Genomic DNA, 885,301 nt, shown 5'->3' with positions numbered 1-885,301 from the left:
GCGGTCGTCATCATCGGTGTCGGCCTGATGGCCGCCGGCATGGTCGCCGCGAAAACCCTGACCGCGGAGATCGTCGTCACCTCCGCACCCGCCGAGCGGGCCGGCGCCTCCGCGGCACTCTCCGAAACCGCCAGCGAACTGGGCAGCGCCCTCGGCTTCGCGGTACTGGGCAGCATCGGCTCCGCGGTGTTCCACCACGACATGCTCGGCCTCACCCCGGCCGGCGTCCCGGCCGACGCGCTCGACGCGGCGCAGAACACCCTCGGCGGTGCCATCGACACCGCCGCCCACCTCCCCGCCCAGGCAGGCACGGCACTGCTCGACACCGCCCGCACCGCCTTCACCAGCGGCCTGAGCACCGCGGCGATCGTCGGCACCATCGTCATGGCCGGCTTCGCCGTCCTCCTCACGCTGATGATGCGCACCGTCCCGATCGAAGCCGCCCTGCCCCGGCCCGAGGACGACGCCGCGGACGACGACAAGACCGAGGTGATCGAACACGTCACCGCATGACAACGCACGCGACCGGCCATTTGCGGCATCCACGGGTGGGTTTTCACCGGATCCGCGAAAGCGTCTACGTGAGCCCCGAGTGCCTCTCAGGCGTGCGCGCTGGCGATCTTCAACGGGTCCTTGGGGGCGTCCGGGCGAGCGTCGAGCATGCGCTGCCCCACCTCCTGCAACCGCTTGCGCCCCAAGGCCTTGCGCACCTCGGGGAACCACTCGTCCTCTTCCTCCTCGACGTGGTGGCGCACGCTCTCGGTGAGCACCGTGACCTTCGCGTCGAAGGTTTCGTCCTCCGGGTCCAGCTCCACCAGCTCCGCCATCAGCCACACCATCACGTGGTGCTCTTCCACGCTTTCCAGCACGTGGGCGCGGGTTTCCGGCACGGCCTCCCGCGCCATCGGGTAGAAGATCTCTTCCTCGATGTAGGTGTGGGTCGTCAGCTCTTCGATCATCGCGTCGACGAGTTTCCGCTTCTCCTTGAAAGCCTTCTCACCCGCCTTCTCGAACTGCTTGAACAGCTTCTCGACGGTTTGGTGATCTTCCTTGAGCAGCACGATCGCATCGGTCGACACGGGGTCTCCTGTTCGTCACGGCCCGGGTACCCCAGGCCGGACGGCCCAACCGCGGCCACCGCGTTCCGCCGGCCGGTCGTCTACTCTTCACGGGTGGTGGATGAGGATCGTTCCTGGCACACCGTCTTCGCGGAGATCGTCAACCGCTCGCATCTGGCGACCGCCGAAGACCTGCCCACCATCCTCGACGACGTGACTTCCCTGGTCGGGATGTCCGCGCGGCTGTACCTGGTCGACCTCGGGCAGCGGGAGCTGCACCCGGTCCGGCCGGAGGACGGCCCGGCGCTGCCGGTGGACGCCACGGTGGCGGGGCGGGCGTTCGCCCGGCTCGAGATCGTCGTCGCGGCGGCCGACGGTGAGCCGTCGCACCTGTGGCTGCCGGTGCTCGACGGCACCGAACGCCTCGGCGCACTGCGGCTCACCCTGCCCGACGAGGCCGACCCGCGGGACCGGGTCCTGCGCGGGAACTGCTGGACGCTGGCCGGGCAGATCGCGCACCTGGTGCTGAGCAAACAGCTCTACAGCGACCTGTTCCACCGGGTGCGCCGCGGCAAGCCGCTGTCGGTGGCCGCCGAGCTGCTGTGGCAGCTGCTGCCCCCGAAGGTGTTCGCCACCGGCCAGGTGGTGATCGCCGCCGCGATGGAACCCTACGACCAGGTCGGCGGCGACGGCTTCGACTACGCCGTCGACGGCGGCCGGGCCTGGGTGGCGATCTTCGACGCGATGGGCCACGACCTGCACGCCGGGCTGACCACGTCGATGGCCCTGGCGGCCACCCGCAACGCCCGCCGCGGCGGCGCCGACCTGATCGAGGCGGCCGAGCTGGCGGACCGCACCATCGCCGGCCACCGCCCGGCCGACTCGCTGTCCTACGCGACGGCCTTCCTGGCCCACCTGGACCTGGACACCGGCGAACTGCACTACCTCAACGCCGGGCACCCGCCGCCGGCCGTGCTGCGCGACGGGCGGGTGGTGCGGCTGCTGGACACCGTCAGCCGCCCGCCGCTCGGGCTCGGGGACCTGCAGGGCCGCGAGCCGGTCGTCCGGCGCGAACAGCTGCAGCCCGGCGACCGGGTGCTGTTCTACACCGACGGCGTGACCGAAGCCCGCAGCCCGCAGGGTGAAGAGTTCGGCCTGGAACGGCTGGCCGACCTCACCGAACGCCACGAAGCGGCGGGCCTGCCCGCCCCGGAAACCCTGCGCCGGGTGGTCCGGGCGGTGCTGGAGCACCAGGACGGCCGGCTCCAGGACGACGCGACCCTGCTGATGCTGGAGTGGACGACCACCGGCCAGGGCACCCTGCTCCCCGCCCTCTGACCCGGCGCCTGCGCGGTTGTCCCCCCGCCGGGCCGGGAACGCACAGGTAACCTGTCCGAGAAGACGACTCCCCAGGCACGTTCCTGTCGGAACTGATCCACGGAAGGAGTCACACTTGCCGGTGACATGGGTTCGCGACGACCGAGCGGACTGGCAGATCCTGGACGTGACGGGCCGGGACCCGGCCGATTCGACCTCCGCCCGGCACTGGGTGCAGGACAGGATCGCCGCGTTCGGGGAAGAGCACCGCATCGACACGCTGCTGGTCGCCGGAGAACTGCTCGAAAACGCCTACCAGCACGCCGGTGGCCCGGCCCAGGTGCGCCTGCGCCTGCGGCACGAACCGTGCGAGATCACGGTGGCCGTCGCCGACACCGCCGGCGGTGTCCCGCGGCTGCGGGTGCCCGACGACGGCGGCGGACGCGGGCTGGTGCTGGTCGACCAGCTCTGCTCGTCGTGGGGCGTGAGCCACCACGACGACGGCAAGCTCGTCTGGGGCCGCGTCGGCTGCGCCGGTACCGGGTTCGCCTGCCCGGACCGGCACGACGCCGGAAGCTGACCGGGGCACCTCCGCCCTGCGATGGGCGTCACCCCGGACAGCCGGCGTAACGCACCCCGCGGCGGGTATTCACGGGCTGAGGTCAGCCGGTCCTGCGGCGACGCCGTCCGGAAGAAGCATGATGATCAAGACGGCGACCGCCGCGCTCGGCTGCTGGACCACTTCCGTCCTCGAATCCGCGGCCGGGCACTACGCCACCGGCCTCGCCCACGGGATGTTCGGCGCGCAGCTCCCCGCGGTCGCCCGGTCGAGCGCGGAAATGACCGTCCGATCCGACCGGCGACCGGTCGGCCTCGACCACCGTTCCCTGGCCGCCGCCTTCCCCGGCGCGAGCGGTCGCCTGGTGGTCTTCCTGCACGGACTGGTCGAAACCGAACGCTGCTGGTTCCGCGGCGCCGACTTCGGCGCGCGCCTGGCCGTCGATCTGGGCACCACCGCCGTCCACGTGCGGTACAACTCCGGCCGGCACGTCTCGGAGAACGGCGGCGACCTCGTCGCGCTGCTGACCCGGCTGATCGCCGCGTGGCCGGTGGCCGTCACCGACATCGTCCTCATCGGACACTCGATGGGCGGCCTGGTGGCCAGAAGCGCGCTCTACCAAGCACAAGAACAGGACGTGCCCTGGTTCCCCCGGGTGAGCCGGCTGGTCTGCCTCGGCACACCGCATAACGGAGCGCCGCTGGAACGCCGGGTCGCCCAGGTCGCCGGGCTGCTGGGCAAGTCATCCCTCGCCGCGCCCCTGGCCCGCCTGCTCGCGTTCCGCAGCGACGGAATCCGGGACCTCGGGCACGGTTACGTCCACAAGACACAGTGGACAGTCGACGCGGAACCCCGCTGGCAGCCCGAAACCGACGCTGGCGTCCGCCGCCTGTTCGTGTCCGCGACGCTGTCGCGCACCGAAGGAAGCATCTGGGGCCGTCTCGTCGGCGACCTCCTCGTCGCGCCGGTCACGAGGAATGACCTGACCGAAGACGCCGACATCGTCTGGCTCGGCGGGCTGAACCACTTCAGCCTGCTCCACGACGACGCCGTCTACGAAACGCTTCTCGGCTGGCTTTCCACGGACGCCGGAGCACGTTCACCGGTGCGGCGGACCACCGTTCCCCGCACGGCCAAGGCGAGGCACAGCAGCGCCAGTCCCGCGACGAGCAGCAGGGCGTGGTGGTGCCCGAGCGCGGCGGCCGCCGGCACGACCGGCACGGCGGCGAGCGGCCACGGCCAGATCGCCCGCCAGGAATGACTGCTGCCGCCGAGGACGAGGGCCGACCCGATCAGGAACAGGACGACCCCGGCGGCCAGGATCCAGCCGGCCGCCGACGGCAGCGCCTCCTCCGGATGCAGCACGAGCTCCTCGATGCCGACCCCGGCCAGCACGATGCCCAGTGCGAGCGGCAGATGGCCGTAGACGAACAGGTCGTGGCGTTCGTCGGCGGGCGCGCCGTCCCGGGTTTCGTCGTCGCGCCGGCGCAACGCCGCGGCACCGACGGCGGCCGCGGTGTCGAAGTAGATCCACCACAGCGCGGCGGCGATGACGAACCCGGCGACGCCGACAGCGACCGCGGAAGGACCCCACTCGGCGTCGCGCACGCCGATGGCCGCACCACCCACGGCCTCCCCGAGGACCAGGATCACGAACAGCCCGAACCGCTCCGGGAGGTGCTCCAGGTGCAGGGGAAGGTGGTTGTCGCGCCAGGTCGCGACGATCGGGCCGACGGCGTCGACGGTCACCGCCGCACCCCACAGCCAGTACCGGGCCGGTCCCCCGGCGGCCAGCGACACGGCCCACAGGAGCGAGCTCACGCCGAGGCTCGCGAGGTAGACGCCGATGGTGCTCCGGGCGTCGGGGACGTGCCGCCACGCCCGGGCGTGGAGCACCAGCAGGATCACCCGCCCGGCGAGGAAGCACACCGCGAACGACGTGGAGGAGGACGAGGTCGCGAACATCGCGCTCGCGGCGCACCCCGCGATGGACAGCGTCGCGGCGAGCTTCCCGATCCGGAACAGGACGTCGTCGGTGTCGAACCGGTTGGCGTAGAGGGTGAACCCCACCCAGGACATCCAGACGGCGACGAACAGCGCGACGAACGTGGCGAGCCCGGACCACGTCAGGTGGTGGAGGAAAGCGACCGCGAGCTCGTTCACGACCAGGACGTAGGCGAGGTCGAAGAACAGCTCGAGGTTGCTCGCCGACGCTTCCTGGCCGGTCCGCAGGGCCGGTGGCCGGACCATCGGCTCGCGTTCGGTACCCGTGTTCACGAGCACCTCCTGTCTTCGGGGCCGGGTCGTCCGGGGCTACCCGCCCTCGCCGCTTCGAACCCTCCTGCCGATGACCGAGTAGCGGCCTTCGCAGTGGGTAACCAGGCAACCTCAAGGACCCCAGGGAGGCCGCACCATGCCCGAACCCGAAAACCGGCTGCCCGAGGAGAACGCACACGACGGGGGCACCTTCGCCGACGCGGAAACCGCCGCGGCCGAGCTCAGCACCACGGACCAGCCGCTGGGAGCCACCGGAAAACCGCTCAACCGCCGCTCGCCGTTCCTGATCGGCATGGCCGGTGCCGCCGGCGTCGCCGTGATCTACGCGCTCGTGCAGATCATCGCCGGGCTTCAGGACGTCCTGGTCCTCGTCGGGCTCGCGCTCTTCCTCGCCATCGGCCTCGAACCCGCCGTCGCGTGGCTGACCCGGCACCGCTTCCCCCGCTGGCTCGCCGTCACCACCGTCTTCGTCGTCGGCCTGCTCGCCATCGGCGGTTTCCTCACCGCCGCGATCCCCGTCCTGATCGAACAGGCCACGCAGTTCGTCACCAAGGCGCCCGGCTACCTCCGCGACGCCCAGAACCACAACACCGCCCTGGGCCAGCTCAACGAACGCTTCCACCTGCAACAACAGCTGGAAAGCCTGGTCAGCGGGCCCGGCATCGGCAGCGGGCTGCTCGGCGCCGGGCAAGCCGTGTTCAGCGCACTGACGAACGTGCTGCTGCTGGTCGTCCTGACCGTCTACTTCCTGGTGGACCTCCCCCGCATCCGCGCCGGCGGTTACCGGCTGATCCCGCACTCCCGGCGCCCGCGGGCGATCCTCATCGGCGACGAGATCTTCACCAAGGTCGGCGGCTACGTGCTCGGCAACCTGGCCATCTCGGTCATCGCCGGGGTGCTGACGCTGGTCTGGCTGCTGATCTTCGGTGTCCCCTACGCCGCCCTGCTGGCGATCGCCGTCGCGATCCTCGACCTCATCCCCGTCGTCGGGTCCGTCGTCGGCGGTGTGCTCGTCAGCCTGGTCGCGCTCACCGTGTCGCTGCCCGTCTGCCTGGGCACCGTCGGGTTCTTCATCGGCTACCGGCTCGTGGAGGACTACGTCCTGGTGCCCCGGATCATCGGCGGCGCCGTCAAGGTTCCCGCGCTGGTCACGGTCGTCGCCGTCATCCTCGGTGGCGCGCTGCTCGGTATCGTCGGCGCCCTGGTCGCGATCCCGGTCGCCGCCGCGCTGCTGCTGCTCGTCCGGGAAGTCCTCTACCCGCGGCTCGACCGCACCTGACCGGAAGGACGTCCACGTGCGCACGTTCACCTGCCCGCATTGTGCCAATCTGCTGTTCTTCGAGAACTCGGCCTGCGTGGTGTGCGGCACCGAGGTCGGTTACGACCGCGCGACCCGGTCGATGCTGCGCGCGGCCGACGGTGTTCGCTGCGCCAACGCCGAACTCGCCGGGTGCAACTGGCTCGCCGACGGCGGCCCGCTGTGCGGCTGCTGCGCACTGACCCGGACCCGCCCCGCCGACGAGGACGTCGACGCCCTCGATGCCTTCGGCGCCGCGGAAGCCGCCAAACGGCGGCTGGTCTACCAGCTGGACGACCTCGGTCTCCCCGTGACGCCGAGGACCACCGATCCCTTGCACGGCTTGGCTTTCGACCTGCTGTCCAGCACCGGCCGGCCCGTCACCACCGGGCACGCCGGCGGCGTGATCACCATCGACCTGGCCGAAGGGGACGACGGGTTCCGCGAAGGCCTGCGCGCGCGGCTGGCCGAGCCGTACCGCACCCTCCTCGGCCACTTCCGCCACGAGATCGGCCACTGGTACTGGGACCGGCTCGTCGCCGACGCACCGGAGGCGTTCCGGAGCCGGTTCGGCGACGAGCGGGCGGATTACCAGCAGGCACTGGAAAACCACTACGGACAGGCTCCCGGTGCCGACTGGGCGGAGACCCACGTCAGTCACTACGCGGCCGCGCACCCCTGGGAGGACTGGGCCGAGACCTTCGCCCACCTGCTGCACATCCGCGACACCGTGCAGACCGCGGCGGCGCTCGGCGTCCTCGTCGCCGGCACGCCGATCGCGCCCCACCCGGGCAGCCAGGTCGACGCCGTGCCCGAAGACCGGACCGACGACGTCGACGAGCTGATCGCGACCTGGATCCCGCTCTCGCGCGCCCTCAACCAGCTCAACCGCAGCATGGGCAAGGACGACCTCTACCCGTTCGCGCTGGCGCCCGCGGTCCAGGAGAAGCTCCGGTTCGTCGGCGCGATCGTCACCGCGAACCGGACGGCCGGCCTCAGGACCGCGAAGAAGCCGACCTGACCGAGACGAGCCGGAGCCCTTCCGCCATGCCGAACAGCTCGGTCAAGCCCAGACGTCCCAGGGTTCGCCGGACCACCGGTGACGACACCAGGGACAGCTCGATCGACGCTTCCCGGCAGTGACGTTCCAGGCCGAGCAGCACCGTGATGCCGCGCACCGACAGGAAACCCACCCCGCTCAGATCTACGAGCACCTGGTGGTGCGGCGTCCGGCAGAGCGCGTTCAGCTCGTCGGCCAGCCGGGGCGCGGTGATCAGGTCGACGACGCCGCACACCGTCACGATCGCCGCACCGGGGCGCGGATGAAGGGTTTTCACGTCCATCGACGAACACCCGTCGGTGCTGGTGATGGTGAAGGAACGAGCCATCACGGCTCCCCACGCTCGAAATCCGAGGCTACCGGCGGGCGGGGACTGGGCCAGGCGCGCAACCCTGAGTGACTGTCTGCTCAACCACGTAACGCCACCCTAGCTTCGCCGTCCGCCCGGATCAACCGGTTGCCGCCCGGTCATGTTTGGACCGTCGCGGCACGGGCATCCGTTGCAACGAAGCCGAATTGGCTTTCCCGGCACATCCGAGACCCCGGTACCGAACGTAGAAACGTCACGTACCCGGACGTCCCCTCGGCCGCCGCCGCGAACATTCCGAGAGGTCCCCTGTGTTCCGTCACACGACACTCATGCAGTTCGAAGCCAAGCCCGACAAGCCCGACGCCGTGTTCGCCCACAAGCTCCAGGAGCTCATCGGCGGCGCCTGCGGCGAGCTGACCGTCGCGATGCAGTACCTGTTCCAGGGCTGGAACTGCCGCATCGAAGGCAAGTACAAGGACCTGATCATGGACACGGCGACCGAGGAGCTCGGGCACGTCGAAATGCTCGCCACCATGGTCGCCCGCCTCCTCGAAGGCGCCCCCTCGACCGTCACCGCCGAAGCCGTCAAGGATCCCGCGATGGCCGCGGTGCTCGGCGGGATGGATCTCCAGCAGCTGATCGTCGCCGGCGGTGGCGCGCTGCCGGCCGACAGCAACGGCGTCCCGTGGAACGGCCGGTACATCATCGCCTCCGGCAACCTGCTCGCCGACTTCCGGTCCAACGCGGCCGCCGAGGCCCAGGGCCGGCTGCAGACCGCCCGGCTCTACAACATGACCGACGACCCCGGCGTCAAGGCCATGCTCCAATTCAACCTCGCCCGCGACACCGTGCACCAGAAGCAGTGGCTGGCCGCGATCGAAGAGCTGGAAGCCGACCGTCTCGAAGGCCCGATCGTGCCGGACGCCCTGTTCGACGAGGAGAACCAGGACCACAACAACTCGATCTGGCACCTCTCCGACGGCCCGGACGGCCCCAAGGCCGACTGGAGCTACAACGGTTCGGCGATCGAGTACGTCGCGGACCCGAAGCCCCTCGGCGGACCGGGCACGGCACCCAAGCCGGATCCCGCGCTGTACGGCACCTTCTCCCCCACGATGAACGCCGCCGGGACGATCAAGGGGAAAGCGAAGTCCGCGAAGAACAAGGCCAAGTGACGGAAGGGAACCACGATGACCGCACCGGCGAACGAATCCGGCGGGCAACCGCACGACGACACGGCGGAAGAGCAGCAAGAGGTCCGCGGCGAGCAGGGAACGTCCTCGGGCGACCCGCACGACGACACCGATCCGCAGTCGGGCTGACATGGGTGATTTCGAAGCGACGACGACCGTCGACGCCGCGGCGGACGCGCTGTACGCCTACCTCTCCGACGTCGGCAACCTGCCCCGGTACTTCGCGCGGATGACGTCCGCCGAGCCGAGCGGCGAAGGCGGCGAAGTGCACACCGCGGCGGAACTGCCCGGCGGGCAGCACGTCGAGGGTGACGCGTGGTTCCGGGCCGACGCCGGCACCCGCCACATCGAATGGGGCGCCGAAGGCCCCAACACCTACCACGGATCACTCGAAATCGAGAGCGCCGGACCCGGCGCGACGGTCCGCGTGCGGCTGCACACCACCCGGGTGCCCGATGGCGACACCGGCGTGCAGCAGGGCCTCGACGACACCCTGGCCACCATCAAGGACCTCGTCGAAAAGCAGCACGTGACCGGCTGACCACCAAGAAGGAGTGACCACGGCATGAGCACGATCACCAAGTCCGTCGACGTCGAAGCCGACGTGAGCACCGTCTACAACCAGTGGACCCAGTTCGCCGACTTCCCCCGTTTCATGGACGGCGTCGACCGCATCGACCAGGTGGACGACACCCACACCCACTGGACCATCAGCGTCGCCGGCGTCACCAAGCAGTTCGACGCCACGATCACCGAGCAGAACCGCGACGAGCGGGTCGCCTGGAAGTCCGACTCCGGCCCGAACCACGCCGGCGTCGTGACGGTGCACCGCCTCGACGACGCCCACACGCGGGTCACCGTCCAGATGGACATCGACCCCGAGGGCTTCGTGGAGAACGTGGCCGACAAGACCGGCATCCTCGACCACCGCGTCCAGGGTGACCTCGACCGCTTCAAGAAGTTCATCGAAACCCGCGACGGTCACGAGACCGGCGCCTGGCGCGGCGACGTCGACCGCCCCGGCCAGCACCCCGCGAAGTAGCCCGAACCGCACGGCCGGTTCCCCCTGCGAGATCGATCCGGGGAGGACCGGCCGTTCGCGCGAGCACGCCAGGCCGTAGTGCTCGCCGAGCGGGTCCTGCATGACGTCGTCACTCACGGTCGCCTGGCCCCTCCCTCGTCACCCGTCCGACTGCACCCAGAAAATCTGTGCTCGCCGGAGTAGACATTCAACGGCGGGTGTGTGTAGTGTTCTGCTCATACCGAGAGAGACAACGTCAAGCAGGCGCGGGAGATGACGTAACTACCCGCGAGGTGAGACAAGGCGGTCAGGCAGGACGGAGCCGATCAACGGACAGGTTCCGGCTGGTGACCGTGCGGGTGACGTGTTCCCGCGAAGATCAGCAGTAGCCAGATCAGTAGTAGTCGTAGTGCAAGTGCAGGACCGGTCAGGTGGCCGGAGCCGATCGGTGAACGGGGCTCCGGGCAGTGACCAGCGGCGTCAGCGTGCTGGGACCGATCAGGGAAAGGGTTCCTCGGCAGTGACGTCCGCAGCAGGTGAAGTGGCAGTACCCAGCAAGAAGAAAACCCAGGAGAGAAGGGAACGGAACCATCATTGGATCGCCCGCAGCGGCTGGGTAGCGCCGCGCGGGTGCCGCAGTCCCATCGAGTTCGGAGGTGGTGCTCGGTCACGAGTAAGCGATCCCCGCACGATCCGGCTTTCCGCCGGACGCGGGTGCAGGAAGCCGGCCTTCACGCCGGTTGACAATGGTGAAACCCAACCCTTGAGGACCCCGGGTGCCGTTCGCGGCACCCGGGGTCCTTTGTGACGTGGAGGTGGAATGATTCCTGACCAAGAAGGACCGGCTACGCCCAGCGGAGCCGACAAGTTCGACGACGAGCACTACCCCGCCTACACCATGGGCCGGGCCGCCGACATCCTCGGCACCACACAAGGCTTCCTGCGCAGCCTGGGTGAAGCCGGGCTGATCACCCCGCAACGCTCCACCGGCGGGCACCGCCGCTACTCCCGCCACCAGCTGCGCCTGGCCGCCCGGGTACGGGAACTGGTCGACGAAGGCACCGCCATCGACGCCGCGTGCCGCATCGTCACCCTCGAAGACCAGCTCCACGAGGCCCAGCGCCTCAACACCGAACTCCGCGCCGGCGACTGAACCCGGCGTTCGACCGGCTCGGCACGCGGCCTCGCGCCGCGTGCCGATCAACGGCGAAGCGGACCGGACCGCAGCATGCTCGGAAGCGGCAGAGGCCCGTGCCACCGACGCTGTCCTCGGAATCGGACCGCGAAGCCGGAGGGGCAATTCCGGCCGGCATTCTGCTCAAGAACCTGGCGGCTCCCACTGCCCGGACGATCTTGCCCCCGGACCAGCGTGGACTGCTCCCCCGCGTCCGCCAAGACCCGCAGACCGAGCCCCGGCGCCCTGATCCCGGCCCGGTCCTGCAGCACCGCGGGCCGCGGGGCCACATACCTTTCACAACGGAGTTCCCCTGAGCCTCACGCCATCGGCCAGGGCTATGGGCGCATGTCGCCGCGCACGCCGGCTCAGTTTCCGGACACGGTGATGACCAGTTTGCCGCCCTTCGGGCGCTGCTCGCGCTCCAGCTCCGTCAGGGCCTGAATCGCCTCGGCCAGCGGGACCGTACGGGCGATGGGCAGGCGCAGCGTCCGGGCCACCTCCGCCAGGTCGGCGGTCACCGGCCGGCCCATCATCGCCCGGAACGGGCCGGGCAGGGCGCTCCTGATCATCTTGGCCGGGGTCGGGACGATGTCGACGATGGTTCCGCGGGGCTTCAGCAGCGTCCGGGCCGCGGCGAAGGGAAGCATGCCGGGCGTGTCGAAGACGAGATCGAACCGTCCCTCGAGGGCGGCCGCGCCGAAGCCGAAACCGACGACCGGTTCGACGCCGAGCTCGCGGGCCTCGTCAGCCGCGGTGTCACGGCAGCTGCCGGCGACCGAGGCGCCTCGCGCTCGGGCGAACTGGACAGCGGCCCGGCCCACCCCGCCCAGGCACCCGTTGACGAAGACCGCCTGCCCGGGCCGGACCTGCGCCGTGGCCTGGTAGGCGGTCACGCCCACGGTCGGCAGCGCGGCGGCCCGCTCGTAGGAAAGGTCCGCCGGTTTGAGCACGACCGCCTTCTCCTGCGCCGTCACCATCTCGGCGAACGCCCCCGCCTGCCGGAACCGGGCCACGCCGAGCACCGCGTCGCCGGCCTTCAGGCGGGTGACGCCGGCGCCGACCGCCTCGACGACTCCGGCGAAGTCGTGCCCCATCGCCCGGGGAAAGGAGCGACCGGTCATCAGCTTCATCTCGCCGTTGCGCATCTTCCAGTCCAGCGCATTGGAAGCCGCCGCCCGGACGCGGACCAGAACCTCATCCGGACCCGGTCGTGGTGGCTCGAAATTCGCCAGCCGCATCACCTCCGGGCCGCCGTAACGGTCGTACTGAAGGCGCTTCACGAGGCGTATTCGTTCGAGATCTCGGTGGCGTAGTTCTTCCACAGCGGTTTCATGGTTTCGGCGTTGACCGGCTGCCCGGAATCGATCATGGCCTTGAAGTCGCGGAAGTACTGCACGTACAGGTCCGGCGTGAACGTGTTCAGCATGACCGCGTTCTCGTCGCCGACGTTGGCGAACGTGTGCGGCGCCCCGGTCGGCACGATGACCCAGGTGCCCGGCCCGGCGTCGTAGTGGTCCTCGCCGACGGTGAACCGGAACGTTCCCGCCAGCACGTAGAAGCCCTCGTCGTGCTGGGCGTGGCGGTGCTGCAACGGGCTCGGGGTGCCCGGCGGGATGGTGACCTCGGCGAACCCCAGCCGGTGGTCGGTGTGCTCGCCGTTCTCCAGGATCCGGATCCGCTGCGCCCCGCTGCCGAGGATCTCGCCCTCACCGGGGCGGACGATGTTGACCTTCGCCACGACTTGTCCCATCTATTGCCGACCTTGGTGATCACCATCCTGTTCCGGGCCGGCTGTGCGCGTCCTGGTCGCCCGTGCACGGTTGCTGGTCACCAGTGCACGGGCGTTGTAGCCGTACGTCGTCTTGAAGAGCTTGCTGAAATGGGTGGGATCGGGGAATCCCCACCGGGCGGCCACGGCGGTGACCGTGCGTCCGCTTCCGGTCAGCTCGGCCCGGCAGCGCTCAAGGCGGCGACGGCGGATCAGGGCCGCGACGGTGAGCGGCTGATCCTCGAACAGCTTGTGCAGCCGGCGTAGGGAAATGTGGTGGGCGGCGGCGATGCTGGGCGGGGACAGGTCGGGATCGGCCAGCCGGGCCTCGATGTAGCCGGCGATCCGGTCCCGCAGCCGCTCGTCCGGGGCCGGTTGCCCGTCGCCCAGCCGGGACTCCAGCGCGACCGCGATCAGCTCGACGACGGCCGCCGCCGACCTCAGCGCCTCCGCCTCGCGGAACTCGGCCGCCGACCGCGCCGACTCCCGAGCCAGCACGGAGACGAGAGCGCCCGGACCGCGACTGCCGTCGATGCGCACGCCGATGAGCCGGTCGATCTGCGCGGGCCGGATCCGAAGCTCCCGGCGCGGAACCAGGATGGTGACGTGCGCCGCGGCGGTGCTCTCGAACCGGACCGTGCGCGTGGGATCGAGCAGCACCAGGTCGGCCGGCCCGAGTTCGGCGTCGCCGTGTCCCTGCTTGATCCGCGTCCGGCCCCGGGTCATCACCTTGATCGCCAGGTTCTCGCCGTCGGAGGCGGCGCGCTCCCGCCCGATGCAGGCGCTCTCGGGCGTGACGAGGGAGACCAGCCGCAGCGGACCGAGGTCACGGGTGGCGACCCGGCCCCGGAAGCCGGCCCCGGCCAGCTTGTTGACCAGCGGCGGAAACCCGCTGGCGGCCAGCTCGGCCTGGAACGTCTCGAAGTTGCCGATCACCGGTCAACGATAACGCCGATACTCCCGGTGGGGCACGGCGTTCGGCTGGGTTCCAGCGGCGCCGGCCCGCACCTGCTCCGTGGGCAGCCGCAGGATTTCGGCGAACCGCAGGACCTTGTCGGCGACGCGGGCGCCCGGGATCGCGCAGCGTCGGGGTTTCGTACCTCGGCCCGCTGATCGAGCCGGCCGGAAAACCTGTCCGCGTCATCGGATGCTTTCGTTCGTCTCGGCCGCGGCGAGGAGCAGCCAGCTCCGGAACTCGACCGAGAAGTGCTGCAGGTGCTGCTCGACGGCCTCGGGTGCGCTGGTCGCGGGCAGGGTGACCGAAAGCTCGACGGTCATGCCGTGGGCGGCTTCGCGGAACGACGTCGAGACGGAGCCGAACACGGTCCCGTCGTCGTCGAGGGTCAGGAGCGAGTGGCGCCGGTCGGTGCCGCCGGGCACTTCGCTCTCGTCCCAGCCGCCCATGCGGAAGCCCACGACGTGCTCGCCGAGTGCCTCGACGATGTGCGGCCCCCGCGGATCGGCCATGTCCATGAGGTAGTGCTCGGGCTGCGCGGCGATGAGGACGTCTTCCCTGGTGAACGCGCGGGTCATCCACGCGGAGAAGCCGGCCGCGGTGAGCCCGGTCGCTTCGATCGTGACGGTGCCCGTGGCCTGTTCGCCGCCGGAGCGCTGCACGTGGTCGCGGAAGAAAGCGTTGCCCGCGGCGATTTGCTCGCCGACGAGCGCGGGCAGCCGGTCGCCGAGGTTGCCCTTGATGAGGCGCAGCGCGCGGCGGGCCGAGTCGAGCTCGTACCGGTCGATGTTCCGGTCGTCGGGTTCGCCCGCGATGCGGACCGATGCCGTGGTGCCGGGGGTCATGGTGTGTCCTTTCCGGAGTTCTTGACAGGCAGCTGCAGGTACGAGGCGTGGTCGCCGCCGGTGTGCACGATGTGGGTGCCGGCGTGGGGCGAGGTGTACTCCGGCATGCCGGGCATCATCGAGCCGAGCAGGCTCCGGCCGCTGATGACGAAGCGGAGCTGTTCACCGGGGTGGAAGACGAGCCCGACGGGGAGCAGGTCGATGTCGACGTCGACGGCTTCGCCCGCGGCGAGCTTCTCGGCCCGGTCGAAGGTGTGGGCGGGGACGTCGCCGGTGGAGAGCGTCTCGTCGAGGTGCCGCAGCGAGACCCGGAGCCGGCCGTCCGACCCGCGGTAGCGCAGGATCGAGCCGCCGTACTCCGTGACGTCGTGGATCATCGCGCCCTGGTTCGGCACGGTGAACTGCGCGAGCGGTGTCCCGTGGGCGTCGAGCTTCTGCACCAGCACGAAGAGGTCCATGTCGTCGGCGCCGTCGGCCTCGACCCGGAGGTGCGCTTTCGGGTAGCCGACCAGGACGGTCTCGTCGTCGAACCGGGTGAGGAACGAGACGGATCCGGGGTTCGCCCCGACGACGTAGCGAGCCGTCGCCGCCTCGGCCGGGGCCGCGGTGCCGAGCGTGCGGGTGCCGGCGTCGAGGTAGTACCTGGTGGACACGACTCCGCTCGGCGGGAACCGGTCGGCGGCGAGCGCGACCTGGTCACCGCCCTCCAGGTCGAGCAGGGAGTACCGGACGCGGGGCGTGTGCTCCCAGCCGTTGTCCGCGTCCTTCAGGAAGTGGTCGAAGAAGCGGCGGAGGTCCTCCCGGTTGCCCTCGTCGTAGTAGTCCGGCCATTCCTGGCTGTTGTGGACGCGGAGCCATTTGTCCACTGAGGACATCCGGCGCCACGCGCGGAACGTCCCCTGCGTGTGGAGCGTGTTCGAGTAGCTGGCGACCACGTACGCCGGAACCGTGATCCGCTCGTACCGCGGGATCTTGTGCTCCCAGAGATCGTTGATCAGCGGGTGGCGCTCCGCCTCGGCGATGATGTCCTCTTTCCGGCCGTGGCCCCGGAAGGAGACGTCACGGAGCTGCCGGGCGAAGCCGCTGTCGGGCATGCCGCCGCGCAGCACCAGGTCGCGGTAGGTGTCGCTCATCCCCTCCCAGGGGTTGATCGCGGCCAGGTGCGGCGGCTGCTCGGCCGCGGTGAACCACTGCGACGCGGCGAGGTACGACGTGCCGCTCATCGCGACCTTGCCGCTGCACCATTCCCGCGTGCCGAGCCATTCGACGAGGTCGTAGGCGTCGCGGCCTTCCTGCCGGTCCCAGAGGACGCTGTCGCCGCCGGACTCGGCGACCCCGCGGATGTCCGGGTTGCAGATCGCGTAGCCCCGGGCGCACCAGTAGGCCGGGTCGGGGCCTTCGAACTTCTGCAGGCCCGACACGATCGAGTTGTCGAGGCCGACCAGGCCGAACACACCCATCGCGCTGGGCGAGGAGCCCTGGCCCTTGCCGTAGGGGCTGAACGCCACGATCACCGGGACCTGCTCGGAACCGGCCGGCCGGAACACATCCACGTACGTGACCGTGCCGTCGCGCAGGGTGACCGCGATGTCCTTCTCGAACACGATGTCGACCGGCAGGGGCCGGAACGGCTCGGCCAGGCGCGTCCCGGCTTCGAGGATCCGAGTGCCGGGCGCGAAACCACTCAGCACGCCGTAACGCTCACCGCCCGGCACCAGCGGCCGAGACGGCATGAAGACCTTCTCACTCATCCGGAGCTCCCTTCGCCACCGACGAGCATATCAACATCCGTTGATATCTGGCGATCGTAGACTGCCGGCGTGGAAGATCACCCCGAAGAGCCGGCGTCGCCCGCACGGCGCGGCCGCAGGCCCGGGCAGAACACGACCCGCCAGGCGGTGCTCGACGCCGCGCGCCGTCGGTTCGCGGCCGACGGCTTCAAGGCCACGACGATCCGCGCGATCGCCGCGGACGCCGGCGTCGACGCCGCGCTCGTCATGCAGTTCTTCCGGTCGAAGGACGAGCTGTTCGGGGCCGTGATGTCGATCTCGCCCGAAGCGCTCTCCCGCATCGCGAACGCGTACCGCGGTCCCGCCGAGTCCGTCGGCGAGCGGGTGGCCCGGGCACACCTCGCCGTCTGGGAGGGTGATCAGCCGGACGCCGACGCGCTGCGCGCGATGCTGCGCGGAGCGATCGCCAACGAGAAAGCGAACACGCTGCTCCGGGAGTTCATCGAAGCGCGCCTGTCCGAGGGCGCCCGGCAGTCCGCTTCGGACAGGCGCGACGCCGAAGTCCGCGTCGCGCTCGCGGCGTCGATGCTCGTCGGCGTCGTGGTCGGCCGGCAGATCGTGCGGGTGGCCGCGCTCGCCGAAGAGGAGACCGAGGCGATCGTCCGGCACGTCGGCCCCGCACTGCAGGCGATCCTGGAGCCTCTGGGTCACGACAGCAGGAGCTGACCGCCGGATCCGTCACGCCGCGCGGCGGCAACCGGGACGCCCGGCCACGGACCCGTCTCGTCAACGCGCTCGGCTCGGCTCTTTCGCCTTGGCCGGCGGCTCGTCCTCGACTGACGACCTGATGGCCTTGGCGATGGTCTCACCGTCCGGGTTCAGCTCGTCGATACCGAACCGGAGGCACCTCGGCACTCGGTGTGGAAGGCACGCAGGGCGGCAGCCAGCGCCGCGGGCTGTTCCTCGGGCACGTAGTGTCCGCAGTCGGCCAGGACACCGCCACGGATGTCGGCGGCGTAGGGCCTGACCTTGGCCAGCAGGTCCGGTGCGCTGCCCTGGGCCGCGCCCAGCGCCAGCACGGGAACGCGGATCGGGTCGGTGTGGCGGGCGTTCTGCTCGATGTCGGTGAGCACCGCGCGGTAGTACCCGAGCAGACCGGTCAGCCTGCCCTCGCTCAGGACGCGTTCGTACTCGTCGAGGTCGGCGTCGTCAAAAGTCGTGGCGGGGTCATAGGTCTTGTGGCCGAAGAACCACTCGAGCAGGATGCGTTCCCGCCCGTCCAGCAGCTTCTCGGGAAGGTCGGCGAGCCGGTTGAACAGGAAGTGCCACGACTTCCAATCCTGCTCACCGATCGAGATGACCGGATCGAGGGAGACACCGGGGATGTTGGCGTCGATGAGCACGACGCCGTCGAGCTCGTCCGGATACCGATGGGCGTGGGCGAAACCGACCCACGCTCCGATGTCGTGCCCGACGTACAGATATCGCCGGATTCCCATGACGCGCAGGAGTTCGTGGACGCGGTCGCTGGTCGTGCCGGTGTCGTAACCGTCGGGCGGACGGCTGGAATCCCCTTGCCCCGGCAGGTCGAACGCGATGACGTGGTGGTCGGCCGCGAGGTCGTCGACGACGTGCCGCCAGGCGTAGGAGCTTTGCGGGAACCCCGCGGCGAGCACCACGACGGGCCCCTGGCCTCGCTCGACGACGTGCCAGCTCAGACCGGCCGCGAGGACCGTCCGGCCGGGATTCGCGCCCGGGTTCACGCTCGGCTCATCGCCGCGTCGTGCGCCTCGAGCGCGACCACGCTCGCGAGCTGGACGGCACGGGTGATCGTCTCGTGCGACATCGACGGCTTCGGCGGCCTGACGCCGGCGACCTGCGACAGTTCGTAGGGCACGTGGATGAACCCGCCGACGGTGCCGGAACCACGCTGCGCGAGCAGCCGCATCAACCGGTAGAAGACGTGGTTGCAGGTGTAGGTGCCCGCGGTGTCCGACACGTGCGCCGGGATGCCGTCCGCCACCAGCCGCTCGACGATCGTCTTGATCGGCAAGGTGCTGAAGTACGCGGCGGGTCCCGTTTCGTCGACGGGCCGGTCCACGGGCTGGAAGCCGGCGTTGTCCGGGACGCCGGGATCTTCGACGTTGACGGCGACCCGCTCCACGGCGATGTCCTCCTGCCCGCCGGCCTGGCCGGTGCAGATCACCACGTCCGGCTGGTACCGCTCGACGGCGTCGTGCAGCACGCGGCCCACCGCGGCGAAGTCGACGGGCAGTTCCACGGCGTGCGCGGCCCCTGGCCCCGCCCAGCCGTCGCGCACCGAACGGACCGCGTTCCACGACGGGTTCGTCGTCTCCCCGCCGAACGGTTCGAAGCCGGTGAGCAAGATCGTCGGCATGGAGTCCTCCTCGTCGGGTCGGTCGTCGATGGCTTTACCGTAACGCCAGATACCGTTACAGTAAAGCCATGAGTGACGCGTTCGTGTTCGACACCGGCCACACCTGGGCGGATTTCCTCGCGACCAGGACGAACGTGCACGGCCCCGCGCCCTCGGAATGGCTGACGACGGCCCAAGCCGCCCAGAACTGGTTCGACGCGGCCGGGCTCGCCCCGGCACAGCCGCCGCCGGCAGCCGACCTGCCTCTGATCCACGCGGCCAGGGAAGCACTGCGGACGACCGTCCTGACCCGCCTCGGATACCCGCTGCCACCCCACTCCCCCGACGCGGAGTCCGCGACGGCGGTACTGAACCAGGTCGCCCGTACAGCTTCGGACCCGGTCGGAGTCCCGGACTCCTGGAGCACCGCGCTTTCCTGGATCGTTGCCAGCTCCACAGTGGACCTGGCACAACCGGCGTCGCGGTTCCTCACCTGCGCGGAGCACGTGTGCAGCAAGGTGTTCTCGGACCGCGGGGATGTTCGCCAGCGCTACTGCAGCGCGCGCTGCGCAACCCGCGCGCGGGTTCGTTCACACCGGGGCAAACGCACCACGGAGAACGGCTGACTCCGCAGCCGTCTCAGGCCACTACCGGCGATTTGCGGACGGCGAGGAATCCAAGGTCCGCGACGGAGCGGGAACGGCGACGACGGCTAGACGCGCACCTTCGACCGGGCCACCCGGCTTCAGCTGACGAGCTGCCAGAGGTAACTCGCGTTCTTGACCGGGGCCGACACCTTCTTCGTCCACAGGTACTTCGTCGTGCACGGCGGGACGATGTGGTACTTCCGCACGGTGAACGTGCGGGCCTCCTTGTACTGCTGCAACCGCAGCAGCTTCCCGGCGGGCACCGTCGCCGCGTAGGACCACGAATCGGACTTCGCGTAGCTCGCGCCCACGCTCACCGCGAGCGACACGCTGGCCTTCGCGAAGATCACGCCCGCTTCCGCGCTGGTCGTCCCCGTGATCGATGCGTTCACCGTCGACGTCGCCGTCTTGTTGTACGTGATCGTGCCCGGTCCGCGGAGGTAGTCGCTGCGCAGGTTCGTCACGAGCCAGGAACGCGAGGAGCCGGAAAACGTGTAGTCGGGCGGATCCCGCACCTCGGGGCACGGGTGCAGCGCGAGGGCCTGGGGACCGGCGCCCGTCACCGTGGGTGCAACGCCGGACGCGCAGGCCAGCAGGACCACAGCGACAACGGAACGCAAACGCATGACGGGCTCCCCTGGTTGATCTTGAAAGCCACCCTAAGCACACCAAGCCGGCAAAGCACGGGAAGTAACCTTTTCGGGCGACCGTTACCCGCATCCCGCATCAGGGTTCGGAGAGTTCGGCGGGTTCGGCGTCTTCGTCCGGGGGACGCTTCCACTTGAGCTTCACCTCGAACTGCCCGTCGATGCCCGTCTTCGCGATCACCGCGCCGGCCTCGGCCGAGAGCTTGATCCCGAACTTGATCTCCACCTCGTCCGGTTTGCGGGTCATCGCCTGGAACTGGCCGAGGGCGGCGGACGCCGCGTCCTTCACCGCGCCCAGCGCCCGCTCGAAGGACACCTTCGCCTCGACCACGAGGTCATCGCGGCGCGACACCCTGGCGGTCGCCGGCCCCGTGGCGACTTCGACCACCACCTCGCCGCCCTGCTGCAGTTCGAACCGGGCCAGCTCCGTCATGCCTGCTCCTTCACTGTCCACACGGGACGTCCAGCCACTCGCCGGCGGGCACGTTGAGGCGGACGGTGTCCAGGTCCGCCAGGAGCGCGCCCAGCCGCGAGGGGTCGTTGAGGTACTCCAGCACCGCCCGGTAGAACGCCCCGGTCATCGTGGCCGGCATCAGGTCGGAGGCGTCGAAGCACAACCGCTGCTGCGGCGACGTCAGCGTCGAGGAGACCTGGCGGCTCACCACGTCCTCGTAGACGCCCCCGACGTTCCGGTCGACCGAGAACACGCTGCCGTGGTGGATGCCGGGCCAGATGCGCTGCGCCTGGTCCGAGGCGAGGTACCGCATCAGCTCGCGCGCCTGCGGGGTGTCGTGGAACATCGCGGCGAGGTCGGCGGACACCTCCGACACCGCGGGCCCGGGGAACGGGAAGAACGCGAAGTCGCGCCCCGGCCTGGGCGCACTGCCGTCGGCGCGCTTCATGGCCGAATAGCCGCCCATGACGAACGACGCCTGGTGCTCCAGCACGCACCCGGCCGGGCGGGTGAACAGTCCCCGCCCGGCGTCGCCGAAGTCGGTCAGCAACGCCGCGGGCGCCCCGCCACGCACCGCGCCCGGCACGGCGACCAGCGCGCCCCAGTCCTTCCACGCCTGGCTCACCTGCGACGAGCTCCACGGCAGCTTGCCCGCCGCCCACTGCCGGTAGGTGTCGGGACCGGCCGAGTGCAGCAGGATGTCCTCGATCCAGTCCGTCCCGGGCCAGCCGGAGGTCGGCGGCGCGCCCATGCCCAGGCACCACGGCGTGCGGCCGTCGGCGGTCAGCCGCCGGGCGAGCGCGAGCAGCTCGTCCCACGTGCCGGGCCGGGCGCCGCCGAGGTTGGTGACGTCGTACCAGATCGCGCTCTTCAGGTCGGCCTTGACGGCGATCGCGTACTGCTGCCCGGTGCCGGCCTTCTCCAGGTCCAGCCACTGCTTGCCGAATCCCGGCTGCGGGCCGAGCAGGGCGTCCAGCGGCTCGAGCTTCCCCCGCCGGGCGTAGGTGGCCAGCGATCCCGGGTTCGGGAGCACCGCGACGTCGGGGGCGGTGCCGCGCTGGACGTCGGAGGCGAGCACCTGGTCGAGGGCGCGGGTGCCCTGGTAGTCGACCTCGACGCCGGTGGCGGCGGTGAACGCCCGCAGCACCGTGCGGAAGTCGTCCTCCTCCGCACCGGTCCACGACGCCAGCACGGTGACCCGGCCGGCGCCACCCGTCCCGCAGGCGCTCGCGCCGAGCAGGAGCACGACGAGCACGAGCAGCGGCAGTTTCGTCCACAGTGGATTTCTCATGCGCGGTACCGGTATTCGTCGATGCGGCGGGACATCCCCCACGCGATGAGGCCCAGGGCGGCGACCGAGAACGCCGGGGCGAGGTACTCGACCCCGCCGGAGTCGGCCGCGTCGCGCACGCCGGCGGTCACGGCCTCGGTACCCGCGTCGACCGTGCCTTCGTCGACGGCGGCCGGGGCGAAACGGGGCTGGGCCACGAAGTCCGCGACGGTGCTGCCGCAGCCGGCCGCCTGGTCGCAGTGCCGGGCCAGCAGCGTCGCGAGCCCGGTCTGCCCGGCGGAGTCGGTCGCGGCGATCCCGGTCTGCCGGTCGGCGAGCACCGCGTCGGTCCGGGCCCGGACGTCGTCGAGGCGCAGCTGCAGTCCCAGCACGACGGCGAGCGTGACGCCGACCCCCACGGTCAGCGCGGTCGCGCCCAGCAGCGGCAGGTTGAACCGGCGGCGGAACCGGCGCCACAGGTACCACTGGGTACCCACCAGCACCGCGGCCGCCGCGGCCGGGGCGAGCAGCCACACCGGCAGCAGCCCCGGGCTCATGCCGTCTTCGAGCTGGTCGTCGAGCGCCGCCCGCTGCAGCCCCTGCAACGTCGTCAGCTGCGCGAGCACGCCGTCCGGGCCGTGCAGCAGCCGCGAGGCGTACCACAGGTCGGCGACGCCCAGCACCTCGCTGCCGGGCTGCCGGAAGTGCGCGTCCGCCTGCCCGACCGCGCCGGAGTAGGCCGCGACCAGCCCCTCCACCACCTGCAGGGTGCCGGTGCCGGCGGCCCCGGCCTGGTTGGCCTCGGCCACCTTGGCCAGGCTCTGGCTCGCCCCGGCGAGGCTGTTCGCGTAGTCCTGCCCCGGACCCGCCAGTTTCGCCTCGCCGGTGCGGAAGGCGTCGATCGCGGCCTGGTCGGCTTCGCTCAGCGCCGCACGGGCCGCGGCCACCTCCAGCACCGCGTCGGTCGTGCGGTCGCGGACCGTCCGGGCAGCGCCGAGGACGTTGAGCACCGCCGCCAGGGACACCGCGAGCATCACCAGCGTCGTGGCGAGCAGCAGCCCGAGCAGGCGGATCAGCCTGGCCCGGGTGCGGGTCGGGCGCAGCGCCGGCGGTGCCCCGGTGATCACGCCGTCGCCTCGCCCAGCGTGGCCTGGCAGGTCGTGCAGAACCGCGCGTCCGCGGGCGAGAGCTTGTGGCACACCGGGCAGGTGACCGGCGGCCGGTCCGCCGCCGGCTCCGGCTCCGGCTCGCGGGCCGGGGGGTCCTGCCCGATCCGGGACACGCGGGAGATCAGCACGTTGAGGATCGCGCTGAGCCCGGCGTCGGGGTGCAGGCGGACCTGCCCGGCGCCGGCGTCGAGGATGTCGACCACCCGGCGCAGCCGGTCGAGGATCTCTTCGTTGCCCTGTTCGGTGGCGAGCCGGACCGCGGTACCCCACGCTCGCTCGGCGTCTTCGGCCCGGTTCGCGGCCAGCGCGTCCCCGCCCGCGGTGAGGGCCTCCGCGAGCTCGGCCTGCGCGGTGTACTGCAGCACCATCGGGTGCACGAGGGTCGGCTGCACCGGGTCGTGCGTCCACCGGCCGACGACCGTGGCCGGGCCGGCCGTGCGCGCGCCGGCCACCGGCTCGAAGTCGGCCCAGGCCGACCACCTCCCCCGGCAGCTGCGCCTTGAGCGAACCGCCGCCCGGTGCGGCCAGCTTCGCGGCGAGTTCCGGCGACACGGCGAGCTCGCCCGGCGCGGGCAGCCGGGTCAGTCCCGGCGGCACCGGCGAGCCGGGTCCGGTCGCCGCGACCGCGGTGACCTTCACGAAGTCGTCGCCGACCGATGGGTACCAGTTGTAGGTCAGCAGCGGGGCGACGCCCGCGCGCGGCTCGGTGACCTGGGCGATCGCCGCCTTGCGCGCCGCCTGCGCGCCGGTCAGGTGCTGGACCGCCGCCGCGGGCAGCAGCACGGCGACCGCGAGCGCGATCCCGAACGCGGTCATCGCGAGGCGCAGCAGCGCCGCGCCGGACATCCGGCCGCCCCCGACGGCCAGCCGGAGCCCCAGCGCCAGATCCCGCATCACGCGACCAGCTCCCGGTCGACCGTCTGCCCGTCCCGCACCACGACCTCCCGGTCCGAATAGGCCGCGACCCGCGGCTCATGGGTCACCAGCACCACCGCGGCGTGCGTCTCCCGCGCCGCGGTCGTGAGCATCTGCATGACTTTCTCGCCGTTGAGCGAGTCGAGCGCGCCGGTCGGCTCGTCCGCGAAGACCACCTTCGGCGCGGTCACCAGGGCCCGCGCCACCGCGACCCGCTGCGCCTGCCCGCCCGACACGTCGCCGGGACGGCGCTTCGCCAGTCCGTCGACCTCCAGCCGGGCGAGCCAGTCGGCCGCCCTGGCCTCGGCCTGCTTCCGCTTGGCGCCGGTGAGCCGCAGCGGGAGCGCGACGTTCTCCAGGCAGGACAGCTCCGGCACGAGCTGGCCGAACTGGAACACGAAGCCGAACTCGGTGCGCCGCAGCGCACTTCGTGCCTTGTCGTCCATCGCGACGAGGTCCGCGCCCCCGTAGCTGATGGTGCCCGAGTCCGGCCGGACGATGCCGGCGAGACAGTGCAGCAGCGTCGACTTGCCGGACCCGGACGCGCCCATGATCGCGAGCACTTCCCCGGCCGAGACGGACAGCGCCGCGCCATCGAGCGCTTGGGTGCGGCCGAACGACTTGTGCAGTCCGTTGCCGGCGAGCAACGGCGTTCCGGGCGTGGTCATCAGCGCACCGCCTTCTCGAGTTCGCCGAGGCGCGCGGCGGTGAGCTCCAGCCACCGCAGGTCCGCCTCGAGGTGGAAGAGCGCGTGGTCGCAGATCAGCTGATCGGCGAGGTCGCCCCCGTTCTTGCGTTTGGTCAGCGCACGCATCACGTTCAGGTGCTCGCCGCGCTGGACGTCGAGCACGTCGGCGGCGCTGCGCCCGGACAGCAGCGCGAGCACCACCTTCGTGTAGAGCGTGTTCTGCAGGTACGGCTGCGGGTTCTCCGGAGTGCGCAGCCACGTCTCGACGTCGGTGACCCCGGCGTCGGTGATCGTGTAGCGCTTGCGCTCGGGCCCGTCGCCGCTTTCGACGCCCGCCACCTCGACCATGCCGTTGCGCAGCAGCCGTGACAACGTCGAATAGACCTGGCCGTAGGCAAGCGGGCGGCCCTGCCCGAACTGCTCGTCGTAGGCCCGCTTCAGGTCGTAGCCATGCCGTGGGCCCGATTCGAGCAACGCGAGCAACGTGTGCGAAACAGACATTCTCCGTCCCTCCTTGTCCCGGGATTCCCCGGGCAGCGATCACTATACTCGATGCGTATACACGCCATGTATACGCTCGGGGTATAACCAGTTGTCGCAGGTCAGCAGGCTGCGACACGCCACAGCGGTGTCACTGGCCGGACACCGCGAACACCGGCCAGGTCACGAGCGAAACCTCGCCCAGCAGCCCGTCAAGAGACTGCAGTACGCGCGGCTCGCACAAGACTTCCGCGCCGCCCACGGCGACGAGGCGGTACTCGAACGCCGCCGCCACAGCCAGATTCAACCGCTGACGCTGCGCAACCTGCGCACCCGTGCCGTTCCCCTCCCAGTTCACCGATCTCGACATCGAGCGCATTTGCGTCTCCGCGGACTCGGCGAACGGTATGAGGATCGACGGCGTCGCCTCCAAGCCGGATCCCACGCAGCTCAGCGAAACCGAACCAGGGCGCTGGAAGTGCGTTGCCCGACGCCGGGAGGGCGTGCCGGGCGCTCGGCTGTCGCGGTGTGATCGGACCCAGGAGACCAGGCCCGCCCCGGCGGCGCACGGCGACCCGACAGGCACTCGCACGTTGGTGCTGCGGCGCCTGTGCGCCGCCGACGCTCGGCCTGGCGAGCCGTGGCCGTCCACCCGCGAGCCCGCCCCAGGGGCAGGTACGCACGACGCCGCCGTCCTCGTGTCCAGGAAACCAGCAAGTGGCTCAACACCAACGTCCTCATCGGATTCACCGAGAAACGCGGCCGCGCCTGGCACTACCGCGACGAAGACCAGGGCACCGAGCCGAACCACTCCCCGGCCCGATCCCGATCGCCGAGGTCAAACGGCGCCTGTTCGCCTGGACCGCCGAGCCCGCACGGGTGTTTGTCGAGGACCCGTTCGGTCTCCGCCTCGCCAAGCATCACCTCGGCTCGACAACTTCGCCGCCATGCTCGACGACGGCCTCACCATCGGCTCCGCCGGACTACTGCGCGAACGCAAGCAAGCCTGGGTCAGCGTTGAAGTCCCCGACAACATCACCACACCCGAAGGTGTCGAGTTCCGGCCCAACCTGCTCGCCTGCTCCAGCCACGACGCCAGCCTCAAAACCCGCTATAAGCGCGTCGTCACCAACGTCGTCTGCGACAACACCATGGCCACCGGCCTGCACACCGTCGCCGACGACTTCGCCGCCGAAGTCACGAAGCTGTGCCAGACCACCGTCACCGACCGCGCCTGGAAAGCGTTCCTCGACGCCCACACCCCGATCCCCGACGAGCCGGGTCGCGCGCGCACCAACGCCGCCAACCGACGCTCCGCGCTCACCCGGCTGTGGACAAGCGACAGCCGCGTCAGCCCATGGAAGAACACCGGCTGGGGTGTCGTGCAGGCCCGTCAACACCCACATCCACCACGAAGCCGTCATCCACGGCGCCACCCGAGCAGAACGGAACATGAACCGCGTGATGACGACCCCCATCATCGCGGGAAAAGCGTGAAGGCCGGACGTCGCGATACCGGCCCTCGACGCGATCGCGGCGCCGCCCCCGAAAGGAGACAGCGCCGCGGTCACGCTCGTTCCGGTCAGGCCAGGGTGAGGCCGTAGGACGAAAGCTCACGGGTCAGCGGGTAGAAGTAGCTGACGGTCGTGTTCCCGCCGGAGAGGGTGCCGAGACCCTTGGAACCGTCGTAGGCCGGGCCGCCCGAGTCACCGTGGTCGGTGTGGGCGGTGGTGCCGAACTCGTGGTTGAGCACGCCGACGTCGAAGTTGACCGACTGGTCCACCGAGGTCACCTGGCCGGTGCCGCCGCCGGTCGTCGAGCCCTGCTTCGAGATGCGCTCGCCGACCTGCGGCGCGGCCGCGCTGGTGATGGCCTGGCCGGTGTTGATGCGGCCGGGGCCGGAGCCGTTCGGGCGGGTCAGCAGACCGGAGTCCGCGCCGGGGCAGTCGCTGCGGACCACCCGTGCGCCGCTGACGTCGCCGCCGGACCACGTGCCGCCGAGGTTGGTGCAGTGCCCGGCCGTGAGCAGGTACGGGGTGCTGCCGCTCTTGACGTTGAACCCGAGCGAGCAGGGCGCGCTGCTGTTCTGGATGGCGTCCCCGTCGGCGATGTAGAGCTCGAGCTTGCCGGTCTTGTACTCGACGCGGGCGCTGTCGCCGTACTGCTTGGCGGCGGTGGCGACCTTGTCCGCGGTCGCCTGGGTGGCGGCCGAGAAGATGGTCACGACGACCTGGTTGGTGGAAGTGTCGATGCCCCAAGAGGTCTGCGGCACGTTGCGGACGTTGTCCAAGGCGTCCTTGACGCCGGTCAGCTGGGCGAAGCTGCGGGTGACCTTCTTGGCGGTGAGACCGGCCGCTTCGACTTTTTGCGCGCCGGCGTCGTCGAGGACGTTGACGATCGCCTTGCCGTTGTCGAGGTAGTAACCGCCCGACGCGGCACCGAGTGCGCCGGTCACCTGGTCGGCCTGGGTCATGGCGTTGCCCTGCGCGAGGGTGAACGCCGCTTCGGCCGACAGGGGCGCGGCGCCGGCCGAGGGGACGCAGAGCGCGCAGGCCAGTGCGGCTGAGGCGAATGCGGTGAAGCCGGCGAGTTTCCGGGAAGTCATCAAAATCCTCCGGGTCGTCTTTGGGGGGAAGACTGGCGTGAGGGGTGCTTGCCACGGTGGAACACTGCGTGACGATCCAGCTTCCGCGGGTGATCCACCACCGACGAAGGTTTGTTTTCAACCGAAAGCCCACTTGGAAAACGGACAAAGAAGAAAATCATGAAGTAAATTCACCACGGCGTATGCCCGGCGAGGTTTCACGCTCGCTGTGGCCGTACGCGGCAGACCGTTCGGCAGGCGTACGTCGACGTCGGCGACGGCCGCATCACCGCTGGAGTCGCCGATCAGTGCCAGCCTCGCCGAACACATCGTCGCGGCAGGAGATGACGACAGGGAGACGGATTTGGGAGGCAGGAAGCGGTCCCGGCGGGTGATGCCGCCCGAGGCTAGCGCGCACCCGACGGCGCCCTAATCCCAACGAAGACCAGTCGCGTTTCGCAGCCATGACAGGGCGCCGTCCGGCGCGCGCTCAGGCGGTGGCGGCTCACCACCGTGAGCCGCCACCACCTCGGCGTCGCCGACTTCGACTGGCACGAGCTGACCACCACCATCCGCGACGGCATCGCCGCCGGCCGCGAGCACCCCCGTGCCCTCACCGACCGCCCCATACCCCGACACCGGCCGTAGCCCGACAGCCGCTGACCGAAGGGACACCGTCATGCCCGACACCGCCCCACCAGATCCCGTTACCGCACCGAGCCTTACCTGGCTCTGGCAGCGGCGACCGGACAGCACAGACCTGGAAAAGGCTCTCTTCCCCGCCCACCTGGTCCCCGAGGGCTGGCTGCCTATGCTGCAGCACCGCTACACCGCCCTCGCCAGCTGCCGCGAGTGCGGTGGCAACGGTGAATACCTGGTCAACGACCGCGACGACACCGACGCGCCCGGGGATCCGGATGAGCCCGCATCGTGGTATCCGCAGCCGTGCGACTGCCTCTGGGCACCATCGCCAGAGGGACCTGCGCGCACTCGACGCCACCCAGGGCCTTCGGCGACACCGCGAGCGAATGCAGGTAGTACTCGACGCGATTGGCCCGCGCCACGTCGGTGGCGTCTTCTGGGACGGGTACTGGCATCGCCGGTATCTCGTCGAGTCCGTCGCCATCCGGTTCCGCGACGGTGACCCGACCATGCCGGACTGGTCGATCACGATCCGCTGGGACAACGGGACACGCTGTACGCAGCACACACCCGCGGGATCCCCGCACCGACAGCACGCTCATCCGCGCCGTTCACCGTCTGTTCTGCCCCGGCTGAAGGGAAAGCCCGATGTTCACTGCTTCTCTGCCCGACGTCACCGGCCACGCTGCCGAAACCGCTGCATCTCCCCGTCCCCCACCCGACGCAGGTGACAGTGCGCGCTCCGCCGTCGCAACGACATCGTCCGCCGGCACGGACGCGACGAGACCGCCCGCGAGTTCGTCCATCCAGGCCGCACCGTGATCGAGGTGCCGAACCGGCCGTGGCCGATCAGGCGCCCGGAGGGCTGCGATGACCAAACCTCCACCGGTCTCTGGTTCGACGCCACCGGCACCCCACAACTCGACCCAGCCGACCGTGCAGCGCCAGACGGCGTCGCGCTGCTGTGCCGCCGATGCGGTCTGGACTGCACTTGACCTCAACCACCGCACACCTCTGCGCGCCGGACCGGCACAAGACGCGACACCGTCACGTCCACTTGGGACAAAGCAGGTGACCCCGATGACCGACGAACCCGCCAGAATGGCTCGCGCTGGTCGCCACCAGACGCTCGACCCGCTCTCTACGCTGCTGCTTGCCTGCGCGACCTGCGCGCGAACCGGCGGTGGCGTTCCGGGCCGATCAAGCGGCTCGTTCGCGACGTGGCGGTCTCCAAGCGGCCCAAGCGGTCCGCGCAACTCGGCGCCGTGGCTGACCCAGCACCACATCGACTGAGATGAGCCGGTGTCACAGCCTTCAGTGTGACACCGGCCGACATCTCGGCGTGGCCGTTCACCGGCCATTCAGAAGAAGCTTCTTGGCCGGATTCTTTGCTTCTCCGGGGTCGCCGAAGCAGGTCATGGATATGTCCCGGAGTGTTTGGTCGGTGACCCAATCTTTGATGACAACGTGTACGGGCGAGTTGAAATTGCTTGCGTTCTGGGAAAAGACACTCCACTCACCGCTTCCGTTGGCGTAAACCTCGAAATATCGCGTGCCGACGGTGGTGATGTAAACCTTTATTCGGCGGTTGGGCGGATAACCCGTGCCGGTTACCGTGGTTTTGGTGTAGGGCACGTCAGCCCTGCCGCAAATGTGCGAGACGACCGTGCCCAACGTCCACAGCTGCACGCTGATCGTGCTGGAGAAGTTACCGTAGAGCAGGTAGTTCAGGGACTGCAGGTAGAACTGGTAGTTGTGCCCCGGTGTCAGCCCGTTGACGGTCCAGGACACCCCGGTGACGGGATAGGGCAGCTGTCGGAACCCGGCCTCGCCCGCTGAGACGTCGCGCATGTAGATCAAGTAGCCGGTGGTGTTGGCCGCGGGCGTCCACAGCAACGTCACCGAGAAGACGTCGCGGACGGCGCGCAGGTTGGCAGGGCCGTTGGGGATGAATCCGCCGGCGATCGACGACGCGACGTTGGAATACCCGCCTCCGAGGTAGCCGTTGAGGGAGCGCAGCTGATACTCGTAGATGGCGCCGGGAACGAGACCGTTGGCCATCCAGGAGGAACCGGAAACCGGGTAGGGCAGCTGCTTGAACGCCTCTCCGGCGGTGACGTTCCGCTGCAGGACGTAGTAGCCGGTCGCGTTCGCGGCGGACGACCAGGACAAGGCGACCTGCCCGTTGGCCTGCCCGGACGCGACGGCCCGGAGGTTGCCCGGGCCGGCGGGCACGGCTCCACTTGCGGTGACGGTCACGACGTCGGAGAACCCGCCCTCGAGGTAGCCGTTGAGGGAACGAAGCTGGAACTGGTAGACCGCGCCGGCGATCAGGCCGCGAGCGGTCCAGCTCGAGCCGGAGACGGGATAGGGCAGCTTCACCAGGTTTGGTTCGCCGGCGCTGGCGTTGCGGACGTAGACGGAGTAGCCGCTGGCGTTGGCCGCCGGGGACCAGGTGAGCGTCACCGCGCGATCGCCTGCCGCGGCCCGGAGGTTGGCGGGCCCGGCCGGGGTGATCCCGCCCGCGGTGACGGCGGCGGTGTTGGAGAAGCCGCCCCGGATGTACCCGTTGACCGATTGCAGCCGGAATTCGTAGCGGCCGCCGGGTGTCAGCCCGGCTGCCACCCAGCTCGACCCGGTCACCGGGTACTGCAGCTGTGTGAACCCGGCCTCGCCCGTGCTGACATTGCGCTGGTAGACGTAGTAGCCGGTGGCGCCCGAGACCGGGGTCCAGGACAAAGTGGCCTGGTTGGTGCCCGGCACCGCCCGTAGATCGGTGGGGCCGCCCGGGGTGACGCCGCCGGCCGTGACCGCGGCGGTGTTGGAGAAGCCGCCGCGGACGAGCCCGTTGAGTGATTGCAGCCGGAACTCGTACTGGCCGCCGGGTGTCAGCCCGGCTGCCACCCAGCTCGACCCGGTCACCGGGGACTGCAGTTGTGTGAAGTCGCCTTCACCGGCGCTGACGTTGCGCTGGTAGACGTAGTAGCCAGACGCCCCGGCAACCGGCGTCCAGGACAAGGTGGCCTGGTTGGTGCCCGCTGTGGCCCGCAGGTCGGTGACCGCGGGTGGTCTGGTGCCGGTCAGGGTGACGTCGGCTGTGTTGGAGAGGCCGCCGGTGAGGTACCCGTTGACCGGCTGTACCCGGTATTGGTAGCGCGCGCCAGGCACGAGACCGGCGCTGACCCACGTCGGCCCGGCGACCGGCCACGGCAGCCTGGTGAACGTAGTTTCGCCGGCGCTGACGTTGCGGACGTGGACGTAGTAGCCGGTCGCGTTCGCTGATCGTGTCCAGGACAGGGTCGCTTCGCCGTCGCCGGACGGTCCGGCGTTCAGGTCGGTCGGCGCCGCCGGTATGGGTCCGGTCACGGTGGCCGTGGCGATGTTGGACAGTCCGCTGCGGAGCCGGCCGTTGGCTGCCTGGACCTGGAACTGGTAGGTGCCGCCCGGCGTCAGCCCTTCGGCCAGCCACGTCGGGCCGGACACCGGCCAAGGCAGCTGCGTGAACGCGGTTTCGCCAGCGGTGACGTTCTTGCGGTACACGTAGTAACCGGTCGCGCCTGGGGAGAGCGTCCACGACAATGTCGCGTTCCCGTTGCCCGGGGCGGCCGAGAGGTTCGTGACGGTGTTGGGTGTCACGCCGGTGACCGCGACCGTGGCGACGTTGGACAGCCCGCCGCGGATGTCGCCGTTGGTCGCTTGCAGCTGGAACTGGTACGTCTCACCCGGGTTCAGCAGCTCGGCCACCCAGGTTGGGCCGGACACCGGCCACGGCAGCTGCGTGAACGTGGTTTCGCCAGCGGTGACGTTCTTGCGGTACACGTAGTAGCCGGTCGCGTTGGCTACTGGCGTCCACGACAACGTCGCGAACCCGTCCCCCGGACTCGCCGCCAGGTCGGTCACCGCGTCCGGGACCGGACCGGTCGGTGTCACGGTGGCGATGGTCGAGAACACGCCTTCAGCGGTTCCCTTAGTGGCTTTCAGCTGGAACTCGTAGGTGTGGCCGTTGGTCAGCAGCCCCGCTGTCCACGCCGGTCCCGGCACGGGGTAGGGCAGGCGGGTGAAGGTGGTTTCACCGGCGGTGAGGTCCTTGGTGTGCACGTAGTAGCCGGTGGCGCCCGGTGAGAGCGTCCATGACAGGTCGGCTTGCCCGTTGCCCGGCGTGGCGCTCAGCTGCGGGGCGACTTGCGGTCCGAGCGGGACGGCCGGATACGGTCGCGGATACGGCGCTCCGACGGACAAGTTGCCCGCGAGGGCGTCGGCGAACGCCGCGGCGATCTTGACTTCGCCTTGGGCGTTCGGGTGTGTGCCGTCCCACAGGTCGTCCGCGGGGACGATGTCCTTGCCGGTCTCCGCGACGTACAGCTGGGACTCCGCTGTGGACAGTTCGTCGGCCGTGCGCCGGAGTCGGCCGTTGAAATCGGCCACTGCGGCCGCGTACCCGGCTTCGCTTTGCGTGCGCTGATTGGGCAGCAGGGTGCCGAAGACGAACTGCACGCCGGAATCGGCCTGACGGGCGTTGGCGACGAACGTGCGCAGGCTAGCCTCCGTGCCCGCGGGGTCGCTCATACCGAAGCCGAGATCGTTGATCCCGAGCAGCACCAGCAGGTAGTCCGGGTGATAAGTGGCGACGTCGTCCTGGATCCGGGCGGCGGCCCCGCCCATCGACTCGCCCCAGATGGCGTCGTGGTGTTGCGCGAAGGCGGGATCGGCGTAGGTGTGGTTGTCGTTCCAGGTGCCGGCCACGTTGTCGAAGAGGTCGTCGCGCGGGCCGACGAGGGAAAGCTGGGCACCGGCGGCGGTTTCGTGCTTGTCGAACCGGTAGCGCCAGGTGAAGTCGCCCGCGCTGCCCTGGCTGATCGAGTCCCCGACCACCATCACCTCGGACGGCAACGAGATCCGCACCTGTGCCGACGCGGGGCCCGCGCCCCGGCGGTTGAACGACCTGATGCTGACGGTGAGGGGCAGGTCGGAATCCTTGGGCAGCACGGCCGCGGGGCCACCGTGGTCGATCACCGCGACCAGTCGGCCGTCCGCGGCGACGACCTCGTACCCTTCGGCCGGCGGACCGGACGCCGGCGGTTGCCAGCTCAGGGTCGCCGACTCGCCGTCGGCCGCGGCCGACCACGTGATGGCGGTTGGCGGATTGGGTACTTCGGTGTAGAGCCCGGGTGGGGCGACGTGCACCGAGGTGGTTGCGGTCGCGGATTGCCCGGCGTCGTTGGTGACCTTGAGCCCGATCGGGTAGTCCCCGGTGGCTGCGAACGACGTCTCCAGGATGTCGCCGTCGGTGGTGGTCGCGTAGTGGCCGGAGCCGTCGAGGTCCCACGCGTAGGTCAGCGGTCGTCCGGCGGGATCGGACGACTCGCCGGCGGACAGGAGGAACGGCTTGCCTGGGACTGCGCCGTCGATGGGGGTGATGGTCGCCTCGGGCCCGGCCGAGGGCGGCGCCGGCCGGACCCGTGCGGCGAAGAACTTGGCCGCGTCGAGGGGGTAGGTGTCCTGCCCCGGCCCGTCCCCCACTTCGTGGTAGTTCGTGTGCTGAGCGAAGGAGAACGTCGTGATCGGCTGGGTGAGGCTCGTCCACCGCACGACGCCCTGGCAGACCGGGTCCAAGGCGTGGCAGTACGACCGGACCTTGTCCCGCGGGGCCGGGAACTCCGGCGGCGCCGCGTCGTTGAGCCAGTTGGTCAGCAGGCCGTTGCGCTTCCGGTCGAGGTTGCCGAGGCTGGTGCGCGCCTTGCCGTTGAGCAGGGGGTCGCCGAACAGCGCGACCCCGAGCACCCGGTCCCGCTGGTCCGCGGGCAACGACCGGTAGACGTTCCCGGTCACCTGTGCGCCCTGGCTGTAGCCGGACAAGACGAGCTGCGTGCCGGCGCAGTTGTCGGTCACCGACTTGATCTTGGCTCGGAGATTGGCTTCGCCCTTGGTCACCGACTGCCGGTACCGGCCGAAGGTGCCGTTGCCGATCGCAAGCCCGGCACCCAGCCCGTTGACCAGCCCTTCCCAGCCTCCCGCGACCGGCACGGCCGGGTATTGCTCGGCGGTCTCTTCAGGCGTGTCCGCCTTGCCGTTGCCCCACAGCTGCACCGTCTTCCCCGCGGCCTCGACGAGCGGCTTGAAGTGCTCGAAGAACTTCGCAACGGCCGGGCCCACACCGTCGCCGTCGGTCACGTCCTCGCCGGACCCGCGCGAACCGAGGACCAGCAATTCAGGACAGGCATCGTCGGCGTGCGCCGCGCGGTGCGGCAATGCGATGACAGCGAGGACGGCTGTCACGATGACGCAGAAAATTCCCCAGCATCGCATTCCGCACTCCCCCAGTAGAACGGCGATCACCCAAACCTAGAACACGTTCACCCTGCCTGACGATCCGCTGATCGGACCTACCTCGCCACCGTCCGGAGAGATAGACTTCGATCATGGGCTTCCTGCGGCGGCGACGTTGGCGCGCACGGCAGAGTGCGCATCTTTCCGTTGTGGCAGAACGGATCGGCGCCAGGAGTGGCGTTGTCCTGAAAGATCGTTTCTCTGGCGGCAAAGGACTCAACGGCCCACTCACCTTGGGGGTTATTACCCTCCGGGACGGCTCTGCTGTCGAAATTGCACAAGCGCAAATCGACGCCGCCGTCGCTGCCGGTTACACCGATCCGCCCAAACCCCCTTGCGCAAGCGGGCGTGGGTGTGGGTTCGTCAACACTCCAGGACTGCCAATGGTGATCATTGTGACCTATTCGGCCGGAGAAGTCATCCCCCATCACGGAGCCGTACCGAAAGGGCAGACCGGTGTCTCGGTGAGCCTGACCTGACCCCAGCACCGGACCTCACCGTCCTCGGCCAGCTGGTGGGAACCGACAGCCGGCGATGTCCGGCGTTTCGGAGGCGGTGCTCCCCTCGCGCGGCGCCTTCTGCTGGCTGCCGGCACCGCGACGCTTGCTGTGAAATTCGCCGATCCCCTCTGCGCAGGGCAATGGGATCGTGCCGGCTTTCCACGCTCGCGTCGGGCTTCTGAACCATGCCAGGGTTGACGTACGTCGCTGCGTCCATCGAGGACCTTGCCGTCGCGGTCTCGGCACTGACTGGTGAGCCGCACCCATTGGCCACGTAGGTCGGTGAACGGCCTCGCAAGATGTCGTTCTGCCAGACACGTGCATCCTCTCGGCGTGCGGCCCACCGCTCAGCCCGCTGCCGCACCTACCACCTGGCCAATCCGCCCGCCGGGAAGACCTCGATCGACTGATCGTCGACCCCGATGGCCGTCGCGCAGGTGACGGACCGCCATCCGGCAATGATCGTCCACTTGTGTCTCGGAGAGACGCCCTGGCGCGTGGTGCCGTGCCACACCGACGGCCGACAAACCGTCCCGGCCGTCCAGGGCACCTGGTTCTCCAAGCCTCACCTGATGCGGTACCTCCAAGTGGAGTAGTCAGCTTCCTACGCTCAGCCACAGCTATGATCCTGCGCATGGTGTCACCACTTGGGGGATCAGTCCCGCGTATCGTCGAGAAACCGACCGCTTAGTAGGCTCGCGAGCGGTAAGCAACCCGCTTCTCAACGACGAGGAGGTCCCCGTGACCGATTCCCCTTCCCGTGTTGCCGTGGTCACCGGTGCCGGCCGTGGCATCGGGGCCGCAGTCGCGGCCCGGCTGGCCGATGACGGCTTCGCCGTCGGGCTGCTCGACCTCGACGAGGCCGGTGTCAAGCAGGGCGCCGACGCCATCGTCGCCAACGGTGGCAAGGCCGTCGGCGTGACGCTGGACGTCAGTGACGCCGACCAGGTCGACGCCGCCGTCGCGCGGGTGGCCGAGGAGCTCGGCGCGCCGACCGTGCTGATCAACAACGCCGGCATCACCCGCGACAACCTCATCTTCAAGATGACCGAGCAGGACTGGGACTCCGTGCTCGGCGTCCACCTCAAGGGCTCGTTCCTGATGACCCGCGCGGTGCAGAAGCACATGACCGCCGAGAAGTGGGGCCGGATCGTCAACCTGTCCAGCACCTCGGCGCTCGGGAACCGCGGCCAGGTCAACTACTCCGCCGCCAAGGCCGGCATGCAGGGCTTCACCAAGACCCTCGCGATCGAGCTGGGCAAGTTCAACGTCACGGCGAACGCCATCGCCCCCGGCTTCATCGCCACCGACATGACCGCGGCCACGGCCGAGCGGATCGGCATGTCGTTCGACGACTTCAAGGCGGCCGCCGCGTCGCAGATCCCGGTGCAGCGCGTCGGCACCCCGGACGACATCGCCAACCTGGCGGCGTTCCTGGTGAGCGACGGCGCCGGGTTCATCTCGGGCCAGGTCATCTACGTCGCCGGCGGACCGAAGGACTGACATGCGCGAATTCGAGAACCTCGACGCCTTCGCCGCCGCGGTCGGCGAGCACCTCGGGTACAGCGACTGGCACACGATCACCCAGGACCGGGTGAACAAGTTCGCCGACGCCACCGACGACCACCAGTGGATCCACGTCGACGAGGCGATGGCGGCCGCGGGCCCGTTCGGCGGCACCATCGCCCACGGCTTCCTGACGCTCTCGCTGCTCTCGGCGTTCGGGCCGAAGATCTACAAGGTCAACGGCATCACGATGGGCATCAACTACGGCCTCAATAAGGTCCGCTTCCCGCAGCCGGTGAAGGTCGGCTCGAAGGTGCGCGCCGGGGCCGAGCTGGTGGAGATCACCGACATCGAGGGCGGCAAGCAGGCGGTGTCGCGGTGGACGGTCGAGATCGAGGGGGCGGCGAAGCCCGCGTGCGTCGCCGAATGGGTGACGCGCTTCCTCGCGTGACGCACTCGCCGCCGAAGCGGCACTTTCCCGGGAAAGTGCCGCTTCGGGCCTGACCCCTGTACCCCATACCGACTGGTCGGTATCATCTCCCGGAGTGAACACTGAGGAGGCTGGATGAGCACCGATCCGCCGGGTCTCGACCTGGGCAGGCTGCGCGCCCACCTGGACGCGCAGCGGCCCGGACTTCTCGCCGGGGAGCTGACCGCGGACGTCGTCGAGGGCGGCCGGTCGAACCTCACCTACGTGGTGGGCGACGGCCGGTCGCGCTGGGTGGTGCGCCGCCCGCCGCTCGGGCACGTGCTGCCCACCGCGCACGACATGACCCGCGAGTTCCGGGTGATCTCCGGGCTGCGTGACACGGCCGTGCCGGTGCCCGAGGCGCTCCTGCTGTGCGAAGACCCCGACGTCGTCGGCGCGAACTTCTACGTCATGAGCTTCGTCGAGGGCACGCCCTACCGGACCGCCGACGAGCTGGCCACCCTCGGCGGGACGCGCACCCGGGCCATCGCCGACGCGCTGGTCGACACGCTCGTCGACCTGCACGCGGTCGACCCGGCCGCGGCCGGGCTGGGCGACTTCGGCCGCCCCGAAGGCTTCCTCGAGCGGCAGTTGCGGCGGTGGAAGAAGCAGCTCGACGCGTCCCTCAGCCGCGACCTGCCGGGCATCGAGGAACTGCACGGCCGGCTCGCCGAAGCGGTGCCGGCGTCCGGGAAGCCGTCGATCATCCACGGCGACTACCGGCTCGACAACGTCCTCGTGGACGGCGACGACCGGATCTCGGCAGTGCTCGACTGGGAGATGTCGACGCTGGGCGACCCGCTGACCGACCTCGCGCTGCTGGTGGCCTACGCCGAGCGGGACAAGGTGTCGCTGCAGTTCGTGTCGAACGCCAGCTCGGCGCCGGGTTATCCGAGCACCGACGAGGTCGTCGCCCGCTACGCCGAACGCTCGGGCCGGGACGTCTCGCAGCTCAACTGGTACGTCAGCTTCGCCTTCTTCAAGCTGGCCGTGATCCTGGAAGGCATCTACTACCGCTACCAAAAGGGCCAGACGGTCGGGGCGGGCTTCGAAGGCGTCGGAGCCGGCGTCCCGCTGCTCATCTCGCACGGCAACGAGATTCTCAACGAGGAGAAGTAATGGACTTCGCGTTCGACGCCAAGACCGAGGAGCTGCGCGCGAAGCTCCTCGAATTCATGGATTCCCACGTCTACCCGGCCGAGGCGGTGTTCGAGCGGCAGCTGGCCGAGCGTGACGACCCGTGGGCCATCCCGCCGGTCATGGACGAGCTCAAGGCCGAGGCGCGCAAGCGCGGCCTGTGGAACTTCTTCCTCCCCGGCGACCACGGCGCGGGCCTGACGAACCTGCAGTACGCGCCGCTCGCCGAGATCACCGGCCGCAGCATCCGGCTGGCGCCGACCGCGGTCAACTGCGCGGCGCCCGACACCGGGAACATGGAAGTCCTGGCCATGTTCGGCAACGACGACCAGAAGAAGCAGTGGCTGGAACCGTTGCTGAACGGCGAGATCCGCTCCGCCTTCGCGATGACCGAGCCGGACGTCGCCTCCTCCGACGCCCGCAACATCGAGACCAGCATCCGCCGCGACGGCGACGAGTACGTCATCAACGGCCGCAAGTGGTACATCTCCGGCGCGATGAACCCGGCCTGCAAGATCTTCATCGTGATGGGCAAGACCGACACCGAAGCCGCGCCGCACAAGCAGCAGAGCATGATCCTGGTCCCCCGCGACGCCCCGGGCCTGACGGTCAAGCGCGGCATGCACGTCTTCGGGTACGACGACAGCGACCACGGCGGCCACGCCGAGGTGCTGTTCGAGGACGTCCGCGTGCCGGCGGAGAACCTCGTCGCCGGTGAGGGTGACGGGTTCGCCATCGCCCAGGCGCGGCTCGGGCCGGGCCGGATCCACCACTGCATGCGCGCCATCGGGATGGCCGAGCGCGCGCTGGAGCTGATGTGCCGCCGCGCGATCTCCCGCGAGGCGTTCGGCAAGTCGATCGCCGAGCAGGGCGTCGTGCAGGACTGGATCGCCGAGTCGCGGGTGAAGATCGAGCAGCAGCGGCTGCTGGTGCTCAAGACCGCGTGGCTGATGGACACCGTCGGCAACCAGGGCGCGCACACCGAGATCCAGGCGATCAAGATCTCGACGCCGATCACGGTCGAGTGGATCCTGGACAAGGCCGTGCAGGTGCACGGCGCCGGGGGTGTCAGCCAGGACTTCCCGCTGGCCGCGATGTGGGCGGGCAACCGCACGCTGCGCCTGGCCGACGGCCCGGACGAGGTCCACAAGCGGTCGCTGGCCCGCCGTGAGCTGAAGAAGTACCTGTCGGAGGGCGCGAAGTGACTGTCACCGCCGAAGAACTGAAGGGCCAGGTCACCGAGTTCCTGGCCGCGCACGACCCCAAGACGACCGACCGGATGGAGTTCCTGCGGGCCCGGTACGACGCCGGCCTCGCCTGGATCCACTTCCCCGCCGGGCTCGGCGGGCAGGACGCGCCCCGCGCGCTGCAGTCCGTTGTGGACGGTATCTTCGCCGAAGCCGGCGCGCCGGACAACAACCCGCGCCGGATCGGCATCGGCCTCGGCATGGCCGCGCCGACCATCCTCGCCTTCGGCACGCCGGAGCAGCGCGAGCGCTTCCTGCGTCCACTGTGGACCGGCGACGAGGTCTGGTGCCAGCTGTTCAGCGAGCCGGGTGCCGGCTCCGACCTGGCCGCGCTGGGCACCCGCGCGGTGCGCGACGGCGACGACTGGATCGTCACCGGCCAGAAGGTGTGGACGTCGGGCGCGCACGAGTCGCAGTGGGCGATCCTGGTCACCCGCACCGACCCGGACGTGCCGAAGCACCAGGGCATGACGTACTTCATGTGCGACATGAAGGCGCCGGGTGTCGAGGTCCGGCCGCTGCGCCAGATCACCGGCGAGGCCGAGTTCAACGAGGTGTTCCTGACCGAGGTCCGGATCCCGGACACGCAGCGCCTCGGCGCCGTCGGCGAGGGCTGGAAGGTCGCGCAGACCACGCTGATGAACGAGCGCGTCGCGATCGGCGGGCACGTGCAGCCGCGCGAGGGCGGGCTGATCGGGATCGTCGCCAAGACCTGGCGTGAACGTCCCGAGCTGCGCACGCCGGAGCTGCGGGACCGGCTCGTGCAGCGCTGGGTCGAGGCGGAGACGCTGCGGCTGGCCGGCACGCGGCTGCGTCAGCAGCTCACCGCGGGCGCGCCCGGCCCGGAGGGCTCGGCGATGAAGGTCGCGTTCTCGGAGCTGAACCAGGCGCTCACCGGCCTGGAGGTCGAGCTGCTCGGCGAAGAGGGCCTGGCCTACGACGACTGGTCGTTCCGGCGCCCGGCGATCGTCGACTTCACCGGCCGCGAGGCGGGCTACCGCTACCTGCGCGCCAAGGGGAACTCCATCGAGGGCGGCACCTCGGAGGTGCTGCGCAACATCATCGCCGAGCGCGTGCTGGGTCTCCCGTCGGAGCCGCGCGTCGACAAGGACGTCGCCTGGAAGGACCTCCCCCGATGAGTCAAACACAGCCTGATCTGCTGTATTCCGAGGTCGAAGAGGACCTCCGGGCTTCGGTCCGCGACCTGCTCAAGGACAAGGCCGGCGCCGAGGCCCTGCTGGCGCGGGTCGAGACGGCCGAGGGCTACGACCTGAAGCTGTGGCGCACCCTGGCCGCCGACCTCGGCGTCGCCGGGCTGGCGGTGCCGGAGGAGCGGGGCGGGCACGGCGCGTCCGCCCGCGAGGTCGCCGTCGTGGCCGAGGAGCTGGGCCGCAGCGTCGCGCCGGTGCCGTTCCTCGGCAGCGTCGTGCTGGCGACGACGGCGCTGCTCAACACCGACGACAGCGAGTACGTCGGCCGCCTGGCCGCGGGTTCGTCGATCGGTGCGCTGGTGGTGCCGCTGTCGACGACGCCGGGCTCGGGTTTCCCGTCGTCGGTGACGGCGTCTGATGGGACGTTGACCGGCCGGGTGGGCACGGTCGCCGACGCGTCGGTGGCCGACCTGCTGGTCGTCCCCGCCGCCGGGCCGGACGGCCCCGCGCTGTACGTCGTCGAGGCGTCGGCGGCGACGGTCACGGAGCTGGTGTCCTTCGACCTGACGCGGCGCGTGGCCGACGTCGTGCTGGACAACGCGGCGGCGGTGCTGGTGGCCTCGGGTGAGCAGGCGGCGGCCGCGCTGGAGCAGGCGCTGCTCGCCGGGGCGGGCATCCTGGCCTCGGAGCAGACCGGGATCGCCGAGTGGGCGCTCACCGAGACCGTGCGCTACCTCAAGGGCCGGTACCAGTTCGGCCGGCCGGTCGGCGGGTTCCAGTCGCTCAAGCACCGGCTGGCGAACCTCTACACCGACCTGGTGCTGGCCCGCGCGACCGCCCGCAACGCGGCCGACGCGCTGGCCTCGGGCGTCGACGTGCCGATCGCGGTGTCGGTCGCCCAGGCCCGCAACGCGCCGATCGCGGTCAAGGCCACCGAGGAGGCCATCCAGCTGCACGGCGGCATCGGGATGACCTGGGAACACCCGGCGCACCTCTACCTGAAGCGCGCCAAGGCGGACGAGCTCGCCCTCGGCACCCCGGGCCGGCACCGCGCCCGCCTGGCCGACCTGGTCGACCTGCCCGCCTGAGCACGCCCCACCGCCGCGAGAAAGCCGTGAATGGCCCATTGAGGGACTTGATGTCCCTCGATGGGCCATTCACGGACTTCGGGGCCGACCGCGGGCCGACCGCAGGCGCACCGGCTGCCCCACGCGTCACAACGCGGCCGGGCGTTTGCAGCTGCAGATTTTGTGAATAGGATTCATAATTCTTTCGTGTTTTCGCTCATCTGAGCGAGGATTCTGTGAGCCACGCCACTACGTGGGTAAAAGGGTGGCAAATGTGCCCTTCTTCCCATGGTTGGAACCGCTTTCACGTTCTAGCCTGGCGCCATGGAATTCGCCGTCGCGCCGACGGAAGCCGGGCCCCCTGGCACGCTGGAGGAAGTGACCGTCGCCGTCGGCGACCACCACCACAGCGCGCTCGCCGCCGGGCCCGTGACCGGCGAATTCGTCCTGTTGCTGCACGGCTGGCCCGAATTCGCCGACGCCTGGACCGAGCAGCTGCACGCCCTCGGCGAGGCCGGTTACCGCGCGCTGGCCGTCGACCAGCGCGGTTACGCCCGCGGGGCGCGCCCCGAGCAGGTCGAGGACTACGCCATCAACCTGCTGGTGGAGGACGCGCTCGCCTTCGCCGACAGCCAGGGCGCCGACCGGTTCCACCTGGTCGCGCGCGACTGGGGCAGCATGGTCGCCTGGACCCTGGCCACGACGCACCCGCATCGGCTGCGCTCGCTGACCGTGCTCGGCACGCCCCACCCGGCGGCCCTGCAGCAGGCCATCGCGATCGACGACGGGCAGGCCCACGACCTCGGTTACGTCCGTTTCTTCCGTCACGACGCCGGAAAAGCGGAGAAATTCCTGCTACGCGACGAGGCCGCACAACTACGCGCGGTTTACGACCGCCGAATACCGGTCGAAATCCTCGAACGCACCGTGGCGCGCCTTTCGGAGCCGGGCGCGCTGACCGCGACGTTGAATTGGTACCGCGGCGCGACGAACGACGTTTACGACATCCCGGCGGGCCGCATTACGGTGCCCACCCTGTACCTCTGGGGCAGTGAGGACCCGTACCTCGGGCAGAGCGCCGCCGAGCTGACCGTCCACCACATCGACGCGGAGTACCGCTTCCAGATCGTCGAGGGCGCGAGCCAGTGGATGGCGATGGAGACCCCGGACGAGGTCATCGCCCTGCTCCTGGACCACGTCCGCCGCCACTGAGCCCTAGGCGACGGGCGGGCGCAGGGCGTCCAGCAGCAGGTCCGCGTAGTGGTCGCCGATCTGGCGGGCCGACAGGGAGCCGCTGCGGTGGTACCAGGAGCCCAGGTGGTGCACCGAGCCGAAGTAGAAGTCGACGACGACGTCGGCCGGCTTGTCCGTGCGGAACTCCCCCGACGCCTGGCCCTCCTCGACCAGGCCGCGGAAGCGCTCGTGGTACTTGCGGCGCTCGGCGCGCACCGCCTTCTGCTTGTCCGGGGACAGCTGGTGCATCGACTGCAGGAAGATCGTGTTGTCGTCCAGGTTGTCGATGCTGGACACGACGACGTCCGACGCGGCCGCGGCCAGGCGCTCGCGCAGCGGCGCGCCCGAGGAGGCGACGCTCTCCAGCTGCCGGGTCTGCTCGCGCAGGACGCGGGCGTAGATCTCGTAGAGCAGGTCGTCCTTCGAGCCGAAGTAGTGGTACATCGCGCCCTTGGTGACGCCAGCGGCCTCGACGATCTCCTGGACGGACGTGCGGTCGAAGCCCTTCTTGGCGAAGAGCTTCGTGGCCTGCTCCAGCAGGCGCCGCGGCACGGCGGCCTGCTCGTCGCCGGCCGCCTCGCCCGGCTTGCGGGTGCTTGCGCGGGTCACGGCAAGGCCCCCTTCCGTCGGGTTCGGACGCACAGGATATCGCTCACCCGAGGAACCGCCTCGGCACGTCGACCAGCATGGTCGTGATGTCCGTTTCGCTGACGCCGCGCTCGCGCAGCGCGGGCAGCACGTCCCGGGTGATGTGCAGGTAGTGCCAGTTCGGCGTGAGCACCGGCAGCTGGTCCGCGGGCAGCCAGTCGATGTAGCAGGACGCGTCGTGCGAGAGCACCATGCTGCCCGCGTAGCCGCGTTCGCACATCGCCGCGACGGTGTTCACGCGCTCCTCGAACGGCAGCAGCAGGTCGAGGCCGAAGCGGTCCATGCCGAGGATCGAGCCGCGGTCGGCCAGCTCGGTGAGGTAGCCGAGGTCGGTCGAGTCGCCCGAGTGCCCGATCAGCACGCGGCTCAGGTCGACGCCCTCCTCCGCGAAGATCGCCTGTTGCTCCAGCCCGCGCCGGCTGACGGCGTGGGTGTGCGTCATGATCGGCGTCCCGGTTTCGAGGTGTGCCTTCGCGACCGCACGCAGCACGCGTTCGACACCCGGTGTCACGCCCGGCTCGTCCGTGGCGCACTTGAGCAGCCCGGCCTTGACGCCGGTGCCGGCGATGCCGTCGCGGATGTCCCCGACGAACATCCCGACCAGCGGGTCCTCGCCCTGCAGCATCGTGCCAGGGCCGCGGAAGTGCAGGTAGTGCGGCACGTCGTTGTAGGTGTAGAGCCCGGTGGCGACGACGATGTTGACCTCGACCTCGGCGGCGACGCGCTGCACCCGCGGAATGTAGCGGCCGAGCCCGATCACCGTCGGGTCGACGATCGTGTCGATCCCGGCGGCCTTCAGCTCCTTGAGCCGCCGGATCGCCTCGGGGACGTGCTCCTCCTCCCGGAACCCCTCGTGCTCGGGGTAGTTCTCGACGAACTCGGGGCTCAGCACGAAGAGGTGCTCGTGCATCAGGACCTGGCCCAGCGCTTCCGGCGCGATCGCGCCGCGGACGGTCTCGACCATCAGCCCCTCGCCCGCAGCTCGCGGCGCAGGATCTTGCCGCTGGTGGTCTTCGGCAGCTCGTCGAGCACCTCGATGGTGCGCGGATACTTGTAGGCGGCCAGCCGTTCCTTGCACCAGGCCACCAGCTCCGCCGGATCGGCGGTCACGCCGGGCGCCGGGCTGACGTACGCCTTGACCGTCTCGCCGCGGTACTCGTCCGCGATGCCGACGACCGCGGCCTCGCGGACCGCCGGGTGCGTGTAGAGCACGTCCTCGACCTCGCGCGGCCAGACCTTGAAGCCCGAGGCGTTGATCATGTCCTTCTTGCGGTCGACGACGTAGACCCAGCCGCGTTCGTCCATGAACCCGATGTCGCCGGTGAGCAGCCGGCCACCGGGAATCGACTCGGCCGTCGCGTCCGGGCGGTTCCAGTAGCCGGACACGACCATCGGGCCTTCGACGGCGATCTCCCCCGGCTTGCCGAAGGGCAGCTCCTCGCCGTTCTCACCGAGGATGCGGACGATCGTGTCGGGCACCGGCAGGCCGATCGAGATGGTGCCGGACTCCGGGTCGATCGGCGCCTCGAGGTCGCCGGGGACGACCACGCAGCCGGCCGTGGTCTCGGTGAGGCCGTAGCCGTTGTGGATGTAGTGCCCGGTCTTCGCGCGGAAGGCCTCGACGACGGCGGGCGGCAAGGCAGCCCCGCCGGAGTAGAGCAGCGCGAACGACGCGAAGTGCTCACGGCTGAAGGACGGGTGGGCCATCAGCGCCATGTAGGCCGTCGACGGCCCGACCGTGTACGACGGCTCGTGCTCGAGGAAGGCGTCGAGCACGACACCGGCCTCGAAGCGGTAGGCCAGTGCGAGCGTGCCCCCGATGTCGATCGCGGAGCCGACTTCGCAGACCATGCCGGTGATGTGGAACAGCGGCGCGAGCCCGAACAGCGTCGAGCCGGCGGGGAGGCCGCTGAACGAGCCGAGCCCGGCGGCGTTCGTACCGACGTTGCCATGGGTGTTGGTGGCGCCCTTCGGCGTCCCGCTGGTGCCGGAGGTGTAGCTGATGAGGGCGACGTCGTCGAGCGCGAACGCGGGCTCCGGCGGCTTCGGCCCAGGCGTCTTCGCGGCTTCGAGGAGTTCAGTGGCGCCCGGGGTCTCTTCGCGGACGACTTTCCCGAGAACGCGCTCGTCGTCGCGGGTCTGGAACTCGAGTTCGCTGGTGGTGAGGGCGATCGGCAGGGCGCTCGCCGTCTTGCCGATGTAGGCGTTCCAGCCGCGCTGCGAGCAGACGATCGCCTTGACGCCGGCGTCGGTGAGCACGTGGGTCAGCTCGCGGTCGCGGTACATCGGGTTGACCGGCACGACGATCCCGCCGGCCTTCCACGCGCCGAGCAGCGCGATGACGAACTGCGGGATGTTCTGCAGCACCAGGGCGAGCCGGTCGCCGCGCTCGAAGCCGTTCTGCGTGAGGTAGCGGGCGACGCCGTCGGAGAGCTCGTCGAGCTGCCGGTAGCTGAGCCGGCCGTCGAAGTAGGCGATGGCGTCCCGGTCGGGCGCGCCGTCGACGGCCCGACGGAACGTCTCGGGCAGCGTCGTCGCCTCGGCCGGTTCCACGGGCCGTTCGCCGTAGCTCGCCAGCCACGGTTTCTCGTCGTACCAGCTCATCCAGTGACCTCCCTTGGACACCGACCGGTCGGTATGGCGACGCTAGGAGGCGGTGCCGGTCCCCGTCAAGACCCGGCTCGGCACCGACGATTCCGGAATACGCAGAAGTGCTGCGTCACCGAAGAACACGGACCACGGTTCGACGTGGTTCAGATTTTCTTTTCCCGGCACTTCGTACTGGACAATCCCCTGGTCCAGGGGCCAAGATGGCGCCTGGCCGCGCATATGTTCACGCTAACGAATACGGAACATGGGAGCCATTAATGCCTGATACCGGTGGACGACACCGCATTTCCCGGCGCACGAAACTCGCGACGGCGGCACTGGGCCTCGCCCTCGCCGCCGGCGCCCTCGTGATCGCGACGACGGCCGGCCAGACCGGCCAGGCCAGCGCCGCGACCGCCCAGCAGATCACGTGCCCCGACGTCGCCGGGCAGCTGCCCGCCATCCCCGCCCAAGCCCAGGCCGAGGTCCAGCGCAACCTCACCCTGCTCGACACCCAGATCGCCGAGGCCAACAACCGGCTGGCGACCAGCGCGGGTGAAGGAGGCGCGAACTTCGTCCAGAACGCCATCCTCGGCCCGCTGAAGGACAAGCGGGCCAGCACGATCGACCGCATCGCGATCGCCATCGGCCGCGTTGCGGAGAAACCCCAGGGCCTCGACGGGCTCGCGGCCTGCACCCTCGGCGGCCAGCCCGCCGCCACGACGACCGCGGCCGCCCCGGCCTCCACCGAGCCGAGCGCCGCGGAACCGGCGTCCGGCCAGATCACCTGCCCGGACGTCGAAAGTCAGCTCCCGGCTATCCCCGCGCAGGCTCAGGCCGAGGTCCAGCGCAACCTCGACCTCCTCGACACCCAGATCGCCGAGGCCAACAACCGCCTGGTGACCAGCGCGGGTGAAGGCGGCGCGAACTTCGTCCAGAACGCCATCCTCGGGCCGCTGGAGGACAAGCGGATCGCCACGATCAACCGGATCGCGACCGCGATCGGCCGCAACGCCGACAAGCCCCAGGGTCTCGACGCGCTCGCGCCCTGCAGCTTGTGAGTTCCCGCGGGTCAGCCCACCTCGAGCGAGCTGACCCGCAGGAACCCCCGCGTGGTGCCGGGCGTGGGGCTGGTCATCGTGAGCCGGACCTCACCGGTGACGACCGGAGCGAACGTGATCGTCGCCCGGTCGCCCGTCCACGTGATCCGCGGGTCCCGCACCGGTTCGAAGCCCCGTGACGTCCGGTAGGCGACCTCGATGGTCGCCGGGCGGGCCAGGACGTCGGACACCACGAACTGCGCCGCGACCGTGCCGATCCGCCGGGACGCGGGCCAGGTGAGCGACACCCAGTCCTCGGCTCGCGATCGGCTCACCGCGTTCAGCGTCGCCGTCGCCTGCTTCAGGTAGTAGTTGGACCAGCCGGTGGCCGGGTCACCGTCGAGCATGGCCGTGGGCAGCGTGTCCGGTGCGCCCGAATAGCTTGCGTCGGCCGATGGCCCAGCGGCGAGGCCATCGGCCGACTCCCGGGCCCGCGCACCCGGACCGTTGCGCTGCCCGAGACTCGTCCCCGGCAGCGCTATCTTCGCGGTCTTCAACCCCGGTGCGGTCGCGGTGACGGTGATCGTCCCGCGCCCGGTCGCCGCGATCACGGCGACCGCCTGGCCGTGGAACGCCGGGATCGTGGGCCGCTGGTAGCTCTGGGCGAGCTCCTGCCGGCCGTTGTCCACCCCGGCGACCCGGCCCGGCCCGCGGACGGCGAACCGGACCACCGGTTCGGCGCCCGGCACGACGGTTCCGCGCGTGTCCACGACGGAGGCCGTCACGAACGTCATCGCGCCGTCCACCACACCGGCGCGGTTTTCGGCGGTCAGCGTGAGCGCGTGCGGCGGTCCGGCGGTGACGAGCTGGTCCCGGGCGACCTCGCGTCCACCGGCGGTGGCGATCGCGGTCAGCGTGCCCGGCGCGAAGGGCACGGTCCAGGTCAGGTGCAGCTTGCCGGTGCTGCCGTTCGGGCTGGTGTAACTGCCGGAGGGGTCGTGCTTGTCGTCGCCGGAGGGCTCGCTCGTCTCGAGATACGGCCGTCCGTCCACAGTGGTCTTGTGATCGAACTTCTTGACGCCCAAGGACTTCCCGTTGAGAACCAGCTCAACAGTGTCCACAGTGGAATACACCCAGACGGTGACCGGCTCGCCCGGGCGGTGGTTCGTCCAGTCCATCGGGAGCAGGTGCACCATCGGGCCGGTGGTCCACTGGCTGCGGAAGAGGTGGAAGGCGTCCTTCGGCAGGCCCGCGCTGTCGACCGCGCCGAAGAAGGACGTCTTGACCGGGAAGACGTCGTACGGCGTCGGCTCGCCGAGGTAGTCCTGCCCGGCCCAGAGGAACTGGCCCTGGCAGAACCTGCGGTCGCGGTCCTTCTTCAGCGAGTACTCGCCGCTGAAGGTCCACGAGGCCAGGTTGTTGTCGTAGGACGACACCGCCCGCTTGCCCGGCGTGTGGTTCTCCCCCGTGTTCAGCAGGTCAGGATCCTGGTAGCCCCCGCGCGTCGAGGTCTCCGACGACGACTCCGACTCGAAGAAGAACTTGTCCGGGTAGGTCGTGTGCAGGCCGTCGATCGACTGGGCGGTGTTGTAGTTGACGCCGAGGCCGTCGAGCTGCCGCAGGATCAGGTCCTGGGGCGAGCCGGGCGCCGGCACGCTGCGGTAGCGGTCGGAGCCCATGATGACCGGCCGGGTGGTGTCGATCGCCCGGACCGCGGCGATCAGCCCGGCGGCGATCTCCGGGCCGCCGGCCATCGAGGCGTCCGGGACCTCGTTGCCGATCGACCACAGCACGACCGCCGGCGAGTTCTTCGCCGCGTGGACCATTTCGGCGATGTCGCGTGCGCTCCACTCGTCGAAGTCGAGGTGGTAGTCGTAGGCGACCTTCCCGGTGCGCCAGCAGTCGAACGCCTCGACCATCATGAGGATCCCGAGCCGTTCGCAGACGGTGACCAGCTCCGGGGCGGGCGGGTTGTGCGCGGTCCGCAGCGCGTTGACGCCCATCGCCCGCATCAGCCGCAGCTGGCGCTCCAGCGCGGCGGGGTCGATCACCGCGCCGAGCGCGCCCTGGCTCGAGTGGAGGTTGACGCCGCGCAGCTTCGTCGGGACGCCGTTGAGCGAGAAGCCGTGGTCCGGGTGGAAGGCGAAGGAGCGGATACCGAAGTCCGTCGTGGTCGTGTCGAGGACACGCCCGGCCACGACGACGTCCGTGCGCAGGTGGTACAGCGCCGGCCGCTCGGTCGACCACAGCTGCGGCCGGCTCACCGGCAGGTCGGTGCTCGCCGGGCGCGTCTGCCCGGCGGGCAGCGGAATGGTCGTCGAGCCGCGCGCGACCACCCGGCCGCCCGGATCGGTCACCGTGGTGCGCACCTCGGCGGCGACCGCGCCGCCGGAGTCGTTCGCGACGTCGGTCGCGACGCGCACGAGCGCGTGGCCCGCGGTGATCTCGGGGGTCGTGACGAAGGTGCCGTGCCGGGCGACGTGCACCGGCTCGGTCACGACGAGCCGGACGTTGCGATAGATGCCGCTGCCGGAGTACCAGCGGCTGCTCGGCAGCCGGTTCGTCGCGCGCACCGCGAGCACGTTCGGGGTGCGGCCGTCGGTGTGCAGCTTGCCGGTGAGGTCGAAGCTCCAGCCAGTGTAGGCGTACGGGTGCCGGCCGAGCAGCTCGCCGTTGAGGTGGACGTGGGCGTCCGAGTAGACGCCGTCGAACTCCACCGAGACGCGCCTGCCCGCGAGCGCGGGCGGCAGCGTGAACGTCTTCCGGTACCAGCCGAGGCCGCCGCGGAAGAAGCCGGACGCGCTGCTGGTGCCGCCGTGGCCGACGGGCGGGAGCTCGATGCTCCAGTCGTGCGGGACGTCGACGGCCTGCCAGGCCGAGTCGTCGAAGGCCTGGTCGGCGTAATGGTCTTCGGGGCCTGTGACGTCGTCGGCGTTGACGAGGACGAACCGCCAGCCGGTGCCGAGGTCGGTGGCCCGGCCGGTGAGCGTCAGGCCCGGCCGGGAGAGCGCCTCGGCCGCCTGCGCGACGGGCGCGAGGGCCGTCGTCAGCGCGGCCACGCCGACCCCGCCGAGCACCTGCCGCCTGCTGGGACCCGGATCGTTCGGCATGGGCGTTCCTTCCCGGCGACGGTGCTCGGAGGCGCGAAAGCACTATTGCACAGGATTTTCCCGCCGGACAAAGACTTCGATCATTTCGAACCGTGACAGCGGACCAAGCGACCGCTTAGTATGGGTCCCGACCCCGAGGAGGCGGTTATGACCGAGTCCATTGTGGACGGCGTCCGGTACGGACGGGACGGCGCGGTCGCCACCGTGACGTTCGACAAGCCCGAGCGCAGCAACGCGATGGACGTCCCGATGCAGGCCCGCTACGGCGCGGCGCTGCGGGAGGCGGACGCGGACCCCGAGGTGCGCGCGGTGGTCGTCACGGGCGCCGGACGGGCGTTCTGCCCCGGCGCCGACCTGGGGTTGCTCGACGGCATCGCCGCCGCGCCGCCCGCGGAGGACGGCGGCCACGAGAACTTCCGCGACGTCCTGGCGGCCGCGACGGCAGGCGTCCCGGTGGTGGCGGCGATCAACGGCGGCTGCGCCGGGCTGGGTTTCGTGATCGCGTGCGCGGCGGACGTCCGCTTCGCGGCGGCGGGCGCCAAGTTCACCACGGCGTTCGCCCGGCGCGGCCTGATCGCCGAGTACGGCATCGCGAAGCTGCTGCCGGAGCTGGTCGGCCAGGGCCGGGCCCGTGACCTGCTGCTGTCCGGCCGCACGTTCACCGCGGAGCAGGCGCTGGACTACGGCCTGGTCCAGGAGATCGTCCCGGCCGAGGAGCTGGGCATGCGCGCCCACGCGTACGCGACGGAGCTGGCGACCTACAGCGCCCCACGGTCGATGGCGGTGATGAAGCAGCAGTTCCCCCGCGAAGCGGCGCTGTCGCTGCAGGACTCGGCCCGCGAGGCGACGGCGCTGATGATCGACTCCTTCGGCCGTCCCGAGCTGGCCGAGGGCCTGGCGAGCTGGAACGAACGGCGGATCCCGAAGTTCCCACCCTATTCGGCGGACTGAATTCGCCGGTTGAGTTCGCAGCGCTTGAACAGGTAGTAGCCCACGACCTCGCCCTTGACGGCGACGTTCTGACCGGAGGACAAGAACTTGTCCCGGCTCTCCTGCCCTTGCTCGACGAAGACGAACGAACCGTTGACGAGCTCCCACCCTTCCCGGCAGACGGAGTTGAGGACCGAGACCGGGTCACTGGCCGTCTTGGTCGTCGTGCCGCCGACCATCGCCACGATGACCGCTCGCTGGTGCAGCACGTCGATCGAGTACTGGAACACCTGGTCACCGCGCTTGAAGCCGGCTCGCGCCCGGCCTGCGGGCGATCGATCGAACGCTTCCCGTTCCTTCGCCGCTTGCTCACGGCGCTTGCGTTCTTCCGCTTCCCGGCGCTGCCCCTCCTTCGCGGCGGCCTCCGCCGCGACCTCTTCGGGTGTCTTCTTCTTGAGCAACGCCACCGACGACCTCCGCATCGACCACCACCCGTTCACGGGTGTCCCCCTGGAGTCGACTGCGGCGGATCGCAAGTTACTCACTGTGGATCTCGATTCGGCCAACAGCGCCATGAGGCCCCACTCCGCCTCCTGAATCCGTGAATGGCCCATTGAGGGACTTAGAGTCCCTCAATGGGCCATTCACGGACTTGAGCTACAGCGTCAGCCGCGGGTCCAGCTCTGGGCCGCGCTCTGGTTGCAGTCGTAGATCTGCAGTTGCGTGCCGTCGACCGTGGTGCTGTTCGGGTCGTCCAGGCACCTGCCCGACTGCGGGTTCACCAGGGACCCCGCCGTGCCCGCCTGCCACTTCTGCGCGCCCGAACCGTTGCACTGCCACAGCTGGACCTTCGTGCCGTTGGCCGTGCCGCTGTTGCTGACGTCCAGGCAGCCGCCCTGGGCCTGCAGCGAACCGTCGGCTCCGGAGAACCACTTCTGCGCGCCGCTCGAGTTGCACGTGTACAGCTGGGCGTGGGTTCCGTTCGCCGTGCCGCTCGTGGCGACGTCCAGGCACTTGCCCGCCACGCCCGAAGACACCGGGCCGATGTGCGGCAGCGTGCCGCCGTACGACGGCGGCGGGTTCGATGCCGCCCACGACGTGTTCGCCGACGTCCCCAGGGTGAAGGCCAGGGTGCCGCCCGAACCCAGAGCCGACGTCGGGGCGTACGCGTTGTTCCACGCCCCGCCGTTCCACGTCGCGCTCTGGACGTACGGGGCGTTGTCCGCCGCCGCCGGGGCGTTGATCGTCAGCGTGTTGCCGCTCGGCAGGCTGACCACCGACTGGGTGAACAGCGGGCTGCCCAGCGCGAGGTCGGCCGTCCCGGGCGTCATCGGGTAGAAGCCCAGCGCGGAGAAGACGTACCACGCGCTCATCGCGCCCAGGTCGTCGTTGCCGGCCAGGCCGCCGGGGGCGTCCGTCCAGATCTGGTCCTGCACCTGGCGCACGACCTTCTGCGTCTTGTACGGCTGCCCGACGTAGTCGTACTCCCACGGCAGCTCGAGGCTCGGCTCGTTGCCGAGGTCGGCCTGGCTGCCGCCGGCGCCGTGGAACCCGGCCAGCACGCTGTCGAGGTAGCTGATCAGCGACGCGTTGCCACCCCGCGCCGCCGCGAGCCCGGCGACGTTGAACGGCACCATGCCGGTGTACTGCCACGACGTGCCCTCGACGAAGTTCGAGCCGCTCGCCGGGTCGAAGCCGGCGGTCCAGCCGCCGCCGGCGTCCTTGGGCTGCATGAACCCGGTGGCCGGGTTGAAGGTGTTCTTCCAGTTCTGCGCGCGGCCGGCGTAGAAGGCCTGGTTCGCGGTGTCCCCCAGCGCCCCGGCGAACGCCGAGAGCGCGAAGTCCGCCGTGTCGTACTCCAGTTGCGTCGAGACCGGGCCGTAGAAGTTGCAGCACTGGTAGGTGCCGTTGGCCGGCAGGTACCCCGGCGCGTTCGTGGCGTTGAGACCCGGCCGGATGTTGTTGGCCGCGCTCGCCTCGTGCAACATCGCCTGCAACGCCGCCGAGGTGTCGAAGTTCTTCGCGCCGAAGGCGTAGTAGCTCGCGAGGATCGCCGTGCCGGGGTCGCCGACCATCACGTACGTCTCGCCGTTGTTCTGCGCCCACTTGGGCAGCCCGCCGCCCTGGGCGTAGTCGGCGATCATCGACTGCGCGATGTCACTCGTCTGCGTTGGTGCCACCAACGCGGTCAATTGTGCCTGTGTCCGATAGATGTCCCAGCCGGAGAAGTTCGCGTACTGCGCCGAGTGTCCACTCGCGACGGTGTGCACCTGGTTGTCGAACCCGATGTACTGGCCGTTGCTGTCGGAGAAGACGTTGGGGTGCAACAGCGAGTGGTACAGCGCGGTGTAGAAGACGCGCTGCTGCGCCGTGGTGCCGCCGGCGACCTGGATCTTGCCCAGCATCGCGTTCCACGCGTTGTGCGCGGCGGTGTGGGTGGCGTTGAAGTCGAACGACGGGATGTCCGCGGCCCGGTTCGCGACGGCGTTGGCCACCGAGACGTACGAGACGCCGACCTTGGCCTGCACGGTCCGGTTGGTCGTGGTGTCGAACCGGACGTACGAGCTGCCCGGGCCCGCGGCCGGGGCCGCCGGAGCCGCGGCGGCCTTCGCGGTGCTGTGCAGCTTGTCCGGGGACGCCTTGGGCGTCACGGCCGGGGCCGCCGCCGTGCCGCTGGTGCTGAACGGCCGGTCGAAGACCAGGTCGAAGTAGAGCGTGTAGGTGAACCCGGCGCCGCAGAAGTGCCCGGAGGTGACCGAACCGGACACCTCGGTCGGGCTGACCACGGTCCACGTCTGGTTCGAGGTGCCGTTCTGGCTGCCGTTGAGCTTGAAGAGCAGGTTCGCCTGGGACGTCGAGGGGAACGTGAACCGGCTGATCCCGGACCGCAGGGCGGTGGTCAGCTCGGTCTTGACACCGTTGTCGAGGCCCACGGAGTAGTAGCCCGCGTCGGCGGTTTCGTTCGCGTGGGAAAAGGAGTCCGTCGCGCCGGTGTTGACCGCGCCGACCGTCGGCAGAATGGGGACGTCACCGTCGGCACCACAGCCCGGACCGGACAAATGCGTCAAACTGAAACCGGTGATCGAGGAGTCCTTGTATTCGTACCCGCCGCCGTCCGGGCGGCTGGGCGTGTCGGGACTCCACTGCACCATGCCGAACGGGACATCGGCACCAGGGAAGTCATCGGCGGCGTTGGAGGTGCCGATGAAGGGGTTCACGACGGACGCGGGATCGGCGACCAGCGTCGCCGCGGAAGCGGAAATGGGAACGAGACCGGCTATTGCCAGTACGGAGGCGGCGGATAACCGCATGAGGGAACGTAAGACCATGGTCACTTGTCCTTCACCGTTGAGCACAAGTTCTAGAGCCACGCGGTTCGAAACGGTCCTCGCGGGCTGACACCGTTGTCAACGGTCCGTGGTGATCCTGTCGCGTTCCGGACACGGCCGGGTGAAGCCGATGACTTTTCCGGCCGCCGCCGTCAGTACTGAAGTCCGCGAAACAACCTCAAGGAGACACCCCATGGCGAAACTGCTCTACGGCTTCAGCATGTCCCTCGACGGCTTCCTCGCCGGCCCCGGCGGCGACATGTCGTGGCTGACCCCGTACCTGCGCCCCGACCCGGCCGTCGACGAGCTGATCCCGCGGATCGGCTCGCTGCTCGTCGGGCGGCGGACGTTCGGCGGCGACGACCCCCACCGCGGTGACCCCGAGCGCGAGGGCAAGGCCTTCGGCGGCGGCTGGGAGGGCCCGCAGTTCGTGCTGACCCACCGGCCGGCCGCGCCGGTCCCGGACGTCACCTTCGTCGGCGACCTGCACGAGGCCGTCGACGCAGCGAAGGCGGCCGCGGGTGACAAGTACGTCAACGTTCTCGGCGCCGACGTCGCCCGCCAGTGCCTCGAAGCCGGCCTGCTCGACGAGATCCTGGCGATGCCCGTCCCGGTCCTGCTCGGCGACGGGATCCGGATCTTCGACCACCCCGGCGGCAAGACCGTCCCGCTGGAGCAGCTGGCGCCGAACTGTTCCGGGTGGTCCGCTAGGGCCGCATGCCGAAGGACGGGCGGCCGAGCAGTTTCGGCAGTGCGGCGTAGGCGTCCGGCACCCAGTCGCACAGCCGGGCGCGGGTTTCGCGGGGGTCGATGACGTCCTCCACCGAGAAGCGCTCGGCCGTGCGGAACGGCGAGCGGACGGCGTCGAGGCGGGCGCGGATCTCCTCGATCCGCGCCTCGCGGTCGTCGGCCGCGTCGAGTTCCGCGCGGTAGGCGGCTTCGATGCCGCCCTCGACGGGCAGTGAGCCCCAGTCGCCCGACGGCCAGGCCCAGCGCCGGACCAGGCGGTGGCGGTTGGTCTGGCCCGCGCCGCCGACGCCGAACACGCGCCGGACGATCACCTCGGCCATCGGCACCCGCGCCTGGTAGACCGCCGTCACCGCGCGGGCGCCGCGGCGGATCGCGCCCGCGCGTTCGGCCGCCGCGCCGATCACCATGCCGGCCTGGTCGGTCAGGGACACCAGCGGCAGGTGGAACGTCTCGCAAAGGTCGACCAGCCGGGTCATGACGTCGGCGCCCTCGGGTGTCAGCGTCGCGCCGCGGTACGGGTCGGTGGCGAGCACGCCCACCGGATGCCCGTTCAGCCGCGCCAATCCCGCGTACGCCGAGCCGCCCGACACGGCGTAGTCGAACACCGAGCCCTCGTCGAAGACGCCCTCCAGCAGCGGCCGCAGCCGGTAGGGGTGACGCCGGTTGCGCGGGACGAGCGAGAGCAGCGCTTCCTCGCGCCGGCCCGTCGGGTCCTCAGTGGACCCGACCGGCGGCAACGAGTCCACAGAGGACGGAAGGTACGACAGGAACTGCTTCAGCACCGCGAAAGCTTCGGCCTCGGACGCCACGATCCGGTCCACCGCGCCGCTGCGGCGGTGCACATCGGCCCCGCCCAGTTCCTCCTTGGTGAGGTCCTCCCCCGTCGCGTGCTTCACCACCGGCGGCCCGGCGACGAACAGCTGCGCGACGTCCTCGATGAGCACGCACAGGTGCGACATCACGGCCCGCGCGGCACCCAGCCCGGCGACCGGGCCGAGGCACGCCGCGACGACCGGCACCGTGGACAGGTTGTCCACCACCAGGTCCCAGCCGGGATTCACGGGGACGTAGGTGAACCCGTGCTGCTCCAGCATCTTGACGCTGCCGCCACCGCCGGTGCCCTCGATCAGGCGCACCATCGGCATGCCCAGCTCGTTGGCCAGCCGCTCGGCGTGGACCTGCTTCTCCATGATCGCCGCGTCGGCCGCGCCGCCACGCACGGTGAAGTCGTCCCCGCCGATCGCGACGCGGCGGCCGTCAAGCCGGGCGGTGCCGATGACGAAGTTGGCCGGGGTGAACGACTCCAGCTCGCCGTCCACATAGGACGCCGTGCCGGCCAGCGCGCCGATCTCGTCGAAGGTGCCGGGATCGGCGAGCGCCGCGATCCGCTCGCGGACCGTCGAACGCCCGGCCGCGTGCTGGCGGGCCACCTTCTCCGGCCCGCCCATCCGCTCGGCCAGCTCGCGCCGCCGCGCGATCTCGCCGACCTCCGGCTCCCAGGTCATGCGTCTCCGAGCGCCTGCTCGACCTTGCGCTGCAGCTTGTTCATCCCGCCGAGCCACCGGTCGGTGTCGGTGGCGCGCGCGGCGTAGTACCCGGCGACCTCCTCGTGCGGCAGCACCAGGAACCGCTTCTCCTCGATCGCCTTGAACAGCGCGTCCGCGACCTGCTCCGGCTCGATCGCCGACGCACCCATCAGCAGCTGCCCGGCGGTGCCGGTGCTCTCCAGCATCGCCGTGCGCACCCCCTGCGGGCAGATCGCCTGCACGGTGAGGCCGCGGTGCCGGTAGGTCGCCGAGAGGTACTCGGCGAAGGCCAGCGCGCCGTGCTTGGTCACCGAGTACGGCGCCGAGCCGAGGCTGGTGAGCAGCCCGGCGGCGGAGACCGTCGCGATGAAGTGGCCCTTGCCGCGCTCGAGCCACGCGGGCAGCAGCAGGTTGGCCGCGCGGACGTGCGCCATGACGTTGACGTCCCAGGTGCGCGCCCAGACCTCTTCGGGGCTTTCCGGGCCGCCGAAGGGCGCGATCCCGGCGTTGGCGCAGAAGACGTCGATCTCGCCGAGGGTCCCCCGCGCGCTCTCGACGAGCTTCGCGACGCCGTCGACGCTCGCGACGTCGCCGACGAACGCCGTCGCGCCGATCTCGGCCGCGACCTCGCCGACCTTGTCGCCGTCGAGGTCCGCGACGACGATCCGGGCGCCGTCGGCGGCGAAGCGGCGGGCCAGCGCGGCACCGATGCCGCCGCCACCGCCGGTGATGACAACGCCGGTCACAGGCCACCGCCCAGGGTCACGCCGCCGTCGAGGACCATCGTCTGGCCGGTGATCCAGCTCGCGTCGTCGGACAGCAGGAACGCGACGGCACCGGCGATGTCGGACGGCAGGCCGAGGCGCTTCATCGGGTACGCCGAGGCGACCTCCTCCTCGCGGCCCTCGTAGAGCGCGGTCGCGAACTTCGTCTTGACCACGGCCGGGGCGACGGCGTTGACCCGGATCTTCGGGCCCAGCTCGGCACCGAGCTCGACGGTCAGCCGGATCAGCGCGGCCTTGCTCACCCCGTACATCCCGATGCCGGGCGAGGCGCCGAGGCCGGCGACGGAGGCGACGTTGACGACGGCGCCGCCGTGCTCGCCCATCCACGCGTCGCGGGCGCGCTTGGTCCAGCCGAGCGGCGCGAGCACGTTGACGCCGAGGATCTTGGCCGCCGCGCCGGGGTCGATGTCGAGCGTCGAGCCGTAGACCGGGTTGATGCCGGTGTTGTTGACCAGGTAGTCGAGCCGGCCGAAGGTCTCGATCGTCTTCGCGACGGCTTCGTCCTGGTGGTCGGTGTCGTCGGCCTTGCCGGGCACGAACATCGCGACGTCCGGGCCGCCGAGCGAGTTGACGGCCTCTTCCAGGGCTTCGGGCTTGCGCGCGGTGATGCACACCTTGGCGCCGCGTTCGACGAGCGTCTTCGCGATGCCGAGGCCGATGCCCCGGCTGGCCCCGGTGACGATCGCGACGCGATCCTTGAACGAGTTCACGGCAGTGTGTCTCCTTCGACGGTTGCCCGGAACATACTAAGCGGTCGGTTGTCGGTGCCATTATGCGCGATCCGCCCGCGTCCTCAAGACCGCGCGCGTCACACGCGGCGCTCAGCTCAGCTCGTAGTGCACCAGCTGCGCGCCGCCGGTGGCGTAGTTCGCGACGTCCGCGGAGACCGCCTTGCCCTCCTCCGACCCCAGGGCGGCGGCCATGGCCTCGGCCGACTCGAAGTCGCCGTGGAAGACCGCGAAGTACGGGCTGGCGTCGCGCAGGCCCTCGACGTCGAAGGCGTGCTGCATCCGCACGAGGCCGGGGAGCTTCGCCGCCAGCGGCAGGTGGACGCGGACGTAGTGGTCGCGGAAGTGCGCGGGATCGGCGGGCGGCGGGTAGAGGACGGTGAGCCGGTGCACGGGCGATCCTTTCGGCGAGGGAGGCGGCCTGCCGAGCGGGACCGGCGACCGCCTCCAGGACAGTAGCGAAGGACTCCTCCCCCAGCCCGGCGGCGGCGCTCGGTCAGCGCGCCTTCGGTTCGTCCGGCACGACGACGAGGCTGACGACCCGCCGGATGCGGCCCTCCCGGGCGTGGCCCATCCGCGAGACGACCGCCCGCTCGATCTCCTCGACCATCACGTCGAACTCGTCCTCGGTCAGCCACACCGCCGCCTGGCGGTAGACCACGCCGTCCGCGACCGGATCGGCGTCCTCGTGGGCGAGGTAGCGGTCGAAGTCCCCCATCAGCGACGCCGCGAACGTCGTGTACGCCCGCAGGTGCTCCTCCTTCGACATCGCCGCGCGCGCCGCGGGGTCGACCACCGCCTCCTCCTTGCGCACCCGGTAGCTGCGCTCCACCGTGCCGCGCACGCGCCGCTCTTCCGCCACTTCCAGCACGCCCGCCTCGGCCAGCACCGCGATCTGCCGGTACATCGTGGCCGGCGCGATGTCGGGGATGCGCTCACGCAGCTGCCCGGTGGTCAGCGGGTCGGCGTCGAACAGCGCTTGCAGGATGCGCATCCGGACGGGGTGCAGGAGAAGTTCCGCGGTCGCCATGGACGAATATTCTCACATGCGATACCGTTCTCGCCGCTGAGAACATTCGCATGATCGAGAATGATGGGGGACGGACGTGCGTGAGGTCGACATGACGGTGACCGGGGACGACGGCCTGCGCCTGGCCGGCACCCTGGCCCTGCCCGCGGGTCCCGGCCCGCACCCGGCCGCCGTGCTGCTGCCCGGGTCCGGGCGGCTGGACCGTGACGGCAACACCGCCCGGCTCCGCTCGGACACCGGACCGGCGCTGGCCGCCGCGCTCGCGGACGACGGGATCGCCACGCTGCGCTACGACCGGCGCGGTGCCGGCGCCACCCCCGGCGACTGGCGCGCGACGGGGTTCACCGACAACCGCCGCGACGGTGCGGCCGCCGTGCGCGCCCTGGCCGAGCGTCCCGAGATCCGCGCGGACGCCGTCGCCGTCGTCGGGCACAGCGAAGGCGCCGTCCACGCCATGGCCCTGGGCACGCGGCCCGACGTCGCCGCGGTGGTGCTGCTGGCCGGGTTCGCCCGCCTCGGCGAGGACGCCCTGCGCTGGCAGGCCGGGAACATCGTGCGCGAGCTGCCAGGATTCGTGCGGCCGGTCGTGCGGGCCGTCGCCAGGCGGCAGCTGGCCCGGATCAAGGCCGGGAGCACGCGCGTGGCCGGGAGGCCGGTGAACGCCCGCTGGATGCGGGAGCTGCTCGCCCACGACCCGCGCCCGGACCTGGCGGTCGTCCGCGTCCCCGTCCTCGCGATCACCGGCGGCAAGGACGTCCAGGTCGACGCCGCGGACCTGGAAGAGATCCGCCGGCTCGTGCCCGGCGAAGCCGAGGTCCACCGGATCGACGACCTCACCCACCTGCTGCGCCGCGACCCCGGCGCCGCGTCGGTGCGCTCCTACCCCCGCCTGTTGCGCCGGCCGGTCGACCCCGGCCTGCTCACCCAGGTGTCCGGCTGGCTGGCCCACCAGCTGAAAGCCGCCTGACTCTCCTGAAGGAACCGTCCCCGGGCTCAGTGCTGCCCATTTTCGGAAGAAAAGGAACTCTCGTGACCACCACCTCCCCCACCCGGCGGAAAACCGGCCTCGTGCTCTTCTGGGCCGTCACGTTCACGACGAGCTGGGCCTGCTGGCTCGTCGCGATCCTGCTCGGCGGATCACCGCTGAGCTCGCCCACCGCGATCCCCTACCTGCTCGGCGGGTTCGGCCCGGTCATCGCCGCGATCGTGCTCCGCGTGCGCCGGGCCCGCCGCCACGAAGACGCCCCGGCGCACGCGGTGAGCTCCCGGCCGGGCGTGCGGTGGCTCTGGGTGGTGCCCCTGCTGGCGCTGGCCTCGGCCACCGTGGTGGCCGGCGCGTACCTCGCGGGCGCCCTCGGCGGGCCCGCGCCGAGCCTGACCGCGGGAAAGGACCTGATCACGACCCTCGGCGGGCCCCTGCCGTTCGTCGTCAGCATGCTGATCGGCGGCCCGCTGGCCGAGGAGCCCGGCTGGCGCGGCACGGCGTACCCGCGCCTGCTCGCCTCGATGGGCCGCCTCCAGGCCGGGCTGCTGCTGGGTGTCGTGTGGGCGGTGTGGCACCTGCCGCTGTTCTTCATCACCGGCACCGTCCAGTCGTCGTTCGGCTTGATCAGCTGGAGCGGGCTGCTCTTCACCCTCAGCGTCATCCCGATGGCGCTGCTGACCTGTTACGCCTACGAACGCGCCGGCGTCGTGGCGTCGATCGCGGTCCACTTCGGCGTCAACACGACCGTCGCGCTGCTGACCGCCACCGCGCCGATGACGCAGGCGCTCGTGCTGGCGGTGCAGATCCTCGTCGTGCTCGGGCTGCTCAGCCGCAGTCCGCGGCCGGCCGCGGTCACCCAGCCGTCTCGCAGTGGCAGGAATGGCTCGTTTCCCGGCCATAGGTGTCGTGGTACGGCCATTCGTTGACGTAACGCGGGCGGGGCATCGGGGTCAGGTCGAGGAACTGGTAGGTGCTCATCATGAATTCGGTGCCCCGCCCGTAGGTCGTGTACGTGTGGAAAACCGTGTCCCCGTCACGGACGAAGACGCTGATCGCCTGTCCGTCGCCGTTGGTCACGAACGCGGTCTTCGGGCTGCGCGCCAAGGTTTCCTCGTCCTTGTAGTTGAACTCGACGGGCGCGACGGATGCGTCGTTGGTGACGTGGAAGTCGTAGTTGAAGCCGCTGCCCGCCGAGGAGTACCACGGGATCGTCCAGCCCATCCGGGCCCGGAACGGCTCGATCTCGGCGAGAGGCGCGCGGGAGACGAGGGCGAACGTCGTGTCCGTGGCGTGCAGGTGGTCCAGCCGGCCGACGCTGTCGATGGTGAACGAGCAGCTCGCGCACCCCTCGTCCGGCGCCTGGGCACCGCGCGCCCGGGCCGCCGCGTTGTTCCACATGAAGTGGTAGACGATCAGCTGACTGCGGCCTTCGAAGAGGTCGACGAGACGCGCCGAGCCGGCCGGGCCTTCGAAGGTGTACTCCTGGTCGATCCGGACCATCGGCAGCGCACGGCGTTGCTCGGTCACCGCGTCCTGCGTGCGCATGGCCGCCTTTTCCTGCTCGAGCAGCTTCAGCCGGGCGGCCCGCCACTCGTCGCGGGAGACGATTTCGGGAAGGGTCATGGTCTTTCTCGCTTTCAGCGCAGTTCCTCGACGGCGGATTTCAGGCCGGCCAGGGCCGCGCGGTAGAACCGGGGCCCGTAGGACACCCGGGCCACGCCCAGCTCGCGGAGCGCGGCCAGGTCGAGCTGGTCGCCGGTGTTGCCGTTGACCGGGCCGGGCAGTTCGGCGACGAGGGTGGCGAGGTCGCGGCGGTCGCGGACGCCGATCGGGTAGACGCAGTCGGCGCCGGCTTCCAGGTAGAGCCGGCCCCGGCGAACCGTCTCCGCGACGCGGTCCGGCCCGGCTATCCCGCTGGTGGGCAGGAAAACGTCGACCCGGGCGTTGACGACGATCGGGACGCCGCGTTCCGTCGCGGCGGCGCGGACCTCCGCGAGCCACGCGGCGTGCGCGCCGGCGTCGGCGAGGCCGCCGGCGCGGTGGTCGGTGTCCTCCAGGTTGCAGCCGGCCGCGCCGAGCTCCAGCAACCGGTCGACCAGCTCCCCCGGCGCCAGGCCGTAACCCGCCTCGGCGTCCACCGTGACCGGGACCGGGACGGCCCGGGCGATCCGCCCGGCCGCGGCGAACATCTCTTGCCAGGGCGCACCTTCGCCGTCGGGATGGCCGAGCATCGCCGAGATGGCGGCGCTGGCCGTGGCGACCACGGGGAACCCCGCTTCGGCCACGATCACCGCGCTGGCCGCGTCCCACGCGTTCGGCAGCACCAGCATCGGGCCGCTGTGCAGCACGCGGAGCTTTTCGGCGTGGGCCTTCAGGTCAATCATCGTTTCTCCTCTTCCGTGGATTTCAAGCACGCAACGACCGCGGCAGGCCGAACGCGGGCAGCAGCGAGTTGTCGTGGAACCGGGTCAGCGCGGTGATCCGGGCCCCGGTCAGGGTCAGCACGAGCAGGCCGTGCGCGTGCAGGATCGGCGACGCCGGATCGCGGACGTAGTAGCCGAACGCCGGCTGGCCGTTGGCCCGCGTCGGGATCAGCGCGCGCCGGCCGCCCTCCCGCAGCGCGACGGTCGCCAGGAAGTGCCCGACGGCCTCCACGCCCCGGTATTCCAGCGGCAGCGGCGGCATGGTCAGCCACGCGTCGTCGGTCAGCATGGCCACGATCGCCGTGACGTCACCGGCCTCGAACGCGCGGGAGAACTCGGCCACGACCCGGCGTTCCTCCGGCGAGTCCGGCAGCGGGGTGCCCGCCCAGCCGGGATCCGGGTCCAGCGCGGCGCGGGCCCGTTTCAGCGCGCTGGTGACCGCGTTCTCCGTCGTGCCGAGGATGTCCGCGACCTCGGCGGCCCGGAAGCCCAGCACGTCCCGCAGGACGAGGACGGCCCGTTGCCGCGGCGGCAGCCGCTGCAACGCGGCCAGGAACGCCAGGGACACCGCCTCCCTGGCCTCGTACCGCGCCTCCGGCCCGGGTGCGTGGTCGGCGAGCTCGGCGAGCAGCACGTCGGGGTAGGGCTCCAGCCAGCTCGGCTCCGCCCGGCGGTGGGTCGGTTCGAGCAACGGGACCTCCGATCGGCGGGCCGCGTCGCCGTGCGGGCGGCGCTCGCCGTCCCGCAGCGCGTTGAGGCAGCGGTGGGTCGCGATCCGGTAGAGCCACGTCCGCACCGACGCGTGTTCCCGGTAGCCGCCGATCCCGCGCCACGCGGCGAGCAGCGTCTCCTGCAGCAGGTCCTCGGCGTCCTGCACCGAGCCGAGGATGCGGTAGCAGTGCACCTGCAGCTCGCGGCGGTACGGCTCGACGAGCTCGCGGAACGCGTCCCCGTCCCCCGCCCGCGCCGACGCCAGCAACTCCCCGGCCCCTCGCATGGTGACCCCTTCCGTCGCTCTCGGAAGTACAGACACCGCCGGGGCCGGAAAGTGGTCGCCGTCAGTCCGGAAGGACGCGAGGCAGCCCGAACGACGGGAGGACGTCGTTGTCGAAGCGGGTCAGGGCGCTGATCCGGTCGCCGGCGAGGGTGAGCACGAGCAGGCCGGCGCCGTGCCGGCGGCCGCTGTCCGGGTCGCGCAGGTAGGTCCCGAACGCCGGCTGGCCGTTCGCCCGCGCCGGCACAAGGTGGTAGGCCCGGTGCCGGAGGACCCCGGTGTAGAAGCGGGCCACGTCGTCACGCCCGTGGTACTCGAGCGGGATCGGCGGCATGGAGACGCGGACGTCGGCGGTGAGCAACGCGACCAGCGCGTCGACGTCCCCGGCGGAGTAGGCCTGGACGAACTTCGCCACGAGGGCCTCCTCGGCCGGTGAGCCGGGCGCCGGCGGCGGCTCGTGCGGACGGCGCCGCAGGCCCGCCCGGGCGCGTTTCAGGGCGCTGGTGACCGAGGCGACCGTCGAGCCGAGCATCTCGGCCACCTCGTCCGCGTGGTAGCCGAGCACCTCACGCAGGATGAGCACGGCGCGCTGGCGCGCGGGCAGGACCTGCAACGCCGTCACGAAGGCCAGCGAGACGGCCTCGGCCTGCTCATAGCCGGCCTCGGGGCCGGGCGCGGCCTCGAGGAGGTGCTGGGGGTAGGGCTCCAGCCAGACGATCTCGCCGAGCCGGGACGGCGCGGGCGGCTCGAACTGCGGGACGTCCCACTCCTTGGCCGGACGCCGGCCGGCCGAGCGGAGCACGTTGAGGCACCGGTTCGTGGCGATCCGATACAGCCAGGTGCGGACCGACGCGCGGCCCTCGAACCCGGCGAGGCCCTGCCACGCGGCCAGCAGCGTGTCCTGCAAGGCGTCCTCGGCGTCCTGGAAGGACCCGAGCATGCGGTAGCAGTGCACGTGCAGCTCCCGCCGGTGGGGCTCGGTCAGCTCGCGGAACGCGCTGCCGTCCCCCGCCCGCGCCCTGGTGATCAGTTCGGTCGACACCTCTCCACCCTTCCACCAGACCTTCTCCCCGTACGGACACCGGCCGCGCCGGGAACTGGGCGCCGAGACCGGGCCCAGTTCCCGGACCGCCGGGGTCTACCTCGTCGACAGTTCGCAATTCCGTACCTGGGAGGGTGCATGACGATCGCAGGCAAGACGATCCTGGTGACCGGGGCCAACCGCGGTATCGGCCGGGCGCTGGTCGAGGAGGCGCTGGGCCGGGGCGCGGCGCGGGTCTACGCCGGCACGCGCCGGCCGCTGACGCACCCGGACGAGCGGGTCGTGCCGCTCACCCTGGACGTCACCGACGCCGGCCAGATCCGCGACGCCGTGACGGCCGCGGAATCGGTCGACGTCCTGGTCAACAACGCCGGCCTGTCGGTGTACGACGACCTGAGCGACCGGGCGGCGCTCGAGCGGCTGCTCGAGGTCAACCTCTACGGCACCCACGGCGTGACGAGCGCGTTCGTGCCGGCCCTGACCCGGTCGCGGGGAGCCGTGGTCAACATCCTGTCCATCACGGCGTGGGCGCCGATCCCGGTCATCCCGGCCTACTCGATCTCCAAGGCGGCGGCGTTCTCCCTCTCGCAGTCGCTGCGGGCGCTGCTGGCCGGCGCGGGCGTGCGCGTCCACGCCGTGATGACCGGCCCGGTGGACACGGACATGTCCCGCGCCCTCGACATCCCGAAGGCGTCCCCGGAGTCCGTGGCGCACGCCATCTTCGACGGCGTCGAGAAGGGCGACGACGAGATCTTCCCCGACCCGGTGTCGGATGCCATGGCCGAAAGCTGGCGAGGCGGCGCGGCGAAGGCGCTCGAGCGCCAGTACGCGGGGCTGGTGCAGCCGGGCTGACGTGCCGGGACGTGGTTCGAGCTGCGAGTTGAGTGCACGCCTGTACACTCAATTGCCATGGTGTCCACCATCTGGTCCAACGAGGTCGTGACCGCCGGCCGTGTGCGGGGTGGTCGTTGATGGCCGAAGTAGGGATGCGTCCTCCCGCGTCGCCGTTGCGGCGGCGGGCGTTGCGTGCGGTGCGGTGGCTGTTCACGCCGCTGCGGCCGGACGACTACCTCGAACTGATCAACCCCCTGTGGTCGACGCGGGAGCTGCGCGGCCGGGTCGAGCGCGTCGAGCCCGAACGGGGCGAGGCGGCCACCGTGCTGATCCGGCCGGGGTTCGACTGGGTCGGGCACCGGCCCGGCCAGTACGTGCGGCTCGGGGTGGTCATCAACGGCGTCCACCACTGGCGCGCGTACTCGCTGACGTCGAGCCCCGACCGCACCGACGGCCTCATCTCGGTCACCCCCAAGAAGGTCGACGGGGGTGTCGTCTCGCCGTACCTGGTCGAGCGCGCGCGGCCCGGCGAGGTCGTGCGGCTCGGCGAGGTCGAAGGGGCCTTCACCCTGCCGGACCGGCTCGAGCGAGGACTGCTGTTCGTCACCGCGGGCAGCGGCATCACGCCGGTGATGAGCATGCTGCGCCACCTGGACCCCGGGCCCGGCCTGCGCGACGTCGTCCACGTGCACTCGGCGCGTGAAGAGGACGGCGTCACCTTCGGCGAGGAGCTGGCCGCACTCGAAAAGCGGCACGAGGGTTTCCGCCTCGAGCTGCGCATCACCAGCCGCGACGGCCGGCTCACCCCGGCCGACCTGGACACCCTGTGCCCGGACTGGCGCGAGCGGGACACCTACACCTGCGGTCCCGGCGAGCTGCTCGACGCGCTGCAGGCGCACTGGAAGCGCCACGGCGACGTCGACCGCCTGCACCACGAACGGTTCCAGCCGATCGTCGGCGGTGACGCCGCCGAAGGCTCCGGTGGCACCGTGCGGTTCGCGCACCGCAACGTCGAGGCGGACTGCCCGCCCGGCACGCCGATCCTGGCCGCCGGGGAAAGCGCGGGGGTCGACATGCCCTTCGGGTGCCGGGTCGGGGTCTGCCACACGTGCGTGCTGCCGATCCGGGACGGCCGGATCCGCGACCTGCGCACCAACGTCGTCACCCAGATGAACAACGAGATCGTGCGCACCTGCGTGCACGGCGCCGAAGGCCCGGTGACGGTCGAACTCTGAGCGTCGAACCCCGAGCGGAGAAAGGAACCCATGCCCACCTCGACAACCCTGTCCCCCGAGGTCGCCCACCCGTTCGCGCACCTGAGCGCGGACCAGCTCGACGAGCTCGCCCGCGAGTTCGACGCCATCCACGACCAGGTCCGCGCCGACCTGGGTGAGCGCGACCGCACCTACATCAAGGGCGTCATCAAGCTGCACCGCCAGATCGCGGTGGCCGGCCGGGCCCTGCTGCTCGGCTCCCGGTCCAAGCCGGCGTGGCTGGCCGGCACCGGCTGCCTGGCGTTCGCGAAGATCCTGGAGAACATGGAGATCGGGCACAACGTGCTGCACGGTCAGTGGGACTGGATGAACGACCCGTACATCCATTCGTCCACATGGGACTGGGACACCGCCTCGACGGCGGCCGCGTGGAAGCACTCCCACAACTTCATCCACCACACGTACACGAACATCCGGGGCAAGGACAAAGACCTCGGGTACGAGATCATGCGCATCGACCCGCACCAGAAGTGGCACCCGGCGTACCTGGCGCAGCCGCTGTACAACCTGCTGCTGATGGCCTTCTTCGAATGGGGCGTCGCCGTCCACGACCTCGACGTCGAGGCCATCCGCGCGGGCGAGAAGCCGATGAAGGACGTGTGGCACGACATCAAGGGGATCTCGGGCAAGGCCCGCGACCAGGCCCTGAAGGACTACGTCGGCTGGCCGCTCGTGAGCGCATTGGCCGCGACGGCCGTGGGACGGCTCATGAAGCCCGAACCCCGGTCCCGGCTGCGGGTCCTGGCGGACCGGGCCGGCGGCCGGCGCCGGAAGGGCGCGGTGCGAGCCCAGCTCGAGGCGATCCGCGCGGAGGGCGGCGGCACGTTCGCCGCGACGTTCTGGGCGAACTTCACCGCGAACATCATCCGCAACCTGTGGGCGCACTCGATCATCTTCTGCGGCCACTTCCCCGACCAGACCTACACGTTCAGCCAGGAGGAGGTGCGGGACGAAACCCGCGGCGGCTGGTACGTCCGGCAGCTCGTCGGCGCGGCGAACATCACCGGCTCGCCGTTCTTCCACCTGATGAGCGGGAACCTCGGCTACCAGGTCGAGCACCACCTGTTCCCGGACATGCCCAGCAGCCGCTACGCCGAGATCGCCCCGCAGGTCAGGGAGATCTGCCGCCGCTACGGCCTGCCGTACAACACCGGGCCGCTGTCCAAGCAGCTCGGCACCGTGCACCGCACGATCCTGCGGCTCGCGTTCCCCGGCGGGAAGGCCCGCCCGAAGCCCGGCCCGTACCGGGGTGACGAGGTGGAGCGCGCCGCCTGAGGACGGGGCCGATCGGCGCAAACCGTTGCGCCCGAGGACAAGACCGATCACCGGACAGCTTCGCCGGCGTTCCTTGACTTCCCGCCCGTTCGGGACTTCGCTGGAACGAAGGCGATCGACAACGTTGTCACCTTGTCCGAAGGAGCACCCCCATGTTCCGCCGGTTCCTCCTCTTGGCCCTGTCCGCCTTGCTGACCACGACGACCCTGGTGGTGACCGCGACGCCCGCCGGCGCGGCCACCACCATCGCCGTCAACGGCGGCAGCACCGGGCGCACCTTCGACGGTGTCGGCGCGATCAGCGGCGGTGGCGGCAACTCCCGCCTGCTGATCGACTACCCGCCCGCCCAGCGGGCGCAGCTCCTCGACTACCTGTTCAAGCCCGGTTACGGCGCCGCCGTGCAGCTGCTGAAGCTGGAGATCGGCGGCGACGCGAACTCCACCGACGGCGCCGAACCGAGCCACCAGCACGTGCGCGGCGAGATCAACTGCAACGCCGGGTACGAGTTCTGGCTCGGTGAACAGGCCGTCGCCCGCAACCCGGGGATCAAGCTCGTCGCGCTGCCCTGGGCCGCGCCGGGCTGGATCGGCGGCGGGAACTTCTGGTCCCAGGACATGATCGACTACGACATCTCCTGGCTCGACTGCGCGAAGCAGCACGGCCTGACGATCGCCTACCTCGGTGGCTGGAACGAACGCGGCCACGACAAGACCTGGTACAAGAACCTGCGCGCGGCCCTGAACTCCCACGGCTACGGCGCCATCCAGATCGTCGGCGACGACACCGGCTGGAACACCGCCGACGACATGCTCTCCGACAGCGGGTTCAACGCCGCGGTCGGCGTCGTCGGCTCGCACTACCCGTGCGGCTACCTCTCGGACGCGACGACGTGCGCGTCGTCGGCGAACGCCGTCGCGACCGGAAAACCCCTGTGGGCCAGCGAATTCGGCTCCCAGGACTTCAACACCGGCTCGGCCGCCTACATCCGCACCATCACCCGCGGTTACCTCGACGGGCAGATGACCGGGTTCATGAACTGGCCGCTGGTAGCCGCGCTGTACTCGAACCTGCCCTACAGCACGGTGGGGCTGGCGACCGCGAACACCCCGTGGTCCGGCGCGTACGCACTCGGGAAGAACCTGTGGGCCAACGCGCAGGTCGCCCAGTTCACCCAGCCCGGCTGGAAGTTCCTCACCGGCTCGGCAAGCGGCTACCTGGGCGGCAACCGCGCGAACGGCAGCTACATCTCCCTGAAGCCCGCCAACGGCACCGACTACTCGACGATCTACGAGACCACCGGCGCGACGGCCGCCCAGACCGTGAACGTCACCGCGTCGGGCGGGCTGAACACCGGCACCGTGCACGTCTGGTCCACCGACCTCGGCTCGTCGAACCCGGCCGACTACTTCGTCAAGCAGGCCGACGTCACCCCGGCGTCGGGGGCGTATTCCCTGACCCTGCAACCGAACCGGATCTACACGGTCACCACGACCACCGGCCAGGGCAAGGGCACCGCGGCCAGTCCCCCGGCCGGCAACCTGAGCCTGCCCTACTCCGACAACTTCGACGGCTACAGCACGCACAGCGCCGCGAAGTACTTCTCCGACATGCAGGGCTCGTTCGAAGTACGGCCGTGCACCGCCGGCCGCGGCGGGCAGTGCCTGCAGCAGGTCGCCCCGGTCCGGCCGATCAACTGGCAGGACGACAGCGACGCCTTCACCCTCGCCGGCGATCCACAGTGGAGCAACTACACCGTCGGCACCGACGTCGACATGCAGCAGGCCGGCACCGTGACCCTGCTCGGCCGGGCCAACACCCAGAACCGCCCGCAGAGCCACCAGGCGGCCTACCAGCTGCGCGTCGCCGACACCGGCGCGTGGTCCATCGCGAAGAACAGCAGCGGCGGCGTGCTCACCACCCTCGCGTCCGGCTCCCACGCGGCGCTGGGCCTGAACACCTGGCACAACGTCAAGCTCGGCTTCAGCGGCAACCAGATCACCGCGACCCTCGACGGCGCCACGCTCGGCACCGTCACCGACACGGCGTTCACCACCGGCCTCGTCGGCGTGGGTGTCGTGGGGTACCAGACCAACCTCTTCGACAACTTCTCCGTCACCCCGAACGCGGACGGGAACTACGGCGGCATCCTCAAGGGCCAGGAGTCGGGGCTGTGCGCCGACGTCCCGGCCGCGAGCCAGGCCAACAGCACCGCCGTCGCGCTGTGGGACTGCACCGGCGGCGCCAACCAGAGCTGGACCGCGACCCCGGCCCACCAGCTGACGGTCTACGGCACCAAGTGCCTCGACGCGCGCAACAGCGGTACCGCCGACGGCACCGTCGTCCAGATCTACGACTGCAACGGCAGCGCCGCCCAGCAGTGGACCGTCAACACGGACGGCACGGTCGTCAACACCGGGTCGGGCAAGTGCCTCGACGCGACCGGCCACGGCACGGCCACCGGCACCGCGCTGGTGCTCTGGGGCTGCAACGGCGGCGCGAACCAGAAGTGGGCGCGCGCCGAAACCCCCGGCATCCTGAAGGCCCAGGAGTCGGGCAAGTGCGCCGACGTCCCGGCGGCGAACCAGGCCAACGGCACCGTCCCGGCTCTGTGGGACTGCAACAACGGCACCAACCAGACCTGGACGTCCACCACGAGCAACCAGCTCAAGGTCTTCGACACCAAGTGCCTCGAGACCGCCGGCGGCGGCACGGCCGACGGGACCGCGGTCCAGATCTACGACTGCACCGGCGCCGCCACCCAGCAGTGGCGGGTGCAGAGCGGCGGCGCGGTCGTCAACGCCGGGTCCGGCAAGTGCCTGGACGTGACTGGGCACGGGACCGCCAACGGCACCCCGTTCGTCATCTGGACCTGCAATGGTGCGGCGAACCAGCGGTGGTCGCGCGGCTGAGCCTCCTCGGCAGCGGCCCGGCGGTGCCGTGAGGTGTCGATGGACGATTTGGGACGTTGAGCGGCCAGGATCCTCCATCGACGAACGCTGAGGTCCCTGCCGTGGCCCGACGGCCGCCGGGGCAACGCAGCTGCACGACTGACTCTCATATACGTCTAGACCATTGACCCACTGAGCGGCACAGGCCTACCGTCGGCTTCTGCTCCCTCGACGATCTTCGGCCCGTGTAACCCCGTTCGGCCCGCTCCAGTGTTCCGAGGTGTCCGCGCCCCTCGTGATGGTCGCGCGCTGACGACGTTGTCACGTCCAGCCTTCGGGATTCGAACCGGAGCCACCCACCCTGGACAAAGGAGTCGCCGGTGCGCACTCGAAGAAAACTGACCGCGATCATCGCCGCCCTCGCGGCGGTCGCGTCGACCGCTGTGTCCGGCGGGGCCACGCCCGCCGCCGCTTCCGGCCCCGCGCTGTTGCCCCTGTCCGTCACCAACAACACCGGCCGCGCCGACGCCGTCTACCTGTACGTCCTCGGGGTCAACCTGAACACCGGCAGGCTCGGTTACGTCAACGCCGGCGGCACCTTCACCCCGTGGAGCGGCGGCGGCAATCCCCCGACCCCGGCGCCCGACGTCTCCATCGCCGGCCCCGGCAACGGCGGCACCACGACGATCCAGGTGCCCCGCTACATCTCCGGGCGCGTCTACTTCTCCCTCGGGCAGCGCCTGAACTTCTACCTCACCCCGGACGGCCTCGTCCAGCCGGCGCCGTGGGCCGGCGGTGACTCGAACCGCGACATCCTGTTCGACTGGAGCGAGTTCACCTACAACGACGCCGGCCTGTGGCTGAACAGCTCGCAGGTGGACATGTTCGCCGTCCCGCACACGGTGAGCGTCACGACGGGGTCCGGCGCGGTGAACTCGACCGGCACGCTGGTGGCCAACGGGCGTGACAACGTCATCAACGGTATCAAGGGCCAGTCCGGCTGGGGCGGTTCCGTCTACACCCGTTCGGACGGCACGGTGCTGCGCGTGCTGGCGCCGGGCAAGGCGGCCGACGCGGGCCAGCTCAGCACGACCTACCTCGACCCGTACATCAACTCCGCCTGGAACGCCTACACCGGCAAGACGCTGACCGTCGTCCCGTTCGGCGACCAGCCGAACACCAAGTACTTCGGGCGGACGTCGGGCAACGTCATGAACTTCACCAACACCGCCGGTCAGCAGGTGGCGTCGTTCAACAAACCGTCCTCGGCCAACGTCTGGGGCTGTGACGGCGCGCTGGCCGCCCCGAACGACCAGGTCGTCGGCCCGATCTCCCGCACGCTGTGCGCTGCCCTCAACCGCGGCACGCTGGGCACGATCGACACCCAGCCGAGCACCAACCCCGGCGACTTCTACAAGAGCAACCCCACCAACCAGTACGCGCGGCTGATCCACGCGAACATGGCCGACGGCAAGGCCTACGCGTTCGCCTTCGACGACGTCGGCAACTTCGAGTCGCTGGTGAACGACGGCAGTCCCCGCTCCGCGGGCATCACGCTGAACAGCTTCACCGGCGGTGGCGGCACGACCCCGCCGCCGACGTCGGGCAACCGCGTCATCAGCGACTGGAACGGCAAGTGCATCGACGTGCCGTCCCAGAACTTCACCGACGGCGTGCACCTGCAGACCTACGGCTGCAACAACACCATCGCCCAGGACTGGACGTTCACCGGCGGCACGGTGCGCACGCAGAACAACATGTGCATGGACGTCGCCTGGGGCTCCACGGCGAACGGGGCGGTCATCCAGATCGCCACGTGCAGCGGCAACGCCGCCCAGCAGTTCGTCCTGTCCGCGGCGGGTGACCTGGTCAACCCGCAGGCGAACAAGTGCGTCGACATCTCAGGCTGGAACGGCAACGACGCGGCGCCCCTGGTCCTGTGGGACTGCACCGGCGGCGCGAACCAGAAGTGGCACCGGGGCTGACTGTCCCGAGCTCGGCCGAACGGGGGACCGCGAGTGCGGTCCCCCGTTTTCGTTGTCGCATGGCAGAGTCGAGTGGTGAGCACACGTCCTCTCGGTCAGCACGCTCTGGCTGCTGCTGGTGCTGTTCGGCACCGGCACCCCGGCCGACCAGACACGGCTGGACGTGTTCCAGGCGACCGGCAACGTGTGCTCGGCGAACGTGGAGCAGGTGGCCGCGGACAACCGGACGGCGCCGTCTTCGGCGGCCTGGTGTCTTTCGCCGGAGCGACCTTCGGACAGGGTGTCGTGCTCGAACACGCCCAGGTGACGGGTGACACCGCCGGGCACGTGTGGCCCCCGAGCTGGAAATTGTCCGCCGAGGGTTCACCCAGTACCGTTGCCGCCGATCCGTAGCCGGACTCTTTCGCAATGGCAACTATCCCCGATAGCCTGACTGCTCGACCGCCGAGCAAAGGAGTCTCGTGACTTCAGCAGGGCACGCACCGGACATTCTGTCTCCGGAGTTCGCCGCCGATCCGTACACCGCTTACGACGTCATGCTCGAGCATTCACCGGTGATCTGGCACGAAGGAATGCAGAGCTACATCATCTCGCGTTACGACGACGTGTCGCGCGCCTTCAAGGAAAGCGCCTTCACCACCGAAAACTACGGCTGGCAACTGGAACCGGTGCACGGCCGGACCATCCTGCAGATGAGCGGCCGCGAGCACTCGATCCGCCGCGCGCTGGTGGCGCCGGCGTTCCGGGGCAACGAGCTGGAGCAGAAGTTCCGCCCGGTGATCGAACGGAACTCCGCGCAGCTCATCGACGTCTTCCGCGGGCGCGGATCGGCGGATCTCGTGACGGACTATGCGCGTCATTTCCCGATCAACGTCATCGTTGACATGCTGGGGCTGGACCAGAGCGACCACGCGCGGTTCCAGCGCTGGTACAGCGCGATCATCGCCTTCCTCGGCAACCTCAGCCAGGACGAAGCCGTCACCGCGGCCGGTCTGCAGACCCACGACGAGCTCGCCGCGTACATGATCCCGGTCATCCGCGAGCGCCGCGCGAACCCCGGTGACGACCTGCTTTCGGCGCTCTGCGCCACCGAAGTCGACGGCACCACGATGAGCGACGAGGACATCAAGGCCTTCTGCAGCCTGCTGCTGGCCGCCGGCGGCGAGACGACCGACAAGGCGATCGCCAGCCTGTTCCGGAACCTCCTGGAAAACCCCGAGCAGCTCGACGCCGTGCGCGCGGACCGCAGCCTGGTCCCGAAGGCGTTCGCGGAAACCCTGCGTCACACCCCGCCGGTGCACATGATCATGCGCCAGCCCGCGGAAGCCGTCGAAATCGCCGGCGAGACGATTCCCGCCGGCAGCACGGTCACCTGCCTGATCGGCGCCGCGAACCGCGACCCGCGCCGCTTCGCGAACCCGGGTGCGTTCGACATCTTCCGCACGGATCTTCCGACGGAGACAGCGTTTTCCGCGGCGGCGAGCCACCTGTCCTTCGCGCTGGGCCGGCACTTCTGCGTCGGCGCGCTGCTGGCGAAGACCGAGATCGAGGTCGGCGTCAACCAGCTGCTCGACGCCATGCCGGACCTGCGCCTGGCCGAGGGCACGGTGCCGGGCGAACAAGGGGTGTTCACCCGGGGACCGTCGTCCCTGCCGGTGACCTTCACCCCCGCGTAGCACCAAAAGCAGCCCCGGCCGGCTGTGCGGCCGGGGCTCGACGGCGGGCCGGAGCCGGTTAGCCTGCACCGGTGACCGTTCCCGACCGGGCGCAGGTGGCGCGCACCTGGACCGAGCTGATCGCCGGCCGCATCACCAGGGCCGACGCGCACGCCTGGGCGGTGCCGTGGGTGGAGGACGAGCCTGAGCGCGTCGCGGATCCGATGTGCCGGACCGCGCTCCTGCACCTCCACGGGTTCGACCAAGCCTGGACCGGCGACGACCTGGTCGGGCACGGCGTGAGCCTCGATTGGCTGCACAGCGACGAAGACATCGCGTCCGCCTTCACTCGCTGGCGGACGGCCGCCGCCGAGTACGACCGGGACCCGGCCGGTCATGTGGCCGGGATCCGGCGGCGCACCCTCGCACAGAGGCGCCGGCCGGAGTCCTGACGGCTCACCCGCGAGGAGTGCTCACCACGTCGCCGGCCCGGCGACGTGGACCGGGGTGAAGACCACCGGCAGGCTCTCCAGCCCGCGCATCCACACCGACGGCCGCCACACCAGGTTTTCCGCCGGGACGGCCAGTTCCAGGTCCGGGAGCCGGTCCAGCAGCACCTCGACGGTGGTGCGGGCGATGACCTCGGCCACCTCCGGCGCCGGGTACGGGCAGCCGTGCTCACCGTGGCCGAACGACATGTGCGCGTGGTTGCCCAGTGCACCCGCCGCCGCGTCCGGGCGGGCGTGCGGGTCGGCGTTGCCGGCCGCCAGGCCGAGCACCACCAGGTCACCCTGCCGCACGCGGACGCCGCTGAGCACGGTGTCGCGGGTCGCGAACCGCCCGATGAAGTTCTGCGTGGGCGTGTCGTGCCACAGCACCTCGTTGAGGGCCTGGCCGACACTCCCCCGGCCGCCCGAGAGCGTCATCGCGAACCGGCTGTCGGTCAGCATCAGGCGGATGGTGTTGCCGATCCAGCTCGCCGTCGGCTGCTGCGCCGCGGCGGTCACCACGAGCAGGTCCTGGACGACCTCGTCGTCGGTCAGGTTCGCCGGGTGCTGCATCATCGCCGTCGGCACGTCCGCGCCCGGCTGCTCGCGCTTGGTCGCCACGAGCCGTGCCATGGCCTCCTGCACCCGGACGTACGCCGGCAGCGCCTCGGGGCCGACGTCCAGGGACAACGCGACGTCGCGCACCAGCGCGGGCGCCTCCGAGTCGGGCATGCCGTACATCTTCGCGAGCGCGAGCAGCGGCGCCTGCTGGGAGAACGAGGCGATCAGGTCGGCTTCGCCGGAACCCGCGAACTCGTCGACCAGCCGGTCCGCGATGCGTTCACAGTGCGCGCTGAGGTCGAACTGGTCGACCGCGGACAGCGCGTCGCCGATCGCGCCGGCCCGCCTCCGGTGTTCGGCGGCCTCGGTGAACATCACCGACGGGTTGTGCATCACGTACGGCAGCAGGGGCCAGTCTTCCGGGACGTTGCCCCACTGGTTCCAGCGGCGGGTGTCGCGGGCGAACAGCTGCGAGTCCTGGCAGACCTGGTGGATCTCGCGGTAGCCGGTCAGCAGCCAGGCGGGGATGTCGCCGTCGAGCAGGACGGGGACCACACCGCCGTACTGCCGCCGGATCCGGGCGTACAGCGCGGCGGGATCCTTCTGGAACTCGGGTCCGTACAACCGGATCCGGTCCGCGGCGGGGATCGTCTCCGCCGGGGTGCTGGTCTGGAAACCGGTCACGATGCGCCCTCCCGGACTGTGGACAGGGTGTAGAGGTGGTCGACGAGCGAGATCAGCACCTGCTTGGACGAGTCCCGGTCGCGGGCGTCGCAGTCGACGAGCGGCACCCCGTCGGACAGGTCGAGCGCGGCGCGGACGTCGTCGAGGCTGTGCTTCGGCGGGCCGAAGTTGTTGCGCGCCACGATGAACGGCGTCCCGTGGTGCTCGAGCCGGTCGATCGCGTACCAGGATTCGGCCAGCCGCCGGGCGTCCACGAGGACGACGGCGCCGAGGGTGCCGGCGAAGAGGCTGTCCCAGAGGAACCAGAACCGTTCCTGGCCTGGCGCGCCGAACAGGTAGAGCACCAGCTGCTCGTCGAGGCTGATCCGGCCGAAGTCGAAGGCCACCGTGGTGGTCGTCTTGCCCTGCACGCCCCGCGTGTGGTCGACGCCGATCCCGGCCTGGGTCATCGTCTCTTCGGTGCTCAGTGGCCGGATTTCGCTGACCGACCGGACCATCGTCGTCTTCCCGACGCCGAAGCCGCCGACGATGACGATCTTCAGGCCGTCGGTCGCCGTCTCGGCGAGAGGGAGCCGTTCGTCGTGTTCAGAGATTGCGGAGTCCAACGAGCACCTTCTTGAGGAATTCCGAGTCGGAGGTCCGTCCCGCGGCCTGGGCCGAAGACGGATGTCGGGCGGACACCTTGCCCGTGGCCAGCAGGTCCGCGAGCAGGATCTTGATCACGCTCACCGGCAGCGCCAGGTACGACGACAGCTCCACGACGGACGTCGGCCGCGCGGCGATTTCGAGGATCCGGACGTGCTCGGACTGCATGCCCGCCGACGGCTGCGACTCCCGGACGATCAGCGTCACGAGATCGAGGTCGATGTCGTCGGCACTGCTGCGCCCGCCCGTGACCGTGTAGAGCCGGTCCGGGTCCTCCCCGTCGAGCGCCGAGCGGGTCACGAAGCCGGGTTGTCGGCCGCCGTGAAGCGCGGCGGGGCGGTGAAGACCGAGCCGATCTGCTCCACCAGCTCGTCCATGTTGTGCCCGATCAGGCCGACGTCGGCGTCCTCGGTGGCGATCACCGCCAGGTGCGACCCGACACCGGCCTCCACGATGAACAGGATCCCGCCGTGGAACTCGGTCATCGAGTTGCGCACGCCGCCGGTGCCGTCACCGAACTCGACCGACGCGCCGTGCGCCAGCGCCTGGACGCCGGCGGCGATCGCGGCCAGCTGGTCGGCGCGGTCGACGGTGAGCCCCTGGGTGTGGCAGAGCTTCAGGCCGTCGCGGGACAGCACGAGGGCGTGACAGGCGCCGGCCGTGTTGGCCACGAGGTTTTCGAGGAGCCATTCGAGGCTCTTGTCCGAATCAGTCATCGAATCCGGGGACCGGGCTGGCGGGTCCCCTCGCTCCAATCTGGCGGGGTGCGGATGTACGGGCCGGGCGGCGGGTCACGCGTCCTCGCCGGTGTCCGCCGGCGAGGCGGCGTGGCGGGACGGGGTGGCCCCGCCGCTGCGCCGTTGCTGGAAGGCGCCGAACCGGGAGCCGGAGTCACGCTCGGCCCGGGCGGGGCTCGGCGTGGGTGACGGCGGCCGGCGCGACGCGGCGGTCAGCGTCTGCCCGCGCGAGCGTTTCGGCAGTTCGGACGGCTCGGTCAGGTCGCCGGCGATCTCGTGGCTCGTGTCGGGTCCGGGCCAGGCAACAGCGGCACTCGCGACCGGCTGCTGCTGCTCCGCGTCCGGCAGCGCTTCCGGCCGGGGCTGCGTGATCAGCTGCGTCGGGATGCGCATGACCACCCCGATCCCGCCACGCGAGGACGGCCGGAAGAAGACGTGCAGCTGGTGCTTGCGCGCCAGGGAGCCCACGACCGCGAGCCCGAGCCGGGTCCCCGACATCGACGTCAGGTCGAGCGGCTGGTCGAGCGACACCGCACGCTCGGCGCGGACGAGGGCCTGCGCCTTCATCCCGAGGCCGCCGTCCTCGATCGTGATGACTGCCCCATTGTGCAGATCCTCGACATAAACGTGCACTTCTTCCGACGGTGCCGAGAACTTCGTGGCATTGTCCATCAGTTCGGCGAGCGCGTGCATGACGTCTTCCGCGGCATAACCGACAACGGCCACCCCGCTCGCGGAATGCACCCTGACCCGCTGATACGCGCCGATCCGGCCGAGCGCACCGCGCAGAATGCTCTCCATCCGGATCGGTTTCGTCCAGCGGCGGCCCGATCGCGCGCCGGTGAGCACGGCGATGCTGTCGGCCAGCCGGCCCGCCTGCGCGGTGCTGTGGTCCACTTTCAGCAGATCCCCGAGCATCGCGTCGGACGACCGGTTCTCCATTTCGCGCAGGTCCCCCAGGGTGCTGGTCGCCAGTGCCTGCAGCCGGCCCGCGGCGTTCGCGCAGGCGGCCGTCGCGGCGGCGCGGCGGCGTTCCCCGACGGCGATTTCGTCGACCAGGAGCCGCAAAACGCGCTGGTGGAGCTCGTCCGCGGGGCGCGGGACCTCGGCGAGCACGCTGTCCGCGGGCGCGCCACCGCGCAGCCGCCGGACCGCGTCGGGCACCGTCTGCTCGAGCAGCCGGGCCAGTTCACCGTCGCTGAACCGGACGAATTCCCGTGCCTGCCGGGCTTCGTCGAGCGCGGCCTGCGTCTGCTCGGCCGCCTGCGCGACCTGATCGGTGCGGCGCAGCGCGAAGAACACCGCGACACACGCGACGATCGCGGTGACCCCGCCCGCGATCGCGACGAAAATCCCCTGACCACCGGAAACCGACAAGGACACCCAAGTCCAGATCGCGGCGGCGACGACAGCGGTGACCAGTACCCCGATTACGGCCCGGCCGACTGACTGGCGTTCTTCCCGATGCTGTGCGGGCGGTCGTTCCGACATCCGCTCCACTTCCTCGAGTCCGATTGGTGCCCGAACACTACTCGGTTTGCCGACCGAGATCACGAACAGGTTTCACTTCGTTCCCGGGCGCGTTCGGCCGTGATCCGCATCGACGTCTTCGACGACGGGGTGGATTTGCCCTTGCGCGGATTCGAATACCCGGGTTACCGCATTCCGGGTGCCCGGTTCAGTGCTCCGGCAGCTGACGGCGTTCGCGGAGGCGGGCCAGATCCTCACGCATGTCCGTGGGCAGCAGTTCGGCCATCTGCTCGGGCCGCAGCGGCAGATCGAGCAGGCTGAGCTTGACCCGGCTGCGCCGCGCGTGCCGGCCGGGATCCAGGCGGACGACCTGGGCCGCGTCCGGGCGCAGGGTCGCCGTCAGCGGGGTGGCGGGATCCAGGGGCCGCCAGGCGTTCCCGTCGACGCGCAGCACCGGCGGGGCGCTGCGGGCCGCGCCACGCAACGTGACGACGTCGCGGGCGGGCAGCACGATCGAGCGGCTGACGCCCGACATCGACGCGACCGGCGTCACCGCGAGCACTTCCGCCGCCGGGGAGATCACCGGACCGCCGGCGGCGTAGTTGTAGGCGGTGGAGCCGGTCGGGGTGCTCAGGATCAGCGCGTCACAGCGGTAGTAGCCGAACTGCGCGCCGTCGACCAGCAGGTCGACCTCCACCGTCGCGCCGGGCTCGGCCCCGCCGACGACGACGTCGTTGAACGCGACCGCGGCCGCGTCGCCCACCTCCAGCGCGATGCAGCTGTGCGGCTCGACCTCGAAGTCCCCGGCGTGCACCCGCTCGAGCGCGGCGGCGAGCTCGGGCGGCGCGATCTCGACCAGGAACCCGACGTTGCCGTAGTTCACCCCGAGCACCGGCACCGGCCGCTCGACGGCCAGCCGCATCGCGCCCAGCATCGTCCCGTCGCCGCCCAGGCTGACGACGGCGTCCACCCCGGCCGCGAACTCGGCGTCGGACACCACCGCCGCACCGGGCCCGACCTGCGGGGCATCGGTCTCCCGAACGACCAGCTCGACGCCGCGCCGCTGCGCGAAGGAGACCAGCACGTCGACCGACTCGCGCACCGGCTTCCGCGGGTGCGCCACAACGCCGACACGGGTGATCTCGGAACTCGCCATGATCCCCATTCTGGCCGCCCGGCGCCCGCCACGCCCGGCGTGCCCGCCGCGGTAACCGACCACCAAAGGTCCAGACATCGGTTCTTTACGTGGTGTCATGAGTCTGCTACAACTGCTTAACAGGGCTCTAGCAGGGATACAGACCAGCTACTTCGAGGCCGATCACTCAAGATCCGATCGATTCATCATATCTCTGCCCGAGGTCCGCGAGGTGTACGTCCATCCGCCATCGAGGTCGGGGAGTGCCGCCCGTGCTGACGACGACCGTTCGACGCCTGTCCACCACATTCGCCGTCGCCGTGCTGGTGGGTGCCGTGCTCACCGTCCCCGTGGCCGTCGCCGCGCCCGGCGACGCCGCCTTCTCCTCCTCGGCCGGCCGCCTCGACGTGGACTACGCCGGTTACCTGGCCAAACACGACATCGTCTACAACCGGCCGAACACCAACCCGGCCTACGGCCTGACCGTCGGCAACGGCCGCACCGGGGCGATGGCCTGGCAGGCGAACGGCCTGACCATGCAGGTGTCGAACGTCGACGCCTCGCAGCAGACCGCCTTCGGCGCCGGCCTGGTCAACCTGGCCACCACCCCGGCGATGGACTCCGGCTACAGCACCTACCAGCAGCGGCTGTCCCTCTACGACGGGACGCTGACCACGAAGTACGACAGCAACCGCACCGTCACGGTCATGGGTCAGCCCGGCTCCGAGGTCATGGGCATCCACGTCGACGACACCCGCGGCGGGGTGAGCGCCGTGACGCTGGAGCTGTCGCTGTGGGACGTCGCGAACCTCGGCAACAGCGGCGACGTGCCGGACATCACCACCTGGCGCCAGGTTTCCAGCTACGCCGACGCGTCCGGCGCCGGGTTCAGCCGCGGCCAGACCGACGCGCAGAAGTTCGGCTACACCCTCGCGGCCACCGTCGAGGGCGCGAACTACAGCGCTTCGGTCGTCAACAACAGCCGCGTGCGCCTCACCATCACGCCGACCTCGAGCTACACCGTGTGGTTCACCGCCAGCACCCGGCTCAACGCCCCCGGCAACAACTCCGTCACCCAGGCGAAGAACGCGCTCAACGCGGTCAAGGCCGCCGGCTACCAGAGCACCTACACGGCGTACCGGAACTGGTGGCACAACTTCTGGAGCAAGTCCTTCGTCCAGTACGGCGGGCTCGGCGGCGACGCCGACTACCTCGAGAACGTCTACTACCTCTCGACGTACCTGATCGCCGCCGGCGGTTACGGCAACTACCCGTACCACTTCATCAACGGCGTCTTCCGCGCGACCGGTGACCAGACGAAGTGGAGCAACGCCTACTGGTACTGGAACCAGCGCGACGTCTACAACTCGTTCCTCGCCTCGAACCACACCGATCTGATGAACACCTTCAACAACCTCTACAGCCGCAACTACACCGCGTTGAAGTCGTACACCCAGACGCGGTACGGCGTCGACGGGCTGTGGGTGCCGGAAACCATGGGCTGGGACGGCAACGCGCGCGGCACCGTCAACAGCGACTACACCAAGAACATCCTCTCCACCGGGTACGAAGCCGCGTACAACATGTACCTGCAGTACCGCTACACCAACGACGACAGCTACCTGCGGAACGTCGCGTACCCGTTCATCCGGGAGACCGCCAAGTTCTACTCGCGCATGCTTTCCGTCGACGGCAACGGCAAGTACTACATGGCCAATTCGAACGCCCACGAGACGTACTGGAACGTCCCGAACGCGATCACCGACTTCGCCGCCGTGCGCAGCATCTTCCCCATCGCCATCCAGGTTTCCCAGCAGCTCGGCGCCGACGCGAGCCTGCGCCCCGAATGGCAGCGCGTCCTCGACAACCTCGTCGCCTACCCGCAGCAGAACGGCGCGTACCAGCCGCACCAGCCGCCGCTGGCCCAGACGCGCAACGGCGAGAACGTCGCGTCGGAGCTGATCTGGCCCTACAACGTCACCGGCATCGGTGCCGGCGACTACCAGACCGCGCTGAACACGTGGAACAGCCGGCCGTTCCCCTACGGCAACGTCTGGGCCAACGACGCCGTGCAGGCCGCGCGGCTCGGCCTCGGCGACCAGACGTTCACCGGCATGAAGCGGATGCTGCAGCAGTACCAGAACTACCCCAACGGTTTCACCAGCAACACCAACGGTGTCTTCGAATACCACGGCGTCAACCTCTCCGCGATGAACGAGGCGCTGCTGCAGTCGTACAACGACAAGATCCGCGTCTTCCCGGCCGCGCCCGCGAACTCGTCGTTCGTCGGCAAGTTCACGCTGCTGGCGAAGAACGGCTTCCTCGTCAGCTCCGAACGCGAAGCGAACGAGACGAAGTACGTCGGCCTGCGCAGCCAGTGGGGGGCGACCGCCCGTGTCGTCAACCCGTGGAGCGGGCAGCAGGTCCGCGTGCGGCGCACGTCGGACAACACGACCGTCCTGACCACCACCGCCGCGGAGTTCGAGTTCCCGACGACCTCGGGGGCCACGTACGTCGTCGAACGCACCGCGAAGCCGCTGACGTCGTACTCGGCGACGCGGCTGACCGGCAGCCCGAACCAGGGCGCGAAGGCGTTGAGCGGCACGGCGTCCACCCTCGGCCTCAATGCGAGCGGCGGCGGTCTCGTCAACGACACCGACGTCAGCTACGACGGCAACTGGTTCCCCACCACCAACCGCGGCTACGGCGACTACAACGACGACACCCACCACTCGACCGTCGTGGGCGCGACGGCGACCTACTCCTTCACCGGAACGGGCATCCAGTACCTCTCCGAACGCAACGGCGACATGGGCACGGTCGAGGTCTACCTGGACAATGCGTTGCAAGCGACGGTCGACCTGCACGCCGACGGCGCCCGGCAGGTGCAGCAGGTGGTCTGGCAGAAGAGCGGCCTGGCCTCGGGGCAGCACACCCTCCGGATCGTCAACCGCAGCACGTCCGTCGGCATGATCGACGCCCTGCGCGTGACGTAGGGAGAATCCTGTTGCCCGGCAAGGGTCCGGGCCTGAGGTAGGGTCCGGCCGTGACCCGAGCCTCGGATGCCGAGCGGCCGGCGGCCGGCCGGCGTGGACCGGCGCCCACCGGGCGGCCGACCATGCGCGACGTCGCGTCGGCCGCTTCGGTGAGCGTCAAGACGGTGTCGCGGGTGGTGCACAACTACCCGTTCATCAGCGACGACGTGCGGGGCCGCGTCCAGGCCGAGATCCGCAGGCTCGGGTTCCGGCCCAACAGCAACGCCGTCGGGCTCCGGCGGACCGACCGGCCCGCGGGCGGCATCGGCGTGCTCGCCGCGGACCTGGCCGACCCGTTCTACGCCGGGATGCTCAGCGCGATCGAACAGGTCGCCACGGCGCGGTCGTTCACCACCCTCGTCGCCAGCTCCGACGAGGACCCCGCGCGCGAACGCGGGCTGCTCGGCACGTTCGTCGAGCGCCGCCTCGACGGGCTCATCGTGGTGTCGGCCGACCGCCGCCACGACCACCTGCGCCAGGAGCTGGACGTCGGCACGCGGATGGTGTTCGCCGACCGCCCGCCGCAGCGGCTGCCGGTGGACTGCGTGCTGGCCGCGCACGCCGAGGGCGCCGGGCAGGCCGTGACGCACCTGCTCGGGCAGGGTCACCGCGCGATCGCCTACGTCGGCCACTCCCCCGTGATCCACACGGCGCGCGAGCGCCTGCGCGGCTTCCGAGCCGCGCTGACCGAGGCGGGCCTCGAACCACACGCGGTCCGCACGGACGCGGTCGACGCCGCGGCGGCGCACCGAGCCGCCGCCGAACTGCTGGCCACGCCCGACGCCCCGACGGCCCTGTTCGCGGACAACCCGCGCCTCGTCGGCGGCGTGGCCCGCGCGATCGCCGAGTCCGCCGCGCCACGCACGGCACTGGTCGTGTTCGACGACTCGGAGCTGGCCCAGGTGCTGGGCGTGACGGTGGTGGCGCAGGACCCCCGCGAGCTGGGCAAGCGGGCGGCGGAGCTGCTGTTCGCTCGTCTCGATGGCGACCGCTCACGGCCGCGGCGGGTGGTCCTGCCGACCACGCTGGTGCCGCGTGGCTCCGGCGAGGGTCTCGGGGTCGCGCTGCGCTCGGCCGGGCGCTGAGCCCAACGCCTCAGGGCGGCCTTGGTTGCGTCTCGCACACCGAAGGCCACCTTGGGTTCTCGGGGACACGCTGCGCTCAGCCAGGTACTGAGCCGAACGCCCCAAGGCAGCCTTGGGTGCGTCAGAGGCACCGAAGGCCACATCGGGTCTCGGGGTCACGCTGCGCTCCACCGGGCGCTGAACCGAACGCCCCAAGGCAGCCTTGGGTGCGTGAGACGCACCAAAGGCCACCTTGGGTGCGTCTCGCACACCGAAGGCCACATTGGGTCTCGGGTCGCACCGCGCTTGACCAGGCGCTGAACCGACGCCCCAAGGGCGACCTTGGTTGCGTCACACGCACCCAAGGCCGCCTTGGGTGCATCTCACGCACCGAAGGCCACCTTGGGTCTCGGGTCGCACTGCGCTCGGCCAGGCGCTGAGCCCAACGCCCCAAGGCCGCCTTGGTTGCGTCCCACGCACCGAAGGCCACCTTCGGTGCGTCACACGCACCGAAGGCCACATTGGGGCGTTCGCCAACCCGCACCGGACAGTGGTTCTGTCCAGTCCTGGCCATTGACAACGCTGACAATGGCGACCGAGACTGGGCCGCGTTGCCAACGTTGTCAATCGGCACGTCGGCGCCTGCCCGCCCGATCTTCGAGGGAGCCCGTCGTGGCCGTTTTCCGCCGCCGCCTGGTCCCGTTCGCCGCCGTTCTTGCGGTGGCCGCCGCGACGACCGCGGCTCCGGCCGCCAGTGCCGCGCCGTCGTCGTTCCGGACCTCCTTCGAGGCCGCCGACCCGGCGCCGACCTGGCAAAACACTCCCGAAAGCCCCGCACACGGCGTTGTCCCGGGTATCGCCGAGGTCACCCCGGCCGCGGTCACGGGGTCCGGCACCGAGCCCGCCGACGCCGCCAAGGCCACCGACCACAATCCCGCCACCACCTGGCAGGTGCCCGCGCCGAAGGGCACGCTGACCGCCGACCTGACAAACACCGTCACCACCTACACGCTCACCGCGGCGGGCGACAGCCCCGCCCGCGATCCGCGCGCCTGGACTCTGCAGGGCTCCACCGACGGGACGCGCTGGCAGACCGTCGACGACCGCCGCGACCAGGACTTCACCCAGCGCGGCCAGACCCGCGTCTTCGCCGTCGCGCACCCGGGCGCCTACCGGCACTACCGCCTCGCTGTCACCGCCAACCACGGCGACGGCACCCTCCAGCTCGCCGAAATCGCCCTGGGCACGCAAAGCGCACCGGGCATGACGGCCGAGGTAGGTGACGGGCCCGCGGCCGGGCCGACCGTCAAGCCCCACCTCGGCTTCACCGGCACCCACTCGCTGCACTACGAGGGCTGGCAGCCCGGCGCCCGCGGCACCGCGACCGACAAGCTCTACGACGTCGGCGTGCCGGTCCGCCGGAACACGCAACTGTCCTATGTGGTCTTCCCCGAGTTCACCGGCAACGACACCGCCTACCCGAGCACCTACGTCGCCCTCGACCTCGCGTTCACCGACGGGTCGCGGCTGAGCGGGCTGCCCGTCACCGACCAGAACGGCGTCCGCCTCACCGCCGGCGAGCAGGGCACGGCGAAGACGCTCCACACCGGGCAGTGGAACCAGGTCACCGCCGACCTCGGCGCGGTCGCGGCGGGCAAGACCGTCGACCGCGTGCTGCTGACCTGGGCCGGGCCGGGCGCGCCCGCGCACTTCGCCGGCTGGGTCGACGACGTCGTGATCGCCGACGCCCCGGCCGGCTCGTGCGCCGACCGGCACCTGACCGAGTGCGCCGTGACCACCCGCGGCACCAACTCCTCCGGCGACTACTCGCGCGGCGCCACCATCCCGGCCACCGCGCTGCCGCACGGCTTCAACTTCTGGTCGCCGGTCACCGACGCGTCCTCCACCGGCACGATCTACCAGTACCTGCGCGACAACACCCCCGCCGGGCGCCCCGCGATCCAGGCGTTCTCGGTCAGCCACGAGCCGAGCCCGTGGGTCGGCGACCACCAGACGTTCCAGGTCATGCCGTCCACTTCGGACACTCCCGCGTCAGCAGATCGGACACAGCGGGCCCTGACTTTCAGCCACGACAACGAGTCCGCGCGACCGGACCGGTACGGCGTCACGTTCGACAACGGCCTGAGCACCGAGATGACACCCACCGACCACGCCGCTGTCCTCCGGTTCAAGTTCCCCGCAGGCGGCGACAGCCTGATCTTCGACAACGTCGACAACCGCGCGGCCGTCACCGTCGATCCCAAAACCGGCACCGTCACCGGATACTCCGACGTCAGCGGCTTCTGGGGCGCACCGCGGATGTTCGTCTACGCCACCTTCGACCGCCCGATGACGGCGTCCGGCTCCCTGACCGGCGGCAGCGGCAACGGCGCGTTCGCGGGCTTCTCCCTCGGCCACGACCGGACGCTGACCATGCGCGTGGCGACGTCTTTCCTCAGCGTCGACCAGGCAAAACACAACCTTGAACTGGAAGTCGGCAGCCGCGGCTTCGACCAGGTCCGCGCCGACGCGCAGCGGACGTGGGACCGGCAGCTCGGCGTGATCACCGTGGACGGCGCCACGCAGGACCAGCTCACCTCGCTGTACTCGAGCCTCTACCGGCTCAACCTGTACCCGAACGAGCTGGCCGAGAACACCGGCAGCGCCGCGAAGCCGGACTACCGCTACGCCAGCCCCTACTCCCCCAGTGCCGGCGCGAACACGCCCACGACCACCGGCTCCACGATCAAGGCCGGCCAGCCGTACGCCAACGAGGGCTTCTGGGACACCTATCGCAGCGCCTGGTCGCTGAACTCGCTGCTCTACCCGAGCCAGACCGGCAAGATGATCGACGGCTTCGTGCAGCAGTACCGTGACGGCGGCTGGCTCGGCCAGTGGACCGCGCCGGGTTACCTCGGCTTCAGCGGCACCAGCTCGGACGTCGCGATCGCCGACGCCTACCTGCGCGGCGTCACGAACTTCGACGTCGCCTCGGCCTACGAAGCCGCGGTGAAGGACGCGATGGTGCCCTCGTCCGGGCTGACCGGACGTCCCGACGTGCCGCGTACGACCTTCCTCGGCTACACGCCGTCCGACACGGGCTCGAGCGCGTCGGCGTCGCTGGAGGACTGGATCGCCGACTACGGCATCGCGCAGATGTCGTTGAAGCTGTACCAGACGAGCAAGCCGAACGACCCGAAACGCGACGAATACCTGACCAACTACCACTACTTCACCGACCGCTCCGGCAACTACGCGAAGCTGTTCGAACCGAAGACCGGGTTCTTCCAGCCGAAGACCGCCACGGGTGACTGGGCGCACGCGGCCGGGACGTACAACCCGCTCGACTGGAACGCGGGTGACTACACCGAAGGCAACGGCTGGACGTACGCCTTCTCCGTGCCGCAGGACGGTGCCGGCCTCGCCGCGCTCCACGGCGGCCGCGCGGGGCTCGCGACCAAGCTCGACCAGTTCTTCGCGACGCCGGAGACCGCGCAGTACGGCGGTGGCTGGGGCGGGCCGTACCACGAGATGTTCGAGGGCCGCGACGACCAGTTCGGCCAGTGGGCGTTCAACGACCAGCCCGCGATGCACGTGCCCTACATGTACGACTACGTCGGGCAGCCGTCGAAAACCGCGGCGCTCACCCGGGCCGCGCTCGCGCGGTCGTTCACCGGCAGCGCCATCGGCCAGGGTTACCCCGGTGACGAGGACAACGGCTCCATGTCGGCGTTCTACGTGATGAACGCCCTCGGCTTCTACCCGCTGCAGAGCGGTTCACCGACGTTCGCGGTCGGCTCACCGCTTTACGACCGGGCCACCATCCACCTGGAGAACGGCCGCACGCTGGTGCTCGACGCCCACGGCAACTCCGCGCGCAACGTCTACGTGCAGGCGATGAGCGTCAACGGGCGCCCGACGAGCCACACCTGGCTGAGCCACGACGACCTCGCGCACGGCGGCCGGATCGACTTCGTCATGGGCCCGCGGCCGTCGGCCTGGGGCACCGGGCCGCAGGACGCGCCGCCGTCCGCAACCGGCGACCCGCAGCAGGACTTCACCGGACCAGGCACGTCCACTGTGGACGCCCTGGTGGACAACACTTCCGCGACCGTCGCCGACCTGCCCGCGGCCGGCAGCGTCACCTTCACCCTGCCCGCCGCGCACCGCGTCGAGCAGTACACGGTGACCGCGGGCACGGCCGCCGGGAGCGATCCGGCGGCGTGGACGCTGTCCGGTTCGGCCGACGGCACCCACTGGACCACCCTCGACCGGCGGCAAGCCCAGACGTTCGCGTGGCGCCAGGAAACCCGGGTCTTCACACCCGCCCAAGCCGGAACCTTCAAGTACTTCAAGCTCGACCTCACCGCCGCGCCCGGCGCGACCAAGACGTCCGTCGCCGAAGTCGAACTGCTCGGTCACCGCTGACCACCTAAGGAGCGACTCATGAAGTACCGCCGCACCCTGGCCCTGTCCGCCGCCGTCACCGCCTCCCTCGCCCTCGCCGGACCCGCCGCGGCGACCGTCCGTCCACTCCGGATCGTCGGCGCCACCGCCGACACGGCGCTCACCCAGCGGTGGCAGGACTTCGGCCGCCGCCCCGGAGTCGGCTGGGCCGCGGCCGACGGCACCTACTCGACACGGCTGCCGTCCGGATTGGACGTCTGGCTGTACAACGACACCTTCTTCGGACCCGTGCGCGCCGACGACAGCCTGCCGGAATCCTCGCCGTTCACGCACAACTCGGCCGTACTGTCCACACCGGACGCGAAGCACATCCTCACCACGATCGCGCCCGGCCCGCCGGGGCACCCGAAGTCCCTCGTCGGCCCGACGCCGGACAGCCCGGGTGAGCCGAACGACTACTGGTACTGGAACGGCGACGGCATCGTCGACGGCGGAAAGCTGCGGGTGATCGAGTTCGAGCAGGCGCCGACCGACGACCCGCCGCCGTTCAACTTCGCCTGGACCAAGACGAAGCTCGCGACGCTCGACCCGTACACGTTCCGGCTGGAGAAGCTCACCGACGTGGCCTCGGTCGGCAACGTCCAGTGGGGCACCGAGCTGACGCGCGACGGCGCGTGGACCTACATCTACGGCGTCGAGGGCGAAGGCTTCACGAAGTACCTGCACGTCGCGCGCGCCCCGATCGGCCGGCTCGACGGGCCGTGGCAGTTCCGGACCGCGGACGGCTGGACCGCCGACCCGGCGGCGTCGGCGCGGCTGCTCGGCAACGTCGGCAGCTCCTTCGGCGTCACGCCGGTGGGCGGCGAGTACCTGCTCACGACGTTCGGCTCGGGCCTCGAGAGCACCATCCACGCCTACCACGCGACCAGCCCGGTCGGCCCGTTCACCGGCGGCGAGACGATCTACACCGCGCCCGAGGCCGGGAACGGGCGCTACACCTACAACGTCGCTGCGCACCCCGAAATCAGCAAGCCCGGGGAGCTCGTCATCTCCTACAACACCAACAGCGAGAAGCTGGCCGACCTCTACGCGAACATCGACAACAACCGCCCCCGGTTCGTCGACCTCAAGCTCTCCCGATAGGAGCCCCGACCGTGAGCGGTTTGTCCCGTCGCACGTTCCTGCAGTCCAACGCCGTCCTGCTCGCCGCCCTCGGGGTGCCGGCCGCGCTCCCCGCCGTGGCCGAAGCCCAGCAGGCGACCGACCTGGCCCGCTATCGGCCGGTGACGGTGTCCTCCACGGCGTACGCGCCGACGCCGGCGTGGTTCGCCGTGGACGGCCTGGCCGAGACCGGCGTGAAGGGCTCGGGCTGGCGGGCGGGCGCGGGTGATCCCCAGTGGATCGCCGTGGACCTGCAGGCCGCCTGCCGGATCGAGTCGGTGGTGCTGGTGTTCGAGGCGACCGCCGCGGACCCGGTGTTCACCCCGGCGTCCGGGATCAACCCGTTCCTGAACACCACCGGCTGGGAGGTGCTGTCCAGCTCCGCAGTCGCGTTCACCCTCGACGTCTCGGCCGACGGCCGCACCTGGCAGACGGTGCACACCGCCGCGGACTCCCCCGGCGGCCGCGTCGAGATCGCCCTCCAGAAGCCGGTCACGGCCCGCTGGGTGCGGCTCACCGCGAAGCAGCAGGCGAACGCGAACCCCTTGGGCGTCAACGCCTTCGAGGTGTACGGCCGGTCCGACCACCCGCGGCCGGACGCCACCGGCTGGACCGACTGGGGCCGGCACACCACCCGGCCGCCGGCCCTGCAGACGGCCGCGGACGGCACGGTCGCGCTCGAGTCGGGCTGGACCCTGACCATGGACTCGCGGCTGCCGTCCGCCGACGGTGCCGCGCTCGCCCGCGCCGGTGTCGACACGTCGACCTGGCTGCCCGCGACCGTGCCCGGCACCGTGCACACGTCGCTGGTGGAGCAGGGCAAGCTGCCGGAGCCGACGTCCGGGTTCGGCAACATGCGCGCCCCGGAAGCGCTTTCGCGGCACAGCTGGTGGTACCGCCGCGAGTTCGCGCTGCCGCGCGGGTTCGACGCCGGCCGCCGCGTCTGGCTGGAGTTCGACGGGATCGACCACCACGCCGAGATCTGGGTCGACGGGACCGCCGTCGGCTCGCTCACCCACCCGGTGGCGCGCGCCGCGTTCGACGTCACGAGCGCGTTGCACGGCAAGGACGCGCACGCGCTGGCCGTGCGGATCGACCCGATGCCGCACCCGGGCAACCCCGGCGACAAGGGCCCCGACGGCGTCTCGACGTTGAACTCCAACGCCGAGCAGCAGGACCTGCCCGGGTACATCTCGATCAGCGGCTGGGACTGGATGCCCGGCGTCCGCGACCGCGGCGCCGGCATCTGGAACCACGTCCGGCTGCGCTCGACCGGTGACGCCGTGCTCGGCGAACCACGCGTCGACACCCGGCTGCCAAACCTGCCGGACACGTCGGTCGCCGAGGTGACGCTGGTCGTGCCCGTGCGCAACGCATCGACGACGGCCCGGACCGTGACCGTCGCCGCGGAGCTGACAGGCGCCCGGGTGAGCCGCCGCGTGAACCTCGCCGCGGGTGCGTCCCTCGACGTCACGTTCACCCCGGCGACCGACCCGGCGTTGCGGCTGCGACGTCCGGAACTGTGGTGGCCCAACGGGTACGGCGATCCGAAGCTGCACCCGCTGACCACCACGGTGAGCGTCGGCAACCAGGTCAGCGACCGCCGGACCGTCCAGGTGGGACTGCGGCAGTTCGGTTACACCGCGACCCAGCCGATCGTGATCGACCCGGCCACGGGCCACTCCCAGCCGCAGACGGTGGAGTTCGACCGGACCACCGCGCGGTACCTGCGGATCCAGGGCGGGAAACGCGCCACCGGTTACGGCATTTCGCTGTGGACGCTGTCCGTTGTGGACGGTTCCGGGCCGGACCTGGCCCCGGGCAAGACCGCGACCGCGTCGTCGGAGGACAACGGGAACGACCTCGCTTCCAACGCCGTGGACGGGCGGGACGACACGCGCTGGTCGTCGGGTTACTCCGACAACCAGTGGATCCAGGTGGATCTGGGCGCGGCGACGGCGTTCGACCACGTGGTGCTGACCTGGGAGACCGCCTACGCGCTGACCTTCACCGTGCAGGTCTCCGACGACGGCGCGACCTGGACCGACCTCAAGAAGGTCAGCAACTCCGGCACGCCGCTGCAGATCAGCGTCAACGGTGTGCGGGTGCTGGCCAAGGGCGGCAACTGGGGCTTCGACGAGCTGCTGCGCCGGGTGCTCCCCCACCGGATGGCCGACGCCGTCGCGCTGCACCGCGACATGAACTTCACGATGATCCGCAACTGGGTCGGCTCCAGCAACCGCGAGGAGTTCTTCGCCGCCTGCGACGAGAACGGCATCCTGGTGTGGAACGACTTCTGGGCCGGGGACGCGATCTTCCCGCCGGACAACGACGTCTTCCTCACCATCGCGACGGACACGGTCGTGCGCTACCGGCACCACCCGTCCATCGTGGTCTGGTGTGCCACCAACGAGAGCGACCCGCCCGCCGCGATGGACGCCGGGCTGCGGAAGATGCTCGCGGTGCAGCAGCCGGAACTGTGGTACCAGGGCAACTCAGCGGGCGGCGTCGTCACCGGGCACGGGCCGTACTCGTGGATCGACCCCGCACGCTACTTCGACGGTGACACCTATTCGATCGGCAGTTACGGCTTCCACAGCGAAATCGGCCTGCCGACCGTGCCGGTCGCGGAGAGCATGCGGCGCCTGGCGGCCGACCAGCCGTCGTGGCCGATCGGCGACGTCTGGTTCCACCACGACTGGTGCACCCGCGGCGGCCAGAACCCGGACACCTACCGCGGCGCGATCGAGGACCGGTTCGGGCCGGGGACCTCGCTCGACGACTTCTGCGCGAAGGCCCAGCTCGTCAACTACGAGAGCATGCGGGCGATCTTCGAGGCCTACAACGCGGCGTTGTGGGACGACGCGTCGGGCGTGCTGCTGTGGATGTCGCACCCGGCGCACCACAGCACGGTCTGGCAGACCTACGACTACGACCTCGACACCAACGGCAGCTTCCACGGCGCACGCAAGGGGTGTGAGCCGCTGCACGTGCAGGCGCGGCTGTCGGACTGGCAGGTGCACGCGGTCAACCAGACCGCGCGGAACCTCGACGGCGCCACGGTGCACGCCGAGCTGGTCGACCTGCGCGGACGCTCGCTCGGCACGCCGGTGACCGCGCCGGTGTCCGTGCCCGCGTCCTCGGTGAAGGCGGCTTTCACCGTGCCGTTCACCGCCGACCTGCCGGCCCTGCACCTGCTGCGCCTGCGCCTGGTCGGGCGGGACGGCGCCGAGCTGTCCCGCAACGTCTACTGGCGCTACCGCACCCCGGCGGACGCGAAGGAGCTGACCAAGACCCCCGCCGACGTCACCCTGCACGCCGGCCCGATCCGCCGCGACGGCGACCGTAGCGAAGCCGTCGTGACGTTGCGCAACACCGGCCGCGTCGTCACCGCGGGTGCCCGCGTTTCGGCCCGCGACGCCCGCACCGACGAGCGCGTCCTTCCCTTGAGCTGCAGCGAAAACTACCTCTGGCTGCTCCCCGGCGAGACGGCCACGGTGACGGTGTCGTGGCCGTCCCACGCCCTCCCGTCGGGCCGCCCGCGATTCGTGGTGGAGGGGCTGAACGTCCCGCGCCGCACCAGCTGAGGCTCAACCCGCGGTACGGTGCCGCGTGCGCAGAAGCCCCGTGGTACTCGCGTTGTCGGTTTCGGTGCTGGTGAGCGGCTGCGGGGGCGAACCCGCCGCGCCGTCACCAGCACCACCGGCACCGCCGCCCGCGGTGACCACGACCGCGGCCGCGGCCACATCGACGACATCGACGACGTCGACCAGCGCGAGCGCACCGGCCACGCCGGGCAACTGCGGCTTCACGCTCAACCTGGGCACCGGCGCGGCCACCACCACCGGCGACCAGCCGCAGATCACGCACACCAAGGACGGGCTGTTCGTCGGCTGCGCCGGCGGGCAGCTGCTGCAGCTGCGGGGCGACCGGGACACACCCGCGCTGGCCGTCGATTTCGCGGGCAAGCAGACCCGGCTGACCCAGGGCAACGCCGCGGTCGTCGGGCCCTACCGGTTCACCCTGCTGGAGCAGTCCGGCAACGGCGGCCGGCAGCTCGGGTTCGAGCTGACGAAGAGCTGATCAACCCCGCAGGACACGATCGAGGGCCGCCCGGCCCGCGGGTCCCCAGTGCGGCTTGCCGCCGGGAAGGCCCCGGTCCCCGTTCTGCCCCATGAGCATCAGGAACAGGCTCTTCAGCGCGGCCAGCCCGCGGGCGCGCCGGATCGCCGCCTCGTCCGCGTGCGCGTACCGGTCGAAGAACCGGGCGGCCGTGCCCGCGGGGAGCAGTACCCACGCGGCGGCGAGGTCCCACGCCGGATCGCCGGCGAACAGGTCACCGAAGTCGACGACACCCGAGAGCGTTCCGTCCGAGACCACGACGTTCGCGGGGTGGAGGTCGCCGTGCACCCACACCGGCGGGCGATCCCACGCCGGGGCCGCGACGGCGTCGTCCCAGACGGCCCGGACGTCGGCGGCGACGTCGTCGGGGGCGACGGCCTGGACGAAGTTCTCGAAGCCGCCCGTGCAGTCCCGGGGATGGGCACCGCGGTCCGTGGCCACCGGCGCCTCGGCGGGTGCCGGCACGTGGAGCGCCCGGAGGAACTCCGCCAGGGTGTCGGCCGCGTGGGTACCGCGGCTGATCGAGACGTGGTCGAGCGGCTCGCCGGGCACCCACGTCATCACGGTCCAGTGTTTCGGGAACCGCTCGGACGGTGCGCCGGACCGCACCGGGGTCGGCACCGGGAGCGGCAGCAGCGGGGCCAGCACCGGCAGCCAGCGCCGTTCCTTGAGCTGGAGCTCCGGGGTGGGGTCCATCCGCTGCATCCGCACGGACAGCTCGTCCCCCAGCCGCCACATCCGGTTGCCCCACCCGCCCGCCACTTCACGGATGGCCAGCCCCGCGAGGTCCGGATGCTGCTCCCGCAGCAGGTCACGGACCAGGTCCGCGGTGATCTCGAGCTCGGTGCCGGTCATGCGACCTCACAGTACCGAGAAGGCTCTCGTCGCCGAGGTCGTCAGAAACTTTCCATCCGTCACCCGAAAGGGTTACCGTGAAGCTCTCTGGAGGGAGCTTGACCCCATGAACCGTGTGACGCGCAGGAGGACTCTGCTGGCCCTGGTCGCCGTCGCGGCGCTGGCGGGGTCCGCGGCCGCCGCCCCCGAGGCCGGCTTGACGCCCCGGCAGCTCGCCGGCCAGCGGGTGATCTACTCCTACCCCGGCCTCACCCCACCGGACGCGCTCCTGCAGCGCATCCGCGCCGGTGAAGCGGCCGGCGTCATCTTCTTCGGGGAGAACATCCAGAGCAGCCAGCAGATCGCCGGGGTCGTGCAGCAGCTGCGCGCCGCGTCGGCGCAGAGCCCGGTTTCCGCTCCCCTGCTGCTGATGACCGACCAGGAAGGCGGCCAGGTGCGCCGGCTGCCGGGTGAGCCCGCCCTGTCGGAGAAGCAGGTCGGGCAGGCGGCCGATCCGGTGGCCGCCGCGACCACCGCCGGCCGCGGTGCGGGCTACACGCTCGCCGCGGCCGGGATGAACGTCAACCTGGCGCCGGTGCTCGACGTCTACCGGCAGCCCGGCGACTTCATCGACCAGTACGGCCGCTCCTACAGCAACGACCCGGCCGTCGCCGGCCGCCTGGGCGCCGCGGACATCACCGCGCAGCAGGCCACCGGCGTCGCGGCGACCGCCAAGCACTTCCCCGGCCTGGGCTCGGCCCCGGCGGGCGCGAACACCGACACGGCGCCGGTGACGCTGAACGTGCCCCTGACCGAGCTGCGCGCGACGGACGAGGGACCGTACTCGTCGGCGATCCAGGCGAGGGTGAACCTCGTGATGCTGTCCTGGGCCGTCTACCCGGCGCTCGACGCCGGGCGCCCGGCCGGGCTCTCCCCCACGGTCATCCAGCAGGAACTGAGGCAGCGCAACGGTTTCGGCGGCATCACCATCACCGACGCGCTGGAGGCCCGCGCGCTCGCCGGCTACGGGACCACCGGCAACCGCGCGGTGCTGGCGGCCGGCGCGGGCATGGACCTCATCCTGGCCTCGGCCCGCGACGTCGCCCAAGGCGACAGCGCGGCCGACGCCCTGGCCACCGCGCTGGGCAACGGCACCCTGTCCGCCGCGGACTTCACCGCCGCGGTCGACCGGGTCTCCGACCTGCGGAGCCAGCTGCACTGACCACCGGCGTACAGGGCGTTATACGGCTGCTCGTCGCCCGGGCGCTATTCCGCGCTCCGGCTGCGCCACGCCGCTTGCATCGCTTCCTCGCGCCGGGCGAACTGGGCGTCCCGCCGCGCCTGCCACACCGACAGGGACACCATCCGGGTCACCAGGAGCTGGTCGGGCGCGTGGTCGTTCGCGGCGTCGGCCACCTCGAGCCCCGCCGCCGTGAGGATCTTCCGCATCGCCACGGACATCGCCTCGCCGATCGCGGACGTCAACCGCCCGAACGCCGCGCACTCCGCACCCTCCTGGTGCGGGTCTTCGGCCCACGCCTCCTCCAGCGCGTCGAGCAGGACCACGTGCTCGCACCAGCCGACCGCGACACCGCGCAAATCCGGCACGTCGACCTTCACGACCGCACCGGCGGCGCCGATCGGCTCTTCCCCCGGCATCACGGGCAATCCGGCGGCCGCCAGCTCGGCCTGGACGACGTCGCGCAGGACCTCCAGCTGAGACCGCAGATCCGGCTCCGGCTCAGCAGGTGTCTCCGTCATACCGCCATCCTCACAGACATCGGAGAACGGCGGGGCTCATCCGCGCTCCGCGAGCACGTCCCCCCACCAGCGCTGCGCGACCTCCGGGTGCGACCGCAACCAGCCGACCAGCGCGTTCTCCCCGTACGTCGCGTGCAGCGGGTTGTCCGCGTCCTCACTGACACCCTTCGCGTCCACCGCCAGCTCCGGTGGCAGCCGCAGCGGTTCGACGACCGCGTCGAGGCGGGGACCGAGGAAGAACGGCACCGAGAACCGCTCGACGCCGGCCGGCGGGCTGACCACGCGGTGGCGGGTGGCGGTCAGGTAGCCCTGGGTCGCGATCTCCAGCATTTCGCCGATGTTGAAGACAAAACTGCCGGGAATCGGCGTGGCGTCGAGCCAGCTGCCGTCGGCCGCCTGGACCTGCAGGCCGCCGACCTCGTCCTGCTGCAGCAGCGCCAGGTAGCCGTAGTCCTTGTGCGCGCCCACACCCTGGTCCTGCTCGGCCGAGGGCCGTCCGGGGTAGCGCAGGATCTTCACGTGCGTGGAGGCCTCTTCGTCGAACCACGCGTCGAAGTAGTGCTCGTCCTGGCCCAGGGCCGCGGCCAGCGCGCGGAGGACTTCGCGGCTGACGCGCAGCGCTTCGGCCTGCCATTCCAGGGTGGTTTCCCGGAGTCCGGGAAGGGTTTCCGGCCACTGGTTGGGACCGATGAGCCGTTGCCACGCCGGGCCGCCGGGCGCGACCGGGTCGCGTTCCGGGCCGATGTCGATCTGCTCCCGCCAGTCCGGCGCCCCGCCGGTGTACTCGTGACCGGTTCGCGTGTAACCCCGGAACTGCGGGGAGCGGATGTTCTCGATCGCCAGCCGTTCGTCGAGCGGCAACGCGAAGAACTCCCTTGCCGCGTCGAAGATCCCGGTGGTCAGTCGCTCGGGCACACCGTGGCCGACGACGTAGAAGAAGCCGACTTCGTGCGCGGCGTGGCGCAGTCCGGCCAGGAACTCCGCGCGGTCCTCGGCGGGGTCGCGGAAGCGCGAGAGGTCGATCAGCGGCAGGGCGGTCACGTCCAGCAGCCTAAGCCTCCGGGACGGGCGTTCCCACATCGCGGACAGCCGGGCTTTCGCCGCCGGGAAACGCTTGCCCGGCAAGGAACTTCGTCAGCCGCGTGGTCGTGGTGGCCCGAGCAGGGTCTCGAGGGAGCCCGACGGCAGCTCGAGCACCTGCTCCAGCCCGGACAGCACGCGCAGCGACTCGGCGCGCTCGGGACGTCGGCGGCCCGACTGCCAGAGGCTGAGCGTGGGCACGCTGATCGAAAGCCCGCGCCGCGCGAGGCGGTGGCGGATGCGGTCCAGCGACAGCCCGCGCGCGACGATCGCCGCCCGCAGCGCGGCCGGGAACGGCCCGTGCGCGAGCAGGTGATCAAGGTCGGCCGGACCGTACATCGGGACTCCTCGGGACGGATCGGTCACGCTCATCCGGTTGCCGTGCACCGAAAGTAAGAACGCGTGCGTGCGGTGTCAACGTTGTCCGGATCATGAACGTCCGTCACCCGCCCAGGTCGATCCGGTACCGCAGCACGGCACCACGCTCGGTGAGGACTCCGCCGTGGTGTTCGATCGTCTTCCTCGACGCGGCGTTGCCGGCCGCGCAGACCAGCACCACCCGGTCCATGCCGAGCGACCGCGCCTCGTCGAGCATCCGGCCCAGCGCCCACGTGCCGAGCCCGCGGCCACGCGCGGCCGGCCTCAGGCCGTAACCGATGTGGCCGGCCAGCCGCACCAGCTCGCCGGACCCGTGCCGGAGCGCGATCCCGCCGAGCACCACGTCGTCGTCGACGATCCACCGGTACCGGGTCCCGCCGTCGCCGGCCAGGCGCGCGATCCAGGCCGCGAAGCCGGCCGGCGAGCCGACGTCGTCCTCGGGCCGCAGCCCGAAGCCGTCCTCGTGGACACCCGGCCCCCACTCCGCGTGCGCGTCCAGCCAGGCCTCACGCAACCGGGTGGTGGGCGTGATCAGTTCCCGCATGCCTGGACCTTCCCACCGCGCCCGGCCTCCTGCCGCTATTCTGCGCCGATGCGCGAAAGCTTTCACGGAGACCTGGCCCGGCTCGGCGAACAGCTGGGCGCGATGTGCGCACTGGCCGCCGAGGCCATGAGGCGGGCGAACCGGGCGCTGCTGACCGCCGACCTCCAGCTGGCCGAGGAGGTCCTGACCGCCGACGACCAGCTCGACCGGGCCCGCGAGGCCTGTGAAGAGCAGGCCCAGTCGCTGCTCGCGTTGCAGGCGCCCGTCGCCGGGGACCTGCGCACCATCCTCGCCGCGGTCTACTGCGCGGAGAAGATCGAGCGCATGGGCGACCTCGCCGCGCACGTCGCCGACGCGGCCCGCTTCACCCACCCCGACCACGCCGTGCCCGCCGAGCTCGAAGGCGTGTTCACCGAACTGGGTGAGATCGGGGCGGGCATGGCCGACCGGGTGGGCGAGCTGATCCTCGGCGACGCCGAGGGCGGCCACGCCGAGCTCGACGAGACCGACCACGCCGTCGACGCCCTGCACGCCCGCGCGCTGGCGGCGATCACGAAGGACGACTGGGCGCACGGGGTCCAGGCGGCCAGCAACCTAGCCCTGCTGGCCCGCTTCCACGAGCGGTTCGCCGACCAGGCGGTTTCGGTGGCCAAGCGGCTCGAATTCGCCGAAACCGGCCGGACGTCCACCACGTAGGCGCTCACCGGCCGAACAACACGCTTCGGCCCTGCCGCCGAAACCGGCCCGGCTTCCACCACGTGAGCGCCCCCTCACCCTCGGGCGGCCCCACGTCGTGCACCCAGCCGCACAACACACCACGGCACTGCCGCCGAAACCGGCCCGACCTCGACCACGCAGAGGCCGCTCACCCCAGGCCGAACGCCCCAGCCCGGCCAGCACCGCACCCTCCTGCGGCGTGTTCACCCGGCCGCACAACACGCCACGACAGCGCTGCCGAACCTGGCCGCTCCACCACCTAGGCGCCACTCACCCACGGCCGAACGACCCAACCCGGCCAGCACTGCGCCCTCCTCCGGCGCGTTCACCGCCGCACAACACGCCACCGCAGTGCCGCCGAACCACGTAAGGCCACTCACCCCAGGACCGAACGACCCAACCCGGCCAGCACCGCGCCCCCTCCGGCTCGTCCACCCGGCCACACAACACGCCACAGCAGTGCCGCCGAACCACATAAAGGCCACTCACCCCAGGACCGAACGACCCAACCCGGCCAGCACCGCGCCCTCCTCCGGCGCGTTCACCCGGCCGCACAGCACGCCACAGCAGTGCCACCGAACCAAGTAGAGCCACTCACCCCAGGATCGAGCGACCCAACCCCGTCAGCACCGCGTCGTCCTGTGGGGTGTGGACCCGGCTGCACAGCACGTCGCGGTAGTGGCGCTGCAGCGGGTTGCCGTGTGTCAGGCCTGGGTTGCCGGCCAGCGCCACCGCCTGCTCGACCGCCTCGATGAGCAACCGGGTGGCCAGCACCTTGGCGACCCCCGCGTGGGCGATCGCGGTCGCGTCACCGTCGTCCACCCGGGCGGCGAGGCCGAAGAGGATCTCCTGGGCGCCGGTGATCCGGGCGGCGATCTCCCCCGCGCCGGTCTGGAACCGCGGCAGCGTCGACAGGGGCTTGCCCAGCCCGCTCGGGACGCGCTCGCGCAGGAACCCGGCGAGCCAGTCGAGGGCATTCCTGGCCACACCGAGGTAAAGCGCCGGCAAGGCCAAGGGGAACGTGAGCACCGGCGGCCGCTGGGTGTCCGGTGTGGACAGTCCGGCGGTGGCCCCGGAAGGCACCGGCACGTCGGTGAAGATCACGTCGTGGCTCGCGCTCGCCCGCAGGCCGAGGTGGTCCCACGTCGGCTCGATCGTGATGCCCGGGGCGTCCGCGCGGACCAGGAACCCGCCGACCCGCGGCTCGGGCTCGTCGGTGCGGGCCCAGACGACCATCCAGCGCAGGCCCACCGAACCGGTCGAGTAGATCTTGCGGCCAGTCAGGCGCCAGCCGTCCGACGTCCGGCGGGCGATCGTCGCGGGCAGGCCGCCGCGGGTCGGTGAGCCCAGTTCGGGCTCCACGCGCAGCGCGTTGATCAGCACCGGCCGCTCCGCCGACTCCGCCAGCACCTCGCGGTAGACGTCGTCGGGCCACGACGGCGCGGTCGCCTGGCCGGCGTGGACGAACAGCGTCATCGCCGTGACCAGCGCGACCGACGGGTCGCCGCGGCCGAGTTCGGCGAGCAGGCGGGCCGTGTCGAGCACGCCCGCGCCCGGGCCGCCGTACCGCGGGTGCACGGTCGTCGTCAGCAATCCCGCCCGGTGCACCGATTCGACGCCCTCGTGCGGGAAGCTCGCCTCGCGGTCGTGCTCGCCGGCGCGCGCGGCCAGCCCGGCGACGATCGACGGCAACGCGGCCAGGTCGGGCGCGGGCACGGTGGCGACGCTCGTGGTCACGGGTTCCTCCGGAGGGGTCGGCTGCGGCGAGACGATAAGCCGTCCTGAGCGCCGGGAGCCAGAGGCGTCCAGCAAATGGACACCTCGACATGCTCAATTGACAGCGCGGGTGCTCGTGCCGTTCCCTGACGCCTGCGTTTGTCTTGCGGCGAAAGGAAAGCAGATGCCCGTCGAGTTCGTCGGCATGATCGGCACCCGGGACGCGAGCGAGACCCGGCCGGCCAGAGGCCCGGTGATCGACCCCGGTTACGTCCGGCGGTTCGCCCGCGCCCACGAGGACGGCGGCTTCGACCGCGTGCTGATCGGGTACGGCGCGGGCTGGCCGGAGGGCCAGCAGGTGGCGGCCTACGCGGCCGCCCACACCGAGCGCCTCGGCCTGCTCATCGCGCACCGCCCGGGGTTCGTCGCCCCGACACTGGCGGCGCGCGCGTTCGCCACCCTCGACCACTTCAGCGGCGGCCGCGTCGCCGTGCACACCATCACCGGCGGCAGCGACGTCGAGCAGGCCCGCGACGGCGACTACCTCGGCAAGGACGAGCGCTACGAGCGCACCGACGAGTACCTGGAGATCCTCAAGCGCTCCTGGACGTCGGGCGACGCGTTTTCCCACCACGGCAAGCACTACCGGCTCGACGACTACACCCCGCAGGTCCGGCCGCTGCAGAACCCGCGGATCCCGGTCTACTTCGGCGGTTCGTCGGAAGCCGCCTACCGGGTCGGCGGCAAGCACGCCGACGTCTTCGCGCTCTGGGGCGAACCACTGGCCGAAACGGCCGAGCAGATCGCCGCCGTCCGGGCCGCGGCCAAGGCCGCCGGACGGCTCACGCTCCCCGGGATCAGCGTGTCGTTCCGCCCGATCCTCGGCCCCACCGAGGACCTCGCCTGGGAACGCGCGCAGCGGATCCTCGACACCATCACCGCGTCCGGCGCGGCGAAGGCGGCCCGCGAGTGGCGCGACGGCGGCCAGCCGACCAACGTCGGCAGCGTCCGGCTGCTGGCCGCGGCCGCGAAGGCCGACCGGCACGACCGTGCACTGTGGACACCCACGGCCACCGCGACCGGTGCCGCGGGCAACTCGACCGCACTCGTGGGCACCCCCGAGACGGTGGCGCAGGCCCTGCTGGACTACGTCGACATCGGCGTCACCACGCTGCTCATCCGCGGCTACGACCCCCTCGACGACGCGATCGACTACGGCAGGCACCTGCTGCCGCTGGTCCGTTCGGAGCTCGCCCGCCGCGGGCGGAAGCCGGCCGCGGCGGCCGCCGTATGACACTCGCCCCACCGAGCCCCGCGAGCTGGGCCCCACCCGCCGGGACGACGGTCCGCGGCACGGTGGTGCTGCTGCCGGGCCGCGGCGAGCACGCCGGGATCTACCCCCGGCTGGGCGCCCGGCTCGCGTTCGACGGCTACCGCGTCACGGTCCCGCCGGCCGACCTGCCCGTGAAGGTCACCGCGGGCCCGGGTCCCGTGGTGCTGCTCGGCCACGACACCGGCGCCGTCCGGGCCCTGGACCTCGCCGCGAGCCTGCCGGTCGACGCCGTGATCGCCAGCGGGCTCCCGCTCGGCGGTTCCGGCAGCTGGGACGACGAACTGGACGCGCGGACCGCCTGCCCGGTCCACCGCGCCCTGCTCGACGCCGACGACGGGTTCGCCCGCGGTGAGCTGCACACGCCCGTCGCGAGCCCGCTCGCGGAGCCCGAGGTCCCGGTCCTGGTCCTGCACGGTGAAGCCGACAAGGTGGCCGACCCGAACGCCGCCCGCGCGTATGCGGCGAAGCTGCCGAAGAGCCGGTTCGTGCTCGTCGGCGGCGGCCGGCACGACGTGCTCAACGACGTCGACCACCGCAGCGTCGCGGCCGAGATCGTCCAGTTCCTGGAATGGCTGCGGGCCGGAACGGGCACACCGGCGCTGGTCCGGGGATGATGGCGGGCATGCGCATCTCGGCCAGGGCGGACTACGCGATCAGGGTCCTGCTGGAGCTCGCCGCGGACACCACGCGGCCGATCACCTGCGAAGCCGTCGCGTCCACCCAGGACATCCCGGCGCGGTTCATCAAGGCCGTGCTGCGCGACCTGCGCCAGGCCGGGCTGGTCCGCAGCCAGCGCGGCTGCGAGGGCGGCTACTGGCTGGCCAGGGACGCGGCGGAGATCACCGTGCGGGACGCCGTCGTCGCGGTCGACGGCGAGTTCCTGAGCGTCCGCGGCGAGCCCCGCCCGGCCCTGGCCTACCACGGCACGGCCGCCGGGCTCACGCCGTTCTGGTCCGGGCTCGAGTCCGGACTGGCCGCCATCCTGCGCGCGACGACCATCGCCGACCTGCTCACCGACGCGGCCGCCGAAGTCGCGACCTGAAAGGACAGCCATGACCGACCTCTGGCACCAGCCCCTGCGCCACATCCGGGGCGCGGACCTCACCGGCGACACCAACCAGACCACCGGGATGAAACGCCTGGAAGCGATCTCCGGCAAGACCGTCGGGTCCCAGAAGGTCTGGATGGGCGAGACGCACGTCGCGCCGGAGACCAACTCCGGCGACCACCACCACGGCGAGGCCGAAACCGCCATCTACGTCAAGTCCGGCCACCCCGTGTTCGTCTTCGCCGACGGTGACGAGGAAATCCGCCTGGAGACCGGCCCCGGGGACTACATCTTCGTGCCGCCGTACGTGCCGCACCGCGAGGAGAACCCGACCGGCGAAGAGGCGGTCGTGATCATCGCGCGCAGCAGTCAGGAAGGCATCGTGGTCAACCTGCCGAGTCTCTGGTCCCCGGTCGACGTCCCCACGGATTGACCCGTGGCGCTCGAAGTCGTCGAGTACACCGACCCCGCCTGCCCGTGGGCGTGGGGCTCGGAGCCGAAGTTCCGCCGGCTGCGCGGAAACCTCCCCGGCGCCCGGTGGCGCCGGGTGTTCGGCATCCTCTTCGACGACGACGAGGACCCGGCGCCGGATCCGGCCGCCGAGGCCGCCTGGTACGCGAAGTTCATCGACGGCGTCACCGAGCACACCGGCGCCCCGAAGCCGGCCCGTCTCGAGTGGGTGGCGCGGACGAGCTGGCCGGCATCGCTGGCTGCGAAAGCCGCTGAGGCCCAAGGGGAAACCGTCGCCGACCTCGTCCTGACCCGGCTGCGCGAGACGACGTTCGTCCTCGGCACCCCGGCCGACGACACCGAGCGGGTGCTCGCCGCCGTCGACGGTGTCCCCGGTCTCGACCTCGCGGCGTTGCACACGGCCATGCTGGGTGACGAAGTCCGCCAGGCCGTGCGCGAGGACTGGCGCGAAACCCGGAACCCGTGCCCGGAAGTCCTCGACATCACCGCGCCCGGACCGCACAGCGGCCGCGCGAAGCACCTCGAGCACCACGTCCGCTACGCCCTGCCGACGCTGACCTTCACCGGCCCCGGCGGCCGGTTCGTCGTGCCCGGCTGGCGTCCGCTGCGGGAGTACGCCGACGCCGTGCGCGCGGCCACCGGCGTCCCGCTCGAGGACTGTCCACTGTAGAGCCTTCCCGGCTCGTGGGAACCCGCCCGGGAGCGTTGACTCTCCCGGGTCTCCCGGCAGAATAGACACATGCCGGTGACCATTTGGTCCGCGCCACCGGCTTTTCCTCCGGCGACACCGTTTTGGGGAGTTCCCGCATGCCTTCGAAACCCCGGCTCGCGCTGCTACTGCTGGCCGCCCTGCTCGGCCTGACCACGCTCACCGCGTGCGGATCGTCCACTTCGGACGCCTCGGGTGAGGTGGTGCTGCGCGTCGGCGACCAGACCGGCGCCACGCAGTCCCGGCTGAAGGCCGCCGGCCTGCTCGACAACCTGCCGTACAAGATCGAGTGGTCGCAGTTCGCCGCGGCCGTCAACCTGCACGAGGCCCTGCGCGCCGACGCGATCGACATCGGCGGTGCCAACGACTCCCCCACCGTCACCGCGATCGCCGGCGGTTCGAAGATCAAGGTGGCCGCGGCCTGGAGCAACGGCGGCAAGGGCACCTACATCCTGGTGCCCAAGGACAGCCCGATCCGCACGCTGGCCGACCTCAAGGGAAAGCGGGTCTCCCCGACCACCCGCGGCAGCGTCGCACACTACCTGGTGATCGGCGCGCTGAAGCAGGCCGGGCTGAGCGACAAGGACGTCAAGCTGAACTTCCTCGCCCCGACCGAGGCGAACTCCGCCTTCGCGACCGGCAGCATCGACGCCTGGGCCACCTGGAGCGTCTACGCCGCCCGCGCCCGCGGCGAACTCGGCGCGCGGGTCCTCAGCGACGGCGCGGGCATCAACAGCGGGCTGAACGTCCTGTCCGCCACCGACACCGCGCTCGCCGACCCGCGCAAGCGGACGGCGATCCAGGACTTCGCCAGCCGCGTCGACAAGGGTTACGCCTGGTCGAAGGACAACCCCGACGCGTTCGACAAGTGGTACGCGGGCTTCGCGCACCAGCCGATCGAGGTCGCCACCCAGGTCCGGCCGGACGAGACGACCTACCAGCGCATCCCGGTCGACGCCGCGCTCGCCGGCCAGCTGCAGAAGACCTACGACACCTGGGTCCAGCAAGGGTTGTTCCCCGGTGGCAAGGACTTGAGCAAGTACATCGACTCGGGAATCGATCCGCGGTGACGCGCGCCGTGGTCGTCCCGTCGGCGTCGCTTCCCGCGAGTGCGCGGGCACACGGCCGCGGATTCCCGTACCGCGCGGTGTCGTGGCTGACGCCGGTCGCCGTGCTCGCGCTCTGGGAACTGCTGGCGCGCCTGGGAGTGCTGCCCAAGCAGGTGCTCCCGGCGCCGAGCAGCGTCCTGGCCAAGGCCGGTGACCTGCTCGCCGACGGCGAGCTGACGGCGAACCTGCTGGCCAGCCTGCAGCGCTCGGCCACCGGGTTCGCCATCGGGGCAAGCCTCGGCGTCGCGCTCGGGCTGCTCGTCGGACTGTCCAAAGTGGCCGAAGCGCTGCTCGACCGCAGCATCCAGATGGTGCGCGCGGTCCCGTTCCTGGCCATCCTGCCGCTGGTCATCGTCTGGTTCGGGATCGGCGAGGCCGGGAAGATCTTCCTGATCTCGCTGGGCTCCGCCGTGCCGTTGTACCTGACGACGGTGCTCGGCATCCGCCAGATCGACCCGAAGCTCCTGGAGATGACCGACGTCGTCGGTCTCGGCCGCACGGCGCAGATCCGGTGGGTGGTCCTGCCGGGTGCGCTGCCCTCGATCCTGGGCGGGCTGCGGCTGTCGCTCACCGCGGCCTGGCTCGCGCTGGTCATCGCGGAAACCCTCGGCGCCGACGCCGGGCTCGGGTTCATGGCCACCAACGCCCGGGAGTTCCTGCAGACCGACGTGATCGTGCTCGTCGTGATCATCTACGCCGTGATCGGGATCCTCTGCGACCTCGTGACCCGGCTGCTCGAACGCCGCCTGCTGCGCTGGCACCCCACCTACGCCCGCCTGACCGCCTGAGGAACCCCGATGACACTCTCGCGACGCACGTTCCTGACCGCTGCCGGACTGGCCGCCGTGGCCGCACCGCTCGCCGCCTGCGCCACCGGCTCGGCCGGCGGCGCCACCCAGGGCAAGGTCCGGCTGACCTACAGCACGATCTCGCTGCCCAAGGCCCGGGGTGTGCTGGAGAAGACGCTCAAGGACCAGGGCATCACGGTCGAGTGGGTCGGGCCGTTCCCCAACCACGCGCCGACCCTGCAGGCCGTCGTCGGCGGCACCGCGGACTTCAGCTTCGGCGGCAGCACCACCCCGGCCGACCAGGCGATCCTCTCCGGCGCCGACCTCGTCTACGTCGCCTGGGCCGCGTCCACCCCGCGCACCACGGCGATCGTCGCCGGGGCGAACAGCGGGATCCAGAAGGTCACCGATCTGGCGGGCAAGACCGTCGCCGTCAACAAAGCCGGGCTCGGCGAGTTCCTTCTTGTTGCGGCCCTGGAGAAGTACCAGGTGCCGCGCGAGTCCGTGAAGGTCACCTACCTCAACCCGCCCGAGGCGTCGGCCGCGTTCGGCGCCGGGAAGATCGACGCCTGGGCCATCTGGCAGGGCTTCCGCGAGATCGCCGAGGTGCAGTACGGCGCCAAGCCGATCTTCGTCGACGGCGACGAGCTGGACTTCCAGATCGACTTCACCAGCTACCTCGTCCGCCGCGAGTACGCCGAGCAGAACGCCGACACGATCCGCAAGGTGATCACGGCGTTCCAGGCCGACCAGGACTGGCAGAACCAGCACTACAAGGAATCCCTCGACATCGGCAACGCCGTCTCGCACTACCCGCAGGCGGTGCTGGACAAGATGGCCGCGAAGAACGTCCAGACGAAGCTGTCGCTCATCAACGACGACGGGATCGCGCAGCTGCAGCGCGGTGCCGACTGGCTGAGCCAACGCAAGATCCTGAGCGGACCGATCACCGTCGCCGACCACGCGGTGAAGCTGTGACGACCGCCGTGCGCGTCCGCGCGCTGACCAAGGGTTTCGGTGATCGATCCGTCCTCAACGGACTCGACCTCGACATCGCGCCCGGCGAGTTCGTCGCGCTGATCGGCGAAAGCGGTTGCGGCAAAACGACGTTGCTGCGGCTGCTGGCCGGGCTCGACGAGCCCGACGGCGGCGACCTGACCGCGCCGCCCGAGCGGATGGTGGTGTTCCAGGAGCACCGGCTGCTGCCGTGGCGGCCGGTCTGGCAGAACGTCGCGGTCGGCCTCCCCCGCGCCGGGGCACGTGACGCCGCGACCCGGGCCCTGGCCGAGGTCGGCCTGACCGGGCACGCCGACGCCTGGCCCGCAACGCTCTCCGGCGGCGAGGCCCAGCGCGTCGCGCTCGCGCGGGCGCTGGTCCGCGAGCCGCGCCTGCTGCTGCTCGACGAGCCGTTCGCCGCGCTCGACGCGCTCACCCGGATCAAGATGCACGCCCTCGTCCGGCGGCTGGTGGACGTCCACCGCCCGGCCGTCCTGCTGGTCACCCACGACGTCGACGAGGCGATCCTGCTCGCCGACCGGGTCGTCGCGCTGCGCGAAGGCCGGCTCGCGGCCGAACACCGCGTCACCCTCGACGGCGAACGCACCCGCCGCAACCCCGAGTTCGAAGAGCTGCGCTACCGGCTGCTCGCCGAGCTCGGGGTCGCGGCCGACGCCGAACTGGCGGAGTCGCGATGACCGCTGACCTCGAACTCGCCGCCGACGTGCTCGTCGTCGGCGGGGGTCTCGCCGCGACCTGGACCGCCTTGGCCGCGGCCCAGGCCGGCGGGACCGTCGTCCTGGCCGACAAGGGTTACTGCGGCACCAGCGGCGTCACCGCCACGGCCGGGGTGACGCACTGGTTCGTGCCGCCGGAGCGGCACGAAGAGGCGGTCGCGGAACGGCACGCGCACGCCGGCGGGCTCGCGGATCCCGAGCAGGCGCTGCGGGTGCTGCGCACCACGTGGGAGCGGCTGCCCACTTTGGACAAGTACTACCCGTTCCCGGTCCGCGACGGGCAGCCCGACCGGACCAACAACGTCCGCGGCCCGGAGTACCTGCGCGCGATGCGCGGGCTGATCCACCGGGCGGGCGTCCGGATCCTCGACCACCACCCGGCGCTGGAACTGCTGCTGCGGCCGGACGGCTCGGCCGGCGGCGCGGCCGGGGTACGCCGTCAGGCCGGGGGCAGCTGGCGCGTCCGGGCGGGCGCGGTGGTGCTGGCGACCGGCGGGACGGCGTTCCGCTCGAACCTGCTCGGCTCACGCGGCAACACCGGCGACGGGCACCTGATGGCCGTCGAGGCCGGCGCGCGGCTGTCGGGCATGGAGTTCTCGAACTACTACACGCTCGCCCCGGCGTACTCGACGATGGCGCGGTCGATGTCTTACCTCTTCGGGACCTACACCGACGCCGACGGCGCCGAGATCGAGCTGGGCCGGAACCGCAACCGGGACCTCGGTGCCGCGCTGCTGCGCGGGCCCGTGTTCACCACCCTCGACCGGACGCCGGCCTGGGTGCGGGAGCGGATCCATCTGGTGCAGCCCAACTTCCTGCTGCCGTTCACCCGGCGCGGCATCAACCCGTTCACCGAGCGGTTCGAGGTCACGCTGCTCGGTGAGGGCACGATCCGCGGCGTCGGCGGCCTGGTCGTCACCGGCCCGGACTGCACCACCGACGTCCCCGGGCTGTTCGCCGCGGGTGACGTCGCCAGCCGGGTGCCGGTGGTCGGCGCGATCTCCGGCGGCGGCTCGCCGAACTCCGCGTGGGCGGTGTCCTCGGGCACCTGGGCCGGGCGCGCCGCGGTCCGGCACGCCCGTTCGGCGGGTTCGGCGCCGCTGCACACGGCAGGTCGCGCGGGGATCCGCCCGAGCGGCCGTCCGTCCACTGTGGACACGGCCGCTGTGGTCGACGTCGTGCGCGACGAGCTGAACGCCTACGACAAGAACATGTTCCGCGACGAGCCCGGTCTCCGAGCCTCTTTGTCTACATTGGATTCCCTGTGGACGGTCGTCGACGGCGGCCTGACCGGGACCGGCCGCGACGCCGTCACGGCCCGCGAAACCGCGTCGCTGGTGGCCATGGGCCGCTGGGTCAAGGCGGCGGCCCTGCGCCGCCACGAGACCCGGGGCATGCACTGGCGCACCGACGACCCCGCCTGGAAGGAGGCCGTCGCGTGATCGAACTCGTGCTCGCCGACCGCTGCATCGAGTGTGACAAGTGCGTGCGGGTCTGCCCGACCGACGTCTTCGACGCCGTCCCCGGCGCCCCGCCCGTCATCGCCCGCCAGGCCGACTGCCAGACGTGCTTCCTGTGCGAGCTGTACTGCCCGGTCGACGCGCTGTTCGTCGACCCCGACTGCCGCACCCCGGTCGCGGCCGACGAAGACGCCGTCCGGGGCACGGACTGGCCCGCCCAGTACCGGCGCGACTCCGGCTGGGGCCGGGCGCGCCGCACCCACCCGAACGAGAGCTGGCGGATGGGCGACATCTTCGCCATCGCCCGCGCACTAGGACAGGAGACACCGTGAGCGTCGAATTCATCGGTTATGCCGCCGCCCGTCAGGCCAGCGAGATCGTCGCGCCGGAGGGGCCGATCATCCAGCCCGGCTACCTGCGCGAGGTCGCCCGCGCCCACGAAGAAGCCGGGTTCGACCGGGTGCTGATCGCCCAGTCGGCGAGCAGCCCGGACGGCTTCGTGCTCGCCGACCAGGTGCTGGCCGCCACCGAGCGGCTCGGCGTGCTGCTCGCCCACCGGCCCGGGTTCGTCGCGCCCACCCAGGCGGCGCGCAAGTTCGCCACGCTCGACGCGTTCCACCCCGGCCGGATCGCGCTGCACGTGATCACCGGCGGGGACGACGCCGACCAGGCCCGCGACGGCGACCTCACCGACAAGGCCACCCGCTACCGGCGCACGGACGACTTCCTGTCCGTCGTGCGGAAGACGTGGGACGCGGCCGAGCCGTTCGACCACGACGGCGAGTTCTACCAGGTCCGCGGCGCACGCTCGGACGTCCGCCCGGCCGGCGGGATCCCGGTCTACTTCGGCGGCGCGTCGGCCGACGCCATCCGGGTCGGTGCGAAGCACGCCGACGTCTACGCCTTCTGGGGCGAACCCCTCGCCGGGATCGCCCAGCGCATCGAGGAGGTCCGGGCCGCGGCCGCGCCGCACGGGCGCACCCCGGCGTTCAGCGTCAGCCTCCGCCCGATCCCGGCGGCGACCGAAGCCGAGGCCTGGGAGCGGGCCCGCGACATCCTGCGGCTCACCCAGGACCGGGTGAGCGAGTTCAAGGGCGTCCGCGACTCCACCGCCGCCGTCGGCTCGCAGCGGCTGCTCGAAGCCGCGGCGACCGGCGAGGTCCACGACGAGCGGCTGTGGACGGCGGTGGCCAAGACGACCGGCGCGGCCGGGAACTCGACCGCGCTGGTCGGCAGCTACGAGCAGGTCGCGGACTCGCTGCTGGACTACCTCCGGCTCGGCGTCGGCACCCTGCTGATCCGCGGGTTCTCACCGCTGGCCGACGCGCGGGACTACGGCACGCTCGTCCGGCTGGTCCGCGAGCGCGCCGGCGCGGTTACCGTCGGGGTATGAGGCCGAGCACGTCGCACTGGGGTGCGTTCTCCGCCGATGTCACCGGCGGCCGGCTGCGGGTCGTCCCGCACCCGGCCGACCCGGCGCCGTCACCGCTGCTCGGGAACCTGGCCGCGGCGCTGGACCACCCGAGCCGGGTCGCCCGGCCCGCGGTGCGCCGCGGCTGGCTCGAGGACGGTCCCGGGCCCGACGAGCGGCGCGGCCGGGACGAGTTCGTCGAACTGCCGTGGGACGAGGTCCTCGACCGGCTCGCCGCCGAACTCGCCCGGGTCCGGGAGGAGCACGGCAACCAGGCGATCTTCGGCGGCTCCTACGGCTGGGCCAGCGCCGGGCGGTTCCACCACGCGCAGAGCCAGCTGCACCGGTTCCTCAACACCATCGGCGGTTACACCGGCTCCCGCAACAGCTACAGCAACGGGACGTCGTCGGTGCTGCTGCCGCACGTCGTCGGCGACGCGCACGCGGTGCTGCGGCAGGCGTCGACCTGGCCGACGATCGCCGAGCACACCGAGCTGATCGTGGCCTTCGGCGGCGTGCCGGAGAAGAACGTGTTCGTCACGCCCGGCGGGGTCACCGAGCACGGCACACCCGGGCACCTCGCCCGGCTGCGCGCCCGGGTCGCGCTCGTGAGCCCGCTGCGTGACGACCTGCCGTCCACAGTGGACGCCCGGTGGTACCCGGTCAAGCCGGCCACCGACACGGCGCTGATGCTGGGTCTGGCCCACACGCTCGTCGTCGAAGGCCTGCACGATCGCGCTTTCCTGGCCCGGTACTGCGCCGGGTACGCCGAGTTCGAGCGGTACCTGCTGGAGACGGGCAAGGACGCGCGGTGGGCCGGCGGGATCACCGGCATCCCGGCCGCCGACATCGTCACGCTGGCCCGGGAGATGGCCACCCACCGGACGCTGGTCACGGTGACGTGGTCGTTGCAGCGCACCGAACACGGCGAGCAGCCGGTGTGGGCGGGTATCGCCTTGGCCGCGATGCTCGGGCAGATCGGCCTGCCGGGCGGCGGGTTCGGGCACGGTTACGGCTCGATGGGCGACGTCGGCGACACCGGCCCGGAGGTCCGGACGCCGCACCTGCCCCAGGGCCTCAACCCGGTCCGCGAGTTCATCCCGGTCGCCCGGATCGCGGACCTGCTGCTGCACCCCGGCGAGTCCTACGACTACGACGGCGAAGTCCGGCGGTACCCGGACATCCGGCTCGTCCACTGGGCGGGTGGCAACCCGTTCCACCACCACCAGGACCTCAACCGGCTGCGCCGCGCGTTCACCCGGCCGGACACGGTGGTGGTGCACGAGCCGTTCTGGACCGCGACGGCCCGGCACGCCGACATCGTCCTGCCGGTCACGACGACGCTCGAACGCGAAGATCTCGGCTCCGGGCGCCGCGACACCCACCTGATCGCGATGCACCGGATCGCCGAGCCGCGCGGTGAGGCCCGCGACGACTACACGATCTTCGCGGGTCTGGCCGAGCGGCTCGGCGTCTCCGCGCAGTTCACCGAGGGACGGACCGCTCGCCAGTGGCTGGAGCACCTCTACGAGGACTGGCGAGGCCCGGACGTTCCGTCGTTCGAGGAGTTCTGGGCGGCGGGCGAGCTGCGGCTCCCGCCGGGACCGGCGCACCACACGCTGCTGGCGGACTTCCGCGCCGACCCGGACGTCCACCCGCTGAAAACGCCGAGCGGGCAGATCGAGATCACCTCGGCGGTCGTCGCCGGGTTCGCGTACGACGACTGCCCCGGCCACCCGGTCTGGTTGCCACCCAGCGAAACCGGGCCGTTGTGGTTGATCGCGAACCAGCCGCGCACCCGGCTGCACAGCCAGCTCGACGGCGGCGACGTCAGCCGCGCGGGCAAGGTGGCGGGCCGTGAGGCGATCCGCCTCAACCCGGCCGACGCCGCGGCCCGGGGCATCGGTCCCGGCGACGTGGTCCGGGTGTTCAACACGCGAGGTGCCTGCCTGGCGGGCGCGGTCCTCGACGACGCCGTGCGTCCCGGCGTCGCCCAGCTCCCGACCGGGGCCTGGTTCGACCCGGTCGACGACCACCCGGCGGGCGCGTTGTGCGCCCACGGCAACCCGAACGTGCTGACCGCGGACGTGCCGTCGTCCCGGCTGTCCCAGGGATGCGCGGGCCAGCACGCGGCCGTGGACGTGGAGCGTTTCGAGGGGCCGCTCCCCGAGGTCACCGCGCTGCGGCCGCCCCCGCTCACACCCCGATGACCTCGGCGGCTCGCGGGCAGGCCATCTCCGGCACCGGCGCACGGTCCAGCAGAGCTGCACCGCCGATGGCTCGATGCATCCGGAAACGCTCGCCTGCCCCGTCGAAGGACTGCTCTTCGCGGCCGAGAACCTGGCGTCCGACGCACCGGTCAGCGGCGGTGCAGCTCCTTGACCTGGCCTTCCACGACCAGCGAGTCGGTCGTGCTGACCAGGTGCGCGAGCATCGTGTCGGCGGCGGCGGTGGCCTGGCCCGCCCGGATGGCGTCGGCGATCCGGCGGTGGTCGTCGAGCGACACGCTCGGCTGGCCCGTGCGCGTCAGCGACGTCGCGGACGTGCGGTCCAGCGCCTGGCTCATGCTGTCCAGCAGGCCGATCAGGATCGGGTTGTGCGAGGCCGTCGCGACGCCGCGGTGGAAGCGCCGGTCGCCGGCCAGGCCGGGCTCGCCGGCCGCGACCTCGCGGTCCATGTCCTCGAGCGCGGCGCCGAGCTCCGCGAGGTCCTCGGCCGTGGCGCGCTGAGCCGCGAGGCGCGCGCACTGCGTTTCCAGCGCCTGGCGGGTCTCCCAGATCGCGGGGTGGTCGAGGTGGGTTTCGACGAGCTCGGCGGCCAGCGACGGGATGAGGTCCTCGGGACGGCGAAGCAGGTAGATGCCGTCGCCGTGGCGGACGTCGACCTCGCCGCGGGCCCGCAGCGCGGTGATCGCCTCCCGGATCGAGGACCGGCCCACGGAAAGCGCCTTCGCGAGATCCCGTTCGGTCATCAGCCGGTCGCCGGGCTGCAACCGGTTGACGTCGATGAACTCGCGCAGCCGGTCGCTGACCTGCTCGTACAACGGCCTGCGGTCCACGGGACGCATCGGCGCCACACCGCGCCGCTCCTCACTCATGACACTCCCCCGACGGCGGTACGACCTCTCGGGTCGCCAGGTGATCCGGTGGTCTGATCATACGCGCCGCCGTGGGGTCCCGGTGACGCCGCGGCGCGGCGCCACCGGGCGGCTGGTCACCCGGTGCCGAAGAACCGCGCGTACAGGCGGCCGGCGGCCTCCGTGGCGTCGGGCAGGTGCTTCGCCGTGTCCGCGAGCAGCGTGGCGCGCTCGCCGCCGGCTTCCGCGAGCAGCTTCAGGCGGCGGTCGCTGTCCATCCACCGGGTGAGCTGCTCCTCGGTGACCTCGGGGTGGAACTGCACCCCGAGGTGCGGCCCGTGGCGGAACGCCTGGACACAGAGACCGGCGGCCAGGACCGTCGCCGTCGGCGGCGCGGTGATCTCGTCACCATGCCATTCGAACCAGGTCCCGCCGACGAGCCCGGAGTACTGCAGGTCGGCCCGTGGCGCGACCGCGGTCCACCCGCGTTCGATCGTCGCCGCCCGGTGCACGGCACCGCCGAACAGCTGGGCCAGCACCTGCGCGCCGAAGCAGATCCCGAGCACCGGTGTGCCCAGCGCGATCGACGCGCGGACGAACTCCCGCTCCGCCGCGAGCCACGGGAGGCTCTCGTCGTAGGCGGCTTCCCGGCTGCCCAGCACCACCACGGCCCGGTGCCGGCGCAGCGGGGGCAGGATCCCGGACGGCACGTCGACGAGCTCCCACGGCAGACCGTTGCCAGTCAGCCAGGCCCCGAGATTGCCAGGGCCCGCATCGTCCTGGTGCTGCAGGACGAGCACCGTCTCCTCGTCAGTCACGAGGGCTCCCTTCGACAAAAGCGCTGGCCTCGCGGCGGGTGCGGTCGACCGTCACGGAGAAGACGTCCGGCCGGCTGTAGTGGCCCGTCGGGTCGAACGTCAGCCGCTCGCGGCCGACGACCCGCAGGTCGAGATCCGCCACGATCAACCCCTCTTCGCCGCGGACCGGCTCGATCACCCAGGACCCGTCGGGCGCCGCGATGCCCGAGCCGCCGTCGAACGGCATCCGCGCCGAGTTGTCCCGCACCTGCTCGGCCAGCGGGAAGTCGCCCGGGACGTCGTCGACGGTGAGGATCCCGGCCGCCGCGACGGCGAAGACCCTTCCTTCCATCGCGGTGAAGCGGGTGACGTCGCGGCTGACCTTGCTCGCGCCCGGCCAGGTGCCGAAGTGGACCTGCTCCCCGGCCGCGTAGAGCGCGTGCCGGGCCTGGGGCATCCAGTTCTCCCAGCAGTTCAGGCCGCCGACCCTGGCCGGGCCGACCACGTGCGTGCGCAGGCCGGCCCCGTCACCCTGCGCCCACACCAGGCGCTCGTCGTAGGTGGGCACCAGCTTGCGGTGGTGCCCGACGAGGCCGCCGTCCGGGCTGATGGTGAGCAGCGTGCAGTACACCGACCCGCTCGCCGGGCCGCTCCCCCGCTCGGAGACGCCGACGAGCAACGTCAGGCCCAGGTCGGCCGCGAGGCCCTCGAGCTCACGCTGCTCGGGGCCGCCGACCTCGACGGCGGAGTCGAGGTAGTAGGCGTAACAAGCCTTCTGCGCCGCGTCGTCGAAGCTGGCGCCGTGGGTGCGGGTGAGCCAGAACGGGTAGCCCGACAGGTACGTCTCCGGGAACGCGAGGACCCGGGCGCCCTCGGCGGCGGCCAGGTGCGCCGCCTCGGCGAGCCGCTTCATGCGCGCGCCGACGTCGAGCCACCGGCCGCCGAGCTGCGCGGCGGCCACCGTGATCGTCGAGCGCGGGTCGGGATCCGGGAGCCGGGACGAGGCCAGGACACGCAGACCCGCGTCGCCGGTCACGTCAGTAGACCTCGAAGTACTCACGCTGCTCCCAATCGGTCACCGCGGCGTTGAACCGGGAGACCTCGTGCCGTTTGAGGGTCGAGAGGTATTCGACGAAGGGATCGCCGAGCTCGGCGCGCAGCACGCTGCTGGCGGCGAACAGCTCGACGGCCTCCTGCAGGCTCGACGGCAGCGGCTCGGCCTCGGCCCGGTACGGCTCGTCGGCCGACGGGCCCGGGTCGAGCTTGTTGCGCAGGCCGTCGCGCCCGCTGACGATCTGCGAGGCGAGGTAGAGGTACGGGTTCGCGGCGGGCTCGCCGGCCCGGTTCTCGAGGTGGGTGTTGGCGTCCCCGCGGGCGCCGGCGACGCGCACGAGGGCACCGCGGTTCTCCTCCGCCCACGCGATGCGGTCGGGCGCGAACGAGTCGGGGCGGTAGCGCTTGTACCCGTTGACCGTCGGGGTGCTGAGCACGGAACACGCCTTGGCGTGCTCCAGCAGGCCCGCCATCCAGTGCCGGCCGGTGTCGGAGAGCAGCTCGTCGGCCGAGGAGCCGGCGAACCCGTTCTCCACCTCGGGGCTGCTCAGCGACTGGTGCAGGTGCCAGCCGCTGGAGAAGGCGTTGGGGAAGGCCGGGCGGGACATGAACGTGGCGTGGTACCCGTGGCGCCGGCTCAGCTGCTTCACCGCGCTGCGCAACAGGATCGCCGCGTCGGCGGCCTGCAGGCCGGGCATCGGCTCGAAGGTGAACTCGGTCTGCCCCGGTCCCCACTCGTCCTCGACGGTGGCCAGCGGCAGGCCCAGCTCGACGACGTTGTCCCGCAGGACGTCGAGGATCCCGGCGATCTCGTCACCGCGGTTTTCGGTCAGGTACTGGAAACCGTGGGAGACGGCGCTGACCGTCGGCGGGTCCGGCGGGTAGCCGCACGACTCGAACGCCAGGCGCGGGTCGTCGAGCTTGGTGAGGTAGAACTCCAGCTCGATGCCCGCGACGAAGCTCCACCCGTCGCCGGCGAGCCGGTCCAGCTGGGTCTGCAGCACCCCGCGTGTGTCGAACGGGACGACCTCTCCGGAGCGGTAGTGCAGGTTGCTGAGCACCCAGCCGGTCTTGTCGAGCCACGGCAGGACGCGGAAGGTCGCCGGATCCGGCACGAGGACGCCGTCCGGCAGCCCGGTGAGCCGGGGGTCGCCGAACCCGTCGGCCGCGAACGGCGGGACCGCGGGGTTGTTCGTGGTGTCGAAGATCAGGGTCGCGGTCTGGAAGTCCTTGCCGGTGCGCAGCACGGACAGGAAGTGCCCGGCCTCCAGGGTCTTGCCGCGGAGGATGCCGTGCTGGTCGCCCCAGCTGATCCTGACCTGGCGCAGGCCGAGCTCCTCGACCTGGGCCGCGACGCGGTCCGCTTGCTCCTGCTGTTCGGCGCTCCACAGCCCGTGGCGGCGGATGAACGGTGTACCCATCAGCATCTCCTTCAGGTCAGGTGGTCAGACCACTCGGCGCACAGTGGAATCAGGCCTGGGCCGGCGCATGCGAACTCCGCCGGACGAGCTCCCCCGCCGCCCACTCGGACACGATCCCGAGTGCCACCCCCACCACGAACGCGATGGCGGTGGACGCGACGTCCAGGTCGTTGCCGAACAGCGACGCGGCCCCCAGGAACGCCGCCGGGATGAACGCCAGCGGCGGCCACCCCGCCTGCACGCACATGGCGAAGGCGATCACGGCGACCGCGACGGGCAGGGCCCCGCCCCAGCCGCCGAGCAGGCCGGCGCCGAGGACGGCCAGCCAGCCCCAGACGATGCCGGACAGGCCGGCGGCGGCCGTCTTGACCAGGCCGGCCGTCTTGCCGCCGGCCGCGAAGAACGCGGCCCACGACACGACGGCCACCCACGTCGGCAAGCCGGTCAGCTCGCTGACCCAGGTCCACAACCCGGCCAGGAGCCCCACGGTGATCCCGGTGGCGGTGAGAGCGCGCACGAAATTCTCCTCACGTCGCTGTGAAGGAAGCAGGTCATCAGGTGGTCTGACCACTGGACCACGTCAGTCTGACCAGGCGCGATCGCCGTTGTCAAGCGTCGTCGAGGGCGGCACCCAGCTCGGCGACGAGGTCGGCGGGCTCCTCGATGCCGACCGAGAGGCGGATCAGCCCGCCGGTGATCCCGAGGACGTCCAGGTCGTCCGCAGCCAGGGACCGGTGCGTGGTCGTGGCGGGGTGGACGAGGGTCGTCGCGACGTCGGCCAGGCTGGGCGACAGCGGGATCGACGGCCCGAGGCGGCGGATGAGCTCGTCGACGGCGGGGCGGCCGCCGCCGAGCTCGAAGGAGAGCATGCCGCCCGTTCCGTCCGGGTAGAGCCGGGCCGCGGTGGCGGCGTGCGGGTGGCCGGGGGCCGCCGGGTGGTGCACCCGCGTGACCGCCGGGTGCGTGGCGAGGAACTCCGCGACGGCCGTCGCGCCCCGGGTGTGCGCCCGCATCCGCAGCGGGAGGGTTTTGAGGCCCAGCAGGGCCATCCAGGCGTCGAACGGGCCCAGCGTGGCGCCGAGGTGGACCACGGACTGCCGGATCCGCCCGACGAGTTCGGCGTCGCCGGCGACGATGCCGCCCATCGCGGCGGAGTGGCCGCCGAGGTACTTGGGAATGCTGTGCCACACCAGGTCGGCGCCGTGCTCGAGCGGCCGGATCAGGGCCGGGGTGGCGAACGTCGAGTCGACGGCGAAGGTGGCACCGGCCGTCGAGGCGAGGGCCGCGAGCGCGGGCAGGTCGGGGACCCGCATCGTCGGGTTCGTCAGGGCCTCGACGAGCAGGAGCCGGGTTCGCGGTGTGAGGGCGCGCTCGACTTCGCCGAGGTCGGCGGCGTCGACGAGGGTCGTCTCGATGCCGAGCCGCGGGAGGTCGACCTCGAGCAGGCTGCGGGTGCCGCCGTAGGCGTTGCGGTCGGCGACGACGTGGCCGCCGGTCTCGACGAGGGCGAGCACCGTCCCGGTGAGCGCGGCCATGCCGGACGCGGCGGAGACCGCGTCGGCCGCGCCTTCGAGGTCCGCGACGGCCTCTTCCAGCACCTGGCCGTTGTAGTGCCCGAACCGGTAGTAGACCTGCCCGCTTTCCTCACCGTCGAGGACCCGGTGCAGGGACGCGAGGTCCGGGTAGGTGTGCACGGTGCTCTGGTGCAGGGCCGGGGCCAGCGGCAGGGCCGCGCCGGGAGGGGTGTGGGTGCCCGCTCGCGCGGCACGGGTCGTCGGATGCAGGCCGGGGTTCATCGTCACCGTCCACTTCGGATTGTCGATGCGGGGAACGGAAAGCACGGCGGCCGCCCGCGGGGGTACGGGCGGCCGCCGGCCGGGCATCAGAAGGTCAGGACCTGGTAACCGGACTCCACCAGCTCCCGGATGCTCGCGACACCGGGGGTGCCGGGCGCCAGGTTCTGGCCGACCTGCTTGATCTCCTCGGCCTCGATGCCCTCGGTCGCGCCGAAGACGGTCGTGCAGCCGGAGGAGGCCACGGTGGCGACCTGCTTCTTCACCGCGGTGTAGAGCTCGTGCGCGGGGTGGGCCGAGTCCGCCAGGACGGCCGGCCAGCGGGTGCCGGTCCCCTGGAACAGCACCAGGGCCTCACCGGCCTGCGCGAACTCCCACGCCGTGGCGAGGGCGTCGAACACCCGGCCCAGTGCTTCGTCGGTGCCGGTCGACGGGTCGGACAGCACCACGACTGCGGTCTTGCTGCTCATGGAACGTGCTCCTCGGGATCGTTGGGGTGAACGATCTCATTTTTACCGTACGTTCGGTAATATTCAAGAGTGGCGCTCGTCACGCTGCCTGGGCGGGTTTTTTACCGTACGTTCGGTAATACGTGTGCCACCATCCACCCCGAGGAGGACCCATGACCGGACCACCGACTGCCGTGATCCACCTTGGACCGTACACAGTGGACAGTGGGGCGACCTACTCCTTGACGAGCGCGTCCAGGTAGTCGTCCATCGCCTGCAGGTTCTTCGCCAGGAGGGCGAGCCGTTCGGCCATGCGGCCGCGTTCCTGCCGGATCCGGCTGACGAAATCCGGTGCGGGATAACGGGATTCCGCCGCTTCGGCCAGGCAAGGCAGCACCGCCCGGATGATTTCGGTCGTCAGCCCGGCCTCCAGCAGGCTGCGAATCTGCTGGACCCGCTCGACCTGGGCCTCGTCGTAGTCGCGGTAGCCGTTCTCCTGGCGCAGGGGATCCAGGAGACCTTGCTCCTCGTAGTAACGCAGCAGCCGCGCGGAAACGCCGGTCCGCTCGGACAACTCCTTGATCCTCATCACAACTCCCGCAAAGCCACTAGCCTTCACATCGATGTCAAGGTTGGAGTCTAGCCGAGTCCCTCACCGACTCCGACCACAAAGGACACTCGTGACCATCTCACAGATGAAAGTTTCGGCAACCGCGTCCGCGCAACGGCTGCCACTGCGCCCGTTGATCGCGCTCTTCGTCGCCGGGCTGATCACCACCCTGACCGAGGCGCTGCCGGCCGGCGTGCTGCCGCAGATGAGCCGGGCACTGGGAGTTTCGGAATCCGTGGCCGGCCAGACGGTCACGATTTACGCGGTCGGCACCCTGCTGACGGCGATCCCCGTCACCTTGGCCACCGCCTCGTGGCCGAGACGTCACCTGCTCCTGGTGGCGCTGGCCGGGTTCGTGGTCGCCAACCTGGTGACCGCGGTTTCCCTCAGCTTCCCCGTCACGATGGGCGCGCGGTTCATCGCGGGTGCTTCCTCCGGTGTCGTCTGGAGCCTTCTCGGCGGGTACGCGTCCCGGCTGGTCGGTCCCGGGCTCAAGGGACGGGCGATGGCCTTCGCCATGGCCGGCACCCCCGTGGCCCTCTCCCTCGGCGTCCCCGTGGGGGCGTACCTCGGCAAAGCGGTCGGGTGGCAGCTCACCTTCGGCGCCGTCACCGCCCTCACCGGCCTGCTGATCCTCTGGACCCTGTGGAGCCTCCCCAACTTCCCCGGGCAGAAGGCCGAAGACCGGGTACCGCTGCGCCGGATCCTGCGGCTGCACGGCATCCGCACCGTCCTCGCGGTAACCGGCGCGTTCGTGCTCGCACACACCATCCTCTACACCTACATCGCGCCGATCCTCACCGCCGCCGGCCTGCAGGAACAGGTGCAGTGGATCCTGCTCGACTTCGGCATCGCCTCGATCCTCAGCATCTGGCTCACCGGCGTGCTCATCGACCGGCACCACCGCAAGCTGGTCGTCCTCAGCACCGCGCTCTTCGCCGTGGCCGCGGGCGTGCTGGCCGTTGCGGCCTCCAGCCCGGCCGTCGACTACGTCACGGTCGCGGCCTGGGGACTCGCCTTCGGCGGAGCGGCCACCCTGCTGCAGTCGGCACTGATGCGAGCCGCGGGCAAACACGCCGACGCCGCCCAGTCCTCGATGGTCACCACCTGGAACCTGGGCATCGGCCTCGGCGGACTGGCCGGCGGCGCACTGCTCGCCGGCTTCGGCCCCGAGTCCCTCATCATCGCGGCCGTCGTGCTCCTCGTCCCGACCGCGCTCGCCGTGCTCCTCGCTCGAACTCACGCGTTCCCCGCGCGGAACTCCGTCTCCGGCCGGTAGCGCCGGCGCTCACTCGAAAATCATCGTCGTCAGGAGATCGTCATGTCAGTTTCGGATCTGTTCGAACCGCTCCCCCTCGCCCACGGCCCGGCCATGCGCAACCGTTTCATGCTGGCGCCGCTCACCAACCAGCAAAGTGAACACGACGGCTCGGCGTCCCCCTTCGACCAGGAGTGGATCAGGCAGCTCGCCCAAAGCGACTACGCCCTGATCCAGACCTGCGCCGCCACCGTCGAGGCCGGCGGCATCGCCTTCGACCGGCAGCTCGGCATCCACTCCGACACCCACCTGCCCGGCCTGACCGAGATGGCCGGCTCGATCCGGAAGGGCGGCGGCCTGTCCGCGGTGCAGCTGCACCACGCCGGCCACCGCGCCCGCCCGGAACTGGGCGGAATTCCCTCTCCCGCATCCGATTCCACGGTGCCCGGCGTCAAAGCACTGACGACCGACCAGGTGGAGGGAATCCGCGACAGCTTCATCGCCGCCGCCCAGCGAGCCGAACAGGCCGGGTTCGACGGCGTCGCCGTCCACGGCGCCTTCGGCTGGATCCTGTCGGAATTCATGTCACCCCTGCTCAACAACCGCACCGACAAGTACGGCGGCAGCACCGAAAACCGCGCCCGCCTCACCATCGAAGTCATCGAAGGAATCCGCCAGGCGTGCGGCCCCGACTTCCAGATCGGCTGGCGCCTGTCGGTCGAACGCTACGGGCTGAAACTCGAAGAACTGCGGGACATCACCGCCGAGATCCTCGACCACGAGCTGATCGACTACCTCGACCTGGCCCTGTGGGACTCCGCCCAGATCGTCCGCGAGGGAGCGTTCCGCGGGCAGCGCATGCTCGGCGTCTTCACCGACCTTCCCCGGAAGAGCGTCCGGGTGGGGACGGCGGGCAAGATCATGAGCGCCGAGCGCGCCGGGCAGCTGCTCGACGAGGGCTGCGACTTCGTGCTGATCGGCCGGGCCGGCATTCTCCAGCGGGACTTCCCCCGGCAGGTCAAGGCGAATCCGCGGTACGACAGCGCGAAGCTGCCGGTGACGGCGCAGTACCTGCGCACCGGCGGGCTGAGCGAGCGCTTCATCAACTACGTGAGCGGCTGGCCGAGCTTCGTCTACTGAGCGACCATCACCCACCTACCCAGGATCGAGGAACATGAGCACGCACAAGGCCGACATCAACTTCTACTTCGACCCGATCTGCCCGTTCGCCTGGATGACGAGCAAGTGGATCCGGATCGTGCAGGCACAACGCGACTACACCGTCGACTGGCGGTTCATCTCCCTGCGCCTGATCAACGCGCACCTCGACTACGACACGCACTTCCCGCCGGAGTACGAGGCCCAGCACACCGCGGGCCTGCGGCTGCTGCGGGTCGCGTCGGCGGTCCGCGAAAAGCACGGCCGCGAGGCGATCGGCCCGCTCTACGCGGCCTTCGGCGCGCGCATCCTCGAAGCCGGGCCCGACGAGGGCAAGACCCCCGGCTGGCAGGGCACTCCCGAGCTCGCCGCCGACGCGCTCGCCGAGGCCGGCCTGCCGACCTCGCTCGCCGACGCTCTCGACGACACGACCCGTGACGCCGAGATCCAAGCCGAATCGGACGAGGCGTTGTCGTTGACGGGCAAGGACGTCGGCACGCCGATCGTCCACTTCGAACCGCCCGAGGGTGTCGCCTTCTTCGGGCCGGTGATCAGCCGCCTGCCCGACGAGGACCAGGCCGGAGAGCTGTGGGACCACGTCATCGGCCTCGCACGGTTCCCCGGCTTCGCCGAACTCAAGCGCAGCCTGCGCGAGCGTCCGCAGCTCCCGTCCTTCGGCGTCACGGCAGAAGAGACGGGCAAGACCGAGGACTGGCACGCCGGGAGCCGCCGGCTCAAGAAGTGATCCACGACCCTCGGCTAGTTTACCGAAAGTTCGGTAAACTAGCCGGATGGCGCGACCCCCCTCCATCAACGAAGCCGATCTGATCGACCTGCTCGTCAAGGTGTTCCGCGAGAAGGGCGTCGAAGGGACGGCGATCGGCGACCTTTCGGCGGCCACCGGCCTGCAGCGGGCGAGCCTGTACCACCGCTTCCCCGACGGCAAGGAAGGGATGGCGGACGCCGTGCTCACCGAGGTGGGCAAGCGGTTCCTCTGGATACTGGCGCCGATGCGGGAGGATCCGGACGTCACGCTGGGCGTCGCGGAGACGGCGAAACGGCTCGGGCAGTTCTACGGTGCCGGCGCGCTGTCGTGCGTCCTGGACACCATGACCCTGGCGGGGACCCCGGAGCGGATCCGCGACCACGCTCGCCTGCTCGCCAAGACGTGGATCGACGCGATGGCCGAAGCCGCACAACGGGCGGGACGCCGGCCGGACGAGGCCATGCGTGCCGCCCGGGACGTCTTCCTGCGCATCGAAGGCTCCCTCGTGCTCGCCCGGGTGCTCGGCGACAACGACGCGTTCGCCGAGACCGTGGCCCTCATGCCGAGCCTCCTGGCACCCGCGGAATCGCCGGCCAGGTCCTAGCGCCTGTCCTCAAAGCCGGATAAGCAGCGTGGCCGAATCGATCATGCCTCGACAGGAGATAGCGGTCTTGTCGAACCGGGTGGCGATGGCACGGAACTGCTTGAACCGGTTGAAACAGCGTTCGACGACGTTGCGGCGTCGGTGGGCGGTGCGGTCGAAGGCCGGTGGGCGCCCACCGGCCCGGCCGGCGGAACTCGATGCTCGCCATGACCTGGGTGACACCGTGCAGTCGTTGACGTTGCCTCCGGTCAGCACGACCGGCAACGGCCGCCCGTGTCCATCGCAGGCGAGGTGGATCTTGGTGGTGGGTCCGCCGCGGGACCGGCCGATGGCATGATCACCTGGCTCGCTCTGCCCGCCGCACGAGAGGGCTTCCCCCTGAGTGGGACGCGCTTGCACGACGAGCACCGGCAGCGTGTTGACGCGCCCGCACGATGCCGGAGTCGACCGAGACCTCGCGGTCGATTTCGTCGATTGCCTCGGCGATCACCCGGACCTGCGTCACCAGCGCGGACAGGGTGCCGGTGCGTGACCAGCGCCAGAACCGGTTGTAGACCGTCTTCCACGGCCCGAAGATCAAAGCAGATCACCAGCACCCACTTCGAGGACAGGTCCTAGAGCGCCGGCCCCAGGCCGTCGAGCCACGCGCTCATCCGCGTGGTCAGGTCGTCGCCGGTGCGGGCGTCGACGTTGTCCGCGTGCAGTTCCAGCACCGGGACGCCCGCGGCGCGCAGGGCACGGGTGGTGAAGTAGCTGCCGCGGGCGTCGTCGGACACGAGGTGCACGACGCCGTCGACGCCGTGGTGCCGCGCTTCCTTGACGTACCACTCGGCCGACCACGGCGGCGTGTAGAGCTGGTCGCCGAAGGCGGCGAAGCGGGCGGCGAGCGCGCGCAACGGGTCGTCGCCGTAGCGCAGGTAGCCGTCCGCGGCGATGGCGAGGTACATCGACCAGACGAAGACCGCGCCGTGCGAACGCTGGAACCGCTGGTAGAACTCGAGGTCGAACCACAGCCCGCGGCCGACCCACATCAGCCGCAGCCGCTCGTCCGGGCACACCGCGACGCCGGCGTCGACCCGGTCGCGGACCTCGTCGTGGAACGCCCGCGCCGCGTCGCGCGCCCACCCGGTGCCGCGGTGCCACTGGGGCACCATGACGCTCGGGATGCCGTCGGTGACGGCGATCGGGCACGGCCGCGCGGCGGCGATGAGGTCGCGGGTACGGCGGTTCCACTCCTGCTGCTCGTTGACCAGGTCCATCACCGCGCGGAACCCGGTTTCGGAGAACACCCGGCCGGTGGTCTGCTCCAGGAACCGGATCAGCCCGGTCAGCTCGCCGGTCAGCAGGTCCAGGCGATCGCTGCCGATCGCCTCCTCCCAGCGGTGCGGCATCAGCTCCCACCACCGCTCGGGCACGGCGTTCTCCGCCGCGCTCTCCAGCGGGTAGTACGTGACGCCGGGCTGGGCGTCCCAGACGTCGAAGATCTTGCGGGAAGCGTCGCCGGTGGTTTCGCCGAGCACGATCGACGGCGTCGGCAGCCCGCCCCACGGCGCCTGCTCGGGGTCGTCCTCGAACGCGGACGCCAGCGAGGTGGCGCTGTACTGCTCGATGTAGTCGGGATAACCGCGTTCGCGCAGCAGGCCGAGGTAGCGCTGGGTCTGCCGTTTCGCCGCGACGATCGAGGCCCACCACTGGTTGACGACGTACGGGATCCCCATCGTGCGGAAGATCTCCTGCGGCGCGTCCGCGTTGACCAGCGCCAAGGGTCCCCCGGCGTCGCGCACGCGAGCGAACCACTCGCGCTGGTAGGCGGTCGCGGTGGTCGCCGACGCCAGCCGGGCGGTCATGCCACCACCCCGGCCGGGAGCAGCGCCGCCAGCGCCCCGGGAGTCAGCTCGCCGTACGGCTGACGTTCCGCCAGCACCGCGCGCAACCCGGTCGCGGCCCGCTGCTCCGGGAAGTCCCACGGCGGCGCGTCGTCGTGCACCCGGGCGTACGAGAGCAGGACCTCCGCACCGCAGGCCCGGGCGGCTGCGGCGGTGTGCGCCGCGCGCTGCCGGACGGACGCGCGCGGCGCGGCCGGGCCGTTGTACTGGTAACGCTCGGCCAGCGCGAGCTCCGTCGGTGCCGCGCAGGTGCGGGTGAAGAGCAGCTCGCCCCAGTCGTGGTCCTCCCCCGCGACGAGGAAACCGTTGCGCTCCAACGTCTCGTACACCGCCGGGTCGTCGTGCGAGCTGCCGGTGAGGAACAGCCGCATCCCGTCCGCCTCGGACGAGTCGGCGATCACGCCGTCGGCGAGGGTGATGGCTTCCGTGACCGGCAGCCTGGTGGTCGCGGCGACGACCTCGAGGAACCGGGTGCCGCTCAGCCGGTTCGCCCGGCGCAAAACAGCGCAGCGGCCGAGCGAGCGCCGCAGGGTGTCGTGCGCGGTGATGGCCGCGGCGAGGTCGTCGTCGCCGATGGGCCGCCAGCGGCCGAGCCACTCGCGCAGCTGGGCGAGCTTCGCGTGGACGTACCGGGTGGTCGTGTGGTGCGGCAGGTGCAGGACGTCCACCAGGCGCACCGGCGGCAGCCGCAGCTCCGGCTCGACCCGGTGCAGCTCCCGCAGGGCGTAGAACAGGCGCAGCGAGGCTTCGCAGTCGCGGGAGACCACGATCGCTTCGAGCGGCCCGTAGCCGCCGGTGAGGATCCGCGTCAGGATCGACCGGGCGACCGGGTCGACGCCGCGGCCGAGGTAGCGGTCGCCGGGAGTGCTGTCCTCGCCCGGCTTCCCGGTCAGCCGCAGCGGTAGCAGCCCCGCCGCGGTGATCAGCTCGACCGGGACGTCGGCGCCGATGTACCCCACCGTCGGCGCGCTCAAATGACCGCCTCCGCGACCAGCTCCGCCAGCTGCTGTTCGGTGTAGCCGAGCAGCTCGCGGTAGACGTGCTCGTTGTGCTCCCCCAGCCCCGGCGCCGGCCGCTCCAGCGAGACGCGGGAGGCGGAGAACCGGATCGGCACCCCGGTCCCGGCCAGGTCGGCCACCGCGCCGTGACGCGGGTGCCGCAGCGGCACGACCTCCTCGCGCGCCAGGACCAACGGGTCGCGGACGGCGTCGCGCGGCTCGCGGACCTCGGCCGCGGGGACGCCTTCGGCGGTGAACGCGGCGAGGATCTCGGCCAGCGGCCGCACGCGGCACCACTCGCGGATGAGGTCGTGCAGCTCGTCGGCGGTGCGGACCCGCTGGTCACGCGTGCGGTAGCGGTCGTCGTCGGCCAGCTCCGGGCGGCCGATCGCGCGGAGGACGCCGTGGGCGAACGCGTCGGTCGGCGCGCAGAGCGCGAGGTACCCGTCGGCAGCCGGCAGGATCCCGAACGGCGCCAGCCGCGGCACCATCGACCCGGTGCGCTGGGGCAGGCCGACCGCGTCGAAGGCGTCGAACGGCTCGCACGCGACCAGCGAGGTCAGCGCGCCGAGCATCGACACGTCCACCCGCTGGCCCTCACCGGTGTGCTCGGCCTGCAGCAACGCCGACACCGTGCCGACCACGGCGAACAGCGGGGCCAGCAGGTCACCGATCGGCAGGCCGAACCGGACCGGGCCCTCGTCGGGCTCACCGGCGGTCATCATCACGCCGCTCAGCGCCTGGATGATCGAGTCCATCGCCTTGCCCGACCCCGGGCCGCCCTGCGCGCCGAACCCGCTGATCGAGGTGTAGACGAGCCGCGGGTTGATCTCCCGGACCTGCTCGTAGGCGATGCCGAGCCGCTCGGTGACGCCCGGGCTGTAGTTCTCGACCAGCACGTCGGCGTCCCGGACGAGGTCGGTGAACACGGCCCGGGAGCGCGGGTTCTTCAGGTCGAGGGTGACGCTGAGCTTGTTGCGGCCGCGCAAGAGCATCGACACCGACAGGTCGTCGTCGTGGCGGCGGGCGAGGTTCAGCCCGTCGCGGCCGACGTAGGGCGCGTTGTTGCGCGACGAGTCCCCGCCCGTGGCCGGGTTCTCGACCTTGATCACCCTCGCCCCCAGCCCGGCGAGCAGCAGCGTCGCGTACGGCCCGGCGAGCGCGGTCGTCAGGTCGATGACGGTGCGGCCGGCCAGCGGCTGGTCGGTCATGCGGAACCCCCTTCGGAGAGATCGACGAGCACTTCGGTGCCGCGGGTGGTGAACCGGCCGTTGAGGCCCGCCCCGCGGGTGATGTCCTCGACGTACTTCGCCACCGCCTCGCCCTCCGGCGTGCCGCCGACCGGCACCGGACGGCCGTGGTCGTCGATCCGGCACGGCACGTAGCCGGCCTCGTGCAGCCCGGTTTCGTCGAAGCGGCAGAAGGCGATGGCGGTGTTGCGGCTTTCGGGGTGGAACGGGAAGAACGGCATGTCCGGGTCGGGCGTGAAACCGTAGAGCTTCGTCCGGCGTTCGGCCCAGGCACGCAGTTCGTCCGCGCCGACCCCGGCCCCCGGCGTCAGGGCGTGGGTGACGGTGGCGAAGTTGCCGAGACCGTGGAACACCGGCCGTCCTTTGTAGACCTCGATGCCGCGCATGATGTGCGGGTGGTGGGAGAACACGGCGTCCGCGCCGGCGTCGACGGCGGCGCGCGCGACCGGGCTTTCGTACATCGCGACGACCATCGGGGTGTGCCCGACGCCCTTGTGCAGCGAGACGAGCACGACGTCGGCCTCCGCCCGCAGGCTGCGGATGTCCTCGGCCATCGCCTCCAGGCTGTCGGGATCGGCGAAGGTGTAGATCTTCGGCGGGCCGCCCGGGCTCGCGTGATCCAGCTCGTAGTGCGTGAGGACGTGGACGTACGCGCAGCCGGGCTTGCGGGAGGTGGCCCACGAATCCCTGGGGCCGACGCAGTTGTACGACAGGACACCGATCCGCAGGCCGCCCCGCTGCACGACCGCCGGGCGCCGGGCGCGCGCGAGGTCCGGCCCGGCACCGGCCGTCCGCAGGCCCGCCGCGCGGGAGTAGGCGATCGTGTCGGCCAGTCCCCCGTCGCCGGCGTCGCAGATGTGGTTGCCCGCCAGGGTGACCACCGCGAAGCCCGCCTCGGCCACGGCCTTGAGCGCCGCGGGGTCCGCGGGCGGAGCGGGGACGTCGGTGCTGTGCTGGACCGCCGTGGTCGAGTGCGGCACCTCGACGTGCCCGATCGCCAGGTCCATCCCCCGCAGCACCGGCGCGGCCGGGGCGAGGAAGAACTCCGGGTCCGGCTCGTCCAGGATGAGGTCGCCGACGGCGCCGACAGTGATCACGAAACACCCTCCTTTTCGGACAAATGGCGGGACAGGAAGGCACGCAGCCGATCGGTCCGCGGCCGGGTGAACAGCTCGCCCGGCGGGCCCTCCTCGACGATCCGGCCCGCCTCCATGAACACGCACCGGCCGGCCACCTCGCGGGCGAAGGCCATCTCGTGGGTGACCACCACCATCGTGGTTCCGGCCGCGGCGAGGGTCCGCAGCACGGCCAGGACCTCGTCGACCAGCTCCGGGTCGAGCGCGCTGGTCGGCTCGTCGAACAGCATGATCCGCGGCCGGACCAGCACGGCCCTGGCGATCGCGACCCGCTGCTGCTGCCCGCCCGAGAGCTGCCGCGGGTAGTGGTCCTCGCGGCCGGCCAAGCCGATGCGCTCGAGCAGGTCCCGCGCCTCTTGCTCCACAGTGGACCGCTCACGCCCGTGCACGCGGATCGCCGCGTCGGTCACGTTGCGCAGCACGGTGAACTGCGGGAACAGGTTGAACTGCTGGAAGACCATGCTCATCCGGCGCCGCTGGGCGGCGATCCGCCGCTCGGTCAGCGGGCGCAGGCCACCCGATGTGCGCCGGTGGCCCAGCAGCTCGCCGTCGAGGTACATCGCGCCGCCGTCGATCGGCTCCAGCTGGTGGGCGCAGCGGACGAGCGTCGACTTGCCCGAGCCCGACGGCCCGATGACCACGACGGTCTCGCCTTCGTGCACGTCGAGGCTGACCCCCGACAGCGCGGTCACCGGCCCGAACCGCTTGCGGACGTCGCTGATCCGCAGCACGGGCGCGCTCATCGGAGGCTCCGGTGGCCGCGGGAGAACCGGCGCTCCAGCCGGCGCTGCAGCGCGGTCAGCACGGTGACCACGACCAGGTACCAGAAGCAGGCGACCAGCAGCATCGGCACGATCTCGTAGGTGCGGTTGTAGATCACCTGCACCGAGTGCAGCAGATCCGACATCGCGATGACCGACACGAGCGCCGTTCCCTTGAGCACGTTGATGAACTGGCTGCCCGCGGGCGGGATGATGACACGCATCGCCTGCGGCAGCACGATCCTCAGCAGCGTCTGCCCCGGCGGATAGCCCATCGCCCGGGCCGCGTCGCGCTGGCCGGGGTCGACCGACGAGACGCCGGCGCGGAAGATCTCCGCCAGGTAGGCCGACTCCACGAGCGACAGGCCGAGCACGGCGGCGGTCAGCGGGGTGATGACGGTGTTGGCGTCCCACGTCCCGAAGACCGGGCCGAACGGGATGCCGAGCGACAGCTTCGGCAGCAGGTAGGCGAGGTTGAACCAGAAGATCAGCTGCACCAGCGGCGGGATGCCGCGGAACAGGCCCACCCACAGCGTCGCCACCCAGCGGGCGGGACCGAACCCGCTCAGCTGCATCGCCGCGACCACGCCGCCCGCCAGCGAGCCGAGCACCATCGCCGCGACCGCGAGGAGCACCGTGGTGCCCAGGCCCGCCAGGACGCTCTTCTCGAAGAGGTACTTCGCCACGACGTCCCACTGGAACCGGCCGTTGCCCACCAGGAAGACGATCAGCTGCGCGAGCAGCACGGCCAGCACGAGCACGAACAGCCAGCGCAGGGGGCGGAAGCGGCCGCGCGCCGACGCGACGTCGTCGCGGGACGCCGCCGTCTCCTCCACAGTGGACGTCGCGGTCATTTCGCGGTGGCCACGTCGAACAGCGGCTGCGGGACCGTGACGTCCTCGATGCCCCACTGCTTCATGATCCGGGCGTAGGTGCCGTTGCGGAACAGCTCCTCGAAGGCCTTCTGCAGCACCGGGCCGAGCTTGCCGGCCTTCGGGGTGTAGAGCGCGAGGTTGTCCTTGGTGGCGCCCTGTTCCTCGGTCTGCGTGACGTACTCGTACTGCCCCTTCTGCTGGCTGGTCACGTCGATCGCGGCGGCCTGGGTCATCCCGGCGGCGTCGGCGCGGCCGGACTTGGCGGCCAGCAGGGTGGCGTTCGTGTCGTCGAGCCCCACCACCTGCACGACCGGACGCCGGTTGCCCTGGCAGAAGGCGGACAGCTTGGCGAGCTGCTCCTCCACGACGCTCGCGGTGACCACCGCGACGCGCTTGCCGCACAGGTCGGCGGCCTGCTTGATCCCGGCGGCGGAGCCCTCCGGCACCACGTAGGCGGTGCGGGTGGTCATCCAGGTGACGGTGTCGAACTGCTTCTCACGCTCGGCCGTGGCCTTGACGGGCCCGTTGAAGGCCTCGTACCGGCCGCTGAGCATGCCCTGCAGCGCGGCCGGGAGGCCGCTGACGATGGTGGTTTCCGTGCGCACGCCCAGGAGCTGGCCGAGCGCCTGCTGGAAGTCGTGGTCGATGCCGGTGACGGTCTTGCCGTCCGGGCCGACGGTGCGGTACGGCGGGTGGGAGTCCCCGGCGAACCGGAGGAGGCCGGAGTCCTTGACCGCCTGCGGCAGCTGGTCGTGCAGCGCCTGGTCGGCGGTCAGGGCGGCGGCCGTGGGCGCACTGGCCGCGCCGTCGTCGACGGTGCACCCGGCCAGGACGAGCCCGGCGGCGGCCACGGCGAGCGAGCTTCGGCGCCATTGACGAAGTGAGGAACCCATGTCGTTGTCTTCCTGCGGAAGGCCGTCCGGAGCGGGCGGCGCGGGAACCTGGAGCAAGATTGGTTGCTGTTCGAGTGCCGATCGTCGCATGATGTGTCGCGTGATTCAACCCCTCGGCGCGGCCACCCGATCGGCACTGCCACCATGGACACCGGCGGCCGACACCGGACGGCCGCCCGAACCGACCCCGGAAGAGGCAGGCGCGCGATGACAGCGACGTCCTCGGGCCCGCTGCCCCGCTCACAGCAGGGTGCCGAACCGCAGCTCCTGCTGACCTCCCTGCTCGGCGACTTCTGGTACTGGCGCGACGAGCACATCCCCTCGGCCGTGCTGGTGGAGCTGCTCGGCGAGTTCGACATCAGCCCGGCCAGCGCGCGGGCCGCGATCCGCCGCCTCGCCGGGCGCGGGCTGCTCACCGTGTCGCGGAGCGGGCGGACGACGGCCTACGGCATCCCCGCCCGCACGTCCGAGGTGATCATCGAGCGCACGCACCGGATGCTCACCTTCGGCACGACCGCGCCCGACTGGGACGGGCAGTGGACCGTCGTGACGTTCTCCGTGCCGGAACAGGACCGCGGCGTGCGCACGGCGCTGCGGTCACGGCTGCGGGTCCTCCGGTTCGCCGCCCTCTACGACGGCGTCTGGGTCAGCCCGCACGACCTGACCGGCCCCGCGCTCGACGCCCTGCGCGAGCTCGAACTCCGCAGTGCGACGGTGTTCCGCGCCACCGAGGTCCCCGGCGACACGGGCAGTCCCGTCGCGGCCTTCGACCTCGAGCCCCTCGCGCGGGAGTACGAGGAGTTCGCCGGCCGGTACGAACAGGTGCTCACCGGCCTCGACGCCGGCCTGATCAGCCCGGCGCAGGCGCTGCGCACCCGCACCGAGCTGCGTGTCGACTGGCGCCGGTTCCCGGAGACCGACCCGGACCTGCCCGCCGAGCTCCTGCCGGCCGGCTGGGCACGCGACCGGGCTCAGAAGGTGTTCCTGCAGATCTACGACCGGCTCGGCCCGCTCGCCGAACTCCGGTTCCGGCAGGTGCTGGCCGCCACGGATCCCGCGCTGGCCGAATTCGCCTCCCACCACGACTCGGCGAAGGTGGCGGCCCTGTTCGCCACCATGGGCGACCACCACCCGGCGGGCGACACACCGTTCGAGCAGGCCGCCGAGGCCCGCAGGCTGGACGAAGCAAGCCGTCAGTGATCCCCGTCGCGCGGGGATGCACGCGTTCCGGCCGGACCGTCGTACCGGAGGGCGGAGGACCGGGCCGCGCTCAGAGCCAGCCGCGGCGTTCCGCCAGGCAGCCCGCCTGGAACCGGGTGGACACGCCCAGCTCGGTCATCAGCGCCTGGAGCCGGCGGTAGGTCGTGCGGGTGCTCCAGCCGTTCGCGTGCGCGATGGCGGTGTCGGTCAACCCGGCCAGCATCATCGCCAGCAGGGAAAGGGTTTCCTCGTCCGGGCGGGAGCCACCGTCCGAAGTGGCCGGTGCGGCCGCGTCGAGCGGGATCGCCTGGCGCCATTCGCCTTCGAACAGCGCTTCGAGCGCGGTCAGCAGCGGGGACCGCCGGACGAGGTAGGCGACCTGGAGGCCGGTCCGGCTGAGGTCGAACGGGATGAGGGCGTCCTGGTCGTCCCGGATGATCAGCTTGAGCGGCAGGCTCCGCCGCGTCCTGGCCTGCTCGCCGCCGCGCACGGCGGGAAGGATGTCCAGTTCCAGCTTCCGGGGCCAGTTCAGCGCGTCCTGGCTGTAGATCACCCGGTGCGCCACCCCGTCGTCCTGGTGCCGGGCGATCTGCGTCAGGGTGTTCCTGGTGGCGCCTTCGCCCCCGGGTTTCTGGTAGTACGGCGGCGTGTCGAACACGCGGACCTGGTGGTGGGCCTCGGATTCCATCTGGGCGACGGCCGAGGCGATCGTCTCGCGGTCGGCCAGCTGCTCGATGACGAGCTCCGGGCTCGTCCGGTTCGCGCTCCGGTGGATTTCGGACAGCGACAGCACTTTCGCGCGCGCCGCGCTCAGTTCCCGCTCCCGCAGCTGCACGAGCCGGTGGACGGCGATGTCCGGCGGCGCCGCCAGGTAGCGGGACGGGCGGCCGCTGCGGGTCACCAGGTGCTTCCCGGCGAGCGCGGCGAGGATCCGCGGCAACGGGCCGGCCGGGGTGGCCAGGTGGTCGGCCAGCGCGGCGACCGTCGATCCGGGCTGCGCGACGAGCGCCTCGTAGACCCGCTCTTCCTCGGCGGACAACCCCAGCACGGCGAGTTCCATGCCGCAGTCCTACCCGAGGTGTCGAGGTTGTGCCAAGTGGCAGTGAGCAGCCACGCCAACGTCTTGTGGTCGGCGAGGGCAGGCTGGCACTGTTCGGCCATTCCCGCGTGGGCAGTGGCGCCCGCATCCCCTCCCCCCGCTGAGAAAGGACCCCGCCGGTGAGAACTCCCCGCAGGCGCCGGGCGACCGCGACGGCCGCGTGCCTCGCCTCCTTGCTCGTCCCCGTCGTGGCCGCCGGGCCGGCCGCCGCGGCGCCGCCGGCCCCGGCCGCCGCGGCGCAGTCGGCCCACGTCGTCACGCTGATCACCGGCGACGTCGTCACCGTGCACCCGGCCGGTGACGCCGGGGATGCCGGCGGCACGATCTCCGTGCGGGGAGCGGACGGCGGGCCCGCCCAGGCGAGGATCCTGGAGTCGGCGGGAGACCTGTACGTCTTCCCGTACTCGGCGTTGCCCTACATCGCCAAGGGCACCCTCGACCGGCGGCTGTTCGACGTCACCGGCCTGATCGCCGACGGCTACGACGACGCCCGCAGCGGCACCCTCCCGCTGATCGTCTCCTACGACGCGCCGTCACCCGGGATCCGCGCGGCCACCGCGCTCCCGGGATCGGCGCTGGTCCGGGCCCTCCCGAGTGTCGAGGGCGCCGCCGTCACCGCGGAGCACGCGAAGGCACGGGACTTCTGGGCCGCCGTCACCGGCGGCACCGCGGCGAAGTCGTCGGCGGGCGCGCCGGCACCGTCGTTCACCAGTGGCGTCAAGCGGATCTGGCTCGACGGCAAGGTGTACGCGGACCTGGCCGGCTCGGTCGCGCAGATCGGCGCGCCGCCGGTCTGGGCCGAGGGCGACACCGGGCAGGGTGTCGACGTCGCGGTGCTCGACACCGGCGTCGACGCGACCCACCCCGACCTCGCGGGACGCGTGGCCGACAGCCGCAGCTTCGTCCCCGGCGAAGACGTCACGGACCACCACGGCCACGGCACCCACGTCGCCTCCACCATCGCGGGCTCGGGCGCGGCGTCCGGCGGCGTCGAGAAGGGCGTCGCGCCCGGCGCCCGGCTGCACATCGGCAAGGTGCTGGCGAATGACGGCTCCGGCACCGACTCCGAAATCCTGGCCGGGATGGAGTGGGCGGCCGGCGAAGCCCACGCCAAGGTCGTCAACCTGAGCCTGGGGACGCTGGACCCCTCCGACGGCACGGATCCGATGTCCCAGGCGGTGAACCGGCTCAGCGCCCAGACCGGCGCGCTGTTCGTGATCGCGGCGGGCAACACCGCCGGCTCCGCCACCATCGGCTCGCCCGGCGCCGCCGACGCGGCCCTGACCGTGGGCGCGGTGGACGGCGCCGATCACCTCGCCGACTTCTCGAGCCAGGGCCCCAGGGCCGGCGACGGCGCCCTCAAGCCGGAGATCACCGCCCCCGGCGTCGACATCTCGGCCGCCCGATCGCAGTACGCGCCCGAAGGAACGGGTTTCTACCAGACGCTCAGCGGCACGTCGATGGCCACGCCCCACGTGGCCGGCGCCGCGGCGCTGCTCGCCGCGAAGCACCCCGAACTGACCGGCGCCCAGCTCAAGGACCTGCTGACCAGCACGGCTCTGCGCACCCCGGACTACACCGCGTTCCAGGCCGGGAGCGGGCGCGTCGACGCGTCCGCCGCCGTCCACGCCGGGGTCTTCGCCTCGGCCACCGCCTACGCCGCGCAGAGCGGCTCGGGCCCGGTCCAGCGGCCGGTGTCCTACACCAACCTCGGTGCCGCGCCGGTGACGCTTTCCCTGTCGCTCGCGGCCCCCGGCGTGCCGGCCGGGGTGTTCCGGCTCTCGGGCGATCACGTCACCGTGCCCGCGCACGGCACCGCTTCGGTCACCTTGACCATCGACCCGAAGGCCGCCCCTGGCGGGTCCGGCGGTTTCAGCGGCCAGCTCCTGGCCACCGGGCCGGACGGCGCGCTCGCCGCGCACACCGCCGTCTCGCTCGGCGCGGTGACCCACCTGCTGACCATCAACGTCAAGGACGCCACCGGCAACCCCGCCTCCGCCTTCGTCTTCGTGCTCCGGGCGGGCGACCCGACGCCAATCCCGATCCCGGTCGACGGCAGCGTGAGCTTCTACACGCCCGCCGACCAGTACTCCGCGCTCGGCTACCTGGTCGTGCCCGGCGTCCACGGCCCGCGTTCCCAGGGACTGGCGCTGCTCGGCGATCCCGACTTCACGCTCGACGCCGACCGCACGGTCACCCTCGACGCCGGCCGGGTCCGGCGGATCGACGAGACCACCCCGCAGCCCGGCGATCCCACCTACCTGCGGCTCGAATACTCCCGGATGCTCAACAAGGACGGCCGCTGGCACGACTTCGGGCTCGCCGACACCGGCTTCGACAGCCTGTGGATCCAGCCGCAGGGCAAGGTGACGCACGGCGACTTCACCCTCGGCGCGCGGTGGCGCAAGGAACAGCCGGCACTGACGGTGTCCACGCGCGGCGACGACTACACCGACGTCCTCCGCCAGTCCGGCGTCACCCCGCTGGCCGACGGCACCCGCTCGCTGCCGCTGGTCTTCGGCGGCGACGGGTCGTCTTTCGCGGGCACACGCGGTAAGGCGGTGGTCGTGCGCCGAAACGACGCGATCACCCCGGCCGCGCTGGCGAAGGCGGCGGCCGACGCCGGCGCCCGGCTGCTGCTCGTGGTCAACGACCGGCCGGGACGGCAGCGCCTGTCCTTCGGCGCGGACGGGGCGCACCCCAGCACCCTCGACGTCGGGCTGCTCGGCCCCGACGAGGGCGAGAAGCTGATCACCCAGGCCCGGAAGCGGGACACCGTGCTGCGGACGGAGTCGCACCCGGCACCGTCCTATGTGTACGACCTCATGCACACCTGGCAGAACGACCTGCCCCGGGACATGACGGTCCGCGCGTCGAAGGCGAACCTGGCCCGGATCGACGAGACGTTCGCCGGCCCGGCCGGCCAGGGCGAGGAATGGCGGTACGACTTCCCGGCGTATTCGGAGTGGGGCATCGGCGACTACGTCCCGCTCGCCATCGGCACCCACCGGACGGACTGGGTCACCACCGACGGCGCGAACCGCTGGGGCCACGAGGCCACCGACGGGCTCCTGAGCGAGTGGGGCGTCCGCCGGAAGTACGACCCCGGCACCGTGCTGAGCGACGAGTGGTTCAAGCCCGTCCAGCGCCCGTACCTCAACGACAACTACCTCGGCCCGACCCGCACGGACGACCAGCTGCGGATCGACGTCCCGGGGTACGGGAACGCCGACCACTCCGGCGGCAGCCAGGACTGGCAGCGCGCGAGCCAGACCACGACCCTGTACCAGGGCAGTACCCCGCTGGGCAGCACTTCCAACGGGCTCGTCATGTACCCCGACCTCCCCGGCCCCGAGCCGCGGCGGTACCGCCTGGTCGTCGAAAACCGGCGAGACGCGTCCCTCAACCCGTACTCGTCCTCGACCACGACGGCGTGGACGTTCACCTCCGCCGCGCCGAAGGTGCCCGGCCGGCGGGATCTGCTCCCGCTGCTGCAGGTCCGCTACGACGTCCAGGCGGACGACGCCGGGCTCGTGCCCCGCGGGGCGAAGTTCGGCATCACCGTCGAGCAGCGCGCGCCCGTCTCGGTCGGCCTGACCGACGTGGCGGTCGCGGGTGGCGGTGTCCCGCGGACGCCGCGCGTGGAGGTGTCGTACGACGACGGCGTGACGTGGTCGGCGCTCACGGCGGACCGGCAGGGCCGCTACCGGCTCGACGCACCGGGGAGGGCCCGGTTCGCCTCCCTGCGGGTGACCGCCACCGACTCGGCCGGGAACTCGGTCGACCAGACGGTGATCCGCGCGGTCGGCCTCCGCTGACGAGCACGGCCCGCCCCCACCCGGGGCGGGCCGTGCCGCGTCTCAACCCGCGAGCGCTTGACGGGCCCACGACCCCGGTTCGAGCGTTAGCCTGTGCCACTTCGGTTCGGCCGGATGCACGCGCGGGAGGTGATGGCGATGTCCGAGCTGTCCGAGGAGGTCCGGCGCTGGGTGGTCGGCGCGGTGGGCGGCGACGCCCGGGTGGCCGCCGTCACCGGCTTGCGGGAGGGCGCGAACCCGTGGCTGGTGCGCTTCGACCCGGCCGGCCGGGTCGAGGCCGCCGTGCTGCGGCTCGGTGACCCGGCCGACCCCGATCACCGTCAGCGGTTCGGCACCGAGGTGGCGGCGCTGCGGGTGGCCGGTGCGCACCGGCTGCCCGCGGCCCGGCTGATCGCCGCGGATCTCGACGGTGCCGCGGCGGGCGTGCTGGCCGTGCTGACCACGGTCCTGCCCGGGAACAGCCGGATCCCGCCGGTCGCCTCCGCCGAGCGGCTGCGCGGTCTGGGCGCTCTCGCGGCGGCCCTGCAGGCGGTGCCGTTGACACCTCGGGACGCGCTGCCGCTGCGGACCCGGTCGATAGCGGATGTGGACTTCGCGGCCCAGCGTCGCGAGCAGGGCACCACCGCGCTGCTGGCCACCGCCGACGAACGCCTCGACCGGCTTCCCGTACCCGCCGGCCGGAGCGTGTTCGTGCACGGCGACCTGTGGCACGGGAACATCCTGTGGTCGGGCGATCGCTGCACGGGCCTGGTCGACTGGGACTGCGCCGGTGCCGGTTCACCGGGCATCGACCTGAGCGGGGCACGCTTCGACGCGGCCTTGATGTACGGGCTCCCGGCCGCCGACCACGTGCTGCGGGGCTGGCAGCAGGCGACCGGGCACCGGGCGGACCAGCTCGCCTACTGGGATGTCGTGGCGACGTCCTGCACCCTGGCCGACATGGCCTTCTGCGTCCCGGTCATGCACGACCAGGGCCGGCCGGACCTCGACGCCGGCGTTCTCGGGGAACGCCGGGACGCGTTCCTCCGCGCCGCGCTGGCCCGGCTCGACGCCGAGGGGCGATAGCCCCGCGTGTCACCGGGCAGCGGCCTGCCCCGGGCCGATCCCGTCCAGCTCGGCCAGGTCGTCACGCGAGAGCCGGACGCCCGCGCCCGCGACGTTCTCGGTCAGGTGCGCCGCCGACGACGTACCGGGGATGAGCAGGATGTTCGGCGACCGGTGCAGCAGCCAGGCCAAGGCGGCCGACATCGGAGTCGTGCCCAGCCGCGAGGCGACCGCCGACAGCGCCGAGGACTGCAGCGGGCTGAACCCGCCGAGCGGGAAGAACGGGACATAGGCGACGCCCTGGCCGGCGAGCTCGTCGATCAGCCGGTCGTCCTGCCGGTGGGCGAGGTTGTACATGTTCTGCACGCACACGATCGGCGCGATCGCCCGGGCCTCGGCCACCTGGTCCGCCGTGGCGTTGGAAACACCGAGATGCCGGATCAAGCCCTGCTGCTGGAGCTCGACCAGAGTTTCGAACGCCTCGGCCAGGGACCCGGGTTGCGGCCCCCGGGCGTCGCCGACCCGGAGGTTGACCAGGTCGAGCCGGTCGAGGCCGAGGGTTTCCAGGTTCTCGTGGACGGCGCGGCGCAGGTCCGCGGGCCGCCGGGCCGTGGGCCAGCCACCCTGCTCGTCGCGGCGCGCGCCGACCTTGGTCACGATGTGCAGCGGCTCGGGGTAGGGGTGCAGTGCCTCGCGGATCAGCTCGTTGGTGACGCGCGGGCCGTAGGCGCCGGAGGTGTCGATGTGGGTGATGCCGAGGTCGACGGCCTTGCGCAGGACGGCGAGCGCGGCGTCGCGGTCGGCGGGCGGGCCCATGACCCCGGGGCCGGCCAGCTGCATGGCGCCGTAGCCGAACCGGGTGACGGCCAGCTCGCCCAGGGACCAGGTGCCGCCGGGCAGTGCAGTCGAGGATGCGTTCATGCGGTTGATGATCACCCGCGGCCAGGTCGGGTGACCAACACCGATCCGGTGCGCTGTGATACTTGCCAGGTATCACCGGGAGCTACACTGACGGCATGGACACCGTGGAAACCCGCGAGCTGCGGTACTTCCTCGCGGTCGCCGGCGAGCTGCACTTCGGCCGGGCCGCCGACCGCCTCGGCATCGCCCAGCCCCCGCTGTCCCGCGCGATCCAGCAGCTCGAGCGCCGCCTCGGCGTCACCCTGCTGGAGCGCAACCGCCGCGGCGTCGCCCTGACCGGCGCCGGAGAGGTCCTGCTGCGGGAGGGCCGCGCGGCGCTCGACGCGACCGCCGCCGCCGTCCGCCGCACCCGACGGGCCGGTGGTGCCGACGGGCCGCGCGACCGGGTCGTGCTGGCGGTGAAGGCCGGCGCGTTCCACGAGCTGCTCAACAAGCTCCTCGACGCCTACGCCGCCGAACCGGGCGCCGCCGCGATCGAGGTCCTGCCGAGCGGCCTGTGCGAACAGGAAGGGATGCTGCGCGACGGCCGCGCCGACGTGGCGCTCATGCACACGCCGTTCAACTCCCTCGCCGGGTTCGACAGCGTCGAGATGATGACGGAGGGGCAGGTGGCGATCCTGCCCGCGAGCCACCCCCTGGCCCGGCGGAAGACGTTGTGCCTGGCCGACATCGCGGACGTCCCCGATCTCCCGCTCGCCCGCTGGCCCCGCGACGACACCTACCCGCCCGGCCCGGGTCCCGAGGTCAGCGACCAGACCCAGCTGGCCCAGCTGATCGCCCTCGGCCGCACCACCGCGGTCTTCCCCGAGTCCGCCCGCACCTGGCTGTGGGACGAGCACGCCGCCGTCCCCGTGCGCGACGCTCCCCCGGTGACCACCCACATCGTCTGGCCGGCACACAGCCGCTCCCGCGCCCTGGCCGGGCTGATCCGGACGGCCTCACGCCTCTGACCGGCTTCTGGCTTTCGCGCTCAGGCGGCCGGGCTGGCCACCACCGCGAGCACGTGCGGCGCGAGCGCGTCGGCGATCACGGCGTACCCGGCGGACGACGGGTGGAACCGGTCGGGCGAGAACAAGGCGGGATCGGCGGCGAACCGCGCGGCGATCTCCGGGCCGGCGGCGGCCACGGAACCGCCGGCCCGGACGGCGGCTTCGGTCTGGGCACGGGCGTACTGCCCGCTCGCCGCCGACACCAGCGCACGGTACGGCGCGGGCACGCGCGAGACGATGCCGAGGTCCGGCGCCGGCACGACGAGGACTCGCACCCCGGCGCGGACCAGCCGGGTCACCGCGTCGTGCAGCTGCCGGGCGCCGACCGCGGGCGGTACGAACGAGGCCAGGTCGTTCGCGCCGATCACGATCAGCGCCAGATCCGTCCCTTCGCCGAGCGCGACCCCGACCTGGCGTTCCAGGTCCGTCGAGCGGGCGCCGGGCACCGCGAAGCCCCGCAGGGCCACGAGGTGGCCCGCGGCGCGCAGGTGCCGGGCGAGCCGCTCGCCGAGGGCGTCGGCCGGCCGGGACGCACCGACCCCGGCGGCCAGGGAGTCGCCGAGCAGGCAGAACCGGAGGGCGGGAGAAGAGCGTGGCACGGTCATCACCCCGTACAACGCAGCTCCGGCGTCGTTGTTTCCCGGGGTCGCCGGTCCGAGGCCCGCCAGGCAGCCGCCCCCGTTCCGGTGGTTTCGGGTTCAGGCCGCCCTCCGAGGGGTAGCCCGCGGCAGCGCAGGCTCCCCGCACCCGACGTGGAGATGCCGACCCAGGAGGCAGTCCCATGTCGGCCGAACCCCGAACGGCCCCGGACGACGACCGGTTGCGCGTGATCGCCCTGGAGGTCGCCGACGACCTCGGCGAGCTGGTCTCGGTGCGGGCCTGGGCCTCCGGGGTGCTCCGGGACCTGCCCGAGGACCAGCGGCTCGACGTGCTCATGGTGGTCGAGGAACTGACGTCGAACGCCCTCCGGCACGGCGAACCACCCCGGCAGATCCGGTTGCTGCGCAAACGCGGCTGGCTGTGCGTCGAAGTCGACGACACCTGCCTCGACCCCGCCTGCCCGCGTCCCCCGTCGGCCACCGGCGGGCACGGGCTCAAGCTGGTCAAAGCGGTCACCACCTCGTGGGGGCAACGGCAGCGCGCCACCGGCAAGACGGTGTGGGCCGAAATCGACCTCACCCGCGCCCCCGAGGCGGACCCTCCCTCGATGCGGTGAACCACCCCTTCACGCCGCCATTCCCGGGTACCCCACCCGAAACGAGGAGGCGGCCATGGCCGACAACGAACTCACCGGGTTCCTGATCATCGGACTGATCATCGTGGTGGCGGACGGTCAGGTCCTCTACCGCAGCGGCCGCCGCTACCTGCGCGGCCCGGACGGCGACGAGGGCTCCGGGTCGATGGCCCGGATGGTGGTGACGGTCTTCCACCTCGTCGCCCTGGGCCTGCTGGCCCTGCTCTCGGTCATCGGACCCGGCTGGTCGGGCTCGACGGCCGCGCTCGTCGGCCGGATCGGCGTGTTCCTGCTCCTGCTGGCCGTGGCCCACGCCGCCACCCTGTCCGTGCTGGCCCGCCGCCGCCAGGACAACGTCGTGGAAACGCACCTCCACGAGCACGACCGGCCCGCCGCCGAGCTCCCGGCCCCGCGGCGGGCGGCGGCCGACGCCTCGTGGGAGCCGGCCGTCACCCCCGTCCCCGGACAAGGCGGACAGCACCCGCACGTCAGCCCGGACCTCGGCGACAACGGCCCGTACCGGACCTAGTGGTCGTTGAGGTAGTAGTGCGTGCTCTGGTGCTTGCAGTCCGGACCCAGCCAGACCGTGACGCCGATGCTCGGCTTTTCCGTCTGTGTCAGGGCTTCTCGAAGTGCTGGTAGTCGATCGGGGTGTCCCAGGAACCGCCCCAGGTCCAGCCGCGGGTGGTGAACGCCCGCTCGGTGGCGTCACCCGCGTGGATCATGCCCGGCGCGGTCTGCGTGCGGTCGACGTACGGCGCACCGTTGGGCGGATACACCGCGCCACTACCGGAGATGTACGGGTTCTGCACCGTGTTGATGTCGATGGCACGCCCGTAGGAGTGATTGGACCAGGCGGTGCCCCCGGTGATCGCCCGGCAGTTGAACGCCGAAGTGTTGTTGGCCGCCATCGACGCGTCGTCGTCGGAGTTGTACTTCTCGACGGTTTCCATCCGCTGGATGGGGAACCGGCCGAAGTACAGGTCGGCGAAGGTGCGCGCGACCTCGATGGCCCGGTCGGCGTTGACGACCAGTTCGCCCCGGTGGACCTTCCCGTCGAAGCCGTAGAAGTTCAGGCTCACCAGCCGCAGCTGGTCGGGCCCGACCGGGCACCCCTCGTGCCAGCTGGACCCGAGCCGCTCCGCGGTGACCGGCTTGATGACGGCGAGATAGGGCGGAAGGCCGTTGGCCGCCGGCGCGGAGATCTCCACCGGCGGGGCCGTGGTGGCCGACGCCGGCACGGCACCGGCGAAGAGCACGGACAGCACGAACGTGATGACAGCAAAGACTTTGGTTCTCGGATTCATGGTTCTCCCATGGGTTGGGTGGGTGCCGGCGCGTGCGAGCACGCGCCGAGCCGGAAGTGAAGGAGTGGCCGGATGTTCGACCGGGTCGACGTCGTCCTAAATGGACAGTTCAGCGTCAGTGGGCGCCTGGTACCCCGACGGGCTGGGAAGCGGCGCGGTTTCTCGTAGCCGGCCTGTCGTTCACCATGCCGACCCCCGTTTTCCCCAGTAAGCACGCCCCCCGGCACCGAGAGCCGGGTGAACGCGCTCTCGATGAGCGAAAAGGTGCCAGCGGCGGGCGAACGCCGTCAACCGGGCCGGCATGGTTTCGCACCCGGCCGAAACGTCGGGATCACAGCCCGGGCGGGCAACCTCTCCGGCGCAGGGCGCGGGCCAGCGGATACCGGCGGGTTCCCCGGACGGCGGCGGCAGCGCGGGAAGCACCTGCCCGCCGGGCGGAAATCACCGACTTTCCCGCGGACGAACCGGAGAGGTTTTCCGCCTGACGGGCCGGCTCACCCCCGGCGCCGCACACGGTGGTGCCGAACGAAAAGAAGGACGGTGCCGGCCGCGCCGAGCAGGGTCAGCAGGCTGCCGTACACGATCGGCCCGGTGTGCTTGTCACCCTCGTCGAACTCCGCCCGCCGTTCGCCGGGCCACACCCGGATCAGGACCCGGTAGCCCGGGGCGATCCTCTTGTCGTTGTACTCGAAGGTTTCCGTCCTGGTCAGCCCGTCGGGCCCGGTGTACTCGACGTCCGCGATCCGGTGCTCCCGGACCCCGGTCGCGACGACCCGCCCCGGGAAGAGCCCGGCCGACCGGTTCACGTCGGCGAGCATGGAGGCGCCGGCCCACACCACCGCCAGCCCGCCGACCAGCACCACCAGCGGGAGCCACAGCAAGGCCGCTTCGGGCCGCCAGGACCTCGATGACGTCATGGCACGAGCACGCCGCAGCCGCCGCCGTGGTTGCCCCGGCGGGCCGGAAATCTGCGCTTGGCCGCCGGAACGCGGCTGCCGGACGCGGCCGGTGTCACGCGGCCGCACATCGGAACCGGGCCCAGCGTGCCGCAAACACCGTGGCGCCACCAGTGACGTCACGTCACGCACGCCGGTGATGCGGTCGCACTGTGCGGCCGGCGCCGTCCGCGATGGGATCGGTGGACCGCCTGGCGCCGAGGGGGCGCCACGAAGAAGGGACACCGATGAAGAAGTTGTTGCTGGCCGCGGCGATCGCCGCGGTCGCCGCGACGGCCCTGGTGCCGAGCGCGTCCGCCGCGCCGTCACCGCCGCCGGGCACGCTGAAATGGGGGGCCTGTCCGGCCGCCGCGTACCCCACCCCGGACCTGCAGTGCACGACGCTGAAGGTGCCGCTGGACTACCGGGACCCGGGCGGGCGCAAGATCGACGTCCTCGTCTCGAAGATGCCGAGCAAGCACCCGGAAAAGCGGCGCGGGGTGCTGCTCACGAACCCGGGCGGGCCCGGCGTCGCGGGCTGGGACTTCCCCCAGTACCTGACGCTCCCGGGACTGCCCGCTCCCCTGCCGCAGAGCGTGCGCGACGCGTACGACGTGATCGGGTTCGACCCGCGCGGGGTCGGGCACAGCACGCCGGTGACCTGCGACCTGACCCCGGAGCAGCAGGCGATCGGCAACCTGCCGTACCCGGAGAACGCGGCCGACGTCGTGAAGCAGGCGAAGATCGCGAAGGCGGAAGCCGAGCAGTGCGCGAACTCGGAGACCGGGTGGATGCTGCCCCACCTGACCACGGCGAACACCGCACGGGACATGGACAGCATCCGCGAGGCGCTGGGTGAGTCCAAACTGTCCTACTCGGGCGCGTCCTACGGCACGTACCTGGGTGCGGTGTACACGACGCTGTTCCCGCGGCGCAGCGACCGGATCGTGCTCGACAGCAACCTCGGCCCCGACGGCTACGACGTCGAAGCCATGCGCGGGTTCGGCCGGGGCCTGGAAGACCGGTTCCCGGACTTCGCGAAGTTCGCCGCGGCCCACCCGGAGTACGGGCTGGGCACCACGCCGGCCCAGGTGACCGCGAAGTTCTACGAACTGGCCGCCCGCTTGGACAAGACGCCGGTCGGCGAGTTCACCGGCGGGACCTTCCGTGGCATGACGTTCGGCTACTCCTACGGGGACCTTTCGTTCCCCCCGCTGGCGGCCGCGTGGCAGTCCCTGGACAAGGGCGAGGTGCCGAAGCTGAGCGGCGAGGCCCCCACGGAGAACGACTTCGCCGCCCGGTTCGCCGTCGTCTGCGGCGACTCGGTCTGGCCGAGGTCGGTGGCGACGTACCAGCGGAACGTCGCGGTCGACCGGATCCGCTACCCGATGGTCGGTGCGGGCGCGGCGAACATCTCGGCGTGCGCGTTCTGGCAGGCCCCGGCGGCGGAGCCGAAGGTGCGGATCACCGGGAACGGGCCGTCGAACGTCCTGATGGTGCAGAACCAGCGCGACCCGGGCACCCCGCTGGTGAACGCCCGCAAGATGCGTTCGGCGTTCGGTGACCGGGCGCGGATGGTCACCATCGACCAGGGCGGCCACGGCGCTTTCGTGGTCGCGGCGAACAAGTGCGCCAACACCACGGTGACCGACTTCCTGGTCACGGGTAAGCGTCCGGCGCACGATTCGTTCTGCGGCGCGGAAACCCCCTGATCGACGGGGCGGAGGGCCCAGCCGGCCGCGAAGGCCGGCTGGGCCTCTCAGCCTCGCCCGTGCTCGCCGGCGTTGATGCCGTGCGGCTCGAAACCGTCGGCGCCGAACCCGTGCACCGCGGCGACGACCACCGCGGCCGTGATCAGGAGTCCGATGAGGACGGTGAGCGCGAGCAGCAGCCGCCGCCGGCCGGGAGCCGGTTCGGGAGCACGGCCGAGCAGGACCGCGAGATCGGCGGCCAGGTTCCGGCCGGCCGCGCCCAGGATCGGCCGCCAGCCGTCCGGCTCGGTCCGCTCCGGCCCGGGCAGATCAGCCGTCACGCCGCTGAGTTCGTGGCGGAAGCGAGCCTCCTCGATCCGGGCCAGCCGCTCCTCCACTTCGTCCATCGTCAGGCGGCCTTCACCGGCCGCTGCGCAGAGGACGGCCCGGACCTGCTCACGTTCCGCGTCCGAGCAGCGGATCCCCTCGGGCGCGGCGGCGTCGGCAGGAACGGTCGCGCTTTCGCTCATGGCTTTCTCTTTTCGCCTCGGTGAAATCCCTTTCCAGCGAGGTTAGCCGCGGAATCGGGCCCCGATCGCCATCCCACGTTAATGTTCGATGAGAGTCGGGCTGTCTCGCCCGGACCTCGACTACAGTCACGGTGTGTCATCAACTCCGGGTGAAGGGACGCGAGGGTGCACCTGGTGATCGTCGACGACGAAGCTGCCGTGCAGGACTCGCTGTCCCGGACGCTGCGGTTCGAGGGCTACACCGTTTCCGTCGCCGGGGACGGCGTGGCCGGGCTCGAGCTGATCCGCGCCGAGGCGCCCGACGGCGTCCTGCTCGACGTCACCATGCCGCTGCTCGGCGGCCTCGAAACCTGCCGGGTGCTGCGGGCCGAGGGCAACCCGGTGCCGATCCTCATGCTGACCGCCCGCACCGCGGTGACCGACCGGGTCGCCGGCCTCGACGCCGGCGCCGACGACTACCTGGCCAAGCCGTTCGCCCTGCAGGAGCTGCTCGCCCGTGTGCGCGCGCTGCTGCGCCGCACCGGGTACAACACCCCATCGGCCACGGTCCCGTCGTCGACGGCGTTGCGGTTCACGGACGTGACCCTGGACCCGGCGACGCGGGAGGTGTTCCGCGGCGACCGGCCGGTGCACCTGACCCGCACGGAGTTCGCGATGCTCGAGACCTTCCTGCGGCACCCGCGGATCGTGCTGACCCGCACCGCGATGTTCGAGCACGTCTGGGGCTACGACTTCGGCACCGCCTCCAACGGCCTCGACGTCTACGTCAGCTACCTGCGGCGCAAGCTCGAAGCCGAAGGCGAGCCCCGGCTGCTGCACACGGTGCGCGGCGTCGGCTACGTGCTGCGCGAAGAGCCGCTGTGAAACGAACCGCTGTGAAACGGGTCCGCTGGAAGAGGCTCTCGCTGCGGGCCCGGCTCGGGGTGCTCGTCGCGGCGGCGGTGGCGATCGCCGTCGTGCTGGTGTCGGCGATCTCCTGGAGCATCACCCGGGCGGATCTCTACGACCAGTTCGACGCCCGCCTGCAGTCCTACGCCCAGCTCGCCGCGAAGACGTCGTCGCCGGCCGAAGCGCTCGCGACGCTGTCCACCACCGGCAGCCGCGGCCCGGACTCCGGCCACGGCGGCGGGCTGACCGTGCAGTTCCTGTCCGCCACCGGCGAGATCACCGGCACGGCGGGTGCGAAGCCCGTCATCCCGGTGCTGCCGCCCGACGCCCCGGTCGCGGCGGGGGAACTCGACCGCACCTCCGGCGTCCGCCGCATCGAAGGCGACCGCTTCCGGGTCTGGACGGCCCAGCGCGCCGGCGGCGGCGCGGTCCAGGTCGCCCAGGACTCCGAAGACGTCGAAGACACGTTGGCCCGGCTGGGTGTCTGGCTGCTGGTGGTGTCCGTGGCCGGGGTGCTCGGGGCGACGCTGGTGGGCCGGGCGATCGCGCGGTCGGCGCTGCGGCCGGTCGACGACCTGACCGCGGCGGCCGAGAACGTCGCCCGGACCCAGGAGCTCTCGGCGGCCATCGACGTCACCGCGTCCGGCGAGATCGGCCGCCTCTCGAGCGCGTTCAACGCGATGCTCGGGGCGTTGAGCCGCTCCCGCGACGAGCAGCGGCGGCTGGTGGAGGACGCCGGCCACGAGCTGCGCACGCCGCTGACGAGCCTGCGCAACAACATCGAGCTGCTCATCCACGCCGAAGCGAACCCGCAGCGGCAGCTGCCGGCCGAGGACCGCTCGCGGTTGCTGGCCGACCTCGACACCCAGGCCGTCGAGCTGAGCGCGCTGATCGGCGAGCTGATCGAGCTGTCCACCGGGGAACGGCCGAGCGAGGCGGAGGAACGCGTGGCGCTGGCCGACGTCGTCGGCTCGGCGGTCGAACGCGCCCGGTCGCGGTGGCCGGCGGTGTCCTTCGACGCCGGGCTGGCCGGCGCCGACGTGCTCGCCCGCCCGGCCGCGCTGGAGCGGGCCGTGCTGAACGTGCTCGACAACGCCGCGAAGTGGTCACCCTCCGGCGGGACCGTCCGGGTGACGATGGCGGTGACGTCCCTCGCGGCGCGCGTCCGCGTCGACGACGAAGGCCCGGGGATCGCCGAAGCCGACCTGCCGCACGTGTTCGAGCGGTTCTACCGGGCCGACGCCGCCCGCGCCCGGCCCGGCTCCGGGCTGGGTCTGGCCATCGTCGAGCAGGTGCTGACCCAGCACGGCGGACGCGCCGAGGCCGCGCGCGCCGACGGCGGCGGCGCCCGGTTCGATCTGGTGCTCCCCCTCGCCGCTTCTTAAGGAAACCGCGCGCGATCTTCATCGAACTCTCATGCGGCCCCAGCAGCTTTGAGGTGTGACTCCACGGTCCACGATTTCACCCACGCCGCTGGCGACGCTGACGCTGGTCGCGGCCCTCGCCGCCCAGGCGATCATCGCCGGGCTGACCCTCGGGTTCGCCGGCCACGTCAACCCCCTGCGCGACCCGGTCAGCGACTACGCCTGGCACCGCGGCGGCCGGGTGCTGTTCGCGGTGGCCGTCGTGCTGCTGCTCGTGGCCGCGGGAACGCTGGCCGCCGCGGCCCACCTCGCCGAGCTGCCCCGGACGCCGCTGGCCAGCACGCTCTTCGCGCTGTGGACGGCCGGGCTGGTCGTGGTCCTCCTGTTCCGCAGCAACGTCAGCGCGGCGGACCCGACCGCGTCCGGCGAGATCCACCGGCTGGGCGGAGCAGTCCTGTTCACCAGTCTCCCGCTGGCCGCGCTGGCCCTGAGCGCGCGACTGCGGACCGACCCGCGCTGGCTGCCCGCCGCATCCTCCCTGCGCCGAGGCGCGACCGCCGGAGTCGTGACGGCGGCAGCATTCGGCGCGGCCCAGCTGATCGGCTGGCTCCCGGCCGGGTTGCTGGAACGGTGCGCGCTGCTGGCGGAGTTCGTGATCGTCGCGACGGTGGCCACGGCCCTGCGCAGGGCGGTCCGATGACTGCCCTCTGCGCGGGCGCCGCCATCCGCCAGCACCACGAAGTCGGCAACCTCACCGCTGATGGCGCGCCCAAGCGGCGTGCACTGGCCGGGCCGCGGGAACGGTTCGCGCTACTGGCCGAGATCGTCGCGACCGCAGCCACGGCCCTCTTCGCGGCCGCCACCACCCCGCAGCACCTCAAAGTCGGCGGCCCGGCCGCCGGTGGCGCGCCCGAGCGGCATGCACTGGCCAGACCGCCGGAACGGATCACGCTGCCGGCCGAGAGCGTGATCGTGGCGACCACCCTGCGCAGGGCGGTCCGATGACCGCCCTCTGCGCGGACGCCGCCACCCGCCAGCACCACGAAGTCGGCAACCTCACCGCTGATGGCGCGCCCAAGCGGCAAGCACTGGCCGGGCTGCTGGCCGAATCCGTCATCGCCACGACCGTGGCGACCGCCCTGCGCAAGGTCGTCCGATGACCGCCGTCGCAATCGCTTGCGCGCTGCTCGCCGCGGTCCTGTTCGCGGCCGCCGCCATCCGGCAGCACGCCGAAGTCGGCGGACTGGCCGTTGACGCCGCACCCAAGCTGCGTGCGCTGGCCGGGCTGCTGCGGTCGCCCGGCTGGTGGGTCGGCACCGCGTTGGCCGCCGGCGGGAGTCTGCTGCACGTCGTCGCTCTTTCGCTCGCGCCGCTGGCCGTCGTGCAGCCGCTCGGGGTCTTCAGTCTCGTCCTGACCGTCGTCTTCGCCCGCCGCGCCCGCGATCGCCGGGTCCTCGCCGCCGTGGTGCTCGTCTTGGCCGGCGTCACCGGCTTCGTGGCTCTCGCGGCGTCCGCCACCACCGACACGGTGATCGACTGGGGAACGGCCGAGTCGGTCACGGTGGCCGGGTTCGCGATGACCGCAGTGGTCTGGTTCGTCCGGGCGAGCTGCGCCGTGCTGGCCGGCGCCGCGGCCGTCCTTTTCGGACTCGGCTCGGCGGTCGTGCACGCCGCCGTCGCCCAGCCGCCCGCAACCGCCGTGCTGCTCGGTGCTCAAGCGCTGCTCGTGCTGGCCGCCGGCGGGGTGGTCCTGCACCGTGCCTACGCCGCCGGGCCCGCCGCGGTCGTCGTCGGGACCACGACCGTGCTCGACCCGCTGACCGCCGTCGCCGTCTCGGCACTGGCCTTCGGTGAGGCCCCGCACCTGACCGCCGCCGTCGCGGTCCCGGCGGCCGCCGCCGCCCTTCTCGCTCTCGCCGGCGTGCGCGTGCTCGCCGGTGCCCTTCCGCACCACCCGCCACCAGCCAAGGAGATCCCCGTGCCCTCGTCCGGCCTGCGCGTCCTGATCGGCGCCGACACCTTCCCGCCCGACATCAACGGCGCCTCGTTCTTCGCCGAACGGCTCGCCCGCGGCCTCGCGCGCCGGGGGCACGAGGTCCACGTCGTCTGCCCGTCCGCAGACGGCCCCGCGCACACCGAGCAGCGCGACGGCTGCACCGTCCACCGGATCCGCTCCCGGGCCATCCCCCTCCACGGCGAGTACCGGTTCTGCACCCCGGGCGCCGCACGGCAGGCCGTCGGCCCGCTCCTGGACCGGCTGCGCCCGGACGTCGTGCACGTCCAGGCCCACTTCGGCGTCGGCCGCGCCCTCCTCCGAGCGGCCGCCGGACGCGGCATCCCCGGCATGGCCACGAACCACTTCATGCCGGACAACCTGCTCGGCTACACGCCGTTCCCGCGCCGGGTGAAGGAGGCGATCACCCGCTGGGCGTGGCGGGACCTGGTGCGCGTCTACCGCGACGCGCGGCTGGTGACCACCCCGACCCCGCGCGCCGCCGAGGTCCTCGCCGGAATCGGGCTGGACCGGCCGGTCCAGGTGGTCTCCTGCGGGATCGACCTCGACCACTACGCCGCGGGCGGCCGGCAGTCCGACGGGCCGATGTCGGTGCTGTTCGTCGGACGGCTGGACGCGGAGAAGAACATCGACCAGCTGCTGCGCGCCCTCGCCCCGCTGCCGCACGTGCGCGCGGACCTCGTCGGCGACGGCACCCGCCGCCGGGACCTCGAGACCCTCGCCGCGGAGCTGGGTGTCGCGGACCGCGTGGCGTTCCACGGTTTCGTCTCCGACGCCGAACTCGTCCGCCGGTACGCCGCGGCCGACGTGTTCTGCATGCCCGGCACGGCCGAACTGCAGAGCCTGGCCACGATGGAGGCGATGGCCGCCGGACTGCCGGTCATCGCCGCCGACGCGCTCGCCCTGCCGCACCTGGTCCACCACGGCGAGAACGGCTACCTGTTCGAACCCGGCGCGATCACGACGATCTCCCGCTGGCTCGCCGACCTAGCCGCCGACCCCGCGGCCCGCGCGCGGATGGGCGAGGCGTCCCGGGCCATCGTCGCCGGCCACGACCTCGACGGCGCCCTGGACGCTTTCGAGGGCCAGTACCGGATCCTGCTCGGCCTCCCCGAGCCGTCCGCGGCGAACGAGCCGGCGGTGGCGCGGACCGCGTGACGGGAGCGGAGGCAAGCGTTCGGCCGGAAGTAAGCCGGCTGTCCGGGTCACCCGTTTCACGGCGGTACTGGTCGTGCACGCAAGACGGCCTGACGGTGGGCGAGGACAACTGGCTGGCGATCCTGTGCGGAACGGAGTTCGGACCGGTCGAGGGCACCGTGCGCGGCCTGGCCGGCCCGCCGCCTGCCGGGGACGGCTGGGAGATGGCCGTCGAACGTGACGTCGAGGTCGAAGACGAGATCACGATCCGTGAGCTGTACGTGGAAGAACCGCCTACGGTCGTCCCAGCAGCGCCAGGGTGGAACCGGTTGACGATCTCGGTACGAGGCCGCGCCCCTCGAGTCTCCGGTCGAGCAGCACTTGATCCAAGTGTGGCCGGTCGATGCCCGGGTGCTCCGTCGAGAACGTGAGACTCCCGGCCCTCAGCCCTTGCCGAAGACCCCCGCGGGAAACGCGCCCGCGGCCCGGAGCGCACCGGCGAATCCACTGGCCAGTGCGGTCAGCCGCGCCGTGGCGGCCGGGCCGAGGTGGTCGTACGGCGCGGTGTCGAGCCGGTCGGTGAGTGCCTCGGCCTCTCCGCGCAGGGTCGTGCCCGCCTCCGTGATCTCCCCCGCTTCGTCCAGCAGGCCGCGCTCGCGCAGCCGGTCCCGGGCGGCGTCCCACTGCGCGTCGGACCAGCCGCGGGTCCGCTTGAGCAGGGTCGACGTCGCCGCCGTGCCGGTGGCGTTGTGCAGGACGATGGCCTCGATCCCGGACAGGCCGGCGACGGCCAGCGCGGCGACGTGCCCGTCGCCCCGGTGCTCACGCAGCAGCGTCGCGGCGTGCCACAACGCCAGGTGCGGTTCGCCGGGCACGGGCAGGTCGGCGTTGGCGGCGTACAGCGGCCTCGCCTCACGGTGACCGCCCTCGGCGGCGCGCACCGCCAGTCCGGCCGCTTCGGCCATTTCCTTCGACCGCAGCACTTCCGGCCCGAGCAGCCGGCGCAGCATCCCGTCCACCCCGCGCAGCCGGGCGTCGAGCACCGCCTCCGGCGTCGTGACGCCCCAGGCTGCGGGCAAGGACCGCGCCACGTGCTCGTGGTTGAAGTTGGAGAACGTCGCCGTGACCCCGCCCGCGCCGACCGCCCCGAGCGGGGCCGCGCGGCCCGCGAAGTACGCCGTGGACCCGCGGCCCAGCCCGAGCTTCGCGAGCTCGTCCGCCCACTCCGGCGCGAAGTACACCGCCTGGTGCACCGGGCTGACGGCGGCGTGACACTGGCTCATTCCCCGGCCCACGGCACGAGGATCGCCCGGGCGAGCGTGTGCTCGAGGGTGAGGAAGCTCAGCGCCGCCGGCGTCGACTCCGGCGTGACGCCGAGCGCGGTAACGGACGGCACGTCGAGTGCGGTGACGGCGATGTAGTAGCGGTGCTTGCCGGTTCCCGGCGGCGGCGCGGCACCGGTGTAGGCCGGCTCGCGCAGGTCGTTGGCGATGGGAAAGGCGCCGTCCGGGAGCTCGCCGGCGGCGAGGGACGTCACCTCGGCCGCGATGTCGGCCACCGCCCAGTGCCAGAACCCGGACGGGGTCGGGGCGTCCGGGTCGTACATCGTGACGACGAAGCTGCGGGTGGCGGCCGGGAAGCCGCTCCACGACAGCTGCGGGGAACGGTCTTCGGCGCCGGCGACTCCGCTCATGGCGGCGAAGTGCGCGACGGGCAACGGATCCCCGTCGGTGACGTCCGCGCTCACGACGGTGAACTCGGGGACGGCGGGCAGGGAGTCGTATGGGCTGGTCATCAGGGGTTTCTCCTTCTCGACTGACTTTCAACAGTCAATCATACTTTTAAAAGTTTGCCCAGCTGTCGAATGTTGTAAGCTTCGTCTCATGGCACGAGGAGCCGGGCAGCAAACCCGCAGCGAGGCGGTGCACGACCGCATCCGGGCCGACATCCTGAGTGGCCGGCTGCGGCCCGGCGAGCGGCTGAAGTTCCCCGAGCTCAGCGAGCGTTACGGGGTGAGCACCGGCGCCGTGCGTGAAGCTCTGCTCAAGCTGGTCGCCAAGAACCTGGTCAGCTCCGAGCCCCACCACGGCTTCCAGGTCACCGAGCTGACCACGCGCGGGCTGGCCGAGCTGACCGACGCCCGCTCCGAGATCGAGTCACTGGCCCTGACCCGCGCGATCAGCGACGGCGACCTCGCGTGGGAAGGCCAGGTACTGGCCGCCCACCACACGTACGAACAGACTCCCCTCGCCGACGACAACGGCGACGAGCCCGGCGAGGCGTGGCTCGTCGCCCACGCCGACTTCCACACCGCGCTCCTGGCCGGATGCGCCAACCCCCGGCTGCGCGACCTGGCCGCGTCCCTGCGGGAAGAGGCCGAGCTCTACCGCCGCTGGCTCCGGCCGGCGGCACCGGACGCACACGCCCTGGCCGATCCTGCAGGCCACGAAGCACACCGCGCCCTGCTCGACGCGGTCATGGCCCGCGACAGCGACCAGGCCGCCGCCGTCCTGCGCGGAATGATCGGCATCACCTCGGAACTGGCCCTGGACACCGAACCGCCCGCCTGACCTGACACCCGCGACCGGGTTTCAATGACCGGCCCACGCGCCGAGGCGTGTCAGGCGGATTCGAGGATCTCGGCCAGCCGAAGGGTGTCTTCGAGGTAGCGCTCGTAGGGGAACCCGGCGGCGACGAGCCCGGCGCGGAACTCGTCGTAGAGGGGCTTCCCGTTGACGTGGAAGGCTTTCCGGCCGGTTTTGGTGAGCGTGACCAGGCGCCGCCGCGCGTGGGCGGGGTCGACGACGACCTGCACCAGGCCGTCCGCCTCGAGGGACCGCAGCGCCCGGCTGATCGCCGGGTCCGACACCGACAACGCCTGCGCCAGCCGGTGCTGCGTCGCCGGTTCGATGTCCTCCAGCGTGCCGAGCAGCCGTATCTGGCTGTAGGTCAGGCCGTCCTGGCCATCGGTGCGCCGCCGGGCCGCATCGCCCAGCAGCATGACCACGCGGTGCAGCAAGTCTGCGAGTCCTTCGTCCACATCACCAGCTTAGCAGAGTGTTGACTAGTTAATGTTAACCATGCAAGACTCAGGGCATGGACAACTTCGGTTACTTCGCCCAGTCAGCCTTTCCCCTGGTCTGGATCCTGGTCCCGGCCATCGGCGCCTCCGTGCGAGGCCGCCACGCCACCTCGGCCCGGGAGCGGCTGGAGATCTGGCAGCGCTGGTGGGCCATCGGCGCCTTCGGCATCGGCAGCCTGTGGATGACGGTGGCGTTCCTCGCCTTCCCGGACGTGATGGCGACCGCGATCGGCTTTCCCCGCACGCCGTTCCTGTTCGAGATCGCCTTCGCCAACCTCGGGCTGGCCGTCATGGGCTTTCGCGCCGCTTCGGCATCGGCGCGCGAGCGCATCACCATCGGGCTCGGCGGCGGCATGTTCCTGTGGGGCGCCCTCGCCGGCCACGTCTACCAGTGGTTCGCGAACGGCGACCACGCCCCCGGCAACACCGGCGGCGTCCTCGTCAACGACCTGCTGATCCCGGCGGTCATGATCGTCCTCGCCGTGCGGTCCCGGCGCCTGGCCGCCACCACACCCCAGCCGGCCGGCCCCGTCGCCGCCTGAACCCGCGGAGCCGACCACCCATGGGAACCCATCACAGCCGCCGCGACAACGAGACCGGCGAAGCGCGAACGGCCGCCGCCGACCGGCTCACCATGTTCGCCGACGCGGTGATCGCGATCGCGCTCACCCTGCTCGCCCTGGAACTGCCCGTCCCCACCGGCGACACCACCGACGCCATGCTGAGCTCGGCGCTGGCCCACGGCAAGGAGTACCTGGCCTTCGCGCTCAGCTTCACGGTGATCGCCGCCCACTGGCGCGCCCACCACGAGATCTTCCGCTACGTCGACTCGCTGAGCGGCCGCCTGACCAGCCTCACCCTGGCCTGGCTGTTCATGCAGGTCCTGATGCCGTTCGCCACCCGGGTGCTCACGGCCGACGGCGCCTTCCCGCCCCGGTTCAGCTTCTACGCGCTCGTACAGGTCCTGGCGTCCGCGACGTTCGCGCTCATCATCCGGGAGATCCGGCGTGAGCGGCTGTACCGCTCGGACGTCACGCCCCCGGAGTTCTCCCAGAGCCTCGTGCGCAGCATCTGCCTGGCGGCCGTCTTCGGGGTGTCCGTTCCCCTCTCGTTCCTGATCGGCGGCACCGGCGCGTACCTGTGCTGGCTCGCCGCACCGATCGTGCTCGCCGCCGCCCGCCGCATCCAGAGCCGCGCGGCCCGGTGACCGCCCGTACCGCTGATCGGGCCCTGACCGGCTTCGGAGCGGGACCTCACGGCGTCGCGGATGGCGGCTGCGCCGGGGGAAACTGCCCGTAGCCGCGGCCGTGAGGGGCCTTGGAGTCGAGAAGGTCGAGCGCGAAGACGAAGCCGATGTCCTCGTAGAACTTCAGGACCGTGGCGAACTCGCCGGGTACGACGCGCATCAGCGCGCTGTCCGGGGTGATGCCTTTGTCGCGTTTCGGGTCTTCTATCCAGGCGCTCGTGCCGAGTGGGGCGGCCAGCGCGCGGCGGCGCGGGAAACCGGTGCCGAGTGCGGAGCGCAGGTGGCCCGCGTAGGCGTTGTCGTTCAGTTCCACGAGTTTCTGTTTCACCCAGCTCAGCGGCTTGTCCACGGTGGTGGGGATGCCCTTGGCGCGGTCGAGGCCGAAGAAATCCGCCCAGAAATCCCGGTTTTCGTCGCCGAGGCTGCCGTGGCCGTTGGTGCCCTTGAACGTGATGACGGGGTCGGCCGGCCCGGACGAGCCCGGCTTCTTGGCCGCCTTGGCCTTCGCCGCGGCGACCTGCTGGGCCGCCTGAACGACGAACTGCTGGACGAAGTCGTTGTGGAGGCACCCCCAGACCACAGCGGTCGCGTCGTCGGTCCAGGCGCCGGTGAACCCCGCGCGGGTACGGGGATTCGCGGCGATGAAGGTTTCCCGGTCGGCGTCACCACGGAACCGGTCCGGAACCGCGACCCGCGGGATGTTCGCCGCGGTGAAGTCCTGGTGCGCGCGGGCGTCGACGTCCAGCGGGCCGCGGTCCGGCGCGGCCGGCGCCGGTGACCAGGTGTTCAGGAGGATGGGACCGTCCTCGTCGGCGTGGGCGAACAGGTGCAGGCCACGCAGGGTCCCCGGCCGGACCAGGCCGATCCGGCAGATGTGGTCGTAGACGTCCTGGATACCCAGCCGGGCACCGCCGACCGGCTGGTACGAGTCGTCGATGACGTCCCGGTCCGGCGGAACCGCCGAACCGGGCAGGTAGGCGACGTGGACGGCTTCGCGATCCTTGGTGGTGAACGGGCTGACGGGCCGCGAGTACCGGCGTCGGCCGGGCTGGTTGTCGACGATGCGCCACCATTCGGCGCCGACGGGCGGCGGCAGGGTCCGGACCCGGGTCCAGGACCTGCCGTTCGCCGACGTCTCCTGGGTGCCGCGGGCGATGTCGAACAGGGTGACCGTCGTGCCGGGGGTCCGGAACTCGTGTGCCGCCCAGTTGCGGGCGACCTGGATCCAGTTGCTCGCGCCGAACCGCCGCAGGACCCAGGTGTTCCCCGCGGCGCTTTCGTACTTGGCGTACTCGGATCCGCTGACGATCACCACTTCGGTGGCGGCCACCGGTCAGACCTGCTGGCCGGTCTTGGGGTCGTACGACACCTCGACCGCGACGATCTGGTCGGTGGGCAGGACCTCGATCCACTGGTCGCAGACCTGGTACGGCGCGGCCGGGCGGAACCCGCCGTCCAGCGGGTCGAATCCGTGCTCGAACACCTTGTCCGCGGCCAAGGTGTTGTCCAGGTCGGTGTTCGCGGCGCGCAGCTCCTCGGCGACCCGGTCGAGCACCTGTCCCCGGGTCAGGCCCTGGTAGGACGGCGGGTCCGGGGGATCCAGCGGGTCCGACGGGTCCCCGGCGTGCCACTGGTAGGGCAGGTCGAGCCCGACCTCACCCTCGACCTGGGCGTCCGCCAGCCATCGCAGCGCGGCTTTCTCCTGCCCGGGACGGATCGGGAGCACCGCCTTGACCCAAGACGCGTTGAGGAACTCGTTGCGCCGCTCGTCGCCGTCGAGCTGGACGAGCCAGCCGAGCGAGCTGCCCTTCGGCGCCGGCTGGGTGTCCTCCGTGATCAGGTAGTTCACCCGGTACTGCCGAGTCGCGTTCAGCTGCGGGTCGATCGCGTTCTCGAAGTCCGTGCGCGAGTACCAGCTGGCCATGGTCTGGCCGAGCAGCTGGTCGGGTCCGAGCGGGGTCGGCCCGAGCGGCGCCGGGTAGTGCCCGACGGTGGTGGGGCCGGCGTGCGGCGGCGTCGACGCCGTGCTGGGCCGCCAGTAGTCGGGCGCGGTGAAGTACAACATCTCGTCGACGTCGAAGATCTGGCGGATCAGCTCGGCTTCCACCTGGCGGTTCAGCTCCGGGGGCTGCTGCGGGTCCGGAGCCGGTTCGAGCTGGCGGATCAGGGCGCCGTAGACGGTCTGCCGTTCCTCGCCGCGCAGGTCCCCGGACGGGCGCGGCTGCATGGAACTGGCCAGCACCAACCGGTCCCGCATCGCGGTGACCCAGGCTTGCCGTTGCACTTCGGCGACCTGGAGTTCGTAGTCCCGCATGTCCTGCTGGAACTGCGTCTGCGCCGGGTCGTCGGCCGGTGGCTTCCAGGTCAGCTGGAACGAGAGCGTGAGCAGGTGGCCGTCGCCGCTGTTGAAGAAGTCGGCGATCACCCGGAACCGGTTGCCCGGAGAGTCCAGGACCTCGATGGGGAACTGCGGCCGGAAGGGCACCTCGGCGCCGGCCGACCGCGCCCTGACGAACGCGACCGAGTCCAGGGTGTACCCGGGCGCGGGTGGTGGCGCGGAGTGCTCGGAGATCGCGTGGGCGTGCATGTCGTTGCCGGTGCTGATGATCTCGTCGGAGTCGTGCGCGTGGTTGTAGAACGTCACGTTGGCCCCGATGTCCGGGTTGGATCCGGCGAACTTCCGCAACGGGTAGGCGCTGTCGAACTCGGTGGTCTTCGGCTCCAGCGGCGCCGGCCGTTCGGGTTTGCGCAGTGCCGACAGATCCGGCGCGGGCACGACGTGCAGGAGGTCGCCGAGCCCCAGGTCGCGCCCCGGGTCGTCGAGGAACACCTGCCAGCAGAGCCGGGTGCCGATGTGCTGCAGCTGGACGCCGACCTTGCGCATCTTGCGCCGCAGCTCGTAGTTGACGAGCTTGTCCGTGGTGTTCTGGACCACGTAACGGCGGCTGGTGGTGTCGGTGGTTTCGGTGACGGTGCGGAAGGTGGTCTTGAAGTTGCGCTTGATTTCGCTGGCGACTTTCGAGCTCTGCGTCCGGGTGTGCTTGTGCGCGGTCTCCGAAGCTTTCTTCACCGTCGTGCCGGTGCTGAAACTGGCACTGGCCTCGGCGTGGTAAACGCCCACGCTGCCGCCGCCGCTCGCGCTGACGCCCAGCTTGGTGTCGTTGGCGTTGTCCTCCTTGACCGCGCCGGCGATGTCCTCCTGCGCGGTGAGGGTCTCCTCCACCTTGCGGGAGGTTTCCTCGGACTGTTCGACGGTCTTGTCCACCAGCGTGCGCCGCGTGCTGACCTCGATGACCTCGACGCTGCCGCCGGGACTGATCCACACGTGGCCGGCCGGGACGCCGAGGAAGGTGTCGAACTCGAAGAAGTACTCGCGGAAGATGTTGACCAGGCCCACCGGTGAGAAGACGGCGTTCGGCGTCGAAGACGCGTCCGTGGTCGACGACAGGAGGGCGTGGGCACGAGGCATGGCCGTCAGCTCGCGCCAGACCCCCTCGGTCGTGCTCGTTCCGCCTTCCGCGGCGGTTTCCGCCCTGCTGCTCAACGCCCGCTGGGTGGCCTGCTGGCCGAGCCACCCGGCCAGTGACTGGTAGATCCCGAACATTTCGGTGGCGTACGGCAAGGCTCCGACGAAATCGGTGACCGGACGGCCGTGGTGCGCGGGCTGGGCGGCGGACGCCACGGCCGGCGCGGTCAGCGACTGGACGATGTTCGGCGTGCTGCCGGGTTCGGTGACGAACGGCGTCACGACCCAGGAGGGGCCCGTGGTCCGCGTCACCAGCAGGGTCTCGGCGGCGGCCTCCGCGGCCGGAGCGACCAGGTTCAGGGACTGCGGACCGGCGGTGGTGACGACCCGGCCCGCGTACTGCCGCGTGGACGCGGCGTCCTGCTGGAGGAACATCCCCGCCAGTTCCGGAACGGACGGGAACTGCTGCGGGTTCTGGATGTCGAGGTCACCGGGCAGCGCGAGAGCGATACGCTGACCGATCGGGGCGCCCGGCGGAACATCAGGCTTGACCGTGTACTTCCAGAGAAAGTACGCAGACGACGGAATCGGCGCTTTCCCTTGAAAAACAACCTGAAACGCCATGACGACTCCCCACGCGTCCGGTCAGCAGGATTCCGCTGACTCTACGTCGGCATTCCGGTTCGGGAGAGAATCGAACGGAAATCGTCCTGTCGGGGCGGACTTTCGGGCGGGTCACTTCGCGTTGCCATTGTTCGGGATTCGACGAATGATACCGGCGGTCACTGCGAAGATCGACCAGCCCGGGCGACGACTGACTCCGACGTCCGGTCATGCCGATGAGCGGATGGAGGACTGCCACGTTCACTGCGCCGTGCGGCTCAGGCAATTACTGCATTCGAGTGAACCCACCGCGCGGCTTCAACCCGCTCGCCGAGTCCGGCGTGACCTACCCGGGATCCGAACAACCAGCGATCGCACTGATACGTGCCGCACCGGCACAATCTAGGGAGGAACCATGAAGATGCCACGTTTTCGCAGGCTGGCCGCCGCGAGCGCGTCGGCTGCCGCAATAGCGAGTGGCGTGGCACTCGCCGCGCCCGGCATGGCCGCCGCGATGCCATCAAATTGCTCGACGGCGCACATCGGCGGGAGCAGCGGGTCGGTGACCTGTACCACCGGTGACGGCACCTACCGGGTCAAGCTGCTGTGCCGCCACCTCACGCCGGTGTACACGTACTACGTCTACGGCCCCTACATGCCAAGGGGGCAGGCCAGCGTGGCGCACTGTAACTCCGGCGATCTCGTCGCCGACATCGGCTACCAATTCGCCTGAGCCGACACGCCCCGGCTAGTCGATCTGACCGCAGGAACGCCACTTTCGTCACGCCGACGAAAGTGGCGTTCATCTCCGCGGAACCGATTGTGCGGGACACAGACCAATGGCCGCACTCGAACCAGTGACCTGAGGCGCCTCAACGAGAACGCACTCAAGCCGCTGATCGAGCGCTTGCGTCCGGTCATGCCGATGACAGCGTGCTCAGCTCAGGCGTATTCAGTTCGCGGTGACTCGCCGATCATCCTCATCGGCTTCTCGACCGGCTCGAGCCGAAGGCTCACACCCCGTGGCAACTGACCGGTCAGGGGTACGCGGCCGACTGGTTTTGCTTGGCGGCCTCACAGTCGACCGAACATGCGATCGAGCTTGACCGACGGCTTCTTCAACGGCTGCTCGCGGTACCGGGCGATCTGCTCCTGGACGTCATGGGCGACGACGACTGAACCAATATCCGCTAGTGCCGATGAGCGAGCATCACGCAACACCCGCCCCTCCGCTCGTTCCGGCGGAACCGTCCGCAAGGACGATCTCCGCTCCGCGCAAGCGCAAACCGTGCCGACGCAAGAAGGATCGGCCGTAGCAGCGCTGGACGATCAGGATCGCGGCGACGGTGACGGCGACGAGGACGTCGTCCAGAGCGGGGACGAGGTCGATCGGCAAGGTGAGGGCCATGCCGACGCGGAGGGCGGCGTCGAGCAGGAAGAGTGCTCCCCAGATCGCGGTGCATCTGCGCAACAGCGTGCGGAACGCCGGGTACCGCGTCCAGTTCCGTTCCCAGGTCGCGGCTTTGTCCTCGGGAAAGGCGATGGCGCCGGTGCTGAGCAGGAAGGGTCGCTTGCCGATCAGGGTGATCAGTGCCCACGCGCCGAGGGCGGCGGTTCCCCAGCTGTTGCGGACCAGCATCAGGCGTGCGTCGCCGGAGACGAGGGCGAACAGCACCGTGAGTGCCATGGTGGCCAGGACGAAGATCTGCACGCCGCCGACACGGCGCTGGGTGACGATGCCGTGCAGTGCGGCGGCGGCGGATACCGCGGCGCCGGCCAGCAGCGCCGCGAACGCCCCGACGCCGAGTGCGCGCAGGCCGTAAAAGGCGACCAGCGGGGCGACGACGTGCAGGACCAGCTTCGGATTCACGGCCTTGGCGGCTGGTGCGGCGGTGGTCACGTCGGCTCCTCCGCGGTGACGGCGCGGGTGAAGGTGTCGACCACCGTGCGGGTGTAGGCGTCGAGGTCCAGTGGCGGGTCGCCGTGGAACTGGTCGGCGGCGGCGTCGATGGCGCCGCGGATCATGACCGCGACCGCGCGCAGGTCGAACGAGCGGAACTCGCCGGTGCGCTGGCCGTCGGCGAGCATCCCCTCCAGGTTGAGGACACTGAATTCGCGCGCGGACTGGGACGTGTAGTGCGTCCCTTCGGGCTTGCGCAGGTACGGGCCGACCGCGCTGAGAGCGGCGATTTCCCGCGGGTGTTCCCACAGGAAGCGCAGGTTTGCCTCGAGGTATCCGCGTAGCCGTGGCACCGCGGCGGTTTCGTGTTCGATCCGGGCGAGGATCGCGCGCGCGCCCGCGCTGATCACCTCGACGGCGACCTGCTGGATCAGCTCGGCCTTGTCGGCGAAGTGGTAGGAGATCATCCGCGGGCTGCGCAGCCCGGCGTGCTGGGTGATGCGGGTGAACGTGGCGCCCGGGTAACCGGACTCCGCCAGTACCTCGATGGCGGCCTTGACGATCTGCGCTCGGCGGGCGTCGTTGGTGATGGTGCGTTCGGTGGTCATGAAGTGGCTCCGTCTGTCCACAGTGGGCAGTGATGGGCGGCGGCGGTGGTCGTGGGCCCGACGGCGTCGGGGGTGAGCCGCTGCACCACGGGCACCGGGCTGCCCGGGTGGACCGCGGGCCAGTGCGGGGTGCCCGGGCCGTTCGGGTCACCGGTGGCGGCGAACTGGCCCAGGTAGTCGAGCATCTGGTCCGACAGCCGCTGCTGCGCCGGATTCAGCCGGTACCGGGTGTCCCACAGGTACGGCACGTCGGAGGCGTGGTAGGCGCCCAGCGGGAACGCCGGGTCGAGGTGGAAGATCAGCGGTGGGGCCGAGTCGGCGAACTCGTAGGCGTAGGTTCGGGTCCGGTGGGCGAGCGTTCGCGCGGAATCCTGGTTCGGGCAAACGTACCCGCGGTCGCCGACGATGGCGGCCCACGCCTTCGCGGGCTGGGTGCCCGCCGGGTAAGCGGCTTCCACGGTGTCGGCGCGAGCACCGAACGCGCGCGAGAGCAGGTCGCGATAGGCGGCCGGGGCTTCGGCCTGGCCGCTGAGGGCGACCAGCAGTGTCCCCTCGTCCCTGGTCGTGCCGATCATCAAGGGCACATGGGCGAACCGGCCGACCGCGATCGCCGCCGCGGGGCGCAGTGGCAGCACCGGGGTGTCGTAGGCGGGGCTCCAGTAGACGGCGGCGACCGCCTTGTCGGTCAGCAACCTGGAGGCCGGCAGCGCGCGAAGGCATGAGAGGTCGGCCGCCGAGCAGCCGAGCGCCGTCGCGACCGAACTTCCGGTGTTTTCCAGCGTGGACAGTGGTTGCCACGAGGCGACCGCGGCACCCGCTCCGGGGTACAGGGCGTCCACGGGGTTGGCGTCGCTGCAGGTGCCGCTTTGCACCACCGCCCGGTCGATCAGCGGCCAGGCGGCCGGGGACGCCAGGTGCGCGCAAACGCTGTCGCCACCACCGGATTCGCCGAACAAGGTGACGTCGCGGGAGTTTCCGCCGAACCCGCCGATGTTGCGCCGCACCCAGGCCAGTGCCGCCTGCTGGTCCTGCAGCCCGAAGGTGCCGGACCCGGCCAGGCCGGGCGCGCCGTAGAACCCGAACACCCCGAGCCGGTAGTTCAAGGTGACCACCACGGCCTGTTCGCGCGTGGCGAGCCGGCGTGGTTCGAGGTCACTGCCAGCGCCGCTGCTCAAGCCGCCGCCGTGCAGGTAGACGAGTACAGGCAGTGCGCGTCGTGCGTCCACTGGCGTCGTGATGTTGAGGTAGAGGCAGTCCTCGCTGCTGGAACCGGCGGTACCGGCGACCGGACTCGGGTTCTGCGCGCAGCGGTCACCAGGCTGTGTCGCATCCCGCACGCCCGGCCAGGGCGCAGCCGGCCGAGGCGCCTGCCACCGCAGCGCGCCGACCGGGGGCGCGGCGTACGGGATGCCGTCGAAGGCTCTCACCGTGCCGGACACGCTCCCCCGGACCAGCCCGGTCTCGGTACGCGCCACGTCCGCGTCGCGGACGTCACCGGCCGCGGAAGCCATCGGCCCCAGTCCCGCCCCCAGCAGGCCGGCGATGACCACGGCAACCACTTTGATTCGCCCGGACCAATTTTGATTCGGTTGAATAAACATGCTGCAAAAGTACCACGAGCACTGGGCAGACGCGACTCTCGGCGTGGTCTCCACGTGGCGCCCGCTAGGTCGAGCGCCAGTCGCCGGTGCGCTTGCAGGGAGCCCGCGTCGCCAGGAGCGGGGACCGACTGCGGTGCCTGCCGCATGGCCGGCTCGTCGTCCGCTTCCGCGCGAGGTGGCGGCAGCCGTAGCTGAGGTGCTGGAGATCAGGAGGCGTGGCACGCCCCGTACCGGTACGCGCTGCCCGTATTGCGCTCTGGCCTGGCCGATCCATTCAGTAATCGAAGTTACTACGCAGAGTTACACTCCCGCTGTGGTGAGCTGGCTGGCGAAGTGGGCGACGGCGGACGGGACGGCGCGCAAGCAGCGGTTAGAGGCGTGCAATGTCGGATTGTTCGTTTTAGGTCATCCTGACGAGTTTGTTGAGCGTGTGTGACATCGAGGATTACGGGCGTCCTCTCGTCGTAAATCAAGCTGGCCACAACGACGATTTAGTCCTGGTGCGATGCGGCAAGAGCGACGTTCCGGGGCTTGGTAGGGCCCCGCGTAGCTGGTGGTCACACCACAAGCAGGTCGCACTGGAGCTGGGGAAAGCCCTGCTCGGTCAGCCAATTGCCTGGGCGCTACGGCGCTGGTGGGAGTAGTTCACCCCTCCGATGCGTTGCGACCGAGCAGGTCGCCATAACCTGCTCGGTCGCGGCGCGGAAGGTCGGGTGATATTTGTAGCGGCTGCTGCCAGCCGGCAGGAGACCTCCGCCAGCGACCTCAATGTCACGGCGCGGAACGGCGCCGTGACATAGCACGCCGAGCCGAAGGCCGGCGGTGACCCTGATCAGGCGCCTCCACGTCGACAGCCTCCGACCTCTGTCATGTTCGGAGGACCAAGCAGCCCGGATCCAGCACGTCTTCGCCCGACATGGTCGTCTTCTCTTGGATCCACTCCGTTAGCCCTGATCGGCGTTCTCAATTCTGGGTATCGATCGGCCGGTCGTCGAGCACCGTGATGTCCGTGACGATGTTGATCGGAGAGCCCCAGTCGTGTTGGATCACGAAGGTCACACCTTTGTTGCCGTCCCACGGCGGTCCGTGAGGGGCAATTTCGGAGACGGTAATATTGGCAGCGCCGATGAAACGCTGGTGATCCGCATTGGTGAATCCGCCATGAGCGTCCGGATCCGTCTCGGGAATGTACTCGGAGGCGGAAACGATTACCGTGGAGGATGCGTCGATCGCACCCCAGTTCATGTTCAGCGCAACACGATTACCTTGGAGGCCCCAATACTTTCTGACAGTCTGTGGCATGTCTACGACTCCCTTGGCGTTACGGCATCCTCACGATTAGTGAGTCGGAACCGCGAGGCAACGTGTTACCAAGCTTCAGGTGCTGGACCATCAACCGCTCGAACTTGTCGTCCCGCTCCCCGCGGCGGCCCGTTGACGTGGTCGGAGTGCCGGGCCTGCAGTTTCGAGTTCGGCGGCCGGCACACCTCCCGCTTGCGGGTCTGGGGTACGCCGTACTGCTCGGCGCAGAGCTTGCCGGTCGCGACGTTGTAGCCTCGCGCCGGAAGATCTTGGCCATGTACTCCCAGACCGGCAGGACCGTCGGGCGTGTCCGGCCAGGTTCGAGCGCTTCACGGTTTCCCGCGACATCCCGCACAGCACCGGAGTGGCGTCGGTGATCCACATGTCGTCGAACCAGGACGGGCAGCGCGCAGCCAGATTGAGGATCGCCTTGCACTACAACGACTGCTCTGACTTGAGCCGTTTGTGGTAGCCGGACTGGTTCAGCATGGCGGGAACGACGCGGCCGCCGCCCGCGACAGGGCGCTGATCTTGGCCGTCACGCTCGGCCAGAAGCCACAGTGGACGGTCGAGGGGTTTACGACTGACCCGTCCCGAATACTGTCCGATGGCCTGTACCCGTTCGGGTGGTTGCCTGACGTTTGCTCCGTTGTATGGCCGGTCTTCCTGACACTGAACGTCGGGACAGACAAGCCCAGAGGCGAACGGGGAAATCCTGGGCGTGCTGGGGCCAACCCCGGACATGGGGCTGGTCGTCGAGATGTTTCACCGACCGCACTTGCCTTCGCCGGAGAGCGCCCTTAGACCGTGTAGCCGCTGGCGCATGCGCGGCCAGGTCTGCTGGTCCTGCGCAAGAAAACGTCGCGCTGCCAGAGCTGGACGTCGAGGCGGTGTCGTCAGAACGAGGTTTCGGGTTCGAGATCACCGAGCTCGAACCGGTGATCGCCACCCTCGACCAAGGACTCGACGATCCCCTGTACCTCGACTACATCGGGCGGGTGACCGTCGACCTCGGCCGATGGGCACGACCGCAAGCCGAGGACCGCTGGATCACGATCGACGGCCCGGTCATCGAGGGCTGCCACCCGGGTCTATGACCGCACGGTCGAGCTGAGCTACGTCCACGTCGCCGAGCTGCGGCTGAAGCTGGTGAAACTTCGCTGACGCGCTTGCCGCCGATGACACCGCGTGGTGACCGATAGAGCGGGCGCGCGACACGAGCCGGGAACGCTCGGAGAGCAGCGAAACGAACGCCGCTGGCGGCGCCGCCTGACCACTAAATATGTCAGCCATCAACGTGTTCTCTTGGTAACTTCCGAAGGGTGAACTTGACCGACCTCAGCAGTGGCTTCCGTGACGGGGCTCAGCGTCGGCGCGCGCAAGCCGTGATTGAGGAACGACTCGCGGATGACCGAGAACAGGATGAATGCCGATATCTTATGAGGTTCATGTGGCAACTGGCCATGACCTACCAAGAGGTGTCGGCACGCGAACTTCAGGCGCATGTGAGCGCGGGCAAGCTGAACGCTGTCGAAGCGCTGATCGAAGCGATCAGGTGCTCACCCGACCGGATCGACGCCTGGATCCTGTCGGCAGAGGAAGCTTTCCTCGTCATCCATGATCGAGGCCATGAAGCAGGTCTGTAACTCCGCGCCGTGCCGTAATCGCCAGTGAGGACCTTCGACCGCACGATCGTGTGCACCCGCCACGGCGGCCCTGTCAACATCGGGATGCCCCGTCTCCTGGGATTGACGACGGCCGGATCTCGCGTTCGCCCTCGACGTCCAGCGCCGTGAAGCGCGGCTGGCCGGCTTCTGGCGGTTGCCTTGCCTGCCGCTGGGCCGATCCCGAGCAGTCATCGTTTGGCGTGAACCGGCCCGCAGACATGAACGTCCGCTTCTGCCGACGAGCGTGCGTCCGTCATAAACCTCGGCACCGCGCTGGCGATGACGCTCCTGCGCTCGTCGCGGATTTCGTACCCGCCTCTATATGGCCGCAGCAGGGACTGACGTTTCGAGGGCGGCGAGGAGGGCCCGGCGGGATCGAGTTCCCGACTTCTGCATGGCGCGGGAAATGTGGTGCTCCACCGTGCGCTGGGACAGGTGCAAGGTCTCGGCGATCGCGCGGTTCGTCATCCCGCCGGAGGCGAGCTCGGCGACCTCCCGTTCCCGTGGGGACAACGCGTCGTCGTAAGCCGGGCGGCCGCGGCCACGGGGCGGCTCGGCACCTCCTGCTAGGGAGCGCAGACGGCCTCGGGCCCGCGTCGCGTCCCACGCTGCTCCGAGACGGGTGAACGTCTCGACTGCCGTTTCAAGGTGCTGCGGGCCGGCGGCACCTTCCAGCGCCAGCGCGGCCGGGTACGGGGCCGCCAGCCGCGAATACAGCACTGACGCGTGTTCGAACGGAGCGGGTTCGCCGTCGGCCAGCAGCGCCCGGGTCCAGGCCAGTGCCGCAGCGGCCATCGGACTGTTCCGGCCGCGCAGGCCGGCGGCGAACTGCGCGGCCGCCTCAGCCGCACGGTCGGGGGCTGCGGCCGCGAGCCAGGTCTGCGTGGCTACCGGCGCCAACCGGGCCGCCCAGACCCAGATTCCTTTTTCCGCCAGCAACTCCCATGCTTCTTCGACTGTCGCGACGGCAGCGTCGACCCGGCCTTGGGCCAGCGCCATGCGGGCCCGGGTGGCTGCCGCGGCCGCGTCGTAGGGCACGAACGCGAAGCCGCCCCGGCCGGGCCAGACGTCTTCGGCCTCGGCCCAGTCGCCGCGGGCCACGGCCAGCTGGACGAGCACCAGACGGGCGTCGGAGTGGACGCCCGCGTCCGACATACCGCGGCGGCACCGCTCGGCCAGCCCGTCCCAGGCGCCGCGCTCGAAGTCGTACAGCAGCCGGGTACCGCGGTCGCACTGCTCGAAGAACGGCGACCCGAGCACCTTCTCGCACCGGCGAGCCTGGTCGAGGATTTCCCCCGCGGCCGCGAACCGGCCCGCGAACACTGCCCCGACCGCGGTGTTCGTGAGCCCGCGCGCCAGGTACTCGTTGTGCCGGAGCTCCAGCCCGGCCTGGGGCGGCTGCACCTGCCGCAACGGCGCCGCCTCCCCGCACGCGACGGCCAGCGACGTCCGTGCGGCCGCGACGGCGGCCCGAGAGACGTCGTCGTCGGCCACCCGCTCGGCCCGGACCAGCCAGGATTCGTGTTCGGACAGGCCGGCGCCGGACTGGAACGGGTTGGCCAGCGCGGTCATCGCGCGCACGAGCAACGCCGGCCGCTCCCGCAGCTCGCCGGTGGCGGTCTCCAGCTCCGCCCAGCCCTCCGCCCGGTTGAGCTGCTTGTGCAGCAGCACACCCAGCTCGAGCCGGATTTCGCCGCGCACGCCGGGCGCGAGCCCGGGCAGCCCGACGATCTCGCGCAGCACCGCCACGGTCCGGGGCGAAGGCAGGGTCAAGATGGCGTTGCGGGACAGCCGCAGCGCCAGGCGGGCCCGCACGCCCTCGCCGATCGCCGGGGACGCCAGCACCGGCCGCACCGCGTCGACGACCGACTCCGGGTCGGCGAACGCGCCCGCGTCGCCTGCGACGCGCTCGACCGCGCGCAGCCACTCCTCGGTCGCGCCGCCCCGGCGGCGGTGTTCGGCGACGTGCACCCACGGGACGGGGTCGCGGCGGCCCAGCACGTCCGCGGCCCGCAGGTGCAGGCGCCGGCGCCGCGGTCCCGGCAGCCCGGCCCGGACGGCGGCCGCGGCGAGCGGGACCGCGAACCCGTGGTCGCCGCGGGCATCTTCGACGAGCAGCGAACCGGCTTCGACCAGCGCAGCTTCGGCATCTTCGACGGACAGCCCGGCCGCGGTCGCAAGGTCCGCGACGGCCGCCGGGCCGCCGAGCACGGCCGCGGCCGCCACGAGCATGCGCGCGGGCGGGGACAGCGCGGCCAGCCGGGTGGCGGTCAGCTGCGCGAGCCGGGCGGGCACGCCGAGCGCGTCGACGTCCTGCGTGGTGAACGGCTCGCCGCCCGGGCCCGTCGCCCCGAGCAGCTCCAGCAGGTCGGCGACCACCTGGACGTTGCCGCCGGAGACCTGCGCTATCCGGGCCACGACCTGGCGCGGGCCGCGCTCGGGCCCGAGCCGCGCGTGGACCAGTTCCTGCACGCGGCCGGTGGTCCACGGCGCCGTCCGCTCGTGGCGGACCGAAAGCACCGCCGGCAGCGCGAGCCCCGGGCCCAGCGGAAGATCGGGATCGGCCAGCTCTTCCGGGCGCGCCGTGACGACGGTGACGCACCCGCTGCCGGCCCGCTCCACCCAGTCGCGCACCAAGGCGACGAACCCGGCGGGCGCGCGCTGGACGTCCTCGACGACCAGCAGCGCCGGCACCTCCCGGGCCAGGCGTTCGCGCCACGCGCCGGTGTCGTCGCGCTTCGCGGGGTCCGGCGGCGGCCCGACCCCCACTGCGGACCGCACGAGCGGGCTGTGCGCGGAGGTGAACGACAGGTCCACATGAGACACGCGAGCCTCGCGGGCGAGCGCGACCAGCTCCCCGGTCCGCGTGGTCTTCCCGGTTCCCGCGGCGCCGGTGACCAGCACCAGCAGCGGCCGGTCGCGCTCGCCGAGCAGGGTCTGCCGCACGAGCCCGGCCGTCGACCGGGCGTGGTCGCCAGGGGTGAGGGGGCTCATCGGCGCATCGTAAGCCGGGCCGGTGCGGGGGACACCAGACGAAAGGCGGGCACCGGCATTTGTTTGGGTATCCGTAGTTCCCGGCTCGCGCATGGCCGGACGGGCGGCCCCGGAGCGAGGATCTCTCCGGCAGAGCTGCGGCGCAGGCGGACGATCCCGCGTCCCGATCGCGCGATCGGACGTCGCCGAACCTGCCGGCACGAAGACGCCACCGCTGTCCGTGCCCGAGGGCGGCTCCGGCCCTCCCCGAGCCGGAGCCGCCCTCCCCACTCCTCACTCCCCCTCTCCCTGGAGTACGACCATGAACGACTCGCCGGTCTGGCGCGGCATCAAGCGCTTCGCCGTCCCCGTCCTGGGTGTCTGCGCGACGCTCGCGCTCGTCACCGTCCCGCCCGCCTCGGCCCTGACCCCCCACCCGAGGACCGCCGGGCACCCCCTCGGGCCCGGCGGCGACGTGGCCACCGCGGCCGCGCCCGCCGCGCCCGCCGCCGACGTCCTGCCGGTGACGAAGTCCTGCACGAGCTCGCTGCGGATCCGTGCCCAGCGGATGACCGCCGCCCAGCTGAGCGCGACCTGCTCGAGCCTCACCGGGCAGGACACCTACTTCCACCAGCTCGTCAAGGACAGCGGCCCGGTCGCCGGGGACCGCAACACCTCGCTCGAGGTGGACGTGTTCGACTCCCGCGCCGACTACCAGTACTACGCGCCTTCGATGTTCGGCATCAGCACCGACAACGGCGGCGTCTACCTCGAAGGCGACCCGTCCGCGGCGGGCAACCAGCCCCGGTTCGTCGCCTACCGCGACGACTCGAAGTCCTCGTTCGAGATCAAGAACCTCAACCACGAGTACACCCACTACCTCGACGGCCGGTTCGACCTGTACGGCGACTACCAGGCGAACACCTCGACGCCGACGCAGTGGTGGATCGAAGGCCTGGCCGAGTACGTGAGCTACAGCTACCGCAACGTGTTCTACAGCCAGGCCGCGGCCGAGGCGGGGAAGCGCACGTACGCGCTGAGCACCCTGTTCGACAACGCGTCCGGCAACGATCAGACACGCACCTACGTCTGGGGTTACCTCGCGGTCTGGTACATGGCCGAGAACCACCCCGCCGACGTCACCAAGCTGCTCGGCTACTACCGCACCGGAGCGTGGAGCGCCGCGCGCACGTTCCTGAAGCAGACGATCGGCACCCGCTACGACACCGACTGGTACCGCTGGCTCCTCACCTGAGCCTTGGCGGCGAAGGGCTTCCGGGAATGGATCCGGGGCGAGTGGGAACCCGGCGGTCCCGACCGTCGACGTCCCGGCGGGCCCGCGGCCTGGACGTCCACGACCGCCCGGGCCGCGCGGCCCGGGCGGGCCGGCTGTCCAAAGGCAGGGCATCGGCGGTGGACCCGGGTCTGTACTTCCACGCCGGCGACCGCACTGTTCCACAGGAGCTGCGCAGTCTAGGTGTCCGGATCAAAGATGACGCGCGGTGACGACGGGTGGCCACGAGATACACAGCCGATGAGAAGACAACGTCCGCTCATGCCGCGAGTCGGTCGACGAAGGCGGCGTGACGCGCGTTCATGCCGATGAGCGCAGATCTCATCACGGGCCTCGTCCTGAGGCCAAAGACCCCGTCCGGCAGATCGCCGCCGCGGAGCGGATCGCCGGTGAACTCGACGTTCTCGGCGACAGCCTGATCGGCTTCTTCGCCGAGATGGCACGCGCCGAAGGGTGCTCTTGGACGGACATCGGCGCGCCCCGCGACCTCAGCCGCCAAGGCGCCCAACAGCGCTACGCACCACTTCTCGCGCGGCTGACCCTCGACGACCTGATCCGCACCGGCGTCCTGCAGCACTTCGACGACAGCGCGCTCGGCTGCCTCCGCCACGCCCAGACACGCGCGCGCCGGCTCGGCCACGACACCATCGACAGCGGCGATCTCCTCCTCGCGATCCTCGACGACCCGGCCGGGCTCGCCGGCACCGTCATCCGCGCGCTCGGCGCCGACCCGGCACACGTGCGCGCCGCCCTCGATCCGGAACCCGACGACGACCAGCCGGCCGGGCGCAGCCGGCCGGGGATCAGCCCGGACGCCCGCCGGGCCATCGACGGCGCGATCGCCGAGGCACACGGGCAAGGCGTCGCGGTGGCGCACCTGTTCCTCGCAGTCCTGCGCGCACCCGGCAGCCCCGGCGGCCAAGCGCTCACCACACACGGCATCACCCGCCCGGCCGCGCTCGCCCATATCCTCGGACTCGCCGGTCGCCCGGCCCAGGACCCGGCATGACCGCCCTCCAGCAGGTCACCGACGCACTCGAAGCCCTGCCGACCACGGCATTCCTCGTGCTCGACCAAGGCCGCACCGTGCTCGACCACGGCACGACCACCACACCCGGTTTTCTGGCCTCAGCACGCAAAAGCGTCCTCTCCGTCCTCTACGGACCCGCCATCGCCGACGGAACCATCCGGCTCGACGCCACCCTCGACGAGCTCGGCATCGACGACATCGGCGGCCTCCTGCCGCAAGAACGCCGAGCCACGGTCCGCGACCTGCTGACCTCGAGCTCCGGCGTCTACCACCCCCCGGCGGCCGCCGCCGGGCCCGAAGACGACGCACCGGCCCGGGGAACCCAGCCGCCGGGCACCCTGTTCCACTACAACAACTGGGACTTCAACACCCTCGGCACGATCTTCGAACGGTGCACCGGACGATCCGTCTTCACCGCACTCGCCGAAGACCTGGCCGCACCACTCGGCTTCGACGACTTCGACCCGGCCCGTCAGCGGCTGCTCGGCCGCCCCGAGGTCTCCGAGCACCTCGCCCACCACCTGTTCCTCTCCGCCCGCGACCTCGGCCGGCTCGGCACGATGCTGCTGCAGGACGGCCGGTGGCACGACCGGCAGGTCGTACCCGCGTCCTGGGTGACCGAGAGCACCTCGGTGCAAGTCGGTCGGGGCGCCGGCGTCCAGCTCGACTACGGCTACCTCTGGTGGCTCCCGCGGCTGCTGGGGCGCGGCTCCTTCATGGCGATCGGCAACTTCGGCCAATACGTTCTCTGCGTGCCGCCGGGGCTGGTGATCGTGCACCTGCGGGCCGTCCCCGACGACACCATCCTCGCCCGCACCCAGGGCACGCCCACACCTGACCCGATCGACTCCGTGAGCCCCCAGCAGTTCATGAAGCTCGTACAGGGAGTGCAGGTCGCGCTACGGTCCTGACCGCAGGCGTTGACGATGTCCGCTCATGCCGCCGAGCGTGATTGGTCTGTCGGAACACCCGCGCCCGCCGGCAAGGCCCGCGAGCAAGGCAGGCGCCTACGGTCATGGCTCCGGGTTCGGGTCCGACAAAGGCCACCACACCCGGCGCCTGACCGGCGGTTGCGGCAAGCGAACGCGTACGTGCTCGGGAACCGGCGCGCCGGCCGCGGCGGCCTCGACGTACTCCTTGGCGCCTTGCGCTCCGAGATCGGGAGCGGACGCCCGCACAAACCGGAGTGCGTCGAGGCGCTGACCGCAATCGAGCAGCTCGGTGATCCGAGACCGAAGCGGGTCACCGCGTTCAAGCCCGCGAACCTGCTCTAGGTAGTCCTCGATCCACTCACCGTTCTCGACATCAACGGTCCCATGCACCATGTGCAAGCTGCCGTCCACCCCATCGACCAGGAAGGGCCCGTGGCCCACCACCATGTCGATGAACTCGCGGGTGCGCACGTAGCGCTCACTTTGGCTGCTGATGACCCAGCCAAGCCGGTGTGGACTGACGTCCGTGATCACCATCCTCGGTTGGCCCCCTGCCGGCCACCCAGCCAGATGCCGCTCCACGACCTCGACGGCCCACGCCTTCGACACCTTGGCAACAAGCGATGGGAGAGGCTCACAGGTTGGACGGGAATGTGTGCCCATCCGCCGAAGAGTTGCGCCTGGTGCTCGCACATGCAAGGCGCGATGACGGCGGCGAGACAATGTTCCGGGGCTTGCACCGGGTGACGTCCGACGAGCACGCCAGCACCTGGACAGATGCTGTGTTCGGAGCTCGTCAACGTCCTTCGCGGTCGATCGAGCGCAAAGCCTCCAACGGCGTACGGCCCGTCGCCTCGGCCAGGGCCATGACAGCCGCTGCCGCCAGCGCGGTCAGATTCAAAGCAGCACCCATCGCGTCCTCTCGGACGGCGGCATCGGTGATGTTGTGAACATCCGCGTCCTCATCGGCAAGGTAGGCCGCTACGCCTTCGACCATGGCGCGGCGCGCAGATGCCCGCTTTCTTCGTTCGCTGCCCGACACTCGGCCAGTATCCCTTGCCGGCGTCCGCACATGCCGCCGACCGTGCTGCCGCGACGCACGCACGCGCCGACATGCGCAGGTCGGTGGCTCGGGTGCAGACTGCCGAGGTGGACATCGGAGACGCCGGCTCGCGGTTGGTGGATCGTTTTGGTCCCGGTGCTGCGGGCTGGCTCGCCGAGGTTCCGGCCCTCGCCTCGCGGTTGGCGTCGCGGTGGGGCCTCGTGCTCGGTGAGGTGTTCGCGAGCGGGGCCTCGTCTGTCGTCATGCGTTGTCGATGGCGTGACGGAACGCCGGCGGTACTCAAGCTCAGCCCGGATCGAGCACTGCTGACCGAGCAGGTGGACATGCTGCGTGTCTTCGCGGCTTCAGGCCGGGTACCGGCTCTGTTGGCCGCGGACGCGGAAACCGGGGCGATGGTGCTGGAAGAGATCCTGCCCGGCGCCGAGGCCGAGGACCTGTCACCGGAGTCGTTGCCGCAGCTGTGGGGCGAGTTGCTTGCCGCTCTGCACGCCGTGCCTCCGCCTGCGCTCTGGTCGCGGGATCTGCGCGGCCGGTGCGACGAGGCCTTCGCCCGAATCGGCCGGAGACTGTCCGAACCGGCCATCGGTGCGCGGATCGGTCAGCATGCGTGGCGGCGGGCGATCCAGCGCTGCGAGGCGTTGCTGGACAGTCAGGCCCGAATCGTGTTGTTGCACGGAGATCTGCACCTCGGCAACGTCCTGGACGGCGGTCCGTCGCGCGGTCTGGTCGCGATCGATCCGAAGGCGTGCTTGGGTGATCCGTGTTTCGATGCCGTCGACTACGTGGTGGCCGGGGCCGGGCACGAGGGAGTCCAGGCCCGTTGCCAACGGGTGGCGACCGCATGTGGGTTCGACGGGGACAGGATGTTTGCCTGGACTCAGGTGATCGCACCGATGTTCGCCATCGCGTACCTTACGAATGACGGTTCAGATATGGCGATCGACGAATTGCTCACTCTGACTCGGTGATCCCCACGCATCGATCGGAGAGCTCTTACGTCGGCTTCACGAACCGGTGACACCGCAAGCCGGTTTCCTGAAAACGGCTCGGGAGTACTCCAATTTGGGCGTCACCGGGCAGGGGCCTCAGCGGCGGCCGGTGGAGGCACTGCGCCAAGGTAAACTGGAACCTGGCCAGGACCCGGCACAATTGGAGGTTCTTCAGGTGAGTGGTGCGCTGGTGAAGCGAGCCGCGAACGTGGCCGGCGTGCTGGCCATCATCTGGGGTGGCTGTTTTCTGATGACCTTGCCGTTCGGTCTCAGTGATCTCGGGTTTTCCCTGATCTTCGCGACTGCGCTGACGGCGGCGATCCTCCTTGTCGTCGGCGCCGGAATCCTGTTCAAGCGAGGCTGGGACGCGCTGAAGAGGCGATGGGCAGCCACCGGCGTTCGTCATCGAACGCCTTGAATCAGGCAGAGGGGCGAGGTCCGCCCAGTTCTAGCAGCACTTCCAACCCGCAAACTCACGGCGAGGCCGGCGCCTCCACTGGACGATGTCAACGACAAAGAGCAAACACGAAAGACACGAGCCAACGTCCTGTCACGCCGATGAGCGGATGTCTTGTCTCCGCTGCAGATGAGCGGCGTGAACGAGGAAGTGGAGCTGCCGCTGCTTCCGTGGCGGCGCGGGAGCAGCCCGAGGTGAGGACGCCGGCCAGGGCACGTCGCGATCCGTCACTCCGCCCCGGCCAGGTCTGCCTCCGGCCACTTCCGACCGCACGACCCGGGCCGGCAACTCCACCGCCTCGCCGGCGGCGAGCACGTGTAGCGCCACAGCCCGCCAGCCCGGGCGCCGTCGACTGGTGATCACCACCGTGCCCATCCGCACCCGCCCCCAAGAACTCCGCCACGTCCTGCGGACTGGTCACCTCGTAGCGCTTCCCACGGCGGCTACCCCATCCCAGTGACGCCGGTCACTCACCTTGACTCCCTACCAACTAGAAGGTAGAAATTGTCGCGTGACCACGACAGCGGATCGGATCCTGGACAGCGCTCAGACGCTGGTGCAGGTTCGGGGGTACAACGGCTTCTCCTACGCCGACATCAGTGCCGAGCTGTCCATCACGAAGCCGAGCATTCACCACCACTTCCCCACCAAAGCCGCACTGGCCGAGGCGCTGATCGCGCGCTACCGGGAACGGTTCGCCGTAGCACGAAAGGAAGTCGACGACGACGCGGCGGGCGCGCGGGAGCGCCTGGTGGGTTACGCCGGGCTGTACGCGGAGACCTTTGCCCAAGGCGGCCGCATCTGCCTCTGCGGCGTCTTCGCCGTGGATGCGGAGAGCCTGCCCGTTCAGGTACGGCAGGCGACGGACGCGTTCTTCGCCGACCAGCGGCAGTGGGTGGCCGGCGTGCTGGCCGAGGCGGGTATGCCCGCCGGCCGGACCGGTGCGGCGGCCGAGGCCTACCTGGCGTCCCTGGAGGGAGCACTGCTCCTGGCCCGCGCTCACGGGCAGCCGGACGGCGCCGCCGGACGGGATCGGGACGTGGTCCGGTCGGTGGCGGCGACCCTGGTCGACGCCCTGGTCTGAAAACGCACCACTGCAACGCCTTTTTGCATGACCACTCAACCTTCCAACTAGTAGGTAGTCAGATGAGGAGCACCACCATGGGACAGGACTTCACCGGTCGCAAGCTCGTCGTAGTCGGCGGCAGCAGCGGCATGGGCCGTCAGATCGCCGAGGACGTCGTCGGCGGCGGCGGCAGCGCGGTCGTCATCGGTTCCCGCCCCGAACGGGTCGAGAAGACCGTGGCCGACCTGGCCGCCCGCGGGCAGGCCTGGGGCATCACCGCCGACCTGCGCGATCCCGCCGAGGTGACGCGGGTGCGCAAGGAACTGACCGGCCAGCACGCCGACACGACGTTGCTGGTCAACGCGGCAGGCGTGTTCCGGCCGCTGCCGTTCCTCGAACACACCCCCGCCGACTACGACGCCTACCTGGACCTGAACAAGGCCACCTTCCTGATCACCCAGACCGTGGCGCAGAACATGGTGAACGGCGGCCGCGGTGGCGCCATCGTCACCATCGGCAGCATGTGGGCGAAGCAGGCCATCGCCGCGACCCCGTCGTCGGCGTACTCGATGGCCAAGGCCGGCCTGCACGCCCTGACCCAGCACCTCGCCCTGGAACTGGCCGCCCACAAGATCCGGGTCAACGCCATCTCCCCTGCCGTGGTCGCCACCCCCATCTACGAGGGCTTCATCCCACCGGCCGAGGTCGACACCGTCCTGGCGGGATTCAACGACTTCCACCCGATCGGCCGGATCGGCACCACCGAGGACGTCTCCGCCGTGGCCACCTTCCTCCTCTCCGACCAGGCCGGCTGGGTCACCGGCGCGATCTGGGACGTCGACGGCGGTGTCACGGCAGGCCGGAACCAGTAACCACCGAGTGCCGCACGCCTGTACGGGTTTGACGGTTCGGAGCCCGTACAGGCCCTCGCCCCTTGGATGCCCGGGCGCACGTTGTCGCGGACTCCGTCGATGTCCCGGTCCGCCCATGAAGAAGGGCGGGGGAATTCTCGCCCTGTCGCTGGCCGCGGTCGTGGCTTGTGATCCGGCGAGCCTGCCACCCACCGAGCCGGCCGGTGCGCTGGGCTTTGTCGTGCACCCCGGCGCGACCCAGTACCCGTCACCGGACTCCCCGGCCCCGCTCTTCGGCGACGGGCTGCCGGGCAACGGCAATCGCGTCCCGGCGAGCTGGCTGGGCGCGGACGCCTGCACCCGGCTCGTGCTCGGCCCGGTGCCGGACGGCGGGCCGAAGCAGGCCGCGGCCGCATTCGGCGCCACGGCCGCAGTGGCAGGGCCGGACGGGTCGGTGATCGGGCTCGGCCAAGAGGGGTTCTCCAGGCGGGACCGGTCCGGCGAGGTCGTGCGGCTCTTCCGGTCGGAGCCCGGCCGGAACGCGGTGGCGCTGGTCCGCGCGGGCCGGGACCCGTGACACTTCCGGCGGGACCGAATCGGTCGAGTGGGTGTCCGGGGACGAGGGCCACACCGCACGTGAGATCAGGTTGCCGCACGACACGCCCGGCCACTGGGCGCCGAAGGCGATCGCGGCCGAGGGCGATCATGTCCTGGTGGCCGACACCTACGACGTGGACGTCCGGGTGTGGGCCTCCGGCGACGCGGGTGAGACCTGGGCGGCGTCGAAGGTCGAGGCGCCGGCGAACCGGCTCTACATCAGCACGGTGCTGAGAACCGGCGGGAAGTGGCTGCTGGCCGGATCGTCCGCGGCCGGCCCGGCGGTCGCGACCGGTGAACCAGGAGTGCTGGGTGGCGGCAGGATCGCCGGTGGGACCGTCGACAACGCGGGCAGGCCGGTGCTGTTCGGGGAGCGCACCGGGGAGGGCCGAGATGCTCTCGGCCCTCCCGGGACAGTCCGGTACGCGAGTCAGATCTTGCCCGCGGCCACGTCGGCGAGGGTGACGCGGAAGGACTTGTAGTTCACCACGTAGCGCTTCGATTCCGCGGTGGTGATCTCCTCACGGATCGGCAGGCCGTTGTCGGCGTTGATGACGAGGACGTCCGTGCTGCCGCCCAGGATGGCGGGGGGCGCGGTGAGGGTCAGCCCGGCCTGGCCGTCGACGTCGGTCTTGCCGACGACCATGCCCGGGATGGTCGCGTACAGCTTCAGCACGCCCGCGCGGACCTCCGCATCGGCGGCGTTGGCGAACAGCGCGTGCTGGGCGTTGCTCCACAGGTGGTTGTTGATCAGGTTTTCCAGGTCCTTGCCCGTCGGACGCGGTTTGGGGGCGGGAGCCGGCTTGCCGATCTTGCGGAACATCTCCGCGGTCTCCGCTTGGGCGGCCGCCCAGGCCTTGTCGGCCTCGGCGGGGCTCAGGCCGATTCCCAGAGCGTTGCCGGCCGCGGTGATCATCGCGATCCTGGCCTTGCCGACGTCGCCGTTCGCGGCGAGACGGGCCGCCGCCATCACGTTCCCGTCGTACGGCGAAGCAGGCTGGGCGTCTCCCTTGACGACTGCGTCCACCAGGGTCTTCTCCGAGTCGCCCGTGAACTGCCGGCCCTTGTCGGTGTAGAGGGTGTAGTTGAGGTTCGGTTTGTTGTCCAGCCCGAACTTCGTGTTGATGATCAGCGACGCGTCACCCGGCTGCGTGCCGGCCGCCTGGACCGCGGAGGCCAGTTTCACCAGCGGCGCCTCGACCGCCGGCGGCACCTCGATCGCCTGCGGGGCCCCGCCGGACGGGCCGGCCGGGACGCTGCCGCCTGACGTACCCAGCACCACCGCCGCCGCAACCGCTGCCGCGCCCACGGCGGCCACGCCGACCTTGGGCCAGGAGAACCAGCGCTTCGGTCGCACGACCGTGGCCACGGGTTCCCCCATCGCCGACTGCAGTGCCGTGCGGGCACGGTCATAGGCCTCGGGACCGGGGGACGGCACGTCACGCAGATTCTTCATGAGATCCATTTCATCCATGGGGCTGTCTTTCACGTTGTCGGGACTTGCAGCAGCGCGACCACTTCGGGGGCTTCACGCAATGCCTTGCGCGCCTGGTGCAACAGGCGGCGGGCCGTGCCGGCCGGGATGTCGAGCACCCGCCCGGCCTCGGCGACGGTCAGGTCCTCCCAGGCGACCAGGCCCAGCACTTCCCGCTCTTCCGGTTTGAGCCGAGCCAGTGCCCTGCTCAGCAGGGCCTGGGTGTCCACGCGAACATCCACCGCCGGCCAGGGATCCCAGCCGCTCGCCACACCGCTCAGGTCCGACGCCGGCTCCTCGGCCGATGCGGACCGCCAGTGCCGGCGCAGCCGGTTCAGCGCGACGCCGTACAACCAAGGCCTGGCTTCGGGATACGAACGGTCGTAGTTCGCACGGGACTCGTAAGCCGCCACCCACACCTCGCCGAGCACGTCCTCGGCTGCCTGCCGGCCCACTCTGCGCGCCAGGTAGTTCCCGAGCGCGGTCTCGTGCCGGCTGATCACTTCCACGAAGGCATCGGTGTCTCCGCGCAGCGACCTACCGATCAGTTCCGCGTCTGACGACATGAAGCTCCTCGGGTTTCGCTTCGCCCTGACACCCCGTCTTTGCCAACGCCCGCCCAAAGCGTTCAGGCCAGGTCACCCCACGGCGAACATCGCTGGTCAGGCGACGTGCTCGACTCCCGCGCTGTCCTACAACCCCGGGTACTCCGCGTGGATCTCGCCGTCGAACAATCGCCAGTAGAAGGCGTTCATCTTCGCCGCCGCGGGCGCGTGCCGGGCCAGGATCGCGGCCACGGCCGGCGGCACGTCGTCCGGGATGTGGCCGGCCGCGCACTGGCGTACGTACTCGTTGCGGGCGACGGGGCCGCCGCCGGCCGGCACCGGTACTCCGCACACCGCGGTCACCAGCCAGTTGACCAAGCGCATGGCGGCGTAGCCTTCGTCATGAGTCGCGTGACGTTCGGCAAAACCGCGCTCGGCGGCCGACAGGTCGAACCGCGGCGAGGTGGCCAGCCCGAAGTCGGTGAGGTAGATCCGCTCCCCGTCGGTACGCATGTTGCCGAAGTGCCCGTCCATGTGCAGCATCTGCCGACCGCGCAGGAACGTCACGATCTCGGAAAACTGCCGCTCGACCGCGGTGGCTTTGCCGGCGGGGTTCTCGCCCAGCCAGCCCTCGATCGGGTGCGGGATGTATTCGCAGAACAGCACCAGGCTGCACGACGCCGCGGCCAGCGCTTCGCAACGGACACGCACGCTCGAGCTGCCACCCAGGGCGGCCACCACCGTGTCGATGTCGGCGTGCTCAGCGGCGACCGGCGAGCGGCCGGGCAGCACCCGCCAGTGGTGGAGCACCGGGAACGACCGCGTCTCGCCGGCCAGGACGGCGTCGGTGACGATCACGTTCGCGGCCAGCTCGCGCCACGCGTTGAAGCCGGGGCTGACGACGCCGTACTGGCAGTGCACCGGCAGCTCGAACAGGTTCGCGGTGGAGCCCGGGTGCGCGAGCTCGAGGTCGGTCAGCGGGATGCGCTTGGCGAACACCGGCACGCCGTCGACGTCGAGGACCGCCGAGTCGCCGCCCACCCCCACGCCGGTGACCTGCCCCGCGCCGACGAGCGCGGCAAGTTCGGCATCACTGCGGGATTCAAGGAACGCCGAGAGTTTCCGGTGGCGGGCGTGCCTGGCGGCGGTCACCGTGCAATCGTGCCACGGACGCCGGCATTTCCGATCACGTCCGCCGGGTGCCCGGCGCCCTGATCGACCTCCGCGCTCCCCCAGCGGCGATGACTTTCCCCTGCGCCACAGGCGGTTGACACTGGCTGCCGAGTCCGTTCGGGTGAGACACTTCGCCGGTGCCGCGGGAGGGACGCCGATGAGACCTGGCGAAGGGATCGCCCTGCTGGTGTTCGTGGCTCTCGGGGCGGCGATGGCGGTCATCAGGGTCCGGTGGCCGGAGAAGTTCCGGGGTTTCGGCCGGGTCCCGCCGCCGGACCCGGCCCACGCACGCCAGTTCGCTGCGCTGCGGGACGAGGACTACGACCTCGTCCTGCGCGGCGACGCCCAGGTGAACCACTTCAAAGCGACGTGGCCGCTGGTCAGCCTGCTGGTCAGCCGCGGCCAGATCGAGCTGCGCGTTCCCCGCGTCGAACCGATCCGGATCGTCCGCGCCGAGGTGACCGGCCTGTGGTGGGTGGGCGCGTTCGGCCGCGGCCTCAAGTTCCGCACCGCGTCGGGCCGGTTGGACGAGGTGACGGTCTGGCCCCACGGCGAGGTCGGGGACCAGCTGGCCGAGCTCGGCTGGCGCTGAAGACGGTCGCGGATCGCTCATGTCAGGCGGTCTCGCAGCCGGGCGTGGCGGAACTGGTAGACCGCGCCCGCCTGACGCAGCACACCGCGCCGGTGGGCGTCGGCGAGAAACCGGTTCAACCGCAGCGGTGTGTGCCCGAGGAGCGCCAGCCAGATCCGGCAGAGCAGATAGGCGCCCCACGACCGCGAAAGGGTCATGGTGACGCCGACCGCGAGCCCGAACACCGCACCCGCCGCGAGCCCCAGGCCCAGGGAAATGTGGTGGGACATGGCAATTCCGCCGACGACGAAGCCGGCGAGCCCGTAACTGAGACAGCCGATGTACCGGAACGCGAACCAGCCGAACAACGCCGACACGGCACCGGCCGGTAGTGCCCGGACGAGATGGAACGGGTCCCGCACCGCGCCGAGATCCGAGTGCGGCTGACTGAGCGCGATCGCGAACGCGTAGAACAGCCCGATCGCCACGGCCGCCGAAAAGGCGAGTGTCAGCGTCGCGACCCGGTCCTGGGCATGGGTTGCCGCCGGACTGGACGCCTGGGCCACACCGGTCGGCACCTTCACCCAGACATGGAGCCCCACGCTGAGCCCGAACACCGCACCGAGCACCGCCACCGCGCCGATCGGCAGCGACCAGACCAGCCCGATCGCGACGCTGATGGCGAGCCCGATCGCGAACCGGCCGAGAAACGACCACGCCGTGCCGTGGAACCGGACCTCCACCCGCTGCGCTCCCGCCCGCGTGCCCCAGCCCTGGGCGGCACAACCACCGACGGCGGTGGCTAGGCCGTAGGTCGTGGCCATGACGGGGCCGTCGGCCAGCAGCCCGGCGAGTGCGAACAGACAGGCCGCCGGCAGACTCAGGAGAACGCCCCTCGCGGGCCTGGACACCGACCGCACCAGGTGCCACCAGGCGAGCTCGGCGGTCCGGGTGCGCCGCAGGTGATGGGCCAGAAACGTCAACCACCGCCGGGCCTGGTCCGGGCGGTACCCGCGGACCGCGGTGCCCGGCGGCCGGGGACGGCCGGCGTAGGAGGCCGGCAGGAACGCGTCGAGCAGGTGGTCTTCGACCGCGGCACGGTCCGGGAAGCGCCGCTGGTCGGAAAGATCCGCCGGGTCGCTGGTGGGAGCGCGGTAGGCCGCGCGGGCCAAGTCGACCATCAGCGGGGTCGAAAGGGCTTGTGCGAGAGGGCTTTCGCTGTCGCGGCGCAACTGGTCGACCACGGGTTGCCAGCGGGTGTCGCCGGCGTGGTCGCGTGCGGTGAGGAACCGGATGGCGTCGTCGAGCCGCACCGGCTCGATCTCCACCACCGCGGCGCTGGCCAGCACGCCGCCGCGGCGGACCGCGTTCTCGTACTCCTCGGCCCGGCACGACACGACGAGCGGGCGATCACCCGCGATCGCCTGGTCGAGGGCGTCGATCGCCGCGGCGTGCATTCCCGGTGGCAGCTCGTCGAGGCCGTCGAGCACCGGGATCACCCGCTCGTCGGTCACCAGGCGGGCCGCGGCGTCGGTTCCGTACGCCACGGTGTTGCGCAGACCGGGATGGTCTTCCAGCAGCCTGCGGGCCAGCCAGTGCTGCAGGTGCTCCTGGTGGGGGTTCCAGGACGACAGCGGGAACAGCACCGGCGTCGGATCGCCCGCGGTGCGGTCGGCCAGCAGGGCGAGTGTCAGCAGGATCGTCAGCACCGTCTTGCCCGATCCCGGTGCGCCCAGCACGACCAGCTGGCGCACCGGAAGCTCGCGGAACTGGGCCGCCAGCTCGGAAATGTCGCCGCGGAGCACCTCGTGCACGGCGGTCACCGGCCGGCCGGTGCTCGACCACCGCACCCGCAGCGGCGCCGGCCGGTGCAGCGACCGGATCTCGGCTTCCGCGGTCCATTGCCGGGTCACGGCGGTGGCCAGTTCGCGCACTGCCCGGTCGAGGGGCGTGTCCGGCGCGTGCCGGTTCCCGGCGGTGGGGCCCGCCTGCGGCCCGGGGGTGGCGAGGCCCGGGTCGGACGTCAGAATCCGCTGGTGCAGCCGGCGGAGATCGGCACCCGGGTCGATGCCGAACTCCTCGGCCAACCGCGCCCGGGTCCGTTCGTAGTGGGTGAGGGCATCGGCCTGCCGGCCCGATCGGTACAGCGCGAGCATCAGCTGCGCGGCGAGCCGCTCGTCCCACTGGTGCTCGCCGGTGCGGGTCAGCAGCTCGGGCACCAGCTCCGCGTGCTGCCCCTGCTCCAGCCGCCGATCGGTCAGGTCGAGCTCGGCGGTGAACCGTTCCTTCTCCAGCACGTCGCGGACGCCGTTCAGCCATGAGCTGTCCACGCCGGAGAACGGGTCACCCCGCCACAACGCCAGCGCGTCGTCGAACAGTGCCATCGCGGCGGAACCGTCGTCGGCCGCTCGAGCTTGCCGGACCAGCTCGCGAAACCGGTGCGTGTCGATCAGGGCCTCGTCGACGGAGATCAGATAACCACCCGATTGCCGGACGATCTCCGCCCCGGCCACGGAGGCCAGTGCTCTGCGCAACCGGTGCAGGTAGCTGTAAAGCGTGTCACGCGCGCTTCGCGGTGGCCGGCCGGCCCACACCCGTTCGACCAGCTGGTCGGCGGACACGAGCCGGTTGGCCTCCACCAGCAGGACAGCCAGCACCGAGCGCTGCCGGAGAGGCCCCAGATCGACCACGCGGCCGTCGACACGAGCCTCGATGTCTCCCAGCAGACGGAACTCAGCCGTCATCATCCCACCCTCGCCGCGCTCCCGAACAATCGTTCACCAACCCGACAGCCGGACAGTCTGTAACCACCTTTACCGCATGTGGCCGCGCAACGGCAGGTTCGGCGGCGGAACATCGTCCGGTCCCTCTTCGCCGGTTCACCCTGAAAACCCCCTCCCACCAGGGGATTCAAGATGGGTTCCAGGTTTGCGCCCGGACTGCCGTGCAGGGTCGTCCAGGAAAGTCACCGGATGAGAAGGGGAATGAAAATGAGTGATTTCCGGAAGGTGCTCGTAGGAACCGCGGTTGCCGCCGCAGTGGCCGCGGGCGGCCTCGTCGGTGCGGGTACCGCCTTCGCGGCACCTGAACCGGTCGCGACGAACCAGGAAGCCGTCGCGCTGGCCGTGGACAACCTCGGCCTGAGCACCGGCGAAGCCAAGTCCGTGCAGAGGTTCCTGATCTACAAGCACTACGACCCCGGCACGGTCGACGGGCAGCTGGGCTCGAAGAGCTGGATGGCCATGCAGAGCTACCTCAGCAACTACGGCTACGGCTACAAGGGGACGATCGACGGGATCGTCGGCCCGCAGACGATCAAGGCACTGCAGCGCAGGCTCGCGGCCGGCTTCGGGTACACCGGTGCGATCGACGGGATCGCCGGGCCGGAAACCAGGTTCGCGTTCGAGTTCTTCGCCAACAGCTGGACCTGACGTACGCGAGCACTCCACGGGCGGTCAGCTGCGTGATTTGGGGGTACGCAGCTGGCCGCCGCTCGCTCGCTCTTATCGCCTTGTGGGCAACGGTAAAATCGAATCGTGAAGCTGTCCGGGGAACAGTGGCTGGCGCAGGTCTTCCGGCCGGCCGTGGCCGGGGTGAGCCGCGCTCGTTCTGCCGGCGTGGTTTCCGTGGATCCGTTGCGCCTGCTGGGAAGCCGGCTCGCGGCGCAGGTCGAGGCGCTCGGTGACACCGGGGTGCTCACCGACGAGCAGGAAAGCGCCGCGCTCGATGCCCTGGAGGAGGCCGGGATCAGGCCGGAAGTCCGGTCGGTGTCCACCTCTGCGTCGGCCACGAGTTCCTTCGCTCCCGTCGCTGTGCGAGCGGGTTCGGCGCCCGTCGTGGCCCCCGAGCCGCTCGACCCGCCGACGTTGCACGGGGTGCTGGTGGGGCCCCGGCAACTCGGGCAGCTCGGCGGACGGCCGGTGACGCTGATCTCGGCGGAGCTGTGGAGCGACCGGTTCCTGGTCGACCTCTACACCGACCCCGGCCCCGAGCACCGTGACAGGCGGGCGCGGGCCGCGCGTGAGCACCTGGAGTGGATGAAACGCCGACGCCGCGGGCAGGCCGGCGAGCGACCGGGCCGGGCCGTCGCCGGCTCGCCGCTGGCCGACCTCGCCTGGGAACTGCGCGACGAGCCGGGCACCGCGTACCGCCGGACCGGCGGCTCGGCCGAATCGGGAGACCATCTCGACCGGCAGCGGATGCAGTGGTCTCCGGCACCCCCGGCGCACTCCGGACGCCTGACCCTGCTCGCCACCGACACCGCCGGCACGATCGTGCTCGACGCCGAGATCCCGATCCCTCGCCCAACCATGTGACGCCGCGGCGGCGTCTTGGGCCAAGTGGATCAGACCACTTCACTCCCCCGTGCCCGCGCGGTGGGCCGCCCGGCGGTACCGCACGCGCAATCCTCGTGCTGGCAAAGGGAAACACTGGCGCGCGCGGCCGAAACTGGATTTGATCACTCCTGTCGACCTTGACCAGCAGGAGGAACAGATGATCCTCGAGCCGAGACGAGCACTCGCGGTCGCCGCCGTGCTCGCGGCCGGTCTCACCGGTCCCGGGCCGCAGGCGGCCGCCGCGCCCGCCGGTCCGGCGTCACCCGCGGCCGGCGCGCAGCGGACGATCACCCTGGTGACCGGCGATCACGTCGTCCTCGACGAATCCGGCGCCGCGCACGTCCGGCCCGCGCCCGGCCGGGAGAAAGTCGGGTTCCTCACGCAGAAGGACGTCGACGGCGACGTGCACGTCACGCCGTTCGACGCGCTCGCCGACGTCCGCGCCGGCCGGCTCGACCCGCGCCTGTTCGACGTCACGCGGCTGCTGGCCGGCGGGTACGGCGACGACGCACGCCCGGACATCCCGCTCATCGTGACCCACCCAGCGGGACCGCGCGCTCGCGCGATGGCGGCCGCGCAGGTCGTCCGCGAGCTGCCCAGTGTCCAGGCCACCGCCGTGAAAACCGCCAAGAGCCCGGCTTTCTGGGCCGGGCGCGACCCTTCGGCCGGCAAGATCTGGCTGGACGGCCCGGTGCACGCGGCGCTGGACCGCAGCGTCCCGCAGATCGGCGCACCGGAAGCGTGGAAGGCCGGCTACACCGGTAAGGGCACGACGGTCGCCATCCTCGACACCGGGATCGACGCCACCCACCCGGATCTGGCGGACGCCGTCGCCCAGGCGCGCGACTTCACGGCCAGCGCGTCCGGGACGACCGACCGCTACGGGCACGGCACGCACGTCGCGTCCATCGTGACCGGCAACAACGTCAAGTACATGGGCGTCGCACCGGACACGAAGCTGATGATCGGCAAGGTGCTCGACGACACCGGCAGCGGCGAGGAGTCCGAAATCCTCGCCGGCATGGAGTGGGCCGCGACCGGCGGCGCGCAGGTGATCAACATGAGCCTGGGCGACTACACCCCCAGCGACGGCACGGATCTGCTCTCCCAGGCGCTCGACGCCCTGACCGAGCGGACCGGCGCGCTGTTCGTGGTCGCCGCGGGCAACAACGGCAAGACCCCGGGTTCGCCCGCGGCGGCCCGGGACGCGCTGACCGTCGGCGCGGTCGACCACGACGACCACCTCGCGGACTTCTCCAGCCGCGGCCCGCGCAAGGGCGACAACGGGATCAAGCCGGAGATCACCGCGCCGGGCGTCGACATCACCGCGGCGATGGCCAAGGACAGCGCCCTGGCCAGGACCCTGCCGCACGCCGACGACACGCACCTGATCATGTCCGGCACGTCGATGGCCACCCCGCACGTCACCGGGGCGGCGGCGATCCTGGCCGGCGAGCACCCGGACTGGAAGGCCCCGCAACTCAAGGCCGCGCTGGTGGAGTCGGCCAAGCCCGACCCCGCCCGGACGGTGTTCGAGCAGGGCGGCGGCCGCGTCGACGTCGCCAAGGCCGCCGCGGGCACGCTGGTCGCCACCCCGGCCACGCTGAACGACGGCGTCCAGCGGTGGCCGCACGCCGACGACCAGCCGGTGCGCAACGTCGTGACGTACCACAACTACGGCACCACGCCGGTGACCGTGAACGTGACCGCGGATCTCGATGACCCGGCCGGAAAGCCCGCGCCCGCGGGCATGTTCACCCTGTCCGCGCCGACGTTGACCGTCGCCCCGGGCGCCGACGCGCCGATCACGCTGACCGCCGACACGACGGTCGACGGCCCGGACGGGAACTACACCGGCGTGCTCACCGCGGGCACGGTCCGCGTCCCGGTCTCGCTCACCCGCGAGCCGGAGAGCTACGACGTCCGGTTCGGTTTCCTCGGCACCGACGGGAAGCCGACGGCGGACTACGCCTACCGCCTGGTCGACACGCGGCAGGCCGTCCAGTACGTGCCCTACGACGCGTCCGGTTCGGTGGGCTTCCGGGTGCCGAAGGGGCACTACTACTTCGAATCCCAGGTCGCCACGGGCACCGGGATCGCGGTGACCATCGAACCCGACCTCGACGTGAGCAAGCCGGTCGACCTGACCGTCGACCCGCGGACGGCGAAGCCGGCGGGGCTCGTCCTGGACAACCCGAAGCTGACGGCGTTCGAGAAGAGCGTGGACTTCGCCCGCACCACCGCGTGGGGCGGCCAGGACGCGCTGGCCACCGAGATCCAGCCGGGTGCCTTCGGTGACGTCCTGGTCAACCGCTCGGCGACGACGGCGCCCGGGCAGTTCCGGTACTCCGTCGGCGGCCGGTTCGCCGTCCCGGACGCCCAAGGCCGCTTCGACGCCTCGCCGTCGCTCTACAGCGTGCGAGCCGACACCGACGGCCGGCTGCCCGCCGACCCGGTGCTGCGCGTGCGCGACCGGGACCTGGTGCACGTCCACAGCGTGCACGCGGCCGCCGAGCCGGGCACGGTCGGCACCCGGGAAAGCGTCATCACCAAGCCGCTGCCGTACACGCTGGAGGAGTACTACTCCCCGGAGACGCCGTGGATGAACTTCTTCCAGGTCACCAAGGCCGACGGGACGTACGTCAACCAGCTGTTCTCCAGCGCTCCCAAGGTGTACCCGCGGGTGCGGGAGGCGGCGGATTCCTACGGCCGCGCGGTGTTCGGCCCGGACTTCCCGGCCAACCCGGCCCGGCCGACGCGCTACGCGAGCCGGCAAGGTGATTCGATCGTCTTCCAGATCCCGCAGCTGAGCGACGCGACCCGGGACATGGAGGGCTTCGGCGTGCACACCGGCACGGCGGTGCTGTACCGCAATGGTGTGCAGGTGGGAGTCGGCCAGGACTCCAGCGGCGGGCTGTTCTCGGTGCCGCCGGGCCCGGGCACGTTCCGGCTGCACACCGAGATGACCCGGCCGTCGCCGCTGTCGAGCAAGGTGGTCGCCGACTACACGTTCGTCTCCGGCACGGTCACGGGTACCACGCCGCAGCGGCTGCCGCTGATGGCGATCAAGTTCGCGCCGGCGTTGAACGCGAACAACGCGGCATCGGCCTTCCTGCCGACGCTGGTCCCGATCGGCTTCTCGCACAACGCGGGCGGCACGGTCAAGCCGACGGCGATCCAGGTGTCCCACGACCACGGTGGTTCCTGGACCCCGGCTCCCCTGGCCGAGCTGGGCGGCCGGTGGTACACGGTGCTGGCCCACCCGTGGGGCGCGAAGTCCGTGTCCCTGCGGGGAACCGCGGTTGACGGCGCGGGCAACTCGGTGACGGAGACCATTGTGGACGCCTTCGTCCTGCGCTGAGCCGACCGGAGGCGGCTTCGCGAACGCGCGGAGCCGCCTCCGCCGTCAGCTGATGCTGTCGATCACCGGCACGAGCCTGCGCAGCAGGGCGACGAGCTGCCGGCGTTCCGCGGGCGAAAACGCCTCGAACGCTTCCGCCTGACGGGCCCGCCGGCCGGCCAGCAGCCGCGCCAGCCGCTCGTGCCCCTCCGGGGTCAAGGTCACGAGGACCTTGCGCTCGTCGTCGGGTGACCGCCGGCGCGTCACCACTCCGGCGCCCTCCAGCTGCTGGAGCATCCGGGTGGCCGTGGGGATGGACACGTCGGCGGCCGCGGCGAGCCTGCCGACCGGGAGCTCCGGCTCGTTCACCAGCGGCTCGAGCATCGTGACCTGCGGCAGCGACAGACCGGCGTCCCGGTCCGCGCCCGCCGACCGGGCCTTGCGCATGGCGAAGAACACGGCGTCGGCCGCCTGCACCAGCTCGTCGACCTCGGCGGGGTGGGGTGACTTGTTCCCGGTCGTCATGCGAGCTAGCCTAGCAAAGCAATAGTTAGCTACCTAACTATTAGGAGGCTAGATATCATGAGTGGCCGCATCGACGTGCACCAGCACCTGATCCCGCCGCGCTACCAGGAAGCGCTGGAGAACAGCGGCCAGACCGCCGGCGGGTGGCCGATGCCCTCGTGGAGCCCCGGTGCCGCGCTCGCGATGATGGACGAAGCGGGGATCGCCACCGGGGTGCTGTCCATCAGCGCGCCGGGGGTGCACTTCGGCGACGACGCCGCGGCCCGCGACCTGGCGCGCGAGGTCAACGACTTCCAGGCCCAGCTCGTCAGGGACACTCCTGACCGCTTCGGGCACTTCGCCGTGCTTCCGCTGCCGGACTTCGACGGCGCGGTCGCCGAGGCCGTGCGAGCCCTGGACGAACTGCACGCCGACGGCGTCGTCCTGCTGTCCAACGCACACGGCCACTACCTGGGTCACCCGGCGTACGAGCCACTGTGGACGGAACTGGCCGCCCGTGACGCCGTGGTGTTCGTGCACCCGGCCGAACCGCCGATCGCGCGCCTCGACGGCCTGCCCAGCCCCCTGCTGGACTTCCCGTTCGACACCACGCGCACGGCGCTCGACCTGGTGGCCCACGGCGTGTTCGACCGGCATCCGGAGCTGCGGATCATCCTGTCGCACGCCGGTGGCTTCCTGCCCTTCGCCGCGCACCGCTTCACCGGTGCGGCGATGTTCAACCCCGGCACCACCCCCGAAGGCATCATGGCCGGGCTGCGGAAGTTCTACTTCGACACGGCCCTGTCCGCCTCACCGACCGCGCTCCCGTCGCTGTTCGCCTTCGCGGAACCCGGCCACGTCCTCTACGGCAGCGATTTCCCGTTCGCGCCGAAGGAGTGGCGGGCCGAGTTCGACCGGTACCTCACCACTTACGAAGGCCCCGGTGCCGAACGCTTCCCCGACGTCGGCCGCGCGGCCGCGGAGGCGCTGTTCCCCCGGCTCCGGGAATGAGATCCGGGTCCGGGGCGTTGATCATCGGCATGTCCGACGAGACCGCAGAATTCAGTCCCACGGAGTGGGTGCAGGACCAGACCAAGACGATCCTGGAGACGGGGACCACCGAGGGGATCGAGGTGCTCGGGTCGCCGATCGTGCTGCTGACGCTGCGCGGCGCGAAGTCCGGCAAGCTGCGCTACACCCCGGTCATGCGGGTGGAGCACGCCGGGAGCTACGCGGTGGTGGCGTCCAAGGGCGGCGCCCCGGAGCACCCCGTCTGGTACCACAACATCAAGGCGCACCCGGAGTTCCCGCTGCAGGACGGGACCGTGACGAAGACCTACACGGCGCGCGAGGTCGAGGGAGCCGAACGGGCCGAGTGGTGGGAACGCTCGGTCGCGGCCTACCCATCGTACGCCGAGTACCAGACGAAGACCGACCGGCAGATCCCGGTGTTCGTGCTCGACCCGAAGTAAGACTCGATCACCCCTGACCGGTCGACGGCGCCGGGCCGAGTGCCCGGCGCCAATAACCGGTGACACTGCGGCGCACCTGCTCGACGTCGACACCACGTGGGTCCAGCAGCCGCTGCAGGGCGATCCCGCGCAGCTGCCCGACGACGGCGATCGCGACGTCGTCGGGCCCGAGGCCGGGATCGATGGTGCCGGCCTCGATGCCGGCCTCGACGTCTTCGCGCAGGTCGGCGCGGAAGGCGGCGTCCCGCTCGCGGAAGATCGGCGCCAGGTCGGGTTGCGTGGCGGCCTCGGCCCACAGCACCAGGAAAGCCTGGTTGAAGACACCGAGCCGGCCGAGTTCGCCGAGGTAGCCGTCGATCAGCCGCAGCAGGCGGTCGCGCCCGGGCGGCAGTTCGTCCAGCCCCGGCACGAACCCGGCCTGCGTGGTCCGGGCGAGCCGCTCGACCAGCGCCTGCTTGGCGCCGAAGTGGTGCGTGACGATGCCGCGGCTGTACCCGGCACGCTCCCCGACGCGCGCGAGCGTCAGCGAGCGAACCCCCTGTTCGACGACGAGTTCGGCGGCCGCGGCGAGCAGCGCGGATTCCGCCTGGTCCCGGCGTTCTTGCTGAGTTCGGCGGAGGGTGGCCATGGGCCGGAGCGTACCAAACTAACTTGCGTGTCGCCCAACAAGTATGTGTAGGGTGGGCGGCGTGGCAGGTACCCGTTCCAGGAGGTTTCCGATGCTCGGAACCGAAGACCCGGCCCGCGCCGCGGCCAAGGACGGTCACTGGAGCCATTTCGCCCAGGGCGACCGGGTACTGGTGTTCGGCGCGCCGGACCCGTCGACCGGCAGCCGCCGAGTCCGGCGCGGAACCGTGCTCTCCCCGCCTTCGCCCGACCTCATCACGATCGACTTCGGGAACGAGGAGTACGGAGAGCTGTCCCCGGCCGACCCGGTCCGGGTCAGCCACGCGGCCGGCGCCTGCCGGTGCGTGGTGGCGCTCCCGTGAAGCGCTGATCAAGCGGACAAGACGGATGGCCCGCCCTCCAGATCGCCCGATCCCGCGGGACCTGCCAGGGCACTCGCCGGTTCCGGCGTCGAACACTCCGGTCTTGGCCGCTCTCTCCCGCACCTGGACAGTCGTCTGAGGGCACGCCCACGTAGCCGACGCCGAGGCTCGCGACGACTATGTCCGTGGCCTGAGATGCGGGAAGAGCACTGTGCGTCGATGAGCAACCGCCGACCGCGCTTCTCGACCAGCAGCCGCCCGCGTGGAGCAAAGAGCCGGTCGTCCAAACGCGCCTCGAGATCAGGTCAGGAGGCCGCCGCCGCGGCGCAGCACGTCACCAGCTTCTCGCGCAGCCTCGCCGCCGCCGTGTGGGCTTCGACATCCAGGTACACGTCCAGGGCCTTCGTCCACGTCTGGTGCGCCTGGCCGGTGCGGCCCTGGACGTGCAGCACCTGCCCGGCGCCGATCAGGGCTTCAGCCTCCAAACGCCACTCCCCCAGCTCGACGGCGGCGTGGTGGGCGTGGCGGAAGTCGTCGAGCGCTTCGGCACGGCGGTGGAGCTGGAGGAGGATGTGGCCGCGGGTGTCGCTGGAGTACGCGCGCATCCCGGCCGCGTCCAGGGTCTGTTCGTGGCCGCCGGCCGCCGCGAGCAGGTCGGCCGCGCGCAACGCCCGCTCGATCGACTGCAGGGCGTCGGCTGTGTGGCCGGCCGCCTGCTGTGCCGTGGCGAGGTTGTTCCACGCGCGCCAGCCCGTCTCCGGCCGGGCCAGCCGGGCGAGGGCCTGCCGGCACAACGGGATCGCGTCGGCCGGGCGGGCGGCGTAGATCAGGATCCGCGCCAGGTTGACGAGCGTTTCGGCTTCGGCGGCGTGGTCCCCGCGGGCCCGGTCGAGAGCGAGCGCGGCACGCGCGTGTTCTTCGGCAACCGCGAAGTCGCCCAGCAGTAGGTGGGCGATGCCGAGCCGGTTCAGGTGCAGGGCCTCGGCGACGGCGTCGCCCTCCGCACGGGCAGCGCTCAGCGCGAGCCGGCAGATGGCCTGGACTTCGTGCGGCCGGCCCCGGGTGTCGAGGTAGGTCCAGTAGAGTCCGGCGATCGCGCTGACGGCGTCGTGCCGCCCGGCGCGCGCCGCGGTGTCGGCGAGGCCGAGCACCGCGCGCCCTTCGGTTTCGCACCAGCGCAAAGCGTCCGCGCGGGTGCCGAAGTGCAGCGGCGTGACGTCGTCGGCTGGGGGAAGCGGGTTCGGCCGGCCGCGGACGTCGAGCGCGGTGCACGCCGCGGCGATCGTGTGCTGGTACCACGCGAGAAGACGGTCTAGCACGTCGGCGCGTTCCTTGCCCTGCAACAGTTCCCCGGCGTATTCGCGGACGAGGTCGTGCAGCACCACCCGGCTGCCGGTCACCCGCCGCGCCAGGTGCAGACCGGTCAGTTCGTCGACGGCGTGCCGCGCGTGCGCGCCCGGGACGCCCGCCGCCGCGGCCGCGGCGGCCAGGTCGAACTCCGCGACGGGATGGGCCCCGACCGCGCGGAGGAACGCACGGGTGGCATCCGGGAGCGCGCCGTAGGACCAGCCGAGGACAACGCGCATGCTCACCGCGAGGTCACCGCCGACTTCCAAGGCGTCGAGCCGGCGTTGTTCGGCGGCCAGCTCGGCGGCCAGTTCGCCGACGGGGACGTCCGGGCTGCGCGCGATCCGCTCGGCGAGGATGACCGTGGCGAGCGGCAGCCGGTCGCACAGCTCGGCGATCCGCTGGGCGGCCGCCGGGTCTGCGGCGATCCGGTCGGGCCCGGCGACGCTGCCCAGCAGCAGCACGGAGTCGGCCGGGCCGAGCGCGCCGAGCACCAGGCGGCGGGCCGCGTGCCGGGTGGTCAGCTCGGGCAGCCGCGCGCGGCTGGTGACGACGGTGACACACCCGGAGCCGGGCAGCAGCGGCAGCACCTGCGCGCTGTCGCGGGCGTTGTCCAGCACGAGCAGCAACCGCCGGCCCGACAACGCCGTCCGCAGCCGGGCCGACCGTGCTTCGAGCGTCCCGCCGGCTTCCGTCTCGGTGATGGTCAAGCCCTGCAGCAGGGCGGTCACGGCGTCTTCGGGCGACAGCGGTTCGCCGGGGCCGAAGCCGTTGAGGTCGAGGTAGAGCTGCCCGCCGGGCAGGTCGCCGCGCACAGCGTGCGCCCACGCCAGCGCCAGCGCGGTCTTGCCGACACCCGCGGGGCCGGTGACGATCCCGATCGACGGCTCGCCGCGCATCAGCGCGTCCAGCGTCGCGAGTTCCACGTCCCGGCCGACCAGCCGCGGGGGCGGCGGAGGCAGCTGGGCGGGCACCGCGCGGCCGCCGCCGGCTTCGAGCTCGGGGTCGGCCTCCAGGATCCGCTGGTGCATCCGGCGCGCGCCGGGTCCGGGGTCGACACCCAGCTCCTCGGCGAGCGTCTTTCGCAGGTGTTCGAAGGCCTGCAGCGCCTCGCCTTGGCGGCCGCAGCGGTACTGCGCGGTCATCAGTAACGTGGTGAACCGCTCGTGCAGCGGGTACGCGGCCACGAGACCCGGCAGTTCGGCCGCGACCCGGTGGTGTTCGTCGAGCTCGAGCCGCAGTTCGGCGGCGAGTTCTTCAGCTCGCAGCCGCAGCTCGCGCAGGTGCCCGACGGCGATGGGCAGGTCGATGCCGACCCCGGCCAGCGGCTCCCCCCGCCAGAGCGCGAGGGCCTCCTCGACGCGGGCCAGCCGGGCGCGTGGGGGGCCGTCCGGCCCCTCCACCAGCCCGGAGAACCGGCTGACATCGATGTCTTCGGCGGGGACAGCGAGCCGGTAGCCGCCGCCCTCGGCCACGACCGCGCCGGCGCCGAGCACCTTGCGCAGCCGGGAGACACCGACCGCGACGGCGTTGCGCGTCTCCCCGAGCCGGTCGCCCCAGATCTGCTCGACCAGCTCGTCCGTGGTCACCGGACGGCCGCCGGCCAGCGCGAGAACGGCCAGCAGCGCGGCCGGCCGCCCGCCGGGCAGAGGCACGGTCTCACCGTCGATCCGCACGAGCAGCGGACCGAGCAGGTGAATGTCGAGGGTGCCCACGAGCCCACGGTACCCACGACGCCTTCGTCCGATGGCCGCATTCGCCCACCTCGTCCGGCGATTTTCGGCTAGTGGCGGCATGGCAGGCGAAGTCTTTCGAAACCGCGACAGCGGACAGCGGGCCGCAGGACGGTTGGCTGCGCCCTCGCCGACACCGCCCACGCCCTGCCGATCAGTGCTCGGACAGCTCCGTGAGCAGCGCGGAGACCTCCGCGCTCGATCGGGCCGAGCCGTGCCGGCAGGCGGCGGTCAAGCCGCGGGACCCGGTCGCCGCCGAGTCGCATCGCGATGCCGGCGCCACGCGTCGTCGACAGCACCGCGCGCTTCGGTGGACAGTGGCGCCCAGCAGGACCCGGGACATCCGAGCGACGACGCGGTCCCACGAGGCTTCGGTGCGCGGACCGCCACAACTACCCGGCTCCCCGTTGCCGGACCGTTACCGGCCCTGTGTCAAGGGCCGTTTCGAGCACGACTCGGCCCACGTTTCCGGGACGTGTCCGCCGATCGTTTCGGGCGCTGCAGAAGCGTGATCAGCGGTCCGGTCATGGCCGTGGTGAACACGGCCATGATGACGAGAACGGTGTAGAACTCACGTCCGATGATCTTCGCCTCCCAGCCGGCGTTGAGTGCGATCAGTTCCGTGAGGCCGCGAGTGTTCAGCAGAACGCCGACCGAGAGGGCGGCACGCGTCGGCATCCCCGCCAACCGCGCGGCGATCGTGCCGCCACCGATCTTGCCCGCGATGGCGAGTGCGCAGATGAGGACGAGCAACGCCCAGGTCCCTCGGCTCAGGCCGCCGATGTCGACCGAAAGACCGGTCACCACGAAGAAGACCGGCAACAGCGCGGAGCTTTCGCTCTCGACCGAGCCGAGCAACTCGGGGTCGTGCGCGCCATCCTCTTCACGAGGGGTGATCAGTCCCATGAACAGGGCGCCGAAGATGAAGTGCAGTCCCATCTTCGCGGTGCAGTAGGCCGAACCGATCGCGAGCGCGGTGAGCACCGGGACCCTGATGCGTCGCGAGTTCGAGGACCGCATCCAGCGCCGAAGCGCGGGGCGGACGATCCACCACATCACGGCGAGGTAGGCAGCCAGGAAGAAGAACATGGTGCCGACGGACCCGCCGTGCACCGAGGCCAGCGGCACGGCGAGCAGGGACCATCCGGCTATATCGATGATGCTCGCCGCGGCCAGCGCGACGATACCCGCCACGGTACCGATCAACCCGCGTTCGCGGAGTATCCAGCACAGCACGGGAACGGCGGTGATGGACAGCGCACACGCTGTGAAGAGGATGAAGGTCGCCGGCGTGACGGCGCTGCCGCTCGGCGTCGAAAGCTCGGTGCCGAACAGGAGCTTGCCCAGTCCCGCGCCCAGCAGCAGAGGAACCACCAGTGCGCCGACAGCGACGAGCAGGGTGCTGCGCAACCGGCCACGGAGGACGCGGAGATCGAGCTCGTAACCGATGGCGAACAGGAATAGCACCAACCCGAGCTGGGAGATGACGTTGAGAAAAGGAAGTATCTCCTTCGGGAAGATCACGCCGGTCAGCTGTGCGGGCAGGACACCGAGTACGAGACCGGCTGCCATCTGTCCCATGACGGCCGGCTGGCGGATCCGTTCACACAGCGGCCTTACCGCGGTCGCCACCGCTATGATCACGCCGACGGCGAGAAGTACCGAAATGGCCAGGTGTTCTGTACTCATCGCCACAGTTCCGTGTTCTTCGGCGCTGCCGAAGCAACGGTACGGATGTCGGGCACGTCAGTCCTCCACTACTCGCCGAGAATGTGCTGTCGAACGAATCAGCCGAGCAGGACCGGGCCCGAGCGTGCCGGCAAATCGCGAATCCGCCGCAGCGGCGAGAGAACGAGTGGCACGGTGGCCAGGACAGCCGTTGCGGTGATGCACCACATCGCGGCCCGCGGTCCGTACACAGTGGCGAGTTGGCCACCCATCAGTGCGCCCAGCGGAAGCGTGCCGTAGGTGACGACACGCATGCTGGCCGACACCCTGCCGATCGTGTCGTGCGGGCAGTAGGTCTGGACGAACGTCGCGGTGATCACGTTGGGCACTACCACTCCCGCGCTCACCACCAGGCCACCGACCACGAGGAATGCCAGTGCATAACCCTTGTCGGTGAGCGGGAGCAACAGTGCGAAGGGCATCGCACCGAGCTCGCACACCAACAGTGCGCGCGCTGATCCGAGCGCCTTCGACAACGGCGCGGCCGCCAGCGCACCGGCGATACCGCCCACCCCCACCACGGCCAGCAGCGTGCCGATCGCCCCGGGCGCCAGCGCGACCGTCCTGGCCAAGAACACCACGAGAACCGCCTGCAGCGCACCGGCAGCCAGGTTGGCCACCGCCGCGTACCCGGTGAGGGTGCGCAGCAGCCCGTCCGTCCAGACCAGACGGAGGCCGTCCGCGATCTCGCGGAAGACGCCGGTGTCGTGCGGGGTGTCGTCGGTCTGCACGCGCCTCGCGGCACCCGGACGGACGACGCCGAGACACAGCGCGGACACGACGAAGGTCACTGCGTCCAGCAGCAGTCCGGTCACCGCTCCGGCGACCTGTACCAGGACGCCACCGACACCGGGTCCGGCCACTTGCGCGGCGTACTCGGTGCCCTGCAGCCTGCTGTTCGCGGTGGCCAACCGGTCCCGCGGCACCAACGCCGGCACGCACGCACCGTAGGCCGTCGAGTAGAACACCGACGCGGCACCGCCGAGCAGCGCGACGGAGAGCAGCTGCCACAGGGTGAGCAGGCCGAACCACGCGGCCACAGGCACGCTGACCAGCAACAACGCGGAGGCTACGTCACTGACCAGCATGACCCGCCAAGCCGGGAGGCGATCCACCCAGGCTCCCGCGGGCAACCCGATCAAGAGCCACGGCAGCCACGTCGCCGCGCTGAGCAGCCCGATCTGGAACGGGCTGGCGGACAGGGCGGTCACCGCGATCAGTGGCATGACCACGACAGTCGTGGCGCTGCCGAACTTGCTGCTCGCCTCGCCGATCCAGAAGATCATGAACGAACGTCCATCGGTCAGTGCCACCGGATCACCGCCGCACCGGCGCACAACCCGCCGCCCGCCGCGGCCACGAGGACGTGGTCCCCACGTCGCAGTGGCCGTGCCTGATGGGACCGGTGGAGCGTCAGTGGCACCGAGGCGCCCGCGGTGTTCCCGCACCGCTCGATGGTCATCGGCAACCGTTCCGGGTCGACACCCAGATCGGCGGCCAGCGCCTCCAGCATCCTGCTGTTCGCCTGGTGCACGACGAACCGGTCGATGTCGGCCAGCCGCAGCCCGCAGTCGTCGACCACCTCCTGCACGAGCTTGCGCAGCGTGGTGATCACGTAGTCCCGCACCATCGGACCGTTCATCCGGAAGTAGTGCTCGCCCGCCGCGCGTGCCGCCGAATCCAGCGGTGTCCGGGTGCCGCCGGCCGCGACGCCGACCTCCTCATGGTGCTCGCCATCGGTGACCAGCCGGGAGGCGAGGATGCCGTACCCGTCCGGCACGTCGCCGAGCAGCACCGCTCCCGCACCGTCGCCGAACAAGCTGACCGTGCGCCGGTCCGAGTGGTCCATCAGCACGGAGAACATGTCCGCGCCGATGACCAGCGCGCTCGCGTGGTCCCGGCCCGCCAGCATCCGCCCGGCGATCACCAGCGAGAACACGAATCCGGCGCAGACCGCGTTCACGTCGAACGCGGGCACCCCCCGCAGTCCGAGTTTGTGCTGCAGGATCGCGGCCGTGGCGGGCTGGGGCACGTCCGGCGTGCAGGTCGCCACGATCAAGGCCTCGAGTCCGTCCCGCGCTTCACCGAGTGCCTGCCGGGCGGCCGGCGCGGCGAGGTCGGACGTGGTCTGCCCCTCGGCCGCGTACCGCCGCTCGTGGATACCGGTGCGTTCGACGATCCACTGCTCAGGGGCGCCGGTCCAGGCGCTGATCTCGGCGTTGGTGATCACGCGCGGCGGCACGTACGAGCCGAGTCCGCGGATTCCGACGGCCATTGCTGCCCTCCTGTCAGGTCGCGAGGCTCGCCGTCATCAGCGCGAGCCGTTCGTACTGGGTCCGGTAGTCGACCGCGGCGGGCAGCAGCGTGAGCTGCTCGGCACCGGCCGCGACCATCGCGGCCAGCTGCTCGGTGACCTCGGCGGAACCGCCGGCCACGAGGTAGCGCTCGAACCGGGCGGGGGTGAGCGCGTAGACCGAGCCCAGGAACGCCGCGGCTTCCCGGCGGGCCCGCGCCGGGTCGCGGTCGTCCACGTTCACGAACACCGTCATCCCGACCGACGGAGCCGGACGGCCGGCGTGCCGGGCGAGGACGCCCAGCAGCTCCGCACGCCGGGCGAGCTGGCCGGCGTCCAGCCACAGACCGAGCCAGCCGTCGCCGCGCCGCGCCGCCCTGGTCAGGGCCGCTTCACTACGCCCGCCGATCCAGACCGGCGGCATCAGGGCCGCGGGCGCGAGGTCCGGGACGTCGAGGTCGTACGGCGACGGGAGCCGCACCGCCCGGCCGGACAGCATCGTAGGCAGCGCGTCGAGTAGCACGTCGGTGCGCCTGCCCCGCTCGTCGCGCGGTATCCCGGCCGCGGCCCACTCCGCGGGGTTCTCCCCGCCGACGCCGACGCCGAGCAACACCCGGTGGCCGGACAGCACCTGCAGTGAGGCGATCTGCTTGGCCACCCACGCCGGCTGGCGCATGGCGGCGAGCAGCACACCGAAACCGAGCCGCACCCGCCGAGTCACGGCCGCCGCGACCGCGAGCGCGGTCACCGGCTCCACCAGGCCGGTGTGGAAGGCGAGGTGGTCGACCGCCCACACCGAGTCGAACCCGAGCTCCTCGGCCAGTACTGCGGCGTCCGCCACCGGGTAGCTACCGCGGCCGGCGATCTCGAGCGTCGGCAGCACCACGCCGAACCGCACGGTCATCGGGCGTCCTGCCGGGCGGCGCCCAGCCGCTCCACGTGTTCGGCGAGGTCGTCCAGCCTCGGGTACCGGTAGACGTCCTTGGTGCGCAGGACCACGCCGAGCCGCTTCTTCACCAGTGACACCACCCGCAGCGCCACCAGCGAGTGGCCGCCGAGGGCGAAGAAGTCGTCGAGGGTGCTGACCTGGTCGAGCCCCAGGACTTCGCACCACGCCTGAGCTATGAGCGTCCGAACCTCACCGCGTGGCTCGGTTCCCCCGATCGCCGACGTGGTGGACACCGAGGGCAACGCCGCCAGATCGACCTTGCCCTGTGCCGTCCTCGGCACCACGTCCAAACGGACCAGCGCGGTGGGAACCATGGCAGCCGGCAACCGCTCCCGCAGGTGGGCCAGCAGCCGCTCCGTGCACTCGTGTGCCGAGGTGTAGTAAGCGAACAAGTTTCCGTCCCGCACCACAGCGACCGCGAAGTCCACGCCGTCCACCTCGGTCAGCACGGACTCGACCTCGCCGAGCTCGATCCGGTGTCCCCGCACCTTCACCTGCCGGTCCTGCCGGTCCAGGTAGAGCAGCGTGCCGTCCGGACGCCGGCACACCCGGTCGCCGGTGCGGTACAACCGGTCCCCGCCGCCGGAGAAGGGATCCGCGACGAAGCGGTGAGCTGTCCGGCCCGGATCTCCGGCGTATCCCGTGGCCAGACCGCCGCCGACGTACAGCTCGCCGGTGACACCGACGGCCACGGGACGCAGCCGGCGGTCCAGCACGTGCACCCGCCGGCCGGGAAGCGGTGCGCCGATGTGCGGTTCGGCGCCGGTGATCGGCGCCGCGGTGACGTCCACGGTGCACTCGGTGGGACCGTACAGGTTCACCGCGGAGCGGATGTCGCCTTCCGCCGCCAGGAGACCGAGATCGCGCCACATCTCCCCCGGCACTCGTTCACCACCGAGGTAGAGCCGCAGCCGGCCCGGTGACACCGCGGCGAGAACCTCGTCCCGCACCGCCGCCCAGTGCGACGGGGTCGCGTCGACGTCGGTGACCTCGTGGTACCGCAACCAGTTCCCGAACCGGACGGGGTCGAGCCTGGTGTCCTCGTCGACCAGGTGCACGGCGTCGCCCCGGCACAGCCGCAGCCACTGCTGCACCGACGCGTCGAACGCGGTGCTCGCGTTGCAGACCACCCGTGCGTGTTCCGCCGGGTAGCACCCGGACGACTCCAGCGAGGCGAACAGCAGCGCCACCGAGCCGTGGGGCACCGCGACGCCTTTCGGCCGTCCGGTCGAACCGGACGTGTACATCAGGTAAGCGGTGTCCGCCGGGTCCGCGGTGACGGGCCCGATCGGCCCATCCGTCCCGGGGCCGGGCCTCAGCACCGGCACGCCCGGCGCCCACGGCAGCCGGTCCGCGAGGCTGACCACCAGGTCCAGACCGGCGTCGGCGGCGATGTCCGCGAGCCTGCCGTCCGAGTACGACTGCTCGAGCGGCACGAAGCAGGCTCCCAGCCACCAGGCGGCCAGCTGCGCACGCACCAGCTCTGTCGTGCGGGGCAGGTGCACCCCGATCCGGCTGCTCCGCCCCACCCCGCATCCGGCCAGTCGCCCGGCCAGCGCACCGACCCGGGCCACCAGCTCGGCAAAGCTCAGCTCACCGTCCACACCGGACACGGCGATCCGGTCCGGGTGCTCGCGAGCGGTCTCCGCGAGCCGCGCCAGCACCGGACGGACCGGACCACGCAGGTCGGTGCGGGACCACCGGTCCAGGTCGGCCCGTTCGCCGGCGGGCGTCGACTCCGCGGTACCGACGGGTGCCCGTGGATCCGCCAGCAGTGCGGCCAGCAGCCGCGCGAAGTGCGCTGATGGATCGGCGGGAACGCCGTGGCCGGGCAGCCGCAGGACGAGACCGTCCGCGACACCCAGTTCCCACTCGCGCTGTCCACCAGATGCCGCCGCGTCCGTCACGAACCGGACCCGCACCTGTCCTCGATCGTCCACACCGGATTCGATGAGTGCGGCGGCCGCGCCTGCCAGTTCGACGAGGCTGAGACGTTCGTCGACGTCCAGTTCGTGTTCGGCGCCACCGGGCCAGGCCACGACCGCTCGCCCGGACCACCGGCCGAACAGCACGGCGGTCGCGGCGAGCAGCACGTCGGCGGGACGCACCCGGGCGTCCTCCGCGCACCTCCGCACCCGGGCGAGGCTTTCCTCGGGCAGTGCGACGACCGGACCGGTCTGCTGGGCTCCCCGGTTCACCGGGTCACCACCTCTCCGTGTTCAGCGAGCACCGCCGGATCAGCCCGCGAGCGCGGCGGTCGGCGCGGGCAGTACCAGCGACCCCGGAGAGCAGTCGCGCAACCCCACCGGGTCGCCCATTGCCACCACGATCCGCCGGTCTCCCCGAAACGGGTCGCGTCCGTGCGCCGCGAGCAGGTTGTCCACGACCATCACGTCGCCGACCTGCCACGACTCGCGTACCACGGCCACGTCGTAGGCCTCGTTCAGGGCGGCCACCTCCGACTCGGTGAGCGCTTTCCCATCGCCGAGGGCGGTGTTGAACGGCAGGCCGTCCCGGCCCAGCTCGTCGACCAGCACCTCGCGGATCTCCGGGTCGAGCGACCACTCGCTCCAGAACGCCGCGTGGTTGAACCACACTTCGTCCCCGGTCGACGGATGACGGATCAACGCGGGCCGGACCTGGGTCGTACGGAGCGCGTCGTCCGGGCCCCACTCGCAGGCAATCACGTTGGCGGCGCAGTAGCCCAGCACGGCCTCGCGGTCGGTCACGGCCAACGCCGTCCGCCAGTCCAGCGAAAGATGCGGGCCGTAGTTGCGGGTCAGGCACCAGCCGGCGCGCCGGAACCGATCGACCAGTTCCGGCGGCAGCGCACGAAGCACGGCACGCACGTCCGCGACCGGTGTCGCGCCGCCCTCCTCGGGAGCGACGAGGCAGCCGAACAGCAACGTGCCGGGGAAGGTCAGCGTGTAGCTGTTCTCGTTGTGCATCCTGATGCGCTGAGCGGGTGGCAGATCGGTGGACGAGAACACTTCGTCGCCGTAGTCGGTACGCGGCGTCGCCTTCTCCCGGTACTCCGCACGCTGCTCGAACAGCGCGTCGCGCAACACTGCGAAGTCCTCCGGATCGCGCATCGGCAGTCCGCGCAGCAACAACGCGCCGTGGCGGTCCAACGCCTGCCGCAGAGCCGGCCGGTACCGCGCGAGCCAGGACGCCGCTTCGACGGGGTCGGTGAACTCCGGTGTCGTGATCGCGGCGGGCTTCCCCGGCCGCACCACTGTCTGTGGCTCGTGCATCGGTGCTCCAGGATCAGTTGTGCGCGGTCAGGTCGAACGCGAACGAATCGATGTGTCGGGGAAGGTCCGCCCAGACCTCCGGCGTGTAGAAATGCCCGCCGGGCAACGGGGTCACGGTGAGCGGGCCGTCGCACACGGCGCGCCAGCGCGTGGCGACGTCCGGGTCGATCACCGGGTCGTCGACCCCGTGCAGCACCTGCACCGGCAGGCCGGTGCGCACGCCGGGCCGGTAGCGGTAGGTGTCGCGGATCCGTACGTCGGCACGCATCAGCTCGACGGCCATCTCCGTCAGGTCCGGATCGTCTCGGACGTAGTCGGGCAGCAGGCCACCGATCCGCATCCACTCGAGCAGCCCGGCGTCGGTGTCGTCGACGGACGGGAAGCGGTCCCGCTCGGTGAGCCCTCGGTCGGGGGCGTTGCACGCGGACAACACCACCACGCCGGGCAACGGGTCGCCTCGCCCGGCCATCCCGGTGACCACGTCGAACGCCATCCAGCCGCCCATGCTGTGTCCGAACAGGACGTACGGCCGGTCGGCAGCACGCCTGACCGCCGCCGTCGTGTCGTCGATCAGCTCGGCCCAGTCGTGGGCGTACGGTTCGGCGAACCGGCCCTCGCGGCCCGGGTAGCAGACCAGCGCGAGGTCGACGTCCGGACCCAGGACGTGCGCCCAGGCACGGTAGGAACCGGTGCCACCACCGCAGAAACCGAGGCACACCAGAGTCCTGTCGGCGTTGGGCCGGTGCACCGGGCGTACGACGTGGGTGTCACCGGCGGCACCACGCGGCACGTCAGGACTCTCCGGCCAGCTGCCGCCGCAGGCTGCGCGGCCGCATGTCCGTCCAGTTCAGGTCGACGTAGTCCACGCAGGACTGGCGATCCGCCGGTCCGGACACAGCGGTCCAGCCAGGGGGGACGGCGATGTGCTCGGGCCACAGCGAATGCTGGTCCTCGTCGTTGACCAGCACGAGGAACGTGCCGTCCTCGTCGTCGAACGGGTTCATTCGAGTCCTCCGTCACACCAAGCGGTTCTGACTCAACGTTAGGTCCTCGGCAACGACTCGAGCGGCAGTTCACCCGGCACCATCCGGGCAGATTCCGCCGCCGCACCGGTGCCGTCGAGCACGGAACCCGCGACACCGAGGTCGAAGGGGAGATCGAAGTGGTTGCGCTGCGCCACGGTCACGTCGATGACACACCCACCCCTCGCCCGCGCGGTCGCGGCGAACTCGTCGTGCTGGCGCGCGAACTCGTCGGTCTCCCACACCCCGCGCGCCACCACCAGTGGCGGCAGCGAAGGCGGCAGCCAGCGCACCGGGCTGTTGCGGCTCGCCGACACCGCGTCGAGGCCGAGCGGGTCGTTGACGTAGGTGTGCCGCAGCGGTTCGAGGTCGTAGACCCCGCTCAGCAAGGTCCCACCGTCGAACAGGTCCACCGGATGCCGGCCGTCGGGCGTCCAGCCGGGCTGCAACGCCATGGTGACCAGGTGTGCCCCCGCCGAGTGACCGCTGAGGTGCAGCCGTGACGGCGCGCCGGGCAGCTCGGCGAGATGGGTCGCCAGGTACCACAGGCCGGTGCGTACCTGCCGGACGATCTCGTCGAGTGAGTGCTCGGGTGCGAGCCCGTAACCGAGTGCGGCGAACGCGACACCCCTCGGTACGAACTCCAGCGCCGGGAACGCCGCATCGGCCTTGCCGAGCTGCTGCCAGTACCCACCGTGCACGAACACGTGCAGCGGCGCACGTCTTCGCGTCGAGGGAAAGTAATCGAACCGCGAGGACGGCTCCGGACCGTAGGGCAGGTCGGTGTGCACGGCGAACGTGGCACGAGCCGCGGCACTGCGCCGGGCGTACTCGTCGAGGTAAGGCCCGATGTCGGACACACAACTGCTCGGCGAGTACTGCCGGTCCAGCTCGTCCCGGTCGTAACCGGCGTATCCGGCGGCCGGCATCACATCGCCCCGCGCACGGACCACAGTTCGGGGAACAGCCTGCGTTCACCCGCCTGCCGCAGCCAGGCGACCCCGGACGTGCCGGCCGTGCCGGTCTTCACCCCGAGCACCCGCTCGACCACCAGTACGTGCGTGGCCTGCCACCGGGCGAACTCATAGGCCACGTCCACCAACGCCTCACCCAGCCTGTGCAGGCCGGCGAACCGTTCCCGCTCTTGATACACGCGTTTCCAGGCCAGCTCCACCGCCGGTCGCGGCCGGCCGGATCCTTCGCCGCCCAGGCAGCCCTCCGGCAGGTCGATCCCGTACTCGGCGAACCGATGCAGCACCACGTCGTAAAGGCTGGGTTCCACCAGGGCCGCCGTCAGGTCCGCCGCCACCCTGGGATCGTCCAGGTAAGGCCGCATCAGTTCACGGTTCTTCTTGCCCAGTACGCACTCCCACTGCCTGAACGCGTAGGACTGGAACCCTGACCCGTCGCCGAGCACGTCGCGGTACTCGAGGTACTCGGCCGGGCTGAGGGTGGCCAGCACACTCCAGCCCTGGGTGGTCAGCCGCTGCACCTCGTGCAGCCTGCGCAGCCCGGCGAGCGCGGCGACCTCCCGGCCCGCCGTGAGCAGGTCCCGTGCCGCGCGTGCCTCCAGGTAGCTCAGCTTGAACAGCAGCTCCATCACCTGGGTCGTGATCAGGAAGCAAGGTTCCGCGGTGGAGGCGGTACGAGGGCGCTGCAGGGACAGCAACTCGACCGAGTTCACGTAGCGGCTGAACTCCGTGCCGGTGGCAATGGCCGTCCCGACACTCGCCGCGGTCTCGCTCGTGGTCGTCATGAGGTTGCTCCGCTCGGAGATGGGTGGCGTTGCCGCATGGTGTCGACGAGCAGGTCGAGGCCGTTGCGAAACTGCTCCGGGTGGCCACCGAAGCCGATCCGCATCCGATCCGGGTGCCCGAAACACGACCCGGGCACCGCGAGGGCACCACGGCGTTCGAGCGCGTGGCACAGCGCGTCGCTGTCCAGGCCGCCGAGCACAGCGGGAAACGCCGCGACTCCGCCGAGTGGCTCGGGCAACGCGACCAGGTCGGCGTTGTCCACCGCCCAGCCGAGCAGCACCTCGCGGTTCGCCGCCGCCTGCCGCAGGCGCGGTCGCAGCAGCGCCTCCGGATCGCGGAGCACCGCGGTCGCCAGCAGCTCGGCCAGCGGTGAGGTGCTGATCGAGACGTAGTCGCGGATCCTGACCATGTCTTCGACCAGGCCCGCCGGCGCGGAGCACCAGCCCACGCGCAGTCCGGGCAGGCCGTACGCCTTCGACAGGGTGCCCACCGAGATGACCCTCGGCAACGACGCCGACGGGTCGGGCAGTGGTGCGTCCCGGTAGGTCAAGTCGGCACTGGCCGCGTCCCACAACAGATGGCAGGGGTGCCCCTCGAGCAGGCCGAGAAGCTCGGCGTACTGGTCGTGGCCGAGTGTCGTTCCGGTGGGGTTGTGCGGGAAGTTCACCACGACGGCCCTCGTCCGCGCGGTGAGGGCGGCGCGCAGCCGCTCCAGGTCGGGACGGAAACCGTCCGCCGGGTCGAGGATCCAGGGCACGAGCCGGGCGCCGAGAGCTTCCGCGATCGAGGACAGTGACTGGTAAGCCGGTCGCAGCACGACGATCTCGTCGCCCGGCCGCACCAGCGCGGTGAGAGCGAGGAAGAGCGCTTCGGTGGAGCCGTGCGTGACCATGATCCGGTCCGGCCTGCCCGTTCCGACGCGGCGCGCGATCAGCTCGCGCAGCGGCAGGCAGCCGAGCGACGGGCTGTCCCGGAACACCAGTGCGTCCAGCTCGCCGACCGGGATGCCGAGCCGCTCGCGCAGCTCGCCGAGCGAGTAGTCCTGCACCCCGGAGCCGGAGATGTCCAACGGGAGGTCGAAGTACCTGTCCCGCAGCCAGTCTTCCAGCGGCGCGGGCACGATGTCGTTGAGTGCCAAGGTTCAGCCGATCACCCTGGTGTCGGGAGCGACCCGGCCCGGCCTGGTTCTGCGCAGGTCGACAGCGAGGTTCACCCGCTTCAGCCACCGGTCGTTGCCGTCGTAACGAGGGGTGAAAGGCCTGCGGCCGTGCACCGCGTTGCGGTTGTCGATGAAGCCGAGCTCACCCGGTCCGAGCAAGACGTCGTAGAGATTGGCGTCCAGGTGAGCCACGAGGTGGTCCAACGCGCGCTTCGCCTCTTCGTCGTCCTCGGCTGCCACGGAGGTGAAGTCACGGTCGATCCGCAGTACCGGGGCGTCGACCGGACCGCCGAGCACCGGAGCCTGCGTCACGCCGGTGCCGGTCGTGCTGAGGGACATGTCATGGGAGTGGTCGGCGGCGAAGACGAACCTCGGCTCCGCCAATACGGCGCGCACGTCCTCCGGCAGCACCGTGGCGTCCACGTAGGACAGTGTCGTGGGTGTCGGTTCTCCACTGCGGAGGCAGAGCAATCCGACGTAGTCGGCCCGGTGCGGCGAGAAGGCGTCCTCCGTGTGCCAGGTCAGCTCCTTGTGACTGCTCGAGCTGACCAGGCTCTCCTCCATGCCGTGGATGGGCAGGACATCCGTGACGATGCGGCCGTCCTGCTGGGTGCTCCAGCCGATCGCGTCGCCCAGCAGAGCCCCCTCCAGCATCAGAACGAACCCGGCCAGGAGCGCTTCGACGGTGTCCTCGTCACGCCAGTGCCTCGGGGTGGCGCCGAGCAGCGACTCCTGCAGCGGGTTGCCGGCCACCACGACCGCCTGGGCGCGTTCGTCGAGCCTGGCCCGGTTGACCGCGCGACGCAGGCCCTCCGGGAGTTCCTGCGCGATCACGTGCACATCGGCGAGGAACTCGGCCGCCTCCGGGTGCCAATACTCCTCGGCCGCCGCGCTCGCCACGTCACGCAAACGGTGGGACTCGGCCTCGCTGAGGACGTGGCGTACCACGTGCTGACCGCGTGGCCGCGCCGAGCCGTCGAGCACGGCCGGGCCAGGACGAACATCTGATCGGGTCATTTCACTTGCCTTCCGTAGCGTCGCCGGTCACCTCGGCGGACCGGCCGGTGCCACCGCTGATCGGTTCGAACAGTTCACCCGCGATCACGGCCAGCGCGTCGGGCTGGGTCATGTCGAGGTGTCCACACGGGACGGTGGTCACCGCGACCACGCCGTCCACATAGGGCTCCCAGTGCCGCGCGGTGACGGGCTGCTCGGTCTCGAGGCCCGCCACGAACAAGCGGACATCGCCTTCGAACACGGCAGGCTCACTGTGGCGCAAGAGCTCCACGGTCGCGCCGGCCGCGGCGTCGAGCGCGTCCACGAGAGGGCCGGGGAGATCGGCTGTCACCAGACCCTCCCTGCGGATCAGGTCCGCGGTGCGCACCATCGCGTGGGCCGGGAGGGGAATGCTCTCTTCGGCCTCACGCGGCACAGCGTCGAGCACCGCGAGCACCGCCACCTCCTCGCCGAGCTGCTGCAGACGGCACGCCACCGCGTGGGCGATCGTGCCGCCCAGCGACCAGCCGAGAAGGTGGTACGGACCGTGCGGCCGCACCTGCCGGATCTCGTCGACGTAGCCGTCCACCAGCTCGGCGGCCGACCGCGGTACGGCGGTGCCTGGGTCCACCGCCCAGGACTGCAGCCCGTACAGCGGTCGGCCGGCGTCCACGTACCGCAACAGCCCGCTGTAGCACCAGGCAAGTCCGGTGACCGGGTGGAAGCAGAACAACGGGGACTCGTCGCCGCGCGTACGCAGTGCCAGTATCCGGCTCGCGGCCGGTGTGCCGGGGTCACCGTCGAGCCGCACGGCCAGCCCGGCGGAAGACGGCGCCGCGAACAGGTCGGCCAGGCTCACCGACCGGCCGAGCACCGAGCGAATCCGGCTGATCAGGCGGGTGGCCAGCAGCGAATGCCCGCCCAGTTCGAAGAAGTTGTCGTGCGGGTCGACCGACGGCACACCCAGCACCTCGGCGATCAGGCCGCACAGGATGTCCTCGAGCGGCGATTCGGGTGACCGGGTGCCGGCGGCCGTGGTGAGCAGTGGCGCAGGGAGGGCCTTGCGGTCCAGCTTCCCGCTGCTGGTCAACGGGAATTCGTCAAGGGTGACGAAGACCGTGGGCACCATGTACTCCGGCAGCCGCTGGGCCAGCTCGCGGCGGGCGGTCTCCCGGTCGAACCGTGCGCCGGTGACGTAGGCGATCAGGCGGCGGTCACCAAGCCGATCCTCACGAACCACCACCACACACCGATCCACCCCCACAACCGACAACAACACCCCCTCAACCTCACCCAACTCAACCCGAAAACCACGCACCTTCACCTGCTCATCAACCCGACCAACAAACTCCAACACCCCACCCGAACCCCACCGCACCACATCCCCAGTCCGATACATCCGCTCACCCGAACCAAAAGGACACGCAACAAACCGACCAGCCGACAAACCCCCACGCCCCACATAACCCCGCGCCAAACCACCCCCCACATACAACTCACCCACCACACCAACCGGCACAACCCGCAAACCCTCATCCAAAACAAAACACCGAACCCCACCCACCGACCGACCAATCGACACCACCGACCCCAACCCCGACACCACACCCACCGTCGACGTCACCGTCGCCTCCGTCAGCCCGTAGGTGTTGAGCAGCCGGGCGGTGCCGCCGAGTCCGTGCCACCGGTTCACGTGCTCACGCGAAACCCGCTCGCCGAACAGGACCACCTGCCGCAAGCTCGGCGGGACGCGATCGCCGGCCGCCGCCAGCGCGTCGACCCACTCGTGCCAGTAGGGCGTGGTGAGGTCCATCGAGGTCACCGCGTCCCGCTCGACAACCCGGGTGAGCCGGTTCGCGTCGGCGAGCACGCCGGGCTCGGGAAAGATCACCTCACCACCGGAGACCAGGGTCGGCAGCACCTCCTCGAGCACCACGTCGAACGACACCTGCGCGAGCTGCAGGACCCGGTCCCCGGCACGGAGGCCGAGCTCGGCGACCATGTTCCTGGTGTAGGCGGCGAGCTCACCGTGCACGGACAGCGCGCCCTTGGGCCGGTTCGTGGTGCCGGACGTGAAGAACACGCACGCGGCCTGCCCGTGGTGGAGCCGCGGCCACGCCGAGGGCTGGGTCGTGTCGCTGCCGGTGATCTCCGTCAGCTCCGTGACGTCGAGCGTCCGCCACACATCGGCGTCGGCCAGCATCTGCTCGACCCTGACTCGCGGCGTCGCCGGGTTGACGAGCAGGAAGACCTTGCCGGCCTTGAGGATGCCGAGCATGGCGACGGCCGTGAGCACGGACGGGCGCGCGACCACGGCCACGACCTGTTCCGGCTCGGGTGACTCGCCGACCAGCGTCGCGGCCAGCCGGTCGACGCGGTCGGCGAGCTGACGGTAGCTGAGCGTGCCTCGCTCGTCCCGCACGGCGGGTGCGTGGGGAGAAAGCCGGACCTGGCGGTCGAAGAGCTCGGGCAGGTACCCGTCGAACGGGGGCGCGGCCGACGGCGCTCCCCACTCGGTGAGGATACGGGTTCGGTCCTCTTCGGACAGAAGCTCGCCGGCGAGCCCGATCGCCTGGTCCGGGTCCTCGACGAGCGCGCGTGTCAACCGGACGAACTGTGCCGCGATCCGTACCGCGGTCTCCTCGTCCATGAGGTCGCGGCGGTACTCCAGGTCACCGCCGATCCCCGCGGGGGCACCGGCCGGACCGCGGTCCTCGACCAGCGCCAGCGCGAGGTCGAACTTGGTGACCTCGGCGCTCACGGGCTCCGGCCGCACCGTCACACCGCCGAGCCCGATGCTCTTTTCGGCGTCCTGCTCCAGCGTCAGCATCACCTGGAACAGGGGGTGGTGCGCGGTCGACCGTTCCGGGTTGACCGCCTCCACCAGCCGCTCGAACGGCAGATCCTGATGCGCGAACGCGTCCAGATCCGTCTCCCGCACCCGGGCCAGGAGCTCCCGGAACGACGGCCGGCCGGACACGTCGGTCCGCAACACCAGTGTGTTCACGAAGAAGCCGACGACGTCCGCCAACGCCGGCTCGTCGCGCCCGGCGACGACGGTGCCGATGGGGATGTCCGTGCCGGCACCGAGCCTGCGCAACAGGACGGCCAGGACGGCGTGCAGCACCATGAAGACCGTGCAGCCGCTGAACCGCGCGAGCCGAAGCACGTCGGCGTGCAAATCGGCGTCCAGCACCACCTCGACCTGACCACCGCGAGCGCGGGGTGCCGGGGACCGCGGCCGGTCGAACGGCAACACCAGCTCGTCCGGCAGGCCCGCGAGCTTCTCCGACCAGTGACCCAGCTGTGTGGCCAGCAGGCTCGTGGGGTCGGAGTCGGCCCCCAGCAACGAGCGCTGCCACACCGCGTAGTCCCCGTACTGCACCGGCAGCACGTCCCACGCCGGTACACCGCCACCGCGTCGCGCCTCATAGGCGACCGACAGATCACGCCACAACGGACCCATCGACGCCCCATCACCCGCGATGTGGTGCACCACCACGACAAGCACGCCCTCGACCGGCGATGACCGGAACAACCACGCTCGCACCGGCACCTCACGACTCAAGTCGAAGACGTGGTCTGCCGCGCCGGACAGCGCGGCGGCCAGGTCGGCCGCCGGCACAGCACGAACCGACAACAACGGCCCGACTGCGGCCGCATCCACCAACACCTGTCGCGGCACACCATCGGCAACCGGATAGATCGTCCGCAACACCTCGTGCCGGCCGACGACGTCACTCAACGCCGCGGTGAGAGCTGCCTCGTCCAGCACACCGGACAGACGGAACGCCATCGGGATGTTGTACGTCGACGCCGGTCCCTCCCACTCGGCGAGGAACCACAGCCGCTGCTGGGCGAACGACAACGGCAAGCCGTCGCGGGACGAGGACGGGGCGAGCACGGGCCGGGACGGCGCGGCGTTCACCCGCTCCGACGCCGCCAGCACCCCGGCGACCGTGGGGCGGGCGAAGAACGTGCGGACGTCGACCTGCACGCCGAGCACCGAGCGCATGCGGCCGATCAACCGGGTCACCAGCAACGAGTGCCCACCCAGTTGGAAGAAGTCTTCCTCGGGACCTACCGGCGGAGTATCGAGAACCTCGCCGAACAGGCGGCAGAGCGCCTCTTCGCGAGGTGTGGCCGGACGGCCACGGCGCGCGGGCCCGGCCGGTTCGGGCAGAGCGGCGCGGTCGAGCTTGCCGGTCACGGTCAGCGGGAAGCTGTCGAGAGTGACGATCGCGGACGGGACCGAGTATCCGGGCAGCCGCTCGGCGAGGTGCCTGCGCGCGGATTCCTGGTCGAAGGCGGCGCTCGCGACCACGTAGGCGACCAGGCGACGGTCACCAAGCCGATCCTCACGAACCACCACCACACACCGATCCACCCCCACAACCGACAACAACACCCCCTCAACCTCACCCAACTCAACCCGAAAACCACGCACCTTCACCTGCTCATCAACCCGACCAACAAACTCCAACACCCCACCCGAACCCCACCGCACCACATCCCCAGTCCGATACATCCGCTCACCCGAACCAAAAGGACACGCAACAAACCGACCAGCCGACAACCCCCCACGCCCCACATAACCCCGCGCCAAACCACCCCCCACATACAACTCACCCACCACACCAACCGGCACAACCCGCAAACCCTCATCCAAAACAAAACACCGAACCCCACCCACCGACCGACCAATCGACACCACCGACCCCAACCCCGACACCACACCCACCGTCGACGTCACCGTCGCCTCCGTCAGCCCGTACACGTTCAGCAACCGGGCCGAACCCAGTTCGTGCCAGCGCGCGGCGTGGCCGGTGGAGACCCGTTCACCACCGATCAGCACGAACCGCAGGTTCCCGGGTAGTCGTTCCCCCGCGTCCCACAGCGCGTCCACCCACTCGTGCCAGTACGGCGTGGTGAGCTCCAGCCCGGTGATCCCCTCGTCCCTGACGTACCGGGTCAGCACGGCCGGGTCGGTGAGCAGGCCGGTGGCCGGCAACACGACGCAGGCACCGCACACCAACGCGGGCAGGACCTCCTCCAGCACCACGTCGAACGACACCTGCGCGAGCTGCAGCACCCGATCCGCCGGCGACATGGCGGTCTGCCGGACCATCTCCTCCGCGTAGCAGGCGAGTTCGCGGTGCACGAAGATCGCACCCTTGGGCCGGTTCGTGGTGCCGGACGTGAAGAACAGGCACGCCGCCTGGCCGGGCAGCACCCGGGGACGCACAGCCGACCCGAGCTCGATGCCGTCGGCCAGCCGCCGAAGGTCTTCGCCGGTGAGCACCTGGTCCGCGGCGGAATCGCGTAACAAGACCCTGGTCCGTGACGCGGGTGTCGACGGGTCGATGAGCAGGAAAGCCGCGCCGGCCTTGAGGATTCCCAGCATCGCGACCACGACGTCCGCCGACATCGGCGCGAGCACCGCGATCACCTGCTCCGGCGTCACCGACACCCGCAGCAGCGACGTGGCGAACCGGTCCGACGCGTCGTCCAGTTCCCGGTAGGTCATCTCGATGCCGGCCGCGCGGATCGCGGTGGCGTCCGGTGTCCGGTCCGCCTGGCGGGAGAACAGCTCGTGCACGCAGCCGGTGAAACCGGCCGGCACCTCGTCGCGGTTCCAGTCGACGAGCACCTGCTCGCGCTCTCGCCCATCGAGCAGATCGAACTCCGTGACCGGGCGATCCGGGTCGGCGGTGACCAGGTCCAGCAGTCTTCGCAGCCAGTTCGCGATCCTAGCGGCGGTGTCCCGGTCGAACAGGTCGTCGGCGTACTCCAGGCTCCCGGTCAACCCGTCCGGTGCACCCTGGCCGTCATAACGCTCGGCGACCGCGAGGCCGAGGTCGAACTTGGCGACGTGGAAGGGCAACAGGTACGGCTTTGCGTCGACTCCGGCCAGGGTGACCTCGGCCCCGCCGTCCACGGCCACGGTGAGCATGACCTGGAAGAGGGGGTGGTGCGCGGTCGACCGGGCCGGATTCACCGCCTCCACCAGCCGCTCGAACGGCAGATCCTGATGCGCGAACGCGTCCAGATCGACCTCCCGCACCCGGGCCAGCAGCTCCCGGAACGACGGCCGGCCGGACACATCGGTCCGCAACACCAGCGAGTTCACGAAGAACCCGACCAGATCGTCCAGCGCGTCGTCGCTCCGGCCCGCGACCGGCGTCCCGATCGGGATGTCGGCCCCCGCACCCAGCTTGCGCAGCAACACCGCCAACGCGGCCTGCAACACCATGAAAAGCGTGCACCCCGCAGACCGCGCCAGCTCCACCAGACGCCGATGCAGAACCGCATCGAGCTCGACCGGCACCTCACCACCGCGATACGACGCGACGGCGGGACGAGGCCGGTCGGACGGCAGGACGAGTTCCTCCGGCAGACCGGCGAGTCTCCCAGTCCAATAACCCAGTTGCCCGGTCACCACGCTCACCGGATCGGACTCACTGCCCAGCAGCTCACGCTGCCACGCCGCATAGTCCGAGTACTGCACGGGAAGGGCGGGCCACACCGGGGCCTGGCCCGCGCACCGGGCCGCGTACGCGGTCGACACATCACGCCACAACGGACCCATCGACCAGCCGTCACCGGCAATGTGGTGCACCACCAGCACCAGCACGCGATCCACCGGCGACACCCGGAACAACCAGGCCCGCACCGGCACACCACGACTCAGGTCGAAGACGTGATCCACGGATTCGGCGACCTCGGCATCCAGATCCGCTGCCGCCACGTCGCGCACGCAGAGCAGGGATTCCTCGATCTCGCCGGTGTCGCGCACCTCGACGGCCGGTTCGCCGCCTGCTGACGGGTAAACGGTCCGCAGCACCTCGTGCCGTGCCACGACATCGCGCAGCGCCCCGGCCAGTGCCGCCTCGTTCACCGCACCGGACAGCCGGATCGCCATCGGCAGGTTGTAGGTGGAGCTGGGACCCTCCCACTCGGCGAGGAACCAAAGCCGCCGCTGCGCGAACGACAGGGCCGGGGCGCCGGGGCGCCGGGCAGGTGTGGGCCGGACCGGGCCGCCGTCCTCGATCCCGGACACCAGTTCGGCCACCGTGGGCGCCGCGAACAGCGCACGCACGCCGATCTCCACGCCGAGCACGGCACGCACGCGACTGATCAATCTGGTGGCCAGTAGCGAGTAGCCGCCGAACTCGAAGAAGTTGTCGTCGATGCCCAGCCCGGACACGCCGAGGACCTCACAGAACAGCGCGCACAGCATCTCTTCGCGCGGCGTCCGCGGTGCACGTCGGCGGCCACGCACCACCGGCGAGCCCGCGGTGTCCACGGCCACGACGGGTTCCGGCACGGGTTCGGTCACCAGACGGTCCGGATCCGCGACCAGCTCGGCCAGCAGCTCCCCGAAACGGTGCGCGTACCGGTGGGCGGAGTGCTCGGTGAACAGGTCGGTGCTGTACAGCAGGGTGCCGTCGATGCCGTCCGGCGTACCTTCACGCACGCGTTCGGTCAGGTCGACGGACAGGTCGAACTTCGCGGCAGGCGGCTCGACGGGGTACGCGGCGGTTCGCAGCCCGGACAGCTCGGGGAGCACCGCACCGGGCGGATTGACCGAGAGCATCACCTGGAACAGGGGGTGGTGCGCGGTCGAGCGCTTCGGGTTGACCGCCTCCACCAGCCGCTCGAACGGCAGATCCTGATGCGCGAACGCGTCCAGATCCGTCTCCCGCACCCGGGCCAGCAGCTCCCGGAACGACGGCCGGCCCGAGACGTCGGCCCGCAGCACCAACGAATTCACGAAGAACCCGACCAGCCCGTCGAGCGCGTCGTCGCTCCGGCCGGCGACCGACGTGCCGACGGGGACATCCGTCCCTGCGCCGATGTCGTTCAGCAGCACGGCGAGCGCGGCGTGCGCCACCATGAACAGCGTGCAGCCGGTCTCCCGCGCCAGGCCGATGAGCGCGGCGTGCACGTCGGCATCGAGCTCGAACCGCACCGTCGCGCCCCGGTGGCTCGGCGTGTCCGGACGCGGCCGGTCGGTGGGCAGCAGCGGCTCTTCGGGCGAGCCCGCCAGCTTCTCGGTCCAGTACGCCAGCTGCGTCGTTCCGATACTCGCCGGATCGGACTCGTTTCCCAGCAACTCTCGCTGCCACACGGCGTAGTCCGCGTATTGCACGGTCAACGTGTCCCACGACGGCGCACCACCGGCACACCGCGCCGCATAGGCGTCCGAGAAGTCGCGCCAGAACGGACCCATCGACCACCCGTCACCGGCCACGTGGTGCAGGACGACGACGAGCACACACTCCGTCGACGACAACCGGAACAACCACGCTCGAACGGGCGCGTCGCGGCCCAGGTCGAAGACATACCCGGCCGCACGCTCGATCGCGGCCCCCAGGCCGACCAGCGAGACGTCCGCCACCGACAGCAACGAGTCGGCGATGTCCGCTGTGCCCAGCACCCGGACGACCGGTTCACCGCCGACCGCCGGGAACACGGTCCGCAGCACGTGGTGGCGCTCCACCACATCACCGAGTGCCGAGGCCAGCGCGGGTACGTCCACGTCGCCGGACATCGCCACCGCCACCGGCACGTTGTAGGTGGAGCTCGGCCCCTCCCACTCCGTGAGGAACAGCAACTGCCGCTGCGCGAACGACAGCGGCACGCCGTCCGGGCGCACCGCGGGTACCAGAGCCGGCCGTGGAGCACCCCCGGACTCGAGCTGGTCCGCCACGCCACGCGCGGTCGGGGTGCGGAAGAAGTCACGGATGCCCAGCTCGACACCGAATGTGGCGCGCACTCGGCTGATCAGCCGGGTCACGAGCAGTGAATGCCCGCCCAGCTCGAAGAAGTCCTCATCGGCACCGACCTGGGCGACGCCGAGCATCTCGGCGAACAGGCCGCACAGGATCTCCTCGCGCGGCGACCGGGTCCCTTCGTTCACCGCGATCCGCCGGACCGGCGCGGGCAACGCGGCCCGGTCGATCTTCCCGTTGGCGGACAACGGGAAGTCGTCCACGGGAACGAGCGCGGCAGGCACCATGTACGCGGGCAACCGGGCGTCCAGGAACCGGCGCACCACGACGAGGTCCGGGTCTCCGGTGAGGTAGCCGACCAGTTGGCGAAGACCAGGACGGTCCTCGCGCACCGCGGCCACACCCCGGCCGACACCAGGGGCGTCGTTCAGCGCGGTCTCCACCTCGCCGAGCTCGATCCGGAAGCCGCGCACCTTCACCTGGTCGTCCACGCGCCCGGCGAACTCGAGCACACCGTCCGCACGCCAGCGGATTCGGTCACCCGTGCGGTACATCCGGGTCCCGGGCCGGAACGGGTCGGCCACGAAACGGGTCGCCGACAGGCCAGGCCTCGCGAGGTAGCACCGGGCCAGGCCCGAACCGGCGATGTACGCCTCGCCCGTCACCCCGGGTGGCACCGGCTGCAGGTTCTCGTCGAGCACGTACACGCACTTGCCCACCAGCGGCCGGCCGATCGGTACCGGGCTGGTGTGGTCGCCTTCCACACATTCCCAGATCGACGCGCCGATGGTGGCCTCGGTGGGGCCGTATCCGTTGAAGAACCGCCTGCCGATCGACCAGAGTGCCGCCAAGGCGGGCGGGCACGCCTCGCCGCTGACCGTCACGACGACACCCATCGGCAGTCCGTTGTCCGGCAGTTCCGCCACCACCGCGGGTGGCAGTGCGACATGGGTGATCCGGTGGTCTGCCACGAACTCCACCAGGTCCCGTCCCACCGGGCGGATCCGCGGCGGCAGCACCAGGGCCGCACCGGACAGCAAGGCTCCGAACGTGTCCCACAGGGCGGCGTCGAAGCTGGCGGACACCAGTTGCAGCACCCGGCTGCCTGGACCGACACCGAGCCTGCGCACCTGGGTGGCCACCACGTCTCCGACACCGCTGTGCGGGACCACGACACCCTTCGGCCTGCCGGTCGAGCCCGAGGTGTAGATCACGTATGCCGCACCGTCGACGCTCACCCCGCATCCGGCCGGCGCGACCGGGTCGGGTGACAGTGCGTCCGCGAGCAGGTCCAGCACCACCACATCGCACCCAGTCGCGGAAGGGAAACGCTGTTCCCACGAAGACTCGGTGAGCAGCACCACGGGAGCCGCCTCGTCCAGCATCCGGCGGATCCGGTCGGCGGGGTAGTCCGGGTCCACCGGCAGGAAAGCGGCACCGGTCTTGAGCACGGCCAGCACGGATACCACCCACCGCACCGATCCCGGAAGCGCGATCGCGATCAGCCGCTCCGGCCCCGCACCGCGCTCCACCAGGTGCCGTGCCAGGCCGTTCGCCTGCTCGTCCAGTTCGCGATAGCTGAGTTCGCCGCTTTCGCCGATCAGCGCGGGGGCGTCCGGCGTCTGCCGGGCCCGGCGTTCGAACGTCTCGTGCACGCGACCGGCGAAATCGGTGGCCCGCTCCCGGTGGTTCCAGGTGGTGAGGATCTGCGTCCGCTCTTCGACGTCCAGTACCGGCACCGTGGCGACCGAGGCGTCCGGGTCGGCGACCAGGACGCCCAGCAGCCGAACCAGCCGCGCGGCGATGTCGCTCGCCGTCTGCCGGTCGAACAGGTCGTCGCTGTACTCGAGCCCACCGGCCAGCCCGGCCGGGGCGCCGGCGGAGTCGCGGTGTTCCACGAGGGACAACGCGAGGTCGAACTTCGCCGTCCGGAAGTCGACTCCGTGCGGTCGCACGTCCACTCCGGACAACGCCGGCAGCCGGGTTTCGTCGCTCTGCACGGCCAGCATGACCTGGAAGAGGGGGTGGTGCGCGGTCGACCGGGCCGGATTCACCGCCTCCACCAGCCGCTCGAACGGCAGATCCTGATGCGCGAACGCGTCCAGATCCGTCGTCCGGACCCGGGCCAGCAGCTCCCGGAACGACGGCCGGCCGGACACATCGGTCCGCAACACCAGCGAGTTCACGAAGAACCCGACCAGATCGTCCAGCGCGTCGTCGCTCCGGCCCGCGACCGGCGTCCCGATCGGGATGTCGGCCCCCGCACCCAACCTGTGCAGCAACACCGCCAACGCGGCCTGCAACACCATGAAGACGGTGCACCCCGCAGACCGCGCCAGCTCCACCAGACGCCCGTGCAGAACCGCGTCCACCTCGACCGGGACCTGACCACCGCGATATGACGCGACGGCGGGACGAGGGCGGTCGAACGGCAACGCCAGCTCGTCCGGAAGGCCGGCGAGCCGCTCGCGCCAGTAGCCCAGCTGCTCGGCGACGACGCTCGTGGGATCGGCCTCGTCGCCGAGAAACTCCCGTTGCCACCACGCGTAGTCCGAGTACTGCACGGGCAGGGCGGGCAAAGCCGGCGCCCCACCCGCACACCGGGCCGCGTACGCGACGCTCACGTCGTGCCACAGTGGCCCCATCGACCAGCCGTCACCGGCGATGTGGTGCACCACCAGCACCAGCACGCAATCCACTGGCGACACCCGGAACAACGACACCCGCACCGGCAGATCACGACTCAGGTCGAAGACATGGGCCGCCGCCCCGGAGACCGCGTCCGCGAGACCATCGGCCGACACGTCGCCGACGGACAAGAGCGGGCCGACGACGTGCTCGGTGTTCAGCACCACCTGCCGGGTCGTGTCGCCGGCAACCCGGTAGACCGTCCGCAGCACCTCGTGCCGGTCGACCACGTCGGCGAACGCCGCGGCCAGCGCCGGCACATCGACCACACCGGACAGCCGCAACGCGACCGGGATGTTGTAGGTCGCGCTCGAGCCTTCCCACTCCCCCAGGAACCACAGCCGCTGCTGAGCGAACGAGAGCGGTAGCTCACCCGACCGGGCGGTGGCCACCAGCGCGGGCCGTCTCGTGCCACCCCCACCTCGGCTGACCAGCGCATCGAGTCCGGCCGCCGTCGGGGACGCGAAGAACTCCCGAATACCGACCTCCTCCCCGAGCGTCGACCGGATCCGGCTGATCACCCGGATGGCCAGAAGCGAGTGGCCGCCCAGCTCGAAGAAGTCGTCGTCCACGCCGACCCGCTCGACTCCGAGCACGTCGGCGAACAGGCCGCACAGGATCTCCTCACGCGGCGAGCGGGCCGCACGACCACCGGTGGTCACCGGTTCGGCCGGCGTGGGCAGGGCGCGTCGATCCACCTTCCCGTTCGCGTTCAGCGGGAGCTCGTCGAGCACGACGAACACCGAAGGGATCAGGTGGTCGGGGAGCCGGCCGCGCAGGACGCGGCTCGCCTCTTCCTCCTGGAAACGGGCACCGACCACGTAGCCGACGAGCTGGGTGTCCCGGGCGCCTCGCTCGACCGCGGTCACCACGCAGCGGTCGACGCCGGCCACAGTGGACAGTGCGGCTTCGACCTCACCCAGCTCGACGCGGAAGCCGCGAACTTTCACCTGGTCGTCCACGCGACCGCCGAACTCGAGCACGCCGCCCGCCCGCCACCGCGCGAGGTCACCGGTCCGGTACATCCGCTCGCCCGAACCGAACGGGCAAGCGACGAACCGGCCGGCGGTCAACGCCGCCTGGCGCTCGTATCCGTTCGCCAGGCCGCCACCCGCTACGTAGAGTTCGCCGATCGCACCCGGTGGTACCGGCCGCAGACCGCGGTCGAGCAGGTAGACCTGCTTACCTGTGAGAGGTCGGCCGATCGGGATCGGACCGTCTCCCACCACGGCACCGACCCGGTGGAACGTGGTGAAGCCCATGCTCTCCACGGGCCCGTAGCCGTTGAGCACGGTCAGCCCGGGGAACATTCGCCTCGCCCGTGCGACGTGCTCCCTCGACGCGGTCTCCCCGGCCGTCATCGCGACGCGCAGCCCGGCGAACACCTGCGGCTCCTCGTCCAGCAGGACGTTGAACAGCCCGGCAGTCAGTTGCAGCACGGTCACCCCGTGCCGCTGGACGGCGCGCACCAGCTCGTTCAGGTCGACGCGCTGTCCCGGCAGCAGCACGCAGGTCCCGCCGTGCAGCAGGGCGCCGAACAGCTCCAGGCCGAACGCGTCCCAGGAGATCGCCGAACTCTGCAGCCAGACGTGGTGCGGCCCGAAGTCCGCGTAGTCCTGGCCGAGGTAGGTACTGGTCAGCGCTCCGTGCGAGGTCGCGACGCCCTTCGGCCGCCCGGTCGACCCGGACGTGTACATCACGCAGGCCAGGTCGCCCGGGTCGATGCGCACGTCCGGGCCGGTGGCCGGCCGGGCGGCGATCCGGGGAGCCTGCGCCGCCACGTCCAGCACGGTGAACCGGCCGGGTAGCTCGGTGGCAAGTCGTTCGGCACCGGCCCCGTCGGTCACCACCAGCCGCGCGTCGAGCCAGGCGTGCCGGTCGGCGGGGAACGCGGGGTCCATCACCGAGTAGCAGGCGCCCGCCTTGAGCACCGCGAGCAGCGCGACCACCAGGTCGGTACCGCGTTCGAGGTGCACACCGACCGTGTGCCCCGAAGACACTCCCGCGGCGATCAGGTGGTGGGAGAGCCGGTTGGCCAGCACGTCGAGTTCGGCGAAGCTGACGACGCGGTCCCGATCGACCAGTGCCACCGCGCCGGGCCGTGACCGGACCTGCTCGGCGAACACCTCCGGCACCGGCCTCGCCGTCGCCGCGGCGGCCCGTCCGCTCCAGCCGGTGGTGATCCGGTCGGCCTGGTCGACGCCCAGCAGTGGCAGGTCGTCGATCCGCGCATCGCCGCCCCGGGCGAGCGCGGCGGTGAGGAAGGTCATCAGGCTGTGCCGCTGCGCGGCCAGCTCGACCGCGTCGAACACCGCCGGGTTGGCGTCGAGGTCGATCCGCAGGCCGTCGCCGACCGAGCGGTGGTCGACCACCATCTGCAGGTCCTCGACCCGGCCGGTCATGAAATGCCCCAGGACCGCCCGGCACGAGCCGAACCGCACCCGCTGATCAAACCGCATGATGTTCAGCAGCGGCCCGAAGAACATCGTATCGTCGTCGGCCACGGCCAGCTTCCTGCGCAGCTCCTCGACCCGAAAACGTTGATGGCGCAACACATCCGACACCGCTTCGGACGACTGGGCGACCAGGCCGGAGAGCGTGCTGACCTGTCGGAACCGCAGCCGCAGGGGCAGGACCTTCGACATCATGCCCGGCGTGGACCTGGCGGTGCCGGTCGTCCGCCCGGTCACCGGGAGGCTCAGCACCACGTCCCGCTGCCCGGTCAGCCGGTGCAGGTACCCGGCGAAGAGCGCGATCACCAGGCGCGACCACGGCACCCCGAAACCATCGGCGAGTTCCCGGAGCCGATCGAAGTCCTCTGTGGACAGCCGGAAGCTTTCCCGCAGCACCGTGGTCGACGGGTCACCGGAACGGGTGGCCAACCTCAGTGGAGCGGGGCGATCGGTGAAGGCGTGCTGCCAGAAGCCCGCGTCCAGGTCGCTCTCCGCCGATTCCTGGTAGCGCTGTTCGTCGGCCACCACGGCGGCCGTCCCGGAGAACGCGGGAGCCGGCACAGCCGAGCCGGAGACCGCGGCGTCGTACCTGACGGCGACCCGCTGGACGAACAGCGCGTGGCCGAAGCCGTCCATCACGATGTGGTGCATCCGCCAGTACCAGAGATACCGCCGCTCCCCGACCCGGAACAACACTTCGCGGAACGGGGTGTCCACCGTGATGTCGACCGCGGCGTCGATGTCCGCGCGCATCCGCGCCTCGGCGACGGCCACCGGATCCGCCTCCCCGCGGAGGTCGGCCACGCTGAACGGGACCGGCCGCGACGGCACCCGAACCTGCGCCGGTTCGCCGTCGGCGCCGACGGCGAACCGCACGTTGAGCGTGTCCGTCTCGGCGACCGCGCCACGCAAGGCCACCTCGAACGCGGCGACGTCGAGATCACCGTCGATGTCCAGGTACTCGCCCCAGTTCATCACCTCGCTCGGTGAGCCGAGCTGAATCGCCAGCCAGATCCCGTACTGGGCGGACGACAGCGGCAGGGATGTGGTTCCAGGAGTCATCCGTGCACAGACCTTTCGCGGGGCTGCCGAGCAGCTCAGCTGTTGACGGCGGCGAGGTAGTTGTGGCAACCGGGCAGGCCCGCGGCCAGCCGCCGGGCCCGTCGGGGCACGTCGGCCAGCGCCGCACGGGCCGCGGTGGTGTCGGCGAGCGCGAGGGCGGGTCGCGGGCGGTGCGGCTGCGCGCCGAGTCCGATCAGGACCACCCGCCACGAGTACGACTCGAAACCGTGGAAGTGCGGATAGATGTTGCGCTCGTCGGGCAGCACGGTCTCCCACAGCCGCATCCGCTCGGCGAGAGCCTCCGGTACGGCCCGTGTCTTGGTGGCCTTCCAGTACGGGGTGTCGTTCCTCGCGGCGGCGACGTAGTGCATCACCAGGAACTCCCGGACACCGTCGATCACCTCGGCGACCCTGGTGTTGTACGTGTCGGCCAGCGCGGGGTCCCACCGCTGGTCCGGGAAGTTCCGCACGAGTTGCTCGATCGCGTGCTGGATGAAGAAGATGCCGGTCGACTCCAGCGGCTCCACGAAACCACTCGCCAGGCCGATCGCGACACAGTTGCGCACCCACGAGCGCTCGTTGCGCCCGATCCGCATGCGGATGTGGTTGGCCTCGAGCTCCGGCTGGTCCGGCGCGGCGAACGACCGCAGCGTCGCCTCGGCTTCCTCCGGGTCGCAGAACTCGTCGGAATAGACGTAGCCGGTACCGATCCGGCCGTAGAGCGGAATGGTCCAGATCCAGCCCGCGGGCGCCGCGGTCGCGGTGGTGTACGGCTCGATCCCCCGGTTCGCCATGTCCTGCGGCACCCGCAGGGCGACCGCGCGGTTGTTCGGCAGCACGTCCGCGAAGGACATGAACCGCTCCCCGAACGTCTTGTTGATCAGCAACCCGCGGAAGCCGGTGCAGTCGACGAACAGGTCACCGCGGACCTCGCCGTGTGCCGAGGTGACCAGGTGAGTGATCCAGCCGCGATCGTCCTGCTCGACCGACACCACGTCGTCGAGCACGTGCCGGACGCCTCTTTCCTTGCCGAGCGTGGTCAGGAAGCCGGCCAGCAGTGCGGCGTCGAAGTGGTAGGCGTAGGGGAACTGGGCACGCTGGTCCTCCGTGTTCTCACCAAGGAGGATGCCGTCCATGCTCCTCGGGGCCCGCTGCTGCTCGCACAGTTCCGGGATGACGAAGCACTGGTCGCCGAAGTTCCGCACGTCGCCGTCCAAGGCCAGCCACCAGTCGGCCAGGTCGACCCCGTCCACCTCCGGAAGCCGCTCGAACGGGTGATAGAAATGCTCACCGACGGCTCGCCAGTCCTGGTAGCGGATGCCCAGCTTGTAGCTCGCCGAGCAGTGCGGCATCCAGTCCCGCTCGGCCAGGCCGAGGTGGTCGAAGAAGTGCCGGATGGTGCTGAAGGTCGCCTCGCCCACGCCGATCGTGGGCACCCGGTCGGACTCGACGACGGTCACGGTGACCCGGTCACCGAACGTCCTGTTGAGGTAGGTCGCTGTCATCCAGCCCGCTGTGCCGCCGCCGACGATCACTACGTCCCGAATCATGGGCTCGTACTCCTTCTCTTCCTTCATTCCGGCCAGGTGGCGTATCGCCGCCTGCCGTACAGCAGCGGTGCGGAAACCGGCTCCTCGGCGCGGCGGAAGCGCCGCACCTGGCCGAGTGCGATCACGTGGTCACCGACATCGGATCCACCGGTCAGCTCGCAGTCGGCGATGACGTGCGCGTCCTGGGTGAGGTGCGGTCCGCAGCAGTCGTCGGGAGCGGTCCACGCCACCCGTCCGAACCGATCCGGTGCCGCCGATCCGAACAGTTCCGCGGTCGGACGGGCTTCGGCGCGGAGCAGGTTCAGCGCGAACCGCTCTCCCTGCAGCACCGCGGCGAGCGTCGCACTGCCGGTCCGCAGGCACACCGCGACGATCGGCGGGGTGAGAGCCACGCTGCACAGCGAAGTGCAGGTCATGCCACGCGGCGCCCCGGTGGGTGCGAACGCGGTCACCACGGCAACTCCGGTGGGGAACTCCGCCATCAGCGGACGGATGTCCACCGGACCGGCCACGGCGGTCACCGGGCACCGCCCCCACTGTGTCGCGACGGCCACACGTCCTCCGCCGACAACCCCGAGACCGCGTACCGCCCCAGCGCACTCGTCAACATCCGCAGCTCGACCTCCATACAGCGCAACAGGTTCAGCAGACCGTCCGTGGCCGACGCCTCGACTGCGAGCAGCGCCGCCCTGCCGAGGCCGACGGCACGGGCACCACCGGCGATGGCCTTGACCGCCCGGGCGCCCTCCCACATCCGTCCCGAGGTCAGCAGGCAGCCCGGTGGCGACGCCCCGATCCGGCGGAGGCACTCGGCCAGGGGAAGGCCGACGTGATCCAGGAACGAGGTCGGCGCCCAGCCCGTGCCCGCCTCCGCACCGTCCACGGTCACGGCGTCCGCGCCTTCTGCCCAGGCAACCCCGGCGGCGATCGCGACGTCGCGAACCGGCGGCAGCTTGACCCACACCTTCGCTCGCGGGAAGTTGTTGCGCATCAAGCGGATCTGCCCGCGCAGAATCTCCTCGGTGAAGGTTCCCGGCGTCGCGCTGCGCAGCACGACGTCCTCATCGGACAGTGCTTCGGGATCCACGAGGTACTGGCCGTGAAGCCGGGCCGTGTCGGTTCGGCGGAGGACGGTCATGCCGCCGAGCCCGGGTTTGGCACCCTGGCCGATCTTCAGCTCGAACCCGAGCCGTCCCGCGTCGAGCAGATCAGCGGCCACCGGATCGCTGTAGAGGTGGTTCCACACTTCGGCGTCGGCGTCCTCCATGCTCTGCTGCACGACCACCCCGCCGAGATCGGGCTTCCCCGCCAGCAGGTAGGTCTCGATCCGCTGCACCAGTGATCCGGCGCCCCGATAGCCGCCGGCGACGGTCACGTTCTCCCCGACCACCAGTACGACACCCGCTGCCGCGGCCTGCCGGGCCACCGCGTCGCCGTGCTCGGCCGCGACGTCGGTCGACCCGAGCGCCGAGACGTACACCGGGAGCGCGGAACGAAAGCCCCCGACGTCCGTCTCGAGATCCACGTCCAGGTAGCTCGGCTCGCGGCCGAGGTCGACGAGCTTCGCGAACCGGTCCGGGGTGAACACCGGCGGCACCAGACGAGCCCGGTCCAGCTCGTCCGCGTCCGGCACGACACCGGTGCCGCCGAAAACCGCGCGGCCGTAACCGTCCGCGGGGAACACCGCGGCGGGACCGGACAACGCTCGGCGACGCACCTGCGCACGCGGGAAGCCGTCCGCGAGCAGCCCGCTCATCGGGTGACCCGGCCGGGCAGCTTGGGGAACGCGCACACTTCCCACACCTCGTCGGCGCCCACCAGGTAGCGGGTCAGTCGTTCCAGCCCGATGCCGAATCCGGCGCTGGGCCGGATGCCGTCGCGAACCAGGTCCAGGTACCACCCGTACTTCGCCGGGTTCTCCCCGGTCTCGCGCATCCTGGCGATGATCCGCTGGTACTCGTGTTCACGTTCCCCGCCGCTGGCGAGCTCGCCGTAGCCCTCCGGGGCGAGGAGGTCGAAGTTGCGCAGGAAGCCCGGCCGCCGGGTGCTCTCCCGGTCGTAGAACCCCCGTGACCCCTTCGGGTAACCGGTGATGAAGAACGGAGCGGTGGCCTTTCCGGACAGCGCACGCTCGCCCGGCCAGGAAATCTCCGCCGTGGCGCGCTGGTCGATCCCGAACTCGACAACCCGCGCCACCGCCGCGGCGTGGTCGACCCGGTCGAAGGGCCGGCCGAGCAGTTCGACGAAGGCGGCCGGATCCCGGCCGAGCCCCTCGAGCTCCTCGGCGAGGTCAGGCAGGACCGAGGACACCGCCGCCCGGACGAGCGTCTGCGCGAGCTCCATCACGCCCTCCGCCGTCGCGTCCGCGACCTCCACGTCGATCTGGTGGAACTCCACCAGGTGGCGGCCGGTCGACGCGGTCTCCGGCGGTTCGAGACGGACGTTCGGCGCGATCGAGAAGATCTTGTCGAAGCTCAGCAGGGCGGCCTGCTTGTAGAGGATCGCGCTGGTCATGATCTTGTAGGTCGTGCCGTAGTAGTCCACGTCGGCCTGCTTGGCGCCCCGGACACCGGGGTCGGTCACCGGGCCGACCAGCGGAGCGGACAGCTCGACGAAACCCTCTCGCAGCAACGTGTCGCGCACGGCGACGAGAATCCGCTGCTGGACCAGGAGGGCGGCCCGGGTGCGCGGGGCACGCAGGTGCGTGGCGATGTCGTTCGGTGGCGGACGGTGATCGTTCATCGGGAGTCTCCTGTCGTGCTCGCGCCGGCGACCGCGGACGGGGCGTCGAACCGGCGGCGTACGTGGTGCAGTGCGCGCAGCAGGTCGGCGGCACACTGACCGTGCCCTGCCTCGCGGACCGGTTCCGGAACCGGCATGTTCCCGGTGGAGGTCCAGTGCAGGGAGCCGTCCTCCGCGATCCAGCCGCGGCTGCGACCCGCGTTGTCCGGGTGCAGGCAGTAGGGCACGTCCAGATAGCCACGCCGGAACGCCAGCAGGAGTGCCGTGCCGACATCGGCGTGCAGGGAGAGCGTCGCCTCGACGAGCGCACGAGCTTCGGCGAACACGGCTCCCTCCGGTGCCGGTTCGTCCGGCTCGACCCGCGGCAGCGCACTGGCCAGCGCCGCCGCCCGCCGCAGCGCGTCGACGTTCTCCCCGACGTCGGGGATGCGACTGGACTCGGCCGTCGTCTTGACGATCAGCCGCTCGCAGCCGGACCGCACGGCCAGCCGGACCGCCTCGTCCTGCAGCGCCTGCGCGCCGAGCCGGGAAAGCGGGTACACCCCCATGTATGTGTAGAACACGACGTGCCACCGCACGCCGGGCAGGAACCGCGCGGCCAGTGCACGCAGTGCGGCCACCGCCTCGCGATCCTGCCCGGCGTTCGCCTGCTGCGCGTAGCTCAGCGAGACACACCGGATTCCGTTCTGGGCGAAGAAAACGGCCTCCAGCACGCTCATCGCCACCAGCAGGCCGGGCGGGCACAGCTGGCCGAGCAGACACCCGCCGAACGTCTCCAGGTGTGGTTCTGCCCCGTGTTCGCGCAGCCGGGAGAAAACCCGGCACGAGCGTGCCCAGGCCTGCACGGAGGCGGCGAGCGGCGAACGGCCGTAGGGCAGGCAGTACGACACCGGGCCGCCCTCTGTCGCGGAGATGCGGAGCTGGACGAGCCGGTCGATGATCCGCTCCGGGACGGCGGATCCGTGTCGCACCTGGACCGGATGGCCCGCGTTGCCGGCGCCGCCGAGCACCGATGCGGTGGTCTCGGGCGGGTGGTGGACGATCGGGTAGCCGTTCAGCTCGACACCGAGGTCGAGGGCACGACTCACCGCCGCGTCGTCGCCGACCCTCGTGTAGCTGTCCAACGTGATCGTGCCGACTGTGCATCCCGGCACGGCACGAACCGCGTCCAGGCCGGCTCTCATCCGGTCCGGGGCCGAAAAGCCCATTCTCGGCTGCACGACGAGTTCACGGCGCGTCCGCGCGTCCGCGACGTAGGAACCCAGGCCGACCGAGGCGTGCTCGTTCATCCGCGCACCTTGGAGTGCAACGAGACGACGAACTCCGCGAACGCCTCGACGTCCGCCTCCCCGTCACCGAACACCGCGGTCGCGCCGGCGGCGAGCAGTTCGGCGACGCGATCGAGAGCCGCACCGTCCACGGTCAGCTTCCCCCCGATCACGACCGGCACCTCCGAGCCGCCCGGTGTCTCACGCAGCCGTCCGATCAGTCGCGTACCGTCGGTCAGGCCGTGACCGTTGACGGTGCTGATCACGACGAGATCCGGTTCGAGACGTTCGCATTCGGCTGCCACGAGATCGTCCGGCGTGCACGGGCCGAGGTTGAGCACGGCACACCCCGCTTCGGCGAGCAGCAGTTCCATGAAAACCAGATTCCATGTGTGGGAGTCCGACGATGTGGAACAGAGAATGACCGAGAACCCGTCCACTCGCGGACCGGCCTCTCGCGCACAGAAGCAGCGAATTTTTACACCTCCGCGTCGTGGATTTCTCACAACCACAAAGGACGCTACGCGGACATCACGCGGGCGACCGGCACTCGGGACGGCAGTCAAGCGGCAGTTGACCGAGCAGGCCCGCAGTCCTGATCCGCCCGCCCACGCGTTGGCGCAGCAGGATTCGAATCGGGTTCAGCAGAGCGAACGCCAGGTCCTTTCGAGCGCCGTTCCGGCGCACGATCCCCCGCTGAATCAGCTTGCGGAGAAACGTGCCGAGTTCTTCCGGCGTCGTTCCGGCGGACGCGGCGGAACCCTTCGGCGACAGTTCTTCCGACAGCATTGCCAGGCGCCCGAGCAGGATCTGTTCCGGTTGTTCCAATGCGTTGACGCACGCGCTGAACGCGGCCATCGCGTCCGCCTGGCCGTCTCGCTCGACCGAGACGGCGCTCAACGCCCCGATATCCGCGGACAACCGTTCCACCAGATCGTCCGGGGAGCGGAACGAGCACCACGTCGCGGCCTGCCTCAGCGCGAGCGGGTGACCATCGAGCAGGTCACAGATGACCTGCAAAGAGCCACGGTTCGCGTCATCGACCTCGAACGTCGGATCGCCTCGGCGAATGTTCTCGACGAGCACGGTCAACGCGGGAGAAACACCACCGTCGGAGCCGGTGGTGGCCAGCGGGCCGAGCGGCATCAAGACGCCCTCAGAGGTGATCACCGGCTCGCGGGAGGTGACGATCACCGACAGCCGCGGACACCGTCGCAGCAGTGCGGCCAGCTCGTCACCGGGGAAGGATTCGTCGGCGCCGTCGAACACGACGAGCATCGTGTTGCTCGCCACCAGGTCGGCCAGAGCCGGCAGGTCGACCGGCCGAGTTCGCCGTGCCGTCCCGGCCACCGCGGCGAGGCCGTCGTCAGCACCCTCCGCGAGGTCGCGCCACCACACCGGGAAGGCGCCCTCGTCATATCGCGACCGCACCCAGTGCGCCATGAGCGCGGTCTTCCCCACCCCGCCGACGCCCACGATGTTGATCAGCCGGTGCTGCCCACCGGCCAGCGCCTCCTCGATCGTGCGCAGCTCCACCGTCCTGCCGGCGATCGAGCTCACGAGAGCAGGCGGGGCTTCGTAACCTCTCTCCGCCGCGGCACCCGTCCACAACGCCCCGTTCAGGCTGCGTACCGCGGAGGACTCGAAGTCCACTCTCTGTTTCCCGGTCAGGCGAAGCCCATCGGCGAGCAGCCGGACGGTCTCCCGGCGCGGACGGCTCGCCCTCCCGAGTTCCAGGTCTCTGATTGCGCGCACGCTGATCGTCGAGAACGCGGCCAGTTCGCCCTGGGTCATGGCAGCCATGACGCGGTACCAGCGAAGGCGTTCACCGAAGCTCGAAGACTGGCCCATTACGGACACACATACCCCCAACTTGGACAGACCATCATCGGCCGCGACGGTAGAGCCGTTCGCTTTCAAGGCTCTAACAGTGCGCTTTCCAAACGTGCGGCCCGACGACAATGCAGGTCCATCCTCAGACATGACGCAGGACCGGCCGCTCGACCACGAGCGACCGGTCCTGACATACGGGTGAGACGCATCGAACGCACTTGCCCGCAGGTCCACCTCCTGCGGACGTCCGTGGACTACCGTTTCTCCGTGGCCACCGGGACATGCTCCTCGGACCGCGCGATCCACGCCTCCAGCTCGGCCAAGGTGGTGTTGGGGTCGGCGGTGAGGGCCCCAGTTCGATCGTCCGGCCTCGCCGCCGTGACCACGGCGGGGCAACGAAGACAACCGTCAACGCCGACCTGCCGCCACCATTTGCATTTCTGCCGGAGGTGGCAGCGGGGCACGGTCGCCGTCTCGCGTTTCACGGGCAGCTTCGTCATTCTGTTGACGAGGGAACAGTCCCCACCTACCCGGTGAGCACATTCCGATACGCAATGGGAAGCGAACCGAAGAACCCTCCCGGGCTCGATGTCATCAGGAATCACGGCGGTGACATCGGCAGCGGGAACCGGATCGGCGAGGTATACGACCTCGCCCGCCGGCCCGGACCGGACACCGAGCACAACGGACTCCGGGAAGTCCTTGTCCCCGCTGGGACACCAGGCCGGGTCACTGTCGTCGTCCGCGTTGGATCCGTCAGTCACCAAGGCTGGCTCCTGCCGTTGAGCGGACACAGTCCCGAAGGCATCGGGCCGAGATCACGTTCCATCCCGACGGCGAGCGCGATGTGCTCGCCCAGCTGCTGAACGTTCACGATCCGCGCGGTGGTGGAACTTTCCGGCGACGCGGTCGCCGTACCACCGCCACCGACCAGACCGACGGCCAGTAGTGCGGCCGCGGCGGCACCCAGGGTCAAGGTACCGCTCTTGCTCTTCGGCATGACATCTCCTTTTCGATCGGGGTATCGCGCCAGCCTAGGAGCAACAAGAAAGCCGCGGCGGCAGTCGAACAGGCAGTTTCGGCGGCAGGATCACCCGGTCGACGATCGGCTGACGCGCAACGCGGCACGCGCTCGGAAAGGCAGCGGCGCGGTTCGGGCAGCCCACGGCCGGGCGGACCGCACCGGACACGACTCGCCAGGATCCCCACCCCGGACCAGCCATCACCACGCTCTGCGGCGTCGTCGGCACAGCTCGGCCGCCGACAAAGATCCAGGACGGGCGCGCTCCCCCACCCCGCTGACGAAGCGCTCACTTAAACTGGGGACGATCGAGGTGGGCCGCCGAGCCCGTCGCCCGTGGGTGCCGCGTCTGAGAGGATCTCCCGATGACGATGTCCCTGTCGGCCGAACTGTGGCCCGATGTGCAGCCCGAGACCGCGCGCCGGCTGATGCTGGCCGGGGTCGAGGCGTTCGCCAAGCGCGGGTACCACGCCACGACGACCCGGGACATCGCCGGCGCCGCCGGGATGAGCCCGGCCGCGCTCTACGTGCACTTCCCGTCCAAGGCCGCGCTGCTGTTCGCGATCAGCCGGTACGGCCACGAGCAGACCCTCGCCCTGGTCGAGAACGTCGTCGCCAAGGTGTCCGACCCCGTCGAGCGGATCCGGCTGATCGTCGAGGACTTCGTCGCCTGGCACGCGCGGCGCCACACCGTGGCCCGGGTCGTGCAGTACGAGCTGCAGGCGCTGCCCGACGAGGAGTTCGAGGTGGTCGCCGAGCTGCGGCGCCGGATCGAGCGGATCGTGCGCGAGGTGATCGCCGAAGGGGCCGGCGCGGGCGCCTTCACCGTGTCCGACCCGCACGTCGCGGCCCGCGCCGTGCTGTCGCTCGGGGTCGACGTCGCCCGCTGGTACAGCGAGCGCGCCCGGCAGACGCCGACCGCGCTCGGCAAGGAGTACGGCGGGCTGGTGCTGCGCATGCTCGGCGTCCCGGTCTCCTGAAGAACTGAGACGCCCGCCACAGACTAAGCGGTCGCTAACCGTTCAGGTGCTGCTGCCAGTCCGCCGGCAGGCGCTCGACCGGGCCGGGCACGGGCTGGCCGTCCGGGTGCGAGTCCGGGTCGCTCAGCGCCGGTCCCTCGCTGGCCGTCTCGGTCTCGAAGTTCCAGAACCAGGACTCCCCCGGCTCGAAGCTCTGGATGTACGGGTGCCCGGTGGCCTTGAAGTGCGCGGTCGCGTGCTGCGCCGGCGACGTGTCGCAGCAGCCGACGTGCCCGCACTGCGCGCACCGGCGCAGGTGCACCCACCAGCCACCGGCCGCGTCGCACTCGACGCAGCCCGCACCGCTGGGCGCGGCCGACGGATCGATTCCAGGCACCGAGCTCACAGTCACCCTCCGGGTTTCTCACCGCTACCGGCCACCGAGCCTACCCGGCACGGGAGCCGTCAGCCGACGGCGCGCGCGAAGCGCTCGGCGATCACCCGAAGCAGTTCCACGAGACCTGGCGGCGCCTCCTCGATGACGAAGTCGTGGCCCCACTGCGCCAGGTAGTACGGCACGGCGTCGAGGTTGGCCGACCCGGTCCGCACGCGGCAGCTGTGCTCGTCGATCGGCTCCACCGTGCCGCTCGACGGCGGGATCCGGGCGGACACCACCTCGGCCGAGGCCGCCACCCGCACGACCAGCTGGTGCGGGTACGGCGCGCTCGAGATCTGCCGGGAGACGTACGCCGCGAGGTCCTCGGCCGGCGGTTCGCGCGGGGTGAACCGGAAGCCGGCCACCGGCACGCCGGTGATCCGGTCGACGCGGAAGGTGCGCCAGTCCTGCTTGCCGAGGTCGAAGGCGACCAGGTACCAGCGGCGCCCGGTGTGCACCAGCCGCAGCGGCTCGGCCGACCGCTCGGTCGCCGCGCCGGAGCGGTCGGCGTAGCCGAAGCGCAGCCGCTCGTGGTCCCGGCAGGCGGCGGCGATCACGGTGAGCACCCCCGCGTCGACGGTCGGGCCGCCGCCGGGCAACGAGACCGTCGCGGCCTGCAGCGCGCCGACCCGCGGGCGCAGCCGGGCGGGCAGTACCTGCTCGAGCTTCGCCAGGGCCCGCACGGACGTCTCCTCGATGCCGCTGACCGTGCCGCTCGCGGCCGTGCGCAGGCCGACCGCGACCGCGACGGCCTCGTCGTCGTCCAGCAGCAACGGCGGCAGCGCGGCCCCGGCACCGAGCCGGTAACCACCGGCGACGCCCGGCGTCGCGTGCACCGGGTACCCCAGCGAGCGCAGCCGTTCGACGTCCCGGCGGATCGTCCGGACGTCCACCTCCAGGCGCGACGCGAGGTCGGAACCCGGCCAGTCCCGCCGGGTCTGCAGGAGCGAAAGCAGCCTGAGCAGTCGCTCCGAAGTGCCGTACATGACACGCAGTGTGCCAGACATCGAGGACAGTTCCGGTCCTCAATCCGCCGGATGGTGCAGTTGAAGTGTCAAACACTTGCCAGGCACGGCTCCGGGCGGTGAGAGTGGCGCATGCCGATCGACCCTTCCGCCATGCTCGCCGTCGCCCGGGAAGAAGCCGAACTGGGCCGCGACGAGGGCGGCGTGCCGATCGGGGCCGCGTTGTTCGACTCCGCCGGTGCCCTGCTGGGCCGCGGGCACAACCGGCGCGTGCAGGACGGTGACCCGTCGATGCACGCCGAGACCGCGGCGTTCCGCAACGCGGGCCGCCGCCCCCACTACCGCGACACGATCATGGTCACCACGCTCTCCCCCTGCTGGTACTGCTCCGGGCTCGTCCGTCAGTTCGGTATCGGACGCGTGGTCATCGGCGAAGCCGAGACGTTCCACGGCGGGCACGACTGGCTCGCCGGGCTCGGCGTGGAGATCACCCTGCTCGACGACCCCGCCTGCACCGCGCTGATGACGGAGTTCATCGCCGCGCGCCCGGACCTGTGGTTCGAGGACATCGGGGTCGAACAGTCCACCTAGGACAGCTTCACTCAGGACAGCTTTCCGTGCGAGGAGCTCGTATGCCGTCATCCGTACCGCTCGTGGACCTTTCGCCGTGGTTCACGGGCACCTCCGAGGGCCGGGCCGAGGTGGCCGAGCAGGTCGACCGGGCCCTGCGGGAGTCCGGGTTCCTGCTGGTCACCGGGCACGGCGTGCCGGAGGAGCTGCGCCGGCGGACCCGGGAGCTGGCGCACCGGTTCTTCGCGCTGCCCGAGGACGTCAAGCAGCGTTACGCGGTCACCGTCGGCGGCCGCGGCTGGCTGCCGCCGGGGGTGGAGGCCAACGGCTACGCCGAGGGCACGGAAACCCCGCCCGACCTGAAGGAGTCGTACTCGGCGGGTGCGGACTTCGGTGTCGGCGTCGCCGAGATCGACGGGTTCTGGTTCCAGCCCAACGTCTGGCCGGACGAGGTGCCGGGGCTCGCCGAGACGGCCACCGAGTACATGCGCCGCATGCGCGCGCTGTCGGACCACCTGCTGGAGATCTTCGCCGCGGCGCTCGGCCTGGCCGAAAGCCACTTCACCCGGCACACCGCGCACCCGACGTACACGTTCAACATCAACTGGTACCCGCCGATGACCCGCATCGGCACGCCCGAGCCCGACCAGTTCCGGATCGGCCCGCACACCGACTTCGGCACGGTGACGGTCCTCGACCGCCAGGCGGGCGTCGGCGGCCTGCAGGTCTACACGGCCGGCGGCGAATGGGAGGACGCCCCGCACCACCCGGAGGCGTTCACGGTGAACATCGGCGACCTGATGGCCCGCTGGACGGGCGACCGCTGGCGCTCGACCCGCCACCGCGTCCTGCCCCCGGCGCCCACGGCCCCGGACGAGGACCTGATGTCCCTGGTCTTCTTCTACGAGACCGACCACGACGCGCGCATCACGTCGCTGGCCCCGCCGCTGGGCAAGCGGATCTACCCGGAGGTCATCGCGTCGGACTACCTGAAGGACAAGCTGGACGCCATCACGATGAGCTGAGGCCCGGCTCCGCGCAGAACGTCCGGTTGCGGCCCGCGGCCTTCGCGCGCAGCACCGCCGCCTCCGCGGCCAGCAGCGCGTCCGCCAGCACCTCGTCGGGGCCGCAGCCCGCGACGCCGATCGAGACCGTCACCCCGACGAACTGCGGGCCGTCGCCCGAGGCCTTCAGCGCCACCAGCGTCGAGGCGACCCGCAGCCGGATCCGCTCCGCGATCGCCATCGCGTCGAAGCGGCCGGTGCCGGGCAGCAGCACGGCGAACTCCTCGCCGCCGGAGCGTCCGACGAGGTCCGCGGCCCGGACCTCGTCGCGCAGGGTGTCGGCGACCGCGCGCAGCACCGCGTCGCCGATCCGGGCGCCGTAGCGGTCGTTGAGCTGGCGGAAGTGGTCGAGGTCGAGCAGCAGCACGGCCTGGCCGGGGCCGTGCCGGCCGAGCCGGGTCACCTCGGCCTCGGCGGCGCCGCGCCACGACGCCGCGGTCAGCACCCCGGTGCCGGGGTCGAGGGTGACGTGTTCGCGGCGGCCGCGGCCCAGGCCGCCGCGGTGCAGCACGACCGTCGCGCCGGCCAGGAACGGCACGAACAGGGGCGCGGCGAGCGCGGCCCAGCCGAACAGGACGCCGAACGTGGTCATCGCGGCGTCGAAAGCGTGGCCCGGGGCGGCTTCGCGGGGCGGGCGGGGGCCGTCGGCGGCGGTCACCAGCGCGGCGTTCACGGAGAGGAACATCAGCCCGGCGAGGACGAGCAGGGCGACCGTGCGGGCGTCGAGGGCCGCGGCGATCGGCTTGACGCGGGTCGCGGTGAGGAACGCCCCGGCGACGAGCCCCGCCAGCGCGGTCGACGCGGCGCCGAACACCTGGCGGTACACGGGTCTTCTGCGGACCCGGAACCACTGGTGCAGCGCGGAGAGCACGACCAGCGCGACGGCGAGCCCCGGCCGGAGCACGACCACCCCGGCGAAGACCCACGGGGTGTCGACGCCGGGTCCGAGCAGGGTGTCCTCGCGGTGGCGTTCCACCGGCCGGGACAGCTCCGCGGTGACCAGCATCCCGCCCGCGAGCAGCGCGAACGGCGGCAGCATCGAGGCGAGCGGCGGAAATCGGACGGCGGCGAGGGCCACGGCGGCGACGGCGAGCACGTCCACCACGACGACGAAAAGAACCTGGCCGCGGCGGGGCAGGCGCCACACCGCCCAGCGCTGCAGGGGCACGGCGAGCAGGAACCGGCCGGGGCGGCGTCCCCCGCCGGCTGCGACCGTGGAATCCCCCACCATTTCGGCAAACTAGCCGGTCTGCCGCGCGCTGTCACTCCGCCTTCAGGGGAATCTCACACGGCCACCCGAGGGCGGACGCTCGGGAGCCGTGCGCGCACGGTGTGTCATATTTCCGACCGAAGAAGGGTTGACACGCCATATTGGTCTAGTCCACTGTGTGGTGGCACACAGCACTCCTCCCGGGATGATCCCGCCGCCTCAAACCGGAGGTGCTCCATCCTGTTTCGTTTGGAGGACCCCATGCTGAATCGTTTGTCGCCGATCCGACCACAGTCACGGCCGAAGAGCCTCGTAGCAACGGTTGCTCGCCGCTCCAGGGGCGGCCTACTTTCAGCCGGATCGGCGAAATCCATGCGCCGTCTGGTGACCCTCGCGGTCGCGGCCGGAGCCGCGATGGCGACGGCGGTCGGTCTCGCCCCGCAGGCCATGGCCGCGGTGGACCCGGTGCTCGCTTCCCCGTACCTGTACCAGTGGGGCGGCCAGACCAGCCCGACCGCGGCGATGTCCGCGACCGGGGTGAAAGCGTTTACCCTCGCGTTCGTCCTGTCCGACGGGACGTGCAACCCCAAGTGGGACGGCAGCCGCTCGCTGACCGGCTCAGACAAGACGCTGATCACGAACATCCGCAACGCGGGCGGGGACGTGATCCCCTCCTTCGGCGGCTGGTCCGGCACGAAGCTCGGCTCGAAGTGCACGACGGCTTCGGCGCTGGCGGGCGCGTACCAGAAGGTCATCGACGCCTACGGGCTCAAGGCGATCGACCTGGACATCGAGAACACCGACGAGTTCCAGAACAACACGGTGCAGGACCGCATCCTCAACGCGGTCAAGCTGACCAAGCAGGCCAACCCGAACCTGAAGGTCGTCATCACCATCGGCACCACGACGACCGGCCCCGACAGCTACGGCAAGCGCCTGATCAACCAGGCCAAGGCGATCGGCGCCCCGGTCGACGTCTGGTCGGTCATGCCGTTCGACTTCTCCAGCGGCGGTGACATGGCCGCCCTGACGAAGTCCGCGGTCGACGGGCTGAAGAACCAGCTCAAGACGACGTTCGGTTACACCGACGACACGGCGTACCGGCACAGCGGCCTCTCCTCGATGAACGGCAAGACCGACAACGCGGGCGAGACGGTCACGGTCGCCAACTTCAATTCGATCCGCGGCTACGCGACGAGCCACCACTTGGGCCGCTTCACGTTCTGGGCCACCAACCGCGACTGCAGCGGCGGCGGCGAGTGCAGCGGCATCACGCAGGACAAGTACGCGTTCACCAAGATCGTCGCCGGGTACACCGGCTGACACAGAGCCCGTAGTGGGGCAGTCGAAGGCCCTCTCACCGGCATCGGGGTCGGTGAGGGGGCTTTCGCGGTTTCCGCGGTTCCCGCTGAGCGGGACCCCCGGTTTCCGCTCACCGGAAACCGGGCCTCGGGCTGGACGCGGCGCCGGATTCGGTTTCCGGTGAGCGGGAACCGGAAACCGTCACACCGCCGCAATGTCCGTCACCTACCGTCGGTCCATGACGACGACCGAAGGTGCCCACTACGGCGACAAGGTCGTCGCCGTCGAGCCCGGCGGGATCGAGCCCGTCGCCGACGCCGACCGGCACGGGACGCCGCGGCAGCTGGCCTGGACCTGGGCCTCCCCCAACCTCGAGTTCGCCACCGTCTTCGTCGGCGTGCTCGCCGTCACCGCCTTCGGGCTCTCCTTCTGGCAGGCCGCGCTCGCCGCCCTCCTGGGCAACGGCCTCGGCGCGCTGGCCCACGGTGTGCTGAGCGCGAGAGGGCCCCGGTACGGCGTGCCGCAGATGGTGCTGGGCCGCGCCGCCTTCGGGTACCGGGGGAACCTGGTGCCCGCCGCGCTCATGTCGGTCATGGCCGGGATCGGCTGGTTCGCCGTCAACAGCGTCAGCGGGGCCTTCGCGCTGACCAGCCTCACCGGCCTGCCCGTGCTCGCCTGCCTCGTCATCGTGGTCGCGGCGCAGATCGCCATCGCCTTCTTCGGCCACAACCTCGTCCAGGCGTACGAGAAGTACGTCTTCGCCGTGCTAGCGATCGTGTTCGCCGCGGCGAGCGTCGTCATCTTCGCGAAGTCCCATCCCGGCACCACCCCCAGCACCGGCGGGCTCGGCGGGTTCCTCCTCGCCGTGGGCACCGCGTTCGGCTACACCTCCGGCTGGAACCCGTACGCCGCCGACTACACGCGCTACCTCCCGCGCACCGCGTCGAAACGCGCCATCGGCGTCTACGCCGGCCTCGGGCTCTTCCTGTCCACGACCGTCCTGATGCTCGTCGGCGCCGCGTCCACGACGATCGGCGGGGCGGCCGACGACAACCCGGCGACGGCGTTCACCGGGCACCTGCCCGGTTTCCTCGCCGCCGCGACGCTGCTGGTGATCGCGCTCGGCGCCGTCGCCGCGAACGTCCTCAACGTCTACTCGGGCGCGCTCGCCTTCCTGGCGCTGGGCGTCAAGCTGCCGCTGGCGTGGCGGCGCGCGGTCGTCGCGCTCGCGTTCGGCGCGGTCGGGTTCGTGCTGGCCTGGCTCGGCCTGGCCGACGCCGGCCACGCCTACGAGAACTTCCTGCTGGTCATCGCCTACTGGATCGGCCCGTGGCTGGGGGTGCTGCTGGCCGACCACCACCGCCGGCGCGGCACCGAGTTCGGCGACCTGCTGACCGACAAGCGGTACGGCAACGCGGCCGGGTTCACCGCGTTCCTGGTCGGGCTCGTGGTGTCGGTCGGCCTCTTCGCGAACCAGGCGCTCTACACCGCGCCGATCCCGAAAGCCGTCCCGGAAACCGGCGACCTGACCTTCGCCGCCGGCTTCCTCATCGCCGGCGGGACCTACCTGCTGCTGCGGCGTCAGCGCGTGTGACCGCCGTGGTGGTCGCCGCCGCCGTAGTTCGCGTAGCCCGGGTACAACGTGCTCAAGTCCACTGTGGTCGGTGGCGGCACCGTGGTCGTCGGGGGCGGGATCTCCACCGTCGACACCGAAGGTGACGGCGTGGGCGTCGACGTCCGGGTCGGGCGCGCCTGCATGACCACCGGGGACGGCGTGGTCGTCTGCGTGGGCACGGCGACCGCGCTCGAGGACGGGACGCCCGTGGCCGGCGGCAGCTGCGGGAACCCCGTTGACCCCGGGACGGGATCGGGCTGCGTCACCAGCGCGAGCACCAGCCCGCCCAGCACCACGGCGACCGCCGACGCCAGCGCGATCCGAGCGCCCGCGCTGTGCGGCTCGGCTTCGGGGTCACGGCGCGCCGCCACCTCGGCCGAGCGCGAGCCCGGTTTCCGCGGCCGGACCCCGGCCTGCCGGAGCAGTTCGTCGACCGAGACCCGGTCCCGCCGCCTGCGCGCGCTGCGCGTCATGAACGACCTCCACCCCTTCGCTGATTCCGCTGGATATTAGGAACCGGCGCCGGAATTGTAAACGTGCTGATCGCAGCGCTCTCGTTATCGTTTCGAGACGTCCGGATCGCGGATCCGGCCGTAGTCGTCAACAAGGGTTCCTAGCGGCGCAGCAACCCCGCCACGCGGCGGGTGACGGGGGTGAACTCGGGCAGCTTGAGCAGGGCCAGCAGCCCGAACGGCACGGCGATCCCGAGCAGTCCCTGGATCGGCAGTTTCACCCACGCGGTGGCAACCTCGCCGAGCGAAGCGGGCACGGCGTAGCCGGCGAGGACCGCGGCCAGCACCCCGAGCCCGCTCGCGCCCAGCGTGATGAGCCCGACCCGCAGCGACCGGCGGCTGCGCAGGTGCCCGAGCCGGACCCACAGCCAGACCTGGCCGAGCACGGCGCCGACGACGAACCCCGCGCCGTTGACCAGCATGACGCCGTAGACGACGTGCTCGCCGTCGAGCAGCCCGTGGCACAGGAACAGCAGCGGGATCTTGACCGCGGTCATCACGAGCATGATGAGCGTCGGCGTCCGGGCGTCCTTCATCGCGTAGAACACCCGCAGCTGCAGCATCACCAGCGCGTACGGCAGCAACCCGACCGCGGAGACGGCGAGGGTCTGGCCGAGCCGCCCGGCGTCCTCGATGGTGCCGCGGCCCCAGGTGAAGATCGCGATGCCGATCGGCGTGCCGACGACGGCCAGCGCCGCGGAGATCGGCACGAACAGCACCGTGGAGATGCGGGAGGCGAGCGAGAGGTCGCCGACGAGCCCCGCGGTGTCGCCGTCGGCGGCGGCCCGGCTCATCCGCGGCATCAGCGCGGTCAGCAGCGAGACGCCGAGGATGCCGTACGGCAACTGGAAGAGCAGCGACGCGTAGCTGTAGGCGGTGACCCCGCCGCCGGTGCCGCCGGTCAGCACGCGGGTGGTGATGACGAACCCGACGTGGCTCACCACGACGTACCCGAGGATCCACGCGGCGAGCCCGCCGAACTCCTTCATCCGCGGGTCGAAACCCCAGCGCCAGCGGAACCGGAAGCCGGTGCGCAGCAGCGCCGGGATCAGCACGAGTGCCTGCACGACGATGCCGAGCGTGGTGCCGAGGCCCAGCACGAGCAGCTTCGGATCGCCCATCCGCGCCGGGTTGACCGTCAGCTCCCCCGGCATCAGCGCGAACGCGACCAGGGTGGCGGTGACGACGACGTTGTTCAGCACCGGTGCCCAGGCCGGCGGGCCGAACACGTTCTGGGCGTTGAGGATGGCCGACATCAGCGCGAACAGGCCGTAGAACAGGATCTGCGGCAGCAGCAGGTAGGCCAGCGCGGTGGTCAGCCCGGGATTGGCGTCCGCTGACGATTTGTCGACGTAGAGCGCGGTGAACAGCGGGGCGATGGCCACCGCGACCGCTGTCCCGACGGTGAGCAGCACCAGCGCCATCGTGAGCAGCCGCTGGGTGTAGGCGCGGCCGCCGTCGCCGTCGTCCTGCGAGCGGACCAGCAGCGGCACCACGACGCTGGCCAGCACACCGCCGAAGAGCAGCTCGAACACGATGTTCGGCAGGGTGTTGGCGACGGTGAAGGAGTCGTTGACGATCCCCGTCCCGACCACCACGGCCAGCAGCAGCTTGGCGACGAAGCCGGTGATCCGGCTGACGGTCGAGGCGATCGCCATCCGCCCGCTCGAGCGGGCCAGGGACGACCCGGCGCCTTCGCCGCGGCCGGCGGACACCGGCGAGGCGGGTGGCCTCGCGACGATCTGCGTGGCGAACTCGTCGTACGGCCGCCGCGAGACGTCGAGGTCACGGGTCGGCCAGTGCGGGCCGCGAAAATCACTGGGGAGGAAGACGGTCGCTTCCTCGTCCCCCGGCTTCGTGGCCGGGGGGTCCTGATCCGCCATGTGACCACACTGCCAGGTCAGGGCGGTGGACGGGTACGGCGGTGGTCACCGAACGTGCGAGCGAACGCCGCGACGCTGCGTGACAGCGCGCCTGGGCTCAGGCGGCGAGCGTGATCTCCAGCGCGGCACGGCCGGCTTCGGTCAGCTCGGCGGGGACGCGGCCGACGGCGCCGTCGGCGGCGGGCTGCACGTAGCCGCCGTGGGCCAGGGCGTGCGCGGTCATCTGATCGCAACAAGCGAATCCGTCGACGAAGAGGTCGGGTTCGCAGCTGCACGACATTTCAGCGCGTCCGGCTGCCACCGCCCTCAGCATCGCCATCGCGCGGTGGGTGAGCTCGACTCCTGAACCGGACACCGGACTGCCTTTCTGCTCCGTGAACCTACTACTACGAGTCATCGTCCATTGGGCCAATTGTGTTAGCTACGGCACTAGGACGTTTACTAGAGCTCGGAGGTTCCGGCCAGTCGGAGTTCCAGAGTCTGGGCCCACTCACGCACGATCTGGCGACGGCGCCGCGTGTCGTCGGTCAGCAGGTTCGCCAGGCCCAGGCCACGGGCAAGATCGAGAGTGGCCTGGACCAGCTCACGGACCCCGGTCCGCGACTCGTCGACGCTCAGCAGTTCGACGGTCACCCGATGGGCTTCCCGGCCGACCCGGGCCTCCAGCGGCACCAGCACGTCCCGCAGCGTCTCGTCGGTCGCCGCGACCGCCCAGAGCTGCAACGCGGCCCGGAACAGCGGCCCGGTGTACAGGTTCAGTACCATCTCGACGACCCGCTCGATGCGCGACGAGCCGCTCGGCAGGTCGGCCGCCTGGGCGCGCAGCTCGTCGATCTGCGCCTCGCCCAGGAGGTCGACCGCCGCCGCGACGAGCGTCTCCCGCGTCGGGAAGTGGTGCTGCGCGGCGCCCCGGGAGACGCCCGCGCGTTCGGCGATCACGGCGACCGTGACCCCGTGCCAGCCGCGCTCGCCGAAGCTGTCGAGCGCGGCCTCGATGAGCCGCCGCCGCGTGGTGCGGCTGCGTTCCTGCTGCGGTTCGCGGAGCATGGCCTAGGCCGGGTCGACCCAGAAGTCGAGCTGCAGGTCTTCCTCGGTCCCGCCGATGCGGTACTTCGCGAAGTCCGTGACGCCCGCGGCGCGCAGGACCTCGTCGTCGAGGAAGAAGTTCCCGGTGGTCTCGCGGCTCGGCTTGGTGAGGATCGCGTAGGCGGCGTCGGCCATGATCTCCGGTGTGCGGCTGCGGTCGGCCAGCTCGGCGCCGACGACGTTGCGGATCGCCGCGGTGTCGATCGTGGTGCGCGGCCACAGCGAGTTGACCGCGACGCCGTCTTTTCGCAGTTCCGCCGCGAGGCCGACGGTCACCAGGCTCATCGAGTACTTCGCGATGCTGTAGGCGAGGTGGCCGGCGGTGAACCACTTCTCGTCGAGGCTGATCGGCGGCGACAGCGTCAGGATGTGCGCGTTGGCCGAGGCCCGCAGGTGCGGGATGGCCAGCTTCGACAGCAGGAACGTGCCGCGCGCGTTGATGTCCTGCATCAGGTCGTAGCGCTTCATGCTGACCTGTTCGGTCGGCGTCAGGTCGATCGCGCTGGCGTTGTTCACGACGATGTCGATGCCGCCGAACTGCTCGACGGTCTTGGCCACCGCCGCCGCGACACCGTCGTCGTCGCGGACGTCGCCGAGGATCGGCAGCGCGTGGCCGCCGGCCTTCTCGATGGCCTCCGCGGCGGTGTAGATCGTGCCGGGCAGCTTCGGGTGCGGCTCGGCGGTCTTGGCGAGCAACGCGACGTTGGCGCCGTCCTTGGCCGCCCGGAGCGCGATCGCCTCGCCGATGCCGCGGCTGCCGCCGGACATGATGATGGTCTTGCCGTCCAAAGTGGACATGTCGACCCTCCTAGTAGGACTTGGGCAGGCCGAGACTGTGCTGGCCGACGAAGTTGAGCACCATCTCGCGGCTGACCGGGGCGATCCGGCCCAGCCGGACGGCGGTGACCAGCGTGCCGAGGCCGTACTCGGTGGCCAGGCCGTTGCCGCCGTGGGTCTGCACGGCCTGGTCGGTGGCGCGGATGGCGACCTCGGCGGCGGCGTACTTGGCCATGTTGGCCGACTCCCCCGCGCCGAAGTCGTCACCCGAGTCGTAGAGCGAAGCGGCCTTCTGGGTCATCAGCTTGGCCAGTTCCAGCTCGACCTTGATCTCGGCCAGCGGGTGCGCGAGGCCCTGGTGGGCGCCGATCGGCGTGCCCCAGACCTGGCGCTGGTTGGCGTAGGAGACGGCCTTGGCCAGCGCGTACCGGGCGATGCCGAGGGAGAACGACGCGCCCATGATGCGTTCCGGGTTGAGGCCGGCGAACAGCTGCGCGATCGCCGCGTCCTCCTCGCCGACGAGCGCTTCGGCGGGCAGGTGGACGTCGTCGAGGAACAGCGAGAACTGGTTCTCCGGCGAGACGATGTCCATCGGGATCTTGGTGTACTCGAACCCGGCGGTGCCCGTCGGCAGGATGAACAGCGCGGGCTTGAGCCTGCCGGTCTTGGAGTCCTCCATGCGGCCGACGACGAGCACGGCGTCCGCCTCGTCGACGCCGGAGATGTAGACCTTGCGTCCACCGAGGACCCAGCCGTCGCCGTCGCGCTTGGCGGTGGTGGTGATCTTGTGCGAGTTCGACCCGGCGTCCGGCTCGGTGATCGCGAAGACCATCCGCTTGCTGCCGTCGGCGATGCCCGGCAGCCACTGCTTCTTCTGCTCTTCGGTGCCGAAGCGGGAGATCACGGTGCCGCAGATCGCCGGCGAGACGACCATGAGCAGCAACGGCGAGCCCGCGGCGGCCAGCTCTTCGAGCACCGCGGCGAGGTCGGCGATGCCCGCGCCACCGCCGCCGTACTCCTCGGGGATGTTGACCCCGAGGTAGCCTAGGCGGCCGGCTTCGTCCCACAGCTCGTGGGTCTTCTCGTCGGCGCGGGCCTTCTTGGCGTAGTACTCGTGCCCGTACTTGGCGCCCAGCTCGGCGACGGCCTTGCGGAGCGCGACCCGCTCCTCCGGCTCGCTGAAGTTCATCGCGTTCATGCTTCGTCTCCTACCACCGCGAGGATCATGCCCACTTCGACCTGCTGTCCGACCGTCACCGGCAGTTCCGTCACCACACCGTCGGCGGGGGCGGCGATCCGGTGTTCCATCTTCATCGCCTCGAGCCACAGCAACGGATCGCCCGCCTTGACCGGGTCCCCGGCCTGCACGGCCAGCCGGACGACGGTGCCCGGCATCGGCGCGACCAGTGATCCCGCGGCCAGCGCGGCGTCCGGGTCGGCGAACCGCGGGGCCACCGTCAGCGCGACCGAACCCAGCGCGGAGTCCACATAGGACACACCGTCGTGCCGGGCGACGTCGAAGGTGCGCCGCACCCCCGCGACGTCCAAGACGACCCGGCCGGGCTCGGCGCTGACCAGCTCGGCGTCGTAACCCTCGGCCTGCAACCCGTCTCGGCCGAGCGAATAGACGATCTCGTACTCGCGATCGCCGATAGAGAAGAGCTTGCGCTGCCCGGCCGAGCGGACGTTGCGCCAGCCGCTGGGCAGCCGTCCCTGCGTCCGCGCCCCGGCCCGGTTCGTCGCGGCCTCCGCCAGCGCGGCGGCCAGTGCGGAGAGGCGCTCCGTGTCCACAGTGGCCAGCGGTGCGGCCAGGGTGTCCAGGCCGTGCCGGTCGAAGAACGCGGTGTCGGTCTCCCCGGCCAGGAAGGCGTCGTGGCGAAGGATGTTGACGAGCAGGTCGCGGTTGGTGACGACGCCGTGGATCTTCGTCGCGGCCAGGGCCTTGGCAAGCCGCCGGGCCGCCTCCGCGCGGGTCGGCGCCCAGGTGATCACCTTGGCCAGCATCGGGTCGTAGTGGACGCCGACGACCGAGCCGCTCACGAAGCCGGAGTCCAGCCGCAGCCCTGGGCCGTGGGTGAAGGACCGGTCCACATCGGGCACCTCGAAGGTGTGCAGCGTGCCGCTCTGCGGCTGCCAGTTCGCGGCCCCGTTTTGAATTATCACGGTCTCGGCGTAGAGCCGGACCTCGATCGAGTGGCCCACCGTCGGCGGCGGGTCGGCGGGCAGCCGTTCCCCGTCGGCGACACGCAGTTGCAGCGCCACCAGGTCCAGCCCCGTGACGTTCTCGGTGACCGGGTGCTCGACCTGCAGCCGGGTGTTCATTTCGAGGAAGTAGAACCGCCCGTCCGGCCCCGCCAGGAACTCGACGGTGCCCGCGCCGACGTAGTCGATCGCCTGGGCCGCCTTGCGGGCGGCGTCGAACAGCTCCGCGCGCATGGCGTCGTCGACGAACGGCGAGGGCGCCTCCTCGACGACCTTCTGGTGCCGACGCTGGATAGAGCACTCCCGCTCCCCCACCGCCCACACCGTGCCGTGCCGGTCGGCCAGCACCTGGACCTCGATGTGCCGCCCGGTCTCCAGGTAGCGCTCGCAGAACACCGTCGGGTCGCCGAACGCCGACCCGGCTTCCGCGCTCGCGCCTTCCACGGCCTCGGCCAGCTCGTCGAGAGAGCGGACCACGCGCATCCCGCGGCCCCCACCCCCGGCGGACGCCTTGACCAGCAGCGGAAGATCAGCGTCGGTCACCGACGCCGGGTTCAGTTCGGACAGCACCGGCACGCCCGCCGCGGCCATCAGCCGCTTCGACTCCACTTTGGAGCCCATCGTCTCGATGGCCTCCGGCGGCGGCCCGACCCAGGTCAGCCCGGCGTCGAGGACGGCACGCGCGAACGCGGCGTTCTCCGACAGGAAGCCGTAACCGGGGTGGACGGCGTCGGCCCCGGTGTCCGCCGCGGCCTTCACCAGCAGTTCGGCGCGCAGGTACGTCTCGGACGGCGCGTTGCCGGGCAGCCGGACGGCCGCGTCGGCTTCGAGGGTGTGGGGCGCGGCGGCATCGGCGTCGGAGAACACAGCGACCGTGCCGATCCCGGCGTCGCGGCAACTGCGGAAGACGCGGCGGGCGATCTCGCCGCGGTTGGCGACCAGCAGGTTCTGGATCATCGCTCACTCACATCCGGAAGACGCCGAAGCCCTCGGCGCCCTTCACTGGTCCATTGTGGATCGCGGACAGGCTCAGCCCCAGCACGGTGCGGGTGTCGCGCGGGTCGATGATGCCGTCGTCGTAGAGCATGCCGGAGAGGAACATCGGCATCGACTCGGCTTCGATCTGGCCTTCCACCATGGCGCGCATGGCCTTGTCGTTTTCCTCGCTGTACTCCTGGCCACGCGCCTCGGTGGCCGCGCGGGCCACGATGGACAGCACGCCGGCCAGCTGCGCCGGGCCCATCACCGCGGACTTCGCACTCGGCCAGGCGAACAGGAATCGGGGATCGTAGGCGCGGCCGCACATCCCGTAGTGCCCGGCGCCGTAGGACGCTCCCATGAGGACGGACAGGTGCGGCACCTTCGAGTTCGACACGGCGTTGATCATCATCGCGCCGTGCTTGATGATGCCGCTCTGCTCGTACTCCTTGCCGACCATGTACCCGGTCGTGTTGTGCAGGAACACCAGCGGCGTGTGGATCTGGTTGGCCAGCTGGATGAACTGCGCGGCCTTCTGCGACTCCTCGCCGAACAGCACACCCTGCGCGTTGGCGAGCACACCGACCGGGTAGCCGTGGATGCTCGCCCAGCCCGTCACCAGACTCGGCCCGTACAACGGCTTGAACTCGTCGAAGTCGGAGCCGTCGACGACGCGGGCGATCACCTCGCGCGGGTCGAACGGCACCTTGAGGTCGGTCGGCACGATGCCGAGCAGGTCGTCGGCGTCGTACACCGGCTCGGCGTAGTCCGGCTTCGGTGTCGGACCCTGTTTCGTCCAGTTGAGACGTTTGATGATGTTGCGGCCCAGGCGGATCGCGTCCTGCTCGTCGACGGCGAGGTAGTCGGCCAGGCCCGAGGTCCGCGCGTGCATCTCGGCGCCGCCCAGCGACTCGTCGTCGGACTCCTCACCGGTGGCCATCTTGACCAGCGGCGGCCCGCCGAGGAACACCTTCGCGCGTTCCTTGACCATCACGACGTAGTCCGACATGCCCGGCAGGTACGCGCCACCGGCGGTCGAGTTGCCGAAGACCAGCGCGACCGTCGGGCAGCCCGCGGCGGACGCCCGCGTGATGTCGCGGAAGATCCGGCCGCCCGGGATGAAGATCTCCTTCTGCGTCGGCAGGTCCGCGCCGCCGGACTCGACGAGGTTGATCGTCGGCAGCCGGTTCTGCGCGGCGATGTCCGCCGCCCGGTAGGACTTCTTGGCCGTCCACGGGTTGCTCGCGCCGCCCTTGACCGTCGGGTCGCTGGCCGAGACGAGGCACTCGACACCCTCGACGACACCGATCCCGGTGACAAGGCTCGCGCCGACGCGGTAGTCGCTGCCCCAGGCCGCCAGCGGCGAGAGCTCCAGGAACGGCGAGTCCTCGTCGAGCAGCAGCTCGATCCGCTCGCGGGCGAGCAGCTTGCCGCGCTTGCGGTGCCGCTCGACGTACTTCTCACCGCCGCCCGCGACGGCCTTGGCCTGCTCGGTGTCGATCTCGGCGAGCTTCTCCAGCATCGCCTCGCGGTTCGCGCCGAACTCGGCGGCCCGCGTGTCCACTGTGGACCTCAGGGTGGTCATGAGGTGTATCCCAATCGCTTCGCGGCCAGGCCGGTGAGGATCTCGTTGGTGCCGCCGCCGATGCCGAGGATCCGGACGTCGCGGTAGTGCCGCTCCACTTCGGCCTCGCGCATGTACCCGAGCCCGCCGTGCAGCTGGACGGCCTCGTTGACCACCCATTCGGCGGCCTCGACGGCGGTGTTCTTGGCGAAGCAGGCTTCGGCGATGACCTCTTCACCCGAGACGTGCCGGATCGCGGCCTGCCGGGCGTAGGTCCTCGCGACGTCCACGCGGCGGGCCATCTCGGTCACCTTGTGCTGCACGAGCTGCCGCGAGATCAGCGGACGGCCGAACGTCTCGCGCAGCCGGCACCAGTCGAGTGTCAGGTCGAGCGCGCGCTGGGCGTGCGCATACGCCTGCACCGCAAGGGAAAGCCGTTCGGTGACGAACTGGGTGGCCACCTGGGCGAAGCCGCTGTTCTCGGCGCCGACGAGGTTCTCGACCGGCACCCGGACGTCCACGTAGGACAGTTCGGCGGTGTCGGAGCAGAGCCAGCCCATCTTCTCGAGCTTGCGGGAGACGGTGAACCCGGGTGTCCCGCGCTCGACGACGATCAGCGACAGCCCGTGGGCGCCCTCACCGCCGGTGCGCACGACGGTCGTCACGAAGTCCGCGCGGCAGCCGGACGTGATGTACGTCTTGGCTCCGTTGATGACGTACTCGTCGCCCTCACGCACCGCCGTCGTCCGGATTCCGGCGACGTCCGAGCCACCGTCCGGCTCGGTGACGGCCAGCGAGCCGATCTTGTCTCCGGCCAGGGTCGGGCGCACCCAGCGTTCGATCTGGACGGGGTCGGCGGCCTCGGCGATGTGCGGGACGGCGATGCCGCAGGTGAACAGCGACGCGAAGAGCCCGCCGGAGCCGCCCGCGTAGTGCATCTCCTCGGCGACGACGAGCGCGTCGAGGTAGTTGCCGTCGCCCCCGCCGATCTCCTCGGGGAACGCCACGCCGAGCAGGCCCAGGTCGCCGGCCTTGCGGTGCAGGTCGCGCGGCAGCTCACCGGCGCGTTCCCAGTCGTCGAGGTGCGGCAGGACCTCCTGCTCGACGAACCGGCGGACCGTCTTGCGCAGCTCCGCCCGCTCGGGCGTCCGGAAGGGGTCGGTCACAGGAGCACCTCGGGGATGTCGATTTCGCGGGACCGCAGCCACTCGCCGAAGGCCTTGGCCTGCGGGTCGAACCGCGCCTGCGAGGCGACACCCTCACCGAGGATGCCCTCGACGACGAAGTTCACCGCCCGCAGGTTCGGCAGCAGGTGGCGCGTCACCGGCAGGTCCGCCGTCTCGGGCAACAGCAGCTTGAATTCGGCGACGGTCAGCCGGTGCACCAGCCACCGCCAGGCCTCTTCCGACCGCACCCAGACGCCGAGGTTGGCGTTGCCGCCCTTGTCACCGCTGCGCGCACCGACGACGCTGCCGAGCGGCGCCCGCCGCACCGGACCGTGGTCCAGCGGTTCCGGCAGCGCGGGCTCGTCCACATCGGACAAGTCCCGAGTGGACGCCGAAGGCGCTATGTCGACCCGCATCCCGTCCGGCAGCACGGCGATGTGCGGCACCGTCCTGGCGTCCACATAGGCCGCGGTGTAGACGCCGTAGGGCGAGGCATCCGACGGCGGGGCCGTCACGTGGAAGCCGGGGTAGCTGGCCAGCGCGAGTTCGACCGCGGCGCTGGTGAACGCCCGTCCGGCGACCTTCGGGTCGGCGTCCTTGACCGCGACATGCAGCAGCGCGCTCGCGGTCTGCTCGGTGTCGGCGTCGACGTGGTCGGTCCGGGCCAGCGTCCACGTGACGTCGGCGGGCGGCCGGTCCTTGAGCGCGCCTTCGAGTTGTTCCCGCACCAGCGCGGCTTTCGCCTCGATGTCGAGTCCGGTGAGGACGAACGTCGTCTCGTTGCGGAACCCGCCGAGCTTGTTGAGCGCGACCTTGAGCGTCGGCGGCGGGGCCTCGCCGCGGACGCCGGAGATCCGCACGCGGTCCGGTCCGTCCTGGCTCAGGGAAAGCGTGTCGAACCGTGTGGTGACGTCCGGCCCGGCGTAGCGCGCGCCGGTGATTTCGTAGAGCAGCTGGGCGGTGACCGTGCCGGTGGTGACCACTCCCCCGGTGCCCGGGTGCTTGGTGATCACGCTGGAGCCGTCGGCCTCGATCTCGGCGATCGGGAAGCCGGGCAGGCCCAGGGAGTGCTCGGTGAAGAAGGCGTAGTTGCCGCCGGTGGCCTGCGCGCCGCATTCGATGACGTGCCCGGCCGCGACGGCGCCGGCGAGCGCGTCGTAGTCGTCGCGGGCCCAGCCGAAGTGCGCGGCGGCCGGGCCGACGATCACCGAGGCGTCGGTGACGCGCCCGGTGACGACGACATCGGCCCCCGCGTTCAGGCACTCCGCGATGCCCCACCCGCCGAGATAGGCGTTGGCGGTCAACGGTTTCCCGAGATCCAGCTCGTCGGCGCGGGCGACCAGGTCGTCGCCTTCGACGTGCGCGATCTTGACGTCGACACCGAGCTTGTCGGCCAGCTCCCGCAGGGCCTGGGCCAGCCCGGCCGGGTTGAGCCCGCCCGCGTTCGCCACGATCTTGACGCCGTTCTCGCGCGCCAGCTCGAGGTTCTCCTCCATTTGGCGGAGGAACGTCTTGGCGTACCCGCGGTTCGGGTCCTTCAGCCGGTCGCGGCCGAGGATGAGCATGGTCAGCTCGGCCAGGTAGTCGCCGGTCAGGACGTCCAAGGGGCCGCCGGTGAGCATCTCGCGCACGGCGGAGAAGCGGTCACCGTAGAAGCCGGACGCGTTGCCGATCCGCAAGGCCGTCATGCGAACTGCCCCGCTTCCCGGCCGGACCCCGGAGGTCCGGCGAAAGCCTGCGCGATGGTCAGCCATTCCTCGACGTCGGGGCCCTGCGCCACGAGGTCGGTGTCGGCCGGGTGCCGCCGCTGGGTGATGACCAGGCAGAAGTCCACGGCACTGCCGGTGAGCCTCTGCTCGGCGTCCTCGGGCCCGAACGTCCAGGTGACGCCGTCCGGTGCGGCCAGCTCGACGCGGAACTCCTCGGCCGGCGGCGCGAGGGAGTTGAGCAGGTAGGCGAAGTCGCGGGTGCGCGTGCCGAAGCGCGCGATGTGCCAGAGCCGTGCGGTGGGCTCGCGGCGCAGGCCCAGCGCGTCGTGGACGTCCTGACCGTGGGCCCAGGTCTCCATCAGGCGGGCCGTGACCATGGAGGCCGCGCTCATCGGCGGGCCGTACCAGGGCAGCTTCTGCCCGTCGGGCACCGCGGCGAGGGCCTCGGCCAGCCGCGCCCGCCCGGCGCGCCAGCGTTCGAGCAGCTCGTCAGGGGGCAGTTCGGCGCCTTCGGCCGCGGCCTCGTCGACGTAGTGCTCGCCGGCGGTGAGCAGGCTTTCGACCTCGGCCTGCCAGTCCTCCGGATGGGCCGCGGCGATCAGGGCCTTCTCGTCGGTCCAGGTCAGGTGCGCGATCTGGTGCGCGATCGTCCACCCCGCCGCCGGTGTTTCCAGTGCCCAGCCGGACGCGGGCAGGTCCGCCACCACGTCGTCGAGTGTCTGTGATTCAGCGTCGAGATCCCCGAGGATCACGCCGAGGTCCGCCATCGCCGCCTCCTTGCGTACTGGCGCCCAGCGTGGCACCGGCCCCCAGAAAAATCAAGCACGCCTGATTGTTTCGCCCCGGACGCTGCGGACACACTATTGACATCTTGCCAGTAGTGCCGGTCTGCCTTAGTTTCATCGCCATGGCCGAGACCACCTACGCCGTCGCGGACCGGATCGCCACGGTGACGCTGAACCGCCCCGAGGCGCGCAACGGCTACACGATCCGGATGGCCGACGAGCTCGGCGCGGCGATGGACCGCGCCGACCGCGACGAGGACGTCCGCGTGGTGGTGCTGACCGGCGCCGGCAAGGACTTCTGCGTCGGCGCCGACCTGTCGCAGGGCGGCTTCGACTTCGACCCGGCGACCGGCCCGGACGCGGCCTGGCAGGAACCCGCCGGCCGCTGCTCGAAGCGGATCTTCACGATGAACAAGCCGGTGATCGCGGCCCTGCAGGGCGCGGCGGTCGGCGCCGGCAGCACGATCACGCTCCCCTGCGACTACCGGCTCGCCTCCGAGGACTCCCGGTTCGGCTTCGTGTTCACCCGCCGCGGCATCTACCCCGAAGGCGCGTCGGCCTGGTTCCTCCCCCGGCTCGTCGGGATGGGCACCGCGCTCGACTGGATGATCAGCGGCCGCGTCTTCCCCGCCGCCGAGGCCCTCGCAAAAGGCTTGGTGCACCGGGTTTTCCCCACCGGAACCGTGCTCGACGAGGCCTACAAGCTGGCTCGCGAGATCATCGCGAACACCGCACCGGTGTCCGTCGCGGTCACCCGCCAGCTGCTCTACCGGATGGCGAGCGCCGATTCGCCGTTCCCGGTGCACGAACTCGACTCGCGCCTGATCGGCGGCCTGGGCACGAACGCGGACGCCGTCGAAGGCGTCATGTCGTTCCTGCAGAAACGGCCGCCGTCGTGGGGCCTGCGCGTCGACAAGGACCTGCCCGACTACCTCCCCTGGCTGGACGCATGACCGACTACCCGCCGCAGCCCTGGAACCTCGTCGCGGACGCCCGCGTGTCGGTCTGGCGCGTGCCGGCCGCCGACCTGCCCGCGGTGGCCGGCGAACCGCTGGTGATCGCCGGGCACGCGTCGGTGTTCACGGCGTGGATCGACTACACCCCGCCCGGTCAGCTGGCCTACCACGAACTGCTGGCCGCGGTGGCGGTCAAGGGCCGCCGGGTCTCGTGCTCGATCACCGAGATCTGGGTCGACAGCGAGGCCTCCCTGGCCGGCGGCCGCGAGCTGTGGGCGATCCCGAAGGACCTCGCGACCCTGGACTTCACGGGCGGCCGCACCTTCACGGCGACGGCCGCCACGGCAGAGGACTGGATCGCGACAGCGGCGTTCCGGCGCCGCGCCGGGCTGCCGGTTCGCCTCCCGACGTCGTTCGACGTGGTCCAGGAACGCGACGGCCTGCTGCGGACCCCGGTGGGCGCGAAGATCAGCCCGCGCCCGGCGTCGGCGGACTGGAGCTTCAACCCCCGCGGCCCCCTGGCCCACCTGGACGGCCGACGCCCGGTGACGAGCCTCGAACTCCCGGCGTCCCAGCTGCGTTTTGGGGCCTGAAGACCGTCCCCGAACCCCCGGATCCGGGGCCTGAGCAGCACCTCTCGGTGATCGCGTAACCCGCGAGGGTGAGACCGCGACACGCCACCCATTGGGGCACGTGCAGCCGTCAACCCCTACATGTAGTCTCTGGTGACCGGCAGGGCCCAGCGACGGGGAGACCGCTGCAGAGAACTGCCGGGCGTCTTTGAAGAACCTGCAGCGCACGGCCTCGCGAGGCCGTGCGGCGATCCAACGCGCCCGAAACTTGGAGACACGCATGTCAGTCGAAACCGGTCAGCGGCCGCCCGCCGCCGCCGACACCCCCACCGCGATCCGGGTCATCCGGCGGGACGGCAGCGTGTCGCCGTTCGACGCCGGGAAGATCTCGGTCGCGCTGACGAAGGCGTTCCTCGCGGTCGAGGGCGGCGACGCCGCCGCGTCCTCCCGCGTGCACCACGTCGTCGCCGAGCTCACCGAGCAGGTGGAGACCACCCTGCTGCGCCACGCCGGCCCCGAGACCGCGCTGCACATCGAGCAGATCCAGGACATCGTCGAGCTCGCGCTGATGCGCGGCGAGCACCACAAGGTCGCCCGCGCCTACGTCCTCTACCGCGACGAGCGCATGAAGGCCCGCGAGGCTGCCAAGCCCGCCACGGCCGAGGTCTCGCTCAGCGTCAAGGGCGTCGACGGCGTCCTGCGCCCGCTCGACTGGGCCCGCGTGTCCCACGTCGTGGGCGAGGCCGTCGCCGGGCTCGACGACGTCACCGCCGAGCCGGTGCTGGCCGAGGCCAAGCGCAACCTCTACGACGGCATCAGCGCCGACGAGCTCGCCCTGGCCCAGATCATGGCCGCCCGCGTGCTGGTCGAGCAGGAGCCGAACTACTCCTACGTCTCCGCCCGGCTGCTGCTGGACAAGCTGCGCGGCGAGGCCCTGAGCTACCTCGCGAAGAAGCCGCGCCTGGCCAGCCAGGACGAGATGGCCGGCGAGTACCCCGCGTACTTCCGCGCCTACCTGCGCCGCGCGGTCGAGCTGGAGCTGGTCGACGGCGAGCTGCTGTCCTTCGACCTGGACAAGATCACCGCCGCCATCGAGGCCAAGCGTGACCTCGACTTCGGCTTCCTCGGCCTGCAGACGCTGTACGACCGGTACTTCCAGCACCACAACGGCACCCGCTTCGAGCTGCCGCAGGCGTTCTTCATGCGTGTCGCGATGGGCCTGGCGATCCGCGAGGACGACCGCGAAGCCCGCGCGATCGAGTTTTACGAGCTGCTCTCGACGTTCCACTTCATGGCCTCGACGCCGACGCTGTTCAACTCGGGCACCACGCGCGCCCAGCTGTCGTCCTGCTTCCTGACCACGGTGGACGACGACCTGGACTCGATCTTCCAGGCGTACAAGAACAACGCGCTGCTGGCCAAGTACTCGGGCGGTCTCGGCAACGACTGGACCCCGGTCCGCGGCCTCGGCGCGCACATCAAGGGCACCAACGGCCAGTCGCAGGGTGTCGTGCCGTTCCTCAAGATCGCCAACGACACCGCGGTCGCGGTGAACCAGGGCGGCAAGCGCAAGGGCGCGGCCTGCGCGTACCTCGAGACCTGGCACGTGGACATCGAGGAGTTCCTCGACCTGCGCAAGAACACCGGTGACGACCGCCGCCGCACGCACGACATGAACACGGCGAACTGGGTGCCGGACGAGTTCCTGCGCCGCGTCGAGGCCGACGCGCAGTGGACGCTGTTCTCGCCGAACGAGACCCCGGACCTGCACGACCTCTACGGCAACGCGTTCTCGGACCGCTACCGCGAGTACGAGGCCGCCGCCGACCGCGGCGAGATCAAGGTGTTCCGGCGGGTGCGCGCGGTGGAGCTGTGGCGCCGCATGCTCACCATGCTGTTCGAGACCGGCCACCCGTGGATCACGTTCAAGGACCCGTGCAACCTGCGCTCGCCGCAGCAGCACGTCGGCGTCGTGCACTCGTCGAACCTGTGCACCGAGATCACGCTGAACACCAACAGCGAAGAGGTCGCCGTCTGCAACCTCGGCTCGGTCAACCTGCTCAAGCACGTCACCCCCGAGGGCCTCGACACCCAGCGCCTCGAGAAGACCGTGCGCACGGCGGTCCGCATGCTGGACAACGTGATCGACATCAACTTCTACACGATCCCGGAGGCGCGCCGCTCCAACCTGCGCCACCGCCCGGTGGGCCTGGGCATCATGGGCTTCCAGGACGCGCTGTTCGAGATCGGCGTCCCGTTCGCCTCGCCGGACGCCGTGAAGTTCGCCGACGTCTCCATGGAGCACCTCTCCTACTACGCGATCTCGGCCTCGACCGACCTCGCCGAGGAGCGCGGCCAGTACCAGTCGTTCGAGGGATCGCTGTGGAGCAAGGGCATCCTGCCGATCGACTCGCTGCAGCTGCTCATCGACGCCCGCCAGGGTGACGGCCTCGACGTCGACACCTCCTCCACGCTCGACTGGGCGCCGCTGCGCGAGCGCGTCAAGACCGTCGGCATGCGCAACTCCAACGTGATGGCGATCGCGCCGACGGCGACGATCTCCAACATCTCCGGGGTCGGCCAGTCGATCGAGCCGCTGTTCCAGAACCTGTTCGTCAAGTCGAACATGTCCGGCGACTTCACCGTCGTCAACCCGCACCTGGTCAAGAGCCTCAAGGCCCGCGGCCTGTGGGACGAGGTCATGGTCAGCGACCTCAAGTACTTCGACGGCTCGCTGGGGCAGATCGACCGCGTGCCGGCCGACCTGAAGGCGCTGTACGCCACGGCGTTCGAGATCGAGTCGAAGTGGATCGTGGACGCCGGTTCGGTGCGCCAGAAGTGGATCGACCAGGCGCAGTCGCTGAACCTGTACATCGCGGCGCCGAGCGGCCGCAAGCTCGACGAGCTGTACCGCTACGCGTGGCACAAGGGCCTCAAGACCACGTACTACCTGCGCGCGCAGTCCGCGACGCACGTGGAGAAGAGCACCCTGCGCGGCACCGACGGCAAGCTGAACGCCGTCTCGGCCACCCCGGCCCCGGCCGCTCCCGCGGCGGCTCCGGCCCCCGCGCCGACGCCCGCCCCGGCCGCGGCTCCGTCGCCGTCGGCTTCGGTCCCGGCCGTGCCGGTGACCCCGCCGGCCGCTCCGGCCGCCAAGCCGGAGCCGAAGGAGATGCCGAAGGTGGAGGACGTCGACTTCGTCGCCACCGAAGGCGCCGCCTGCCGGATCGACGACCCCGACTGCGAAGCCTGCCAGTAAGGAACCCGAAGAACATGACCAACGTGGAGACGACAGGCGTCACCGGCCTCGGTGAGATCGAGGTCGGCGCCGCCCGGATCAACGTCGACGACAAGCGCATGATCAACGCGCGCGCCGACGTCAACCAGCTGCTGCCCATGAAGTACACCTGGGCGTGGGAGAAGTACCTGGCCGGCTGCAACAACCACTGGATGCCGACCGAGGTCGCCATGCAGGCCGACATCGCGCTGTGGAAGTCGAAGGACGGCCTCACCGAGGACGAGCGGCAGATGCTGAAGCGCAACCTGGGCTTCTTCGCGACCGCGGAGTCCTTGGTGGCCAACAACATCGTGCTCGCGGTGTACCGTCAGATCACGAACCCCGAGTGCCGCCAGTACCTGCTGCGCCAGGCGTTCGAGGAGGCCGTGCACACGCACACCTTCCAGTACATCTGCGAGAGCCTCGGCCTGGTCGAGGGCGAGCTGTTCAACATGTACCGCGAGGTCCCGTCCATTTCGGACAAGGACGCGTGGGCGCTGAAGTACACGCAGCACCTGGAGGACCCGGACTTCGAGACCGGCACGCCGGAGGCCGACACGGCGTTCCTGCGTGACCTCGTGGCGTTCTACGTGATCTTCGAAGGCATGTGGTTCTACACCGGCTTCGCGCAGATCCTCTCGCTCGGCCGCCGCAACAAGATGGTCGGCATCGCCGAGCAGTACCAGTACATCCTGCGCGACGAGTCGATCCACCTGAACTTCGGCATCGACTGCATCAACCAGATCAAGATCGAGAACCCGCACCTGTGGACCGAAGAGTTCCAGGCCGAGGTGCGCGGGATGCTGAAGGACGCGTGCGAGCTGGAGGTCGCGTACGCGCGCGACACCATGCCGCGCGGCATGCTCGGCCTGTCGGCGCAGCTGTGCGAGCAGTACATGCACTTCATCACCGACCGGCGCGCGCAGCAGATCGGCCTCCAGCCGATCTTCGGCGAGACCGAGAACCCGTTCCCGTGGATGTCCGAGGCGATGGACCTGAAGAAGGAGAAGAACTTCTTCGAGACCCGCGTCATCGAGTACCAGTCGGGCGGCGCCCTCGACTGGGACTGACGTCTCCGGGAATCAGCTGCTTCACCGGCGAAGGAGCAGGACGTGAGCGGTGTCGATACCGTCCGAGGAATCGGTTACCAGCAAGCTCATGCCGTCCGCATGGCACTCGATGTGTACGCGGACGACAACCTCGGTGCTCTCCGCGTCGAAGGTACCGAGGATGTCATGGACATCGAGATCCATGACATCCTCGGTGCCATTGTGGCAGCGGCACAGCTCAAATCTCGGGTCAGCGGCAAAACCTGGGGCCGCAAAGAGCTGCTCGCGATCTTGCGCACGTGGGCTACCCTCGACATCGCAAAAACGGCTTCCTTCGAGCTCATCACCAACGGCAAGCTCGGACCGACCGGCGACACGGTCCGAAACGCGCTCGAGGCGGCGGCCGAGGGTGACCTGACCGCCCTAGCAGAGCTTCTCGACACCGACGTGGCCAGCAGTGTGTGCCGAGTACTGAGCCGGGCTCGCATCCGCCTCGAGACCTCCGACGCCGAAACCGTCTTGAACGAAGCCGAACGAGAAGTGCGTTCGATGCTGCCGGGGGCGAGGACACCGGCAGACCTCGCAGAAGCGGCTCGGCGCATCGTCGACGAACTGTTCCGCCTTCTCATGGATCGGGCTGCGCGACGAGACCCGGCCGAACGCATCGTCACGAAGGAGAAGATCGCCGAAGTCCTCGGCAGAGTGGCTCATGTGGCGGAGCCGGATCGATGGCCGGGAAGCCTGCAGGCCGAGTACCAGAGCAAGATCACGGACATCCCGCCGGCCACGGTTTCGGCCAAGCTCGTCCGCCTCGACTCCGTCGATGCGCAGGAGCCGGGCGTGACCGTGCAGAGCATCCTCGATAGCAGCGGTCCCGTCTTGATCGCCGGCGGCACCGGCACCGGAAAATCCACGGCGGCAGCGCAACTCCGTTACGAAGCGGCACTTTCCGGCCGGACAGTCCTCATCGGACACGCCGAGACCTATTTGGAGGGAAGGCTAGACGCCTTGGTGGCGGACTCCCTGTCCGCCTCTGTGGGGCGCGCTCTTCCCGCGATCACCGGGCGGCAGCTGCTCAACGACTCCCGCGCGATCCTCGTGATCGACGGTGTTTCCGAGGTACCGCAGCTGGTGCGGGACAGGCTTCGCGACGAAATCCGGGTACTGACAGCAACGGGAACCGGAGCGCGGATCGCGCTCATCGGGCGCGACCTCGCCGTTCTTGGATCCGTTTTGCCGGTGACCGCGGCGTCTGCCCGGTTTCGCGTCGCCGGCTTCGGCCGGACCGAACGTCGAGAGCTCGTGGAGCGGATCGCAGGGGAAGCCCACCCGGGCGAGCACGGACGGCTCACGGCCCAGGTGGAGCACGCGCTCGGCGACGCAGCGGGCAATCCGATGCTGGTGTCGATGGCCACCGGGTTGCTCCTCGACGGCACCGAGTTCACCGACCGCGCCTCGATCTACCGGGCCACCGTGACCCGGCTCGCCGAACGCGGAAAAGCCGCGGGCCTCGATGTCGCCGCGGCAGTGCTGGGCATCGTGTTCGCGAACCTGCTCGACGAGGGCCGCCGGTACGCCAACCCGGTCGAGTGGCACCGGCTGCTCCATGACGCGGCCCGGAAACTCGGGGAGATGGGCGTCCCCGTCGAGCTTGCCTCGTTGCGCGAAACAGTTCAGCGAACCGGGCTCGTCACATCGATCGGGCAAACCCAGACGCAAACGCCGATCCACGACTCATTCGCGGACTATCTTGCCGGTGCCGCGGCAGCCGAGGGCCTGGTCCGTTGGCCGGAGCGGCTCGACCAAAGCGACGAGCAGCGAGTGCTTTTCGCCGCCGCCCTCGGCAACGTCGGCGGCGAGCTCGCCGGGAAAGTCGCACGCGATGTGCCATATCTCACAGTCCGGCTTGCCGGCTACGACACCCGCCCGATCGGTGCGTCCGGCCCCTCGGAGATCTTCGAGCTTCTCAAGCAGCTCGCTCCGGCTGATTCCGTACGACCGGCCCGGCTGTGGCACGACGGCACTCGTCTGGTCGCATCGCTAGCCGGGGACGTCCCGAGCTGGATCGAGCCGGCAGACGGCAAGAAGCTCACCCGCACCTCCCTGACCGCGATATGTGATCCACCCACGGGCCCCTTAGGCGTGGCCGTCAGATTGTGGCGACTTCTTCTTCAGGAAACGCTGACGAACCGGCGCGCTGCACGCAAATCCTCCTTTGCCTCGGCGGAAGCGGCTCGCAGCGCGCTCGAGCAGCAGGCGGCGGAAGAAGTCCAAGCCCTCACCAAGCTCGTGCCCGCTGTCGCACCACCGGGGAAGGCGGAGATTCTGGCCGCCGCTGTCGGTCCGTATGGGTTGACCGCCGTACTCCGGGAGCAGAACGAGGTGCACGGCGTTGCCTATTGGCCCGTCGAGTATCGCAGAACCGACGAAGTGGTCGTCAGAGCTGAAGCCCCGCCGGACACCGCGCCATTCACAACTCGAACCGTGGTGAGCAGTCTGGTCGAGCAATCGGCCGACCAAGCCGCAGCCGCCCGGATACGTGCTGCGATCAACGAGCTGACCACCAAGAACTGGCTCTGATATCGAGGAGAGCGCCCATTTCAACCGAATCGGATCTTTGGAAAAACGTATGGCACCAGGCTGACCTCTGGTCAGAAACCCCTGTCGCCGAAGCTGTGCAGCGTCATCTTCCGCGCAATGCTTCCCGACGTTCGGAGAGCGTTCCCGGCGTGCTCCAGGAACTGACTGCCGGGTTCGGCGCCGCGATGGTGCACCCGCTTCGGCTCGGCACGACCGTTCCTCACTTGCTGGCGGCGGACATCGGTTTTCGCCGGGCGAATCGGGACGCGGGTCTCGACCGCTGGCTGGCCGCGGCACAGCAGCTCGAGTCCGCGCACCGCATGACCTTGGCCTGGTTCAGATCCAGGCTGCCCGGTTACCCTCTGATCAAGGCACCGCAACTGTGCCCCAACACGCCGTATACCACCGACCAATGGACCTTCGAGCTCACTTGGTCTCGCGATGAGCGCCAGCGTGGGCTCCAGTTCCAATCCCAGCCGCCCGACGTCAGTGCGTTTTTGGCCATTCCCCGGGAACAGCACAGGGAACTGGTGCGCGCTGCGCAGTCCGTGGCCCAAGCGCTCGGCCGGACGGATCAATGGCTCTCGTTCGAGACCGAAGCCGCGGGGCTGGATGACGTCGCAAAAGACGAGCTCCGCGCCGCTCGCAAAGGCCTGCGCGAATCCCTCTCGTCGGCGGCCGTCGACGCACATGAGCCGCACCTGTTCTTTCCACGCAACGAGTACCGTATCCAAGCCACCTCGGACGCTGTCGAGTCGCTCACCGGAAAAGCCCGCGCATACAGCGAAGCATTCGCGCGGGTCAACCAGCTGATCACGACTGCGACCAGCGACGTCTTCGGCCAACTGGTCGCCTTCGGAGAACCTCCCACCCTGCCGGCGAGCACTCTCGACCTCCGCGGCGGCGAAGCCGCAACCGTCCGGTTCGAGGTACCCGAGCAGTACGTGATCTTGCTGAACTGCGGCAACGTCGTCTGGTTGGACGACCCCCTCGTGGTGGACGCCGTCCGGATCGAGTCGCTCTCGACAAACCTGATGTCGACCGGCGAAGGCACGCTGAAGGTCGGCGCGGTGGTCCTCGACGGGACAGCAGACGGCTGGCAGCCGCATCGACGGTCGTAGGCGCAAGCTCGCGAGGAGGGAGCTCTGACCATCGGCCGTGAATTCTGCCAGCAGAGCCGGCTCGAGCCAGGTCTGCCGCCAAAGCCGGTGGCCTTCACGGCTCACCCGAAAAGAGGACACCTCCACCTGTTGTCAGGTGGTCAACAAGGGTGCATCGTGGAGGGGTAGCCGATCTCGACGGGGAGATGGTCACCTTGACGAGCACTGTGGGCCGGGCCGCCGAAGCGCTGCGTGAGCGCGTTCCGCCGCTGACCTCTCTTCCGCTGCCCCAGGGCGTCGACCGGCGGTGGCTGCAGTCGCGCTGGCCCGTCAAGGAGCTCGCGACGCCGCCCGCGGGCAGCGGCCTCAAGCCCGTCCTCGGTGACGAAGGCCCGCCGGTGGTCGGGCACATGCTCGAGATGATGCGCTTCGGCCCCGCCTTCGGCCTCCGCCGCTACGAGCTCTACGGCCCGGTGTCGTGGACCGGCGGGTTCGGCCGCCGGATCGTCGCGCTGTCCGGGCCGGAGGCGACGCAGATCGCGCTCGTCAACAAGGACAAGGCGTTCTCGCAGGAGGGCTGGAAGTTCTTCATCGAGAAGTTCTTCGAGCGCGGCCTGATGCTGATGGACTTCGGCGAGCACCACCTGCACCGCCGGATCATGCAGCAGGCCTTCACCCGCGACCGGCTCGTGGGCTACGTCAACGAGATGGGCCCGGCGCTGCGCGAAGGCGTCGCCGGCTGGGGCGCGCACGAGCGGCCGCGGCTGTACTGGTCGCTCAAGCAGCTCACCCTCGACGTCGCGACCCGGGTGTTCATGGGCATGCGCAGCGGCGCCGACGCGAGCCGCATCAACCGCGCCTTCGTCAGCTCCGTACGGGCCGGCACCGCCCTCGTGCGTGTCCCGGTGCCCGGCGGGCGCTGGTCGGCCGGGCTGCACGGGCGGAAGGTCCTGGAGCGCTACTTCGGCGAGAACCTGCCCGCCAAGCGCGCCGCCGACGGCGACGACCTGTTCGCCGCGCTCTGCCACGCCACCACCGAGGACGGCGACCGGTTCAGCGACACCGACATCGTCAACCACATGATCTTCCTGATGATGGCCGCGCACGACACGACGACCATCACCAGCAGCGCGATGGCCTACTACCTCGCCAAGCACCCGGAGTGGCAGGAGCGGGCGCGCGAGGAGTCCCTGGCGCTGGGCGACGACGTCCTCGACATCGACACCATCGACAAGCTCGAGACGCTCGACCTCGTGATGAAGGAGGCGCTGCGGCTGGTCGCGCCGGTGCCGTCGCTGACCCGCCAGACCGTCAAGGACACCGAGGTCCTCGGGCACTACATCCCGGAGGGCACGCTGGTCGGCGTCTCACCGACGGTGAACCACTTCTCGCCGGAGTGCTGGACGGACCCGTTCACCTTCGACCCCGAGCGCTTCGCCGAGCCGCGGCGCGAGGACAAGTCGCACCGGATGGCGTGGATGCCCTTCGGCGGCGGCGCGCACAAGTGCATCGGGCTCCACTTCGGCGGTCTCGAGGTGAAGTTGCTGATGCACGAGATGCTGCGCGCCTACCGCTGGTCGGTTCCGGAGAGTTACACCGCGCGCTGGGACTACGTGTCCCTGCCGGTGCCGGCGGACGGTCTCCCGGTGCGGTTGGCGCCCCGCTGACCGCCACCCGTCCGTGGCTCGATACACATGGTGACACGATGTCACCAATCGTGGGGGTCTGTTCACTCGTTCAGCCGGTAGACACCCCGTTACGCACGTGATGGCGTGGCATCGGCTGCGGCCGAGGGGTACCCCGTGTGGGTTCATGATCCCTGACACCGCGCCTGAACTGGCCAGACCTGTGCGTGAAGAAGGTGGAGAGTGTCTGAGCCCGGTGCCGCGCCAGGGTTGCTGGACGTGGCCCGCAGGTGGGCGGCGACCCTCGCTGACACCAAAGGAGTAACGCTTCCCCCGGAAGAGCTCGAACAGCTCTTGCTCGGGGTCGCGAACGACGCCGTCGACCACATCAGCTCGGGACACGACGGGGCGCTGCTGCGGTTCAGCGCGCTCTACGCCGCGTCGCCGATGGGGATCGCGCTGGCCGACCCGGACGGCGAGGTCGTCGAGGCCAACCTGGCGCTGGGGCAGCTGCTCGGCTGCCCGCCGGACCGGTTGCGCGGCCGGCACATCACCGGGCTCGGCTCGACCGACCACGACGTCTCCCGGCTCAAGGCCGGACTCGAGCAGGTGAGCTCCGGCGTCGAGCGCTTCCGGGAGCGGATGCTGCTCGACCACGCCGAGGACGGCCGGCTCTGGACCGACGTCACCCTCGCCCGGCTGCCCGGCGACCGGCCGGGCTCGGTGTACCCGGTGCTGATGGTGTCCGACGCGAACGAGCTGCACCTGCTGCAGGAGCGGCTGGTGCACCAGAACGTCCACGACCCGCTCACCGGGCTGCCGAACGCGACGTCGTTCAGCACCAAGCTCGAAGCGGCGCTCAGCGCCGGCGCCCACGACGACATCGCGCTGATCTACCTCGACGTCGACGGCTTCAAGGTCGTCAACGACGGCCTCGGCGCCGGGGTCGGCGACCAGGTGCTGCGCGGGGTCGCGGGCAAGCTGTCGGCCGTGTTCACCGGCCACCACGACGGCTTCGTCGCGCGGCTGTCCGGTGACGGCTTCGCGGTGCTCCTGCGCGGCCGGCTCTCCGCCGCCGAGGTCGTCGAGCTGGTCGAGCGCGCGCTGGAGGACCTCAACGAGCCGATCTACCTCGGCGGGCACGGCATCGGCGTGAGCGCCAGCGCGGGCATCGTGGTGCGCGCGGCCGTCGAAGACGGGGCCGCGGAGCTGCTGCGGGCCGCCGAGATCGCGCTGCACCGGGCCAAGGAGGCCGGCAAGGCGCAGTGGATGCTGTTCGACCCCGAGCTGGACGCCCGTGACCGCGGCCGCTACCAGCTGGGCGCGGTGATCGCCGGCGCCCTGGAGAACGGCGAGTTCTCGCTGGTCTACCAGCCGACGGTGAAGCTCGCCGACACCGCCGCGATCGCCGCGGTCAACGCCGGCCTGCGCTGGAACCACCCGGAGAAGGGCGAGCTCGGCTCCGACGAGTTCTACCCGCTGGCCCAGACCACCGGGATGACCGTGCCGCTCGGCCGCTGGCTCCTGGCCGAGTCCCTGGCCGCGACGGCCCGCTGGCGGACCCGCCTCGGTGACGCCGCGCCGGACGTCTGCGTCCGGCTGCCCGCGCGGCTGGCCATCGACCCGGACCTGGTGCTGCTGGTCCGGGAGCAGCTGGACAAGCACGAGCTGCCGGCGACGGCGCTGCGGCTGTGCACCGACCGCGAGTCGGTGCTCGACCCGCGCGGCGAGGTCCTCGACTCGTTCGCCGTGCTGGCCGACCTGGGCACGCAGCTGGTGCTGACCATCTCCGGCTCGGCGGACCTCGAGCTGATCCCGCAGCACGGCCTGCCGGTGCGGCACGTGATCCTGTCCGGCCCGGTGATCGACGCCCTCGACGCCGAAGAGCCCGCCGAGTCCGACATCCGGCACCTGACCCAGCTGGTCACCCGCGCCCGCGAACTGCAGCTGAAGGTGGGCGCGGAGGGCGTCCGCACGCACGAGCAGGCGACGCGGCTGCGCCAGCTCGGCGTGGTGGCCGCGCGCGGGCCGTTCGCGAACGACTCGGCCACCGGCGACGAGGTCGACGAGCTGATCGCGCGGCACCCTGGCGGATCTTGACCAAGCCGGTCGCCCGTCGGCTCCGAACACCCGGCAAGATGGGTTCTGCCGCCGACGAGAAGGGACCTCCATGGACGCCGGAGACCTCGCCCCCGATTTCACGCTGCCCGACGACCAGGGCCAGGAGCGCAAGCTCTCGGACTTCCTGGCCACCGGCCCGGTGGTGCTGTTCTTCTACCCGGCCGCGATGACCGGCGGCTGCACGGCGGAGAGCTGCCACTTCCGCGACCTCGCCGCGGAGTTCGCCGAGGTCGGCGCGCACCGCGTCGGGATCAGTCCGGACGGCGTCACCAAGCAGCGGCAGTTCTCCGAGGCCAACGGCTTCGACTACCCGCTGCTGTCCGATGTGGAGGGTGAGGTCGCCAAGCAGTTCGGCGTGTGGCGCAAGCTCCTTCCCCTGCACGCGAAGCGCGCGACCTTCGTGATCGGCGAGGACCGCCGCGTGCTCGAGAAGATCAAGAGCGAGCTGAACTTCACGGTCCACGCCGATCAGGCGCTGAAGGTCCTGCGGGAGCGCAACAAGGTTTCCTAGGCCGGCCGCGCGAGCCGCCACACGTGGTTCGTGCCGGCGCACGACGGCGCCAGCGGCTGCTCCTCCGGCTCCTCACGCACCTTCGTGAACCCGAGCCGGGCCGGTACCGCGCCGCTGCGGGCGTTCAGCTCGTCGTGCTTGATCTCGACGTAGCCCGCGCCGAGCCGGAACGCCTCCGCCGTCAGCAGCGCGACGCTCCGGGTCATCAGGCCGCGCCCGGTCCAGCCGTGGGCCAGCCAGTAGCCGATCTCGACACCGCCGTCGCGGGTCATCACGCCGACGCCGCCCGTCACCTCGCCGTCTTCGCCGATCGCGTATTCGTACGCTTCGCCGCTCTCCCAGCGTTTCGCGGTCAGCCGGAGGAACTCCGAGGAGTCGTCCGAGGTGTAGCCGCCGGTCGCCCAGATGAGCCACGGCCCGAGGTGCTCGAGGGACCCGCTCACGAGCGCGGTCAGGAGCTCACGATCGCCGGGGTGCCAGCGGGTCAGCGTCAGGTCACCTTCACGGTAGGTCTCGGCCGGGGTCTCCATGCGCGAGGTCTCCTTTCTCAGGGTCGGTCGAGCCGCCAGACCACGGCGGTGCCGGTGCACGCCGGCGCCCGGTCCGGGTCCGCGGTTTCCTTGCGGGCGGGCGAAAAACCCAGCCTGGCGGGGATCGCGCCGCTGCGGGCGTTCAGCTCGTCGTGCTTGATCTCGACGTAGCCGGCGCCACGGCGGAACGCGTCGGCGATCAGTGGTGCGGCCGCGCGGGTGATCAGGCCGCGGCCGGTGAAGCCGCGAACGAGCCAGTACCCGAGTTCGACTCCGCCGTCGCGGGTCAGCACGCCGATCCCGCCCGCCAGTTCGGCTCCGACCCGCACCGCGTACTCGTACGCCCGGCCGGTTTCCCAGTTGTCGTGGGTGAGACGGAGGTAGGCCGCCGCGTCGTCGGCGGTGTACCCGCCGGCCGCCCAGGGCAGCCAGTCGGCGAGGTGCGCACCGGAACCGGAGACGGCGGCGGCCAGCGCGGAGCCGTCCGCGAAGCGCCAGCGCGTCAACGTGAACTCGTCGCGGGTCAAAGCCTCGGCCGGGGTCTCCATCGGCCCATGGTGCCCCGGCCGGGCCGTGCCGCGCGCGGCATTTAGCTGACGACAACTAGTTGACGATGACGCTGTCGGGTACCTCGGTGTCGTTCTTCAGCGCGTCGAACAGCTGCTTCGACTTGTTCTTGTCCCAGTTCTCCGCCGAGCCGCTCGTCACCGGGACCGTCGTGGTCACCACGCCGCCGGAGGAGATGCCGCGCATCGCGATCGCCAGGCCGGCGAGGTTGTGCACGTGGTCGCCCGAGTCCATGGTCAGCGCGTCCGGCGCCGAGGACAGCAGCGGGAAGAAGTCGAACGGGTTGAGCAGCGTGCCCGGGCTGGCGATCTGGCTGACCAGCGCGCCGATGAACTTGCGCTGGTTGGCGACGCGGTCGAGGTCCGACCGCGGGGTCGCGTCGCTGTGGCGCATCCGGACGAAACCGAGGGCCAGGCGGCCGTCGAGCGACTGGCAGCCGGCCTTGATGCTGATGCCGGTGACGGTGTCGTTCATGTCCTTGTCGATGCACATGTCGACACCGCCGATCGCGTCGACGATCTTGGCGAACCCGCCGAAGCCGATCTCCGCGTAGTGGTCGATGTGCAGGCCGGTGGCGCCTTCGACGGTCTGCGCGAGCAGCTTCGGCCCGCCGAGGGAGAACGCCGCGTTGATCTTGTTGGTGCCGTGGCCGGGGATCTTGACCTGGGAGTCGCGCGGCAGCGAGAGCAGCGTCGGCTTGGTGGAGTTGTCCGGCAGGTGCGCGACCATGATCGTGTCGGTGCGCTGCCCGCCGGCGGCCGCCACGTCACCGGTGGCGAGGTTCTCCTCGTCGGCCGCGGTGAGGCCTTCACGGCTGTCCGAGCCGACGATCAGCCAGTTGGTGCCGGCCGCGGCGACCGGGCGGCCTTCGTAGTCGGCGAGCGCGTCGACGCGCTTGATGGAGAACTCGAGGTAGACCCAGATGCCGGCGAGGAACACGACGAACACCAGCAGCAGCGTCATCAGGACGCGGCCGAAGCCCCAGCGGCGACGCCGGCGCGGCGGCCGGGACGGCGGGTAGTCGTCGTCCTGGCGCGGCGGGGGCTGCCGCGGCGGCGGCTGGGGCGGCACGTAGTCCTGCTCGCGGTGGCCCATCGGGCGGGTGCGCTCGTCGTACGGGCTCTGGCCGCGCCCGGGCAGCGGCATCATCTGCGCGCGCTGGTGGTCGCGGGGGCGCCCGGCAGGCGGCCGGGGCGGGGGCATCCGGCGTCCGCCGTCATCGCCACGGTACGTCATCACCCATCACCCAATCCCGATTCGGACAAAACATGTCGTCGTCAGTCAACCGCACGTCCTCGCAAGGAGGACGTGCGGCACCGGGTCGGGGTTGCCGACGGAGGTTACTTGTCGGTCACCTCGTAGCCGAACTGGTGGACCTTGAGGTATCCGGAGCGGAACCCGGCCTCGGAATAGGCCAGGTAGAACTCCCACATCCGGCGGAAGACGTCGTCGAACCCGAACCCGGCGATGTCGGTCCAGCGGTGCAGGAACCGTTCGCGCCACAACCGTAGCGTGTGGGCGTAGTCCTGGCCGAACTCGCGCATCCCGGCCAGCTTGAGCCGGGTGTTGGTGACCAGGCCGTCCTCGATCGAGCGGACCGACGGGATGATGCCGCCGGGGAAGATGTACTTGTGGATCCAGGTGTAGGCGCGCGACGCCGCCATCATCCGGTCGTGGTCCATCGTGATGGCCTGCAGCCCGAACCGCCCGCCGGGGCGCAGCCGCTCGCCGATGGTCGCGTAGAACGCCGGCCAGTAGGACGCGCCGACGGCCTCGATCATCTCGACGCTGACCACGGCGTCGAACTGCCCGCTCGACTCGCGGTAGTCGCACAGCTTCACCTCGACGCGGTCGCTGAACCCGGCCGCGGCGATGCGCTCGGTGGCCAGCGCGCGCTGTTCCTCCGAAATGGTGAGCGACGTGACGACGGCGCCGCGCGCGGCGGCGCGGATCGCGAGTTCACCCCATCCGGTACCGATTTCGAGGACTTCGCTGCCCGCGCGGACCCCGGCGTAGTCCAGCACGCTGTCGATCTTGCGGTGCTGGGCGGCGGTGAGGTCGTCGGCCGGGCCGAACAGGGCCGAGGAGTACATCATCGACTCGTCGAGGAACGTCGCGAACAGGTCGTTCGACAGGTCGTAGTGCCGGTGGATGTTGGCCCGCGCGCCTTCGAGGGTGTTCTCCTCGGACGGCGGCTGGGTGCGCTCGGCGATCTTCCGGAACTTCTGCAGCACCGGCGGCACGAGCGTGGCCATCCGCTCGGCGAACGGCGTCAGCACCTCGGCCAGGTCGGACGCGGTCCAGTCACCGGCCATGTAGGACTCGCCGAAGCCGATCTTGGCGTCGACGCCGAGGCGGTGGAAGAAGGCCTCCGGGCGCAGGATGCGCATTTCGGGCGATTCCGGCCCGCCGTTGCCCAGCACCGTCCCGTCCGGGAAGACCACCCGGACGTCGAGCGGGCGGACCGCGCGGCGGAACAGCGACGCGGCGATCCGCGCGCGCAGTGCGGAGTGCGGCGGGGCGGCCAGCCCCGGCCACCGGTTTTCGTCGGGGACGTCCTGGGCCGACGCGCGGTCGACACTCGAGGTGGTCACGGGTTCTCCCTCCGGCCGGCCTGGTGCGCCGGTGCTCGATCCTAAGCGCCGCACCCCCGCGGCGCGCTTCACTGAATGCCCTGTTCGGGGCGTTGTCACACGGGTATTCGGAGCCGCTGGGGTCCCGGTGCGGCCCACGCCCCCGTGAGTGTTTCGTCGGTGCTCCCGGCGATTACTTCCATTGTGAAAGCAATCGCCAGCCGGGTCCAGACGGAAGAGCGGCGCAGCATGGCGTGACCCTCGTTGGCGATCTCGAACCGGGCAACCCGGGCGGCGACGCCCTCGGCGCGTTCGGCGAAGGCGTGGGACTCGGCCGGGCTGGTCATCCGGTCGCGGGTGCCGTGCACGACGAGCACCGAGCGCCCGGCGACGGCCTCGACCGGCTCACCCCGCGGCGTCCAGGGGGCCAGGGCGCAGACCCCGCGCACCGCCGGGTCGTCGGCGACGCGCAGCGCCACCCGGCCGCCCATCGAGTGCCCGACCAGCACCACCGGCAGGCCGGGGTGGTCGGCGTGGATGCGCTCCAGGGCCCAGCGGGCGTCCTGGATCGGGTCCATGGCGGGGGCGTTCCAGCCGTAACGGCGGTTGCGCAGCAGCCGCACCTCGACGCCGTGCCCGCGGCCCGCCCGGTGCAGGGCGCGCGCGATCGGCACCATCCGCAGGTGGGCGAGCTTCCAGGGCGGTACGCCGCCCGTGCCGTGCTCCGCGCCGCCGTGCAGCACGAGCACGACCGCCTCGGTCCGCCCGCGCGCCGGCCACACCGACACCGCCGGTTCCGCTTCGCTCACCCAAGCCCTCCCACTTGTCCGGCTCCCACAGTCCGGGACCCGCCGCCCGCATCCGGATAAACCTGGAACGGCCACCCGCCTATTCCACCGCGTACCACCATCTTCGCGGTAGATTCGGCGCCCGATCCCCGACGGAAGGGTGGGTGTGGTGAGCACCACGGACATCTCGGGCAGTGTCGCCAAGCAGCTGGCGGACGTCGAGCAGGCCAACGCCGAGGCGGTACGGGCCGCGGCCGATCTGGTGCTGGGGGTGATCCGGGCCGACGCACTGGTCTATACCGCCGGGGCCGGGCACTCGCTGGCGGCCGTCGCCGAGACGTTCTACCGGGCCGGCGGGCTGGCCTGCGTGTACCCGCTGTACCACCCGGAGCTGCTGCCGCTGCACGGCGCGGTGAGCAGCACGAAGACCGAGCGGCGCACCGGACTGGCCGCCGAGGTCCTGGCCGGGCGCGCGCCGGGGCCGGAGGACGTGCTGGTGGTGTTCTCGACGTCCGGGTCGAACCCGTACCCCGTCGAGCTGTGCATCGAGGCGAAGAAGCGCGGGGCGGCGGTCATCGCGATCACGTCGCGGGCGTGCGTGGCGGCGGCGCCGCGGCGGTCGTCGAGCACCCTGGTCGAGCAGGGCACGGTGGTGCTGGACTCGCTGGTCATCCCCGGTGACGCGAGCTACCCGCCGGACGCCCCGCGCACCGCGCCGCTGTCCACTGTGGTCAACGCGTTCCTCTGGAACCTCGTGCTCGCCCAGGTCTACGACCGCGGCACCGCCGAGGGCCTCGACGTCCCGTTGTGGCGCAGCTCCAATGTGGAGGGCGGCGACCAGGCGAACGAGGCACTGCTGGCGAAGTACAGCGCGATCGTGCCGCAGCTGAAGTAGGTCGTGCGGCCGGGCCCGCCTTGACGGGCGTGCCCGGCTCCCCCTAGCGTCGACATACCGACTGGTCGGTGTGCTCAACGACGAGCTGAGGAGACCCCATGGACGTTCCGGCGGTGCACGGCACCTGTGCTCCCGGGTTCGAGCCGGTCCGCGAAGCGTTCGAGGCGAACTTCCGCGACCGGGGCGAGCTGGGCGCGGCGTTCACGGTGCTGCGGCACGGCGAGGTCGTCGTGGACCTGTGGGGCGGGTGGGCCGATCCGGACCACACGCGGCCGTGGCAGGCGGACACCCTGGCCAACGTCTGGTCGACGACCAAGGGCATGACGGCGATCTGCGCGCACCGCCTCGCCGACGCCGGCGACCTGGACGTCGACGCGCCGGTCGCGAAGTACTGGCCCGAGTTCGCCGCGGCCGGGAAGGGCGAAGTCCCGGTCCGGTGGCTGCTCTCGCACCGCTCCGGCGTCCCCGGGATCGGGCTCGAGCGGCCGGTGGCCGTCGAGGAGCTGTACGACTGGGACCTGATGACGTCGCTGCTGGCGGCTCAGGAACCGTTGTCAGAACCGGGTTCCGCGGGCGGGTACCACGCGCTGGCGTACGGCTGGCTCGTCGGCGAGGTCGTCCGGCGGATCGCCGGGCAGGGTGTCCGCGAGTTCTTCGCCGAGCAGGTCGCGACGCCACTCGGCGCGGACTTCTCGATCGGGCTGGGCCCGGACGCCGACCTCGGCCGCTGCGCGACCCTCGTCGACCCGGTGCTGACCGAGGAGATGGCGAACGCGCTGGCCACGGCGTTCGCGGCGGCCGGCCCCGTCGCGCAGGCGGCGTTGACCAACCCGCGGCTGGCGGGCCACCACGCGAACGAACCGGCCTTCCGCCACGCCGTCATGCCGGCCCTGAACGGCCACGGCACGGCCCGCGGCATCGCGACGATCTACGGCGGCCTGCTGGACGGCACGCTGCTCTCCCCCGCCGGCCTGGCCCGGGCGCGGGAAAGCCAGGGCAAGGAGATCGACGCGGTGCTCGGCCTCCCGAACGAGTGGGGCCTGGGCTTCTACCGCGGCAGCGACGCCCGCGGCTTCGGCCCCAACCCCGCGGCCTTCGGCCACGACGGCCTCGGCGGCTCCACCGGCGCCGCCGACCCGGAGAACGGCATCGCCTTCGGCTACACCCTCAACCAGCTGGGTCCCCTGATCCGCGACGACCCCCGCAAAATGGCCCTGGTCACCGCCCTCTACACGTGCGTGAAGAGTCGACACGCGTGATTCAGAGGTCGACACGCGTGATTGAGGGGTCGACACGGCGCTGACACCGTGTCGACCCTCCAATCACGAGTGATGACTCCTCAATCACGCGTGACGACCCTCTGATCACGCCACCGCGGGTTCCTGGTCGGCGAACTGGGTGGCGTGGAGGGTCGCGTAGCGGCCGTTCGCGGCCAGGAGCTCGTCGTGGGTGCCGCGTTCGACGATCTCGCCGTGCTCCAGGACCAGGATCTGGTCGGCGGCGCGGACCGTCGACAGCCGGTGCGCGATGACCAGGGCCGTGCGGCCGGCCAGCGCGTGGGTCAGGGCTTCGCCGACCGCGGCCTCGGACTCGGAGTCCAGGTGCGCGGTCGCCTCGTCCAGCACGACGACCTTGGGCTGCGCGAGCAGCAGCCGCGCGATCGTCAGGCGCTGGCGCTCACCGCCGGAGAGCCGGTAACCCCGCTCCCCCACCGTGGTTTCGAGGCCGTCCGGCAGGGAGTGCACCAGCTCGCCGAGCCGGGCACGCTCGAGTGCTTCCCAGATCTCGTCGTCGGTGACGTCCGGGCGCGCGTAGGCCAGGTTCGCGCGGATCGTCTCGTGGAACAGGTGCCCGTCCTGCGTGACGACGCCGACGGTTTCCCGCAGTGAAGCGAAAGTCAGGTCGCGAACGTCCACATCGGACAGCCGGACCGAGCCCGAGTCGACGTCGTAGAGCCGCGGCAGCAGCGACGCGATCGTCGACTTCCCCGCGCCCGAAGACCCGACCAGCGCGACCATCTGCCCCGGCTCCGCGCGGAACGAGATCCCGTGCAGCACCTCTTCGCCGCCGCGGTGGTCGAGCGTCGCGACGTCTTCCAGCGACGCCAGCGAGTACCGGTCCGCGGCCGGGTAACCGAAGCGGACGTCGGAGAACTCGACCGAAACGCCTTCCGAAGGCGGCAGCACCGAAGCGGACGGCTTCTCCTGGATCATCGGGTCGAGGTCCAGCACCTCGAAGACGCGCTCGAACGACACCAGCGCGGTCATCACGTCGACGCGGACGTTGGCCAGCGCGGTCAGCGGCGCGTAGAGCCGGGTCAGCAGCAGCGCCAGCGCGACGACGGTGCCCGGCGCGAGCTGGCCGGTCAGCGCGAGGTACCCGCCCAGGCCGTAGACCAGCGCCTGCGCGAGCGCCGAGACGAGCGTCAGGCTGGTCATGAACCAGCGGGTCAGCATCGCGGTCCGGATGCCGATGTCGCGCACCCGCCCGGCGCGCACGCCGAAGTCGTCGGCCTCCTGCACCGGGTGGCCGAAGAGCTTGACGAGCGTGGCGCCCGGCGCGGAGAACCGTTCGGTCATCTGCGTCGTCATGCCGGCGTTGAGGTTCGCGGCTTCCCGCTGCAGCCCGGCCATCCGGCGGCCGAGCCGGCGCGCCGGCAGTACGAAGATCGGCAGCAGCACCAGCGCGAGCAGCGTGACCTGCCAGGACAGCGTGAGCATGACGGCCAGCGAGAGCGCCAGCTGGATCGTGTTGGTGACCAGGCCGGACAGCGTCGCGGTGAACGTCCGCTGCGCGCCGATGACGTCGTTGTTCAGCCGGGAGACCAGCGCCCCGGTGCGGGTGCGGGTGAAGAACGCGATCGGCATGCGCTGCACGTGCTCGAAGACCGCGCGGCGCAGGTCGTAGATGATGCCTTCACCGATACGCGCGGACTGCCAGCGCTCGATCAGGCCGAACCCGGCGTCGGCGACCGCCAGGCCGGCGATCACGATCGCCAGCCAGATCACGACGGACAGGTCGTGCCCGCTGACGATCGCGTCGACCACCTTGCCCGCCAGCACCGGGGTCGTCACGGCCAGCACCGCCGAGACGACGGTCAGCACGAGGAAGATCAGCAGTGCCCGCCAGTGCGGCCGGGCGAAGCGGGCGACCCGCTTGAACGTGCCGCGGGTCAGCGCCTTCGGCACGTCGTTGGCGCGCATCGCCGAGCTGAGCAGCGCCCAGGTGTTGTCCACGGGAGACCCCCAGTTCCAAAACCTCTACCAAAGCTGAGGTTTTCTTCGGATATGACCTGGACAACGCGGTCGCCGTCCGATTGCTTCCCGATCGCGTTCACCCGCCGCGAACGACCAGCTGCAGCGCGGCACGCAGCCGCTCCGCATCGGCGCCCAGCGGCGCCAGCAAGAGTGTCTCGGCTTCGCCCGTCGCCGCTTCTCCGGCCCGGCGGACCCGCTCCCCCTCGTCAGTCAACCGGACGAGGCGCTTGCGGCGGTCACCGGGCGCGACCTCGCGCCGGACGAGCCCCTTCGCCTCCAGCTCGTCGACGAGCGCGACCATCGTCGTCCGGTCGATGCCGAGCCGGGCCGCGCCGTCCTGCTGGGACTGCGCCGGACCGTCGCCGAAGAGCGTGAGCAGCGCCAGCTGCCGCCCGGTCACCCCGAGCGGCTCGTACAGCGGCTCGGCCAGCTCGTACAGCCGCAGCTGGGCGTGCTTCAGCAGGTAGCCGAGCCGCCGGGCGACCGCGGGCGGCGGGCCGGTCTCGAGGTCGCTGGACATGCGGGAACTCTACCCCTACCCTGATCGTCAGTCTTGCTGATGATTTCTACGACTGATAATCAGGAGCACACCATGACCACCGTGGGTCTCAAACCGTCCCAGCAGCACGTCGGTGTCGCCACCCTTCGCGAACTCTGGGCGATCGCCGACGACGGCGGCTTCGACGGCTGCTGGGTGTTCGACCACCTCGCCCCGATGGGCCCGGACCGCACGGGCGACATCCTCGACGGCTGGAGCCTGCTGGCCGCGATGGCCGAGGCGACGAAGCGCGTGCGCATCGGCTGCCTGGTGTCCGGCAACACCAACCGGCACCCCGGCACGTTCGCCAAGATCGCGGTGACCGTCGACCACCTCTCCGGCGGCCGGCTCGACGTCGGTCTCGGCGCGGGCGGCGACGCCCTGACCGACACGATGATGGGCACCCCGACCGCTCCGGCGATCGAACGTGTCGAAAGGCTCGCCGAAACCTGCGAAATCCTCCGTCTGTTGTGGACGCGGCCGGCCACCGACTACCCCGGACGGCACTACACGCTGACCGGCGCGCTCAGCGACCCCAAGCCGGTACAGGAGAAGCCGCCGCTGTGGCTCGGCAGCAGCGGCGAGAAGTTCGGCCTGCGCGTGGTCGCCGAGCACGCCGACGTCTGGCTCAACGCGGCCCTTCCCGGCACGGAAATCGTCGAACTGCAACGGCTTTCGTCGGTTCTCGACCGCCACTGCGCCGAGATCGGCCGTGACCCGGCGACGATCCGCCGGGCCGCGCAGTTCCGCGTGCCGTCCGATGCGGACAGTGCGCTGCGGCTCGCGGAGAGCTACGTCGAGGCCGGGTTCACCGAGCTGATCCTGATGCCGACCGGGCACGGTGACGTCGTCCGCGCGTCCGAAGCCGCCGCGAAACTGCTGCCCCGCCTGCGCGACCTCGGCTGAAGCCGGCCGCGGGACCCTCGGTAGCCTGACCTGGTGGAAACGGAGGTGGGCCTGGCGCCCGAGCGGGGGCGCGTGGTGCGGTTCTTCACGGCACCGGCCCATTCCCCGGGGCCTGGCCCGCTGAAGTGGGACCTGGGCTTCTACCTCGGCTGCCTGGCCTTCGCGCTGCCGACCGCGCTCGTCGCCGAGTTCTACGGCTACCGCGTCTGGGGCAACTTCGCGACGGCCGCGTACGGCTTCGGCGCGCTGCACAGCGGCTGGCTGCTGCTGTCCGCACGCAAGGGGCGTACGCCACGCGGCCTACTCGGTTCGCGCTGGTGCGGGATCGCCGCGGTCGCCCTGTTGGCAATGATCCTTCCGTTGGCAGTTCTGGTGATTCGCCGACTGACCGGAGTGGACTGGCTGATCACGCCGTTCTCGTGGGCCGCCCAGCCCGAGGTCTGGGTGATCGAGCGGTCCGCGGATCTGCTGCTGCACCACGGAACCCCGTACGTCGACGTCACCGCGCTCGGCCGGGCGCCGGTGGTAAACGATTACACGCCCTACGGCCCGGTGATGACGGTCTTCGGCCTGCCACGGGCGCTGTTCGGCGGCACCCCGCTGACCGACGCCCTCACCGACGCCCGCTGGATGTTCGCGCTGGCGGCCTGTGCGTGCGTGCTCGGCACGCTGAAACTGCTGAAGTGGCCGCGAGTCCCGGTCGGCGCCGCGCAGCTCGCGCTGGCCTGCCCGCTGACCGCGCTCACCTGGGCCGTGGCCGGCCCGGACCTGGCGATCGTGGGACTGCTGGTGCTCGCGTGCGCACTCGCCGCGACCGGACGCGGTGCCTGGGCGGGTCTTGTGCTCGCGCTCGTGATCAGCGCGAAGCTCATCGTCGCGCCCGCGGCCGCGGTGCTGGCCGTGTTCGTGCTGGTACGACGGGGAAAGGGGCTCGACTGGCCCGCACTGGCGCGGTTCGCGACCGCGCTGGTGGCCACGACGGCCGTGGTGCACCTGCCGGTGTACCTGGTGGATCCGGCGGCGTTCACGGAGCACGTCTTCCGGTTCCCGCTCGGGATGGGTGTCGTGCGATCACCCGCGGCGAGCCCGCTGCCGGGTCACCTCATCGCCGAAACCGGGGCGATCGGCCAGGTCGCGGCGTTCGTGCTGGTCGGCGCCGCGGCCGTGGCGATGCTGGTCTGGCTGGTGCGCCGGCCCCCCGCGAACGGCTCCGGTGCACTGCTGCGCATCGCCGTCGGACTCGGCGCGTTGATCCTGCTGACTCCGGCCACTCGCTACGGCTACCTGGTGTACCCGCTGGTCCTCCTCGGCGGGTACCTGGTGTTCCGCATGGCCGAAGCCGGGACTCGCGGTCCCACTGCGCCCCCCGCGCAGCAGTCAGCGACTACTTCTTCTTGACCCTGGTGGCCCCGCCGCGCCCCCGCAACTGGACCCCGGACTCCGACAGCACCCGGTGGACGAACCCGTAGGAGCGGCCCGTCGACTCCGCGAGAGCCCGGATGCTCGAGCCCTTCTCGTATTTCTTCTTGAGGTCAGCGGCCAGCTTGTCGCGCGTGTTGCCGGTGATCCGCGCGCCTTTCTTGAGATCAGCCACGTCGATCGCCTTCCCGCCGAGAGTGTTCTGGGCCACATATCGGCCCCTGCCGGGGCAATGATCGAACACTGAGCGCCGGAATGCCAGACGACAGCCCTAAAACGGCCGAAACTGCGATCACATTGGGCCATTCCAGTGCCTCACCGGCAGTGATCTTGCACCCGAATGGACGCACGGCTCACGCAAGCTGGACAAGTTCCAGATAGTCCGGCGACCAATGGTCCTCGGTGCCGTCGGGCAGCAGGATGACCCGCTCCGGCTCCAGGGCTTCGACCGCGCCCGGGTCGTGCGTCACCAGGACGACGGCACCCGAGAAACTACGCAAAGCGTCCAGGACCTGGGCGCGGCTGGCCGGGTCCAGGTTGTTCGTCGGCTCGTCGAGCAGCAACACGTTGGCAGCGCTGGAGACCAGGCCGGCCAGGGCGAGCCGGGTCTTCTCACCGCCGGAAAGCGTGCCGGCGGGCTGGTCGAGTTGTTCGCCGGTGAAGAGGAACGAACCGAGGAGGTTCCGCAACTCCTGCGCGCCGGTGTCCGGAGCGAGATGTCGGATGTTTTCCCACACCGACGCATCATGATCAAGAGTTTCGTGTTCCTGTGCGTAATAGCCCAAACGCATTCCGTGACCCGGGACGATGCCGCCGGTGTCCGGGGTTTCCATTCCGCCGAGCAGCCGGAGCAAAGTGGTCTTTCCGGCGCCGTTCAAGCCGAGCACGACCACCTTCGAGCCGCGGTCGACGGCGAGGTCGACGCCGGTGAAGATTTCGAGCGAGCCGTACGACTTCGACAGCCCCTCCGCCATGAGCGGCGTGCGGCCGCAGGGCGCGGGCTCGGGGAACTTGATCCGGGCGACCTTGTCGGCCTGGCGGGTGGCGTCGAGCGACGACAGCATCTGCTCCGCGCGCCGCGCCATGTTCTTGGCCGCCACGGCCTTCGTCGCCTTCGCGCCGAGCTTCGCGGCCTGCGTCTGCAGTGCCGACGCCTTCTTCTCGGCGTTGGCGCGCTCGCGGCGGCGGCGCTTCTCGTCGGTGGCGCGTGCGTCCAGGTACCGCTGCCAGCTCATGTTGTACAGGTCGAGCTCGCCGCGGGTGGCGTCGAGGAACCACACCTTGTTGACGACGTCGGCCAGCAGCTCGACGTCGTGGCTGATCACGACCAGTCCGCCGTCGTGCTGCTTGAGGAACCCGCGCAGCCAGTTGATGGAGTCGGCGTCGAGGTGGTTGGTCGGCTCGTCGAGCAGCAGGATCGTCTCGGACTTGCCGCCCGCGCCGGCCTCGGCCGCGGCGAACAGGATCCGCGCCAGCTCGACGCGGCGGCGCTGGCCGCCCGAGAGCGTCCCCAGCGTCTGGGAGAGCACCCGGTCGGCGAGGCCGAGGTTCGAGCAGATCCGCGCGGCCTCGCTCTCGGCGGCGTACCCGCCCTGCGAGGAGAAGCGCTCCTCGAGCCGGGCGTAGCGGTTGATCGCCTTGTCGCGCTGCGCGTCGTCGACCAGCTCGGCCATCAGGGCCTGCGCCTTCTCCATGTCGCGCATCAGCTTGTCGAGACCGCGCGCGGACAGCACCCGGTCCTTGGCGGTGACCGACAGGTCGCCTTCACGCGGGTCCTGCGGCAGGTAGCCGAGCTCGCCGGTGCGGCGGACGTCACCCGCGTGCGCCTCGCCTTCGCCGGCGAGGACCTTCAGCGAGGTGGTCTTGCCCGCGCCGTTGCGGCCGACGAGGCCGATGCGGTCGCCGGGCTGGATGCGGAGGGTCGCGCCGTCGAGCAGGATGCGCGAACCCGCGCGCAGCTCAAGGCCGGTGGCCGTGATCAAGGAAAACTCCCGGGAAAAGGGGGTGAATGGTGGACAGCGTCAAGCGAACCGGTCGGGTTTGACCGGCGCGACGGCTCACTCCAGAAGGATCTCCACGCAACCAGTGTACGGGGCGGTGTCCACGGGTTTTCAACGACGTGTGCGGGCTCACCCGTCGCGCAGCGTGATCTCCACGTCGAGGGCCCGCGCGGCGGCTTCTTCCAGAATGCTGCGCCGCGGCTCGCCGAGCTCCAGCACGCGCGGTTCGGCGCGGGCGAACAGCGGCGCCAGGCGGCGGTCCGCGCGCAGCTCGTCCAGGGCCCGCCGGTCGCCGCCGAGCACGACGGCGTCCACTTCGGACAGTCGAGGGACGAGCACCTCGGCGGCGTCGGCCGCGGCCGCCTGCAGCGCGTGACGCGCCTGTCCTTCCCGGCGCCGGGCGAAGCGCTGCTGCGACCAGCCACCCGCGGCGGACCGGCCGTGGACGAGGTGCCGGTCGGTGCGGGAGACCTCGATCCGGCCGTCGTAAGCGATACCGACGCTGTGACTGCCGAGCCGCACCAGCAGGAGCGCGATCCGCCGCGGCGCCAACGCGTGCGCCACAAGGCCTTCGAGCGAAGGTACGGTCAAGGGTCCGAAAGGGACGGTCGCGATCGCCGTGGTGCCGTCACCCGCGACCACGCGGACCTCGCCCGGGGTGGCTTCGGTCGTCACGACGCCGTCGTGCCGCCCGGCGAACCGGTCGAACCAGCCGGCGAGGCGGTCCGGCGGGACCTCGACGGCGCGCCCGCCGCCCGCGACTTCCCGTGCCTTCGCCATGGGCACAACGGTACGGGGCCGCCGCGTTTCCGCGACGGCCCCGTGGTTTCCGTTGTCCGATCAGGTTACTGCGGGTGCACCGGACCGTTGTTCGTCACGCCGTGCACGTTCGACGGACGGCCGGCCGCCGCGGGCTGGACGAACCCGTTGATGTGCAGGGCGACCGAGCGGATCGAGCCGACGTCGCCGCCGGCCACGTCGGTCACGAAGAACGTCCAGCTGCCGTCGGCGACGGCCCCGGCCAGGCTGCCGAAGGCGTTCGTCGGCTTGTACGAGCCGGTGAACGGCGCGTTGGCCGCCGTCACCGTGCTGAACGCGGCCGCCGCGTCGTCGGCGAAGACGACCTTGCACAGGTTCTTGCCCGAACCGCCGTTGCGCTGGAACACCGTGGCCTTGGCCCCGGACGGCGAGGTCAGCGAGCCGACCAGGTCACCGACGTAGGAGTGGTTCAGGCCGACCGCCGTCGAGAGCGGGTCGGTGCTGCAGGTGGTGCCGTCCACCGAGAACGACACCTTCGACGCGCGGCCGACCCCGGTGACCGGGATGGTCACCGAAGCGCCGACCGGGCTGTTGTCCGGGATCGCCACCGGCGCGCCGGTGTAGGCGAAGTCCTGCGCGACCGGCGACGGGGTGCCGACCGGGAGCGAGAACGTCGACGTCGTCGGCGAGTGCGCACCGGCGAAGGTGACCTTGGCGTTCAGCACGACCGGCACGCCGAGCTGCTGGCTCGCCGGGACGGTGATGGTGAAGTCGTTGACGCCGGTCTGTCCCGGGCTGATCGTGCCGTAGGACTTGGAGCGCGGCGCCACGGTGACACCCGGGGTCGGGCTGGTGAGCACGACGCTGGTGGAGACGGCGGCGCCGTCACCGTCGTTGGTCACCGGCAGGGTCACCTTGGCGGTGTCGCCCGGGTCGAGCGCGGAGCCGCCGTCGGCCGGGGTGACCGTCGGCTGCTTGGCCACCGCGAGCGGCTGCGGGCTGGCGCCGGTGTAGGCGAGCACCTTGTCGGCGAGGATGACGCCGGCGCCGGTGACGTTGTCCCGGCCCGGGGTCTCGATGTCGACGGCGGTGTTGAGCAGCGCTTCCCGGACCTCCGACGGCGGCAGGCCGGGGTTGCCCGAGAGCACCAGCGCCGCGATGGCCCCGGCGTGCGGCGCGGCGGCCGACGTGCCGAAGAACGGGCTGAAGCCGGTGACGCTGGTCTGGACGCCGTCGGCCGCGGTGATCTCCGGCTTGTTCCGGACCTCACCACCGGTCGAGGAGACGTTGCCCGGGGTGATCGGGGTGCCGTCGGCCTCGTAGAACACGCGCCGCGGGCCGTCGGAGCTGAACCGCTCGGCCTTCGACGAGCTGCTGAACGAGCCCGGGAACGGGCCGGTCGGGTTGGCCGGGTCACCCGGCTCGAGGGGCCGGCCGAACGCCGCGGCCGCCGGGGTGGCGGCCACGCTGAAGGCGTCGCGCGCGGCCGAGTGGCCGACCGTCACGCCCGGGGTGTTGTAGGCCTTGAGGCCGTCCGCCGAGTCCTTGAACCGCCCGCGCAGCGCGGACAGCGACAGGTAGCGGCCTTCACCGGAGAACTTCACGACGGCCAGGCGCAGGCCCGAGCCGCCGAAGACCGGCGTCTGCAGGATCTCGTACGGGTCCTGGGTGCCGTCCTGGACGTCCTGGCTGAAGCTGACGACCGCGCCCGTGGAGTCGAGCAGGTAGAGGTCGTAGTCGTTCGACGAGGCGCCGAGCGGGTCCGACCAGTGCAGCGTCACCGGCACGCCGGCCGAGGACGCGTCCGAGACGGGCTCGTAGATCTGGTTGCCCGCCGCGCCGGCGAAGTTGTGCGCGACACCGGCGAACTTGCCGACCGACTTGCCGGAGTCGACGAAGTCGCCTTCCCAGTGCCCGGCGGTGCCGTCGAGGACGTTGCCCTCATTGCCCGCCGAGGAGAAGTACAGCGCGCCGTCGGCGGTCACGTCGTTCACGGCCTGGGCGATGATCCAGTCCTGGAACGGGGATTCCTTGAAGTAGATGACGTCGTCGACGATGACGTCGCAGTGCGACTCGAAGCGCAGCTTGCGGATGTTGTCCGCGAAGCTGGCGTCGGAGTTGAACGCCGACGCGAAGCCGAGCGCGGCCTTGGGCGCGAGGTCGTGGATGATCTCGAGCATCGCGGTGCCCTCGTCGCCGTCGCCCTCCTGCCCGGCGATGACGTCGACGTTCGGCGGCAGCTCCCCCTTGGCCTGCGAAGTGGCCAGTGAATCGACGCCGTCCGACAGGGCGCACGCCTTGACCCCGACGCCGGTGACGCCGAACTGCTGGCGGGCGATGTCCGCGTTGTGCGCGCGGTCGCCCTCGCTGGTCAGCGTGGCGGCCGCGGCGGCGCTGCGCTGCTGGGACTTGCTCGAGAGGGCCTTCTGCAGCTCACCCGAAACGCGGGCGGCCTTCTGCTGCTTGGTCTCGGCGGCCTTGCCCGGCGTCGTCGCGGGGGTGGCCAGTTCACGGGCGGTGAGGGCCTGGTCGGCCTGCTCGACGCGCTTGACGTCGCCGCGGGCGGCGATCGCGCTGACGGCGGCCAGCGGCACCTCGGCCCGGATGCTGCCGTACCGGTCGGACACCGCGCGGATGCCCGCCCCGGCCTTGGTGAGCCCGGAGACGAGGTCCGGGGAGACCTTGGTCGCGCGGATGTCGACCAGCACCGTCCCGGTCTTCGAGACCGCGGCCCCGGACTGCAGTGCGGTCAGCTGCTTCCCCACGCCCTTTTCGGCGACGAGCAGCTTGCTGTCTACTTTGGACTCCCCCGCGGTCTTCCCGGCCTTGACGGCCTGCAGCGCGGCGATCTGCTGCTGCGCGGTGGCGGTGAAACCGTCCGGTGTGGACGCGGTGGCGGCGCCCGCGGCGGGCGGCGACACCAGGCCGAGCGCGGCGAGCAGCGCCGCCGCCCCGGCCGTGAGCACAGTGGATCTCGATCTCGTGGAACGGGTACGACGCACGTGCGCCCTCCGATTGTCTCCAGGCGCGTGCCCCGACTCACGCTGACCGACGCCGGTGATCACCGACGGGACCAAGCTAAGTACTGTGAGTTCTCTGTAAGCATCAGCCGTTCGAGTGACATCGGATGGGTAATTTCCTGAATGGACCGTAAGTCGTAGGCCGTTCAGGGGAACCGCTCATCGCGGCACAGGACGCACAGGGCTCACGAACGGACAAGAACCGGACAACCCGTGGGATCGTTCCCACATCACAGGACGAACGAATCCGACCACGGCTGCGCCGACCGCCCGGACAAAGCGTCCAAAAGCGTCACCGCCTGCTTGTCGGTCAACGACGCCACGAAGTCCACCACCGCCCGGCCGCGAGCGAGGTTGCGCACCGCGTCCGCTCCGGTCACCGGCTCGCCGGTCGCGCCGACGAGCAGCTCGGGTGCCGTGCGCGCCAGGCCGGTGTACTCGGCGCGGGCCAGCTCGACCAGGTCGTGCAGGCGGCGGGGCAGCCGGGAGACCTCGTCGCGGTCCAGCAGCCACGCGTCGAGCGCGTCGACCAGGTTCGCGACCACGCCGGCCTGGCCGCGCTGGTGCAGTGCGAGGTCCGGGCGCAGCAGCACGAACCGCCGGTGCACGAACTTCAGCACCTGGACCTCGTGCCACTGGGCCGTCGCCAGCGTCACGTGGCCGGCGCGGGTGGACGGCGACGCGACCACGAACACACCGTCGACCAGGCGGGCGGTCCAGTTGGCGGAGAACGCCGCCGTCGCCTGCTCGGCCTCGGTGGAGCCGTCGAAGGCGCCGGCCAGCAGCCCGTCGACGAGCTCCGCGCGCACCCGCGCGACCGCCGCGGCGAAGGCGTCGTCGTCGACGATCCACGCGTCCTTGGCGTGCATCCGGCGGCGCAGGCGCTCCAGCGACCGGCCCGGGCGGCGCAGTTCCGCGTACAGGGTGTCGTCGTCGAGCCCGGCGAGCTCCTCCGCGTGCAGCAGCCACTCCCCCAGCTCCGCGGCGACCGGCGCGTGCTGCAGGACGCCGATGCGGTGGAAGTCCTGCAGGTCGTGGATGGCGTAGGCGATGTCGTCGGCGGTGTCCATCACGGACGCTTCGACGGTCTGCTGCCAGCTCTCGATCCGCCCGGTGAACGCCGCGCGGGCCTGCTCGAAGTCGTCGAGCTCGGTGGCGTAGGCGGAGAACTTGGCCGCGCCGGTGCCCGGGTGGTCGTCCGGCTCGGCGGCCCCGCGCGGCGGGACGGTCATCTCCGACGGGTGCGGCGCGGGGTGGTGCAGCCGCAGCCACGGGTACTTGAGAACCGCGGCGCGCACGGCGGTGGTGAGGTCGAGCCCGATCGCCGACGGCCCGCGGACGTCGGTCGTGGTGATGATGCGGAACGACTGCGCATTGCCCTCGAAGCCGTCGGCGAGGCCGAAGCGGTGCCGGGCGATGCGGTCGAGCGTCTGCTCGCCGAGGTGCCCGAACGGCGGGTGCCCGAGGTCGTGCGCGAGCGCGGCGGCCTCGGCGACGTCCGGGTCGCAGCCGCCCAGCTTCGCGGCGAGGTCGGCTTCGGGGCCGGTGGTGATCCGCTCGGCGATGGCCCGCGCGACCTGGGCGACCTTGAGGCTGTGGGTGAGCCGGTTGTGCAGCAGCCCGGCCCCGCCCGCGCTGACCACCTGCGTCACCCCGCCGAGCCGCGCGAAGAACGGCGACGCGGCGATCCGGTCGCGGTCGATCCGGAACGGGCTGCTCGCCAGGTCGGTGAACCCGCCGGCGTTGGCCACCGGGTCCCGTCGAGCCGCGCGGAGGTCCGTTTCGGTGCCGTGATCCATGCGCCCGACCTTATCCGGCGCACCCGGAATCACCCGATCGATGGGCAACACCGCGTGTTCACGGACCGACTGACGGGGGTATCCACCACCGAGGAGCTGCCATGATCAGTCCGATTCGCGTCACCGCCGCCGCCGTGGTGCTGGGCGCCGGGCTCGCCGCCTGCGGCGCCGGCCCCGCGAGCAGTCCCGGCCCCGCGGCGAGCACCCCTTCCGCGCCCACCGCCGCCACTGTCGAGTCGACCACCACCAGCGCGGCCGCGTTGATCAAGGTCCCGGACGTCTCCGGCATGAACCACCAGGACGCCCAGAACGCGATGCAGAAGGCCGGCCTCTACAACCTGCGCGAGGTCGACGGCAGCGGCCAGGGCCGCGCGCTGCTGATCGACCGCAACTGGGTCCAGACGGGCCAGGACCCGGCGCCGGGCACCGAGGTCCAGCCCGACGCGGTGATCACCCTGACCGCGGTCAAGATCAACGAACACTGACCGTGTCGACCCCCCAATCACGCGTGTCGACCCCCCAATCACGGGTGATGCCCCTCTGATCACGCGAGATGCCCGCCGAATCACGCGAGATGCCTGGCGCCGCCCGTGCGCCGACGGGTCACACTCGTGATCGGAGAGGCATCACGTGTGATTGAAGGGGCATCACGTGTGATTGAAGGGTCGACACGGCGTGGTCAGGCCTCCGGCGGGGTTGTGTAGGCCGCCAGGGTGCGGTCGGCCGCGCCGCGCGCGTTGACCGGGTCGGCGCCCGCCGCGACGTCGGCTTCGTACCAGGCTTCGCCCGACGCCGTCATGAACCGGATGCCGTCCGGCGACATCATCCAGGCCATCGCCGCTTCGGCGTCGACGGCCTTGCCCGGGTCGGCCAGGTGCAGGACCAGGCCGACCAGCATCCCGTCCCAGCCGATGCCGACCGCGCCCGGGCCGTACTCGTCCCAGCGCTCGTCGACGTGCGCGACGTGCTCCAGCTCGAACCGCGTGCCGTCGCCCTCCGGCGTCAGCCGCACCTCGATCCAGCTGACGTTGCCGCCGAACTCCCACGTCGCGGCGAAGCCGCGGGGCGGGTCGCAGCGCTCGACCGTGCCGCCCGCGTTGCCCTCCAGCTGGTAGTGCCCGCCGAGCTTCAGCTCACCGCTGACCGGCAGGAACCAGCGCGGGATGCGCTCGGCGTTCGTGCAGGCGTCCCACAGGTCGTCGACGCCGGTGTCGTAGACCTGGCTGATGGTCAGGACGCGGGCGTCCTTCGCGTCGATCACCCGGTCGCCGAGCGTCCGGCGGACGGCGCTGATCTGGTGGCTGACGTCGATCACGGAGAGTCTCCTTCTGGTTCGGCGAGGCGCCGGGCGCGCTTGCCGCGGGCGATTTCGGTGGCCAGTGCGTCGAGGTGCGGGGTCCAGAACCGGCGGAACCGGGCGAGCCAGACGTCGATGTCCTGGAGCGGCTCGTGCCCGACCGCGTACAGCCGGCGCGTGCCCTCCTGGCGGACGATCGCGAACCCGTTGTCGCGCAGCACTTTCAGGTGCTGGGACACCGCGGGCTGCGAGATGCCGAACTCGGCCCGGATCACCTCGGTCACCGCGCCGGCGGCCCGTTCGCCGTCGGCCAGCAGCTCGAGGATGCGGCGGCGGACCGGGTCGCCGAGGACGTCGAACGCGTGCACCCGGCCAAGCTACAATCGTCCACTTATATAAGTCAAGGACAATCTAGTGGTAGGTGTCACAGCGAGTTACTCCGATGTGGCTAACCCCGGCACCGCCGCGGTGAACATCAGCTGACATGGGTTTCGTTTCGGCGCGCGAGCGGCGAGCATCGGAGGCGTGAAGTCGCCACGCGCGGTCCGCTTCGCTTTCCAGCCGCTGTACAGCCTCCAGACCGGGGGCGTCGTGGCTCACGAAGCGCTGGCCAGGCCGGGCCACGGAACCGTCCCGGAGCTGCTGACCCAGGCCCGCCGCGAAGGCCGGCTCGCCGAGGTCGACCTCGGCCTCGCGATCGCCGCCGTCCGGCAGGACGAGACGTCGCTGCCGCTGCACCTGAACCTCTCCGCCCGCACGCTCGGCGCGCCACTGGCCATGCTCGACGACCTGCTGGCCGAGCTCGGCAACGCCGGGCGCCGCACCCGCGACGTCGTCCTCGAGATCGGCCCGCCGTTCTCCCCGCTGCCGGCCGAACGGGCGCTGGCCGGGATGCGGGCGCTGGCCGAGCTCGGCTTCCGGCTGGCCCTCGACGGCCTCGGCCGCGGCGACCTGCCGCTGAGCCTGCTGGTCGAGGCGCCGGTCGACCTGATCAAGCTGGACCGCACCGTGCTGCGCGGGCTGCCCGACGACCAGTCTTCGGTCGCCGTCGTCGAAGCGCTGCAGCACTACACCAGCCGCACCGGCACCCGGCTGGTCACGACCGGCCTGGAGACCGACGCCCAGCTCGACGCCGTCCGCGGGCTCGGCATCCGGATCGCGCAGGGCAACCTGCTCGCCCCGCCGACCGCCGCCGGCCCGGCTCCGGCCCTGCTCAACCGGGCCCCCACCGCCGTCACCGCGCCGGGCCCGGCCCAGTGCGTCGGCGACTTCCTGCGCCCGGCCACGACGCTGCCGGAGACCGCGACCTGCGACGAGGTCCGCGAGGTGCTCGCGGCGGCCGACGCGCCGTCGGGCGTCATCGGCGTCGACGAGCTGAACCGGCCCCGCTGGTCGGTGGACCGGACGCGGTTCCTGGTCGCCGTCACCGGGCCGTACGGCCACGCGCTGCACGCGAAGCGCCCGGCGGCGCGGCTCGCGGACGCCCCGCACACGATCGAAGCCCGCGCCGGAGCGATGGAGTTCCTCGAGCTGGTCACCGACGCCGACTGGGGCCGCACCGGCGACGACGTCGTGGTGGTCGACGACGTCGGCCGCTGCCTCGGTGTCGTGCTGGTGACCGAGGTCGTCCGCGGCGTGGCCGAGGCGAAGGTCGAGGCCGCGGCGGCGCTCAACCCGCTGACCCGGCTGCCGGGCAGCGACACGGTGGCTCGCGACGTCGCCCGCCGCATCACGATCGGCGAGCCGTTCGTCGCCGCGTGGCTCGACATCGACTCGTTCAAGACGGTCAACGACACGGCCGGTTTCGCCGCGGGCGACGACCTGATCCGCGAGCTGGGAGCGGCACTCACGTCCCTGTCCGGCGGCCTGCGGCGGATGCGGGTGAGCCACGTCGGCGGCGACGACTTCCTGGTGGTCTGCGACGTCGACGAGATCGCGACGGTGGCCGGAGCGCTGCTGGACCGCCACTGGCAGGCGGACGGCATGCCGGTGACGGTGTCACTGGCGACGCTGGTGTGTGCGAGCGGCTCGATCCGGTCGTACCAGGAGGTGTCCCGCCTGCTGGCGCCGCTGAAGAAGCGCGCGAAGGCGGTGCCCGGGTCGAGCTGGGTGCTGAGCCGCCCGGGCTCGGAGCGCATCGAGGTCCTGCGCGGCATCGGGACTCGCGGACTGCAGGCCGCCGCCGGTTAGAGGGTCTGCCGCAGCTGGTAACTCACGAGCCTTGCACCGCGGTACGGCAGCGGCTCGAGTCATCAGCCGCCAAAGCGCGGACCTGCGCGGCATCGGGACCCGAGGACGGCAGCCCCGCCGGTCAGGCGGTCTGCCGCGGCTGGTCGTGAGTGGGAAACAGGGTTAGAACACTGTTTCCCACTCACGAGCCTTGCACCGCGCGGTAGTCCGCGAAGCGCTCGTCGACCTCCTCGGCCGTCAGCCCGAAGTCCGCCAGGCTGTACTTGTGCACCGGCTTCGCCGAGCCCGTGCGGCTCTCGGCGTGCACCGCCGTCATCGCGGCCCGCGCTGCAGGTGTCAGCGTCAGTCCGAAGTGGTCGTACACAGTGGACACCGTGCCGACCGGGTCCGCGACGAAGTCCTCGTACGCCACGTCGCAGAACTGCGCCGCGTCGTACCGGGAACGCGCCGCGTGGAACTCGTCCGCGCCGCGGGCCCACAAATCGAGCTGCGAACGGCCGATCACCTCGCCGCGGAACTTCGACGACCAGCCGTCCGCGGCCTTCTCCGCCAGGCTGCACATCGAGCCCATGATGGTGCGCGGCGCGCGGTGGGTCTGGATCACCAGCGCGTCCGGGTACGCCGCCATCAGGGCGTCCAGCGCGAACAGGTGGCTCGGGTTCTTCAGCACCCAGCGCTGGCCCGCGTCCGGCAGCCCGATCAGCTGCAGGTTGCGCCGGTGCCGGGCGTAGGCGTCCGTCCAGTCCTGCTTCGCGAGCCAGCGCGAGTAGCGCGGCAGGTGCGCGAGGCACTCGAACGACACCGACCGCATCGACTGCCGCAGCAGCTGCCAGCACTCCTCCACCTGGTCCGCGGACATGTGGTGCACCCCCATGAACTCCGGGTGCTCGACGTGGTGGCGTTCGTAGCCGGCCTGAATCCCCTGGAACACCGGGTTCTCCGCCCACGTCGAGCGCGGCGGCCGCGGCTGCGGGACCTCGGCGAGCCACACCTCGAGGCCCTGGTGCTCGGGGTCCTCGACGAGCAGCCGGTGCAGCGCCGTCGTGCCGGTGCGGGGCAGGCCGGTCACGAAGATCGGCCGCTCCACCGGGACGTCCGCGTAAGCCGGGTGCTGCTTCCACCCCGCCTCACTGAGCAGCCGGGCGACCAGCGCGCCGCGCAGCATCGCGCGGTGCACCTTGTTCCCGAACGGCGTGAGGTCTTCGTCCGCCTCGAACGACTCCAGCAGCACGCGCAGGCCCTCGACGTACTCGTCGCCGCCGAAGTCGTCGAGCCCGGTGAGCTTCGACGCCGAGGCGTGCAGGTCGTCGAACGTGCCCAGGTCGGCCCGGCCGGGAAGCATGGATCCTCCTAGTGGTGGTACTCGCCGCCGTTGACGTCGAGGCACTGCCCGGTGATCGCGCGCGCCATCGGCGAGGCGAGGAACACCACCGCGTCGGCGATCTCGTCGGGTTCCGGCAGCTTCCGCAGGTCGATCGTCGACGCCGTCTCGGCGTAGACCTCCTCGGACGTGATCCCGCGTTCCTTGGCCAGGTAGTTGAAGTACCACTTGAGGTTCGGCGCCCAGATGTACCCGGGCGCGACCGTGTTGACGCGGATGCCGTCCGGCCCGAGTTCACTCGCCAGGCTCTGCGAAAGGGACAGCAACGCCGACTTCGCCATCTTGTACGCGCCGAACGTGCGCCGCGAATGCCGCAGCACGGCCGAGTTGATCATCACCAGCGAGCCCTTGCTCTCCTTGAGCGCGGGCAGGAACAGCCGGGTCAGCCGGAGCACGGAAATCCCCGCGGTCTCGAAGCCCTTGCGGACGGCGTCGAGGTCCACAGTGGCCAGATCGGTCAGCGGCGGGACGGCGAAGGCGTTGTGCACCACCGCGTCCACCCGGCCGAACGCCTCGACGGCCTCGCTCACGAGGTTCGCGGCGGAGTCGGCGTCGTCGATGTCGGTCCGGACCGCGACGGCCCGGCGTCCGAGGTCGGTGACCTCCTTGGCGACCTCGGTGAGCCGCGACTCGGTGCGCGCGGCGAGCACGACGTCCGCACCGGCCATGGCGCTGCGCACGGCGATCGACCGGCCGAGCCCCGGGCCGATCCCCGAAACGACGACCACCTTGTCCCGCAACAACTCCGGCATGCTCACCCCAGCATCCTGGCGGCGACGGCGTCCTGCCGGGCCGCGATCCTCGACGCCCATTCCTCCGGCGTCACCCGGGCCTCGTCGTGGAAGGGCACCCGGTCCGGCAGGTCGTCCACCTTGACGACCTCGACGACCGGGCCGTCGTCCGGGCCGAGGTCGCGCGCGATCCGCTGCCAGCGGATCTGGACGTACCCGCGGTCGTGCCCGGTGCGCTCCAGCCAGTTCGCCAGGCCGGGGTCGCGCTCGCTGATGACGAACCGGATCTTGCCGTCCGGGTCGACGCGCGCCTGGTCGGCGGTGAGGCTCGTCTGGTGGTTGATGTAGTCGAGCGAGACGTACCAGAGGCTGCCGAGCTGGATGCCCTGGTACGGCGCGTCGGCGCAGCGCGGCACGGTGACGATCATCGCCTCTTCGTCGCCGAGTTCGTAGTGCCCGGCCGAGGAGAACTGCGTGGTCAGCCCGCCCGGGGTCGAGCGCGGCTCGGTCATCGTGTTCACCGGCAGGTCGTCGTAGAACCACTTCGGGAAGGCCAGGAACGTCTTGAGCCGGCTCAGCAGGATCTTGCCGGTGACGCCGTAGCGCTTCGCCAGGGCCGACCGGTCCGGCACCGGCGGCGCCTGCCCGGCGGTGTCGACGCACTGGATGCGGATCTCACCGCGCTTCTCGGTCGCCCAGTCGCTGTGGACCTCGCGCACCACGAGCATCGACGAGCCCTGGCCCAGGGTGAAGTAGTTCGGCCCCGCGTTCTCGCGCGCCGGGCCGAACCGCAGCTCGAACCGGCCGTCTTCGCCGATTTCGATGGCCCGGTCGTCGAACGCGGCGAGGCTGTCGGGCACCACGACCGGCGAGTAGTCGCCGTTGAGGATCTGGAAGCTCAGGTCGGCGGTGGTCCCCCGGACCCCGGTGACCAGGTATTCACGGTCGTCGCGGATGTTCGCGTTGAAGTAGAGCGTGTCCGGGTTGTCCAGCCCCATCTTCGTGTACGGCCCGGTGGACGAGGTGAAGTACGGGAAGTCGCGCTGGTAGGCCCAGGCCATCTGCAGTGACGCCCGGATGCTGCCCGCCAGGTAGTCGTACCCCTCCAGCAGGTCCTGCTCGGTCTTCACGTGCGGCGCGCCGGCGAGCAGCTTTTCGGCCTCGACGATCGCGTCGGCGAACGGCTGCGTGAGCGAGAACTCGTTCTCGATCATGCCGGAACGGCCCAGCGGTTCGCGAGCAGCCGGAAGCCCGGGTTGCCCTCCCACGAGAGCATCGACTCGTACGTCCGGGTGTAGCCGATGTGCGTCATCCGCCACGCGCCGTCGGTGTCGCGGCGGTAGGTGTCCTCGTAGAACGCGGCGCCGTCGATGATCACCTTGTGGTCGGGCACGATCACCTTGTCGGTGAACGACCACCGCCCGGTCGCGGTGTCGCCGTCGACGTCGATCTCGGGCTGACCAGCGTGGTGCACGGTGATGATGCCGTTGCCGAGGCTCTTGGTGAGGAACTCGAGGATGGCGTCGCGGCCGGCGAGCTGATGCCCTTCACGGCCCGTGGCGCGGGTCCCGTAGTCGGCCGTGGCGTCGACGGTGAACGTGTCGGCCACCTCGTCCCACAGCTTCAGGTCGACGCCGCGCAGGTAGCGGTACTTCAGCCGGCGGATCTCTTCGAGTACGACCAGGTCCATCGTCACAGGGTCTCGCACCGCTTGACCGATGACAAGAACATGTTCTACTTTTTTCGGGTGTCCGTGACCTCGTACGAGCTGTCGCACCTGGCCGCGCTCGAAGCGGAGGCCGTGCACGTCTTCCGCGAGGTGGCGGCGACCTTCGAGCACCCCGTCCTGCTCTTTTCCGGCGGCAAGGACTCGGTGGTGATGCTGCACGTCGCGGCGAAGGCGTTCTGGCCGGCGCCGCTGCCCTTCCCGGTGCTGCACGTCGACACCGGCCACAACTTCGACGAGGTGCTGCGGTTCCGCGACGAGACCGTCGCCTCCCTCGGCCTGCGGCTGCACGTCGCGAGCGTCCAGGACGACCTCGACGCCGGGCGCGTCGTCGAGGAGACCGGGCCGCGCGCCAGCCGCAACCGCCTCCAGACGGCCACGCTGCTGCGCGCGATCCGTGAAGGCGGCTTCGACGCCGTGTTCGGCGGCGCCCGCCGCGACGAGGAGAAGGCCCGCGCCAAGGAACGCGTGTTCAGCTTCCGCGACGAGCACGGCCAGTGGGACCCGCGCGCGCAACGCCCCGAGCTGTGGAACCTCTACAACGGGCGGCACCGGCGCGGCGAGCACATCCGCGTCTTCCCGCTGTCCAACTGGACCGAGCTCGACATCTGGCAGTACATCCGCGACGAGCGGATCGCGCTGCCGCCGCTGTACTACGCGCATCGGCGCGAGGTCGTGCAGCGCGACGGGATGCTGCTCGCCGCGACGCGCTTCCTGTCGCTTGTGGACGGTGAGACCCCGTACGAGGCGACTGTGCGGTTCCGGACCGTCGGCGACGCGACGTGCACCGGCTGCGTCGAATCGTCGGCGGCGACCCCGTCCGAAGTGGTCACGGAGGTCGCCGCGACGCGGATCACCGAGCGCGGGGCGACCCGCGCGGACGACCGGATTTCCGAAGCAGGCATGGAAGACCGCAAGCGGGAAGGCTACTTCTGATGCAGCTGCTGCGGATCGCCACGGCGGGCAGCGTCGACGACGGCAAGTCCACGCTGATCGGGCGGCTGCTGTTCGACTCGAAGGCGATCTTCACCGACCAGCTCGCCGCCCTCGAGCGGACGAGCCGCGAGCGCGGCGAGGACTACCCGGACCTCGCGCTGCTCACCGACGGCCTGCGCGCCGAACGCGAGCAGGGCATCACCATCGACGTCGCGCACCGCTACTTCGCCACGCCCAAGCGGAAGTTCATCATCGCCGACACGCCGGGGCACCTGCAGTACACGCGGAACATGGTGACCGGCGCTTCCACCGCCGACCTGGCGCTGGTGCTCGTCGACGCGCGCAAGGGCGTGCTCGAACAGTCGCGGCGGCACGCGTTCCTCGCGTCCCTGCTGGGCATCGGGCACCTCGTGGTGTGCGTCAACAAGATGGACCTGGTCGGCTGGTCGCAGGAGCGGTTCGACGAGATCCGCGAGGACTTCCGGCGGTTCGCGATGAAGCTCGACGTCGCCGACCTGACGTTCGTGCCGGTTTCGGCGCTGCACGGTGACAACGTCGTCCACCGCAGTGCCAGCATGCCGTGGTACGAAGGGACTTCGCTGCTGCACCAGCTGGAAGAGGTGCACGTCGCCTCCGACCGCAACCTGATCGACGCGCGGTTCCCGGTGCAGTACGTGATCCGGCGCTCGGACTTCCGCGGTTACGCGGGCACGATCGCCGGCGGCGTCTTCAAGCCGGGTGACGAGGTCGTCGCGCTCCCCTCCGGGTTCACCTCCACCGTGCGCGCGGTGTGGGGCCCGGGCGGGACGCCGCTTTCCGAGGCCTTCACGGGACAAGCGGTGGCGGTCGAACTGGCCGACGACCTCGATCTCGGCCGCGGCGCGATGCTGTGCCGCCCCGGCAACCGCGCGGAGTCGGCCCGCGAGGTCGACGCGCTGGTCTGCTGGTTCTCTTCCGCTTCCTCGCTGACCCCGGGTGCCACGTACGTCGTCCGGCACACGACCACCGAGACCCGCGGTTCCGTGGAGAAGCTGGACTACCGCCTCGACGTCACCACGCTGCACCGCGACGAGACGGCGGAGTCGTTGCGGCTCAACGACATCGGCCGGATCCGGCTGCGCACCCGCGCGCCGCTGCTGTTCGACGCCTACCGCCGCAACCGCGCCACCGGCGGCTTCCTGCTGGTCGACGAGCACACCGGCGACACGGTCGCGGCCGGGATGATCACCGGCGCCGCGGCGTCCCCGGTCGTCTGGCACACGACGGCGGTGCGCCGCGAAGACCGGCCGACGCGCGGCGCCACGGTGTGGCTGACCGGGCTCTCGGCGTCGGGCAAGTCGTCGGTGGCGGTCGAGCTGGAACGCCGGCTGGTCGCCGCGGGCCGCCCGGCCTACCTCCTGGACGGCGACAACCTGCGCCACGGGCTCAACGCGGGCCTCGGCTTCAGCCCGGCGGACCGCGCGGAGAACGTCCGGCGCGTCGCGGAGGTCGCCAAGCTGTTCGCCGACGCGGGTGTCGTCGCGATCGCGTCCCTGATCAGCCCGTACGCGGCGGACCGGGAACAGGCCCGGTCGATCCACGCGGGGCTGCCGTTCGCCGAGGTCTTCGTCGACACGCCCCTGGAGCTGTGCGAGGCACGCGACCCGAAGGGGATGTACGCGAAAGCGCGCGCCGGGGAGATCACCGGGTTCACCGGCATCGACGCGCCGTACGAGCGTCCCGAGGCCCCTGACCTGGTGCTGCGCCCGGCCGACGGCGACCCCGCGACGATGGCGGCGGCGATCCAGGCCGTGCTCGACGACCTCGACCGGAACGTGTCCTGAAGCGGCCAATCCGGCCGTTTCGTCCCACCCTCGCCGATCACCGGGTTATTTTGCGTGTGCACGGGCGGTGACATCGAGGGGGAACAGTGAAGAGCGTGGTGTGGTGGTCGATCGGCCTGCTGTTCGGGCTGAGCCTGGTGGCGCTCGGCCTGTTCGGCTCCGGGGAGCCCAGCTCCACGGTGCTGTGCGGCAGCGAAGTGATGCAGCCGGGTGAGACCTGCGACCGGACCCAGTACGGCCAGACGACCAGCGAGACCTACGAAGAGAAGCGCCAGGAATCGATCGACAGCGCGAACACCTTCAAGAACGGCGGCCGGTGGGTCACGTTCGGCATCGGCGCGGGGATCGCGGGCCTGTGCGGCTGGCGGCTGGTCGTGGCGATCCGGCGCCGGGCGCGCCAGGGCTCGGTCGTTCAGGGCGTGCCCGGACAGCAAGTGGGTTTCGGTACGCCGCAGGGATACGCGCCGGTCGCCCAGGCCACGTCAGGACAGGCGGGCTTTGCTCCGCCGCCGGGGTCCGGCCCAGTTGCCCAGGCCGTGCCCGGGCAGCAGACGGGCTACGGTCCGCAGCCTGGATACGCGCCGGTTGCCCAGACCGCGCCTGGACAGCAGGCGGGCCTCGGTCCGCAGCCGGGATCCGGCCCAGTTGACCAGACCGCGCCCGAGCAGCAGGCGGCCTTCGGTCCGCAGCCGGGATACGCGCCGGTTGCCCAGGCCGCGCCTGGGCAGCAGGCGGGACTCGGTCCGCAGCCGGGATACCAGCAGCAGGGGTTCCAGCCGCAGGAGTTCCCGGCGCGTCAGGACTTCCCGCAGCAGCAGGGATTCCCGCAGCAGCCGGGGTCAGCCTCGCCGCAAGGGGTTCAGCATCAACCGGGATTCGCCCCGCCGCAAGGGTCTGAGCAGCAGCCGGGTTCCGCCCCGCCACAGGGGGTTCAGCAGCAGCCGGCGTTCCAGCAGCAGCCGGGATTCACCCCGCCGCAGGAGTCTCAGCAGCAGGCGGGGTTCGCCTCGCCGCAAGGGTTTCAGCAAGCCCCGCCGCCGGGATACCAGCCGCCGCGCGGGCCGTACCAGCAGTAGCGCCCCGGGAGCGGTCGCCGTCAGCTGCCGCTGGGGGACACGAAGCCCGAGTCGTACGCCCGGACCACCGCCTGGGTCCGGTCCCGCGCCCCCAGCTTGGCCAGCACGTTGCCCACGTGGGTCTTCACCGTCTGGATGCCCAGGTACAGCTCGCCCGCGATCTCCACATTGGACAGTCCGGTGGCCATCAGCCGCAGCACTTCGCGCTCGCGCTCGGTCAGCCCGGCCCTCGCCAGGCCGTCGCCCGCCGGTGATGGTGAGTGCTGGGCGGCCAGCCGCCGGATCGCCGCCGGGAAGAGCAGCGACTCCCCCGTCACCACGGTCCGGATCGCCGCGACGATCTCCTCCGGCCGGGCCCGCTTGAGCAGGAACCCGCTGGCGCCGGCGACGAGCGCGTCGTAGACGTAGTCGTCGTTCTCGAAGGTCGTCACCACGATCACCTTCGGCGGGTCGTCCACAGTGGACATCAGGTGCGTGGTGGCGCGAATCCCGTCCACCGCGGGCATCCGGACGTCCATCAGGACGACGTCCGGACGCAGCCGGGCCACCAGCCCGGGCACCTCGGCGCCGTCGGCGGCCTCGCCGAGCACGGTCAGGCCGTCTTCGCTGTCGACGATCGCGCGCAGCCCGGCGCGGATCAGCGGCTCGTCGTCGACCAGCAGCACTCCGACGTTCATCGCCCGCTCCCCCACGGCACCCGCACCACGACCTCCCACCGTTCCCCTGCTCGTCCGGCCGTCAGCTCGCCGCCGAGCACCGCCGCCCGCTCGGCCATGCCGCGCAGGCCCCGGCGCCCGGCCCGCGGTGTCCCGCCGCCGAGCGGGTTGCCGACCCGGGCGACCAGGCCGCTCGCCGCGACGTCGACGGCCAGCGTCACCGGGACCCTACCGGCGTGGCGCACCGCGTTGGTCAGGCATTCCTGCAGGATCCGGTACACCTCGCGCGACACCACCGGCGGCACCGCGGCCAGGTCGCCCTCGACGTCGGCGATGACCTCGGTGCCGGCCAGGCGGGTCGCCTCGAGGAGGTTCGGCAGCTCGGTCAGCGACGGCTGCGGCGTCCGGCCCGCGGCTTCCTCGCGCAGCAGCCCGAGCACGTGGTCGAGGTCGTCGAGCGCGGTGCGGGCCGAGTCCTCGATGGCGCCGAGCGCGCGTTCGGTGAAGTCCGGGTCGGTGCGCAGCGTCCGCCGGGCGGCGCCGGCCTGGATCGAGACGACGCTCAGCGCGTGCCCCACCGAGTCGTGCAGCTCCCTGGCCAGCCGGTTGCGCTCGGCGAGCTGCTCGGTCCGCCGTTCCAGCTGGGCGATCCGGTCGGCGGCGGTCATCCCGAGCAACCGGGCGGCGGCCCGGCGCAGCAACGCCCCGATCACCCACACGGCGTAGATCAGCACCACCAGGGCGACCGCGAAGACCACCGGGATCCACGCGGACGCCCAGCCCTTCGGCACGGTGACCTCGGCTTCGCCCTGGATCAGCTTGCCGGTGAAGACCGCGCTCACCGCGAACCCCAACGCGACCGGCGCGGCCAGGCTGGCCAAGCTGACGCCGAACCCGACCACCACGTGCAGCACGAACATCGCCGCGGCCCGGCGCCGCCCCGGCCGCGTCCGCGGTTTCGCGGGCGCGCCGGGCGCCGGGTTGTCGAGCAGCTCGCGCACGGCGGTGGACTCGAGGACGTGCACGGCGGGCAGGAACGCCGTCCCGGCCACGACGAGCAACGTGACGAGGCCACCGATCAGGGTGGCCCGCCCCAGCGTCGCGGCGAACGGCAGCAACGACGGCACGGCCACGGCGGCGAACAGCAGGTAGGGCACGCTGATCGCCCCGCCGAGGACGAGGTACACCCAGCGGCGGTAGGTAGCCCTGCTCACCAGCGGCCGGAGTACACGCACCCGCCGATCTTCGCAGGTCGCGGGCCTGGGTGCTTCCCTCTCGAGATGGAGGCGCCTCCCGCCCTCTCCGGGGGACCGGCCCCGCTTCCAGCGTACCGGGGCCCTCCGACGGAAACGCCGAAAGGCCGCCGCCGGCGCCTGGTTGTCCACATCTCGCTTGCCCTGTGGGCAACCAGGCGCGAAGCAGCTAGTAAGCGACCTGGCGGGTCTCCGCCGTGCGGGCCGCCGCGAAGCCGTTCGTCCAGAGGGACTGGACCTTCGCCGCCTCCGCGGCCGACGGCTTCGCGTTCTTGCACGCCGTGCCCGGGCCGTGGCCGGACATCAGCTCGGTGCACGGGCCGGTGTAGTCGTCGGGCAGGCCGAGGTTGTGGCCCAGCTCGTGCGCCGCGATCCGGGTCGGGTCGAAGCCCTCCGCGACCTGGCTGGTGTCCAGGTAGATGTCGCCGCGGCCGTGGCCGTTCGTGTTCGTGTACGAGCCGCCGCTGTGGATCTCGTGGAACTTGACCGTGGCACCGCTGCTGCGCTTGACCAGCTTGACGTCGGTGACCACGGCGTTCCAGTTGGCCGCGCCCTGGTCGATCTGGGCCAGGTAGTCGGGCGCGCCGGACGAGCTGTAGTACACCGTCGTGACCGCGGCCGGCGCGGCGGAAGCAGTGGCGAGCCCGGCGCCCAGCGGCACCGTGACCGCCGCGGCCAGCACCAGGACCCGTCCGAGCAGACGTCCGTTCATCGTGTCTCCTTTTGTCCGGTTAGAGAACACTTCACCGTGGTTCGCGCGGTCAGGTTAGAAGTCCACCGCCGGTCCGGGCCACGGCCGAAAGTAGCTCCCTCGCACGAGGGAGGCCGGTCCCGCCGCTGCGTGAGCCGCCCCGCCCGGCCGCCGTGGTCTGCTTCCCGGCGTGGACATCCTGCTGGGCCTGCTGACCCTCCCTCTGTACGCGCTCGTGCTGTGGCCGCTCGTGGTCGCGTCGAGGCGGGTGCTCGGTTTCCGGATCGGCACCGCCCGCGCGCTGTGCGGCGCCGCGTTCGGCTGGCTCGTCGCGGGCGGCATCGGGCGGGCGTTCCCGGTTTCCCTGCTGCACCACGGCGGCGCGGCGCTCGGGCTGCTGATCCCGTTGGCGGGCAGTGCCTTCCTCGCGACGCTGCTCTTCCTGTTCGTCGCCGAGATGGCGTTCCCGGGCGGCCTCGGGCTGGGCCGGCTCCGTGCGGTGCGCGCCCGGGTGTCGCGCGCCCGCCGGTACTCGCAGATCAGCCGGATCGCGATCAAGCACGGCCTCGGCCGCTACCTCGCCGGACGCCGTGAGCCCGGCCTGGCCCCGGGACGGCACGCCAAGCTCGCCCGCTCGCTGCGCCGCGCGCTCGAGGAGGGCGGCGTGACGTTCGTGAAGCTCGGCCAGCTCCTTTCGACGCGCTCGGACCTGCTGCCGCCGGTGTTCGTCGAGGAGCTCGGCAAGCTCCAGGACCAGGTCGCCCCCGCCCGCGCCGACGCCGTCTGGGCCGTCCTGGAGGCCGAGCTCGGCGGCTCACCCGACGACGTCTTCGCCGAGTTCGACCCGGAACCCCTTGCGGCGGCGTCGGTCGCGCAGGTCTACAAAGCACGGTTGCGCAGCGGCGAGGACGTCGTCGTGAAGGTCCAGCGGCCCGGCGTGCGGGAGCAGGCCGAGCGTGACGTCGACATCGTCCGCCGCGTCGCCGCGGCCCTCGAGGAACGGGCGGACTGGGCACGCTCGCTCGGCGTCGCCGAACTCGCCGACGGGTTCGCCGCGGCACTGGCCGAAGAGCTGGACTTCACCATCGAGGCCCGCAACATCGCCGCCGTGGCCGCCACTTCCGGCCCGGACGTCGTGCTGCCGACCGTCCACAAAGCACTGTCCACCGAGCGCGTCCTGGTGATGTCCCGGCTCGACGGCAAACCCCTGGAGACCGCGCCGTCGCCCGACCGCGAGCGGCTCGCGCGATCACTGCTGCGATGCCTGCTCGACCAGGTCATGATCGGCGGCGTCTTCCACGCCGACCCGCACCCGGGCAACCTCATGCTGCTGGCCGACGGCCGGCTCGGCCTGCTCGACTTCGGCTCGGTCGGGCGCCTCGACTCCGGGCTGCGCGGTGGCCTGCAGAACCTCGTGCTGGCCCTGGACCGCGGTGATCCGGCGGGCCTGCGCGACGGGCTGCTGGAGATCGTCGACCGCACCGATGACATCGACGAGCAACGCCTGGAACGCGCCCTCGGCGCCCTGGTCGCCCGCCACTTCGGGCCGGGTCGCACCCCGGACATGGACCTGTTCACCGGTCTGTTCCGGGTGGTCGCGGACTTCCGGCTGAGCGTCCCGCCGCCGGTGGCCGCGGTGTTCCGGGCACTGGCCACCGTCGAGGGCACGCTCGCCGCCCTCTCCCCCGGGTTCGACGTCGTGGCCGAGTCCCGCGCGTTCGCCGTCGAGCAGGTCGGCGCCGGACTGCGGCCGGGTTCGCTGGGCCGCACCGCGGTCAACGAGCTGACGGCGCTGCTCCCGGTGCTGCGCCGCATCCCCCGCCGCGTCGACCGGATCGGCGCCGCGCTGGAGGAGGGCCGGCTGTCGGTGAACGTCCGCCTCTTCTCCGACGAGCGCGACCGCGACGTCGTCACCGGCCTGGTCCACGAGGTCCTGCTGGCCTTCGTCGGCGCGGCGACGGGATTGATGGCGGTGTTCCTGCTGACCGGCACGAGCGGCCCGCGGATCCTGCCGGAGCTGACGCTGAACCAGGCCTTCGGTTACAACCTGCTGGTGATCAGTGCGCTGGTGGGACTGCGGCTGCTCTTCGTCGTCTTCCGGCGCTCCGGACAGCGCTCACGATCACGCCGATGAGCCCGGCGAGGAACAGCACGAACCCGCCGAGGAGCCACCAGGGCAGGGTGGGGATCGTCGAGTCGGAGTACGGGGTTCCGGGCAGGCCCGCGTCGGTGAAGGCGGTCACCGGCGCCAGCGGCCGCGGGGTGATGACCGTGCCGGTCGCGACCACGAACCCGATGACACCGGACAGCCGCACGGGACCGCTGAACCGCGAGTCGTCGGAGTTGCCGCGGTTGTCCCCCTCGACGAAGATCGCGCCGCCGGGCACCTTGGCGGAGAACCCGAAAGGGGTGTCGTCACCGGGGTTGATGTAGGGCTCGGTGATCGGCTTGCCGTTCACCGAGAGGTGCCGGTCGGTGCAGCAGGCGACGGTGTCCCCGGCGAGCCCGACCACGCGGAAGACGCTGACGCCCTCGTGGCTCGGCTGGGCGAAGGCGCCGGCGTCGATGGCGACGAGGTCTCCGCGGTGCACCTCGGTGCCGTTCGCCCGGCGCACCACGATCTGGTCACCGGGCACCAAGGTCGGGCTCATGTGCGCGCCCGGGATCTTGTAGGCCTCGTACCCCACCATGATCCGGCCGACGCCATAAACCCCGGCGGCCACCCCGAGCACCGCGACGACGATCATCACCAGCAGCACCTTGGACACGCCGGCGCGCTTCGGCGAGGACGGTGGCGCGGACGGAAAAGCAGGTTCGGTCACGAAGATCTATCGGGACACAGTGGACAGCGTTACCCCGTCCGGGGCGTAACAGGATCATGGCGCACGGCGACTGCGTAGGCAGCCGCCGAGGTGTTGGCGGCCCGTCCATGGGAGGTGCCGGCGTGATTGGCCTGCTGATGATGAGCGTGCGCTTGATGGTCAAGCTGTCGGTCGCCTGCTTCGTGCTGTCGTTCGCGATGGCCGGGTGGGCCATCTTCGCAATCGTGTTGCTCGTGTCGCCGAACAAGGCGGCTGCGTCGCGGAACATGCGGCAGTTCAACCACTCGGTCTCCCGTGCGATGCGCCGAGCGCTCTGACCGGGTAGGTCATCCCGTCCGGGGCGCGTACATGATCACCGCGACCCCCGCGAGGCACAGCAGCGCGCCGATCACGTCGTAGCGGTCGGGCCGGTAACCGTCCGCCACCACGCCCCAGGCCAGAGACCCCGCCACGAACACGCCGCCGTACGCAGCAAGGATCCGGCCGAACTGGGCGTCCGGCTGGAGCGTGGCCACGAAGCCGTACAGGCCGAGCGCGACGATGCCGCCGCCGATCCAGATCAGGCCTCGTTGTTCGCGGACGCCCTGCCAGATCAGCCAGGCGCCGCCGATCTCGAAGACGGCCGCCGCGAGGAACAGCAGGATCGACCGGAGGACCACTCCGGGATACTAGCTCTCGTGCCGTTCACGCTGAGTCACCCGGCCGCCGTGCTGCCGCTGGCGCGAGGGCCGCTCGTTCCGTCCGCGCTCGTCGCCGGTTCCGTGGCGCCGGACGTCTTCTGGTTCGTGCCGCGGCTTCCCGGCGTCGGCCTGACGAAGACGCACGAGCTCACGTCGGTCCTCTGGCTCGACCCGCTCCTCGCGCTGGTGATCCTCGCGCTCTTCCAGGTCGTCCTGAAACGCCCCCTGCTGGCCCTGGCCCCGAAACCCCTGGCCGAACGGCTTCCCCGTCACCCCTTCGACTGGCGACGCCCGGGCTGGATCGCTCTGTCGCTGGTCATCGGCGCCGCGACCCACGTCGGCTGGGACGCCTTCACCCACGAGAACGACGGGTTCGCGTTCCTGCGGACCCCGCTCGTCACCGGGGTCGACGTCGGCCGGCTGATCCAGCTGGTCAGCACCATCGCCGGGGCCGCGATCCTCGTGTGGTGGCTGGTCCGCTGGTACCTCGCCGCGCCGACCGAACCCGCACCCCCGGCGACGAGCCACCGCAAAGCGGTCGTGGCCCTCCTGGCAGTCGGAACGCTCACCGGCGCGCTCGCGGAGGTGCTGCCGTTCCTGGCCCACCACGACCCGATGACCCGCGCGGGCGTCGTCGGCAACGCGACCTATCTCGCGGTCACCGGCGCCGGCAGCGGCTTCCTCACCACGCTCGTCCTGTACGCGCTGGCCTGGCACGCGCGGTATAGGTCGTTATACACAGCCAAAAGCCGTGAAGGCCACCTTGAGGGACATAGAGTCCCTCAAGGTGGCCTTCACGGGCAAAAACGGGTCAGACGGTGAAGCCGAGGGCGCGCAGCTGCTCGCGGCCGTCCTCGGTGATCTTCTCCGGGCCCCACGGCGGCATCCAGACCCAGTTGATCCGGAAGTCCTTGACGAGGCCGCCGGAGGTCAGCGCGGCCGACGTCTGGTCCTCGATGACGTCGGTCAGCGGGCAGGCCGCCGACGTGAGCGTCATGTCGATGGTCGCGCTGTTGTCCGGCTCGACGCGGATGTCGTAGACGAGGCCCAGGTCGACGACGTTGATGCCGAGCTCCGGGTCGACGACGTCGCGCATGGCCTCCTCGACGTCCTCGAGCTTGGCGAGCTCGATGTCCTGCGTCGCGGTGGTCTCGGCGTCGAGGTCGGCGGCGGTGCGCCCCTCACGAGTGGCGGTCTCTTCGGTCATGCTTTCTCAACTCCACTGGTGGTCCGGGCGACGGCGTCCTTGAAGGCCATCCAGCCGAGGAGGGCGCACTTGACCCTGGCCGGGTACTTGGCGACGCCCGCGAAGGCGATGCCGTCCTCCAGCACTTCCTCGTCCGGTTCGACCTTTCCCTTGCCCTGCATCAGTTCGACGAACGCGTCCATGGTGGTGAACGCCTCGTCGAGGGTGTGCCCGGTGACGAGGTCCGTCATGACCGACGTCGAGGCCTGGCTGATCGAGCAGCCCTGGCCGTCGTAGGAGACGTCGGAGACCTTCCCGTCCTCGAGCTTGACCCGCAGCGTCACTTCGTCGCCGCAGGTCGGGTTGACCTGGAACGACTCGGCGTCGAACGGGTCCCGCAGGCCGCGGCCGTGCGGGTTCTTGTAGTGGTCCAGGATGATCTCCTGGTACATGCTTTCCAGGTTCACTGGGCCACCCCGAAGAACTTCTGGGCCTCGCGAACACCCGCTACCAGGGCGTCCACTTCGGACAGCGTGTTGTAGAGGTAGAACGACGCCCGCACGGTCGCCTGGGCGCCGCACGCCCGGTGCAGCGGCCACGCGCAGTGGTGGCCGACGCGGACGGCGATGCCGAGGCTGTCGAGCACCTGGCCGGCGTCGTGCGGGTGCACGCCGTCGATCACGAACGACACGGTCGCGCCGCGGTCCTTCAGGTCGGTGGGCCCGACGATCCGGACACCCGGGATGGCGCCGACGCCTTCGAGGGCGGCCGCGGCGAGCTCGTGCTCGTGCGCCGCGATCCGGTCCATGCCGATGGCCGAGAGGTAGTCGACGGCCGCGCCGAGGCCGATGGCCTGCGACGTCATCGGCACGCCCGCCTCGAACCGCTGCGGCGGCGGCGCGAAGGTGGAGCCCTCCATGCGGACCATCTCGATCATCGACCCGCCGGTGAGGAACGGCGGCATGGCCGAGAGCAGCTCGGTGCGTCCGTAAAGGACACCGATGCCGGACGGGCCGAGCATCTTGTGGCCGGAGAACACCGCGAAGTCGACACCCAGCGCGTGGAAGTCGACCGGGAAGTGCGGCACCGACTGGCAGGCGTCGAGCACGGTGAGCGCGCCGACGGCCTTGGCCTTCTCGACGAGCAGCGAGACCGGGTTGACCGTACCGAGCACGTTGGACTGGTGCGCGAACGCGACCACCTTGGTGCGCGGCGTGATCAGTTCGTCCACATCGGACAGGTCGAGCCGGCCGTCCGCCGTCACCTTGAACCACTTCAGCGTGGCCCCGGTGCGCTGGCACAACTGCTGCCAGGGCACGAGGTTCGCGTGGTGCTCCATCTCGGTGATGACGATCTCGTCGCCCGGGCCGACCACGAAGCGCGAAGCTTCGGGGCCGGCCGTGGCGGCGTTGCTCATCGAGTACGCGACGAGGTTGATGCCCTCGGTCGCGTTCTTGGTGAACACCAGCTCCTCGGGGTCGGCGCCGACGAACTCCGCGATCTTCGCGCGCGCGGACTCGTAGGCGTCGGTGGCCTCTTCGGACAGCTGGTGCGCACCGCGGTGGACGGCGGCGTTCGACGTGAAGACGTAGTCGCGTTCGGCGTCGAACACCGCGGTCGGGCGTTGTGACGTCGCTCCGGAGTCCAAGTACACCAAGGGTTTCCCGTCGCGGACGGTACGCGACAGGATCGGGAAGTCGGCGCGCAGCGCGGCGACGTCCAAAGGAACAGAGCTAGCCGAGGTGGTGGTCATCGGGCCGGCTCCTCTCTTTCTTTTCTCGGTGTAGTCCTGGGGTGGGGAACGTCAGAGCGCGGCCGGCTCGGGCTTGCCGGCGTACTTGACGTAGCCGTGCTCCTCCAGCTCGTCGGCCAGCTCCTTGCCGCCCGACTCGACGATCTGGCCGCCGGCGAAGACGTGCACGAAGTCCGGCGTGATGTGCCGCAGGATCCGGGTGTAGTGCGTGATCAGCATGACGCCGACCTCGCTCGAAGCCTTGTAGGCGTTGACACCCTCGGAGACGACGCGCAGGGCGTCGACGTCGAGGCCGGAGTCGGTCTCGTCGAGGATGGCGAACTTCGGCTTGAGCAGCGCCAGCTGCAGGATCTCGTGGCGCTTCTTCTCGCCGCCGGAGAAGCCCTCGTTGACCGAGCGCTCGGCGAACTCCTGCGAGATCTCGAGCTTGCCCATCTCCTCCTTGACCTCCTTGACCCACAGGCGAAGCTTGGGAGCCTCGCCGCGGACCGCGGTGGCCGCGGTGCGGAGGAAGTTGGACATCGAGACGCCGGGGACCTCGACCGGGTACTGCATGGCCAGGAAGAGGCCGGCGCGGGCGCGCTCGTCGACGCTCATCTCGAGGACGTTCTCGCCGTCGAGCAGCACCTCGCCGGAGGTCACCTGGTACTTCGGGTGGCCGGCGATCGCGTAGGACAGGGTGGACTTGCCGGAGCCGTTGGGGCCCATGATCGCGTGGGTCTCGCCCGACTTGATCGTCAGGTTCACACCCTTGAGGATCTCCTTGGCGCCTTCGTCGGTCTCGACCGAGGCGTGCAGGTCCTTGATTTCCAGGGTAGCCATTCTTCGTTTCCTAAAGTCTGCGGTGGACGGCGTCAGGCGCCAACGGCTTCGAGCTCGGCCTCGATCGCGGCTTCGAGGCGCTCGCGCACCTCGGGGACGTCGATCTTCACCAGGATCTCGTGGAAGAACCCGCGCACGACCAGACGGCGGGCGGCTTCTTCGGCGATCCCGCGCGACTGGAGGTAGAACAACTGCTCGTCGTCGAACCTTCCCGTCGCGCTCGCGTGGCCGGCGCCTTCGATCTCGCCGGTCTCGATCTCCAGGTTCGGCACGGAGTCCGCGCGCGCACCCGGTGTGAGCACCAGGTTGCGGTTGAACTCGTAGGTGTCGGTGGCCTCGGCCGCGGCGCGGATCAGCACGTCGCCGATCCAGACCGTGTGCGCGCCCTCGCCCTGCAGCGCGCCCTTGTAGCCCACGCGCGACTTGCAGTTCGGCACCGCGTGGTCGACGAAGAGGCGGTGCTCCTGGTGCTGGCCGCCGTCGGCGAAGTAGACGCCGAGCATGTCGACGTCGCCGCCCTTGTCGGTGAAGGTCGCCGTCGGCGAGACGCGGACCAGGTCACCGCCCAGGGTGATCACGGTGTGCCGCAGCGCGGCGTCGCGGCCCAGCTGCAGGTGCTGCTCGGAGACGTGCACCGCGTCGTCGGCCCAGTCCTGGACGCTGACCACGGTGACCTTGGCGCCGTCGCCGATGACGAACTCGACGTTGTCGGCGTAGGTGCCGGAGCCGACGTGGTCGAGCACGACGACGGCTTCGGCGAACGCCTCGGCGCGGACCTGCAGGTGCCCGTAGGCGACCTTGCCCTCGCCCGGGCCGTGGATCCGCAGCACGGACGGCTTGGACGCCTTCGTCTCCTTGGGCACCGTCACGACGGTGGCCTTGGTGAACGAGGAGTAGGCCTGCGCGGCGATGCGGTCGCTCGGCACGCCGGCCTGGCCCAGCCGCGAGTCGTCGCGGCCGACGGTCTCGATGGTCAGCTCGGGGGCGGCGTCGGCTTCCAGCGTGATCTCGCCGGTGGCGGGCGCGCTGCCGTCGTGCAGGCCGCGCAGCCGCTTCATCGGCGTGAAGCGCCAGTTCTCCTCACGGCCGCCCGGGACCTCGAAGGCCTCGACGTCGTAGGAGGTGAAGCACTCCGCGCGGGAGGCCGCCGGCACGACGGCCCCCTCGCGAAGAGCTTCGGAAACGTTGTTCTCGGTAACCGACATGACTAGCCGACGGACCCTTCCATCTGGAGCTCGATCAGGCGGTTCAGCTCGAGCGCGTACTCCATCGGCAGCTCACGCGCGATGGGCTCGACGAACCCGCGCACGATCATCGCCATCGCCTCGGCCTCGTCGAGGCCGCGCGACATCAGGTAGAACAGCTGCTCTTCGCTGACCTTGGACACCGTGGCCTCGTGACCCATGGACACCTCGTCGTTGCGGATGTCCACGTACGGGTAGGTGTCCGAGCGCGAGATCGTGTCCACCAGCAGGGCGTCGCAGACGACGCTGGACCGCGAGTGGTGCGCCCGCTTCGCCACGCGGACCAGGCCGCGGTAGGAGGTGCGGCCGCCGCCGCGCGCCACCGACTTCGACACGATCGTCGAGGAGGTGTACGGCGCGAGGTGCTCCATCTTGGCGCCCGCGTCCTGGTGCTGGCCCTCGCCCGCGAACGCGACCGAGAGGACCTCACCCTTGGCGTGCTCGCCCATGAGGAAGACCGACGGGTACTTCATGGTCACCTTGGAACCGATGTTGCCGTCGATCCATTCCATGGTCGCGCCCTCTTCGCACTTGGCGCGCTTGGTGACCAGGTTGTAGACGTTGTTCGACCAGTTCTGGATGGTCGTGTAGCGGCAGCGGGCGCCCTTCTTGACGATGATCTCCACGACCGCCGAGTGCAGCGAGTCGGACTGGTAGATCGGCGCCGTGCAGCCCTCGACGTAGTGCACGTACGCACCTTCGTCGACGATGATCAGGGTCCGCTCGAACTGGCCCATGTTCTCGGTGTTGATCCGGAAGTAGGCCTGCAGCGGGATGTCCACCTGCACGCCCTTGGGCACGTAGATGAACGAGCCGCCGGACCAGACCGCCGTGTTCAGCGCGGAGAACTTGTTGTCGCCGGCCGGGATGACCGAGCCGAAGTACTCCTCGAACAGCTCCGGCTGCTCGCGCAGCGCGGTGTCCGTGTCGAGGAAGAGCACGCCCTGCTTCTCGAGGTCCTCGCGGATCGAGTGGTAGACGACCTCGGACTCGTACTGGGCCGCGACACCGGCGACGAGGCGCTGCTTCTCCGCCTCGGGGATGCCGAGCTTGTCGTAGGTGTTCTTGATGTCTTCGGGCAGGTCTTCCCAGCTCGCAGCCTGCTTCTCGCTGGAGCGCACGAAGTACTTGATGTTGTCGAAGTCGATCCCGGAGAGGTCGGCACCCCAGTTGGGCATCGGCTTCTTCTCGAAGAGCTTGAGCGCCTTCAGTCGCGCTTCGCGCATCCACTCCGGTTCGGACTTCTTCCCGGAGATGTCGGTGACGACATCCTCGTTCAGCCCGCGACGGGCGCTGGCGCCCGCTTCGTCGGAGTCGGCCCAGCCGAACGCGTACTTGCCAAGGGACTCGATGGTCTCTTCCTGGCTCAGTGGCGCGGTGGTGGGAGTGCGCTGCTCGGCAGCGGCAGTCATGCGGGTTTCCCTCCATTCGGGATCCGTGCTGTGCGCCCTGAGGGCACCGTTCTGACCGGCTCGGGATGGGCCGGCTGACCCGCCGTGGCGGGTACGTGGGTGGTGCACGCGGAGTCACCGCGTGCGATGGTCGCCAGCCGCTGGACGTGGGTGCCCAGCAGCTCGGCGAACGCCTCCGTCTCGGCCTCGCACAGCTGCGGGAACTCCGCGGCGACGTGGGCGACCGGACAGTGGTGCTGGCAGAGCTGAGCGCCGACGTTCTGGCCAGGTGCCGGAGCACCTACTTGACGGGTCGACGCAGCGTAGCCCTCCCTGGTCAGCGCGGTCGCCAAGGCCTCCGCGCGCGCCGCCGGATCACTCGATCCAGTGATCGCGGAGCGGTGCGGCCCGACGAGCTTCTCGATGCGCTGCTCGGCGAAGGCGCGTACGGCGTCTTCACCGGCGTGCTCGGCCAGGAAGCGGATGGCGGAGACGGCCAGGTCGTCGTAGGCGTGCCCGAACCGGGCGCGGCCCGACTCGTTCAGCAGGAAGAGCTTGGCCGGACGACCCCGGCCTCGGGGTCCGCGACGGGGCGCGTCCCGCGTCTCGGCTTCGCCGTCCGCGAGAAGAGCGTCCAGGTGCCTGCGGACGGCCGCGGGGCTGATCCCGAGCTGCTCGGCGACCACCACGGCGGTCATGGGACCCTGTTCCAGGAGCAGCCGGGCGACCTCGTTGCGGGTCTTGCCCTCGGCGCTGACCTGCGACGGGACGGCGTTGACCGCGGTGCGGGGCGTGTCGCCACCCACCTGGTCCGCTGCCGCCGTCTTTTTCACAACACAAGTGTGTCTTATTTCCCGGCGGACGGCAAAGGCGGGGTCTTCGGCAGTGACCCGACTCACTCCGCACCGGCGGCGATACCCTGGCTCCCGTGGCTGTGGGCGAACTGGGTGAACATCCTGCACGGCAGGACCGGCGAGTGGCGGACATCGTCACCGGGAGCACGCATCCGGTGACCCTGTCGCCCGTCGAGCCCCGCGTGGCGCTCCCCCTGGAGGGGGACGAGGTGCGGGGGCTGAACGTCGTCCGGCGGTTCGGCACGATCGGGTCGCTCTTCCTCGCGCTGGGCTCCCTCGGCGCCGGCGCCGCGCCGGTGATCAACCCGGTGCAGGAGATCCCGGTGCTGCGGCTGTTCACCCGCATCCCCACGGTGTCGCTGGCCATCGCCATCTCCGGCATGGGCATCCTGGTGCTCAGCTGGCTGATGCTCGGGAAGTTCGCCCGCCCCGACCGCGCGCGGCTCGCGTCGCAGGGGCAGCTCGCCCGCACGATCGCGCTGTGGGTGCTGCCGCTGCTGGTGATCCCGCCGCTGTTCTCCCGCGACGTCTACAGCTACCTCGCGCAGAGCGAGATCGTGCACCGCGGGATGGACCCCTACACCCTCGGCCCGGCGCAGGCCCTCGGCGTGGCCGACCCGTTCACCGCGGGCGTGTCGAACATGTGGCGCGAGACGCCGGCCCCGTACGGGCCGCTGGTGCTGCGCCTCGGCGGCTGGCTCGCGCCGATCTCCGGCCAGAGCATCGCGATGGGCGTGCTGCTGCAGCGCGTGCTCGCTTTGGCCGGCGTCGTCCTCATCGTCTGGGCCCTGCCGCGGCTGGCCCGCCGCTTCGGCGTCCAGCCCGCGACGGCGCTGTGGCTCGGCGCCCTGAACCCGCTGCTGATCTTCCACTTCATCGCCGGCGCCCACAACGACGCGCTGGCCATCGGCCTGATGCTCGCCGGGCTCGAGGTCGGCATCCGGCGGCTGCCGATCCGGGTGAAGGGCGACACGCCACCACCGCTGGCGCCGGGTGAGCTGCTGTACATCGGGCTCGGTGTCGCGATCATCACCCTCGGCGTCGCGGTCAAGGTGCCGGCGGTGTTCGCGCTGCCGTTCTTCGCGGTGATGGTCGCGCGGCGCTGGCACGGCAGGCTCAAGGACCTGTTCCTGGCCGGGGCGCCGATGGCGGCCTGGTTCGGCGTCGTGCTGGCCGCCGTCTGCTTCGGCTCCGGGCTCGGCTTCGGCTGGGTCGGCGCGACGTTCAACACACCCGGCCTGGTCCGCGCCTGGATCTCCCCCACCGCGGAGCTGGCGAACCTGTCCGGCGTCCTCGGCATCGCGCTCGGGCTGGGCAACCACACCAACGCGCTGGTGCCGATCCTCGGCGCGCTCGGGTACCTCATCGCCGTGGCCATCACGTTCAAGTTCCTCTGGGACAGCTTCAAGTGGCGCTACCGGCCGATCATCGGCCTCGGCGTCTCGCTGGGCGCGGTGATGATCCTGCAGATCAACCTGCAGCCCTGGTACGTGCTGTGGGCGGTGATCCCGCTCGCCGCGGCCGCCGGGACGTCCCGGTTCCGGGTGGCCGCGACGGTGCTGTCCGCCGCCCTGCCGTTCCTGCTCCCGCCGACCGGCAGCACCTTCGACGGCCGCCCGTACGTGCTGCCGTTCGCCTACGTCGCGGCGATCGTCGTGTGCGGCGCGGGAATGCTGATCGTGCGGCGGCTCGCGCCCGTCCTGCTCTCCAGGCCGTCCCCGCGGGTGCCCGCGCATGCCGACGCCGTATCGTGACCCGACGTGAGTGCCCCCGCCGTCGAGATCACCGGGCTGGTGAAAAGCTACGGCTCCACCTGCGCGGTCGACGGTCTCGACCTGCGGATGGAGCGCGGCAGCCTGCTCGCCCTGCTCGGCCCGAACGGGGCCGGCAAGACCACCACCGTCGAGATCTGCGAAGGCTTCCTGAAGCCTGACGCCGGTTCGGTGCGCGTGCTCGGCCTCGACCCGCGTCGTGAGTCGGCCGCCCTGCGCCCCCGGCTCGGGATCATGCCCCAGGGCGGCGGCGCCTACCCGGGCGTGCGCGCCGACGAGATGCTGAAGCTCGTGGCGTCCTGCGCCGCGTCACCGCTGGATCCCGCCTGGCTGCTGGACATCCTCGGGCTGGCTTCGGTGCGGCGGACGCCGTTCAAGCGCCTCTCCGGCGGGCAGCAGCAGCGGCTTTCGCTGGCGTGCGCCCTGGTCGGGCGGCCCGAGCTGCTGTTCCTCGACGAACCGACCGCCGGCATGGACCCGCAGGCCCGGCGCCTGGTCTGGGACCTGCTGGGCGCGCTGCGCACCGACGGCGTCTCGGTGCTGCTGACCACCCACCTGATGGAAGAGGCCGAAGCGCTGGCCGACACCGTGGTGATCATGGACCACGGAAAGGTCGTCGTCTCGGGCGCGCCGCACACGCTGACGATCGACGAAAGCGGCACCGCGGGCCTGCGGTTCAAGGCCCGCACGCGGCTCGACACGGCGCTGCTCACCGCGGCGCTGCCCGAGGGCTACGACGTGCGCGAGTCGGCGCCGGGCACGTACGTCGTGGTCGGCTTGGTCGACCCGCAGGTCGTGTCGACGGTCACGTCGTGGTGCGCCCAGCAGGGTGTGCTTCCGGAGGAGCTGCAGGTCGGCCGCCGCACGCTCGAAGAGGTATTCCTGGAGCTGACCGGACGGGAGCTGCGGGCATGACGGCCTTCGAGCCCGGCACGTTCACCCCGGCGCCCGGACGCGGCTCGCTGGGCCGCATGCTGCGGACCCACGCGCGGGTCGAGGCGAGCCTCACCCTGCGCCACGGCGAGCAGGTGCTGCTGACCCTGCTCATCCCGCTGGCGCTGCTGATCGGCCTGTCGCTGCTGGACATCCTCCCGGCGTCCCAGCTCGGCTCGACGTCCAAAGTGGACTGGATCACACCCCGGATCCTGGCGCTGGCGGTGATGTCGTCGGCGTTCACGGGCCAGGCGATCGCGCTGGGCTTCGACCGCCGTTACGGCGTCCTGAAGCGCCTTTCGGCGACGGCGTTGCCGCGCTGGCTGCTGGTCGCGGGCCGGCTCATCGCGGCGCTCGTGGTGGTTCTCCTGCAGTCCGTGGTGATCGGCGTCGTGGCGTTGTTCCTGGGCTGGTCACCTTCTCTCGCCGGACTTCTGTCGGCGGTTCTGCTGCTGGTGCTGGGCACGCTGGCGTTCGGCGCGCTGGGCGTGCTGCTGGGCGGCGCGCTGCGCGCGGAAGCCGTGCTGGCGCTGGCGAACATCGTCTGGTTCGTGCTGCTGCTGGCCGGTGGGATCCTGCTGGCGCCTTCTGCGCTGCCGTCTGGGCTGGCGGTTGTCGTCGAACTGCTGCCTTCCGGGGCGCTGGCTGAAGGCATGCGCGCGGCTTTGGTGGACGGGTCGTTCGCTCCCGGGCCGATGGCGGTGCTGGTGGTGTGGGCGGTCTTGGCGGGCGCTTTGGCTTCCCGCACGACGAAACTCACCTGACAGAACCGGTTGAAGCAAGCACACGTCGGGGAACAGCGCTTCCCGCGCCCCCGGGCCAGAGAGCACGACGTCGCCACCCCCTGAGGCGCTGAAGGGCTTCACCTTGCCCATCGTGCAATCGAGATAGGGATCCACACCACCTTGGTCGACCCGAGTGCGTCGTCACACGGAACGGCCTCCGGCAGGCGTGGCAGCAAGAAGGGGCCGGGCCAGGTGCCGTCGAAGCAGCACCGGACGGGGACCCCTTCGAAGGACGCCAAGTGCCCCTCTGCAGAGGGGCAGCCACATTCGTCACAGACGGCTATGCGTGACCTTGGTCCCTTGTGCCCGTCCCGGCGTTCTGGGCGTCAGGACCTGCCGAAAGCCGGATTTCCGCGCGCTCTACCATCGATGCCGTGCCGTTCACCAGCCTTGTCGCCCGCCTGCCGTATCCCTCCGCCGCGATCCAGCGGGCCGTCGGGATCGCCGCGGTCCTGGCGCAGGCGCTGATCGGCGTCACCGGCTCCATCGTGCGCGTCACCGGGTCCGGGCTCGGCTGCCCGACCTGGCCGCAGTGCGTCGCCGGCAGCCTCGTGCCGAAGCACGACTCCGGCATCGACGCGCTCAACCAGTGGATCGAGTTCAGCAACCGGATGCTGACCGGTGTCGTCATCGCCGTGGCCGCGATCGCCGTCATCACCGCGTGGCGCGTCCAGATCGACCACCCGTCCCGCAAGCGGCTGGTGAAGCTCGCCTGGACGATGCCCGGCGGCGTCGTGCTGCAGGCCGTCGTCGGCGGCATGACCGTGCTCGCGAAGCTGGAGTGGTGGACCGTCGCGATCCACTTCCTCGCCACCACTCCCCTGGTCTGGCTGGCCGTCCTGCTGCTGCGCGCGTTCCGCGAGGGAGACGAACCCGCGCGGTCGCTGGTGCCGGCGGCGGGGCGCAAGCTGCTGGTCGTGCTCGCCGTCGTGATGTGGCTGGTGCTCGCGGCCGGCACCACGGTCACCGGCGCCGGCCCGCACAGCGGCGACATCAACACCCACCGCCTCGCCGTCTCGGTCGAGACGCTCGCCCAGATCCACGGCGGGCTGCTCATCGCCTACCTGCTGCTGCTCGCGGTGTTCGGCCTGCAGCTGATGCGCGCCGGCGCCCCGAAGGCGCTGTGGCAGCGCTACACGGTCGTCTGGGTGGTCGCGCTCGCGCAGGGCGGCCTCGGTTCGCTGCAGTACGCGCTGGGCGTGCCGGAGGCCATGGTCTCGTTCCACGTCCTCGGCGCGATGGCCGTCATCGTCGCGACGGCGTCGTTGTGGACCGGCAGCCGCGACCGCGGCCCGGTCGTCTCCCTGACGGCCGCACCGAGGGAACCGGAACTCGCCACCGCCTGAGCAACAGTCGGCCACGCCGTCGTAACTCGGGCAGGCTACGGTTCGCGCCATGACGACGCGCTCCGCGCCCAAGCCACTCATCTCCCACCGCCGTGGTACCGGCGAGATGATCGTGCTCAAGACGTTCCTGCTGGTGCCGTTCGCGGCGCTGCTCATCGCCGTCCCCCTCGTCTGGGGCTGGGGCATGTCCTGGATCGACCTGATCCTCGCCGCCGTGTTCTACGTCTTCGCGACGCTGGGCGTGACGGTCGGCTTCCACCGCTACTTCACCCACGGCGCGTTCAAGGCGAACCGGCCGCTGCGGATCGCGCTGGCCGTCGCGGGCAGCATGGCGGTGCAGGGTTCGGTGATCTTCTGGGTCGCGAGCCACCGGCGGCACCACGCCTTCGCCGACCGCGAGGGCGACCCGCACTCGCCGTGGCTGTTCGGCACGTCGCCGTCGGCGCTGCTGCGCGGGTTCTGGCACGCGCACATGGGCTGGATGTTCGGCCGCGAGGTGACCAACGCCGACCGCTTCGCCCCCGACCTGGTGGCGGACGCGGACCTGCGCGTCGTCAACCGCTTCTTCTGGCTGTGGATCACCCTCAGCCTCGTCCTGCCGGCCGTGCTCGGCGGCCTGCTCAGCTGGTCGTGGTGGGGCGTGGTGACGGCGTTCTTCTGGGCCGGCCTGGTCCGCATCGCGTTCCTGCACCACGTGTCGTGGTCGGTCAACTCGATCTGCCACCTGATCGGCGAGCGCCCGTTCGCCAGCCGCGACAAGGCGGCGAACTTCTGGCCGCTGGCGATCCTGTCGATGGGCGAGTCGTGGCACAACTCCCACCACGCGGATCCGACGTGCGCCCGGCACGGGGTGCTGCGGGGTCAGGTGGACGTCTCGGCCCGGGTCATCTGGGGCTTCGAGAAGCTCGGCTGGGCGACCGACGTGCGGTGGCCGCGGGTGGACCGGCTGGCCGCGAAGCGCGCCTAACGTCCACCCAGTGCACGCCTCCGCGAACACGCACGGTAGCCTCCCCTTGCGGAGTGTAGTGCTCCGCTGAGCAAACTAAGGAGACGGAAGCGTGTACCGACACCACCACAATCGTGGCGGTGGCGGCGGAGAAGGCGGCGGCAACACCGGCAACTGATCCACGCCATGTCCCCAGGGAGGGGGAAGTCGCATCGGGCAGCTGCGGCTTCACCCCATTCAGGTCCGGGGCCATCTGAAGGCGATCCCGTACTCCTCGCGCGGGTGGCAGTGCCCCTCGAAGGTGTGCTGCACGAACCCGTCCCCGACGTCGAGCAGACGCGGATCCCCCGCCGGCGGGCGACGCAATCGTTCGACTTCAAGCTGTTCCGCGTACCACCAGCAGGATTCCGGCAGGCATTCTTCGTCGAAGTTCACCCGGATCGTCAGCTTCCCCGGCGCCACACCGTGGTGGTCGATCGCGACGCCGATCCACTGCCGCTCTTCGTGAGGGCGCTCATCGACCGCTTCGGAAGCGAAACCGTAGGACTCGTTCAGCCGCAGCCTCCGCCGGAACCGCAGCCTGGGCACCACGGGATCACCCGGGTGCTCCCCGGGCGGCGCGACGAGACGGCAGTTCCACAGGGCCTTGACTGGGAGGTCGCTGAGGTTCCCGGACCATCCGATTACCGCGTGCACGTCGTAACCGTCGAGACCGTCCTCGCGAGCCACGATGACCCGTTTGGTGAAGCGGCGCAACGCTGTCCGGCGATCCATGACCACGGTGACGACCATCTGCTCCACGAACACCGGCTGCGCGCCCTCGGACGGAGCACGGAACCCTTCCGCACTCCCGGTTCCGGGCATGGTTCCTTCGGCGGCCGAGCGCCCGATCTCCACGTAGGGCGACCACGCTTCCCCGTCGAGACGCGCGAGGGCCCGCTCCACGGCATCGCAGAGCGTCCCGAGCGCGCTGGCCCACGCTCGGTTCATCGGCGTGTCCGACAGGGGTTCCCGGCTCCCGAACAGGCCGCGCACCTTGGCCAGCTGGCGGAACCGTTCCTGAAGGGTCGGCGCCCACTTCGCGCCGCCGTCCGGCACCGGCGGGAGCCGGAACGCGGCGAGCAGGGTGAAGTGCTCACGCGGTTCCAGCACCGAGCCCAGCCGGCCGATCCGGTCGACGATGAGCCCCCAGATCGCCAGCGCGCGCACCTCCGGCGTGGCGGCCAGTGAAGCGGTCGGATCGACAAGACAGGCGAGCGCGGTGGGAGAACCGCTCACCGACGATTCGACCGCGCGCCGGAGAGTTCCGAGCAGATCCCCGTCCTGCCGTCTGGCCAGCAATCCCAGCGCCGCCTTCTCGGGAGACCTCCCCAGGCGTTCACAATCCGGCTGCGCCGTCACCGTGTCGCCTCCGGGCAAAGATCGACAACCGGCGGAAAAACCGGACAGCGGCGAAAAAGAAGAGCGCCGGTCCGACCGACAGAAACACCTTCGCACCATCAAAGATCATTCCTGGTCCCAGACTTCGAGAGGCACACTCGACACTATGGCGTACTAGTACACCATAGAGAGGGGTAGTGCAGTGGGCAAAGAAATCGGGGGGCGGCCTTCGAACCGCGGAGGCGGTTCCCGGGGGCTACGAGAATTGATCAAAGCCGGCCTGACCGGAATAGGCGGCCTTTACGTGATCACCGGATCCATCGCCGTCACCACGATCGGCGCGGTCGTCGTCCTCGCGCTGACGGTCGTATACCGGGCTGTCCGATGATGCCCGGTCTTCCGCCCAGTGGAAACATGGCTGGCTCTTCGGCCCGGCTTCCGCTGGGCTGTGCGCGCCTGACCCGCGCGAACCCCGTGGAGACCCGATGACGCGTCCGACCTTGCTGCTCGTCCACGGGGCCTGGCACGGCTCCTGGTGCTGGGAGCCCGTCCGGACGCGGCTCGTCGCCGGCGGGTGGCGGGTCGAGACCGTCGACCTGCCCAGCGTCGCCCCGGACAAGAACCGGCCAGGGCTGCATGATGACGCCCGCGCCGTCCGTAAAGCCCTCGACGCGATCGATGGGCCGGTCGTCGTGGTCGCGCACTCGTACGGTGGGGCGCCCGTCAGCGAAGGCGCCGCCGGTGCGCCGAACGTCGTGCACCTCGTCTACGTCACCGCTTTCCAGCTCGACGAAGGCGAGTCGCTGCTCGGCGCCGTCGGCGGGCGGCCGCCGTCCTGGTGGAAGGTCGACGGTGATCTCTTCACGCCGCTGACGCCGCACGAGATCTTCTTCGCCGACGTCGATCCGGAGACCGCGGCGGCCGCGATCGCCCGGCTGCGCCCGCAGAGCTACTCGGTCGCGGGCGACGAGCTCACCGGCGCCGCGTGGAAGACCGTGCCCAGCACCTACGTCGTGTGCGAGAACGACAACGCCATCCCCGTGTTCGCCCAGGAAGCGATGGCGCGGCGGGCCGGGCACGTCGAACGGCTGCCGTCGTCCCACTCGCCGTTCCTGTCGCACCCGGCCGAGCTGACCGCGATCGTCGAAGCCGCCGCCGGCTAGGCCAGCTGCTGCCGCACCGCCGAGGCGAACCGCATCGCCGCGGCCGGGTCCGTCTGGCGGAAGCCCAGCGACGGCTCCGTCAGTTCCAGCTCCAGCAGCAACGGCTTGCCGTCCGCGCCGCGGACCAGGTCCACCCGCGCGTACAGCAGCTCCGCGCGGAGGATGCCCAGCAGCGCCGACGCCGCGTCCAGGACGTCCTCGGCGACGGCGATCACGTCGGCGGGCGGCTCGGCCTTGGCCAGCTGCTCGGTCAGGTACAGCCCGGAGTCGTCCATTGTGGACCCGAGCATCGCGCTCTTGGCGAAGGCGTGGGAGTAGATGCCGCCGAAGTACGACAAAGCCAGCTCGCCCTCGGTGTCCACACTGGACTGGTACGGCTGGATCAGCGCCGTGTGGCCGTCGGCGTGCAGGGCAGCCACGTGGGCAGAAGCGTCCGCGCCGGCGTCGAACCGGGCCGCGCCGCGGGAACCCGCGCCGACCGACGGCTTGACCACGTATGCCGACTTGGGGAACTTCGCCGGTTCGCCCGGCTCGACGAGCGTGGTCGGGACCACCGGCACGCCCGCGTCCAGCAGCTCCGCCAGGTACGACTTGTCGGTGTTCCAGCGCACCACGGCCGCCGGGTTGTACAGCGCGGGCACCGAATCGCACCAGTCGAGGAACTCGCCGCGGCGCTCCGGGTAGTCCCAGGTGGCGCGCAGGATCACGGCGTCGGCCGCGCCGAAGTCGACGCGGGAGTCGTCCCAGGCCGCCCACGAGACGGCGAAGCCCAGCTCGGTCAGCGCCGCCGGGAGGGCGTGCTCGTCGCCGTCGCCCTCGGGCAGTTCGGCGCAGCCGACGAGGATCGCGGTGCGGCTCATTTGCCGGCCATCTTGCGGCGGTGCGCGGCACCGATCTTGGTGGCCTTCACCGTCTCCGCGTCCCACGAAGCGGTTTCGAGGTCCTCGACGGCCTCGACCAGCGCCTCGCCGGTCGCGACGGCCGGCACGACGACGTCGCCGAGCGCACCGTCGGCCCCGACCAGCACGACCCGGGCACCGGCGCGGCCGATGTTCTCCACCACCGCGCGGGAGGGCTTGCCGTGCGCCTTCACGAACTTGCGCGCCGCGGTCAGCTGGGCCGACGTCGGCGGGGTCGTCTTTTCCTCGGTTTCCTCAGCCACGCCCCGAACCATAACCAACAAGCGACCGGGACGCGGAACAGCGTGGCGTCGGCCATAGTTGTCCCCGGTAGAAGCCCGACCCCCGAGGAGGACGCATGCCCACCGCAGTGCAGGTGACGAAGACCGGCGGCCCGGAAGTGCTCGAACCGGCCGAAGTGGACGTCGCGGCCCCCGGGGCCGGCGAGCTGCTGGTCGACGTCGCCGCGGCCGGGGTGAACTACATCGACACCTACCAGCGCCAGGGCATCTACAAGATGGAGCTGCCGTTCGTCCCGGGTCTGGAGGGCGCGGGCACGGTCGCCGAGGTCGGCCCGGACGTCGAGGGCTTCGCGGTCGGCGACCGCGTCGCCTGGCAGGGCTCGCTGGGCAGCTACGCCGCCCGCAAGCTGCTTCCGGCGTCGGTGGCGGTGAAGGTGCCCGAAGGCGTCTCCCTCGAGACGGCCGCGGCGACCATGCTGCAGGGCATCACGGCGCACTACCTGGTCGCGTCGACGTTCGAGGTGAAGGCGGGCCACGACGTGCTGGTGCACGCGGCCGCCGGCGGTGTCGGCCTGCTGCTGGTGCAGCTGGCGAAGGCGCGCGGGGCCCGGGTCTTCGGCACGGTGTCGACCGAGGAGAAGGCGAAGCTCGCGCGCGAGGCCGGCGCCGACGAGGTGATCCGCTACGACCGTGACGACTTCGCGAAGGCGGTCCGCGACCAGACCGACGGCGAAGGCGTGGACGTCGTCTACGACGGCGTCGGCAAGGACACGTTCGACGCCAGCCTGGCGAGCTTGAAGGTCCGCGGCCTGCTCGCGCTGTTCGGCGCGGCCAGTGGCCCGGTGCCGCCGGTCGACCCCCAGCGCCTCAACTCGGGCGGCTCGCTGTACCTGACCCGCCCGACGTCGGTCCACTACGTCCGCACGCGCGAGGAGCTGGACTGGCGCGCGAAGGAGCTGTTCGACACGGTCCTGGCGGGCGACCTGACCGTCCGCATCGGCGGCACGTACCCGCTCGCCGACGCCCAGCGAGCCCACGAAGACCTTCAGGGCCGCCGGACGACCGGCAAGGTACTGCTCATTCCTTGATCCACACGGCGCGCCAGTGGAAGCCGTCCTGCTCGGCGCGCTCGGCGGTGAACTCGACCTCGGCGCCCTCGGTCAGCTGCCGGAACACGCCCGGCGGGGCGTCGACCATCGAGTAGTGCACCCAGACGGGGTCGTCGAAGCCCGGTGCTTCGACGACCCCCCAGCCGTCTTCGACGTGCCATTCGCGCACGCGGCCGCGGTGGGTGTCCACGGACTCAGCCCTTGTCGGTCGGGACCGAGACGGCATCGGTCACGAAGACCAGCGTCTCGTTCGGCTCGATGCCGTTGCCGCCCTGGCCGTAGCCGAGGTCCGGCGGGATGATCAGCAGGCGGCGTGCGCCCTGCTTGATGCCGACCAGGCCTTGGTCCCAGCCCGGGATGACCTCGCCCGCGCCCAGGTTCAGGTCGAACGGCTGGCCGCGGTCGAACGAGCTGTCCAGCTTCTGCTTGTTCGACCACGTCACCAGCGTGTAGTTCATCTTCAGCGCCTGGCCGGCCTTCGCGCCGTTGCCGGTGCCCTCGGACAGGTCCTTCGTGATCAGCTTCTTCGGCGGGTCGCAGTCGTCGGGGATGGTGATGGTCGGCGCCTCGCCGAACTTGCCCGTCGTCTTGACGTCGTCGGCCGTGCACTCGCGGCCCTTGCTCTGGGTCGCCGGCGCGGCGTTCGACGACGGAACCGGCGGGCCCGCCGGCGCGGCCGTCTGCTGGGGCTGGGCGTCCTGGCCGCACGCGGCCAGGGACAGCGCCGCCGCGACGGCGACCACGATCTTCCCGATTTTCTGCATGCCGGGCAGACTAGCCAAGCACGGAGAGTGCCGGTACCTCGTCACCGGTCCGGACCACACCGAGTCGCCGGGTCGCCCTGGTCAGGGCCACGTAGAGATCGTTGAGCCCGCGCGGCGAGCCCGCGACGACCTCGTCCGGCGCGACCAGCACCACCGAGTCGAACTCCAGGCCCTTGGACCGCTCGACCGTCAGCACGCTCAGCCGTTCGCCGAAAGCGCCCAGCACGGCCGAAACCTCGTCGAACCGGTTCGCGGGCACCAGGACCGCGACCGTGCCACCGTCCACAGCGGACAGTTCGGCGTCCACCAGCGCGGGCAGCTCCGCCGCGAGGTCGGCCGGGCGTGCCGACCACGGCGGGACGCCCGTCTCGCGCACCGACGAAGGCGCCGTCAGGCCTGCGTCGACCTCGGCCAGCACCCGCGCCGCGACCGCCATGATCTCGGCCGGCGTGCGGTAGTTGACGGTCAGCTGCTCGAGCCGCCACCGGTCCTCGACGTACGGCGAGAGCACCTCGCCCCACGACCGCGCGCCACCCGCGGCGCCGGTCTGCGCGACGTCACCCACGAGGGTCATCGACCGGTTCGGCGAGCGCCGCATGAGCAGCCGCCAGTCCATCGCGGACAGTTCCTGGGCCTCGTCGACGATCACGTGCCCGAACGTCCAGGTCCGGTCCGCCGCCGCGCGCTGGGCCGCGGTCAGCTCGCTGCGCTCCACCTGGCGTTCGGCGAACAGCTCGGCGTCCAGGACGTCCGAGACGCGCAGCAGCTCCTCGTCGATGATCTCCTCGTCCTGCTCGAGGATGTCCAGCACGCCCTCGGCGTACGCGCGGTCCTCGCGCTCACGGCGTTTGCGCTCGACGCGGGCCTCGGTGTCGTCGACGCCGATCAGCTCGGCCAGCTCGTCGAGCAGCGGGACGTCGGCAGGTGTCCACTTCGCGTCGCGGCTGCTCTCGAGCAGCGCGCGCTCCGCCTCGGACAGGTGCTTCCGGGCGGCGCTGCCGAGGCGTTCGCGGTCGGCGAACAGGTCGTCGAGCACGCCTTCCGGGGTCAGCACCGGCCACAGCTCGTTCAGGGCGGCGACGACGTGCTCGTCGGCGGCCAGCTCGGCGCGGATGTCCTGGACGTCCTGGCTGTCGAGCAGGTCCTCTCCCAGCTTCCGCGAGGCCTGGCGGGTCAGGGCGTCGAGGACGTCGGAGACGAACAGGCGCCGCGCCGGGTTGTGCGGGCGCCGCGACCGGCGGGCACGGGTCCGGGCGTCGGTGCACGTCTTGCGGTCGAGCTTGAGGACGTCGTGCTCGTACTCGATCTCCAGCACCGGGTCGGGGACGCGCTGGCGGTCGCGGACGGCGTTGGCCAGGACGTCGGCCATGACCAGCCGGCCCTTGACCTCCGCCGTCTCGCGCCGTTCGACGCCGTCGGCGTCCAGGCCCGGGTAGAGCTGCCCGACGGTGGCGAGCAGCACGCCCGTCTCACCGAGGGAGGGCAGGACCTGGCCGATGTAGCGCAGGAACGTGCTGTTCGGCCCGACGACGAGCACACCGCGGGTCGTGAGCTGCTGGCGGTGGGTGTAGAGCAGGTAGGCGGCGCGGTGCAGCGCGACGGCGGTCTTGCCGGTGCCCGGCCCGCCCTGCACGACCATGACCCCGCCGAGCGGGGCGCGGATGATCCGGTCCTGCTCGGCCTGGATGGTCGCGACGATGTCGCTCATCTCACCCGTGCGGCGCTGCTCCAGGGCGGCGAGCAGCGCGGCCTCGCCGGCGAGCCCGAGGTCCTGCCCCTGGTCGGCGGCGGCGAGGTCGAGGATCTCGTCGTCGAAGCCGGTGACCTTGCGGGTCAGCGACCGCAGGTGCCGCCGCCGGCGTACCCCATCGGGTGACGCGGCGGTGGCGAGGTAGAACGGCCGCGCGACGGGCGCGCGCCAGTCGACCAGCAGCGGCTGGTAGTCGTCGTCCTCGTCGAACAGCCCGAGGCGGCCGATGTAGGTGGTCTCCTCGGTGCTGCCGGGCACGAAGTCGAGCCGTCCGAAGGCGAGGCCCTGCTCGACGGAGCCGAGCTGCGCGAGCCGGTCGGTGTATAGGGTGGTCGCGACGTCGCGTTCGGTGCGGGCCTGCGGGGTGCCGCCGGTCAGCCGCAGCGTCTCGTCGAGGCGCCGCTGGGCGTCGACGCGTTCGGCGTCGAGCTTGGTGTAGAGGGTGGTGACGTACGCCTGCTCACGTTCGAGCTCGGCGGCGTGGTCGCGGGTTTCGTCCGGCGAGACGGACAAGAGCATCCTGCTTTCGCCTCAAGGAAAAGGGCCAGCCAAGTTTAACGGCGACCGCGGCGCGATCATTCCGGAGCGAGCCCACAGAACGGGTAGACCTCGGTGCGGGCGTCGTCGGCGGTCGTGGGAGCGCCGACGTACGGGACGACCCAGGTCTCCCGTTCTCCTTGCGAACACGACGGGCTCGCCGGGTGCCGCCAGTCGCCGCCGAGGTCGGTGCCGTGCGCGTCGCGGAAGACGATCGGGACGTCCGGGAAGCCGCTGTCGCCACCGACGATCCGCCCGGCGCGGTCGCGGAAGACCACGGCGGTGCCGCTGCTGAGCAGGTCCCGGCAGTTCGCGGACGTCTCCTGGTAGTGGACGTCGACGCTGACCGGGTTGTCCGGGTAGAACCGCAGGGTGCGCAGGTAGGCCGTGCCGATCGGAGCGAGGCCGCCCACGGCGGCGCGGGGCAGCCAGGCGTTCGCACCCACGCTCGCTTCGGCGCCGGCCACCTGGGCGTTCCCCGCATAGGTGCCCTTCCCGGCGCCGATCCGCTGGCCGGGCAGCAGCAGCGGGATTTCGAGGGCGTCGGTTCCGGGAAGCTCGTGGTGTGCGGCGTCGAACAGGCGGAACCGCACCGGAATCCGGGAGGCGACCTCGGGACCGGTGTTCTCCACGATGGCCCCGAGACTGACCAGGCCGGACGGCCCCTGGCTGAATCCCTGCTCGACGACCTTGATCCCGCCCGGCGCGGACGACGGCGGGCCCGCGGCCACGTGGTCGGGAATGTCACAGCCGTCGCCCGAGGCGGATCCACCGGTCCAGGGCAGCTTGCCCCCGGCGGAGACGACGATCGCGCCGAGGACGGCCACGGTGCCGAGCACCGCCAGGACACCCTTCTTGTTCATCCGCAGAACCGTTTCGTCAAAGGTCGCAGTACGGGTAGACCTCGGTGCCCGCCCCGAGCGAAGCCGGAAGCTGGTGGTCCCCCGGCGCGCAGGAGACGCTCGCCGCGGGCAGCTGGTCCGCGCCCGCGATCCGGCCGCCCGCGTCGCGGTGGATCACCGTAGCGCCCCGGCTGGTCAGCGCGCGGCAGTTCGCCGAATGGAAGCGGACGCCGCCCGGAACCACCGTGGCCGTCACCGGGGTGAAGCCGCCCAGTGACTCCGGGGACAGCCACGTGACCGGGCCGAGAACGCCACCCGCGGCCACGCCGATCCGCTCGCCCGGGGTGAGCAACGGCACCACCGTCGCCGGGCCGACCGGGATCCGGTAGGCGACCTGGGTGCTCGTGTTCTCCAGCACCGCGCCGGACGGCGCAACCTCGGCCACCCGGATTCCGCCGCCGCCCGGGGCCGCGTCGGCGGGGCCGGGGACCGCGGTGATCCGGGACGGGATCGCGCACCCGGTGCCGAGGAGCGTGTTCTCGTCCAGGGACACCTTGCGGCCGCCGATGTAGAGGAGGGCGGCGAACAGGACGACGACGATCGCCGCGAGCACGACCTTCTTGACCATCCGGACTCTCAGGGCGTTCCGCTGCTCGGGTTGATGATCTTGTAGACGTCACCGGGCCGGCCGTAGTACGACCCGGCCACCACGTAGACGAGGGTCCGCGAGCCGGGCTGCCAGTACACGCGCATCTCGTCCGGGTCCACCGGGTGCGGCTTTTCGGCCAGGGCCACATCCCGCGCCTCGAGCAGCGCGGCGACGTCGGCGAACGGGACCGGGGCGGGGACGACGCCGTAGCGCTCGCGCAGGACCGGGCTGATCAGCTCGGGGTCGCCGACGCGGAGGCGGTGCGCCTGGACCGAGAAGTGCGAGCCCTCCCACGGCTGCCCGGGGCCGGAGCGCTGCCAGAAGAAGTCGATCAGGCCGTGGTCACGGCCCAGCGAGTAGTCCGAAGGGTTGTCGCCGTAGTCGTGGCCGAGCAGGTCCGCCACCCGCTCGGGCGACCACGTGTGGTCCGCGCCGAGCACGGTGCCGGACTCGACGACGTCCGCGAAGAACTCCGCCGTGCTCAGAAGGGCAGGCCCAGCGTCGGCAGGCCGATGGCCGAGTCGACGGCCAGCGCCACGAACACGATCATCAGGTACGTGTTCGAGCGGTGGAACAGCGCCATCGGCTTGGTCTCCTCGCCGCGGCGGACCGCGGCCTGGAGGCTGTGCGCGTAGAAGAGGAACCAGCCGCCCGCGAGGATCGCGAACGTGCCGTACAGCCACGACGTCACCGGGAGCAGCAGCAGCGTCCAAGCCACCATTACCCACGAGTAGATGACGATCTGCTTGGCGACGTGCTGGGCCGTGGCCACGACCGGGAGCATCGGGACGCCCGCGCGCTCGTAGTCGTCGCGGTACTTCATGCCCAGCGCCCAGGTGTGCGGCGGGGTCCAGAAGAAGATGACGCCGAACATCACGAACGCCGGCCACTGGACCGTGCCGGTGACGGCCGCCCAGCCGATGACCACCGGCATGCAGCCGGCCGCGCCGCCCCAGACGACGTTCTGCGACGTGCGCCGCTTCAGGCCGAGCGTGTAGACGAAGATGTAGAAGAGGATCGTCGCGACGGCGAGGATCGCCGACAGCAGGTTGACCGTGAAGTAGAGCACCACGGCCGAGGCGACACCCATGACCAAGCCGAAGATCAGCGCACCGCGCCGCGGCACCGAGTCCTTCACCAGTGGACGCCGCTTCGTGCGGTTCATCACCTTGTCGATGTCCGCGTCGATCACGCAGTTGAGCGCGTTCGCGCTGCCCGCGGCCATCGTCCCGCCCAGCAGCGTGGCCAGTACCAGCCACGGCGAGGGGATCTGACGGCCGGCGAGGAACATCGCCGGGATGGTGGTCACCAGGAGGAGCTCGATCACCCGCGGCTTCGCCAAAGCGGCGTAGGCGCCGACGACCTGGCGGATGCTTCGCCGGTCACCGTGCGGTCGTTGCCCTGTCGGGTGCACGCCTGTGCTTGTTCCATGCCCACCCACCCCGCCGGCGTCCTCACTGCGTCCGTGCGCAGCGTTCACCAACGACATTTCACTCCCTGCGTCAGGTTCGGGGCGGGCCCGATGCCGGAGGCGTGTGGTGCCGCTGAAAACCGCCGGTCTGAACCCTCGAACGATGTTAGACGTGGTGAATCCCGTGGGTGATCGCGGGTCCTCGACGGGTCCAAGCACTAGGCTGGCCGGGTCGGGCCGCGATTGCCCCTGCGCAGGGTCGCGAGCAGGAATATCGTCCCTTCGGGATCGATTGAGATAGATGACCCCGCGCACGGGTAACCGGAACGAGGAAGACCAGCCGCAACCATCATGACCGGGAGTTGGAGTTCAGTGTCCGATACCGCCCCTACCAGCGAGAACAACCCACTCCTCCGGCGTAACGTCCCCGCCGACTGGACCGACACCGACACCCGCGCCGTGGACACCGTCCGGGTGCTCGCCGCCGACGCGGTCGAGAACTGTGGCAGCGGCCACCCCGGCACCGCGATGAGCCTGGCCCCGCTGGCCTACACGCTGTTCCAGCGCACGCTGCGTCACGACCCGAACGACCAGAACTGGCCGGGCCGCGACCGGTTCGTGCTGTCGGCCGGGCACAGCAGCCTGACCCTCTACATCCAGCTGTTCCTCGCCGGCTACGGCCTCGAGCTCGAGGACCTCAAGCAGCTGCGCAAGTGGGGCTCCAAGACCCCGGGTCACCCGGAGTACCGCCACACCGACGGCGTCGAGACCACCACCGGCCCGCTGGGGCAGGGCCTGGCGAACGCCGTGGGCATGGCGATGGCCGCCCGCCGCGAGCGCGGCCTGCTGGACCCGGACGCCGCTCCCGGCCAGAGCATCTTCGACCACTTCATCTACGCCATCGCCTCCGACGGCGACATCGAAGAGGGCGTCACCGCCGAGGCGTCGTCCATCGCGGGCCGCCAGGAGCTGGGCAACCTGATCGTCTTCTGGGACGACAACAAGATCTCCATCGAGGACGACACGAACATCGCCCTTTCGGAGGACACGGTCGCGCGGTACGAGGCCTACGGCTGGCACACCCAGTTCGTCGAAGGCGGCGAAGACGTCGTCGCGCTCGAAGAGGCCATCAAGAACGCGAAGGCCGAAACCGGCCGCCCGTCGTTCATCGCGGTGCGGACCGTCATCGGTTACCCGGCGCCGAAGAAGATGGGCACCGGCAAGGCGCACGGCGCCGCGCTGGGCGCCGAAGAGGTCGCCGAGGTCAAGAAGATCCTGGGCTTCGACCCGGAGCAGTCGTTCCAGGTCGAGGACGACGTGATCAAGCACACCCGCCAGGCACTCGAGCGCGGCAGGACCGCGCACGCCGAATGGCAGGAGAAGTTCGCGGCGTGGGGCCAGGCCAACCCGGAGCGCAAGAAGATCGCGGACCGGATGTCCACCCGCACGCTGCCCGAGGGCTTCGCCGACAACCTGCCGAAGTGGGAGCCGGACGCCAAGGGTGTCGCCACCCGCAAGGCCTCCGGTGAGGTGCTCAACGCGCTCGCCGAGCCGCTGCCGGAGCTGTGGGGCGGGTCCGCGGACCTGGCCGAGAGCAACAACACCACGATGAAGGGCGCCGACTCGTTCGGCCCCGAGAAGGCTTCCACGGACATGTGGAAGACCAGCCCGTACGGCCGGACGCTGCACTTCGGCATCCGCGAGCACGCCATGGGCTCGATCCTCAACGGGATCGCGCTGCACGGCGGCACCCGCCCGTACGGCGCGACGTTCCTCATCTTCTCCGACTACATGCGCCCGCCGGTCCGGCTGGCCGCGCTGATGAAGGCGCCGGTCACCTACGTGTGGACGCACGACTCGATCGGCCTCGGCGAGGACGGGCCGACGCACCAGCCGATCGAGCAGCTTTCCGCGCTGCGCGCGATCCCGGGCCTCAACGTCGTCCGCCCGGCGGACGCCAACGAGACCGCCTACGCGTGGAAGGCCGTGCTGGAGGACATCCACCACCCGTCCGGCCTGGCGCTCACCCGCCAGAACGTGCCGGTGCTCGAGGGCACCAGCGCCGAAGGCGTCGCCAAGGGCGGTTACGTCCTGGCCGACTCCGACGGCACCCCGGACGTGGTGCTGATCGGTACCGGTTCCGAGGTCCAGCTCGCCGTCGAGGCGAAGAAGGTCCTCGAGGCCGACGGCGTCAAGGCGCGCGTCGTCTCGATGCCGTGCGTCGAGTGGTTCGACGCGCAGGACGCGGCCTACCGCGAATCCGTCATCCCGGCCGGTGTGAAGGCCCGTGTGTCCGTCGAGGCGGGTATCGCCCAGTCGTGGCACCGCTTCACCGGTGACGCCGGGGTGAACGTTTCGATCGAGCACTTCGGCGCCTCCGCCGATGCCGCCACACTGTTCCGTGAGTTCGGTTTCACCACGGAGGCAGTCGTCGACGCGGCCCGCCGCTCGATCGCCAACACCAAGAACTGAAGGGGATGACGCAGCAAATGAGCAACGACAAGCTCGCGCAGCTGTCCGAGGCCGGTGTTTCGATCTGGCTCGACGACCTTTCGCGGGAACGCCTGAACACCGGCAACCTCGCCGCGCTGGTCCGCGACAAGCACGTCGTCGGCGTGACGACCAACCCGACGATCTTCGCCAACGCGATGTCCAAGGGTGACGCCTACGACGAGCGGACGAAGGAGCTCGCCGCCCAGGGCGCCGACGTCGAGGCGACGATCCGCGACCTGACCACGACCGACGTGCGCAACGCCGCGGACCTGTTCCGCGACGTCTACGCCGCCACGAACGGCGTCGACGGCCGCGTCTCGATCGAGGTCGACCCGCGCCTGGCCAAGGACACCGACCGCACGGTGGCCGAGGCGAAGGACCTGTGGAAGACCGTCGACCGGCCGAACGCGCTGATCAAGATCCCGGCCACCGAAGAGGGCCTGCCGGCGATCACGGCCACGCTCGCCGAGGGCATCAGCGTCAACGTCACGCTGATCTTCTCCGTCGAGCGCTACAAGAAGGTCATCGAGGCCTTCTTCGCGGGCCTCGAGCAGGCCAAGGCCAACGGCCACGACCTGCGCGGCATCCACTCGGTCGCGTCGTTCTTCGTGTCCCGGGTGGACACCGAGATCGACAAGCGGCTCGACGCGATCGGCACCGACGAGGCCAAGGCCCTGCGCGGCAAGGCCGCCGTGGCCAACGCCCGGCTCGCCTACGCCGCCTTCGAGGAGCTCTCCGCCACGGACCGCTGGAAGGCCCTCGCGGCCGACGGCGCCCGCGCGCAGCGCCCGCTCTGGGCCTCCACCGGCGTCAAGAACCCGGACTACTCCCCCACCCTCTACGTCGACGACCTGGTGGTGAAGGACACCGTCAACACCATGCCGGAGAAGACGATGGACGCCGTCGCCGAGCACTCCGACCTCAAGGGTGACCAGGTGACCGGCCGCGGTGCCGAGGCGCAGGAGGTCTTCGACCAGCTCGAGGCCGTCGGCATCGACATCACCGACGTGTTCCTCGTCCTGGAGAACGAGGGCGTCGAGAAGTTCGAGAAGTCCTGGACGGAACTGCTCGACACCGTCAACGGCCAGCTCGAAGAGGCGAAGGGCTGAAGCACGACATGACGACAGGGGAAAAGACCGGCGTCGAGATCGTGGACGCCGAACTGGCCGGGCGCGCCACGCCGCTGGCCGAGCGGCTGGTCGCCGACCAGGCCGCGTCGAAGCTGGCCGCGAAGGACGCCACGCTATGGGGACCGGACGCCGAGTCCGAGGCGTCGATCCGGCTTTCGTGGACGTCGCTGCACAAGTCGTCCCGGCCGCTGATCGGCGAGATCGAGGCCCTGCGGACCGAACTGCGGTCCGAGGGCGTCGACCGCGTCGTGCTGGCCGGCATGGGCGGCTCGTCGCTGGCGCCGGAGGTCATCACCGGCACCGACGACGTCGCGCTGACCGTGCTCGACACGACCGACCCGGGCCAGGTCGCCGACGCGCTCGCCGGTGACCTCGAGCGCACGGTGATCGTCGTGTCGTCGAAGTCGGGCGGCACCGTCGAGACCGACAGCCACCGGCGGATCTTCGCGAAGGCCTTCACCGACGCGGGAATCGACGCGGCGCGGCGGATCGTGGTCGTCACCGACCCGGGCTCGCCGTTCCAGGAACTGTCCGAAAAGGAGGGTTACCGCAAGACCTTCCTCGCCGACCCGCACGTCGGCGGCCGCTACTCCGCGCTGACCGCGTTCGGGCTCGTTCCGGCCGGGCTCGCCGGGGCGGACGTCGCCCGCCTGCTCGACCAGGCCGCCTCGGTGGCCGAGGAGCTGGCCGCGGACTCGGCAGACAACCCGGCGGTCAAGCTGGCCGCCGCGTGGGCCGCCGCGCACGAAGCGGGTGCCGAGAAGGTCGTGCTGGCCGACTCCGGCTCCGGGATCAAGGGCTTCCCCGACTGGGCGGAGCAGCTGATCGCGGAGTCCACCGGCAAGCAGGGCACCGGGTTGCTGCCGGTCGCCGTCGAAGGCACCGAAGCGCCCGGCTTCGCCGACGCGAAGGCCGACGCCACCGCGGTCGCCGTCGGCGCCCCGAAGGGCGCGGCGAAGATCGCCGTCACCGGCTCGCTCGGCGCGCAGCTGCTGCTCTGGGAGTTCGCCACGGCGCTGGCCGGCCGGCTGCTCGGGATCAACCCGTTCGACCAGCCCGACGTCGAGACCGCGAAGAAGGCAGCGCGCGCGCTGCTGGACGACCCGGAGAAGCTCAAGGGCGGCGAGACGGCGTCCAATGTGGACGGACCGGTCGAGATCTTCGGGTCCGACGGTGTGGCCACCGAAGGCAGCCTGGCCGACGTGCTCCGCGCGTTCTTCGCCTCGGCGCCGGAAGCCGGCTACATCGCGGTGCAGGCCTACCTGGACCGCCTCGACGACGCGTCGACCGAGCTGCTGCGCGGTGAGATCGCCAAGCGCACCGGCCTGCAGACGACGTTCGGCTGGGGCCCGCGGTTCCTGCACTCCACCGGGCAGTACCACAAGGGCGGGCACCAGAACGGCGTCTTCCTGCAGCTCACCGGCGCTGTCGAGCAGGACATCGACGTGCCGGAGCGCCCGTACACGCTGGGCCAGCTGCAGCACGCGCAGGCGCTGGGTGACGGCCAGGTGCTCGCCGAGCACGGCCGCCCGGTGCTGCGCCTGCACCTGACCGACCGGGCCGCGGGCCTCGCGGCCGTCGTCCGCGCGGTACAGGAGGGGGACGCATGACCTGGAGCAACCCGCTGCGCGACGAGCGCGACAAGCGCCTCCCGCGCATCGCCGGGCCGTCCAGCCTGGTGATCTTCGGGGTCACCGGCGACCTGGCCCGCAAGAAGCTGATGCCCGCCATCTACGACCTGGCCAACCGCGGGCTGCTGCCCGCGGGCTTCTCGCTCGTCGGGTTCGCCCGCCGCGACTGGGAGCACCAGGACTTCGGCGAGCTCGTGCACGACTCGGTCAAGGCGCACGCGCGCACGCCGTTCAAGGAGTCGGTCTGGAACCGGCTCGCCGAGGGCATCCGGTTCGTGCAGGGCACCTTCGACGACGACGACGCCTTCGACCGGCTCGCGCAGACCGTCCAGGATCTCGACAAGGAACGCGGCACCGGCGGCAACACCGCGTTCTACCTGTCGATCCCGCCCGGCGCGTTCCCGGTGGTGACCAAGCAGCTGGCCCGCTCCGGGCTGGCCAACGCGGACGAGAACACCTGGCGCCGCGTCGTCATCGAGAAGCCGTTCGGCCACGACCTGAAGAGCGCCGAAGAGCTGAACGCGATCGTCAACGACGTCTTCCCCGAGGAGTCGGTGTTCCGCATCGACCACTACCTCGGCAAGGAGACGGTCCAGAACATCCTGGCGCTGCGCTTCGCGAACCAGCTGTTCGAGCCGATCTGGAACGCCAACTACGTCGACCACGTGCAGATCACCATGGCCGAGGACATCGGCCTCGGCGGCCGCGCGGGGTACTACGACGGCATCGGCGCGGCGCGCGACGTCATCCAGAACCACCTGCTGCAGCTGCTCGCCTTCACCGCGATGGAGGAGCCGCTGTCGTTCGAGCCGCGGGCCCTGCGCGCGGAGAAGATCAAGGTGCTCTCGGGCACCAGCGCGATCGGCCCGCTGAGCAAGACCACCGCGCGCGGCCAGTACGCGGGCGGCTGGCAGGGCGGCACGAAGGTGCCCGGCCTGCTGCAGGAAGAGGGTTTCGCGAAGGACTCGAAGACCGAGACCTACGCCGCGGTGACCCTCGAGGTGCAGAGCCGCCGCTGGGCCGGGGTGCCGTTCTACCTGCGCACCGGCAAGCGGCTCGGCCGCCGCGTCACCGAGATCGCCGTGGTGTTCAAGCGGGCGCCGCACCTGCCGTTCGACTCGACCTCGACCGAGGAGCTGGGGCAGAACGCCCTGGTCATCCGGGTGCAGCCCGACGAGGGCATCACGCTGCGGTTCGGCTCGAAGGTGCCGGGGACCACGATGGAGGTCCGCGACGTCACGATGGACTTCGGTTACGGGCACGCGTTCACCGAGTCCTCCCCCGAGGCCTACGAGCGCCTGATCCTCGACGTCCTGCTCGGCGAGCCGTCGCTGTTCCCGGTCAACGAAGAGGTCGAGCTCTCCTGGAAGATCCTCGACCCGGTGCTGGAGCACTGGGCCAAGGAGGGTTCGCCGGAGCAGTACCCGCCGGGCACCTGGGGCCCGCCGTCCGCCGACGAAATGCTGGAGCGCACCGGCCGCAAATGGAGGCGCCCGTGATCATCGACCTGCCGTCCACCACGACTTCGGCGCTCAACAAGAAGCTGGTGGAGATCCGCGAACAGGGCGGCCAAGTCGCGCTCGGCCGGGTGCTGACGCTGGTCATCGTGGCCGACGACGACAGCCACCTCGAAGCGGCGATCGAAGCCGCCAACGGCGCGAGCCGCGAGCACCCGTCGCGGGTGATCGTGGTCGCCAAGGGCGCGCGCACCGCGTCGCCGCGCATCGACGGCCAGATCCGGGTCGGCGGCGACGCCGGTGCGAGCGAGGTCATCGTGCTGCGGCTCTACGGCCCGCTGGCCGCCCAGGGCCAGAGCGCGGTCGTCCCGCTGCTGCTGCCGGACGCGCCGATCGTCTGCTGGTGGCCCGGTGCCGGCCCGAAGGACCCGGACAAGGACCCGCTCGGCGAGCTGGCCCAGCGCCGGATCACCGACTCGGCCGCGGAGAAGAGCCCGGTCAAGGCGCTGACCACGCGGGCGAAGGCCTACGTGGCCGGCGACACCGACCTGGCCTGGACCCGGCTGACGCACTGGCGGGCCCAGCTCGTCTCCGCATTGGACCTGCCGCCGTACGAGAAGATCAGCGGCGCGACGGTGACCGGCGAGGCCGACTCGCCGTCGACCGAGCTGCTGGCCGCGTGGCTGGCCGAGTACCTGAAGGTGCCGGTCAAGCGGGTCAAGAGCTCGGGCGCGGCCGGGATCATCTCGGTGACGCTGGAGCGTCGTTCGGGCGCGGTGGAGCTGCACCGGCCCGATGGCCGCGTCGGCACGCTGACCCAGCCGGGCCAGCCGACCCGGCGGATCGCCCTGCAGCGGCGCAGCACGCAGGACTGCCTGGTCGAGGAGCTGCGGCGGCTCGACCCGGACGAGGTCTACGAGGCGGCGCTGCACGGCCTGGGCAAGATCACCTCCGGCACCAACGGCAAGACGGGCGCGCCGGCCAAGGCCGACGTCACGTCGCCGGCGGCCGCGGGCGCTGCTGCTGCTCCCGCTCCGGATTCGGCCAAGCCGGCGAAGGCCAAGGCGGGTGCCAACGGCAAGAAGAGCACTTCATGAGCAAGACCGAGGTCGTCGTCTACGCGAACCAGGACCTGCTGGCCGCCGCGGCGGCGGCCCGGCTGATCACGCGGCTCGTGGACGTCCAGGCGGCCAAGGGCTCGGCCTCGCTGGTGCTCACCGGCGGCGGCACCGGCATCGCGGTGCTGTCGGAGCTGCGGGGATCCTCGGCCCGGGACGCGATCGACTGGTCGCGCCTGGACATCTACTGGGGTGACGAGCGGTTCGTCCCGGCCGATTCGGACGAGCGGAACGAGAAGCAGGCCCGCGAGGCCCTGCTCGACCACGTCCCGCTCGACCCGAAGCGGGTCCACGCGATCGCGGCGTCGGACGGCGAGTTCGGCGATGACCCGGACGCCGCTGCTCTTGCGTACGCCGAGGTGCTGGCTTCCCAGGCGGGCCCGGAGGACCACGGCGACGTGCCGTCGTTCGACATCATGCTGCTCGGCCTGGGCGGCGAAGGGCACACCGCGTCGGTGTTCCCGGAGTCCCCGGCGGTGCACGAGACCACGCGGACGGTGGTGGCGGTGCGGAACTGCCCCAAGCCGCCGCCGACGCGGGTTTCGCTGACGCTCCCGGCGATCCGCCGGGCCCAGGACGTCTGGCTGATGACGGCGGGCGAAGCGAAGGCCGACGCGGTGGCGCTGGCCCTGTCGGGAGCGGGCGAGGTCCAGCTCCCGGTGGCGGGGGCCCGCGGGCACCGCAGGACCCTGTGGCTGCTCGACCGCACCGCGGCGGGCAAGCTCACCAAGGTGTACCAGCCACCGACGGCTTAGTCGTTTCCCGTGAAGGCCTCCTGCCCCTGGGCAGGGGGCCTTCACTGTTTTCACGCACGGTCGTGAAGGGTGATCTGGTAGCCGTCGGGGTCGGCGAAGGTGAACGTCCGGCCGAAGGGGCCGTCGATCGGCGCGGCGACGATGGTGTGGCCGTCGGCGGCGAGCGCGTCGTGGATGGCCTGGACGTCGGTGGCGTGCAGCCAGATCGCGGCACCGATGCCGGGCTGGGCGACGGAGGCGAGATCAGTGCCGGGAACGACGTCGCGGAGCGCGAACGCGATCGGCTTCGTCTCGAAGACGACGGCGTGCGGCGGCCCGGCCGGCGAGCGGACGAGGCCGAGGTACTGCTCGTAAAACGCCTGCGAAGCGCCAAGATCGCGCGCCTGAAGCGAAATGAAGTCGGGTCCGGTGACGGGCATTGATGCTCCTTCTGTCGTGTCAGTCTTCTGACACGCGTCAATCTATGTCAGAATACTGACATGAGTCAAGACGGTGCCGGCGTCGACCTGGAGACGTCACTGGGTTACCTGCTGAAAGAGGCGTCGAGCGCGCTTCGGGTGGCGATGGAGGAGGTGCTGCGGCCGCTCGGGATGACCGTGACGCACTACTCGTGCCTCGAGCTGCTGGCCCAACGCCCGGGGTTGTCGAACTCCGAACTGGCCCGGGGCGCGTTCGTCACCCGGCAGTCGATGAACGTGCTGCTCCAGAACCTGGAACGGGAGGGCCACGTGACCAGGCCGGCGGCGGCACCCGTCGGGAAGGTGCTCCCCACTCGGCTCACGCCCCGCGGACGGCGGAACCTGGAGAAGGCTTCGGCGGCGGTCCGGTCTGTTGAGGTCAGGATGCTGGCCGGGCTCGGTGAGGCCGAGCAGGCGGGTGCGTTGCGGATTCTGCGGAGCATGATCCATTCCCTGCGGGAGGGCGCCTAGCTCGGTCTTCGGCGCATGTCTCATCGCGCTCGGGTCCCCTTATCCGCGATGAGCCGGAAACCGGGAGCAGCTCAGGTCAGTCGCACCCTGGGCCAGGCTCAGTGAGGCCGAGCAGTCAGGCGCGTTGCAGACTCTGCGGAGCACGATCCACTCCCTGCGCGAGGGCGCCTAGCTCAGTCCCCAGCGCACGCCTCATCGCGCTCGGATCCCCTATCCGCGATGAGCCGGAACCCGGGAGCGGCTCAGGTCATCCGCGCCCCGGGCCGGGCTCAGTGAGGCCGAGCAGTCAGGCGCGCCGGAATCTGCGGAGCATGACCCATTCCCCGCGCGAGGACGCCTAGCTCGATCACCGACACACGCCTCATCGCGCTCGGATCCACTTATCCACGATGAAGCCGGAACCCGGGAGCAGCTCAGGTCATTCGCACCCTCGGCCGACATCGCCGCGGCGGGCTACATTCCGAGCACCGCCGCTTCCCCAGCCGTTCACTCCGTGCCGTAGCAGCAACCCGCGCGACCGCTACCCCGGTCCAGCCGTTCACTCCCGCGCGTTCTCGGCCGCTCCCTGGCCGTTCACTCCGTGCGCCAGCCGCGCTCCAGGCGGGCGAAGATCTCCTCCGCCGCGCGGCGGGGGTTTTCGTGGGCCGCGATCAGCTCTCGTGACGCCAGCGCGAAGCGGGCCAGCGCCGCGCACGCCACGTCGTTCTCCGGGGCGCCCGACCCCTCCGCGATCGCGCGGGCCAGCGCCGTCTCGTGGCGCATCCACATCCGCCTGCTGTACTCGCGCAGGGCCGGGGTGCTTTCGATGAGCCGGAGGAACGCGTCGTCCGGGCTTTCGGCCACGTCGACCAGGATGTGCTTGCGCAGCGCGTCCACGATCGTGTGCCCCGGCGGCCGGCCGCGGACCGCGTCGACCAGCGCCGTCTCGATGTCGGCCTCCTGGTCGAACACCAGGGCTTCCTTGCTGGGGAAGTGCTTGAACAGCGTCGTCACCGAGACGTCGGCCGCGTCGGCGATCTCCTTGACCCCGACCTGGTCGAAGCCGCGCGCGAGGAACAGCTCGAGCGCCGCGTCGGCCAGCGCCTTGCGGGTCTGCGCCTTCTTGCGCTCACGGCGCCCGATCACTTCCGTCATGCCCTCAGCCTACGTGATGGTGAACTCACTTTGAAAGTGTAATCATTGCACTTTCGTAGTGACTCTGGTTTCCTGGGTTCATCGCCGCCGGAACGACCGGCGGCCCGAACTTCCCGGGGGAAGCCATGAACACCAGCGCCGGCAACACCACGAGCACCACAAGCATCACCAGCACCAGCGACACCAGCAGCAGTAGTGACACCGCCAGCACCAGCAGCAGTAGTGACACCGCCAGCACCATCAGCACCAGTGACACTGGCAGCACCACCAAGATCGCCGTCGTCGGCGCCGGGCTCGGCGGGCTCGCCTGTGCCCGCGTCCTGCAGCTGTACGGCCTCGACGTCACCGTCTTCGAGCAGGAGGCCTCGGCCGATGCCCGGCCTCAGGGCGGCACCCTCGACATGCACGGCGACACCGGCCAGGTCGCCCTCCGCACGGCCGGCCTGTACGAGACGTGGCGCGCGCTCGCCCGGCCCGAAGGCCAGCAGATGCGCGCGGTCGACCCGCACACCACGAAACTCCTCATGGACGAGATCCCCGCCGCGGACGACGAGTTCAAGCCCGAGATCGACCGCGGCCAGCTCCGCGGCATCCTGCTGGACTCGCTCTCCCCCGGCACCGTCCGCTGGGGCCGCGCCACCCAGGACGTCACGCCGCAGCCCGACGGCACCGCCCGGCTGCGCTTCACCGACGGCGCCACGGAGGACTTCGACCTGGTCGTCGGCGCGGACGGCGCGTGGTCCCGCGTCCGCCAGAGCCTCACCGGGGTCCGGCCCGAGTACAGCGGCGTCGCGTTCGTCGAGTTCGGGCTCGACGACGCCGACCGGCGTCACCCGGCCCTGGCCGCGTTCACCGGCCAGGGCACGATGGTCGCCAAGACCGGCGGGAACGCGATCTTCGCCCAGCGCAACAGCAACGGCCACATCCGCGGCTACGCCGTGTTCCACGCGCCGGAGGACTGGCACGCCGGCTTCACCTTCACCGACACCGCCGCCGTGCGCGCGACGCTGCTGGAGCGATACGCCGGCTGGCACCCCGGCCTGCTCGGGTTCCTGCGCGACAACGACGGCGAGTTCACGCACCGGCCGCTGTACGTCCTGCCGGTGCCGCACGCCTGGACGTCGACCCCCGGCGTCACGCTGCTCGGCGACGCCGCGCACCTGATGCCGCCGCTCGGGGTCGGCGCGAACCTCGCCATGCTGGACGGGACCGAGCTGGCGACCGCACTGGCGACGTCGCCGGCCGTCGCGGAGGCGGTCCGGGTCTACGAGGCCCGGATGCTGCCGCGGTCGATCGAGACGGCGGCCGCGTGCCGAGAGGGTCTCGTCCACCTACTGGGTGACGAGGTCCGGCCGGCGGCGGCCTGACGACCTATGCCGGGCGGCCACGGAGAGGTAACGTGATTCCCACGATGTGGTCGTCCCGGTGCACGCTCGGCAGTGAAAGATCCACTGTCAGTAGTGCGTCGGCGGTGCCATCGCCCGAACGGCGCAAGCGAATGCGAAATCCGGACGCCAAAACACCAACGGCGCGTGAAACTTACCGTCTTCCCACGCAACCTCGTTAGCATCCGCACATTTGTTCTCTCCTGCGCGTCCCGATCGGGCCCTGAGCACCTCTCACCATCAAGTCCACAAGACGAATGGGGTCGCCAGCGATGAGTACAGAGGGACTCTCGATTCCAGGCATCTCGATCGCCGGCTCGGGGCCGTCGGCCGCCGACCGGGTGCGAAGGCGTGGTCTGAGCGCGTTCGGGTCGCTCCCCCGCCCCGCTGTGGTCATGTTCGCCATCGAGGCGGCCGCGGTCATCCTGGCCGTGCTCGACGTCTGGCTGGTGATCCCCGAGAAGGCCCAGCCCTACTCGATCTACCTGTCCGGCGCGGCCTGCCTCGCCGTGGTGTTCCGCCGCAAGTTCCCGTTCCTCGCCGTGCTCGTCGCGGTCCCCGGCTTCCTGGCCGGCTGGGCGCAGCTGGCGAGCATGATCACGCTCGGCATGCTCGCCACCCGCCGTCAGCTGCACTGGCAGACCTGGGTCGGCGCCGCGCTGGTGTGGACCTGCCGGTTCGTGCAGTGGCCGCTGGAGGACTTCGTCCAGCTGAGCTGGCGCGAGCACATCCTCGACGGCATCTACGGCGTGCTCGTCGCCGGCATGCCGATCGCGATCGGCATGCTCATCGGTGCCCGCACCGAGGTCGCGAACAAGCTCGCCGAGCTGGCCACGAGCCGGGACCGCGAGCGCCGCTTCCACGCCGACGCCGTCCGCGCCGAGGAACGCGCCCGGCTGGCCCGCGAGATGCACGACGTCGTGTCGCACCAGATCACCCTGATCGCGATGCAGGCGGGCGCGCTGCAGGCCCAGACCACCGACGAACGATCACTGGAGACGGCGCAGGTCATCCGCGGCCTGAGCAAGCGCACGCTCGAGGAGCTGCGGTCGCTGGTCAGCGTGCTGCGCGCCGGTTCGGAGGACGACGGCCCGCGCCCGGGCATCAACGAGCTCGACCGGCTGATCCGCACGTCCGACGTCCCGGTGCACCTGACGGTGGAGCACCTGCCGGACGCGCTGCCCAACCAGGTCTCCGCGGCGGCGTACCGGACGGTGCAGGAGTGCCTGACCAACGTCCACAAGCACGCCCCGGGCGCGACGGCGACCATCCGCATCCAGGGTGAGCACGGCGCGCTCAAGATCGAGGTCCGCAACGAGCGCGCCCGCCGCACCGGCGAGTCCCTGCCTTCGGGCGGCCACGGCCTGACCGGGCTGGCCGAGCGCGCCCGCCTGCTGGGCGGCAGCTTCGAGACCTCGGGCACCGAGGACGGCGGCTTCCGGGTGCGGGCCCGGTATCCGCTGAGCCTCTGACCCGGTCCACCGCCGGCACGGCTCCGCCCGGGCTTCCGTGAAGAAGTCCGGGGAGCTGTGTCGGATCGGGGCGAGGGCGTTCGTAGCAGGGATGAGGCCGCACCACGCGCGGCCCGCTTCCCCGCAAGGAGACACCATGACCGCCACCTACACCTTCGACGTCTTCTCCACGCTCGACGGCTTCGCCAACCACAAGGGCGACTGGGGCGGCTACTGGGGCAAGCAGGGCCCGGAACTCCTCGCGCACCGCGCCGCCGCCTACCGCGACCCGCTGCGCATGGTGCTCGGGGCCACGACCTACTCGTCGAACGCCCCGTTCCTCGCCCCGGGCACCGACCGCACTCGGTTCGACGGGTGGATCACGCGCATGTTCGAGTCCCCGGTCACGGTGCTCTCCAGCCGGCTGACCGAGCCGCTCGACTGGCCCGGCACCACCATCGAGCCCGGTGCCGCCGCCGAGGTGGTCACGCGGCTCAAAGCCGAATCCGAGGTGCCCCTGCGCTCCCACGGCAGCCTCGCCCTCAACCGGGCGCTGCTCGACGCCGGCCTGGTCGACGCCATCGAGGTGACGGTCTTCCCCGTGCTCTCCGGGGCGACCGGCGTGGACCGGGTCTTCGACGGGGTGGGCGACTTCGACCTCGAGCTGCTCGAGGCCCGGACCTTCGACGGCGACACCCAGGTGCTGACCTACCGGCCGACCCGGCACGGCTGAGGCGTCCAGACGCGCGAAAAACCACCTCGAGGGGTCCTCGTCCCTCGGGGTGGCTTCCGGCGGTGACGCTTAGATGATCTCCCGGCGCTGGCGCAGACGCTCGAGGGCTTCGGCGAGGATCGCCTCGCCGTCGGCGTCGCTGCGCCGCTCCTTCACGTACGCCAGGTGGGTCTTGTAGGGCTCGGTCCGGGGTGCGGCCGGCGGGTTCTTCTCGTCCTGCCCGCCGGGAAGCCCGCAGCGGGGGCAGTCCCACTCGTCGGGGATCTCTGCCTCCATCGCGAACGACGGACGGGCTTCGTGCCCGTTGGCGCACCAGTAGCCGACTCGGCGCCGTGGCGCCGACTCACCTCGTTCCGATTCGCCCGTAGGTCCGGCACCCACCCGGGTGCCCCGAATCGCGTTACCGCCAACCATGAATCCTCACACCTATGGAATCGGCGGCGCGCCCCCCAATAGGCACGCCGAATCGCTGCGCACCCCGCTGGTGGGACCCGGTCTCGATCGCCGGCGGGAGCGCCGGACGTCACACCTTGAGCAGCAGGCCCAGCCCGATGATGCTGATCAGCCACACCGCGCCCAGCAGCAGGGTGATCCGGTCGAGGTTCTTCTCGGCCACGCTCGACCCGGCCAGGCTCGACTGCATCCCGCCACCGAACAGCGACGAAAGGCCACCGCCGCGCCCGCGGTGCAGCAGAACCGCCACCACGAGGAACACGCTGGAGACGATCAACAGGATTTGCAGGAACAGCTTCATGTCATCCTCTGGGCTCTAGGAGAATGCAGGGGCACGGCATGGTCGTGACGACCACCACCGTACCCCTGGACTCGTCCACTGCTGTGTGACGGACCGGATACACAGGTTACCCGGTCGTGGCCTCGATCAGGGCAGCGGCCCGCCCGCGGCGAGTGCGCAGAGTTTCGTGAACTCGTCGCCGTCGAGGCTCGCTCCGCCGACCAGGGCACCATCGACGTTTTCGCAGGCCACCAGGTCACTGATGTTGTTCGCCTTCGCCGAGCCGCCGTAAAGCACCCGGACGGACGAAGCGACCTCGTCGCCGTACTTCTCGGACAGGGTCGCCCGGATGGCCTTGCAGACCTCTTCGGCGTCCGCGGGGGTAGCGACCTTGCCGGTGCCGATCGCCCAGACCGGCTCGTACGCGACGACCACGCCGCCGACCTGCTCGGCCTTGAGGCCCTTGAGGCCGTCGACCAGCTGCTCCGTGGTGTGTGAGATGTGCTCGCCGGCCTCGCGGACCTCGAGCTTCTCGCCGATGCAGAGGATCGGCGTGATGCCGTGCTTGAGCGCGGCCTTGACCTTCTTGTTGACCAGCTCGTCGGTCTCGGCGTGGTATTCGCGCCGCTCCGAGTGCCCGACGGTGACGAACTTGCAGCCCAGCTTGGCCAGCATCACGCCCGACACCTCACCGGTGTAGGCGCCCGAGTCGTGCGAGGAGATGTCCTGCGCGCCGTAGGTCAGCGACAGCTTGTCGCCGTCGACCAGGGTCTGCACGCTGCGGATGTCGGTGAACGGCGGGAGCACCGCCACGTCGACCTTCGCGTAGTACTTCTCCGGCAGCGCGAAGGCGATCTTCTGCACCAGCGCGATCGCCTCGAGGTGGTTCTGGTTCATCTTCCAGTTGCCGGCGATGAACGGCTTGCGTGCCACTAGTTCTTCTCCTCCAGAGCGGTCACGCCCGGCAGTTCCTTGCCTTCGAGGTACTCGAGCGAGGCCCCGCCTCCGGTGGAGATGTGCGAGAAGCCGTCCTCGGGCAGCCCGAGCTGGCGCACCGCGGCCGCGGAGTCACCGCCGCCGACCACGGTGAACGCGTCGCTCTTGACCAGGGCTTCGGCGACGGCACGGGTGCCGCCGGAGAACGCCTCGAACTCGAACACGCCCATCGGGCCGTTCCAGAACACGGTCTTGGCGTCGGCCAGCTTGCTCGCGAACAGCTCGCGCGTCTTCGGGCCGATGTCCAGGCCCTCGCGGTCGGCCGGGATGGCCGTGGCCGCGACGACCTCGTGCTCGGCGTCGGCCGAGAACCCGGTCGCGGCGAGGACGTCGACCGGCAGCACCAGTTCGACACCCCGCTCCTCGGCCTCGGCGAGGAAACCCTTCACCTGGTCGAGCTGGTCGGCCTGCAGCAGCGAGTTGCCGACCTCGTGGCCCTGGGCCTTGAGGAAGGTGTACGCCATGCCGCCGCCGACGAGCAGCCGGTCGACCTTGGTCAGCAGGTTCGCGATGACGCCGAGCTTGTCGGACACCTTCGCGCCGCCGAGCACGACCACGTAGGGCCGCTGGACGTCGTCGGTCAGCTTCTTCAGCACGTCCAGCTCGGCCAGCACGAGACCGCCCGCGTACGCCGGGAGCACCGAGGCGACCTCGTAGACCGAGGCCTGCTTGCGGTGCACGACGCCGAAGCCGTCGGAGACGAACGCGCCGCCCGGGACGAGCGCGCCCAGCTCGGCGGCCAGCTCGGAGCGGTCCACGGCGTCCTTGCTGGTCTCGCGCGCGTCGAAGCGCACGTTCTCCAGCAGGACGACACCACCGTCGGCCAGGCCGGCGGTCAGCGCCTTGGCGGACGCGCCGACCAGGTCACCGGCCAGCGCGACGTCGGCGCCGAGCAGCTCGGACAGGCGGGCGGCGACCGGGGCCAGCGTGTACTTCGGGTCCGGCTCGCCCTTGGGGCGGCCGAGGTGCGCGGTGACGACGACCTTGGCGCCCGCCTCGGCGAGCTTCTGGATCGTCGGCAGCGCGGCGCGGACCCGGCCGTCGTCGGTGATGCGGTCCCCGTCGAGCGGGACGTTCAGGTCGGAACGCACGAGTACGTAGCGGCCCTGAACGCCCTCGCCCAGCAGGTCGTCGAGGTTCTTGACGGTCATCCGGCTCAGAGCTTCGAGCCGACGAGCTTGATCAGGTCCGCGAGGCGGTTGGAGTAGCCCCACTCGTTGTCGTACCAGCCGACGACCTTGACCTGGTTGCCGATGACCTTGGTCAGCGGCGAGTCGTAGATGCAGGACGCCGGGTCGGTGACGATGTCCGAGGACACGATCGGGTCGACCGAGTAGCGCAGGATGCCGGCCAGCGGGCCGTCGGCCGCGGCCTTGTAGGCGGCGTTGATCTCCTCGACGGTGGCGGACTTCTTCAGCGTCACCGTGAGGTCGGTGGCCGAGCCGGTCGGGACCGGGACGCGGAAGGCGAAGCCGTCCAGCTTGCCCAGCAGGTCCGGCAGCACCAGGCCGATCGCCTTGGCGGCGCCGGTCGAGGCGGGCACCACGTTCAGCGCGGCGGCGCGGGCGCGGCGGAGGTCCTTGTGCGGGCCGTCCTGCAGGTTCTGGTCCTGCGTGTACGCGTGGATCGTGGTCATCAGGCCGTGCTCGATGCCGAACGAGTCGTTGAGCACCTTGGCCAGCGGGCCGAGGCAGTTCGTCGTGCACGAGGCGTTGGAGATGATGTTCTGCGAGCCGTCGTACTTGTCGTCGTTGACGCCGAGCACCACGGTCAGGTCCTCGCCCTTGGCGGGCGCGGAGATGATGACCTTCTTGGCCCCGCCGGCGATGTGCGCCTTGGCGGCGTCGGCGTTGGTGAAGAAGCCGGTGGACTCGACCACGACGTCCACGCCCAGGTCGCCCCAGGGCAGGTTGGCCGGGTCGCGCTCGGCGAGGGCCTTGATGGTCTTGCCGTCCACGACGATGCCCTCGTCGCTGACGCTGACCTCACCCGGGAACCGGCCCAGGATCGAGTCGTACTTCAGCAGGTGGGCCATGGTGGCGACGTCGCCGAGGTCGTTGAAGGCGACGACCTCGATGTCGTGGCCGCTGGCCTGCACGGCGCGGAAGAAGTTGCGGCCGATGCGGCCGAAGCCGTTGACACCTACGCGAACGGTCACTGCTGCCACTCCTCTGAGGATCGGCCGGGAGTCCCGGCCGTGACTTGCGGGCTCGCGGGCAACCCTAGCGTGCGGGCATGCGCGTCCCTGACTGCCCTGACGAGACTTCCACCACTTGGCGAACGGGTCAAGAATCGATTAAGAAGCGAGCGGGTGATCAGGCCCGGAGTTCACGCGTTCGTCATCCGGACCACGGCGGACCAGGCAGGCTCGCGGTCCGCCGGTTCCGGCTGGCCGCGCGGGGTGCGGCTGCCTCGCCGGCTGGTACTGGGCCGCGGGTGCGGTGAGCGACTCGATCGATCAAGTTCCCGTCCTCCCCTCACCCGGCCAGCTCGCGTTCGAGCGGCGTCCGGAACCGCGGGATCACCCGGACCACGCCGAACCACTTCGCGCAGCGGTCCGCCGCCGCCTCCACCGCCGCTTTCTCCTCCGTGGAGACGTCCTCCAGCAGCCGGAACACCACCTCGCCCGACTCACGCTGGGCCCAGCCGCCGACGATGCGGCCGTTCGCCCAGACCGTCGGGCCGACGTTGCCGAAGCGGTCGAACAGCGCCGCCTTGTGCTCGCCGAGGAACCAGTCGCGGTCCTGCCAGCCCATCGGGGTCGGGTCGAGGCACGGGAGGAACGCCGCCCAGGTCGGCGGCTCGGGCACCGGTTCGACGTCGTCGGCCAGCGCCACTCCCGGCACGCCGCCGAGGTCGACGTCTGCCGTTTCGAGCTCGGCCAGCGCCTTCCTCGTCTGGCCGAGCGTCCAGCCGGTCCACCAGCGCAGGTCCGTCAGCGGAGCCGGGCCGTACGACCGCAGCCAGCGCCGCGCCAGCTCGACGCGCGCCTCGGCGGCGCTCCACGGGGCCAGCCCGCTCGCCACCCACTCGTCCAGGGGATGCCAGACGTACTGGGTGCTCAGCCAGGTGCCGCGCGGGCGGCCGCGGACGATGCGGCCGTCGACCGCCAGCTGGAACAGCACCCGGCTGGTGACGTTGCCGATCGCCTCGTACGGCTTGCCCTTCGACATCTGCAACCGTTGCCGCAGCCGGGGTTCGGCCTCGCTCAGCTGTTGCGCGGTCGCCGAGCCGAGCCCGCGCAGCTTGGCCTCGACCGCCGTTTCGACGTCGGCCAGCCACTTCCCCGGCTCCGGCACGTTCTCCGGGTAGCCCTGCTGCCCGAGGTGCTGCTCCAGCAGCCGCCGCTGCTTCGCCGCGATGTCCGCCGAACAGCCGGCCTGCACGAGGGCCGCGGTCTCCAGGCCGGTGACGAACACCGTGCGGCGCATGCCGAGCAGCCGCAGCACCGTGCGGTCGTCGTAGAGCGCGCGCTCGACCTCGGCGATCGCGGGCCCGTCGAGCCGGGCGGCCGCCGAGAGGTGCACGGTCGCCGGGTCGGTGGCGTGCAGCGCGACGACCCCCGCGACGGCGTCCTCGACCGTGGCCGCGGGCGCGGCGAGGTGGTGGCGGACGCCGAGGCGGGCCCGGCGCTGGGCGGTGGAGATCTCGAGAGGCACCCGGAATTCCTACCACCCGGCACCGACGAAAACGCGTGGTCACCCCGCCGGCCACGGCGTTAGCCTCGCGGGCATGGTCTCCAGCGCGCACCTCGCGGCGTTCGCCGCGCTGACGTTCCTGATGGTTGTCGTCCCCGGGCCGAGTGTGCTGTTCACGATCAGCCGCGCGCTGACCGTCGGGCGGCGGGACGCGCTCCTCACCGTCCTCGGCAACTCGGCAGGCGTGTACACGCAGGTCGTCGCGGTCGCGTTCGGCCTCGGCGCGCTCGTGACGACGTCGGCCGCGGTGTTCACCACGATCAAGATCGCCGGCGCGGCCTACCTGGTGTACCTGGGGATCCAGGCGGTGCGGCACCGCCGCCGGCTGACCGACGCGATGGCCGCGCAGGTGCGCACGGCACCCGGCCGGGTGATCACCGTGCTGCGTGACGGCTTTGTCGTCGGCTTCGCGAACCCGAAGTCGATCGTGTTCCTGGCCGCCCTGCTCCCCCAGTTCGTCGACCCGGCCGCCGGTTCGGTGCCGGCGCAGATGCTGGTGCTCGGGCTCTGCCTGCCCGCGATCGCGCTGGCCACCGACAGCGCCTGGGCGCTGGTCGCGGGCACGGCGCGGGCCTGGTTCGCCCGCTCGCCGCGGCGGCTGGAAGCGGTCGGCGGCACCGGCGGCCTGGTGATGATCGGCCTGGGCACCACCCTCGCCTTCACCGGCCGGGGCGACTGACGCGGATGTGCCGTGAAGGCCACCTTGAGGGACTCTGAGTCCCTCAAGGTGGCCTTCACGGCTTTGCGGCCGGGTCCCGTAGGACCAGGGCTAGGAGGCCGGGGAAGGCGGCGTCGAATTCGGGGCGGCGTAGGCGGTTCAGGCGTCGCGGGCCGTCGTCGCGCTGTTCGATCAGGCCGGCCGCGCGCAGCACCGCGAAGTGGTGGCTGCGGGTCGCCTTCGCCACCGGGAGGTCGAACGTGCCGCACGCCTTCGTCCACTCCGGCACGGCCGCGAGCTCACGCAGGATGCTGCGGCGGACGGGGTCGGCGACGGCGGCCAGTGCCTCCTGCAGCGACACCTCCGCCGGCGGCGCGTGCGTGAGCCCGCGAGCGCGTGCCGTCGTCACCGCAGGGCCTCCGCCAGCGCCGGCCACCACTCGCGGGGCAGGTCGCCGGCCGGGACGACGACCTGGTCCGCCCCCGCCGCGCGGTACTCGCGCAGCCGGGCCACGACCGTGTCGAGGTCGCCGCGCACCGTGAGCCCGTCGACCAGCCGGTCGGACAGGTCGGTGATGTCCGCGTCGGTGAAGCCCATGCGGCGGAAGTTGTTCGCGTAGCCGGGCATCCCGGCGAGGAACCGCAGCGAGCCGTTACGGGCGCGCTCGCGGCCGGCGGCGGGGTCGGTCTCCGCGACGACGCTCAGCAGCACCACCAGCTGCTTGCCCGCGCCGAGGATCTCCCGCGCCGACGCGACGTAGTCCGTCGTCACGAGGAACGGGTAGGCCCCCGACGCGCGGTCGCGCGACAGCTCGAGCATCTTCGGGCCGAGCGCGGACAGGATGCGCGCCGACGCGGGGACGGTGTCGTCCAGCTCGTCGAGGTAGTCGTTCAGCGTGGCGAAGGGCCGCGGGCCGTGGGCCCCGCCGAGGCCGACGACGAACCGCCCGGCCGGCAGGTCCGCGTACGCCCGGGCCACGTCGGCCGACGGCACCCGGTCGACCGGGAGGATGCCGCTGGCCACCGGGATCTTCGCGGTCCCGTGGATCACGTCGGCGATCAGCGGCAGGTTGCTGGCCTGCCCGCCCGGCAGCCAGACCGTGCCGTACCCCAGCTCCTCGAGCTCGGCGGCGGCCGCGACGGCCTCCGGCCCGGTCGTGTTCAGTGCGGCGCCGAGCGCCCCCAGGTTCGTCATGCGCGGGTGAACCCCGGACCGCCGCCCGATGTTCCCGTCACGCCGATTGTTCGTCCTCAGCGGAATCGGCGGCATCACCGGCGTCGGGGTCGAGGACGTCCCCGACCCGCGAGAACATCCGGGTCGCCGAGAGGCGCGCGACGCCGTCCGGGTCGCCGAGGTCGTCCAGGGAGTTGCGGACCGTCGAGTCGACCGACAGGTACTTCCGGCCCGCGCGCAGGTCGGCGTCGTTGCGCAGCCGGACGATCAGCGGGAACTCCGAGAGCGCACCCGCGTCGAACAGGCCCGTCGTGTAGATCAGCTGGACGCCCAGCGCCTCGGCCACCGCCCGCTGCAGCTCCAGCAGGTACCCGGCGGACGCGCGGCCGATCGGGTTGTCCAGGAACAGCACGCCGGAGTGGCGGTTGCGGACCTTGCCGCGGTTGTTGGCGCGCAACGCCGCCAGGGTGCAGTAGAGGATGATCGCCGCGGTCAGCTGCTGGCCGCCGGAAAACACGTCCCGGATCTCCGAGACGCGCTGGCGTTCGGTGCGCAGCACCGAGTCCGGCTTGAGCATGTCGACGCGGAAGCCCTTGGGTGCCGCGGCCCGGACCCCGCGCAGCACCAGGGAAAGCCCGTCGCGCTTGACGTCACGGCCGTCGGCGGTCTTGCCCACCGCGGCCTCGTCGACGACCTCGCCGAGCTTCTCGGTGAGCGCGTTGTCCTCCAGCTCGGTGAACCGGATGCGCAGGAACTCCTGGCCGGACCAGTCGCCGAGGCCGTCGGGCAGCCGCGAGACGCGCTGGGCCGAGCGCAGCTGCCGGAGCGCGCCGTCGACCATGCCCTGCAGCCGGGTGATGATGCCGCCGCGGTGCCGGTCGATCTGCGCGAGGTCGTCGGTGAGCGACCGCAGCCGCGGCCGTAGCGCCTCCGCCCACTCGGCGGCGTGCGCGGGCAGCTGGTCGCGCTTGACCGAAATGACCTGCTGCCGCACCGGCGTGCTCAGCTTCTCGAAGCGCTTCTCCGTCGCGTACTGGGCCAGCTGGTCCGCGGCCTCGCGCACCCGGCGGTCGCCCGCGTCGGCGGCGTCCTGCGCCTCGGTGAGGGTCGCGTTGAGCCGCGTGTGCTGGGCGCGCGCGGTGTCGACGTCGCCGTCGTAGGCGTCCGCGTCCTTGTCGGTGACCAGGTGGGCCAGGGAGTCGGCGAGCAGCGAGAACCCGGACGCGGAGTTCCGCGCGGAGTCCAGCGTCTCTTCGGCCGCCGCCCGGCGTTCCTGCAGCTCTTCCCACTTCCGTGCGGCGACGGACACCTCCAGCCCGGCGGCGTCGATCAGCTCCAGGCCGTGCTCGATGTCGCGCGGCTTTTCCCCGTTGACGCCGTTCTGCAGCGGCAGCCCGTCCAGCTCGGCGCGCCTCGTCGAGACGAGCCCGATCGCTTCGGTGCGCTCGTCTTCGAGGCCGTCGACGACCCGCCGGGCGCGCGCGAGGGCCGCCGCGCGGGCGGACGCGTCGGAGCCGTCGGGCGTCTCCAGTAGCTCGGCGGCGGTGGCACGGACGGCTTCGTCCAGCGACTCGACGGCCGAGCCCGCAGCGGCTTCGGCCGACTCGGCCTGCTCCAGCTCGGCCCGCAGGTCGCTGCCGACCTCGACCTTCGCGTACGACTCGGACGCCGACAGGTACGTCCGGCGCAGCGCGTCGACCGGCTCGGCCGGCACCGGGCCGTCTCCCGCCTCGGCCGCACCCGGCACCTCGGCGAGTTCGGCACGGGCGGTGGTCGCCGTCCGGCGGTGACCGTCGGCCGTGCGCTGCTCCTCCCCCGCCTGTTCCCGCAGCCGCGCGGCCTTGCCGGCGGCGTCGGACGCCTGCAGGTCGGCGCGCTCGGCCACCTCGGTGGCGCGCTCGACGTCCTCGGTCCACTCCGCGATCCGGGCGCCCCGTGCGGCGAGTTCACCCAGCTTCCGCGCCCGCTCCTCGGACTCGGCCGCCGCGGCCCGCAGCTCCGGGACGCGCTCGCGCAGCGACGCCGTCTTTTCGCTCAACCGCGCGAATTCCGCCTCGGCCTGCGTCAGCGCCGTGCGCGCGGTCTCGCGCGCGGTGCGAGCCGCCTGGGCCTGCTCGGCGAGCGTCGCGATGGCACCGGGCGGGTAGTCCTCGCGCCACGTCGTGAGCTTCCACGTCAGGGCACCGTCCGCGGAATGCTTGGCGGACAACGCTTCCAGCCGCCGTTGCCGCTCGGTGTTGCGCCGGGCGACGGCTTCCCGCTCGGCGTCCGCCGCTTCTTCGTCGTACATCGCGGGGTTCGGCGGCACGAGGAACTCGACGCCGGGCGCGGCCGCCGCCTCGGCCAGCAGGGCCTCGGTGGTGCCGACGGCGATGATCGCGCTCGGCAGCAGCCGCCGCGTCGTCAGCACCTCGCGGGCCCGGTCGGCGTGCGCGGCGTCGTTGAGCAGGACGCCGGAAACCAGCTGCGGCAGGCTTTCCAGCACCTCGGCGCGCCGGGCGGCGTCCAGTTTGGACAGATAACGCCAGCCGGACCACGCGGTGATCCCGGCTTCCTCCAAGGCGTCGAGGGCGGCCTGGACGTCCTGCGGTGGCGGCAGCAGCCCGCCGGAGCCGAGCGCGGACAGGGCCCGCTCGTCGGCGGACTCCTCCATCCGCAGCGCGGTCTGCTCCTTCTCGACGGACGCGCTCGCCTCGCGCAGCCGTTCCAGCAGCATCGGAAGGTCGCTCTCGAGGGCGACGTCGTCCGCGCCGAGCAGCTCGACCAGGCGGCCCTCGGCGGCGAGCGCGTCGGTACGCCGGTGGGCGCGGTCGAGGTCTTCAGTGGCGCGCTCGAAGCGGTCCTGGGTCGTCCCGGCGAGCTGGTGCGCCTCGTTCACGGCCCGTTGTGCCGCTTGGAGATCCGCCGCGACGCGGTCGAGTTCCTGCTCACGGCGGCTCAGCTCGGCAGCCGCGGCTTCGGCGGCCGAACGGGCCGCTCGCGACGTGTCCGCGACGTCGGCGCCCGAGGACAGCAGCCCGCCGCGGACGGCGTTCTGGACCTCTTCGCGCAGCTCGGTGATCCGCGTGGTCAGGCCGCGAGCCTCGGCGCGCCGCCCGGCCGCGAGGTTGGCGGCCTCGTCGCGTTCGGTCTGCGCCTTCTCCGCTTCGGCGCGCAACGCGCCCGCGTGCGCCTCGGCCTTGTCGGCCTGGCGCTGGGCGTCCTGCGCCAGCGACTGCAGGCCCCGGGCCAGCGCGGCCGCGGCGGTGTTGCGCGCCTGCAGCGCCGGGCGCGCCTTCTCCTCGCGGCTGCCGACCAGCTCGCGCAGGTCCTTCGCCTTGCGGGCGGAGTTCAGCTGGTTGAGCACGGTGGCCGTCTCGCGCCAGGCCTCGGCCGCCGTCTTCGCCTCGGCCAGTTCGGCGTCGACGCGCTTGCGGGCCTCCTGGGCTTCGTCCAGGCGCAGCACCGCGACCAGGCGGCGCAGTTCGGTGACCCCGGCCGCCAGCCGTCGATGGTCGCCCTCGGCGAGCTTCTCCGCGGTCTTGACCTCGGAGACGTGGTCCTCGAGCCCGGACAGCCGCGCGTTCTCCAGCTCGTTGCGCGCGACGACCCGGCCGGCCAGCGCGGCCATGTCGGCCTTCGCCGCTCCGGCGATCTTCCGCGACGCCGCCGCGACACCTTCTTCAGCAGCCAGCGGCCCCAGCAGGTCGAGAGCGCCGGCGACGAAGTCGCGTTCCGACAACAGGTCCCCGCGTTGCGCGAGGTTGTGCGAATAGGTCGAGACGACCTCGGCGAGGTCCTTCGGCTCGTCTTCGGAGACGACGGCGCGCAGCAGGAACTCGACGAACGCCTCGTCGGTGTTGAACGCGAACGCGTCCGCCGCCTCACCTTCGCCCGCGTTCATCGCGCGCTGGTAGCGGAACAGCTCGGTGTCGAGGCCGAGGGTGTCGAGGCGGCCGGTCCACTCGTGGTGGCGGCGGGTCCAGGACAGCTCCAGCTCGGGCTCGGCCAGCTGGGCCGCGGCGAGCTTGTCGTGGAAGCCGGACATGGTGAGCAGCCGGCCCTCGGCCGTCATCGGCAGGGAGTCGAGGCCCAGCGCCGAGGTCGGGCGGAAGCAGTACCAGGAGTCGGCCAGGTTCTCGGAGTCGGCGGAGACGACGTGCCCGCGCCACTCGGAGACCTTGCCGGTGATGATCCGGTGGCCGGTCTCGACGTGCAGCCACTCGAGCACGACGTGCGAGACGTCCTTGGCGGCGACGAACTTCTCGAGCACCTTGGTGCTGGTGGTGCCGACGACCTGGCGGCGGCCGGGCAGCATCACCGAGAAGATCAGCTTGATGAGGACGGACTTGCCGCCGCCGTTCTCCAGGAACAGCACGCTCGCCGGGGACGGGCGGCGCAGCTCGGCGGGGCCGGTCGCATGGATGCCGGCGCTGAACAGCGCGTCCTGCTGGGGCGCGGTGATCTTGGCGCCGACGCCGCTGAAGTCGAGCACGACGTCCTGGTAGCGGGCGCCCGCCGGGCCCACGGAATGCAGGCGGACCCGTGAAAGCTCGTACATCTACTCCCCTTAGAGCGTGTCGGAGGACGTCGCGCGCAGCGTGCCCCCGTCGTTCGCGACGGCCACGACGTCCAGCGCGAGCAGGTCGTCGAAGGCGGCGTCGGCGGCGAGTTCGCGGACCTGGATCTGGTAGCGCGGTGTGGTGCGGTAGGTGCCGCCCTGCTCGTCGCTCACCGGGACCAGGAAGCCCTGGTCGGCGAGGAAACGCAGCGCGCGCGACACCATGCCGCGGGTGGTGTCGGCGGCGAGGCGGCCGTCCTTGGTGGCCGCCGCGGCCGGACGCCTCGTATATGCGCGCCAGGCCTGTTCCAGCTCGGGCGCGTCGGCCAGGGGGTCGTTGTTGGCTTCGGCCTGGGCGGCGCGTTCGTCGAGCATGCGGGCGGCTTCGCGGACCATCGCGTCGACCTGTTCGACGCTGACGCGGCCGATGTAGGTGTCGTTGGCGAGGTCGTCCGGGCGCGGGTAGCCGAGCGCGGCGGCGGCGAGGTGGATGAGGCCGTGCAGCACCTTCTCGGTGTCACGGCGCTCGCGGATCTTGGCCTGGCGGGCGTAGGAGTCCATCTTGATCTCGAAGACGGACTCGTCGGTGGCCGCGAGCACCGCGCCGGCCTGCTGGTTGACCTCGAGGACCATCAGCCCGAGCCCGGAGGCGACGGCGTGGGTGAGCGCCTTGAACGCGTTGTCCTCGCCGTAGCGGCGCACGAGGTCGCCGTAGACGACGTCGCGGGCGGGCAGCTGCTTGGGCCGCATGCCGAAGGCGACCAGCCGGGCCGCGGCTTCGGCGTCCACGCTGCTGTGGGACAGCGCCATCAGGCGACCTCCTCGTTCTCTTCTTCGTCGGCGCGCTCGACGGCCGCGGTGGACAGGAGCAGGTCGGCGCCGCCGAAGTCCGGGTCGTCGAGCAGCGTGCCGTCGTCGACGGCCAGCAGCACCGAGCGGTCCCCCTGGCGCCGGGCGGCGCCGATCCCGGGACTGTATGCGTGGACCGCGCGCAGCGCGACCAGGGCCGGGAGCCCGGGCTGGCGGCTGCGGCGGGCCTCTTCGAGCAGGCCGGACAGCCGTCGCGGCACCTCGGGCAGGTCGAGCAGCTCGTCGGCGCGGCGCCAGATGTCGTCGCCGAACTTGTCGGTGACGTCGGCGGGCATCAGCTCCGGCTCGGGGATCTCGCCGACCAGCTGGTCGCGCTCCGGTGCGGGCCGCAGGAGCAGCGAGACGAGCGACGAGAGCGACGGCACGACCGGCGCGGAGATGCCCGCGACGGCGTGGAAGAAGTGCTCGGCCGGGGTGACGGCGTCGGCCAGCGGCAGGCCCAGGGTGGGCACCAGGAGCTGGCCGAACAGGTCGAGCGTCGCGCGCTGCGGCGGGCCGGAGAACTGCTGGCGGTCCTGCTCGGCGCGGAACACCGCGCCCGCGTCGGCCAGCCGGGACTGCAGGCGCGTGTGCCGCCGGATGCAGTCGCCGACGATGTCGACGAGCTCGGCCGCGCGGCGCTTGCGGTCGAGGTCCTCGGTCTCGTCGCGGGCGGTGGTGATGTTCTTGAGGATCGCGTTCTCGGCGCGGAAGCGGGCTTCGATGTGGCTCAGCGCGCTGTCGAGCAGCTCCGGGACCTCGCGTTCCCAGTCGACGGACCGGACGTCGCGGCGGGTCGCGTCGAGCTTCGCGCGCAGCACCTCGCCGTACTGGACGGTCCGGTAGCGTGCCTGCTCGGCGGCCAGTTTCGCGTCGGCGAGCCGGCCGCGGTTGATCAGGTTCTCGAGCTTCACCTCGGCGGCGATCTGCGCCGATTCGACGTCGGTGTCGAGGGCGCCGACGAGCACGTTGATCGCCTCGTCGGTGGCGCGCAGGTAGACCTCGCCGCCCGGGGCGGCCAGCTCGACGAGCAGCTTGAAGTCGAACTGGCGGCGCTGGTAGCCGCCCGGCCCCATCGAGCCGTAGACACGCCGGAAGCCGCGGTCGGTGGTGCCGACGTTGATCAGGTTGTCGAGCACCCACTTCGCGACGCGGACGTGCTCCTCCGGCATCCGCGACGGCGCCTGGGCCGCGATGAACGGCAGCAGCCGGTCGATGACCTCGTCGTGGCCGGCGCCGGTGTCGAAGTCCATGGCGATGGTGACCTGGTCGATCGTGTGCAGCGCGATCTCGGCCATCTGGTAGATCGTGGCGTCGGCCCAGTCGAGCTTCGCCTTCCGCGCGTCGAGGTCGTGCAGCGGCGCGGTGCAGGCCAGCGCCTTGAGGCGGCGCGTCAGCCCCTCGTCGGCCAGGCCCTGGCCCCCGGTCTCGTCGTCTCGCACAGCAGGCCAGGCTAGTCGGCCACCCTCTGCACACGCGCGGGTGACAGGTTAACGTCGCTCTCATGCGTGAGATGAGCCGTGAAGAGTGGTGGAAGTTCGCTTCCGAAGGCACCCGTACGGGCATGCTCGGCCTGGTCCGGGCCAACGGCGCCCCGATCGTGACGCCGATCTGGTTCCTGCTGAACGAGGGGCCCGACGGTGACGAGCTGATCTTCAACACCGGCACCGAGACGCTGAAGGGCAAGGCGATCACGCGCGACGGGCGGATCTCGCTGGCCGTCGACGACCAGCGCCCGCCGTTCTCCTACGTGCAGTTCACCGCCGAGGCGCGGCTGACCCACGACCACGACGAGATGCTCGAGTGGGCGACCCGCATCGGCGGCCGGTACATGGGCGCCGCCCGCGCCGAGGAGTACGGCAAGCGCAACGCCGTCCCCGAGGAGGCACTCGTCCGGGCGAAGATCACGAAGGTGATCGCCCGGGCCGAGATCGCCGGCTGACCGGCCGGATTCCCGCCCCCACCTGCGGATCGCTGCTAATCTCGCGGTGGGGGTGGGGATTCATGCTTTCGGGTGGGAACAGCAGGCGCGAAGCCGTGACGGCAATGGTGAACGCCGGGCAGCGGGAGCTGGTGGCCGAGCTGGAACGGCTGGACGGCGGGGCCCGCTTCGGCCGGTCCGGCTGGGAGCGGCCCGGCGGGGGCGGCGGGCAGGCGCGGCTGCTGGAGAACGGCGACGTCTTCGAGCGGGCCGGCGTCAACTGCTCGGCGGTACACGGCGAACGCCTGCCCGAGACGGTCGCGCGCCAGCACGGGCTGGACCCGGGCAGCGGGTTCTTCGCGACCGGGCTGTCGGTGGTGGTCCACCCGCGCAACCCGTACGTGCCGGCGTTCCACGCCAACTTCCGGTACTTCGAGTCCGGCGGCACGTGGTGGTTCGGCGGCGGCGCGGACCTCACGCCGTGCTACGGCTTCGCGGACGACGCGGTGCACTTCCACCGCGCCCTCAAGACGTACTGCGACACCTTCGACCCGGCCTTCCACGCGCAGGCCAAGCGCGCCTGCGACGAGTACTTCACGCTGCCGCACCGCGACGAGACGCGCGGCGTCGGCGGCATCTTCTTCGACCACCTGCACCCCGAGGGGCCGGACGGCTGGCACCGCGCGGCGGCCTTCACCGCGGCGGGCATCGCCGCGATCGCCCCCGCTTACCTGCCGATCGTGCGGCGCCGCAAGGACCTCCCCCACGGCGACCGCGAGCGGCAGTGGCAGCTCTACCGCCGCGGCCGCTACGTCGAGTTCAACCTGGTGCACGACCGCGGCACCCGGTTCGGGCTGCAGACCGGCGGTTACGTCGAGGCGATCCTGATGGCGCTGCCGCCGCTGGCGCGCTGGGAGTTCGAGCTGACGCCGGAGCCGGGCAGCCCCGAAGCGGCACTGGGCGAATTCCTCGTGCCCCGGGACTGGGCGGGCGAAACCGCCGCTCCGGAAACCCGGGTAGCAGGCTGACCGTCGCCGTTCCCCAAGTCGCACTTTCGCTGGGAAAGATGCTCGTTCCGGGCCCCGAGGCCGAGCTTTCACAGGGAAAGATGAGTTTGGTGGAACTCGGGCTTCAGAGTGTGGGGCCCGGCGCTTCGGCGGAGGCCGCGCAAACCCCGTCGCGCTGGGCCGTCCGGGCGCTTCCGCCCCGCTGAGCGGGAAGCCGGTTTTCACCGTGGGTGAGCGCGTGTGTCCGGTATTGACACGACCCGCTCGCAGGGTGTGTGATCTGTCCCATAGATAGGAAACTTTCCTAACTATTTCTGGGAGGTCCCGTGGCACCCCGCCCACCGTCGCGCGCGGCCCTGGCCGGTATCGCCGTCGCGGCGCTCGCCGGCACCGCGATGTCCCCAGTAAACGCTTATGCCGCAGCCGCTGTGGACTACGAGTCCGAGAGCGCCGTGATCTCCCAGGGTGCCGTCGAGTCGAACCACGCCGGGTACTCCGGCACCGGGTTCGTCAACTTCGACAACGTCGCCGGGAGCTACGTCGAGTACTCCGTGAACGCCGCGCAGGCGGGCACGCACACGCTGACCTTCCGCTACGCCAACGGAACCGCCGACAACCGGCCGGTGAAGCTGGTCGTCGACGGCGGTGACAAGGGCACCGTCGACTTCCCCGCCACCGGCGACTGGACGACGTGGAAGACCGTCACCGCGACCGTGCAGCTGACCGCCGGGGTCAACAAGGTCCGCACCGCCGCGACCACCGCCAACGGCGGGCCGAACGCGGACAAGCTCACCGACACCTTCACCGCGCCGACCGACAGCGAACCACCGTCACCACCGTCGAACCTCGCCGCGAGCACCATCCTGCCGACCGCGGCGACGTTCACCTGGACCGCCGCGACCGACAACGTCGGCATCGTGCGCTACGAGATCAACCGCGGCGGCAACATCCTCAAGACCGTCGACGGCAACACGACTTCGGCGACCGTGGACAACCTGACGCCGAACACCGCCTACGACATCTCGGTGGGCGCGTACGACGCCGCGGGCAACCCGTCGCAGCAGAGCAACGTCGTCGCCTTCACCACCCCGCCGAGCAACGACACCACGCCGCCGACGGTGCCGGGCAGCCTGCGCTCGACCGGTGTCACCGCGAACAGCGTTTCCCTGGCGTGGAACGCTTCCACGGACAACGGCGGCACGATCACCGCCTACGACGTCTTCCAAGGCGCTGCGAAGGTCGCGTCCACGACGTCACTCACCTCGACGGTCACGAACCTGAGCCCGAACACGTCCTACACCTTCACGGTGAAAGCCCGTGACCCCAACGGGAACAGCTCGGCCGCGAGCAACGCGGTGACCGTGAAGACGAGTGTTCCGGGCGGCGCCGGGGGCATCCCGGAGTACGACAAGGACATCACGAAGGTCGACCTCGGCTGGGCGGCAGACTTCCTGCCGAACGGCAACGCGCTGGTGACCGAGCGGGACCGGTTCGAGATCCTGCTCGTGACGCCGTCCGGCCAGAAGACCACGCTGGGCCAGGTGCCGGGCGCGGTGACCACCACCGGCGAAGGCGGCGTTCTCGGCCTCGCGATCTCGCCGAACTGGGCGAGCGACCACGCGGTCTACGTCTACCACACGGCTTCCGGCGACAACCGGATCGTCAGGATGACCTACGACGGCACCACGCTGTCCTCGACGTCGACGCCGGTGCTCACCGGGATCGCGAAGAACCGCTACCACAACGGCGGCCGGATCAGGTTCGGCCCGGACGGCAAGCTCTACGCCACCGTGGGCGACGCGAAGAACAGTGACAACGCGCAGAACAAGAGCTCGCTCAACGGGAAGATCCTGCGGCTCAACAGCGACGGTTCGGCGCCGAGCGACAACCCGTTCTACGCCACCGGAGGCAACGCGCGGTACGTCTGGAGCTACGGCCACCGCAACCCGCAGGGCCTGGCCTGGGACTCGCGCGGCCAGCTGTGGGCAGCGGAGTTCGGCGAGAGCAGCCTGGACGAGCTCAACCTGATCCAGAAGGGCGGCAACTTCGGCTGGCCGAGCTGCGAAGGCACGCAGGGCAGCTGCAGCGGCTTCATCGCGCCGAAGAAGACCTGGCCGACGTCGCAAGCCGGGCCGTCCGGCGTGGAGATCGTCAACGACTGGATCTACATCGCCGGCGTCACGGGCAAGCAGCTGTTCGCCACCCAGATCACCGCGGCGGGCACGGGTGTCGGCACGGTGTCGACGCTGTTCTCCGGCCGCTGGGGCCGGCTGCGCTCGGTGACGAAGACGCCCGACGGCGGGCTCTGGCTGACGTCCACGAACAACGACATGAACGGCGGCACGCCGACGGTCCTGGACAACGTGATCGTGCGGCTGAAGTTCCCCGCCGCCCCCTGACCGCGGCTGGGGTGACCGGAGCGGCGCCGGTCACCTCAGCCGCGCTTCACACCGGCTCGGCGGTGACCCGCTCGAGGTGGGCGTCCACGTCGAAGCCGTGCTCCTCCAGCCGGCGGCGGGCGAGCAGGCGTTCGTCGGCGGTGAACAGCGTCTCGTACTCCGGGCGGAGCATCGTCGCCTCGGAGCTGCGGGCGAGCTGGTTCTTCTCCCAGAGCAAGGCGAACCCGCCCGCGGTCCCGGCGCCGCGCAGCAGCCGCCGTGCGGCCTCGACACCGCCGTGCTCGCGGACCATTCGCTCGAATTGGAGCGGCCGGTAGCCGTAGTCGGTGGCGAGGACGCGGCAGCCGTCGAGCAGGTCATCCGTGAACCGCCGGGCCAGCCGCCGGTCGGCGACGGGGACGGTTTCGGGCAAGTCGGACATTCGACACCTCTCGACGGGACACTATCTTGTTGAGTCGCGCGAGAGCCCCGTTTCGCTACGCCGTAGCGCCGGAAACTGTCGGTGCTTTGTGCCAGGCTGCGGGCATGCGCACCGTGGTCCACGGCGATGTCCACGTCCACTATGGACAGATCTACGTGCTCAGCGAGGGGGATGATCCGTTCGAAGGCGACCTGACGGCGTGTTTCGCCGGGCAGCGCAACGGGCTGTGCGGCGCCGCGTCCCCCGGGGTGTTGTTCCTGATCACCGGGCTGCACACCGGGACCGTGGGGTTCACCGCCGAGGTGCACGACACCGAGCCGCCCGACGCCGGCGGGGAGGACGTCGTCGAGGCACCGTTCCGCGTGGAGGGTCCGGCCCGGCTGGAGACCTGGGGCGGCGGGGACTGGTGGGACCTCGAACTGCCGCCGGGCGACTACCGCGTCCGCTACGGCGGTTACGGGATGGACGCGGGCCGCGAGCTCGACACCCGGCTGGACGGCGAACCCGGGCAGGACCGCTACCTGCTGCAGTTCTGGCCCGCACCACCGGCGCCTGACATCGTTGTCCGGCAGCACAGCGCGATCGCCGCGTACTGGCACGGTTTCGCGCGGGAGCAACCGACATCCGAGGAGCACGCGGCGGCCAAGGCGCGCGTCCGGGAGGCGCGTGAGCGCGAGGAAGCGGAGGCCCACGCGCTGGCCCGGCACGAGCGGCTGCTGCGGGAGTGGGGTGGTTCCCTGCCGCCCGAACGCCTCCTGAACCTGCCGCACACCCTGCGTGAACTGGCCAAACAGGACCGCGGGTTCATCGCGGACGCGACCGGTGCCGCGCCGGAGGTGCAGCACGCACTGGCGCGCCGGCTGGCCCGTCACGCGTTCTCGGTGGCCGGCCTGGACGGCGTCGCCTGGATCGCCGAGGGGTTGCGCGCGCTCGACGAAGGTCGCGCGCTGCCGCCGCCGTTCGGCGAGCGGGCGGCGGCGTGGGACCGCCTGCTGTCGGATCCCGACGTGCCGCACACCCTGGTCCGCACCCCGGACGGGCGGCACGACAACGCGCTGCAGCAGGCCATGGCGTTCCCGGCGATCTTCGCCGCGGCGAAGCCGGACCCGTTGCAGGCGTTGGGCGAGACGCTGTCGGCGGCGTTGGTGACCCACGGCGGCGACAGCGCGGCGCTGTTCACCTGGGCACGGGTGGCCCTCGCCGAGCTCACCAGCCGAACAGGCGGTCCATGATCCGGGCGCAGCGGGCGGTCATCGCCGCCGCGTCCTCGTCCGGGCGGTCGATCCACCAGCTGATCAGCGAGTCGACCACACCGGTCCAGACCTGGGCGATGGCCTCGATGTCGACCGGGTCGGCCAGGCCACGGGACGTCATCAGCTGCGTCGCGCCGAGGAGGGCGAAGGCGTCCAGCCGGTGCCGGTAGTCCGCGGCCGCGGTGGCGATGTCGCCGCTGCCCGGCACGGTCGCGTCGCGCAGGAGGCGCCAGGCGTAGCGATCGTGGTCGAAGGTCGTGAAGATCGCCGAAAGCACCTTGAGCGGCATCCGCTCGGGCTCGCCGCCGGCGGCCATGGTCGTCGCGACACCCTCGGTCAGCCGGTCGCCCGCGCGGTGCAGGCAGGCGAGGTACAGGCCGTCCTTCGAGCCGAAGTACTGGTACAGCAAGGGTTTCGTAACGCCGACCCGGCGCGCGATCTCGGCCATCGACGCGCCCGCGTACCCCGCCCGGCCGAACTCCTCGGTCCCGGCGACGACGAGCTGCGCCTCGCGCTCTTCGCGGGGCATGCCCTTGGTCCCCACCGGTCTTGACTCCGTCACGGTCCAGACCCTACCGTGCGTGAAGTGACCCTCGGGTAAGTTACCACTAGGTCAGATCACTCTAGGAGGCGACGTGGCCGAGTTCCTGGCGCACCTGCGCGACCCCGTGCTGTTCGCGGTACCGGTGTTCCTGCTGTTCGTGACGATCGAGATCGTCGCCGTGCACGTGCTCGGCCACGACGACAACGTCATCGGCTACAGCCCCGCCGACACCCGCACGAGCATGCTGATGGGCACGGTCGCGGTCGGCGTCAACGCGCTGTTCCGGCTGGTGATGCTGGTCGTCTTCGCGGCGCTGTTCGAGCTGGCGCCGGTGCGGTTCGACCCGCGCGACTGGTGGACGTGGGTGCTCATGCTGCTGGGCCAGGAGCTGGTGTTCTACGCCTACCACCGGGCGAGCCACCGCGTCCGGCTGCTGTGGGCCGGGCACCAGGTGCACCACTCGAGCGAGCACTACAACTTCTCGACGGCGCTGCGCCAGAAGTGGACCCCGTACTTCCAGCTGCCGTTCTGGTCGGTGCTGGCGCTGTGCGGGATCCCGCCGTGGATGATCCTGACCGGCCTGTCGATCGACCTCGTGTACCAGTTCTTCGTGCACACCGAGAAGATCGGCAAACTGCCGCGCTGGTTCGAATACGTCTTCAACACCCCGTCCCACCACCGCGTCCACCACGGCAGCGACGCGGAATACCTCGATGCCAACTACGGCGGGATCTTCATCCTGTGGGACAGGCTGTTCGGCAGTTTCGTACCGGAGGGCAAGCGCCCGACGTACGGGCTGACGAAGAACGTCGGCTCGTACAACCTGCTGAAGGTCGGCTTCCACGAGTACGGCTCGATCCTGCGGGACCTGCGCGGGGCCCGGAACTGGCGCGAGCGCACGGGTTTCGTGCTCGGACCGCCTGGCTGGCAGCCCGCCGGAACCCGCGCGCTCGCGAACGCCGGGTGACCGCGCGGGTGTAACACCGGGGACGGCCGTCCGACTGGAGGAGGTGCACCCGCCGGGACCACGGCGGGCTCCGCCGAGACGATCACCCGGGAGCGCAGTGACGATCGCCATCACCTTCGAGGGCAGCACCGGCCCCGACGACCTCCCCGGATGGCTGGCCCTGGAAGAGGATCTGCGCGGCCGGCTCCGGACGATGTCCGGCCAGGCCGCCCCCGAAACCATGGGCTGGGACGTCGTCGTCGCGGCGGCGGTCGCCGCGGTGCCCGTCCTGGCGCGCTCGATCTGCGGGTACCTGGTCGAACGCGACCGGCTGCGGAAGGGCGACCTGCACCTCTCCTACACCGACGACGGCCGAGAGGTGAACCTCCGCCTCACCGGCGCCACCGACCCGGCCGCGCTGGCCGAAACCCTGCTGGCGCACCGTTCGGTGACCATCACCGAGGACGGCGATGCGCCTTCCCGTCCCTGAGTCCTCGCACGCCGTCCTCATCGGCACGACCACGTACTCGGGCTCGTTCGCCGCGCGCCCGCTGCCCGCCGTGGCCAACAACGTCACCGACCTGGCGGCCGTGCTCACCGACGAGCAGTACGGCGGCTTCCTCGCCGAGAACTGCACGTCGGTGCTGGACGAGGACGACCGCAACGCGATCCTGCGGGCGGTCCGCGCCGCCGCGGCGCGGGCCACCGACGTCCTGCTGGTCTACCTCAGCGGGCACGCGCTGCCGAAGGAACTGGCGAGCAACGAGATCCACCTGCTCCTGCCGGGCAGCGACGACAGCGGCGAGGACTTCTGGTGGAACCACGCGCTGCCGTACTCCGACATCCGCAGGATCGTCCGGGAGAGCCAGGCCGCGTGCCGGATGGTCGTCATCGACACCTGCTTCAGCGGAAGGGCGCTGGCCGAAGCGATGGGCAAGGCCGACGGCGAGGCGTTCGTCGTCTCCGGTTCGTACGTGCTGGCCTCGGCCGGCAGCAACATCCACGCCGTCGCACCGGCCGGGGCCCGGTACACCGCGTTCACGGGGGTGCTCATCGACCTGCTGACCAACGGCATCGACGACCCGTCGCCCGAGCTGTCGCTGCCCCGGATCTTCCCCCGGCTGCGCCAGACCCTGCTGTCGGCCGGGTACCCGGAACCCGATCACAGCGCCACCAGGACGGTCGACCAGAAGGCCGTGGTCCGCAACCGGGCCGCGCTCATCGCGCGGGACCTGGCGCCCGACGTGATCACCGACCTGGGCAGCGACGTCAACACGATCATCGTGCGCGGCCTGCAACGCCTGGAGGACCTCTACGACCAGGGCACCCGGTCGGTGCGGGACCGGATCCGGTCGGAGGTCCTGCGGTTGCTCGACCACGACAGCAAGATCGTCTCGCAGGAGGCCGGGCGCCTCTACGACCTCATCCGCGCCTGGGAGGACGATCCGGGCGGGCCCGCCGAGCCGAAGCGCCCCGGGCGCCTGCGCGGCGCGCTGACCGACCCGTGGCTGGGCGCGTCCGCGGTGGTCCTGGCGCTGGTCGCGGGCGCGGTCCTGTGGTGGACCGGCCTGCCCGCCGGGCTCGCGGCCGCGGTGGCGGCCCCGCTCGCGCTGCTCGGCTACGCGGCCGCGATCGCGGTCGCCGTGTTCTCCACGCCTCCCGAGAAGGACTGACAACGATGCGGAAACGCGCACTCGCCCTGAGCTCGGCGGTGCTGGTGGTCGCGGTGGCCACGACCATCGCGGCGATCACCCTGCACCCCGGCCCGGGCCCGGAACCCACGCCGTCCGCCGCGGCCGCGGCTTCGACCGTGCCCCAGGCCGCCGTCTCCGGGACCGAGCTGTGGCCCGTCGCCGGCAAGACGCTGCGGGTCGGGTTCAACGGCGAGATCCCGGGGTGGAGCTACCCGGACACCGACCCGAAGGGTTTCGACGTCGACCTGGCGCACTACCTCGCCGGGCAGTTCGGCTTCACGGTCGTGCCGGTGGCGCTCACCCCGTACGACCGGGAAGGCGCGCTGCTGCGCGGCGAGGTCGACCTGGTCGTCGCCAACTACTCGATGGACGGGAACAGCACGACCGACCCGAGGAAGAGCCGCCGGGACTTCGTCAGCTTCGCCGGGCCGTACTTCATCGACCGGTCCGGGCAGATGGTCGACAGCGGCAAGCTGGCGGCCATCACCGGCCAGACCAAGCTGCTCTACCCCCGGCACACCTGCGTCACCAAGGGCACCACGGCCGCGGACAAGCTCGGCGCCCAGGCGAAGGACACCCTCGCCGAGTGCCTGGACCCCTTCCTCGACGTCGACGACCGCCAGTTCGACGCCGTGGAAACCGACGAGGCGATCCTGCTCTCCGTCGCCAACTTCAAGAAGGCCAAGGTCGACCCCGCCTACTGGGACAACGGATCCCTGGTCAACCCGAAGGAGTTCTACGGGGTGGGCCTGCGCAAGAGCGACTCGAAGGCGTGCATCGAGTTCACCACGAAGATCCAGGACTTCGTGCACTCGGACGCCTGGCAAACCTCCTACGACGCCCTGCACATCAAGACGACCATTCCGCACCGTCCGGAGCGCACGGACCACCCGTACTGCTGAAGGATCGCCCGCCGCGCTCCCGAGGGCTCGCGACGGGCGATCACCGGACAGCGCCTACGCGGTGTCCTGCAGGTCCAGCTCGTTCTCCGGGCGCAGCGTCACCGGCAGGCTCGCCAGTGGCTGGCGCTGCGGGGACGTCAGGTCCGTCAGCACCAGTTCGCGCTCGACGCCGTCGGTGGACGTGCCTCGCTGGAACTGGGCCAGGATGGTCGCCGGCGGGATGGCCGTCACCAGGCGGCCGTAGCGTTCCAGGCGGTCGAACAGGGTCTGCATGATCTGGCCCGACATCCGGCCCAGTGCCTGGGTGCTCTGGTGGCGGTGCACGCGGTGGCCCAGGTCGACCTGGGCGAGCGCGTCGAGGCCGCGCAGTTCCAGCAGGTCGATCAGGTGGCCGATCTCGACGCCGTAGTTCACGACGAACGGGATGCTCTCCAGCACCTCGCGCCGGCCGGCGTACTCGCCCGCCAGCGGCTGGACGAAACCCGACAGCTCGGGCCAGAACATGTTGATCAGCGGCCGCGCGACGAGCTCGGTGACGCGGCCACCGCCCTCGGGCTCGCTGCCCGCCGCGCCGTTGAGCGGGCGGTGGTAGAAGCCCTTGACGTAGGCCACCGACGGGTCGGTGAGCAGCGGGCCGAGCAGCCCCGTGACGTAGTCGGTGGTGAAGTCGTACAGGTCGCCGTCGACGAAGACCACCAGGTCGCCGGTCGTCGCCGCGACGCCCTTCCACAGGGCCTCGCCCTTGCCCTGCAGCCCGTCGAGGGCCGGGAACACGGCGTCCTGCGCGACGACCCGCGCGCCGGCCGCCGCGGCCACCTCGGCGGTGGCGTCGGTCGAGTGGCTGTCGACGACCAGGATCTCGTCGACCAGCCGGTGGTTTTCGTGAAGTTCTTCGCGGATGGCGGTGACGATCGCGCCGACCGTCGTCTCCTCGTTGCGCGCGGGGATGACCACCGAGACGGTCGTGCCGCGTTTGGCTTCGACCAGCTGTTCCGCGGTCCAGTCGTCGGCCCTGCTGCTGCGCCGGGCGAGCCAGGTGCCGACCTCCGGCGACACCTGCAGCTGCGCGCGGTCATTGCTGTTCCGGCTCGTGCGCATGCGTTCCCCTTCCCTCGTTCGGCGTACTCCCTCCCGACCGAGGTTCGACGCGCCGCGTTTCGGCGACCACTCCCCCGTGCTACCGGGGTGTTACGAGTTCGACCGGACGGCACCGATCCCGTTAACCGCACCGGACGGAAACCGGCTGACCAGCACGGCCCCGCGCCCTAGGCTCACCGCCGATGAGCCAGTACCTCACGATCGACGGCCACTGCGTGTGGAACCCGGCCAACGGGCCCGGTGACCCCGACGACCACCCGATCGACGGCCCGGTCTTCGCGGAGTTCGCCGACGCCCTGGTCGCCGGGTACCGCGCGACCTCGCACCCGATCAGCCGGGCGTTGCTCGAAGGGTTCGTGGCGACGGCCGCCGTCCTGGCCCGCCGCGGCGGCTGCGCGCTGCCCGCGCTCGACGGCCCGGCGGGGACGTCGACGCGCGACATCCCCGGTGGCGGAGCGGCGGGACCGGATCGGCTGGCGGAGCTGATGGCCGAGTACGCACGGGCGATGCCGGCGTGATCGAGCCGAACCGGCCGTTCCGGTGGGACCTGCTGCGTCCCGACCACCTCGGCTCCCTCCTGGACGGGGTGCCCGAGCCCGATCTGTGGTTCCTCGACGACCTCGCCGACTGCGCCGCGAAGGTGCTCGCGCGGTCCGGGGACGGGGACCTGTACTTCGTCGGCCGGTCCGGGGACTCCGTGTTCGACCTGCTCGGCGGCGCGCTGCCGGACCCGGCGCGGCTGCACCTGCTGCCGCTGTCCACCGCGTTCGTGGACCACCCCCTCTTCGACCGCCTCCACCCGGCCGAGGTGGCGCAGCTGCGGGCGAACCTCGCCGCGCACGGGCTCACGCCCGGCCTGCTCGCCCGGGGGTCGAAGCCGGTCGTCCTCGTCGACGTGGTGTCGTCCGGCGGGACGTTCGGGAAGCTGCTGGACATCCTGCGGGACTGGGCCGCCGACGAAGGCGCGGACCGGGCCGCGATCCGCCGCCGGCTCCGGATCGTCGGCTTGACCCGGCGCACGCACACCAGCCCGAACACCCGGCGCTGGCAGCAGCACGCCGGCTGGGCCCAGGACGTGACGATCCGGAACGTGTCCGTCGAGACCGCCCTGTTCGGCTACCTCGCCGACCGCCAGCAGAAGCTCACGCGCTCCTTCGGCCGGGACCTGTGGGCCGCCGAAGGGGTCCGCTCCCCCGGCCGCGACCACCGCACCCGGCGGGCGCTGGCCGAGGCGGTCGCGATCGTCGAAGCCGGACGCTCACCGGCCGTGCGCGCACAACTCGCCCGTGTGCTGCGCCGCGAACCCGCGATCGCCGAACCCTGGCTGCGGGACCTCGTCAGGCGTCTTCCTCTTCTTCCAGCATCTCCGGGGTGACCGCGGACTCGGTGTCCGGGATGCTCAGGTCCTTCGCCCGCTTGTCCGCCATCGCCAGCAGCCGGCGGATGCGGCCGGCGACCGCGTCCTTCGTCATCTGCGGGTCCGACAGCTGGCCCAGCTCCTCCAGCGACGCCTGCCGGTTGGACAGCCGGAGCTTGCCCGCCGCCAGCAGGTGATCCGGGGCGGTGTCGCCGAGGATCTCCAGGGCGCGCTCGACCCGGGCCGCCGCCGCGACGGCCGCGCGGGCCGAACGGCGCAGGTTCGCGTCGTCGAAGTTGGCCAGCCGGTTCGCCGTCGCGCGGACCTCGCGGCGCATCCGGCGTTCCTCCCACTGCAGCACGCTCGCGTGCGCGCCCAGGCGGGTCAGCAGCGCGCCGATCGCGTCACCGTCGCGGACCACCACGCGGTCGGCGCCGCGGACCTCGCGCGACTTCGCCTGGATGCCCATCCGCCGGGCCGCGCCGACGAGCGCCAGCGCCGCCTCCGGACCCGGGCACGTCACCTCGAGCGACGACGAACGGCCCGGCTCCGTCAGGGAACCGTGGGCGAGGAACGCCCCCCGCCACGCCGCTTCCGCGTCGGCCACGCCGCCGGACACCACGGCCGCGGGCAGGCCGCGCACCGGGCGGCCGCGCTGGTCGATCAGCCCGGTCTGGCGGGCCAGGCCTTCCCCGTCCTTCACCACGCGCACCACGTACCGCGTCCCCTTGCGCAGCCCGCCGCTGGCGGTGATGACGTGGACGTCCGAATGGTGGCCGTAGAGCTCGTGGATCTCCTTGCGCAGCCGTCGCGCGACCGAGCCCGTGTCCAGCTCCGCCTCGACGACCACCCGGCCGGCCACGATGTGCAGCCCGCCGGCGAAGCGAAGCAGCGACGCGACCTCCGCCCGGCGCGGCCCGACCTTCGTGATCTCCAGCCGGCTCAGTTCGTCCTTCACCGCGGCGGTCATCGCCATTACTGCCCCTCCCTGCCTTTCGCTCCTCCCCCGTGCTCCCCGCCCCTGCCGAGACCGAGAGCCTCCCGCATGCATCGCGCGAGCGCATCAGGATCATGCCGTCCCGCCACTTCCGGGTCGCCCACCGCCCCCAGGTGGGCCCGGCCGCCGAGCCGCTCGGCCGCGCGCCGGAGATTCGCCGGGTCGGGGACCGAATCGCGGTCCGCGATCACCGCGTCCACCCGCAGATCGGGTGCGTGCTCGGAGAGTACGTCGAGGTGCCGCTCCGGTGAGAACCCGGCGGTTTCCCCCGGCTGGGGGACAAGGTTGAGCACGAGCACCTTCGTCGCCGACGTCTTCACGAGCGCGTCGTGCAGTCCGGGCACCAGCAGGTGAGGTAAAACGCTCGTGAACCACGAGCCCGGGCCGAGGAAGACGACGTCGGCGTTCAGCACCGCCTCCACCGCTTCGGCACAGGCGAGCGGCGCCCGCCCACCCGGCGCGCGCAGGCTGACGCGCTGCACCTGCCCCGGCGTCGAGGCCACCGCGACCTGGCCGCGGATCGTGCGCAGCGCCGAGGGGTCTTCGCTGTCGAGGCCGCTGACCTGACCTTCGATCTCCAGCGGCTCCGGGGACATCGGCAGCACCCGGCCGGAGACGCCCATCAGCCGGCAGGCCTCGTCGAGCGCGGCGACCGGATCGCCGAGCACCTCGAACAGCCCCGCCAGCAGCAGGTTCCCGACCGCGTGCCCGGCCAGCGCGCCGTCACCGCCGAAGCGGTGCTGGAACACCTCGGCCCAGAGCGTGCCGCCGTCCTCCGCGGCGAAGGCGGCGAACGCCTGCCGGAGGTCGCCCGGCGGCAGCAGGCCCAGTTCGCGCCGCAGCCGGCCGGACGACCCGCCGTCGTCGGCCACGGTGACGATCGCGGTGACGTCGGGGGTCACCCGCCGCACCGCGGACAACGTGGCGTGCAGTCCGTGGCCGCCCCCGAGGGCGACCGCCCGCACGTTATTCACGACCAAGGTCGCGGTGCACCACCTTCACGGCCATTCCGTCCTCTTTGGACAGACGCTGGGCGAGCTCGACCGACAGCGCCACACTGCGGTGCTTCCCGCCGGTGCAGCCGACGGCCAGCGTCAGGTACCGCTTGCCCTCGCGCTTGTAGCCGGCGCCGATGAGCCGCAGCAGCTGGTGGTAGCGGTCGAGGAACTCCTCGGCCCCCTCCTGCGAAAGGACGTAGTTGCGGACCTCGCCGTCGAGGCCCGTGTGCTCGCGCAGCTCCGGGATCCAGAACGGGTTCGGCAGGAACCGGACGTCCATCACCAGGTCCGCGTCCATCGGCAGGCCGTACTTGTAGCCGAACGACAGCACGGTGACGCGGGTCTGGGTGCTCGCCTCGGAGCCGAACGCGTCCTCGATCTTGGCGCGCAGGTCGTGCACCGACAGCGACGACGTGTCGAGCACCAGGTCGGCCTCCTCACGCAGCGGCTCCAGCAGCGTCCGCTCCGCGGTGATGCCGTCGGCGAGCCGGCCGTCACCCTGCATCGGGTGCCCGCGCCGGACGGCCTCGAAGCGCCGCACCAGCACGGCGTCGGTCGCCTCCAGGAACAGCACCCGCGGCTTGTAGCCCCGGGCGTCCAGGTCCTTGATCACCGAGGCCAGGTCGTCGGTGAACGCGCGCGAGCGCACGTCCATGACGACGGCGACCTTGGTGATCGCGCCGCGCGCCTGCGCGCCCAGCTCGACCATCGTGGCGATCAGCTCCGGGGGCAGGTTGTCCACGACGAACCAGCCCAGGTCCTCCAGGCACTTGGCCGCGGTGCTGCGGCCCGCCCCGGACAGCCCGGACACGACCGCGACCTCCATGCCGGACCCGCGGATCTCCTCTTGCGCACTCACAGTCTTTCCCTACTCCCCTGCTTTCGGACCCGCACCGGACTCCCCGGCCAGCGCGGCGACCACGGCCTCCGCGGTGCGCCTGCCGAAGCCGGGCACCGCCTCGATCTCTTCGATCCTGGCCTGCTTGAGCTTCTTCACCGAGCCGAAGTGCTTGATCAGCGCGGTGCGGCGAGCCTGCCCCAGCCCGGGCACACTGTCCAATTCGGACGTCTGCAGCCGCTTGGAGCGCTTCTCGCGGTGGTAGGTGATGGCGAAGCGATGCGCCTCGTCACGGAGTCGCTGCAGCAGGAACAGCCCCTCCGACGTCCGCGGCAGGATCACCGGATCGGGGTCGGCGGGCAGCCACACCTCTTCGAGCCGCTTCGCCAGCCCCACCACGGAAATGTCGGTGATGCCGAGCTCGGCCAGCACGTCCGCCGCCGCCGTGGCCTGCGGGCCCGCGCCGTCGACGACCAGCAGGTTCGGCGGGTAGGCGAACTTGCGCGGCCGCCCGGTCTCCGGGTCGAGACCCGGCTTCGACGAGTCGATCGGGACGTCGGCCCCCTCGGCCGTTTCCTTGAGGTAGCGGTTGAACCGCCGCCGCACGACCTCGGCGATCGACGCGACGTCGCCCTCTTCGGCCGCCTCGCGCAGCGCGAAGCGGCGGTACTCGGACTTGCGCGCCAGCCCGTCTTCGAAGACGACGAGCGACGCCACGACGTCACTGCCCTGGATGTGGCTGATGTCGATGCACTCGATGCGCAGCGGCGCGGTGTCGAGAGCCAGGAACTCCTGCAGCTCGGTGAGCGCCGCCGACCGCGCGGTGAGGTCGCCGGCGCGGCGCAGCTTGTGCTGGGTGAACGCCTCGCCCGCGTTGCGCTCCACGGTCTCGGCCAGCGCCTTCTTGTCGCCGCGCTGGGGCACCCGCACCTGCACCCGCGAGCCGCGCAGGCCGGTCAGCCACTCCGAGAGCGCCTCGGCGTCCGCGGGCAGCTCCGGGACGAGGACCTCGCGCGGGACGGCCGGGCCGGCGTCGACGTCGTCACGGGCCTCGAGCTCGGCCTGCTCGCCGTAGAACTGCGTGATGAAGTGGTCGACCAGCGCCGGGACGTCCATCTCCTCGGCCTTGTCGATGACCCAGCCGCGCTGGCCGCGGACCCGGCCGCCGCGCACGTGGAAGACCTGGACGGCGGCCTCGAGGTCGTCGTGGGCGAACGCCACGACGTCGGCGTCCGTGCCGTCGCCGAACACCACGGCCTGCTTCTCCATGGCGCGGCGCAGCGCGCCGAGGTCGTCACGCAGCCGGGCGGCGCGCTCGAACTCCAGCTCCTCGGACGCGGCCGCCATCTCGGCTTCGAGGCGCTTGATCATGACGTCGGTCTTGCCCGCCAGGAAGTCGCAGAAGTCCTCGACGATGTCGCGGTGCTCGTCGGCCGAGACGCGGCCCACGCACGGCGCCGAGCACTTCTCGATGTAGCCGAGCAGGCAGGGACGGCCGATCTGGCCGTGGCGCCGGAACACCCCGGCCGAGCAGGTGCGCGCCGGGAACACCCGCAGCAGCAGGTCGAGCGTCTCGCGGATGGCCCACGCGTGCGAGTACGGCCCGAAGTACCGGACGCCCTTCTTGCGCGCGCCGCGGTAGACGTGCAGGCGCGGGAACTCCTCGTTCAGCGTCACCGCGAGGACCGGGTAGCTCTTGTCGTCGCGGTAGCGGACGTTGAACCGCGGGTCGAACTCCTTGATCCAGTTGTACTCGAGCTGGAGCGCCTCGACCTCGGTGGTGACGACGGTCCATTCGACGCTCGCGGCCGTGGTGACCATCTGCCGGGTGCGCGGGTGCAGGCCGGAGAGGTCGGCGAAGTACGAGTTCAACCGGCTGCGGAGGCTTTTCGCCTTGCCCACGTAGATGACCCGCCTGGCCGCGTCGCGGAACTTGTACACGCCAGGGGCGTCCGGGATGCTCCCCGGCGAGGGACGGTAGGTGGTCGGGTCAGCCACGCCCACAAGACTATGGCTCACCCCCGACAGTTCTCGCGGCCCCCCGGCTCGCCCGCCGGAAGTAGGGTGATCGCCGCCTTCCGACTTTGGTGGGTGTCCCCCTGCGTGACGCGGTGGTTACTTTCCGACCCGGCAGGTTCGGGTCCCATCCGAAAGGATCACCACCGTGAGCTTTCTCCGTGTCCTTGGTGCCGCTTCGGCGGCCGCCGTCGCGCTGACCCTCGCGGGTGGCGCCGCCGCTTCGGCCGGCGTCCAGCCGAACATCGTCGGCGGCACGACCGCTCCCACGGTCTCGTGGGGCGCGCAGGTGTACGTCAACACGCCCGGCCGTGACTTCCAGGGCTTCAACTGCTCCGGCACGGTCATCGCGTCGCGCTGGGTGATGACCGCGGTGCACTGCCTCGACGAGGACGGCTCGGGCATGCACGTCAAGGTCGGCACCAACACGCTGTTCTCCGGCACGCAGATCGCCGTCGACGGCAAGTACGAGTCCCCCAACGGCGACATCGCGCTGCTGCACCTGGCCTCGGCGACCAGCGCCGGGCCGATCTCGCTGGGCAGCGCGGACCCGTCGACCGGCAGCACCAACCAGCTCTACGGCTGGGGCCGCACCACCCCGACCGGCCCGCCGGCCTCGGCGCTGAAGGTGGCGAACGTCCAGGTCACCGGCCGCTCGTCGGACGCCTACGGCGGCCGCGCGATCCAGAGCGTCGGCGTCAACGGCTCGGCCTGGAAGGGCGACTCGGGCGGCCCCGAGGTCTCGAACGGCGTCCAGGTCGGCGTCGCCTCCACCGTGCAGAACCAGAGCGGGACCAACACGCGCGGCACGAACAACTACGCGAGCGTGGCTTCGAGCCGGTCCTGGATCCGGTCGACCGCGGGCGTCTGAGGGCTCTTCCGGGAGGGGCGGCGCTTTCGTGCCGCCCCTTTCCTGTCGGTGGGTTGTGGGAAACTCGCGGCATGCGGATCGTCACCTGGAACGTGAACTCCATCGTCCCCCGACTGCCCCGGGTCCTGGAGTTCCTGGAGCAGACCGCGCCGGACGTGCTGTGCCTGCAGGAGCTGAAGAACACGACGGAGAAGTTCCCGGCCGCCGAGGTCGAGGCGCTCGGGTACGAGGTCGCCGCGTACGGGCTCGGGCGCTGGAACGGCGTCGGCATCGTGTCGCGGGTGGGCCTGTCGGACGTGGTGCGCGGCCTCCCGGACGAGCCGGCCTTCGAGGGCGCCGCCGAGGCGCGCGCGATCGGCGCGACGTGTGGCGGGGTGCGAGTGTGGTCGGTGTACGTGCCCAACGGGCGCGAGCCGGACAACCCGCACTACGCGTACAAGCTGGAGTGGCTGGAGTCGTTGCGGACGCTGGCTTCGTCGGAGCTGTCAGACGGGCCGTTCGCGGTGCTGGGCGACTTCAACGTGGCCCCGACCGACGCGGACGTCTGGGACATCGCGGTGTTCGCGGAGTCGACCCACGTGACGCCCCCGGAGCGCGAAGCCCTGGCGCGGCTGCGGAAGCTGGGCCTGACGGACGTCTTCCCGAGGCCGCTGAAGTACGACCACCCGTTCACGTACTGGGACTACCGGGCGGGCAACTTCCCCAACAACAAGGGCATGCGCATCGACCTGGTGTACGGGAACACGGCGTTCACGGACGCGGTGACCGACTCCTATGTGGATCGCAACGCGCGGAAGGGGAAGGGCCCGTCGGACCACGCACCCATCGTGGTGGACCTGACTCTCTGACCCCCGCCCCGGTTGGTGAGAGCCGTGAATGGCCCATTGAGGGACTCTAAGTCCCTCAATGGGCCATTCACGGACTTGCTCGGCTGGGGCACCGCGTAACCAGGCCGCGCCGACCGCCGGTCACGCCGCACGTTGCGGGGGCGCCGTCCACAGGCAGTCCTCGTAGCCGACCTCGGCTCCGCACCACCGCAGTTCGAGCTGTCGTCGTACCAAGCCGGTTCTTCCTCGGGCAGGCCGGCACACGCGGGCACCGGAACAGCTCGTCGGAAGACCGAACGTCAGCCGCCCGTCGCCGCGCGGTGCAGTTTTCGCAGTGCTCGTACCGCTTCCACCGCTCGGGCCCGGTCCACCGACTGGACGGCCATCACCGCGTGGTACTCGTCCTCCGGCAGTTCCAGCCTGGCCCAGGACGCGCCGTCCGGGAAGCTCACCGAGAGGACCTCGCTCCACGCGAAATGGCGGGTGATCAGGACGTTGCGGACCTCGATGCCCTCGTCGTCGGCCCGGACGCGGGCGATCGCGAACAGCATCACGCCGCACGCCAGCAGGATGCCGATGCCGACCATCGCGGCTTGGTCGGAGCGCTGGAAGCGGACGCCCGTGTCGCCGTTGCGCAGCAGCACCGCCACCACGATGAACACCGCCAGCAGCGCCACCGCCAGCACGCTGCACATGATCAGCGCGCGCCGCGGGCGGATCACCAAGGTCGACGAAGTACTCACGCTCACACGAAACCCCGCTCGGTCCACGGCTGGCGCAGGCTCCGCAGCACGTGCGCGCTGTCCAGCGCCGCCACCGTCGCCTCGTAGCCCTTGTCCTCTTTCGCGCCCGGACGGCCCGAGCGGTCCAGGGCCTGCTCTTCCGTGTCGCAGGTGAGGACGCCGTTGCCGACCGGGGTGCTCTCGTCGAGCGCCACCCGGGTCAGGCCGGCCGTCACCGCGTCGCACACGTACTCGAAGTGCGGGGTGCCGCCGCGGATGACCACGCCCAGCGCGACGACCGCGTCGTGGTTGCGGGCCAGGGCCTGCGCCACCACCGGGAGCTCGATCGCTCCGGCGACGCGGACGACCGTCGGCTCCTCCTCCAGCTCCGCTTCCTTGGCCGCGAACAGGGCCCGCTCCAGCAGGACGTCGGTGATCGCGGCGTTCCACTTGGTGGACACGATGCCGAGCTTCAGCGACTTGCAGTCGGAGAGGTCCAGCTTGAGGTCGGGACGGCCTTCGCCGCTCACAGCGCTCCTCCGTCGGGGTGCTCGTTGCCCGCGCCGACCTGGTCGTAGTGCTCCAGCTGGGCCAGGTCGTGGCCCATCCGGTCGCGCTTGGTCCGCAGGTAGCGCAGGTTCTCCGGGTTCGGCGAGATCGGCAGCGGCACCCGCCCGGTGACGCGCAGGCCGTAGCCCTCGAGACCGATCCGCTTGGCCGGGTTGTTCGACAGCAACCGCATGGTGCGGACGCCGAGGTCGCAGAGGATCTGCGCGCCGGTGCCGTAGTCGCGGGCGTCGGCCGGGACGCCGAGGGCGAGGTTGGCGTCGACGGTGTCGGCGCCGTCGTCCTGCAGCTGGTAGGCCTGCAGCTTGTGCAGCAGGCCGATGCCGCGGCCCTCGTGGCCGCGGATGTAGAGCACGACGCCACGGCCCTCGGCGGCGACGGCCGCGAGCGCGGCGTCGAGCTGGGGGCCGCAGTCGCAGCGCAGCGAGCCGAAGACGTCGCCGGTGAGGCACTCGGAGTGGACGCGGACCAGGATGTCCTGGCCGTCGCCGATCTCGCCGTAGACGAACGCGACGTGCTCGATGCCGTCCAGCAGCGAGTCGTAGCCGACCGCGCGGAACGTGCCCGCGGCCAGCGGGATGCGCGCCTCGGCGACCCGCTCGACCTGCTTCTCGGTGCGGCGGCGGTAGGCGATCAGGTCGGCGATGGTGATGATCGCCAGGTCGTGGTCGGCCGCGAAGACCTCGAGCTCGTCGCGGCGGGCCATGTCGCCCTCGTCCTTCTGCGACACGATCTCGCAGAGCACGCCCGCCGGCGCCAGCCCGGCCATCCGGGCCAGGTCGACCGACGCCTCGGTGTGCCCGGGACGGCGGAGCACGCCGCCCTCCTTCGCGCGCAGCGGGACGACGTGACCGGGACGGCGGAAGTCCTTCGCGGTCGACGCCGGGTCGGCGAGCAGCCGGATCGTGTGCGCGCGGTCGGCGGCCGAGATGCCGGTGCTGATGCCCTCGGCGGCGTCCACCGTGACGCTGTACGCGGTGCCGCGCGCGTCCTGGTTCGTGTGGTACATCGGCGGCAGGTCCAGCCGGTCCGCCTCGGCCTCGGTCAGCGCCACGCAGACGTAGCCCGAGGTGTAGCGGACCATGAAGGCCAGCAGCTCCGGGGTCGCCTTCTCCGCCGCGAAGATGAGGTCGCCCTCGTTCTCGCGGTCTTCGTCGTCGACCACGACGACGGCGCGGCCCGCCGCGACGTCCGCGATCGCCCGCTCGATGGCGTCGGCGTCGAACACCGCCCCGGCACCGCACGGGGTCCAGCCCGCTTCGGGCTCGGCCGAACTCATCTCAGGCTCGCTCATGACCGCTCCTCCGTGCTACCGCCGCCGTCCCGATTCTGCACCTGGTCGCGGATATGCGCCTCGGCCAGCTTTTCGACGTACTTCGCGACCACGTCGACCTCGAGGTTGACCAGGTCGCCGGCCTCCCGGCCGCCGAGCGTGGTCACCTCGAGCGTGGTCGGGATCAGGGCCACCTTGAACTGGTCGGCGGTGATCGCGGCGACGGTCAGGGAGATCCCGTCGACCGCGATCGACCCCTTCTCGACCACGTACCGGGCCAGGTGCCCCGGCAGCGCGAAGGTCGTGACGCCGGTTTCGTCGCGGGAGAGGAACACGCCCGTCCCGTCGACGTGCCCCTGCATGATGTGCCCGCCGAGCCGGCCGCCGGCCGGGGTGGCGCGCTCCAGGTTGACGCGGTCGCCGACGGCGACCTTGGCCAGGCTGGACCGCTGCAGCGTCTCGTGGACGACGTCGACGGTGAACTCGCCGTCCGCCACGTCGACCACCGTCAGGCAGACGCCGCTGACCGCGATCGAGTCGCCGTGGCCGGCGTCGCTGGTCACCAGTGGCCCGCGGACCCGCAGGCGCGCCGCGTTGGTCAGCTGCTCGACCGCGACGACCTCGCCGATCTCCTCGACTATGCCGGTGAACACGTCCGCTGCCTCCTCGTAGCCGGGTCCCTCTCCATCCAACACCCGAGACGCCGGTGCGGCTTCTCCGCCCGCGCCTCGGCGACGGATTCAGCCCGCTCGGACGCGTGCGGCCTGCTCACGCAGGGCGGCGACCGCCTTGCCGGGGTCCGCGGCGCCGTAGACGGCGGACCCGGCGACGAAGCAGTCGACGCCCGCTTCGGCCGCCTGCTCGATGGTGTCGGCGTTGATCCCGCCGTCGATCTCGACGACCAGCTTCAGGTGCCCGGTGTCGACCAGCCGCCGCGCGGTGCGGACCTTGTCCAGGACCTCGGCGATGAACGACTGCCCGCCGAAGCCCGGCTCGACCGACATGACCAGCAGCGTGTCGTAGTGCTTGAGCGCGTCGAGCCACGGTTCGAGCGCGGTGCCCGGCTTGACCGACAGCCCGGCCTTCGCGCCCGCGGCGCGCAAGTTCTTGGCCAGCGCGACCGGGTCCTTCGCGGCCTCGGCGTGCACGGTGACGTTGTAGGCGCCGGCTTCGGCGTACCCGATCGCCCAGCGGTCCGGGTCGTCGATCATCAGGTGGCAGTCGATCGGCACGTCGGTGCTCGCGAGCAGCGCCTTGACCACGGGCAGGCCCAGGGTCAGGTTGGGGACGAAGTGCGCGTCCATGACGTCCACGTGCACCCAGTCGGCGCGGGTGTCGCCGGTGCCGGCCACGGCGGCGATCTCCTCGCCGAGCCGGGCGAAGTCCGCGGACAGGATGCTGGGGGCGATCAGGGGTCGGTCTGCCACGTCCCGAGTGTAGGAGGCCACTGCTAACGGTCGCTAACCGGTTGTGACCAGAATCTGGCTCCCGAGAGGGAAGTCACCCGTCTCCGGCCGCCCTACGCTCGCCGCATGCCCGGATTCCTCAAGTCCCTGACGCGGATCGGCAGCTACCGCAGCCTGCTCCACGCCGCCGCGGGTGCCGCCATCGCGGTGCCGGTGGCCCCCTTCGCCCTCGCCGTCGCCGTGTCCGTCGACGCCGACTCCCGGATCCGCGCGCTCCTCGCCCTGGTCGCCCTCGCCGTCCTGATGGGACTGCTGGGGTTGCTGGGACCGGTGCGGCGCCTCGGTGTCGGCCTGGCGAACACCCTGCTCGGCACCCGGATCCCCGCACCCGCCGGCCGGCCGGACGCCGAGTCGCGGCTGCGGTCGGGCCTGTGGCTCGCGCTGCACACGGCGGCGAGCGGGATCCTCTTCACCGTGCTGGCCTTCCTGGGCCTCGGGCTGCTCGTGCCCGCGGTGTGGCTGGTGGGCGGGCAGGACGAGATCTCGCTGTTCTGGTCCGGCGTCCCGCTCGGGGCGTGGACGATCCCGTTCGGGCTGGTCGCGGTCCTCGCGGCGCTCGCGCTGACCGCGGCCGCCACCCTCGGCCTCCGGGTCGGCGCGACGGCGCTGCTCGGCCCGTCCGCGGCCGAGCTCACGGCGCTGGCCGAGCGCCGCGCGGCCGTGCTCGCCCAGCGCAACCGGCTGGCCAGTGAGCTGCACGACTCGATCGGGCACACGCTGACGACGTCGACCCTGCAAGCGGCGGCGGCGGTCGGCCTGGTCGAGACCGACCCGGCCCAGGTGCGGCGGGCACTGGGCACGATCGAAGAGTCCTCGCGCAGCGCGCTCGAAGACCTCGACCACGTCCTGGGCCTGCTGCGGGACGAGCCGGCCGCCAAGGAGCCGACCCGCACGCTGACCGAGGTGGAGGTCCTCGCCGTGCGTGCCCGCGAAGCCGGGCTCGACGTCCGGCTGACCGTCCGCGGCCCGGTCGCCGCGCTGCCCGCGACGGTGTCGCGCGAGGGCTACCGGATCGTCCAGGAGGGCCTGACCAACGCACTGCGGCACGCGGGCCCCGGCGAGGTCGAGGTCCGCGTCGAGGCCGGGCCGGACCGCCTGGCGATCGCGGTCGTCAACACCCTGACCGGGACCGGGCCGCGTCCCGGGCGACGCGGGCTGGCCGGGCTCGCCGAACGTGTCGAAGCCCTGCGCGGCGAGCTGGACGCGGGTCCGGACGGGCAGCGGTGGCGGCTGAACGCGACCATCCCGCTGCGGGCGGGCGCGTGAGCCCGACGGTCCTGCTGGCCGACGACGAACCCCTGGTCCGCGCGGGTCTGCGGGCCCTGCTGGAGCAGCAGGGCCTGACCGTGGTCGGCGAGGCGGCCGACGGCGCCGAGGTGCTGCCCGCCGTGCGAAGGACCACGCCCGACGTCGTGCTGATGGACGTCCGGATGCCCGGCACGGACGGCATCGAGGCCACCCGGCAGCTGCTGGCCGCCCTGGCCGAGCCGCCGAAGGTCCTCGTCGTCACGACGTTCGACAACGACGACTACGTGCACGAGGCGCTGCTGGCCGGGGCCAGCGGCTTCATCCTCAAGCGGGCGCGCAAGGAGGAGCTCGCGCACGCCGTGCGGACCGTCGCGGCCGGCGAGTCGCTGCTGTTCCCCGAGGCGATCCGGCGGCTGGTGAGCGGGCGGCCGCCCGGCGGCGCGCACGCGCGGGCGGCGAAGACCCTGACCCGGCGCGAGGCCGAGGTGCTGCGGCTGATCGCGACCGGACTGTCCAACCAGGACATCGCGGCCGCGCTCGTGATCAGCCTCGAGACCGTGAAGACGCACGTCGGGAACATCTTCGGCAAGCTCGGCGCGGCCAACCGCAGCCAGGCCGTCGTCATCGCCTACGAAGCGGGCGTCGTCCGGCCGGGACACCTCGCCGGTCAATAACCGACGTGCTCCCGGTCACCTCGGGGAAGTGATGAGTTCGGTCACCGGACACCTGGTGCTCACCTGCCGTCCGTCCGCGGCACACATGCACCGGAACTAATGACCCATGTCCGAAATCCGGGCTAGAAACCCCCGAAGTCCCCCGAAGAGGAGAAACATGGCTTCGCTGTTCACCGGCCGTCGCCGGTGGCTGGTCGCCGGCGCGCTCGGCGCCGCGCTGGTCGCCGCCGCCCCGGTCGCACTGGCCGCCAACGGCTCCGGCAACGCCGACGCGCGCTCCGCCGGCTCCGGTGACCGCACCAACGACGTCCGCTCCGCGATCCAGGGCGGCACCGCCCGCAACGTGATCCTGTTCCTCGGCGACGGCATGGGCCAGTCCGAGATCACCTCCGCGCGCAACTACGAGCGCGGCGCCGCCGGCCGGCTCGCGATGGACGAGCTGCCGCTGACCGGCGACTACACCACCTACGCCGTCGAGCAGAACAACCCCGGCAAGCCGAACTACGTGACCGACTCGGCCGCGTCCGGCACCGGCTGGGCCACCGGCGTCAAGACCTACAACGGCGCGATCTCGGTCGACGCGTACGGCAACCCCGTGCCGACGATCCTCGAGCTGGCCAAGCGCGGCGGGCTGCGCACCGGCGACGTCACCACCGCCGAGATCCAGGACGCCACCCCGGCCGTGCTCGGCTCGCACGTCGTCAGCCGCGACTGCAAGGGCCCGGTCGAGACGACCGCCAAGTGCGCGGTCAACGCCAAGGAGAAGGGCGGCGCCGGCTCGATCTCCGAGCAGCTCGTCCAGACCCGCCCCGACGTCCTGCTGGGCGGCGGCGCGGCGTACTTCGACCAGACGGTCACCGCCGGCAAGTTCAAGGGCAAGACCGTGCTGGAGCAGGCCAAGGCGGCCGGCTACAACGTCGTCAACACCGCGGCCGACCTCGCGGCGGCCAAGAAGGGCAAGCCGGTCCTCGGCCTGTTCGCCAAGAACAACATGCCGGTGAACTGGACCGGCCCGGCCGCGGTCCACGGCGGCACCGCGCCGTCGCGCTGCACCCCGAACCCGGCGCTGCCGAAGACCCAGCCGAAGCTGGCCGACCAGACCCGCAAGGCGCTGGAGCTGCTCGACGACCGGCACTCGGACAAGGGCTTCTTCCTGCAGGTCGAGGGCGCGAGCATCGACAAGCAGGACCACGCGGCCGACCCGTGCGGCCAGATCGGCGAGACGGTCGACTTCGACGCGGCGATCGCGGCGGGCACGGCGTTCGCCCGCAGCCACCCCGACACGCTGGTGCTGGTGACCGCCGACCACGGCCACAGCAGCCAGATCGTCGAGCCGACGGCCACCCCGGGCCTGACCGCGACGCTCGTCACCAACGAGGGCGCGAACATGACCCTGGCCTACGGCACCGCCGAGACGGGCGGCTCGCAGTCGCACACCGGCACCCAGGTCCGCATCGCGGCCATGGGCCCGCAGGCGGCGAACGTCGTCGGCCTGACCAACCAGACCGACCTGTTCGGCACGTTGAAGCGGGCCCTGCGCCTGCGCTGACCCGCGTAAAGCCGTGAATGGCCCATTGAGGGACTTGAAGTCTCTCAATGGGCCATTCACGGCTTTCGGGCTCTGGAGGTGGGGCTGGCCCCCGGAACCTTCGGGCGGTCTGCCCCAATGCCTCCTGGTGCCGGGCTCCCTAGGTTGGGGAGCACACGACACCAGGGGGTTCTTTCATGCGGAAGTCCTTGCACGGCAAGCGGATCGTCGCGTCCGGCACGCTCGTCGCGCTCCTCGCCGCGACCACCGCGGCACCGGCGCTCGCCGCCACGAGCCCGCTCCAGGGCGCGCTCGACACCCTGACCGCCCAGGACGGTGTGCCGGGCGCCGAAGCCGTCGTCCAGGACGGCTCCCGGACGCGCGTCACGCGCAGCGGCACCGGGGACGTCACCACCGGGAAACCGTTCCCGCGCAACGGGTCCTTCCGCGCGGGCAGCGTCACCAAGTCGTTCGTGGCCACCGTCGTGCTGCAGCTCGCCGGCGAAGGCCGGGTGCGGCTGGACGCGCCGGCCGAGCGGTACCTGCCGGGCCTGCTGCCGGACAAGCGGATCACCGTGCGGCAGCTGCTGCAGCACACGAGCGGGCTGTACAACTACACCGACGACCTGCCGCTGAACGACCCGGAGGCGCTGCGCCACCGCGGCGCGGACCCGGCCGAGCTGGTGGCGATGGCGGCGAAGCACCCCGCGCTGTTCCCGCCGGGCACGAGCTGGTCGTACTCGAACACGAACTACATCGTGGCCGGGATGCTCGCCGAGAAGGTCACCGGGCACCCGCTCGGCGACGAGATCGCGCGCCGGATCACCCGTCCGCTCGGCCTCCGCGACACCTACCTGCCGCGCCGCGGTGACGAGAAGCTGCCCGCACCGCACGCCGTCGGCTACGTGCCGCTCGGCGGGAACCTGGCCGACTTCAGCGACTACGACACGACGATGGCGTGGGCGGCGGGCGGGCTCGTCTCGACACCGGCCGACCTCGACCGCTTCTACGGCGCCCTGCTCGGCGGGCGGCTGCTACGTCCGGCCCAGCTGGCCGAGATGCAGCGCACGGTCCCGGCCGACCTCGGCGTCCCCGGCGCCCGCTACGGCCTGGGGCTGGGCAGCATCCCGCTGTCGTGCGGGGAGTTCTGGGGGCACGAAGGCGGTGTCCTCGGCTTCACCAACCTCGCCGGCGTCGGCCCGGGCGGCCGGCGCGCGACGGTCGTCCTGAACCAGAACCCGGCTCCGGAAGCCGCGAACGCGCACCTGCTCGCGGCGACGGACGCGGCGCTCTGCTCAGGGCAGTAGGTCCACGCAACACCGAGAACCCAGGGAGTTCGTTTCATGCGGAAATCATTGCGCGGCAGGCAGATCGTCGCCTGCGGCACGCTCGTCGCGCTCGTCGCGGCGACCACCGCGGCACCGGCGCTCGCCGTCACGGCGAACCCGGTGCAGCGGGCGCTGGACCGGGTCACCGCCCAGGGCGGCGCGCCCGGCGCCGAAGCCGTCGTCACCGACCACGGCCGCGTCACCGAGACGCGCAGCGGGGTCGGCGACCTGACCACCGGGAAGCCGTACCCGCACGACGCCGTGTTCCGCGTCGGCAGCGTCACGAAGACGTTCGTCGCGACCGTGGTGCTGCAGCTCGTCGCCGAAGGGAAGGTCAAGCTCGACGAGCCGATCGAGCGTTATCTGCCGGGCCTCATCACGGGCAACGGGAACGACGGCCGGAAGATCACCGTCCGGAACCTGTTGCAGCACACCAGCGGCCTCTACAACTACACCGACGACGTGCTGTCGGAGGATCCCGAGTCCCTGCGCCACCGCGGTGCCGAGCCCGGAGACCTGGTCGCGATCGCGCTGCAGCACCCGCCGCTGTTCGCACCCGGCAGTTCCTGGTCCTATTCGAACACCGACTACATCGTCGCCGGGATGCTCGTCGAAAAGGTCACCGGACGCGATCTCGCCACCGAGATCGACCGGCGGATCGCCCGGCCGCTCGGCCTGCGCGACACGTCGCTGCCCCGCCGCGGCGAGGAGCACCTGCCGGCCCCGCACCCGCGCGGGTACGTCTCGCTCGGCGGGCCCCCGGCCGACTTCACCGACTTCGACCCGACGATCGCCGGGGCCGCGGGCGGCCTCGTGTCGAGTGGCCGGGACCTGGACACGTTCTTCACCGCGCTGCTCGCCGGCCGGCTGCTGCCCGCCGCGCAGCTCGCGCAGATGCGGCGCACGGTCCCGGCGCCGACCGAGCCCGGCGCCGACTACGGCCTCGGCCTGATCCGCCGGACGCTGCCGGACGGCACGCCGTACTGGGGCCACGACGGCGGGATCTTCGGCTTCGCCACGCTGGCCGGCGCCCTCGACGGCGGCCGCGCCGCCGCCGTGTCGGTCAACGAGCTTCCCGCCCCCGACGGCGTGCAGCAGAACACCGAGACGGCGTTCGAGGTCGCGCTGGCCCGCAAGTAGCCGGAACTGTCGGTGCCTCCCGGTAGCGTGGAGATCGGGGGGCGCCGCCCGCTCAGGGCAACAGGTCCAGGGCTTCGGTCCACGGCCGCCCCACGTCCAGGCGGTGCAGCGTCACCCCGGCGCCCGCGAGGGTGTCGAGGTGACGCTGCCAGGCCGGGTGGTGCACCCGGGTGTCCTGGATCTGGTAGGCCACCACGACCGTGATCCCGGGCGCGCCCAGGACGTCGCCGAGCACGGTCAGCGCCTGGTTGTCCGCGATCCCGAGCGCCAGCTTCGCGACGGAGTTGGCCGACGCCGGGGCGAACAGGAACACCGCCGGATCCGGGTGCGGCCGCGGCTCCCCCGGCAGCCGGGACGCGCTGCGCACCGGCAGATCCGTCGCCGACTCGACGTCCGCCAGCGCGCCGGTCGACTCCAGCCAGCGCATCGCCGTCGGGGTCAGCGTGATCGCCGTCCGCCAGCCGCGGGCGGCGGCGGGCCGGGCCAGCTCGGCGGCGAACCGGACGTCCAGTCCGCCGCACGAGCCGGCCACCAGCCCGAGATCCCTCACGGCTTGCGGAGCACGGCGCAGAACATCGCGTCGGTGCCGTGGCGGTGCGGCCACAGCTGCACGTACGGCCCGTCACCGAGCTCGGGCACGCCGGGGAAGAACTCCCGCGAGTCCACCACTTCGGCCTTCAGCCGCCGTGCCGTCTCGCCGAACACCCCCTCGGTCTCGGCCAGGTGCGGCGAGCAGACGACGTAGGTCAGCGCGCCGCCGGGGCGCAGCAGGGCGTAGGCCGCGTTGAGCAGCTCACCCTGCAGCTTGGTCAGGTCCGCGACGTCGGAGGGCTGACGCCGCCAGCGTGCCTCCGGCCGCCGCCGCAGCGCACCGAGGCCGCTGCACGGCGCGTCGACCAGGATCCGGTCGTATCCCGGCTCCAAGCCGGACTCGCGGCCATCCGCGACGAACACCTTCACCGGCAGGTTGATCGTGGCCTTCTCGACCAGCTTCGCGCGGTGCGGCGCCTTCTCGACGGCGTCGACGGTCGCGCCGCTCAGCGCCGCGAGGGAGCCGAGCAGGGCCGCCTTGCCGCCGGGACCGGCGCAGAGGTCGAGCCAGCGCTCGTCCGTGCCTTCGACCGGCACCTTCGTCGCGGCGATCGCGCAGAGCTGGCTGCCCTCGTCCTGCACCGCGGCCAGTCGCTCGCGGATCGGCTCGGCGTCGGCCGGGTCGCCGGCGCCCGCGGGCAGGCGCACGCCGTAGGGCGAGTACGGCGCCGGGTCACCGCCGGTGATGGCGGCCAGCTCGTCGGCGGTGATCTCGCCCGGGCGGGCGACCAGGTGCACCTCGGGCCGCGCGTCGTCGGCCTCGAGGGCGGCCTTCAGGCCGGCGCCCTTGTCCCCCAGCGCTTCGGCGAACGAGCGGGCGATCCAGCGCGGGTGCGCGGTGCGCAGCGCGTACGCGCCGATCGGGTCGGTCGCGTCGTCCGGGGCCAGCTCGTCGAGCCACGCCGCTTCGTCCTTTTCGGACGCCTTGCGCATGATCGCGTTCGCGAAACCCGTGGCCCACGAACCGGCTTCGGCGCGCACCAGGTCCACAGTGGACGTCACGGCCGCGTGCTCCGGAATGCGCGTGCGCAGCAGCTGGTAGACGCCGAGGCGCAGCGCGTCGAGCACCGTGGGGTCGGTCTTGGCGATCGGCCGCTCGGCGTTGGCCTCGATGACGGCGTCGAGCAGGCCCTGCGCCCGCGACGTGCCGTACGCCAGCTCGGTGGCCAGCGCCGCGTCCCGGCCGCTGATCCGCCGCTCGCGCAGCAGGTCCGGCAGGACGAGGTTGGCGTAGGCGTCCTTCTCGCGCACAGCGCGCAGGACGTCGAACGCGGCCTGGCGGGCGGGGTCCACCTCCGGCGGACGGCGCGGGCTTTCCTTGCGCGGGGCCGGATGGCTCCGCTGCGGCCGTGACGGCCGGCGTTCCCTGTTGTCGTTCACCGGAGGCGTTCTCCCTGCTCGATCCGTGTTCCGCGAGCCCAGTCGGTGGCCGCCATCCGTTTCTTGCCGGGTGCCTGGACCTCGCCGAGCCGCAACGGCTTCGTCGCCGTCCCGACCAGCACCCGCTTGCGCTCCAGCACGAGCTCGCCCGGCGGCGGGCCGGGTTCGTCGAGCACCGTGACCGGGCCCAGCTTCAGCCGTTCGCCGCGGAACTCCGCCCACGCGCCCGGGTCCGGCGTGACCGACCGGATCTGGCGGTCGACCGCCGCGGCCGGGTCGGCGAAGGACACGCGCGCGTCCTCGACCGTCACCTTCGGCGCGTAACTGAGACCCTCGGCGGGCTGCTCCTGCGCGCGCAGGGTGCCGTCGGCGAGCCCGTCCATGGTGGACAGCAGCAGCTTGGCGCCGGACTCCGCGAGCCGGCCGAGCAGCTCGCCCGACGTGTCGGTCGCGGCGATGGTCTCGGTGACCACGCCGAAGACCGGACCGGCGTCGAGCTCCTTGACGATCCGGAACGTCGAGGCGCCGGTGATCTCGTCACCGGCGCGGATCGCCGCCTGCACCGGCGCGGCACCGCGCCAGGCGGGCAGCAGCGAGAAGTGCAGGTTCACCCAGCCGAGCGACGGGATGTCGAGGGCGGACTGCGGCAGCAGGGCCCCGTAGGCGACGACCGGGCAGGCGTCCGGGGCGAGCTCGGACAGGCGCGCGAGGAAGGCGGGGTCGCCGGCCCGGGCGGGCGTCAGCACCTCGATGCCGTGCTCGTCGGCAAGCGCGCCGACGGGTGAACGGACGACGTGGCGGCCGCGCCCGGCCTGGGCGTCGGGGCGGGTGACGACGGCGACGACCTCGTGCCGGCCGGAGTCGAGCAGGGCACGCAGGGCGGGGACCGCCGGCTCGGGGGTGCCGGCGAAGACGAGCTTCATCGGCCCACCACCGGCGGGAGCAGGGATTCAAGTGGCTGGAACATCGGGGACGAGTCTAGAAGGCCCCGGTGATCGCGGCGCGCCCGCGCCCGCCGGAAACCGGGCGACAGCCCGTACGGGCCCGGCTAGCGTCACCCGCATGCCCGGACGATCTTCCGCACCGACGTGGCGCCCGCTGACCCGCGAGGACGCGCAGGCGTCGGCCGACCTCCTCAACGCCATGGAAACCGCAGATCGGATCGGCGAGCACTACACCGCCGACGACACCCGCACCGAGCTGGACGACCCGTACGCGGATCTGGAGCGCGGCAGCCTCGCGGCCTTCGACGGCGACACGATGATCGGCTACGTGAAGATCCGCTTCAAGCCGACCGCCGACGAGATCCACCGGGTATTCCTGGACGGCGGGGTCCACCCGGCCTGCCGCCGCCGCGGAATCGGCACCACGCTCGTGGAGGCCGGGGTGGCGGCGGCGAAGGTGCTCCACGAGCTGCACCACCCGGGCGCGAAGCTCGTGGTCGACGTCCACCGGCCCGGGCACATCGCCGGCCTGGCCGAGCTGATGCGGTCACGGGGCTTCACGCCGGTCCGGTACTTCCGGCGCATGGAACACCGGCTCGACGACCTGGCGCCGGTGGACGAGCCACGGATCGAGCCGTGGTCGGCGGCGACCGGCGAGGACTTCCGGCGGACCCGCAACGCCGCGTTCGCGGACCACTGGGGCGCGGTGCCGATGCCCGCGGACATGTGGCGGAACAAGATCACCAACCAGACGTTCCGGCCGGACGCCAGCTTCCTGTTCCGGGACCCGGACGGGGCACCGGCTGGCCTGCTGGTGACCCTGTCCTGGGACGCCGACACCGAGGCGACCGGCCTCCGCGACGCGCACTTCATGGTCGTCGGGACGCGGCCCGAGTACCGGCGGCGGGGCGTCGCCACCGCGCTGCTGGCGCACGCGTTGCTCGCGGCCGCCGAGCAGGGTTACGACCAAGCGAGCCTCGTCGTCGACTCGGCGAGCCCGTCCGGGGCTTCGGGTGTCTTCGCGAAGGCCGGGTTCGAGCCGAAGACGCGCTACGTCCGCTGGGCGCTCGAAGCCTGAACCGGAGGGCCCAGCGGACGTACCGTCACCAGTGCGCGGGCCACACCACCTGGGCCGAGCCGATGCCGCGGCGGACCGGTTCGGCCGCGGCCAGCCAGCGGCCGTCACGCAGGCGCTCGACCCCGGTGGCCGCGCCGATCTCCGCCGGCGCGGTCGAGAAGCCCTGGCCGCGCGCGGTGAGCGTGGCCGTCTCGGGCAGGTTCAGGAACTCCTGCTCGACCTGGGCCTGCGCCGAGTTCCGCTGCGACGCGCGTGGCGCGGCGATGGCGTCCTCCAGCGACAGGCCGCGGTCGATCCGGCCGGTCAGCACCTGCAGCACCGTCGTGATGATCGACGCCCCGCCCGGCGAACCGGTGGCGAAGAACGGGCGGCCGTCCTTGAGCACGATCGTCGGCGCCATCGAGGAGCGCGGCCGCTTGCCGGGGCCGGGCAGGTTCGGGTCGGGCACGCCCGGCGTCACCGGGGTGAAGGAGAAGTCGGTCAGCTCGTTGTTGAGCAGGAACCCGCGGCCCGGCACGACGATGCCGCTGCCGCCCTCCTGCTCGATGGTCAGTGTGTAGGCGACGACGTTGCCCCACTTGTCGGCGACCGTGAGGTGCGTGGTGTTCTCACCCTCGTACGGCGTCGGCGCGCCGGTGGTCCCGGCCTGGCACGGCGCCGGGTGCCGCGGGTCGGCCGGGGCGACCGGGCTGGTCGCCGCCTTGTCCTTCGAGATCAGGCAGGCGCGGGTGTCGGCGAAGCGCTGGCTCAGCAGCTCCTTGGCCGGGACGTCGATCACGGCCGGGTCGCCGATCCAGCGGTTGCGGTCGGCGAAGGCGAACCGCGTCGACTCCAGGAAGTACTGCAGGTAGTCGGCCTTGCTCGCGTGCTTGAGGTCGTAGTTCTCGAGGATGTTGAGCGCCTCGCCGACAGTGAGCCCGCCCGAGGACGGCGCCGGCATGCCGTAGACGTCCAGGCCGCGGTACTCGGCGTGGGTCGGCGTCCGCTCGATCGCCCGGTAGTCGGCGATGTCCCGGGCGGTCAGCTTGCCGGGACGCACGTTGAGCGTCGAAGCCGGGTCCTTCGGCGGCTTCTGCACGGTCTTCGCGATGTCCGCGCCGATCGGGCCCTTGTAGAGCGCGTCGACGCCGCCCCGCTCCAGCTGCGCGTAAGTCGCGGCGAGGTCGGGGTTCCTGAAGACGGTGCCGGGCGCGGGCGGCGCGCCGTTCGGCAGGTACAGCGAGCGCGTCGAGGGGAACGCGGCGAACCGCGCGGCGTTGTTCGCGATCTGCGTCTGGAACGTCGGGTCGACGACGAATCCCTTGCGCGCCAGGTTCTCCGCGGGCTTCAGGGACTTCGCGAGCGAGCGCGTCCCCCACTTGCGGAGGGCCTCGGACCACGTCGCGGGCGTGCCGGGGACGCCGACGCTCAGCCCGCTCGTGACGGCGTCGTTGAACGGCAGCGGCTGGCCGTTTTCGACGAAGAGGTTCGCGTCGGCGGACTTCGGCGCGGTCTCGCGGCCGTCCAAGGTGTGGACGCGGCCGGTCTTGGCGTCGTAGTAGACGAAGAACCCGCCACCGCCGACCCCGGCGGAGAACGGGTCGGTGACCCCGAGCGCGGCGGCGACGGCGACGGCCGCGTCGACGGCGTTCCCGCCTTCGCGCAGGACCTGGGTGCCGATCGCGGTGGCGTCGGCGTCGATGCTGGCCACGGCGCCGCCGAAACCGGTGGCGACCGGGGTCTTCGGGGTGGGCGTGGCGGCGGTGGCGGGTCCGGTCGCGACGGTCGTGAGGAGCGCGGCCGTGGCGGCGATGACGAGGGTTCGGCGACTCCGGAGCGCGGGCATGCGGGCGAGTCTGCCCCCTGCGCCAGGCGGCTTCAAGCGCCGGACGTCCCTTTCGTCCGGTCCGTTACCGATTCACGGGCTCGGCCACAGCGAGAAATTGAATCACATGGAGCAGTGACATGACCTGCGTAGATGTAACAGACTCTCTTCGCGCGGCCCTGCACAGCCGCGCATCGCGAGGGCAACCGAAAGGACACATCGATGACAGCACCACGACGGGGGTGGCGGCGCCTGTTCGCCGCCGCGCTCGCGGTCTCGGCCTCCCTGCTGGTCGTGACCGCCGCCGGCGCCTCGGCGTCGCCGGGGCTCCCGGACCAGAACGCCACCGGCAACCACGAGATGGGCGCGGCGATCCGCGCCCACGACGGTGTCGCACCCGCCGGCTTGGCCCCGGCGTCGGTCGACGCGAGCGTCCCCGGCATCGACGTCAGCTCGTACCAGGGCAATGTCAACTGGGCGTCGTACTGGAGCGCGGGCAAGAAGTTCGCCTACGTCAAGGCGACCGAGGGCACGGGCTACGTCAACGCCTACTTCAGCCAGCAGTACACCGGTTCGTACAACGTCGGCATGATCCACGGGGCCTACCACTACGGCCGCCCGGACCTCTCCGGCGGCGCCGCGCAGGCCGACTACTTCGTCGCCCACGGCGGCAGCTGGTCGAAGGACGGCAAGACGCTGCCGGGCACGCTCGACATCGAGTGGGGCCCGAACAACGCGTGCTACGGCAAGACCGCGGCGCAGATGGTCGCGTGGATCAAGGCGTTCAGCGACGAGTACCACAAGAAGACCACCCGCTGGCCGGTCATCTACACGGCGACGAGCTGGTGGAGCCAATGCACCGGCAACACGGGCGACTTCAGCTCGACGAACCCGCTGTGGGTGGCGCGGTACGCGTCGTCGGTGGGGACGCTGCCGTACAAGTGGGGGTTCTACACGTTCTGGCAGTACAGCTCTTCGCCCATCGACCAGGACCAGTTCAGCGCGGACATCTCGCGCCTGAAGGTGCTGACGACCGGCTGATCCCGACTTCCGCGGGTTCCGCGGGTGGCGTGGTCGACGGAAGACTCGGCCGCGTCACCCACGCCGTGGAGGGAAACCCGTGCGCCTGACCGCTCTGCTGCCCCTGCTCGCCGCCGTCCCGCTCTTCGCCTTCCCCGCCGTCGCCACGGCCTCGCCGGGGTGCTTCGACACTTCCGTCCCGCTGACCGTGGAGGAACAGCGGCTCACCGCGACCCTGCCGGCCGGCGGTCCCGCCGTCGGCCCCGAGCTCGTCCGGCTGGCCGGGCTGGATCCCTTGGTGGCCGGGGTGAAGCACGATCTGTGCGCGGCGCGGACCCCGCGCCGGGCCGAGCGGGTCGTCACCCAGGCCGGCGACCGGCTGTGGCGGACGGCCGTCGACCGCGCCCAGGGACGCCGTCCGGATCTCGGCACGCTCGACCGGTTCGACGACCGGCCGTTGTACTGGGCGCGGCTGCAGCTCAGCAGCGCGCTGCGGCAGTGGGCGCCCGCGTTTCCGGTGCCGGAACGCGCTTCCCTGCTCGCGGCGTTCGACCGGGGCTCGCGCGGTCTCGACGACGTCCGGTTCCCGCTCGGGAAGACGCGGCGGGTCATGGTGAGCGGCTTCGACCCGTTCCAGCTGGACGGCACGGGCGTCCGGATCTCGAACCCGGCCGGGGCGTCGGCGCTGCAGCTCGACGGGCGCGTGCTGGACACGCCGTCCGGCCCCGCCGTCGTGCAGGCGGTGAGTTTCCCGGTGGTCTGGGGCTACTTCGACGAAGGCATCGTCGAAGCGGCGTACGGCTCGGCCCTGCGCGACCGCGCGCGGCGGCCCGACGTGCTGATCACGATCAGCCAGGGCCGGCCGGGCCGGTTCGACATCGAACGCTGGGCCGGCGCCTGGCGCGGCGGTTTCCCGGACAACAACAACGTTTCGGTGACCGGCGGTGTCCCGCCCGCGGCGGGCTGGCCGCAGCCGGACGTCCAGTTCATCGAGACGACGCTGCCGTACCAGCGGATGCTGGCCGCGCCGGCCGGCGCGTACCCGGTGAACTTCAACCAGTCGTTCTGCGTGTGGCCTGATTCGGCGCACCCCGGCGCGGGCACGCCGGTGTGCCGTGCGGACGCCCCGGCCGCGGGCGAGATCGCGGCGTCGGGCGGTGGCGGGAACTACCTGTCGAACGAATCGATGTTCCGTGCCAACCGAATCCGCCTGGGCCTGAACCTGACGTCGGTGGCCGGCGGCCACCTGCACACGCCGGTCCTGGGCGAGCCCACGGATCCGGCGGCCCTGACGGACCCGGCTTTCGAGTCCCGCCGCCAGGCGATCGCGGCCCAGGTGGTCACCTTGGCTACGGCCGCTGCGAGCACGTCCGGCCCGGAGACCCCGCCGCAGGCAACGGAATCCCCGCGCGCCGCCCTCGAATCGCTCCCCGGCACGGTGCTCTGACGCCGTGTCGTCCCGCCAATCACCCGTGTCGACTCCCCAATCACGGGTGATGCCCCTCTGATCCCGCGAGATGCCCGCCCAATCACGCGTGATGCCTCTTCAATAACGCAAGATCGCTCCCCGATCACGCGAGTTCCGCCTCCGGTTACGCGAGATCGGAGTTTCCCCACGCGCGACGGGGCTTTCCGCGTGATCCAGCGGGCATCACCCGTGATTGAGGAGGCATCACCTGTGATTGAAGGGGCATCACTCGTGATTGGGGGGTCGACACGAATCGCTAGATGAGTTCCATCGGGTCCAGCTGGATGCGGATTGGTTCTGTTGCCTTGCGGGCGTCTCGCCGGGCTGCGGCCGCGTGGATTGCCGCGGCCAATGCCTTTCCCTCGGCTCGGGAAACCCGGACCAAGGCGCGTTCTCGCTCCGCGTTGCCCTCTTCGTCCACCTCGCCGAGCGGGACTGGGCCCAGGACTTCGCCCGAAGAAGGGAGCGGGAGGTCGTCCAGGAGGGCGGCGACCGCGTCCGGGGTGCCCTCGACGCTCGCCATCCTCATCGCCGGGGGGAAGCCCAGCTCGCGGCGCTCTCCCAACTCCTGCGAGGCGTGCCACGCCGGGTCCCAGCGGACCAGGGCCTGGACCACCGCCATGCCCGCCTCGGCGCCGACGATCACTCGGCCGCCCGAAGAAGCGGGACGCACCAGGGCCGCTGCGGCCATCCAGCGGCGGAGGGTTTCCTCGCCTGCCCGCAGGTCCTGGCGGCCCAGCAACGCCCAGCCGTCCAGCAGCAACGCCGCGCCGTAGCCGCCTTCGGCCACTGGTTCCGCGCCCGGGGTGCACACCACCAGCGCCGGTTTGCCTGGGACCGAAGCGAGCACCTCCGTCGCGCCGGAAGTGCGGACCGGGACGCCGGGGAAAGCCCGGCCCAGTTCTTCCGCTGTGCGCTTCGCGCCGACGATCACCGCTCGCAGGCGGACCGAGCCGCACGCCGCGCAGCGGAAGGCCGTTTCCGGGACGCCGCACCAGCGGCACGCCGGTGGCTTCGGCTGGCCGTCGATCGAGCCGCCCGGCAGGGCGAGGGGGCCGGCGCAGCGGCGGCAGTGCGCGGGGGTGCGGCAGTTTCCGCACGCCAGGCCGGGGACGTAGCCACGGCGGGGTACCTGGACCAGCGTCGGGACGCCCGCCGCGAACGCCTGGCGTGCCGCTTCGAACGCCACCGCCGGGAGGCGGGCGACGCGGGCGGCTTCGTCGCGGGCGACGTCGAAGTCCTCGCCGACCGGGGTGACGCGCGGGGCGGCCGCGCGCAGCACCGTGCGGTCGGCCAGCACCGGGGCCGCCCAGCCGGACTCGACGAGCAGCTGGGCCTCCGCGGTGCGGGCGAACCCGCCGACCAGCAGGGACGCCTTCGCCGTGTGCGCGCGGTCCATCAGCACGTCCCGGACGTGCGGGTACGGCGCGTGCTGGTCGAGGTGCAGGTCGTCGCCGTCGTCCCAGACGACGAACAGGCCCGGCTCGGCGACCGGCGCGAACATCGCCGCCCGCGTGCCGACCACCACCCGCACCGCGCCGCGTTGCACCGCGAGCCAGCGCCGGTACCGCTCGGCGGGCCCGAGCCCGGCGATCAGCGCGACGACGCCGTCTTCCCCCACCAGCGACACGCACGCCTCGTGCACCCGCGTCAGGTCGCGGTGGTCCGGCACGACCAGCACAGCGCCGTGCCCGGCCGCGGCGGCCGTCGCCGCGGCCTCGGCCAGCCGGCGCGGCCAGTCCTCCCCCGGCAGGGCCTGCCAGACGGCGTTGGCGGGCTTTCCCTCGGCCAGCGCCTCCAGGAACGCCGGGCCACGCTGGTAACGCGCCCAAGCGTCGCCATCCGGCGCCTCCGGGAACGCCGCGAGCGAAGCCGGCGGCTCCCCCTCGACCTTCGCGTGCCGGGGCGGGATCGCGAGCCGCAGGACGTCCGACAGCGTGCCGCCGTAGCGGTCGGCCACCGCGCGGCACAGCGCGTGCAGCGACGGCGTCAGCACCGGCTCGGCGGAGGTGACGCGGTCCAGGAAGGCCAGCTTGCTGCCGTAGTCGCTCGTCTCGGCGCGCTCGACGAGGTAACCGTCGACCAGCTGCCCGGCGAACCGGACGCGGACCCGGCAGCCCGGCACGGCCGTCTCGTGCAGCTTCTCCGGCACGCGGTAGTCGAAAGTCCGGTCGAGGTGGGCCAGCGGGATGTCGACGACGATCCGCGCGACGGACCGCTCGGGCGCGGGCTGCTGGGCGCCCTTCGCCTTCTCCCCCGGCTTCGGCGCCTTCGACGGCTTCTTCCGGGCACGCGACGGCACCGCGGCTTTCGCGGCGGCGGGTGGCGGCTCCTCGGGAAGCTCCCAGAGGGCGGCGGGCTCGGAACTGCTCACCCCGAGATCTCTACCAGACCCCTCCGACACCCCGGACGCCAGAACGCCGTGAAGGCCACCTTCAGGGACATAGAGTCCCTCAAGGTGGCCTTCACGGACCGGACGGTCAGGCTCCCGCGGCGGCCTTCAGGGCCTCGGCGCGGGCCGTGCTCTCCCAGGGGAGGCCCAGCTCCGGACGGCCGAAGTGGCCGTACGCGGCGGTCGGGGCGTAGATCGGGCGCAGCAGGTCCAGGTCGCGGATGATCGCGGCCGGGCGCAGGTCGAACACCTCGGTGATGGCCTGCTGGATCTTCGACGGGTCCACCGTCTCGGTCCCGAACGTCTCGACGAACAGGCCGACCGGGGCCGCCTTGCCGATCGCGTACGCGACCTGCACCTCGGTCCGCGTGGCCAGCCCGGCCGCGACGACGTTCTTGGCGACCCACCGCATGGCGTACGCGGCGGAGCGGTCGACCTTCGACGGGTCCTTGCCGGAGAACGCGCCGCCACCGTGGCGGGCCATGCCGCCGTAGGTGTCGACGATGATCTTGCGGCCGGTCAGGCCGGCGTCACCCATCGGGCCGCCGATGACGAAGCGGCCGGTCGGGTTGACCAGCAGCCGCGCGCTGGAGGTGTCGATGCCCAGGCCCTCGAGCTCGGGGCCGACGACGTGCTCCTTGACGTCGACGCTGAGCATCTTGTCCAGGTCGATGCCGTCGGCGTGCTGCGAGGACACGACCACGGTGTCGAGGCGGACCGGCTGGTCGCCGGCGTACTCGATGGTCACCTGGGTCTTGCCGTCCGGGCGCAGGTACGGCAGCACGCCGTCCTTGCGGACCGCGGTCAGCCGCTTCGACAGCCGGTGCGCCAGCGCGATCGGCAGCGGCATCAGCTCCGGGGTGTCGGAGCAGGCGTAGCCGAACATCAGGCCCTGGTCGCCCGCGCCCTGGCGGTTGATCTCGTCCTCGTCGGACTCGACGCGGGACTCGTAGGCGGTGTCCACGCCCTGGGCGATGTCGGCCGACTGCGACCCGATCGCGACGTTGACGCCGCACGAGTTGCCGTCGAAGCCCTTCGCGGAGGAGTCGTAGCCGATCCGCAGGATGACGTCGCGGACGATGGTGGGGATGTCGGCGTAGGCCTCGGTGGTCACCTCACCGGCGACGTGCACCTGGCCGGTGGTGATCAGGGTCTCGACCGCGACGCGGCTGCGCGGGTCCTTCGACAGCAGGCCGTCGAGGATCGAGTCGCTGATGGCGTCACAAATCTTGTCGGGGTGTCCTTCGGTCACCGACTCCGAGGTGAACAATCTGCTGCTAGACGCGGTCACGGTGGCCGTCACTTCCTCACCTAGTCGTCGGATGCCCCGGTACTTAGGCACCCCTTACCTGTGCAAGCGTACTGACTATCGCTCGGGAGTCAGTCAACGCTTCATGAAGCTCACAACAGCGTCCCACAGAGTGGACGCGAGCTCCGATTTCCGAGCCAGGGGGATGGGGATTTCCGTGCCGTCCGCACCGAGGAGCCATCCCGAATTGTCCTCGGTGCCGAACGCCTTGCCGTCCCCGACCGCGTTGACCATCAGCAGGTCGGCGCCCTTGCGCTTGAGCTTCACGCGGGCGTGGTCGAGGACGCTGCCGTGCTCGTCGCCGGTCTCGGCGGCGAACCCGACGACGACCTGGCCACCGCGCCGGTTCCGCACCAGTTCGGCGAGGATGTCGGCGTTGCGGTCCAGGGTGATGACCGGATCCGGCTGGTCGTCGGACTTCTTGATCTTGTGATCGGCCCGGGTCGCCGGCCGGAAGTCGGCGACGGCGGCGGCCATCACGACGACGTCGGCCGTTGCGGCCTCGGCGTGCACCGCCTGGCGCAGCTCCTCGGCCGTCGAGACGTGCCGCACCACCGCGCCCGCCGGGTCCGGCAGGGCGACCGTGTGCGCGGCGACCAGGGTGACCTCGGCGCCGCGCTGCGCGGCGACGCGGGCCAGCGCGTACCCCTGCTTGCCGGAGGAGCGGTTGCCCAGGTAGCGGACGGGGTCGAGGGGCTCGCGGGTGCCGCCGGCCGAGATGACCACGCGGACGCCTTCGAGGTCGCGCGGCAGGGCGCCGGGCTTGGCCAGCAGCAGCTGGGCGAGGTCGACGATCTCGGCGGGGTTCGCCAGCCGGCCCTTGCCGGTGTCCACACCGGTCAACCGGCCCGAATCGGGCTCGGCGACGATCAGGCCGCGGGAGCGCAGCAGGGCGACGTTGTCGCGGGTCGCCGGGTGCTCCCACATCTCCGTGTGCATCGCCGGGAAGAAGGCGATCGGGCACCGGGCGGTGAGCAGGGTGTTCGTCAGCAGGTCGTCCGCGATGCCGTGGGCGGCCTTCGCGAGGAGGTTCGCGGTGGCCGGGACGACCACGACGAGGTCGGCCTCCTTGCCGACGCGGACGTGCTGGACCTCCGGCACCTCGGTGAACACGCCGGTGTGCACCGGGTGGCCGGAGAGGGCTTCGAAGGTGGCCGCGCCGACGAAGTTCAGCGCGGCTTCGGTGGGTACCACGCGGACGTCGTGACCGGACTCGGTCAGCCCCCGCAGGACCTCACAGGCCTTGTAGGCGGCGATGCCGCCGCCCACGCCCAGGACGACGCGGGGTTTACTCACCCTCGGTGTGCTCGAGCAGGCCACCGTGGATCTCGCGCAGCGCGATCGAGAGCGGCTTCTCGCGCGGGCCCGGCTCGACGAGCGGGCCGACGTACTCGAGCAGGCCCTCGCCCAGCTGGGCGTAGTAGTCGTTGATCTGGCGGGCACGCTTGGCCGAGTAGATCACCAGCGCGTACTTCGAGCTGACCTTCTCCAGAAGGTCGTCGATCGGCGGGTTGGTGATGCCCTCGAGCTCTTCGTGCAGGGTCGCCTGAGTCGTCACTCGTGGTGCTCCGAATCCGTTGGACTACCGGCGGCAAACTGCTCGCCGGTAATCAAGTTTAGCAAGTGCTCAGCGGCCTCACGCACGTCGGCGTTGACGAGGCGCTCGTCGAACTCGCCGGCGGCGGCCAGTTCACGCTCCGCTTCCGCCAGCCGGGCCTGCACGGCGGCCTCGCTCTCGGTGCCGCGCCCGGTGAGCCGGCCGACCAGCTCCTCCCACGACGGCGGCATCAGCATCACCAGCCGGGCCTCCGGCATCGCCTTGCGGACCTGCCGGGCGCCCTGGAGCTCGATCTCCAGGATCGCCGGGCGGCCGTCGGCGAGAGCCTTCTCGACCGGCTCGCGCGGGGTGCCGTAGCAGTTGCCCGCGAACTCGGCCCATTCGAGAAGCCTGCCGTCGGCGACCATCGCGTCGAATTCGACGCGATCGACGAAGTGGTAGTGCGCCCCGTCGATCTCACCGGGGCGCGGCTTGCGCGTGGTGACCGAGACGCTGAAGTAGATGTCGGGCTCCAGCTTCCGCAGTTCGCCCACCACACTCGACTTCCCGACACCGGACGGCCCCGATACGACGGTGAGCCGGTGCCGGGGGATGTCCCCCGCCACCGGCTCACTGCCGCGGTCGGCGTCCCGGCTCACCGGGTAGTCACGACCGACGCCGCTCACTCGCCGCTGAACTCGGCCAGCAGCGCCTTGCGCTGCCGGTCGCCGAGGCCGCGGAGACGACGGCTGGGGGCGATCTCCAGTCGTTCCATGGTCTGCTGCGCGCGGACCTTGCCGACGCCCGGAAGGGCCTCGAGCAGAGCCGAAACCTTCATCTTGCCGAGGACTTCGTTCTCCTCGGCCTGCTTCAGCACGTCGACCAGAGTGGTACCGCCCCGCTTCAGCCGCTCCTTCAGCTCAGCACGGATCTTGCGAGCAGCGGCGGCCTTCTCCAGCGCCGCAGCGCGCTGTTCCTCTGTCAGCTGGGGAAGTGCCACGTTTTCCTCCGGTAGTTCTCAAATCTGGGTGGGTGACGCGACGGTACCCACCCGTGAGCACCGGCCACAATGCGGGGGTGGCTGGTGGGACTGGATTCCGGGGCCTGCTATTGGCCGTTTTCCTGCGGGTCGGCCAGCAGTTCGGCGACACGTTCGACCGCTTGGCGCAAAGCGGGTTGCTCCGGTCCGTGACGCAGCAGGTCACGGGACGATGCGGGCAGCACTCCTGGTAGTCCCACCCCGAAAAGGGCCCTCAAATCGCCCACAGTGGCGCCCTGGGCCCCGAAACCGGGCGCCAGCACGGGTCCGTTCAGCTGTGAGAGGTCCAGTTCGCCCGGCGCGACGGTCGCGCCGACGACGACACCGATATCGCCGAGCGGCCCCGCTTGAGCGTTGAGTGCCGCCGCGGAATCCACGATTCCCTGTGCCACGGTGCGTCCGTCGGGCAGCCGCGCGTTCTGCACGGCCGCCGCTTCCGGGTTCGAAGTTCGCGCAAGCACGAAGACGCCGCGCCCCGCGGCGGTCGCCGTGGCCGCGCACTGGGCCAAAGAGCCGAACCCGAGGTACGGCGAAACGGTGATCGCGTCCGCCGCGATCGCGGCGCCGTCGGCCACGTACGCGGCCGTGTAGGCCGCCATCGTGGACCCGATGTCGCCGCGCTTGACGTCCAGCAGCACCAGCGCGCCCGCTTCGCGCGCCGTTTCCACCACCCGTTCCAGCACCCGGACACCCGCGGCGCCGAAACTTTCGAAGAACGCCGACTGCGGCTTCACGATCGCCGTGTGCGCCGCCAGTACCTCGGTGGCGGACAGCGCGAACCGTTCCAGGCCCGACGCGTCCACCGGGAGTCCCCAGGCCTCGATGAGGCCCGGGTGGGGGTCGATCCCGGCGCACAGCGGGCCCCGGGCGGCGACGGCCTTCGCCAGCCGCGCCCCGAACCGCTCGGGGGCGCTCACGACTTCGCCTTCAGCGCCGCCTGCAGCTCCTGCAGGGACGTGACGCCGATGTCGCCCCGGATCAGTGCCTCGATGCCGTGCACGGCCGCCGCGGCGCCCTGCACGGTCGTCACGCACGGGATGTCGCGCGACACCGCGGCGGTGCGGATCTCGTAACCGTCGATCCGCGGGCCGCTGTTGCCGTACGGGGTGTTGATGACCATCTCGACCCCGCCCGCGAGGATCAGGTCGACGATGTTCGGCTCGGCCTCGCTGGAACCCTCGTAGTGCTTGCGCACCACGGTGCACGCGACCCCGTTGCGCCGCAGCACTTCCGCGGTGCCGGAGGTGGCGAGGATCTCGAACCCGAGGTCCGCCAGGCGCTTCACCGGGAACACCAGCGAGCGCTTGTCGCGGTTGGCGACCGAGACGAACACCCGCCCGGACGTCGGCAGCGAGCCGTAGGCCCCGCTCTGCGACTTGGCGAACGCCTTGCCGAAGGAGACGTCGACGCCCATCACCTCGCCGGTGGACTTCATCTCCGGGCCCAGCAGGGAGTCGACGCCGTGGCCTTCGGGGGTGCGGAAGCGGTGGAAGGGCAGCACGGCCTCCTTCACCGCGATCGGCGAGTCGGCCGGCATCCGCCCGCCGTCACCCTCGGCCGGCAGCACGCCGCTGCCGCGCAGGTCCTTGATCGTCGAGCCGGTCATGATCAGCGCGGCGGCCTTGGCCAGCGGCACCGCCGTGGCCTTCGACACGAACGGCACCGTGCGCGACGCCCGCGGGTTCGCCTCGAGGACGTACAGGACGTCGTCCTTGAGCGCGTACTGGACGTTCAGGAGCCCGCGGACGCCGACCCCGCGCGCGATCGCCTCGGTGGAGCGCCGGACGGCCTCGAGGTCGGTGTGCCCGAGCGTGATCGGCGGCAGCGCGCACGAGGAGTCGCCGGAGTGGATCCCGGCCTCCTCGATGTGCTCCATGACGCCGCCGAGGTAGAGCTCCTCGCCGTCGTACAGCGCGTCGACGTCGATCTCGATGGCGTCGTCGAGGAACCGGTCCACGAGCACCGGGTGGTCGGGGTTGATCTCGGTGGCACGGCTGATGTAGCCGGCGAGGGTCTCCTCGTCGTAGACGATCTCCATGCCGCGCCCGCCGAGCACGTAGGACGGCCGGACCAGCACCGGGTAGCCGATCTCGTCGGCGATCCGCTTGGCGCCCTCGAACGACGTCGCCGTGCCGTAGCGCGGCGCGGGCAGCCCGGCCTCGGTGAGCACCTCGCCGAACGCGCCGCGGTCCTCGGCCAGGTTGATGGCCTCCGGCGGCGTGCCGACCACCGGCACCCCGGCGTCGGCGAGCTTCTTCGCCAGGCCCAGCGGGGTCTGGCCGCCGAGCTGGACGATGACGCCGGCGACCGTGCCGGACGCCTGCTCGGCGTGCACCACCTCGAGGACGTCCTCGAAGGACAGCGGCTCGAAGTACAGCCGGTCGGAGGTGTCGTAGTCGGTGGACACGGTTTCCGGGTTGCAGTTGACCATGACGGCCTCGAACCCGGCCTCCCGCAACGCGATCGCCGCGTGCACGCAGGAGTAGTCGAACTCGATGCCCTGGCCGATCCGGTTCGGGCCCGAGCCGAGGATGAGCACCTTCGGCTTTTCCGTCTGCGCGGCCACTTCGGACTGCGCTTCGGGATCGGACTCGTAGGCCGAGTAGTGGTACGGCGTGGTGGCGGCGAACTCGGCCGCGCAGGTGTCGACCGTCTTGAACACCGGCCGCACGCCGAGGCGGTGGCGCAGCGCGCGGACGCCGTCCTCGCCGGCCAGCTCCGGGCGCAGCGCGGCGACCTGGCGGTCCGACAGGCCGGTGCGCTTGGCGCGGCGCAGCAGGTCGCCGTCCAGCACCGGGGCGTCGCGGACCTCGGCGCCGACCTCGCCGATCAGGGCGATCTGGTCGATGAACCACGGGTCGATGCCGGAGGCCTCGTGCACCTGCTGCACGGTGCCGCCCAGGCGCAGCGCGCGTTCCACTTCGTACAGCCGGCCCTCGTGCGGCACGCGCAGGGCGTCCAAAGTGGACTCCAGCGTGGCGCCCCCGGGGTCGGGCAGCGTCCAGAAGCCGGTGGCCTTGGTCTCGATCGACCGCATCACCTTGCCGAGCGCCTCGGGGAAGCTGCGGCCGAAGGACATCGCCTCGCCGACGCTCTTCATCGTCGTGGTCAGCGTCGGGTCCGCGCCCGGGAACTTCTCGAAGGCGAACCGCGGCATCTTGACCACGACGTAGTCCAGCGTCGGCTCGAACGCCGCCGGGGTCACGCCGGTGATGTCGTTGGTGATCTCGTCGAGGGTGTAGCCGATGGCGAGCTTCGCGGCGATCTTGGCGATCGGGAAGCCGGTCGCCTTGCTCGCCAGGGCACTGCTCCGGGACACCCGCGGGTTCATCTCGATGACGACCATCCGGCCGTCGGCCGGGTTGATCGCGAACTGGATGTTGCAGCCGCCGGTGTCGACGCCGACCGCGCGCAGCACGTCGATGCCGACGTCGCGCATCACCTGGTACTCGCGGTCGGTGAGCGTCATCGTCGGCGCGACGGTGACCGAGTCGCCGGTGTGCACGCCCATCGCGTCGACGTTTTCGATCGAGCAGACGACCACGACGTTGTCGCTCTTGTCGCGCATCAGCTCGAGCTCGTACTCCTTCCAGCCGAGCACGCTCTCCTCGATGAGCACCTCGGTGACCGGCGACTCGTCGAGGCCGGTGGAGGCGAGGCGTTCGAGCTCTTCGGGCGTGTGCGCCATGCCGGAGCCGAGCCCGCCCATGGTGAAGGACGGCCGGATGACGACCGGCAGGCCCAGTTCCTTCACCGTGTCCCGGACGTCCTCCATGGTGTTGCACACGCGGCTGCGCGGGGTCTCGGCACCGACCTCGGCGACGATGTTCTTGAACTTCTGCCGGTCCTCGCCGCGCTGGATGGCGTCGATGTCGGCACCGATCAGCTCGACGCCGTACTTGGCGAGCACCCCGCGCTCGTGCAGGGCGACCGCGCAGTTGAGCGCCGTCTGCCCGCCCAGGGTGGCGAGGATCGCGTCCGGCCGCTCCGCCGCGATGACCTTCTCGACGAAGTCCGGCGTCACCGGCTCGATGTAGGTGGCGTCGGCGAACTCGGGGTCGGTCATGATGGTCGCCGGGTTCGAGTTCACCAGTGACACGCGCAGGCCTTCGCTGCGCAGCACCCGGCAGGCCTGGGTACCGGAGTAGTCGAACTCCGCGGCCTGCCCGATCACGATCGGCCCGGAGCCGATCACCAGCACGTGCTGGATGTCCGTCCTCTTCGGCATCAGGCCTTCTTCTCCATGAGCGAAACGAAATCGTCGAACAGGGGCGCGGCGTCGTGCGGACCGGCCGCCGCTTCGGGGTGGTACTGCACGGAGAACGCCGGGACGTCGAAGGCCCGCAGGCCCTCGACCGCGCCGTCGTTCGCGCAGTAGTGGCTGACCTGAGCCGCGCCGAAGGGCGACTCGAAGCGCTGCCCTGGCTCGCCTTCGAGGGCGAAGCCGTGGTTCTGCGCGGTGATCGCGACCCGCTTGGTGACCACGTCGATCACCGGGATGTTGATGCCGCGGTGGCCGTAACGCATCTTGTACGTCCCCAGCCCGAGCGCGCGGCCCAGGACCTGGTTGCCGAAGCAGATGCCGAACAGCGGGATCTCGCGGCCGAGGACCTGCTGGGTCAGCTCGGTGGCGTGCACCGTGGTGGCCGGGTCGCCGGGGCCGTTGGAGAGGAACACGCCGTCCGGCTCGATCGCGAGCAGGTCGTCGATCGTGCTGCTCGAGGGCAGCACGTGCACCTCGATGCCGCGGGCGACCAGCTGGCGCGGGGTGTTGGACTTGATGCCCAGGTCCAGCGCGGCCACCCGGAAGCGCGTCTCACCGGACGGCGAGACGACGTACGGCTTCGGTGTCGAGACCTGGCCGGCCAGGTCGGCGCCCTCCATCTTCGGGCTGGCGAGGACCTCGGCGACCATCTCGTCGACCGTGCCCAGCGCGTCACCGGAGAAGACCCCGGCGCGCATCGCGCCGAGCTCGCGCAGGTGCCGGGTCAGCGACCGGGTGTCGACCTCGGCGATGCCGACGATGCCCTGGTCCACCAGCTCGTCGTCCAGCGAGCGCTTCGAGCGCCAGTTGGACGGCGTGCGCGCGGGGTCGCGCACCACGTAGCCGTTGACCCAGATCTTCGACGACTCGTCGTCCTCGTCGTTCCAGCCGGTGTTGCCGATCTGCGGCGCCGTCTGCACCACGATCTGCCCGTGGTAGGACGGGTCGGTCAGCGTCTCCTGGTAGCCGGTCATGCCGGTGCAGAACACCGCCTCGCCGAGGCTCCGCCCTCGCGCGCCGTAGGCGGCGCCGCGGAACACCCGGCCGTCTTCGAGTACCAGTGCGGCCTGAGCGCGCGCGTTCACTGGGCACCTCCCTTGATCTTCAGCTCTTCGATCCACTGTGGATAGTCGTCGAGTTCGTCACCGCGGAAGCCGGTGTCGAGCCCGGTCTCGCCGGCCCGCCAGGTGATGACCAGCAGGGCGTCGGTGCCCATCACCTTCCCGGCGATCTTGTTGTCGCGCCGGACCCCGGTGATCGCCTCACGCGGGATCCAGAAGTCGGGGGCGCCGCCGCGTTCGACCGCGACGCCGCCTTCGTGAAGCCGCCAGACCGCGCCGGTGCGCAGCCCCGCGCCGCGCGTGACGACCCGGTTCTGCCACTCCCCCGCGATGGTCGTGGCGACGTAGACGCCGGTGGACTCCAGCAGGATCGCACCCGGGTCACTGGGGATTTGCTCGAACGGCGGCACCTGCACGCTCTGCGAGCGCGCCTTGCGGCGCCAGCCGAGGTACATGCCCCACAGGCACAGCAGGAAGAAGGCGACGATCGCCAGCACCAGCCACAGGCGTTCCATCAGCAGATCTTCCCGTCCCGGGCGGTGACCCGCCCGCGCAGCAGCGTCGCGGTCACCACGCCGGGCAGCCGCATTCCCTCGTACGGGGTGTTGGCGGCGATGCTCGCCAGCTCCGCACCCCGGACCGTCCACTCGGCGTCCGGGTCGACCAGGGCCAGGTTCGCCGGCTCGCCGGCCGCGATCGGCCGGCCGTGGTCGGGCAGGTTCCCGATCTCGGCGGGACGCTCACTCATCACCCGGGCGACGCCGCGCCAGTCGAGCAGCCCGGTGCGGACCATGGTTTCGGCCACGATGGACAGTGCCGTCTGCAGCCCGAGCATGCCCGGTCGCGCGGCCGCCCACTCCGTGTCCTTGTCCTGCACCGCGTGCGGGGCGTGGTCGGTGGCGACGCAGTCGATGACGCCCTCCGCCAGGGCCGCGCGCAGTTTCTCGGCGTCGGATTCGGTGCGCAGCGGCGGGTTCACCTTGTTGACCGGGTCGTAGGTGGCCAGGCGCTCGTCCGTCAGCAGCAGGTGGTGGGGCGTGACCTCGGCCGACACCTTCGTGCCGCGGTCCTTGGCCCAGCGCAGCACGTCCGCGGTGCCCGAAGTGGACACGTGGCAGACGTGCAGCCGGGCCTTCGCGTGCAGCGCGAGCAGGCAGTCGCGCGCCACGATGGACTCCTCGGCGGCGGCGGGCCAGCCGGTGTAGCCCAGCCGCGCGGCCTGCTCGCCCTCGTGGGCCTGGGCGCCGACGGTCAGCCGCGGTTCTTCGGCGTGCTGCGCGATGACGGCGTCCAGCGCGGTCGAGTATTCCAGCGCGCGGCGCATCAGCAGCGGGTCGGCGACGCAGAGGCCGTCGTCGGAGAACACCTTCACCCGCGCCTGCGACGCGGCCATCGTGCCCAGCTCGGCGAGCCGCTCGCCCTTGAGCCCGACGGTCACCGCGCCGACCGGGTGGACGTCGACCAGGCCGACCTCCTGCCCGCGCCGCCACACGTGCTCGACGATCACGGCGTTGTCGGCGACCGGGTCGGTGTTGGCCATGGCGAACACCGCGGTGTAACCGCCGAGCGCCGCCGCGGCCGAGCCCGAGTCGATCGTCTCGGTGTCCTCGCGGCCGGGCTCGCGCAGGTGGGTGTGCAGGTCGACGAAGCCGGGCAGCAGCACCTGGCCGTGCGCTTCGATGATTTCGGCGTCCTCGGGTGCCTGGACGACACCGATCGCGGTGATCACGCCGTCCTCCACCAGGACGTCGACGGGATCACCCTCGCCGTAGGGCCGGGCGCCCTTGATCAGCGTGCTCACGCGGCGGCTCCTTCACTGGCCAAGAGGTGGTAGAGGACCGCCATGCGGACGTGCACGCCGTTGCGGACCTGTTCGGTGATGGCCGAGGCCGGGGAGTCGGCGACCGCGCTCGCGATCTCCATCCCGCGCAGCATCGGGCCGGGGTGCAGCACGACCGCGTGGTCCGGCAGCAGCTTCTGGCGCCGTTCCGAGAGTCCGTACGCAATCGAGTACTCACGTGCCGAGGGAAAAAACCCGCCGTGCATCCGTTCCGCCTGGACACGCAGCATCATCACCGCGTCGACCGCGGGCAGCTCGGCGTCCAAGTCGTGTGAAACGGTCACCGGCAGGCTCTCCACGCCGTAAGGCAGCAACGTCGGCGGCGCGACGAGCACCACCTCCGCGCCCAGGGCCGAGAGCAGGTGCAGGTTCGAGCGGGCGACCCGGCTGTGCAGCACGTCGCCGACGATCGCGATGCGACGGTCCTTCAAGGACCCCAGCCGCTCCCGCAGCGTCGCCGCGTCGAGCAGCGCCTGGGTCGGGTGCTCGTGCGTGCCGTCGCCGGCGTTGACCACCGACGTACCGGGCTCGGCGAGCCAGCCCGCGAGCCGCTGGGCGGCGCCGCTGGCGGGGTGCCGGACGATCACGCAGTCGGCGCCCGCGGCGGCCAGCGTCAGCGCGGTGTCCCGCAGGGATTCGCCCTTGTTGACCGAGGAGCTGGACGCCGAGACGTTGATCACGTCGGCGCTCATCCACTTCCCGGCGATCTCGAACGACACCCGGGTACGCGTCGAGTTCTCGTAGAACAGGGTGATCACCGTGCGGCCACGCAGCGTCGGCAGCTTCTTGACCTCGCGGCCGAGCAGGGTGTGCTTCAGCTCGTCGGCGGTGTCCAGCACGGCCGTGGCCAGCACCGGATCCAGCCCGTCGGTGGCGAGCAGGTGCTTCACGAATCTTCTCCAGAGGCTTCTTGGGTCGCGCGGAGCAGCACCGAGTCACGGCCGTCGATCTCCGCGAGCAGGACCGACACGCCCTCGGTGCGGGCGGTCGGCACGTTCTTGCCGACGTAGTCGGCGCGGATCGGCAGCTCACGGTGACCTCGGTCGACGAGCACCGCCAGCTGGACCGCGCGGGGGCGGCCATGATCACGGAGGGCATCGAGCGCGGCCCGGATCGTCCGGCCGGAGAAGAGCACGTCGTCGACCAGGATCACCACCCGGTCGTCGATCCCGCCGGGCGGCAGCTGCGTCTGCTCGAGCGCGCGGGGCGGGCGGCGGCGCAGGTCGTCCCGGTAGAGGGTGACGTCGAGGGCACCGGTCGGCGGGCGGACTCCGGAGAACTCGCCGATCTTGCCGGCGAGGCGGGTCGCGAGGGGGGTGCCGCGGGTGGGGATCCCCAGCAACACGGGCGGGGTAGTGCTCTCCGCACCGTTCGCGGTCTTTTCGATGACCTGATGGGCCATTCGGGCGATCGTGCGCGCGACGTCGCCGGCTGTCAGGAGCTCGCGCTCCCCAGCCGAACCAGCCGCGTCACGAGGACGTGACGACACTGCGGACTCCTTCCCCGCCTCACCGGACGGGTCCTTAAAGGACGTCTGTTCCCCTGCTGGTCGGGGCTTTCGCACCGACAGTAGCAGGCACTTTGCTCAGCCTTACGGGTGGTGTGGCGTGATTCGCGGCAAGCTCGCGCTTGACCTGGTGACAACAATGCGTAACCATTACTCTGAGTATTCGACTCGAAGAGTCCCCTGGAGCCGGTCACCCCGACCGGGAAGGGGGTGGAGAACGGAGAACGACCAGATGGGCGATTACGCCAAGGCGCTCGGGGCCAAGCTCCGCGGGATCCGCCAGCAGCAGGGCCTGTCCCTGCACGGGGTCGAGCAGAAGTCCGGTGGGCGCTGGAAGGCCGTCGTCGTCGGCTCGTACGAGCGTGGCGACCGTGCCGTCACCGTGCAGAAGCTGGCCGAGCTGGCCGACTTCTACGGCGTGCCGGTGGTCGAGCTGCTGCCCGAGGGCCGAGTCCCCTCCGGCGCCGAGCCCGCCACCAAGATCGTGATCAACCTGGAGCGCCTGCAGCAGCTGCCGGCGGAGAAGGTGGGCCCGCTGGCCCGCTACGCCGCGACCATCCAGAGCCAGCGCGGCGACTACAACGGCAAGGTGCTCTCGATCCGGACCGAGGACCTGCGGTCCCTGGCGATCATCTACGACATGACGCCGGGCGAGCTGACCGAGCAGCTCATCGACTGGGGTGTCCTCCCGCCGGAGGCACGTCCGTCCAAGGAAGACTGATCGCGGGTGCGCGAAACCGACGCAGTGAGCGTTCCCCGGTGGGGCACCGGAGACGCTCACTGACTCGTCGGGGGGCTCGCAGCACCTAGAGAACGGCGCGCAGGCGGTCGGCGATCGTGCCGATCCGGCCCAGCACGCCGTTGACGAACCGCGGCGAGTCGTCCGTGGACAGTTCCTTCGCCAGGCCCACGGCCTCGTCGATCGCGACCGGGTCCGGCACGTCCTCGGCCCAGAGCAGCTCGTAGACCCCGACCCGCAGCACCGCGAGGTCGACCTTCGGCATCCGCTCCAGGGTCCAGCCCTGCGCGTGCTCGGACAGCAGCTCGTCGATCCGCGGCCGTCGGGTGGTGACGCCCTCGACCAGGCTGATCGTGTAGTCCCCGATCGGGTCGACCTCGGTCGCGCCGACGCGGTCGGCCAGCAGCGTCACCGGATCGGTGTCGCGCTGCGCGGCCTCGTAGAGCATCTCCACGGCCCGGCGGCGCGCCTGCCGGCGGCTGATCGAGCCGCCGCGGTTCGGGTGGGGCTTCGAAGTCGGCATCAGCTGGAGACGCGGCCCAGGTAACGGCCGTCACGGGTGTCGACCTTGATCTTCTCGCCGGTGGACAGGAAGAGCGGGACCTGGATCTCCGCGCCGGTCTCCAGCGTCGCCGGCTTGGTGCCGCCGGTGGAGCGGTCGCCCTGCAGGCCGGGGTCGGTGTGCTGGATGAGGATCTCGACCGAGGTCGGGAGCTCGACGTAGAGCGCCTCGTTCTCGTGCACCGCGACCTGGACCTCGGTGTTCTCCAGCATGTAGTTGGCGTTGTCGCCGACGACCGCGGCCAGCACCGTGATCTGGTCGTAGGTGTCGCCGTCCATGAACACGAAGTCCTGGCCGTCCTTGTACAGGTAGGTCATGTTCCGGCGGTCCACCGTGGCCGTCTCGACCTTCGTGCCCGCGTTGAACGTCTTGTCGACCACCTTGCCGGTGAGCACGTGCTTGAGCGTCGTGCGCACGAAGGCACCGCCCTTGCCCGGCTTCACGTGCTGGAACGCGGTGACGGTCCACAGCTGGCCCTCGAGGTTGAGGACGAGCCCGTTCTTCAGGTCGTTGGTCGTGGCCACGAGCTTGCAGTCTCCTGTGTCGATCTTAGGGTTCGGGGCCGCCGTCAGACGGCCACGAGGTTCTTGGTGCTCAGGGTGAGGAGCTCGGGCTCCCCAGCCCGCACGACGAGCGTGTCCTCGATGCGCACGCCACCGCGCCCCGCGAGGTAGACGCCGGGCTCGACGGTGACCGCCATACCGGCGGACAGTGTACCGACGCCCGTGGCGGCGAGGCTGGGCGCCTCGTGGATCTGCAGGCCGACGCCGTGGCCGAGGCCGTGGGCGAACGCGTCCCCGCGCCCCGCGGCGACGATCACCGACCGGGCCGCGGCGTCCACATCGGACACTTCGGCACCGGGCGCGAGGGCGTCCACCCCGGCCGCCTGCGCGGTGTGCACGAGGTCGTACACCTCCCGCTGCCAGTCCGCCGGCTCGCCGAGGACGAACGTGCGTGTCATGTCCGAGTGGTAGCCGTCGACGGTGGCGCCGAAGTCCAGCTTGACGAAGTCGCCGCGCTTCAGCTCGGCGTGCGTCGGCCGGTGGTGCGGGATGGCCGAGTGCGCGCCGGCGGCCACGATCGAGGCGAAGCTGGGCTCGCCGGAGCCGTGTTCCAGCATCCGGTTCTCCAGGTCGCGGGCCACTTCCAGCTCGGTCCGCCCGGGCCGCAGGCCGCCGGCGGCGACCAGGTCGTCGAGCGCGCGGTCGGCCGCGGCGCACGCCTGCCGCAGCGCGTCGATCTCGGCCTCGTCCTTGATCAGCCGCAGCCGCTCGACCAGGCCGGGGGTCCTCGTCAGCTCGACGTGCTTCCGGAGGCCTTCGTACTCTTCGACGCTCACGTGCTGGCTCTCGAACCCGATCCGCCCGTACGCCGCGGCGTCCTTCGCCGCGCGCTTGACCAGCGCGGCGGCACTCGCCCGGTCGACGACCTTGTCGAGGTCGGGGACCTCGACGGCGGACTGGGTGGTGTAGCGGCCGTCGGTGCAGAACAGCGTCCCGGCGTCCCCGCCCGCGTGCACCAGCACGGCGGCGTTCGAGCCGGTGAACCCGGTCAGGTAGCGGATGTTCAGCAGGTCGGTGACCAGCAGCGCGTCGACACCCGCATCGGTGAGCGAGTCCCGCAGCGCCGCGCGGCGGCGTCCATGGGTTTCAGGCACTTCCCCACCCTAGTGGCGCCGCGGCGAGACGTTCGTCGGATCCGCACGCTGACGAAGCGACTCGCCAGTAGGCAGCCTAGACTCCGCAGGATGAGTGCCTGGGTGTTGCGCGGACTCGGGATGGCGGTGCTGCACGGCGCGGCCATCACCCTCCTCGCCAAGTACGCCGTCTACCACCCCACCGACCAGACGCTGGTCGTGTCGCTCGCGCTCGCCGTGCTCGTCGGCGCCGCCGCGCTGTGGAGCGCGCTGGACGCCTGGCGCGGGCTGCCCGAGCGCGGGAAGGTCTGGTTCATCTCGGCGCTGATCGCCGGGCCGGTCGCCGGGATCCTCTACGTCGTCGGGCGCGCCGTGTTCGTCGACCAGACCGGGGTCTCCGAGCTGGGCGGCGCGCTCACCGGCGGCGCCGCGTTCTCCGCGCTGCTGGTGCTGATCCCCGCCGGGCTGGGGCTGTTCGTCGGCGGGCGCGTCGGCGGCCGGGCTCAGCCGCCGAGCGAGGAACCCGGCGCGTAGCCGTCCCACTGCGCGGTCGTCAGAGCGTGCGGGGACGAGCCGTTGAGCGCCACGACGCCGTCGTCCGGCACCCGCCACAGCCGGTGGTCGTCGAGCACCAGCCCGAACCCGCGGCCCGGCGCCAGCACCGCTTCGGCGCCCGACCTCAGCCGCGCCACCACCGGCAGTGACGCCACCGCGGGCGGCGCCTTCTCCAGCAGCTCGCCGGCCAGCGCCGCGGCCACCCCGCGCCGGTCGACCCGCACCCGCTTCCCGGCCCGGACCAGGTCCATCGTCCGTTCCGGGGACGGCATCGTGACGCCGTCGAAGGTCGCGGCGACCCGGGCGGCGGTCCCGCAGGCCTGGCTGCCCCGCAGGTCGAGGCCGAAGTGGCGCAGGCCGGTCGGCGCGGCCGCCCCGCCGATCGCGGTGGCGCGCACGACGTCGAACGGCACCCGGTCGCACGGGTCGGCCGTCGACAGCGGTGCGTGGCCGTCCGCGCGGCGCACCAGGCCGGGCCCTTCCTTCCACGGCCCGGGAACCACGACCGGCTGGAACGGGTGCTCGGCGAAGTCGGCCGTCCAGAACGTGAGCGTGGTGCCGCCGTCGGTCTCGTGCGCGATGACCCACGCGTCGAGCGCGCCGGCCCACATCAGGTCCGCGCTGAAGCCGTCGACGACCGACCGCTGCCGCGGCGCGGTCGTCGAGGCGACCGGGACGAACCCGCCGACGTCGAGGGCCTGCACCCCGGACGCGAAGGCCGGGTCCGGCGAGCGGAGCACGAACTGCCCGGCGCCGTTCTCGCCCGCGGCGCGGCCGGTGGTGTCGGTGAACATCAGGTAGAACCAGCCGTCGAGGTAGACCGCCGAGGGCTGGCCGGCGCCGTAGACGTTGGCGCGGTGCAGGTCGTGCGACGGCCCGAGGATCGGCTTCCCGCCCGCCGCGCGGGTCCAGTGCACGCCGTCGCCGCTGGTCGCGAGCCCGATCGCGTTGCCGAGCGCGTGGTCGCCGGCGGCACCGGTGTAGTACAGGTAGTAGGTCGAGCCGACACGCAGCACCGACGGGTCGCAGGTGTGCATGCCGTCGAAGCTCCCGGGCGCGCCGGAGAACACCGCCGCCGGGATCCCGCCGCCGGGCCCGGTGAACGGGCCGTCGATGGACTGCGCCTGGGCGTAGAGGACGTCGTCCCCGGCCGGTCCGGCGCCGCCGTACTGGCTGCACCACCACATCCGCGTCAGCCCGTGGTCGAGCATCACGGTCGGGCCGTAGTTGTAGACGGCGTCCGCCCCGCCCGCGGCGATCACACCGCCACTCTGCCGGGGGTCACTCGAAGCGAGTTTGACGTCGCTGGGCCGGGGCGGCGCGGTGGTCTTGCCCCCCGCGATGGCGGGCTTGTCCCCTGCCGCCTGCGGCTGGGCGTAACCCTCGGTACAGCCCGCGAGCAGGAGCCCGGCCAGCACGCCGGCGAGGAGGGCACGAGCGGGTCGCCGACCCCCACGACGAAACGGGCTCACGGCACCGGAGTGTAGCGAGATGAAACTCGATCAGGTGACGCAGCTCCCTGTCGGCGGTCACTCGATCTTGAACCCCGATTTCCCCTGCGCCGACCGGCCCCGACGCGCCTCCGCCGGACGGCTCATCCGCTCGGCCGACCGGGCGGACCTGCACCGCGACGGTGTTCATGCAGCTCACCGGCTAGGTAAAGTTTGAGCTATGCCGAGGATGACAGTGCAGACCGGGATGATCCTCGAAGAGCTGATCAGGGATCCCGCCGAGGCCAAGTACGGCCTCGAGCTGATGAAGGCGGCCCACCTGAAGTCCGGCACCGTCTACCAGATCCTGGCGCGCCTGGAGGGCGCCGGCTGGCTGACCAGCGAGATGGAGGACCCGGCCGTCCACGTAGCCGAAAGACGCCCTCGCCGCCGGCTGTACCGCCTGACCGCCGAAGGCGCCGAACAGGCGCGGCGAGTCGTCTCGGGGACGGCCTTCCGGCACCACAGTTCCCGCGCACGCAGGCTGCTCGCCGAAGGGGGCCTTTGACGTGACCGGCACCTTGCCCGACCCGCTCGCCGCCGCGGTGTCCCCCTCCCTGCCCGCCGAAGACGTACGCCTGCTCGAAGAGGCGTATTCGATCGCCGCCGACTGTCACCGGGAGCAGACGCGCAAGAGCGGCGATCCCTACCTCACGCACCCGATGGAAGTCGCCACGATCCTGGCCCGGCAGGAGGCGGGCACGGACCTCGTCTGCGCGGCCCTTCTGCACGACACGGCCTGTCCCCCGGACCGCATCCGCGACCGGTTCGGCCCCGGGGTCGCCGAACTTCTCACTGGCCTGGCCCGTCTGGAAGCCGACGGCGATGTCACGTCGGCGTCCGACGACGTCCTGCGGCTCAAGCTGGCCGACCGGCTCCACAACCTGCGCACCATCGAGTACGTCGCCCCGGCCAGGCAGCGCGTCAAGTCCGCCGAAACCCTGCGGACGCTGGTCCCGGTGGCCGCCCGCCTCAGCCTGACCGACGTCGGCCTGGAGCTGTCGGCCCTGGCCTCCGGGGTGCTGCACTCCCCCGCGCCCGCTGTTGCGCGTGGACCGTCCCAGCACGCGCTGGCCTTCGCGGCGGTGCTGCTGCCGCGTGCCGTCCGGGCCCGCTGGCTCGCCGAGTGGGCCGGCGAACTCGCCGCGCTCCCCACCGTGCGCCGCCGCGCCGGGTTCGTGGCGAGCCTGGTCGTGGCGATGCCCGGACTGTCCCGCGCGCTCCGCAAAACCGGCCCTCGCGCGCAAGGCTCCGGCGCCACCGCCGTGCTGTCCGGGGTCGCGGTCGTCGTCACGGCGTTGAACAGCACCTTCACCTGGCCGACCGCTGTCGTCGCCGTCACCGCCCTCGCCGTGCTCACCGCGGTGCTCTTCACCCGGGACGACCGCGCGGCGGCGCGCCTCCACGCGCTGATCAGGGCGTGGCGGCGACGTCGCTAACCCGCGGTCACCGGTCCTTCGAGGGCGACCAGTTCGACCTCGAAACCGGCGTCGTTCTCGAGGTAGGCCGCGTAGTGGGCGTCGCCGCCCGCGTGGGGGTACTTGTCGGCGAACAGCGGCTGCCAGCCGTGGTCGGCGGCTCGGGTGGCCAGGTCGTCGACCTGGGCACGGGTGCCGACGTGCAGCGCCAGGTGGTTCAGCCCGGGGCGGGTGCGCTCGTGCCCGGGCGCGCTCATCGCCGGGGAGGCCTCGACGACGAGGTAGCCGGCGCCGAGCCGCCAGCTGACGCCGTCCGGCCAGCGCTGGAACTCGCGCCAGCCCAGTTCGCCCAGCAGCCAGCCCCAGCTCCGCTCGGCCTCGGCCAGGCCGGGCACCCACAGCTCGATGTGGTGCGGCCGCCCGTGGGTGGCCGGCAGGGCGACCAGCACGCGGTGCAGGTCGCCGTAGTGGATGCCGCTGCCGACGTCGAGGAAACCCAGGCGCCCGGCCACTTTCCGGCTCGCCGCGTTGTTCTCGTGCACCAGCGCCCAGACCGCGGGCAGGCCGAGGCCGTCGAGCCCGTGGTCCAGCACGGCCCGGGCGGCCTCGGACGCGAGGCCCTGCCCGGCGTGCGCGGCGCCGACGTAGTAGCCCAGCTCGGGCACCCCGCCCGGCAGCTCGGACGACGGGCGCAGGTGCGCGACGCCGATCACCTCGCCGTCACGCTCGATCACCCAGTGGCCCTGCCCGGCCGGGCCGCGGTAGGCCAGCCGCCGGTCCACCATCCCGCTCGCCGCGGCCGGGTCGGAGAAGTCCGCGGCGAAGAAGCGGCTCATCTCCGGGTCCGAGAACACCTTCACGACGCTCTCGCGATCGGCCTCGACCAGCTGCCGCAGCTTCAGCCGCGACGTGGTCAGCGTCGGCAGGCTCATGCCGGGTGCGCGGCGAGCCAGCGCAGGGCCAGCGGGTAGCCGTCGACGCCGAGGCCCGCGATCACCGCGGTCGCGATGTCCGACAGCACGCTGTGGTGCCGGAACTCCTCGCGCTTGTGCACGTTCGAGATGTGCAGCTCGATCAGCGGCGCGGACAGCTGCGCCGCCGCGTCGCGGACCGCGATCGAGTAGTGCGTCCAGGCGCCGGCGTTGAGCACCACCGGGTTGCCGCCGTCGGCGGCTTCGTGCAGCCAGCCGACCAGCTCGCCTTCGTGGTCGGTCTGCCGGACCTCGACCTCGATCCCCAGTTCCTCGCCGGCTTTCACGCACAGCGCGGCGAGGTCGTCGTGGGTGGTCGAGCCGTAGACCGACGGCTCGCGCTTGCCGAGCCGCCCGAGGTTGGGGCCGTTGAACACGAACGCCTTCACAGCAGCACACTCCCGCCGTTCTTCGGGGCGTCGGCGGCGATCGCCGAGTACGCGGCGGCGAGCAGCGACGGGTCCGGGCCTTCGAGCCGGCCGGGTTTGCCGAGGCCGTCGAGGACGACGAACCGCAGCACCCCGGAGCGGGTCTTCTTGTCGCCCTTCATGGTTTCGAGCAGCTGGGACAGCGCGTCGGCGTCGTAGGTCGTCGGCAGCCCGAGCAGCTTCAGCACCGAGGCGTGCCGTTCGGCCGTGGCGTCGTCGAGCCGCCCGGCCAGGCGGGCCAGCTCGGCGGCGAACACCAGGCCGACGCTCACCGCGGCGCCGTGGCGCCACCGGTACCGCTCGCGGCGCTCGATGGCGTGGCCGAGGGTGTGGCCGTAGTTGAGGATCTCGCGCAGGTCGGACTCGCGCAGGTCGGCGGCCACGACGTCGGCCTTGACCTTGATGGACCGGCGGACCAGTTCGGCCAGCACGTCGCCGGTCGCGTCGAGCGCGGCGGCGGGGTCGGCCTCGATCAGCTCGAGGATCCGCGGGTCGGCGATGAAACCGGTCTTGACGACCTCGGCCATGCCGGCCACCAGCTCGTTGGGCGGCAGCGTCTCCAGGGTCGTCAGGTCGACGAAGACCGCGCTCGGCTCGTGGAACACCCCGACGAGGTTCTTGCCGGCCTCGGTGTTGATGCCGGTCTTGCCGCCGACCGCGGCGTCGACCATGCCCAGCAGCGTGGTCGGCACGTTGACCAGCCGGACCCCGCGCATCCAGGTGCCCGCGACGAACCCGGCGAGGTCGGTGACCGCGCCGCCGCCGAGGCCGACGACGACACCGCGCCGGTCCAGCCCCATCCGGCCGAGCACCTCCCAGCAGAAGCCGGCGACGGTGAGTGCCTTGCCGTCCTCGGCGTCCGGGATCTCGACGCGGTGGGCGTCGAGGCCCGCCGCGGCCAGCTCCTCGCGGATGGCCTCGGCGGTGGTGGTCAGCGTGGGCGGGTGGATCAGCGCGATCTTGGAGGCGTCGGCCAGCTGCGCGGTGAGCTCGCCGAGCAGGCCACGCCCGACCACGACATCATAGGGGCGGGCGGTGGCGACGGGGATGCGCACCGGTTCGGGCACGGGTGACTCACTCCTTGGCTTCGGCGGGGACGACGAGTCCCTTGACGAGGTCGGCGACGATCTCGGCGGGCTTCCGGTCGTCGGTGACGACCTCGACGGTGGCCACCTCGCGGTAGACCGGCACGCGTTCGTCGAGCAGTTTCTTGAACGTGGCGCGGGGGTTCACCCCGGCCAGCAGCGGCCGCGCGCTCGACAGCCCGGTGCGCTGCACCCCGGCGGCGAGGCCGACGTTGAGGAACACGACGGTGTGCTCGGCCAGCCGGGCGCGGGTGCCGGGGGTGAGCGGCGCGCCGCCGCCGAGCGAGAGCACGCCGTCGTGCTCCGCCAGCGCGGTGGCGACCGCTTCCTCTTCCAGCGCACGGAAAGCGGGCTCGCCGTCGTCGGCGAAGATGTCGGAGATGCTGCGCCCGGTGCGGGCGACGATGTCCGCGTCACTGTCCCGGAAGACCAGGCCCAGTGCCTCCGCCAGCAGCGGCCCGACGGTGCTCTTGCCCGAGCCCGGCGGGCCGACGATGACCGCCCGGGGACTCACCAGCGCTCCTCGAGGGCCTTCAGGTACGCCTCGGCGTTGCGCTTGCTCTCGACGAGGGAGTCGCCGCCGAACTTCTCCAGCGCGGCGTCGGCGAGGATCAGCGCGACCACGGACTCCAGCACGACCCCGGCGCGCGGCACCGCGCAGACGTCGGAGCGCTGGTGGATGGCGACCGCCGGCTCGCCCGTCCGGACGTCCACAGTGGACAGTGCTTTGGGGACGGTCGAGATCGGCTTCATCGCGACGCGCACCCGCAGCGGCTCGCCGTTGGTGATGCCGCCTTCCAGGCCGCCGGCGCGGTTGGACCGGCGGGTGACGCCGACCGGGCCCGAGCCGCGGTCGATCTCGTCGTGCGCCTGGCTGCCCCAGCGGCGGGCGGTGGTGAAGCCGTCGCCGACCTCGACGCCCTTCATCGCCTGGACGCCCATCAGCGCGCCGGCCAGCCGCGCGTCGAGGCGGCGGTCCCAGTGGACGTGCGAGCCGAGGCCCGGCGGCAGGCCGTAGGCGATGACCTCGATCACGCCGCCGACGGTGTCACCCGCCTTCCGCACGGCGTCGACCTCGGCGACCATCGCGTCGGTGCCTTCCTTGCTGAAGGCGCGCACCGGGCTCTCGTCGATGGCGGGCAGGTCCGAGGCGACCGGCAGCGGCCCTTCGGGCGCGTCCGCACCGCCGATCGAGACGACGTGGCTGATGATTTCGACGCCCAGCAGCTGCCGCAGGTAGTTCCGCGCGACGGTGCCCAGCGCGGTCCGCGACGCGGTCTCCCGCGCGCTGGCCCGCTCCAGGACCGGGCGGGCCTCGTCGAAGCCGTACTTCTGCATGCCGGGCAGGTCGGCGTGGCCCGGCCGCGGCCGGGTGAGCGGTTCGTTGCGGGCGAGGCCTTCGAGGATCTCCGGGTCGACCGGGTCGGCCGCCATGACCTGTTCCCACTTGGGCCATTCGGCGTTTTCGATCTGCACGGCGACCGGGCCGCCCTGGGTGAGCCCGTGGCGGACGCCGCCGAGGAAGGCGATGTGGTCGGTCTCGAACCCCATCCGCGGGCTGCGCCCGAACCCGAGCCGGCGGCGGGCCAGCTGCCCGGTGACGTCGGCGGTGGTGACCTCCACCCCGGCGGGCATCCCTTCGAGCACGGCGGCCAGCGCGGGTCCGTGCGATTCACCTGCGGTGATCCAGCGCAACATGTCCTCAATCCTGTCACGGGCGCCGAACGCCCTTCAGAAGCGCCCCGGCCCCTCCGGACGGAGCCGCGGTGATGGCGCGAGCGGAGCAGCACGCGCCGCCGGGCGGAGGCCTTCCCGGAGCTGCCACGGCTGGACCGGACAGCGCCGCGCCGTCACCCCGCGAGCGGGAAGAGCACGCACACCCAAGCCGCGGCAAGGAGTGCGGGCCCGTGCGGGACCCGGCCCGTCCGCCGGGCGGCCGCCATGACGAGGGTCAGCAGCGCGGCCAAGAGCGCCGCCAAGGCGAGAGCGGGCCAGCCCGCCGCGCCCAGGACGGCACCGAGGCTGCCGGACAGCTTCACGTCCCCCGCGCCGAGGCTGCCCGGCGCGCAGTGGCGCACCGCCGCGTGCGCGCCGCCGAAGAGCAGCACCCCGGCCATCGCCCGGACGGCGAGCGAAGGCCCGCCGCCACCCAGCGCGGCCGCGCCGATCGCGGCGCCGAAGAGCGGGTACGCGGGCAGGGTCAGCACGTCGGGCAGCCGGAGGTGCCGCAAGTCGGCGAGGGCGAGCGGCACCGCCACGACGGTCAGCAGCGCGGGCACCGGCAGCCACCAGCCGGGCCAGCCGCCGCTCAGCCAGCGCCCGGTGACGGCCGCGGTGCCGAGGGCGGCCAGCCCGGCCGCGGTGCCGGCCGGGATCGGCGCGGCCGCGCGCTTTAGCGCCCACGCCGCCAGTGGCGCGGTGGCCGCAGCGGCCGCGGCGATCAGGAGGAAGAAGATCACCTCACCAGCCTGCTGCGAGCGGGCTGACCAGCGCAAACCCCGAGCGGCACGAACGGTCCGTTCGCGACGCCCTGGCGCCGGTTTCACTCCTGTGGGCGACAGCCGGCGGCGGCTTTCGGCCGGGTCGACCGGCGCAGAAGAGCAGCGCGAAGGCGGTCAGCGGGTACCGGCTCACCGGACCCGATCGGCATGCTCCAGGCGGATGGCGGCTTCCGCCGGGCCAACCGGAACAGAAACGCAGCACGAAGGCAGCCAGCAGACACCAACTCGCCGAACCCGACCGGCATGCTCCCGACGGCCGGTGGCTCCCGACGGCCGGTGGCTCCCGCCGGGCCAACCGGAACACAAACGCAGCACAAGGCCGCCAGCAGACACCAACTCACCGGACCCGACCGGCGTGATCTCGGCAGATGGCGGCTCCGGCCAGGTCAACCGGAACACGACGCGTGGCGGCCAACGTGGGGCCGAGGCAGTCGACCAGGCACACGAGACGCGGGGAACGTTCTGCTGGCCACCACGAGGGACCTGGTGCCGCGCCTGGGAAGTCGTTCGGGGATCCCGCCCCAAGGCGGCCTTCGGTGCGTCTCACACACCCAAGGCAGCCTTCGGTGCGCAAGACGCAACCAAAGCCGCCTTGGGGCGCTTCACCGGACCACTGCCGACCAACCTCGGACGCGCGAGACCAGATGCCCCAAGTCCGCGAAAGGGTGGCCCGTCCGGGACCCCCTGCGTCCCGGACGGGCCACGGCACTCACAAACTCAGCCGCAGCAACGCCCGCCCGCTGCCACCGCGAACCTCGAGCGCGGCCATCTGAGGGGTCTTCAGCGCCGTGCCGACCACGATGCGGGCCGTGTTGTCCGGCAGCGCCTTCCAGGTCGCCAGTTCCGTCTCCTTGCCGTCGCGGTCGATCGCCACCAGGACGTACTCGCCGCCGCTGCGGCCGCCCGTGTAGCTGCACGACATGTCGACTTCGGTGCCCCACTCGTGGTCACCGAGGCGCGCGTCGGCGCGGACCGGGAACTCGCCCAGGGCCGTCAACGCGACCGGCTGCGGGCCGGCGGGAACGGCACCGGGCGCCGGCAGCGACGCCACCACTCCGAGCGCGATGCACGCCGCCACCGCGACCGCGGCCGACGCGGACGTCACCACGTTGCGGATGCGGCGTCCCCGGCGCACCCGCTTCAGCACCGACGACAGCAGGTCCGGCGGCGGCGGACCGGCGTCCACGACCGCGCTGACCTGCGGCGGGCCGCTCTGGGCGAGCAGCCCCGGCAGGCCGGCCAGCTCACGCACCGCGGCCGCGCACCGCTCGCAGCCGCGCAGGTGCTGCTCGAACCGGGCCCGGTCCTCGGGGGACAGCGCCCCCAGCACGTACGCGGCGTCGAACGTCGCGAACGGGTCCTCGCTCACTGGGTCACCCCCCTCTCCTCCAGCACCAGGCGGAGCGCGCGCAGCGCGTAGTGCGTGCGCGACTTGACCGTCCCTTCGGCCACTCCCAGCGCCACCGCGGCGTCCGCTACGGAATAGCCCTGGAAGTAACACAGCACCAGCACCTCGCGGTGCCGTTCCGACAGCTCCGCGAGTGCCTCCGCGACCAGCCAGCCCTGCACCGCGCGGTCGGTGCCGTCCGCGACGGCCCGCTCCGGCGGCTGGTCGGTCATCACCTCGGAGCGTGCCGACGCCGAGCGCCAGCCGTCGATCGCGATCCGCCGCGCGACCGTGAACAGCCACGCCCGCGCCGACCCCTGCGACTGGTCCAGCACCGTCGTCGACCGCCAGGCCCGCAGCAGCGTCTCCTGGACGACGTCCTCGGCGCGGATCCGGTCGCCGGAGGTCAGGTGGAGCGCGTACGACCACAGCGCGGCCGCGTGCTCCTCGTGCAGCGCGCGCATCAGCGCGTCTTCAGCGACTTCTCCCACCGGGCTAGACCGCGACGCGCCGCCGGTCCTTCACGAACATCAGCGCGAGGCCGCCGACGATGCAGACCGCCTCGGTGATCACGCCCCAGTACTCCGGCTGGCTGTTGAACTGGTCGTGGTTGCCGGCGAAGCCGACCGTCGCGGCCAGCACGTACGCACCGAGCGTCAGCACCCCGAACCCGACCGCGCCCAGCGCCGGCAGCCAGTGCCGCCAGGCCAGGACGGCGATCGCGAGCACGAGGCCACCGATCGCGTCCAGGAGGAACAGCGGGCCGACGATGCCCGGGTAGTCCTCCGTCCACAGCAAGTAGTGCACACCCGCCGAACCCAGCAACGCCGCCGCCACGACGATCCGCAGAACCCAACCCACCATGATCGTTCCTCCGCTCCACACCCACTCAGGTACATACACGGAACAGGGGCCCTTCCGGTTCACCCGGCCCGGTGGGAATTGAACCGATCCGATGTCGATCTCGTTTAATGGGCATGACTGCCGAACTGCACTCCCGCCGCACCGTCCTCACCACGGGGGCCACCGTCGCCGGTGTCGCCGTGGGCGCCGTCGCGCTCGCCGCCTGTAGCTCTTCGGACGACTCGAAATCGGGCACCGCCCAGGCGCCCATCGCCGCGGGCACCCCCCTCGTGGCGCTCGACGAGGTCCCGGTCGGCCAGGCCAAGGCGGCCAAGGCGCCGGACGGCTCCGACGTGATCGTGTCCCGCACCTCCGACTCGGCCGTCGCCGCGTTCAGCGCGATCTGCACGCACCAGGGCTGCACCGTCGCGCCGAAGGGCGCCGACCTGGTCTGCCCGTGCCACGGCTCGGTGTTCAACGCCCTCACCGGCGAGGTCAAGCAGGGGCCGGCGAACAAGCCGCTGCCCTCGGTCCAGGTGAAGGTCGAGAACGGGAAGGTCGTCACCGGCTGACGGGCCGGGAGACAGCGAAGGGCCCTTGTGGACGGTGATCGTCCACAAGGGCCCTTCGCCTGTGTGACAAAAGCGACTCAGGCGTCCCAGGCGAACAGCCGCTCGCCCGCCGTGACGTCGCGGCCGCCGTCCAAACCGGACAGCACCTCCGCACCGGCGTCCAGCGCGACGACGGGCACGATCGCCGAGTAGCCCGCCGCGGTCACCGCCTCCGGGTCCCAGCTGACGATCGGCTGGCCGGCCCGCACCTGCTCGTCCTTGACGACGTGCAGCGTGAAGCCTTCGCCCTTCTCCTTCACCGTGTCGATCCCCAGGTGCACGAGCACGGCCTGGCCGTCGTCGGTCTGGACGACGAAGGCGTGCGGGTGCAGTGTCTTGATCGTGCCGTCGACCGGCGCGACCGCGTCCGCCCGGCCGCCCGAGGGCTGCACGGCGATGCCCGGCCCCACCATGGCCTCCGCGAACACCGGGTCCGGGACCTCGGTGATCGGCACCACGTGCCCGGCGACCGGGCTGAGGATCTCCAGGCTCACAGCAGGTCCTCGATGTCGCTGGCGATCGTGTCCGCCTCCGGCCCGACGATCACCTGCAGCGCGGAGCTCCCCATCTTGACGACGCCCATCGCGCCGGCCTTCTTCAGTGCCGCCTCGTCGACGAGGCTCATGTCCTCGACCTCGCACCGCAGCCGTGTGATGCAGCCCTCGACCTCGGTGAGATTGTCCGCGCCGCCGAGTGCCGCGAGGATCTTTTCCGGCCTGTCATCCGCCATCGCGGTCTCCTTGTTCACTGTTTGTTCCCAACCTGACGCGAACCGCGTGTCCACCTGTACTACGCCGTTCGTCGGCATGCACGCCGCCGCGGGCCACGAACGGATAACGGTGGGTTGACACCCGTCCGCGCGGCGGAGCATCCTGCCCCATCAGATCATTGGTCTAGACCGGAACGTACCAATGTTCCGGACCGGACGCGAGCACCGGTCCCCCGGGACCGAGAAACGAGGAGGGTGACGCCGATGAGCGCGGCCGCGCACGTCCCGCCACCCGACCGGGTCGTCAACGGGCCCACGCCCAAGCACGCCCAGCTGCGGGAAATCCTCCGCCGCACGGTGGAGCGCGAGCTCCCGCCGGGTGCGCCGATCCCGTCGGAACGCGAGCTGGCGCAGCGCTACGGCGTGTCGCGGCTCACGGTCCGGTCGGCGATCGGCAAGCTGGTCGAGGAGGGCCTGCTCGCCCGGGTCCGCGGCAAAGGCACCTTCACCGCGGCCCGGCGGATGGAACTCCAGCTCTACCTGATGTCGTTCACCGACGACATGCGGCGGCGGGGGCTGACCCCGACGACCGAGGTGGTCTCCGCGGCCACCGAGGTCCCACCCACCGCCTCCGCGCACGCCCTCGGCCTGGCCGAGGGTTCCCCCGCACACCACCTCGTGCGGTTGCGCCACGCCGACGGCGTACCCCTCGCCGTCGAACGCGGCTGGTACCACGCGGGCCGGGCTCCCGGCCTGCTCGAGCTCGACCTGACCCAGTCCCTCTACGCGCAGCTGGCCGAGACGTACGACGTGCGTCCCGACCAGGCGTGGCAGACGGTCTGGGCCGAAGGAGCGGACCGCGAGACGGCCCGGCTGCTCGGCATGCGCGCCGGCAGTCCCCTGCTCGTGTTCCGCCGGGTCTCCAGCGCCAACGGCGACCCGATCGAAGACATCACGTCCTGGTACCGGGGAGATCACTACCAGGTGACCATGCAGTTGGACCGGAACACCCCGGAATCCGGTACCCCACCCCACTATGGAGGTTCCTGATGAGCTCCACCACCGCGGAAGGGGCGACGAAGCGCAGCGGCAGCGGTCTTGCCGGTCTTCAGCGCTTCGGCCGTAGCCTCATGCTCCCGATCGCCGTGCTCCCGGCGGCAGGGATCCTGCTGCGCTTCGGGCAGGACGACATGCTCGGCAAGGACGGCCTGGGCTGGAACAAGGTCGCCTCGGTGCTGGGCGCCGCGGGTGGCACGCTGTTCAACTGGCTGCCCCTGCTGTTCGCGGTCGGCATCGCCGTCGGCTTCGCCCGCAAGGGTGACGGCTCGACCGCCGTCGCCGCCGTTGTCGGCTTCTTCGTCTTCAGCGCCGTCATCCAGGTGTTCGCCCCGCTGACCGACCTCCCCGGTTACAAGGCCGGTGCGACCGAGCTCGCGCCGATCAAGTGGCCCTACTCCGTACTCGCCGGCGTCGTCGTCGGCATCGTGGCGGCGTTGCTGTGGCAGCGGTACCACCGCATCAAGCTGCCGGCCTACTTGGCCTTCTTCGGCGGCCGCCGATTCGTCCCGATCATCACCGCGCTGGTCATGGTGATCCTCGGCGTGATCTTCGGCCTGGTCTTCCACTGGGTCGACCAGGGCATCCAGGCCGCCGGTGACGCGGTCACCGCCTCCCCGATCGTCGGTGGCGGCATCTACGGCGCACTGAACCGGCTGCTCATCCCGGTCGGTCTGCACCAGCTGCTGAACGTGCCGGTGTGGTTCATCTTCGACGGCGGCGACATCAACAACTTCGTCGCCGGCAAGATGTCGGCGGGTGCCTTCACCACGGGCTTCTTCCCGATCTTCATGTTCGCGCTGCCCGCGGCGGCGCTGGCGATCTGGCAGACGGCCCGCCCGGCGCAGAAGAAGGTCGTCGGCGGTGTGATGATCGCCGGCGCGCTGACCTCGTTCCTCACCGGTGTCACCGAGCCGATCGAGTTCTCGTTCATGTTCGTGGCGTGGCCGCTGTACCTGTTCCACGCGGTCATGACCGGCACCTCGCTGGCCATCTGCAACGCGCTGGGCATCCACCAGAGCTTCAACTTCTCGGCCGGCGCGATCGACTACCTGCTCAACTTCACCGCCCCGGCCGCCCAGAAGCCGTGGCTGCTGATTCCGATCGGGCTCGTCTACGCGGTGATCTACTACGTGGTGTTCCGCTTCGTGATCACCAAGTGGAACCTGCGCACGCCGGGCCGTGAGGACGACGCCATCCAGAACGACCTCGAGGCCACGGCCGCGAAGTAACATCGGTACCGACGTAGAACCCCGAAGCGAGAGGACGAACATGCCGGAGAAACGCGTCGCCGTCGCGAGCAAGGTGGGCCTGCACGCCAGGCCGGCCGCGCTGGTGGCGAAGGCGGCCGCGGCGCAGCCCGTCGCGGTGCAGATCGCCAAGGCCGGGGGAACCCCGGTGGCCGCCGGCAGCGTGCTCAACCTGATGACCCTCGCCGCCGGGTACGGCGACGAGGTCGTCATCAGCGCCGAGGGCGAGGGCGCCGAGGAGGCCGTGGAAGCGGTCGCCCAGCTGGTCGCCACCGACCTCGACGCCTGAGTTACACCCCGCAACAACACCCCGCGAAGGCCTCCGCACCGGTCCCCCGACACCGGTGCGGGGGCCTTCGTGGCGTTTCGTAGGGTGGACGCATGGAGAGCGTGCGCCTGATCGACGAGTGGCCGGTGGACAACGCCGCGACGGCCGTGGTGAAAGCGGACGGGACCGTCGCGGGCCGCCACGGCGACACCGCGCGGAAGTTCCGGCTGGCCTCGGTCAGCAAGCCGCTGACCGCCTACGCGGCGCTGATCGCGATCGAAGAGGGCGTCGTCGAGCTCGACACCCCGGCCGGGCCCGAGGGCTCGACCGTGCGGCACCTGCTCGCCCACACCTCCGGGCTCGCCTTCGACGCGCACAAGGCGATGGCCGCGCCGGGCACCCGCCGCCTCTACTCCAACGCCGGGTTCGAGCAGCTGGCCGACACGCTGGCCGAGCACTCCGGCATCCCCTTCGCGCAGTACCAGGCCGAGGCCCTGTTCGGGCCGCTCGGCATGACCGGCTCCTCCCTGGACGGCTCGCCCGCGTCCGGCGCGGTGTCCACTGTGGACGACCTAGTCGCGTTCGCCGCCGAGCTGCAGGCCCCGAAGCTGCTCGACCCGGCCACCGTCACCGAGGCCACGAACGTCGTCTTTCCCGGGCTTTCCGGTGTCCTGCCCGGGTTCGGCCACCAGAAGCCCAACGACTGGGGCCTGGGTTTCGAGATCCGCGACCACAAGAGCCCGCACTGGACCGGCTCGGCGAGCTCACCCCGGACCTTCGGGCACTTCGGGCAGTCGGGCACGTTCCTCTGGGTCGACCCGGACGCGCGCGCGGCCTGCGTCGCGCTGACCGACCGCGCCTTCGGGCCGTGGGCCGCCGAGGTCTGGCCGCGCTACACCGACGCCGTGCTGGCGGACCTGGGCGCGTGAAACGGCTCCTCCTCGCATTCCTGCTCCTGCTCGCCGCCTGCAGCGCACCCGAAGCCGCACCCGCCCCGTCCTCGACGCCGCAGCCGACGACGGCTGACGTGCCTCCGGCGCTGGGCACCAACGGCGCCGCGGTGCCCGCCCTGCACTGGACGCCGTGCCACGGCGGTTTCCAGTGCACGCCCGCGTCCGTGCCGCTGAGCTACCGCGAGCCGAAGGGCAAGGCGATCACGCTCTCGGTGATCCGGCTCCCGGCCAGTGATCCCGGGCACCGGATCGGCTCGCTGTTCTTCAACTTCGGCGGCCCGGGCACCGACGGCGTCGGCGAGCTGACGCGGTTCGCCGCGCGCTACCCCGACGAGCTGCGCGCCCGGTTCGACCTGGTGAGCTTCGACCCGCGCGGGATCGGCGGGTCGGCGCCGATCAGCTGCCCGGGCGCGGACCACCCGCCGGCGATCCCGTCGCCGCTGCGGCAGCCGGACGCGTTCTTCACCGCCAGCGCGGCGCCGGGAAAGGCGTGCGCGGCCGGTTCCGGCGACCTCCTGGCCCACCTCTCGACGGCGAACGTGGCCCGGGACCTGGACCTGCTGCGCCAGGCCGTCGGCGATCCGGCGCTGAACTTCTACGGTTACTCCTACGGCACCTACCTCGGTGGCACGTACGCGAACCTGTTCCCGGACAAGGTCCGCGCGATGACCCTCGACGGCACGCTCGACCTGGTCGCGAACGCCACCGGGAAACCGGGGCAGGAGAAGCAGCCGGTCGACGTCCGGGCCGACGTCGCGTCTGCGCAGCAGCAGGAGCTGGACCAGTTCTTCACGGTGTGCGCCGCGGCCGGGCCGAAGTGCGCGTTCTCCGGCGGTGACCTCAAGGCGAAGTTCGCCGGCGTCTTCGCCCACGCCTCGCGCGGCGCGGGTGTGTCCTCCCTGATGAGGACGATCGACAGCGCGTTGTACCAGTCCGGCCGGTGGAAGCGCCTGGCCGAGACCTTCGCGGCCCTGCCGGCGGATCCGGGTGCCGCTTCGCCCGTGCTGGACCCGTACGTGCCGACGCACTCCCCGAGTTTCCTGGCCGTCCAGTGCGCCGACAGCGACAACCCCTCGGCAACGGCCGACTACACCGCGCTCGCGGCGAGTGAGAGCAAGCGGCAGCCGTACTTCGGGCTCGGCGCGGTGTTCTCGATGGCGCAGTGCGTCGGCTGGCCCGCGCACGACGCCGACCGCTACACCGGCCCGTGGAACCGGGCCCGCAAGAACCCGGTGCTGGTGCTGAACAACCGCTTCGACCCGGCGACCCCGCTGCACAACGCCCAGGCGACGGCGGCGGAACTGGGCGACGGCCGGGTCCTGGTGGTCGACGGCTACGGCCACACGTCCCTGGACGTCCACAGCGCCTGCGCCACGGCGGCGGTGACCCGTTACCTGACCGATCTCGCCGTCCCGGCGGAGGGGACGAGCTGCGCCCCGGACACGGTGCCGTTCCCCTGACTTGACGCGGCGCCGCCTGAAGTAAATACTTACTGTATGTCCGACAGCCGTGCTCTGCTGCTCGCCGCCGCCGCGGAGCAGTTCGCCAAGCACGGGCCGCGCGGCACCCGCGTGCAGGACATCGTCAAGGCCGCCGGGGTCAACGAACGGATGATCTACCACCACTTCGGCAACAAGGACGGCCTGTACGCGGCGGCGCTCGCCGACCAGCAGGACGGCCTGATGGCGGCCTGGCAGCCGGTGCTCGACGAGGCCGTCACCCTCGCCCCCTACCCCGGCATGCGGATGGCACTGCGGGCGTTCGCGCAGAACCTGATGGCGCGCCCGCTCCTGGTCGCGCTGTGGATGCACGAGTCGCTCGGCGGCTGGAACACCTTGCCCCCACCCGAATCCGACACCCCCATCAAGGAACTGCGCGCCCTCTACGAACGCGGGCAGGCCGACGGCGTGTTCCGCGCCGACTGCCCGTTCCTCGTCGCGCACGCGACGGCCACCAGCGCCCTGGTCGGCCTCGTCGTGTTCGAGGGCCGCGGCCGCGCCTTCGTCGAACGGGCCTTCGGCGCCGACCCGGGGCCCGACGGCGTCCTCGACCTGATCGTCGGCCAGCTCCTCGACGGCATGTCCGGCCCTGCCACGTCCTGAGAACCCGCTCGACCCGCCTCTGATTTCTTCGTGTCCGTCGCGCAGTAAATGTTTACTGGGAGGAATCGATGACCACCACCTCACCCCGTCCGCGGCTCTCGCCCGGGCTCGTCCGGATGGCCGTGCCCGTCCTGCTGATCACCCTCGCCGTCCAGCTCGACGCCACCATGACGGCGGTCGCGGTGAAGGCGCTGCTGGGCGAGTTCGGCGGCACGCTGAGCGCGATCCAGTGGGTCGGCACGGCTTATCTGCTGGCCTTCTGCGTGGCGATCCCGGCCACCGGCTGGGCCGCCGACCGGTTCAGCGCCAAGGCCGTCTGGCTGAGCGCGATCGGGCTGTTCCTCGCCGGGTCGGTCGCCTGCGGGGCAGCCTGGTCGGCCGGTGCCCTGATCGCCTTCCGGGCCGCGCAAGGGCTCGGCGGCGGGATGCTGATCCCGCTGAGCCAGGCGATGCTGGTGCAGCGCGCCCGGCCCGAGGAACTCGGCAGGCTGATGGGCCTGGTCGCCCTGCCGTCCCTGCTGGGACCGGTGTTCGGCCCGCTCGTCGGCGGCCTGCTCGTGGACGGCGCGTCGTGGCGCTGGATCTTCTACGTCAACGTGCCGATCTGCGTCGCGGCGTTCGCACTGTCGCTGCGGTTCGTGCCGGCCAACACCCGCCGCCCGGGCGGCGCCCCGCTGGACGTCGTGGGCGTGGCGCTCCTCTCCCCCGGCCTCGCCCTGTTCGCCTACGGGCTTTCGCGGGCCGGTGACCACGGGAGCTTCACCGCGCCGGAGGTGCTGTGGCCCGCCGGGCTCGGGGTCGCGCTGCTGGCGGCGTTCGCCGGGCACGCGCTGACGACCCGCCGCGAGCCGATCCTCGACCTGCGGCTGCTGCGGTCCCGGCCGTTCGCGGCGTCGGCGGGGACGCTGCTGGTGGCCGGGATGCTGATGTTCGGGGTCGGCCTGCTGATGCCGCTGTACTACCAGCAGACCCGCGGTTTCGGCGCGGCGCACGCGGGACTGCTGGTCGGGCCGTCCGGGCTGGGCATGGCGCTGGCGCTGATCCTCGCGGGCCGGCTGCTGGACCGGATCGCGCCGCGGACGATCGTGGCCGGCGGGCTGGTGCTGTGCGCGGCGGGCGCGCTGGCCCTGACCGGGCTGACGGCGTCGTCGAACCTGGTCTGGGTGAGTGTGGCGCTGCTGGTCAGCGGGCTGGGCACGGGCGCGGTCCTGGTGCCGACGATGAGCACGGCGTACCAGGACCTGGATCCGGCCCAGGCACCGCGCGCGACGTCGGCGATCCGGACGTTCATGCAGCTGGGCGGCCCGTTCGGGCTGGCGCTGTTCGCCGTGCTGCTGCAGTCGAACCTGACCGCGGACCCGGCGGGCGGCTACGGCACGACGTTCTGGCTCGCCGTGGCCATCACGGCCGTGTGCGTGGTCCCGGCCGCCTTCCTGCCGCGGCGGCGCCTCGCCGGTCGTGAGTGAGAAACCGTGTCAGAACACTGTTTCTCACTCACGACCAACCCGCACCGCGCGTTCAACCGGATGGCCGCGCCGGGCAGGGTCCAAAGACCCTGCCCGCGCCGTGGCCCGGGTGGTGTCATTCAGGGGTGCGGGCCCGCCGCCGGGCCGGTGCGGGGACCTCGGGCCCCGGCGGGCCGCACGCTTTACTCCATCACGCGAATCGGGGAACCCGCCCGGAAGGCGGCGATGTCCTCGACCGCGTCGCCGTAGAAGATCTCGTAGACCTCCCGCGTGACGAAGCCGATGTGCGGGGTGAGGGTCGCGTTCTCGAGTGTCCTCAGTGGATGGTCGGCGGGGAACGGCTCGGTGTCGTAGACGTCGATCGCCGCGCGGATCACCTTGCGGCGCAAGGCGTCCACCAGCGCCGCTTCGTCGACGATCGGGCCGCGCGAGGTGTTCACCAGCAGCGCGCCCGGCTTCATCGCCGCGATCTCGCCCGCGCCGACCAGGCCGCGGCTGCGGTCGCTGAGCACGAGGTGGATCGACAGCACGTCCGAGCGGGCGAACAGGTCCTCTTTGGACACGGCGGTGACGCCGTGCGGCTCCGCCTTCTCCGGCGTCAGGTTCTGGCTCCAGGCGATGGTCTCCATCCCGAAGACCTGACCGATCTTCGCCGCGCCCGCGCCGAGCCGCCCGAGGCCGAGCAGGCCGAGCGTCTTGCCGTGCAGCATGGTGCCGACGCCCGTCTGCCAGCCGCCTTCGCGCATGGAGCGGAACTCCTGCGGCAGGTTGCGCGACGCCGCGAGGATCAGCGCCCACGTGTGCTCGGCGGTCGGCTCACCGATGTACCCGGTGGCCGACACGACGACGCCGTTGCGCCGCGCGGCCGGGACGTCGATGGCCGCGTTGCGCTTGCCGGTGCTGACGAGCAGCTTCAGGTCGGGCAGCCGGTCGAGGACCTCGGCGGTGAACCGGGTCCGCTCGCGCATCGCGACGACCGCTTCGAACCCCTGCAGCTGCTTGACGACGTCGTCCAGCGGCTCGGTGAAGACCGTGATGTCGGCCTCCAGCGAGTCCCAGTCCCCGAAGGTGCGGGAGACGTCCTGGTAGTCGTCGAGAATGGCGATCCGCATGATCTCACCGTAGCGGCACGAAGACGTCCACGCGGACCAGGTGATGGTCGGACGCGTCGTTCAGCCGGGACAGCTCGTCCGACGGCACCGGCCAGAACACCTCGGCGTGCCAGGGCAGCAGGCCCTTCGACGGCAGCACGTAGTCCGTGCGCAGGTTCCCCGGTGTGACGTCGCTGAAGTCGCCCGTGTCGTAGAACGGGTCGCTCTTCTGGCCCACGTTCGCGCCGCCCTGGGCCTGGGCGGCCAGCACCGCGCCGCGGCTGCCCGGGCGGGTCTGGATCACCCGCGGCGCGTTCAGCAGCTGCTGGATGGCGCCGGGCACGCTGTCGCCGTCGAGCGGGTCGGAGTTGTTGTCGCCCGCGACGACGAACCGCTCCCCCGCGCCCAGGCCGCCGCGGTGCCCGCGGTCGTCGTAGAGGTAACCGCCCTTGCCGGGCGTCGTGTAGTCGGCCCAGAAGCGGATCTCGTCGTGGTTGCGGGTGCCGTTGTGGTCGTCCGGGCCGTCGAAGCTCGGCGGTGTCGGGTGCGACACCAGGAAGTGCACGGTCGAGCGGCCGATCTTCAGCGGCAGGTCCCAGTGCGACTTCGACGACAGCCGCAGCACGTTCAGCTCGGCCGGGCTGTACCAGTCGTGCGGCGCCGGCGTCGCCGGGTCGTCCGGCAGGAGCGCGCCCGGCATGTCCTTCCAGAGGAACTTCTGGAACGTCCGGACGTGCGCGACGTCGATCGGGTACTTCGACAGCACGAGCAGCCCGTACTGGCCCTCGAACGTCCCGAAGCCCTGGGCATCGTTGCCGCCGCCGACCGTGCCGTCGCGGTCGAGGTCGAAGCCGGTCGGGACGCCGGTGTTGACCGGCGCGGTGTAGGCGTACGGGTAGTCGATCGGCTGGGCGCCGTGCTGGCCCACGGCCAGGTAGTTCTTGCGGAACTCGTCCGCCGCGGCGTTGCCCGGCACGTAGTCGAACTCGTTGATCAGCTGGACGTCGGCGCGGTTGCGCTGCACGACCTCCGCGACCTCCTGCGCCTGGGCGTTGCCCGGCGTCGACAGGTCGCTCAGCAGCTGCCCGGCGGCCGCGCGATTGAGCGACGCGTTGAAGGTGGCGAAGCGGACACTCTGCCCGAAATTCGCGGAAGCGGTGGCGGGCACGGCCAGCGCGACGAGCGCGGCCACCGTAAGCCCTGCGGCGATGCGTTTCACGGTCTTACCTCCCAGTCGGCGGCCACCTTATGCGCCGAAGCGCCCCGCCGAGTGAGCGTCAGGTGAACAGGCGACGTGACCCAGCTCTCTTGAACACGTTCAAAACTAGGGCTACCGTCCCTGTTGAACACGTTCAAAACTTGGAGGGACCATGGAACCCGTTGTTGTCGCCTACGCGCTCTACCTGCTGATCAGCATCCCGTTGACGGTGCTCGTCGCCCGGACGCTCAGCAAGCACGGCCGTACCTTCCTCACCCAGGTCTTCGAGGACAGCCCCGGCCTGGCCAACGCCGTCAACCAGCTGCTGGTCGTCGGCTTCTACCTGATCAGCCTCGGCTTCGTGACGCTCTTCCTGACCAGCCACGCCGACGTGCACGGTGCCCGCGAGGTGTTCGAGCTGCTGTCGGTGAAAGTCGGTGTCGTCGCGCTCGTGCTCGGTGTCATGCACCTGTTCAACGTGCTGGTGTTCAACGGCATCCGCCGCCGCCACCTGGCCCCCAAACCCGCTCCCGCGCCGGTGTTCGCCGGACGGCCCGTCCCGTACCCCGGCGCGCCCGGCCCGCAGGTCCCGCCCTTCCCCGCGCCCTGACGTGAGCGGCACTAACGTGCAGAGCGTGCCGAAGAGCGAGGAAACGCGGTCCCTGATCGTCACCACCGCCATGCGGCTGTTCACCGAGAACGGCTACGACCGCACGACGATGCGCGCGATCGCCGCGGAGGCCGGGGTCTCGGTCGGGAACGCGTACTACTACTTCTCCTCGAAGGAACAGCTGATCCAGGGGTTCTACGACGAGATCGCGCGGCTGCACCTCGACGCCGCCCGCGCCCTGCTGGCGGACGAGCCCCGGTTCGCCGAGCGGCTGAAGGCCGTCCTGCTCTGCTGGCTGGAGCTGGCCGAGCCCTACCACCGTTTCGGGACGCAGTTCTTCGTCAACGCGGCCGACCCGGAGTCGCCGCTGAGCCCGTTCAGCGACGAGTCCGCGCCCGCCCGCGACGCCTCGATCGAGCTGATGCGCGAGGTCGTCGACGGCTCGGACGTCAAGCTCGACCCGGAGCTGCGCGCGCAGCTGCCGGAGCTGCTCTGGCTGTTCCAGATGGGCGTCGTGCTCTTCTGGGTGCACGACCGCTCGGCCCGGGAGAAGCGCAGCAAGATGCTGGTGGAGCGCAGCGTCCCGCTGCTGGCCCGGCTGGCCGCGCTCTCCCGGCTGCGGGTCTTCCGCCCGGTCAGCCGGGAGATCGTCGACCTGATCCAGGACCTCGCTAAGCGGGATTGACCGCCCTGAAGTACAGGAACCGCGGTTTGGTCCGGAGGTTCTTCGCCCACTTCGGGTCGGCGTCCTCGGCTTCCGGCACCGGCATCGGCTCCACCAGGCGGTCGACGGCGAAGCCGGCGTCGCGGACCGCCTCGAACGTCCAGCTCAGCGGCCGCCGGTAGAACTGGACCGGGTGCTCGATGCCTTCGAGACCGAAGTCGTCGTCGAGCAGCTCGACCTCGAAGTAGTTCTCCTTGTCGAACCAGTGCCAGTCCTCGCCGGGGTGGTGCACCGAGAACACGAGCGCCCCGCCGGGCTTGAGCACCCGCCGGAACTCGGCGAGGGTGGCGCCCCAGTCCTTCAGGTAGTGCAGCACGAGCGACGCGGTGATCACGTCGATCGAGCCGTCCTCGACGGCCAGCGGCCGCGTGACGTCCGCCTGCTCGAAGCGGGCGACGTCGCCGAACTTCCGGCGGGCGACGGTGATCATGCCCGCGCTGGCGTCGACCCCGAGGACGTCCGCGCCCCGCCCGGCCAGCAGCGCACTCAGGTGCCCGGCCGCGCAGCCGACGTCCAGCACGCGCTTGCCCTCGACGTCGCCGGCCAGGTCCACGATCGCGGGCCGGTCGTAGAGGGCGTTGGTGACGGACTTCCCCGCGTGCTCGGCGTAGGCCTCGCTGTAGGCGTCGTACTGCTCGGCCCGCGCCCGGCCGATGATCTCCTCGATCACCTCGGTCTTGGCGTCGGCGTAGTTCTGGACGTACTTCCACTCCCGCGCGGCCAGCTCACGCTTCTTCGCCGCGTACAGCGCCAGTTCCTCCGGGTGCGAGCGCAGCCGTTCGCGGAAGAGCCGGTAGCGCGGCGTCTGGCCGTTGCCGGGTGAGTAGACGTGCAGGTTGATGTTCGTGTCCGGGCCCTTGAAGCAGCGGTGCTTCTCCCAGTCCGGCTCGCGGATGACGAGCCGGTAGCCCGCGCCTTCCAGCGCCGGCAGGTAGGCGTCCTCGTCGTCGGAGTCCGGCACCTCGAGGAGGATGTCGACGCACGGCTTGGCGCACAGGCCCGGCACCGACGTCGAGCCGACGTGCTCGAGGACGAGCGCCCGCTCCCCCACCGCACCCCGGATCCGCGCGGCTTCGCGCTCGAAGAGCTTCGGCCACTCCGGGTCGTAGTCCACGAGGGTGACGGTCGAGTCGAGCTTCGGCGGCTCGCCGCCGACCCAGGCGTTCTCCAACTGGCTGTCGTCGAGTGCTTCTTGACTGGTCATTCCGGTAGACCCCCTTGCTGAAGGCAGTCGGCCAGAATATCAACCCGGGGCAAGCGGATTTACCCGATCGGGAGCGGCAGCATGTTCCCGGTCGCCTCGCGCAGCGCGTCGCGCATCGCCGCGCGCGGCGCCGGGCGGCCGGTGAAGTGCTCGGCCTGGCCGAACGCCTGGTGCAGCAACATGTCCAGCCCGGTGGCGAGCTTGCCGCCGCGGGCCGCGACGGCCTCGGCGAGCGGCGTCGGCCACGGGTGGTAGATGACGTCGAGGACGTGCGCGACCGCCGCCAGGCCGGCCACGTGCGGCCGGACCGCGTCCGGCGGCACGGTGTTCACGAGCACCGCGGCTTCCGCCGCCAGCGCCGCGAAGTCCGTTCCGTCCCACCGCAGCACGTCGACGTCGAGCGAAGCGCGCTTCGCCGCGTCGAGGGTTTCGGCAGCCCGGGCGGGATCCCGCACGACCAGGCGCACCTGACGCACCCCCAGCGCCGCCAGACCGACGACCGCCGCGGCCGCGGTACCGCCGGCGCCGAGCACGATCGCGGTGTCCGACGACGTCGGCGTGTACCCGCCCGCCGCGCGCAGGGCACCGGTGACACCCTCGACGTCGGTGCAGTCCGCGAGCCAGCCCTTCGCGGTGCGGACCAGGGTGTTGGCCGCGCCGACCGCGGCCGCGCGCGGCGTCACCTCGTCCGCGTGGTCCAGCGCCGCGCGCTTGCCCGGCATGGTGACCGAGAGCCCGGCCCACTCCGGGCCGAGGCCGTCGACGAGCGCCGGGAGGTCCTCGGCGCCCGTCTCGATCCGCTCGTACGTCCAGCCGGTCAGGCCGAGCGCGCCGAACGCGGCGCCGTGCAGCACCGGGGACAGCGAGTGGGCCACCGGCTTGCCCAGGACCGCGGCCCGCCGGAGCTCAGAAGGCACCGTTCGCCTTGGCCTTTTCGACGTTCTTCTTGTGATCGTCGAACGAGACCGCGAAGCAGGACAGGCCGTTCTTCTCGCACTTCACGAAGTACACCCAGTCACCCGCGACGGGGTGCACCGCGGCCTGGATGGCCTCGGGGCTGGGCACCGAGATCGGGGTCGGCGTGAGGCCCGGGATCTTGTACGTGTTGTACGCCCCGGCCCGGGTCCGGTCCGCGTCGTTGGTCGCCAGGGTCGGCCGGTCCAGCACGTAGTTGACGGTGGAGTCCATCTGCAGCCGCATGTTGGTCGACAGCCGGTTGTAGATCACCCGCGAGAGCTTGCCGAAGTCGGCCTTCACGGCCTCGCGCTCGATGATCGAGGCGATGATCAGCGTCTGGTACGGCGTCTTGCCCGGGCCGGTCGACTGCGGGCTCAGGCCGGCGTTCTGGATCGCCTCGGTCGAGCTGCGGACCAGCTGGCCGATGATCTCCTGCGGGCTCGCGCCGGGCCGGACGTCGTAGAGCCCGGGCGCGATCAGGCCTTCCAGCCTGCGGTCCTTGCGGTCGGCCTTGTTCGCGTCGTCGATCGCCCAGTCGGGCACGCCGAGCGTCTTGAGGTCCGCGCCGTCGACGACCTTGCGCAGGTCGTCGGAGGTGACGCAGGTGCTCTTGCCGTTGAGCTGCGCGCACGACGCCTTCGCCATCAGGCTGTACACGCCGGGCGTGACCTTGCCGTCGGGCTGGGTGATGTCGTCGAACTGCGTGTAGGGCCGGACCTCCAGCTGCCCCACCCGGGCGGTGGGCGAGACGATCCGGTCGACCGCGCTGGCCCCGGACATGTGCGACTTCATGACGTAGAAGCCGTGCTGGATCTTCGACAGCTTCGGGTTGTCCGCACCGGCCTTCACGAAGGCCTTGCTGCTGGCGACGACGCCGGCCGTCGTGAGCTTGGTGCCGATCGCCGACGTCGAGTCGCCGTCGTCGACCTGGAACAGGACGTCGCCGTCGCCGGCACCGTCGTAGTCCTCGTAGCCGAAGAACCGGTTGAAGCCGTAGTAGGCGCCGCCCGCGAGCAGGACGATCACCGCGACCGCGGCGATCCAGCCGAGCGCGCGCTTGCCCTTCTTCTTCCGGGGCTTCTTCTTCGGCTCGTCCTCGTAGCCCTCGTAGTCCTCCTCGTACTCCCCGTCGTATTCGGGGTCGTACTCGGTTTCGTCGTAGTCGTCGGCGTATTCGCCGTCGTACTCGTCGTATTCGTCGTACTCGTCCCCGGCGAAGAGGTCGTCCTGGGCCGGCTCCTCGCGCGGCGCGCGCACGGGCTCGGGCGGGGGCGCCGGGGCCTGCGCCGGGATGATGTCGGTCACCGGCTCTTCGCGCGCCGGCGGGGGCGGCGGGCGGCGGCGGCGCGGCGGCTCGGCGCCGGGCGCGGGCACGCCGACAGAGCGGTCACCCGGTTGGACGGGCCGCCGGGCGGGCGGCTGCGCGGCGGGAGCCGGCGGTTCGGCGGCCGCACGGCGCCGCTGCGGGGCTTCGAGGCCGTCGACCGGTTCGGGAGCCGCGCGACGCGTCCGGATCTCGTCGGACTCGGGAGCCGGACGGCCCCGCCGAGGCGGCTCGGCGGCCTCTTCCGGCTCGGGGACCGGGCGGCGCCTGCGCGGCGCCTGGACCTCGGCCTCGTCCGGTTCCGCGCGACGCCGTCTCGACACCGGCGCCTGCACCTCGGACCCCTCGTCGAGGCCGTGGCGGGCGCGGGCGGCCCGGGCGGGCGCGCCGCGCTGGGCGCGGGGATCGAGCTCGTCGTCGACCGGGGGCAGGGTGTCCGGCGGCTCGAGCCGGCGACGGCGCCCGGTCGCCGGGACGTCGCGGCGCGGGTCGGCGGCGGGCGGCTGCCGCCGAGTCGGCTGGGGCAGCTCGTGCTGGCCGCTCGCAGGCTGCGGACGGCGCGAGGGCTGCGGAAGCTCGTGGTACCCGCTCTGCGCCTGCGCGCGGCGGGCTTCGGCGGCCCGCGGGTCACGCGGGTCGGCACGGCGGGGCGCGGGCCGGGACGGCGGCGGGGCGGCGTCTTCCGGCTCACGCAGCCTCCGGCGGCCGCGCGGGCGCTCAGGCTGCTCGTCGTTCATCGGTCTCCCTCCCGGGCGCGGTGCGCAGCAGCGGCGTCGATCCAGGCCTGCAGGATCTCCACGGCGGCGGCCTGGTCGACCACCGCTCGCTGCTTGCGGCCTTTGACCCCGCGCTGGGAGAGGATGCGGGATGCGGTGACCGTGGTCAGCCGCTCGTCGCCCAGCCGGACCGGCACGGGCGCGACGCGCCCGGCCAGGCGTTCAGAATACGCGATCGCCAGCTCGGCCGCCGGACCCTGCCGGTTGGCGAGCGTGCGCGGCAACCCCACGATCACCTCGACCACCTCGTGCTCGGTGACGAGGGCGGCCAGCTGGTCCAGATCACTGTCGTCGGTCGCATCGCGGGAGAGGGTAACCAATGGCGACGCGAGCACGGGGGCCGGATCGCTCAGAGCGACCCCGACCCGGACCGAGCCGACATCCACCCCGAGCCGCCGGCCGCGGCCCGGATCGGACACTCCGGGCCGATCCGGGCCCCGGTTTCCGCGGTTAACCAATGCCGGCGATCGCCGCGCGCAGGGCCGTGACCGCTTCGGCCGCGCCGGCCGGGTTCGTGCCACCGCCCTGGGCCATGTCGGGCTTGCCGCCGCCGCGACCGCCGATCGCGCCGGCGAACGACGGCACGAGCTTGCCCGCCGCGATGCCCTTGTCCTGCGCCGCCTTCGTCGTCGCGACGACGAAGCTGAGCTTCTCCCCGGCCGGCGAGAACAGCGCCACGACACCGGGCCGCGCGCCGAGCCGGCCGCGGATGTCCGACGCGAGCGCGCGCAGGCCGTTGCCGTCGACGTCCGGGACGACCTCGGCGACGACCGAGACGCCGTTGACGTCGACCGCCTTGTCGGCGAGCGCCCCCGTCGAGCCCAGCACCTGCTGGGTCTTCAGCTGGGCGATCTCCTTCTCGGCGTTCTTCAGCCGGGTCAGGACGTCCTCGATGCGGCCCGGCAGCTCGTCCGAAGGCACCTTGAAGGTGTTCGCCAGCTGCGAGACCAGCAGCTGCTCCTTGCGGACGTACTTGAGCGCGTCCGTGCCGACCAGCGCCTCGACGCGGTGCACGCCCGAGCCGATGGAGGCGTCGGAGACCAGCTTGACCAGGCCCAGCTGGCCGATCCGGTCCACGTGCGTGCCACCGCAGAGCTCGCGGGAGTACTCGCCCATGTCGACCACGCGGACGTCGTTGCCGTACTTCTCGCCGAACAGCGCGACCGCGCCGAGTTCGAGCGCCTTGTCCTTGGTCGTGGTGAAGCTGTTGACCTCGACGTTGGTCTGCAGGTAGTCGTTGACCTCCTGCTCGACCTCGGTGAGGACGTCCGCCGAGACCGAACCCGGCGTGGTGAAGTCGAACCGCATGCGGCCCGGCGAGTTCAGCGAGCCCGCCTGCGCCGCGCGCTTGCCGTAGGCGCCGCGGACCGCCGCGTGCACCAGGTGCGTCGCGGAGTGCGAGCGCTCGATGGACAGCCGGCGGTGCGCGTCGACCGAGCCGGTGACCTTCGAGTCGAGGCCGATCTCGCCGTCGAGCACCTCGACGCGGTGCACGAACAGCCCCGGGACGATCTTCTGGACGTCCAGGACCTTCAGCTCGACACCGTCGCCGAGCAGCACGCCGGTGTCGGCGACCTGGCCACCGCTTTCGGCGTAGAACGGCGTGCGGTCGAGGACCAGCTCGGCCTTCTTGCCCGCCGAGACGCTGCGGACCGGCTGCCCGTCCTCCAGCAGCGCGACGACCTTCGCCTCGGCCTGCAGGTCGGTGTAGCCGAGGAACTCGGTCTCGCCGTGCTGCTCCAGGACCTTCCGGTACTCCGAGAGGTCGCCGTGGCCGGTCTTGCGCGACGCCGCGTCCGCCTTCGCGCGGGTCCGCTGCTCGTTCATGAGCGTGCGGAAGCCGTCCTCGTCGACGCTCAGGCCCTGCTCGGACGCCATCTCCAGCGTCAGGTCGATCGGGAAGCCGTACGTGTCGTGCAGCTGGAACGCCTTGTCGCCGGCGAGCACGTCGCCGCCGCCGCGCTTGGTCTCCTCGGCCGCCATGTCGAAGATGCGCGAACCGCTGGTCAGGGTCGAGAGGAAGGCCTCCTCCTCGATCCGGACGACCTCGTTGATCCGGTCGAAGCCGCTGACCAGCTCGGGGTAGGTCGGGCCCATCGTGTCGCGCACGACGCTCGCGAAGGCCTGCAGCACCGGCTCGTGCACGCCCAGCAGGCGCGAGGAGCGGACGATGCGGCGCAGGAGCCGGCGCAGCACGTAACCGCGGCCGTCGTTGCCCGGGGTGACGCCGTCGCCGATCAGCAGGACGCCGGTGCGGGCGTGGTCGGCGATCACGCGGAAGCGGACGTCGTCGGCGTGGTTGCTGCCGTAACGACGGCCGGAGAACTCCTCCGCGCGGCCGATGACCGGGCGCACGAGGTCCGTCTCGTAGACGTTCTCGACGCCCTGCAGGATCGTCGCGACGCGCTCGACGCCCATGCCGGTGTCGATGTTCTTCTTCGGCAGCTCACCGATCGGCTTGTGCCCGAGCTTGGGGCTCAGCTCGCCGCGGATGTCCTGCATGAAGACGAGGTTCCAGATCTCGATGTAGCGGTCCTCGTCGGCGACCGGGCCGCCCTCGCGGCCGTACGCCGGGCCGCGGTCGTAGTAGATCTCCGAGCACGGGCCGCCGGGACCGGGCACGCCCATGTCCCAGTAGTTGTCCTTGCCGTCGCGCGACTGGATGCGCTCGCCGGGCAGCCCGGTGAGCTTGCGCCACAGGCCCGCGGCTTCGGAGTCGTCCTCGTAGACCGTCGCCCAGATCCGGTTCGGGTCGAGGCCGTAGCCGCCTTCGCTCTGGGGCTTGGTGATCAGCTCCCAGGCGTTCTCGATGGCGCCTTCCTTGAAGTAGTCGCCGAAGGAGAAGTTGCCGGCCATCTGGAAGAACGTGTTGTGCCGGGTGGTCTTGCCGACCTCGTCGATGTCCGGGGTGCGCACGCACTTCTGCACGGAGGTCGCGCGCGGGTACGGCGGCGGCGCCTCACCGAGGAAGTACGGCTTGAACTGGACCATGCCGGCGTTGACGAACAGCAGGTTCGGGTCGTCGAGGATCAGCGGCGCGCTCGGCACGCGCGTGTGACCCTTGCTCTCGAAATGGCGCAGGAAACGGTCGGTGATTTCGTGTGTGTCCACGGGTCAGTCCTTGCTGTGCTGTTCGTCACCGATCCAACCACAGCCACGGCCGATGGCTTTCGCGGCAACGGTTGCTTCCGCTCGAAGGGCGGCCTGCTTTTGGTCGGATCGGTGAGTGGTGCCGGAGTACGGGATGACGGCGGCGGCGGAGCGGCTTCGGCGGTCGCGGGCGCGACCGGTCAGCCCTCCGCCCGGCGAGCTCGCCGGACGGGGCGCCGGGGTTCGGCGGCGTGCCGGCCCGAGGCCTGCGGCGTCACCACGCCCGTCCGCTGCTCGACCATCTCGTGCAACTCCTGCTCCCGCTCACTCATGCCCGCGCGCACCTCGGCGCCGAAGGAACCCACGGCGCCCGCCAGCTCGCGCACGGCTTCGCCCAGGTTCGATGCTAACCCCGCGGGAGTGGCCTGACGAGCGGTTTCGGCGGCCTTGCGGGACAGCGCGACGCCGGCGACCACGCCGACGCCGAGCCAGAACAGCCGCTTCACTTCGCGGCCTTCTTCGCGGCTTTCGCGGCGTTCTTCTTCTTGCGCGCGCGGATCGCCTTGCTGAGCCCGTAGGACAGCGCCGCGGTCTTGACGAGCGGGCCGCCCAGCGTGGCGGTGAACACCGAGGTCAGCGCGGAGACGTTGCCGGTGACGGCCTGCGCGTTCGACGTGATCCCGTCCACCCGCTCGAGCTGGGTGTTGACGTGGGTGATCGTCTGGTTCGCGCCGATCAGCAGCGGGTCGGTGTTGCTGTTGGTCCGCTCGATCGCCTCGGTGGCCGCGTCCAGCGTCTTGCCGAGCTTGATCAGCGGGATCGCCAGCAGGACGACCAGCACCACGAATGCTCCTGCGGCGATCAACGCGGCGATCTGCCCTGCCGACACGGGCCCTCCTCGGTTCAACGTGACTTGGCGTCTTGAGTGCTGGTGAGGTTACCGCCTGGCCGGGTTCCCGACCGTGTCACCCCGCGCGGGCCGGAAAACGCGTCGCCGCCCGCCCCCGCCACGCGGTACACCTGGGCGATGGGACACGACGACGGACCCGGGCACCGGGTCCTCTCCGGACCGGGCGGGGCGGCGGCCGACGTGCTGGCCGGGTTGCCCGGCGCGGACCTGACGACGGTCCAGCTGGAGGTGGCGCGGCGGCGGGCGGCCCGGCTGTCGGCCGCGGACGTCCGGCGCCGGTACGGCACCGACCGGTTCGTCGGCCCCAGCCCGCTCCCGTTCGCGCTGCTGCGCCGGATCGAGGACACGCTGCTGGCCGCGGCGGCCGGTTTCGAGGCGGTGACGCTCGCGCCGTTGACACCCCTCGGGACCCACTCGGTGGTGACCGGGCTGGCCCAGCACCGGGTGGTGCCGACCGGCCGCGGCACCGAGGTCGCCGCCGACCCCACGACCGGTCTGGCGCTCGAAGCGGCCGCCCGGCGGTCCGGGTCCGCCGTGGTCCGGCTCGCGACCGTGCAGCGTGTGGTGCGCGCCCAGCGGGTCGCCGAGGGCCTGTTCGCGCACTTCTCGCTGTTCGGTGCGGTGACGGCCGGGCGGGACTCCGGGAACCTGGCCTTCGAACGGCAGCACGTCGCCGAGCACGCGCGGCTGATGGCGGCCGGATGCCGGGCTTTGGGCGCTTCCTCGGTAGAGCTGGCCGTCACCGTGCTCGACCCGCGGTTCGCCGGGCTGCTCGACGACGTGGACGTGCCGACCCGCCCGTATCCGGACCGCGAAGGCGGACGGGGCGGGTACTACGAAGGGCTCTGTTTCAAGGTCTACGCGTCCTTCGGCGGAGAACTCGCCGACGTCGGCGACGGCGGTTTCACGCCGTGGACGCGCAAGCTGCTGGGCAACGCCAAGGAGCGCCTGATGACGAGCGGCCTGGGCGTGGACCGCCTAGCCACGCTCCTTTAAGACCGCGCGGTAGAGCGCTGCCATGTCCTCTTCGCCGTGACCGGCCTCGACTGCGGCTTCCAGGTGTGAGAGGACCGCACGGGCGCCCGCCACGTCGACGTCGTCGCCCGCGGCCTCGACCACCAGGCGGGCGTCCTTCGCCGCCAGCTCCGCCGGGAACGACGCCGGGTATTCGCCCGACAGCATCGCCGCGCCCTTCACGTGCGCGTAGCCGACGTCGAGACCGCCGCCCTTGATCGTCTCCAGGAACAGGGCCGGGTCCAGGCCCAGCGCGCGGGCCAGGCCGAGGCTCTCGGCCGCGCCGTTCGTCAGCGTCAGCACCCACGCGTTCATCACCAGCTTGAGGCGGCTGCCCTGGCCGGCCGGGCCGAGCCACAGCGTGCGGATGCCGACCGCGTCGAACACCGGGGTCGCGGCGGGCCGCGCCTCCTCCGGGCCGGACGCCAGGACCTGCAGCTGGGCCTGCTCGGCCGGCTGGCGGGTGCCGAGCACCGGGGCGTCGACGAACACCACGCCCGCCTTCTCCGCCAGCGCGGCGAGGCGGTCGGTCCAGTCGAGCCCGACCGTGCTCATCTGCAGCCACAGCGTGCCCGAAGCGGGCGAAGCGGCTTCGAACGCCGAAGCGACGGCCGGACCGTCGGCAAGCATCGTCACCAGGATGTCGGCGCCTTCGGCCGCGGCGGCCGCCGAATCGGCCACCGTCGCGACGTCGGCGAGCGGCTCGGCCTTCTCGCGGGTGCGGTTCCAGACGCGGACGTCGAGGCCCGCCTTCGCGATGTTGGCCGCCATCGGGGCGCCCATGATCCCGGTACCGAGGAATCCGATGCTCATGCCGCCATCGTGCCGAACCCGGCGCCTTCCCGCAGCTCGAGATCCGCACCGCTGAAGGGTTTTACGGCACATCCCTCGCAAAGACGCCGGAAGGGCAAGGAAAACCGGGGATCAGTAGTCGCCGAGGAGGCAGAACGGGTGGCCCGCCGGGTCGGCGTAGACCCGCCACCCCCGGCCGCCCAGGTCGGGGTCGAGCAGCCGGCCGCCGTAGGAGAGCACGTGGTGGTGCGTCTCGGCGAGGTTGTCGACCTCGAAGTCGAGGTGGAACTGCTGCGGGTACGACGGGTCCGGCCAGTGCGGCGGCCGGTAGTCGAGCGCGCGCTGGAAGCCCAGGACCAGACCGTTCACGTGCAGGGTCGACCAGTCCTCGTCCACCCGCCAGCGTGGGTCCGGCCGGTCGACCTCGCCGCCCATGATCGCTTGGTAGAAATAGGCGAGCTGAGCCGGTTCGGGACAGTCCAGGACGATGCACTGCAGCGTCGCGGGCACGGGAATGCCTCCTGCCTTCGCTGGGCCGCCCCCCTTGGTTCAGGCCGCCCCAAGGCGCGAAGCATACGAAACCCGATGATCTTGAAGTGCGCGGCCCACGTTCGGTGCGGGCCCCGGCACCGGCTGTGCGGGGCCCGCATCCGATCGTCAGGCGTCGCCGGGGTCCGAACCGACCTGCGCCTGGCCGCTGAAGCCACCCGTCGCGGTGTGCAGGCCCGCGGTGCGGCGCAAGGAGAACCGGTCGATTTCGACGCCGTCGTTGCGCAGGGTCCGCACGGTCAGCGTGGTCTTGCGGCCGAACCACGCGGGCTCGACGTCGATCGCGAGGAACGAGTAGCCGGTGTAGCGCACGCGCGACCAGCCGACGGTCTCCGTCTCCTGCCCGCCGCCCTTCACCCAGTGGTAGCTGGTGAACTCGCCGTCGAAGGTGTCCGGCACCGGGAAGCTGTAAACGCTCCGGCCTCCGCCGCCGCAAGTGGCGTAGATCGTGCCGTCGCGGTCCGGGTCGACGGTGTCGCCGATCGCGACCTTCTTCTTGACGCGGCCGCCGCGCAGCGCGTCGGTGCGCTCGTAGATGTGGTTGTGCCCGTTGACGACCAGATCGACGTGGAACTGGTCGAACAGCGGCACCCACTCCTCCCGCACGCCGCCCTCGGAGGCGTGCTGGTTGGTCGTCGAGTAGGCGCAGTGGTGGAAGAACACCACGATGAAGTCGACGTCCGGCTGCAGCCGCAGGTACCGCAGGCGGCGCTTGAGCCACGCGGTCTGCGAGCCGTGCGAGTAACCGCGGTTGGCCGGGATCTCGTAGGAAACGTCGTTGGCGTCCAAGGAGATCACGCCGACGTTGCCGTAGATGAACGAGTACACGCTCGGGCAGTCGGCCGGGCCGCTGCCCGGGAAGTCCCAGCGCTTGGTCTGGCCGCCGTAGCCGTCGGGCGAGTACAGCGCTTCCATGTCGTGGTTGCCGGTGGTGACCATCCACGGCACGGACGCCGCGACACCCTCGATCTGGTTGTAGTAGGCGTCCCAGACCTTCGGGTCGTACAGGTCGTGGCTGCCGTCGGCCACCGGGCCGGGCGGGAGGCCGGCGCCGCTCGGGTCGGCGTAGGCGATGTCGCCCGCGAGCAGGTGGAAGCGCGGGTGCTGCTGGGCGACCGCGCCGTCCTGGGCCAGCGCGGTCGTCGAGACGCCCTGGTCGCCGAACGCGGTGAAGGTGAACTTCCCCGCCGGGAAACCGCGGGCGGGCGCGGTGGTGAACGTCGAGAGCGCGGCAGCGCCGCCGTCGCCGTTCGCCGGGTCGTAACCGTCGTGGCCGACCGCGTAGGTGTAGGTGCGGCCCGGGGTCAGGCAGCTCGCCTCGGCGTGCAGGTAGTACTGGTCGTACGGCGCGATGACCCCGGCGACCTCGGAGTGCAGCGCCCGCGTTTCGGCGGGGATCCGGTGCCCCCACTGGTATCCGTGGCGGTCGTGGTGCTCGGCCACGCGCAGGAACGGGTTCTTCACCCGCGTCGGGACCTGCCACGCGACGCGGATGTCCGTGCGCGGGTTGCGCCCGAAGGCGAGGTGACGGCCGGCCGGGGCGACCTTCGCGCCGTCGGCGTAGGCCGTGCCGGGCAGCAGGAGCGGCCCGGCGGCGAGCAGCGCGCCGGTGGCGGCGGCGCCCTTGAACAGGGAACGTCGGGAGAGGTACTCGTGCTGCTCGGCCATGGTCAGGCGGGCGGCCAGTGCGTCGGGAACGCCGACTCTCGGGATTTCCATGCGCGGATGCTCGCCGACGCATATGCCCGCTTCGCGTCGGCCGGGCGAACTCCAGCCGTCCAGTTCCCCTGGGGTCTCCCAAGGTTTTCCCAAGGCGCCTTTACCGCTCCCCGCGGATGGTCCGGCGCAGCTTCGGGACGCGCTCGGCGAGCGGGCGTTCCGCGCCGCGCTGGGTCGGCTCGTAGTAGTCCCGGCCGACCAGCTCGTCCGGCGGGTACTGCTGCGCCAGCACGCCTTCCGGCACGTTGTGCGGGTAGCGGTAGCCCTGCGCGTTGCCGAGCTTCTTGGCGCCCGCGTAGTGCCCGTCACGCAGGTGCGGCGGCACGCTGCCGGCCAGCCCGGCGCGGACGTCGGCCAGCGCGGCGTCGATGCCGGTGACGACCGCGTTCGACTTCGGGGCCGTGGCCAGGTGGATCGTCGCCTGCGCGAGCGCGAGCCTGCCCTCGGGCATGCCGATGAACTGGACGGCGTGCGAGGCCGCGACCGCCGCCTGCAGCGCCGTCGGGTCGGCCATGCCGATGTCCTCGCTGGCGTGCACGACCAGGCGCCGGGCCAGGAACCGCGGGTCCTCCCCCGCCTCGATCATCCGGGCCAGGTAGTGCAGCGCGGCATCGACGTCGGACCCGCGGATCGACTTGATGAACGCGCTGATGATGTCGTAGTGCTGGTCGCCGTCGCGGTCGTAGCGCACCGCGGCCTTGTCCACAGTGGACTCGACGGTCGGCAGGTCGATCGTCTTCGCCTCGGTGGCCGACGCCGCGTCCGCCGCCGCTTCCAGCGCGGTCAGCGCGCGGCGCGCGTCACCACCGGCGAGCCGGACGAGGTGGGCGCGGGCGTCGTCGGTCAGCGTCAGCTCGCCGCCGAGGCCGCGTTCGTCGGCCAGGGCCCGCTCGATCAGCCGCGTGATGTCCTCGTCGGTCAGGGGGCGCAGCTGCAGCACCAGCGAGCGCGACAGCAGCGGGGAGACGACCGAGAACGACGGGTTCTCGGTGGTCGCCGCGACCAGCAGCACCGTGCGGTCCTCGACCGCGCCGAGCAGGGCGTCCTGCTGGGTCTTGGAGAAGCGGTGCACCTCGTCGATGAACAGGACGGTGTTCTCGGTGTTGTACTGCCGGCGCCGCCGGGCCTCCTCGATGACCCCGCGCACCTCCTTGACCCCGGCCGAGAGCGCCGACATCGCGACGAACCGGCGGCCGGTGGCGATCGAGACGAGGTTGGCCAGCGTCGTCTTGCCGGTGCCGGGCGGGCCGTAGAGCAGCACGGACGCCGGCGCCGCGCCTTCCACCAGCCGCCGCAGCGGGGCGCCTTCCCGGAGCAGGTGCTGCTGGCCGACGACCTCGTCGAGCGACCGCGGCCGCATCCGCACCGCCAGCGGGGAGCTCGCCGGGTCCGCCTGCCGCTCGTCGGCGTTCGACGTCGTCCGCTCGGGCGGAGGCGCCACATCGGCGTTCACGGTGAAGAGCTCGTCTTGTGCCACACGGATGACGTTAACCGACGGCACCGACAGAACCCTTGCCGTGGTGTTCCAGAGCGCGCTACCGTCGAGATGACTGGTTGACCGAAAGTGCGAATCCGGTCAACAGGTCAACTCCGGCGAAAGAGCAGGCATGAGCCACCCCAACCGCGATCGCGCCGACCGCATCCTGGACGCGGCGGGCGAGCTGCTGCTGCGCATGGGCTACCGCAAGGTGGCGATCGACGACATCGCGCGCGCGGTCGGCATCGGCAAGGGCACCGTCTACCTGCACTGGCGCAACAAGGAGCTGCTGTTCCAGGCGCTGATGATGCGTGAGTCGGCCGACACGACCGGCGAGATCCTGGCCGGGATCCGGGCCGACCCGGCGATGATCCTGCCGCACCGGATGATCTCGGCGTCGTTCCTGATCACCCATCGCCGTCCGCTGATGATGGCGATGCTGCGCGGCAACGCCGAGATGTTCGGCTCGCTCGGCGACCTCGCCCTGCGCAAGCAGCAGGACGAGCTGCGCACGCAGTTCGAGGCCACGATGCTCCGGCACGGGCTCGTCCGCTCGGACGTCCCGAACCTCACCTACGCGCTCAACGCCTCGACGCTCGGCTTCTACGTCGGCGACACGCTTTCCGACGAGTTCGAGGACATCCCGCCGGAGGAGAAGGCGGAAGTCCTCGCCTACACGATCCGCACCGCCTTCGAGCCGCCCGGGGACCCGGACCCCCGCGCGGTCGCCGAGGTGGCGGCGGACCTGAGTGCGGCGCTCGAGGAGCTCGTCTCGAGCTACCGGCAGGGGATCTACGCACACGATCCCACCAGGGCCCCCGGCTGATCCCGGGGCCACACAGGGAAAAGGGGCGGACATGACCACCACGTTGGCGGACATCTGGGGACTGCACGAATCCCAGTTCTGGCTGCGGGGAACCCAACCGGCGGAGCGCGTCCAGCACGCGGCCGACCTGGGGTTCTGGAACGTCTACGGGCACCCGGAAGCCGAGGAGATCCTCCGCGACCCGGCGACGTACTCCTCCGACACCACCCGGCTGGTGCCGAAGGAGATGATGCAGGACGTCGACCTGGAGGCGATGTCGGCGGGCAACCTGCTGCAGCTGGACCCGCCGCTGCACAACAAGATGCGCAAGCTCGTCAGCCGCGCGTTCACGCCGAAGGTCGTCGCGGACCTCGAGCCGCGCATCGCGGCCGTGACGAACGAACTGCTCGACGCGGCAGGCGGTTCCGGCCGGCTCGAGCTCGTCGAGGACCTGGCCTACCCGTTGCCGGTGATCGTGATCGCGGAGCTGCTGGGGGTCCCCGCGAGCGACCGGTACCTGTTCAAGGGCTGGGTGGACAAGCTGTTCAGCTCGTCCGAGCAGTTCTCGCTGAAGGAGCAGAGCGAGGCGCGCCAGGAGTCGGTCAAGAACTCCCTCGACGGTCAGAAGGCGCTCATCGAGTACCTCGGCGGGCACGTCGACGAGCGGCGCAAGCAGCCGAGGGAAGACCTGCTGACGAAGCTCGTCGAGGCGGAGCTCGACGGCGAGAAGCTGACGCGCAACGAGGTCGTCAACTTCGCGAACGTGCTGCTGCTGGCCGGGCACATCACCACCACGATGCTGCTGGGCAACGCCGTGCTGTGCCTGGACACCTACCCCGAGTGGGACGAGCGGGCGCGCGCCGACCGGTCACTGGTGCCGCCGGTGATCGAGGAGTCGCTGCGCTACCTCTCGCCGTTCGCGGCCGTCGCCCGCACGACGAACCGCGAGGTCGAGCTGGGCGGCGCGACGATCCCCGCCGACCAGATGCTGATGGTGTGGGTGGCGGCGGCCAACCGGGACGAGCGCGTGTTCACCGACCCGGACACGTTCGACCCGCTGCGCGCGGAGAACCCGCACCTGGCCTTCGGCCGCGGCATCCACTTCTGCATCGGGGCCCCGCTCGCGCGCCTCGAAGGCCGGGTGGCGCTGGACATCCTGTTCGACCGCTACCCCGCGCTGCGCACGATTCCCGGTGAGGCGCCGAAGTTCCAGGTGAACCCGAACATGACGGGAGTCCGGGAACTGCCGCTCACCACGGGCTGAACCGGTTGCGCCCTGGGCGAAAACCGTCGCCCGGGGCGCGGCCCGTGCCCGAGGGTGGGCGGATGCGGATCGCGGTGCTCCCGGACATCCACGGCGTCCTGCCGGCGCTGGAGGCCGTCCTGGCCGAACCCGACGTCCTGGCGGCGGACCGGATCGTGCTCCTGGGCGACATGCTCGCCGGGCCGATGCCCGTGGAAACCCTCGAGCGGCTGGTTGCGCTGGGCGACCGCGCGGTCTGGGTGCGCGGCAACGCCGACCGCGAGCTGTGCTCGACGCGCTCCCGCTGACGGTGACGCTCGACGACGTGCTGTTCTGCCACGCGACTCCGCGCGACGACACCGAAATCGTGCTCGTCGACAGCCCGTTCGAACGCTGGGCGGAGGTCTTGGACGGCGTGGTTCAGGACGTCGTCGTCCTCGGCCACACCCACATGCCGTTCACGCGGCTGGTGGACCGGCGGCTGATCGTGAACCCCGGCAGCGTCGGCATGCCCTACGGCACCGGCGGTGCGCACTGGGCGTTGCTCGGCGAGGGCGTCGAACTGCGGCGCACACGGTACGACGTCGAAGACGCGTGCCGGTTCCTCACGGCGCGGTGTGCGTACCCCGAAATCGAGGAGTGGGCGGACTTCTTCGTCCGCAACCCCGCTTCGGACGCGGAGGCGCTTCGGGTGTTCAGCGCGTCCGTTCGCGGAACGAGTGCCACATGATCACCGCGGCGTAGGGCAGGAACTCGCGGCCGCGGCGCCACAGCCACGGAATCCCCTTCAGCACCAGCCATCCCAGGTGTCCCGTGGTGCTCGGCTCGACCCCGCCGGCGCAGGTGAGGCTCACCGGCTCCGGCACGTCGAACCCGGCGCCGGCGAGCAGCCCGGTGAAGCCGGCCGCGAGCATCCGGTGCCCCAGCTCGGACGGGTGCAGCCGGTCGACGCTCCACGACGTCAGGTCGTAGGCGCCGGGCAGCCGGTCGAGGTCCAGGCAGGGCACACCTTCGCGGGCGACGACCTCGTCGATGGCCGCGTTCAGCTCGGCGACGCGGGCGCTGAGCGCGCGCTTGAGGGCCGGCGGGAGGCGGAACACCTTGCTGTGGTCGTGGAACCGGACCGGGATGACGGTGGTGCCGGCCTCGCCGAGCCGCCGGACGACCGCGGTGAGATCGGCGGCGATGGCCGCGGCGTCGAAGTCGGGCCGGAGGGTGTCGTTCATGCCGGCGACCAGCAGCGCCACGTCGGGCCGGTGCGCCACGGCGGCGGGCACCTGCTTGCTGAGCACGCAGCGCATCCGCGCGCCGGTGAACGACGGGTTGAGGTAGCCGTCGGCGCCGACACCGAGCGCGGCGGCGACCAGCGGGCCGACGCCGCGCCAGCCGCCACGCCTCGGCAGCGGATCGCCGAGCCCGACAGCGGTCGAGTCGCCGAGCACGACGAGCCGGCGCGCCTGGCGGAGCGCCGGCACCGCCGCGAGCGCGGGCCGGGAGGGTTCGGGGAAAGGAGTGACTTCGAGGCTGGTCACGGTCACGCCCACGACCATCGGGCACGGAAGCTCACCTGCGGTGAGGACGAGGTAACGCGTCCGCGACACCGCGCCTAACTTTTGACGCTCAGCTCACAGATGCCCGAAAAGTCCCGCTTTCTGTCGGCTGAGCCTCGCCCTGCCGCCCCGCGCCGCCAAAGCCGCCGCCACTTGCGACGATGGAGGTTTCGGGACGCTGGACGTCCCGAAACCCCCATCGCCGGCCACCATCGAGCCAGAGCCCAGGTCAGCGGAAAGCCGGGTAAAACGCCAAGTCAGCATGCGGCCCCAGCCGCGCAGCCAGCGCCGCCGCCACCTTCGACGAGAACTCGGACACCGCCGTCATCCGGACGTAGCCCGCGTGCTTGGCCAGGTCGCGCCACCACGTGACCAGGGCCGACTCGCGGCTCACCGGGGGTGCGTGGTGGGACAGGTCGAGCGCGCCGAGCTCCTCGCCCGTGATCAGCCAGACCCGCAGCAGCTCGCTGGTCGTCAGGTGCCCGGCCAGGGCCTCGTCGTCGGCGAAGGCGGGCCACACGCCCGCCACCTCCGCGCGCCACGCCGCGATCATCGCCTCGCTCATGCCGGCGGGCAGGGCGAGCGCGTCCGGCCAGCTCGCGAACGGCAGGCGCAGGTTGGCGGCGTCGACCAGGGCGGAGCGGACGCGGCCGTACTCGAAGTCGAGGAACCGGACGCCCTCGCCGGTGACCAGGTTGTTGTCGGGGCTGAGCTCCACCGGGCTGAACGCGCGGAAGGACGCCGACCGGGACTGCTCGACGGCGTGCGCGACCTCCTCACGCACCGCCTCCGGCACCGGGATGCCGAGCCGCTCCTGGATCAGGCCCGGCACGCGCTCGCAGAGTTCGTCGACGACACCGTGGTCGCTCTTGCCCGGACCACCGAGGCGGCGCAGCAGGGCGTTGAAGTCGGCCTCGCGCCCGGCGGTGCTCGCGTGCAGCCGGCCCAGCGACCGGGCCCAGGACAGCAGCGCGCGCTCGGCCGCGCGGGAGTCGCGTGCGTAGAGCTTGTCCTCCAGGGTCGCCGTGCGGCCGAGGTCCTCCAGCACGAGCACCCGGTCGCGGCCGTCGTGGGCCAGCAGCTCCGGGCACATCCGCTCGTCGGCGGACAGGGCCGTGAACAGCTGGTAGCTGACGGCCTCCTGGGCGAAGGGGTCCGCGGCGCCCGGCTCCGGCTCGTCCGGGTAATGCTTGATCACCAGCGTCCGTGGCAGCGCGAACGACGACGACACCACTCGCGCGCGGACGACCGTGGCCGGTCCGCTGCCCGCGAGGTCCTCGGGCGAAACCAGCGTGATCGGACTGCCGAACCGGCGCGAGAGAACGGACTCGCCCGCCGCGACCGCCGCGGCGAGGTGCTCGGCTCCGGCCCCGACCTCAGCATCTCCGGCGGACGAGGTGTCGACTGTCATTGTCACCGACCCTACTCGTGACTGAGCAACCATGACTACTGACATCCGGACAACAAGAGGCATCCCGCCCGGATCCGGGTCACCCGGGTGAAAGCGGGCGCAGCCCCTCCGGGGAACGGTGCCCATTCCGGCGCACGATCAACACAACTGCCGCTGCTGCAACGATTCCGAGAAGGTTGACCAGCAGCTGGCCGATCGACTGGAGACACCTGCTCCACTCCCCCGCCACGGCCGCGACGACCGCGTATCCCGCGGCCGGCACCGTGGTCACCGAGATGAACACCCCCACGAGCGCGGCCGACTTCGCCGACGTCATGGCGAGCATCCCGGCCGCGCCGGCGAGCATCGCCACGACCAGCGACGGTACGCCCACCGAGAACACGAAGTCGACCTCGTTGTGCTGCTTCAACTCGAACGCCTGCGCGCCGAAGACGTCCGTCACCCGGACCAGCAGCGCGCCACCGAGCGTGACGACCATGGCCAGCGGGAAGCCGACGCCCAGCGCCACGCCCGCCTGCCGCACCAGGTCCCACCGCCGCAGCACCACTCCGACCGCCAGCGCCGCGAGCGGCCCGAACTCGGGCCCGACGACCATCGCGCCGACGATCGTCACCGCCGAGTCGGTCAGCACGCCGACCGAGGCGAGCAGGCACGCGATGGTGAGGAACGCCAGGAACGTCACGTTGAGCCGCGACTCCTCGCCGGTGCGCGAGAGCAGCTCCTGCCACACGACGGCGTCGGCGCCCTCCCCCGGTGCCTTCTCCTCGGCCGCGTCGGCGGCGTCGGACAGCGCGGTGTCGAGCGCTTCGAGGGTGATCCCGCCGGTGCGGTCGAGCTCGAGCACGCACAGCGCCGCGACGATCTCGTCCGCGGCCTCCCGGGCGATGTCGGCCTCGACCAGGTCACCCTCGGGCGACACGGCGACGCCGCGGTGCACGACCAGGTGCGCCGTGCCGGCGTGGGCCCGCAGGATGTCGAGCGCCGGGGCGGTCTTCTCCTGCGGGCACACGGCCCTCAGGTGCAGCACTAGTTCTGCGCGGCGGGAGCGGCGGGCTTCGCGTCGATGCCGGCCTCCTTGCGCTGCTGCGCGGTGATCGGCGCGGGCGCCGCGGTCAGCGGGTCGTACCCGCCGCCGGTCTTCGGGAACGCGATCACGTCACGCAGCGAGTCGGCCTTGGCCAGCAGCATGACGATGCGGTCCCAGCCGAAGGCGATGCCGCCGTGCGGCGGCGGGCCGAAGGCGAAGGCGTCGAGCAGGAAGCCGAACTTCTCCTGCGCCTCCTCCTCGCCGAGGCCCATCAGCGCGAAGACGCGCTTCTGCACGTCACCGCGGTGGATACGGATCGAGCCACCGCCGATCTCGTTGCCGTTGCAGACGATGTCGTAGGCGTAGGCCAGGGCGTTGCCCGGGTCCTGCTCGAACTTGTCGATCCACTCCGGGGTCGGCGAGGTGAACGCGTGGTGCACCGCGGTCCACTTGCCGGAGCCGACGGCGACGTCGTCGCCGATGTCCTCGACCGGCGCGAACAGCGGCGCGTCGACGACCCACACGAACGACCAGGCGTCCTCGTCGATCAGGCCGAGGCGCTTGCCGATCTCGTCGCGCGCGGCGCCGAGCAGCGGCTGCGTGCTCGCGGCCTTGCCGGCGGCGAAGAAGACGCAGTCGCCGACCTGGGCGCCCGCCGCCTTGGCGACGTTCTCGCGCTCGGTCTCGGACAGGTTCTTGGCGACCGGGCCGCCGAGCGTGCCGTCCTCGTTGACGAGGATGTACGCGAGGCCGCGCGCGCCGCGCTGCTTCGCCCACTCCTGCCACGCGTCGAGCTGGCGGCGCGGCTGGGAAGCGCCGCCGGCCATCACGACCGCGCCGACGTAGGGCGCCTGGAACACGCGGAACGGCGTGTCGGCGAAGAACTCCGTCATGTCGGTGATCTCGAGGTCGAAGCGCAGGTCCGGCTTGTCCGAGCCGTACTTGGCCATGGCCTCGTGGTAGGTGATGCGCGGGATCGGCCGCGGGATCTCGTGCCCGATCAGCTTCCACAGCGCGGTGACGATGTCCTCGCCGACCTTGATGACGTCGTCCTGCTCGACGAAGCTCATCTCGATGTCGAGCTGGGTGAACTCCGGCTGCCGGTCGGCGCGGAAGTCCTCGTCCCGGTAACAGCGCGCGATCTGGTAGTACCGCTCCATGCCGCCGACCATGAGCAGCTGCTTGAACAGCTGCGGCGACTGCGGCAGGGCGTACCAGGAGCCGGGCTTGAGCCGCGCCGGGATCACGAAGTCGCGGGCGCCTTCGGGGGTGGAGCGGGTCATCGTCGGCGTCTCGATCTCGACGAAGTCCTGGTTGTGCAGCACCTCGCGGGCGGCGCGGCTGACCTCGCTGCGCAGCCGCATGGCCGCGGCCGGGCCGCTGCGGCGCAGGTCGAGGTAGCGGTGCTTGAGGCGGATCTCCTCGCCGACGTCGACCCGGTCGTCGATCGGGAACGGCAGCGGCGCGGCCTCGGACAGCACCTCGAGCTCGGTCGCGAGGACCTCGATCTCGCCGGTCGGGATCTCGGCGTTCGCGTTGCCGTCGGGGCGCTTCGCGACCTCGCCGACGATCTTGACGCAGAACTCCGAGCGCAGCGCGTGGGCGCGCTCGGCCATCTCACCCTCGCGGAAGACGACCTGGGCGACCCCGCTCGCGTCGCGGAGGTCGATGAAGATGACGCCGCCGTGATCTCGCCGCCGGGCCACCCATCCGGTGAGGGTGACGGTCTGTCCGGCCTGCTCGGCACGCAGGGTGCCGGCGTTGTGAGTGCGGAGCACTGCGACTGCTCTCCTTCGACATGGGCGGTTCTCGCTGCCTGGAAAGGCTAACGAACCGCCCAGCGTACGACGCTGCCAGGTGTCAAAGAACGAACTTCGGGCGGGCCTCCAGCGCGGCCACCAGCCGGTGGGCCTGGGCGAGGTAGGCGGCGACCTGGTAGATGCGGCCGCCGGGGTGCGAGACCAGCCAGTTCGCGGCCGCCGACGCCGACGCGAAGAACGGCTGCCCGGCGCAGGCGACGGCGTCGGCCCGGTCGAGCCCGAAGCCGAGGTCGACCGCGGCGACGACGGCCGACGGCGGGTCGGCCTGCAGGATGCCCCACGAGGTGAGCTCGATGCGGATGCGCGTGCCGGTGACGGGACAGGTCGCGACGGCGTGCACCCGCTCGTTGGTCGCGATGGCCAGCAGGAACATGTCGACCGAGCCGTCCGGGCCCGCCCCGAGGGTGCCCTCGGCCGGCTCGAGCCGGTGCTGGGCGCCGCGTGGCGCGGGGCCGGTCGAGACGAGGTCGCGGTGCAGGGTGAACCCGATCAGTTCGACGAGCCGCCGCGCCTCGGCCGGCGCGACTCCGACGGTCGCGGCCAGCCGGTCGACGCCCACCGGGTGACGCCCGGCCCGGGTCAGCTTCAGCGCGGCCCACGCGAGCCGGGCGGCCGCGACACGGTCGGTATGCGAGGTCGTCAACGTCCGGCTCCTTTCGGTTCGATCCCTTCGACGTTAGGCGCCGGTGAGGGGAACGGACAACGACACGATCGGACATTTTCCCGGAAGCCACCGACACGGCCCACGCAAGCGCCCCCGGGTTACGGCGAACGGTGCAGCGGAACCGTGTCCGGGGTGACGGCCTCACTCACACGGCCGCCCGGTGGGAGGATCACGTACCGGAACTGTGGTCCATAAAGGACAGTCAAAGCGCCGGGGCTGGGTCCGCGCCCCGGCGCCGTCAGCGTAGCGGGAGTCGCCCGCGGCCGGGTCGACTTCCCACTGAACGGGCACCGCACGGGTTGGCTGTCGTCGGTTCCGCGACATCGGCCCGAAGACCGTCACAGCAACCGGAGCTGCTGCGTCGCCGAGGCGCCGCTGGGCGGAGCGCGGTTCGGCCGCCATGGGTGCCGCGACACCGGTCCGACGACCGTCACTCCCAGGGCGCTTGAGGCCATGAGGGTGCCCCTCACGACCTACGCACTTCAGCGAGCCGCCGCGAGCCGGTGCGAATTCACCACCACACCCGAGTTGCTGGGCCGCCCGCGCCTCGGCCCATGCGCATGAGGGGCACCCTCAGGGCGTTTATGACCATGAGGGTGCCCCTCACGACCTACGCGCTTCAGCGAGCCGCCGCCGCGAGCCGGCGCAAATTCACCACCACACCCGAGTTGCCGAGCCGCCCCGCGCCTTGGCCCGTAGGTCGTGAGGGGCACCCTCAGGGCGCTTACGACCATGAAGGTGCCCCTCACGACCTACGCACTTCAGCGAGCCGGCGCTCAGACCTGCACGGCCGCCTCCCGCAGCGGAGTCGTCCAGCGGGTCCGCGCACAGGAGGCGTAGCTGCTCCGCGGCCGAGACGTCGCCGAACTGAATGCGCACCCCACCGGCCCACCGTCACAGCAGGCGAAGCTGCTCCACGACCGGAGGATCGTCAGGCGGCGGGGGCGGCGGTGGCTCCTGCCCGCGCGGGTCGTAGCCCGTCTTCGGGGCCAGGCCGTGGCGGCGCAGCAGCGGCGCGACCCGCTCCCCGAGCCGCTCGCGGTACGCCTTCTGGACGTAGCTGCCCTTCGCGTACAGCTCCCGGTAGCGCGGCACCAGCGCCGGGTACGTCCCGGCCAGCCAGCGGCCGAACCACTCGCGGGCACCCGGGCGCAGGTGCAGCGGGATCACCGTGACGCTCGACGCGCCGACCTCGGCCAGGCGCGCGAACAGCGCGTCGAGGGCCTCGGCGGAGTCGGTCAGCCACGGCAGCACCGGCGCCACCAGCACCGAGCACGGCAGCCCGGCCTCGCGGGCCTTGCGGACCAGCTCCAGCCGCGCCTGCGGGCTCGGCGTGCCCGGCTCGAGACGGTGCTGCAGCTCGCGGTCGAGCAGCGCGATCGACACCGCCAGGCTCACCGGGACGTCCCGGGCGACGTCCTGCAGCAGCGGCAGGTCCCGGGACAGCACGGTGCCCTTCGTGAGGATCGACAACGGCGTGCCGGAGCGTGCGAGCGCGGTGATGATGCCCGGCATCAGCCGGTAGCGGCCCTCCGCGCGCTGGTACGGGTCGGTGTTGGTGCCCATCGCGACGTGCTCGTGCCGCCACGACGGCCGTTTCAGCTGCGCCGCCAGCACCTGCGGGGCGTTGATCTTGACGACCACCTGGGTGTCGAAGTCGTGGCCGGCGTCGAAGTCGAGGTAGGTGTGGGTGTTCCGGGCGAAGCAGTTGTGCGACACCATGCCGTCGGCGATGAAGTCGCCGGTGCCGGTGGTGATGTCGAACAGCGGGAGCTGCAACCCCAGCGGCTCGATCGTCTCGACGAGCCGCCTGCTGGCGCCGATCACCGAGCCGTCGAGCGACCGTTTCCAGCCGACCGCCGGGTTGCTCAGGTGCAGGAACCGCAGCACCTCGGCCGCACCGCCCAGCAGCCGGACCTCTTGGCGCGTCGGGAACTTCGGCACCTCGTCGAGCTGGTGGGCGAAGCCGAACGCCGTGAGCGCCGCGGCGAAGGCGTCGGCGATCTCCGGCTCGTCGTGCGCGATCGACAGCATGCCGCGGCCGTGGCTGCCGGCGAGGTCGAAGACACCGGCCAGGAACCCCCGCCGCCAGTGCGCGTCCGGGTCGGACGGCACCTTCAGGAACCCGACCGACGCCCCGAAGTCCGGCAGGTACTCCACCGCCCGCGCGGCCGCGTCCGGTTCCGCGGCGAACCCACCGGACCGCAGCATCCCGCACAGGTAGCCGGCGCGGTAGCCGAGGGTTTCGTCCGGCGTCGGCGCGAACCGGCCGACGCCGATCAGCTCGGTCCCCGGGGTCAGGTGTGGGCGCTGCGCGGCGCCGAGCTTGCTGCCGGTGACGTGCTTCCAGCCCTTCGACGTGAGGAACCGGTGGTCGCCGCTCGCGACGAGCCGCGTGCCGTCTTCCAGGGTGACGCGGTAGGCGTCGCGCAGGGTCGTCCAGTGCGCGAGCACCCTGGTTGGCACCAGCCGCCGGGCCGCGCCGTGGCCGCGGGTGCCGTAGATCTCGTCGCCGGCCTTCAGCTCGGACAGCGCCCGCGTCCGCCCGTCGGCGAGCAGGATCCGGGTGCCGCCTTCGAGGCAGTAGGTGCAGGCGTGGGAGCACCCGCGGTAGGGGTTCACCGTCCAGTTGAACGGCACCCCGGAGCCCCCGGGCACCTTGTTCAGCACCGAGCGGGCGTTCACCTCGTGAAAGGTGACGCCGTCGAATTCCGGTGACCGCACGGAGCGCACCAGGCCCTCGAGCCCGGGCAGTGCCGGCTCACCCTCCCCTGCTCGCTGCCGATCCCATCGCACAACGTCAGTCGAACATATGTTCTAGTCGAGTGTCAAACGCGTTCGCCGGGAGCGGAGTGGACGCATCTCAGGCGGTGAAGCGGTCCAGCGCGCGGATCTTGTTGTGCGCGTCCAGCGCCGCGACCTTGTAGGCCTCCGAAAGCGTCGGGTAGTTGAACACCGCGTCCACGAGGTAGTCGACCGTGCCGCCGCAGCCCATGACCGCCTGTCCGATGTGGACGAGGTCCGTCGCGCCCGTGCCGAAGACGTGCACACCGAGCAGCTTGCGGTCCTTTGTGGACACCAGCAGCTTCAGCATGCCGTAGCTGTCACCGGTGATCTGGCCGCGCGCGAGCTCGCGGTAGCGCGCGATGCCCACCTCGTACGGCACCGAAGACGACGTCAGCTGTGCCTCGGTCGAGCCGACGTAGGAGATCTCCGGGATCGTGTAGATGCCGATCGGCTGCAGCGCGCCGAGGCCGTTCGCCGGTTCGCCGAACGCGTGGTAGGCCGCGAGCCGGCCCTGGTCCATCGACGTCGCCGCCAGCGCCGGGAAGCCGATCACGTCGCCGACCGCGTAGATGTGCGGGACCTCGGTGCGGTAGTACTCGTCGACGACGAGGCGGCCGCGCTCGTCCGCGGCCAGCCCGGCCGCGTCCAGCGCGAGCGCGCCGGTCATGCCCTGGCGGCCGGCGGAGTACATCACGCCGTCGGCCGGGATGCGCTTGCCGCTGACCAGCGTCGTGATCGTGGCGTCGTCGGACACCGCGACGTCGGCGACCTTCTCGCCGAAGCGGAACGTGACGCCGAGGTCGCGCAGCTGGAACTTCAGGGACTCGACGATCTCCGGGTCGCAGAAGTCGAGCATCTGGTCACGCTGCTCGACCACGGTGACGCGCGAGCCGAGCGCGGCGAACATCGACGCGTACTCGATGCCGATCACGCCGGCGCCGACCACCACGAGTGACGACGGGATCTGCTCGAGCCGCAGGATCTCGTCGGAGTCCAGGACCCGGGCGGCGTCGAAGTCGACGTGCCCGGGCCGCGCGGGCCGGGTGCCCGTGGCGATCACGACGTAGTCCCCGGTCAGGGTCCGGCGGTCGCCGGCGTGCTTGCCGTCGACGATGACCGTGTGGGGGTCGGCGAACGAGCCGGTGCCGGCGATCAGGTCGACGTGGTTGCGCATCAGCTGCGCCCGCACCACCTGGACCTCGCGCCCGACGACGTGCTGGGTGCGCGCCAGCAGGTCGGCGATGGTGATGTCCTGCTTGACCCGGTAGCTGGCGCCGTACAGCTCGCGCTGGTTCATGCCGGTCAGGTAGAGGACGGCTTCGCGCAGCGTCTTGGACGGGATCGTGCCGGTGTTGACGCACACCCCGCCGACCATGTCGTGCCGGTCGACGACCGCCACCTTCTTGCCCAGTTTCGCCGCCGCGATGGCGGCCTTCTGCCCGCCCGGGCCGGAACCGATGACGATGAGGTCGTACTCGTGCTCGCTCACGCTGTCGAGCCTGCGCACCCGGAGCCCGCCGCGCAACCCCCGGCGGGTGAAAATGCGGCTTCGGTCAGCGCGGGGCCAGCGCGCGGACCTGCTCGAACGGATCACCGCCCGTCGGGAGCAGGGCGATGATCGGGGTGGTCAGGCCGTTGTCCACGTAGGACTGGACCTGCTCGCGGCACGAGTCGAGGCTGCCGTGGACCACCAGCTCGTCCACCACCGAGTCGGGGATGACCTGGTTGGCCTTCTGCCGGTCGCCCGCGGCCCACGCCTCGTGCATCGGCGCGAGGGCCTCGCCGCGGCCGAGCCAGTCGTGGAACGCCGCGTACACCGGGACGGTCAGGTAGCTCGAGATCAGCATCCGGCCCAGGCCGCGGGCCGCGGCGGCGTCCTCGGTGGGGCAGACGAAGATCCGGGCCGCCAGCTCGACGTCCGGGCCGACGACAGAGCGCACCTTCGGGACGTCCGTGGCGGCCAGCCAGTTGGTGATGGCGCCGTCGGCCTCGCGGGCGGCCAGGCGCAGCATGCCGGGGCGCAGGGCGGCGAGCATGATCGACGGCGGCGGGTCGGCCGGGCGCTCCAGGCGGAACTTGCTCACGGAGAACGTGTCGTACTTTTCGCTGACCTTCTCCCCCGTCAGCGCCGAACGCAGGAAGCGCAGCGTGTCGCGAGACCGCTTGAACGGCTCTTCGAACGGGGCCGCGTTCCAGTTCGAGACGATCACCGGGGACGACGCGCCGATGCCGAGCACGAACCGGCCCGGCGCCAGCTCCGCCACGGTCGCCGCCTGCATCGCCAGCAGGCCGGGGCCACGCGTGTAGACCGGCACGATCGCCGTGCCGAGCCGCAGCTGCGGCGCCCACTGCGACGCGAGCACGAGCGGCGTGAACGCGTCGGTGCCCGCGGTCTCGGCCGTCCACGCGTCGGTGTAGCCCAGGTCGGGCAGCTGCTCGACCAGCTCGCGGTGCGCCGTCAGCGGCACGCCGGTCAGCGGAATCGTGATGCCCCAGCGGCTCATGCGGTCTCCTTGTCCACGGCGGAAAGCTCACGCAGGATCCAGTCGACCTGGGTGCGCATCAGGTTCTCCGCGACCTCTTCGGCCTGCGGTGTCATGTGGGTGGCCCCCGCCAGCGGCAGGAACACGTGCGGGCGGCCCTTCGCCAGCAGCGCCGACGAAAGCCGCAGCGAGTGGGCGACGAACACGTTGTCGTCGGCCAGCCCGTGCACGATCAGCAGCGCCCGGCTCAGCTCCCCAGCGCCCTCGATCAGCGAGTTGTGCGCGTAGCTCTCCGGATCGTCCTGCGGTTTCCCGAGGTAGCGCTCGGTGTAGTGCGTGTCGTAGAGCGACCAGTCGGTGACCGGCGCGCCCGCGACCGCCGCGTGGAAGACGTCCGGGCGGCGCAGCACGGCCAGCGCGGACAGGTAACCGCCGTAGGACCAGCCGCGGATCGCGACGCGCTCGACGTCCAGCTCCGGGAACCGCGCGGCGGCCGCCTGCAGGGCGTCGACCTGGTCCTGCAGCGTGACGTCGGCGAGGCGGCCGTGGACCTCCCGCTCCCACCGCGCGCCGCGCCCGGGCGTGCCGCGGCCGTCGGCGACGAGCACCGCGAACCCCTGGTCGGCCAGCCACTGCGAGGTCAGGAACGCGTTGCGGCTCTGCAGCACGCGCTGGGCGTGCGGGCCGCCGTACGGGTCGAGCAGCACCGGCAGCTTGCCCTCACTGGGCTCGTACCCGCGCGGCAGCAGCAGGGCCGCGCGCAGGCCGCGCTCCCCCAGCGTCAGCCAGGTCAGGTTCGGCACGATGTCGGGATCGACCGTGTGCACGGCGATCGACGCGACCTCCGAGCCGTCCCGCAGCACCGCGACACGCGGGCCGCTGTGCTCCAGGCTCCACGACGAAAGCACCGTGACACCGGCGTTCCCGGCTCCGTGGTGCACACCATCCACAGTGGACAGACGGCGCACCGAGCCGGTTTCCGTGCGGTAGACGTGGATCTGCGTCGAGTCTTCGTCCGACGCGCTGAAGAGCAGCTCGTCACCGACGTCGAGCACGCCGCGCAGCTGCAGCCCGGCCGGGGTGACCGCCTCGTCGCCGACGTAGAGCCGGTGGTCGCCGTCGACCAGGCGCTCGGTGACCAGGCGCCCGTCCGGCGTCCACGCGGGGACGCCGCCGACGATGTCGATCCAGTGCTGGTCGGACGCGGTGTGCACGACCGACGTCGAGCCGTCGGTGACGTCGAGGGCGAGCACGTCCATCCGGGTCTGGTCGCGCGGCTCCACGGCCAGCAGCGGCGCGCCGCCCGCCGACCAGTGCACCGAGGCGAGGTACTCCCACTCCCCCGGTGCGACGTCGACGCGCGCGCCGTCAAGACCCAGGATCGCGAGGCTGACCAGCGCGTTCGTGGTCCCGGCCGCGGGGTAGGCGACGACGTTGGCCGGATTCTGCGGGTTGGCCGGGTCGGCGATGGTCCAGCGCGGCACCGGGCCGCGGTCGGCGCGCTCGGCCAGCAGGCTCGCGCCGTCGGGGGCCCACCAGTAGCCGCGGGTGCGGTCCATCTCCTCGGCGGCGATGAACTCGGCCTGCCCCCAGGTGACGTCCTCGTCCTCCTCGCCGGCCAGCACCCGGTCCTCGCCGGTGGCCAGCTCCAGCACGTGCAGCTGCCGGTTCTGCGCGTACGCGACGTGCGTGCCCGCCGGGTTCGGGCGCGGGTCGACGACCGAGCCGTCGACCCGCAGTGTCACGTCGCCGGACGCGAGATCCAGGGTGTAGAGCTTGCCCGAGAGCGAGAACGCCGCGACCGTGAAGCCCGCGTCGACGCCGTAGTGCACGACCCCGCCGCCGGTCTCGCGGGCCCGTTCGCGCCGCGCGCGCTCCTCGGCGGGCAGCTCCTCCTCGCCGGGCAGCAGCTCGGCGGCGTCGACGAGCTTCGTCTCGGCACCACTCGCGAGGTCGGCCGACCACAGGCTGTGCCGCGGGTCGGTACCCGACTCCGCGCGCAGGAACAGCACACGCGAACCGTCCGGGGCGACCCGGAACGCCTTCGGCGCGCCGAGGGTGAAGCGCTGGGTACGGGCCTGTTTGCGGAGGAACGGGAGATCGTCGACATCGGTCACGCCCGCACTCTTTCAGACGCTCACGCCGGTACGCCAACACCCTTCAGCTTGGCCAGCTCGGTGTCGACGTCGAAGCCCGGCTCGGGGAACTTCGGGTCCAGCTCGGCGAGCGTCTCGATGAGCAGCTCGGCGACCGCCCAGTTCCGGTACCACTTGTGGTCGGCGGGCACGACGTGCCACGGCGCGTGGTCCGTCGAGGTCTTTTTGAAGATGTCGGCGTAGGCCTCCTGGTAGGCCGGCCAGTGCGAGCGCGCCTCGAGGTCACCCGGGTTGTACTTCCAGTGCTTGTCGGGCGTCTCCAGCCGGGCCTTCAGCCGCTTGAGCTGCTCCTCGGGCGAGATGTGCAGGAACACCTTGACCACGGTCGTGCCGGCGTCGGCCAGCTCCTGCTCGAACGCGTTGATCTCGCTGTACCGGCGCCGCCGCTCGGCCGCGCTGAGCAGCCCGGACACCCGCGGCACGAGGATGTCCTCGTAGTGCGAGCGGTCGAACACGCCGATCTGGCCGGCCACCGGCAGCTGCTTGCGGATCCGCCAGAGGTAGTGGTGGCGCCGCTCGGCCGGGGTGGGCGCCTTGAACCCCGAGTAGTGCACGCCCATCGGGTTGACCAGGCCGAGCACGTGCGAGACCGTGCCGCCCTTGCCCGAGGTGTCCATGCCCTGCAGCACCAGCAGGACGCTGCGGCTCCCGCCGCCGACCCCCTCGGCGTAGAGCGCCTCCTGCAGCGCGGCCAGCCGCTGCCCCGCGTCGTCGAGCTTCGCGAGGGCCTTGGGCTTCTTGCCGGGCCCGACCGGCGCCGAGCCCGGGTCCGGCAGCTCCCCGGTGACCCGGAGCGCGTCCCGGACCCGGCTTCCATCGTCCTTCTTGGCCATCCCGTGACGATAACCAGTCAGGCGGCGGCTTTCTCGGCGAAGAGCTTGAGCAGGCCGCCGTGTCCGCCGTCGGACGAGACGCCGTCACGGACCTTCGCCGCGGTCTCGCCGTGCCGCTCGAATCCGCGGTGCTCCAGCTCGACGCGCGTGCTGCGCGGCCCTTCCTCGATGAAGCGGACGTCGATCTCGCTGGCGTGTGCCGGGTCCGGGTCGGCCTTCCAGTCGCCGTCGATCCGCCACGACAGAACCACTCGGGCGGGTGGCTCCCAGACGAGGACCTCACCCCAGTCGCACTCGGAGCCGTCGGTCAGCCGCTCGTACCAGCGGCCGCCCGGCTTCGGCTCGAGGACGACCTCGGCGAGATCCGCCTCGCCGAGGTGGTGCTCGCGCGGCCACCAGCTGTCGAAGGCCTCGGTGTAGGTCTTGAACGCGTGCTCGCGCGAGCACGCGACGGTGATCGTCTTGCGGATCGGCTCCAGCGTCATGGCTGCTCCTCTTCGGTTGCTTCCGCCAGCTCGGCGAAGGACTTCAGCGCGTCGGACCACATGCGGTCGAGGTAGGCGCGCACCGCGGCGATGCCGTCGGGTTCGAGGCGGTAGAGCCGCTTCGTGCCCGCCGCCCGGTCGGCGACCAGGCCGGCCTCCTTGAGCACCTTGAGGTGCTGGGAGACGGCCGGGCGGCTGATCGGCAGGTCCGCGGCCAGCTCCCCGACCGCGCGCGGCCCGGCGCGGAGCGCTTCGACGATCGCGCGCCGCGACGGGTCGGCCAGCGCGGCCAGCTGGTCGCTTCCGTAAGTCGCCACGAACCGTAAGTTATGACTTACCGATGCTCGCGTCAACCGCCGCGCAGCGTTTCGGGGGTCGGCGATCGATACTGCGCAACGAACAACGGGTGAAAGCAATGATTCCCGGCTGAAGTCTGCGTGTACTGCCTCTAACCTGAACGTATGACGACGTTCGCCGGCCGGGAGACCGCCGCCCCCTCCGCCGCGAGCTTCATCGAGCTCGACGAGCAATGGAGCACGCACAACTACCACCCGCTGCCCGTCGTGATCGCCGAAGCCTCCGGGGCCACGGTGACCGACGTCGAAGGGCGGTCCTACCTGGACTTCCTCTCGGGCTACTCGGCGCTGAACTTCGGCCACCGCCACCCGGACCTGATCGCGGCCGCGGTCGCGCAGCTCGGCCGCGTCACGCTCACGTCGCGGGCGTTCCACCACGACCAGCTGGGCCTGTTCTGCCGCGAGCTGGCCGAGCTGACCGGCACCGAGATGGTGCTGCCGATGAACTCGGGCGCCGAGGCCGTCGAATCCGCCGTCAAGCTGGCCCGCAAGTGGGGGCACAAGGTCAAGGGCGTGCCGGACGGCACCGCCGAGATCATCGTGGCCGGTTCGAACTTCCACGGCCGGACCACGACGATCGTGTCGTTCTCCACCGACGAAACCGCGCGCGCCGACTTCGGCCCGTTCACCCCGGGCTTCGTCACGGTGAAGTACGGCGACGCCGCCGCGCTGCGCGACGCGATCACCCCGCGCACGGCCGCCGTGCTGCTCGAGCCGGTCCAGGGCGAGGCCGGCGTCATCGTGCCGCCGGAGGGCTACTTCGCCGACGTCCGCGCGGCCTGCGACGAGAACAACGTGCTGCTGATCGCCGACGAGATCCAGTCCGGCCTGGCCCGCACCGGCACCGTGCTGGCGCTGGACCACGAGGGCGTCCGGGCCGACGTCTACACGCTGGGCAAGGCCCTCGGCGGCGGCATCCTGCCGGTGTCGGCCGTCGTCGGCAGCCGGGACGTCCTGGGTGTGCTGAAGCCGGGCGAGCACGGCTCGACCTTCGGCGGCAACCCGGTCGCGTGCGCGGTCGGGCGCGCCGTCGTCAAGCTGCTGCGGACCGGCGAGTTCCAGCAGCGCTCCACCGACCTGGGCGCCCACCTGCACTCCCGGCTGACCGAGCTGGTCGGGACCGGGCTGTCCGAGGTCCGCGGCCGCGGCCTGTGGGCGGGCATCGACATCGCCCCCAGCGGCCCGTCGGGACGCGAAGCCTCGGAGGCGCTGGCCGCCCGCGGCGTGCTGTGCAAGGAGACGCACGAGCGCACCCTGCGCGTCGCGCCGCCGCTGGTGATCACCCGCGAGGAGCTGGACCGCGGCATCGACGCGATCGCCACGGTGATCCGCCCCTGAACCACCGGACGCCGCCGGGTGAGCCTCCCGCCCCGGCGGCGTCCGGAACGAACTCTGCTCGAAATGCCGTGAAGGCCACCTTGAGGGACTCTGAGTCCCTCAAGGTGGCCTTCACGGCATTCGGGAGCTAACCGGGCGGATCGGGCGTTGGACGGGTATGGGATCAGGGGATTGGGTCGAGCGGCCGCTGGTCGGCGCGGACAGCGTCACACCGGCCGAGCTGTACGAGCAGGGGAAGCGGCTCCGGGAGAAGACCCCGGTCACCGCGCATGACCACGAAGCCGCCGGGACGGATCGGCCGAGCCCGGAACAGTATTTCGAAGCCAGCAGTGAGGGGCGGCTGCCGGAGCTGGCGGAGCTGCGCCGGGAACGCATGCTCGCCTCGCCGTTCACGTTCTTCCGCGGCGCCGCCGGGCTGATGGGCGCCGACCTCGCCGGCACGCCCGATTCCGGGCTCACCGCGCAGCTCTGCGGCGACGCGCACGCGGCGAACTTCGGGCTCTACGGCACGCCCGAGGGCAAGATCGTGATGGACATCAACGACTTCGACGAGACCGTGCCCGGCCCGTGGGAGTGGGACCTCAAGCGGCTCGCGGCCAGCCTGGTGCTCGCCGGCCGTGAAGGCGGCATCGGCGAGTCCGGCTGCCGGGAAGCCGCCGAGGACGCGGCGAAGTCGTACCGGCGGACCATCCGCGCGCTGGCCGAGCTGCCGTTCCTGCGCTCGTGGAACGCGCTGCCGGACTCGTCGGTGCTGTCGAAGGCCCGCGCCGACGAGCTGATCGACGACTTCGCCGACGCCGCCGAGAAGGCTCGCAAGAACGACAGCGCGAAGGTCGTCGCGAAGTGGACCGAGCACGTCGACGACCACGAGACCGGCTTGGCGCGGCACCGGTTCGTCGAGGATCCGCCGGTGCTGACGCACGTCGACGAGGCGACCGCGGAGGCCGTCGCCGCCGGACTGGTGTCCTATGTGGACACCCTGCGCGAGTCCCGGCGGACGCTGATCTCGCGCTACCGGCTCGCCGACGTCGCCTTCCGCGTGGTCGGCACCGGCAGCGTCGGCCTCCGCAGCTACGTCGCGCTGCTGCACGGAAACGACGACGAAGACCTGGTGCTGCAGGTGAAACAGGCCCAGGCGCCCGCACTCGCGCCGTACCTCGGCCTCCCCGCGGCCGAGCACGAAGGCCGCCGGATCGTCGAGGGCGCCCGGCTCGTGCAGGCCGAGACCGACATCCTGCTCGGCTGGACCACGATCGACGGCGTCCCGTTCATCGTCCGCCAGTTCCGGAACCTCAAGGGCGACATCGACCCGGCGGAGCTGGAGAAGGACCACCTCGATGACTACGGCAGGCTCGCCGGCGCGCTGCTGGCCCGCGCCCACACGCGCTCGCTGCACCCGCAGCTGCTGTCCGGCTACTTCGCCGACGACTCGGAGCTGGACGAGGCGATCGGCGCGTACGCCGTGCGGTACGCCGACCGGACGGAAGCCGACCACGCCGCCTTCTCGGGGAGCTGACCGGACCGGAAGCCCTCGGCGCCGCTGCTCCCGGGCCGGCTGCCGCGGCCGTCACCTCGTGGCCCGCGCCCGCGGCGGCGCGGCATCACCGAAGTCATCGAACCCGCCGGTCACGGCTACGCTCGCACGGGTGAGGACGATGTGGGTGGCCGCCGCGGTGTGCGGCCTGCTGGCCCTGCTGCTGGGGCTCCCGTTCGCCGGCGGCACGACGCCCGGCGCCCTCGACTCGGCCGCCGCGGCCGCCGTCGCGCACCTGGGGCCGGGTGCGGCGCAGGTCCTGGTGCTGACGACCGAGCCGTACGTCGTGGTCACCCTGGGCGTCGTCGCCATCTTCCTGTGCCTGCGCGCCGGGCGGCGGCTCGAGGCCGCGCTCGCGGTGGCCGGGCCGGTGCTGGCGATCCTGCTCAACACCTGGCTGCTCAAGCCGGTGTACGACCGGTGGAAGAACGACACGCTGGTCTACCCGAGCGGCCACACCGTCGGCCTGGTCTCGGTGCTGACCGTGCTGGTGCTCGTCACGCGCAGGACCTACGTCGTCGTGCTGAGCGCGCTGGCCCTGCTGGCGGCCGCGGCCGGGCTGGTGGGAATGGGCTACCACTACCTCACCGACGTCGTCGGCGGCACGCTGTTCGCGGTCGCCGTCGTGCTCGTCACGTGGTCTGTGCCGCGTCGCGTGCCAGTGCCGTCAACCGGCTGACCGCGCGCAGGTACTTCTTGCGGTAGCCGCCCTCGATCATCTCCTCGGTGAACAGCGACGGCAGCGGGTCGCCCGAGACGACGACCGGGATCGCCCGGTCGTAGAGCCGGTCGGCCAGTGCGACCAGCCGCAGCGCGACGTTCTGGTCCGGCGCCGGGTGGACGCCGCGCAGGTGCACGCGGGTGACGCCGTCCAGCAGCTTCCCGTACCGCGACGGGTGCAGTTCGCCCAGGTGCGCGCACAGCGCGTCGAAGTCGTCCACAGTGGACCCTTCGTGCGCCGCGACGGACGCTTCCAGCTCGTCCGGCGAAACCGGCGGCGGCGCGTCCGGCAGGCCGCGGTGCCGGTAGTCCGGGCCGTCGACGCGCACCACGCCGAACCGGGCCGACAGCGTCTGGATCTCGCGCAGGAAGTCCTCCGCGGCGAAGCGCCCTTCGCCGAGCTTTTCGGGCAGGGTGTTCGACGTCGCTGTGATGTACACCCCGGCGTCCATCAGCTCCTGCAGCAGCCGGGTGACCAGGGTCGTGTCGCCCGGGTCGTCCAGCTCGAACTCGTCGATGGCCAGGATCCGGTGCTCCGACAGCCGACGCACGGCCTCGGCGAAGCCCAGCGCGCCGACCAGGTGGGTCAGCTCGACGAACGTGCCGTACGCCTTCGGGGACGGCGCCGCGTGCCACGTCGAGGCCAGCAGGTGGGTCTTGCCGACGCCGAACCCGCCGTCGAGGTAGAGCCCCATCGGACCTTGCGGCGCCGACGAGCCGCCGCCGAAGAGCCGGAACTTCTTCTTCGCTGCACGGGCACCGACGCGCTCGGCGAACGCCGCGCACGCCTCGACCGCGGCGGCCTGGCTGGGCTCGTCCGGGTTCGGGATGTAGGTGTCGAACCGCACCGCGTCGAAACGCGGCGGCGGCACCAGCGCCGTGATCAGCTCGTCGGCGCCGAGCTCGGGACGGCGGTCGGTCAGGTGCGCGGGCATGGTCGCAGAGCCTATCCGCCGCCTCGGCGGCCCAGGATCACCGGTGAGTAGCCGTATCCCCCGGTAGAGAACGGGTTTCGGGCCATGTTGGGATGACTGGGTGCGGAGTGTGTGGCCACCATCACCGGGCGAGCTGACCGGAGCCGACCTGGAGGCGATCTACGCCTACCCGGAGGCACTGGACCGACCCTGGGTGCAGGTCAACTTCGTCTCCTCCGCCGACGGCGCCGTCGAGGTCGACACGACGTCCGCTGGCCTCTCGCACGCCGCCGACCGGCAGGTCTTCCTGCTGGGCCGGGACCTCTGCGACGTGATCCTCGTCGGCGCCGGCACCGCGCGCGCCGAGAACTACCGCGGGGTCCGCGCGGGCGCGAAACGGCTGGAGCGGCGCCGCCGTCTCGGCTTCACGACCGTCCCGCCGATCGCCGTCGTGACGCGCACCGCGGACCTCGACCCCCACTCTCCGCTGTTCACCGACACGATCGTGCCCCCGATCGTGGTCACCACGACCGGTGCCGACACCGGGCACCTCGAAGGCGTCGAGGTACTCCGCGCGGGAGATGACGACGTCGACGTCACCCTCGTCCTGCAGCTGCTGGCCGGGCGCGGCCTGTACCGCGTCGACTGCGAAGGCGGCCCGCGCCTGTTCGCCGAGCTGATCGCCGCCGACCTCGTCGACCAGCTGTGCCTGACCGTCGCGCCGCTGCTCGTGGCGGGCGGGGCCGGGCGCATCGCCGCGGGTCCGGCGCCCGCCGTGCCACGCCGGATGGATCTCGCCTCCGTGCTCGTCGAGGACGGCTTCACGCTCCTGCGCTACCGCCGGGGCGCCGGATGAGCGACGACGTCACGCTGGTCGAACGCGCCGCCGAGGGCGACGAAGCCGCGTTCGGCGCGCTCGTGCGGCGGCACACCCCGCGGATGTACCGGGTGGCGCTGCGGATCACCGGCAGCGCCGCCGAAGCCGAGGACGTCGTCCAGGAGGCGTGGCTCGCCGCCTGGCGCTCGCTGGGCAGCTTCCGGCACGAGTCGGCCGTGTCGACCTGGCTCTACCGCGTCGTCACCAACGGCGCGCTCGCGATCCTGCGCCGCCGGAAGCCGACGATCTCGCTGGACGCGCCCGAACCCGCCGGGAAGTCCACTCTGGACAGTGCGCTGCTGGCCGCGGCCGATCCCGGGCCCGAGGGGCGCGTCGTGCGCGCCGAGGAGGTCGACGCGGTGCTGCGCGCGATCGGCAGGCTCGAGCTGTCCCAGCGGGTGCCGCTGGTGCTGCGCGAGCTGGAGGGGCTGAGCTACGAAGAGGTCGCGGAAGTACTCGACGTGAACGTCGGCGCCTTGCGCTCCCGCCTGCACCGGGCCAGGGTGGCGCTGCTCGCCGAGCTGAGGGAGCGGTGATGGCGCCGGAAACCGACCCGGAGCAGGACCCCCGCTGGGACGCGGTGCGCGCGGCCGCCCGGCGCCGCGTGCCGACCCCGCCCGGCCTGGTCGAACGCGTGCTGCGCGCGGTGGCGCGCGGCCGACGGACGGCGCTGGACGTGCCGAGCGAGGCCGGCCGGCTCCGGGTGACCGAGCAGGTCGTCGTCCGGCTGGCCGGCACCATCGCCGGGGCCCGCGCCCCGGCCGGTGTCCGGATCTCGGCCGTGGCCGTCGAGGAGGAGGTCGTCCAGGTGCTGGTTTCGGTCCGCTTCGGCGTCGCGGCCGACGAAGCCGCGGAGACGCTGCGGCGGGAGATCACCGCCGAGCTGTCCCGCCAGCTCGGCGTCACGACGGCGGTGAACGTGCACGTGGTCGACGTCCACCCCGGCTGACCATTCCCCCGAACGGGTGACCTTGCGTGAGGGCCCCGTGGTCGCGGGCATCGTAGGGACGACAAGACCGCTCGAGAGGAGCTTCCAGGCATGCATCCGGAACGGACCGAAAGCCCCGGCACGGTGACCCCGCTCAACGAGGAGGGCGCCGCCGGCCGCACCACGATCTCGTCGCTGGTGGTCCAGAAGGTCGCCGGCATGGCCACCCGTGAGGTCACCGGGGTGCACGCACTCGGCGGCGGCATGTCGCGGGCGTTCAGCGCCCTGCGCGAGCGCATCCCCGGCTCCGGCACGGTCACCACGTCCGGCGTGTCGGTCGAGGTCGGCGAGAAGCAGACCGCGATCGACCTCGACGTCGTCGTCGAGTACGGCGCGCGCATCGCCGACGTCGCCCGCGCGGTGCGGCGCAACGTGATCACCGCCGTCGAGCAGATCACCGGGCTCGAGGTGATCGAGGTCAACATCGCCGTCAACGACATCCACCTGCCGGGCGAGGACGAGCCCGAGCTCCCGTCGCGGGTGGAGTGACCGGGCGCGCGCGGGACGACCCGGAGGCCCGCGCGGCCTTCCGGGAGTTCGTGCGCACCCACCACCCCGACGTCGGCGGCGACCCGGCCGAGTTCGCCGAGGGGCTGGCGCGGTTCCGGGCCGGGCGCTCCGATGTGGACGATCCCCGGTTCGACGCGCCGATCCGCTTCGTGGTGAACCGCCGCGGGGTCGCCGCCGTGCTCGCGCGGCTCCGCCGTCGTCGCCGTCCGCCCCGAGTGCAGTGACCTTCCCCGTGACCACTTCTCCCCGTCCTAGGAGGACAACGTGAACGCAACGAAGACCGGGCTGCTGGCCGGGCTCATCCTCGGCCTGGCCGCGACCCAGGGGTTCACCGCGTTCCTGGTGACCCTGGCCGTCGGGATCATCGGCCTGGTGGCCGGCCGGGTCCTCGACGGCGAGCTCGACCTCGGCGAGCTGTTCGGGAAGGGCCGCGACAAGTGAGCAGGCTCCTCGACGTGCCGCGCGAGCTCGCCGAACCGGACGAGCGCGGCACCCTCACCATCGGCCACGCGGTGGTGCGCAAGGTCGCCCAGCACGCCGCCGACCAGGTGCCCGGCACCGCGCGGGCCGGCAAGAAGGGCGCGAACGCGCGGGTCGGCGGGCACGACAACGACGTCGACCTGGCGCTGGAGCTGGCCCTGCACTACCCGGCGGCGGTGCGCGCGGTCGTCGGCGACGTCCGCGAGCGGGTCGTCGAAGAGGTCGAGCGGATCACGTCCTACCAGGTCCGCACGCTGGCCGTGACGGTGTCGGCGCTGCTGCCCGACGTGCCGCCGAGGGTGCGGTAGCCGTGCGCCCGATCGTCCGTCTCCTGTCCACCCTGCTCGGCCTGGCCTTCGCCGGTGCCGGGGCCCTGCTCGCGCTCGAGGTCGGCTGGCACTGGTGGCACCCGGGCTCCGGGCCGCTGCTGGTGCCGTGGCCGCGCTGGCAGGCCGAGCTCGCGTCCCTGGGCTGGGACGCCCACACCGTGCGCGTCGCCGCCGTCGTGGTCGCCGTCGCGGGCCTGGTGCTGCTGCTGTGCGCGCTGGCGGCCAGGAGCCGCGCGGTCCGGCTGACCGACCCGGCCGACGACGTGAGCGTCTCGACGTCCCCGCGGTCGCTGGCCCGGCTGGTCGGGCTCGTCGTGCGGGCCCAGGACAACGTCGCGGGCGCGTCGGTCACCGCCAGCGCCCGGCGGGTCCGGGTGCGCGCGACCAGCAGGCTCGAGACCGAGGGTGAGCTGCGGCCGCGCCTGCTGGAGACCGTCGCCACGCTGCTCGACGACGTCCCGCTGGCCCGGCGGCCGAAGGTCAGCGTCGTCGTCGACTCGCCGAAGGACCGCCGATGAGCAAGTCAGCCGCCACCAAGGCCCTTTCCCGGTCGTACGCGGGCGAACGCGTGCTGACGTCCCTCGTCGGGCTGCTGGCCCTGCTCGGCGGGGCACTGGCGCTGGTCGTCGGCGCCGGCTGGCTCGGCGAGTTCCGCGGCCGCCGCCCGCTGCTCGACCCGATCGCCGTCGACTGGCTGGGCGGGCACGCCACACCCGCCCGCATCGCCGCGATCGTGCTCGGCGTGCTGCTGCTGGTGCTGGGCCTGCGCTGGGCGCTGCGGTCGCTGCGCCCGGAACCGCGGCCCGACCTGGACCTCGACACCACCGAGGGCGCCGAGCTGGTGGTCACCGCCGGGGCGATCGCGGGTGCGGTCCAGGCCGACGCGGAGCAGCTCGACGGCGTCAGCCGCGCCCGGGTCCGCGCGGTCGGCTCGCGGACTTCTCCCGCGTTGCGCATCACGCTGTTCCTGCACGAGGGCACCGACCTCAAGGGCGTCTGGGAGGACCTCGACCTCCGCGTGCTGACCAGGGCGCGCGAGTCGCTCGGCGTGGACGTCCTGCCGGCGGCGGTGCGGCTGGAGCTCGACACGAGCCAGGCCAAACGCGTGCGCTGAGCGGCGTTGTTCCGCAGAATGCCGTCATGCCCCTACCGCTGCAGCCGCCGCTGAAGCCGATGCTCGCCAAGCCCGCCAAGGCCATCCCGGACTCCGGCGGGCTGCTGTTCGAGCCCAAGTGGGACGGCTTCCGCTGCATCGTGTTCCGCGACGGCGACGAGCTGTACCTGCAGTCGCGCGCGGAGAAGCCGTTGAACCGGTACTTCCCGGAGGCGGTCGCGCGGCTGCTCGAGATCCTGCCGCCGAAGGTCGTGCTGGACGGCGAGCTCGTCGTCGCGCGGGACGGGCGGCTCGACTTCGACGCCCTCACCGAGCGGATCCATCCCGCCGAAAGCCGCATCACGCTGCTCTCGGCCGAGCAGCCCGCCGAGTTCGTCGCGTTCGACCTGCTCGCCCTCGGCGACGAGTCCTTCCTGGACGAACCGACCTCGGCCCGCCGCGAACGCCTCGAGAAGCTGGCCGACGGCCGGATCTCGCTCACCCCGGCCACCACCGACCCGGAGACGGCGCGGCACTGGTTCGAGCTGTTCGAGGGCGCCGGGCTCGACGGCGTCATCGGCAAGCCCCTGGACGAGCCCTACACCCCGGGCAAGCGGGTGCTGTTCAAGTACAAGCACGTGCGCACCGCCGACTGCGTGCTGGCCGGGCTGCGCTGGCACGTCGACGGCGGCCCGGGCGACCTGGTCGGCTCGTTCCTGCTCGGCCTGCACGACGAGGCGGGCGTGCTGCACCACGTCGGCACCATCGGGTCGTTCCCGAAGGAACGCCGTCGCGAGCTGGCCGAAGAGCTGGCGCCGCTGATCACCGACGGCGAAGACCACCCGTGGGGCGGCAAGGCCACCGGCGAGGCCCAGCGGATCCCCGGCGGGATCACCCGCTGGCGCGCCACCGAGCACGCCTGGGTGCCGCTGCGGCCCGAGCGCGTCGTCGAGGTGGCCTACGAGAACACCGAGGGTGGCATGCCGTCGCGGTTCCGGCACAACGCGCGGTTCGTGCGGTGGCGCCCCGACCGCGAACCCGCGTCGTGCGACTACGGCCAGCTCGACGAACCGGCTCGCTACGACCTCGACGCCGTGTTCCGCGGCCAGGTGGTGCGCACCCGCTAACCCGCGTCCCACACCGGACGTGGAAAGCTCGAAGGTGCCATTCTTTCGATGAACACCGCCTTGATCTACGTGAGGACTTCGCCCGTGCGCCGCCGCCGTTCCCGTCTCCTGGTCGCGCTGCTCGCCCTGGCCTCGGCCGCGGGCTGCGCCGCGGGGCCGTCGGTGCGCCCGGCGCTGGTCGAGAACGACGGCCCGGCGAAGTCGGCGGCACCCAGCGCCACGCCGTCGGTGCCGCTGCCGCCGCTGGGCGAGCCGCAGTCGTCGTCGCTGAAGTGGTCCGACTGCGACGACGACACCCGCCAGCGGATCGGCACCCCGCCCGTCCCGGACACCCTGCACTTCACCTGCGCCCGCGTGCCGACCCCGGTCGACGCGCCGGACGAGCCGCGGCGCTCGGTCATGCGGCTGCTGGCGCTCAAGGTCGGCGACGGGCCGGTGCCGCTGGTCGTGGTCAACGACGTCTCGGGCGAGCCGGGCACGATCCAGGCCGCCCGCCTCGCCGCCACGCTGCCACCGGCGTTCCTGCAGAAGTTCTCGCTGATCGGCCTGGACCGGCGCGGCACCGGGATGTCGGGGGCCGTGCAGTGCGTGCCGGCCGAGATCCGGCACGACCTGATCGACGCCGACCCGGCCCAGGGCGGCCTCGCGGACGTCCTGGACGCCGCGCGCAAGGCCGGCCAGCAGTGCGCCATCGAGCTGGACGACACCCAGACCGCGCTGGACAGCTGGCGCGCGGCGGGCGACCTCGACCAGCTGCGCCAGCAGCTGGGCATGGAACGGCTGAACGCGCTCGGCCGCGGCGACGGCTCGAAGGTGCTGGCGGACTACGCCGTGCGCTTCCCCGGCCAGGTCGGGCGGATGGTGCTCGACGGCGTCCCCGACCCCGGCCCCGACTCGGCCGCGGTGCTCGACGCCGTCGCCGCCGGCGCCCAGTCCACTTTGGACGCCTTCGCGGCCGACTGCGCGGCCCGGGCGTGCTCGCTCGGCGACCCGAAGGCCGCGCTGGCCGCTTTGACCGGTCAGCTGCGGCAGAACATCGCGCCGCTGACCGACGACGGCGTCGCGTTCGGCCCGGGCATCGCGATGTTCGCCGTCTACACCGGACTGGCGCAGCGCTCGCGCTGGGCCGAGCTGGCCGACGCGATCGTGGCGGCGAAGGGCGGGAACATCGCGCCGCTCGCCCTGTTCGCCGCGCCGGCGCTGCACGACTCGCGGGCCCAGCCGTCCCGGCTGGACAGCACCATCGCGACGCACTGCAACGACAGCCAGACCCGGCTCTCGGCCGACCAGCTGGACCAGGTCGTCGCCGGCATGCGGGCCAAGTACCCGGAGTTCGGCGCGGTCGTGGCCCAGCAGCTGGCCTGGTGCGGCCCGTGGCCGGTGCGGACCGAGCCGCTGCCCCCGGCGGGCGCCACGGGCGCGCCGCCGATCCTCGTCACGGCCACCGCCGCCGACCCGGTCACCCCGCAGGTCGGCACCACCCGCGCGGCCGACCAGATGCCGTCCGCGGTGACGCTGACCTGGCAGGGCGCGGGCCACGGCGCGCTCGGCACGTCCCCCTGCGTCACGGACGCGGCCCAAGGCTTCCTCATCGACGGCAAGATCCCCGCCGACGGCACCCTCTGCCCCGCCTGACCCGTGATCAGCGGGTCGGCACGCGTGATTGAGGAGTCATCACTCGTGATTGAAGGGTCGACACGGCGTCGAGCATCGTGTCGACCCTTCAATCACGCGTGTCGACCCTCTGATCACACGTGTCGACCGCTCCATCACGCCGGTTACTGGCGGTAGGACTCGACTTCGGAGACCGGGCGGGCCTGGGCGTCCTCCGGGTTCTCGTGGAACTCGGTTTTCGCGCGGCGCTGGCGGAGCAGGTCCCAGCACTGGTCCAGGGACTGCTCGACCGTCGTGAGGCGGTCCTTGTCGGTGCCGTTCAGGCCCACGCCCACCGAGCGCGACCGGAGCTCGTGCTCCTCCGCGATCAGTTCGTCGATCCGGCCCAGGATCTCGCTGTCGGCCATCGTGTCCTCCTCGTGCGCTGGTTCGCTCGGTAGCAGACGCTACCGCGCGCCCGGGAATTCCCGCCGCGCCCACTTCGTTGACCAGGTCATGAGCACCGTTGAGCTGACCGCCGAGAACTTCGACCAGACCCTCAATGACAACGAGTTCGTCCTCATCGACTTCTGGGCGAGCTGGTGCGGGCCGTGCCGTCAGTTCGCGCCGGTGTACGAGAAGGCGTCGGAGAAGCACGAGGACATCGTGTTCGCGAGCGTCGACACGGAGGCGCAGCAGCAGCTCGCGGCCGCCTTCGACGTCCGTTCGATCCCGACGCTGGCGATCATCCGCGACAAGACCCTGATCTACGCCCAGCCCGGCGCGCTCCCCGAGCCCGCGCTGGAAGAGCTGATCAAGCAGGCGCGCGACATCGACATGGCCGAGGTCAAGCGCAAGGCCGAAGAGGCCGAGGCCGCCGGGGCCACCGAGCAAGCCTGACCACCACCACACACTGAAGCCGCCCTCGCGCAGAGGGCGGCTTCAGTGTTTTCAGGACCGGGTGGCCAGGCCGCGCAGGAAGAACCCGAGGTTCGCCGGGCGCTCGGCCAGCCGCCGCATGAAGTAGCCGTACCACTCGTCGCCGTAGGGCACGTAGACGCGCATGCGCGAGCCCGAAGCCGCGATCCGCGCCTGCTCCTCCGGGCGGATGCCGTAGAGCATCTGGAACTCGTGGTCGTCCGACGACCGGGTGTTCTCGATCGCCAGCGCGGCGGCGATCTCGATCATCCGCGGGTCGTGCGAGGCGACCATCGGGTAGCCCTGCCCGGCCATCAGGACGCGCAGGCACCGGACGTACGACTTGTCGACGTCGCCCTTGTCCGGGAAGGCGGCCGACTCCGGCTCGGCGTAGGCGCCCTTGCACAGCCGGACCCGCGAGCCCGGGCCGGACAGCTCGCGGCAGTCCTGCTCGGTGCGCCGCAGGTACGCCTGCAGCACCGCGCCGACCCACGGGTACTCGCCGCGCAGCTCCCGCAGGATGCCGAGCGTCGAGTCCGTGGTGGTGTGGTCCTCCATGTCGAGCGTCACGGTCGCCCCGACCGCGTCCGCCGCGGCACAGATCTTCCGGGCGTTCTCGAGCGCGACGTCCTCGCCGTCCGACGGCAGGAACTGCCCGACGGCCGACAGCTTGACCGACACGTCGGCGCCCTCGGCCAGCCCTTCCGAGGCCAGGGCCGACAGCACGGCTTCGTAGGCCGCGACCGTCGCCGCCGCCTGCGCGGCGTCGGTGGTGTCCTCACCCAGGTGGTCGAGGGTGATCCGCCGGCCGTCCGCCGCCAGTTCCCTGGCGACGCGGACGGCGTCGGCGGTCTCGGACCCGGCCACGAAGCGGCGCACCACCGATCGCGTGGCGGGCACCGCTTCGACGAGCCGCCGGATGCCCTTCGAGCGGGCGGCGGCGAGCAACGGGGCACGCAGCATGACGGTCTCCCTCTCAGCCCTGGTGCGGGTAGCGCACGGAAGTCGGCGGGACGAACGTCTCCTTGATGGAGCGGGGGCTCGTCCAGCGCTGCAGGTTGAAGATCGAGCCGGCCTTGTCGTTGGTGCCCGAGGCCCGCGCGCCGCCGAAGGGCTGCTGGCCGACGACGGCACCGGTCGGCTTGTCGTTGACGTAGAAGTTGCCGGCGGCGAACCGCAGCGCCTCGGACGCCTTCGCGACGGCCGTGCGGTCGTTGGCGATGATCGCGCCGGTCAGCGCGTAGGACGCCGTCTCGTCCACCAGCTTGAGCACGGCGTCGAAGTCGCCGTCCTCGTAGACGTGCACCGACAGGATCGGGCCGAAGTACTCGGTCGAGAAGATCTCGTGCTTCGGGTTGTCCGAGACGAGGATCGTCGGCTGGACGAAGAAGCCGTCGGTGTCGTCGGCGGTGCCGCCGGTGAGGATCTCCACCGAAGCGTCACCCTTGACGCGGTCGAACAGCTCCGCGTGCTTGGTGAACGCGCGCCGGTCGATCACCGCGCCGCCGAAGTGCGAGAGGTTGGTTACGTCGCCGTAGGACAGCGCTTCGGTCTCGGCGACGAGACCGTCCTTCACCTGGTTCCAGACGCTGCGCGGGATGTAGGCCCGCGAGGCCGCCGAGCACTTCTGGCCCTGGTACTCGAAAGCGCCGCGGACGAGCGCGGTGCGCAGGACGTCGACGTCGGCGGACGGGTGCGCGAGCACGAAGTCCTTGCCGCCGGTCTCGCCGACCAGGCGCGGGTAGCCGCGGTAGCCCGCGATGTTGGCGCCGATCGTGCCCCACAGGTGCTGGAACGTCGCGGTCGAGCCGGTGAAGTGGACGCCGGCCAGGTCGCGGTGGGTCAGGGCGACCTCGGAGACGGCCTTGCCGTCACCCGGCAGCAGGTTGATGACACCCGGCGGCATGCCGGCCTCTTCGAGCAGCCGCATGGTCAGGTGCGCGGCGAACGACTGCGTCGGCGACGGCTTCCACAGCACGGTGTTGCCCATCAGCGCGGGCGCGGTCGGCAGGTTGCCGGCGATCGCGGTGAAGTTGAACGGCGTGATCGCGTAGACGAAGCCTTCCAGCGGCCGGTGCTCCAGCCGGTTCCACACACCCGGCGAGCTGATCGGCTGCTCGGTCAGCACGCGGCGGCCGAACTCGACGTTGAAGCGCCAGAAGTCGGCGAGCTCGCAGGCGGCGTCGATCTCGGCCTGGGTCGCGGTCTTGGACTGGCCGAGCATGGTGGCGGCGTTGAGCTTGGCGCGCCACGGGCCGGTCAGCAGGTCGGCCGCGCGCAGCAGGATCGCGGCGCGGTCGTCGTAGGACAGCCCGCGCCACTCCGGCGCGACCTTCGCGGCCGCGGCGATGGCGTCGGTCGTGTCCTGCTGGGTGGCGCTGTGGATGGTGCCCAGCACGTGACGGTGGTTGTGCGGCTGGACGACGTCGATCTTCTCGCCGCCGCCGAGGCGCTGCTCGCCCCCGACGGTGACCGTGAGGTCGACGGGTTCCGCCTGGCCCAGCCGCTTGAGCGCACCCTCGAGTTCCGCGCGCTCGGCGCTGCCCGGCGCGTACGTCAGCACCGTCTCGTTCTTCGGGGCGGGGGTCTGGGTCACGGCGTCCACGGCGGCTCCTCTGCAGCGCTGCTCTAAGTCCTGATGCCCCGAACGGTAACCCCGGACACGTGTTCTGGGTTTGTCCGAACCGCTAAAATCACCTCTATGAGCTTGTCCGAACGGCCAACGTCGCTGCGGCACGTGCTCGCCACCCTCGGCGAACCGCTGGTCGAGGTCGTCGTGGCCCCGCACGGCCTCGGCGTGCCGGTCTCGGACGTCGTCATCCTCGACCCCGAAGACCCCCTCGAAGCCGGGGAAGGCGACCTGGTCCTGGTGATCGGCGCGCGCGGGCGTGCCGCGGCGCCCGCGATCCGCGCGGCCGGGCGCGGCGGTGCGGCGGCCGTGGCGGTCAAGGGCAGCGGCGGTGCCGAGGTCGCCGCGGATGCCGGCGTCGCCCTGCTCACCGTCGGCGTCGAAGCCCGCTGGGAGCAAGTCGAGTCACTCGCCCGTGGGGTCGTCGAAGCCGCCCGCGCGGGCGGCGAGGCGGCGAGCGGCGAGGTGCTCGGCGACCTGTTCGCGCTGGCGCAGACGATTGCGACCCTCACCGGCGGGCTCGTCAGCATCGAGGACACGGCCAGCCGCGTGCTCGCCTACTCCCGCGCCGGCGACGAGGTGGACGAGCTGCGGCGGCTGTCGATCCTCGGCCGCGAAGGCCCGGAACGCTACCTCGCGCTGCTCCGCGAATGGGGCGTCTACCAGCGGCTTCGCGCCGGTGAAGGGATCGTGCGGATCGACGAGCGCCCCGAGCTGGGCATCCGGCGGCGCATCGCGGCGGGCATCCACGCCGGCGCCCAGCCGCTCGGCACGATCTGGGTCCAGGAGGGCGCCCAGCCGCTCACCGAGCAGGCCGAACTGGCGCTGCTCGGCGCGAGCCGCGCGCTCGCCCCGCAGCTGATCCGCGCCCGCACCCTGCCCAGCCCCGAACTGCGGCTGCGCGAGGACCTCCTCGCGAGCCTGCTGGAGGGCAAGCTGGACGCCGAATCGGTCGCCGACGACATCGGCGCCGACCCGTCACGGCCGGCGCAGGTGCTGGCGTTCGCGTTGAGCCGCGCGGAGAACCGCCAGCTGCGGCGGGCCGAGCTCGTCCACCTGATCGCCGTGCACACCGCCGCCTATCGGCGCAGCGCGCTGGTCAGCGTGATCGGCGGGCGCGTCTACGCACTGCTGCCGGACCTGCCCGAGCACTCCGACGCCGCGGTCCTGGCGCTGGCGAAGGAGATCGTCGGCGCGGCCCGGCGGCACCTCGAAGTGCCGGTGCGGGCCGCGCTCGGCGGGGTCGTGCCCCGGCTGTCCGACGCCGTCGCCTCCCGCGGGGACGCCGACCGCGTCCTGGCCACGATGGCGCGCGGGCACTGGGACTCCGACGTCGCGTCGCTGGCCGACGTGCGCGCCGAGGTGCTGCTGTCGGAGGTGCTGGCCTACCTCGGTGACCAGCCGCGGATCCGTGACCCGCGCCTGACGTCGCTGGTGGAGCACGACGCCGAGCACGGCGGCATCCTCGTGCCCGCGGTGCTGGCCTGGCTCGACGCGTTCGGTGACGTCCGCGTGGCCGCGTCGGCGCTGAACATCCACCCCAACACCGTGCGCTACCGCGTCCGGCGCGCCGCCGAAGTGTCCGAAGTGGACTTCGGCGACCCGGCCCAGCGCATCCTTACTCAGCTGCAGTTGCGGCTCTGAATCGCTACCTTGGCCGTCGTGGATCTCTTCTCGCGTTCGTGGACGGCGTTGCTCGCGGCGGTCGCCGCCCTGCCGGACGAGGACTTCGCGAAACCGTCGGGCTGCCGGGGCTGGCTGGTCCGGGACCTGGTGTGCCACCTGGTCATCGACGCGCAGGACGTGCTGATCACCCTCGTCACGCCGTCCGAGGCGGAGCCCACCGCCGACGCGATCACCTACTGGAAGGTCGCGCAGACCCCGCCGGCCGGTGACGACCCCCTGGACGCGCTGATCGTCCGGCTCGCCGCCGCGTACGAGGATCCGGCGCTGCTGAAGTTCCACCTCGACGACGTCGGCTCGGCGGCGGGCCGCGCCGCCGACCTCGCGGACCCGGGAGTCCGGGTCGGCACCCAGGACATGGTCCTCACCGCGGGCGACTACCTGTCCGCCTACGTCCTGGAGTGGACGCTGCACCACCTGGACCTGCCCGGCGAGGCTCGGCCTCCGGGCCTCGCCCAGGCGCGCGGGATGCTGGAGAAGATCGCCGGAGCGGCGTTCCCCGCGTCGTTCACCGACACCGGCGCCCTGCTGGTCGGCACCGGCCGCCGCGCGCCGACCGAAGCGGAGACAGCGGCGCTGGGTGACCTCGCGGCCCGGTTGCCGCTCGTGCTCGGGTAATAGTCCGACGCGTTGTATCGGCACCCGGATATTGATTCACCGACGTGATATCCGGCGAATTAGTCGGCAGATCACGAAATTCAGGCGGGAATGCGGAGATCCGCCAACTCGGCGAGGGCGGCGAACGAATCCAGGCGCGCGGACTGGTCGTAGGCCGCGGTCGTCGCGAGGACCTCGTCGGCGCCGGTGGTCTCGACCAGTGCGCCGAGCCGCTCCCCGACTTCGGCCGGCGTGCCGGAGATCTGGCCGCCCAGGGTCTCCTCGAGGCGCCGGCGCTCGCGCTCGGTCATCGGCAGCGCCAGGACCTCGGCGGGCGGGGACAGCGGCGGGAAGACACCGTGGGAGCGCGAATAGACCGTCGCCCAGGCCTCCGAGACGAGCAGCCGCCGGGCCTGCGCCGCCGACTCCGCGACGGCGATGGCCGTCGAGACCACGACGTACGGCTCCTCCGCCCACTCGGACGGCCGGAACCCGTCGCGGTAGCGCGTCACGGCCTCCTTGAGCGCCTGCTCGCCACGCACCGGTGCGATCACCAGCGGCAGCCCGAGCTCGGCGGCGAGGTCCGCGCCGGAGCCGGTGGCCAGCAGGAACGGCGGCACGCGCAGGCCTTCGGCCGGGTACGCGTGGACGCCGGGATAACCGTGGTCACCGGTGAAGAACCCGAGCAGCTCCCGCACCTGCGCGCCGAAGTCGTCGGCGGCTTCCTTGCCCTGGCCGAGCGCCTCGCGGACGCCGCCGGTGAAGCCGACCGAGCGGCCCAGCCCCATGTCGATCCGGCCCGGGTGCAGCGCTTCCAGCACGCCGAACTGCTCGGCGACGACCAGCGGCCGGTGGTTCGGCAGCATCACGCCGCCGGTGCCGACGCGGATGCGTGACGTCGCCCCGGCGACGGCCGCGGCCAGCACGGTCGGCGCGGACCCGGCGACGCCCGGCACGCCGTGGTGCTCGGAGACCCAGAACCGGTGGTAGCCCAGCGCTTCGACGGCGCCGGCGAACGCGACGGTGTCCCGCAGCGCCCGCGCCGGGGTGCTGCCGCGCCGCACGGGCGAACGGTCGAGCACGGAGACCTTCACCCCGGGTGCAACGCCCGGCGTGCGACGGGATTCCCGTCAGGGGCGCCAGCGCTCGCTGTAGTCCGAATGGTCGGCGTAGGGCAGCGCCAGCAGGCGCAGCGTGAGGCACCAGTTCGAGCCGGCCTCGTCGGCGGGCACGTGGCAGGTCTCACACCAGTATTCGCTGCCGTAGAGCGGAAACCCGGGGACCTTCTCGGACACGGTGGTGCGGTGGGCGAGCAGGATCCGCCGCGTCGCCTCGATTTCGTTGATCATCTGGTTGACCACGTCGAGCTCGAGGTCGATCAGCCCGCGGATCCGCTGCTCCACGGCGACCTTCGTCTCCCCGCGGTTCATCGACTCGCCGGCCTTGGCCTTGTTGACGGCCTGCATGATCAGCGCCTGCCGCGCACCCACGCGCGCGGCGAGGAATGCGATCAGGTCGTCCACGAAGGGCCTCCCACTCGTCGAACCCGCCCCCGGCATTGTCCCGGGGAGTCGTCGATTCGGGACCGCACGTTACGCCGTCGGCGACCATGATCGTGACGCCGAACTCGGCTGTGCAACATTTGTGACCCGAAAGGCGACAGCACGCGCTTGGATGATCACTCCGCGTTTTCCGCGGGCCGGGAAAGATAAAGGCTTTGACGACTTTTCCCGGTCACGGGTGATCCACGGCACCCCAGTGGTCTGGCCCACTGCCCGAGTCAGGCCTCCGGCTCCGGGCGCGCCTTGCTCGGCTGGACCCGCTTCGGCTCCCCCGGCATCTTCGGGTAGTCCGGCGGGTAGGGCATGTCGCCGAGGCCGTGGTCACGCTCGTCGCGGTCGTACCACTCCAGCGCCGTCTCCAGGCCGAACGCCTTGTCGTCCATGCGGGCGTGCAGGTCGCCGTGCTCGGCGAGGAAGTCCGGGACGGTCAGGACGTCGAAGTCGTCCGCGTCGACCTCGGACAGGAGGTCCCAGGTCAGGGGCGTGGAGACGGTCGCGCGCGGGGTGCCGCGGACCGACCAGCTGGAGGCGACCGTGCGGTCGCGGGCCGCCTGGTTGTAGTCGAGGAACACGCGGCCGCCGCGTTCCTCCTTCCACCAGGCGATCGTCGCCTTGTCCGGGATCCGGCGCTCGACCTCGCGGCCGAGCGCGATCACGGCGTGCCGCACCTGGACGAAGTCCCACTCCGGCCGGATCCGGGCCAGCACGTGCACGCCCCGCCCACCGGAGGTCTTCGGGAAACCGGTCAGCCCGGCGGCCTCCAGCACCTCGCGCACGACCTGAGCGACCTCGACGGCATCGGCGAACCCGGCCCGGTCCGGCGGGTCGACGTCGATCCGCAGCTCGTCCGGGTGATCGACGTCCGGGCGGCGCACCGGCCACGGGTGGAAGTCGAACGTGCCGAGGTTGGCCGCCCACGCGAAGACGCCGACCTCGGTCGGGCACACCTCGGCGGCCTTGCGCCCCGACGGGAAGGTGATCTCGGCGGTCTCCACCCACTCCGGCGCGCCCTTCGGCAGGCGCTTGGCGTAGAACCACTCCCCCTCGACGCCGTCGACGTAACGCTTGAGGGTGGTCGGCCGTTCGCCGATCGCGCGCAGCAGCGGCTCCCCGACGGCCAGGTAGTACTCGACGACCTGGCGCTTGGTGATGCCACGCTGCGGGAAGTACACCTTGTCCGGGCTGGAGACGCGGACGCTGCGCCCGCCCACCTCGTAGGTCACCGGGTCACCGTGCTTGGGCATGCGGCCACGCTAGCGGTGATCGCGCCGCCCGGCCCCCGCGAAAATGCCCCGGCGCGGCGAATCGCGGGGCCGGGGCCGCGGGTTCGGCGGGTGACGCGGCCATCCGCGACGGGCACACCGCGCCGCGGGCGAAACCACCCCGGCACCTTCTCCGGCGGATCGACGCCCGCGGCCAAGGCGCGGCGCGCACCACCAAGTCCCCGGCGGTCGCGCGAGGCGCCGGACCGAGGCATCCGGCGAACGACTACAGCCGGACCAAGCCGCGGCACACACCGCCGAGATTCCGGCAAGCACGCAAAGCGCCGGGCCGAGGCGGAACCATCCGGCGAACAGCGACAGCCGGGCCAAGCCACGGCGAACCGCGCGAGGCGGTTCTGGGGCGCAATAGCCGACTCGCGTCCGGCGAACAGCGACAGCCGGACCAAGCCGGGCGAGGACGGCCCGAGGAGCAGTCAGCCGCCTCGCCCCCTGCGCATGGCCACAGCCAGGCCGCGCCGATCCCGCGAAACACCGGGCCGAGGCAGAGGCATCCGGCGAATGACCACCACCAGGCCGAACCGCGCGGCAACCGCGCAAAGCTGCCCCCTGGGCAGTCAGCCGACCCGCCTCCGCGGAATGGCCACAGCCGGACCAAGCCACGTGACCCGCGCGGCGACCACTCGAAGTGGATCCGAGGCACAGCCGGCCCACTCGCCTCCGGCGAATGGCCACAGCCCGCCAAGCCGCCGCGCACGCCGGCAGGCTCCAGCAAGCGCGGGACCGAGACACAGCCATCCAGCGAACGGCAACAGCCGGGCTCAGTCGCGGCGACCGCGAGGCAGGCCCGAGGCGCTGCCAGCCGACCTACCTCCGGCGCATCGCCGCAGCCCGGCCCAACCTCAGCACGTCACCGCCAAGACCCGGGCAACCACGCGAGGCAACGGCCGAACCGCGCACCCGAGCCACCTCCGGCACCCGAACCGCACCCGGCACGCGCCGCGAACCCCCTCCGCCCCGGCCGGTACCGTTGACCGAGTGTCCGGCCGCACCAAACTGATCGTCGCGCTCGCCGTGCTCGCCCTGTTCGCGGCGGCCGCGGTGCTGGTGCCGATCCCCGGACCTGCCGATCTCCGCGCCTGGGCCGCGGCCACCGGACCCGCCACCCCGGTTGTGCTGCTCGTCGCCTACTCGCTGCTCACCGTGGTGCCGATCCCGCGCACCGTGTTCAACCTGGCGGCCGGGCTGCTGGTGGGCACCACGGCCGGGATCGCGATCGGGCTGGTCGCCACCACCATCGCGGCCGGGCTGTCGTTCGGGCTGGCCCGGCTGCTGGGGCGGGACCTCGTCACGCGGCACCTGCACCGCTCGTCGGTGCGGGCGGTCAACGACCGGCTCTCCGATGGGGGCGTTCTGGCCATCACGTCGCTGCGGCTCATACCCGTAGTACCTTTCGCGCCCTTCAGTTACCTCTGTGGGGTGTCATCCGTACGGCTGACCCCGTATCTGGCGGGTACGCTGCTGGGCAGCGTGCCCGGCACCGTCGCGGTGGTCGTGCTCGGGGACGCCTTGACCGGCGACACGCCGCCCGCGTTGCTCGCCTGTTATGGCGTCTTCGCGCTGGTCGGCGCGATCGGGCTGGTCAGGGTGTTCCGGAAGCGGGCGCCGGCGGCACCGGTACCCGAACCGGAGCCCGCCGGTCCGGCTGGCTGACGCGAACAGCACACGGCCGACCGCTACACTCGATCGGGTGCGCGAACCGGAAACGCGCTGAGCAGGGCCACCATCACCGGGAATTTCGTCAGGAGCAGTCGCCATCGACACCGGTCAGCTGATCGCGGGGCACTACCGCCTCGTCGAGCACATCGGAAGCGGTGCCATGGGAGTCGTGTGGCGCGCGACCGACGTGCGCCTCGAGCGCACCGTGGCGATCAAGCAGATCCTGCCCCAGCCGGGCGTCTCCGAGACCGAGCGCGACAACATGCGCCAGCGCGCGATGCGCGAGGCGAAGAACGCCGCCCGGTTCCAGCACCCGAACGCCATCGTGGTGTTCGACATCGCCGAGCACAACGGCGACCCGTGCCTGGTGATGGAGTACCTCAACGGGCCCAGTCTCTCCACGATCCTCTCCGAGGAGGGCACGCTGCCCCTCGGCCGGATCGCCCGGATCGGCGAGCAGGTGGCCTCCGCACTGGTCGCCGCGCACCGCGCCGGGATCGTCCACCGCGACGTCAAGCCGGGCAACATCCTCATCGACGAGACCGGCACCGCGAAGATCACCGACTTCGGCATCTCGCGCGCGGCCGGCGACATGACGCTGACGGCGACCGGCCTGATCGGCGGCACGCCCGCGTACCTGGCACCCGAGCTGGCGCGCGGCGCGGACCCGGTGCCCAGCTCCGACGTATTCGCCCTCGGCGCGACGCTCTACCAGGCCATCGAGGGCACCACGCCCTACGGCAACACGACCAACCAGCTCGCACTGCTCTACGCGGCGGCGAACGGCCAGATCAACCCGCCGGTGCAGGCGGGCGGGGCCACCGCGCTGCTGATGAGCCTGCTGCGCAGCGAACCGGGCGAGCGGCCGTCCATGGCCGAGGCCCGCGAGCGGCTGGCCGCGCTGGCCCGGACCGAGCCCGGCGGCATGTCGGCGTCACCGCCGTTGCTCTCGGGTGGCGGCGGCCGCAAGCCCGCCGCTCCCCCCGCGGACAGCGGCGACCGCCCGCCGTGGCAGCGGAGCGACCAGAAGGCGCCGTCGTCACCGCCGATCGGCACCCCGGCGCCGGCGGGCAAGGCACCGTCGAACCCGCCGCGCCCGACCGCCGCGTTCATGCCGATGCGGTCCCCGGCCGCGCCGCCGAACACCCCGCCCCGGCCGATGCCCGCGGCGTCGGCGCCGTCGGCCCGGGCACCCCAGTACTCCTCGGACACGGCCAAGCCGGACAACAAGCGCAAGTACGCGATCTTCGCCGGCGCGGGCGCCGCGGTGATCGTGGTCGTGGTGATCATCCTCGTGATGGTGAACTCCGGTGGCGGCGGCACGGGCGGCAACCAGGTCGGGCAGTCGCCGGGTGCCGCGAGCAGCGCCCCCGGCACCGCGCCGAAGAGCACCGGTGCCCCGAGCAGCAACTCGAACGTCTCCGCTGCGCTGGGCAAGACCCCCACCGAGGGCCCGGTCTCCAACTTCAGCACGGCCGGTCAGCTGATCATCGACTACTTCAGCGACCCGGCGAGCCACTGGGACCAGCTCACCCCGGCCGCCCAGTCGGTCTACGGCACTCAGCAGGACTACCAGCAGTACTGGTCCGACAACAAGAAGAACATCGGCGCCGTGGGCAAGGCGCACGCTGACTCCGGTGGCAACGAGTCCGACGGCTCGCTCGTCATGAACGTCAACGTCGCGGGCGGGCGCCCCGGCTACCGGCTGGTCAACGTCGGCGGCCGGACCCTGATCGACGCCGACACGAGGATCGGCGGCTCGGCCTCCCGGTAATGAGAGTTAACGCGTCACTGGTGGGCTGAGCGGGCCCGATGGCCTAACGTGGTGCTATGGCCGAGAGCGGAGCTTCGCCGCCGGGCGGGAACCCTCGCTTCCACGAGGACCTGGTCGGGCTGGACCCGTTTGACCCGGAGGCGCGCGCGTTCGCCGAGCACCTCGACCGGATCGAGCGATCCGGTCCCAACTACACCATCGAGGCCGCTCTCGACGGCGTCGCCGATTTCGCCGACTCCAGCAACCGCCTCGGCGGGCTGCGCTACTGGGTGTCGGCCCTGATCGTGGTGCTCATCGTCCTCGGCGTGATAGTCGCCGCATGGGACATCGTGGTGCACGCCCTCGCGTGGCTCGCGGCGTAACGTGGATCGGGTGAAAGGTATGAAACCCGTTGTCGGCGCCACCCCACGCGTAGTGAAGTCCGAGCAGGAATGGCGGGCGGAGCTGGGCCCGGAGGAGTACGCCGTGCTCCGCCAGGCCGGCACCGAACGGCCGTTCACCGGTGAGTACACCGACACCAAGACGACCGGCGTGTACGAGTGCCGCGCCTGCGGTGCCGAGCTGTTCCGCAGCGACACGAAGTTCGAGAGCCACTGCGGCTGGCCCTCGTTCTACGACCCGGCGGACTCCGACGCCGTCCTCCTCCGCGAAGACCGGGCGATGGGCATGAAGCGCATCGAGGTGCTCTGCGGCTCCTGCCACAGCCACCTCGGGCACGTCTTCGAAGGCGAGGGGTACGCGACCCCGACCGACCAGCGCTATTGCATCAACTCGATCTCACTCAAGCTGGTGCCCCAGGAGTGAGACCGCAGTCCTAAATCCTCCTTAAGCCGGCAACCCTCCGCCCTTCCTCGAACGTAGTCTCCGCACACGGACGAGGGAGGGCGGAGTCATGACCGACACGTGGGGCATTCCCGGACCGCTGTTCACGGGCCTCTACCTGGGCCTGCTTCTCATACCCCTGATCCACGCGGTGGTGCGCACCAGCGCCCTGCGGCGCGGCCACGCGGGTGGCTCGCCGCAGACCACCGAAGAGCTGGCGGTGCTGACCGGCGAACGGATTCGCCTCGGCGAGGTCGTCATCGCCCGGCTGCTGGAGCGCGGCCTGGTGCGGATGGACGGCAACGGCCGCCTGTACCGCGTCCGGGGCACCTCGTCCGACGTCCTCGACCGGGTCGCGCTCGAGCGGATCAGCAAGGCCGGCACGTCCGTCGACATGGTGCGCACCACGCTGGTGCAGCTGCCGGCGGTGGCGGCGCTGGAAGACGGGCTGGCCGGCCGCGGGCTGGTAGCCGACGTCCGGAAACTGCGCCTGACCTCGGTGACGACGGCGGTGGCGTACTGGGTGCTGTTCGTGCTCGGTCTCGTCCGGCTGATCGCCGGGTCGAGCGCCGGCCACCCGGTCGGCTTCCTGGTCGTGCTTCTGCTGCTGAACGTCGTCGCGGTGATCGTCGGCACGGTGCGGGCCGCGAAGGTCGTTCCCGAGGCGAAGGCCACCGCCGCGGGCCGGGCGGCCGCCGAGGAGGCGCGCCGGGCCGGGACGCTGACGTCCGGCGCGACCGGCGCCGTCGCGAGTGGCGGGCTCGCCGCCTACCCGGACAAGGAGATCCGCGCAGCCCTCAGCCGAGCCGTGCAGGCCGCCGCCAGGACCTACGCCCGCCCCTCGAGCCGCTCGGGCTGGGCGGGCGGCGCGGCCGTCGGTTTCTACGGCGGCAGCTCGTGCGGCGGAGGCGGCAGCTCCTGTGGGGGCGGCGGCAGCAGCAGCTCCTGCGGAGGCGGTGGCGGCGGGGGTTGCGGCGGTTGAAACGCCGACGCGACCTGCTGCGTCTCACAGCTACGGTAACCGCATCCAACTGAGGGGAGACGGGCGATGGACGACCCGTGGGGCATCTCCGGACCCGATTTCGTGGTCCTCTACATCGCTTTGCTCGGTGCGGCCCTGCTGATCCGGCTGATCGTGGCCGGCGTCGTGGGCAGCCGCGCGGCGCGCGCCGACAACGTCCAGCCGGGCCCGCCGCCGACCGTCTACGAACTCGCGTTCCTGGCGGGTGGCCCGGATCGGGCGGTGGACGCGGCGATCGCGGCCCTGGTGGAGCGCGGTCAGCTGCGCGTCAACAGCTACAAGCAGATCAGCCAGGCCGGGTCGCGGCCGGTCGAGCCGCTGGAGCGGGCCGTCGCCGACGTCGCGCAGCTGAAGACGACGGCGACGATCCGCGCGCAGGTCCGCGGCTCGGCGGCCATGCGGGCGCTGGAGGACGGTCTCGACCGCCGGGGCCTGCTGGTCTCCACGGCCGCGAAGCGCCAGGCCCGCACGTTCGGGCTGGTCCTGCAGCTGGCCGTGCTGGTGCTCGGGGTGGCGCGGCTGGTCAACGGCATCTCGCTGGGGCGTCCGGTCGGGATCCTCGTGCCGCTGGTGCTGATCGCGGCCGTCCTGACGATCGTGGCCGCGGTCCGGCGGACCAAGATCGGGGCCCGGCAGCCGTCGGCCGCGGGGCACCGGCTGCTCGGCCAGGCGCGCTCGGCGGCGTCCGGGCCGGTGCCGGCCGGCGCGCTGGCCGGGGGCTTCCTGCTCGGCGGCGCGGTGGCCGCGGTCGCGCTGGGCGGCTGGGCGATGTACCCGGACGAGGAGCTGGGCGCGGCCCTGACCCCGCCGGCCGGTTTCGGCGGCGGCGGGTCGTCGGGCGGCGGCTCGTCCTGCTCGAGTTCGTCGTGCAGCAGCGGTTCGTCGTGCAGCAGTGGCTCTTCGTGTGGCGGCGGCGGGTGCGGTGGAGGTGGCTGCGGTGGGTGAGCTCGGCATCGGGATCGGCTGGCGGCACGAGCTCGACCTGTCCATCGCGCGGATGCCGGGTGTCGACTGGGTCGAGGTCGTCGCCGAGAACCTGCACCACGACGACCTTCCCGAGACGCTGGTGGCGTTGCGGGAGCGGGGCCTGCCGGTGCTGCCGCACGCCGTTTCGCTTTCGCTCGGCGGGGCCGAGCCGCTCGACACCGGGCGCGTCCAGCACCTCGCGGAGGTCGCGCGGGCCCTGGACGCGCCGCTGGTCAGCGACCACGTCTGCTTCGTGCGCGCGGGCGGGCTCGACTCCGGGCACCTGATGCCGCTCCCCCGTACCCGGGAGGCGCTGGACGTCCTGGTCGCGAACGTGCGGCTGGCCCAGTCCATTGTGGACGTCCCGTTCGCGCTGGAGAACATCGCGGCGGTGCTTGAGTGGCCTTCCGCGGAGCTGACGGAAGAACAGTTCCTCACCGAGCTGACCGAGCGGACGGACTGCCGGCTGATCATCGACGTCGCGAACCTGTACGCCAACGCCCGCAACATCGGCACCGACCCGGAGGCGTTCCTCGACGGCATCCCGTGGGAGCGGCTGGCGTACGTGCACATGGCGGGCGGCATCGAGCGCGACGGCGTCTACCACGACACGCACGCCCACCCGGTGCTGCCGGAAGTGCTTTCGCTGCTTTCGGAACTCCGCCGCCGGACCGACCCACCGGGCGTGCTGCTGGAACGCGACGACGACTACCCGAGCGACGCGGAACTGGCCGCGGAGCTGGCGGCCCTCCGGGCGGCGGTGACGGTGTGAGCCGCGAGGAGCTGGCGGCGCGCCAGGCAAAGCTGCTGCACGCGCTGCTGGCGGACGGCCCGCCCCCGCCGGGCTTCGACAGGTCGCGGCTGCGGGTGGAGGCTCAGGTCCTGCGCCGGAAGCACGGCCGGGTGCTGGCTTACCAGCGGCCGGAGCTGGCGGAGGCCTTGGGTGAGCGGTACGGGCCGCTGTTCGCGGAGTTCGCAGCCGGTCGCCCGAAGTCGGCCACGGAGCATTCGCACGCTTACGCGGACGCGTTCGTCACCTGGCTGATCGAGGCGGGTCACCTGCCGAAACCCAAGCGGGGCTTGCTGTCCCGGCTTCGGCGCCGTTAGCCCACAAGCTCTGGTTGATTCCAGGCTAGTGCACAACCAGCACTCCTTAAACACCTGTCGTGTACCACATTACAACCTCATGTTCAATACCGTTCCATTTCCTAACCAGCAAGACATCTGTTGGATCAATGGAAGCAGACATGAAGTTGCTGACCGCGTCATCTAAGTTGACATGAGTAGCCGCCGGATTAACCTTTGCCGACACGGGTCCCTTATATTCGTCCCAGCCACCCTTTCCTTGCATTTCGTCAAGTCTGGTGATATTTACAGCATTCCTTCCTTTAGAGATCGGAAGTCGACGAGCTATCGCGCGAGCCGCATGCGATAAAAGGCAGTCGAGCGAGAACGCGAACGCTTTTAAGTTTGCTGGAGTGGCACGCAACAATAAGATGTCGGCGTCGTAGGCAGATTCATGAGCACTAAGATGCCTTCGTGATGCGATCTCGTCGAAAAGGTTCCTTGTCGGCAGATTTGCGAATCCTCCTGCTTCTGCAACTCCAACAAAGTCTGGCCAACTCGCCACAACACCGAAAGACGTTAGAATTTGCATCGTCTCTCCGGCACCAAGATTACTGCCGGGCCAAAGAAGGGCAGCATGCGGTAGACGCCACCCTGCGCCACCCTGCATACGACTCCAAGACTCTCCGAGTTCAATAACGGCTCGCTTAACCTCACCCGACGAGGGATCCCTTCGCATTAACGCTTGCAACACGTCAGTCCCTCGCTGAAGAGCGGCAGAATGAAGCCCTGCAGGATACTGAGAGAAAGGAATCGCCTGCGAAGTCAACCAATTCGATATCTCCGAGGTTCGCTCGCGGAAAAACCCTTCAAAGGCAGCAAAGCAGGTGACCGAAAGACCGTTACGCAGAAGCCGTGCGGCATGAGCCTCTACTAGCGACGACCCCGCCTTATCCAGAAGAAGCGACGACTGTGAAGCAGAATAAGCTCCATCCATCGTTTCCAGGAATCTAGTACGTGCATTACTCACAAGCCGTTCACCGGCCCAGCAGCACTCGAAGCGTATTTATCAATTCATCAATACGCGTTTGTATCCTCGCAGGCGTATTAGTTCCAGTCCGAACCGCCTTATCGAATTCATCATTCTTGAATAATTCACGAAGTGCGGCAATCGCCTCCCGGCTTCGAGACGCCAGACTAGCTATCTCATTGTCACTCAATTCATTCATTGCAATCATCTGCGCGTCATATAGGCCCGCGAGAGCTTGATCTCGCCAACCATCGCCATCAGGCCGATGGAAAGCATGATCACCCCATATCGATTTACACCCATTGATCGCACGCAGGAATCTTACCTCGAAACCGTCTAGCGTCCGAGGTTCAGCCTCGCGATACCGTGCCATAAAGAGATCCATACTCGGAGCGAGGTCCCCACTAAACCTCTGCCAAGTTTCCGACAATGTCAAAAACCTTAGAACAAATTCCACATCCTGCATCTTTCGAAATGCACTAGATTGCTCCGATTCGATTTTAAGTTGCCTTCTCAAGAAGGAATGGTCGGCAAGCTTGTAGATCGTGTCATTCAGGGGTCCACGATAGATAACATTACGAATCTCCTGCGAGTTAAGAACATCGCCAGCACTATTTAGCCGATGGAAAACGATATACTTGATATCATCATCCGTCTGACGCATCAGGGTGACAGAACGCAAAGGTCGCATATCTAAAGCACTCTTAAGCTCCTGCGGTAAGGTAGAGTACCGGTGACCTTCAAGTTCGGGCAGTTCAGCCGTTCTACCCAACGTGAGATCGCCCGCAAAGAACATGCGGATTGCCGTCAATCTCTGACGTCCATCGATTACCGAGAACTTGCCCCCACTCTCCTCCGATAGATAAATTGGAGGAATTGGAAGATTGATAAGAAAAGATTCAATCAGCGCCGATTGCTTAGCTGAGTTCCATCTGTCTCGACGCTGGAACTGGGGAGCGACATCGATCGTCCCGCTGCCGACCATATTTGCAAGCGTGGATAAAGCCAGTTCATTGTACTGGAGAACCAGCGCATCTTGCCTGCCATTCCACTGGCTGACCAACCGGTCGTTGTCAAATTCATTCACAGTGGCCATACTACGCTACACGTACAACTTCATTGTTGCACCCTGGCCACAAAGAAGGGACCAGACACGAGACCTAACGCGGACACTCTAACGCCTACCAGATTAATAGGCAACCGTGACAAAAGTTGACATGTCATCACGCTGTTCAAGTCGCTCACTTGAGATACCCGAGTCAGGACGATGTTTGCTCCGCTTACGACGACTGCCAACTAGCCACCCGATCGCACATATCCAGCATTTTCAAACTTTAACGCCAGCTAACTCAGTGGCCTGCTTATACAAATTCACAGCTTGAAGGCGGTCAGAATTCTATCAGACGCCATGCGACATGGCCGACACAAACGCCATGTAGGTGAACGATAGATCGCATTGAGTTCAGCGCGTTCACCATGCGTTAGGTCAGGGTGTCCAGGTCGGCTTGTCGACACCCGGCAACCGCGCCCCGAAGTCCCAATGCGGCTCCGCGCCCGGCAAGCCTCCTGCCATGCGGACCCTGGTCAAGCGGCCGTAGCCGCTGTCCGTCTCCTCCAGCAGGTCGCTGTAGTCCACCTCAGCAGAAGCAGGATCCTTGCGGCCCAACGAGTCCAACCAGTGGCCCGTGCCCGCCAGCGACAGCCGGACCCGCCAGGTGCCGCCGTCGGTGACCTGGCGGCGTACCGCCGTCATGATCGCCGCCGCGGCCAGCCAGCCCGTTCCGTGGTCCAGGGCCTGGACCGGGAGCGGTGACGGGTCAGAACCCCACGCGATGCCGTTTGACATCTGGACCAGGCTGTCGAACCCGCGACGCCGGGCCCACGGGCCTTCCCAGCCGTACGCACTCAGGTCCGCGATCACCAAGCCCGGCCGCAGCGAAGCCAGCTCAGCAGCACCGAAGCCGATCCGCTCCAGCGCGCCCGGGCGGAACGACTGGACGAGCACGTCGGCGCGGCTGATCAGCTTCTTGAGCCGCGCGCGGCCGCCTTCGGTGTCGAGCGCGACGAACGTGGATCGCTTGCCCTGTCCGGTGTCCCGCGCCAGGGTCTCGACGCGCGGCAGGTGCGCGGCCCCGACGTGCAAAACGTCGGCGCCGTGCGCGGCCAGGACTCGCCCCGCCACCGGGCCGGCCAGCACGTGCGTCAGCTCCAGCACCCGGACGCCGCCCAGCGGGCGGTCCGAATAGAACAACGTCCGCTTCGGGGCCTCGTCGATCGGCTCCAGATGAACGAGCGGCAGTGAGGCCACCGCTTCGCCCTGCGGGTGCGCTGCCCAGTCCTCCGGCGAACGCAGCTCCGCGGCCGCTCCCCCGGCGCTGACGACGGCGTGCTCGACCTCGCGCGCGATACGCCCGGCGACCGTCTTCGTCACGACGTCCCGGCTGCCCGGGACGCCTAGTCCCCAGCACACCGCGGCTTCGTGGCGCGGGTAGTTGCAGTGCAGGCGAACCCAGCCGTCGGTCGTGCGGTAGTTGCCCGACAGCGGCGCCCAGACCGATTCCGGCGAAGCGCCCTCGACCCGCGAGAAGGCCTCGCTCGCGAAGGCCGCCGCTGCGTGGCGGGTGTCCGCCGTGACGACGCCGGGGTCGATCTCGCGCAGCTTCAGCAGTTCGCCGGCGGCCAGGGTCGCCGCGGCGATGGTCGTGGTCGCGGCCGCCGCCACCCGGTACGGACCGGGCAGCACGTCTTCGGCGCCGGTCAGCTCGACCGGTCCCGGCGTCTCCCCGGTGAGGGTCTGCCAGACGCCGTCCAGGATCTCGCGCACTAGGGCAGCGCCGCGACGAGCTCGGCGGGCGGCACGCGGGTGCCGGTGTAGAACGGGATCTCCTCGCGCACGTGCAGCCGCGCCTCGGTGCCGCGCAGGTGGCGCATGAGGTCGACGATCCGGTGCAGCTCGTCGGCCTCGAAGGCGAGGATCCACTCGTAGTCGCCCAGCGCGAACGACGCGACGGTGTTGGCGCGCACGTCCGGGTAGTCGCGGGCTTCCTTGCCGTGGTCGGCGAGCATCTTGCGGCGCTCGTTCTCCGGCAGCAGGTACCACTCGTAGGAGCGGACGAACGGGTAGACGCAAATGAACTTGCGGGCCTCTTCCCCGGCGAGGAACGCCGGGATGTGGCTCTTGTTGAACTCGGCGGGCCGGTGCAGCGCGGTCTGGCTCCAGACCGGCGTCGACGCGCGCCCGAGCGGCGTCCGCCGGAACCCGGCGTAGGCGGCCTGGACCTGCTCGATCTCCTCGGCGTGCCACCAGATCATGTAGTCGGCGTCGGCCCGGAGAGCGGAGAGGTCGTACACCCCGCGGACGACGACGCCCTTGGCCTCGAGGCCGTCGAGGTATTCGGTGGTCTCGCGACCGGCGGTACCGCGGTCCTCACCCAGCCTGCCGGGTTCGATCCGGAAGACCGACCAGGTGGTGTACCGGATGGTGTCGTTGAGCTCGTTGAAGTTGACCCGCGCCATACGTCCATCCTGTCACCGCGCCCAGCCGCCCGCCTCCACGGGTCGGGGTGAGAGCACTCACGCGGAAAGGTGCGCGGCCACCCGAAGAGCGGCCGCTTCGGCCGTCGCCACACACGCCGGCAGGCCGACGCCGTGCAGGGTCGCGCCCGCGACGGCCAGCCCCGGCACCTCGGCGATCGCCTTCTCGATGCGCTCCACCCGCTCCAGGTGCCCGGTGCCGTACTGCGGCAGCCCGCCGCCCCAGCGCGTCACCAGCGTTTCGACCGGTTCCGCCGTGATGCCCGTGAGCCGCGCGAGGTCGTCGCGGACCAGGCGGACCAGCTCGACGTCGTCCGCCTTCAGCGCGCCCAGCTCGCCGAACCGGCCGACCGAGCCGCGGACCAGCACCGGGCCGGCGCCGAAGTGCGCCCACTTGCGCGAAGAGAAGGTGAACGCCTTCGACGCGTACGGCACGCCCGAAGCGTCACGCTCGCCCTGGCCGATCAGGATCCCCGACGCCGCCGGCAGCTCCGTGCCCTGCGGCAGCGCCAGCGCGACCACCGCCATCGACGCCAGCTCGACCTCGCCGAACGCCGCCGACGCCGCGGGCACCAGGTCCGCGAGCAGGCGGCGGGCCGAGGGCGCGGGCACCGCGAGGACCACGGCGTCGGCGTCGACCGTGTTCTCCGCGGGCGCGTGCGCGGTCGGCGCCGCGCCGATCCGCAGCCGCCAGCGGCCGGTGCCCTCGCGTTCGATGTCGCAGACCGGCAGCCCGGCCCGCAGGTCGGCGCCGGACAGCTCGGTCAGCCGGTCGATCACCGTGCCCAGCCCGCCGGGGACGGTGCCGAACACCGGTGCCGTGCTCGGTGAGGCGGGCAGCTGGGACGCGGCCGCCGCGGTCAGCGAGCCCGCGCCGGCGGCCACCGCCGCGGCCAGGCCCGGCATGGTCGCGCGCAGGCCGAGACCGTCGGCCCCGCCCGCGTAGACGCCGCCGAGCAGCGGGTCGACCAGGCGATCCACCAGTTCGTCGCCGAACCGCTCGCGCAGCAGCGGGCCCAGCGGCACGTCGCCGCCCGGCAACCGCAGCTCCGGCAGTGACGCCTCGGCCTCGACCGCGCGGCGTCCCGCCTCCGACAGCACTCCGGCGACCGACTCCGCCGAGGCCGGGACACCCATCACGGTGCCCGGCGGCAGCCCGGTGACGGTGCCGCCGGCGTGGATCTTCGCGCGGGCGCCGGTCGGGTGGACGACGTCGAGGCCCAGCTCGCGGACCAGCCCGAGCATCTCGGGACGGCGGACGAGGAACGCCTCGGCGCCGACGTCGTAGGGCACCCCGGCCAGCTCGGCGGTGCGCAGCTTGCCGCCCGGCGTCCGGGTCTTCTCGAAGACGACGATCTCGACGTCGTTCCCCAGCAGCCGCCGCAGCCGGTACGCGGCGGTCAGCCCGGAAACGCCGGCCCCGACGACCGCGACCCGCTTCACAGCTCGTGCACCAGCCCGACCACCCGGGTCAGCACCTCGGGGTCGACGCTCGGCAGCACGCCGTGGCCCAGGTTGAAGATGTGGCCGTCGGCGGCTCGCCCTTCTTCGACGATGCGGCGCACTTCGGCCTCGAGCACCGGCCAGGACGCGTACAGCAGCGCCGGGTCCAGGTTGCCCTGCACCACGGCCTTGCCCCCGAGGCGGCGGACGGCCTCGTCCAGCGGGACCCGCCAGTCGACGCCGACGACGTCCGCGCCCGCGTCGCGCATCGCGGCGAGCAGCTCGCCGGTGCCGACGCCGAAGTGGATGCGCGGGACGCCGTAGGAGGCGACGCCGTCGAGGACCTTCGCCGAGTGCGGCAGCACGAACTCGCGGTAGTCCCGCTCGGACAGCGCGCCGGCCCAGGAGTCGAACAGCTGGATCGCGTCGACGCCGGCGTCGAGCTGCGCGCGCAGGAAGACGAGCGCGATGTCGGCCAGCCGCCCGGCCAGCTCGTGCCAGACCGCGGGCTCGGAGTGCATGAGCGCCTTGGTGTGCTCGTGGTTGCGGCTCGGCCCGCCTTCGATGAGGTAGCTGGCCAGCGTGAACGGCGCGCCGGCGAAGCCGATCAGCGGTGTCCCGCCGAGCCGCTCGACCAGCAGCCGGATGCCGTCGGCGACTCGCTCGACCTGGTCCGGCGTCAGTTCCGGCAGGGCCTTCACGGCGGCGAGGTCGCGCACCGGCGTCCCGACCACCGGGCCGGTGCCCGGGACGATGTCGAGGTCGACCCCGGCGGCCTTGAGCGGCACCACGATGTCGCTGTACAGGACGGCGGCGTCGACCTCGTGCCGCCGGACCGGCTGCAGCGTGATCTCGGCGAGCATCTCGGGGTCGAAACAGGAGTCGAGCATCGGCACGCCTTCGCGCAGCGCGCGGTACTCGGGCAGCGATCGCCCGGCCTGGCGCATGAACCAGACGGGCGTGCGCGCCGGGCGTTCGCCGCGCGCGGCGGCCAGGAACGGGGCTTCGGGCAGCTCGCGGCGGGCGGACGCGGGGGTCCGCTGCGGCAGAGGCGTGGTGGGAGACATCGTCTTCAATCGTGCCACGACCCCGGTGGGGGCCTTCTCTCGGCGCGCCTCCGCCCGCAACAGGGCGTGCCCGCCCTAAAGTCGATGCGTGACCGCGACGACTCCAGTGCCCGAACTCTTCCGCGAAGCCGTCGCGGCGCTGCAGTCGGTCCGGCCCCGCCGAGAGGTGCTGCTGGAGCCGATGCGGGCGCCGCAGCGGCTCGCGCCGTGGTCCTACGCGGTGAGCTGTGAGGTCTCCGGTCCCGCCGACGTGCTGGCTTCGGGCCGGCTGGTCCTGCTGCACGACCCGGACGGCCAGGAAGGCTGGGACGGTGTCCTGCGCCTGGTCATGTACGTGCGCGCGGAGCTGGACCGCGAGCTGGCGATCGACCCGTTCCTGCCCGAGGTCGGCTGGTCGTGGCTGACCGACGCGCTCGAAGTCTCCGGCGCGAGCTGGACGGCGCTGGGCGGCACGGTCACCGAGACGTCGTCGGCCCGCTTCGGCGACATCTCCGGGTCGGCCCGCACCGACGACCTCGAGGTCCGGGCGTCCTGGACGCCCGCCGACGGCGCGCTGCTGCCGCACGGGCAGGCGTTCTGCCAGGTGATGGCGAGCGTCGTCGGCCTGCCGCCGGTCGGCGTGACGCTCTTCGGGCAGCGCCAGAACTCCTGAGGCCGTCCGGGCGAACATCGCCGGCGGAACGGTGACGGCGGATCTCCCGCGGCCGTCAGGCCCACACCACCTTGTACGGATGTGAGCAAAATTCGCATCCCGTGAACGACGTCCAAGCACCTCCGGAACCACCGGACGGCGGCTCAGCGGGCTTCTGCGCGCCGTGAATGGTCCGGACAACACCGGACCCCGGCGGACCACCGGGGCCGTTCCCGAGGCCATTTCACGTCTTGCGCGGGTGCCCCCGTTCGTGAGACGACGCCGTCACGGAGTGCAACAAGATCAACTACCGCCGCTGCGGCCGTCCGGGCCCGCGAACCCGTCCCACGAGATACGGACAGTCACCACCGGCGGTCCTGAGAACCTCTCTGAAGCCGTTTCACGAAGTTGATCATGCCCCGGCCGGGACCACATTTCGGAGCAGTCGGACCCGCGTGGAGCCCCCGGTCGGCGGACGCACCGGAAGGTGCACGGCCCATCTGCACGGCCATTTGGGCGCCGGTAACTTCTTTGCATCGTGTTCGCTGGGCTATCCGTTAGCAACCGGCCGTGTACTAGCCCGATCGTGTTACGACGAACCCACTGAGTGACTGTTCGTTTGAGATAGATACCCATTCGATCCCCCCAGAACGGCCTCAGGGCGGCTACAGTGCCTTCGACGACACCACTTTCGGTCTAAAGCTGGCGCGGCTGAACGGCCGAAGGTCCCGGTGCCGGTCGGGGGGCACGACCGACTCCAGGGAGGTAGTGACGTGGCTACCGTCGGCATTTCTCAGGCCGTCCGATCCACGCCAGCCGGTGCATTGCCGGCGAGCATGGTTCCGCACCCGCGGGAAGAGCTTTTTTCCGTGTTGGTGGTCGATGACCACCCGCTGTTGAGGGAGGCAATCGCAGCAAGACTCGCACAGATGGGTGCGGGTACCGTTCACGAAGCCGCCACGGTGGCCGAAGCGAGGGCGCGAGCACAGGCCACTGGGCCTTGTGACCTGGCGATCCTCGATCTCGGACTGCCGGACGGCAGCGGCATCGAGCTGGTTACGGAACTCCGTAGCCACGGGTGGCCGCGCGTGGTGGTCCTCGCATCCTCGGACGACCCGTACGCGGTCCGCTCGGCCTTCCAGGCCGGGGCCCAGGCGTACCTGCTGAAGTCCGCGTCGCCGGTCGTAGTGACCGATGGCGTGCGGCGTGTGCTCGAGGGCGGCGTTTACGCCGACCCGAGTGTGGCTCCGGTGCTCGCCACCGGGACCCGCGTCGCCGGCACCGACAACACCCCGCGCGAGCTCTCCGCTCGTGAGGTGGAGGTGCTCCAGCTGGTCGCCGACGGACAGTCCAACAAGGAGATCGGCGAGGAACTTTCCCTCTCCGCGCTCACCGTCAAGTCCCACCTCTCCCGGATCGGGCGCAAGCTCGGCACGGGTGACCGGGCTCAGATGGTTGCGCTGGCCATGCGTGCCGGCGTGATCCGCTGACGTAGACAACCTCCCTGCGGGGCGGGCGGACCAGGCGCGGTACGCCCGTCCCGTAGGGTCGTCAAACATGGGAAGCGCAGAAGCCGAGGACGCCGGGATGGAGATCGAGTCCACTGGTGGCCCCGTGCTGCTACGCGAGCCGGCCGAGGGCACTCCCCCGGTGGTCACCGACCAACGCGCGCTGGCCGAGGCCTGCGCGCGCCTCGCCGCGGGCACCGGCGCGGTCGCCGTCGACACCGAACGGGCGTCCGGCTACCGGTACTGGCCCAAGGCCTACCTCGTCCAGCTGCGGCGCGAGGGTTCCGGCACGGTCCTGATCGACCCGACCGAGCTCGACGACCTCACGCCGCTGAAGAACGTCCTCAACTCCCTGGAGTGGGTGCTGCACGCCGCCTCCCAGGACCTCCCCTGTCTCGCCGAGCTGGACCTGCACCCCGCGGGGCTGTTCGACACCGAGCTGGCCGGCCGCCTGGCGGGCTACGAGCGCGTGGCGCTCGGGACGCTCGTCGAGCTGCTGCTCGGCTACACCCTCGAGAAGGGGCACAGCGCGGCCGACTGGTCGAAGCGGCCGCTGCCGGTCGACTGGCTGAACTACGCCGCCCTCGACGTCGAGCTGCTCATCCAGCTGCGCGAAAAGCTGGAGGCGGAGCTGGGCGCCCAGGGCAAGCTCGAGTGGGCGCAGCAGGAGTTCGAAGCCGTCCGCACCGCGCCGCCACCCGCCCCGCGGGCCGAGCCGTGGCGCCGGACGTCCGGGGTGCACAAGATCCGCAGCCCCCGGGGTCTCGCCATCGTGCGCGAGCTGTGGCAGGCGCGTGACGAGCTGGCCCGCAAGCGCGACCGCGCGCCGAGCCGGATCCTCCCGGACAGCGCGATCATCAACGCCGTCACGGCCGACCCGAAGACGGTCGAAGAGCTGCAGGCGCTGCCGGTGTTCAGCGGCCGCGTCCAGCGCAAGTACACCGCCAGCTGGCTGCGGCACCTGCAGGCGGCCAAGGCGCTGCCGGCGAGCGAACTGCCTTCGCCGTCGCAGCCCACCGACGGCCCGCCGCCGGTGAACCGCTGGGCGGACAAGGACCCGGACGCCGCGGCCCGGTTGTCGGCGGCCCGCGCGGCCCTGTCGGCGATCGCGGAGGACCGCCGGCTGCCGGTGGAGAACCTGCTGCTGCCGGACCTGGTCCGCCGCACGTGCTGGCGTCCCCCGGCCCAGCTGGACGAAGACGTCGTCGCGGACGTGCTGCGCGCGGGCGGCGCCCGTCCGTGGCAGGTCGAGCTGACGGCGGCGGCGCTGAGCAAGGCCCTGCACGCCGCGGCGGCCTGACCCCGGTTCAGCCTGCTTCGCGGGCCGCGGCCAGGGCGTCGGCCATCTTCAGCGTTTCGTGGTGGCCCGGTCCCAGCACCAGCTCGAAGCCTTCGACCGCGTACTCGTACGCGGTCACGGCGTCAGCCCACTCCTCGCGCCGGAAGTGCACCCGGGCCACGACGCCCTGGGCCCGCAGCAACGCCGGATGGCCGGGCGGGAACGGTGCCGCCGCCAGGACCGCCCGCGCGTAGTGGTCCGCGTCGGCGAGCCGGTCGGTCTCGGCCAGCACCCGGCTCAGCAGCAGGCGGGACTCCCACGTGAGCCGGTCCTCGGGACCGGGGAAGACCAGTCGCTCCTGCAATGCCGACTCCGCGAGTGACGCGGCTTCGGCGAACTCGCCGTTCAGGAAAAGCGCGTACGCCAGTTCGGCACGTACCTTCACCGGGTCGCCGGGGTCTTCGGGCTGTTCGCGCAAGGCCGCGAGCCACGGGCCCGGCGCACCCAGCATGGCCTGGATCTCGTGGCGGATGGCCTGCACGTCGTCGTGCTGCGCGGGCCCGGCCTCGCGCAGTGTCTGTTCGGCCTCGTCGAACCGGCCCAGCTCTGCCTGGGCCGAGGCGATCCACAGCAGGGTTTCCGGCCGGTCGAGCAGAGTCCGGCAGGCGTCGATCGCCGCCGCGAACCGGCCCGCGCGGTACAGCGTGAACGCCATCATCAGGCGGCAGTCGCGGAGCACCGGGTGTTCCCGGCCCAGGACGTAGGCGTACGTCCCCTCCAGCCAGGAGAACAACGCCAGCGCCTCGTCGACCCGGCCCGCCTCCTCGCAGCGCGAGGCGATGCCGTACCAGGACGTCAACGTGATCACGTTCCGCGGGCCGAACACCCGGCCCTGGTCCGCGACCAGCTCACGCAGCCACGCTTCGGTGGCCGGGTCCCGGAGTTCGAGCAGCCGTTCCCCGACGTCCTGCCGCAACTCCAGCGCCTCGATGCTGTCACGCTTGCGCTTGCGGTCCAGTTTCGCGGTCAGCCACGTGATCTCGCCGCGAAGCCGCTGGACGTCCACTAGCCGGCCGAGGTCGCGAGGAGGGCGTGCCCTTCGGCCCGCAGCTCTTCGGTCGGCTCCGGCAGCCCGGCCAGGCGGACGACGCCGTCGGCGCCTTCGCGGGTGTGGGCCTCGACGTCCAGCTCCGGGTGGTCCCTGCGGGTCACCGCGATGCTCTCCACCAGGCCGAAGACGAGGTCCGTGCGGACGGCCACCGGGACCACGCCCGCCGCCGCGAGCAGGTCACCGTAGGCCGCCTTCAACTCCCCGCGCTCGGCGCGGAAACGGGCCAGGTTGGGCGAACCGACCTCGGGCAGCAGGTACAGCGCGCCCAGGTTGTGCCGGGCGCCGCCGAGCAGGCCGATGTCCGCGTAGGCCAGGGCCCACAGCCGGACGGCCACCGGCGCGTCCCCCGCGACCAGCCGCGCGGCCAGGACCAGCGACGGGCGGACCGTCTCGGCCAGCAGCGCGGCGAGGATGTCCTCCTTCGCCGGGAAGTGGTAGTAGAGCGACGCCTGGCGCAGCCCGGCCCGCTCGGCGATCGCGCGGGTCGTCGTCGCCGCGTAACCCGCTCCGGTGAACAGCTCCCCCGCCGCGTCGAGCACGGCCTGCCGCGCGTCCGGGCGGTTCGCCGCCGCGCCACTCGCCCTGGGTCTGCCGACCCCCGCCCCTTTGACCACGGCGTTGATCCTGCCAGGTCGCCCTCCCGCGGGTGATCACCGAGGGGGCGTTACGGCAGCGTCTCGCCGTTGACGCCCGGTCGGCGGATCGGTTAACCGAGCGGCAACACCGCGGAGATCATCACGTCGTGCCGCCGGCTTAATTTCTGTCATGCGATCGAAACCACGAGACGGGGAGCATCCATGACCGATGAGCTGGCCGGCTTCGGCTACCGCCAGGAGCTGAGGCGCTCCCTCGGCGGCTTCTCCGCCTTCGCCGCGGGCTTCTCCTTCGTCTCGATCCTGACGACCGTCTTCCAGCTCTTCGGCTTCGGCTTCACCTTCGGCGGGCCGCGGTTCTTCTGGACCTGGCCGGTCGTGCTCGCCGGCCAGCTGCTCGTCGCGCTGGTGTTCGCCGAGCTCGCCGCGCGCTACCCGCTGGCCGGATCCGTGTACCAGTGGGCGAAGCAGCTGACGCGCGGCTTCCTCGGCTGGCTCGCGGGCTGGATGATGCTGCTCGGCTGCGTCGTCGCCCTCGCGGCCGCCGCGATCGCGCTGCAGGTCGTGCTGCCGTCGGTCTGGGACGGCTTCCAGGTCGTCGGCGGCGATCCCGCGGTGACGTCGCCGACCGGCGCGGCCAACGCCGTCCTGCTCGGCACCGTGCTGCTCCTGTTCACCACCGCCGTCAACGTCGGCGGCGTGCGGCTGATGGCCCGGATCAACGACGTCGGCGTGGCGGCCGAGCTGCTCGGCGTCGTGGTCCTGGTGCTCGGGCTCGGGCTGTTCGCCGTCCGCGGCCCGCAGGTCGTGCTGCACGACGCCGCCGGCAGCGCGCCCGGGATCAGCGGCGTGCTCGCTTCGGCGCTCATGGCGGCGTACGTCCTCTACGGCTTCGACACCGCCGCGTCCGTCGCCGAGGAGACCAGGAACGCGCGCAGGGCGGCTCCGCGGGCGGTCCTGCGCGCCGTGCTCGTGTCCGGCGTCGGCGGGCTGGCCGTGGTGCTCACCGCGCTGATGGCCGCGCCGAGCCTCACCGACGGGCAGCTCGCCGGCCGCGGCCTGCCGTACGTGATCACCGCCGTCTTCGGCGACACCCTCGGCCGGGTCTTCCTCGCCGACGTCGCGATCGCCGTCGTCGTCTGCACCCTGACCATCCAGACCGGCACGGTCCGGCTGATCTACGCGATGGCCCGTGACGGCGCGCTCCCCGGCTCGGCGCGGCTGGCCGGGGTGAGCCGCCGGACCGGGGCGCCGGTAGCGCCCGCGCTGCTGTCCGGGGCGCTGGCGATCGCGCTGCTGCTGCTCAACGTCGGCAACCCGACGCTGTTCAGCACGATCACCGGGACGTCGGTCGTGGTCGTCTACCTGGCGTACCTGCTGGTCACCGGCCCGCTGCTGCTGAACCGGCTGCGCGGGCGGTTCCCCGCCGAACCCGGCCGGTTCTCCCTCGGCCGCTGGGGTGTCCTGGTGAACGGGGCCGCGGTCGTCTACGGCACGACGATGGTCGTGAACATCGCCTGGCCACGTGCGGAGATCTACGACGTCGCCGGTTCGGGCGCAGCCTGGATGCTGTTGTTCCCGCTAGAGTTCGTCGGCGGCGCGCTGATCATCGGCGCGTTCTGCTGGCTGCGGCTACGGCCCGCCCCCGCCCTCGAACCGGCCACCTGAGAGGACGTCCGATGAGCACGACCGCGACCACCCACGGCGCGCGTGACCACGCCCGGGCCCAAGCGGGCACCGTCGTCGACACGATGCCGTCGATCCCGGCGAGCACGTGGGCGTCCCCGCCACCTGGGGTCGCGCCCGAGGCGCTGACCTGGGCCGAGACCGTGGCCGGCGGCGGGTACACGCACAAGGTGCTGGCCCGCGGCACCCGGCTGCGGCTCACCGACGCCGAGGGTGACGCGTGCGCGCACCTGCTGCTGTTCAACGCCGATCAGCCCTGGGAGCGGCTGAACGTCGCCGACACGGTGAAGGTGCAGTGGAACGCCTACCTCGGCGGGTCCGTGGCGCTGCTGTCGGACCAGGCGCGGGTGCTCGCGACGATCGTCGAAGACTCCAGCGGCCGCCACGACGCGCTGTGCGGGACGTCCACTGTGGACGGCAACACCGAGCGCTACGGCGACGGCGCCCCGCAGGGCCCCTCCCCCGCCGGGATCCCGCTGTTCACCCTGGCGGCGGCGAAGAACGGGCTCGGCCCGCGCGACCTGCCGCCGAGCCTGTCGTTCTTCCAGGGTGTGCGCGTGGGTCCGGCCGGCGAGCTGGAGTTCACCGGGTCCGCGGGGGCCGGGAAGTCGGTGGACCTGCGGATCGAGATCCCGTCGATCGTGCTGCTCGCCAACGTGCCGCACCCGGTCGACCCGCGGCCGGACTACACGGCGACCAGCCTCGAGGTGCTCGCCTGGCGGGACCGGCCGTCCGCTCCGGACAGTCCCGAATGGACTCACACTCCGGAGGCGCAGCGCGCCTTCGAGAACACCGCCGACTACTTGACCGCGAGGGGGATCGCGTGAGCACCGCCTACGAGTCCCAGCTGGAGCTCACCTTCGACGTCCCCGCGCGGGCGCCGTTCTCCCTGGTGCTCGAGCAGGGCCAGGAGCTGTCGATCATCGACCTCGGCGGCAACCAGGCCGTCGACTTCCTCTGCTACGACGCCAACGACACGTCGAAGCGGTACAGCGCCGCGGCGACGATCGCTGCGCAGCGCAACATCTTCCTCACCACCGGCAGCGTGCTGCGCACCCAGGAAGGCGCGCCGCTGCTGACCGTCGTCGCCGACACGTGCGGGCGGCACGACACGCTCGGCGGCGCGTGCAGCAAGGAGTCCAACAGCCTGCGCTACGGCCAGCACACCCGGTTCCAGCACGCCTGCGTCGAGAACTTCCTCATCGAAGGCGCGAAGTGGGGCCTGGGCAAGCGCGACCTCGTCAGCAACGTCAACTGGTACATGAACGTGCCGGTCGAGGCGGACGGCACCCTCGGCATCGTCGACGGGATCTCCGCACCGGGCCTGGAGGTCCGGCTGCGCGCCGAGACCGACGTCCTGGTCCTGGTGTCGAACTGCCCGCAGATCAACAACCCCTGCAACGGCTTCGACCCGACGCCGGTCCGGCTGGTCGTGACGGCTTCCGGAGGCGGCGAGTGAGGCTGCTCGTCGCCAACCGCGGCGAGATCGCCGTCCGGATCCTGCGCAGCGCCAAGGAACTGGGCCTCGAGACCGTCGCGGTGTACTCGGACGCCGACCGCCTGGCCCCGCACGTCCGGCTCGCCGACCGGGCCGTGCGGCTCGGCCTCGCCCCGGCGGCGGAGAGCTACCTGCGGGCCGACGCGATCATCGCGGCCGCGCTCGAAACCAGCTGCGACGCCGTCCACCCGGGGTACGGGTTCCTCTCCGAGGACGCGGCGTTCGCGCGGGCCTGCGAGGACGCCGGGCTCGCGTTCGCCGGCCCGTCACCCGAGCACCTGGAGGTGTTCGGCAGCAAGCACACCGCGCGCGAGGCGGCGATCGCGGCGGGCGTCCCGCTGCTGCCCGGCACCGGCCTGCTGTCCGATGTGGACGACGCGGTGGCCCGCGCGGCGGAAATAGGTTACCCGGTGATGCTCAAGGCCACCGGCGGTGGCGGCGGGATCGGGATGCGCGCGTGCGCCACGCCCGAGGAGCTGCGGCTCGCGTGGGACGGTGTGCGCAGCGTCGCGGCCAAGAGCTTCGCCAGCTCCGGGGTCTTCCTGGAACGGCTGGTGCGCCACGCGCGGCACGTCGAGGTCCAGGTGTTCGGCGACGGCTTCGGCGAGGTCCTCGCGCTGGGCACCCGCGACTGCTCGTTGCAGCGGCGAAACCAGAAGGTCGTCGAAGAGTGCCCGGCGCCGGACCTGCCCGACGACGTCCGCCGTCGCCTTGTCGACTCGGCGATCGCGCTGTGTTCTTCGGTGCGGTACCGCTCGGCGGGCACGGTCGAGTACGTCTACGACCCCGAGCGCGGCGAGGCCGCGTTCCTCGAGGTCAACACCCGGCTGCAGGTCGAGCACCCGGTCACCGAGGCGGTGTACGGCGTCGACCTGGTCGCCTGGATGCTGCGGCTCGCCCAGGGCGACCGCGCGATGTTCCGGGCCGTGCCGGTCGCGCGCGGCCACGCCGTCGAAGCGCGCGTGTACGCCGAGGACCCGAGCGCCGGCCACCGGCCGAGCGCGGGGCTCGTCACGCGGGTCACGCTGCCCGCCGGCGCGCGGGTGGACACCTGGGTCGAGCCGGGCACGACCGTCACCGCGCACTACGACCCGTTGCTGGCCAAGGTGATCTGCACCGGCACCGACCGCGCGGACGCACTGGCGAACCTGCGAACCGCGCTGGCCGAGACGCGGGTGGACGGCGTCCGGACCAACCTCGGGCAGCTGCGGGCCGCGGCCGCCGATCCGGCGTTCGGCGCGGCCACCCACGACACGTCCACTTTGGACGACGTCGAGGACGCCGAGCCGCGGATCGACGTCGTGCGCGGCGGGACCATGACGACCGTGCAGGACTGGCCGGGCCGCACCGGGTACTGGCACGTCGGGGTGCCGCCGAGCGGGCCGATGGACGATCGTTCGCTGCGGCTGGGCAACCTCGCGCTGGGCAACCCCGAGGGCGCGCCCGGCCTGGAGTGCACTGTGGACGGCGTCACGCTGCGCTTCTCCCACGCCACCGATGTCTGCGTCACCGGCGCGCCGACCACGGTGCTGGTCGACGGCGCCGAGGTTCCGCTGTGGACCCCCGTCGAGGTGCCCGCGGGCGCGACCCTCGACGTCCGGGCCTGCACGGCGGGGCTGCGCAGTTACGTGCTGGTGCGCGGCGGCATCGACGTGCCCGAGTTCCTCGGCAGCGCGGCGACGTTCACCCTCGGCCGCTTCGGCGGGCACGGCGGCCGCGCGCTGGCCGCGGGTGACGTCCTGCAGCCGGGCCCGGTGCCGGCGGACCCGGTCGTCGGCCCGGTGACCGACCGCCCGGACTTCGCGTCCCACTGGACGATCGGCGCGCTCGAAGGACCGCACGCGGCGCCGGAGTTCTTCACCCCCGAGGACGTCGACACGTTCTACGCCACGGATTGGCAGGTCCACTTCAACTCGGCGCGCACCGGCGTCCGGCTGGTCGGGCCGCGGCCGAAGTGGGCCCGCGCGGACGGCGGCGAGGCGGGCCTGCACCCGTCGAACATCCACGACACGCCGTACGCGATCGGCGCCGTCGACTACACCGGCGACCTGCCGATCCTGCTCGGCCCGGACGGTCCCAGCCTCGGCGGGTTCGTCTGCCCGGCGACGGTCGCCACCGGCGAGCGGTGGAAGCTCGGGCAGCTGCGGCCGGGTGACACCGTGCGGTTCGTGCCGGTCGACACCGACCACGCGGCGGCGCTGCGGGCCCGGCCCGCGTCGGCGGTCGAGCCGAGCCGGACCGCGCGCCACGACGGCGGTGTCCTGACGCGACTGTCCTCTTCGGACGACGAGCCGTCGGTGACCTACCGGCGCAGCGGCGACGACAACCTGCTCGTCGAGTACGGTGAGATGAAACTCGACCTGGCGCTGCGGATGCGGGTGCACGCGCTCGCCGAGCGGCTCGCGGCCGAGGGCGTGCCGGGGATCGTCGACCTGACGCCGGGCATCCGGTCGCTGCAGGTGCACGTCGACCCGGACGCGCTGCCGGTCGGCAAGGCGCTCGGCCTGGTGCGCGAGCTGGAGCGCGACCTGCCGCCGACACACGACCTCGTCGTGCCGAGCCGCAGTGTGCGGCTCCCGCTGTCGTGGGACGACCCGGCGACGCGCGAGGCGATCGAGCGGTACATGACCGGCGTGCGTGACGACGCGCCGTGGTGCCCGTGGAACATCGAGTTCATCCGCCGGGTCAACGGACTGTCCAGTGTGGACGACGTCTACCGCACGGTGTTCGACGCGGAGTACCTGGTGCTCGGGCTCGGCGACGTCTACCTGGGCGCGCCGGTCGCGACGCCGCTGGACCCGCGCCACCGCCTGGTCACAACCAAGTACAACCCGGCGCGGACGTGGACGGCGGAGAACTCGGTCGGCATCGGCGGCGCGTACCTCTGCATCTACGGGATGGAGGGGCCGGGCGGGTACCAGTTCGTCGGGCGGACGGTGCAGGTGTGGAACAGCTGGCTCGGCGGGAACCAGCCGTGGAACCTGCGGTTCTTCGACCGGATCTCCTGGTACCCGGTGTCGGCCGACGAGCTGCTGGACATGCGGGCGCGCTCGTCGGCCGGTCAGCTGGAGCTGGACGTCAGCGACGGCTCGTTCGTGCTGGCGGACTACCAGAAGTTCCTGGCCGACAACGCTTCCGGCATCGCGGACTTCCGGGCGACGCAGACGGCGGCGTTCGAAGCGGAGCGTCAGGCGTGGGCGGCGGCCGGTGAGTTCGACCCGAAGCCCGAACCGGTGACGCGGCCTCCGGCGCGCGTCGAGGCGCCCCCGGGCGGGCACGTCGTCGAGGCGCCGTTCGCGGCGACCGTGTGGCGGGTGGACGTCACGGCGGGCGAGCGGGTCGAGGACGCGCAGTCGCTGGTGACGCTGGAAGCGATGAAGACGGAGGCGCGGATCCCGGCGCCGGCCGGCGGGAAGGTGGTCGAAGTGCTCGTGTCCCCCGGTGACCAGGTGGCGCCCGGCACGCCGCTGGTGGTGCTCGGATGAGCCTCGCGGAGCGCGTGCGCGCGGCGTACCGGCGGATCGAGCAGGTCGACCGGCCGGAGATCTGGATCGACCTGCGCCCGGAGGCCGACGTCCTGGCCGAAGCAGCTTTTCTTGCGAAGCGCGGTTCGGCCGGACTGCCGCTCTACGGGAAGCTCGTCGCGGTGAAGGGCAACATCGACGTCGCCGGCCTGCCGACGACCGCGGGCTGCCCGGCGTACGCGTACCGGCCGGAGGCGGACGCGCCGGTCGTCGCGCGGCTGCGGGCGGCCGGGGCGCTGGTGCTCGGCACGACGAACCTGGACCAGTTCGCGACCGGCCTGGTCGGCACGCGCAGCCCGTACGGCGCGGTCCGCAACGCCGTCGATCCGGCCTACGTCTCGGGCGGTTCGAGCTCCGGTTCGGCGGTCGCGGTCGCCCTGGGGATCGTCGACCTGGCGCTGGGCACCGACACCGCGGGTTCCGGACGGGTGCCGGCGGCGTTCAACGGGATCGTCGGCCTCAAACCGACACCGGGCCTGCTGCCGACCGAGGGCGTCGTCCCGGCGTGCCGCAGCATCGACTGCGTCTCGCTCTTCGCGCGGACGGTCGAGGAAGCGGCGTTCGCCCTGACCTGCCTGGCCGAGCCCGCCCAGGTCCACATGGGACGGTTCCGCATCGGCGTCCCCTCGGACCTCGGCCCGCTCGCGCCCGGCTGGGCGGAGGCGTTCGCCGCCACCGTCGAGGACTACGCCGCGGCGGGCGCCGAAGTGACCACCGTGGACACATCGGCTTTCCTTTCGGCGGCCGGACTCCTTTACGGCGGCGCGTTCGTCGCCGAGCGCTACACGGCGGTCGGCGAATTCCTGGACGCGCACCCGGACGACTGCGAACCCGTGGTGCACGGCATCATCACGGGCGCCCGGGACATCCCGGCGCACCGGCTGTTCGCCGACCAGGAAACCCTGGCCGGTCTGCGCACCGAAGCTCTCGCAGTATTGGCAGGGGTCGACGCGATCCTGTTCCCGACGACCACCGAGCACCCCACACTCGCCGAGGTCGCCGCGGACCCGGTCGCCGTCAACGCGCGCCTCGGCCGGTTCACCAACTCCACCAACCTGTTCGGCCTGTCGGCCTTGGCAGTGCCGTCGGGGACGGTGGCCGGGCGCCCGTTCGGCGTGATGCTGGTCGGCGCTCCGCACGACGACCTGAAGCTGGCCGCCCTCGCCTCGCTGCGCGGCTCTCACGTGCCGATCGTGGTGGTCGGGGCCCATCTCCGGGGTCAGCCGCTGAACCACGAACTGACTTCTCGTGGTGGCCGGTTCGTCTCCGAGGTTTCCACCGCGGCTTCTTACCGCTTGTACGCGCTGGACACTTCGCCGCCCAAGCCGGGCCTGGTGCGGGTTTCCGCGGAGGGCGTGCCGGTGGCGGCGGAGGTCTGGTCACTTCCCTTGCGGGGCTTCGGCGAGTTCGTCTCCCGGATTCCGGCGCCGCTGGCGATCGGCAAGGTGGAACTGGCGGACGGTCGTGAGGTGTCGGGCTTCCTCTGCGAACCTGCGGCCGTGGAGGGCGCGAAGGACATCTCGTCCTTTGGTGGCTGGCTCGGTTACCTTCGGGCTTGAGCCTGTCTCGTTGCGGCTGCGCTCTGTTCGTGGTTGCCGTGGCCGGGTTTCAAGATGCGGCTTCGCCGCACGCGTGGGAAATCGCCGCCCCCTTGTGGTTCCGTCCAGAGATGGTCGGCAGGCGGCGATTCCCCACGCATCGACCTCTTCGCTCCCGTTTTGTCGGTGGTCACCGCTAGTCTGGACATCGGGGGCTTCTCGCGTCGGTTTGCCGTTACATCCCTTGCGCTGCAACAGAAGTCGTTCTTTTCTTTTGCTGGTTGTTTCACTCTTTTCGGTGATGATCTTCGCTCAGGTGTTCGGTATCGTCGGTTGTGTGACCACTGCGATCCTTCATCCCGCCGATCAGCGATCGGCCTCCGCCGCGCTCGATCGGTACTGCGAGCTGGAACGCGCCATCGCTCACCTTCAAGCCCAGCAAACTCGTGTGCTCGCCGAGCTTTCCCGATATGGCAGCACCATCTCCGTTGCCGCCGAGGTCGCACTCGCCGTTCACGCCGACGAACGGTACGTCGCCAGCAAGATCGCCGACGCTCGTGATCTCACCACCCGGCTTCCCTTTACCCTCGCTGCCCTCGATCGCGGAGACATCGACCGGTACAAGGCCCACACCGTCGCCAAGCTCACCCGCGCTCTCTCCGACCACCTGGCTCGCGAAGCCGACCTGGTCCTGGACGGGCGGCTGCTCAAGAAACCCGCCAACCTCCGCCACGCCGTCAACCGCGTCATCCACAACCTCGATCCCGAGGGCTACGAACGAAGATCGCGGCAGCGCCGCCGTGAACGCACGGTGACCCTGCTCCACCAGGACCACACCATGAGCACCCTGATCGCCGACCTCCCGTGCGAGGCCGCGTCCGCGATCTACGCCTCCCTCACCGCCGCGGCAAAACGCATGCGGCAGCTGGACAAGACCCGTACCGTCGAGCAACTGCGCGCGGACATCCTCACCGACCGGCTCCTCAACGCCGCCAACGGCGACAGCAGCATCAAGGCCCACGTCTACGTCTACGTCGACCTGCTCACCTTGGCCGGCCTCAACAACGACGCGGCCCATCTGCCCGGCCACGGCCCCATCCCCGCGTGGCTCGCCCGTCACCTCGCCACCTCACCCACCTCGACCTGGTCCCGGCTCATCACCGACCCCGACACCGGCCAGCTCCTCAGCGTCGGCCGCACCAAGTACAAACCACCCGCCGACCTCGACGACTACATCCGAGTCCGTGCCCGCACCTGCCAAACCCCCGGCTGCAACCACCCCGCCCAGTTCGGCGACATCGACCACACCACCGACTGGCAACACCACGGCGAAACCAACGAAGAGGACCTACGAGGAAAGTGCGGACACCACCACCGTCTCAAAGACGAACCCGGCTGGACCTACCTCGCGGGCCCCGGCGGCACGTCCATCATCAAGACCCCCGCCGGACGCACCTACACCAGCGAGCCAGAACCCTTCCACGAACCCAGGAAACCACCCGACGACCTACCACCATGCTGATCACGCGGCCCGAAGGGGCGCACCCGAGCCACCGTCGCGAGCCGGCAGCAAAATGGCGTGCGCTCCCGAACCGCACCGCTCACACTGGGGAGGTGAACACCCTGCCTTGCGGCCATCCGGGCCGCATCGGCACCTTGCGTCTCTGCCCGCACTTGGCTGTCGAAGAACCTCCCCCGTCCACGCGCTACCTCACCGGCGTCGGCACGCGGTACAACCTGGTCTGTGCCCACTGCACCCCGGCCGACCTCGTCGACGTCTGCGCGAGCTGCGCCGACCGGGCCGACCAGCAGAGCTTCCCGTCGGGCCGGCACGGCGAACCGCAGATCCCGCAGCGGGACAAGCAAGTCGCGAGCAGCTGGGTGACCTGGCCGTGCCCGGTACGGCCCCTGAACGACGGCTGCCTCGCGCCCCTTCCGGACGGCTGGCTCGCGTTCACCGCGGACGGGCTCGTCGAGATCGACGGAGCCGGCGAACACCGGCTCATCGGGCCGATCGAGCTGCCGGAGGAGAACCCCGTGGACATGCGTGACTACCCGGACCGGCCGCGCCGCGGCCTGCACACCTCACGCGACGGAAGGTTCGCGGCGATCGTGTCGGACTACGGCCAGTACGCGACCGTCGTGGATCTCGCGGACTGGACGACAGTGCTCGACCTCGACCGCGACTGGAACGACAACGAGTTCACCCGCTTCCCCTTCGCCTTCCTCAGCATCGGCGACGCGGCGAAGGTCGTCGCCGGCACCGACTGGAACCGCCTCGACGTCTTCACCCTGCCCGGCGGGGAACTCTTGACCGAGCGCGAAACCGAGGCGCCGGAACGCGGTCAGCCGGAGCCCCCGCACTACCTCGACTACTTCCAGGGCGCGGTCCACGTGAGCCCGTCCGGGCGATGGCTGGTCGTCGACGGCTGGGCCTGGCACCCCGTCGGCATGCCGACGGTCATCGACGTCGAAGCGTGGCTGGGCGGCGACATCCACGCGGCCGAGAAAGGACGAAACATCACCCTCGGCCGCGACGGGACCGGGGACCAGCCGATCGCCTGGGTGGACGACACCACCGTCGCCGTGCAGGGCATCGGAACCGTCCACGACCAGATGCTCGACGGCGTCGAGCTCTACGACGTCACCACCGGGCGCCGGACCGGGCTGTTCGCCGGCCCCAACGGCCCGATGTGGAGTCATCAAGGCCTGCTGTACGTCACCGCCGAGGCCGGGTTCGAGATCTGGGACCCCGCCGACGGCGCCCGGATCGGGTTCGCCGAGGGGTTCCGGCCCACCGCCCATCGCGACGGCACCTTCGCCGAGCTGGATAACGATCGGCTGAGGATCTGGGTGACGAGCCTCGAACCGGGGCAGTAACCGGCCGATGACCTTGGTGAGGAACCTCCCGGAGGCGGCCATGACCACGGCGACCAGAGCCCCGCTCGTCCACTCCTACCTGTACCTGCGCCGCGCCATCGGGCTGATCGGGCTGGCGCTGCCGATCGTCCTGATCATCGGCAAGCAGGTCGCCCAAGGTGGTGACCTGATCGGTTCGCTCAGCGGCTACTACTACACCGACCTGCGGAACGTCTTCGTCGGCGCGATGTGCGCGGTCGGGGTGTTCCTGCTCGCCTACTACGGCCACGACTACGTCGACAACATCGCGAGCACGGTGGCCGGGCTGGGCGCGATCGGGCTCGCGCTGTTCCCGACGACGCCGGGCACCGCCCCGACGACGTGGGACCAGACCTCCGGCGTCCTGCACCTCGCGTTCGCGGCGGTGTTCTTCCTGAGCCTGGCCTACTTCTGCCTCCGCCTGTTCCCCCACGACGGCGAGCAGCCACCGGGCACCGGGGTCGTCTACCGCACGTGCGGCGTCGTGATCCTGGTGTGCCTGGTGCTCATCGCGCTCACCAGCGCGCTCGGCCTGGTGCCGTCGCTGCACCCGGCGCTGTGGCTGGAGAGCGTCGCGATCTGGGCGTTCGGGGTCGCCTGGCTGCTGAAGGGGCAGACGCTCACGCCGCGAAGGACCACGTGAGTGTGCCTTAGCCCACTCGACCGGGCCACACCACTGGTTACCCACGGGTAACAAGGGCTACCCTGCGGCTAACAACCCTGTCTACTTGATGGAGTATTCGTGGCCGCACCAGCAACGCCGCTTGCGCCGAACGCGCGAGGGGTACGCAACGTCGCCTTCGTCGAGGGGGTACGGACCCCCTTCGGCAAGGCCGGCGACAAGGGCATCTACGCCGGGACCCGCGCCGACGACCTGGTCGTCAACGCCATCCGGGAGCTGCTGCGGCGGCACCCGGAGCTGCCGCCCGAGCGCGTCGACGAGGTGGCCATCGCCGCCACCACGCAGATCGGCGACCAGGGCCTGACCATCGGCCGCACCGCCGCGCTGCTCGCCGGGCTGCCCAAGTCCGTGCCGGGCTTCGCCATCGACCGGATGTGCGCCGGCGCCATGACCGCCGTCACGACCACCGCGTCCGGCATCGGCTTCGGCGCCTACGACATCGCGATCGCCGGTGGCGTCGAGCACATGGGCCGCCACCCGATGGGCGAGGGCGTCGACCCGAACCCGCGGATCATCGCCGACAAGCTGGTCGACCCGACCGCGCTCGTCATGGGCCAGACCGCCGAGAACCTGCACGACCGGTTCCCGGACATCACCAAGCTGCGCACCGACACCTACGCGGCGCGTAGCCAGGAGCGCTACGCCGAAGCCGTCAAGACCGGCAAGATCGGCCCCGAGCTGGTCCCCGTCGCCACCCGTTCGAAGGAACTGGGCTGGGGCCTGGCCACCGAGGACGAGCCGCCGCGGCCCGGCACCACGCTGGAGACGCTCGCCGGGCTGAAGACGCCGTTCCGCCCGCACGGCCGGATCACCGCCGGCAACGCCGCGGGCCTCAACGACGGCGCGACCGCGTCGCTGCTGGCCGACGAGGACACCGCCCGCGAGCTGGGCCTGCCGGTCGCGATGCGGCTGGTCGGCTACTCCTTCGCCGGCGTCGAGCCCGAGGTCATGGGCATCGGCCCGGTGCCGGCCACCGAGAAGCTGTTCAAGCGCACCGGCCTGTCCATCGACGACATCGGCCTGTTCGAGATCAACGAGGCCTTCGCCGTGCAGGTGCTGGCCTTCCTCGACCACTTCGGCATCGCCGACGACGACCCGCGCGTGAACCAGTGGGGCGGGGCGATCGCCTGCGGCCACCCGCTGGCCTCCTCCGGCGTCCGGCTGATAACGCAGCTCGCGCGCCAGTTCGCCGAGCGGCCCGACGTGCAGTACGGCATCACCACCATGTGCATCGGCATCGGCATGGGCGGCACCGTGATCTGGGAGAACCCGGCGTTCGAGGGGGCGAAGTAAATGACTTTCACCGCTGAAGAAGCGAAGGCCGCCTTCCCCGACGAGGTCGTCACCAACGCCGTCACGCGGCTGGTCAAGGTGCCCGGGCTCGCCAAGCCGGTCGCGCTGATCACGCTGGACAACGGCCACGACCACACCCGGCCGAACACCTTCGGCCCGCAGGGGCTCGTAAGCCTGAACACCGCGCTGGACAAGGCCTTCGAGGCCGAGCCGGCCGCGATCGCCGTCACCGGCAAGCCGTTCATCTTCGCCGTCGGCGCGGACCTCTCGGGCGTCGAGTCCGTGAGCGACCCGAAGCTGGCGCGCGAGATCGCCCAGACCGGGCACGACGTGTTCCGCCGCCTCACCGAGACGAAGATCCCGACGTTCGGGTTCATCAACGGCGCGGTCATGGGCGGCGGGCTCGAGCTCGCGCTGTCCTGCCACTACCGGACGCTCTCGGAGAACACCGCCGCGATCGCGTTCCCCGAGGTCTTCCTCGGCCTGTTCCCGGGCTGGGGCGGCACGCAGCTGCTGCCGAACCTCATCGGGCCGGACGCCGCCGTCACGGTGATCATCGAGAACGCCTTGGCGCAGAACAAGATGCTCAACGTCAAGAAGACGGCCGAGCTGGGCATCGTCGACGCCGTCTTCGGCTCGGCCGACTACCTCGAGCAGTCGCTGCTGTGGCTGGCCAAGGTCGTCAACGGCGAGATCACCCCGGCCCGTCGCGAGATCGACCGCGGCGCCGAGTGGGACACCGCCGTCGCGCGGGCCAAGTCCCTTGTGGACGGACGCACGCACGGCGCCTCGCCGGGCGCGACCAAGGCCGTCGAGCTGCTGGAGCTGGCCCGCGAGAACGATCTCGACCGGGGTTACGCGGCCGAGACCGACGGCCTCGCCGAGCTGCTCATGTCCGACGTCCTGCGCGCCGGGCTGTACTCGTTCAACCTGGTCAACAAGCGCGCCAAGCGCCCGGCCGGCGCGCCGGACCGGAACCTGGCCCGCAAGGTGAACAAGGTCGGCATCGTCGGCGCCGGCCTGATGGCCAGCCAGCTCGCGCTGCTGTTCGTGCGCCGCCTCAAGGTGCCGGTCGTGCTGACCGACGTCGACCAGGCGCGCGTCGACAAGGGTGTCGGGTACGTCCACGACGAGATCGACAAGCTCCTGGCCAAGAAGCGCGTCTCACCGGACGGCGCCAACCGGCTCAAGGCGCTCGTCTCCGGCTCGCTCGACAAGGCCGCGTTCTCCGACGCCGACTTCGTCATCGAAGCCGTCTTCGAGGAGCTGGGCGTCAAGCAGCAGGTGTTCGCCGAGCTGGAGCAGCACGTCTCCCCCGAGGCGATCCTGGCGACCAACACCTCGTCGCTGTCGATCACCGCGATGGCGTCGAAGCTGCAGCACCCCGAGCGGGTGGTCGGTTTCCACTTCTTCAACCCGGTGGCCGTGCTGCCGCTGCTGGAGATCGTCCGCGGCGAGAAGACCGACGACGCGGCGCTCGCGACGGCGTTCTCGGTCGGCAAGCAGCTCAAGAAGTCCAGCGTGCTGGTGAAGGACGCCAGCGCGTTCGTCGTCAACCGGCTCCTGCTGCGCTTCCTCGGCGAGGTGCTGGTGGCGGTCGACGAGGGCACGCCGTTCGAGGTCGCCGACGGCGCGCTCGAGCCGCTCGGCCTGCCGATGTCGCCGCTGACGCTGATGCAGCTCGTCGGCCCGGCCATCGCGCTGCACGTCGGCGAGACGCTGCACGAGGCGTTCCCGGACCGGTTCACCGTGTCCGACAACCTCGCCAAGTTCGTCAAGGCGGGCAAGAAGGGCGTCTGGGTCTGGGACTCCCAGGGGAACCAGTCGCCGGACCCCGAGGTCGTCGAACTGTGGACGCAGGGCGACAAGCCGTCCACCTCGGAGCAGGTGCGTGAGCGCGCGCTCGCGGCCATCGCCGAGGAGATCCGGATCATGCTCGACGAGGGTGTGGTCGCCGAGGCGCAGGACATCGACCTGTGCCTGATCCTGGGCGCCGGCTGGCCGTTCTGGAACGGCGGCATCACGCCGTACCTGGACCGCTCCGGGGTGTCCGAGCGTGTGAACGGCAAGCCGTTCCTCGCTCCGGGTGTCGCGTCGGTCCCGGCTTCCTAGTACTCGCCCTCACGAGGGCACTTCGGCGGCGGCGCGGTGGCTTTCCACCGCGCCGCCGCCGCGTTCAGGTCGTTGACCTGCACCTGGTCGGCGTTCGTGAAGCGGGCGTGCAGTTCTCGCGCCCAGGCGGCCAGGTCCGTGCCGGGCACCGCGAGCAGCGACACCGACGCGGGCAGCGCGTCGGGCCGCGTCGACTGCAGCAACTCGGCCTGGTCCTTGAAGATCTCCTTGAACCGGGCGTACGCCTCCGCCTTGGTCTCGACGAACACCCGCCGCGCCTTCGGGTCGTCGTGGAAGGTCTCCGCCGCCGCCCGCATCTCGTCGTCGCTCCGGAAGTAGACCGCGACGGACGCGCAGAGGTTGTGCCCGGCCAGCGGTACCGGGTTCGTGTCCACCGGCAGGTCTGGCGGCCGCAGCAGCGCCGAGACGAAGAACGCCAGCCCCACCCCGGCGGCCAGGGCCGCGACGACGACCGGGACCACGATCCGGACCAGCGACCTCGGTTTCTCCACCACGCCGAAGATCAGAGCACACCCGGCTCTTCGTGCGCGACCGCTAGCCGACGGGCAGGTGCACCGTCACCGCGAGCCCGCCGCCCACGATCGGTTCCGCCACCACGCTTCCGCCGTGGGCCGCGACCGCCGCGCGGACGATCGACAGCCCCAGGCCCGCGCCGAAGCGGGCGGTGCGGGCCACGCCCGCGCGGCGGAACGGCTCGAACAGCTCCGGTACCGCCGCCGGGTCGACGAGCCCGCCCGAGGACCGCACCCGCAGCACCGACCACTGCGGTCCCGGCTGGGTGAGGACGTCCAGCCAGCCGTTCTCGACGTTGTGGCGGACCGCGTTCTCCAGCAGGTTGCCCGCGATCCGTTCCAGCAGCGCGGGATCGCCGAACGTCGGGGCCGGCGCCACCGTGAACGACGCCCGGATGCCGCGCTGCTCGGCCTCGACGCGGGCCGAGCGCCAGGCGCGGTCGACGACCACCGCGAGGTCCACCGGCTCGCGCACGCCCAGGCCCGCGCCGTCCGTGCGGGCCAGCAGCAGCAACGAGTTCACGAGCTGGCCGGCGCGTTCGGTCGCGTCGCGGACCACGCCGCCCATCCGGCGCAGCTCGGCGACGTCGGCGTCCTCGTCCGCGAGCGTGACGTCCAGTTCCGTGCGGATCACCGACAACGGCGTCCGCAGCTCGTGGCTCGCGTTCGCGACGAAGTGCCGCTGCGCGTCGAACGCGGCCTGCAGCCGGTCGAGCATGTCGTCGAAGGTGCCGGCCAGCTCGGCCAGCTCGTCACGCGAGCGGACCTCGCCGATCCGCTCCCCCAGCGACTCGACCGACAGCCGCCGCGCCGTGCCGGTGATCTCGCGCAGCGGCAGCAGCACCCGCGAGGTGAACGTCCAGGCGAGGATCGCCGCGGCCGCCACCACCAGCAGGAACGCCAGTGAGCCGAACAGCAGCATCCGGTTGCGGGCGTGCACGCGCAGGTGCTCGGCGAGCGTCGACGCGTCGACCTGGACGCCGTCGACGACCACCGTGCTGCCCGGCGGCATCTGCGGGACGGCGTCGAGCGAGTCCCGTACCAGCGTCCAGGCCAGCCAGAGCAGCAGCAGGCTGACGGCGGCGACCAGCACGGTCGCCAGCAGGGTGATCCGGGCGCGGAGGCTGCGGGTGCCCGGCAGGTTCACGCGCGCGGCGTGCCGGGCTCCGGCACCCGGTACCCGGACCCGACGACGGTCTCGATGATCCCGGGCTCGCCGAGCTTCTTGCGCAACGTCATCACGGTGACCCGGACGGTCGTGGTGAACGGGTCGGCGTTCTCGTCCCACACCCGCTCGAGCAGTTCTTCGCTGCTGACCACCGAACCGGCGGCCGAGAGCAGCACCTCGAGGACGCCGAACTCCTTGCGGGTCAGCTCGACCGGCCCGCTGGCGCGGCGCACGGTGCGCTTCGCCGGGTCCAGCTCGACGTCACCCGCGGTCAGCAGCGGCGGCGCGGCCGGGGTGGCCCGGCGGCCCAGCGCCCGCACCCGGGCGACCAGCTCGGGGAAGGCGAACGGCTTGGCCAGGTAGTCGTCGGCGCCGAGCGACAGCCCGTCCACGCGGTCGGACACCGAGCTGCTCGCGGTCAGCATCAGGACGCGGGTCAGCTCACCGGACGCGACGATCTCGCGGCACAGCTCGTCCCCGGACATCCCGGGCAGGTCCCGGTCCAGCAACACGACGTCGTACCGCGTGACGGCGGCCTTCTCGTGCCCGTCGTCACCCGTGAGCGCGACGTCCACCGCCATGCCTTCGCGGCGCAGGCCACGGGCGATCGCGTCGGCCAGGGGTTCTTCGTCCTCGACTACCAAAACTCGCACCGCACCACAATCCCATATTTTCCTGAGAGTGCCCTTTAAGGACTATGTGCTTCGCGTGTGGCCTCATTCGCCGGCCGCGGCGGTCCTCCGGCTGGGTGCGCCTCGCTGATGATTCCGGACACGACGAGTCTCGCCTGCCTGGCGTTCCCGTCCTGTTCGGCCCGCCTCCGGGCGCGGATCTCGCGGATCGGCAAGACCAGCGTCGCGAAAAACGCACCTGCGCTGAATCCAGCGTGTCCCACGACATGTCGGCGGTCAGTGGCGCGAAGGGTGTGCGTCAGGTGTGGCCCACCGGAGGGCGAACCACAGGCGCATCCGGGTCTCCGGGTCCGCCAAGTCCACGTCCAGCGCCCGCTCCACCTGCGCGATCCGGTGCCGGACGCTGTTGCGGTGCACGCCCAGCGCCGTCGCGGTCGCCTCCCAGCCGCCGTGGTGGGCCAGCCACGTGCGGACCGTCGGCACCAGTTCGCGCTCGCCCGCCCGGTCGAGGGCGAGCAGCGGTGCCAGGGCCTGGGCCGCGAACTCCCGGGACGCACCCGGTGCCACCAGGGCGTCGAAGTCGAGTGGGCCGCCGCCGGCGACCACCGGGCGCCCGAGCACCGCGGCGCGTTCCAGCAGCAGGTCCACCTCCGCGACGGCGCCGGCCAGCCGCTCGGCCGGGACGGGTGACCCGGCCGCCGCGAGCCAGCCGTGCTCGCGCAGGGCCTCCAGGTCCCCCGGATCGGGACCCGTGATCGCCACGAATCGCGGCCCCGGCCGGACCTCCACCAGCGGCGTGTCCAGCCGCGCGCGCAGCCAGTCCGGCCGCAGGGCCACCTCGCCCGGGCCGCGGCGGTACGGCGCTCCGGCGACCAACCGGCAGACGTCCGTGCCGAGCACCACCCGCGCCACCCCCTCGGCCGACGCCTGGCCGAGCAGCAGCCCGGTGGCCGCCGCGCCCAGTTCGGCGGCGTCCGAGCCGGCCCGCCCGACCAGGCCGAGCAGGGCCGCGCCGACGGCGAGGATCGCGCGGTCGGCGCCGTCGAACCGGGCGGCGCGGCCGGTGACCACCAGGTGCGACGCCGTCGCCTGCGGGTACACCGGCTGCACCACCACGACTTCGCCGCCGGCCAGTTCGGTCGTCGCGCTGCGGATCCCGCTGCCCGCCCGCACGGTCGCGACCAGCTCCCGCACCTCGGGCGGCAACGGCGTCGGCGCGTCGTGCGCCGACGCCAGCACGTCCCCGGCGCCGACCAGCGCGACCCACGACCGCAGCCGCGCCGCAAGCGCTTCCGTCAGCTCGCCGAGACCGCCGCCCGCGGCCCGCGTCAGTGCCTCCCGGGCCGCGGTGATCCGCCGTTGCTCCCGCTGGCCTGCCTCGGTCAGCGCGACCGAGACCGCCCGGTTGATCGCCAGGAACGGCGTCCGCGGCGGCACCACCAGCAGCGGCAGCCCGTGCCGCGCGCACGCCTGGCGCAGCGGCTCGGGCAGCGTCTCCGACACCGTCGGGGTGAGCCCGAAGCCGAGCGCCGTCACCCCCGCCTCGCGCAGCCCGCGGGCGTACCGGTCGACGTCCTCGGGCAGGTTCACCCCGGCGGTGAGGATCAGCTCCTGCCCGATCAGGTACGGCGCGGGGTCCCGCAGCTCGCTGACGTGGGCCCAGCGGACCGGGGCGTCGAGCGCGCCCGGCCGGAGCGTCTCGCGGACGACGTCGAGCGCGAGCTCCCGGTTGCCGACGACGGCCCGTAACGGGACAGTCACCTCGGTGGACGCCGGATCCAGGTTCTGGGTCATTTCATCTCCGCGAGCGTTGACAATGAGATGAATCATCCCATCCTCACCGGCCCGCGACCGAACCTACGGTGGCCCGAACACCACCAGCACAACGCCAGAGGAGGCAGCCGTGACCGGGGACTACGCGGTGATCGCGCTGTACATAGCCGGGATGCTCGGGGTCGGCTGGTACGGCCTCCGGCTCGCGAAGACGAAGTCCGACTACCTGGTCGCCGGGCGGCGGCTGGGCTGGTTCATGTACTCCGGCACGATGTCGGCCGTCGTGCTCGGCGGCGCGTCCACGGTCGGCGGCGTCAAGCTCGGTTACACCTACGGCATCTCCGGCGCCTGGCTGGTGCTCGCCATCGGCGTCGGCATCCTGGTGCTGCACGCGGTGTTCGCGCGCCGGCTGGTGAAGCTCAAGGTCTACACCGTCGGCGAGATGCTCGACCTGCGCTACGGCGGCAACACCAGCGCGGTGTCCGGCGTCGTGATGTGGGGCTACACCCTGATGCTCACGGTGACCTCGACGCTGGCGTTCGCCACCATCTTCAAGGTGCTGTTCGACCTGCCGAACTGGGCGGGCATCGCCGTCGGCGGCGCGATCGTGGTGCTCTACTCGGTGCTCGGCGGCATGTGGTCGATCACGCTCACCGACATCGCGCAGTTCGTCATCAAGACCATCGGCATCCTGGCGATCCTGCTGCCGGTCGCGATCAGCTCCGCCGGTGGCTTCAGCGGCATGAGCGAAAAGCTGGACGCGAGCTTCTTCAGCTTCACCTCGATCGGCACGGACACGATCGTCACGTACTTCGTGATCTACACTTTCGGCCTGCTGATCGGCCAGGACATCTGGCAGCGCGTGTTCACCGCCCGCACCCCGGCGATCGCGACGTCCGGCGGCATCACCTCCGGTGTCTACTGCCTGGTCTACGGCGTCGCCGGCGCCCTGATCGGGATGGCCGCCCACGCGCTCTACCCGGATCTCGGCAGCGCGCAGGACGCCTTCGCGACGATCGTCGAACGGCTGCTGCCCACCGGCGTCCGCGGGCTGGTGCTGGCCGCCGCGCTCTCGGCGATGATGTCGACGGCGAGCGGCGCGCTGATCGCGTGTTCGACCACCACGACGTCGGACCTGCTGTCCAAGCTGGGCCTGAAGAACACCGAGACCGGCGAGGTCCGCCGCAACCGGATCACCACGCTCGTGCTCGGCCTGGTCGCGATCGGCATCGCGATGATCGTCGACGACGTCGTCAACGCGCTCACCATCGCCTACGACATCCTGGTCGGCGGCCTGCTGGTGGCGATCGTCGGCGCGCTGTTCTGGAAGCGCGGCACCCGCCAGGGCGCGTACGCCTCGATGATCGCCGGCACGGTGTCCGTGGTGACGTTCATGATCATCGACGGCGTCGAGGCCAACACCCCGATCTACTGGGGACTGGGCGCGAGCCTGCTGGTCTACCTGGCCGTCAGCTTCGCCACGCCCCGCACGTCCGACTCGATCCTCTCCGTGTGGACCCGCCGTCTCAACGGCGAAGACACGCCCGTCCCGACCCGTGAACAGGAGCCTGCCAGTGCCTAACGTCGGTCCGCTCGATTCGTCGCGGATCCCCCGCTACGCCGGCTTCGCGACCTTCGCGCGGCTGCCGCGGATCGACCAGGTCCCGCACGCCGACGTCGCCGTCGTCGGGGTGCCCTTCGACTCCGGGGTGTCGTACCGGCCCGGCGCGCGGTTCGGCCCGGCGGCCGTCCGCGAGGCGAGCCGGCTGCTGCGGCCCTACCACCCCGAGCTGGACGTCTCGCCGTTCGCCGAGATGCAGGTGGTGGACGCGGGCGACATCGCCGTCAACCCGTTCAACATCGGCGAAGCGATCGAGACGCTGCAGCAGGAAGCCGAAGCGCTGACGGCGAACGGGACGCGGCTGGTGACGGTCGGCGGCGACCACACGATCGCCCTGCCGCTGCTGCGGGCGGCGGCGAAGAAGCACGGACCCGTGGCGCTGCTGCACTTCGACGCGCACCTCGACACCTGGGACACCTACTTCGGCGAGCCGTACACCCACGGCACCCCGTTCCGGCGGGCGTCGGAGGAGGGCATCCTCGACACGAGCGCGCTGTCGCACGTCGGCACGCGCGGGCCGTTGTACGGCAAGCGGGACCTCGAAGAGGACCGCCGGCTCGGCTTCGGGATCGTCACCTCCGGCGACGTCATGCGCCGGGGTGTCACCGAGACCGTGGACGCGCTGCGGCAGCGGATCGGCGACCGGCCGCTGTACGTCTCGGTCGACATCGACGTCCTCGACCCGGCCCACGCGCCGGGCACCGGGACGCCCGAGGCGGGCGGGATGACCAGCCGCGAGCTGCTGGAGATCCTGCGCGGCCTGCGCGACCTCAACCTGGTCGGGGCCGACGTCGTCGAGCTGGCCCCCGCCTACGACCACGCCGAGATCACCGCCATCGCGGCCTCCCACGTCGCCTACGACCTGGTGAGCCTGCTGACCTTGGGGAAGAGCGCATGACGGACACCGAACGCATCGGCGGCGACGTCGTCGCCGAAACCCTGCGCGCCCTGGGCGCCGACACCGTTTTCGGCCTGCCGGGCCAGCACGCCCTGGGCCTGTTCGAGGCGCTGCGGCGGGCCGACGACCTGCGCGTGATCAGCGGGCGCGTCGAGAACAACCTGGCCTTCGCCGCCGACGGGCACGCCCGCGCGCGGCTCGCCGCGAACCCGGACGGCCCGGTCCCGGTGACGCCGCTCGTGGTCTCCACCGGCCCCGGCGCGCTGCTGACGCTGGCTTCCCTGCAGGAATCCCGTGCCGCGTCGGTGCCGGTGCTGGGGATCTCCAGCCAGATCCCGGTGGCCGGGCTCGGCGGCGGCCGCCACGGCTACCTGCACGAACTGCCGGACCAGCAGGCGAGCTTCCGCGACGTCGTGAAGTCGGTGCACGTCGTGCGGCGCGCCAGCCAGATCCCGACCGCGTTGCGCGAAGCCTGGACGTCGGCGTCGACCGCGCCCTATGGCCCGGTGTGGGTCGAGATCCCCCAGGACGTGCTGCTCGGCCCGGCCGGGGTCCCGCCGATCACATCGGTCTCGGCCGCTCCCACTCCCCTGGCGCCACTGCCGGAGCTGGTCACCGCGGCGGCGGATCTCCTGGCCACGGCGACCAATCCGGTGATCCTGGCCGGTGGTGGCGCGCTGCGGTCCGGTTCGCACGCGGAGCTGACGGCGCTCGCCGAGGCCCTGCGCTCGCCCGTGCTGTCCACCTTCGGCGGCAAGGGTGTGTTCGGCTGGGACCACGAGCTGTCCGGGCAGTCGTGGCTGGAGGACTGGCACAGCACGGAGTTCCTCGCGAACGCCGACGTCCTGCTGGTGCTCGGCTCCGGCCTCGGCGAGCTGTCCAGCAACTACCGCGAGTTCGCCCCGCGCGGCCGCGTCATCCAGGTCGAGGCCGACCTGGGCAAGCTGGAGTCGAACTATCCGGGCCTGGGCATCCACGCCGACGTCCGGCTCACGCTGCAGGCCCTCCTGGAGTGGGTGCCGATGCGGCAGTCCGACGGCCGGGCGGAAGCGGCGGTGGCCGGGCTTTTGGAGCGGGTGAAGTCGCGTTTGGACGGTCAGGACCTGGCTGTCGAACGCAAGCTCGTCGACGAAATCCGCGCGGCCGTCCCCGAGGGCACGCAGACGTTCTGGGACATGACGATCGCCGCGTACTGGGCCTGGTCGGCGTGGAACCCCGAAGGCGCGCCGATCCACACCGCGCAGGGTGCGGGCGGGCTGGGTTACGGCCTGCCGGGCGCGCTCGGCGGCGCGGCCGCGACCGGCGGGCCGACGCTGGCCGTGTCCGGTGACGGCGGCGCGATGTACGGCATCGCGGAGCTGGCCACGGCGGTGCAGCACGGCCTGGACGTCACGTGGCTGATCGTCGACGACGGCGGCTACGGCATCCTCCGCGAGTACCTGACCGGCGCCTTCGGCCAGTCGACGGCCACCGAGCTGGCCCGGCCGGACTTCGTGGCGTTGGCGCAGTCGTTCGACATCTTGGCAAAACTGTCTACTTTGGACACCGTAGGCGCCGATCTCGCCGAGGCATTGCGCACGCCCGGCCCGTCCGTCGTGGTCCTGCCCGCCCTGCTGAAGATGTTCGAGCCGACCCACCTGGAGAAGTCATGACACTCGACCTGACCGACCCGGCGACCGGCGAGGTCTTCGGTACCAGCCCCATCGCCGATCAGTCCGATGTGGACACCGCGCTCGCATCGGCCGCGCGGGCGTTCAAGGTGTGGCGGCGCAGCACTCCGGCGCAGCGTCAGCTCGCCCTGCTGAAGATCGCCGACGCCCTGGAGTCGCACGCGGCGGAGTTCGCCGACCTGGAAGTGCGCGAGACGGGCAAGATCCGGTCCGTCGTGCTGGACGAGGAGATCCCGGAGTGCGTCAGCGCGCTGCGGTTCTTCGCCGGGGCGGCGCGGCAGCTGGAGGGCACGGCGGCCGGGGAGTACACGGAAGGCCACACGTCGGTGATCCGCCGCGAGCCGGTCGGGGTCTGCGCGCAGATCGCGCCGTGGAACTACCCGCTGATGATGGCGGTCTGGAAGATCGCGCCGGCACTGGCCGCGGGCAACACCGTGGTGCTCAAGCCGGCCGAGACGACGCCGTCGACCGCGGTCCGGCTGGCCGAGATCGCGGCCGAGTTCCTGCCCGAGGGCGCGTTCACGGTGCTGACCGGCGATCGCGACACCGGCCGCGCGCTGGTCAAGCACCCGATCACCGACCTGGTCTCGATCACCGGCTCGACGCGCGCGGGCATCGACGTCGCCACCGTGGCGGCCGCCGACCTCAAGCGCACCCACCTGGAGCTGGGCGGCAACGCTCCCCTGCTGGTCTTCCCGGACGTCGACCTCGCCTCGACGGCCGAGGGCATCGTGGGCGCCGCCTTCTACAACGCGGGTCAGGACTGCACCGCGGGCAGCCGGGTTCTGGTACACGCGTCGATCCACGACGACTTCGTCGCGGAGCTGACCAAGGCCGCCGCCGCGCAGACTCCCGGCGTCGACTTCGGCCCGCTCAACAGCCGCGCGCAGTTCGACCGCGTCCAGGGCCTGGTCGAGCGGCTGCCGTCGCACGCCCGCGTCGAGGCCGGCGGGGTTCAGCACGGCGACCGCGGGTTCTACTTCGCCCCCACGGTGATTTCGGGGCTGCGCCAGGACGACGAGATCGTCCAAGAGGAGATCTTCGGACCCGTCATCACGGTTCAGTCCTTTTCGGACGAAGACGAGGGTGTCGCGCTGGCCAACGGCGTGCCGTACGGGCTGGCTTCGTCGGTCTGGACGCGGGACCTCGCGATCGCCGCGCGCGTCTCCGCCGACCTGGACTTCGGCTGCGTGTGGGTCAACACGCACGGCCCGCTGGTCGCCGAGATGCCGCACGGCGGGTTCGGCCACTCCGGGCACGGCAAGGACCTGTCCGCGTACGCCTTCGCCGAGTACACCCGCGTGAAGCACGTCATGACCAGGTTCGCATGAGCGAGAAGATCACCGAGGTCGAGCAGCACGGGATCGCGCCGATCCCGCCCGCCGAACAGACGTCCCGCCCGCGCGACCTGTTCCGGATGGCGTTCGGCGGCGCGAACACGTTCGCCACGATCATCCTGGGCACACTGCCGATCGCGTACGGCCTGAGCTTCCGCGCCGCGCTGGCGGCGACGGCGATCGGCGTGGTGCTCGGCGGGCTCGTCCTGGCCCCGATGGCGCTGTTCGGCCCGCGCACCCGCACGAACAACGCGGTGTCGTCCGGTGCGCACTTCGGTGTGGTCGGCCGGTGTGTCGGGTCGTTCCTGTCGCTGCTGACCGCGATCACGTTCTTCGCGATCTCCGTCTGGGTCAGCGGCGACGCCGTCGCCGGGGCCGCGCAGCGGCTCTTCGGCTTCGACGGCGGCGCCCTGCTGCGGGCGGTCGCGTACGGCGTGATCGCGATCGCGACGCTCGTCGTCTGCATCTACGGCTACCGGTTCATGCTGCTGGTCAACCGGGTCGCGGTGGTCCTCGGCACGGTGATCATGCTGCTCGGCGTGCTCGCCTACGGCGGCACGTTCGACCCGGGCTACGGCGGCACGGGGACGTACGCGCTGGGCACGTTCGGGCCGACGTTCATCCTCGCGGTGGTCACGGCGCTGGCCAACCCGATCTCGTTCGGCGCGTTCCTCGGCGACTGGTCCCGCTACATCCCCTCGCACCACAGCAAGCGCTCTCTGCTGGCGGCGCCGTTCCTGGCGCAGGTCGCGACGCTGCTGCCGTTCGGCTTCGGCATCGCGACCGCGACGCTGGTCGCCGACCCGGCCGACTACATCACCGGCCTGACCGCGATTTCCCCGCTCTGGTACGCGATCCCGCTCATCGTGGTGGCGCTGATCGGCGGCCTGTCGACGGGAACGACGTCGTTGTACGGGACGGGCCTGGACTTCAGCTCGATCTTCCCGCGGCTGTCGCGGGTGCAGGCGACGCTGCTGATCGGCACGTTGAGCGTGGTGTTCATCTTCGTCGGCAACTTCGCGCTCGACATGGTGTCCAGCATCAACGCGTTCGCCACGCTGATCGTGCTCTGCACGTCACCGTGGATGGTGATCATGATGATCGGCTTCGTCCAGCGGCGCGGTTTCTACGACGTCGCGGACCTGCAAGTGTTCAACGAAGGCCGTCGCGGTGGGCGTTACTGGTTCAACCGCGGCGTGAACTGGCGCGCGATGGCGGCCTGGATCCCGGCGACGGCGTTGGGCCTGTTGTGCGCGAACACCCCGATGATCGCCGGCCCGTTGCGCGACATTGCGGGCGGTGTGGACATCAGCCTGCTGGTCACGCTGGGCACGGCGGCGATCGCGTACCCGCTGCTGGTGAAGCTGTTTCCGGAGCCGCCGGAGGTCTTCGGCCGGGCCACCACGCCGGTGCTCGACGTGGTGCCCGCCGAAGCCTGACCCAGCTGTCAGCTGCGGTCGGCGCTCTTCTCGGACCGTTCCGCGGGAGCGCCGATCCGGCCGGACGCCCACTCCGTCACCCGGCGGGCGACGTCCTGGGCGGTGAGGCCGATGCGGGTCAGCACCTCGTCGCGGCTGCCGTGGTCGTGGAACGTCTGCGGGACCGCCAGGTCGCGCAGCGGGACGTCGCACTCCGCGTCGCGGAAGACCGCGGCCAGGGCCGAGCCGAAACCGCCGTGGCGGCCGCTGTCCTCGACCGTCACCACCAGCTTGTGCTGCTCGGCCAGCGCGACCAGCTCGGCCGGCACCGGCAGCACCCAGCGCGGGTCGACCACCGTGACGCCGATGCCCTGGTCGGCCAGGCGGGCCGCGGCGGCGAGACCGAGCGGAGCGAACGCACCGACCGTGACCAGCAGGACGTCGGCGCCTTCCTTGGGGCGGCGCAGCACGTCGACCGTGCCGAGCCGCTCGACCGCGGTGACGTCCGTCCCGACCTTGCCCTTGGAGAAGCGCAGCGCGGTCGGGCCATCGGCCACCGCGACGGCTTCGCGCAGCTCCTCGCGCAGTGTGGCCGGGTCGCGCGGCGCGGCGACGCGCATGCCGGGCACCATGCCCAGCAGCGACAGGTCCCACATGCCGTGGTGGCTCGGCCCGTCCGGCCCGGTGATCCCGGCGCGGTCCAGCACCAGCGTCACCGGCAGGCGGTGCAGCGCCACGTCCATCAGCAGCTGGTCGAAGGCGCGGTTGAGGAACGTCGAGTAGATCGCGACGACCGGATGCAGCCCGCCCATGGCGAGCCCGGCAGCCGAGGTGACGGCGTGCTGCTCGGCGATGCCGACGTCGTACCAGCGGTCCGGGTACGCCTCGGCGAACTTGTCCAGCCCGGTCGAGCGCAGCATCGCCGCGGTGATCGCGACGACGTCCTCGCGCTCCGCGCCGATCTTGGCCAGCTCGTCGCCGAACACACCGGTCCAGCTGGGGCCCTTCACCGGCGGCAGGCCGGTCTCCGGGTCGATCGGGTCGGTCTGGTGCATCTGGTCGTGCTCGTTGTTGACCGCGGGCGCGTACCCGTGGCCCTTCTCGGTCACCACGTGCACGATCACCGCGCCGCCGAACGCGCGGGCGCTCTGGAACGCCTTCTCCAGCGCGACGAAGTCGTGGCCGTCGACCGGGCCGAGGTACTTCAGGCCGAGGTCGGAGAACATCGCCTGCGGGCTCAGCGCGTCCTTCAGGCCGGCCTTCGCGGCGTGCAGGGCGGCGTAGATCGGCCGGCCCACGACGGGCGTGTGCTTGAGGATCTCGCGGCCGCCGTCGAGCAGCCGCTCGTAACCGGGCTGCAGGCGCAGCGCGGCGAGGTGGTCGGCCAGCCCGCCGATGGTCGGCGAGTAGGACCGGCCGTTGTCGTTGATCACGATGACGACCGGGCGGTCCCGGTGCGCGGCGATGTTGTTGAGGGCTTCCCAGCACATGCCGCCGGTGAGCGCGCCGTCGCCGACGACGGCGACCGCGTGGCGCTCGTCGTCACCCAGCGCGAACGCCTTCGCCAGCCCGTCCACATAGGACAGTGCGGAGGAGGCGTGGCTGCTCTCGACCCAGTCGTGCTCGCTCTCGGCGCGCGACGGGTAACCGGTGACACCGCCGGTCTGGCGCAGCTTGTCGAAGCCCTCCGCGCGGCCGGTGACGATCTTGTGGACGTAGGCCTGGTGCCCGACGTCCCAGACGATGGCGTCGCGGGGCGAGTCGAACACGCGGTGCAGGGCCAGCGTCAGCTCGACGACGCCCAGGTTCGGCCCCAGGTGCCCGCCGGCGCGCCGGACCTTGTCGACGAGGAAGTCCCGGATCTCGGCCGACAGCTCGCCGAGGTCCTCGACACTCATGCGCTTCAGGTCCGCCGGTCCGCTGACGGACTCCAGCATCGTCACTCGTCTCCACCTCGCTCATCCACGGCCACGTTCCGGCCAGTCTACGGAGACCCGCCACCGCGGGTCCGCCCGCCGCGTCCGGCGTCACAGGCGGAGCGCGATCGGCCGTCATCACGCGGGGTGAACCTCGTCTCCCGGCGGTGCTGTGGCGGTCACGCCGCGTGGCCACGAGAATGGGGCGCATGGCGGACTTCTTCATCGGCGGCGACTGGGTGGACGCGATCGGCGGCGGGCGACGGGAGATCCGCTGCCCGGCGGACGGTTCCCTGGTCGCGACGGTCGCCGAAGGCACCGCGAAGGACACCGAAGCCGCCATCTCCGCGGCACGGCGGGCGTTCGACACCGGGCCGTGGCCCGGCACCCCCGCGCACCTGCGCGGTGACCTGCTGCTGCGCACCGCCGACCTGCTGGACCGCGACGCCGAGGCGTTCGCCAGGGCCGAGTCGCTCGACACCGGCAAGCGGCTGGTCGAGAGCCGCTACGACATGGCCGACATCGCCGCCTGCCTGCGGTACTTCGGCAAGCTCGCGGCCCAGGACGCCGGTCGCGTCGTCGACACCGGCAACCCGGACGCCTTCAGCCGGATCGTGCACGAGCCGGTCGGCGTCTGCGGGCTGATCACTCCGTGGAACTACCCGCTGTTGCAGACCGTGTGGAAGATCGCGCCGGCGCTGGCCGCGGGCAACACGTTCGTGCTCAAGCCCAGCGAGCTGACGCCGCACACGTCGATCCTGTTCCTGCGGCTGCTCACCGAGGCGGGCCTGCCGCCCGGCGTCGCGAACCTGGTGCTGGGGGCCGGCGCCGAGGTCGGCGCCCCGCTGGCCGAGCACCCGGACGTCGACCTCGTGTCGTTCACCGGCGGGCTGGCGACCGGCAAGGTGATCGCCGCCGCGGCCGCGTCCACGGTCAAGAAAGTGGCCCTGGAGCTGGGCGGGAAGAACCCGAACGTGGTCTTCGCCGACGCCGATTTCGAGACGGCGGTCGACTACGCGCTGACCGCGGTGTTCCTGCACTCCGGCCAGGTCTGCTCGGCGGGCGCGCGGCTGATCGTGCAGCGCGAGTGGCACGAGGAGTTCGTCGCCGAGCTGGTGCGCCGGGCCGAGCGGATCCGCCTGGGCGGCCCGTTCGACGAGCGCGCGGAGACCGGCCCGCTGATCTCGGCGGCGCACCGGGCGAAGATCGAGGCCTACGTGGCCGCCGCCCTGGCCGAAGGCGCGGTTTTGCGCACCGGCGGCGGCCGACCTTCAGATCCTTCCCTGACCGAGGGCTTCTACTACCTCCCGACGATCCTGGACCAGGTCAAGCAGGGTTCGTCGGCGGTGGTCGACGAGTCGTTCGGCCCGGTCCTGACGGTCGAGACGTTCACCGACGAGGACGACGCCGTCCGCATCGCCAACGACACCCACTACGGCCTGGCCGGCGCGGTGTTCACGAACGACGCTTCTCGTGCGCAGCGGGTGGCGGGCCGGCTGCGCCACGGGACGGTGTGGATCAACGACTTCCACCCGTACCTGCCGCAGGCCGAGTGGGGTGGTTACAAGCAGTCCGGGTTCGGCCGTGAGCTCGGCCCGACGGGGCTGGCGGAGTACACCGAGACCAAGCACATCTACCAGAACCTGCGCCCGGAGCCGCAGCACTGGTTCGCCGGCTGAGCTCGGGGGTCGCCCGATCGGGATCCACCGAACGGCCCAGCGGCGGAAAGGTGATCGGAAAGCCCGTCACGGCGTTTTATGCTGCGTGCGTGAGGGAGCACGCATGGCGGGGGCCACGGGCGGCGGTGGTGGCGGCGACCGGACTGGGAGTGATCGCCGGCCTGACACTGCGCACGGCCGAGTACGCCGGAGTCCTGCCCCCGGGCACGCCCGACCCGGAGCTGGGACTGAGCTTGCGCCTGGTCTGCGCGGCGGCGGTCCTGTTCGCGGGAACGCTGGCGTACCTGACGTTCGCCCGCAAGCAGGACGAACCCCTCGCGCTTAGCTGCCTCCCGGGCCTGGTGGTGACGGGCGTGGTGCTGCGCCACCTGGTGGTGACCCTCCCGCACGCAGCCGCCCTCGAGCCGGCGGCGCGCATCATCCCGGGCGCGGGAACCTGGGTACTGCTGGTGTCCGGGATCGCGATGACGGCCACGGGTCTGGCGGCGGCATTCGCGGCGCGCCGGACAGCCTGACCCGAGGATCGGCTTGCCGCTTGGCGGCACCCCGAGCACGCTGCCCCACCCGGCAACAGCCCTCGCCGCACGCCAGGCAACCTCACGCGCGGATCGCCTCGCCACAGCCTTCGCGGCACACCGAACACGCTGCCCCACCCCGGCAACGACCTACGCAGCGCGTCGGGCAACCTGACCCACGGATCGCCTTGCCGCAATCCTGGCAGCACACCGAGCACGGCGACCCACCCGGCAACAGCCTGCGCATCACATCGGGCAACCTGACCCACGGTTCGCCTTGCCACAGCCTTCGCGGCACACCGAACACGCCGACCCACTCGGCGACGGCCTACACAGCACGTCGGGCAGCCCTGCCCCCGGATCGCCTGGCCGCACTCCTGGCAGCACGCCGAACACGGCGACCCACCCGGCAACAGCCCTCGCAGCACGCCAGGCAACCTGACTACGGCAACCAGTCCGGCAGCGGCCTACGCGGTACCCCGGACAAGGTGACCAGGGCGACCCACCTGGCAGCGGCCGTCGCGGCACGCCAAGCAGCCCGATCCACGGCGACCGACCCGGCAGCAGCCGCGGGCACGCCGAACACCCTGACCACGGCAACCCACCCGGCAGCGGCCTGCACGGCACCCCGAGCACGCTGATCCGCATGGCACCGGCTCACACCACGCAAGAGCCCGCCGCTGTGCCTGCGCCCCGCCGCAGCGGGAGCCGTGCGATGCAGCACGTCCGCGACCCAGTCGCGCAAACCTTCTACTCCGGAGCGCCCACCGCCTTCCGGCCCAAGACGGCCGCCAGCCGATCCGCCGCCGTCGCCGCCGCCTCCGGAGGTGCCGGCACCTCTGCCCCGAACGGGCCGCCCGGCGGCCGAGGCCGGTCACCGAAGCGGGTCCGCCACTGTGCCAATGCCGACTCCGCCAGGTCCGGCAGCAGATCGGTCGGCTGCCCGGTCGCGTCCGCGATGTCCCAGCCGTGGGCCAGGTACTCGTTCACGCGCATGTGCACCAGGAACTCTCCCGGCACGTCACCCAGCGGCGTTGTCACCGTCCGCGAGAACAGCCCCGGCTCAGCCAGCACCGAGCGCGCGGAAACCACCGAAGCCGCGAACGCCGGCGAGGGGTCAGGACCCAGGTAGTCACCGTCCGGAGCCGCCGGTCCGGCGCCCGCCCAAAAAGCCACCTTCGCGTTTCCGTGCGCGAGGTGGTTCACCACCCCGCGCACGTCCCAGTCCGCGCACGCCGTCGGCCGCGTCCACTGGTCGTCGCGCACCGCCGTGACCAGGGCGGTCACCATCGCGGCGGCCCGGTCGAAAGCATCCAGAACAGTCACGGGAGACAGTGTGACGACCACCACCGACAAAAAAGGTCAGGACAGCAGCGCCACGCACTCCACGTGGTGCGTCATCGGGAACGCGTCGAACGCCCGCAGCGCCGTCAGCGCGTAGCCGTGCGAAGCGAACGTCGCCAGGTCGCGAGCCAGGGCCGCCGGGTCGCAGGCGACGTAGACGATGCGGTCCGGCTGACCGGCCACGATCGACTCCACCACCGGCTTTCCCGCGCCCTTGCGCGGCGGGTCCAGCACGACGACGTCGACCGGCTTTTCCGCCGCGGACAGCACGTCCTCCACCCGCCCGGCCTGCCAGGACACCTGCGGCAGGTCCTCGAGGTTGCGCTCGCCGTCGGAGACCGCGCGGCGGCCCGACTCGATCGCCAGCACCCGCCCGGACTCGCCGACCTGCGACGCCAGCACCGACGCGAACAGCCCGACCCCCGCGTAGAGGTCCCACGCCGACCCGCCGGAAGGCGCCTCGGCCCACTCCGCCACGACCGCGGCCAGTGTGGACGCCGCCGCCGGGTGGACCTGCCAGAACCCGTGCGCGTCCAGCCGCCAGTCGCGGCCCGCGGCGTGCTGCACCGCGACCCCGCCCGACAGCTGCCGGGCGCGGACCTTGCCGCGCACCGTCGACAGCTCGCGGACGTGGGTACGGCCGTCGCCGTCGCTGGTCACCTCGAGCTCGCTGCCCGGCCGCCAGCGCCGCGCGAGGACGTCCGTGAGCTCGCCGGGGACGGCGATCGGGCAGTCCTCCAGCGCCACCACGCGGTGGCTGTGGTGGGCCCGCAGGCCCGCGCGCCCGTCGCGCCCGGCGACCAGCCGGACGCGGCTGCGCCAGTCCAGCACCCCGCCGTCGAGCTCCTCGACGACGACCTCACGCTCGATGCCGGCCAGCCGCGAAAGCTGCTCCGCGACCACCGCCGCCTTCAGCTCACGCTGGTACGACGGCGACGCGTGCTGCCAGTCGCAGCCGCCGCACGCACCGGGCGCGGCCAGCGGGCAGGGCGGGGTGACCCGCTCCGGCGAGGGCTTGAGCACCTCGACCGCGTCGCCGCGGCAGAACGAGCCGCCGTTGTCCTCGGTGACCTCGACGCGCACGTGCTCCCCCGGCAGCGCGTGCCGGACGAACACCACCCGTCCGTCGGCGCGGGCCACGCAGTGGCCGCCGTGCGCCACGGCGCCGACCTCCACCTCGAGGACACGGCCTTGCCAGGTGGTCATTCAGCGGGCTCCTTGGGCTTGGTCGGGCCGACGATCGGCGGCGTCCCGTTGGGCGAGAACCCGCGCCGGACGTCACCGGCCGCCGGCCGCTCGTTCCGGACACGCTCGGCCGCCTTGGCCGAGGATTCGAGCTGCCACGGCACGCTCGCGACGATCACGCCCGGCTGGAACAGCAGCCGGCCCTTGAGCCGCAGCGCGCTCTGGTTGTGCAGCACCTGTTCCCACCAGTGCCCGACGACGTACTCGGGGATGAACACCGTGACGACGTTGCGCGGGTTGTCGCCGCGCACGCGCTTCACGTAGTCGAGCACCGGCTTCGTGATTTCGCGGTAGGGCGACTCGACGACCTTCAGCGGCACCTTGAACTTGTGCGCCTCCCACTCGGCGGTGAGCCGGCGGGTGTCGGCGTCGTCCACGTTGACCGTGACGGCCTCGAGCACGTCCGGGCGCATCGCCTTGGCGTAGGCCAGCGCGCGCAGCGTCGGGCGGTGCAGTTTGGACACCAGCACGATCGCGTGGTTGCGCGAGGGCAGCACGGTCGGGGTGTCGCCCAGGTCCTTCAGCTCGTCGGCGACCCGGTCGTAGTGCTTCCGGATCGCGGTCATCAGCACGAAGATCGCCACCATCGCCGCGATCGCGATCCACGCGCCCAGCAGGAACTTGGTGATCAGCACGATCACCAGCACCACGCCGGTGCAGGTGAGGCCGACCGCGTTCACCGTCTGCGAGCGCCGCATCCGCCGCCGCACCGCGGGGTCGGTTTCCCTGGCCAGCAACCGGTTCCAGTGCCGGATCATGCCGGCCTGGCTCACCGTGAACGACACGAACACACCCACGATGTAGAGCTGGATCAGCCGCGTCACCTCGGCGTCGAACGCGATGATCAGCACCAGCGCGAACGCCGACAGGAACAGGATCCCGTTGGAGAACGCGAGCCGGTCGCCGCGGGTGTGCAGCTGCCGCGGCAGGTAGCGGTCCTGCGCCAGGATCGAGCCCAGCACGGGAAAACCGTTGAACGCGGTGTTCGCGGCCAGCAGCAGGATGATGCCGGTGGAGAAGGAGATGTAGTAGAACGCCGGCGGGAAGTCGGCGAACACCGCGTGCGCGATCTGCGCGACGATCGTCTTCTGCTGGTAGCCCGCGGGCGCGCCGACGAGCTGCTTCGCCGGGTCTTCGGCGAACTTGACGTCGGTGATCGTGGCCAGCGTGATGATGCCGACGAGCATGGTGACCGCGAGCAGGCCCATCATCAGCAGCGTGGTCGCCGCGTTCTTCGACTTGGGTTTCTGGAACGCCGGGACGCCGTTGCTGATCGCCTCGACCCCGGTCAGCGCCGCGGCGCCGGAGGAGAACGCCCGCAGCACCAGGAACGCGTACGCGACGCCGGCGAAGGTCCCCTCGGCCGTCAGCGTGAAGCCGGCGCTCTCCGCCTTCATCTCGGTGCCGGTCGCCGCCTGGAACAGTCCCCAGACCACCATGACCAGAATGCCCAGGATGAACCCGTAAGTCGGGATCGCGAAGGCCTTCCCGGACTCGCGGATGCCGCGCAGGTTCAGCGCGGTGAGCACCGAGACGATCACGATGGACGCCAGCACCTTGTGCTCGGCGACCCACGGGACGGCGGAGCCGATGTTGGCCACACCGGACGAAGTGGACACCGCGACCGTGAGCACGTAGTCGACGAGCAGCGCGCTCGCCACGGTCAGCCCGAACTTGCCGCCCAGGTTCGTGTTGGCGACCTCGTAGTCACCGCCGCCGCTCGGGTAGGCGTGCACGTTCTGCCGGTAGGACGCGACGACGACGAGCATCACCAGCGCGACCATGATGCCGATCCACGGCGCCAGCGCGTACGCGGAGAGACCCGCGACGCTCAGCGTCAGGAAGATCTCTTCCGGCGCGTACGCCACGCTCGAGAGCGCGTCGGACGCGAAGATGGGCAGCGCGATGCGCTTGGGGAGGAGCGTGTGAGCGAGCCTGTCACTGCGGAACGGACGTCCGAGGACCAGGCGTTTCAGCACGGTCGGGAACTTCGACACCACGGAAGCGTAACCGCCGGGGTGCACGGTAGGTTCGGCGCTGGCATGTCGGGGTAGCAACGGACGGGTAACCGCCGAATGAGGAGGCAGGGCGTGCACGTGGTGATCATGGGATGCGGCCGGGTAGGCGCGTCCCTGGCCGCTGCGCTGGAGCGGCTCGGCCACGAGGTGGCCGTCATCGACAAGAACCAGCAGGCGTTCCGCAGGCTCGGCAGCGACTTCCACGGCCAGCAGGTCGTCGGGGTCGGTTTCGACCGCAAGGTGCTCATCGAAGCCGGGATCGAGCGGGCCGGCGCGTTCGCCGCGGTGTCCAGCGGGGACAACTCGAACATCATCTCGGCGCGGGTCGCGCGCGAGAACTTCGGCATCGAGCACGTCGTGGCGCGGATCTACGACCACAAGCGCGCCGCGGTGTACGAGCGGCTGGGCATCCCGACGGTGGCGACCGTGCCGTGGACGACCGACCGGTTCCTGCGCACCCTGCTGCCGGACGGCGTCGCGTCGGCGTGGCGGGACCCGTCGGGCAACGTCGCGATCCTGCAGCTGCCGCTGCACGAGGGCTGGGTCGGGCACTCCGTGCGGTCCCTGCAGGAGGCGAGCGGCGCGCGGGTGGCGTTCATCATGCGCTTCGGCACCGCCGTGCTGCCGGACCCCAAGACCGTGCTGCAGGCCGACGACGACGTGTGGGTGGCCGCGCGCTCCGGCACCGTCAGCGACGTGGGCAGTGTGGCCAACCGCGAACCGGAGGACGAGGCATGAGGGTCGCGATTGCCGGTGCGGGGGCCGTGGGCCGCTCCATCGCCGCCGAGCTGATCGACGGCAGGCACCAGGTGATGCTCATCGAGCGGGAGGCCGACCAGTTCGAGCCGCAGACCGTCGAGCAGGCCGACTGGGTGCTCGGTGACGCCTGCGAGGTCTCGATCCTCGAGGAGTCCGGGATCGAGCAGTGCGACGTCGTGATCGCCGCGACCGGCGACGACAAGGCCAACCTCGTGGTGTCGCTGCTGGCGAAGACCGAGTTCGCGGTGCGCCGGGTCGTGGCCCGGGTGAACAACCCGGCCAACGAGTGGCTGTTCACCGACGCCTGGGGCGTCGACGTCGCGGTGTCGACGCCGAGGATGCTCGCGGCGATGGTCGAAGAGGCCGTCAGCGTCGGCGACCTGGTCCGGCTGATGACGTTCCGGCAGAGCAACGCGAACCTCGTCGAGCTGACCCTGCCGGCGGAGACGCCGCTGGCCGGCAAGCCGGTGAGCGAGCTGGACCTGCCCCGCGACGCGGCGCTGGTGACCATCCTGCGCGGCGACCGCGTGATCGTGCCGCAGCCGGAGGACCCGCTGGAGCCGGGCGACGAGCTGCTGTTCGTGGCGACGTCCGACGTCGAGCCGGAGATCCGCACGGCCCTGGGCTACTGACCGCACGCGAAGAAGGCCCCTGACGAGCGTCAGGGGCCTTCTTCGCGGGTCTTCTAGGCTTCGGGAGCCGCGTACTTTTCGCGGAGCCGGGCTTCGACCTCAGCGTCGGTCTCCGGTTTCGGCTCGTCCTCGGCCATGGCCTTGAGGCGCTTGTCGGACCGCCGGACCGCCCAGACGACGACCAGCAGGCCCAGCGCGTAGAGCGGGTAGCCCATGGCGATCTTCGCGAAGGCCAGCCAGCCGGTGTAGTCCTCCTGGTAGAGCCACCGCTGCACGACGAACCGGGCGGCGAAGATCAGCGCCATGGCGAGCGTGGCGACGTCGTAGCCGTAGCGGGACGGCTTGTCCTTGCGCCACGCCTGGCCGGTGCCGTTGAGCATGTTCCAGACGACGCCCGCGATCGGCCAGCGCACGACCACCGACAGCACGAAGATGCCGCAGTAGACGAGGCTCGCGTAGATCCCGAAGAGGAAGAATCCCTTCGCGGACCCGGTGCGGTAGGCGATGAACGCCGCGATCGCCACGCCGAAGAACCCGGAGATCGCCGGCTGCAGCGGCTCCTTGCGCACGAGGCGGAGCACGGTGATGGCCACCGCGCTGCCGATCGAGGTCCAGATGGCCGCGGTCAGGCCGAAGAACGAGTTCGCCAGGACGAACACGATCACCGGCAGCGACGAGTAGATCAGGCCGGACACGCCGCCCATCTGCTCGAGCATGGTCGGCTGCGGTTCATCCGCGTCGTCGGTCTTCTTCTCGCTCGGGGCGGGATCAGTCACGATAGGTGATCAACTCACTGGGCTCTGGAGCTCGTAATAGGGGTTGTACAGCACCTTCTGGCCGTCACGCTCGGCCATCCGGCCGCGCACCTTGATCGTGCGACCCGGCTCGATGCCCGCGATCCGGCGGCGGCCGAGCCAGATTAGCGTCACGCCCTGCGTCCCGTCGAACAGCTCCGCCTCCAGGGTGGCGGCCTCGTCGGTCGGGCAGAGCTCCACGCTGCGCAGTCTCCCCATCACAGTGACTTCTTCGCCGGACCGGCAGTCGCAGGCGCGCTGCGCGCCCTCGGCGTCCGACCTCATCGACATCTCGTCGGCGTCGAGGTCCTCGACGTCGCTGGTCAGCTTGCGAACCAACCGGCTGAAGTAGCCGCCGTCTTTGGCGGACATAGGTGCTCCTGTGCTCCGGGGCCCCCGACTTGGTGCTTGCGGCCCGAACGATTCCAGCGTACTGCGGTCCCCGCCAGGGAAACGCCTTTGCGCAAAGATCGCAACGTGACGTCCGCAATCCGAGTTCCCGCCGCGGTGCTGCTGCCCGGCACCGGCTCCGACGAGGTGTTCGTCCGCGCGGTCTTCGCCGGCCCGCTGCGCGCCCTCGGTGTTCCGCTCCTCGCACCACCGCCGCCACCAGGGGCTTCGCTGGCCGACGGGTACCTGGCGATCCTCGACGCGCTGGCGGACGAACACGGCGAACTGCTCGTAGGCGGCATTTCGTTCGGCGCGCACCTGGCCGCGGAGTGGGCCGTGCGCAACCCGGGCCGTTGCGGGGGCCTGCTGGCCGCGCTCCCGGCGTGGAACGGCGCTCCCGGCCCAGCACCCGCATCGCTGGCCGCGACGCTGTCGGCGGATCTGGTGGCCCGTTCCGGGGTCGGCGCCGCGCTGGCGCAGACCGAGGGCAGCCCGGGCTGGCTGCGCGCGGAGCTGGACCGCGCGTGGCGGCGCCACGGCGACGACCTGGCCGCCGGCCTGCGCGTCGCCGCGGACCGGCCCTCGCCGTCGCTGGCCGAGCTGGCGGGGCTGGACGTCCCGGCGGGCGTCGGAACGTGCACCGACGACCCGATACACCCGACGAAAGTCGCATCCGAGTGGGCCTCGACCCTGCCTCGAGCGTCTCTCGGCCGGACGACCCTCGCCGCGTTGGGCGCCGACCGCGAGTCACTGGGCCGCGCGACGGTGCTGGCCTTCCTCCGGGCGCGGCAAAAGCCGTGAAGGGCACCTTCAGGGCGTTTTAAGCCATGAAGGTGCCCTTCAGGACATCCAAAGCCATGAGGGGCACCTTCACGACATCGAAGTCGTGAAGGTGCCCCTCAGGGACATCGGGGGTGTGACTAGCCCTGCTGCTGGGCGGCGATGTGCTCGGCGACCGCGTCCGGGAGCGTGATGGTCAGCGGCGTCCGGACCGGCATCGGCGCGTCGCCCCGGTCGACGATCGTGCGGCGGACGATCTCCCGCAGCACCTCCACCGCCGCCGCGCCCTCCGACTGCGGACCGGCGATGACCCCGCGCAGCATCCAGCGCGGGCGGTCGACGCCGACGAAGCGCAGCGAGACGTCGCCGACGATGGCCGAGATCTCCAGGCCCCACACGCCGCGGCCGATGTTGACCTTGGCGCCGTCGGCCCGCAGCTGGTCGGCCAGCTCGCTGCTGACCTCCCGCCACAGCCCGCCGGTGCGCGGCGCGGCGTACGCGCTGACCGTGATCTGGCCCTGCTCGGTGACGACGTGCACGGCCCGCACACCGCTGGTCTCCGGGTCCATCTCGACCTGGACCTGCGACCCGTCGGGCACCGGCACCTTCACCGAGCCGAGGTCGATCCGCGGGACACCGTCGTCGTCGAAGTCCGCGACGTCGAACGGGCCGTCGGAGACGTCCGACAGCTCGGAGTCCTCGCTGTAGGACTCGTCCTCGATCGTGTCGTCGGCATCGGGCGCGGCGTGCCGTCCCGCGGACCCGCCCTCGGTCCGCCGCTTGCGTCCGAAAATCCCCACTACTGCTTCTCCGTTCCTTCCCCAGCCGCGAGCGCGTCTGCTCCCAGTGTGGCGTGTCCGCCCGTGGAGCCGTAGCCGCCCGCGCCCCGTTCGGTGGCGTCGAGCTCGGCGACCTCGACGAACTCGGCGTGCTCGACCCGCTGCACGACCAGCTGGGCGATGCGGTCGCCGCGCGCGAGCTTCACCGGGTGCACCGGGTCGTGGTTGATCAGGCAGACCTTGATCTCACCGCGGTAGCCCGCGTCGATCGTGCCCGGGGTGTTGACCACCGAGAGGCCGACCCGGGCGGCCAGGCCGGACCGGGGGTGGACGAACCCCGCGTACCCGGGCGGGAGCGCGATCGCGACGCCGGTGCCGACCACCCCGCGTTCCCCGGGTTGGAGCACGATATCCGAGGTCGTGACGAGATCGGCGCCCGCGTCGCCCGGTCGGGCGTAGGCGGGCAGCGGGACATCCGGGTCGAGCCGGGAGAGGAGTACCTGAACGCTGGACACGGGCGGCGAGATTACTCTCTACCCGTGGGTGAATCAGCGAAGACGGCCTCGACTGCCGCGGTCCGGCACTCCGAGCGGCTCTACGTCCCGTGGTGGGGCTGGCCGCTGCCGGTCCTGGGCGCGATCCTGCTGGCGGCCGAGATCGACCTCGGGTACCCGGGGATCCGGGCCTGGCTGCCGTACGTGATCGCGTTGCCGGTGGTGGTGGCGCTGCTGCTGTCGCTCGGCAAGTCCCGGGTCCGCGTCACCGGCGGCGACGAGCCGGAGCTGTGGGTCGGCGACGCCCACCTGCCGCTGCGCTACGTCGGCGAGGTGGAGGTCTTCGACAAGGACGCCAAGCGCAAAGCGCTCGGCCGCGACGGCGACCCCGCGGCCTACGTGCTGCACCGCGGCTGGGTCGGCCCGGCCGTGCGGATCCGGCTCACCGACCCCGCGGACCCGACGCCGTACTGGCTGTTCAGCACCCGGCACCCGAAGCGGGTCGCCGAGCTGCTCAAGGGCGCCTGAGCGCACGCCCCGGACATGTGGAAGGGGGCCGGCCTGCCGGCCGGCCCCCTTGTCCCCAGCGCGCTTCGAGCCCTCCCCTGTCCCTCAGGGCTCTCCGTCGCGTCTGTTCGTCCCCTGAACCCCTGGTCCGAGCTCCCGCACCTGTGTCAGGCGCAGTCGCGGCAGATCAGGCGTCCGCCGCTCTCCTCGGCCAGCCGGCTGCGGTGGTGCACCAGGAAGCACACGGAGCAGGTGAATTCATCCGCCTGCTTCGGCACCACCTTCACGGTCATGTCCTCACCGGAAAGCCCGGAGAGGTCGGCACCCGGCAGCTCGAAGTTCTCGGCGGTCGCGTCCTCGTCGACGTCGACGACGCCGGACTGGTTCTCGTTCCGCCGGGCCTTGAGCTCCTCCAACGAGTCTTCGGCCAGCTCGTCGGCTTCGCTGCGGCGCGGAGCGTCGTAGTCGGTAGCCATGTGTCCCTCACCCCTGCGATCAGCTTGTGTAGTCGTTTTCCCGGACCCGCGGGTGCGCCCGTGAGTCCGCCGTGCCGCTGGTCAACGTTCCAGGGCCCCTGTTTGTGCCCGACGGCCGGAGTGACCGAGGTCTCTCTCGTTTTGGGCCTCGTCCTGCGGCCGGAGCCCGGGAAGGGTAGCTCACGCCTTCGCGGCTTCTGCAACGAGTCAGACATTGCCGGGGAATCGTCACCCGACAGGGGGAACCCGCAGGTAAGACGCGTTGTCGTCCATTCGGGTTGCCCCCGGGTGGAGAACCTCACGAGGGGCCCGTGTCCGCTTGCCCCGGCCGACCCCCGCGTGGTGCGATCGCCGCACGGGGAAGGGCCCTGGGCGGCGCCCGGGACGCGGGAAACCGGTGGGGTGACCCGGGCCCGCGCACGCGGGCCGCAGCGCCTAGGCTGATCCGCCACGACGGTGCCGACGAGCTGCCGTCGGGTTCTGGGTTCGGGAAGGGACGGGCAGGTGGCGTCGGGGAACGGCATCGGGGACCGTGGGGCGCGGCCGTATCGCAGGCACAAGCCGCTGCCGGCGCTGATCGTCATCGGCGTGCTGGCGCTCGGCGCGATCATCGTGTGGATCAACGCCGCGGTCGGCAAGGGCGACGTCGACGAGGCCGTCCGGTGCGACCCGCCGGCCAGCCCACCACCGGGTGTCACGTTCGCCACACTCCCCCACAACGCCCTCGACGACCGCGCGCCGGTCCCGCCGGACAAGGTCCCGGTGACGGTGCTCAACGCGTCGAGCACCCGCGGCCAGGGCAGCATCACGACGACCGCGCTGCGCGAGCTCGGGTTCACCAACACCGGCGAGCCGGCCAACGACCCCGCCTACGAGAACCGCGAGGCGAAGTGCCGCGGCCAGATCCGCTTCGGCGAGAACGGCCTCACCGCGGCGCGCACGCTCACCCTCGTGGTGCCGTGCGCCGAGCTGGTCCAGGACAACCGCAAGGACACCAGCGTCGACCTCGTCACCGGCACGAACTTCGGCGACATCCGCCCGCGCGCCGAGGCCCGCCAGATCCTCACCCAGCTCGCCGAGTGGTCCAAGGCCCACCAGGGCGGCGGCGGCAACGAGCAGTCCGCGGGCGCCCAGGCCCCGGTCATCGACCAGACGCTGCTGGCCTCGGCCCGCGACGTCCAGTGCTGACCCCCTGACCCACCAGGCACGCAAGCCGACCACTCAGGCGCGAGCCGACCCTCCAGACACGCGAGCCGACCGCCCAGGTACGCGAGTCGTCCACCCAGGTGAGCGAGTCGTCCTCTCAATCACGCGTGTCGACCCTCCAGACACATGAGTCGACCCCTCAATCACGTGTCGTCCATCCAGGCACGCGAGTCGTCCGCCCGGGTACGCGTGTCGACCCTCCGATCAGACGCGATGCCGCTCCAATCACGCGAGATGCCTCCTCAGACACGCGTGATGCCCTCCCGATCACGCGTGCCGCCCCTCAGCGCCCGGCAACGGCCGTCTCAGGCCTCCGTCTCAGACGTCCGCGGCCCCGCACTCCCCCAGCACCTTCCGGAGCACCTCCGCGACCGACGGCGCCGCCGCGTACGTCGCGTCCGCGCCGAGATCCGGCGCCGCGCCCGGCAGCACGACAGCAGCGCCCGCCTCCGCCGCGATCAGCGCGCCCGCCGCCCAGTCCCAGCGGTGCAGCCCGTGCTCGGCGTAGGCGTCCAGCCAGCCCGCCGCGACCGCGCACAGGTCGAGTGACGCCGCCCCGTTGCGCCGGATGTCGCGGACCCGGCCCAGCAGCTCCGCCGCGAAGCGAGCCTGACGCGCCCGCCGCTCCGCCGAGTACGCGAACCCGGTGCCGACCAGTGTCAGCTCCAGCCGCGACGGCGCCGAGACGGCCAGCCGCCGCCCGTCGAGCCACGCGCCCTGCCCCCGGGCCGCCGACCAGACGCGGCCGCTCACCGGCTCGACCACGGCGCCGGCCACCGACACCCCGCCGATCTGCGCCGCCACCGACACCGCGAACCACGGCAGGCCGTAGAGGAAGTTGACCGTGCCGTCGATCGGGTCGACGACCCACGTGACGCCGTCGTCGCCCGCGGTCCCGCCGCCCTCCTCGCCCAGCACCGGCTCCCCGGGCCGCAGCTCGGCGAGCCGGGCGCGGACGAGCCGCTCCGACTCGTGGTCCACCGCGGTGACCACGTCGGTGTCGGCGGACTTGGTGTCCACGGCGACCGACCGGCCCGCCGCCATCCCGTCCCAGGCCTCGCGGACCAGCTCGGCGGCCTCCGTCGCGACCTGCACCGCGACGCTTTTCAGCAACGACTCGTCAACTCCCACGTCCGTCATGTCACCACATCCGGTTAAAGTCTCCGAGGCAGGCTTCTGAATCGTGCGAGAAGGGACCACGTCCGTGGTGGAGGCGACCCGCCGAGGTTTCGGCATCGACATCGGCGGCAGCGGGATCAAGGGCGCGCTGGTCGACCTGGACCGGGGGCAGCTCGTCGGCGACCGGATCCGGATCGAGACGCCCAAGCCGTCCACCCCCTCGGCGGTGGCGGACGTCGTCGCCGAGATCGTGGCCCAGGCCGGCTGGGACGGCCCGGTCGGCGTGACGCTGCCGGCCGTCGTGAAGAAGGGCGTCGCGCACACCGCGGCGAACATCGACAAGCAGTGGATCGGCACCGACGCCGACGCGCTGTTCGCCAAGCGACTCGGCGTCGGCGTCGACCAGGTCGCGATGCTCAACGACGCCGACGCGGCCGGCATGGCCGAGATCCGCTTCGGCGACCCGGTCGCGCGCACCGGCGTCACGGCGCTGCTCACCTTCGGCACCGGCATCGGCAGCGCGGTGTTCCAGGACGGCAAGCTCGTCCCGAACACCGAGTTCGGTCACCTGGAGATCGACGGCCACGACGCGGAGAAGCGCGCGGCCGCCTCGGTGAAGGACAACGAGGGCCTGACCTACCCCGAATGGTCCAAGCGGGTGCACCGTTATCTGACCGTGCTCGAGAACCTGATCTGGCCGGATCTGTTCATCGTCGGCGGCGGCGTCAGCAAGAAGGCCGAGAAATGGGTGCCGCTCCTGAACATCCGCACGCCGGTTCTGGTGGCGTCGCTGCAGAACAACGCCGGGATCGTCGGCGCCGCGGCCGCCGCGGCCGAGGGCATCCAGCACTAGACCGGACCGTGATCCGGGCGCGGAACGGGGTCCGATCCGGGCCCTCCGGCAGGCCGGAGGGTGATCGCTTCGCGACGCATGCGCGTACCGTCGTTACAATGGAACACGGCCCACGGCTGCGGAGGGCAAAACCGCAGGCCGAGGCGTGATCCCCGAATGTGAGGCAGCAGCGGCTCCGTGTCCGCTGCTCGTCATGATCGACCGCTGCGAAAGGGCGTAAGTGGCAGCCGCAAGAACCGCAACCCGAGGCGGGACGAAGACAGCGACCGCAGCCGGCGAGCCGGCCGAAGAGGCAGCCACCGGGACGGCGAAGCCAGCGGCGCGCAAGACCACCACTGCCAAGAAGGCTCCGGCCAAGAAGGCACCGGCGAAGAAGCCCGGGACCAAGGGCGAGGACGGCGAGCCCGACGGTCCCGAGGGCATCGAAGGCGAGCTCGACTCGCCGGACTTGTCGGACCTGGAAGAAGTTGAAGTCGAGGTCGACGTCGTCGACGAGACGGTCAGCGACACGCCGGACGCCGATGACGACGATGACGACGAGGAATCCGACGAGGAGACCCCGGCGCAGCGCCGTCGCGGCGCGGCCGCCGACAAGGCGGCCGCGGCCAAGAGCCCCGACAACCCGGACTTCGTCTGGGACGAGGAGGAGTCGGAGGCCCTGCGCCAGGCGCGCAAGGACGCCGAGCTCACCGCGTCGGCCGACTCCGTGCGTGCCTACCTCAAGCAGATCGGCAAGGTCGCGCTGCTGAACGCGGAGGAGGAGGTGGAGCTGGCCAAGCGGATCGAGGCCGGGCTCTACGCCGCCGAGCGCGTGCGCACCGCCGAGGAAGAGGGCGAAAAGCTCGTCACGCAGATGCGCCGCGATCTCAAGTGGATCGTGCGCGACGGCGAGCGCGCCAAGAACCACCTGCTCGAGGCGAACCTCCGGCTCGTGGTGTCGCTGGCCAAGCGCTACACCGGCCGCGGCATGGCGTTCCTGGACCTGATCCAGGAGGGCAACCTCGGCCTGATCCGCGCGGTGGAGAAGTTCGACTACACCAAGGGCTACAAGTTCTCGACGTACGCCACGTGGTGGATCCGCCAGGCGATCACCCGCGCGATGGCCGACCAGGCCCGCACCATCCGCATCCCGGTGCACATGGTCGAGGTCATCAACAAGCTCGGCCGTATACAGCGTGAGCTGCTCCAGGACCTCGGCCGCGAGCCGACCCCGGAAGAGCTGGCCAAGGAAATGGACATCTCCCCGGAGAAGGTCCTGGAGATCCAGCAGTACGCGCGTGAGCCGATCTCGCTCGACCAGACCATCGGCGACGAGGGCGACTCCCAGCTCGGTGACTTCATCGAAGACTCCGAAGCGGTCGTCGCGGTCGACGCGGTGTCGTTCACGCTGCTGCAGGACCAGCTCCAGTCGGTGCTGCAGACGCTGTCCGAGCGCGAGGCGGGCGTGGTCCGGCTGCGCTTCGGCCTCACGGACGGCCAGCCGCGCACGCTCGACGAGATCGGCCAGGTGTACGGGGTGACCCGTGAGCGCATCCGGCAGATCGAGTCGAAGACGATGTCGAAGCTGCGTCACCCGTCGCGGTCCCAGGTGCTGCGCGACTACCTGGACTGATTTTTCTTCGGTACCAAAGAAGAACCCCGCCACGATCGTGGCGGGGTTCTTCTTTTTCCGGGAGGGTGGCAAGGAGATCATTTTCCTTCCTGAGGAGCCTCCATTGCAGATCGGCATCGGATTGCCGAACCAGGTCCGGGACATGCGCCCGGGCCTCCTTCCCGGCTGGGCCGCGCGCGCCGAGGCCGCCGGGTTCTCGACGCTCGGCACGGTCGGCCGGATCGCCTACCCCGGCGTGATGGACACCGTCGCGCTGGCCGCCGCGGCCGGCGCCACGTCACGGATCGGCCTGCTCAGCAACGTCCTGCTCGGCACCGTGTGGCCGCCCGTGTTGCTGGCGAAGGAGATCGCCGGGATCGACGGCGTCTCCGGCGGCCGCGTCACCCTCGGCATCGGGATCGGCGGCCGGCCGGACGACTTCGTGGCCGACGGGCTCGGCCCCAAGGGGCTCGGCAAGCGGATCGACGCCGACCTCGAGGTCTACCGGGACGTCTGGAACGGCAAGCCGGTCGGCGGCGGTGACAACCCGGCGGTGCCGCCCGGCACCCGCGAGGTGCCGCTGCTGTTCGGCGGGTTCGCGCCGAACGCCCTGGCCCGCATGGCGAAGTGGGGCCAGGGTTACGTCGGCGGCTCGATGCCGCCGGCGATGGTCGCCGACGCGTTCGGCAAGGCCCGCGAGGCCTGGCGTGAAGGCGGCCGCGAGGGCGAGCCGCGGCTCGTCGCGATCGTCTACTTCGCACTCGGCGAGCCGGACACCGGACGCGAGAAGGTCGGCGACTACTACAGCAACATGGGCGAGATGGCCAAGGTCGTCGTGGACAACGTCCGCACGACGCCGGAAACCGTGCGGACAGCGGTGCGGGAGTTCGCCGATCTCGGCGCGGACGAGCTGATCTTCAACCCGGCCACCGACGAGATCGACGACGTCGAACGGCTCGCCGAAATCGTGCTGTGACGCCGTTTCAGGCCCGGCCGGTGAGTGCCGTCCACGGGACGTGCACCGTGACGCGTTCGCGCAGCTGCTCGTTGAGCAGCCACAGCTCGCCCGTCGCCGGCCAGTAGGACAGGTTCTGGCTGTTCACCGGCGCCTGCCCGGGCAACCTCGACGTCGAGACGCCGCCGACCCCGCCGTGCAGGCACGACGGGTGGTCGCCGGCCACTCCGGCGTACTCCGGGCAGACGCCGGTGAGCACGAAGTAGCCGCCCCGGGACACCGCGCCCTGCATCCCCCACACCGGTGACGAGAACCCTTCTTTCGCGTGCACCAGGCCGTCGGCCGCCGTCGCGAGGCGTCCCGTGGTGGCGTCGAACGGCCAGCGCAGGATCCGGCCGCCCGCCGCCGCCGGGACGTGCTCGGCGGTGACGAACGTGGAATCGCTGTGGTCGAAGGAAAGCGTCGAGAGGCAGGGGCGCGCGCCGGTCGCCGTCGTGCAGGCGCCGCCGCCGGGATACCAGTACGCGCCGACCTGCGGCATCGCGTAGTCGTAGTAGGCGGCGTGGTACTTGCCGTCGGTGCCGAGCCCGACCGTCGCCGAGCTGTCGTCGACCTTCCAGAAGTGCGTCGTGTCGAAGACGCGGATCAGGCCGCCGGTGGTCGCCACGAAGAGCAGGTTGCCGGCCCAGGTGATGCCGTGCCCGTGCCCGGCCACCACGGCGAAGTTCGTGTCGGACGTCGGTTCCACGAGCAGGACGTGCCGGTAGCCGTGGCCGTTGGCGTCCACAAAGGACAGTCGGACCATGGTGTCGCCGGTGGTGTGCCACGACGTCGCGACGACGCGCTTGCCGCCGAAGGTCCCGGTCACCGGGTCGGCGTCACCGGAGCCGGTGAGGCCCTGCGGGATCCAGTCGTTGGTCTTGTCGTCGTTCGCGTCCTCCCAGCAGAAGCCCGCCGGTTTGAGGGTGGCCGCGAGGTAGGTGCCGTGGCAGAGCGGGCGGGCCTTGCGGTTGGTGTCGCCGAGCAGCGCCGGGAGCCCCTGCGGCGGGAGCTTCTTGTCCAGGGCGGCGATCCGGGCGCCGTAGGTGGCGAAGGTGTCGCCGGTGGTGAGCCGGTAGCCGTCGACGGTCGCCGCGTCGAGGCGGGGGAAGCTCGCGGCGGCCTGGGCGGCCGTCGTCGTCGTGAGGCCGAGCAGCAGGACGGTCACCAGGCCGATCAGGAATCGCATGCCGGGCAGGGTGCCGGGCGGGCGTACACGTCCCGTACAACTCAGGGGACGGCCAGGCCGCGCTCCCGCAGCGACTGCTCGACGCGCAGGCGTTCGATCTCGCGGTCCATGCCCTCGGGCAGCTCGGCGAGCCGGTGCGGGACGCCGATCTGGCGGCAGGCCTGGGTGAGCAGCTCGTCGTAGGCCTGGCGGGTGCCGTACCGCCGCGCGGCCGGGGTGCCGGACGGGTAGTCGACGAGCAGCCGGTGCACCCGGCGCAGGTCCGCGGCGACCCGTTCGATCGGCGGCCCCTGGGGCGCCGGCTGCCGCTTCTCCCGCAGCCGGCGCACCACGCCGGGGAGGCGCAGGGCGCACCAGAAGAGCACCGTGGGAGCGATGCAGACCACGGCGAACAGGATCAGATTCGCGAGGACGCCTCCGGCGCCGGCCATGCCCTCATCGTAAGCCCGCCCGGAAGGCCGGGCGAAGCAAATTTCCGTACCGGAACGGCCGACACGCGTACCCAGCCGGACGACACGCGTACCCAGCCGGACGACTCGCGTACCTGGAGAGTCGGCTCGCGTGCCTGAAAGGTCGGCTCGCGTGATCAGAACGCCAACTCGCGTGATTGGGGGGTCAACTCGCGTGTTTGGAGGGTCGACACGGTCGCTGCGGCCGTGTTGACCCTCCAATCACGTGTGTCGGCTTCCCAGTCACGCGAGTTGGCTTCTCCGTCACGGGTTACGGGAGGTCCAGGGTGGCCGGGGGTGTCTCTTCGGTGAGCCAGAGAACTCCCGCGGGCGGGAGCTGGAGGATCGCCGAGGCCGGCTGGCCGTGCCAGGGTGAGTCGGTGGCCTCGACGAGACCGAGGTTGCCGACGCCCGAGCCGCCGTAGATCTCGGCGTCGGTGTTGACCACCTCGCGCCAGCGGCCCGCGGACGGCAGGCCGACCCGGTAGTCGTGGTGCGGGACGCCGGCGAAGTTGGCGACGCATGCCAGCCGCGAGCCGTCGGCGCCGATGCGCAGGAAGCTCAGGACGTTGCCGCTGGAGTCGTTGGCGTCGATCCAGGCGAAGCCCTCCGGCGAGGTGTCCTGGCTGAACAGCGCCGGCGTCGACTTGTACACCGAGTTCAGCGCCCGCAGCAGGTCCTGGACGCCGCGGTGCAGCGGCTCGTCCAGCAGGTGCCAGTCGAGCGACCGCTCCTCCGACCACTCGGACGGCTGGCCGAACTCGCCGCCCATGAACAGCAGCTGCTTGCCCGGGTGCGCCCACATGAACGCCAGCAGCGAGCGCAGCCCGGCCGCCTTGTTCCAGGCGTCACCCGGCATGCGGCCCCACAGGGATCCCTTGCCGTGCACCACTTCGTCGTGCGAAAGCGGCAGGACGAAGTTCTCGCTCCAGGCGTACACCAGCGAGAACGTCATCTCGTTGTGGTGGTAGGCGCGGTGGATCGGCTCGTGGGACAGGTAGCGGAGCGTGTCGTGCATCCACCCCATGTTCCACTTGAACCCGAACCCGAGACCGCCCAGGTGAGTCGGGCGGGTGACGCCCGGCCACGCGGTCGACTCCTCGGCCACCATCACGATGCCCGGGTGTCGCTTGTAGACGGTCGCGTTCAGCTCCTGCAGGAACCGCACCGCGTCGAGGTTTTCCCGGCCGCCGTACTGGTTCGGCAGCCACTCCCCTTCCTTGCGGGAGTAGTCGAGGTAGAGCATCGACGCCACCGCGTCGACGCGCAGGCCGTCGAGGTGGAACTCCTCGATCCAGAACAGCGCGTTGGCGACGAGGAAGTTGCGGACCTCGTTGCGGCCGAAGTCGAACACGAGCGTGCCCCAGTCGGGCTGCTCGCCGCGGCGCGGGTCCGCGTGCTCGTAGAGCGCGGTGCCGTCGAACTTCGCCAGCGCCCAGATGTCCTTCGGGAAGTGCGCGGGCACCCAGTCGACCAGCACGCCGATCCCCCGCTGGTGCAGGCGGTCGACGAAGTAGCGGAAGTCGTCGGGCGAGCCGAAGCGGGACGTCGGCGCGTAGTACGACGTCACCTGGTAGCCCCACGAGCCGCCGAACGGGTGCTCCGAGACCGGCAGCAGCTCGACGTGCGTGAAGCCGGTCTCGAGGACGTAGTCGCCGAGCTGGTCGGCCAGCTCGCGGTAGTCCAGGCCGGGGCGCCACGAGCCGAGGTGGACCTCGTAGACGCTCATCGGCGCCGCGGCCCACTGGGTCGCCTCGCGCTGCGCGACCCACTCGTCGTCTTCCCAGCTGTAGGCCGAGCGCGTGACGACCGACGCCGTCGCGGGCGGCAGCTCGGTGCCGAACGCCATCGGGTCGGCCTTCTCCTGCCAGTTCCCGTCGGCGCCGAGGATCCGGAACTTGTAGCAGGTGCCGGCCCCGACACCGGGCACGAACAGCTCCCAGATCCCGGACGAGCCGAGCGAGCGCATGGCGTGCCCGCGCCCGTCCCATCCGTTGAAGTCGCCGATCACGCGGATGCCGCGGGCGTTCGGCGCCCAGACCGCGAACGACGTGCCCTCGACGGCACCGCCGGGCGTGTCGTAGGAGCGCAGGTGCGCGCCGAGCGCTTCCCAGAGCCGCTCGTGGCGTCCTTCGCCGATCAGGTGCAGGTCCAGCTCGCCGACCGTGGGCAGCCAGCGGTACGGGTCGTCCGCGGTGACGCTGTGGCCGTCGTACTCGACCTCCAGCCGGTAGTCGCCGGGGTGCTCCGGGACGGCGGCGGCGAACAGCGCGTCGATCACCGGCTCCATCGGGTACCGGTGCTCACCCACGATCAGCGCGACGGCCTTGGCCCCGGGCAGCAGCGCCCGCGCCGCGAACCCCTTGCCCACGGCGTGCACGCCCAGCACCGAGTGCGGGTCGTGGTGCGAGCCGGCCAGCAGCCGGTCGATGTCGGCGGCCGGCGGGGCCGCGTCCGGGAGGTTCTCCGGTACCGCGTTCACGATCCTCACCCATCTCCCCGCATGATCCGGGCGATCGAGGCGAGCGGGACGCCCAGCCAGTCGGGCCGGTTCGCGTGCTCGTAGCTCACTTCGTAGATCGCCTTGTCCAGTTCGAACGCGCGCAGCAGCTCGCGCTGGTCGCGGGGGTCGGCCGCGACCGCGGCGTACCCCTCGCAGAACGCCGTGCGGTTGCGGTCCGACCACTCCTGCGCCCGCTCGACGAGCTCCGGGTCGTCCGGCTGCCCGACCAGCATCTGCTGGGCGGCGTAGTCGAACGACCTCAGCATGCCCGCCACGTCGCGCAACGGCGACCGGAGCGCGTGCCGCTCCTCGACCGGGGCCGCGGGCTCGCCCTCGAAGTCGATGAGCAGCCAGCCGGTGACCGTCCGCAGCACCTGGCCCAGGTGCAGGTCACCGTGGATCGGCTGCATCGAGACCGAGTCGGCGGGCAGCGCCCGGAGCGTCTCGAACGACGCCCGCAGCGCCGGCGCGTGCTCGGCCAGCTCCGGGACGCGTCCGGCGACGGTGTCGAGCCGCGCGATCATCGCCTTCATCGTGCGGTCCAGCTCGTCGGCGTCGACACCTTCGGTGCCGAGCGCCTCGGCCAGGTCCGCGTGCACCTCGGCGACCGCGCGGCCCAGCCGCTCGGCCTCGCCGGCGAAGTCGCCGCCGACCTCCTCGGCGTGCCGCTCCGGGCCGGCCATCAGGTCGCGGACGCTGGTGGTGGCCATCGCCCAGCCGTCGACGGCGTCCGGGATGAACTGCTGGAGCATGCCGACCGTGGTCGGCTCGCCGTCCAGGTCGCCGGTGATCGAGCCGAGCGGCTGCGCGATGTGCTTGCTGCCGACCTTCTGCAGCGCGCGGTGCAGCACCAGGTCCTTGTTCTGGCCCGGGGTCAGCTTGCGGAACAGCTTGAGGATGTACTGGCCGCCGTAGACCAGCGAGGTGTTGCTCTGCTCCGACGAGATGGGCCGGGCGCGCAGCCCGGTGTCCAGCTCGACGCCGGGCTCGTGCTCGAAGCCGAGCACACCGACGTGCCCCTCGCTCGCCATCAGGTCCAGCAGCACCCCGGTGAGGTCCGCGTCCGCGGACGCCTCGTACGCGCTCAGCTCGCCGCCGGAGACGATCCAGCTGCCGCTCGCGATCTCCGGCGGGTGCGTCCGGCGGCCCACGAGCAGCTGGTAGGGCTCGCGCCGGTCGTCCTGGGTCACCTCCACCACGACGTGCAGCAGCTGGGGGTCACCCTCGACCAGCTCGGTCACGCCGAGTGCACGGACACCGGTCACCGGCCGGTCCTTGCCGGCGAACCAGCGTTGTTCGGGCAGCCATCGGGCCAGATCGCCGGTCAGTGCGTCGACCAGCTCACTGGTCTCGGACACGGAACTCACCTCGCTTCGCCTTCGTCTCCCGGGGTCGTCAGCTGGAACCAGTAGAAGCCGTGGCCCGGCAGCGTCAGCAGGTAGGACAGCTCCCCGATGCCGGGGAAGCGCACGCCGCCGGTCAGCTCGACCGGGACGCACCCGCGGTGCGCCGAGAGGTCCAGCTCCACCGGCTGCGGGAACCGGGAGAGGTTGTTGACGCAGAGCACCACGTCCTCCCCGCCGTCCGGGCGCCGCCACTGGCGCTTGTAGGCCAGCACGCTCGGGTTGGAGCCGCCGAGGTCGACGAACTCGCCCTGCGCGAAGGCGTGGTGCTGCTTGCGCACCTCGATCATCCGGCGGGTCCAGTTGAGCAGGGAGGATTCGTTGTTGGACTGCGCTTCGACGTTCAGGCCCTGGTAGCCGTAGACCGGGTCCATGATCACCGGCAGGTAGATCCGGCCCGGGTCGCAGGCGGAGAACCCGGCGTTGCGGTCCGGGGTCCACTGCATGGGTGTGCGCACCGCGTCGCGGTCACCGAGCCAGATGTTGTCTCCCATGCCGATCTCGTCACCGTAGTACAGAACGGGCGAGCCCGGGAGGGAGAGCAGCATCGCGGTGAAGAGCTCCTGCTGGTTGCGGTCGTTCTCCAGCAGCGGCGCGAGGCGGCGGCGGATGCCGATGTTCGCCTTCATGCGCGGGTCCTTGGCGTACTCCGCGTACATGTAGTCGCGCTCTTCGTCACTGACCATCTCGAGGGTCAGCTCGTCGTGGTTGCGCAGGAAGATGCCCCACTGCGTGCCGTCGGGGATCTGCGGGGTCTGGACGAGGATCTCCGAGATCGGGAACCGCGACTCGCGGCGCACGGCCATGAAGATCCGCGGCATCAGCGGGAAGTGGAACGCCATGTGGCACTCGTCGCCGCCGACCGCCGGGTCGCCAAAGTACTCGACGACGTCCGAAGGCCACTGGTTCGCCTCGGCCAGCAGGATCCGGCCGGGGTACTCGTCGTCGACGACCTTGCGGCAGCGCTTGAGGAACTCGTGCGTGCGCGGCAGGTTCTCGCAGTTGGTGCCCTCCTGCTCGAACAGGTACGGCACGGCGTCGAGGCGGAACCCGTCGATGCCCAGGTCGAGCCAGAAGCGCAGGGTGTCGATCATCGCGTTCTGGACGTCGGGGTTCTCGAAGTTGAGGTCCGGCTGGTGGGAGAAGAACCGGTGCCAGTAGAACTGCCCGCGCACCGGGTCGTAGGTCCAGTTGGACGATTCGGTGTCGACGAAGATGATCCGCGCGTCGGCGTAGCGGGAGTCGTCGTCGCTCCACACGTAGTAGTCGCCGTACGGGCCGTCCGGGTCCTGGCGGGACTGCTGGAACCACGGGTGCGCGTCCGAGGTGTGGTTGAGCACCAGGTCGGTGATCACCCGGATGCCGCGCCGGTGCGCCTCGTTCAGCAGGAAGACGAAGTCCTCGACGCTGCCGAACTCCGGCAGCACCGCCCGGAAGTCGCTGATGTCGTAGCCGCCGTCGCGCAGCGGCGACGCGTAGAACGGCGGCAGCCACAGGCAGTCGATGCCGAGCCACGCCAGGTAGTCCAGCCGGCCGGCCAGGCCGCGCAGGTCGCCGGTGCCGTCGCCGTTCGAGTCGGCGAACGCGCGCACCAGCACCTCGTAGAACACCGCGCCCTTGAACCACTCCGGGTTGCTGGGCGCCTGCTGCGCCGAGCGGAAGTCCTCGGCCTGGGGTTCGACGAGCATCCCGTCGGCCGTCATCGCCTCACCGGTGTGCGGCACACCCTCGAGCCCGAGTGCCGCGTCGGGGCGGGCTTCCTCCGCCATGTGTTCCACCTCAGTCCCTCGATCCGTTCCTTCCCTGCTACCCGGCCAGCCGCCGCCGGACCGACACCACGTGGGCCACGGCCCGCCACGGTTCGAGCCGGACGAAGTTGGCCTGGCCCCAGTCCCACGTGTCACCGGTGACCTCGTCGTGCGCGATCAGCCGCTCGTGCGCTTCGAAGCCGAGCGCGCCCGTGTCGAGCCACAACGTGCCCTCCTGCGGCCCGTACGGGTCGAGGGTCACGACGGTGACCACCGTGTCACCGGTGGCCGGGTCCTGTTTGGAGTAGGCCAGCAGCGCGTCGTTGTCGACGTGGTGGAAGTGCAGGGTGCGCATCTGCTGCAGCGCCGGGTGCGCGCGGCGGACGGCGTTCAGCTTCGCGATCCACGGCTCCAGCGACCGGCCCTCGGCGAGGGCGCGGTCGAAGTCGCGCGGGCGCAGCTGGTACTTCTCGGAGTCGAGGTACTCCTCGCTGCCGTCGCGGACCGGGACGTGCTCGAACAGCTCGTAACCCGAGTAGACGCCCCACGTCGGCGCGATCGTCGCGGCGAGCGCGGCCCGCAGCGCGAACATGCCGGGGCCGCCGCGCTGCAGCGACTCGTGGAGGATGTCCGGGGTGTTGACGAACAGGTTCGGCCGGCCCTCGTTCCAGTGGTCCCGCAGGTCCACGGCGAAGTCGATCAGCTCCTGCTTGCCGGTCCGCCAGGTGAAGTACGTGTAGCTCTGGGTGAAGCCGAGCCGGGCCAGGCCCCACAGCCGCGCCGGGCGGGTGAACGCCTCGGCCAGGAACAGGACGTCCGGGTGGGCGTCCTTCACCGACTGGATCAGCCAGGCCCAGAAGTCCGGCGGCTTGGTGTGCGGGTTGTCGACCCGGAAGATCTTGACCCCGTGGTCGACCCAGACGTTGACGACCCGCAGCATCTCCTCGTAGACGGCCTTGGGGTCGTTGTCGAAGTTGATCGGGTAGATGTCCTGGTACTTCTTCGGCGGGTTCTCCGCGTACGCGATCGAGCCGTCCGGCCGGGTGGTGAAGAACTCCGGGCTCTTGAGGACCCACGGGTGATCCGGCGCGGCCTGCAGCGCGAAGTCGAGCGCCACCTCCATGCCGAGCTCCTCGGACCGGGCCACGAAGGCGTCAAAGTCGTCGAAGGTGCCCAGCTCCGGGTGGATGGCGTCGTGGCCGCCCTCGTCGGCGCCGATCGCCCACGGCGAGCCGACGTCGTCCGGGGTGGCGTCGAGGGTGTTGTTGGGGCCCTTGCGGTTCACCCGGCCGATCGGGTGGATCGGCGGGAGGTAGACGATGTCGAAGCCCATCTTCGCGACCCGGTCGAGCGCGGCCGCGGCGGTGGTGAACGTGCCGTGCACGGCCTTGCCCTCGGTGTCGAGGCCGCCGGTGGAACGCGGGAACAGCTCGTACCAGGACCCGAAGGCGGCGCGCTTGCGGTCGACCCACAGCTTGAGCGGCTTGCCCTTGGTGATCAGCTCGCGCACCGGGAACTCGTGCATCAGCTGGCGGATCTCCGGCGACAGCGCGGGCCCGACGCGCTCGGCGAGGCTCAGCTCTTCGTTGCGCAGCGCGACGACCGCGCCGGTGAGGAGCGCTTTCTCGGCCCGGCGGTCCGGGCGGCGGGAGACGCGCTCCAGCAGCCGGGCGCCGTTCTCGATGTCGTTGGCCAGGTCCTCGGGCCCCTGCCCGGCGGCGACCTTCACCTCGACGGCGTGCTCCCACGTCGCCCAGGGATCGCTCCACGCGTCGATCCGGTAGGTCCAGAGCCCGGTCGTGTCGGGGACGATCACCGCGGCGAACTCGTCCGGGTGGTCGGGTCCGCGGGGCACCATCCGCGCCTGGCGCGTCAGGCGGTCGCCGGGACCGCGCCACGCGACGGTGGCCGCGACGGCGTCGTGGCCCTCGCGCCAGACCGTCGCGGTGACGGGAATGTGCTCCCCCACAACGGCTTTGGCCGGAAACCGGCCACAGCTCACGCTGGGGGAGACGTCGTCGATACCGAGCCGGCCGGTCATGGGCAACGCCCCTCGATCTATGGGTGTGGACTCAGGCGTCGTCAGTCTGCCCGACTCGATCACGCACGATCGAGGCAGGTCTCCCTTGTCCAGTACCCAGACTCGTTCGAGTGAAACGCTTTCCCGGCAAAGGTTCCGGGCAAGGTTCCCGGCGGATGTCCGGCGGGTTACGGCCGGACGGCGGTACGCGTCAGTAGGTTTCGGCCGGGGGCTCCGCCGCCAGGCGCGGGGCGCGCAGCAGGAGCAGCGAGCGCGACTGCAGCGTCACCCGGCTCTTCGGCTCCAGCGGGCCCGGGTGCGCCGGGCTGCCGTCGCCGGTGCTCGTGTCGAGGGTCGGCTTGAACGTCTCGCCGTACTCGCGGCCGGGCAGCACGACCTCGGTGGTCTCGTCGCCCGCGTGCAGCCACAGCAGCCACGAGTGGTCGGGCACCAGGGCACCCTCGCGGTTGCGGGCCTGGCTGTTCGAGCCGTCGATCCACATGCCGAGCGTGCGGCGGTCGGCGAACCAGTCGCTCTCGCCGAACTCCTCGCCGTCGGGGCGGAACCAGACCAGGTCCGGCTTGCCGGTCGGCGTGGTCCGGCCTTCGAAGAACTCCGGCTGCCGCAGCGCCGGGCTGTTGGCGCGCAGCCGGACGACGCGGCGGGCGAACGCGAGCATGGCGTCGGCCTCGATCGCTTGGGGTCCCTCGGGGGTCCAGTCGAACCAGGACGTCTCGTCGTCGACGCAGTAGGCGTTGTTGTTGCCGTGCTGGGTGCGCCAGAACTCGTCACCCGCGGTGAGCATCGGGGTGCCGGTGGACAGCAGCAGCGTCGCGAACAGGTTGCGCGCCTGCCGGGTCCGCAGGGCGCGGATCTCCGCGTCGCCCGTCTCGCCCTCCGCGCCGTGGTTCCACGAGCGGTTGTCGTTGGTGCCGTCGCGGTTGTCCTCGCCGTTGGCCTCGTTGTGCTTTTCGTTGTAGGACACCAGGTCCCGCAGCGTGAAGCCGTCGTGGGCGGTGATGAAGTTGATCGACTGCCACGGGCGGCGCAGGTTGTGGTCGTACAGGTCCGACGAACCGGACAGCCGGTAGGCCAGGTCGCGGACGCCGGTGGCGCCGCGCCAGAAGTCGCGGATCGTGTCGCGGTAGCGGCCGTTCCACTCCGCCCACTGGGCGCCGAAGCCGCCGACGCGGTAACCCTCGCCGGTCGCGTCCCACGGCTCGGCGATCAGCTTGCAGCGCGAGAGCACCGGGTCGGTGGTGATCGCCGTGAGCAGCGTCGAGGCGGCGTCGAACGCGCCGCCGCGCGGCCGGCCGAGGGTGCTGGCCAGGTCGAACCGGAAGCCGTCGACGCCGAGCTCCTGCGTCCAGTAGCGCAGCGAGTCGGTGACCAGCCGGACCACGGTCGGCGAGCCGGCCTCGAGGGTGTTGCCGCAGCCGGTGATGTCGGCCATGTGCCCGCGGTCGGTGTGCAGGTAGTAGACCGGCGCGTTGAGGCCGCGGAAGCTCAGCGTCGGCCCGTCCGGCCCGCCCTCGCAGGTGTGGTTGAACACGACGTCGACGATGACCTCGATGCCGGCCGCGTGCAGTGCCGCCACCATCAGCCGGAACTCCTCGACCTCGTGGCCGGGCTCGCTGGCGTAGGCGGCGTGCGGCGCGAAGAAGCCGAGCGGCGAGTACCCCCAGTAGTTGTGCCGGCCGCCGCGGACCAGGGCCGGCTCGTCGAGGAACGAGTGCACCGGCAGCAGCTCCACCGACGTGACGCCGAGCCGGGTCAGGTACTCGATGGCCACCGGGTGGGCCAGGCCGAGGTAGGTGCCGCGCAACGCCTCGGGGATGAACGGGTGCTGCTGGGTGAAGCCCTTGACGTGCAGCTCGTAGATCACCGCCTCCTCGAACGGCACCTCCGGGTGGGCCCCGGTGTCCGGGCCGCCGGGCGAGGTGACGACCGAGAGCGGCACGCTGCCCAGTGAGTCCACTGTGGACATCGGACCGCGGTCCGGGTCGCCGGTGAAGCCCTGCGCGGCGGTCAGGTCGGTGAGACCGCCGGTGATCTGCCGGGCGTACGGGTCGAGCAGCAGCTTGTGCGGGTTGCAGCGCAGGCCGCGGGCGGGGTCGTAGGGACCGTGGATCCGGTAGCCGTAGCGCTGGCCGGGGGTCACCCCGGGCACCAGGCCGTGCCAGACGCCGAAGGTGCGCTCGGTGAGCGCGATCCGGCGTTCGGACCCGTCGGCGTCGATCAGGCACAGGTCGACGGCGTCCGCGACGGCCGAGGTGATGGCGAACCGGACCCCGCCCGCCTCCGGGTGGGCGCCGAGCGGGAACGGGCGTCCGGCGAGGACGTGGTCGGCGGAGGGTCGGGTAGCCATTCCTGAATCGTCCCAGATCGAGGCCCGGGTGCGCGCGCTCGGCGGTGCGCAACCACGGAAAACCGCGGTCAGGGCCCTGGTCGCCGAAGTCCGTGAAGGCCACATTGAGGGACTCTGAGTCCCTCGATGTGGCCTTCACGGACATTCAGGGTGCCGTGTCCGCCAGCACGAAGGTCTCCGGAGGCAGGTGCGCGGCGCCACCGTCCACGGTGGCCTCGCCCCAGCTGAGCAGCTCCTTCGTGGCCCCGAGCGGGAGCGTGACGTCGCCCGGGCCGAAGTTGCAGGCCAGCCGCAGCCCGCCGCGGTGCAGCACCAGCCAGGAGCTGTCCGGGGCGGCGTCGATGCGCAGGTCCGGCGTCCACGGGTCGGCCAGTTCGGGCCGCTCGCGGCGCAGCCGGATCAGCGTCCGGTACAGCTCGAGCATCTCCCGGTGGCCGGGGCGCTCGACCTCGGCCCAGTCGAGTCGCGAGCGCTCGACCGTCGCCGGGTCCATCGGATCGGGGACGTCGGACTCGCCCCAGCCGTGCCGGGCGAACTCGCGACGGCGGCCGGTGCGCACCGCCTCGGCCAGCTCCGGGTCCGGGAAGGAGGCGAAGAACTGCCACGGCGTGCTCGCCGCCCACTCCTCCCCCATGAACACCATCGGCGTGAACGGCGAGCAGAACAGGATCGCCGCGCCGCACGCCAGCCGGCCTTGCGACACCGTGGCCGAGAGCCGGTCGCCCGTCGCGCGGTTGCCGATCTGGTCGTGGTCCTGCAGGTAGGCGAGGAAGCGGTGGCCCGGCACGGTCCGGGTGTCCACCGGGCGGCCGTGCGTCCGCTCCCGGAACGACGACCAGGTGCCGGCGTGGAAGAACACCCCGCGCAGCACCCGCTCGATCGCGTCCCGCGCGGCGAAGTCGGCGTAATAACCGGAGTCCTCGCCGGTCAGCTTGACGTGCATCGCGTGGTGGAAGTCGTCCGACCACTGGGCGTGCAGGCCGTACCCGCCACGCTCGCGGGGCGTCACCAGCTTCGGGTCGTTCAGGTCGGACTCGGCGATCAGCGTCAGCGGCCGGTTCAGCCCCGCCGACAGCGTCTCGACCTCGACGGCCAGCTGTTCGAGCAGGTGGGTGGCGCGCCGGTCGAGCAGCGCGTGCACGGCGTCCAGGCGCAGGGCGTCGACGTGGAAGTCGCGGAACCAGGCCAGCGCGTTGTCGACGACGTAGCGGCGGACCTCGTCCGAACCCGGCCCGTCGAGGTTGAGGCCGGGACCCCAGTCGTTCTGGCCGGCGAAGTACGGCCCGAACCGGTCGAGGTAGGCCCCCGACGGCCCGAGGTGGTTGTAGACGACGTCGAGCACGACGGCCAGGCCGCGCGCGTGGGCGGCGTCGACGAACCGCTTGAACCCGTCCGGCCCGCCGTAGGGCTCGTGGACCGCGCCCCAGAGGACGCCGTCGTACCCCCAGCCCGCGGTGCCGTCGAAGGAGTTCACCGGCAGCACCTCGACGTGGGTGATCCCCAGCTCCACCAGGTGGTCGAGCCGGTCGATGGCCGCGTCGAAGGTGCCGCCGGGGGTGAACGTGCCGATGTGCAGCTCGTAGACGACGCCGCCGGCGAGCTGACGCCCGTGCCAGGCGTCGTCGGTCCACTCGAACTCCGCGTGGTCGTAGACGCGGGACTCCTTGTGCACGCCGTGCGGCTGCCACCGCGAGCGCGGGTCCGGCAGCGGCTCGCCCGAGTCGCCGATCAGGAAGGCGTAGTTGATCCCCTCGGCCTCGGCGGACCACCAGCCGCCGTCGCCGCGGGTCATCTCGTGCACGTCGGCGTCGACCTGGACGCGGACGCGCTCCGCCGACGGGGCCCACACGGTGAACGTCATGCGTCTCCTCGCACCAGCAACACGACGGGGTAGCGGTCGAACAGCGTGGCCACGTCCGGAGTGGCGTCGCGGCCGGTCAGGACGTCCGTCCAGACGCCGTCGGGCAGCGGCAGCACGGTGTCGCGCCAGCCGCCGGCCTTTTCGAGGCCGATCGGCAGCCGGGTCACGGCGACGACCAGGCCGGGGCCGCGGTTGTAGGCCAGCACGTGGTCCGCGGCGACACCCTCGGCGCGCAGCGGGCGGTAGCCGTGGAACAGCGTGGGGTGCTCCTGGCGCAGCTTCAGCGCCTTGTGCGTCACCAGCAGCTTCGCGGCGCCCGAGGCGTCGATCTCCGGCTGCTCGCCCTCGATGACACGGGCGAGGATCTCGCGGCGGGCCGTGTAGTCGACCGCGCGGCGGTTGTCCGGGTCGACCAGCGAGAAGTCCCACAGCTCGGTGCCCTGGTAGACGTCCGGGACGCCCGGCGCGGTCAGCTGCACCAGCTTCTGGCCGAGCGAGTTGCTCCAGCCCGGTCCCTCGATCCGGCCGACGAACTCGCCGATGTCGGCGGCCAGCTCGGCGTCGCCCATGACGTCGTCCGGCCAGGCCGCGACGGCCTTTTCGAACTCCTCGTCGTGGTCGGTCCAGCTGGTGCGGAGCTTGGCTTCCTTGGCCGCCTTGTCGAGGTAGTCCCGCAGCCGGGGCGGCTCGATCGGCCAGGTCGACACCAGCGTCTGCCAGGCCAGCAGGTTGAGCGACGGCTCGTCGATCCCGCGGCGCGCGCTCCAGCGGCGGACGGCGTCGGCGAACTCGCCGGGCAGCTCGGCCAGCACCGACGCACGGGCCCGGGTGTCCTCGGACCGCTTGGTGTCGTGGGTGGTCAGCGTCGTCATCGCGGCCGGGTAACCGGCGTCGCGCGCGGCCGCGAGGCGGTGGAACTCCTCGACGTCCAGCCCGAACCGGTCCGGGTTGCCGCCGACCTCGTTGAGCGCGGCGAACCGGGTGTAGCGGTAGAAGGTGGTGTCCTCGGTGCCCTTCGCGACGACCATGCCGGACGTCTGCTGGATGCGCGTGGCCAGCTCGCCATCGGGTTCGGCCCGCACCTGCGCGTCGAGGGCGTCGAGCGCCTCACCGAGATCCGGGCGGGCTTCCCGGGCGGCGGCGATCGCCGTCGCCCAGTGCTGCTCGCCTTCGGGCAGGTAGGAGCGGTAGACCGGGAACGCCACCATGGTCTCGGCGACGGCTTCCCGGGCGGCCTCGGTGTTCTCGTGGCGCAGCAGCGCCGCGATCCGCCGGACCTCGGCGACCAGGATCCGGTCGGTGACCAGGCGCCGGGCCTCGGCCTCGACGTCGTGGTAGCCCGTCCGGACACCGAGCTCGTCCGCCAGGGCGGTGTACGCGGGCTCGGCCGCCGGGTCGACGAAGACCCCGGCGATCTCGCGCAGGGCGTCGTACCCGGTGGTGCCGTCGACCGGCCAGCTCTGCGGCAGCGGCTCACCCGGGTGCAGGATCTTCTCCGCGACGATCCACGCGCCCGGCGCGTTCTCCCGCAGCCGCCGGAAGTAGCCGCCCGGGTCGGCGAGGCCGTCCGGGTGGTCGACGCGCAGGCCGGTGACGTCTCCGTCGGCGACCCAGCGCAGCACCTCGCCGTGCGTCTCGGCGAACACCACCGGGTCCTCGACGCGGACCGCGGCCAGGTTGGTGATGTCGAAGAACCGCCGGTAGGTCAGCTCCGCGTTGCCGCGCCGCCAGCCGGCGAGCCGGTAGTGCTGGCGCTCGTGCACCTCCTGCGGCGTGCCGCCGGCGGTGCCGGGCGCGATCGGGAACCGGTGGTCGTAGTAGACGAGCTCGTCGCCTTCCACAGTCAGCTCGCTCACCGCGTCGTCGTCGCCCAGGACCGGCAGCAGGATCGGGCCGCGGTCCCAGTCGACGTCGTAGAAGGCGGCGTGCTCGGAGTCGCGGCCGTGCGTGAGCACGTCCCACCACCAGCGGTTCACCTTCGGCGTCTCGACCGACATGTGGTTCGGCACGATGTCGACGACCAGGCCGAGCCCGGCCTCCTTGAGCTTCTTCGAGAGGTCCTGGCGGGCCTGCTCGCCGCCCAGCTCGGGACGCGCGCGGGTCGGGTCGACGACGTCGTAGCCGTGGGTCGAGCCCGGCGTCGCGTCCAGCACCGGCGACGCGTAGAGCGCGCCGATGCCCAGGTCACGCAGGTAGCCGGTCAGCCCGGCGGCGTCGGCGAAGGTGAACTCCGGGCGCAGCTGCACCCGGTAGGTCGACTCCGGCACCGTCATTCCGTCTCCGTCCGCTGGAGCACGATCAGCGACCGCGCGGGCAGGGTGAGCTTGCCGCCGCCTTCGATCGGCTCCGCGGTCGTCGGCTCGACCTCGCCGGTGGCGGAGTCGATGACGACCGTCCAGGCCTGGCCGTAGCCGTTGCCCGGCAGCGTGGCGTCGATGTCCTCGTAGTGGGCGTTGAAGGCGAGCAGGAACGAGTCGTCCTCGACCGACATGCCGCGCGGGTCGAGGTCCGGGATCGCCTTGCCGTTGAGGAAGACCACGACGGCCTTGCCGAAGCCGTCGTCCCAGTTCTGCTCGGTCATCTCCTCGCCGGCCGGGGTGAACCAGGCGATGTCGCCGAGCTTGTCACCCTTGCCGACCGGGCCGCCCTGGAAGAACCGGCGGCGGCGGAACACCGGGTGGCGGTGCCGGAACGTCGTCAGCCCGCCGGTGAACCGCACGAGGTCGGCGTTCTGCTTGGCCAGCTCCCAGTCCATCCAGGCGATCTCGGAGTCCTGGCAGTAGACGTTGTTGTTGCCCTGCTGGGTCCGGCCGATCTCGTCGCCGTGCAGGATCATCGGCACGCCCTGCGACAGGATCATCGTGGCGAGCATGTTGCGCTGCTGGCGGATGCGCAGCTCGTTGACCTCGGGGTCGTCGGTCTCGCCCTCGACACCGCAGTTCCACGACCGGTTGTCGTCGGCGCCGTCACGGCCGTCCTCGCCGTTGGCCTCGTTGTGCTTTTCGTTGTAGGACACCAGGTCCCGCAGCGTGAAGCCGTCGTGGGCGGTGACGAAGTTGATCGACGCGAACGGGCGGCGGCCGTCGTCCTGGTAGAGGTCCGACGAGCCGGTGATCCGCGACGCGAACTCCCCCAGCGTCGAGGGCTCGCCGCGCCAGAAGTCGCGGACGGTGTCGCGGTACTGCCCGTTCCACTCCGTCCACAAAGGAGGGAAGTTGCCGACCTGGTAACCACCGGGGCCGACGTCCCACGGCTCGGCGATCAGCTTCACCTGGCTCACGATCGGGTCCTGCTGCACCAGGTCGAAGAACGTGGACAGCCGGTCGACGTCGTAGAACTCCCGCGCCAGCGCCGAAGCGAGGTCGAACCGGAAGCCGTCGACGTGCATCTCGGTCACCCAGTACCGCAGCGAGTCCATGATCAGCTGCAGCGTGTGCGGGTTGCGCACGTTGAGCGAGTTCCCGGTGCCGGTGTAGTCCATGTAGTACTCGGACTTCCCCTCCACCAGCCGGTAGTAGGCCTCGTTGTCGATGCCGCGCATCGACAGGGTCGGCCCGAGGTGGTTGCCCTCCGCGGTGTGGTTGTAAACCACGTCGAGGATCACTTCGATGCCGGCCTCGTGGAAGGCCTTGACCATGCCCTTGAACTCCTGGACCTGGCCGCCCTCGCCGGGCATCGCCGCGTACGCGTCGTGCGGCGCGAAGAACCCGATCGTGTTGTAGCCCCAGTAGTTCGTGAGGCCCTTCTCCTCCAGGCCGTGGTCGGAGACGAACTGGTGCACCGGCAGCAGCTCCACGGCGGTGACGCCGATCTTCTGCAGGTGCTCGACCACGGCGGGGTGCGCCATGCCGGCGTACGTGCCGCGCAGCGCTTCCGGCACGAACGGGTGATTCACCGTCATGCCCTTGACGTGCGCCTCGTAGATGACGGTCTCGTTGTAGGGCCGCCGCGGCTGGCGGTCGTTGCCCCAGTCGAAGAACGGGTTCGCCACGAGCGAATACGGCACCCGGCCCGCGGAGTCGGCGTCGTTGCGCTCCTCGGGGTTGTCGAACTGGTACCCGAACAGCGATTCGTCCCACTTCACGCCGTGTGACACGGCCTTCGCGTACGGGTCGATCAGCAGCTTGTTCGGGTTGCAGCGCAGGCCGCGGCTCGGGTCGTACGGGCCGTGCACGCGGAAGCCGTAGCGCTGGCCGGGGCCGACGTTGAGCAGGTAACCGTGGTGGACGAAGCCGTCGACCTCTTCGAGCGCGTGCCGGGACTCGTTGCCGTCGCCGTCGAACAGGCACAGTTCGACCTGCTCGGCCACTTCGGAGAAGAGGGCGAAGTTCGTCCCCACTCCGTCGTAGGTGGCGCCGAGCGGGTAGGGCGTTCCTGGCCAGGGCCGCACTGGTGTCTCCTCGAGCTTCGGGTGGTGCCGGGGCGTCCGCACTCGCGGACGCGCATCACAGGGGTCGTGCGCAGCGGTATACCCGTTACCCGGGCAACGGACGCGCCGCAGCCAGCGGCGCGACCGCGGCGCGCACTCCCCTCGCGGTGAAGAAACCGTCGACGCTGACGGGAAGGGGAATCCGCCAGTTAGGGTACTGGTCGATGGTTCCCGGCAGATTCGGCTGCCGTACCTGGCCCGTGACGTCGGCCGGAGAGGTCAGCACCAGCCGGGACGCGGCTTTCGCGAGCAGGGTGTGCAGCGCGACGACCGGGTCGCCGTCCGGGATCCCTTCCCGTGCAACGAGTTCGAACAAAGCTTCACGTTCGTCCGCCGCGGCCTGGCGTTCGGCGTCGACACCCCGGTCCAGCAGCCCCAGCTCGGCGCGCACCCGGACGTGCTCGGCGGCCAGCCAGCCGGCGACCGTCGGCAGGTCGTGCGTGGAGATGCTGGCCATCGCGTCCGGGTCCCACTCGGCCGGGTCGGTGAACGGGTGGCCGGGGGTGTCCCAGTCGCGTTCGAACCACAGGACGGCCGAGCTCAGCATGCCGCGTTCGTGCATGGTCTCGGTGACGACGTCCTCGACGGTCCCGAGGTCCTCCCCCACGACCACGGCGCCGGCCCGGTGCGCTTCGAGCGCCAGCACGCCGACCATCGCCTCGGCGTCGTAGTGGACGTAGGTGCCGCGGTGCGCGGGCTCGCCCGGCGGGATCCACCAGAGCCGCCACAGCCCGGCGATGTGGTCGACGCGGATGCCGTCGGCGTAGCGCAGCACACCCCGGATGACGTCCCGGAACGGCGCGTACCCGGCCTCGGCGAGCTTGTCCGGCCGCCACGGCGGGAGGTTCCAGTCCTGACCCTGCTGGTTGAAGGCGTCCGGCGGCGCGCCGACCCGCACGTCGGCGGCGAAGACGTCCCGCACGGCCCAGGTGTCGGCCCCGCCGGGGTGCACGCCGACCGGCAGGTCGTGCACGATCCCGACGGTCATCCCGGCCTCTTTGGCCTGGGTCCGGGCGGCGGCCAGCTGGACCCGGCAGAGGTGCTGGAGCCAGGTGTAGAAGCCGACGCGGTCTTTGAGCTCTTCGCGCGCCTTCGCGACCTCTTCCCCGGCCGGGTCGCGCAGCGGCTCGGGCCACTCCCGCCAGTCGGCGCCGTGCTGCTCGGCGAGGGCGCAGAAGACGGCGAACCCTTCGAGGTCGGCGTCGTCGGGCAGCTCTTCGACCCGGTGCGGCCAGAGCAGCTCGAGCGCGGCGCGCTTGGCCGTCCAGACGGCGTCGTAGTCGATGAGTTCGCCGTCGCGGTCCGGGGCCAGCGAGCGGACCGCGTCCTGGGTCGCCTCGCCGGCCTGGCCGAACGTCTCGGTGGCGGTGACGTTCAGGTAGATCGGGTTGGCGAACCGCCGGCTCGCGGGCGAGTACGGCGAGCGTTCGACGGGGTGGGCCGGGCTGAAGGCCTGGACGGGGTTGACCAGCAGCACACCGGCGTCGAGTTCGGCGGCGGAGCGGGCGGCGAACGTCGCGAGGTCGGCGTAGTCGCCGATACCCCAGGAACCGGCCGAGTGCAGGGCGTAGAGCTGCAGCATCCAGCCCCACGCGGGGTGGACGGCGGGCAGCTTCGCCGGCACGACGGCGAGGGTGACGTCCTGCTCGGCGGTGACCACCCGGTGCCAGCCCAGCGGCAGGTCGGCGGGCAGCTCACCCTGGACGGTCCGGCGGGTGCCGTCCTCGAGCACGACCTCGGCGTCGGTGCCGAGCGCCCGGGTGGCGCCCTCCTGGACGACGATCGTCGGCGGCAGCGCCCCCGCGGGCCGGGCTTCACGCACGGCCGTCAGCGCGGCTCGGACGGCGTCGTCGCTGGTCGCGTCGACGCCGAACTGCCTCAGGACGGCGACGACGACGTCGTCGTCCACCTCGACCCACACCTGGTCCGAGTTCTCGTACCGGGTGGCGATGCCGTGGGCGTCGGCCAGCTGGTGCAGGGGGCTGCGGTCTTCGTCGGGCAACTCGTGGCCGGGCGTCTCGTGGGGCACTGGCACAGCATTCCGGTGCCCGGCCGTTCGCGCCATCCGCGCCCGACGACATCACTCGGGACGTTTCCGCCCCCGCCCCGTGACCAGCACCGCGGCCCCGGCGAGCACCATCACCACACTGGCCGCGACGTGCAGCGACGGCGGCAGCACGTGCAGCTGGACGAACCAGCTCGGCGAGCTGGCCCCGAGCAGCCGGTTGAGCAGCCCACCACCACCCTGGACGACGAGCAGCATGCCGATCAGCTCACCCATCGAGGCGCCTCCTCGCGCAGCTCACTGGTTTGCGGGTGTGGGTGACTGCGCCCGTCACCCGGGTCCCCGGCAAGCGCGCACCTGCCGGACGGCGGCCTCCTGGAGCGCTGCCGGGGTGCTGGTGAGTCGCCCTGGGTACGCGGACCGCGCACGTCGACCGGCCGCCCGGCGATCCCGCCCCTGGCCGCCGCGTATTTGGCAGTCTCGCGCCCAGCCATCGGGTCTCCGGCCACCCGGCCTCCAGCGACTCCGCACCCGACCGGCAGATTTCCGGCGCTGCCGCGCCAGGCCAACCGGTCTCCGGCGAGTCCCCGCTCGCCCAACCGGTCTCCCACGAATCCCCGCTCGGCCAACCGGTCTCCCGCGAATCCCCGCTCGGCAATCGAGGTGTCGACGATCCCGCGGCCCGCCACCAGGACCCGGGCAATCCCGAGTCCAACTTCCGCCTCCTTCGCGATCCCGGGCCCGACCACCGGTTTCCCGGCATTCCCACGCCAGGCCGCCGAGTCCCCGGCGATCCCACCCCCAGCCAGCAGGTCTCCGGCGAGCCGGTGTCCGGCCACCGGCTGGCCGGGAGTTCCACGCCCGGCCAGCAGGTCTCCGGCGACCCCGAGTCCGGCCACCGGCTCGCAGGCAGTTCCACCCCCGACCACCCAGACTCCGGCGACCCTGCGCTCAGCCGGCAGGTCCCCGTCAACACCGCACCCGACCACCGGGTTTCGGGCCATCCCGCACGAGCCGGACCGCTCATCGGACTCCCCTCGCGGGTTCGCGCTTGCCGAACAGCTCCTCCCAGAGCGGCCCGGTGACCAGCCAGATCGCCGAGAGCACCCCCAGCCGCGGCAGCCAGCCCCACAGCGGTGCGACCTGCTCCGGCGTGCCGATCGCGAAGATCGCCGCCAGCAGCGCCACCGCGGCCAGCCCGCAGGCCAGCAGGCACTTGCCGAACTCGCGCCACTCGTGGCGCAGCTTCTCCCGGCCCCACAGCTTCGGCGGCGGGGGCGGGCCGCCCGCGAACCGGTGCGCGAACCGCGCGTCGGCCCAGCGGACCATGCTCGGCCCGAACACCACGCTGAACCCCAGGTACACGGCCGCGAGCCCGTGCGTGAAGTTCGCCTTCGCGCCGCCGGCCAGGTCGATCACGGTGGCCACCAGCACCACGACGTCGAGCAGCGGCACCATGGCCAGCAGCACCACCGACGCCCGCCGGGCGTGCAGCGCGTACCGCACGGCCAGCCCGCCGATGATGAACAGCCAGAAGCCGATCTCACCCGCCGCGATGACCGCGGCCATCGGGTTCTCCGCGAAGAACTTCCCTATTTCGTTCACCGGACCAGCGTCGCCCGGGAGCGGGCGCGGGCGCGTCGTCGATCGGAAGGACAGCGGATCATCACTTAGTAGGACGCGGACCGGCCACGCTCTGTGCTGGGATGGTCACGTGCACTTCCCACGCCTGCGCTCGCTCCCGGTGTGGCAGCAGGATGCCCTCATCGCGCTGACCACCTGGGTCATCGGCCTGCTCGTCTACCTCAGCGGTATCCACGGCCTGCTGTCGGGGATCGACCGCGCTCCACTGTGGGTGCGGCTCGCGGAGCTGACGGCGCTCTGCGGGCTCGAGCTGGTGCGGCGCTGGGTGCCGGGCGCGCTGCTGCTGGCCACGGTGGTGCTCGCGGTGGACATCGTGCTGAGCCCGTCGCTGCCGGTGGTGATCGTCTTCACGGACTTCCTGTACGCGGCGACCCTGTACGGCTCACGGCGGACCAGCCGGGTGATGATCGGCGTCGCCGCGGTGTCGGTGGTGGCCGTGCTGGCCGGGGTGCTGGTGCTCGCCCAGCAGTGGCGCACGGCGGTGCTCGCGGGGCTGAGCATGCTGCCGTTCGTGCTCACCCCGGTGTGGTGGGCGGCGAACGTCCGGCAGCAGCGCGACATCGCCGACACCGAGCGCTCGAACGCCGAACAGGTGGCGAAGATCGCGGAGCTGGACAGGCGGGCGGCGGTGGCCGCCGAACGCGGCCGGATGGCGCGCGACCTGCACGACGTGATCGCCGGGCACCTGTCGGCCATCGCGATCCAGTCGGAGGCGGCGCTGTCGCTGCAGGAGGACCCGAAGCTGGCGAAGACGGTGCTGGAGTCGGTGCGGGAGAACAGTGTCAGCGCGCTGGAGGAGATGCGGGCGATGATCGGCCTGCTGAAGGCGGAGAGCGGCAGCCCGGAGACGACCGCGCCGGCCCGGCTGGCCGAACTGTCCAAACTGGTCGAGTCGGCGCGAGCCAGCGGCCTGCTGGTAACGGTCGGGTCCACTGTGGACGAAGAGGTCGCCCTCCCGGCGGCGGTCGACCTGACCGCCTACCGCATCGCGCAGGAAGCACTGACGAACGCGGTGAAGCACGCCCCAGGCGGCCACGTGGACGTGGACGTCCGCTACCTCGACGGGGTCCTGGAGGTGGAGGTCCGCAACGACGTGCAGCACGAACCGAAGCCGGACAACGGTTCCGGAACGGGCCTGCTGAACATGCGCGAGCGCGCTGGAGCGGTGGGCGGCACCCTGACAGCGGGCCCGGCGGGCGCGGGCTGGCTGGTCCGCGCGGAGCTCCCGGTGGGAGGCTCGACATGACCCCGGCAGGCGCAGCCCGAATCAGCGAGGGCAACACCGACCCCCGGCCGGGCTGGAGCACCACCCACCGGTGCACGGCGACCGAGGGGCGCAGCCCCCATCCGCCTAACCCGGCCGCCGGCGCGAGCCGCACGAACCACCCCAGCCGTCCCGAGGTCGCGCCAGCTCGCTCGTGCCATCCCGAACGGGCTGCGGCAACGACCGGCTGCGCACGCCGAGCCAGGACCCCGGCCGCCGAAACCCATCCACCCGGGCAAACCGTCCTCACCGGGCTGCAGCCATGACCGCCCGCACAAACCACGCCGCGACCTCACCCGCCGGCGCGAGCCCACCCGGCCGGGCAACAGCCACAACCGGCCGCACAAACCACCCCAGCCGCGCCGCGACCACACCCGCCGGCGCGAGCCGGCCCGGCCAGGCAACGACCACAGCCGGCCGCACAAACCACCCCAGCCCAACGGGGACCACACCCGCCGACAACTCAACCGCCGGCGCAAGCCGGCCTCACAACAAGACCGGCACCCGGCCACTCGGCGCCGTGGTACCGGTGAGGAGCACCTCATGACCGTCAAGGTCCTCGTGGCCGATGATCACTCGGCCATCCGGGCCGGGCTTACCATCATCCTCGACAACGCCGAAGGCATCGAGGTCGTCGGGGAGGCCGCCGATGGGGCTGCCGCCATCCGGCAGGCCCGGGCGCTGCGGCCGGACGTCACCCTGATGGACGTGCGGATGCCCGGCACCGACGGGATCGCCGCCACCCGGGAGCTGATCGCCGAAGGCCTGTCCGAAGTCCTCGTCCTCACCACCTTCGACCTCGACGAATACGTGCACGCCGCGCTGCGGGCCGGGGCCGCCGGGTTCCTGCTGAAGTCCGTCGAGGCGCCGCGGCTGATCGAGGCCGTCAAGCTCGTCGCCGCCGGGGAAGGGGTGCTCGCGCCGCAGGTCACCAAGCGGCTCATCACGGCCTTCGCCGCCACCAGCCAGGCGCCCGTCTCGCGGCCCCGGGGTCTCGGCGACCTCACCGAACGCGAGCGCGAGGTGCTCGGCTGCCTCGGCGCCGGCCTGTCGAACGCCCAGATCAGCGCCCGGCTGTACATCGGCGAGACGACCGTGAAGACCCACGTCTCGCGGGTGCTGACCAAGCTCGACCTGCGCTCCCGCGTCCAGGCCGCGATCCTCGCCCAGGAGAACGGCCTGGCCCTCGACGGGTGATCCCGGCCGTTCTGCGAAACAGCTCGTGACCTTCTAACTTCTCCTCATGGGTGTGCGGAGAACATTGAACGTGGACGAGGTCCTGAAGCGTCAGGACTCGGGTGAGCTCAAACGGCGGCTGCGCGGACGCGACCTGATCGGGTTCGGCATCGGGATCATCATCGGCACCGGCATCTTCACCCTCGCGGGCGTCGAGGCGAAGACGCACGCCGGGCCGGCGGTGACACTTTCGTTCGTGCTCGGCGCGGTCGTCGCCGGGCTGGCGGCACTCTGCTACGCCGAGCTCGCCTCCAGCGTCCCGACGGCGGGAAGCGCTTACACCTACGCCTTCGCCACGCTCGGCGAGATCTTCGCCTGGATCATCGGCTGGGACCTGCTGCTCGAGTTCGCGCTCGGCGCCGCCGTGGTCGCCCGTGGCTGGTCCGGATACCTGGCGAACCTGCTCGGCCTCTCACCCGCGTGGTTCGGGGAGGACGCGAAGGTCAACGTCGGTGCCGTCGCCATCATCGCCGTGCTGACCGTGGTCGCCGTGCTGGGCATCAAGGAATCCGCCTGGCTGACGAACCTGCTCGTGTGCGTCAAGGTCGCGGTCTGCGTCCTCGTGCTCGCGGTCGGCCTGTTCTTCGTCAAGGGCTCGAACCTGACGCCGTTCATCCCGGCGGCGAAGCCCCCGGAGGGCGGGTCGAGCGTGCTGGAACAGCCGATCGTGCAGGCGGCACTCGGCCTGGAGCAGTCGGTGTACGGCATCGCCGGCATGATCACCGCCGCCGCCGTGGTCTTCTTCGCCTACACCGGCTTCGAGGCGCTCGCGAACCTCGGTGAGGAGACGCTGAACCCGAAGAAGGACCTGCGGGTCGGCATCCTCGGCGCGCTGGCCGTCTGCGCGGTGCTCTACATCGGCGTCTCGATCGTCCTCACCGGGATGATCCCCTTCACCGACATCGACACCGGCGCGCCGCTGGCCGACGCGTTCGACAAGGTCGGCCAGCACTGGGTCGGCGCGCTGATCTCGCTCGGCGCGGTCACCGGCCTGACGTCGGTGATGATGGTCGAGCTGGTCACGATCGGCCGGATCGGCTACGCGATGGGCCGCGACGGCCTGCTGCCCAAGAAGCTCGGCACCGCGCACCCGAAGTGGGGCACCCCGCACCGGATGACCATCGGCGGGGCCGCGCTGATCGCCGTGCTGGCCGCGTTCATCCCGATCTCCGAGCTGGCCGACATGGTGAGCATCGGCGCGCTGTCGGCGATGATCATCGTCGCGGTGGCCGTGCCGGTGCTGCGCCGCCGCCGTCCGGACCTGGAGCGGCCGTTCACCGTGCCGTTCTCGCCGGTGATCCCGATCGTCGCCGCGGTGGCGTGTTTTTACCTGATGCTCAACCTGAACGTGCTCACGTGGATCCGGTTCGCGGTCTGGCTGGCCCTCGGGCTGGTCATCTACTTCACCTACGGCCGCCGCCACTCGCGGTTCGCGCCCGAGAACGCCGCGAAGGCCGGAGACAGCGAAACCGAGATCAGTCCCAAAACGACGGAGTGAGGCCGGCGGCACGGACCGCCTCGCGGGCGACCGCGGCGCGGTCCGTGTCGACGACCAGCAGGATCCCCAGCCCGGCCAGCGCCGCCGTGATCCACTCCAGCGGCTGGTCGTGGATCCCGTTGTCCCCCAACGACGCGTAAGTGTCCACAACGGACAGAAGCGTCCCCTCGGCGCCGATCCGGACACCCGCCAGGAGCACGAAGTGGCCACCCGGCGGGCGCCAGCGGGACGTCCACAGTGGCGGGACGCCGGTGTCGAGGTAGTCGAGCAGCGCCCGTTCCGGGGTGTCGTCGGCACCGAGCTCCGCGCCGTCGATCCGGGCGATCACCGCGACGCGCGGCAGGTCCCACAGCCCGACCAGCAGGTCGAACACCGAGCCGGTGGTCCACTCCCCCGCCGCCGGCACCGCGGTGAGGGTGCCGCCGGACAACGCCGACACGGCCGTCGCGAGCGCGGACACCCGCGTACCGGCGGTGACCGGGTCCCCCGCGACCGGCGGTGGCAGCCGGAAATCGGCCCGTCCCGGCTCGCCCGGCGGCCGGAACACCGGCCCGCGGACGGTACCCGCGGCCTCCGCGACGGCGTCCTGGTCGAGCACGTCGAGCCCGGCCGCCCGCAGCGCGGCGAGGCCGCAGAACGCCGCGGCCAGCCCGTCCTTCTGCGGCAGCTCCGCCTGGGCCACCGCGGCCAGCCGGGCGCCGCCCGGCAGCCACCGCATCCCCGACAGGTCGAGCTGCCCGCCGTCGATCCCCGAAGACATCAGTCCCCTCAACAGTCCCCTCAATAACGCCACAGGTGCGCGGCGACGATCTCCCCGGTACTCCGTTCGGCCGCCCACGCCGCGTCGGCGGCCCGGACCGCGCGGAAGGCACCCAGCAGCTCGTCGCCGAGCACGCCGGCGATCCGCGGTGAGGCCAGCAGCGCGGCGTCCTGCTCGGCGGTGTCCGCCGGCAGCCGGCGCACCCCGCGTGTCTCCCGCTCACCCTCGCTCCAGCCGCCCGGATCCTCGCCGATCGGCTCGGGCAGCGCGGGCGAGTCCTCGATCCCGGCCATGCCGGCGGCCAGCACCGCGGCGAGCGCGAGGTACGGGTTCGCCGACGCGTCGGACGTCTTGAGCTCGACGTTCGCGTGGCCGTCGCCCAGCAGCGCCGAACCCGGGACGTACCGCAGCGGCGCCTCCCGGTTCTCGACGCCCCAGAACGCGTACGCGCCGGCGAAGAAGCCCGGACGCAGTCGCAACGTCGACGGGACGCTCGGCGCGGTCACCGCCGTCAGCGCCGGCAGGTCGCGCAGGAGCCCGGCGAGGTAACCGGCGCCGTCACCGGCCGGGACGCCCTCCCCGGCGAGCAGGTTGCGGCCCTTGCGGCGGACCGACGTGTGCAGGTGCCAGCCGTTGCCGGCGGCATCGAGCCCGATCAGCGGCGCGAAGCTGACGACGAGGCCGTGCGCGTGCGCGGCGGCGTGGATGGTCTGGCGGGCCAGCAGCTGGTCGTCGGCGGCGGCGAGCGGGTCGGTGGCGGCCAGCGAGAGCTCGAGCTGCGCGACGCCGTACTCGGCGTGCAGCTGGCCGATCCGCAGGCCGTTGGCGGCGAAGTCGTGCAGGAGCGCCACGACGAAGCCGTCCAGGCCGACGAGCGCGTGCGGGCTGTAGGCGGGCCCGGGGTGGCCGGGCGCGGACACGACGTCGGCGCTGCCCGCGGGGGCGACGGCGAACTCGAGCTCGTAACCGGCGCGGAACTCGAGGCCGCGGCGCGCGCCTTCGGCGACCTGGGCCTCCAGGACGCTCCGCTGGCAGTAGGGCCACGGCGAGCCGTCGGCGGCGACCTGCCGGACCGGCGCCCACGCGAGCGCGGGCTGCCCGGCCAGCCGCCGCAGCCGCTCGATCACGGGCACGAGCCGGACGTCCCCGGACGGCGTGGCCAGGCCGGGGTGACCGTAGGTGATGGCGTCGTGGCTGTCGAAGACGGCGAACAGGGACGTCGCCCCGACACCGCGGGAAGCCGCGTCGGCCAGGCCGGCGATGGGGACGATGCGCGAGCGCGGGATGCCGTTGTTGTCGGCCCAGGCCAGGTGGACGCCGCCCACCCCGGCCGCGGCGAGGTCCTTGGCCGCCGCCGACGCCGCCTTCGTCATGTCACCCGCCTCCTGCCGACGGGCTCAGTATCCCCGGTCCGGTTCGGGCGCGGCCAGCACGATCCGGCCTCCGGAGACGGCCGTGAAGGTGCCTCACGGCGCCGCAGGGCCACGCCCGCGACCACCGCGAGCGTCCCCGCCGCTTCCGGCAGGGACGGCACCTGGTGCAGGAGCAGGAAGCCCGTCACGCCCGCCGTCACCGGGAGCAGCGCCAGGAGGACGGCGAACCGGGCCTGGCCGAGGCGGCGCAGCACGACCTGGTCGAGCGCGTAGGGCACCACCGTCGACAGCACGCCGACCCCGATGCCGAGCAGGAGCATGCGTGGCGAAGACCACAGTTCGCCCGTGCCGAACGCCAGCGGCGAGAGCACGACCGTCGCCGCGCCGAAGCCGATCGCCAGGCTGTCGATGCCGTCGCCGTCGTCCGCCACGCGCTTGCCGAGGAGGATGTAGCCCGCCCACGCGGCCGCCGCGGCCAGGGCGAACAGCACGCCCAGGGCGCTGCCGGACAGCTGGACGTCCGCGATCGCCACCACCCCGGCGGCCACCAGCAGCAGGGCCAGCACGTCCCGCCGGGTGCGGGACCCGGCCGCGGCCACCACCACCGGCCCGGCGAACTCCAGTGCCACCACGGTGCCCAGCGGGAGCCGGGCGATCGCCTCGTAGAAGAGCACGTTCATGCCCGCCGTCACGATGCCGAAGACGCACGCCAGCAGCAGCCGCCGGCCCCGCCAGGCCACGCGGGGCGGCCGTCGCCAGGCCAGCAGCACCACCGCCGCGCCCAGGCAGCGCAGCCAGGCCACTCCCGCCGGCGTCGCGTGGCCGAAAAGATCGACCGCGACGGCCGCTCCGGCGTACATGGAAATTCCGCTGAGAACGAACAACAGCGGAGCGGGTACCGCGGAAACCTTCCGGGACGACGTCAGTGAACTCACGACTCCATGGTGCCTGACCACGGAAAATGTGACTCTCCGGGTAATCGTCTCCTGCATTGCGGGATGCGGCTACGACATCCGGGGTAATTCGGCGTGACTCAGGTCCCACCGGCGCGGGAACACTTGCGGGCCGCGAAACGTCTGGAAGAGTGGAAGCACGAACACCGCGGAGCCGGAGGCGATCGCCGCCACCGGCGTCAGTTCCGAAGTGGGCGTAGCTGGATCGATGGCACCGGGCAACCGGTGCCGGGACGGAGGGAGACCCCCATGACAACGCCGACGCTCACCCGCCCCGAACTGACCGCCGCCGACCGCTGTGACCGGTGCGGGGCCGCAGCTCAGGTACGCGCCGTCCTCAAGGGCGGCGAGCTTCTCTTCTGCGGGCACCACGCCCGCGAGCACGAGGCCAAGCTCAAGGAACTGTCCGCCGACATCCAGCGGTAACAACCTAGACACACGAAGGCGGCCAGTGCGCACAGGCACTGGCCGCCTTCGCATTTCCGAAAACTTGCACAGCTGAGACCTGTACGGCTGCAACTTGCAATGAGCTGACTCGAATATCACGGCCCGGCCGCGGAATGCCGTGATTCCGGACACGGAACCGGACAGGAAATCAGACAGAATCCAGGACGACTTCGAACGCGACTTCGGCGGCGCCCAGCAGCTTCACATCGGCGCCGAGCGCCGAACTGACGATCCGCGTGCCGCCGACGGCCCGGCTCACCAGGCTGCGCCGGCGCACCTCGGTCCCGACGTGCCGCAGGACCGCCTCGGGCAGCACCGTCAGCAGGTCGCCGAGGATCACCAGCTGCGGCCCGAGCAGGTTGACGACGTTGATCAGCCCCAGGGTCAGCCACTCGGCGAACTCCGCGAGCCGCGTCAGCGCCGCCTCGGGGTCACGGCCGAGCTCACGCAGCTCGAACAGGATCGCCCCGCGAGGGGTGTCTTCCGCCAGGCCGAGCGCACGGCACAGGGCCGCCTCGCCGACCTCGGTCTCCCAGCAGCCGCTGCTGCCGCAGTAGCAGGCCCGCCCGCCCGGCCGGATCACCATGTGCCCGATCTCGCCGACGTAGCCGGCGCCGCCCCGCAGGGCGGCGCCTTCGGCGATGACACCGCCGCCGACCCCGACGTCCGCCGAGATGTAGACCATGTCGGACGACCCGCGGGCCGCGCCGCGCAGGTGCTCGGCAACCGCGCCGAGCTCGGCGTCGTTGCCGACCAGGATCGGGATCTGCAGGACCCCGCCCAGCCGCTCGCCGAGCGCGACGTCGGTCCAGCGCAGGTTGGGTGCCTCGTGCACGTAGCCGTCCGCGCGCCGGACGACGCCCGGCACCGACACCCCGACCGCCACCGGGGTCACGTCGAGGTCGCCGGCCAGGACGGTCGTCGACTCGATGACGTGGGTGATGACCTCTTCGGGACGGTTCATCCGGCCCCGCAGGTTCCAGCTGTTGCGGCCCAGGATCTGGCCGCCCAGCCCCACGAGCGCGATCGCGACGTGCTCGACCTGCAGGTCGACCGCGAGCACGACCGCCGCGTGCGGCTGGGGCAGGACCAGGAGCGAGGGGCGGCCCGCCCCTCGTCCCGGCCTCGGCACCTTCTCCTCGACGACGCCGGCTTCCGCCAGCCCGTCGACGAGGGTCTTGATCGTGCTCCGGTTGAGCCCCAGCTCGGCGGCCAGGGTCGCCCGGGTGCTCGGCCCGCCGACGTGCAGCAGGCGGAGCAGGGTCGTGCGGTTGTGCCGACGCACCTCGTCCGGTCGTGCGACGGGTGAGCTGGACACGGGCTTGATCATCCCATGCTGGTTCAGCGCGTCGACGCAGCCGCGCGGCGCCGCGACAGCGCGTCGACCGTGGCGGCGAGCAGGAGGACCAGGCCGGTGATGATGTTGACCACCGCGGCCGGCTGCTTGAGCAGGCCCAGGCCGTTGATGACCACCGCGATGACCAGGCCACCGACGACGGCGTCGGCCACGCGGCCCTTGCCGCCGAACAGCGACGTGCCGCCGATGACGGCCGCGCCGACCGAGTACAGCAGCGTGTTGAGGCCACCGGACTGCGGGCTGACCGAACCGACCTTCGACGCGGCGACGATGCCGCCGATCGCCGCGACGGCCGAGCCGATGACGAAGACGCTCGCCCGGATCTTCGGCACGTCGATACCGGCCCGGCGGGCGGCTTCCTTGTTGCCGCCGACCGCGTAGACGTACCGGCCGTACTTGGTCTTGTTCAGCACGTAGGTCCCGGCCACCAGCAGCACCAGCATGATCGGGATGACGTACGGGACGCCCTCGATCGTGACGACGGCCTTGTTCGGCGAGCGGTTGATCGTCAGCAGCCAGGTGCCCACCGCCGACAGCACGACCAGCGCGGCGACCTTGATCAGCACCAGCGCCGTCGGCTGCACGACCAGGCCACGCTGGAGCCGCTTGAAGTGGCTGACCAGCGTGATCACGGCGAACCCGCCCGCGGCGACGAGGAAGAAGATCCAGCTGCCGAGGATGTTCAAGTTGCCGTTGGCGATCTTGTACAGGATGTCCGAGTTGGTGATGCCGATCGTGCCGCCTTCACCGATGAACTGCAGCAGGACGCCCTGCCACACGATGAACAGCGCCAGCGTCACGACGAAGGACGGCATGCCGATCTTCGAGACGAGGAAGCCGGTGATGCAGCCGATCGCGGTGCCGACGCAGATGGCCAGCAGGATCTCGAGCCAGGCGTTGGGCGGGACGCCGACCGCGACGAGCAGCAGCCCGATCAGCGACAGCACGGCGCCGGCCCAGATCCGCTGGTAGGCCGACAGCAGCATGGCCACGGCGAGGACCGCGATGAACGTGATGAACACGCCGGAACCCAGGGTGCCCAGCAGGTTCCCGGCGTGCACGTAGTGCAGGGCCATCACCGACGCGGCGGTGCCCGAGGCCACGCCGGCGGCGAGGTCGATCTCGCCGAGCAGCAGCACGAAGACGATGCCCATCGCGATGATGATCACGCCCGCGCCCTGCGGGAACACGTTGGCGATGTTGGCCAGCGTGAAGAAGTTGTCCGACAGCGCGCTGAACAGGATCACCAGCACGAGCAGGCCGAACAGGGACGGCAGCGAGCCGAGTTCACCGGCCCGGATGCGGGCGAAGTAGTCACGAAGCGCTTCGCCGGTTGACATCGATGTCGTGTCGATGCCGAAGTCGGTGATCGCCGCGGTGGGGTTCTGGGTCTGCGCGAGCGCGTCCGCGGGGGTGCCGACTTCGTGCTTGGCAGGGGTTTCAGTCATTTCCGGTTCTTTCTTCCCGCTCACAGGACCACGGCTTCGGGCCGGGCCAGGCCGAGGTCACCGGAGCGACCGGCGGTGATCAGTTCCACGATCTGGCCGTGGCTGACGTCCTTGGTGTGCACTTCGGCGACGAGGCGGCCGAGGTACAGGACCGAGATGCGGTCGGCGACCTCGAACACGTCGGCCATGTTGTGGCTGATCAGCACGACCCCGAGGCCCTGCTCGGCCAGCCGGCGGACCAGATCCAGCACCTGCCGGGTCTGCGCGACACCGAGCGCGGCGGTCGGCTCGTCGAGCACGACGACCTTGCTGTTCCACAGCACCGACTTCGCGATGGCCACGGTCTGGCGCTGCCCACCGGACAGCGAGGAGACCGGCGTCCGGACCGACTTCACGGTCCGCACCGACAGGGAGGCCAGCGTCTCGCGAGCGGCCTTCTCCATGCTGGCTTCGTCCAGCTTCCAGCTGCTCCCGCGCTCACGGCCGAGGAACATGTTCTGGACGATGTCGAGGTTGTCGGCCAGCGCGAGGTCCTGGTAGACGACCTCGATGCCGAGGTCGGCCGCGTCCTTCGGACCGCGGATGTGGGCGTCCTGCCCGTTGAACCGCACGGCCCCCGAGTCGTACGGGTGGATGCCGGCGATGCACTTGACGAGGGTCGACTTGCCGGCGCCGTTGTCGCCGACCAGGGCGGTCACTTCGCCCGCACGCACGTCGAAGTCCACGTCGTGGAGGACGTGGACGGGGCCGAAGCTCTTGTTCAGGCCCTTGATCTCGAGGATGGGCTCACTCATGGATGGCATTTCTCCGAATTTCTTATGCCCTGTGCCGCCGCTCGGGTCAGGCGATTCTGCAAGCGAGGGGTGGGGACCGGGCCGGGACGCGCCGTCGGGGTGCGCGTCCCGGCCCGGCTGTTCATGGGTACTGCCGGCGGCTCAGGAGATGCCGAGCGAGGTGCACTTGGCGGCGAGGTCGCCGGCGCAGATCTCACTGGCCTTGACGTAGCCCTGGGTCACGACGGTCTTGATGTCCTTCTCCAGGATCAGCGTCGGGTTGAGCAGCACGGACTTGATGTCGCGGTTGTTCTTCGGGTCGTGGAGCTTGCCCGTCGCGATCGCGTCCGCACCGGCGGTGTCACCCTTGGCGAGGGCGGCGGCCAGCTTGGCGGTGGCCTCGGCCTCTTCCTTGATCGGCTTGAAGATGGTCAGGTACTGGTCGCCGCGCATGATGGCCATGAGGCCGTCCGCGGTGGCGTCCTGGCCCGTGACCGGGACCTTGCCGTTGAGGCCGTTCTTCTTGAGGATCGTGATGACCGCGCCGGCCAGGCCGTCGTTCGCCGCCACGACGCCGTCGACCTTGCCGCCGTTGCCCTGCAGGATCTGCTCGAAGGTCGTGCCGCCGAGCTGGTTGTCCCAGTCGTTGATCGGCTGCTTCTGGACCAGCTTCAGCGCACCACTGGTGAACAGCGGCTTGAGGACGGAGTCCTGGCCGTTGGTGAACAGCGTGGCGTTGTTGTCGGTCGGGGCACCCTCGATCTGGATGACCTGCGCGCCCGGGGTGGCCTTCAGCTTGTCCGCCAGGCCCTGGCCCTGCAGCTGGCCGACCTTCTCGTTGTCGAACGAGACGTAGTAGTCGGCGGAACCGCCGAGGCTCGGCCGGTCGTAGTCGATGACCGGGATGCCGGCGCCCTTCGCCTTCGCCTCGACGGCGGCACCGACGGCCGGGTCGGACGGGGCGATGATCAGGGCCTTCACGCCGGAGCTGATGAAGCCGTCGGCCAGCGTGGAGAACTTCTGGGCGTCACCCTGGGCGTTCTGGATGTCGGCCTCGAAGCCCTGCGCCGTGAGAGCGGCCTGCAGCATCGGCTTGTCGAAGGCTTCCCAGCGGGCCGAGGTGGCGGTCTCCGGCAGGATGACACCGACCTTGCCGGAGGCACCGCCGGCCGCGGCGGCCGACGACGAGGGGGCGGAGCTGCTCCCCGAGCCCCCGCTGTCCGAACTGTTTGCACCACACGCGGAGAGCACCAGGCCGGTGCTCACCGTGGCGGCGAGGAGGGTAAGGGTTCTGCTGCGCATCCTCGTTCCTTCCGGATCCAAGCATTGTGACGATCGGCCCTCGACTGCTGTCCAAGGCCTTGCGGGGCGGTGATCCGGAGGAGCCCCCGGCGCACCGACGCGCATATGTTGTGGGCGACAACATATGCCGCTGAGCGGCTGCGGGGAAGATAGCTGGATCGATTAAATGACACCAATTGGACACGGTTCGGCAACACGCGCTGAACCTCGCCCGGAAAGAGTAGATCCGCTGACGATGTGATCGCCAGCACTCACCGTGTGTTACATCCAGGTTTCTTGAAGACGCGAAGGTAGCCCGGCCGCCGACCCGCCGGGCACCGAGCGTGGGCGGCGGTCAAGTTGGTGGTGATCCCACCGATCACGCCCGTGCCTGGTCGCCGACTTGCGAAACCTTTCGCCCGGACTGCCCGAAGTGCCGTTCGCCCGGGAACGGACGGGCAGGACGCGGGTGACAGCCGGGTACACAGCGTCACAGGTCCTGGAAGTGTTTCCGCTGGTGACGCCGGGAGCGGAGGGTGACCACCCGGAGTTCAGCCTCCCGGGCGACACACCCTCACCCGGCGGGGGTCGGCGCGGGCGACGTGCCTGACCCCTGCCGCGAGCGCCCCAAGGCGGCCTTCGGTGCGTCTGGCACGCCCAAGGCGGCCTTCGGTGCGTCTCCCGCACCCAAAGCGGCCTTCGGTGCGTCTGACGCAACCAAGGCCACATCGGGGCGCTCGGCACCGCACGATCAGGCCTCGGGCTGGGTAGCCGCGTCGCCAGGGGGTCACCAGGAGCGCAGGGTCACGATCCGTTCCTCGAGCTGCTCCATCGTCGCCATCGCGGTCGGCGGCCCGCCGCACACCCGGCGCAGCTCGTTGTGGATCGCGCCGTGGGGTTTCTTCGTGCGGTGGTGGTACATGCCGACCAGGGCGTTCAGCTCCTTGCGCAGCGCGCCGAGGCGCTCGCTCACCGAGGCCGAGCGGGCCGGGGCCGGCGGGGCCGCCTCCTCCGCCTTCGGCTTGCGGCGCTTCTCGTCGGCGATCTGCTCTTCCTGCCGCTTGCGCAGCAGCGCGCGGACCTGGTCGGGCTCCAGCAGGCCGGGCAGGCCGAGGTACTCCTGCTCCTCGTCGGATCCCGAGAAGACCGCCGTGCCGAAGGAGTTGCCGTCGTAGATGACCTGGTCCAGCTCGGCCGAGGCGCCCAGCGAGGTGAACGCCTTCTCCTCCTCGCCCGGCTCGTCCTCGGTGCGGTTGGCCTGGGCCAGGAGCTCGTCCTCCCAGCCCTCCTGCTCGCGGTGGGGCTTGCCCAGCACGTGGTCGCGCTGCGCCTCCAGCTCGCTGGCCAGCTCCAGCAGCACCGGCACGGACGGCAGGAAGACGCTCGCGGTCTCCCCCTTCTTCCGCGCCCGCACGTAGCGGCCGATCGCCTGGGCGAAGAACAGCGGGGTCGACGCGCTCGTGGCGTACACCCCCACCGCCAGCCGCGGGACGTCGACGCCTTCGGAGACCATCCGGACGGCCACGATCCAGCGCTCGTTCGTCTCGGAGAACTCCTTGATCCGGCCCGAGGCCTTCGGATCGTCCGAGAGCACCAGCGTCGGCATCTCCCCCGAGAGCCGTTCCAGGATCTTCGCGTACGCGCGCGCCGACTCCTGGTCGGTGGCGATCACCAGGCCGCCCGCGTCCGGCACGCTCTGGCGGACCTGCGACAACCGCGTGTCGGCCGCGTGCAGCACCGCCGGGATCCATTCGCCGGACGGGTCGAGCGCCGTGCGCCACGCCCGGGCGTTCTGCTCCGCGGTCAGCGGCTCGCCCAGCCGGGCGGTGAACTCCTCCCCCGCGCTGGTGCGCCAGGAGGCCTCACCCGAGTAGGCGAGGAAGACGACCGGCCGGACCACGCCGTCGGCCAGCGCGTCGGCGTAGCCGTACGAGTGGTCGGACTTGCTGCGCTGGAAGCCGCCGGCGTCGGGCTCGTAGGTGACGAACGGGATGGCCGAGTCGTCACTGCGGAACGGCGTCCCGGTCAGGCAGAGGCGCCGCACGGCCGGGGTGAAGGCCTCGCGGATCGCGTCACCCCAGGACTTCGCGTCGCCGCCGTGGTGGATCTCGTCGAGGATGACCAGCGTCTTGCGGTTCTCGGTGCGCACCCGGTGCAGCGTCGGGTGGGCCGCGACCTGCGCGTAGGTCAGCGCGACACCGTTGTAGTCCGACGACGTGACGCCGGTGGTGTTGCGGAAGTTCGAGTCGATCTGGATCCCCGCCATGGCCGCCGCCGACGCCCACTGGTGCTTCAGGTGCTCGGTCGGGGTGACGATGGTGACCGCCTCGATCGTGCGGTCGGACAGCAGTTCCGCGGCGATCCGGAGGCCGAACACGGTCTTGCCGGCGCCGGGCGTCGCCACCGCGAGGAAGTCCTTGGGCTTCGACGTCAGGTACTTGGTCAGTGCCCGCCGCTGCCACGCCCGCAGCGGGCGCGCGGTCGAGTCCTTCTCCGCGGGAGGCGCCCCGAGCTGCGTCCCCGTCATGCCGGTCCCCCCTCGCTCACGTGCCCGTTCAAGTGCCGCTCAAGTGCTTTGACGTGCGAAAACCCTCACTGTGGTACCGACTTCGGTGTCGGCGACTGCGGTGAGGGCACTCCAGCGAGTCTACCGGCCGGGTCCGACAGTTCCGGGCACCGGCACGGGTGATGTCACCCGACACGCCCGGACGCAGGGGGCGTGACGAGCCAAATCTCCACGGATGGACCATGCTGGACACCGTCATGGGTGAGGTGCAGCCGTCCGCAGCGACGAAGGTGGCCCGCAAGGGGCTGTGGCGCCTCCTCACGCGCACGCTCGGCAAGGCGTGGGAGGGCAACATCTTCTCGGAGGCCGCGGAGGCGGCCTTCTGGCAGACGCTCTCGCTGCCGCCGCTGCTGCTCGGGCTGCTCGGCAGCCTCGGCTTCGTCGGCGAGTGGTTCGGCCAAGATGTCGTGGCGCAGGTGCACGACCGGATCATCGGCTTCTGCAAGACCGTGTTCAGCGCCAACGCCGTCCACGACATCATCGAACCGACGGTGAACAGCATCCTCACCGTGGGCAAGGGCGAGATCGTCTCGGTCGGCTTCCTGATCTCGCTGTGGGCCGGCTCGTCGGCGATGTCGTCGTTCGTGGACGCGATCACCGTCGCGCACGACCAGTACGGCGTCCGCAACGACGTCTGGCAGCGGATCTTCGCCCTGCTGCTGTACCTCTGCGGCCTGGTGATCCTGGTGGTCGGGCTGCCGCTGCTGGCCATCGGCCCGGACCTGCTGCCCGAGTTCTTCCCCGGCGACTGGCGCCCGACCGTGTCGTCCTGGGTGGGCGCGCTCTACTTCCCGACGCTGGGTGTGGTGATCACCCTCGCGCTGACCACGCTGTACAAGCTCGCGCTGCCGCGGAAGCTGCCGTGGCACCGCGGGCTGCCGGGCGCGGTGCTGGCCATGGTCGTGTTCCTGCTCTCCTCGGTCGGCCTGCGCATCTACCTGAACTGGATCACCAAGACCGGCTACACCTACGGCGCGCTGGCCGCGCCGATCGCGTTCCTGCTGCTGATGTTCTTCATCGGGCTGGCCGTGGTCGGCGGCGCCTACTTCAACAGCGCGATCCAGGAGCTGTGGCCGGCGAAGGCGACCCGGCGGCAGCGCCGCAAGTGGCGCCGGCTGGAGATGGAACGCGCCTCCGAGCGGCTGCGCACGGAGGAAGGGCGCAAGCTCTGGGAGCGCTCGACGACGCCGTTGCGCCGCCCCCGCCCCGAGGACGCCAACGGCGCCACGCAGTCCGGCGGCGAGGCACCGTCCGATGAGGACGGACCGTCACCCAGCGCACCGGAACCGGCACCCAGCGCAGCTCAGGGTGGAGCGTCATCCGAAGGGACCACCCGGAATCCACCCACAGACTGAGTCGCTCCTCAGTTCGGACATGGGAGGCTCTGCGGGTCACTGACGCAGGCGTCGGTCGCCGCGTCGTTCCCGAGGGGGTTCCCAAGTCATGTCCGTGCTGGCCAGATTGAGCCTGCGCAACCGAAGCCTGATCGGCCTGCTCGCGCTCGTCGTCGTCGGCTTCGGCGCCTTCGCGCTGCCGCAGATCAAGCAGCAGCTGTTCCCGTCGCTGCAGTTCCCCCAGGCGCAGATCGTCACGGCGTACGCGGGCGCGTCGCCGGACGCGGTCGACAAGCAGGTCACCGAGCCCCTCGAAGGCGGTCTCCAGGGCCTGAAGGGCCTGGAGCAGCTCAACTCGACGTCGTCCGACGGGGTGTCGCGGATCGTCGCGCAGTTCGAGTTCGGGACCGACATCGACGCCGCCGTCTCGCAGATCCAGCAGGTGGTGAACCAGGTCCAGCCCCGGCTGCCGCAGAACTCCGCGCCGTCGGTGTCCGCGGGCAGCACCGACGACCTGCCGGTCGTCCTGGTCGCCGCCGGCACCGCGGGCGACCCGCAGAAGCTGGCCCCCGCGCTGACCGACCAGGTCGCGCCGGAGCTGCGGAAGATCGACGGCGTCCGCACGGTCACCGTCACCGGCGTGCAGCAGCCGCGCGTCACGATCACCCTCGACTACGCGAAGCTGGCCGCCGCGGGGGTCGACCCCACGTCGATCGCCACGACCCTGCAGACGGCGGGCGCCGCGGTCCCGGCCGGCACGCTGACCGAGGGCGACAAGACGCTGTCGGTCCAGGTCGGCGGCGGGCAGACCACTGTGGACACGATCCGCAACCTCTACCTCACGCCCGGCGCGGCTTCCGGCGCCACCGGCGCGTCCCGCCAGGGCACGCCGGCGCGCGGGCCGGTGAAGCTGGGTGACGTCGCCGACGTCCAGACCGGCTTCGCGCCGGCGACGTCGATCACGCGCACCAACGGCAAGCCGAGCCTCGGCCTGTCGATCACCATGGTGGACAACGGGAACGCCGTCGCGATCTCCCAGGCGGTGCGCGACAAGCTGCCCGACCTGGCGAAGAAGACCGGCTCCGAGATGAGCGTCGTGTTCGACCAGGGCACGCCGGTGAAGGACGCGATCAGCGGCCTGACCACCGAAGGCCTGCTGGGCCTGGCGTTCGCGGTGATCGTGATCCTGCTGTTCCTGCTGTCGGTGCGCTCGACGCTGGTGACCGCGGTGTCGATCCCGCTGTCGGTGGTCGTCGCGCTGCTCGCGCTGTGGACCGGCGACCTGTCGCTGAACCTGCTCACCCTCGGCGCGCTGACCATCGCGATCGGCCGGGTGGTCGACGACTCGATCGTCGTGCTGGAGAACATCAAACGCCACCTCGCCTACGGCGAGGAGAAGCAGCGCGCGGTGCTCGACGGCGTCCGCGAGGTGGCCGGCGCGGTGACGTCGTCCACGCTGACGACCGTCGCGGTGTTCCTGCCGATCGCGTTCGTCGGCGGGTTCGTCGGGGAGCTGTTCTCGCCGTTCGCCATCACGGTGACGGTGGCGCTGCTGGCCTCGCTGCTCGTGTCGCTGACGGTCGTCCCGGTGCTCGCGTACTGGTTCCTGAAGCAGCCCGCGATCCCGGCGGACGCCATCGAGGCCGAGCGGGCGCGCGAAGCGGCCGTCGAGAAGGAACGCCGCGGCCTCCTGCAGCGCGCCTACCTGCCGGTGATCCGGTTCGCCACCAAGCGGCGGCTGACCGTCGTCCTGCTGGCGCTGCTGATCTTCGCCGGCACGGTCGGCCTCGCGACGCGGCTGAACACCAACTTCCTCGACCAGTCCGGCGGCACCACGCTGAACATGACGCAGAAGCTGCCCGCCGGCACCAGCGTCGAGGCCAAGGAGAAGGCCGCCACGGCGGTCGAGCAGGCCCTGGCCGCCGAGCCCGCGGTGCAGACCTACCAGGTCAGCGTCGGCGGTGGCGGCGGTTTCGGCGGCTTCGGGGGCGGCGGCACGTCGACCAGCATCTCGGTCACCGTCGCGAAGGACACCGACCTCGACGCGCTGTCGAACCGGCTGCGCGACAAGCTGACGTCGCGGCCCGAGCTGGGTGAGATCAAGATCGGCGCGGACGCCTCCGGCTTCAACTCCGACCAGGTCTCGGTCACCGTGACCGCGCCGTCGGAAGCCGCGCTGAAGCCCGCGTCCGACCAGGTGCAGCAGGCGCTGCAAGGGGTGTCCGGGCTGACCGAGGTGACCAGCGACCTGTCCGTCGGCTCGCCGCGGGTGCAGGTCGAGGTGGACGCCGCCGCGGCCGCCGCGCACGGGCTGTCGGCCAGCACCATCGGCCAGGTCGCCAACCAGGCGATCGCCGGGCGCACGGTGACGCAGCTCCCGGTCGACGGGCAGCGCACGGACGTCGTGCTGCGTGCCGGCGCCGCGCCGGTGACCGTGGACCAGGTGAAGGGCCTGCCGATCCCCGGCCCGGCCGGCGTCGTCCGGCTCGACGAGGTGGCCAAGGTGTCCACTGTGGACGGCCCGGCGTCGGTGCACCGCACCGGCGGCGACCTCAGCACCACCGTCACGGCGAAGAACACCGGTGACAACCTGAGCAAGACGACCGCGGACATCCAGTCCAAACTGGACGGTCTCACCTTCACCGGTGGCGCGGCGTACTCGCTCGGCGGCGTGAGCCAGGACCAGCAGGAGGCGTTCTCGAACCTCTTCCTGGCGCTGCTCGCGGCCATCGCGATCGTGTTCCTGATCATGGTGGCGACGTTCCGCAGCCTGATCCAGCCGCTGATCCTGCTGGTGTCGATCCCGTTCGCGGCGACCGGCGCGATCGGGCTGCTGCTGGCCACCGGCACCGCGCTCGGCCTGCCGTCGCTGATCGGCATGCTGATGCTCGTCGGCATCGTCGTCACCAACGCGATCGTGCTGATCGACCTGATCAACCAGTACCGCGCCGACGGGATGAGCGTCGCCGACGCCGTCACCGAGGGCGGCCGGCGCCGGCTGCGGCCGATCCTGATGACCGCGGCGGCGACGATCTTCGCGCTGGTCCCGATGGCGCTGGGCATCACCGGCCAGGGCGGGTTCATCGGCCAGCCGCTGGCCATCGTGGTGATCGGCGGCCTGGTCAGCTCGACCCTGCTGACGCTGGTGCTGGTCCCGACCCTCTACACGATGGTCGAGACCCGCAAGGAGCGCCGCCGGGCGAAGCGGGAGGCCCGCAGGCACCCGGTCGAGGCGCCGGAGTCGGAGTCCCTGGACCCCGCCCCCACCGCCTGACCCGTAACGACGAAGGCCCGGCACTCCCCCGCGGGAGTGCCGGGCCTTCGGCGTTCACCGGCAACCGTGCTCAGAACGCCGACACGCGTGATCCGAGGGTCGACACGCGTGATTGGGAGGACGACACGGCGAAGCCACCGTGGCCCCGGCGTGTCGACCCTTCAATCACGCGTGTCGACTCCTCAATCACGCGAGTCGACCCTTCGATCACACGGTTACTGCTTGAAGCGGTAGGTCATGCTGTCGAAGACGATGCAGATGCTCGGCGACATCACGATCACGCGCAGCGTGTTGTCGCGTTCGTCGAAGTCGATGCCCTCGACCTCGAACGTGCCCGAGCAGCCGCTGCGCAGCGGCAGCTGGCCGAGCGAGGTGACGTGGCCGGTGACGTCGGAGCCGTTGAGCCCGCCGGCGAGGTCGACCTGCAGCAGCGGCTTGGTCGTGCCGAACAGGCTGCCGTCCGGGTCGTCGGACGCGCAGAGCAGCCGGGTCGCGGTCTGGAAGTCGCAGCCCTGGACGTCACGCACGGGGTGGTCGAGCCGGATCGCCGACGCGTAGGGCAGGTTCTGCGCCGGGTCGGTGGCCACCACGCCGGGCATCGGGTGGACCAGGAGGCGGTCCATGGTGCCGTACTCGCCCGCGACCAGCCAGCGCGCGTCCGGCGAGACCGCGGCGAACGAGTTGTTGTTCGCTTCCCACGACTCGAGGTTGTGCTTGTAGTTCGCCCAGGTGCCGTCCGGGGCCTGCACGCGGAAGAGCTTCGCGCCCCGGTCGTCGCGCTGGTAGGGCTCGACGTACCAGCCCTGGGCGGAGCCGGGGTCGCCGACGTGGTTCCAGCCCTGCGAGCTCAGGTCGGCCGGGACGGTGCTGATCCCGGTGTAGCGGATGGTGGTGCCTGACGGGCGGACGATCGTGGCGAGGCCCTGGCTCTCGTCGAGGGCGCGGGCCTGGTCCTTGCCGACCTCCGACCAGCCCGTGACGGCCTGCGCGAGCGCGGGCGCAAACACGGTGAGCAGGGCGGCTACGGCGACGACGATCCCGGTTCTGCGCATGACGCCTCCGGTGGGAGTGGGAAACCTGGCGAACCGGATCTACCAGCACTCCCGGGCGTCGCGCACCCGACGAATGAATGATTTTCACGTTTGTTCGGCGTTCTGTCCGGTTCTGGACACACCGCCGGACAGAACGCAGCCCCGGCGGACGAGCGTCAGCCGGGGGTCACGGGACCAGGTCAGTCGCCCTTGCGCAGCCCGTCGAAGATCTCCTTGCAGGCCGGGCAGACCGGCGAGCCGGGCTTCGGCGACTTCGTCACCGGGAAGACCTCGCCGCAGAGCGCCACCACGTGATTGCCCATGACCGCGCTTTCGGCGATCTTGGCCTTCTTCACGTAGTGGAACATCTTCGGGGTGTCGTCGTCGGTGGTGTCCGTGCCCTCGGGCGTGGTTTCCGGCTTCGTCAGCGTCTCGGTGCTCACCCGGCCATTGTGCCCCAGTCCCCCGGAAGCGCGTACGAAAGCCCCTCGACCTGGCAGGATCGGCGGCATGTTCCAGAAGGTGCTCGCGACGTTCGGCTCGGGCGGCGCGAAGATCGACGCCCGCCTGCTCGACCGCACGGCCGCCCCCGGCCGCCCGTTGCACGGCGAGGTCCTGCTGCTCGGCGGCGAGGTCGACCAGGAGATCAACGGCCTGGACGTGACGCTGCTGGCCCGCGTCCAGGTCCCCGGCGAGGACAAGACCGAAGACCTCCCCTTCGGCTCCCAGCACCTCGTCGGCCGCGAAACCATCCGCGCCGGCCAGCAGGTGCGCGTGCCGTTCGAGATCCCGCTGCCCTGGGAGACGCCGGTCACCAGCGTCTTCGGCAAGCCGCTGGCGGGGACGGCGGTCGGCGTGCGGGCCGAGCTGGACCTGGCCGCGGCGGTGTCCGACCCGTTCGACGCCGACGCCGTCGCGATCGAGCCGATCCCGGCGCAGAAGCGGGTCCTCGACGCGCTGAGCCGGACCGGGTTCGTCTTCCGCGAGGCGATCCTCGAGCAGGGCCGGATCAACGGCGCGAACCAGCAGCTCGCCTTCTTCCAGGAGATCCGCTTCGCGCCTTCGCCGCGCTTCGCGAGCATCTTTTCCCAGGTCGCGGTCACGTTCCTGACGTCGTCGGAACGCACCGACGTCGTCCTGGAGGTCACCAAGCGCGTCCGGGTGAGCAAGACCGGCGGCTTCGGCGGGCGTGGCCAGGACTTCCTCGGCCTGTTCACGATGAAGCCGGACGTGAACTGGGAGAAGCAGCTCGAAGACTGGTTCGACCAGGTGGCGCGGCCGCGCGGGATCTTCGACTAGCCGTGGAAACCCACCGCCCGCACATGCCCGGTTACGGGATCGCGGCCGCCGGCGAGGGACTGCTGCCGTGGTCGTGGGCCGACGAGCGGCTGCGCGCGTCCCACGACTTCTGGCTCGCCACGGTGACCCCGGCGGGGCGCCCGCACCTGATGCCGGTGTGGGCGGTGTGGACCGGCGAGGTGCTGTGGTTCTCGTCGTCGCTGCGGTCGGCGAAGGCCCGCAACGTCGCCGCGGGCTCGGCGGTGTCGATCGCGACGGACGATCCGTACGAGCCGGTCGTCGTCGAGGGGACCGCCGAGGTCGTCACCGATCCGACGGCGCTGCGGGGGTTCCTGGACGCGATGAACGCCAAGTACGCGACGGCGTACGGGGAGGACTTCCTCGACCCGGCCGCCAACGCCTCGATGCGGCTGCGGCCGGAGAAGGTGATCGGGTTGCGGGAGAAGGACTTCACGACCACCCCGACCCGCTGGACGTTCCCGTGAAGTGGCCCGAAGCGATCGCCGCGCTGGGCGGCAAGCCAGACGCCTGGCCGCGGCTCGAAGCCCGCTACGGCGAGCCGCACCGCCGCTACCACACGCTGGCGCACGCGACGGCCGTCGCGCGGGACTCCGCCTGGCTGGCCGAAGGGCTCGGCGAAACCGAGCGTGCCGTCGTCGCCGTCGCGGCCTGGACGCACGACGTCGTCTACGACGCGAAGCCCGGTGAGGACGAACGCGCCAGTGCCGCGTGGGCTCGCGAAGCGCTGGAAGGCGTCCGGGAAGCGCACATCGAGCGCGTCGAAGGCCTGATCCTGACCACGATCAAGCACGACGCACCGGCCGGCGACGACCTCGCCACGGCGTTGCTCGACGCCGACCTCGCCATCCTCGGCGCCCCCGAAGCGCAGTACGCGGTGTACGCCGAAGCCGTGCGCCATGAGTACGCGAAGTACCCCGACGACGTCTGGCGCGACGGACGCATCGCCGTCCTCGAAGGCATGCTGGCGCGGACGCTCTACCGCAGCGAAGCCGCGCGGGCACGCTGGGCGAGGGCCGCGGAAAAGAACCTGACCGCCGAGCTGACCCGCTGGCGCCGCGGGCAACCCGATCATCGATGATGGTTCCTCGTGACCACCCCACTCAACCTGCACGAAGAGGTCGCTTCCGCGCTGCGTGACGGGCACCCCGTCGTCGCGCTGGAGAGCACCATCCTGTCCCACGGCCTGCCGCCCGGCCGCAACCTCGACGTCGGCCGGCGCCTCGAGCGCGTGGTGCGCGACGGCGGTGCCGTCCCGGCCACCATCGCGGTGCTCGACGGCCGGGTCGTCGTCGGCCTCTCCCCCGCCGAGCTGGAACGCGTCTGCGCGCCGGACGCCGGCCTGGACAAGCTTTCGCTGCGCGACATCGGCCCGGCCGTCGGCCTCGGCCGCTCGGGCGCGACGACCGTGGCGAGCACGTCGGCGCTGGCCGCCGCGGCCGGGATCGGGGTGTTCGGCACCGGCGGCCTCGGCGGGGTGCACGTCGGCGCGTCGCAGAGCTGGGACGTCTCGGCGGACCTCGGCGTGCTCGCGAAGGTGCCGACCGTGGTGGTCTGCTCCGGCGTGAAGTCGGTGCTCGACATCCCGGCCACGCTCGAAGTGCTCGAGACGCACTCGGTGCCGGTGCTGGGCTACCGCACCGACGACTTCCCGGCGTTCTACCTCCGCTCGTCCGGACACGCCGTGGGCCAGCGGGTCGACGACCCGGCGCAGGTCGCCGCCGTGGTCACCGCGCACCGCGCGTACGCGGGTTCCGGTGTCCTGCTGGCGAACCCGATCCCCGAAGTGTCCGAAATGGACAAAGAGCTGCACGACCGGCTGCTCGCCGGAGGCCTGGCGCTGGTGGCCGAGCGGGGCGTGCACGGCTCCGACGTCACGCCGGTGCTGCTGGAGCACTTCCACACCGCGAGCGGCGGGGTGAGCATCGACGCGAACGAGGCGCTGGTGCTCAACAACGTGAAGCTGGCGACCGAGGTCGCGGTGGCGCTCGCATGACCGGGATCGTGGTGGTCGGCGACGCGGCCCTCGACGTGATCGCGCGGCACGACAAGCCGTTGCCGCACGGCGGCGACGCCCGCGCGAAGATCCGGTTCACCGGCGGCGGCTCGGGCGCCAACACGGCGCTGTGGCTGCGTTCGCTGGGCGCGGACACGACGTTGCTCGCCCGCATCGGTGACGACCCGGGCGGCCGGCTGATCAAGGCCGAGCTGGAGGCCGCGGGCGTGCGCTGCGCGTTCGCGGTCGACCCCGAGGCGCCGACGTGCTGCGTCGTGGTGATGGTCGACGCCACCGGCCAGCGGAGCATGCTCGCCGACCGCGGCGCGAACCAGCGTTTCGCGCCCGAGGACGTCACCCGGGAGTCGCTGGGCGAGGCGGGCCACCTGCACCTGTCCGGGTACGTGCTGCTCGACCCGCCGTCGCGCGCCGCGGGCCTCGCCGCGCTGGCGCTCGCCCGCGAGCTGGGCCTGACTACGTCGGTCGACCCGCAGGCGGCCGCGCACATCACCGACCCGGCGGCGTTCCTGGACGACGTCCGCGGCGTCGACCTGCTGATGCCGAACACCGAGGAGCTGGTCGCGCTGACCGGTTCGGCGGACCCGGCGTCGGCGAAGGAGCTGCTCGCCGCGGTGGGCGCGGTGGTGGTCACCGCCGGGCTGAACGGCGCGAGCTGGGTCGACGGCGGCGGCGTCACGAGCGTGCCCGCGATCGAGGCCGACTGCGTGGACTCGACGGGCGCGGGCGACGCGTTCGACGCGGGCGTGCTCACCGGCTGGCTGGCCGGCGAGTCCACTGTGGACGTCCTGCGCCACGGGACGCGGCTGGGCGCGCTGGCGGTCGGGAAGGTGGGACCGCAGCCCGGCTAGCCGTCGATGACGCGGTGGGTGGTGTGCTCGATCGCGGTCGGCTCGGCCTGGTAGCGGTTGACCTTCTCGGTCTTGCGCGGCGGGCTGTCGTTCGCGACCAGCACCGCGATCCACGGCAACGGCACCGAGATCGCGAGGAAGCCGAGCGCCAGCCACCACGTGTGGTAGGTCAGCCCGGCGAGGATCAGGCACGGGATGCGGCACGCCATCATGATCACGTACTTGCGCTTGCGCGCTTTGAACTGCTCTTCGTACGACGGGGCCGCCCCGGTGATCAGCACCGGGTCCGAGTCGTTGGCGGGCATGGTCACTGCACCACCTCCGCTCACCATCGTCTCACCGGTGCGGCTCAGGCGACACCGGGGTGGGCCAACCGGCTCAACGCCGCGGCGACGAGCGTCTCGATGCCGGTGCGCAGGGTCGGGTGCAGCACCGGGGCGAACCGCGGCGAGTGGTTGGACGGGATGTCGCGCTCGAAGCGGCCCTCGGTCATCGCGGTGATCACCGTCTCCGGGTCGAAGCCGCCGACCAGCCAGAACACCGACGGCGCACCGGCCGCGCGGCCGAACTCGCTGAAGTCCTCACTGCCGGTGATCAGCGGCGCCGGCATCGTCACCTCGGGCCCGAAGTGGGCGAGGAAGACCTCGGCGAGCGCGTTGTTGGCCGCCTCGTCGTTCTCCGTGATCGGGTAGGAGCCGGACCGGACGATCTCGGGCGCCTTGGGCGCGCCGGCCGTCGCGGCCTCGCCGTTGACGATCCGCTCCACCGCGGCCAGCACGCGCTCGCGGACGGCCTGGTCGAACGACCGGACGTTGACCTCGAGCACGGCGTCGTCGGCGATCACGTTGCTCGCGGTGCCGACGTGCAGCGAGCCGACGGTGACGACGGCCGAGTCGGTCGCGGCGATCTCCCGCGAGACGATCGTCTGCAGCTTGAGGACGACGGACGCGGCCAGCACGGCCGGGTCGACGGTCGTCTCCGGGCGCGAACCGTGGCCGCCGCGGCCGTACAGGGTGATCCGCAGCGTGTCGGTGGCCGCCATGATCACGCCGGGGCGGGTGAGCACCCAGCCCGCCGGGCCGGGCACGAGGTGCTGGCCGAACACGACGTCGGGTGTCCCGGCGATGTCGAACAGGCCGTCGCGGACCATCGCCGACGCGCCGCCCGCGCTCTCCTCGCCCGGCTGGAACACCACGAGCAGCGTGCCGGACCACGTGTCGCGGCCCTTCGCGAGCAGCGCGGCGGCGCCGGAGAGCCAGGTGGCGTGCATGTCGTGCCCGCAGGCGTGCATGACCGGGACGTCGGTGCCGTGCTCGTCGGTGCCGCGCTCGGTGCTCGCGTACGACAACCCGGTCTTCTCCTCGACCGGCAGCGCGTCGATGTCGGCGCGCAGCTGGACCGTCGGGCCTTCGCCGTTGCGCAGCACGCCCAGTACCCCGGTGCCGGCGATGCCGGTGTGCACCTCGTAGCCGTCGCGCTCCAGGCGCCGGGCCAGCTCGGCCGCCGTCCGGGTCTCGGCGAACGAGAGCTCGGGGTGGCGGTGGAGGTCGATGTACAGCGCTTCGAGCTCGGGCAGCGCCGCGTCGAGCGGGGTGAGGACGTCGTCGAGGGTCACAAGGGCCATCGTGGCAGCATTACCCACCGTGAGCACGCGAAGCGTACTGCCCGACCTGAACGACGACGTCTGCGCGCGGCTGCGCGAGGCCTTCCGGCGCACCGCCTACGACGCCGACGGCGTGGTGGCCGCCCTCGGCGGCGCCGCCCACGCGGCACTCGGCCGCGGCGAGCCCGAGCCGGCGGACCGGGCGAGCCGGGACGCCGGTGAGCTGGGCACGCTGATCCGGCTCTTCCTGCTGGGCGGGACCGAACCGGAGACCGCGGTCAAGGCGGCGTTCGCGCCGCTGACGCCCGAAGACGCGACCGCCGCGGGCCTGCTGGACGCCGTCGCCGGCGGCTACCGGGCCGCCCTCGACGTCCGCCCGCACGGTGACGAAGAAGGCTCCTGGTGGGTCGTGTCCGACCTCGACGCCGACGTCCTCGGCGCCACCGTGCCCGAGGACCACGTGCTCGGCGTCGGCCACGCGTCGCTGTCGCTGATCCGCGCGACCACCCGCCGGCCGGTCGGCACCCTGCTCGACCTGGGCACCGGCAACGGCGTCCAGGCGCTGCACGCGACCCGGCACGCCCGGCGCGTCACCGCCACCGACGTCTCCGCGCGGGCCCTCGCGCTGGCCGCGGCGACGTTCCGGCTCAACGAGCTGGACGTCGAGCTGGTGCGCGGCGAGTGGTTCGCGCCGGTCGCGCGGCGGAAGTTCGACCAGGTCGTCTGCAACCCGCCGTTCGTGGTCGGGCCGGCGCGCGTCGACTACACCTACCGCGACTCCGGGCTGGCCGGCGACGACGCGAGCGCGCTCGTCATCCGGCAGCTGCCCGGGTTCCTCAACGACGACGGCGTCGGCCAGCTGCTGGCTTCCTGGCTGCACACCGGCAACGAGGACTGGGCCGACCGGGTGAGCCGCTGGCTGCCCGCCGAGACCGACGCCTGGTTCGTCCAGCGCGACGTCGCCGACCCGGCGCTCTACGTCGGCACCTGGCTGCGGGACGCGGGCATCGACCCGCGCTCGCCCGAAGGCCGGGTGAAGGCGGCGGCGTGGCTCGACTGGTTCGCCGCCAACGACGTCCGGGGCATCGGCTTCGGCTTCGTGACGCTGCGGCGCGCGGCCGGGCGCACGCCGACGGTGGTGTGCGAGGACCTCCGGCAGGCCTACGACGACCCGCTGGGCCCGGAGGCGGCCGGCTGGCTGGACCGCGTCGAATGGCTGCGCAATTCCGGTTCGTTGCTCGATGTCCGTTTTGTGGTGCCCGACACGGTGTTGCTGGAAAGCGTCGAGGAACCCGGCGACGAAGGCTGGACGACAACGATCCGGCGGCTGCACCGCACCGACGGCCCCGGCTGGCAGCACGAGGTCGACGACCTGGCCGCACGACTGCTCGCGGGCTGCCGCGGCGCCCTGCCCCTGGAGGACCTGATCGAGCTCTTAGCGGCTGCTCAGGGGCTCGAAGCGGACGAACTGGCGGCCGCCGCACTGCCCGTCGTCCGGGAGCTCGTCCGGCACGGGATGCTCGTCCCGGCGGGCCGGTGAGGGCGGTCGCGGCCCGGGTCTCCCGGGCCGACGTCACGGTCGATGGCGAGGTGACCGGCGCCATCACCGAACCCGGTTTGCTTGTGCTGCTGGGAATCCACGTGGACGACGACGCGGCGAAGGCCGCGACGATGGCGCGCAAATTGCACGAGTTGCGCATCCTGCGTGACGAGGAATCATGCGCCACGGTGAATGCGCCGTTGCTCGTCGTGAGCCAGTTCACGCTCTACGGCGACACGAAGAAAGGGCGGCGGCCGTCGTGGACGCAGGCCGCCCGGCCGGAAGTCGCGGAGCCGTTGGTGGACGCCGTGGTGGCCGGCCTGCGCGAGCGCGGCGCGCACGTCGAAACGGGGCGTTTCGGGGCGATGATGGCGGTCTCGAGCGTGAACGACGGTCCGTTCACCGTTCTCGTAGAGGTCTAGACCACTCGGGACGGTTCACTTCCTGACCGAATTCTCAAGGTCTTCTCAGGTTTCCCGGTCACTCGTCCTTCTCAGCAAAAGCTCAGCATTGGTGGAGCAACCGCAGGGCTTCGGCAGCCGTCTCCTTTTCAGCGAGCCGGGAACGTTTCGGGAACCCGGAGCGTTGCACCAGATGTCCAGCCAAGCCGGCCGGACCGGCGTACCGGGTTCCACAGGCCTCGGTCCGCCGGTACGCACCCGGCGTGACCCACCGCAGCACGTTCAGCCCGTGACCGGGGAGGCAGAATGTCAGTCCAGACTCTCGAACGCGAGTCGCGCGGGATTCGCGAACGTATTCCGGCTCAGATGTCCGAGGAGCCGGTGAGCGCGGGGGCGTTCGCCGAAGGCGACCTCGACGCCCCGAGCCCCGCCGCCGACCTGGTGCGCGTCTACCTCAACGGCATCGGCAAGACGGCGCTGCTGTCCGCCGCCGACGAGGTGGAGCTCGCCAAGCGCATCGAAGCCGGCGTTTTCGCCCAGCACATGCTGGACACCGGGGAAAACCTCACCTCCAAGCGCCGCACCGAGCTGTCCGCCCTGGTCCGTGACGGGCACGTGGCGAAGAACCACCTGCTCGAGGCCAACCTGCGGCTGGTCGTGTCGCTGGCCAAGCGCTACACCGGCCGGGGGATGCCGCTGCTGGACCTGATCCAGGAGGGGAACCTGGGCCTGATCCGCGCGGTGGAGAAGTTCGACTACTCCAAGGGGTTCAAGTTCTCGACCTACGCCACGTGGTGGATCCGGCAGGCCATCACCCGGGGCATGGCCGACCAGGGCCGCACCATCCGGCTGCCCGTCCACCTGGTGGAACAGGTCAACAAGCTGGCCCGCATCAAGCGCGACCTGCACCAGCAGCTCGGGCGCGACGCGACGCACGAGGAGCTGGCCGCCGAGTCGGGCATCCCGGCGCACAAGATCTCCGACCTGCTCGACCACTCGCGTGACCCGGTAAGCCTGGACATGCCGGTGGGCACCGAGGAGGACGCCCCGCTCGGTGACTTCATCGAGGACTCCGAGGCGACCGACGCCGAGAGCGCCGTGATCTCGAGCCTGCTCCAGGACGACCTGCGCCGCGTGCTCGCGACGCTGGACGACCGCGAGCAGCACGTCATCCGGCTGCGCTACGGCCTGGACGACGGCCAGCCCCGCACGCTCGACCAGATCGGCAAGCACTTCGGGCTCTCCCGCGAGCGCGTCCGCCAGATCGAGCGCGAGGTCATGTCGAAGCTCCGCCAGGGCGAGCGCGCGGACCGGCTCCGCGCCTACGCCAGCTAGATCACTCGAACAGGGAACCGACGCCGAACGGGGCGGGTCCGCACACGGTGCGTGCCCGCCCCGTTTTCGTGCCCGGCTCCGGTGTCGTTCCCGCAGTTCAGGGGCATGATCGGAAAATAAGCCACGAAACCCGGGTTTGGGCGCCACAAGACGTGGGTAGCAACCCTCGGCAACACCCGTTCGGCAGCGTTGACTTATGACCTACGTCACGACACTGTCGAGTCAAGGCCGGTGGGGTACGGCGTCAAGCCTCGCGACTGGATGTGCACGCATCCGGGCGCTTTCCCCGGGAGGTCGGGTCCGTCGGGGTGGACCCGGCCTCCCGACCCAAACCCGGCGAGGTGGGTTGGCACACAGTGGCCGGATGCCTCTGGGGCGTGGTCGCCCCGCATGCGTAGGGTGGACGGATCCCGGAGCTGGCAAAGGAGCCTGGCAGTGCCGTCCACCACTTTTCAGCACACCGAAGTCCTCCCGCTGGGCAAGGACACCACCACCGAATACCGGCTGGTCACCGACGAAGGCGTCGAGACGTTCGAAGCCGCCGGGCGGAAGTTCCTGAAGATCGACCCCGCGGCGCTGACCACCCTCGCGCGCACGGCCATCACCGACATCCAGCACCTGTTGCGCACGTCACACCTGACGCAGCTGCGCGCGATCGTCGACGACCCCGAGGCGAGCGGCAACGACCGCTTTGTCGCCATGGACCTGCTCCGCAACGCCGCCATCTCGGCCGGCGGCGTGCTGCCCATGTGCCAGGACACCGGCACCGCGATCGTCATCGGCAAGCGCGGCGAGGGTGTCCTCACCGGCGGGGACGACGAGCGCGCGCTGTCGCAGGGCATCTTCGACGCGTACCAGCAGCTGAACCTGCGGTACTCGCAGATGGCGCCGGTCAACTTCTGGGACGAGCGCAACACCGGGACGAACCTCCCGGCGCAGGTCGAGCTTTACCACAAGGATGGTCAGGACGACCCGGCCTACGAGTTCCTCTTCATGGCCAAGGGTGGCGGCAGCGCCAACAAGACGTTCCTGTACCAGGAAACGAAAGCCGTCCTGAACCCGAAGCGGCTCGCCCGGTTCCTCGACGAGAAGCTGCGCAGCCTCGGCACCGCGGCGTGCCCGCCGTACCACCTCGCGATCGTCGTCGGCGGCATGTCCGCCGAGTTCAACCTGAAGGTCGCGAAGCTCGCTTCCGCGCGCTACCTCGACAACCTGCCGCAGGAGGGCTCCGAGCTGGGCCACGCCTTCCGCGACCCGAGCCTCGAGCAGCAGGTGCTGGAGATGACGCGCCAGTTCGGCATCGGCGCGCAGTTCGGCGGGAAGTACTTCTGCCACGACGTCCGCGTCATCCGGCTCCCCCGCCACGGCGCCTCGTGCCCGGTCGGCATCGCCGTCTCGTGCTCGGCCGACCGCCAGGCCAAGGCCAAGATCACCGCGGACGGCGTGTTCATCGAGCAGCTCGAGCGCGACCCGGCCCGGTTCCTGCCCGAGGTCACCGAAGAGGACCTGTCGGACGACGTCGTGTCCGTCGACCTCAACCGGCCGATGGCCGAGATCCGCGCGCAGCTCTCGCAGCTGCCGGTGAAGACGCGGCTTTCGCTGACCGGGCCGCTGGTCGTCGCCCGCGACATCGCGCACGCGAAGATCGCCGAGCGGCTCGACGCCGGCGAGGAGATGCCGGAGTACCTCAAGAACCACCCGGTGTACTACGCGGGCCCGGCGAAGACGCCGGAGGGCTACGCTTCCGGTTCGTTCGGGCCGACCACGGCCGGGCGGATGGACTCCTACGTCGCGCAGTTCCAGGCCGCCGGCGGCTCGCTCGTCATGCTGGCCAAGGGAAACCGCTCGAAGCAGGTGACGTCCGCGTGCGAGGCGCACGGCGGCTTCTACCTCGGTTCGATCGGCGGCCCGGCCGCGCGGCTGGCGCAGGACTGCATCAAGAAGGTCGACGTCCTCGAGTACGCCGAGCTCGGCATGGAAGCCGTCTGGAAGATCGAGGTCGAGGACTTCCCCGCGTTCATCGTCATCGACGACAAGGGCAACGACTTCTTCGAGAGCACCGGCGATCCGGTGCTGCAGATCAGCTTCCGCTGAGCAGAGCGGTCAGACAGGGGAAGGGAGCACCAGCCCGCCGCCAGTGCTCCCCTCCTTCCCTGCTCCCTCAGCCGACGCGCTCGATCCGCGCGCGCCGGATGAGGAACTTTCCGGGTTCCCGAACCTGTTCGAAGGCCGCGTTGTTGAGCAGCGCGCAGCTGCCCGACACCGACGTCACCGTCACGGTGGTGGACTTCGAGTTGTCGAGGTTCGTCACCTTCAGCTTGGTCCCCGCGGGGAACTGGTTGCTCGACGCCGCCGGCGCGCCGGCCTCGCCCGAGAGCGTCACGGTCGAGCCGGGGCACACGACGTCACCCGTCGCGGCCGCGCCGTTCTGGTCCTGCTGCGCCGGAGCCTGTTGCGCGGGCGCCTGTTGCGCCGGGGCCTGCTGGGCGGGCGCCTGCTGGACCGGCGCCGCCTGGCCGTTGTTCGCGACGACGTTCGCGGTGCACTCCGCGACCACCCGCCGTTGCTGGATCAGGTCCACCACCGCCTGGCGGTTGGCGATCCTCGCGGCCGACTGCGCGTCCGGGTTCGCCTGCTGGCCGGCGATGAAGTTCAGGTTGTTCTGCAGCGCGGTGTCGAGCCCCCCGCAGTTCTCCTTGGGTGCCTCGGCCGCGTTGCTCGCGGGGCTGCTCAGCGCGATCGCCGCCGCGGTGACGCCGGAAACGCCCAGCAGCGCGGCCAGGCCGATGGTCGCTCGCTTGCGGTGCCGACCACTACTCAACCGGGGCATGTTCCGTTCCTCTCTGATCACCACCTCATCCGGGAATACGGCCCGGTAACGAAGGTGGTTCACCGAGATTCAGGACTTTTTCGGCCTAGGTGCCCGAAGCCGAGGTCACGGGGTCTTCGAGGTGGTCCGGACCACTGACGCGCGCGGCGGTCGCCAGCGCCCACCGGCCGGTGGTGACGATCCCCAGCACGAACACCAGCACCCCGCAGCCGGCGATGATCACCCAGCCGGTGCGGCCCGTCCCCGGCGGCAGCCCGTCGCTCGAGGCGACGACCACGCCGATCACCGCCACGCCGAGGGAGATCCCGATCTGGCGGCTGGTCGAGGCGACGGCCGCGGCGAGCCCGGCGCGCTCACGCGGCATGCCGGACACCGCGGCGTTCGTGATCGGCGCGTTGAGCATGCCGAACCCGGCGCCGAAGCACACATAACCCAGCATCAGCACGGGAATCGGGGTGGCCGGGCTGATCCCGGAGAGCACGATCCCCGACGCCGCGATCCCCGCCCCGGCGACGAGCAGCGGCAGCCGCGGCCCGCGCGCGCCGACCAGCCGGCCGGACAGCGGCGCGAACACGGCCGTCACCGCCGCCATCGGCAACGTCAGCAGGCCCGCGTCGAGCGCGGACAGCCCGCGGGCGTCCTGCAGGTAGAGCGAGTTGAGGAACAGGAACCCCGACAGCGCCGCGAGCCCCGTGACGGCGGTCAGCGTCGCGCCGGAGAACGGCACGCTGCGGAAGAACTTCAGGTCCAGCAACGGATCCCGGCGACGGCGTTCGTAGGGCAGCAGCACGGCCAGCGCCACCGCGGCGAGCACGAAACAGCCGACGATCTCCGGCGAACCCCAGCCGGCGCCGCGCCCTTCGATGATCCCGTAGGTGACCGACGCCAGCAGGGCGATGACGAGCAGCTGCCCCACCGGGTCGAGCCGGCGCGGGTGCGGGGACCGCGACTCGGGGACGAACACCGCCGTGAGCACGATCGCGGCCACGCCGACCGGGACGTTGATCCAGAAGATCGAGCGCCAGCCCGCCCAGTCGACGAGCGCGCCGCCGAGCACCGGCCCGACGGCCATGCTCAGCCCGACGACCCCGGCCCAGACGCCGATCGCGCGGGCGCGTTCGCGGGGTTCGGTGAAGATGTTGGTGACGATGGACAGCGCGACCGGGTTGAGCATCGAGCCGCCGATCGCCTGCAGCGCGCGGAACGCGACGAGTGACCCGATGTTCGGCGCGATCCCGCACAGCAGCGAGCCGAGGCTGAACAGGGCCAGCCCGGTCTGGAACGTCCGGCGCCGTCCGATGCGGTCCGCCGTCGAGCCCGACAGCATGAGCAGGCTGGCCAGCACGAGGGTGTAGGCGTCGATCGTCCACTGCAGACTCGAGACGGACGCGCCCAGCTCGCGGCGGATCGACGGCAGCGCGAGGTTCACGATCGTGTTGTCGAGCCCGACGATGAACAGGCTCATGCAGCAGACGGCCAGGACCACCCGCCGCCGGACCGGCTGAGGCACTACGCCCCCAAACTAGTTGCAAGCGGCAATATTAAGCACTGTACAACTAATTTCGGCCCGGTCCGGGTGACCCGGACCACGCCGTCAGCCCGGGAAAAGCTCCGTCAGGCGGGCCAGGGTCTTCTCGATGCCTTGGGTGTTCTTGCGCGGGAACGGGCTGAGGCTGATCGCGAGCGGGAACTTCGCCGTCGACCAGTCGAACGTCTCGGTGACCTCGGTGCGGCCGCCGTCGAGGGGCTCGAGGCGCCAGCGCCAGCGGTGGCCGTTGAAGTGGCGCCACGCGATCAGGCGGCCCTCTTCGTACTCGACCACGGTGTTGAGGACCTTGTACGACGCGCCGATCTTCATGTCCATGCCGAACTTGGCGCCGAGCGTGAGCCGGTCCGGGCCCCCCGGCTGAGGGGCCCGGACCGTGCCGGATCCGTCGATGAGCGGGTGCTGGGCCGGATCGGCCAGGAGCCCGAAGATCTTCTCCGGGGTCGTGGCGACGATCGCGGTGCGTGAGACCTGGCGGCTTCCCATCACCCGAGCCTAGATGATCACTTGGTCGTCTTCAGGATGACCGTGCGCTGGTCCAGCGGCGCGGCCAGGGCGACCGAGATCACCGGGTACCGGATGTCCATCGTGCACATCTGGCCGGTCTGCGCCTTCGTCTCGCTCAGGTTGACCACGACGTGGTCACCCGCCTGCTCGGCCGCCTCGCCGAGGGCGTGGCCGCAGCCGCCCTCCTGGGCGCGGATGTTGAGGATCGTGCCGCCGTTGGCCGTCCACACCTCGTGCGGGTAGTTGGCGGGCAGCGCCGCCGCGTCGACCTTGTTCGGAGGCACGGGGGTACTGCCCTCGGGCACGGTGAGCCGGGGTTTGCCCGGCGGGTTCGCCGAGGGCCACGTCGGCAGCACCGACTCGCTCGGCGACGTCGAAACGCTGCCGGAGGGCGCCCCGGAGACCGCACCGGGGTCGCCGCCGGAAGCGGGCTGGCTGATGGGCACGTTCTGGCCGGCGCAGGCCGTGGCCATCAAGAGGATCGCGCCTGTCCCGGCCACCTTCGCTAAGTACCTCATGCGTCCAGGACGGAACGGGTCCGGCGCGGGGTTGCACGAAGGCCGGTGACAAATATGGAAGTACGTACTAATGTAGTACTTCATCATGAAGGACGAAGATTTCAGGCGTGACCCGGACGACCGGCTGTTCGACCCACGGGTCCGGGCCGCCCTCGGCGACTTCGCCGTCGACGACGACATCGGCCCGCTGGAAACGGCCGCGGCCCTGCGGACGGCCGCGCGCGGGCTGGACTGGCTGCGCTCGCACGGGACGGACAGCCGCGGGCTGAGCCCGGGCGCGCTGGACATCCTGATCCGGCTCGGCGGGAGCGAGGACGGGATCAGCATCAAGGACCTGGCCGCGTCCGCCGGGGTGAGCCCGAGGAACGTGACCGGCCTGGTCGACACCCTTGAACGGGGCGAGCTCGCCGTGCGCGTGCCCGCCCCGGCGGACCGGCGTTCCGTGCTCGCCCGGATCACCCCGGCCGGGCGGACGTGGCTCGAACAGTTCCGCCGCCCGTCCCAGGCGGCCATGGCGGCCGTCTTCCGCGGGTTCACCCCGGCCGAAGTCGCGCTGCTGCGGCACTTGTGCCTGCGTGTCGTCGAAAACCAGCACCACCTGACCCGCTACCTGGAGGACCAGTCATGACCACCCGCGAAACCGTTCAGGCCTACCACCGGGCGAGGTTCGACGGCGACGTGCCCGCCGCGGCCGCCCAGCTCGCCGCCTCGTTCACCTTCGAGAGCCCCCTGCTCAGCGCCGACGCCGACAGTCACCTGGCCGGCCTGCCCGGATTCCTGCAGGTGGTCTCCGGCGTGGAGATGATCAGCGAGCTGTACGGCGAATCGGAGGCCACGCTCGTCTACGACGTCCACACCGCGACACCGGTGGGGACACAACGCACGGCCGAGCACTTCCGCCTGCGGGACGGCCGGATCGAGGCGATCACCCTGATCTTCGACGCCACCCGCTGGCACCCGATCATGGCCGCGGCCGCCGCTCGCTGAAGTCCTAGCCCTGGCGGAGGACGACCGTGCGGGTGCCGAGGGGCGCGGCCAGGGTCAGCGGGATGCTGATCTCCTTGATGTAGTCCGGGCACATCTGGCCCTTCGTCCCGGTCGTCACCGCGATCAGCACGACCACCTGCGCCGCCGTCTGGTCGCCGAGCCGGGCCGAGACGCGGCGGCAGCCGCCTTCCTCGGCGCCGAGGATCACCTGCTTGCCGTCGAGGCTGCGGGTCAGCGTGCGCGGGTAGCCCTCCGGCAGCCCGCGCGCGTCGACCTGGCTCTCGGCGATCACGTTGTCCCCGGGCGCGATGCCCTGCGTCGGGCGGCCGACCGTGCCCGGGGGCGGCGGGTCGAACGTCGGCGTCACCGTGCCCGGCACCGTCGCTGCCGTGGTGGGCGTCTCCGGCCCGGTACTGCCGGCCGGCGGCGCCGACGGAGCCCCTGCCCCGGTCGAAGAAGCCCCGCACGCCGTCAGCGTGACCAGCAGCAGGCCCGTCCCCAGCAGTTTCACCGCGTTGCGCATACCTCCAGGACGGAGCGCGGGCCCGCCCGGTTGCATCAGGCCCGGAACGTCACCGATGGGCGGCTCGTCCCCGGACCAGCCCCAGCAGGCTGACCCCGGCCAGCGTCACCACCAGCAGCAACACCGTCGCCGCCGAGGCGAGGAACACCTGGCCGCGGTCGGTCAGGGCGAAGATGCTCGCCGGGAGCGTGCGCCAGTCCGGCGGGTACAGCATCATCGTCGCGCCCAGCTCGCCCATCGACATCGCCAGCGCGAGGCTCGCCGACGCCGTCATCGCCGGCAGCAGCACCGGGACGCGCACCCGCAGCAGTACCCGCACCGGCGACGCGCCGAGCGACGCCGCGGCCTGCGCGAGCTGCGGGTCGACGCGGGCGAGCGCCGCCGAGACCGTGCTGTAGGCGAACGGCAGCAGGATCAGCAGGTGCCCGAGCAGCACGATCCAGCGTGTGCCGTTGAACGCCAGCGGCGGCCGGCTGAACGCCACCAGCAGCGCCAGGCCCAGCACCACCGACGGCACCGCGATCGGCAGGTGGAACACCGTGTCGGTGATCCGCCGCAGCCGCCGCGGCGCGGTCTCCGCCGCCAGCGCGGCCCACGTGCCGAGCAGCACGGCCGCCGCGCCCGCGAGCACGCCGGTCTGGATGCTCACCGAGAGACTCGCGAACGTCTCCCCCGACAACGCCTCGGTGTAGTGCCCGAGGGTGAACCCGCCCGGCAGCACACCGGTCCAGTGCCCGGCGAACGACGCGAGCACGATCATCACCAGCGGCGCCGCGACGACCACCGCGAACAGCACGCCGAACACCAGCCACAGCAGCGCCTTGCTACGCCGCGTCCACAGCAGCACCGCGACCCCTCTCGCCCAGTACCCGGTAACTTCCGTACAGCAGCAGGGAAATCGCGACGTCGACCAGCGCGACGACACTCGCCGCCGGGAAGTCGAACGTGACGATCCCCTTGCCGTACACCAGCATCGGCAACGTCGTGACGCCCTTCGCGCCGAGGAACAGCACGATGCCGAACTCGTTCAGCGCGAGCAGCAGCGTCAGGCACGCGCCCGAGGCGAGCGACGGCAGCGCCGCGGGCAGCACGACCCGCCACAGCACCCGCCCCGGCTTCGCGCCCAGCGCCGCGGCGACGTCCAGCTGCACGCCCGGGACCTGGCTGAACGCCGCGAGCGCCGGCCGCATCACGAACGGCGTGTAGAAGGTGATCTCGGCCAGCAGCACACCCCACGGCGAGTACAGGAACCCGCCGGCGCCGAACACGCCCGCGCTGCCGTAGAGGAACGTGAAGGCCAGCGCGATGAGGAACGACGGGAACGCGAGCACGGTGTCGACCAGCCGTGACAGCGTCTGCGCCCCGGGGAACCGGACGAACGCGACGACCAGCGCGAAGAACGTGCCGAGCAGTACGCAGCCGGTGGTCGCGCCCAGGGCCAGCAGCACGGTCTGCCAGGCCGCGTTCTGGAACTCGGCCGAGCCGAGCACCTCGGCCCACTTCCCCAGGCCGATCCCGGAGTCCGTGGCCAGCGACTGCCCGGCCACGAGCACCAGCGGGTAGCCGAAGAAGACGGCCACGACCACCAGCGGCGGCAGCAGCCACAGCCCGCGGCCACGGCGTCCCGTAGCCCGCCGCGGTGCGGGGGCGACGGTGGCTTCGAGCGCGAGCCCGGTCACGAGCCGACTCCGACCAGCGGGCAGCCGTCCGGGATCGACACCCCGACCGGCGCACCGACGGCGAGCCCGCCGACGTCGGCGACCTCCGCGCGGATCGTGCCGCCGGTCGCCTCCAGCTCCAGGTCCAGGCGGTAGCCCGTGCCGCGCCACTGCACCGCCCGGACCAGCGCCGGGAGGGTGCCTGCGCCCGGCGCGCCGACGCCCACCCGGTGCGGGCGGACCCCCAGCGCCACGGCCTGGCCGGGGGTGAGCGCCCCCGTCGGCTCGGCGGTCAGCTCGCGGCCGCCGAGCCGGACGGTCGACGGCGTCCCGTCGCGGATCACCTCGACCGGGATGAGGTTGGCCGCGCCGAGGAAACTCGCGGTGAAGCCGTCCGCGGGGCGGCGGTAGAGCTGCTCGCACGGGCCGGTCTCGACCAGCCGGGAGTCGCGCATGACGGCGATCCGGTCGGCCAGCGCGAGCGCCTCACCCTGGTCGTGCGTGACGTAGACCAGCGTCGTGTCCGGCAGTTCCGCCCGCAGCCGCAGCAGCTCCGCGATCATGTCCTCGCGCAGCGCGGCGTCCAATGCGGACAGTGGCTCGTCCAGCAGCAGCACGTCGGGCCGGATGGCCAGCGCCCGGGCGAGCGCGACCCGCTGCTGCTGCCCGCCCGACAGCTCACGCGGGTACCGCCGGGCGTAGGCGCCCATGCCGACGAGGTCGAGGACCTCGGCGACCCGCGACGCCACCTCGGCGCGCGGGGCCCGCCGCGCGTTGAGCCCGAAAGCGACGTTCGCGGCGACGCGCATGTGCGGGAACAGCGCGTAGCTCTGCACCACGACACCGAGGCCGCGCCGGTGCGGCGGCAGGTCGGTGACGTCCTGCCCGGCCAGGAACACCCGCCCGGAGCTGGGCCGCACGAACCCGGCCAGCGCCTTGAGCGCCGTCGACTTGCCCGAGCCGGACGGCCCGAGCAGGGCCAGCGTCTCGCCGCGGGCCACGGCGAGGTCGAGCCCGGCCAGCGCCGTCGTCCGTCCGAAGTGGACGGAGACGTCGCGGAACTCGACCGCCGGGGTCATCGCCCGACGGCCTTCTTGTACGCGGCCAGGTCGGCGTCCAGCTTGGCGAGCACCGCGGTCCAGTCCGGGTTCCAGACGTCGACACCCTGCAGCGCGGCCTTGATCTTGTCGGCGTTGGCGCCGGTGGCGGTGACGTCGGCGCGGGCCGGGATGCCGAACGCGTCCGAGGTCTTCGCCTGGACCTCGGGCGAGAACAGGAAGTCGAGGAGCTTCTTGCCCTCGTCCGCGTGCGGCGCGTTGGTGACCAGACCGGCGTAGTACGGCAGCGCGAACGTCGAGCGCTTGCCCTGGGCGTCGGCCGGGAAGAAGACGTCGAAGCCGCCGCTCTTGGCGATCTCGGCGAGGTTCATCTGGACGTCGCCGTTGGCCACCAGCAGCTCGCCCTTGGCCACCTTCGGCTGCAGCTTGCCGGTGGACGACGACGGCCCGGCGTTGTTCGCCTCCAGCTTGCCGAGGTAGTCGAGCGCGCCCTGCTCGCCGAGCACGTGCTGCAGCTGCAGCAGCACCGCGGTGCCGTCGCCGGCCTCACCGGGGGTGGAGTACTGGACCTTGCCCTTGAGCTTCGGGTCGAGCAGGTCGTCCCAGGTCTTCGGGGTGGCGCCCGGGTTGTGGATGAAGCTGAGGTAGTTGTTCATCATCGCGAAGTAGCGGCCCTGCGGGTCCTTCTGCGCGGCCGGGACCTGGTCGGCGCCGGCCGGGGCGGACGCCTGGAGCAGGCCCTGCCCGGCGACGCGCTGGATGAACGGCGGCAGCGTGACGAGGACGTCGGCCTTCGTGTTGGCCTTCTCCTTCTCGACGCGCGAGGCGACCTCGCCCGAGCCGGCCGTCACGGCTTCGACGGTGATGCCGGTCTGCTGCTTGAACTCGGCGAACCGGGTGGTGTACCAGTCCTCGAGTCCGTCCACTGTGTACACGGTGACGGTCTTGCCGCCGGACGCGCCGGCGCCGGTGCCGCCGCAGGCGGCGAGCAGGCCGGTCAGCGCCACGGCGAGCACGGCGAGGGTCTTTCTCATCGGTTTTCTCCTTCAAGCACAGTGGGGAGGTCGCGCACGGAGTCGAGCAGGTGGGTGGCTTCGAGGAGGTCTTCGCGGCGGCCCGCGCCGGTGAGCACACCCGCGACGACCGACGCGCCCGCGCGGAGGCCGCAGAGGACGTCGGACGCGGTGTCGCCGACCACGGCGATCCGCCGCACGTCGGTGACCTCCAGCCGCAGCGCCGCGGCCAGGACGAGGTCGGGGAACGGGCGCCCGCGGACGCCGTCGCCGGGGGCGAGCGCGAGGTCGGCGAGGTCCTGCCAGCCGAGCGCGTCGAGGATGGCGAGCTGGGTCGTCGGGGCGAAGCCGGTGGTGAAGGCGACCTTGACGCCGTTCTCCCGCAGGCCACGGATGACGTCCTCGGCGCCCTCGATCGGCGTGCAGGCGCCGCCGCGCACGAGGTCGCCGTACGCGCCTTCGAACGCGGCGTTGGCCTGCTGCGCCAGGGTTTCGTCCTCGAGCAGGGCCCGGAAGACGGTGATCTTCGACTGGCCCATGGTGTCGACGACGTACTTCAGCATGCTCTCGTAGCGATCATCCTCTTCGGACACTCCGACGGCGCCGATCGCGGCGGTGAAGGCCCGGACGACGAGGCCGTCGTCGGCGACGGTCGTGCCGGCCATGTCCAGGACGACCAGTTCGGTGTTCACAGGTTCAGCTCCTCGGCGGTGTCTTCGGCGATCGCGGGTGAGCAGGTCATGCCGCGGCCGCCCGGTCCGGTGACGAGCAGCGCGTTGTCCGCGACGCGCTCCCGGTGGACGATGCGGGCGGTGTCGGTGGTCTGCGCGTAGACACCCGCCCACCGGCGCCGGATCCGCGGCAGCGGGCGCCCGAGCAGCGCCCCGGCGACCTCGGCGAGGTGCTCGTACGGGTCTTCGGTGACGTCGAAGGCGAACGGGGTGTCGTACTCGTGGGTGTCACCGATGGTCAGCGAGCCGTCGAGCCTCTGGACGAGCAGCAGCTGCATGCGGTGGGCCGCGGCGACGTCCCCCTGCGGCTGGGTTTCCGCGAGTGTGTCGAGGGCGGCGCCGCGGTAGGCCGGGTAGTAGCGGAAGCTGTCACCGTCGGCGACGCTCGTGGAGAGTTCTTCGCCCAGCGGCTCGGTCTGCGCCATCTGCAGCCGGACCTTCCGCACCGGCGGCTCACCGGCCAGCTCGCGCACGAGCCCGCCGGTCCAGGCGCCGGTGCAGAACACGACGACGTCGCCGTCGTGCCGCTCGCCCCGGTCGTCGACGACGCCGGTGGCGCTCAGGTGCCGGACCTCCCGGCCGGGCAGCCAGGTGTAGCGGCCGCTGCGGGCCAGCTCGGCGCGCAGAGCGGGCTGGGCGACGCGGGGCTCGACGGCGGCGTCGCGATCGCACCACAGCGCCCCTCGGAAGTCGCCGCGGAGCGCCGGGTTCAGCTTTTTCGTTTCGACGGCGTCGAGCAGCTTGAACCCGCGGTCGGCGGCCTCGGCTCCCGCCGCGACCTCGGCCGCGACGGCGAGTTCGGCCTCGGTCCGGACGACGGTCAGCGAGCCGTTGGCCCGGAAGCCGAGGCCCGGGACGCGCTCGCCGATCCGCTCCCACAGCGTCCGCGCCCGCAGCGCGGTGTCCAGCTCGGCGCCGGTGGCCCGGCCCCCGACCCAGACCAGGCCGAAGTTGCGCACGGAGGCACCCCGGGCCTCGGGTTCACGTTCGAGCTGGACGACGTCGTGACCGCGTTCGACGGCCTGCCAGGCGTGCAGCGTGCCGAGCACGCCACCGCCCACGATGAGGATTCGCACGCCGCACACGCTCGCGGCCGCGCGCCAACGGCGGCTGACCCGACGGCGAACGCAGCATGAAGCGCCATCGAATATTGGACCGGATGAGTTACCGTTCCGTTAGCTTCAGGTCGGATCCAAGGCCTCTGAAGGCCACCATGAGGGGCCTGTGTCCCTCGGTGTCGATGGAGGATTTGGGACGCTGAGCGTCCAGAAAGCTCCATCGACCAGCGCCAAGAGCCCGCGCCATGGCGACATCAGATGCCCTCGTCGTGGCCGTCAGAGCCGACCCGCTGCCACGAAGACGCAGACCGCGAAGATCACGGCGTTGACCCCGACGTTGCGCCACTCGGCCGGCTTGTGGCCCGCGATCGCGAGCTTGCTGTGCATCGCCATCGCCCCCACCATCACGACGGCGAGCCCGAGCGCGGCCGGTCAGCCCAGGGGCGATGCCGCACAGCGGCCGCGGAATCAGCCCGAGCACGGCCGCACGGGCCGGTTGTCCACAGCCGAGCCGCGATGTGGACAACCGGCCTCCGGCAGCGCCTTTTTCCGCTTTCCGTCGGACGCCCCCGATACGCTGGACAAGGGCACGCCCCCCGGAGAGGGTGGGGGCCGCGCTGGGGCGAGGGCCGCATTGGATGCGCAGCGGCGGGCACACCGCGAGTGCCGACGACCTCGATCGGCGGAACTCCTCACCACCACGAGGAACGTGACAGCTCAGTCGACGCGGCCCAGGCGGGTCATGAAGCTCAGCCGGTCACCGCGGTACAGCGAACGGACGCGCTCGAACGGCGCGCCGTCCGGGCCCCACGACACACGGTGCATCAGCAGCATCGGCAGCGCCGGGTTGGTCCCGATCAGCAGCGCCTCGCGCGGGGTCGCGAGCACCGTCTCGACCCGCTCCTCCGCGCCGTCGAAGACCACGCCGAGCTGTTCGCTCAGGCAGGCGTACAGCGACTGCTCGGGGTCGAAGACGTCCATCAACGTCGGGAACCGCGAGGCGAGGAGATATGTCGACTCCAGGCCGACGCGTTCCTCGTCGGCCAGCAGGACCCGCTCGATGTGGATCACCTCGGCGTCCGAGGTGACCTGCAGGTCGGCCGCCAGCGCGCTGCCGGCCAGGCGCCGCTCCAGGGTGACCACGTTGCGGCCCGGGCGGATGCCCTGGCGCCGCAGGCCTTCGGTGTAGCTGACGAGGGCCAGCGGCTGGATGAGCTTCGGGCCGGCGACGTACGTCCCGCTCCCCTGCCGCCGGCTGAGCTTGCCCTCGAGCACCAGCTCGCTGACCGCCTGCCGTACCGTCGCCCGCGACACCTCGAACCGCTCGCACAGTTCCCGTTCCGTGGGCAGCACCGAGCCTTCACCGAGTTCCGCGATCACCGCCAGCAGCTCGACCTTCACCGCGTAGTAGCGCGGGACACGGCCGTGCTCGGGGATCCCGTCGAGAACGGGACCGTCGGCGGACAGGCGGGAATAACGCGAAGGGGCGGGCACGGAATCGACCCTATTCGTTTCCGCCGACGCCGTGGTTCGCTGTGGCGCGTAACACGGCCGACACACGGAGGATCACCCGGATGCGCCCGGCCCCTTTGACCCGCCGTTTAGGCCTCGCCGACGCCGTTTTCCTGGGCCTGGGCTCGATGATCGGGGCCGGCGTGTTCGCCGCGTTCGCCCCGGCGGCGCACGCCGCTGGCGCCGGGCTCCTGCCCGCGCTGGTCGTCGCGGCCATCGTGGCTTACTGCAATGCAACGTCTTCCGCGCGCCTCGCGGCGATTCACCCGGAATCCGGCGGAACCTACGTATACGGCCGGGAAAGGCTCGGTGAATTCTGGGGTTACCTCGCCGGCTGGGGATTCGTCACGGGCAAGACGGCGAGTTGCGCGGCGATGGCGCTGACCGTCGTCGCGTACGCCGCGCCAGGCCTCGGGCAACCGTGGCGGAGCCTGCTCGCGGTCGCCGTCGTCGCCGCGCTCACCGCCGTCAACTACTTCGGCGTCCACCGTTCGGCGCTGGCGACGCGGGTGATCGTGACGTGCACGCTGCTCGTCCTCACCGTCGCGGCGGTGACGATGGGCACGGGACCGCACGCGGGCGGGCCGCTCGTCGCGTGGCCCGGCACCGGCGGGATCCTCGAAGCCGCCGGGCTGCTCTTCTTCGCCTTCGCCGGCTACGCGCGGCTCGCCACACTCGGCGAGGAGGTCCGCGACCCCGCGCGGACGATCCCGCGGGCCATCCCGCTCGCCCTCGGTATCACCCTGGTCGTCTACGCGGCGCTGGCGGTGCTGCTGCTCGTCCGGCTCGGCCCGGCCGCGCTCGCCGCGAGCCCGGACCCGATCGCGGCCGCCGTCCCGGGGTGGCTCGCGCCGGCCGTCCGGGCAGGCGCGGCCCTGGCGGCGCTCGGGTCGCTGCTCGCGCTCGTCCTCGGCGTCTCGCGCACGACCCTGGCGATGAGCCGCGACGGCCACCTCCCGAGGTTCCTCGCCGCCGTGCACCCGCGTTACGGCGTGCCGCACCGGGCCGAACTGGCCGTCGGGCTCGTGGTCGCCGTGCTCGCGGCGTCGCTCGACCTGCGGGCCGCGATCGGCTTCTCGTCCTTCGCCGTCTTGAGCTACTACGCGGTCGCGAACGCGGCGGCGCTGACGCTGCGATCGTCACGCTGGGTCGCCGTCCTCGGCCTCGCCGGGTGCGTGGTGCTGGCGTTCAGCCTGCCGTGGACGTCGGTGCTGGCCGGCGCCGGCGTGTTGTTGCTGGGCGCATCGGCCTACGGCGTTCGCCGGATGCGCCGGTGAGAAATCACCCAACCGCCCGAAACATCCGAAGAAAGTTGGTTGTCCGGGTATCGCGCACCTGGTGTAGTCATGGGGCCGCCGTCGGCAACCGCTTCCTTTGTGGACACTGGAAGGACTGATCCCCTTGGCTCCCAAGCGCTGGTTCACCCTGCTCAGAAACGTCACCACCGCCGTAGCGGCCGTCGCCGCGGCCGCGTCGTTCGCCACCCCGGCGATCGCCACCGCCGCCCAGCCGCCGTCCACCGACGTCGTCGGCGGGACCCGGGCCGCCCAGGGCGAATTCCCGTTCATGGTGCGGCTTTCCATGGGCTGTGGTGGTGCGCTCTACACGAACCAGATCGTGCTGACGGCCGCGCACTGCGTCAGCCGGACCGGCTCGAACACGTCGATCACCGCGACCGTCGGCGTGGTCGACCTGAACAGCACGAGCGCCAAGAAGATCAAGTCGACCTACGTCTACCAGTCCCCCACCTACGGCACCTCGACCGGCGGCGACTGGGCGCTGATCAAGCTCGCGAGCCCGGTCACCGGCCTCTCGACGCTGCCGATCGCGTCGACGTCGACCTACAACACCGGCACGTTCACCGTGGCCGGCTGGGGCGCGGCGACCGAGGGTGGCGCGCAGCAGCGGTACCTGCTGAAGGCGACCGTCCCGTTCGTGGCCGACAGCACCTGCGCCGCCCAGGGCGGCAGCTACCCCGACCTGATCCCGAGCGCGGAGATCTGCGCGGGCAACCTGAACGCCGGTGGCGTCGACACCTGCCAGGGTGACTCCGGCGGCCCGATGTTCCGCCGGGACAACAACAACGCGTGGATCCAGGTCGGCATCGTGTCCTGGGGTGACGGCTGCGCCCGGCCGCACGCCCCCGGCGTCTACACCGAGGTGAGCACGTTCGCGTCGAAGATCGCCGCGGCCGCCGCTTCTCTCTAGCCCACACGCCGTGAGGGGCACCTTCAGGGACATTTAGTCCCTGAAGGTGCCCCTCACGGCTTTCAGCGGGTCTTGTCCAAGCGGGACAACGCGTCTTCGTAACCGGAGACGAGGTCCGCGACGACGTCGGCGACCGGGCGGACGCCGTTCATCCGCCCGACGATCTGGCCGACCGGCATCGAGACCACACTCGGGTCGTTCGCCGCGTGGATCCGGTTGTGCGCGTGGGAAACCAGCAGGTTCTGCAACGGCATCGGCAACGGCTCGGGTGCGTCGGCCGCGGCCCACGCCTCGGTCCACCGCGTTTTCAGCAGCCGCGCGGGTTTCCCGGTGTAGATCCGGGTGCGCACGGTGTCGGACGACGACGCCGCGACGAGCGCCTGCTGCATCGCCGCCGACTCGCCCATCGTCTGCAGGTACTCCTCGGTGGCGAGCCAGTACGAGCCCATCCACACCCCGGACGCGCCGAGCGCGAGCGCCGCGGCGACCTGGCGCCCGGACCCGATCCCGCCGGCGGCGAGCACCGGCACGTCGACGGCGTCGACGATCTCCGGCACCAGCACCATCGACGCGATCTCGCCGGTGTGCCCGCCGGCCTCGTAACCCTGCGCGACCACGAAGTCGACGCCGTTCTCGACGTGCCGGACCGCGTGCACGGCCTTCCCGGCGAGCGCGGCGACCGGGATCCCGCGGTCGTGGCACTGGCCGATGACGTCCGTCGGCGGCGAGCCGAGCGCGTTGGCGATCAGCTTGATCGGGTGGTTGAGCGCGACCTCGACGTGCGACCGGGCGACCGAGTGCAGCCAGCCGAGCACGCCGGCGCGCTCGTCGGTGTCGTCCGGCAGCGGCGGCACCGCGAGGTCGCGCAGCACCTGGTCGACGAATGCGCGGTGCCCCTCCGGGATCATCTTGGAGAGGTCGACCTGCGTGCCCTCGGCGGGGATCTTCGCCGGCATGACGATGTCGACGCCGTAGGGTTTGCCGCCGGTGTTCTCGTCCATCCAGGTCAGCACCCGGTCGAGCTCGGCCGCGTCGTTGAACCGGACGCAGCCGAGCACCCCGAGCCCGCCGGCCCGGCTCAGTGCCGCGGCGACGTGCTCCGACGGCGTGAACCCGACGATCGGCAGGTCGATGCCGAGCCGGTCGCACAGCGATGTCCGCACTCGTGTTCCTCCTCAGACGGGCTGGGCCGCGGCCGGGTCGTGCTCGGCGGCGTAGCGCTGGGCCCACGGGTAGTCCGGCTTGCCGCTCGGCGAGCGGCCGATCTCCTCGGCCAGCCACACGGTGCGCGGCACCTTGTACCCGGCGACCTCGTGGCGGACGTGCTGCTCGATCCCGGCGAGATCCGGCTCGGCGCCCTCGCGCAGCTGGACGACGGCGGCGACCCGCTGGCCGGTCCGCTCGTCCGGAATGCCGATGACGAGCGCGTCGAAGACGTCGGGGTGCGACTTCAGCGCGCCTTCGACCTCCTCGGGGTAGACCTTCTCGCCGCCGGTGTTGACACACTGCGAGCCGCGGCCGAGCAGCGTGACCGTGCCGTCCTCTTCGTAGCGGGCGTAGTCGCCGGGGACGACGTACCGGACGTCGCCGATGTCGACGAAGATCGTCTTGCTCTTCTCGGGATCGCCGTAGTAGCCGAGCGGGACGTGCCCGCGGCGGCCGATCAGCCCGATCGCGCCGGCCTTCGGCTCGACGAGATGTCCGTCGTCGTCCAAGAGGATGGCGTCCTTGCCGAAGCTGACGCGCGGGCCGGCGCTGTGGTCGGAGTCCTTGCCCACCATGCCGATCCCGGTGAAACCGCTTTCGGACGAGCCGATCGCGTCGGTGATCACGGCGTTCGGCACGAGCGCGACGAACTCCTGCTTGACCGACTGCGAGAACAGCGCGGCGTGGCTCGACACGGCGACGAGCGACGACGCGTCGTAGTCACCCTCGCGGAAGGCCTCGATGAGCGGGCGGGCCATGGCGTCGCCGACGATGGTGAGCACCTGGACCTTGTGCTGCTGCACGGCTTTCCACACCTCGTGCGCGTCGAAGCGCGGCACGAACACCACCGGGCTGCCGGTGAACAGCGCGCCGAACGCGGCCCACTGCGCGGCGCCGTGGATCAGCGGCGCGGCGGGCAGGCGGGTCAGGCTGCCGGACTTGCCCTGCTCGGCGAGCGTCCACTCGTCGGGGACGTACTCGCCGGTGACGAAGTTGATGCCGCCGCCGAGCGCGCGCCAGATGTCCTCGTGGCGCCAGAGCACGCCCTTCGGGTAGCCGGTGGTGCCGCCGGTGTAGAGGATGTAGAGGTCGTCGTTGCTGCGCTCGTCGAAGTCGCGCTCGGGCGACTGCGCTTCGAGCGCGGCTTCGTACTCGACGCCGCCGTAGCTCCCGAAGTCACCGTCGCTGCCGTCTTCGATGACGACAACGTGTTTCAGTTTCGGCGCCTCGGGCAGGACGGCCTTCACCTTGTCGGCGTAGCTTCTCTCGTGCACGAGCGCGACGAGATCGGCGTCCGTGAAGAGGTACGCGAGTTCGCCGTGCACGTAGCGGTAGTTGACGTTGACGGCGATCGCGCGCAGCTTGTACGCCGCGATCATCGCCTCCAAGGCCTCGATCGAGTTGCGGGAGTAGACCCCGATGTGGGATCCGCGTCCCACGCCGTGCGCGGCGAGGTGGTGGGCGAGCCGGTTGGCCCGCGCCTCCAGTTCGGCGAAGGTGACCTGCCGGTCGCCGCACACGACCGCGACGCGCTCCGGCACGGCGTCGACGGCGTGCTCCAGAAGATCCGCGATGTTGAGTGCCACGCCCTCAAAGTAGAACATGTTATCGTTCTGGGCAATGGCACTGCTGCTCTTCTGGAGGATTCGGTGGGTGAACCGCACGCGCTGGTTTCGCAAGAGGGCCAGACCCTGATCGTCACGATGAACCGGCCCGAGGCGCGCAACGCGATCACCGGCGAGATGATGTCGATCATGGTCGAGGCCTGGGACCGGGTCGACTCGGACGACGGGATCCGCAGCTGCATCCTCACCGGCGCCGGAGGTGCCTTCTGCGCCGGGGCCGACCTGAAGTCGATGTCACGGAACTCGCCTTCAGAGTCTTTCGCCGCCGGCAAGTTCGACCCCGCGCACATCCCGGGCCTGCTGAAAGGCCGCCGCCTGACCAAGCCGCTGATCGCGGCGGTCGAGGGCCCGGCCATCGCGGGCGGCACGGAGATCCTGCAGGGAACGGACATCCGGGTAGCGGGTTCTTCGGCCCGGTTCGGCGTGTCGGAGGCCCGCTGGGGCCTGTTCCCGATGGGCGGCTCGGCGGTGCGGCTGCCGCGCCAGATCCCGTACACGGTGGCCGCGGACATCCTGCTGACCGGCCGTCACCTTTCCGCCGCCGAGGCGCTGGCGATCGGCTTGATCGGTCACGTGGTGCCGGACGGCTCTGCGTTGTCCCGCGCCCTCGAACTGGCGGCGCTGGTGAACGCGAACGGCCCAGTGGCGGTGCGAGCGATCCTGCGGACGATCCGCGACACCGAGGGCCTCCACGAGGAGGAGGCCTTCAAGCTGGATTCGCAGTACGGGATCGAGGTTTTCGCTTCGGACGACGCGAAGGAAGGGCCGCGAGCGTTCTCGGAGAAGCGCAAGCCGGACTTCCACAACCGCTGACGCCGTGCTCCCGGAGTCGACACACGTGATTGCCGGGACGACACGCGTGATCAGAGGGTCGACACGGCACGACTCAGCCGTGTCGACCCTCCAATCACGTGAGTCGGCGTTCCGATCACACGTGTCGACCGTTCAATCACAGGCGATTGCCCTGGTCCGCTTCCCTGGGGGACCAGCTGTCCACAGCGCCGCCGTGATGTGGACAACCCGGCCGCCCGGAAGCCTTTCGGACGGTTTTGTCCGTGGGCGCCGATAGACTGGACCAGGGCACGCCCCCCAGTGGAGAGGCGGGGGGCGCGCACCCTGGCTCCGAGACCCGGCCTACGACACGTATTTGGCTCGCAGGTGGCGCTTGTACAGCTTCCCGTTCGGGTCCCGCGGCAGCTCCTCCAAGTAGTCGATCGACTTCGGGAGCTTGAACTTCGCCAACCTCGTCGCCGCGTACGCCAGCAGTTCTGCGGTCAGCTCAGGCGAAGGCGAGACGCCGGCGACCGGCTGGACCACCGCCTTGATCTCCTCGCCCCAGTCCTCGTGGGGGATGCCGAACACCGCGACGTCCGCGACCGACGGGTGCATCACCAGCTCGCCCTCGATCTCCGCCGGGTAGATGTTCACCCCGCCCGAGATGATCAGGTCCGCCTTGCGGTCGTGCAGGAACAGGTAGCCATCGGCGTCCAGGTGCCCCATGTCGCCCAGGGTGAACAGCTTGCCCACGCGGGCAGCGGCCGTTTTCTCCGGGTCGTTGTGGTACGAGAACTCCGACGAGCCCATCTGCATGTACACCGTGCCCGTCTCGCCCGGGGGCAGGGAAAGGCCGGCATCGTCCAGGACCTTGATCGTCGAGCCCGGCCACGGGAGGCCGACCGAGCCCGGCTTGCGCAGCCAGTCCTCGCCGTTGATCACCGTGCCGCCGCCCTCGGTCGCCGCGTAGTACTCCGTGACCACCGGGCCCCACCACGCCAGCATCTGGCGCTTGACCTCCAGCGGGCACGGGGCCGCGCCGTGGATCATCACCCGCAGCGACGACAGGTCGTACTGGGAACGCACCGCGTCGGGCAGGGCCAGCAGCCGGCGGAACTGGGTCGGCACCATGTGGCTGTGCGTGACCCGGTACCGCTCGATCAGGCGCAGCATGTCCTCGGCGTCCCAGCGGTCCATCAGCACCGCCGAATGCCCCAGCTGCAGCGAAATCGCCACGAAGTTCAGCACCGCCGTGTGGTACAGCGGCGAGCCGCACAGGTGCACGTGGTCGTCGTGCGGGCCGAGGCCGAACACGCCGAAGAACCACGTCGACGCCGCCGGCACCTCGTCCGGGTCGGTGCCCGTCAGCGGCCGCCGGACGCCCTTGGGGCGGCCGGTCGTGCCGGACGTGTACAGCATCGGCGAGCCCGCCGTCCGCCGCGACGGGCGTCCGTCGCCGTCGCCCGCGCCCAGCTCTTCGATCCGGCGGAAGCCCGGGACGTCGCCGACCGCGAAGCGGGCCGAAGCGGGCAACCCGGCTTCGTCGGCCGCGGCGATGGCGACGTCCGCGAAGCGCTCGTGCGCGAGGAACGCCTTCGCGCCGCTGTCGCCGATGATGTACGCGACCTCGGGGCCGATCAGGTGCCAGTTGACCACCACGACGTACAGCCCGGCCTGGATCGCGGCGAAGTAGGCCGCCACCAGCTCGTCACCGTTCGGCTGGAGCAGCACCACGACGTCGCCGACGTCGAGGCCCAGCTCCTGCAGGCCCCGGGAGTACCGGTTGGCCTTGGCGGCCAGCTCGCCGTAGGACACCGAACGGCCGTCCGGGTCGACCAGAGCCGTCTTCTCGGGCTCTTCCGCGGCGATGTTCCACAGGCCCAGCGTCTTCGCGGCAGTCGTCGTCATACCGCAAATCTAGAACGCGTTCCACCTACAGGCAACCGTCCGGCAGTGAATCTTGCCGACGAATCGAGAACGTGTTTCACTCAAGCACGTGACCGAGACACCGCTTGCGGCACCCCTGAACGTCGGCTTCGACTACACCCGCTCGACCGGGCCGGTGCTCGGCCGGTTCGTGAACGCGCTGCGTGAGCGCCGCATCGAGGGCATCCGCGGCAGCGACGGCCGGGTGCACGTCCCGCCGGTGGAGTACGACCCGGTGACGGCCGATCCGCTCAGCGAGTTCGTCCCGGTCGCCGAAGAGGGCACCGTCGTCTCCTGGTCGTGGTGCCCGCACCCCCTGGACGGCCAGCCGCTGAGCCGCCCGTTCGCCTGGGCGCTGGTCAAGCTCGACGGCGCCGACACCGCGATGCTGCACGCCGTGGACGCCGGCTCGCCCGAGAACATCCACAGTGGACAGCGCGTCCGCGTCCGCTGGGCCGACGAGGTCGTCGGGCACATCCGCGACATCGCCTACTTCCTCCCCGCCGACGCCGAGGACACGACGCCGACCGAGCCCGCTCCCCCGGTCGCCGAGCGCGAGGAGGGCGCCCCGGTCAGCATCGTCATCACGCCGGTGCACCTGCGCTACCAGCACTCCGCCTCCCCCGAGGAGAGCCGCTACCTGCGCGGACTGGCCGAGGGCAAGCTGATCGGCCAGCGCTGCCCCGCGTGTCAGAAGGTCTACATCCCGCCGCGCGGCTCCTGCCCGACCGACGGCGTGCCGACCACCGACGAGGTCGAGCTCCCGGACACCGGCATCGTGACGACGTTCTGCATCGTCAACGTCCCGTTCCTGGGCCAGCGGATCAAGCCGCCGTACGTCGCGGCGTACATCCTGCTCGACGGCGCCGACATCGCGTTCCTCCACCTCGTGCTCGGCTGCGACGCGAAGGACGTCCGGATGGGCCTGCGCGTGCGCGCCGCCTGGAAGCCGCGCGACGAGTGGTGGACGTCGCTGGAGAACATCGACCACTTCGAGCCGACCGGCGAGCCGGACGCGGCCTACGAAACCTTCGCCCACCACCTGTGAGGTCCTGATGCCTGACGTCGCGATCGCGGGCTTCGCGCACGCCCCGAACGTCCGGGAGACCCCGGGCACCACCAACGGCGTGGAGATGCTCGTCCCGATCTTCGCCGAGGTCTTCGCGCAGACCGGACTGTCCAAGCAGGACATCGGGTTCTGGTGCTCCGGCTCCTCGGACTACCTGGCCGGGCGCGCGTTCTCGTTCATCGCCGCGGTCGACGCGATCGGCGCGTTCCCGCCGATCCACGAGTCGCACGTCGAGATGGACGCCGCCTGGGCGCTCTACGAGGCCTGGCTCAAGATCCGGATGGGCGAGGTCGAGACGGCGCTCGTCTACGGCTTCGGCAAGTCCAGCGCCGGGCAGCTGCGCCGGGTGCTCGCGCTGCAGCTCGACCCGTACGTCGTCACTCCACTGTGGCCGGACTCGATCTCGATCGCCGGGATCCAGGCCCGGCTGGGCCTCGACGCCGGGCTGTGGTCCGAAAAGGACCTCGCCGAGGTCGCCGCCCGCAACCGTGACCTGGACGCCGCCGAGCTGCTGGACACGCCGTACGTCGCGGACCCGTTGCGCGCCCACGACATCGCGCCGATCACCGATGGGGCCGCCGTGATCATCCTGTCCACAGTGGAACGGGCGAAGGACATGGTCGAGCACCCGGCGGTGATCGCCGGGATCGAGCACCGCGTCGACTCCCCCGTGCTCGGCGCCCGCGACCTCACCCGGAGCCCGTCGACCGAGATCGCGGCCAAGGCCCTCGACCTCGACGGCGTCGACCTCGCCGAGCTGCACGCGCCGTTCACGCACCAGGAGATCATCCTGCGCACCGCACTCGGACTCAAAGAAGGCGTGAACATCAACCCTTCGGGCGGCGCGCTCGCCGCGAACCCGATGTTCTCCGCCGGGCTCGCCCGCATCGGTGAGGCGGCGCGGCGGATCCACAGTGGAGAGTCCCGCAAGGCGGTGGCGCACGCGACGAGCGGCCCCGCCCTGCAGCAGAACCTCCTGGCCGTGCTGGAGGCACGATGACCAAGCAGCTCACGGCCGTGCTCGGCACCGGCCAGACGCACCACCGCGCCAAGCGCACCGACGTCTCGATGCCGGGCCTGCTGCGCGAGGCGATCGACCGCGCGATGATCGACGCCCAGGTGGAGTGGGCCGACATCGACGCCGTCGTGCTCGGCAAGGCACCGGACCTGTTCGAGGGCGTCATGATGCCCGAACTGTTCCTCGCCGACGCGCTGGGCGCGAACGGGAAACCGTTGCTGCGCGTGCACACCGCCGGCTCGGTCGGCGGGTCGACGGCGCTGGTCGCGGCGTCGCTCGTGCAGTCCGGCGTGCACCGCCGGGTGCTCACGGTGGCGTTCGAGAAGCAGTCCGAGTCGAACGCGATGTGGGGCCTGTCGATCCTGCCGCCGTTCCAGATGCCGGTCGGCGCCGGCGCGGGTGGTTACTTCGCGCCGCACGTCCGGTCCTACATCCGCCGCTCCGGCGCGCCCGAGCACATCGGCGCGATCGTCGCGGCGAAGGACCGCCGCAACGGCTCGCTCAACCCGTACGCGCACCTGCGCCAGGCCGACATCACCGTCGAGTCGGTGCAGGCGTCGCAGATGCTGTGGGACCCGATCCGCTACGACGAGACGTGCCCGTCGTCGGACGGCGCGTGCGCGATGGTGCTCGGCGACGAGGCCGCCGGGGACGCCGTCGAAGGCGGCGCGGCCTGGATCCACGCGACGGCGATGCGCACCGAGCCAACCACGTTCGCCGGCCGCGACCAGGTCAACCCGCAGGCCGGGCGCGACGCCGCGGCCGCGCTCTGGGCCGAAGCCGGGATCAAGGACCCGATGTCCGAAGTGGACGTCGCCGAGATCTACGTGCCGTTCTCGTGGTTCGAGCCGATGTGGCTGGAGAACCTCGGGTTCGCCGCCGAAGGTGAGGGCTGGAAGGTCACCGAAGCCGGTGAGACGGCGATCGGCGGGCGGCTGCCGGTGAACCCGTCGGGCGGGGTGCTCTCGTCGAACCCGATCGGCGCGTCCGGCATGCTTCGCTTCTCCGAAGCCGCGAAGCAGGTCATGGGCCGGGCCGGGGACTACCAGGTCGAGGGCGCGCGCGTCGCGCTAGGGCACGCCTACGGCGGTGGGTCGCAGTACTTCTCGATGTGGGTGGTCGGCGCCGACAAGCCGCGTTGATACGCTCGACCCACCATGCCGAGACTCGCCGACCACGAACAACGCCGCCGCCAGATCGCCGAGGCCGTCTGGCGGATCGCCAGCGCGCGCGGGCTGGAGGACGTGTCCCTGCGCAAGGTCGCGGCCGAGGCCGGTGTCTCGCTGCGGCTGGTCCAGTACTACTTCGGCACGCGCAACGACCTGCTGCTGGGCGCGCTCGAGATCCTCAACAAGGTCGCCGAGGAGCACACCCGCGCCGAGGTCGGGCCGGAGGCGGACGCGACACCGCGGCAGGTCCTGCGCACGATGCTGGTCGGGATGCTCCCGCTGGACGACGAGCGCCGCACGCGTTACCTCGTGTACCTGGCCTACTTCGTCCGGTCGCTGACCGACCCCGATCTCGCGGCGGCGTTCAGCGCCGCGCCGCCGGAGCTGGAACGGCTGACCGCGGACCTGCTGGCCTGGGGGCAGCAACGCGGCGAAGTGGCCCCGGACCTCGACCTGCTGCCGGAGGCCGAGCTACTCCTCTCGAGCGTCGATGGCCTGCAAACCAGCCTCATCCTGGGCCAGCGCACGCCCGAGGCCGTGTTCGCGCTGATCGACCACCAGCTCGGCAGGCTCTTCAGCCTCGCGAACGTCGCCACCTGAGCGCCAGCAACGTCCCGAGCACGCCCGTCACGACGCCGATCGTGGCCGGCACCGCGACCGGCGGGTCCACCACGATCACCGGCTTCAGCTCCACGGGCGCCGGCGGCTGAACCGGCCTCGGCGGCGCGTCCGAACCGGTGGCCGTCCACGCCGTGACGTAGACGAGCATCCGGGCGACCAGCGAGATGAAGAAGATCAGGCCGATCACCGAGCCGAACGCGATGCCGGTCAGCGAGTTGCTGATCAGCCGGAGGTAGACGCCGCCGGCCAGCTTGAGCGCCTCGAACCCGATGGCCAGCGCGACGGCGCCGCGCACCGCGCTGCGCACGCCGACCGGCTGGCGCGGCAGCCGCGTCAGCACCCAGAGGAACACCAGCCAGTCCGCCGCCAGCGACAGCGGCACCGAGGACGCGGAGACGAGCTGGTGCCCCCAGCTCGTGTCGTCGAGCCCGGCCAGCCGCAGCAGGTAGCCGCCGAGCGCGGTGCCGGAGATGGTGAGCGTGAAGGACACCAGCAGCGCCGCCGTCAGGCCGAGCAGCGCGAGCAGGTCGACGGCGATCAGCCGCAGCAGCGGCTGGTCCGAGCGGTTCTGACCCCAGAGCGCGGTCAGCGAGTCCCGCAGCGCGTTCATCCAGTTCCAGCCCGAGTAGAGGCCGATCGCCAGGCCGAAGACCCCGACGCTGGTCCGCTGGTCGACGAAGCCGGTGAGCAGGTCGGTGGCCTTGTCCCCCAGACCGCCGGGCAGCGTGCTGACGACGGCGTGGACCATCGTGTCACGCAGGCCCGGCTGGCTGGCCAGCACGAACCCGGCCGCCGACGACGCCACCATCAGCAGCGGCACCAGCGACAGCAGGCTGAAGTAGGTGATCGACGCGACGTAGTGGTAGCCGCCGCGGTCGACGTAGCGGTTGGTGGCGCGGGCGATGTGGTCCAGCCACCGGTACCGGGCACGGGCCCGCGCCCAGGGGCTCGGGGCCTTGGGGGAACTCTTCACGGACACTGTTTACCCAGCCGGGAGCCTCCTCGCGCACGCAACACGCACTCTTGACACCCCATCACCCGCTCGCTAGAGGTGAGTTACTTCCCCACTGGCTCCCCGGAGACCTGACAACGATGTCACCTGGAGGACAGCTCCATGCGCGTTCGCCTGCTCCTGGCCCCGGTCCTGGCCCTGTCCCTGGTGTCCGCGCCGGTCGCCGGCGCCCACCCGCACCGGTCGAACGTCGACCTGGTCAACCCGCTCATCGGCACCACCGGCGCCGACCCCGCCGAGTACGGCGGGATGATCCCGAGCACCGCGCCACCGTTCGCGATGACCCGCTGGTCGCCGCAGACGCGCGTCAACTACGTCAGCCGCCTGCCCTACCACCACGACGACCCCGCGATCACCGGCTTCATCGGCACGCACCAGCCGGCGATCTGGATGGGCGACTACGGCTACGTCTCCGGCATGCCGGGCGTCGGTGACGTCCAGGTCGGGCGCTCGATGCCGTTCACGCACGCCGACGAGCACGCGTCGCCGTCGCAGTACTCGGTGAAGATGGCCACGGGCGTCGGCGCCGAGCTGACCGGGACGTCGCGGGTCGGCGTCATGCGGTTCACCTTCCCGGCGGACGCGTCGCCGAACTTCGTCCTGACCGCGACGCGGGCCGGGATCACCGGCGCGGTGCACGTCGACCCGGCGCGGCGCGAGATCTCCGGTTACAACCCGGACCGCCAGGACTCGAAGCTCGGGCCGTTCCAGGCGGCGCACTTCAAGGGCTACTTCGTCGCGAGCTTCGACACGCCGGTGACCGGCTTCGGGACGTCGACCGGGACCACGCTGCACGACGGCGAACGCGACCGCACCGACGCCGCGCTCGGGGCCTACGTGCGGTTCCCCTCTGCGGCTCGCACGGTCCAGGTGCGGATCGCGACGTCGTTCATCTCGGTCGACCAGGCCCGGGAGAACCTGCGGCGTGAGGTGCCTTCGGGGACGAGCTTCGACCGGGTCGCGGCCCGGACGAAGGCGGCGTGGAGCGAGAAGCTGGACCGCGTCGACATCGAAGGCGCGACACCGGATCAGCTCGCGACGTCCACCGCGGGACCAGCTACACGAGCTATTCACTGTGGGACACCTTCCGCGCCGAAAACGCGTTCCTGACGCTCTTCGCGCCCGAGCGCATCGACGACATGGTGACGTCGATGCTGCAGGACTACCGCGAAGGCGGCTGGCTGCCGATGTGGAAAAACCCGGCCGAAACCAACATCATGGTCGGCACCAACGCCGACTCGATCATCGCCGAGGACATCGCGAAGGGTTTCACCGGCTTCGACCGCGAACTGGCCTACAAAGCCGTGTACAAGGACGCGATGACCCCGCCGGACCGCGACACCGAGCTGCGGTTCGCCGACCGCGAGGAAGGCACGCCGGTCGAGGCGCGGGCCGGGCTGACGACCTACAAGCGGAACGGCTGGGTCGCCGCCGACCGGACCGCCGAAGCCACGTCGAGGACCTTGGACTACGCCTACGAAGACTGGGCCGTGGCGCAGGTCGCTTCGGCGGTGGGCAGGCCTTCGGACGCCGCGTTCTTCCTGAACCGCAGCAAGAACTACCGCAACCTCTACAACCCGGCGACCGGGTTCATGCAGGCGCGGAACTTCGACGGCGCCTGGACGTCCGGCGGCTGGACCGAGGGCAACGAGTGGGTCTACACGTTCGACGTGATGCACGACGTGCCCGGGCTCATCTCCCTGATGGGGCGCGACAAGTTCACCGCCCTGCTGGACCGGCACTTCGGCGAGGGCCACAACAACCACACGAACGAACCGAGTCACCACATCGGTTACCTCTACGACTACGCCGGGCAGCCGTGGAAGACCCAGGCGCAGGTGCGCTCGATCGCCGCGGCCAACTACGCGAACAAGCCGGACGGGCTGACCGGCAACGACGACTGCGGCCAGATGTCGTCGTGGTACCTGCTGTCGTCGATCGGGATCTACCCGGTGAACCCGGCGTCCGACTCCTACGCCGTCGGCAGCCCGTTCTTCTCGAAGGTGACGCTGCGGCTGCCCGGTTCTTCCCGTCCACTCGTGGTGTCCTCGCCCGGGAACTCGGTGTCGACGCCTTACGTGTCTTCGCTTTCGTTGAACGGCAAGCCCGTCTCGAAGCCGACGCTGACCCAGCGTGACCTGACCGGCGGCGGGGTGCTGCGGTTCGGGATGAGCGCGACGCCGACGACGTGGGGCGTCAGCTGAGGACGACCAGCTCGGACCAGTCGTCCTGGGGCAGCTCGGTGTCCGTCGTCGCGAACACCGAGCTGCCCAGGAAGTCCAGCTTGGAGCCGAGGGTGGCCAGGAACGACGTGTCCGCGGCGTCGCGGCCGGTGGAGATCCGGAGCATGCTCTGGCGCGGCGCGAGGTGCGTGGCGTCGAAGACGTACCAGTGGCCGTCGATCGCGGCCTCGAACACGGCGTGGAAGTCCATCGGCGACAGCCCGGGCGCGTACACGCCGACGTACCGGGCGGGGATGTCGAAGAACCGGCAGAACGTGATGCAGACGTGCGCGAAGTCGCGGCAGACGCCTTCGCCGGCCAGGAGGGTGTCGATCGCGTCGTCGGTCGGCCGGGTGGCGCCGACGGTGTAGAGGAGCCGGTCGTTGACGTTCCGGACGATCGCGTCCACAGTGGACCGTGCGTCCGGGTGGCCGTACATCTCCGGCGGCGCCAGGCCGCCGATCCGGTCGGACGGGCAGTACCGGCTCGGCCGGGTGAACACCGCGACGTCGGAGAGGGTGACCGGCTCCGCTTCGGCCTCGGTCAGGTCGCGCTCGGCGTGGTAGGTGACCCGGTGCTCCCCCTCGGGCAGGTCGAAGACGTCGGCGCGGGTCCCGTGCTCGAACAGGACGGCGTCGCTGCCGCCGTGCCAGGAGACGGTCAGGTCCTCGGTGTCGGCGTTGGCCGCGGCGACCGAGATCGCCGCCCGGCCGGGTTCGGTGACGCGGATGGTGAACTCGACGTCGACGGTCGCTCGCTGGGCCATCGCGTCATCATGGCATCCGGCCGCTCTGGGACCATCACGTCATGGTGAACATCGTGGTCTTCCACTCGGTGCTGGGGCTCCGGCTGGTCGAGCTCGGCGCGGCCGAACGGCTGCGGGCGGCCGGGCACCACGTCGTCACGCCGGATCTCTACGCCGGTTCGACCGCGTCCACGCTCGAGGAGGGTTTCGCGCTGATGGACCACGTCGGCTGGACGGCCATCAGCGCTCGTGCGGCCGACGCGGTGCGCGACCTGCCTGCGGATGCGGTGCTGCTGGGCGTCTCGATGGGCTGCGGCGTGGTGCAGAGCGTCCTTCCGGACCGTCCCGCCGCGGCGGGTGTCGTGCTGCTGCACGCGTTGGGCGCCATTCCGGCGTCGGCGCGCGACGGCCTGCCGGTGCAGGTGCACGTCGCCGACCCGGACCCGATCGCGCCGCCGGCCGAGGTCGCCGCCTGGCGTGCGGTCAACCCCGCGGCCGAGGTGTTCACCTACCCCGGCGCCGGCCACTTCTACACCGACGCCGAGGCTCCCGACCACGACGAAACCGCGTCCGCCCTCACCTGGCAGCGGGTGCTCGACTTCCTCCGGAAGCTGCCTCGGGCGTACTAGGGTTCCGCGGTGGCCGCCTACTTCCTGCTCGACATCGACTTCGGGACCAACCTGGCCGGGGCCGAAGCCGCGCGCCGGCTGATCCGGGCCAGTCCGCCCCTGCGAGCGGGTGCCCGGCGGGTGAGCCTGCACGACAGCCTGGTCGGCGACGGGTCGCGTGTCATCGCCGTGCCACGAGGAGTCGGCTACGCGCTGCCGGTGGAACTGGCCGAGCGCACCCGGCGCCTGGACCTCACGGCCGAGGAGCTGAGCGCGCTCGGGTGGAGCCTCTACGACCTGCTCCGGCGGTGCACCGGCTACCGGCTCGCGGCGGTCGGCTGGGAGCTCGGCGAAATCTGGTTCGAGGACGGCGAGCTGAGCCCCGAGTACGCGGCCGACCTCGCGGCGGGCGGCCTCCACGGGCTGGTGGTGTCCGACGACGTCCGCCGGGCGCTGCCCGCGGCGACGCCGTTCGAACCGTTCGAACCCGGCTACCAGTGGATGCCCTACCGAGGCGAGACTTCCACGTAGCAGCCGGGTCTCCGGCTCAGGCGTAGCGGACGGGGTAGTGCTTGATGCCGTTGAGCCAGCTGGAGCGCAGGCGCACCGGCGGTTCCGCTTCGGTGATGTTCGGCATCACGTCGGCGATCGCGTTGAAGATCAGGTCGATCTCCAGCCGGGCGAGGTTGGCGCCGATGCAGTAGTGCGAACCGGTGCCGCCGAACCCGACGTGCGGGTTGTCCTCGCGCGAGATGTCGAACTTCTCCGCGTCGTCGAACACCTCGGGGTCGAAGTTCGCGGAGCTGTAGAACATCCCGACACGGTCACCCCGCTTGATCTGCGCACCGCCCAGCTCGGTGTCGCGGGTGGCGGTGCGCTGGAAGGCGACCACCGGGGTGGCCCAGCGGACGATCTCGTCGGGCGCGGTCTTCGGGCGCTGTTCCTTGAACAGGTCCCACTGGGCCGGGTGGTCCAGGAACGCCTTCATGCCGTGGGTGATCGCGTTGCGCGTGGTCTCGTTGCCGGCCACCGCGAGCAGGATGACGAAGAAACCGAACTCGTCGGAGCCCAGCGCCTCGCCGTCGACGTCGGCCTGGATCAGCTTCGTGACGATGTCGTCCATCGGGCACTTGCGGCGGTCCTCGGCCATGTTCCAGGCGTAGCCGATGAGCTGGGCCGACGCCTCGAGCGGCTCGAGCTGGTACTCGGGATCGTCGTAAGCGACCATCTGGTTGGACCAGTCGAAGATCTTGAGCCGGTCCTCCTGCGGGACGCCGATCAGCTCGGCGATCGCCTGCAGCGGCAGTTCGCAGGCGACGTCGGTGACGAAGTCGCCCGTGCCCTTCTTCTTGGCCTCGAAGACGATCTTCGCGGCGCGGTCCCGCAGCGTGTCCTCGAGCTTGGCGATCGAGCGCGGCGTGAAGCCCTTCGACACGATGCGCCGCAGCTTGGTGTGCTGCGGGGCGTCCATGTTGAGCAGGACCAGGCGGTTCGCGTTGAGGCGATCCTCGGTCATGCTCTCGTCGAAGCGGATGATCGCGGTCTTCTCGCTCGAGGAGTAGAGCGTGCTGTCGCGGGAGACTTCCTTGACGTCGGCGTGCCGCGAGACGACCCAATAGCCGTCGTCGCCGAAGCCGGCGGTGTTGGTCTTCTGGGGGTTCCACCACACGGGAGCGGTCCGCCGGAGCTCGGCGAACTCGGCCAAGGGAAGCCGATGGGCATAGAGGTCCGGGTCCGTGAAGTCGAAACCTGCTGGGATGAGCGGAGCGGCCACGTTGCCTCCCACGGTTCGGCTTGAAACACGTTCTAACCGGATTGAAGCATACGGTGTTAACTAACGGAAGAGCGTTCAGTGAAACCCGTTAACTTTACCGATGAGGCCAGGTGAACGAGCGCTCACTCGGTCAAGATCGAGATCACGCCAGGGCTGCACCGCCTTGCGTCGAACAATAACTTGTTCTAGTTTTTGGATACTGACAGTCTTCCCGACGAAGGGGACCAGATGGGCGTGCCGGTTGTCGTCGAAGCCGTGCGGACCCCGATCGGCAAGCGGGGCGGGCTGCTGGCCGGCCTGCACACGGCCGAGCTGCTGGGTGCCGCGCAGCTGGCCCTGCTCGAGCGGGCCGGGATCGACCCGGCGCTGGTCGAGCAGCTGATCGGCGGCTGCGTCACGCAGGCCGGCGAGCAGTCGAACAACGTCACGCGCACCGCGTGGCTGCACGCGGGCCTGCCGGAGACGGCGGGCGCGACCACGATCGACGCCCAGTGCGGCTCGGCGCAGCAGGCCACGCACCTTATCGCCGGCCTGATCGCGGCGGACGCCATCGACGTCGGCGTCGCCTGCGGGGTCGAGGCGATGAGCCGAGTCCCGCTGGGCACCAATCGAGCGGACGGCTCACCCCGGCCCGCGTCCTGGTCGATCGACCTCCCGAACCAGTACGGCGCGGCCGAGCGCATCGCCGTACGCCGAGGCTTGACGCGTCTCGACGTCGACACCTTCGGCGCCGCGTCCCAGCAGAAGGCGGCAGCCGCGTGGGCGGCCGGGCACTTCGACCGCGAGGTGGCGCCGGTGAAGGCCCCGGTGCTCGACGCATCGGGGGCGCCAACCGGCGAAACCCGGCTGGTCGCCCGAGACCAGGGCTTGCGCGAGACGACGGTCGACGGCCTCGCCCGCCTCAAGCCGGTGGTCGAGGACGGCATCCACACCGCGGGAACGTCCTCCCAGATCTCCGACGGCGCGGCAGCCCTGCTGCTGATGGACTCCGCGCGCGCTTCCGCCCTGGGCCTGCGTCCTCGAGCCCGGATCATCGCGCAGGCCTTGGTCGGCGCGGAGCCGTACTACCACCTGGACGGCCCGATCCGCGCGACCGAGCGAGTGCTGTCGCGGACGGGCATGACGATCGCCGACCCGGACCTGTTCGAGGTCAACGAAGCATTCGCCTCGGTGGCCTTGTCGTGGCAGCGGGTTCTCTCCCCGGACGAGTCCCGAGTCAACGTCAACGGCGGCGCGATCGCCCTCGGCCACCCGGTGGGCAGCACGGGAGCGCGCCTGTTGACGACGGCGTTGCACGAGCTGGAGCGCCGGGACGCGTCTACGGCGTTGGTGACGATGTGCGCCGGTGGGGCTTTGTCTACCGCGACGATCATCGAACGCCTCTGACGCGCCGGTCAGCCATCGTGTTGGCCGCTCCGGCCACCAAGCTGGCCGATCCGGTCACCGACTTGACCGCTCCGGCCACCAAGCTGGCCGCTCCGGTCACCGACTTGACCGCTTCGGTCGCCGTGTTGGCCGCTCCGATCACCGTGTTGGCCGCTCCAGTCACCGACTTGGCCGCCCGATCACCCAAGTTGGCCGCTCCGGCCACTGTTTCGGCCGCTCCGGTCACCGAGCCGGCGATGCCCGCGGGACCGACGTGACCGCCTTGCCGCTCAGCCGCCCATGACCGGACCGATGTCGTCGCCGAGTCCGACCGGACCGGACCGGAACCGCCAACACACCAGTGGGACCGGCCAACACACGGATCAGGGCGCCACCACCTCCGCGGGACCGTTGCCCGGCCTGGCGAACTTCACCGTCCCCTTCCCCTCCCGCCAGCTCTCCGCGAAGAGCGTGTCGTCGGCCACCCAGGTCAGCACGACCTCCCTGAGGTCGAGGCGGAACAGGTGGCACGGCTCGTCGTTCCCTTGCAGCGCCGCGATTTCCGTCTTGTCCGTCAGCTCCACCACGATGCCCGCCAGCTTCGCGTCGCCGCCCTCTTCGATGCCCGGGTACGCGTGGATCGCGAACCGGTTGTCGCGGCGCAGATCCCGGGCCTTGAGCGCGTCGAGCATCGACCCGATGTAGGCCTCCGCGCCGTGGAAATCCACCTCGGACCCGCTCACCCGCGGCGAACCGTCGCGCCGCAGGGTCGCCAGCACGTGCGACTTCTCCGCCGTGAACCGCGCGTGCACGCGCGCCGCCAGCGAAGGTGACTGCGCCGAGAACTCCTGCCAACTCGTCATGCCGGGAGCATCCCACCCACCACCGACAGTTTTCAGCAAGCAGAGTCAGCCGGCCATGGCTCCCGGAAGCCGAGTCATCTCGGCGAAACCGGTGGAGAGCGCCCGCGAGGCCGACTCCGCGGAGAACGACCAGTGCACGGCGAACCCCTGCGCGGTCGAGAGATCCACCTCGCCGTAACGCATGACCGGCAACCGGCGGTTGTTCTTGAACCGCCGGTCCGGGCCGCCGCGTTTGTTCACGTACTGCCAGGTCGTGTCCACTTGGACGGCGTCGGGCGGCACCGCCCCGTCTTCGATGAACCGGGTCGTTCCCGGGCAGACGGAAACCGCGCCGTAGGCCAGGTCGGCGTAGGTGTTCCGATCCCGCACCAGGATGCGATCCGGGAGGAAGTAGACCGACCGGGTAGCCGACTCCAGAGAGGGAACGGCGATGTTCGACTTCAGGTGAGCCGAGCCGCCGAGTCCCCGGCGCAGCGGCTCGCGCCGGACCAGCGAACCCGCGCCCGCGTTGACCTTGCGCTGGTAGTTCGTCTCCAGATCGCCTCGCGCGACGGTGCTCCAAGCGCTGTGCGCCCCGCGGACGTCGTCGAAGGACCTGAGCAACCGCTCGAACTGCCGCTGCACAGGACCGTCGACCTCGTAGAAGGCCACCACCGTGCGGCGGACGTTGTCCCGCCAGCCGAGCCAGACGGTCAGCGGGACGCCGATCAGGAGGACCCACGGCGTCGCGGCGGCCAGCAGCAAGGTGGCCCCGAGCGCCCACGGCCACACCCGGTGCGCTCCCGCCGCGGCGTTGAGCTGCGCGACGAGCGTGCTGGGAGTCGCCGCCAGGAGCTCTTCCGCACGTTTGCCAGTCACGTCGGACAGCACGACCTCGCCGGGCTCCGGCAATGCCGGACCGGAGGTCGGCACAGGTCCACGAGCGCTGGAGCGCCGCCCGCCCGCGGTCGCCCGGTAGGACACTCCGGCGGGTCCGACCCGCACGTAGCTCCCCCGCGGACCGGCGCCGACCCGCAGCCCCGGAATCCCCGCCGAAACCCCGATTCCCGACTTCGAAACCCCCACCCGTAGCGGCCCCAGCCGGATACTCGTGCGCAGGTAGATGGACATCCGTGCCTCGCTTTCCTGTCCGACACGGAGTCGGACAGGAAACGGCGTCTGCTACGCGGGCACACCGACCGCAACCGGGCCGAGATCATCGCGTGACGGGGAGGTCAGCCGGGCAGGTGTGCGTCCACTTCGATCTCGATCTTCATGCGCGGGTCGGCCAGGCCGCACTCCAGCATCGTCGCGGCCGGGCGGACGTCGGCGAAGGCCTTGCGCAGCACCGGCCAGCACGGCTCGAAGTCCGCCCGCGACGGCAGCAGGTACCGCACCCGGACGACGTCGGCGAGGGTGCAGCCGGCCTCGGTCAGCGCCGCCTCGATGTTGCGAAGGCACTGTGCCGCCTGCTCGACGACGTCTTCGGGGATCGTCATGGTCGAGTAGTCGAAGCCGGTGGTGCCGGAGACGTACACGCGTCCGCCGTCGACCACCGCGCGGGCGTAGCCGATCTGCTCCTCGAAGGTGGAGCCGCTGAGAATGGTTCGTCGCGCCATACCCGCACGCTAGCGGCCCGCCGCAACCCGGTTTCGGCGCGGAGCCGGCCAGGCGCCGACGAACATCGGTTCACGATCCGAACATCCGTGAAAATTCAACCTCGAGATCACCCTGTGATGTAGGTCACACAGCGAACCCAAACCTACGGTTCCGTAGCTTTGCCGACCGAAATTTTCGCTTTGCGCTTGCGGAACGCAAGAAGCAAAACAGCACCCGGTCACGTTCCGCAACAAACGTGAGCCGAGCCGGGGAACCACCCCCGGACCACGGCTCACGTCTTGCCGCAGCAAGCCGGACTCGACGAAGAGAACAGACCCTGCGCAGCACTTACGCTACCAACAGTCGGAGCCGAATGGTTCAGAATCAGGAATTTCGAGCCATTTATTTGTCGAGACGGCATTCACTCGTTCGACTTTCGACAGGGTCGTCCCTATTGTCATCGACTGTCACCCAGGGTAAACATTCGACCTCAACCAAGAGGACGTCAAGAGAGGTCAGCCTTACTTGAACACGGATGGGTTCACCTGCACGTAACACCGTGTTACTTCTAGGCCACCTGATGACCACCCTCTAAAGTCTGGTTAACCCCAACCGGTGACGGGCGCCCTGACCACGCGAGCTTCCCCGCCACCCCTGCACGGACTCGGCGAAGAAACAACCAGCAAAGAGGTACACCACATATGGTACAGACCAGTCGTGATCATTTGGCTGTGATCACCTTTTCGATCGTCGCGATCTTTTATCTGATGTTGATCGCGTATCTCGCGCGGTTGCTGCTGGCCCGCCCGACCCGGCACCCCGTCGTTTTCCTCGCCGCGGTGACGTCACTCGTCGCGACACTTCCGGTGATCTTGTCCGCACTTTCGACGGCGGTGGCCTGAGCATGCCCAGCACGCACATCGGTGACGCTCAGTGGGACGTCATCCAGCAGCTTCCCGTACAGGACTACAAGGCCCTGCGGGGTGCCGGACGGATGATCGAGTGCAAGTCGGGCACGAAGATCTGCAACCAGGGTGACCTGGCCGCGCCGGTGTACTTCCTGCGCTCCGGGATCGTGAAGGTCGGGCGCACGGCCCTGCCGGGCAGCCACGAGATGATCGTCGACGTGAGCGGCGCCGGCGACATCCTGGGCGCGGAAGCCTGCCTGCGGAACAAGCAGAGCCACGTGTCCCTCACGGTGACGAAGGACGCCACCGCGCTCGAGGTTCCCCGGGTCGCGTTCGTCCGGTTCCTGGAGCGCCACCCCAAGGCGGCCCTGCTCCTGATGGCGGCGATCGCCGAGCGCGGCCGCGTCCGCGACGCCACGCTCGCCTTCGCCGCGCACAAGGTCCACGATCGTCTCCTGGCTTTCCTCTACCGGCAGGCGCAGCGCCACGGCACCGAGGACGACTCCCACACGGTCACCATCGACATCGGGTTCAGGCTGGTGGACGTCGCGGCCGCGATCGGCGGCTCCGTCGCGTCCGTCAGTACGGAGTTGGAGAGGTTCAAGGACGGCCGCATCGAGAGGGGGTACCGGTCGCTGAAGGTGCACAAGCAGGTTTTCCGCGATCACCGCAAGCTGCTGAAGGCGGAGCCGTACTTCGTCGACGACGCCGACGAAGGGCAGCTGAGATGAACGCGCATGACCGACCACGCCACGATGTCCACCTCGATGCGGCATACAACCCTCCGGCCGATGGAGTAACGCAAGGTACGTCGCGGGCCGTCCACGAGCCGTTACAAGATCGCCGAGCCCGGACCGGGTAGCGGTACACCGTGGATCCGGAGCCGGTCGCCGCCGGAAGGTACTTGCCGGCCAAGTACTTCAGGCGCCGTAGACCGGCTCCGGGTCCACGGATTCCGCCAGCAGCTCCGCCACCACCGCACCCAGCTCCGCCGGTGCCCACCGCGCCCCCTTGTCGCGTTGTGGGCCGTGGCGCCAGCCGTCTGCCAGGCCCACCCGGCCGCCGTCCACCTCGAAGACGCGGCCCGTCACCGACGACGACTCGAGGCTGCCCAGCCAGACCACCAGCGGGGACACGTTCTCCGGCGCCATCGCGTCGAAGCCGTCGTCGGGAGCCGCCATGTCGAACGTCTTCTCCGTCATCCGGGTGCGGGCGGCCGGGGCGATCGCGTTGACCGTGACGCCGTAGCGGCCGAACTCCGCGGCCGCGACCGTGGTCAGGCCGAGGATGCCCGCCTTCGCCGCCGAGTAGTTGCCCTGGCCGACGCTGCCCAGCAGGCCCGCGCCGGAGCTCGTGTTGATCACCCGCGCGGTCCGCGTGCGTCCCGCCTTCGCCTCGCCGCGCCAGTACTCCGCCGCGTGCCGCAGGGGCGCGAAATGGCCCTTGAGGTGGACGCGCACGACCGCGTCCCACTCGTCCTCGGCCAGGTTGACCAGCATCCGGTCGCGCAGGAAGCCCGCGTTGTTGACCAGGACGTCGAGGCCGCCGAAGGCATCCAAGGCCGAACGGACCAGCGAAGCCGCGCCGTCCCAGGACGCGACGTCGTCGGTGTTCGCCACGGCTTCCCCGCCCGCCGCGCGGATCTCGTCGACGACCTGCTGCGCCGGGCCCGCTTCGCCGCCGCGGCCGTCCAGGGCCGCGCCGAGGTCGTTGACGACCACCCGCGCGCCCTCGGCGGCGAACGCCAGCGCGTGCGCCCGGCCGATCCCGCGCCCGGCGCCGGTGACGATCACGACGCGTCCTTCGACCAGCCCGTTCATCACTTCTCCTCCATCGCGTCCAGAAACGCCGGCCGCTCGCCGCCGCCGTGCACCACGAGCCGCGCGCCGCTGACGTAGGACGCCAGCGGTGAGGCCAGGAACACCGCGCACGCCCCGACTTCCGCCGGTTCGGCGAGCCGGCCGAGCGGCACGGTCGCGCCGAGCGCCGCGGGGTCGCCGTACCCGTTGTCCGTGCGCACCATGCCGACGTCGAGCGCGTTGACCCGCACCTTCGGCGCCCATTCCACGGCGAGCGTGCCGGTCAGGTTGTCGAGCCCCGCCTTCGCCGCGCCGTAGGACGCGGTCCCCGGCGACGGCCGCAGCGCGCTCACGCTGCTGATGTTGACGATCGCGCCACCGCGCTCCTGGCCCTGCATGACGGCGTTCGCGGCGCGCGAGACGATCAGCGGCGCCAGGAGGTTCAGCCCGACGACCTTCTCGTGGAAGCGCGGCGACGCCGTCGCCGTGTCCGCGAAGGGCGCGCCGCCCGCGTTGTTCACCAGGACGTCCAGCCGCCCGAAACGCGCGGAAATCGCCTCGACCAGCGGGTCGACGGCGTCCGGATCCCGGATGTCACAAGGGAAGAACGCCTCGCCCGGTGGCGACTCCGGCGTCCGGCGCGCGCAGGTCACGACCCGCGCGCCCGCCGCTTCGAAGGCCCGGGAGATCCCCAGGCCCACGCCACGGACGCCGCCGGTCACCAGGACGACCGCGCCGTCCAAGCCGAGTTCCAGGGCCACCGGTGACCTCCCGCTTTTGTCGTCCCGATGCTAACGTACCAAGCAAGTGCTAGGTTGTTAACCGCGAGAGGGTGCCGATGACGGTTTCGACGCACACCCCGGAGCCCGGGATCGCCGTGGTCACCGTGGCCGCTCCCCCGGTGAACGCGCTGAGCGTGCGCGGCTGGTTCGACCTCGCCGAGGCGATCGAGAAAGCCGGGCGCGACCCGTCCGTGCACGTGGTCGTCCTGCGCGCGGAAGGCCGCGGGTTCAACGCGGGCGTCGACATCAAGGAGATCCAGCGCGACCCGGGGTACGACGCGCTGATCGGCGCGAACGAGGGCTGCGCGGCGGCGTTCTCGGCGGTGTACGACTGCCTCGTGCCGGTGATCGCGGCGGTGCAGGGTTTCTGCCTCGGCGGCGGTGTCGGACTGGTCGGCAACGCGGACATCGTTGTGGCCAGCGAAGACGCGGAGTTCGGACTGCCCGAAGTGGACCGTGGCGCGCTCGGCGCCGCAACGCACCTGGCGCGGCTCGTGCCGCAGCACCTCATGCGCGCGCTGTACTACACGGCCTCGAAGATCAGCGCGCAGCAGCTGCACCACCACGGTTCGGTGTACGCCGTGGTACCCCGCGAAGAACTCGACGAGGCCGCGCTCGCCGTCGCCCGGCAGATCGCCGCGAAGGACACCCGCGTGATCCGCGCGGCCAAGCAGGCCATCAACGGCATCGACGTCCAGCCCGTGCACCGCAGTTACCGGTTCGAGCAGGGCTTCACGTTCCAGCTCAACCTCGCCGGCGTCTCGGACGGCGCGCGGCAGGACTTCCTCGAGAAGGGAAAGCCTTGAGCGACAAGCGGATGAGCGCCGACGACGTCGTCGGCGAACTGCGCGACGGCATGACGCTCGGCATCGGCGGCTGGGGTTCGCGGCGCAAGCCGATGGCGCTGGTTCGGGCCATCCTGCGGTCGCCGTTGAAGGACCTCACGGTCGTCTCGTACGGCGGCCCGGACGTCGGGCTCCTGGCTTCGGCGGGCAAGATCCGGCGGCTGGTCTTCGGGTTCGTGACGCTCGATTCGGTGCCGTTCGACCCGTGGTTCAACCGGGTCCGCGAAGCCGGAGAGATCGAGGTCACCGAGTACGACGAGGGCATCCTCGGTACCGGTCTTTCCGCGGCGGCGCAACGGCTTCCGTTCCTGCCGACCCGCGCCGGGCTCGGCTCCGACGTCATGACGTTCTCGCCGTCGCTGAAGACCGTCCGCTCCCCCTACGAGGACGGCGAGGAGCTGCTCGCCGTGCCCGCGCTGCGCCTCGACGCGGCGCTCGTGCACCTCAACCGCGCGGACGCCCGCGGCAACGCGCAGTACCTCGGCCCGGACCCGTACTTCGACGAACTGTTCGCGCTGGCCGCCGACAAGTGTTACGTGTCAACGGAAAAGGTCGTGCCGACCGACGAGTTGACGGCGACCGCGCCGGTGCAGAGCCTGCTGCTCAACCGTGCGAGCGTCCACGGCGTCGTCGAAACCCCGCGTGGCGCCCATTTCACGTCCGCCGCACCGGATTACGGGCGGGACGAACGGTTCCAGCGGCACTACGCCGCGGCGGCGAAGGACCCGGACGCCTGGCCGGCGTTCGCGGACCGGTTCCTGTCCGGTGGCGAAACGGACTACCAGCGGGCCGTCACGCGGTTCGCGGAGGAGGCGGCATGACGCGCGCGGACGTCGCGGTCGTCGCGTGCGCGGAGCTGTTCCGCGGCGACGGCGAGATCCTGATCAGCCCGATGGGCTACGTCCCGGCGCTCGGCGCGCGGCTCGCGCGGCTGACGTTCGAGCCGGACCTGCTGCTGTCGGACGGCGAGGCGTACCTGCTCGAAAGTCCCGTCGGCAAGCCGGTGATCGAGGGCTGGCAGCCGTTCCGGAAGGTCCTGGACACCGTGGTGCCGCACGGGAAGCGGCACGTCGTGATGGGCGCCAACCAGGTCGACCGGCACGGCAACCAGAACATCTCCGCCATCGGCGACCACGAGAAGCCGAAGAAGCAGCTGCTCGGCGTGCGCGGCGGGCCGGGCAACACGGCCAACCACCGCACCAGCTACTGGGTGCCGCGGCACAGCACCCGGGTGTTCGTCGACCACGTCGACGTCGTGTCCGGCGTCGGCTACCCCCGGGCACGCGAGGCCGGGCTGCGCTACCACGACGTCCACCGCGTGGTGACCAACCTCGGCGTGCTGGACTTCGGCGGGCCGGACCACGCGGCGCGGCTGGTGTCCACGCACCCCGGTGTCACGGTCGAGGAGGTTGTCGCGGCGACCGGGTTCCCGCTGGTCACCGACGACGTGGCGGTGTCGAGGGAGCCCACCGCCGAGGAGCTGGAGCTGATCGCCGAGCTGGATCCGAAGTCGTTGCGGGAGAAGGAAGTCCCGGAATGAGGACGCGGCTGACCGAGCTGACCGGCGTCCGGCACCCGGTCGTCCAGACCGGGATGGGCTGGGTGGCCGGGCCGCGGCTGGTGTCGGCGACGGCGGAGGGCGGCGGGCTCGGCATCCTCGGCTCGGCGACCATGACGTTCGACGAGCTGGAAGCCGCCGTCAAGGAGGTCAAGAGCCGGACGTCCGCGCCGTTCGGGGTCAACCTGCGCGCGGACGCCGACGACGCCGGCCGCCGCGTCGACCTGCTGATCCGTGAGAACGTCCGGGTCGCGTCGTTCGCGCTGGCCCCCAAGAAGGACATGATCGCGAAGCTGAAGGACCACGGCGTCGTCGTCGTGCCGTCGGTGGGCGCGGCGCGGCACGCCGAGAAGGTGGCGTCATGGGGCGCGGACGCGGTCGTCGTCCAGGGCGGCGAGGGCGGCGGGCACACCGGCGGGGTGGCCACGACGCTGCTGCTGCCGTCGGTGCTGGACGCCGTCGACATCCCGGTGGTCGCGGCGGGCGGGTTCTTCGACGGGCGCGGACTGGCCGCGGCGCTGGCGTACGGCGCGGCCGGGATCGGCATGGGCACGCGGTTCCTGCTGACGCAGGAGAGCACCGTGCCGGACGCCGTCAAGCAGGCCTACCTGGCTCGAGACCTGAACGGCACCGTCGTCACCCGAAAGGTCGACGGCCTTCCTCACCGTGTGTTGCGGACGGGACTGGTCGACGGGCTGGAGTCGTCCGGGACGCTCGGCGGCCTCGGCCGGGCCGCGGCGAACGCCGTCCGGTTCCGGCGGCTCACCGGGCTTTCGTGGGCCTCGCTGGTGCGCGAGGGCGTCCGGATGAAGCGCGGCGGGCAGCGGACGTGGGCGCAGGTGCTGATGGCCGCCAACACGCCGATGCTGCTGCGCGCCGGGCTCGTCGACGGTGACCTCGGGGCCGGCGTGCTGGCGTCCGGGCAGGTCGTCGGGCTGCTCGCGGATCTCCCCCGGGTGGGTGACCTGATCGAACGGATCGTGAGCGACGCCGAAGGAATCCTGCGCGGGCTGTGTGCTTGACTTTCGGGCATGATCTCGGAAAGCCGTTGCCCGGTGGAGGACGGTGAGCTCCAGGTCCGCCGCGGCGGCGAGGGGCCGGTGCTGCTGCTGATCTCGGGCGGTACCGGATCGGGTGACGCCTACCGCGCGCTGGCGAAACACCTGTACGAGCACTTCACGGTCGTCACCTACGACCGGCGTGGGCACTTCGCCAGCACGGACACCACGACGGGCCCGGTCCCGGTGGCGCTGCAGTCGGCCGACGCGCTGGCGGTGCTGAACCACGTGACGGACGCCCCGGCCCTGGTGTTCGGCTCGAGCGCGGGCGCCCTGATCGGCCTCGAGCTGGTCGCCCGCCACCCGGACCGCGTGTCGACGCTGGTCGCGCACGAGCCCCCGGCGGTCCACCTGATGCCGGACGGAAGCAGCTGGCTCGAAGCGGCGGCCGAACAGGTCCAGCTGGCTCGATCGGGTGAACTGATGACGGCGGTGACCCGGTTCGCCGACGCGATCGCGGGCGCCGCGCTGCCGAACCTGCCCAACCTCCGGCTGCCCCACGAGGCCGACTGGATCCGGTTGTTCGACCGCGAGCTGACGCCGTTCTTCGACTACCTGCCGGACCTGCGCGCGCTGCGCCGGGCGACCACGGAGGTCCTCCCGGTGGCCGGCGAGGGAAGCCGCGGCCGCTACCACTACCAGCCGGCGAAGATCCTGGCGCTGGAACTGGGCCTGCCGTTCACGGAGATGCCCGGGGCCCACCTGGCGCCGCAGCGGAACCCGATCAAGTTCGCGGCCGCGCTGCGGGATCTGCTCAGCCCGGAGAGCTGAACAGCGGGACGGACCGGCAATCCAGCAGCTCGGAGGGTTTTCCCCACCCTGTAACACGCATGTCCGCAGCAGCGACCTGCAAGCATCGAGTTCAGGTTCCCCAAGCCCCCGCCGAGCGAAAGCGCGAGCTTCTCCGCGCGCCGAGATACCGGATGACGTGTCGATGGACAAAGCGATAGTCGCGATCTTGGCCGTGATCGTCGGCGCAGTTGCCGGGATATTCGGCAATTGGCTGACCAAACCGGTCCGATTGACCAACAAGGTGGCCGTCGTCATCCTGTGCGTACTGGTCACAGCAGCCGCGGCGTTGGCCGTTTACGACAAGACCCGCGTGGACCCCCCACCCCACCAGGACACCTCCGCCGCAGGCGGGGCCACGCCGACGCCGACGCCGCCTGTTTCGCCGCCGACGTCGACGACCACAGCTCCGACCACGCCACCCGAGACCCCTCCCAGCAGTTCGGCGCACCCGCCGGACGGACCGGTCCCGGAGACTGCGGCGACCGCTGTGAAGCGCACCCAGTACCTGCAGGACACCCCGACTTCCGGCAGTCCCAATGTCCTGAACGCGAGTTCAGGCCTCACCATCCAAGGCAACCCGTATGCCCACGGGATCGGTATCGAATGTGCACCCGGTGCCGACGGCGGAGTGACCTATGTCGTCGGTTCCTTCACGCACATCCAAGCCACCATGGGCCTGGCGGACGGAGCACCGGATTCATCGGTGATCCGGAACGACACCTCGTGCCAGATCGAGTTCTCGAGCAACGGCACGGTCCTGAAAACCCTCACCGTGTCGCCGGCCAAGGCACCCAGCACCTTGGATTTCACTTTCGGCAAAAAGGGGACACTCACGATCAAGTGTTACCTGTCCGCGTCGAACGGAAATTACCTCTACGGTTTCGGCAATGCGGAATTGAGCCAATGATTCCTCAGACCACCCGGGTGCCGTCCTTCCAGACCTCCCGGATGTTCCCGGCCAGCCCCGGGAAGTCGTACGGGTCCCCCGCCACCACCACGAGGTCCGCGCGCAGGCCCGGCTCGATGCGGCCCAGCTCGCCGTCCAGGCCCATCAAGCGGGCCGCCGACGATGTCGTCGCCTCCAGGACGTCGCCCGGGGTCATGCCGCACGCCGCCATCAGGGTCAGTTCTTCGAGGTTCGTGCCGTGCGGGCCGACGCCGCTGTCCGTGCCCATCGCGATGCGGACGCCCGCCGCGTACGCGCGGCGGACCGAGTCGCGGTGGGCCTCCACCACCTCGCGGGCCTTGGCAACGACCGCCGTGGGCAGGTCGACGCCCGCGTCCGCCGCGCGGACCACGTTCACCGGGGCGATCAGGGTCGGGACCAGCCACGTGCCGTGGCCGAGCATCAGCTCGATCGCCTCGTCGTCCAGATAAATTCCGTGCTCGATCGAGCGGACGCCCGCGCGGACGGCGTTCTTGATGCCCGCCGCGCCCTGCGCGTGCGCCATCACCGGACGGCCCTGCGCGGCCGCCTCGGCGACCAGGACCTCCAGCTCCTCCGGCGTGTACTGCGAGTGCCGCGGGTCGTCGCGCGGCGAGAGCACCCCGCCGGTCGTGCACACCTTCAGCACGTCCGCGCCCGCGCGCAGCAGGGTGCGGGCGACGCGGCGCATCTCGTCGGGGCCGTCGGCCCTCGCGTCCGGGCGGCCCGGGTGCGGCACCAGCAGCGGGACGCACATCCCGGACGGGCTCCACGCGTCGCCGTGGCCGCCGGTCTGGCTGATCAGGCCGATCGAGATCTGCAGCCGCGGCCCCGGGATCAGGCCGTCGTCCACGGCCTGCTTGATGCCGAGGTCGGCGCCGGAGGCGTCGCGGACGGTCGTGATGCCCAGCCCGAGGGTCGCCCACAGGTTCCGGGCGGCCTCGTAGAACTGGTACGAGAACGGCTTCTGCACCCGCGCGAGCAGCCCGATGTCGGACACCGTGACGTGCACGTGGCAGTCGAACAGGCCCGGCAGCAGCACCGCGCCGTCGCAGTCGACGCTCTCGTCGCCGTCCAGATCGGTGCCGACGTCGACGATCCGCCCGTGTTCGACGGCGACGTCGGCCGCCGCCGGGTCCGCCCCGGTGCCGTCGAACACCGAACCGCCGGTGAAGACCGTGCGAGTCACGCCGCCTCCTGGGGAGAAGCCTGTCGTTGGACCAGCTGTCGTTGGACCAGAGCGGCCAGTGCGAGCACGACGACGTTCGCGCCGAGCCCCACCAGGCCCACGTTGACCGTGCCGACCAGGTGAGTGTCCACAAAGGTCAGCCAGATGACCACGAGCTCGCCGGCCACCAGCCCGGCCAGCACCGGGCCCTTGCCGACCGGCACGCGCCGGAAGAAGCCCAGCAGGTTGGCCGGCGCCAGCTGGACCGAGCCCGAATAGGTGAGCAGCAGCAGGTTGGCCAGCAGGTCCGGCCGGAAGATGCCGAGCACGAGGGCAAGGGTACTCGCGACCACAACCGTGCCGTGGTTGATCCAGAACTGCTTGCGGCCGCTGCGGACACGGACTATGTTGCGCGCCACCAGCGACGAGATGCCGATCAGGATCCCGGCCGCCGGGACCATCGCGGTGGCCGTCGCGGCGACCACGACGACGCCGGTCACCCAGCCGGGCAGGGCGTCCTTCGACAGGGTCAGCAGTACGCCGTTCGGGTCTGCTTTGTGAGAGGCGCTCCCCTTGGGTACCACGAGGATCGCCGCGAACCCGATGACCATCGGCAGCAGCAGGCACAGCTCGTACACCGGCATCCAGGCGTAGTTGCGCCGCAGCACCTTCGGGTCCCGCGCGGACATCAGCGCCGGCCACGAGTGCGGCAGCGTCATCAGGCCGACGCCGATGGCGCTGACCAGCATGCTCGTGATGAACCAGACGTGGTCGTTGGCTCCACTGTGGACGATCAGCTTCTCGGGGTGCAGCTGCTCGATCTTGTGGAACACCGCGGGGATCCCGCCCGCGAAGTGCGTCGGCACGGCGATGATGAGCACCACCAGCGCGACCAGCATGACGCCGTCCTTGAAGTAGGAGGTCGCCGCGACGCCGCGCAGCCCGGCCCACAGCACGAACGCGACGATCAGCACGCTGCCGGTCACCATGCTGAGCGTGCCGGACGCGTTGTCGCCGGTGACCAGCCGGACGATCAGGCCGAGCCCGGTGATCTGCAGCTGCAGGTACGGCAGCACGAAGATCACGCCCAGCACCGCGGACAGCGTGCCGAGCGTCCGGCTGGAGAAGCGGTCCTCGAGGAAGTCGCCCTGGGTGAGGTAACCGCGGTCCTTCCCCATCGTCCAGAGCCGTTTGGCGAGGAAGAACAGCACGACGTAGGCGATCGGCACGTACGGCAGCGCGTACATCGCGGCGACCCCGCCGGAGAACGCGAGCCCGGCCATGCCGAGGAAGGTGAAGGTGGTGAACACCTCCCCGGCCTGCAGGAACCACATGGTCATGGCGCCGAAGCGACGTCCGCCGACGGTCCATTCGGCCAGGTCGGCGACGGGCTTGCGGCGGCCGACGAAGCCGAGCACGCCGATCAGCACGATGCCGACGAGGGTGAAGGTGAGGATCATGCGTCGTCCTCCTCCCCCGCCGCGCGCAGCAGGCGTTCGGACCACAGCAGCGCCGGGGTGAACATCAGGCACCAGAACGCGCCCCACACCACCATCCGCGGCAGCCCGAGCCACAGCCCGGTCGTGTTGACGAACGGCAGGAACGGCATCAGGACGAGCGCGAGCACCGGGAGCAGCGGCGGCCAGTGGTAGCTGCGCACGGGGTCACCCCGCCCGGATCTCGAGCCGGCGGACGGCGAGCTCGGCCAGCAGCGCGGCGCCGTCGCCGAGCACGCTGTCGTCGAACCTCGCGCGGGGTGAGTGGTTGTCCGGCGCGGTCGCCGGGTCCGTCGGGCAGGCACCGAGGAACAGGTACGCGCCGGGCACGCGCTCGAGCACGCGGGAGAAGTCCTCCGACCCGGTGATCGGTTCGGCCATCTCGGTGAACCGCTCTTCGCCGAAGACGTCGCGGATCGTGTCCGCGACGAAGTCGTACGCGCCGGCGTCGTTGACCGTCGCCGGGTACTCCGGCTCGTACGTGACGTCGATGTCGAGGCCGTGCGCGGCGGCGATGCCCTGGCAGACCTGGACGGCGCGCTCGCCGACGCGGGCCGCCGTCTCCGGCGAGAACGAGCGCAGGGTCGCCTCGAAACGCGCGTCGTCCGGGATGATGTTGCGCCGGGTGCCGGCGTGGAACATCCCGACGGTGACGACGACCGGGTCGAAGACGTCGAAGGTACGCGTCACCATGGTCTGCAGCGCGGTCACCATCTCGCAGGCGGCCGGGATCGGGTCGCGCGCGTCGTGCGGGGACGAGCCGTGGCCGCCTTCGCCGAGGACTCGGACGGCCAGTGCGCCGGACGCTGCCATGAGCGTGCCGGGGCGGGCGGTGAACTGGCCCTTCACGTAACTCGCGGCCGAGACGTGCAGGCCGTACGCGGCGTCGACGTGCTTGCCGGACGCCGTCAGGACGCCCTCCTCGATCATGTGCCCGGCGCCGTCCCAGCCCTCTTCGCCGGGCTGGAACATGAACACGACGTCGCCGGGCAGGCCGTCCTTGCGGGCGGCGAGCAGCCGGGCCGCGCCGACCAGGCCCGCGGTGTGCAGGTCGTGGCCGCAGGCGTGCATGGCGCCGTCGAGGGTCGAGGTGAACTCCTCGCCGGTGGCCTCGGTGACGGGGAGCGCGTCCATGTCGCCCCGCAGGAGAACCGTGCCGCCGGGCTTGCCGCCGCGGAGGACCCCGGTGATCGAGGAGAGGTTCTTGCCGAGGGTGAGTTCGAGGCCGAGGCCGTCGAGCGCGGCGAGGACGCGCTCCTGCGTGCGCGGCAGGTGCAGGCCGATCTCGGGGATGCGGTGCAGGTCACGGCGCAGGGAGACCAGATCGTCGAGCAGGACGGCGGCGTCGGAGCGCAGAGTCATCCGCCGATCATGCGAGAGTCGAGCACAATGGCTGGGAAAAACCCACAGAACCACCGTTTCGAGGACCGATGAGCGAAGAATCCGCCATGTTGGACGAGCAGGACCTCAAACTGGTCGACGCGCTGCAGGCGGCGCCGCGGGCGTCCTGGTCGACGCTCGGGAAGGCGCTCGGGCTGGGCGCGGTCACCGCCGCCCGGCGCTGGGACGGCCTCGTCGAACGCGGGGACGCCTGGCTCACGGCGTACGCGGGTGGCGAGCTCACCGCGCAGCTCGCCTTGGCCTTCGTCGAGATCGACTGCGCGCCCGGCACGACCTTGCGCGTCGCCGGCGAGCTGGCCTCGGACGTGCACGTGGTGACCGTCGAATGTGTGGCCGGGCCGGGTGACCTGCTCGTCCACGTCGTCGCGCCGACGTTGCGGGAGCTGGGCGCGCACGTGCTGGACCGGGTGGCGGCGACCCCCGGCGTCACGCGGGTCCGGACGGTCCTGTCACCGCGGATGTTCACCGAAGGCAGCCGGTGGCGGGTGCGCGCGATCTCGCCCGGGCAACGGGAAGCGCTGACCCCGAAGCCGGTGCGGCACCGCGCCCCGCTGCGGTTCGACGAGGCCGACCGGGCGTTGATCCTGGCGCTCGGCGTGGACGCGCGGGTGTCGGCGGCGGCGCTGGCGGCCGAGCTCGGCGTCGGGGCGACGACCGTGCGGCGCCGGCTGGACGCGCTCCTGGCCCGGGGCGCGATCCGCGTGCGGTGCGAGATCGCGCGGTCGGCGTCCCCCGCGCCGGTCACGGTGACGCTGTGGCTGCGGGTGCCGCCGGACAAGCTGGAGACGACGGCGCGGTCGCTGGCCATGCTGCCGGACGTCCGGATGTGCGCGGCGGTGTCCGGGGAGGCGAACCTGATGCTGGTGGTGTGGCTGGCGGCGCAGCACGACACGGTGGCGCTGGAGGGACTGATGGCCGCGAAGCTGCCGTGGCTGGAAATCACCGGCCGGGCCGTCACGCTGCGGAGCGTCAAGCTGATGGGCCGGCTGCTCGACTCCGCCGGGCGGGGCGTCGGCCGCGTCCCGCTGGACTTCTGGGCCACGGTCCCCGTGCCGGAGCACGGGGACCGCAGCTGAGCCGGTCCGGGGGATGAGGGGGGTGAGGTGGAGGGAAGCATCCACCGGACCGGGGATTGCGGAACGGCCCGCGACCGAGGGGGCGGTCGCCGGGCCGGGATCCGGGGCGGAGCGTGGAAGCTCGGAGACCGGAATCGCGGGACCGTAAGCGGATCTCGCGTGACTGGGGACGTGACTCGCGTGATTGAGGACGGAAGTCGCGTGTCCAGCGGGGCATCTCGTGTGTCTGGAGGGGCATCTCACGTGATTGGAGAGGCATCACGCGTGATTGGGAGGTCGACTCGTGTGATTAGGGGGTCGGCTCGTGTGGTTGGGGGGAGTTCCGGGCCGGCGGGCGAGGGGGGTGAGGTGGAGGGAAGTCGCCTGCCGGACCGGAACTCGGGGCGGGATCTGCATCCCGCGACTCTCCTCCTTCGCCTGATCCGAAGTGGATCGTTGTGGGGGAACGGAATCCCGGCCCGGTGGACGAGGGGGGTGAGGTGGAGGGAAGTCGTCCACCCGGCCGGGGCTCGGGGGGCGGGACCGTGGTCCGGCGGACTTGGGGGGTGAGGTGGAGGGCGTCCGCCGGACCGGGTCTCGCGGTTTTACCGCACCGGCCCGGTGGGTAAAGGGGGGTGAGGTGGAGGGGAAACACCCACCGGGCCGGTAACTCACGAACGGGACCATGGTCCCGCGTACTGCAACCGTCCCGGCGAACGGGGGGGGTGAGGTGGAGGGAAGTGTTCGCCGGGCCGGGGATCGTGGGGGCGGGTCAGTACCCGCCCGAAGAGGACGTCGCGACTGCCTGCTGGGCGTCGGGTCTGCGGGCCGGGTCGACCTTGCAGCCGCTGGGTTCCACGGCGTACCAGGTGTTCCCGACGCCGTGCCCGTTGGCTTCGCCGGGCGCGTCGTCCTTGCTGTAGCTGTAGACCGGCCAGCCGCCGACGGTCACCTGCATGGTGCCGTCGGAGCGACGGATCTGCCCGATGAGGGCGGTGTCGACGCTTTCGGCGACCGTGATCCGGCCGTCCACCCGCACCGGCGGCCACGTCTTCGCGCAGGCGCCGTCGCATGTGGACGTTCCGGAGTCCTTGCCGTCCTTGGTGAACAGGTAGAGCGTGTTGCCGGCCTGGTCCGTGAGGACCGGGCCGAGGCCGCCGACTTCGCTGGTGCCGATCGTGGTCGGCTTCGCGGGTTCGGTGGACGGAGAAGCCGAGCCCTGGCCCGCCTTCTCCCCCGTCGGCGTGATCGCCGCCCAGTCCGCGCTGACGTTCTGGCCGAGCGCGACGCCCCGGCCGGTGTCCTTGGCGTACCGGTAGACCGGCCAGCCGCCGACGGTCACCTGCTTCTGCCCGTCGGGTCTCGTGACCTGGCTGATGAGCTGCGTGTCCAGGCCGGCGGCGAGCGCCGGGGTGTCGGAGACCAGCGGGGGCCACAGTTCGGCGCAAGCCCCGTCGCAGACGGCCTTCGGGGGCTTGGCGCCGTCCTTCGCGTACCGGTAGAGGGTGTGGCCCTCGGTGTCGGCCAGGACCGTGCCGAGACCCTCCACAGTGGAGGTCACGAGCTGGACCTGACCGGCACCGGCCGGAACCGTGCTCGCCGGTTGCTGCTGCTGAAGTCCGAGTGCGGCCGGCTGCACGTTCGTGCCGGACGTGGCGTACGGATTGGTCCCGCAGGCCGTGACCAGCGCGAGGCCGGCGACGGCGAGCAGAGCGGCAGCGACCGGGCGAGCACGGTTCATGACGTTCACCCTTCTTGGAGCGATGGCCGATTTTGTTTTGGCAGAGCCGTTATTCCGCGCAGGCCTTGCCCGAGTTGACGCAGTTGACGAGGCGGTTCATGATCTTCTTGCTCATCACGTTGCCGAAGTCGTCGTGGTCGGACCGCGGGTTGTGCTTCTCCTGGGCGAATGCGTCCACTTTGTACTGGCCGTTCTGCTGGACGTCCTGCGGGACGTCGTAGACCAGCGTCACCTGCAGCTGCGGGATGTTCTTGAACCCCTGCGGGCACTTGCCCTGCTGGTTGGCGAACACCACGTGGGTGCGGTGGTTCGCGCTGTCGGTGTTCTTGCCGTCCCAGCAGTTCGGGAAGGCGTGGATGCGCTCCACCTTGCTGCCCGCCGGGCAGATCGGGTAGAGGTCGGTCAGCCGGTCCTCGAACCCGGTGCAGGTCCAGCTGGGCCGGGCGTTGGCCGGGCCGTTGGTGCTCTGCTTGGCGTCACCGTAGAGGATCTTCAGGCCGAGCGGCATCGCGACGACGCTCCTGGCGCCACCGCCGATGAACTTCAGGGTCGCGGACTCGGGCTCGACGATCTCGCCGTCGTTGTCGCCGACCTCTTCGTTCGCGCCTTCGGGGCCGCCGAGCTCTTCGGCCGGGGGTGCCGCGGCGCTGCTGCTCTGGTTGCCGTTCTGGCCGCCGTTGTTCTGGCCGCCGTTCTGACCACCGTTGTTCTGGCCGCCGTTGTTCTTGCCGCCCTGGTTCTGGTTGCCGTTCTGGCCACCGCGGCGACGGTCCTGCGCCTGCTGGTCCTGCTGGGCGTTCTGGCCGTCCTGCTGCTGGGCGTTCTGGTCACCGCGCGTCGCGCCGCCACCGGTGTTCTTTTTCTTCTGCTGGCCGTTCTGGTCCTGGGCGTTCTGGTCCTGCGCGTTCTGGTCCTGCGCGTTCTGGTCCTGAGCGTTCTGGTCCTGAGCGTCCTGGCCGTTCTCGTCCTGAGCGGCCTGGTCCTGGGCGTCCTGGCCCTGGCCGGCAGCGTCGGCCGCCTGGGCGTCCGCGGCGCTCTGGTCCTGCTGGACGTCGCCGGTCTTGCCCTGCTGCTCCTGCTCGGCCTTCTGGTTTTCGCTCTCGTTCGCCGCGTTGTCCTCGCGGTCGATCCGGATGACCGGCCAGAAGTAGGCGGACTGGTCACCGTTCTTGCAGGTGGTGTCACCGGCGAGCAGGCTCTTGAGGCTCGAGTCGGCGTCGGTGGTCACGTTGCCGACGTAGTCGTGCAGGTGCTGCGCACCGTTCTTGATCCCGGGCTGGGCGATGAAGTTGTCCGGGTTGTGGTGGGCGCCGTCGGCGTTCGTTCCGCAGTCGACGGTGAAGGAACCCTGGGTTCCCTTCTTCGCCAGGGCCGCGTTGACGTTGTTGCCGGCGGGAACCTTGTTGATGTCGATGAAGAACGACGGGTCAGCCGGGTCCGCGCTGGCCTCGCCCGTGCGGCCGGTCGAGACCGCGACGGCGAGTGCGCCGACGGCGATCGCCAGGCCGATCGCGCCCATCGCGATCTTGGTTCGACGGGCAACACGATGCTTGCCCGTCACGGGGGACCGAGAATTCCGGGGCATGGACTAGTTCACCTCGTTCGTTTTTCCGGGCGCGCCGAACAGCGCGGCAGCCCGGGCAAGAACTACCGATAATTGAGGTCTTGATGTGGTGCGGAACCCGGGGGAAGTGATGTCCGGGGCCCTCCGCCGAATGCTCCGGCGTCGCTGCCCGGCGCCACTTGGTTCCGGCTCGGGTGTCTATCGGGGTGCATCAGGGGGATGCATTGGGGGATACGGACGCCAGTGGCGCGAGGTTCAAAAGCGACCGGCCCGTTATCTTTTCGTTATCTAACCCGGCGCAACCGCGCAGCATTCACCCAGGTCACCGGGTGAGTAGAGAGAAAATGATTCAGCGTTGCAATATTCAGCGCTGCACCATGACGAGGACGGTGCCGTCCTCGCCACGGACCTCGAACCGGCCGATCTGGTCCATCGGCGTCGAGGTGGACCCCTGCAGGCGCAGCGGTTCGGGCGAGCCGGGAATGCCGAAGCCCTTGGGCGGCACGGACCAGCTGGCGACCACACCCTCGCCGCCCGAGACGGAGACGGCGATCAGCTGGCACTTCAGCGGCCCGACGATCCCGCGCAGCTCGAGCTCGATGCGGCTGCCCCACTCCACCGGCAGGACGGTCACGAGGGCGCTGACGGCGGACCCGCCGCTGCCGCGGCCGTAGGTCTGGCCGTTGCCGGGCTGACCCGGCGGCGGGGTGGACGTCGCGGGGACGCTCGTCACAGGCGGCGGCTGCTTGCCGCTCGGCGCGGAGAGGGAGGCGGGCGGGACGGCGTCGGCCGGCCGGACGGCGAGGGTCACGAGCGGGCCGGCCACGACGAGCGCGGCGGCCGCGGTCCCGGCGATGATGCCGAGCCGCTTGCGACGGCGGCGCTTGACCGACGCCTCTTCCATCAGGCCGCGCAGCACGCGGGGCCCGGGCGCGAGGGTGCGCGGGCTGGGCGCCGGCATCGGCGGCTCCGGCCAGCTGCGTTTCACGAGGTCGAGGACGTCCGGCAGCTGGTACAGCTCGATCAGGTCGAGCTGGCAGTGCGGGCAGTTCATGAGGTGGGCTTCGAACTGGGTGCTCTCGGCCTCGGTGAGGACGCCGAGCACGTACGCGGCGACGTCGGTGTGCGCGGACCCGGCCAACCTCAGCTCACCCCCGCTCACGCAGGGCACGGCGCAGGGCGCGGACGGCGTGGTGGATGCGGGACTTGATGGTGCCCGGGGGGACCCCGAGGGTGGCCGCGACCTCGTTCACGGTGCGATCGCGCAAGTAGGTCTGCTGGATGGCCTCGCGCTGCTCGGGCGAAAGTCCCTGCAGCGCTTCGTAAACGATCATGGCGGCGAGCGTGCGGTCCGACTCGTCGGAAACCGCGATCGCGTCGGATTCGATCTCTTCGAGCTCCTGGGGACGGACGCTGCGGCTGCGCCAGCCGTCGATGACGGTGCGCCGGGCGACGGTGAACAACCACGCGCGCAGCATCTCGGGCTGGCGGTCGAGCTTGTCGGCGTTCCGCCACGCCTTGATCAGGGTCTCCTGCACGACGTCTTCGGCCCACTGCCGGTCGTGGCCGGTCAGCCGTAGCGCGAACGCCATGAGGGACCCGCCGAACTCCTGGTAGAGCGCCTTCGCCAGATCGTCATGGGCGTCGTTGGGCTCAACAACGACTTCCTGATCTTCGACGGGTCTCAGCGCTCGAGTGTGCCGTCCCACGCGGCACATCTTGGTGCGCCGGACGGCCTACGTCTAGTGCCAAGTGCCGTGCAAGAGCGACCGAAAGTTTTTTGAACCGTTTCCCTACCGTGTCCGTATCCCCTACCGAAGACCCCGACAAGGCGTTGTCCCCCGCAACGCTCCGCATCCACCCCGGACCAGTCGTCCACAGTGGATCTTTCGCGCGCTTTTCCGTTGCACCCCCGGCAACAGCGCGTAGTCATGCCCCACGGAGGAGCAGTGATCCGCATTCCCCGACCGGTGGTCCCCGCCGCCGTGTGCCTCACCGCACTCGCTCTGCTCACCGCCTGTACCGCCGGCGCCGCGACCACCTCAGGTGGTTACGCCGCAGGTGGCGGCGCCGGGATGCAGATGCCCGCCCAGCAACCGGGCCAGATGACCCTCGCCATGCCCCAGCCGATCACGGCCAACCCGAACGACCCGGCTAAGAGCCAGCTCCGCGCCGCCAAGGCGTTCGACCTGGGCCCGATGCTCGTCGACGGGACCGGTTACACGATCTACCGATACGACCGCGACACGACCGACCCCTCTCGGTCCAACTGCAACGACGCGTGCGCGACCAAGTGGATCCCGGTCAACGTCGGCGGACCCGCGCCGATCGGCGTCGACACGTCCCTGATCGGCCAGATCACCCGCGAAGACGGCAGCCAGCAGGTCACCCTCGCCGGCTGGCCGCTGTACCACTTCACCGGCGACAGCGAACCGGCCGACACCGCCGGCCAGGGCGCCGACCAGGCGTGGTTCCCGATCGCGCCGGACGGCAAGAAGATCACGCTGACCCAGGACGAGTGGAGGCAAAATGCGTTCGGCATCTGAGTTCACCGCGCCGGAGCTCTACCCGCCGTCCGCTCTCGAACGCTCCCGGCCGCTGGTCCGGATCCTGTTCGTGGTGGTCGCGGTGCTGGCGCTGCTCGCGCCGGGCTCGGCCTCGCTCGCCCAGACGACGTCGGTGTCCCCCACCGACTCGGTGCTGCTGACCAAGGTCCGCCAGGCCGGGCTCTGGGAGATGCCGTCGGGCATGATGGCGATGCAGAAGGGCAGCCCGCTGGTCAAGGAAGTCGGCTTCGCGATCATGATGGATCACGGCCGGCTCGACGTCGCGACCCGCGCGCTGTCGGCGAAGCTCAACTCGCCGGTGCCCGACCAGCCCTCCGACGAACAGCGCGGCTGGCTGCTCGAAGAGATGAACGCGGCCCCCGGGCCGGCGTTCGACCGCGTCTTCGCCAACCGCCTGCGCGCGGCGCACGGCCAGGTGTTCGCCATCCTGGCGCAGCTGCGCGCCGGCACCCGCAACGACGACGTCCGGGCGTTCGCGACCGTCGGCAACCAGGCCGTGATGCGGCACATGACGATGCTCGAGAGCACCGGCATGGTCGACTACACCGCACTCCCCGAGCCCGCGGTCTCCACGACCGCGGCACCCGCCGGGGCCCCGCTGGGCCTCGACACGTCCCAGATCGCCGTGGTGGCGGCCCTGTTCCTGCTGGTCGGCGGTGGCCTGTTCTACGTGCTGCGCCAGATCAAGGGAAACCGCAACCGCGCGCGGACCTCGTCCCGTCCGGCCACCGCGGTTCGTGCCGGGAGCAGTCATGGTTGAGACCTGGCACGACGCGACGATCCTGATCACCCAGCAGTTCCAGCCGAAGACCGACCCGGCGGCGCGGGGCCTCGCGGCCTTCGCGGCGCGGGCGTCGTACGCGGCGATGATGCTGACCCTCACGTGGGGCGTGCTCACCGCCACCGGCTGGGTGCGTTCGGTCACTGGCCGCAAGGCCCTGCGCAGCTCGCACATGGTGCTCGCGACCGGCACGCTGATCTTCGGCGGCATCCACGCGCTGGGGTTCTTCTACCTGACGATCCAGCCCTACTCCCTGCAGTACCTGTTCCTCCCGTTCCTGTCCGGCCAGGAGATCCGGCACAGCATCGGCATCGTCGGTTTCGAGGTGATGCTGGCCATCGCGCTCACCGCGGGCCTGCAGCGGTTCACCTCCTACCGCCGCTGGCTGTGGCTGCACCGCTGCGCCTACCCGGCCGTGGCGCTGACCGCGTTGCACGCCTGGTTCGGCTCGATCGCCAACGGCCACCTCGCCGTCGTCTGGCTGGGCGGCATCACGCTGCTCATCCCGGCGGCGACGCTGTCGCTGCTGCGGTTCCTGCCGGCCCGGACCCTGGAACGCATCGGACTCGTGGAAGAGCAGGTGGCCTGACATGCCGCTCCGTTTGCCCGGTAACGGGCCCCGGATCAGCGTCGACAACGACCGGTGCGAGCTCTACGGCATCTGCGCCATGGAGGCGCCGGACGTGTTCGACCTCGGCCAGGACGGCCGCCTGCGCTTCCGCACGCGGCTGCTGGACGAAACCACCATGGAACAGGCGAAGATGGCCGCTCGCTGCTGCCCGATGCAGGCGGTCGTGATGAGAGGGGACCTCGATGGCTGACGGCGACCGGATCGTCATCGTCGGTGCGGGTGTCGCAGGGTTGCGCGCCGCGGAACGACTGCGGGAACAGAACTTCGACGGCGAGATCGTCCTGATCGGCGACGAAGCCCGGCGCCCCTACCACCGGCCGATGGTCTCCAAGGCACTCGTGATGGGGACCGAACGGCCCAGCGACGTGGGCCTTTCGCACTACCTGCCGGACCTGGACGTGCACTGGCGCCTCGGCGCGCGGGTCACGCACCTCGACACCACCGAGCGGGTCGTGCACCTGCCCGGCGGTGAGTCCCTCTGGTACGACGGCCTGATCGCCGCGACCGGCGTCTACCCGCGGCACCTGCCCGGGTCGCCGCGGCACGACCCGCGCGTGCGGATCCTGCGCACGGTCGAGGACTCGATGGCGGTGCGGCGCTGCCTCAACGCCAGCAAGAAGCCGGCCGTCGTGATCGGCGCCGGCCTGATCGGCAACGAGTTCGCCGCGAGCATGCGGCACATCGGCCGGGACGTCACCCTCGTCGGCCACGCGAAGGCGCCGCTGCACCGCTTCGGCGACCGCGTCTCCAGCGGCGTCGTCGAGGCGCACCACGAGCACCGCGCGAAGCTGGCGATGAAGAGCGAAGTGCGGCACTGGATCAGCACGAAGGACACCGTCGGGCTGCACCTGACGAACAACCAGCTGCTGGTCGCCAGCGTCGTCGTGCTCGCCATCGGCAGTGTCCCGTCGGTCGACTGGATGCGCGGCTCCGGCCTCGACATCAGCGACGGCGTGCTGTGCGACTCGAAGCTGTTCGCCGAGGGCGCCTCCGACGTCGTCATCGCCGGGGACATCGCGCGCTGGCCGAACCTGCGCTTCGACGAGACCCCGCGGCGGATCGAGCACTGGATCAACGCCGTCGAGTCGGCCCGGCACGCGGCGGACAACCTGCTGATGGGCCAGTCGAGCGCCAAGCCGTTCACCCCGCTCCCCCGGGCGTGGTCGACGCTGTACGACACGCGGCTGCAGATGTGCGGCATGCCGTCGCTGGCCGAAGACACCGTGACGCTGGCCGACGGCATCACCGGCTTCATCCGCGACGGCCGGCTCGTCGGCATCTCCGCGTGGGACAAGCCGCGCGCGATGCTCGACTGGATGGCCGAGCTCGACCGGCGGCTGCCCGCACCGGAGTACGTGCCGGAGCCGGAGCCCGCTCCCGCCGCCGCTCCCGAGGTCCCGGTCGTCGAACCGTCGATCGCGGCGCTGGCGGCCGAGGTGCCGACGGAGTTCGAGAGCGGTTTCGACGCCCAGGCCTTCGAGCGCGAGTTCGAGAGCGAGTTCGCGAACAACATCCCGACCACCGCGTTCGCCGCGCAGTCCCTGCCGGTCGTGCCGGCGGGTGTCACGACGGCGTTCCCCGCGCAGTCCCCGCCGACCATGGCCATCCCGATGGGGAGGTAACGAAGACCGGGGCGAGGCTGCGCGCGGCGGCCCTCGTCCCTTGGCCGGCCACTACGTCCCCTCCGCGGCTGGGCGGCGTGGTGGCCGGCCCCCAACGTCCCCACTGCCCGCCTCGCGCCCGGACTCGGGCCGAGCGTCCGGCGGGCCAGGAGAGGGCCATCCCGAGGGAACCCGACACCCCTCGAGATGGCCTTCTTCCGGCTCGCCGGACGGGGGTCCGGGGTCGAGCGTCCCGGCGGGTGACCGCCGGGGCGGGTGGACCGTGGGGGCCTTCTCGCCGGAAGGGTATGCCGGTGGGAAGGCCGTCACGGAGATGGTGCGCTATCGGGGTTGCACCGGCCGAGGCCGGTTCGAGGGAACGGGAACCCTCGAACCGGCCTCAGCTGTGTCAGGGTCAGCTCAGGTTTTCGACGATGGTGACGTTGGCCGTGCCGCCGCCTTCGCACATCGTCTGCAGCCCGTAGCGGCCGCCGCGGCGCTTCAGCTCGTGGAGCAGGGTCGCGAACAGCTTGGTGCCGGACGCGCCGATCGGGTGACCGAGAGCGATCGCACCGCCGTTGACGTTGACCCGGGACGGGTCGGCGCCCGTCTCGTCGAGCCACGCCAGCACCACGCTCGCGAACGCCTCGTTCACCTCGAAAAGATCGATGTCACCGATCGTCAACCCGGTGCGACGCAGCGCGTGCGCGGTCGCCGGGATCGGGCCGGTGAGCATCCAGACCGGGTCCGCCGCGCGGACCGACAGGTGGTGGATGCGGGCGATCGGCGTCAGGCCGTGCTCCCGGACGAATTCGGCGGACGCGATCAGCGTCGCGCTCGCACCGTCGGAAATCTGGCTCGCCACCGCCGCCGTGATGCGGGATTCCGGGGACAGCGGCTTCAATCCCGCCATGCGTTCCAGGGAGGTGTTCCGGCGCGGTCCTTCGTCCTTGCCGAATTCTCCGTAGGGCGCTATTTCGTCGTCGAACAATCCGCCGTCGGACGCCGCCGCGGCGAGCTGGTGACTCCGCAGTGCGAATTCCTCCATCGCGACGCGGGAAATGTCCCAGTGCCCGGCGATCATGTCCGCGCTGCGGAACTGCGAAACCTCACTCGCGCCGAAGCGTTCCTGCCAGCCCTTCGATCCGGAGAACGGGTCCTCGAAGCCGTGTTCGCGCCCGGCGAGCATCGCCGCGCCGATCGGGATCGCGCTCATGTTCTGCACGCCGCCCGCCAGCACGAGGTCCGCCGTGCCGCTCAGCACCGCCTGCGCGGCGAAGTGCACGGCCTGCTGGCTCGACCCGCACTGCCGGTCGACCGTCACCCCCGGCACGTGCTGCGGGTAGCCGGCCGCGAGCCACGACGTCCGCGCGACGTTGCCCGCCTGCGGCCCGAGCGTGTCGACGCAGCCGAAGATGACGTCCTCCACCAGCTCCGGGTCGACGCCGGTCCGTTCGACGACCGCGCGGATCACGTGCGCGCCCAGGTCGGCCGGGTGGACCGTGCTCAGCGCTCCCCCGCGCTTGCCCACCGGCGTCCGGACCGCGTCCAGGACAAATGCTTCAGCCACGTCGTCTCCCCTCTTTCGATGAACGCTGTGCGATGCCGTCCAGCAGGATCCCGAGGTACTGCTCCGCGACGTCCTGCGCGGTGAGCGCGCCTTCGGGGTTGTACCAGCGCACGGCCACCCACACCGTGTCGCGGATGAACCGGTAGGTCAGCTCGACGTCGAGGCCTTCGCGGAAGACACCGTCCGCGACGCCGTCGGTGAGGATGCCGTTCCACAGCTTGCGGAACTCGGCGTTGCGGTCGTTGAGGTAGGCGAACCGCGGCAGCTGCATGAGGTGCTTGGCCTCGTTCTGGTAGATCGCGACCTGCGCCGGGCGCCGGTGGATCGAGTCGAACGACGCGACGACGACCGCTTCGAGCGTCTCACGCGGGCCCAGCCCCTGGGCGACGATCTCGGCGTAGGAGCCGAACAGCTCGTCGAGGAAGCCGGTGAGGATCTCGTCGGCCATCGACTCCTTGGAGTCGAAGTGGTGGTAGAGGCTGCCGGACAGGATGCCGGCGGCGTCGGCGATGTCCCGCACGGTCGTGGACACGTACCCGCGCTCGGCGAACAGCCGCGCGGCCAGGTCCAGCAGCTCCGCACGCCGGCTGTTCTTCTGGGGGCTCATCGGGGCACCTCACGCATGTTGCGAACTCACGGACACGACCTCGCCGGTGAGGTACGACGAGTACTCACTGGCGAGGAACACGATCACATTCGCCACTTCCCAGGGCTCCGCCGCCCTCCCCGAAACCTCGCGGGCGGTCAGCTCTTCGAGCAGCTCGTCGCTGGTCACCTTGGCCAGGAACGCGTGCATGGCGATGCTGGGCGCGACGGCGTTGACCCGGACGCCCAGCGGCGCGGCGTCGACGGCCGCGCACCGCGTCAGGGCCATCACGCCCGCCTTGGCCGCCGCGTAGTGCGCCTGCCCGCCCTGGGCCCGCCAGCCGAGCACGGACGCGTTGTTGACGATCGCGCCGCCGTCACCCTGTTCGGCGAACCGGCGCAGGGCCGCGCGGGTGGCGCGGAAGGTGCCGTTGAGGGTGACGTCGAGGACCCGCGTCCACTCCTCGTCGGTCATGTCCAGCAGGGACTTGGTGCCGCCGAGCCCGGCGTTGTTGACGACGACGTCGATCCGGCCGAAGCGCTCGACGCTGCCGTCGATGAGCGCCTGCACCTGCTCCTCCTGCGTGACGTCGCACGGGATCGCGTGGACGTCACCGAGGTCCGCGAGTTCCTTGGCCTTCTCGCCGAGGCGGCGTTCGTGCCAGTCGCTGACGACGACCTTCGCGCCCTCTTCGAGACAGCGCTTCGCCGTGGCGGAACCGATGCCGGTGCCGGCCGCGGCGGTCACGACGACCACCTTGTCCCGCACCAGGTTCGCGCCCGCCGGGTACTTCGGGACGGTGATCACGGACGGGCCTCCCGGGGCAGGCCGAGCACGCGCTCGGCGATGATGTTCCGCTGGATTTCGTTGGAGCCGCCGTAGATCGTGTCGGCGCGGGTGAACAGGTACAGCCGCTGCCAGTCGTCGAGGCCGTCCGGCGCGAGCATCCCGGCCGCGCCGCGGATCGCCATGGCCAGCTCGCCGAGGGTGCGGTGCCAGTTCGCCCAGACGAGTTTCGCGACCGACGCCGTGCCGGGGCCGGTGTCGCCGAGGGTGCGGATGGCGTGCGCGCGCATGACTTCCAGGCCCAGCCAGGCCCGGTCGACGCGTTCGGCGAGCACCGGGTCCTCGAGCGCGCCGGTGTTCTCGGCAAGCTCGGTCAACGCCGTCAGCTCGCGCCGGAAGCCGACCTGCTGGCCGAGGGTGGCGACACCGCGTTCGAAGGCCAGGGTGCCCATCGCGACGCGCCAGCCGTCACCCGGCTCCCCCACGGCCAGGTCGCGGTGCGTGCGGGCGCCGTCGAAGAAGACCTCGTTGAACTCCGCCGTCCCGGTCAGCTGGACGATCGGCCGGACGTCCACTCCGGACTGTCGCATCGGGACGAGCAGGTAGGACAGTCCCTTGTGGCGCTTCGAGCCGGGCTCGGTGCGGGCGACGACAAAACACCAGTCGGCGTGCTGCGCCAGCGACGTCCAGACCTTCTGGCCGGTGACCACCCACTCGTCACCGTCGAGCCGGGCCGACGTCGAGACGGCGGCGAGGTCGGAGCCCGCGCCGGGTTCGGAGTACCCCTGGCACCACAGTTCTTCGGCGGCGACGATCGGCGGCAGGAAGCGGCGTTGCTGCTCCGGGGTGCCGAACGCGATGAGCGTCGGGCCGAGCAGTTCCTGGCCGAAGTGCCCGACCTTGGCCGGGGCGTCGGAGAGCGCGTACTCCTCGTGGAAGATCACCTGCTGCTCGAGGGTCGCGCCGCGGCCGCCGTGCTCGACGGGCCAGCCGACGCAGTTCCAGCCGCCGGTCGCCAGCTCGCGTTCCCACGCCAGGCGCTCCTCGAACGCCTCGTGCTCGCGGCCGGGCCCGCCGCGCCCGCGCAGCTTCGCGAAGTCGCCGCGCAGGTGTTCGACCAGCCAGGTCCGTACCTCGGCACGGAAGTCCTGATCGGGCACCGCCACCTCCTCTGGCCAAAACCGGGGGTCCTGCGTAGGCTACCCTACCAAGCACTTGCTAGGGAGGCCGTGATGACGGAGACCGTCCCGGCGGCGCTCGACGCCGCGGCGGAGCGGTTCCCCGCACGTGAAGCACTGGTGGACGGCGATGTCCGGTTGACCTGGCCGGAGCTGCTGTCCAAGGTGCGGCAGTGCGCGAACTTCTACGCCGCCGCGGGGATCGGGCCGGGTGACCGCGTCGCGGTCTGCGCGCCCAACACGTGGCACTGGCCGGTCGCGGCGCTCGGCGCGCACTACGCGGGTGCGACGCTGGTGCCGATCAGCACCCGGTTCACCGCCCGGGAAACCACCGACATCCTGAGCCGCGCGAAGGTCTCGGCCCTGGCCATCACCGGCACGTTCCTCGACACGGACCGGCTAGCTTCGCTCGACGAGCGTCCACCCACGGTCCTGCGGATCCCCGTCGAAGGCTCGGAAGACCCGGTCGGCGGCGTCACCGAGTGGGACGCGCTCGACGCCTTCGACGACACCTTCACCAGCCCCGCGCGGCCGGACGACGTCAGTGACATCCTGTTCACGTCCGGTACGACCGGCCGCAGCAAGGGCGCGATGTCGTCGCACCGGCAGGCCCTGGGTGTCGCCGCCGCGTGGGCCGCGTGCGGCGAGCTGAGCGAGCAGGACCGCTACCTCGTGATCAACCCGTTCTTCCACAGCTTCGGGTACAAGGCCGGGATCCTGGCCGCCACCCTGCACGGCACGACACTCGTGCCGCAGCGCACCTTCGCCGTCGCCGAGACGCTGCGGCTGATCCAGGACGAGCGGATCTCCGTGCTGCCGGGCGCCCCGACCATCTTCCAGGTCCTGCTGGACGCGCCGGACCGGCCGTCGTACGACTTGTCGTCGCTGCGGCTGGCCGTCACCGGCGCGGCGACCGTGCCCGTCGCGCTCGTCGAACGGATGCAGGCGGAACTCGGCTTCGACCTGGTGCTCACCGCGTACGGGCTCACCGAGGCCGTCGTGGCCACGATGTCCCTGCGCACCGATCCGCCCGACCTGATCGCGCGGACCGTCGGCCGGCCCACCGCCGGGTTCGAGGTCCGGCTCGGCGAGCGTGACGAAGTCCTGCTGCGCGGCCCGAACGTGATGCTCGGGTACCTCGACGACCCGGCCGCGACCGCCGAGGCGATCGACCCCGACGGCTGGCTGCACACCGGCGACGTCGGCGTGCTCACCGAGTCCGGGCACCTGCGGATCGTCGACCGGATCAAGGACATGTACATCTGCGGCGGGTTCAACGTCTACCCGGCCGAGGTCGAGCAGGCGCTGGGCTGGCTGGACGGGGTGGCCGAGGCCGTCGTCGTCGGCGTGCCGGACCAGGTCTACGGCGAGGTCGGCAAGGCCTACGTCCGGCCGCGGCCGGGAGTCACTCTGTCCACTGAGGACGTCCTGAACCACTGCAAGGCCAACCTGGCGAACTACAAGCGGCCCCGGCACGTCGAGTTCCGGGACGAGCTGCCGCGCACGCCGTCGGGCAAGGTGCTCAAGCGAGTTCTGCGAGAGGAAGGGCATGACCGAACCGTCTGAGGTGACCTACGAGGTGCGCGGGCCGGTCGCGGTCGTCACCCTGAACCGGCCCGAGTACCGCAACGCGCAGAACTCGGCGATGACCTACGCGCTCGACGCCGCGTTCACGCGGGCCGTCGACGACGCCGAGGTGAAGGTGATCGTGCTGGCCGGGGCGGGTAAGCACTTCTCGGCCGGGCACGACATCGGCTCGCCGGGCCGTGACGCGGACGTCTCGTTCGAGCGCAAGGCGGTGATGTGGTGGGACCACGTCGACGCGGCGGGCGGTGACCAGCGGTTCGCCCGGGAGTCCGAGGTGTACCTCGGGATGTGCCGCCGCTGGCGGGAGATCCCGAAGCCGACGATCGCTTCGGTGCAAGGCGCGTGCATCGCCGGGGCGCTGATGCTCGCCTGGGTGTGCGACCTGATCGTCGCGTCCGACGACGCGTTCTTCGCCGATCCCGTGGTGCGCATGGGGATTCCCGGTGTCGAGTACTTCGCGCACCCGTGGGTGCTCGGGCCTCGGCGGGCCAAGGAGGTCCTGTTCACCGGCGAGCGCTTCACCGCCCAGCAGGCCCTGGACTGGGGCATGCTCAACCGGGTCGTCCCGCGCGCCGACCTCGAAACCGAGACGATGGCGCTCGCGGATAAGATCGCCGAGATGCCGCGGTTCGGGCTGGCGCTGGCCAAGAAGGCCGTGAACCAGGCCGAGGACCAGATGGGCCTGCGGTCCGGAATGGACAGTGTGTTCGGGTTGCACCACTTCGCGCACGCGCACAACGCCGAGACCTCCGGCGACTCCCTGGCCGGCCTGAACGCCCGGTCCATGCGGGATCGCTGATGGACCTCGACCTCTCCCCCTCCGTCGAAGCGTTCCGCGACGAAGCCCGGGCCTGGCTGGCCGCGCACGTCCCCGCCGAGCCGCTCCCCTCGTTCGACACGCCGGAAGGGTTCGCCGCCCACCGCGAGTGGGAGGCCGGGCTGGCCGACGCGCGCTGGTCGGTCGTCTCGTGGCCGGCCGAGTACGGCGGCCGCGACGCGAGCCTCCTGGAATGGGTGCTGTTCGAGGAGGAGTACTACGCGGCCGGCGCGCCGCTGCGGGTCAACCAGAACGGCATCTTCATGCTTGCGCCGACGCTGTTCTCCCACGGCACCGACGAGCAGCTGGCCCGGATCCTGCCGAAGATGGCCCGCTCCGAAGAGGTCTGGGCGCAGGCGTGGTCCGAGCCGGAGGCGGGCAGCGACATCGCCGCGCTGCGCAGCACGGCGTCCCGAGTGGACGGTGGCTGGGTCCTCAACGGACAGAAGACCTGGAGTTCCCGGGCGGCCTACGCCGACCGCGCGTTCGGCCTGTTCCGCAGCGACCCCGACGCCGAGCGCCACCGCGGCCTGACCTACCTGATGGCCGACCTGCGCGCGGAGGGTGTCACCGTGCGCCCGATCCCGCAGCTGGACGGCGAGCCGGGGTTCGCCGAGATCTTCTTCGACGACGTCTTCGTGCCGGACGCCGACGTCATCGGCGAGCCCGGCGCGGGCTGGAAGGTCGCGATGACCACGGCCAACAACGAGCGTGGCCTGTCGCTGCGCAGCCCCGGCCGGTTCCTCGCGGCCGCCGACCGCTTGACGGCGCTGTGGTCTTCGTCCGGGCGGCCGGAGGCAACGGCGGATCGCGTCGCCGACGCGTGGATCGGCGCCCGCGCCTACCAGCTCTACACCTTCGGCACGGTCACCAAGCTCGCCGAGGGCGGGCAGCTCGGGCCGGAGTCGAGTGTCAACAAGCTGTTCTGGTCGCACCTGGACGTCGAGCTGCACGAGACGGCGCTCGACCTGCTGGGCCCGGACGCCGAGCTGCACGGCCGCTGGAGCGACGGCTGGCTGTTCTCGCTGGCCGGGCCGATCTACGGCGGCACCGACCAGATCCAGCGCACGATCGTCGCCGAACGCCTGCTCGGCCTGCCGCGGGAGGATCGATGAGGTTCGGGTTGACCGGCGAGCAGACGGCGTTCGCCGCGTCGCTGCACGACCTGCTGTCCACCACGGACGAGTGGCCGAAGCTCGCCGAGCTGGGCGTCACGGCGCTCGGCATCCCGGAGAAGCACGACGGCCTCGGCGCGTCGCCGGTCGACCTCGTGGTCGCGTTCGAGGCGCTGGGCCACCACGGTGTCTCCGGCCCCTGGACCGACACGGTGGCGGTGCTGCCCGCGCTGCTCGACGACCCGGTGCTCGCCTCGGTGGCCTCCGGCGAGACCCGGGCGTCGGTGGTCTTCGCCCCGCACGTCCCCTACGCCCTCGACGCGGACACCGCGGACCTGCGCGTCCTGCTGGACGGCGCGCGCCTCAAGACCTTCACACCCGGCCGTGCACTGTCCTCTGTGGACCCGTCCCGACGGCTGTTCGAGGTTGTCCCCGGTGACGACCTCGGCCCGGCCCTGGACCCGGCGCGCGCGTTCGACCTCGGCGTCCTGGCGACGGCGGCGCAGCTGCTCGGGGCCGGGAACTGGCTGCTCGCGACGTCGGTCGGCTACGCCGGTCAACGGCGGCAGTACGGCCGCGAGATCGGGAAGTACCAGGCGGTCAAGCACCTCCTCGCCGACGTCGTCACGGCTCTGGAGCTGGCGCGGCCTCTGCTGTACGGCGCGGCCGTGACCCTCGCGCCGGAGGACGTCTCGGCGGCGAAGGTGGCCTGCGGCGACGCGGCACTGCTCGCGGCCCGCACCGGACTGCAGGTGCACGGCGCGATCGGCTACACCGCCGAGCACCCGCTCGGCCGCCGGCTGCTGCGAGTGCGTGCCCTGACCACGGCCTGGGGCACGGCCGCGGTGCACCGGCGTCGGGTGCTGGCGGCGGTCGGATGACGCCGGAACAGGACGAACTCCGCGCCACCGTCCGGAAGCTGCTGGAGCGGGAGGCTGCGCCGTGGCCGGCCCTCGTCGACATCGGCGTGCCCGCACTCGCGATCCCCGAGGAGCACGGCGGCCTCGGCGCCGGGCTCACCGAACTCCGGATCGTCGCGGAAGAACTCGGCCGGGTGCTCTCGGACGTCCCGTTCCTCGGCTCGGCCGTCGCCACCCAGGCGGTGCTCGCGACCGGTGACGAGCAGCTGCTGCCCCGGCTCGCCGAGGGTGCCGTCGCGGCGCTGGCATGGACCGGTGAGGACGGCCGCTGGGAGGCCGCCGCGTGCCGAGGTGATTTGTCGACTGTGGACGGACGAGCGCACTACGTCCTGGACGGCGACACCGCTTCGATCCTCCTGGTGGCCGCGGGAGACGGACTGTACGAAGTGGACCCCGCCGACGCCGTCCGCGAGCACGTCCCTTCGCTGGACGAGACCCGGCGATTCGCCACGGTGACATTCGACCACGCCCCCGCCCGGCGGCTGGGTCCCCTGTCTCCAGGCCCGCTGCGGGATTTCGCCTGCCTCCTCCTCGCCGCCGAACAGACCGGCGCGGCGGCCCGAGCACTCGAGCTGACCGTCGAATACACCAAGCAGCGCCACCAGTTCGGGCGGCCGATCGGGAGCTTCCAGGCGCTCAAGCACCGCATGGCCGACCTGCACGTCCTGGTCGAGACGGCCCGCTCGGCGGCCTACGCGGACCTGCCCGCGGTCGCCAAGGTGCACTGCTCCGAGGTGCTCTCGGAGGTGGCGGCGGAGATGATCCAGCTGCACGGCGGCATCGCGATCACCTGGGAACACCCGGCGCACCGCTACTTCAAACGCGCGCACTCGGCAGCCCTGCTGTTCGGCGCGCCACACCACCACCTACCACACATCCGCCCGAGCTAAGCCCCTCCAATCACGAGTGATGCCTCCCCGATCACGCGAGATGCCCGTCACATCACACGAGATGCCCAGGTTCCGCTATACCAGGCCGCCGGGTAGGGCTGGCCCCCCGAAGTACCCACCGGCGCGCAGGCTTCCGGACGGTAGCGTGCGCGCGAAGACTCGGGGACGTGACCACAGACAACCTCGTGCACACCGGCAGCGACTTCGCCCGGCTGAGCCACCGCATCTCCGCCGCCGGCCTGATGAGGCGCCGTCCCGGCTACTACACGGCCCGGATCGCCGTCGTGACCACGCTGTTCGCCGCCGGCTGGGTCGCCTTCGCCTTCCTCGGGAACTCGTGGTGGCAGCTGGCCATCGCCGCGTTCCAGGCCGTGATGTTCGGCCAGATCGCCCTGCTCTCCCACGACCTCGCGCACAAGCAGGTGTTCCGGCGGCGGCGGCCGACCGAGATCGCCGGGATGATCGCGGGCAACCTCGGTGTCGGCATGAGCTACGGCTGGTGGATGGACAAGCACACCCGCCACCACGCGAACCCGAACCACGAGGAGCTGGACCCGGACGTCGACCCGGACATCCTCGTGTGGTCGAAGGACCAGGCCCGCGCGGCCCGCGGCGTGCCCGCGTTCATCGGGCGCCACCAGGCGTTCCTGTTCTTCCCGCTGCTCACCATCGAAGGGCTGAACCTGCACTGGTCCGGCATCCGCGCGGTGCGCAAGCCGGGCCTGCGCCGCCGCGGTGTCGAAGCCGCGCTGCTCGCCACGCACTTCGTCGTCTACTTCAGCGCGTTGCTCACGGTGCTCTCGCCGGGCATGGCTTTGCTGTTCTTCGCGGTCCACCAAGGACTGTGGGGTGTCTACATGGGATCGATCTTCGCGCCCAACCACAAGGGCATGCCGACGCTGACCGGGCGCCCGGAGCTCGACTTCCTGCGCAAGCAGGTGCTGACCTCCCGCAACGTCCGCGGCGGCGCGGTCGTCGACGTCGCCCTCGGCGGCCTCAACTACCAGATCGAGCACCACCTGTTCCCGAGCATGCCGTCGCGGCACCTGCGGCAGGCGCAGCCGATCGTCCAGGGCTACTGCGCCGAGCTGGGCATCCCGTACCTGCAGACGAGCCTGGTCGAGTCCTACCGGCAGGCGCTCACCCACCTGCATGAAGCTGGGGCGCCTCTCAGGAACCGTTCGTAGACTCGGGGTCATGAGGAAGACGATCGCGGCTCTGCGAGACCTGCCGGCGGCCTTCGGCGCGAAGGCCGCCGGTGCCCGTGCCGAGCGGGTCCGCCGGTCGCCGCAGTTCGACGGCAAGGTGTTCCGCAACGTGGCGCCGCGGCACCCGATGACCGCGGCGTCGATGAGCACCATCTTCCGCGAGATGTTCTTCGGCACCGACCGTGAGCTGCGCAAACCCGCCGGCACGATCCCGCTGGTCCAGGGCGCGCCGGTCGAGGCGGGCACCGGCCTGCACCTGACCTGGTACGGCCACGCCTCGACGCTGGTCGAGCTGGACGGCGCCCGCGTGCTGCTCGACCCGGTGTGGAGCGACCGGGTCTCCCCCGCGACGTTCGCCGGCCCGCGGCGGCTGCACGAGCCGCCGGTGCCGTTGTCCGGGGTCGGCCGGGTCGACGCCGTCGTCATCTCGCACGACCACTACGACCACCTGGACCTGGCGACGATCCGCTCGCTGGTGACGTCGACCGACGCCCCGTTCCTGGTGCCGCTGGGGGTCGGCGCGCACCTCGAGCGCTGGCACGTCCCGGCCGACCGGATCATCGAGCTGGACTGGCACGAGGACGCGACCGTGGCCGGTGTCCGGTTCGTCTCGACGCCGGCCCAGCACTTCTCCGGCCGTGGCATCACGAACGACGACACGCTCTGGACGTCGTGGGCCCTGATCGGCCCGGAGCACCGGGTCTTCTACACCGGCGACACGGGCTACTTCGACGGCTTCGCGAGCATCGGCGCCGAGCACGGCCCCTTCGACGTCGCCCTGGTCCAGATCGGCGCGTACGCCCCGCAGTGGCCGGACATCCACATGACGCCGGAGGAAGGGGTCGCGGCCGGCATCGACGTCCGGGCGAAGCTGCTGGTCCCGGTCCACTGGGCGACGTTCTCGCTGGCGATGCACCCGTGGGGCGAGCCGGCCGACCGGGTCTGGCGCGAGGCGAAGGCCGCGGACATCCCGCTGTCGGTCCCCCGCCCGGGCGAGCGGATCGACGTCACCGAGCCGCCGCCGGTCGACGGCTGGTGGCAGGCCCTGTGAAGCTGAAGCTGGACCTCCACGACATCTACAACCGCGGCGGCGAGATCGACAAGGCCCTGCAGGGGATCATCAACGAGGCCGTCGCCAAGAAGGCCCCGCTCGTCGAGATCATTCCCGGCAAGGGTTCCGGTCAGCTGAAGAAGCACGTGCTGCGGTTCCTCGAGCGCAAGGACATCAAGGCGCTCTACCACCGGATCGAGAAGGACAAGGACAACTTCGGCCGGGTGTTCGTGCACTTCCGCTGGAAGTGACTCAGAACCGGCTGTCGTGGCGGGCTTCGGCCCAGGCGCGGTCCCACGCCGCCGCGCGGAGCCGGTCCAGGACGAGCCGGCCGAGGCCGTAGAGCGCGGCCAAGCCACCGGTGACGCCGACCCAGAGCAGGATCGCCGCGAACACGCCGTCGGCGGCGGAGGTGGACGCCGACAGCGGCTCGGTCGTCAGCTCGCCGCGCTGGTCCAGCCACACCGGGACGTGCGTGCCCTTCGGGCTGCCGGAGTCGGCGAGGACGTCGCCGGTGTGCCGGGTGCCGCGGGCGTCGAACCAGGCCGCGGGGACGGTGGTCTGGTCCGCCGGGGCGCCGGCGCCGTCGGTGCTGTAGGTCTGGGTGGGGGCCGCGGCGAGCGCGATCGCCGTCGCCGGGTGCCGGGTGGCGCTCTCCCGCTCGGCGCGGGCGGTCTGCGCGGCGTAGGTGTCGGAGCCGAACGCGGCGGCGAACGGGAGGGCCAGCAGCGCCCCCGCGATCATCAGCCCCAGCAGCGCGGCTTCGACGCGGTCGCCGAAGCGGGCGAGCGGGTTGCGGCCGGGGAACAACCGGCGCCGGAACCGGGCGATCCGACCTCGCATGCGCGGCACACTCCTCCCCGGGAAACAGACTCTGCGTTTCCAGTGTGCGCGTGCGGTGTCGGCTTTCTCTCGTGAATGGGACGCGGCCCACCTGTGAACCGGTGCACAACCACCCGGTCGAGCTAACTGGCCGCGATCGCCGACAACAGTGCGTGAGCGATTTCCGGCCCGTGGACGTCGGTGTGCCCGTGCACGAACCGGTCGGCCAGCAGGTTGTGCGGCACGCCCGGATGCCATGAATAGCTGCCGCCGACCGGCAGCAGCTCGCCCGGCACGGCTTCGGCCGTCGCCTGGGCGCCGTCGCGGCCGATGGCGCCGTAACCCAGCCCGGTGATGCGTGACGCGATCTCGAAGGCGACCCCGGCGACCAGGTCGTACGCCGTGTGCGTCACGAGGATCGGGCCGGTCACGACGTGCTCGTCGAGCACCCCGCGGAACACCCCGTGCTCGGCGAAGGCGTGGTGCGACAACGTCGCCTGCAGCAGGGTGAGCGTGCGCACCGTCCCGGCCGGCCGCGACGCCGCGGCCGAGGTGACCAGACGGCCGCCGAAACCGTGCCCGACGAGGTGAACGCGCAGGCCGGGCCGGGCGAGGGCGGCGAGCAGCGGCGCCAGGCCCTGCTCCCCCACCACGCCCGCCCGTGCCTTCATCTCGTAGTACGTCAGGTAGTCGAGCAGCTCCCGCGCGGCTTCGACGAACCCGGACGCCGGTTTCGCGAGCCGGTCCAGCACGGTGCCGCCGGGCAGGGTCAGCACCTCCGTCGACGCGTCCTCGCGGTCCTGCGCGGCGGGGGCGGCCACCGACAGCAGCGCGGCGGCGAACGCGGTCCGCGCGGTCGAGCGGGCCGCGAGCGCCGGGACGAGCTCGGCCGCCGCGTCGATGGTCCGCTCGTGCTCGGGCGCCAGCGCTCGCAGCAGGTCGAGCCGTTCCGCCAGACCGGCGGACTCGGCGAACTTCCGCGACGGCCACAGCACGCAGGCGAAGGCGAGCCGCCTGCCGGACACCGCGCGCAGCGAGGCCGCGAGCGCCGCGTGGAGCTGCCGCGCGGCGGCGTGGTCGTCGCCCCAGCCGTGGCTCAGCACGACGAGATCGGTGGTCGCGCTGTCGGCGGCGAGCTCACGCAGGGCCGCGCCCCGGTCCCCGGTGAGCCGGCCCGCGCGGTCGAACCCGACCTCCGCGGCCGGGAAACCGGACAGCTGCACGGGCTCCTCCTCGAGCGGCGGGGACCCTGTGAAGTCGCCTTCACGACGGCCGTTGTTACCGCTCGGTCCGGCCGGGCGGGTTAAGCTGACAACTGTCCGGTTACTACGAGGGAAGGCTGGTGGCGTCGTGGCCACTCGGGAACGCCGGTCGGACGCGGTCGCGAACCGCGACCGGATCGTCGAGGCCGCGCGGGCCGAGCTGAGCGAGTCCAACGGCGCGGCCGCCGACCTGAAGCTGCACCGGGTCGCCAAGGCCGCGGACGTCGGGCAGGGCACGCTCTACCGGCACTTCCCGACCCGCGAACACCTGCTGGCGGAGGTCTACCAGTACGAGCTGACGCAGCTCGTCGACGCCGTGGCCCCGCTGCTGGCCGAGCACCCGCCGCTCGAGGCCCTGACCGCCTGGCTGGCGCGGCTGGTCGAGTACGCCCGGGTCAAACGCGGTGTCATGGCGGCGATCGAGGCCTCGGCGTGGCAGGACCTCTACGCGGACCACCACCACCGGCTCGACCAGGCACTCGAGCTGCTGCTCGACCGCGGGAAGGCCGCCGGCGAGATCCGCGCCGAGGTCGACGCCGCGGACGTCATCCTGCTCCTCGGCGCGTTGTCGCGGGTGCCCGAAGCGGAGTGGGACGCGCGGGTGCCCAAGATCGTGACGGTGATCGTCGACGGTCTCCGCGGGCGGTGAAGCCGGCTCAGAGCCAGTCGTCCGGGCGGGGCCACGGCATCAGCGCCGCCAGGGCGTCCCGGGCCGGCTCGGTGACCGAGTACCGGCCGCGGTGGAACAGCAACGGCCGCGCGTCCGACGGTGCGCCCAGTGCCGTGACCCGGCCGATCACGACGTAGTGGTCGCCGGCCTCGTGCACGGCTTCCAGCTCGCAGTCGATCCAGGTCAGGGCACCCTCGAGCAGCGGCGCCCCGGACGGCGCGGGGGTCCAGCCGAAGCGGGCGAACTTGTCCTCGCCGCGGGCACCGAACACCGCGCTGACCTCCTGCTGGTCCTCGGCCAGCACGTTCACCGCGAACCGGCCCGCCGCGGCGAGCACCGGCCAGGTGCGCGAGGTCCGCGACGGGCAGAACAGCACCAGCGGCGGGTCGAGCGACAGCGCCGCGAACGACTGGCAGGCGAACCCGGCGAGCGTGTCGCCGTCGCGACCGGTGACGACGGTGACGCCCGTGCAGAAGTGGCCGAGCACGCCGCGGAACGCCGTCTGGTCGACGGCCATCGCCGTCACGGCGCGCCGGGCGGCCGGGCGCCGACCGAGAAGTCGTGGCCCCACAGGGAAACCGCGGTGCTCTCGCGGGCGATCCAGTTCTCGTCGTCGACCTGACGGCCTTCACAGCCGAACTCGACGTCGAACCCGCCGGGGGTCTTCATGTAGAACGACAGCATCAGGTCGTTGACGTGCCGGCCGAGCGTCGCCGACATCGGCACCTTCCGCCGGATCGCGCGGTCGAGGCACAGGCCGACGTCGTCGGTCTGCTCGACCTCGACCATCAGGTGCACGATCCCGCTCGGCGTCGGCATCGGCAGGAACGCCAGGCTGTGGTGGCGCGGGTTGCAGCCGAAGAACCGCAGCCACGCAGGCGCGCCGTCGGCGGGCCGGCCGACCATCTGCGGCGGCAGGCGCATCGAGTCGCGCAGCCGGAACCCGAGGACGTCACGGTAGAACCGCAGCGACGCCTCATCGTCCTTTGTAGACAAGACGACATGGCCGAGGCCCTGCTCGCCGGTGACGAACCGGTGCCCGTACGGGCTGACCACGCGCCGGTGCTGCAAAGCGACGCCGTGGAACACCTCCTGGGTGTTGCCGGACGGGTCGTCGAAGCTGATCAGCTCGTCGACGCGGCGGTCGGCCAACTCCTCCGGCGTGCCCTCCTTGTAGGGCACCGAGGCACTGTCCAAACGCGACCGGATCTCGGCCAGCTCGCCGGCGTTCGCGGCCTCCCAGCCGGTGGTCGTCAGGCGGTCGGCCTCACCGGGCGAGATGACCAGGCGCGCCGGGAAGTCGTCCATGCGCAGGTAAAGCGCGTCGGGGTTCTCCCCCTTGCCCTCGACCATGCCGAGCACCTTGAGCCCGTATTCGCGCCACGCGGCCATGTCGGTGGCTTCGACGCGGAGGTAGCCCAGTGACCGGATGCCCATCAGGAACTCCCGAGGAAGTCGAGGGCCAGCCGGTTGAACTCGTCGAACTTCTCCAGCTGGGCCCAGTGTCCGCAGCCGCCGAACACGTGCAGCTGCGCGCGCGGGATGGTCTTCAGCGCGAGCAGCGCCCCATCCAGGGGGTTGACGCGGTCTTCGCGGCCCCAGATCAGCAGCACGCGCTGGCGCAGGCGGTGGGCCTCGCGCCAGAGCATGCCCTCTTCGTAGGTTTCGGGCTGGGCGAACGACATGCCCATGGCCCGCATCGCGGCGAGCGACTCGGGGGTGTTCGCCGCAGCGAACCGGTCGTCGATCAGCTCTTCGGTGATGAGCGCCTGGTCGTGGACCATGATGCGCAGGAACGCTTCCATGCGCTCCCGGCTGGGTTTCGCGCCGAACTTCCCGAGGTTCTTGACGCCTTCGGTGGGATCGGGCGCGAACATGTTGACGCTCAGCCCGCCCGGCCCCATCAGCACCAGCCGCCCGGCGCGCTTGCCGTGGTTCAGCGCCAGCCGGACCGCGGCCCCGCCCCCGAGCGAGTTGCCGATGAAGTGGGCGGTTTCGACGCCGAGCGCGTCCATCAGGCCGGCGACGGCGTCCGCGCTGTGGCGGAAGTACTGCGGGTGCTCGGTCGGCTTGTCCGAGCGGCCGAACCCGGGCTGGTCGACGGCGATCGTCCGGTAGTGCTTGGCGAGCACCGGCAGGTTGCGCCCGAAGTTGCTCCACGCGGACGCGCCGGGCCCGCCGCCGTGCAGCAGGATCACCGTCTCGGCGTGCTCGGCGCCGGACTCGTGGTAGTGCAGCTTCAGATCGCCGGCGACTTCGGCGTACTTTCCTTCGGGAGCGGCCATCAGTACATCGCGTTCTCGACGGGGAGCCCGAAGACCCCGGTGCCGTACATGACGTAGGCGCGCTCGGCGTCGTTGGCCGCGTGCACCCGGCCGGCGTGCGCGTCGCGCCAGAAGCGCTGGATCGGCGTGCCGCGCTGGATGGCCCGGCCGCCGGAGTTCTCGAAGAGCCGGTCGATCGCGCTGATCGCACGTTCGGTGCCGCGCACCTGGTCCCGCCGGACACGCAGCCGCAGATCGCTCGGCAGGCGCTCCTCGCGCTTGGCCATTTCGTACAGCTCGTCGATGTTGCGGGTCAGCTGCAGCCACGCGGCGTCGATCTCGCTGGCGGCTTCGGCGATCCGCACCTTGGCGAACGGGTCCTCTTTGGACTGCTCACCGGCGTACGCGGCGCGCACGCGCTTGCGCTGGTGCTCGACGTGCGCGTCGTAGGCGCCCTGGGCCATGCCGATGATCGGCGCGGTGATGGTGGACGGGTGCACCGACCCGTACGGCAGCCGGTACAGCGGACCGGGGTTGACGGCCTGGCCCGGCACCTTGCACTTCGACGTCGCGATGAAGCTCAGCGCCCGGTGCTGCGGGATGAAGACGTCCTCGACGACGATGTCGTTGGACCCGGTGCCCCGCAGCCCGACCGTGTCCCAGACGTCCACAATGGAGTAGTCCGCGATGGGCAGCAGATAGGTGCAGAAGTCGACCGGCTTGCCGTCCTTGAACGCCGGCCCGCCGAGCAGCACCCACGTGCAGTGGTCGCAGCCGGACGAGAAGCTCCAGCGGCCGGAAAGCCGGTAGCCGCCTTCGACGACCTCCGCCTTGCCCATCGGAGCGTACGACGAGGAGATCCTGACGTCCTCGTCGGCGCCCCACACCTCTTCCTGCGCCTGAGCGTCGAACAGTGCCACGTGCCACGGGTGGACGCCGAGGATGGAGGCGACCCAGCCGGTGGACCCGCACGCGCTCGCGATCAGCTTCACCGCGGTGTAGAAGCTCACCGGGTCGGCTTCGAAGCCGCCGTACGGCTTCGGTTGCAGCAACTTGAAGAACCCGGTCTCCTGCAGGGCCTTGACGGACTCCTCGGGCACGCGGCGCGCGTCCTCGGTGTCCTGGGCCCGTTCCCGCAGGACCGGCAGGAGGTCCCGGACCCCGGCGATCACCTGCTCGCTCATGCGCAGTCCTCTCTCGCGTTCACTCACGCAAGACTAGAACACGTTCTCGTTTTTGTCGAGAACACCCTGAGCCAGGGCCGAGTTGATCCCCGCCCTGCGACCGGAAAACACGCAGTCGGCCAGCGAAAGACCGCTGACGTAGGACCTGGAACAGATTCCTGCCGCGGTGCGACCGGCCGCGTACAGACCCTTGATCGGGGCCCCCTCGGCGTCCCGGACCGCGCCGGTGTCCTCGTCGACGACCAGGCCGCCGAGCGTCAGCATCGGCGTCGGGTAACCGAGGTTGGGCCGCACCGAGACGTCGATGAGCGAGTACGGCGGGTTGTCCAGGCGCCGGGCGAACTCGGCGGGTTTGCCCATCGGGTCCTCGGCGCCGTGGTAGGCCTCGACGCTGGCGCGCAGCCCGGCGGCGTCGATCCCGGCCTTGCGCGCGACCTCGTCGAGCGTCGATCCGACGACCCGCCCGCGGCGCAGGAGGTAGCGCAGCTGGAGGCCCTGGAACCATTGGCTCTGCTTGCTCCCGTCGCGCCGGGCTTCGGCGACGATCGGCGCGTCGACCAGCAGCCAGCCCTTGCCGTCGTGCCGCTCGATCAGCCGCTCGCCGACGGCCGCGCCGTACCGGGACTCGTCGATGATCCGCCGCCCGCCGGCGTCGACGATGATCCCGCCGAGGAACGCGCTCGGCGGCGTCACGAACCGCCACGCCGAGATCCGGCCCAGCTCCGCGGTCGCTCCCCCGGCCTCGACGCCCATCCGGATGCCCGAGCCGTCGTCGGCGGCCGTCCCCAGCGGCAGGCCGCCGCGGTAGGCGGGTGCGTGTTCGCGAGCCATCTCGCGGTTGGCGATGAACCCGCCGGCGGCGAGGACGACCCCGCGGCGCGCGGTGATCCGTAGCTCGCGGGCGTGCGCGCGCTCGAGCCGTTCGACGCGCCGGTGCAGGGGTTTCCGCACCGACGGCACGTAGATGCCGGGCTTGGCGGAGTACTGCGCGAGCCGCCGGTGGCGGGCCTTCACCGAAGCGGACGCGTCCTTCAAGGTGTCCACGACGACCCCGGTGACCACACCCTGGTCGGTGATCAGCGAGCGCACCCGCGTCTGCGACAGGACACGGATGCCGCGCCGGCGCACGGCTTCGGCGAGCCGGGTCATCAGCATCTTCCCGGACGTGCCGGGGCCTTTGACGCGGTGGCCGCGCGGCGCCGGTTTCGCCGCGTCGCGGAAGCCGCCCGCGGCCTCGCTCCCGGAGTAGTACAGGTAGTACTTGTCGCTCGGGTAGGACGTCTTGTACGGGCAGAGGCTGCCTTCGAACGGCACGCCGTTGCCCTCCAGCCAGGTGATCATCTCGCGGCTGCCCTCGCAGAAGCGCCGCAGCGTCTTCTCGGAGACGACGTCCCCGGCTTCGAGGCGCAGGTAGTCGTACATCGCGTCGACGGAGTCGTCGACGCCCGCGTCCTGCTGCTGACCGGTTCCGCCGCCCGCGTAGACCACGCCACCGCTCACCGCGCTGGCGCCACCACCGGCGAAGCGCTCGACGATGACGACGTCCGCACCGGCGTCGGCGGCTTCGAGGGCGGCGCACGCGCCGGCCGCCCCGAACCCCACGATGACCACGTCCGCGACGAGTTCGTCCATGGTTCGTTACCCTAGAACTGAAACACGTTCTCGTCTATGGTGAGCGAAAGCGGCTCCCAACTGGATACTTGTCTTGTGGAACACGTTACAGGTGAGGTGGCATGACGGAGCAGTTCGACGTTGTCGTGGTCGGCAGTGGCGCCGCCGGGATGACCGCCGCGCTGGCCGCGGCCCACCGCGGCCTCAGTGTCGTCGTCCTCGAGAAGGCGGCGCACTTCGGCGGGTCCACCGCACGCTCCGGCGGCGGGGTCTGGGTGCCGGGCAACCACGCGCTGCGTGCCGCCGGGATCGACGAGCCGCCCGAGCGGGCGCGCGAGTACCTCGCCTCGATCGTCGGGGACGTCGTCCCGGCCGTGCGGCGCGACACGTTCCTCGCCCACGGCCCCGAGGTGCTGCGGTTCGTCTGCGACCACACCCCGCTGAAGTTCCGCTGGGTGCGCGACTACAGCGACTACCACCCCGAGGCGCCCGGCGGGCGGCCCGGCGGCCGGTCGGTCGAGCCCGTCGCGCTCGACGGCCACCTGCTCGGCGACGACCTGGCGCACCTCGAACCGCCCTACAGCGCTCCGCCGCTCGGCGTCCCGATCACCCAGGCGGACTACCGCTGGCTGAGCCTGCTGGCCCGGCACCCGCGCGGCGCCGTCCGGCTGCTGTCGCTGGGTACGCAGTGGCTGGTCGGGAAGGTCCGCCGCCAGCGGCTGCTGGCCATGGGGCAAGCGCTTGCGGCCGGCCTGCGGATCGGCCTGACCAGGGCGAACGTCGACGTCCGGCTCAACACGGCGCTGCTCGACCTGCAGGTCGAGGGCGACCGGGTCACCGGGGTGGTCACCTCACAGGGAACCATCGAAGCCCGGCGGGGTGTGATCCTCGCCAGCGGCGGCTTCGAGCAGAACCTCGAAATGCGCGAGAAGTACCAGCGCGCGCCGATCGGCACCGACTGGACCGTCGGCGCCGCGGCCAACACCGGCGACGGCATCACCGCCGGCCTCAAGCTCGGCGCCGCCCTCGACCTGATGGACGACGCCTGGTGGGGCCCGACCCTGCCGCTCACCGGCGGCCCGTGGTTCGCGCTGGCCGAGCGCTCGCGGCCACGGTGCGTCATGGTCGACGCGCGCGGCGAGCGGTTCGTCAACGAGTCGGCGCCGTACGTCGAGGCCGTGCACGCGATGTACGGCGAGGGCGACGGCCCGGGCGAGCACATCCCGACCTGGCTGGTGTTCGACCAGCGCTACAAGGACCGGTACATGTTCACCGGCATCGGGCCGCGCCAGCCGCTGCCCGGCCGCTGGTTCAAGGCCGGGATCGCGGCGAAGTCGTCTTCGCTGGCCGGGCTGGCCGAGAAGATCGGCGTCCCGGCGGAGTCCCTCGAAGCGACCATCCAGCGGTTCAACGGCTTCGCGCGCAACGGCGTCGACGAGGACTTCCAGCGCGGGCTCAGCAAGTACGACCACTACTACGGCGACCCGCGCAACAAACCCAACCCCAGCCTCGGGCCGCTCGACAAGGCGCCGTACTACGCGGTGAAGATCGTGCCGGGCGACCTCGGCACCAAGGGCGGCCTGCGCACCGACGAACACGCACAGGTCCTGCGCGAGGACGGCTCGGCCGTCCCGGGCCTGTACGCCGCGGGCAACGCCAGCGCGGCCGTGATGGGCCGCACCTACGCCGGACCGGGCGCGACCATCGGCCCGGCCATGGTGTTCGGCTACCTTGCGGCGACGCGGCTGGCCCACGAAGATCAAGAGACCACGGGAGGCGAGCGATGACGCAAACCGACAACTCGGTCAGGACCATCTACGCCGGCGAGCCACCGACCCGGTTCGCCCGCGGCTGGCACTGCCTCGGCCTGGCCGAGCGCTTCCGCGACGGGAAACCGCACGCCATCACCGCGTTCGGCACCAAGCTGGTGGTGTTCGCGGACAGCCACGACGAGCTGCACGTGCTCGACGGCTACTGCCGGCACATGGGCGGCGACCTGACCCAGGGCACGGTCAAGGGCGACGAGGTGGCCTGCCCGTTCCACGACTGGCGCTGGAACGGCAAGGGCAAGTGCGTCGCGATCCCCTACGGCAAGCGGGTTCCGCTGCGCGCGCGGACGCGGTCGTGGCAGACGCTGGAGCAGAACGGCCAGCTGCTCGTGTGGCACGACTCCGAGGGCAACCCGCCACCCGACGGGCTGGCGATCCCGCGGATCGAGGCGGCGTACAGCTCCGAGTGGAGCAACTGGACGTGGGACTCGATCCTCATCGAGGGCTCCAACTGCCGCGAGATCATCGACAACGTCGTGGACATGGCGCACTTCTTCTACATCCACTACGCCTACCCGACGTACTTCAAGAACGTCTTCGAAGGTCACATCGCGACGCAGTACCTGAACACCAAGGGCCGCCCCGACATGGGCATGGCGTCCAACTACGGCGGCGAGGACAACCTGCTGCGGTCGGAGGCGTCGTACTTCGGGCCGTCGTACATGATCAACGACCTGGTGAACTCCTTCCAGGGGTACGAGATCCAGAGTGTGCTGATCAACTGCCACTACCCCGTGACGCCGACGTCGTTCGTGCTGCAGTACGGGATGAAGGTCAAGAAGCAGGACGGGCTTTCCGACGAGCACGCCGACAAGATCGCGGCGAAGCTGGCCAAGGGCATCGGCGCCGGGTTCCTGCAGGACGTCGAGATCTGGAAGCACAAGACCCAGATCGAGAACCCGCTGCTGTGCGAAGAGGACGGTCCGGTCTACCAGCTTCGCCGCTGGTACCAGCAGTTCTACGTCGACGCCGCCGACGTCACCGAGGACATGACCCGGCGCTTCGAGTTCGAAGTGGACACTTCCAAGGCGAACGAGGCGTGGGCGGCCGAGGTGGCGGAGAACCTGGCCAGGCAGAAGGCGGAGGCCGAGGTGTGACCACGCCGGAGACCGTCGAGTTCCTCACCGGCGGGCTGCGGCCGCACGAGTGCCGCAGCTGCGGGACCTGCGTGCTGGTGAAGAAGAACAGCATCAACCACACCAGCATCCAGTGGATCACGAACGCGGCCGAGAGCTGCCCGGTGTTCGCCGACGCCGAGGGCCCGACCGCGTTGCTCGACACCTGCCCGAAGCTCTCGGACAGCATCGACGACGCGGTGCGCGAAGGCACGCTGGCGGTCGCGGATGGCTGAGCGGGTCTACACCCTGACGGTCGCCGACGTCGTCGTCGAGACGCCGGACGCGCGCTCGGTGGTGTTCGAGATCCCCGGCGAGCACGCGTCGGCGTTCACGTATTCGGCGGGGCAGTTCCTGACACTCCGGATCCCGAGCGAGCGGACCGGTTCGGTGGCGCGGTGCTATTCGCTGTCGAGCGCGCCGCACGAGAACCGCGTGCAGGTGACGGTCAAGCGCACCGACGGCGGTTACGGGTCGAGCTGGATCTGCGACGAGCTGCGGGCCGGGATGACCCTGGACGTGCTGGCGCCGGCCGGGGTGTTCACCCCGTCCTCAGTGGACGAAGACTTCCTGCTCTTCGCCGCGGGCAGCGGGATCACGCCGGTGATGGCGATCCTGAAGACCGCACTGGAGCAGGGATCCGGGCGCGTGGTGCTGGTCTACGCGAACCGCGACGAAGCGTCGGTGATCTTCGCGGGCGAGCTGCGGTCCCTGGCCAAGCGGTACGGCGACCGGCTCGTCGTGGTGCACTGGCTGGAGAGCGTCCAGGGCCTGCCGGACGTCGCGCAGCTGCGCGGGCTGGCCTCCGCGTTCACGGCGTACGAAGCGTTCCTCTGCGGTCCGGCGCCGTTCATGGCGGCCGTGCGGGAGGCGCTCGGGCAGCTCGGCGTGCCGCGGGAGCGGGTGCACATCGAGAAGTTCACGTCGCTGTCGGGGAACCCCTTCGAAGCGGTGGAGCCCGAGCCGGCCGAAGAATCGGACGAAGCACCCACGTCGCTGACCGTGACGCTGGACGGCGAGACGCGGTCGATGGCGTGGCCGCGCCGGCGCAAGCTGCTGGACCACCTGCTGGAGGCGGGTCTCGACGCGCCGTATTCGTGCCGCGAGGGACAATGCAGTGCGTGCGCGTGCCGGATCGTGACGGGTGAGGTGAAGATGCTGCACAACGAGGTCCTCGACGCCGACGACCTCGCGGACGGCATCGTGCTCGCCTGCCAGTCGCTGCCGGTCACCGACGACGTCTCGATCAGCTACGAATAGGAGCACCTCGTGCCCATCGATCCCGCCGTCGCCATCGGCGCCGAAATCGGGGAAGTGAGCTTCGCCTGGACGTCGTCGGACGTGCTGCTCTACCACCTGGCGCTGGGCGCGGGCCCGGACGAGCTGCGCTACACCTACGAACGTGACCTGGTGGTCGTCCCGACGTTCGCGACGGTCGCGGCCAACCTGCGGGTGTTCGAGCCGCCGGCCCTGTCGTTCCCCGGGGTGGAGATCGACCTGGCGAAGGTGCTGCACGGCAAGCAGGAGATCACCCTGCACGGGCCGATCCCGGTCGAAGGCAAGGCGGTCGCCCACTCGCGCATCGCGGACGTCTTCGACAAGGGCAAGGCGGCGGTGATCGTCCAGGAGGTCGACGTCACGTCGGCCGACGGCCGTCCTCTGTGGACGGCCCGGTCGAGCATCTTCGCCCGCGGCGAGGGCGGTTTCGGCGGTTCGCGCGGACCCTCGGACCGCATCGACTGGCCGACCCGCGACCCGGACTTCGTCCTCGAGACGCCGACGTTGCCGCAGCAGGCGCTGCTCTACCGCCTGTGCGGTGACCGCAACCCGCTGCACGCGGACCCGGCGTTCGCCTCGGCCGCGGGCTTCCCGAGCCCGATCCTGCACGGCTTGTGCACGTACGGCGTGGTGGCCCGGGTCCTGATCAACGAGTTCCTCGACGGCGACCCCTCTCGGGTCGGCTCGTTCGCCACGAAGTTCGCCGGAGTGGTGTTCCCGGGCGAGACCCTGCGCACCCGGGTGTGGCGAGGAGACGATCGCCTGCTGGTCAGCACGTCGGCCGTCGAGCGCGAGGACGCACCGGTGCTGGCGGACACGGTCCTGACGTTCACCTGAGGTGCGCCGGCTCTACGTCGTCACCCACCCCGAGGCCACCCACCACGTGGAAGGCCTGGTCGGCGGCTGGTACGACTCGGCCCTCACCGGCCGCGGTCACGACCAGGCCGCGGCCATCGCCCGGCGACTGCGCGAGCTGATCCCACCCGGCGTCGAGGTCGAGCTGTACAGCTCCGATCTGCGGCGCACCGTCGAGACCGCCGAGCCGATCGCGCGCCTGTTCGCCGTGCGGGCGAACCTGCTTCCCGGTCTGCGCGAGAAGTCCTACGGCATCGCGGGCGGACGGCCGCAATCGTGGCTGGACGAGCGTTTTGTCCCACCTCCGGCGACCGGGGAACGGCTCGACCACGACGAAGGCGTCGAGGGCGCCGAAACCAAGCTCGAGTGGGTCACCCGGGTGTACCGCGCCGTGGGCCACATCGGTTCGAGCGACCGCGCGCACCAGATCGTCGTCACCCACGGCGGTTCGCTGAGCTGGGTCGTCGCCGCGTGGCTCGGCCTGCCCGTCGCGGCCTGCGCCTACGCGGCGTTCCGCGCGAGCAGCGGCGGCATCACCGTGCTCCACGAGGACGACCGGTTCCGCAACCGGACGCTGCACACCTTGAACGACACCGGGCACCTCTGACAGTGGCCCGCGTCACCCCCGTCCACGGGGTGATCGCGCGGTCACCGGCGCGCTACCGTGGACGGGGAGCGACCTCGGGAGGACGGAACACGATGCCGGAATACTTCGTGGTGCGGGGCACGGTCGAGCACGGTGACGAGCGCGGCCGGGAGCTGGGCTTTCCCACCGCCAACGTCGCGCTCCGCGACCAGGACGGCTCCGTCGGGGACGGCGTGTGGGCCGGCTGGGTACAGCGCGGGGACGGCACCCGCGTCGCGGCGGCCGTGTCCGTCGGGCGGCGGCCGACCTACTACGGCGCCGACGGCTACCGGCTGCTCGAAGCGCACCTGCTGGAGTTCACCGGCGACCTCTACGACGAGACGCTCGTCGTCTGGCTCGGCGCCCACCTGCGCGACCAGCAGGCCTACTCCTCCGCCGAGGACCTCATCACCGCGCTGAAGAACGACATCGCCGTCGCGACCCAGTGGACGGCCGAGCACCCCGCCGCCTCGCTGCCGGAACCCGGGGACAGCCCGCTCGGCGAGGTCCGGCGCGTCCAGGGTTAGGGCCGGGGGAACTCGACCCCGGTAAGTCGTTCGGACACCTCCCAGAGCTGTCGCGCGACGTCCTCGTCGAGTGCTTCACCGGACAGCTCCTCGAGAGCGGCGGGGCCGCGTACCCCGAACCTGGGTCCGGAGAAGCTGCCACCGGGAACGTCGCCGACGGTGGCCAGGAGGATCGGCCGCGCTCCCCCTTCGGGACGCTGGGCCAGTAGCCGCGTGCCCAGCGCGAGCGCGCGGTCGAGGACACGCCGTCCGGTGGTCATGGTGAAGCCGGTGGCCGCCCAGCCGGGATGCGCCGCCGTGGCCAGGATCGGCGAGCCCGCCTCGTCCAGGCGGCGCTGCAGTTCCCGGGTGAACAGCAGGTTGGCCAGCTTCGTCTGGCCGTAGGCGCCGAACGGCCGGTAGGGCCGTCGCTGCCACTGCAGGTCCGCGAAGTCGAGGTGCGCCTTGCGGTAGTTGGTGGAGGACACGGTGATCACCCGCCCGGTGACCCGGCTCAGGAGCAGGTTCGTCAGCGCGAAGTGCCCGAGGTGGTTGACGCCGAACTGGCTCTCGAACCCGTCGGCGGTGTGCTGCCGGGTCCCGGTCATCGAGCCGGCGTTGTTGATCAGGTAGTCGACGGGCCCGTCCACCGTGCGGGCGAACTCCCGGACCGAGGCCAGCGAGCCGAGGTCCAGCGGGCGCGACTCGGCGAGACCACCCAGCTCGGCGGCGGCGGCGCGACCCCGCGCCTGGTCGCGCACGGCGAGGATGACCCGGGCTCCCTTCGCGGCCAGTGCTGCCGCGGTGGCCTTGCCGATGCCGCTGCTGCCGCCGGTGACGATCGCGGTCCGGCCGGTCTGATCAGGGACTCCAGTGGTCACGACAGGCCGTCCCAGAAGTCCGAGAGCATCCGGGCGGCCCGGGCCGGGTCCTGGAGCATCCACCAGTGACCGAGCCCGTCGAGGTCGACGGCCCGGGCGCCGGCGCGCTCGGCGGCGCGGTGGCGGAGGGCGACGCTGCCGGCGGTGACGTCGTCGGTGGCGACGGGAACCAGCCCGGGCCGGGCCGCGGCCTCGGGCAGCCGGCGCCCGCGCTCGGCCAGCGTGTTCTCGGGTACGGAGCGGTACAGCGCGAGGATGGCCCTGGCCATCTCGGGGCCCTGGCCGAGCGCCACCGCGCCGGCCGCCGGCTCCGGGATGCCCCACTCGATCATGCGCGCCGTGCGCGCGGCGACGTCGCCGGCGAACGTTTCCTCGAGGTGGCGTTCCCCGTCACCCGGCTTCTGCCAGATCTTCGCGATCTCGTGCCAGGTGAAGCCCGGTTCGTAGCCGCCGACGGTGTCGCTGACCCAGCTGCGCACCAGGTCGGGACGGGCCAGCACGGCTTCCAGCACGTAACCGCCGCCGAAGTCGTGGCCGACCAGGTCCACCGGGGTCGTGAAGTGCGCCAGCTCGCCGACGAGCCAGTCCCGGTAGTCGAGGAAGGTCGCCCCGAAGCCCGCGGGGAGAGCGGCGCCGAAGCCGGGCGGCGAGAGCCGGACCACGTCGCGGCGCAGCTCGGTGCTCAGCGGGGTCCACACGGCGGACGTCACCGGGACGCCGTGGACGAAAACAGTGGTCATACGGACAGGACAGCACCGGGCCGGCGTGGGCGTCCAAGACCGGTTTCGCACGTCGTCATGCCGGAAATGCATCACGAGGATTACGCTGCGGATGTGTCTCCCGATCTGGACCTGCGGCTGGTCCGGTACTTCACGGTCGTCGCCGAGCACCTGAACTTCGCCCGGGCGGCCGCCGAGCTGCACGTGGCCCAGCCCGCCTTGAGCCGGCAGATCCAGCGCCTGGAGAACACCCTCGGCGTGCGCCTGCTGGACCGCACCAACCAGGGCAGCCGCCTCACCGCCGCCGGTGCGGCCTTCCTGCCCCAGGCCCGGAAACTGCTGCACGGCGCCGAGCAGGCGGTCGTCACCGCGCAGGCCGCGGCGCGCACGGTCACCATCGGATACACCGACGACCTCGTCATTACCCCTGCCGTCCGTGACCTGCGCCGTCGCCATCCCGACGCTCACGTCCGCACCCGGCACCTCGGCGCACAGGACGCCTCGATGCTGCTCGAGCGGCAGGTCGACGTGCTGGTCACCCGCACCCCGCTGCCGATTCCGGCCGACGACCTCGACGTGACGGTCCTGTACTCCGAGGCGCGGGTCCTGCTTGTGCCCGCGTCGCACCGCCTCGCCGGGAAGGAGTCGGTCACCGCCGGCGACATCGCCGCCGAACCGCTCGTGGGCTGTACCGGCATGGGCGCCGCGTGGACGAGCTTCTGGCGGCTCGAACCCCGGGCGGACAGCGCGCCCGCGCCGGTGGGTCCCACCTTGGCCGAGACCTACGCGGACAAACTCGAGGCCGTCGCCGAGGGCAGCGCCATCGCCGTCGTCCCGGCCGGCGACCGGCGCCACACCCTGCGTCCCGACGTGGTCGCCGTCCCGCTCGAGGACGCCGAGCCGTGTCAGGTCGTCGCCGCCACCCGCACCACGGACACCGACCCGCTCGCCGGGGAATTCGTGCGGTCAGCGCAAGAACTCCTGGTTCACAGCGCCGCCGCGAGCAGCATGTAGCCCATCCCGGCGCCCATCACCACCCGGCAGGCCGCGCGCGACGCGTGGCCGGACACCGCGACCGCGGGCCCCCGCACCATGAGCACGCCCGTGCGCGCCGCGTCGAAGACGAAGTAGGCCGCCACGGCCACCGCGACCAGGGGTGCGGCCAGCCGGGCGTCCATTGTGGACATCGTCAGCCACGGCCCGTGCGCCATCCCGTCGTGCGGCATCGCCGTGACCATGTAGAGCATCGCCGCCGCGGACAGCGCGTGGTGCGCGCAGCCGGACTGCCGCCCGCGCCACCACGCGAGCGCGAACCAGCCCGCCGTCAGCACCAGGACCGCCTGCCAGCCGGCCGCCGGGATCGGGCCGCCGACCGGCGAGAGCATCGCCACCATCGCGACGACGAGCAGCAGCTCGGCCAGGTCGCCGTTGCGGACGCCGTGGCCGAGGCGGACGTAGTCGAGGCGGACCAGCCGCAGCAGGCAGGGCAGCGCCAGCGCGGCGAACACCACGGTCAGCGCCCAGTCCACGCCCGCCATCACGCGACGGCGGGCGGCTCGGCGGGTTCACGCATGGCGGCCTCACTGTGCGTCGCGGATGGTTCCTCCACCGTGACATCCGGCGGGGACGCACACCAGCCGTCAATGAGGTGACACCCGTTGACCCACAAGGGGGACCGTCAGTCACTCGTGAGGACGAGCCCGCTCGTCGGCACTCCCGTCCCCGCCGTGACCAGCACATGGGAAACGTCCTGCACCTGGTTGGCGGCGTCCCCGCGCAGCTGCCGGACACCCTCCGCGATGCCGTTCATGCCGTGGATGTAGGCCTCGCCGAGCTGGCCGCCGTGCGGGTTCAGCGGCAGCTCGCCGTCCAGCTCCAGCGCGCCGTCGGCGATGAAGTCCTTCGCCTCGCCGCGCCCGCAGAAGCCCAGCTCCTCCAGCTGCATCAGGACGTACGGCGTGAAGTGGTCGTACAGCACGGCGACGTCCACATCGGACGGTCCGAGCCCGGACTGCGCCCACAGCTGGCGGCCCACCACGCCCATCTCCGGCAGCGCGGCCAGGTCGTCGCGGTAGTAGCTGGTCATCACGTACTGGTCCGGCCCGCTCCCCTGCGCCGCCGCGGCGATCACCGCGGGCGCGTGGGCCAGGTCGCGAGCGCGTTCGACGCTGGTGACGACCAGCGCGACCCCGCCGTCGCTCTCCTGGCAGCAGTCGAGCAGGTGCAGCGGTTCGGCCACCCAGCGCGACCCCTGGTGCTCCTCGAGGGTGATCGGCCGGCCGTGGAACCAGGCGCTCGGGTTGGTCGCCGCGTGCTTGCGGTCGAGCACCGCGATGCGGCCGAAGTCCTCACTCGTGGCGCCGTAGTCGTGCAGGTAGCGCCGCGCGACCATGGCGACGGTGGCCGCCGGGGTCGCGATGCCCATCGGGTAGTGGAAGGCGTTGTCGACGCCGGAGGAGTTGACCTGGCCGGCGGCGGCCGAGGACACCTGGCCGAAGCGCATGCCCGAGCGTTCGTTGAACGCGCGGTAGGCGACCACGACGTCGGCGACCCCGGTCGCGACGGCCATCGCGGCCTGCTGCACGGTCGCCGCCGCCGCGCCACCGCCGTAGTGGATCCGGCTGAAGAACTTGAGTTCGGGGATGCCCAGTTCGCGCGCGAGCGCGATCTCCGCGTTGCCGTCCATGGTGAAGGACACGAGCCCGTCCACATCGGACGGCCGGAGCCCGGCGTCGGCCAGTGCGTGCGCCACGCATTCCGCGGCCAGCCGCAGCTCGGTGCGTCCCGAGTCCTTCGAGAACTCGGTCGCGCCGATGCCGGCGATGGCCGCCTTGCCCGAGAGCGTCACGGCAGCGTCACCTCCACCGTCCCGGCGACGTGCTCGCCGAGACTGTCCACACCGGACACCGCCACGACGGCGTCCCGGCCTTCACACGAGAGCACGCGGCCGGTGAACGTCAGCGTGTCGTAGGCGTAACACGGCACGCCGAGCCGGATCTTGATCGACCGGATCAAGGCCTCCGGCCCGGCCCACTCCGACACGAACCGCTGGACCAGGCCGGTGTCGGTGAGGATGTTGAGGAAGATGTCCTTCGAGCCGCGGTTCACCGCGGAGTCGCGGTCGTGGTGGACGTCCTGGAAGTCGCGGGTGGCCAGCGCGGTGCTGACCACGAACGTCGGGGTCGCCTCGATCGTCAGCGGCGGCAGCTCGGTTCCTTCGGCGACGGTCATCGGGCCACCTTCCAGGCGGGCAGGGTCAGGTCGTCGTCCACGGTGACGAAGGCGGCCTCGACCGGGAGTCCGATGTGGACCTCCTCCGGCGCCGCGTCCAGCAGTTCGGCCATCACGCGGACACCCTCCTCCAGTTCCACGAGCGCCACGACGAACGGGAGGGTCTTCCCGGGCACCGGCGGGTGGTGGTGCACGACGTAGCTGAACACCGTGCCGCGGCCGCTCGCCACGACGTAGTCCGGCTTGGCGTCGAGGTCGCCGTCCGGCGGCATCGGGCCGGGCGGGTGGCGCAGCGTCTCGCCCCAGCGCTGGATCCGCAGCTCGCCCGCCTTCAGGCCGTCCCAGAAGAACTCGGTGTCCTTGCTGATCACCGGCCGCAGCACCGGGGCCGGCGGCGGCTTCGGCGCGGGCGGGCGGAACTTGAGCACCCGGAACATCATCTCCGCGACCGGTTCGCTCTCGACGTACCAGGTCACGCGGGTGGTGACGAACCAGCCTTCGCCCAGCGCGGTCTTCTTGGGCCCGACCACGCTTTCCAGCGCGGTCCGCGCCTCGACCTGCTCACCGTGGCGCAGGTAGCGGTGGTAAGTCTGCTCGGAGTTGGTCGCGACGACCGAGGTGAACCCGGCTTCGTCGAGCAGCTCCATCATCAGGCCGAGCGGGTCGTCGGTGCCGCGCGGGACGTTCAGGCCGCCCATCGTCCACACCTGCGCCATCGCGGGCGGCGCCACCAGTCCCTTGTGGACGCTCTTCGCGGCGAACTCCGGGTCGGTGTACACCGGGTTCGTGTCGCCGATGGCCTCGGTCCAGTTGTTGACCATGGCCTGGTTGACCGGGTCGCGCGCGAGCCTCGGCGCGCACTCGCCGCGGGCGGCGATCTTGTCCGCGGTATCGATGATGTCCTGGTCGTTCATCGTGGCACCCTCGGCAGTCCCAGGCCGATCGACGCGATCAGCTCCCGTTGGATCTCGCTCACCCCGCCGCCGAACGTCAGCACGATGTTGCGTTTCGCCTGCAGGTCCAGCCATTCCGCCAGCTCGGCGGTGTCCGGATCGGCCAGGTCGCCGTGCCGTCCGACGAGCTCCTCCGTCAACCGGCCGATCCGCTGGATGACCTCGGAGCTGAACACCTTGGTCGCGGACGCGTCGGCGACGACGACCGGCGCGCTCGCCGCGGACACGGCGACCTGCCAGTTCAGCAGCTCGTTGACCCGCGCCACGGCGAGGGTCTCGGCCAGCACGGCCCGCACGTCGGGCAGGTCCAGCAGCGCGTGGGCCGAGGCCCAGGCGTGGAGCCGGTCGTACAGGCCGCCGATCCGCCCGGCCGGGCCGAGCATGACCCGCTCGTGGTTGAGCTGGGTGGTGATCAGCCGCCAGCCCTCGTTCTCCTTGCCCACCAACCGGTTCACCGGCACGCGAACGTCCGAATAGTACGTCGCGTTGACGTGGTGGGCGCCGTCGCAGGTGATGATCGGCGTCCACGAGTAGCCGGGGTCGCTGGTGTCCATGATGAGGATGGAGATGCCCTTGTGCCGCGGCGCGTCCGGCGCGGTCCGCACGGCGAGCCAGAGGTAGTCGGCGTCGTGGCCGCCGGTGGTGAAGATCTTCTGGCCGTTGACGACGTACTCGTCGCCGTCGCGCACGGCCGTCGTCCGCAGCGCCGCGAGGTCGGTGCCGGCTTCGGGTTCGGTGTAGCCGATGGCGAAGTGGATCTCCCCGGCCAGGATCTTGGGCAGGAAGAAGGACTTCTGCTCGTCGGTGCCGTACTGCTGCAGGGTCGGCCCGACCGTCTGCAACGTCACCGACGGCAGCTGGACGTCGGCGCGCGAGGCCTCGTCGACGAACAGGTGCTGCTCGATCCCGCCGAAGCCCTGGCCGCCGTATTCGACCGGCCAGCCGACGCCGAGCCGGCCATCGCGGCCCATCCGGGCGACGATCTCGCGGAACACCGGCCCGTGGCGTTCTCGCCGCATCGCCTGGCGTTCCTCCGGGCTGATCAGCCCGGCGAAGTACTCGCGCAGCTCGGTGCGCAGTTCCCGTTGCGCCGCGGTCAGTTCGACGTGCATCCGCTCACCCCGCCACTCGTTCGCCGAGCCTGCCGAGCCGGTGCGCGGTGCCGCCGAGCGCCCGGCCGAGATCTTTCACCAGCGACGAATACCGATGCAGTGGATAGGTTTCGTCGACGCCGACGCCGCCGTGCAGGTGGTGGCAGGTCGCCAGCGCGACCGGCGCCTGCTCGGCGAGCCAGTAGGCGGCGACGTCCAGTTCGGCGCCGGAGTCGAGACCCGAAGCCAGCCGCCACACCGCGGACGTCACGGCCAGGTGCACGGTCCGCGCGGCGACGTAGACGTCCGCGATCTGGCCGGCCACCGCCTGGAACGTCGCGAGTGGACGGCCGAACTGGGCCCGCTCGCCGACGTGCTTCACGGTCAGCGCGAGCGCCCCGGCCAGCAGGCCGTCACCCAGGGACAGCGCGCCGGCCAGCGCGAACCGGTGCAGGGTCGCGACCGCGCCCTGATCGGCGAGCAGATCGGACTCCTCGACGGCGACGTCGTCGAAGCGCACCGTGCACTCGGGCGTCCCGGCGGAGTTGCGGGTCGGGACCAGCGTGACGCCGTCGGCGCGCGGGTCGACCAGGAAGACGGCGGTGCCGCTCGGGGTCGTCACGGGCGTCAGGATCCGGGCGGCCTCCCCGGCGTACGGGACGGCCGTCTTCACGCCGCTGAGCAGCCAATGGCCGTCACTCGCCCGGGTGGTCGTCGCCGGCTGGGCGGTGAGGGGCGCGGACGGCTCGTGCAATGCCGCGGTGAGCAGCGCCTCCCCGGCCGCGACCGGTGGCAGCAGCTGCGCGCGCTGCCCGGGCGTGCCGAGCGTCTCCACCGGCAGCACCCCCAGGGCGAGCGCGGCGTAGGCGGGCACAGGCACGGCGGCGCGACCGACCTCGGTCAGCACCTGGGCGACCTCCGCGACGCCCAAGCCGTCGCCCTCCAGGTCGGGGGGCAACGCGAGCGCCAGCAAGCCCGCGTCGGCGAGGGCACGCCAGGGGTCGTCGGTGCCCAGCACCTTCGCGGTGAGTGCGCTGATCTCCGTCTGCGTATCGTCAAGGGTGAAGTCCACGCCTGTCCTCCGGATCGGCGCAATACTGAAACCTGTTCTAGTCTTAGCCGTAAACGTCCTGGACGGCAACCCCTTGGAGGAGCGGAATGCCGGTGATCGAACCGGGCAGCGCAGGCTGGCGCGCGACCCGGCGGCTGGTCACCGTGCCGCCGACCGCCGGCGTACCCGACCCGGTCCCCCTCGACCTGCCCGGCCGCGGCAAGACGGTCGTCACCGACGTCGGCCCGCGGCACGCGCCCGCGCTCGTCCTGCTGCACTCGGTGGCCTGCACCGGCTTGCTGACCTGGTACCCGGCCCTCGAACGGCTGGCGCAGCACTACCGGGTCGTCGTGTTCGACCAGCGGTGGCACGGCCAGGGCATCCGCTCGCCGGAGTTCCGGCTCGCCGACTGCGCCGCCGACGTCACCGCCGTCGCCGACGCGCTGGGCATCGGGCCGTTCGCCGTCGGCGGTTACTCGATGGGCGGGATGGTCGGCCAGCTGGTCGCGCACGCGGAACCAGAACGTGTTACCGGATTGGTGCTCTGCTCGACGGCCAGCAACTTCCGCCGCGGCCTGCGCCAGCGGGTCGCGCTCGACGTCTTCGGGCGGACGTTGACGCAGCTGCGCGAACGCATCCGGCTCGGGACGATCCCCGGCGAACCGCGCCGCGAACAGCTGGCGCGGCTCGAAGACCACCGGTGGGCGCTGCGGGAGTTCCGCTCGACCACGCCGTGGGAGATCGCGGTCGCCGTCGACGAGATCGGCCGCTTCGACTCGACGCCGTGGCTGCACACGCTGCGGCTGCCGACCGCGGTCGTCGTGACCACCCGGGACCGGTTCATCGCCCCGGACCACCAGCGCGCCCTGGCCCGCCGGATCCCGGACGCGGCGACCTACGAGATCCCGGCCGGGCACGCCGCGTGCGTCCTGGCCGCCGCCAAGTTCGTGCCCGCGCTGCTGGCCGCGGTCACGTCGGTGCACGCTCGCTAAGGAGTTCACATGGGACGCTTCAGCCTGCCCGAACAGGCCCCCGACGGCCTGGATTCACCGGTCACCGCGGCGGCGATGAAGTACGGGGCGAAGGCCCAGGTCGCGGTCTTCCGGCTGACCGGCGGGCGCGTCGGCAGCAAGTGGCGGGTCGGCGCCGGGTTCCGCAAACCGGTGCCGACGCTGCTGCTGGAGCACCGCGGGCGCAGGTCGGGGCGGCTGTTCACCACCCCGCTGCTGTACCTGCGCTCCGGTGAGGACGTCGTCATCGTCGCGTCCCAGGGCGGCCTGCCCAAGCACCCGCAGTGGTACTTCAACCTGGTCGCGCACCCCGGAACCCGCGTCCACCTCAAGGGCCGCCGAGACGTCCCCGTCACGGCGCGGGTCGCCGGGCCGGAGGAGCGCGCCGAACTCTGGCCGCGGCTGGTCGAGCTGTACGCGGACTTCGCGAAGTACCAGGCGTGGACCGAGCGGGAGATCCCGGTCGTGGTGCTCAGCCCGGCGCGGCCTTGAGCAGCTCCGCGAGGGCGTCCGGGAGGGCGTCGGCGAGCGGCCAGAGGTCCTTGACCAGCTCGCGCGCGCCGAGCAGGCCGACGTGCACCTTCCCCGCGTTGGACAGCACGGTGACGTTCAGCCCGGCGCCGTGGAAGACCGGCCCGAGCGGGTAGAGGCCGGTGATCCGCGCGCCGAGCAGGTAGAGCGGCATCGGCGGCCCGGGCACGTTGGAGACGACCAGGTTGTGCACCACCGGGTGCTTCTCGGCCAGCCGCAGCGCCGAATAGGCGCGTACGGCCATGCCGAACGCCGTCGCCGCGGAGAACTGGGCCCAGTCCTGCAGCATGTCGGCGTCGATGTCGTAGTGGTGGTCCTTCGACAGCCGGTTGGCCTCGGCGAGGAAGAACACGCGCGCGGCCGGGTCGGCCAGGTGCGTCGGCAGGGAGGCGAAGAACGCGGAGACCTTGTTGCTGCCGTGGTCGCGTTCGGTCCGGTCGTGCACCGACACCGGGACGGTCGCGACCAGCGGGTCGTCCGGCAGCTCGCCCCGCTCCGACAGGAACTCCCGCAGCGCGCCGGCGACCAGCGCGAGCACGACGTCGTTGACCGTGACGCCGAAGGCGTTCTTCACGTGCTTGACGTCGTCGAGGTCGAGCTGGGCGTACGCGACGCTTCGGTGGCCGGTGATCGTGCCGTTGAGCGAGGTCCTCGGCGCGGTGAACGGGATCGGCATTCCCTTGCCTTGCAACGCCTTCCCGAGCCAGCGCGGGACGAGCTCCAGCAGGTCCGGCAGCAGCCGGGCGACCTCCAGCGGCCCCTTCACGACGTTGAAGACGCTGGAGCGCAGGATGTCGAACCCGGCCGGGACGCCGGAGTTGGCGCGCTCGGTGACCTCCGGTGCCGGCGCGTCGGGTTCGAGGCCGGCCAGGTAGGTGATCAGGCTGGCGCCGCTCACGCCGTCGACGCTCGCGTGGTGCATCTTCAGCAGCACCGCGATCTCGCCGTTTTCCAGGCCTTCGATGACGTAGAGCTGCCACAGCGGGTACGCGCGGTCGAGCTGCTGCCCGGCGATGTGCGCGCACAGCTCGGCCAGCTCGGCGCGGTCGCCGGGGGCGGGCACGCCGATGCGGTGGACGTGGTGGTCGAGGTCGAAGTCCTCGTCCTCGACCCACACCGGGTGGCTGAGGTTCCAGAGTGTATTGTGCAGTTTGCGGCGGAATGCCGGGATCACCCGGACCCGTTCTTCCAGGCGCTGCTTCAGTTTCGCGAAGGTGTAGCCGCCGGGGACGGTCGAGCCGTCGAGGGTCATCAGGCCGCAGACGTGCAGGACCTGCGACGACGTCTCGAGGTAGAGGAAGCTCGCGTCGAGGCCGCTCAGTCTCTGCATGCCCGTCAGCCTAAGCCACTTCCCGTGAGCGGCGCGTCACCCTACTCGTCGGTACCATGGCGGGGGTGCAGCCGAACTTCCTGATCCGCCGTGCGGTCCAGCTCGGTCTCGCCGCGAACGCCCTCCGCCCGCTGCGGGCCCGTTCGACGTCGGTCCCGGCGTTCTTCGCCGGGTGGCTGACGAGCGAGCTCGCGCCCCAGTTCCTGGCGTTGACGGCCGCGGACACGGCCGTCCACCTGGCGCGCCACGGCGCGCGCAACCGGTCGACGCAGGTGGGTCTCGGACTGGCCGCGGCCACAGCGGTGGGCCTCGGCGCGTCGATCCGCACCGGCCACGGCGCCCGCGACGAGATCGAGCGCGCCCTTCGCGAGGCCCTCGGCGACGACTACGCGGAGGAGCTGGGCCGCTCCGACCTGGGCCTGCCGTGGAGCGAGCTGGCGCTGCCGTTCCGGATGGGCGCGCCGGACGTCAAGGTCGACCGCAACATCGCCTACGCCCCGGGCGGCAAGCGTTTCCTGCTGGACGTCTACCGCCCGTCCGAGCCGGTGACCGGTGCGCCGGTGCTGCTGCAGGTCCACGGCGGTGCGTGGGTGATCGGCAACAAGGAGGAGCAGGGCCGGCCGCTGATGCGCTACCTGGCGCGGCGCGGCTGGGTGTGCGTCGCGATCAACTACCCGCTCTCGCCGACCCACCGCTGGCCGGCGCACATCGTCGCGGCGAAGCAGTCGCTGGCGTGGATCCGCTCGGAGATCGCGGCCTATGGCGGCGACCCTCGGTTCGTCGCGGTGACGGGCGGCTCGGCGGGCGGGCACCTGTCGGCGCTGCTGGCGCTGACCCAGAACGACCCGGCGCTGCAGCCGGGTTTCGAGGACGTCGACACGAGCGTCCAGGCGGCCGCGCCGCACTACGGCGTGTACGACTTCGCGGCGACGTCCGGTTCCCCGGCGAGCAAGTACCGCCTGGAGAGCCTGCTGGCCCGGCGGGTGTTCGCGGCCGACCGGGACCCGGTGCACCACCTGGACGACTACATCGCGGCGTCACCGCTGGATCGTGTTTCTTCGGACGCACCACCGTTCTTCGTGATCCACGGCCGTGACGATTCCCTGGTGCCGGTCCGGGAAGCGCGGGAGTTCGTCCGGCGGCTGCGGGAGAAGTCGAAGAACCCGGTGGCGTACGCGGAGCTGGCGGGGGCGCAGCACGCGTTCGACGTGTTCACCTCGGTGCGGAGCGCCCACGTCGTACGCGGGGTGGCGCGGTTCCTGGACCACACGTATCTGCAGTGGAAGGCGGCTCAGTAGGCCAGGTCCACCGGGCTCGCCGAGGGTGGGCCGTCCAGGCGCCACTCGGTGCCTGACCGTACGAAGCGGTACCAGCGGGCGTCGCGGCCGTACCGGAGTTGGATGCCACCCTGGGTGAGGCGGTTGCGCCAGGCTCGGGGTGCTCCCGGCAGGCCCGCCTCGGCCAGGACGGCCTGGGCCTCGGACAGCGGGCCGGGGCCCGGTTGCCAGGTCTCACGCAAGGCCGTCAGGCCGCCGCGGCCTGCTTCTCGCCAGGCTTCGGCCCAACGGGCGAGGTCGCGGGGTGGCACCGCCGCCGCTTCGGCCAGAGCGGTGACCTCGGCGGCGGTGCGGCCGGCCGCACGGCGGGCGAGGTCCTCTTCGAACGTCAGCTCCGCCGCTGTCGCGCCGCCGACCAGGAGGTCGCGGGCCAGGGAGGCCGCGTCCGCCGCCAGCGCGGACAGCGCCGCCGCCGTCCAGCCCGTGCTGGCCGGCGGGTCCAGGTCCAGCACCGCCGGTGGTCCCGCGACGCGCGGTGGCGGCGGCAGCGCCGGGATGGCACCCGGCCGCCGGGCGTAGGCGGCTTTCGGCGAGAGCCCCTGGTCCGTGAGCTTCGGCAGTTTCGGCCGCTCTCCCCGCGCCGGCGCACGGCGGGCGCGCAGCTCGGCCAGCACGTCCGCGCGGGGACGACCGCGCAGCAGGAACAGCACGAACGGGTCGCGGTCCACCTCGTCGGCGACCAGGTAGTACACCGCGGCGACGTGCTTGCACGGGTTCGCCGAGTCCGGGCACGAGCACCGCGGCCGCAGGTCACCCGGCCCCGGCAGCAGGTCGGCGCCCGCCTCGCGCGCCTGCTCGGCGAGCGCGCCCGGCAGCTCGCCGTCGAGCAGCGCCGCCGCGTGCCCGAGCTGCGTGCCGACGACGCCCAGCAGGGTGTCCCACTCGCCGTCGGTGAAGGTGCGCATGGTGATCGTCACCCGGTACGGCTGGGGCCGGCTGCCCCGCACGCGGGCGCTCACCGCCCCGGCACCGACCGTCAGCTCGCTGACCGTGCCCTTGCGCGCGTACGTCCGCCCGCGCGGGAGCCGGTTGGGGTCGAGCTTCGCGCGCTGCTCCAGGGCGTCGACCCACGCGCGGCCCCACCACGTGGTGCCGAACGTGCGGCGCGGCGGCATCACCCGCTCCCGAGCCGCACCAGGTCGGCCAGTTCGTCGTCGGACAGTTCGGTGATCCAGTCTTCCCCGGCGCCGACGATCGACTCGGCCAGCCCGCGCTTCTTCTCGAGCACGACGGCGATCCGCTCCTCCAGCGTCCCTTCGGCGATCAGCCGGTGCACCTGGACCGGCCGGTCCTGGCCGATCCGGTAGGCGCGGTCGGTGGCCTGGTCCTCCACCGCCGGGTTCCACCAGCGGTCGTAGTGGATCACGTGCGTGGCCTTCGTCAGGTTGAGGCCGACACCGCCGGCCTTCAGCGAGAGCAGGAACACCGGGATCTCCCCGGCCTGGAACCGGTCGACCATGTCCTGGCGCTGCCCCGGCGAGCTCTCGCCGGAGAGCAGCTCGGCGGGCAGCCCGCGGTCCTCCAGCCGCCGCCGGAGCAGCTTGCACAGCTGGACGTACTGGCTGAACACGAGCACGCTCTCGCCCTCGTCGAGGATGACGTCCAGCAGCTCTTCGAACGCGGCGAGCTTGCCCGACCGGCCGACGAGCGCGCCGTGCGGTTCCTTGAGGAACTGCGCCGGGTGGTTGCAGATCTGCTTGAGCTCGGTGAGCAGCTGCAGCACCTGCCCGCGCCGCTGGATGCCCTGCGTTTCCTTGATCTCGGCCAGGTTCTCCCGCACCACGGCCTCGTACAGCGTGGTCTGCTCGGCGGTCAGCGGGACGAACCGGTCGGTCTCGGTCTTGGGCGGCAGCTCGGGGGCGATGTCCGGGTCGCTCTTGCGGCGCCGCAGCAGGAACGGCCGCACGGTCGTGGCGAGCCGCTCGGTCACCGCCTTGTCCCGGTCGCGCTCGATGGGCCGCGCCACCGTGCGGCGGAAGCGGTCGAGCGGGCCGAGCAGCCCGGGCGTCGTCCAGTCCACAATGGACCACAGTTCGGTGAGCCGGTTCTCCACCGGGGTGCCGGTGAGCGCCACCCGTGCCTGCGCGGGAATCTTGCGCAGCTCCTTGGCCGTGGCCGACAGGGGGTTCTTCACGTGCTGCGCCTCGTCCGCGGCGACCAGTCCCCAGTCCACTTCGGACAGTGTCTCGCGGTCGCGGCGCAGCACGCCGTAGGTGGCCAGGACGACCTCGTCGGGCGCGAGGTCGTCGAGGTGCCGGCTGCCGCCGTGGAACCGCCGGACGGGGATGTGGGGCGCGAAGCGGGCGAACTCGCGTTCCCAGTTGCCGAGCAGGGACGTCGGGCAGAGGACGAGGGTCGGCCCCGCCGGTGCCGGCGATGATCGGCGGTGCAGGTGCAGGGCGATCAGCTGGATCGTCTTGCCGAGGCCCATGTCGTCGGCCAGGCACGCGCCCAAGCCGAGGCCGGTCATCGTCGCCAGCCACGCGAGGCCCGCCTGCTGGTACGGACGCAGGGTCGCCTGCAGGTCCGGTGGCGGGCTCAGCAGGTCGCCCGGGCGGTCGCGGAGACGCTCGGCCAGCCCGCCCAACACCGACGGGGCCGCGAACTCGACCCGTTCGCCGTCCAGCTCCAGTTCGCCGGTGAGCGCCGCCGCCAGCGCCTCGCCCGCTTCGAGCTTGCGGCTGCGGCCCCGGACCTTGGCCAGCAGCTGCGGGTCGACGCGGACCCACTGGCCCCGCAGCCGGACCAGCGGCCGTTTCGCCTCGGCCAGCGCCGTGACCTCGGCTTCGGTCAGCTGCTCGCCACCCAGGCTGAGCTGCCAGCGGAACTCCAGCATGGTCCGCAGCGCGAAGTCCGGGCCCGTGACGCTCGCCGGCGCCTGCGTCGCGCTCGCCTTCGCCTTGACCTCGCCCGCGAACAGGCCCTTCGACCAGAGCACCTCGATCCCGGCGCCGCCCAGGTCACGGCTGCCGTCGGTGAGCAGGTCGACGACGTCGTCGTCCGAAAGTGGCAGCTCCGCGGGCGCGGACTCGGCCAGCACCCGGCCCAGCGGCGGCCACGCCCGCGCGCCGCGACGCAGGCCGAGCAGCAACTGGGTCTCCACCTGGTCGCCGAGCCGGTTCAGCACCGCGTCCGGCGCGTCCCAGAGGGTCGCCGCCTCCACCACCAGGCTCGCCTCGGCCGTGCTGCGCACCGCCAGCACCCCGGCGAACGCGTCTTCACCCCGCGCCTCGACCCGCAGGATGAGCTGAGCGCCCCGCGGCTCGCGCTCCTCCAGCTCGGCCAGCCAGGCCGCGCCGTCCGGGCCCAGCAGCGCCGGCTCCCGCGCGGCGAACGCCGGGGCACCCGCCCCGACCGGCGCCGCCGGGCTGCGCACCAGCAGGTCGGCCGTCGCGTCCCAGAGGGCGCGCACCAGGGAGTCCGGCGAGTGCAGCCGGATGCGTTTCAGCCCGGTCAACGGCAGCGCGTAAGCCTCCGGCGGCAACGCGCCGGCGAGCCCGCGCAGCAGTTCCTCGTCCGCGGCGTCCAACGGGCCGATCCGCCACGACCCGACCCCGCCGGCGGTCACACCCGGACGAAGTCGCCCGCGGGCGACGAGGTTCACCCCGGCGTTGACGGCCGCCGACCAAGCCGCGACGGCCGGGCTCGCCTCCTCCCCCACGGTCAGCAGCCGCGGCAGCGCACGTTCGAGCGGGACCAGTTCGGCGTCGACCTTCGTCCGCGCGAACTTCCCGCCCCGGGGCAGCACGAGCTCGATCGTGGTGCCGCCGGAGACGCCCTCGCCCCACAACGCCAGCACGCCTTCCCTCGGCGGGTCCGAGGGAAGGTAGGTGGCCTGGGTCTGTGCGCTGAACTCCACGCCCGCAACGCTAGAACACGGCCCCGACAGTTTCGGGCCCGGCGGCACGAACGGGCCGTTCGCACCGTCTCGTCGCGCAACTCACCCGCGGAATCTCGTACCCGGACGGTCGGTTCGCGTACCCGGCGAGTCGGCTCACGTACCGGAGAGTCGGCTCACATACCCAGAGGGTCGGCTCGCGCACCCGGACGGTCGGTTCGCGTACCCGGCGAGTCGGCTCACGTACCGGAGAGTCGGCTCACATACCCAGAGGGTCGGCTCGCGCACCTGGAGGGTCAGCTCGCGCACTCGGAGGGTCGGTTCACATGATTGGGCGGGCATCCCACGTGATTGGCGAGGCATCTCGCGTGATTGAGCGGGCATCACTCGTGATTGAGCGGGCATCACTCGTGATTGAGCGGGCATCTCGCGTGATTGGCGAGGCATCACTTGTGATTGGAGGGTCGACTCACGTGATGGGGAGGTCGACACTCGTGATTGGAGGGACGACACACGAGACCGGAGCCCGAACTCGCGTGGTTGTCAGCGCGGGAGGCCTAGCAGGCGTTCTGCGGTGAGGTTGCGCAGGACTTGGGTCGTGCCGCCCGCTATCGAGAGGCAGCGGGTCAGCAGGAACTCGTGCTGGGCGGCACCCTCGGCCGTCAGGGCGGAAGGGCCGGCCAGGGTCAGGGCGAACTCCGCGACGTCTTGGCGGTGCTGGACCCCGAGCAGCTTCCGGACACTCGACTCCGCGCCCGGGTCCTGGCCGCCGAGGCGGCGCAGGGCCGCCCGCAGGTCCAGCACCGAGCCCGCGACACCCTGGGCGACCAGCTCGCCGAGCCGGTCGCGGGCCACGTCGTCCAGGGCCGAGGCGTCCACTGTGGACACCAGCTGCTGCACGCTCTCCCCCACCGCGGAGCCGCCGCCGAGGGCCACCCGCTCGTTCGCCAGGGTCGTGCGCGCCAGCCGCCAGCCGCCGTCCGGCTCGCCGACGACGTCGGCGTCGGGCACGAAGACGTCGTCGAGGAAGACCTCGTTGAACACGGCCTCGCCGGTGATCTCGCGCAGCGGCCGCGTCGTGATGCCCTCGGCGCGCATGTCGACCAGGAAGTACGTGATGCCCTTGTGCTTCGGCACGTCCGGGTCGGTGCGGGCCAGGCAGATCCCCCAGTCGGCTTCGCGGGCGAGCGACGTCCACACCTTCTGCCCGCTCAGCCGCCAGCCGCCGTCGACGCGGCGGGCCGCCGTCCGCAGCGCGGCCAGGTCGGACCCGGCGCCGGGTTCGCTGAACAGCTGGCACCACGTCAGCTCGCCTCGCAGGGTGGGCCGGGCGAACCGCTCCCGCTGCTCGTCGCTGCCGTGCTCGAGGATGGTCGGGACCGCCCACGCGCCGATGACCAGGTCCGGACGATGGATACCGGCGGCGGCGAGCGCACCGTCGATCCGCAGCTGGGCCGCGGCGTCGGCGCCGCGGCCGAACGGCGCCGGCCAGTGCGGCGTCAGCAACCCCGCGTCGGCCAGCGCGACCCGCTGGCCGGCTTCGGGCAGCGAAGCGATCCGGGCGACCTCGTCACGCAGCGAGACGTCGTCCCCGACGTCGACACCGAGCGTGCGTTCGGTCCCGTCGAGGGTGAGGTCGGCCGCGCGGCGCCGCCACGGCCCGGAGCCACCGAGCCACTGCCGCAGCGCGACGGCCCGGCGCAGGTAGAGGTGGGCGTCGTGCTCCCAGGTGAAGCCGATCCCGCCGAGCACCTGGACGCAGTCCTTGGCGTTGGCGACGGCGGCGTCGAGGGCGACCACGGCCGCGCTCGCCACCGAGACCGGGTGCTGCCCGTTCGCGGCGTCCCAGGCCAGCGCTTCGGCCGCTTCGGCGCGGCAGAGCATCTCGGCGCACAGGTGCTTGATCGCCTGGAATCCCCCGATCGGCTGACCGAACTGCTCGCGGACCTTGGCGTACTCGACGGCGATGGTCAGCGTCCGCCGCGCCACCCCGGCGGCCTCGGCCGCGGCCAGGGTCGCCGCGAGCCCGGCCACCGGCGGCAGCGTCAGCAGCTCACCGGAAACCCCGGAGATGCTCACACGCGCCAGCGGCCGCGAGAAGTCGAACGGCGCCACCGGTTCGATCGTGACGCCGGGGCTGCCCGGCGCGAGCAGCACGTGCCCGTCGCCCGACGGCACCAGCAGCCAGGCGTCCGGGTGCGCACCGGGCACGAGGACGCCGTCGGCGGGCTCGTCCAGCAGCACCGCGATCGTCGCCGTCCCCTCGGCGAGCGCCGGGAGCAGCTCCTTGGCTTCGGCCGCCGAAGCGAGCAAGAGACCGCCCAGGGCGGTGCTCAGGACGGGGCCCGGCACCAGGTCTTCGGCGGCCGCGGCGAGCCCGGCGGCCAGGTCGGCGATACTGCCGTCGGCCCCGCCCACGGCGGCGGACAGCGCCACGCCGAACAGGCCGAGATCGGCGAAGCCCGCGGGAATCCCGGCCGGCGGGCCGGTTTCCGCCGCGCGGACGGCCTCGATCGGCCGGCGGCCGGCGGACCAGGCGTGGATCGCCGCGGCCAGGGCGGCCTGTTCGTCGGTGAGCGCGACCGGCATCGAGGCTCCTCGCGTTTAGGGGACGCTACTCGCGAGTGTAGAACGTGTTACAGTTTTTCGGCCAGTGGGTCATTGGTTGAACGTTTCGCCAGGACAGGTACTCTACGTCGTGAACTGGAACAAGTTCCGAAGGACGGGGGAAGCCGATGCCCGGCAAGGCCAAGGCACCGACCAAGGCGCGCGGTAACGGGCTGAGCGCGATCGGCGCCGACGAGCTCGGTTCGGCCGCCCAGCGCGACCGCCGTCGCCGGATCATCGACGCGACCCTCGCGCTGGCCTCGAAAGGCGGCTACGACGCCGTCCAGATGCGGGCCGTCGCGGAGAAGGCGGACGTCGCCCTCGGCACCCTCTACCGGTACTTCCCGTCGAAGATCCACCTGCTCGTCTCCGGGCTGGCGCGCGAGTTCGAGCGGGCGCAGGAAAAGCTGGAGCGCCAGGCCATCCCGGGTGAGACCCCGGCCGAGCGGCTGATGTTCGTGCTCGGCCGCAACACCCGGCTGATGCAGCGCGACCCGCACCTCACCGAGGCGATGGTGCGCGCGTTCATGTTCGCCGACACGTCCGCCGCGGCCGAGGTCGAGCAGGTCGGCCGGCTGATGGAGAACATGTTCGCCCAGGCGATGGGCATCACCGACCCGACCGAGGCCGACCGCGACATCTTCCACGTCGTCGCGGACGTCTGGATGGCGAACCTGGTGGCGTGGGTGACCCGCCGCGCGTCGGCCGCCGACGTCGCGAACCGCCTCGAACTGTCGGTCCACCTGCTGCTCGACAAGTGATCCCGACGGCGGAGGCCGCCGACGCGCACCGCCATCTCTACCGGGCGCTGAGCAGCCTGACCGACGCCGAGGTCGGCGCGCCCACGAAGCTGCCGGGCTGGACGCGCGGGCACGTGCTGGCCCACGTCACGGACGCCGGGCGAGCGCTGGCCGACCTCGTGGAGCAGGCCCTGCTCGGCGTCCTGATCCCGTTGTACGACCCGGCGACGCACGACCGCGACGCCATCATCGAGGCGACCGCGGGCCGGACCGCCGCCGAGCACCGCAGCGCCCTGCGCGAGCACTCCGAACGGCTCGAAGCGGCGTGGGCCCGGGTCACCGACTGGGACCAGGCCGTGAACTACCGCGACGGCAAGCTGTCCAGCACGGTGTTCGCCCGCTGGCGCGAAGTGTGGATCCACGCGGTCGACCTCGATGCCGCGACCCCCGACGACTGGCCGGGTGAGTTCTGCGAGCACGCCGTCGGCTTCCTCAAGGAACGCCTGCCGGACGACGCGATCGTCACCGGGCCGCCGCGCGCCCTCGCCGCGTGGCTGTCCGGAAGGGACAGTGGCAGCGGCCTCACCGGCGACCTGCCGGAGCTGGGCCCGTGGCCCGGCGGGCGCCCCCGGAACAGGGACGCCCGCTGAGCATCAGGCGTTCAGCTTCGGCAGGACTTCCTTGCCGAAGGTGTTGAGGAACTCGTCTTGGTTGCGGCCCACGTTGTGGATGTAGATCCGGTTGAAGCCGGCGTCGACGTACTTCTGCAGCGCCGCGCGGTGCACGTCCGGGTCGCTCGAGACGACCATGCGGCCCTCGAAGTCCTCGCGCCGCACCAGCTTCGCCATCTGCGCGAAGTCGAACGGCGAGCGCACGTCGGCCTTCGGGAACTTCATGCCGCCGTTGGGCCACTGGTCCAGCGCGTTGGCCCAGGCCGTCTCGTCGTCCTCGGCCCACGACAGGTGCACCTGCAGCAGCTTCGGCATCGAGTCCGGGTCCTTGCCGGCCTTCTTCGCGCCCTGGTTGAAGTTGTCCACGATGCCGGCCAGCTTGTCGATGGACGCACCGGGTGTGATCAGGCCGTCGGCCAGCTCACCGGTCTTGCGCGAGGTGTACGGGCCCGCGGAGGCGATGTAGACGGGCGGCGGCGGGCCGTCGGGCAGCGTCCACAAGCGCGTGTTGTGCAGCTTGAAGAACTCGCCCGAGTGCTTGACGTCCTTGCCGGTGAACAGCTTCCGGATGATCTCGAGGGCCTCGAACATCCGCCGGACCCGCTCCGGGGCCTCCGGCCAGTAGCCGCCGATGATGTGCTCGTTGAGCGCCTCGCCGGAGCCGATGCCCAGCCAGGTGCGGCCCGGGTAGGTGGCTTCGAGGGTGGCCGCGGCCTGCGCGACCATCGCCGGGTGCAGCCGGAACGAGGGGCACGTCACACCCGGGCCGAGGTCACCGGCCGTGTTCTCGGCCAGCGACGCCAGCACGCTCCACACGAACGAGGCCTCACCCTGCTGTGGCACCCACGGCTGGAAGTGGTCGGCCGCCATCTGGCCGGAGAACCCCTGCTCCTCGGCCAGCTTCGCCAGCCGGATCGACTCCCGCGGCGAGAACTGCTCCAGCGCCGCGGCGAGACCGATTTGCACTTCACTCACGCGTCCTGCTCCTTCATTTCGAATCCCTCCCGCCATCGAACCACGATCACCGGTGCGCCGCCGCCACCTCGGCGAGCTCGTCGAGCAGCTTGAGCGTCTCGGCCTCCGGCATGGTCTCCAGCATGAACGTGTAGCGCTCGGTGCCCGCGTCGCGGAAGCCGTCGATCACCTTGGCCTTCGTGTCGCCGCCGAAGACGGCGAACTGGACGTCCTCGCGGCCCGCCGCGTTCAGCCGGTCGCGCACCTTCTTGGCCTCGTCGAAGTGCAGGTTCCCGCGCAGCAGCCAGCCGTCGCCGTACTTGATCAGCCGCTGGATCGCGGCCTCGCTCTCGCCGCCGATGTAGATCGGCGGGTACGGCTTGTGCACCGGCTTTGGCCAGGCGAAGATCGGGTCGAAGTCGACGTACTTGCCGTGGAACTCGGCCTCGTCCTTGGTCCAGATCTCCTTGAGCGCGGCCAGCTGCTCGTCGATCAGCGCGCCGCGGGTCTTCGGGTCGGTGCCGTGGTTGGCCATCTCCTCGCGGTTCCAGCCCACGCCGACGCCGAACAGCGCGCGGCCGTCGGAGATCAGGTCGAGCGAGGCGACCTCCTTGGCGGTGTGGATCACGTCACGCTGGATCAGCAGCGCGATGCCGGTGCCCAGCAGCAGCTCCGACGTCGTGGTGGCGGCCGCGGTGAGCGCCACGAACGGGTCGAGCGTGCGCTTGTACTTCTCCGGCAGCCCGCCCGGCGCCGGGTACGGACTTTCCCGGCTCGTGGGGATGTGCGAGTGCTCGGCCAGGAACAGCGAGTCGAAGCCGCGCTCCTCCAGTGCGGCGCCCAGCACGTCCGGCCGGATGCCCTCGTCGGTCACGAACGTCGAGATCCCGAATTTCATATCAACGACTACCCCTCGCCCCGCCGCCGTATTCCCCGGGTTGACAGTCGTGCACTCACCGTCGCACGATGGGGTTATCTCATCATACGTTGAATAAGGGGGCAAGGATGACGAATCCGGGCATGAACGCCGAAGACCTCGACTTCGAACAGGCCTACCGCGGCGCCACCCCGATCGGGCGGAAGATGCCGTGGGACCTCGGCGCACCGCAGCCGCTGGTGGTCGCGCTGGCCGACGCCGGCGAGTTCACCGGCGAGGTGCTCGACATCGGTTGCGGGCTCGGCGACAACTCCGGGTTCCTCGCCTCGCGGGGGCTCAGCGTCACCGGGCTGGACGGCGCGCCGTCGGCCGTCGAACAGGCCCGCACCCGCGCCGAAGGGGTGACCTTCGCCGTCGCCGACGCGACGAAGCTCGAGGGGTACGAAGGCCGGTTCGACACGGTGCTCGACAGCGCGCTCTACCACTGCCTGAACGAGGACGCGCGGCGCGAGTACCTCGCCGCGCTCACCCGCGCGACGCGGCCGGGCGCGCGGCTGCACCTCTTCTGCTTCTCCACGGAGGTGCCGGACGCGTTCCCGGCGCCGTACCTGATCAGCGAGAAGAACCTCCGGGAGACCGTCGGGAAGGACTGGACGATCGAACGGCTCGAGCCTGCCCGCTACACCACCGCGTTCGGCGCGGAGGAGCTGCGGGCCAGCGTCCGGGCGATCCTCGACCCCGAGACCGACACGTCCGCGCTGGCCACCCTCGGCACCGACGCCGACGGCCGCGTGCTGGTGCCGGTCTGGCAGCTGAAGGCGGTACGTTCGGCGGCGTGATCCTCGAGTCGTCGGTGGTGCCGCGCGCCGGCGACGACCCCTGCGCCGACCGGCTGGTCCTGGGTGAGCACGTGCTCGGCGTCGCCGACGGCGCGACGAAGAAGCCGTGGGACACGGGACCGGACGGAGCCACGCTCGCCGAAGCCGTCGCCGGGCACCTGGCCGCCACCGCGGCCGGGTGCCCGGCACGCGAAGCGGTCGACAGCGCGACGGCGCTGGTCCGGAGGTTGCTGGGAGACGCGAGCGTGGGTTCGGCGGTGTCGTTCTGCGTACTCCACCTGGACCGCCGCGAGATCTGGCGCGTCGGCGAAGGCCGGGTGCTGCTCGACGGGACGCCGGTGCCGCCGCGCCCGTCGGGTGAACGGGCCGTGGCCGAGGCCCGCGCGCTCGTGCTGCGCCGCCACCTCGCCGACGGCGTCCCCGAAACCACGCTGCTGGCGGAGGATCCGGGACGCGCGGCCGTGCAGGAGCTGCTGCGCGCGCTGGTCGGGCTGCGCAACCGCCCCGACCCGCGCTACGGCTACGGCGCGCTGGACGGCCAGGACGTCCCGGACCTGTTCGTCGAGGTCGTCCCGGTGCCCGGCGGCGTCCGGGAGGTCGTCATCACCACGGACGGCTACCCGTCACCCGCACCCACGCTGGCCGAGGCCGAGCGCCTGCTGGCCGAACGGCTGGCGCGGGACCCGCTCATGCTGGACCCGCCGGAGACCAAGGGAAAACGCCCGGCCGCCGACTCCTTCGACGACCGGGCGTACCTGCGCGTGGCGCTCTAGACGTTGCGGCGGTACTGGCCGCCGACCTCGAAGAACGCTTCCGTGATCTGGCCCAGGGTGCAGACGCGGGCCGCGTCCATCAGGACGCCGAACAGGTTGCCGCCGCGGGTGGCGGCCTCGCGCAGGGCCTTCAGGGCCTGCTGGGCGTCTTCCTTGTGGCGGTGCTGGAAGTCCGAAAGCCGGTCCAGCTGGGACCTCTTCTCGTCCTCGGTCGCGCGGGCCAGCTCGACCTCGATGTCGTCCTCGCCCGCGCGCGGGTTGCGGAAGGTGTTGACGCCGATGATCGGCAGCGAGCCGTCGTGCTTCTTGCGCTCGTACAGGATCGACTCGTCCTGGATCTTGCCGCGCTGGTAACCGGTCTCCATCGCGCCGAGCACGCCGCCGCGCTCGGAGATCCGGTCGAACTCCAGCAGGACGGCCTCTTCGACCAGGTCGGTCAGCTCGTCGATGACGAACGAGCCCTGCAGCGGGTTCTCGTTCTTAGACAGGCCCCACTCCTTGTTGATGATCATCTGGATGGCCATCGCGCGGCGCACCGACGCCTCCGACGGCGTGGTGACCGCCTCGTCGAACGCGTTGGTGTGCAAGGAGTTCGCGTTGTCGTAGAGCGCGCACAGCGCCTGCAGCGTGGTGCGGATGTCGTTGAAGCTCATCTCCTGCGCGTGCAGCGACCGCCCGGACGTCTGCACGTGGTACTTGAGCTTCTGCGACCGCTCGTTCGCGCCGTAGCGCTCCTTCATGGCCACGGCCCAGATCCGCCGCGCCACCCGGCCGAGCACCGAGTACTCCGCGTCCATGCCGTTGGAGAAGAAGAACGACAGGTTCGGCGCGAAGTCGTCGATGTCCATGCCGCGCGCCAGGTACGACTCGACGTAGGTGAAGCCGTTGGACAGCGTGAACGCCAGCTGCGAGATCGGGTTCGCCCCGGCCTCGGCGATGTGGTAGCCGGAGATCGACACCGAGTAGAAGTTGCGGACGCCGTGCTCGATGAACCACTCCTGGACGTCGGCCATCATCCGGAGGCTGAACTCGGTGGAGAAGATGCAGGTGTTCTGGCCCTGGTCCTCCTTGAGGATGTCGGCCTGGACCGTGCCCCGCACGTTCTTCAGCGCCCACTCGCGCAGCTCGGCGGCTTCCTCGTCCGAGGGGTCGCGGCCGTGCTCGGCCTTGAACACCTCGACGCGCTGGTCGATCGCGGTGTTGAGGAAGTAGGCCAGGATCGTCGGCGCCGGGCCGTTGATCGTCATCGACACCGACGTGTTCGGCGCGGTCAGGTCGAAGCCGTCGTAGAGGACCTTCATGTCCTCGAGCGACGCGATGGACACCCCGGACGTGCCGACCTTGCCGTAGATGTCGGGGCGGGTGTGCGGGTCGTGGCCGTAGAGCGTCACCGAGTCGAACGCGGTCGAGAGGCGCTTGGCCTCGGAGTCGGCCGAGAGCATCTTGAACCGGCGGTTGGTGCGGAACGCGTCACCCTCGCCGGCGAACATCCGGGCCGGGTCCTCGCCGTCGCGCTTGAACGGGAAAACGCCCGCCGTGTAAGGGAAGTATCCGGGCAGGTGCTCGCGGCGCAGGAACGACAGCAGCTCGCCGGACTCGGCGTAGCGCGGCAGGGCGACCCGCGGGATCCGGTTGCCGGACAGCGTGTCGCGCCAGAGCTGGGTGCGCAGCTCCTTGTCGCGGATCTTCACGACGAGCTCGTCCTGGCGGTATTCCTCGGCCAGCACGCGAAAACGTTCGAGCAGCTTCGCCGACTCGCCGTCCACATCGGACTCGGCGGAGGCGAGCAGCCCGTCCAGCGCGTCGGTGTCCGCGGCTGCCTTGGCCAGCTCGGCACGGGCGGTGGCCAGCGCCTCCCGCTTGCGGATCGCCGCGACCTGCTGCTCGGTCTTCGCGTGGTAACCGCGGACGGTCTCGGAGATGTCGGCCAGGTACCGCGCGCGGGTGCCCGGGATGACCGTGCTCGCGTCGGTCGAAACCTTGCCCTCGACCTGCGGCAGCGTCCCGGCCGAGACGGTCAGGCCGCGCTCGGCGAGCAGGCTCCGCAGCTGCTGGTACAGCGCGGTGACGCCGTCGTCGTTGAACTTCGCCGCGCTCGTGCCGTACACCGGCATGTCGTCGGGGCCGGACTCGAACGCCTCGCGGTTGCGCACCAGCTGGCGCGCGACGTCGCGGCGGGCGTCCTCGGCGCCGCGGCGCTCGAACTTGTTGATCGCGACGACGTCGGCGAAGTCGAGCATGTCGATCTTCTCCAGCTGCGACGCGGCGCCGAACTCCGGCGTCATCACGTACAGCGACTGGTCCACGAAGTCGACGATCCCGGCGTCACCCTGGCCGATGCCCGGCGTCTCGACGATCACCAGGTCGAAGCCGGCGGCCTTGCACGCCAGGATGGACTCGCTCAGCCCGGCCGGGATCTCGCCGGACGTCGTCCGGGTGGCCAGCGAGCGGAAGTACACCGGCGAGCCGTCGAGGCAGTTCATCCGGATGCGGTCGCCGAGCAGCGCGCCGCCGCCCTTGCGCCGGGACGGGTCGACCGCGAGCACCGCGATCCGCAGCTTGTCCTCCTGGTCCAGGCGGAAGCGCCGGATCAGCTCGTCGGTGAGCGACGACTTGCCCGAGCCACCGGTGCCGGTGATGCCGAGCACCGGCACCTCCCGCTTCCCCGCGGCTTCGGTGATCCCGCTCAGCAGGTCTTCGGGCAGCCGTTCCGCCTGCAGCTGGGTGATCACCCGCGCCAGCGCCGGGACGTCGCCGGAGAGCACCTTGTCGAGGGCCGGGGCCTCGGCCGCGAGGTCGACGTCGCAGGCCTTGATCATCATGTTGATCATGCCCGGCAGGCCCATCTCGTAGCCGTCCTCGGGCGAGAAAATCCGGGCGACGCCGCGCGAGTGCAGCAGGTCGATCTCCTCGCGCACGATCACCCCGCCCCCGCCGCCGAAGACCTTGATGTGGCCGGCGCCGCGCTCGCGCAGCAGCTCGACCAGGTAGGAGAAGTACTCGACGTGCCCGCCCTGGTAAGCCGAGATGGCGACACCCTGGACGTCCTCGGCGATGGCCGCGGTGGCCACCTCGTCGACCGACCGGTTGTGGCCGAGGTGCACGACCTCCGCGCCCTGCGACTGCAGGATCCGCCGCATGATGTTGATCGACGCGTCGTGGCCGTCGAACAGGCTCGACGCCGTGACGAACCGGACGGGGTGCGCGGGGCGGTACAGCTCACTGCTCATCCCTTCAAAATACTTGGACTTCCTACTATTGGAAACCCGACGACCAGTGACGCGGATCTCACCGCACGGCCGGAGAACCTTGACAACGCCCAGCTGACAGCTATGTTTAACCAGTCCGTTAATTAACAAGGTGCTGAAATGACTACTGCCACTGATCAGCTGAGCCGCACGTTGTCGGCGCTCGCCGACCCGACGCGGCGTGCCATCCTGGCCCGGCTTTCGACCGGCGAGGCGACGGTCAACGAGCTCGCCGGGCCGCTGCCGATGAGCCTGCCCGCGGTTTCCCGGCACCTGAAGGTGCTGGAACAGGCCGGGCTGATCACCCGCGGCCGCACCCGCCAGTGGCGGCCCTGCCGGCTGGAGGCGAAACCGCTGGAAGACGTCGCCGACTGGGTCGCGGCCTACCGCCGGTTCTGGGAAGGCGGCTTCGACCGCCTCGACGAGCACCTGCGCGAACTGCAGCAAGGAGCCGAGGATGCCTGACTCCGCACTGACCATCACCCGGGTCTTCGACGCGCCCCGCGAGCTCGTCTTCACCGCGTGGACCGACCCGGACCACCTGGCGAGCTGGCTGGGCCCGAGCGGCTTCACCGGGTGCGCGGTCACCCTCGACACCCGCGAAGGCGGCCACTGGCGAGCGTGCATCCGCTCCCCCGAAGGCGACGAGCACTGGATGCGCGGCGTCTACCACGAGATCACCGCCCCCGAACGGCTCGTGTTCACCTTCGCCTGGGACGCCGACGGCGACCGCGGCACCGAGACCGTCGTGACGATCGGCTTCGCCGACCTCGGCGGCAAGACCGAGATGACCTTCACCCAGGCCGGCTTCCCGAGCACCGCCGAGCGCGACGGCCACCACGACGGCTGGACCTCGAGCTTCGACGACCTGGCCGGCGCCCTCCCCACCCGACGAGAGGAAACCCGATGACCGCGATCGTCTCCCCGGAGGAATGGCAGGCCGCGCGCGACGCGCTGCTGGTCAAGGAGAAGGAGCACATGAAGGCGGCCGACCGCCTCGCCGCCGAGCGCCGGCGCCTGCCGATGGTCCGCTTCGACGCGAGTTACCCGTTCGACGGCGCGGACGGCAAGGTCAGCCTGCTCGACCTGTTCGACGGCCGCCGGCAGCTGATCGTCTACCACTTCATGCTGCACCCGGGTGACGAGGCGGGCTGCCCGGGCTGCTCGCTGCTCGTCGACAACCTGCCGCACCTGGCGCACCTGCACGCGCGGGACGTCACGCTCAAGGTCGTCGCGCCCGCGACCCTGCCCGAGATCGAGCGGTACAAGACGCGCATGGGCTGGGACGTGCCGTGGGTGTCGGCGCACGGCACCGGCTTCACCGAGGACTGCGGGGTCGGCGGCGGCTTCGGCGTCAGCGTGTTCCTGCGCGAGGGCGACGAGGTCTACCGGACGTACTTCACGACCGGACGCGGCGGCGAGATGTTCCTGGCGTCGCACCGCTACCTCGACGTCACCCCGCTGGGCCGCCAGGAGGCGTGGGAAGAGGACAGCCACGGCGACGACGCGCCCAGCTCCTGGTGGCGGCGCCACGACGAATACTGAGAGTCCGGCCGTACCGAGGCGCGACTCGGAACGGCCTCGCCGCACGTTCGACGAGCGGGCCGTGTTGCCACGCAGCCGGGCCCGGGGCACGCCCCGGGCCCTGACGGCGTCAGCGCGCGTTGGCCGCCCGCAGCGCGATCCACTGCCGCATCGCGTACTCGACCAGCGTGATCAGCGTCTGCTTGGTCGACTCGCGGTCCCGGGCGTCGCAGCGGACGATCGGGATGTTCGGGTCGATCGACAGCGCCTCGCGGACGTCGTTGATGTCGTGCTCGAGCACGCCGTCGAACGTGTTGACGCCGACGATGTACGGCAGTCCACGGTCCTCGAAGAAGTCGATCGGCGCGAACGAGTCGGCCAGCCTGCGCGTGTCGGCGAGGACCACCGCGCCGATGGCGCCGCGGACCAGGTCGTCCCACATGAACCAGAACCGCTGCTGCCCGGGCGTGCCGAACAGGTAGAGGATCAGGTCCGCGTCCAGCGAGACCCGGCCGAAGTCCATCGCGACGGTCGTCGTCGACTTGTTCGGCGTCTGGTCGAGGTTGTCGACCCCGACGCTGGCGTCGGTCATCATCGCCTCGGTGGTGAGAGGCACGATCTCCGACACCGACCCGACGAACGTCGTCTTCCCCGCACCGAAGCCGCCCGCCACCACGATCTTGGCGGATGTCATGGTCGGGGGCGCGGTGTCCCGCGGTGCCTTAAAGCCGACGGAGTCCACTCAAAACCCTTTCCATCAACACCAGATGTGCCTCGGCGCCGTCATTGCCCGTTATCGTCTTGTGCACCGTGACCAGCCCCGCGTCCGCCGCGTCGCTGATCAGCACCCGGGCCACCCCCAGCGGTACGCGCAACGCCGAAACGATCTCGGCGACCGAACGGGGTGTCCGGCACTCTTCCATGATCGAGATGCACTCGATCTGCTCCGCGGCCACTTCGGGGAGGCCACCGGTGGCAGCGTAGTCCTTCGTGGAGACGAGTGTCTCCAGCTCCAGCGCGTAATTCGCACGCGTGCGGCCGCCGGTGAGAGCGTAGGGCCGCACGATCGACGTCTGGTCCTCGGGGGCCGATGGCTGTTCGAAGACCCGGGGCATGACGAACTCGCCGCTGGGCGGGCCCGGGTCGAACAGCCCACCTGGCCTGGGACTGTCCCCGTCGGTACTGCCGGGTGGAGAGACTAGAGAGGTCACACGTTCTCCTGGGTCGGCCGACGGCGCTGGTGGCGCCGGCGGTTCCGCGGCCGCGTGGGCGCCCGCGGCCGGGGGTGGCGGGGACTCCTTGCTCTTCTTGCGCTGCTTCCGGCGGGCACGGCCGGAATCCAGGGTGAACCCGTTGAAGACGTCGGCGAACGTGCCGTCGCCCCCTTCACCGGAGGCGTCCGCCTCCGGGGGTTCGCCAAAAGATCCGGGCCCCGTGCTCATCGCGCCATCATCCCACCGGTTCGCCGATCAGCGACCCACCCGAGCCCTGGAGCTGGGCGCGCAGCTCCGGGGTCAGGATCTGGCCCACCCGATCGACGAGCATCGTCATCTCGTAAGCGACCTGACCGATGTCGCAGTTGGGGGCGGCGAGCACAGCCAGGCAGGATCCGTCGCTGATCGACATCAGCACCATGATCCCCAGCTCCATCTCGACCACCGTCTCGTTCACCGCGCCGGCCTCGAAGCAGCGCGCGGCGCCCTGCGTGAGGCTGACCAGTCCCGACGCGACCGCGGCGAGCTGGTCGGCCCGATCGAGCGGGAGCCGGTTCGACGCGGACAGCAGCAGGCCGTCCGCCGAGACGACCACCGCGTGCGCCACGCCGGGTACTCGCTCGGCGAAGTCGTTGACCAGCCAGCCGAACTGATTCTGCGTCGGCTGAGCGCTACTCGGCGAGGTCATTCACCCTCCAGTGTCTCGTGGTTCTTCTCGGTCGCCCGAGCGTTGCGGTGGCGTCCGCGCTCGATGCCCTGCTGGAAACTGCGCAGGCGACCGCGTACGTCGTGTGCGTCGCGTTGTGGCCGGGGGGCCGTGCCCCCGGTGGGTGGTGCGGCGCTGCCCGGGAGCAGCTGCTCCCCGCGACGGCGCCGGGGCAATCCTGCCGAAGTGAACGTCGCGGGCGCCGACTGGGAGACCGCTTGCACGGCCCGCCAGCCCTCGTCCGGCCCGAAGTTCCACTCCGCGGTCGCCTCCAGGGCGGTTTCCTCCCGGCGGAGCGCCGGGGGGATCTCCTGGTGGTCGGCCGGCTCTCCGGCCGGGCCGGACTGCCTGGTCGGCAGCGCCGGGGCCGGTCGGCCGGTCTCTTGGCCTGGTCGCCCGCCCTGCTGCGGCAGATCTTGCTGCTGCGGCAGCTCTTGCTGCTGCGGCGGCTGCTGCTCGCCCGGGTACTGGCCGGGCTGCTGCTCTCCCGGGCGTTGACGGCCCGGCTGGCCGGGCTGCCGGTAGGCCGCCGGCGGGACCGGGTGCCGTCCCGGCTCCTGGAAGCCCGGTGGCCGCCCCTGCCCCGGCTGCGGCGGTTGCCCGCCGAACTGCCGCGGCAGGGAGAACTGCCCCGGACCGGGCGGGGGGAAGGCGCCAGGCTGGTACGGCGCCTGCCGGGGTTGCTGCTCGCCGGGCTGGTAAGCCGCCGGTTGCCCATTGGGCTGCTGCTCACCGGGTCGGAACGCTGCGGGCTGGCCGTTGGGCTGGCCGCTGGGCTGGCCTCCGTTGGGCTGCTGCCTGACGGGCTGGTGGAACCCCGAAGGCTGACCCTGGCGCTGGTCGCCGGGCTGCTGCTCGCGGGGGTACTGCTCGCGAGGCTGACCGTCGGGCGGCTGGAACGCCGCCCGCTGCGGTGCCCGGCCGCCGGAGTACCGAGCCGCCTCCTGCTCGTCCGGGGAGAGCTGTTCTCCCGGCTGCCCGCCGAACTGCCGGAACGCCCCCGGCTGGGCCGGTTGCTGCCCTTCCGGTGTCCGCTGGTCTCCCGGCTGCCCCCCGAACTGCTCGAACGCCGGCGGCCGGCCCTCGGAATACTGCGCCGCAGACCGCCGACCCGGCAGCTGGGTCCCGGGCCGTCCGTTCGGCTGCTGCTCGCCCGGCTGCTCACCGAACTCCTGCGGCCTGGCCGACTGCATGCCGCCCGGCTGCGGCTCGCTGGGCTGGTGCCCGGCCGCGTTCAGGCCGCCCGGCTGCTGCGCCGCGGGCTGCTCACCTGACTGCTGCGGTCCGCGCGCCCGCAGGCCGCCCGGCTGCCGGTCGCCGGACTGCTGCTCGTCGGACCGCTCCTGCTCGCCCGAGTGCAAGCCACTCGGCTGCTCGCCGGACTGCTCCTCGCCAGACCGCTGCTGCCCGCCCGAATGCGGGCTGCCCGGCTGCTGTTCCGGCTGCTGCAGGCCGACCGGCTGGTCTGCCTGGGCGTTGTCCGGCTCCTGCGGCGAATCCGTGCCCGCGGCGGCGGCCTGGCGGGCTTCCTCGCGGCCTCGGGTCACGCCCTGCTGGAAGCTGCTCAGGCGGCCGCGGACGTCCGCCGGGTCGCGGACCGGGAGGTCCGAGCGGGCCGGGGCCGGTGACAGGGGCGGCGGGCTCGAGGTCGCGCTGCCCGGCATCAGCTGCTCGCCGCGGCGGCGGCGCGGGAGGCCCGCGTCGGTGAACGCCGTCGGTTCGGCCTTCGTGACCGCCTGGACCGTGCGGAACTCTTCGTCGCTCGCGAAGTCCCAGCTGCGGCCCTCCGGCTCGTCTTCCGGTACCGCTTCTTCGGCGACCGGTTCCTCTTCGGCGACCGCGGGAGCCGGCACCTTCTCGGCGGGCTTGTCCTCGCGGAACCACGCCGACAGCATCTCGTCGAAGATCGGCGTCGTCTCGGAGCGGTCCGGCGCCGGGGCCGGGGCCGGCTTGGCCGCGGGCGCCGGCTTCCCGGTCGCGTGCCGCCACCAGTCGCTGAGCGTGGTTTCGTTGGCGGAGAACAGGTCCTTGCCCGAGGGCAGGTCGTCGTGGCGCGGCGGCTGCGGCACCGGCAGCACCGCGGGCACCGGCGGCAGGGTCGGGCGCGGCGGCGGGGCCGGGTCGTCCTTCGGGATCGGGGCGAACAGGTCCGTCCCGGAGATCTCCAGGTCCGTCGGCGGCCGCTCGGCCTTGGGGCCGTGGCCGTTGGCCAGCCCGGCGAGGTCGCTGGCCGAGGGCCAGCGCTCCTCCCCCATCGGCGGCTGCTGCGGGACCACCGGCTGCGGGCGGGAGTTGCCGTTGACCTGGCGGCGCGGCAGCTGCGAGCCCGCGGGCGGGCTCAGCGGCGACTGCTGCAGCGTGCCGATCGGGCCGGTCAGCGGGCCGTCGGTCGCCGGCATCACCAGCTCCGCCGGGACCACGACGGTGGCCCGGACGCCGACGATGTCCTTGCCGCCGTGCAGCGAGACGCCGATCCGGTGCCTGCTGGCCAGCCGGCCGACCACGAACAGGCCCATCCGGCGCGACGTCGCCAGGTCGACCGACCCGGCCTCGGTCAGCCGGGTGTTCGCCTCGGTGACCTCGGCCTCGTTCATGCCGATGCCCTTGTCGAGGATGTCGATGTTGAGCGAGCCGTCCTCGGCCAGCCGCGACGCCACCGTCACCGACGTCTCCGGCGCGGAGAACGCGGTCGCGTTGTCCAGCAGCTCGGCCACCAGGCGCATCAGGTCGCTCGCGGCGTACCCGACGACCCGCGCCGGGGGCGGCGGCTGCACCTGGACCCGCTGGTACTGCTCGATCTCCGACACCGCGGCGCGGAGCATGTCGGTGGTGCCGACCGGCTTGCCGGACCGGCGGCCCGGCTCGGCGCCGGAGAGGACCATCAGGTTCTCGTTGTTGCGCCGCATCCGGGTGGCGAGGTGGTCGAGCTGGAACAGCGTCGCGAGCTGGTCGGCGTCCTCCTCGTCCCGCTCGAGCTGCTCGATCAGCTGCAGCTGCCGTTGCACCAGGCTCTGGCTGCGCCGCGACAGGTTGACGAACACGCTGCCGTAACCGGTGCGCATCGCGGCCTGCTCGGTCGCCAGGCGCAGCGCCTGGTGGTGCACCTTGTCGAAGGCGCGGGCCACTTCGCCGACCTCGTCGTCGGTGCGCACCGGCACCGGGGTGACGTCGGTGCCCTGCGCGCGGCCTTCCTGGATGTTGCGGACGGCCTCCGGCAGCGCGGTCTCGGCGACGTCGAGGGCGCTGCGCCGCAGCACCTTCAGCGAGCGCAGCAGCTGGCGGGTGATGAGGAAGACGACCGCGACGGCGAGCACCATGGTGGCGAACAGCAGCACGGCGAGCAGCCCGGCCCCGCTGCTGGCCTCCTCGACCAGCCGCGACGACGTGTCCGACGCCGTCGTGCCGAGCCGGTCGGCGACCTGGGCGATCTGCGTCCGCATCGCCGTGGACGCGGCGTTCCAGTCGGTCGCGGACAGGGAGCGGAAGGCGTCGCGTGCGGAGTCGGGCTGCACGCCGAGCACGGATTCGACCATCCGGGCGCGGCTCTGCGCCTGCGTGCCCTCGGCGATCGCCGCGAAGTCGCGCTGCAGCGAGTCGCCCGCCGCGGACCGGAAGTCGACGAGCCGGTCGGCCAGCCGCAGCTCGGCGGCGCGCAGGGTGGCCAGCTCGCTCGGCGAGAGTGCGCCGCGGTTGATGCCGTAGGACACCATCGCCTGGCTGAGCGACACCTGCTCGCCCGCGACGAGCAGCTCGTGCAGCCCGGCGGGCGTGCCGCCGAGGGTGCCGTCACCGGCGCCCGCGGTGGCCGCGGTGTCGAGGCCGATCAGCGCGCTGGTGACGCCGGAGTAGGCGGTGACGGCCTGGCCCGGGTCGAGCTGGCCGCCGTCGACCTGGCGGCGGAGGAAGCCGAGGTTGTTGACCTGCGCGGTGGCCGCGCCGGCGGCACCGGCCACGCCGGGCTCGATGGCGGACGCGCGGGCCTGGGCGTCGGTGAACGGGACGACCGCGGCGTCGGCCGCCTTGCGGGCCGCCGACAGCTCGGGCGTGCCGCCGACGGTGCCCTCGGCGAGCATCGCGGCGGTGACCGTGCGCTCCTGCTGCAGCGCGGCGGTGAGCGCGCGCACCTGGCCGCCGAGGGTGACCAGGCGGTCGAGCCGCTGGTAGTCGTCCGAGCGGCCGACCTGGCCGGCGATCGTCGTGATGCCGAGCACCATCGCGAGCGCGATGGGCACGACGGTGACGGCCGAAAGCTTGACGGGGAGGCTCCAGTCGCGCCAGCGCACCAGCGCCTGCCAGACGGCCTTCCCCTTCGACCGCCGGGGTGCTCGGCCGAGCAGTTCCCCGACGGGCACCTGACCTTCTCCTGCAACGGTCACGTGAGTGACTCCCTGTCCGGCGTCATGGATCCGCGTCGGCCGCACGGCGTCCCGGCTCGCGGCGTTCCGGCGGGCGGTCGTGCCGCCACCGCCCAGCCGCTCCCCGGGCCCCCTCGCACGTCCCCGGCTGCCCCTCCGGCCGCGCGCAGCAGGCACCGTCCCGAGGTCCCGTGCCCGGGACTCTGCACGTGCACGGCGCAAGTTGCGGTCTGCACGGTCGTCGAGATCAACTTAATCGGTGCCAATCGGATCGCTGCGGTCAGCTGGGCCAAAGAATCGTACCCCCGCGGCCAGACCGGTCAATTTTGTTCCCGATTCGTGCGCTGACCTGCGAAAAGTAGTTTCCGGCCCGGTAGTGGGCGGACTCATTCTGCACGGTCGGGGGCGGAAGAGGGAATTCCGGTTACCGGACGCGCTGGCCGTTGGCGTCCGGCCGTCACCCGATTAGCCCACCCAGCGCAATCACATCCCTCGGACGATCTACACTCAGTACCCCCATCGGGTGGGTCAAGTGGCAAGGTGTGCCCGATGTTGTGGCGTTCCGGCCGACCGTCGCCCGACCTGGTGATTCCTTTCGGGACCCCGCATTGACCAGTGGATCTTCTCCGCCACGCCCGCTGCCGGGCGACCCTCTCCAAGGCGACCGCAGGCCCCTTCGGACACTCTGAGTGACAGATGACTACCCGAGTCCGGTGCGAATACCCCGTTCGCCGCAGCGAACACCAATGACGACAGCACGCCGTCACAATTCTTTTCATCATTACGGGTGATCGACGCGTGATCATGTAGCAGCTGCGGTTTCGACACTTTCGACAGGAAAACGAATACCGCGCCGCAGCGGTTCGTAAACGCCCGGCCGCCTTTCCGTACCGCCGGACGGCCTAGTTACGATGTGCGCCTCGCAGTCCGCAAGGGCGGCCCGGCGCCCTGCTCAGCAGGCTCCCCGGTGCTCCGCCGCCACGGAAGGCTTTCTGCCGGAGGCAACCCATGTACGACGTCGCGCGCCCCGTGACGGGCAACGCCCTGGAGGAGACCGGCCAGATGCCGGCCCTGTTCACCGGGGACCGCCCGCCGGGCGCCCACCGCCAGACCCGGCCCCGCTCGGGTCCCGACTACCCCGCGATCCAGGCCGGGCGCGAGTTCACCGCGCTGCGCCGCCGGTTCCGGGCGTTCGTCTTCCCGATGAGCCTCGCCTTCTTCGCCTGGTACATGACCTACGTGCTGCTGGCCGCCTACGCGCACGACTTCATGAGCACCAAGGTGTTCGGCCAGGTCAACGTCGGCATCCTGCTCGGCATCGGCCAGTTCGCCAGCACCGCGCTGGTCACCTGGCTCTACCTGCGCTACGCCCGCCGCCACCTCGACCCGCGCGTGGCCGAGCTCCGGGCCCTCGAGGGCCTGACCGAAGGGACGCCCCGATGACAGCACCGTCGGTACCGGCCGTGCTCGCCGCGGGCACCCCCGCCAGCGACCCGATCGTCAACACCGCCGTGTTCGCCCTGTTCGTGGCGATCACGCTGTACGTCGTCTACCGGGCCAGCTCCCGGAACTCCTCGACGTCGGACTACTACGCCGCGGGCAGCGCGTTCACCGGCCGCCAGAACGGCATCGCGCTCTCGGGCGACTTCCTGTCGGCGGCGTCGTTCCTCGGCATCGCCGGCGCCATCGCGATCCACGGCTACGACGGCTTCCTCTACTCGATCGGGTTCCTCGTCGCGTGGCTGGTGGACCTGCTGCTGATCGCGGAGCTGCTGCGCAACACCGGCCGGTTCACGATGGGCGACGTCCTGAGCTTCCGGATGAAGCAGCGCCCGGTCCGCGCCGCGGCGGCGACCTCGACCCTGGTCATCTCGTTCTTCTACATGCTGGCCCAGATGGCGGGCGCCGGCGGCCTGGTGGCGCTGCTGCTCAACGTGCACTCCAAGCTCGGCCAGGCGCTGGTGATCGGCGTCGTCGGCCTGGTCATGGTGCTGTACGTGCTGGTCGGCGGGATGAAGGGCACCACGTGGGTGCAGATCATCAAGGCGACGATCCTGCTGATGTGCGGCGTGCTGCTGACGGTGTTCCTGTTCGGCAAGTTCGGCTTCGGGTTCTCGAACCTGCTGTCCTCGGCGGCCGAGAACAGCCCGCTCGGCGAGAAGCTCCTCGAGCCGGGCGGCTCCTACGGCAAGAACGGCACCACGAAGCTCGACTTCGTGTCGCTGGCGCTGGCCCTGGTGCTCGGCGCGGCGGCCCTGCCGCACGTGCTGATGCGCTTCTACACGGTGCCGAACTCGCGCGAAGCGCGGCGAAGCGTCGTCTGGGCGACGGCGTGCATGTTCGTGTTCTACCTGTGCACGCTGGTGATCGGCTTCGGCGCGGCCGCGCTGGTCGGCGCGGACGAGATCAAGGGCGCCCCGGGCGGCGAGAACTCCGCGGCGCCGCTGCTGGCGCTGCACGTCGGCGGGACGCTGCTGCTCGGCATCATCGCCGCGGTGGCGTTCGCGACGATCCTGGCCGTGGTGGCCGGGCTGACGATCACCGCGTCGGCCTCGTTCGCCCACGACGTCTACGCGAACATCTTCAAGCGCGGCAAGGCGGACCCGGCCGACGAGGTCCGGGTGGCCCGGCTGACCGCGATCGTGGTCGGCGCGCTGGCCATCGTCGGCGGCGTGCTGGCCAACGGGCAGAACATCGCGTTCCTGGTGGCGCTGGCCTTCGCCGTCGCCGCGTCGGCGAACCTGTCGACGCTGCTGTACTCGCTGTTCTGGAAGCGGTTCAACACGACCGGCACGCTCTGGGGCATCTACGGCGGCCTGATCGCCTGCCTGCTGCTGGTGGTCTTCTCCCCGGTGATGTCGGGTGCGTCGGACTCGATCATCAAGGGCGTCGACTTCGCCTGGTTCCCGCTGAAGAACCCGGGCCTGATCTCGATCCCGTTCTCGTTCCTCTGCGGGTTCGTCGGCACGCTCGTCGGCAAGCCGAAGGCGGACGCCGAGAAGCACGCCGAGATGGAGGTCCGGTCCCTCACGGGCATCGGCAGCTAGCCCCCCTGGGCGGCCTGCGTCACGCGCGCAGGCCGTCCAGGATCACCCGCAGCACCAGCTTTCCCTCTTCCGGGCTGCAGTTGCGCACGGCCATGCCGGCGCCGTGGCCCAGCCGCAGGACATCGGCGCCGGTGATGTCGGCGCGGACGAGACCGGCGGCCTGCGCGGCCTCGACCAGCGTCCCCGTCGCCCCGCGCAGCCGCTTCTGGCAGTACTGGAACGTCTCGGACCCGGAGTCGATGGACTCCTTGAGGATCGCGGCCAGCTTGTGCCGCTCGACGACCCAGGTGACCTGCTCCCCCAGCCAGGCTTCCAAGGCCTCCCACGGCGCCAGCTCGTCGTGCAGCACGAGCGCCCGATCGGCCAGCAGGCTGATCTCGTCCCGGTAAACGGTCTCGATCAGCTGCTCCCGCGTCGGGAAGTGCCGGTACAACGTGCCCGCGCCGACGCCGGCCGTCTTCGCGATGTCGTCCAGCGGGACGTCGGCGCCATGCTCGGCGAACAGCACCTTGGCCGTCGCCACGATGCGCTCGTAGTTGCGCCGTGCGTCCGCGCGCATCGGGCGCTCCGCGTCGTCCCTCGGCATCCCGGCCTCCTCGCCCTTAACCGGAGAGATTCTCCGAATTCACTTGCGCATCCGGAGACAGTCTCCATATTATCGCGTCGTACCAAGTGGAGAAACTCTCCGCTTACCTTCGTGCTCCTTGGGGGAGTATCTCTTGTCCCAGCAGACGATCCATCCTGCGGTGGAGCCTGCCCCGGCCCGCCGCGGCGGGCTGGTCCTGGCGATCATCCTCACCTGCCAGCTCATGCTCGTCCTCGACGCGACGGTGATGAACGTCGCGCTCCCGCGCATCCAGTCCGACCTGGGGTTCTCCGCCACCGGCCTGTCCTGGGTGATGACCGCCTACAGCCTGGTCTTCGGCGGCCTGCTGCTGCTCGGCGGCCGTGCGGGCGACCTGTTCGGCCGGCGGCGGATGTTCGTGGCCGGCACCGCCGTGTTCACCCTCGCCTCGCTCGCCGGCGGCCTGGCCGGGACGGCCGAGCTGCTCATCGCCGCCCGCGTCCTGCAGGGGGTCGGCGCCGCGATGGCCGGCCCGAGCACCCTGGCGCTGGTCGCGACCACGTTCACCGAGGCCAAGGCCCGGGTGCGGGCCCTGGCGCTGTTCTCGGCGATGTCCAGCGGCGGGTTCGCCATCGGCCTGATCGTCGGCGGCCTGCTCACCGAGTGGATCTCCTGGCGCGCGGCGCTGTTCATCAACGTGCCGTTCGGCCTGGCGATCGTGCTGCTCGCGCCGCGGTTCGTACCCGAGCCGGAGCGTCGGCACGCGCACCTCGACCTGCCCGGCGCGATCACCGGCACGCTCGGCGTCGGCGCGCTCGTGTTCGCCTTCACCCACGCCGCGTCCGACGGCTGGGGCGACCCGGTGACGCTCGGCTCGCTCGCCGGCGGCCTGCTCCTGCTGGCCGGGTTCGTCGCCATCGAAGCGCGGACGGCGCTGCCGCTCGTCCCGCTCCGGCTGTTCGCCGACCGCAACCGCAGCGCGGCCTACGTCAACTTCTTCCTCGGGCCGATGGCCATGATGTCGATGTTCTTCTTCCTCACCCAGTTCATGCAGGACATCCGGCACTTCGCCGCGCTGGCCACCGGGTTCGCGTTCCTGCCGATGGCGGTGCTGATCTTCACGATGAGCCGGCTCGTGCCGCGGCTGCTCCCCCGCTACGGCCCGAAGCCGCTCGCCGTCACCGGGGCGGTGCTGATGGTCGCCGGGGCCGGCTGGCTGGGGCTGCTCACGACGGACAGCGCGTACTTCCCCGCCCTGCTCGGGCCGCTGCTGCTGATGGGCCTCGGCGGCGGGCTGGGGTTCGCGCCGCTCAACGTGATCGTCATGGCCACCGTGCCCGCCGAGGACGCCGGGGCCGCGGGCGGCGTGCTGCAGACGATGCAGCAGGTCGGCGCCACGCTCGGGCTCGGCATCCTGATCACGGTGTTCGGCTCGGCCACCCGCTCGGCGGCGGCCTCCGGGGTGACCGGGGCGCAGCTCACGGTCGACGGCATGACCGCGGCGTTCGTCACGGCCGCGGCGGTGGCCGCGGGCACGGTCCTGGTGGCGCTGACCTTCCGGCGGGTTACAGCTTCTGGCCGGCCTTGACCTTGTGCGTCACCTTGCGCTCGACGAGGAACGAGACGAACGGGACGCAGCCGGCCAGCAGCACCAGCACGGTGCCCTTGATCGACCAGCGGGCCTTGATGGCCAGGTCGATGGTCAGCACCAGGTAGATCATGTACAGCACACCGTGGATCGGCGAGTACACCGCGGACGGCGTCGGGTTGCCGAAGCCGTAGCGCAGCACCATCACGAAGCACAGGCCGAGCAGGCCGACGCCGGTGACGTAGGCGGCGGTGCGGAACCGGACCAGGGGGCCGGTGAGCGGGACCGCGGTCTGCGCGGCGCCGTCGGTGCGGGTGGTCATCGGGACGTCCTCACTTTGCGGCCTCACTCTGCGGCCTGCTGGTCGCGGGCGTTCAGCTCGCGCAGGTAACGGTTGTACGCGGCCAGCTCCTCGTCCTCGTCGTCCACCGGCGTTTTCACGTCGGGACGGGGGCGGGGAGCGGGCACTTCGGCGACGGGGACGGGTTCCGGGGCGGGTTCGGCCTCGGCCTTCTCCCGCAGCCGCCGGATCCGCCAGAACATGAAGGCCGGGAACAGCCCGAACAACGGCCACTGCAGGACGTAACCGAGGTTCTGGAAGGTGCCGTTCGCCGAGGTGAACCGGTCCCACTGCCACCAGGCGAGTCCGCAGCAGATCAGCAGGCTCACCAGGCACGTCGCGACGATCGCGATCCGGCGGCCCCAGGGGGACCCCGCCGGCGGAGGGGATGCTGGCACGAGCCCCAAGCTAGCACTGGGCGCGCGGAGGAGGCCCGGCCCCCGCCCTCTCCTCGGGGGGCGTCCCCAGTCCAGTTTATCGGCTACTGCCGTCGATTCCCGGATTCGCGGGTGATCCGGCACCGGTTGTCCACATTCGGCCGGCCCTGTGGATCGTTCGCGGTCAGCCTTGCTTGCGCACCGACTGGGCGGCCTTCGCGTAGCCGTCGGCCAGGCCGAACACCTTCTGCGCGTATTCGGTCGAGTTGTTGTAGGACAGGATGCCCGCCCACCAGCCCGACGGGCTCTGCATGTCGCGGTTGCCCGCGCACAGGTAGCGGGCCGCGGCGAGGGCGGCGTCGTCGATCTGCTGCGGGTCGCCGAGGCCGTCGCCGTTGCCGTCGGAGGCCCACTTGCGCCACGTGCTGGGGATGAACTGCATCGGCCCGACCGCGCGGTCGACCCCCGCGTCGCCGTCGTAGCGGCCGCCGTCGGTGTCGCCGATGGCCTGGACGCCGGACGAGCCGTCGAGCGGGACGCCGATGATGGGCTTCGACGGACGGCCGTCCGCGCCGAGGACGGCGCCGGAGTACTGGCCGTGGTTCGACTCGATGCGGCCGATGCCGGCGAGCGTCGCCCAGGAGATCTTGCAGTTCGGCTGGCTCGCCCGCATCGCCAGCTCGGCGTTGCCGTACGCGGCCAGCGCCCGGGCCGGGACACCGCTGGCCCCGGCGACCTGGCTCGCCCACTGCGAGAGCGTCGCCGGACCGGTCGTGCTGCGGGACTGGGCCTGCTGCGGCGCGGTCTGCTGGTCGGCGCCGCCCGCGACGGCACCGCCGGCCGGGGCGACCGACCCCGGGCGGACGTCGGCCGCCTTGACCTGCAGGGCGGGGATCTCGGTGGTGGTCGGGCTCGCCTCCGGCGTCGAAGCGCGGGTGACGAGCCAGACGCCGCCGCCGGCGACCACCAGCACGATAAGAACCACGATCAGCCGGGTGACCACCGCGAAGCCCGCGGAGCGCGGTGCCGGGGCGGCGGGGGCGGGCTCGTCGACGGAGTCGATCGGGTCGTCCTCGGTCTTTCCGGTACTCGTGCGCACGAAACTCCGGTCCTCCAGCATGGTTGTCGACGAAGGGTCAACGAGCCCGCGCAGGTTAGCGTTACGCGGGTCGCCGAGATCGTCTCACCACACCGGTTCACCCGGCCGAGTGAAGCCCGTCCCGTCAGGCGGACTTCTGCTGACGCGCGAGGCGCGCCACGCACCAGGCCGGGGCGCTGCCGCGGCGCAGGTGCTGGAGGACGGTCATCGGGCCGAGACGGCGGCTGAGGTCCGACGGCGAGAGTCCCGCCGCGCGGTAGTCGAGGGCCCGCTGGTCGAGCGGGCTGATGCCGGCGTCCCACCACTCCTCGGCCTCGGCGACGCCGCCGACCATCTGCCACCAGCCCGCGGCGGCGGTGAGAAGCTCTTCGGGCACTTCCGGCAGCCTGCGGCGCATCGCGTCGAGGTAACCGGGGTCGGCCGCTTCGACCTGGGCCCAGCGGGCGGAACCCGTCCGGGCACGCTGGCCGGGAATGCCCGGCGCCTGGGCGGGAATGTCGGCTCGCCACGCGGACGCGATGCGGTCGACCTCCTGCTCCTCGGGAGTCTGCTCGCGCTCGGCGGCCCACTGCCGGATCAACGCGTCCACTCCGGGATCTCCGGTCATCCCTGCCTCCTCATAGGTCCCCGACGGACAGGTCCTGACACCTGTCCCACGCGGCTGCGCCGCACGCACCCAAGTGCACCTTGCTGAGTGGAAACTGCCTGCGTACCGGGGGTCCCGAGGGGTACGGAGAACTACCCGATCACGCAATGTGAGCACCGTAGGGCCGGGGTGGTCCCCTTCGCCAGACCCCGGCAGGCACGAATTCGCCGACCTGCGCGTTTTCAGTCGCAATCCACCCGGATGGTCGAGCGTAGAGCCCGAAATCTGGGATTCGTGACGCTGAGTGATTTACCGTCCATTGGCACGCGCTGTCACCACCGAGACCGCCCGAATGCGGTGCCGGTTCACGAGACTGGCGCAGGATCAGGAAAAAAGCGTCCGGAAAAAGGTGACGATCGCCTCCGCGCCGTCCTTCAGCCACCCGAGGACGCGGTGGACGAAGTCGGCGGACTGGGTGGGCTGCGTGATCAGGAAGAACAGCACGAGCGCGACCACCCCCACGATGAGGATCTTCTTCACGCCGCTCGACATGTGCTTCCTCCCCGGCTCGCCGTTCCCGTCCGGGAGTGGCTGGATCCCTACTCTAGGAGAGGCGTACCCGGAAGACACGCCGATCACCCCCAGGGAGCCCCCATGTCGCGGAACGTGCTGGTCGAGCGGGACGGCCCAGTGACGACGATCACCCTCGACCGCCCGGCCGCCCGCAACGCCGTCGACGGCCCCACCGCCGCCGAACTGGCCGACGCGTTCCGCGCGTTCGACGCTGACCCCGAAGCCGCGGTCGCGGTGCTGACCGGCGCGGGCGGCGCGTTCTGCGCCGGCGCCGACCTCAAGGCCATCGGCACCGGCCGGATGAACCGGACCCACCCGGACGGGGACGGCCCGATGGGCCCGACCCGGATGAGACTCGGCAAGCCGGTGATCGCGGCCGTCCACGGGCACGCCGTCGCGGGCGGGCTCGAGCTGGCGCTGTGGTGCGACCTGCGGGTCGCGGACGCCACCGCCGTGTTCGGCGTCTTCTGCCGCCGCTGGGGCGTCCCGCTGATCGACGGCGGCACGGTGCGGCTACCGCGGCTGATCGGCCAGTCGCGGGCGATGGACCTGATCCTGACCGGCCGCCCGGTCGACGCCGACGAGGCGCTGGCCATCGGCCTGGCGAACCGCCTGGTCCCCGCGGGTGAAGCGGTGTCGGCGGCGCAGGAGCTGGCGCGGCAGCTGGCCGCGTTCCCGCAGACCTGCCTGCGCGGCGACCGCGCGTCAGCCCTGGCGCAGTGGGGGCTGTCGGAGGAGGACGCTCTGGCCGCGGAGTTCGGCGCGGCGCTGGACACGGGCGTGCTGACGGCCGAGGCGGCAGACGGCGCGGCGAGGTTCAGCGGCGGCGCGGGCCGCCACGGCAGCTTCGGCTGAGCGGCACGGGGCATCACCCGTGACCGGAGAGGCATCACCCGTGATTGAGGGGGCATCACCCGTGATGGGCGGGGCATCACCCTGATGCCCCGCGGCGCACGCGTGATGCCCGCCTGATCACGCGTGATGCCCGGCGGGGCACGCGAGATGCCCGCTCTGTGACCGGGCGTGCCTCCACCGGGTGGATCCCGGTTGGCCGGGGCGGATCCGGGCGCGCGGCCGATAGGGTCGGCGGATGGACGACGACGTCAGCAGAGTCGTGCTCCGGCCGGTCGCGGAGTCCGATCTCGACCTGCTGGAGCAGCTGACCAACGACCCGGTCGCGGCGGGCGCGCACCAGTGGTTCGGCTGGCACGACCCGAACTACCTGCACCGCCGCTGGCGGGAGACCGGGATGCTGACGGCCGAGACCGGCATGCTGGTGCCCACGCTCGGCGGGCGCCTGCTGGGCCTCGTCTCGTGGCACCGCAGCCGCAGCGGGCCGACGTCGTACTGCTGGAACATCGGGCTGGTGCTGGTCCCCGAAGCGCGCGGCCACGGCCACGGCACCGAGGCCCAGCGCCTGCTCGTCGAATACCTCTTCGCGCACACGCAGCTCAACCGCGTCGAAGCGACGACCGAGGTCGACAACCGCGCCGAGCAACGGGCCCTCGAGAAAGCCGGCTTCACCCGCGAAGGAATCCTTCGCGGCTACGGCTTCCGGGACGGCCAATGGCGCGACAACGTCATCTACTCGGTCGTGCGCTCCGATCTCGCGAAGAACTAGGCGATCGCGCCGGCCTCCCGGAGTGTCCCGAGATCCGTGACGCCCAGCTCGGCCAGCACGGCTTCCGTGTCGGATCCCTTGGTGCGCGGCGCTTCCGGTGTTTCCGGCGGCGTCCGGTCGAAGCGCGGCGCCGGGGCCGGCTGGACCAGGCCGCCGATCTCGACGAACGTGCCGCGGGCCGCGTTGTGCGGGTGGCCCGCCGCCTCCTGCGGCGACAGCACCGGCGTCAGGCAGGCGTCGGTGCCGTCGGCGCGGGCGACCAGGTCGTCGCGCGTGTGCTTGCCGATCGCCTCGGCGACGATCTCCCGCAGCTTCGGCCACTGCGTCTTGTCCACGTGCAGCGGCAGCTCCGCCGGGTCGAGCCCGAGCACCTTGACCAGGTCGCCCCAGAACCGCATCTCGATCGCGCCGACGGCGACGTACTTGCCGTCCGACGTCTCGTAGGTGTCGTAGAACGGGGCGCCGCCGTCGAGCATGTTGTCGCCGCGGCCGCCACCCCAGAGCCCGGCCGCCGCCATGCCGTGGAGGCTGGTGGTGAGCAGCGCGGCGCCGTCGACCATGGACGCGTCGACGACCTGGCCCTTGCCGGACGTGTTCCGCTCGTACAGCGCCGCGAGGACGCCCATCGCGAGCAGCAGCCCGCCACCGCCGAAGTCGCCGACGAGGTTGAGCGGCGGCACCGGCCGCTCCCCCGCGCGCCCGATCGGCTCGAGCGCACCGGAGATGCCGATGTAGTTGATGTCGTGGCCGGCCGCCGTGGCGAGCGGGCCGTCCTGGCCCCAGCCGGTCATCCGGCCGTAGACCAGCCGCGGGTTGCGGGCGTGCACGACGTCCGGGCCCAGCCCGATCCGCTCGGCGACCCCCGGGCGGAAGCCCTCGATGAGGACGTCGGCGGTGTCGCACAGCTTCAGCACCAGCTCGACACCCTCGGGGGTCTTGGTGTTGATCCCGACGGTCCGGCGGCCGCGGGCCAGCGGGTCGACCGGGAGGCCGAGCACGTCCTCCCCCGGGGTCGCGCGGTCGACGCGGACCACGTCGGCGCCGAGGTCGGAGAGGATCATCGTGGCGAACGGCCCGGGCGCGAGCCCGGCCAGTTCGACCACCTTCAGGCCGCTGAGCGGACCTGCCTTCATAGCGTGGTTCCTTTCAGAGCGAACGGGAGATGATTTCCTTCATGATCTCGCTGGTACCGCCGAAGATCCGCGAGATCCGGACGTCGGCCCAGGCCCGCGCGATCGGGTACTCGGACATGTAGCCGTAGCCGCCGAAGAGCTGCACGCAGTCGTCGATCACCTTGTTGACGCGCTCGGTGGTCCACAGCTTCGCCATCGCCGCGCCCTGGACGTCGAGCTCGCCCTTGAGGTGACGTTCGATGCACTGGTCGAGGAACGCCCGCGCGACGGCGGCCTCGGTGGCGGCCTCCGCGAGCTTGAACTTGGTGTTCTGGAAGGAAAAGATCGGCCGGCCGAACGCCGTGCGCTCCTTCGTGTACTCGAGCGTGAGGTCGACCGCCGCCTCCAGCCCGGCGACCGCGGTGACGGCGATGATCAGCCGTTCCTGCGGCAGCTGCAGCATCAGCTGGATGAAGCCCTGGCCCTCGGCGTCCCCGAGGAGGTTGGCGGCGGGCACGCGGACGTCGTCGAAGAACAGCTCGGCGGTGTCCTGGCCCTTGAGGCCGACCTTGTCGAGCACGCGGCCGCGGCGGAAGCCCGGGGTGTCGGTCTCGACGGCGATCAGCGAGACGCCCTGGGCGCCCGCGTCCGGGTCGGTCTTCACCGCGACGACGACGAGGTCGGCGTGGAAACCGTTGGTGATGAAGGTCTTCGCGCCGTTGATGACGTAGTGGTCACCGTCGCGCACCGCGCGGGTCTTGATGCCCTGCAGGTCCGAGCCGGTGCCCGGCTCGGTCATCGCGATCGCGCCGACCATCTCGCCACTGGCCATCTTCGGCAGCCACTCGCGCTTCTTCTCTTCGGAGGCGTACGCGCTCAGGTAGTGCGCGACGATTCCGTTGTGGACGGTCACGCCCCACGCGCTGTCGCCGGAGCGGGCCTGCTCCTCGTAGAGCACGGCCTCGTGCGCGAACGTGCCGCCACCGCCGCCGTACTCCTCGGGGATGGACAGGCACAGCAGGCCGACCTCGCCGGCCTTGTTCCACAGCTCGCGGTCGACCTTCTTGTCCGCCGCCCACCGCTCCTGGTGCGGGACGAGCTCCTTCTGCATGAACGACCGCGAGAGTTCGCGGAGGTCTTCGAGCTCGGTCGTGCTCCAGGAGCTCTTCGGGAGTTTCAGCGGCACGGGGACCCTCCTGCAGGACGAGTGCTGGAAAACATGACGAACAGCATGTAAGTTCTCTACGGAATGTACATCCGTACCGGCCTGTAGGTAAAGCAGGGAGGCCGCGTGACCGAGACGGCGCACCGCACCCAGGCGCAGCGGCGGGAGCAGACCCGCACGGCGCTGCTCGACGCCACCATCGGCTGCCTGGTGGACCTCGGTTACGCGCGCACCACCGTGCAGGAGATCTGCGCCCGCGCCGGGGTCTCCAAGGGCGCAGTGCAGCACCACTTCACCGCGAAGGCCGAGCTGATGGCGGCCGCGGTCGAGCACCTGACGACCAAGCTGCGCCACCAGCTCGCCGCCTCGCTCGGCAAGCTGCCCAGCGGCGGCACCGGCGTCGCCGCGGCGATCGACCTGCTGTGGACGGGCTACTCCGGCACGCTCTCGACCGCCGTCACCGAGCTGTGGGTCGCCGCCCGGACCGACCCCGAGCTGCGCGCGGCGATCCGCCCGGTCGACCGCGCGCTCGGGCGCGCGACCCTCGAGCACGTCACCCAGGTCGCCGGCGAGCTCCCGCCCGAACGCGCGGAGATGCTGTTCTGGCTCACCGTGAACCTGACCCGCGGGCTGGCGCTGGACGCCGAGCTCGGCGGCGACCCGAAGCGGCGGCGCCAGCTGCTCGAGGAGTGGAAGCGGATCGCCGTCCTGCTCTACCAGGACGCCACCACTGCGCCGACCTGACCAGCGCGGCACACCAGTGTCAGTTAACCCCTTATCCCGCAGGCGGATTCGTGGTCCAATCCCCGCAAAGAGGGAGATTTGATGACCGCCAGCGCGCCGCCTCCGTACCCTCCGCAGCCGTACTCCTACGGCCCGCCACCGATGCAGCGGCCGCAGCCGCCGGCCGACCCGGGTGGCCTCTTCCGGTTGCTCGCCGGGATCTTCGGCGCCCTCGCCGCCGTCCTGGTGCTGGTCGGGTCGTTCCTGCCGCAGACGACGTTCGAGCAGATCGTCAGCGGCAAGACCGAGAGCAGCCAGACGATCAGCGCGTGGTCACGGTCCTTCGGCGTCGAGCCGAGCGCCGAAGCAGCGAAGTTCTACGAGAACACGCACGTCGCGCACTACGGCATCCCGCTGTCGGTCGCGGCGGTGATCCTGCTGGCCGGTGCGGTGCTGGCGTTCGTCGGCGCCCGGCGCACGGCGAGCCCCGGCGTGCGCTCGGGCTCGCGGACGGCGCTGCTCGTCGGCGGCGCGGGCGTGGTCGCCGCGGTGTGGATGCTCGGCATGGACGTGTCGGCGACCATGAGCTACGAGTCCGACGACAACTCGATCAAGTCGCACTACTCGACGGGGACCGGCTTCTGGCTGCTGCTCGGCGCCGGCGTCCTCGCGGTGGCGGCCCTGGCGTTCGCCCTGCTGGCCGGACGGCGGGTGAAGGCACCCGCCGGTCCGCCGCCGAACCTGCACGGCAACCCGGGATACCCGCCCCAGCAGCAGTCGCGGCCGTACCCGGTCGGGCCGCAGCAGTCCGGCGGCTACCCGGTTTCGTCGCCGTACCCGGGTCAGCAGCCCTACAGTGCCCCGCAGTCGCAGCCGTTCCCCGCGCAGGGCCCGCCGTCGCAGCCGTTCCCCGCGCAGGGTTCGCACCCGTTCCCGGCGCAGAACCCGCCGTCCCAGCCCTTCCCGGCGCAGCAGCCCGAGGGAATCTACGAGGCGACGCAGGCCCAGTCGCATCCGGACGAGCCGCCCGCGGCGCCGACGTCGTCCCCGACCGAGCCGACCTACCAGCTCCCGCCGCTCAACCCGCCCAAAACGTGAAATAGATTCACATCGAGCTGGACAGCTGACGTACCGACGGTATGCTGTACTCGTCGGTAACCCCTGCGCGTCGCCGCGCGGAACGGAGACGTCATGACCAGCACGACCCCCGCGAACCCGGTCCACGACACCGCGCTCCCGCCGACCGTCGGCGGGGTCGCGGGTGCGCCGGCCACGGCCCGGGCGGCCCAGCTCGTCGCCCGGGTGGCCGGCGGCGCGGACTCGGCCCCGATCCGGATGCACGCGCCCTTCACCGGGCAGCCGATCGCGACCCTGCCCCAGGCCACCGACGCCGACATCCGCGCGGTGTTCGCCGACGCGCGGACCGCGCAGCGGGCGTGGGCGGAGCACTCCCCCGCCGAACGCGCCCGCGTGCTGACCAAGCTGCACGACCTGGTGCTCGCCAAGCAGGACGAGGTCCTCGACCTGGTCCAGGTCGAGGCGGGCAAGGCGCGGCTCGACGCGTTCGACGAGGTCAGTGCCACGGCACTCGTCGCGGCCTACTACGGCAAGCACGCGGCGAAGATCCTCGCCCCGCGCCGCGTCGCCGGGGTCATCCCCGGCCTGACCCGCGCCGGTGAGCTGCGGCACCCGAAGGGCGTCGTCGGCGTCATCTCGCCGTGGAACTACCCCCTGGCCCTCACCGCGATGGACGTCTTCCCGGCGCTCGCGGCCGGCAACGCCGTCGTGCAGAAGCCGGACAACCAGACCGCGCTTTCGGCGCTGTGGCTGCACGAGCTCGCCGAGGAGGCCGGGCTGCCGGCCGGGACCTGGCAGATCGTGCTGGGCCGCGGCTCGAAGATCGGCACCGCGCTCGTCGAGGAGTCGGACTACCTCTGCTTCACCGGGTCCACGCCGACCGGCAAGGAGCTGGCCGGGCAGGTGGCGAAGCGGCTGACGTCGTACTCGCTCGAGCTCGGCGGCAAGAACCCGATGATCGTGCTGCCCGACGCCGACGTCGCGAAGGCCGCGACGGGCGCGGTGACCGCGTGCTTCTCCTCGGCCGGGCAGCTGTGCGTGTCGGTCGAGCGGATCTACGTCCACGAGTCGATCCGCGAGGAGTTCACCCGCGCGTTCGTCGCCCGCACCGCGGCGGTGAAGCTCGGCGGCGCGCTGGACTATCACGCCCAGATGGGGTCGCTGACGTCGGAGGACCAGCTCGCGACGGTGACCGCGCACGTCGAGGACGCCCGCGCGAAGGGCGCGTCGGTGCTCACCGGCGGCCGCGCCCGGCCCGACCTCGGCCCGCTGTTCTACGAGCCGACCGTCCTCGCGGGAGTGACGCCGGAGATGGTGCCGTTCGCGGAGGAGACGTTCGGGCCGGTCGTCTCGATCTATGGCTACACCGACGTCACCGAGGCCATCGACCGCGCCAACGACACGGCGTTCGGGCTCAACGCCAGCGTCTGGTCGCGCAACGGCCACGCGGGCTGGGAGGTCGCGGCCCGGCTCAAGGCGGGCACGGTCAACGTCAACGAGGGTTACGCGGCGACGTTCGGCAGCGTCGGCGTCCCGATGGGCGGAATGAAGGACTCGGGCGTCGGCCGCCGCAACGGCGCCGAAGGCCTGCTGAAGTACACGGAGTCCCAGTCGATCGCGCTCCAGCGCGGCCTGGCCCTCCGCCCGCCGCGGGCGATCTCGGGTTCCCTGTGGTCCCGCGGTATGACCCTGGGCCTGAAGGCCCTCCGCCGCCTCCCCCGCTGACCCGATCGGTGTGATTGAAGAGTCATCACGCGTGATTTGAGGGTCGACACGGCGCATCTGGCCGTGTCGACCCTTCAATCACGCGTGTCGACTGCTCAATCACGCGTTTTGGCCGGCGGTGGGGGCCGTGAGGAGGCCGCGGTCGTAGGCGATCGCCACCGCTTCCGCGCGGCGGCTCGCGCCGAGCTTCGCCATCACGCGGGACAGGTGGACGCTGACCGTCTTTTCGCTGATGTAGAGCTCTTCGCCGACCTGGCGGTTCGTGCGGCCCAGGGCCACGCGCTCGAGGACGTCGCGCTCGCGGTCGGTCAGCGGGTCGACGACCGCGCGGGCCGGCGCCGCCGGCTCGACGCCCGCCAGGTCCACTCGCGCGCGGTGCGCCAGGTCGCGGACGGCGTCGCGCAGCGGGATCGCGCCCAGCCGGGTCGCGACGGCGTGCGCCGACTCCAGGGCGGCCCGCGCCCCGTCGACGTCGTCGGCCAGCAGCCGGGCTTCCGCCTCGTGGCGGCGGCAGATCGCCTGCTCGTAGACCGCGCCGTAGCCGAACGCCTCGGCCGCGGCCGCCCACTTCGCCGGGTCGCCCCGGCCGGCCAGGCAGGACGCCGCCGCCTCGAGCCGGGCCAGCCAGGCCCGGCCCTCCGGCCCCAGCTCCACCGACCGCGGCTGCCCGACGACCGCGCACATCCGGCCGTGCGCCAGGAGCCGTTCCCCCACCTCGACGGCGGCGTCGACGGTCGCCTGGTCACCGCGGACCCGGGCGTCGGCGGCCCGCGCCGCGGCGGCGGTGACCCCGAGCGCGGCCACCCGGATCCCGGCCAGCAGGCCGGGTTCGATCCGCTCGAGCCAGCCGACGAGGTCCTGCGCGCGCTTCACCGCGTCCGCGTGGTCACCGCGCCAGTACGCCAGCTCGATCCCGGCATCCCCGGCGGACAGCGGGATCTGGATGTCCGCCGCCCAGTGCTGCCGGAGGCCGGCGACGAGCTTCGCGGCCTCGTCGAACCGGCCGCGGGCGACGACGAACAGCGACCAGATGGCGAGGATCCGCGCGGCGACCGCGCTCGACACCCCGCGCCCGGCCCGGCCGGCGCTCTCGTCCGGCCAATCTCCCACCAGGTAACGCAGGGTCAGCTGCCGCGCCCGCAGCTCCAGGCCGTAGACGCTCCAGCTGAGCCCGGCCTCTTCCGCCCGGGCGACACCGCGTGACGCGTGTTCGAGCGCTTCGGCGTACTCGGCCTGGTCGTCGTAGCTCAGCGCCAGGAAGTAGGTCGCGCGGTTCTCGGTGTTCAGCGCCCCGGCGTCCCGCGCCTTGCGTTCGGCCTGGCGCAAGCGTTCGCGCGCCTCGGCGGCATCGCCCGCCGAATCGGCGAGCGTGCCCAGCGTGACCAGGGCCGACGCCTCCGCGCCCGCCGCGTCGGCCGCCTGCGCGTCGGCGACCGCGGTGAGCGCGCTGTCCAGCGCCGCGTCCGGCTGGTCGAGCACCCGCAGGAACCCGGCGCGGCTGGCCAGCACCCACGCGCGGGTGCCGCTCGGTTCGGTGTCCTTGACCAGGTCCCACGCCTTGTCGATGGCCGCGACGGCCTCGTCGAGCGTGCCTTCCAGCGCCAGCAGCGCTTCCGCCAGCCGCCGCCACGTCTTGGCGGCGCGGTCGGCCGAGCCGCCAGGGGTCAGGGCCTGCGTCGCCGAGCGGGCGAACGCGGCGGCCCGCTCGGGCTCACCGGACGTGCCCGCGAAGTACGACGCCTCGTGCAGCAGCCGCAGCTCGTCGAAGCCCTCGGGCCGGTCGGCGGCCGGGACGGCGTCCCAGATGGACAGTGCCTGCTCGACGTGGCGCAGCGCCGACCCGGGCGCGCCCAGCTTCTCGGCCTCGTCCATCGCGCGCAGCAACGCCGGCAGCGCGGTGACGAGATCGCTGCTCTGCAACGAGTGGTAGGCCAGCTTCGCGTCGTGCCCGCGGCCCTGCGGCCTCGAGGAGATCCGGGCCGCGTACGCCGCGTGCGTGCGCGACCGCTCCCCCGGCAGCAGGTCGCCGTAGACCGCTTCCTGCAGCAGCGCATGCCGGAACCAGTAAGCGCCGTCCGGCATCACGACCAGCACGTGGTGCTGGACGGCCTCGCGCAGCGACTCGTCCAGCTCGAGCTCCCCCAGGGCGGAGATCTCGGCCAGGGCCGCGTGCATCACGGGTTCGTTGGCCACCGACACGACGCGCACGACGCGGCGGGTGTCCGGCGAAAGGCGCTCCAACCGGGAGAGCAGCACTTCGGCCAGGCCCGCGGGCAGGTCGTTGCACTCGGTCTTGGTGGCGAGCAGCTCCTCGGCGAAGAACGGGTTGCCCTCGGACCGGCTGACGATGTCGGCCACGACGTCGGCCGGCAGCGGCTCGTCGGCCAGCGCCTCGACGAACGTGCGGGCGTCGGCGTTGCCGAAGGCCTGCAGGTCGACGCGCTCGACGGTGGCGAGCCGGACCAGCTCCGAGAGGAGGCCGCGCAGCGGGTGGCGCCGGTGCACGTCCTCCTCCCGGTAACTGCCCACGACCAGGAGCCGTTGCGCACGCAGCCTGCTGAGCAGGAACGACAGCAGGTTGCGGGTCGAGGCGTCGGCCCAGTGCAGATCCTCCAGCAGGATCACCACCGGCCGCGACTCGGCGATCTCGGTCAGCACCCCCAGCACCGCGTCGAACAACTGCAGCTGACCGAGATCCTGCTCCGGCCGGGGACGCACCATCGTTTCCCGGTCGTTCGAGGTCATCGGGGCGTGTTCGGCCGCCCGGGGCTCCTCGAGGCCCTGGCCCTGCGGCAGCAGCCGGCCGAGCGCGGGCCGGGCCCGCACCGCGGCGGCGACCGCCGGGTCCGCCGCGACCCCCAGCGGGGCGAGCGCCTCGGCGAACGGAAGATAAGGAAGACCGCCCTCGCGGACGTCGATGCAGCGGCCGGTGAGCACCAGCGCGCCACACGCGGCGACGTGCTCGCCGAGCGCGGTCAGCAGCCGGGTCTTGCCGACGCCGGCGTCCCCCGAGAGCAGCACCGCGCCGGCTTCACCTCGTTCTGCACGGGCGAAGGCGGCGCGGAGCCGCCGCATCTCGTGGGTACGGGCGACGAGCGGGATTCCGGAGCCGAGTCGGGGCACAAGGTGCATTCTTGCTCACCCCACCGACAAGTTCCGCACGCTTATCGCCTTGGACACCATCACCGCGCCCCTACCGGGCGGTCTTGCCGACGCCCGCGGTCTCCCGCGAGGCTTCGCGGCGCTCCTGCGCCGGCACGTCGACGGTGCTCCGGGCGGCCCGCACGTGGCGGACGGCACGGCGCGCGCGGGCGGCCCAGGCGCTGCGCCCGGCCTTCCGCAGTTCCTCGGCCCGGTAGGCCGCTTCGGCCCGGACCGCGTCCAGAAGCAGATCGGAGTGCATGTCGTTCCCCTGTTCCCTGACTTCACCGGCGGGAGTTCACCGGCTGGTAGGACTCAGGTTCGTCCTGAGGGGGTGCCTCAGGCATCGGGTGATCACGTACCCCTGGCACGGAAAAGACCCCTTACTCCCATCCGAGCCCAGCTCGGCGGGGGTAAGGGGTCTTCGAAACCGCCTCAGTCGCGCTCGGGGCCGCCGGGCCGCACCGCGGCCAGCAGCCCCTGCCAACCCGATGCGGGCAGGCGGAACGCACCACCCTCGGGGTCCTTCGAGTCGCGCACCGCGGCACCGCCGGCGACGAACGCGACCTCGACGCAGTCGTTCCCGCCACCGCTGTGGCTGCTCTTGCGCCAGCGCGCACCCGAAAATTCGGCTTCCATGGTCCCCAACTCCCTTACTGTGTCCTCGGTTCCAAGTGGTGCACCGGTGCCGGCGCGGCCGCCCGTTCGGCGAACCGGCCGGCGGCCTCGGCGATCAGCTCCACCGAGTCGTCCGGTTTCAGTGCGGCCGCGCGCAGATGGTCGAACATCAGCCCGTAGCGCCGCACGTCTGTGGGTTCCTCCAGGTAGAGACCGCTGGAGGTGCTGTCGTCGACGTAGACGACGTCCGGGTCGGCCTGCTCCGGGAAGCCCATGATCAGGAAGGGGCCCTCCATCCCGGGGTGCGCGCCCGCGCCGAACGGCACCACCTGGATGGTCACGTTCGGCTTCTCGGCGACGGCGACCATGCGGTAGAGCTGCTCGGCCATCACCTCGGCGCTGTCGACCACGCGGTGCAGGACGGCCTCGTCGATCACGGCCCAGTACTCCGGCGGCGGGGTGTCGGACAGCAGCTCCTGGCGCGCCATCCGGGCCGCGACCCGGCGGCGGGTCTCGGCGTCCTCGGCGTCCGGGCGCAGCGCGCGGATCACCGCGCGCGCGTACCGCTCGGTCTGCAGCAGGCCCGGCACCAGCAGCGCCTGGAACGCCCGCAGCGAGCTCGCGTCGGCTTCGAGCCCGACGAACGTGCCGGTGAACACCTCGTTGTAGGCGTGCCACCAGCCGCGCTTGCGGGCCTCTCTGGCCAGCTGGACGAGCGCCTCCTGCTCGTCACCGGTGATCCCGTAGAGCGCCAGCATGTCCCGCGCGTCGCGCGGGGTGACCCCGACGTGGCCGGTCTCGATCCGGCTGATCTTCGACGCGGAGCACTCGAGCTTCTCGCCCACCTCGTCGATGGTGAGATCCGCGGCCTCGCGCAGCCGGCGCAGCTCACCGGCGAGCCTCCGGCGGCGAACCGTGGGGCTCTGTCCCCTGGCCATTCGGCACCTCCGGATGTCGACGGCGTCGTAGCCGTTCGCTTGCTCCCAGTATCTAACCAGGACGGTGCGGCATTAACACGGCACCGATTCCCGCCCGGTCGCGCGCGTCGCATCTGCAATTTGCAGAATGCTCTTGTATCCTCGCACTCTGCACTGCGACAGGACGCGGCACGGGCCGGGGTCGTTCGGCCATCAGGCCCTGTCCGAGCCTGTGAGCAGCGTAGACGATGGCCGCGCGGTTCGCCGTGCAGTCATTCGGAGAAGGGGTCCGGGGCCGTCCCCCGATCGGCCCCGGCCCCCTTCCCCGGCCCGAATGCCCCATTCCGATGGCGAATACGCCGACTATTTGTCGCCCGTAAGGGTGATTTTCCCGCCACCGTTCAGAGGACGCGCAGGAGTCCTTCTTGGACGACCGTGGCGATGAGCGTGCCGTCGGCGCCGAAGAAGCGGCCCGTTGCCAGCCCCCGCGCTCCGGAGGCGGTCGGTGACACGCTGTCGTAGAGGAACCATTCGTCGGCGCGGAACGGCCGGTGGAACCAGAGCGCGTGGTCGAGGCTCGCGCCGAGCACCTTGTCGGTGTCCCAGTAGACGCCGTGGCGCGCGAGCACCGAGTCCAGCAGCGTCATGTCCGAGGCGTAGGTCAGCACGCAGACGTGCAGCAGCTGCTGGTCGGGCAGCTTGCCGTCGGCGCGCATCCACACCTGGTTGCGCGCGGGGGGCTCGCCGGTCTGGCGGGTGACCCACGGCGGGTCGTTGACGTAGCGCAGGTCGATCGGGCGCGGGCGGCTGTGCGCGCCGATCGCGTACCCCTCGGCGCGTTCCATCAGCGTCGGCAGCGTCTCCGGCGCGGGCACGCCCTCGGGCATCGCCTCGGCGTGGTCGATGCCCGGCTCGTCCTTCTGGAAGGACGCCGAGAGCGAGAAGATCGCCTTGCCGTGCTGGATCGCGATGACGCGGCGCGTGGTGAACGAGCGGCCGTCCCGGATCCGGTCGACCTCGTAGACGATCGGCACGCTGGGGTCGCCGCCGCGGATGAAGTACGCGTGCAGCGAGTGGACGCGGCGCTCGTCGGGCACGGTGCGCCCGGCGGCGACCAGCGCCTGCCCGGCGACCTGGCCGCCGAACACGCGCACGGGTGAGTGCGCGGGCGACACGCCGCGGAAGATGTTCTCCTCGATCTTCTCGAGGTCGAGGAGCGCCACCAGGCGGTCCAGCACGGGCTGGCCGCCACCCGGGATCTCCAGCTCGGTGGCGGCCGTCCTGGCCATTTCAGTCATGGCCAGACCCTATTCGGTACTTGTCCCCGTCGTCCCTTACGCGTGGTCGTCTTCACCAAGGCGGTGGACGTGGATCAGGTTGGTCGACCCGACGGTCCCCGGCGGCGAGCCGGCCACGATGACGACCAGGTCGCCCTTCTGGTACTTGCCCATCTCCAGCATCGCGTGGTCGACCTGCTGGATCATCTGGTCCGTCGACTCCACCCGCGGCACGATCTGGGTGGTGGTGCCCCAGGTCATCGAGAGCTGGCTGCGGACGCAGTCCTCGGGCGTGAACGCCAGCAGCGGCAGCCGCGTGTGCAGCCGGGCCAGGCGGCGCACGGTGTCGCCGGACTGCGTGAAGGCGACCAGGGCCTTCGCGTTGAGGCGCTCGCCGATGTCGCGGGCGGCGTAGGAGATCACGCCGCGCTTGGTGCGCGGGACGTGCGTCAGCGGCGGGACGACCGGCGAGTCGGTCTCGACCGCCTCGATGATCCGGCCCATCGTCTGGACGACCTCGATGGCGTACCGGCCGACACTGGTCTCCCCGGACAGCATCAGCGCGTCGGCGCCGTCGAGCACCGCGTTCGCGACGTCGGAGGCCTCGGCGCGGGTCGGCCGGGAGTTGTTGATCATCGACTCGAGCATCTGCGTCGCGACGATGACCGGCTTCGCGTTCTCGCGGCAGATCTGGATGGCGCGCTTCTGGACCAGGGGGACCTGCTCCAGCGGCAGCTCGACGCCCAGGTCGCCGCGGGCGACCATCACCGCGTCGAAGGCCAGCACGATGGCCTCGAGGTTGTAGACCGCCTCGGGCTTCTCGATCTTCGCGACGACCGGCAGGCGTCCCTTGCCGACGCGGTCCATGACCTGGTGGACCAGGTCGATGTCGGCGGGCGAGCGGACGAAGGACAGGGCGATGAAGTCGACGCCCAGCTCGAGCGCGAACTCGAGGTCCTCGATGTCCTTCTCGGACATGGCCGGCACGGAGACGTCCATGCCGGGCAGGGAGACACCCTTGTTGTTGCTGACCGGGCCGCCTTCGGTGACCTCGCAGACCACGTCCTGGCCGTCGACCTCCTTGACCACCAGGCCGACCTTGCCGTCGTCGACCAGCAGGCGGTCACCGGGCTTGGCGTCCTTGGCCAGGCCCTTGTAGGTCGTCGAGACCCGGTCGTGGGTGCCGGCGACGTCCTCGACGGTGATCCGGACGATGTCGCCGTTCTGCCACTCGACCGGCCCGCCGGCGAACGTGCCGAGGCGGATCTTCGGGCCCTGCAGGTCGGCGAGGATGCCGACGGCCCGGCCACTCGCGGCCGCGGCGTCCCGGATCAGGTCGTAGACCTGCTTGTGGTCGCCGTGGCTGCCGTGGCTGAAGTTCATTCTCGCGACGTCCATTCCGGCGTCGACGAGAGCCCGCATCTTCTCCGGGGTGGCAGTGGCGGGGCCCAGGGTACAAACGATCTTCGCGCGTCGGCTCACGTTCGCATAGCGTAGACCCTGTCGGCGCATTCGTCTGTACCGATCCCGAAAAGTTCAGAGAAACGGTTCAGAAACTCTGGGGTCAGCGCCGCGGCAGCTCGCTGGGGCCGACCCGGTCACGGGCCCATTCGTTGAACTCGCGCAGCTGCCGCCAGGCTTTGCGCACCCGGTCGAGGGCGCCGCGCTCGTGCAGCACGTCGTCCGGCTCCCAGGCCCGCACGGCGTACACCGAGCGGTAACGCAGCAGGTCGAGGCGGGGGTGCTCGGCGTCGAAGCCGCGCGGCTTCGACTTCAGCCGGTCGCCCTTGACCTCCCAGCCGGCGCGCTCGAGCTTCGTGATGATCTTCTGGAGCGCCTCGCCGTGCAGCTCGGTGTCGACGGCCTTGCGGAACCGGGCGATCTGGTCGGAGGCGAGGAAGAAGCACCCGCCGCCGACCCGCAGGCCCTCCGGCCCGACCTCGACGTAGTAGGCGCCGCCGCCGCGGCCCTGCTCGAGCACGCCGCCGCAGTGGGTCTTGTAGGGCGTCTTGTCCTTGGCGAACCGGACGTCGCGGTAGGGGCGGAACACCTTGGGGTCGCCGAAGCCGTCACCGAACTCCGGCGCCAGCTCCGCGAGCAGCGCCTCCATCGGGGCGCGGACGTCGGACTTGTAGGTCTCGACGTGGTCGTCCCAGTAGGGCTTCGAGTTGTCTTCCACGAGACCGTCGTAGAAGTCGACGGCGTACTCGCCGAATCCGCTGAACTTCACGGTGAGGAGGGTAATCGGGGGTACCGACAGGAACTGAAACCCGGTGCGGCCGGCACGCCGCGCGCGGCCGGCCGCACCGGGAGCCCCTACTTGGCGACGGCGCTGATCAGCTCGCCGTCGGTGGTGTCGCCCGAGAGGTCCCAGACCATCGCGCCGCCGAGGCCCTGCTGCTCGGCGTAGCCGATCTTGCCGCCGATGGTCGACGGGGTGTCGTAGCTCCACCAGTTGCTGCCGCACTTCGCGTACGCGGTGCCGGCGATCGTGCCGGTCGACGGGCACGAGGTCTTGAGCACCTTGTAGTCGTCGATGCCCGGCTCGTACTTGCCCGGGGCCGGCCCGGTCGCGGTGCCGCCCGGGGCGTCCTGCGTGACGCCGGTCCAGCCGCGGCCGTAGAAGCCGATGCCCAGCAGCAGCTTGCCGGACGGGACGCCCTTGCCCTTGAGCTTCTGGATCGCGGCGTCGGAGTAGAAGCCCGGCGTCGGGATGCCGTCGTAGGACGTCAGCGGCGAGTGCGGGGCGGTCGGGCCCTGCGCGGCGAACGCGCCGAAGTAGTCGTAGGTCATCACGTTGTACCAGTCGACGTACTGGGCGGCGCCCGCGTAGTCGGCCAGGTCGATCTTGCCGCCGTCGGTGCCGTCGGCGGTGATCGCCGAGGTGACCAGCTGGGAGCCGAACCTGGCGCGCAGCGCGGACATCAGGTTCTTGTACGCGCCGGCGCCGCTGGAGTCACAGCTCAGGCCGCACGCGTTGGGGTACTCCCAGTCGATGTCGATGCCGTCGAAGACACCGGCCCAGCGCGGGTCGTTGACCAGGCTGTAGCAGGAGTCGGCGAACGCGGCGGGGTTCTGCGCGGCCTGGGTGAAGCCGCCCGACCAGGTCCAGCCGCCGAACGACCAGATCACCTTGAGGCCGGGGTGCTTGGCCTTGAGCTCCTTCAGCTGGTTGAAGCTGCCCGCGAGGGGCTGGTCCCAGGTGTCCGCGACGCCGTCGACACTGCCCGCGGCGTCGTAGGTCTTCTGGTAGTCGGCGTAGGCGTCGCCGATGGCGCAGCCGCCGTTGGTGACGTTGCCGAAGGCGTAGTTGATGTGCGTCAGCTTGCTCGCCGAGCCCGACGTCTCGATGTTCTTGACGTGGTAGTTGCGGTCGTACACCCCCCAGTCGGTGAAGTAGCCGACGACCTTGCCGACGGAAGCCTCGGCCTGCGCGGGCGCGGCGGTGGCGGCCGGAGCCGTGGCGGCGCCCGCCACCAGGCCCGCGGCGGCCGCCACGGTCAACAGCGCCGAGAAGCTCTTCCTGCGGAAACGGGACATGTCTTCTCCCTTCGGAGAATTACCGACAACCATGGGGACCACGTGGTGGAGACCACACCAACCGTAAATGGACTAGACCATCAGGTCAATGGTTCAGACCAAGCAGCCCAGTGGGGCGGCGGCACATGCCTTGACAGGAATATGCCCGGCGGCGCATATTTCCAGGGTGATGCAGACTTTCGACGTCCTCGCCGAACCCCGCCGCCGCACCATCCTCGACCTGCTCCGGGACGGCGAACGCTCCGTGGGCGAGCTCGTCGAGCAGCTCGACCTCAGCCAGCCCGCGGTGTCCAAGCATCTGCGGGTGCTGCGTGAAGCCGGGCTCGTCACGGTGCGGATCGCGGCCCAGCGCCGCTGTTACGCGCTGCGCCCGGACCCACTGGCCGAAGTGGACGCCTGGCTCGCCCCCTACCGCCGCTTCTGGGACGGCCGCCTGGATGCACTGGAACGCCGTCTCGATGAGACGGACCCCGCCTGACCGCACGACAGCCCGTACCCGCGTGTCGTCCGGTCCGGTGGCCCGGCGGGTCCTAATCAGACGGCTCGAAGGTGATGCCTGCGGCCGCCGCGCGGCGCTCGCCCCACTCGTACAGGGCCGTGAGCGCCGGGCGCAGCTCCTCCCCCACCGGCGTCAGGTGGTACTCGACGTGCGGGAGGCGGCCGTCGTGCTCCTCGCGGCGGACGATGCCGTCCGCCGCCAGCTCGCGCAGCTGCTGGGTCAGCATCTTCTCGCTCACCCCCGGCATCCGGCGGCGCAGCTCGCCGTAGCGGTGCGCGCCCTCCTTGAGGTGGGCCAGGATCACCGGCTTCCACTTGCCGCCGATGAGGTCGACCGCCAGCTCCGTCGCGCAGTGGTAGCGCTTCATCCCGTCCCCCTACGCACCGGAAAGTAAGTGGTTGCCCGGCCGGGCGGCCGCTGGTTGCCTTGCCGGGTGATCGTCGAATACCTGCGGTACACCGTGCCAGAGTCCAGGGCCGCCGACTTCGAGAAAGCCGCGTTCGGCCTCCGGGTCGAGCGCGCGGCCGGCCGCTACCTCGTGCGCGCCGAAACGCCGTTCGCGGGCATCGAGGGCTTCACGCCCGACGGCGAGCCCGAGCGGTACGAGACCACGACGCCGACGCTCTACGAGTGGGCCGGCGGTCACGAAGCGCTCGTGAAGCTGCTGACCGTCTTCTACGGCCACGTCCTCGAAGACCCGCTGCTCGAGCCGGTGTTCCGGACCATGGACGCGCACCACGCAGAGCACGTCGCGACCTGGCTCGGCGAGGTCCTCGGCGGGCCCGCCGCCTACTCCGCCGGCCACGGCGGGCACGCCCACATGATCGGCCGCCACCTCGGGCGCGCCATCACCGAGGAGCAGCGCCGCCGCTGGGTCACGCTGCTGCTCGACGCCGCCGACGAGACCGGCCTGCCCGGCGACCCCGAGTTCCGGGCCGCGTTCACCGGCTACCTCGAGTGGGGCAGCCGGCTGGCCGTCGTCTTCTCCGCGCCCGGCGCCGAGCCGAACCTGCACGAACCGGTCCCCCACTGGGACTGGCCCAGGCCACCCTGGCCGCCCGCGCCGTCCTAGCCGCATAGTGAGGGCAGTCGAAAGGAGGCTGCCCTTGATCCGGGTGGACGGTCGGACCCTGCGGTGCGCGGACGTCGTGTCGGCGGCGCGCACCGAGGGACCGCTGGGAATCGACGTCTCGATCGCCGCCCTGCGCGGTGCCGAGCACGCCTGGAAGCTCGCCGAGGACCTGAGCACCCGGCGGGTGGTCTACGGCCGGACCACCGGCGTCGGGGCCAACAAGGACGACACCGTCGCGAGCTCGAAGGAGCACGGCCTGCGCCTGCTGCGCAGCCACGCCGGCGGCAGCGGCGACCCGATGCCGCCCGGCCAGATCCGCGGGATGATGCTGATCCGGCTCAACCAGCTCCTCGCCGGGCGGTCCGGGATCAGCCCCGAGCTGATCGGCGCGCTGGCCGAGGCCGTCCGCACCGGCGCGCTGCCGCTGGTGCACCGGCTCGGTGCGATCGGCACCGGCGACCTGGCCCCGCTGGCCGAGACGGCGCTCGCGCTCACCGGCGAACGCGACTGGGTCGCCGGGCACGTCCCGGCGGTACCGGTGCACGCGGGCGACGCACTGGCCTTCATGAGCAGCAACGCCGCGACGCTCGCCGAAGCGACGCTGGCCGCGATGCGGCTGGACACGCTGACCCGGGCCAGCCACGCCATCGCCGCGCTGACGTACGTCGCGCTCGACGGCAACCCCGAGGCGTACGCGACGCCGGTGCACGAGGCGCGGCCGCACGCGGGCCAGGTCGCCTGCGCGGCGGAGATGCGGCGGCTGCTCGGCATGCACCAGACACCCAAGCCGGGGCGGCGGATCCAGGACCCGTTCGGCTTGCGGGCGTTCCCGCAGGTCCAGGGCCCGGCGCTGGACGCGATCCACTACCTGCGTGACGTGCTGGCCGTCGAGATCAACGCGAGCACCGAGAACCCGATGATCTCCACCGTGCACGGCGACGCCTACCACCACGCGCACTTCCACACCGCGTACGTCTCGACGGCGCTGGACCAGGCCCGCGCGACCGTGCACCAGGTGGCGGAGCTGTCGGTGGCGCGCCTCGGCGACCTGGTCGAGCCGGAGTTCACCGGGCTGCGGCCGTTCCTCGCGGCCGGGCCGGCGGGCAGCTCGGGCGTGATGATCCTGGAGTACGTGGCGCACGACGCGCTCACCGAGCTGCGGCAGGCGGCGCTGCCCGCGACGCTCGGCACGGCCGTCGTGTCCCGCGGCATCGAGGACCACGCGAGCTTCTCGACGCAGGCGGCCCGCGCGGCGACCGCGGCCTGCACGTCCTACCAGCAGGTGCTGGCGTGCGAGCTGGTCGCGGCGGTCCGCGCGCTGCGGATGCGGGACGCCGACCTGGTGGACCTGCCGGTGCGCGACGCCTTCGACGCGGCGTCCGAGGTCCTGGACGAGAGCACCGACGACCGCCCGCTGACCGACGACATCGCCCGCGCGATCACGGTTCTGGACACCCTCGCCCGCATTTAGCGTGAACCCGGATCGCCCCTTCTGCGAACAACAGGCGCAGATGGCCTCACGACAGGCAGGCGGTTCATGAGTTCACCAGGTGAAGCCGGGGACGACGCGGAGATCATCGCCGCGTCGCTCCGGCACCCCGAGCGGTTCGCGGCGGTCTTCGACCGGCACGCCCCGACCGTCCACCGCTACCTCGCCCGGCGGCTCGGCGGCCAGGTCGCCGACGACCTGTTGGGCGAGACGTTCCTGATCGCGTTCGGCGGCCGCGGCCGCTACGACCCGGCGTTCCGGGACGCGCGGCCGTGGCTCTACGGCATCGCCACGAACCTCGTCGGGCGGCGCCGGCGGGAGGAGGCGCGCGAGTACCGGCTGCGCGCCGCACTCGGGCCGCCCGCCGACCAGGCGTGCCACGCCGAGCAGGTCGCCGCGCAGGTGACGGCCCAGGCGATGAACGCCCGGCTCGCCACGGCACTGGCCGCCCTCTCCCCCGGCGACCGCGACGTGCTGCTGCTGATCGCCTGGGAATGCCTGGCCTACGAGGAGGTCGCGGCCGCGCTGGGCATCCCGGTCGGCACGGTCCGGTCGCGCCTGAACCGGGCCCGCAAGAAGGTCCGCGCCCAGCTGGGCCACACCACCGCCGAGGAGGTCTCGAACCATGGATGAGATGCAGCTGCTCCGCGAGTTCGCCGGACCGGCGGAACTCCCGGCGCCCGGCGACCTGGGCCCGTCGCGCGCCGACCTGCTCGCCGTGGCGAGACGACCGGCTCGCCGCCGTCGTGTGGTGTGGGGCGGGTTCGCCACAGCCGGGCTGGCCGCGGCCGTCGCCGCCGTCGTCGTGCTGACGCCGGCCGGCACCGCCGTCCCGCCGGCCCCGCGGGAGGAGTCCGATCCGGTCCGGATCCTGTACCAGGCCGCCACGCTGGCCCGCGCCCAGCCGGACGTCGAACCCCGGCCGGACCAGTTCGTCTACACCCGGACGCGCGGCGCGGACGGCCGGGAGAACGAGAGGTGGGCGTCGGTGGACGGGACCCACGACGGGTACGAGTTCCGGTTCGGCCACGGAACCGAGGTCGCCGGCTGCCGCGACGGGAAACGGGTGCAGCACGAAGGCCAGGGGCGGATCGTGACCAGCGCGTGCCAGCCGTTCCCGGCGTTCCTCCCGGACCTGCCGACGGACGCCGACGCCATGCTCGCCTACCTGCACCAGAGCACCTACGGCGAAGGCGACACCCTGCAGGATCTCGGCACCGAGGTCGTGACGCTGGCCGGCGGCTACCTGCGCCCGGCGGCGCGGGCCGCCCTCTACGAGGCGGTCGCGAAGGTGCCGGGGCTGGTGCTCCGGCCGGACGCGAAGGACGTCACCGGCCGGCCGGCCGTCGGGATCACCTGGAACGGCACGACCGAGCACGCGATCGGCAACCAGGACGAGTTCCTGTTCGATCCGGCGACCTTCGCCTACCTCGGCACCGGGACCGGCTCGGTGCTGAGCCAGGGCATCGTCGACCGGGTGCGGCAGCGGCCCTGACCCGGAAAGCCGTGAAGGCCACCTTGAGGGACTCTATGTCCCTCAAGGTGGCCTTCACGGACAACCAGGCGCGGGCTCAGCCGAAGAAGACTTCGGCCTCTTCGTAGCGCTCGGCCGGGACCGTCTTCAGCTCGGCGGTCGCTTCCGACAGCTTCACGCGGACGATGTCGGTGCCCTTCAGGGCCACCATGACGCCGAAGTCGCCGTCGGCCACCGCGTCCACGGCGTTGAGGCCGAAGCGGGTCGCGAGCACGCGGTCGTACGCGGTCGGCGTGCCGCCGCGCTGGACGTGGCCCAGCACGACCGCGCGCGACTCCTTGCCGGTGCGGCGCGCGATCTCGTCGGCCAGCCAGGTGCCGATGCCGCCGAGGCGGACGTGCCCGAAGGCGTCCTTCTCGCCGGTGAGCAGCCGCTCTTCGCCGCCCTCGGGCAGCGCGCCCTCGGCCACGACGATGATCGGCGCGAACTCCTTCTCGAAGCGGCGCTCGACCCAGGAGACGACCTGGTCGACGTTGAAGTGCCGCTCCGGCACCAGGATCACGCTCGCGCCGCCGGCCAGGCCGGAGTGCAGCGCGATCCAGCCGGCGTGCCGGCCCATGACCTCGACGACCAGCGCCCGGTGGTGCGACTCGGCGGTGGTGTGCAGCCGGTCGATCGCCTCGGTCGCGATGGAGACCGCGGTGTCGAAGCCGAACGTGTAGTCGGTGGAGCCCAGGTCGTTGTCGATCGTCTTGGGCACGCCCACGACGCCGATGCCGTCGTCGGTGAGCCGCTTCGCGACGCCGAGGGTGTCCTCGCCGCCGATCGCGATCAGCGCGTCGACGCCCTGCTCGGCGAGAACCTTCTTGATCTGGTCCACCCCGCCCTCGACCTTGTACGGGTTGGTCCGCGACGAGCGCAGGATCGTGCCGCCACGGGTGAGGATGTCTTCGACGTCGTTCAGGCCGAGCGGGCGGCTGTCGCCCGTCAGCGGGCCGTTCCAGCCGTTGCGGAAGCCGACGAAGTCCCAGCCGTGCACCTCGATGCCCTTGCGGACCACCGCGCGGATGACCGCGTTGAGACCCGGGCAGTCGCCGCCGCCGGTCAGCACACCGACACGCATGAGAATCCTCCGTTTGTGTTCGCTGGAGATGACAGTCACATTTCGCCAGGGCCAAGCGTAGCCGCTTCCGTCTGGATCGGTGCAGCCCGTACCACCTGCCGAATCGGTACACGTTCGAGGTGTGATAATTTTGCTCCGTGCAGCGTTATTACTGGTTTACGAGGCCGGCCCCGGGTGGGCACGGCGGCGTCAACCTGCGCTGACCACCACCCCGAGCCGGATGTCCTACCGGCTCGGCGAGGTCCCCCGCGGGTCGGTTTCCATGAGGAAGGAACCACCCCGCGATGACGCTCTCCGCAGGTCCGGCCACCATCGGTGACCTCGACGCCGCGCGCACCACGTCGATCAGCCCGCTCATCTCGCCGGCGATGCTGCGCGAAGACCATCCCGTCGACGCCTCCGTCGCCGAGCTCGTGCGCCACGGCCGGGCCGAAACCGTCGACATCCTCGAGGGCCGGGACGACCGGCTGCTCGTCGTGGTCGGCCCGTGCTCGGTGCACGACCCCGAAGCCGCCCTCGACTACGGCCGCCGCCTGGCGGCGAAGGCCGAAGAGCTGCGCGGCGAGCTGCACGTCGTGATGCGCGTGTACTTCGAGAAGCCGCGGACGACGCTGGGCTGGAAGGGCCTGATCAACGACCCGGACCTCGACGGCACCTTCGCCGTCAACAAGGGCCTGCGGATGGCGCGGCGGCTGCTGCTCGACGTCTCCGGCCTCGGCCTGCCGGTCGGCTGCGAGTTCCTCGACCCGATCACGCCGCAGTTCATCGCCGACATCGTCACCTGGGGCTCGATCGGCGCGCGCACCGCGGCCAGCCAGGTGCACCGGCAGCTGTGCAGCGCGCTGTCCATGCCGGTCGGGATCAAGAACTCCACCGAGGGCGACGTCCAGGTCGCGGTCGACGCGACCCGCGCGGCCGCGGCGAGCCACGTGTTCCCGGGCATCAACACCGACGGCCTGGCGGCGCTGCTCACGACGTCCGGCAACCCGGACTGCCACGTGATCCTGCGCGGCCACGCGGGCGGCCCGAACTACGACGCCGCGACGGTGACGGACACCCTGGCGCGGCTGGCGAAGTCGGGCCTGCCGGAGCGCGTGATCATCGACGCGAGCCACGGCAACAGCGGCAAGGACCACGTCCGCCAGGCCGCGGTGATCCGCGAACTGGCGACGCGGATCGGCGACGGCGAGCGCGGCATCGTCGGCCTGATGATGGAGAGCTTCCTCGAGGGCGGGCGCCAGGAGCTCGACCTGGGCCACCCGGAGAACCTGACCTACGGCCAGTCGATCACGGACGCCTGCATGTCCTGGGACGACACCGCTCCCCTGCTGGACGAGCTGGCCGCGGCCGTCCGCGCCCGCCGCTGAGCCCTTGCTTCAGCGGCGGGGGAAGTAGGACTCGATGACGTCCCAGCGGGCGCGGTTGTGCTTCGCGTCCGCCAGGGCGTCGTGCTGGTCGGTGGGGGCCGCCGGGAGCTTCGGCTTCCCGGCGTCCTCCCAGCGCTGGCGCAGGTCGCGGGTGAACCGCGGGAGCTGGCGCGGCAGCGCCGGCATCGGGCCCCAGAGCTGCGCCAGCGCGACGTGGTCGTACGCCGCGAACCAGGCCCACAGCTCGATGCCGCCCGGCGGCTTGCCGAAGAACTCCAGCAGGTCGGCGCGGATCTTCTCGCGGCCTCGCCAGGCCGGGTCGGCGGGTGAGGGCAGCTTCGGCAGGACGTTGTCGCGCACCCACGGCCCGGCGCGACCCGGGTCGAAGTCCGTGGAGACCGCGTAGAACTCGCGGCCACGCTCGTCAACGACACCGATGGACACCAGATCGATGGTCACGCCGTCTTCGATGAATTCGGTGTCGTAGAAAAAACGCACTGGTGAACAGTAGTGGGTCAGCCGACCTTGCTGTCGGGCACCCGGGCGGCGTCGCGCGCGGTGGGCTGCGCCGGCACCTTCGGCTTCGCACCGGCCGCCTCCGCGGCGAGCAGTTCCTTGGCCTTCGCCGCGTAGATGTCGACGTACTCCTGGCCGGACAGCTCCATGAGCGCGTACATGATCTCGTCGGTGATCGACCGCTCGATGAAGCGGTCGCCCGCGAGGCCCTCGTACCGCGAGAAGTCGAGCGGCTTGCCGAAACGGATCTCGAGGCGCCGCGGCCACCACATCTTGGAGCCGATCGGGTTGACCTTGTCGGTGCCGACCATCGCCACCGGGACGACGACGCCGCCGGAGTCCAGCGCGATCCGGGCGACGCCGGTCTTGCCCTTGTACAGGCGGCCGTCCGGGGAGCGGGTGCCCTCGGGGTAGATGCCGAGCAGGTGGCCGGCCTTGACCAGCCGGGTCGCGGTGTCGAGCGCGGCCTGTGCGGCGTTGCCGCCCGAGCGGTCGATCGGGAACTGGCCGACGCCGGTGAAGAACCACTTCTTGAGCAGGCCCTTGAAGCCGGGCTCGGTGAAGTACTCGGACTTGGCCGGGAAGGTCACCTTGCGCTTGACCCGCAGCGGCATGAAGAACGAGTCGGCGACCGCGAGGTGGTTGCCGGCCAGGATCGCGCCGCCGGTCTCGGGGATGTTCTCCGCGCCGGTGACCTTCGTCGGCCACAGCGTCTTGAGCAGCGGACCGATGAACACCCACTTCATGAGCCAGTACAGCACCGGTGCCTCAGTCCTCCATCGCAGCTCAACCCCTGTAACCCGCGTCGACCAGACTACGAAGCCGGACGGCATCCGCACAACGGAGACCACCCGGATACCTCCGGGCAGCGATCGATCTCACAGAGAATTACGGGTCCGGGCGGACCCCCACAACGCCCTCGACCCGTGAGAGCATGGATGGCCTACACCGCTCACACGGAAGGCGATCGCATGGGCGTGCTCGCCGGCGCGGAACCGTTCGGCCACACCGGTTCGGCCGACACCGGGTTCCTGCTCTGCCACGGCTTCACCGGTACCCCGGCCAGCATGCGGGCCTGGGGTGACCACCTCGCCGAGGCCGGGTTCACCGTGCGCTGCCCGCTGCTGCCGGGGCACGGCACCCGCTGGCCGGACCTCAACCGCACGACGTGGCAGGACTGGTACGGCGCCGTCCGCGAAGCGCTCCTGGAGCTGCTTTCGTCCTGCAAGACCGTGTTCGTCGGCGGCCTGTCGATGGGCGGCACGCTCACGCTGCGCCTCGCCGAGGAGTTCGGTGACCGGATCGCCGGGATCGTCCTGGTCAACCCGTCGGTGACGCGGCTGAAGTGGGACACCAAGCTGCTGCCGGTGCTGGGCAAGATCGTGCCGTCGGTGCCGGCGATCGCGAACGACATCAAGAAGCCGGGCGAGACCGAGCTGGCCTACCCGCGCACGCCGGTGAAGGCCGCGGCGAGCCTGGCGAAGCTGTGGGCGCTGGTGCGCGCCGACCTGCCGAAGGTGACGCAGCCGGTGCTGCTGCTGCACTCGGCGGTCGACCACGTCGTCGAGCCGGAGAACTCGCGGCTGGTGCTGGCCGGGGTTTCGAGCACCGACGTCACCGAGGTCGTGCTGGAGAACAGCTACCACGTGGCGACCCAGGACAACGACGCGGACGTGATCTTCACCCGGAGCGTCGAGTTCGCGAAGGCGCACGCCGGGCAAGCGGAGGAGACCGCATGAGCCGAGGGAAGGACGGGCCGGAGGACGTCGACGCGACGTTCGCCGAGATCGTCGCCGACCTGCGGGCCGGCGGGTTCGGGCTCCCTGAGCTGGACACCGCCGACAACACCGACAACGCCGGCGGCACCGCCGGTGCCGCGGGGCGCGGGGTGGCCGAGGAGAGCGAGTCCCGGAAGACGCCGGACCGGCCCGCCGAGCCGTCGAAGCCGCCCGCCGCGGCCGACCCGCCGGAGACGAACTGGCGCTCCGGCGGCACGACGTGGGACAGCACGATGTTCTCCGACGACCCGGCGGACGACGACGAGCACTTCGTCCCGCCGGAGCCGCCGCCGCTGCCGCGGCCGAAGATGGGCGCGTTCCTCATCCTGCTGCTGTTCCTGGCCGGGCTCTTCCTGCTGATCCTGCCCAACGTGATCGGCGTGGGCCCGACCGTGGCGACGCCGCTGGGCATCCTGGCGCTGGCGACGTCGATCGCGCTGCTGCTGCTCCGCGTCCGGCAGGGCCCGCCGCCCGGTGCCGATCCCAGCAACGGCGCCCAGGTCTGACCCGGCCTCGATGACCATCGAATTCACGCCTTCGCGGCGATCCACCGTGGGCGTGGAGTGGGAGCTGGGCCTCGTGGACCGGCGCAGCGGCGACCTGTCGTCGACCGCGGAGCGGATCCTCGACGCCGTGCGCCCGGACGGCGCGGCGGAGCACCCGAAGATCAAGCAGGAGCTGCTGCTCAACACCATCGAGATCATCACCGGCGTCTGCGACACGATCGCCGAGATCAAGGCGGACCTGAACGAGTCGCTGGACGTCGTGCACGGCGTCGCCGACCCCATCGGCGTCGAGATGTTCTCGGCCGGGACGCACCCGTTCTCCAACTGGTACCAGCAGAAGGTCACCGACAAGGAGCGTTACGCCAAGCTCATCGACCGCACCCAGTGGTGGGGGCGGCAGATGCTGATCTACGGCGTCCACGTGCACGTCGGGCTCGACCACCGCGAGAAGGTGCTGCCGGTGCTCGACGCGCTGCTCAACTACGCGCCGCACCTGCAGGCGCTCTCGGCGTCTTCGCCGTACTGGGGCGCCGAGGACACCGGGTACGCGTCGAACCGGGCGCTGATCTTCCAGCAGCTGCCGACCGCCGGGCTGCCGTTCCAGTTCCGGAAGTGGGCCGAGCTGGAGAACTACGTCGACGACATGTTCACCACCGGCGTGATCGACAGCTTTTCGGAGATCCGCTGGGACATCCGGCCCTCGCCCCAGCTGGGCACGATCGAGCTGCGGGTCTGCGACGGGCTGCCGACGCTGGAGGAGGTCGGCGCGATCGCGGCGCTGAGCCAGTGCCTGGTCGACGACTTCAGCGCCCGCCTCGACGACGGCGAGATCCTGCCGACCCTGCCGCCGTGGCACGTCCAGGAGAACAAGTGGCGCGCGGCGCGCTACGGCACCGACGCGATCGTCATCCTGGACGCGGCCGGGCGCGAGCGGCTGGTCACCGACGACGTCTGCGACCTGCTGAACCGGCTGGAGCCGGTGGCGCGGCGGCTGGACTGCGAGGCCGAGCTGCGGGACGTCGAGACGATCCTGAAGTACGGGCCGAGCTACCGGCGGCAGCGGGCGGTCGCGACGCAGCACAAGGGCAGCCTCAAAGCGGTCGTCGCGTCGCTGGTCGCGGAGATGCGCGACGGGATCCTCAAGGATTGATTTTCAAGGATTCAGCTGGTCCAGCTGGGTCCGCAGGGTGCCGGGGCCCATCGCCGACGCGCCGAGCGCTTCGACGCGGCGGCGCAGCTCGCGGTCGGCCGTCGCGACGAGCACCTTCGCCTGATCCTGCTGCCCGGCGACCTCGACGATCTTCGAGTCGCCGTCGGTGTCGGCCGGCACGACCTCGACACCCTTGACGGGCTGCACGCCGCTCGCCTTGCCCTCGACGACCAGGATCACCCGCGGCCACCAGGTCAGCGTGGGGTCGTCCGGGTCCGGCAAGCCCGCTTCGGCGAGGCGGGCCAGCTGGTCACGCAGGCGTTCGGCGGCGCCGTGGCGGTCGTGCCACCAGCCGTCCGGCCGCGAGCCGACGACGTTCGCGGCGTCGACGACCAGCACCAGCTCCTGCCCGACCCGCGGCCGCAGCGCGGGCCAGGCCGCGGCGAACCCGCTGTGCAGCCGGTAACCCGGGACGTCGTCGGGGTCCACCCAGCGCACCTCCGCACTTTCGGTGTTCGCGACCTTGGCGTCGACGTCGTCGGCCAGCGCCAGGATGGTCGTGTAGCTCCAGTCGCCATGGTCCATCACGGACGCGGAAAGCGCCCGGAACGCGTCGACGGGAATCGCGGCCTCTTCGAAGGCTTCCCGGGCGGCGGCCTCGACGGCGGTCTCCCCCGCCTCGATCGCCCCGCCGGGCAGGGCCCAGGTGCCGCCGTTGTGCACCCACCAGGCCCGGCGTTGCAGGAGCACCCCGCGCGCCGGGTCGAACAACAGCAGGCCGGCGGCACCGTAACGGCCCCAGTGCAGCCGCCCGCAGGAACACCGGACGAACACACTCGCGGACGGCTGCTGGCTCACCCCGTCCACCTTGGCACACTCTCCGGTATGACCCCGTTCGAGCAGCTCAAGCCCACGTTCTGGGACCGCGGCCCCGGCGAGCCCCTGAGCGCCAGGGAGTTCGCCCACGCCGGCCGCGAGCTGGGCGTCCGGCTGCCCCTCGAACTGGGCGAGCTGCTGGGCCTGCGCAACGGCGGCACGGTCGCCGCGCACTGCGACGCCTTCCCGACCAGCAGGCCGACGTCGTACAGCGACACCCACGTCCCCTTCGACCAGCTCCTCGGCGTGGGCGGGCGGCTGTCGCTGCTGGACTCGCCGTACCTGAGCACCGAATGGGACCTGCCGAAGCGGCTGGTGGTGCTGTCCGGCGACGGTCACACCTGGGTGGCGCTGGACTACCGCCGCTCCGCCGAGCCGTCGGTCGGGTGGTTCGACGTGGAGCTGGAGTCGGAGCTGCCGCTGGCCCCGACATTCCGGGCGTTCCTGGAAGGGCTGGTGCCGTCGGGGAGCTTCCCGGAGGAGTGACTCACACCGGGGTCTTGGCCGCCTCCACCGCCAGGGCCGCCGCACCGACGATCGCCGTGTCGTCGCCCAGGTGGGCGGTCCGGATCCGCGCCAGCGGGCGGTGCCGCGCCCCCGTGATCGCGCCCGCGTAGTGCTCTCGGGCCTCGTCCAGGAACAGCGGGGCCGACTCCGAAACGCCACCGCCGATCACGATGATCTCCGGGTCGAACACGTCCGCCACCAGCGCCAGGCCCTCGCCGAGCCACTTGGCCAGCTCCGCCATCGCCAGCTGGGCGATCGGGTCGCCGTCGCGGGCCGCGCCCGCCACGCGCCGGCCCGTCACCGAGCCCGGGTCGCCCGCGACCTGCGGGGCCAGCACCGTCGAGCGGCCCGGGTGCCGCGCGAGCAGCTCCACCGCCGTCGCCGCCAGCGCCGTCCCGCTGCAGTAGCGCTCCCAGCAGCCGTACTTGCCGCACGGGCACGCCCGGCCACCGCGGACCACCGTCAGGTGACCCAGCTCCGGCGCGACGCCGTACGCGCCGCGGTACAGCTTGCCGTCCAGCAGCAGGCCGGCGCCGATCCCGGTGCCGAGCGCCACCAGCGCGGCGATCTGCGCGCCGCGGGCCGCGCCGAACCGGTGCTCGCCCACGATCGCCGAGTTGACGTCGTGCTCCAGCAGCACCGGCAGGCCGACGCGCTTCTCGATCCGGTCGGCGACCGGCGCGCCACGCCACGCCAGGTGCGGCGCGAACATCACCGACCGGCGGTCACGCGCGACGAAGCCCGCGACGGCCAGGCCGACCCCCGCCACCTCGTGCCGGTTGCGCAGGTCCTCGATCACGCCCGCGATGGCGTCCTCGAGGGCGCCTTCCTCGGTCGGCGTCGAGACCCGGGCCGTGTCGAGCAGCGAGCCACGCTCGTCCACCACACCGGCCCGGATGCTCGTCCCGCCGACGTCCACCCCTATCGTCCGCACTCAGCTCTCCCGATCCGGCCGCCACTCGTCCCGTCTGCGGACGGTGATGTGCTGCACCCTCGCCGACGCCGTCGCATCCGCCGGTGGTCGCGGTGCGGGCCGGAACCCGGGCATGTGGACGCCCTCGTCCGGTTCCCAGCGATCCGCGAGCACCGCTCGGAGCAACGCCACGAGCTGGGCCAGCTGTTCCAGCAGCCGGGCGGCAAACTCCGGTCGCTCACCCCGCACCACGGCGACGATCGCACACAGCGGACACCACCCGCACGCCGAGGCCTCGGGTTTCGCCTGGTCAGGGTCGCCGTGCCCGGCCGCGACCACACCTTCGAGCCACGGCGCGGCCTTCTCGACGACCATCTCGACGAGCAGCCGGAGCTCCTCGGCCAGGCGCAGCCCGTCGGCGGCCTCTTCTTCGCTCACCGGCGTCCCCGGTTCCCGGCCAGGCTCACGAGCAGGCCGTCCGCGTCGGATTCCGCGCCGGTGATCCGGCACGGCCGCAGCGACTCCGGCAGGGCGATGAGCCTGCGGAAGCCGTCCACGGTGATCGCCAGGTCGTCGTCGACGCGAGCGAGGTCCACTTCGGCGTCCCGCCCCAGCGGGATCGCGACGCGCAGCGTGTAGCCCTCGGGCGCGGGCCGGACCCGCAGCAGCGGGGTGACCGGGGTGCCGTCGCCGTCCAGCGGGTCGGTGTCGCGGTAGAGCTCGGCGGCGATCTCCAGCAGCGCGGGCAGCCCGACCGGCTCGACGGCGCGGTGCTCGACGCGCGACACCTGCGCGAACCCGGCCGCCGACAGCTCGGAAAGCACCGTGTCCTGCTGGGTGCGCCGGGTGCGCAGCCACGACGCCGCGCCGCCGCGCCAGAAGCCTGGCTCGGGCATCAGCCGGTTGGCGATCAGGCCGTCGACGGCGATGCCGCGCAGGGCGAGCGAGCTGAGTGTGCGGCGCGCTTCGGCGACGACCACCCGCTCCGGGGTCAGCACGAGCCGGACCGTCGTCACCGACGGCTCGGTGAGCAGCGCGCGCAGGCCGTCCAGATGGGCGGCCAGGCGGCCCACGGACTCGGTGATGCGGCGGTCGAACACCCGGGTCAGGTAGCCGGAGACGGCCTCGGGCAGGGCGAGCAGCCGCAGCGTCTCGGCCGTCGGGCCGCAGTCGACGACGATGGTCTCCCACGGGCCGTGCTCGGCCAGCCGCCGGACCTCGCTCAGCGCGAGCAGCTCGTCGACGCCGGGCAGCACGGTCAGCTCTTCGGCGTCCAAGGTCTCCAGGCCCGCGCCGGACAGCGCCGACTGCAGCTCGGCGCGCAACCGGTGCCACGTCGTGTCGACGAGCGTCCGGGAGTCGATCTGGACGGCCGACAGCAGAGCGTCCACTTCGGACGGTTCGGCGCCGAGCGTGTGGCCGAAGGCGTCGCCGAGCGAGTGCGCCGGGTCGGTGGAGACGACGAGGGTCTTCCTGCCGCGAGCGGCCAGGGCGGCGCCGGTCGCCGCGGCCAGCGTGGTCTTCCCGACACCCCCCTTGCCGGTGAACAGCAGGATCCGCACCCGGTTACCCCTCGGCCCGCTTCTTGAGCTCCTTGAGCGCGGTGTCCATGACCATCTTCTCGGCCTTGCGCCTGAGCAGGCCGATCATCGGCAGCGCCAGCTCGACCGACAGCGTGTACGTCACGCGGGTGCGGCCGCCGAGGTCCTCGAGCGCGTACCGGCCGTTCTGGGCCTTCTGCATCTGCCCCTTGACCAGGTGCCAGCTGACGCCGAGGGCGTCGGCGTCCCAGTCGTACTCAAGCGTGTAGACGTCCTTGATCGGGCCCGCGTCGAGGGTCAGCTTGACCTGCTTGGCGCGCCCCTCGGCGTCGGTGTCCAGGACCTCGGCCTCCCGGACGGCCTTCGCCCATTCCGGGTAGGCGGGGAAGTCGGCGATCACGGCCATCACCCGGCTGGGCTCGGCGTCGACCTCGATGGACTGTGTGGACTGCTCGGCCATGGGACGAGCGTAGCCGCCGCGGTCGGTCACCAGCGCAGCACGTAGGGCTGCCCGGTCTCCTTGAAGTGACCCACGTTACGGCACTCGGTCAGCCCGACCCGGGCGCGGGCGGCCAGGGGCTGGTGCACGTGCCCGAACACCGACCAGCGCGGCCGCTGGGCCCGGATCAGCTCGAGCAGCGCCGCCGAGCCGAGCTCGCTGCGGCGCGCGACGACGTCGTAGGTCAGCTCGGGCAGCGCCGGCGGGGCGTGTGTGCAGAGCACGTCGACCTCGGTCAGCGCGGCGACGCTCGCGTCGTAGTCCGCGCGATCCCGCAGGTAGGGGCGCCAGGCGGCACCCTTGCGGCGGCGCGGGACGACACCGTCGGGCAGCAGCGCGCCGCCGACGAAGCCGAACCGCAGGCCGCCGATCTCGGCGACCTCGCCGTCCAGGACCTGGATGCCCTCGCCCGCGAACTCGGGCCACAGCGCGGGGGTGTCGACGTTGCCGGGGGTGGCGTAGGTGGGCGCGGTCATCGCCGCGAACAGCGTCGCGTACTGCTCGCGGATGGCCTCGTCGACGGCCGCGGCCGGGTCGTCGAGGCTCGCCCAGAGCGTCCGCGAGTAGGCAACGGTTTCGTCACGGGTGCCCTCGCGGCGCAGCCGGGCGAACTCGCCGACCTTCTCGGCACCGAAGAGGGCGCCCATGATGCCCTTCTCGTGCTCGCGGTAGTCGACGAAGTCGAGCAGGTCACCGAGCACGACGAGGGCGTCGGCTCCGTCCCCGGCCCGCTTCAGCGCGTCCGCGTTGCCGTGCACGTCCGAGACGACGTGTACCCGCACCCCTGGTCCCCTTACTCGTCACCGCGCGGAGGAACTCCGGGCTCGCGCCCGTCCTCCAGGATCTCCTTGAGCCCGAGTGCGATCGCCTTCGCCGCGCGGGCCCGCCGGTCGAACTCCCGGCGCAGGTCACGCGGCGCCAGCGCCCGGGGCGTCCCGGCCGCGTCGGCGGGGGTCGCCCGCAGGAAGTAGTGCAGCAGGGTGCCGTCGAGCACCGGCTCGAGCCAGACCTCCATGGTACCGACGAGCGCTCCACGCACGGTCCAGCGCAGGCCCTTTTCGCCCCGGTCGGTGTAGACCTCGAGGACGAGGTCCGGCCAGTAGCGGGTCCAGGACCTCGGATCGGCGAAGACCGCGGCCACGGTGGCGGGCGGGACGACGAGGAACGTCTCGTCGACGACGTCGAGAGCAGGTGGCGCCTGGTTCACGGAGCGAAGAATGTCACGCCCTCGCCGTGCGGCGCCGGTCAGCATGGTCTTAAGGTGCTCCTCACGCTAAGTTGACTGGCGGGTAACAGCGGTGTCGCCTGCCGCAAGCGTTGAACACGGAGGTCCAGTTGCGCGAATACAGCGCTCCCGCCGGGAAGCCGGTGGCCGACGACGAAAACATGGCCGATGTCGTCTGGGCGAACGCGGAGCGGTTCTCCGACGTGGTCAGCTTCCGCCGTCAGGTCGACGGCAGCTGGCTGGACGTGACGGCCAAGGAGTTCGCCGGCGAGGTGCTCGCCGTCGCCAAGGGCATGGCCCAGGCCGGGATCGGCCGCGGTGACCGCGTCGCGATCATGTCGAAGACGCGGTACGAGTGGACGCTGATCGACTTCGCGATCTGGGCGGCCGGCGCGGTGACCGTCCCGATCTACGACACGTCGTCCCCGGAACAGGTGTTCTGGATCCTCTCGGACTCGGCCGCCAAGGGCGTCTTCGTCGAGACGAACGCGCACGCCGGCGCCGTCGACGAGATCCGCGACCGGCTGACGGTTCTGGACCACACCTGGCAGATCGAGGGTGACTCCCCCGCCGTCGAGGAGCTGTCCGCGCTCGGCGCGTCGCTGTCCGACGACGAGCTGCACGAGCGCCGCCGCGAGGTCGTCGCGGACGAGCTCGCCACGATCGTCTACACCTCGGGCACCACCGGGCGCCCCAAGGGCGTCGAGCTGACCCACCGGAACCTGCTCGCCGAGATCCGCGCCGACATCGAGGCGTTCCCGCAGCTGATGGAGCAGGGCAACTCGCTGCTGTGCTTCCTGCCGCTGGCGCACGTGCTGGCCCGCGCGATCGCCGTGACGGCGCTCACCGCCCGGGTCACCCTCGGGCACACCCCGGACGTCAAGAACCTGGTCCCCGACCTGGGCACCTTCCGGCCGACGTTCGTGGTCGCCGTGCCGCGGGTGTTCGAGAAGGTCTACAACTCGGCCAAGCAGAAGGCCCACGGCGACGGCAAGGGCAAGATCTTCGACGCCGCCGAGGCCGTCGCGGTCGCCTACAGCGAGGCCCAGGACAAGGGCGGCGCCGGGCTCGGCCTGAAGGCCAAGCACCTGGTGTTCGACAAGCTCGTCTACGGCAAGCTGCGCGCGGCCCTCGGCGGCCGCTGCGTGGCGGCGGTCTCGGGCGGCGCCCCGCTGGGCGCGCGGCTGGCGCACTTCTTCCGCGGCATCGGCGTCCCGGTGTTCGAGGGGTACGGCCTGACCGAGACGTCGGCGGCGGCGAACGTCAACACGCAGTCGGCGTTCCGCGTCGGCACGGTCGGCAAGCCGGTCAACGGCACGTCCGTCCGCATCGCCGACGACGGCGAGGTCCTGCTCAAGGGCGACGTCGTGTTCCGCGCGTACTACAACAACCCGCAGGCCACGGCCGAGTCCCTCACCGACGGCTGGTTCCACACCGGCGACCTCGGCGAGCTGGACTCCGACGGCTTCCTCAAGATCACCGGCCGCAAGAAGGAGATCATCGTGACGGCGGGCGGCAAGAACGTCGCCCCGTCCGGCCTCGAGGACACCATCAAGGCGGCCCCGCTGGTCAGCCAGGCGATGGTGGTCGGCGACCAGCGCCCGTTCATCGCGGCGCTGGTGACGGTGGACGAGGAGTACTTCCCGTCCTGGAAGTCCCAGCACGGCAAGCCCGAGGGCGCTTCGGTCGCGGACCTTTCCACGGATGCCGACCTGCTGGCGGAGATCCAGGCGGCGGTCGACGAGGCCAACAAGACGGTCTCGAAGGCCGAGGCGATCAAGAAGTTCACGGTGCTGGCCAACGACTTCACCGAACAGGGCGGCGAGATCACGCCGAGCCTGAAGCTGAAGCGCAACGTGGTGACGAAGAACTACGCCACCGACATCGAGGCCCTGTACAAGAAGTAGCCGCGGGTCACCGCTGGGCCGCGATGTGATCGCGGTACCAGCGGTAACTCGCCCTCGGCGTGCGGCGCTGCGTCGTGTAGTCGACGTGCACCAGGCCGAACCGGTGCTTGTAACCGTGGGCCCACTCGAAGTTGTCCAGCAGCGACCACGCGAAGTAGCCGCGCAGGTCGACCCCCGCGGCGAGCGCGTCCTGGACCGCCGCGAGGTGGTCGTTCAGGAAGCTGATGCGCTCGTAGTCGGCGAAGTCGCTGCGGTCGGGGTAGACGCAGCCGTTCTCCGTGACGTACACCGGCGGCAGGTCCGGGTAGGCGTTGTGCAGCCCGACCAGGGCTTCGGTCAGGCCCTCCGGCTCGACCGGCCAGCCCATGCCGGTGCGCGGGACGTCCGGCAGGCGGGTCGTGTCCACCCCGATGTCGGCGGCCGTCCGCCGGGCCGGGTCCGGCTCGCGCGGGGGCGCGTCCGCGACGTGCAGCCGGTAGTAGTAGTTGACGCCCAGGTAGTCGAGCGGCACGCCGATCGTCTCCAGGTCGCCGTCGTGGCGGAACGAGAAGTCGGACGCCGCGCCGAACATCGCCGTGAGGCCCGGGGCGTAGCGGCCGCCGAAGAGCGGGTCGGTGAACTGCCGCCGCAGCAACGTGTCCTGACGCGCGGCCGCCGCCTTGTCGGCCGCCGAATCGGTCACCGGCACCGCCGGGGACTGGTTGAGCACCACGCCGAACCGGTGCCCGGGCGCGGCCTGCCCGCGCATCGCCTGGACCGCCAGGCCGTGGCCGAGCAGCAGGTGGTGGGCCGCGGCGAGCGCGCCGTGGCCTTCCTTCGCGCCGGGCGCGTGCCGGCCTTCGCCGTAGCCCGCGACCGCGCACGGGTACGGCTCGTTCAGCGTCGTCCAGTGGTCGACGAGGTCGCCGAGTTCGACGTGGACCAGGGCGGCGTAGTCGGCGAACCGGTGGGCCGTGTCGCGTGAGCGCCAGCCGCCTTCGTCCTCCAGGGCCTGCGGGAGGTCCCAGTGGTAGAGCGTCAGGAACGGCTCGATCTCCTTCTCCCGCAACCCTTCCACCAGCCGCCGGTAGAAGTCGAGGCCCCGTCGTTCGACGCGGCCGCGGCCCGCGGGCTGCACCCGCGGCCACGACACCGAGAACCGGTAGGCGTCCACGCCGAGCCCGGTGAGCAGCGCGAGGTCCTGCGGCCAGCGGTGGTAGTGCTCGGCCGCGGGCTCGCCGGTGTCGCCGCCGGCGACCGTGCCCGGCACCGCGGCGAAGGTGTCCCAAATGGACGGTCCACGGCCGTCCTCGGTGGTGGCGCCCTCGATCTGGAACGCCGAAGTGGCGACGCCCCAGCGGAAGCCGGGCGGGAAACTGGAAGTCACGATCGCTCCGGGGAGAGTCAGCCCTTGAGCGCGCCCTGCATGATGCCACCGACGATCTGGCGGCCGAACAGCAGGAACACGACGAGGACGGGGATGGTGCCGAGGGTGGCGGCGGTGAGCACGAGCGTGTAGTCGGTGGTGTAACCACTGGCCAGTGTGGACAGTGCGGTCTGGACGGTCGGGTTCTCCGGCACCAGCACCACCAGCGGCCAGAAGAAGTCGTTCCACGCCTGCATGAACGTGAACAGCCCGAGCACCGCCGCGGCCGGGCGCGCCGCGGGCAGCGCAACGTGCCAGAACAGCCGCAGCGAGCCGCAGCCGTCCATCCGCCCGGCCTCCAGCAGCTCCAGCGGCAGCGCCCGCTCGAAGTACTGGCGCATGAAGAACACGCCGAACGCGGTGACCAGGCCGGGCACGATGACCGCCTGCAGCTGCCCGGCCCAGCCGAAGTCGGCCATCATGATGTAGAGCGGCACGACCCCCAGCTCGGTCGGGATCGCCTGGGTGGCGACCACGAGCAGCAGCAGCACGGTGCGGCCGCGGAAGCGCATCTTGGCGAAGGCGAACCCGGCGAGCGTCGAGAACAGCACCACCGAGAGCGTGATGGTGCCCGAGACGATCAGCGAGTTCGCCAGCGCCAGCCCGAAGTTCGTCTCGTCGAAGACGCGGGCGATGTTCTCGAACAGGTGCCCGCCCGGCACCAGCACCGGCGGCACGCTGCCCACCGCGTCCGGCGTCTGCGACGAGACGACGAACGACCAGTAGACCGGGAACGCCGAGCCGGCCAGGATCGCGATCAGCGCGGCGTAGGTCCACGGGCTGGTGACCCGCTGGGTGAACCGCCGCGTCCGGCTGGGCGGCCGGGCCGCGGCGGGGGCCGCGGTCGAGGTCAGCACGGTGGACATGTCCGCTCCTCAATCGGTCTGGATGCGCCGGGTCACCAGGTAGGCCACGCCCGCCACCAGCATCGTGGCGATCGCCAGCAGCAGCGCCACCGCGGAGCTGTAGCCGAAGTCGTACTTGGTGAAACCCTGTTCGTAGAGGTAGAGCGCGGCGGTCTGGAACTGCCGGTCGGACCCGCCGGTCGCGGCCGCGGTGCCCGGGTTGAACAGCAGCGGCTCGGCGAGCAGCCGCATGTTCCCGGTCGTCGCGATCACCGTGGAGAAGATGATCTGCGGCCGCAGCAGCGGCACGGTGATCCGCCAGAACTGCTGGTGCCCCTTGGCGCCGTCGAGCGTCGCGGCCTCGTACAAACTCGACGGGATCGCCTGCATCGAGGCCAGGAAGATCAGCGCGTGGTAGCCGGTCCAGCGCCAGATCACCATCGACGCGATCGCGGCGTGCGAGCTGGCCGTCCCGGCCTGCCAGTCGACGTGCCCGGCGCCGAACCAGCTCAGCACCCAGTTCACCAGCCCGAAGTCCCGACCGAACAGCTGGGCGAAGATGATCGTGACCGCCGCCACCGAGGTGATGTTCGGCAGGATCATGCCGGTCCGGAACAGCGTCCGGCCGCGCAGCCTGCGGTTGAGCAGGTGCGCGATGCCGAGCGCGAACAGGATCTGCGGGATCGTGGTCAGCAGCCACAGGCTGACCGTGTTCCCCATCGCGTTCCAGAAGTACGGGTCGTGGAACAGCAGCTGCTCGTAGTTGCCGAACCCGATGAACTTCGCGCCCTCGGCGTCGAGCAGGTTGCGCTTCTGCAGCGACACGAAAGCCGTGTAGAGCAGCGGGAACAACCCGAAGACACCGAAGATCAGGAAGTACGGGCTGATGAAGCCGAACGGCGAGAGCTTGACGTCCCAGTTCGCCCGCCGATCGGCGAAGCTCAGCCCTTTTTTCGAAGCCGTCAGTGGTGCAGCCATCAGCTCTGGAGCTTCGAGACGTCACCGACCAGCTGCTGCCAGGCCGCCGCACCGTCCTGCTTGCCCTGCTCGACGCGCTGCATCGCGTTGCCGAACTCGGTCTGCACGTCGCCGGCCTTCGGGCCCTGGTACTGCGGGTTCAGCTTCTTCGCCGCGTCCGTGAAGAGCTTGCCGACGGGCGCGTTGTTGAAGAACGGGTTGGTGTAGCCGGTGATCTTCGGGTCGGTGTAGAGCGACGGCGTCGAGGGCAGCAGGCCCTGGCTGGTGAACACCTTCGCCTGCTGCTCGGGCGCGGTCAGCCAGGCGGCGAGGTCGGCGGCCTCGGCGGTGTGCTTGCCCTGCTTCGGCACGGTCAGGTACGAGCCGCCCCAGTTCCCGCCGCCGCCCGGCACGCTCGCGACGTCCCACTTGCCGGCGGTGTCCGGCGCCTGGTCCTTGATCTTGGTCATCATCCAGGCCGGGCAGGTGACGGTGGCGAACTGGCCCTGGGTGAAGCCGGTGTTCCAGGTCGGCGTGCTGTAGAGCAGCCCGGCGCTCAGGTTCGCCTTGACGGCGTCCACGACCTGGTCCCAGCCGGTGCGCAGCGCGGGGTTGCTGTCGACGACGAGCTTGTCGCTCGTGTCGTAGTAGCCGGTCGGGGCCTGGCCGAAGATCGCGTTGAGCACGGTCGGGCCGCCGTCCATCCACTTGACACCGTTGGGCGCCTTGGCCTGGAACCGCTTGCCCGCGTCGAAGAACGCCTGCCAGGTCGGCCAGAGCGCCGAGACGGCGTCACGGTCGGCGGGCAGGCCGGCGGCCTGGAGCAGGTCGCGGCGGTAACAGATGGCCAGGCCGCCGACGTCGGTGCCGTAGCCGATCTGCTGGCCGCCCTTGGCCAGGGACGCGTTCCACTTCCAGCCGAGCCAGCGGTCCTTGAGCTTGTCGCCGCCGACGGTGTTGAGGTCGACGAACTTGTCCGGCGTCGCCTTGAACTGGGCGACGTAGCCGGTGTCGATGGCCTCGATGTCCGCGGCGCCACCCCCGGTGGCCAGGTGCGCGGCCAGGTTCTTGTGGTGGTCGGAGTAGGCGGCGGTGCGCTCGGTGATCTCGATGTTCGGGTGCGCGGCCTGGTACTCCTTGATCAGGTCGGTGTACCCGAAGTTGCCGAACAGCCCCAGGCTGAGCTTGATCTTGCCGCCGCTCCCGCCGTCGCCGCCGCTGCAGGCGCTCAGGGCGGTGACGGCGGCCAGGATGGCCGCCAGGACCATGCTGGTTCTCGTGTTCGGGCGCATGAGATCTCCGTTGTTCTGCTGAAGCGCGCGGAAACACCGCGGCCGCCGGGAGCGTGTCTCCGGGAGCCGGGCGAGAATGTGGGCTCTATGAGAGCGCTCCCAGTACGCTGCCGTCAAGTAACGAAAAGATAACGCAGTCCCGAACTTTTCGATGTGGCGGCCGGTGTGCTACTCATGTAACCGGTTACAGCCGAAGGAGCCAGCATGGTCACCGCCCGCGAAATCGCCCAGCTCTGCGGCGTCTCCGTCGCCACCGTTTCCCGGGTCTTCAACCAGCCGGCGTCGGTCAGCGGGCCGACCCGCGAACGCGTCGAGCGCGTCGCCCGCGAGCTCGACTTCTCCCCCAACGAGTCGGCCCGCGCGTTGTCGCGCAAGCAGTCGGCGATGATCGGGCTGGTCTGGGACACCGACCACCGGCGGCCGGGCTGGCGCCACCCGTTCCTCCAGGACCTGTTGCTGGGCTTGAAATCCGCGCTCAGCTCCCACGGTTACCACCTGCTGCTGCTCGCCACGAGCGACGACGCGCGCAGCCGCACCCCGGGCGTCTCCCTGGCCGATCCGGTCGGTTACGTCAGCATGACGCGCCGGCACCACCTCGCCGGGCTGGTGCTGATCGACAGCGGTTCGGACGCGGAGGCGTTCACCGCGTTCGCCCGCTCCGGCCTGCCGTGCGTGGCGCTGGACGTCGCGATCTCCGGCCCGAAAGCGACGTACGTGACGTCGGACAACGTCCGCGGCGCCGCGGACGCCGTCGCGCACCTGGCCGGGCTCGGGCACCGCCGGATCGCGACGCTGACCGGGCCGCGCGACAACACCCCGGCGGCCGAACGCACCCGCGGCTACCGTGACGGCCTGGCCGCGGCCGGCCTCGAGGCCCGCGACGACTACGTGGTGTCCGGCGACTTCTACCGCGAAAGCGGCTTTGTCGGCATGCGCCGGTTGCTGGCCCGGAAGGTTCCCCCGACGGCGGTCTTCGCGGCGAGCGACGAGATGGCGGTGGGCGCCCTGCTCGCCGCCCGCGCGACCGGCCTGCGCGTACCGGACGACCTCGCGGTGGTCGGCTTCGACGACATCGAGGTGGCGTCCCTTGTGGACCCCGCGCTGACGACGATCGCCCAGGACAAACCGGGTTTCGGCACGGCGGCGGCGGAGGCGCTGCTGAAGATGATCGAGACGGACGCAGCTCCGGAACCGGTGCTGCTGCCGACCCGGTTGGTGGTCAGGGACTCCTGCGGCGCTTGAAGCCGTATTCGGCGAAGATCTCGCCGAGGACGCGCCACTCCCGGTTGGCCTGCGCGCAGGCGACGAGGGTTTTCCAGAGGGCCCAGCCGCGTCCACGCGCCCAGGTCGCGTCGTCAAGGGACAGCCGCTCGCGGAACACCTGCCGTCCTTCGGCGGTCAGGAGCGTCCAGGCGATGGCCACGTCACAGGCCGGATCACCGGCGCCGCAGGTCCCGAAGTCGATGACCGCGGCCAGGTTCCCCTTGTCGAGCAGAAGGTTCCCCGCGGCGACGTCGCCGTGGAACCAGCGCTCCACCCCGTCCCAGCTGGCGTCCAATGCGGACTCCCAGATCTCGCGCGCCAGATCGACGTCGACCTGGCCGTCCAGCTTCGCGAGCGCGCGCCGGGCCGACTCGTCGTAGGTGCGCAGAGTGCCGCCACGGAACCAGTTGTGCTTGCCCGGCCGAGGTGCGCCGTCGATGTCGACGCTCCGCAGCGCCGCCAGGAACCCGGCGAGGCCGGCGGCGAACCGGACGGGATCGGCGATCCGGTCCGCGTTCGCGGGCTCGCCGTCGAGCCAGGGGTGGACCGACCACGGGAACGGATAATCCGCGCCGGGGCGGCCTTCCGCCAGTGGGACGGGAATGGGCAGCGGCAGCTGAGGCGCGAGTACCGGAAGCCATTGCTGTTCCTTGCCGACCGCCAGGGCGTACTCGGCCGCGCTGGGCAGCCGTGCCGACATCCGGTCGCCGAGGTGGAAGGTCCAGTTGTCCCAGCCACCGTGCGACACGGGCCGGACCGGAAGCCCGGCCCACTGCGGGAACTGATCAGCAACGAGCCGCCGTACCTGCTCCGCGTCGACGGTCACGCGCCGGGGCGCGGGACCGAGACTCGGCGTGGTGCTCATCCGCCGATCTTCGCGTCCCAGTCGATGTGGTGCGAATACAGCCAGTCACGATCTTCGCCCACGTCCTGGCCCGCGCTCGCCGCCACCAGCTTCTCCACTCGCTCGCGCCGCAGGCCCTCGTACGCGGCGAACGCCGACACCGGGTCCGGCAGGTCCCGCAGGCACTTGGCCAGGACCACGCTGTCCTCCAGGGCCATCGACGCGCCCTGGCCCGCGGCCGGGGACGCGGCGTGCGCGGCGTCGCCGACCAGCACCATCTCCGGCGTCGACCACAAGCGCGTCTCCGGGACGTCGTAGGAGTGGCCGCCGAAGACCTCGTCGCCCGTGGCCGCGATGATGTCCGCGCAGGGCAACGGTTCCCCGGCGAACGCCGCGTGCGCGAACTCGCGCCAGCCGGCCGGGGTGACCGCCGCGATCTCGGCGCGGGGCCGCTCCTCGTCCGGGATGCGGGCGAACCAGAACGTCGCGCCATCCGGGTCCGTCGTGAAGCCGAAGGCCGCCTTGCTACCGCGGACCATCCGGTAGATCCCCGGCGCCGAAGGCAGCCCGGGCGCGCGCGTGTAGCCGTAGACGACGGTCAGCCCGGTGTAGCGTGGCTCGCTGGCCGCCGGGTCGATCAGGCGCCGCACCACCGAGTGCAGGCCGTCCGCGCCGATGAGGACGTCACCCGCTTCGGTGGTGCCGTCGGCGAACTCCGCCGTGACGCCGCCGGGGCCGGCCGTGGCGCCGGTCAGCCGCCGCCCGCGGTCGAGGGTGACACCCCGGCGCGCGGCTTCGTCCTGCAGGACGCGGTAGAGCGTCGCGCGGGTCAGCGTGCGCGGGCCGTCGAGACCTTCGGTGTCGAACTCCCGCCGTCCGACGGTTTCCCCCGTCGGGACGACGAGCTCGACACCGTACGCCGCGAACGACGCGCCGATCACCGGGCCGTCGGCGCCGATGGCGTGCAGGGCGTCCATGCCGTTGTGCATGATCGTGAGGAACGCGCCGATGTCTTCCCCGCCGGAAGCGTAGGCCTCGAACACGACCGGATCGTGTCCCGCCAGCTTCAGCGCCATCGCCGTGACCGTGCCGGAAATCCCGCCACCCGCGACCAGTACCCGCACTCCGCGCCCCCTCATGAACTCCGCATGCCGCCGTGCACGACGTTACCGTGACGGCGGCACGCGGCGCTCACTCCTTGGCACCACTGGTGGCGATGTCGCCGTTGAGGCCGCGGGGGTAGAAGCCGCCGGAGGACACCTTGTCCGGGTTCAGGTAGGCGATGTTGAGCACGCGGTCGGCGGAGCGGCCGAACGCGATGCCGTTGGCGTCCGCCGGGACGAGGTTCGCCATGCCGTCCTTGAGCACGCCCTCGTCGTCGTCGGCCTTGCCGTCGAGGCTGTCGCGGGCGTCGGAGATCTTGGTGGTGACGTCACCGAGGCCGCGTTCGAACAGCTGCCCGCGCACGATCCCGGCGTGGTAGGCCTCGACCGCGAGGATGCCGGCCGCCGCGTCGAGGAACGTCTTGTTGTTGACCAGCGGGGCCGCGCCCTTGTACGCCGAGACGCCGACGTCCTCGAAGAGGAAGGCGGCGAGCAGGAAGTTGTTCTCGCTCGCGAACGGGTCGAACGTCTGCTGCATGTTGATGACCCCGGCCGCCTGCATGGCGGCGGTGAAGCTGTACTGGAAGTCGATCTCGGGCTGCGCGACAGCGGCCTTGTCCAGCGCCTTGCGCAGGAAGGTGACGTGGGCGACCTCGTCACCCGCGATCTCCTGCACGATCTGCTTGGTGTGCTCGCTCTTGAACTTCACCGCGTGGCCGCCGGAGACCTTGCCGAGGTTGCCGATGCCGTTGACGTACTTGTCGTTCAGCCCGTAACCGTTGACGGCGAACAGGTAGAGGTTCGCCTCCAGGTACTCCAGGTTGAGCGCGAAGTTCAGCACGGCGGCGTCGCTGGCCGCCTCCTTCGCGGGGTCGCCGCCCTGCTCCGGGTACTGCGAAGTAGCGCCGGCCGAGCCGAGGCCCAAGGACAGCGCAGTTCCGAGCGCGCCGGCGCCCGCGACGCCGAGCCCCGCCGCTCCCGCAGCCTTGAGGAAGCGGCGGCGGTCGGTCGCGTTCTCCGCGCTGCGCTCGATCAGCTGCTGTGTGTAGCGTTTTCCGAACACCGGGGGACGTCCTCTCGTGACGAGTTCGTCCACCTCACCCACCGGTCATACGTACCCGGACGGCCCCCGGCTCGGTCAAAACGGGAAAAAGTTCTTCCCGGTTTTATTTTCGCAGGTCAGGGGCGCAGGTCAGGCGCTCTGCTGCGCGGCGGCGAGCCGGACGCAGACGGCCAGGGCGCGGACGGCCTCTTCGACGTCGGCGAGCTCCGGGAAGGTCGGCGCGATGCGGATGACGGCGTCGGCCGGGTCGTCACCGTGCGGGTGGGTGGCCCCGGCGGGGGTCAGCGCGACCCCGGCCTCCTTGGCCAGCCGCACGACCTCCTTCGCGGTGCCCTCCGGCACGGTCAGCGACACGAAGTAACCCCCGGTCGGCTTGGTCCAGGACGCGAGGTCGGAGAGCTCCTCGGTGAGGATGCGGTCGACGGCCGCGAACTTCGGGCCGATGATCTCGGCGTGCTTGCGCATGTGCGCGCGGACGCCGTCCTCGTCCTTGAGGAACAGGGCGTGACGCAGCTGGTTGACCTTGTCGGAGCCGATGGTGCGCTTGCCGATCAGGCCGGTCCACCAGGCAAGGTTGGCCTCGGACGCGCCGAAGAAGCCGACGCCGCCACCGGCGTAGGTGATCTTCGAGGTGGAGCCGAAGACGAACGGGCGGTCGGCGTTGCCCGCCTCGGCGCTCAGCGCGAGGACGTCGGCCAGCGCCGGCTCGTCGGCGGTCAGGTGGTGCACGGCGTAGGCGTTGTCCCAGAAGATCCGGAAGTCCGGCGCCGCGGTGGTCATCGAGGCGAGCCGCTTGACGACGTCGTCACTGAACGTGACGCCGGTCGGGTTGCTGTACTTCGGCACGCACCAGATGCCCTTGATGCCGGCGTCCTCGGCGACGAGGCGCTCGACGACGTCCATGTCGGGGCCCTCGTCGGTCATCGGGACCGGGATCAGCTCGATGCCGAAGCGCTCGGTGAGCGCGAAGTGGCGGTCGTACCCCGGCACGGGTGCGAGGAAGGCGACGCGCGGCTCGTCGGCCCAGCGGCGCTCGGCGCCGGGGACCTTGCTGAGCAGGGCGTGGACGACGGCGTCGTGCATCAGCTCGAGGCTGGAGTTGCCCGCGGCGAGCAGTTGCTCGGCCGGCACCTGCAGCGCGCCGGCGAAGATGCGCCGAAGCTCCGGCAGGCCCTTCAGGCCGCCGTAGTTGCGGACGTCGGTGCCGTCCTCGGCCTTGAAGGTGCCGTCGCCGGGAAGGGCGAGGAGCGCGTTCGCGAGGTCGAGCTGCTGGGGAGACGGCTTGCCACGGGTGATGTCGAGGGAGAGGCCGCGGTCGACGAGGGCCGCGTAGTCGGCGCGGGCCGTGTCGACGTCGACGGAAGCAGTGGTCATGGCGTCAACGCTAAACCCGGCGTCGATACCATTTCGGGGCGGGTCCTGGCTAGGGTGGTTGGTGTGCATCTAGTCGTCCACGCCGACCAGCGCCAGTTCTCGGTCCGCGATTCCCGCACACGCCTGGACGGCAGCGGCTGGACAGCCCTGGCGGTAGATCACCGAATCGGCGCGGAGCCGGGTGGTTTCGCGATCGCGACGGCACGCTCGGACCTGGTGGAGTCGTCGGTGACGCTGCTCCCTTCCCCGCCGCCTTTGGTAGCCGAGGCCGAGCACGTGGTGGAAGCGGATCTTCCGGTTCCGAGCGGGAAAATCGTCATTTCCGGGCCCGCGGACTACCCGTCGCAGGAAAAGTTCTTCTCGGTGCTGCCGGGTTTGTATCGAGCGCGGGTTTCGTATGTCCCGGCGGGGCCGCCCGCGACGGAGTGGAACGAGCACGAGTTCGGGGAGCATTTTCGGTATCTGGTGGAGCTGTGGCCGGTGGCATCGGAGTCCGAGGTGGAGGTCCTCCGCCAGGGCGCGGCGGTCTGGGACGGTTAGGCGGGGTTGGTCAGCCGGGATGTTGCCGACCTTGGCTCTTTTCGGAGCGGGGCAGGGATCGCCGGTGACTCGTCGATGCGGTTGAGTTCGGCAGCGCCCGGGATGTCGCGAACCGTCGAGGCGGGCAGGCCGCGGCTTCGGGCCGACCGGGTTGGTGCCACCATCGCAGGCCATCGCCGATGACCGATCGATACGTTGAGTCGGCAGCCCACCGAGGACCTCGCGCAGGCAGGCCGCCGATCCGGACCGGCCGGGGTGGTGCCGCCATCGGCATGGACCAGCGATCGCCAGTGACCTACCGATACGCGAGAGCCGTTGAATCGGCAGCGCACGAAGATGTCGCGCACCGTTGCGGCGGGCAAGCCGCCTATCTGGGCCAGCCGGGTCGAGGCCGCCATCGCAGGCCAACGGCGTGGACCAGCGGGCGATCGCCGGAGACCTAACAGACGCGAGAGCCGATTGAGTCGGCAGCCCACCGAAGAACCTCGCCCACCGTCGAGGCGGGCAGGCCGCCTATCTGAGCCCGGCCGGATCGGTGTTGCCATCGCAGGCCAACGGCGCGGATCAATAAACGGCGCAGCGATCACCGGTGACCGACCGATACGCGGAAGCCGGTTGAATCGGCAGCCCACCGAAGACCTCGCCCACCGCCGAGGCGGGCACGCCGCCGACCTGGGCCAGCCGGGTCAGGGCCGCCGTCGCAAGCCAACGGCGCGGATCAACGAGCGATCGCCGGAGACCTACCGATACGCGAGAGCCGTTGAATCGGCAGCGCACGAAGATGTCGCGCACCGTTGCGGCGGGCAAGCCGCCTATCTGGGCCAGCCGGGTCGAGGCCGCCATCGCAGGCCAACGGCGTGGACCAGCGGGCGATCGCCGGAGACCTAACAGACGCGAGAGCCGATTGAGTCGGCAGCCCACCGAAGAACCTCGCCCACCGTTGCGGCGGGCAAGCCGCCGACCTGGGTCAGCCAGGTCGAGGCCGCCATCGCAAGCCAACGGCGCGGAACAGCGAGCGGTGCGGCGACCAATCGATGCGCGAGAGCCGGTTGAGTCGCCAGGGCACGAGGACCGGCCGGGTTGGTGCCGCCGATCGGCGTGGATCAGCTGGCGGCGCAACGTTTGCTGGTGAACTATCGATGCGCGAAGGCGGTTGAGTCGGCAGGGCACGAGGGCTGGCAGGGTCGTTGCGGCTGCTTGATCTGCTGTGCTCGGCGGTTAAGCGGGACGGTCAGTGGGGCGAAGAATCTGGGCGTGGGTAGGGGCCCGGGGCCGGTGGCCACGGGCCTTCCCTGTGCTCTGGTCATGCCGCGAACGGCAGCGGTTGATGGAGGTTGTTGCGCCTGGGTTTTCGGTGTTTGTCCAGGAACGCTGGTGGCCGGAATTCGGGTAGGCCGTCGGTAGCGATGTGGACTTCCCAGCCTGAGCGGTGCAGTAGTCGGTGGTGGTGGGCGCATAGCAGGACCAGGTTGTTCAGGTTTGTGGGGCCGCCCTCGGACCAGTGGCGGATGTGGTGACCTTGGCAGTGCCGGGGTGGGCGGTGGCAGCCGGGGAATGCACAGCCGCGGTCGCGTAGGAACAGGGCTCGGCGCAAGCCCGCGGAGATCAGGCGGCGTAGGCGGCCCAGGTTCAGGGGTTCGCTCTTTTCGCCTAGGACTGCCGGGATGAGCATGCTGTCGCAGGCGTGGACCCGGGCTTCGGCTGCGGTCATGGTGCCTGTGTCGCCGAGGGTGGCTTGGCCGACTCCGGACTTCAGGTCCGTAAGGGAGACCGCGACCATTACGTGGGCGCGTTCACCGGCCTGCATTGGCAGGTCTGGGGAGTTCAGCGCGAGGTCGACGGCGTCGGAGAAGGCGTCGCCGTAGCGTTCCTGCGGGGAACGGAAGTCGGGGCCGTCGTCTGCGGCGCGACGCTCCGCCAGCGAGTCGAGTAAGGCGCTGGCGCGCGTGCCGGTCTCGTCGTCGAACCGACCGTTCAGCTCCCAGACCCCGGTTCTCTTGCGGCGCAACGAGAGTTCACGGCTCGGCGTCGAAGGTTCGGTGGAGTCGGGTTCGGCGCCGTCGGGATCGAGGTGCGCCACGATCCGCGCACCTAGCGCCGCAACCTCCTTGTGCCCGGCCGAAGAGGCGAAGGACAGCAGGGTCCCCTCGGCGTCATCGCGGTGCTCGGGCGCGAGCTGCGCCAGAACCTCGACGATGGTGTCGACCATGGGGTTGCTCAACGAGCCAGCTGCAGCCAAAGCCCCGGTGGCCGGAGCGACGGCGGGCACTGGGCTGCCGTCGAGAGCACGGCCCCCATTAAGAGCCCGCGCCCGTTTCACTACACGTTCGGCAGCCGACTTGGGAACATCAGCTAGGTGCTCGAACAATCGCGCGACAGAACGATAACCGTACAGTTCCATCACACCACGAGACTCGATCTCCACCAACAGAGAACCAATTTCAGCCTCAGCAGACCGCACAACAGCAAGCAGCGAGCCAACGCGGTCAGCCAGAGCTGCCGCGTCCGCTTGCCACACCGCTTCGACGTCCACACAACAAGATTACCGCCAAACGAACACACGTTCATCACACGAAAGGATGATCCGGCAGAGACACCGCTGCGTGGGGAATCGGCGCTGCCGACCACACGGAAAAGCGCCCACAAGGAGCGCCGATTTCCCACGCCTCGGCGAAGCCGCATCTTGAAAGACGAGAACCCTAAAGAGCAGTAAGAGCAGAAACCTTCCAACGACCATCAACCCGCTGAGCAGTAACCGAAAGCTGAGCAACTGAGGACGAAGGCGCTCCCCCACCAGCCGTAACAGTCTGCTGGTCCAGAAACAAGAGAACCGAAGCCGAATCCCCCACCAAAGACCGAACCCCGACAGCCCGAACCGTAGTAGTACGAACCAGCTTCCCAGCCGTAGCCCGAGAGCGAGCCGAAGCGAACTGGGCCTGATACTGACGAACCGCATCCCCGATCAAGTACGACGACGCAGCGCGCTCCGTACGAGCCAGATTCGTGTAGTCGTAGGAGAAAACGGCCTTCACAGCCTCGCTCACATCAGCGGAAACCGAAGCAGTCGCCGCAGTGTCCACCAAGGCCGCGTTGTCGGACGAAGACAGCGAAGCCGTCTCGATGCCGAACCAGACAGCACAGCCCAGGGCCACCACAACCACCACAGCCAGGATCCGGTTCATGAGCCCGCCGCCTGGACGCCCGCGACCTTCCACCCGGAGTCCGACCGCAAGACGTCCACCGTCAGACGGCTCATACGCGGGGTGACGGCGCCGCCACCTGTCGAGACCCGGACGTCCAGCACCGCCAAGAGACGAGCCGAGCCCGCGGAGACGTCGATCTCCGTGACCGCCGCCTCCACCAGGGACGCCGTCGAGACCGTCTTAGCCGTAGAAGCGCGGTCGATCTGCAGCTGGCGGTCGCCGGTCAGGTCCTTGCCGTACTGGCCCGTCGTCGCTGAGATCCAGCGGTCGACGTCGGCGCCCGCGTTGCGGTAGTCGATCGTGTTCAGTGTGACCAGCTCCGGCCCGGCCGCAGCGATCACCGCGTCACGCGCGCGGCCGCGCGCCAGCGAGTCGTCGGACGCCGCGTGCCACCAGGACCAGCCGGCGAACGCGGCCACGAGCACAGCAACCAAGGCCAGGATCTTCACGAAACGCCCAGCAGCTTCCCGAGTCCGCCCGACGGCCCGGTCAGCAGGCTCAGCATCCCCGGCAGCTGCGCCTGCGCGGGAGCCGAGACCTGCTGCTGCGGCGCGGCCGGGATCGCGGGCGGCTTCCCCGCGTACGGCGCGTTCTGCGAGCCGCGCACCCCGGTCGGGCTGCCCGGCGGCTCCGCGCAGTAGGCGTTCATGTTCACCGGCGCCTCGGACGTGTCGTTCGCCGGACGTTCCTTGGTGCCTTCGTAGCCCTTCGTGCACGACGCCGGGTCGAAGAAGTTGAGCACGACGCCCAGGTGACCCGTGCCGTCCGGGGACGTCGACGGTGAGAACGCCGAGATGATCGGGTACGCGACCAGCAGCTCCTCGATCGCGTCCTTGCGCGACGACGTGATCTGCGCGGTCGTCAGCAGGTTCGCGAACAGCACACCGAGGTCGGGACCGGACGCCGCGAGCACGTCGCTGATCTGCCGGCTCAGCTGCGGCGCCTGCGCGATCACCCGGCGCAGATCCGGATCCGACGCCTTGAGCTGCCCCGCGATCGTCTTCAAACCCGAAGCGAAGTCCGTGATGTTCGCGGCCTGCCGCTGCTGTGTGTCCAGCACGATCCGCGAGTTGGCCAGCAACCCCTGCGTCTGCGGGACGTACTGCGCGGCCACCGCAGTCAGCGAACCCGTACTGTCCAGCAGCTGCTGCAGTTCGGGCCCCGCACCGGCGAAGGCGTCGTAAGTCTCGTCGACGACCGTGCGCAACGAGTCCGGGTGAACGCTCGCGACCAGGTCGTCGAGGTGGGTCAGGACGGTGTCCGGTGACGGCGGCAGCGACGTCTTGTCCGGCGTGATCACCGAACCGTCCTGCAGGTACGGGCCGCCGTCGTGCTGGGGGAGCAGGTCGACGAACTGCTCCCCCACCGCCGACCGGTTCGCCACCTGCGCGTGCGCGTCGGCCGGGATGTCCGGCCCGCCGGAGTCGATGTCGAGCGCGACGTCGACGCCGTGGTCGGTGAGCGTCATCCCGGTGACGCGCCCGACCGTGACCCCGCGGTAGGCGACCTCGGAGTTGACGAAGATCCCGCCGGAGTCGGTGAGCTGCGCGGTGACGACGTACCCGCGGCTGCCGAAGAGCCGGTCCAGCCCGGCGTACTTGCCGCCCGCGTAGACGACCGAAACCACGGCGATGACGACGAAGACGACCAGCTGGATGCGGGTCCTGCGCGTGATCACTTGCCACCCCCGATCAGGCCCAGCAGGCCGCCCAGCAGCCCGGTGCCGCCGACCTGACCGGTCGACTGCCCGAGGTCCGGCAGCGGCAACGGCGGTGCGGCCGGAGGCGCCCCGCCGATGGTGTTGGGCAGGGCGATCGGCGGCTGCGACGAGTTCGTGAAGTTCTGGATCAGCGTGTCCAGGTCGAGGTTCACGTTCGCGTCGACGTTCGCGTAGTCACCCTTGATGACGTTGCCGGCGTAGTCGGGGAACGGGTAGGTGAGCAGGATCTGCAGCGCGTTCGGCAGGTCCTGCCCCGCCTCCCCGAGCTTGGTCAACGTCGGCTGCAGCGCCTTGAGGTTCGCGACCAGCTGGTCGCGGCTCTTGTTCACGGTGTCGGTCGCGACGCCCGAAAGCGAGTTGAGCGCGTTCAGCATGCCGACGAGCTGGTCGCGCTGGTCGGTGACGACCTTCAGGCCCGGCGCGAGGTTGTCGAGCGCGTTCGACAGGTTCTGCGTCTGCCCGGTCAACGTCGCCGACAGCTTCCCGAGGCCGTCGATCGCGCGCAGGATCTCGGTCTTGTGCCCGTCGAGCTGCGTGGCCAGTTCGTCCACATGGGACAGCAGCGCGCGGATCTCCGGCTCGTTGCCCGACAGCGCGTCGTTCAGCTCGTGGCTGATCTTCTGGATCTGCTCGACGCCGCCGCCGTTGAGCAGCAGGGAAAGCGCGCCGAGCACCTCCTCGACCTCGGGGTTGCGGTTGGTGCGCCCGAGCGGGATCTGCGCGCCGTCGGCCAGCTTGCCGCTCGCCGGCTCGGCGGTGGGCACGCTCAGCTCGACGAACTTCTCGCCCAGAAGGGAAGACTGCTTCAGCTCGGCGTGGGAGTTCGCGGGCAGCCCGATGTCGCCGTTGACGGTCATCGCGACGAGCGCGGACCGCGTGTCCGGCGTCAGGGTGATCTTGTCGACCCGCCCGACCGCGACGTCGTTGACCTTGACGCTCGATTGCGGCACCAGGTCCAGGACGTCGGTGAAGAGCGCGGTGACGTGGTACGGGTGGTCGCCGACGTCGGCGCCGCCCGGCAGCGGCGTGCCGTAGAGGCCGTTGAAGCCGCCGTCGCTGCAGGCCGCCAGCACGAGCACCCCGGCGAGCACGCCCGCGAGCCGCTTCACTTGGCACCGCCCGAAAGCTGTTCCATCACGTCGACCAGCGGGAGCGGCAACGGCGGGAGTTCGCCGTTCTGCAACGAGTTCAGCACCTGCGGGATCGTCGGCAGCTTCAGCGCGCCGTCGAGGATCGGCGCGAGCTGCTTGCAGATGCTGCCCAGGGTGTCCGGGATCGGCTTGGGCGTGCCCGCGCTGATCAGCCGGCACACGGTGAGGATCGGCGGGTTGGTCAGCTCGTTGAGGTTGTCGCGCACGGCGATGGTGCCCGACGCCGCGTCGTAGGAGTTGATGAAGTTGGTGGCGCCGGTCGGCGCGATGTCGAGCACTTCGGCCAGCGACGCCCGCTGATCGACGAGCACTTTCGACAGTGACGCCAGCTTGTCCACATTGGACTCCAGCGCCGCCTTGTTGTCGTTGACGAACTGCTGGACGTCGCCGAGCGCGCCCCCGAGCGACTGCAGGGCGGCCCCGACGTCCGAGGAGTCCTCGGCGAGGAACTGGCTGACGTCGGAGACCCGGCCGTAGAACTCGTTGAGCTGCTGGTCGCTCTGGGCCAGCGCCCCGGTGAAGGAATTCAAGTTCTGGACGGTCGAGAACAGGTCGTCCTTCGAGCCGTCCAGCGTCTTGGCGAGGTCGGCGAGCTGCCCGACCGTCGAATTCAGCGAAGCACCGTTGCCCTGCAACGCCTTCGCCGCCGTGTCCAGGACGCCCGAGAGCGCGCCGTCCTTGTTCGCGCCGTTCGGGCCGAGTGCCGTGGACAGCTTGTCCAGGCTCGAGTACAGGTCGTCCAGCTCGACCGGCGTCGCCGTGTGGTCGCGCGGCAGCACCGTGCCGGTGGACAGGACCGGGCCGCTGTCGTAGGCCGGGGTGAGCTGGACGTAGCGGTCGCTGACCAGGCTCGGCGCGACGACGACCGCGCCGACGTCGGCGGGCAGCTGCACCTCGTCGACCTGCATGTCGACGCGCACCGCGTCACCCTGCGGCGTCACGTCGGTGACCTGCCCGACCGGCACGCCGAGCACCCGCACCGACGAACCCGCGTAGAGCCCGACGGTCTTGCCGAAGTACGCCGACAGCTTCGTGCCGCTCGATTCGCGGAACACCAGCCACAGGCCGGCGGTGAGGATCAGCGCGACCACGCAGGCGAAGGCGAGCCACGTCGCCAGGCTGCGGCCGCGGTACGTCCGGATCGTCATCGGCCACCCACCCCCTGGTTCGGCGCCGCGATCGGCGGGGTGCAGCCTTCGGGGTTGATGGACAGGCCGCCCACGGTGATCGTCGGCGGCAGCAGCCCGCACAGGTAGCCCTCGAACCAGCGGCCGTTGCCGGTCGCGTTGGCGCCGACCCGGGCGAACGGCGCCATCAGCTGCAGGCTCTTGTCGAGGTTGCCCTGGTTGCGCTGCAGGATGTCGGTCACCTTCCCGAGCTTGTCCAGCGTCGGCTTCAGCTGCGCGCGGTTGTCCGCGACGAGCCCGCTCAGCTGCTGCGAAAGCTGCTGGGTACCGGTGAGCAGGGCGTGGATCGCGGTCTTGCGGTTCTGCAGCTCGGTGAGCAGCAGGTTGCCGTCGCTGATCACGCGTTGCAGCTGGGCGTTGCGGTCGGACAGCGTCTTCGACACCTGGCTGGTGTTGGCCAGCAGCGTGTGCAGGTCGGCGTCGCGAGAGGACACGGTCTTGGCCAGCGACGACAGGCCGTTCAGTGTGTCCTTCAGGTACTGCGGGCTGTCCTTGAGGCTGTCGGACAACGCGTTGAAGCTGTCGGCCAGCTGTTTGGTGTCGATGTCGCCGACCGTGGTGGACAGCTGCTCGAAGGCGTCCTGCAGCTGGAACGGCGTGCGCGTGCGGGCCTGCGGGATCGTCGTGTTCGGCTCCTGGGTGCCGTCACCCTTGGTGTCGAGGGCCAGGTACTTCTCCCCCAGCAGCGTCTTGATCTCGATGGACGCCGTCGTCGCGTCGCCGACTCGGACGTCCTTCACGCGGAACTTGACCAGCACCTGCTTGCCGGCCAGCGCGACCGACGACACGGTGCCGACCTTGACGCCGGCGACCTCGACCTCGTTGTCCGCGGCCAGGCCCGCCGACTCGCCGAAGTAGGCCGAGTACGTCGTGCCGTTGCCGAAGAACGGGAGCTGGTCGGAGAAGTACGTCGTGGCCGTGACGAGCACGATCAGCACGAGGGTCACCGCGCCGACCGCGGCCTGGTTGCGATCCTTCAGCCGTTTCACGGACCACACCTCTCCGCGCGTTGCGTGCCCGGGATCGGGATGATCGGCAGCGTGATGTCGAGCGAGGAAATGCCGATGGTGCCGGTGATCCCGCACAGGTAGTAGTTGAACCAGCTGCCGTAGCTCAGGGTCCGGGTGAACTTCTGCAGGTTGCCCGGCAGCACCTCGAGCAGGTGGTTGACCAGCTCACCGGAGTCGCCGAGGTTCTGCGACAGCGTGCCGAGCTTCGCGACGTCGTCCTTCAGGGCCGGGCGCGCGTCGGCGAGCAGGCCGGTGGTCGAGACGGCGAGGTCGCCGAGGGCGCTCACCGCGTCGCCGATCGGCTTGCGCTGCTCGGCCAGGCCGGACACGAGCTTCTGCGTCTGCTCGATGAGGTCGCCGAGCTGCGGGCCGTGCTGGTTGACCGTGCCGAGCACGGTGTTGAGGTTGGCGATCACCTGGCCGATCACCTGGTCCTTGCTCGCGATCGTCGTGGTGAGCGACGCCGTGTGCTGCAGGAGGCTGGTGATCGTGCCGCCCTCGCCCTGGAAGACGCTGATGATCTCGCCCGAGAGCTGGTTGACGTCCTTCGGGCTGAGCGCCTTGAACAGCGGCTTGAACCCGTTGAACAGCACGGTCAGGTTGAGCGCGGGTTTGGTGCGCTCGGGCGGGATCGTGCCGCCGTCCGGCAGGGACTTGTCGCCCGGGACGTCGGTGCCGAGCGCGAGGTAGCGCTGGCCGACGAGGTTCCGGTACTTGATCGTCGCGGTCACCGACTCCGGCAGCCGGTAGGTGTGCTCGACGTCGAACCGCACCTCGGCGAGGTTCTGCTCGCCCTCCGCGACGTCGATCGTGTCGACCTGGCCGACCTTGACCCCGGCGATGCGGACGTCGTCACCTTCCTTGAGCCCGGACGCGTCGGTGAACTTCGCCAGGTATCCCGACGTCACGCCGAAGTTGGTGTTCGCGATCGTGGCCGCGAGGACACCGGTGAACAGGACCGTGACGACGGCGAACACCAGCAGCTTCACCAGCGACGGGACAAAACTCCTCACTTGAGCTCCACCTCCGCTCCGCGGTAGAGCGGCCCGACGAGCAGGCCCGCCCAGCCGGGCACCTGGTCGGGCAGCGTGCCCAGTGCCGGGGACGCGAGCAGGCTGATCAGGTCCGTCTCGTCCTGCGAGCCGACGATGCCGCCGGTCCCGCCGACCGCGCCGCCGCCCGCCGTGATCGGGCCGGGCAGGCTGCCGCCCGGGGACTTCGGCGGCGCGGGCTTGCTGGACCCGTCCTTGATCGCGCCGTCCGGCGGGTACTGCGGCCAGACGCCCGGTTTCGGCACCTGCGGGTAACACCGCGGGCCGCGCTTGTCGTCGTACTTCGGCTCGTCGACGCCGGGCAGGTACTTGCCGCGGCTGGCGCTGAACTCGATGGTGACCCGGCTGACCTCGGGGTGCGCGGTGCCCTTGCCGAAGGCCAGCTCGGCCGGGGCGACCTCACCGGCGAGCTGGTTGAACAGGCACGGGTACTCGGGCGCGTACTTCGCCAGGACGTCCAGTGTCGGCTGGACGGCCGTGGTGAGCCGGATCAGGTTGTCCTTGTTGACCAGCAGGAAGTTCGTGAGGTCCACGGACGCCGCGGTGACGGTGGCGTAGAGGTCGCTCAGCCGGGTGCGCTGGTCGACGATCGTGCGGCTCGTGGTCGTCAAGTCGGACAGCGCCTGCAGCAGGTCCGGCGCGGCCTTGTTGTAGGTGTCGGAGACGTTCGCGATCCCGGTGATGTCGGCCTTGATGTCCGGCAGCGACGGGTTGAGCTTGCCGAGGTAGTCCGACAGCTGCGAAAGGGTCTGGCCGAGCTGCTTGCCGCGGCCGTCGAGCGCGGTCGACACGGCGGTGAGCGTGCTCGACAGCTTCTCCGGCTGGACGGCCTGCAGCAGCGGCATCACGTCGTCGAGGACCTTCTGCAGCTCGATCGCGCTGCTGCTGCGGTCCTGCGGGATGACGTCGCCGGCCTCGATCGCGCCGTCGGAACGCGCGGGCAGCTGCAGCGAGACGTACCGCTCGCCGAACAGGGTCTTCGGCAGCAGCCGCGCGGAGACGTTCTTGGGGATGACGGACGTCTTGTCCGGGTCCAGGGCCAGCTCCAGCTCGGCGTGGTCGCCCTTCGCCAGCACTGAACGGACCTCACCGACGACCATGCCGCGGACCTTGACGTCGCCGCCCGTGCGCAGCTGGCTGCCGACGTGGTCGGTCTCGAGCTTCACGAGCGTCACCGCCGTGAACGCCTTGTTGTAGACGGCGAGGGTGAAGGCGATGAACAAGGCGGCCACGAGCAGGAAGGCGAGCCCCAGCACCTGGTACCGGAGCCGCTGCCAGAGTGCCTTCCTCATCCCGAGATCCTCACCGTGGTGTTGGCGCCCCAGATCGCGAGGGACAGGAAGAAGTCCAGGACCGAGATCAGCACGATCGACGTCCGCACCGCGCGGCCCACGGCCACGCCGACGCCGGCCGGGCCGCCGCTCGCGGTGTAGCCGTAATAGCAGTGGGACAGGATCACGAGCACGCTGAACACGATCACCTTCCCGAACGACCAGAGCACGTCGCCGGGTGGCAGGAAGAGCGTGAAGTAGTGGTCGTAGGTGCCAGCGGACTGGCCGTAGAGCCAGATGGTGATCTGCCGGGACGCGAGGTAGCTCGACAGCAGGCCGACCGCGTAGAGCGGGATCACCGCGGCGACCCCGGCGAGCACGCGGGTCGTCACCAGGTACGGCATGCTCGGCACGGCCATGACTTCCAGCGCGTCGATCTCCTCGGAGATCCGCATCGCGCCGAGCTGGGCGGTGAAACCGCAGCCGACCGTCGCGCTCAGGGCGAGCCCGGCCGAGAGCGGCGCGACCTCGCGGGTGTTGAAGTAGGCGGAGATGAACCCGGTGAGCGCGGCCGTGCCGAGCTGGTTGAGCGCGGAATAGCCCTGGAGGCCGACGATCAGGCCGGTGAACAGCGTCATCCCGATCATCACGCCGAGGGTGCCGCCGATGACGGCGAGACCGCCGGTGCCGAAGCAGACTTCGGTGAGCAGCCGCAGCGTTTCCCGGCTGTAGCGGCGGATCGTGCGCGGTGACCAGGCGAGCGCCTGCGCGGCGAACGCGAGCAGCTTGCCCAGGCCTTCGAGGCTCTGGCCGGGACGCGCGATGTACTCGAGCGTCCGGTCGCGTTCGATCGGTTCCGCCGTCATCACATGGCCTTCGGCGGGACGATCCGCAGGTAGATCGCGGTGAGCACGACGTTGATGAGGAACAGCAGCAGGAACGTGATGACGACGGCCTGGTTGACGGCGTCGCCGACCCCCTTCGGCCCGGGCGGCGGGTTCAGGCCGCGGAACGCCGCGACGACACCGGCGACGAAGCCGTACAGCAGGGCCTTGATCTCGCTGATCCAGAGGTCCGGGACCTGGGCGAGGGCGTTGAAGCTGGCCAGGTAGGCGCCGGGCGTGCCGCCCTGCAGGACGACGTTGAAGAAGTAGCCGCCGAGCACGCCGACGACGCTGACCAAGCCGTTCAGCAGCACCGAAACCACCATGGCGGCCAGCACCCGCGGCACGATCAAGCGCTGGATCGGGTTGACGCCCAGTACTTCCATGGCGTCGATCTCTTCGCGGATCTTGCGCGCCCCGATGTCCGCGCAGACAGCACTGCCGCCGGCGCCCGCGACGAGCAGGGCGGTGATCAGCGGGCTGGCCTGCTGCACGATGGCCAGCGCGCTGGCCGCGCCGGTGAAGGACTGGGCGCCGATCTGCGCGGTCAGCGAGCCGAGCTGCAGCGCGATCACCGCGCCGAACGGGATAGCCACCAGAGCGGTCGGCAGGATCGTGACGCTGGCGAAGAACCAGCACTGCTGGATCCACTCGCGGGTCTGGAAGGGGCGCTTGAAGATCGCGCGCAGGACTTCCCAAGAGAGCGTCGAGAGGCGGCCGACCTGCGTCAACGCCGCCGTTCCCGGGAGCGTGCCCGTGCTGTCGCTCACCACACCTCCCAGAAGTAGTCGCTCACCCCCGAGTGTTCTCCATACCCGGTGTCCAACTTTCGTTAGCGGTGTTAACTAACGCCGTCTCCTTCAGAAGTTGAGGGCGTGCGTGGCCGTCGCCCCGCCGTCCGCGACGAACTCCGCACCCGTGCAGTACGCGCTTTCGTCACTGGCCAGGAACAGCACCAGCTTCGCGATGTCCTCGGGCTGCCCGACCCGCCCGAGGGCGACCTTCTTGCCCACCCACGACATGTCGACCTTCTGCCCGCCGGCCGCGGTCGCGACCATCTGCGTGTCGATCGCGCCGGGGTGCACCGAGTTGACCCGGATGTGCTTCTTGCCGAGTTCCATCGCCGCGACCTTGGTCATCCCGCGGATCGCGAACTTGCTCGCGGTGTAGGCGACGAGGTACGGCATCCCGGCCAGACCCTCCACAGAGGACACGTTGACGATGGAGCCACCGCCGGCGGCGGTCATCGGTTCAACGACCGAGCGCATCCCGAGAAACGCCCCGATCTGGTTCACCCGGATGACACGCTCGTAATCGGCCAGCGTCGTCTTGCCCAGTTCCGAGAAATGGAGGATGCCCGCGTTGTTGACCAGCACGTTCAGCGCGCCGAACTCCGTGGTCGCCCGCTCGATCGCGGCCGCCCAGTCGTCCTCGCTGCCGACGTCGAGGTGCTGGTAGACGGCGGCGTCGCCGAGGTCGGCGGCGAGCTGCTTGCCCTCGTCGTCCAGGATGTCGGCGATCACCACCTTCGCGCCTTCGGCCGCGAACGCGCGTGCGGCCGCCTCACCCTGGCCGCGCGCGGCGCCGGTGACCAGGGCGATCTTCCCGTCCAGCCTCATGACTCCTCCAGGATTTCGGTGGCGGCGAACATCCGGCCGGGGTCACGGTCGGCGAAATAGTCGGTGACTTTCGTGTCGAGTTCGTCGAGGGACCAGCGCTGCTCGATCCGCGGGGCCGCGACCAGCGCGACCATGCCGCCGTGCACGACGAAGACCTGGCCGTTGACGTCCTCGGCGGCCGGCGAAGCGAGGTAGGCGACGAACGGGGCGACGTGCTCGACCGAGAGCGGGTCGGCGCCTTCGGCAGGGGCGGCGCCGAACACGCCCTCGGTCATCGCCGTCCGGGCGCGCGGGCAGATCGCGTTGGCGCGGACGCCGTACTTGGCCAGGCCGCGGGCGGCCGACATGGTGAGCGCGGTGATGCCGGCCTTGGCCGCGGCGTAGTTGGGCTGACCGGGTGAACCGATCAGGAACGCCTCGGACGCGGTGTTCACCAGCCGCCCGTACACCGGCTGACCGTCCGCTTTGGACTTGTCACGCCAGTACTTCGCGGCGTTGCGGGACAACAGGAAGTGCCCGCGCAGGTGGACGCGGAGCACGGTGTCCCACTCGTCGTCGGACATCGAGAAGAGCATCTTGTCGCGCAGCACGCCCGCGTTGTTCACGACGATGTCGAGCCCGCCGAAGTCGAGCGCGGCGGCCACGAGCGCGTCGGCCGTGGCCCGCTCGCCGACGTCCCCGGCGACCGCGACCGCCCGGCCACCGGCGCCTTCGATCTCTTCGACGACGTCCTTCGGCTCGCTGATGTCGTTGACGACGACGGTGGCGCCCCGCGCGGCCAGGGCGAGCGCTTCGGCCCGTCCCAGCCCGGCGGCGGCACCGGTGACGATCGCTGTCCTGCCGCTCAGGCTCACGCGAGGCCTCCTCATCGAGTCCTGGTTGACGGGCCTACACTAGAATCTGTTCTCGTTCAGGGCAAGCCTTTGAGTAAACACCGCTAACTGACGATGAACAGGGCGTTCTTCGGACAGCCCTTCACCGCGTCGGAAACACGTTCCACCTGGCCGTCGGGCACCGGGCCCGGCTGGATGACCAGTTCTTCGTCGTCGTCGAGGTCGAAGACGTCCGGCGCGAACCCCAGGCACACCGCGTTCGCCTCGCAGAGCGAACGATCGACGCCGATCTCCATGCTTCCTCCGCCGCGTGAGTGCTGGTACAACTAGAACAGGTTCTACTATAACGCCGGATCGAGGTGACGGGTGCGGATCGACTACACGCCGGAGCAGCGCGCGCTGGCCGCGGACCTTCGGGAGTACTTCGCCGAGCTGATGACGCCGGAGCGCCGTGACGGCCTCCGCGCGGGCAACGGCGAGTACGGCGACGGCCTGGCCTACAAGGAGATCGTCCGGCAGCTGGGCAAGGACGGCTGGCTGGCGCTCGGCTGGCCGCCGGAGTACGGCGGGCAGGGCCGCCCGATGCTCGACCAGCTCATCTTCACCGACGAGGCGGCGGTCGCCGGGGTGCCGGTCCCGTTCTTGACGGTGAACACCGTCGGGCCGACCATCATGCGCTACGGCACCGACGAGCAGAAGGCGTTCTACCTGCCGAAGATCGCCGCGGGCGAGCTGCACTTCTCGATCGGCTACTCCGAGCCGGAGGCGGGCACCGACCTCGCGTCGCTGCGGACGCGCGCGGTGCGCGACGGCGACGAGTACGTCGTCACCGGGCAGAAGATGTGGACCAGCCTGATCGAGCACGCCGACTACGTCTGGCTCGCCGTCCGGACCGATCCCGAGGCGAAGAAGCACCGGGGCCTGTCGATCCTGATCGTGCCGACGTCGGCGCCCGGGTTCTCGTGGACCAAGGTGCACACGGTGGCGGGCGCGGGCACCAGCGCGACGTACTACGACGACGTGCGCGTGCCGGTGTCGGCGCGCGTGGCCGAGGAGAACGCGGGCTGGCCGCTGATCACCAACCAGCTCAACCACGAACGGGTCGCCCTGACGTCGTCGGCGCCGGTCCGCAAGGCCCTGGCCGACGTGCTGGCCTGGGCGAAGGAGACCGGCGCCATCAACCAGGAGTGGGTGCGGCTGCACCTCGCGCGGGTGCACGCCGGCGCGGAGTACCTGAAGCTGCGGAACTGGCGGATCGCCTGGGCGGCCGCGGCGAGCGAGCTGGGCCCGGCCGACGCGTCGGCGACGAAGGTGTACGGCACCGAGTTCGCGATCGAGGCCTACCGGCTGCTGATGGAGGTGCTCGGCGCGGCGGCCGTCGTCCGCGACGGCTCGCCGGGCGCGCTGCTGGCCGGGCGGATCGAGCGTCACCACCGCTCGGCGCTGATCCTCACCTTCGGCGGCGGCACCAACGAGATCCAGCGGGACATGATCGCCGCGACCGCCCTCGGCCTGCCCGTCACGCGCTAGGAGATTCGATGGACTTCACTCCTTCCGAAGCGTCGGCCGACCTCGCCGCGCTGACCCGGCGGATCCTGGCCGACAAACTCACTCACGACCCGCACGGCACCGGCGGCTTCGACGCTCCACTGTGGACGGCCCTGGGCCAGGCGGGCGTGCTCGACGCGGCGCTGCCGTCGTCGCTGGGCGGCGGCGGGTTCGGGCTGCTGGAGCAGTGCGCGGTGCTGACCGAGATCGGCCGCGCGGTGGCCGCGGCCCCCTACCTGACCTCGATCACGATGGCGGCGTCGGCACTGGCGGAGTTCGGCACGCCGGAGCTGGTGGACCGCTGGGTGCTGCCGGTGCTGCGCGGCGAGCGCGTGCTCACGGTGGCGCTGTCCGGCTTCACCGCGTCCGACGGGCGCTTGTCCGGCGCCGAGTCCGCGGTCCCGTTCGGCGCGTACGCCCACGGCTTCCTGGTGGCGGCACCCGACGAGGTGTTCCTGGTCGACGCGGCGGACCCGGGGGTCACCGTCCAACCGCAGCAGACGGTCGACCACGCCGACGCCGCGTTGCTGGAATTGTCCGATGTGGCCGGGATTTCGCTGGGCCCGATCGGCGAGTGGCTGCGCCTGCGCGGCACGGCCGGAGCCTGCGCGCAGCAGCTCGGCGTCGTCGAGCGCGCGCTGGAGCTGACGGCGGCGTACGCGGCCGAGCGCAAGCAGTTCGACCACGTGATCGGCGGGTTCCAGGCGGTCCGCCAGCGCCTCGCGGACGCGTACGTCGACGTCGAGGCGGTGCGGCTGACGTCGCAGCAGGCGGTGTGGCGGCTGGCGTCGGACCTCCCGGCCGCGGAAGCGGTGGCGACGGCCAAGTTCTGGGCCGCGGAAGCCGGCCACCGGGTGGCCCACACGACGGTGCACGTGCACGGCGGCGTCGGCATCGACGTCGACCACGTCGTGCACCGGTACTTCGTGGCCGCGAAGCGCCTGGAGTTCCTGTTCGGCTCGGCGACCCCCCAGCTGCTGGCCCTGGGCGAGCTGCTGTGACCTATCGCGCGGCGTAGGCCCAGAACTCCCGCATCAGCGGGGTCGGTTCCGGGCTGGTCATCTGGAGCTGGGTCAGCAGGACCGTGACCGTGCCCGTCGCCGGGATCAGGTGGGCCGCCGTGCCCGCGCCGCCGACCCAGCCGTAGCGGCCCGGGGTCTGCCACGGGTGGGACGGCGCCACGTCGACCGAACCGCCGTACCCCCAGCCCTGGCCCTGCAGGAACAGCGCCGCCGCCGCGCGCTGGGTCGCGGTCAGGTGATCCCTCGTCAGCCGGCGGACCGATTCCGGCGTCAGCAGCCGCCGCCCGGCCACCGAGCCCCCGGCCAGCAGGAGCCGGGCGAACGCGCACAGGTCGTCGGCCGTCGAAACCAGGCCGCCACCACCGGACGGGAACACCGGCTCGCCGCTCCACCGGCCCTCCGGCGGATCGGCCAGCACGAGCCCGGCCGCACCGTGGCGGTAGGCGCTCGTGAACCGGCCGAGCGCCGGGGTCGGCACCGAGAACCCGGTGTCGGCCATGCCGAGCGGCTCGAACAGCCGCTCCGCCAGGAACTCCGGCAGCGACCGCCCCGACACCCGCGCGATCAGCACCCCCTGCACATCCGAAGGGGTGTCGTACAGCCACGCCGCACCGGGCTGGTGCAGCAGCGGGACCTGCGCCAGGGCCGCCACCCACTCGTCCGGTGGCAGGGTGCGGCGCGCTTCGGCCGGGTGCCCCAGCACCTGGAACAGCAGGTCCACCGCGGGCAGGTCCATGTCGGCCGTGAGGCCGTACCCGCAGCGGAAGCTCAGCAGGTCCTCGACGGTGATCGGCCGGACCGCCGGGACGACGTCGTCGACCGGGCCGCCGGGCGTGCGCACGACCACCGGTGACGCCAGTTCCGGCAGCCAGCGGGCGATCGGGTCGTCCAGCGCGAGGGCGCCGTCGTCGACGAGCAGCATGACCGCGGCGGCCACGATCGGCTTGGTCAGCGACGCGATGCGGAACACCGAGTCCCGGGCCATCGGCACGGTGCCCGCGGCGTCGGCCGAGCCGGCCACCGCCACCTCGACCTGGTCACCGCGCGCGACGAGGGCGACCGCGCCGGGCAGGTCGCCCTCGGTGTGCCGGGCCAGCAGTTCGGCGAGCACGCTCAGTCCTGGGGGTTGATGGCGCGCAGGCGCCGTGGGCCGGTGTCGGGACGGGACGGCGGCGGGCCCAGCACCAGCCGGGCGTTGGCGACGAACGCGCCGTCGGGCGAGGCCAGGATCGGGTCCAGCGTCAGCGACCGCACCTCGGGGTTGTCCTCGGCGAGCGCGGCCACGCGCAGCACCATGTCCTGCAGCGCGGCGAGGTCGGCGGGCTCGTCGCCGCGGTAACCGGTGAGCAGCGGGGCCGTCCGGGGTTCGCGCAGCAGCGTGGCCGCGTCGACGTCGGTGACCGGCACCGCCCGGTACGCGCGGTCTCCCAGCAGGGTGCTGACCAGCCCGGACAGGCCGAACGACACGAGCGAGCCGAACGACGGGTCGTCCTGCAGCCCGATCACGCACGACAGGCCCTTCGGGGCCATCCGCTGCACGTACACGTCGTCCTCGCCGGAAATCTCGCGCAGTGTCGCGTAGGCCGTGCGCACGGAATCCTCCGACGCCAGGTCGAGCCGCACGCCGGCGAGGTCCGGGCGGCCGCGCAGCCGCTCGTCGACCGCCTTGAGCGTCACGGGATAACCGAGCTCGGCCGCCGCCGCGACCGCGTCGTCCACTGTGGACACCACGCGGAACGGGACGACGTCGATGCCGTAACAGCCCAGCAGGCGCACGACATCCGGGTCCGGCAGCACCGTCGTCTTGCCGTCCTCGGCGGCCAGCAGCTCCCGCACGATCACCTGCGCTTGCTCGGTATGGATCCGCGAGGGCCGCACCAGCGTGCCCTGCGGGCGCTGCCGCCAGGCGGCGTACCGCACGACCTTCGCCAGCGCGTTCACCGCGCGCTCCGGACTCGGGTACGACGGGATCGACCCGCGGCTGGCCACGCCCTCGTCCGAGAGCACGGCGAGCTCGTCCGGGACGCCTTCCGCGGCGAGGAACGTCGAGACGATCGGCTTGCGCTGCCCCAGTTCGACGACGGTCTCCCGCAGGGCGCGCGCGTACGCGGTGCCGGGGATCGCCACCGGCGGCGCGAAGACGACGACCAGCGCGTCGGTGTCCGGCGAGGTCAGGGCCTCCCCCACCGCCTTCGCGAAGACCTCCGGACCGGCCTGCGGGCCGACGTCCACCGGATCGGACGCGAGCCGCAGCCCCTGCGCGCGGGCGGTGTCGGCGGCCAGCAGCCCGATCGCGCTGGAGTTGCCGACGATGGCGACCCGCGGCCCGGCGGGCAGCGGCTGGTGCGCGAAGACGAGCGCGGTGTCGAACAGCTGCGCCAGCGACTCGACCCGCACGACCCCGGCCTGCTCGAACAGGGCCTGGACGCTGATCTCGTCGATCTCCGTGGACGTCGCCGCCAGCTGCGAGCGGACCGCGTGGCGTCCCGACTTCACCGCGACGATCGGCTTCGTCCGGGCCAGCCGCCGGGCCAGCCGGGCGAACTTGCGCGGGTTGCCGAAGGACTCCAGGTACAGCAGCACGAGGTCGGTGTCCGGGTCGGTTTCCCAGTACTGGAGCAGGTCGTTGCCGGAGACGTCGGCGCGGTTGCCGGCCGAGACGAACGTCGAGAGGCCGAGCCCGCGCGCCTCGGCGTCGGCCAGGATCGCCGTGCCCAGCGCGCCGGACTGGCAGAAGAACCCGGTGCGCCCGCGGCCCGGCAGCCGTGGCGCGAGGGTGGCGTTGAGCCGGACGCCGGGCGCGGTGTTCAGCACGCCGAGCGCGTTCGGCCCGACCACGCGCATGCCGTGCGCCCGGGCCTCGCCGACCAGCCGCAGCTCGGCGTGCAGGCCGTGCGGGCCCGCCTCGCCGAAGCCGCCGGACACGATCAGCAGCGTCTTCACGCCCTTGGCCAGGCAAGCGTCCAAAACGGACTCGACGGCCTCGGCGGGCACCGCGACCAGCGCCAGGTCGACCGAGTCCGGGATGTCCAGCACCGACGGGTAGGCACGCACCCCGCGGATCGAGCGGTGCTCCGGGTTGACCGGGTAGACGGTGCCGGTGAACGCGGCGGCCAGCAGGTTCACGAACGCGACGTGGCCGACCTTGCCCGGCTCGGCCGACGCGCCGATCACCGCGACGGACGTCGGGTGCAGCAGGTTGTGCACACTGCGCGCCTCCGCCGCCTGCTCCCGGGAGCGGGCGACGGCGAGTGACTCCTCCGTCGGGTCGATGTCGAACTCCAGGTGCAGCACGCCTTCTTCGATCTCGCGGCTGACCTGGTACCCGGCGTCGCGGAAGACGCGGACCATCGCGGCGTTCTCGGCGAGCACCTCGGCGACGAACCGGCGCAGCCCGCACTCCGACGCGGCCGCGGCCAGGTGCTCCAGCAGGATCGAGCCGAGGCCCCGGCCCTGGTGCACGTCGCTGACCACGAAGGCCACCTCGGCCGAGGGCCCGCCGTCCAGCCGCTCGTACCGGCCGACCGCGACGATGTCGTCGCCGAGGAACGCGGCGAACGCGACCCGGTCGTGGTGGTCGACGGTGGAGAACCGCTTCAGGTCCTTCTCCGGGATCCGCGGGTAGGCGCCGAAGTAGCGGAAGTAGCGGGTGCGCTCGGAGAGCTTCCCGTGGAAGGAGACGAGCCCGTCGGCGTCGGTCGGGATCACCGGGCGCAGGTGGACGGTGCCGCCGTCGGACAGCACGACGTCGGCCTCCCAGTCACGGGGGTAGTCGAAGGGGTCCCGTCCGGCCATGGTGAGTCAGTCCCTGGGATCGTCGGGATCCAGGCCGTGCAAGGGAAAGACGGCCCGGCGCGTGTCCCGGACGGCGACGTCGACCGGGTCGTCCTCGCCGTCGCCCCACGGCTTGAACCCCGTGTCGCGATCGTCGGTCATCGCCCGCGGCAGCTCGGCGTTCGGCGCGGCCTGGCCCACGGTGGAGACCCAGCCGGGCGGCAGCGGCGTCGCCGGGTCGACGTCGCGGTCGAGGACCGTGGCGATCAGGTGCGTCCACGACCGCGGGACCACCCGGATCAGCTGGTAGCCGCCCCCGCCGACGGCGATCCACTTGCCGCCCGCGTAGGTGTTGGCGAGGTCTCGCAGGGTGGTGTAGATCGTGCGGTGGCCGTCGACGCTCAGCGAGAGGTCGGCCAGCGGGTCTTCCTCGTGCGAGTCGACGCCACACTGCGTGAACAGCAGCTGCGGCTCGAAGTCGGCCAGCAGCGAGGGGACGACGGCGTTGAACGCCCGCAGCCACCCGGGATCCCGGGTGCGCGGCGGCAACGGCACGTTGACCGCGGTGCCGTCGGCCTTGCCGCGGCCGGTCTCGGCCGAGTAGCCGGTGCCCGGCCAGAGCGTGAACGGGTGCTGGTGCATCGAGATGGTCAGCACGCGGGGGTCGTCGTAGAAAGCCGCTTGGACGCCGTCGCCGTGGTGGACGTCGGTGTCGATGTAGGCGATCCGCTCGAAGCCGTGGTCGAGCAGCCACGAGATCGCGACGGCGCAGTCGTTGTAGACGCAGAACCCGGACGCCTGGTCCCGCATCGCGTGGTGCAGCCCGCCGGCGATGTTGACGGCGCGGGTGGCCTCGCCCTCGGCGATCTTGCGCGCGGCCAGCAGCGTCGACCCGACGACCAGCGCCGACGCGTCGTGCATGTCGCTGAACACGGGGTTGTCGGAGGTCCCGAGCCCGTGCCCGACGTCCCACCCGACGAGCGGCGCCTCCCGCACGGCGGCCAGGTACTCGGGCGCGTGGATCCGCAGGAGCTCTTCGTCCCCGGCGGCGCTCGGCACGAGCAGCTCGACACCGTCGAGCACCCCGAGCTCGGTGGCCAGCCGGACGGTGAGCTCCAGCCGGACGGGGTTGAACGGGTGATCCCCGCCCAGGTCGTAACCCAGCAGGGAGGAGTCCCACACGACAGCCGGCGCCATACGCCCGACTGTAGTGCCCGTCGCGGCGGTTCGCGGCCCCGAAGAGCCGTGCTGGTTCTCTCCGCTGCCGGATCCGGCAGCGCGGAAACCAGTCGAGCGCCGGGGAGGTCGCCGGTGGCCCTGGGCGCGCGGCCCCGGAAGGGCCGGCCTGCTGCACGATGGCCGACGCCGGCCACGCCGGCGAAGGACTGGGCGACGATCGGCGCGGTCAGCGAGCCGTCGAGCGGCCGCCGCAGGTCGCCGCCGCACGGAAAGTCCGCCTCGCCGCCGTGTGCCGTGAAGGAGGCCTTCACGGCTCTTATGGCCGGTTAGGAGGCCTTCACGGCTTTTGCCGGGGTGGGTGCGCGCCGGAAGTCAGCCGGGGAGGTCGCCGGTCGCCGCGGGGCGGTCCGGGTTGCGGGACCAGTGGGACCACGAGCCCGCGTACAGGCCCGCGCCCGGGTGGCCGGCGATCTCCAGGGCCAGCACCACCGAACTCGCCGTGACGCCCGAGCCGCAGTACGCGCCGACCGGCTCGCCGGGGCGCAGGCCGAGGCCGGCGAAGCGGTCGGCCAGCTCCTCCGGGGTGCGCCAGCGGCCGTCGGCCGTGTGGCCGGCGAACGGGGCGTTCACCGCGCCCGGGATGTGGCCCGCGCGCGGGTCGACCGGCTCGGTCTCGCCGCTGTAGCGCGCCGCGGCCCGGGCGTCGAGCAGCAGGCCGTCGCGGGCCAGCGCGGCCGCCTCGTCGGCGTCCAGCACCGGCATCTCGCCCGGCCGGACCTCGATGTCGCCCGGCTCCGGGTTCGGCACCTCGGTGTCCACGGGGTGGCCATCGGCGGTCCACGCCGCGTAACCGCCGTCGAGCACCGCGACCTCGTCGTGCCCCGCCCAGCGCAGCAGCCACCAGGCCCGCGCCGCCACCGAACCGTCGGCGTCGTCGTAGACCACCACGGGTCCGGACGCGCGCACGCCGGCCGCGCGGAGGTCGCGCTGCAGGTCGGCGGGATCGGGCAGCGGGTGCCGGCCACCCTCGCCCGGCTCGCCCGCGAGCACGCGGTCGAGGTCGGCGAAGACCGCGCCGGGGACGTGACCGTCCCGGTAGGACTCCGCACCCGGCGGGCCGGTGAGCCGCCAGCGGACGTCGAGGACGACGGGCCGGTCGCCGGCCGGGCCGGCCAGCGCGGCGGCGAGGTCGGTGGTGCTGATCAGCGGACGCATACCTCCCATCTTGCAGCGACCCGGATCACTCTCCCGGCCGGGTCGGACATTTCCACCCCTGGTGAGTTGTTACGCCGAGGGCCGCCGCCGCTGTCGAGGTCAACGACTACGATGAGCAACGCGGACGAAGGGGACAGCGTGAACGATCTCATCGACACCACCGAGATGTACTTGCGTACGATCTACGAGCTTGAAGAAGAGGGTGTCGTCCCGCTGCGCGCCCGGATCGCCGAGCGACTGCAGCAAAGCGGCCCGACCGTGAGCCAGACCGTCGCCCGCATGGAGCGCGACGGGCTGGTCGTGGTCGCGGACGACCGGCACCTCCAGCTGACCGACCACGGCCGGGAACTGGCCATCGCCGTCATGCGCAAGCACCGCCTGGCCGAACGCCTCCTCGTCGACGTCATCGGGCTCGAGTGGGAGCACGTGCACAACGAGGCCTGCCGCTGGGAACACGTGATGAGCGAGGCCGTCGAGCGCAAGCTCGTCAAGCTGCTCGACCACCCGACCACCTCCCCCTACGGCAACCCGATCCCCGGTCTGGACAAGCTGGGCGACGGCGACCCCGCCCCGCCCGCGGAGGCCGACCTCGTCCGGCTCGACGAGTTCGCCCGCACCGGCGGCGGCCGCGTCGAGATCCGGCGCATCGCCGAGCACGTCCAGCTGGACGAGTCGCTGATGACCGAGCTCAAGTCGGTCGGGATCGTGCCGGGCGGCACGGTCGTCATCGGCAAGGCCAACGGCACCACCATCGAGGTCACCGGCGGCGACAACACCGCCCAGGTATCCACGTCCGCGTTGCACGCCGTCCTGGCGCAGGCCAGGTGAGCCCGGCCTCGGAGGCCGCGGCGGCGTTCCGCACGGTGCACGGCACCACGCCGGCCGGCGTGTGGTCGGCGCCCGGCCGGGTGAACCTGATCGGCGAGCACACCGACTACAACGACGGTTTTGTCCTGCCCTTCGCCCTGCCGCACCGCCTGGCCGCGGCCGCGTCGCCCCGCGAGGACGGCATCCTTTCGGTGGCCACTCTCGGTGACGACGGGCAACTCCAGCGTTCCGGCGACCTCAAGATCGCCGACCTGGCGCCCGGCACCGTCGACGGGTGGGCCGCGTACCCGGCGGGGGTCGCCTGGGTGCTGCGCGACCAGGGCTTCACCGACGGCGCCGACCTGGTCGTCGCCGGCGACGTGCCGTCGGGGGCCGGGCTCTCCTCCTCCCACGCGCTCGAGTGCGCGGTGTCGCTGGCGCTGCTGGGCCTGGCCGGCCTGGAGCTCGACGGCACCGGCGAGCGCGTCCCGGCCCGGCCCGAGGTGGCCCGGTGGGTCCAGCGCTCGGAAAACGACTTCGTCGGCGCACCGACCGGCCTGCTCGACCAGACGGCGTCGCTGTGCTGCACCGAGTCGCACGTGCTGTTCCTCGACGTCCGGTCGGGCGAGCAGGAGCAGGTGCCGTTCGGGCTGGCCGAGGCCGGGCTGCAGGTGCTGATCATGGACACCCGCACCAAGCACTCGCACGCCGAGGGCGGGTACGGCGAGCGGCGGCGGGGCACCGAACGAGCGGCCGAGCTGCTCGGGGTCAAGGCCCTGCGCGACGTCACCGCCGAAGGCCTCGCCGAGGCGCTCGACCGGCTCCCGGCGGACCTGGCGCCGCTGGTGCGGCACGTGGTCACCGAGAACCAGCGGGTGCTCGACGTCGTCGCCCTGCTGCGTGAGGGCAAGATCGCCGAGATCGGCCCGTACCTGGACGCCTCGCACGTCAGCATGCGCGACGACTACCGGATCTCCACGGCCGAGCTGGACCTCGCGGTCGACGCGGCACGCGAGGCCGGCGCGCTCGGCTCGCGGATGACCGGCGGCGGCTTCGGCGGCTCGGCGATCGCGCTGGTCCGCGACGCCGACCTGGCCGGGGTCAAGTCCGCTGTGGACTCGGCGTTCGAGAAGGCCGGCTACCGGCGGCCGCGGATGTTCACCGCGGTGCCGTCCCGCGGCGCCGGGCGCGACGAGGTCTGAGCCCGGGCGGGGACAACCCCCGCCCGGGGCCGCACGTCGCCTAGAGGGAAGACTGTGGCGCACAGTCACCCTCGACAGGAAGGCCTGGACGTGTCGGAGCAGAGCAACGCCCTGAAACTGGTCGTGACGGGCGGAGCGGGGTACGTCGGCAGCGTCTGCGCGGCCCGGCTCGTCGAAGCCGGGCACGACGTCACGGTCGTCGACGACCTGTCCACCGGGCACGCCGATGCCGTCCACCCGGACGCGCGGTTCGTCGAGGGTGACGCCGCCGAAGTGGCGGGCAGCCTGCTTCGCGAGGGCTTCGACGGCGTGCTGCACTTCGCGGCCAAGTCGTTGGTCGGCGAGTCGATGACCGATCCGGCGAAGTACTGGGAAGGCAACGTCGTCACGTCGCTGCGGCTGCTCGAGGCCATGCACGAGCACGGCACGCCGCGGCTGGTGTTCTCCTCGACCGCGGCGACCTACGGCGAGCCGGAGTCGTCGCCGATCGCGGAGTCCGCGCCGACCCGCCCGACCAACACCTACGGCGCCACGAAGCTGGCCATCGACCACGCGATCACCAGTTTCGCCGCCGCGCACGGCCTGGCCGCGGTGAGCCTGCGGTACTTCAACGTCGCGGGCGCGTACGGCGCCTTCGGTGAGCGCCACGCCACGGAAACCCATCTCATCCCTCTCGTTCTGCAGGTCGCCACGGGCGACCGCGAGCGCATCCAGATCTTCGGCGACGACTACCCGACGCCGGACCACACCGCCGTCCGCGACTACATCCACGTCGCGGACCTCGCGGACGCCCACCTGCTGGCGCTGAAGCACGCGACCGCGGGTGAGCACCGCATCTACAACCTGGGCAACGGCACCGGTTTCTCCGTTCTCGAGGTGATCGAGGCCTGCCGCGAGGTCACCGGCCACGCGGTGCCGGCCGCGGTGGCGCCGCGCCGCGCGGGCGACCCGTCGGTGCTCGTCGCGGCCAGCGACCGCGCCCGCGAGGAGCTCGGCTGGAAGCCGGAGCGCACCGACCTGGCCGGCATCGTCCGCGACGCCTGGACCTTCACCCAGTCACGGCGCGCGGCCCAGGCCTGACGGCGGAGTGGCGCCCTGCGACGAGCCGGGCGCCACGATCACGGCTGGGATTCGGCGTGACACAAGGCAACCCGCCTTGAGACGGCGACTGCTCCACGGGCTCCAAGCCGAGACGCGGCCGGACCTGTTGTGGCACAAGGCGATCCGCCTCAGAACGGCGGTTGTTCCGCGGGTTCCAGGCCGAAGCCCGGGGCGCCCTCGGTGTCCGCGGCCAGTGCCAGGCCCAGCAGCTGCTCCGGGGGCATCCCGTGGTCCAGGACCGTAGTCAGCAGCCGGGCCATCAGGTGGTCCGGCGCGGCCTCCAGGGCGTTCTCCAGGGCCATGCCCGCGAAGGTTCCTTCGCCGCGCATGAAGGCCGTGTAGCCCAGCAACGTCGCCGCCTCGGCTCGCTCGGGGGCGGGGATCTCCTGGACCAGCGTCAGCCAGAGGCGCTCGGCCTCGCGCGCCTCCATGGTGCCGGGTGGGACCGCCATCGTCAGGCACACGTCGCGGATCTCGGAGAGGGTCAGGGCGCACGCCAACCGGACGGCCTCGGCGTCGGTGGGCGGGCCTTCACCGCGTCGCTGGCGGTCGAACGCCGCGCGGATCTCCGCGGCCGCGTCGTCGACGCGCGTGGCTTCGGGCCACGGTGGTTCGGCGAGCCGGGACAGCTTCTCGGCTCGGCGGGCCACGGCTTCCGGTGACCGCGGGGCGAGCAGCGCCGCCAGCTCCTCGCGGCTGTCGAACACCACCGTGCCGCTCTCGGTGGCGGCGGCCGCGGCGACCGTCGAGGCTGGGTCCGGCAGCTCGCCGGCGCAGTCCTCGTCGGTATAACACGCCCAGCGGGAGCCCTCCGCGATGTCGGCGGCCCACACCGCGTGCAGCACCGGGAGGCCGAACTCGGCGAGGGCCTCCGCCAGCTCGTCGACGAAGCCCGCGTGCGGCGGCGGGCCGCCGGATCTTCGCCGGCCGCCGATGATCGCCACCGTCACGCCGGTGTGCGGGGCGGCGGCGAACCGGGGTGCGAGCGCCCGGGCCTGGTGGGCCCGGTCCTCGCGGCGGGGCAGGTCGGCGCGCATCACCAGGCCGAGGCGGTTGCCGACGGGTGCCCGGTGGCCGAGCAGGACGACGGAGGCGCCCAGCCGGAAGCCGAGCAGGTACGGGAGCGCGGCCAGCAGCTGCGCGGGATCTCTGAGGTTGACCGGCGTGCGGCCGGTCGGGGTGGCGGTGGTCATGCCTCCACCGTGGGGCAGGACGGGGCCGGATGGGGCGGTGGCGGCGAATCTGTGGATGGGCGGGACCGATGTGGACGGATGGGCCCCGGAGCCGGCCCGGACGGCGGTTTCTGTCGGTGGGGCGGGCTAGAGTGCCCGGCCCCACCGACCGGGTTCACTCAGCCGCAGTGCTCGAACGGGCTCTCGTAGGTATTGCTGCCCACCGAACCGCCCCACTTCACGCAGGTGGCCGCGGCGGTCTTCTTCACCGGACCGGCGTAGTAGGTGAAGCTGCCGGAGTCGGTGGTCCGCGCCGCTCCCTGGACCTCCAGGAACGCCGAGACCGGGCTGGCCGTGCCGAGCGACGTCGCCTTGAGCGTCGTCACGCAGTTCGCCTTGGTCGAGGAGTTGTACAGCAGGTAGGTCGTGCCGGACGAGCCGGCGAGGGCCTGCTGGTCGACGACGGAGAAGCCGGAACCGCAGACCTCTTCGGCGGAGTACGGGTTGCCGCCGCAGCTGTTCTTGCTCGTGAAGTCGGTGTGCCCGTAGTACGGCACCGCGACGCCGTTCAGCTTGGCCTTCTGCACGACGCTGTCGAGCCGCTCTTCGAAGTGCAGGTGCGGCCCGGTGACGCCGCCGGTCGCGCCCGCCTTGCCGATCTCCTTGCCGAGGGCGACCGACTGCCCGACCGAGACCTCCTGGGCCGACAGGTGCGCGTAGCGCGTCCGCCAGCCGCCGCCGTGGTCGAGCTCGATCCACTTGCCGTAGCTGGTGCTGCCTTCGTCCGCCACCCGGGTCACGGTGCCCGACGCGGCCGCCAGCACCGGCATCCCGGTGATGCCCGACTTCTGGAAGTCGACCGAGTACTCCGGGCTGTGCCCGCTGAACGTCGCCGCGGTCACCGTGGTGCCGCACTTGAACGGCACCTGGAAGTTGGGCGCGGCCGACGCGGTCGCCTGCCCGGCGAGGGTGAGGCCGAGGGCGGGCAGCACCGCGGCGGCGGCGAACACGGCGAGCCGTCGCAACCTGGACATGGGTGAACCTCCTGACACGGGGAAGCTTGACACCGCACAGCGAAGCCCGCGTCGGTACATTTTCCGTACAACCACCCAGTCCGTACAACCACCCAGTGGAGGACCGAGCGCGATGACCACCCGATGGGCCCGGTTCCACCGGATCCCGCAGATCCAGGACTGGCTGCGGTGGGGGTTCATCGTGGTGCCGATGTTCGCCACGATGCCGCGGGCGGACACGCTCTCGTGGATCCTCATCGGGATCACCCTGGCGTTGTCGATCCCCCTGCTCTGGCTCTACGCCGACGGCCGCCCCACCCTGCCCGCGGCGCTGATGGTCGGCGTGGTCGCGACGTCCGGTGTGCTCTGGGCGACCGTGCCGAACAGCTTCGCCTCGATCACGATGTTCAGCACCACGTTCTTCGTCGTGCTCCGGCAGCCGGTCGTCCCGATCCTGCTGGCCCTCCTGCTCGACGTCACCGCGATCACGGTCTGGGCCGCGGTGCACGACGCCTGGCGCGCCGCCCTGCCGACCTACACGATCGTGGCCGTGATCATCCTGCTCGGGCTGAACCGGCGGACCCGGCTCGCCAAGATCGAGCAGACCGAGCTGGCGCTGGCCCGCGCGCAGACGGCGACCGAGGAGCACGCGCGTGCCGCCGCGCTCGCCGAACGCGCCCGCATCGCCCGTGAGCTGCACGACGTCCTGGCGCACTCGCTGGCCGGGCTCTCGCTGAATCTGCAGGGCGCGCGGCTGATGCTGGTGCGCGACGGCGCGAGCCCGGACGCCGTCGCGCAGATCGAGCGCGCCCAGAAACTGGCGTCCGACGGCCTCGCCGAGGCCCGGAAGGCGGTCGCCGCGCTGCGCGAGGACGCCGTGCCGGTGGAGCGGACGATCGCGGACCTGCTCACCGCGTACCGGCTCGACAGCGGGGCCCGCGCGGACCTGCGCATCGACGGCGAGCCGCGCGACCTGGACCCGGCGGTCGGCACCGCGCTCGTCCGCGCGGTGCAGGAGGCGCTGGCCAACACGCGCAAGCACGCGGCGAAGGCGGACGTCGACGTGCGCCTGGACTACACCGGCGGCGAGGTGGCGCTGACCGTGGCCGACCGGCAGGGCAGGCGGCCGCCGGACGCCCCGGCGGCAGGTTACGGTTTGCGCGGGATGAGCGAACGGGTCGCGCTGCTCGACGGACGTTTCGAGAGCGGGCCGGGGGAGGACGGATGGCGGATTCACCTGACGGTGCCGGCGTGAGCCTGCGGGTCGTGCTCGCCGACGACCAGGCGGTGGTGCGGGAAGGCCTGGTGACGCTGCTCGGGCTGCTGCCGGGCGTCGAGGTGGTCGGTGCGGCCGCCGACGGCCTCGCCGCGCTCGACCTGGTCGCGCAGCACAAACCGGACGTGCTGCTGGTGGACCTGCGGATGCCGCGCTGCGACGGCGTCGAGACGACCGAACGGGTCCGCGCCGAGCACCCGGCCACCGAGGTCGTCGTGCTGACCACCTACGCCGACGACGAGTCGCTGCTGGCCGCGTTGCGCGCCGGGGCCCGCGGTTTCCTCACCAAGGACGCCGACGCCGAGGCGATCGCCCGTGCCCTGCGCTCGGCCGCCGACGGCCAGTCCACAGTGGACGGTGAGCTGCAGCGCCGGCTGGTCGAAGCGGCCACGCGCAGCGCGCCCGCGCGCGTGAAGGAGATCGAAGGCCTGACCGCCCGCGAGATCGAGGTGCTGCGGCTGATCGCGGCGGGCCTGTCGAACACGGAGATCGCGCGGAAGCTCGTGGTGAGCGAGGCGACGGTGAAGACCCACGTGAACCACCTGTTCACCAAGGCCGGGCTGCGCGACCGGGCCCAGGCCGTCGCGTTCGCCTACCGCGCGGGCATCGCGGACTGAGCTAGTTCGCCCCCGGCTTCACGAGGCCCGTTTCGTAGGCCAGCACCACCGCCTGCACGCGGTCACGCAGGTCGAGCTTCGCCAGGATGCGGGCGACGTGGGTCTTCACTGTCGCCTCCGCGAGGTGCAGACGCGCCGCCAGCTCCGCGTTGCTCAGGCCCGCCGCGAGCAGGCGCAGCACCTCCAGCTCGCGCGGGGTCAGCGCGGACAGGTCCCGGTGCAGGCGCTCGGCGCCGGTGTCGCGCTGCGCGTACCGCTCGACCAGGCGGCGAGTGATCACCGGGGCCAGCAGCGCGTCGCCGGCGCGGACCGTGCGGACCGCCGCGACCAGGTGTTCCGGGGTGACGTCCTTGAGCAGGAACCCGCTGGCGCCGGCGGCCAGGGCCGCGTAGACGTACCGGTCGAGGTCGAACGTGGTCAGGATGAGCACGCGCGGCTCGCCGGGGGCGCCGGTGAGGATGCGGCGGGTCGCGGCCAGGCCGTCCATCTCCGGCATCCGGATGTCCATCAGGACGACGTCGGGGCGGGTGCGGCGGACCTCGGCGACGGCTTCGGCGCCGTTGGCCGCCTCGCCGACGACGGTGATGCCGTCGGCCGCGAGGATCATCCGGAACCCGGTGCGGACCAGGGCCTGGTCGTCGGCGACGAGTACCCGGGTCACGCCGCCTCCCAGGGGATCAGGGCCTCGACGCGGAAGCCGCCGGTCGGACGCCGGTTCGTCTGCAGGGTGCCGCCGTAGAGCGCGAGGCGCTCGCGCAGGCCCGGCAAGCCGCGGCCGTTGCCGGTCGCGGCGGCGGGGGCGGCCGCTCCCCCGGTGTCGGTGACCTCGACGCGGAGCCGGTCCGGGCCGTATTCGACGACGACGCGCGCGGCCGCCCCCGCCGCGTGCTTCACGGCGTTGGTGAGGGCCTCCTGGACGACGCGGTAGGCGGCGAGCCCGATCCCCGACGGCACCGGCCGCTCCGGCCCGGTCACCGTCAGCTCGACGTCGGCGCCCGCGGCGCGCACCCGGCCGACCAGCGCCGGGAGACCGTCGAGGCCCGGCTGCGGGGTGAGATCCGGGTCGTCGGAATCGGTCGTCAGCAGGCCCATCGCCTGCCGCAGCTCGGTCATCGCCAGCCGGCCGCTGTCCTCGACCGCGAGCAGTGCCTCCCGCGCCTGGTCCGGGTCGAGGTCCATGATCTTCCGCGCGGCCCCGGCCTGGATGACCATCACGCTCACGTTGTGCGTCACGACGTCGTGCAGCTCCCGGGCGATGCGGGCGCGTTCGTCTTCGACGGCGCCGCGCAGCCGCTCGGCCTGCCGCCGCTCCACTTCGGACACGCGCGCGCGTTCGGCGTCGGCCCGGACGCGCCACGCGCGCAGCCCGAGGGTCGCGACGAGCATCGGGACGACGACGAGCAGGGTGACGTAGTGGCTCGGCACGATCGGCCAGACGTCGTAGCGCAGCTCCCCGGTCTCGAACACCCCCAGCACCAGGCTGACCAGCGTCGGGATCCGGTACGGGCTGAACGCCGCCGCGCTGTAGGCGGCGATCACGAACGGGTAGAACGTCAGCCGCGACGCCAGGTCGGGCGTCAGCACGAGCGCCGTAAGTGCGACCCAGTAGGCGGCCAGGGGGTACCGGCGGCGGAAGACCAGCGCCACGCCCGACACGAGTGACAGCGCGACCAGGCCGAGCATCCGCGCCGTGTGCTCGTCGAGCGGGATCCGGTTGCCGAGTGCGCCGAGGTAGTTCAGCCCGATCGTCGTCACGACGAACGCCAGCGCGATGTCGAACGCCCACCCGGGCCGGGACGGGCGCGGCAGCGGGCCGCTCGGCCGGGCGAGCGGCCCGGCCCACGCGAACAGGCGGTCGGCGGTCACCAGCCCATTCTCACCGAACCGGGCCACCACCGCGTCAGCCTCGCGACTACATCGGAAGGATGACGCCCCCGGGAAATGCGTCCGCGGGCCGACGCGCCCCGGCCCGACGCGCTCCTAGTTTTTCCTCGTCCGGTCCGCTGAACGAGGAGAACCCATGACGACGCCGCTGATCGAGGTGGCCGCGGCGAGCCGCCGGTACGACGACGGCCCGCCCGCGCTGGAAGGCGCGACGCTGACCGTGTGGCGCGGTGAAGCGGTCGCGATCCTCGGGCCGTCCGGCAGCGGGAAGTCCACGCTGCTCAACCTGATCGCCGGGCTGGACCGGCCGGACGCGGGCACCGTCACGGTCGACGGCGTGCGCGTCGACCGGCTCGGCGAAGCCGCTTCCGCGCGCTACCGGCGGGCGAAGATCGGGATGGTGTTCCAGTTCTTCAACCTGCTGGACGACCTGAGTGTCGCCGACAACGTCGTGCTGCCCGCGCAGCTGGCCGGGATGGCCCGCCCGGCGGCCCGCCGCCGGGCCGCGGAGCTGCTCGACGTCCTCGGCATCGCGCGCCACGCCCGTGCCTACCCCGGGCGTCTGTCCGGTGGCGAACGTCAGCGGGTCGCCGTGGCCCGGGCCCTGGTGAACCGGCCGTCGCTGCTGCTGGCCGACGAGCCGACCGGCGCGCTGGACACCGCGTCCGGCGAGGACGTCGCCGGGCTGCTGCGCGAGCTCAACGCCGACGGCCAGACGATCGTCGTGGTGACCCACGACCTGGCGCTGGCCCGCTCCTGCACGGACCGCACGGTCAGCCTGGTCGACGGCCGGGTCACCGCGGAGGCCGTCCAGTGAGCGCAATGGGCCGCGTCGTGCGCTCGGGCGCCGGGCGGCGCCGGGTGCAGTCGGCGGTGATCGGGCTGGCCGCGGCGATGGCGGTGACCTCGGCCGTGCTCGGCGGGGCGCTGCTGGTCGCGTCGCAGGCGCCCTTCGACGACGCGTTCGCCGCGCAGCGCGGCGCGCACCTGACCGTCCAGTTCGACGGGACGCGGGACGCGGCCGCGCAGACCGCGACGGCGCCCGGCGTCACCGCGGCGGCCGGGCCGTTCCCCACCGCGTCGCTCACGCCGGAGTTCGACGGCCGGTCTCTGGCGCCGATGACCGTCGTCGGCCGGACCGGGCCCGGCGGCGCGGTCGACGACGTCACGCTCACCCAGGGCCAGTGGACGACCGGGCCCGGCGAGATCGTGCTGTCGGCCGACGGCGAGATCGCGGTGCCGCCGGGCAACTCCGTGCGGTTCCCGGAGCTGCCTGGCGCGCCGACGTTGACCGTCGTCGGGCTGGCCCGGTCGATCAGCCACACCGCCGACGCCTGGGTGCCGCCGGAGCTGCTGCCGGTCGCGCACTTCCAGATGCTGTACCGGTTTTCCGCCGCGGCGACGGCCGAGCAGGTCGACGCGGACCGCGCGGCCGTGGCGGCGAAGGCGCCGGGCGCGGTGCGCGGTGCGCAGTCGTGGCTCACGGTCCGGCAGGCGGCCGTGCGCGCCACGGCGTTGTTCGTGCCGTTCCTGACCGCGTTCGGCGTGCTCGGGCTGGTCATGTCGGTGCTGGTGGTCGGCAACGTCGTGGCCGGCGCGGTCGGGGCGGGCACCCGCCGGATCGGCGTGCTCAAGGCGCTCGGGTTCACCCCGGGGCAGGTCGTGCGGGCCTACATCGGCCAGGCGCTGATCCCGGCCGGGGTCGGCATCGTGCTGGGCGTGGCCGCGGGGAACGCGCTGGCCGTCCCGGTGCTGCACGAAACGCAGGAGGCCTACGAGGTGGCGGGCCTGGCCGTGCCGCTGTGGGTCGACGCCGTCGTGGCCGCCGGGGCGCTCGCCGTGGTCGCGCTGACGGCGTGGGCGAGCGCGTGGCGCGCGGGCCGGCTGCGGACCGTCGACGCGCTGGCCGTCGGGCACACCCCGCCGGCCGGGCGGGGCCGGTGGGCGGCGCGGCTCGCCTCGCGCTCGGCCCTGCCGCAGCCGGTCGGCCTGGGTCTCGCGCGGCCGTTCTCCCGGCCCGCCCGCGCGCTGGCGATGTTCGCGGCGGCCGGCTTCGGCGCCACCGCCGTCACGTTCGCCATCGGCCTGTCGTCGTCGCTGCTGGCCGTCCAGACCGCGCGCGACCACGACATCACCGACGTGAGTGTCGGCGCGCCGGTCCCGGAGCCGGGGGCGCGGCCGACGGAAGACCGGCCCGTCACCGACCCGGCGGCGGTGGCCGCGGCGATCGCCGCCCAGCCGGGCACCCGCGCGTCCTACGGCGTGGCTCACGGGGCAGCGACCGTCGCCGGGGTGACCGGTTCCGCGCCGGTCACGTCGTTCACCGGCGACGCGTCATGGGGTGGTTACGAGCTGACCGCGGGACGCTGGCTTTCCGGGCCCGGTGAGGCCGTGGTGCCGACCGCGTTCCTCACCGCGACCGGCACGCACGTCGGCGACCCGGTCACGCTGTACGTCCAGGGCGAAGCGGTCACGGTCCGGCTCGTCGGCGAGGTCTTCGACACCCGGCACGACGGCATGACCGTCTACACGGCCCTGCCGAAGCTGCGCCCGGACACCTTCTACGTCTCGCTGCGGCCCGGCACGGACCTGGCCGCCTACGTCGCCGCGCTGAACCCGGCGTTGCGCGGGCTGGGTGTCACCGCGGACGCCGCGCCGCCCGCCGGGGGCAGTGGCCAGATCGCCGTGCTGAGCGCGCTGACCGCGTTTCTCTCGCTGCTGCTGGTCGCCGTCGCGGGCCTGGGCGTGCTCAACGGCGTGGTGCTCGACACCCGCGAACGCGTCCGCGACCTCGGCATCTGCAAGGCGCTGGGGATGACACCCCGGCAGACGCTGACCATGGTGCTGGCGTCGGCCGGGGTGGCCGGGCTCGCGGGCGGGCTCGCCGGGGTGCCGGCGGGCACGGCCCTGCACGCGGCGATCCTGCCCGCGATGGGCCGGGCCGCCGGGGTGACGCTGCCGCCGTCGGCGTTCACCGTGTACGGGCCGGGCGAGCTGGTCCTGCTCGCGCTGGGCGGGCTGGTGATCGCGTTCCTCGGCGCGCTGCTGCCCGCGGGCTGGGCGGCCCGCACCCGGACGGCCACAGCGCTGCGGACGGAATGATCAGCCGAACGCGGCCCGCAGCGCCGGCTTGCCGCCCGTGACCGGGAGCGTCACCGTCGTCTTCGTCAGGTCCAAAGCCAGGCCCGCACCCGGCTTGGGCCGCAGCGTGTAGTCGTGGTCGCTGGAGGCCAGCAGGAACTCGAGCCGGTGGCCGGTGGCCAGGATGTAGTCCTTCGGCATCAGCTCGACGCCGATCCGGTAGCCCTGCCCCGGCGTGATCGGCTCGGTGACGGCCGGGTCGGTGCGGTTCTGCGGGTCGGTCCAGCCGCGGCTGATCACGTGGGACGTGCCGTCGGGGGCGCGGTCGAGCAGGATCGCCGAGACGTTCGCGGCGGGCCGGTCGAACGTCAGCGCGAGGTCGGCCCGCGCCGTCCCGGAAAGGCGCACCGGCTGCTTCGCCGCGGAAGTCGTGTACAGCAGCCGGTTTCCGGACGAAGTCGCGGCCGCCAGCTGCTCGATCGTCTTGGTCGCGTCGTCGGCGAGGGTTTCGACGGTCGCCTTGCCCGGCACCGGGTTGCGCGTGTCGATCGTGCCCTTCGACCGGCCGCCGGGCCACGGGTAGACGCGGACGTCGGACGTCCCGGGCGCGGGCCAGTCGGCTTCGTCGGCCCACGACAGGTCTTCGCGCTGGATGGTCGCCTTCGGCTCGTTCTGGATGCCGTTGTCGATGCCGTAGAGGTAGTGCGACATCCACTTGTTGAGCGTCGCGAGCCAGACGTCGCGGCGCAGCGAGTACGGGTCGGCGTGGCCGGACTGGTGCAGCCAGATCTTGTGCTCGACCCCGTGCGCCTTCAGCGCTTCGTACCACTCGGCGACCTGGTCGGTCTTGACGTTCCAGTCGTTGAGGCCGTGCACCGCGAGCACCGAGGCGTGCACCTTCGCGACGTCGTTGCGGTAGTTGCGGACGTCCCAGAACGGCGTGTAGTCGCCGGTCACCCGGTCCTGGTTGCGGGTCAGCCCGTCGATGACCGGGCGGCAGATCTGCCGGTCCTCGCGGGTGTAGACGTACTCGGCGAGCACGTCGGCGTCCTCGCCCTGGTAACCGCCGGCGGCCACGACCGCGCCGTCGTTGCGGTAGTACTGGTACCAGCTGGAGATCGCGGCGATCGGCACGATCGTCTCGAGGCCCTCGACGCCGGTGCTCGCGACGGCGTTGGGCAGCGTCCCGTTGTAGGACACGCCCATCATGCCGGTCTTGCCGGTGCTCCAGTCGGCCTTCGCCGCGGCACCGGCGGCGTCCTTCGCCGGCGTGCGGCCGTTGAGCCAGTCGACGACCGAGCGGGCGCCGATGGTCTCGTTGACGTCGCCGGTGGTCGGGCAGCCGGTCGAAAGGCCGCTGCCGAGCGATTCGCCGTACACCACGGCGAAGCCGCGCGCGGTGAAGTAGTCCTGGTAGCGCCAGGTGATCGGGGCGGCCGGGCCGACGCCGTGCGCGGCGACGCGCGGGCCTTCGGCTTCGCGGGCGTACCCGGGCGCGGACAGCTCGACGTCGACGTCGTGGTTCGCGACGTCGTTGCCGCCCGCGTAGTACGGGCTGGCCTGGTACACCACGGGGACCTTCAGCCCCTGAGCCGTCGCGCGCGGGCGGACGACCTGGGCGTGCACGAGGTCGTCGGCGCCGTCGTGGTCGCTGTCGACCGGCGCGGTGACCCAGACGTCCTCGCGGATCACGTCGGCGGGGTCGAACACCGGCTGCGCCTGGCCGCCGGTGAACACCGGCGCGGGCGGTGCGGCGGCCTCCGCGGCGACCGCCGTCAACGGCAGCGCGAGCACGGCGGCGAGCAGGACTGCGACCTTCACGGGACCCCCAAGCCGGGCGAAAACGGACGGGTCACCACACTTCCGTCCGGCCCGATCCGGCGTCAAGAGACTAACGTCGGAGGCATGCCGACCGTCGAAGCACCGATCGCCGCCGTGACCGTCTACCCGCAGCAGGCCCGGATCACCCGCCGGGGCAAGGCACCGCTGGACGGCGGCTCGCGCCTGACCTTCGCCGGGCTTCCGCTGTCGCTCGACCCGGGCTCGGTCCGCGTCACCGGGACCGGTCCCGCGCTGATCACCGGCGTCGACGTCCGCACCGAGCGGCACGCTTCGCCGGCCGACGCCGCGCTGCGGGCCCTCGTCGAGCAGCGGCGCGCGGACCAGGCCACGCTCGACGGCGTCGTGGACGACGAAGCGGCCGAAGCGATGAAGGTGGATCTGTTGACGTCGCTCGCGAAGCGCAGTGGTGGCAGCTTCGCGAAGGCGTTGGCGGCGGGGACCGCCGAACCGTCACGCGTGGCGGAGGTGACGGACGCGCTGAGCGAACGGCTGGCCGCGGCACTGAAGTCCCGGCGGGCTCTCGCCGACCGCGTCACCCGGCTGCGCGAGGACCTCGACGCGCTCGACCGGCGGATCGCGGAGCACAGTGCACAGTCCGAACAGGACAGTACGTCGGTGGTCGTGGAGCTGGAGATCTCGGACACGGCGGGATCGGCGGACCTGGAACTGTCCTATGTGGTCCCCGGCGCGAGCTGGGAACCGGGTTACGACATCCGCGTCCGCGGCGCCGACGTCACCGTGACGTCGTACGGGCTGGTCAGCCAGTACACCGGTGAGGACTGGCCGGAGTGCGAGCTGGCGCTGTCGACCGCGCGGCCGGCGGTCTCGGTGGTCGTCCCGGAGCTGCAGCCGTGGTACCTCGACCGCCGCGTCCCGCCGCCCCCGGCCCCCGCGGCGGCGTACGGCGGCTCGGGCGGCGGCATCCCGGAAGGCGCGTCACGGATGCGGTTCGCCGCGGTTTCCGTGTCCGCGGCGCCGGCGATGGCGCCGAAGTTCGCACAGGTGGAGCAGGGCACGACGGCGGTCACCTACCGGCCGACCCGCCCGGTCGAGGTGCCGTCGGGCGCGCAGGGCCACCGCACGACGCTGGCGCAGCTGGATCTCACGGCCTCACTGGGTTACGTCACCGCGCCGGTGCTGGCGGAGGAGGCGTACCTGCGCGCGGTCGTCGTCAACAGCTCGGACCACGCGCTGCGCCCGGGCCGAGCTTCGGTCTTCCACGACGCGGAGTTCGTCGGCACAACCCAGCTTGAGCCCTGGGCCCCCGGCGAAGAGCTGGAGCTGGCCCTGGGCGTCGACGACCGCATCCGCATCGAGCGCGAGCTGACCCGCCGCACGGCATCGAAGGCGACGTTGTCGGGCCAGAAGCGGCGCGAGGCGGAGTACCGGATTTCGGTCGCGAACCACGGGCCCCGGGAAGCCGTGGTGACGGTGCTGGACCAGGCGCCGGTGTCGAGGGACGACACAATCACGGTGCGGGACGTCAAGACGTCCCCGGACCCGGTGGAGACGTCCGCGATGGGCGAGTTCACGTGGAAGCTGACGGTGGGCGCGGGCGAGACGCAGGTGGTGACGCTGTCCTACCGGGTGGACGTGGCGAAGGGCGTGGAACTCACCGGCTGGCGGGAGTAGCGGGTTCCGCGGAACAACGGCGAACGCGCATGCAGGCGAGGGTTCCCCGCCTCATGCGCGTTCGCCGAAATCCCGGTGAGCGTCAGCCCTGGGAGATGTAGGCCTCCAGCTGTTCCTGGCTCTTCTCCAGCTCTTCCATCCGGTTCTTCACCACGTCGCCGATCGAAATGATTCCGGCCAGGCGGCCGTCCTCCAGGACCGGGACGTGACGGATGCGCCGCTCGGTCATCAGGACCGAGAGCTGGTCCACCGAGTCCTCCGGGCCGCAGCTGGCCACCAGGGTCGTCATGATCTCCGAGACCGGGCCGTCCAGCAGCGCCGGGCCGTGGTCGTTCAGCCGCCGGACCACGTCGCGTTCGGAGACGATGCCGGCTATCGAACCGTCCGGGGCGATGACGACCATCGCGCCGACGTTCTTCTCTGCCAGTCCGGCCAGCAGCGTGGACACCGTGGTTTCCGGGGTGACCGTGGCCACGGCCGTCCCCTTCTTGCGCAGCAGATCGGCAATCCGCATGGCGATCCTTCCCGTCGGTGAACTGGGTCACAACAGGTTAGGGCCCGGCAGCACCGCGCGAAAGTCCGGCAAACGGGGCGTGTTCGTGGTATTCGAACCGATTCAGCCGAGGCGTTCGGCCAGGCCGTCCAACGCGAGGCGGATTCCGGCCGCGTAGTCGTCGTCGCAGAGGGCGTCCAACCGGGATCGGGCCAGGTCCAGCTGCTCGCGCGCCGCCGCCAGGTCACCCAGCTTGCGGTAGTCCTCACCCAGGTTGAGGTGCAGCGACGGGTAGAACCCACGGACGGCCAGCGACGAGTGGTACTCCTGCGCCCGGTCGTCGGTCAGCGAGTCCGCCGCCGCCAGGGCCCGCAGGTCCCACTCGAGCTCCTCGGCCGGGTCGTCGCAGACGTCGGCCATGTGGTGGGCCAGCGCGACGCGGTGCAGCGGGTCGCCATCCGGTCCGACCGACGCCCACAGCTGCGTGAAGGTCGCGTACGCCCCGGCGCGGTCCCCGCCGATGTGCTGCCGCAGACCGGCGTCGATGGCCACCATCACGTCGTCGGTCATGCCGTGCCTCCCTCGGCGAGTGAGCGCAGCCGGGCCAGTCCCGGCTCGATCCGCTCGGCCGCGACCGCACCGTAACCGAACACGAGCCCGTGCCGCCTCTCGCCCGCACCGAAGTCGCCCAATGAATACAGCCGGACGCCGTGACGGCGGGCGCGCCGGACCCACGGTCCCGTATCGAAGGCGGAAACCGCGCTCAGGTGCAGCCCCGCGGTCGACGGCAACGGCGTCAGGACGTCGGCGAAATCCCGCACCAGCAACCGTGAAAGCAGCTCGTGCCGGTCGCGGTAGACCTTGCGCATCCGGCGGACGTGCCGGGCGAAACCGCCTTCGGCCATGAACGCCGCCAGCGCGGCCTGCTCGACGTTCGGCGCGTGCCAGTCGGTCAGGTACCGGGCCTTCACCAGCGCGGGCACGAGCGCCGGTGGGGCGATGAGGAAACCGAGCCGCAGCGCGGGCGAAAGCACCTTCGAGAACGAGCCGACGTACACCACCCGGCCGCGGGAATCCAAGCTGTGCAACGGTTCCAGCGGCCGTCCGGTGTAGCGGAACTCGGTGTCGTAGTCGTCCTCGACGAGCACGGCGTCGGTGCGCTCGGCCCAGTCGAGCAGCTCGAGACGGCGGTCCAGCGACATCGACAGGCCCAGCGGGTACTGGTGCGACGGCGTCACGTACACCAGCCGCGTCCCGGCCGGAATGGCGTCGACGACGATCCCGGACTCGTCCACCGGCACCGGCGCGACCCGCACGCCCCGCGACTCGAGCACGAGCCGCGGCGGCGGGTACCCCGGGTCCTCGACGGCCGCCAGGTCGCCTGGCCGCAACAGCACCCGCGCGACCAGATCCGTCGTCTGCTGCGCGCCCGCGGTGACGACGACCTGCTCGGCCGTCGCCCGCACGTCCCTCGACAGCCCGACGTGCCGGGCGATCTCGGCGCGCAGTCCGGCGTGCCCCTGCGGGTCGCCGTAGGTCATCAGGTCGGCCTGGCCGGCCCGCAGCCGTTGGGTGACCAGGCGGCGCCAGGTGTCGAACGGGAACCGCGTCAGGTCCGGCACGCCGGGCCGGAAGTCGAACTCCGGCGCCGGGGCGAACGGCGCCGGCGGGGCGGGCACGGCGTCCCACTCCGGCAGCGGCCGCACCCCGGAAACGTGGGACGGCTCGGGGCGCGCCGCCGGGGACGCGGTCACGAACGTCCCGGCGCCGACCCGCCCCACCAGGAAACCTTCGGCGGTGAGCCGGTCGTAGGCCGCGCTGACGGTCGTGCGGGAGACAGCCAGCCGCTGGGCCAGCTCGCGCGTCGGCGGCAGGGCCTCACCGGGCCGGATCCGGCCGTCGAGGATCGCCGCGCGCAGCTGCCGGTAGATCGCGTCGCGGTGGCCGCGCGTGCCGGTCAGGTCGATGTGGACGTCCACGGGCCGATCCTAGATTGGCCCACGAAGGTTACGTCGGATTTGGCGCTATCCGTGGTCCTCTCTCGCTCCTAGCGTCCTTCTCATGGACTTCCGTGAACTCGACCGCCGCACCCTGCCGCTGCTGGACAAGATCGTCGCCACGGCGACACCCGACGACCTCGCCCTTCCGACGCCTTGCGAGGGCTGGACGCTCGCAGACCTCCTCCGCCACCAAGTCAGCGAGAACCACGCCTTCGCGACGGCGGCCCGCGAGGGCTCGGCGCCCGACTGGCACGGCGGCGACCTCGGTGCCGACCCGTACGCCGCCTACCGGGCGTCCGTCGACGACTACCTCGACGCCATCGCCGACGACGCCGTGCTCGGCCGGCAGATCGCCGTCAACACCTTCGGCACGTTCCCCGGCCCGGTCGCCCTGCAGATGCACCTGGTCGACACCGTCGCGCACGGCTGGGACCTGGCCCGCACGCTCGGGCTGCCCTACGAGCCGGACGCCGAAGCCGTGCACGCGGCGATGCGGATGGCCGAGCTGATCCCCGACGAAGGCCGGGAGAAGAACGGCTCGTTCGCGCACAGCGTCGACGTCCCGGCGGACGAGAGCGAACTGGACCGCTTCCTCGCCCGCCTCGGCCGGCGCGTCAACTGACTTCGCCGGCCGCCGCGCTCCACGTGTCGCACGACTTGGTGGACTTGCCGTCGTAACCGGACTTGGCCCACGACAGCTGGTGGGCGCGCGAGCCGTGGGTGTCGCTGTCGTTGGCGCGGCCGTAGTCGGCGACGGCGGCGTTCGCCAGCGACCGGCTGATCGAGCCCGAGCCCGCGACCGCGGCCAGGAACAGCGAGCCGAAGCAGTTCGCCTGCAGCTCGATCCGGCGGACGATCTCCTTGTCGGCCGGGCTGTCCTCGTCGGGCGAGGTCATCTTGTCGGCGGCGGCGGACAGGATGCCGCTCTCGCGCTGCACGTGGTGCCCGTACTCGTGGGCGATCGTCGCGATGTGGCGGGCCTTGTTGAGCCCGGCGTCCGACAGCATCCAGTCGGTCGGCGCGTAGATCGTCGTGTCACCGCCGCAGTAGTAGGCGACGGCCTCGTTCTCGGTCGGCGCCGCCCCGCACGCACTGTGCTCGGGCAGGGTGACCGACACGGTCGCGGTCAGCGTCGGCTCGCCGGCCTTCTCCAGCGCCGGGCGCCACGACTGCTCGAGGCAGTCGGCCAGCGCGCGGTAGTACGCCCTGAGCTGGTCGGCCGACCGGCCGAGGTCCGGCAGCGCGCACTCGGCGGGGCCCGGCGTGATGCCGGCGGCGAGCAGCGGGTTGCGGGCCAGCTCCGGCACGGGCTTCGCGTCCGACGTCGACCCGGTGTCCCCGAACGCGCGGCCGGTGTCGGCGCCCGGCGCGGCCAGTGCGTGGCCGTCGAGGCGGTGCGGGAAGGTCGCGGCGATCAGCGAGAAGGTCAGCACGATCACCAGGACCCCGACGACGGCACCCCACAGGCGGCTGCGCGGTGGCGCGATCGGGACGGGCGGCGCAGTCGCCCAGCCGGGTGACGCCCAGGGGTTGGGTTCCGGGGCCCACGCCGGTTCCGGAGGCCGGGCCGCCATCGGCGGCGGTGGTGGCGGCCCGGGAAATCCGGACCCGTCGGCGTCGTTCACGTTCTCCCCCTGGTCGCTTCGCCCAGCATACGGACGGGCGCAGGGGCCCGGATCACGAATCGAAAACGCCACCCGGTGGCCGCCGGACCCGTCACCGGGCGAAACTGTCGGTATGAGTGTCGAGGATCCGTACCTGTGGCTGGAAGACGTGACCGGCGAGGAAGCACTGGACTGGGTGCGCGCCCGCAACGGCGAAACCCTCGCCGAGCTGACCGCCGGCGAACGTTTCGCGGAGGTCCGCGACGAGCTGCGTGAAGTGCTCGACGCCGACGACCGGATCCCGTACGTGCGCCGCCGCGGCGAGCTGCTCTACAACTTCTGGCAGGACGCGAGCCACCCCCGCGGCCTGTGGCGGCGGACCACCCTGGAGTCCTACCGGCAGGCCGAGCCCGAGTGGGAGCTGCTGCTCGACGTCGACGCGCTGGCCGAGGCCGAGGGTGAGAACTGGGTCTGGCAGGGCGCGACCGTGCTGCGGCCCGGGTACGGCCGTGGCCTGGTCGAGCTGTCGCGCGGCGGCGCCGACGCCACGGTGGTCCGCGAGTTCGACCTCGACGCGCACGAGTTCGTCGACGGCGGCTTCACGCTGCCGGAGGCGAAGACCCGGATCGGCTGGATCGACGAGGACCGCGTCTACGTCGGCACCGACTTCGGCCCGGGCACGCTGACCAGCTCGGGTTACCCGCGGCTGGCCAAGGAGTGGCGCCGCGGCACCCCGATCGAAGCCGCGACGCTGGTCTACGAGGGCAAGGCGGACGACGTCTCGATCGGCGCGTCCCACGACCCGACCGAGGGCTTCGAACGCGACTTCGTCAGCCGCGCGATCGACTTCTACCGCTCCGAGCTGTACCTGCGGACGCCCGGCGCGCTGGTCAAGATCGACGTCCCGGACGACGCGAGCGCGTCGCTGCACCGCGAATGGCTGCTGGTGCGGCCGCGGACGGCGTGGACCGTCGGCGGCACGGAGCACCCGGCCGGCTCGCTGATCGGCATCCTCTTCGACGCCTTCATGGACGGCGACCGGGCCTTCACCACGTTGTTCACGCCCGACGCGCACACGTCGCTCGACTACTGGGCCTGGACGCGCAACCACCTGCTGCTCGGCCTGCTGCGCGACGTCCGCACCGAGCTGCGCACGCTCACGCCGGGCCCGGACGGCTGGCAGGAGGAACCGCTGTCCGGCGGGCCGGAGTTCGGCAGCGCGGACATCTTCGACACCGATCCCGACGTCAGCGACGAGTACCTGATCAACTCCAGCGGGTTCCTCCAGCCGTCGACGCTCAGCTACGGCCACGTCGGCGAAGAGGTCGAGGTGCTGAAGCAGGCTCCGGCGTTCTTCGACGCTTCGGGGATGGACGTCGCGCAGTACTTCGCGACGTCGGAGGACGGCACGAAGATCCCGTACTTCGTCGTCCGGCCCTCCGGCGCCGAAGGCGGCCCGACGCTGCTGACCGGCTACGGCGGCTTCGAGGTTTCGCTGACGCCGTCCTACAGCGGGATGATCGGCCGCGGCTGGCTGGCGCGCGGCGGCACGTACGTCGTCGCGAACATCCGCGGCGGCGGCGAGTACGGGCCGAGCTGGCACACGCAGGCGATCAAGGCGCAGCGGCACCGGGTGTACGAGGACTTCGCCGCCGTCGCCGCGGACCTCGCCGAGCGCGGCATCACGACCCCGGAGCGGCTCGGCATCCAGGGCGGCAGCAACGGCGGCCTGCTGATGGGCGTGATGCTGACGCGTTACCCGGAGCGGTTCGGCGCGATCGTCAGCCAGGTGCCGCTGCTGGACATGCGCCGCTACCACCTGCTGCTGGCCGGCGCGTCGTGGATGGCCGAGTACGGCGACCCGGACGAGGCCGCCGAGTGGGAGTTCATCTCGAAGTACTCTCCGTACCAGAACGTCCACAGTGGAGTGTCCTATCCCCCGTCGTTGTTCGTGACGTCCACAAGGGACGACCGCGTGCACCCCGCCCACGCCCGCAAGATGGTGGCGCGGATGCGTGAGCAGGGGCACGACGTCCGCTACCACGAGAACATCGAAGGCGGCCACGGCGCCGCGGCGGACAACGAGCAGCTGGCGTTCAAGTGGGCGCTGGTCTTCGAGTTCCTGTGGGAGCAGCTCACGAAGCACTGAGCCGTTGGTTGCCGATCCGACCACGGTCACGGCCGGATGGCTTTCGTGGCAACGGTTACCTGCCGCTCAGGAGCCGGCCTGCTTCAGGCCGGATCAGTAACGCGGGCGAGCACGACGCCGCCGACGATCAGGGCCAGCGCGGCCACCCGGCCGAGACTCAGCGGGTCCTTGGTCACGACGACGCCGAGCACGATCGCGCCGACGGCGCCGATCCCGGTGAACACCGCGTAGGCGGTGCCCACCGGGACGGTGTCCATCGCGCGCGAAAGCAGGTAGACCGCCGCCGCGCACAGCACGAAGCACAGCAGCGTCGGCCACGGCTTCGTGAAGTTCTCCGTCGGCTTGATGCTCTGCGACCAGGCGATTTCGACGAGCCCGGCACAGATCAGCGTCAGCCAGCCCATCAGATGCCGCTGAGCGCGCGGTCGCGGGAGGCCACCCGGTCGGCTTCACGCGCGGCCAGGTGCGGGTCGACCAGGGCGTTGGTCAGCTCGGCGTGCACGAACCGGACGTCGGCGACGTCGTAGTGCCCGGCGATGAAGTCGCGCAGGTAGGCCTCGTGGTGGTCGAACGGCGCCCGCGGGGTGCCCGGCGCGTACGTCCCGCCGCGGGCGCCCGCGATGACGAACGCCTTGCCGCGCAACGACATCCGCGGGAACGTCACCTGGTCGATCCATGCCTTGAGCGCGGCCGGGATCGAGAAGTTGTACATCGGTGCGCCGATGAGGACGACGTCGGCTTCGAGCAGCTCGGCCAGCAGCGGCTCGACGATCGCCCAGGCTCGCTTCTGGCCGGGGGTTTCGACGACGTCGGCGTAGCGCGCGGGCGCGGTGATCCCCGCGGTCAGCAGCGCGTCACAGATCTCCGTCCAGGCCTCGCCGATCACGGGGACGGGGTCGGCGGCGAGGTCGCGGTAGGTGCGGGTGCCGTCCCAGGCCGCGGCGTAGCGCGCGGACAGCTCGCGCGAGAACGACGTACGACGGGCGCTGGAGTCGAGGTGCAGCAGGTGGGTCACGGTTCCTCCTCAAGTGGACGCGGTGTCCACTTGAGGCTAACTGGACGCCTCGTCCGGATATTCCCTAGGCTGGCGCCATGCCCGAACGCGCCGACGCCGCCCGCAACCGCGCGAAGATCCTGGCGGCCGCGGAGGAGCTGTTCGCCGCCCGCGGCGCGGCGGAGGTGACGATGGAGGACATCGCGCGCGCGGCCGGCGTCGGCCGGGGCACGCTCTACCGCCGCTACCCGGACCGCGCGGCGATCGCCGTGGCGCTGCTGGACGAGCACGAACGCCGGCTCCAGGAGTCGTTGCTGCGCGGCGCTCCCCCGCTGGGCCCGGGCGCGCCCCCGGCCGAGCGCCTGGCGGCCTTCTACGCGGCGATGGTCGACCTGCTGACCCGCCACGTGCACCTGGTGCTGGGCACGGAGGTGGGCCACTCCCGCTTCAAGACGGGCGCGTACGGCTTCTGGCACACGCACGTCCGAGTCCTGGCAGCCGCGGCGCACGCCCCCGACCCCGATGTGCTGGCCGACGTCCTGCTGGCACCGCTGGCGCCGGAGCTGTTCCTGCACCAGACCGGCCAAGGTGTGACGCCGGAGCGGATCACGGCGTCTTTGCGGGCCCTCGCGGCCAGGACATTGGGTCAGGACGGCTGAGGAGAGACCATGCCGCACACCGACGGATCCAGCAAAACAGTGCGATCCGACCTACTGACGAAGTTGCTGCTCGACCTCATTCACAAGCTGGCGGCCGACGATGAGGTCAAAGCAGCCGTCAGGGACATCATCGAACACACGGACAAGCGCTCCAGCGGCGGCAAGACCCTGCTTGACCTGACCAAATTCGCCCGGCGCGAAGCGCTCAGGAACGACGACCTCGAAACCGCTGAACGACTGGACGATCTCGCAGGGCATTCGACCGGCCGGATCCTCACCGCGGATCTGGACCGCAAGTACCACCTCTTCAGCCATTCCCGGACTCACCACATCGACGCGATCGAGCTGGCGATTTCCAATGCCTACCTGCTGGGCAGGCACCGCGCCGAGCAATATCTCCAGGAAAACCCCGGCGCGACCGGCGCCGACCTGGCGGGGCACTTGAAGGACCTGAGCGAAACCTCGATAAAAGTGGTCGAGGACCGGGAAGCAGGAAACTACCGGGTCCTCCGACTCGACACCGAAAGCCAAGTGTGGCTGGCGGAGGTCCTAGCCAGGCGGCTCGGTTTCGAAGATTCGGCTCCGGAGCCGCCTCCTTCCGGCCCACCGGCCGATGTCAGCCTGTCCACCTTGGTGGAAGCAGCTCATCTTCGGCTGCGCAAGGAAAAACTCGCGGAGATCCGCAGAGTCGTCGAAGATCGCTACAGCAGAGAGGCCCACCTCCAGCAGGCCGTCAGCGGATCGTTCTGGCTGTTCGGCGGCAGCCACATCGGTGAAGCCGGACGACGCAGGTACGCGACCGGCACCGAGGTGGACATCCCGCTGCTCCGTCCCGACGGCTCACTCCACATCGTCGAACTCAAGCTGGCCACCGCCCGCTTGGTGAAGCGCTACCGGACCGGGCTCATCGTCCATCCGCTCGTCCACGAAGCCACCAGCCAGGTGATGAACTACTTGCGTGCCTTCGACGAGAACCGAGGCGACATCCTGGCCCGGCACGGGCTCGACCCCCGCCGTGCGACGGGGACGGTGGTCATCGGGCACCCGATGTTCCAGCCCGAGTTCTCCGAGCAGGAGATCGCCGAGACGCTCCGGACGTACAACGCCGAGCACAGCCGGATCTCGGTGATCAGCTACAAGGAGCTCCTCGACAACGCCGAACGAACACTCACGCTGTCCGAACCACCTGGCTAGAAGAGCCCGCGCGGCCTGGCCCGCTTCGGGACGTGACGCGGCTTCGGCTCGTCACCGCGGATTCTCGCGAGGGCGGCTTCGAAAGCGGTGACCACGTCGGCGACGAAGACGAGCCGGCCGACACCGAGCTTGCGCAGCGCCCGTCCGTGGTCGGCGGCGACCGTGATCGTCACGCCGAGCAGGAGGAACCGCCAGGCACCGAACACCAGGGCGCGCGCCGGCTTGCCGAGTGTCTCGAAGCCGAGCCGGAGGCGGTGGCAGTGGAAGGGCACGTGCCGTTCCTCGTCGGCGAGGATCAGGCCCGCTACCCGCGTGACGAGCGGGTCGGCGGTGCCGTCCCGCAGCGCCCGGTAGTAGCGCAGCGCCACGACCTCGGCGATGAGCAGCACCATCAGCTCTAGCCGCAGCCCGAGCGCCCGCCGCAGCCGCACGAAAACGGTGTCGGACCAGTGGCTCGTGATCGTCGGCACGCCGGCGGCCCGCAGCAGTTCCCCGAGCATCCGGGCGTGGTTCTGCTCTTCGGCGACGAAGAGCTTCACCGCGGCCAGGTAGACAGCATCTCCTCCCGCGGCCTTCGCGACGAGGTTGGCGCCGTCACCCGCCTCGCCGACCTGGAACCGCTGGATGCTCCGCGCGACGTCGGGATCGAGCCGGGCACCCCCTGACCACGGCGGTTCCTCGCGCAACCGTCGGCGGCCGGCCTCGCTTTCGAAGTCCTCGAGCCAGTGTCGGTGGGTCATCGCGTCGATGATGCCCGGCGGCTGTGGACGACGTGGGCCGTTCCGGTGGAGATCCGGTGAGGATCAGCGCTCGTACGCCGCGACGAACGGCCTCGGGTCGAACCGCAGCCGGCTGCGGCCGACGGAGTGGACCAGGTTCTGCCAGAACCGGTCGAAGGTCAGCGGGGCGCGGACCGAGTCGAGCATCTCGTGGATCTCCGGCCGGGCCAGCGCCAGCCGGGCCGCGGCGATCTCCTCCGAGTAGATGACCTCGTCACCGGCGGCCGAGAGCTCGGCCGGGGACCCGGCCCCGGCGTCGGCGACGGTCCACGCCGGCGCCAGCTGCTTCTGGTGCCCCGCGGGCATGCCGTCGACCACGCTCGTGTGCGCGGCCAGCGGGCCGGCGAGGCCGAGGTCGTCGACCAGGATCTCGTCGCGCGGCAGGAGCAGGCCCGGGAACCCGAGCGCGCCGGGTGTCGAGACCACGGTGTGCGTCGCCGGGTAGGCCACCCACGTCAGGTTCACCGACACCGCGACGGACGGGCCGGGGAGGTGCGCACGGGCCGCGAGGATGTCCTGCACGTACCCGGGCAGGAACTTGGCGTCTTCGGCGGCGATCGGGTGTGCCTGGCGCGTGGAGTCGACCCAGAACACCCGGGCGTCGCTGATGCCGTACGCGCCGATCTTGTGCTGCGCGGCCGAATCCGGGCGCAGGCCGACGGCGCTGGTGACGGTCCAGGCCAGCACGGCCAGCACGAGCGCGCCCGTCCACCGGGTCAGCGGGACGACCATGACCGGCAGCAGCAGGCAGGTGAGCACGGGCAGGAGCATCCGGGCGTGCATGTAGTCGCCGCCGACGCGGGTGACGTACAGCCCGAGCAGGATCCCGGAGGCCACCGGCGTGAGAGCGGCCACCAGCGTCCGGCGCTCCAGGCGCCGCAGGACGGCCACGGCGACGACGAGCAGCAACGCGACCGGGACCAGCAGCCAGTAGGCGGCGAACAGGTCGACGAGGTAGAACCAGCCGCGGTCCCAGCGGGCCTGGGTCGCCTCCTTGGCCAGCGCCGTGTTGGGCGTGATCAGGCCGTAGTAGCCCATCCGGAACACCTGGTACGCCACCGGAAGGAGGCCGGCGAGCCCGAGCCAGCCGAGCGCGCGGCGCCACCCCGGCCGGGTCACGGCCAGCAGCGCGGCGAACGTGATCGCGGAGACGAGGGCGAACTCGGGGCGCACCAGCGGGCCGCAGCCGAGCAGCAGCAGGGTCGGCCAGGTCCGCACCGGGGCGCCGGTCGCGTGGCGCACCAGCTGCCACCACACGAGCGACAGCCAGAGCGTGACGAGCCCGGTTTCCAGGCCCGACGTCGCGAAGTCCCAGAAGGGCGGCAGCGCCAGCACCACCAGGCCACCGGCCGGCACGACCCGCCGGGCCGGGAACAGGCGCCGGGCCCCGTCGAGACCGAAGAACAGCCCGCCGACGGCGGACACCAGCCCGAGGACGACCGCCACCCATTCCAGCCGGAGCCACGGCTGGAGCCCGCCGACGGCCAGGACGTACGTCCACAGCGTGCTGGTGTTGGCCTCGACCCGTTCCCCGGCGTTGAACACCGGGCCGTTGCCGTGGAGGAGGTTTTCCACGGTGCGCAGGGCGATCAGGCCGTCGTCGCAGACCCACCGGCGCTGCCAGGCGAGGAAAGCGAAAACCGCGAGCACCAGCGCGCTCGACCACCAGCGGGCAAATCCCTTGCGTTGCGGTGTTTCCCGCGGTCTCGGCGTCGTTTCGGCAGCGACAAGCGAGGTCATCGAGCGATCCCTCCCCGGATCCACACGAAAGCGCATGACCAGGGAGAACAGCCTTCCGTCCCCCTGCGCCGCAGAGATTAACTCGAACGAGTGAAACCGGAACAAGGGGGTCGAAAGTGTCGAATATGTTAACTGAAAAACACGGTTATCAGTCTCATGAAGGCCAGAAAATGCGGGCGATATCGTTCTCGGGTGCGTTTTCCGTCGTTGCGCCCCGGCGTCCGCCCCATCTGGCCTAACATCGGGAGGATGCCGATCACCCCGCGGTTCGAAGCCCGCATCCCGGCCCAGGACCTGGCCCGCGCCCGCCGGTGGTACGCCGGGAAGCTCGGCCTCGAACCGGCCGAGGAACGGCCCGGCGGCCTGCGCTACGAGAGCGAGTCGGGCGTGTTCTGCCTCTACACCTCCGCCGGCGCGTCCGACGGCTCGTTCACGCAGCTGGGGTTCTACGTCGACGACGTCGAGGCGGCGGTCGCCGAGCTGCGCGCCCGCGGCGTCGTGTTCGAGGAGTACGACGGCTGCGTCGGCGGGATCATGGACATCGAGGGCAACTACCCCAGCAAGGGCCGGGGCGAGCGGGCCGCGTGGTTCCGCGACAGCGAGGGCAACATGCTCGGCATCGCCGAGATCGTGCGTTAGCGGGCGCCGAGCACCACGGCGGGGGTCCAGAAGAACACCTTCGGGTCGCCGAGCCCGGACGCCGTCAGCCAGCGGGCGGCTTCGCGGGCGTCGGCCTCCGCCTGGATCAGGCCGTTGCCGGCCGGGCGGATGCCCGTCGCGGCGCGGACGTCGTCGACCAGGCCGCCGAGGCAGGCCCAGGAATGCCAGGTTCCGAAGTCGAACCCGATCGGCTCGAAGCCGAGGACGTGCCCGCGCGACAAGGGGAACCGGTGGCACAGCCGGTCCGGCAGGCCGCCGCTGCCCCGTAGCCGGCCCGCGGCGGCCAGGTCGGCCAGCAGGCGTTCGACGTGCTCCCCGGGAACCCCGGCGGTGAGCACCGTTTCACCACGGGACGCCGCGTTCGCGAAGTCGCCGAACCAGTCGTCCCAGCCCGGCTCGGCCGGGACGAGGTCGACGAGGCAATCGCTCACCGACAGCCGCTGCGCGCCGCCGGCGACCGCGGCGTGGCCCGCGAACACGAAGTCGTCGATCACGACTCCAGTGTCCCGGGCCACGCAACGGGAAATGGTCAGCTGCAGCCGGAGGTCGCGCCGCAGCCTTCGCAGGCGTAGCACGAACCTGCCGGGCGCATCTTCGTTCCGCACGTCATGCACAGCGGGGCGTCCGCCGCCTTGCCGAGGCGGAGCTCCATCAGCTCCGTCGTCGTCTGGGCTTCGCGGTGCGGGTGCTCGGGTTCGTCCGCGTGCGGCTCCGGCGAGGAGTCCACTGTGGAGCGAAGAGCCTCGACGTCGACGCCGCCGTAGCCGGCTTCGACCTCCGCCGCGCGCTCGTCCGCGGACAGGATGCCCAGCTGCGCCCGCTTCTGGTCCGGCAGGTAGTCCAGCGCCAGCCGGCGGAACAGGTAGTCCAGCACGCTGGTGGCGATCCGGATGTCCGGGTCGTCGGTCATCCCGGCCGGCTCGAAGCGCAGGTTGGAGAACTTCGAGACGTAGAACTCGAGCGGGATGCCGTACTGCAGGCCCACCGAGATCGACATCGAGAACGCGTCCATCACCCCGGCCAGCGTCGAACCCTGCTTGCCGAGCTTGACGAAGATCTCGCCGAGGCCGTCGTCCGGGTACGAGCCCGCCGTCAGGTAGCCCTCCGCGCCGCCGACGGTGAACGACACCGTCTGACTCGGGCGCTTCTTCGGCAGGCGCTTGCGCACCGGCCGGTACTCGACGACCTTCTCCGGCTCGGCCGCGGCCTTGTCCTTCTTGCCGGTGGACAGCGGCTGGCCGACCTTGCAGTTGTCGCGGTAGATGGCCAGCGCCTTGAGGCCGAGCTTCCAGCCCTGGAAGTAGATCCCCTCGACCTCTTCCACCGTCGCCGACTCCGGCATGTTGACGGTCTTCGAGATGGCGCCGGACAGGAACGGCTGCACCGCGGCCATCATCCGGACGTGCCCCATCGGCGCGATCGAGCGCTCGCCGACCGCGCAGTCGAACACCTCGTAGTGCTCCGGGCGCAGGCCCGGCGCGTCCACGACGTGGCCGTTCTGCGCCACGAACTCGACGATCGCCTCGACCTGCTCGGCCTGGTAGCCCAGCGCCTCCAGCGCGCGCGGCACCGTCTGGTTGACGATCTGCATCGAGCCGCCGCCGACGAGCTTCTTGAACTTCACCAGCGAGAAGTCCGGCTCGATCCCGGTGGTGTCGCAGTCCATCATGAAGCCGATGGTGCCGGTCGGGGCGAGCACCGACGCCTGCGCGTTGCGCCAGCCGTGCTTCGTCCCGATGTCGATGCCGCGCTTCCACTCCTCGGTCGCCAGCGAGCGGACCGCGGCGTCGTTGGCGTGGTAGGTGCGGACGAGCTCGTTCGCCGCCGCGTGCTTGCGCATGACGCGCTGGTGGGACTCGGCGTTGCGGGCGTACCCCTCGTACGCGCCGACGGCCTGGGCCAGCTCGGCCGAGCGCCGGTAGGACACGCCGGTCATCAGCGACGTGATCGCCGCGGCGAGCGCGCGCCCGCCTTCGGAGTCGTACGCGTGGCCCAGCGCCATCAGCAGCGCGCCGAGGTTGGCGTAGCCGATGCCGAGCTGGCGGAACTTCCTGGTGGTGTCGGCGATCGGCTCGGTCGGGAAGTCCGCGAAGCAGATCGAGACGTCCATCGCGGTGATCACGAACTCGACCGCGCGGGCGAACAGCGGCGCGTCGAACGTGCCCTCGGGCGTGACGAACTTGAGCAGGTTCAGCGACGCCAGGTTGCAGCTCGAGTTGTCGAGGTGCATGTATTCGCTGCACGGGTTGGACGCGGTGATCCGGCCGGACTCCGGGCAGGTGTGCCAGTCGTTGATCGTGCCGTCGTACTGGATGCCCGGGTCGGCGCACTCCCACGCGGCCTGCGCCACGGTGCGGAACAGCTGCTTCGCGTCGGTCCGCGAGAGCTCCTCGCCGGTGAGGCGGGCGCGCAGCGCGAAGTCCGTGTTGTTCTCGACGGCCCGCATGAACTCGTCGGTCACGCGGACCGAGTTGTTCGCGTTCTGGTACTGCACCGAGGAGATGTCCGCGCCGGAGAGGTCCATGTCGAACCCGGCGTCGCGCAGGACCTTGATCTTCTTCTCTTCACGCGCCTTGGTCTGGATGAACTCTTCGATGTCCGGGTGGTCGACGTCGAGCACGACCATCTTCGCCGCGCGCCGGGTGGCGCCGCCGGACTTGATGGTGCCCGCGGACGCGTCGGCGCCGCGCATGAACGAGACCGGGCCCGAGGCGGTGCCGCCCGAGGTGAGCAGCTCCTTCGAGGACCGGATGCGGGAGAGGTTCAGCCCCGCGCCGGAGCCGCCCTTGAAGATCAGGCCCTCTTCGCGGTACCAGTTGAGGATCGACTCCATCGTGTCGTCGACGGCGAGGATGAAGCACGCGCTGACCTGCTGCTTCGACGCCGTGCCGACGTTGAACCAGACCGGGGAGTTGAAGCTGAAGACCTGGTGCAGCAGCATCCAGGTGAGCTCGTGCTCGAAGATCTCGAGGTCCCGCGGCGAGGCGAAGTAGCCGTGGTCGCGCGCGGCCCCGACGTATGTGTGCACCACGCGGTCGATCAGCTGCTTGAGGCTGCGCTCGCGCTGCGGGCTGCCGACGGCGCCGCGGAAGTACTTGCTGGTGACGATGTTCGTGGCGTTGACCGACCACGACTCGGGGAACTCCACGCCACGCTGCTCGAAGTTGACCGAGCCGTCGCGCCAGTTGGTCATCACGACGTCCCGCTGCTCCCAGGTGACCTGGTCGTACGGGTGCTCGCCCTCGGTGGTGAAGACACGCTTCACGCTCAGCCCGCCGGCGGCCTTGTTCTTCTTGCCGGTGGCCGCCCTGGCCCCGGTCCCCACGGTTTCGGTCATGGTCGAACCCTCACTCCCGCAGCGGGACGGTCAATCGCCGTCGTCGCGCTGATCGCTCTCCTTCGGCGCAGCAGCACCCGCGATGGCCTCACGAAGGTCGGCGATCTCCTTCTCGAAGTCCTCGACCGAGGAGAACGAGCGGTAGACGCTGGCGAACCGGAGGTAGGCGACCCCGTCGAGCTCACGCAGCGGGCCCAGGATCGCCAGGCCGACCTCGTGACTCGGGATCTCGGCCAGGCCCGCGGAGCGGATCGACTCCTCCACGCGCTGCGCGAGCTGCTGCAGCGCGTCGTCGTCGACCGGACGGCCCTGGCACGCACGCCGGACCCCGCTGACCACCTTGTCCCGGTTGAACTGCTCGGTGACCCCGGAACGCTTCACGACGGCGAGCACCATCGTCTCCGAGGTCGTGAACCGCCTTCCGCACGACGCGCACGAGCGCCGCCTGCGGATCGCCTGGCCTTCATCCACCTCTCGGGAGTCGACGACCCGAGAGTCCGCATGCCGGCAGAACGGGCACCTCATCCGCCGATCACCTTCCCCTCCGCGCCGGCCGCCCCGGTCGACGTCCCGGCCGCCACGCGCGGCCGTGCTGCGACCATCGGGCACCCCTGCACCCTGGTGATCGACATGTGGACATCCGGTGGGTAAGAGCCGGTCAACTGTGGACAACTGCTGCCCAGTCTACCCCAACCTGTGGACCAACTACAGCGGTGTAACTACTACATATAGCGGCAGAGAGTAGAACTCGGGACTGGCCCGCGCAAGCGACACGACCGGACAGGACCTCGCCCGGGTGAGGGTGGTTGACGGCACCCGCGAGTCAGGGTGCGGGAACGGCAGCCGGGTCGGCCACGGGGACCGTGAGCGGCAGCCCGGGCACCAGAACGGCCTGGTCCAGGCGATTGAGCTCCTTGATCCGGGCGACAACCGCGCCAGTGTCACTGTTCGGCGCGAACCGGGCAGCCAGCGCGGACAGCGTGTCGCCCTGCCCGACCGACACCGTGGCGGTCGACTCGGGCACCGGAGCACCCGCGCCACCGCCGCCCAGAAGACCCAATCCGGTGACCACGAGACAGCTCGCGACGGCGAGTGCGGCGAGCCACGGCCACCGCACCGGCACCCGCCGCGGTGTCGCGCAGGGCGCGCCGGCCGGCCGGCGTCCCGCGACGACCCTCGCGCGCGTCGGCGGGCGCTGCACCTCACCGCGCCGCCCGCGCAGCACGCGCACAGGGCGGGGTTGCGCCGGAACCGGGGTCGCCGGGCGAGCCGGACCGCGTTCGGCCAGAATGGACATCCGAACCTCCTCTAAACCCTGGTGTCCGCCTGATCCGGCGAACCGGCTGCGGTTCGGGGATCAAGGTCGAACAGGCGTTCTATCGAACGTCCGTGCGAAGGTCTACCACCTACCACCGACAAAATCGAGCGGACACGGCGTGTCGATCGAACAGATGTTTGAAATCGCCGTGCCCGGAGGCTAACGTCGGTGACCAGGGCATCTGCCGGGCAGATGCCGCCGGCCAGGCTGCCCGCACCCCGTGGGCGGCGGCCGGCGCGCATACGTGCAGCGAACGTCTGGGAGGCGACGCAAGTGGCGAAGGAGAACAAGGCGGGCAGGACCAGTGGGTCCCCCGGGGGCACCGGCAAGGTGGCCTCGATGCCCGAGGTGTACGACGTCGACGAGACCCTCACCGTCCGCCAGCAGCAGGTTCTCGACGTGATCCGCGGCTGGGTCAGCCGCTTCGGCTACCCGCCGAGCGTGCGCGAGATCGGGGAAGCGGTGGGCCTGACCTCGACGTCGTCGGTCTCCCACCAGCTGCGGGCGCTGCAGCGCAAGGGTTATCTGCGCCGGGACGCGAACCGGCCGCGCGCGGTCGGCGTGCTGTCGGCGACCGACGACAACCCCATGGGCATCGAGATGGACCAGCAGCCGGTCATGCCGAAGGCGGCGTACGTGCCGCTGGTCGGCCGGATCGCCGCCGGTGGCCCGGTGCTGGCCGAGCAGTCCATCGAGGACGTCTTCCCGCTGCCGCGGGAGATCGTCGGCGAGGGCGAGCTGTTCCTGCTCAAGGTCACCGGCGACTCGATGATCGACGCGGCCATCACCGACGGCGACTGGGTCGTGGTCCGGCAGCAGCCGGACGCGGACAACGGCGAGATCGTCGCGGCGATGATCGACGGCGAGGCCACGGTCAAGACGTTCAAGCGCAAGAGCGGCCACATCTGGCTGATGCCGCACAACGAGGCGTACGAGCCGATCCCCGGCGACGACGCGACGGTGCTCGGCAAGGTCGTGGCGGTCCTGCGCAGGCTCTGAGAAGCGAAAACGGTTCCGGGTCTCGCACAGCCCGGAATCTTCACCGGATCGAGTGGTCTTGGCCGTGGGGAGCCAAGCCCGCGAGAACTACCGGCGGCTTCGGCGGCGCAGCCTGCTGATCCCGAACCAGCCGATCCCGACCGCGGCCAGCGCTATCCCGGCGGCGGGGAGGACGGGGAGCCCGGCCCCGTCCCCCGCCGCACCGGACGACGCGCCGGCGCCGGTCGAGGTCTTCCCCTCCGCCGGTGCGCCGGGCTGCGCGGCCAGAGCCGCCGCGCCCCGCACCGCGCGGAGAGGCTGGCCGACGCCTTCGCTGCCCGAGAGCAGCGTCCCGTCGGGATCGAACGCGATCGCCTCACCCTGCTTCTCCCCCGGCAACGGGATCCGGACCGGGGTGCGCTGCAGCGCGGCGAGGACGTCGCCGTCGGGTGCGGCGTAGAGGTAGGCGTCGGTGTACGTGCGCAGCGCGACGACCGTGCCGTCGGCGCTCGAAGCGCCGCCGGTCACCAGCACCGAGCCGATCGACCCGACCGGGCCGCCCTGCGTGTCGGTGGTCTCGATCTTCACCGAGCCGACCTTCTCCAGGTTGGTCGGCCCGGGGCTGGCCAGCGGGCCCTGCGGCCGGTAGACCTTCGCCTCGCCGAGAACGTCCTTGGTGATCAGGTACGGCGTCCCCGCCTTGTCCATGATCAGCGCTTCGGTGTCGTGCTGGCCGTCGGGGTAGGTCAGCCGGTGCAGCGTGAGCTTCCCCTGCGGGCTCAGCTCGAGCAGCGCGACGGTCAGCCGGCCCTTCTGGTTGTCACCGGTGTCGGAGAGCCAAAGCCGCCCGTCGGGTGTGCGGGCCAGGTCCTCGACGTCGAACGGGTCCGTCTTGTCGGTCAGGACCTTCTGCACCTTGCAGTCCCGCCCGAGCACGAACACCTGGACCTTGGTGCCGCCGTCGTTGATCGCGTAGAGGTGCTCGCCGTCGGACACGAGCCCGGACAGCTCACCGATCCGGGAGTCCTTGACCGTGCACAGGGGTTCCACGGCCGGAGCCGCCGACGCGGGCACCGGCCCGGCCAGCACAGCCAAGAACCCCGCCGCTACCGCGACTCCCAAACGCACCCAGCACCTCCGTAGTGTGCGGCCAACCTGGTCGCACACTACGGAGACGTGTCAGGCCCTGGTCGAGTTGGTCTCGTACTCCCGCAAAGCGGCGGCGAAATCCGGGCGGACCCGCGCCAGCAGGCGCGTGCCCTCCTCGACGTGCTCCTCTTCCAGCACTTCGCCGTCCGCGTGCGCCCGCGCGACGAGCTCGCCGTGCGCGTAGGGCACGAGGACCTCGATGGTGACCTCCGGCCGCGGCAGGCGTTCGGTGATCACCTCGACGAGCTCCGGGATGCCGGCGCCGGTACGGGCCGAGACCTGCACCGAGCCGGACAGCGCGTGCCGCAGCCGGGCGAGGGTGACCTCGTCGGACGCGTCGGTCTTGTTGATCACCAGCAGCTCCGGCGGGAGCGGCTCCTTGCGCTTGCGCGTGATCTCGCCGAGCACCTCGCGCACGGCGCTGACCTGCTCCTCCGGCGCCGGGTCGGACCCGTCGACCACGTGCACCAGCAGGTCTGCGTCGGCGGCCTCTTCCAGCGTCGAGCGGAACGCGTCCACCAGCTGGTGCGGCAGGTGCCGCACGAACCCGACGGTGTCGGTCAGCGTGTAGGTGCGCCCGTCCGCGGTCTGCGTGCGCCGCGTGGTCGGGTCGAGGGTGGCGAACAGCGCGTCCTCCACCAGCACCCCGGCCCCGGTCAGCGCGTTGAGCAGGCTCGACTTGCCGGCGTTGGTGTAGCCGACGATCGCCACGCTGGGCACCTCGTTGGCCAGCCGGCGGCCGCGCTTGGTCTCGCGGATGGTGTCCATCGCGGCGATCTCCCGGCGCAGCTTCGCCACGCGCTTGTTGATCCGCCGCCGGTCGGTCTCGAGCTTGGTCTCACCGGGACCACGCAGGCCCACGCCGCCGTTCGCGCCCCCGGCGCGGCCACCGGCCTGCCGGGACAGCGAGGCACCCCACCCGCGCAGCCGCGGGATCAGGTACTGCAGCTGGGCCAGCTCGACCTGCGCCTTGCCCTCCTTGGACCGGGCGTGCTGGGCGAAGATGTCGAGGATCAGCGCGGTCCGGTCGATGACCTTGACCTTGACCTTCTCCTCGAGCTGCCGCAGCTGGCCCGGCGAGAGCTCGCCGTCGCAGATCACGGTGTCGGCGCCGGTGGACCCGACGATGTCGCGCACCTCCCGCACCTTGCCCGAGCCGATGTAGGTGGCCGGGTCCGGCTTGGTCCGCCGCTGGATGAGACCTTCGAGGACTTCGGAACCCGCGGTCTCGGCCAGGCGCGCCAGCTCGGCCAGCGACGCCTCGGACTGCAGGGCGGTGCCCTCGGTCCACACGCCGACCAGCACGACCCGCTCGAGCCGCAGTTGCCGGTACTCGACCTCGGTGACGTCGTCGAGCTCCGTGGACAGCCCCGCGACCCGGCGCAGTGACGCGCGGTCCTCGAGCTCCATCTCGCCCGTCGACAGCTCGGCGTCGTACAGGTCGTCGTGGTCTTCGGTGTGTGTCAGATCTGTCATCGTGCCTCCATGGTCCCACGTTTCGACGCGGAACCGAACTTCTTCAGCTGCTCGGATAGGTGGCGAGGTAGATCGCGGTGCGTTCCGCGCCGGGACGGCGCGGGCGCGCACGGAACTCCTCGAGGAGGGCGTTCAGCCGGTCGTCCAGCTCTTCGCGCTCCTCGGGGGCCACCTGGACGACCAGGCGTGACTGGTGCACGCCCTCGAACCCGGTTTCGGCGATCTCGGCCAGATAGGCCTCGAGCACCGCCTCTTCAACGCCCCGATCACCGCATGAGTCGAGTGTCCACGAAAGTCCCGTGGAGAGGTAGGGGATTTCCCGGGCGCCCCGGGTGCCGCGCCGGGGCGGCTGGGCCGTCAGGAAGCCGGTGTCCACGAGCTTGCGCACGTGGTGCAGGGTGGTCGCCGGGTCGCGGCCGAGCCGCTCGGCGAGCTCCTTGTTGGTCAGGGCCTCGGAGAAGGTCAACCGGATGATGCGCAGCCGTATTCCGGAGGCCAGCGCGGCGGCCTCGGCTTCGGTCGCGGTACGTCGTTCGCGGGAGGGCACGGGCCAAGCCTAGAGCGAACAGTGATTGACACTTTCCAATCACTCGCGCCACACTCGGACCATGTCCAGGGGGTCATCACTGTTCTTCCACGCCGACTTCAGGCGGCTGTGGGCCGGCGACACGGCCAGCCAGCTCGGCTCGTCCGTCGGCAACACCGCCATCCCGCTGCTGGCGGCGGTCACGCTGGCCGCGACGCCGTTCGAGATGGGCCTGCTCACCGCGGCCGAAACGCTCGCGTTCCTGCTGATCGGGCTGCCCGCCGGGGTGTGGGTCGACCGGCTGCGCCGCCGCCGGATCATGCTCGCGGCCGACTTCACCCGCTTCGCGCTGCTGCTCAGCGTGCCACTCGCCTGGTGGGCCGGGGTGCTGACGCTCGCGCAGCTGCTGGTCGTCGTGCTGCTCGTCGGCATCGCGACGCTGTTCTTCGACATCTCCTACCAGTCCTACCTGCCCTCGCTCGTCGGCCGGGAGCACCTGCTGGAGGGCAACGCCAAGCTGCAGTCGGTCCAGTCGGTCGCGCAGATCGCCGGGCCGAGCGGCGCGGGTGTGCTGGTCCAGCTGGTCACGGCCGCGAACACCGTGCTGATCACCGGCCTCGGTTACCTGACCTCGGCGCTGTGCCTGCTCCGCATCCGGGCGGTGGAGCCCGAGCCCGAGCGCGGTGGCCACGCCCCGCTGCTGCAGCAGGTCGGCGAGGGCCTGCGGTTCGTCTTCGCCGACAAGCCGTTGCGCGCGATCGTGGCGTGCACGGCGATCGCGAACCTCTTCGACGCCGCCTTCACCGCGGTCCGGGTGCTGTTCCTGACCCGCACCCTGGGGCTGACGCCGGCGGTGGTCGGCCTGGTGCTGGGCGTCGGCGGCGCGGGCGGCATCCTCGGCGCGCTCTGCTCGGGGGCCATCACCCGGCGGATCGGCCAGTCCCGGGCGATCTGGCTGGTGCCGCTGCTCACCATGCCGGCCTACCTGCTGGTCCCGCTGGCCGCGCCGGGCTGGCGGCTCGTCCTCGCCGGGTCCGGCCTGGCCGTCATGGCGTTCGGGATCATCATCTACAACGTCGCGGCGGTCTCCTACCGCCAGGCGATCTGCCCGGACCGGTTGCTCGGCCGGATGAACGCGAGCGTGCGGTTCGTCGTCTGGGGCACGATCCCGCTCGGCGGGCTGCTGGGCGGCGCGCTGGGCGAATGGCTCGGCCTGCGCACCGCGGTGTGGGTGGCGGTCGGCGGCACGATCTCCGCGGTGCTGTGGGTGGTCTTCTCGCCGCTGCGGCACATGCGCGATCTGCCGACCACGGCGAAAACGGGTTCCGGCGCCGCCTAGAGTTGCTTCATGAACACTCCCCTCGAGCGCCCACAGGTCCCGGACAAGGTCGGTGTCGACGGTCTGGAGGCCAAGTGGGTACCCGTATGGGAGTCCACCGGCGCCTACCGCTTCGACCGCAGCAAGTCCCGCGCCGAGGTCTACTCGATCGACACCCCGCCGCCGACGGCCAGCGGGTCGCTGCACATCGGGCACGTCTTCTCGTACACCCACACCGACGTGCTGGCGCGGTTCAAGCGGATGCGCGGGTCCGAGGTGTTCTACCCGATGGGCTGGGACGACAACGGCCTGCCGACCGAACGCCGCGTGCAGAACCACTTCGGCGTCCGCTGCGACCCGTCGCTGCCCTACGACCCGGACTTCGAAGCGCCGGAGAAGCCGGGCAAGGACGTCGTCTCGATCTCGCGGCGGAACTTCGTCGAGCTGTGCGAATCCCTGACGGTGACCGACGAAAAGGTCTTCGAAGCACTGTGGCGGCAGCTCGGGCTGTCGGTCGACTGGACGATGACCTACCAGACGATCGGGCACGACTCGCGGCTGATCTCGCAGCGCGCGTTCCTGCGCAACCTCGCCCGCGGCGAGGCCTACCAGGCCGAAGCGCCGACGCTCTGGGACGTCTCGTTCCGCACCGCCGTCGCGCAGGCCGAGCTGGAGGACCGGGAGCGCCCCGGCGCGTTCCACGACCTCGCGTTCACCGCCGAAGACGGCTCGGACGTCGTGATCGCGACGACCCGGCCCGAGCTGCTGCCCGCGTGTGTCGCGCTGGTGGCGCACCCGGACGACGAACGTTTCAAGCCGCTGTTCGGGAAGACCGTGCGGACGCCGGTGTTCGGCGTCGAGGTGCCCGTGGTGGCACACCACCTGGCCGACCCCGAGAAGGGCCGCGGCATCGCGATGGTGTGCACCTTCGGCGACACCACCGACGTCACGTGGTGGCGCGAGCTGCGGCTCGCCACCCGGGTCGTGCTGGGCCGGGACGGCCGGTTCCTGCCCGACGCGCCGCACGGCGTGCCGGCCGGGGCCTACGCGCCGCTCGTCGGCAAGACCGTCCACACGGGACGCGAGATCCTGGTGCGCCTGCTGCGCGAAGCCGGTGCGCTGCGCGGGGAACCGCGGCCGATCACGCACTCGGTGAAGTTCTACGAGAGGGGCGACAAGCCGCTGGAGATCGTCGCCAGCCGGCAGTGGTACCTGCGCAACGGCGGCAACGACGAGGCGTTCCGGGCTCGCATGCTGGCCCGTGGCGAGGAACTGAACTGGGTGCCGAAGCACATGAAGGTGCGCTACTCGTCGTGGGTGGAGAACCTCGCCGGTGACTGGCTGGTCAGCCGCCAGCGGTTCTTCGGTGTCCCGTTTCCCCTGTGGTACCGGGTGGACGCGCACGGCGAGCCGGACTACGACGCGCGCCTGCTGCCCGACGACGGTGCGTTGCCGGTGGACCCGAGCAGCGACGTCCCGCCCGGGTTCACCGAGGACCAGCGGGGTGTGCCCGGCGGCTTCGTCGCCGAGGCCGACGTGATGGACACGTGGGCGACCTCGTCGCTCACCCCGCAGATCGTCGGCCGCTGGAGCGTCGACGACGACCTGTTCGAGCGGGTCTTCCCGATGGACCTGCGGCCGCAGGCGCACGAGATCATCCGCACCTGGCTGTTCTCGACGGCGGTGCGCGCGGAGCTGGAGCACGGCGTGCTGCCGTGGCGGGCGGCGTCGATCGCCGGCTGGGTGCTCGACCCCGACCGCAAGAAGATGTCGAAGTCCAAGGGCAACGTCACGACGCCGGTGGACCTGCTGGAGCGGTTCGGCTCGGACGCGGTGCGCTACTGGGCGTCGAGCGCGCGCCCCGGCGTCGACACGGCGGTCGACGAAGGCCAGATGAAGGTCGGCCGCCGCCTGGCGACGAAGCTGCTCAACGCGAGCCGGTTCGTGCTCGGCCTCGGCGTGCCGTCCCCGTCCGCGGCGGTCACCGAACCGCTGGACCGGGCGCTGCTGGCTTCCCTGGCCGTCGTCATCGAGCAGGCGACGGCGGCGCTGGAGGACCTGGACTACGCGCGGGCGCTGCAGGTGACCGAGACGTTCTTCTGGACGTTCTGCGACGACTACGTCGAGCTGGTGAAGGGCCGCGCGTACGGCGACAGCGGCACCTCGGGGGCCGCGTCGGCCCAAGCGGCCCTGGTGACGGCGTTGTCGGCGCTGCTGCGGCTGTTCGCGCCGTTCCTGCCGTTCGCGGCCGAGGAGGTCTGGTCGTGGTGGCAGCCGGGTTCGGTGCACCGGGCCGCGTGGCCGTCGGGCCTGTCGGTCGACGGTGACCCGAAGCTGCTGACGCTGGCGGGCGAGGTGATCGCGGCGGTCCGCCGGGCGAAGACGGACGCGAAGGTCTCGATGCGCACGGCGGTGGAGACGTTGACGCTGACCGGCCCGGCCGACGTGCTGGCCCGGTTCACGGAGATCGAGCCGGACATCCGCGTCGCGGGAGTGATCACGGACGTCACGACCCGCGAAGGCGACTTCGCGGTGGAAGCCAAGGTCGGCGGCTGACGCCGAGGTGGGCTGCCCCGGTCAGGAACCGGCGGCGGCCCACCAGGCGTCGTCGATCTCACCGCGGGCCACGATCTCCGCCGGGCCCGACAGGGTCGACGCGCCGCGGGAGACCGTCACCTCGACCCGGCCGCCCGGGATGTCCACTGTGGACGCGCCGGTGTCCGTGCCCGCCAGGTGGAAGGCCGCCGCCACCGCGGCCACCGTGCCGGTGCCGCAGGCGCGGGTCTCCCCCACGCCGCGCTCGTGGACGCGCATCCGCAGCGCGCCCTCGCCGAGGCGGTTGACGAACTCGAGGTTCACGCCGTCCGGGAAGACGTCGTGGTCGAAGTCGGGCTGGTCGCGCAGGTCCAGGTCCCGGACGTCGGTGTCGTCGAGCACCGAGACCAGGTGCGGGTTGCCGACGTTCACGGCCACGCCGGAGAACGGCCGGCCCGCGACCACGGTGACCGACGTGCCGGTGATCGTCGCCGGGCCCATCCCGACCGTCACCGACCGGTCCGGGTGCACCACCACCGGGCGGTCGCCCGCCCGGGTGCCGACGACGAACTCGCCCTCGGCCGCGAGGCCCGAGTCGACGAGGTAGCGGGCGAACACGCGCACGCCGTTGCCGCACATCTCCGCGATCGAACCGTCCGCGTTGCGGTAGTCCATGAACCACTCGCCCTCGGAGGCGATTTCGAGCGCGGCGGCCCGGACGATGCGGAGCACGCCGTCTGCCCCGAGGCCGCGGTGGCGGTCGCACAGCGCGGCGATCCGGGCCTCGGTCAGCTCGAGGCGGCCCGCCGCGTCGGGGAGCAGCACGAAGTCGTTCTGCGTGCCGTGCCCCTTGAGGAACTCGATTCCGCCCATGGGGAAAGGTTACCGGGCCAGGGTATCCAGGACGCGTGCGGCCAGCCCGGCCTCGGCGCCGTCGAACCAGTGGATCCGCTGGTCGCGCCGGAACCAGGACCGTTGCTTCCTGACGAAGCGCCGGGTGGCCTGCGCCGTCGCCGCGGCGGCGGCCTCGAAGTCGCCTTCGCCGTCGAGCTCGGTGATCACCTGCTGGTAGCCCAGCGCGCGCGAGGCCGTCTTCCCGTCGCGCAGCCCGCGCTCCAGCAGCCCGCGCACCTCGTCGACCAAGCCGGCTTCGAACATCAGCCGGACGCGCTCGTTGACGCGCTCGTCGAGCTCCTCGGGCGCCCGGTCGACGCCGATCACGACCGTGCCGTAGCGGGCGGGCCCCGGCTTCGGCAGGTTCGCCGAGAACGGCTCGCCGGTGATTTCGATGACCTCCAGCGCGCGCACGATCCGGCGGGTGTTGGTCGGCAGGATCGCGGCCGCGGCGGCCGGATCGCGTTCACCCAACCGGGTGTAGAGGGTCGGGGTGCCCAGCGAAACCGCCTCCGCGTCGAGGCGGGCGCGCACGACCGGGTCGGTGCCCGGGAAGCGCAGGTCGTCGAGCACCGCCTGGACGTAGAGCCCGGACCCGCCGGTCAGCACCGGCAGCCGGCCCGCGGCCAGCAGCCGCTCGACCTCGGCCCGGGCGTCGCGCTGGTAGGCCGCGACGGACGCCGTTTCGGTCACGTCCAGCACGTCGAGCAGGTGGTGCGGGACACCGCGGCGCTCCTGGCCGGTGGCCTTGGCGGTGCCGATGTCCATGCCGCGGTAGAGCTGCAGCGCGTCGGCGTTGACGACCTCGCCGCCGAGCTTCAGCGCCAGCTCCACGGCCAGCGCGGTCTTGCCGGTCGCCGTCGGCCCGACCACCGCGACCGGGCGGATCGGGGGTGCGGCGGCGGGGCTGGTCACGACGGCTGACGATACCGGCGTCCCGACACGGAGCGTCCACCGGAAGTAGGATCACGAGCTTCGAGTGGCTCATCCAGTACCACGGTGCGCGCTGAGCTGCTTGAATGCCGCGTGGGGGCCGTAGCATCCGAGCACGGCCCGTGACGACCGCATTACCCGGCCCCGCCGCACCGGCGGGGCGCCCGCGCCAGCGGGCGTACAGGCGATAAGGAGCCTGCGATGGCCCAGGAGAACACTTCCACCGGTACCCCGGCCCCGCACCCGGTGCCGCACGCGCTGCACACCGGGCACAACGCCCCGCCCGTGCCGCCCGCCGAGCCCACCCCGACCACCTGGGGCCGGATCGACGAAGAGGGCACCGTCTACGTCATCACCGCCGAGGGTGAGCGTCCGGTCGGGGTCTGGCAGGCAGGCACTCCCGACGAGGGCCTGGTGCACTACGCCCGCCGCTTCGACGACGTCCGGACCGAGGTCGAGCTGCTGGAGACCCGGCTGGTTTCCGGCGCGGGCGACCCGAAGCACGCCCTGTCGAACGCCACGCAGCTCCGTGACGGCCTCGCCGAAGCCGCCCTGGTCGGTGACCTCGCCGCGCTGGGCCTGCGGCTGGAGTACGTCATCGCCCACGCCGAGAAGGCGCTGGCCAGCGCGAAGCAGGAGCGCGAGGAAGCCCGCGCCGCGGCCGTCGCCCGCAAGCAGGAGCTGGCCGAAGAGGCCGAGAAGATCGCCGCCGACTCCACCCAGTGGAAGGCGGCCGGCGACCGGCTGCGCACGATCCTGGACGAGTGGAAGACGGTCAAGGGCGTCGACCGCAAGACCGACGACGAGCTGTGGAAGCGGTTCTCCAAGGCCCGCGAGGGCTTCAACCGGCGTCGTGGCTCCCACTTCGCCGAGCTCGACAAGCAGCGTGCCTCGGCCAAGACGCGCAAGGAAGAGCTCATCGCCGAGGCCGAGGCCATCAGCGAGTCCGACGACTGGGGTGACACCGCCGGCCGCTACAAGGACCTGATGACCGAGTGGAAGGCCGCCGGCCGGGCGCCGAAGGACAGCGACGAGGCGCTGTGGCAGCGCTTCCGCGCCGCGCAGGACAAGTTCTTCGCCCGCCGGTCCGCGGTGTTCACCGAGCGCGACGCCGAGTTCTCGACGAACGCGTCCCGCAAGGAGGAGCTGCTGGTCGAGGCCGAGAAGATCGACGCCGCCTCGAACCTCGAAGCCGCCAAGAACGCGCTGCGCAAGATCCAGGAGCAGTGGGACGAGATCGGCAAGGTCCCGCGCGAGCGCATCCGCGAGCTGGACGGCCGCCTGAAGGCCGTCCAGGACTCGGTGAAGTCGGCCGAGGACTCCCGCTGGCGCCGCACGGACCCGGAGGCGCAGGCCCGCGCCGCGCAGTTCCGCGAGCGCGTCGAGCAGTTCGAGTCCCAGGCGGCCAAGGCCCGCGCCGCGGGCGACGAGCGCCGCGCGAAGAAGGCCGACGACCAGGCCGCCCAGTGGCGCGAGTGGCTGCAGGCCGCGGAGGCGGCCGTCGCCGACCGCTGAGGTCGTTCTACAAAGCCGTGAATGGCCCATTGAGGGACTTGAAGTCCCTCAATGGGCCATTCACGGCTTTCGGGCAAGGGGACGGTCATCCGACCTTTACCTCGGCCTGATCGGGATCGTAGGTGCTCTAGGAGCGCGAGAAGGCCGTGCGCATCCACTGGACGGCGAGGCAGATCATCGCGATCCAGGCGAGGATCAGGCCGATCCCGGGACCGCCGCCGGCGGTGCCGCTGGCGTGGGACGACTGCTGCGACCAGATGGCCAGCAGCCCGTCCACCGAGGCGAACCAGCCCCCGGCGGCGCACACCCAGGCCAGCCACCACCGGCGCGTCACCAGCGCGAGCGCGGACGCGAGGACGCCGATGCCGGTCGACGTCGCGGCGAACAGCTGCGGGATGCCGCCGCCCTCGCCGGCCAGCACCTGCCAGCCGGCGTGGTCGCCGACCCAGGGCAGCAGCAGGCAGCCGAGCAGCACGAACGTGAACACCGCGATGGTGAACCCGCGACGGCCGAGCTCGACCGTGCGGGACGCCTGCTGCCCCACCTCGTCGATCTCGGCGGCCAGCTCGTCGAGCTCGCCGGCCTTCTGGGGTTCCGTCACAACGCACACCCGCTCACCGGTTCGGGCCGGGCCGCCGGGGCACCGAAGCCCGGCAGGCCCAGCGTGACGCCGTTGGTCTTGGGCCGCAGCCCCGCCTCGGCGTTGTCACCGGCGCGTGTCCGCCGGTGGGAGATCAGGTCGCCGTCGGCGACCATGTGGTGCGGCGCGCTGTAGGTGACGACCGTCTCGACGACGTCGCCGGGGCGCACGCCGCGGTCCACCGCCGGGCCGGTCGGCGCGAAGTGCACCAGCCGCCCGTCGCGGCCGCGGCCGCTCATCCGGTGCGTCGCGGCGTCCTTGCGGCCCTCGCCGTCGGCGACGAGCAGCTCGACCCGGCGGCCGACGATCTTCTTGTTCTCGTCCCAGGAGATCGCGTTCTGCAGCTCGACCAGGCGCTCGTAGCGTTCCTGGACGACCTCCTTGGGCAGCTGGCCGTCCATCGTCGCGGCCGGGGTGCCCGGGCGCTTCGAGTACTGGAAGGTGAACGCGCTCGAGAAGCGGGACTGCGCCACGACGTCCAGCGTCGCCTGGAAGTCCTCCTCGGTCTCGCCGGGGAAGCCGACGATGATGTCGGTGGTGATGGCCGCGTCGGGCATCGCCGCGCGGACCTCGTCGAGGATCTTCAGGTAGCGCGTGGAGCGGTAGGACCGCTTCATCTCGCGCAGCACCCGGTCGGACCCGGACTGCAGCGGCATGTGCAGCTGGTGGCAGACGTTCGGGGTCTCGGCCATCGCGTCGATGACGTCGGAGGTGAACGCGGCCGGGTGCGGCGAGGTGAACCGGACGCGCTCCAGGCCGTCGATCCCGCCGCAGGCGCGCAGCAGCTTGCCGAACGCCTGCCTGTCACCGAACTCGACGCCGTAGGAGTTCACGTTCTGGCCGAGCAGGGTGACCTCGAGCACGCCCTCGGCGACGAGCGCCTCGACCTCGGCGAGGATCTCGCCCGGCCGCCGGTCGCGTTCCTTGCCGCGCAACGCGGGCACGATGCAGAAGGTGCAGGTGTTGTTGCAGCCGACCGAAACGGACACCCAGCTCGCGTAGGACGATTCGCGGCGCGCGGGCAGCGTCGAGGGGAACGTCTCGAGGGATTCGAGGATCTCGACCTCGGCCTCGGCGTTGTGCCGCGCGCGCTCCAGCAGCGTCGGCAGCGAACCGATGTTGTGCGTCCCGAACACGACGTCGACCCAGGGCGCCCGCTTGACGATCTCCCCGCGGTCCTTCTGCGCCAGGCACCCGCCGACGGCGATCTGCAGGTCCGGGTTCGCGGTCTTGTCCGGCCGCAGGTGCCCGAGGGTGCCGTACAGCTTGTTGTCCGCGTTCTCCCGGACGGCGCAGGTGTTGAACACGATGAGGTCGGGCTTGCCGTCCTCGCCGACGGGCACGTACCCGGCCTCTTCGAGCTGCCCCGCGAGGCGCTCGGAGTCGTGGACGTTCATCTGGCAGCCGAAGGTGCGGATCTGGTACGCCCTGGGTGCCTGTGTCTCGGTCATCGCCGTTCAGGGTAACCCCGGGTTCGGGTGCGGCGGCCGCCCGGGCATCCCGCCCCGGCCCTGGGAGCCGAGCAGCTCGATCACCGCGGCCGACTTCGGTTCGTCGAGGAAACGCAGGCCCATGAAGTTGTCGCCCTCGGTGAAGCCGGGCAGGGCCCAGATCGCCTCGTACGGCAGCTCCACGGACCGGTAACGGCGCAGGCTGTAGACGTTGCTCCACAAGCACTTGCCGGGGCCGGGGCGCCAGAGCCGCCGGGCGAACGCGGGGTTCCGGAAACCGTGCCCCACCTCGGCGGTGGCGCGCACGCGCTTGCCGCCGGTGAGGAGCACGACGTCGCCGGTGGTGACGGTGTCCATCCGGCGGTCGTACTTGTCCTTGGCGCCCCAGAACCGGGCGTGCCCGCCCGGATGCACGGCGTTGAGGCGGGCGAGGTCGGCCGGGTCCAGCAGGTCGGCGTGCTCGCCGATGGCGACGGTCCGCTCCAGGGTTTCCGCGCCGTACCGGCGGGCTTCCGGAGTGCCGTAGGAAGGCTGGATGAACACCTGGGCCACGCCTCGCACGGTACCCGGGCACGGCGCCGCGCCGGATGCTCGGTACTCGACGCGGGTGCCCGCTCCCGTCTCCTCCGCGCGGTCGTACACGAAACTCGAGGAACTCACCGCGCGCGGCGCCGACCCGACGTCGGCGGCCTGGAAGAGCCTCACCGGCGAGGAGGACACCCCGGACCTCGTGCCGCGGCTGCACCACCGCCGTCAACGACAGCTCGGACGGGCGGCATCAGGCGCTGCCCCTCGCCCGGCCCTGCGGAGTTCGGGCTACCCCTGCTCCTCGCCGGGCAGGGCGAAGAGCGTCCGCTGGTCCGGGTCCTCCGGTTCCCCGCCCAGGCGGAGGCACTTGCGGCAGCTGACCCCCTGGTGGGTCGGGGTGACCTCGCCGCCCGCGCCCAGGCCCGACCAGCCCTGGTGGCACGCCGGCGCCGGGAGGGTCAGGCTGTTGAGCCACGGCACCCAGCTGACCCGGTGGGCGACGCCGGACCGGCCGATGTGCAGGCGCATGCCGGTGAACAGGCGGTGCTGCTCTTCCGCGAAGCGCGCGGGGTCGATGGGCGGGACCGGGAAGAGGGGGATCGGCTCGCTCATCCTCCCAGTATGGAGGGTCGTACACCGCGAATTCGGGAGGAAGCCACCCCGGCCGGGTACGTTGCCTGCCGTGAAGACTCAGGCCCTGCTGCTGTCCGCCGTGCTCACCGTCACCCTGGCCACGCCGGCCTCGGCCGAAAGCGGGGCGCTCGCGCCCGGCGTCACGGTCCGGACCACCGTGTCCGGCGAAGGCACCGGCCACAACACCTGGACGGCCACCGTGCAGGTGCCCGGCGGCTCCAGCCCCGACCCGGACGCGCCGCCGTCCGCGCTCGGCACCCGGGAGCACGCCGACGCGCTCGTGACCGCCTTGCGCGGCAAGGGTTTCGCGGCGCGTGCCGAGCAGGTCGACTGGCCGGCTTTCGCCGACACCCCGCGCGGCGCGCTCGGCTGGCGGGTGCGGGTCGGCTCCTTCGCAGACCAGGCGACCGCCGCCGCGACGGTGAAAGCCATGTCCGCCAACGGGTTCACCGCCGCCGCCGAGTGGACCGGGCAGGACGGGCCGCAGGCGCGGGGACCGCAGCACGTGCGGGTCGCGATCGTCGACCCGCGGCGGTTCGGCGGGCAGGTCGTGGCGTCGCACGGCGAATCGGTGGCCGGACGGCGTACGACGTCGGCGTTGTCGGCCGCGGCCGGGGCGCTCGTCGGCGTCAACGGCGGCTTCTTCGTCATCGACCCGCGCGACGGCATCCCCGGTGAGCCGGCGGGTGCCGGTGTCTACCAAGGCCTCCTGCAGAGCGAAGCCACGGCCGGGCGGCCCGCGCTGCTGCTCGGGCAACGGCCGTCGATCGGGGTGCCGCGGACCGTGCTGACCGTCGGCGACCGGCGCGTCGACGGCGTGAACCGCAAACCCGGCCTGGTCCGCAACTGCGGCGAGCCCGGGACCGTCCCGACCGACCGGCCGCAGCAGGACACGACCTGCACGCACCCGGACGACCTGGTGCTGTTCACCCCGCAGCTCGGCACGCCCACCCCCGCCGGTGACGGGGTCGAAGCCGTGCTGGACGCCCACGACGTCGTCACCGCGGTCCGGGCGCCCGGCGGTGCCGTGCCCGCGGGCGGGCACACCGTGCAGGGCGTCGGCTCGGCCGCGACGTGGCTGACCGCGCACGCGCGGCCGGGTGCGCGGCTGCCCGTCGGCACGCGGATCTTCGACGGCGCCCGCCCGATCCACCCGGCCGGTGTGGTCAACGGCGGCCCGTGGCTGGTCCGCGACGGCCGGATCGCGGTGGACGCGGCGGCGGACGGCGTCGTGCACCCCGGCGACCCGTCGTTCGTGTACGGCTGGGGCGTCAAGCGCAACCCGCGGACGATGGTCGGCCTCGACCGCAGCGGGCGGCTGCTGATCGTCGCGGCCGACGGGCGCCAGCCCGGGTACAGCGAGGGGCTTTCACTGCTGGAAGGCGCACAGCTGATGGCGCGGCTGGGCGCGGTGACCGCGATCAACCTCGACGGCGGCGGCTCGACGGCCATGGCGATCGACGGCCGGCTGGTCAGCTCCCCCTCCGACGCGACCGGCGAGCGCCCGGTCGGCGACGCCGTGCTGGTGGTGCCGCGCTGACGCGGGCCGACAACGCCGCCCGGCATCCCGCTATACACAGCAGGATCGCGAACAGGTCGGCCGCCGGAAGCGCATCCGTCCGTCACGCTAACGTGGCTCGACAACACCGCGCACAGCTTCCAACAGCGCCGACCGATGCTCGCCCACCCGTGACTCCGGCCCGGCGGCGCGATCAGCGCTCAGCCAGCATTCCGTCACAGCGCAGCATGATCGCGAACAGGTCGGCCGCCGGGAGCCGCCCGCCGCGCTAACGCGGGTCGACAACGCCGCGCACGGCCTCCAGCAGCGCCGCCCGGTGCTCGCCCACCCGCGACTCCGGCCCGGCCGCCGCGATCAGCGCCGGGGGCGCGCTCAGCCAGCTCTCGGTCATGCGCAGCACGATCGCAAAGAGATCGGCCGCCGGAAGATCTCCGCGGACCCGCCCGTCGCGCTGCGCCGCCGCGACCGCGTCGACGCGCGCCCGGAACCGGTCGACCTCGGCGGCGGAGGGCTCGATCCGCTCGAGCGTGCGCCACGTGGCCAGCCGCCGGGAGGCCGTGTTGGCCAGCATGTGGTCGTACCTGGCGGCGGCGAAGGCGTTGAGGTCGCCGTCGGCCATCGGCGCCGCTTCGAAGACGGCTCGCGCCTCTTCTTCCACCACCGCGTCGAACAGCTGGTTCTTGTCGCCGAAGTAGACGTAGATCAGCCGCTTGTTCGCCCCGGCGCGCTCGGCGATCCGGTCGATCCGCGCGCCGGCCGGGCCGTGCTCGGCGAACTCCGCCGTCGCCGCGTCGAGCAGGAGCGCCTTCGTGGCCGCGGCGTCGCGGGGACGAGGCTGGGTCACCACGCCACCGGGCCCGAGGCGGCGAAGAACCCGCCCGTCGGGCCGTCCGGGCCGGCCTGGGCGAGCCGGACGGTCGCTTCGGCACCTTGCTCGACCGTCTGGAAACCGGTGTTGTGGTTGAGATCGGTCTTCGTGTACCCGGGGTCAACGGCGTTGATCCGCATCTCCGGGAACGCCTTGGCGTACTGCACGGTGACCATGTTCAGCGCGGCCTTGGACGACGGGTACGCGACACCCTGGTAGAAGTGCGTGAACGAGGCCGGGTCCGCCAGGTCCGCGGTCCGGGCCAGGCCGCTGCTGACGTTGACCACCACCGGGTTGGCGGAGCGCCGCAGCAGCGGCAGGAACGCGCCGGTGACCCGGACGATCCCGAACACGTTGGTCTCGTACAGGTCCCGCAGCTGATCGGCGGTCACGTCGGCGGCGCCGATCACCCCGCCGTCGGACGTCCGGCCCTCGACACCGGCGTTGTTCACGAGGACGTCCAGTCCCCCGCCGGCCTCGACGGTCCCGGCCGCCGCGGCCACCGACGCGTCGTCGGTGACGTCGAGCTGCACGAACCGCGCGCCCAGCTGTTCGGCGGCGGCGCGGCCGCGTTCGGCGTCGCGCGCGCCGACGTACACGGTGTGGCCGGCGGCGATGAGCTGGCGTGCCGTCTCGTAGCCGATGCCCTTGTTCGCGCCGGTGACCAGTGTGGTTGTCATGGCTTCCGCTCCATCCCATATCTAACTGGATAGTTACAAGGTAGCTCCGGCCGAAGAAGTAAGTCAATGGTTAGTTACTTCACAGGGAGACCAGCGCATCGCGACCACGGGCCGCGGAGTCTGGCACGATCGGGCCGTGGCCCGGACCCGGCGGATGCGCGCGCTCGCGATGCTCGGCGCCCTGCTCACGTTCGCCGCGCTGCTGACCGGGTGTTCGTCCGGCTTCGCCGGCCTGCGGCTGCGGATCGCCGCCGGCAACGCCAACGGGGTCTACGACAAGCTCGCGCAGACCCTCGCCACGGCCTGGCAGTCCGGCCTCGACATCGACCGGCCCGAGGTGCTGCAGACCCAGGGCTCGCCCGACAACGTCAACAAGGTCCTGGCCGGTGCCGCCGACGTCGGGTTCGTCGCCGCCGACGTGGCCGCCGACAACTACAAGCAGAACCCGGGGCTGGCGACGCTCGCCCGGATCCACGACGACTACCTGCACATCGTCGTGCGCACCGACTCCGAGATCCGCTCCGTCGCGCAGCTGCGCGGGAAGCGGATCGCGATCGGGTCCCCCGCCTCCGGCGTCGAGTACATCGCCAGCCAGCTGCTCAAGGCCGCCGGCCTGAACGGCTCGGTCAGCACCACCACCCGCGGGCTCGACAACTCGGTCAAGGCGCTGCTGGACGGCGACGTCGACGCGTTCTTCTGGTCCGGCGGGCTGCCGACACCGGCGATCGCCGAGCGCAACGACACGCGGTCGCTGCGCCTGCTCGACATCGCCGACCTGATGCCGAAGATGCAGGAGATCAACCAGGTCTACGGCACCGCGTCCATCCCGGCGAGCACGTACAACCAGACCGGGCCCGTCACGACGCTGCTGGTGCCGAACTTCCTCGTGGTGCCCCGGTCGATGCCCGACGACGTCGCCGAAGCGCTGGTCCGCGGCCTGTTCGCCGCCCGCGCGGAGCTCGCGCGGGCCAACCCGGCGGCGTTGTCGATCGACGTCCACCCGGGCATCGAGACGCAGCCGATCCCGCTGCACCCCGGCGCGCTGCGCTACTACCGGTCGCAAAAGGACTGACGGGTCAGGCCACCGGGAAGGTCATCGTGATCCGGAGGCCGCCGCCGTCGGGCAGGTCGAGGGCCAGCTTCCCGTAGGAGTGCGCGACGATCTCGCTGACGATCGCCAGGCCGAGCCCGGACCCGGGCACGTTCTGGTGGGCGCTGCTGCGCCAGAACCGGTCGAGCGCCCGGTCGAGCTCGTCGGGCCGCAGGCCGGGGCCGTGGTCGCGGACCGACAACGTGACCTCACCGCCTTCGCGGGCGACGACGATCCGGATCTCGGTACCGGCGGCGGTGAACTTCAGCGCGTTGTCCAGCAGCGCGTCGAGGATCGTCTCGGCGCCGCGCGGCGGCATCCGCACGCGGACGTCGTCGCCGGTCACGTCGACGACCAGCCGCACGTCCCGCGCCTCGCCGACGACCGACCAGTCGGCGACGCGCTCGGCGACGGCCTCGGCGAGGTCGAGGGGGTCCAGTTCGCCACCGGAGGCCTCGGCGCGGGCCATCGACAGCAGGCCGTCGAGGATCTGGTGCAGCCGGCCGGCGTCGATCCGGGCGGCTTCGAGGTCCGAAGCCGCGGCCTCGTCTTCGACGTGGCCTTCGAGGTTCCCGAGCCGGATCTTGAGCGCGGTCAACGGGTTGCGCAGCTGGTGCGACGCGTCGGCGACGAACACCCGCTGCGCCTCCAGCGCCCCGGACACGCTCTCGGCCATCCGGTCGAAGGACCGGCCGAGCTGACGCAGCTCCGGCGGTCCGCCGCCCTCCCCCACCGGCTCGGCGGCCCGCCCGCTGACCACGGACGCGACCAGCGCGCCGGTCGCGTCGTCGAGCCGCTTCACCGGGCGCAGGATCCACCGGACCACCGGGATCGCCACCGCCAGGGCCAGCACGAACGCGAGCACGCCGCCCGCGGTCAGCACCAGGAACCACCACAGCACGTCGGTGCGCGCGGCCGTGGTGTCCGAGATCGTCACCACCGCGCCGCGCACCTCGCCGTCGGCGAGCACCGGCTCGGCCAGCACCAGCGGCTCGGTGTCCCACGGCATCAGCATCCCGCCGGGCTGCGACCGGCGGCCGGCGAGCGCGTCGTGGACCGGGCCGGTGATCCGCGCGGCCCGGACGTCGATCCGCGCGGCGCCCGGGCCGGGCACGGTGTCGACCGCGTTGCCGTCCTGGTCGAAGACGACCACCTGCACGCCGTACACCTCGGTGTAGCGGCGCAGGTCGGGATCGAGCAGCTGCGGCTTGTTGTCCAGCAGCGGGCGCTGGGCCAGCGACGCGAACCGCGCGGTGTCGGTGAGCCGGTCGAGGAAGAGGTCCTGCTGCGCGCCCGAGGCGATCGTCGTGGCGAGCGGGATGCCGAGGCCGAAGACCAGCAACGCCACCAGCGTCAGCACGATGCCCTGCAGCCGGACGCGCACCCGTCAGCTCCGGGCGGCCTGGCCGCCGAGGCGGTAGCCGACCCCGCGGACCGTCTCGATCAGCGCCGGGCGGCCGAGCTTGGTCCGCAGCGTCGCGACGTGGACGTCGAGCGACCGGCTCTCCGCGGGCCCCCGGTGCCCCCACACCTCGGTGAGCACGTGCTCGCGCGAACAGACGTTGCCGCGCGCGCCGGCCACCAGGGCGAGCACCTGGAACTCCTTGCGGGACAACGCGATCGCCTGCCCGTCGACCAGCACCTCGTGCCGGGACAGGTCGACGCTGACGTCCCCGACCCGGATCACCACCGGCTCGGCGGGCGCGAGGTGCTCGCCGCGGCGGCGGCGCACCGCCTCGACCCGGGCCATCAGCTCTTCGACGTCGTAGGGCTTGACGAGGTAGTCGTCGGCGCCCGCGCGCAGGCCCTGGATCCGGTCGTCGACCTCCCCGCGGGCCGAGACCACGATGATCGCGACGTCGCTGACCGCGCGGATCTGGCGGCAGAGCGTCACGCCGTCGATGTCCGGCAGCCCCAGGTCGAGCAGGATGACGTCGACCTCGTGCACCCGGTCCAGCACGCCGGCCCCGGACGCGAGCCGCGCGATCGCCAGGCCGCGCCGGGTCAGCGCCGGGATGAGCGCACCCGCGACCCGGTCGTCGTCCTCCACCAGCAGCACCCGCACCCCGTCCGCCCTCCGCGTGACCTGCTTCACCCCAGCCGGTAGCGAAGAACTCTAGGACGTCGCCGCGGCGGCCGCACCGGACACCCGGATGGTGACTGTCCGTGATTTCGGCTCGACGGAGGTCACAAAGGCATCAATACTCGCCAAAAGGACATCGATACCCACTTGAAACCCTAAGTATTGCTCAAGCAGCCTTGCCAACCGGTACGGCAACGGTAGGTTTCCGCCATCGCGTGGTGACCCACACCCACTTGCCGGTACGAACAGCTCTGGAGGCCAGATGACCGCGGACGTGGCGGCGCCGATGATCAAGGCGTCCGCCGTGAACAAGTACTTCGGCGACCTGCACGTGCTCAGGGAGATCACGCTCGAGGTACCTCGCGGCCAGGTCGTGGTGGTGCTGGGCCCGTCCGGGTCCGGCAAGTCGACGCTCTGCCGGGCGATCAACCGGCTCGAGCCCATCAACTCGGGTGAGATCGCCGTCGACGGCACGCCGCTGCCGGCGGAGGGCAAGGCGCTGGCCGCCCTGCGCGCCGACGTCGGCATGGTGTTCCAGTCGTTCAACCTGTTCGCGCACAAGACCATCGTCGAGAACGTGATGCTGGCGCCGACGAAGGTCCGCAAGGCCTCGAAGGACGAAGCCCGCAAGACGGCGATGGAGCTGCTGGAGCGCGTCGGGATCGCCAACCAGGCCGACAAGTACCCGGCGCAGCTCTCGGGCGGCCAGCAGCAGCGCGTCGCCATCGCGCGGGCGCTGGCCATGCGGCCCAAGGTCATGCTGTTCGACGAGCCGACCTCGGCGCTGGACCCGGAAATGGTCCAGGAGGTCCTCGACGTGATGACGGGCCTGGCCAAGGACGGCATGACCATGCTGGTCGTCACGCACGAGATGGGCTTCGCCCGCCGGGCAGCCGATCGGGTGATCTTCATGGCCGACGGCGAGATCGTCGAGGACACGACGCCGGAAGAGTTCTTCTCCGCGCCGAAGAGCGAGCGCGCGAAGGACTTCCTCGGCAAGATCCTCACCCACTGAGAAACACACTGAGTGCTTTCCTCCGGCCCGAAGCCGGACGAGATTCGGAAGGAACCTGAGAGACGATGCGGTTTAGTCGAGTTCTGCAGACGGGTGCGGTCGTCATGGCCGCCGGTCTGGCCCTGGCGGCCTGCGGCGGCGGGTCCGGCAGCAGCGGCGCGAGCGGCGACAAGAACCTGGTCCAGCGGGCCAAGGACAACAAGAAGCTGACCATCGGCATCAAGTTCGACCAGCCGGGCCTCGGCCTGAAGAAGCCGGACGGCACCTACGCCGGCTTCGACGTCGACGTCGCGAAGTACATCGCGAAGCAGCTCGGCGTGGAAGAGTCGGGGATCACCTGGAAGGAAGCGCAGTCCGCGCAGCGCGAGGACCTGATCAAGAAGGGTGAGGTCGACTTCATCGTCGCCACCTACTCGATCACCGACAAGCGCAAGAACGACGTCTCCTTCGGCGGCCCCTACTTCATCGCCCACCAGGACCTGCTGGTGCGGTCGGACAACACCGACATCACCGGCCCCGAGTCGCTGACCGGCAACAAGAAGCTCTGCTCGGTCAAGGGCTCGACCCCGGCGCAGAACGTCAAGACGAAGTACGCCAAGGACGTCCAGCTGCAGGAGGTCGGCAAGTACACCGACTGCGTGACCGCGCTCCTCAACGGCACCGTCGACGCGATGACCACCGACGACGTGATCCTCGCCGGTTACGCCGCACAGCAGCCCGGCAAGCTGAAGCTGGTCGGCAAGGGCTTCTCCGACGAGAACTACGGCGTCGGCCTGAAGAAGGACGACGCGGACGGCAAGGCCGCCGTCAACAAGGCGATCCAGGCCATGGAGCAGGACGGTTCCTGGCAGAAGTCGCTGGAGACGAACGTCGGCCCGTCGGGCTACAAGATCCCGGCCGTGCCGACGATCGCGCCCTGACCCGAATCCGCAGTTGAACGGTGCGCCGCGAGCCGCGGCGCACCGTTCCCCGTTCCGAGGCCAGGTTGGACAACAGTGTTCGATTTCCTCAGCAATCCTGACTACAACCTCGTCGACGCGTTCTGGACGACGATCCAGCTGACGTTCTTCTCGGCGATCGGCGCGCTGATCTGGGGCACCATCCTCGTGGGCATGCGCGTCAGCCCGGTACCGATCATGCGCGGCTTCGCCACGGTGTACGTGAACATCTTCCGGAACACCCCGCTGACCGTGATCATCATCTTCACGTCGCTGGGCCTGTCCTCCACGCTGGGCATCAACCTGGCCCCCGCCGACTCGCCCACCTCGCTGGCCGACAACGCGTTCCGGCTGGCCGTGCTGGGCTTCATCGTCTACACCGCGACCTTCGTGTGCGAATCGCTGCGGTCGGGCATCAACACCGTCCCGGTCGGCCAGGCCGAGGCGGCGCGGGCGCTGGGCCTCAACTTCGTGCAGGTGCTGAGCCTGATCGTGCTGCCCCAGGCGTTCCGCGCGGTGATCGCGCCGCTGGCGAACGTCCTGATCGCCCTGCTGAAGAACACCACCGTCGCCTCGGTGATCGGTGTCGCGGAGGCGTCGCTGCTGATGTCCACGATGGTGGAGAACGAGTCCGACTCCCTGTTCTACGTCTTCATCCTGTTCGCCCTGGTGTTCGTCGCGCTGGTACTGCCACTCGGCCTGCTGCTCGGCTGGGTCGCCAAGAAAGCCGAGGTCAAGCGATGAGCACGCAGTCCGTCCTCTACGACGTCCCCGGCCCGAAGGCCCGCACCCGCAACTGGCTCTACTCGGTGCTGTTCGTGCTGGTCCTGCTGGCCGTGGCGTACTTCGTCTACGACCGCTTCAACGAGAAGGGCCAGTGGGCGGGCGCGCTCTGGAAGCCGTTCGTCGAAGGGTCGACCTGGACCCAGTTCCTGCTGCCGGGCCTGGTCAAGACGCTCGAAGCGGCCGCCCTGTCCATCGTGATCGCGCTGCCGATCGGCGCCCTGCTGGGCATCGGCCGGCTGTCCGAGCACCGGTGGGTGCGGATCCCGGTCGGCGCCGTGGTCGAGTTCTTCCGGGCCATCCCGGTGCTGCTGCTGATGGTGTTCGGGGCGTCGTTGTACGCCTACTACACCAGCATCGACTCGGACAGCCGTCCGCTGTTCGCGGCCGTCACGGGCCTGGTGCTCTACAACGCCTCGGTGATGGCGGAGGTGTTCCGGGCCGGGATCCTGTCGCTGCCGAAGGGGCAGACGGAGGCGTCGTCGGCGCTGGGCCTGCGCAAGACCCAGACGATGGTCAGCATCCTGCTCCCCCAGGCCGTCACGCTGATGCTGCCGGCGCTGGTCAGCCAGCTGGTGGTCATCCTCAAGGACACCGCGCTCGCCGGGCAGCTGACGATCGGCTACGACGAGCTGATCCGCGGCTCCGGGCCGATCACCGGCAACTTCAACAACACGATCCCGACGCTCATCGTCATCGCGATCATCTTCATCACGCTCAACCTGCTCCTGTCGTGGTTCGCCTCGTGGCTGGAGCGGAAGCTGTCGCGGCGCAAGAAGGCCCCGCGCGGCGCCAAGCCGATGGACCAGCCGCCGGCGGCGGTGACGGCGGCGACCGACTTCGCCACCGGCAACAGCTCGGCCTGATCCTCCGATCACCGGAAGCGGGCAGGTGCGGAACTTTCGCGCCTGCCCGCTTTTTTCGTCCACCCCATCGAGGGTTGTCGTACTCGGGGGTCACCCCTAGCGTCGGGCGCATGGGTGTCGCACTGGTGACCGGAAGTTCCCGGGGGCTCGGCCGGGTGATCGCGCGGCGGCTGGCCCGCGACGGGTTCGCGGTGGCGGTGAACGCGCTGCACGACGACCCGGACCTCGAGGTCGCCGCCGACGAGGTCCTCGCCGAGGGTGGCAAGGCCGCCGCCTTCGCCGCCGACGTGACCGACCGGCGCCAGGTCGGCGAGCTGGTCGACGGGGTGACGGCGCTGCTGGGCCCGATCGAGGTCCTGGTCCTCAACGCGACCGGCCCGCAGCCGGACGGCCTGGTGTCCGAAGTGGACTGGCCGGATCACCTGGCCGAGCTGGATTTCTTCGTGCGCTCGCCGGTGCTGCTCGGCCACGCGGTGCTGCCGGGGATGCGATCCCGCGGCCACGGCCGGATCGTGCACGTCGATTCGGAGCAGGCGGACCGCCCGCCGGTCGGCCGCTCGGCGTACGCGACGGCGAAGGCGGCCCAGGTGGGCTTGGCCCGCGCGTGGGCGCGCGAGCTCGCCCCGGACGGCATCACGGTCAACACGGTCGCGCCGGGTTTCATCCCGGTGGAACGGCACGCGAACGTCCCGGAAGCCGAACGCGCGGCCTACCTGGCCGGCGTCCCGATGGGTCACCTGGGCAACCCGGACGACGTGGCCGCGGCAGTGAGCTTCTTCGCCTCGAAGGACGCGGGCTTCATCACCGGCCAGCGGCTGCGAGTGGACGGCGGCCGCGCGCTCGGCTGACGTGGCACAGCCCCTGCAAATACAGCGTGCGCCGCATCCGCTTCCACCACCCGGCTCATCACCAGACAGCGACTACCAAGCCCACCGCAGCCGCGCGCTCAGCTGACCGGGCGCAGCCCCGCGGACCCTGCAAACCCTGCGTGAGCCACACCCGCTTCCACCACCCAGCTCATCACCGAGCAGCGGCTGCCAAGCCCACCGCAGCCGCGCCTCGGCAGACCCGCCGCAGACCCTGCAGACACAGTGTGGCCCACAAACGCTCCACCACCCGGCCAAGCAGCTCAGTCACCGATCAGCGGCTACCGGCCCACCGCAGCCGCGCCCTCGGCAGACCGCCACAACCCCGCAGACCCCGCAAACACAACGTGGCCCACAAACGCTCCACCACCCGGCCAAGCAGCACAGTCACCGATCAGCGGCTACCGGCCCACCACGGCCACGCCCTCGGCAGACCGCCACAACCCCGCAGACCCCGCAAACACAACGTGGCCCACAACCGCTTCCACACCCAACCAAGCAGCCCAGTCACCAGACAGCGGCAGCCGAACCCACCGTAGCCAAGCGCCCAGTTGGCCTCCCGCAACCCCACGACCCAGCAAACCCAGCGTGCGCCGCAACCACTTCCACCACCCAACCAAGCAGCCCATCACCAGACAGCGGCAGCCAAACCCACCGCAGCCGCGCCCTCGGCTGACCCGCCGCCCACCAAACACAGCCCGGGCCACACCCGCTTCCACCACCCGGCCAAGCGACTCATCACCGATCAGCGGCTGCCGGTCGATCGCGCGGCCGATTGACCTGCAGCACCACCAGCACGCCGAGGACCAGCACCAGGGCCAGCGTCAGCGCCGACCACATCGCGACGTGCAGCTGCAGCATCCCGCCCGCGAAAGCGCCCACCAGCATCGCCGCCACCGCGACCACCTTCCGCAGCGGGTGCGACCCCTGACCACCCGCGGCCTTCGAGTCCGCCGCGAAGCCCGTCAGCGTCATCGTGAGCACCGTGGTCGTCAGGTCCGGGGCGCCGATGCGGCGGACCGCCGCGTTCTGCAGGCCCATCGCCACGCCCAGCACCACGATCAGCAGCTCGCTGCCCAGCCGCGTGCCGCTGCCCAGCGTCGCCGACAGCACGACCGCCACCGCGACCAGCAGCGCCTGGACGGCCGTCGCCTTCCGCAGCACGCCGTGGTCCTCCTCGACGCGGGCCAGCCGCCCGCCGGCGAGCGCGCCCAGCAGGAACGCCGCGACGGCCGTCAGCGACGCCACCACCGACAGCGTCGTCTCGCCCGCCGCCGCGAACCCGAGGAACACGACGTTGCCGGTCATGTTCGCCACGAACACGCGGCCCAGCCCGAGGAAGCTGACCGCGTCGACCACCCCGGTCACGACGGTCAGCGTCAGCAGCAGCACCGCCAGGTCCCGCGGTTTCGTCTCAGCCATGCGGGCAGTCAACCACCCGGCGCGTGAACGCGCGGTCGCCGAGCGCGTCGGTGCTGTCCACGAACTGGTCGATCGCCCCGATGGGTGACGAACCGCCGGACAGCGCCGACGCGAACCGCCCCGCGTGGATCACCCGGAACGGCCGGTCGAAGAACGTGCTCACGCGCGGCTCGATCGGCGCGGTGAGCCCGAGCGCGTTGTGGGCCTCCGCGACGGTCTCGTACGCCGTCACGAGGTGCCGCTCCCGCTCCCGCCAGGTCGTCGAGGCGAGCGCCGCGGTGAGCGACGGCGTGAGCGTCCCGGCGACCGGCAGCCGCGCGAAGGCGCTGCCGAGCCACTTGCTGTACGGCGGGTACCGGCGCGCCATCAGCAGGCACAGCCGCATCAGGTCCCGCACGAGCCGCGCCGCGACGACGGCCGAGCCCAGTTCGTCGCCGGCTTCCCCGCACCGCCCGACGAACGGCTCCTCCTGTTCGATCCGCCGCCACTGGCACGCGAGGACGTACCGCCAGACGTCGTCCGGGTACCAGGCGACGTTCCGCCGCAGCGCTTCCAGCCCGAGGTCGTCGTGGAACACCGCGCCGCCGGTGAACTCGGCGAAGACCTGGGTCGGGGTGGCGAGCCAGTCACGGCGCTCCGGCCGTCGCGGGTCGAAGCCGAGCGTGCCGCGCGTCCAGTCGCCGAGCGTCGCGACGATCAGCTTCGCCGGGTGGCCGAGGAACGTGCCCGGCACCGGAACCTCGCGGACGCGGGGCAGGAACAGCTGGACGCGCGCGGTCCAGTCGTGGTCGGCCGAGCGTTCCGTGTCGAAGCCGAGGACCTCGGAGCCGGGGCCGAGCAGAGCGGCGCTGTGGGGCTCGCCGTCGACCAGCGGGCGCACCACGGCCGTGTAGAACCGGCGCGAGAGTTCGATTCCGGAAATGAACGTCATATGGCCATTCTGACTTACTAACGTGCGAAGCGCGCTTCATTGTGCGAAGCTGCTTCGCAGCGCTTCGCGGGCGGAACCTGTTGTCACACAGGCAGAACACTCACATCCCTTCCGGTGAATCCCCGCGCGGCACGCGGCATTTTGTCGGTGGTTGCCTTTAGCGTGCGAGCATGACCGAAAAGAGCACGGTGCGCACACGGGAGATGGGCATCGAGTTGAAGACCCAGCGCGAAGCGAAACAGATGTCGCTTCGCGAGCTGGCCCGGCGCGCGGACTGGTCTGCGTCGAAGGTGTCCGGCTGGGAGAACGGCCGCCGCATCTCCCCGATCGACGCGGCGATCTACCTGGCCAACTGCGGAACCAAGGCCCCGGAACGGAACAGGTTGCTGGAACTGACGAAACCCCCGAGCGACCGGTACTGGGTGCGGCCGTACTTCAGCGAGCTCGTCGATCCCGCGAAGTCCCTCATCGTCCAGGAGAACCTCGCGACCCGGGTGATCTCGAACAGCCCGACGGCGCTGCCCGGCATGCTCCAGACCGAGGACTACGTCCGCACCCTCTACGAGATGTCCGGCCGGTACACCACCGACCGGCTCCAGCTGCTGATCCAGGCGAGAAGGGACCGGCAGGAGCTGCTGCAGCGGACGAACCCGCCCGACTGCCTGTACTTCGTCTACGAACACACCCTGCGCTCGATCCTGCGCGACCCGGCCCTGATGCACGAACAGCTGCAGTCCCTCGTGCTCGCCACCAACCTGCCCCACTGCACCATCCGGGTCGTGCCCGCTTCGGCGCCGCCCTACCACCTGATCGGCAGCCGGTTCACGATCATGGAGTTCGCCGAACACCCCGCGGTGGCCTACGAGGAAAGCTTCGCCGCGGGCCTGTTCGTCGACGACCGGGTCGCGGTCGAAGCGTTCTACGTCCTGCGCACCCGCCTGGAGCAGGTGGCACTGTCCGAACGGGAGTCCCGGGAGTTCCTCATCCGGCTGACCGAGGAGTTCGATCTCATGACCGGCTGACCACACGCGGCCCCGCCCCTTCCCCATCATTCCCGTGCGCCGACAGCCTTTCCGTCGTGCCAGACCGTCCGGACCCGACCCGGCAGGTCGGTCACGTCGAGGTCCGTGCCGTCGAGCAGCACCAGGTCGGCCCGCAACCCGGGCTCGATGCGGCCGCGGTCGCCGTCGAGGCGCAGCAGCCTCGCCGCCTCGCTGGTGGCCGCCTTCAAGGCCACCGCGTCGCCGAGGACCGCGGCCAGCAACCGCAGCTCGGTCGTCAAGTCGACATGGGGGCGCGGGGCGAGGTCCGAACCCGCGGCGATGCGGACACCCGCCTCGGCGGCGAGGTGCACCGACCGGCGGTGGTCCGGGGCGAACTCGCTGCCGCTGATCGGCGACAACGTCGGCACGTACCAGGTTTTCCCCAGCGCGGCAACGGATTCGTCGTCCAGGAAGGTGCCGTGCTCGATGCTCCGCGCCCCCGCGCGGGCCGCCGACACCACGGCGGCGGACGTGTGCGCGTGGGCCATGACGTCCCGCCCGCACCGGCGAGCCTCGTCGACCAGCGCGACGAGCTCCTCGTCGGTCGGGCGGACGTCCACGCCCTCGCGGACCGCCCGCATCGCGCCGCTCGCGCCGAGCTTGATCCAGTCCGCCCCGGCGCGCACCATCCGGCGGACGGCCGCGCGGGCCGCGTCCGGCCCGTCGAACACCGGGTCCGGCAGCGACGGGTCGCCGTAGTGGTCGACGGCTCCGGCGGCCGGCTCCCAGCTGTCCCCGAGGCCGCCGGTCGGGCCGAGCTGGCGCAGGCTGACCAGCACGTCCGGGCCGGTGATCCAGCCTTCGCGCAGGGCGTGCTTGAGGCCGGCGTCGGCGCCCCAGGCGTCGCGGACGGTGGTGATCCCGCGGGCGAGCAGCCCGCGCAGCACCGGCACGGCTTCGAGGATCCGGGCGCTGCGCGGCAGCGGCTCGGGCCGCGGGAACGCGACGTGCACGTGGCAGTCGATGAGCCCGGGGATCAGCAGCCCGCCCGCGCAGTCGACCCGCCCGTCGCCGTCGAGCCCCGGGCCGACCTCGGTGATCCGGTCACCCTCGAGCCGGACGTCCGCGCGGGTCGTCTCCCCGGTTTCGGGGTCGAGCACCCGCGCGCCGGCGAGCAGCGTCACGAGAGTTCCTTGTGGTAGACGAGGAAATCGCACGGTGTGGCCAGCGACGGCGCGAGGTGCGGGTAGTCCTGCGCGAGGTCGGCGCGGTGGGTCACGCGGTAGCCGAGGCGGTCGTACCACTCGGCGAGGAACTGCTTCGACGGATGCGTCCACTCACGTGGCACAAGCAGTTCGAGCTGCATCCGGCGGCAGCCCGCGTCCCGGCTCGCCCGCTCGGCGAACCGCACCAGCTCCCGGCCGATGCCGGCACCCCGCCGGGCCGGGTCCGCCGCGAGCATCCCGAACTCGCCGGTGGACTCGTCGAGCCGCTGGACCCGCACCGAACCGGCGAAGTCACCGTCGGCCCGTGCGACCGCGATCTCCCCCGCCCGCACGAACCCGGCCACCTCGCCGGCGGACGTCCGGTCGGTGCTCCCCTGCCACAGCCCCTTCTCGGACTCGGCGTAGACCTGGTTGACCAGCGCGGTGATCCGGTCGATCAGGGCCAGGTCGCCGGCCGCGGACGGGGGCAGCAGTTCGATCTCCATGCCCCCAGCCTGTCACGCCAGGGCGACGATTTCCGCCGCGAACCCGGCGAGACCCGGTTCCCGCCGCTCACACGCCCGCGCCAGCCGGGCGACGTCGGCGGCCCAGTCACCCGTGGCCCGGTCGGCCGAGCCGATCCGCGCGAACCCGCGGTCGAGCAGCCCGCGCGCGTCGCCGAACCGGCCGCGCGCCACGGCTTTCACCGCACCGAGTGCGTTGGCCAGCGCGCTTTCCGGCCGCGACCACTCGTCGTCGGCGGCCGGCGCGGGAACGTCGTCGGCCGCGGCCGTCCGGACGTCGAGATCGAGCCGCCAGAACAACGGCACGCGCTCGAACCGGACGAAGACGAGCCGTTGCACCGGCGAGTGCAGGAAGTCCGGCGAGAACCGCACCGAAGCGACCGGCTGCACCTCGGACAGCACCGGTGCCACGTCGAGACAGCCAGGGAACGCGACCGACGGCACCAGCCACTCGACGTCGATGTCGCTGTAGCCGTCCGCCGTCCCGCGGGCCAGTGACCCACGCAAAGACGCTCGCGAACCGGGTTGGGCGGCTTCGAGAGCGGCCAGCACCCGGTTCGCGAGCGTCAGTCGAGCGAGCGTCACTGATCCCGTCGGAAGAGCTTGTTGCCCAGCCAGACGATCGGGTCGTACTTGCGGTCCGCCACGCGCTCCTTCATCGGGATGAGCGCGTTGTCGGTGATGTGGATGCCCTCCGGGCAGACCTCGCTGCAGCACTTGGTGATGTTGCAGAGGCCGAGGCCGTGCTCCTCCTGGGCCGCGTCACGCCGGTCGGCGACGTCGAGCGGGTGCATCTCCAGCTCGGCGATCCGCATCAGGTACCGCGGCCCCGCGAAGGACTCCTTGTTCTCCTCGTGGTCGCGCACCACGTGACAGGTGTTCTGGCACAGGAAGCACTCGATGCACTTGCGGAACTCCTGCGAGCGCTCGACGTCCACCTGCTGCATCCGGTAGTCACCGGGCTTCAGGTCGGCGGGCGGGGTGAACGACGGGATCTCCCGTGCCTTCGTGTAGTTGAAGGACACGTCGGTGACCAGGTCGCGGATCACCGGGAACGTCCGCATCGGCGTCACCGTGACGACCTCGTCCTCGGTGAACGTCGACATCCGCGTCATGCACAGCAGGCGCGGCTTGCCGTTGATCTCCGCCGAGCACGAACCGCACTTGCCCGCCTTGCAGTTCCAGCGCACCGCGAGGTCCGACGCCTGCGTGGCCTGCAGCCGGTGGATGATGTCGAGGACGACCTCGCCCTCGTTCACCTCCACCGTGAAGTCCTGCAGCGCGCCGCCCGTGTCGTCGCCGCGCCAGACCCGGAAACTCGCCTTATAGCTCATTCCTTGCTCCCGCCGGGGTGCGTTTCGAGTTCTCCGTCGGTGTAGTACTTGCCGAGCTCGCCGAACTCGAACAGCTCCAGGAGGTCCTGCCGCAGCGGCAGCTGCTCCTTGACCGTGACGCCGACGTCCGGCACCACCGGGTTCTCCCCCGGCGACGACGCGCACACGAGAAGCTTGTGGCGCCACTCGGGATCCATGCCCGGATGGTCGTCGCGGGTGTGGCCGCCGCGGCTCTCCGTCCGGGTCAGGGCCGCCTTCGCGACGCACTCGCTGACCATCAGCATGTTGCGCAGGTCGATGGCGAGGTGCCAGCCGGGATTGAACTGCCGGTGCCCCTCCACGGTGACGCGCAGGATCCGGTGCCGCAGTTCGGACAGCTTCACCAGCGCCTGCTCGATCTCGCCGGCCTTGCGGATGATGCCGACCAGGTCGTTCATCGACTGCTGCAGCTCGGTGTGCAGGGTGTAGGGGTTCTCGGCCGTCGCGCCCTCCGGCGGGTCGAACGGCGCCAGCGCCATCTTCGCCGCGGCGTCCACATCGGACTGCGCGACCGCGGGCCGGTCGGCCAGGCCGTGCACGTACTCGGCGGCGCCGAGCCCGGCGCGGCGGCCGAACACCAGCAGGTCCGACAGCGAGTTGCCGCCGAGCCGGTTGGAGCCGTGCATGCCGCCCGAGCACTCGCCCGCGGCGAACAGGCCGGGCACGCTCGACGCGGCCGTGTCCGGGTCGACCTCGATGCCACCCATCACGTAGTGGCAGGTCGGGCCGACCTCCATCGCCTCCGCCGTGATGTCGACGTCCGCCAGCTCCTTGAACTGGTGGTACATCGACGGCAGCCGCTTCTTGATCTCCTCGGTCGGCAGCCGGCTGGCGATGTCGAGGAACACGCCGCCGTGCGGGGAACCGCGCCCCTCCTTGACCTCGGAGTTGATCGCGCGGGCCACCTCGTCGCGCGGCAGCAGGTCCGGCGTGCGCCGGTTGTTGTCCGCGTCGGCGTACCAGCGGTCGGCTTCCTCTTCGCTCTCCGCGTACTGGCCCTTGAACACCTCGGGCACGTACTCGAACATGAACCGCTTGCCCTCGGAGTTCTTGAGCACACCGCCGTCACCGCGCACACCCTCGGTGACGAGGATGCCCTTGACGCTCGGCGGCCAGACCATCCCGGTCGGGTGGAACTGGACGAACTCCATGTTGATCAGCTTCGCGCCCGCCCGCAGGGCCAGCGCGTGGCCGTCGCCGGTGTACTCCCACGAGTTCGACGTCACCTTGAACGACTTGCCGATGCCGCCGGTCGCGAGCACGACCGCCGGCGCGTCGAACAGGATGAACCGGCCACTCTCCCGCCAGTAGCCGAACGCGCCGGCGATGGCGCCATCGCTGGTGAGCAGCTCGGTGACCGTGCACTCGGCGAAGACCTTGATCTTCGCCTCGTAGTCCCCGGTCTCGGCGAAGTCCTCCTGCTGCAGCGAAACGATCTTCTGCTGCATCGTGCGGATCAGCTCGAGCCCGGTCCGGTCACCGACGTGCGCCAGCCGCGGGTAGGTGTGCCCGCCGAAGTTGCGCTGGCTGATCCGCCCGTCCGCGGTGCGGTCGAACAGGGCGCCGTAGGACTCGAGCTCCCAGACGCGGTCCGGCGCCTCCTTGGCGTGCAGCTCGGCCATCCGCCAGTTGTTGAGGAACTTGCCGCCGCGCATGGTGTCGCGGAAGTGGACCTGCCAGTTGTCGTTCGAGTTCGCGTTGCCCATCGACGCGGCGCAGCCACCTTCGGCCATCACCGTGTGCGCCTTGCCGAACAGGGACTTGCACACGACCGCGACGCGGTAACCGCGTTCGCGCGCTTCGATCACCGCGCGCAGGCCGGCACCACCGGCACCGATCACCACCACGTCGTAGCTGTGCCGTTCGACCTCGGTCATGTAGGAATTCCACCTCGGAAAATGGGGACGTCGTTGTCGGGAGGGGCGGGGACGGTCAGTTCACGAATCTCAGGTCCGCGATCGCCCCGCTGGCCACGAGCATGACGTAGAAGTCGGTCAGCACCAGCGTGCCGAGCGTCGTCCAGGCCAGCGCCATGTGGCGGGTGTTGAGCTTGGTCACCTGGGTCCAGATCCAGTACCGCACCGGGTGCTTGGAGAAGTGCTTCAGCCGGCCGCCGGTCACGTGCCGGCACGAGTGGCAGGACAGCGTGTACGCCCAGAGCAGGACCACGTTCGCGAGCAGGACGACGTTGCCCAGGCCGAAGCCGAAGCCGCCGGTCTTGCCGTGGAACGCCATGATCGCGTCGTAGGTGTTGACCAGCGACACGATCAGCGCCACGTAGAAGAAGTAGCGGTGGACGTTCTGGATGATCAGCGGGAGCCGCGTCTCACCGGTGTACTTCGCCTTCGGTTCCGCGACGGCGCACGCCGGCGGGGAGAACCACACCGCCCGGTAGTAGGCCTTGCGGTAGTAGTAGCAGGTCAGGCGGAACCCGAGCAGGAACGGCAGCACGACGAACCCGAGCGGGATGAACCCGGGCAGGTCGCCGAACCAGTGGCCGAAGTGGCTCGAGCCCTCGACGCAGGAGGTGGACAGGCAGGGGGAGTAGAACGGCGTCAGGTAGTGGTAGTCCGGCACCCAGTAGGCGGTGCGCACGAACGACCGGACCGTCGCGTAGATGATGAAAGCGCCCAGCCCGAGCACGGTGAGCAGGGGCTGGAGCCACCATCGGTCGGTCCGCAGGGTGCGTTCGGCGATCCGGGCCCGCTTGGGGGACCGGACGCCGGTGCCGACGCCGTTGTCAGCGGGAGCGCTCACCGCTGGTCGCGCTTGTAGCCGCCGACGCCTTCGTCGTCCGCGCCGTGCCAGAGCGCCGGGTCGTACGGCGTGTCGGGAACTTGGACGCGCTCCGCGGCCTTCGCCTGCGTCGGTACCGCGAGCGGGGTGCCGTCGAGGTCGGCGGTGTCGATGTCGAGGCGCTCCACGTCGTTGGCGAGGCGGCGGACGGCCGAAGCGTCGCCGTAGCGCGAGCGCAGTGCGCCGACGCACTGCCTGAGCTGACCGATGGTTCGCCGCAGCTCGGCGATCTCGGAGGTGGACATCATGCCTCCCGTGTGGTGGGGCCGGCCGAGCCGGTCGGCGATCTCGCCAAGACCGACTCTGCCGTTCGTAGTGCAGTGTGACAAGTAGCACATTAGCTAAGTAGGGGCGTGATCGGGGTCACTGGGGTTGATCTTCTGAATCGATTTTGATTCGGTGTTCGCGGCGGGTAGTGTGGCCAGCGTCACGACCCAGAGGCGCCAGCGCTGCCGTCCCGCGGACCACCACTCACCAGTGATCCGGAGCCGGACATGAGCCACACCTCCACCACATCACCCCAGAAGACGCCACTGCACCGAGTCGTCGCCGACGTCACCGCGCGCATCACCGGGCGCAGTGCCGCCACCCGCGCCGCCTACCTCGCCCGCACGGCCGCCGCGCACGAAGAGGGCCCGGTCCGCCGCGGCCTCGCGTGCAGCAACCTCGCCCACGGCTTCGCCGCCATGGAAGGCGCCGACAAGGAGGCGCTGCGGGCCGCGCGCGCCCCCGGCGTCGCCATCGTCTCCTCCTACAACGACATGCTGTCGGCCCACCAGCCGATGCAGGAGTACCCCGCCTGGCTGAAGAAGGCGGTAAGGGGTGCGGGCGGGGTCGCCCAGTTCGCCGGCGGGGTGCCCGCGATGTGCGACGGCATCACCCAGGGCCGCGCCGGCATGGAGCTGTCCCTGTTCAGCCGCGAGGTCATCGCGATGTCGACGGCGATCGCGCTGTCGCACGACATGTTCGACGCGGCCCTCCTGCTGGGCGTCTGCGACAAGATCGTGCCCGGCCTGCTGATCGGCGCCCTGTCCTTCGGCCACCTGCCGGCGGTTCTCGTGCCGGCCGGGCCGATGAACTCGGGGCTGCCGAACAAGGAGAAGGCGCGCGTCCGCCAGCTCTACGCCGAGGGGCTCGCGACCCGCGAAGACCTGCTCGACGCCGAAGCCGCGTCGTACCACTCGGCCGGGACCTGCACGTTCTACGGCACCGCCAACTCGAACCAGATGGTCGTCGAGGTGATGGGCCTGCACCTGCCCGGCGCCAGCTTCGTCCAGCCCGGGTCGACGCTGCGCCACGCCCTGACCGAAGAAGCCGGGCGGCGCGTCGTCACGCTCTCGCGCGGTGAGGGGTACACCCCTGTCTCCCGGATCCTCGACGAGAAGGCGTTCGTCAACGGTGTCATCGCGCTGCTGGCCACGGGCGGGTCGACCAACCACACGATGCACCTGGTCGCGATCGCCGCGGCCGCCGGCATCCAGCTGACCTGGGACGACTTCTCCGACCTCTCGGCCGTCGTGCCGCTGCTGGCGCGGGTCTACCCCAACGGCAGCGCCGACATCAACCACTTCCACGCCGCCGGCGGCATCCAGTTCCTGGTCGGCACGCTGCTCGACGCCGGGCTGCTGCACGAGGACGTGCACACCGTGGCCGGGTTCGGGCTGCACCGCTACCGGGCCGAGCCGATCCTGTCCGACGGCGAGCTGGTCTGGCGCGACGTGCCGATCCGCAGCCTCGACGAGGAGGTGCTGCGCCCGGCGTGGCGCCCGTTCGCCGCGGACGGCGGGCTGCGGATGGTCGAGGGCAACCTCGGCCGCGCCGTGGTCAAGGTGTCCGCCGTGGCGCCCGAGCACCGGGTCGTCCAGGCGCCGGCGCGGGTGTTCACCACGCAGGAGGCGTTCAAGGCCGCGTTCGAGGCGGGCGAGCTGGACCGCGACGTCGTCGTGGTCATCCGGCAGCAGGGTCCGCAGGCCAACGGCATGCCGGAGCTGCACGGGCTCACCCCGGCGCTGGGGGTGCTGATGGACCGCGGGCACCAGGTCGCGCTGCTCACCGACGGCCGCATGTCGGGCGCGTCGGGCAAGATCCCGGCGGCGATCCAGGTGACGCCGGAAGCCGCGGTCGGCGGCCCGATCGCCCGCATCGCGGACGGTGACGTCGTCCGGCTCGACGCCGGTGCGGGCAGCCTCGACGTGTTCGTCGGTGACGAAGAACTCGCCCGCCGTGAACTTGTGGACTCCCCGCCGTCCGAAGCATCCTGGAGCGGCACCGGCCGAGAGCTGTTCGCCGCGTTGCGCCGCGGGGTCGGCCCCGCCGACCAGGGCGCATCGGTGTTCGGAGGGCTGACGCCGGAGCACTTCGGCATTCCCACGCACACTCTGGAAACCCAGGAGGTCGGTCAGTGACCACCGGTCAGGACCTGCTCGAGCTGTCCCCCGTGATGCCCGTCGTGGTGATCGACGACGCCGACGACGCGGTACCTGCGGCGCGAGCCCTGCTCGCCGGCGGGATCGGCGTCATCGAGCTGACCCTGCGCACCCCGGCGGCGCTGTCGGCGATCGAGCGCGTCGCGGCCGAGGTCCCGGACATCGTGATCGGCGCCGGCACGGTCACCTCGCCGGGCCAGGCGAAGCAGGCAGCCGACTCGGGCGCGAAGTTCCTCGTGACGCCGGGCTGCACGGACGCCGTCCTCGACGCCTGCTTCGAGACCGGGCTGCCGTTCCTGCCCGGCGCGGCCACGGTGTCGGAGGCGATGCGGCTGGCCGAGCGCGGCCTCACGGCATTGAAGTTCTTCCCGGCCGAAGCGTCCGGCGGCGTCGCGTACCTGAAGTCGATCGCGGGTCCCCTGCCCGGGCTGAAGTTCTGCCCGACGGGCGGGATCACGGTGGCTTCGGCGCCTTCGTACCTCGCGCTGCCGAACGTCGGCTGCATCGGCGGTTCCTGGCTGACGTCCTCGCTCGCCACCCGCGATTTCGCGACGATCGAGAAGCTGGCCGCGGAAGCCGCGAAACTGTAGCCGAGATCACCTGCAGCAATTCCCTCCCCGAACGGCCGAACCCGCGTCCCGGATCCCGGGAGCACCGTTCCAGCGTGCTGGAACGGTGCTCCGAGGGAGTGAGGCGGGCGTCATGGGTTCGGCCGTTCGTCCCAGTCAGCGGGCATTCGCGCGCACGGTCGGTGATTTACCACCTGTTATCGTTCCGCCTCGCAATTTCCAGCGAGGAGAACCGGTGTCCCTGACCAGCGTGGTCGCCCCCAGCACGTCCCCCTGTGCCGTCGCCGAAAGCGTTGCCGCACTGGTCGGCGAACGCCTTTCCCTGTCCGCGCTCCACCAGTTGTGCGGCACCCTCGGCGGCTATTCCTTCGTCAAGGTCGTGGTCGACCGCGAACAGCGGGAGATTCACTTCCTGAACGACGCGCGCCATTCCTTTCACGCGATCTATATCGGCGAGGAGATCCTCGGCGTCCCCGAAGAACGGGTGCGCGCCGAGATCGACGACTACAACGAACGCTTCTACCACGCACCGGACCGCCGCTTCCTGCTCGGCATCCTCGCCCTGCACACACGCCAGGAGAAGAAGATCCTCTCGCTGGAGACGGTCGAGGTCGACACGATGCCGGCCGCGCTGATCCGCGAGTTCCACGCCTTCGTGGCGGAGTACGTCGACCCGGCGCTGCCGCTGCTGTTCAAGCCGGCGAACCAGCTGCAGGAGCGGCTCGTCCGCGAGATCCCGCCGAGCGAGCTCCCCCGAGTTTTCGCCCACGAACTGTTCTCGACGGCGCCGTTCGTCGCCCTGAACCCCGGCACGGCCACCGGCCGGCTGCGCACGTTCCGCACCGAAGCCGAGTACCGGGCAGCGGCGGCCGGGCTGGCCTGGTCGGACATCATCGTGATGGACCGCGTGCCCGACGACATCCCGCGCCTGTCCGGCATTGTCAACACGAGGCACACGACCCCGCTGTCCCACACCAATGTCTTGGCCACCGGCTGGCAGATCCCGAACGCCGTCCAACTCGGTGCATTGGCCGAGATCGACCGCCGCGGCCTGGACGGCAAGTGGGTCGAGTACACAGTGGACACCCAATCGCTCACGCTGAGGGAGGTCGACGAACCCGCCGAGGCGACCCCACCGTCCTGGTACGCCCAGCGCATCACCCTCGAGGAACCGGAGTCCGACCACAGCCCGATCGCCAACCTGGCGCGGCTGCGCGCGTCCGACCGCTACCGCTACGGCACGAAGGCGGCAAACCTGGGCGAGCTGCACCACGTCCTGGCCCGCGGCTCCCAACGACTGCTCGGCTTCTACCAGGTCCCACGTCCGCCGCGGGAGAACCTGCTGCCGCACCTGGCCCAGCTGCTGGAGGTCCCCTTCTCCCGGACCGACGCAGGCACCGCACCTGGCCTGTCCGACGCGGCCGAGCTGTCCGCCGCAGGTCACCTGCGCGGCGCGGCCAGCGCGGCCGAGCAGTCCGCCATGCCCGGCGCAAGCCACCCGGCCCCGGCTGACCTATCTGGCACTGGTCACCTGCCCAGCGCAAGCCACCCGGCCCCGGCCAACCTGCCCGGCACTGGTCACCTGCCCAACGCAAGCCACCCGGCCCCGGCCAACCTGCCCGGCACTCGTCACCTGCCCAACGCAAGCCACCCGGGCACCGCCGACCTGCCTGGCACTGGTCACCTGCCCGGCGCAGACCACCGGACCAGCACGGCCGACCTGCCCGACCTGCTTGGCACGGGTAACTTGCCCGGCGCGATCGGCCTGCCTGGCGCGGGTCACTTGCCCGGCGCAGGCCACGTGCGCGGCACAGCCAGCGCGGCCGACCTGCGCAGCGCAGCCAGCGCGCCCAACCTGCCCGATCTGCCCGGCGCAAGCCATCTGACCGGCGCGGCCGACCCGGCCGACCCGTCCGATGTGGCTGCCTTGGCCGCCGCCGCTCAGCGCCTGCTCGACGAGCGCGTCCGGGTGCCGCGCGGGATCGCCCTGCCGTTCTCGCTGCAGCGGCGGTTCCTCGAGTCGTCCCCGCGGATCCAGCAGGCGATCGGCAAGCTGAAGATGGCGCTGGAGCTGGACGCGCGCGAGATCGAGCCGCTGTGCGTCGAGCTGCAGAGCCTGATCCGGTCGGCGCGGCTGCCGGGCGCGCTGGCCGGCGAGATCGACTCCGCGCTGGTGTCCCAGCTGGCCGGGGTGCGCACGTTCGTCGTCCGCAGCTCGTCGAACGCCGAGGACCTCGCCGGATTCTCGGCCGCCGGGATCTACGAGTCCATCAACCACGTCACCACCGCCGAGCGGATCTTCGCCAGCGTCAAGGAAGTCTGGGCGTCACTGGTGTCGGTGCGCAGCGTCCGGCTGCGCCACCAGGCCGGCATCTCCCTCGACGAGTGCTACATGGGCGTGGTCATCCAGGAGCAAGTCGCGGCCGACTTCGGCGGCGTGCTGGTGACGACGAACCCGATGAACCGCGCCGACTTCCGCACGGTCTACGTCAACGTCTCACCGAAGGTCACCGACGTCGTCGACGGCTCCGCGCTGCCCATGCAGTACCTGTACTCGACGGTCGAAGGCGGCGGCCGCACGCTGTCCCTGGGCGACGCGGCGTCGGACCTCGACGAGCGCGCCCACGGGCAACTGCAGCGCCTCGCCATTGCTGGCCGCCTGCTGCAGGCGCACTTCTCCCCCGACTACACCTTCGACGCGCCGGTGGACATCGAATGGCTCGCGGACCGCGACCACGTCCACATCGTCCAGCTACGCCCCTATTCGGCCTGATTCCTCCCGGGAGACCTCATCATGCTGGGCTTTCGCCTGCCCGCGAAACCCGCCGTTCAGCGCACCGTGCGGCTGACCTACGGGTTCCAGTTCTTCTTCGGCCTGCTGTTGTGGGTGCCGATCTTCTACCAGTACCAGAAGCTCGTCGGCCTCGACGACGGCCAGATCTTCGGCATCCAGAGCATCTACTACATCGTGTTCTGCCTACTGGAGATCCCGACGGGGATGCTCGCCGACCGGTTCGACTACCGCACGTCGCTCAAGGCCGGCGCGACCGTGCTGGTGGCGGCGAACCTGGTGCCGGTGTTCCTCGGTTCGTACACAGGGTTCCTCATCCACTTCATCCTGATCGCGCTGGCCCGCTCCCTGGTGTCCGGCGCGCAGAGCGCGTACCTGTACGAGTACCTGCACGCCCACGGTGAAGGCGAGCACTACCTCCGGGTGGAAGGCATCGGCCGCGCGTACAGCCTGATCGGCAAGATCGTGTACTGGCCGGTGATCGGCCTGCTGATGGCGTGGAACCTCCCTTCCCCGTACTGGTTGACGGCGATCAACGCGGCCGTCGCCCTCGCGTTCGCGGTGAAGCTCCCGGCGGTTCCGGGCGGCCGTCAGGCGAGGGACAAGACGGCGTCGCTCCTCGCGGGCGTCGGCGGCGCACTGTCGGCGCTGCGTTCGTCACGCTGGCTGCTCTTGCTGATGGTGCAGGGCATCGCGATGTTCACGCTGGTCCGGATCTGCCAGGTGAACCTGTTCCAGCCGATCCTGGAGTTGAAGACGCTCTCGGTGAACTGGTACGGCGCGGTGCTGGCCGCCATGACGGTCTTCGAAGCCCTCGGCGCAGCACGCCCCCACCGGCTGCGCCGCGCCATCGGCCCGGTCGCCTCGGTGTTCACCCTGACCATCGTGATGGCCCTGTGCCTGGGTTTCCTCGTCCCGGCCGGCGCGATCCCGACGGTGCTCCTGCTGTGCGTCTTCGCGGTGGCGACGGGCATTTCGTTCCCGATCCAGAAGCAGCTGTTGAACGACTCCATCCCGGACTCCCGCTACCGCGCGACACTCCTGTCGATGGAGTCCATTGTGGACCGAGCGGTGTGCGCGCTGGTGGCGGTCGCGCTGGGCGCGTACCTCTCGGCCGGCCGGCTCGACGAGTTCCTGGTGCTGTCGGCCGTGGTCACGTGCGTGGTGATGGGCCTGCTCGCGGTGCTGCTGCTGGCGGTCCGCAAGCACCGCTCGGACCGCCGGCCGCCGATCACACGGGAGCCGGTGCCCGCCGGCTCCGCCTGACACGCGAGCCGGTGCTCGCGGCCTGCCGAGCACCGGCACGGCGGCCCCGTCACCGGCGACGGGGCTCCCGGTCGTAGTACAACACCGTCTTCGCCCGCGGGACCTCGCTGTGGCAGGCGATGTCCTGCACCTGGACGTCACCGAGCTCGTCGAGAATGTCGGCGACCCGGCGCGGCAGGGACGCCACGTCAGTCGATGTAGGCGTCGTCCAGGAGGGTGGACTCCGCACCGTACTCGCGGAGTTCCTCCTTGATCACCGTGTACGCCAGTCCCTCCGGATAGCCCTTGCGAGCCAGGAAGCCGAGCAGCCGCCGCAGGGCCGTCTGCTCGTCGACGTTGCCCAGGGACCCCAGCCGCCTGCGGACCAGTTCCCGGGCCATCTGCTCCTCGGACTCGCGGTCGACCTCGCCCGCCGCCTGCGCGGCGATCTCACCGTCGACGCCCTTGCGCCGCAGTTCGGCCAGCAGCGCGGTGCGGGAAAGCCCCTGGGTCTCGTGCCGGGACTTCACCCACAGCTCCGCGAACTCCGCGTCGTTGACCAGCCCCGCCCGGTCCAGCTTGCCGAGCAGGGTCTCGCTGGTCTCCTCGTCGAATCCCTTGCGCCGCAAGGCCTGCCGGAGCTCCTCCTGCGTGCGCGCACGCACGGCCAGGAGGTCGTAACAGATCTCCTTGGCCTTCTTATAGCGCTCCTCCGGAGGCAACTCCGACGGTGGAATCTTCGGCGCCCTCGCCACCTGTGGAACCCCTTCGATCAGAAGTCGACCGGCGCCGGCACAGCTTCGACGGCTTCGACGTCGAGCTGCGGGCCGATGCCGAGCTTCTCCTTGATGCGCTTCTCGATCTCGTTGGCGATGTCCGGGTTCTCGCGCAGGAACTTCCGCGCGTTCTCCTTGCCCTGGCCGAGCTGGTCGCCCTCGTAGGTGTACCAGGCACCAGACTTGCGCACGATCGCCTGGTCGACACCCATGTCGATGAGCGAACCCTCGCGGGAGACGCCGTGGCCGTACAGGATGTCGAATTCGGCCTGCTTGAAGGGCGGGGCCATCTTGTTCTTCACGACCTTGACGCGGGTGCGGTTGCCGACCGCCTCGCCGCCGTCCTTGAGCGTCTCGATGCGGCGCACGTCGAGCCGGATCGAGGCGTAGAACTTCAGCGCCTTACCACCGGTCGTGGTCTCCGGGGAGCCGAACATGACGCCGATCTTCTCGCGCAGCTGGTTGATGAAGATCGCGGTGGTGCCGGAGTTGTTCATGGCACCGGTCATCTTGCGCAGCGCCTGGCTCATCAGGCGGGCCTGGAGACCCACGTGCGAGTCACCCATCTCGCCCTCGATCTCGGCGCGCGGCACGAGCGCGGCCACGGAGTCGATGACCAGGATGTCGAGCGCGCCGGAGCGGATCAGCATGTCCGCGATCTCCAGCGCCTGCTCACCGGTGTCCGGCTGGGACACGAGCAGCGCGTCGGTGTCCACGCCGAGCTTCTTGGCGTACTCCGGGTCCAGCGCGTGCTCCGCGTCGATGAACGCCGCGATGCCGCCGTTCTTCTGCGCGTTCGCCACCGCGTGCAGGGCGACCGTGGTCTTACCGGAGGACTCCGGGCCGTAGACCTCGATGACACGGCCACGGGGCAGCCCGCCGATGCCGAGGGCGACGTCGAGGGCGATCGAGCCGGTCGGGATCACGGCGATGGGCGCGCGGCCCTCTTCGCCGAGGCGCATCACCGAGCCCTTGCCGTACTGCTTGTCGATCTGTGCAAGGGCGAGTTCGAGCGCCTTGTCCTTGTCGGGTGCTGCAGGCATGGAAGTCCACCTCGCTGGTCTGAGCCCGCCGGGGCTCTGTTCGGTTCTTCAGCTGTCCGGTCCGACGCTAGCGGCGGGGTCCGACAATTCCAGGCGCGGCGCCCCATCTGTGGATCGCTGGACCCGATGTGGACAACACCATAGACGAACACCTGTTCGAGGTCGGCAGCGACACACCCCTACGCTAGGATTTTCGCCCGCCCGGGTCGCGCCCGCACGGATCCCCGCAGGTCAGCGCCGTTCCGACGGCACGTCGAAGGCGTCGCAGACCTCTCGCCAGACCTCTTTCGCCGGGATTCCCGCGGTCAGCGCCTGATCGACGGTGCGCCCGCCCAGCGCGCTGAGCACGTGATCCCTGGCCAGGACCTGTGCCCGCCCGGGGCCGAACTCGTCGGCCATCAGCCGCCGGAAAACCGTGATCCGCATCGGACCCATCGTATCCGGGCGGCCGCGGAGGGCGCGAACGGCCCGTTCGCGCCCTCCGGGGTCAGCTCCCGGGCTGGACGCTCGACTCGAAGTAGTCGGCCAGGGTGCCCGGCGTGGTCGCCGCGGCCTGGTCGCTCGAGTTCAGCTGGTAGATGAATCCCGCCAGCGGCCGGTCCGCCACGGTGAACACGAGCACCGCCGACGTCTTGCCCGCGGCGGACGCGTAGTGGCCCGTGAGCCCGTTGCCACCCCAGTCGGCCTCGGTGCGGTCGCCGCCGGCGGAGGTGAGCAGGCCGTCGGTGTACTGCTTCAGCGCCTCGGCGCTGTCGCCCTGGACGTAGGTCACCTGGGTGCCCGCCCGGCCCGGCGCGGAGCAGGTCGAGGACACGCCGAGGCTCGCCGCCGGCGCCGCCGGGCCGTTGCCCATGCCCGGCTTGCAGTCGCCGGTGTCGGCGATCTTCCCGGCGAGCTGACGCAGGCAGCCGGTGAGGCCCTTGTCGTCGGCCTGACCCGGCGTCCTGCACTGGTCCGCGGTGTAGGTCGCCACCGAGGACGACGACGTGAGGAAGAACGTCAGGCCCGCCGCGAGCAGGACGACCACCGCGACGGCGATCCCGATGAGCAGCTTCTTCTTGCCACCGGACCGCGACTCGGCCTTGTCGGCCGCTGGCGAGTACGCCGGGAAGTTCGACGGCGCGGGTGCCTGCACCCGCTGCGGTCCGCTGGGCGGGAAGTTCGACGGCGCGTAACCACCGCCGCCCGGGTACTGCGGAGGCGGCGCGTACTGCGGGCGGTGCGGCGCGGTGCCGGCGGCCACGGCCCCCTCGACGTTCTGCGTCCGCGCGCCGAGCCCGTCGCGGGCGACGTGCTGGGCGCCGAGCGCGACGGCGGTCTCCGGCTGGTCGAGGCTGCCCGGCACGACGCCGAGCTTCTCCGCGATCATCGCGCCGACCAGCGGGAGCCGGCTCGACCCGCCGACGAGGTAGATGCCCGCGAGCCGGTCCGGCGTCAGGCCGGACGAGCGCAGCGTCCGCGACAGCAGCTCGACGCTGCGCAGCATCGCCGGGCGGACCAGGCCTTCCAGCTCCCCGCGCGTGACCAGGACGTCCTTGAACGGCTCCGGCATCGGCACCTCGGTCTGCGGGTGCCGGGAAAGCGCCTCCTTGGCCGCCTTCACGTCTTCCTGCAGCGCGCGCCGGGTGCGGCGGTCGGCGGTCGACTCGGGACGCAGCAGCCGCTGCCAGCGCTGCGGGTCGGAGTGCGAGACCTCGCGTCCGACGTGCACCATCAGTGCCTGGTCGACGTCGAGGCCGCCGAGGTCGGGCAGGCCGTCCTCGGCGAGCACGGTGAAGCCGGTCTGCGTGGCGCCGACGACGGCGACGTCGAAGGTGCCCGCACCGAGGTCGTAGACGGCCAGCGCCTGCCCGGGCGCGAGCGCCTTGCCGGGGAACGACGCGAAGTGCGCCGCCGCGGCGACCGGTTCCGGCACCAGCAGGACGTTCCCGCCGATCCCGGCGAGCCGGGCGGCGGTCATCAGCACGGTGCGGCGGGTCGGCCCCCACTGCGCGGGGTGGGTCAGCCGGACCTCGTCGGGCTGCTCGCCACCGAGCTGGCGGGAGGTCTCCTCGAGCACGCGGCGCAGGATCGCGGCGAGCGCCTCGTTCACGGGGACGACGTCGGTGCCCAGCAACAGGGTCTGCTCGTCGATGCGGCGCTTGGGGTTCGGCTCGAAGCGGGTCGGGTCGAGGCGGGCCCGGCGTTCGGCGTCGCGGCCGACCATGATCGTGCCCTCTTCGGTGGCGAACACGGCGGAGGGCATGTTGGCCGAGCCGTCCACTTCGACGACCCTCGGCGGCATGCCGTGCGCCGACAGCACGGCGACGGTGTTGGACGTCCCGAGGTCCACCGACAGGATCCGCACAGCACTCCGCCTTTCGCGCGAAACACGCCTTGGCGGCGTTCGCCGTGATGCTGCCACGTGCGCGGTCACCGTGCGTGCGGACCCGGGAAACTCACCGCCCGGCCTTCCAGTTGCGTGATTCGATCAGGCGAGTTGCGCGATCCGCGCAACATGACGTAGCCTCTTCTCATGACACGCGGCGCGAGTCGCACCCGTTCGACGGACGACCCCGTATCGCAGTGCCGACCAGAAGGAAGACCCCCGTGAGCGACCTCCCGATCCTCGCCGTCACCCTCGGCGACCCCGTGGGCGTCGGCCCGGAGATCACCCTGAAGACCCTCGCCGAGCCCGAGTCCCTGCAGATGGCGCGCGGGGTCGCGGTCGGTGACGCGATCGTGCTGGAACGCCTGGTCCGGCATCTGGGCCTGCACCTGGAGGTCAACCCGATCGCCACGGTCGCCGACGCGCGCTTCACCACCGGCGTGATCGACATCCTCAACCTCGGCGTGGTCCGCGAGGACCTGCCGTGGGGCGAGGTGAATCCGACCGCGGGCGCCGCGGCCGTCGGGGCGATCGAGGTGGCCACCCGGCTCGCGCTGGCCGGCGAGGTCGACGCGGTCGTGACCTCACCGATCAGCAAGGAGGCGATCTGGGCGGCGGGTGGCTCGCAGCACCTCGGGCAGACCGAGCTGCTCGGCGAGCTGACCGGCTCGACCCGGTACAACACGATGTTCTGGGTGTCCGGGCTGAAGATCTTCTTCGCCACCCGGCACCTTTCGCTGCGCGAGGCCATCGACCGGGTCACCCGGGAGAACATCGAGTACGCGATCCGCGAGGCGTACACCGCGCTGGAGGTGTTCGGCACGGAGAAGCCGAGACTCGCCGTGGCGGCACTGAACCCGCACGGCGGCGAGGGCGGCAGGTTCGGTGACGAGGAGATCGTCGTGATCGCGCCCGCGGTGGCCGCGGCGCGGGCCGCGGGCCTCGACGTGGTCGGTCCCCTCCCCGCGGATTCCGTGTTCCACCAAGGGATCCAGGGCCAGTTCGACGGTGTGCTCGCGCTGTACCACGACCAGGGGCACATCGCGTCGAAGACCTACGACTTCGAAGGCACGGTGTCGGTCACCGTCGGGCTGCCGATCCTGCGCACGTCGGTCGACCACGGCACGGAGTTCGACATCGCGGGCACCGGCCGGGCGTCGCACGGCACGATGGTCGCGGCGTTCAAGGCCGCGGCGGCCCTGGCGCCGTACGCGCGGAAGCTGCCCTCGATCTACCCGCCGGGCCGATGACGTCCCAGCCCCGGCCGGGGACCCGTGACCGGCGCGCGATGCTGCTGGAGGCCGTCCGCGACGGCTCGGGTGGCATCACGCAGCTGGCCGAGGAGTTCGGCGTCTCCGAGTCGACGATCCGCCGCGACCTCGCCTCGCTCGCCGGGGCCGGGCACGTGGTGCGCACCTACGGCGGCGCGCTCGACCCCGGGCCCGAACGCGGTCCCCGGGAGAAGGACCAGGAGCACGCGGCGGCGAAGGACGCCATCGCCCGCGAAGCCGCCGCCTTGGTGCAGGACGGCGAAGTCGTGCTGCTAGACGCCGGGACGACCGCTGGGCGGCTGGCCCGCCACCTCGCCCACCGCGAGGGCCTGACCGTGGTCACCAACGGCGTCACCGCGATCCGCGAGCTGGCCGGCTTCCCGGGGATCGACCTGATCGTGCTCGGCGGGCGGCTGCGGCACCCCGGCGAGGCGATCCTCGGCGAGAGCGTCCTCGCGCAGCTGCGGCACGTCTCACCCGACCGGGTGTTCCTCGGTGCGGACGGCCTGGTGTCCGGGCGGGGCCTGTGCTGCCCGTCACTCGAGCAGTCGGTGGTCAAGCACGCGATGCTGCACGCGGGCGCGGAGGCGTACGTGCTGGCCGACCGCTCCAAGCTGGGCCAGGCGCCCTTCCCCTACTGGGCGCCGCTGGACCGGGAGTTCCGCCTGGTCACCGACGAACCGGCGGTCGACGTCACGTATCCGCAGTTCGCCCAGAGCGTGATCCTGGCAGGATCCCCCGAAACTGTCGGTGGTGCCGCGCATCATGGATGACGTGGCAGCTGACGTGCTCGACCTCTTCTCCCCCGCGACCCGGGCCTGGTTCACCGGGGCCTTCGCCGCGCCGACCGCGGCGCAGGAGGGGGCCTGGCGGGCCGCGCACGCGGGCGAGCACGCCCTCGTCGTCGCGCCGACCGGGTCCGGCAAGACCCTGTCCGCGTTCCTCTGGGCACTGGACCGGCTCTCGGTGGAGCCGCCGCCCGCCGAGGCCACGAAACGCTGCCGGATCCTCTACGTCTCGCCGCTGAAGGCCCTGGCGGTCGACGTCCAGCGGAACCTGCGGGCCCCGCTGGCCGGGATCTCGCAGGCGACCCGGCGGCTCGGGCTGCCGGTACCGGAGATCACGGTCGGCATGCGCACCGGCGACACGACCGCGGCCGAGCGCCGCTCGTTCGGCAAGACCCCGCCGGACGTGCTGGTGACCACACCCGAGTCGCTGTTCCTGATCCTCACCTCCTCGGCGCGGGAATCGCTGAAGGGCGTCGAGACGGTGATCGTCGACGAGGTGCACGCGGTCGCCGGCGGCAAGCGCGGCGCGCACCTCGCGCTGTCGCTGGAGCGGCTGGACTCGCTGCTGCCGAAGCCCGCCCAGCGGATCGGCCTGTCGGCGACGGTCCGACCGATCGACGAGGTGGGCGCGTTCCTGGCCGGCGGCCGTCCGGTGCGGGTCGTGCAGCCGAAGCTGGCGAAGACCATCGAGGTGCGGGTCGAGGTCCCGGTGGAGGACATGGGCAACCTCGACGCGCCCCGCGGCCCGGCGCCGAGCCCGCTCGACGCCCTGGAGTCGCTGACCACCGCGTTCCCGCCGGGCGACATCGCGCCGGGCGGGCTGGGCACGCTGGAGGAGATGGCCGGCAACCCGGTGCAGCGGCCGTCGATCTGGCCCGCGGTCGAGGAGCGGGTGCTGAGCCTGATCCAGTCGCACCGCTCGACGATCGTCTTCGGCAACTCGCGCCGGCTCACCGAGCGCCTCACCGCCCGGCTCAACGAACTGGCCGCCGAGCAGACCGAGCTGACGCCGGGCGACACGTTCCCCGCCGAGGCGGTCGGGCAATCGGGCGTGAGCACCGGCGCGCCGCCGGTGATCGCGCGGGCGCACCACGGGTCGATGTCGCGGGAGCAGCGCACGCACGTCGAAGAGGAACTCAAGTCCGGGCGGCTGCCCTGCGTGGTGGCGACGTCGTCGCTGGAGCTGGGCATCGACATGGGCGCGGTCGACCTGGTGGTGCAGATCGAGGCGCCGCCGACGGTGGCGTCCGGGTTGCAGCGTGTCGGCCGCGCCGGGCACCAGGTCGGCGCGGTGTCCTCCGGGGTGATGTTCCCGAAGTTCCGCGGGGACCTCGTTTCCTGCGCGGTCGTCGCGGAACGGATGGCGACCGGGGCGATCGAAGCGGTCCGCTATCCGCGCAACCCGCTGGACGTCCTGGCGCAGCACGTCGTGGCCATGGTGGCGCTCGAGCCGTGGACGGTCACGGACCTGGCGTCGCTGGTGCGGCGCGCGGCGCCGTTCGCCGCGCTGCCGGACGACGCGCTGCACGCGGTGCTCGACATGCTGGCCGGCCGTTATCCGAGTGAGGAGTTCGGCGAGCTGCGGGCGCGAATCACCTGGGACCGCGTCAGCGGCGAGCTGCGCGGGCGGCCGGGCTCGCAGCGGCTGGCCGTCACGTCGGGCGGCACCATCCCGGACCGCGGCCTGTTCACCGTGATGACCCCGGGCGGGGACGACAAGCCCGGCTCGCGGGTCGGCGAGTTCGACGAAGAGATGGTGTACGAGTCGCGCGTCGGCGACACCATCCTGCTGGGCACGTCGTCGTGGCGGATCACCGACATCACGCACGACCGCGTCATCGTGGTGCCCGCGCCGGGCGAACCGGCGCGGATGCCGTTCTGGAAGGGTGACGCGCCGGGCCGTCCGCTGGAACTCGGCCGGGCGCTGGGGAAGTTCGTCCGCGAACTGTCCACATCGGACGACGTGAAGGCGCGAGAGCGGGCCGTCGCGGCGGGGCTGGACGAGCGGGCGTGCGACAACCTGCTCGCCTACCTGGCCGAGCAGAAGGCCGCGACCCGGCACGTCCCGAACGACCGGACGATCCTGTTGGAGCGCTACCGCGACGAGCTGGGCGACTGGCGGATCGTCGTGCACTCGCCGTTCGGCGCCCAGGTGAACGCGCCGTGGGCGCTGGCGATCGCCGCCCGGCTGCGGGAAAACCGCGGGGTCGACGCGCAGGTGGCCCACTCCGACGACGGCATCGTGCTGCGCCTCCCGGACGCACTCGACGCCGAAGGCGCCGACGTCACCATCGGCGCCGACGACATCCTGCTCGACCCCGAGGAGGTCGAGCAGCTCATCGTCGCCGAGGTCGGCGGCTCAGCCGTGTTCGCGGCGCGGTTCCGGGAATGCGCGGCGCGGTCGCTGCTGCTGCCGCGCCGGGACCCGCGGCGCCGGACACCGTTGTGGCAGCAGCGGCAACGGGCGTCGCAGCTGCTGTCGGTCGCGGCGAAGTACGAGCGTTTCCCGGTAGTGCTGGAAGCGATGCGCGAGGTGCTGCAGGACGTCTACGACGTGGGCGGGCTGCGCGAGCTGATGGCCGACGTCCGGGGCCGGAAGGTCCGGCTGGTCGAGGTCGAGACACCGGCCGCGTCGCCGTTCGCGCGCAGCCTGCTCTTCGGCTACATCGGCATGTTCCTCTACGAGACCGACGCCCCGCTGGCCGAGCGGCGCGCGGCGGCGTTGTCGCTGGATTCGGGACTGCTGGCCGAGCTCCTGGGCACCGAGGCGATCCGGGAGCTGCTGGACCCCGAGGCCGTGGCCGAGGTCGAGCGCTCGTTGCAGCGCCTCGAACCCGACCGGCACGCGCGCTCGGCCGAAGACGCCGCGGACCTGCTGCGGTTCCTCGGCGACATGACGGTCGAGGAAGCCGGGACGCGGGGCATCCAGCCGGAGTGGCTGACCGAACTGGAGGCGGCGCGGCGCGCGATCCGGGTGCGGATCGGTGGTGAGGAACGGTTCCTGGCGATCGAAGACGCGGGCCGGGTGCGGGACGCGCTGGGCACCGCACTGCCGGTCGGGGTGCCCGAGGCGTTCACCGAACCGGTCGCGGACCCGCTCGGCGACCTGCTGGCACGCTATTCCCGGAGCCGGGGCCCGTTCGCCGCGGCGAACGCGGCCGCGCGGTTCGGGCTCGGCACGGCCGTCGTCACCGGCGTCCTCGACCGGATGACCGGGGCGGGCCGCCTGGTCCGGGGCGAGCTCAGCCCGGTCGGGCATCCCGACACGCACGGTGTCGGCATCGAATACTGCGACTCGGCGGTGCTGCGGCGGCTGCGGCGAGCGTCATTGGCGAAACTGCGCGCCGAGGTGGAGCCGGTCGAACCGGCGGCGCTGGGCCGGTTCCTGCCGTCGTGGCACGGGTTCGGCGGCCGCGTCCGGGCGGCGCCGACGGCGGACGACGTGCTGTCGGTCGTCGAGCAGCTCGCCGGGGCGCCGTTGCCGGCGAGCGCCGTGGAGTCGCTGATCCTGCCCGGACGGCTGCCGGGCTACTCCCCCGCTCTGCTGGACGAGCTGACGACCGCGGGCGAAGTCACCTGGGCGGGCTGCGGCGCGCTGTCGGGCGGCGACGGCTGGATCGCCCTCGCGCCTGCGGACGTCGCCGACCTGCTGCTGCCGGAGGTGGTCGAGGACATCCCGACCGGCCCGCTGCACGACGCCATCGTGTCCACTTTGGAGGGTGGCGCGCTGTTCTTCCGGCAGCTGGTGGACCGGGCGACCGTGCTGGTGGAGAAGGCGCCCGCCGACGCCGAAGTCATAGCCGCGTTGTGGGATCTGGTGTGGGCCGGCCTGGTCACGGGCGACACCCTGGGGCCCCTGCGCGCCCAGGTCGCCGGGCACGGGGTGCACAAACCCCGCCGCCAGGCCCCGCGCGGCCGGTACGCGCGGTTGCGGGCGGGGCGGCCGCAGATGCCGTCGCGCTCCGGCCCGCCGACGGTCGCCGGCCGGTGGGCGCTGACCCCCACCCGCGAAACCGACGCGACCCGGCGCGCCCACGCTCGCACCGAAGCGTTCCTGGAGCGCCACGGCGTCCTGACCCGCGGCGCACTCGACACCGAACGCGTCACGGGCGGCTTTTCCGGGATCTACAAGGTGCTGCGCGGCATGGAGGACACCGGCCAGGTGATCCGCGGCTACGTCGTGGAGGGTCTCGGCGCGGCCCAGTTCGCGGCGAAGGGCGCGGTCGACCAGCTGCGCGCGCTGTCGGGCCCGGGCCGTCCCGCCCCAGGCCGCGCGGTGGTCCTGGCGGCGGCGGACCCGGCCCAGCCCTACGGCGCCGCCCTCCCCTGGCCGGCGGCGACCGGCAACACGAAACACCGCCCGGCACGCAAAGCGGGTGCGCTGGCGGTGCTGGTCGACGGAGTCCCGGCCCTGTACGTCGAGCGAGGAGGCCGTTCGCTGCTGAGCTTCACGGAGGAACGGAAACCGCTGTCGGACGCCGCCCAGGCGTTGTCGGCGGCGGTCCGGGAAGGCTGGCTGGGCCAGCTGTCGGTCCAGCGCGCGGACGGCGAGCAAGCCCTGACCTCCGAACTCGCGCAAGTACTGACGGAGGCGGGCTTCCGGGCGACCCCATCGGGCCTCCGCCTCCGCGCCTGACCCCCGGACTCGGCGCGGCCCGACCAATCAACCACGACCCGACGACAGGAGCGATACCCCGCCAGCCAGGAGTGATGCCGACCAGATCACGCGTGATGCCCGTCTGGACGCGCCCGATGCCCTCCGGATCACGCGCGATGCTCCGCCAAGCACACGCGATGCCCGCCGGATCACGGGCGATGCCCCGCCAAGCACACGCGATACCCGCCAGATCACACCCGAAGCCCGCCAAGCACACGCGCGATGCCCGCCGGATCACGTGATGCCCGTCTGGACGCGCCCGATGCCCTCTGGCTCACGAGTGTTGCCCCGCCAAACGCACGCAATGCCCTTCCGAACACGCGCGAAGCCCGCCCGATCACGAGTGATGCCCCGCCGAACGCACGCGATACCCGCCAGATCACACCCGAAGCCCTCCAAACACACGCAAAGCATGCCCTGTCGCACGCGATGCCCCACCAAGCCGCACGATGCCTCACCAAGCCGCGCGACACCCGCTGATTGCCTGCGATGTCCCTCCAACACGCGCGAGGCACGCCCGGTCACCAGCGATGCCGCGCCGGCTCGGACCGCGATCGCCGCGTCGTCCTATTCGCGCGGGTGCGGGGTGCGCGGGTGCCGATGAGCGAGTGCCGACGGTCGCGGGGTTCCGGGTTCGGGGTGATTCCCCGGCGGGGTGAATCCTCGCTGGCCTAAGCTGCCAGTCCGACACGCACGAAGGATGTTCTGCTCATGGCCATGCGCGAACTGCGCTATTTCGGGGACCCGATCCTCAAGTCCGTCTGCGATCCGGTCACGGTTTTCGACGCGAAGCTCGAGGCGCTCGTGCGGGACCTGGTCGACTCCGTGAAACCGGCCGGGCGGGCCGGGCTGGCCGCGCCGCAGATCGGCGTCGGGCTGCGGATCTTCAGCTACGACGTCGCCGGGCTCACCGGGTACGTCGTCAACCCCGAGATCGTCGAGCTGTCCGAAGAGACGCACGAGATCGACGAGGGCTGCCTGTCCGTGCCGGAACTGTGGTTCCCCACCAGGCGGGCGAAACACGCCAAGGTTCGCGGGGTCGACGCGCACAACGAACCGATCGAGGTCGAAGGCGAGGACGTGCTGGCGCAGTGCCTGCAGCACGAAACCGACCACCTCGACGGCGTTCTCTACCTCGACCGGCTCACCGCCGAGCGCAAGAAGGCCGCTCTGCGCGAGGCGCGGGACAAGGACTGGTTCTGGAAGCGCTGATCACTCTCGAACAGCTCAGCCAGGCAGGAACAGCCTGAGCTTGGCCCCGTCCTCCGAGCCGCGCTCGGTGCGCAGGCCCGCTCGGGCGGCTGTGCGGGGCATGACGTCGTCGCCCGCGAGACAGTCCGCGGTCAGCTCCGTGATGCCCTGGGCTTCGGCGAGGACCGCGAGCCGGGCCAGCAGGGCCGTGCCGATGCCCTGGCGCTGCCAGTCGTCCTCGACCAGCAGGGAGATCTCGGCGCCGCCCGCCGCGGTCGGGATGAGCTGGGCCAGGCCGATCACCTCCCGGCCGAAGACGGCCAGCACGCTCGTGCCGCGCGGTGGCATCAGCAGGCGGTGCAGCCAGCGGCGCGGCACCGTCCGCACTCCGGTGTGGTAGCGCCGGAACAGCGTCGCCATCGAGCAGCGGCGGTGCAGTTCGGACACCGCGTCGGCGTCGCCGGGGACGCCCTTGCGCAGGACGATCGCCGCGCCGTCCGGGCGGTCGAGGACCACCGGGCCCGCGACGTTCCGGGCCGCCGCGGTGAGCAGCATGACGAGCGACTCGGCGCGGGTCAGCTCCAGCTGCACGAACGGCGCCCACTGGCGGCGTGCCACCAGCGCGGTGTCGGCGCCCAGCTCGAACACCGCGCGGTGCCCGCTCTCGGTGCGGGCCGGGTTGGCTTCCGTGACGGGGACGAGGGTGACCACGTCGGCCGCCAGGATCTCCTTCAGGACCTCGGCGAGGCGAGCGGGGTCGTCGACCGCGCGGCGGGCCGCGGCCAGCGTCGAGGAGGCCGAGTCGACCAGCTCGTGGACGTCGGCGTCGATGATCGCGGTGCATTCGCAGCCCTCCTCGCGGATGGCGTCGACCAGGAGCCGCCGGGGCAGGCCGGTCGCGGGGCGCAGCACGATCTCGTCGAGCACGCCGCCCGGGACCGGCAGCACGGTCAGGCCGAGGATGTTGCACTCGAGGTCGGCGAGCCGGATGGCGATGCGGGCCAGGGTGCCCGGGTGGTCGTGCATCCGGACCCGCACCCGCCACGCGGACGGCGTGGCCGGCTCCTCGACGGCGGCCGGCTGACCGTGCTGGGGCAACGCTCGAGAGGTCTCCATGGCCACCACGGTCCTCCGCGGTTGTTGCCTCACCGGGACGCGAGTGTTTCGCGCAGGTCAGCGTTCGACGCGACCCGGCAACTCGGGCGAAACACTCACCCGGCCACGCACCTCGGC

At 71.3% G+C, this 885,301-nt stretch carries 815 protein-coding genes and 4 pseudogenes; 359 read left to right on the top strand and 460 right to left on the bottom strand.

All coding sequences use genetic code 11. The annotated features are described in order from the left end of the window. A pseudogene (locus tag ACIOD2_RS31640) lies at window positions 1–513 on the top strand (MFS transporter); the annotation flags it as partial. A gap of 86 nt (window positions 514–599) precedes the next feature. On the opposite strand, the gene ACIOD2_RS31635 reads toward ACIOD2_RS31640, so the two are convergent. Next, the gene (locus ACIOD2_RS31635; RefSeq protein WP_400546084.1) at window positions 600–1,079 is read right to left on the bottom strand and encodes a hemerythrin domain-containing protein; all 480 of its coding nucleotides are present in this window, start codon (window positions 1,077–1,079) and stop codon (window positions 600–602) included. Between the two features lie 93 nt (window positions 1,080–1,172). On the opposite strand from ACIOD2_RS31635, the gene ACIOD2_RS31630 reads away from it, so the two are divergent. From ACIOD2_RS31630 to ACIOD2_RS31620, 3 genes and pseudogenes are all read left to right on the top strand, one after another. Continuing rightward, a complete protein-coding gene (locus tag ACIOD2_RS31630; protein WP_400546081.1) occupies window positions 1,173–2,396 on the top strand; it encodes a PP2C family protein-serine/threonine phosphatase in 1,224 nt (407 codons plus the stop codon). Between the two features lie 121 nt (window positions 2,397–2,517). Next, entirely contained in the window at window positions 2,518–2,955 is a 438-nt protein-coding gene (locus ACIOD2_RS31625; protein WP_400546213.1) for an ATP-binding protein, read from the top strand. A 118-nt stretch (window positions 2,956–3,073) separates the two neighbouring features. Next, window positions 3,074–3,934, top strand: a pseudogene (locus ACIOD2_RS31620) (esterase/lipase family protein); the annotation flags it as partial. Between the two features lie 53 nt (window positions 3,935–3,987). Here the strand turns inward: ACIOD2_RS31620 and ACIOD2_RS31615 are convergent. After that, window positions 3,988–5,211 carry a low temperature requirement protein A gene (locus tag ACIOD2_RS31615; protein ID WP_400546078.1) on the bottom strand — a complete coding sequence of 408 codons (1,224 nt, stop codon included), beginning with the start codon at window positions 5,209–5,211 and terminating at the stop codon, window positions 3,988–3,990. A gap of 136 nt (window positions 5,212–5,347) precedes the next feature. On the opposite strand from ACIOD2_RS31615, the gene ACIOD2_RS31610 reads away from it, so the two are divergent. Both ACIOD2_RS31610 and ACIOD2_RS31605 read left to right on the top strand, forming a co-directional pair. Beyond that, window positions 5,348–6,490 (top strand): AI-2E family transporter, encoded by a 1,143-nt coding sequence (locus ACIOD2_RS31610; RefSeq protein WP_400546075.1) that lies wholly within the window; start codon window positions 5,348–5,350, stop codon window positions 6,488–6,490. 16 nt (window positions 6,491–6,506) lie between these two features. Further along, complete coding sequence (locus ACIOD2_RS31605) at window positions 6,507–7,529, top strand: putative zinc-binding metallopeptidase (RefSeq protein ID WP_400546072.1); 1,023 nt, start codon at window positions 6,507–6,509, stop codon at window positions 7,527–7,529. On the opposite strand, the gene ACIOD2_RS31600 is transcribed toward ACIOD2_RS31605, so the two are convergent. Continuing rightward, window positions 7,504–7,896 carry an STAS domain-containing protein gene (locus tag ACIOD2_RS31600; protein WP_400546069.1) on the bottom strand — a complete coding sequence of 131 codons (393 nt, stop codon included), beginning with the start codon at window positions 7,894–7,896 and terminating at the stop codon, window positions 7,504–7,506. The genes ACIOD2_RS31605 and ACIOD2_RS31600 overlap by 26 nt on opposite strands. 290 nt (window positions 7,897–8,186) lie before the next feature. Between ACIOD2_RS31600 and ACIOD2_RS31595 the strand changes: the two genes are divergently transcribed. The 5 genes from ACIOD2_RS31595 to ACIOD2_RS31575 all read left to right on the top strand — a co-directional run bounded on the left by ACIOD2_RS31595 (window position 8,187) and on the right by ACIOD2_RS31575 (window position 11,245). Next, window positions 8,187–9,053 (top strand): manganese catalase family protein, encoded by an 867-nt coding sequence (locus tag ACIOD2_RS31595; protein WP_400546066.1) that lies wholly within the window; start codon window positions 8,187–8,189, stop codon window positions 9,051–9,053. Between the two features lie 15 nt (window positions 9,054–9,068). Next, window positions 9,069–9,200, top strand: a complete 132-nt coding sequence (locus tag ACIOD2_RS31590) for a hypothetical protein (RefSeq protein ID WP_400546063.1) — start codon at window positions 9,069–9,071, stop codon at window positions 9,198–9,200. Window position 9,201: 1 nt separating this feature from the next. Beyond that, window positions 9,202–9,612, top strand: a complete 411-nt coding sequence (locus ACIOD2_RS31585; protein WP_400546060.1) for an SRPBCC family protein — start codon at window positions 9,202–9,204, stop codon at window positions 9,610–9,612. A gap of 24 nt (window positions 9,613–9,636) precedes the next feature. Continuing rightward, on the top strand, window positions 9,637–10,113 hold the full coding sequence (locus tag ACIOD2_RS31580; protein WP_400546057.1) for an SRPBCC family protein: 477 nt from the start codon (window positions 9,637–9,639) through the stop codon (window positions 10,111–10,113). Between the two features lie 799 nt (window positions 10,114–10,912). Beyond that, window positions 10,913–11,245, top strand: a complete 333-nt coding sequence (locus ACIOD2_RS31575) for a MerR family transcriptional regulator (RefSeq protein WP_400546054.1) — start codon at window positions 10,913–10,915, stop codon at window positions 11,243–11,245. Window positions 11,246–11,634: 389 nt separating this feature from the next. On the opposite strand, the gene ACIOD2_RS31570 is transcribed toward ACIOD2_RS31575, so the two are convergent. The 5 genes from ACIOD2_RS31570 to ACIOD2_RS31550 form a co-directional block, all read right to left on the bottom strand. Then, window positions 11,635–12,549, bottom strand: a complete 915-nt coding sequence (locus ACIOD2_RS31570; RefSeq protein ID WP_400546051.1) for an NADP-dependent oxidoreductase — start codon at window positions 12,547–12,549, stop codon at window positions 11,635–11,637. Further along, window positions 12,546–13,019: a cupin domain-containing protein gene (locus ACIOD2_RS31565; RefSeq protein WP_400546048.1), complete on the bottom strand. Its 474-nt coding sequence runs from the start codon at window positions 13,017–13,019 to the stop codon at window positions 12,546–12,548. The genes ACIOD2_RS31570 and ACIOD2_RS31565 overlap by 4 nt, the downstream gene beginning before the upstream one ends. After that, window positions 13,020–13,973, bottom strand: coding sequence for a helix-turn-helix domain-containing protein (locus ACIOD2_RS31560; RefSeq protein ID WP_400546045.1), 954 nt, complete (start codon window positions 13,971–13,973; stop codon window positions 13,020–13,022). Window positions 13,974–14,177: 204 nt separating this feature from the next. Then, entirely contained in the window at window positions 14,178–14,837 is a 660-nt protein-coding gene (locus tag ACIOD2_RS31555; RefSeq protein WP_400546043.1) for a hypothetical protein, read from the bottom strand. Then, window positions 14,834–16,588 (bottom strand): CocE/NonD family hydrolase, encoded by a 1,755-nt coding sequence (locus ACIOD2_RS31550; RefSeq protein WP_400546040.1) that lies wholly within the window; start codon window positions 16,586–16,588, stop codon window positions 14,834–14,836. Before ACIOD2_RS31550 ends, ACIOD2_RS31555 begins: the two co-directional genes overlap by 4 nt. Before the next feature lie 69 nt (window positions 16,589–16,657). Between ACIOD2_RS31550 and ACIOD2_RS31545 the strand changes: the two genes are divergently transcribed. Continuing rightward, window positions 16,658–17,293: a TetR family transcriptional regulator gene (locus tag ACIOD2_RS31545; RefSeq protein WP_400546037.1), complete on the top strand. Its 636-nt coding sequence runs from the start codon at window positions 16,658–16,660 to the stop codon at window positions 17,291–17,293. Between the two features lie 152 nt (window positions 17,294–17,445). Here ACIOD2_RS31545 and ACIOD2_RS31540 read toward each other — a convergent pair whose 3' ends face one another. Both ACIOD2_RS31540 and pcp read right to left on the bottom strand, forming a co-directional pair. Further along, window positions 17,446–18,330: an alpha/beta hydrolase gene (locus ACIOD2_RS31540; RefSeq protein WP_400546034.1), complete on the bottom strand. Its 885-nt coding sequence runs from the start codon at window positions 18,328–18,330 to the stop codon at window positions 17,446–17,448. Next, the gene (gene pcp, locus ACIOD2_RS31535; protein WP_400546031.1) at window positions 18,327–18,965 is read right to left on the bottom strand and encodes a pyroglutamyl-peptidase I; all 639 of its coding nucleotides are present in this window, start codon (window positions 18,963–18,965) and stop codon (window positions 18,327–18,329) included. The genes ACIOD2_RS31540 and pcp overlap by 4 nt, the downstream gene beginning before the upstream one ends. A 68-nt stretch (window positions 18,966–19,033) precedes the next feature. Between pcp and ACIOD2_RS31530 the strand changes: the two genes are divergently transcribed. Beyond that, window positions 19,034–19,570, top strand: a complete 537-nt coding sequence (locus ACIOD2_RS31530) for an ABATE domain-containing protein (RefSeq protein ID WP_400546028.1) — start codon at window positions 19,034–19,036, stop codon at window positions 19,568–19,570. Window positions 19,571–19,689: 119 nt separating this feature from the next. Here ACIOD2_RS31530 and ACIOD2_RS31525 read toward each other — a convergent pair whose 3' ends face one another. The 5 genes from ACIOD2_RS31525 to ACIOD2_RS31505 form a co-directional block, all read right to left on the bottom strand. Beyond that, a complete protein-coding gene (locus tag ACIOD2_RS31525; protein WP_400546025.1) occupies window positions 19,690–20,217 on the bottom strand; it encodes a hypothetical protein in 528 nt (175 codons plus the stop codon). A gap of 100 nt (window positions 20,218–20,317) precedes the next feature. Continuing rightward, window positions 20,318–20,671: a CU044_2847 family protein gene (locus tag ACIOD2_RS31520; RefSeq protein WP_400546022.1), complete on the bottom strand. Its 354-nt coding sequence runs from the start codon at window positions 20,669–20,671 to the stop codon at window positions 20,318–20,320. Between the two features lie 10 nt (window positions 20,672–20,681). Next, window positions 20,682–21,983 (bottom strand): ABC transporter substrate-binding protein, encoded by a 1,302-nt coding sequence (locus ACIOD2_RS31515; protein WP_400546019.1) that lies wholly within the window; start codon window positions 21,981–21,983, stop codon window positions 20,682–20,684. Next, window positions 21,980–23,089 carry a hypothetical protein gene (locus ACIOD2_RS31510; RefSeq protein ID WP_400546016.1) on the bottom strand — a complete coding sequence of 370 codons (1,110 nt, stop codon included), beginning with the start codon at window positions 23,087–23,089 and terminating at the stop codon, window positions 21,980–21,982. Before ACIOD2_RS31510 ends, ACIOD2_RS31515 begins: the two co-directional genes overlap by 4 nt. Then, on the bottom strand, window positions 23,086–23,583 hold the full coding sequence (locus ACIOD2_RS31505) for a hypothetical protein (protein ID WP_400546013.1): 498 nt from the start codon (window positions 23,581–23,583) through the stop codon (window positions 23,086–23,088). Before ACIOD2_RS31505 ends, ACIOD2_RS31510 begins: the two co-directional genes overlap by 4 nt. A 47-nt stretch (window positions 23,584–23,630) precedes the next feature. Here ACIOD2_RS31505 and ACIOD2_RS31500 point away from each other — a divergent pair, with 47 nt between their 5' ends. Then, a complete protein-coding gene (locus ACIOD2_RS31500; protein WP_400546010.1) occupies window positions 23,631–23,804 on the top strand; it encodes a hypothetical protein in 174 nt (57 codons plus the stop codon). A 220-nt stretch (window positions 23,805–24,024) separates the two neighbouring features. Here the strand turns inward: ACIOD2_RS31500 and ACIOD2_RS31495 are convergent, their stop codons facing one another. The 3 genes from ACIOD2_RS31495 to ACIOD2_RS31485 all read right to left on the bottom strand — a co-directional run bounded on the left by ACIOD2_RS31495 (window position 24,025) and on the right by ACIOD2_RS31485 (window position 25,647). After that, complete coding sequence (locus ACIOD2_RS31495; RefSeq protein WP_400546007.1) at window positions 24,025–24,714, bottom strand: ABC transporter ATP-binding protein; 690 nt, start codon at window positions 24,712–24,714, stop codon at window positions 24,025–24,027. Then, on the bottom strand, window positions 24,714–25,235 hold the full coding sequence (locus tag ACIOD2_RS31490; RefSeq protein WP_400546004.1) for a PadR family transcriptional regulator: 522 nt from the start codon (window positions 25,233–25,235) through the stop codon (window positions 24,714–24,716). The genes ACIOD2_RS31495 and ACIOD2_RS31490 overlap by 1 nt, the downstream gene beginning before the upstream one ends. A gap of 130 nt (window positions 25,236–25,365) precedes the next feature. Further along, on the bottom strand, window positions 25,366–25,647 hold the full coding sequence (locus ACIOD2_RS31485; RefSeq protein ID WP_400546001.1) for a hypothetical protein: 282 nt from the start codon (window positions 25,645–25,647) through the stop codon (window positions 25,366–25,368). Between the two features lie 514 nt (window positions 25,648–26,161). On the opposite strand from ACIOD2_RS31485, the gene ACIOD2_RS31480 reads away from it, so the two are divergent. Then, entirely contained in the window at window positions 26,162–26,818 is a 657-nt protein-coding gene (locus ACIOD2_RS31480) for a DUF932 domain-containing protein (protein WP_400545998.1), read from the top strand. Here the strand turns inward: ACIOD2_RS31480 and ACIOD2_RS31475 are convergent. Beyond that, window positions 26,797–27,819: a S1 family peptidase gene (locus tag ACIOD2_RS31475; protein WP_400545995.1), complete on the bottom strand. Its 1,023-nt coding sequence runs from the start codon at window positions 27,817–27,819 to the stop codon at window positions 26,797–26,799. The genes ACIOD2_RS31480 and ACIOD2_RS31475 overlap by 22 nt on opposite strands. Window positions 27,820–28,311: 492 nt before the next feature. Between ACIOD2_RS31475 and ACIOD2_RS31470 the strand changes: the two genes are divergently transcribed. Further along, window positions 28,312–28,446: a hypothetical protein gene (locus ACIOD2_RS31470; protein WP_400545992.1), complete on the top strand. Its 135-nt coding sequence runs from the start codon at window positions 28,312–28,314 to the stop codon at window positions 28,444–28,446. Window positions 28,447–29,790: 1,344 nt separating this feature from the next. Here the strand turns inward: ACIOD2_RS31470 and ACIOD2_RS31465 are convergent. After that, a complete protein-coding gene (locus tag ACIOD2_RS31465) occupies window positions 29,791–34,716 on the bottom strand; it encodes a fibronectin type III domain-containing protein (RefSeq protein ID WP_400545989.1) in 4,926 nt (1,641 codons plus the stop codon). Window positions 34,717–34,859: 143 nt separating this feature from the next. Between ACIOD2_RS31465 and ACIOD2_RS31460 the strand changes: the two genes are divergently transcribed. From ACIOD2_RS31460 to ACIOD2_RS31425, 8 genes are all read left to right on the top strand, one after another. Next, window positions 34,860–35,246 (top strand): hypothetical protein, encoded by a 387-nt coding sequence (locus ACIOD2_RS31460; RefSeq protein ID WP_400545986.1) that lies wholly within the window; start codon window positions 34,860–34,862, stop codon window positions 35,244–35,246. A gap of 762 nt (window positions 35,247–36,008) precedes the next feature. Beyond that, the gene (gene fabG, locus ACIOD2_RS31455) at window positions 36,009–36,770 is read left to right on the top strand and encodes a 3-oxoacyl-ACP reductase FabG (RefSeq protein WP_400545983.1); all 762 of its coding nucleotides are present in this window, start codon (window positions 36,009–36,011) and stop codon (window positions 36,768–36,770) included. Window position 36,771: 1 nt separating this feature from the next. Beyond that, window positions 36,772–37,224: a MaoC family dehydratase gene (locus ACIOD2_RS31450; RefSeq protein ID WP_400545980.1), complete on the top strand. Its 453-nt coding sequence runs from the start codon at window positions 36,772–36,774 to the stop codon at window positions 37,222–37,224. A 114-nt stretch (window positions 37,225–37,338) separates the two neighbouring features. Next, window positions 37,339–38,361 (top strand): phosphotransferase family protein, encoded by a 1,023-nt coding sequence (locus ACIOD2_RS31445; RefSeq protein ID WP_400545978.1) that lies wholly within the window; start codon window positions 37,339–37,341, stop codon window positions 38,359–38,361. Further along, window positions 38,361–39,584, top strand: a complete 1,224-nt coding sequence (locus ACIOD2_RS31440; protein ID WP_400545975.1) for an acyl-CoA dehydrogenase family protein — start codon at window positions 38,361–38,363, stop codon at window positions 39,582–39,584. Before ACIOD2_RS31445 ends, ACIOD2_RS31440 begins: the two co-directional genes overlap by 1 nt. After that, window positions 39,581–40,765, top strand: coding sequence for an acyl-CoA dehydrogenase family protein (locus ACIOD2_RS31435; RefSeq protein WP_400545972.1), 1,185 nt, complete (start codon window positions 39,581–39,583; stop codon window positions 40,763–40,765). Before ACIOD2_RS31440 ends, ACIOD2_RS31435 begins: the two co-directional genes overlap by 4 nt. Beyond that, a complete protein-coding gene (locus ACIOD2_RS31430; protein WP_400545969.1) occupies window positions 40,762–41,865 on the top strand; it encodes an acyl-CoA dehydrogenase family protein in 1,104 nt (367 codons plus the stop codon). Before ACIOD2_RS31435 ends, ACIOD2_RS31430 begins: the two co-directional genes overlap by 4 nt. A 303-nt stretch (window positions 41,866–42,168) precedes the next feature. Continuing rightward, window positions 42,169–43,056 (top strand): alpha/beta fold hydrolase, encoded by an 888-nt coding sequence (locus ACIOD2_RS31425; protein ID WP_400545966.1) that lies wholly within the window; start codon window positions 42,169–42,171, stop codon window positions 43,054–43,056. 3 nt (window positions 43,057–43,059) lie between these two features. Here the strand turns inward: ACIOD2_RS31425 and ACIOD2_RS31420 are convergent, their stop codons facing one another. From ACIOD2_RS31420 to ACIOD2_RS31410, 3 genes are read right to left on the bottom strand one after another with little or no spacing between them, the layout of a single operon-like run. After that, window positions 43,060–43,686: a TetR/AcrR family transcriptional regulator gene (locus ACIOD2_RS31420; protein ID WP_400545963.1), complete on the bottom strand. Its 627-nt coding sequence runs from the start codon at window positions 43,684–43,686 to the stop codon at window positions 43,060–43,062. 43 nt (window positions 43,687–43,729) lie between these two features. Then, on the bottom strand, window positions 43,730–44,689 hold the full coding sequence (locus ACIOD2_RS31415; protein WP_400545960.1) for a phosphotriesterase: 960 nt from the start codon (window positions 44,687–44,689) through the stop codon (window positions 43,730–43,732). After that, window positions 44,689–46,329, bottom strand: coding sequence for an AMP-binding protein (locus ACIOD2_RS31410; protein WP_400545957.1), 1,641 nt, complete (start codon window positions 46,327–46,329; stop codon window positions 44,689–44,691). Before ACIOD2_RS31410 ends, ACIOD2_RS31415 begins: the two co-directional genes overlap by 1 nt. 263 nt (window positions 46,330–46,592) lie before the next feature. Between ACIOD2_RS31410 and ACIOD2_RS31405 the strand changes: the two genes are divergently transcribed. After that, the gene (locus ACIOD2_RS31405; RefSeq protein ID WP_400545954.1) at window positions 46,593–47,375 is read left to right on the top strand and encodes a hypothetical protein; all 783 of its coding nucleotides are present in this window, start codon (window positions 46,593–46,595) and stop codon (window positions 47,373–47,375) included. 11 nt (window positions 47,376–47,386) lie between these two features. On the opposite strand, the gene ACIOD2_RS31400 is transcribed toward ACIOD2_RS31405, so the two are convergent. Further along, window positions 47,387–50,464, bottom strand: a complete 3,078-nt coding sequence (locus tag ACIOD2_RS31400) for a glycoside hydrolase family 2 TIM barrel-domain containing protein (protein WP_400545951.1) — start codon at window positions 50,462–50,464, stop codon at window positions 47,387–47,389. A 147-nt stretch (window positions 50,465–50,611) separates the two neighbouring features. On the opposite strand from ACIOD2_RS31400, the gene ACIOD2_RS31395 reads away from it, so the two are divergent. After that, window positions 50,612–51,415, top strand: a complete 804-nt coding sequence (locus tag ACIOD2_RS31395) for an enoyl-CoA hydratase-related protein (RefSeq protein ID WP_400545948.1) — start codon at window positions 50,612–50,614, stop codon at window positions 51,413–51,415. Here the strand turns inward: ACIOD2_RS31395 and ACIOD2_RS31390 are convergent. Further along, complete coding sequence (locus ACIOD2_RS31390) at window positions 51,400–51,876, bottom strand: hypothetical protein (protein ID WP_400545945.1); 477 nt, start codon at window positions 51,874–51,876, stop codon at window positions 51,400–51,402. The genes ACIOD2_RS31395 and ACIOD2_RS31390 overlap by 16 nt on opposite strands. 183 nt (window positions 51,877–52,059) lie before the next feature. Continuing rightward, window positions 52,060–54,705, bottom strand: a complete 2,646-nt coding sequence (locus ACIOD2_RS31385; protein ID WP_400545942.1) for a lectin — start codon at window positions 54,703–54,705, stop codon at window positions 52,060–52,062. A 211-nt stretch (window positions 54,706–54,916) separates the two neighbouring features. Between ACIOD2_RS31385 and ACIOD2_RS31380 the strand changes: the two genes are divergently transcribed. Then, window positions 54,917–55,537 (top strand): dihydrofolate reductase family protein, encoded by a 621-nt coding sequence (locus ACIOD2_RS31380; RefSeq protein ID WP_400545939.1) that lies wholly within the window; start codon window positions 54,917–54,919, stop codon window positions 55,535–55,537. Here ACIOD2_RS31380 and ACIOD2_RS31375 read toward each other — a convergent pair. From ACIOD2_RS31375 to ACIOD2_RS31355, 5 genes are all read right to left on the bottom strand, one after another. After that, window positions 55,431–56,978, bottom strand: coding sequence for an acyl-CoA carboxylase subunit beta (locus tag ACIOD2_RS31375; RefSeq protein ID WP_400545936.1), 1,548 nt, complete (start codon window positions 56,976–56,978; stop codon window positions 55,431–55,433). The two genes, ACIOD2_RS31380 and ACIOD2_RS31375, sit on opposite strands and share 107 nt — an antisense overlap. After that, a complete protein-coding gene (locus tag ACIOD2_RS31370; protein ID WP_400545933.1) occupies window positions 56,975–57,745 on the bottom strand; it encodes an SDR family oxidoreductase in 771 nt (256 codons plus the stop codon). Before ACIOD2_RS31370 ends, ACIOD2_RS31375 begins: the two co-directional genes overlap by 4 nt. Beyond that, the gene (locus tag ACIOD2_RS31365) at window positions 57,742–58,494 is read right to left on the bottom strand and encodes an SDR family oxidoreductase (protein ID WP_400545930.1); all 753 of its coding nucleotides are present in this window, start codon (window positions 58,492–58,494) and stop codon (window positions 57,742–57,744) included. Before ACIOD2_RS31365 ends, ACIOD2_RS31370 begins: the two co-directional genes overlap by 4 nt. A 111-nt stretch (window positions 58,495–58,605) precedes the next feature. Next, window positions 58,606–58,905 carry an EthD family reductase gene (locus ACIOD2_RS31360; RefSeq protein WP_400545927.1) on the bottom strand — a complete coding sequence of 100 codons (300 nt, stop codon included), beginning with the start codon at window positions 58,903–58,905 and terminating at the stop codon, window positions 58,606–58,608. Between the two features lie 103 nt (window positions 58,906–59,008). After that, complete coding sequence (locus ACIOD2_RS31355) at window positions 59,009–59,542, bottom strand: helix-turn-helix domain-containing protein (protein WP_400545924.1); 534 nt, start codon at window positions 59,540–59,542, stop codon at window positions 59,009–59,011. Window positions 59,543–59,618: 76 nt separating this feature from the next. On the opposite strand from ACIOD2_RS31355, the gene ACIOD2_RS31350 reads away from it, so the two are divergent. Together ACIOD2_RS31350 and ACIOD2_RS31345 are read left to right on the top strand one after the other, a co-directional pair. Next, window positions 59,619–60,509 (top strand): alpha/beta hydrolase family protein, encoded by an 891-nt coding sequence (locus ACIOD2_RS31350; RefSeq protein WP_400545921.1) that lies wholly within the window; start codon window positions 59,619–59,621, stop codon window positions 60,507–60,509. Between the two features lie 62 nt (window positions 60,510–60,571). Further along, window positions 60,572–61,453, top strand: coding sequence for a lysostaphin resistance A-like protein (locus tag ACIOD2_RS31345; RefSeq protein ID WP_400545918.1), 882 nt, complete (start codon window positions 60,572–60,574; stop codon window positions 61,451–61,453). Here the strand turns inward: ACIOD2_RS31345 and ACIOD2_RS31340 are convergent. The 4 genes from ACIOD2_RS31340 to ACIOD2_RS31325 all read right to left on the bottom strand — a co-directional run bounded on the left by ACIOD2_RS31340 (window position 61,380) and on the right by ACIOD2_RS31325 (window position 64,986). Continuing rightward, window positions 61,380–62,150: a DUF899 domain-containing protein gene (locus ACIOD2_RS31340; RefSeq protein ID WP_400545915.1), complete on the bottom strand. Its 771-nt coding sequence runs from the start codon at window positions 62,148–62,150 to the stop codon at window positions 61,380–61,382. The two genes, ACIOD2_RS31345 and ACIOD2_RS31340, sit on opposite strands and share 74 nt — an antisense overlap. A 14-nt stretch (window positions 62,151–62,164) precedes the next feature. Continuing rightward, the gene (locus ACIOD2_RS31335; protein ID WP_400545912.1) at window positions 62,165–62,911 is read right to left on the bottom strand and encodes an isocitrate lyase/phosphoenolpyruvate mutase family protein; all 747 of its coding nucleotides are present in this window, start codon (window positions 62,909–62,911) and stop codon (window positions 62,165–62,167) included. 22 nt (window positions 62,912–62,933) lie between these two features. Then, on the bottom strand, window positions 62,934–63,947 hold the full coding sequence (locus tag ACIOD2_RS31330; protein WP_400545909.1) for a sigma-70 family RNA polymerase sigma factor: 1,014 nt from the start codon (window positions 63,945–63,947) through the stop codon (window positions 62,934–62,936). 61 nt (window positions 63,948–64,008) lie between these two features. Then, complete coding sequence (locus ACIOD2_RS31325; protein ID WP_400545907.1) at window positions 64,009–64,986, bottom strand: sigma-70 family RNA polymerase sigma factor; 978 nt, start codon at window positions 64,984–64,986, stop codon at window positions 64,009–64,011. Between the two features lie 138 nt (window positions 64,987–65,124). On the opposite strand from ACIOD2_RS31325, the gene ACIOD2_RS31320 reads away from it, so the two are divergent. The 8 genes from ACIOD2_RS31320 (at window position 65,125) to ACIOD2_RS31285 (ending at window position 75,349) form a co-directional block, all read left to right on the top strand. Then, window positions 65,125–65,838, top strand: coding sequence for an SDR family NAD(P)-dependent oxidoreductase (locus ACIOD2_RS31320; RefSeq protein WP_400545904.1), 714 nt, complete (start codon window positions 65,125–65,127; stop codon window positions 65,836–65,838). A gap of 119 nt (window positions 65,839–65,957) precedes the next feature. Continuing rightward, window positions 65,958–67,055, top strand: coding sequence for a ferredoxin reductase (locus ACIOD2_RS31315; RefSeq protein ID WP_400545901.1), 1,098 nt, complete (start codon window positions 65,958–65,960; stop codon window positions 67,053–67,055). 30 nt (window positions 67,056–67,085) lie between these two features. Then, window positions 67,086–68,369, top strand: a complete 1,284-nt coding sequence (locus tag ACIOD2_RS31310; RefSeq protein ID WP_400545899.1) for a fatty acid desaturase family protein — start codon at window positions 67,086–67,088, stop codon at window positions 68,367–68,369. A gap of 152 nt (window positions 68,370–68,521) precedes the next feature. Beyond that, window positions 68,522–71,278, top strand: a complete 2,757-nt coding sequence (locus ACIOD2_RS31305) for a ricin-type beta-trefoil lectin domain protein (RefSeq protein ID WP_400545897.1) — start codon at window positions 68,522–68,524, stop codon at window positions 71,276–71,278. A 359-nt stretch (window positions 71,279–71,637) separates the two neighbouring features. Continuing rightward, a complete protein-coding gene (locus ACIOD2_RS31300; protein WP_400545894.1) occupies window positions 71,638–73,242 on the top strand; it encodes a beta-1,3-glucanase family protein in 1,605 nt (534 codons plus the stop codon). A gap of 118 nt (window positions 73,243–73,360) precedes the next feature. Then, window positions 73,361–73,549 (top strand): hypothetical protein, encoded by a 189-nt coding sequence (locus ACIOD2_RS31295; protein ID WP_400545891.1) that lies wholly within the window; start codon window positions 73,361–73,363, stop codon window positions 73,547–73,549. Between the two features lie 154 nt (window positions 73,550–73,703). Next, on the top strand, window positions 73,704–74,918 hold the full coding sequence (locus tag ACIOD2_RS31290; protein WP_400545889.1) for a cytochrome P450: 1,215 nt from the start codon (window positions 73,704–73,706) through the stop codon (window positions 74,916–74,918). A gap of 71 nt (window positions 74,919–74,989) precedes the next feature. Beyond that, window positions 74,990–75,349: a hypothetical protein gene (locus ACIOD2_RS31285; RefSeq protein ID WP_400545886.1), complete on the top strand. Its 360-nt coding sequence runs from the start codon at window positions 74,990–74,992 to the stop codon at window positions 75,347–75,349. A gap of 21 nt (window positions 75,350–75,370) precedes the next feature. Here ACIOD2_RS31285 and ACIOD2_RS31280 read toward each other — a convergent pair whose 3' ends face one another. From ACIOD2_RS31280 to ACIOD2_RS31255, 6 genes are all read right to left on the bottom strand, one after another. Continuing rightward, the gene (locus tag ACIOD2_RS31280; protein WP_400545883.1) at window positions 75,371–76,630 is read right to left on the bottom strand and encodes a cytochrome P450; all 1,260 of its coding nucleotides are present in this window, start codon (window positions 76,628–76,630) and stop codon (window positions 75,371–75,373) included. Beyond that, window positions 76,627–77,235, bottom strand: a complete 609-nt coding sequence (locus ACIOD2_RS31275) for a GTP-binding protein (protein WP_400545881.1) — start codon at window positions 77,233–77,235, stop codon at window positions 76,627–76,629. Before ACIOD2_RS31275 ends, ACIOD2_RS31280 begins: the two co-directional genes overlap by 4 nt. Beyond that, window positions 77,216–77,575 carry a DUF742 domain-containing protein gene (locus ACIOD2_RS31270; protein ID WP_400545878.1) on the bottom strand — a complete coding sequence of 120 codons (360 nt, stop codon included), beginning with the start codon at window positions 77,573–77,575 and terminating at the stop codon, window positions 77,216–77,218. The genes ACIOD2_RS31275 and ACIOD2_RS31270 overlap by 20 nt, the downstream gene beginning before the upstream one ends. Beyond that, entirely contained in the window at window positions 77,572–77,991 is a 420-nt protein-coding gene (locus tag ACIOD2_RS31265; protein WP_400545875.1) for a roadblock/LC7 domain-containing protein, read from the bottom strand. Before ACIOD2_RS31265 ends, ACIOD2_RS31270 begins: the two co-directional genes overlap by 4 nt. 75 nt (window positions 77,992–78,066) lie before the next feature. Next, complete coding sequence (locus tag ACIOD2_RS31260) at window positions 78,067–79,395, bottom strand: sensor histidine kinase (RefSeq protein ID WP_400545872.1); 1,329 nt, start codon at window positions 79,393–79,395, stop codon at window positions 78,067–78,069. A gap of 295 nt (window positions 79,396–79,690) precedes the next feature. After that, entirely contained in the window at window positions 79,691–80,638 is a 948-nt protein-coding gene (locus ACIOD2_RS31255; protein ID WP_400545869.1) for an NAD(+)/NADH kinase, read from the bottom strand. A 251-nt stretch (window positions 80,639–80,889) separates the two neighbouring features. Here ACIOD2_RS31255 and ACIOD2_RS31250 point away from each other — a divergent pair, with 251 nt between their 5' ends. From ACIOD2_RS31250 to ACIOD2_RS31225, 6 genes are all read left to right on the top strand, one after another. Further along, entirely contained in the window at window positions 80,890–83,613 is a 2,724-nt protein-coding gene (locus tag ACIOD2_RS31250; RefSeq protein ID WP_400545866.1) for a glycosyl hydrolase family 95 catalytic domain-containing protein, read from the top strand. A gap of 50 nt (window positions 83,614–83,663) precedes the next feature. Further along, window positions 83,664–84,737: a LacI family DNA-binding transcriptional regulator gene (locus ACIOD2_RS31245; RefSeq protein WP_400545863.1), complete on the top strand. Its 1,074-nt coding sequence runs from the start codon at window positions 83,664–83,666 to the stop codon at window positions 84,735–84,737. A gap of 651 nt (window positions 84,738–85,388) precedes the next feature. Beyond that, window positions 85,389–89,144 carry a GH92 family glycosyl hydrolase gene (locus ACIOD2_RS31240; protein ID WP_400545860.1) on the top strand — a complete coding sequence of 1,252 codons (3,756 nt, stop codon included), beginning with the start codon at window positions 85,389–85,391 and terminating at the stop codon, window positions 89,142–89,144. A gap of 18 nt (window positions 89,145–89,162) precedes the next feature. Then, the gene (locus tag ACIOD2_RS31235; RefSeq protein ID WP_400545857.1) at window positions 89,163–90,266 is read left to right on the top strand and encodes a DUF5005 domain-containing protein; all 1,104 of its coding nucleotides are present in this window, start codon (window positions 89,163–89,165) and stop codon (window positions 90,264–90,266) included. 11 nt (window positions 90,267–90,277) lie between these two features. Further along, the gene (locus ACIOD2_RS31230; protein WP_400545854.1) at window positions 90,278–93,871 is read left to right on the top strand and encodes a discoidin domain-containing protein; all 3,594 of its coding nucleotides are present in this window, start codon (window positions 90,278–90,280) and stop codon (window positions 93,869–93,871) included. A 25-nt stretch (window positions 93,872–93,896) separates the two neighbouring features. Beyond that, on the top strand, window positions 93,897–94,367 hold the full coding sequence (locus ACIOD2_RS31225; RefSeq protein WP_400545851.1) for a hypothetical protein: 471 nt from the start codon (window positions 93,897–93,899) through the stop codon (window positions 94,365–94,367). On the opposite strand, the gene ACIOD2_RS31220 is transcribed toward ACIOD2_RS31225, so the two are convergent. Next, complete coding sequence (locus ACIOD2_RS31220) at window positions 94,368–95,261, bottom strand: phosphotransferase (RefSeq protein ID WP_400545848.1); 894 nt, start codon at window positions 95,259–95,261, stop codon at window positions 94,368–94,370. Between the two features lie 106 nt (window positions 95,262–95,367). Between ACIOD2_RS31220 and ACIOD2_RS31215 the strand changes: the two genes are divergently transcribed. Further along, window positions 95,368–96,462 carry a glycoside hydrolase family 3 N-terminal domain-containing protein gene (locus ACIOD2_RS31215; RefSeq protein WP_400545845.1) on the top strand — a complete coding sequence of 365 codons (1,095 nt, stop codon included), beginning with the start codon at window positions 95,368–95,370 and terminating at the stop codon, window positions 96,460–96,462. Between the two features lie 44 nt (window positions 96,463–96,506). Here the strand turns inward: ACIOD2_RS31215 and ACIOD2_RS31210 are convergent, their stop codons facing one another. The 4 genes from ACIOD2_RS31210 to ACIOD2_RS31195 all read right to left on the bottom strand — a co-directional run bounded on the left by ACIOD2_RS31210 (window position 96,507) and on the right by ACIOD2_RS31195 (window position 99,003). Continuing rightward, window positions 96,507–97,001: a hypothetical protein gene (locus ACIOD2_RS31210; protein ID WP_400545842.1), complete on the bottom strand. Its 495-nt coding sequence runs from the start codon at window positions 96,999–97,001 to the stop codon at window positions 96,507–96,509. Between the two features lie 36 nt (window positions 97,002–97,037). After that, window positions 97,038–98,042, bottom strand: a complete 1,005-nt coding sequence (locus ACIOD2_RS31205) for an isopenicillin N synthase family dioxygenase (RefSeq protein WP_400545839.1) — start codon at window positions 98,040–98,042, stop codon at window positions 97,038–97,040. A 93-nt stretch (window positions 98,043–98,135) separates the two neighbouring features. Beyond that, the gene (locus tag ACIOD2_RS31200; RefSeq protein ID WP_400545836.1) at window positions 98,136–98,420 is read right to left on the bottom strand and encodes a transcriptional regulator; all 285 of its coding nucleotides are present in this window, start codon (window positions 98,418–98,420) and stop codon (window positions 98,136–98,138) included. A 103-nt stretch (window positions 98,421–98,523) separates the two neighbouring features. After that, entirely contained in the window at window positions 98,524–99,003 is a 480-nt protein-coding gene (locus tag ACIOD2_RS31195) for a GNAT family N-acetyltransferase (RefSeq protein WP_400545833.1), read from the bottom strand. A gap of 48 nt (window positions 99,004–99,051) precedes the next feature. Here ACIOD2_RS31195 and ACIOD2_RS31190 point away from each other — a divergent pair, with 48 nt between their 5' ends. Continuing rightward, complete coding sequence (locus ACIOD2_RS31190) at window positions 99,052–99,699, top strand: phosphate signaling complex PhoU family protein (protein ID WP_400545830.1); 648 nt, start codon at window positions 99,052–99,054, stop codon at window positions 99,697–99,699. Window positions 99,700–100,314: 615 nt separating this feature from the next. On the opposite strand, the gene ACIOD2_RS31185 is transcribed toward ACIOD2_RS31190, so the two are convergent. Further along, on the bottom strand, window positions 100,315–101,457 hold the full coding sequence (locus ACIOD2_RS31185) for an acyl-CoA dehydrogenase family protein (protein ID WP_400545827.1): 1,143 nt from the start codon (window positions 101,455–101,457) through the stop codon (window positions 100,315–100,317). Between the two features lie 163 nt (window positions 101,458–101,620). Between ACIOD2_RS31185 and ACIOD2_RS31180 the strand changes: the two genes are divergently transcribed. The 13 genes from ACIOD2_RS31180 (at window position 101,621) to ACIOD2_RS31120 (ending at window position 113,708) form a co-directional block, all read left to right on the top strand. After that, a complete protein-coding gene (locus ACIOD2_RS31180) occupies window positions 101,621–102,730 on the top strand; it encodes an LLM class flavin-dependent oxidoreductase (protein ID WP_323329934.1) in 1,110 nt (369 codons plus the stop codon). After that, on the top strand, window positions 102,727–103,383 hold the full coding sequence (locus ACIOD2_RS31175; RefSeq protein ID WP_400545824.1) for an alpha/beta hydrolase: 657 nt from the start codon (window positions 102,727–102,729) through the stop codon (window positions 103,381–103,383). Before ACIOD2_RS31180 ends, ACIOD2_RS31175 begins: the two co-directional genes overlap by 4 nt. An 8-nt stretch (window positions 103,384–103,391) precedes the next feature. Next, window positions 103,392–103,811: an RrF2 family transcriptional regulator gene (locus ACIOD2_RS31170; RefSeq protein ID WP_400545821.1), complete on the top strand. Its 420-nt coding sequence runs from the start codon at window positions 103,392–103,394 to the stop codon at window positions 103,809–103,811. A gap of 10 nt (window positions 103,812–103,821) precedes the next feature. Next, window positions 103,822–104,250, top strand: a complete 429-nt coding sequence (locus ACIOD2_RS31165) for a cupin domain-containing protein (protein ID WP_400545818.1) — start codon at window positions 103,822–103,824, stop codon at window positions 104,248–104,250. Window positions 104,251–104,253: 3 nt separating this feature from the next. Further along, complete coding sequence (locus ACIOD2_RS31160; protein WP_400545815.1) at window positions 104,254–104,958, top strand: DsbA family protein; 705 nt, start codon at window positions 104,254–104,256, stop codon at window positions 104,956–104,958. Between the two features lie 137 nt (window positions 104,959–105,095). Continuing rightward, window positions 105,096–106,067 (top strand): ABC transporter substrate-binding protein, encoded by a 972-nt coding sequence (locus tag ACIOD2_RS31155; RefSeq protein WP_400545813.1) that lies wholly within the window; start codon window positions 105,096–105,098, stop codon window positions 106,065–106,067. Continuing rightward, complete coding sequence (locus ACIOD2_RS31150) at window positions 106,064–106,894, top strand: ABC transporter permease subunit (protein WP_400545810.1); 831 nt, start codon at window positions 106,064–106,066, stop codon at window positions 106,892–106,894. The genes ACIOD2_RS31155 and ACIOD2_RS31150 overlap by 4 nt, the downstream gene beginning before the upstream one ends. Window positions 106,895–106,903: 9 nt before the next feature. Further along, complete coding sequence (locus ACIOD2_RS31145) at window positions 106,904–107,872, top strand: aliphatic sulfonate ABC transporter substrate-binding protein (protein WP_400545807.1); 969 nt, start codon at window positions 106,904–106,906, stop codon at window positions 107,870–107,872. Continuing rightward, complete coding sequence (locus tag ACIOD2_RS31140; RefSeq protein WP_400545804.1) at window positions 107,869–108,588, top strand: ABC transporter ATP-binding protein; 720 nt, start codon at window positions 107,869–107,871, stop codon at window positions 108,586–108,588. Before ACIOD2_RS31145 ends, ACIOD2_RS31140 begins: the two co-directional genes overlap by 4 nt. Then, the gene (locus ACIOD2_RS31135) at window positions 108,585–110,069 is read left to right on the top strand and encodes an FAD-binding protein (protein ID WP_400545801.1); all 1,485 of its coding nucleotides are present in this window, start codon (window positions 108,585–108,587) and stop codon (window positions 110,067–110,069) included. The genes ACIOD2_RS31140 and ACIOD2_RS31135 overlap by 4 nt, the downstream gene beginning before the upstream one ends. Next, window positions 110,066–110,419 (top strand): 4Fe-4S dicluster-binding protein, encoded by a 354-nt coding sequence (locus ACIOD2_RS31130; protein WP_400545798.1) that lies wholly within the window; start codon window positions 110,066–110,068, stop codon window positions 110,417–110,419. Before ACIOD2_RS31135 ends, ACIOD2_RS31130 begins: the two co-directional genes overlap by 4 nt. Beyond that, a complete protein-coding gene (locus ACIOD2_RS31125; RefSeq protein ID WP_400545795.1) occupies window positions 110,416–111,480 on the top strand; it encodes an LLM class flavin-dependent oxidoreductase in 1,065 nt (354 codons plus the stop codon). Before ACIOD2_RS31130 ends, ACIOD2_RS31125 begins: the two co-directional genes overlap by 4 nt. Further along, window positions 111,477–113,708: a molybdopterin-dependent oxidoreductase gene (locus tag ACIOD2_RS31120; RefSeq protein WP_400545792.1), complete on the top strand. Its 2,232-nt coding sequence runs from the start codon at window positions 111,477–111,479 to the stop codon at window positions 113,706–113,708. The genes ACIOD2_RS31125 and ACIOD2_RS31120 overlap by 4 nt, the downstream gene beginning before the upstream one ends. Before the next feature lie 149 nt (window positions 113,709–113,857). Here ACIOD2_RS31120 and ACIOD2_RS31115 read toward each other — a convergent pair whose 3' ends face one another. From ACIOD2_RS31115 to ACIOD2_RS31080, 8 genes are all read right to left on the bottom strand, one after another. Then, window positions 113,858–114,595, bottom strand: a complete 738-nt coding sequence (locus tag ACIOD2_RS31115) for a FadR/GntR family transcriptional regulator (protein ID WP_400545789.1) — start codon at window positions 114,593–114,595, stop codon at window positions 113,858–113,860. 116 nt (window positions 114,596–114,711) lie between these two features. Further along, the gene (locus ACIOD2_RS31110) at window positions 114,712–115,392 is read right to left on the bottom strand and encodes a type 1 glutamine amidotransferase (protein ID WP_400545786.1); all 681 of its coding nucleotides are present in this window, start codon (window positions 115,390–115,392) and stop codon (window positions 114,712–114,714) included. After that, entirely contained in the window at window positions 115,385–116,407 is a 1,023-nt protein-coding gene (locus tag ACIOD2_RS31105; RefSeq protein ID WP_400545783.1) for a carbon-nitrogen hydrolase family protein, read from the bottom strand. The genes ACIOD2_RS31110 and ACIOD2_RS31105 overlap by 8 nt, the downstream gene beginning before the upstream one ends. A 1-nt stretch (window position 116,408) precedes the next feature. Beyond that, the gene (locus tag ACIOD2_RS31100; RefSeq protein WP_400545780.1) at window positions 116,409–117,845 is read right to left on the bottom strand and encodes a glutamine synthetase family protein; all 1,437 of its coding nucleotides are present in this window, start codon (window positions 117,843–117,845) and stop codon (window positions 116,409–116,411) included. Between the two features lie 49 nt (window positions 117,846–117,894). Beyond that, the gene (locus tag ACIOD2_RS31095; RefSeq protein ID WP_400545777.1) at window positions 117,895–118,362 is read right to left on the bottom strand and encodes a DUF1097 domain-containing protein; all 468 of its coding nucleotides are present in this window, start codon (window positions 118,360–118,362) and stop codon (window positions 117,895–117,897) included. Window positions 118,363–118,453: 91 nt separating this feature from the next. Continuing rightward, complete coding sequence (locus tag ACIOD2_RS31090) at window positions 118,454–119,686, bottom strand: trans-sulfuration enzyme family protein (protein WP_400545774.1); 1,233 nt, start codon at window positions 119,684–119,686, stop codon at window positions 118,454–118,456. A gap of 41 nt (window positions 119,687–119,727) precedes the next feature. Continuing rightward, window positions 119,728–120,108, bottom strand: coding sequence for a hypothetical protein (locus ACIOD2_RS31085; RefSeq protein ID WP_400545771.1), 381 nt, complete (start codon window positions 120,106–120,108; stop codon window positions 119,728–119,730). Between the two features lie 214 nt (window positions 120,109–120,322). Next, a complete protein-coding gene (locus ACIOD2_RS31080) occupies window positions 120,323–120,676 on the bottom strand; it encodes a MerR family transcriptional regulator (protein ID WP_400545768.1) in 354 nt (117 codons plus the stop codon). A 106-nt stretch (window positions 120,677–120,782) separates the two neighbouring features. Between ACIOD2_RS31080 and ACIOD2_RS31075 the strand changes: the two genes are divergently transcribed. From ACIOD2_RS31075 to ACIOD2_RS31060, 4 genes are read left to right on the top strand one after another with little or no spacing between them, the layout of a single operon-like run. Further along, window positions 120,783–121,976 carry an MFS transporter gene (locus ACIOD2_RS31075; protein WP_400545765.1) on the top strand — a complete coding sequence of 398 codons (1,194 nt, stop codon included), beginning with the start codon at window positions 120,783–120,785 and terminating at the stop codon, window positions 121,974–121,976. Between the two features lie 42 nt (window positions 121,977–122,018). Next, on the top strand, window positions 122,019–123,095 hold the full coding sequence (locus tag ACIOD2_RS31070; RefSeq protein ID WP_400545762.1) for an NADH:flavin oxidoreductase: 1,077 nt from the start codon (window positions 122,019–122,021) through the stop codon (window positions 123,093–123,095). 34 nt (window positions 123,096–123,129) lie between these two features. Next, window positions 123,130–123,858, top strand: coding sequence for a hypothetical protein (locus ACIOD2_RS31065; protein ID WP_400545759.1), 729 nt, complete (start codon window positions 123,130–123,132; stop codon window positions 123,856–123,858). A gap of 46 nt (window positions 123,859–123,904) precedes the next feature. Then, on the top strand, window positions 123,905–124,483 hold the full coding sequence (locus ACIOD2_RS31060; RefSeq protein ID WP_400545756.1) for a TetR/AcrR family transcriptional regulator: 579 nt from the start codon (window positions 123,905–123,907) through the stop codon (window positions 124,481–124,483). Between the two features lie 9 nt (window positions 124,484–124,492). Here the strand turns inward: ACIOD2_RS31060 and ACIOD2_RS31055 are convergent, their stop codons facing one another. The 8 genes from ACIOD2_RS31055 to ACIOD2_RS31020 form a co-directional block, all read right to left on the bottom strand. Continuing rightward, entirely contained in the window at window positions 124,493–124,891 is a 399-nt protein-coding gene (locus ACIOD2_RS31055; RefSeq protein WP_400545753.1) for a hypothetical protein, read from the bottom strand. A 206-nt stretch (window positions 124,892–125,097) separates the two neighbouring features. Next, window positions 125,098–126,330, bottom strand: a complete 1,233-nt coding sequence (locus ACIOD2_RS31050) for a 2-hydroxyacyl-CoA dehydratase (RefSeq protein WP_400545750.1) — start codon at window positions 126,328–126,330, stop codon at window positions 125,098–125,100. Continuing rightward, on the bottom strand, window positions 126,327–127,343 hold the full coding sequence (locus tag ACIOD2_RS31045) for a 2-hydroxyacyl-CoA dehydratase (protein WP_400545747.1): 1,017 nt from the start codon (window positions 127,341–127,343) through the stop codon (window positions 126,327–126,329). The genes ACIOD2_RS31050 and ACIOD2_RS31045 overlap by 4 nt, the downstream gene beginning before the upstream one ends. Next, on the bottom strand, window positions 127,340–128,578 hold the full coding sequence (locus ACIOD2_RS31040) for a CaiB/BaiF CoA transferase family protein (RefSeq protein ID WP_400545744.1): 1,239 nt from the start codon (window positions 128,576–128,578) through the stop codon (window positions 127,340–127,342). The genes ACIOD2_RS31045 and ACIOD2_RS31040 overlap by 4 nt, the downstream gene beginning before the upstream one ends. Next, on the bottom strand, window positions 128,575–129,714 hold the full coding sequence (locus tag ACIOD2_RS31035; RefSeq protein WP_400545741.1) for a CapA family protein: 1,140 nt from the start codon (window positions 129,712–129,714) through the stop codon (window positions 128,575–128,577). Before ACIOD2_RS31035 ends, ACIOD2_RS31040 begins: the two co-directional genes overlap by 4 nt. Continuing rightward, a complete protein-coding gene (locus ACIOD2_RS31030; protein ID WP_400545738.1) occupies window positions 129,711–130,496 on the bottom strand; it encodes an amino acid ABC transporter ATP-binding protein in 786 nt (261 codons plus the stop codon). The genes ACIOD2_RS31035 and ACIOD2_RS31030 overlap by 4 nt, the downstream gene beginning before the upstream one ends. Beyond that, on the bottom strand, window positions 130,493–131,368 hold the full coding sequence (locus ACIOD2_RS31025) for an amino acid ABC transporter permease (RefSeq protein ID WP_400545735.1): 876 nt from the start codon (window positions 131,366–131,368) through the stop codon (window positions 130,493–130,495). Before ACIOD2_RS31025 ends, ACIOD2_RS31030 begins: the two co-directional genes overlap by 4 nt. Then, window positions 131,365–132,282, bottom strand: coding sequence for a transporter substrate-binding domain-containing protein (locus ACIOD2_RS31020; RefSeq protein WP_400545732.1), 918 nt, complete (start codon window positions 132,280–132,282; stop codon window positions 131,365–131,367). The genes ACIOD2_RS31025 and ACIOD2_RS31020 overlap by 4 nt, the downstream gene beginning before the upstream one ends. A gap of 207 nt (window positions 132,283–132,489) precedes the next feature. Between ACIOD2_RS31020 and ACIOD2_RS31015 the strand changes: the two genes are divergently transcribed. Beyond that, window positions 132,490–133,482 (top strand): PaaX family transcriptional regulator C-terminal domain-containing protein, encoded by a 993-nt coding sequence (locus ACIOD2_RS31015; protein WP_400545729.1) that lies wholly within the window; start codon window positions 132,490–132,492, stop codon window positions 133,480–133,482. 70 nt (window positions 133,483–133,552) lie between these two features. On the opposite strand, the gene ACIOD2_RS31010 is transcribed toward ACIOD2_RS31015, so the two are convergent. Continuing rightward, complete coding sequence (locus ACIOD2_RS31010; protein ID WP_400545726.1) at window positions 133,553–134,542, bottom strand: helix-turn-helix domain-containing protein; 990 nt, start codon at window positions 134,540–134,542, stop codon at window positions 133,553–133,555. Window positions 134,543–134,700: 158 nt separating this feature from the next. On the opposite strand from ACIOD2_RS31010, the gene ACIOD2_RS31005 reads away from it, so the two are divergent. Further along, entirely contained in the window at window positions 134,701–138,399 is a 3,699-nt protein-coding gene (locus ACIOD2_RS31005; RefSeq protein WP_400545723.1) for a S8 family serine peptidase, read from the top strand. 138 nt (window positions 138,400–138,537) lie between these two features. Then, window positions 138,538–139,464 carry an aminoglycoside phosphotransferase family protein gene (locus ACIOD2_RS31000; RefSeq protein WP_400545720.1) on the top strand — a complete coding sequence of 309 codons (927 nt, stop codon included), beginning with the start codon at window positions 138,538–138,540 and terminating at the stop codon, window positions 139,462–139,464. Window positions 139,465–139,473: 9 nt separating this feature from the next. Here ACIOD2_RS31000 and ACIOD2_RS30995 read toward each other — a convergent pair whose 3' ends face one another. Further along, a complete protein-coding gene (locus ACIOD2_RS30995; protein WP_400545718.1) occupies window positions 139,474–140,364 on the bottom strand; it encodes an aldo/keto reductase family oxidoreductase in 891 nt (296 codons plus the stop codon). Window positions 140,365–140,459: 95 nt separating this feature from the next. Between ACIOD2_RS30995 and ACIOD2_RS30990 the strand changes: the two genes are divergently transcribed. Then, window positions 140,460–141,314, top strand: coding sequence for a LysR family transcriptional regulator (locus ACIOD2_RS30990; RefSeq protein WP_400545715.1), 855 nt, complete (start codon window positions 140,460–140,462; stop codon window positions 141,312–141,314). 20 nt (window positions 141,315–141,334) lie between these two features. On the opposite strand, the gene ACIOD2_RS30985 is transcribed toward ACIOD2_RS30990, so the two are convergent. Next, window positions 141,335–141,958 carry an SGNH/GDSL hydrolase family protein gene (locus tag ACIOD2_RS30985; RefSeq protein WP_400545712.1) on the bottom strand — a complete coding sequence of 208 codons (624 nt, stop codon included), beginning with the start codon at window positions 141,956–141,958 and terminating at the stop codon, window positions 141,335–141,337. A gap of 176 nt (window positions 141,959–142,134) precedes the next feature. Here ACIOD2_RS30985 and ACIOD2_RS30980 point away from each other — a divergent pair, with 176 nt between their 5' ends. Both ACIOD2_RS30980 and ACIOD2_RS30975 read left to right on the top strand, forming a co-directional pair. Continuing rightward, complete coding sequence (locus tag ACIOD2_RS30980; RefSeq protein ID WP_400545709.1) at window positions 142,135–142,569, top strand: ATP-binding protein; 435 nt, start codon at window positions 142,135–142,137, stop codon at window positions 142,567–142,569. Between the two features lie 55 nt (window positions 142,570–142,624). After that, window positions 142,625–143,116: a hypothetical protein gene (locus ACIOD2_RS30975; RefSeq protein WP_400545706.1), complete on the top strand. Its 492-nt coding sequence runs from the start codon at window positions 142,625–142,627 to the stop codon at window positions 143,114–143,116. Between the two features lie 88 nt (window positions 143,117–143,204). Here ACIOD2_RS30975 and ACIOD2_RS30970 read toward each other — a convergent pair whose 3' ends face one another. Both ACIOD2_RS30970 and ACIOD2_RS30965 read right to left on the bottom strand, forming a co-directional pair. After that, a complete protein-coding gene (locus tag ACIOD2_RS30970) occupies window positions 143,205–143,855 on the bottom strand; it encodes a M15 family metallopeptidase (RefSeq protein ID WP_400545703.1) in 651 nt (216 codons plus the stop codon). 533 nt (window positions 143,856–144,388) lie between these two features. Continuing rightward, on the bottom strand, window positions 144,389–144,811 hold the full coding sequence (locus ACIOD2_RS30965) for a hypothetical protein (protein ID WP_400545700.1): 423 nt from the start codon (window positions 144,809–144,811) through the stop codon (window positions 144,389–144,391). A gap of 266 nt (window positions 144,812–145,077) precedes the next feature. Between ACIOD2_RS30965 and ACIOD2_RS30960 the strand changes: the two genes are divergently transcribed. After that, window positions 145,078–146,541: an alpha/beta hydrolase gene (locus tag ACIOD2_RS30960; RefSeq protein WP_400545697.1), complete on the top strand. Its 1,464-nt coding sequence runs from the start codon at window positions 145,078–145,080 to the stop codon at window positions 146,539–146,541. Between the two features lie 47 nt (window positions 146,542–146,588). Here the strand turns inward: ACIOD2_RS30960 and ACIOD2_RS30955 are convergent, their stop codons facing one another. After that, entirely contained in the window at window positions 146,589–147,050 is a 462-nt protein-coding gene (locus ACIOD2_RS30955; protein ID WP_400545694.1) for a DUF1707 domain-containing protein, read from the bottom strand. Between the two features lie 165 nt (window positions 147,051–147,215). Here ACIOD2_RS30955 and ACIOD2_RS30950 point away from each other — a divergent pair, with 165 nt between their 5' ends. The 6 genes from ACIOD2_RS30950 to ACIOD2_RS30925 are packed head-to-tail and all read left to right on the top strand — an operon-like array spanning window position 147,216 to window position 152,474. Continuing rightward, entirely contained in the window at window positions 147,216–147,914 is a 699-nt protein-coding gene (locus ACIOD2_RS30950; RefSeq protein WP_400545691.1) for a response regulator transcription factor, read from the top strand. Then, window positions 147,911–149,323, top strand: coding sequence for a sensor histidine kinase (locus tag ACIOD2_RS30945; protein WP_400545688.1), 1,413 nt, complete (start codon window positions 147,911–147,913; stop codon window positions 149,321–149,323). Before ACIOD2_RS30950 ends, ACIOD2_RS30945 begins: the two co-directional genes overlap by 4 nt. Window positions 149,324–149,378: 55 nt before the next feature. After that, a complete protein-coding gene (locus ACIOD2_RS30940) occupies window positions 149,379–150,002 on the top strand; it encodes a DUF998 domain-containing protein (RefSeq protein WP_400545685.1) in 624 nt (207 codons plus the stop codon). Beyond that, the gene (locus ACIOD2_RS30935) at window positions 149,999–150,307 is read left to right on the top strand and encodes a hypothetical protein (RefSeq protein ID WP_400545682.1); all 309 of its coding nucleotides are present in this window, start codon (window positions 149,999–150,001) and stop codon (window positions 150,305–150,307) included. Before ACIOD2_RS30940 ends, ACIOD2_RS30935 begins: the two co-directional genes overlap by 4 nt. Beyond that, entirely contained in the window at window positions 150,304–150,462 is a 159-nt protein-coding gene (locus tag ACIOD2_RS30930) for a hypothetical protein (protein ID WP_400545679.1), read from the top strand. The genes ACIOD2_RS30935 and ACIOD2_RS30930 overlap by 4 nt, the downstream gene beginning before the upstream one ends. Further along, window positions 150,459–152,474 carry a glycosyltransferase family 4 protein gene (locus tag ACIOD2_RS30925; RefSeq protein WP_400545676.1) on the top strand — a complete coding sequence of 672 codons (2,016 nt, stop codon included), beginning with the start codon at window positions 150,459–150,461 and terminating at the stop codon, window positions 152,472–152,474. The genes ACIOD2_RS30930 and ACIOD2_RS30925 overlap by 4 nt, the downstream gene beginning before the upstream one ends. Before the next feature lie 422 nt (window positions 152,475–152,896). On the opposite strand, the gene ACIOD2_RS30920 is transcribed toward ACIOD2_RS30925, so the two are convergent. Next, the gene (locus tag ACIOD2_RS30920; protein ID WP_400545673.1) at window positions 152,897–153,748 is read right to left on the bottom strand and encodes a hypothetical protein; all 852 of its coding nucleotides are present in this window, start codon (window positions 153,746–153,748) and stop codon (window positions 152,897–152,899) included. Then, window positions 153,733–154,248, bottom strand: coding sequence for a YbhB/YbcL family Raf kinase inhibitor-like protein (locus ACIOD2_RS30915; RefSeq protein WP_400545670.1), 516 nt, complete (start codon window positions 154,246–154,248; stop codon window positions 153,733–153,735). Before ACIOD2_RS30915 ends, ACIOD2_RS30920 begins: the two co-directional genes overlap by 16 nt. Before the next feature lie 88 nt (window positions 154,249–154,336). On the opposite strand from ACIOD2_RS30915, the gene ACIOD2_RS30910 reads away from it, so the two are divergent. Further along, window positions 154,337–155,023 carry a GntR family transcriptional regulator gene (locus ACIOD2_RS30910; protein WP_400545667.1) on the top strand — a complete coding sequence of 229 codons (687 nt, stop codon included), beginning with the start codon at window positions 154,337–154,339 and terminating at the stop codon, window positions 155,021–155,023. Window positions 155,024–155,073: 50 nt separating this feature from the next. On the opposite strand, the gene ACIOD2_RS30905 is transcribed toward ACIOD2_RS30910, so the two are convergent. Then, window positions 155,074–155,493 carry a MarR family winged helix-turn-helix transcriptional regulator gene (locus ACIOD2_RS30905; protein WP_400545664.1) on the bottom strand — a complete coding sequence of 140 codons (420 nt, stop codon included), beginning with the start codon at window positions 155,491–155,493 and terminating at the stop codon, window positions 155,074–155,076. Between the two features lie 56 nt (window positions 155,494–155,549). Between ACIOD2_RS30905 and ACIOD2_RS30900 the strand changes: the two genes are divergently transcribed. Both ACIOD2_RS30900 and ACIOD2_RS30895 read left to right on the top strand, forming a co-directional pair. Continuing rightward, complete coding sequence (locus ACIOD2_RS30900) at window positions 155,550–156,077, top strand: DUF6790 family protein (RefSeq protein ID WP_400545661.1); 528 nt, start codon at window positions 155,550–155,552, stop codon at window positions 156,075–156,077. A 20-nt stretch (window positions 156,078–156,097) separates the two neighbouring features. Next, window positions 156,098–156,742, top strand: coding sequence for a TMEM175 family protein (locus tag ACIOD2_RS30895; RefSeq protein ID WP_400545658.1), 645 nt, complete (start codon window positions 156,098–156,100; stop codon window positions 156,740–156,742). A gap of 46 nt (window positions 156,743–156,788) precedes the next feature. Here ACIOD2_RS30895 and ACIOD2_RS30890 read toward each other — a convergent pair whose 3' ends face one another. Then, window positions 156,789–158,111, bottom strand: a complete 1,323-nt coding sequence (locus ACIOD2_RS30890; RefSeq protein ID WP_400545655.1) for a hypothetical protein — start codon at window positions 158,109–158,111, stop codon at window positions 156,789–156,791. A 3-nt stretch (window positions 158,112–158,114) separates the two neighbouring features. Next, window positions 158,115–160,871 carry a hypothetical protein gene (locus tag ACIOD2_RS30885; RefSeq protein ID WP_400545652.1) on the bottom strand — a complete coding sequence of 919 codons (2,757 nt, stop codon included), beginning with the start codon at window positions 160,869–160,871 and terminating at the stop codon, window positions 158,115–158,117. Between the two features lie 394 nt (window positions 160,872–161,265). Between ACIOD2_RS30885 and ACIOD2_RS30880 the strand changes: the two genes are divergently transcribed. Further along, on the top strand, window positions 161,266–161,583 hold the full coding sequence (locus ACIOD2_RS30880) for a hypothetical protein (protein ID WP_400545649.1): 318 nt from the start codon (window positions 161,266–161,268) through the stop codon (window positions 161,581–161,583). A gap of 477 nt (window positions 161,584–162,060) precedes the next feature. Here ACIOD2_RS30880 and ACIOD2_RS30875 read toward each other — a convergent pair whose 3' ends face one another. The 4 genes from ACIOD2_RS30875 to ACIOD2_RS30860 form a co-directional block, all read right to left on the bottom strand. Continuing rightward, window positions 162,061–162,750 (bottom strand): VC0807 family protein, encoded by a 690-nt coding sequence (locus tag ACIOD2_RS30875; RefSeq protein WP_400545646.1) that lies wholly within the window; start codon window positions 162,748–162,750, stop codon window positions 162,061–162,063. After that, window positions 162,747–163,358: a TetR/AcrR family transcriptional regulator gene (locus ACIOD2_RS30870; protein WP_400545643.1), complete on the bottom strand. Its 612-nt coding sequence runs from the start codon at window positions 163,356–163,358 to the stop codon at window positions 162,747–162,749. The genes ACIOD2_RS30875 and ACIOD2_RS30870 overlap by 4 nt, the downstream gene beginning before the upstream one ends. Continuing rightward, complete coding sequence (locus ACIOD2_RS30865; RefSeq protein ID WP_400545640.1) at window positions 163,355–164,908, bottom strand: carboxylesterase/lipase family protein; 1,554 nt, start codon at window positions 164,906–164,908, stop codon at window positions 163,355–163,357. Before ACIOD2_RS30865 ends, ACIOD2_RS30870 begins: the two co-directional genes overlap by 4 nt. A 1,014-nt stretch (window positions 164,909–165,922) precedes the next feature. Continuing rightward, window positions 165,923–166,261, bottom strand: coding sequence for a hypothetical protein (locus ACIOD2_RS30860; protein ID WP_400545633.1), 339 nt, complete (start codon window positions 166,259–166,261; stop codon window positions 165,923–165,925). Window positions 166,262–167,151: 890 nt separating this feature from the next. On the opposite strand from ACIOD2_RS30860, the gene ACIOD2_RS30855 reads away from it, so the two are divergent. Both ACIOD2_RS30855 and ACIOD2_RS30850 read left to right on the top strand, forming a co-directional pair. Then, window positions 167,152–167,358: a hypothetical protein gene (locus ACIOD2_RS30855; RefSeq protein WP_400545630.1), complete on the top strand. Its 207-nt coding sequence runs from the start codon at window positions 167,152–167,154 to the stop codon at window positions 167,356–167,358. Window positions 167,359–167,583: 225 nt separating this feature from the next. Then, window positions 167,584–167,907 carry a hypothetical protein gene (locus tag ACIOD2_RS30850; protein WP_400545627.1) on the top strand — a complete coding sequence of 108 codons (324 nt, stop codon included), beginning with the start codon at window positions 167,584–167,586 and terminating at the stop codon, window positions 167,905–167,907. Window positions 167,908–168,246: 339 nt separating this feature from the next. Here the strand turns inward: ACIOD2_RS30850 and ACIOD2_RS30845 are convergent, their stop codons facing one another. Continuing rightward, a complete protein-coding gene (locus ACIOD2_RS30845) occupies window positions 168,247–170,922 on the bottom strand; it encodes a LuxR C-terminal-related transcriptional regulator (RefSeq protein WP_400545624.1) in 2,676 nt (891 codons plus the stop codon). A 301-nt stretch (window positions 170,923–171,223) separates the two neighbouring features. Between ACIOD2_RS30845 and ACIOD2_RS30840 the strand changes: the two genes are divergently transcribed. The 3 genes from ACIOD2_RS30840 (at window position 171,224) to ACIOD2_RS30830 (ending at window position 174,136) form a co-directional block, all read left to right on the top strand. Then, the gene (locus ACIOD2_RS30840) at window positions 171,224–172,156 is read left to right on the top strand and encodes a collagenase (protein ID WP_400545622.1); all 933 of its coding nucleotides are present in this window, start codon (window positions 171,224–171,226) and stop codon (window positions 172,154–172,156) included. A gap of 328 nt (window positions 172,157–172,484) precedes the next feature. Then, the gene (locus ACIOD2_RS30835; RefSeq protein WP_400545619.1) at window positions 172,485–173,204 is read left to right on the top strand and encodes a Clp protease N-terminal domain-containing protein; all 720 of its coding nucleotides are present in this window, start codon (window positions 172,485–172,487) and stop codon (window positions 173,202–173,204) included. Next, complete coding sequence (locus ACIOD2_RS30830; RefSeq protein ID WP_400545616.1) at window positions 173,201–174,136, top strand: serine hydrolase domain-containing protein; 936 nt, start codon at window positions 173,201–173,203, stop codon at window positions 174,134–174,136. The genes ACIOD2_RS30835 and ACIOD2_RS30830 overlap by 4 nt, the downstream gene beginning before the upstream one ends. A gap of 102 nt (window positions 174,137–174,238) precedes the next feature. Here ACIOD2_RS30830 and ACIOD2_RS30825 read toward each other — a convergent pair whose 3' ends face one another. Together ACIOD2_RS30825 and ACIOD2_RS30820 are read right to left on the bottom strand one after the other, a co-directional pair. After that, on the bottom strand, window positions 174,239–174,820 hold the full coding sequence (locus ACIOD2_RS30825) for a YrhB domain-containing protein (RefSeq protein ID WP_400545613.1): 582 nt from the start codon (window positions 174,818–174,820) through the stop codon (window positions 174,239–174,241). 133 nt (window positions 174,821–174,953) lie between these two features. Continuing rightward, entirely contained in the window at window positions 174,954–175,199 is a 246-nt protein-coding gene (locus ACIOD2_RS30820; RefSeq protein ID WP_400545610.1) for a hypothetical protein, read from the bottom strand. Between the two features lie 71 nt (window positions 175,200–175,270). On the opposite strand from ACIOD2_RS30820, the gene ACIOD2_RS30815 reads away from it, so the two are divergent. The 6 genes from ACIOD2_RS30815 (at window position 175,271) to ACIOD2_RS30790 (ending at window position 179,662) form a co-directional block, all read left to right on the top strand. After that, a complete protein-coding gene (locus ACIOD2_RS30815; protein WP_400545607.1) occupies window positions 175,271–176,188 on the top strand; it encodes an aminoglycoside phosphotransferase family protein in 918 nt (305 codons plus the stop codon). Between the two features lie 46 nt (window positions 176,189–176,234). Beyond that, window positions 176,235–176,627 (top strand): hypothetical protein, encoded by a 393-nt coding sequence (locus ACIOD2_RS30810; RefSeq protein ID WP_400545604.1) that lies wholly within the window; start codon window positions 176,235–176,237, stop codon window positions 176,625–176,627. A 550-nt stretch (window positions 176,628–177,177) separates the two neighbouring features. Then, the gene (locus ACIOD2_RS30805; protein ID WP_400545601.1) at window positions 177,178–177,750 is read left to right on the top strand and encodes a TetR/AcrR family transcriptional regulator; all 573 of its coding nucleotides are present in this window, start codon (window positions 177,178–177,180) and stop codon (window positions 177,748–177,750) included. Between the two features lie 77 nt (window positions 177,751–177,827). Further along, a complete protein-coding gene (locus tag ACIOD2_RS30800) occupies window positions 177,828–178,604 on the top strand; it encodes an SDR family NAD(P)-dependent oxidoreductase (protein WP_400546210.1) in 777 nt (258 codons plus the stop codon). A 115-nt stretch (window positions 178,605–178,719) separates the two neighbouring features. Beyond that, window positions 178,720–179,160, top strand: a complete 441-nt coding sequence (locus tag ACIOD2_RS30795) for a hypothetical protein (RefSeq protein ID WP_400545598.1) — start codon at window positions 178,720–178,722, stop codon at window positions 179,158–179,160. A gap of 31 nt (window positions 179,161–179,191) precedes the next feature. After that, window positions 179,192–179,662 (top strand): hypothetical protein, encoded by a 471-nt coding sequence (locus ACIOD2_RS30790; RefSeq protein ID WP_400545595.1) that lies wholly within the window; start codon window positions 179,192–179,194, stop codon window positions 179,660–179,662. Here ACIOD2_RS30790 and ACIOD2_RS30785 read toward each other — a convergent pair. The 3 genes from ACIOD2_RS30785 to ACIOD2_RS30775 all read right to left on the bottom strand — a co-directional run bounded on the left by ACIOD2_RS30785 (window position 179,611) and on the right by ACIOD2_RS30775 (window position 182,351). Then, window positions 179,611–180,636, bottom strand: coding sequence for a hypothetical protein (locus ACIOD2_RS30785; protein WP_400545592.1), 1,026 nt, complete (start codon window positions 180,634–180,636; stop codon window positions 179,611–179,613). The genes ACIOD2_RS30790 and ACIOD2_RS30785 overlap by 52 nt on opposite strands. A 29-nt stretch (window positions 180,637–180,665) precedes the next feature. Further along, a complete protein-coding gene (locus ACIOD2_RS30780) occupies window positions 180,666–181,220 on the bottom strand; it encodes an RNA polymerase sigma factor (protein ID WP_400545589.1) in 555 nt (184 codons plus the stop codon). Window positions 181,221–181,346: 126 nt separating this feature from the next. Further along, the gene (locus ACIOD2_RS30775) at window positions 181,347–182,351 is read right to left on the bottom strand and encodes a serine/threonine protein phosphatase (protein ID WP_400545586.1); all 1,005 of its coding nucleotides are present in this window, start codon (window positions 182,349–182,351) and stop codon (window positions 181,347–181,349) included. 178 nt (window positions 182,352–182,529) lie between these two features. Here ACIOD2_RS30775 and ACIOD2_RS30770 point away from each other — a divergent pair, with 178 nt between their 5' ends. Further along, window positions 182,530–182,964 (top strand): hypothetical protein, encoded by a 435-nt coding sequence (locus ACIOD2_RS30770; protein WP_400545583.1) that lies wholly within the window; start codon window positions 182,530–182,532, stop codon window positions 182,962–182,964. 17 nt (window positions 182,965–182,981) lie between these two features. On the opposite strand, the gene ACIOD2_RS30765 is transcribed toward ACIOD2_RS30770, so the two are convergent. Continuing rightward, the gene (locus ACIOD2_RS30765; RefSeq protein WP_400545580.1) at window positions 182,982–185,687 is read right to left on the bottom strand and encodes a BTAD domain-containing putative transcriptional regulator; all 2,706 of its coding nucleotides are present in this window, start codon (window positions 185,685–185,687) and stop codon (window positions 182,982–182,984) included. A gap of 246 nt (window positions 185,688–185,933) precedes the next feature. Between ACIOD2_RS30765 and ACIOD2_RS30760 the strand changes: the two genes are divergently transcribed. The 3 genes from ACIOD2_RS30760 to ACIOD2_RS30750 all read left to right on the top strand — a co-directional run bounded on the left by ACIOD2_RS30760 (window position 185,934) and on the right by ACIOD2_RS30750 (window position 190,641). Next, on the top strand, window positions 185,934–186,374 hold the full coding sequence (locus ACIOD2_RS30760; RefSeq protein ID WP_400545577.1) for a peptidoglycan-binding protein: 441 nt from the start codon (window positions 185,934–185,936) through the stop codon (window positions 186,372–186,374). A 105-nt stretch (window positions 186,375–186,479) separates the two neighbouring features. After that, a complete protein-coding gene (locus ACIOD2_RS30755; RefSeq protein WP_400545574.1) occupies window positions 186,480–187,259 on the top strand; it encodes a hypothetical protein in 780 nt (259 codons plus the stop codon). A gap of 178 nt (window positions 187,260–187,437) precedes the next feature. Next, window positions 187,438–190,641: a S8 family peptidase gene (locus ACIOD2_RS30750; protein WP_400545571.1), complete on the top strand. Its 3,204-nt coding sequence runs from the start codon at window positions 187,438–187,440 to the stop codon at window positions 190,639–190,641. A gap of 45 nt (window positions 190,642–190,686) precedes the next feature. Here ACIOD2_RS30750 and ACIOD2_RS30745 read toward each other — a convergent pair whose 3' ends face one another. Next, on the bottom strand, window positions 190,687–191,145 hold the full coding sequence (locus ACIOD2_RS30745; protein WP_400545569.1) for a MarR family winged helix-turn-helix transcriptional regulator: 459 nt from the start codon (window positions 191,143–191,145) through the stop codon (window positions 190,687–190,689). A gap of 57 nt (window positions 191,146–191,202) precedes the next feature. On the opposite strand from ACIOD2_RS30745, the gene ACIOD2_RS30740 reads away from it, so the two are divergent. After that, window positions 191,203–192,135 carry an amidohydrolase family protein gene (locus ACIOD2_RS30740; RefSeq protein WP_400545567.1) on the top strand — a complete coding sequence of 311 codons (933 nt, stop codon included), beginning with the start codon at window positions 191,203–191,205 and terminating at the stop codon, window positions 192,133–192,135. 29 nt (window positions 192,136–192,164) lie between these two features. Continuing rightward, complete coding sequence (locus ACIOD2_RS30735; RefSeq protein ID WP_400546207.1) at window positions 192,165–192,596, top strand: nitroreductase family deazaflavin-dependent oxidoreductase; 432 nt, start codon at window positions 192,165–192,167, stop codon at window positions 192,594–192,596. A gap of 7 nt (window positions 192,597–192,603) precedes the next feature. Here the strand turns inward: ACIOD2_RS30735 and ACIOD2_RS30730 are convergent, their stop codons facing one another. After that, a complete protein-coding gene (locus ACIOD2_RS30730) occupies window positions 192,604–193,224 on the bottom strand; it encodes a TetR/AcrR family transcriptional regulator (protein WP_400545564.1) in 621 nt (206 codons plus the stop codon). Between the two features lie 91 nt (window positions 193,225–193,315). Between ACIOD2_RS30730 and ACIOD2_RS30725 the strand changes: the two genes are divergently transcribed. After that, window positions 193,316–193,585 (top strand): hypothetical protein, encoded by a 270-nt coding sequence (locus tag ACIOD2_RS30725; RefSeq protein ID WP_400545561.1) that lies wholly within the window; start codon window positions 193,316–193,318, stop codon window positions 193,583–193,585. Window positions 193,586–193,890: 305 nt separating this feature from the next. On the opposite strand, the gene ACIOD2_RS30720 is transcribed toward ACIOD2_RS30725, so the two are convergent. The 22 genes from ACIOD2_RS30720 to ACIOD2_RS30615 all read right to left on the bottom strand — a co-directional run bounded on the left by ACIOD2_RS30720 (window position 193,891) and on the right by ACIOD2_RS30615 (window position 233,154). Further along, complete coding sequence (locus ACIOD2_RS30720) at window positions 193,891–196,647, bottom strand: BTAD domain-containing putative transcriptional regulator (RefSeq protein WP_400545558.1); 2,757 nt, start codon at window positions 196,645–196,647, stop codon at window positions 193,891–193,893. A 450-nt stretch (window positions 196,648–197,097) separates the two neighbouring features. Next, window positions 197,098–198,354: a cation:proton antiporter gene (locus tag ACIOD2_RS30715; protein ID WP_400545555.1), complete on the bottom strand. Its 1,257-nt coding sequence runs from the start codon at window positions 198,352–198,354 to the stop codon at window positions 197,098–197,100. A gap of 98 nt (window positions 198,355–198,452) precedes the next feature. After that, window positions 198,453–199,679: an MFS transporter gene (locus tag ACIOD2_RS30710; protein ID WP_400545552.1), complete on the bottom strand. Its 1,227-nt coding sequence runs from the start codon at window positions 199,677–199,679 to the stop codon at window positions 198,453–198,455. Between the two features lie 17 nt (window positions 199,680–199,696). Further along, window positions 199,697–200,668 carry a 3-oxoacyl-ACP synthase III family protein gene (locus ACIOD2_RS30705; protein WP_400545549.1) on the bottom strand — a complete coding sequence of 324 codons (972 nt, stop codon included), beginning with the start codon at window positions 200,666–200,668 and terminating at the stop codon, window positions 199,697–199,699. Between the two features lie 13 nt (window positions 200,669–200,681). Continuing rightward, window positions 200,682–201,590, bottom strand: a complete 909-nt coding sequence (locus tag ACIOD2_RS30700; RefSeq protein ID WP_400545546.1) for an LLM class flavin-dependent oxidoreductase — start codon at window positions 201,588–201,590, stop codon at window positions 200,682–200,684. Continuing rightward, window positions 201,587–203,833, bottom strand: a complete 2,247-nt coding sequence (locus ACIOD2_RS30695; protein ID WP_400545543.1) for an AMP-binding protein — start codon at window positions 203,831–203,833, stop codon at window positions 201,587–201,589. The genes ACIOD2_RS30700 and ACIOD2_RS30695 overlap by 4 nt, the downstream gene beginning before the upstream one ends. Before the next feature lie 39 nt (window positions 203,834–203,872). Beyond that, window positions 203,873–204,889 (bottom strand): TauD/TfdA family dioxygenase, encoded by a 1,017-nt coding sequence (locus ACIOD2_RS30690; RefSeq protein WP_400545540.1) that lies wholly within the window; start codon window positions 204,887–204,889, stop codon window positions 203,873–203,875. 13 nt (window positions 204,890–204,902) lie between these two features. Beyond that, a complete protein-coding gene (locus ACIOD2_RS30685; RefSeq protein ID WP_400545537.1) occupies window positions 204,903–205,679 on the bottom strand; it encodes a thioesterase II family protein in 777 nt (258 codons plus the stop codon). A 1-nt stretch (window position 205,680) separates the two neighbouring features. After that, window positions 205,681–205,893, bottom strand: coding sequence for an MbtH family protein (locus ACIOD2_RS30680; protein ID WP_400545534.1), 213 nt, complete (start codon window positions 205,891–205,893; stop codon window positions 205,681–205,683). A gap of 38 nt (window positions 205,894–205,931) precedes the next feature. Next, a complete protein-coding gene (locus ACIOD2_RS30675; protein WP_400545531.1) occupies window positions 205,932–206,840 on the bottom strand; it encodes an alpha/beta hydrolase in 909 nt (302 codons plus the stop codon). After that, entirely contained in the window at window positions 206,840–207,667 is an 828-nt protein-coding gene (locus ACIOD2_RS30670) for a tryptophan 2,3-dioxygenase (RefSeq protein WP_400545528.1), read from the bottom strand. Before ACIOD2_RS30670 ends, ACIOD2_RS30675 begins: the two co-directional genes overlap by 1 nt. Further along, window positions 207,664–208,806: a capreomycidine synthase gene (vioD, locus tag ACIOD2_RS30665; protein ID WP_400545525.1), complete on the bottom strand. Its 1,143-nt coding sequence runs from the start codon at window positions 208,804–208,806 to the stop codon at window positions 207,664–207,666. Before vioD ends, ACIOD2_RS30670 begins: the two co-directional genes overlap by 4 nt. Before the next feature lie 3 nt (window positions 208,807–208,809). Next, window positions 208,810–209,844, bottom strand: a complete 1,035-nt coding sequence (gene gntD, locus ACIOD2_RS30660; RefSeq protein ID WP_400545522.1) for a guanitoxin biosynthesis L-enduracididine beta-hydroxylase GntD — start codon at window positions 209,842–209,844, stop codon at window positions 208,810–208,812. Between the two features lies 1 nt (window position 209,845). Further along, the gene (locus tag ACIOD2_RS30655; RefSeq protein ID WP_400545519.1) at window positions 209,846–224,761 is read right to left on the bottom strand and encodes an amino acid adenylation domain-containing protein; all 14,916 of its coding nucleotides are present in this window, start codon (window positions 224,759–224,761) and stop codon (window positions 209,846–209,848) included. A 35-nt stretch (window positions 224,762–224,796) separates the two neighbouring features. Further along, window positions 224,797–226,311, bottom strand: coding sequence for a tryptophan halogenase family protein (locus ACIOD2_RS30650; RefSeq protein WP_400545516.1), 1,515 nt, complete (start codon window positions 226,309–226,311; stop codon window positions 224,797–224,799). 23 nt (window positions 226,312–226,334) lie between these two features. Continuing rightward, window positions 226,335–226,832 (bottom strand): flavin reductase family protein, encoded by a 498-nt coding sequence (locus tag ACIOD2_RS30645; protein WP_400545513.1) that lies wholly within the window; start codon window positions 226,830–226,832, stop codon window positions 226,335–226,337. Next, on the bottom strand, window positions 226,829–228,067 hold the full coding sequence (locus tag ACIOD2_RS30640; RefSeq protein WP_400545510.1) for a glutamate synthase-related protein: 1,239 nt from the start codon (window positions 228,065–228,067) through the stop codon (window positions 226,829–226,831). The genes ACIOD2_RS30645 and ACIOD2_RS30640 overlap by 4 nt, the downstream gene beginning before the upstream one ends. After that, a complete protein-coding gene (locus ACIOD2_RS30635; RefSeq protein WP_400545507.1) occupies window positions 228,064–229,053 on the bottom strand; it encodes an asparagine synthetase A in 990 nt (329 codons plus the stop codon). The genes ACIOD2_RS30640 and ACIOD2_RS30635 overlap by 4 nt, the downstream gene beginning before the upstream one ends. Beyond that, complete coding sequence (locus ACIOD2_RS30630; protein ID WP_400545504.1) at window positions 229,050–230,342, bottom strand: methylaspartate mutase; 1,293 nt, start codon at window positions 230,340–230,342, stop codon at window positions 229,050–229,052. The genes ACIOD2_RS30635 and ACIOD2_RS30630 overlap by 4 nt, the downstream gene beginning before the upstream one ends. After that, window positions 230,339–230,761: a cobalamin B12-binding domain-containing protein gene (locus ACIOD2_RS30625; protein WP_400545501.1), complete on the bottom strand. Its 423-nt coding sequence runs from the start codon at window positions 230,759–230,761 to the stop codon at window positions 230,339–230,341. Before ACIOD2_RS30625 ends, ACIOD2_RS30630 begins: the two co-directional genes overlap by 4 nt. A 91-nt stretch (window positions 230,762–230,852) precedes the next feature. Continuing rightward, a complete protein-coding gene (locus tag ACIOD2_RS30620) occupies window positions 230,853–232,241 on the bottom strand; it encodes a helix-turn-helix domain-containing protein (protein ID WP_400545498.1) in 1,389 nt (462 codons plus the stop codon). Between the two features lie 673 nt (window positions 232,242–232,914). Next, complete coding sequence (locus ACIOD2_RS30615) at window positions 232,915–233,154, bottom strand: hypothetical protein (RefSeq protein ID WP_400545495.1); 240 nt, start codon at window positions 233,152–233,154, stop codon at window positions 232,915–232,917. A 386-nt stretch (window positions 233,155–233,540) separates the two neighbouring features. On the opposite strand from ACIOD2_RS30615, the gene ACIOD2_RS30610 reads away from it, so the two are divergent. Then, window positions 233,541–234,155, top strand: coding sequence for a TetR/AcrR family transcriptional regulator (locus ACIOD2_RS30610; protein WP_400545492.1), 615 nt, complete (start codon window positions 233,541–233,543; stop codon window positions 234,153–234,155). A gap of 34 nt (window positions 234,156–234,189) precedes the next feature. Here the strand turns inward: ACIOD2_RS30610 and ACIOD2_RS30605 are convergent, their stop codons facing one another. After that, window positions 234,190–234,531: a UBP-type zinc finger domain-containing protein gene (locus tag ACIOD2_RS30605; protein WP_400545489.1), complete on the bottom strand. Its 342-nt coding sequence runs from the start codon at window positions 234,529–234,531 to the stop codon at window positions 234,190–234,192. 68 nt (window positions 234,532–234,599) lie between these two features. Next, window positions 234,600–235,556, bottom strand: a complete 957-nt coding sequence (locus ACIOD2_RS30600) for a helix-turn-helix transcriptional regulator (protein ID WP_400545486.1) — start codon at window positions 235,554–235,556, stop codon at window positions 234,600–234,602. Between the two features lie 111 nt (window positions 235,557–235,667). Between ACIOD2_RS30600 and ACIOD2_RS30595 the strand changes: the two genes are divergently transcribed. Both ACIOD2_RS30595 and ACIOD2_RS30590 read left to right on the top strand, forming a co-directional pair. After that, window positions 235,668–236,126 (top strand): nucleoside deaminase, encoded by a 459-nt coding sequence (locus tag ACIOD2_RS30595; RefSeq protein WP_392765490.1) that lies wholly within the window; start codon window positions 235,668–235,670, stop codon window positions 236,124–236,126. 41 nt (window positions 236,127–236,167) lie between these two features. Next, window positions 236,168–237,130 (top strand): isopenicillin N synthase family dioxygenase, encoded by a 963-nt coding sequence (locus tag ACIOD2_RS30590; protein WP_400545483.1) that lies wholly within the window; start codon window positions 236,168–236,170, stop codon window positions 237,128–237,130. Here ACIOD2_RS30590 and ACIOD2_RS30585 read toward each other — a convergent pair. Then, entirely contained in the window at window positions 237,117–238,400 is a 1,284-nt protein-coding gene (locus ACIOD2_RS30585) for a diguanylate cyclase (protein WP_400545480.1), read from the bottom strand. The two genes, ACIOD2_RS30590 and ACIOD2_RS30585, sit on opposite strands and share 14 nt — an antisense overlap. 351 nt (window positions 238,401–238,751) lie before the next feature. Between ACIOD2_RS30585 and ACIOD2_RS30580 the strand changes: the two genes are divergently transcribed. Next, complete coding sequence (locus tag ACIOD2_RS30580) at window positions 238,752–239,702, top strand: chitinase (RefSeq protein ID WP_400545478.1); 951 nt, start codon at window positions 238,752–238,754, stop codon at window positions 239,700–239,702. Between the two features lie 217 nt (window positions 239,703–239,919). Further along, the gene (locus ACIOD2_RS30575; protein WP_400545475.1) at window positions 239,920–241,275 is read left to right on the top strand and encodes a purine-cytosine permease family protein; all 1,356 of its coding nucleotides are present in this window, start codon (window positions 239,920–239,922) and stop codon (window positions 241,273–241,275) included. Here ACIOD2_RS30575 and ACIOD2_RS30570 read toward each other — a convergent pair. The 11 genes from ACIOD2_RS30570 to ACIOD2_RS30520 all read right to left on the bottom strand — a co-directional run bounded on the left by ACIOD2_RS30570 (window position 241,263) and on the right by ACIOD2_RS30520 (window position 253,940). Next, window positions 241,263–241,769, bottom strand: a complete 507-nt coding sequence (locus ACIOD2_RS30570; protein WP_400545472.1) for a hypothetical protein — start codon at window positions 241,767–241,769, stop codon at window positions 241,263–241,265. The genes ACIOD2_RS30575 and ACIOD2_RS30570 overlap by 13 nt on opposite strands. A gap of 140 nt (window positions 241,770–241,909) precedes the next feature. Further along, complete coding sequence (gene murJ, locus ACIOD2_RS30565) at window positions 241,910–243,691, bottom strand: murein biosynthesis integral membrane protein MurJ (protein WP_400545469.1); 1,782 nt, start codon at window positions 243,689–243,691, stop codon at window positions 241,910–241,912. Between the two features lie 97 nt (window positions 243,692–243,788). Next, on the bottom strand, window positions 243,789–244,088 hold the full coding sequence (locus ACIOD2_RS30560) for a hypothetical protein (RefSeq protein ID WP_400546204.1): 300 nt from the start codon (window positions 244,086–244,088) through the stop codon (window positions 243,789–243,791). A gap of 44 nt (window positions 244,089–244,132) precedes the next feature. Beyond that, window positions 244,133–244,738 (bottom strand): TetR/AcrR family transcriptional regulator, encoded by a 606-nt coding sequence (locus ACIOD2_RS30555; RefSeq protein WP_400545466.1) that lies wholly within the window; start codon window positions 244,736–244,738, stop codon window positions 244,133–244,135. Window positions 244,739–244,741: 3 nt separating this feature from the next. Then, window positions 244,742–245,575: an SDR family oxidoreductase gene (locus tag ACIOD2_RS30550; RefSeq protein ID WP_400545463.1), complete on the bottom strand. Its 834-nt coding sequence runs from the start codon at window positions 245,573–245,575 to the stop codon at window positions 244,742–244,744. Between the two features lie 10 nt (window positions 245,576–245,585). Continuing rightward, complete coding sequence (locus ACIOD2_RS30545) at window positions 245,586–246,752, bottom strand: acyl-CoA dehydrogenase family protein (protein WP_400545460.1); 1,167 nt, start codon at window positions 246,750–246,752, stop codon at window positions 245,586–245,588. Then, window positions 246,749–248,713: an acetyl/propionyl/methylcrotonyl-CoA carboxylase subunit alpha gene (locus tag ACIOD2_RS30540; protein WP_400545457.1), complete on the bottom strand. Its 1,965-nt coding sequence runs from the start codon at window positions 248,711–248,713 to the stop codon at window positions 246,749–246,751. Before ACIOD2_RS30540 ends, ACIOD2_RS30545 begins: the two co-directional genes overlap by 4 nt. Before the next feature lie 7 nt (window positions 248,714–248,720). Next, window positions 248,721–250,319, bottom strand: a complete 1,599-nt coding sequence (locus ACIOD2_RS30535; protein ID WP_400545454.1) for an acyl-CoA carboxylase subunit beta — start codon at window positions 250,317–250,319, stop codon at window positions 248,721–248,723. After that, window positions 250,316–251,464: an acyl-CoA dehydrogenase family protein gene (locus ACIOD2_RS30530; RefSeq protein ID WP_400545451.1), complete on the bottom strand. Its 1,149-nt coding sequence runs from the start codon at window positions 251,462–251,464 to the stop codon at window positions 250,316–250,318. The genes ACIOD2_RS30535 and ACIOD2_RS30530 overlap by 4 nt, the downstream gene beginning before the upstream one ends. Continuing rightward, window positions 251,461–253,152, bottom strand: a complete 1,692-nt coding sequence (locus ACIOD2_RS30525) for an acyclic terpene utilization AtuA family protein (RefSeq protein ID WP_400545448.1) — start codon at window positions 253,150–253,152, stop codon at window positions 251,461–251,463. The genes ACIOD2_RS30530 and ACIOD2_RS30525 overlap by 4 nt, the downstream gene beginning before the upstream one ends. Continuing rightward, window positions 253,149–253,940 carry a TIGR03084 family metal-binding protein gene (locus ACIOD2_RS30520; protein ID WP_400545445.1) on the bottom strand — a complete coding sequence of 264 codons (792 nt, stop codon included), beginning with the start codon at window positions 253,938–253,940 and terminating at the stop codon, window positions 253,149–253,151. The genes ACIOD2_RS30525 and ACIOD2_RS30520 overlap by 4 nt, the downstream gene beginning before the upstream one ends. Window positions 253,941–254,080: 140 nt before the next feature. On the opposite strand from ACIOD2_RS30520, the gene ACIOD2_RS30515 reads away from it, so the two are divergent. The 9 genes from ACIOD2_RS30515 (at window position 254,081) to ACIOD2_RS30475 (ending at window position 267,749) form a co-directional block, all read left to right on the top strand. Further along, window positions 254,081–254,911: an enoyl-CoA hydratase-related protein gene (locus tag ACIOD2_RS30515; RefSeq protein WP_400545442.1), complete on the top strand. Its 831-nt coding sequence runs from the start codon at window positions 254,081–254,083 to the stop codon at window positions 254,909–254,911. Next, entirely contained in the window at window positions 254,908–255,507 is a 600-nt protein-coding gene (locus ACIOD2_RS30510; RefSeq protein ID WP_400545439.1) for an acetoacetate decarboxylase family protein, read from the top strand. Before ACIOD2_RS30515 ends, ACIOD2_RS30510 begins: the two co-directional genes overlap by 4 nt. Window positions 255,508–255,766: 259 nt before the next feature. Then, window positions 255,767–258,745, top strand: a complete 2,979-nt coding sequence (locus tag ACIOD2_RS30505) for a ribonucleoside-diphosphate reductase subunit alpha (protein ID WP_400545436.1) — start codon at window positions 255,767–255,769, stop codon at window positions 258,743–258,745. Between the two features lie 14 nt (window positions 258,746–258,759). After that, complete coding sequence (locus ACIOD2_RS30500) at window positions 258,760–259,833, top strand: ribonucleotide-diphosphate reductase subunit beta (RefSeq protein WP_400545433.1); 1,074 nt, start codon at window positions 258,760–258,762, stop codon at window positions 259,831–259,833. A gap of 42 nt (window positions 259,834–259,875) precedes the next feature. Beyond that, the gene (locus ACIOD2_RS30495; protein ID WP_400545430.1) at window positions 259,876–262,392 is read left to right on the top strand and encodes an NACHT domain-containing protein; all 2,517 of its coding nucleotides are present in this window, start codon (window positions 259,876–259,878) and stop codon (window positions 262,390–262,392) included. Window positions 262,393–262,541: 149 nt separating this feature from the next. Further along, a complete protein-coding gene (locus tag ACIOD2_RS30490; RefSeq protein WP_400545427.1) occupies window positions 262,542–263,513 on the top strand; it encodes a hypothetical protein in 972 nt (323 codons plus the stop codon). A 185-nt stretch (window positions 263,514–263,698) separates the two neighbouring features. Beyond that, a complete protein-coding gene (locus ACIOD2_RS30485) occupies window positions 263,699–265,159 on the top strand; it encodes a cytochrome P450 (RefSeq protein WP_400545424.1) in 1,461 nt (486 codons plus the stop codon). Window positions 265,160–265,396: 237 nt separating this feature from the next. After that, complete coding sequence (locus ACIOD2_RS30480; RefSeq protein WP_400546201.1) at window positions 265,397–267,217, top strand: diguanylate cyclase domain-containing protein; 1,821 nt, start codon at window positions 265,397–265,399, stop codon at window positions 267,215–267,217. Window positions 267,218–267,287: 70 nt separating this feature from the next. Continuing rightward, window positions 267,288–267,749: a peroxiredoxin gene (locus ACIOD2_RS30475; RefSeq protein ID WP_323330292.1), complete on the top strand. Its 462-nt coding sequence runs from the start codon at window positions 267,288–267,290 to the stop codon at window positions 267,747–267,749. Here ACIOD2_RS30475 and ACIOD2_RS30470 read toward each other — a convergent pair. The 5 genes and pseudogenes from ACIOD2_RS30470 to ACIOD2_RS30450 all read right to left on the bottom strand — a co-directional run. After that, window positions 267,749–268,279, bottom strand: a pseudogene (locus ACIOD2_RS30470) (GNAT family N-acetyltransferase); the annotation flags it as partial. The gene ACIOD2_RS30475 and the pseudogene ACIOD2_RS30470 sit on opposite strands and share 1 nt — an antisense overlap. Window positions 268,280–268,296: 17 nt before the next feature. Beyond that, a complete protein-coding gene (locus ACIOD2_RS30465) occupies window positions 268,297–268,827 on the bottom strand; it encodes a GNAT family N-acetyltransferase (RefSeq protein ID WP_400545420.1) in 531 nt (176 codons plus the stop codon). 55 nt (window positions 268,828–268,882) lie between these two features. Next, the gene (locus ACIOD2_RS30460) at window positions 268,883–270,082 is read right to left on the bottom strand and encodes an LCP family protein (RefSeq protein WP_400545417.1); all 1,200 of its coding nucleotides are present in this window, start codon (window positions 270,080–270,082) and stop codon (window positions 268,883–268,885) included. Between the two features lie 104 nt (window positions 270,083–270,186). Continuing rightward, the gene (locus ACIOD2_RS30455; RefSeq protein WP_400545414.1) at window positions 270,187–271,440 is read right to left on the bottom strand and encodes a class I SAM-dependent methyltransferase; all 1,254 of its coding nucleotides are present in this window, start codon (window positions 271,438–271,440) and stop codon (window positions 270,187–270,189) included. Between the two features lie 95 nt (window positions 271,441–271,535). Next, window positions 271,536–272,228: an alpha/beta hydrolase gene (locus tag ACIOD2_RS30450; protein ID WP_400545411.1), complete on the bottom strand. Its 693-nt coding sequence runs from the start codon at window positions 272,226–272,228 to the stop codon at window positions 271,536–271,538. A 145-nt stretch (window positions 272,229–272,373) separates the two neighbouring features. Between ACIOD2_RS30450 and ACIOD2_RS30445 the strand changes: the two genes are divergently transcribed. Both ACIOD2_RS30445 and ACIOD2_RS30440 read left to right on the top strand, forming a co-directional pair. Continuing rightward, entirely contained in the window at window positions 272,374–273,102 is a 729-nt protein-coding gene (locus ACIOD2_RS30445) for an SIS domain-containing protein (RefSeq protein WP_400545408.1), read from the top strand. Window positions 273,103–273,200: 98 nt separating this feature from the next. Then, entirely contained in the window at window positions 273,201–274,361 is a 1,161-nt protein-coding gene (locus tag ACIOD2_RS30440; RefSeq protein ID WP_400545405.1) for a serine hydrolase domain-containing protein, read from the top strand. 105 nt (window positions 274,362–274,466) lie between these two features. On the opposite strand, the gene ACIOD2_RS30435 is transcribed toward ACIOD2_RS30440, so the two are convergent. After that, on the bottom strand, window positions 274,467–276,338 hold the full coding sequence (locus tag ACIOD2_RS30435) for an ABC transporter ATP-binding protein (protein WP_400545402.1): 1,872 nt from the start codon (window positions 276,336–276,338) through the stop codon (window positions 274,467–274,469). 97 nt (window positions 276,339–276,435) lie between these two features. Next, window positions 276,436–276,879, bottom strand: a complete 444-nt coding sequence (locus ACIOD2_RS30430; RefSeq protein ID WP_400545399.1) for a MarR family winged helix-turn-helix transcriptional regulator — start codon at window positions 276,877–276,879, stop codon at window positions 276,436–276,438. A gap of 72 nt (window positions 276,880–276,951) precedes the next feature. Here ACIOD2_RS30430 and ACIOD2_RS30425 point away from each other — a divergent pair, with 72 nt between their 5' ends. Both ACIOD2_RS30425 and ACIOD2_RS30420 read left to right on the top strand, forming a co-directional pair. Further along, the gene (locus tag ACIOD2_RS30425) at window positions 276,952–277,803 is read left to right on the top strand and encodes an LLM class flavin-dependent oxidoreductase (RefSeq protein WP_400545396.1); all 852 of its coding nucleotides are present in this window, start codon (window positions 276,952–276,954) and stop codon (window positions 277,801–277,803) included. Window positions 277,804–277,875: 72 nt separating this feature from the next. Further along, complete coding sequence (locus tag ACIOD2_RS30420; RefSeq protein ID WP_400546198.1) at window positions 277,876–279,201, top strand: glycosyltransferase 87 family protein; 1,326 nt, start codon at window positions 277,876–277,878, stop codon at window positions 279,199–279,201. On the opposite strand, the gene ACIOD2_RS30415 is transcribed toward ACIOD2_RS30420, so the two are convergent. The 5 genes from ACIOD2_RS30415 to ACIOD2_RS30395 all read right to left on the bottom strand — a co-directional run bounded on the left by ACIOD2_RS30415 (window position 279,188) and on the right by ACIOD2_RS30395 (window position 286,800). Next, on the bottom strand, window positions 279,188–279,397 hold the full coding sequence (locus tag ACIOD2_RS30415; protein WP_003071237.1) for a helix-turn-helix domain-containing protein: 210 nt from the start codon (window positions 279,395–279,397) through the stop codon (window positions 279,188–279,190). The genes ACIOD2_RS30420 and ACIOD2_RS30415 overlap by 14 nt on opposite strands. Window positions 279,398–279,575: 178 nt before the next feature. Then, window positions 279,576–281,204 (bottom strand): ABC-F family ATP-binding cassette domain-containing protein, encoded by a 1,629-nt coding sequence (locus ACIOD2_RS30410; protein WP_400545393.1) that lies wholly within the window; start codon window positions 281,202–281,204, stop codon window positions 279,576–279,578. Between the two features lie 147 nt (window positions 281,205–281,351). Further along, window positions 281,352–282,002 (bottom strand): acVLRF1 family peptidyl-tRNA hydrolase, encoded by a 651-nt coding sequence (locus tag ACIOD2_RS30405; protein ID WP_400545390.1) that lies wholly within the window; start codon window positions 282,000–282,002, stop codon window positions 281,352–281,354. A gap of 65 nt (window positions 282,003–282,067) precedes the next feature. After that, a complete protein-coding gene (locus ACIOD2_RS30400) occupies window positions 282,068–284,947 on the bottom strand; it encodes a S8 family serine peptidase (protein WP_400545387.1) in 2,880 nt (959 codons plus the stop codon). Between the two features lie 284 nt (window positions 284,948–285,231). Beyond that, window positions 285,232–286,800, bottom strand: a complete 1,569-nt coding sequence (locus tag ACIOD2_RS30395; protein ID WP_400545384.1) for a deoxyguanosinetriphosphate triphosphohydrolase family protein — start codon at window positions 286,798–286,800, stop codon at window positions 285,232–285,234. Between the two features lie 101 nt (window positions 286,801–286,901). Between ACIOD2_RS30395 and ACIOD2_RS30390 the strand changes: the two genes are divergently transcribed. Next, complete coding sequence (locus ACIOD2_RS30390) at window positions 286,902–287,285, top strand: PASTA domain-containing protein (protein ID WP_400545381.1); 384 nt, start codon at window positions 286,902–286,904, stop codon at window positions 287,283–287,285. 194 nt (window positions 287,286–287,479) lie between these two features. Here the strand turns inward: ACIOD2_RS30390 and ACIOD2_RS30385 are convergent, their stop codons facing one another. Then, the gene (locus ACIOD2_RS30385) at window positions 287,480–288,115 is read right to left on the bottom strand and encodes an SRPBCC family protein (protein ID WP_400545378.1); all 636 of its coding nucleotides are present in this window, start codon (window positions 288,113–288,115) and stop codon (window positions 287,480–287,482) included. Continuing rightward, window positions 288,112–288,465 (bottom strand): ArsR/SmtB family transcription factor, encoded by a 354-nt coding sequence (locus ACIOD2_RS30380; RefSeq protein ID WP_400545375.1) that lies wholly within the window; start codon window positions 288,463–288,465, stop codon window positions 288,112–288,114. The genes ACIOD2_RS30385 and ACIOD2_RS30380 overlap by 4 nt, the downstream gene beginning before the upstream one ends. 157 nt (window positions 288,466–288,622) lie before the next feature. Here ACIOD2_RS30380 and ACIOD2_RS30375 point away from each other — a divergent pair, with 157 nt between their 5' ends. Next, entirely contained in the window at window positions 288,623–290,287 is a 1,665-nt protein-coding gene (locus ACIOD2_RS30375; protein WP_400545372.1) for a GGDEF domain-containing protein, read from the top strand. A gap of 181 nt (window positions 290,288–290,468) precedes the next feature. Here ACIOD2_RS30375 and ACIOD2_RS30370 read toward each other — a convergent pair whose 3' ends face one another. The 4 genes from ACIOD2_RS30370 to ACIOD2_RS30355 are packed head-to-tail and all read right to left on the bottom strand — an operon-like array spanning window position 290,469 to window position 294,089. Beyond that, window positions 290,469–291,629 (bottom strand): sulfotransferase family protein, encoded by a 1,161-nt coding sequence (locus tag ACIOD2_RS30370; RefSeq protein WP_400545369.1) that lies wholly within the window; start codon window positions 291,627–291,629, stop codon window positions 290,469–290,471. A gap of 8 nt (window positions 291,630–291,637) precedes the next feature. Then, complete coding sequence (locus tag ACIOD2_RS30365; protein ID WP_400546193.1) at window positions 291,638–292,420, bottom strand: SDR family oxidoreductase; 783 nt, start codon at window positions 292,418–292,420, stop codon at window positions 291,638–291,640. A gap of 2 nt (window positions 292,421–292,422) precedes the next feature. Further along, window positions 292,423–293,613, bottom strand: coding sequence for a hypothetical protein (locus ACIOD2_RS30360; RefSeq protein ID WP_400545366.1), 1,191 nt, complete (start codon window positions 293,611–293,613; stop codon window positions 292,423–292,425). Continuing rightward, complete coding sequence (locus ACIOD2_RS30355) at window positions 293,610–294,089, bottom strand: nuclear transport factor 2 family protein (RefSeq protein WP_400545363.1); 480 nt, start codon at window positions 294,087–294,089, stop codon at window positions 293,610–293,612. Before ACIOD2_RS30355 ends, ACIOD2_RS30360 begins: the two co-directional genes overlap by 4 nt. 39 nt (window positions 294,090–294,128) lie before the next feature. Here ACIOD2_RS30355 and cysD point away from each other — a divergent pair, with 39 nt between their 5' ends. The 3 genes from cysD to ACIOD2_RS30340 all read left to right on the top strand — a co-directional run bounded on the left by cysD (window position 294,129) and on the right by ACIOD2_RS30340 (window position 297,960). Then, window positions 294,129–295,061, top strand: a complete 933-nt coding sequence (gene cysD / locus ACIOD2_RS30350) for a sulfate adenylyltransferase subunit CysD (protein ID WP_400545360.1) — start codon at window positions 294,129–294,131, stop codon at window positions 295,059–295,061. Then, a complete protein-coding gene (cysC, locus tag ACIOD2_RS30345) occupies window positions 295,061–296,884 on the top strand; it encodes an adenylyl-sulfate kinase (protein ID WP_400545357.1) in 1,824 nt (607 codons plus the stop codon). Before cysD ends, cysC begins: the two co-directional genes overlap by 1 nt. Before the next feature lie 86 nt (window positions 296,885–296,970). Then, window positions 296,971–297,960, top strand: a complete 990-nt coding sequence (locus ACIOD2_RS30340; protein WP_400545354.1) for a hypothetical protein — start codon at window positions 296,971–296,973, stop codon at window positions 297,958–297,960. 20 nt (window positions 297,961–297,980) lie between these two features. On the opposite strand, the gene ACIOD2_RS30335 is transcribed toward ACIOD2_RS30340, so the two are convergent. The 3 genes from ACIOD2_RS30335 to ACIOD2_RS30325 form a co-directional block, all read right to left on the bottom strand. Continuing rightward, the gene (locus ACIOD2_RS30335) at window positions 297,981–298,637 is read right to left on the bottom strand and encodes a response regulator (RefSeq protein WP_400545351.1); all 657 of its coding nucleotides are present in this window, start codon (window positions 298,635–298,637) and stop codon (window positions 297,981–297,983) included. After that, window positions 298,634–299,851, bottom strand: a complete 1,218-nt coding sequence (locus ACIOD2_RS30330; RefSeq protein ID WP_400545348.1) for a sensor histidine kinase — start codon at window positions 299,849–299,851, stop codon at window positions 298,634–298,636. Before ACIOD2_RS30330 ends, ACIOD2_RS30335 begins: the two co-directional genes overlap by 4 nt. A 187-nt stretch (window positions 299,852–300,038) precedes the next feature. Then, the gene (locus ACIOD2_RS30325) at window positions 300,039–300,581 is read right to left on the bottom strand and encodes a snapalysin family zinc-dependent metalloprotease (RefSeq protein WP_400545345.1); all 543 of its coding nucleotides are present in this window, start codon (window positions 300,579–300,581) and stop codon (window positions 300,039–300,041) included. Window positions 300,582–300,750: 169 nt separating this feature from the next. On the opposite strand from ACIOD2_RS30325, the gene ACIOD2_RS30320 reads away from it, so the two are divergent. Beyond that, window positions 300,751–302,694: an ABC1 kinase family protein gene (locus tag ACIOD2_RS30320; RefSeq protein WP_400545342.1), complete on the top strand. Its 1,944-nt coding sequence runs from the start codon at window positions 300,751–300,753 to the stop codon at window positions 302,692–302,694. Here ACIOD2_RS30320 and lepB read toward each other — a convergent pair. Then, on the bottom strand, window positions 302,618–303,382 hold the full coding sequence (gene lepB / locus ACIOD2_RS30315) for a signal peptidase I (protein WP_400545339.1): 765 nt from the start codon (window positions 303,380–303,382) through the stop codon (window positions 302,618–302,620). The genes ACIOD2_RS30320 and lepB overlap by 77 nt on opposite strands. 122 nt (window positions 303,383–303,504) lie before the next feature. On the opposite strand from lepB, the gene ACIOD2_RS30310 reads away from it, so the two are divergent. Further along, complete coding sequence (locus ACIOD2_RS30310; RefSeq protein ID WP_400545336.1) at window positions 303,505–303,699, top strand: hypothetical protein; 195 nt, start codon at window positions 303,505–303,507, stop codon at window positions 303,697–303,699. Window positions 303,700–303,708: 9 nt separating this feature from the next. Here the strand turns inward: ACIOD2_RS30310 and ACIOD2_RS30305 are convergent, their stop codons facing one another. Then, window positions 303,709–304,041: a YnfA family protein gene (locus ACIOD2_RS30305; protein ID WP_400545333.1), complete on the bottom strand. Its 333-nt coding sequence runs from the start codon at window positions 304,039–304,041 to the stop codon at window positions 303,709–303,711. A gap of 18 nt (window positions 304,042–304,059) precedes the next feature. Between ACIOD2_RS30305 and ACIOD2_RS30300 the strand changes: the two genes are divergently transcribed. Next, a complete protein-coding gene (locus tag ACIOD2_RS30300) occupies window positions 304,060–304,884 on the top strand; it encodes a DUF4184 family protein (protein WP_400545330.1) in 825 nt (274 codons plus the stop codon). Here ACIOD2_RS30300 and ACIOD2_RS30295 read toward each other — a convergent pair. Genes ACIOD2_RS30295 through ACIOD2_RS30265 form a run of 7 tightly spaced genes read right to left on the bottom strand, consistent with a single transcriptional unit; the run spans window position 304,874 to window position 311,291 of the window. Beyond that, the gene (locus tag ACIOD2_RS30295; RefSeq protein WP_247049216.1) at window positions 304,874–305,269 is read right to left on the bottom strand and encodes a metal-sulfur cluster assembly factor; all 396 of its coding nucleotides are present in this window, start codon (window positions 305,267–305,269) and stop codon (window positions 304,874–304,876) included. The two genes, ACIOD2_RS30300 and ACIOD2_RS30295, sit on opposite strands and share 11 nt — an antisense overlap. Further along, window positions 305,266–305,715 carry a Fe-S cluster assembly sulfur transfer protein SufU gene (gene sufU, locus ACIOD2_RS30290; RefSeq protein WP_400545327.1) on the bottom strand — a complete coding sequence of 150 codons (450 nt, stop codon included), beginning with the start codon at window positions 305,713–305,715 and terminating at the stop codon, window positions 305,266–305,268. Before sufU ends, ACIOD2_RS30295 begins: the two co-directional genes overlap by 4 nt. Next, on the bottom strand, window positions 305,712–307,001 hold the full coding sequence (locus ACIOD2_RS30285) for a cysteine desulfurase (protein WP_400545324.1): 1,290 nt from the start codon (window positions 306,999–307,001) through the stop codon (window positions 305,712–305,714). The genes sufU and ACIOD2_RS30285 overlap by 4 nt, the downstream gene beginning before the upstream one ends. Before the next feature lie 51 nt (window positions 307,002–307,052). Then, on the bottom strand, window positions 307,053–307,823 hold the full coding sequence (gene sufC, locus ACIOD2_RS30280; protein ID WP_400545321.1) for a Fe-S cluster assembly ATPase SufC: 771 nt from the start codon (window positions 307,821–307,823) through the stop codon (window positions 307,053–307,055). Window positions 307,824–307,855: 32 nt separating this feature from the next. Next, window positions 307,856–309,028, bottom strand: coding sequence for a Fe-S cluster assembly protein SufD (gene sufD / locus ACIOD2_RS30275; protein WP_400545318.1), 1,173 nt, complete (start codon window positions 309,026–309,028; stop codon window positions 307,856–307,858). 2 nt (window positions 309,029–309,030) lie between these two features. Then, the gene (gene sufB, locus ACIOD2_RS30270) at window positions 309,031–310,479 is read right to left on the bottom strand and encodes a Fe-S cluster assembly protein SufB (protein ID WP_323330380.1); all 1,449 of its coding nucleotides are present in this window, start codon (window positions 310,477–310,479) and stop codon (window positions 309,031–309,033) included. Beyond that, window positions 310,476–311,291 carry a helix-turn-helix transcriptional regulator gene (locus ACIOD2_RS30265; RefSeq protein WP_400545314.1) on the bottom strand — a complete coding sequence of 272 codons (816 nt, stop codon included), beginning with the start codon at window positions 311,289–311,291 and terminating at the stop codon, window positions 310,476–310,478. The genes sufB and ACIOD2_RS30265 overlap by 4 nt, the downstream gene beginning before the upstream one ends. A gap of 143 nt (window positions 311,292–311,434) precedes the next feature. On the opposite strand from ACIOD2_RS30265, the gene mptB reads away from it, so the two are divergent. From mptB to ACIOD2_RS30240, 5 genes are all read left to right on the top strand, one after another. Beyond that, a complete protein-coding gene (gene mptB / locus ACIOD2_RS30260; RefSeq protein WP_400546190.1) occupies window positions 311,435–313,066 on the top strand; it encodes a polyprenol phosphomannose-dependent alpha 1,6 mannosyltransferase MptB in 1,632 nt (543 codons plus the stop codon). Between the two features lie 6 nt (window positions 313,067–313,072). Next, a complete protein-coding gene (locus tag ACIOD2_RS30255) occupies window positions 313,073–313,999 on the top strand; it encodes an ABC transporter ATP-binding protein (protein WP_400545311.1) in 927 nt (308 codons plus the stop codon). Next, window positions 313,996–314,781, top strand: coding sequence for an ABC transporter permease (locus tag ACIOD2_RS30250; RefSeq protein WP_400545308.1), 786 nt, complete (start codon window positions 313,996–313,998; stop codon window positions 314,779–314,781). The genes ACIOD2_RS30255 and ACIOD2_RS30250 overlap by 4 nt, the downstream gene beginning before the upstream one ends. Before the next feature lie 395 nt (window positions 314,782–315,176). Then, entirely contained in the window at window positions 315,177–316,148 is a 972-nt protein-coding gene (locus tag ACIOD2_RS30245; protein WP_400545305.1) for a heme A synthase, read from the top strand. Between the two features lie 49 nt (window positions 316,149–316,197). After that, a complete protein-coding gene (locus ACIOD2_RS30240) occupies window positions 316,198–317,115 on the top strand; it encodes an acyl-CoA desaturase (RefSeq protein WP_400545302.1) in 918 nt (305 codons plus the stop codon). Window positions 317,116–317,331: 216 nt separating this feature from the next. On the opposite strand, the gene ACIOD2_RS30235 is transcribed toward ACIOD2_RS30240, so the two are convergent. After that, window positions 317,332–318,495: a hypothetical protein gene (locus tag ACIOD2_RS30235; RefSeq protein WP_400545299.1), complete on the bottom strand. Its 1,164-nt coding sequence runs from the start codon at window positions 318,493–318,495 to the stop codon at window positions 317,332–317,334. Between the two features lie 464 nt (window positions 318,496–318,959). On the opposite strand from ACIOD2_RS30235, the gene ACIOD2_RS30230 reads away from it, so the two are divergent. Then, window positions 318,960–319,637 (top strand): alpha/beta fold hydrolase, encoded by a 678-nt coding sequence (locus ACIOD2_RS30230; protein WP_400545296.1) that lies wholly within the window; start codon window positions 318,960–318,962, stop codon window positions 319,635–319,637. Here the strand turns inward: ACIOD2_RS30230 and ACIOD2_RS30225 are convergent. Together ACIOD2_RS30225 and ACIOD2_RS30220 are read right to left on the bottom strand one after the other, a co-directional pair. Further along, on the bottom strand, window positions 319,634–320,497 hold the full coding sequence (locus ACIOD2_RS30225) for a RimK family alpha-L-glutamate ligase (RefSeq protein ID WP_400545293.1): 864 nt from the start codon (window positions 320,495–320,497) through the stop codon (window positions 319,634–319,636). The two genes, ACIOD2_RS30230 and ACIOD2_RS30225, sit on opposite strands and share 4 nt — an antisense overlap. After that, entirely contained in the window at window positions 320,494–320,799 is a 306-nt protein-coding gene (locus ACIOD2_RS30220; protein ID WP_400545290.1) for a hypothetical protein, read from the bottom strand. Before ACIOD2_RS30220 ends, ACIOD2_RS30225 begins: the two co-directional genes overlap by 4 nt. 95 nt (window positions 320,800–320,894) lie before the next feature. Here ACIOD2_RS30220 and ACIOD2_RS30215 point away from each other — a divergent pair, with 95 nt between their 5' ends. Continuing rightward, window positions 320,895–321,866, top strand: a complete 972-nt coding sequence (locus ACIOD2_RS30215; RefSeq protein ID WP_400545287.1) for a quinone oxidoreductase family protein — start codon at window positions 320,895–320,897, stop codon at window positions 321,864–321,866. On the opposite strand, the gene ACIOD2_RS30210 is transcribed toward ACIOD2_RS30215, so the two are convergent. Genes ACIOD2_RS30210 through ACIOD2_RS30180 form a run of 7 tightly spaced genes read right to left on the bottom strand, consistent with a single transcriptional unit; the run spans window position 321,856 to window position 327,918 of the window. Further along, complete coding sequence (locus tag ACIOD2_RS30210; protein ID WP_400545284.1) at window positions 321,856–322,077, bottom strand: cold shock domain-containing protein; 222 nt, start codon at window positions 322,075–322,077, stop codon at window positions 321,856–321,858. The genes ACIOD2_RS30215 and ACIOD2_RS30210 overlap by 11 nt on opposite strands. 4 nt (window positions 322,078–322,081) lie before the next feature. Beyond that, window positions 322,082–322,651: an FKBP-type peptidyl-prolyl cis-trans isomerase gene (locus ACIOD2_RS30205; protein ID WP_400545281.1), complete on the bottom strand. Its 570-nt coding sequence runs from the start codon at window positions 322,649–322,651 to the stop codon at window positions 322,082–322,084. 10 nt (window positions 322,652–322,661) lie between these two features. Further along, entirely contained in the window at window positions 322,662–324,920 is a 2,259-nt protein-coding gene (locus ACIOD2_RS30200; protein WP_400545278.1) for a HelD family protein, read from the bottom strand. A gap of 56 nt (window positions 324,921–324,976) precedes the next feature. Next, on the bottom strand, window positions 324,977–325,801 hold the full coding sequence (locus ACIOD2_RS30195) for a hypothetical protein (RefSeq protein ID WP_400545275.1): 825 nt from the start codon (window positions 325,799–325,801) through the stop codon (window positions 324,977–324,979). 16 nt (window positions 325,802–325,817) lie between these two features. After that, complete coding sequence (locus ACIOD2_RS30190) at window positions 325,818–326,408, bottom strand: hypothetical protein (RefSeq protein ID WP_400545272.1); 591 nt, start codon at window positions 326,406–326,408, stop codon at window positions 325,818–325,820. An 8-nt stretch (window positions 326,409–326,416) separates the two neighbouring features. Next, a complete protein-coding gene (locus tag ACIOD2_RS30185; RefSeq protein ID WP_400545269.1) occupies window positions 326,417–326,869 on the bottom strand; it encodes a hypothetical protein in 453 nt (150 codons plus the stop codon). Between the two features lie 41 nt (window positions 326,870–326,910). Next, entirely contained in the window at window positions 326,911–327,918 is a 1,008-nt protein-coding gene (locus ACIOD2_RS30180; RefSeq protein ID WP_400545266.1) for a heme o synthase, read from the bottom strand. Between the two features lie 294 nt (window positions 327,919–328,212). On the opposite strand from ACIOD2_RS30180, the gene tkt reads away from it, so the two are divergent. The 6 genes from tkt to pgl are packed head-to-tail and all read left to right on the top strand — an operon-like array spanning window position 328,213 to window position 336,424. After that, window positions 328,213–330,312 carry a transketolase gene (tkt, locus tag ACIOD2_RS30175; RefSeq protein WP_400545263.1) on the top strand — a complete coding sequence of 700 codons (2,100 nt, stop codon included), beginning with the start codon at window positions 328,213–328,215 and terminating at the stop codon, window positions 330,310–330,312. A 17-nt stretch (window positions 330,313–330,329) separates the two neighbouring features. Next, a complete protein-coding gene (gene tal, locus ACIOD2_RS30170) occupies window positions 330,330–331,442 on the top strand; it encodes a transaldolase (protein ID WP_400546187.1) in 1,113 nt (370 codons plus the stop codon). Window positions 331,443–331,450: 8 nt separating this feature from the next. Continuing rightward, on the top strand, window positions 331,451–333,073 hold the full coding sequence (locus tag ACIOD2_RS30165; RefSeq protein WP_400545260.1) for a glucose-6-phosphate isomerase: 1,623 nt from the start codon (window positions 331,451–331,453) through the stop codon (window positions 333,071–333,073). Next, complete coding sequence (zwf, locus tag ACIOD2_RS30160; protein WP_328615006.1) at window positions 333,070–334,593, top strand: glucose-6-phosphate dehydrogenase; 1,524 nt, start codon at window positions 333,070–333,072, stop codon at window positions 334,591–334,593. Before ACIOD2_RS30165 ends, zwf begins: the two co-directional genes overlap by 4 nt. Beyond that, on the top strand, window positions 334,590–335,648 hold the full coding sequence (gene opcA, locus ACIOD2_RS30155; protein WP_400545256.1) for a glucose-6-phosphate dehydrogenase assembly protein OpcA: 1,059 nt from the start codon (window positions 334,590–334,592) through the stop codon (window positions 335,646–335,648). Before zwf ends, opcA begins: the two co-directional genes overlap by 4 nt. Continuing rightward, a complete protein-coding gene (pgl, locus tag ACIOD2_RS30150; RefSeq protein WP_400545253.1) occupies window positions 335,645–336,424 on the top strand; it encodes a 6-phosphogluconolactonase in 780 nt (259 codons plus the stop codon). The genes opcA and pgl overlap by 4 nt, the downstream gene beginning before the upstream one ends. 50 nt (window positions 336,425–336,474) lie before the next feature. Here pgl and ACIOD2_RS30145 read toward each other — a convergent pair whose 3' ends face one another. Next, window positions 336,475–336,843, bottom strand: a complete 369-nt coding sequence (locus tag ACIOD2_RS30145) for a VOC family protein (RefSeq protein WP_400545250.1) — start codon at window positions 336,841–336,843, stop codon at window positions 336,475–336,477. A 60-nt stretch (window positions 336,844–336,903) separates the two neighbouring features. Here ACIOD2_RS30145 and ACIOD2_RS30140 point away from each other — a divergent pair, with 60 nt between their 5' ends. Beyond that, window positions 336,904–337,353 carry a MarR family winged helix-turn-helix transcriptional regulator gene (locus tag ACIOD2_RS30140; RefSeq protein ID WP_400545246.1) on the top strand — a complete coding sequence of 150 codons (450 nt, stop codon included), beginning with the start codon at window positions 336,904–336,906 and terminating at the stop codon, window positions 337,351–337,353. Window positions 337,354–337,926: 573 nt separating this feature from the next. Here the strand turns inward: ACIOD2_RS30140 and ACIOD2_RS30135 are convergent. Beyond that, window positions 337,927–338,487: a TetR/AcrR family transcriptional regulator gene (locus ACIOD2_RS30135; protein ID WP_400545243.1), complete on the bottom strand. Its 561-nt coding sequence runs from the start codon at window positions 338,485–338,487 to the stop codon at window positions 337,927–337,929. Between the two features lie 125 nt (window positions 338,488–338,612). On the opposite strand from ACIOD2_RS30135, the gene ACIOD2_RS30130 reads away from it, so the two are divergent. The 3 genes from ACIOD2_RS30130 (at window position 338,613) to ACIOD2_RS30120 (ending at window position 342,056) form a co-directional block, all read left to right on the top strand. After that, complete coding sequence (locus ACIOD2_RS30130; protein WP_400545240.1) at window positions 338,613–339,854, top strand: FAD-dependent oxidoreductase; 1,242 nt, start codon at window positions 338,613–338,615, stop codon at window positions 339,852–339,854. Window positions 339,855–340,144: 290 nt separating this feature from the next. After that, on the top strand, window positions 340,145–341,344 hold the full coding sequence (locus ACIOD2_RS30125; RefSeq protein WP_400545237.1) for a sensor histidine kinase: 1,200 nt from the start codon (window positions 340,145–340,147) through the stop codon (window positions 341,342–341,344). A gap of 136 nt (window positions 341,345–341,480) precedes the next feature. Continuing rightward, a complete protein-coding gene (locus ACIOD2_RS30120) occupies window positions 341,481–342,056 on the top strand; it encodes a dihydrofolate reductase family protein (protein ID WP_400545234.1) in 576 nt (191 codons plus the stop codon). Window positions 342,057–342,125: 69 nt separating this feature from the next. Here ACIOD2_RS30120 and ACIOD2_RS30115 read toward each other — a convergent pair whose 3' ends face one another. The 6 genes from ACIOD2_RS30115 to ACIOD2_RS30090 all read right to left on the bottom strand — a co-directional run bounded on the left by ACIOD2_RS30115 (window position 342,126) and on the right by ACIOD2_RS30090 (window position 347,444). Then, the gene (locus ACIOD2_RS30115) at window positions 342,126–342,470 is read right to left on the bottom strand and encodes an RNA polymerase-binding protein RbpA (protein ID WP_323330437.1); all 345 of its coding nucleotides are present in this window, start codon (window positions 342,468–342,470) and stop codon (window positions 342,126–342,128) included. Between the two features lie 109 nt (window positions 342,471–342,579). Next, a complete protein-coding gene (gene secG / locus ACIOD2_RS30110) occupies window positions 342,580–342,810 on the bottom strand; it encodes a preprotein translocase subunit SecG (protein WP_323330438.1) in 231 nt (76 codons plus the stop codon). Window positions 342,811–342,936: 126 nt separating this feature from the next. Continuing rightward, window positions 342,937–343,722 (bottom strand): triose-phosphate isomerase, encoded by a 786-nt coding sequence (gene tpiA, locus ACIOD2_RS30105; RefSeq protein ID WP_400545229.1) that lies wholly within the window; start codon window positions 343,720–343,722, stop codon window positions 342,937–342,939. Beyond that, a complete protein-coding gene (locus ACIOD2_RS30100; RefSeq protein ID WP_400545226.1) occupies window positions 343,722–344,936 on the bottom strand; it encodes a phosphoglycerate kinase in 1,215 nt (404 codons plus the stop codon). The genes tpiA and ACIOD2_RS30100 overlap by 1 nt, the downstream gene beginning before the upstream one ends. A 5-nt stretch (window positions 344,937–344,941) precedes the next feature. Further along, the gene (gene gap / locus ACIOD2_RS30095) at window positions 344,942–345,943 is read right to left on the bottom strand and encodes a type I glyceraldehyde-3-phosphate dehydrogenase (protein ID WP_400545223.1); all 1,002 of its coding nucleotides are present in this window, start codon (window positions 345,941–345,943) and stop codon (window positions 344,942–344,944) included. 319 nt (window positions 345,944–346,262) lie between these two features. Continuing rightward, window positions 346,263–347,444 carry a winged helix DNA-binding domain-containing protein gene (locus tag ACIOD2_RS30090; RefSeq protein WP_400545220.1) on the bottom strand — a complete coding sequence of 394 codons (1,182 nt, stop codon included), beginning with the start codon at window positions 347,442–347,444 and terminating at the stop codon, window positions 346,263–346,265. A 73-nt stretch (window positions 347,445–347,517) separates the two neighbouring features. Here ACIOD2_RS30090 and ACIOD2_RS30085 point away from each other — a divergent pair, with 73 nt between their 5' ends. After that, window positions 347,518–348,162 carry a LysE family translocator gene (locus ACIOD2_RS30085; protein ID WP_400545217.1) on the top strand — a complete coding sequence of 215 codons (645 nt, stop codon included), beginning with the start codon at window positions 347,518–347,520 and terminating at the stop codon, window positions 348,160–348,162. A 55-nt stretch (window positions 348,163–348,217) separates the two neighbouring features. On the opposite strand, the gene ACIOD2_RS30080 is transcribed toward ACIOD2_RS30085, so the two are convergent. The 5 genes from ACIOD2_RS30080 to ACIOD2_RS30060 are packed head-to-tail and all read right to left on the bottom strand — an operon-like array spanning window position 348,218 to window position 356,145. Continuing rightward, window positions 348,218–348,550 carry an ArsR/SmtB family transcription factor gene (locus tag ACIOD2_RS30080; RefSeq protein WP_400545214.1) on the bottom strand — a complete coding sequence of 111 codons (333 nt, stop codon included), beginning with the start codon at window positions 348,548–348,550 and terminating at the stop codon, window positions 348,218–348,220. Beyond that, complete coding sequence (locus ACIOD2_RS30075) at window positions 348,547–349,335, bottom strand: TIGR03620 family F420-dependent LLM class oxidoreductase (protein ID WP_400545211.1); 789 nt, start codon at window positions 349,333–349,335, stop codon at window positions 348,547–348,549. Before ACIOD2_RS30075 ends, ACIOD2_RS30080 begins: the two co-directional genes overlap by 4 nt. Window positions 349,336–349,372: 37 nt before the next feature. Then, entirely contained in the window at window positions 349,373–353,854 is a 4,482-nt protein-coding gene (locus ACIOD2_RS30070; protein ID WP_400545208.1) for a hypothetical protein, read from the bottom strand. Between the two features lie 9 nt (window positions 353,855–353,863). Continuing rightward, window positions 353,864–354,664 carry a hypothetical protein gene (locus ACIOD2_RS30065; protein ID WP_247049175.1) on the bottom strand — a complete coding sequence of 267 codons (801 nt, stop codon included), beginning with the start codon at window positions 354,662–354,664 and terminating at the stop codon, window positions 353,864–353,866. Continuing rightward, complete coding sequence (locus ACIOD2_RS30060; RefSeq protein ID WP_400545203.1) at window positions 354,664–356,145, bottom strand: hypothetical protein; 1,482 nt, start codon at window positions 356,143–356,145, stop codon at window positions 354,664–354,666. Before ACIOD2_RS30060 ends, ACIOD2_RS30065 begins: the two co-directional genes overlap by 1 nt. A 62-nt stretch (window positions 356,146–356,207) precedes the next feature. Here ACIOD2_RS30060 and ACIOD2_RS30055 point away from each other — a divergent pair, with 62 nt between their 5' ends. From ACIOD2_RS30055 to ACIOD2_RS30045, 3 genes are all read left to right on the top strand, one after another. Continuing rightward, the gene (locus ACIOD2_RS30055; protein ID WP_400545200.1) at window positions 356,208–356,645 is read left to right on the top strand and encodes a PPOX class F420-dependent oxidoreductase; all 438 of its coding nucleotides are present in this window, start codon (window positions 356,208–356,210) and stop codon (window positions 356,643–356,645) included. 62 nt (window positions 356,646–356,707) lie between these two features. After that, on the top strand, window positions 356,708–357,652 hold the full coding sequence (hemF, locus tag ACIOD2_RS30050) for an oxygen-dependent coproporphyrinogen oxidase (protein ID WP_400545197.1): 945 nt from the start codon (window positions 356,708–356,710) through the stop codon (window positions 357,650–357,652). A gap of 305 nt (window positions 357,653–357,957) precedes the next feature. Beyond that, window positions 357,958–360,030 (top strand): PQQ-dependent sugar dehydrogenase, encoded by a 2,073-nt coding sequence (locus ACIOD2_RS30045; RefSeq protein ID WP_400545194.1) that lies wholly within the window; start codon window positions 357,958–357,960, stop codon window positions 360,028–360,030. Between the two features lie 46 nt (window positions 360,031–360,076). On the opposite strand, the gene ACIOD2_RS30040 is transcribed toward ACIOD2_RS30045, so the two are convergent. Next, window positions 360,077–360,451 (bottom strand): hypothetical protein, encoded by a 375-nt coding sequence (locus tag ACIOD2_RS30040; protein ID WP_400545191.1) that lies wholly within the window; start codon window positions 360,449–360,451, stop codon window positions 360,077–360,079. Between the two features lie 104 nt (window positions 360,452–360,555). Between ACIOD2_RS30040 and ACIOD2_RS30035 the strand changes: the two genes are divergently transcribed. Continuing rightward, window positions 360,556–361,683, top strand: a complete 1,128-nt coding sequence (locus tag ACIOD2_RS30035) for a hypothetical protein (protein WP_400545188.1) — start codon at window positions 360,556–360,558, stop codon at window positions 361,681–361,683. Here ACIOD2_RS30035 and ACIOD2_RS30030 read toward each other — a convergent pair. Next, on the bottom strand, window positions 361,658–362,266 hold the full coding sequence (locus ACIOD2_RS30030) for a TetR/AcrR family transcriptional regulator (protein WP_400545185.1): 609 nt from the start codon (window positions 362,264–362,266) through the stop codon (window positions 361,658–361,660). The two genes, ACIOD2_RS30035 and ACIOD2_RS30030, sit on opposite strands and share 26 nt — an antisense overlap. A 73-nt stretch (window positions 362,267–362,339) precedes the next feature. On the opposite strand from ACIOD2_RS30030, the gene ACIOD2_RS30025 reads away from it, so the two are divergent. From ACIOD2_RS30025 to ACIOD2_RS30010, 4 genes are all read left to right on the top strand, one after another. Further along, a complete protein-coding gene (locus ACIOD2_RS30025) occupies window positions 362,340–363,215 on the top strand; it encodes a sterol desaturase family protein (protein ID WP_400545182.1) in 876 nt (291 codons plus the stop codon). Window positions 363,216–363,312: 97 nt separating this feature from the next. Beyond that, window positions 363,313–363,684 (top strand): hypothetical protein, encoded by a 372-nt coding sequence (locus ACIOD2_RS30020; RefSeq protein ID WP_400545179.1) that lies wholly within the window; start codon window positions 363,313–363,315, stop codon window positions 363,682–363,684. Next, complete coding sequence (locus ACIOD2_RS30015; protein ID WP_400545176.1) at window positions 363,665–364,867, top strand: caspase family protein; 1,203 nt, start codon at window positions 363,665–363,667, stop codon at window positions 364,865–364,867. Before ACIOD2_RS30020 ends, ACIOD2_RS30015 begins: the two co-directional genes overlap by 20 nt. Before the next feature lie 5 nt (window positions 364,868–364,872). After that, window positions 364,873–365,790 carry a transporter substrate-binding domain-containing protein gene (locus ACIOD2_RS30010; RefSeq protein ID WP_400545173.1) on the top strand — a complete coding sequence of 306 codons (918 nt, stop codon included), beginning with the start codon at window positions 364,873–364,875 and terminating at the stop codon, window positions 365,788–365,790. Window positions 365,791–365,844: 54 nt separating this feature from the next. Here ACIOD2_RS30010 and ACIOD2_RS30005 read toward each other — a convergent pair whose 3' ends face one another. Then, window positions 365,845–366,888 carry a glucosyl-3-phosphoglycerate synthase gene (locus ACIOD2_RS30005; RefSeq protein ID WP_400545170.1) on the bottom strand — a complete coding sequence of 348 codons (1,044 nt, stop codon included), beginning with the start codon at window positions 366,886–366,888 and terminating at the stop codon, window positions 365,845–365,847. Between the two features lie 182 nt (window positions 366,889–367,070). On the opposite strand from ACIOD2_RS30005, the gene ACIOD2_RS30000 reads away from it, so the two are divergent. Beyond that, window positions 367,071–367,406: a DUF6086 family protein gene (locus tag ACIOD2_RS30000; protein ID WP_400545167.1), complete on the top strand. Its 336-nt coding sequence runs from the start codon at window positions 367,071–367,073 to the stop codon at window positions 367,404–367,406. After that, a complete protein-coding gene (locus tag ACIOD2_RS29995) occupies window positions 367,403–368,263 on the top strand; it encodes a hypothetical protein (RefSeq protein ID WP_400545164.1) in 861 nt (286 codons plus the stop codon). The genes ACIOD2_RS30000 and ACIOD2_RS29995 overlap by 4 nt, the downstream gene beginning before the upstream one ends. On the opposite strand, the gene whiA is transcribed toward ACIOD2_RS29995, so the two are convergent. The 4 genes from whiA to uvrC are packed head-to-tail and all read right to left on the bottom strand — an operon-like array spanning window position 368,226 to window position 373,076. Continuing rightward, window positions 368,226–369,221 (bottom strand): DNA-binding protein WhiA, encoded by a 996-nt coding sequence (gene whiA, locus ACIOD2_RS29990; protein ID WP_323330482.1) that lies wholly within the window; start codon window positions 369,219–369,221, stop codon window positions 368,226–368,228. The genes ACIOD2_RS29995 and whiA overlap by 38 nt on opposite strands. Continuing rightward, a complete protein-coding gene (gene yvcK, locus ACIOD2_RS29985) occupies window positions 369,221–370,207 on the bottom strand; it encodes a uridine diphosphate-N-acetylglucosamine-binding protein YvcK (protein ID WP_400545161.1) in 987 nt (328 codons plus the stop codon). Before yvcK ends, whiA begins: the two co-directional genes overlap by 1 nt. A 1-nt stretch (window position 370,208) precedes the next feature. Next, a complete protein-coding gene (gene rapZ / locus ACIOD2_RS29980) occupies window positions 370,209–371,066 on the bottom strand; it encodes an RNase adapter RapZ (protein ID WP_003101350.1) in 858 nt (285 codons plus the stop codon). A gap of 42 nt (window positions 371,067–371,108) precedes the next feature. Further along, the gene (gene uvrC, locus ACIOD2_RS29975) at window positions 371,109–373,076 is read right to left on the bottom strand and encodes an excinuclease ABC subunit UvrC (protein ID WP_400545158.1); all 1,968 of its coding nucleotides are present in this window, start codon (window positions 373,074–373,076) and stop codon (window positions 371,109–371,111) included. A gap of 166 nt (window positions 373,077–373,242) precedes the next feature. Between uvrC and ACIOD2_RS29970 the strand changes: the two genes are divergently transcribed. Then, window positions 373,243–373,965: a S1 family peptidase gene (locus ACIOD2_RS29970; RefSeq protein WP_400545155.1), complete on the top strand. Its 723-nt coding sequence runs from the start codon at window positions 373,243–373,245 to the stop codon at window positions 373,963–373,965. Window positions 373,966–374,036: 71 nt separating this feature from the next. Further along, a complete protein-coding gene (locus ACIOD2_RS29965; RefSeq protein ID WP_400545152.1) occupies window positions 374,037–374,813 on the top strand; it encodes an exodeoxyribonuclease III in 777 nt (258 codons plus the stop codon). Window positions 374,814–375,091: 278 nt separating this feature from the next. Here ACIOD2_RS29965 and ACIOD2_RS29960 read toward each other — a convergent pair whose 3' ends face one another. The 5 genes from ACIOD2_RS29960 to rpe form a co-directional block, all read right to left on the bottom strand. Beyond that, window positions 375,092–375,487, bottom strand: a complete 396-nt coding sequence (locus ACIOD2_RS29960; RefSeq protein ID WP_400546183.1) for a PH domain-containing protein — start codon at window positions 375,485–375,487, stop codon at window positions 375,092–375,094. A gap of 50 nt (window positions 375,488–375,537) precedes the next feature. Continuing rightward, window positions 375,538–376,044 (bottom strand): 6,7-dimethyl-8-ribityllumazine synthase, encoded by a 507-nt coding sequence (gene ribH / locus ACIOD2_RS29955; protein WP_392770171.1) that lies wholly within the window; start codon window positions 376,042–376,044, stop codon window positions 375,538–375,540. Then, complete coding sequence (locus ACIOD2_RS29950; protein ID WP_323330559.1) at window positions 376,041–377,360, bottom strand: bifunctional 3,4-dihydroxy-2-butanone-4-phosphate synthase/GTP cyclohydrolase II; 1,320 nt, start codon at window positions 377,358–377,360, stop codon at window positions 376,041–376,043. The genes ribH and ACIOD2_RS29950 overlap by 4 nt, the downstream gene beginning before the upstream one ends. An 11-nt stretch (window positions 377,361–377,371) precedes the next feature. Beyond that, window positions 377,372–378,007 carry a riboflavin synthase gene (locus ACIOD2_RS29945; protein ID WP_400545148.1) on the bottom strand — a complete coding sequence of 212 codons (636 nt, stop codon included), beginning with the start codon at window positions 378,005–378,007 and terminating at the stop codon, window positions 377,372–377,374. 87 nt (window positions 378,008–378,094) lie between these two features. Then, a complete protein-coding gene (gene rpe / locus ACIOD2_RS29940; protein WP_400546179.1) occupies window positions 378,095–378,766 on the bottom strand; it encodes a ribulose-phosphate 3-epimerase in 672 nt (223 codons plus the stop codon). Window positions 378,767–378,886: 120 nt separating this feature from the next. Here rpe and ACIOD2_RS29935 point away from each other — a divergent pair, with 120 nt between their 5' ends. The 5 genes from ACIOD2_RS29935 to ACIOD2_RS29915 all read left to right on the top strand — a co-directional run bounded on the left by ACIOD2_RS29935 (window position 378,887) and on the right by ACIOD2_RS29915 (window position 384,738). Continuing rightward, a complete protein-coding gene (locus ACIOD2_RS29935; protein WP_400545145.1) occupies window positions 378,887–380,086 on the top strand; it encodes a sensor histidine kinase in 1,200 nt (399 codons plus the stop codon). After that, on the top strand, window positions 380,083–380,742 hold the full coding sequence (locus tag ACIOD2_RS29930; protein WP_400545143.1) for a response regulator: 660 nt from the start codon (window positions 380,083–380,085) through the stop codon (window positions 380,740–380,742). Before ACIOD2_RS29935 ends, ACIOD2_RS29930 begins: the two co-directional genes overlap by 4 nt. 157 nt (window positions 380,743–380,899) lie before the next feature. After that, window positions 380,900–382,291 carry an alkaline phosphatase gene (gene phoA, locus ACIOD2_RS29925; protein ID WP_400545140.1) on the top strand — a complete coding sequence of 464 codons (1,392 nt, stop codon included), beginning with the start codon at window positions 380,900–380,902 and terminating at the stop codon, window positions 382,289–382,291. Window positions 382,292–382,467: 176 nt separating this feature from the next. Beyond that, the gene (locus tag ACIOD2_RS29920) at window positions 382,468–383,577 is read left to right on the top strand and encodes a serine hydrolase domain-containing protein (RefSeq protein ID WP_400545137.1); all 1,110 of its coding nucleotides are present in this window, start codon (window positions 382,468–382,470) and stop codon (window positions 383,575–383,577) included. Between the two features lie 36 nt (window positions 383,578–383,613). Further along, complete coding sequence (locus ACIOD2_RS29915) at window positions 383,614–384,738, top strand: serine hydrolase domain-containing protein (RefSeq protein WP_400545134.1); 1,125 nt, start codon at window positions 383,614–383,616, stop codon at window positions 384,736–384,738. Between the two features lie 52 nt (window positions 384,739–384,790). On the opposite strand, the gene ACIOD2_RS29910 is transcribed toward ACIOD2_RS29915, so the two are convergent. Genes ACIOD2_RS29910 through fmt form a run of 3 tightly spaced genes read right to left on the bottom strand, consistent with a single transcriptional unit; the run spans window position 384,791 to window position 387,632 of the window. Continuing rightward, the gene (locus ACIOD2_RS29910; protein WP_400545131.1) at window positions 384,791–385,288 is read right to left on the bottom strand and encodes a flavoprotein; all 498 of its coding nucleotides are present in this window, start codon (window positions 385,286–385,288) and stop codon (window positions 384,791–384,793) included. Then, window positions 385,285–386,709, bottom strand: a complete 1,425-nt coding sequence (locus ACIOD2_RS29905) for an RsmB/NOP family class I SAM-dependent RNA methyltransferase (RefSeq protein WP_400545128.1) — start codon at window positions 386,707–386,709, stop codon at window positions 385,285–385,287. The genes ACIOD2_RS29910 and ACIOD2_RS29905 overlap by 4 nt, the downstream gene beginning before the upstream one ends. After that, window positions 386,706–387,632 (bottom strand): methionyl-tRNA formyltransferase, encoded by a 927-nt coding sequence (gene fmt, locus ACIOD2_RS29900; protein WP_400545125.1) that lies wholly within the window; start codon window positions 387,630–387,632, stop codon window positions 386,706–386,708. The genes ACIOD2_RS29905 and fmt overlap by 4 nt, the downstream gene beginning before the upstream one ends. Window positions 387,633–387,771: 139 nt before the next feature. Here fmt and ACIOD2_RS29895 point away from each other — a divergent pair, with 139 nt between their 5' ends. Beyond that, window positions 387,772–388,731, top strand: coding sequence for a GNAT family N-acetyltransferase (locus ACIOD2_RS29895; RefSeq protein ID WP_400545122.1), 960 nt, complete (start codon window positions 387,772–387,774; stop codon window positions 388,729–388,731). A 25-nt stretch (window positions 388,732–388,756) separates the two neighbouring features. Here the strand turns inward: ACIOD2_RS29895 and ggt are convergent, their stop codons facing one another. Next, window positions 388,757–390,556 carry a gamma-glutamyltransferase gene (ggt, locus tag ACIOD2_RS29890; RefSeq protein WP_400545119.1) on the bottom strand — a complete coding sequence of 600 codons (1,800 nt, stop codon included), beginning with the start codon at window positions 390,554–390,556 and terminating at the stop codon, window positions 388,757–388,759. A 201-nt stretch (window positions 390,557–390,757) separates the two neighbouring features. Here ggt and ACIOD2_RS29885 point away from each other — a divergent pair, with 201 nt between their 5' ends. Next, window positions 390,758–391,576, top strand: a complete 819-nt coding sequence (locus tag ACIOD2_RS29885) for a GH25 family lysozyme (protein ID WP_400545116.1) — start codon at window positions 390,758–390,760, stop codon at window positions 391,574–391,576. 79 nt (window positions 391,577–391,655) lie between these two features. Further along, the gene (locus ACIOD2_RS29880) at window positions 391,656–393,002 is read left to right on the top strand and encodes a hypothetical protein (RefSeq protein WP_400545113.1); all 1,347 of its coding nucleotides are present in this window, start codon (window positions 391,656–391,658) and stop codon (window positions 393,000–393,002) included. A gap of 277 nt (window positions 393,003–393,279) precedes the next feature. Here the strand turns inward: ACIOD2_RS29880 and ACIOD2_RS29875 are convergent, their stop codons facing one another. From ACIOD2_RS29875 to pyrR, 13 genes are all read right to left on the bottom strand, one after another. Then, on the bottom strand, window positions 393,280–395,397 hold the full coding sequence (locus ACIOD2_RS29875; RefSeq protein ID WP_400545110.1) for a primosomal protein N': 2,118 nt from the start codon (window positions 395,395–395,397) through the stop codon (window positions 393,280–393,282). Window positions 395,398–395,503: 106 nt separating this feature from the next. Next, window positions 395,504–396,706 carry a methionine adenosyltransferase gene (gene metK / locus ACIOD2_RS29870; RefSeq protein ID WP_323335372.1) on the bottom strand — a complete coding sequence of 401 codons (1,203 nt, stop codon included), beginning with the start codon at window positions 396,704–396,706 and terminating at the stop codon, window positions 395,504–395,506. A gap of 93 nt (window positions 396,707–396,799) precedes the next feature. Next, window positions 396,800–398,020 (bottom strand): bifunctional phosphopantothenoylcysteine decarboxylase/phosphopantothenate--cysteine ligase CoaBC, encoded by a 1,221-nt coding sequence (gene coaBC, locus ACIOD2_RS29865; protein ID WP_400545107.1) that lies wholly within the window; start codon window positions 398,018–398,020, stop codon window positions 396,800–396,802. Beyond that, window positions 398,013–398,282, bottom strand: a complete 270-nt coding sequence (gene rpoZ / locus ACIOD2_RS29860) for a DNA-directed RNA polymerase subunit omega (protein ID WP_005152353.1) — start codon at window positions 398,280–398,282, stop codon at window positions 398,013–398,015. Before rpoZ ends, coaBC begins: the two co-directional genes overlap by 8 nt. Next, complete coding sequence (gene gmk, locus ACIOD2_RS29855; protein ID WP_400545103.1) at window positions 398,279–398,947, bottom strand: guanylate kinase; 669 nt, start codon at window positions 398,945–398,947, stop codon at window positions 398,279–398,281. The genes rpoZ and gmk overlap by 4 nt, the downstream gene beginning before the upstream one ends. Continuing rightward, complete coding sequence (gene mihF, locus ACIOD2_RS29850; protein WP_013224622.1) at window positions 398,944–399,261, bottom strand: integration host factor, actinobacterial type; 318 nt, start codon at window positions 399,259–399,261, stop codon at window positions 398,944–398,946. Before mihF ends, gmk begins: the two co-directional genes overlap by 4 nt. 107 nt (window positions 399,262–399,368) lie before the next feature. Then, the gene (pyrF, locus tag ACIOD2_RS29845) at window positions 399,369–400,217 is read right to left on the bottom strand and encodes an orotidine-5'-phosphate decarboxylase (RefSeq protein ID WP_400545099.1); all 849 of its coding nucleotides are present in this window, start codon (window positions 400,215–400,217) and stop codon (window positions 399,369–399,371) included. After that, entirely contained in the window at window positions 400,214–403,528 is a 3,315-nt protein-coding gene (gene carB / locus ACIOD2_RS29840; RefSeq protein ID WP_400545096.1) for a carbamoyl-phosphate synthase large subunit, read from the bottom strand. Before carB ends, pyrF begins: the two co-directional genes overlap by 4 nt. Then, window positions 403,528–404,649: a glutamine-hydrolyzing carbamoyl-phosphate synthase small subunit gene (gene carA / locus ACIOD2_RS29835; RefSeq protein WP_400545093.1), complete on the bottom strand. Its 1,122-nt coding sequence runs from the start codon at window positions 404,647–404,649 to the stop codon at window positions 403,528–403,530. Before carA ends, carB begins: the two co-directional genes overlap by 1 nt. Further along, a complete protein-coding gene (locus tag ACIOD2_RS29830) occupies window positions 404,646–405,140 on the bottom strand; it encodes a transporter (protein ID WP_400545090.1) in 495 nt (164 codons plus the stop codon). Before ACIOD2_RS29830 ends, carA begins: the two co-directional genes overlap by 4 nt. Further along, entirely contained in the window at window positions 405,140–406,426 is a 1,287-nt protein-coding gene (locus ACIOD2_RS29825; protein WP_400545087.1) for a dihydroorotase, read from the bottom strand. The genes ACIOD2_RS29830 and ACIOD2_RS29825 overlap by 1 nt, the downstream gene beginning before the upstream one ends. Next, entirely contained in the window at window positions 406,423–407,355 is a 933-nt protein-coding gene (locus ACIOD2_RS29820) for an aspartate carbamoyltransferase catalytic subunit (protein WP_400545084.1), read from the bottom strand. The genes ACIOD2_RS29825 and ACIOD2_RS29820 overlap by 4 nt, the downstream gene beginning before the upstream one ends. After that, window positions 407,352–407,954, bottom strand: a complete 603-nt coding sequence (gene pyrR / locus ACIOD2_RS29815) for a bifunctional pyr operon transcriptional regulator/uracil phosphoribosyltransferase PyrR (protein ID WP_400545081.1) — start codon at window positions 407,952–407,954, stop codon at window positions 407,352–407,354. Before pyrR ends, ACIOD2_RS29820 begins: the two co-directional genes overlap by 4 nt. Window positions 407,955–408,204: 250 nt before the next feature. On the opposite strand from pyrR, the gene ACIOD2_RS29810 reads away from it, so the two are divergent. Next, entirely contained in the window at window positions 408,205–408,693 is a 489-nt protein-coding gene (locus ACIOD2_RS29810) for a transcriptional regulator (protein WP_003096372.1), read from the top strand. Window positions 408,694–408,778: 85 nt separating this feature from the next. Here the strand turns inward: ACIOD2_RS29810 and nusB are convergent, their stop codons facing one another. From nusB to ACIOD2_RS29795, 3 genes are read right to left on the bottom strand one after another with little or no spacing between them, the layout of a single operon-like run. Continuing rightward, complete coding sequence (nusB, locus tag ACIOD2_RS29805; RefSeq protein ID WP_400545072.1) at window positions 408,779–409,234, bottom strand: transcription antitermination factor NusB; 456 nt, start codon at window positions 409,232–409,234, stop codon at window positions 408,779–408,781. Further along, complete coding sequence (gene efp, locus ACIOD2_RS29800) at window positions 409,234–409,797, bottom strand: elongation factor P (protein WP_323335269.1); 564 nt, start codon at window positions 409,795–409,797, stop codon at window positions 409,234–409,236. Before efp ends, nusB begins: the two co-directional genes overlap by 1 nt. Window positions 409,798–409,841: 44 nt before the next feature. Beyond that, a complete protein-coding gene (locus tag ACIOD2_RS29795; RefSeq protein ID WP_400545068.1) occupies window positions 409,842–410,930 on the bottom strand; it encodes a M24 family metallopeptidase in 1,089 nt (362 codons plus the stop codon). A 120-nt stretch (window positions 410,931–411,050) separates the two neighbouring features. Here ACIOD2_RS29795 and ACIOD2_RS29790 point away from each other — a divergent pair, with 120 nt between their 5' ends. Continuing rightward, window positions 411,051–411,443 carry a hypothetical protein gene (locus ACIOD2_RS29790; protein WP_400546175.1) on the top strand — a complete coding sequence of 131 codons (393 nt, stop codon included), beginning with the start codon at window positions 411,051–411,053 and terminating at the stop codon, window positions 411,441–411,443. Here the strand turns inward: ACIOD2_RS29790 and ACIOD2_RS29785 are convergent. Next, window positions 411,413–412,936 carry a beta-xylosidase gene (locus ACIOD2_RS29785; protein WP_400545065.1) on the bottom strand — a complete coding sequence of 508 codons (1,524 nt, stop codon included), beginning with the start codon at window positions 412,934–412,936 and terminating at the stop codon, window positions 411,413–411,415. The two genes, ACIOD2_RS29790 and ACIOD2_RS29785, sit on opposite strands and share 31 nt — an antisense overlap. Window positions 412,937–413,135: 199 nt before the next feature. On the opposite strand from ACIOD2_RS29785, the gene ACIOD2_RS29780 reads away from it, so the two are divergent. Continuing rightward, complete coding sequence (locus tag ACIOD2_RS29780; RefSeq protein WP_400545062.1) at window positions 413,136–413,462, top strand: helix-turn-helix transcriptional regulator; 327 nt, start codon at window positions 413,136–413,138, stop codon at window positions 413,460–413,462. Window position 413,463: 1 nt separating this feature from the next. Further along, the gene (locus tag ACIOD2_RS29775) at window positions 413,464–414,393 is read left to right on the top strand and encodes an HD domain-containing protein (RefSeq protein ID WP_400545059.1); all 930 of its coding nucleotides are present in this window, start codon (window positions 413,464–413,466) and stop codon (window positions 414,391–414,393) included. Here ACIOD2_RS29775 and ACIOD2_RS29770 read toward each other — a convergent pair. From ACIOD2_RS29770 to ACIOD2_RS29730, 9 genes are all read right to left on the bottom strand, one after another. After that, window positions 414,390–415,304 (bottom strand): GNAT family N-acetyltransferase, encoded by a 915-nt coding sequence (locus ACIOD2_RS29770; protein WP_400545056.1) that lies wholly within the window; start codon window positions 415,302–415,304, stop codon window positions 414,390–414,392. The two genes, ACIOD2_RS29775 and ACIOD2_RS29770, sit on opposite strands and share 4 nt — an antisense overlap. Next, window positions 415,301–415,732, bottom strand: a complete 432-nt coding sequence (aroQ, locus tag ACIOD2_RS29765; RefSeq protein WP_247049129.1) for a type II 3-dehydroquinate dehydratase — start codon at window positions 415,730–415,732, stop codon at window positions 415,301–415,303. Before aroQ ends, ACIOD2_RS29770 begins: the two co-directional genes overlap by 4 nt. After that, window positions 415,729–416,838, bottom strand: a complete 1,110-nt coding sequence (gene aroB, locus ACIOD2_RS29760) for a 3-dehydroquinate synthase (protein WP_400545053.1) — start codon at window positions 416,836–416,838, stop codon at window positions 415,729–415,731. Before aroB ends, aroQ begins: the two co-directional genes overlap by 4 nt. Window positions 416,839–416,845: 7 nt before the next feature. Then, on the bottom strand, window positions 416,846–417,370 hold the full coding sequence (locus ACIOD2_RS29755; protein ID WP_400545050.1) for a shikimate kinase: 525 nt from the start codon (window positions 417,368–417,370) through the stop codon (window positions 416,846–416,848). Beyond that, window positions 417,367–418,554, bottom strand: a complete 1,188-nt coding sequence (gene aroC, locus ACIOD2_RS29750) for a chorismate synthase (RefSeq protein ID WP_400545047.1) — start codon at window positions 418,552–418,554, stop codon at window positions 417,367–417,369. Before aroC ends, ACIOD2_RS29755 begins: the two co-directional genes overlap by 4 nt. Window positions 418,555–418,706: 152 nt before the next feature. Beyond that, complete coding sequence (locus tag ACIOD2_RS29745; protein ID WP_400545044.1) at window positions 418,707–419,315, bottom strand: prepilin peptidase; 609 nt, start codon at window positions 419,313–419,315, stop codon at window positions 418,707–418,709. Between the two features lie 751 nt (window positions 419,316–420,066). Beyond that, entirely contained in the window at window positions 420,067–420,726 is a 660-nt protein-coding gene (locus ACIOD2_RS29740) for an anti-sigma factor family protein (RefSeq protein WP_400545041.1), read from the bottom strand. Then, window positions 420,723–421,235, bottom strand: coding sequence for a sigma-70 family RNA polymerase sigma factor (locus ACIOD2_RS29735; RefSeq protein ID WP_323335252.1), 513 nt, complete (start codon window positions 421,233–421,235; stop codon window positions 420,723–420,725). The genes ACIOD2_RS29740 and ACIOD2_RS29735 overlap by 4 nt, the downstream gene beginning before the upstream one ends. 4 nt (window positions 421,236–421,239) lie before the next feature. Then, on the bottom strand, window positions 421,240–421,608 hold the full coding sequence (locus ACIOD2_RS29730) for a hypothetical protein (protein ID WP_400545038.1): 369 nt from the start codon (window positions 421,606–421,608) through the stop codon (window positions 421,240–421,242). Window positions 421,609–421,721: 113 nt separating this feature from the next. Between ACIOD2_RS29730 and ACIOD2_RS29725 the strand changes: the two genes are divergently transcribed. Next, window positions 421,722–422,159: a ubiquinol-cytochrome c reductase iron-sulfur subunit gene (locus tag ACIOD2_RS29725; RefSeq protein ID WP_400545035.1), complete on the top strand. Its 438-nt coding sequence runs from the start codon at window positions 421,722–421,724 to the stop codon at window positions 422,157–422,159. Window positions 422,160–422,236: 77 nt separating this feature from the next. Here ACIOD2_RS29725 and ACIOD2_RS29720 read toward each other — a convergent pair whose 3' ends face one another. Together ACIOD2_RS29720 and ACIOD2_RS29715 are read right to left on the bottom strand one after the other, a co-directional pair. Continuing rightward, window positions 422,237–422,692 (bottom strand): PTS glucose transporter subunit IIA, encoded by a 456-nt coding sequence (locus ACIOD2_RS29720; RefSeq protein WP_400545032.1) that lies wholly within the window; start codon window positions 422,690–422,692, stop codon window positions 422,237–422,239. Continuing rightward, window positions 422,689–423,006 (bottom strand): glucose PTS transporter subunit EIIB, encoded by a 318-nt coding sequence (locus ACIOD2_RS29715; RefSeq protein WP_400545029.1) that lies wholly within the window; start codon window positions 423,004–423,006, stop codon window positions 422,689–422,691. Before ACIOD2_RS29715 ends, ACIOD2_RS29720 begins: the two co-directional genes overlap by 4 nt. Before the next feature lie 165 nt (window positions 423,007–423,171). On the opposite strand from ACIOD2_RS29715, the gene ACIOD2_RS29710 reads away from it, so the two are divergent. From ACIOD2_RS29710 to ACIOD2_RS29680, 7 genes are all read left to right on the top strand, one after another. Continuing rightward, on the top strand, window positions 423,172–423,957 hold the full coding sequence (locus tag ACIOD2_RS29710; RefSeq protein ID WP_400545026.1) for a GntR family transcriptional regulator: 786 nt from the start codon (window positions 423,172–423,174) through the stop codon (window positions 423,955–423,957). Next, window positions 423,957–425,195 carry a PTS transporter subunit EIIC gene (locus ACIOD2_RS29705; protein WP_400545023.1) on the top strand — a complete coding sequence of 413 codons (1,239 nt, stop codon included), beginning with the start codon at window positions 423,957–423,959 and terminating at the stop codon, window positions 425,193–425,195. Before ACIOD2_RS29710 ends, ACIOD2_RS29705 begins: the two co-directional genes overlap by 1 nt. A 40-nt stretch (window positions 425,196–425,235) precedes the next feature. After that, window positions 425,236–425,502, top strand: a complete 267-nt coding sequence (locus ACIOD2_RS29700) for an HPr family phosphocarrier protein (RefSeq protein WP_247049117.1) — start codon at window positions 425,236–425,238, stop codon at window positions 425,500–425,502. 92 nt (window positions 425,503–425,594) lie between these two features. Then, complete coding sequence (locus ACIOD2_RS29695) at window positions 425,595–426,410, top strand: serine hydrolase domain-containing protein (protein WP_400545020.1); 816 nt, start codon at window positions 425,595–425,597, stop codon at window positions 426,408–426,410. After that, window positions 426,407–427,894, top strand: a complete 1,488-nt coding sequence (locus ACIOD2_RS29690; protein ID WP_400545017.1) for an alpha/beta hydrolase — start codon at window positions 426,407–426,409, stop codon at window positions 427,892–427,894. Before ACIOD2_RS29695 ends, ACIOD2_RS29690 begins: the two co-directional genes overlap by 4 nt. 36 nt (window positions 427,895–427,930) lie before the next feature. Then, window positions 427,931–428,536, top strand: coding sequence for a TetR/AcrR family transcriptional regulator (locus ACIOD2_RS29685; RefSeq protein WP_400545014.1), 606 nt, complete (start codon window positions 427,931–427,933; stop codon window positions 428,534–428,536). Between the two features lie 68 nt (window positions 428,537–428,604). Further along, on the top strand, window positions 428,605–430,002 hold the full coding sequence (locus tag ACIOD2_RS29680; RefSeq protein ID WP_400545011.1) for a DHA2 family efflux MFS transporter permease subunit: 1,398 nt from the start codon (window positions 428,605–428,607) through the stop codon (window positions 430,000–430,002). 182 nt (window positions 430,003–430,184) lie between these two features. Here ACIOD2_RS29680 and ACIOD2_RS29675 read toward each other — a convergent pair whose 3' ends face one another. Further along, on the bottom strand, window positions 430,185–431,114 hold the full coding sequence (locus ACIOD2_RS29675; RefSeq protein WP_400545008.1) for a D-2-hydroxyacid dehydrogenase family protein: 930 nt from the start codon (window positions 431,112–431,114) through the stop codon (window positions 430,185–430,187). Window positions 431,115–431,118: 4 nt separating this feature from the next. Further along, on the bottom strand, window positions 431,119–432,312 hold the full coding sequence (locus ACIOD2_RS29670) for an endonuclease/exonuclease/phosphatase family protein (protein ID WP_400545005.1): 1,194 nt from the start codon (window positions 432,310–432,312) through the stop codon (window positions 431,119–431,121). Between the two features lie 151 nt (window positions 432,313–432,463). Between ACIOD2_RS29670 and ACIOD2_RS29665 the strand changes: the two genes are divergently transcribed. Beyond that, complete coding sequence (locus ACIOD2_RS29665; protein ID WP_400545002.1) at window positions 432,464–432,901, top strand: hypothetical protein; 438 nt, start codon at window positions 432,464–432,466, stop codon at window positions 432,899–432,901. Between the two features lie 25 nt (window positions 432,902–432,926). Beyond that, window positions 432,927–433,586, top strand: a complete 660-nt coding sequence (locus ACIOD2_RS29660) for a TetR family transcriptional regulator (RefSeq protein ID WP_400544999.1) — start codon at window positions 432,927–432,929, stop codon at window positions 433,584–433,586. On the opposite strand, the gene ACIOD2_RS29655 is transcribed toward ACIOD2_RS29660, so the two are convergent. The 7 genes from ACIOD2_RS29655 to ACIOD2_RS29625 form a co-directional block, all read right to left on the bottom strand. Further along, a complete protein-coding gene (locus ACIOD2_RS29655) occupies window positions 433,573–434,829 on the bottom strand; it encodes a GrpB family protein (RefSeq protein ID WP_400544996.1) in 1,257 nt (418 codons plus the stop codon). The genes ACIOD2_RS29660 and ACIOD2_RS29655 overlap by 14 nt on opposite strands. Before the next feature lie 59 nt (window positions 434,830–434,888). Beyond that, window positions 434,889–435,746: a shikimate dehydrogenase gene (locus ACIOD2_RS29650; protein WP_400544993.1), complete on the bottom strand. Its 858-nt coding sequence runs from the start codon at window positions 435,744–435,746 to the stop codon at window positions 434,889–434,891. After that, a complete protein-coding gene (mltG, locus tag ACIOD2_RS29645) occupies window positions 435,736–437,847 on the bottom strand; it encodes an endolytic transglycosylase MltG (protein ID WP_400544990.1) in 2,112 nt (703 codons plus the stop codon). Before mltG ends, ACIOD2_RS29650 begins: the two co-directional genes overlap by 11 nt. Beyond that, on the bottom strand, window positions 437,844–438,305 hold the full coding sequence (gene ruvX / locus ACIOD2_RS29640) for a Holliday junction resolvase RuvX (RefSeq protein WP_247049109.1): 462 nt from the start codon (window positions 438,303–438,305) through the stop codon (window positions 437,844–437,846). The genes mltG and ruvX overlap by 4 nt, the downstream gene beginning before the upstream one ends. A 31-nt stretch (window positions 438,306–438,336) precedes the next feature. After that, window positions 438,337–440,997 carry an alanine--tRNA ligase gene (alaS, locus tag ACIOD2_RS29635; RefSeq protein WP_400544985.1) on the bottom strand — a complete coding sequence of 887 codons (2,661 nt, stop codon included), beginning with the start codon at window positions 440,995–440,997 and terminating at the stop codon, window positions 438,337–438,339. 179 nt (window positions 440,998–441,176) lie between these two features. Then, window positions 441,177–441,482: a hypothetical protein gene (locus ACIOD2_RS29630; protein ID WP_400544982.1), complete on the bottom strand. Its 306-nt coding sequence runs from the start codon at window positions 441,480–441,482 to the stop codon at window positions 441,177–441,179. Continuing rightward, on the bottom strand, window positions 441,479–441,865 hold the full coding sequence (locus ACIOD2_RS29625) for a DUF948 domain-containing protein (protein WP_328458559.1): 387 nt from the start codon (window positions 441,863–441,865) through the stop codon (window positions 441,479–441,481). The genes ACIOD2_RS29630 and ACIOD2_RS29625 overlap by 4 nt, the downstream gene beginning before the upstream one ends. A 138-nt stretch (window positions 441,866–442,003) precedes the next feature. On the opposite strand from ACIOD2_RS29625, the gene ACIOD2_RS29620 reads away from it, so the two are divergent. Continuing rightward, a complete protein-coding gene (locus ACIOD2_RS29620; RefSeq protein WP_400544978.1) occupies window positions 442,004–442,882 on the top strand; it encodes a hypothetical protein in 879 nt (292 codons plus the stop codon). Here the strand turns inward: ACIOD2_RS29620 and ACIOD2_RS29615 are convergent. The 4 genes from ACIOD2_RS29615 to ACIOD2_RS29600 form a co-directional block, all read right to left on the bottom strand. Next, window positions 442,865–443,713 (bottom strand): NAD(P)-dependent oxidoreductase, encoded by an 849-nt coding sequence (locus tag ACIOD2_RS29615; protein ID WP_400544975.1) that lies wholly within the window; start codon window positions 443,711–443,713, stop codon window positions 442,865–442,867. The genes ACIOD2_RS29620 and ACIOD2_RS29615 overlap by 18 nt on opposite strands. Window positions 443,714–443,824: 111 nt before the next feature. Next, complete coding sequence (locus ACIOD2_RS29610; protein WP_323335212.1) at window positions 443,825–444,202, bottom strand: VOC family protein; 378 nt, start codon at window positions 444,200–444,202, stop codon at window positions 443,825–443,827. A 147-nt stretch (window positions 444,203–444,349) separates the two neighbouring features. Further along, the gene (locus ACIOD2_RS29605; RefSeq protein WP_400544972.1) at window positions 444,350–445,960 is read right to left on the bottom strand and encodes a purple acid phosphatase family protein; all 1,611 of its coding nucleotides are present in this window, start codon (window positions 445,958–445,960) and stop codon (window positions 444,350–444,352) included. Window positions 445,961–446,060: 100 nt separating this feature from the next. Next, complete coding sequence (locus ACIOD2_RS29600) at window positions 446,061–447,437, bottom strand: replication-associated recombination protein A (protein WP_400544969.1); 1,377 nt, start codon at window positions 447,435–447,437, stop codon at window positions 446,061–446,063. 130 nt (window positions 447,438–447,567) lie between these two features. Here ACIOD2_RS29600 and ACIOD2_RS29595 point away from each other — a divergent pair, with 130 nt between their 5' ends. The 4 genes from ACIOD2_RS29595 (at window position 447,568) to ACIOD2_RS29580 (ending at window position 450,215) form a co-directional block, all read left to right on the top strand. After that, a complete protein-coding gene (locus ACIOD2_RS29595; RefSeq protein WP_400544966.1) occupies window positions 447,568–448,263 on the top strand; it encodes a TetR/AcrR family transcriptional regulator in 696 nt (231 codons plus the stop codon). Window positions 448,264–448,294: 31 nt separating this feature from the next. Beyond that, window positions 448,295–449,506, top strand: coding sequence for a cytochrome P450 (locus tag ACIOD2_RS29590; RefSeq protein WP_400544963.1), 1,212 nt, complete (start codon window positions 448,295–448,297; stop codon window positions 449,504–449,506). A 62-nt stretch (window positions 449,507–449,568) separates the two neighbouring features. Beyond that, window positions 449,569–449,793 carry a metallophosphoesterase family protein gene (locus ACIOD2_RS29585; protein WP_400544960.1) on the top strand — a complete coding sequence of 75 codons (225 nt, stop codon included), beginning with the start codon at window positions 449,569–449,571 and terminating at the stop codon, window positions 449,791–449,793. Further along, complete coding sequence (locus ACIOD2_RS29580; RefSeq protein ID WP_400544958.1) at window positions 449,772–450,215, top strand: metallophosphoesterase family protein; 444 nt, start codon at window positions 449,772–449,774, stop codon at window positions 450,213–450,215. Before ACIOD2_RS29585 ends, ACIOD2_RS29580 begins: the two co-directional genes overlap by 22 nt. Here the strand turns inward: ACIOD2_RS29580 and ACIOD2_RS29575 are convergent. From ACIOD2_RS29575 to ACIOD2_RS29520, 12 genes are all read right to left on the bottom strand, one after another. Further along, window positions 450,181–451,035 carry an SGNH/GDSL hydrolase family protein gene (locus ACIOD2_RS29575; RefSeq protein ID WP_400546172.1) on the bottom strand — a complete coding sequence of 285 codons (855 nt, stop codon included), beginning with the start codon at window positions 451,033–451,035 and terminating at the stop codon, window positions 450,181–450,183. The two genes, ACIOD2_RS29580 and ACIOD2_RS29575, sit on opposite strands and share 35 nt — an antisense overlap. 229 nt (window positions 451,036–451,264) lie before the next feature. Beyond that, entirely contained in the window at window positions 451,265–452,446 is a 1,182-nt protein-coding gene (locus ACIOD2_RS29570; protein WP_400544955.1) for a phosphotransferase, read from the bottom strand. A gap of 79 nt (window positions 452,447–452,525) precedes the next feature. After that, on the bottom strand, window positions 452,526–453,473 hold the full coding sequence (locus ACIOD2_RS29565; RefSeq protein WP_400544952.1) for a DUF389 domain-containing protein: 948 nt from the start codon (window positions 453,471–453,473) through the stop codon (window positions 452,526–452,528). Next, a complete protein-coding gene (aspS, locus tag ACIOD2_RS29560; protein WP_400544949.1) occupies window positions 453,473–455,251 on the bottom strand; it encodes an aspartate--tRNA ligase in 1,779 nt (592 codons plus the stop codon). Before aspS ends, ACIOD2_RS29565 begins: the two co-directional genes overlap by 1 nt. 82 nt (window positions 455,252–455,333) lie before the next feature. Continuing rightward, window positions 455,334–455,936, bottom strand: a complete 603-nt coding sequence (gene merB, locus ACIOD2_RS29555) for an organomercurial lyase (protein WP_400544946.1) — start codon at window positions 455,934–455,936, stop codon at window positions 455,334–455,336. Between the two features lie 915 nt (window positions 455,937–456,851). Continuing rightward, a complete protein-coding gene (locus tag ACIOD2_RS29550; protein WP_400544944.1) occupies window positions 456,852–458,753 on the bottom strand; it encodes an intein-containing Rv2578c family radical SAM protein in 1,902 nt (633 codons plus the stop codon). Window positions 458,754–458,820: 67 nt separating this feature from the next. Then, window positions 458,821–460,233, bottom strand: a complete 1,413-nt coding sequence (gene sthA / locus ACIOD2_RS29545; protein ID WP_400544942.1) for a Si-specific NAD(P)(+) transhydrogenase — start codon at window positions 460,231–460,233, stop codon at window positions 458,821–458,823. 64 nt (window positions 460,234–460,297) lie between these two features. Beyond that, complete coding sequence (locus ACIOD2_RS29540; protein WP_400544938.1) at window positions 460,298–461,248, bottom strand: LLM class F420-dependent oxidoreductase; 951 nt, start codon at window positions 461,246–461,248, stop codon at window positions 460,298–460,300. After that, window positions 461,245–463,344 carry a prolyl oligopeptidase family serine peptidase gene (locus ACIOD2_RS29535; protein ID WP_400544936.1) on the bottom strand — a complete coding sequence of 700 codons (2,100 nt, stop codon included), beginning with the start codon at window positions 463,342–463,344 and terminating at the stop codon, window positions 461,245–461,247. Before ACIOD2_RS29535 ends, ACIOD2_RS29540 begins: the two co-directional genes overlap by 4 nt. Window positions 463,345–463,364: 20 nt before the next feature. Next, window positions 463,365–464,216: a PPK2 family polyphosphate kinase gene (locus tag ACIOD2_RS29530; RefSeq protein ID WP_400544934.1), complete on the bottom strand. Its 852-nt coding sequence runs from the start codon at window positions 464,214–464,216 to the stop codon at window positions 463,365–463,367. A gap of 17 nt (window positions 464,217–464,233) precedes the next feature. After that, a complete protein-coding gene (locus ACIOD2_RS29525) occupies window positions 464,234–464,701 on the bottom strand; it encodes an SRPBCC family protein (protein WP_400544932.1) in 468 nt (155 codons plus the stop codon). Beyond that, on the bottom strand, window positions 464,698–465,018 hold the full coding sequence (locus ACIOD2_RS29520; RefSeq protein ID WP_400544930.1) for an ArsR/SmtB family transcription factor: 321 nt from the start codon (window positions 465,016–465,018) through the stop codon (window positions 464,698–464,700). Before ACIOD2_RS29520 ends, ACIOD2_RS29525 begins: the two co-directional genes overlap by 4 nt. 144 nt (window positions 465,019–465,162) lie before the next feature. Here ACIOD2_RS29520 and rocD point away from each other — a divergent pair, with 144 nt between their 5' ends. The 3 genes from rocD (at window position 465,163) to ACIOD2_RS29505 (ending at window position 468,608) form a co-directional block, all read left to right on the top strand. Continuing rightward, window positions 465,163–466,395, top strand: a complete 1,233-nt coding sequence (gene rocD, locus ACIOD2_RS29515; protein WP_400544928.1) for an ornithine--oxo-acid transaminase — start codon at window positions 465,163–465,165, stop codon at window positions 466,393–466,395. A 157-nt stretch (window positions 466,396–466,552) separates the two neighbouring features. Beyond that, the gene (locus ACIOD2_RS29510; protein ID WP_400544925.1) at window positions 466,553–467,911 is read left to right on the top strand and encodes a DUF2252 domain-containing protein; all 1,359 of its coding nucleotides are present in this window, start codon (window positions 466,553–466,555) and stop codon (window positions 467,909–467,911) included. Window positions 467,912–468,056: 145 nt separating this feature from the next. Next, the gene (locus tag ACIOD2_RS29505; RefSeq protein ID WP_400546169.1) at window positions 468,057–468,608 is read left to right on the top strand and encodes a phosphatase PAP2 family protein; all 552 of its coding nucleotides are present in this window, start codon (window positions 468,057–468,059) and stop codon (window positions 468,606–468,608) included. Here ACIOD2_RS29505 and zapE read toward each other — a convergent pair. After that, window positions 468,562–469,584, bottom strand: coding sequence for a cell division protein ZapE (gene zapE / locus ACIOD2_RS29500; RefSeq protein ID WP_400544923.1), 1,023 nt, complete (start codon window positions 469,582–469,584; stop codon window positions 468,562–468,564). The two genes, ACIOD2_RS29505 and zapE, sit on opposite strands and share 47 nt — an antisense overlap. Before the next feature lie 100 nt (window positions 469,585–469,684). Between zapE and ACIOD2_RS29495 the strand changes: the two genes are divergently transcribed. The 11 genes from ACIOD2_RS29495 (at window position 469,685) to ACIOD2_RS29445 (ending at window position 476,602) form a co-directional block, all read left to right on the top strand. Next, window positions 469,685–470,419, top strand: coding sequence for a pyrimidine reductase family protein (locus ACIOD2_RS29495; RefSeq protein ID WP_400544920.1), 735 nt, complete (start codon window positions 469,685–469,687; stop codon window positions 470,417–470,419). After that, complete coding sequence (locus ACIOD2_RS29490; RefSeq protein ID WP_400544917.1) at window positions 470,416–470,976, top strand: RNA polymerase sigma factor; 561 nt, start codon at window positions 470,416–470,418, stop codon at window positions 470,974–470,976. Before ACIOD2_RS29495 ends, ACIOD2_RS29490 begins: the two co-directional genes overlap by 4 nt. Continuing rightward, entirely contained in the window at window positions 470,976–471,389 is a 414-nt protein-coding gene (locus ACIOD2_RS29485) for an Asp23/Gls24 family envelope stress response protein (protein ID WP_400544914.1), read from the top strand. The genes ACIOD2_RS29490 and ACIOD2_RS29485 overlap by 1 nt, the downstream gene beginning before the upstream one ends. 90 nt (window positions 471,390–471,479) lie before the next feature. Beyond that, entirely contained in the window at window positions 471,480–471,917 is a 438-nt protein-coding gene (locus tag ACIOD2_RS29480) for an Asp23/Gls24 family envelope stress response protein (protein ID WP_400544911.1), read from the top strand. After that, a complete protein-coding gene (locus tag ACIOD2_RS29475; RefSeq protein WP_400544908.1) occupies window positions 471,914–472,162 on the top strand; it encodes a hypothetical protein in 249 nt (82 codons plus the stop codon). Before ACIOD2_RS29480 ends, ACIOD2_RS29475 begins: the two co-directional genes overlap by 4 nt. Before the next feature lie 40 nt (window positions 472,163–472,202). After that, a complete protein-coding gene (locus ACIOD2_RS29470) occupies window positions 472,203–472,379 on the top strand; it encodes a hypothetical protein (protein ID WP_247011731.1) in 177 nt (58 codons plus the stop codon). Next, window positions 472,376–472,726 carry a hypothetical protein gene (locus tag ACIOD2_RS29465; protein WP_400544905.1) on the top strand — a complete coding sequence of 117 codons (351 nt, stop codon included), beginning with the start codon at window positions 472,376–472,378 and terminating at the stop codon, window positions 472,724–472,726. The genes ACIOD2_RS29470 and ACIOD2_RS29465 overlap by 4 nt, the downstream gene beginning before the upstream one ends. Window positions 472,727–472,728: 2 nt before the next feature. Then, entirely contained in the window at window positions 472,729–473,265 is a 537-nt protein-coding gene (locus tag ACIOD2_RS29460; RefSeq protein WP_400544902.1) for a DUF6286 domain-containing protein, read from the top strand. Next, on the top strand, window positions 473,262–473,861 hold the full coding sequence (locus ACIOD2_RS29455) for an alkaline shock response membrane anchor protein AmaP (protein WP_400544899.1): 600 nt from the start codon (window positions 473,262–473,264) through the stop codon (window positions 473,859–473,861). The genes ACIOD2_RS29460 and ACIOD2_RS29455 overlap by 4 nt, the downstream gene beginning before the upstream one ends. Before the next feature lie 26 nt (window positions 473,862–473,887). Further along, window positions 473,888–474,967 (top strand): ATP-dependent DNA ligase, encoded by a 1,080-nt coding sequence (locus tag ACIOD2_RS29450; protein WP_400544896.1) that lies wholly within the window; start codon window positions 473,888–473,890, stop codon window positions 474,965–474,967. A gap of 48 nt (window positions 474,968–475,015) precedes the next feature. After that, window positions 475,016–476,602 carry an alpha/beta hydrolase gene (locus tag ACIOD2_RS29445; protein WP_400544893.1) on the top strand — a complete coding sequence of 529 codons (1,587 nt, stop codon included), beginning with the start codon at window positions 475,016–475,018 and terminating at the stop codon, window positions 476,600–476,602. A 143-nt stretch (window positions 476,603–476,745) separates the two neighbouring features. Here ACIOD2_RS29445 and ACIOD2_RS29440 read toward each other — a convergent pair whose 3' ends face one another. Then, window positions 476,746–476,988, bottom strand: coding sequence for a DUF2630 family protein (locus ACIOD2_RS29440; protein WP_323335156.1), 243 nt, complete (start codon window positions 476,986–476,988; stop codon window positions 476,746–476,748). An 88-nt stretch (window positions 476,989–477,076) separates the two neighbouring features. Here ACIOD2_RS29440 and trxA point away from each other — a divergent pair, with 88 nt between their 5' ends. Further along, on the top strand, window positions 477,077–477,460 hold the full coding sequence (gene trxA, locus ACIOD2_RS29435; protein ID WP_400544890.1) for a thioredoxin: 384 nt from the start codon (window positions 477,077–477,079) through the stop codon (window positions 477,458–477,460). Between the two features lie 51 nt (window positions 477,461–477,511). On the opposite strand, the gene ACIOD2_RS29430 is transcribed toward trxA, so the two are convergent. Both ACIOD2_RS29430 and pruA read right to left on the bottom strand, forming a co-directional pair. Then, entirely contained in the window at window positions 477,512–478,441 is a 930-nt protein-coding gene (locus tag ACIOD2_RS29430; RefSeq protein ID WP_400544887.1) for a proline dehydrogenase family protein, read from the bottom strand. Window positions 478,442–478,454: 13 nt separating this feature from the next. After that, window positions 478,455–480,083 carry an L-glutamate gamma-semialdehyde dehydrogenase gene (gene pruA / locus ACIOD2_RS29425; RefSeq protein WP_400544884.1) on the bottom strand — a complete coding sequence of 543 codons (1,629 nt, stop codon included), beginning with the start codon at window positions 480,081–480,083 and terminating at the stop codon, window positions 478,455–478,457. A gap of 96 nt (window positions 480,084–480,179) precedes the next feature. Here pruA and ACIOD2_RS29420 point away from each other — a divergent pair, with 96 nt between their 5' ends. Both ACIOD2_RS29420 and ACIOD2_RS29415 read left to right on the top strand, forming a co-directional pair. Further along, window positions 480,180–481,751, top strand: coding sequence for a PucR family transcriptional regulator (locus ACIOD2_RS29420; protein WP_400544881.1), 1,572 nt, complete (start codon window positions 480,180–480,182; stop codon window positions 481,749–481,751). Window positions 481,752–481,769: 18 nt separating this feature from the next. Beyond that, window positions 481,770–482,408: a maleylpyruvate isomerase N-terminal domain-containing protein gene (locus tag ACIOD2_RS29415; protein ID WP_400544878.1), complete on the top strand. Its 639-nt coding sequence runs from the start codon at window positions 481,770–481,772 to the stop codon at window positions 482,406–482,408. An 80-nt stretch (window positions 482,409–482,488) separates the two neighbouring features. Here the strand turns inward: ACIOD2_RS29415 and ACIOD2_RS29410 are convergent, their stop codons facing one another. The 3 genes from ACIOD2_RS29410 to ligD all read right to left on the bottom strand — a co-directional run bounded on the left by ACIOD2_RS29410 (window position 482,489) and on the right by ligD (window position 485,193). Then, on the bottom strand, window positions 482,489–483,469 hold the full coding sequence (locus tag ACIOD2_RS29410; RefSeq protein ID WP_400544875.1) for an LLM class flavin-dependent oxidoreductase: 981 nt from the start codon (window positions 483,467–483,469) through the stop codon (window positions 482,489–482,491). Window positions 483,470–483,517: 48 nt separating this feature from the next. Beyond that, on the bottom strand, window positions 483,518–483,910 hold the full coding sequence (locus ACIOD2_RS29405) for a DUF6221 family protein (protein WP_323335143.1): 393 nt from the start codon (window positions 483,908–483,910) through the stop codon (window positions 483,518–483,520). 257 nt (window positions 483,911–484,167) lie between these two features. Continuing rightward, on the bottom strand, window positions 484,168–485,193 hold the full coding sequence (ligD, locus tag ACIOD2_RS29400) for a non-homologous end-joining DNA ligase (RefSeq protein WP_400544872.1): 1,026 nt from the start codon (window positions 485,191–485,193) through the stop codon (window positions 484,168–484,170). A gap of 1,014 nt (window positions 485,194–486,207) precedes the next feature. Between ligD and ACIOD2_RS29395 the strand changes: the two genes are divergently transcribed. From ACIOD2_RS29395 to ACIOD2_RS29360, 8 genes are all read left to right on the top strand, one after another. Continuing rightward, entirely contained in the window at window positions 486,208–486,882 is a 675-nt protein-coding gene (locus tag ACIOD2_RS29395) for a TVP38/TMEM64 family protein (RefSeq protein ID WP_400544869.1), read from the top strand. Between the two features lie 118 nt (window positions 486,883–487,000). Continuing rightward, complete coding sequence (locus ACIOD2_RS29390; protein WP_400546166.1) at window positions 487,001–488,662, top strand: protein kinase; 1,662 nt, start codon at window positions 487,001–487,003, stop codon at window positions 488,660–488,662. A gap of 56 nt (window positions 488,663–488,718) precedes the next feature. Continuing rightward, on the top strand, window positions 488,719–489,024 hold the full coding sequence (locus ACIOD2_RS29385) for a hypothetical protein (RefSeq protein WP_328458657.1): 306 nt from the start codon (window positions 488,719–488,721) through the stop codon (window positions 489,022–489,024). Between the two features lie 19 nt (window positions 489,025–489,043). Beyond that, window positions 489,044–489,466 (top strand): peptide-methionine (R)-S-oxide reductase MsrB, encoded by a 423-nt coding sequence (gene msrB / locus ACIOD2_RS29380; RefSeq protein WP_400544866.1) that lies wholly within the window; start codon window positions 489,044–489,046, stop codon window positions 489,464–489,466. Window positions 489,467–489,554: 88 nt separating this feature from the next. Then, a complete protein-coding gene (locus ACIOD2_RS29375) occupies window positions 489,555–490,466 on the top strand; it encodes a TIGR04222 domain-containing membrane protein (RefSeq protein WP_400544863.1) in 912 nt (303 codons plus the stop codon). A 66-nt stretch (window positions 490,467–490,532) separates the two neighbouring features. Beyond that, complete coding sequence (locus tag ACIOD2_RS29370; RefSeq protein WP_400544860.1) at window positions 490,533–491,450, top strand: TIGR04222 domain-containing membrane protein; 918 nt, start codon at window positions 490,533–490,535, stop codon at window positions 491,448–491,450. Then, window positions 491,443–492,243: a DUF692 domain-containing protein gene (locus ACIOD2_RS29365; RefSeq protein WP_400544857.1), complete on the top strand. Its 801-nt coding sequence runs from the start codon at window positions 491,443–491,445 to the stop codon at window positions 492,241–492,243. Before ACIOD2_RS29370 ends, ACIOD2_RS29365 begins: the two co-directional genes overlap by 8 nt. Continuing rightward, window positions 492,240–492,578: a hypothetical protein gene (locus tag ACIOD2_RS29360; protein ID WP_400544854.1), complete on the top strand. Its 339-nt coding sequence runs from the start codon at window positions 492,240–492,242 to the stop codon at window positions 492,576–492,578. The genes ACIOD2_RS29365 and ACIOD2_RS29360 overlap by 4 nt, the downstream gene beginning before the upstream one ends. Window positions 492,579–492,624: 46 nt before the next feature. Here ACIOD2_RS29360 and ACIOD2_RS29355 read toward each other — a convergent pair whose 3' ends face one another. The 6 genes from ACIOD2_RS29355 to hemE all read right to left on the bottom strand — a co-directional run bounded on the left by ACIOD2_RS29355 (window position 492,625) and on the right by hemE (window position 499,610). Further along, window positions 492,625–493,533 carry a hypothetical protein gene (locus ACIOD2_RS29355; protein WP_400544851.1) on the bottom strand — a complete coding sequence of 303 codons (909 nt, stop codon included), beginning with the start codon at window positions 493,531–493,533 and terminating at the stop codon, window positions 492,625–492,627. A 40-nt stretch (window positions 493,534–493,573) separates the two neighbouring features. After that, entirely contained in the window at window positions 493,574–494,653 is a 1,080-nt protein-coding gene (locus ACIOD2_RS29350; RefSeq protein WP_400544848.1) for a DUF262 domain-containing protein, read from the bottom strand. A 399-nt stretch (window positions 494,654–495,052) separates the two neighbouring features. Further along, complete coding sequence (locus ACIOD2_RS29345; protein ID WP_400546163.1) at window positions 495,053–496,381, bottom strand: CoA transferase; 1,329 nt, start codon at window positions 496,379–496,381, stop codon at window positions 495,053–495,055. Window positions 496,382–496,389: 8 nt separating this feature from the next. After that, window positions 496,390–497,082, bottom strand: coding sequence for a hydrogen peroxide-dependent heme synthase (hemQ, locus tag ACIOD2_RS29340; protein ID WP_328458669.1), 693 nt, complete (start codon window positions 497,080–497,082; stop codon window positions 496,390–496,392). 57 nt (window positions 497,083–497,139) lie between these two features. Further along, window positions 497,140–498,543 (bottom strand): protoporphyrinogen oxidase, encoded by a 1,404-nt coding sequence (hemG, locus tag ACIOD2_RS29335; protein WP_400544844.1) that lies wholly within the window; start codon window positions 498,541–498,543, stop codon window positions 497,140–497,142. Further along, window positions 498,540–499,610: a uroporphyrinogen decarboxylase gene (gene hemE, locus ACIOD2_RS29330; protein WP_400544841.1), complete on the bottom strand. Its 1,071-nt coding sequence runs from the start codon at window positions 499,608–499,610 to the stop codon at window positions 498,540–498,542. The genes hemG and hemE overlap by 4 nt, the downstream gene beginning before the upstream one ends. An 88-nt stretch (window positions 499,611–499,698) precedes the next feature. Here hemE and ACIOD2_RS29325 point away from each other — a divergent pair, with 88 nt between their 5' ends. The 3 genes from ACIOD2_RS29325 to ACIOD2_RS29315 all read left to right on the top strand — a co-directional run bounded on the left by ACIOD2_RS29325 (window position 499,699) and on the right by ACIOD2_RS29315 (window position 503,049). After that, window positions 499,699–500,262 (top strand): DUF3000 domain-containing protein, encoded by a 564-nt coding sequence (locus tag ACIOD2_RS29325; protein WP_400544838.1) that lies wholly within the window; start codon window positions 499,699–499,701, stop codon window positions 500,260–500,262. 752 nt (window positions 500,263–501,014) lie between these two features. Further along, window positions 501,015–501,731: a response regulator transcription factor gene (locus ACIOD2_RS29320; protein WP_033261886.1), complete on the top strand. Its 717-nt coding sequence runs from the start codon at window positions 501,015–501,017 to the stop codon at window positions 501,729–501,731. A gap of 97 nt (window positions 501,732–501,828) precedes the next feature. Continuing rightward, window positions 501,829–503,049 carry a ribonuclease D gene (locus ACIOD2_RS29315; protein WP_400546160.1) on the top strand — a complete coding sequence of 407 codons (1,221 nt, stop codon included), beginning with the start codon at window positions 501,829–501,831 and terminating at the stop codon, window positions 503,047–503,049. Between the two features lie 7 nt (window positions 503,050–503,056). Here ACIOD2_RS29315 and ACIOD2_RS29310 read toward each other — a convergent pair whose 3' ends face one another. Next, a complete protein-coding gene (locus ACIOD2_RS29310) occupies window positions 503,057–504,094 on the bottom strand; it encodes a tol-pal system YbgF family protein (protein ID WP_400544834.1) in 1,038 nt (345 codons plus the stop codon). Further along, a complete protein-coding gene (locus tag ACIOD2_RS29305) occupies window positions 504,094–504,753 on the bottom strand; it encodes a TetR/AcrR family transcriptional regulator (RefSeq protein WP_400544831.1) in 660 nt (219 codons plus the stop codon). Before ACIOD2_RS29305 ends, ACIOD2_RS29310 begins: the two co-directional genes overlap by 1 nt. A 183-nt stretch (window positions 504,754–504,936) precedes the next feature. Between ACIOD2_RS29305 and ACIOD2_RS29300 the strand changes: the two genes are divergently transcribed. From ACIOD2_RS29300 to ACIOD2_RS29255, 10 genes are all read left to right on the top strand, one after another. Further along, window positions 504,937–506,400, top strand: a complete 1,464-nt coding sequence (locus ACIOD2_RS29300) for an amino acid permease (protein ID WP_400544828.1) — start codon at window positions 504,937–504,939, stop codon at window positions 506,398–506,400. An 11-nt stretch (window positions 506,401–506,411) separates the two neighbouring features. Then, window positions 506,412–507,245 carry an urea amidolyase associated protein UAAP1 gene (locus ACIOD2_RS29295; protein ID WP_400544825.1) on the top strand — a complete coding sequence of 278 codons (834 nt, stop codon included), beginning with the start codon at window positions 506,412–506,414 and terminating at the stop codon, window positions 507,243–507,245. Next, on the top strand, window positions 507,242–507,877 hold the full coding sequence (locus ACIOD2_RS29290; RefSeq protein WP_400544822.1) for an urea amidolyase associated protein UAAP2: 636 nt from the start codon (window positions 507,242–507,244) through the stop codon (window positions 507,875–507,877). Before ACIOD2_RS29295 ends, ACIOD2_RS29290 begins: the two co-directional genes overlap by 4 nt. Then, window positions 507,874–511,401 (top strand): urea carboxylase, encoded by a 3,528-nt coding sequence (gene uca / locus ACIOD2_RS29285; protein WP_400544819.1) that lies wholly within the window; start codon window positions 507,874–507,876, stop codon window positions 511,399–511,401. The genes ACIOD2_RS29290 and uca overlap by 4 nt, the downstream gene beginning before the upstream one ends. Further along, window positions 511,398–512,999, top strand: a complete 1,602-nt coding sequence (locus tag ACIOD2_RS29280) for an allophanate hydrolase (protein ID WP_400544816.1) — start codon at window positions 511,398–511,400, stop codon at window positions 512,997–512,999. Before uca ends, ACIOD2_RS29280 begins: the two co-directional genes overlap by 4 nt. 316 nt (window positions 513,000–513,315) lie before the next feature. Further along, window positions 513,316–514,500: a DUF222 domain-containing protein gene (locus ACIOD2_RS29275; protein ID WP_400544813.1), complete on the top strand. Its 1,185-nt coding sequence runs from the start codon at window positions 513,316–513,318 to the stop codon at window positions 514,498–514,500. A gap of 92 nt (window positions 514,501–514,592) precedes the next feature. Continuing rightward, a complete protein-coding gene (locus tag ACIOD2_RS29270; RefSeq protein WP_400544810.1) occupies window positions 514,593–515,858 on the top strand; it encodes a hypothetical protein in 1,266 nt (421 codons plus the stop codon). A gap of 40 nt (window positions 515,859–515,898) precedes the next feature. Next, on the top strand, window positions 515,899–516,519 hold the full coding sequence (locus ACIOD2_RS29265; RefSeq protein ID WP_400544807.1) for a DUF998 domain-containing protein: 621 nt from the start codon (window positions 515,899–515,901) through the stop codon (window positions 516,517–516,519). 99 nt (window positions 516,520–516,618) lie between these two features. Beyond that, window positions 516,619–517,851: a thiolase family protein gene (locus ACIOD2_RS29260; RefSeq protein WP_400544804.1), complete on the top strand. Its 1,233-nt coding sequence runs from the start codon at window positions 516,619–516,621 to the stop codon at window positions 517,849–517,851. Continuing rightward, complete coding sequence (locus tag ACIOD2_RS29255; protein WP_400544801.1) at window positions 517,852–519,963, top strand: 3-hydroxyacyl-CoA dehydrogenase NAD-binding domain-containing protein; 2,112 nt, start codon at window positions 517,852–517,854, stop codon at window positions 519,961–519,963. It begins immediately after the preceding gene. On the opposite strand, the gene ACIOD2_RS29250 is transcribed toward ACIOD2_RS29255, so the two are convergent. The 4 genes from ACIOD2_RS29250 to ACIOD2_RS29235 form a co-directional block, all read right to left on the bottom strand. Further along, entirely contained in the window at window positions 519,960–520,475 is a 516-nt protein-coding gene (locus ACIOD2_RS29250; protein WP_400544798.1) for a permease-like cell division protein FtsX, read from the bottom strand. The genes ACIOD2_RS29255 and ACIOD2_RS29250 overlap by 4 nt on opposite strands. Before the next feature lie 43 nt (window positions 520,476–520,518). Next, window positions 520,519–521,643, bottom strand: a complete 1,125-nt coding sequence (locus ACIOD2_RS29245; protein WP_400544795.1) for a sensor histidine kinase — start codon at window positions 521,641–521,643, stop codon at window positions 520,519–520,521. Then, complete coding sequence (locus ACIOD2_RS29240; protein ID WP_285994219.1) at window positions 521,640–522,317, bottom strand: response regulator transcription factor; 678 nt, start codon at window positions 522,315–522,317, stop codon at window positions 521,640–521,642. The genes ACIOD2_RS29245 and ACIOD2_RS29240 overlap by 4 nt, the downstream gene beginning before the upstream one ends. Window positions 522,318–522,572: 255 nt before the next feature. Next, window positions 522,573–524,090 (bottom strand): PucR family transcriptional regulator ligand-binding domain-containing protein, encoded by a 1,518-nt coding sequence (locus tag ACIOD2_RS29235; RefSeq protein ID WP_400544791.1) that lies wholly within the window; start codon window positions 524,088–524,090, stop codon window positions 522,573–522,575. A 109-nt stretch (window positions 524,091–524,199) separates the two neighbouring features. Between ACIOD2_RS29235 and ACIOD2_RS29230 the strand changes: the two genes are divergently transcribed. The 5 genes from ACIOD2_RS29230 to ACIOD2_RS29210 are packed head-to-tail and all read left to right on the top strand — an operon-like array spanning window position 524,200 to window position 531,034. Beyond that, complete coding sequence (locus ACIOD2_RS29230; RefSeq protein ID WP_400544788.1) at window positions 524,200–525,651, top strand: sodium:solute symporter; 1,452 nt, start codon at window positions 524,200–524,202, stop codon at window positions 525,649–525,651. Then, window positions 525,644–526,588 (top strand): agmatinase, encoded by a 945-nt coding sequence (gene speB, locus ACIOD2_RS29225; RefSeq protein WP_400544785.1) that lies wholly within the window; start codon window positions 525,644–525,646, stop codon window positions 526,586–526,588. The genes ACIOD2_RS29230 and speB overlap by 8 nt, the downstream gene beginning before the upstream one ends. Further along, window positions 526,585–528,240, top strand: a complete 1,656-nt coding sequence (locus tag ACIOD2_RS29220; protein WP_400544782.1) for a thiamine pyrophosphate-binding protein — start codon at window positions 526,585–526,587, stop codon at window positions 528,238–528,240. The genes speB and ACIOD2_RS29220 overlap by 4 nt, the downstream gene beginning before the upstream one ends. Continuing rightward, complete coding sequence (locus ACIOD2_RS29215) at window positions 528,237–529,589, top strand: aminobutyraldehyde dehydrogenase (RefSeq protein WP_400544779.1); 1,353 nt, start codon at window positions 528,237–528,239, stop codon at window positions 529,587–529,589. Before ACIOD2_RS29220 ends, ACIOD2_RS29215 begins: the two co-directional genes overlap by 4 nt. Further along, complete coding sequence (locus tag ACIOD2_RS29210; RefSeq protein ID WP_400544776.1) at window positions 529,586–531,034, top strand: purine-cytosine permease family protein; 1,449 nt, start codon at window positions 529,586–529,588, stop codon at window positions 531,032–531,034. The genes ACIOD2_RS29215 and ACIOD2_RS29210 overlap by 4 nt, the downstream gene beginning before the upstream one ends. Window positions 531,035–531,042: 8 nt before the next feature. Here ACIOD2_RS29210 and dxs read toward each other — a convergent pair whose 3' ends face one another. Beyond that, window positions 531,043–532,956, bottom strand: coding sequence for a 1-deoxy-D-xylulose-5-phosphate synthase (gene dxs, locus ACIOD2_RS29205; protein ID WP_400544773.1), 1,914 nt, complete (start codon window positions 532,954–532,956; stop codon window positions 531,043–531,045). Window positions 532,957–533,138: 182 nt separating this feature from the next. Here dxs and ACIOD2_RS29200 point away from each other — a divergent pair, with 182 nt between their 5' ends. Together ACIOD2_RS29200 and ACIOD2_RS29195 are read left to right on the top strand one after the other, a co-directional pair. Further along, the gene (locus ACIOD2_RS29200) at window positions 533,139–534,608 is read left to right on the top strand and encodes an aldehyde dehydrogenase family protein (protein WP_400544770.1); all 1,470 of its coding nucleotides are present in this window, start codon (window positions 533,139–533,141) and stop codon (window positions 534,606–534,608) included. An 89-nt stretch (window positions 534,609–534,697) separates the two neighbouring features. After that, window positions 534,698–535,123: a hypothetical protein gene (locus ACIOD2_RS29195; protein ID WP_400544767.1), complete on the top strand. Its 426-nt coding sequence runs from the start codon at window positions 534,698–534,700 to the stop codon at window positions 535,121–535,123. 750 nt (window positions 535,124–535,873) lie between these two features. Here ACIOD2_RS29195 and ACIOD2_RS29190 read toward each other — a convergent pair. The 3 genes from ACIOD2_RS29190 to ACIOD2_RS29180 are packed head-to-tail and all read right to left on the bottom strand — an operon-like array spanning window position 535,874 to window position 539,709. Next, window positions 535,874–536,449, bottom strand: coding sequence for a TIGR03086 family metal-binding protein (locus ACIOD2_RS29190; RefSeq protein WP_400544764.1), 576 nt, complete (start codon window positions 536,447–536,449; stop codon window positions 535,874–535,876). Window positions 536,450–536,485: 36 nt separating this feature from the next. Next, entirely contained in the window at window positions 536,486–537,673 is a 1,188-nt protein-coding gene (locus ACIOD2_RS29185) for a class I SAM-dependent RNA methyltransferase (RefSeq protein ID WP_400544761.1), read from the bottom strand. Beyond that, entirely contained in the window at window positions 537,670–539,709 is a 2,040-nt protein-coding gene (locus tag ACIOD2_RS29180) for an APC family permease (protein ID WP_400544758.1), read from the bottom strand. The genes ACIOD2_RS29185 and ACIOD2_RS29180 overlap by 4 nt, the downstream gene beginning before the upstream one ends. A 93-nt stretch (window positions 539,710–539,802) precedes the next feature. Between ACIOD2_RS29180 and ACIOD2_RS29175 the strand changes: the two genes are divergently transcribed. After that, window positions 539,803–540,468, top strand: coding sequence for a TrkA family potassium uptake protein (locus ACIOD2_RS29175; protein WP_323334936.1), 666 nt, complete (start codon window positions 539,803–539,805; stop codon window positions 540,466–540,468). Continuing rightward, entirely contained in the window at window positions 540,465–541,121 is a 657-nt protein-coding gene (locus ACIOD2_RS29170) for a potassium channel family protein (RefSeq protein WP_400544754.1), read from the top strand. Before ACIOD2_RS29175 ends, ACIOD2_RS29170 begins: the two co-directional genes overlap by 4 nt. Window positions 541,122–541,174: 53 nt before the next feature. Here the strand turns inward: ACIOD2_RS29170 and ACIOD2_RS29165 are convergent, their stop codons facing one another. Both ACIOD2_RS29165 and ACIOD2_RS29160 read right to left on the bottom strand, forming a co-directional pair. Next, window positions 541,175–541,897 (bottom strand): DUF3159 domain-containing protein, encoded by a 723-nt coding sequence (locus tag ACIOD2_RS29165; RefSeq protein WP_400544751.1) that lies wholly within the window; start codon window positions 541,895–541,897, stop codon window positions 541,175–541,177. Between the two features lie 9 nt (window positions 541,898–541,906). Further along, on the bottom strand, window positions 541,907–542,287 hold the full coding sequence (locus tag ACIOD2_RS29160) for an OB-fold nucleic acid binding domain-containing protein (RefSeq protein ID WP_323334933.1): 381 nt from the start codon (window positions 542,285–542,287) through the stop codon (window positions 541,907–541,909). 135 nt (window positions 542,288–542,422) lie between these two features. Between ACIOD2_RS29160 and ACIOD2_RS29155 the strand changes: the two genes are divergently transcribed. Continuing rightward, a complete protein-coding gene (locus ACIOD2_RS29155) occupies window positions 542,423–543,106 on the top strand; it encodes an alpha/beta fold hydrolase (protein WP_400546157.1) in 684 nt (227 codons plus the stop codon). Between the two features lie 119 nt (window positions 543,107–543,225). Here ACIOD2_RS29155 and ACIOD2_RS29150 read toward each other — a convergent pair whose 3' ends face one another. Together ACIOD2_RS29150 and dut are read right to left on the bottom strand one after the other, a co-directional pair. Beyond that, window positions 543,226–543,885 carry a DUF3710 domain-containing protein gene (locus ACIOD2_RS29150; protein ID WP_400544747.1) on the bottom strand — a complete coding sequence of 220 codons (660 nt, stop codon included), beginning with the start codon at window positions 543,883–543,885 and terminating at the stop codon, window positions 543,226–543,228. Continuing rightward, on the bottom strand, window positions 543,885–544,379 hold the full coding sequence (dut, locus tag ACIOD2_RS29145) for a dUTP diphosphatase (protein ID WP_400544744.1): 495 nt from the start codon (window positions 544,377–544,379) through the stop codon (window positions 543,885–543,887). Before dut ends, ACIOD2_RS29150 begins: the two co-directional genes overlap by 1 nt. A gap of 24 nt (window positions 544,380–544,403) precedes the next feature. Here dut and ACIOD2_RS29140 point away from each other — a divergent pair, with 24 nt between their 5' ends. Next, window positions 544,404–544,886 (top strand): DUF3093 domain-containing protein, encoded by a 483-nt coding sequence (locus tag ACIOD2_RS29140; protein WP_400544741.1) that lies wholly within the window; start codon window positions 544,404–544,406, stop codon window positions 544,884–544,886. Between the two features lie 146 nt (window positions 544,887–545,032). Here ACIOD2_RS29140 and ACIOD2_RS29135 read toward each other — a convergent pair whose 3' ends face one another. Beyond that, window positions 545,033–545,341 carry a DUF4193 domain-containing protein gene (locus ACIOD2_RS29135; RefSeq protein WP_086676737.1) on the bottom strand — a complete coding sequence of 103 codons (309 nt, stop codon included), beginning with the start codon at window positions 545,339–545,341 and terminating at the stop codon, window positions 545,033–545,035. A 504-nt stretch (window positions 545,342–545,845) separates the two neighbouring features. Between ACIOD2_RS29135 and cei the strand changes: the two genes are divergently transcribed. Then, the gene (gene cei / locus ACIOD2_RS29130) at window positions 545,846–546,529 is read left to right on the top strand and encodes an envelope integrity protein Cei (RefSeq protein WP_400544737.1); all 684 of its coding nucleotides are present in this window, start codon (window positions 545,846–545,848) and stop codon (window positions 546,527–546,529) included. 336 nt (window positions 546,530–546,865) lie between these two features. On the opposite strand, the gene ACIOD2_RS29125 is transcribed toward cei, so the two are convergent. Continuing rightward, window positions 546,866–547,687, bottom strand: coding sequence for an inositol monophosphatase family protein (locus ACIOD2_RS29125; RefSeq protein WP_400544734.1), 822 nt, complete (start codon window positions 547,685–547,687; stop codon window positions 546,866–546,868). 64 nt (window positions 547,688–547,751) lie between these two features. On the opposite strand from ACIOD2_RS29125, the gene ppgK reads away from it, so the two are divergent. The 3 genes from ppgK to ACIOD2_RS29110 all read left to right on the top strand — a co-directional run bounded on the left by ppgK (window position 547,752) and on the right by ACIOD2_RS29110 (window position 551,086). Further along, window positions 547,752–548,519 carry a polyphosphate--glucose phosphotransferase gene (gene ppgK / locus ACIOD2_RS29120; RefSeq protein ID WP_400546151.1) on the top strand — a complete coding sequence of 256 codons (768 nt, stop codon included), beginning with the start codon at window positions 547,752–547,754 and terminating at the stop codon, window positions 548,517–548,519. 220 nt (window positions 548,520–548,739) lie between these two features. Further along, entirely contained in the window at window positions 548,740–550,131 is a 1,392-nt protein-coding gene (locus tag ACIOD2_RS29115; protein ID WP_400544731.1) for an RNA polymerase sigma factor, read from the top strand. A gap of 103 nt (window positions 550,132–550,234) precedes the next feature. Continuing rightward, window positions 550,235–551,086, top strand: a complete 852-nt coding sequence (locus ACIOD2_RS29110) for an LLM class flavin-dependent oxidoreductase (protein ID WP_400544728.1) — start codon at window positions 550,235–550,237, stop codon at window positions 551,084–551,086. 7 nt (window positions 551,087–551,093) lie between these two features. On the opposite strand, the gene ACIOD2_RS29105 is transcribed toward ACIOD2_RS29110, so the two are convergent. The 13 genes from ACIOD2_RS29105 to ACIOD2_RS29045 form a co-directional block, all read right to left on the bottom strand. Continuing rightward, the gene (locus ACIOD2_RS29105) at window positions 551,094–552,293 is read right to left on the bottom strand and encodes a hypothetical protein (protein ID WP_400544725.1); all 1,200 of its coding nucleotides are present in this window, start codon (window positions 552,291–552,293) and stop codon (window positions 551,094–551,096) included. A 41-nt stretch (window positions 552,294–552,334) separates the two neighbouring features. Further along, complete coding sequence (locus ACIOD2_RS29100) at window positions 552,335–552,724, bottom strand: hypothetical protein (RefSeq protein WP_400544722.1); 390 nt, start codon at window positions 552,722–552,724, stop codon at window positions 552,335–552,337. 289 nt (window positions 552,725–553,013) lie between these two features. After that, window positions 553,014–555,224 (bottom strand): 1,4-alpha-glucan branching protein GlgB, encoded by a 2,211-nt coding sequence (gene glgB, locus ACIOD2_RS29095; RefSeq protein ID WP_400544720.1) that lies wholly within the window; start codon window positions 555,222–555,224, stop codon window positions 553,014–553,016. Between the two features lie 5 nt (window positions 555,225–555,229). Continuing rightward, a complete protein-coding gene (locus tag ACIOD2_RS29090) occupies window positions 555,230–556,603 on the bottom strand; it encodes a phosphotransferase (protein WP_400544717.1) in 1,374 nt (457 codons plus the stop codon). A gap of 5 nt (window positions 556,604–556,608) precedes the next feature. Beyond that, window positions 556,609–558,417, bottom strand: coding sequence for a maltose alpha-D-glucosyltransferase (gene treS, locus ACIOD2_RS29085; RefSeq protein ID WP_392775732.1), 1,809 nt, complete (start codon window positions 558,415–558,417; stop codon window positions 556,609–556,611). Between the two features lie 37 nt (window positions 558,418–558,454). Then, window positions 558,455–560,437: a maltotransferase domain-containing protein gene (locus ACIOD2_RS29080; RefSeq protein ID WP_400544713.1), complete on the bottom strand. Its 1,983-nt coding sequence runs from the start codon at window positions 560,435–560,437 to the stop codon at window positions 558,455–558,457. 190 nt (window positions 560,438–560,627) lie between these two features. Beyond that, complete coding sequence (gene glgX, locus ACIOD2_RS29075) at window positions 560,628–562,784, bottom strand: glycogen debranching protein GlgX (protein WP_400544710.1); 2,157 nt, start codon at window positions 562,782–562,784, stop codon at window positions 560,628–560,630. 145 nt (window positions 562,785–562,929) lie between these two features. Next, the gene (treZ, locus tag ACIOD2_RS29070; RefSeq protein WP_400544707.1) at window positions 562,930–564,645 is read right to left on the bottom strand and encodes a malto-oligosyltrehalose trehalohydrolase; all 1,716 of its coding nucleotides are present in this window, start codon (window positions 564,643–564,645) and stop codon (window positions 562,930–562,932) included. Next, window positions 564,642–566,918: a malto-oligosyltrehalose synthase gene (gene treY / locus ACIOD2_RS29065; RefSeq protein ID WP_400544704.1), complete on the bottom strand. Its 2,277-nt coding sequence runs from the start codon at window positions 566,916–566,918 to the stop codon at window positions 564,642–564,644. The genes treZ and treY overlap by 4 nt, the downstream gene beginning before the upstream one ends. Then, entirely contained in the window at window positions 566,915–569,035 is a 2,121-nt protein-coding gene (glgX, locus tag ACIOD2_RS29060; protein WP_400544701.1) for a glycogen debranching protein GlgX, read from the bottom strand. Before glgX (ACIOD2_RS29060) ends, treY begins: the two co-directional genes overlap by 4 nt. An 85-nt stretch (window positions 569,036–569,120) precedes the next feature. After that, window positions 569,121–571,139 (bottom strand): 4-alpha-glucanotransferase, encoded by a 2,019-nt coding sequence (malQ, locus tag ACIOD2_RS29055; RefSeq protein WP_400544698.1) that lies wholly within the window; start codon window positions 571,137–571,139, stop codon window positions 569,121–569,123. Window positions 571,140–571,154: 15 nt separating this feature from the next. Next, entirely contained in the window at window positions 571,155–571,355 is a 201-nt protein-coding gene (locus ACIOD2_RS29050) for a hypothetical protein (protein ID WP_400544695.1), read from the bottom strand. 747 nt (window positions 571,356–572,102) lie between these two features. Next, window positions 572,103–572,684 (bottom strand): hypothetical protein, encoded by a 582-nt coding sequence (locus tag ACIOD2_RS29045; RefSeq protein ID WP_400544692.1) that lies wholly within the window; start codon window positions 572,682–572,684, stop codon window positions 572,103–572,105. Between the two features lie 109 nt (window positions 572,685–572,793). Between ACIOD2_RS29045 and ACIOD2_RS29040 the strand changes: the two genes are divergently transcribed. The 3 genes from ACIOD2_RS29040 to ACIOD2_RS29030 all read left to right on the top strand — a co-directional run bounded on the left by ACIOD2_RS29040 (window position 572,794) and on the right by ACIOD2_RS29030 (window position 576,721). Next, window positions 572,794–573,969, top strand: coding sequence for a sensor histidine kinase (locus ACIOD2_RS29040; RefSeq protein ID WP_400544689.1), 1,176 nt, complete (start codon window positions 572,794–572,796; stop codon window positions 573,967–573,969). A 561-nt stretch (window positions 573,970–574,530) separates the two neighbouring features. After that, entirely contained in the window at window positions 574,531–575,184 is a 654-nt protein-coding gene (locus tag ACIOD2_RS29035; RefSeq protein ID WP_400544686.1) for a response regulator, read from the top strand. 70 nt (window positions 575,185–575,254) lie between these two features. Next, window positions 575,255–576,721 carry an APC family permease gene (locus ACIOD2_RS29030; RefSeq protein ID WP_400544683.1) on the top strand — a complete coding sequence of 489 codons (1,467 nt, stop codon included), beginning with the start codon at window positions 575,255–575,257 and terminating at the stop codon, window positions 576,719–576,721. Here the strand turns inward: ACIOD2_RS29030 and ACIOD2_RS29025 are convergent. From ACIOD2_RS29025 to ACIOD2_RS29015, 3 genes are read right to left on the bottom strand one after another with little or no spacing between them, the layout of a single operon-like run. Next, window positions 576,699–577,481: a DUF6885 family protein gene (locus ACIOD2_RS29025; RefSeq protein ID WP_400544680.1), complete on the bottom strand. Its 783-nt coding sequence runs from the start codon at window positions 577,479–577,481 to the stop codon at window positions 576,699–576,701. The two genes, ACIOD2_RS29030 and ACIOD2_RS29025, sit on opposite strands and share 23 nt — an antisense overlap. Before the next feature lie 20 nt (window positions 577,482–577,501). After that, the gene (locus tag ACIOD2_RS29020) at window positions 577,502–578,854 is read right to left on the bottom strand and encodes a glutamine synthetase (protein WP_400544677.1); all 1,353 of its coding nucleotides are present in this window, start codon (window positions 578,852–578,854) and stop codon (window positions 577,502–577,504) included. After that, window positions 578,851–579,714: an EamA family transporter gene (locus ACIOD2_RS29015; protein WP_400544674.1), complete on the bottom strand. Its 864-nt coding sequence runs from the start codon at window positions 579,712–579,714 to the stop codon at window positions 578,851–578,853. Before ACIOD2_RS29015 ends, ACIOD2_RS29020 begins: the two co-directional genes overlap by 4 nt. A 342-nt stretch (window positions 579,715–580,056) precedes the next feature. Between ACIOD2_RS29015 and ACIOD2_RS29010 the strand changes: the two genes are divergently transcribed. Beyond that, complete coding sequence (locus ACIOD2_RS29010) at window positions 580,057–580,233, top strand: hypothetical protein (RefSeq protein ID WP_247011850.1); 177 nt, start codon at window positions 580,057–580,059, stop codon at window positions 580,231–580,233. Between the two features lie 169 nt (window positions 580,234–580,402). On the opposite strand, the gene ACIOD2_RS29005 is transcribed toward ACIOD2_RS29010, so the two are convergent. From ACIOD2_RS29005 to ACIOD2_RS28985, 5 genes are all read right to left on the bottom strand, one after another. Next, on the bottom strand, window positions 580,403–581,584 hold the full coding sequence (locus ACIOD2_RS29005; RefSeq protein ID WP_400544670.1) for an ROK family protein: 1,182 nt from the start codon (window positions 581,582–581,584) through the stop codon (window positions 580,403–580,405). Between the two features lie 11 nt (window positions 581,585–581,595). Continuing rightward, complete coding sequence (locus ACIOD2_RS29000; protein ID WP_400544667.1) at window positions 581,596–583,059, bottom strand: sugar ABC transporter permease; 1,464 nt, start codon at window positions 583,057–583,059, stop codon at window positions 581,596–581,598. A gap of 20 nt (window positions 583,060–583,079) precedes the next feature. After that, on the bottom strand, window positions 583,080–583,853 hold the full coding sequence (locus ACIOD2_RS28995; protein ID WP_086862680.1) for an ATP-binding cassette domain-containing protein: 774 nt from the start codon (window positions 583,851–583,853) through the stop codon (window positions 583,080–583,082). A 141-nt stretch (window positions 583,854–583,994) separates the two neighbouring features. Then, window positions 583,995–585,134 (bottom strand): sugar ABC transporter substrate-binding protein, encoded by a 1,140-nt coding sequence (locus ACIOD2_RS28990; RefSeq protein ID WP_400544663.1) that lies wholly within the window; start codon window positions 585,132–585,134, stop codon window positions 583,995–583,997. 766 nt (window positions 585,135–585,900) lie between these two features. Further along, complete coding sequence (locus ACIOD2_RS28985) at window positions 585,901–587,640, bottom strand: DEAD/DEAH box helicase (protein WP_400544660.1); 1,740 nt, start codon at window positions 587,638–587,640, stop codon at window positions 585,901–585,903. A 221-nt stretch (window positions 587,641–587,861) separates the two neighbouring features. Between ACIOD2_RS28985 and ACIOD2_RS28980 the strand changes: the two genes are divergently transcribed. Together ACIOD2_RS28980 and ACIOD2_RS28975 are read left to right on the top strand one after the other, a co-directional pair. Beyond that, complete coding sequence (locus ACIOD2_RS28980) at window positions 587,862–589,034, top strand: YihY/virulence factor BrkB family protein (RefSeq protein ID WP_400544657.1); 1,173 nt, start codon at window positions 587,862–587,864, stop codon at window positions 589,032–589,034. A gap of 88 nt (window positions 589,035–589,122) precedes the next feature. After that, complete coding sequence (locus ACIOD2_RS28975; protein WP_400544654.1) at window positions 589,123–592,287, top strand: efflux RND transporter permease subunit; 3,165 nt, start codon at window positions 589,123–589,125, stop codon at window positions 592,285–592,287. 215 nt (window positions 592,288–592,502) lie between these two features. Here the strand turns inward: ACIOD2_RS28975 and ACIOD2_RS28970 are convergent, their stop codons facing one another. Both ACIOD2_RS28970 and ACIOD2_RS28965 read right to left on the bottom strand, forming a co-directional pair. Next, a complete protein-coding gene (locus ACIOD2_RS28970; protein WP_400544651.1) occupies window positions 592,503–593,339 on the bottom strand; it encodes a hypothetical protein in 837 nt (278 codons plus the stop codon). Window positions 593,340–593,518: 179 nt separating this feature from the next. Then, on the bottom strand, window positions 593,519–593,761 hold the full coding sequence (locus tag ACIOD2_RS28965) for a DUF3039 domain-containing protein (RefSeq protein ID WP_323334871.1): 243 nt from the start codon (window positions 593,759–593,761) through the stop codon (window positions 593,519–593,521). 67 nt (window positions 593,762–593,828) lie between these two features. Between ACIOD2_RS28965 and ACIOD2_RS28960 the strand changes: the two genes are divergently transcribed. Genes ACIOD2_RS28960 through ACIOD2_RS28940 form a run of 5 tightly spaced genes read left to right on the top strand, consistent with a single transcriptional unit; the run spans window position 593,829 to window position 597,500 of the window. Beyond that, window positions 593,829–594,617, top strand: a complete 789-nt coding sequence (locus ACIOD2_RS28960; RefSeq protein ID WP_400544648.1) for a sporulation protein — start codon at window positions 593,829–593,831, stop codon at window positions 594,615–594,617. Between the two features lie 23 nt (window positions 594,618–594,640). Beyond that, window positions 594,641–595,102 carry a PPOX class F420-dependent oxidoreductase gene (locus ACIOD2_RS28955; RefSeq protein WP_400544645.1) on the top strand — a complete coding sequence of 154 codons (462 nt, stop codon included), beginning with the start codon at window positions 594,641–594,643 and terminating at the stop codon, window positions 595,100–595,102. Then, window positions 595,099–595,716, top strand: coding sequence for a hypothetical protein (locus ACIOD2_RS28950; protein ID WP_400544642.1), 618 nt, complete (start codon window positions 595,099–595,101; stop codon window positions 595,714–595,716). The genes ACIOD2_RS28955 and ACIOD2_RS28950 overlap by 4 nt, the downstream gene beginning before the upstream one ends. A 9-nt stretch (window positions 595,717–595,725) precedes the next feature. Continuing rightward, the gene (locus ACIOD2_RS28945) at window positions 595,726–596,631 is read left to right on the top strand and encodes a pseudouridine-5'-phosphate glycosidase (protein ID WP_400544639.1); all 906 of its coding nucleotides are present in this window, start codon (window positions 595,726–595,728) and stop codon (window positions 596,629–596,631) included. Further along, entirely contained in the window at window positions 596,628–597,500 is an 873-nt protein-coding gene (locus tag ACIOD2_RS28940; protein WP_400544636.1) for a carbohydrate kinase family protein, read from the top strand. Before ACIOD2_RS28945 ends, ACIOD2_RS28940 begins: the two co-directional genes overlap by 4 nt. Here the strand turns inward: ACIOD2_RS28940 and ACIOD2_RS28935 are convergent. Together ACIOD2_RS28935 and ACIOD2_RS28930 are read right to left on the bottom strand one after the other, a co-directional pair. Beyond that, entirely contained in the window at window positions 597,497–597,832 is a 336-nt protein-coding gene (locus ACIOD2_RS28935; RefSeq protein WP_400544634.1) for a DUF3099 domain-containing protein, read from the bottom strand. The two genes, ACIOD2_RS28940 and ACIOD2_RS28935, sit on opposite strands and share 4 nt — an antisense overlap. Before the next feature lie 17 nt (window positions 597,833–597,849). After that, window positions 597,850–599,115 carry an amidohydrolase gene (locus tag ACIOD2_RS28930; protein ID WP_400546148.1) on the bottom strand — a complete coding sequence of 422 codons (1,266 nt, stop codon included), beginning with the start codon at window positions 599,113–599,115 and terminating at the stop codon, window positions 597,850–597,852. A gap of 28 nt (window positions 599,116–599,143) precedes the next feature. Between ACIOD2_RS28930 and ACIOD2_RS28925 the strand changes: the two genes are divergently transcribed. From ACIOD2_RS28925 to ACIOD2_RS28910, 4 genes are all read left to right on the top strand, one after another. Next, on the top strand, window positions 599,144–600,643 hold the full coding sequence (locus tag ACIOD2_RS28925; RefSeq protein WP_400544631.1) for a methyltransferase: 1,500 nt from the start codon (window positions 599,144–599,146) through the stop codon (window positions 600,641–600,643). Continuing rightward, entirely contained in the window at window positions 600,640–601,065 is a 426-nt protein-coding gene (gene dtd / locus ACIOD2_RS28920) for a D-aminoacyl-tRNA deacylase (RefSeq protein ID WP_400544628.1), read from the top strand. The genes ACIOD2_RS28925 and dtd overlap by 4 nt, the downstream gene beginning before the upstream one ends. Window positions 601,066–601,350: 285 nt before the next feature. Continuing rightward, window positions 601,351–602,379: a sigma-70 family RNA polymerase sigma factor gene (locus tag ACIOD2_RS28915; protein ID WP_400544625.1), complete on the top strand. Its 1,029-nt coding sequence runs from the start codon at window positions 601,351–601,353 to the stop codon at window positions 602,377–602,379. 435 nt (window positions 602,380–602,814) lie between these two features. Beyond that, window positions 602,815–604,473, top strand: a complete 1,659-nt coding sequence (locus tag ACIOD2_RS28910; RefSeq protein WP_400544622.1) for a fumarate hydratase — start codon at window positions 602,815–602,817, stop codon at window positions 604,471–604,473. A gap of 67 nt (window positions 604,474–604,540) precedes the next feature. On the opposite strand, the gene ACIOD2_RS28905 is transcribed toward ACIOD2_RS28910, so the two are convergent. From ACIOD2_RS28905 to ACIOD2_RS28890, 4 genes are all read right to left on the bottom strand, one after another. Then, window positions 604,541–605,209 (bottom strand): hypothetical protein, encoded by a 669-nt coding sequence (locus ACIOD2_RS28905; RefSeq protein WP_400544620.1) that lies wholly within the window; start codon window positions 605,207–605,209, stop codon window positions 604,541–604,543. Between the two features lie 85 nt (window positions 605,210–605,294). After that, entirely contained in the window at window positions 605,295–606,719 is a 1,425-nt protein-coding gene (locus ACIOD2_RS28900; protein ID WP_400544617.1) for an MFS transporter, read from the bottom strand. Window positions 606,720–606,803: 84 nt separating this feature from the next. Further along, entirely contained in the window at window positions 606,804–607,241 is a 438-nt protein-coding gene (locus ACIOD2_RS28895) for an SRPBCC family protein (RefSeq protein WP_323334851.1), read from the bottom strand. Between the two features lie 17 nt (window positions 607,242–607,258). Further along, window positions 607,259–607,780, bottom strand: coding sequence for a hypothetical protein (locus ACIOD2_RS28890; RefSeq protein WP_400544614.1), 522 nt, complete (start codon window positions 607,778–607,780; stop codon window positions 607,259–607,261). 85 nt (window positions 607,781–607,865) lie between these two features. On the opposite strand from ACIOD2_RS28890, the gene ACIOD2_RS28885 reads away from it, so the two are divergent. Both ACIOD2_RS28885 and ACIOD2_RS28880 read left to right on the top strand, forming a co-directional pair. After that, the gene (locus ACIOD2_RS28885; protein ID WP_400544611.1) at window positions 607,866–608,408 is read left to right on the top strand and encodes a MarR family winged helix-turn-helix transcriptional regulator; all 543 of its coding nucleotides are present in this window, start codon (window positions 607,866–607,868) and stop codon (window positions 608,406–608,408) included. Next, the gene (locus ACIOD2_RS28880) at window positions 608,405–608,767 is read left to right on the top strand and encodes a hypothetical protein (protein ID WP_400544608.1); all 363 of its coding nucleotides are present in this window, start codon (window positions 608,405–608,407) and stop codon (window positions 608,765–608,767) included. The genes ACIOD2_RS28885 and ACIOD2_RS28880 overlap by 4 nt, the downstream gene beginning before the upstream one ends. A 4-nt stretch (window positions 608,768–608,771) precedes the next feature. Here the strand turns inward: ACIOD2_RS28880 and ACIOD2_RS28875 are convergent, their stop codons facing one another. From ACIOD2_RS28875 to ACIOD2_RS28840, 8 genes are all read right to left on the bottom strand, one after another. Further along, a complete protein-coding gene (locus ACIOD2_RS28875) occupies window positions 608,772–609,290 on the bottom strand; it encodes a hypothetical protein (protein ID WP_400544605.1) in 519 nt (172 codons plus the stop codon). 49 nt (window positions 609,291–609,339) lie between these two features. Next, a complete protein-coding gene (locus ACIOD2_RS28870) occupies window positions 609,340–610,137 on the bottom strand; it encodes an ABC transporter permease (RefSeq protein ID WP_400544602.1) in 798 nt (265 codons plus the stop codon). Further along, on the bottom strand, window positions 610,115–610,969 hold the full coding sequence (locus ACIOD2_RS28865; RefSeq protein ID WP_400544599.1) for a 2-aminoethylphosphonate ABC transporter permease subunit: 855 nt from the start codon (window positions 610,967–610,969) through the stop codon (window positions 610,115–610,117). Before ACIOD2_RS28865 ends, ACIOD2_RS28870 begins: the two co-directional genes overlap by 23 nt. Next, window positions 610,966–612,027 carry an ABC transporter ATP-binding protein gene (locus ACIOD2_RS28860; protein WP_400544596.1) on the bottom strand — a complete coding sequence of 354 codons (1,062 nt, stop codon included), beginning with the start codon at window positions 612,025–612,027 and terminating at the stop codon, window positions 610,966–610,968. The genes ACIOD2_RS28865 and ACIOD2_RS28860 overlap by 4 nt, the downstream gene beginning before the upstream one ends. Further along, window positions 612,024–613,040, bottom strand: a complete 1,017-nt coding sequence (locus ACIOD2_RS28855) for a 2-aminoethylphosphonate ABC transporter substrate-binding protein (RefSeq protein ID WP_400544593.1) — start codon at window positions 613,038–613,040, stop codon at window positions 612,024–612,026. Before ACIOD2_RS28855 ends, ACIOD2_RS28860 begins: the two co-directional genes overlap by 4 nt. Then, window positions 613,037–613,711 carry a phosphonatase-like hydrolase gene (locus ACIOD2_RS28850; protein WP_400544590.1) on the bottom strand — a complete coding sequence of 225 codons (675 nt, stop codon included), beginning with the start codon at window positions 613,709–613,711 and terminating at the stop codon, window positions 613,037–613,039. Before ACIOD2_RS28850 ends, ACIOD2_RS28855 begins: the two co-directional genes overlap by 4 nt. After that, window positions 613,708–614,826, bottom strand: a complete 1,119-nt coding sequence (locus ACIOD2_RS28845; RefSeq protein WP_400544587.1) for a TIGR03364 family FAD-dependent oxidoreductase — start codon at window positions 614,824–614,826, stop codon at window positions 613,708–613,710. Before ACIOD2_RS28845 ends, ACIOD2_RS28850 begins: the two co-directional genes overlap by 4 nt. 699 nt (window positions 614,827–615,525) lie before the next feature. After that, complete coding sequence (locus ACIOD2_RS28840; protein WP_400544584.1) at window positions 615,526–616,302, bottom strand: GntR family transcriptional regulator; 777 nt, start codon at window positions 616,300–616,302, stop codon at window positions 615,526–615,528. Window positions 616,303–616,382: 80 nt separating this feature from the next. Here ACIOD2_RS28840 and ACIOD2_RS28835 point away from each other — a divergent pair, with 80 nt between their 5' ends. Together ACIOD2_RS28835 and ACIOD2_RS28830 are read left to right on the top strand one after the other, a co-directional pair. Next, window positions 616,383–617,597 carry an APC family permease gene (locus ACIOD2_RS28835; RefSeq protein WP_400544581.1) on the top strand — a complete coding sequence of 405 codons (1,215 nt, stop codon included), beginning with the start codon at window positions 616,383–616,385 and terminating at the stop codon, window positions 617,595–617,597. A gap of 124 nt (window positions 617,598–617,721) precedes the next feature. Beyond that, on the top strand, window positions 617,722–618,528 hold the full coding sequence (locus ACIOD2_RS28830) for a S1 family peptidase (RefSeq protein WP_400544578.1): 807 nt from the start codon (window positions 617,722–617,724) through the stop codon (window positions 618,526–618,528). A gap of 62 nt (window positions 618,529–618,590) precedes the next feature. Here the strand turns inward: ACIOD2_RS28830 and ACIOD2_RS28825 are convergent, their stop codons facing one another. Together ACIOD2_RS28825 and ACIOD2_RS28820 are read right to left on the bottom strand one after the other, a co-directional pair. Continuing rightward, the gene (locus tag ACIOD2_RS28825; protein WP_400544575.1) at window positions 618,591–619,691 is read right to left on the bottom strand and encodes an NAD(P)H-dependent flavin oxidoreductase; all 1,101 of its coding nucleotides are present in this window, start codon (window positions 619,689–619,691) and stop codon (window positions 618,591–618,593) included. 12 nt (window positions 619,692–619,703) lie between these two features. Next, a complete protein-coding gene (locus tag ACIOD2_RS28820; protein ID WP_400544572.1) occupies window positions 619,704–621,320 on the bottom strand; it encodes an acyl-CoA synthetase in 1,617 nt (538 codons plus the stop codon). A gap of 63 nt (window positions 621,321–621,383) precedes the next feature. Between ACIOD2_RS28820 and ACIOD2_RS28815 the strand changes: the two genes are divergently transcribed. Continuing rightward, window positions 621,384–622,172, top strand: a complete 789-nt coding sequence (locus ACIOD2_RS28815) for a crotonase/enoyl-CoA hydratase family protein (RefSeq protein WP_400546145.1) — start codon at window positions 621,384–621,386, stop codon at window positions 622,170–622,172. 321 nt (window positions 622,173–622,493) lie between these two features. On the opposite strand, the gene ACIOD2_RS28810 is transcribed toward ACIOD2_RS28815, so the two are convergent. After that, the gene (locus tag ACIOD2_RS28810) at window positions 622,494–624,041 is read right to left on the bottom strand and encodes an acyl-CoA synthetase (protein WP_400544569.1); all 1,548 of its coding nucleotides are present in this window, start codon (window positions 624,039–624,041) and stop codon (window positions 622,494–622,496) included. A gap of 88 nt (window positions 624,042–624,129) precedes the next feature. On the opposite strand from ACIOD2_RS28810, the gene ACIOD2_RS28805 reads away from it, so the two are divergent. From ACIOD2_RS28805 to ACIOD2_RS28790, 4 genes are read left to right on the top strand one after another with little or no spacing between them, the layout of a single operon-like run. Beyond that, complete coding sequence (locus ACIOD2_RS28805; RefSeq protein WP_400544566.1) at window positions 624,130–625,107, top strand: Zn-ribbon domain-containing OB-fold protein; 978 nt, start codon at window positions 624,130–624,132, stop codon at window positions 625,105–625,107. 7 nt (window positions 625,108–625,114) lie between these two features. Next, window positions 625,115–626,128 (top strand): thiolase domain-containing protein, encoded by a 1,014-nt coding sequence (locus ACIOD2_RS28800; protein WP_400544563.1) that lies wholly within the window; start codon window positions 625,115–625,117, stop codon window positions 626,126–626,128. Then, the gene (locus tag ACIOD2_RS28795) at window positions 626,125–627,288 is read left to right on the top strand and encodes a thiolase domain-containing protein (protein ID WP_400544560.1); all 1,164 of its coding nucleotides are present in this window, start codon (window positions 626,125–626,127) and stop codon (window positions 627,286–627,288) included. The genes ACIOD2_RS28800 and ACIOD2_RS28795 overlap by 4 nt, the downstream gene beginning before the upstream one ends. Window positions 627,289–627,303: 15 nt before the next feature. After that, on the top strand, window positions 627,304–627,915 hold the full coding sequence (locus tag ACIOD2_RS28790; protein WP_400544557.1) for a TetR/AcrR family transcriptional regulator: 612 nt from the start codon (window positions 627,304–627,306) through the stop codon (window positions 627,913–627,915). Here the strand turns inward: ACIOD2_RS28790 and ACIOD2_RS28785 are convergent. Continuing rightward, the gene (locus ACIOD2_RS28785; RefSeq protein ID WP_400544554.1) at window positions 627,890–628,909 is read right to left on the bottom strand and encodes a YhjD/YihY/BrkB family envelope integrity protein; all 1,020 of its coding nucleotides are present in this window, start codon (window positions 628,907–628,909) and stop codon (window positions 627,890–627,892) included. The two genes, ACIOD2_RS28790 and ACIOD2_RS28785, sit on opposite strands and share 26 nt — an antisense overlap. A gap of 141 nt (window positions 628,910–629,050) precedes the next feature. Between ACIOD2_RS28785 and ACIOD2_RS28780 the strand changes: the two genes are divergently transcribed. Then, the gene (locus ACIOD2_RS28780; RefSeq protein ID WP_400544551.1) at window positions 629,051–630,058 is read left to right on the top strand and encodes a glycoside hydrolase domain-containing protein; all 1,008 of its coding nucleotides are present in this window, start codon (window positions 629,051–629,053) and stop codon (window positions 630,056–630,058) included. Beyond that, on the top strand, window positions 630,022–631,152 hold the full coding sequence (locus tag ACIOD2_RS28775) for a GH92 family glycosyl hydrolase (RefSeq protein WP_400546142.1): 1,131 nt from the start codon (window positions 630,022–630,024) through the stop codon (window positions 631,150–631,152). Before ACIOD2_RS28780 ends, ACIOD2_RS28775 begins: the two co-directional genes overlap by 37 nt. On the opposite strand, the gene ACIOD2_RS28770 is transcribed toward ACIOD2_RS28775, so the two are convergent. After that, window positions 631,145–631,936 carry a transglutaminase family protein gene (locus ACIOD2_RS28770; RefSeq protein ID WP_400544548.1) on the bottom strand — a complete coding sequence of 264 codons (792 nt, stop codon included), beginning with the start codon at window positions 631,934–631,936 and terminating at the stop codon, window positions 631,145–631,147. The genes ACIOD2_RS28775 and ACIOD2_RS28770 overlap by 8 nt on opposite strands. A 41-nt stretch (window positions 631,937–631,977) precedes the next feature. Here ACIOD2_RS28770 and ACIOD2_RS28765 point away from each other — a divergent pair, with 41 nt between their 5' ends. Both ACIOD2_RS28765 and ACIOD2_RS28760 read left to right on the top strand, forming a co-directional pair. Further along, on the top strand, window positions 631,978–632,544 hold the full coding sequence (locus ACIOD2_RS28765; protein WP_400544545.1) for a dienelactone hydrolase family protein: 567 nt from the start codon (window positions 631,978–631,980) through the stop codon (window positions 632,542–632,544). Between the two features lie 9 nt (window positions 632,545–632,553). Next, entirely contained in the window at window positions 632,554–633,054 is a 501-nt protein-coding gene (locus ACIOD2_RS28760) for a hypothetical protein (protein WP_400544542.1), read from the top strand. A 16-nt stretch (window positions 633,055–633,070) separates the two neighbouring features. On the opposite strand, the gene ACIOD2_RS28755 is transcribed toward ACIOD2_RS28760, so the two are convergent. Further along, window positions 633,071–634,297, bottom strand: a complete 1,227-nt coding sequence (locus ACIOD2_RS28755) for a cytochrome P450 (RefSeq protein ID WP_400544539.1) — start codon at window positions 634,295–634,297, stop codon at window positions 633,071–633,073. Between the two features lie 228 nt (window positions 634,298–634,525). Here ACIOD2_RS28755 and ACIOD2_RS28750 point away from each other — a divergent pair, with 228 nt between their 5' ends. Further along, complete coding sequence (locus ACIOD2_RS28750; RefSeq protein ID WP_400544536.1) at window positions 634,526–635,683, top strand: steroid 3-ketoacyl-CoA thiolase; 1,158 nt, start codon at window positions 634,526–634,528, stop codon at window positions 635,681–635,683. Between the two features lie 362 nt (window positions 635,684–636,045). Here the strand turns inward: ACIOD2_RS28750 and ACIOD2_RS28745 are convergent, their stop codons facing one another. The 4 genes and pseudogenes from ACIOD2_RS28745 to ACIOD2_RS28730 form a co-directional block, all read right to left on the bottom strand. Beyond that, complete coding sequence (locus tag ACIOD2_RS28745; protein WP_400544533.1) at window positions 636,046–636,525, bottom strand: pyridoxamine 5'-phosphate oxidase family protein; 480 nt, start codon at window positions 636,523–636,525, stop codon at window positions 636,046–636,048. Between the two features lie 45 nt (window positions 636,526–636,570). Continuing rightward, window positions 636,571–637,383, bottom strand: a complete 813-nt coding sequence (locus tag ACIOD2_RS28740; protein ID WP_400546216.1) for a hypothetical protein — start codon at window positions 637,381–637,383, stop codon at window positions 636,571–636,573. A gap of 105 nt (window positions 637,384–637,488) precedes the next feature. Beyond that, window positions 637,489–637,635 (bottom strand): annotated as a pseudogene (locus ACIOD2_RS28735) (DUF4236 domain-containing protein); the annotation flags it as partial. Between the two features lie 104 nt (window positions 637,636–637,739). Continuing rightward, window positions 637,740–638,123 carry a RidA family protein gene (locus tag ACIOD2_RS28730; protein WP_400544530.1) on the bottom strand — a complete coding sequence of 128 codons (384 nt, stop codon included), beginning with the start codon at window positions 638,121–638,123 and terminating at the stop codon, window positions 637,740–637,742. 681 nt (window positions 638,124–638,804) lie between these two features. Between ACIOD2_RS28730 and ACIOD2_RS28725 the strand changes: the two genes are divergently transcribed. Beyond that, a complete protein-coding gene (locus ACIOD2_RS28725; protein ID WP_400544527.1) occupies window positions 638,805–639,005 on the top strand; it encodes a hypothetical protein in 201 nt (66 codons plus the stop codon). Between the two features lie 2 nt (window positions 639,006–639,007). Then, the gene (locus ACIOD2_RS28720; protein ID WP_400544524.1) at window positions 639,008–639,742 is read left to right on the top strand and encodes a Crp/Fnr family transcriptional regulator; all 735 of its coding nucleotides are present in this window, start codon (window positions 639,008–639,010) and stop codon (window positions 639,740–639,742) included. Window positions 639,743–639,931: 189 nt separating this feature from the next. Here ACIOD2_RS28720 and ACIOD2_RS28715 read toward each other — a convergent pair whose 3' ends face one another. Then, a complete protein-coding gene (locus ACIOD2_RS28715) occupies window positions 639,932–640,831 on the bottom strand; it encodes an SDR family oxidoreductase (RefSeq protein ID WP_400544521.1) in 900 nt (299 codons plus the stop codon). Continuing rightward, window positions 640,831–641,571, bottom strand: a complete 741-nt coding sequence (locus tag ACIOD2_RS28710) for an SDR family oxidoreductase (RefSeq protein WP_400544518.1) — start codon at window positions 641,569–641,571, stop codon at window positions 640,831–640,833. The genes ACIOD2_RS28715 and ACIOD2_RS28710 overlap by 1 nt, the downstream gene beginning before the upstream one ends. Window positions 641,572–641,648: 77 nt before the next feature. Here ACIOD2_RS28710 and ACIOD2_RS28705 point away from each other — a divergent pair, with 77 nt between their 5' ends. The 6 genes from ACIOD2_RS28705 (at window position 641,649) to ACIOD2_RS28680 (ending at window position 646,752) form a co-directional block, all read left to right on the top strand. Then, entirely contained in the window at window positions 641,649–642,398 is a 750-nt protein-coding gene (locus ACIOD2_RS28705; protein WP_400544515.1) for an enoyl-CoA hydratase family protein, read from the top strand. Then, a complete protein-coding gene (locus ACIOD2_RS28700) occupies window positions 642,395–643,258 on the top strand; it encodes a CoA transferase subunit A (protein WP_400544512.1) in 864 nt (287 codons plus the stop codon). Before ACIOD2_RS28705 ends, ACIOD2_RS28700 begins: the two co-directional genes overlap by 4 nt. Next, window positions 643,255–643,977: a CoA-transferase subunit beta gene (locus ACIOD2_RS28695; protein ID WP_400544510.1), complete on the top strand. Its 723-nt coding sequence runs from the start codon at window positions 643,255–643,257 to the stop codon at window positions 643,975–643,977. The genes ACIOD2_RS28700 and ACIOD2_RS28695 overlap by 4 nt, the downstream gene beginning before the upstream one ends. Further along, entirely contained in the window at window positions 643,974–645,017 is a 1,044-nt protein-coding gene (locus ACIOD2_RS28690; protein ID WP_400544507.1) for an NAD(P)H-dependent flavin oxidoreductase, read from the top strand. The genes ACIOD2_RS28695 and ACIOD2_RS28690 overlap by 4 nt, the downstream gene beginning before the upstream one ends. A gap of 9 nt (window positions 645,018–645,026) precedes the next feature. Next, the gene (locus tag ACIOD2_RS28685) at window positions 645,027–645,824 is read left to right on the top strand and encodes an alpha/beta fold hydrolase (RefSeq protein ID WP_400544504.1); all 798 of its coding nucleotides are present in this window, start codon (window positions 645,027–645,029) and stop codon (window positions 645,822–645,824) included. Window positions 645,825–646,011: 187 nt separating this feature from the next. Then, window positions 646,012–646,752: a hypothetical protein gene (locus ACIOD2_RS28680; protein WP_400544501.1), complete on the top strand. Its 741-nt coding sequence runs from the start codon at window positions 646,012–646,014 to the stop codon at window positions 646,750–646,752. 4 nt (window positions 646,753–646,756) lie between these two features. Here ACIOD2_RS28680 and ACIOD2_RS28675 read toward each other — a convergent pair whose 3' ends face one another. The 4 genes from ACIOD2_RS28675 to ACIOD2_RS28660 are packed head-to-tail and all read right to left on the bottom strand — an operon-like array spanning window position 646,757 to window position 650,796. Continuing rightward, window positions 646,757–647,959, bottom strand: a complete 1,203-nt coding sequence (locus ACIOD2_RS28675) for an amidohydrolase family protein (protein ID WP_400544498.1) — start codon at window positions 647,957–647,959, stop codon at window positions 646,757–646,759. Further along, a complete protein-coding gene (locus tag ACIOD2_RS28670; protein WP_400544495.1) occupies window positions 647,956–649,398 on the bottom strand; it encodes a sodium:solute symporter in 1,443 nt (480 codons plus the stop codon). The genes ACIOD2_RS28675 and ACIOD2_RS28670 overlap by 4 nt, the downstream gene beginning before the upstream one ends. Next, window positions 649,395–649,598, bottom strand: a complete 204-nt coding sequence (locus ACIOD2_RS28665) for a hypothetical protein (RefSeq protein WP_323337624.1) — start codon at window positions 649,596–649,598, stop codon at window positions 649,395–649,397. Before ACIOD2_RS28665 ends, ACIOD2_RS28670 begins: the two co-directional genes overlap by 4 nt. A gap of 4 nt (window positions 649,599–649,602) precedes the next feature. After that, window positions 649,603–650,796, bottom strand: coding sequence for a M20 family metallopeptidase (locus ACIOD2_RS28660; RefSeq protein WP_400544490.1), 1,194 nt, complete (start codon window positions 650,794–650,796; stop codon window positions 649,603–649,605). Window positions 650,797–650,864: 68 nt separating this feature from the next. Here ACIOD2_RS28660 and ACIOD2_RS28655 point away from each other — a divergent pair, with 68 nt between their 5' ends. Beyond that, complete coding sequence (locus ACIOD2_RS28655) at window positions 650,865–651,911, top strand: Lrp/AsnC family transcriptional regulator (protein ID WP_400544487.1); 1,047 nt, start codon at window positions 650,865–650,867, stop codon at window positions 651,909–651,911. 751 nt (window positions 651,912–652,662) lie between these two features. On the opposite strand, the gene ACIOD2_RS28650 is transcribed toward ACIOD2_RS28655, so the two are convergent. The 4 genes from ACIOD2_RS28650 to ACIOD2_RS28635 all read right to left on the bottom strand — a co-directional run bounded on the left by ACIOD2_RS28650 (window position 652,663) and on the right by ACIOD2_RS28635 (window position 656,904). After that, on the bottom strand, window positions 652,663–653,631 hold the full coding sequence (locus ACIOD2_RS28650; protein ID WP_400544484.1) for an SCO0930 family lipoprotein: 969 nt from the start codon (window positions 653,629–653,631) through the stop codon (window positions 652,663–652,665). Between the two features lie 49 nt (window positions 653,632–653,680). Continuing rightward, complete coding sequence (locus ACIOD2_RS28645; protein WP_400544481.1) at window positions 653,681–655,216, bottom strand: DUF1996 domain-containing protein; 1,536 nt, start codon at window positions 655,214–655,216, stop codon at window positions 653,681–653,683. Window positions 655,217–655,559: 343 nt separating this feature from the next. After that, the gene (locus ACIOD2_RS28640) at window positions 655,560–656,357 is read right to left on the bottom strand and encodes a zf-HC2 domain-containing protein (RefSeq protein WP_400544478.1); all 798 of its coding nucleotides are present in this window, start codon (window positions 656,355–656,357) and stop codon (window positions 655,560–655,562) included. Beyond that, complete coding sequence (locus ACIOD2_RS28635) at window positions 656,344–656,904, bottom strand: sigma-70 family RNA polymerase sigma factor (RefSeq protein WP_323337612.1); 561 nt, start codon at window positions 656,902–656,904, stop codon at window positions 656,344–656,346. Before ACIOD2_RS28635 ends, ACIOD2_RS28640 begins: the two co-directional genes overlap by 14 nt. A 240-nt stretch (window positions 656,905–657,144) precedes the next feature. Here ACIOD2_RS28635 and ACIOD2_RS28630 point away from each other — a divergent pair, with 240 nt between their 5' ends. From ACIOD2_RS28630 to ACIOD2_RS28610, 5 genes are read left to right on the top strand one after another with little or no spacing between them, the layout of a single operon-like run. Then, window positions 657,145–657,741, top strand: coding sequence for a hypothetical protein (locus tag ACIOD2_RS28630; protein WP_400544475.1), 597 nt, complete (start codon window positions 657,145–657,147; stop codon window positions 657,739–657,741). After that, window positions 657,725–658,522 (top strand): DUF4142 domain-containing protein, encoded by a 798-nt coding sequence (locus ACIOD2_RS28625; RefSeq protein ID WP_400544472.1) that lies wholly within the window; start codon window positions 657,725–657,727, stop codon window positions 658,520–658,522. Before ACIOD2_RS28630 ends, ACIOD2_RS28625 begins: the two co-directional genes overlap by 17 nt. Further along, complete coding sequence (locus tag ACIOD2_RS28620) at window positions 658,515–659,132, top strand: ferric reductase-like transmembrane domain-containing protein (RefSeq protein ID WP_392762028.1); 618 nt, start codon at window positions 658,515–658,517, stop codon at window positions 659,130–659,132. The genes ACIOD2_RS28625 and ACIOD2_RS28620 overlap by 8 nt, the downstream gene beginning before the upstream one ends. Before the next feature lies 1 nt (window position 659,133). Then, on the top strand, window positions 659,134–659,364 hold the full coding sequence (locus ACIOD2_RS28615; protein WP_400544468.1) for a ferredoxin: 231 nt from the start codon (window positions 659,134–659,136) through the stop codon (window positions 659,362–659,364). Then, window positions 659,357–660,796, top strand: coding sequence for an NAD(P)/FAD-dependent oxidoreductase (locus ACIOD2_RS28610; protein ID WP_400544465.1), 1,440 nt, complete (start codon window positions 659,357–659,359; stop codon window positions 660,794–660,796). Before ACIOD2_RS28615 ends, ACIOD2_RS28610 begins: the two co-directional genes overlap by 8 nt. Before the next feature lie 394 nt (window positions 660,797–661,190). Here ACIOD2_RS28610 and ACIOD2_RS28605 read toward each other — a convergent pair whose 3' ends face one another. From ACIOD2_RS28605 to ACIOD2_RS28590, 4 genes are read right to left on the bottom strand one after another with little or no spacing between them, the layout of a single operon-like run. Further along, window positions 661,191–662,345: an acetyl-CoA C-acetyltransferase gene (locus tag ACIOD2_RS28605; protein ID WP_400544462.1), complete on the bottom strand. Its 1,155-nt coding sequence runs from the start codon at window positions 662,343–662,345 to the stop codon at window positions 661,191–661,193. Continuing rightward, window positions 662,338–662,952: a TetR/AcrR family transcriptional regulator gene (locus ACIOD2_RS28600; protein WP_400544459.1), complete on the bottom strand. Its 615-nt coding sequence runs from the start codon at window positions 662,950–662,952 to the stop codon at window positions 662,338–662,340. The genes ACIOD2_RS28605 and ACIOD2_RS28600 overlap by 8 nt, the downstream gene beginning before the upstream one ends. 9 nt (window positions 662,953–662,961) lie before the next feature. Beyond that, window positions 662,962–663,738, bottom strand: coding sequence for an SDR family oxidoreductase (locus ACIOD2_RS28595; RefSeq protein ID WP_400544456.1), 777 nt, complete (start codon window positions 663,736–663,738; stop codon window positions 662,962–662,964). Continuing rightward, window positions 663,735–664,877 (bottom strand): acyl-CoA dehydrogenase family protein, encoded by a 1,143-nt coding sequence (locus tag ACIOD2_RS28590; protein ID WP_400544453.1) that lies wholly within the window; start codon window positions 664,875–664,877, stop codon window positions 663,735–663,737. The genes ACIOD2_RS28595 and ACIOD2_RS28590 overlap by 4 nt, the downstream gene beginning before the upstream one ends. A 72-nt stretch (window positions 664,878–664,949) precedes the next feature. Between ACIOD2_RS28590 and ACIOD2_RS28585 the strand changes: the two genes are divergently transcribed. From ACIOD2_RS28585 to ACIOD2_RS28550, 8 genes are all read left to right on the top strand, one after another. Further along, window positions 664,950–666,461, top strand: coding sequence for a FadD3 family acyl-CoA ligase (locus ACIOD2_RS28585; RefSeq protein ID WP_400544450.1), 1,512 nt, complete (start codon window positions 664,950–664,952; stop codon window positions 666,459–666,461). After that, a complete protein-coding gene (locus ACIOD2_RS28580; RefSeq protein ID WP_400544447.1) occupies window positions 666,445–667,281 on the top strand; it encodes an enoyl-CoA hydratase in 837 nt (278 codons plus the stop codon). Before ACIOD2_RS28585 ends, ACIOD2_RS28580 begins: the two co-directional genes overlap by 17 nt. Continuing rightward, complete coding sequence (locus tag ACIOD2_RS28575) at window positions 667,281–668,414, top strand: acyl-CoA dehydrogenase family protein (protein ID WP_400544444.1); 1,134 nt, start codon at window positions 667,281–667,283, stop codon at window positions 668,412–668,414. The genes ACIOD2_RS28580 and ACIOD2_RS28575 overlap by 1 nt, the downstream gene beginning before the upstream one ends. Then, window positions 668,411–669,295 carry an acyl-CoA dehydrogenase family protein gene (locus tag ACIOD2_RS28570; protein ID WP_400544441.1) on the top strand — a complete coding sequence of 295 codons (885 nt, stop codon included), beginning with the start codon at window positions 668,411–668,413 and terminating at the stop codon, window positions 669,293–669,295. The genes ACIOD2_RS28575 and ACIOD2_RS28570 overlap by 4 nt, the downstream gene beginning before the upstream one ends. Continuing rightward, complete coding sequence (locus tag ACIOD2_RS28565) at window positions 669,292–670,224, top strand: acyl-CoA dehydrogenase family protein (RefSeq protein WP_400544438.1); 933 nt, start codon at window positions 669,292–669,294, stop codon at window positions 670,222–670,224. Before ACIOD2_RS28570 ends, ACIOD2_RS28565 begins: the two co-directional genes overlap by 4 nt. A gap of 167 nt (window positions 670,225–670,391) precedes the next feature. Further along, the gene (locus ACIOD2_RS28560) at window positions 670,392–671,411 is read left to right on the top strand and encodes a fatty acid desaturase family protein (RefSeq protein WP_400544435.1); all 1,020 of its coding nucleotides are present in this window, start codon (window positions 670,392–670,394) and stop codon (window positions 671,409–671,411) included. Window positions 671,412–671,421: 10 nt separating this feature from the next. After that, window positions 671,422–672,483 (top strand): MBL fold metallo-hydrolase, encoded by a 1,062-nt coding sequence (locus tag ACIOD2_RS28555; protein WP_400544432.1) that lies wholly within the window; start codon window positions 671,422–671,424, stop codon window positions 672,481–672,483. Continuing rightward, window positions 672,480–672,734, top strand: a complete 255-nt coding sequence (locus ACIOD2_RS28550; protein ID WP_392762062.1) for a Smr/MutS family protein — start codon at window positions 672,480–672,482, stop codon at window positions 672,732–672,734. Before ACIOD2_RS28555 ends, ACIOD2_RS28550 begins: the two co-directional genes overlap by 4 nt. A 1-nt stretch (window position 672,735) precedes the next feature. Here the strand turns inward: ACIOD2_RS28550 and ACIOD2_RS28545 are convergent, their stop codons facing one another. Beyond that, the gene (locus ACIOD2_RS28545; protein WP_400544429.1) at window positions 672,736–673,326 is read right to left on the bottom strand and encodes a hypothetical protein; all 591 of its coding nucleotides are present in this window, start codon (window positions 673,324–673,326) and stop codon (window positions 672,736–672,738) included. A gap of 122 nt (window positions 673,327–673,448) precedes the next feature. Continuing rightward, entirely contained in the window at window positions 673,449–674,528 is a 1,080-nt protein-coding gene (locus tag ACIOD2_RS28540) for a hypothetical protein (RefSeq protein WP_400544426.1), read from the bottom strand. 127 nt (window positions 674,529–674,655) lie between these two features. Between ACIOD2_RS28540 and ACIOD2_RS28535 the strand changes: the two genes are divergently transcribed. Continuing rightward, complete coding sequence (locus tag ACIOD2_RS28535) at window positions 674,656–675,216, top strand: TetR/AcrR family transcriptional regulator (protein ID WP_400544424.1); 561 nt, start codon at window positions 674,656–674,658, stop codon at window positions 675,214–675,216. Window positions 675,217–675,223: 7 nt separating this feature from the next. Here ACIOD2_RS28535 and hsaB read toward each other — a convergent pair whose 3' ends face one another. From hsaB to ACIOD2_RS28510, 5 genes are read right to left on the bottom strand one after another with little or no spacing between them, the layout of a single operon-like run. Further along, window positions 675,224–675,754 carry a 3-hydroxy-9,10-secoandrosta-1,3,5(10)-triene-9,17-dione monooxygenase reductase subunit gene (gene hsaB / locus ACIOD2_RS28530; protein ID WP_400544422.1) on the bottom strand — a complete coding sequence of 177 codons (531 nt, stop codon included), beginning with the start codon at window positions 675,752–675,754 and terminating at the stop codon, window positions 675,224–675,226. A gap of 5 nt (window positions 675,755–675,759) precedes the next feature. Next, window positions 675,760–676,674, bottom strand: coding sequence for an iron-dependent extradiol dioxygenase HsaC (gene hsaC / locus ACIOD2_RS28525; protein ID WP_400544419.1), 915 nt, complete (start codon window positions 676,672–676,674; stop codon window positions 675,760–675,762). After that, window positions 676,674–677,522: a 4,5:9,10-diseco-3-hydroxy-5,9,17-trioxoandrosta-1(10),2-diene-4-oate hydrolase gene (gene hsaD, locus ACIOD2_RS28520; protein WP_400544416.1), complete on the bottom strand. Its 849-nt coding sequence runs from the start codon at window positions 677,520–677,522 to the stop codon at window positions 676,674–676,676. The genes hsaC and hsaD overlap by 1 nt, the downstream gene beginning before the upstream one ends. Beyond that, window positions 677,522–678,685: a 3-hydroxy-9,10-secoandrosta-1,3,5(10)-triene-9,17-dione monooxygenase oxygenase subunit gene (gene hsaA, locus ACIOD2_RS28515; RefSeq protein ID WP_323337565.1), complete on the bottom strand. Its 1,164-nt coding sequence runs from the start codon at window positions 678,683–678,685 to the stop codon at window positions 677,522–677,524. The genes hsaD and hsaA overlap by 1 nt, the downstream gene beginning before the upstream one ends. 33 nt (window positions 678,686–678,718) lie before the next feature. Next, window positions 678,719–680,317, bottom strand: coding sequence for an FAD-binding protein (locus ACIOD2_RS28510; protein WP_400544412.1), 1,599 nt, complete (start codon window positions 680,315–680,317; stop codon window positions 678,719–678,721). Between the two features lie 101 nt (window positions 680,318–680,418). Between ACIOD2_RS28510 and kstD the strand changes: the two genes are divergently transcribed. The 7 genes from kstD to ACIOD2_RS28475 all read left to right on the top strand — a co-directional run bounded on the left by kstD (window position 680,419) and on the right by ACIOD2_RS28475 (window position 686,525). After that, on the top strand, window positions 680,419–682,083 hold the full coding sequence (gene kstD / locus ACIOD2_RS28505) for a 3-oxosteroid 1-dehydrogenase (RefSeq protein ID WP_400544409.1): 1,665 nt from the start codon (window positions 680,419–680,421) through the stop codon (window positions 682,081–682,083). Beyond that, window positions 682,080–683,222, top strand: a complete 1,143-nt coding sequence (locus tag ACIOD2_RS28500) for a Rieske 2Fe-2S domain-containing protein (protein WP_400544406.1) — start codon at window positions 682,080–682,082, stop codon at window positions 683,220–683,222. Before kstD ends, ACIOD2_RS28500 begins: the two co-directional genes overlap by 4 nt. Beyond that, a complete protein-coding gene (locus tag ACIOD2_RS28495; RefSeq protein ID WP_400544403.1) occupies window positions 683,219–683,476 on the top strand; it encodes a hypothetical protein in 258 nt (85 codons plus the stop codon). Before ACIOD2_RS28500 ends, ACIOD2_RS28495 begins: the two co-directional genes overlap by 4 nt. Then, window positions 683,469–684,500 (top strand): 2Fe-2S iron-sulfur cluster-binding protein, encoded by a 1,032-nt coding sequence (locus tag ACIOD2_RS28490; protein WP_400544400.1) that lies wholly within the window; start codon window positions 683,469–683,471, stop codon window positions 684,498–684,500. The genes ACIOD2_RS28495 and ACIOD2_RS28490 overlap by 8 nt, the downstream gene beginning before the upstream one ends. Window positions 684,501–684,509: 9 nt before the next feature. Continuing rightward, window positions 684,510–685,355, top strand: a complete 846-nt coding sequence (locus ACIOD2_RS28485; RefSeq protein ID WP_400544397.1) for a MaoC/PaaZ C-terminal domain-containing protein — start codon at window positions 684,510–684,512, stop codon at window positions 685,353–685,355. A gap of 1 nt (window position 685,356) precedes the next feature. Then, window positions 685,357–685,980: a histidine phosphatase family protein gene (locus ACIOD2_RS28480; protein ID WP_400544394.1), complete on the top strand. Its 624-nt coding sequence runs from the start codon at window positions 685,357–685,359 to the stop codon at window positions 685,978–685,980. A 92-nt stretch (window positions 685,981–686,072) separates the two neighbouring features. Continuing rightward, window positions 686,073–686,525: a riboflavin kinase gene (locus ACIOD2_RS28475; protein WP_400544383.1), complete on the top strand. Its 453-nt coding sequence runs from the start codon at window positions 686,073–686,075 to the stop codon at window positions 686,523–686,525. Here the strand turns inward: ACIOD2_RS28475 and ACIOD2_RS28470 are convergent. Beyond that, window positions 686,522–687,385: an oxidoreductase gene (locus ACIOD2_RS28470; protein WP_400544380.1), complete on the bottom strand. Its 864-nt coding sequence runs from the start codon at window positions 687,383–687,385 to the stop codon at window positions 686,522–686,524. The genes ACIOD2_RS28475 and ACIOD2_RS28470 overlap by 4 nt on opposite strands. After that, window positions 687,382–688,125, bottom strand: coding sequence for an alpha/beta fold hydrolase (locus ACIOD2_RS28465; protein ID WP_400544377.1), 744 nt, complete (start codon window positions 688,123–688,125; stop codon window positions 687,382–687,384). The genes ACIOD2_RS28470 and ACIOD2_RS28465 overlap by 4 nt, the downstream gene beginning before the upstream one ends. Before the next feature lie 93 nt (window positions 688,126–688,218). Between ACIOD2_RS28465 and ACIOD2_RS28460 the strand changes: the two genes are divergently transcribed. Beyond that, the gene (locus ACIOD2_RS28460; protein ID WP_400544374.1) at window positions 688,219–689,118 is read left to right on the top strand and encodes a LysR family transcriptional regulator; all 900 of its coding nucleotides are present in this window, start codon (window positions 688,219–688,221) and stop codon (window positions 689,116–689,118) included. Here the strand turns inward: ACIOD2_RS28460 and ACIOD2_RS28455 are convergent. From ACIOD2_RS28455 to ACIOD2_RS28430, 6 genes are all read right to left on the bottom strand, one after another. Further along, on the bottom strand, window positions 689,091–689,642 hold the full coding sequence (locus tag ACIOD2_RS28455) for a DUF5134 domain-containing protein (RefSeq protein WP_400544371.1): 552 nt from the start codon (window positions 689,640–689,642) through the stop codon (window positions 689,091–689,093). The two genes, ACIOD2_RS28460 and ACIOD2_RS28455, sit on opposite strands and share 28 nt — an antisense overlap. A 140-nt stretch (window positions 689,643–689,782) precedes the next feature. After that, window positions 689,783–690,952 (bottom strand): lipid-transfer protein, encoded by a 1,170-nt coding sequence (locus ACIOD2_RS28450; protein WP_400544368.1) that lies wholly within the window; start codon window positions 690,950–690,952, stop codon window positions 689,783–689,785. After that, the gene (locus tag ACIOD2_RS28445; RefSeq protein ID WP_400544365.1) at window positions 690,949–691,335 is read right to left on the bottom strand and encodes a MaoC family dehydratase; all 387 of its coding nucleotides are present in this window, start codon (window positions 691,333–691,335) and stop codon (window positions 690,949–690,951) included. The genes ACIOD2_RS28450 and ACIOD2_RS28445 overlap by 4 nt, the downstream gene beginning before the upstream one ends. After that, window positions 691,332–692,249 carry a bifunctional MaoC family dehydratase N-terminal/OB-fold nucleic acid binding domain-containing protein gene (locus ACIOD2_RS28440; protein ID WP_400544362.1) on the bottom strand — a complete coding sequence of 306 codons (918 nt, stop codon included), beginning with the start codon at window positions 692,247–692,249 and terminating at the stop codon, window positions 691,332–691,334. Before ACIOD2_RS28440 ends, ACIOD2_RS28445 begins: the two co-directional genes overlap by 4 nt. Continuing rightward, on the bottom strand, window positions 692,246–693,400 hold the full coding sequence (locus tag ACIOD2_RS28435) for an acyl-CoA dehydrogenase family protein (RefSeq protein WP_400544359.1): 1,155 nt from the start codon (window positions 693,398–693,400) through the stop codon (window positions 692,246–692,248). Before ACIOD2_RS28435 ends, ACIOD2_RS28440 begins: the two co-directional genes overlap by 4 nt. Before the next feature lie 4 nt (window positions 693,401–693,404). After that, window positions 693,405–694,451 carry an acyl-CoA dehydrogenase family protein gene (locus ACIOD2_RS28430; RefSeq protein ID WP_400544356.1) on the bottom strand — a complete coding sequence of 349 codons (1,047 nt, stop codon included), beginning with the start codon at window positions 694,449–694,451 and terminating at the stop codon, window positions 693,405–693,407. An 86-nt stretch (window positions 694,452–694,537) separates the two neighbouring features. Between ACIOD2_RS28430 and ACIOD2_RS28425 the strand changes: the two genes are divergently transcribed. After that, on the top strand, window positions 694,538–695,422 hold the full coding sequence (locus ACIOD2_RS28425) for an alpha/beta fold hydrolase (protein WP_400544353.1): 885 nt from the start codon (window positions 694,538–694,540) through the stop codon (window positions 695,420–695,422). Window positions 695,423–695,431: 9 nt separating this feature from the next. After that, window positions 695,432–695,932: a nitroreductase family deazaflavin-dependent oxidoreductase gene (locus ACIOD2_RS28420; protein WP_400544350.1), complete on the top strand. Its 501-nt coding sequence runs from the start codon at window positions 695,432–695,434 to the stop codon at window positions 695,930–695,932. Here the strand turns inward: ACIOD2_RS28420 and ACIOD2_RS28415 are convergent. Then, window positions 695,913–697,301, bottom strand: coding sequence for a wax ester/triacylglycerol synthase family O-acyltransferase (locus ACIOD2_RS28415; RefSeq protein WP_400544347.1), 1,389 nt, complete (start codon window positions 697,299–697,301; stop codon window positions 695,913–695,915). The two genes, ACIOD2_RS28420 and ACIOD2_RS28415, sit on opposite strands and share 20 nt — an antisense overlap. 65 nt (window positions 697,302–697,366) lie before the next feature. Between ACIOD2_RS28415 and ACIOD2_RS28410 the strand changes: the two genes are divergently transcribed. Next, the gene (locus tag ACIOD2_RS28410; protein ID WP_400544344.1) at window positions 697,367–698,599 is read left to right on the top strand and encodes an alpha/beta hydrolase; all 1,233 of its coding nucleotides are present in this window, start codon (window positions 697,367–697,369) and stop codon (window positions 698,597–698,599) included. Here ACIOD2_RS28410 and ACIOD2_RS28405 read toward each other — a convergent pair. From ACIOD2_RS28405 to ACIOD2_RS28395, 3 genes are all read right to left on the bottom strand, one after another. Continuing rightward, window positions 698,593–699,753, bottom strand: coding sequence for an SWIM zinc finger family protein (locus ACIOD2_RS28405; RefSeq protein ID WP_400544341.1), 1,161 nt, complete (start codon window positions 699,751–699,753; stop codon window positions 698,593–698,595). The genes ACIOD2_RS28410 and ACIOD2_RS28405 overlap by 7 nt on opposite strands. Next, window positions 699,753–702,497, bottom strand: a complete 2,745-nt coding sequence (locus ACIOD2_RS28400) for a DEAD/DEAH box helicase (protein ID WP_400544338.1) — start codon at window positions 702,495–702,497, stop codon at window positions 699,753–699,755. Before ACIOD2_RS28400 ends, ACIOD2_RS28405 begins: the two co-directional genes overlap by 1 nt. Window positions 702,498–703,019: 522 nt before the next feature. Continuing rightward, the gene (locus ACIOD2_RS28395; protein ID WP_400544337.1) at window positions 703,020–705,065 is read right to left on the bottom strand and encodes an acyl-CoA dehydrogenase family protein; all 2,046 of its coding nucleotides are present in this window, start codon (window positions 705,063–705,065) and stop codon (window positions 703,020–703,022) included. A gap of 146 nt (window positions 705,066–705,211) precedes the next feature. Between ACIOD2_RS28395 and kstR the strand changes: the two genes are divergently transcribed. Both kstR and ACIOD2_RS28385 read left to right on the top strand, forming a co-directional pair. Then, entirely contained in the window at window positions 705,212–705,844 is a 633-nt protein-coding gene (gene kstR, locus ACIOD2_RS28390) for a cholesterol catabolism transcriptional regulator KstR (protein WP_392762136.1), read from the top strand. After that, on the top strand, window positions 705,841–706,473 hold the full coding sequence (locus ACIOD2_RS28385) for a maleylpyruvate isomerase family mycothiol-dependent enzyme (RefSeq protein ID WP_400544334.1): 633 nt from the start codon (window positions 705,841–705,843) through the stop codon (window positions 706,471–706,473). Before kstR ends, ACIOD2_RS28385 begins: the two co-directional genes overlap by 4 nt. Before the next feature lie 3 nt (window positions 706,474–706,476). On the opposite strand, the gene ACIOD2_RS28380 is transcribed toward ACIOD2_RS28385, so the two are convergent. Further along, window positions 706,477–707,469 (bottom strand): TIGR03557 family F420-dependent LLM class oxidoreductase, encoded by a 993-nt coding sequence (locus ACIOD2_RS28380; RefSeq protein ID WP_400544332.1) that lies wholly within the window; start codon window positions 707,467–707,469, stop codon window positions 706,477–706,479. Between the two features lie 46 nt (window positions 707,470–707,515). Continuing rightward, window positions 707,516–708,346, bottom strand: a complete 831-nt coding sequence (locus tag ACIOD2_RS28375) for an LLM class F420-dependent oxidoreductase (protein WP_400544330.1) — start codon at window positions 708,344–708,346, stop codon at window positions 707,516–707,518. 107 nt (window positions 708,347–708,453) lie between these two features. Here ACIOD2_RS28375 and ACIOD2_RS28370 point away from each other — a divergent pair, with 107 nt between their 5' ends. Continuing rightward, complete coding sequence (locus tag ACIOD2_RS28370; RefSeq protein WP_400544328.1) at window positions 708,454–709,164, top strand: class I SAM-dependent methyltransferase; 711 nt, start codon at window positions 708,454–708,456, stop codon at window positions 709,162–709,164. After that, entirely contained in the window at window positions 709,161–709,937 is a 777-nt protein-coding gene (locus ACIOD2_RS28365) for a hypothetical protein (protein WP_400544325.1), read from the top strand. Before ACIOD2_RS28370 ends, ACIOD2_RS28365 begins: the two co-directional genes overlap by 4 nt. Here the strand turns inward: ACIOD2_RS28365 and icmF are convergent. After that, window positions 709,934–713,167: a fused isobutyryl-CoA mutase/GTPase IcmF gene (gene icmF / locus ACIOD2_RS28360; RefSeq protein ID WP_400544322.1), complete on the bottom strand. Its 3,234-nt coding sequence runs from the start codon at window positions 713,165–713,167 to the stop codon at window positions 709,934–709,936. The two genes, ACIOD2_RS28365 and icmF, sit on opposite strands and share 4 nt — an antisense overlap. A 138-nt stretch (window positions 713,168–713,305) precedes the next feature. Between icmF and ACIOD2_RS28355 the strand changes: the two genes are divergently transcribed. The 3 genes from ACIOD2_RS28355 to ACIOD2_RS28345 are packed head-to-tail and all read left to right on the top strand — an operon-like array spanning window position 713,306 to window position 714,730. After that, window positions 713,306–713,650, top strand: coding sequence for an ArsR/SmtB family transcription factor (locus ACIOD2_RS28355; RefSeq protein ID WP_400544319.1), 345 nt, complete (start codon window positions 713,306–713,308; stop codon window positions 713,648–713,650). Next, window positions 713,643–714,095, top strand: a complete 453-nt coding sequence (locus ACIOD2_RS28350; protein WP_400544316.1) for an SRPBCC domain-containing protein — start codon at window positions 713,643–713,645, stop codon at window positions 714,093–714,095. The genes ACIOD2_RS28355 and ACIOD2_RS28350 overlap by 8 nt, the downstream gene beginning before the upstream one ends. Then, on the top strand, window positions 714,092–714,730 hold the full coding sequence (locus ACIOD2_RS28345; protein ID WP_400544313.1) for a DUF899 domain-containing protein: 639 nt from the start codon (window positions 714,092–714,094) through the stop codon (window positions 714,728–714,730). The genes ACIOD2_RS28350 and ACIOD2_RS28345 overlap by 4 nt, the downstream gene beginning before the upstream one ends. Window positions 714,731–714,839: 109 nt before the next feature. Here the strand turns inward: ACIOD2_RS28345 and ACIOD2_RS28340 are convergent, their stop codons facing one another. The 4 genes from ACIOD2_RS28340 to ACIOD2_RS28325 are packed head-to-tail and all read right to left on the bottom strand — an operon-like array spanning window position 714,840 to window position 720,981. Then, window positions 714,840–715,403: an ATP/GTP-binding protein gene (locus ACIOD2_RS28340; protein WP_323333027.1), complete on the bottom strand. Its 564-nt coding sequence runs from the start codon at window positions 715,401–715,403 to the stop codon at window positions 714,840–714,842. Window positions 715,404–715,431: 28 nt separating this feature from the next. Then, entirely contained in the window at window positions 715,432–716,151 is a 720-nt protein-coding gene (locus tag ACIOD2_RS28335) for a DUF742 domain-containing protein (protein WP_400544310.1), read from the bottom strand. 7 nt (window positions 716,152–716,158) lie between these two features. Then, window positions 716,159–716,611, bottom strand: a complete 453-nt coding sequence (locus ACIOD2_RS28330) for a roadblock/LC7 domain-containing protein (protein ID WP_247063292.1) — start codon at window positions 716,609–716,611, stop codon at window positions 716,159–716,161. Then, the gene (locus ACIOD2_RS28325) at window positions 716,608–720,981 is read right to left on the bottom strand and encodes a nitrate- and nitrite sensing domain-containing protein (protein ID WP_400546139.1); all 4,374 of its coding nucleotides are present in this window, start codon (window positions 720,979–720,981) and stop codon (window positions 716,608–716,610) included. The genes ACIOD2_RS28330 and ACIOD2_RS28325 overlap by 4 nt, the downstream gene beginning before the upstream one ends. A gap of 1,011 nt (window positions 720,982–721,992) precedes the next feature. Here ACIOD2_RS28325 and ACIOD2_RS28320 point away from each other — a divergent pair. After that, window positions 721,993–722,427, top strand: coding sequence for a DUF485 domain-containing protein (locus tag ACIOD2_RS28320; RefSeq protein WP_400544307.1), 435 nt, complete (start codon window positions 721,993–721,995; stop codon window positions 722,425–722,427). Then, window positions 722,424–724,031 carry a cation acetate symporter gene (locus ACIOD2_RS28315; protein WP_400544304.1) on the top strand — a complete coding sequence of 536 codons (1,608 nt, stop codon included), beginning with the start codon at window positions 722,424–722,426 and terminating at the stop codon, window positions 724,029–724,031. Before ACIOD2_RS28320 ends, ACIOD2_RS28315 begins: the two co-directional genes overlap by 4 nt. 19 nt (window positions 724,032–724,050) lie before the next feature. Here the strand turns inward: ACIOD2_RS28315 and ACIOD2_RS28310 are convergent, their stop codons facing one another. Continuing rightward, a complete protein-coding gene (locus tag ACIOD2_RS28310) occupies window positions 724,051–724,617 on the bottom strand; it encodes a TetR/AcrR family transcriptional regulator (RefSeq protein ID WP_400544301.1) in 567 nt (188 codons plus the stop codon). A 133-nt stretch (window positions 724,618–724,750) separates the two neighbouring features. Between ACIOD2_RS28310 and ACIOD2_RS28305 the strand changes: the two genes are divergently transcribed. After that, a complete protein-coding gene (locus ACIOD2_RS28305; protein WP_400544298.1) occupies window positions 724,751–726,184 on the top strand; it encodes an MFS transporter in 1,434 nt (477 codons plus the stop codon). Here ACIOD2_RS28305 and ACIOD2_RS28300 read toward each other — a convergent pair. The 5 genes from ACIOD2_RS28300 to ACIOD2_RS28280 all read right to left on the bottom strand — a co-directional run bounded on the left by ACIOD2_RS28300 (window position 726,162) and on the right by ACIOD2_RS28280 (window position 729,138). Beyond that, window positions 726,162–726,506, bottom strand: coding sequence for a DUF3817 domain-containing protein (locus ACIOD2_RS28300; RefSeq protein WP_323333015.1), 345 nt, complete (start codon window positions 726,504–726,506; stop codon window positions 726,162–726,164). The two genes, ACIOD2_RS28305 and ACIOD2_RS28300, sit on opposite strands and share 23 nt — an antisense overlap. Before the next feature lie 23 nt (window positions 726,507–726,529). Further along, on the bottom strand, window positions 726,530–726,922 hold the full coding sequence (locus ACIOD2_RS28295) for a hypothetical protein (RefSeq protein WP_400544295.1): 393 nt from the start codon (window positions 726,920–726,922) through the stop codon (window positions 726,530–726,532). 163 nt (window positions 726,923–727,085) lie between these two features. Further along, window positions 727,086–728,000: a lytic transglycosylase domain-containing protein gene (locus tag ACIOD2_RS28290; protein ID WP_400544292.1), complete on the bottom strand. Its 915-nt coding sequence runs from the start codon at window positions 727,998–728,000 to the stop codon at window positions 727,086–727,088. Between the two features lie 124 nt (window positions 728,001–728,124). Further along, the gene (locus ACIOD2_RS28285; RefSeq protein ID WP_400544289.1) at window positions 728,125–728,607 is read right to left on the bottom strand and encodes a helix-turn-helix transcriptional regulator; all 483 of its coding nucleotides are present in this window, start codon (window positions 728,605–728,607) and stop codon (window positions 728,125–728,127) included. Window positions 728,608–728,970: 363 nt separating this feature from the next. Next, window positions 728,971–729,138: a hypothetical protein gene (locus tag ACIOD2_RS28280; RefSeq protein WP_323333010.1), complete on the bottom strand. Its 168-nt coding sequence runs from the start codon at window positions 729,136–729,138 to the stop codon at window positions 728,971–728,973. A 102-nt stretch (window positions 729,139–729,240) separates the two neighbouring features. Here ACIOD2_RS28280 and ACIOD2_RS28275 point away from each other — a divergent pair, with 102 nt between their 5' ends. After that, window positions 729,241–730,014, top strand: a complete 774-nt coding sequence (locus ACIOD2_RS28275) for a crotonase/enoyl-CoA hydratase family protein (RefSeq protein ID WP_400544285.1) — start codon at window positions 729,241–729,243, stop codon at window positions 730,012–730,014. 235 nt (window positions 730,015–730,249) lie between these two features. Further along, window positions 730,250–730,780 carry a GNAT family N-acetyltransferase gene (locus ACIOD2_RS28270; RefSeq protein ID WP_400544282.1) on the top strand — a complete coding sequence of 177 codons (531 nt, stop codon included), beginning with the start codon at window positions 730,250–730,252 and terminating at the stop codon, window positions 730,778–730,780. Here the strand turns inward: ACIOD2_RS28270 and ACIOD2_RS28265 are convergent. Together ACIOD2_RS28265 and ACIOD2_RS28260 are read right to left on the bottom strand one after the other, a co-directional pair. Next, the gene (locus ACIOD2_RS28265) at window positions 730,777–731,913 is read right to left on the bottom strand and encodes a CaiB/BaiF CoA transferase family protein (protein WP_400544279.1); all 1,137 of its coding nucleotides are present in this window, start codon (window positions 731,911–731,913) and stop codon (window positions 730,777–730,779) included. The genes ACIOD2_RS28270 and ACIOD2_RS28265 overlap by 4 nt on opposite strands. 13 nt (window positions 731,914–731,926) lie before the next feature. Further along, on the bottom strand, window positions 731,927–733,078 hold the full coding sequence (locus ACIOD2_RS28260; RefSeq protein ID WP_400544276.1) for an acyl-CoA dehydrogenase family protein: 1,152 nt from the start codon (window positions 733,076–733,078) through the stop codon (window positions 731,927–731,929). A gap of 105 nt (window positions 733,079–733,183) precedes the next feature. On the opposite strand from ACIOD2_RS28260, the gene ACIOD2_RS28255 reads away from it, so the two are divergent. From ACIOD2_RS28255 to ACIOD2_RS28245, 3 genes are all read left to right on the top strand, one after another. Then, window positions 733,184–733,801 carry a TetR/AcrR family transcriptional regulator gene (locus ACIOD2_RS28255; RefSeq protein ID WP_400544273.1) on the top strand — a complete coding sequence of 206 codons (618 nt, stop codon included), beginning with the start codon at window positions 733,184–733,186 and terminating at the stop codon, window positions 733,799–733,801. 81 nt (window positions 733,802–733,882) lie between these two features. Beyond that, a complete protein-coding gene (locus ACIOD2_RS28250) occupies window positions 733,883–734,878 on the top strand; it encodes a hypothetical protein (protein WP_400544270.1) in 996 nt (331 codons plus the stop codon). 93 nt (window positions 734,879–734,971) lie between these two features. Beyond that, window positions 734,972–736,582, top strand: a complete 1,611-nt coding sequence (locus tag ACIOD2_RS28245) for a succinic semialdehyde dehydrogenase (RefSeq protein ID WP_400544267.1) — start codon at window positions 734,972–734,974, stop codon at window positions 736,580–736,582. Window positions 736,583–736,681: 99 nt separating this feature from the next. Here the strand turns inward: ACIOD2_RS28245 and ACIOD2_RS28240 are convergent, their stop codons facing one another. The 8 genes from ACIOD2_RS28240 to ACIOD2_RS28205 all read right to left on the bottom strand — a co-directional run bounded on the left by ACIOD2_RS28240 (window position 736,682) and on the right by ACIOD2_RS28205 (window position 746,075). Beyond that, window positions 736,682–739,714 carry an AAA family ATPase gene (locus tag ACIOD2_RS28240; protein ID WP_400544264.1) on the bottom strand — a complete coding sequence of 1,011 codons (3,033 nt, stop codon included), beginning with the start codon at window positions 739,712–739,714 and terminating at the stop codon, window positions 736,682–736,684. 61 nt (window positions 739,715–739,775) lie between these two features. Further along, complete coding sequence (locus tag ACIOD2_RS28235; RefSeq protein WP_400544261.1) at window positions 739,776–739,985, bottom strand: hypothetical protein; 210 nt, start codon at window positions 739,983–739,985, stop codon at window positions 739,776–739,778. Window positions 739,986–740,158: 173 nt separating this feature from the next. Further along, window positions 740,159–740,362 (bottom strand): DUF397 domain-containing protein, encoded by a 204-nt coding sequence (locus ACIOD2_RS28230; RefSeq protein ID WP_323332993.1) that lies wholly within the window; start codon window positions 740,360–740,362, stop codon window positions 740,159–740,161. Window positions 740,363–740,376: 14 nt separating this feature from the next. Next, window positions 740,377–741,279: a helix-turn-helix domain-containing protein gene (locus tag ACIOD2_RS28225; RefSeq protein WP_400544258.1), complete on the bottom strand. Its 903-nt coding sequence runs from the start codon at window positions 741,277–741,279 to the stop codon at window positions 740,377–740,379. Between the two features lie 380 nt (window positions 741,280–741,659). Beyond that, complete coding sequence (locus ACIOD2_RS28220) at window positions 741,660–742,556, bottom strand: acyl-CoA thioesterase (protein WP_400544255.1); 897 nt, start codon at window positions 742,554–742,556, stop codon at window positions 741,660–741,662. A gap of 36 nt (window positions 742,557–742,592) precedes the next feature. Then, entirely contained in the window at window positions 742,593–744,017 is a 1,425-nt protein-coding gene (gene pyk / locus ACIOD2_RS28215; RefSeq protein WP_392762210.1) for a pyruvate kinase, read from the bottom strand. A gap of 82 nt (window positions 744,018–744,099) precedes the next feature. Further along, complete coding sequence (locus ACIOD2_RS28210) at window positions 744,100–744,765, bottom strand: DUF2461 domain-containing protein (RefSeq protein WP_400544250.1); 666 nt, start codon at window positions 744,763–744,765, stop codon at window positions 744,100–744,102. Between the two features lie 86 nt (window positions 744,766–744,851). Continuing rightward, window positions 744,852–746,075, bottom strand: coding sequence for a glycoside hydrolase family 18 protein (locus ACIOD2_RS28205; protein ID WP_400544247.1), 1,224 nt, complete (start codon window positions 746,073–746,075; stop codon window positions 744,852–744,854). A 169-nt stretch (window positions 746,076–746,244) separates the two neighbouring features. Here ACIOD2_RS28205 and ACIOD2_RS28200 point away from each other — a divergent pair, with 169 nt between their 5' ends. Continuing rightward, window positions 746,245–746,553 (top strand): ArsR/SmtB family transcription factor, encoded by a 309-nt coding sequence (locus tag ACIOD2_RS28200; protein WP_392762410.1) that lies wholly within the window; start codon window positions 746,245–746,247, stop codon window positions 746,551–746,553. Between the two features lie 52 nt (window positions 746,554–746,605). On the opposite strand, the gene ACIOD2_RS28195 is transcribed toward ACIOD2_RS28200, so the two are convergent. After that, window positions 746,606–746,941, bottom strand: coding sequence for a winged helix-turn-helix transcriptional regulator (locus tag ACIOD2_RS28195; RefSeq protein ID WP_400544245.1), 336 nt, complete (start codon window positions 746,939–746,941; stop codon window positions 746,606–746,608). A 66-nt stretch (window positions 746,942–747,007) separates the two neighbouring features. On the opposite strand from ACIOD2_RS28195, the gene ACIOD2_RS28190 reads away from it, so the two are divergent. From ACIOD2_RS28190 to ACIOD2_RS28175, 4 genes are all read left to right on the top strand, one after another. Continuing rightward, window positions 747,008–747,646: a group II truncated hemoglobin gene (locus ACIOD2_RS28190; protein ID WP_400544242.1), complete on the top strand. Its 639-nt coding sequence runs from the start codon at window positions 747,008–747,010 to the stop codon at window positions 747,644–747,646. A 34-nt stretch (window positions 747,647–747,680) separates the two neighbouring features. Next, complete coding sequence (locus ACIOD2_RS28185; protein ID WP_400544239.1) at window positions 747,681–749,117, top strand: aromatic amino acid ammonia-lyase; 1,437 nt, start codon at window positions 747,681–747,683, stop codon at window positions 749,115–749,117. Window positions 749,118–749,183: 66 nt separating this feature from the next. Next, entirely contained in the window at window positions 749,184–749,768 is a 585-nt protein-coding gene (locus ACIOD2_RS28180; protein WP_400544236.1) for an RNA polymerase sigma factor, read from the top strand. After that, complete coding sequence (locus ACIOD2_RS28175; protein WP_400544233.1) at window positions 749,761–750,630, top strand: CU044_5270 family protein; 870 nt, start codon at window positions 749,761–749,763, stop codon at window positions 750,628–750,630. The genes ACIOD2_RS28180 and ACIOD2_RS28175 overlap by 8 nt, the downstream gene beginning before the upstream one ends. A 76-nt stretch (window positions 750,631–750,706) precedes the next feature. On the opposite strand, the gene ACIOD2_RS28170 is transcribed toward ACIOD2_RS28175, so the two are convergent. Beyond that, window positions 750,707–751,732 carry a 6-phosphofructokinase gene (locus ACIOD2_RS28170; protein ID WP_400544230.1) on the bottom strand — a complete coding sequence of 342 codons (1,026 nt, stop codon included), beginning with the start codon at window positions 751,730–751,732 and terminating at the stop codon, window positions 750,707–750,709. A gap of 284 nt (window positions 751,733–752,016) precedes the next feature. Between ACIOD2_RS28170 and ACIOD2_RS28165 the strand changes: the two genes are divergently transcribed. Next, window positions 752,017–753,099: a 3-deoxy-7-phosphoheptulonate synthase gene (locus ACIOD2_RS28165; protein WP_400544227.1), complete on the top strand. Its 1,083-nt coding sequence runs from the start codon at window positions 752,017–752,019 to the stop codon at window positions 753,097–753,099. 9 nt (window positions 753,100–753,108) lie between these two features. Here ACIOD2_RS28165 and ACIOD2_RS28160 read toward each other — a convergent pair whose 3' ends face one another. Both ACIOD2_RS28160 and ACIOD2_RS28155 read right to left on the bottom strand, forming a co-directional pair. Beyond that, window positions 753,109–753,597, bottom strand: coding sequence for a polyadenylate-specific 3'-exoribonuclease AS (locus ACIOD2_RS28160; protein WP_400544224.1), 489 nt, complete (start codon window positions 753,595–753,597; stop codon window positions 753,109–753,111). A gap of 17 nt (window positions 753,598–753,614) precedes the next feature. Next, a complete protein-coding gene (locus ACIOD2_RS28155) occupies window positions 753,615–754,376 on the bottom strand; it encodes a lysophospholipid acyltransferase family protein (protein ID WP_400544221.1) in 762 nt (253 codons plus the stop codon). 210 nt (window positions 754,377–754,586) lie between these two features. Here ACIOD2_RS28155 and ACIOD2_RS28150 point away from each other — a divergent pair, with 210 nt between their 5' ends. The 3 genes from ACIOD2_RS28150 to ACIOD2_RS28140 are packed head-to-tail and all read left to right on the top strand — an operon-like array spanning window position 754,587 to window position 757,049. Beyond that, complete coding sequence (locus tag ACIOD2_RS28150) at window positions 754,587–755,354, top strand: alpha/beta hydrolase (RefSeq protein ID WP_400544218.1); 768 nt, start codon at window positions 754,587–754,589, stop codon at window positions 755,352–755,354. Then, window positions 755,351–755,899, top strand: coding sequence for a hypothetical protein (locus tag ACIOD2_RS28145; protein ID WP_400544215.1), 549 nt, complete (start codon window positions 755,351–755,353; stop codon window positions 755,897–755,899). Before ACIOD2_RS28150 ends, ACIOD2_RS28145 begins: the two co-directional genes overlap by 4 nt. Window positions 755,900–755,909: 10 nt before the next feature. After that, window positions 755,910–757,049 carry a glutamate--cysteine ligase gene (locus tag ACIOD2_RS28140; RefSeq protein ID WP_400544212.1) on the top strand — a complete coding sequence of 380 codons (1,140 nt, stop codon included), beginning with the start codon at window positions 755,910–755,912 and terminating at the stop codon, window positions 757,047–757,049. Window positions 757,050–757,052: 3 nt separating this feature from the next. Here the strand turns inward: ACIOD2_RS28140 and ACIOD2_RS28135 are convergent, their stop codons facing one another. Beyond that, the gene (locus ACIOD2_RS28135; protein WP_400544209.1) at window positions 757,053–757,907 is read right to left on the bottom strand and encodes an NUDIX domain-containing protein; all 855 of its coding nucleotides are present in this window, start codon (window positions 757,905–757,907) and stop codon (window positions 757,053–757,055) included. Between the two features lie 27 nt (window positions 757,908–757,934). Here ACIOD2_RS28135 and ACIOD2_RS28130 point away from each other — a divergent pair, with 27 nt between their 5' ends. After that, window positions 757,935–758,411: an SMI1/KNR4 family protein gene (locus tag ACIOD2_RS28130; RefSeq protein ID WP_400544206.1), complete on the top strand. Its 477-nt coding sequence runs from the start codon at window positions 757,935–757,937 to the stop codon at window positions 758,409–758,411. Window position 758,412: 1 nt separating this feature from the next. Here the strand turns inward: ACIOD2_RS28130 and ACIOD2_RS28125 are convergent, their stop codons facing one another. From ACIOD2_RS28125 to ACIOD2_RS28100, 6 genes are read right to left on the bottom strand one after another with little or no spacing between them, the layout of a single operon-like run. Beyond that, window positions 758,413–759,351: an ROK family protein gene (locus ACIOD2_RS28125; RefSeq protein WP_400546136.1), complete on the bottom strand. Its 939-nt coding sequence runs from the start codon at window positions 759,349–759,351 to the stop codon at window positions 758,413–758,415. A gap of 15 nt (window positions 759,352–759,366) precedes the next feature. Beyond that, entirely contained in the window at window positions 759,367–759,783 is a 417-nt protein-coding gene (locus ACIOD2_RS28120) for a hypothetical protein (RefSeq protein ID WP_400544203.1), read from the bottom strand. Further along, window positions 759,780–760,907 (bottom strand): ArsA family ATPase, encoded by a 1,128-nt coding sequence (locus tag ACIOD2_RS28115; RefSeq protein WP_400544200.1) that lies wholly within the window; start codon window positions 760,905–760,907, stop codon window positions 759,780–759,782. Before ACIOD2_RS28115 ends, ACIOD2_RS28120 begins: the two co-directional genes overlap by 4 nt. Before the next feature lie 4 nt (window positions 760,908–760,911). Next, window positions 760,912–761,346, bottom strand: a complete 435-nt coding sequence (locus tag ACIOD2_RS28110; protein WP_323332963.1) for an SRPBCC family protein — start codon at window positions 761,344–761,346, stop codon at window positions 760,912–760,914. Window positions 761,347–761,372: 26 nt separating this feature from the next. After that, window positions 761,373–762,167: a metallophosphoesterase gene (locus ACIOD2_RS28105; RefSeq protein ID WP_400544197.1), complete on the bottom strand. Its 795-nt coding sequence runs from the start codon at window positions 762,165–762,167 to the stop codon at window positions 761,373–761,375. An 11-nt stretch (window positions 762,168–762,178) separates the two neighbouring features. Further along, window positions 762,179–762,592 carry a polyketide cyclase / dehydrase and lipid transport gene (locus ACIOD2_RS28100; protein ID WP_400544194.1) on the bottom strand — a complete coding sequence of 138 codons (414 nt, stop codon included), beginning with the start codon at window positions 762,590–762,592 and terminating at the stop codon, window positions 762,179–762,181. 128 nt (window positions 762,593–762,720) lie between these two features. On the opposite strand from ACIOD2_RS28100, the gene ACIOD2_RS28095 reads away from it, so the two are divergent. Beyond that, window positions 762,721–764,517, top strand: coding sequence for an AMP-dependent synthetase/ligase (locus tag ACIOD2_RS28095; protein WP_400544191.1), 1,797 nt, complete (start codon window positions 762,721–762,723; stop codon window positions 764,515–764,517). Window positions 764,518–764,524: 7 nt separating this feature from the next. Here the strand turns inward: ACIOD2_RS28095 and ACIOD2_RS28090 are convergent, their stop codons facing one another. Genes ACIOD2_RS28090 through ACIOD2_RS28075 form a run of 4 tightly spaced genes read right to left on the bottom strand, consistent with a single transcriptional unit; the run spans window position 764,525 to window position 769,016 of the window. Then, a complete protein-coding gene (locus ACIOD2_RS28090; protein WP_400544188.1) occupies window positions 764,525–765,883 on the bottom strand; it encodes a GH1 family beta-glucosidase in 1,359 nt (452 codons plus the stop codon). A gap of 17 nt (window positions 765,884–765,900) precedes the next feature. Next, complete coding sequence (locus tag ACIOD2_RS28085; protein ID WP_400544185.1) at window positions 765,901–766,788, bottom strand: carbohydrate ABC transporter permease; 888 nt, start codon at window positions 766,786–766,788, stop codon at window positions 765,901–765,903. A 9-nt stretch (window positions 766,789–766,797) separates the two neighbouring features. Beyond that, the gene (locus ACIOD2_RS28080; RefSeq protein ID WP_400544182.1) at window positions 766,798–767,745 is read right to left on the bottom strand and encodes a carbohydrate ABC transporter permease; all 948 of its coding nucleotides are present in this window, start codon (window positions 767,743–767,745) and stop codon (window positions 766,798–766,800) included. Further along, window positions 767,745–769,016, bottom strand: coding sequence for an extracellular solute-binding protein (locus tag ACIOD2_RS28075; RefSeq protein ID WP_400544179.1), 1,272 nt, complete (start codon window positions 769,014–769,016; stop codon window positions 767,745–767,747). The genes ACIOD2_RS28080 and ACIOD2_RS28075 overlap by 1 nt, the downstream gene beginning before the upstream one ends. 204 nt (window positions 769,017–769,220) lie before the next feature. Between ACIOD2_RS28075 and ACIOD2_RS28070 the strand changes: the two genes are divergently transcribed. Beyond that, complete coding sequence (locus ACIOD2_RS28070; RefSeq protein WP_400544176.1) at window positions 769,221–770,258, top strand: LacI family DNA-binding transcriptional regulator; 1,038 nt, start codon at window positions 769,221–769,223, stop codon at window positions 770,256–770,258. Here ACIOD2_RS28070 and ACIOD2_RS28065 read toward each other — a convergent pair. The 4 genes from ACIOD2_RS28065 to ACIOD2_RS28050 all read right to left on the bottom strand — a co-directional run bounded on the left by ACIOD2_RS28065 (window position 770,236) and on the right by ACIOD2_RS28050 (window position 774,663). Beyond that, a complete protein-coding gene (locus tag ACIOD2_RS28065) occupies window positions 770,236–771,144 on the bottom strand; it encodes an aminoglycoside phosphotransferase family protein (protein ID WP_400544173.1) in 909 nt (302 codons plus the stop codon). The genes ACIOD2_RS28070 and ACIOD2_RS28065 overlap by 23 nt on opposite strands. Beyond that, the gene (locus tag ACIOD2_RS28060; RefSeq protein ID WP_400544170.1) at window positions 771,141–772,247 is read right to left on the bottom strand and encodes an FAD-dependent oxidoreductase; all 1,107 of its coding nucleotides are present in this window, start codon (window positions 772,245–772,247) and stop codon (window positions 771,141–771,143) included. Before ACIOD2_RS28060 ends, ACIOD2_RS28065 begins: the two co-directional genes overlap by 4 nt. Before the next feature lie 67 nt (window positions 772,248–772,314). Beyond that, window positions 772,315–773,289 carry a ferritin-like domain-containing protein gene (locus tag ACIOD2_RS28055; protein WP_400544167.1) on the bottom strand — a complete coding sequence of 325 codons (975 nt, stop codon included), beginning with the start codon at window positions 773,287–773,289 and terminating at the stop codon, window positions 772,315–772,317. A 129-nt stretch (window positions 773,290–773,418) separates the two neighbouring features. Next, window positions 773,419–774,663 carry an aminotransferase class I/II-fold pyridoxal phosphate-dependent enzyme gene (locus tag ACIOD2_RS28050; RefSeq protein ID WP_400544164.1) on the bottom strand — a complete coding sequence of 415 codons (1,245 nt, stop codon included), beginning with the start codon at window positions 774,661–774,663 and terminating at the stop codon, window positions 773,419–773,421. A gap of 63 nt (window positions 774,664–774,726) precedes the next feature. On the opposite strand from ACIOD2_RS28050, the gene ACIOD2_RS28045 reads away from it, so the two are divergent. Next, complete coding sequence (locus ACIOD2_RS28045; RefSeq protein ID WP_400544161.1) at window positions 774,727–775,203, top strand: hypothetical protein; 477 nt, start codon at window positions 774,727–774,729, stop codon at window positions 775,201–775,203. Window positions 775,204–775,767: 564 nt separating this feature from the next. On the opposite strand, the gene ACIOD2_RS28040 is transcribed toward ACIOD2_RS28045, so the two are convergent. The 15 genes from ACIOD2_RS28040 to ACIOD2_RS27970 all read right to left on the bottom strand — a co-directional run bounded on the left by ACIOD2_RS28040 (window position 775,768) and on the right by ACIOD2_RS27970 (window position 789,429). Further along, window positions 775,768–776,046 carry a hypothetical protein gene (locus ACIOD2_RS28040; RefSeq protein WP_400544158.1) on the bottom strand — a complete coding sequence of 93 codons (279 nt, stop codon included), beginning with the start codon at window positions 776,044–776,046 and terminating at the stop codon, window positions 775,768–775,770. A 460-nt stretch (window positions 776,047–776,506) separates the two neighbouring features. Further along, window positions 776,507–777,736, bottom strand: coding sequence for a DUF222 domain-containing protein (locus ACIOD2_RS28035; protein WP_400544155.1), 1,230 nt, complete (start codon window positions 777,734–777,736; stop codon window positions 776,507–776,509). Between the two features lie 166 nt (window positions 777,737–777,902). Next, window positions 777,903–778,385, bottom strand: a complete 483-nt coding sequence (locus tag ACIOD2_RS28030; protein ID WP_400544152.1) for a hypothetical protein — start codon at window positions 778,383–778,385, stop codon at window positions 777,903–777,905. Continuing rightward, complete coding sequence (locus tag ACIOD2_RS28025; RefSeq protein WP_400544149.1) at window positions 778,382–778,855, bottom strand: hypothetical protein; 474 nt, start codon at window positions 778,853–778,855, stop codon at window positions 778,382–778,384. The genes ACIOD2_RS28030 and ACIOD2_RS28025 overlap by 4 nt, the downstream gene beginning before the upstream one ends. Beyond that, window positions 778,852–780,084, bottom strand: coding sequence for an MCE family protein (locus tag ACIOD2_RS28020; RefSeq protein WP_400544146.1), 1,233 nt, complete (start codon window positions 780,082–780,084; stop codon window positions 778,852–778,854). The genes ACIOD2_RS28025 and ACIOD2_RS28020 overlap by 4 nt, the downstream gene beginning before the upstream one ends. After that, window positions 780,081–781,235: an MCE family protein gene (locus tag ACIOD2_RS28015; protein WP_400544143.1), complete on the bottom strand. Its 1,155-nt coding sequence runs from the start codon at window positions 781,233–781,235 to the stop codon at window positions 780,081–780,083. Before ACIOD2_RS28015 ends, ACIOD2_RS28020 begins: the two co-directional genes overlap by 4 nt. Next, window positions 781,232–782,425 (bottom strand): MCE family protein, encoded by a 1,194-nt coding sequence (locus ACIOD2_RS28010; protein WP_400544140.1) that lies wholly within the window; start codon window positions 782,423–782,425, stop codon window positions 781,232–781,234. Before ACIOD2_RS28010 ends, ACIOD2_RS28015 begins: the two co-directional genes overlap by 4 nt. Continuing rightward, on the bottom strand, window positions 782,422–783,453 hold the full coding sequence (locus ACIOD2_RS28005; protein WP_400544137.1) for an MlaD family protein: 1,032 nt from the start codon (window positions 783,451–783,453) through the stop codon (window positions 782,422–782,424). The genes ACIOD2_RS28010 and ACIOD2_RS28005 overlap by 4 nt, the downstream gene beginning before the upstream one ends. Then, complete coding sequence (locus ACIOD2_RS28000) at window positions 783,450–784,487, bottom strand: MCE family protein (RefSeq protein ID WP_400544134.1); 1,038 nt, start codon at window positions 784,485–784,487, stop codon at window positions 783,450–783,452. Before ACIOD2_RS28000 ends, ACIOD2_RS28005 begins: the two co-directional genes overlap by 4 nt. After that, on the bottom strand, window positions 784,484–785,818 hold the full coding sequence (locus tag ACIOD2_RS27995; protein ID WP_400544131.1) for an MCE family protein: 1,335 nt from the start codon (window positions 785,816–785,818) through the stop codon (window positions 784,484–784,486). Before ACIOD2_RS27995 ends, ACIOD2_RS28000 begins: the two co-directional genes overlap by 4 nt. Next, a complete protein-coding gene (locus tag ACIOD2_RS27990; protein WP_323332930.1) occupies window positions 785,815–786,663 on the bottom strand; it encodes an ABC transporter permease in 849 nt (282 codons plus the stop codon). Before ACIOD2_RS27990 ends, ACIOD2_RS27995 begins: the two co-directional genes overlap by 4 nt. After that, window positions 786,663–787,451, bottom strand: a complete 789-nt coding sequence (locus tag ACIOD2_RS27985) for an MlaE family ABC transporter permease (RefSeq protein WP_392762315.1) — start codon at window positions 787,449–787,451, stop codon at window positions 786,663–786,665. Before ACIOD2_RS27985 ends, ACIOD2_RS27990 begins: the two co-directional genes overlap by 1 nt. A 90-nt stretch (window positions 787,452–787,541) precedes the next feature. Beyond that, a complete protein-coding gene (locus ACIOD2_RS27980) occupies window positions 787,542–788,300 on the bottom strand; it encodes a glucose 1-dehydrogenase (protein WP_400544127.1) in 759 nt (252 codons plus the stop codon). Further along, window positions 788,297–789,154 carry a 3-oxoacyl-ACP reductase gene (locus ACIOD2_RS27975; protein WP_400544124.1) on the bottom strand — a complete coding sequence of 286 codons (858 nt, stop codon included), beginning with the start codon at window positions 789,152–789,154 and terminating at the stop codon, window positions 788,297–788,299. Before ACIOD2_RS27975 ends, ACIOD2_RS27980 begins: the two co-directional genes overlap by 4 nt. Before the next feature lie 83 nt (window positions 789,155–789,237). Beyond that, complete coding sequence (locus tag ACIOD2_RS27970) at window positions 789,238–789,429, bottom strand: ferredoxin (protein WP_400544121.1); 192 nt, start codon at window positions 789,427–789,429, stop codon at window positions 789,238–789,240. Between the two features lie 70 nt (window positions 789,430–789,499). On the opposite strand from ACIOD2_RS27970, the gene ACIOD2_RS27965 reads away from it, so the two are divergent. Both ACIOD2_RS27965 and ACIOD2_RS27960 read left to right on the top strand, forming a co-directional pair. Beyond that, window positions 789,500–790,663 carry an acyl-CoA dehydrogenase family protein gene (locus tag ACIOD2_RS27965; protein WP_400544118.1) on the top strand — a complete coding sequence of 388 codons (1,164 nt, stop codon included), beginning with the start codon at window positions 789,500–789,502 and terminating at the stop codon, window positions 790,661–790,663. Between the two features lie 8 nt (window positions 790,664–790,671). Continuing rightward, a complete protein-coding gene (locus ACIOD2_RS27960) occupies window positions 790,672–791,682 on the top strand; it encodes an acyl-CoA dehydrogenase family protein (RefSeq protein WP_400544115.1) in 1,011 nt (336 codons plus the stop codon). A 1-nt stretch (window position 791,683) separates the two neighbouring features. Here ACIOD2_RS27960 and ACIOD2_RS27955 read toward each other — a convergent pair whose 3' ends face one another. The 4 genes from ACIOD2_RS27955 to ACIOD2_RS27940 form a co-directional block, all read right to left on the bottom strand. After that, the gene (locus ACIOD2_RS27955) at window positions 791,684–792,820 is read right to left on the bottom strand and encodes a serine hydrolase domain-containing protein (RefSeq protein ID WP_400546133.1); all 1,137 of its coding nucleotides are present in this window, start codon (window positions 792,818–792,820) and stop codon (window positions 791,684–791,686) included. Further along, window positions 792,817–795,498, bottom strand: a complete 2,682-nt coding sequence (locus ACIOD2_RS27950) for a GNAT family N-acetyltransferase (protein WP_400544112.1) — start codon at window positions 795,496–795,498, stop codon at window positions 792,817–792,819. The genes ACIOD2_RS27955 and ACIOD2_RS27950 overlap by 4 nt, the downstream gene beginning before the upstream one ends. A 6-nt stretch (window positions 795,499–795,504) precedes the next feature. Further along, window positions 795,505–796,674: an acetoin utilization protein AcuC gene (locus ACIOD2_RS27945; RefSeq protein ID WP_400544109.1), complete on the bottom strand. Its 1,170-nt coding sequence runs from the start codon at window positions 796,672–796,674 to the stop codon at window positions 795,505–795,507. Between the two features lie 354 nt (window positions 796,675–797,028). Next, the gene (locus tag ACIOD2_RS27940; protein WP_400544106.1) at window positions 797,029–797,871 is read right to left on the bottom strand and encodes a sulfurtransferase; all 843 of its coding nucleotides are present in this window, start codon (window positions 797,869–797,871) and stop codon (window positions 797,029–797,031) included. Between the two features lie 111 nt (window positions 797,872–797,982). On the opposite strand from ACIOD2_RS27940, the gene ACIOD2_RS27935 reads away from it, so the two are divergent. The 3 genes from ACIOD2_RS27935 to galE all read left to right on the top strand — a co-directional run bounded on the left by ACIOD2_RS27935 (window position 797,983) and on the right by galE (window position 800,960). Next, entirely contained in the window at window positions 797,983–798,699 is a 717-nt protein-coding gene (locus ACIOD2_RS27935) for a metal-dependent transcriptional regulator (RefSeq protein ID WP_323332912.1), read from the top strand. Beyond that, on the top strand, window positions 798,696–799,880 hold the full coding sequence (galK, locus tag ACIOD2_RS27930; protein ID WP_400544102.1) for a galactokinase: 1,185 nt from the start codon (window positions 798,696–798,698) through the stop codon (window positions 799,878–799,880). Before ACIOD2_RS27935 ends, galK begins: the two co-directional genes overlap by 4 nt. Before the next feature lie 90 nt (window positions 799,881–799,970). Beyond that, window positions 799,971–800,960: a UDP-glucose 4-epimerase GalE gene (gene galE / locus ACIOD2_RS27925; protein WP_323332909.1), complete on the top strand. Its 990-nt coding sequence runs from the start codon at window positions 799,971–799,973 to the stop codon at window positions 800,958–800,960. Between the two features lie 149 nt (window positions 800,961–801,109). On the opposite strand, the gene ACIOD2_RS27920 is transcribed toward galE, so the two are convergent. Together ACIOD2_RS27920 and ACIOD2_RS27915 are read right to left on the bottom strand one after the other, a co-directional pair. Then, window positions 801,110–802,174 (bottom strand): DUF4192 domain-containing protein, encoded by a 1,065-nt coding sequence (locus ACIOD2_RS27920; protein ID WP_400544098.1) that lies wholly within the window; start codon window positions 802,172–802,174, stop codon window positions 801,110–801,112. 158 nt (window positions 802,175–802,332) lie between these two features. After that, window positions 802,333–803,187 carry a M23 family metallopeptidase gene (locus ACIOD2_RS27915; protein WP_400544095.1) on the bottom strand — a complete coding sequence of 285 codons (855 nt, stop codon included), beginning with the start codon at window positions 803,185–803,187 and terminating at the stop codon, window positions 802,333–802,335. A gap of 112 nt (window positions 803,188–803,299) precedes the next feature. On the opposite strand from ACIOD2_RS27915, the gene ACIOD2_RS27910 reads away from it, so the two are divergent. Further along, on the top strand, window positions 803,300–804,421 hold the full coding sequence (locus ACIOD2_RS27910) for a sensor histidine kinase (protein ID WP_400544092.1): 1,122 nt from the start codon (window positions 803,300–803,302) through the stop codon (window positions 804,419–804,421). Continuing rightward, window positions 804,418–805,059 (top strand): response regulator, encoded by a 642-nt coding sequence (locus tag ACIOD2_RS27905; protein WP_400546130.1) that lies wholly within the window; start codon window positions 804,418–804,420, stop codon window positions 805,057–805,059. The genes ACIOD2_RS27910 and ACIOD2_RS27905 overlap by 4 nt, the downstream gene beginning before the upstream one ends. Before the next feature lies 1 nt (window position 805,060). Here ACIOD2_RS27905 and ACIOD2_RS27900 read toward each other — a convergent pair whose 3' ends face one another. Together ACIOD2_RS27900 and ACIOD2_RS27895 are read right to left on the bottom strand one after the other, a co-directional pair. Beyond that, window positions 805,061–805,720, bottom strand: a complete 660-nt coding sequence (locus ACIOD2_RS27900) for a response regulator (protein ID WP_400544089.1) — start codon at window positions 805,718–805,720, stop codon at window positions 805,061–805,063. Further along, window positions 805,717–806,925 (bottom strand): sensor histidine kinase, encoded by a 1,209-nt coding sequence (locus ACIOD2_RS27895; RefSeq protein WP_400544086.1) that lies wholly within the window; start codon window positions 806,923–806,925, stop codon window positions 805,717–805,719. The genes ACIOD2_RS27900 and ACIOD2_RS27895 overlap by 4 nt, the downstream gene beginning before the upstream one ends. A gap of 154 nt (window positions 806,926–807,079) precedes the next feature. Here ACIOD2_RS27895 and ACIOD2_RS27890 point away from each other — a divergent pair, with 154 nt between their 5' ends. Continuing rightward, window positions 807,080–807,760, top strand: a complete 681-nt coding sequence (locus ACIOD2_RS27890) for an ABC transporter ATP-binding protein (protein WP_400544083.1) — start codon at window positions 807,080–807,082, stop codon at window positions 807,758–807,760. Window positions 807,761–807,765: 5 nt separating this feature from the next. Next, window positions 807,766–810,045: an FtsX-like permease family protein gene (locus ACIOD2_RS27885; RefSeq protein WP_400544080.1), complete on the top strand. Its 2,280-nt coding sequence runs from the start codon at window positions 807,766–807,768 to the stop codon at window positions 810,043–810,045. Here ACIOD2_RS27885 and ACIOD2_RS27880 read toward each other — a convergent pair whose 3' ends face one another. Next, the gene (locus ACIOD2_RS27880; protein ID WP_400544077.1) at window positions 810,046–811,845 is read right to left on the bottom strand and encodes a Xaa-Pro dipeptidyl-peptidase; all 1,800 of its coding nucleotides are present in this window, start codon (window positions 811,843–811,845) and stop codon (window positions 810,046–810,048) included. It lies immediately after the preceding gene. A gap of 84 nt (window positions 811,846–811,929) precedes the next feature. Here ACIOD2_RS27880 and ACIOD2_RS27875 point away from each other — a divergent pair, with 84 nt between their 5' ends. Further along, on the top strand, window positions 811,930–813,498 hold the full coding sequence (locus ACIOD2_RS27875; protein WP_400544074.1) for a DUF4139 domain-containing protein: 1,569 nt from the start codon (window positions 811,930–811,932) through the stop codon (window positions 813,496–813,498). A gap of 82 nt (window positions 813,499–813,580) precedes the next feature. Here the strand turns inward: ACIOD2_RS27875 and ACIOD2_RS27870 are convergent, their stop codons facing one another. From ACIOD2_RS27870 to ACIOD2_RS27860, 3 genes are all read right to left on the bottom strand, one after another. Then, window positions 813,581–814,012, bottom strand: coding sequence for a CBS domain-containing protein (locus tag ACIOD2_RS27870; protein WP_392762374.1), 432 nt, complete (start codon window positions 814,010–814,012; stop codon window positions 813,581–813,583). 102 nt (window positions 814,013–814,114) lie between these two features. Further along, window positions 814,115–814,561, bottom strand: a complete 447-nt coding sequence (locus tag ACIOD2_RS27865) for a hypothetical protein (RefSeq protein WP_400544070.1) — start codon at window positions 814,559–814,561, stop codon at window positions 814,115–814,117. Then, window positions 814,558–815,970: a PLP-dependent aminotransferase family protein gene (locus ACIOD2_RS27860; RefSeq protein ID WP_400544067.1), complete on the bottom strand. Its 1,413-nt coding sequence runs from the start codon at window positions 815,968–815,970 to the stop codon at window positions 814,558–814,560. The genes ACIOD2_RS27865 and ACIOD2_RS27860 overlap by 4 nt, the downstream gene beginning before the upstream one ends. Window positions 815,971–816,052: 82 nt before the next feature. Between ACIOD2_RS27860 and ACIOD2_RS27855 the strand changes: the two genes are divergently transcribed. Next, window positions 816,053–816,613: a TIGR03086 family metal-binding protein gene (locus ACIOD2_RS27855; RefSeq protein ID WP_400544064.1), complete on the top strand. Its 561-nt coding sequence runs from the start codon at window positions 816,053–816,055 to the stop codon at window positions 816,611–816,613. Here the strand turns inward: ACIOD2_RS27855 and ACIOD2_RS27850 are convergent. Continuing rightward, entirely contained in the window at window positions 816,606–817,565 is a 960-nt protein-coding gene (locus tag ACIOD2_RS27850) for a neutral zinc metallopeptidase (protein ID WP_400546127.1), read from the bottom strand. The two genes, ACIOD2_RS27855 and ACIOD2_RS27850, sit on opposite strands and share 8 nt — an antisense overlap. A gap of 163 nt (window positions 817,566–817,728) precedes the next feature. Here ACIOD2_RS27850 and ACIOD2_RS27845 point away from each other — a divergent pair, with 163 nt between their 5' ends. Next, entirely contained in the window at window positions 817,729–819,744 is a 2,016-nt protein-coding gene (locus tag ACIOD2_RS27845; protein ID WP_400544061.1) for a prolyl oligopeptidase family protein, read from the top strand. 83 nt (window positions 819,745–819,827) lie between these two features. On the opposite strand, the gene ACIOD2_RS27840 is transcribed toward ACIOD2_RS27845, so the two are convergent. Together ACIOD2_RS27840 and ACIOD2_RS27835 are read right to left on the bottom strand one after the other, a co-directional pair. After that, on the bottom strand, window positions 819,828–820,148 hold the full coding sequence (locus ACIOD2_RS27840) for a DMT family transporter (protein WP_400544058.1): 321 nt from the start codon (window positions 820,146–820,148) through the stop codon (window positions 819,828–819,830). Continuing rightward, window positions 820,148–820,759, bottom strand: a complete 612-nt coding sequence (locus ACIOD2_RS27835; RefSeq protein ID WP_400544055.1) for an FMN-dependent NADH-azoreductase — start codon at window positions 820,757–820,759, stop codon at window positions 820,148–820,150. The genes ACIOD2_RS27840 and ACIOD2_RS27835 overlap by 1 nt, the downstream gene beginning before the upstream one ends. A 77-nt stretch (window positions 820,760–820,836) precedes the next feature. Here ACIOD2_RS27835 and ACIOD2_RS27830 point away from each other — a divergent pair, with 77 nt between their 5' ends. Then, on the top strand, window positions 820,837–821,397 hold the full coding sequence (locus tag ACIOD2_RS27830; protein WP_400544052.1) for a TetR/AcrR family transcriptional regulator: 561 nt from the start codon (window positions 820,837–820,839) through the stop codon (window positions 821,395–821,397). Window positions 821,398–821,406: 9 nt separating this feature from the next. After that, on the top strand, window positions 821,407–822,591 hold the full coding sequence (locus tag ACIOD2_RS27825; RefSeq protein ID WP_400544049.1) for a Shedu anti-phage system protein SduA domain-containing protein: 1,185 nt from the start codon (window positions 821,407–821,409) through the stop codon (window positions 822,589–822,591). On the opposite strand, the gene ACIOD2_RS27820 is transcribed toward ACIOD2_RS27825, so the two are convergent. Then, window positions 822,588–823,331: a ferritin-like domain-containing protein gene (locus ACIOD2_RS27820; protein WP_400544046.1), complete on the bottom strand. Its 744-nt coding sequence runs from the start codon at window positions 823,329–823,331 to the stop codon at window positions 822,588–822,590. The genes ACIOD2_RS27825 and ACIOD2_RS27820 overlap by 4 nt on opposite strands. Before the next feature lie 63 nt (window positions 823,332–823,394). Next, complete coding sequence (locus ACIOD2_RS27815) at window positions 823,395–825,110, bottom strand: hypothetical protein (protein ID WP_400544043.1); 1,716 nt, start codon at window positions 825,108–825,110, stop codon at window positions 823,395–823,397. 249 nt (window positions 825,111–825,359) lie between these two features. Here ACIOD2_RS27815 and ACIOD2_RS27810 point away from each other — a divergent pair, with 249 nt between their 5' ends. Next, complete coding sequence (locus tag ACIOD2_RS27810) at window positions 825,360–825,749, top strand: VOC family protein (protein ID WP_400544040.1); 390 nt, start codon at window positions 825,360–825,362, stop codon at window positions 825,747–825,749. Here ACIOD2_RS27810 and ACIOD2_RS27805 read toward each other — a convergent pair. The 4 genes from ACIOD2_RS27805 to ACIOD2_RS27790 form a co-directional block, all read right to left on the bottom strand. After that, window positions 825,746–826,264 (bottom strand): hypothetical protein, encoded by a 519-nt coding sequence (locus tag ACIOD2_RS27805; RefSeq protein WP_400544038.1) that lies wholly within the window; start codon window positions 826,262–826,264, stop codon window positions 825,746–825,748. The two genes, ACIOD2_RS27810 and ACIOD2_RS27805, sit on opposite strands and share 4 nt — an antisense overlap. 35 nt (window positions 826,265–826,299) lie before the next feature. Beyond that, window positions 826,300–829,107 (bottom strand): vitamin B12-dependent ribonucleotide reductase, encoded by a 2,808-nt coding sequence (locus tag ACIOD2_RS27800; RefSeq protein ID WP_400544035.1) that lies wholly within the window; start codon window positions 829,105–829,107, stop codon window positions 826,300–826,302. A 30-nt stretch (window positions 829,108–829,137) separates the two neighbouring features. Further along, the gene (nrdR, locus tag ACIOD2_RS27795) at window positions 829,138–829,632 is read right to left on the bottom strand and encodes a transcriptional regulator NrdR (RefSeq protein WP_328442711.1); all 495 of its coding nucleotides are present in this window, start codon (window positions 829,630–829,632) and stop codon (window positions 829,138–829,140) included. 298 nt (window positions 829,633–829,930) lie between these two features. Next, the gene (locus tag ACIOD2_RS27790; RefSeq protein WP_392762394.1) at window positions 829,931–830,404 is read right to left on the bottom strand and encodes a LysM peptidoglycan-binding domain-containing protein; all 474 of its coding nucleotides are present in this window, start codon (window positions 830,402–830,404) and stop codon (window positions 829,931–829,933) included. Between the two features lie 360 nt (window positions 830,405–830,764). On the opposite strand from ACIOD2_RS27790, the gene lexA reads away from it, so the two are divergent. After that, window positions 830,765–831,424, top strand: a complete 660-nt coding sequence (gene lexA / locus ACIOD2_RS27785; RefSeq protein WP_400544030.1) for a transcriptional repressor LexA — start codon at window positions 830,765–830,767, stop codon at window positions 831,422–831,424. An 87-nt stretch (window positions 831,425–831,511) separates the two neighbouring features. Here lexA and ACIOD2_RS27780 read toward each other — a convergent pair whose 3' ends face one another. Genes ACIOD2_RS27780 through ACIOD2_RS27770 form a run of 3 tightly spaced genes read right to left on the bottom strand, consistent with a single transcriptional unit; the run spans window position 831,512 to window position 834,575 of the window. After that, window positions 831,512–832,531 (bottom strand): hypothetical protein, encoded by a 1,020-nt coding sequence (locus ACIOD2_RS27780; RefSeq protein WP_400544027.1) that lies wholly within the window; start codon window positions 832,529–832,531, stop codon window positions 831,512–831,514. A gap of 51 nt (window positions 832,532–832,582) precedes the next feature. Further along, entirely contained in the window at window positions 832,583–834,028 is a 1,446-nt protein-coding gene (gene hflX / locus ACIOD2_RS27775; RefSeq protein WP_400544024.1) for a GTPase HflX, read from the bottom strand. Between the two features lie 43 nt (window positions 834,029–834,071). Further along, on the bottom strand, window positions 834,072–834,575 hold the full coding sequence (locus ACIOD2_RS27770) for an ArsR/SmtB family transcription factor (protein ID WP_400544021.1): 504 nt from the start codon (window positions 834,573–834,575) through the stop codon (window positions 834,072–834,074). 61 nt (window positions 834,576–834,636) lie between these two features. Here ACIOD2_RS27770 and ACIOD2_RS27765 point away from each other — a divergent pair, with 61 nt between their 5' ends. Both ACIOD2_RS27765 and valS read left to right on the top strand, forming a co-directional pair. Next, entirely contained in the window at window positions 834,637–835,893 is a 1,257-nt protein-coding gene (locus tag ACIOD2_RS27765; RefSeq protein ID WP_400544018.1) for an MFS transporter, read from the top strand. 9 nt (window positions 835,894–835,902) lie between these two features. Continuing rightward, window positions 835,903–838,428 carry a valine--tRNA ligase gene (valS, locus tag ACIOD2_RS27760; protein WP_400544015.1) on the top strand — a complete coding sequence of 842 codons (2,526 nt, stop codon included), beginning with the start codon at window positions 835,903–835,905 and terminating at the stop codon, window positions 838,426–838,428. Between the two features lie 21 nt (window positions 838,429–838,449). Here the strand turns inward: valS and dapF are convergent, their stop codons facing one another. Next, complete coding sequence (gene dapF / locus ACIOD2_RS27755; protein WP_400544012.1) at window positions 838,450–839,280, bottom strand: diaminopimelate epimerase; 831 nt, start codon at window positions 839,278–839,280, stop codon at window positions 838,450–838,452. A 9-nt stretch (window positions 839,281–839,289) separates the two neighbouring features. Continuing rightward, on the bottom strand, window positions 839,290–840,216 hold the full coding sequence (gene miaA, locus ACIOD2_RS27750) for a tRNA (adenosine(37)-N6)-dimethylallyltransferase MiaA (protein ID WP_400544009.1): 927 nt from the start codon (window positions 840,214–840,216) through the stop codon (window positions 839,290–839,292). 219 nt (window positions 840,217–840,435) lie between these two features. On the opposite strand from miaA, the gene ACIOD2_RS27745 reads away from it, so the two are divergent. Next, the gene (locus ACIOD2_RS27745) at window positions 840,436–841,749 is read left to right on the top strand and encodes a DUF349 domain-containing protein (protein ID WP_400544006.1); all 1,314 of its coding nucleotides are present in this window, start codon (window positions 840,436–840,438) and stop codon (window positions 841,747–841,749) included. A 127-nt stretch (window positions 841,750–841,876) separates the two neighbouring features. Here the strand turns inward: ACIOD2_RS27745 and ACIOD2_RS27740 are convergent, their stop codons facing one another. The 4 genes from ACIOD2_RS27740 to ACIOD2_RS27725 form a co-directional block, all read right to left on the bottom strand. Beyond that, entirely contained in the window at window positions 841,877–842,350 is a 474-nt protein-coding gene (locus tag ACIOD2_RS27740) for a hypothetical protein (protein WP_400544003.1), read from the bottom strand. Beyond that, complete coding sequence (gene miaB / locus ACIOD2_RS27735; RefSeq protein WP_400544000.1) at window positions 842,347–843,840, bottom strand: tRNA (N6-isopentenyl adenosine(37)-C2)-methylthiotransferase MiaB; 1,494 nt, start codon at window positions 843,838–843,840, stop codon at window positions 842,347–842,349. Before miaB ends, ACIOD2_RS27740 begins: the two co-directional genes overlap by 4 nt. A 6-nt stretch (window positions 843,841–843,846) precedes the next feature. Then, entirely contained in the window at window positions 843,847–844,545 is a 699-nt protein-coding gene (locus tag ACIOD2_RS27730) for a hypothetical protein (protein ID WP_400543998.1), read from the bottom strand. Window positions 844,546–844,656: 111 nt separating this feature from the next. Then, window positions 844,657–844,980, bottom strand: a complete 324-nt coding sequence (locus tag ACIOD2_RS27725; protein ID WP_400543995.1) for a hypothetical protein — start codon at window positions 844,978–844,980, stop codon at window positions 844,657–844,659. A 70-nt stretch (window positions 844,981–845,050) separates the two neighbouring features. Between ACIOD2_RS27725 and ACIOD2_RS27720 the strand changes: the two genes are divergently transcribed. Continuing rightward, window positions 845,051–846,541 carry a phosphodiester glycosidase family protein gene (locus ACIOD2_RS27720; RefSeq protein ID WP_400543992.1) on the top strand — a complete coding sequence of 497 codons (1,491 nt, stop codon included), beginning with the start codon at window positions 845,051–845,053 and terminating at the stop codon, window positions 846,539–846,541. Window positions 846,542–846,788: 247 nt separating this feature from the next. Here the strand turns inward: ACIOD2_RS27720 and ACIOD2_RS27715 are convergent, their stop codons facing one another. Together ACIOD2_RS27715 and ACIOD2_RS27710 are read right to left on the bottom strand one after the other, a co-directional pair. Continuing rightward, window positions 846,789–847,364 (bottom strand): TetR/AcrR family transcriptional regulator, encoded by a 576-nt coding sequence (locus tag ACIOD2_RS27715; RefSeq protein ID WP_400543989.1) that lies wholly within the window; start codon window positions 847,362–847,364, stop codon window positions 846,789–846,791. Beyond that, window positions 847,361–848,068 carry an SDR family NAD(P)-dependent oxidoreductase gene (locus tag ACIOD2_RS27710; RefSeq protein WP_400543986.1) on the bottom strand — a complete coding sequence of 236 codons (708 nt, stop codon included), beginning with the start codon at window positions 848,066–848,068 and terminating at the stop codon, window positions 847,361–847,363. The genes ACIOD2_RS27715 and ACIOD2_RS27710 overlap by 4 nt, the downstream gene beginning before the upstream one ends. Before the next feature lie 136 nt (window positions 848,069–848,204). On the opposite strand from ACIOD2_RS27710, the gene ACIOD2_RS27705 reads away from it, so the two are divergent. After that, entirely contained in the window at window positions 848,205–849,140 is a 936-nt protein-coding gene (locus ACIOD2_RS27705; protein ID WP_400543983.1) for a TAXI family TRAP transporter solute-binding subunit, read from the top strand. 4 nt (window positions 849,141–849,144) lie between these two features. Here ACIOD2_RS27705 and ACIOD2_RS27700 read toward each other — a convergent pair whose 3' ends face one another. Both ACIOD2_RS27700 and ACIOD2_RS27695 read right to left on the bottom strand, forming a co-directional pair. Continuing rightward, window positions 849,145–850,542, bottom strand: coding sequence for a sensor histidine kinase (locus ACIOD2_RS27700; RefSeq protein WP_400543980.1), 1,398 nt, complete (start codon window positions 850,540–850,542; stop codon window positions 849,145–849,147). 3 nt (window positions 850,543–850,545) lie between these two features. Further along, window positions 850,546–851,223, bottom strand: coding sequence for a response regulator transcription factor (locus ACIOD2_RS27695; protein WP_400543977.1), 678 nt, complete (start codon window positions 851,221–851,223; stop codon window positions 850,546–850,548). 304 nt (window positions 851,224–851,527) lie between these two features. On the opposite strand from ACIOD2_RS27695, the gene ACIOD2_RS27690 reads away from it, so the two are divergent. From ACIOD2_RS27690 to ACIOD2_RS27670, 5 genes are all read left to right on the top strand, one after another. Beyond that, window positions 851,528–852,256 (top strand): amino acid ABC transporter ATP-binding protein, encoded by a 729-nt coding sequence (locus ACIOD2_RS27690; protein ID WP_400546124.1) that lies wholly within the window; start codon window positions 851,528–851,530, stop codon window positions 852,254–852,256. 65 nt (window positions 852,257–852,321) lie between these two features. Beyond that, window positions 852,322–853,176: a glutamate ABC transporter substrate-binding protein gene (locus ACIOD2_RS27685; RefSeq protein WP_400543974.1), complete on the top strand. Its 855-nt coding sequence runs from the start codon at window positions 852,322–852,324 to the stop codon at window positions 853,174–853,176. Window positions 853,177–853,251: 75 nt separating this feature from the next. Next, window positions 853,252–853,938, top strand: coding sequence for an amino acid ABC transporter permease (locus tag ACIOD2_RS27680; protein WP_400543971.1), 687 nt, complete (start codon window positions 853,252–853,254; stop codon window positions 853,936–853,938). Further along, a complete protein-coding gene (locus ACIOD2_RS27675) occupies window positions 853,935–854,843 on the top strand; it encodes an amino acid ABC transporter permease (RefSeq protein WP_400543968.1) in 909 nt (302 codons plus the stop codon). Before ACIOD2_RS27680 ends, ACIOD2_RS27675 begins: the two co-directional genes overlap by 4 nt. 110 nt (window positions 854,844–854,953) lie before the next feature. Continuing rightward, on the top strand, window positions 854,954–855,691 hold the full coding sequence (locus ACIOD2_RS27670) for an SDR family NAD(P)-dependent oxidoreductase (protein ID WP_400543965.1): 738 nt from the start codon (window positions 854,954–854,956) through the stop codon (window positions 855,689–855,691). A 756-nt stretch (window positions 855,692–856,447) separates the two neighbouring features. Here the strand turns inward: ACIOD2_RS27670 and ACIOD2_RS27665 are convergent. Together ACIOD2_RS27665 and ACIOD2_RS27660 are read right to left on the bottom strand one after the other, a co-directional pair. After that, the gene (locus tag ACIOD2_RS27665; protein WP_400543962.1) at window positions 856,448–857,131 is read right to left on the bottom strand and encodes a YoaK family protein; all 684 of its coding nucleotides are present in this window, start codon (window positions 857,129–857,131) and stop codon (window positions 856,448–856,450) included. Next, a complete protein-coding gene (locus ACIOD2_RS27660; RefSeq protein WP_400543959.1) occupies window positions 857,124–858,062 on the bottom strand; it encodes a DUF4037 domain-containing protein in 939 nt (312 codons plus the stop codon). Before ACIOD2_RS27660 ends, ACIOD2_RS27665 begins: the two co-directional genes overlap by 8 nt. Window positions 858,063–858,232: 170 nt before the next feature. Between ACIOD2_RS27660 and ACIOD2_RS27655 the strand changes: the two genes are divergently transcribed. Beyond that, window positions 858,233–859,084 carry a helix-turn-helix domain-containing protein gene (locus ACIOD2_RS27655; RefSeq protein ID WP_392774548.1) on the top strand — a complete coding sequence of 284 codons (852 nt, stop codon included), beginning with the start codon at window positions 858,233–858,235 and terminating at the stop codon, window positions 859,082–859,084. A 26-nt stretch (window positions 859,085–859,110) separates the two neighbouring features. Here ACIOD2_RS27655 and ACIOD2_RS27650 read toward each other — a convergent pair whose 3' ends face one another. From ACIOD2_RS27650 to ACIOD2_RS27620, 7 genes are read right to left on the bottom strand one after another with little or no spacing between them, the layout of a single operon-like run. Beyond that, the gene (locus ACIOD2_RS27650) at window positions 859,111–860,229 is read right to left on the bottom strand and encodes an amidohydrolase family protein (protein ID WP_400543956.1); all 1,119 of its coding nucleotides are present in this window, start codon (window positions 860,227–860,229) and stop codon (window positions 859,111–859,113) included. Continuing rightward, window positions 860,226–860,756 (bottom strand): GNAT family N-acetyltransferase, encoded by a 531-nt coding sequence (locus ACIOD2_RS27645; protein WP_400543953.1) that lies wholly within the window; start codon window positions 860,754–860,756, stop codon window positions 860,226–860,228. Before ACIOD2_RS27645 ends, ACIOD2_RS27650 begins: the two co-directional genes overlap by 4 nt. Window positions 860,757–860,768: 12 nt before the next feature. Continuing rightward, window positions 860,769–861,359 (bottom strand): hypothetical protein, encoded by a 591-nt coding sequence (locus ACIOD2_RS27640; RefSeq protein ID WP_400543949.1) that lies wholly within the window; start codon window positions 861,357–861,359, stop codon window positions 860,769–860,771. After that, complete coding sequence (locus tag ACIOD2_RS27635) at window positions 861,356–862,108, bottom strand: succinate dehydrogenase/fumarate reductase iron-sulfur subunit (RefSeq protein ID WP_400543946.1); 753 nt, start codon at window positions 862,106–862,108, stop codon at window positions 861,356–861,358. Before ACIOD2_RS27635 ends, ACIOD2_RS27640 begins: the two co-directional genes overlap by 4 nt. Beyond that, window positions 862,105–864,024 (bottom strand): fumarate reductase/succinate dehydrogenase flavoprotein subunit, encoded by a 1,920-nt coding sequence (locus ACIOD2_RS27630; protein WP_400543943.1) that lies wholly within the window; start codon window positions 864,022–864,024, stop codon window positions 862,105–862,107. The genes ACIOD2_RS27635 and ACIOD2_RS27630 overlap by 4 nt, the downstream gene beginning before the upstream one ends. A gap of 55 nt (window positions 864,025–864,079) precedes the next feature. After that, a complete protein-coding gene (locus ACIOD2_RS27625; protein WP_400543940.1) occupies window positions 864,080–864,904 on the bottom strand; it encodes a hypothetical protein in 825 nt (274 codons plus the stop codon). Beyond that, window positions 864,901–865,188, bottom strand: a complete 288-nt coding sequence (locus ACIOD2_RS27620) for a hypothetical protein (protein ID WP_247063001.1) — start codon at window positions 865,186–865,188, stop codon at window positions 864,901–864,903. Before ACIOD2_RS27620 ends, ACIOD2_RS27625 begins: the two co-directional genes overlap by 4 nt. 249 nt (window positions 865,189–865,437) lie before the next feature. Here ACIOD2_RS27620 and edd point away from each other — a divergent pair, with 249 nt between their 5' ends. The 4 genes from edd to ACIOD2_RS27600 all read left to right on the top strand — a co-directional run bounded on the left by edd (window position 865,438) and on the right by ACIOD2_RS27600 (window position 871,995). Beyond that, entirely contained in the window at window positions 865,438–867,348 is a 1,911-nt protein-coding gene (edd, locus tag ACIOD2_RS27615) for a phosphogluconate dehydratase (RefSeq protein WP_400543936.1), read from the top strand. Beyond that, the gene (gene eda, locus ACIOD2_RS27610; RefSeq protein WP_400543933.1) at window positions 867,345–867,959 is read left to right on the top strand and encodes a bifunctional 4-hydroxy-2-oxoglutarate aldolase/2-dehydro-3-deoxy-phosphogluconate aldolase; all 615 of its coding nucleotides are present in this window, start codon (window positions 867,345–867,347) and stop codon (window positions 867,957–867,959) included. The genes edd and eda overlap by 4 nt, the downstream gene beginning before the upstream one ends. 214 nt (window positions 867,960–868,173) lie before the next feature. Continuing rightward, window positions 868,174–870,711 (top strand): PEP/pyruvate-binding domain-containing protein, encoded by a 2,538-nt coding sequence (locus ACIOD2_RS27605; RefSeq protein ID WP_400543930.1) that lies wholly within the window; start codon window positions 868,174–868,176, stop codon window positions 870,709–870,711. A gap of 21 nt (window positions 870,712–870,732) precedes the next feature. After that, window positions 870,733–871,995, top strand: coding sequence for an MFS transporter (locus tag ACIOD2_RS27600; protein WP_400543927.1), 1,263 nt, complete (start codon window positions 870,733–870,735; stop codon window positions 871,993–871,995). Between the two features lie 49 nt (window positions 871,996–872,044). Here ACIOD2_RS27600 and ACIOD2_RS27595 read toward each other — a convergent pair whose 3' ends face one another. The 5 genes from ACIOD2_RS27595 to ACIOD2_RS27575 all read right to left on the bottom strand — a co-directional run bounded on the left by ACIOD2_RS27595 (window position 872,045) and on the right by ACIOD2_RS27575 (window position 876,140). Continuing rightward, the gene (locus ACIOD2_RS27595) at window positions 872,045–872,182 is read right to left on the bottom strand and encodes a hypothetical protein (protein ID WP_400543924.1); all 138 of its coding nucleotides are present in this window, start codon (window positions 872,180–872,182) and stop codon (window positions 872,045–872,047) included. Between the two features lies 1 nt (window position 872,183). Next, a complete protein-coding gene (locus ACIOD2_RS27590) occupies window positions 872,184–872,711 on the bottom strand; it encodes a regulatory protein RecX (RefSeq protein WP_400546121.1) in 528 nt (175 codons plus the stop codon). Between the two features lie 35 nt (window positions 872,712–872,746). Further along, window positions 872,747–873,793: a recombinase RecA gene (gene recA, locus ACIOD2_RS27585; protein ID WP_400543921.1), complete on the bottom strand. Its 1,047-nt coding sequence runs from the start codon at window positions 873,791–873,793 to the stop codon at window positions 872,747–872,749. Window positions 873,794–874,024: 231 nt separating this feature from the next. Then, window positions 874,025–874,219 (bottom strand): DUF3046 domain-containing protein, encoded by a 195-nt coding sequence (locus ACIOD2_RS27580; RefSeq protein WP_400543918.1) that lies wholly within the window; start codon window positions 874,217–874,219, stop codon window positions 874,025–874,027. Between the two features lie 61 nt (window positions 874,220–874,280). Next, entirely contained in the window at window positions 874,281–876,140 is a 1,860-nt protein-coding gene (locus ACIOD2_RS27575; RefSeq protein ID WP_400543915.1) for an Hsp70 family protein, read from the bottom strand. A gap of 242 nt (window positions 876,141–876,382) precedes the next feature. On the opposite strand from ACIOD2_RS27575, the gene pdxA reads away from it, so the two are divergent. From pdxA to def, 4 genes are all read left to right on the top strand, one after another. Next, window positions 876,383–877,411 carry a 4-hydroxythreonine-4-phosphate dehydrogenase PdxA gene (gene pdxA / locus ACIOD2_RS27570; RefSeq protein ID WP_400543912.1) on the top strand — a complete coding sequence of 343 codons (1,029 nt, stop codon included), beginning with the start codon at window positions 876,383–876,385 and terminating at the stop codon, window positions 877,409–877,411. After that, a complete protein-coding gene (locus ACIOD2_RS27565; protein WP_400543909.1) occupies window positions 877,408–878,205 on the top strand; it encodes a DeoR/GlpR family DNA-binding transcription regulator in 798 nt (265 codons plus the stop codon). Before pdxA ends, ACIOD2_RS27565 begins: the two co-directional genes overlap by 4 nt. After that, window positions 878,198–882,856, top strand: a complete 4,659-nt coding sequence (locus ACIOD2_RS27560) for a DEAD/DEAH box helicase (protein WP_400543906.1) — start codon at window positions 878,198–878,200, stop codon at window positions 882,854–882,856. The genes ACIOD2_RS27565 and ACIOD2_RS27560 overlap by 8 nt, the downstream gene beginning before the upstream one ends. Window positions 882,857–883,588: 732 nt before the next feature. Further along, window positions 883,589–884,089: a peptide deformylase gene (def, locus tag ACIOD2_RS27555; RefSeq protein ID WP_400543903.1), complete on the top strand. Its 501-nt coding sequence runs from the start codon at window positions 883,589–883,591 to the stop codon at window positions 884,087–884,089. Between the two features lie 15 nt (window positions 884,090–884,104). On the opposite strand, the gene ACIOD2_RS27550 is transcribed toward def, so the two are convergent. Next, window positions 884,105–885,166 (bottom strand): GNAT family N-acetyltransferase, encoded by a 1,062-nt coding sequence (locus ACIOD2_RS27550; protein ID WP_400546118.1) that lies wholly within the window; start codon window positions 885,164–885,166, stop codon window positions 884,105–884,107. Window positions 885,167–885,301: the final 135 nt, after the last annotated feature.

This window comes from Amycolatopsis sp. NPDC088138, assembly GCF_044741685.1.
Classification (GTDB): Bacteria; Actinomycetota; Actinomycetes; order Mycobacteriales; family Pseudonocardiaceae; genus Amycolatopsis.
This window is presented reverse-complemented; position numbering and strand designations above follow the sequence as displayed.

Excerpts from the sequence above, each read along its gene's own strand:
- ACIOD2_RS28615 (WP_400544468.1), top strand. The coding sequence starts at position 659,134 with ATGCCGCTCCGTTTGCCCGGTAACGGGCCCCGGATCAGCGTCGACAAC.
- ACIOD2_RS28340 (WP_323333027.1), bottom strand. The coding sequence starts at position 715,403 with ATGACATCCGCCAAGATCGTGGTGGCGGGCGGCTTCGGTGCGGGGAAG.
- ACIOD2_RS31590 (WP_400546063.1), top strand. The coding sequence starts at position 9,069 with ATGACCGCACCGGCGAACGAATCCGGCGGGCAACCGCACGACGACACG.
- ACIOD2_RS31610 (WP_400546075.1), top strand. The coding sequence starts at position 5,348 with ATGCCCGAACCCGAAAACCGGCTGCCCGAGGAGAACGCACACGACGGG.
- ACIOD2_RS29540 (WP_400544938.1), bottom strand. The coding sequence starts at position 461,248 with ATGAGCCGCTGGGGCATCACGATTCCGCTGACCGGCGTGCCGCTGACG.
- ACIOD2_RS28860 (WP_400544596.1), bottom strand. The coding sequence starts at position 612,027 with ATGACCCCGGCGGTCGAGTTCCGCGACGTCTCCGTCCACTTCGGACGG.
- ACIOD2_RS30000 (WP_400545167.1), top strand. The coding sequence starts at position 367,071 with ATGAGCCAGTACCTCACGATCGACGGCCACTGCGTGTGGAACCCGGCC.
- ACIOD2_RS30745 (WP_400545569.1), bottom strand. The coding sequence starts at position 191,145 with ATGACGACCGGGAACAAGTCACCCCACCCCGCCGAGGTCGACGAGCTG.
- recA (WP_400543921.1), bottom strand. The coding sequence starts at position 873,793 with ATGCCTGCAGCACCCGACAAGGACAAGGCGCTCGAACTCGCCCTTGCA.
- ACIOD2_RS31025 (WP_400545735.1), bottom strand. The coding sequence starts at position 131,368 with ATGACCGCGACGTCCACTGTGGAGGAGACGGCGGCGTCCCGCGACGAC.
- ACIOD2_RS30425 (WP_400545396.1), top strand. The coding sequence starts at position 276,952 with ATGACCACCGTGGGTCTCAAACCGTCCCAGCAGCACGTCGGTGTCGCC.
- ACIOD2_RS28245 (WP_400544267.1), top strand. The coding sequence starts at position 734,972 with ATGACCAGCACGACCCCCGCGAACCCGGTCCACGACACCGCGCTCCCG.
- ACIOD2_RS28395 (WP_400544337.1), bottom strand. The coding sequence starts at position 705,065 with ATGCCGGTCGCGCTCACCGACGAACAGGCCGCCCTGGCCGCGGCGATC.
- ACIOD2_RS28750 (WP_400544536.1), top strand. The coding sequence starts at position 634,526 with ATGGGCGTGCCGGTTGTCGTCGAAGCCGTGCGGACCCCGATCGGCAAG.
- ACIOD2_RS28220 (WP_400544255.1), bottom strand. The coding sequence starts at position 742,556 with ATGACTGAAATGGCCAGGACGGCCGCCACCGAGCTGGAGATCCCGGGT.
- ACIOD2_RS30165 (WP_400545260.1), top strand. The coding sequence starts at position 331,451 with ATGACGACAGGGGAAAAGACCGGCGTCGAGATCGTGGACGCCGAACTG.
- ACIOD2_RS30460 (WP_400545417.1), bottom strand. The coding sequence starts at position 270,082 with ATGACGTACCGTGGCGATGACGGCGGACGCCGGATGCCCCCGCCCCGG.
- ACIOD2_RS31085 (WP_400545771.1), bottom strand. The coding sequence starts at position 120,108 with ATGAGCAGCAAGACCGCAGTCGTGGTGCTGTCCGACCCGTCGACCGGC.
- ACIOD2_RS28195 (WP_400544245.1), bottom strand. The coding sequence starts at position 746,941 with ATGAAGCGCTACCACTGCGCGACGGAGCTGGCGGTCGACCTCATCGGC.
- ACIOD2_RS30285 (WP_400545324.1), bottom strand. The coding sequence starts at position 307,001 with ATGACCACCACCTCGGCTAGCTCTGTTCCTTTGGACGTCGCCGCGCTG.
- ACIOD2_RS30995 (WP_400545718.1), bottom strand. The coding sequence starts at position 140,364 with ATGAACGCATCCTCGACTGCACTGCCCGGCGGCACCTGGTCCCTGGGC.
- ACIOD2_RS29705 (WP_400545023.1), top strand. The coding sequence starts at position 423,957 with ATGAGCTCCACCACCGCGGAAGGGGCGACGAAGCGCAGCGGCAGCGGT.
- ACIOD2_RS28835 (WP_400544581.1), top strand. The coding sequence starts at position 616,383 with ATGCGCCCGGCCCCTTTGACCCGCCGTTTAGGCCTCGCCGACGCCGTT.
- ACIOD2_RS30070 (WP_400545208.1), bottom strand. The coding sequence starts at position 353,854 with ATGTACGAGCTTTCACGGGTCCGCCTGCATTCCGTGGGCCCGGCGGGC.
- ACIOD2_RS30395 (WP_400545384.1), bottom strand. The coding sequence starts at position 286,800 with ATGGATCACGGCACCGAAACGGACCTCCGCGCGGCTCGACGGGACCCG.
- ACIOD2_RS30655 (WP_400545519.1), bottom strand. The coding sequence starts at position 224,761 with ATGACTCCTGGAACCACATCCCTGCCGCTGTCGTCCGCCCAGTACGGG.
- ACIOD2_RS31100 (WP_400545780.1), bottom strand. The coding sequence starts at position 117,845 with ATGGGTACACCGTTCATCCGCCGCCACGGGCTGTGGAGCGCCGAACAG.
- ACIOD2_RS30360 (WP_400545366.1), bottom strand. The coding sequence starts at position 293,613 with ATGATCGAGAACGAGTTCTCGCTCACGCAGCCGTTCGCCGACGCGATC.
- ACIOD2_RS27935 (WP_323332912.1), top strand. The coding sequence starts at position 797,983 with ATGAGCAACGCGGACGAAGGGGACAGCGTGAACGATCTCATCGACACC.
- ACIOD2_RS31015 (WP_400545729.1), top strand. The coding sequence starts at position 132,490 with ATGACAGCGACGTCCTCGGGCCCGCTGCCCCGCTCACAGCAGGGTGCC.
- ACIOD2_RS29170 (WP_400544754.1), top strand. The coding sequence starts at position 540,465 with ATGAGGGTCGCGATTGCCGGTGCGGGGGCCGTGGGCCGCTCCATCGCC.
- ACIOD2_RS28270 (WP_400544282.1), top strand. The coding sequence starts at position 730,250 with ATGGACGACGACGTCAGCAGAGTCGTGCTCCGGCCGGTCGCGGAGTCC.
- ACIOD2_RS29710 (WP_400545026.1), top strand. The coding sequence starts at position 423,172 with ATGAGCGCGGCCGCGCACGTCCCGCCACCCGACCGGGTCGTCAACGGG.
- ACIOD2_RS28250 (WP_400544270.1), top strand. The coding sequence starts at position 733,883 with ATGACCGCCAGCGCGCCGCCTCCGTACCCTCCGCAGCCGTACTCCTAC.
- ACIOD2_RS30325 (WP_400545345.1), bottom strand. The coding sequence starts at position 300,581 with ATGAACGGACGTCTGCTCGGACGGGTCCTGGTGCTGGCCGCGGCGGTC.
- ACIOD2_RS29700 (WP_247049117.1), top strand. The coding sequence starts at position 425,236 with ATGCCGGAGAAACGCGTCGCCGTCGCGAGCAAGGTGGGCCTGCACGCC.
- ACIOD2_RS29655 (WP_400544996.1), bottom strand. The coding sequence starts at position 434,829 with ATGACCAGTCAAGAAGCACTCGACGACAGCCAGTTGGAGAACGCCTGG.
- ACIOD2_RS30540 (WP_400545457.1), bottom strand. The coding sequence starts at position 248,713 with ATGATCCAGAACCTGCTGGTCGCCAACCGCGGCGAGATCGCCCGCCGC.
- ACIOD2_RS28610 (WP_400544465.1), top strand. The coding sequence starts at position 659,357 with ATGGCTGACGGCGACCGGATCGTCATCGTCGGTGCGGGTGTCGCAGGG.
- ACIOD2_RS29370 (WP_400544860.1), top strand. The coding sequence starts at position 490,533 with ATGGACGACCCGTGGGGCATCTCCGGACCCGATTTCGTGGTCCTCTAC.
- ACIOD2_RS27910 (WP_400544092.1), top strand. The coding sequence starts at position 803,300 with ATGACCACCCGATGGGCCCGGTTCCACCGGATCCCGCAGATCCAGGAC.
- ACIOD2_RS28855 (WP_400544593.1), bottom strand. The coding sequence starts at position 613,040 with ATGAGAAAGACCCTCGCCGTGCTCGCCGTGGCGCTGACCGGCCTGCTC.
- ACIOD2_RS29185 (WP_400544761.1), bottom strand. The coding sequence starts at position 537,673 with ATGACCACCTGGCAAGGCCGTGTCCTCGAGGTGGAGGTCGGCGCCGTG.
- ACIOD2_RS27990 (WP_323332930.1), bottom strand. The coding sequence starts at position 786,663 with ATGACGGCGGAACCGATCGAACGCGACCGGACGCTCGAGTACATCGCG.
- ACIOD2_RS27865 (WP_400544070.1), bottom strand. The coding sequence starts at position 814,561 with ATGACCGACGACGTGATGGTGGCCATCGACGCCGGTCTGCGGCAGCAC.
- ACIOD2_RS28970 (WP_400544651.1), bottom strand. The coding sequence starts at position 593,339 with ATGCGCAGAACCGGGATCGTCGTCGCCGTAGCCGCCCTGCTCACCGTG.
- ACIOD2_RS29830 (WP_400545090.1), bottom strand. The coding sequence starts at position 405,140 with ATGGAACGCCTGTGGCTGGTGCTGGCGATCGTCGCCTTCTTCCTGCTG.
- ACIOD2_RS28935 (WP_400544634.1), bottom strand. The coding sequence starts at position 597,832 with ATGGTGAGCGGAGGTGGTGCAGTGACCATGCCCGCCAACGACTCGGAC.
- ACIOD2_RS28690 (WP_400544507.1), top strand. The coding sequence starts at position 643,974 with ATGAGGACGCGGCTGACCGAGCTGACCGGCGTCCGGCACCCGGTCGTC.
- ACIOD2_RS29810 (WP_003096372.1), top strand. The coding sequence starts at position 408,205 with ATGGGCGATTACGCCAAGGCGCTCGGGGCCAAGCTCCGCGGGATCCGC.
- ACIOD2_RS30140 (WP_400545246.1), top strand. The coding sequence starts at position 336,904 with ATGAGTCAAGACGGTGCCGGCGTCGACCTGGAGACGTCACTGGGTTAC.
- ACIOD2_RS31200 (WP_400545836.1), bottom strand. The coding sequence starts at position 98,420 with ATGTACGGTCCGGCCGACCTTGATCACCTGCTCGCGCACGGGCCGTTC.
- ACIOD2_RS28670 (WP_400544495.1), bottom strand. The coding sequence starts at position 649,398 with ATGATCCTCACCTTCACCCTCGTCGGCATCGTGCTGATCGGCGTGCTC.
- ACIOD2_RS28225 (WP_400544258.1), bottom strand. The coding sequence starts at position 741,279 with ATGGCCAGGGGACAGAGCCCCACGGTTCGCCGCCGGAGGCTCGCCGGT.
- ACIOD2_RS29510 (WP_400544925.1), top strand. The coding sequence starts at position 466,553 with ATGGGATCAGGGGATTGGGTCGAGCGGCCGCTGGTCGGCGCGGACAGC.
- ACIOD2_RS27885 (WP_400544080.1), top strand. The coding sequence starts at position 807,766 with ATGGGCCGCGTCGTGCGCTCGGGCGCCGGGCGGCGCCGGGTGCAGTCG.
- ACIOD2_RS30195 (WP_400545275.1), bottom strand. The coding sequence starts at position 325,801 with ATGAACAAGAAGGGTGTCCTGGCGGTGCTCGGCACCGTGGCCGTCCTC.
- ACIOD2_RS27745 (WP_400544006.1), top strand. The coding sequence starts at position 840,436 with ATGGCCCAGGAGAACACTTCCACCGGTACCCCGGCCCCGCACCCGGTG.
- ACIOD2_RS28425 (WP_400544353.1), top strand. The coding sequence starts at position 694,538 with ATGCCGGTGATCGAACCGGGCAGCGCAGGCTGGCGCGCGACCCGGCGG.
- ACIOD2_RS27790 (WP_392762394.1), bottom strand. The coding sequence starts at position 830,404 with ATGTCCATTCTGGCCGAACGCGGTCCGGCTCGCCCGGCGACCCCGGTT.
- ACIOD2_RS27915 (WP_400544095.1), bottom strand. The coding sequence starts at position 803,187 with ATGTCCAGGTTGCGACGGCTCGCCGTGTTCGCCGCCGCCGCGGTGCTG.
- secG (WP_323330438.1), bottom strand. The coding sequence starts at position 342,810 with ATGAAGCTGTTCCTGCAAATCCTGTTGATCGTCTCCAGCGTGTTCCTC.
- ACIOD2_RS29200 (WP_400544770.1), top strand. The coding sequence starts at position 533,139 with ATGGCGGACTTCTTCATCGGCGGCGACTGGGTGGACGCGATCGGCGGC.
- ACIOD2_RS28620 (WP_392762028.1), top strand. The coding sequence starts at position 658,515 with ATGGTTGAGACCTGGCACGACGCGACGATCCTGATCACCCAGCAGTTC.
- ACIOD2_RS28435 (WP_400544359.1), bottom strand. The coding sequence starts at position 693,400 with ATGCACGTCGAACTGACCGCGGCGCAACGGGAACTGCGCACCGAGCTG.
- ACIOD2_RS30670 (WP_400545528.1), bottom strand. The coding sequence starts at position 207,667 with ATGACGACCACGAGCGAGACCGCGGCGAGTGTCGGGACGGCCATTGCC.
- ACIOD2_RS29235 (WP_400544791.1), bottom strand. The coding sequence starts at position 524,090 with ATGACCCAGAACCTGGATCCGGCGTCCACCGAGGTGACTGTCCCGTTA.
- ACIOD2_RS30960 (WP_400545697.1), top strand. The coding sequence starts at position 145,078 with ATGAAGAAGTTGTTGCTGGCCGCGGCGATCGCCGCGGTCGCCGCGACG.
- ACIOD2_RS30010 (WP_400545173.1), top strand. The coding sequence starts at position 364,873 with ATGCGGAAACGCGCACTCGCCCTGAGCTCGGCGGTGCTGGTGGTCGCG.
- ACIOD2_RS28280 (WP_323333010.1), bottom strand. The coding sequence starts at position 729,138 with ATGTCGAGCGGCGTGAAGAAGATCCTCATCGTGGGGGTGGTCGCGCTC.
- ACIOD2_RS31120 (WP_400545792.1), top strand. The coding sequence starts at position 111,477 with ATGAGGCCGAGCACGTCGCACTGGGGTGCGTTCTCCGCCGATGTCACC.
- ACIOD2_RS28265 (WP_400544279.1), bottom strand. The coding sequence starts at position 731,913 with ATGAAGGCAGGTCCGCTCAGCGGCCTGAAGGTGGTCGAACTGGCCGGG.
- ACIOD2_RS31425 (WP_400545966.1), top strand. The coding sequence starts at position 42,169 with ATGGAATTCGCCGTCGCGCCGACGGAAGCCGGGCCCCCTGGCACGCTG.
- ACIOD2_RS30935 (WP_400545682.1), top strand. The coding sequence starts at position 149,999 with ATGACTGCCCTCTGCGCGGGCGCCGCCATCCGCCAGCACCACGAAGTC.
- ACIOD2_RS28765 (WP_400544545.1), top strand. The coding sequence starts at position 631,978 with ATGGTGAACATCGTGGTCTTCCACTCGGTGCTGGGGCTCCGGCTGGTC.
- treY (WP_400544704.1), bottom strand. The coding sequence starts at position 566,918 with ATGACGGTGCCGGAGTCGACCTACCGGGTGCAGCTGCGCCCGGAGTTC.
- ACIOD2_RS28915 (WP_400544625.1), top strand. The coding sequence starts at position 601,351 with ATGTCAGTCCAGACTCTCGAACGCGAGTCGCGCGGGATTCGCGAACGT.
- ACIOD2_RS31475 (WP_400545995.1), bottom strand. The coding sequence starts at position 27,819 with ATGACTTCCCGGAAACTCGCCGGCTTCACCGCATTCGCCTCAGCCGCA.
- ACIOD2_RS30895 (WP_400545658.1), top strand. The coding sequence starts at position 156,098 with ATGGGAACCCATCACAGCCGCCGCGACAACGAGACCGGCGAAGCGCGA.
- ACIOD2_RS28275 (WP_400544285.1), top strand. The coding sequence starts at position 729,241 with ATGTCGCGGAACGTGCTGGTCGAGCGGGACGGCCCAGTGACGACGATC.
- ACIOD2_RS29455 (WP_400544899.1), top strand. The coding sequence starts at position 473,262 with ATGAGCAAGTCAGCCGCCACCAAGGCCCTTTCCCGGTCGTACGCGGGC.
- ACIOD2_RS30795 (WP_400545598.1), top strand. The coding sequence starts at position 178,720 with ATGAAGAAGGGCGGGGGAATTCTCGCCCTGTCGCTGGCCGCGGTCGTG.
- murJ (WP_400545469.1), bottom strand. The coding sequence starts at position 243,691 with ATGGCGGATCAGGACCCCCCGGCCACGAAGCCGGGGGACGAGGAAGCG.
- cysC (WP_400545357.1), top strand. The coding sequence starts at position 295,061 with ATGCAGCTGCTGCGGATCGCCACGGCGGGCAGCGTCGACGACGGCAAG.
- ACIOD2_RS27580 (WP_400543918.1), bottom strand. The coding sequence starts at position 874,219 with ATGCGGATCACGGTTTTCCGGCGGCTGATGGCCGACGAGTTCGGCCCC.
- ACIOD2_RS29595 (WP_400544966.1), top strand. The coding sequence starts at position 447,568 with ATGAGCCACCCCAACCGCGATCGCGCCGACCGCATCCTGGACGCGGCG.
- ACIOD2_RS30100 (WP_400545226.1), bottom strand. The coding sequence starts at position 344,936 with ATGACCGTCAAGAACCTCGACGACCTGCTGGGCGAGGGCGTTCAGGGC.
- ACIOD2_RS31040 (WP_400545744.1), bottom strand. The coding sequence starts at position 128,578 with ATGACCGACCAGCCGCTGGCCGGCCGCACCGTCATCGACCTGACGACC.
- ACIOD2_RS29915 (WP_400545134.1), top strand. The coding sequence starts at position 383,614 with ATGCGGAAATCATTGCGCGGCAGGCAGATCGTCGCCTGCGGCACGCTC.
- ACIOD2_RS28080 (WP_400544182.1), bottom strand. The coding sequence starts at position 767,745 with ATGGCTGCACCACTGACGGCTTCGAAAAAAGGGCTGAGCTTCGCCGAT.
- ACIOD2_RS28445 (WP_400544365.1), bottom strand. The coding sequence starts at position 691,335 with ATGACCGTCGCCGAAGGAACCGAGCTGCCGCCGCTGACGATCGAGGCG.
- ACIOD2_RS30845 (WP_400545624.1), bottom strand. The coding sequence starts at position 170,922 with ATGAGCCCCCTCACCCCTGGCGACCACGCCCGGTCGACGGCCGGGCTC.
- ACIOD2_RS29385 (WP_328458657.1), top strand. The coding sequence starts at position 488,719 with ATGGCCGAGAGCGGAGCTTCGCCGCCGGGCGGGAACCCTCGCTTCCAC.
- ACIOD2_RS28500 (WP_400544406.1), top strand. The coding sequence starts at position 682,080 with ATGACGCAAACCGACAACTCGGTCAGGACCATCTACGCCGGCGAGCCA.
- ACIOD2_RS31155 (WP_400545813.1), top strand. The coding sequence starts at position 105,096 with ATGCCTTCGAAACCCCGGCTCGCGCTGCTACTGCTGGCCGCCCTGCTC.
- ACIOD2_RS29895 (WP_400545122.1), top strand. The coding sequence starts at position 387,772 with ATGCCCGGACGATCTTCCGCACCGACGTGGCGCCCGCTGACCCGCGAG.
- ACIOD2_RS31080 (WP_400545768.1), bottom strand. The coding sequence starts at position 120,676 with ATGAGGATCAAGGAGTTGTCCGAGCGGACCGGCGTTTCCGCGCGGCTG.
- ACIOD2_RS28545 (WP_400544429.1), bottom strand. The coding sequence starts at position 673,326 with ATGCGAGGTCGGATCGCCCGGTTCCGGCGCCGGTTGTTCCCCGGCCGC.
- ACIOD2_RS31050 (WP_400545750.1), bottom strand. The coding sequence starts at position 126,330 with ATGACCGCCCGGCTGGCGTCGGCGACCACCGCGACCGCCTACCAGCGC.
- ACIOD2_RS30715 (WP_400545555.1), bottom strand. The coding sequence starts at position 198,354 with ATGAGTACAGAACACCTGGCCATTTCGGTACTTCTCGCCGTCGGCGTG.
- icmF (WP_400544322.1), bottom strand. The coding sequence starts at position 713,167 with ATGAGCAGTGAGCTGTACCGCCCCGCGCACCCCGTCCGGTTCGTCACG.
- ACIOD2_RS31575 (WP_400546054.1), top strand. The coding sequence starts at position 10,913 with ATGATTCCTGACCAAGAAGGACCGGCTACGCCCAGCGGAGCCGACAAG.
- ACIOD2_RS28990 (WP_400544663.1), bottom strand. The coding sequence starts at position 585,134 with ATGCGCAGCAGAACCCTTACCCTCCTCGCCGCCACGGTGAGCACCGGC.
- ACIOD2_RS31440 (WP_400545975.1), top strand. The coding sequence starts at position 38,361 with ATGGACTTCGCGTTCGACGCCAAGACCGAGGAGCTGCGCGCGAAGCTC.
- ACIOD2_RS29100 (WP_400544722.1), bottom strand. The coding sequence starts at position 552,724 with ATGGCCGGCGCCGGAGGCGTCCTCGCGAATCTGATCCTGTTCGCCGTG.
- ACIOD2_RS27815 (WP_400544043.1), bottom strand. The coding sequence starts at position 825,110 with ATGACCTCGCTTGTCGCTGCCGAAACGACGCCGAGACCGCGGGAAACA.
- ACIOD2_RS31210 (WP_400545842.1), bottom strand. The coding sequence starts at position 97,001 with ATGACGGAGACACCTGCTGAGCCGGAGCCGGATCTGCGGTCTCAGCTG.
- hsaD (WP_400544416.1), bottom strand. The coding sequence starts at position 677,522 with ATGGCCGCTCCCGAAGGAAAGTACGCCGAAGTCGCCGGCGATCTGAAG.
- ACIOD2_RS30870 (WP_400545643.1), bottom strand. The coding sequence starts at position 163,358 with ATGACCACCGAACGCACCATCACCAACGACGCCCGCCGAGCGCAGATC.
- ACIOD2_RS29430 (WP_400544887.1), bottom strand. The coding sequence starts at position 478,441 with ATGCTGCGTGCCCCGTTGCTCGCCGCCGCCCGCTCGAAGGGCATCCGG.
- ACIOD2_RS30430 (WP_400545399.1), bottom strand. The coding sequence starts at position 276,879 with ATGTCCAGCGACCTCGAGACCGGCCCGCCGCCCGCGGTCGCCCGGCGG.
- ACIOD2_RS29480 (WP_400544911.1), top strand. The coding sequence starts at position 471,480 with ATGCATCCGGAACGGACCGAAAGCCCCGGCACGGTGACCCCGCTCAAC.
- ACIOD2_RS29265 (WP_400544807.1), top strand. The coding sequence starts at position 515,899 with ATGACCACGGCGACCAGAGCCCCGCTCGTCCACTCCTACCTGTACCTG.
- ACIOD2_RS28370 (WP_400544328.1), top strand. The coding sequence starts at position 708,454 with ATGACGAATCCGGGCATGAACGCCGAAGACCTCGACTTCGAACAGGCC.
- ACIOD2_RS31530 (WP_400546028.1), top strand. The coding sequence starts at position 19,034 with ATGAGTGACGCGTTCGTGTTCGACACCGGCCACACCTGGGCGGATTTC.
- ACIOD2_RS28145 (WP_400544215.1), top strand. The coding sequence starts at position 755,351 with ATGAGCCGAGGGAAGGACGGGCCGGAGGACGTCGACGCGACGTTCGCC.
- rocD (WP_400544928.1), top strand. The coding sequence starts at position 465,163 with ATGACGACGTTCGCCGGCCGGGAGACCGCCGCCCCCTCCGCCGCGAGC.
- mltG (WP_400544990.1), bottom strand. The coding sequence starts at position 437,847 with ATGAACGACGAGCAGCCTGAGCGCCCGCGCGGCCGCCGGAGGCTGCGT.
- ACIOD2_RS28770 (WP_400544548.1), bottom strand. The coding sequence starts at position 631,936 with ATGGCCCAGCGAGCGACCGTCGACGTCGAGTTCACCATCCGCGTCACC.
- ACIOD2_RS30125 (WP_400545237.1), top strand. The coding sequence starts at position 340,145 with ATGAGTACAGAGGGACTCTCGATTCCAGGCATCTCGATCGCCGGCTCG.
- nrdR (WP_328442711.1), bottom strand. The coding sequence starts at position 829,632 with ATGAGGTGCCCGTTCTGCCGGCATGCGGACTCTCGGGTCGTCGACTCC.
- ACIOD2_RS31340 (WP_400545915.1), bottom strand. The coding sequence starts at position 62,150 with ATGACCCTTCCCGAAATCGTCTCCCGCGACGAGTGGCGGGCCGCCCGG.
- ACIOD2_RS31065 (WP_400545759.1), top strand. The coding sequence starts at position 123,130 with ATGAGCACGCACAAGGCCGACATCAACTTCTACTTCGACCCGATCTGC.
- ACIOD2_RS28030 (WP_400544152.1), bottom strand. The coding sequence starts at position 778,385 with ATGAACCGGATCCTGGCTGTGGTGGTTGTGGTGGCCCTGGGCTGTGCT.
- ACIOD2_RS29080 (WP_400544713.1), bottom strand. The coding sequence starts at position 560,437 with ATGACCGGCCGGCTCGGTATCGACGACGTCTCCCCCAGCGTGAGCTGT.
- ACIOD2_RS30925 (WP_400545676.1), top strand. The coding sequence starts at position 150,459 with ATGACCGCCGTCGCAATCGCTTGCGCGCTGCTCGCCGCGGTCCTGTTC.
- ACIOD2_RS29490 (WP_400544917.1), top strand. The coding sequence starts at position 470,416 with ATGAGCGACGACGTCACGCTGGTCGAACGCGCCGCCGAGGGCGACGAA.
- ACIOD2_RS30005 (WP_400545170.1), bottom strand. The coding sequence starts at position 366,888 with ATGCGCACGAGCCGGAACAGCAATGACCGCGCGCAGCTGCAGGTGTCG.
- ACIOD2_RS28705 (WP_400544515.1), top strand. The coding sequence starts at position 641,649 with ATGACGGTTTCGACGCACACCCCGGAGCCCGGGATCGCCGTGGTCACC.
- ACIOD2_RS29695 (WP_400545020.1), top strand. The coding sequence starts at position 425,595 with ATGGAGAGCGTGCGCCTGATCGACGAGTGGCCGGTGGACAACGCCGCG.
- ACIOD2_RS30560 (WP_400546204.1), bottom strand. The coding sequence starts at position 244,088 with ATGACTCGTAGTAGTAGGTTCACGGAGCAGAAAGGCAGTCCGGTGTCC.
- ACIOD2_RS28130 (WP_400544206.1), top strand. The coding sequence starts at position 757,935 with ATGACCCCGTTCGAGCAGCTCAAGCCCACGTTCTGGGACCGCGGCCCC.
- ACIOD2_RS28780 (WP_400544551.1), top strand. The coding sequence starts at position 629,051 with ATGCGCGTTCGCCTGCTCCTGGCCCCGGTCCTGGCCCTGTCCCTGGTG.
- ACIOD2_RS30180 (WP_400545266.1), bottom strand. The coding sequence starts at position 327,918 with ATGTCGTTGGTGAACGCTGCGCACGGACGCAGTGAGGACGCCGGCGGG.
- ACIOD2_RS28905 (WP_400544620.1), bottom strand. The coding sequence starts at position 605,209 with ATGCCCCGGTTGAGTAGTGGTCGGCACCGCAAGCGAGCGACCATCGGC.
- ACIOD2_RS28150 (WP_400544218.1), top strand. The coding sequence starts at position 754,587 with ATGGGCGTGCTCGCCGGCGCGGAACCGTTCGGCCACACCGGTTCGGCC.
- ACIOD2_RS30680 (WP_400545534.1), bottom strand. The coding sequence starts at position 205,893 with ATGAACCCGTTCGACGACGAGGACGGCACGTTCCTCGTGCTGGTCAAC.
- ACIOD2_RS28795 (WP_400544560.1), top strand. The coding sequence starts at position 626,125 with ATGACCAAGCAGCTCACGGCCGTGCTCGGCACCGGCCAGACGCACCAC.
- ACIOD2_RS30230 (WP_400545296.1), top strand. The coding sequence starts at position 318,960 with ATGACGCGTCCGACCTTGCTGCTCGTCCACGGGGCCTGGCACGGCTCC.
- ACIOD2_RS27940 (WP_400544106.1), bottom strand. The coding sequence starts at position 797,871 with ATGCGTCCGCTGATCAGCACCACCGACCTCGCCGCCGCGCTGGCCGGC.
- msrB (WP_400544866.1), top strand. The coding sequence starts at position 489,044 with ATGAAACCCGTTGTCGGCGCCACCCCACGCGTAGTGAAGTCCGAGCAG.
- ACIOD2_RS27655 (WP_392774548.1), top strand. The coding sequence starts at position 858,233 with ATGACCGAAAAGAGCACGGTGCGCACACGGGAGATGGGCATCGAGTTG.
- treS (WP_392775732.1), bottom strand. The coding sequence starts at position 558,417 with ATGGCGGAGGAAGCCCGCCCCGACGCGGCACTCGGGCTCGAGGGTGTG.
- ACIOD2_RS30590 (WP_400545483.1), top strand. The coding sequence starts at position 236,168 with ATGCCGTCATCCGTACCGCTCGTGGACCTTTCGCCGTGGTTCACGGGC.
- ACIOD2_RS29935 (WP_400545145.1), top strand. The coding sequence starts at position 378,887 with ATGCCCGGATTCCTCAAGTCCCTGACGCGGATCGGCAGCTACCGCAGC.
- ACIOD2_RS30205 (WP_400545281.1), bottom strand. The coding sequence starts at position 322,651 with ATGCAGAAAATCGGGAAGATCGTGGTCGCCGTCGCGGCGGCGCTGTCC.
- ACIOD2_RS28455 (WP_400544371.1), bottom strand. The coding sequence starts at position 689,642 with ATGGCGGGCGTGGACTGGGCGCTGACCGTGGTGTTCGCCGCGCTGGCG.
- ACIOD2_RS30915 (WP_400545670.1), bottom strand. The coding sequence starts at position 154,248 with ATGACCAGCCCATACGACTCCCTGCCCGCCGTCCCCGAGTTCACCGTC.
- ACIOD2_RS29960 (WP_400546183.1), bottom strand. The coding sequence starts at position 375,487 with ATGTGCAGCGTGCTGGCGGTGGCGCTGCTGGCGGTGTTCATCGTGGTG.
- ACIOD2_RS28285 (WP_400544289.1), bottom strand. The coding sequence starts at position 728,607 with ATGACCGGAGATCCCGGAGTGGACGCGTTGATCCGGCAGTGGGCCGCC.
- ACIOD2_RS28575 (WP_400544444.1), top strand. The coding sequence starts at position 667,281 with ATGGACCTCGACCTCTCCCCCTCCGTCGAAGCGTTCCGCGACGAAGCC.
- ACIOD2_RS31480 (WP_400545998.1), top strand. The coding sequence starts at position 26,162 with ATGCTCGACGACGGCCTCACCATCGGCTCCGCCGGACTACTGCGCGAA.
- ACIOD2_RS29685 (WP_400545014.1), top strand. The coding sequence starts at position 427,931 with ATGTCCGACAGCCGTGCTCTGCTGCTCGCCGCCGCCGCGGAGCAGTTC.
- ACIOD2_RS28585 (WP_400544450.1), top strand. The coding sequence starts at position 664,950 with ATGACGGAGACCGTCCCGGCGGCGCTCGACGCCGCGGCGGAGCGGTTC.
- ACIOD2_RS27950 (WP_400544112.1), bottom strand. The coding sequence starts at position 795,498 with ATGGCCGGACGGGACCCCTTCGACTACCCCCGTGACTGGGAGGCCGAC.
- ACIOD2_RS28745 (WP_400544533.1), bottom strand. The coding sequence starts at position 636,525 with ATGACGAGTTGGCAGGAGTTCTCGGCGCAGTCACCTTCGCTGGCGGCG.
- ACIOD2_RS30580 (WP_400545478.1), top strand. The coding sequence starts at position 238,752 with ATGCGCCGTCTGGTGACCCTCGCGGTCGCGGCCGGAGCCGCGATGGCG.
- ACIOD2_RS29280 (WP_400544816.1), top strand. The coding sequence starts at position 511,398 with ATGAGCCTCGCGGAGCGCGTGCGCGCGGCGTACCGGCGGATCGAGCAG.
- def (WP_400543903.1), top strand. The coding sequence starts at position 883,589 with ATGGCCATGCGCGAACTGCGCTATTTCGGGGACCCGATCCTCAAGTCC.
- ACIOD2_RS27855 (WP_400544064.1), top strand. The coding sequence starts at position 816,053 with ATGGACTTCCGTGAACTCGACCGCCGCACCCTGCCGCTGCTGGACAAG.
- ACIOD2_RS30615 (WP_400545495.1), bottom strand. The coding sequence starts at position 233,154 with ATGCCGAAGAGCAAGAGCGGTACCTTGACCCTGGGTGCCGCCGCGGCC.
- ACIOD2_RS28355 (WP_400544319.1), top strand. The coding sequence starts at position 713,306 with ATGACTACTGCCACTGATCAGCTGAGCCGCACGTTGTCGGCGCTCGCC.
- ACIOD2_RS31320 (WP_400545904.1), top strand. The coding sequence starts at position 65,125 with ATGACGATCGCAGGCAAGACGATCCTGGTGACCGGGGCCAACCGCGGT.
- ACIOD2_RS31000 (WP_400545720.1), top strand. The coding sequence starts at position 138,538 with ATGTCCGAGCTGTCCGAGGAGGTCCGGCGCTGGGTGGTCGGCGCGGTG.
- lexA (WP_400544030.1), top strand. The coding sequence starts at position 830,765 with ATGCCCGAGGTGTACGACGTCGACGAGACCCTCACCGTCCGCCAGCAG.
- ACIOD2_RS30500 (WP_400545433.1), top strand. The coding sequence starts at position 258,760 with ATGACCAACGTGGAGACGACAGGCGTCACCGGCCTCGGTGAGATCGAG.
- ACIOD2_RS30440 (WP_400545405.1), top strand. The coding sequence starts at position 273,201 with ATGGACGTTCCGGCGGTGCACGGCACCTGTGCTCCCGGGTTCGAGCCG.
- ACIOD2_RS28960 (WP_400544648.1), top strand. The coding sequence starts at position 593,829 with ATGTTCCAGAAGGTGCTCGCGACGTTCGGCTCGGGCGGCGCGAAGATC.
- ACIOD2_RS30225 (WP_400545293.1), bottom strand. The coding sequence starts at position 320,497 with ATGAGCCGCACCGCGATCCTCGTCGGCTGCGCCGAACTGCCCGAGGGC.
- ACIOD2_RS30765 (WP_400545580.1), bottom strand. The coding sequence starts at position 185,687 with ATGACGGCTGAGTTCCGTCTGCTGGGAGACATCGAGGCTCGTGTCGAC.
- ACIOD2_RS29440 (WP_323335156.1), bottom strand. The coding sequence starts at position 476,988 with ATGGCCGACAGCGAGATCCTGGGCCGGATCGACGAACTGATCGCGGAG.
- ACIOD2_RS27635 (WP_400543946.1), bottom strand. The coding sequence starts at position 862,108 with ATGAGCTATAAGGCGAGTTTCCGGGTCTGGCGCGGCGACGACACGGGC.
- ACIOD2_RS30115 (WP_323330437.1), bottom strand. The coding sequence starts at position 342,470 with ATGGTTGGCGGTAACGCGATTCGGGGCACCCGGGTGGGTGCCGGACCT.
- ACIOD2_RS30085 (WP_400545217.1), top strand. The coding sequence starts at position 347,518 with ATGGTCTCCAGCGCGCACCTCGCGGCGTTCGCCGCGCTGACGTTCCTG.
- ACIOD2_RS30735 (WP_400546207.1), top strand. The coding sequence starts at position 192,165 with ATGTCCGACGAGACCGCAGAATTCAGTCCCACGGAGTGGGTGCAGGAC.
- ACIOD2_RS30690 (WP_400545540.1), bottom strand. The coding sequence starts at position 204,889 with ATGCACGAGCCACAGACAGTGGTGCGGCCGGGGAAGCCCGCCGCGATC.
- edd (WP_400543936.1), top strand. The coding sequence starts at position 865,438 with ATGAGCCACACCTCCACCACATCACCCCAGAAGACGCCACTGCACCGA.
- ACIOD2_RS31305 (WP_400545897.1), top strand. The coding sequence starts at position 68,522 with ATGTTCCGCCGGTTCCTCCTCTTGGCCCTGTCCGCCTTGCTGACCACG.
- ACIOD2_RS29445 (WP_400544893.1), top strand. The coding sequence starts at position 475,016 with ATGAACACCGCCTTGATCTACGTGAGGACTTCGCCCGTGCGCCGCCGC.
- ACIOD2_RS29770 (WP_400545056.1), bottom strand. The coding sequence starts at position 415,304 with ATGAGCCTGCCGACGCTGACCACGTCGCGGCTGAAGCTGCGGCAGCTG.
- ACIOD2_RS31165 (WP_400545818.1), top strand. The coding sequence starts at position 103,822 with ATGACCGACCTCTGGCACCAGCCCCTGCGCCACATCCGGGGCGCGGAC.
- ACIOD2_RS30825 (WP_400545613.1), bottom strand. The coding sequence starts at position 174,820 with ATGGGCACACATTCCCGTCCAACCTGTGAGCCTCTCCCATCGCTTGTT.
- ACIOD2_RS28650 (WP_400544484.1), bottom strand. The coding sequence starts at position 653,631 with ATGAACCGTGCTCGCCCGGTCGCTGCCGCTCTGCTCGCCGTCGCCGGC.
- ACIOD2_RS31070 (WP_400545762.1), top strand. The coding sequence starts at position 122,019 with ATGTCAGTTTCGGATCTGTTCGAACCGCTCCCCCTCGCCCACGGCCCG.
- valS (WP_400544015.1), top strand. The coding sequence starts at position 835,903 with ATGAACACTCCCCTCGAGCGCCCACAGGTCCCGGACAAGGTCGGTGTC.
- ACIOD2_RS31265 (WP_400545875.1), bottom strand. The coding sequence starts at position 77,991 with ATGACTGATTCGGACAAGAGCCTCGAATGGCTCCTCGAAAACCTCGTG.
- zapE (WP_400544923.1), bottom strand. The coding sequence starts at position 469,584 with ATGCCCGCGCACCTGACCGACCGCCGTCCCGAGCTCGGCGCCGACGAG.
- ACIOD2_RS28180 (WP_400544236.1), top strand. The coding sequence starts at position 749,184 with ATGAGTTCACCAGGTGAAGCCGGGGACGACGCGGAGATCATCGCCGCG.
- ACIOD2_RS31405 (WP_400545954.1), top strand. The coding sequence starts at position 46,593 with ATGCCTGATACCGGTGGACGACACCGCATTTCCCGGCGCACGAAACTC.
- ACIOD2_RS30600 (WP_400545486.1), bottom strand. The coding sequence starts at position 235,556 with ATGTACGGCACTTCGGAGCGACTGCTCAGGCTGCTTTCGCTCCTGCAG.
- ACIOD2_RS31380 (WP_400545939.1), top strand. The coding sequence starts at position 54,917 with ATGGCGAAACTGCTCTACGGCTTCAGCATGTCCCTCGACGGCTTCCTC.
- ACIOD2_RS30975 (WP_400545706.1), top strand. The coding sequence starts at position 142,625 with ATGGCCGACAACGAACTCACCGGGTTCCTGATCATCGGACTGATCATC.
- ACIOD2_RS28490 (WP_400544400.1), top strand. The coding sequence starts at position 683,469 with ATGGCTGAGCGGGTCTACACCCTGACGGTCGCCGACGTCGTCGTCGAG.
- ACIOD2_RS28405 (WP_400544341.1), bottom strand. The coding sequence starts at position 699,753 with ATGCCGCCGCGCCGCACGTTCGGCACCACGTGGTGGGGCCGCGCGTGG.
- ACIOD2_RS29585 (WP_400544960.1), top strand. The coding sequence starts at position 449,569 with ATGCGGATCGCGGTGCTCCCGGACATCCACGGCGTCCTGCCGGCGCTG.
- cysD (WP_400545360.1), top strand. The coding sequence starts at position 294,129 with ATGTTCTACTTTTTTCGGGTGTCCGTGACCTCGTACGAGCTGTCGCAC.
- ACIOD2_RS30365 (WP_400546193.1), bottom strand. The coding sequence starts at position 292,420 with ATGCCGGAGTTGTTGCGGGACAAGGTGGTCGTCGTTTCGGGGATCGGC.
- ACIOD2_RS30040 (WP_400545191.1), bottom strand. The coding sequence starts at position 360,451 with ATGTCCGACTTGCCCGAAACCGTCCCCGTCGCCGACCGGCGGCTGGCC.
- ACIOD2_RS28725 (WP_400544527.1), top strand. The coding sequence starts at position 638,805 with ATGGTACAGACCAGTCGTGATCATTTGGCTGTGATCACCTTTTCGATC.
- ACIOD2_RS31235 (WP_400545857.1), top strand. The coding sequence starts at position 89,163 with ATGAAGTACCGCCGCACCCTGGCCCTGTCCGCCGCCGTCACCGCCTCC.
- ACIOD2_RS31395 (WP_400545948.1), top strand. The coding sequence starts at position 50,612 with ATGACCGAGTCCATTGTGGACGGCGTCCGGTACGGACGGGACGGCGCG.
- ACIOD2_RS30215 (WP_400545287.1), top strand. The coding sequence starts at position 320,895 with ATGCCCACCGCAGTGCAGGTGACGAAGACCGGCGGCCCGGAAGTGCTC.
- ACIOD2_RS30785 (WP_400545592.1), bottom strand. The coding sequence starts at position 180,636 with ATGAAGAATCTGCGTGACGTGCCGTCCCCCGGTCCCGAGGCCTATGAC.
- ACIOD2_RS31415 (WP_400545960.1), bottom strand. The coding sequence starts at position 44,689 with ATGGTCGAGACCGTCCGCGGCGCGATCGCGCCGGAAGCGCTGGGCCAG.
- ACIOD2_RS29780 (WP_400545062.1), top strand. The coding sequence starts at position 413,136 with ATGCCGAGGATGACAGTGCAGACCGGGATGATCCTCGAAGAGCTGATC.
- ACIOD2_RS29020 (WP_400544677.1), bottom strand. The coding sequence starts at position 578,854 with ATGACGAAGGCGGCGTCGGCGGCGGCCAAGGACCTCGCCGCGGCCGGG.
- ACIOD2_RS27670 (WP_400543965.1), top strand. The coding sequence starts at position 854,954 with ATGGGTGTCGCACTGGTGACCGGAAGTTCCCGGGGGCTCGGCCGGGTG.
- ACIOD2_RS31430 (WP_400545969.1), top strand. The coding sequence starts at position 40,762 with ATGAGTCAAACACAGCCTGATCTGCTGTATTCCGAGGTCGAAGAGGAC.
- ACIOD2_RS29125 (WP_400544734.1), bottom strand. The coding sequence starts at position 547,687 with ATGACGGACGTGGGAGTTGACGAGTCGTTGCTGAAAAGCGTCGCGGTG.
- ACIOD2_RS30635 (WP_400545507.1), bottom strand. The coding sequence starts at position 229,053 with ATGAACGATCACCGTCCGCCACCGAACGACATCGCCACGCACCTGCGT.
- ACIOD2_RS30710 (WP_400545552.1), bottom strand. The coding sequence starts at position 199,679 with ATGATCTTCTGGATCGGCGAGGCGAGCAGCAAGTTCGGCAGCGCCACG.
- ACIOD2_RS29715 (WP_400545029.1), bottom strand. The coding sequence starts at position 423,006 with ATGCCGACGAACGGCGTAGTACAGGTGGACACGCGGTTCGCGTCAGGT.
- pcp (WP_400546031.1), bottom strand. The coding sequence starts at position 18,965 with ATGCCGACGATCTTGCTCACCGGCTTCGAACCGTTCGGCGGGGAGACG.
- ACIOD2_RS31020 (WP_400545732.1), bottom strand. The coding sequence starts at position 132,282 with ATGGGTTCCTCACTTCGTCAATGGCGCCGAAGCTCGCTCGCCGTGGCC.
- ACIOD2_RS30930 (WP_400545679.1), top strand. The coding sequence starts at position 150,304 with ATGACCGCCCTCTGCGCGGACGCCGCCACCCGCCAGCACCACGAAGTC.
- ACIOD2_RS28685 (WP_400544504.1), top strand. The coding sequence starts at position 645,027 with ATGATCTCGGAAAGCCGTTGCCCGGTGGAGGACGGTGAGCTCCAGGTC.
- ACIOD2_RS29210 (WP_400544776.1), top strand. The coding sequence starts at position 529,586 with ATGAGCGAGAAGATCACCGAGGTCGAGCAGCACGGGATCGCGCCGATC.
- ACIOD2_RS28175 (WP_400544233.1), top strand. The coding sequence starts at position 749,761 with ATGGATGAGATGCAGCTGCTCCGCGAGTTCGCCGGACCGGCGGAACTC.
- ACIOD2_RS30730 (WP_400545564.1), bottom strand. The coding sequence starts at position 193,224 with ATGGCCACCCTCCGCCGAACTCAGCAAGAACGCCGGGACCAGGCGGAA.
- ACIOD2_RS27870 (WP_392762374.1), bottom strand. The coding sequence starts at position 814,012 with ATGCGGATTGCCGATCTGCTGCGCAAGAAGGGGACGGCCGTGGCCACG.
- ACIOD2_RS27875 (WP_400544074.1), top strand. The coding sequence starts at position 811,930 with ATGCCGACCGTCGAAGCACCGATCGCCGCCGTGACCGTCTACCCGCAG.
- ACIOD2_RS31255 (WP_400545869.1), bottom strand. The coding sequence starts at position 80,638 with ATGGCGAGTTCCGAGATCACCCGTGTCGGCGTTGTGGCGCACCCGCGG.
- ACIOD2_RS30240 (WP_400545302.1), top strand. The coding sequence starts at position 316,198 with ATGACGACGCGCTCCGCGCCCAAGCCACTCATCTCCCACCGCCGTGGT.
- ACIOD2_RS29035 (WP_400544686.1), top strand. The coding sequence starts at position 574,531 with ATGACCGTCAAGGTCCTCGTGGCCGATGATCACTCGGCCATCCGGGCC.
- ACIOD2_RS28580 (WP_400544447.1), top strand. The coding sequence starts at position 666,445 with ATGACCGAACCGTCTGAGGTGACCTACGAGGTGCGCGGGCCGGTCGCG.
- ACIOD2_RS30145 (WP_400545250.1), bottom strand. The coding sequence starts at position 336,843 with ATGCCCGTCACCGGACCCGACTTCATTTCGCTTCAGGCGCGCGATCTT.
- ACIOD2_RS29000 (WP_400544667.1), bottom strand. The coding sequence starts at position 583,059 with ATGACTGAAACCCCTGCCAAGCACGAAGTCGGCACCCCCGCGGACGCG.
- ACIOD2_RS27765 (WP_400544018.1), top strand. The coding sequence starts at position 834,637 with ATGTCCAGGGGGTCATCACTGTTCTTCCACGCCGACTTCAGGCGGCTG.
- ggt (WP_400545119.1), bottom strand. The coding sequence starts at position 390,556 with ATGCCCGCGCTCCGGAGTCGCCGAACCCTCGTCATCGCCGCCACGGCC.
- ACIOD2_RS28165 (WP_400544227.1), top strand. The coding sequence starts at position 752,017 with ATGACGCTCTCCGCAGGTCCGGCCACCATCGGTGACCTCGACGCCGCG.
- phoA (WP_400545140.1), top strand. The coding sequence starts at position 380,900 with ATGGCTTCGCTGTTCACCGGCCGTCGCCGGTGGCTGGTCGCCGGCGCG.
- ACIOD2_RS28110 (WP_323332963.1), bottom strand. The coding sequence starts at position 761,346 with ATGGCCGAGCAGTCCACACAGTCCATCGAGGTCGACGCCGAGCCCAGC.
- treZ (WP_400544707.1), bottom strand. The coding sequence starts at position 564,645 with ATGACGTTCACCGTGTGGGCCCCGTCGGCGGAGCGCGTCCGCGTCCAG.
- ACIOD2_RS30585 (WP_400545480.1), bottom strand. The coding sequence starts at position 238,400 with ATGGTGGGGGATTCCACGGTCGCAGCCGGCGGGGGACGCCGCCCCGGC.
- ACIOD2_RS28955 (WP_400544645.1), top strand. The coding sequence starts at position 594,641 with ATGCCCGGTTACGGGATCGCGGCCGCCGGCGAGGGACTGCTGCCGTGG.
- gntD (WP_400545522.1), bottom strand. The coding sequence starts at position 209,844 with ATGACCCGATCAGATGTTCGTCCTGGCCCGGCCGTGCTCGACGGCTCG.
- hsaA (WP_323337565.1), bottom strand. The coding sequence starts at position 678,685 with ATGAGCGAGCAGGTGATCGCCGGGGTCCGGGACCTCCTGCCGGTCCTG.
- ACIOD2_RS31010 (WP_400545726.1), bottom strand. The coding sequence starts at position 134,542 with ATGGAACTCGCCGTGCTGGGGTTGTCCGCCGAGGAAGAGCGGGTCTAC.
- ACIOD2_RS27845 (WP_400544061.1), top strand. The coding sequence starts at position 817,729 with ATGAGTGTCGAGGATCCGTACCTGTGGCTGGAAGACGTGACCGGCGAG.
- ACIOD2_RS30955 (WP_400545694.1), bottom strand. The coding sequence starts at position 147,050 with ATGAGCGAAAGCGCGACCGTTCCTGCCGACGCCGCCGCGCCCGAGGGG.
- ACIOD2_RS29885 (WP_400545116.1), top strand. The coding sequence starts at position 390,758 with ATGACAGCACCACGACGGGGGTGGCGGCGCCTGTTCGCCGCCGCGCTC.
- ACIOD2_RS31585 (WP_400546060.1), top strand. The coding sequence starts at position 9,202 with ATGGGTGATTTCGAAGCGACGACGACCGTCGACGCCGCGGCGGACGCG.
- hemQ (WP_328458669.1), bottom strand. The coding sequence starts at position 497,082 with ATGGCGCGGGTCAACTTCAACGAGCTCAACGACACCATCCGGTACACC.
- ACIOD2_RS27960 (WP_400544115.1), top strand. The coding sequence starts at position 790,672 with ATGGACTTCACTCCTTCCGAAGCGTCGGCCGACCTCGCCGCGCTGACC.
- ACIOD2_RS27800 (WP_400544035.1), bottom strand. The coding sequence starts at position 829,107 with ATGACCGAAACCGTGGGGACCGGGGCCAGGGCGGCCACCGGCAAGAAG.
- ACIOD2_RS29015 (WP_400544674.1), bottom strand. The coding sequence starts at position 579,714 with ATGTACGCCGGAGCGGCCGTCGCGGTCGATCTTTTCGGCCACGCGACG.
- pgl (WP_400545253.1), top strand. The coding sequence starts at position 335,645 with ATGAGCAAGACCGAGGTCGTCGTCTACGCGAACCAGGACCTGCTGGCC.
- ACIOD2_RS28440 (WP_400544362.1), bottom strand. The coding sequence starts at position 692,249 with ATGAACGACCAGGACATCATCGATACCGCGGACAAGATCGCCGCCCGC.
- ACIOD2_RS31525 (WP_400546025.1), bottom strand. The coding sequence starts at position 20,217 with ATGCGTTTGCGTTCCGTTGTCGCTGTGGTCCTGCTGGCCTGCGCGTCC.
- ACIOD2_RS29050 (WP_400544695.1), bottom strand. The coding sequence starts at position 571,355 with ATGGGTGAGCTGATCGGCATGCTGCTCGTCGTCCAGGGTGGTGGTGGG.
- ACIOD2_RS31195 (WP_400545833.1), bottom strand. The coding sequence starts at position 99,003 with ATGCGGGAACTGATCACGCCCACCACCCGGTTGCGTGAGGCCTGGCTG.
- ACIOD2_RS30065 (WP_247049175.1), bottom strand. The coding sequence starts at position 354,664 with ATGGCGCTGTCCCACAGCAGCGTGGACGCCGAAGCCGCGGCCCGGCTG.
- ACIOD2_RS30880 (WP_400545649.1), top strand. The coding sequence starts at position 161,266 with ATGAAGATGCCACGTTTTCGCAGGCTGGCCGCCGCGAGCGCGTCGGCT.
- ACIOD2_RS30505 (WP_400545436.1), top strand. The coding sequence starts at position 255,767 with ATGTCAGTCGAAACCGGTCAGCGGCCGCCCGCCGCCGCCGACACCCCC.
- kstD (WP_400544409.1), top strand. The coding sequence starts at position 680,419 with ATGACGGAGCAGTTCGACGTTGTCGTGGTCGGCAGTGGCGCCGCCGGG.
- ACIOD2_RS29620 (WP_400544978.1), top strand. The coding sequence starts at position 442,004 with ATGGGACACGACGACGGACCCGGGCACCGGGTCCTCTCCGGACCGGGC.
- fmt (WP_400545125.1), bottom strand. The coding sequence starts at position 387,632 with ATGAAGCTCGTCTTCGCCGGCACCCCCGAGCCGGCGGTCCCCGCCCTG.
- ACIOD2_RS28350 (WP_400544316.1), top strand. The coding sequence starts at position 713,643 with ATGCCTGACTCCGCACTGACCATCACCCGGGTCTTCGACGCGCCCCGC.
- ACIOD2_RS27945 (WP_400544109.1), bottom strand. The coding sequence starts at position 796,674 with ATGGCGCCGGCTGTCGTGTGGGACTCCTCCCTGCTGGGTTACGACCTG.
- ACIOD2_RS29220 (WP_400544782.1), top strand. The coding sequence starts at position 526,585 with ATGACGGACACCGAACGCATCGGCGGCGACGTCGTCGCCGAAACCCTG.
- ACIOD2_RS27980 (WP_400544127.1), bottom strand. The coding sequence starts at position 788,300 with ATGAGGCTGGACGGGAAGATCGCCCTGGTCACCGGCGCCGCGCGCGGC.
- hsaB (WP_400544422.1), bottom strand. The coding sequence starts at position 675,754 with ATGGCCGTCGACCAGACGGCGTTCCGCGGCGTGCTCGGCCACTTCTGC.
- ACIOD2_RS30800 (WP_400546210.1), top strand. The coding sequence starts at position 177,828 with ATGGGACAGGACTTCACCGGTCGCAAGCTCGTCGTAGTCGGCGGCAGC.
- ACIOD2_RS29965 (WP_400545152.1), top strand. The coding sequence starts at position 374,037 with ATGCGGATCGTCACCTGGAACGTGAACTCCATCGTCCCCCGACTGCCC.
- ACIOD2_RS30840 (WP_400545622.1), top strand. The coding sequence starts at position 171,224 with ATGAACGACTCGCCGGTCTGGCGCGGCATCAAGCGCTTCGCCGTCCCC.
- ligD (WP_400544872.1), bottom strand. The coding sequence starts at position 485,193 with ATGCCCAAGCACGGTGACCCGGTGACCTACGAGGTGGGCGGGCGCAGC.
- ACIOD2_RS28730 (WP_400544530.1), bottom strand. The coding sequence starts at position 638,123 with ATGGCGCGACGAACCATTCTCAGCGGCTCCACCTTCGAGGAGCAGATC.
- ACIOD2_RS27565 (WP_400543909.1), top strand. The coding sequence starts at position 877,408 with ATGACGTCCCAGCCCCGGCCGGGGACCCGTGACCGGCGCGCGATGCTG.
- ACIOD2_RS31030 (WP_400545738.1), bottom strand. The coding sequence starts at position 130,496 with ATGAGCGCGCCCGTGCTGCGGATCAGCGACGTCCGCAAGCGGTTCGGG.
- ACIOD2_RS30980 (WP_400545709.1), top strand. The coding sequence starts at position 142,135 with ATGTCGGCCGAACCCCGAACGGCCCCGGACGACGACCGGTTGCGCGTG.
- ACIOD2_RS29105 (WP_400544725.1), bottom strand. The coding sequence starts at position 552,293 with ATGCGATTCCTGATCGGCCTGGTGACCGTCCTGCTGCTCGGCCTCACG.
- ACIOD2_RS28995 (WP_086862680.1), bottom strand. The coding sequence starts at position 583,853 with ATGAGTGAGCCCATCCTCGAGATCAAGGGCCTGAACAAGAGCTTCGGC.
- ACIOD2_RS28140 (WP_400544212.1), top strand. The coding sequence starts at position 755,910 with ATGACCATCGAATTCACGCCTTCGCGGCGATCCACCGTGGGCGTGGAG.
- ACIOD2_RS27560 (WP_400543906.1), top strand. The coding sequence starts at position 878,198 with ATGGATGACGTGGCAGCTGACGTGCTCGACCTCTTCTCCCCCGCGACC.
- ACIOD2_RS28570 (WP_400544441.1), top strand. The coding sequence starts at position 668,411 with ATGAGGTTCGGGTTGACCGGCGAGCAGACGGCGTTCGCCGCGTCGCTG.
- ACIOD2_RS29605 (WP_400544972.1), bottom strand. The coding sequence starts at position 445,960 with ATGGAAATCCCGAGAGTCGGCGTTCCCGACGCACTGGCCGCCCGCCTG.
- sufB (WP_323330380.1), bottom strand. The coding sequence starts at position 310,479 with ATGACTGCCGCTGCCGAGCAGCGCACTCCCACCACCGCGCCACTGAGC.
- glgX (WP_400544710.1), bottom strand. The coding sequence starts at position 562,784 with ATGGCTACCCGACCCTCCGCCGACCACGTCCTCGCCGGACGCCCGTTC.
- ACIOD2_RS31145 (WP_400545807.1), top strand. The coding sequence starts at position 106,904 with ATGACACTCTCGCGACGCACGTTCCTGACCGCTGCCGGACTGGCCGCC.
- ACIOD2_RS30570 (WP_400545472.1), bottom strand. The coding sequence starts at position 241,769 with ATGACGCGCAGCGCGCGCAGGCGGCGGGACCGGGTCTCGGTCGACGAA.
- kstR (WP_392762136.1), top strand. The coding sequence starts at position 705,212 with ATGCCCGGCAAGGCCAAGGCACCGACCAAGGCGCGCGGTAACGGGCTG.
- ACIOD2_RS28555 (WP_400544432.1), top strand. The coding sequence starts at position 671,422 with ATGAGGAAGACGATCGCGGCTCTGCGAGACCTGCCGGCGGCCTTCGGC.
- ACIOD2_RS28310 (WP_400544301.1), bottom strand. The coding sequence starts at position 724,617 with ATGCCGAGGGACGACGCGGAGCGCCCGATGCGCGCGGACGCACGGCGC.
- ACIOD2_RS31215 (WP_400545845.1), top strand. The coding sequence starts at position 95,368 with ATGAACCGTGTGACGCGCAGGAGGACTCTGCTGGCCCTGGTCGCCGTC.
- ACIOD2_RS30510 (WP_400545439.1), top strand. The coding sequence starts at position 254,908 with ATGACCGACTACCCGCCGCAGCCCTGGAACCTCGTCGCGGACGCCCGC.
- ACIOD2_RS28415 (WP_400544347.1), bottom strand. The coding sequence starts at position 697,301 with ATGCAGAGACTGAGCGGCCTCGACGCGAGCTTCCTCTACCTCGAGACG.
- ACIOD2_RS28375 (WP_400544330.1), bottom strand. The coding sequence starts at position 708,346 with ATGAAATTCGGGATCTCGACGTTCGTGACCGACGAGGGCATCCGGCCG.
- ACIOD2_RS28895 (WP_323334851.1), bottom strand. The coding sequence starts at position 607,241 with ATGGGAAGCCGCCAGGTCTCACGCACCGCGATCGTCGCCACGACCCCG.
- carB (WP_400545096.1), bottom strand. The coding sequence starts at position 403,528 with ATGCCGAAGAGGACGGACATCCAGCACGTGCTGGTGATCGGCTCCGGG.
- ACIOD2_RS27665 (WP_400543962.1), bottom strand. The coding sequence starts at position 857,131 with ATGGCTGAGACGAAACCGCGGGACCTGGCGGTGCTGCTGCTGACGCTG.
- hemF (WP_400545197.1), top strand. The coding sequence starts at position 356,708 with ATGCTTTCGGGTGGGAACAGCAGGCGCGAAGCCGTGACGGCAATGGTG.
- ACIOD2_RS28890 (WP_400544614.1), bottom strand. The coding sequence starts at position 607,780 with ATGAGGTACTTAGCGAAGGTGGCCGGGACAGGCGCGATCCTCTTGATG.
- ACIOD2_RS31385 (WP_400545942.1), bottom strand. The coding sequence starts at position 54,705 with ATGCGGTTATCCGCCGCCTCCGTACTGGCAATAGCCGGTCTCGTTCCC.
- trxA (WP_400544890.1), top strand. The coding sequence starts at position 477,077 with ATGAGCACCGTTGAGCTGACCGCCGAGAACTTCGACCAGACCCTCAAT.
- ACIOD2_RS27710 (WP_400543986.1), bottom strand. The coding sequence starts at position 848,068 with ATGACAACCACACTGGTCACCGGCGCGAACAAGGGCATCGGCTACGAG.
- ACIOD2_RS29485 (WP_400544914.1), top strand. The coding sequence starts at position 470,976 with ATGGCGCCGGAAACCGACCCGGAGCAGGACCCCCGCTGGGACGCGGTG.
- ACIOD2_RS31075 (WP_400545765.1), top strand. The coding sequence starts at position 120,783 with ATGAAAGTTTCGGCAACCGCGTCCGCGCAACGGCTGCCACTGCGCCCG.
- ACIOD2_RS28885 (WP_400544611.1), top strand. The coding sequence starts at position 607,866 with ATGAAGGACGAAGATTTCAGGCGTGACCCGGACGACCGGCTGTTCGAC.
- ACIOD2_RS31490 (WP_400546004.1), bottom strand. The coding sequence starts at position 25,235 with ATGTCTGTTTCGCACACGTTGCTCGCGTTGCTCGAATCGGGCCCACGG.
- whiA (WP_323330482.1), bottom strand. The coding sequence starts at position 369,221 with ATGGCGATGACCGCCGCGGTGAAGGACGAACTGAGCCGGCTGGAGATC.
- ACIOD2_RS27620 (WP_247063001.1), bottom strand. The coding sequence starts at position 865,188 with ATGTCCACCTCCGAGATCGCCGAGCTGCGGCGAACCATCGGTCAGCTC.
- ACIOD2_RS30200 (WP_400545278.1), bottom strand. The coding sequence starts at position 324,920 with ATGCTCTTGTCCGTCTCGCCGGACGAAACCCGCGACCACGCCGCCGAG.
- ACIOD2_RS31445 (WP_400545978.1), top strand. The coding sequence starts at position 37,339 with ATGAGCACCGATCCGCCGGGTCTCGACCTGGGCAGGCTGCGCGCCCAC.
- ACIOD2_RS30675 (WP_400545531.1), bottom strand. The coding sequence starts at position 206,840 with ATGCCGGCCGCCGGATACGCCGGTTACGACCGGGACGAGCTGGACCGG.
- ACIOD2_RS30520 (WP_400545445.1), bottom strand. The coding sequence starts at position 253,940 with ATGGCGGACCTCGGCGTGATCCTCGGGGATCTCGACGCTGAATCACAG.
- ACIOD2_RS30135 (WP_400545243.1), bottom strand. The coding sequence starts at position 338,487 with ATGACGGAAGTGATCGGGCGCCGTGAGCGCAAGAAGGCGCAGACCCGC.
- ACIOD2_RS29315 (WP_400546160.1), top strand. The coding sequence starts at position 501,829 with ATGGAGATCGAGTCCACTGGTGGCCCCGTGCTGCTACGCGAGCCGGCC.
- ACIOD2_RS30700 (WP_400545546.1), bottom strand. The coding sequence starts at position 201,590 with ATGACCGTGCGGTTCGGCGTGGTGCTGCCGACGCTCGAGATCGCCGGC.
- ACIOD2_RS31580 (WP_400546057.1), top strand. The coding sequence starts at position 9,637 with ATGAGCACGATCACCAAGTCCGTCGACGTCGAAGCCGACGTGAGCACC.
- ACIOD2_RS27685 (WP_400543974.1), top strand. The coding sequence starts at position 852,322 with ATGCGGTTTAGTCGAGTTCTGCAGACGGGTGCGGTCGTCATGGCCGCC.
- ACIOD2_RS30295 (WP_247049216.1), bottom strand. The coding sequence starts at position 305,269 with ATGACCGAAGAGACCGCCACTCGTGAGGGGCGCACCGCCGCCGACCTC.
- ACIOD2_RS30630 (WP_400545504.1), bottom strand. The coding sequence starts at position 230,342 with ATGAACGAGCACGCCTCGGTCGGCCTGGGTTCCTACGTCGCGGACGCG.
- ACIOD2_RS28645 (WP_400544481.1), bottom strand. The coding sequence starts at position 655,216 with ATGCCCCGGAATTCTCGGTCCCCCGTGACGGGCAAGCATCGTGTTGCC.
- ACIOD2_RS30055 (WP_400545200.1), top strand. The coding sequence starts at position 356,208 with ATGCGTGAGATGAGCCGTGAAGAGTGGTGGAAGTTCGCTTCCGAAGGC.
- ACIOD2_RS27840 (WP_400544058.1), bottom strand. The coding sequence starts at position 820,148 with ATGGGCTGGCTGACGCTGATCTGTGCCGGGCTCGTCGAAATCGCCTGG.
- ACIOD2_RS30475 (WP_323330292.1), top strand. The coding sequence starts at position 267,288 with ATGGACGCCGGAGACCTCGCCCCCGATTTCACGCTGCCCGACGACCAG.
- ACIOD2_RS28800 (WP_400544563.1), top strand. The coding sequence starts at position 625,115 with ATGCCTGACGTCGCGATCGCGGGCTTCGCGCACGCCCCGAACGTCCGG.
- ACIOD2_RS28205 (WP_400544247.1), bottom strand. The coding sequence starts at position 746,075 with ATGTCCCGTTTCCGCAGGAAGAGCTTCTCGGCGCTGTTGACCGTGGCG.
- ACIOD2_RS28420 (WP_400544350.1), top strand. The coding sequence starts at position 695,432 with ATGGGACGCTTCAGCCTGCCCGAACAGGCCCCCGACGGCCTGGATTCA.
- ACIOD2_RS31060 (WP_400545756.1), top strand. The coding sequence starts at position 123,905 with ATGGCGCGACCCCCCTCCATCAACGAAGCCGATCTGATCGACCTGCTC.
- ACIOD2_RS28790 (WP_400544557.1), top strand. The coding sequence starts at position 627,304 with ATGCCGAGACTCGCCGACCACGAACAACGCCGCCGCCAGATCGCCGAG.
- ACIOD2_RS30190 (WP_400545272.1), bottom strand. The coding sequence starts at position 326,408 with ATGGTCAAGAAGGTCGTGCTCGCGGCGATCGTCGTCGTCCTGTTCGCC.
- ACIOD2_RS30640 (WP_400545510.1), bottom strand. The coding sequence starts at position 228,067 with ATGAGCGGGCTGCTCGCGGACGGCTTCCCGCGTGCGCAGGTGCGTCGC.
- ACIOD2_RS30610 (WP_400545492.1), top strand. The coding sequence starts at position 233,541 with ATGACGATGTCCCTGTCGGCCGAACTGTGGCCCGATGTGCAGCCCGAG.
- ACIOD2_RS28715 (WP_400544521.1), bottom strand. The coding sequence starts at position 640,831 with ATGAACGGGCTGGTCGAAGGACGCGTCGTGATCGTCACCGGCGCCGGG.
- ACIOD2_RS30035 (WP_400545188.1), top strand. The coding sequence starts at position 360,556 with ATGCGCACCGTGGTCCACGGCGATGTCCACGTCCACTATGGACAGATC.
- ACIOD2_RS29950 (WP_323330559.1), bottom strand. The coding sequence starts at position 377,360 with ATGAGTTCGGCCGAGCCCGAAGCGGGCTGGACCCCGTGCGGTGCCGGG.
- ACIOD2_RS29375 (WP_400544863.1), top strand. The coding sequence starts at position 489,555 with ATGACCGACACGTGGGGCATTCCCGGACCGCTGTTCACGGGCCTCTAC.
- ACIOD2_RS29920 (WP_400545137.1), top strand. The coding sequence starts at position 382,468 with ATGCGGAAGTCCTTGCACGGCAAGCGGATCGTCGCGTCCGGCACGCTC.
- ACIOD2_RS30485 (WP_400545424.1), top strand. The coding sequence starts at position 263,699 with ATGGTCACCTTGACGAGCACTGTGGGCCGGGCCGCCGAAGCGCTGCGT.
- ACIOD2_RS27825 (WP_400544049.1), top strand. The coding sequence starts at position 821,407 with ATGCCGCACACCGACGGATCCAGCAAAACAGTGCGATCCGACCTACTG.
- ACIOD2_RS30595 (WP_392765490.1), top strand. The coding sequence starts at position 235,668 with ATGCCGATCGACCCTTCCGCCATGCTCGCCGTCGCCCGGGAAGAAGCC.
- ACIOD2_RS27920 (WP_400544098.1), bottom strand. The coding sequence starts at position 802,174 with ATGACCACCGCCACCCCGACCGGCCGCACGCCGGTCAACCTCAGAGAT.
- ACIOD2_RS29615 (WP_400544975.1), bottom strand. The coding sequence starts at position 443,713 with ATGAGCATCGGATTCCTCGGTACCGGGATCATGGGCGCCCCGATGGCG.
- zwf (WP_328615006.1), top strand. The coding sequence starts at position 333,070 with ATGACCTGGAGCAACCCGCTGCGCGACGAGCGCGACAAGCGCCTCCCG.
- ACIOD2_RS28720 (WP_400544524.1), top strand. The coding sequence starts at position 639,008 with ATGCCCAGCACGCACATCGGTGACGCTCAGTGGGACGTCATCCAGCAG.
- ACIOD2_RS30830 (WP_400545616.1), top strand. The coding sequence starts at position 173,201 with ATGACCGCCCTCCAGCAGGTCACCGACGCACTCGAAGCCCTGCCGACC.
- ACIOD2_RS30555 (WP_400545466.1), bottom strand. The coding sequence starts at position 244,738 with ATGCTCCGCGAACCGCAGCAGGAACGCAGCCGCACCACGCGGCGGCGG.
- ACIOD2_RS28200 (WP_392762410.1), top strand. The coding sequence starts at position 746,245 with ATGCAGACTTTCGACGTCCTCGCCGAACCCCGCCGCCGCACCATCCTC.
- ACIOD2_RS28065 (WP_400544173.1), bottom strand. The coding sequence starts at position 771,144 with ATGAGCACCACGCCGAGTCTCGGTCCCGCGCCCCGGCGCGTGACCGTC.
- ACIOD2_RS31520 (WP_400546022.1), bottom strand. The coding sequence starts at position 20,671 with ATGACGGAGCTGGCCCGGTTCGAACTGCAGCAGGGCGGCGAGGTGGTG.
- ACIOD2_RS29590 (WP_400544963.1), top strand. The coding sequence starts at position 448,295 with ATGACCACCACGTTGGCGGACATCTGGGGACTGCACGAATCCCAGTTC.
- ACIOD2_RS30575 (WP_400545475.1), top strand. The coding sequence starts at position 239,920 with ATGACGACGACCGAAGGTGCCCACTACGGCGACAAGGTCGTCGCCGTC.
- ACIOD2_RS29725 (WP_400545035.1), top strand. The coding sequence starts at position 421,722 with ATGACTGCCGAACTGCACTCCCGCCGCACCGTCCTCACCACGGGGGCC.
- ACIOD2_RS27850 (WP_400546127.1), bottom strand. The coding sequence starts at position 817,565 with ATGGCGGCCCGGCCTCCGGAACCGGCGTGGGCCCCGGAACCCAACCCC.
- ACIOD2_RS29730 (WP_400545038.1), bottom strand. The coding sequence starts at position 421,608 with ATGGTGGGTTGGGTTCTGCGGATCGTCGTGGCGGCGGCGTTGCTGGGT.
- ACIOD2_RS28660 (WP_400544490.1), bottom strand. The coding sequence starts at position 650,796 with ATGACTCTGCGCTCCGACGCCGCCGTCCTGCTCGACGATCTGGTCTCC.
- ACIOD2_RS31180 (WP_323329934.1), top strand. The coding sequence starts at position 101,621 with ATGCCCGTCGAGTTCGTCGGCATGATCGGCACCCGGGACGCGAGCGAG.
- ACIOD2_RS30750 (WP_400545571.1), top strand. The coding sequence starts at position 187,438 with ATGATCCTCGAGCCGAGACGAGCACTCGCGGTCGCCGCCGTGCTCGCG.
- ACIOD2_RS29295 (WP_400544825.1), top strand. The coding sequence starts at position 506,412 with ATGAGCACGACCGCGACCACCCACGGCGCGCGTGACCACGCCCGGGCC.
- rapZ (WP_003101350.1), bottom strand. The coding sequence starts at position 371,066 with ATGGAGGTCGCGGTCGTGTCCGGGCTGTCCGGGGCGGGCCGCAGCACC.
- ACIOD2_RS30130 (WP_400545240.1), top strand. The coding sequence starts at position 338,613 with ATGAACACCAGCGCCGGCAACACCACGAGCACCACAAGCATCACCAGC.
- dapF (WP_400544012.1), bottom strand. The coding sequence starts at position 839,280 with ATGGGCGGAATCGAGTTCCTCAAGGGGCACGGCACGCAGAACGACTTC.
- ACIOD2_RS28875 (WP_400544605.1), bottom strand. The coding sequence starts at position 609,290 with ATGCGCAACGCGGTGAAACTGCTGGGGACGGGCCTGCTGCTGGTCACG.
- ACIOD2_RS27690 (WP_400546124.1), top strand. The coding sequence starts at position 851,528 with ATGATCAAGGCGTCCGCCGTGAACAAGTACTTCGGCGACCTGCACGTG.
- ACIOD2_RS31515 (WP_400546019.1), bottom strand. The coding sequence starts at position 21,983 with ATGAGAAATCCACTGTGGACGAAACTGCCGCTGCTCGTGCTCGTCGTG.
- ACIOD2_RS29160 (WP_323334933.1), bottom strand. The coding sequence starts at position 542,287 with ATGTCCGCCAAAGACGGCGGCTACTTCAGCCGGTTGGTTCGCAAGCTG.
- ACIOD2_RS28980 (WP_400544657.1), top strand. The coding sequence starts at position 587,862 with ATGCTGGACACCGTCATGGGTGAGGTGCAGCCGTCCGCAGCGACGAAG.
- sufC (WP_400545321.1), bottom strand. The coding sequence starts at position 307,823 with ATGGCTACCCTGGAAATCAAGGACCTGCACGCCTCGGTCGAGACCGAC.
- ACIOD2_RS29420 (WP_400544881.1), top strand. The coding sequence starts at position 480,180 with ATGAGCTTGTCCGAACGGCCAACGTCGCTGCGGCACGTGCTCGCCACC.
- ACIOD2_RS30885 (WP_400545652.1), bottom strand. The coding sequence starts at position 160,871 with ATGGCGTTTCAGGTTGTTTTTCAAGGGAAAGCGCCGATTCCGTCGTCT.
- ACIOD2_RS29135 (WP_086676737.1), bottom strand. The coding sequence starts at position 545,341 with ATGGCTACCGACTACGACGCTCCGCGCCGCAGCGAAGCCGACGAGCTG.
- ACIOD2_RS29680 (WP_400545011.1), top strand. The coding sequence starts at position 428,605 with ATGACCACCACCTCACCCCGTCCGCGGCTCTCGCCCGGGCTCGTCCGG.
- ACIOD2_RS29450 (WP_400544896.1), top strand. The coding sequence starts at position 473,888 with ATGCCCCTACCGCTGCAGCCGCCGCTGAAGCCGATGCTCGCCAAGCCC.
- hemE (WP_400544841.1), bottom strand. The coding sequence starts at position 499,610 with ATGTCTCCCACCACGCCTCTGCCGCAGCGGACCCCCGCGTCCGCCCGC.
- ACIOD2_RS29010 (WP_247011850.1), top strand. The coding sequence starts at position 580,057 with ATGACAACGCCGACGCTCACCCGCCCCGAACTGACCGCCGCCGACCGC.
- ACIOD2_RS29005 (WP_400544670.1), bottom strand. The coding sequence starts at position 581,584 with ATGATCAAGCCCGTGTCCAGCTCACCCGTCGCACGACCGGACGAGGTG.
- ACIOD2_RS27970 (WP_400544121.1), bottom strand. The coding sequence starts at position 789,429 with ATGGAGATCGGCGTCGATCGTTCGCTCTGCGAGGCGAACGCGGTGTGC.
- ACIOD2_RS30705 (WP_400545549.1), bottom strand. The coding sequence starts at position 200,668 with ATGGCCGTCGGAATCCGCGGACTCGGCTCGTACGTGCCGCCGCGCGTG.
- ACIOD2_RS28330 (WP_247063292.1), bottom strand. The coding sequence starts at position 716,611 with ATGACCTCGCCGAGTAGCGCTCAGCCGACGCAGAATCAGTTCGGCTGG.
- ACIOD2_RS31390 (WP_400545945.1), bottom strand. The coding sequence starts at position 51,876 with ATGCGGAGGTCGTCGGTGGCGTTGCTCAAGAAGAAGACACCCGAAGAG.
- ACIOD2_RS31565 (WP_400546048.1), bottom strand. The coding sequence starts at position 13,019 with ATGGGACAAGTCGTGGCGAAGGTCAACATCGTCCGCCCCGGTGAGGGC.
- sufD (WP_400545318.1), bottom strand. The coding sequence starts at position 309,028 with ATGTCGGTTACCGAGAACAACGTTTCCGAAGCTCTTCGCGAGGGGGCC.
- ACIOD2_RS27890 (WP_400544083.1), top strand. The coding sequence starts at position 807,080 with ATGACGACGCCGCTGATCGAGGTGGCCGCGGCGAGCCGCCGGTACGAC.
- ACIOD2_RS28320 (WP_400544307.1), top strand. The coding sequence starts at position 721,993 with ATGTACGACGTCGCGCGCCCCGTGACGGGCAACGCCCTGGAGGAGACC.
- ACIOD2_RS30405 (WP_400545390.1), bottom strand. The coding sequence starts at position 282,002 with ATGGCGAAGGCACGGGAAGTCGCGGGCGGCGGGCGCGCCGTCGAGGTC.
- ACIOD2_RS31170 (WP_400545821.1), top strand. The coding sequence starts at position 103,392 with ATGCGCATCTCGGCCAGGGCGGACTACGCGATCAGGGTCCTGCTGGAG.
- ACIOD2_RS31355 (WP_400545924.1), bottom strand. The coding sequence starts at position 59,542 with ATGGCGACCGCGGAACTTCTCCTGCACCCCGTCCGGATGCGCATCCTG.
- ACIOD2_RS30390 (WP_400545381.1), top strand. The coding sequence starts at position 286,902 with ATGATCAGTCCGATTCGCGTCACCGCCGCCGCCGTGGTGCTGGGCGCC.
- ACIOD2_RS31410 (WP_400545957.1), bottom strand. The coding sequence starts at position 46,329 with ATGAGCTGGTACGACGAGAAACCGTGGCTGGCGAGCTACGGCGAACGG.
- ACIOD2_RS30250 (WP_400545308.1), top strand. The coding sequence starts at position 313,996 with ATGACGGCCTTCGAGCCCGGCACGTTCACCCCGGCGCCCGGACGCGGC.
- ACIOD2_RS29665 (WP_400545002.1), top strand. The coding sequence starts at position 432,464 with ATGGAACCCGTTGTTGTCGCCTACGCGCTCTACCTGCTGATCAGCATC.
- ACIOD2_RS30740 (WP_400545567.1), top strand. The coding sequence starts at position 191,203 with ATGAGTGGCCGCATCGACGTGCACCAGCACCTGATCCCGCCGCGCTAC.
- ACIOD2_RS28465 (WP_400544377.1), bottom strand. The coding sequence starts at position 688,125 with ATGACCACTGTTTTCGTCCACGGCGTCCCGGTGACGTCCGCCGTGTGG.
- ACIOD2_RS28300 (WP_323333015.1), bottom strand. The coding sequence starts at position 726,506 with ATGACCACCCGCACCGACGGCGCCGCGCAGACCGCGGTCCCGCTCACC.
- ACIOD2_RS30910 (WP_400545667.1), top strand. The coding sequence starts at position 154,337 with ATGGCACGAGGAGCCGGGCAGCAAACCCGCAGCGAGGCGGTGCACGAC.
- miaB (WP_400544000.1), bottom strand. The coding sequence starts at position 843,840 with ATGACCGAGACACAGGCACCCAGGGCGTACCAGATCCGCACCTTCGGC.
- ACIOD2_RS28315 (WP_400544304.1), top strand. The coding sequence starts at position 722,424 with ATGACAGCACCGTCGGTACCGGCCGTGCTCGCCGCGGGCACCCCCGCC.
- ACIOD2_RS30650 (WP_400545516.1), bottom strand. The coding sequence starts at position 226,311 with ATGATTCGGGACGTAGTGATCGTCGGCGGCGGCACAGCGGGCTGGATG.
- aroC (WP_400545047.1), bottom strand. The coding sequence starts at position 418,554 with ATGTTGCGCTGGATCACCGCAGGTGAATCGCACGGACCCGCGCTGGCC.
- hsaC (WP_400544419.1), bottom strand. The coding sequence starts at position 676,674 with ATGGGCATCCGGTCACTGGGCTACCTCCGCGTCGAAGCCACCGACATG.
- ACIOD2_RS27810 (WP_400544040.1), top strand. The coding sequence starts at position 825,360 with ATGCCGATCACCCCGCGGTTCGAAGCCCGCATCCCGGCCCAGGACCTG.
- ACIOD2_RS28050 (WP_400544164.1), bottom strand. The coding sequence starts at position 774,663 with ATGACCACTGCTTCCGTCGACGTCGACACGGCCCGCGCCGACTACGCG.
- ACIOD2_RS30120 (WP_400545234.1), top strand. The coding sequence starts at position 341,481 with ATGACCGCCACCTACACCTTCGACGTCTTCTCCACGCTCGACGGCTTC.
- ACIOD2_RS28240 (WP_400544264.1), bottom strand. The coding sequence starts at position 739,714 with ATGCACCTTGTGCCCCGACTCGGCTCCGGAATCCCGCTCGTCGCCCGT.
- ACIOD2_RS28075 (WP_400544179.1), bottom strand. The coding sequence starts at position 769,016 with ATGCGCCCGAACACGAGAACCAGCATGGTCCTGGCGGCCATCCTGGCC.
- ACIOD2_RS31175 (WP_400545824.1), top strand. The coding sequence starts at position 102,727 with ATGACACTCGCCCCACCGAGCCCCGCGAGCTGGGCCCCACCCGCCGGG.
- ACIOD2_RS31400 (WP_400545951.1), bottom strand. The coding sequence starts at position 50,464 with ATGCCGAACGATCCGGGTCCCAGCAGGCGGCAGGTGCTCGGCGGGGTC.
- ACIOD2_RS30725 (WP_400545561.1), top strand. The coding sequence starts at position 193,316 with ATGCTCGGAACCGAAGACCCGGCCCGCGCCGCGGCCAAGGACGGTCAC.
- ACIOD2_RS27645 (WP_400543953.1), bottom strand. The coding sequence starts at position 860,756 with ATGGAGATCGAACTGCTGCCCCCGTCCGCGGCCGGCGACCTGGCCCTG.
- ACIOD2_RS31310 (WP_400545899.1), top strand. The coding sequence starts at position 67,086 with ATGCCCACCTCGACAACCCTGTCCCCCGAGGTCGCCCACCCGTTCGCG.
- ACIOD2_RS28510 (WP_400544412.1), bottom strand. The coding sequence starts at position 680,317 with ATGGACGAACTCGTCGCGGACGTGGTCATCGTGGGGTTCGGGGCGGCC.
- ACIOD2_RS28040 (WP_400544158.1), bottom strand. The coding sequence starts at position 776,046 with ATGGCGGCCTCGACCCGGCTGGCCCAGATAGGCGGCTTGCCCGCCGCA.
- ACIOD2_RS28880 (WP_400544608.1), top strand. The coding sequence starts at position 608,405 with ATGACCACCCGCGAAACCGTTCAGGCCTACCACCGGGCGAGGTTCGAC.
- ACIOD2_RS29675 (WP_400545008.1), bottom strand. The coding sequence starts at position 431,114 with ATGCGGATCGCCATTCTCGACGACTACCAGGACGTCTCCCGCACCTTC.
- ACIOD2_RS28565 (WP_400544438.1), top strand. The coding sequence starts at position 669,292 with ATGACGCCGGAACAGGACGAACTCCGCGCCACCGTCCGGAAGCTGCTG.
- ACIOD2_RS30900 (WP_400545661.1), top strand. The coding sequence starts at position 155,550 with ATGGACAACTTCGGTTACTTCGCCCAGTCAGCCTTTCCCCTGGTCTGG.
- ACIOD2_RS28235 (WP_400544261.1), bottom strand. The coding sequence starts at position 739,985 with ATGCACTCCGATCTGCTTCTGGACGCGGTCCGGGCCGAAGCGGCCTAC.
- ACIOD2_RS31190 (WP_400545830.1), top strand. The coding sequence starts at position 99,052 with ATGCGCGAAAGCTTTCACGGAGACCTGGCCCGGCTCGGCGAACAGCTG.
- ACIOD2_RS29215 (WP_400544779.1), top strand. The coding sequence starts at position 528,237 with ATGACACTCGACCTGACCGACCCGGCGACCGGCGAGGTCTTCGGTACC.
- ACIOD2_RS28655 (WP_400544487.1), top strand. The coding sequence starts at position 650,865 with ATGAGCGAAGAATCCGCCATGTTGGACGAGCAGGACCTCAAACTGGTC.
- ACIOD2_RS28600 (WP_400544459.1), bottom strand. The coding sequence starts at position 662,952 with ATGAGCCCCCAGAAGAACAGCCGGCGTGCGGAGCTGCTGGACCTGGCC.
- ACIOD2_RS31460 (WP_400545986.1), top strand. The coding sequence starts at position 34,860 with ATGGGCTTCCTGCGGCGGCGACGTTGGCGCGCACGGCAGAGTGCGCAT.
- ACIOD2_RS30815 (WP_400545607.1), top strand. The coding sequence starts at position 175,271 with ATGCGCAGGTCGGTGGCTCGGGTGCAGACTGCCGAGGTGGACATCGGA.
- ACIOD2_RS31375 (WP_400545936.1), bottom strand. The coding sequence starts at position 56,978 with ATGACCTGGGAGCCGGAGGTCGGCGAGATCGCGCGGCGGCGCGAGCTG.
- ACIOD2_RS27675 (WP_400543968.1), top strand. The coding sequence starts at position 853,935 with ATGAGCACGCAGTCCGTCCTCTACGACGTCCCCGGCCCGAAGGCCCGC.
- ACIOD2_RS28975 (WP_400544654.1), top strand. The coding sequence starts at position 589,123 with ATGTCCGTGCTGGCCAGATTGAGCCTGCGCAACCGAAGCCTGATCGGC.
- ACIOD2_RS27725 (WP_400543995.1), bottom strand. The coding sequence starts at position 844,980 with ATGAGCGAGCCGATCCCCCTCTTCCCGGTCCCGCCCATCGACCCCGCG.
- ACIOD2_RS27630 (WP_400543943.1), bottom strand. The coding sequence starts at position 864,024 with ATGACCGAGGTCGAACGGCACAGCTACGACGTGGTGGTGATCGGTGCC.
- ACIOD2_RS31335 (WP_400545912.1), bottom strand. The coding sequence starts at position 62,911 with ATGATTGACCTGAAGGCCCACGCCGAAAAGCTCCGCGTGCTGCACAGC.
- ACIOD2_RS28985 (WP_400544660.1), bottom strand. The coding sequence starts at position 587,640 with ATGACGGGGACGCAGCTCGGGGCGCCTCCCGCGGAGAAGGACTCGACC.
- malQ (WP_400544698.1), bottom strand. The coding sequence starts at position 571,139 with ATGGCGCGAACGGCCGGGCACCGGAATGCTGTGCCAGTGCCCCACGAG.
- ACIOD2_RS31135 (WP_400545801.1), top strand. The coding sequence starts at position 108,585 with ATGACCGCTGACCTCGAACTCGCCGCCGACGTGCTCGTCGTCGGCGGG.
- ACIOD2_RS29790 (WP_400546175.1), top strand. The coding sequence starts at position 411,051 with ATGGCGGTGCTGCACGGCGCGGCCATCACCCTCCTCGCCAAGTACGCC.
- ACIOD2_RS30985 (WP_400545712.1), bottom strand. The coding sequence starts at position 141,958 with ATGACCGTGCCACGCTCTTCTCCCGCCCTCCGGTTCTGCCTGCTCGGC.
- ACIOD2_RS29530 (WP_400544934.1), bottom strand. The coding sequence starts at position 464,216 with ATGGCCAAGAAGGACGATGGAAGCCGGGTCCGGGACGCGCTCCGGGTC.
- ACIOD2_RS30335 (WP_400545351.1), bottom strand. The coding sequence starts at position 298,637 with ATGAACGTCGGAGTGCTGCTGGTCGACGACGAGCCGCTGATCCGCGCC.
- ACIOD2_RS31450 (WP_400545980.1), top strand. The coding sequence starts at position 36,772 with ATGCGCGAATTCGAGAACCTCGACGCCTTCGCCGCCGCGGTCGGCGAG.
- ACIOD2_RS27820 (WP_400544046.1), bottom strand. The coding sequence starts at position 823,331 with ATGACCCACCGACACTGGCTCGAGGACTTCGAAAGCGAGGCCGGCCGC.
- ACIOD2_RS30465 (WP_400545420.1), bottom strand. The coding sequence starts at position 268,827 with ATGGAGACCCCGGCCGAGGCTTTGACCCGCGACGAGTTCACGTTGACG.
- ACIOD2_RS31495 (WP_400546007.1), bottom strand. The coding sequence starts at position 24,714 with ATGACCACGCCCGGAACGCCGTTGCTCGCCGGCAACGGACTGCACAAG.
- ACIOD2_RS28170 (WP_400544230.1), bottom strand. The coding sequence starts at position 751,732 with ATGCGTGTCGGTGTGCTGACCGGCGGCGGCGACTGCCCGGGTCTCAAC.
- ACIOD2_RS28475 (WP_400544383.1), top strand. The coding sequence starts at position 686,073 with ATGCCGGAATACTTCGTGGTGCGGGGCACGGTCGAGCACGGTGACGAG.
- ACIOD2_RS28625 (WP_400544472.1), top strand. The coding sequence starts at position 657,725 with ATGCGTTCGGCATCTGAGTTCACCGCGCCGGAGCTCTACCCGCCGTCC.
- ACIOD2_RS31115 (WP_400545789.1), bottom strand. The coding sequence starts at position 114,595 with ATGAGTGAGGAGCGGCGCGGTGTGGCGCCGATGCGTCCCGTGGACCGC.
- ACIOD2_RS28345 (WP_400544313.1), top strand. The coding sequence starts at position 714,092 with ATGACCGCGATCGTCTCCCCGGAGGAATGGCAGGCCGCGCGCGACGCG.
- ACIOD2_RS31330 (WP_400545909.1), bottom strand. The coding sequence starts at position 63,947 with ATGCGAGGGGCCGGGGAGTTGCTGGCGTCGGCGCGGGCGGGGGACGGG.
- ACIOD2_RS30515 (WP_400545442.1), top strand. The coding sequence starts at position 254,081 with ATGGCCGAGACCACCTACGCCGTCGCGGACCGGATCGCCACGGTGACG.
- ACIOD2_RS30355 (WP_400545363.1), bottom strand. The coding sequence starts at position 294,089 with ATGGACCTGGTCGTACTCGAAGAGATCCGCCGGCTGAAGTACCGCTAC.
- ACIOD2_RS29255 (WP_400544801.1), top strand. The coding sequence starts at position 517,852 with ATGACTTTCACCGCTGAAGAAGCGAAGGCCGCCTTCCCCGACGAGGTC.
- ACIOD2_RS30965 (WP_400545700.1), bottom strand. The coding sequence starts at position 144,811 with ATGACGTCATCGAGGTCCTGGCGGCCCGAAGCGGCCTTGCTGTGGCTC.
- ACIOD2_RS28010 (WP_400544140.1), bottom strand. The coding sequence starts at position 782,425 with ATGACGATCCGGACGTACCGCGGCCGCAGCCTGGCGACGTGGCTCGCC.
- ACIOD2_RS30780 (WP_400545589.1), bottom strand. The coding sequence starts at position 181,220 with ATGTCGTCAGACGCGGAACTGATCGGTAGGTCGCTGCGCGGAGACACC.
- ACIOD2_RS29025 (WP_400544680.1), bottom strand. The coding sequence starts at position 577,481 with ATGTCTTCGGGGATCGACGGCGGGCAGCTCGACCTGTCGGGGATGCGG.
- ACIOD2_RS30535 (WP_400545454.1), bottom strand. The coding sequence starts at position 250,319 with ATGACCACCCTGAGGTCCACAGTGGACACGCGGGCCGCCGAGTTCGGC.
- ACIOD2_RS28230 (WP_323332993.1), bottom strand. The coding sequence starts at position 740,362 with ATGGAAGCCGAATTTTCGGGTGCGCGCTGGCGCAAGAGCAGCCACAGC.
- ACIOD2_RS30545 (WP_400545460.1), bottom strand. The coding sequence starts at position 246,752 with ATGAACGCGATGAACTTCAGCGAGCCGGAGGAGCGGGTCGCGCTCCGC.
- ACIOD2_RS30075 (WP_400545211.1), bottom strand. The coding sequence starts at position 349,335 with ATGACGAACCTGGGGGCGCTCGGCGCCGCACTGAACACGACCGGGCCG.
- ACIOD2_RS28810 (WP_400544569.1), bottom strand. The coding sequence starts at position 624,041 with ATGACGACGACTGCCGCGAAGACGCTGGGCCTGTGGAACATCGCCGCG.
- ACIOD2_RS30525 (WP_400545448.1), bottom strand. The coding sequence starts at position 253,152 with ATGACGGCCTTGCGGATCGGCAACGCGTCCGGCTTCTACGGTGACCGC.
- ACIOD2_RS29575 (WP_400546172.1), bottom strand. The coding sequence starts at position 451,035 with ATGGTCGTGGGCGTGACCGTGACCAGCCTCGAAGTCACTCCTTTCCCC.
- ACIOD2_RS29570 (WP_400544955.1), bottom strand. The coding sequence starts at position 452,446 with ATGACAGTCGACACCTCGTCCGCCGGAGATGCTGAGGTCGGGGCCGGA.
- ACIOD2_RS28335 (WP_400544310.1), bottom strand. The coding sequence starts at position 716,151 with ATGAGCACGGGGCCCGGATCTTTTGGCGAACCCCCGGAGGCGGACGCC.
- tal (WP_400546187.1), top strand. The coding sequence starts at position 330,330 with ATGAGCAACGACAAGCTCGCGCAGCTGTCCGAGGCCGGTGTTTCGATC.
- ACIOD2_RS30770 (WP_400545583.1), top strand. The coding sequence starts at position 182,530 with ATGAGACCTGGCGAAGGGATCGCCCTGCTGGTGTTCGTGGCTCTCGGG.
- ACIOD2_RS30990 (WP_400545715.1), top strand. The coding sequence starts at position 140,460 with ATGGACACCGTGGAAACCCGCGAGCTGCGGTACTTCCTCGCGGTCGCC.
- ACIOD2_RS31550 (WP_400546040.1), bottom strand. The coding sequence starts at position 16,588 with ATGAGTGAGAAGGTCTTCATGCCGTCTCGGCCGCTGGTGCCGGGCGGT.
- ACIOD2_RS30550 (WP_400545463.1), bottom strand. The coding sequence starts at position 245,575 with ATGTCCACTTTGGACGGCAAGACCATCATCATGTCCGGCGGCAGCCGC.
- ACIOD2_RS28695 (WP_400544510.1), top strand. The coding sequence starts at position 643,255 with ATGACGCGCGCGGACGTCGCGGTCGTCGCGTGCGCGGAGCTGTTCCGC.
- ACIOD2_RS30370 (WP_400545369.1), bottom strand. The coding sequence starts at position 291,629 with ATGCTTCCCGGCCGGGCCGACCTGGGCACGTTCGACGACCTGCACGCC.
- ACIOD2_RS30760 (WP_400545577.1), top strand. The coding sequence starts at position 185,934 with ATGAGTGATTTCCGGAAGGTGCTCGTAGGAACCGCGGTTGCCGCCGCA.
- ACIOD2_RS31555 (WP_400546043.1), bottom strand. The coding sequence starts at position 14,837 with ATGACCCCCGGCACCACGGCATCGGTCCGCATCGCGGGCGAACCCGAC.
- ACIOD2_RS27600 (WP_400543927.1), top strand. The coding sequence starts at position 870,733 with ATGCTGGGCTTTCGCCTGCCCGCGAAACCCGCCGTTCAGCGCACCGTG.
- ACIOD2_RS31220 (WP_400545848.1), bottom strand. The coding sequence starts at position 95,261 with ATGACCGGCACCGAGCTCGAGATCACCGCGGACCTGGTCCGTGACCTG.
- ACIOD2_RS27660 (WP_400543959.1), bottom strand. The coding sequence starts at position 858,062 with ATGACGTTCATTTCCGGAATCGAACTCTCGCGCCGGTTCTACACGGCC.
- ACIOD2_RS28070 (WP_400544176.1), top strand. The coding sequence starts at position 769,221 with ATGGTCACCGCCCGCGAAATCGCCCAGCTCTGCGGCGTCTCCGTCGCC.
- ACIOD2_RS31315 (WP_400545901.1), top strand. The coding sequence starts at position 65,958 with ATGGCCGAAGTAGGGATGCGTCCTCCCGCGTCGCCGTTGCGGCGGCGG.
- ACIOD2_RS28085 (WP_400544185.1), bottom strand. The coding sequence starts at position 766,788 with ATGTCCACCGTGCTGACCTCGACCGCGGCCCCCGCCGCGGCCCGGCCG.
- ACIOD2_RS31600 (WP_400546069.1), bottom strand. The coding sequence starts at position 7,896 with ATGGCTCGTTCCTTCACCATCACCAGCACCGACGGGTGTTCGTCGATG.
- ACIOD2_RS29525 (WP_400544932.1), bottom strand. The coding sequence starts at position 464,701 with ATGACGCTGGAGCCGATCCGCAAGACGATCACCGTCGCGTGCTCGCGC.
- ACIOD2_RS30860 (WP_400545633.1), bottom strand. The coding sequence starts at position 166,261 with ATGCCACAGACTGTCAGAAAGTATTGGGGCCTCCAAGGTAATCGTGTT.
- ACIOD2_RS27830 (WP_400544052.1), top strand. The coding sequence starts at position 820,837 with ATGCCCGAACGCGCCGACGCCGCCCGCAACCGCGCGAAGATCCTGGCG.
- ACIOD2_RS29355 (WP_400544851.1), bottom strand. The coding sequence starts at position 493,533 with ATGGATGGAGCTTATTCTGCTTCACAGTCGTCGCTTCTTCTGGATAAG.
- ACIOD2_RS28940 (WP_400544636.1), top strand. The coding sequence starts at position 596,628 with ATGACCGGGATCGTGGTGGTCGGCGACGCGGCCCTCGACGTGATCGCG.
- nusB (WP_400545072.1), bottom strand. The coding sequence starts at position 409,234 with ATGCCGACTTCGAAGCCCCACCCGAACCGCGGCGGCTCGATCAGCCGC.
- ACIOD2_RS30015 (WP_400545176.1), top strand. The coding sequence starts at position 363,665 with ATGCGCCTTCCCGTCCCTGAGTCCTCGCACGCCGTCCTCATCGGCACG.
- hflX (WP_400544024.1), bottom strand. The coding sequence starts at position 834,028 with ATGACAGATCTGACACACACCGAAGACCACGACGACCTGTACGACGCC.
- ACIOD2_RS29300 (WP_400544828.1), top strand. The coding sequence starts at position 504,937 with ATGACCGATGAGCTGGCCGGCTTCGGCTACCGCCAGGAGCTGAGGCGC.
- ACIOD2_RS27995 (WP_400544131.1), bottom strand. The coding sequence starts at position 785,818 with ATGAGGAAGGCACTCTGGCAGCGGCTCCGGTACCAGGTGCTGGGGCTC.